General features: G+C 71.8%; 857 protein-coding genes, 1 tRNA gene, 7 pseudogenes and 4 riboswitches (2 of these 869 running past the window's edge). Of the genes and pseudogenes, 405 read left to right on the forward strand and 460 right to left on the reverse strand.

Annotation, left to right across the window (positions count from 1 at the left end; genetic code table 11):
* Positions 1-164 carry the start of an NUDIX domain-containing protein gene (locus O7614_RS15330; RefSeq protein WP_278139132.1) on the reverse strand. Its footprint begins 352 nt before the window's first position, so only the first 164 of its 516 coding nucleotides appear in the window; its start codon is at positions 162-164; the stop codon falls past the left edge of the window.
* Between the two features lie 50 nt (positions 165-214).
* On the opposite strand from O7614_RS15330, the gene O7614_RS15335 reads away from it, so the two are divergent.
* Positions 215-706, forward strand: a complete 492-nt coding sequence (locus O7614_RS15335) for a type II toxin-antitoxin system PemK/MazF family toxin (protein WP_278139133.1) — start codon at positions 215-217, stop codon at positions 704-706.
* Positions 707-733: 27 nt separating this feature from the next.
* On the opposite strand, the gene O7614_RS15340 is transcribed toward O7614_RS15335, so the two are convergent.
* Positions 734-1384 carry an NAD(P)H-dependent oxidoreductase gene (locus O7614_RS15340; protein WP_278139134.1) on the reverse strand — a complete coding sequence of 217 codons (651 nt, stop codon included), beginning with the start codon at positions 1382-1384 and terminating at the stop codon, positions 734-736.
* 120 nt (positions 1385-1504) lie between these two features.
* Between O7614_RS15340 and O7614_RS15345 the strand changes: the two genes are divergently transcribed.
* Together O7614_RS15345 and rox (O7614_RS15350) are read left to right on the forward strand one after the other, a co-directional pair.
* Positions 1505-2527, forward strand: coding sequence for a phosphotransferase (locus O7614_RS15345; protein WP_278139135.1), 1023 nt, complete (start codon positions 1505-1507; stop codon positions 2525-2527).
* 164 nt (positions 2528-2691) lie between these two features.
* The gene (gene rox, locus O7614_RS15350) at positions 2692-4119 is read left to right on the forward strand and encodes a rifampin monooxygenase (RefSeq protein ID WP_278139136.1); all 1428 of its coding nucleotides are present in this window, start codon (positions 2692-2694) and stop codon (positions 4117-4119) included.
* Between the two features lie 4 nt (positions 4120-4123).
* Here the strand turns inward: rox (O7614_RS15350) and O7614_RS15355 are convergent, their stop codons facing one another.
* Positions 4124-4774: a GGDEF domain-containing protein gene (locus O7614_RS15355; protein ID WP_278139137.1), complete on the reverse strand. Its 651-nt coding sequence runs from the start codon at positions 4772-4774 to the stop codon at positions 4124-4126.
* A 264-nt stretch (positions 4775-5038) separates the two neighbouring features.
* On the opposite strand from O7614_RS15355, the gene O7614_RS15360 reads away from it, so the two are divergent.
* The 7 genes from O7614_RS15360 (at position 5039) to O7614_RS15390 (ending at position 10886) form a co-directional block, all read left to right on the forward strand.
* Positions 5039-5278, forward strand: a complete 240-nt coding sequence (locus O7614_RS15360; protein WP_074309213.1) for a DUF397 domain-containing protein — start codon at positions 5039-5041, stop codon at positions 5276-5278.
* A gap of 140 nt (positions 5279-5418) precedes the next feature.
* Positions 5419-6306 carry a helix-turn-helix transcriptional regulator gene (locus O7614_RS15365; RefSeq protein ID WP_278139138.1) on the forward strand — a complete coding sequence of 296 codons (888 nt, stop codon included), beginning with the start codon at positions 5419-5421 and terminating at the stop codon, positions 6304-6306.
* Positions 6307-6406: 100 nt separating this feature from the next.
* Positions 6407-7471: a LacI family DNA-binding transcriptional regulator gene (locus tag O7614_RS15370; protein WP_278139139.1), complete on the forward strand. Its 1065-nt coding sequence runs from the start codon at positions 6407-6409 to the stop codon at positions 7469-7471.
* Positions 7472-7473: 2 nt separating this feature from the next.
* Entirely contained in the window at positions 7474-7677 is a 204-nt protein-coding gene (locus tag O7614_RS15375; RefSeq protein ID WP_278139140.1) for a hypothetical protein, read from the forward strand.
* Positions 7678-7775: 98 nt separating this feature from the next.
* Positions 7776-9233, forward strand: a complete 1458-nt coding sequence (locus O7614_RS15380; protein ID WP_278139141.1) for a serine/threonine-protein kinase — start codon at positions 7776-7778, stop codon at positions 9231-9233.
* Between the two features lie 33 nt (positions 9234-9266).
* Positions 9267-9908, forward strand: coding sequence for a histidine phosphatase family protein (locus tag O7614_RS15385; protein ID WP_278139142.1), 642 nt, complete (start codon positions 9267-9269; stop codon positions 9906-9908).
* Positions 9909-10010: 102 nt separating this feature from the next.
* On the forward strand, positions 10011-10886 hold the full coding sequence (locus tag O7614_RS15390) for an alpha/beta hydrolase (protein ID WP_278139143.1): 876 nt from the start codon (positions 10011-10013) through the stop codon (positions 10884-10886).
* Positions 10887-10897: 11 nt separating this feature from the next.
* On the opposite strand, the gene O7614_RS15395 is transcribed toward O7614_RS15390, so the two are convergent.
* From O7614_RS15395 to O7614_RS15405, 3 genes are all read right to left on the reverse strand, one after another.
* Complete coding sequence (locus tag O7614_RS15395) at positions 10898-11404, reverse strand: DinB family protein (RefSeq protein ID WP_278139144.1); 507 nt, start codon at positions 11402-11404, stop codon at positions 10898-10900.
* A gap of 46 nt (positions 11405-11450) precedes the next feature.
* Positions 11451-11891, reverse strand: a complete 441-nt coding sequence (locus O7614_RS15400) for a VOC family protein (RefSeq protein WP_278139145.1) — start codon at positions 11889-11891, stop codon at positions 11451-11453.
* A gap of 128 nt (positions 11892-12019) precedes the next feature.
* Entirely contained in the window at positions 12020-12802 is a 783-nt protein-coding gene (locus O7614_RS15405) for a carbon-nitrogen hydrolase family protein (RefSeq protein ID WP_278139146.1), read from the reverse strand.
* Here O7614_RS15405 and O7614_RS15410 point away from each other — a divergent pair.
* From O7614_RS15410 to O7614_RS15430, 5 genes are all read left to right on the forward strand, one after another.
* Positions 12801-13583, forward strand: a complete 783-nt coding sequence (locus O7614_RS15410; RefSeq protein ID WP_278139147.1) for a DedA family protein — start codon at positions 12801-12803, stop codon at positions 13581-13583. The two genes, O7614_RS15405 and O7614_RS15410, sit on opposite strands and share 2 nt — an antisense overlap.
* 32 nt (positions 13584-13615) lie before the next feature.
* A complete protein-coding gene (locus tag O7614_RS15415; protein ID WP_278139148.1) occupies positions 13616-14791 on the forward strand; it encodes a histidine kinase in 1176 nt (391 codons plus the stop codon).
* Positions 14782-15426, forward strand: a complete 645-nt coding sequence (locus O7614_RS15420) for a response regulator transcription factor (protein WP_278139149.1) — start codon at positions 14782-14784, stop codon at positions 15424-15426. The genes O7614_RS15415 and O7614_RS15420 overlap by 10 nt, the downstream gene beginning before the upstream one ends.
* Positions 15427-16288: 862 nt before the next feature.
* Positions 16289-16873 (forward strand): hypothetical protein, encoded by a 585-nt coding sequence (locus O7614_RS15425; protein ID WP_278139150.1) that lies wholly within the window; start codon positions 16289-16291, stop codon positions 16871-16873.
* A 1041-nt stretch (positions 16874-17914) separates the two neighbouring features.
* Entirely contained in the window at positions 17915-18334 is a 420-nt protein-coding gene (locus O7614_RS15430; RefSeq protein WP_278139151.1) for a protein-tyrosine phosphatase family protein, read from the forward strand.
* Positions 18335-18397: 63 nt separating this feature from the next.
* Here O7614_RS15430 and O7614_RS15435 read toward each other — a convergent pair whose 3' ends face one another.
* Positions 18398-20692 (reverse strand): excinuclease ABC subunit UvrA, encoded by a 2295-nt coding sequence (locus O7614_RS15435; protein WP_278139152.1) that lies wholly within the window; start codon positions 20690-20692, stop codon positions 18398-18400.
* Between the two features lie 167 nt (positions 20693-20859).
* Here O7614_RS15435 and O7614_RS15440 point away from each other — a divergent pair, with 167 nt between their 5' ends.
* Together O7614_RS15440 and O7614_RS15445 are read left to right on the forward strand one after the other, a co-directional pair.
* Positions 20860-21615 (forward strand): MerR family transcriptional regulator, encoded by a 756-nt coding sequence (locus O7614_RS15440; protein ID WP_278139153.1) that lies wholly within the window; start codon positions 20860-20862, stop codon positions 21613-21615.
* Positions 21616-21625: 10 nt separating this feature from the next.
* The gene (locus tag O7614_RS15445) at positions 21626-22834 is read left to right on the forward strand and encodes a serine hydrolase (RefSeq protein WP_278139154.1); all 1209 of its coding nucleotides are present in this window, start codon (positions 21626-21628) and stop codon (positions 22832-22834) included.
* A gap of 229 nt (positions 22835-23063) precedes the next feature.
* Here the strand turns inward: O7614_RS15445 and O7614_RS15450 are convergent, their stop codons facing one another.
* From O7614_RS15450 to O7614_RS15475, 6 genes are all read right to left on the reverse strand, one after another.
* On the reverse strand, positions 23064-24101 hold the full coding sequence (locus O7614_RS15450) for a LacI family DNA-binding transcriptional regulator (protein WP_278139155.1): 1038 nt from the start codon (positions 24099-24101) through the stop codon (positions 23064-23066).
* Between the two features lie 195 nt (positions 24102-24296).
* Positions 24297-25781, reverse strand: coding sequence for a hypothetical protein (locus tag O7614_RS15455; protein WP_278139156.1), 1485 nt, complete (start codon positions 25779-25781; stop codon positions 24297-24299).
* Positions 25778-26350 carry a hypothetical protein gene (locus tag O7614_RS15460; protein WP_278139157.1) on the reverse strand — a complete coding sequence of 191 codons (573 nt, stop codon included), beginning with the start codon at positions 26348-26350 and terminating at the stop codon, positions 25778-25780. Before O7614_RS15460 ends, O7614_RS15455 begins: the two co-directional genes overlap by 4 nt.
* Positions 26350-26862, reverse strand: a complete 513-nt coding sequence (locus O7614_RS15465; protein ID WP_278139158.1) for a hypothetical protein — start codon at positions 26860-26862, stop codon at positions 26350-26352. The genes O7614_RS15460 and O7614_RS15465 overlap by 1 nt, the downstream gene beginning before the upstream one ends.
* 85 nt (positions 26863-26947) lie before the next feature.
* Complete coding sequence (locus O7614_RS15470; protein ID WP_278139159.1) at positions 26948-27487, reverse strand: hypothetical protein; 540 nt, start codon at positions 27485-27487, stop codon at positions 26948-26950.
* A 29-nt stretch (positions 27488-27516) separates the two neighbouring features.
* The gene (locus O7614_RS15475) at positions 27517-27996 is read right to left on the reverse strand and encodes a quercetin 2,3-dioxygenase (RefSeq protein ID WP_278139160.1); all 480 of its coding nucleotides are present in this window, start codon (positions 27994-27996) and stop codon (positions 27517-27519) included.
* A gap of 79 nt (positions 27997-28075) precedes the next feature.
* On the opposite strand from O7614_RS15475, the gene O7614_RS15480 reads away from it, so the two are divergent.
* Complete coding sequence (locus O7614_RS15480) at positions 28076-28732, forward strand: TetR/AcrR family transcriptional regulator (RefSeq protein WP_278139161.1); 657 nt, start codon at positions 28076-28078, stop codon at positions 28730-28732.
* A 151-nt stretch (positions 28733-28883) separates the two neighbouring features.
* Entirely contained in the window at positions 28884-29720 is an 837-nt protein-coding gene (locus O7614_RS15485) for a M15 family metallopeptidase (RefSeq protein WP_278139162.1), read from the forward strand.
* A gap of 2 nt (positions 29721-29722) precedes the next feature.
* On the opposite strand, the gene O7614_RS15490 is transcribed toward O7614_RS15485, so the two are convergent.
* Both O7614_RS15490 and O7614_RS32235 read right to left on the reverse strand, forming a co-directional pair.
* On the reverse strand, positions 29723-30190 hold the full coding sequence (locus O7614_RS15490) for a spore photoproduct lyase family protein (RefSeq protein ID WP_347404402.1): 468 nt from the start codon (positions 30188-30190) through the stop codon (positions 29723-29725).
* 61 nt (positions 30191-30251) lie between these two features.
* Positions 30252-30713, reverse strand: a pseudogene (locus O7614_RS32235) (spore photoproduct lyase family protein); the annotation flags it as partial.
* Here O7614_RS32235 and O7614_RS15495 point away from each other — a divergent pair.
* The 4 genes from O7614_RS15495 (at position 30612) to O7614_RS15510 (ending at position 34436) form a co-directional block, all read left to right on the forward strand.
* Complete coding sequence (locus O7614_RS15495) at positions 30612-30968, forward strand: hypothetical protein (RefSeq protein ID WP_278139164.1); 357 nt, start codon at positions 30612-30614, stop codon at positions 30966-30968. The pseudogene O7614_RS32235 and the gene O7614_RS15495 overlap by 102 nt on opposite strands.
* Positions 30969-31068: 100 nt before the next feature.
* Positions 31069-32376 carry a ThuA domain-containing protein gene (locus tag O7614_RS15500; RefSeq protein ID WP_278139165.1) on the forward strand — a complete coding sequence of 436 codons (1308 nt, stop codon included), beginning with the start codon at positions 31069-31071 and terminating at the stop codon, positions 32374-32376.
* A 21-nt stretch (positions 32377-32397) separates the two neighbouring features.
* Entirely contained in the window at positions 32398-32859 is a 462-nt protein-coding gene (locus O7614_RS15505) for a hypothetical protein (RefSeq protein WP_278139166.1), read from the forward strand.
* A gap of 377 nt (positions 32860-33236) precedes the next feature.
* The gene (locus tag O7614_RS15510) at positions 33237-34436 is read left to right on the forward strand and encodes an RtcB family protein (RefSeq protein ID WP_278139167.1); all 1200 of its coding nucleotides are present in this window, start codon (positions 33237-33239) and stop codon (positions 34434-34436) included.
* Positions 34437-34476: 40 nt separating this feature from the next.
* Here the strand turns inward: O7614_RS15510 and O7614_RS15515 are convergent, their stop codons facing one another.
* The 5 genes from O7614_RS15515 to O7614_RS15535 form a co-directional block, all read right to left on the reverse strand.
* Positions 34477-35268 (reverse strand): maleylpyruvate isomerase family mycothiol-dependent enzyme, encoded by a 792-nt coding sequence (locus O7614_RS15515; protein ID WP_278139168.1) that lies wholly within the window; start codon positions 35266-35268, stop codon positions 34477-34479.
* A gap of 108 nt (positions 35269-35376) precedes the next feature.
* Positions 35377-36870 carry an MFS transporter gene (locus tag O7614_RS15520; protein WP_278139169.1) on the reverse strand — a complete coding sequence of 498 codons (1494 nt, stop codon included), beginning with the start codon at positions 36868-36870 and terminating at the stop codon, positions 35377-35379.
* Positions 36871-36905: 35 nt separating this feature from the next.
* Positions 36906-37535, reverse strand: a complete 630-nt coding sequence (locus tag O7614_RS15525) for a TetR/AcrR family transcriptional regulator (protein WP_278139170.1) — start codon at positions 37533-37535, stop codon at positions 36906-36908.
* A gap of 132 nt (positions 37536-37667) precedes the next feature.
* Positions 37668-39014 carry a glycosyltransferase gene (locus O7614_RS15530; RefSeq protein WP_278139171.1) on the reverse strand — a complete coding sequence of 449 codons (1347 nt, stop codon included), beginning with the start codon at positions 39012-39014 and terminating at the stop codon, positions 37668-37670.
* Positions 39011-39193 carry a hypothetical protein gene (locus O7614_RS15535; protein WP_278139172.1) on the reverse strand — a complete coding sequence of 61 codons (183 nt, stop codon included), beginning with the start codon at positions 39191-39193 and terminating at the stop codon, positions 39011-39013. The genes O7614_RS15530 and O7614_RS15535 overlap by 4 nt, the downstream gene beginning before the upstream one ends.
* A gap of 628 nt (positions 39194-39821) precedes the next feature.
* On the opposite strand from O7614_RS15535, the gene O7614_RS15540 reads away from it, so the two are divergent.
* From O7614_RS15540 to O7614_RS15555, 4 genes are all read left to right on the forward strand, one after another.
* Complete coding sequence (locus tag O7614_RS15540; protein WP_278139173.1) at positions 39822-40136, forward strand: L-rhamnose mutarotase; 315 nt, start codon at positions 39822-39824, stop codon at positions 40134-40136.
* Positions 40137-40365: 229 nt separating this feature from the next.
* Positions 40366-40743: a hypothetical protein gene (locus O7614_RS15545; protein WP_278139174.1), complete on the forward strand. Its 378-nt coding sequence runs from the start codon at positions 40366-40368 to the stop codon at positions 40741-40743.
* Positions 40744-40929: 186 nt separating this feature from the next.
* Positions 40930-42111 (forward strand): snapalysin family zinc-dependent metalloprotease, encoded by a 1182-nt coding sequence (locus tag O7614_RS15550; RefSeq protein WP_278139175.1) that lies wholly within the window; start codon positions 40930-40932, stop codon positions 42109-42111.
* A 77-nt stretch (positions 42112-42188) separates the two neighbouring features.
* Positions 42189-42896: a hypothetical protein gene (locus O7614_RS15555; RefSeq protein ID WP_278139176.1), complete on the forward strand. Its 708-nt coding sequence runs from the start codon at positions 42189-42191 to the stop codon at positions 42894-42896.
* Positions 42897-42920: 24 nt separating this feature from the next.
* Here O7614_RS15555 and O7614_RS15560 read toward each other — a convergent pair whose 3' ends face one another.
* Positions 42921-43757 (reverse strand): DUF3152 domain-containing protein, encoded by an 837-nt coding sequence (locus O7614_RS15560; protein WP_278139177.1) that lies wholly within the window; start codon positions 43755-43757, stop codon positions 42921-42923.
* A 138-nt stretch (positions 43758-43895) separates the two neighbouring features.
* Here O7614_RS15560 and O7614_RS15565 point away from each other — a divergent pair, with 138 nt between their 5' ends.
* Positions 43896-44396 (forward strand): SigE family RNA polymerase sigma factor, encoded by a 501-nt coding sequence (locus O7614_RS15565; RefSeq protein WP_278139178.1) that lies wholly within the window; start codon positions 43896-43898, stop codon positions 44394-44396.
* A complete protein-coding gene (locus tag O7614_RS15570) occupies positions 44393-45154 on the forward strand; it encodes a hypothetical protein (RefSeq protein WP_278139179.1) in 762 nt (253 codons plus the stop codon). Before O7614_RS15565 ends, O7614_RS15570 begins: the two co-directional genes overlap by 4 nt.
* A 31-nt stretch (positions 45155-45185) precedes the next feature.
* Here the strand turns inward: O7614_RS15570 and O7614_RS15575 are convergent, their stop codons facing one another.
* Entirely contained in the window at positions 45186-47978 is a 2793-nt protein-coding gene (locus O7614_RS15575) for an ATP-binding protein (protein ID WP_278139180.1), read from the reverse strand.
* 336 nt (positions 47979-48314) lie between these two features.
* Entirely contained in the window at positions 48315-49013 is a 699-nt protein-coding gene (locus O7614_RS15580) for an SDR family oxidoreductase (protein ID WP_278139181.1), read from the reverse strand.
* Between the two features lie 149 nt (positions 49014-49162).
* On the opposite strand from O7614_RS15580, the gene htpG reads away from it, so the two are divergent.
* Complete coding sequence (gene htpG / locus O7614_RS15585) at positions 49163-51091, forward strand: molecular chaperone HtpG (protein WP_278139182.1); 1929 nt, start codon at positions 49163-49165, stop codon at positions 51089-51091.
* A gap of 316 nt (positions 51092-51407) precedes the next feature.
* A riboswitch (cyclic di-AMP (ydaO/yuaA leader) is annotated at positions 51408-51579 on the forward strand.
* Positions 51579-52238 (forward strand): transglycosylase family protein, encoded by a 660-nt coding sequence (locus tag O7614_RS15590; RefSeq protein WP_278139183.1) that lies wholly within the window; start codon positions 51579-51581, stop codon positions 52236-52238. It overlaps the preceding riboswitch by 1 nt.
* Positions 52239-52327: 89 nt before the next feature.
* On the opposite strand, the gene O7614_RS15595 is transcribed toward O7614_RS15590, so the two are convergent.
* From O7614_RS15595 to O7614_RS15605, 3 genes are all read right to left on the reverse strand, one after another.
* Positions 52328-52663: a hypothetical protein gene (locus O7614_RS15595; protein WP_278139184.1), complete on the reverse strand. Its 336-nt coding sequence runs from the start codon at positions 52661-52663 to the stop codon at positions 52328-52330.
* A gap of 122 nt (positions 52664-52785) precedes the next feature.
* Entirely contained in the window at positions 52786-53973 is a 1188-nt protein-coding gene (gene dinB, locus O7614_RS15600; protein ID WP_278139185.1) for a DNA polymerase IV, read from the reverse strand.
* Between the two features lie 57 nt (positions 53974-54030).
* Entirely contained in the window at positions 54031-54468 is a 438-nt protein-coding gene (locus tag O7614_RS15605) for a VOC family protein (RefSeq protein ID WP_278139186.1), read from the reverse strand.
* A gap of 95 nt (positions 54469-54563) precedes the next feature.
* On the opposite strand from O7614_RS15605, the gene O7614_RS15610 reads away from it, so the two are divergent.
* Positions 54564-55538, forward strand: coding sequence for a YafY family protein (locus tag O7614_RS15610; RefSeq protein WP_278139187.1), 975 nt, complete (start codon positions 54564-54566; stop codon positions 55536-55538).
* On the opposite strand, the gene O7614_RS15615 is transcribed toward O7614_RS15610, so the two are convergent.
* The 3 genes from O7614_RS15615 to O7614_RS15625 all read right to left on the reverse strand — a co-directional run bounded on the left by O7614_RS15615 (position 55433) and on the right by O7614_RS15625 (position 57338).
* On the reverse strand, positions 55433-56014 hold the full coding sequence (locus O7614_RS15615) for a GNAT family N-acetyltransferase (RefSeq protein WP_278139188.1): 582 nt from the start codon (positions 56012-56014) through the stop codon (positions 55433-55435). The two genes, O7614_RS15610 and O7614_RS15615, sit on opposite strands and share 106 nt — an antisense overlap.
* A complete protein-coding gene (locus tag O7614_RS15620) occupies positions 56011-56553 on the reverse strand; it encodes an N-acetyltransferase (RefSeq protein ID WP_278139189.1) in 543 nt (180 codons plus the stop codon). Before O7614_RS15620 ends, O7614_RS15615 begins: the two co-directional genes overlap by 4 nt.
* Positions 56554-56708: 155 nt before the next feature.
* The gene (locus O7614_RS15625) at positions 56709-57338 is read right to left on the reverse strand and encodes a TetR/AcrR family transcriptional regulator (protein WP_278139190.1); all 630 of its coding nucleotides are present in this window, start codon (positions 57336-57338) and stop codon (positions 56709-56711) included.
* Between the two features lie 109 nt (positions 57339-57447).
* Between O7614_RS15625 and O7614_RS15630 the strand changes: the two genes are divergently transcribed.
* Positions 57448-58092 carry a class I SAM-dependent methyltransferase gene (locus O7614_RS15630; RefSeq protein ID WP_278139191.1) on the forward strand — a complete coding sequence of 215 codons (645 nt, stop codon included), beginning with the start codon at positions 57448-57450 and terminating at the stop codon, positions 58090-58092.
* A gap of 76 nt (positions 58093-58168) precedes the next feature.
* Here O7614_RS15630 and O7614_RS15635 read toward each other — a convergent pair whose 3' ends face one another.
* Complete coding sequence (locus O7614_RS15635; RefSeq protein ID WP_278139192.1) at positions 58169-59749, reverse strand: FMN-binding glutamate synthase family protein; 1581 nt, start codon at positions 59747-59749, stop codon at positions 58169-58171.
* Between the two features lie 109 nt (positions 59750-59858).
* Positions 59859-60968, reverse strand: coding sequence for an N-acetylmuramoyl-L-alanine amidase (locus tag O7614_RS15640; RefSeq protein WP_278139193.1), 1110 nt, complete (start codon positions 60966-60968; stop codon positions 59859-59861).
* Between the two features lie 208 nt (positions 60969-61176).
* On the opposite strand from O7614_RS15640, the gene O7614_RS15645 reads away from it, so the two are divergent.
* Together O7614_RS15645 and O7614_RS15650 are read left to right on the forward strand one after the other, a co-directional pair.
* A complete protein-coding gene (locus O7614_RS15645; RefSeq protein ID WP_278139194.1) occupies positions 61177-62253 on the forward strand; it encodes a hypothetical protein in 1077 nt (358 codons plus the stop codon).
* A 210-nt stretch (positions 62254-62463) separates the two neighbouring features.
* Positions 62464-63792 carry an MFS transporter gene (locus tag O7614_RS15650; protein WP_278139195.1) on the forward strand — a complete coding sequence of 443 codons (1329 nt, stop codon included), beginning with the start codon at positions 62464-62466 and terminating at the stop codon, positions 63790-63792.
* Positions 63793-63838: 46 nt separating this feature from the next.
* On the opposite strand, the gene O7614_RS15655 is transcribed toward O7614_RS15650, so the two are convergent.
* The 3 genes from O7614_RS15655 to O7614_RS15665 all read right to left on the reverse strand — a co-directional run bounded on the left by O7614_RS15655 (position 63839) and on the right by O7614_RS15665 (position 65573).
* The gene (locus tag O7614_RS15655) at positions 63839-64225 is read right to left on the reverse strand and encodes a VOC family protein (RefSeq protein ID WP_278139196.1); all 387 of its coding nucleotides are present in this window, start codon (positions 64223-64225) and stop codon (positions 63839-63841) included.
* Positions 64222-64965: a hypothetical protein gene (locus tag O7614_RS15660; protein WP_278139197.1), complete on the reverse strand. Its 744-nt coding sequence runs from the start codon at positions 64963-64965 to the stop codon at positions 64222-64224. The genes O7614_RS15655 and O7614_RS15660 overlap by 4 nt, the downstream gene beginning before the upstream one ends.
* 188 nt (positions 64966-65153) lie before the next feature.
* Positions 65154-65573 carry a YchJ family protein gene (locus O7614_RS15665; RefSeq protein WP_278139198.1) on the reverse strand — a complete coding sequence of 140 codons (420 nt, stop codon included), beginning with the start codon at positions 65571-65573 and terminating at the stop codon, positions 65154-65156.
* Positions 65574-65679: 106 nt separating this feature from the next.
* Between O7614_RS15665 and O7614_RS15670 the strand changes: the two genes are divergently transcribed.
* The gene (locus tag O7614_RS15670; RefSeq protein ID WP_278139199.1) at positions 65680-66390 is read left to right on the forward strand and encodes an MBL fold metallo-hydrolase; all 711 of its coding nucleotides are present in this window, start codon (positions 65680-65682) and stop codon (positions 66388-66390) included.
* 18 nt (positions 66391-66408) lie between these two features.
* Here the strand turns inward: O7614_RS15670 and O7614_RS15675 are convergent, their stop codons facing one another.
* The 4 genes from O7614_RS15675 to O7614_RS15690 all read right to left on the reverse strand — a co-directional run bounded on the left by O7614_RS15675 (position 66409) and on the right by O7614_RS15690 (position 69941).
* Positions 66409-67509 (reverse strand): magnesium and cobalt transport protein CorA, encoded by a 1101-nt coding sequence (locus tag O7614_RS15675; RefSeq protein WP_278139200.1) that lies wholly within the window; start codon positions 67507-67509, stop codon positions 66409-66411.
* A 132-nt stretch (positions 67510-67641) separates the two neighbouring features.
* Positions 67642-68226, reverse strand: coding sequence for a class F sortase (locus O7614_RS15680; protein WP_278139201.1), 585 nt, complete (start codon positions 68224-68226; stop codon positions 67642-67644).
* 113 nt (positions 68227-68339) lie between these two features.
* Positions 68340-68825 carry a hypothetical protein gene (locus O7614_RS15685; RefSeq protein ID WP_088989855.1) on the reverse strand — a complete coding sequence of 162 codons (486 nt, stop codon included), beginning with the start codon at positions 68823-68825 and terminating at the stop codon, positions 68340-68342.
* Between the two features lie 288 nt (positions 68826-69113).
* The gene (locus tag O7614_RS15690) at positions 69114-69941 is read right to left on the reverse strand and encodes a metalloregulator ArsR/SmtB family transcription factor (protein ID WP_278139202.1); all 828 of its coding nucleotides are present in this window, start codon (positions 69939-69941) and stop codon (positions 69114-69116) included.
* Positions 69942-70087: 146 nt separating this feature from the next.
* Here O7614_RS15690 and O7614_RS15695 point away from each other — a divergent pair, with 146 nt between their 5' ends.
* The 3 genes from O7614_RS15695 (at position 70088) to rnhA (ending at position 73282) form a co-directional block, all read left to right on the forward strand.
* Positions 70088-71356: an MFS transporter gene (locus O7614_RS15695; protein WP_278139203.1), complete on the forward strand. Its 1269-nt coding sequence runs from the start codon at positions 70088-70090 to the stop codon at positions 71354-71356.
* A gap of 55 nt (positions 71357-71411) precedes the next feature.
* Positions 71412-72650 carry a lycopene cyclase family protein gene (locus O7614_RS15700; protein ID WP_278139204.1) on the forward strand — a complete coding sequence of 413 codons (1239 nt, stop codon included), beginning with the start codon at positions 71412-71414 and terminating at the stop codon, positions 72648-72650.
* A 158-nt stretch (positions 72651-72808) separates the two neighbouring features.
* Positions 72809-73282 carry a ribonuclease HI gene (gene rnhA, locus O7614_RS15705; protein WP_278139205.1) on the forward strand — a complete coding sequence of 158 codons (474 nt, stop codon included), beginning with the start codon at positions 72809-72811 and terminating at the stop codon, positions 73280-73282.
* Positions 73283-73285: 3 nt separating this feature from the next.
* On the opposite strand, the gene O7614_RS15710 is transcribed toward rnhA, so the two are convergent.
* The 3 genes from O7614_RS15710 to O7614_RS15720 form a co-directional block, all read right to left on the reverse strand.
* On the reverse strand, positions 73286-73522 hold the full coding sequence (locus O7614_RS15710) for a preprotein translocase YidC (protein ID WP_278139206.1): 237 nt from the start codon (positions 73520-73522) through the stop codon (positions 73286-73288).
* A 150-nt stretch (positions 73523-73672) separates the two neighbouring features.
* Complete coding sequence (locus O7614_RS15715) at positions 73673-74560, reverse strand: pentapeptide repeat-containing protein (RefSeq protein ID WP_278139207.1); 888 nt, start codon at positions 74558-74560, stop codon at positions 73673-73675.
* Positions 74561-74741: 181 nt separating this feature from the next.
* Positions 74742-75548 carry an SDR family oxidoreductase gene (locus tag O7614_RS15720; protein WP_278139208.1) on the reverse strand — a complete coding sequence of 269 codons (807 nt, stop codon included), beginning with the start codon at positions 75546-75548 and terminating at the stop codon, positions 74742-74744.
* A 61-nt stretch (positions 75549-75609) separates the two neighbouring features.
* Between O7614_RS15720 and O7614_RS15725 the strand changes: the two genes are divergently transcribed.
* Together O7614_RS15725 and O7614_RS15730 are read left to right on the forward strand one after the other, a co-directional pair.
* Positions 75610-76212, forward strand: a complete 603-nt coding sequence (locus O7614_RS15725; RefSeq protein WP_278139210.1) for an MBL fold metallo-hydrolase — start codon at positions 75610-75612, stop codon at positions 76210-76212.
* A 156-nt stretch (positions 76213-76368) separates the two neighbouring features.
* Positions 76369-77400, forward strand: a complete 1032-nt coding sequence (locus tag O7614_RS15730) for a PHB depolymerase family esterase (RefSeq protein ID WP_278139211.1) — start codon at positions 76369-76371, stop codon at positions 77398-77400.
* A 34-nt stretch (positions 77401-77434) separates the two neighbouring features.
* Here the strand turns inward: O7614_RS15730 and O7614_RS15735 are convergent, their stop codons facing one another.
* Genes O7614_RS15735 through O7614_RS15760 form a run of 6 tightly spaced genes read right to left on the reverse strand, consistent with a single transcriptional unit; the run spans position 77435 to position 85567 of the window.
* Complete coding sequence (locus tag O7614_RS15735; protein ID WP_278139212.1) at positions 77435-78856, reverse strand: DUF6297 family protein; 1422 nt, start codon at positions 78854-78856, stop codon at positions 77435-77437.
* Positions 78853-79470: an ABC transporter ATP-binding protein gene (locus tag O7614_RS15740; protein ID WP_278139213.1), complete on the reverse strand. Its 618-nt coding sequence runs from the start codon at positions 79468-79470 to the stop codon at positions 78853-78855. Before O7614_RS15740 ends, O7614_RS15735 begins: the two co-directional genes overlap by 4 nt.
* A 46-nt stretch (positions 79471-79516) precedes the next feature.
* On the reverse strand, positions 79517-81838 hold the full coding sequence (locus tag O7614_RS15745) for a tetratricopeptide repeat protein (RefSeq protein ID WP_278139214.1): 2322 nt from the start codon (positions 81836-81838) through the stop codon (positions 79517-79519).
* 59 nt (positions 81839-81897) lie between these two features.
* Entirely contained in the window at positions 81898-83664 is a 1767-nt protein-coding gene (locus tag O7614_RS15750) for an ABC transporter permease subunit (protein WP_278139215.1), read from the reverse strand.
* Positions 83661-84938, reverse strand: a complete 1278-nt coding sequence (locus O7614_RS15755) for an extracellular solute-binding protein (RefSeq protein WP_278139216.1) — start codon at positions 84936-84938, stop codon at positions 83661-83663. Before O7614_RS15755 ends, O7614_RS15750 begins: the two co-directional genes overlap by 4 nt.
* Positions 84935-85567, reverse strand: coding sequence for an ATP-binding cassette domain-containing protein (locus tag O7614_RS15760; RefSeq protein ID WP_278139217.1), 633 nt, complete (start codon positions 85565-85567; stop codon positions 84935-84937). The genes O7614_RS15755 and O7614_RS15760 overlap by 4 nt, the downstream gene beginning before the upstream one ends.
* 145 nt (positions 85568-85712) lie before the next feature.
* On the opposite strand from O7614_RS15760, the gene O7614_RS15765 reads away from it, so the two are divergent.
* Positions 85713-87221 carry an NAD(P)/FAD-dependent oxidoreductase gene (locus tag O7614_RS15765; protein ID WP_278139218.1) on the forward strand — a complete coding sequence of 503 codons (1509 nt, stop codon included), beginning with the start codon at positions 85713-85715 and terminating at the stop codon, positions 87219-87221.
* A 23-nt stretch (positions 87222-87244) separates the two neighbouring features.
* On the forward strand, positions 87245-88153 hold the full coding sequence (locus O7614_RS15770; RefSeq protein WP_278139219.1) for an SDR family NAD(P)-dependent oxidoreductase: 909 nt from the start codon (positions 87245-87247) through the stop codon (positions 88151-88153).
* Positions 88154-88159: 6 nt separating this feature from the next.
* Here O7614_RS15770 and O7614_RS15775 read toward each other — a convergent pair whose 3' ends face one another.
* Both O7614_RS15775 and O7614_RS15780 read right to left on the reverse strand, forming a co-directional pair.
* Positions 88160-89341: a low temperature requirement protein A gene (locus O7614_RS15775; protein WP_278139220.1), complete on the reverse strand. Its 1182-nt coding sequence runs from the start codon at positions 89339-89341 to the stop codon at positions 88160-88162.
* Positions 89342-89367: 26 nt separating this feature from the next.
* The gene (locus O7614_RS15780; protein WP_278139221.1) at positions 89368-89787 is read right to left on the reverse strand and encodes a hypothetical protein; all 420 of its coding nucleotides are present in this window, start codon (positions 89785-89787) and stop codon (positions 89368-89370) included.
* A 182-nt stretch (positions 89788-89969) separates the two neighbouring features.
* Between O7614_RS15780 and O7614_RS15785 the strand changes: the two genes are divergently transcribed.
* The 5 genes from O7614_RS15785 (at position 89970) to O7614_RS15805 (ending at position 93649) form a co-directional block, all read left to right on the forward strand.
* Complete coding sequence (locus O7614_RS15785) at positions 89970-91055, forward strand: S-(hydroxymethyl)mycothiol dehydrogenase (RefSeq protein WP_278139222.1); 1086 nt, start codon at positions 89970-89972, stop codon at positions 91053-91055.
* On the forward strand, positions 91055-91684 hold the full coding sequence (locus O7614_RS15790) for an MBL fold metallo-hydrolase (RefSeq protein ID WP_278139223.1): 630 nt from the start codon (positions 91055-91057) through the stop codon (positions 91682-91684). The genes O7614_RS15785 and O7614_RS15790 overlap by 1 nt, the downstream gene beginning before the upstream one ends.
* 39 nt (positions 91685-91723) lie before the next feature.
* Positions 91724-92194, forward strand: coding sequence for a VOC family protein (locus O7614_RS15795; RefSeq protein ID WP_278139224.1), 471 nt, complete (start codon positions 91724-91726; stop codon positions 92192-92194).
* On the forward strand, positions 92163-92504 hold the full coding sequence (locus O7614_RS15800; RefSeq protein WP_278139225.1) for a DUF3626 domain-containing protein: 342 nt from the start codon (positions 92163-92165) through the stop codon (positions 92502-92504). Before O7614_RS15795 ends, O7614_RS15800 begins: the two co-directional genes overlap by 32 nt.
* A gap of 431 nt (positions 92505-92935) precedes the next feature.
* A complete protein-coding gene (locus O7614_RS15805; protein ID WP_278139226.1) occupies positions 92936-93649 on the forward strand; it encodes a hypothetical protein in 714 nt (237 codons plus the stop codon).
* Between the two features lie 57 nt (positions 93650-93706).
* Here the strand turns inward: O7614_RS15805 and O7614_RS15810 are convergent, their stop codons facing one another.
* The gene (locus O7614_RS15810; RefSeq protein ID WP_278139227.1) at positions 93707-95077 is read right to left on the reverse strand and encodes a hypothetical protein; all 1371 of its coding nucleotides are present in this window, start codon (positions 95075-95077) and stop codon (positions 93707-93709) included.
* A 367-nt stretch (positions 95078-95444) separates the two neighbouring features.
* Here O7614_RS15810 and O7614_RS15815 point away from each other — a divergent pair, with 367 nt between their 5' ends.
* From O7614_RS15815 to O7614_RS15835, 5 genes are all read left to right on the forward strand, one after another.
* The gene (locus O7614_RS15815; protein ID WP_145782577.1) at positions 95445-95756 is read left to right on the forward strand and encodes a MazG-like family protein; all 312 of its coding nucleotides are present in this window, start codon (positions 95445-95447) and stop codon (positions 95754-95756) included.
* A gap of 700 nt (positions 95757-96456) precedes the next feature.
* Positions 96457-97017, forward strand: a complete 561-nt coding sequence (locus O7614_RS15820) for a hypothetical protein (protein ID WP_278139228.1) — start codon at positions 96457-96459, stop codon at positions 97015-97017.
* A 300-nt stretch (positions 97018-97317) separates the two neighbouring features.
* Entirely contained in the window at positions 97318-98292 is a 975-nt protein-coding gene (locus tag O7614_RS15825) for a hypothetical protein (protein WP_278139229.1), read from the forward strand.
* Positions 98293-98449: 157 nt separating this feature from the next.
* On the forward strand, positions 98450-99427 hold the full coding sequence (locus O7614_RS15830) for a pirin family protein (RefSeq protein WP_278139230.1): 978 nt from the start codon (positions 98450-98452) through the stop codon (positions 99425-99427).
* An 81-nt stretch (positions 99428-99508) separates the two neighbouring features.
* Complete coding sequence (locus tag O7614_RS15835) at positions 99509-100177, forward strand: hypothetical protein (protein ID WP_278139231.1); 669 nt, start codon at positions 99509-99511, stop codon at positions 100175-100177.
* Between the two features lie 284 nt (positions 100178-100461).
* Here O7614_RS15835 and O7614_RS15840 read toward each other — a convergent pair whose 3' ends face one another.
* Positions 100462-101127 carry a DUF1345 domain-containing protein gene (locus O7614_RS15840; protein ID WP_278139232.1) on the reverse strand — a complete coding sequence of 222 codons (666 nt, stop codon included), beginning with the start codon at positions 101125-101127 and terminating at the stop codon, positions 100462-100464.
* Between the two features lie 42 nt (positions 101128-101169).
* Positions 101170-101442 carry a DUF2795 domain-containing protein gene (locus O7614_RS15845; RefSeq protein WP_278139233.1) on the reverse strand — a complete coding sequence of 91 codons (273 nt, stop codon included), beginning with the start codon at positions 101440-101442 and terminating at the stop codon, positions 101170-101172.
* Between the two features lie 156 nt (positions 101443-101598).
* On the opposite strand from O7614_RS15845, the gene O7614_RS15850 reads away from it, so the two are divergent.
* The 5 genes from O7614_RS15850 to O7614_RS15870 all read left to right on the forward strand — a co-directional run bounded on the left by O7614_RS15850 (position 101599) and on the right by O7614_RS15870 (position 105017).
* Positions 101599-102009 carry a DUF2267 domain-containing protein gene (locus O7614_RS15850; protein ID WP_278139234.1) on the forward strand — a complete coding sequence of 137 codons (411 nt, stop codon included), beginning with the start codon at positions 101599-101601 and terminating at the stop codon, positions 102007-102009.
* Positions 102010-102225: 216 nt separating this feature from the next.
* Complete coding sequence (locus O7614_RS15855; RefSeq protein WP_278142268.1) at positions 102226-103251, forward strand: TerC/Alx family metal homeostasis membrane protein; 1026 nt, start codon at positions 102226-102228, stop codon at positions 103249-103251.
* 76 nt (positions 103252-103327) lie between these two features.
* Positions 103328-103927 (forward strand): sulfite oxidase-like oxidoreductase, encoded by a 600-nt coding sequence (locus O7614_RS15860; protein WP_278139235.1) that lies wholly within the window; start codon positions 103328-103330, stop codon positions 103925-103927.
* Positions 103928-103934: 7 nt separating this feature from the next.
* Entirely contained in the window at positions 103935-104699 is a 765-nt protein-coding gene (locus O7614_RS15865; protein WP_278142269.1) for a ferredoxin reductase, read from the forward strand.
* Between the two features lie 24 nt (positions 104700-104723).
* Positions 104724-105017: a DUF6510 family protein gene (locus O7614_RS15870; RefSeq protein WP_278139236.1), complete on the forward strand. Its 294-nt coding sequence runs from the start codon at positions 104724-104726 to the stop codon at positions 105015-105017.
* Between the two features lie 38 nt (positions 105018-105055).
* On the opposite strand, the gene O7614_RS15875 is transcribed toward O7614_RS15870, so the two are convergent.
* Positions 105056-105985 carry an alpha/beta hydrolase gene (locus O7614_RS15875; RefSeq protein WP_278139237.1) on the reverse strand — a complete coding sequence of 310 codons (930 nt, stop codon included), beginning with the start codon at positions 105983-105985 and terminating at the stop codon, positions 105056-105058.
* An 80-nt stretch (positions 105986-106065) separates the two neighbouring features.
* Complete coding sequence (locus O7614_RS15880; RefSeq protein WP_278139238.1) at positions 106066-106710, reverse strand: hypothetical protein; 645 nt, start codon at positions 106708-106710, stop codon at positions 106066-106068.
* Positions 106711-106939: 229 nt separating this feature from the next.
* On the opposite strand from O7614_RS15880, the gene O7614_RS15885 reads away from it, so the two are divergent.
* Both O7614_RS15885 and O7614_RS15890 read left to right on the forward strand, forming a co-directional pair.
* The gene (locus O7614_RS15885) at positions 106940-107683 is read left to right on the forward strand and encodes a VOC family protein (RefSeq protein ID WP_278139239.1); all 744 of its coding nucleotides are present in this window, start codon (positions 106940-106942) and stop codon (positions 107681-107683) included.
* A gap of 89 nt (positions 107684-107772) precedes the next feature.
* Entirely contained in the window at positions 107773-108300 is a 528-nt protein-coding gene (locus O7614_RS15890; RefSeq protein WP_278139240.1) for a GNAT family protein, read from the forward strand.
* A gap of 53 nt (positions 108301-108353) precedes the next feature.
* Here the strand turns inward: O7614_RS15890 and O7614_RS15895 are convergent, their stop codons facing one another.
* Positions 108354-109820, reverse strand: coding sequence for a M1 family metallopeptidase (locus O7614_RS15895; protein ID WP_278139241.1), 1467 nt, complete (start codon positions 109818-109820; stop codon positions 108354-108356).
* Positions 109821-109977: 157 nt separating this feature from the next.
* Between O7614_RS15895 and O7614_RS15900 the strand changes: the two genes are divergently transcribed.
* A complete protein-coding gene (locus tag O7614_RS15900; RefSeq protein ID WP_278139242.1) occupies positions 109978-111279 on the forward strand; it encodes an NAD(P)/FAD-dependent oxidoreductase in 1302 nt (433 codons plus the stop codon).
* Positions 111280-111295: 16 nt separating this feature from the next.
* Here the strand turns inward: O7614_RS15900 and O7614_RS15905 are convergent, their stop codons facing one another.
* The 3 genes from O7614_RS15905 to O7614_RS15915 all read right to left on the reverse strand — a co-directional run bounded on the left by O7614_RS15905 (position 111296) and on the right by O7614_RS15915 (position 114349).
* Positions 111296-112375: an AI-2E family transporter gene (locus tag O7614_RS15905; RefSeq protein ID WP_278139243.1), complete on the reverse strand. Its 1080-nt coding sequence runs from the start codon at positions 112373-112375 to the stop codon at positions 111296-111298.
* A 93-nt stretch (positions 112376-112468) separates the two neighbouring features.
* Positions 112469-113257, reverse strand: a complete 789-nt coding sequence (locus O7614_RS15910) for a fused MFS/spermidine synthase (protein ID WP_278139244.1) — start codon at positions 113255-113257, stop codon at positions 112469-112471.
* A gap of 114 nt (positions 113258-113371) precedes the next feature.
* Entirely contained in the window at positions 113372-114349 is a 978-nt protein-coding gene (locus O7614_RS15915; RefSeq protein ID WP_278139245.1) for a DUF2267 domain-containing protein, read from the reverse strand.
* Positions 114350-114549: 200 nt separating this feature from the next.
* On the opposite strand from O7614_RS15915, the gene O7614_RS15920 reads away from it, so the two are divergent.
* Positions 114550-114864, forward strand: coding sequence for a hypothetical protein (locus O7614_RS15920; RefSeq protein WP_278139246.1), 315 nt, complete (start codon positions 114550-114552; stop codon positions 114862-114864).
* Positions 114865-114934: 70 nt separating this feature from the next.
* Here O7614_RS15920 and O7614_RS15925 read toward each other — a convergent pair whose 3' ends face one another.
* Positions 114935-115264 carry an STAS domain-containing protein gene (locus O7614_RS15925; protein WP_278139247.1) on the reverse strand — a complete coding sequence of 110 codons (330 nt, stop codon included), beginning with the start codon at positions 115262-115264 and terminating at the stop codon, positions 114935-114937.
* Positions 115265-115442: 178 nt separating this feature from the next.
* Here O7614_RS15925 and O7614_RS15930 point away from each other — a divergent pair, with 178 nt between their 5' ends.
* The 5 genes from O7614_RS15930 (at position 115443) to O7614_RS15950 (ending at position 119818) form a co-directional block, all read left to right on the forward strand.
* Positions 115443-117179 (forward strand): PP2C family protein-serine/threonine phosphatase, encoded by a 1737-nt coding sequence (locus O7614_RS15930; protein WP_278139248.1) that lies wholly within the window; start codon positions 115443-115445, stop codon positions 117177-117179.
* A complete protein-coding gene (locus O7614_RS15935) occupies positions 117176-118213 on the forward strand; it encodes a cobalamin-dependent protein (RefSeq protein ID WP_278139249.1) in 1038 nt (345 codons plus the stop codon). Before O7614_RS15930 ends, O7614_RS15935 begins: the two co-directional genes overlap by 4 nt.
* A gap of 117 nt (positions 118214-118330) precedes the next feature.
* Entirely contained in the window at positions 118331-118678 is a 348-nt protein-coding gene (locus O7614_RS15940) for an STAS domain-containing protein (protein ID WP_278139250.1), read from the forward strand.
* Positions 118679-118745: 67 nt separating this feature from the next.
* Positions 118746-119192, forward strand: a complete 447-nt coding sequence (locus tag O7614_RS15945) for a response regulator (protein WP_145782537.1) — start codon at positions 118746-118748, stop codon at positions 119190-119192.
* A gap of 113 nt (positions 119193-119305) precedes the next feature.
* Positions 119306-119818 carry an ATPase gene (locus tag O7614_RS15950; RefSeq protein WP_278139251.1) on the forward strand — a complete coding sequence of 171 codons (513 nt, stop codon included), beginning with the start codon at positions 119306-119308 and terminating at the stop codon, positions 119816-119818.
* A gap of 30 nt (positions 119819-119848) precedes the next feature.
* Here O7614_RS15950 and O7614_RS15955 read toward each other — a convergent pair whose 3' ends face one another.
* From O7614_RS15955 to O7614_RS15965, 3 genes are all read right to left on the reverse strand, one after another.
* A complete protein-coding gene (locus O7614_RS15955) occupies positions 119849-120700 on the reverse strand; it encodes a hypothetical protein (protein ID WP_278139252.1) in 852 nt (283 codons plus the stop codon).
* A gap of 677 nt (positions 120701-121377) precedes the next feature.
* On the reverse strand, positions 121378-121803 hold the full coding sequence (locus O7614_RS15960; RefSeq protein ID WP_278139253.1) for an OsmC family protein: 426 nt from the start codon (positions 121801-121803) through the stop codon (positions 121378-121380).
* A gap of 68 nt (positions 121804-121871) precedes the next feature.
* The gene (locus O7614_RS15965) at positions 121872-122804 is read right to left on the reverse strand and encodes a serine/threonine-protein kinase (protein WP_278139254.1); all 933 of its coding nucleotides are present in this window, start codon (positions 122802-122804) and stop codon (positions 121872-121874) included.
* 199 nt (positions 122805-123003) lie between these two features.
* Between O7614_RS15965 and O7614_RS15970 the strand changes: the two genes are divergently transcribed.
* The 8 genes from O7614_RS15970 (at position 123004) to O7614_RS16005 (ending at position 132341) form a co-directional block, all read left to right on the forward strand.
* Positions 123004-123234: a hypothetical protein gene (locus tag O7614_RS15970; RefSeq protein ID WP_278139255.1), complete on the forward strand. Its 231-nt coding sequence runs from the start codon at positions 123004-123006 to the stop codon at positions 123232-123234.
* A gap of 113 nt (positions 123235-123347) precedes the next feature.
* Positions 123348-124094, forward strand: coding sequence for a response regulator transcription factor (locus O7614_RS15975; protein WP_278139256.1), 747 nt, complete (start codon positions 123348-123350; stop codon positions 124092-124094).
* Positions 124095-124125: 31 nt separating this feature from the next.
* Positions 124126-125571 carry a HAMP domain-containing sensor histidine kinase gene (locus O7614_RS15980; protein WP_278142270.1) on the forward strand — a complete coding sequence of 482 codons (1446 nt, stop codon included), beginning with the start codon at positions 124126-124128 and terminating at the stop codon, positions 125569-125571.
* A 279-nt stretch (positions 125572-125850) separates the two neighbouring features.
* Positions 125851-126849 (forward strand): SDR family NAD(P)-dependent oxidoreductase, encoded by a 999-nt coding sequence (locus tag O7614_RS15985; RefSeq protein WP_278139257.1) that lies wholly within the window; start codon positions 125851-125853, stop codon positions 126847-126849.
* 367 nt (positions 126850-127216) lie between these two features.
* Positions 127217-127366: a hypothetical protein gene (locus tag O7614_RS15990; protein ID WP_165947858.1), complete on the forward strand. Its 150-nt coding sequence runs from the start codon at positions 127217-127219 to the stop codon at positions 127364-127366.
* A 17-nt stretch (positions 127367-127383) separates the two neighbouring features.
* Positions 127384-128814 (forward strand): class I SAM-dependent methyltransferase, encoded by a 1431-nt coding sequence (locus tag O7614_RS15995; protein ID WP_278142271.1) that lies wholly within the window; start codon positions 127384-127386, stop codon positions 128812-128814.
* Positions 128807-130861: a sulfatase-like hydrolase/transferase gene (locus O7614_RS16000; RefSeq protein ID WP_278139258.1), complete on the forward strand. Its 2055-nt coding sequence runs from the start codon at positions 128807-128809 to the stop codon at positions 130859-130861. Before O7614_RS15995 ends, O7614_RS16000 begins: the two co-directional genes overlap by 8 nt.
* A gap of 196 nt (positions 130862-131057) precedes the next feature.
* A complete protein-coding gene (locus O7614_RS16005; protein ID WP_278139259.1) occupies positions 131058-132341 on the forward strand; it encodes a citrate synthase in 1284 nt (427 codons plus the stop codon).
* Positions 132342-132782: 441 nt separating this feature from the next.
* On the opposite strand, the gene O7614_RS16010 is transcribed toward O7614_RS16005, so the two are convergent.
* Both O7614_RS16010 and O7614_RS16015 read right to left on the reverse strand, forming a co-directional pair.
* Complete coding sequence (locus O7614_RS16010; RefSeq protein ID WP_278139260.1) at positions 132783-133427, reverse strand: maleylpyruvate isomerase N-terminal domain-containing protein; 645 nt, start codon at positions 133425-133427, stop codon at positions 132783-132785.
* Between the two features lie 341 nt (positions 133428-133768).
* Positions 133769-135232 carry a glycosyltransferase family 4 protein gene (locus O7614_RS16015; protein WP_278139261.1) on the reverse strand — a complete coding sequence of 488 codons (1464 nt, stop codon included), beginning with the start codon at positions 135230-135232 and terminating at the stop codon, positions 133769-133771.
* 316 nt (positions 135233-135548) lie between these two features.
* Here O7614_RS16015 and glgX point away from each other — a divergent pair, with 316 nt between their 5' ends.
* From glgX to treZ, 3 genes are read left to right on the forward strand one after another with little or no spacing between them, the layout of a single operon-like run.
* A complete protein-coding gene (glgX, locus tag O7614_RS16020) occupies positions 135549-137666 on the forward strand; it encodes a glycogen debranching protein GlgX (protein ID WP_278139262.1) in 2118 nt (705 codons plus the stop codon).
* A 1-nt stretch (position 137667) separates the two neighbouring features.
* Complete coding sequence (gene treY, locus O7614_RS16025) at positions 137668-139974, forward strand: malto-oligosyltrehalose synthase (protein ID WP_278139263.1); 2307 nt, start codon at positions 137668-137670, stop codon at positions 139972-139974.
* Positions 139971-141695: a malto-oligosyltrehalose trehalohydrolase gene (gene treZ, locus O7614_RS16030; protein ID WP_278139264.1), complete on the forward strand. Its 1725-nt coding sequence runs from the start codon at positions 139971-139973 to the stop codon at positions 141693-141695. The genes treY and treZ overlap by 4 nt, the downstream gene beginning before the upstream one ends.
* Before the next feature lie 121 nt (positions 141696-141816).
* Here the strand turns inward: treZ and O7614_RS16035 are convergent, their stop codons facing one another.
* From O7614_RS16035 to O7614_RS16045, 3 genes are all read right to left on the reverse strand, one after another.
* Complete coding sequence (locus O7614_RS16035; RefSeq protein ID WP_278139265.1) at positions 141817-145743, reverse strand: hypothetical protein; 3927 nt, start codon at positions 145741-145743, stop codon at positions 141817-141819.
* 261 nt (positions 145744-146004) lie between these two features.
* On the reverse strand, positions 146005-146496 hold the full coding sequence (locus O7614_RS16040; protein ID WP_278139266.1) for an NUDIX domain-containing protein: 492 nt from the start codon (positions 146494-146496) through the stop codon (positions 146005-146007).
* A 39-nt stretch (positions 146497-146535) separates the two neighbouring features.
* A complete protein-coding gene (locus O7614_RS16045) occupies positions 146536-147894 on the reverse strand; it encodes a hypothetical protein (protein ID WP_278139267.1) in 1359 nt (452 codons plus the stop codon).
* A gap of 370 nt (positions 147895-148264) precedes the next feature.
* On the opposite strand from O7614_RS16045, the gene O7614_RS16050 reads away from it, so the two are divergent.
* The gene (locus tag O7614_RS16050) at positions 148265-149503 is read left to right on the forward strand and encodes a helix-turn-helix domain-containing protein (protein WP_278139268.1); all 1239 of its coding nucleotides are present in this window, start codon (positions 148265-148267) and stop codon (positions 149501-149503) included.
* 16 nt (positions 149504-149519) lie between these two features.
* Here the strand turns inward: O7614_RS16050 and O7614_RS16055 are convergent, their stop codons facing one another.
* Complete coding sequence (locus O7614_RS16055; protein WP_278139269.1) at positions 149520-149945, reverse strand: nitroreductase/quinone reductase family protein; 426 nt, start codon at positions 149943-149945, stop codon at positions 149520-149522.
* Positions 149942-150718 carry a glucose 1-dehydrogenase gene (locus O7614_RS16060; RefSeq protein ID WP_278139270.1) on the reverse strand — a complete coding sequence of 259 codons (777 nt, stop codon included), beginning with the start codon at positions 150716-150718 and terminating at the stop codon, positions 149942-149944. Before O7614_RS16060 ends, O7614_RS16055 begins: the two co-directional genes overlap by 4 nt.
* Before the next feature lie 104 nt (positions 150719-150822).
* Here O7614_RS16060 and O7614_RS16065 point away from each other — a divergent pair, with 104 nt between their 5' ends.
* Both O7614_RS16065 and O7614_RS16070 read left to right on the forward strand, forming a co-directional pair.
* Positions 150823-151449, forward strand: coding sequence for a TetR/AcrR family transcriptional regulator (locus O7614_RS16065; RefSeq protein WP_278139271.1), 627 nt, complete (start codon positions 150823-150825; stop codon positions 151447-151449).
* A gap of 65 nt (positions 151450-151514) precedes the next feature.
* Positions 151515-152633 carry a tetratricopeptide repeat protein gene (locus tag O7614_RS16070; RefSeq protein WP_278139272.1) on the forward strand — a complete coding sequence of 373 codons (1119 nt, stop codon included), beginning with the start codon at positions 151515-151517 and terminating at the stop codon, positions 152631-152633.
* A gap of 4 nt (positions 152634-152637) precedes the next feature.
* Here O7614_RS16070 and O7614_RS16075 read toward each other — a convergent pair whose 3' ends face one another.
* Entirely contained in the window at positions 152638-155436 is a 2799-nt protein-coding gene (locus O7614_RS16075) for a CHAT domain-containing protein (RefSeq protein WP_278139273.1), read from the reverse strand.
* A gap of 73 nt (positions 155437-155509) precedes the next feature.
* On the opposite strand from O7614_RS16075, the gene O7614_RS16080 reads away from it, so the two are divergent.
* Complete coding sequence (locus O7614_RS16080; RefSeq protein WP_278139274.1) at positions 155510-155911, forward strand: hypothetical protein; 402 nt, start codon at positions 155510-155512, stop codon at positions 155909-155911.
* Positions 155908-156810, forward strand: coding sequence for a hypothetical protein (locus O7614_RS16085; RefSeq protein WP_278139275.1), 903 nt, complete (start codon positions 155908-155910; stop codon positions 156808-156810). The genes O7614_RS16080 and O7614_RS16085 overlap by 4 nt, the downstream gene beginning before the upstream one ends.
* 58 nt (positions 156811-156868) lie before the next feature.
* On the opposite strand, the gene O7614_RS16090 is transcribed toward O7614_RS16085, so the two are convergent.
* Both O7614_RS16090 and O7614_RS16095 read right to left on the reverse strand, forming a co-directional pair.
* On the reverse strand, positions 156869-157204 hold the full coding sequence (locus O7614_RS16090) for a hypothetical protein (protein ID WP_278139276.1): 336 nt from the start codon (positions 157202-157204) through the stop codon (positions 156869-156871).
* Positions 157205-157310: 106 nt separating this feature from the next.
* Positions 157311-158054: a TetR/AcrR family transcriptional regulator gene (locus O7614_RS16095; protein WP_278139277.1), complete on the reverse strand. Its 744-nt coding sequence runs from the start codon at positions 158052-158054 to the stop codon at positions 157311-157313.
* Between the two features lie 77 nt (positions 158055-158131).
* Here O7614_RS16095 and O7614_RS16100 point away from each other — a divergent pair, with 77 nt between their 5' ends.
* Entirely contained in the window at positions 158132-159373 is a 1242-nt protein-coding gene (locus O7614_RS16100) for a DUF418 domain-containing protein (protein ID WP_278139278.1), read from the forward strand.
* Here the strand turns inward: O7614_RS16100 and O7614_RS16105 are convergent.
* Entirely contained in the window at positions 159357-159569 is a 213-nt protein-coding gene (locus O7614_RS16105) for a hypothetical protein (RefSeq protein ID WP_278139279.1), read from the reverse strand. The two genes, O7614_RS16100 and O7614_RS16105, sit on opposite strands and share 17 nt — an antisense overlap.
* Positions 159570-159611: 42 nt before the next feature.
* A complete protein-coding gene (locus tag O7614_RS16110) occupies positions 159612-160430 on the reverse strand; it encodes a glycoside hydrolase family 43 protein (RefSeq protein WP_278139280.1) in 819 nt (272 codons plus the stop codon).
* A 64-nt stretch (positions 160431-160494) separates the two neighbouring features.
* Between O7614_RS16110 and O7614_RS16115 the strand changes: the two genes are divergently transcribed.
* Positions 160495-161181: a Type 1 glutamine amidotransferase-like domain-containing protein gene (locus tag O7614_RS16115; RefSeq protein WP_278139281.1), complete on the forward strand. Its 687-nt coding sequence runs from the start codon at positions 160495-160497 to the stop codon at positions 161179-161181.
* Between the two features lie 104 nt (positions 161182-161285).
* Here O7614_RS16115 and O7614_RS16120 read toward each other — a convergent pair whose 3' ends face one another.
* From O7614_RS16120 to O7614_RS16140, 5 genes are all read right to left on the reverse strand, one after another.
* Entirely contained in the window at positions 161286-161810 is a 525-nt protein-coding gene (locus tag O7614_RS16120) for a hypothetical protein (RefSeq protein ID WP_278139282.1), read from the reverse strand.
* A 274-nt stretch (positions 161811-162084) separates the two neighbouring features.
* Positions 162085-162507 carry a hypothetical protein gene (locus O7614_RS16125; RefSeq protein WP_278139283.1) on the reverse strand — a complete coding sequence of 141 codons (423 nt, stop codon included), beginning with the start codon at positions 162505-162507 and terminating at the stop codon, positions 162085-162087.
* An 11-nt stretch (positions 162508-162518) separates the two neighbouring features.
* Positions 162519-162776: a hypothetical protein gene (locus O7614_RS16130; RefSeq protein ID WP_278142272.1), complete on the reverse strand. Its 258-nt coding sequence runs from the start codon at positions 162774-162776 to the stop codon at positions 162519-162521.
* Positions 162776-163153, reverse strand: coding sequence for a DUF2089 domain-containing protein (locus tag O7614_RS16135; RefSeq protein ID WP_278139284.1), 378 nt, complete (start codon positions 163151-163153; stop codon positions 162776-162778). The genes O7614_RS16130 and O7614_RS16135 overlap by 1 nt, the downstream gene beginning before the upstream one ends.
* Positions 163154-163530: 377 nt before the next feature.
* Positions 163531-164196, reverse strand: a complete 666-nt coding sequence (locus O7614_RS16140) for a TetR/AcrR family transcriptional regulator (protein ID WP_278139285.1) — start codon at positions 164194-164196, stop codon at positions 163531-163533.
* A gap of 103 nt (positions 164197-164299) precedes the next feature.
* Between O7614_RS16140 and O7614_RS16145 the strand changes: the two genes are divergently transcribed.
* Positions 164300-165214, forward strand: coding sequence for an SDR family NAD(P)-dependent oxidoreductase (locus tag O7614_RS16145; RefSeq protein ID WP_278139286.1), 915 nt, complete (start codon positions 164300-164302; stop codon positions 165212-165214).
* 18 nt (positions 165215-165232) lie between these two features.
* On the opposite strand, the gene O7614_RS16150 is transcribed toward O7614_RS16145, so the two are convergent.
* Both O7614_RS16150 and O7614_RS16155 read right to left on the reverse strand, forming a co-directional pair.
* Complete coding sequence (locus O7614_RS16150) at positions 165233-165424, reverse strand: hypothetical protein (protein ID WP_278139287.1); 192 nt, start codon at positions 165422-165424, stop codon at positions 165233-165235.
* A gap of 40 nt (positions 165425-165464) precedes the next feature.
* Positions 165465-165650 carry a hypothetical protein gene (locus O7614_RS16155; RefSeq protein WP_278139288.1) on the reverse strand — a complete coding sequence of 62 codons (186 nt, stop codon included), beginning with the start codon at positions 165648-165650 and terminating at the stop codon, positions 165465-165467.
* A gap of 223 nt (positions 165651-165873) precedes the next feature.
* On the opposite strand from O7614_RS16155, the gene O7614_RS16160 reads away from it, so the two are divergent.
* From O7614_RS16160 to O7614_RS16180, 5 genes are all read left to right on the forward strand, one after another.
* A complete protein-coding gene (locus tag O7614_RS16160) occupies positions 165874-166851 on the forward strand; it encodes an RNA polymerase subunit sigma-70 (protein ID WP_278139289.1) in 978 nt (325 codons plus the stop codon).
* 40 nt (positions 166852-166891) lie between these two features.
* Positions 166892-167326 carry a DUF6069 family protein gene (locus tag O7614_RS16165; protein WP_278139290.1) on the forward strand — a complete coding sequence of 145 codons (435 nt, stop codon included), beginning with the start codon at positions 166892-166894 and terminating at the stop codon, positions 167324-167326.
* 80 nt (positions 167327-167406) lie between these two features.
* Positions 167407-168030 carry a DUF6518 family protein gene (locus O7614_RS16170; RefSeq protein ID WP_278139291.1) on the forward strand — a complete coding sequence of 208 codons (624 nt, stop codon included), beginning with the start codon at positions 167407-167409 and terminating at the stop codon, positions 168028-168030.
* 258 nt (positions 168031-168288) lie between these two features.
* Complete coding sequence (locus O7614_RS16175) at positions 168289-168444, forward strand: hypothetical protein (protein ID WP_278139292.1); 156 nt, start codon at positions 168289-168291, stop codon at positions 168442-168444.
* Positions 168445-168558: 114 nt separating this feature from the next.
* Entirely contained in the window at positions 168559-168891 is a 333-nt protein-coding gene (locus tag O7614_RS16180) for a hypothetical protein (RefSeq protein WP_278139293.1), read from the forward strand.
* Between the two features lie 157 nt (positions 168892-169048).
* Here O7614_RS16180 and O7614_RS16185 read toward each other — a convergent pair whose 3' ends face one another.
* The 7 genes and pseudogenes from O7614_RS16185 to O7614_RS16215 form a co-directional block, all read right to left on the reverse strand.
* The gene (locus O7614_RS16185) at positions 169049-169693 is read right to left on the reverse strand and encodes a dihydrofolate reductase family protein (protein ID WP_278139294.1); all 645 of its coding nucleotides are present in this window, start codon (positions 169691-169693) and stop codon (positions 169049-169051) included.
* A 100-nt stretch (positions 169694-169793) separates the two neighbouring features.
* Positions 169794-170324: a hypothetical protein gene (locus O7614_RS16190; RefSeq protein ID WP_278139295.1), complete on the reverse strand. Its 531-nt coding sequence runs from the start codon at positions 170322-170324 to the stop codon at positions 169794-169796.
* 5 nt (positions 170325-170329) lie between these two features.
* Entirely contained in the window at positions 170330-171634 is a 1305-nt protein-coding gene (locus tag O7614_RS16195; protein ID WP_278139296.1) for a HEAT repeat domain-containing protein, read from the reverse strand.
* Positions 171635-171748: 114 nt separating this feature from the next.
* On the reverse strand, positions 171749-173257 hold the full coding sequence (locus O7614_RS16200; protein ID WP_278139297.1) for a DUF1996 domain-containing protein: 1509 nt from the start codon (positions 173255-173257) through the stop codon (positions 171749-171751).
* Between the two features lie 350 nt (positions 173258-173607).
* Positions 173608-173739 (reverse strand): annotated as a pseudogene (locus O7614_RS16205) (class A beta-lactamase); the annotation flags it as partial.
* 6 nt (positions 173740-173745) lie between these two features.
* Positions 173746-176355 (reverse strand): rifamycin-inactivating phosphotransferase, encoded by a 2610-nt coding sequence (rph, locus tag O7614_RS16210; RefSeq protein WP_278142273.1) that lies wholly within the window; start codon positions 176353-176355, stop codon positions 173746-173748.
* A gap of 393 nt (positions 176356-176748) precedes the next feature.
* Complete coding sequence (locus tag O7614_RS16215; protein WP_278139298.1) at positions 176749-177429, reverse strand: DUF4396 domain-containing protein; 681 nt, start codon at positions 177427-177429, stop codon at positions 176749-176751.
* A 317-nt stretch (positions 177430-177746) separates the two neighbouring features.
* Here O7614_RS16215 and O7614_RS16220 point away from each other — a divergent pair, with 317 nt between their 5' ends.
* On the forward strand, positions 177747-178736 hold the full coding sequence (locus O7614_RS16220; protein WP_278139299.1) for a hypothetical protein: 990 nt from the start codon (positions 177747-177749) through the stop codon (positions 178734-178736).
* A 59-nt stretch (positions 178737-178795) separates the two neighbouring features.
* On the opposite strand, the gene O7614_RS16225 is transcribed toward O7614_RS16220, so the two are convergent.
* The 6 genes from O7614_RS16225 to O7614_RS16250 form a co-directional block, all read right to left on the reverse strand.
* Positions 178796-180844: a glycogen debranching N-terminal domain-containing protein gene (locus O7614_RS16225; RefSeq protein ID WP_278142274.1), complete on the reverse strand. Its 2049-nt coding sequence runs from the start codon at positions 180842-180844 to the stop codon at positions 178796-178798.
* A gap of 12 nt (positions 180845-180856) precedes the next feature.
* A complete protein-coding gene (locus tag O7614_RS16230; RefSeq protein ID WP_278139300.1) occupies positions 180857-181210 on the reverse strand; it encodes an SCP2 sterol-binding domain-containing protein in 354 nt (117 codons plus the stop codon).
* 80 nt (positions 181211-181290) lie between these two features.
* Positions 181291-182496 (reverse strand): hypothetical protein, encoded by a 1206-nt coding sequence (locus tag O7614_RS16235; RefSeq protein ID WP_278139302.1) that lies wholly within the window; start codon positions 182494-182496, stop codon positions 181291-181293.
* A complete protein-coding gene (locus O7614_RS16240) occupies positions 182483-183004 on the reverse strand; it encodes a sigma-70 family RNA polymerase sigma factor (protein WP_278139303.1) in 522 nt (173 codons plus the stop codon). The genes O7614_RS16235 and O7614_RS16240 overlap by 14 nt, the downstream gene beginning before the upstream one ends.
* 112 nt (positions 183005-183116) lie before the next feature.
* Positions 183117-184430 carry a Na+/H+ antiporter NhaA gene (gene nhaA, locus O7614_RS16245; RefSeq protein WP_278139304.1) on the reverse strand — a complete coding sequence of 438 codons (1314 nt, stop codon included), beginning with the start codon at positions 184428-184430 and terminating at the stop codon, positions 183117-183119.
* A 170-nt stretch (positions 184431-184600) separates the two neighbouring features.
* Positions 184601-185617, reverse strand: coding sequence for a carboxypeptidase regulatory-like domain-containing protein (locus O7614_RS16250; protein ID WP_278139305.1), 1017 nt, complete (start codon positions 185615-185617; stop codon positions 184601-184603).
* Between the two features lie 238 nt (positions 185618-185855).
* Here O7614_RS16250 and O7614_RS16255 point away from each other — a divergent pair, with 238 nt between their 5' ends.
* The 4 genes from O7614_RS16255 (at position 185856) to O7614_RS16270 (ending at position 189327) form a co-directional block, all read left to right on the forward strand.
* Positions 185856-186806, forward strand: a complete 951-nt coding sequence (locus tag O7614_RS16255) for an SRPBCC family protein (protein WP_278139306.1) — start codon at positions 185856-185858, stop codon at positions 186804-186806.
* A gap of 54 nt (positions 186807-186860) precedes the next feature.
* Positions 186861-188033 (forward strand): zinc-dependent alcohol dehydrogenase, encoded by a 1173-nt coding sequence (locus O7614_RS16260; RefSeq protein ID WP_278139307.1) that lies wholly within the window; start codon positions 186861-186863, stop codon positions 188031-188033.
* A gap of 303 nt (positions 188034-188336) precedes the next feature.
* The gene (locus O7614_RS16265) at positions 188337-188822 is read left to right on the forward strand and encodes a GNAT family N-acetyltransferase (protein ID WP_278139309.1); all 486 of its coding nucleotides are present in this window, start codon (positions 188337-188339) and stop codon (positions 188820-188822) included.
* A gap of 118 nt (positions 188823-188940) precedes the next feature.
* Entirely contained in the window at positions 188941-189327 is a 387-nt protein-coding gene (locus tag O7614_RS16270) for a DUF2267 domain-containing protein (protein WP_278139310.1), read from the forward strand.
* A gap of 43 nt (positions 189328-189370) precedes the next feature.
* On the opposite strand, the gene O7614_RS16275 is transcribed toward O7614_RS16270, so the two are convergent.
* Positions 189371-190294 carry an LD-carboxypeptidase gene (locus O7614_RS16275; RefSeq protein WP_278142275.1) on the reverse strand — a complete coding sequence of 308 codons (924 nt, stop codon included), beginning with the start codon at positions 190292-190294 and terminating at the stop codon, positions 189371-189373.
* Positions 190295-190581: 287 nt separating this feature from the next.
* A complete protein-coding gene (locus tag O7614_RS16280) occupies positions 190582-192060 on the reverse strand; it encodes a glutamate--cysteine ligase (protein WP_278139311.1) in 1479 nt (492 codons plus the stop codon).
* A gap of 155 nt (positions 192061-192215) precedes the next feature.
* Here O7614_RS16280 and O7614_RS16285 point away from each other — a divergent pair, with 155 nt between their 5' ends.
* Positions 192216-192554 carry a DUF3817 domain-containing protein gene (locus O7614_RS16285; protein ID WP_278142276.1) on the forward strand — a complete coding sequence of 113 codons (339 nt, stop codon included), beginning with the start codon at positions 192216-192218 and terminating at the stop codon, positions 192552-192554.
* 18 nt (positions 192555-192572) lie between these two features.
* Here the strand turns inward: O7614_RS16285 and O7614_RS16290 are convergent, their stop codons facing one another.
* Positions 192573-193121, reverse strand: a complete 549-nt coding sequence (locus O7614_RS16290) for a hypothetical protein (protein WP_278142277.1) — start codon at positions 193119-193121, stop codon at positions 192573-192575.
* A 142-nt stretch (positions 193122-193263) separates the two neighbouring features.
* On the opposite strand from O7614_RS16290, the gene O7614_RS16295 reads away from it, so the two are divergent.
* The 3 genes from O7614_RS16295 to O7614_RS16305 are packed head-to-tail and all read left to right on the forward strand — an operon-like array spanning position 193264 to position 197300.
* A complete protein-coding gene (locus O7614_RS16295) occupies positions 193264-194388 on the forward strand; it encodes a Vms1/Ankzf1 family peptidyl-tRNA hydrolase (protein WP_278139312.1) in 1125 nt (374 codons plus the stop codon).
* Positions 194381-196135, forward strand: coding sequence for a thiamine pyrophosphate-binding protein (locus O7614_RS16300; protein ID WP_278139313.1), 1755 nt, complete (start codon positions 194381-194383; stop codon positions 196133-196135). The genes O7614_RS16295 and O7614_RS16300 overlap by 8 nt, the downstream gene beginning before the upstream one ends.
* A gap of 49 nt (positions 196136-196184) precedes the next feature.
* Positions 196185-197300 carry an iron-containing redox enzyme family protein gene (locus tag O7614_RS16305; RefSeq protein WP_278139314.1) on the forward strand — a complete coding sequence of 372 codons (1116 nt, stop codon included), beginning with the start codon at positions 196185-196187 and terminating at the stop codon, positions 197298-197300.
* 72 nt (positions 197301-197372) lie between these two features.
* Here O7614_RS16305 and O7614_RS16310 read toward each other — a convergent pair whose 3' ends face one another.
* A complete protein-coding gene (locus O7614_RS16310) occupies positions 197373-197603 on the reverse strand; it encodes a CDGSH iron-sulfur domain-containing protein (RefSeq protein WP_278139315.1) in 231 nt (76 codons plus the stop codon).
* Between the two features lie 145 nt (positions 197604-197748).
* Between O7614_RS16310 and O7614_RS16315 the strand changes: the two genes are divergently transcribed.
* Both O7614_RS16315 and O7614_RS16320 read left to right on the forward strand, forming a co-directional pair.
* Positions 197749-199191 (forward strand): hypothetical protein, encoded by a 1443-nt coding sequence (locus tag O7614_RS16315; protein ID WP_278139316.1) that lies wholly within the window; start codon positions 197749-197751, stop codon positions 199189-199191.
* A gap of 223 nt (positions 199192-199414) precedes the next feature.
* On the forward strand, positions 199415-200557 hold the full coding sequence (locus tag O7614_RS16320) for a SigB/SigF/SigG family RNA polymerase sigma factor (protein WP_278139317.1): 1143 nt from the start codon (positions 199415-199417) through the stop codon (positions 200555-200557).
* Between the two features lie 212 nt (positions 200558-200769).
* Here the strand turns inward: O7614_RS16320 and ctaD are convergent, their stop codons facing one another.
* From ctaD to O7614_RS16345, 5 genes are all read right to left on the reverse strand, one after another.
* Positions 200770-202761, reverse strand: a complete 1992-nt coding sequence (gene ctaD, locus O7614_RS16325; RefSeq protein WP_278139318.1) for a cytochrome c oxidase subunit I — start codon at positions 202759-202761, stop codon at positions 200770-200772.
* Between the two features lie 124 nt (positions 202762-202885).
* On the reverse strand, positions 202886-203608 hold the full coding sequence (locus tag O7614_RS16330; protein WP_278139319.1) for an ATP-binding protein: 723 nt from the start codon (positions 203606-203608) through the stop codon (positions 202886-202888).
* 111 nt (positions 203609-203719) lie between these two features.
* Positions 203720-204178, reverse strand: a complete 459-nt coding sequence (locus O7614_RS16335) for a DUF4383 domain-containing protein (RefSeq protein WP_347404354.1) — start codon at positions 204176-204178, stop codon at positions 203720-203722.
* 77 nt (positions 204179-204255) lie between these two features.
* Positions 204256-205413 (reverse strand): glycosyltransferase, encoded by a 1158-nt coding sequence (locus tag O7614_RS16340; protein WP_278139320.1) that lies wholly within the window; start codon positions 205411-205413, stop codon positions 204256-204258.
* Between the two features lie 79 nt (positions 205414-205492).
* Complete coding sequence (locus tag O7614_RS16345) at positions 205493-206476, reverse strand: glucosyl-3-phosphoglycerate synthase (protein WP_278142279.1); 984 nt, start codon at positions 206474-206476, stop codon at positions 205493-205495.
* 226 nt (positions 206477-206702) lie between these two features.
* Between O7614_RS16345 and O7614_RS16350 the strand changes: the two genes are divergently transcribed.
* The 7 genes from O7614_RS16350 (at position 206703) to O7614_RS16380 (ending at position 215612) form a co-directional block, all read left to right on the forward strand.
* Complete coding sequence (locus O7614_RS16350) at positions 206703-207713, forward strand: Gfo/Idh/MocA family oxidoreductase (protein WP_278139321.1); 1011 nt, start codon at positions 206703-206705, stop codon at positions 207711-207713.
* Complete coding sequence (locus O7614_RS16355) at positions 207706-208794, forward strand: zinc-binding dehydrogenase (RefSeq protein WP_278139322.1); 1089 nt, start codon at positions 207706-207708, stop codon at positions 208792-208794. Before O7614_RS16350 ends, O7614_RS16355 begins: the two co-directional genes overlap by 8 nt.
* An 81-nt stretch (positions 208795-208875) precedes the next feature.
* A complete protein-coding gene (locus tag O7614_RS16360; protein ID WP_278139323.1) occupies positions 208876-210651 on the forward strand; it encodes an ABC transporter ATP-binding protein in 1776 nt (591 codons plus the stop codon).
* A gap of 76 nt (positions 210652-210727) precedes the next feature.
* Complete coding sequence (gene secA2, locus O7614_RS16365) at positions 210728-213019, forward strand: accessory Sec system translocase SecA2 (protein ID WP_278139324.1); 2292 nt, start codon at positions 210728-210730, stop codon at positions 213017-213019.
* A gap of 181 nt (positions 213020-213200) precedes the next feature.
* Positions 213201-213941: a GAF and ANTAR domain-containing protein gene (locus O7614_RS16370; RefSeq protein WP_278139325.1), complete on the forward strand. Its 741-nt coding sequence runs from the start codon at positions 213201-213203 to the stop codon at positions 213939-213941.
* 235 nt (positions 213942-214176) lie between these two features.
* Positions 214177-214674 carry a DUF2231 domain-containing protein gene (locus O7614_RS16375; protein ID WP_278139326.1) on the forward strand — a complete coding sequence of 166 codons (498 nt, stop codon included), beginning with the start codon at positions 214177-214179 and terminating at the stop codon, positions 214672-214674.
* Between the two features lie 179 nt (positions 214675-214853).
* Complete coding sequence (locus O7614_RS16380; protein ID WP_278139327.1) at positions 214854-215612, forward strand: class I SAM-dependent methyltransferase; 759 nt, start codon at positions 214854-214856, stop codon at positions 215610-215612.
* 54 nt (positions 215613-215666) lie between these two features.
* On the opposite strand, the gene O7614_RS16385 is transcribed toward O7614_RS16380, so the two are convergent.
* Together O7614_RS16385 and O7614_RS16390 are read right to left on the reverse strand one after the other, a co-directional pair.
* Complete coding sequence (locus tag O7614_RS16385) at positions 215667-216614, reverse strand: DUF3500 domain-containing protein (RefSeq protein WP_278139328.1); 948 nt, start codon at positions 216612-216614, stop codon at positions 215667-215669.
* A 32-nt stretch (positions 216615-216646) separates the two neighbouring features.
* On the reverse strand, positions 216647-217039 hold the full coding sequence (locus O7614_RS16390; RefSeq protein WP_278139329.1) for an ankyrin repeat domain-containing protein: 393 nt from the start codon (positions 217037-217039) through the stop codon (positions 216647-216649).
* Positions 217040-217099: 60 nt separating this feature from the next.
* Here O7614_RS16390 and O7614_RS16395 point away from each other — a divergent pair, with 60 nt between their 5' ends.
* From O7614_RS16395 to O7614_RS16425, 7 genes are all read left to right on the forward strand, one after another.
* On the forward strand, positions 217100-217477 hold the full coding sequence (locus O7614_RS16395; RefSeq protein ID WP_278139330.1) for a signal peptidase I: 378 nt from the start codon (positions 217100-217102) through the stop codon (positions 217475-217477).
* Between the two features lie 355 nt (positions 217478-217832).
* Positions 217833-218438 carry a winged helix-turn-helix domain-containing protein gene (locus O7614_RS16400; RefSeq protein ID WP_278139331.1) on the forward strand — a complete coding sequence of 202 codons (606 nt, stop codon included), beginning with the start codon at positions 217833-217835 and terminating at the stop codon, positions 218436-218438.
* A 41-nt stretch (positions 218439-218479) separates the two neighbouring features.
* Positions 218480-219142, forward strand: a complete 663-nt coding sequence (locus O7614_RS16405) for a uridine kinase (RefSeq protein WP_278139332.1) — start codon at positions 218480-218482, stop codon at positions 219140-219142.
* 164 nt (positions 219143-219306) lie between these two features.
* Complete coding sequence (locus tag O7614_RS16410) at positions 219307-219705, forward strand: TraR/DksA C4-type zinc finger protein (RefSeq protein ID WP_278139333.1); 399 nt, start codon at positions 219307-219309, stop codon at positions 219703-219705.
* 48 nt (positions 219706-219753) lie between these two features.
* Positions 219754-220626, forward strand: coding sequence for a DUF72 domain-containing protein (locus O7614_RS16415; RefSeq protein WP_278139334.1), 873 nt, complete (start codon positions 219754-219756; stop codon positions 220624-220626).
* 110 nt (positions 220627-220736) lie between these two features.
* Positions 220737-220922 (forward strand): hypothetical protein, encoded by a 186-nt coding sequence (locus tag O7614_RS16420; RefSeq protein WP_278139335.1) that lies wholly within the window; start codon positions 220737-220739, stop codon positions 220920-220922.
* On the forward strand, positions 220915-221343 hold the full coding sequence (locus tag O7614_RS16425) for a DUF2267 domain-containing protein (protein WP_278139336.1): 429 nt from the start codon (positions 220915-220917) through the stop codon (positions 221341-221343). Before O7614_RS16420 ends, O7614_RS16425 begins: the two co-directional genes overlap by 8 nt.
* A gap of 42 nt (positions 221344-221385) precedes the next feature.
* Here O7614_RS16425 and O7614_RS16430 read toward each other — a convergent pair whose 3' ends face one another.
* Positions 221386-222150, reverse strand: a complete 765-nt coding sequence (locus O7614_RS16430) for a DUF72 domain-containing protein (protein ID WP_278139337.1) — start codon at positions 222148-222150, stop codon at positions 221386-221388.
* A 157-nt stretch (positions 222151-222307) separates the two neighbouring features.
* Here O7614_RS16430 and O7614_RS16435 point away from each other — a divergent pair, with 157 nt between their 5' ends.
* Together O7614_RS16435 and O7614_RS16440 are read left to right on the forward strand one after the other, a co-directional pair.
* Positions 222308-222613 (forward strand): hypothetical protein, encoded by a 306-nt coding sequence (locus O7614_RS16435; protein ID WP_278139338.1) that lies wholly within the window; start codon positions 222308-222310, stop codon positions 222611-222613.
* A gap of 11 nt (positions 222614-222624) precedes the next feature.
* Positions 222625-223899 carry a cupin domain-containing protein gene (locus tag O7614_RS16440; RefSeq protein ID WP_278139339.1) on the forward strand — a complete coding sequence of 425 codons (1275 nt, stop codon included), beginning with the start codon at positions 222625-222627 and terminating at the stop codon, positions 223897-223899.
* A 70-nt stretch (positions 223900-223969) separates the two neighbouring features.
* On the opposite strand, the gene O7614_RS16445 is transcribed toward O7614_RS16440, so the two are convergent.
* The 5 genes from O7614_RS16445 to O7614_RS16465 all read right to left on the reverse strand — a co-directional run bounded on the left by O7614_RS16445 (position 223970) and on the right by O7614_RS16465 (position 229224).
* Complete coding sequence (locus O7614_RS16445; RefSeq protein ID WP_278139340.1) at positions 223970-224632, reverse strand: hypothetical protein; 663 nt, start codon at positions 224630-224632, stop codon at positions 223970-223972.
* The gene (locus O7614_RS16450) at positions 224629-227304 is read right to left on the reverse strand and encodes an FtsK/SpoIIIE domain-containing protein (RefSeq protein WP_278139341.1); all 2676 of its coding nucleotides are present in this window, start codon (positions 227302-227304) and stop codon (positions 224629-224631) included. Before O7614_RS16450 ends, O7614_RS16445 begins: the two co-directional genes overlap by 4 nt.
* A complete protein-coding gene (locus tag O7614_RS16455; RefSeq protein WP_278139342.1) occupies positions 227297-228412 on the reverse strand; it encodes a hypothetical protein in 1116 nt (371 codons plus the stop codon). The genes O7614_RS16450 and O7614_RS16455 overlap by 8 nt, the downstream gene beginning before the upstream one ends.
* 6 nt (positions 228413-228418) lie before the next feature.
* Entirely contained in the window at positions 228419-228679 is a 261-nt protein-coding gene (locus O7614_RS16460) for a hypothetical protein (RefSeq protein ID WP_130400840.1), read from the reverse strand.
* 152 nt (positions 228680-228831) lie between these two features.
* Entirely contained in the window at positions 228832-229224 is a 393-nt protein-coding gene (locus tag O7614_RS16465; RefSeq protein ID WP_278139343.1) for a hypothetical protein, read from the reverse strand.
* A 141-nt stretch (positions 229225-229365) separates the two neighbouring features.
* Here O7614_RS16465 and O7614_RS16470 point away from each other — a divergent pair, with 141 nt between their 5' ends.
* Genes O7614_RS16470 through O7614_RS16480 form a run of 3 tightly spaced genes read left to right on the forward strand, consistent with a single transcriptional unit; the run spans position 229366 to position 232477 of the window.
* A complete protein-coding gene (locus tag O7614_RS16470) occupies positions 229366-231924 on the forward strand; it encodes an ATP-dependent Clp protease ATP-binding subunit (RefSeq protein ID WP_278139344.1) in 2559 nt (852 codons plus the stop codon).
* Entirely contained in the window at positions 231921-232127 is a 207-nt protein-coding gene (locus O7614_RS16475; RefSeq protein WP_278139345.1) for a hypothetical protein, read from the forward strand. The genes O7614_RS16470 and O7614_RS16475 overlap by 4 nt, the downstream gene beginning before the upstream one ends.
* Positions 232127-232477: a DUF3140 domain-containing protein gene (locus O7614_RS16480; RefSeq protein WP_278139346.1), complete on the forward strand. Its 351-nt coding sequence runs from the start codon at positions 232127-232129 to the stop codon at positions 232475-232477. The genes O7614_RS16475 and O7614_RS16480 overlap by 1 nt, the downstream gene beginning before the upstream one ends.
* 59 nt (positions 232478-232536) lie before the next feature.
* Here the strand turns inward: O7614_RS16480 and O7614_RS16485 are convergent, their stop codons facing one another.
* The 3 genes from O7614_RS16485 to O7614_RS16495 all read right to left on the reverse strand — a co-directional run bounded on the left by O7614_RS16485 (position 232537) and on the right by O7614_RS16495 (position 234520).
* Positions 232537-232782: a hypothetical protein gene (locus O7614_RS16485; RefSeq protein WP_238672161.1), complete on the reverse strand. Its 246-nt coding sequence runs from the start codon at positions 232780-232782 to the stop codon at positions 232537-232539.
* Positions 232783-232842: 60 nt separating this feature from the next.
* On the reverse strand, positions 232843-233826 hold the full coding sequence (locus O7614_RS16490; RefSeq protein WP_278139347.1) for a LysR family transcriptional regulator: 984 nt from the start codon (positions 233824-233826) through the stop codon (positions 232843-232845).
* Between the two features lie 85 nt (positions 233827-233911).
* Positions 233912-234520 (reverse strand): hemerythrin domain-containing protein, encoded by a 609-nt coding sequence (locus O7614_RS16495; RefSeq protein WP_278139348.1) that lies wholly within the window; start codon positions 234518-234520, stop codon positions 233912-233914.
* Between the two features lie 183 nt (positions 234521-234703).
* On the opposite strand from O7614_RS16495, the gene O7614_RS16500 reads away from it, so the two are divergent.
* Entirely contained in the window at positions 234704-236032 is a 1329-nt protein-coding gene (locus O7614_RS16500; RefSeq protein WP_278139349.1) for a M20/M25/M40 family metallo-hydrolase, read from the forward strand.
* 59 nt (positions 236033-236091) lie between these two features.
* The gene (locus O7614_RS16505; protein ID WP_278139350.1) at positions 236092-236754 is read left to right on the forward strand and encodes a hypothetical protein; all 663 of its coding nucleotides are present in this window, start codon (positions 236092-236094) and stop codon (positions 236752-236754) included.
* Between the two features lie 202 nt (positions 236755-236956).
* On the opposite strand, the gene O7614_RS16510 is transcribed toward O7614_RS16505, so the two are convergent.
* Positions 236957-237148, reverse strand: coding sequence for a DUF5703 family protein (locus O7614_RS16510; protein WP_013734349.1), 192 nt, complete (start codon positions 237146-237148; stop codon positions 236957-236959).
* A gap of 82 nt (positions 237149-237230) precedes the next feature.
* Positions 237231-238202, reverse strand: coding sequence for an aldo/keto reductase (locus O7614_RS16515; protein WP_088989714.1), 972 nt, complete (start codon positions 238200-238202; stop codon positions 237231-237233).
* A gap of 186 nt (positions 238203-238388) precedes the next feature.
* Here O7614_RS16515 and O7614_RS16520 point away from each other — a divergent pair, with 186 nt between their 5' ends.
* The 6 genes from O7614_RS16520 to mshC all read left to right on the forward strand — a co-directional run bounded on the left by O7614_RS16520 (position 238389) and on the right by mshC (position 244032).
* Complete coding sequence (locus O7614_RS16520; protein WP_278139351.1) at positions 238389-239441, forward strand: LLM class F420-dependent oxidoreductase; 1053 nt, start codon at positions 238389-238391, stop codon at positions 239439-239441.
* Positions 239438-240274 (forward strand): undecaprenyl-diphosphate phosphatase, encoded by an 837-nt coding sequence (locus tag O7614_RS16525; RefSeq protein WP_278139352.1) that lies wholly within the window; start codon positions 239438-239440, stop codon positions 240272-240274. Before O7614_RS16520 ends, O7614_RS16525 begins: the two co-directional genes overlap by 4 nt.
* A 158-nt stretch (positions 240275-240432) precedes the next feature.
* Positions 240433-241146, forward strand: coding sequence for a histidine phosphatase family protein (locus O7614_RS16530; protein ID WP_278139353.1), 714 nt, complete (start codon positions 240433-240435; stop codon positions 241144-241146).
* Between the two features lie 184 nt (positions 241147-241330).
* Positions 241331-241912, forward strand: a complete 582-nt coding sequence (locus O7614_RS16535; protein ID WP_278139354.1) for a DUF3090 domain-containing protein — start codon at positions 241331-241333, stop codon at positions 241910-241912.
* Positions 241909-242727 carry an SCO1664 family protein gene (locus O7614_RS16540; RefSeq protein WP_278139355.1) on the forward strand — a complete coding sequence of 273 codons (819 nt, stop codon included), beginning with the start codon at positions 241909-241911 and terminating at the stop codon, positions 242725-242727. Before O7614_RS16535 ends, O7614_RS16540 begins: the two co-directional genes overlap by 4 nt.
* Positions 242728-242793: 66 nt before the next feature.
* Positions 242794-244032 carry a cysteine--1-D-myo-inosityl 2-amino-2-deoxy-alpha-D-glucopyranoside ligase gene (gene mshC, locus O7614_RS16545; protein ID WP_278139356.1) on the forward strand — a complete coding sequence of 413 codons (1239 nt, stop codon included), beginning with the start codon at positions 242794-242796 and terminating at the stop codon, positions 244030-244032.
* 155 nt (positions 244033-244187) lie between these two features.
* Here mshC and O7614_RS16550 read toward each other — a convergent pair whose 3' ends face one another.
* Together O7614_RS16550 and O7614_RS16555 are read right to left on the reverse strand one after the other, a co-directional pair.
* Complete coding sequence (locus tag O7614_RS16550; protein WP_278139357.1) at positions 244188-244979, reverse strand: GntR family transcriptional regulator; 792 nt, start codon at positions 244977-244979, stop codon at positions 244188-244190.
* A gap of 121 nt (positions 244980-245100) precedes the next feature.
* Complete coding sequence (locus tag O7614_RS16555) at positions 245101-245970, reverse strand: PAC2 family protein (RefSeq protein ID WP_278139358.1); 870 nt, start codon at positions 245968-245970, stop codon at positions 245101-245103.
* 262 nt (positions 245971-246232) lie between these two features.
* On the opposite strand from O7614_RS16555, the gene metH reads away from it, so the two are divergent.
* Positions 246233-249748, forward strand: a complete 3516-nt coding sequence (gene metH / locus O7614_RS16560) for a methionine synthase (protein ID WP_278139359.1) — start codon at positions 246233-246235, stop codon at positions 249746-249748.
* Positions 249749-249805: 57 nt separating this feature from the next.
* Here the strand turns inward: metH and O7614_RS16565 are convergent, their stop codons facing one another.
* Positions 249806-250183, reverse strand: coding sequence for a tyrosine-type recombinase/integrase (locus O7614_RS16565; RefSeq protein WP_278139360.1), 378 nt, complete (start codon positions 250181-250183; stop codon positions 249806-249808).
* 363 nt (positions 250184-250546) lie between these two features.
* On the opposite strand from O7614_RS16565, the gene O7614_RS16570 reads away from it, so the two are divergent.
* Positions 250547-251077 carry a hypothetical protein gene (locus tag O7614_RS16570; protein ID WP_278139361.1) on the forward strand — a complete coding sequence of 177 codons (531 nt, stop codon included), beginning with the start codon at positions 250547-250549 and terminating at the stop codon, positions 251075-251077.
* 45 nt (positions 251078-251122) lie between these two features.
* The gene (locus tag O7614_RS16575; protein ID WP_278139362.1) at positions 251123-251446 is read left to right on the forward strand and encodes a hypothetical protein; all 324 of its coding nucleotides are present in this window, start codon (positions 251123-251125) and stop codon (positions 251444-251446) included.
* 49 nt (positions 251447-251495) lie between these two features.
* Here the strand turns inward: O7614_RS16575 and O7614_RS16580 are convergent, their stop codons facing one another.
* Both O7614_RS16580 and O7614_RS16585 read right to left on the reverse strand, forming a co-directional pair.
* On the reverse strand, positions 251496-252275 hold the full coding sequence (locus O7614_RS16580) for a transposase family protein (protein ID WP_278137249.1): 780 nt from the start codon (positions 252273-252275) through the stop codon (positions 251496-251498).
* 46 nt (positions 252276-252321) lie between these two features.
* Positions 252322-253362, reverse strand: a complete 1041-nt coding sequence (locus O7614_RS16585; protein WP_278139363.1) for an IS630 family transposase — start codon at positions 253360-253362, stop codon at positions 252322-252324.
* A 291-nt stretch (positions 253363-253653) separates the two neighbouring features.
* Here O7614_RS16585 and O7614_RS16590 point away from each other — a divergent pair, with 291 nt between their 5' ends.
* Positions 253654-254154, forward strand: a complete 501-nt coding sequence (locus O7614_RS16590; protein ID WP_278139364.1) for a hypothetical protein — start codon at positions 253654-253656, stop codon at positions 254152-254154.
* A gap of 1428 nt (positions 254155-255582) precedes the next feature.
* On the opposite strand, the gene O7614_RS16595 is transcribed toward O7614_RS16590, so the two are convergent.
* A complete protein-coding gene (locus tag O7614_RS16595) occupies positions 255583-255777 on the reverse strand; it encodes a hypothetical protein (RefSeq protein ID WP_278139365.1) in 195 nt (64 codons plus the stop codon).
* A gap of 71 nt (positions 255778-255848) precedes the next feature.
* Between O7614_RS16595 and O7614_RS16600 the strand changes: the two genes are divergently transcribed.
* Positions 255849-256628, forward strand: a complete 780-nt coding sequence (locus O7614_RS16600; protein ID WP_278139366.1) for a transposase family protein — start codon at positions 255849-255851, stop codon at positions 256626-256628.
* Positions 256629-256873: 245 nt separating this feature from the next.
* Here the strand turns inward: O7614_RS16600 and O7614_RS16605 are convergent, their stop codons facing one another.
* Entirely contained in the window at positions 256874-257626 is a 753-nt protein-coding gene (locus O7614_RS16605; RefSeq protein WP_278139367.1) for an XRE family transcriptional regulator, read from the reverse strand.
* A 307-nt stretch (positions 257627-257933) separates the two neighbouring features.
* Between O7614_RS16605 and O7614_RS16610 the strand changes: the two genes are divergently transcribed.
* Positions 257934-259133 (forward strand): helix-turn-helix domain-containing protein, encoded by a 1200-nt coding sequence (locus O7614_RS16610; protein ID WP_278139368.1) that lies wholly within the window; start codon positions 257934-257936, stop codon positions 259131-259133.
* A gap of 508 nt (positions 259134-259641) precedes the next feature.
* Here O7614_RS16610 and O7614_RS16615 read toward each other — a convergent pair.
* Positions 259642-260646 (reverse strand): LacI family DNA-binding transcriptional regulator, encoded by a 1005-nt coding sequence (locus tag O7614_RS16615; RefSeq protein WP_278139369.1) that lies wholly within the window; start codon positions 260644-260646, stop codon positions 259642-259644.
* Between the two features lie 141 nt (positions 260647-260787).
* On the opposite strand from O7614_RS16615, the gene O7614_RS16620 reads away from it, so the two are divergent.
* The 6 genes from O7614_RS16620 (at position 260788) to O7614_RS16645 (ending at position 267431) form a co-directional block, all read left to right on the forward strand.
* Positions 260788-262095 (forward strand): extracellular solute-binding protein, encoded by a 1308-nt coding sequence (locus O7614_RS16620; RefSeq protein WP_278139370.1) that lies wholly within the window; start codon positions 260788-260790, stop codon positions 262093-262095.
* Positions 262092-263090, forward strand: coding sequence for a sugar ABC transporter permease (locus O7614_RS16625; RefSeq protein WP_278139371.1), 999 nt, complete (start codon positions 262092-262094; stop codon positions 263088-263090). Before O7614_RS16620 ends, O7614_RS16625 begins: the two co-directional genes overlap by 4 nt.
* The gene (locus tag O7614_RS16630) at positions 263087-263953 is read left to right on the forward strand and encodes a carbohydrate ABC transporter permease (protein WP_278139372.1); all 867 of its coding nucleotides are present in this window, start codon (positions 263087-263089) and stop codon (positions 263951-263953) included. Before O7614_RS16625 ends, O7614_RS16630 begins: the two co-directional genes overlap by 4 nt.
* Before the next feature lie 152 nt (positions 263954-264105).
* Positions 264106-266316: a glycoside hydrolase family 3 N-terminal domain-containing protein gene (locus O7614_RS16635; RefSeq protein WP_278139373.1), complete on the forward strand. Its 2211-nt coding sequence runs from the start codon at positions 264106-264108 to the stop codon at positions 266314-266316.
* A gap of 105 nt (positions 266317-266421) precedes the next feature.
* On the forward strand, positions 266422-266676 hold the full coding sequence (locus tag O7614_RS16640; RefSeq protein ID WP_278139374.1) for a hypothetical protein: 255 nt from the start codon (positions 266422-266424) through the stop codon (positions 266674-266676).
* Positions 266677-266993: 317 nt separating this feature from the next.
* Positions 266994-267431: a GNAT family N-acetyltransferase gene (locus O7614_RS16645; RefSeq protein WP_278139375.1), complete on the forward strand. Its 438-nt coding sequence runs from the start codon at positions 266994-266996 to the stop codon at positions 267429-267431.
* Here O7614_RS16645 and O7614_RS16650 read toward each other — a convergent pair.
* Positions 267428-268336, reverse strand: coding sequence for an NAD-dependent epimerase/dehydratase family protein (locus O7614_RS16650; protein ID WP_278139376.1), 909 nt, complete (start codon positions 268334-268336; stop codon positions 267428-267430). The genes O7614_RS16645 and O7614_RS16650 overlap by 4 nt on opposite strands.
* Before the next feature lie 172 nt (positions 268337-268508).
* Between O7614_RS16650 and O7614_RS16655 the strand changes: the two genes are divergently transcribed.
* From O7614_RS16655 to O7614_RS16665, 3 genes are all read left to right on the forward strand, one after another.
* Positions 268509-268937 carry a VOC family protein gene (locus tag O7614_RS16655; protein ID WP_278139377.1) on the forward strand — a complete coding sequence of 143 codons (429 nt, stop codon included), beginning with the start codon at positions 268509-268511 and terminating at the stop codon, positions 268935-268937.
* 79 nt (positions 268938-269016) lie between these two features.
* Positions 269017-269565: a hypothetical protein gene (locus tag O7614_RS16660; protein WP_278139378.1), complete on the forward strand. Its 549-nt coding sequence runs from the start codon at positions 269017-269019 to the stop codon at positions 269563-269565.
* Between the two features lie 88 nt (positions 269566-269653).
* A complete protein-coding gene (locus O7614_RS16665) occupies positions 269654-270598 on the forward strand; it encodes an acyltransferase domain-containing protein (RefSeq protein WP_278139379.1) in 945 nt (314 codons plus the stop codon).
* 67 nt (positions 270599-270665) lie between these two features.
* Here O7614_RS16665 and O7614_RS16670 read toward each other — a convergent pair whose 3' ends face one another.
* The 4 genes and pseudogenes from O7614_RS16670 to O7614_RS16690 form a co-directional block, all read right to left on the reverse strand.
* Positions 270666-273500: a PQQ-dependent sugar dehydrogenase gene (locus tag O7614_RS16670; protein ID WP_278139380.1), complete on the reverse strand. Its 2835-nt coding sequence runs from the start codon at positions 273498-273500 to the stop codon at positions 270666-270668.
* Between the two features lie 517 nt (positions 273501-274017).
* Positions 274018-274737 (reverse strand): annotated as a pseudogene (locus O7614_RS16680) (ThuA domain-containing protein); the annotation flags it as partial.
* 805 nt (positions 274738-275542) lie between these two features.
* The gene (locus O7614_RS16685; RefSeq protein ID WP_278142281.1) at positions 275543-276124 is read right to left on the reverse strand and encodes an alpha/beta hydrolase; all 582 of its coding nucleotides are present in this window, start codon (positions 276122-276124) and stop codon (positions 275543-275545) included.
* A 4-nt stretch (positions 276125-276128) separates the two neighbouring features.
* Entirely contained in the window at positions 276129-276938 is an 810-nt protein-coding gene (locus tag O7614_RS16690; RefSeq protein ID WP_278139381.1) for a type II CAAX endopeptidase family protein, read from the reverse strand.
* Positions 276939-277013: 75 nt separating this feature from the next.
* On the opposite strand from O7614_RS16690, the gene mug reads away from it, so the two are divergent.
* A complete protein-coding gene (gene mug, locus O7614_RS16695) occupies positions 277014-277577 on the forward strand; it encodes a G/U mismatch-specific DNA glycosylase (RefSeq protein ID WP_278139382.1) in 564 nt (187 codons plus the stop codon).
* Here mug and O7614_RS16700 read toward each other — a convergent pair.
* Both O7614_RS16700 and O7614_RS16705 read right to left on the reverse strand, forming a co-directional pair.
* Positions 277574-278080, reverse strand: coding sequence for an SRPBCC family protein (locus tag O7614_RS16700; protein WP_278139383.1), 507 nt, complete (start codon positions 278078-278080; stop codon positions 277574-277576). The genes mug and O7614_RS16700 overlap by 4 nt on opposite strands.
* On the reverse strand, positions 278077-278439 hold the full coding sequence (locus tag O7614_RS16705) for a metalloregulator ArsR/SmtB family transcription factor (RefSeq protein ID WP_278139384.1): 363 nt from the start codon (positions 278437-278439) through the stop codon (positions 278077-278079). The genes O7614_RS16700 and O7614_RS16705 overlap by 4 nt, the downstream gene beginning before the upstream one ends.
* Positions 278440-278529: 90 nt before the next feature.
* On the opposite strand from O7614_RS16705, the gene O7614_RS16710 reads away from it, so the two are divergent.
* Positions 278530-279630 (forward strand): ionic transporter y4hA, encoded by a 1101-nt coding sequence (locus tag O7614_RS16710; protein WP_278139385.1) that lies wholly within the window; start codon positions 278530-278532, stop codon positions 279628-279630.
* A gap of 84 nt (positions 279631-279714) precedes the next feature.
* Here O7614_RS16710 and O7614_RS16715 read toward each other — a convergent pair whose 3' ends face one another.
* Both O7614_RS16715 and O7614_RS16720 read right to left on the reverse strand, forming a co-directional pair.
* Complete coding sequence (locus tag O7614_RS16715; RefSeq protein ID WP_278139386.1) at positions 279715-280968, reverse strand: DUF6596 domain-containing protein; 1254 nt, start codon at positions 280966-280968, stop codon at positions 279715-279717.
* 3 nt (positions 280969-280971) lie between these two features.
* Positions 280972-281364 carry a YciI family protein gene (locus O7614_RS16720; RefSeq protein WP_278142282.1) on the reverse strand — a complete coding sequence of 131 codons (393 nt, stop codon included), beginning with the start codon at positions 281362-281364 and terminating at the stop codon, positions 280972-280974.
* A gap of 284 nt (positions 281365-281648) precedes the next feature.
* On the opposite strand from O7614_RS16720, the gene O7614_RS16725 reads away from it, so the two are divergent.
* Both O7614_RS16725 and O7614_RS16730 read left to right on the forward strand, forming a co-directional pair.
* Positions 281649-282392: a neutral zinc metallopeptidase gene (locus tag O7614_RS16725; RefSeq protein ID WP_278139387.1), complete on the forward strand. Its 744-nt coding sequence runs from the start codon at positions 281649-281651 to the stop codon at positions 282390-282392.
* A 120-nt stretch (positions 282393-282512) separates the two neighbouring features.
* Positions 282513-283163 carry an HAD family phosphatase gene (locus tag O7614_RS16730; RefSeq protein ID WP_278142283.1) on the forward strand — a complete coding sequence of 217 codons (651 nt, stop codon included), beginning with the start codon at positions 282513-282515 and terminating at the stop codon, positions 283161-283163.
* Positions 283164-283213: 50 nt separating this feature from the next.
* Here the strand turns inward: O7614_RS16730 and O7614_RS16735 are convergent, their stop codons facing one another.
* The 4 genes from O7614_RS16735 to O7614_RS16750 form a co-directional block, all read right to left on the reverse strand.
* On the reverse strand, positions 283214-285769 hold the full coding sequence (locus O7614_RS16735) for an ABC transporter permease (RefSeq protein WP_278139388.1): 2556 nt from the start codon (positions 285767-285769) through the stop codon (positions 283214-283216).
* Positions 285769-286536, reverse strand: a complete 768-nt coding sequence (locus tag O7614_RS16740) for an ABC transporter ATP-binding protein (RefSeq protein ID WP_278139389.1) — start codon at positions 286534-286536, stop codon at positions 285769-285771. The genes O7614_RS16735 and O7614_RS16740 overlap by 1 nt, the downstream gene beginning before the upstream one ends.
* Before the next feature lie 332 nt (positions 286537-286868).
* Positions 286869-287555, reverse strand: a complete 687-nt coding sequence (locus O7614_RS16745) for a response regulator transcription factor (RefSeq protein ID WP_278139391.1) — start codon at positions 287553-287555, stop codon at positions 286869-286871.
* A gap of 229 nt (positions 287556-287784) precedes the next feature.
* Positions 287785-288696: a PD-(D/E)XK nuclease family protein gene (locus O7614_RS16750; protein ID WP_278139392.1), complete on the reverse strand. Its 912-nt coding sequence runs from the start codon at positions 288694-288696 to the stop codon at positions 287785-287787.
* A gap of 77 nt (positions 288697-288773) precedes the next feature.
* Between O7614_RS16750 and O7614_RS16755 the strand changes: the two genes are divergently transcribed.
* Genes O7614_RS16755 through O7614_RS16765 form a run of 3 tightly spaced genes read left to right on the forward strand, consistent with a single transcriptional unit; the run spans position 288774 to position 291536 of the window.
* Positions 288774-289928 (forward strand): site-2 protease family protein, encoded by a 1155-nt coding sequence (locus O7614_RS16755; protein ID WP_278139393.1) that lies wholly within the window; start codon positions 288774-288776, stop codon positions 289926-289928.
* Complete coding sequence (locus O7614_RS16760) at positions 289925-290917, forward strand: tRNA (adenine-N1)-methyltransferase (RefSeq protein WP_278139394.1); 993 nt, start codon at positions 289925-289927, stop codon at positions 290915-290917. The genes O7614_RS16755 and O7614_RS16760 overlap by 4 nt, the downstream gene beginning before the upstream one ends.
* 46 nt (positions 290918-290963) lie before the next feature.
* Positions 290964-291536, forward strand: coding sequence for a hypothetical protein (locus O7614_RS16765; protein WP_088989673.1), 573 nt, complete (start codon positions 290964-290966; stop codon positions 291534-291536).
* A gap of 46 nt (positions 291537-291582) precedes the next feature.
* On the opposite strand, the gene O7614_RS16770 is transcribed toward O7614_RS16765, so the two are convergent.
* Entirely contained in the window at positions 291583-291876 is a 294-nt protein-coding gene (locus tag O7614_RS16770; RefSeq protein ID WP_278139395.1) for a ferredoxin, read from the reverse strand.
* Positions 291877-292054: 178 nt separating this feature from the next.
* On the opposite strand from O7614_RS16770, the gene arc reads away from it, so the two are divergent.
* From arc to prcA, 7 genes are all read left to right on the forward strand, one after another.
* Positions 292055-293839 carry a proteasome ATPase gene (arc, locus tag O7614_RS16775; RefSeq protein WP_088989671.1) on the forward strand — a complete coding sequence of 595 codons (1785 nt, stop codon included), beginning with the start codon at positions 292055-292057 and terminating at the stop codon, positions 293837-293839.
* A 153-nt stretch (positions 293840-293992) separates the two neighbouring features.
* Positions 293993-295993 carry a hypothetical protein gene (locus O7614_RS16780; protein WP_278139396.1) on the forward strand — a complete coding sequence of 667 codons (2001 nt, stop codon included), beginning with the start codon at positions 293993-293995 and terminating at the stop codon, positions 295991-295993.
* Positions 295994-296103: 110 nt separating this feature from the next.
* Positions 296104-297621 (forward strand): depupylase/deamidase Dop, encoded by a 1518-nt coding sequence (gene dop, locus O7614_RS16785; RefSeq protein ID WP_347404355.1) that lies wholly within the window; start codon positions 296104-296106, stop codon positions 297619-297621.
* Positions 297622-297724: 103 nt separating this feature from the next.
* A complete protein-coding gene (locus O7614_RS16790; RefSeq protein WP_030332902.1) occupies positions 297725-297940 on the forward strand; it encodes a ubiquitin-like protein Pup in 216 nt (71 codons plus the stop codon).
* A 185-nt stretch (positions 297941-298125) separates the two neighbouring features.
* The gene (locus tag O7614_RS16795) at positions 298126-298647 is read left to right on the forward strand and encodes an endonuclease VII domain-containing protein (RefSeq protein ID WP_278139397.1); all 522 of its coding nucleotides are present in this window, start codon (positions 298126-298128) and stop codon (positions 298645-298647) included.
* Entirely contained in the window at positions 298566-299405 is an 840-nt protein-coding gene (gene prcB / locus O7614_RS16800; RefSeq protein WP_278139398.1) for a proteasome subunit beta, read from the forward strand. The genes O7614_RS16795 and prcB overlap by 82 nt, the downstream gene beginning before the upstream one ends.
* Positions 299406-299466: 61 nt before the next feature.
* The gene (prcA, locus tag O7614_RS16805) at positions 299467-300297 is read left to right on the forward strand and encodes a proteasome subunit alpha (protein WP_278139399.1); all 831 of its coding nucleotides are present in this window, start codon (positions 299467-299469) and stop codon (positions 300295-300297) included.
* 81 nt (positions 300298-300378) lie between these two features.
* Here the strand turns inward: prcA and O7614_RS16810 are convergent, their stop codons facing one another.
* Genes O7614_RS16810 through rfbB form a run of 6 tightly spaced genes read right to left on the reverse strand, consistent with a single transcriptional unit; the run spans position 300379 to position 305676 of the window.
* Complete coding sequence (locus O7614_RS16810; RefSeq protein WP_278139400.1) at positions 300379-301404, reverse strand: glycosyltransferase family 2 protein; 1026 nt, start codon at positions 301402-301404, stop codon at positions 300379-300381.
* Between the two features lie 2 nt (positions 301405-301406).
* Positions 301407-302717, reverse strand: a complete 1311-nt coding sequence (locus tag O7614_RS16815; RefSeq protein WP_278139401.1) for a polysaccharide biosynthesis protein — start codon at positions 302715-302717, stop codon at positions 301407-301409.
* On the reverse strand, positions 302714-303415 hold the full coding sequence (locus tag O7614_RS16820) for a glycosyltransferase family 2 protein (RefSeq protein ID WP_278139402.1): 702 nt from the start codon (positions 303413-303415) through the stop codon (positions 302714-302716). The genes O7614_RS16815 and O7614_RS16820 overlap by 4 nt, the downstream gene beginning before the upstream one ends.
* Positions 303408-303779, reverse strand: coding sequence for a DUF2304 domain-containing protein (locus O7614_RS16825; RefSeq protein ID WP_088989662.1), 372 nt, complete (start codon positions 303777-303779; stop codon positions 303408-303410). Before O7614_RS16825 ends, O7614_RS16820 begins: the two co-directional genes overlap by 8 nt.
* The gene (gene rfbD / locus O7614_RS16830; RefSeq protein WP_278139403.1) at positions 303776-304678 is read right to left on the reverse strand and encodes a dTDP-4-dehydrorhamnose reductase; all 903 of its coding nucleotides are present in this window, start codon (positions 304676-304678) and stop codon (positions 303776-303778) included. Before rfbD ends, O7614_RS16825 begins: the two co-directional genes overlap by 4 nt.
* Positions 304675-305676 carry a dTDP-glucose 4,6-dehydratase gene (gene rfbB, locus O7614_RS16835; RefSeq protein ID WP_278139404.1) on the reverse strand — a complete coding sequence of 334 codons (1002 nt, stop codon included), beginning with the start codon at positions 305674-305676 and terminating at the stop codon, positions 304675-304677. The genes rfbD and rfbB overlap by 4 nt, the downstream gene beginning before the upstream one ends.
* A gap of 89 nt (positions 305677-305765) precedes the next feature.
* Between rfbB and rfbA the strand changes: the two genes are divergently transcribed.
* The 4 genes from rfbA to O7614_RS16855 all read left to right on the forward strand — a co-directional run bounded on the left by rfbA (position 305766) and on the right by O7614_RS16855 (position 308975).
* Positions 305766-306665: a glucose-1-phosphate thymidylyltransferase RfbA gene (rfbA, locus tag O7614_RS16840; RefSeq protein WP_278139405.1), complete on the forward strand. Its 900-nt coding sequence runs from the start codon at positions 305766-305768 to the stop codon at positions 306663-306665.
* The gene (gene rfbC / locus O7614_RS16845; protein ID WP_278139406.1) at positions 306662-307285 is read left to right on the forward strand and encodes a dTDP-4-dehydrorhamnose 3,5-epimerase; all 624 of its coding nucleotides are present in this window, start codon (positions 306662-306664) and stop codon (positions 307283-307285) included. The genes rfbA and rfbC overlap by 4 nt, the downstream gene beginning before the upstream one ends.
* Before the next feature lie 68 nt (positions 307286-307353).
* A complete protein-coding gene (gene pafA / locus O7614_RS16850) occupies positions 307354-308712 on the forward strand; it encodes a Pup--protein ligase (RefSeq protein ID WP_088989658.1) in 1359 nt (452 codons plus the stop codon).
* Between the two features lie 68 nt (positions 308713-308780).
* Positions 308781-308975, forward strand: a complete 195-nt coding sequence (locus tag O7614_RS16855) for a hypothetical protein (protein ID WP_278139407.1) — start codon at positions 308781-308783, stop codon at positions 308973-308975.
* Positions 308976-309083: 108 nt separating this feature from the next.
* Here O7614_RS16855 and O7614_RS16860 read toward each other — a convergent pair whose 3' ends face one another.
* Together O7614_RS16860 and O7614_RS16865 are read right to left on the reverse strand one after the other, a co-directional pair.
* A complete protein-coding gene (locus tag O7614_RS16860; RefSeq protein WP_278139408.1) occupies positions 309084-310169 on the reverse strand; it encodes a DUF3866 family protein in 1086 nt (361 codons plus the stop codon).
* Between the two features lie 60 nt (positions 310170-310229).
* Positions 310230-311237 (reverse strand): cation diffusion facilitator family transporter, encoded by a 1008-nt coding sequence (locus O7614_RS16865; protein ID WP_278139409.1) that lies wholly within the window; start codon positions 311235-311237, stop codon positions 310230-310232.
* A gap of 117 nt (positions 311238-311354) precedes the next feature.
* Between O7614_RS16865 and O7614_RS16870 the strand changes: the two genes are divergently transcribed.
* From O7614_RS16870 to O7614_RS16895, 6 genes are all read left to right on the forward strand, one after another.
* On the forward strand, positions 311355-312353 hold the full coding sequence (locus O7614_RS16870; RefSeq protein ID WP_278139410.1) for a WYL domain-containing protein: 999 nt from the start codon (positions 311355-311357) through the stop codon (positions 312351-312353).
* Positions 312350-313405, forward strand: a complete 1056-nt coding sequence (locus tag O7614_RS16875) for a YafY family protein (protein WP_278139412.1) — start codon at positions 312350-312352, stop codon at positions 313403-313405. The genes O7614_RS16870 and O7614_RS16875 overlap by 4 nt, the downstream gene beginning before the upstream one ends.
* Positions 313406-313415: 10 nt before the next feature.
* Entirely contained in the window at positions 313416-313661 is a 246-nt protein-coding gene (locus tag O7614_RS16880; protein WP_278139413.1) for a hypothetical protein, read from the forward strand.
* A gap of 159 nt (positions 313662-313820) precedes the next feature.
* A complete protein-coding gene (tatA, locus tag O7614_RS16885; RefSeq protein ID WP_278139414.1) occupies positions 313821-314135 on the forward strand; it encodes a Sec-independent protein translocase subunit TatA in 315 nt (104 codons plus the stop codon).
* Between the two features lie 18 nt (positions 314136-314153).
* On the forward strand, positions 314154-315107 hold the full coding sequence (gene tatC / locus O7614_RS16890) for a twin-arginine translocase subunit TatC (RefSeq protein WP_278139415.1): 954 nt from the start codon (positions 314154-314156) through the stop codon (positions 315105-315107).
* 147 nt (positions 315108-315254) lie between these two features.
* The gene (locus O7614_RS16895; protein ID WP_278139417.1) at positions 315255-316199 is read left to right on the forward strand and encodes a diacylglycerol kinase; all 945 of its coding nucleotides are present in this window, start codon (positions 315255-315257) and stop codon (positions 316197-316199) included.
* On the opposite strand, the gene O7614_RS16900 is transcribed toward O7614_RS16895, so the two are convergent.
* Positions 316162-317079: an EamA family transporter gene (locus tag O7614_RS16900; RefSeq protein WP_278139418.1), complete on the reverse strand. Its 918-nt coding sequence runs from the start codon at positions 317077-317079 to the stop codon at positions 316162-316164. The two genes, O7614_RS16895 and O7614_RS16900, sit on opposite strands and share 38 nt — an antisense overlap.
* Positions 317080-317420: 341 nt before the next feature.
* Between O7614_RS16900 and O7614_RS16905 the strand changes: the two genes are divergently transcribed.
* The 3 genes from O7614_RS16905 to O7614_RS16915 all read left to right on the forward strand — a co-directional run bounded on the left by O7614_RS16905 (position 317421) and on the right by O7614_RS16915 (position 319496).
* A complete protein-coding gene (locus O7614_RS16905) occupies positions 317421-318629 on the forward strand; it encodes an MFS transporter (protein ID WP_278139419.1) in 1209 nt (402 codons plus the stop codon).
* 163 nt (positions 318630-318792) lie between these two features.
* Positions 318793-319101 (forward strand): hypothetical protein, encoded by a 309-nt coding sequence (locus tag O7614_RS16910; protein WP_278139420.1) that lies wholly within the window; start codon positions 318793-318795, stop codon positions 319099-319101.
* Complete coding sequence (locus O7614_RS16915; protein WP_278139421.1) at positions 319098-319496, forward strand: hypothetical protein; 399 nt, start codon at positions 319098-319100, stop codon at positions 319494-319496. The genes O7614_RS16910 and O7614_RS16915 overlap by 4 nt, the downstream gene beginning before the upstream one ends.
* 17 nt (positions 319497-319513) lie before the next feature.
* On the opposite strand, the gene O7614_RS16920 is transcribed toward O7614_RS16915, so the two are convergent.
* Positions 319514-320281: an HAD-IA family hydrolase gene (locus O7614_RS16920; RefSeq protein ID WP_278139422.1), complete on the reverse strand. Its 768-nt coding sequence runs from the start codon at positions 320279-320281 to the stop codon at positions 319514-319516.
* Positions 320282-320367: 86 nt separating this feature from the next.
* Between O7614_RS16920 and O7614_RS16925 the strand changes: the two genes are divergently transcribed.
* Together O7614_RS16925 and O7614_RS16930 are read left to right on the forward strand one after the other, a co-directional pair.
* Positions 320368-323166: a DEAD/DEAH box helicase gene (locus O7614_RS16925; protein WP_278139423.1), complete on the forward strand. Its 2799-nt coding sequence runs from the start codon at positions 320368-320370 to the stop codon at positions 323164-323166.
* A gap of 165 nt (positions 323167-323331) precedes the next feature.
* On the forward strand, positions 323332-324213 hold the full coding sequence (locus O7614_RS16930) for an MHYT domain-containing protein (protein ID WP_278139424.1): 882 nt from the start codon (positions 323332-323334) through the stop codon (positions 324211-324213).
* Between the two features lie 55 nt (positions 324214-324268).
* Here the strand turns inward: O7614_RS16930 and O7614_RS16935 are convergent, their stop codons facing one another.
* Positions 324269-324919 (reverse strand): GntR family transcriptional regulator, encoded by a 651-nt coding sequence (locus O7614_RS16935; RefSeq protein WP_278139425.1) that lies wholly within the window; start codon positions 324917-324919, stop codon positions 324269-324271.
* Between the two features lie 180 nt (positions 324920-325099).
* On the opposite strand from O7614_RS16935, the gene O7614_RS16940 reads away from it, so the two are divergent.
* From O7614_RS16940 to O7614_RS17000, 13 genes are read left to right on the forward strand one after another with little or no spacing between them, the layout of a single operon-like run.
* Entirely contained in the window at positions 325100-327835 is a 2736-nt protein-coding gene (locus O7614_RS16940; RefSeq protein WP_278139426.1) for a carbohydrate-binding protein, read from the forward strand.
* 54 nt (positions 327836-327889) lie between these two features.
* Positions 327890-329131 (forward strand): extracellular solute-binding protein, encoded by a 1242-nt coding sequence (locus tag O7614_RS16945; protein WP_278139427.1) that lies wholly within the window; start codon positions 327890-327892, stop codon positions 329129-329131.
* A complete protein-coding gene (locus O7614_RS16950) occupies positions 329118-330074 on the forward strand; it encodes a sugar ABC transporter permease (protein ID WP_278139428.1) in 957 nt (318 codons plus the stop codon). The genes O7614_RS16945 and O7614_RS16950 overlap by 14 nt, the downstream gene beginning before the upstream one ends.
* Positions 330071-330901, forward strand: coding sequence for a carbohydrate ABC transporter permease (locus O7614_RS16955; protein WP_278139429.1), 831 nt, complete (start codon positions 330071-330073; stop codon positions 330899-330901). The genes O7614_RS16950 and O7614_RS16955 overlap by 4 nt, the downstream gene beginning before the upstream one ends.
* Complete coding sequence (locus O7614_RS16960) at positions 330898-332832, forward strand: hypothetical protein (protein WP_278139430.1); 1935 nt, start codon at positions 330898-330900, stop codon at positions 332830-332832. Before O7614_RS16955 ends, O7614_RS16960 begins: the two co-directional genes overlap by 4 nt.
* Positions 332829-333623, forward strand: a complete 795-nt coding sequence (locus O7614_RS16965) for a hypothetical protein (RefSeq protein WP_278139431.1) — start codon at positions 332829-332831, stop codon at positions 333621-333623. The genes O7614_RS16960 and O7614_RS16965 overlap by 4 nt, the downstream gene beginning before the upstream one ends.
* Positions 333624-333637: 14 nt before the next feature.
* Complete coding sequence (locus O7614_RS16970) at positions 333638-334453, forward strand: amidohydrolase family protein (protein ID WP_278139432.1); 816 nt, start codon at positions 333638-333640, stop codon at positions 334451-334453.
* Entirely contained in the window at positions 334450-335421 is a 972-nt protein-coding gene (locus O7614_RS16975) for an aldo/keto reductase (RefSeq protein WP_278139433.1), read from the forward strand. The genes O7614_RS16970 and O7614_RS16975 overlap by 4 nt, the downstream gene beginning before the upstream one ends.
* A gap of 1 nt (position 335422) precedes the next feature.
* The gene (locus O7614_RS16980) at positions 335423-336274 is read left to right on the forward strand and encodes a fumarylacetoacetate hydrolase family protein (protein WP_278139434.1); all 852 of its coding nucleotides are present in this window, start codon (positions 335423-335425) and stop codon (positions 336272-336274) included.
* Complete coding sequence (locus O7614_RS16985) at positions 336271-337020, forward strand: SDR family oxidoreductase (RefSeq protein WP_278139435.1); 750 nt, start codon at positions 336271-336273, stop codon at positions 337018-337020. The genes O7614_RS16980 and O7614_RS16985 overlap by 4 nt, the downstream gene beginning before the upstream one ends.
* Before the next feature lie 55 nt (positions 337021-337075).
* Positions 337076-337825 carry a (Fe-S)-binding protein gene (locus O7614_RS16990; RefSeq protein WP_278139436.1) on the forward strand — a complete coding sequence of 250 codons (750 nt, stop codon included), beginning with the start codon at positions 337076-337078 and terminating at the stop codon, positions 337823-337825.
* A 20-nt stretch (positions 337826-337845) separates the two neighbouring features.
* Positions 337846-339267, forward strand: coding sequence for a LutB/LldF family L-lactate oxidation iron-sulfur protein (locus O7614_RS16995; RefSeq protein ID WP_278142285.1), 1422 nt, complete (start codon positions 337846-337848; stop codon positions 339265-339267).
* Positions 339264-339914 carry an LUD domain-containing protein gene (locus tag O7614_RS17000; RefSeq protein ID WP_278139437.1) on the forward strand — a complete coding sequence of 217 codons (651 nt, stop codon included), beginning with the start codon at positions 339264-339266 and terminating at the stop codon, positions 339912-339914. Before O7614_RS16995 ends, O7614_RS17000 begins: the two co-directional genes overlap by 4 nt.
* Here O7614_RS17000 and O7614_RS17005 read toward each other — a convergent pair.
* The 3 genes from O7614_RS17005 to O7614_RS17015 all read right to left on the reverse strand — a co-directional run bounded on the left by O7614_RS17005 (position 339873) and on the right by O7614_RS17015 (position 344315).
* Positions 339873-340754, reverse strand: a complete 882-nt coding sequence (locus O7614_RS17005) for an endonuclease/exonuclease/phosphatase family protein (RefSeq protein ID WP_278139438.1) — start codon at positions 340752-340754, stop codon at positions 339873-339875. The genes O7614_RS17000 and O7614_RS17005 overlap by 42 nt on opposite strands.
* Before the next feature lie 128 nt (positions 340755-340882).
* Positions 340883-341821: a superoxide dismutase gene (locus O7614_RS17010; RefSeq protein ID WP_278139439.1), complete on the reverse strand. Its 939-nt coding sequence runs from the start codon at positions 341819-341821 to the stop codon at positions 340883-340885.
* A 160-nt stretch (positions 341822-341981) separates the two neighbouring features.
* The gene (locus O7614_RS17015) at positions 341982-344315 is read right to left on the reverse strand and encodes a beta-L-arabinofuranosidase domain-containing protein (RefSeq protein WP_278139440.1); all 2334 of its coding nucleotides are present in this window, start codon (positions 344313-344315) and stop codon (positions 341982-341984) included.
* 751 nt (positions 344316-345066) lie between these two features.
* Between O7614_RS17015 and O7614_RS17020 the strand changes: the two genes are divergently transcribed.
* Both O7614_RS17020 and O7614_RS17025 read left to right on the forward strand, forming a co-directional pair.
* Entirely contained in the window at positions 345067-346824 is a 1758-nt protein-coding gene (locus O7614_RS17020; RefSeq protein ID WP_278142286.1) for a family 43 glycosylhydrolase, read from the forward strand.
* A gap of 406 nt (positions 346825-347230) precedes the next feature.
* Positions 347231-348601 (forward strand): endo-1,4-beta-xylanase, encoded by a 1371-nt coding sequence (locus tag O7614_RS17025; RefSeq protein ID WP_278139441.1) that lies wholly within the window; start codon positions 347231-347233, stop codon positions 348599-348601.
* A gap of 71 nt (positions 348602-348672) precedes the next feature.
* Here O7614_RS17025 and O7614_RS17030 read toward each other — a convergent pair whose 3' ends face one another.
* From O7614_RS17030 to O7614_RS17040, 3 genes are all read right to left on the reverse strand, one after another.
* Positions 348673-351558, reverse strand: coding sequence for a glycosyl hydrolase (locus O7614_RS17030; RefSeq protein ID WP_278139442.1), 2886 nt, complete (start codon positions 351556-351558; stop codon positions 348673-348675).
* Between the two features lie 88 nt (positions 351559-351646).
* Positions 351647-352078 (reverse strand): hypothetical protein, encoded by a 432-nt coding sequence (locus tag O7614_RS17035; protein ID WP_278139443.1) that lies wholly within the window; start codon positions 352076-352078, stop codon positions 351647-351649.
* A gap of 40 nt (positions 352079-352118) precedes the next feature.
* Positions 352119-352814, reverse strand: coding sequence for a DUF1223 domain-containing protein (locus O7614_RS17040; protein ID WP_278139444.1), 696 nt, complete (start codon positions 352812-352814; stop codon positions 352119-352121).
* Positions 352815-352943: 129 nt separating this feature from the next.
* On the opposite strand from O7614_RS17040, the gene O7614_RS17045 reads away from it, so the two are divergent.
* A complete protein-coding gene (locus tag O7614_RS17045) occupies positions 352944-353246 on the forward strand; it encodes a GNAT family N-acetyltransferase (protein WP_278139445.1) in 303 nt (100 codons plus the stop codon).
* A 17-nt stretch (positions 353247-353263) separates the two neighbouring features.
* Here the strand turns inward: O7614_RS17045 and O7614_RS17050 are convergent, their stop codons facing one another.
* Together O7614_RS17050 and O7614_RS17055 are read right to left on the reverse strand one after the other, a co-directional pair.
* A complete protein-coding gene (locus O7614_RS17050) occupies positions 353264-354190 on the reverse strand; it encodes a 5'-3' exonuclease (RefSeq protein ID WP_278139446.1) in 927 nt (308 codons plus the stop codon).
* A gap of 59 nt (positions 354191-354249) precedes the next feature.
* Positions 354250-354477 (reverse strand): hypothetical protein, encoded by a 228-nt coding sequence (locus tag O7614_RS17055; RefSeq protein ID WP_278139447.1) that lies wholly within the window; start codon positions 354475-354477, stop codon positions 354250-354252.
* A gap of 274 nt (positions 354478-354751) precedes the next feature.
* On the opposite strand from O7614_RS17055, the gene O7614_RS17060 reads away from it, so the two are divergent.
* Complete coding sequence (locus O7614_RS17060; protein WP_278139448.1) at positions 354752-355639, forward strand: winged helix-turn-helix transcriptional regulator; 888 nt, start codon at positions 354752-354754, stop codon at positions 355637-355639.
* A 32-nt stretch (positions 355640-355671) separates the two neighbouring features.
* Here the strand turns inward: O7614_RS17060 and O7614_RS17065 are convergent, their stop codons facing one another.
* Positions 355672-357039, reverse strand: a complete 1368-nt coding sequence (locus O7614_RS17065; RefSeq protein WP_278139449.1) for a glycosyl hydrolase family 18 protein — start codon at positions 357037-357039, stop codon at positions 355672-355674.
* Between the two features lie 205 nt (positions 357040-357244).
* Between O7614_RS17065 and O7614_RS17070 the strand changes: the two genes are divergently transcribed.
* The 3 genes from O7614_RS17070 (at position 357245) to O7614_RS17080 (ending at position 360114) form a co-directional block, all read left to right on the forward strand.
* A complete protein-coding gene (locus tag O7614_RS17070) occupies positions 357245-358360 on the forward strand; it encodes a Xaa-Pro peptidase family protein (protein WP_278139450.1) in 1116 nt (371 codons plus the stop codon).
* The gene (locus tag O7614_RS17075; RefSeq protein ID WP_278139451.1) at positions 358357-359499 is read left to right on the forward strand and encodes an acyl-CoA dehydrogenase family protein; all 1143 of its coding nucleotides are present in this window, start codon (positions 358357-358359) and stop codon (positions 359497-359499) included. Before O7614_RS17070 ends, O7614_RS17075 begins: the two co-directional genes overlap by 4 nt.
* A 108-nt stretch (positions 359500-359607) precedes the next feature.
* Positions 359608-360114: an Lrp/AsnC family transcriptional regulator gene (locus tag O7614_RS17080; protein WP_278139452.1), complete on the forward strand. Its 507-nt coding sequence runs from the start codon at positions 359608-359610 to the stop codon at positions 360112-360114.
* On the opposite strand, the gene O7614_RS17085 is transcribed toward O7614_RS17080, so the two are convergent.
* Positions 360044-360655, reverse strand: coding sequence for a histidine phosphatase family protein (locus tag O7614_RS17085; protein WP_278139453.1), 612 nt, complete (start codon positions 360653-360655; stop codon positions 360044-360046). The genes O7614_RS17080 and O7614_RS17085 overlap by 71 nt on opposite strands.
* A gap of 156 nt (positions 360656-360811) precedes the next feature.
* Between O7614_RS17085 and O7614_RS17090 the strand changes: the two genes are divergently transcribed.
* From O7614_RS17090 to O7614_RS17100, 3 genes are all read left to right on the forward strand, one after another.
* Positions 360812-361006 (forward strand): CsbD family protein, encoded by a 195-nt coding sequence (locus O7614_RS17090; protein ID WP_088989634.1) that lies wholly within the window; start codon positions 360812-360814, stop codon positions 361004-361006.
* A gap of 73 nt (positions 361007-361079) precedes the next feature.
* Positions 361080-361421, forward strand: coding sequence for a YnfA family protein (locus O7614_RS17095; RefSeq protein ID WP_278139454.1), 342 nt, complete (start codon positions 361080-361082; stop codon positions 361419-361421).
* Positions 361422-361562: 141 nt separating this feature from the next.
* Entirely contained in the window at positions 361563-362501 is a 939-nt protein-coding gene (locus O7614_RS17100) for a polysaccharide deacetylase family protein (RefSeq protein WP_278139455.1), read from the forward strand.
* A 56-nt stretch (positions 362502-362557) separates the two neighbouring features.
* Here the strand turns inward: O7614_RS17100 and O7614_RS17105 are convergent, their stop codons facing one another.
* On the reverse strand, positions 362558-363949 hold the full coding sequence (locus tag O7614_RS17105) for a lysine 2,3-aminomutase (RefSeq protein WP_278139456.1): 1392 nt from the start codon (positions 363947-363949) through the stop codon (positions 362558-362560).
* Between the two features lie 152 nt (positions 363950-364101).
* On the opposite strand from O7614_RS17105, the gene O7614_RS17110 reads away from it, so the two are divergent.
* The 9 genes from O7614_RS17110 (at position 364102) to O7614_RS17150 (ending at position 374593) form a co-directional block, all read left to right on the forward strand.
* Entirely contained in the window at positions 364102-365151 is a 1050-nt protein-coding gene (locus O7614_RS17110) for a zinc-binding alcohol dehydrogenase (protein ID WP_278142287.1), read from the forward strand.
* A 4-nt stretch (positions 365152-365155) separates the two neighbouring features.
* Positions 365156-366721: an amidohydrolase gene (locus O7614_RS17115; RefSeq protein WP_278139457.1), complete on the forward strand. Its 1566-nt coding sequence runs from the start codon at positions 365156-365158 to the stop codon at positions 366719-366721.
* A gap of 34 nt (positions 366722-366755) precedes the next feature.
* Positions 366756-368318: a lysine 5,6-aminomutase subunit alpha gene (locus tag O7614_RS17120; RefSeq protein WP_278139458.1), complete on the forward strand. Its 1563-nt coding sequence runs from the start codon at positions 366756-366758 to the stop codon at positions 368316-368318.
* Positions 368311-369060, forward strand: a complete 750-nt coding sequence (locus O7614_RS17125) for an OAM dimerization domain-containing protein (RefSeq protein ID WP_278139459.1) — start codon at positions 368311-368313, stop codon at positions 369058-369060. The genes O7614_RS17120 and O7614_RS17125 overlap by 8 nt, the downstream gene beginning before the upstream one ends.
* A gap of 13 nt (positions 369061-369073) precedes the next feature.
* Positions 369074-369481 (forward strand): hotdog domain-containing protein, encoded by a 408-nt coding sequence (locus O7614_RS17130; RefSeq protein WP_278139460.1) that lies wholly within the window; start codon positions 369074-369076, stop codon positions 369479-369481.
* 100 nt (positions 369482-369581) lie between these two features.
* Entirely contained in the window at positions 369582-370919 is a 1338-nt protein-coding gene (locus tag O7614_RS17135) for a glutamate mutase L (protein ID WP_278139461.1), read from the forward strand.
* A gap of 528 nt (positions 370920-371447) precedes the next feature.
* Positions 371448-373151 (forward strand): apolipoprotein N-acyltransferase, encoded by a 1704-nt coding sequence (lnt, locus tag O7614_RS17140; protein ID WP_278142288.1) that lies wholly within the window; start codon positions 371448-371450, stop codon positions 373149-373151.
* Between the two features lie 34 nt (positions 373152-373185).
* Complete coding sequence (locus O7614_RS17145) at positions 373186-373995, forward strand: polyprenol monophosphomannose synthase (RefSeq protein ID WP_278139462.1); 810 nt, start codon at positions 373186-373188, stop codon at positions 373993-373995.
* A 67-nt stretch (positions 373996-374062) separates the two neighbouring features.
* The gene (locus O7614_RS17150; RefSeq protein ID WP_278139463.1) at positions 374063-374593 is read left to right on the forward strand and encodes an FxsA family protein; all 531 of its coding nucleotides are present in this window, start codon (positions 374063-374065) and stop codon (positions 374591-374593) included.
* Between the two features lie 67 nt (positions 374594-374660).
* On the opposite strand, the gene O7614_RS17155 is transcribed toward O7614_RS17150, so the two are convergent.
* The 3 genes from O7614_RS17155 to O7614_RS17165 form a co-directional block, all read right to left on the reverse strand.
* Positions 374661-375002: an RNA polymerase-binding protein RbpA gene (locus tag O7614_RS17155; protein ID WP_030327608.1), complete on the reverse strand. Its 342-nt coding sequence runs from the start codon at positions 375000-375002 to the stop codon at positions 374661-374663.
* A 229-nt stretch (positions 375003-375231) separates the two neighbouring features.
* The gene (locus O7614_RS17160) at positions 375232-376389 is read right to left on the reverse strand and encodes a hypothetical protein (RefSeq protein WP_278139464.1); all 1158 of its coding nucleotides are present in this window, start codon (positions 376387-376389) and stop codon (positions 375232-375234) included.
* A gap of 26 nt (positions 376390-376415) precedes the next feature.
* The gene (locus tag O7614_RS17165) at positions 376416-377786 is read right to left on the reverse strand and encodes an MFS transporter (RefSeq protein WP_278139465.1); all 1371 of its coding nucleotides are present in this window, start codon (positions 377784-377786) and stop codon (positions 376416-376418) included.
* A 57-nt stretch (positions 377787-377843) separates the two neighbouring features.
* Here O7614_RS17165 and O7614_RS17170 point away from each other — a divergent pair, with 57 nt between their 5' ends.
* From O7614_RS17170 to O7614_RS17180, 3 genes are read left to right on the forward strand one after another with little or no spacing between them, the layout of a single operon-like run.
* A complete protein-coding gene (locus O7614_RS17170; protein ID WP_278139466.1) occupies positions 377844-378491 on the forward strand; it encodes a TetR/AcrR family transcriptional regulator in 648 nt (215 codons plus the stop codon).
* Positions 378492-378547: 56 nt separating this feature from the next.
* A complete protein-coding gene (locus O7614_RS17175) occupies positions 378548-379870 on the forward strand; it encodes an NAD(P)-binding domain-containing protein (protein ID WP_278139467.1) in 1323 nt (440 codons plus the stop codon).
* The gene (locus tag O7614_RS17180) at positions 379867-380691 is read left to right on the forward strand and encodes an SDR family NAD(P)-dependent oxidoreductase (protein ID WP_278139469.1); all 825 of its coding nucleotides are present in this window, start codon (positions 379867-379869) and stop codon (positions 380689-380691) included. Before O7614_RS17175 ends, O7614_RS17180 begins: the two co-directional genes overlap by 4 nt.
* An 8-nt stretch (positions 380692-380699) precedes the next feature.
* Here the strand turns inward: O7614_RS17180 and O7614_RS17185 are convergent, their stop codons facing one another.
* Entirely contained in the window at positions 380700-381350 is a 651-nt protein-coding gene (locus O7614_RS17185) for a LysE family translocator (protein WP_278139470.1), read from the reverse strand.
* Positions 381351-381549: 199 nt separating this feature from the next.
* Here O7614_RS17185 and O7614_RS17190 point away from each other — a divergent pair, with 199 nt between their 5' ends.
* Positions 381550-382041, forward strand: a complete 492-nt coding sequence (locus O7614_RS17190; RefSeq protein WP_278139471.1) for a DUF1992 domain-containing protein — start codon at positions 381550-381552, stop codon at positions 382039-382041.
* Positions 382042-382082: 41 nt separating this feature from the next.
* Positions 382083-382607, forward strand: a complete 525-nt coding sequence (locus O7614_RS17195; RefSeq protein WP_278139472.1) for a GNAT family N-acetyltransferase — start codon at positions 382083-382085, stop codon at positions 382605-382607.
* Positions 382608-382611: 4 nt separating this feature from the next.
* Here O7614_RS17195 and O7614_RS17200 read toward each other — a convergent pair whose 3' ends face one another.
* The gene (locus O7614_RS17200; protein WP_278139473.1) at positions 382612-383187 is read right to left on the reverse strand and encodes a maleylpyruvate isomerase N-terminal domain-containing protein; all 576 of its coding nucleotides are present in this window, start codon (positions 383185-383187) and stop codon (positions 382612-382614) included.
* Between the two features lie 124 nt (positions 383188-383311).
* Here O7614_RS17200 and O7614_RS17205 point away from each other — a divergent pair, with 124 nt between their 5' ends.
* The 3 genes from O7614_RS17205 to O7614_RS17215 are packed head-to-tail and all read left to right on the forward strand — an operon-like array spanning position 383312 to position 385868.
* Positions 383312-384280 (forward strand): ABC transporter ATP-binding protein, encoded by a 969-nt coding sequence (locus tag O7614_RS17205; RefSeq protein ID WP_278139474.1) that lies wholly within the window; start codon positions 383312-383314, stop codon positions 384278-384280.
* A gap of 14 nt (positions 384281-384294) precedes the next feature.
* Positions 384295-385053: an ABC transporter permease gene (locus O7614_RS17210; RefSeq protein WP_278139475.1), complete on the forward strand. Its 759-nt coding sequence runs from the start codon at positions 384295-384297 to the stop codon at positions 385051-385053.
* 32 nt (positions 385054-385085) lie between these two features.
* Positions 385086-385868 (forward strand): ABC transporter permease, encoded by a 783-nt coding sequence (locus O7614_RS17215; protein ID WP_278139476.1) that lies wholly within the window; start codon positions 385086-385088, stop codon positions 385866-385868.
* A gap of 3 nt (positions 385869-385871) precedes the next feature.
* Here O7614_RS17215 and O7614_RS17220 read toward each other — a convergent pair whose 3' ends face one another.
* A complete protein-coding gene (locus O7614_RS17220; RefSeq protein WP_278139477.1) occupies positions 385872-386789 on the reverse strand; it encodes a LysR substrate-binding domain-containing protein in 918 nt (305 codons plus the stop codon).
* Between the two features lie 72 nt (positions 386790-386861).
* Here O7614_RS17220 and O7614_RS17225 point away from each other — a divergent pair, with 72 nt between their 5' ends.
* Positions 386862-387842, forward strand: coding sequence for a DMT family transporter (locus O7614_RS17225; RefSeq protein ID WP_278139478.1), 981 nt, complete (start codon positions 386862-386864; stop codon positions 387840-387842).
* 44 nt (positions 387843-387886) lie between these two features.
* On the opposite strand, the gene O7614_RS17230 is transcribed toward O7614_RS17225, so the two are convergent.
* From O7614_RS17230 to O7614_RS17240, 3 genes are read right to left on the reverse strand one after another with little or no spacing between them, the layout of a single operon-like run.
* Positions 387887-388393: a hypothetical protein gene (locus O7614_RS17230; RefSeq protein WP_278139479.1), complete on the reverse strand. Its 507-nt coding sequence runs from the start codon at positions 388391-388393 to the stop codon at positions 387887-387889.
* Positions 388394-388447: 54 nt separating this feature from the next.
* The gene (locus tag O7614_RS17235; RefSeq protein ID WP_278139480.1) at positions 388448-389392 is read right to left on the reverse strand and encodes a CU044_5270 family protein; all 945 of its coding nucleotides are present in this window, start codon (positions 389390-389392) and stop codon (positions 388448-388450) included.
* Complete coding sequence (locus O7614_RS17240; RefSeq protein ID WP_278139481.1) at positions 389389-389973, reverse strand: RNA polymerase sigma factor; 585 nt, start codon at positions 389971-389973, stop codon at positions 389389-389391. The genes O7614_RS17235 and O7614_RS17240 overlap by 4 nt, the downstream gene beginning before the upstream one ends.
* Positions 389974-390080: 107 nt before the next feature.
* Between O7614_RS17240 and O7614_RS17245 the strand changes: the two genes are divergently transcribed.
* On the forward strand, positions 390081-391982 hold the full coding sequence (locus O7614_RS17245; RefSeq protein WP_278139482.1) for a prolyl oligopeptidase family serine peptidase: 1902 nt from the start codon (positions 390081-390083) through the stop codon (positions 391980-391982).
* A 10-nt stretch (positions 391983-391992) separates the two neighbouring features.
* Entirely contained in the window at positions 391993-392460 is a 468-nt protein-coding gene (locus tag O7614_RS17250) for a hypothetical protein (RefSeq protein WP_278139483.1), read from the forward strand.
* On the opposite strand, the gene O7614_RS17255 is transcribed toward O7614_RS17250, so the two are convergent.
* Entirely contained in the window at positions 392438-393331 is an 894-nt protein-coding gene (locus O7614_RS17255; protein WP_278139484.1) for an NAD(P)H-binding protein, read from the reverse strand. The two genes, O7614_RS17250 and O7614_RS17255, sit on opposite strands and share 23 nt — an antisense overlap.
* 85 nt (positions 393332-393416) lie before the next feature.
* Here O7614_RS17255 and O7614_RS17260 point away from each other — a divergent pair, with 85 nt between their 5' ends.
* Positions 393417-394136: a TetR/AcrR family transcriptional regulator gene (locus O7614_RS17260; protein ID WP_278139485.1), complete on the forward strand. Its 720-nt coding sequence runs from the start codon at positions 393417-393419 to the stop codon at positions 394134-394136.
* On the opposite strand, the gene O7614_RS17265 is transcribed toward O7614_RS17260, so the two are convergent.
* Both O7614_RS17265 and O7614_RS17270 read right to left on the reverse strand, forming a co-directional pair.
* Positions 394137-394523: a hypothetical protein gene (locus O7614_RS17265; RefSeq protein ID WP_278139486.1), complete on the reverse strand. Its 387-nt coding sequence runs from the start codon at positions 394521-394523 to the stop codon at positions 394137-394139. It lies immediately after the preceding gene.
* Positions 394524-394806: 283 nt separating this feature from the next.
* Complete coding sequence (locus O7614_RS17270; protein ID WP_278139487.1) at positions 394807-395583, reverse strand: aminoglycoside phosphotransferase family protein; 777 nt, start codon at positions 395581-395583, stop codon at positions 394807-394809.
* A 403-nt stretch (positions 395584-395986) separates the two neighbouring features.
* On the opposite strand from O7614_RS17270, the gene O7614_RS17275 reads away from it, so the two are divergent.
* Positions 395987-396307 (forward strand): phosphotransferase, encoded by a 321-nt coding sequence (locus O7614_RS17275; RefSeq protein WP_278139488.1) that lies wholly within the window; start codon positions 395987-395989, stop codon positions 396305-396307.
* Positions 396308-396473: 166 nt separating this feature from the next.
* On the opposite strand, the gene O7614_RS17280 is transcribed toward O7614_RS17275, so the two are convergent.
* From O7614_RS17280 to O7614_RS17295, 4 genes are all read right to left on the reverse strand, one after another.
* Positions 396474-397130, reverse strand: a complete 657-nt coding sequence (locus O7614_RS17280; protein WP_278139489.1) for a response regulator transcription factor — start codon at positions 397128-397130, stop codon at positions 396474-396476.
* Complete coding sequence (locus tag O7614_RS17285; RefSeq protein ID WP_278139490.1) at positions 397127-398353, reverse strand: histidine kinase; 1227 nt, start codon at positions 398351-398353, stop codon at positions 397127-397129. The genes O7614_RS17280 and O7614_RS17285 overlap by 4 nt, the downstream gene beginning before the upstream one ends.
* Complete coding sequence (locus O7614_RS17290) at positions 398320-399375, reverse strand: DUF418 domain-containing protein (RefSeq protein WP_278139491.1); 1056 nt, start codon at positions 399373-399375, stop codon at positions 398320-398322. The genes O7614_RS17285 and O7614_RS17290 overlap by 34 nt, the downstream gene beginning before the upstream one ends.
* Before the next feature lie 216 nt (positions 399376-399591).
* Positions 399592-400059: an HNH endonuclease gene (locus O7614_RS17295; protein WP_278139492.1), complete on the reverse strand. Its 468-nt coding sequence runs from the start codon at positions 400057-400059 to the stop codon at positions 399592-399594.
* 370 nt (positions 400060-400429) lie between these two features.
* Between O7614_RS17295 and rox (O7614_RS17300) the strand changes: the two genes are divergently transcribed.
* Positions 400430-401854: a rifampin monooxygenase gene (gene rox, locus O7614_RS17300; RefSeq protein WP_278142289.1), complete on the forward strand. Its 1425-nt coding sequence runs from the start codon at positions 400430-400432 to the stop codon at positions 401852-401854.
* A 49-nt stretch (positions 401855-401903) separates the two neighbouring features.
* On the opposite strand, the gene hemC is transcribed toward rox (O7614_RS17300), so the two are convergent.
* Genes hemC through O7614_RS17315 form a run of 3 tightly spaced genes read right to left on the reverse strand, consistent with a single transcriptional unit; the run spans position 401904 to position 404588 of the window.
* On the reverse strand, positions 401904-402845 hold the full coding sequence (hemC, locus tag O7614_RS17305; protein ID WP_278139493.1) for a hydroxymethylbilane synthase: 942 nt from the start codon (positions 402843-402845) through the stop codon (positions 401904-401906).
* 55 nt (positions 402846-402900) lie between these two features.
* Positions 402901-403788, reverse strand: a complete 888-nt coding sequence (locus O7614_RS17310) for an RNA polymerase subunit sigma-70 (protein WP_278139494.1) — start codon at positions 403786-403788, stop codon at positions 402901-402903.
* Positions 403761-404588, reverse strand: coding sequence for an alpha/beta hydrolase fold domain-containing protein (locus O7614_RS17315; protein ID WP_278139495.1), 828 nt, complete (start codon positions 404586-404588; stop codon positions 403761-403763). The genes O7614_RS17310 and O7614_RS17315 overlap by 28 nt, the downstream gene beginning before the upstream one ends.
* Before the next feature lie 56 nt (positions 404589-404644).
* Between O7614_RS17315 and O7614_RS17320 the strand changes: the two genes are divergently transcribed.
* On the forward strand, positions 404645-405208 hold the full coding sequence (locus O7614_RS17320; RefSeq protein ID WP_278139496.1) for a GNAT family N-acetyltransferase: 564 nt from the start codon (positions 404645-404647) through the stop codon (positions 405206-405208).
* The gene (locus O7614_RS17325) at positions 405184-405342 is read left to right on the forward strand and encodes a hypothetical protein (RefSeq protein WP_278139497.1); all 159 of its coding nucleotides are present in this window, start codon (positions 405184-405186) and stop codon (positions 405340-405342) included. The genes O7614_RS17320 and O7614_RS17325 overlap by 25 nt, the downstream gene beginning before the upstream one ends.
* Here the strand turns inward: O7614_RS17325 and O7614_RS17330 are convergent.
* Positions 405335-406318 carry a LysR family transcriptional regulator gene (locus O7614_RS17330; protein ID WP_278139498.1) on the reverse strand — a complete coding sequence of 328 codons (984 nt, stop codon included), beginning with the start codon at positions 406316-406318 and terminating at the stop codon, positions 405335-405337. The two genes, O7614_RS17325 and O7614_RS17330, sit on opposite strands and share 8 nt — an antisense overlap.
* 125 nt (positions 406319-406443) lie before the next feature.
* Between O7614_RS17330 and O7614_RS17335 the strand changes: the two genes are divergently transcribed.
* On the forward strand, positions 406444-407691 hold the full coding sequence (locus tag O7614_RS17335; RefSeq protein ID WP_278139499.1) for an MFS transporter: 1248 nt from the start codon (positions 406444-406446) through the stop codon (positions 407689-407691).
* A gap of 69 nt (positions 407692-407760) precedes the next feature.
* Here O7614_RS17335 and O7614_RS17340 read toward each other — a convergent pair whose 3' ends face one another.
* On the reverse strand, positions 407761-408507 hold the full coding sequence (locus tag O7614_RS17340) for an SDR family oxidoreductase (RefSeq protein WP_278139500.1): 747 nt from the start codon (positions 408505-408507) through the stop codon (positions 407761-407763).
* 125 nt (positions 408508-408632) lie between these two features.
* Here O7614_RS17340 and O7614_RS17345 point away from each other — a divergent pair, with 125 nt between their 5' ends.
* On the forward strand, positions 408633-409115 hold the full coding sequence (locus tag O7614_RS17345) for an Rrf2 family transcriptional regulator (protein ID WP_278139501.1): 483 nt from the start codon (positions 408633-408635) through the stop codon (positions 409113-409115).
* Between the two features lie 33 nt (positions 409116-409148).
* On the opposite strand, the gene O7614_RS17350 is transcribed toward O7614_RS17345, so the two are convergent.
* A complete protein-coding gene (locus O7614_RS17350; protein ID WP_278139502.1) occupies positions 409149-410699 on the reverse strand; it encodes a glycosyltransferase family 39 protein in 1551 nt (516 codons plus the stop codon).
* A 122-nt stretch (positions 410700-410821) separates the two neighbouring features.
* On the opposite strand from O7614_RS17350, the gene O7614_RS17355 reads away from it, so the two are divergent.
* The 3 genes from O7614_RS17355 (at position 410822) to O7614_RS17365 (ending at position 413165) form a co-directional block, all read left to right on the forward strand.
* A complete protein-coding gene (locus tag O7614_RS17355; protein WP_278139503.1) occupies positions 410822-411853 on the forward strand; it encodes an aldo/keto reductase in 1032 nt (343 codons plus the stop codon).
* On the forward strand, positions 411850-412356 hold the full coding sequence (locus O7614_RS17360) for a DUF664 domain-containing protein (protein ID WP_278139504.1): 507 nt from the start codon (positions 411850-411852) through the stop codon (positions 412354-412356). The genes O7614_RS17355 and O7614_RS17360 overlap by 4 nt, the downstream gene beginning before the upstream one ends.
* 221 nt (positions 412357-412577) lie before the next feature.
* Positions 412578-413165 (forward strand): GNAT family N-acetyltransferase, encoded by a 588-nt coding sequence (locus O7614_RS17365; RefSeq protein WP_278139505.1) that lies wholly within the window; start codon positions 412578-412580, stop codon positions 413163-413165.
* On the opposite strand, the gene O7614_RS17370 is transcribed toward O7614_RS17365, so the two are convergent.
* Together O7614_RS17370 and O7614_RS17375 are read right to left on the reverse strand one after the other, a co-directional pair.
* A complete protein-coding gene (locus O7614_RS17370) occupies positions 413166-413411 on the reverse strand; it encodes a flavin reductase (protein ID WP_278139506.1) in 246 nt (81 codons plus the stop codon).
* The gene (locus O7614_RS17375; RefSeq protein ID WP_278139507.1) at positions 413411-413707 is read right to left on the reverse strand and encodes a hypothetical protein; all 297 of its coding nucleotides are present in this window, start codon (positions 413705-413707) and stop codon (positions 413411-413413) included. The genes O7614_RS17370 and O7614_RS17375 overlap by 1 nt, the downstream gene beginning before the upstream one ends.
* Before the next feature lie 203 nt (positions 413708-413910).
* Here O7614_RS17375 and O7614_RS17380 point away from each other — a divergent pair, with 203 nt between their 5' ends.
* Both O7614_RS17380 and O7614_RS17385 read left to right on the forward strand, forming a co-directional pair.
* Positions 413911-414681, forward strand: coding sequence for a DUF5753 domain-containing protein (locus O7614_RS17380; protein WP_278139508.1), 771 nt, complete (start codon positions 413911-413913; stop codon positions 414679-414681).
* Positions 414672-414863, forward strand: coding sequence for a DUF397 domain-containing protein (locus O7614_RS17385; RefSeq protein WP_278139509.1), 192 nt, complete (start codon positions 414672-414674; stop codon positions 414861-414863). Before O7614_RS17380 ends, O7614_RS17385 begins: the two co-directional genes overlap by 10 nt.
* A gap of 5 nt (positions 414864-414868) precedes the next feature.
* Here O7614_RS17385 and O7614_RS17390 read toward each other — a convergent pair whose 3' ends face one another.
* Complete coding sequence (locus O7614_RS17390; RefSeq protein ID WP_278139510.1) at positions 414869-415225, reverse strand: hypothetical protein; 357 nt, start codon at positions 415223-415225, stop codon at positions 414869-414871.
* Between O7614_RS17390 and O7614_RS17395 the strand changes: the two genes are divergently transcribed.
* The 5 genes from O7614_RS17395 (at position 415206) to O7614_RS17415 (ending at position 418179) form a co-directional block, all read left to right on the forward strand.
* The gene (locus tag O7614_RS17395; protein WP_278139511.1) at positions 415206-415475 is read left to right on the forward strand and encodes a MarR family transcriptional regulator; all 270 of its coding nucleotides are present in this window, start codon (positions 415206-415208) and stop codon (positions 415473-415475) included. The two genes, O7614_RS17390 and O7614_RS17395, sit on opposite strands and share 20 nt — an antisense overlap.
* Positions 415476-415529: 54 nt before the next feature.
* A complete protein-coding gene (locus O7614_RS17400; RefSeq protein WP_278139512.1) occupies positions 415530-416045 on the forward strand; it encodes a DUF2087 domain-containing protein in 516 nt (171 codons plus the stop codon).
* 58 nt (positions 416046-416103) lie between these two features.
* On the forward strand, positions 416104-416619 hold the full coding sequence (locus O7614_RS17405; protein ID WP_278139513.1) for a GNAT family N-acetyltransferase: 516 nt from the start codon (positions 416104-416106) through the stop codon (positions 416617-416619).
* 68 nt (positions 416620-416687) lie between these two features.
* Positions 416688-417113 (forward strand): Hsp20/alpha crystallin family protein, encoded by a 426-nt coding sequence (locus O7614_RS17410; RefSeq protein ID WP_088991665.1) that lies wholly within the window; start codon positions 416688-416690, stop codon positions 417111-417113.
* Between the two features lie 67 nt (positions 417114-417180).
* Positions 417181-418179, forward strand: coding sequence for a tyrosine-type recombinase/integrase (locus O7614_RS17415; protein WP_278139514.1), 999 nt, complete (start codon positions 417181-417183; stop codon positions 418177-418179).
* A gap of 71 nt (positions 418180-418250) precedes the next feature.
* Here O7614_RS17415 and O7614_RS17420 read toward each other — a convergent pair whose 3' ends face one another.
* Both O7614_RS17420 and O7614_RS17425 read right to left on the reverse strand, forming a co-directional pair.
* On the reverse strand, positions 418251-419417 hold the full coding sequence (locus O7614_RS17420) for a PQQ-binding-like beta-propeller repeat protein (RefSeq protein ID WP_278139515.1): 1167 nt from the start codon (positions 419415-419417) through the stop codon (positions 418251-418253).
* Positions 419418-419448: 31 nt separating this feature from the next.
* Positions 419449-421152, reverse strand: a complete 1704-nt coding sequence (locus O7614_RS17425; protein WP_278139516.1) for an acyl-CoA dehydrogenase family protein — start codon at positions 421150-421152, stop codon at positions 419449-419451.
* Positions 421153-421346: 194 nt separating this feature from the next.
* On the opposite strand from O7614_RS17425, the gene O7614_RS17430 reads away from it, so the two are divergent.
* Positions 421347-421757 carry a DUF4878 domain-containing protein gene (locus O7614_RS17430; protein ID WP_278142290.1) on the forward strand — a complete coding sequence of 137 codons (411 nt, stop codon included), beginning with the start codon at positions 421347-421349 and terminating at the stop codon, positions 421755-421757.
* Complete coding sequence (locus O7614_RS17435) at positions 421744-422937, forward strand: low temperature requirement protein A (protein WP_278139517.1); 1194 nt, start codon at positions 421744-421746, stop codon at positions 422935-422937. The genes O7614_RS17430 and O7614_RS17435 overlap by 14 nt, the downstream gene beginning before the upstream one ends.
* A gap of 266 nt (positions 422938-423203) precedes the next feature.
* Here O7614_RS17435 and O7614_RS17440 read toward each other — a convergent pair whose 3' ends face one another.
* The 4 genes from O7614_RS17440 to O7614_RS17455 all read right to left on the reverse strand — a co-directional run bounded on the left by O7614_RS17440 (position 423204) and on the right by O7614_RS17455 (position 427054).
* Positions 423204-423827 carry a thymidine kinase gene (locus O7614_RS17440; protein ID WP_231924683.1) on the reverse strand — a complete coding sequence of 208 codons (624 nt, stop codon included), beginning with the start codon at positions 423825-423827 and terminating at the stop codon, positions 423204-423206.
* A 149-nt stretch (positions 423828-423976) separates the two neighbouring features.
* On the reverse strand, positions 423977-425368 hold the full coding sequence (locus O7614_RS17445; protein WP_278139518.1) for an MFS transporter: 1392 nt from the start codon (positions 425366-425368) through the stop codon (positions 423977-423979).
* Positions 425369-425385: 17 nt separating this feature from the next.
* Positions 425386-426153: a glycerophosphodiester phosphodiesterase gene (locus O7614_RS17450; RefSeq protein WP_278139519.1), complete on the reverse strand. Its 768-nt coding sequence runs from the start codon at positions 426151-426153 to the stop codon at positions 425386-425388.
* A gap of 127 nt (positions 426154-426280) precedes the next feature.
* The gene (locus tag O7614_RS17455; RefSeq protein WP_278139520.1) at positions 426281-427054 is read right to left on the reverse strand and encodes a lysophospholipid acyltransferase family protein; all 774 of its coding nucleotides are present in this window, start codon (positions 427052-427054) and stop codon (positions 426281-426283) included.
* Positions 427055-427230: 176 nt separating this feature from the next.
* Between O7614_RS17455 and O7614_RS17460 the strand changes: the two genes are divergently transcribed.
* The 3 genes from O7614_RS17460 (at position 427231) to O7614_RS17470 (ending at position 430998) form a co-directional block, all read left to right on the forward strand.
* Positions 427231-428643, forward strand: coding sequence for a cytochrome ubiquinol oxidase subunit I (locus tag O7614_RS17460; RefSeq protein WP_278139521.1), 1413 nt, complete (start codon positions 427231-427233; stop codon positions 428641-428643).
* 14 nt (positions 428644-428657) lie between these two features.
* Complete coding sequence (gene cydB, locus O7614_RS17465) at positions 428658-429656, forward strand: cytochrome d ubiquinol oxidase subunit II (RefSeq protein WP_278139522.1); 999 nt, start codon at positions 428658-428660, stop codon at positions 429654-429656.
* Between the two features lie 172 nt (positions 429657-429828).
* Complete coding sequence (locus O7614_RS17470; RefSeq protein ID WP_278139523.1) at positions 429829-430998, forward strand: GNAT family N-acetyltransferase; 1170 nt, start codon at positions 429829-429831, stop codon at positions 430996-430998.
* Between the two features lie 67 nt (positions 430999-431065).
* Here the strand turns inward: O7614_RS17470 and O7614_RS17475 are convergent, their stop codons facing one another.
* Complete coding sequence (locus tag O7614_RS17475; protein WP_278139524.1) at positions 431066-431497, reverse strand: hypothetical protein; 432 nt, start codon at positions 431495-431497, stop codon at positions 431066-431068.
* A gap of 98 nt (positions 431498-431595) precedes the next feature.
* On the opposite strand from O7614_RS17475, the gene O7614_RS17480 reads away from it, so the two are divergent.
* The gene (locus O7614_RS17480; RefSeq protein WP_278139525.1) at positions 431596-432048 is read left to right on the forward strand and encodes a MarR family transcriptional regulator; all 453 of its coding nucleotides are present in this window, start codon (positions 431596-431598) and stop codon (positions 432046-432048) included.
* A 6-nt stretch (positions 432049-432054) separates the two neighbouring features.
* Here O7614_RS17480 and O7614_RS17485 read toward each other — a convergent pair whose 3' ends face one another.
* Together O7614_RS17485 and O7614_RS17490 are read right to left on the reverse strand one after the other, a co-directional pair.
* On the reverse strand, positions 432055-432741 hold the full coding sequence (locus tag O7614_RS17485; protein ID WP_278139526.1) for a hypothetical protein: 687 nt from the start codon (positions 432739-432741) through the stop codon (positions 432055-432057).
* Positions 432742-432815: 74 nt separating this feature from the next.
* Positions 432816-433277, reverse strand: a complete 462-nt coding sequence (locus O7614_RS17490; RefSeq protein ID WP_278139527.1) for a peroxiredoxin — start codon at positions 433275-433277, stop codon at positions 432816-432818.
* Positions 433278-433444: 167 nt separating this feature from the next.
* Here O7614_RS17490 and O7614_RS17495 point away from each other — a divergent pair, with 167 nt between their 5' ends.
* On the forward strand, positions 433445-434173 hold the full coding sequence (locus tag O7614_RS17495) for an SDR family oxidoreductase (RefSeq protein ID WP_278139528.1): 729 nt from the start codon (positions 433445-433447) through the stop codon (positions 434171-434173).
* Between the two features lie 32 nt (positions 434174-434205).
* Here the strand turns inward: O7614_RS17495 and O7614_RS17500 are convergent, their stop codons facing one another.
* The 4 genes from O7614_RS17500 to zwf form a co-directional block, all read right to left on the reverse strand.
* On the reverse strand, positions 434206-434331 hold the full coding sequence (locus tag O7614_RS17500) for a hypothetical protein (RefSeq protein WP_278139530.1): 126 nt from the start codon (positions 434329-434331) through the stop codon (positions 434206-434208).
* The gene (locus O7614_RS17505) at positions 434328-435740 is read right to left on the reverse strand and encodes an OFA family MFS transporter (RefSeq protein WP_278139531.1); all 1413 of its coding nucleotides are present in this window, start codon (positions 435738-435740) and stop codon (positions 434328-434330) included. Before O7614_RS17505 ends, O7614_RS17500 begins: the two co-directional genes overlap by 4 nt.
* 142 nt (positions 435741-435882) lie before the next feature.
* Positions 435883-436713: a hypothetical protein gene (locus tag O7614_RS17510; RefSeq protein WP_278139532.1), complete on the reverse strand. Its 831-nt coding sequence runs from the start codon at positions 436711-436713 to the stop codon at positions 435883-435885.
* A 66-nt stretch (positions 436714-436779) separates the two neighbouring features.
* Positions 436780-438159, reverse strand: coding sequence for a glucose-6-phosphate dehydrogenase (gene zwf / locus O7614_RS17515; RefSeq protein WP_278139533.1), 1380 nt, complete (start codon positions 438157-438159; stop codon positions 436780-436782).
* A gap of 231 nt (positions 438160-438390) precedes the next feature.
* Between zwf and O7614_RS17520 the strand changes: the two genes are divergently transcribed.
* From O7614_RS17520 to O7614_RS17545, 6 genes are all read left to right on the forward strand, one after another.
* Positions 438391-439212: an NAD(P)-dependent oxidoreductase gene (locus tag O7614_RS17520; RefSeq protein WP_278139534.1), complete on the forward strand. Its 822-nt coding sequence runs from the start codon at positions 438391-438393 to the stop codon at positions 439210-439212.
* Between the two features lie 107 nt (positions 439213-439319).
* Positions 439320-440045, forward strand: coding sequence for an alpha/beta hydrolase (locus O7614_RS17525; RefSeq protein ID WP_278139535.1), 726 nt, complete (start codon positions 439320-439322; stop codon positions 440043-440045).
* A gap of 138 nt (positions 440046-440183) precedes the next feature.
* Positions 440184-442841 (forward strand): class III lanthionine synthetase LanKC, encoded by a 2658-nt coding sequence (gene lanKC, locus O7614_RS17530; protein ID WP_278139536.1) that lies wholly within the window; start codon positions 440184-440186, stop codon positions 442839-442841.
* Positions 442810-442899: a SapB/AmfS family lanthipeptide gene (locus tag O7614_RS17535; protein WP_247670285.1), complete on the forward strand. Its 90-nt coding sequence runs from the start codon at positions 442810-442812 to the stop codon at positions 442897-442899. Before lanKC ends, O7614_RS17535 begins: the two co-directional genes overlap by 32 nt.
* A gap of 73 nt (positions 442900-442972) precedes the next feature.
* A complete protein-coding gene (locus O7614_RS17540; RefSeq protein ID WP_278139537.1) occupies positions 442973-444691 on the forward strand; it encodes an ABC transporter ATP-binding protein in 1719 nt (572 codons plus the stop codon).
* Positions 444688-446448, forward strand: a complete 1761-nt coding sequence (locus tag O7614_RS17545) for an ABC transporter ATP-binding protein (protein WP_278139538.1) — start codon at positions 444688-444690, stop codon at positions 446446-446448. The genes O7614_RS17540 and O7614_RS17545 overlap by 4 nt, the downstream gene beginning before the upstream one ends.
* Positions 446449-446466: 18 nt before the next feature.
* On the opposite strand, the gene O7614_RS17550 is transcribed toward O7614_RS17545, so the two are convergent.
* The 3 genes from O7614_RS17550 to O7614_RS17560 all read right to left on the reverse strand — a co-directional run bounded on the left by O7614_RS17550 (position 446467) and on the right by O7614_RS17560 (position 450172).
* Positions 446467-447051, reverse strand: coding sequence for a response regulator transcription factor (locus O7614_RS17550; RefSeq protein WP_278139539.1), 585 nt, complete (start codon positions 447049-447051; stop codon positions 446467-446469).
* 122 nt (positions 447052-447173) lie between these two features.
* Positions 447174-447779, reverse strand: coding sequence for a response regulator transcription factor (locus O7614_RS17555; protein ID WP_278139540.1), 606 nt, complete (start codon positions 447777-447779; stop codon positions 447174-447176).
* A gap of 1637 nt (positions 447780-449416) precedes the next feature.
* On the reverse strand, positions 449417-450172 hold the full coding sequence (locus tag O7614_RS17560; RefSeq protein WP_278139541.1) for a hypothetical protein: 756 nt from the start codon (positions 450170-450172) through the stop codon (positions 449417-449419).
* A 196-nt stretch (positions 450173-450368) separates the two neighbouring features.
* On the opposite strand from O7614_RS17560, the gene O7614_RS17565 reads away from it, so the two are divergent.
* A complete protein-coding gene (locus O7614_RS17565; protein ID WP_278139542.1) occupies positions 450369-451370 on the forward strand; it encodes a tyrosine-type recombinase/integrase in 1002 nt (333 codons plus the stop codon).
* 6 nt (positions 451371-451376) lie between these two features.
* Here O7614_RS17565 and O7614_RS17570 read toward each other — a convergent pair whose 3' ends face one another.
* From O7614_RS17570 to O7614_RS17590, 5 genes are all read right to left on the reverse strand, one after another.
* On the reverse strand, positions 451377-452039 hold the full coding sequence (locus tag O7614_RS17570) for a fasciclin domain-containing protein (RefSeq protein WP_278139543.1): 663 nt from the start codon (positions 452037-452039) through the stop codon (positions 451377-451379).
* A 97-nt stretch (positions 452040-452136) separates the two neighbouring features.
* Positions 452137-454245 carry a M14 family zinc carboxypeptidase gene (locus tag O7614_RS17575; RefSeq protein ID WP_278139544.1) on the reverse strand — a complete coding sequence of 703 codons (2109 nt, stop codon included), beginning with the start codon at positions 454243-454245 and terminating at the stop codon, positions 452137-452139.
* 114 nt (positions 454246-454359) lie between these two features.
* Positions 454360-455160: an MBL fold metallo-hydrolase gene (locus O7614_RS17580; RefSeq protein ID WP_278139546.1), complete on the reverse strand. Its 801-nt coding sequence runs from the start codon at positions 455158-455160 to the stop codon at positions 454360-454362.
* Positions 455157-455318 (reverse strand): hypothetical protein, encoded by a 162-nt coding sequence (locus O7614_RS17585; protein WP_278139547.1) that lies wholly within the window; start codon positions 455316-455318, stop codon positions 455157-455159. Before O7614_RS17585 ends, O7614_RS17580 begins: the two co-directional genes overlap by 4 nt.
* A gap of 746 nt (positions 455319-456064) precedes the next feature.
* Positions 456065-456844, reverse strand: coding sequence for an endonuclease/exonuclease/phosphatase family protein (locus tag O7614_RS17590; RefSeq protein WP_278139548.1), 780 nt, complete (start codon positions 456842-456844; stop codon positions 456065-456067).
* 183 nt (positions 456845-457027) lie between these two features.
* On the opposite strand from O7614_RS17590, the gene O7614_RS17595 reads away from it, so the two are divergent.
* Both O7614_RS17595 and O7614_RS17600 read left to right on the forward strand, forming a co-directional pair.
* The gene (locus O7614_RS17595) at positions 457028-457801 is read left to right on the forward strand and encodes a TSUP family transporter (RefSeq protein WP_278139549.1); all 774 of its coding nucleotides are present in this window, start codon (positions 457028-457030) and stop codon (positions 457799-457801) included.
* Complete coding sequence (locus O7614_RS17600) at positions 457801-458571, forward strand: GNAT family N-acetyltransferase (RefSeq protein ID WP_278139550.1); 771 nt, start codon at positions 457801-457803, stop codon at positions 458569-458571. Before O7614_RS17595 ends, O7614_RS17600 begins: the two co-directional genes overlap by 1 nt.
* A 3-nt stretch (positions 458572-458574) precedes the next feature.
* On the opposite strand, the gene def is transcribed toward O7614_RS17600, so the two are convergent.
* A complete protein-coding gene (def, locus tag O7614_RS17605) occupies positions 458575-459084 on the reverse strand; it encodes a peptide deformylase (RefSeq protein ID WP_278139551.1) in 510 nt (169 codons plus the stop codon).
* Between the two features lie 10 nt (positions 459085-459094).
* Complete coding sequence (locus O7614_RS17610; RefSeq protein ID WP_278139552.1) at positions 459095-460396, reverse strand: chorismate-binding protein; 1302 nt, start codon at positions 460394-460396, stop codon at positions 459095-459097.
* 123 nt (positions 460397-460519) lie between these two features.
* On the opposite strand from O7614_RS17610, the gene O7614_RS17615 reads away from it, so the two are divergent.
* Positions 460520-460720: a DUF5999 family protein gene (locus O7614_RS17615; RefSeq protein WP_278139553.1), complete on the forward strand. Its 201-nt coding sequence runs from the start codon at positions 460520-460522 to the stop codon at positions 460718-460720.
* 131 nt (positions 460721-460851) lie between these two features.
* On the opposite strand, the gene gcvP is transcribed toward O7614_RS17615, so the two are convergent.
* The 3 genes from gcvP to O7614_RS17630 all read right to left on the reverse strand — a co-directional run bounded on the left by gcvP (position 460852) and on the right by O7614_RS17630 (position 465959).
* A complete protein-coding gene (gcvP, locus tag O7614_RS17620; protein WP_278139554.1) occupies positions 460852-463674 on the reverse strand; it encodes an aminomethyl-transferring glycine dehydrogenase in 2823 nt (940 codons plus the stop codon).
* A 74-nt stretch (positions 463675-463748) separates the two neighbouring features.
* A riboswitch (glycine riboswitch) is annotated at positions 463749-463847 on the reverse strand.
* 107 nt (positions 463848-463954) lie between these two features.
* Complete coding sequence (locus O7614_RS17625; RefSeq protein WP_278142292.1) at positions 463955-464806, reverse strand: NAD-dependent protein deacetylase; 852 nt, start codon at positions 464804-464806, stop codon at positions 463955-463957.
* An 85-nt stretch (positions 464807-464891) separates the two neighbouring features.
* On the reverse strand, positions 464892-465959 hold the full coding sequence (locus tag O7614_RS17630; RefSeq protein WP_278139555.1) for a MerR family transcriptional regulator: 1068 nt from the start codon (positions 465957-465959) through the stop codon (positions 464892-464894).
* A 145-nt stretch (positions 465960-466104) separates the two neighbouring features.
* On the opposite strand from O7614_RS17630, the gene O7614_RS17635 reads away from it, so the two are divergent.
* The gene (locus O7614_RS17635) at positions 466105-466761 is read left to right on the forward strand and encodes an SDR family oxidoreductase (RefSeq protein WP_278139556.1); all 657 of its coding nucleotides are present in this window, start codon (positions 466105-466107) and stop codon (positions 466759-466761) included.
* A 27-nt stretch (positions 466762-466788) separates the two neighbouring features.
* On the opposite strand, the gene O7614_RS17640 is transcribed toward O7614_RS17635, so the two are convergent.
* The 15 genes from O7614_RS17640 to O7614_RS17710 all read right to left on the reverse strand — a co-directional run bounded on the left by O7614_RS17640 (position 466789) and on the right by O7614_RS17710 (position 478441).
* A complete protein-coding gene (locus O7614_RS17640) occupies positions 466789-467487 on the reverse strand; it encodes a cell division protein DivIVA (RefSeq protein ID WP_278139557.1) in 699 nt (232 codons plus the stop codon).
* 52 nt (positions 467488-467539) lie between these two features.
* Positions 467540-468721 carry a globin domain-containing protein gene (locus O7614_RS17645; RefSeq protein ID WP_278139558.1) on the reverse strand — a complete coding sequence of 394 codons (1182 nt, stop codon included), beginning with the start codon at positions 468719-468721 and terminating at the stop codon, positions 467540-467542.
* A 2-nt stretch (positions 468722-468723) separates the two neighbouring features.
* Entirely contained in the window at positions 468724-469122 is a 399-nt protein-coding gene (locus O7614_RS17650; protein ID WP_278139559.1) for a group 1 truncated hemoglobin, read from the reverse strand.
* Positions 469123-469382: 260 nt separating this feature from the next.
* Positions 469383-469979: a MerR family transcriptional regulator gene (locus O7614_RS17655; protein ID WP_278139560.1), complete on the reverse strand. Its 597-nt coding sequence runs from the start codon at positions 469977-469979 to the stop codon at positions 469383-469385.
* A gap of 182 nt (positions 469980-470161) precedes the next feature.
* The gene (locus O7614_RS17660) at positions 470162-470626 is read right to left on the reverse strand and encodes a bifunctional nuclease family protein (protein WP_088951760.1); all 465 of its coding nucleotides are present in this window, start codon (positions 470624-470626) and stop codon (positions 470162-470164) included.
* 185 nt (positions 470627-470811) lie between these two features.
* Positions 470812-471510 (reverse strand): MerR family transcriptional regulator, encoded by a 699-nt coding sequence (locus O7614_RS17665; RefSeq protein ID WP_278142293.1) that lies wholly within the window; start codon positions 471508-471510, stop codon positions 470812-470814.
* A gap of 50 nt (positions 471511-471560) precedes the next feature.
* A complete protein-coding gene (locus tag O7614_RS17670) occupies positions 471561-472013 on the reverse strand; it encodes an FHA domain-containing protein (RefSeq protein ID WP_007071101.1) in 453 nt (150 codons plus the stop codon).
* Between the two features lie 215 nt (positions 472014-472228).
* Complete coding sequence (gene gcvH, locus O7614_RS17675; RefSeq protein ID WP_278139561.1) at positions 472229-472609, reverse strand: glycine cleavage system protein GcvH; 381 nt, start codon at positions 472607-472609, stop codon at positions 472229-472231.
* Positions 472610-472669: 60 nt separating this feature from the next.
* Positions 472670-473728 carry a DUF881 domain-containing protein gene (locus O7614_RS17680; protein ID WP_278139562.1) on the reverse strand — a complete coding sequence of 353 codons (1059 nt, stop codon included), beginning with the start codon at positions 473726-473728 and terminating at the stop codon, positions 472670-472672.
* 11 nt (positions 473729-473739) lie between these two features.
* The gene (locus O7614_RS17685) at positions 473740-474072 is read right to left on the reverse strand and encodes a small basic family protein (RefSeq protein ID WP_278139563.1); all 333 of its coding nucleotides are present in this window, start codon (positions 474070-474072) and stop codon (positions 473740-473742) included.
* Positions 474069-475013 (reverse strand): DUF881 domain-containing protein, encoded by a 945-nt coding sequence (locus O7614_RS17690; RefSeq protein ID WP_278139564.1) that lies wholly within the window; start codon positions 475011-475013, stop codon positions 474069-474071. Before O7614_RS17690 ends, O7614_RS17685 begins: the two co-directional genes overlap by 4 nt.
* On the reverse strand, positions 475010-475642 hold the full coding sequence (locus tag O7614_RS17695) for a CDP-alcohol phosphatidyltransferase family protein (RefSeq protein ID WP_278139565.1): 633 nt from the start codon (positions 475640-475642) through the stop codon (positions 475010-475012). The genes O7614_RS17690 and O7614_RS17695 overlap by 4 nt, the downstream gene beginning before the upstream one ends.
* Positions 475643-475932: 290 nt before the next feature.
* Positions 475933-476397 (reverse strand): MarR family transcriptional regulator, encoded by a 465-nt coding sequence (locus tag O7614_RS17700; protein ID WP_278139566.1) that lies wholly within the window; start codon positions 476395-476397, stop codon positions 475933-475935.
* 53 nt (positions 476398-476450) lie between these two features.
* The gene (locus O7614_RS17705; RefSeq protein ID WP_278139567.1) at positions 476451-477623 is read right to left on the reverse strand and encodes a PP2C family protein-serine/threonine phosphatase; all 1173 of its coding nucleotides are present in this window, start codon (positions 477621-477623) and stop codon (positions 476451-476453) included.
* Between the two features lie 71 nt (positions 477624-477694).
* Positions 477695-478441, reverse strand: coding sequence for an SAM-dependent methyltransferase (locus O7614_RS17710; protein WP_278139568.1), 747 nt, complete (start codon positions 478439-478441; stop codon positions 477695-477697).
* 117 nt (positions 478442-478558) lie between these two features.
* Between O7614_RS17710 and O7614_RS17715 the strand changes: the two genes are divergently transcribed.
* The 3 genes from O7614_RS17715 to O7614_RS17725 all read left to right on the forward strand — a co-directional run bounded on the left by O7614_RS17715 (position 478559) and on the right by O7614_RS17725 (position 480198).
* Entirely contained in the window at positions 478559-479440 is an 882-nt protein-coding gene (locus O7614_RS17715) for a universal stress protein (RefSeq protein WP_278139569.1), read from the forward strand.
* Positions 479441-479512: 72 nt separating this feature from the next.
* Positions 479513-479725 carry a phosphatidylethanolamine-binding protein gene (locus O7614_RS17720; RefSeq protein WP_088989541.1) on the forward strand — a complete coding sequence of 71 codons (213 nt, stop codon included), beginning with the start codon at positions 479513-479515 and terminating at the stop codon, positions 479723-479725.
* Complete coding sequence (locus O7614_RS17725) at positions 479722-480198, forward strand: hypothetical protein (protein ID WP_278139570.1); 477 nt, start codon at positions 479722-479724, stop codon at positions 480196-480198. The genes O7614_RS17720 and O7614_RS17725 overlap by 4 nt, the downstream gene beginning before the upstream one ends.
* Here O7614_RS17725 and O7614_RS17730 read toward each other — a convergent pair whose 3' ends face one another.
* Positions 480199-480402 (reverse strand): hypothetical protein, encoded by a 204-nt coding sequence (locus O7614_RS17730; RefSeq protein ID WP_278139571.1) that lies wholly within the window; start codon positions 480400-480402, stop codon positions 480199-480201.
* 133 nt (positions 480403-480535) lie between these two features.
* Between O7614_RS17730 and O7614_RS17735 the strand changes: the two genes are divergently transcribed.
* A complete protein-coding gene (locus O7614_RS17735; protein ID WP_278139572.1) occupies positions 480536-481186 on the forward strand; it encodes a hypothetical protein in 651 nt (216 codons plus the stop codon).
* Between the two features lie 3 nt (positions 481187-481189).
* On the opposite strand, the gene O7614_RS17740 is transcribed toward O7614_RS17735, so the two are convergent.
* The 10 genes from O7614_RS17740 to O7614_RS17785 all read right to left on the reverse strand — a co-directional run bounded on the left by O7614_RS17740 (position 481190) and on the right by O7614_RS17785 (position 493322).
* A complete protein-coding gene (locus O7614_RS17740; RefSeq protein WP_036410487.1) occupies positions 481190-481375 on the reverse strand; it encodes a hypothetical protein in 186 nt (61 codons plus the stop codon).
* Between the two features lie 72 nt (positions 481376-481447).
* The gene (locus O7614_RS17745) at positions 481448-482725 is read right to left on the reverse strand and encodes a hemolysin family protein (protein WP_278139573.1); all 1278 of its coding nucleotides are present in this window, start codon (positions 482723-482725) and stop codon (positions 481448-481450) included.
* Positions 482726-482806: 81 nt separating this feature from the next.
* Complete coding sequence (locus O7614_RS17750; protein ID WP_088989536.1) at positions 482807-483004, reverse strand: hypothetical protein; 198 nt, start codon at positions 483002-483004, stop codon at positions 482807-482809.
* A gap of 43 nt (positions 483005-483047) precedes the next feature.
* Positions 483048-484832, reverse strand: a complete 1785-nt coding sequence (gene selB, locus O7614_RS17755; RefSeq protein WP_278139574.1) for a selenocysteine-specific translation elongation factor — start codon at positions 484830-484832, stop codon at positions 483048-483050.
* Positions 484833-484834: 2 nt separating this feature from the next.
* Positions 484835-486139, reverse strand: a complete 1305-nt coding sequence (selA, locus tag O7614_RS17760; protein WP_278139575.1) for an L-seryl-tRNA(Sec) selenium transferase — start codon at positions 486137-486139, stop codon at positions 484835-484837.
* Between the two features lie 22 nt (positions 486140-486161).
* A tRNA-Sec gene (locus O7614_RS17765) sits at positions 486162-486257 on the reverse strand.
* A 38-nt stretch (positions 486258-486295) separates the two neighbouring features.
* Positions 486296-487522, reverse strand: a complete 1227-nt coding sequence (nrfD, locus tag O7614_RS17770) for an NrfD/PsrC family molybdoenzyme membrane anchor subunit (RefSeq protein WP_278139576.1) — start codon at positions 487520-487522, stop codon at positions 486296-486298.
* Positions 487519-488493: a 4Fe-4S dicluster domain-containing protein gene (locus tag O7614_RS17775; RefSeq protein ID WP_278139577.1), complete on the reverse strand. Its 975-nt coding sequence runs from the start codon at positions 488491-488493 to the stop codon at positions 487519-487521. The genes nrfD and O7614_RS17775 overlap by 4 nt, the downstream gene beginning before the upstream one ends.
* A complete protein-coding gene (gene fdh / locus O7614_RS17780) occupies positions 488483-491755 on the reverse strand; it encodes a formate dehydrogenase (protein WP_278139578.1) in 3273 nt (1090 codons plus the stop codon). Before fdh ends, O7614_RS17775 begins: the two co-directional genes overlap by 11 nt.
* A 1006-nt stretch (positions 491756-492761) precedes the next feature.
* Entirely contained in the window at positions 492762-493322 is a 561-nt protein-coding gene (locus O7614_RS17785; RefSeq protein WP_278139579.1) for a hypothetical protein, read from the reverse strand.
* A gap of 645 nt (positions 493323-493967) precedes the next feature.
* On the opposite strand from O7614_RS17785, the gene O7614_RS17790 reads away from it, so the two are divergent.
* The 3 genes from O7614_RS17790 (at position 493968) to O7614_RS17800 (ending at position 497008) form a co-directional block, all read left to right on the forward strand.
* On the forward strand, positions 493968-494309 hold the full coding sequence (locus tag O7614_RS17790; protein WP_269678939.1) for a hypothetical protein: 342 nt from the start codon (positions 493968-493970) through the stop codon (positions 494307-494309).
* Positions 494273-494965, forward strand: a complete 693-nt coding sequence (locus O7614_RS17795) for a nucleotidyl transferase AbiEii/AbiGii toxin family protein (protein WP_278139580.1) — start codon at positions 494273-494275, stop codon at positions 494963-494965. Before O7614_RS17790 ends, O7614_RS17795 begins: the two co-directional genes overlap by 37 nt.
* A 252-nt stretch (positions 494966-495217) precedes the next feature.
* Complete coding sequence (locus tag O7614_RS17800; protein ID WP_278139581.1) at positions 495218-497008, forward strand: 5'-nucleotidase C-terminal domain-containing protein; 1791 nt, start codon at positions 495218-495220, stop codon at positions 497006-497008.
* 144 nt (positions 497009-497152) lie between these two features.
* Here the strand turns inward: O7614_RS17800 and O7614_RS17805 are convergent, their stop codons facing one another.
* Positions 497153-498310: a geranylgeranyl reductase family protein gene (locus O7614_RS17805; RefSeq protein WP_278139582.1), complete on the reverse strand. Its 1158-nt coding sequence runs from the start codon at positions 498308-498310 to the stop codon at positions 497153-497155.
* Positions 498311-498445: 135 nt separating this feature from the next.
* On the opposite strand from O7614_RS17805, the gene O7614_RS17810 reads away from it, so the two are divergent.
* Together O7614_RS17810 and O7614_RS17815 are read left to right on the forward strand one after the other, a co-directional pair.
* A complete protein-coding gene (locus O7614_RS17810) occupies positions 498446-498682 on the forward strand; it encodes a hypothetical protein (RefSeq protein WP_278139583.1) in 237 nt (78 codons plus the stop codon).
* A gap of 85 nt (positions 498683-498767) precedes the next feature.
* Positions 498768-500195 carry an MFS transporter gene (locus O7614_RS17815; protein WP_278139584.1) on the forward strand — a complete coding sequence of 476 codons (1428 nt, stop codon included), beginning with the start codon at positions 498768-498770 and terminating at the stop codon, positions 500193-500195.
* Between the two features lie 58 nt (positions 500196-500253).
* Here O7614_RS17815 and O7614_RS17820 read toward each other — a convergent pair whose 3' ends face one another.
* The 4 genes from O7614_RS17820 to O7614_RS17835 form a co-directional block, all read right to left on the reverse strand.
* A complete protein-coding gene (locus O7614_RS17820) occupies positions 500254-500814 on the reverse strand; it encodes a hypothetical protein (RefSeq protein ID WP_278139585.1) in 561 nt (186 codons plus the stop codon).
* Between the two features lie 706 nt (positions 500815-501520).
* Positions 501521-502150: a hypothetical protein gene (locus O7614_RS17825; RefSeq protein ID WP_278139586.1), complete on the reverse strand. Its 630-nt coding sequence runs from the start codon at positions 502148-502150 to the stop codon at positions 501521-501523.
* A 13-nt stretch (positions 502151-502163) separates the two neighbouring features.
* A complete protein-coding gene (locus tag O7614_RS17830; RefSeq protein ID WP_278139587.1) occupies positions 502164-503948 on the reverse strand; it encodes a DUF4012 domain-containing protein in 1785 nt (594 codons plus the stop codon).
* 97 nt (positions 503949-504045) lie between these two features.
* Entirely contained in the window at positions 504046-505293 is a 1248-nt protein-coding gene (locus tag O7614_RS17835; RefSeq protein ID WP_278139588.1) for a glycosyltransferase family 4 protein, read from the reverse strand.
* A 168-nt stretch (positions 505294-505461) separates the two neighbouring features.
* Between O7614_RS17835 and O7614_RS17840 the strand changes: the two genes are divergently transcribed.
* On the forward strand, positions 505462-506016 hold the full coding sequence (locus tag O7614_RS17840) for a low molecular weight phosphatase family protein (protein ID WP_278139589.1): 555 nt from the start codon (positions 505462-505464) through the stop codon (positions 506014-506016).
* On the opposite strand, the gene O7614_RS17845 is transcribed toward O7614_RS17840, so the two are convergent.
* The 11 genes from O7614_RS17845 to O7614_RS17895 form a co-directional block, all read right to left on the reverse strand.
* The gene (locus O7614_RS17845) at positions 505997-507463 is read right to left on the reverse strand and encodes a polysaccharide biosynthesis tyrosine autokinase (protein WP_278139590.1); all 1467 of its coding nucleotides are present in this window, start codon (positions 507461-507463) and stop codon (positions 505997-505999) included. The two genes, O7614_RS17840 and O7614_RS17845, sit on opposite strands and share 20 nt — an antisense overlap.
* A gap of 680 nt (positions 507464-508143) precedes the next feature.
* Positions 508144-508341 carry a hypothetical protein gene (locus O7614_RS17850; RefSeq protein ID WP_278139591.1) on the reverse strand — a complete coding sequence of 66 codons (198 nt, stop codon included), beginning with the start codon at positions 508339-508341 and terminating at the stop codon, positions 508144-508146.
* Between the two features lie 4 nt (positions 508342-508345).
* Complete coding sequence (locus tag O7614_RS17855; protein WP_278139592.1) at positions 508346-508666, reverse strand: hypothetical protein; 321 nt, start codon at positions 508664-508666, stop codon at positions 508346-508348.
* On the reverse strand, positions 508666-509028 hold the full coding sequence (locus O7614_RS17860) for a DUF1622 domain-containing protein (protein ID WP_278139593.1): 363 nt from the start codon (positions 509026-509028) through the stop codon (positions 508666-508668). The genes O7614_RS17855 and O7614_RS17860 overlap by 1 nt, the downstream gene beginning before the upstream one ends.
* 39 nt (positions 509029-509067) lie before the next feature.
* On the reverse strand, positions 509068-509655 hold the full coding sequence (locus tag O7614_RS17865; protein ID WP_145785637.1) for a TMEM165/GDT1 family protein: 588 nt from the start codon (positions 509653-509655) through the stop codon (positions 509068-509070).
* 215 nt (positions 509656-509870) lie between these two features.
* On the reverse strand, positions 509871-510836 hold the full coding sequence (gene egtD / locus O7614_RS17870) for an L-histidine N(alpha)-methyltransferase (RefSeq protein ID WP_278139594.1): 966 nt from the start codon (positions 510834-510836) through the stop codon (positions 509871-509873).
* A 49-nt stretch (positions 510837-510885) separates the two neighbouring features.
* Positions 510886-511632 carry an ergothioneine biosynthesis protein EgtC gene (gene egtC / locus O7614_RS17875; RefSeq protein WP_278139595.1) on the reverse strand — a complete coding sequence of 249 codons (747 nt, stop codon included), beginning with the start codon at positions 511630-511632 and terminating at the stop codon, positions 510886-510888.
* 28 nt (positions 511633-511660) lie between these two features.
* Positions 511661-512974 (reverse strand): ergothioneine biosynthesis protein EgtB, encoded by a 1314-nt coding sequence (gene egtB / locus O7614_RS17880; RefSeq protein ID WP_278139596.1) that lies wholly within the window; start codon positions 512972-512974, stop codon positions 511661-511663.
* Between the two features lie 56 nt (positions 512975-513030).
* A complete protein-coding gene (egtA, locus tag O7614_RS17885; protein ID WP_278139597.1) occupies positions 513031-514269 on the reverse strand; it encodes an ergothioneine biosynthesis glutamate--cysteine ligase EgtA in 1239 nt (412 codons plus the stop codon).
* Between the two features lie 156 nt (positions 514270-514425).
* Positions 514426-515181: a hypothetical protein gene (locus tag O7614_RS17890; protein WP_278139598.1), complete on the reverse strand. Its 756-nt coding sequence runs from the start codon at positions 515179-515181 to the stop codon at positions 514426-514428.
* 16 nt (positions 515182-515197) lie between these two features.
* Complete coding sequence (locus tag O7614_RS17895) at positions 515198-515830, reverse strand: RNA polymerase sigma factor (protein WP_278142294.1); 633 nt, start codon at positions 515828-515830, stop codon at positions 515198-515200.
* 527 nt (positions 515831-516357) lie between these two features.
* Here O7614_RS17895 and O7614_RS17900 point away from each other — a divergent pair.
* The gene (locus O7614_RS17900; protein ID WP_278139599.1) at positions 516358-517734 is read left to right on the forward strand and encodes a serine/threonine-protein kinase; all 1377 of its coding nucleotides are present in this window, start codon (positions 516358-516360) and stop codon (positions 517732-517734) included.
* Between the two features lie 123 nt (positions 517735-517857).
* A complete protein-coding gene (locus tag O7614_RS17905; protein ID WP_278139600.1) occupies positions 517858-519120 on the forward strand; it encodes a nucleotide sugar dehydrogenase in 1263 nt (420 codons plus the stop codon).
* Positions 519121-519228: 108 nt separating this feature from the next.
* Here the strand turns inward: O7614_RS17905 and O7614_RS17910 are convergent, their stop codons facing one another.
* The 4 genes from O7614_RS17910 to O7614_RS17925 form a co-directional block, all read right to left on the reverse strand.
* The gene (locus O7614_RS17910; RefSeq protein WP_278139601.1) at positions 519229-521703 is read right to left on the reverse strand and encodes an FtsX-like permease family protein; all 2475 of its coding nucleotides are present in this window, start codon (positions 521701-521703) and stop codon (positions 519229-519231) included.
* Positions 521704-521850: 147 nt separating this feature from the next.
* A complete protein-coding gene (locus O7614_RS17915) occupies positions 521851-522516 on the reverse strand; it encodes a response regulator transcription factor (RefSeq protein WP_278139602.1) in 666 nt (221 codons plus the stop codon).
* On the reverse strand, positions 522513-523724 hold the full coding sequence (locus O7614_RS17920) for a sensor histidine kinase (protein ID WP_278139603.1): 1212 nt from the start codon (positions 523722-523724) through the stop codon (positions 522513-522515). The genes O7614_RS17915 and O7614_RS17920 overlap by 4 nt, the downstream gene beginning before the upstream one ends.
* Positions 523725-523773: 49 nt before the next feature.
* Complete coding sequence (locus tag O7614_RS17925; protein WP_278139604.1) at positions 523774-524481, reverse strand: DUF305 domain-containing protein; 708 nt, start codon at positions 524479-524481, stop codon at positions 523774-523776.
* A gap of 138 nt (positions 524482-524619) precedes the next feature.
* Between O7614_RS17925 and O7614_RS17930 the strand changes: the two genes are divergently transcribed.
* A complete protein-coding gene (locus O7614_RS17930) occupies positions 524620-526065 on the forward strand; it encodes a hypothetical protein (protein WP_278139605.1) in 1446 nt (481 codons plus the stop codon).
* 183 nt (positions 526066-526248) lie between these two features.
* The gene (locus O7614_RS17935; RefSeq protein ID WP_278139606.1) at positions 526249-527460 is read left to right on the forward strand and encodes an SLC13 family permease; all 1212 of its coding nucleotides are present in this window, start codon (positions 526249-526251) and stop codon (positions 527458-527460) included.
* A gap of 92 nt (positions 527461-527552) precedes the next feature.
* Here the strand turns inward: O7614_RS17935 and O7614_RS17940 are convergent, their stop codons facing one another.
* From O7614_RS17940 to O7614_RS17965, 6 genes are all read right to left on the reverse strand, one after another.
* The gene (locus tag O7614_RS17940) at positions 527553-529142 is read right to left on the reverse strand and encodes an asparagine synthase-related protein (RefSeq protein ID WP_278139607.1); all 1590 of its coding nucleotides are present in this window, start codon (positions 529140-529142) and stop codon (positions 527553-527555) included.
* A 4-nt stretch (positions 529143-529146) separates the two neighbouring features.
* The gene (locus O7614_RS17945; protein WP_278139608.1) at positions 529147-530115 is read right to left on the reverse strand and encodes a DUF5715 family protein; all 969 of its coding nucleotides are present in this window, start codon (positions 530113-530115) and stop codon (positions 529147-529149) included.
* A 507-nt stretch (positions 530116-530622) separates the two neighbouring features.
* Complete coding sequence (locus O7614_RS17950) at positions 530623-531420, reverse strand: isocitrate lyase/phosphoenolpyruvate mutase family protein (RefSeq protein ID WP_278139609.1); 798 nt, start codon at positions 531418-531420, stop codon at positions 530623-530625.
* On the reverse strand, positions 531417-532451 hold the full coding sequence (locus O7614_RS17955) for a cytochrome P450 (RefSeq protein WP_278139610.1): 1035 nt from the start codon (positions 532449-532451) through the stop codon (positions 531417-531419). Before O7614_RS17955 ends, O7614_RS17950 begins: the two co-directional genes overlap by 4 nt.
* Positions 532452-532522: 71 nt before the next feature.
* Positions 532523-533263 carry a winged helix-turn-helix domain-containing protein gene (locus O7614_RS17960; RefSeq protein WP_278139611.1) on the reverse strand — a complete coding sequence of 247 codons (741 nt, stop codon included), beginning with the start codon at positions 533261-533263 and terminating at the stop codon, positions 532523-532525.
* A gap of 33 nt (positions 533264-533296) precedes the next feature.
* On the reverse strand, positions 533297-533815 hold the full coding sequence (locus O7614_RS17965) for a 2'-5' RNA ligase family protein (protein WP_278139612.1): 519 nt from the start codon (positions 533813-533815) through the stop codon (positions 533297-533299).
* Between the two features lie 77 nt (positions 533816-533892).
* Here O7614_RS17965 and O7614_RS17970 point away from each other — a divergent pair, with 77 nt between their 5' ends.
* Complete coding sequence (locus O7614_RS17970) at positions 533893-535626, forward strand: DEAD/DEAH box helicase (protein ID WP_278139613.1); 1734 nt, start codon at positions 533893-533895, stop codon at positions 535624-535626.
* 75 nt (positions 535627-535701) lie between these two features.
* Here O7614_RS17970 and O7614_RS17975 read toward each other — a convergent pair whose 3' ends face one another.
* Together O7614_RS17975 and lon are read right to left on the reverse strand one after the other, a co-directional pair.
* Positions 535702-536106 (reverse strand): DoxX family protein, encoded by a 405-nt coding sequence (locus O7614_RS17975; RefSeq protein WP_278139614.1) that lies wholly within the window; start codon positions 536104-536106, stop codon positions 535702-535704.
* Positions 536107-536239: 133 nt separating this feature from the next.
* A complete protein-coding gene (lon, locus tag O7614_RS17980) occupies positions 536240-538570 on the reverse strand; it encodes an endopeptidase La (protein WP_278139615.1) in 2331 nt (776 codons plus the stop codon).
* Positions 538571-538940: 370 nt separating this feature from the next.
* On the opposite strand from lon, the gene O7614_RS17985 reads away from it, so the two are divergent.
* Positions 538941-539288: an Lsr2 family protein gene (locus O7614_RS17985; protein ID WP_278139616.1), complete on the forward strand. Its 348-nt coding sequence runs from the start codon at positions 538941-538943 to the stop codon at positions 539286-539288.
* A gap of 132 nt (positions 539289-539420) precedes the next feature.
* Here the strand turns inward: O7614_RS17985 and O7614_RS17990 are convergent, their stop codons facing one another.
* Both O7614_RS17990 and O7614_RS17995 read right to left on the reverse strand, forming a co-directional pair.
* The gene (locus tag O7614_RS17990) at positions 539421-540674 is read right to left on the reverse strand and encodes a hypothetical protein (RefSeq protein ID WP_278139617.1); all 1254 of its coding nucleotides are present in this window, start codon (positions 540672-540674) and stop codon (positions 539421-539423) included.
* Between the two features lie 295 nt (positions 540675-540969).
* Positions 540970-541851, reverse strand: coding sequence for a DUF2726 domain-containing protein (locus O7614_RS17995; RefSeq protein WP_278139618.1), 882 nt, complete (start codon positions 541849-541851; stop codon positions 540970-540972).
* A gap of 278 nt (positions 541852-542129) precedes the next feature.
* On the opposite strand from O7614_RS17995, the gene O7614_RS18000 reads away from it, so the two are divergent.
* Genes O7614_RS18000 through O7614_RS18010 form a run of 3 tightly spaced genes read left to right on the forward strand, consistent with a single transcriptional unit; the run spans position 542130 to position 544564 of the window.
* Positions 542130-543224 carry an Asp23/Gls24 family envelope stress response protein gene (locus O7614_RS18000; protein WP_278139619.1) on the forward strand — a complete coding sequence of 365 codons (1095 nt, stop codon included), beginning with the start codon at positions 542130-542132 and terminating at the stop codon, positions 543222-543224.
* The gene (locus O7614_RS18005) at positions 543221-543784 is read left to right on the forward strand and encodes a hypothetical protein (protein ID WP_278139620.1); all 564 of its coding nucleotides are present in this window, start codon (positions 543221-543223) and stop codon (positions 543782-543784) included. Before O7614_RS18000 ends, O7614_RS18005 begins: the two co-directional genes overlap by 4 nt.
* Positions 543785-543838: 54 nt before the next feature.
* On the forward strand, positions 543839-544564 hold the full coding sequence (locus O7614_RS18010) for a helical backbone metal receptor (RefSeq protein ID WP_278139621.1): 726 nt from the start codon (positions 543839-543841) through the stop codon (positions 544562-544564).
* Positions 544565-544595: 31 nt separating this feature from the next.
* Here the strand turns inward: O7614_RS18010 and O7614_RS18015 are convergent, their stop codons facing one another.
* On the reverse strand, positions 544596-545528 hold the full coding sequence (locus O7614_RS18015) for a TerC/Alx family metal homeostasis membrane protein (protein ID WP_278139622.1): 933 nt from the start codon (positions 545526-545528) through the stop codon (positions 544596-544598).
* Between the two features lie 192 nt (positions 545529-545720).
* Positions 545721-546410, reverse strand: a complete 690-nt coding sequence (locus O7614_RS18020; RefSeq protein WP_278139623.1) for a CBS domain-containing protein — start codon at positions 546408-546410, stop codon at positions 545721-545723.
* Between the two features lie 189 nt (positions 546411-546599).
* On the opposite strand from O7614_RS18020, the gene O7614_RS18025 reads away from it, so the two are divergent.
* Complete coding sequence (locus O7614_RS18025) at positions 546600-547157, forward strand: DoxX family membrane protein (RefSeq protein ID WP_278139624.1); 558 nt, start codon at positions 546600-546602, stop codon at positions 547155-547157.
* 281 nt (positions 547158-547438) lie between these two features.
* Positions 547439-547831: an FKBP-type peptidyl-prolyl cis-trans isomerase gene (locus tag O7614_RS18030; RefSeq protein WP_278139625.1), complete on the forward strand. Its 393-nt coding sequence runs from the start codon at positions 547439-547441 to the stop codon at positions 547829-547831.
* Positions 547832-547878: 47 nt separating this feature from the next.
* On the opposite strand, the gene O7614_RS18035 is transcribed toward O7614_RS18030, so the two are convergent.
* On the reverse strand, positions 547879-548265 hold the full coding sequence (locus tag O7614_RS18035) for an STAS domain-containing protein (protein ID WP_278139626.1): 387 nt from the start codon (positions 548263-548265) through the stop codon (positions 547879-547881).
* Positions 548266-548546: 281 nt separating this feature from the next.
* Here O7614_RS18035 and O7614_RS18040 point away from each other — a divergent pair, with 281 nt between their 5' ends.
* Positions 548547-549563 carry an SMP-30/gluconolactonase/LRE family protein gene (locus O7614_RS18040; protein ID WP_278139627.1) on the forward strand — a complete coding sequence of 339 codons (1017 nt, stop codon included), beginning with the start codon at positions 548547-548549 and terminating at the stop codon, positions 549561-549563.
* A gap of 121 nt (positions 549564-549684) precedes the next feature.
* Here the strand turns inward: O7614_RS18040 and O7614_RS18045 are convergent, their stop codons facing one another.
* A complete protein-coding gene (locus O7614_RS18045) occupies positions 549685-550953 on the reverse strand; it encodes an Ig-like domain-containing protein (protein WP_278139628.1) in 1269 nt (422 codons plus the stop codon).
* A 757-nt stretch (positions 550954-551710) separates the two neighbouring features.
* Between O7614_RS18045 and O7614_RS18050 the strand changes: the two genes are divergently transcribed.
* Both O7614_RS18050 and O7614_RS18055 read left to right on the forward strand, forming a co-directional pair.
* Positions 551711-552667, forward strand: coding sequence for a sugar phosphate isomerase/epimerase (locus tag O7614_RS18050; RefSeq protein WP_278139629.1), 957 nt, complete (start codon positions 551711-551713; stop codon positions 552665-552667).
* Between the two features lie 22 nt (positions 552668-552689).
* On the forward strand, positions 552690-554789 hold the full coding sequence (locus O7614_RS18055; RefSeq protein WP_278139630.1) for a PQQ-dependent sugar dehydrogenase: 2100 nt from the start codon (positions 552690-552692) through the stop codon (positions 554787-554789).
* A gap of 116 nt (positions 554790-554905) precedes the next feature.
* Here the strand turns inward: O7614_RS18055 and O7614_RS18060 are convergent, their stop codons facing one another.
* The 4 genes from O7614_RS18060 to pdhA all read right to left on the reverse strand — a co-directional run bounded on the left by O7614_RS18060 (position 554906) and on the right by pdhA (position 560383).
* Positions 554906-556585, reverse strand: coding sequence for a right-handed parallel beta-helix repeat-containing protein (locus O7614_RS18060; RefSeq protein ID WP_278139631.1), 1680 nt, complete (start codon positions 556583-556585; stop codon positions 554906-554908).
* 191 nt (positions 556586-556776) lie between these two features.
* Positions 556777-558219 (reverse strand): dihydrolipoamide acetyltransferase family protein, encoded by a 1443-nt coding sequence (locus O7614_RS18065; RefSeq protein WP_278139632.1) that lies wholly within the window; start codon positions 558217-558219, stop codon positions 556777-556779.
* Positions 558216-559220, reverse strand: a complete 1005-nt coding sequence (locus O7614_RS18070) for an alpha-ketoacid dehydrogenase subunit beta (protein WP_278142295.1) — start codon at positions 559218-559220, stop codon at positions 558216-558218. Before O7614_RS18070 ends, O7614_RS18065 begins: the two co-directional genes overlap by 4 nt.
* Positions 559217-560383, reverse strand: a complete 1167-nt coding sequence (pdhA, locus tag O7614_RS18075; RefSeq protein WP_278139633.1) for a pyruvate dehydrogenase (acetyl-transferring) E1 component subunit alpha — start codon at positions 560381-560383, stop codon at positions 559217-559219. Before pdhA ends, O7614_RS18070 begins: the two co-directional genes overlap by 4 nt.
* A gap of 178 nt (positions 560384-560561) precedes the next feature.
* Between pdhA and O7614_RS18080 the strand changes: the two genes are divergently transcribed.
* The gene (locus O7614_RS18080; protein ID WP_232234193.1) at positions 560562-560996 is read left to right on the forward strand and encodes an Lrp/AsnC family transcriptional regulator; all 435 of its coding nucleotides are present in this window, start codon (positions 560562-560564) and stop codon (positions 560994-560996) included.
* Positions 560997-561048: 52 nt separating this feature from the next.
* Here the strand turns inward: O7614_RS18080 and O7614_RS18085 are convergent, their stop codons facing one another.
* From O7614_RS18085 to O7614_RS18100, 4 genes are all read right to left on the reverse strand, one after another.
* A complete protein-coding gene (locus tag O7614_RS18085; protein ID WP_278139634.1) occupies positions 561049-562047 on the reverse strand; it encodes a DNA primase small subunit domain-containing protein in 999 nt (332 codons plus the stop codon).
* 117 nt (positions 562048-562164) lie between these two features.
* Positions 562165-563469 carry an acyltransferase gene (locus tag O7614_RS18090; protein WP_278139635.1) on the reverse strand — a complete coding sequence of 435 codons (1305 nt, stop codon included), beginning with the start codon at positions 563467-563469 and terminating at the stop codon, positions 562165-562167.
* 22 nt (positions 563470-563491) lie between these two features.
* Positions 563492-564466, reverse strand: a complete 975-nt coding sequence (locus O7614_RS18095; RefSeq protein WP_278139636.1) for an NAD(P)-dependent oxidoreductase — start codon at positions 564464-564466, stop codon at positions 563492-563494.
* Between the two features lie 23 nt (positions 564467-564489).
* Positions 564490-565380 (reverse strand): glycosyltransferase, encoded by an 891-nt coding sequence (locus O7614_RS18100; RefSeq protein ID WP_278139637.1) that lies wholly within the window; start codon positions 565378-565380, stop codon positions 564490-564492.
* A gap of 188 nt (positions 565381-565568) precedes the next feature.
* On the opposite strand from O7614_RS18100, the gene O7614_RS18105 reads away from it, so the two are divergent.
* The 5 genes from O7614_RS18105 to O7614_RS18125 all read left to right on the forward strand — a co-directional run bounded on the left by O7614_RS18105 (position 565569) and on the right by O7614_RS18125 (position 570994).
* The gene (locus O7614_RS18105) at positions 565569-567131 is read left to right on the forward strand and encodes a glycosyltransferase family 39 protein (RefSeq protein WP_278139638.1); all 1563 of its coding nucleotides are present in this window, start codon (positions 565569-565571) and stop codon (positions 567129-567131) included.
* A 43-nt stretch (positions 567132-567174) separates the two neighbouring features.
* Entirely contained in the window at positions 567175-567906 is a 732-nt protein-coding gene (locus tag O7614_RS18110) for a histidine phosphatase family protein (RefSeq protein ID WP_278139639.1), read from the forward strand.
* Entirely contained in the window at positions 567890-568759 is an 870-nt protein-coding gene (locus O7614_RS18115) for an NAD(P)H-hydrate dehydratase (RefSeq protein WP_278139640.1), read from the forward strand. Before O7614_RS18110 ends, O7614_RS18115 begins: the two co-directional genes overlap by 17 nt.
* A gap of 80 nt (positions 568760-568839) precedes the next feature.
* Positions 568840-569340 carry a hemerythrin domain-containing protein gene (locus O7614_RS18120; RefSeq protein WP_332367447.1) on the forward strand — a complete coding sequence of 167 codons (501 nt, stop codon included), beginning with the start codon at positions 568840-568842 and terminating at the stop codon, positions 569338-569340.
* A 108-nt stretch (positions 569341-569448) separates the two neighbouring features.
* A riboswitch (ZMP/ZTP riboswitch) is annotated at positions 569449-569538 on the forward strand.
* A 19-nt stretch (positions 569539-569557) separates the two neighbouring features.
* Complete coding sequence (locus tag O7614_RS18125) at positions 569558-570994, forward strand: glycine hydroxymethyltransferase (protein ID WP_278139641.1); 1437 nt, start codon at positions 569558-569560, stop codon at positions 570992-570994.
* A gap of 101 nt (positions 570995-571095) precedes the next feature.
* On the opposite strand, the gene O7614_RS18130 is transcribed toward O7614_RS18125, so the two are convergent.
* The 6 genes from O7614_RS18130 to O7614_RS18155 all read right to left on the reverse strand — a co-directional run bounded on the left by O7614_RS18130 (position 571096) and on the right by O7614_RS18155 (position 577492).
* Positions 571096-571356, reverse strand: a complete 261-nt coding sequence (locus O7614_RS18130; RefSeq protein ID WP_278142296.1) for a hypothetical protein — start codon at positions 571354-571356, stop codon at positions 571096-571098.
* 67 nt (positions 571357-571423) lie between these two features.
* Positions 571424-572752, reverse strand: coding sequence for a PLP-dependent aminotransferase family protein (locus O7614_RS18135; RefSeq protein WP_278139642.1), 1329 nt, complete (start codon positions 572750-572752; stop codon positions 571424-571426).
* A gap of 3 nt (positions 572753-572755) precedes the next feature.
* Complete coding sequence (locus tag O7614_RS18140) at positions 572756-573865, reverse strand: alpha-hydroxy acid oxidase (protein ID WP_278142297.1); 1110 nt, start codon at positions 573863-573865, stop codon at positions 572756-572758.
* A gap of 46 nt (positions 573866-573911) precedes the next feature.
* Entirely contained in the window at positions 573912-574901 is a 990-nt protein-coding gene (locus tag O7614_RS18145) for an alpha/beta hydrolase (protein WP_278139643.1), read from the reverse strand.
* A 7-nt stretch (positions 574902-574908) separates the two neighbouring features.
* Positions 574909-576120 (reverse strand): cytochrome P450, encoded by a 1212-nt coding sequence (locus tag O7614_RS18150; protein WP_278139644.1) that lies wholly within the window; start codon positions 576118-576120, stop codon positions 574909-574911.
* A 67-nt stretch (positions 576121-576187) separates the two neighbouring features.
* Positions 576188-577492: a GDSL-type esterase/lipase family protein gene (locus O7614_RS18155; RefSeq protein WP_278139645.1), complete on the reverse strand. Its 1305-nt coding sequence runs from the start codon at positions 577490-577492 to the stop codon at positions 576188-576190.
* A gap of 264 nt (positions 577493-577756) precedes the next feature.
* Between O7614_RS18155 and O7614_RS18160 the strand changes: the two genes are divergently transcribed.
* The 3 genes from O7614_RS18160 to O7614_RS18170 all read left to right on the forward strand — a co-directional run bounded on the left by O7614_RS18160 (position 577757) and on the right by O7614_RS18170 (position 581020).
* Positions 577757-579316, forward strand: coding sequence for an AMP-binding protein (locus O7614_RS18160; RefSeq protein ID WP_278139646.1), 1560 nt, complete (start codon positions 577757-577759; stop codon positions 579314-579316).
* Positions 579313-580548 (forward strand): MFS transporter, encoded by a 1236-nt coding sequence (locus O7614_RS18165; protein ID WP_278139647.1) that lies wholly within the window; start codon positions 579313-579315, stop codon positions 580546-580548. The genes O7614_RS18160 and O7614_RS18165 overlap by 4 nt, the downstream gene beginning before the upstream one ends.
* A gap of 67 nt (positions 580549-580615) precedes the next feature.
* Positions 580616-581020 (forward strand): MmcQ/YjbR family DNA-binding protein, encoded by a 405-nt coding sequence (locus tag O7614_RS18170; RefSeq protein WP_278139648.1) that lies wholly within the window; start codon positions 580616-580618, stop codon positions 581018-581020.
* Here O7614_RS18170 and O7614_RS18175 read toward each other — a convergent pair.
* Complete coding sequence (locus O7614_RS18175; RefSeq protein ID WP_278139649.1) at positions 581017-581586, reverse strand: hypothetical protein; 570 nt, start codon at positions 581584-581586, stop codon at positions 581017-581019. The genes O7614_RS18170 and O7614_RS18175 overlap by 4 nt on opposite strands.
* 253 nt (positions 581587-581839) lie before the next feature.
* Here O7614_RS18175 and O7614_RS18180 point away from each other — a divergent pair, with 253 nt between their 5' ends.
* The 3 genes from O7614_RS18180 to O7614_RS18190 all read left to right on the forward strand — a co-directional run bounded on the left by O7614_RS18180 (position 581840) and on the right by O7614_RS18190 (position 585657).
* The gene (locus O7614_RS18180; protein ID WP_278139650.1) at positions 581840-582778 is read left to right on the forward strand and encodes a sialidase family protein; all 939 of its coding nucleotides are present in this window, start codon (positions 581840-581842) and stop codon (positions 582776-582778) included.
* 195 nt (positions 582779-582973) lie between these two features.
* Positions 582974-584899, forward strand: a complete 1926-nt coding sequence (locus O7614_RS18185) for a trypsin-like serine protease (protein ID WP_278139651.1) — start codon at positions 582974-582976, stop codon at positions 584897-584899.
* An 83-nt stretch (positions 584900-584982) separates the two neighbouring features.
* Positions 584983-585657: an SGNH/GDSL hydrolase family protein gene (locus O7614_RS18190; protein WP_278139652.1), complete on the forward strand. Its 675-nt coding sequence runs from the start codon at positions 584983-584985 to the stop codon at positions 585655-585657.
* An 88-nt stretch (positions 585658-585745) separates the two neighbouring features.
* Here O7614_RS18190 and O7614_RS18195 read toward each other — a convergent pair whose 3' ends face one another.
* The 12 genes from O7614_RS18195 to O7614_RS18250 form a co-directional block, all read right to left on the reverse strand.
* Complete coding sequence (locus O7614_RS18195) at positions 585746-587104, reverse strand: hypothetical protein (protein ID WP_278139653.1); 1359 nt, start codon at positions 587102-587104, stop codon at positions 585746-585748.
* Positions 587101-588069, reverse strand: coding sequence for a transketolase C-terminal domain-containing protein (locus O7614_RS18200; protein ID WP_278139654.1), 969 nt, complete (start codon positions 588067-588069; stop codon positions 587101-587103). The genes O7614_RS18195 and O7614_RS18200 overlap by 4 nt, the downstream gene beginning before the upstream one ends.
* Before the next feature lie 28 nt (positions 588070-588097).
* The gene (locus tag O7614_RS18205) at positions 588098-589069 is read right to left on the reverse strand and encodes a thiamine pyrophosphate-dependent dehydrogenase E1 component subunit alpha (RefSeq protein WP_278139655.1); all 972 of its coding nucleotides are present in this window, start codon (positions 589067-589069) and stop codon (positions 588098-588100) included.
* The gene (locus tag O7614_RS18210) at positions 589066-589857 is read right to left on the reverse strand and encodes a DUF3050 domain-containing protein (RefSeq protein WP_278139656.1); all 792 of its coding nucleotides are present in this window, start codon (positions 589855-589857) and stop codon (positions 589066-589068) included. The genes O7614_RS18205 and O7614_RS18210 overlap by 4 nt, the downstream gene beginning before the upstream one ends.
* 1 nt (position 589858) lies before the next feature.
* Positions 589859-590770, reverse strand: a complete 912-nt coding sequence (locus tag O7614_RS18215; RefSeq protein WP_278139657.1) for a phytanoyl-CoA dioxygenase family protein — start codon at positions 590768-590770, stop codon at positions 589859-589861.
* On the reverse strand, positions 590767-591858 hold the full coding sequence (hppD, locus tag O7614_RS18220; protein WP_278139658.1) for a 4-hydroxyphenylpyruvate dioxygenase: 1092 nt from the start codon (positions 591856-591858) through the stop codon (positions 590767-590769). The genes O7614_RS18215 and hppD overlap by 4 nt, the downstream gene beginning before the upstream one ends.
* Before the next feature lie 74 nt (positions 591859-591932).
* Positions 591933-593171, reverse strand: a complete 1239-nt coding sequence (locus tag O7614_RS18225) for a beta-ketoacyl-[acyl-carrier-protein] synthase family protein (RefSeq protein WP_278139660.1) — start codon at positions 593169-593171, stop codon at positions 591933-591935.
* Positions 593168-594784: a class I adenylate-forming enzyme family protein gene (locus O7614_RS18230; protein ID WP_278139661.1), complete on the reverse strand. Its 1617-nt coding sequence runs from the start codon at positions 594782-594784 to the stop codon at positions 593168-593170. Before O7614_RS18230 ends, O7614_RS18225 begins: the two co-directional genes overlap by 4 nt.
* The gene (locus O7614_RS18235; RefSeq protein ID WP_278142299.1) at positions 594781-595299 is read right to left on the reverse strand and encodes a beta-ketoacyl synthase chain length factor; all 519 of its coding nucleotides are present in this window, start codon (positions 595297-595299) and stop codon (positions 594781-594783) included. The genes O7614_RS18230 and O7614_RS18235 overlap by 4 nt, the downstream gene beginning before the upstream one ends.
* A 53-nt stretch (positions 595300-595352) precedes the next feature.
* Positions 595353-596462 (reverse strand): beta-ketoacyl synthase N-terminal-like domain-containing protein, encoded by a 1110-nt coding sequence (locus O7614_RS18240; RefSeq protein WP_278139662.1) that lies wholly within the window; start codon positions 596460-596462, stop codon positions 595353-595355.
* Complete coding sequence (locus tag O7614_RS18245; RefSeq protein ID WP_278139663.1) at positions 596455-596700, reverse strand: acyl carrier protein; 246 nt, start codon at positions 596698-596700, stop codon at positions 596455-596457. The genes O7614_RS18240 and O7614_RS18245 overlap by 8 nt, the downstream gene beginning before the upstream one ends.
* Positions 596700-597020, reverse strand: coding sequence for an acyl carrier protein (locus O7614_RS18250; RefSeq protein WP_278139664.1), 321 nt, complete (start codon positions 597018-597020; stop codon positions 596700-596702). The genes O7614_RS18245 and O7614_RS18250 overlap by 1 nt, the downstream gene beginning before the upstream one ends.
* Positions 597021-597035: 15 nt before the next feature.
* On the opposite strand from O7614_RS18250, the gene O7614_RS18255 reads away from it, so the two are divergent.
* On the forward strand, positions 597036-597743 hold the full coding sequence (locus O7614_RS18255; RefSeq protein ID WP_278139665.1) for a 4'-phosphopantetheinyl transferase superfamily protein: 708 nt from the start codon (positions 597036-597038) through the stop codon (positions 597741-597743).
* Here O7614_RS18255 and O7614_RS18260 read toward each other — a convergent pair.
* From O7614_RS18260 to O7614_RS18310, 11 genes are all read right to left on the reverse strand, one after another.
* Complete coding sequence (locus O7614_RS18260) at positions 597638-599026, reverse strand: fatty acid--CoA ligase family protein (RefSeq protein ID WP_278139666.1); 1389 nt, start codon at positions 599024-599026, stop codon at positions 597638-597640. The two genes, O7614_RS18255 and O7614_RS18260, sit on opposite strands and share 106 nt — an antisense overlap.
* A gap of 295 nt (positions 599027-599321) precedes the next feature.
* Positions 599322-600149 carry a M55 family metallopeptidase gene (locus O7614_RS18265; RefSeq protein ID WP_278139667.1) on the reverse strand — a complete coding sequence of 276 codons (828 nt, stop codon included), beginning with the start codon at positions 600147-600149 and terminating at the stop codon, positions 599322-599324.
* A 301-nt stretch (positions 600150-600450) separates the two neighbouring features.
* The gene (locus O7614_RS18270; protein ID WP_278139668.1) at positions 600451-600768 is read right to left on the reverse strand and encodes an antibiotic biosynthesis monooxygenase family protein; all 318 of its coding nucleotides are present in this window, start codon (positions 600766-600768) and stop codon (positions 600451-600453) included.
* A complete protein-coding gene (locus tag O7614_RS18275) occupies positions 600765-602009 on the reverse strand; it encodes a beta-ketoacyl synthase N-terminal-like domain-containing protein (protein ID WP_278142300.1) in 1245 nt (414 codons plus the stop codon). The genes O7614_RS18270 and O7614_RS18275 overlap by 4 nt, the downstream gene beginning before the upstream one ends.
* Before the next feature lie 62 nt (positions 602010-602071).
* Positions 602072-603346, reverse strand: a complete 1275-nt coding sequence (locus tag O7614_RS18280; RefSeq protein WP_278139669.1) for a beta-ketoacyl-[acyl-carrier-protein] synthase family protein — start codon at positions 603344-603346, stop codon at positions 602072-602074.
* A 55-nt stretch (positions 603347-603401) separates the two neighbouring features.
* A complete protein-coding gene (locus O7614_RS18285) occupies positions 603402-603806 on the reverse strand; it encodes a cupin domain-containing protein (protein ID WP_278139670.1) in 405 nt (134 codons plus the stop codon).
* Positions 603799-604554 (reverse strand): SRPBCC family protein, encoded by a 756-nt coding sequence (locus O7614_RS18290; protein ID WP_278139671.1) that lies wholly within the window; start codon positions 604552-604554, stop codon positions 603799-603801. Before O7614_RS18290 ends, O7614_RS18285 begins: the two co-directional genes overlap by 8 nt.
* Positions 604551-605993: an acetyl-CoA carboxylase biotin carboxylase subunit gene (locus tag O7614_RS18295; protein WP_278139672.1), complete on the reverse strand. Its 1443-nt coding sequence runs from the start codon at positions 605991-605993 to the stop codon at positions 604551-604553. The genes O7614_RS18290 and O7614_RS18295 overlap by 4 nt, the downstream gene beginning before the upstream one ends.
* Before the next feature lie 19 nt (positions 605994-606012).
* A complete protein-coding gene (gene accB / locus O7614_RS18300) occupies positions 606013-606516 on the reverse strand; it encodes an acetyl-CoA carboxylase biotin carboxyl carrier protein (protein ID WP_278142301.1) in 504 nt (167 codons plus the stop codon).
* Positions 606517-606533: 17 nt separating this feature from the next.
* Complete coding sequence (locus O7614_RS18305; protein ID WP_278139673.1) at positions 606534-608267, reverse strand: acetyl-CoA carboxylase carboxyltransferase subunit alpha; 1734 nt, start codon at positions 608265-608267, stop codon at positions 606534-606536.
* Positions 608264-608602: a TcmI family type II polyketide cyclase gene (locus O7614_RS18310; RefSeq protein ID WP_278139674.1), complete on the reverse strand. Its 339-nt coding sequence runs from the start codon at positions 608600-608602 to the stop codon at positions 608264-608266. The genes O7614_RS18305 and O7614_RS18310 overlap by 4 nt, the downstream gene beginning before the upstream one ends.
* Before the next feature lie 443 nt (positions 608603-609045).
* Between O7614_RS18310 and O7614_RS18315 the strand changes: the two genes are divergently transcribed.
* The 5 genes and pseudogenes from O7614_RS18315 to O7614_RS18335 all read left to right on the forward strand — a co-directional run bounded on the left by O7614_RS18315 (position 609046) and on the right by O7614_RS18335 (position 614566).
* Entirely contained in the window at positions 609046-609843 is a 798-nt protein-coding gene (locus tag O7614_RS18315) for a BTAD domain-containing putative transcriptional regulator (RefSeq protein WP_278139675.1), read from the forward strand.
* A 128-nt stretch (positions 609844-609971) separates the two neighbouring features.
* The gene (locus O7614_RS18320) at positions 609972-610370 is read left to right on the forward strand and encodes a TcmI family type II polyketide cyclase (RefSeq protein WP_278139676.1); all 399 of its coding nucleotides are present in this window, start codon (positions 609972-609974) and stop codon (positions 610368-610370) included.
* Position 610371: 1 nt separating this feature from the next.
* Positions 610372-611721, forward strand: coding sequence for an NAD(P)/FAD-dependent oxidoreductase (locus O7614_RS18325; protein ID WP_278139677.1), 1350 nt, complete (start codon positions 610372-610374; stop codon positions 611719-611721).
* 1088 nt (positions 611722-612809) lie between these two features.
* Positions 612810-613064, forward strand: a pseudogene (locus tag O7614_RS18330) (hypothetical protein); the annotation flags it as partial.
* Positions 613065-613408: 344 nt separating this feature from the next.
* The gene (locus O7614_RS18335; RefSeq protein WP_278139678.1) at positions 613409-614566 is read left to right on the forward strand and encodes a low temperature requirement protein A; all 1158 of its coding nucleotides are present in this window, start codon (positions 613409-613411) and stop codon (positions 614564-614566) included.
* A gap of 56 nt (positions 614567-614622) precedes the next feature.
* Here the strand turns inward: O7614_RS18335 and O7614_RS18340 are convergent, their stop codons facing one another.
* Entirely contained in the window at positions 614623-615450 is an 828-nt protein-coding gene (locus O7614_RS18340) for a hypothetical protein (protein ID WP_278139679.1), read from the reverse strand.
* A gap of 252 nt (positions 615451-615702) precedes the next feature.
* Between O7614_RS18340 and O7614_RS18345 the strand changes: the two genes are divergently transcribed.
* Together O7614_RS18345 and O7614_RS18350 are read left to right on the forward strand one after the other, a co-directional pair.
* Positions 615703-615909 (forward strand): hypothetical protein, encoded by a 207-nt coding sequence (locus O7614_RS18345; protein WP_088989422.1) that lies wholly within the window; start codon positions 615703-615705, stop codon positions 615907-615909.
* A gap of 334 nt (positions 615910-616243) precedes the next feature.
* The gene (locus O7614_RS18350) at positions 616244-617203 is read left to right on the forward strand and encodes a TIGR03557 family F420-dependent LLM class oxidoreductase (protein WP_278139680.1); all 960 of its coding nucleotides are present in this window, start codon (positions 616244-616246) and stop codon (positions 617201-617203) included.
* 177 nt (positions 617204-617380) lie between these two features.
* Here O7614_RS18350 and O7614_RS18355 read toward each other — a convergent pair whose 3' ends face one another.
* The 5 genes from O7614_RS18355 to O7614_RS18375 all read right to left on the reverse strand — a co-directional run bounded on the left by O7614_RS18355 (position 617381) and on the right by O7614_RS18375 (position 625819).
* Positions 617381-618889: a hypothetical protein gene (locus O7614_RS18355; RefSeq protein ID WP_278139681.1), complete on the reverse strand. Its 1509-nt coding sequence runs from the start codon at positions 618887-618889 to the stop codon at positions 617381-617383.
* Between the two features lie 174 nt (positions 618890-619063).
* Complete coding sequence (locus tag O7614_RS18360) at positions 619064-621160, reverse strand: amino acid transporter (protein ID WP_278139682.1); 2097 nt, start codon at positions 621158-621160, stop codon at positions 619064-619066.
* Positions 621161-621248: 88 nt separating this feature from the next.
* Entirely contained in the window at positions 621249-621650 is a 402-nt protein-coding gene (locus O7614_RS18365) for a hypothetical protein (protein ID WP_278139683.1), read from the reverse strand.
* A 364-nt stretch (positions 621651-622014) separates the two neighbouring features.
* Complete coding sequence (locus O7614_RS18370) at positions 622015-622785, reverse strand: DUF5995 family protein (protein ID WP_278139684.1); 771 nt, start codon at positions 622783-622785, stop codon at positions 622015-622017.
* A 136-nt stretch (positions 622786-622921) separates the two neighbouring features.
* A complete protein-coding gene (locus O7614_RS18375) occupies positions 622922-625819 on the reverse strand; it encodes a LuxR family transcriptional regulator (RefSeq protein ID WP_278139685.1) in 2898 nt (965 codons plus the stop codon).
* 194 nt (positions 625820-626013) lie between these two features.
* Between O7614_RS18375 and O7614_RS18380 the strand changes: the two genes are divergently transcribed.
* Positions 626014-628281: an adenylate/guanylate cyclase domain-containing protein gene (locus tag O7614_RS18380; RefSeq protein WP_278139686.1), complete on the forward strand. Its 2268-nt coding sequence runs from the start codon at positions 626014-626016 to the stop codon at positions 628279-628281.
* A 173-nt stretch (positions 628282-628454) separates the two neighbouring features.
* Here O7614_RS18380 and O7614_RS18385 read toward each other — a convergent pair whose 3' ends face one another.
* A complete protein-coding gene (locus O7614_RS18385; protein ID WP_278139687.1) occupies positions 628455-629273 on the reverse strand; it encodes a methyltransferase domain-containing protein in 819 nt (272 codons plus the stop codon).
* Positions 629274-629668: 395 nt separating this feature from the next.
* Complete coding sequence (locus tag O7614_RS18390; protein ID WP_278139688.1) at positions 629669-630307, reverse strand: TetR/AcrR family transcriptional regulator; 639 nt, start codon at positions 630305-630307, stop codon at positions 629669-629671.
* A gap of 50 nt (positions 630308-630357) precedes the next feature.
* Between O7614_RS18390 and O7614_RS18395 the strand changes: the two genes are divergently transcribed.
* A complete protein-coding gene (locus tag O7614_RS18395) occupies positions 630358-631287 on the forward strand; it encodes an NADP-dependent oxidoreductase (protein WP_347404356.1) in 930 nt (309 codons plus the stop codon).
* A 36-nt stretch (positions 631288-631323) separates the two neighbouring features.
* Here O7614_RS18395 and O7614_RS18400 read toward each other — a convergent pair whose 3' ends face one another.
* The 4 genes and pseudogenes from O7614_RS18400 to O7614_RS18410 all read right to left on the reverse strand — a co-directional run bounded on the left by O7614_RS18400 (position 631324) and on the right by O7614_RS18410 (position 634071).
* Positions 631324-631890, reverse strand: a complete 567-nt coding sequence (locus tag O7614_RS18400; RefSeq protein ID WP_278139690.1) for a dienelactone hydrolase family protein — start codon at positions 631888-631890, stop codon at positions 631324-631326.
* A 55-nt stretch (positions 631891-631945) separates the two neighbouring features.
* Positions 631946-633052 carry a nucleotide disphospho-sugar-binding domain-containing protein gene (locus O7614_RS18405; protein WP_278139691.1) on the reverse strand — a complete coding sequence of 369 codons (1107 nt, stop codon included), beginning with the start codon at positions 633050-633052 and terminating at the stop codon, positions 631946-631948.
* Positions 633053-633378: 326 nt separating this feature from the next.
* A pseudogene (locus tag O7614_RS32240) lies at positions 633379-633444 on the reverse strand (hypothetical protein); the annotation flags it as partial.
* 177 nt (positions 633445-633621) lie between these two features.
* Positions 633622-634071 (reverse strand): MarR family transcriptional regulator, encoded by a 450-nt coding sequence (locus O7614_RS18410; protein WP_278139692.1) that lies wholly within the window; start codon positions 634069-634071, stop codon positions 633622-633624.
* 137 nt (positions 634072-634208) lie between these two features.
* On the opposite strand from O7614_RS18410, the gene O7614_RS18415 reads away from it, so the two are divergent.
* From O7614_RS18415 to O7614_RS18445, 7 genes are all read left to right on the forward strand, one after another.
* On the forward strand, positions 634209-635429 hold the full coding sequence (locus O7614_RS18415) for an MFS transporter (RefSeq protein WP_278139693.1): 1221 nt from the start codon (positions 634209-634211) through the stop codon (positions 635427-635429).
* Positions 635430-635570: 141 nt separating this feature from the next.
* On the forward strand, positions 635571-636329 hold the full coding sequence (locus O7614_RS18420; RefSeq protein ID WP_278139694.1) for a class I SAM-dependent methyltransferase: 759 nt from the start codon (positions 635571-635573) through the stop codon (positions 636327-636329).
* A 157-nt stretch (positions 636330-636486) separates the two neighbouring features.
* Positions 636487-636963 carry a CrcB family protein gene (locus O7614_RS18425; protein WP_278139695.1) on the forward strand — a complete coding sequence of 159 codons (477 nt, stop codon included), beginning with the start codon at positions 636487-636489 and terminating at the stop codon, positions 636961-636963.
* On the forward strand, positions 636960-637322 hold the full coding sequence (gene crcB, locus O7614_RS18430) for a fluoride efflux transporter CrcB (protein ID WP_278139696.1): 363 nt from the start codon (positions 636960-636962) through the stop codon (positions 637320-637322). Before O7614_RS18425 ends, crcB begins: the two co-directional genes overlap by 4 nt.
* 115 nt (positions 637323-637437) lie before the next feature.
* Positions 637438-637962, forward strand: a complete 525-nt coding sequence (locus tag O7614_RS18435) for a PadR family transcriptional regulator (protein ID WP_278139697.1) — start codon at positions 637438-637440, stop codon at positions 637960-637962.
* Complete coding sequence (locus O7614_RS18440) at positions 637959-638639, forward strand: ABC transporter ATP-binding protein (RefSeq protein ID WP_278139698.1); 681 nt, start codon at positions 637959-637961, stop codon at positions 638637-638639. The genes O7614_RS18435 and O7614_RS18440 overlap by 4 nt, the downstream gene beginning before the upstream one ends.
* Complete coding sequence (locus O7614_RS18445) at positions 638636-640789, forward strand: FtsX-like permease family protein (protein WP_278139699.1); 2154 nt, start codon at positions 638636-638638, stop codon at positions 640787-640789. Before O7614_RS18440 ends, O7614_RS18445 begins: the two co-directional genes overlap by 4 nt.
* A 3-nt stretch (positions 640790-640792) precedes the next feature.
* On the opposite strand, the gene cobA is transcribed toward O7614_RS18445, so the two are convergent.
* The 12 genes from cobA to cobN are packed head-to-tail and all read right to left on the reverse strand — an operon-like array spanning position 640793 to position 656894.
* Positions 640793-642487, reverse strand: coding sequence for a uroporphyrinogen-III C-methyltransferase (cobA, locus tag O7614_RS18450; RefSeq protein ID WP_278139700.1), 1695 nt, complete (start codon positions 642485-642487; stop codon positions 640793-640795).
* Complete coding sequence (locus O7614_RS18455) at positions 642484-643080, reverse strand: precorrin-8X methylmutase (RefSeq protein ID WP_278139701.1); 597 nt, start codon at positions 643078-643080, stop codon at positions 642484-642486. The genes cobA and O7614_RS18455 overlap by 4 nt, the downstream gene beginning before the upstream one ends.
* Complete coding sequence (locus O7614_RS18460) at positions 643077-643274, reverse strand: 4Fe-4S binding protein (RefSeq protein ID WP_278139702.1); 198 nt, start codon at positions 643272-643274, stop codon at positions 643077-643079. Before O7614_RS18460 ends, O7614_RS18455 begins: the two co-directional genes overlap by 4 nt.
* A complete protein-coding gene (gene cobJ, locus O7614_RS18465; RefSeq protein WP_278139703.1) occupies positions 643262-644989 on the reverse strand; it encodes a precorrin-3B C(17)-methyltransferase in 1728 nt (575 codons plus the stop codon). Before cobJ ends, O7614_RS18460 begins: the two co-directional genes overlap by 13 nt.
* A complete protein-coding gene (gene cbiE / locus O7614_RS18470; RefSeq protein ID WP_278139704.1) occupies positions 644986-646245 on the reverse strand; it encodes a precorrin-6y C5,15-methyltransferase (decarboxylating) subunit CbiE in 1260 nt (419 codons plus the stop codon). The genes cobJ and cbiE overlap by 4 nt, the downstream gene beginning before the upstream one ends.
* Positions 646233-647384: a cobalt-precorrin-5B (C(1))-methyltransferase gene (locus O7614_RS18475; RefSeq protein WP_278139705.1), complete on the reverse strand. Its 1152-nt coding sequence runs from the start codon at positions 647382-647384 to the stop codon at positions 646233-646235. The genes cbiE and O7614_RS18475 overlap by 13 nt, the downstream gene beginning before the upstream one ends.
* Positions 647381-648214, reverse strand: a complete 834-nt coding sequence (gene cobM / locus O7614_RS18480; protein WP_278139706.1) for a precorrin-4 C(11)-methyltransferase — start codon at positions 648212-648214, stop codon at positions 647381-647383. Before cobM ends, O7614_RS18475 begins: the two co-directional genes overlap by 4 nt.
* Positions 648211-648984 carry a precorrin-2 C(20)-methyltransferase gene (cobI, locus tag O7614_RS18485; protein WP_278139707.1) on the reverse strand — a complete coding sequence of 258 codons (774 nt, stop codon included), beginning with the start codon at positions 648982-648984 and terminating at the stop codon, positions 648211-648213. The genes cobM and cobI overlap by 4 nt, the downstream gene beginning before the upstream one ends.
* On the reverse strand, positions 648981-650336 hold the full coding sequence (locus O7614_RS18490; protein ID WP_278139708.1) for a cobyrinate a,c-diamide synthase: 1356 nt from the start codon (positions 650334-650336) through the stop codon (positions 648981-648983). Before O7614_RS18490 ends, cobI begins: the two co-directional genes overlap by 4 nt.
* The gene (gene cobO, locus O7614_RS18495; protein WP_278139709.1) at positions 650330-650941 is read right to left on the reverse strand and encodes a cob(I)yrinic acid a,c-diamide adenosyltransferase; all 612 of its coding nucleotides are present in this window, start codon (positions 650939-650941) and stop codon (positions 650330-650332) included. Before cobO ends, O7614_RS18490 begins: the two co-directional genes overlap by 7 nt.
* Positions 650941-653229: a VWA domain-containing protein gene (locus O7614_RS18500; RefSeq protein ID WP_347404357.1), complete on the reverse strand. Its 2289-nt coding sequence runs from the start codon at positions 653227-653229 to the stop codon at positions 650941-650943. The genes cobO and O7614_RS18500 overlap by 1 nt, the downstream gene beginning before the upstream one ends.
* Positions 653226-656894, reverse strand: a complete 3669-nt coding sequence (cobN, locus tag O7614_RS18505) for a cobaltochelatase subunit CobN (RefSeq protein ID WP_278139710.1) — start codon at positions 656892-656894, stop codon at positions 653226-653228. Before cobN ends, O7614_RS18500 begins: the two co-directional genes overlap by 4 nt.
* 281 nt (positions 656895-657175) lie before the next feature.
* A riboswitch (cobalamin riboswitch) is annotated at positions 657176-657305 on the reverse strand.
* Positions 657306-657646: 341 nt separating this feature from the next.
* Here cobN and O7614_RS18510 point away from each other — a divergent pair.
* Positions 657647-658363, forward strand: coding sequence for an MBL fold metallo-hydrolase (locus O7614_RS18510; RefSeq protein WP_278139711.1), 717 nt, complete (start codon positions 657647-657649; stop codon positions 658361-658363).
* Positions 658364-658402: 39 nt separating this feature from the next.
* On the opposite strand, the gene O7614_RS18515 is transcribed toward O7614_RS18510, so the two are convergent.
* On the reverse strand, positions 658403-658738 hold the full coding sequence (locus O7614_RS18515; protein ID WP_278139712.1) for a hypothetical protein: 336 nt from the start codon (positions 658736-658738) through the stop codon (positions 658403-658405).
* A 126-nt stretch (positions 658739-658864) separates the two neighbouring features.
* On the opposite strand from O7614_RS18515, the gene O7614_RS18520 reads away from it, so the two are divergent.
* The 5 genes from O7614_RS18520 to ileS all read left to right on the forward strand — a co-directional run bounded on the left by O7614_RS18520 (position 658865) and on the right by ileS (position 664903).
* Complete coding sequence (locus O7614_RS18520; RefSeq protein WP_347404358.1) at positions 658865-659440, forward strand: RNA polymerase sigma factor; 576 nt, start codon at positions 658865-658867, stop codon at positions 659438-659440.
* Complete coding sequence (locus O7614_RS18525; protein ID WP_278139713.1) at positions 659433-660143, forward strand: hypothetical protein; 711 nt, start codon at positions 659433-659435, stop codon at positions 660141-660143. Before O7614_RS18520 ends, O7614_RS18525 begins: the two co-directional genes overlap by 8 nt.
* A gap of 103 nt (positions 660144-660246) precedes the next feature.
* Positions 660247-660765: a hypothetical protein gene (locus O7614_RS18530; RefSeq protein WP_278139714.1), complete on the forward strand. Its 519-nt coding sequence runs from the start codon at positions 660247-660249 to the stop codon at positions 660763-660765.
* 27 nt (positions 660766-660792) lie between these two features.
* Positions 660793-661461 (forward strand): hypothetical protein, encoded by a 669-nt coding sequence (locus O7614_RS18535; RefSeq protein ID WP_278139715.1) that lies wholly within the window; start codon positions 660793-660795, stop codon positions 661459-661461.
* 295 nt (positions 661462-661756) lie between these two features.
* The gene (ileS, locus tag O7614_RS18540) at positions 661757-664903 is read left to right on the forward strand and encodes an isoleucine--tRNA ligase (RefSeq protein ID WP_278139716.1); all 3147 of its coding nucleotides are present in this window, start codon (positions 661757-661759) and stop codon (positions 664901-664903) included.
* An 18-nt stretch (positions 664904-664921) separates the two neighbouring features.
* Here the strand turns inward: ileS and O7614_RS18545 are convergent, their stop codons facing one another.
* Positions 664922-665818 carry an aldo/keto reductase gene (locus O7614_RS18545; protein WP_278139717.1) on the reverse strand — a complete coding sequence of 299 codons (897 nt, stop codon included), beginning with the start codon at positions 665816-665818 and terminating at the stop codon, positions 664922-664924.
* Between the two features lie 73 nt (positions 665819-665891).
* Complete coding sequence (locus O7614_RS18550; RefSeq protein WP_278139718.1) at positions 665892-667145, reverse strand: MFS transporter; 1254 nt, start codon at positions 667143-667145, stop codon at positions 665892-665894.
* A 161-nt stretch (positions 667146-667306) separates the two neighbouring features.
* Here O7614_RS18550 and O7614_RS18555 point away from each other — a divergent pair, with 161 nt between their 5' ends.
* On the forward strand, positions 667307-668293 hold the full coding sequence (locus tag O7614_RS18555) for a LacI family DNA-binding transcriptional regulator (protein WP_278139719.1): 987 nt from the start codon (positions 667307-667309) through the stop codon (positions 668291-668293).
* 46 nt (positions 668294-668339) lie between these two features.
* Here the strand turns inward: O7614_RS18555 and O7614_RS18560 are convergent, their stop codons facing one another.
* Together O7614_RS18560 and O7614_RS18565 are read right to left on the reverse strand one after the other, a co-directional pair.
* Entirely contained in the window at positions 668340-669464 is a 1125-nt protein-coding gene (locus O7614_RS18560) for an FUSC family protein (protein WP_278139720.1), read from the reverse strand.
* Positions 669465-670149: 685 nt separating this feature from the next.
* Positions 670150-670779, reverse strand: a complete 630-nt coding sequence (locus O7614_RS18565) for a TetR/AcrR family transcriptional regulator (protein WP_278139721.1) — start codon at positions 670777-670779, stop codon at positions 670150-670152.
* Positions 670780-670846: 67 nt separating this feature from the next.
* Here O7614_RS18565 and O7614_RS32245 point away from each other — a divergent pair.
* The 19 genes and pseudogenes from O7614_RS32245 to O7614_RS18660 all read left to right on the forward strand — a co-directional run.
* Positions 670847-671128 (forward strand): annotated as a pseudogene (locus tag O7614_RS32245) (FAD-dependent oxidoreductase); the annotation flags it as partial.
* Positions 671129-671261: 133 nt separating this feature from the next.
* A complete protein-coding gene (locus O7614_RS18575; RefSeq protein ID WP_278139722.1) occupies positions 671262-672011 on the forward strand; it encodes an FAD-dependent monooxygenase in 750 nt (249 codons plus the stop codon).
* Positions 672012-672170: 159 nt separating this feature from the next.
* On the forward strand, positions 672171-672947 hold the full coding sequence (locus O7614_RS18580; protein ID WP_278139723.1) for a DUF3153 domain-containing protein: 777 nt from the start codon (positions 672171-672173) through the stop codon (positions 672945-672947).
* Positions 672948-673093: 146 nt separating this feature from the next.
* Positions 673094-673429: a hypothetical protein gene (locus O7614_RS18585; protein WP_278139724.1), complete on the forward strand. Its 336-nt coding sequence runs from the start codon at positions 673094-673096 to the stop codon at positions 673427-673429.
* 12 nt (positions 673430-673441) lie between these two features.
* Entirely contained in the window at positions 673442-674050 is a 609-nt protein-coding gene (locus O7614_RS18590; RefSeq protein WP_278139725.1) for a glycine zipper family protein, read from the forward strand.
* Positions 674047-674745 carry a carboxypeptidase regulatory-like domain-containing protein gene (locus O7614_RS18595; protein ID WP_278139726.1) on the forward strand — a complete coding sequence of 233 codons (699 nt, stop codon included), beginning with the start codon at positions 674047-674049 and terminating at the stop codon, positions 674743-674745. The genes O7614_RS18590 and O7614_RS18595 overlap by 4 nt, the downstream gene beginning before the upstream one ends.
* Before the next feature lie 23 nt (positions 674746-674768).
* Positions 674769-676028: a phage tail sheath subtilisin-like domain-containing protein gene (locus O7614_RS18600; protein ID WP_278139727.1), complete on the forward strand. Its 1260-nt coding sequence runs from the start codon at positions 674769-674771 to the stop codon at positions 676026-676028.
* Position 676029: 1 nt separating this feature from the next.
* Positions 676030-676512 carry a phage tail protein gene (locus O7614_RS18605; protein ID WP_179779319.1) on the forward strand — a complete coding sequence of 161 codons (483 nt, stop codon included), beginning with the start codon at positions 676030-676032 and terminating at the stop codon, positions 676510-676512.
* A 1183-nt stretch (positions 676513-677695) separates the two neighbouring features.
* Complete coding sequence (locus O7614_RS18610; protein WP_278139728.1) at positions 677696-677953, forward strand: hypothetical protein; 258 nt, start codon at positions 677696-677698, stop codon at positions 677951-677953.
* Positions 677953-678837, forward strand: coding sequence for a hypothetical protein (locus tag O7614_RS18615; protein WP_278139729.1), 885 nt, complete (start codon positions 677953-677955; stop codon positions 678835-678837). The genes O7614_RS18610 and O7614_RS18615 overlap by 1 nt, the downstream gene beginning before the upstream one ends.
* On the forward strand, positions 678834-680426 hold the full coding sequence (locus O7614_RS18620) for a contractile injection system protein, VgrG/Pvc8 family (RefSeq protein ID WP_278139731.1): 1593 nt from the start codon (positions 678834-678836) through the stop codon (positions 680424-680426). The genes O7614_RS18615 and O7614_RS18620 overlap by 4 nt, the downstream gene beginning before the upstream one ends.
* Positions 680426-680764 carry a hypothetical protein gene (locus O7614_RS18625; RefSeq protein WP_278139733.1) on the forward strand — a complete coding sequence of 113 codons (339 nt, stop codon included), beginning with the start codon at positions 680426-680428 and terminating at the stop codon, positions 680762-680764. The genes O7614_RS18620 and O7614_RS18625 overlap by 1 nt, the downstream gene beginning before the upstream one ends.
* Entirely contained in the window at positions 680761-681195 is a 435-nt protein-coding gene (locus O7614_RS18630) for a GPW/gp25 family protein (RefSeq protein ID WP_278139734.1), read from the forward strand. Before O7614_RS18625 ends, O7614_RS18630 begins: the two co-directional genes overlap by 4 nt.
* A complete protein-coding gene (locus O7614_RS18635; protein WP_278139735.1) occupies positions 681192-683918 on the forward strand; it encodes a putative baseplate assembly protein in 2727 nt (908 codons plus the stop codon). Before O7614_RS18630 ends, O7614_RS18635 begins: the two co-directional genes overlap by 4 nt.
* On the forward strand, positions 683899-684414 hold the full coding sequence (locus tag O7614_RS18640) for a phage tail protein (RefSeq protein WP_278139736.1): 516 nt from the start codon (positions 683899-683901) through the stop codon (positions 684412-684414). The genes O7614_RS18635 and O7614_RS18640 overlap by 20 nt, the downstream gene beginning before the upstream one ends.
* Positions 684411-685334, forward strand: coding sequence for a hypothetical protein (locus O7614_RS18645; protein WP_278139737.1), 924 nt, complete (start codon positions 684411-684413; stop codon positions 685332-685334). The genes O7614_RS18640 and O7614_RS18645 overlap by 4 nt, the downstream gene beginning before the upstream one ends.
* Entirely contained in the window at positions 685331-685792 is a 462-nt protein-coding gene (locus O7614_RS18650; RefSeq protein ID WP_278139738.1) for a hypothetical protein, read from the forward strand. The genes O7614_RS18645 and O7614_RS18650 overlap by 4 nt, the downstream gene beginning before the upstream one ends.
* Before the next feature lie 145 nt (positions 685793-685937).
* On the forward strand, positions 685938-686693 hold the full coding sequence (locus tag O7614_RS18655) for a hypothetical protein (RefSeq protein ID WP_278139739.1): 756 nt from the start codon (positions 685938-685940) through the stop codon (positions 686691-686693).
* A 50-nt stretch (positions 686694-686743) separates the two neighbouring features.
* The gene (locus O7614_RS18660; RefSeq protein WP_278139740.1) at positions 686744-688966 is read left to right on the forward strand and encodes a hypothetical protein; all 2223 of its coding nucleotides are present in this window, start codon (positions 686744-686746) and stop codon (positions 688964-688966) included.
* Here O7614_RS18660 and O7614_RS18665 read toward each other — a convergent pair.
* The 6 genes from O7614_RS18665 to O7614_RS18690 form a co-directional block, all read right to left on the reverse strand.
* Positions 688924-689835, reverse strand: a complete 912-nt coding sequence (locus O7614_RS18665; RefSeq protein ID WP_278139741.1) for a PmoA family protein — start codon at positions 689833-689835, stop codon at positions 688924-688926. The two genes, O7614_RS18660 and O7614_RS18665, sit on opposite strands and share 43 nt — an antisense overlap.
* Positions 689832-690542, reverse strand: a complete 711-nt coding sequence (locus O7614_RS18670; RefSeq protein ID WP_278139742.1) for a hypothetical protein — start codon at positions 690540-690542, stop codon at positions 689832-689834. The genes O7614_RS18665 and O7614_RS18670 overlap by 4 nt, the downstream gene beginning before the upstream one ends.
* Positions 690526-691413 carry a carbohydrate ABC transporter permease gene (locus O7614_RS18675; protein ID WP_278139743.1) on the reverse strand — a complete coding sequence of 296 codons (888 nt, stop codon included), beginning with the start codon at positions 691411-691413 and terminating at the stop codon, positions 690526-690528. Before O7614_RS18675 ends, O7614_RS18670 begins: the two co-directional genes overlap by 17 nt.
* On the reverse strand, positions 691413-692396 hold the full coding sequence (locus tag O7614_RS18680; protein ID WP_278139744.1) for a sugar ABC transporter permease: 984 nt from the start codon (positions 692394-692396) through the stop codon (positions 691413-691415). The genes O7614_RS18675 and O7614_RS18680 overlap by 1 nt, the downstream gene beginning before the upstream one ends.
* Positions 692397-692487: 91 nt before the next feature.
* A complete protein-coding gene (locus tag O7614_RS18685) occupies positions 692488-693837 on the reverse strand; it encodes an extracellular solute-binding protein (protein ID WP_278139745.1) in 1350 nt (449 codons plus the stop codon).
* 19 nt (positions 693838-693856) lie between these two features.
* Positions 693857-694987: a LacI family DNA-binding transcriptional regulator gene (locus tag O7614_RS18690; RefSeq protein ID WP_278139746.1), complete on the reverse strand. Its 1131-nt coding sequence runs from the start codon at positions 694985-694987 to the stop codon at positions 693857-693859.
* 238 nt (positions 694988-695225) lie between these two features.
* On the opposite strand from O7614_RS18690, the gene O7614_RS18695 reads away from it, so the two are divergent.
* The 6 genes from O7614_RS18695 (at position 695226) to O7614_RS18720 (ending at position 702841) form a co-directional block, all read left to right on the forward strand.
* Positions 695226-696554, forward strand: coding sequence for a Gfo/Idh/MocA family oxidoreductase (locus O7614_RS18695; protein WP_278139747.1), 1329 nt, complete (start codon positions 695226-695228; stop codon positions 696552-696554).
* Positions 696555-696578: 24 nt separating this feature from the next.
* A complete protein-coding gene (gene uxaC, locus O7614_RS18700) occupies positions 696579-698015 on the forward strand; it encodes a glucuronate isomerase (RefSeq protein WP_278139748.1) in 1437 nt (478 codons plus the stop codon).
* The gene (locus tag O7614_RS18705; protein ID WP_278139749.1) at positions 698012-699316 is read left to right on the forward strand and encodes an enolase C-terminal domain-like protein; all 1305 of its coding nucleotides are present in this window, start codon (positions 698012-698014) and stop codon (positions 699314-699316) included. Before uxaC ends, O7614_RS18705 begins: the two co-directional genes overlap by 4 nt.
* Positions 699307-700800 (forward strand): mannitol dehydrogenase family protein, encoded by a 1494-nt coding sequence (locus O7614_RS18710; RefSeq protein ID WP_278139750.1) that lies wholly within the window; start codon positions 699307-699309, stop codon positions 700798-700800. Before O7614_RS18705 ends, O7614_RS18710 begins: the two co-directional genes overlap by 10 nt.
* Positions 700801-700854: 54 nt before the next feature.
* A complete protein-coding gene (locus O7614_RS18715) occupies positions 700855-702033 on the forward strand; it encodes a Gfo/Idh/MocA family oxidoreductase (RefSeq protein WP_278139751.1) in 1179 nt (392 codons plus the stop codon).
* 82 nt (positions 702034-702115) lie between these two features.
* Positions 702116-702841 carry an HD domain-containing protein gene (locus O7614_RS18720; protein WP_278139752.1) on the forward strand — a complete coding sequence of 242 codons (726 nt, stop codon included), beginning with the start codon at positions 702116-702118 and terminating at the stop codon, positions 702839-702841.
* 377 nt (positions 702842-703218) lie between these two features.
* On the opposite strand, the gene O7614_RS18725 is transcribed toward O7614_RS18720, so the two are convergent.
* From O7614_RS18725 to mptB, 17 genes are all read right to left on the reverse strand, one after another.
* Entirely contained in the window at positions 703219-703998 is a 780-nt protein-coding gene (locus tag O7614_RS18725; protein WP_278139753.1) for a BTAD domain-containing putative transcriptional regulator, read from the reverse strand.
* Positions 703999-704135: 137 nt separating this feature from the next.
* Positions 704136-705263 carry a hypothetical protein gene (locus tag O7614_RS18730; protein WP_278139754.1) on the reverse strand — a complete coding sequence of 376 codons (1128 nt, stop codon included), beginning with the start codon at positions 705261-705263 and terminating at the stop codon, positions 704136-704138.
* A gap of 13 nt (positions 705264-705276) precedes the next feature.
* A complete protein-coding gene (locus O7614_RS18735) occupies positions 705277-707622 on the reverse strand; it encodes a hypothetical protein (RefSeq protein WP_278139755.1) in 2346 nt (781 codons plus the stop codon).
* 11 nt (positions 707623-707633) lie between these two features.
* On the reverse strand, positions 707634-709070 hold the full coding sequence (locus O7614_RS18740; protein ID WP_278139756.1) for a baseplate J/gp47 family protein: 1437 nt from the start codon (positions 709068-709070) through the stop codon (positions 707634-707636).
* Positions 709063-709596, reverse strand: a complete 534-nt coding sequence (locus tag O7614_RS18745) for a hypothetical protein (RefSeq protein ID WP_278139757.1) — start codon at positions 709594-709596, stop codon at positions 709063-709065. The genes O7614_RS18740 and O7614_RS18745 overlap by 8 nt, the downstream gene beginning before the upstream one ends.
* Before the next feature lies 1 nt (position 709597).
* The gene (locus O7614_RS18750; RefSeq protein ID WP_278139758.1) at positions 709598-709921 is read right to left on the reverse strand and encodes a hypothetical protein; all 324 of its coding nucleotides are present in this window, start codon (positions 709919-709921) and stop codon (positions 709598-709600) included.
* A 10-nt stretch (positions 709922-709931) separates the two neighbouring features.
* Positions 709932-711959, reverse strand: a complete 2028-nt coding sequence (locus O7614_RS18755) for a hypothetical protein (protein WP_278139759.1) — start codon at positions 711957-711959, stop codon at positions 709932-709934.
* The gene (locus tag O7614_RS18760) at positions 711956-712621 is read right to left on the reverse strand and encodes a hypothetical protein (RefSeq protein WP_278139760.1); all 666 of its coding nucleotides are present in this window, start codon (positions 712619-712621) and stop codon (positions 711956-711958) included. The genes O7614_RS18755 and O7614_RS18760 overlap by 4 nt, the downstream gene beginning before the upstream one ends.
* Complete coding sequence (locus O7614_RS18765; RefSeq protein WP_053659787.1) at positions 712621-713121, reverse strand: hypothetical protein; 501 nt, start codon at positions 713119-713121, stop codon at positions 712621-712623. The genes O7614_RS18760 and O7614_RS18765 overlap by 1 nt, the downstream gene beginning before the upstream one ends.
* Before the next feature lie 2 nt (positions 713122-713123).
* A complete protein-coding gene (locus O7614_RS18770) occupies positions 713124-714593 on the reverse strand; it encodes a hypothetical protein (protein WP_278139762.1) in 1470 nt (489 codons plus the stop codon).
* Positions 714590-717811 carry a hypothetical protein gene (locus O7614_RS18775; protein ID WP_278139763.1) on the reverse strand — a complete coding sequence of 1074 codons (3222 nt, stop codon included), beginning with the start codon at positions 717809-717811 and terminating at the stop codon, positions 714590-714592. Before O7614_RS18775 ends, O7614_RS18770 begins: the two co-directional genes overlap by 4 nt.
* 2 nt (positions 717812-717813) lie before the next feature.
* Positions 717814-718068 carry a hypothetical protein gene (locus O7614_RS18780; protein WP_278139764.1) on the reverse strand — a complete coding sequence of 85 codons (255 nt, stop codon included), beginning with the start codon at positions 718066-718068 and terminating at the stop codon, positions 717814-717816.
* 29 nt (positions 718069-718097) lie between these two features.
* Positions 718098-718526 carry a hypothetical protein gene (locus tag O7614_RS18785; protein WP_278139765.1) on the reverse strand — a complete coding sequence of 143 codons (429 nt, stop codon included), beginning with the start codon at positions 718524-718526 and terminating at the stop codon, positions 718098-718100.
* A gap of 17 nt (positions 718527-718543) precedes the next feature.
* Positions 718544-719713: a hypothetical protein gene (locus O7614_RS18790; RefSeq protein WP_278139766.1), complete on the reverse strand. Its 1170-nt coding sequence runs from the start codon at positions 719711-719713 to the stop codon at positions 718544-718546.
* Positions 719714-719750: 37 nt separating this feature from the next.
* Positions 719751-720692: a hypothetical protein gene (locus O7614_RS18795; RefSeq protein ID WP_278139767.1), complete on the reverse strand. Its 942-nt coding sequence runs from the start codon at positions 720690-720692 to the stop codon at positions 719751-719753.
* A gap of 140 nt (positions 720693-720832) precedes the next feature.
* Entirely contained in the window at positions 720833-722068 is a 1236-nt protein-coding gene (locus O7614_RS18800) for a glycosyltransferase 87 family protein (RefSeq protein WP_278139768.1), read from the reverse strand.
* Entirely contained in the window at positions 722065-723498 is a 1434-nt protein-coding gene (gene mptB / locus O7614_RS18805) for a polyprenol phosphomannose-dependent alpha 1,6 mannosyltransferase MptB (RefSeq protein WP_278139769.1), read from the reverse strand. Before mptB ends, O7614_RS18800 begins: the two co-directional genes overlap by 4 nt.
* Before the next feature lie 175 nt (positions 723499-723673).
* Here mptB and O7614_RS18810 point away from each other — a divergent pair, with 175 nt between their 5' ends.
* Together O7614_RS18810 and O7614_RS18815 are read left to right on the forward strand one after the other, a co-directional pair.
* Entirely contained in the window at positions 723674-724519 is an 846-nt protein-coding gene (locus O7614_RS18810) for a hypothetical protein (protein ID WP_278139770.1), read from the forward strand.
* Positions 724520-724650: 131 nt separating this feature from the next.
* Complete coding sequence (locus O7614_RS18815; RefSeq protein WP_278139772.1) at positions 724651-725628, forward strand: hypothetical protein; 978 nt, start codon at positions 724651-724653, stop codon at positions 725626-725628.
* A gap of 133 nt (positions 725629-725761) precedes the next feature.
* On the opposite strand, the gene O7614_RS18820 is transcribed toward O7614_RS18815, so the two are convergent.
* The 3 genes from O7614_RS18820 to O7614_RS18830 all read right to left on the reverse strand — a co-directional run bounded on the left by O7614_RS18820 (position 725762) and on the right by O7614_RS18830 (position 728856).
* Positions 725762-725983, reverse strand: coding sequence for a hypothetical protein (locus tag O7614_RS18820; protein ID WP_278142303.1), 222 nt, complete (start codon positions 725981-725983; stop codon positions 725762-725764).
* Between the two features lie 261 nt (positions 725984-726244).
* Positions 726245-727870, reverse strand: a complete 1626-nt coding sequence (locus tag O7614_RS18825; RefSeq protein ID WP_278139773.1) for an anibiotic ABC transporter — start codon at positions 727868-727870, stop codon at positions 726245-726247.
* The gene (locus O7614_RS18830; protein ID WP_278139774.1) at positions 727867-728856 is read right to left on the reverse strand and encodes an ABC transporter ATP-binding protein; all 990 of its coding nucleotides are present in this window, start codon (positions 728854-728856) and stop codon (positions 727867-727869) included. The genes O7614_RS18825 and O7614_RS18830 overlap by 4 nt, the downstream gene beginning before the upstream one ends.
* Before the next feature lie 109 nt (positions 728857-728965).
* Between O7614_RS18830 and O7614_RS18835 the strand changes: the two genes are divergently transcribed.
* Positions 728966-729877 (forward strand): TetR family transcriptional regulator, encoded by a 912-nt coding sequence (locus tag O7614_RS18835; RefSeq protein WP_278139775.1) that lies wholly within the window; start codon positions 728966-728968, stop codon positions 729875-729877.
* A gap of 45 nt (positions 729878-729922) precedes the next feature.
* Here the strand turns inward: O7614_RS18835 and O7614_RS18840 are convergent, their stop codons facing one another.
* Complete coding sequence (locus O7614_RS18840) at positions 729923-731701, reverse strand: ABC transporter ATP-binding protein (RefSeq protein ID WP_278142304.1); 1779 nt, start codon at positions 731699-731701, stop codon at positions 729923-729925.
* A 97-nt stretch (positions 731702-731798) separates the two neighbouring features.
* On the opposite strand from O7614_RS18840, the gene O7614_RS18845 reads away from it, so the two are divergent.
* On the forward strand, positions 731799-732230 hold the full coding sequence (locus tag O7614_RS18845; protein WP_278139776.1) for a MarR family winged helix-turn-helix transcriptional regulator: 432 nt from the start codon (positions 731799-731801) through the stop codon (positions 732228-732230).
* Between the two features lie 145 nt (positions 732231-732375).
* Entirely contained in the window at positions 732376-734160 is a 1785-nt protein-coding gene (locus O7614_RS18850) for an N-acetylglutaminylglutamine amidotransferase (protein ID WP_278139777.1), read from the forward strand.
* A gap of 27 nt (positions 734161-734187) precedes the next feature.
* Here O7614_RS18850 and O7614_RS18855 read toward each other — a convergent pair whose 3' ends face one another.
* From O7614_RS18855 to O7614_RS18865, 3 genes are all read right to left on the reverse strand, one after another.
* Entirely contained in the window at positions 734188-735318 is a 1131-nt protein-coding gene (locus O7614_RS18855; RefSeq protein ID WP_278139778.1) for a glutamate--cysteine ligase, read from the reverse strand.
* An 88-nt stretch (positions 735319-735406) separates the two neighbouring features.
* On the reverse strand, positions 735407-736612 hold the full coding sequence (locus tag O7614_RS18860) for a sigma-70 family RNA polymerase sigma factor (protein WP_278139779.1): 1206 nt from the start codon (positions 736610-736612) through the stop codon (positions 735407-735409).
* A 2-nt stretch (positions 736613-736614) separates the two neighbouring features.
* On the reverse strand, positions 736615-736974 hold the full coding sequence (locus O7614_RS18865; protein WP_278139780.1) for a YciI family protein: 360 nt from the start codon (positions 736972-736974) through the stop codon (positions 736615-736617).
* A 276-nt stretch (positions 736975-737250) separates the two neighbouring features.
* Here O7614_RS18865 and O7614_RS18870 point away from each other — a divergent pair, with 276 nt between their 5' ends.
* Positions 737251-738573 (forward strand): FAD-dependent oxidoreductase, encoded by a 1323-nt coding sequence (locus O7614_RS18870; RefSeq protein WP_278139781.1) that lies wholly within the window; start codon positions 737251-737253, stop codon positions 738571-738573.
* Between the two features lie 143 nt (positions 738574-738716).
* Here the strand turns inward: O7614_RS18870 and O7614_RS18875 are convergent, their stop codons facing one another.
* Both O7614_RS18875 and O7614_RS18880 read right to left on the reverse strand, forming a co-directional pair.
* On the reverse strand, positions 738717-741347 hold the full coding sequence (locus O7614_RS18875; RefSeq protein ID WP_278139782.1) for a discoidin domain-containing protein: 2631 nt from the start codon (positions 741345-741347) through the stop codon (positions 738717-738719).
* A gap of 228 nt (positions 741348-741575) precedes the next feature.
* Positions 741576-742775, reverse strand: a complete 1200-nt coding sequence (locus O7614_RS18880; protein WP_278139783.1) for an ROK family transcriptional regulator — start codon at positions 742773-742775, stop codon at positions 741576-741578.
* A gap of 235 nt (positions 742776-743010) precedes the next feature.
* Between O7614_RS18880 and O7614_RS18885 the strand changes: the two genes are divergently transcribed.
* The 5 genes from O7614_RS18885 (at position 743011) to O7614_RS18905 (ending at position 748386) form a co-directional block, all read left to right on the forward strand.
* Positions 743011-744309: a sugar ABC transporter substrate-binding protein gene (locus tag O7614_RS18885; RefSeq protein WP_278139784.1), complete on the forward strand. Its 1299-nt coding sequence runs from the start codon at positions 743011-743013 to the stop codon at positions 744307-744309.
* A gap of 70 nt (positions 744310-744379) precedes the next feature.
* Positions 744380-745372: a sugar ABC transporter permease gene (locus O7614_RS18890; RefSeq protein WP_278139785.1), complete on the forward strand. Its 993-nt coding sequence runs from the start codon at positions 744380-744382 to the stop codon at positions 745370-745372.
* Positions 745365-746204 carry a carbohydrate ABC transporter permease gene (locus O7614_RS18895; protein ID WP_278139786.1) on the forward strand — a complete coding sequence of 280 codons (840 nt, stop codon included), beginning with the start codon at positions 745365-745367 and terminating at the stop codon, positions 746202-746204. Before O7614_RS18890 ends, O7614_RS18895 begins: the two co-directional genes overlap by 8 nt.
* A gap of 29 nt (positions 746205-746233) precedes the next feature.
* Entirely contained in the window at positions 746234-747610 is a 1377-nt protein-coding gene (locus O7614_RS18900) for a GH1 family beta-glucosidase (protein ID WP_278139787.1), read from the forward strand.
* Between the two features lie 107 nt (positions 747611-747717).
* A complete protein-coding gene (locus O7614_RS18905) occupies positions 747718-748386 on the forward strand; it encodes a TMEM175 family protein (protein ID WP_278139788.1) in 669 nt (222 codons plus the stop codon).
* Here O7614_RS18905 and O7614_RS18910 read toward each other — a convergent pair.
* Positions 748319-748945 (reverse strand): nucleotidyltransferase family protein, encoded by a 627-nt coding sequence (locus O7614_RS18910; RefSeq protein WP_278139789.1) that lies wholly within the window; start codon positions 748943-748945, stop codon positions 748319-748321. The genes O7614_RS18905 and O7614_RS18910 overlap by 68 nt on opposite strands.
* Before the next feature lie 123 nt (positions 748946-749068).
* On the opposite strand from O7614_RS18910, the gene O7614_RS18915 reads away from it, so the two are divergent.
* The 6 genes from O7614_RS18915 to O7614_RS18940 all read left to right on the forward strand — a co-directional run bounded on the left by O7614_RS18915 (position 749069) and on the right by O7614_RS18940 (position 754319).
* Positions 749069-749563, forward strand: a complete 495-nt coding sequence (locus O7614_RS18915) for a 2Fe-2S iron-sulfur cluster-binding protein (protein ID WP_278142305.1) — start codon at positions 749069-749071, stop codon at positions 749561-749563.
* Positions 749560-750543, forward strand: coding sequence for a xanthine dehydrogenase family protein subunit M (locus O7614_RS18920; protein ID WP_278139790.1), 984 nt, complete (start codon positions 749560-749562; stop codon positions 750541-750543). Before O7614_RS18915 ends, O7614_RS18920 begins: the two co-directional genes overlap by 4 nt.
* Complete coding sequence (locus tag O7614_RS18925) at positions 750540-752630, forward strand: xanthine dehydrogenase family protein molybdopterin-binding subunit (RefSeq protein ID WP_278139791.1); 2091 nt, start codon at positions 750540-750542, stop codon at positions 752628-752630. The genes O7614_RS18920 and O7614_RS18925 overlap by 4 nt, the downstream gene beginning before the upstream one ends.
* Before the next feature lie 28 nt (positions 752631-752658).
* Complete coding sequence (locus O7614_RS18930; protein ID WP_278139792.1) at positions 752659-753024, forward strand: metalloregulator ArsR/SmtB family transcription factor; 366 nt, start codon at positions 752659-752661, stop codon at positions 753022-753024.
* On the forward strand, positions 753024-753665 hold the full coding sequence (locus O7614_RS18935; RefSeq protein ID WP_278139793.1) for an SRPBCC family protein: 642 nt from the start codon (positions 753024-753026) through the stop codon (positions 753663-753665). The genes O7614_RS18930 and O7614_RS18935 overlap by 1 nt, the downstream gene beginning before the upstream one ends.
* A 138-nt stretch (positions 753666-753803) precedes the next feature.
* Positions 753804-754319, forward strand: coding sequence for an NUDIX domain-containing protein (locus tag O7614_RS18940; protein WP_278139794.1), 516 nt, complete (start codon positions 753804-753806; stop codon positions 754317-754319).
* Positions 754320-754694: 375 nt separating this feature from the next.
* On the opposite strand, the gene O7614_RS18945 is transcribed toward O7614_RS18940, so the two are convergent.
* On the reverse strand, positions 754695-756143 hold the full coding sequence (locus tag O7614_RS18945) for an ATP-binding protein (protein WP_278139795.1): 1449 nt from the start codon (positions 756141-756143) through the stop codon (positions 754695-754697).
* Positions 756144-756316: 173 nt separating this feature from the next.
* Positions 756317-757975: an FAD-dependent oxidoreductase gene (locus O7614_RS18950; RefSeq protein WP_278139796.1), complete on the reverse strand. Its 1659-nt coding sequence runs from the start codon at positions 757973-757975 to the stop codon at positions 756317-756319.
* A 153-nt stretch (positions 757976-758128) separates the two neighbouring features.
* Here O7614_RS18950 and O7614_RS18955 point away from each other — a divergent pair, with 153 nt between their 5' ends.
* The 6 genes from O7614_RS18955 to O7614_RS18980 all read left to right on the forward strand — a co-directional run bounded on the left by O7614_RS18955 (position 758129) and on the right by O7614_RS18980 (position 764149).
* Positions 758129-760369 (forward strand): hypothetical protein, encoded by a 2241-nt coding sequence (locus O7614_RS18955; protein ID WP_278139797.1) that lies wholly within the window; start codon positions 758129-758131, stop codon positions 760367-760369.
* 65 nt (positions 760370-760434) lie between these two features.
* Complete coding sequence (gene smpB, locus O7614_RS18960; protein ID WP_278139798.1) at positions 760435-760926, forward strand: SsrA-binding protein SmpB; 492 nt, start codon at positions 760435-760437, stop codon at positions 760924-760926.
* A gap of 115 nt (positions 760927-761041) precedes the next feature.
* The gene (locus tag O7614_RS18965; protein WP_278139799.1) at positions 761042-761464 is read left to right on the forward strand and encodes a MerR family DNA-binding transcriptional regulator; all 423 of its coding nucleotides are present in this window, start codon (positions 761042-761044) and stop codon (positions 761462-761464) included.
* A complete protein-coding gene (modA, locus tag O7614_RS18970) occupies positions 761461-762252 on the forward strand; it encodes a molybdate ABC transporter substrate-binding protein (RefSeq protein ID WP_278139800.1) in 792 nt (263 codons plus the stop codon). Before O7614_RS18965 ends, modA begins: the two co-directional genes overlap by 4 nt.
* On the forward strand, positions 762249-763085 hold the full coding sequence (locus O7614_RS18975) for an ABC transporter permease (RefSeq protein WP_278139801.1): 837 nt from the start codon (positions 762249-762251) through the stop codon (positions 763083-763085). Before modA ends, O7614_RS18975 begins: the two co-directional genes overlap by 4 nt.
* On the forward strand, positions 763082-764149 hold the full coding sequence (locus O7614_RS18980; protein ID WP_278139802.1) for an ABC transporter ATP-binding protein: 1068 nt from the start codon (positions 763082-763084) through the stop codon (positions 764147-764149). The genes O7614_RS18975 and O7614_RS18980 overlap by 4 nt, the downstream gene beginning before the upstream one ends.
* An 84-nt stretch (positions 764150-764233) precedes the next feature.
* Here the strand turns inward: O7614_RS18980 and O7614_RS18985 are convergent, their stop codons facing one another.
* Together O7614_RS18985 and O7614_RS18990 are read right to left on the reverse strand one after the other, a co-directional pair.
* Positions 764234-764647: a type II toxin-antitoxin system Phd/YefM family antitoxin gene (locus O7614_RS18985; protein ID WP_278139803.1), complete on the reverse strand. Its 414-nt coding sequence runs from the start codon at positions 764645-764647 to the stop codon at positions 764234-764236.
* Between the two features lie 42 nt (positions 764648-764689).
* Positions 764690-765250, reverse strand: coding sequence for a GNAT family protein (locus O7614_RS18990; protein WP_278142306.1), 561 nt, complete (start codon positions 765248-765250; stop codon positions 764690-764692).
* A gap of 201 nt (positions 765251-765451) precedes the next feature.
* Between O7614_RS18990 and O7614_RS18995 the strand changes: the two genes are divergently transcribed.
* Positions 765452-765970, forward strand: coding sequence for a sigma-70 family RNA polymerase sigma factor (locus O7614_RS18995; RefSeq protein WP_278139804.1), 519 nt, complete (start codon positions 765452-765454; stop codon positions 765968-765970).
* The gene (locus O7614_RS19000; protein WP_278139805.1) at positions 765967-766434 is read left to right on the forward strand and encodes a hypothetical protein; all 468 of its coding nucleotides are present in this window, start codon (positions 765967-765969) and stop codon (positions 766432-766434) included. Before O7614_RS18995 ends, O7614_RS19000 begins: the two co-directional genes overlap by 4 nt.
* A gap of 5 nt (positions 766435-766439) precedes the next feature.
* Here the strand turns inward: O7614_RS19000 and O7614_RS19005 are convergent, their stop codons facing one another.
* On the reverse strand, positions 766440-766937 hold the full coding sequence (locus O7614_RS19005; protein ID WP_278139806.1) for a YcxB family protein: 498 nt from the start codon (positions 766935-766937) through the stop codon (positions 766440-766442).
* An 89-nt stretch (positions 766938-767026) separates the two neighbouring features.
* On the opposite strand from O7614_RS19005, the gene O7614_RS19010 reads away from it, so the two are divergent.
* Positions 767027-767980 (forward strand): PaaX family transcriptional regulator C-terminal domain-containing protein, encoded by a 954-nt coding sequence (locus O7614_RS19010; protein ID WP_278139807.1) that lies wholly within the window; start codon positions 767027-767029, stop codon positions 767978-767980.
* 170 nt (positions 767981-768150) lie between these two features.
* Entirely contained in the window at positions 768151-769371 is a 1221-nt protein-coding gene (locus tag O7614_RS19015; protein ID WP_278139808.1) for a cellulose binding domain-containing protein, read from the forward strand.
* Between the two features lie 87 nt (positions 769372-769458).
* Here the strand turns inward: O7614_RS19015 and O7614_RS19020 are convergent, their stop codons facing one another.
* From O7614_RS19020 to O7614_RS19030, 3 genes are read right to left on the reverse strand one after another with little or no spacing between them, the layout of a single operon-like run.
* Positions 769459-770046 (reverse strand): hypothetical protein, encoded by a 588-nt coding sequence (locus O7614_RS19020; protein ID WP_278139809.1) that lies wholly within the window; start codon positions 770044-770046, stop codon positions 769459-769461.
* A gap of 16 nt (positions 770047-770062) precedes the next feature.
* Entirely contained in the window at positions 770063-770896 is an 834-nt protein-coding gene (locus tag O7614_RS19025) for a hypothetical protein (RefSeq protein ID WP_278139810.1), read from the reverse strand.
* Between the two features lie 58 nt (positions 770897-770954).
* Positions 770955-771788, reverse strand: coding sequence for an SAM-dependent methyltransferase (locus O7614_RS19030; RefSeq protein WP_278139811.1), 834 nt, complete (start codon positions 771786-771788; stop codon positions 770955-770957).
* Positions 771789-771976: 188 nt separating this feature from the next.
* On the opposite strand from O7614_RS19030, the gene O7614_RS19035 reads away from it, so the two are divergent.
* The 3 genes from O7614_RS19035 to O7614_RS19045 all read left to right on the forward strand — a co-directional run bounded on the left by O7614_RS19035 (position 771977) and on the right by O7614_RS19045 (position 776825).
* Positions 771977-775438, forward strand: a complete 3462-nt coding sequence (locus O7614_RS19035) for a ThuA domain-containing protein (RefSeq protein WP_278139812.1) — start codon at positions 771977-771979, stop codon at positions 775436-775438.
* A 432-nt stretch (positions 775439-775870) separates the two neighbouring features.
* Entirely contained in the window at positions 775871-776113 is a 243-nt protein-coding gene (locus O7614_RS19040; protein WP_278139813.1) for a GntR family transcriptional regulator, read from the forward strand.
* 175 nt (positions 776114-776288) lie between these two features.
* A complete protein-coding gene (locus tag O7614_RS19045) occupies positions 776289-776825 on the forward strand; it encodes an AAA family ATPase (protein ID WP_278139814.1) in 537 nt (178 codons plus the stop codon).
* A 60-nt stretch (positions 776826-776885) separates the two neighbouring features.
* On the opposite strand, the gene O7614_RS19050 is transcribed toward O7614_RS19045, so the two are convergent.
* From O7614_RS19050 to O7614_RS19095, 10 genes are all read right to left on the reverse strand, one after another.
* Positions 776886-779936 (reverse strand): S8 family peptidase, encoded by a 3051-nt coding sequence (locus O7614_RS19050; RefSeq protein WP_278139815.1) that lies wholly within the window; start codon positions 779934-779936, stop codon positions 776886-776888.
* Positions 779937-780117: 181 nt separating this feature from the next.
* Positions 780118-781281 carry a hypothetical protein gene (locus O7614_RS19055; RefSeq protein WP_278139816.1) on the reverse strand — a complete coding sequence of 388 codons (1164 nt, stop codon included), beginning with the start codon at positions 781279-781281 and terminating at the stop codon, positions 780118-780120.
* Positions 781274-782077 carry a sugar phosphate isomerase/epimerase family protein gene (locus tag O7614_RS19060; RefSeq protein ID WP_278139817.1) on the reverse strand — a complete coding sequence of 268 codons (804 nt, stop codon included), beginning with the start codon at positions 782075-782077 and terminating at the stop codon, positions 781274-781276. The genes O7614_RS19055 and O7614_RS19060 overlap by 8 nt, the downstream gene beginning before the upstream one ends.
* Before the next feature lie 176 nt (positions 782078-782253).
* Positions 782254-783405, reverse strand: coding sequence for a dihydrodipicolinate synthase family protein (locus O7614_RS19065; protein WP_278142307.1), 1152 nt, complete (start codon positions 783403-783405; stop codon positions 782254-782256).
* 20 nt (positions 783406-783425) lie between these two features.
* Positions 783426-784577, reverse strand: coding sequence for a Gfo/Idh/MocA family oxidoreductase (locus O7614_RS19070; RefSeq protein WP_278139818.1), 1152 nt, complete (start codon positions 784575-784577; stop codon positions 783426-783428).
* 38 nt (positions 784578-784615) lie between these two features.
* A complete protein-coding gene (locus tag O7614_RS19075) occupies positions 784616-785410 on the reverse strand; it encodes an ABC transporter ATP-binding protein (protein ID WP_278139819.1) in 795 nt (264 codons plus the stop codon).
* A 4-nt stretch (positions 785411-785414) separates the two neighbouring features.
* A complete protein-coding gene (locus O7614_RS19080) occupies positions 785415-786419 on the reverse strand; it encodes an ABC transporter substrate-binding protein (protein WP_278139820.1) in 1005 nt (334 codons plus the stop codon).
* A 23-nt stretch (positions 786420-786442) separates the two neighbouring features.
* A complete protein-coding gene (locus O7614_RS19085) occupies positions 786443-787387 on the reverse strand; it encodes an ABC transporter permease (protein ID WP_278139821.1) in 945 nt (314 codons plus the stop codon).
* 225 nt (positions 787388-787612) lie between these two features.
* Complete coding sequence (locus O7614_RS19090; protein WP_278139822.1) at positions 787613-788329, reverse strand: cupin domain-containing protein; 717 nt, start codon at positions 788327-788329, stop codon at positions 787613-787615.
* The gene (locus tag O7614_RS19095) at positions 788322-788666 is read right to left on the reverse strand and encodes a cupin domain-containing protein (protein WP_278139823.1); all 345 of its coding nucleotides are present in this window, start codon (positions 788664-788666) and stop codon (positions 788322-788324) included. Before O7614_RS19095 ends, O7614_RS19090 begins: the two co-directional genes overlap by 8 nt.
* Positions 788667-788760: 94 nt before the next feature.
* Here O7614_RS19095 and O7614_RS19100 point away from each other — a divergent pair, with 94 nt between their 5' ends.
* The 3 genes from O7614_RS19100 to O7614_RS19110 are packed head-to-tail and all read left to right on the forward strand — an operon-like array spanning position 788761 to position 791383.
* Entirely contained in the window at positions 788761-789834 is a 1074-nt protein-coding gene (locus O7614_RS19100) for a LacI family DNA-binding transcriptional regulator (protein ID WP_278139824.1), read from the forward strand.
* The gene (locus O7614_RS19105; RefSeq protein WP_278139825.1) at positions 789831-790850 is read left to right on the forward strand and encodes an aminoglycoside phosphotransferase family protein; all 1020 of its coding nucleotides are present in this window, start codon (positions 789831-789833) and stop codon (positions 790848-790850) included. The genes O7614_RS19100 and O7614_RS19105 overlap by 4 nt, the downstream gene beginning before the upstream one ends.
* A 47-nt stretch (positions 790851-790897) precedes the next feature.
* Positions 790898-791383 carry a GNAT family N-acetyltransferase gene (locus O7614_RS19110; RefSeq protein WP_278139826.1) on the forward strand — a complete coding sequence of 162 codons (486 nt, stop codon included), beginning with the start codon at positions 790898-790900 and terminating at the stop codon, positions 791381-791383.
* Positions 791384-791616: 233 nt separating this feature from the next.
* On the opposite strand, the gene O7614_RS19115 is transcribed toward O7614_RS19110, so the two are convergent.
* Positions 791617-792903 (reverse strand): MFS transporter, encoded by a 1287-nt coding sequence (locus O7614_RS19115; RefSeq protein ID WP_278139827.1) that lies wholly within the window; start codon positions 792901-792903, stop codon positions 791617-791619.
* A gap of 105 nt (positions 792904-793008) precedes the next feature.
* Positions 793009-793569, reverse strand: a complete 561-nt coding sequence (locus O7614_RS19120; RefSeq protein WP_278139828.1) for an NAD(P)H-dependent oxidoreductase — start codon at positions 793567-793569, stop codon at positions 793009-793011.
* 138 nt (positions 793570-793707) lie between these two features.
* Here O7614_RS19120 and O7614_RS19125 point away from each other — a divergent pair, with 138 nt between their 5' ends.
* A complete protein-coding gene (locus O7614_RS19125; RefSeq protein ID WP_278139829.1) occupies positions 793708-794181 on the forward strand; it encodes a MarR family winged helix-turn-helix transcriptional regulator in 474 nt (157 codons plus the stop codon).
* A 12-nt stretch (positions 794182-794193) separates the two neighbouring features.
* Here the strand turns inward: O7614_RS19125 and O7614_RS19130 are convergent, their stop codons facing one another.
* The 6 genes from O7614_RS19130 to O7614_RS19155 form a co-directional block, all read right to left on the reverse strand.
* Complete coding sequence (locus O7614_RS19130; protein WP_347404359.1) at positions 794194-794694, reverse strand: anthrone oxygenase family protein; 501 nt, start codon at positions 794692-794694, stop codon at positions 794194-794196.
* 49 nt (positions 794695-794743) lie between these two features.
* Positions 794744-796483, reverse strand: coding sequence for an IucA/IucC family siderophore biosynthesis protein (locus O7614_RS19135; protein ID WP_278142308.1), 1740 nt, complete (start codon positions 796481-796483; stop codon positions 794744-794746).
* Positions 796484-796584: 101 nt separating this feature from the next.
* Positions 796585-797223 (reverse strand): GNAT family N-acetyltransferase, encoded by a 639-nt coding sequence (locus tag O7614_RS19140; protein WP_278139831.1) that lies wholly within the window; start codon positions 797221-797223, stop codon positions 796585-796587.
* Positions 797220-798497: a lysine N(6)-hydroxylase/L-ornithine N(5)-oxygenase family protein gene (locus O7614_RS19145; RefSeq protein ID WP_278139832.1), complete on the reverse strand. Its 1278-nt coding sequence runs from the start codon at positions 798495-798497 to the stop codon at positions 797220-797222. The genes O7614_RS19140 and O7614_RS19145 overlap by 4 nt, the downstream gene beginning before the upstream one ends.
* Before the next feature lie 24 nt (positions 798498-798521).
* A complete protein-coding gene (locus tag O7614_RS19150; protein ID WP_278139833.1) occupies positions 798522-800060 on the reverse strand; it encodes an aspartate aminotransferase family protein in 1539 nt (512 codons plus the stop codon).
* A gap of 80 nt (positions 800061-800140) precedes the next feature.
* On the reverse strand, positions 800141-801172 hold the full coding sequence (locus O7614_RS19155) for an ABC transporter substrate-binding protein (protein ID WP_278139834.1): 1032 nt from the start codon (positions 801170-801172) through the stop codon (positions 800141-800143).
* A gap of 158 nt (positions 801173-801330) precedes the next feature.
* On the opposite strand from O7614_RS19155, the gene O7614_RS19160 reads away from it, so the two are divergent.
* Genes O7614_RS19160 through O7614_RS19175 form a run of 4 tightly spaced genes read left to right on the forward strand, consistent with a single transcriptional unit; the run spans position 801331 to position 806289 of the window.
* Positions 801331-802359: an iron chelate uptake ABC transporter family permease subunit gene (locus tag O7614_RS19160; RefSeq protein WP_278142309.1), complete on the forward strand. Its 1029-nt coding sequence runs from the start codon at positions 801331-801333 to the stop codon at positions 802357-802359.
* Entirely contained in the window at positions 802356-803402 is a 1047-nt protein-coding gene (locus tag O7614_RS19165) for an iron chelate uptake ABC transporter family permease subunit (RefSeq protein ID WP_278139835.1), read from the forward strand. The genes O7614_RS19160 and O7614_RS19165 overlap by 4 nt, the downstream gene beginning before the upstream one ends.
* Positions 803403-803431: 29 nt before the next feature.
* Positions 803432-804244: an ABC transporter ATP-binding protein gene (locus tag O7614_RS19170; protein ID WP_278139836.1), complete on the forward strand. Its 813-nt coding sequence runs from the start codon at positions 803432-803434 to the stop codon at positions 804242-804244.
* Positions 804241-806289, forward strand: a complete 2049-nt coding sequence (locus tag O7614_RS19175; RefSeq protein ID WP_278139837.1) for a penicillin acylase family protein — start codon at positions 804241-804243, stop codon at positions 806287-806289. Before O7614_RS19170 ends, O7614_RS19175 begins: the two co-directional genes overlap by 4 nt.
* 60 nt (positions 806290-806349) lie before the next feature.
* Here the strand turns inward: O7614_RS19175 and O7614_RS19180 are convergent, their stop codons facing one another.
* The 4 genes from O7614_RS19180 to O7614_RS19195 form a co-directional block, all read right to left on the reverse strand.
* Positions 806350-810063 (reverse strand): S8 family serine peptidase, encoded by a 3714-nt coding sequence (locus O7614_RS19180; RefSeq protein WP_278139838.1) that lies wholly within the window; start codon positions 810061-810063, stop codon positions 806350-806352.
* 208 nt (positions 810064-810271) lie between these two features.
* A complete protein-coding gene (locus tag O7614_RS19185; RefSeq protein WP_278139839.1) occupies positions 810272-810889 on the reverse strand; it encodes a bifunctional 4-hydroxy-2-oxoglutarate aldolase/2-dehydro-3-deoxy-phosphogluconate aldolase in 618 nt (205 codons plus the stop codon).
* A 63-nt stretch (positions 810890-810952) separates the two neighbouring features.
* Positions 810953-811978, reverse strand: a complete 1026-nt coding sequence (locus O7614_RS19190) for a sugar kinase (RefSeq protein ID WP_278139840.1) — start codon at positions 811976-811978, stop codon at positions 810953-810955.
* Between the two features lie 79 nt (positions 811979-812057).
* On the reverse strand, positions 812058-812918 hold the full coding sequence (locus tag O7614_RS19195) for a S1 family peptidase (protein ID WP_278139841.1): 861 nt from the start codon (positions 812916-812918) through the stop codon (positions 812058-812060).
* A 171-nt stretch (positions 812919-813089) separates the two neighbouring features.
* Here O7614_RS19195 and O7614_RS19200 point away from each other — a divergent pair, with 171 nt between their 5' ends.
* Entirely contained in the window at positions 813090-814268 is a 1179-nt protein-coding gene (locus O7614_RS19200) for a low temperature requirement protein A (protein WP_278139842.1), read from the forward strand.
* Positions 814269-814271: 3 nt separating this feature from the next.
* On the opposite strand, the gene O7614_RS19205 is transcribed toward O7614_RS19200, so the two are convergent.
* The 10 genes from O7614_RS19205 to O7614_RS19250 form a co-directional block, all read right to left on the reverse strand.
* Complete coding sequence (locus O7614_RS19205) at positions 814272-814844, reverse strand: nucleosidase (protein WP_278139843.1); 573 nt, start codon at positions 814842-814844, stop codon at positions 814272-814274.
* A gap of 37 nt (positions 814845-814881) precedes the next feature.
* Positions 814882-815337, reverse strand: coding sequence for a GNAT family N-acetyltransferase (locus O7614_RS19210; protein ID WP_278139844.1), 456 nt, complete (start codon positions 815335-815337; stop codon positions 814882-814884).
* Positions 815338-815588: 251 nt separating this feature from the next.
* A complete protein-coding gene (locus O7614_RS19215; RefSeq protein WP_278139845.1) occupies positions 815589-816305 on the reverse strand; it encodes a dihydrofolate reductase family protein in 717 nt (238 codons plus the stop codon).
* Entirely contained in the window at positions 816302-816985 is a 684-nt protein-coding gene (gene ribA, locus O7614_RS19220; protein ID WP_278139846.1) for a GTP cyclohydrolase II, read from the reverse strand. The genes O7614_RS19215 and ribA overlap by 4 nt, the downstream gene beginning before the upstream one ends.
* A 57-nt stretch (positions 816986-817042) precedes the next feature.
* Positions 817043-817981 carry a lysylphosphatidylglycerol synthase transmembrane domain-containing protein gene (locus tag O7614_RS19225; protein WP_278139847.1) on the reverse strand — a complete coding sequence of 313 codons (939 nt, stop codon included), beginning with the start codon at positions 817979-817981 and terminating at the stop codon, positions 817043-817045.
* Positions 817982-818047: 66 nt separating this feature from the next.
* Positions 818048-818866, reverse strand: coding sequence for a class I SAM-dependent methyltransferase (locus O7614_RS19230; protein ID WP_278139848.1), 819 nt, complete (start codon positions 818864-818866; stop codon positions 818048-818050).
* The gene (locus O7614_RS19235) at positions 818863-819942 is read right to left on the reverse strand and encodes a glycosyltransferase family 4 protein (RefSeq protein WP_278142310.1); all 1080 of its coding nucleotides are present in this window, start codon (positions 819940-819942) and stop codon (positions 818863-818865) included. The genes O7614_RS19230 and O7614_RS19235 overlap by 4 nt, the downstream gene beginning before the upstream one ends.
* Positions 819942-820340 carry a 6-carboxytetrahydropterin synthase gene (locus O7614_RS19240; RefSeq protein ID WP_278139849.1) on the reverse strand — a complete coding sequence of 133 codons (399 nt, stop codon included), beginning with the start codon at positions 820338-820340 and terminating at the stop codon, positions 819942-819944. The genes O7614_RS19235 and O7614_RS19240 overlap by 1 nt, the downstream gene beginning before the upstream one ends.
* A gap of 2 nt (positions 820341-820342) precedes the next feature.
* A complete protein-coding gene (locus tag O7614_RS19245; protein ID WP_278139850.1) occupies positions 820343-821326 on the reverse strand; it encodes an NAD(P)-binding protein in 984 nt (327 codons plus the stop codon).
* 211 nt (positions 821327-821537) lie between these two features.
* Positions 821538-822398: an alpha/beta hydrolase gene (locus O7614_RS19250; RefSeq protein WP_278139851.1), complete on the reverse strand. Its 861-nt coding sequence runs from the start codon at positions 822396-822398 to the stop codon at positions 821538-821540.
* Positions 822399-822752: 354 nt separating this feature from the next.
* Between O7614_RS19250 and O7614_RS19255 the strand changes: the two genes are divergently transcribed.
* Positions 822753-824456: a hypothetical protein gene (locus O7614_RS19255; protein WP_278139852.1), complete on the forward strand. Its 1704-nt coding sequence runs from the start codon at positions 822753-822755 to the stop codon at positions 824454-824456.
* A gap of 259 nt (positions 824457-824715) precedes the next feature.
* Positions 824716-826110 (forward strand): FAD-dependent oxidoreductase, encoded by a 1395-nt coding sequence (locus O7614_RS19260; RefSeq protein WP_278139853.1) that lies wholly within the window; start codon positions 824716-824718, stop codon positions 826108-826110.
* Here O7614_RS19260 and O7614_RS19265 read toward each other — a convergent pair.
* A complete protein-coding gene (locus O7614_RS19265; protein ID WP_278139854.1) occupies positions 826067-826897 on the reverse strand; it encodes a nucleotidyltransferase domain-containing protein in 831 nt (276 codons plus the stop codon). The genes O7614_RS19260 and O7614_RS19265 overlap by 44 nt on opposite strands.
* A gap of 318 nt (positions 826898-827215) precedes the next feature.
* Here O7614_RS19265 and O7614_RS19270 point away from each other — a divergent pair, with 318 nt between their 5' ends.
* Positions 827216-829621: a ricin-type beta-trefoil lectin domain protein gene (locus O7614_RS19270; protein WP_278139855.1), complete on the forward strand. Its 2406-nt coding sequence runs from the start codon at positions 827216-827218 to the stop codon at positions 829619-829621.
* Positions 829622-829725: 104 nt separating this feature from the next.
* Here O7614_RS19270 and O7614_RS19275 read toward each other — a convergent pair whose 3' ends face one another.
* The gene (locus O7614_RS19275; protein WP_278139856.1) at positions 829726-830112 is read right to left on the reverse strand and encodes a DUF2267 domain-containing protein; all 387 of its coding nucleotides are present in this window, start codon (positions 830110-830112) and stop codon (positions 829726-829728) included.
* Positions 830113-830289: 177 nt separating this feature from the next.
* Here O7614_RS19275 and O7614_RS19280 point away from each other — a divergent pair, with 177 nt between their 5' ends.
* From O7614_RS19280 to O7614_RS19295, 4 genes are all read left to right on the forward strand, one after another.
* Entirely contained in the window at positions 830290-830622 is a 333-nt protein-coding gene (locus O7614_RS19280) for a nuclear transport factor 2 family protein (protein WP_278139857.1), read from the forward strand.
* A 29-nt stretch (positions 830623-830651) separates the two neighbouring features.
* Positions 830652-831488: an oxidoreductase gene (locus O7614_RS19285; RefSeq protein ID WP_278139858.1), complete on the forward strand. Its 837-nt coding sequence runs from the start codon at positions 830652-830654 to the stop codon at positions 831486-831488.
* Positions 831489-831714: 226 nt separating this feature from the next.
* The gene (locus O7614_RS19290; protein ID WP_278139859.1) at positions 831715-832134 is read left to right on the forward strand and encodes an ATP-binding protein; all 420 of its coding nucleotides are present in this window, start codon (positions 831715-831717) and stop codon (positions 832132-832134) included.
* Between the two features lie 105 nt (positions 832135-832239).
* A complete protein-coding gene (locus tag O7614_RS19295; protein WP_278139860.1) occupies positions 832240-832617 on the forward strand; it encodes a nuclear transport factor 2 family protein in 378 nt (125 codons plus the stop codon).
* A 78-nt stretch (positions 832618-832695) separates the two neighbouring features.
* Here the strand turns inward: O7614_RS19295 and O7614_RS19300 are convergent, their stop codons facing one another.
* From O7614_RS19300 to O7614_RS19330, 7 genes are all read right to left on the reverse strand, one after another.
* Positions 832696-833166 (reverse strand): molybdenum cofactor biosysynthesis protein, encoded by a 471-nt coding sequence (locus O7614_RS19300; protein ID WP_278139861.1) that lies wholly within the window; start codon positions 833164-833166, stop codon positions 832696-832698.
* Between the two features lie 234 nt (positions 833167-833400).
* Positions 833401-834093 carry an urea ABC transporter ATP-binding subunit UrtE gene (gene urtE / locus O7614_RS19305; protein ID WP_278139862.1) on the reverse strand — a complete coding sequence of 231 codons (693 nt, stop codon included), beginning with the start codon at positions 834091-834093 and terminating at the stop codon, positions 833401-833403.
* Positions 834093-834869, reverse strand: a complete 777-nt coding sequence (urtD, locus tag O7614_RS19310; RefSeq protein WP_278139863.1) for an urea ABC transporter ATP-binding protein UrtD — start codon at positions 834867-834869, stop codon at positions 834093-834095. The genes urtE and urtD overlap by 1 nt, the downstream gene beginning before the upstream one ends.
* Complete coding sequence (urtC, locus tag O7614_RS19315; RefSeq protein ID WP_278139864.1) at positions 834866-836050, reverse strand: urea ABC transporter permease subunit UrtC; 1185 nt, start codon at positions 836048-836050, stop codon at positions 834866-834868. Before urtC ends, urtD begins: the two co-directional genes overlap by 4 nt.
* Positions 836047-836934, reverse strand: a complete 888-nt coding sequence (urtB, locus tag O7614_RS19320; RefSeq protein WP_145780993.1) for an urea ABC transporter permease subunit UrtB — start codon at positions 836932-836934, stop codon at positions 836047-836049. Before urtB ends, urtC begins: the two co-directional genes overlap by 4 nt.
* A gap of 75 nt (positions 836935-837009) precedes the next feature.
* A complete protein-coding gene (gene urtA, locus O7614_RS19325; RefSeq protein WP_278139865.1) occupies positions 837010-838254 on the reverse strand; it encodes an urea ABC transporter substrate-binding protein in 1245 nt (414 codons plus the stop codon).
* 430 nt (positions 838255-838684) lie between these two features.
* Complete coding sequence (locus tag O7614_RS19330; RefSeq protein WP_278139866.1) at positions 838685-839767, reverse strand: substrate-binding domain-containing protein; 1083 nt, start codon at positions 839765-839767, stop codon at positions 838685-838687.
* Between the two features lie 95 nt (positions 839768-839862).
* On the opposite strand from O7614_RS19330, the gene O7614_RS19335 reads away from it, so the two are divergent.
* A complete protein-coding gene (locus tag O7614_RS19335; protein ID WP_278139867.1) occupies positions 839863-840363 on the forward strand; it encodes a MarR family transcriptional regulator in 501 nt (166 codons plus the stop codon).
* A gap of 11 nt (positions 840364-840374) precedes the next feature.
* Here O7614_RS19335 and O7614_RS19340 read toward each other — a convergent pair whose 3' ends face one another.
* From O7614_RS19340 to O7614_RS19375, 8 genes are all read right to left on the reverse strand, one after another.
* Positions 840375-840749: a cupin domain-containing protein gene (locus O7614_RS19340; RefSeq protein ID WP_278139868.1), complete on the reverse strand. Its 375-nt coding sequence runs from the start codon at positions 840747-840749 to the stop codon at positions 840375-840377.
* A gap of 141 nt (positions 840750-840890) precedes the next feature.
* The gene (locus tag O7614_RS19345; protein WP_278139869.1) at positions 840891-841607 is read right to left on the reverse strand and encodes an urease accessory protein UreD; all 717 of its coding nucleotides are present in this window, start codon (positions 841605-841607) and stop codon (positions 840891-840893) included.
* On the reverse strand, positions 841607-842278 hold the full coding sequence (gene ureG / locus O7614_RS19350; RefSeq protein ID WP_347404403.1) for an urease accessory protein UreG: 672 nt from the start codon (positions 842276-842278) through the stop codon (positions 841607-841609). The genes O7614_RS19345 and ureG overlap by 1 nt, the downstream gene beginning before the upstream one ends.
* Before the next feature lie 91 nt (positions 842279-842369).
* The gene (locus O7614_RS19355) at positions 842370-843107 is read right to left on the reverse strand and encodes an urease accessory UreF family protein (protein ID WP_278139870.1); all 738 of its coding nucleotides are present in this window, start codon (positions 843105-843107) and stop codon (positions 842370-842372) included.
* Positions 843107-844810: an urease subunit alpha gene (locus tag O7614_RS19360; protein WP_278139871.1), complete on the reverse strand. Its 1704-nt coding sequence runs from the start codon at positions 844808-844810 to the stop codon at positions 843107-843109. Before O7614_RS19360 ends, O7614_RS19355 begins: the two co-directional genes overlap by 1 nt.
* The gene (locus tag O7614_RS19365; protein ID WP_278139872.1) at positions 844807-845142 is read right to left on the reverse strand and encodes an urease subunit beta; all 336 of its coding nucleotides are present in this window, start codon (positions 845140-845142) and stop codon (positions 844807-844809) included. The genes O7614_RS19360 and O7614_RS19365 overlap by 4 nt, the downstream gene beginning before the upstream one ends.
* A complete protein-coding gene (locus O7614_RS19370) occupies positions 845139-845441 on the reverse strand; it encodes an urease subunit gamma (protein WP_278139873.1) in 303 nt (100 codons plus the stop codon). The genes O7614_RS19365 and O7614_RS19370 overlap by 4 nt, the downstream gene beginning before the upstream one ends.
* A gap of 260 nt (positions 845442-845701) precedes the next feature.
* The gene (locus tag O7614_RS19375; protein WP_278139874.1) at positions 845702-846301 is read right to left on the reverse strand and encodes a tetratricopeptide repeat protein; all 600 of its coding nucleotides are present in this window, start codon (positions 846299-846301) and stop codon (positions 845702-845704) included.
* A gap of 96 nt (positions 846302-846397) precedes the next feature.
* On the opposite strand from O7614_RS19375, the gene O7614_RS19380 reads away from it, so the two are divergent.
* Positions 846398-846784 (forward strand): hypothetical protein, encoded by a 387-nt coding sequence (locus O7614_RS19380; RefSeq protein WP_278139875.1) that lies wholly within the window; start codon positions 846398-846400, stop codon positions 846782-846784.
* Between the two features lie 201 nt (positions 846785-846985).
* Positions 846986-848002 carry a methyltransferase gene (locus tag O7614_RS19385; protein ID WP_278139876.1) on the forward strand — a complete coding sequence of 339 codons (1017 nt, stop codon included), beginning with the start codon at positions 846986-846988 and terminating at the stop codon, positions 848000-848002.
* An 80-nt stretch (positions 848003-848082) separates the two neighbouring features.
* On the opposite strand, the gene O7614_RS19390 is transcribed toward O7614_RS19385, so the two are convergent.
* Both O7614_RS19390 and O7614_RS19395 read right to left on the reverse strand, forming a co-directional pair.
* Positions 848083-848934, reverse strand: coding sequence for an alpha/beta hydrolase (locus tag O7614_RS19390; RefSeq protein ID WP_278139877.1), 852 nt, complete (start codon positions 848932-848934; stop codon positions 848083-848085).
* A 350-nt stretch (positions 848935-849284) separates the two neighbouring features.
* Positions 849285-850082, reverse strand: coding sequence for a helix-turn-helix transcriptional regulator (locus O7614_RS19395; protein ID WP_278139878.1), 798 nt, complete (start codon positions 850080-850082; stop codon positions 849285-849287).
* A gap of 81 nt (positions 850083-850163) precedes the next feature.
* On the opposite strand from O7614_RS19395, the gene O7614_RS19400 reads away from it, so the two are divergent.
* Positions 850164-850877 (forward strand): SDR family oxidoreductase, encoded by a 714-nt coding sequence (locus O7614_RS19400; protein ID WP_278139879.1) that lies wholly within the window; start codon positions 850164-850166, stop codon positions 850875-850877.
* Between the two features lie 396 nt (positions 850878-851273).
* Here O7614_RS19400 and O7614_RS19405 read toward each other — a convergent pair whose 3' ends face one another.
* Positions 851274-853661 carry a discoidin domain-containing protein gene (locus O7614_RS19405; protein WP_278139880.1) on the reverse strand — a complete coding sequence of 796 codons (2388 nt, stop codon included), beginning with the start codon at positions 853659-853661 and terminating at the stop codon, positions 851274-851276.
* 177 nt (positions 853662-853838) lie between these two features.
* Positions 853839-855692 carry an adenylyl cyclase gene (locus O7614_RS19410; protein WP_278139881.1) on the reverse strand — a complete coding sequence of 618 codons (1854 nt, stop codon included), beginning with the start codon at positions 855690-855692 and terminating at the stop codon, positions 853839-853841.
* A gap of 197 nt (positions 855693-855889) precedes the next feature.
* Between O7614_RS19410 and O7614_RS19415 the strand changes: the two genes are divergently transcribed.
* Complete coding sequence (locus O7614_RS19415; RefSeq protein ID WP_278139882.1) at positions 855890-858931, forward strand: BTAD domain-containing putative transcriptional regulator; 3042 nt, start codon at positions 855890-855892, stop codon at positions 858929-858931.
* Between the two features lie 7 nt (positions 858932-858938).
* Here the strand turns inward: O7614_RS19415 and O7614_RS19420 are convergent, their stop codons facing one another.
* The 8 genes from O7614_RS19420 to O7614_RS19455 form a co-directional block, all read right to left on the reverse strand.
* Positions 858939-859493 carry a dihydrofolate reductase family protein gene (locus O7614_RS19420; RefSeq protein WP_278139883.1) on the reverse strand — a complete coding sequence of 185 codons (555 nt, stop codon included), beginning with the start codon at positions 859491-859493 and terminating at the stop codon, positions 858939-858941.
* Positions 859494-859566: 73 nt separating this feature from the next.
* A complete protein-coding gene (locus O7614_RS19425) occupies positions 859567-860109 on the reverse strand; it encodes a hypothetical protein (RefSeq protein ID WP_278139884.1) in 543 nt (180 codons plus the stop codon).
* A gap of 17 nt (positions 860110-860126) precedes the next feature.
* Positions 860127-861968, reverse strand: a complete 1842-nt coding sequence (locus tag O7614_RS19430; RefSeq protein ID WP_278139885.1) for a prolyl oligopeptidase family serine peptidase — start codon at positions 861966-861968, stop codon at positions 860127-860129.
* Positions 861969-863747: an N-acetylglutaminylglutamine amidotransferase gene (locus O7614_RS19435; RefSeq protein WP_278139886.1), complete on the reverse strand. Its 1779-nt coding sequence runs from the start codon at positions 863745-863747 to the stop codon at positions 861969-861971.
* Between the two features lie 89 nt (positions 863748-863836).
* Entirely contained in the window at positions 863837-866506 is a 2670-nt protein-coding gene (locus O7614_RS19440) for a carboxylate--amine ligase/circularly permuted type 2 ATP-grasp protein (RefSeq protein ID WP_278139887.1), read from the reverse strand.
* Positions 866507-866830: 324 nt separating this feature from the next.
* The gene (locus tag O7614_RS19445) at positions 866831-867409 is read right to left on the reverse strand and encodes a TetR/AcrR family transcriptional regulator (RefSeq protein WP_278139888.1); all 579 of its coding nucleotides are present in this window, start codon (positions 867407-867409) and stop codon (positions 866831-866833) included.
* Between the two features lie 5 nt (positions 867410-867414).
* Positions 867415-867975, reverse strand: a complete 561-nt coding sequence (locus O7614_RS19450; RefSeq protein ID WP_278139889.1) for a carboxymuconolactone decarboxylase family protein — start codon at positions 867973-867975, stop codon at positions 867415-867417.
* 34 nt (positions 867976-868009) lie between these two features.
* Positions 868010-868381, reverse strand: a complete 372-nt coding sequence (locus O7614_RS19455) for a hypothetical protein (protein WP_278139890.1) — start codon at positions 868379-868381, stop codon at positions 868010-868012.
* A gap of 151 nt (positions 868382-868532) precedes the next feature.
* On the opposite strand from O7614_RS19455, the gene O7614_RS19460 reads away from it, so the two are divergent.
* Together O7614_RS19460 and O7614_RS19465 are read left to right on the forward strand one after the other, a co-directional pair.
* Positions 868533-868943 (forward strand): VOC family protein, encoded by a 411-nt coding sequence (locus tag O7614_RS19460; RefSeq protein ID WP_278139891.1) that lies wholly within the window; start codon positions 868533-868535, stop codon positions 868941-868943.
* A gap of 86 nt (positions 868944-869029) precedes the next feature.
* Positions 869030-870007, forward strand: coding sequence for an aldo/keto reductase (locus tag O7614_RS19465; RefSeq protein ID WP_278139892.1), 978 nt, complete (start codon positions 869030-869032; stop codon positions 870005-870007).
* Here the strand turns inward: O7614_RS19465 and O7614_RS19470 are convergent.
* Positions 870001-870765, reverse strand: coding sequence for a DUF2071 domain-containing protein (locus O7614_RS19470; protein ID WP_278139893.1), 765 nt, complete (start codon positions 870763-870765; stop codon positions 870001-870003). The two genes, O7614_RS19465 and O7614_RS19470, sit on opposite strands and share 7 nt — an antisense overlap.
* A 163-nt stretch (positions 870766-870928) precedes the next feature.
* Between O7614_RS19470 and O7614_RS19475 the strand changes: the two genes are divergently transcribed.
* The 3 genes from O7614_RS19475 to O7614_RS19485 all read left to right on the forward strand — a co-directional run bounded on the left by O7614_RS19475 (position 870929) and on the right by O7614_RS19485 (position 873435).
* The gene (locus O7614_RS19475; protein WP_278139894.1) at positions 870929-871852 is read left to right on the forward strand and encodes a sigma-70 family RNA polymerase sigma factor; all 924 of its coding nucleotides are present in this window, start codon (positions 870929-870931) and stop codon (positions 871850-871852) included.
* 113 nt (positions 871853-871965) lie between these two features.
* A complete protein-coding gene (locus O7614_RS19480; RefSeq protein ID WP_278139895.1) occupies positions 871966-872850 on the forward strand; it encodes an alpha/beta hydrolase in 885 nt (294 codons plus the stop codon).
* Between the two features lie 123 nt (positions 872851-872973).
* On the forward strand, positions 872974-873435 hold the full coding sequence (locus O7614_RS19485) for a DUF5709 domain-containing protein (RefSeq protein ID WP_278139896.1): 462 nt from the start codon (positions 872974-872976) through the stop codon (positions 873433-873435).
* A gap of 54 nt (positions 873436-873489) precedes the next feature.
* Here the strand turns inward: O7614_RS19485 and O7614_RS19490 are convergent, their stop codons facing one another.
* From O7614_RS19490 to O7614_RS19525, 8 genes and pseudogenes are all read right to left on the reverse strand, one after another.
* The gene (locus O7614_RS19490) at positions 873490-875070 is read right to left on the reverse strand and encodes a DHA2 family efflux MFS transporter permease subunit (protein WP_278139897.1); all 1581 of its coding nucleotides are present in this window, start codon (positions 875068-875070) and stop codon (positions 873490-873492) included.
* Positions 875071-875311: 241 nt separating this feature from the next.
* Entirely contained in the window at positions 875312-875587 is a 276-nt protein-coding gene (locus O7614_RS19495; protein ID WP_278139898.1) for a hypothetical protein, read from the reverse strand.
* Positions 875588-875694: 107 nt separating this feature from the next.
* Positions 875695-875895, reverse strand: a pseudogene (locus O7614_RS19500) (HNH endonuclease); the annotation flags it as partial.
* A gap of 103 nt (positions 875896-875998) precedes the next feature.
* Entirely contained in the window at positions 875999-877501 is a 1503-nt protein-coding gene (gene ltrA, locus O7614_RS19505) for a group II intron reverse transcriptase/maturase (protein ID WP_278137201.1), read from the reverse strand.
* 466 nt (positions 877502-877967) lie between these two features.
* A complete protein-coding gene (locus O7614_RS19510; protein ID WP_278139899.1) occupies positions 877968-879095 on the reverse strand; it encodes a DUF222 domain-containing protein in 1128 nt (375 codons plus the stop codon).
* A 229-nt stretch (positions 879096-879324) separates the two neighbouring features.
* Positions 879325-879900, reverse strand: coding sequence for a DinB family protein (locus O7614_RS19515; RefSeq protein ID WP_278139900.1), 576 nt, complete (start codon positions 879898-879900; stop codon positions 879325-879327).
* 73 nt (positions 879901-879973) lie between these two features.
* Positions 879974-880777 (reverse strand): IclR family transcriptional regulator C-terminal domain-containing protein, encoded by an 804-nt coding sequence (locus O7614_RS19520; RefSeq protein ID WP_278139901.1) that lies wholly within the window; start codon positions 880775-880777, stop codon positions 879974-879976.
* Between the two features lie 3 nt (positions 880778-880780).
* Entirely contained in the window at positions 880781-882217 is a 1437-nt protein-coding gene (locus tag O7614_RS19525; protein ID WP_278139902.1) for an amidohydrolase family protein, read from the reverse strand.
* A 198-nt stretch (positions 882218-882415) separates the two neighbouring features.
* Between O7614_RS19525 and O7614_RS19530 the strand changes: the two genes are divergently transcribed.
* From O7614_RS19530 to O7614_RS19560, 7 genes are all read left to right on the forward strand, one after another.
* Positions 882416-883552: a CoA transferase gene (locus O7614_RS19530; protein WP_278139903.1), complete on the forward strand. Its 1137-nt coding sequence runs from the start codon at positions 882416-882418 to the stop codon at positions 883550-883552.
* Entirely contained in the window at positions 883537-884307 is a 771-nt protein-coding gene (locus tag O7614_RS19535) for a citryl-CoA lyase (RefSeq protein WP_278139904.1), read from the forward strand. The genes O7614_RS19530 and O7614_RS19535 overlap by 16 nt, the downstream gene beginning before the upstream one ends.
* Before the next feature lie 30 nt (positions 884308-884337).
* Positions 884338-885204: an extradiol ring-cleavage dioxygenase gene (locus tag O7614_RS19540; protein ID WP_278139905.1), complete on the forward strand. Its 867-nt coding sequence runs from the start codon at positions 884338-884340 to the stop codon at positions 885202-885204.
* Complete coding sequence (locus tag O7614_RS19545; RefSeq protein ID WP_278139906.1) at positions 885201-885563, forward strand: hypothetical protein; 363 nt, start codon at positions 885201-885203, stop codon at positions 885561-885563. Before O7614_RS19540 ends, O7614_RS19545 begins: the two co-directional genes overlap by 4 nt.
* Positions 885560-886525, forward strand: coding sequence for a zinc-binding alcohol dehydrogenase family protein (locus O7614_RS19550; protein WP_278139907.1), 966 nt, complete (start codon positions 885560-885562; stop codon positions 886523-886525). Before O7614_RS19545 ends, O7614_RS19550 begins: the two co-directional genes overlap by 4 nt.
* Before the next feature lie 84 nt (positions 886526-886609).
* Positions 886610-888037 carry an aldehyde dehydrogenase family protein gene (locus O7614_RS19555; protein WP_278139908.1) on the forward strand — a complete coding sequence of 476 codons (1428 nt, stop codon included), beginning with the start codon at positions 886610-886612 and terminating at the stop codon, positions 888035-888037.
* A 258-nt stretch (positions 888038-888295) separates the two neighbouring features.
* On the forward strand, positions 888296-889129 hold the full coding sequence (locus O7614_RS19560; protein ID WP_278139909.1) for a helix-turn-helix transcriptional regulator: 834 nt from the start codon (positions 888296-888298) through the stop codon (positions 889127-889129).
* A gap of 20 nt (positions 889130-889149) precedes the next feature.
* Here the strand turns inward: O7614_RS19560 and O7614_RS19565 are convergent, their stop codons facing one another.
* Together O7614_RS19565 and O7614_RS19570 are read right to left on the reverse strand one after the other, a co-directional pair.
* The gene (locus tag O7614_RS19565) at positions 889150-889626 is read right to left on the reverse strand and encodes a hypothetical protein (RefSeq protein ID WP_278139910.1); all 477 of its coding nucleotides are present in this window, start codon (positions 889624-889626) and stop codon (positions 889150-889152) included.
* Between the two features lie 152 nt (positions 889627-889778).
* A complete protein-coding gene (locus O7614_RS19570) occupies positions 889779-890618 on the reverse strand; it encodes an AraC family transcriptional regulator (protein ID WP_278139911.1) in 840 nt (279 codons plus the stop codon).
* A gap of 50 nt (positions 890619-890668) precedes the next feature.
* On the opposite strand from O7614_RS19570, the gene O7614_RS19575 reads away from it, so the two are divergent.
* The 3 genes from O7614_RS19575 (at position 890669) to O7614_RS19585 (ending at position 895239) form a co-directional block, all read left to right on the forward strand.
* Positions 890669-891091 (forward strand): DUF2000 domain-containing protein, encoded by a 423-nt coding sequence (locus O7614_RS19575; RefSeq protein ID WP_278139912.1) that lies wholly within the window; start codon positions 890669-890671, stop codon positions 891089-891091.
* A 122-nt stretch (positions 891092-891213) separates the two neighbouring features.
* Positions 891214-893472, forward strand: a complete 2259-nt coding sequence (locus tag O7614_RS19580) for an esterase-like activity of phytase family protein (protein ID WP_278139913.1) — start codon at positions 891214-891216, stop codon at positions 893470-893472.
* Between the two features lie 153 nt (positions 893473-893625).
* Positions 893626-895239 (forward strand): ricin-type beta-trefoil lectin domain protein, encoded by a 1614-nt coding sequence (locus O7614_RS19585; RefSeq protein WP_278139914.1) that lies wholly within the window; start codon positions 893626-893628, stop codon positions 895237-895239.
* 52 nt (positions 895240-895291) lie between these two features.
* Here the strand turns inward: O7614_RS19585 and O7614_RS19590 are convergent, their stop codons facing one another.
* The gene (locus tag O7614_RS19590) at positions 895292-897826 is read right to left on the reverse strand and encodes an ABC transporter permease (RefSeq protein ID WP_278139915.1); all 2535 of its coding nucleotides are present in this window, start codon (positions 897824-897826) and stop codon (positions 895292-895294) included.
* Positions 897823-898581: an ABC transporter ATP-binding protein gene (locus O7614_RS19595; RefSeq protein WP_278139916.1), complete on the reverse strand. Its 759-nt coding sequence runs from the start codon at positions 898579-898581 to the stop codon at positions 897823-897825. Before O7614_RS19595 ends, O7614_RS19590 begins: the two co-directional genes overlap by 4 nt.
* A gap of 146 nt (positions 898582-898727) precedes the next feature.
* Between O7614_RS19595 and O7614_RS19600 the strand changes: the two genes are divergently transcribed.
* The 3 genes from O7614_RS19600 to sthA all read left to right on the forward strand — a co-directional run bounded on the left by O7614_RS19600 (position 898728) and on the right by sthA (position 902564).
* The gene (locus O7614_RS19600; RefSeq protein WP_278139917.1) at positions 898728-899927 is read left to right on the forward strand and encodes a histidine kinase; all 1200 of its coding nucleotides are present in this window, start codon (positions 898728-898730) and stop codon (positions 899925-899927) included.
* Positions 899924-900562, forward strand: coding sequence for a response regulator transcription factor (locus O7614_RS19605; RefSeq protein ID WP_278139918.1), 639 nt, complete (start codon positions 899924-899926; stop codon positions 900560-900562). The genes O7614_RS19600 and O7614_RS19605 overlap by 4 nt, the downstream gene beginning before the upstream one ends.
* A 598-nt stretch (positions 900563-901160) precedes the next feature.
* On the forward strand, positions 901161-902564 hold the full coding sequence (gene sthA, locus O7614_RS19610) for a Si-specific NAD(P)(+) transhydrogenase (protein WP_278139919.1): 1404 nt from the start codon (positions 901161-901163) through the stop codon (positions 902562-902564).
* Positions 902565-902654: 90 nt separating this feature from the next.
* On the opposite strand, the gene O7614_RS19615 is transcribed toward sthA, so the two are convergent.
* From O7614_RS19615 to O7614_RS19645, 7 genes are all read right to left on the reverse strand, one after another.
* The gene (locus O7614_RS19615) at positions 902655-903971 is read right to left on the reverse strand and encodes an endo-1,4-beta-xylanase (RefSeq protein WP_278142312.1); all 1317 of its coding nucleotides are present in this window, start codon (positions 903969-903971) and stop codon (positions 902655-902657) included.
* Between the two features lie 112 nt (positions 903972-904083).
* The gene (locus tag O7614_RS19620) at positions 904084-905424 is read right to left on the reverse strand and encodes a PHB depolymerase family esterase (RefSeq protein ID WP_278139920.1); all 1341 of its coding nucleotides are present in this window, start codon (positions 905422-905424) and stop codon (positions 904084-904086) included.
* A gap of 284 nt (positions 905425-905708) precedes the next feature.
* Positions 905709-907847, reverse strand: a complete 2139-nt coding sequence (locus O7614_RS19625; protein ID WP_278139921.1) for an alpha-glucuronidase — start codon at positions 907845-907847, stop codon at positions 905709-905711.
* Positions 907844-909877, reverse strand: coding sequence for a beta-galactosidase (locus O7614_RS19630; RefSeq protein ID WP_278139922.1), 2034 nt, complete (start codon positions 909875-909877; stop codon positions 907844-907846). The genes O7614_RS19625 and O7614_RS19630 overlap by 4 nt, the downstream gene beginning before the upstream one ends.
* Positions 909874-910563 (reverse strand): DUF624 domain-containing protein, encoded by a 690-nt coding sequence (locus tag O7614_RS19635; RefSeq protein ID WP_278139923.1) that lies wholly within the window; start codon positions 910561-910563, stop codon positions 909874-909876. The genes O7614_RS19630 and O7614_RS19635 overlap by 4 nt, the downstream gene beginning before the upstream one ends.
* Positions 910564-910718: 155 nt before the next feature.
* On the reverse strand, positions 910719-912356 hold the full coding sequence (locus O7614_RS19640) for an extracellular solute-binding protein (protein ID WP_278139924.1): 1638 nt from the start codon (positions 912354-912356) through the stop codon (positions 910719-910721).
* Positions 912357-912408: 52 nt separating this feature from the next.
* Positions 912409-912849 carry the end of a carbohydrate ABC transporter permease gene (locus O7614_RS19645; RefSeq protein ID WP_278139925.1) on the reverse strand. Its footprint extends 468 nt past the window's final position, so only the last 441 of its 909 coding nucleotides appear in the window; its start codon lies beyond the right edge, outside the window; its stop codon occupies positions 912409-912411.

A 912849-nucleotide genomic window follows, 5' to 3' on the forward strand; every position in this document is an offset into this window, starting at 1 on the left:
TCGCCAGGGTCCATGCCGCCGCCGGGCAGCTCCCACCAGGTGCCCAGCCGGGGATGGTCGGGGTCCTGGGTGTGGAAGAGCAACACCCGGTCCAGGCTGTCGGTAACCACCACCCGCACCGCGCGTCGCTCCAGGATGGGCAGGTCGCGGGGAAGCTCGTCCATCGGGCCAGTCTGCCGTAGCGCCCACCTCGGCGGCGGGTAGGCTGCCCGCCGTGGCTGGTCTGTTGAGGAATGTCGCGGCTCGTATCTCCCGGGTGGGCGAGGTGCTCCCGTCGCCCCGACGCAGCGGGCCCGCCCCCGCGCAGGTGGCCCGCCGCCGCCAGGTGAGCGCGTTGCAGCGCCGGGAGCTGACCTACGCCCCGGAGCGCGACGGCCAGGCCGACCCCGGCGAGATCGTGTGGACGTGGGTGCCGTACGAGGACGACCCCCGGCAGGGCAAGGACCGGCCGGTGCTGGTCGTCGGGCGGCACAGCCGGACGCTGTTCGGGCTGATGCTGTCCAGTCAGAGCGAGCGCGACGGGCAGCGGCACTGGTTCGCGCTCGGGCCGGGCGAGTGGGACCGCGACAACCGGCCGAGCTGGGTTCGGTTGGACCGGGTGCTCACCATGCGCGAGGACAGCATCCGCCGCGAGGGTGCCGTGTTGGACCGGCCTCGGTTCGACCGGGTCGGGCAGGCGCTGCGCGCCGGCTACGGCTGGCGCTGACCGTACCGCCGTCGAGCGGGTCGTCGGTCAGGCCGGTTCGCGGCTCGGGCCGACCGCGGCGCCGCGCGCGTCCGGCGGCGGGTACGGTTGCTCGGCGAGCAGCCGGGCGAGGTGTGCGGTGTTGAGCGCCAGTGCCTTCGTGGTGCGGCCGGTGGTGTCCGGCTTCGGGCCGGCGTCGCGGTAGTCCACTGTGTGCAGCGCCTCGCCGACCCAGTAGGTCGCCGCGGCGGCAGCGAGGGTGAAGCCGACCTCGTTGAGCGCCTGCTGCACCTGGCCGATCGTGTGGTGCGCGCCGTCCTCGTTGCCGACGACTGCCACACCGGCCACCTTGCCGTAGGTGAGCAGCCGGCCCTCGTCGTCGGTCTCGGAGAGTTCGGCGTCGAGGCGTTCGAGGACCATCTTGCAGACGCTCGACGGCTGACCGAGCCAGATCGGCGTGGCGATGACGAGGACCTGGGCCGCCAGGAGTTTGGCGCGGATCGCCGGCCAACCGTCGCCGTCGCCCTCGTCGGTGGACACCCCGAAGCGCACGTCGTGGTCGACGACCCGGACCAGTTCGCCATCCACGCCCTGCGCGGCCAACTCGGCCAGCACCTCCTGGCCGAGCTGCTCGGCGCTGGACGGTGCGGGTGACGGCTTGAGGGTGCAGTTGAGCACGAGGGCACGGATGCTCGCCACGTCGATTCCCTTCGGCCGTCGAGTGAGGTTGCTGCCTCCCCATACCCGGACGCCGGCCTGGGACACCTCCGCACGACTAATGCACTGGGCGGGACTGCCGGCCGGTGGCATGGTGGCCGCATGACCGAGGGCGATTCGCGGCGGCTGGCCGAGCAGGTCCGGGCCGGCTTCGGCCTGAGTGTTTCCGCGCTGGAGCAGGTGACCCACGGCGCGGACCAGCACGCCCGACTGTGGCTGGCCCGGACCGTCGACGACGGTCGGTACGCGGTGAAACTGAGCGGTGGTGGCACCGCGGCCGGCCTGGTCGTGACGGCATACCTGGCGGACCAGGGGGTGCCGGGGATCGCCGCGCCGCTGCGGACCCGTGACGGTGGGCTGTTCGTCGACCACGACGGGTGCCGGCTCTCGGTGGTGCCGTGGATATCCGACCAGCGGGCCCTCGACGGCCCGATGACCGACGCGCACTGGCGCGCGTACGGCGAGGTGCTGGCCGCTGTGCACGCGGTGCCGGTGACCGCGGAGTTACGGGGACTGCTGCCGGCGGGCGGTGCGGCGTACCCCTCGATCGTGGCCTCGACCCGGGCGGTGGCCGAGCGGTTGCGCGACGCGGGCCGTGACGACCCCGCCGGTCCGTCGGTCGGGGAGCTGGCTGCGGTGTGGTCGGCGGCGGCCGGGCAGATCCAGCTGCTGACCCGGGAGGTCGAACGCCTCGCCGCCGACCGGCCGGCCCGGCCTGGCCCGGACGTGGTCTGCCACGGCGATCCGCACCTGGGCAACCTGCTGCTCGGCGTGGACGGGCGGGTCTGGTTGATCGACTGGGACGACGCGGTGCTCGCCCCGCCCGAGTGTGACCTGATGTTCGTCCTCGGCGGGGTGCTCGCCTTCGCCCCGGTCAGCGCTGCCCAGCAGGAGGCTGCCCTCGCCGGGTATGGCGTGGTCGACATCGATCCGGCCCGTCTCGCCTGGTTCCTCGCGGTCCGTGCGCTGGACGACCTCAGCGACTGGACCCGGCAGGCGTTGGATCCGGACGCCGAGAGGGCCGACCGGGACCGGGCGGCGCGGATCGTGCGGGGGCTGGTGTCCGAGGTCGGTCTGGTGACTCTCGCCGACGTGGCGCTGCGCAGCCTCGACCGGCGGCGCTGAGCGGGGCAGACACGTCCGGCGAGGACGGACAAGAAGAACGGCAAGGAGGTCATGCGCTCCTTGCCACCTCCAACGTATATCGCACCCCGGGTCTTGCGGCAAGACCCGGGTGGTGCTGCAGAATCTCCTGCCGAAGCCCAAACCTGGGAAAATCGGGGTATTCTGTGATCGATGTGATCATTGCCGGCGGTGGACCGACCGGCCTGATGCTGGCCGCCGAGTTGCGGCTGCACGGCGTGCGCGTGCTCGTGGTGGAGAAGGACAGCGAGCCGACCCCGTTCGTCCGCTCGCTGGGCCTGCACGCGCGCAGCATCGAGGTGATGGACCAGCGCGGCCTGCTAAAGCGGTTCCTCGCGCTCGGCCAGCAGCACCCGGTGGGTGGCTTCTTCGCCGCCATCCCCAAGCCGTCGCCGGGCGGGCTGGACACCGCCCACGCGTACGTCCTCGGCATCCCGCAGACCACCACCGACCGTCTGCTGGCCGAGCACGCCAGCGACGTCGGCGTCGAGATCCGGCGGGGCTGCGAACTGGTCGGCCTCGACCAGGACGACCACGGGGTGACCGTCGACCTCGCCGGCGGCGAGCAGGTGCGCTCGCGCTACCTCGTCGGCTGCGACGGCGGCCGCAGCACCGTGCGCAAGCTGCTCGGTGTCGGCTTTCCCGGCGAGCCCAGTCAGGTCGAGTCGTTGCTCGGCGAGATGGAGGTGGGCGTGGCGCCGGAGGCGGTGGCCAACGTGGTGGCCGAGGTCCGTAGGACCCACCTGCGATTCGGTCTCGGGCCGCTCGGCGACGGGGTGTACCGCGTCCTCGTCCCCGCCGAGGGGGTGGCCGAGGACCGTTCGGTCCCGCCGACCATCGAGGAATTCAAAGAGCAACTCCGGGTGTACGCGGGCACCGACTTCGGCGTGCACTCGCCGCGCTGGCTCTCCCGCTTCGGCGACGCCACCCGGCTGGCCGAGCGCTACCGGACCGGCCGGGTTCTGCTGGCCGGCGACGCCGCGCACATCCACCCGCCGACCGGTGGGCAGGGGCTCAACCTAGGCATCCAGGACGCGTTCAACCTCGGCTGGAAACTGGCCGCCGAGGTCGACGGCTGGGCGCCGGAAGGGCTGCTGGACAGCTACCACGCCGAGCGGCACCCGGTGGCGGCCGACGTACTCACCAACACCCGCGCGCAGATGGTGCTGCTGTCGCCGGAGCCGGGCCCACGGGCGGTGCGTCAGCTGCTGGCGGAGCTGCTGGACTTCGAGGAGGTCAACCGGTACCTGATCGAGAAGGTCACCGCGATCGGGGTCCGGTACGACTTCGGCGAGGGCCACGAGCTACTCGGCCGGCACCTGCGCGACGTGCGGCTGAAGCACTGCCGCCTCTACGAGCTGATGCGCGGTGGTCGAGGTCTGCTGCTCGACCAGACCGGCCGGCTCTCCGTCGGCGGGTGGGCGGACCGGGTCGACCACGTCGTCGACGTCAGCGACGAGCTGGAGGCGCCCGCCGTGCTGCTGCGACCGGACGGCCACGTGGCGTGGGCGGGCGACGATCAGACGGACCTTCTCGGTCAGCTACCCAGGTGGTTCGGCGCACCCGTCAGCTGAACGGTCAGCGCTCGGCCAGCGGGGCGCTGTCCACCAGCTGCCGGGGTGACCGGGCGCCACCGAGGCTCTTCGCCTGGTACATGGCGGCGTCGGCGCGGCTGAGCGCTTCGGTGAGCTGGGCCGGGCCGGTCACCGGGGCGAGCCCGACGGAGGCGGTGACCCGGACGCTGCACCCGCTCAGCCGGATCGGCGCGGCGACGGTCTCGGCGAGACGGCGGGTGGAGTACTCGATCCAGCGCCGATCGACAGTGGGACTGGCGAGCAAGCCGGCGAACTCGTCCCCGCCGAGGCGGGCAACGAGGTTGTCCCCGGCGAAGCCGGCGAGTCGCTCGGCCACACTGATCAGCACCTGATCACCGGCGGCGTGCCCGTACCTGTCGTTGATCTGCTTGAAGTCGTCGAGATCGAGCACCACGGCGATCAACGGCTGGCCGGCCGCGTCGGTGAGCAGGGCGGCGGCCAGGCGGTAGAAGGCACGTCGGTTGGGCAGCCCGGTGAGGGGGTCGTGACTGGCGGCGTGGCGTTCGGCGGCGAGCTCGGCCTGGAGATGCTCGATCTCGCACTCGGCGCGGACCGCCCGGCGGCGTAGTTGCCAGGAGGAGAGCAGCGCACCGGCCGCACAGATGCCGGAGGCGACACTCATCGGATCCGGCACGAACCCTCCCATCGCCGCGACCGCCTCCACCCCTCCGTCGACGCGGCGCGCCGCGTCGGGCCCAGTTTTGCCTGATGGTTGCCCCTGCGGGGGTAACTCAACGTGAACGGATGGGCACCGATCATGTGCGTTATCATGCTCGCCGTCCGGTGCATATGCAATAGCAGATGCACGTGCAGAACCGCCCGATGTCGATACCGCACCCCTCGCCGTCACCGCTCCTCCCACGGCCACCGGCGGGCTCGTGAGCAGAAAGACGCCTCCATGCAGCAGCCACCCAATGGCGTACCGATCCATCAGTTGCCTCCGCTGAGCTGGCAGAAGAGCCGCCGTAGCAACCCGAGCGGCAACTGCGTCGAACTCGCCGAACTGCCCGGGGGAGCGGGCATCGCGGTTCGCAACTCACGGCACCCGGAGGGGCCGGCGCTGATCTACACAGTGGATGAGATCGCCGCCTTCGTGCTCGGCGCCCGGGACGGGGATTTCGACCATCTGATCAACTGACCGTCCCAGGTGGGGTCGTCCCGGAGACGGGACTGAATCACCGGCGCGGAGGAGTTCACCTCACTGTCGGTCCATGGCATGCTTACACGTCGGCCGGGCCAGGTACCCGACCGCGTGGGTCGGTGTCCGGAGGTCCGCACGTGACGATGGTTCCCGCCGAGGGTGGCCCGACAACCGGGCCGACCGTGCTGCGCATGCTGCTCGGCGCCCAGTTGCGTCGCCTGCGGGAGGCCAGCGGGGTGACCCGCGAGGGTGCCGGCTGGGAGATCCGCTCCTCCGAATCGAAGATCAGTCGGATGGAGCTGGGCCGGGTCGGCTTCAAGGAGCGCGACGTCTCCGACCTGTTGACCCTCTACGGGGTCACCGAGGAGCACGAGCGCGAGGCGCTGCTGAAACTCGCCCGGGACGCCAACAGCCCTGGCTGGTGGCACCGCTACGGCGATGTGTTGCCGACCTGGTTCCAGTCGTACCTCGGCCTGGAGGCTGCTGCCGCGTTGATCCGCAGCTACGAGGTGCAGTTCGTGCCCGGCCTGTTGCAGACCAGGGACTACGCCCGGGCGGTGGTGCTGCTCGGGCACGGTGCCGCGGATCCGGCCGAGATCGACCGGCGCGTCGCCCTGCGCATGCAGCGCCAGCAGCTACTTCACCGGGACAACCCGCCGCAGCTCTGGGCCGTGGTGGACGAGGCGGCCCTGCGACGCCCGATCGGCGGCCCCGCGGTCATGCGCGGCCAGCTCGCCGCCCTCATCGAGGCGACCAAGTCGCCCAACATCCGGCTCCAGGTCATCCCGTTCGCCGCCGGTGGTCACGCCGCCGCCGGGGGTGCCTTCACCATCCTGCGCTTCGGTGACCAGGAGTTGCCCGACATCGTCTACATCGAACAGCTCACCAGCGCCCTCTATCTCGACAAGCGTGACGACCTGGATTACTACGCGGTGGCCATGGAGCGGCTCTGCGTCGAGGCCGAGCCGCCGGAGCGTACCCCGGAGATCCTCGGCCGGCTGCTGGACGACCTCTACCCGGCCTGACCGCCGACGCGGCCTGACCGCAGGCATCGTATTGACCGACGCCAACCAGTCGGGTTAGCCTCTGTATCGATACAGTCTGAATCGATACAGAGGGGTGCCGGTGAAGCCAACACTGCAAGCCGTGGCGGACGCCGTCGGCGTCTCCCGCAGCACCGTGTCCAACGCCTACAGCCGCCCCGACCAACTCTCCGCCACTCTGCGCAAGCGGATCCTGGACGCCGCGCGCCAACTCGGCTACCCCGGTCCCAACCCCACCGCGCGTTCCCTTCGCCGCGGTTTCGTCGGGTCGATCGGGGTGCTGTTCACCTCCCAACTGTCGTACGCCTTCACCGACCCGTTCGCCGTCCGCTTCCTCGCCGGGGTCGGCGAGGCAGCCGAGCGGCACGGCACCAGCATGTTGCTGGTGCCGCTGCCCACGGCGGTCACCGATGCCCGGCGGGCGGTGGAGAACGCCGCCGTGGACGGGTTCTGTGTCTACTGCGTCGCCGACGAGGAGTGGGCGCTGGACGTGATCCGGGCACGAGGGCTGCCGTTCGTCAGCACCGCTCCGCGCGAGGGCGCGGGGCCCGACGAGCGCTACGTCGGTATCGACGAGCGGGCGGCCGCGCGCAGCGCCGCCGCTCACGTGGCGGGCCTCGGTCACCGCCGTGTGGCGTTGCTCGCCGACTCCGTGCTGCCGGACGCCCCGGCCGGCCCGCTCACAGTGGCCGGGGTGCAACAGATTCCGCACCCCACCACCCGGGGTCGACTCAGCGGCTTCGCGGACGCGTTCGCCGAGGTCGGCGTCGACTGGGCCGGGTTGACCCTGCTCAACGCCCCGGGCAACAGCCGTCAGGCGGCCGCCGCGGCCGTCGCCGGGCTGTTCGACCAACCCGACGCCCCGACCGCCGTGCTGGCCGGCTCCGACGTCCTCGCGCTCGGCGTGCTGGACGCCCTGGTCGCGCGCCCGGCCGGTGACCGTCCACCCGTCTCGGTGACCGGTTTCGACGACGTCCCGGAGGCCGCCGCCGCCGGCCTCACCACCGTCCGGCAGCCCGCCGAGGAGAAGGGCCGCATCGCCGCCGAACTGCTGCTCGACCCGCCCGCGGACGCGGCGGACGGTCATGTCTTGCTACCCACCGCACTCGTCGTCCGGGACTCCACCGGACCTGTCCCGAGGAGTTGACCATGGAACTTCCCACCGGATACATCACCGCCCTCGACGCGGTGAACCGTCACGTGAACTCGGCCCGACCGGATGCCCCGGTGCGGATCGAGCGGGTCCGCCGGGCTCGGTTCGACCCGACTCGGCAGGCCGCCGCCGTGGCCCTGCGCCGGCTCGCCGACCGCATCCAGCCGCGCCCGCTGCCCGCCACGCCGCGCTGCTCCTGACCCGCGCGAAACTCATTCGGGCACGGATGGGACGAACAGTGTGTGGCCGGACACGGAGGGTGGTCGAGTGGGGCTCGGCCAGGCAGACTGGTGAAGCCATGTCGCCTTTCACGCCCACCCTCCGTCTCCACGACCGCTACGTACTGCACGAGCGGATCGGTCTCGGCGGCATGTCCGAGGTGTGGCGGGCCGACGACGACGTGCTCGGCCGACCGGTCGCGATCAAGGTCCTCGCCGGGCAGTTCGCCACCGACCCGCAACTGCGGGCCACCATCCAACGCGAGGCCCGCGCGGCCGCTCGGCTCACCCACCCACACGTCACCCAGGTGTACGACTACGCCGAGGCGACCCTGGCCAACGGCACCGTGGTCCCGTACCTGGTGATGGAGCTGGTCGAGGGCCACAACCTGGCCGACCGGCTACGGAACGGCCCGCTGCCCTGGCCGGAGGCCCTACGGGTGGCCGGGCAGATCGCCGCCGCGCTGGCCGCCGCGCATCGCATCGGCGTCGTGCACCGCGACGTCAAGCCCGGCAACGTCATGCTCACCGACACCGGTGCCAAGGTGCTCGACTTCGGCATCGCCGCGCTCGGCGGCCTCGACGGCCAGTCCGGCGAACCGCTGATGGGCACACCCGCGTACTTCGCCCCGGAGCGGCTGAGAGCTGGCCCGCCCGACCCGGCCAGCGACGTGTACGCCCTCGGCGCGCTGCTCTACCGCACCCTCACCGGCCGGGCCCCACTGCCGGTGCAGAGCTGGGAGGACGCCCTGGAGGTGCACCGGCGCGGCACTCCGGTGCCGCCGCTGCGGGTTCCCGGCCTCCCCGCCGACGTCGCCGAGTTGACCGTCGCCTGCCTGGCCGCCAACCCGGCCGACCGGCCCAGCGCCGCGCACCTGGCCCGCCGCTTCGGCGCGGGCCAGCCGGTCGAGCCACCCACCGAGCTGCTGCGGATCATGCCGGCAGCTCACCCACCCACCCTGATCGACCGCTCGGCCGCCCGCCCCGCGCCGGTTGCCGCCGTGCCGGCCCGCCGCCGATCGCGCAGGCCCTTCGCCGTGCTGGTCGCGGGCGCCCTCGCCGTGCTCGTCGGTCTCGGCGCTCTGCTCACCCAGGGCCAGTTCGGCACCTCGGGCGCACCAGACCCCGCCGGCGTCGCCGGTGCGCCGTCGGCTTCCGCCCCGGCACCGAAGCCCACGACGCAGTCGCCGAAGCCGCCGACGTCGCCCCCGTCGCCGTCACCGGCCGCCAGCACCGCGCCCCCGACCGGCGGGCAGCAGATGCCGGTCAGCTTCCGCGAGGTGACCGGCCAGTTCGCAGCCGTCCTCGCCAGCGCGCTGGCCCGCGGTGACGTCGACCGCAAGACCGCCGAAGACCTGCGGGACGACCTCGCCGACCTGAGCCGCCACACCAGGGACCGGGCCAAGCGTGTCGCCGAGCTGCGGGAACGCATCGCCGAGTTGGTGGAGCGCGACCGGTTACCAGCGCGGACGGGCGCCCAGCTCGACGATCTGCTCGCCCAGACCAGCAGCAATTTCACCGGCCGTACGGACGACTGATACCTGCGTCTATGCCGCTGGCATGATGTCCCGATGCGGACACGTCTGATCTTCGTGCGACACGGCGAGTCGCTCCACCAACTCGAAGGAATCGTGGGCGGACCACGCGGTTGCCGGGGCCTCACCGCTCTCGGCCACGAACAGGCACACGATCTCGCCAAACGGCTCACCGGAGAGGTCGCCGCCGACCGACCCGTGGCGGTCTACTCGTCCGTGCTGCGCAGGGCCGTCGAGACAGCGCAACCGGTCGCCACCGCGTTCGGCGTCCGGCCCGTTGCCGACTGTGGCCTGTGCACCTGGCACACACCCCCGTACGCCGACGGCCTGCCGACCGCCCGCTTCCGCACCGAACACGCGGTGGCCGGTGGGGGTGTGTTCCGGCCGTTCGAGGAGGGCAACGAGAGCTGGGCCGAACTGGTGGTCCGGGTCAGCCGGGCGATCATGGAGATCGCCCATCGGCACCGGGGCTCCACGGTGGTCCTGGTCGGCCACAGCGAGACCGTCGAGGGTGCGTTCCACGCGCTCGGCGCGCAGCCGGTATTCCGGGCGTTCGACCTGGACGTGCCCCCGGCCTCGATCACCGAGTGGACCAGCGACCACGACCCCGGCGGGTGGCCACCGGCCCGCTGGACGCTCCGTCGCTTCGCCGACACCGGGGGGTGGCCCAGAGCGTGATCCCAGCGTGCCGTCGCGGACCGGTGCACGGTGTCCACCCCGTTCGACGTCGCCGGCACGGCGTTTCCGTCCACCTGCTCCCGCCGGTCGTAGTCTCACCGGATGACGACAACGCAGACGCACACCCTCGCCGTGCCCGGCGTCGACCTGGTCTACGACGTCCGAGGCCCGTTGCCCCCGTCCGGTGGGCACCCCGTGCTGCTCATGATCGGCCAACCGATGACGGCGGAGGGCTTCACCGCGCTCGCCCCGCAGTTCACCGACCGTACCGTCGTCACCTACGACCCGCGCGGGCTGGGCCGCAGTGTCCGCACGGACGGCCGGACCGACCACACGCCGCAGCAGCAGGCGGCCGACCTGCACCTGCTGGTCGAGGCGCTCGGCGCCGGTCCGGTCGACGTGTTCGCCAGCAGCGGCGGTGCGGTGACGGCACTCGACCTCGTCGCGACGTATCCCGGCGACGTCGTCACGTTGGTGGCGCACGAACCGCCGATCAACGCGGTGCTTCCCGACGCCGACGCCGCCGAGCGCGCCCGTGCCGGGTTCTACGACGCGTACCAGGTGAAGGGGGCCGGGGCCGGCATGGCCGCCTTCATCGTGATGACGTCGTGGCAGGGCGAGTTCACCGATGCCTACTTCGCCCAGCCCACGCCCGACCCGGCGATGTTCGGCCTGTCGACCGAGGACGACGGCACCCGCGACGACCCGCTGCTGTCGAAGAACTCGTGGGCGGTCACCGACTACCGGCCGGACGCGAGCCTGCTCAGCGCGGCACCGACCCGGATCGTCATCGCGGTCGGGGAGGAGTCGGCGGGGACGTACACCGCGCGGACCGCCCTCGGCATGGCGGCCGTGCTCGGTCAGGAGGCCGTGGTGTTCCCCAGTCACCACGGCGGTTTCCTCGGCGCTGAGTTCGGTTACGCGGGCAAGCCCGAGGAGTTCGCGGCACGGCTGCGGGAGGTGCTGGACGCCGGCTGACCGGGGTTGGGTTACCCGCGCTGCTCGCTCAGGATCTGCTCGCGCAGGATCTCGGCGTGCCCGCAGTGCTGGGCCAACTCGCGCAGCACGTGCAGGTACACCCACCGCAGCGGCAGCGGGCCACGCCGGTTGCCGCGCAGCACGTCGTCCAGACCGAGCGAGGACGTCGCGACACGGGACGCCTCGCAGGCCTCGCGGTGTGCCCGCTGGACGCTGGCGATCGTGTCGCCGTCGTCGAGGATGAACGACTCGTCCGGCGTCGCGGGGATGCCGATCTCGGCGCGGGACCGGCAGGTGACGGCCTCGTCGAACCAGACCTTCTCCACGAACGCGGCGTGCTTCACCAGACCCAGCAGCGTGGTGCGGGACGGCACCAACGAGCGGCGCGCCTGCTCCTCGGTCAGCCCGTCCAGGGAGTCGTTGAGCGCCCTGCGGTGCTCGTCGATGAACGCCTCGAACTGCGCCTGGGCCGACTGGTCGACCACGTCGTCGGCGAAGGTTCCCGGAAAGGAAGTCATCCGCGAAGCATTTCAAGATCGTGGGAGGCGCGCAAACACCACACGCTCAGCCGAACGAGGTGAGCGCGCCGCGCTCGTCGAAGCGGGCCGTGCCCGCCCAGGCGATCTCCCAGCGGTTGCCCTCCGGGTCCGCGATGTAGCCGGAGCGCCCACCCCAGGGCCGGTCGGTCGGCTCCGCCACCACCGTCGCGCCCACCCCGACCGCCGCGGCGAAAGCCGTGTCGACCTGCTCGCGGCTGTCGACGTTGCAGGCCAGGGTGACGCCGGACCAGCCACCGGCCGGGGCGGGCGCGCCCGGCGCCGCCTCGGCGGCCAGCTCCGGCAGCGGGTAGAGCGCGAACAGGACGCCACCGAGCAGGAAGGCCGACCAGCCGTCGTCACTGGCCGGCAGCTCGGGCCACCCCAGCGACCGGTAGAACGACCGCAGCGTCACGATGTCGCGTGCTCCCAGCGTGACCACGGACAGTCGGGAGGGGACGGTGCTCATCAGCTGATCCTGCCCCCAACGTACGACACACGCCACGCCTCGTCGTCCAGCCGGCCTCGCCCCTGGACCCTCCTCGTGCCGATGGCGGTCGCCCTACGCTAGGCGGCGGTCCGACGCCGCCAGCCCGTTCAACCGAGGCTGACGCGGACCGACTCGCCCGGCTCGGTGCCCGCACGCCCGGCGACCTCGCCTTCCGGCGTCCACACCCCCGACCGCCCGGCCGTCTCGGTGTAGCCACCGCCGGTCGCGCCGGCGAAGCTGGCCACCGCCACCCAGACCCGGTGGGCGGCGATGATCCGCTGCGCCCGCTGGTCGATCACGGCGGCGTCGCGCGCGGCCTCCACGACACCCGCCGCGTAGACGTCGATCCCGAGCGCCGCCGTCCGCTCCGCGTGGGCGACGACGCCGGTGTCCTTGCAGACCGCCAACCCGAGCCGCCAACCGTCCACATCGAGCACGACCGGCGCGTCGCCCGGCCGGAACCGGCGGGCCTCCGCGTCCCCCAGCCACATCTTGCGGTACGCCACCGTCACGCCGGCCCCGGTCACCGCCAGCACCGCAATGTGGTCGCCCGCGACCGGCGCACCGGCCAGCGCCAGCGCCCCCGTCCCGGCGCACGCCTCGACCAGCGGCGTCAACCGCGGATCGTCCACCGACACGACCGGCGCGTCCAACTCGTACCCGGTCAGCGACAGCTCCGGAAAGACCACCACCCGGGCGCGCGCCGCCCGGACCGCGGCGGCGTGCGCCCGCGCGTTCGCCGCGACATCCAGGGGTACGCACAGCGGCTGCGCCACCGCGAGCCGTAGCGGGGTGCGGTTTTCCGCACCCCCACCGGTGGGGTCGACCCGCGTGGCCGGGCGGTCGTCCTCATGGTCGACTCTCAGGATCGCTTCGTACGGTGGGGGCATGATTCGAACGTCCCACGCCGTGCTCGTCACCGGAACCCCCACCGCCGCAGCGGAACCGCCGCAGGGCGGGATCGTCGGTTACGTCACCGACCTGGTGGAACGGCTCGGCGGCCCCGGTGCCGGCCTGGCGGTCGCGCTGGAGAACCTGTTCCCGCCGATCCCCAGCGAGGTGATCCTGCCGCTGGCCGGTTTCGTCGCCGCGCAGGGACGGATGAGTCTGGTCGGTGCGATCTTCTGGACCACGCTCGGCTCGGTGGTGGGTGCCCTCGCGCTCTACCTGATCGGCGCTTCGCTGGGGCGCGACCGGATGCGCGCCATCGCGGCCCGGCTGCCGCTGGTGAAGCTCGCCGACGTGGACCGGACCGAGGCGTGGTTCATCCGGCACGGCGTGAAAGCCGTCTTCTTCGGGCGGATGATCCCGATCTTCCGGAGCCTGATCTCCGTTCCGGCCGGGGTGGAGCGGATGCCCGTCGCCACGTTCCTGATCTACACCACGCTGGGCAGCCTGATCTGGAACAGCACGTTCGTGCTCGCCGGCTACTTCCTCGGCGACAACTGGCACCTCGTCGAGGGCTACGCCGGCATGCTCCAGAAGGTGGTGATCGTGGTCTGCGTCGCGGCGGCCGCCTGGTTCGTCGGGTCCCGCATCCTGCGTGCCCGTCGCGCGGCGCGGAACCCCGAACCGGCCGAACCCGAGCAGAGCGCGCTCGCCGGTGTGCCCGACCCGGCCGGTCGCGGCACCCTCTACCGCAGCGGATCGTGGGCCTCGGACGAGCGCTAGCGACCGCAGCGCAACGGGGGGGCGGATTCACCGTGAAGACGGACGAGACGGTGGGGGAGCGGCGCACCGGCAGGTGGTGGCACCGGTTCCGGCTGCCGGTCGGCGTCGCCGCCGGAATCGCCACCGCCGCCGTCGAGCTTGCCTTTCTCGCGATCACGGCCGTCGCCTTCGCCGTGGGCGCGGTCGCGCCCGCCGCCCACCATCGGGTTGTCGGCCTGACCAGACGGTACGCGGCACTGCTGGTGCACACGGAACGTCGTCGCCTCGCCGGACTGCTCGCCGCGGGGGAGTTGCCCACACCGAACGATGTGGCCACCCGGCGGCAGATCGGCTACCTGGCCGCCCGACTGCTACCCGGATCACTCGCCGTGCTGGCGTACGCCGTGCTCGGCATCGGGCTGGTGCTGGCCGGGATCGTGCTGCGCGCGGCCGTGCACGGAGAGCTGGGCTTCCTCGACGCCTTGTCTCAGCTCGGCGTCGGAGCGGTCCTGCTTCTGCTCAACGTCCAAGCCTTCGCCAGCATCGCGGCGCTGGACGTCCGGCTGGCCCGGCGTCTGCTCGCCCCGGGAAGCCGGGCGGAGTTGACGCGGCGAGTCCAGGAGCTGACCACCAGTCGGGCCGGGGTCATCGCCGCGGTCGACGCCGAACGGCAGCGCATCGAACGCGATCTGCACGACGGCCTCCAGCAGCGGCTGGTCGCCCTCGGCATGCTGCTCGGCCGGGCCCGCCGTGCCCGCGACGCCGACCGCGCGCACGCGCTGATCACGCAGGCACACGAGGACGTACAGCGGGCCGTCGAGGAGTTACGTGAGGTGGCGTGGCGGGTCTACCCGTCGGCACTGGACAGCAACGAGCTGGGAGAGGTGCTGGCAATGGTCGCCCGCGGATCCCAGGTGCCGGTGCGGATCCGCTGCGAGCTGCCGGTCCGCCCCGCGCGGCAGATCGAGACGGTGCTCTACTTCGTGGCCTGCGAGGCGCTGACCAACGCCGCGAAGCATGCCGCCGCTAACCTGGTCACGGTCGAGATCGAGGCACAGGACGGGTGGATCCGGATGCGCGTGCACGACGACGGCGCCGGCGGGGCGCAACCGGCCGGGCGTGGGCTGTCCGGGCTGGCGCGACGGGTCGCCGCGCTGGACGGCCGACTGTCGGTGACAAGCCCCGCCGGCGGTCCGACGACCGTGCAGGCAGAGTTGCCGTGCGGCTAGTCCTCGCCGAAGACTCGACGCTGCTCCGGGAGGGTCTGACGCGGCTCCTCGCCGAGGAGGACCACGAGGTGCTCGCCGGAGTGGGGACCGCCGACGAACTTGTCGAGGCGGTCGGACGTGCCCGCCCCGACGTGGTCGTCACCGACGTCCGAATGCCGCCCACCCACACCGACGACGGGCTGCGGGCCGCCCTGGAGATCCGTCGACGGTGGCCCGACACCGGCGTCCTCGTGCTCTCCCAGTACGTGGAGCGGCGCTACGCCGGCCGGCTGCTCGCGGACCGCCCCGAGGGGGTCGGCTATCTGCTCAAGGATCGGGTCGCGCAGGTGGACGACTTCCTCGACGCACTCGACCGGGTCGCCGCCGGAGGCACCGCCCTCGACCCGGAGGTGGTCCGTCAGGTGGTGGCCGGCTCGCAGCGGCCCGACCCGCTCGGTCGGCTCACGCCACGGGAACAGGACGTGTTGCACGAAATGGCACAGGGTCACACGAACCTCGCGATCGCCCAACGGCTGCACGTGTCGCAGAGTGCGGTCGAGAAGCACGTCAACGCCATCTTCGACAAACTCGACCTCGCGCACACGGCTGGCTACAGCCGACGAATCCTCGCCGTCCTGCGTTACCTGGGCACCTGACGTCCGCCTTGATTCCCTCGTCTTGATCCGCTCGACTTCGCCGAAGCGGCGGTATACGGGTACCCAAGACACCCCAACTTCGCGGAAGTCGAGTGGGTCAAGCCTGCGCACGGGCGCGGTCTGCGCGCCCTGCGGGCTTGCGCGCTCTGAGCGCTCTGAGCGGTTTGCGAGGTCCGAGCGGTCCGAGCGGTCCGAGCGGTCCGAGCGGTCCGAGCGGTTTGCGCGGTCTGCGCGGTACGCAAGGTACGCACGGTCTAAGCAGTATGCGCGGTGAGCGCCCCGGGCGTTGACGACCGCCCGGTGCGTTGAGGTCTTGCGCCCGCCGTGGGGAAGACCCTCACGGTCGGCCCTGCCTTCGCGCATTCGGATGTGCCCTGCTCGTCCCGTCTGTCCCTGGAGCCCGGCTGGCTGTGGCGGCGTGAGTCAGCCCCGGGGCCCTGTCGGCCCACGCCTGTGAGGCCGAGCGGGTGATTTGTCCGGCAATGGGCTGTGACCGGCTGCATCCCCGGGCCGGAATGGTGGCCGGGCGGGGGTGGTTACACACCCTGACGATCGCAGGACCACGGCCGGTCGACCGGATCGGCCGCCCGCCGGAATGACCCCGGTCCGCGGGTCGTTACACGTGGAACCCCGGCCCGACCGGTACCCCGCTTCACCGGGATCGGCCGACCCGGAATGGCCCCGCCCGGCGGGCCGTTACACATGGACCCGGCGCCCGAGCCCTCGCTCGTAGGTCGCCGACGCCGGCGCCGCAGGCCCTCGGTCTGCTGGCCGCCGCCCCCAAGACTTTTCCCCTGTTTGGTGCGCCCGACGAGGTGCTCACCCGTACGCGGGTGTCCTTACCCCCGAAGGAGCTTCCCCCATGAACACGATCATGCGTAAGAGTGTGTTGTCCGTTGCTGGTCTGGCGTTCGCCGGTGGTGTGTTCGCCGGTCCGGTCGCCGCACACAACAACTCCGTGGACGCCAAGCCGGTCGCGGTAGCCGTGCAGGCCGACAAGCCGGACACCGCCCAGCTGATCCCGCACGGCACCCAGGGCGACCAGTCGCACATCACCCTCAACGACGAGCAGACCGCCAACGTCAAGGCGATCATCGCCGCCACGAAGAAGGCCGGCCTGCCCGAGCGGGCCGCGGTCATCTCGATCGCCACCAGCCTGCAGGAGTCGAAGCTGGAGAACCTCGGCCACCTGGGCGATATGAACGACCACGACTCGCTGGGTCTGTTCCAGCAGCGCCCGTCCAGTGGTTGGGGCACCCCGGAGCAGATCACCGACCCCGAGTACTCCACGACCGCGTTCCTGAAGGGCCTGAAGCAGGTCGACGGGTGGCAGGACATGCCGCTGACCGAGGCCGCGCAGACCGTGCAGGTGTCGGCTTACCCGGACGCGTACGCCCAGTGGGAGCAGCAGGCCACCGACCTGGTCGGCCAGCACTGGAACAGCTGACCCCCACCGCACCACAGCACCGACGCCACACGACCGCTGGCCGGCACCCCCAACCGGGGTGCCGGCCAGCGGCATATCCACCTCGGGCACCCGCGTCTGCTGCCGAAGCGCCGCGCGACGTGGGCTCGACGTCGGCTCCCGGCGCTTCCGCCGTCGTTCGTCCGGGAGATCTTGGACAGTTTCTGTTCTCGCGTAACGGAAACTGTCCAAGATCTCGCGATTCTGGGTCCTGCCGCCGCCGGGCAGTGCGTGTCGAGAAAGGCTTGGCCTGTGTCGGGTGTGAGGGTCGTACGCCGGCGGTCAGACGGTTCGGGCAACCGGGTCGCCTGGGTGAGGTGGTCAGACAACGACAGGCAGGCGGCCGAACTGTGATGCCTGCGCGGGGCGTGGGCCGCGCCTGCGCGATGCCGCGGTGCGTTGGCCCGCCGCACGGCGGGGCAACGCACCGCGGTGGCCAGCCCCCCGCCGTGCGGCGGGGCTGGGCATCGCGGTGGCCGTGCCGGTGGCCGTGGCCCGTGCCGTGCCGGTGGCCCGGGCCGGTGGCCCGTGCCGGTGGCCCGTGCCGTGCCGTGGCGGTGGCCCGGGCCGTGCCGTGCCGGTGGCCGGCCGTGCCGGTGGCCGTGGCCCGGGCCGTGCCGTGCCCGTGGCCCGGGCCGTGGCGGTGGCCGTGGCCCGTGCCGTGCCGTGCCGGTGGCCGGCCGTGCCGTGCCGGTGGCCGTGCCGTGCCGGTGGGCGGGGGCCGTGCGGTGGCGTCGCGCGGCAGTGCCACGACCGCCGCCCGGGAACACGCGGCGACCGCGCGGCAATCCACGCCACCCTGGGCGGGGAACAAGGTGGGGGTCCGGCTGGTTGTGGAGGGTGTCGGTGTGACTCAGTGTCCCCGGGCCTCACCTAAATCGCCCTCGCGGAATACCGTTCGGCTGGAGCCGCGTCGTGCCACTCGCCGAGAGGCGACCTGCACACCGACACCAGCGCCGCCCCCGGCCCACGAGGCCGGGGGCGGCGCTGTCTGTGCTCGGCGGGCGGCGGCACAATGCTTGGATGACTGACGCGCAGCCGTGGTCCGAGCAATCGAGCGTACTCGTGCTCCCCAGTGGGGTTACGGTGCGCGGACGCCGCATCGCTGCGGCTGCCTCGCCCGCCGACTTCGCCGTGCTGTTGGCACCTGGCCCGACGCCGGCCTGGGCGCACCGGCGGATCCGATGGCCTGACTTCTGGGTTCCGCTTGATCGCGCCGACGCCCTCGATGCCTTGCGGGAGGCGCTGCGGCGGGCGCACGACGGGCAACGCGTCGAGGTGGCCTGCCGCGGTGGGGTGGGCCGCACCGGAACGGCTCTGGCCGCGCTGGCGATCCTCGACGGTCTACCGGTCGAGCGGGCGGTGCCGTGGGTCCGGTCCGGCTACCACCCGAAGGCGGTCGAGACGCCCTGGCAGCGGCGCTGGCTGCGCCGCGTCGCCTGAGCAGCAAACCCCCACGCCCCGGCTGGAACACGGACCGGCCTGCTCGCCGCCCACGTGCCGGCGTCACCTCCTGTCGACCAGTGCCGGCTCGGTGACGTACTCGCGCAGGTGGGTGGCGGTGAGGGTGTCGCCGCGGGCGACCAGGTCGGCGGGTGTGCCGGTGAAGACGATCCGGCCGCCGTCGTGTCCGGCGCCCGGGCCGAGGTCGATGAGCCAGTCCGCGTGGGCCATGACCGCCTGGTGGTGCTCGATGACGATCACCGTGTTGCCGGCGTCGACCATCCGGTCCAGCAGGGCCAACAACTGGTCCACGTCGGCCAGGTGCAGGCCGGTGGTGGGCTCGTCCAGGACGTACGTGGTGGTCTTCTCCGCCAGGTGGATGGCGAGCTTGAGTCGTTGCCGCTCGCCGCCGGACAGTGTGGTCAACGGTTGACCGAGGCTGATGTAGCCCAGCCCGACGTCGACCAACCGGCCGAGGACGAGGTGCGCCGGTCCACCCGGGAAGAACGCGTGCGCCTCGGTGACCGACATGGCCAGGACCTCGCTGATGTTCTTGCCGCGCAGCGTGTAGGTGAGCACCTCGTCGGTGAAGCGTCGGCCCTCGCACCGTTCGCAGACGCTCGCCACGCCGGCCATCATCGCCAGGTCCGTGTAGATCAGCCCGATCCCCTTGCAGGTCGGGCAGGCGCCCTCGGAGTTGGCGCTGAAAAGGGCGGCCTTCACCCCGTTGGCCTTGGCGAAGGCGGTGCGGATCGGGTCGAGCATCCCGCTGTAGGTGGCCGGGTTGCTGCGCCGCGAGCCGCGGATCGGGGACTGGTCCACGATCACGACTCCGGGACGCCCGCGCAGCGACCCGTGGATCAGCGAGCTCTTGCCGGAGCCGGCCACGCCGGTGACCACGGTGAGCACACCGAGTGGGATGTCCACGTCCACGTCGCGCAGGTTGTGCAGGTCGGCCTGGCGGATGGGGAGTTGCCCGGTGGGTGGGCGTACGTCGGCGCGCACTGTGACGCGGTGGTCCAGGTGCCGGCCGGTGAGCGTGTCGGAGTGGCGTAGGCCGGGGACGTCGCCGGTGAAGCAGATCCGGCCGCCGTCGGTGCCGGCCCCCGGGCCGAGGTCGACCACGTGGTCGGCGATCGCGATGGTCTCCGGTTTGTGCTCGACGACCAGCACCGTGTTGCCCTTGTCGCGCAACCGCAGCAGCAGGTCGTTCATCCGGGCGATGTCGTGTGGGTGTAGGCCGACGGTGGGCTCGTCGAAGACGTACGTGACGTCGGAGAGGCTGGAGCCGAGGTGCCGGACCATCTTCACCCGTTGCGCCTCACCGCCGGACAGGGTTGCCGACTCGCGGTCCAGGCTGAGGTAGCCCAGCCCGATCTCGACGAGGGATTCCAGCAGGTCCCGCAGATTGACGATCAGCGGCGCCACCTCCGGGTCGTCGATACCCCGGACGAACGTCGCCAGGTCGCTGATCTGCATGGCCGAGCAGTCCGCGATGCTGTGTCCGGCGATGCGCGAGGACAGGGCCGCGGCGTTGAGCCGGGTGCCGCCGCAGTCGCCGCAGGTGGTGAAGGTGACCGCCCGGTCCACGAAGGCGCGGATGTGCGGCTGCATCGACTCGCGGTCCTTGGCCAGGAGGAGCCGCTTGACCTTGACCACCAGACCCTCGTACGTCCAGTTGTTGCCGCCCACCTTGATCTTGGTGGCCGGTTTGTGGAGGAAGTCCTCCCACTGTTGCGGGGTGAAGTCCTGCACCTTGACGTCGGGGTCGAACAGGCCGGAGCCGACGATGGTCTGCCAGTACCACGAGTCGACGGCGAAGTTGGGCACGGTGATGGCGCCGTCGTTGAGGGAGCGCTCGACGTCGACCAGCTCGTTGATGTCGAGGTCGGAGACCCGACCCAGCCCTTCGCAGGTGAGGCACATGCCTTCGGGCAGGTTGAAGCTGAACGCACCCGCGCCGCCGATGGACGGCTGACCGAGCCGGCTGAAGAGGATCCGCAGCATGGCGTACGCGTCGGTCGCGGTGCCGACGGTGGACCGGGAGTTGACGCCCATCCGCTCCTGGTCGACGACGATGGCCGCGCTGAGGTTGCGCAGCGAGTCGACGTCCGGGCGGTTGAGGTTCGGCATGAACGACTGGAGGAACGCGCTGTAGGTCTCATTGATCATGCGCTGGGACTCGGCGGCGATGGTGCCGAAGACCAGCGACGACTTGCCGGAGCCGGAGACGCCGGTGAAGACCGTCAGCCGACGCTTGGGGATGTCGACCGAGACGCTGGCGAGGTTGTTCTCCCGCGCCCCGCGTACCTCGATCATGTCGTGGCTGTCGGCGGCGGACCATGCTGGCTGCGACATGCGAATCCTTCACGGAGTCGTGGCGGGACTCGCGCCCCGCCGGGTGCTGGCAGGTTCCATTGTCTCATTCATCCCCATGTAGAGGCTTTCGGCGATTCTCCAGTGCAAGGCGCAGTGCACTGAGGGGGAAAGTCTCAAATCGCGTGGTAACCGTTATGGTTGCTGTCGTGCCCTCCGGACCGACCGAGCGTCTGCGCGCCGTCGACCTCGCCGCCACCGTCGGAATCTCGGTGCAGCAGGTGCGCAACTACGTCGAGCAGGGGGTGTTGCCGCCGGTGCGCCGCACCGCCAGCGGTTACCGGATCTTCACGACCGCGCACGCGCGGGCGCTCACCGTGGCGCGTCGACTGGCCGAGGGGCACGGCTGGATCCGTACCCGGGAGATCATGGCGGCGGTCCACTCCGGTGACCTGCCGACGGCCCTGGCGGCGCTCGACGGCGGGCATGCCGAACTGGACCGGGAGCGCGCCGAGATCCGGCGGGTGCTCGGCGCCTTCGAGACCGTGCTGGCCGGCCCGTCGCAGGCCCGGCCCGCCCCGCGCCGCGACGTGCGCATCGGCGAGGTCGCCGCCCTGGTCGGGGTCCGGACCTCGCAGCTGCGGCTGTGGGAGGAGCGGAAGCTGCTGCGGCCGGGCCGCACCCCGGGCACCAACTACCGGGTGTACGACGAGACGGAGCTACGCGCCGCGCAGGTCATCGCGCTGCTGCGCCGGGGTGCGTACCCGTTCGAGATCATCGAGGCGGTGCTGGGCGAGCTTCGGACCACCGGCAGCCCGCAGCGGGTCCGTGCCGAGCTGGCCCGCCGCGAGCAGGAGCTGCACACCCGCAGCCGGCGAAGGCTGCGGGGCAGTGCCGCACTGCACGACTATCTGAGCGCTCGGGATGACCAGCATCCCGTCCCGCGGAGCGATCGTCGTGACTAGGGTCGGGCACATGAGAGCTGTGCTGCTGGCGGCCACGACGTCCGCCGTCCTGCTCGCTCCCGTGCCGGTGACCGCGGCGGGAGCGTCCGGCATGCCGACGGTGCGATGCCCCCGGGTTCCGGCGCCGGCGATGTCCCGTCCACCCCGGCCGTCGCCCCCGCCCGCCGTGCCCGCGCAGCGGGTCGTCGGCGGTGCGGCGCTGGACACCGCCGGCCTGGTCACGCCGGCCGGCGTCGCCGCGCCACCGGGGGTCACCGCCACGTCGTGGCTGGTCGCCGACCTGGACAGCGGCCAGGTGCTCGGCGGCTGCGGTCCGCACGAGTACGGCACACCCGCCAGCGTGCAGAAGCTCCTGCTGGCGGCCACGATGCTGCCCAAGTTGAACCCGAAGCAGACGGTCACCGTCACCGAGGAGGACATGAACATCGAACCCGGCTCGTCGGCAGTGGGCCTGGTCGCGGGAGGTCGGTACACCATCGAGACCATCTGGCTCGGGTTGCTGCTCAACTCCGGCAACGAGGCCGCCAACGCGCTCGCCCGACTCGGTGCCGGCACGGACAGCGCCGCCGGCGTACGCGCCATGAACGAGCACGCGCACCACCTCGGCGCGCTCCAGACGCACGCGGTCACCCCGTCCGGGCTGGACGGCGCGGGCCAGTTCACCAGCGCGTACGACCTGGCGTTGATCGCCCGGGCCTGCTTTGCCGAGCCGACCTTCCGCAGGTACGCGTTGACCGAGCAGGCGTCGATTCCGGCCCAGCCGGCGCAACGCACCAAGGGTTTCGACATCCAGAACGAGAACCAGCTCATCTACCGGTACCCGGGTGCGCTCGGCGGCAAGACCGGCTTCACCGACCTGGCCCGGCACACCTACGTGGGGGCGGCGGAGCGGGGAGGACGACGGCTGGTGGTGACCCTGCTCGGTGCCGAATCGGCGCCGAAGCGTGGCTGGGAGCAGGGTGCGGCCCTGCTCGACTGGGGGTTCACCGTGCCCCGGGACGCCTCGGTCGGCCGGCTGGTCGATCCGGGCGAGTTGACCGCCACGCCGTCGGCGGCACCGTCCGCGCTGGCGGCACCCGGTCTGCCCCGGCCGGCGGCGGCCAGCGGGCCGGGGCACAGCGGGTCTGGCTGGCTCTGGTCGGTGACCGCGGTCAGCGGCGCGGGCGTGCTGGCGTTGCTGGGCGGGCTGCTGTGGCGGCGTCGCCGTCGACTGCCCTGACGAATCGACATCCGGCGCTGCCGTCCATAGACTCCGGTCTTTCTGGCACCTCGAGTCCAGGAGGATCCCTGTGTCGAGTGAACTCCCGCGCGGCGCGGTGGGTGACCAGTCGTCGCTCGCCGCGCCTCGACTCAGCCGTGCGGCCCCGGCTCGGGTCGCCGGGTCGTCGCCGGAATTACCGGAACCGGATCGGAAGCGCGCCAGCCGGTCTCCGGCGAAGTTCCGGCCGTCACGACGGGTTGGGCGACCCGGTCGTCGGGGCGGCGGTGCTGTCCCGCACGACCAGTTCCGTGGCGAGTTCGACGCGTGGCGAGTCGATGCCCTCGCCCTGGGACAGGCGCAGCACGGTCCGTGCCGCCAACCGTCCCATCTCGACCAACGGCTGGCGCACGGTGGTCAGCGGCGGGGACGCCCACCGGGCCTCGGGCAGGTCGTCGAAGCCGACGACGCTGACGTCGTCCGGGACTCGCAGCCCGCGGCGTCGAATGGCCTCGTACACGCCGAAGGCCATCTGGTCGCTGGCGGCGAAGATGGCGGTCGGCGGGTCGGCGAGGTCGAGCAGCGCCGTCCCGCCGGAGAACCCGGAGGCGTGGTAGAAGTCGCCCGGGTAGATCAGCGCCTCGTCCATCGGCACCCCGGCGGCCTCCAACCCGGCCCGGTGACCGTCGAGTCGTGCGCGGCTGCACAGCAGGTGCGACGGGCCGGCCACGAAGCCGATGCGGCGGTGCCCGATCGACAGTAGATGTTCGGTCGCGGCGAGCCCACCGGCCCAGTTGGTCGCCCCGATGGTCGGCACGTCCATGGCCGGAACGCCGGCCGGATCGACGACCACCACCGGCACGTTGAGGCGGCGGAGCTGCGCGTGCAGCGGCGGGCTCAGGTGCGAGGTCACGAAGATGACACCGTCGGTGGCCCGGGCGCGCAGATTCTGCAGCCACTGCCGCGCCGCGGTGGGCTGCCGGTGGATCGCGGAGACCACGGTGCCGAGGCCCGCGCCGTGCCCGACGTCCTCCACGCCACGGATGATTTCCACTGCCCAGGGGCTGTCCAGGTCGTTGAAGACCAGGTCGACCAGGCCGGCCCGGCGAACACTGCGGCTGGTGCGACGGCGGTAGCCGTGGTGGCGCAGCAACTCCTCGACCCGCTCCCGGGTGCCGGGGGCCACATCGGAGCGACCGTTGAGCACTCGTGACACGGTCGGCACCGAGACCCCGGCCTCCCGTGCGATCGCGGTGATGGTCACCCTGCGTCCGTCGTCCGCGCCCACCCGCGTCTCCTTCACCGAGCCGGAGGAACGAGCACCAGGTGCCGTCCGCCGTGTGTCCCGGAACGGCGTGCCCGCTCCACGCGTCATCTTGCCTCACCGGTAGGGGTTGACGACACGCCAGGTCGACCGAAGCTTCGCTGGAGTTGCGGAAAAGTTCCGGACTTCTTCCGGCCACTTTCGCAGCACCGGCTCGCCTCAGTGCTGACACACCGGCCGGTTCGTGACCCAGTGCTGGTTGACCAGGTTGACGACTGGTGGCGGGTTGGGAATGCCGCCCTCGGCGGCGATGGGTTTGGCGTTGAAGATCTTCAGGAAGAAGTTGATCACCTTGGCGACCAGGGCCGGGATGGTGTAGCCGACGCCGTATCTCGCGTTGATGGTGAGGTCGGCGCGGTTGCAGCCCTCCCGGTAGGCGAGTCCCTGTAGACCGCCGAAGCCGATGCTCGATCCGCGCGTGATACCCACCGTGGTGGTGAGCCCGGCGTACAGGCCGGCGGTGAACACGACGGCGCCGATACCGACGAAGAACTTCACGTCGTAGTCGATGAGCAGGGCGTTCGCTCCCACTGAGGTGCCGTCGACGGAGTCCACGAGGCTGCTCTTCACCTGCAGTCCGCCCGGCCAGCGTGGGCCGAACCTGCCGTTGGCGTAGCCGAAGCCCATGGTGCCGCCGAGCGAGTACTCGCCGGTGGCCCTGATCGTCGTGTGCCCGGCGCTGAAGCCGGTGCGGATGCCGATCGACTGCCGGACGGTCGCCGAGAGCGGGATGCCCAGGACGGATTCGATGGGCACGCTGAAGGTGACCGGGACGAAGGCGACGGGGTGGACGTTCTGGCCGGTTGTCGTGGTGGCGTCGACCTGGATCCGGACTCCGGCGGCGCCGTGGATCCGCAACTCGGCCACGGTGATCGTGGACCCGTCGATCACCAGGTGGAACTTCGCCGAGGGCTGCTCCATCACGAAGGCGATGGTGCCGGAGAGGTCGAGCCCGCTGTCACGGTAGGAGAAGCGGGCGCCGACACCGTCGGTGCAGCAGAAACCCGTGGCTTCCAGCTCGCCTGGCCGGGCCGCACCCGTGGTCAGCGGCGCGGCGGCGGTGACCGGCCGGCTACCGGCCAGCGTCAGCGCGTTGGTTGTCGTGGCCGGCGCGCGGTCCAGGGTCGTGGTCGCGGCCGGTTCGGATCGCGGCGGTTCGGTGTCCGGGTGGGACCAGAATGGGTCGTCGAACTGGTAGGCGGTCGCGTCGGCGAGCGAGACGGGCTGTTCGGAGGTGAACTCGCCGTCCTGGATCACGTCGGTGATGTCGACCGGGCCGATGGCGACCGCGAGGTCCTGGCCGTCACGTCGGGCGTCGATCACCCGCCCGACCCCACGTCCGGTGACGAACATGACCTTGCCGGGGGCCAGTAGGTTGGCGTTGCCGGCGTCGGGATCCAGCCGCCAGGTCAGCCCCCCGTCGGTGACGGCACGCACCACGCCGCTGCCGCCGGCCACGATGACGACGTCCGGGTGGAGGGTCACGTCCGGGTGTGCGGCGGGTGCGGCGCCGTAGCGTAGATCACCGCCGTCATCGTCGGGCGTGGTCGGCTTCGCGCCCCGGCACGCGGTCAGGCCGAGCAGGACGGGCAGGACGGTCGCGGCGGCGATGACCGCGCGGGTTCGCCGGTTGCCGAGCTTCACAGCCGGGTCACCACGTCCCGGGCCAGGTCCTGGAGCGGCTGCCGGGAAGCTGCGGGGTCGGCCAGGCTGACCAGCCGGACGGCGACCCAGACGTCACCGGCGTTGACGAATACCGCGCCGTCCTCGATGTGCGCCTCGTCGCCCACGCCGGTGAGGGGTTTCAGGTCGTGGCCGAGGTCGCGGTCGATGTCGAGGATCTTCTTGGCCCCCGCGCCGACGTAGACCTCGACCTGGGCGGTGGGTCCGCTGATCGGGCCGGTGTAGGTGCAGGACTCGGCGGCTTGCACCGGATCCTGCAGGGGTGTTCCAGCCAGGCGTTCGGCGGCGGCCTTGGGCACCAGCGCGCACGGGTCGACGGTCCGTGCCGGGGCCGCGGTGACGTCACCGTGGTCGCCGGCGCTGGCCGGCGCGTCGACGGGAGGCTGATCGACGGCGGGCGGCGGGGGAGCCGGGTCGGCCGTGCCGCAGCCGGCCAGCGCGAGGGCCAGGACCGCCGCCGAGATCACCCCGGCACGCCGCGTTCCCACGGGTACGGTCCAGACCAGGTTCGCCATTCGTGTCGTCGACATCAGGTTGCCTCGATCGCGTCGAGCAGCGCCCGCAGGGCCTGTTCGTAGCCGGCGGGGTCGAGCCGCGCGAAGCTGCTCAGGTTGATCGTGTAGGCGCCCGCCTCGCTGACCAACACCGCCTCGCCGGCGATGTCCTTCACCGCGACGTACGCCTTTACACCCGAGGCGAGGTCCTTGACCGCGTCGAAGGTCTCCCCGGCTCGTTGGCGCGCGTACTCGTACGTGGTCGAACCGGCCATCGGGGACGAGGTGGTGATGTTCACGCTGGCCACGCCCTTACCGTCGCCGAACAGGCAGTTGCCGTCGTCGGTCAGCGGCTGACCGAGAATCGTCGACACCTGTTTCGCGGTGAGGGGGCAGGGTGGGACGGCGGTGCCGGGCACGGCGTCCGAGCCGGCGGACACGTCGGATTGCGCAGCGACGTCGGTGTCCGCCGCCGGATCGGATGCGTCGCGGCACCCCGCCGGCACCACCAGCAACAGGCCGAGCATGAGCACTGGTAGTCGTCGCATGTGTACCCCTCTCTGATCGGCCGCAGCCGGTTCTCCGTGGCCGGCGTGGCCTGGACACTGCTCATCGGATGGTTCGCGCCGAGCCTCAGGCACGGTCGCGGACGAGGCCGACCAGCCGAACCGCGGTGGACCGGTCGGTGTCGTCGGTGACCTTGGTGACGACCTGGATCTCGCAGGAGCGGTCCCGCAGGGCGAACTCGGCGATGCCGCCGGAGGCGAAGCGGATGCCGTCGGGGCCGGGTTCGGTCGTCCCGTACGGGGATTCGGTCGGCAGGTTGCCGCCCACGGCGGTGCCGGGGCTGCCGATGCTGACGGTGATCGAATGGTAGGTGTCCGGGTTCTCCCAGGCGCAGGAGCTGCCTCCGTCGCCGGAGTTGCCGGCCCGCGGACCGGTGTCGCCGGTGGCCCCGATCACCTGCGTGACCTCGTCGACGGACAGCAGCGCGCAGGCGTCGACCGGCTTCGCGTCGACGCCCGCCGCACCGACCGGGCCGGACGGGTCACCGCCCGCTGCGGCCGGCTGGTCGTCGGGTGTGGACCCGCAGGCCGCCGCGCCGCTGATCAGGACTGCGGTGGCGGCGTACGCCCACCACCGACCCTGCCGTCGAGCCGCTGCGTCCGTCATGTGCTGGCCTCCTGTGCTTGTCGATTCACTCAGTGCTGGGGTGGTGGTCCGAGCAGCTCGATGCCGTGCCGAGCGGCGGCGTGACCGAGGGTGGCCGGGTCGATGGGTGCCGGGTCGGGCAGTCGCCGGTCGAGTGCGGGGGTGCCGGCCTCGGCGGCGAACTGCTCGAAACCGGACGGGGTGGTGATCTGCAGGGCACGTAGCGGCTCGTCGGGTCCGACGAGGAAGGTGTGTGGCAGCCCGACGGGCAGCAGGACGAAGTCACCGGGCCCGGCGGTGAAGGCCTCGCCGTCACAGCGGAACTCGGCCGTGCCGGACAGCAGGTAGAACAGTTCGTCCTCGTGCTGGTGCCGATGCAGAGGCGCGGCGAAGCCGGGCGGGTTGACGAACTCGACGACGGTGAGACGGCCGCGGGTCTGCTCGCCGGTCGCCTTCACGGTCATCAGGCTGCCGACGAACCAGTGGGCTTCTCCATCGCCGGCGTGGCGCACGTACGGGCGGGCGGACATGTCGTTGCCTCTCCAACCGGTGGATGCCGTCTATTCACTAGTCAGTGTCTAGCGAATATGTTGCTAGTATGGCGAAGTCATGGACGATGTCAAGGGCGCAAAGCCGACTCGGCGCTACCGGTCCGCGGTGCGTGAGGAGAGCGCGCGGCGCACCCGACAGGCGGTGGTCGGCGCGGCAGCCGAGTTGTTCGTCGCGCGCGGGTACGCCGGCACCTCGTTGGCCGATGTGGCAGCCGCCGCAGGCGTCGCGCGGCCGACCGTGTTCGCCGCGTTTGGGTCGAAGCCGGCGTTGCTACGGCAGGTCCTCGACGAGGCGCTCGCCGGTGACGACGAGCCGGTACCGGTGGCGCAACGGCCCTGGTTCCGGCCGGTCTTCGAGGCCGACACGCAGGCCGGGGTCCTGCACGCGTACGCCGGTGTGTGCACCCTGATCGGCCGGCGCGCGGCGCGGATCTTCGAGACCGTCCGGCGGGCGGCCGACGAAGCGTCTGAGGTCGCCGGGGTGTGGGAGACGCTGCTGCGCAACCGTCGCGCGGGTGCCCGGATGGTGGTCGAGCGAGGTTACTCGCTCGGCCCGCTGCGCCAAGGCGCCGACGTCGAGCGGGCGGTCGACGTTCTGTGGATCTTCAACGACCCGGCGCACTATGACGCGTTGGTGCTGCGGTGCGGCTGGACCGAGGACTCGTTCCGCGACTGGCTGTCCGAACGTATGCAGGACGTGCTGCTGGTCCGCTGAGCGTTCAGCTCGGTTGTCCGACCCTCGGCCGCTGCCCCTGGCGCTCGCACCAGGGGCGACGGATGACTGGCTGCTCGTCCGGCGCGCATTCCCGACCTGGTCCACGGCTGATCCGGCGCGGGGCCCCGGCCGGGGCTGGTAGACAGGACTGGTGCGTCATCGCGCCGGCGTCGTGCTCGTGCTCGTGCTCGCCGCGCTGCTGGGCGGCTGCGCGCGGCCCGAGCCCCGCCCGGTGCCGGCCACCCCGCAGTCGACTCAGGCGCGGCCCACCCCCACGCCGACCCCCGCTGAGCGGCTGCCGGGGTTCGTGGTGCTGACCGACGTCGACCCGCGCATCCACGCCGACATCCGGTACGCGACACCGCACAACTTCGTCGGCCGCCCGATCACCGGCTACCACGAGCCGCTGTGCCTGCTCACCCGGCAGGCCGCCGAGGCGCTGCGGCGCGTGCAGGACGCCGCGCTGGCTGGTGGGCACAGTCTCAAGGTGTACGACTGCTACCGCCCGCAGCCGGCGGTGGACGACTTCGTCGCCTGGTCGAAGCGTCCCGGCGAGCAGCAGACCAAGGCCGAGTTCTACCCGGACGTGGCCAAGAACCGTCTCTTCGCCGAGGGGTACATCGGGGCGCCCACCGCGCACAGCCGAGGCAGCACCATGGACCTGACCCTGGTCGAGGAACCGCCTGCCAGCCAGCCCCCGTACCGGGTCGGGCAGCCGCTGGTCGCCTGCACCGCGCCGCACGGGCAGCGTTTCGCCGACAACAGCATCGACATGGGTACGGGCTTCGACTGTTTCGACTCCCGGGCGCACACCGCCGACGCCCGCATCACCGGCACGCCTCGGGACAACCGACGGTTGTTGCAGCGGCTGATGACCGACGCCGGGTTCGTCAACTACGACCGCGAGTGGTGGCACTACAGCCTGCGCGACGAGCCGTACCCGGACACGTTCTTCGCCGCGCCGGTCGCCCGATCGTCGGTCGGCTGATCTCAGGTCCAGTAGAGGATCCGGCAGGCCGGGACCCGGGCGGTCAGCTCGGCGGTGAACCAGCCACGCAGCTCGGCCATCGTGTCGCGCGGGTAGACGTACTTCACCGCGCCGAACTTCCCGCGCTTGCGGGTGCGGGACTCCTCGTCCATCTCCAGCCGGGTGCGCGGGTACCACCCGAGCAGCACCTCCTTGCTGCCGGGGGTGAACCGGTGGGTGATCAGCTCGGCGGTCAGGTCCAGGTCGGGGACCCCGTCGACCGCCGCGCGGACCTGGTCGAGCAGCTCCCCGTAGGCCTCCCGCCAGTCGGGCAGCGCGATGATCGGCGCGATGGTCAGCCCCACCGGGTAGCCGTCGAGCGCGAGTCGGCGCAGCGCGGCCAGGCGGTCCGGCACCCGGGCGGTGCCGCCCTCGAACCGTTCGCCTACCGGGGCGCAGTTGACGCTGAACCGGACCCGGGTCCGGTTCAGCGTGCGGCAGCCCCACGAAGGTGCCCACGTCCGCGTACTTGGTGGTCCAGCGCAACTGCACCGGCGCGTCCCAGTCGGCGAAGTGCTGCACCGCCCGCCGCCAACTGCCGGTCAGGTGCTCCAACGCGAGCGGATCGGTGTAGCAGGACGCCTCGAACGTGGTGCCCTCGTCGGCGCGCCGCGCGTTGCGGCTGGTCACCGTCCCGCGCCCGGCGTACGCGCTCAGCCCGGCCAGGATGTCGTCGAGGTCCGCGTACACCCGGGTGACGGGTGGGCCGGACAGTGAACCGGCCAGGTAGCAGTACTGGCAGTGCGCCGGGCAGCCCTCGGCCAGGTCGACCCGCCAGTCGGCGCTGGGCGCGATCGGTTGCAGGGTGCGCCGCGAGGGTGGGCTCACCACGATCGCCATGGTCGACTTGGCGTGCGCGTACGTCTCCCGGTCGGTCTGCCCCCGTACCCCGGTGAGCCGGTTGGATTTCAGGTGTTCCACCTCGATGCCCAGTTCCCGCACCCGTTCGACGATCCGTTGGCCGTGGGGGTGGTCGAGCGCGGCCGGGGTGGCCACCACCCGGCCGGGGGTCCAGCGGCGCGCGGGCCGGGCCGGCGGCGCGAGGCCGGCCAGGTCGCGGGTCTGCACCCGTTCGCCGCTGGCGTCGTGCGGCGCGGCGGGTGCGTCCACGGCGAGCGGCTGGTCGACGTCGACGGCATCCGGGCTGGTCATCGGGCCGGGGTACCCGTTGCCGTAGGAATCCCACCCGATCCGCCGATCGGCGATTGACGTGATCAGGTGAGAGGAATAACCTTTCGTCTATCTGTAAACCTTGTGAACAGATGCACCCCGACGCGGCGGCGCGCGTCCCCACCGAAGGGACGATCAGGTGATCGCAGAACTCTCCACGCGTACCAGACGGATCCTGTCGTTGTTCGTGGCCCTTGTCGTCGCGTTGACCGCCGGTGTCGCGGTCAGCGCCTCGCGATCCGCGCAGGCCGCCCCGACGTTCAAGGTCCTGGCCTTCTACAACGGCACCTGGGACGACGCGCACATCGACTTCGTCAAGGACGCCCGGGCCTGGTTCCCGCAGGCCGCAGCCCAGCACGGCTTCTCCTGGGAGGCCACCAACAACTGGGGTCTGCTGAACACCGCGAACCTGGCCCAGTACAAGGTCGTCATGTTCCTGGACGACGCGCCGCCCGCCGCGCAGCGGGCCGCGTTCCAGCAGTACGTGCAGAACGGCGGGGGATGGCTGGGCTTCCACGTCAGCGCGTTCACCACCAACCCGTCGAGCTGGAGCTGGTACTACAACACCTTCCTCGGCAGCGGTTCATTCCAGACCAACACGTGGGGGCCCACCCGGGTCACGATGCGCGTCGACAACCGCACCCACGCCGCGACCCGCAACCTGCCCGCGACGTTCCCCTCGTCGATCAGCGAGTGGTACTCCTGGAGCAACGACCTGCGGCAGAACCCCAACATCGACATCCTCGCCTCGGTCGACCCGTCCAGCTTCCCGGTCGGCACCGACCCCAACCAGTCCTGGTACGGCGGCTACTACCCGCTCGTCTGGAGCAACCGGCAGTACAAGATGCTGTACGCCAACTTCGGCCACAACGCGATGAACTACAGCACCAAGACCGGCCTGTCGTCCACCTTCGACAGCCCGCAGCAGAACCAACTGCTGATCGACGGCCTGCACTGGCTCGCCGGCGTCAGCACCACACCCCCGACGACGCCCCCGCCGTCCGACGGCATCTCGCCGACCGCCTGGCACACGGTGGTCAACCGGGGCAGCGGCAAGTGCGTGGACGCCCGGGCCGCCGCCAGCGCGAACGGCACCGCCATCCAGCAGTACACCTGCAACAACAGCGCCGCCCAGCAGTACCAGTTCGGGCCGACCAGCGGCGGTTTCCTGCGGGTCAACAATCGCAACAACAGCGCCCAGGTGCTCGACGTGACAAACGTGTCGACAGCCGACTCCGCGCCGATCCAGCTCTGGAACTACACCGGCGGCAACAACCAGCAGTGGCGGGCCGAATCCGAGGGTGGCGGCTACTACCGCCTGGTCAACCGGCTCAGCGGCAAGTGCCTCGACGTGCCGGGAGCGTCCACCGCGGACAGTGTCCAGCTCATCCAGTACACCTGCAACGGGACCGCCGCGCAGTCCTTCCGACTGGTGCCCCTGTCATAACTCCGCTGTAGCCTCGCGGCCATGGCGATTCCCGACCTGGTGCCGATCGCGCACGAGCCCGACTACCGCACCCGCACGATCGGCCACTACGACAAGGGTCAGTTCTTCGGCTCCGTCACCGCCACCATCGAGGACGGTGCCGGAGCCGAAGACGACTGGTACCGCCACAAGCGGTGGTACGCGGTGCTGCACCGCTTCGACGCCGACGGCACACACGTCGACTCGGACATCTGGTTCGCCGGCACCAGCGAGGACGAGGACGCCTCCATCGACCGGGCCGAGGCACGCCTCGCCGAGTGGTTGGACGCGTTGCCCGGTCGGGAGTTCGCCGACATCGCCATCCGGCTGTTCCAGGTCGAGGTCGGCGGGCACATCTTCGGTCTGGTCGACTGGTCCCACGAGTACGACGGCGCCGACCACGCCGAATTCCTCCCCGACGACCTCGGCTTCGACCCGCCCTGGGACGGCTGTTACGACACCTGAGCCACCCACCGGCCCAGCCGGCCACACTCGGGCGGCGATATCCATTGCGGACTCGCCGCCGCCCTCCTACTGTCAGCGGTGCAAGGTCAACCGATCCACCGAAGGGAGCACGCCATGTCGCGACGCGTCCGCACCGACATCGCCCGGCGACTGCTTCCTGCCGGCGGTTGTCGGCTCACCAAAGCCAGGGCCAATGCCTGTAGCCCACTGCGGGGCACCGAGCCGGGGTCGCGCGGCTGACGCCGACGCCGAAGCGTCCGCCGGCCGCCCCTCCCATCGGGATCGGGCGGCCTTCTCGTATCCACGTATCGCTGCCGGATCACCGGCGACCGGCGCATGATCAATAACGGTCACCCGCACGACAGAAGGAAACCACCATGGGATTCACCCCTCTCGCCGGCACCCGGGCCCCGGTCCGGGTCTGGACCGACCCGTACGCCATCGAGGCGCACGCCGCCACGCAACTGCGCAACATCGGCGCGCTGCCCTGGGTGCAGGGCGTCGCCGTCATGCCCGACGTGCACTTCGGTAAGGGCGCCACGGTCGGTTCGGTCATCGCGATGCGGCAGGCCGTCTCACCGGCCGCGGTCGGCGTCGACATCGGCTGCGGGATGTCGGCGGTCCGCACCTCGCTGACCGCCGCCGACCTCCCGGACGACCTGGCCGCGCTGCGTTCGGCGATCGAGGCCACCATCCCGGTCGGCTTCGCCCAGCGGCAGAACCCGGTCGACATCCGTCGGGTCCGTGGCCTGGAGCAGGCCGGCTGGGACGACTTCTGGGGCCGGTTCGCCGGCCTGGACCGGCGGGTGGCGCAGCTGGAGACGCGGGCGCAGCGGCAGCTCGGGACGCTCGGCGGCGGCAACCACTTCATCGAGGTCTGCCTGGAGCAGGGCGGCGCCGACGAGGACCGGGTCTGGCTGATGCTGCACTCCGGGTCGCGCAACATCGGCAAGGAACTGGCCGAGCGGCACATCGGGGTGGCCCGGGGCCTGCCGCACAACGCCGACCTGCCCGACCGGGACCTGGCGGTGTTCCTCGCCGGCACACCGGAGATGGACGCGTACCGGCGGGATCTGTGGTGGGCGCAGGAGTACGCCCGGCGCAACCGGGCCGTCATGCTGGCCGTGCTCTGCGGTGTGGTGCGCGAGCACTTCCCGCAGGTCTCCTACGACGAGCCCATCAGTTGCCACCACAACTACGTCTCCGAGGAGAGCTACGACGGGGTGGAGGTGCTGGTCACCCGCAAGGGAGCGATCCGGGCCGGTCGGGGTGACCTGGGCATCATCCCCGGTTCGATGGGCACCGGGTCGTACATCGTGCGGGGCCGGGGTAACCCGGACGCTTACTGCTCGGCCTCGCACGGGGCCGGGCGGCGGATGTCGCGGGCGCAGGCGAAGCGGACGTTCAGCACGGACGACCTGGCCGTGCAGACCGCCGGGGTGGAGTGCCGCAAGGACGCCGGGGTGGTCGACGAGATCCCCGGCGCGTACAAGGACATCACCGAGGTGATGGCCCAGCAGGAGGACCTGGTCGAGGTGGTCGCGCACCTCAAGCAGGTGGTCTGCGTGAAGGGCTGACGTGCCGTGCGGGCCGGAGACCGGCCCGCACGGCCGCCGGTCAGAAGCCGGCGAAGACCCGGCGCAGGTCGTCCAGGGTCACCGGGCCGGTCACCCGCACCCCGTCCGGGGTGTACGCGGGACCGAGCCGGCCGACCGCCAGCCGCAACCACGCCTCGGCCGGCGCGGTCAACTCGCCGTCGGGCTGCTCCGGCGCGTCGGTCAACTCGACCCGCTCGCCCAGCCGCAGCCCGTACGTCCGCTCGGGCGCGTGCAGGCGCAGCAGCAGGGTGCCCTCCCGGCCGGCCAGCTCCTGTGGCCGGCTGGTCCAGGACAGCATGCCGCCGATCTGGTCGAGCAGCAGCGCCACCGCCTCCGGCGTCACCGCGGCGAACGGGTTGAACGCCACCTCGGCATCCCACTGGTGCAGCGCGAACTCGCTGAGCCGGAAGCGGCCCGCGGTGGCCACGTCGACCGGTTCCGGCAGGAAGCCGAGGTCGATCCGCAGCGCCGCCCGGGTCTCGGCGTCCAACGCCTCGTACGCCTCGACCAGCCGCTCGTTGGCCGCGAGGAACCCGGCGGCGTGCTCGGCCGGCGACATCGCGTCCCAGCGGGCCCACACGCCGCGGTTGAAGTCCCCGTCCGGACCGGGCGCGCCGGTGCGGGCGGCTTCCAGCGCCGCGAGGTTGATCTCGGCACCGCTGCCCAGGTGGCTCAGCACCTGCGACACCTGCCACTCGCTGGCACCCGACGGGCGGAGCAGGTCGTCCTCCTTGAGGTCCCGCACGAGCGCGGCGAGCTCCTCGTGGCCCGCACGCAGAGCGGTGAGGATCTGGTCAGCAGTGGTCGACATGGATCTCCTCAAACGGACTTTCGACGTTGGTCGGGACGTTACCGGATGTGGCCCGCCGGCCGGTCCGCCCCAGGACGGGGTGGTCCGGCCGGCGGCGCGTCGGTCAGCTCAGCCCATGTGCACGGTGCTGCCGGTCGGGATGTCCTCCTTGCGCACCTTCACCAGGACCAGGGTGGCCAGGCCGGCGAGCACGATCAGCACCGCGCCCCAGGCGAACGCCACCCGGTAGCCGTGCACCAGTGCGTCGACCTGGTTCACCGGGTTCGGAGCCCGGCCGACCAGGTAGGCGGCGACCGCGCTGGTGTAGAAGGTGTTCAGCAAGGCGGTGCCCAGCGAGCCACCGACCTGCTGGGTGGCGTTGAGCGTCGCGCTGGCCGCGCCGGCGTCGTGCTCCGGCACCCCGACCAGTGCCAGGCTGGACAGCGGGACGAAGGTGAAGCCCAGGCCCAGGCCCAGGATGACCTGGGCGGGCAGCAGGTGGGTGAGGAACGACGTGTTCACGTCGATCTGGGTCAGCACGAGCATGCCCACGGCGGCGAGCGCCGAACCGGCGACCATCAGCGGCTTGGCACCCAACCGGGGCATCAGCTGGCTGGCGCCGCCCGCGGCGATCAGCACACCGGCGGTGACCGGCAGCGACGCGAGCCCGGCCTCCAGGGGCTTGTACTGCAGCACCACCTGGAAGTAGAAGGTCAGGAACAGGAACGCCCCGAAGAGGCCGGCGCCGATCAGCGTCGAGGTGAGGAACGCACCGCCCCGATTGCGGTCCAGGATGATCCGCAGCGGCAGCAGCGGGTGGCTGGAACGCATCTCGATGACCACGAAGGCAGCGAGCAGCGCCACGCCCGCGGCGATGAAGCCGAGCGTCACGGTGGCGTCCCAGCCGTCCTCGGCGGCCTTCGTGAAGCCGTAGACCAGGGAGACCAGGCCGGCGGTGACCACGATCGCGCCGGGTACGTCGTAGCGGGTGTTGCCGTGTGCCCGGCTCTCCGGCACCAGCGGGAGCGCGAAGGCGATGGCCACGGCGGCGACCGGGACGTTGACCAGCAGGCACCAGCGCCAGTCGGCGTACTCGGTGAGCACCCCGCCGAGCAGCAGACCGACCGCCGATCCACCGCCGGCGATCGCGCCGTACACCGCGAAGGCCTTGGCCCGCTCGGTGGCCTCGGTGAAAAGGACGGTGAGCAGCGCGAGCGCGGCCGGGGCGAGCAGCGCGCCAAAAGCGCCCTGCAACGCGCGGGCGGCGAAGAGCATCCCGCCGGTGGTGGCGAGGCCGCCCAGCGCGGAGGCGAGCGCGAAACCGGTCATACCGACCAGGAAGGTGCGCTTGCGCCCCCAGTAGTCGGCGATCCGGCCGCCGAGCAGCAGTAGCCCGCCGAACGCCAGCGTGTAGGCGGTGACCACCCACTGCCGGTTCGCGTCGGTGATGCCCAGGTCGACCTGGGCCTGCGGCAGCGCGATGTTCACGATGGTGGCGTCGAGGACGACCATCAGCTGCGAGACCGCGATGACCGCCAGCGCGATCCAGCGTCGCGGGTGCGGCGCTCCTGTCGACGTCCCGGCGCCGGGCGCGCCGGGGGCGGTCGAGGTGGTTCCGGACATGGTGAAGCCTTCCGTGTTGCGAATGTCTAGGGAGATCAGGCCTGGGACGGGCGGTCGTGCTGGTAGCGGAGAACCGGGATCAGCACCTGGTCGACGACCTGGGTGAGGAACGCGTCGTCGGCGGGTAGGCCGTGCGCGACGATGCGGGACAGGGTGAGCGCGGGCGCCAGATCGTGGAACAACTCGCGCTCGCCGGCCTCCGGTGGGATCTCCCCCCGGGCGGCGGCACGGACCAGGATGGCGGTGCTGGCCACCCGCCCGGCCGGCAGCACCTGGTGGCGCACCAGGCGTTCCAGCTCGGGGTTGGTCCGCATCGCGAACGTCAACGCCTGCATGAGGTCGCAGTCGGCCACACAGATCGCCGCCGTGGCGCGCAGCAACTCGATCAGGTCACCGCGCAGAGAGCCGGTGTCGGGCGGGTTGTGCACCCCCACGTGCCGGTCGCGCAGGGCGGCGACGACCAGTTCGGCCTTGCCGTCCCAACGCCGGTAGATGGTGGCCTTGCTGACGTGGGCGCGAGCGGCGACGGAGTCGATGGTCATCCGGTCGTAGCCGACCTCGCGCAGCAGGTCGATGACGACGGCGAACAGGTCGGTGTCGGTGCAGCGTGGACCACGAGCGGCCGGCACCCCGGCACCCGCGCCCACCTGCTGACCACCCAGCATCCTCGAAGCCCTCCCCGCGAAACGATGTCGTACTGACACTAGTTCGCGATTGCCCGGACCCGCAGGCTTTCGTGAGTTGCGTCGCACCGGGCTGGCGAAACGACCACGTTTCGCGGGGCGTCGGTCGTGCGGTCAGGAGCTCAGCACCACTTCCACCTTCTTGCGGGTGCCCCAGCCGGTGCGCCAGCAGGTGGCGATGCCGTACCAGCGGATCGCCCGGAGTACGACCAGGGCGAACACCACCGCGACGGGCGTGAGGAGCCAGGTGCCCCACTGGTAGGCCGTCGACTGGTCCGAGCGCCGCACCGTCAGGTACCGGAGCGCCTGCCCGTACCCGACGATCAACGGCACCGCCACCAGCCACGGGATCGCCCGCGGATCGGGGTCGATGATCGGCGACAGGATCGCCACCGCCACGAACAGCACAGTTGCCACCACCGTGGCCGCCCAGCGCAGCAGGTGCAGCCACCACGCGATGGAGAGCAACGACAGGTACCGGACGCGCCACCAGGTTCTGATGAAGCTGCCGCGCATCCAGCGTAGGAACATCCGGCAGAAGTGCCCGGCGTTCTCCGGCATGAGGGAGAACGCGAACGCCGACGGCTGCTGCACGGTGCGGCCCCGCACCATGGCGAAGAGGGTGAGCAGGGAGTCGTCGGAGAAGGGCACGCGCCGGCCGAAGAACGTCTCCGTCAGATACGCCCCGAGGTTGTCGCGGACCACCGCGGCCCGGTAGGCGGCGATCGGGCCCGAGTTGACCCACACGCACCCGAACACCGACAACGACGACCGGTCGGTGAGCTGCCCGGTCACCAGCCACAGGTCGGTGAACCGGGTGAGGAAGCTGCTGCGGACGTTCGCGGCCATCACCACTCCTGCGACGGACTGCACCGCCGGATCGGCGAAGGGCTTCAACAGTTCCCGCAGGGCTTTCGGGTCCGAGATGGTGTCCGAGTCCACCGTCCAGTAGACGTCGGCTCCCGGTGTCGACCGCACCGCGGCGGCCTGGGCGTGCCGTTTACCGGCATTGGGCTGGATGTGCCAGGCGGCGATGATGCCGTGTACGGGTGCGACGTCAAGGAACCACCGCTTGATCGGCTGGTAGCCCTCGGTCAGCTTCGACCCGTCGTCCACCACGTAGATGGTGTTCGGTCTGCGGGTCTGGAAGATCATGGATTCGAGGCAGGCCCGCAGCGCGGCCGGATCCTCGTTGTACGCCGGCACGATACCCACCACGTGCAGAGCGTCGAGGTGCCCCTGCATCCGGTCGGTGACCACTGCGGGCTTCTCCAGGTAGGAGGTGCCGAGCTGCCAGATCAGCAGCAGGAACATGGCGGCGTACGCGAAGGTGAACCGGTGACCGCCTCCGTCGAGGGCACCGATCACGGCGAGGACGTGATGGGCGGCCCACGCCGCCGCGGCAGCCAGGACGACTGCCGCGGCGAACAGGACACGACCCCTCGTGACGCTCGCGGTCACTGGCCGACCGACTGCTTACGACGGAACGTCATCCGGATCATGAGGAAGCCGATGACGACGGCTGTCGCTCCGGTGATGGCGATGGTCAGCGGCAGGGGGAGGGCGTAGCTGCCGACACCGGCCGCGCCGCCGATCGTGACGACGCCCATACCGGTACGGGGAAGGCTGCCACCGGACATGATGAATCTCCGCTCTGTGAGGGATGGTGAAGGCTGTCGCGGCGACCGGTGCGACGTCAGTACCGCCCGGGTGCCGCAGCCCTGAACAGCGAATGTGACTGTGTGCAACGACGCGCTCACGTTTGCAAACAGAGCTGTCCCGGTCAATCTCGAAGGTCACGGGCGCGGCCGTCCGGTCCGGCCCGACGCGCCTTCCGCTAGCGGCGTGTCGGCGACGTTCGCATCGACCCCACCTCGTTTGACCTGCGCTTTCACCGCGTGACCGGCTCGGCGTCGTTGGTGGGCCCGAGAACGGGGTGCTGTCGGGTAGCCGTCAGGGCCGCACGTCGTCGTCGATAAATGGATGACGCATCGGGTTAACAACCGCTCGGGCGGGGCGGTCAGACCCGGAAGCCGTCGCGGCCCAGCCCGAGGGCGGTGACCTCCCGGATGGAGGCGTCGTCCTCGACCGCCAGCACGCGGCCTTCCCGCACCTGACGGTGGACCCGTCGCCATGCTGCGCGGCCGGTTGATCCCAGAGGCCAGGCAGCCTCTCGGCGAAGCACCGTCCAACCGCTAAGGTCGGATGATTTCGGCACCCCCTCGACCAGTTCCCACGAAAGGGCACGACGTGCAACGTCATGGCTGCGTGATCCGACTTCGCCCGGACCAGCGGGAGACCTACCTGCGGCTGCACGCCGAGGTCTGGCCGAGCGTCGAGCAGACGCTGCGCGACGCCAACTTCCGCAACTACACCATCTTTCTTCACGGCGACCTGCTGTTCGGCTACTACGAGTACGTCGGTGACGACTACGAGGCCGACCTGCGGTTCATCGCCGCCGATCCGCAGACGCAGGAGTGGTGGAAGCTGACCGACCCGTGTCAGGAGTCGATCGCCGAGCCCGGCTCGGGCGACTGGTGGGCTCCGATGCGCGAGGTCTGGCACCTGACCGACGAGGCCTAGTCAAACCCGTCGCCCCGCCCCCCACCTCGTCGATCATGGACTCGTGGTGCCCGTTGTAGGAACCGTTGCCCGGTATGTCACCACCACAACTCCATGATCGACGAGGTGGGGGGCGGGGGGCAGTGCTGGTCGACCTCGGCATGTCGTCGTTGCCCTACGATGGCGGTGTCGATGATGGACTCCGGCGGTCCTGCGAGCCACCGGATGCCTGGGCACCGCGGGGGCGACGGTGAACGACCGGACGAGTAGTGACGGCGCCGACAGGCCCGAGCGCGAGACCACACCGCAGCGCAGCGCCGGCGTCAGGGTGCTTGTCGCGCTCGCGCTGCTGGCGGTTCCGCTGCTGCCGATACTGTGCCTGTCTGGCCTGTCGATCGTTGTGTCCCTGGCTCCGTCCGAGCCCTGCCGGCCCCCCTTCGTGGTGGACCAGTCGGACTGCGGGCCGGAGCCGTTGGCCGTGTTGTCGACCTCGGTGCTGGCGGGCGGCTACGCCATCGTGGCCTTCGTGCTGGCGCTCAGAGTCGACCTGCCGTCCTGGGTGCGGATAGGTGCCCTGTGCCTGGCGCCGTTGGCCGCCGTCCCCCTTCTGCTGATGCTGTTCGTCTAGCCCCTGCCGGTGTACAGCACCCGCGCCGGCGCGGCGTTCGCTGCGGTGTGGTCGCTGGGTAACGGCCGTCGACCACGCCGGTATGACGCTTCCGCTATGACAGTTGTCGACCGCTCACGGCCTAACATCGACATATGTCAATGACCGGTGGCCGATGGTCGCCGGACGATCGCAGGGGAGCGCGTGATGTTCCGACGACAACTGCGACGCGTGGCGCTGGCCATGCTCGCGGCGACCCTGGCGGCAGCCGGGGTGCAGCTCACCACCGGAGCGCCGGCCGCCGCCGTCCGAACCGTCTACTACGACGCCAGCCGGACCGGCGAGTTCCGCACCAACTTCGACCAGGCCGCCCAGATCTGGAACAGTCGGGTCAGCAACGTCCGGTTGCTGGCCGGCACTCCGGCCAGCATCACCATCTACGTCGACGACGGCTGGCCCCGGGCGCAGCCGACCGGCCTCGGATCGGGACGGATCTGGATGGGCCGTACGGCCGTCAACCAGGGCTACGACCGCAACCGCATCGCCGCCCACGAACTCGGTCACATCCTGGGCCTGCCGGACCGGCGTACCGGCCTCTGCTCCGACCTGATGTCCGGCAGCAGCGCACCGGTCTCCTGCCGCAACGCGAACCCCAGCTCCGCCGAGGCGAGCCGGGTGAATTCGCTGTTCGCCGGCAGCCTGGCCGCACCGGCGAGCACCACGTACACCTGGGACGGCGCCTCCGACATCGAGCCGTTGGTGGTCGGCGGCCGTCCGGCCTCGGAGAACTACCCCTTCATGGTGTACGTCTCCGGCTGCACCGGCACCCTGATCAAGGGCAACTGGGCGGTCACCGCCAAACACTGCTCGACGCCGTCCTCGGTGCGGGTGGGCAGCATCAACCGCACCAGCGGCGGCACCGTGGTGCGGGTGACCCGGGCGGTCAACCATCCGAGCGTCGACGTAAAGCTGCTGCAACTGGCCAGCTCGGTCACCTACGCCCCGGCACCGATCCCGAGCACCTCCGGCGCGGTCGGCACGGCCACCCGGATCATCGGTTGGGGCCAGACCTGCGCACCCCGGGGCTGCGGCTCCGCCCCGGCGGTCGCCAACGAGCTGGACACGTCCATCGTGGCCGACAGCCGGTGCTCCGGCATCAACGGCCCGTACGAGATCTGCACCAACAACACCAACGGCAACTCCGGCGCCTGCTACGGGGACTCCGGTGGCCCGCAGGTGCGTCGCGTCAACGGGGTGTGGAACCTGATCGGCGCGACCAGCCGGGCCGGCAACAACAACTCCACCTGCGCCACCGGCCCGTCCATCTACGTCGACCTGCCCTCGATCCGATCGTGGATCTCGACCCAGGTCGGCGGCCTGCCGGTCTGACCACGGGAGACGCCGAGGCGGGGACGCGCAACACGTCCCCGCCTCCGGCGTGGCAGGGTCACCCACCCGATCCCACGATGCGATACGGTGCCTGGCACATCGACACACCGGAGGTGGCCGTCGTGCCTGCCGTCGTCGCCCTCGTGCTGACCCTCGCCCTCGCGCCCACACCGTCGCCGTCGGCCACCCCGGGTCCGGTCGGCGAACTCCTCGGCGGTGTCGGCCGGATCGTCGACGACCTGCTGGACGGCGACCGCCCGCCGAGCGTCACGCCGACCCCGTCGTCCACACCCGGCCCGCCGTCGTCCACCCCCCGGCCCGGTTCCGCGGTGCCCGTCGCGACCACCCCGCCCGCTGTGTCATCTGCCGCTGCCCGACCTCCGGCGGCACCCGCCCCGCCCGTCCGCCCCGGCGGTGGTGAGAGCACGGGCGGCGGCCAGGCCGAGGTGCCGGTGCGCGACGCTGACGCCCCCGCTCCGGTCGCCGCGCCGCCGGCCAACTCCACCCGCGACAGGTGGCCGCCCGTCTCCTACCTGCTGCTCCTGGGCGTCCTGGCGGTGCTGGCACTGCTGGTCCTGCGCCGCCGGCCGTCCGCTCCCGCCGCCGCGTCGATGTCCGCCCCCGCCCCCGCCCCGGCCCCCGCCCCCGCCCCCACTCCCGATCCCGATCCCGGTCCCAGTCCCGGGCCGGGCAACGTCAGCCGCCTGCCGACCAGCCTGAACGCCGTCTACGAGTTGGGCCGGCTGGACGAGCGGCTGGAGCAGGAACGTGGCCGCCGCACCTGAGGCATCGCCTCCGACCGATCGGGGTCAGTGCGCGGAATAGGCGCCCTCGCGGCGCGGGATCTCGTCGTCGTACGCCCCGACCGGCCCGCTGTAGCGGACCTTGCCCTGCGGGTAAGGCCAGGCGTTCGCGGCGCAACCGTGCAGCCCCAACGTCTGTTGCTGCATCACCGGCGCGGGTCGGCCCCGACCGGGGCACCGTTCGTGACCGAACCCGAGTTTGTGCCCCACCTCATGGTTGACCATGTACTCCCGGTAGGTGGCCAGGCTCGCCCCGTACCCGGGCACGCCCTTGACCCAACGCGCCACGTTGAGCACCACCCGACCACCGTTACGGCACGAGGTGTAGCCCTCCGGCTGGTCCTGGCAGAGGGTGTCGCGGGTGCCGGGAGTGGCCAGGTAGATGGTGAAGTCGGTCGGATCGTCGGCTCCCACCCGGCGCAGTCGCCAGGCCCCGCCGGCGGTCCAACCGCGCGGATCGTTCAGGGTCGCGGTGACCGCCGTGGCGATGTCCGCCACCGGTAGGCCGCGGATGTCGCGCTCCACGGCTACCCGGTACCGCAGCAGGGTGCCACGGCCGGTCCGCACCGGTGCGGTCTCGCCGGGCGCTGTCGCCCAGCGGTTCCCGCCGGAGGCGGGGTAGCTGATCGGGACGGCAGGCACGGAACTGGGAACCACGTCGACGACCCCGGTCGGCCCGCCGGTGGCGACCGGCGCGAGGTGCCCGTCGGGCGATGGTCCGGCGGCGACGGGATCGTTCGCGGGCCGCCCGGCGGCTGGCAGCCCGCAACCGGTGAGCAGCGCCACCACGAGTAGCAGCGTCGCCGAGGCGGAACGCCATCGGTGGGTAACCTTCGTCGACATGTCTCTCCCCTCGCGCGGCGCTCGGCGGCGGCGCGGAGGAGAAGACGGGTGACCGTGGCGAAAAGTTGATGTGACCCACCGCTCAACCTTTCGCCGACCTGACCCGTCCATAGCGGTGTGGCACGGGGGAGGTTCACGGTGGCGCGGGGCGACGCCGAGTTCGTCGAGTTCGCGCGGGCGGCGTCCGCGCGACTCGTGCACGCCGCGTTCCTGATGACCGGCGACCACCACCTGGCCGAGGACGCCGCGCAGACCGCCCTGGCCCGCACCTACGCGTCGTGGTCGCGGATCCACGACGACGACGCCTACGGGTACGCCCGTCGCACCCTGGTCAACCATCTGGTGGACGGGTGGCGGCGGCCGATGCGGGAGTACGCGACCGGCGAGGTGCCGGAGCAGCGGAGCGCGGACGTGGCCGACGGGGTCGCCACCCGGCGCTGGCTGATCAGCATCCTCGGCGCGCTCAGCCCTCGGGAGCGGGCCATCGTCGTGTTGCGCTACTACTTCGACCTACCGGAGGCGCAGGTGGCCCGGGAACTCGCCGTATCCGTGGGCACTGTCAAGAGCACCAGCTCACGGGCCCTGGAGAAACTACGCGCCGCGGCGCCGCGGCACGCCGACGAGGAGGCGCGCCGATGAGCGAGCTGGAGCAGCTCCGCCACGCCATGCGGGCCACCGAACGCCCCGGCATGGTCCTCGACCTGGCCGCCGTGATGCGCGACGGCCGACGGTTGCGTACCCGTCGGCGGGTCGCCGGAGCCGGGGCGGCGACGCTCGCCGCCGGGCTGGCCGCCGTCGTCGTCATGGTGGCCGTCGACGCCCGCACGGGCGAGCCGTCGACGCCCGATCGTCCACCGCCGGCCGCCGCCGCTCCGCCACCGGCCGGTGCCTCGCCGACGCCGGCGAGCTCGTTGGAGCCCACCTCACCGCCGCCGACAATCGGCGGCGACGTGCCCTCGCCGAAGCCGCTGGGCCAGGTGATCGACAGCAAGGTGCGCCACGGCGCCGACCAGCGGGTGTACTACGTCGTCCGGGTGTCCGTGCCCGGCGAGCCGAAGGTGACCATCGGGCTGGCCGCCGGTCGTCGCCTCCCGGACGGCATGCTGACCACGGACATCCTGGTCAACGACGTGGCGGGGGCTGACCGCAGCCCCGGGTTCCATCAGATCGGTTACGACGAGCGCGCGTCGGCCGCGTCGGTGCCCACCTTCGGCTACTTCGTCGGCCCGGCCCACCGCATCACCGGCATGGTGGACGGGCGGCAGGTCGATGCCCGCCTGGCGCGGTGGAGTGTCGACAAGCAGGTAGTGATCTTCTGGTTCGAGCCGACCACGCTGACCCCGGGGGAGCGGCTCGACGGCATCGTCGCCCGCGACGCCGCCGGTGGCCGACTCTGACGCCGCCGGCTGGTCAGCCGAGGTGGGTCACTCAGGCCGGGTCGTCCAGCCGACGCTCGATGGTCACCGTCGTCCCGTCGACGGTGGAGACCAGCCGCACGTCGCCGTAGGCGTTCATCAGCAGCGCGCCGCGGCCCCGGTCCATGGCCGGTCGCCGGTCCCGCCAGGTGCCGAAGTCCCGCACCGAGATCCGGACCAGACCGTCACCCACCTGGACCCGTACCCGCACTTCCGGACGGCTGGGCCGCTGTGCGTGCTCGACGGCGTTGTTCACCGCCTCGGACGCGGCCAGCAGCAGATCCTCCAGCACGTCCGGGTCGACAGTGAGGTCGCGCAGCGTCCGTCGGACATCCCGGCGCATCACCGCCGCCGAGGTCGGTTCGGACGGGTACGTCCAGCCGGTGTCCAGAACATCGCCCGATCCGTGGGGGTCGGCCGGAACATCGCGCACTGACGCGTCGGTCCCCGGCCGGCCGGTGATGCTCGCGGGCACGTCCGTCGACGGCCCCGCCGTCTCGGCCGCCAGCTCCCCGACCCCCGTTCCGGACCGTGCCGGTGGGGCGTCGACAGTCCCCGTCCCGGCCGTGTCGTCGCGGTCACGGGCCCGCCGGATGGCAGCCCGGACCCGGGCGATCAGCTCGGTCGCGGCGAAGGGCTTCACCAGGTAGTCGTCGGCGCCCAGGCTCAGCCCTTCCACGCTGGCCTCGTCGCCGGCGCGGGCGGACAACACCAACACGGGCAGCGCCCGGGTCACCGGGTCGGCGCGGAGCCGGCGCAGCAGGTCGAAACCGTCCAGCACCGGCATCATCACGTCGGTGAGGACCAGGTCGGGCCGTTCGCGGCGGACCTCGTCGAGGGCCTGCCGGCCGTCGGTGACGGCGCGTACCCGCCAGCCCTGCCCGCTGAGGAGCCGGCTGAGGTAGGCCCGCATGTCGGTGTTGTCGTCGGCGACGAGGATTCGTGCGCCGGCCAGCTCGTCCACGTACGGCCCGGAGGCGTGCTCGGGCTCGATCGGACTGTCGCTCGCCTCGGCGAGCCAACCGGCCGCCTCCTCGGCGGCGGCACGCGCCGCGTCACCCCGCCGGTCCACCGGCGGTCCGGTCACCGTGCTACGGCGTGTCACCGACCAGGGCAGCACCACGGTGAACGTGCTGCCGACGCCCACCTGGCTGGTCACCCGGACCTCGCCACCCTCCAACCGGGCCAACTCGTGCACCAGGGCCAGGCCGATGCCCGTGCCCTCGTGACTGCGCGAGCGCGTGCCCCGCACCCGGTGGAAGCGTTCGAAGAGTTTCGGCAGGTCCTGCTCGCCGATGCCGATGCCGGTGTCCGCGACGGTGAGACGTACCTCGTCGTCGTCGGCGTCCAGGCTGACCCGGATCCGGCCGATGAACGTGTACTTCAGGGCGTTGGACAGCAGGTTGGTGACGATGCGCTCCCAGTTGACCGGGTCGATCGTGACCGGCTGTGGCAGCGGCGGGCAGACCACCTCCAGGGTCAGCCCGGCCCGCTCGACGGCGGCCCGGAACACGCCGGCGAGTTCCGCGGTGAGCGCGGACAGGTCGACCATCCGGGCATCGCTGCGAGCGCGACCGGCTTCCAGGCTGGAGAAGGTGAGCAGGCTGTTGACAAGCGTCAGCAGCCGGGTGGCGTTGCGCCACGCGGTCTCCACCCGCTCGCGCTGCACGGGTGCCAGGGGTGCGGTGGCGTCGGTGAGGGCGTCGGCCAGTGGGCCGAGCATGAGGGTCAACGGGGTGCGGAACTCGTGGCTGACGTTGGCGAAGAAGTCGGTCTTCACCCGATCCAGCTCGGCCAGCGCCTCGGTCCGGCGCCGCTCCTCCTCGTACTCCTGCGCGTTGCGCAGTGCCAGGGACGTCTGCTGCGCAAGGAGTTGGTGGAAGGACCGGTACGCCTCGTCGAGCCTTCGGCTGGGGCTGACCCCGGCCAGCAGGACACCCAGCGGCTGGTCCTCGTCGCCGGAGGGCAGCGGCAGCGCCAGAGCGGTGTGGGCCGGGTCGTCCCACGCGCCGGCGGGCAGTGGCATCCGGTCGGCGACGTCGGACACCTGGACCGGACGACCCTCGGCGGCGTCCGGCAGCCCCCAGGCGCGGGCGACCGAGCCCGGGTCGAGCAGGTCGACGGTGTCCGGCAGCGCGCCCTGGTCGCCGCCGGTGTGGGCGAGCCGCCGCAGGGACGCCCCGTCGCGTAGGTAGATGGCGGCGAACGGAACGTCCAGCGGGTGACCGCCCATCGCGTCGATCAGCCGTGCGCCGGTCGCGTCCACGCCGACGGCGCGACCATCACCGAGAACGGACAGGTCGCGCAACAACCGCAGCCGACGTTCGTCGACCACCTGCTCGGTGACCTCGCTGCACACGGTGAACACGCCGACGGTGCGGCCGTCGTCGTCGCGGGCCGGGGCGTGCGAGACGCTGAAGTACGCCTCCTCGCGGTAGCCGGCTCGTTCCAGCAGTAGCTGGAGGGCGGGGACCCAACTGGCCACCCCGGTGGTCATGGCCTGCTGGATCAGCGGGGCGAGCACGTCCCAGCCCTCGGCCAGGGTCACCCGCACATCGTCGCCGAGCGCGGCGGGGTGCTTGTCACCGATCAGGGTGGAATACGCGTCGTTGTAGAGCTGGGAGAACTCCTCGCCCCAGAGCAGCAGCATGGGGTACCGGGAGGACAGGACCAGCCGGACCGCGGCGCGCAGGCTCTGCGGCCATCCGTCGACCGAGCCGAGCGGCGTGCGGGCCCAGTCCAGCGCCGCCATCAGCCGACCGGTGTCGCCGCCGCCGCTGAACAGGTCAATGCTGGGTCGTGTCACGCTCGACCCGGCCCCATCGCAAGCCCCCGTTCCGGGCCCGACGACCCCTGCTGGCATTACCTACCCATCCTGGCACCTCTACTCATCTGTGCCGACGCCGGTACCCACCGTCGAACCGGCGGCGGTACAGGACGAACGACCGATGCCCAATGCGTCGGTATCTGTAGGTGTCTCGGGCATCTGACCCTCGGCTCACCGGCACCGAGGACCCGTCGCGGCAGACCAGCTTCGTGACCGACGACGTGGCGTTGCGGGCGGGCTGACCGCGTACCGACGAGGACGGGCCGCCGCCGGTCGAACCGGCGGCGGCCCGTCCTGCCGACGCGGCGTCGTGGGTCAGGGAAGCTGCGGGTAGAGCGTGGCCACGCCGCCGGCCAGCCCGGCCTGCACCTGCCGGCTGGTCTGGTCGGTGACGATCTCGTACGCGTCGGCTTCGATGCCGTCCACCCCGAGTCGGGCGATCACCGCCGGGTCGGACTTCGGGCTGGTCACCGTCGCGGCCATGTCGGTGTCCATGTAGCCGACGTGCAGGCTGGCGACCCGGACGCCCCGCTCGGCGAGCTGGACGCGCAGCGCGTTGGTCATCGCCCACTCGGCGGACTTGGCGGCGCCGTAGGCCCCGTGCTTCGGGAAGTTGATCCAGGACAGCGCGGAGAGCACGTTGAGGATCGTCCCGCCACCGTTGCCGGCGATGATCGGAGCGAACGCCCGGACCATCGACAGGGTGCCGAGGTAGTGGGTCTCCAGCTCCTGCCGGACGAGGCCCAGGTCGCCGTCGAGGAGATCGGTGCCGGTGTCGATGCCGGCGTTGTTGACCAGCAGGGTCACGTCCCCGGCCAGCTCGGCGGCGGCGGCCACCGAGGTCGGGTCGGTGATGTCCAGGCGCACCGGCGTCACGCCGGGCAGGTCCACGCTGTCCGGGTTGCGGGCACCGGCGTAGACGGTGGCGCCGCGGGCGAGGAGTTCGGCGGCCAGGTGGCGGCCGAAGCCACGGTTGGCGCCGGTGACGAGGGCGGTGCTTCCAGAGATCTTCATGGCGGTCACGCTATCCCACCTGACTTCTGTTAACCAAAGTCAGCTAGGTCACAGCGGCACCCCCCTCAATCGGGAATGCGACCCGGATGCGGCAGCACCCCGGCCGGTGACTGCTCGTATCCTTTCCGCGAAACCCCGCACGAGCCGAGATGGGAGACGGTGTGAGCAACCAGGCCGAAACGTTGGAGTTCCAGGCCGAGGCGCGTCAGCTCCTCCAGTTGGTGGTCCACTCGATCTATTCGAACAAGGACGTCTTCCTGCGGGAGCTCATCTCGAACGCGTCCGACGCACTGGACAAGTTGCGACTGGCCACGCTCGTCGACAAGGACCTCGTCGCCGACACCGACGACCTGCACGTGACGCTCGAGGTCGACAAGGAGGCCCGCACCCTCAGCGTGCGCGACAACGGCATCGGGATGACCCGCGACGAGGTCGTCCAGTTGATCGGCACCATCGCCAAGTCGGGCACCGCCGAGCTGCTGCGCCAACTGCGCGAATCCGCCGACGCCCGCGCCTCACAGGACCTGATCGGTCAGTTCGGCGTCGGCTTCTACGCGGCGTTCATGGTCGCCGACCGGGTCACCCTGCTGACCCGCAAGGCCGGCGAGACCGGCGGCACCCGCTGGGAGTCCACCGGCGAGGGCACGTACTCGATCGAGGCGGTGGACGAGGCACCGCAGGGCACCACGGTGACCCTGCACCTCAAGCCGGCCGACACCGAGGACAACCTGCACGACTACACCGCCGAGTGGACCGTCCGCGACATCGTCAAGCGCTACTCCGACTTCATCGCCTGGCCGATCCGGATGACCGTCGAGCGCCCCGGCGCCGACGGCGAGGCGGCCACCAGCGAGGTGCAGACGCTCAACTCGATGAAGGCGCTCTGGGCGCGGCCCCGTGACGAGGTCGACGCCGCCGAGTACAACGAGTTCTACAAGCACGTCAGCCACGACTGGGCCGACCCGCTCGAGGTCGTGCACATGAAGGGCGAGGGCACCTTCGAGTACGAGGCGCTGCTCTTCCTGCCCAGCCACGCCCCGCTGGACCTGTTCTCCCCACAGGGCCGCCGAGGCGTCCAGCTCTACGTCAAGCGCGTCTTCATCATGGACGACTGCGAGGCGCTCGTCCCGACCTACCTGCGCTTCGTCAAGGGCGTGGTCGACGCGCACGACCTGTCGCTGAACATCTCCCGGGAGATCCTCCAGCAGGACCGGCAGATCCAGATCGTCCGCCGCCGGCTGGTCAAGAAGATCCTCGCCACGGTCAAGGACCTCAAGGCCAACCACGCCGAGCGCTACCGCACCTTCTGGACCGAGTTCGGCGCGGTGGTCAAGGAAGGGCTGATCGACGACACCGACAACCGCGACACCCTGCTGGACATCCTGTCGGTGGCCTCCACCCACGACGCGACCGAGCCGACCGACCTGGCCGGCTACGTGGCACGGATGAAGGACGGGCAGAGCGACATCTGGTACGCCACCGGCGAGTCCCGGGCCGCCATCGAGAACTCTCCGCACCTGGAGGCGTTCCGGGCCAAGGGCCACGAGGTGCTGCTGCTGACCGACCAGGTCGACGAGGTGTGGGTCGAGCGGGTCGGCGCGTACGACGGCCGGCCGCTGCGGTCGATCGCCAAGGGCGAGATCGACCTGGACACCGACGAGGAGAAGAAGCAGGCAGAGGCCGAGCGCGAGCAGCAGCGACAGGAGTTCGCGACCCTGCTCGACTGGCTGGGTACCACCCTGAGCGACAGCGTCCGGGAGGTCCGGCTGTCGTCCCGACTGACCACCTCACCGGCCTGCGTCGTCGGCGACGCCCACGACCTCACTCCGACCCTGGAGAAGATGTACCGGGCGATGGGGCACGAGGTGCCTCCGACCAAGCGGATCCTGGAGATCAACCCCGGTCACCCGCTGGTCTCCGGGCTGCGCAAGGCCCACGAGCAGGGCAGCGACACCGCCGCCCTGACCGAGACCGCCGAGCTGCTCTACGGCCTGGCGGTGCTCGCCGAGGGCGGTGAGCTGACCGACCCGGCCCGCTTCACCCGGACGCTCGCCGACCGGCTGGCGCGCACTCTGTAGACGGTCGACCCTCCGGCCGGCGGGCCGCCCTACCAGGGGCCCGCCGGCCGATCCGGCGTCCGGCGTCGAGTTTCCGATCGCCAACGGACACGTCGATTTTCTGGCGAGCGACACGTCGATCCGCTGCGCCGCCCCGTGGTCATGTTCCTTCACGACGCCTGATCCGAAACGGTCCACTGTGATCCCTGCACAGTGTCCGACCAGCCGCAACCGCTGCGGGCGGCGCCCCGCGTACCCCGGTGAAGAACTTCACAGGGGTTGGGCGATCGTCACCGACCGTGCCTAACGTCGGTCGGGTTCGCCACTGCGGACACCACGGCCGGCAACGCCTAATCCTGCCCCCGGCCGTCGGAACCCAGTCACCCGGGCAGGAGCGGGGGACCCACGTTCCTCGGTGCACGTCACCTCGGGGTGAAGCCGCCACCGCGCGGCCGGGCTCCTCGGCCCGAACCCGACAGCTCACCTCGCCGGCGTGGAGGAAGCTCACATGACGTCTGTCTACACGCCCCGTCATCGACGGGTCACCACCCGCCGTCTCGCCGTCGGCACCCTGGCCGTCGGCGCGGTCACCGGCGCCGTCGCCCTCTTCGGCCCGACCGCCCCGGCGCAGGCCGCGGTCAACTGGGACGCGATCGCCCAGTGCGAGTCCGGCGGAAACTGGAAGATCAATACCGGCAACGGCTACTACGGCGGTCTGCAGTTCTCGCAGAGCACCTGGGCCGCTTACGGCGGCAAGAAGTACGCCGCCCGCGCCGACCTGGCCAGCCGCGGCGAGCAGATCGCCATCGCCGAGAAGGTGCTCGACGGGCAGGGCATCGGCGCGTGGCCGACCTGCGGCAAGAAGGGCGGCTCGTCGGGCGGCTCGGCCACGAAGTCGACCAAGCCCGCCACGAAGTCGTCGACGAAGTCCACCGGGAAGCCCACCGAGCGGTCGTCGCGCGGCGAGCAGCCGGCGACCCGTAGCCACGAACGCACCGCGCCGCCGGCAGGCGGCCAGACGTACCTGGTCAAGCCGGGCGACACGCTCTCGGAGATCGCCGACGCGCACCAGGTGTCCGGCGGCTGGCAGGCGCTGTACCAGCACAACCGGCAGCTGATCGGGACCGACCCCGGTCTGATCTTCCCGGGGCAGAAGCTCAGCCTCTGACCGTCCGCACACGAACGCTCGGCCGGGTCACCGGCCGAGCGTTCGTGTGTACGGTGCTGGTCAGCCCGGGTGGTCGGGCCGGCTTCGGGTCACGCCGCCGAGGCGGACGCCTTCGGCGCTCGACGCGACGCCACCGGGCCGGCATTGCGACCCCAGCGAGAGGCCGCCACCTGGTCGGTCCCGCCGTCGATCGTCAACTCGACGGCGTCAGAGGCACCGCGGGACAGGCGCAGTGAGTGCTCGGCGCCCTGGCGGGCGGCGCACGGCCAGGCCTGCCCGGCGCACTGCAGGTTGCGGCAGTGGTCCTCGTCGTCCGGCTCGTGGGCGCTCAGCACGTCGACCGCCAACTGCCAGAGCAGCGGGTCGGTCACGTCGTGCGGGCGCTCGGCGCTACGGCTCACTCGGTTGCTGGTGTCGTCGGACATGCTGGTCCCCCTTGTCAGGCTGTACCCCTCAAGGGTCACCCGTCAGTCGCTGGCTAAACCGCCGACCTGCTGTGATGTGTCTCCGGTCGCAACCCCTCGCGTGGACACCGCACGCAGATCGGTCAATCCGGCAGCAGTGGCATCTCGACGCCCGGCTCCCGGCCGAGCAGCACCGCGCGGGTGAGCGCCGTCGAGCCGAACCGGTCGCGGACCGCGTCCACCGCGGCGTCCAGCTCCGCGCCCGGGTCGCGGTGGAACGGCAGCTCCGGCTGCACTGGACTGTCGTCCAGATTGCCCACCGAGACACCGATCAGCGTGACACCACGACTGTCGATCTCGGGCTGGGCCGACCGCAGCAAGGCGCGCGCGGCGGCGAGCAGCGGAGTCGTGTCCGCGGTCGCCTTGCCGATGGTGTGCGAGCGGGTCGCCCGGCTGTAGTCGCCGAAGCGCAGCCGCAGTACCACAGTGCGTCCGGACCGCCCGGCCGCCCGCATCCGGCGGGTGACCCGGTCGACCAGACCGGCGAGGATGGCGTCCAGTTCCGCCGGTGCATGCGGGGTACGGCTCAACGCGTGTTGAGCGCCCATCGAGCCGCGTCGCCGACCGACCTGCACCGCGCGCGGGTCACGGTTGTGCGCCAGGGCGTGCAGGTGCCGCCCGGCGCCGGACCCGAGCAGCGACACCAACGCGGCCTCGCCGAGCCGCGCCACCTCGCCGACGGTACGAATCCGATGCTCCCGCAGCTTCGCGGAGGTGACCGGGCCGACGCCCCACAGCCGCTCGACCGGCAGCGGGTGCAGGAACGCCACCTCGGCGTCCGGTGCGACCACCAGCAGCCCGTCCGGTTTGGCCACCCCGCTGGCCACCTTCGCCAGGAACTTCGTGCGGGCCACACCCACCGTGATCGGTAGGTGGACCCGTTCACGAACCTCCCGACGCAGCCGCGCGGCGATGTCAGCCGGTGGCCCGACCAGCCGACGCAGGCCGCCCACGTCCAGGAACGCCTCGTCGATGGAGAGCCCCTCGACCAGTGGCGTGGTCTGCCGGAAGATCTCGAAGACCGCTCGGCTCGCCGCCGTGTACGCCGCCATCCGGGGCGGCACCACGATCGCGTCCGGACACAGCCGGCGCGCCTGCTGGCCGCCCATCGCGCTGCGGACGCCCCGCGCCTTCGCCTCGTAGCTGGCGGCGAGGACCACGCCTCCGCCGACGATGACCGGCCGGCCGCGCAGCCGCGGGTCATCGCGCTGCTCGACCGACGCGTAGAAGGCGTCCAGGTCGGCGTGCAGGATGCTGGCGCCGGGCGACACGTACACATGTTCGCATGGCACCCGGCGGGCACGGCAGTGAGCTGGGCGAACGGCCGCTCAGTCGAGGCAGAACTCGTTGCCCTCCGGGTCGGCCATGACCAGGTGACCGGCGCCCAGCGGGGGAGCGGGCTCGTGGCGACTGAGTCGGGTGGCGCCGTACGAGGCGAGCCGCTCGGCCTCCTTCTCCAGGGCCGCCATCCGCTCGTCGCCCTCGAGCCCGGGTGCGGCCCGCACGTCGAGGTGTACGCGATTCTTGACCTGCTTGGTCTCGGGGACCCGTTGGAAGAACAGGCGTGGTCGCGACCCCTCGGGGTCCACCACCGCCGACGCGTCGTTGCGGTTCTCCGGCGGCACCCCCATCGCGTCGAGCGCCTGCTCCCACGACTCGAAGTTCCCGGGTGGGCCCTGCACCTGGTAGCCGAGAGCCTCGGCCCAGAACGCCGCCAACCCCGCAGGGTCGGCGCAGTCGACGGTGATCTGCACGTCGCGGGCCATGTCAGTTTCCCATCTCGTGATCTCGGTCGGTCATGGGCCAAGCCTCTCCCAGATAGCGGACAGAAACGTTCCGCATTTCGTGCAACGATCGGCGGGTGACCGTCGAGGCGACGACCGAACGGGTGCTGCGGTTGCTGGCGTTGCTCCAGCGGCGGCCATCCTGGACGGCCGCAGACCTCGCCGCCGAGCTGGGTGTCACCGACCGCTGCGTGCGTCGCGACGTGCAGCGACTACGCACGCTCGGCTATCCCGTGCACGCGGTGCCGGGGGTCGGCGGTGGCTACCAGCTCGGTGCGGGCAGCCGGCTGCCGCCGTTGCTCCTCGACGACGAGGAGGCGATCGCGACGGCGGTCTCGCTGCGCCTCGCCTCGGGCGGCACGATCGCGGGGGCGGGTGAGGCGGCCCTGCGGGCCCTCGCGAAGCTCGACCAGGTCATGCCGGCGCGGCTGCGTGCCGAGGTGCGGGCGGTGCACGGCGCCACCGCGACGCTCGTGGGCCCGGTGACCGAGATCGACGCGGAGTTGCTGGTGACACTGGCTCGGGCCTGCCGCGATGCCGTGCGGGTGCGATTCGCCTACGAGGCTCGCACCGGTGGGCAACACGAGCGGACGGTCGAGCCGATCCGGATGGTCACGACCGGTCGTCGCTGGTATCTGATGGCCTGGGACGTCGACCGCGACGACTGGCGGACGTTTCGCCTGGACCGAATGGGTGCCGCGGTCGCGACGACCTGGCGCTTCCGGGCGCGCGAGCACCCGGACCCGGTCGCCTTCGTGCAGCGGGCCGTGACCGAGGCGTCGTACCGGTATCTCGCCCGGGTACGGGTGCGCGCGACGTCCGACCAGGTACGGGAGTCGGTGCCGCCCCAGGTGGGGCGGGTCGAGGACGACCGCGACGGGTGGTGCGTGCTGGTCGTCGGCGGGGAGCGCCTGGACTGGCTCGCGGCGCACCTCGCACGTCTGAGTTACGAGGTGGAGGTGCTGGAGCCTCCGGAACTGCGCGACGCCGCGGCGCTGCTCGCCCGACGCCTCGCGGTGATGGCCGGCACGGCGTCGCAGGACAGCACGTAGTGACGCAGTGACACCGCGCTGCCGTCTGGTGCGGTCCACGGTGCGGTGCTGGTTCCGGCGTACCGCCAGCCGGTGCGCTCGTACAGGGCTGCGGCCGCGGCACCGTCGGACGTCACCTCGAGCGACAGATCGATCCGACGTGCGCTCGCCCACTGCCGAACCCGGTCCAGCAGGGCACCGCCGAGCGCCGACCCTCTGGCCCTCGGCACCACGAAGAGACGTGCCACCTCGGCCGTCGGCCGGGCCGGCGGCGTGCCCGCCCGCGCCGGCACCACCCGGTGCACCGCGACGTGCCCGACTATCGACGTGTCGTCGACCGCGACCCAGGCGTCTGCCGGGCGCGGCTGGCGTAGCCAGCGACGCGGGTCGGCGGGCCAGTTCAGCGGGTACCTGTCGACCCGGTGGACCTCGGCAAGCGCCGCGACGCATCCGTCGAGGTCAGCGGCGTGCCGTCGGCGAATGCGCGGTGGGGTCACAGGTCGTCGAACGGGCGTGCGTAGCGGAACTCACCCCGGATCGAGTCGCGCCACGCCCCCAGCGGACGGGCCATGAAGTACTGCGGCCCCCACGGCTGTGGCGGGGTGACGCCCAGGTCGACGGCGGGCCCGAACCCGAAGCGCGGGTAGTAGTCGGGATGCCCGAGCAACACCACGAGCGGCTCGTCCCGCGCCTCGGCCGCGGCGAGCACCGCGTGCATCAGCGCGCTACCGACGCCACGCCGCTGCCAACCGGGCAGCACGCCGAGCGGCCCCAGGCCCAACGCCACCGGCTCGCCACCCACCCGGCCACGGGTGGCCACCACGTGCCCCACCACCTGGCCGTCCGAATCGACCGCCACCAGGGAGTACGCGGGCAGCCAGCCCTCGTCGGCGCGCAGCGCGTCGACCAGTGTCGCCTCCACCGGTACGCGGTCGCCGTCGCCGCTGTCGTTGCCGTCGCCGGTGTTGGCGAACGCGGCGGCGTGCACCGCCCGGATGGCGTCGACGTCAGCGGGTGTCTCGCGTCTGATCAGCACCGCGCCACGATACGGGTGTTCCTGGCGGCGGCTCCACGCGTTTATCCCGCTGAAGGCCGACGCCGGCGTGCTCGGCCTGTTGATTCGCGTGCCGGCAGCCGCGCGACGGATGCCGTGCGCTGCGTGGCGTGCCGTGCCTGCTCAACGAGCAGCCCTCAACGGTCGAGTTCCGCGTCTGCCGCGCCCGGCTGCTCCTGGCCGGGTGGTGCCCCCGGCTGTCCCTGGCCTGCCCTGGTGACCAGCGCGTCCAGCAGTGCGGGTGTCACAGGTTCACCCGTCACGAGCACCCGGAAGTGGATCGGCCCGACCGCCTGGTCGACGAGGAGGTCGACGTCGGCCTCGGCGGGCAGCTCCCCCCGTGCCGTTGCCCGGTCGAACGGCACTCGGTCGCGGGCGCGCAGCTGCGGCAGAACCTCCGCGCGCAGCCGGGCGGCCAGCTCCGGATCATGCTGGGCCTGACCGACCAGGGCCCGGAACACCGCGCCCGAGTCGGACACCTCGAGGAAGCGGACCAGCTCGTTGAGGTGGGCGCGCAGGTCGGTACGGAAGGCGCCGGTGTCGGGCAGCGTGAGCTCCTGGGCGCTGTCGGCGGTGAACGCGTCGACCAGGATGTCGGTCTTGGAACGCCACCACCGGTAGATCGTCTGCTTGGCGACGCCGGCCCGGGATGCGATGCCCTCGATGGTCACCTTGGCGTAGCCGATCTCGGCGACGAGGTCGTCCGCCGCCTGGAGCACGGCCTCGCGGGCCGCCTCGCTCCGGCCGTGCCGGTTGCCGCGATGCATCAGGCGCTCCTTCCCGTGAGACGTCTTTCCCGTGAGGAGTTCAAGTCTTCCGAGACGTTACAAGATCCGGGACTTTACTAGACGCAACGTTGCGTCTAGTCTATCGGCCATGACGACGACACTGCACGACCCCGCCGTCCGCGACCTGATCGCCCGGCTGTTCACCGAGGCCGAGCGCGACGATGCACGCTCGCCAGGCCGACCCGCACCCACGGTCACCCCCCAGGAACGCTCCGACCTGCTTGAAGACGTCTACATGCCGATCTCGGCTCGCGGCGGCGACCTGCTCTACGCCCTGGTCCGCGCGGCCCGACCGCAGACGGTGGTCGAGTTCGGCACCTCGTACGGAATCTCGACGCTCTACCTCGCCGCAGCCGTGCGCGACAACGGGATCGGGCACGTCACCACGACCGAGCTCAGCGCGACCAAGGTCAAGGCGGCCCGCGCCAATATCGAGGCGGCCGGGTTCAGCGACCTCGTGACAGTGCTCGAGGGAGACGCGTTGACCACCCTCGGCACGGTCGGCGGCCCGATCGGCCTGGCGTTGCTCGACGGCTGGAAGGAGATGTGCCTGCCCGTCCTGCGCCTGATCGAGGACCGGCTCGCCCCGGGCGCCCTGGTCGTCGGCGACGACTCCACGTTCGGGTCGATGAGCGACTACGTGACCTACGTCCGAGACCCGGGCAACGGCTACGTCAGCATCGACTTCCCGGTCGAGGATGGCATGGAGCTCAGCTGCTGGACGGGCCGCTGATCGAAGAGGCCAACCTGAGCAGTTGACGCCGGGTCGTCAGCGGGCCGGGACGGGTCAGGCGTGGTTCCGTCGCTCGTCAGCCGACGGCGGTGGCGGACGGTGGGGCACTGCCACCTTGCGGTGCCTCCGGCGTCATCAGTCGCACGATCTCCGCCTGGTCGGCTGCCGAGGGCAGACCCCAGTGCCGCTGGTAGCCGTACACCTCGTGCAAGGGGGTGGAGCCGGTGCGGCCGTCCAGGATCTCCACGGCGTCCGTGTCGATCAGGCCGGGATGCTCGACGCCGCAGGCCTCGGCAACCTTGACCAGGTCGCGGCGTAGCGTCCGTAGGTAGTTGGCCGCCCGGACCGACTTCAACGACGGGTCCAGGCCCCGGGCGAGCCACGTGTTCTGGGTGGCGACGCCGGTGGGGCAGGTGTCGGTGTGGCACTTCTGTGCCTGGATGCAGCCGATCGACAGCATCGCCTCCCGGCCGACGTTGACCATGTCGCAGCCGAGCGCGAAGGCGACGACGGCGTTGTCCGGCAGGCCGAGCTTGCCGCCGCCGACGAAGACCACCTGTTCGTGGAGGTCGTGCTCGGCGAAAATCTTGTACACCCGGCTGAAGCCCTGCTGGAACGGCAGTGACACGGAGTCGGTGAAGATCAGCGGCGCGGCGCCGGTGCCGCCCTCGCCGCCGTCGATGGTCACGAAGTCCACACCGCGTCCGGTGTCGCGCATCAGGGTGGCCAACTCCTGCCAGAAGCCCAGGTCGCCGACCGCCGACTTGATACCGACCGGCAGGCCCGTCTCGGCGGCCAACAGTTCGACCCAGTCGAGCAGGCTGTCGCAGTCGGAGAACTCGGCGTGCCGCGACGGGCTCACGCAGTCCTGCCCGGCCGGGATGCCGCGGGTGGCGGCGATCTCGGCGGAGACCTTCGCGCCGGGCAGCAGACCGCCGAGGCTCGGCTTCGCGCCCTGGCTCAGCTTGATCTCCAAGGCCTTCACCGGTGCGCCGGCAACCAGCTCCTTCAGGCGGTCCAGACTGAACCGGCCCTGCTCGTCGCGGCAGCCGAAGTACGCCGTCCCGAGTTGGAAGACCAGGTCACCGCCGTTGCGATGGTACGGCGACAGACCGCCCTCTCCGGTGTTCTGCAGGCAGTCGGCGAGCGCCGCTCCCTTGTTCAGCGCGGCGATGGCGTTGCCGGAGAGCGAGCCGAAGCTCATCCCGGAGATGTTGACCACCGACTCCGGGCGGAACGCGTGGGCCCGTCCTCGGGCGGCGCCGAGCACCTTCGCGCAGGGCAGCCGTACGTCGTGCCCGGCGGTCGGTGTCGACGGCGGAACGGCCCGGCCGAACGTGCGGTGCTTGATGATCGGATAGCCGGGGGTGTACTCGATGTCGTTGTCCGTACCGAAGCCGAAGTAGTTGTTCTGCTGCTTCGCCGAGGCGTACACCCAGCGGCGCTGGTCGCGGGTGAACGGCCGCTCCTCGTTGTTGCCGGCGACGATGTACTGCCGAAGCTCCGGCCCGATCGCCTCCAACACGTAGCGGGCGCGTCCGAGCACCGGAAAGTTGCGCAGCAACGCGTGGTCGCGCTGGATCAGATCCCGCGCGGCGAGTGCCACGACGGCAGCGGCAGCGGCGGCGGCGGGTACGGCTCGACGGGCCCATGTCATGCCCGGCACTCTTTCCGCCCGCACGTCGGCTCAAACCGCTCACCGGCGCGTTCGCGCTGGTGGCTGGGCCGGCGGCGGCGCGGGTCGAACCCGCACCGCCGCCTCGGGTTCAACGGCGGTGGTACGACTGGCGGACCGACCCGCCGACGATCGTGCACCACGTGCTCGTGCTGAGCTTGCCGTTGCGGGGTAGGCCGTGCAGCGCCTGCAGGTCCTGCACCGCGGCCCGGGTGGCGTGGTCGTACGCCCCGGTGACGGTGACCGCGTACCCCTTGGTGGCGAGCATCTCCTGGACGGCCGTGACCGGAGCACCAGTGGCGTGCTGGTCCAACTCCGGCGCGAGGGTCTCCCAGGTCGGCGGGGTGAGGGTGGCGTCCACGTCCACCGGGATGCCGTTGCGGGCCTGCCAGTCCTGCACGGCTGCCACGGTCGCGGCGTCGAAGGTGCCGCTGACCGTCACCGCGTAGCCCCGGTGGACGAGCAGGTGCTGCACGACCCGGACGGAGGGGGAGTTGACGAAGCGCCACAGGTCCGGCCAACGGCGTGCCGGCACGTCGCCCAGTTTGGTGCCGAGGGCGGTGTGCACCCGCCGGCGCAGCTCCGGGAACTGGCGGTAGAAGGCGGCTCCCGGGCACTCGGTGGTGCGGAAGTCCCAGTGGCCGAAGATGTCGTGCGCGTGCAGCCCGTACTGTCGACAGATCGCGACGCAGAGCTTGACCAGGGAGTCGGCCAGCGCCTTCGGCGGCGTCTCGGTGACGTAGGTGCCCTCGTTCTCGATGCCGATGGCCCGACCGTTCTCGCCGGGGCAGTGCGCCGAGATCATCTGCCGGTCGCCGGCTTCGAGTCGCTCCAGGCTGCCCCGGCGGCCCTCCAGCACGTAACCGCCGCGACTCACCGTGAAGTGCTGGCCGGTGTCCGACCAGCCGTTGCCGTCCATGTGCAGGTCCTGGCAGTCGTGGGCCAGCTTGACCGCCTGCTCGCGGGAGTAGTCGGTGACGTTGGGGAAGGCCATGTGATGCACGATGATCTTGTTGGTGGAGATGGCGCTGACCGACAACGGGTCGTTCGGCGGGCGGGCACCCCACTCGTCGCAGCTGATGATCCAGTCCAGGTCGGTGCCGGGGGCGGCCTGCGCCGAGGCGGGGAAGGCGAGTTCGCTCCCGACGACGGCGACTGTGGCGGCACCGAGGCCGGCCCGCAGCAGCGTCCGGCGATCCATTTCGGAATGGTCGACGTGCATGACATCTCCTCCTGCGGCCCACGGCGGGGGGATGAAAAGTAGCTCCAGTGGCCGCACGCACTCCGGAGAATATTGCCAAGACTCGTCCGCGCGCTAGACCCCGTCCAACCAGGCCGGCGTTTCCCCGCGAGCCGGTGGGGGTAGGTCGAGGACTGACCGTCCCGGCTGCCCCGTGAGGAATGACCACATGAGTGACAACGTCAGCGACGCGGTGGGTGACGCCCTCCGCTCGGTGATGCTCTTCCTGCCCAAGGCCGTCGCCTTCCTGGCGATCCTGGTGGCCGGATGGCTGATCGCCAAGGCCGTGCTGAAGATCGTGGAGAAGGTCCTGGAGCGGGTGGGCTTCGACCGCGCCGTCGAACGCGGCGGCGTCCGCCGTGCGTTGAGTCGCTCCCGGTACGACGCCAGCGACATCGTCGCGAAGCTCGTCTACTACGCGGTGCTGCTGTTCACCCTCCAGCTCGCCTTCGGCATCTGGGGACCCAACCCGATCTCCGACCTGCTCGGCGCGGTGATCGCGTGGCTGCCGCGCGCCTTCGTCGCGATCGTCATCGTTGTGGTGGCCGCCGCCATCGCCAACGCGGTCAAGGACATCATCGGCGGCGCGCTGGGCGGCCTGTCGTACGGCCGGGTGTTGGCCACCACCGCGTCGGTGTTCATCCTCGGCCTGGGCGTCATCGCCGCGCTGAACCAGATCGGGGTGGCCACCGCGGTCACCACTCCCGTGCTGATCGCCGTGCTGGCCACGATCGGCGGCATCCTCGTCGTCGGGGTCGGCGGTGGTCTCGTCCGTCCGATGCAGAGCCGTTGGGAGGGGTGGCTGACCCGCGCCGAGCAGGAGTCGCAGCTGATCGCCGAGCACGCCCGCGCCTACCGAGCCGGTCGCCGCGACGCCGAGGCCGAGTTGGCCCGCGCGGCGGCTACCCCCGCCATGTCGGACGCCGAGCCGGCCCGGCCGTCGTCCGTCGTCACCGATTCGGAGGCCACGCAGGCTGTCACCCGACCGTCCGACCCGGAGGCCACCCAGGTCGTGCCCCGACCGTCCGACGCCGAGGCGACCCAGGTCGTCACCCGACCGTCCGACCCGGAGGCCACCCAGGTCGTGCCCCGACCGTCCGACGCCGACGCGACCCAGGTGGTGAGTCGTGGTGACGCCGACACGACCCAGGTGGTGAGTGCCGGCGGCGCGGTGCCCGGCCCGCGTACCAGCGACGACAGTGAGACGACCACGGTCCTCCCGCCGGTCGACCCGAACCGGCGCTGACCCGCACGTCACCGGCGGGGTGGGATCCTTCGGGATCCCACCCCGCCGCACGTTGTCTGGGGGACGCCGAAAGCGCTGGCGAGCATCACGGCGCGCGGCTAGCATCCGGGCATGACCTGGCGACATTGATCCAGCCGCGTAGACCGATCCCGTGGGCCACCGCGGGCACCGCACGTCCGGTGTCCGTCTCCACTCCCACGGGAAGGCCCCATGATCCACCTCGCCTCGCGCGTGCCCGACCCGGCGGTCCGCCGGCTGACGGGCACCCTCTACGGGTACGCGCTCCTCAGTGACCTTGTCCTGCTCTACCCGCTGTACGTGGTGTTCTTCGCCGACGCCGGGCTGTCGGTCGGGCAGATCTCGTCGCTCTTCGTCATCTGGTCGGCCGCAGGCATCGTGTTCGAGGTGCCGTCCGGCGCGTGGGCCGACGTGGTGTCCCGCCGACTGCTGTTGTGCCTCGCCCCGCTGGCGACCGCCGCCGGGTTCGCGCTCTGGGTGCTGGTGCCGTCGTACCCGGCGTTCGCGATTGGGTTCCTGCTCTGGGGGGCCGGGGGAGCGTTGGTCTCCGGCGCGCTGGAGGCGCTGGTCTGGACCGAACTGGACCGGCTCGGCGCGGTCGACCGGTACACCCGGGTGCTCGGACGGTCCCGGACGGCGGGCGTGCTGGGCGTGGTGGTCTCCGGCGTGCTCGCCGGCCCGGTGCTCGCCGTCGGCGGCTACCCGGCGGTGGGCGTGGCCAGTGTGCTCGCCTGCCTGCTCGCCACGACCGTCGCCACCCGGTTCCCGGAGCACCACGCGCCGGCCGCCGCACGCGTTCCGGTCGCCGAGCCGGCGATGGCGGCTCGGCCGGTAGCTGCCGCACCGCCCCGGCCGGGCGAGCCCGACACCACCCCGCCCGCGAGCCCGCACGGCGGCGGTGACCTGGGCTGGTGGGACACGCTGCGGGCCGGGGTGTCGCAGGTCCGCACCCGTCCGCCGGTACGGTCCGCCGTGCTGCTGGTGGCCGTGGTCGCCGCCGACTGGGGCGCCCTGGACGAGTACACCCCGCTGCCCGCGCTGGACACCGGCGTCGGGGCGCAGGCCGTACCCCTGCTGCTCCTGCTGCTCTGGGCCGGGGTGACCGTCGGCGGGCTGCTCGCCCCGGCAGGGGAGCGGCTGGGCAGGCGAGGCTACGCGGCGCTGCTGGGGCTGGTCGGCGTCGCGCTGGCCGGCGGTGCCCTGCTCCGGCGCCCGGCGGGGTTCGTGCTGCTCGCGGTGGCCTTCGGCGCCGCGCAGTTGGCCACCGTGCTCGCCGACGCGCGGCTCCAGGCCCGGATCACCGGCGCCAGCCGCGCCACCGTGACGTCGCTGGCGGGGATGGCCACCGATGTGTTGATCATCGTGACGTACGCCGGTTACGGCCTGCTCGCCACGGCGGCCGGCAACGCGGTGGCGTTCGCGCTGACCGCCGGGGCGTACCTCGTGGTGGCGCTGAAGCTGCTGACCGCCGACGGCCGCCCGGCCCGCCGCGGAGCTGCTGACGACTGGGAGTCGCAGTGACCCGAGCCACCATCACGACTGGACAAGCCGCCGCCGGGCGGCTCGCTCAGCCGGCCATGTGCAGGAACGACCACTGGTGGCCGTCGAGGTCCCGGAAACCGCGCATGTACATCGGCCCGTTGACCATCCCCGGCCCGAGCGACTGACCACCGGCGACCGCCGCCTGGTCGACCAGCTCGTCGACCTGCTCCCGGCTCTGCGCCGACAGCCCGACGACGACCTCCCGGCTCGTCTCCGTGTCGGTGGCGGCGACCCCGGTGTACGACTCGAAGCCGGAGCGGAGGTGCAGCACCAGCCGGGTGTTCTCGGAGATGGTGAGAACCCTGGTGCCGCCGTCCTGTTCGGCCTGGTCGCCGGTGAAGCCGAGCGCCCGGTAGAACTCTGCGGCGGTGGTCAGGTCGCGCACCGGCAGGTTGATGAAGGTCATCCTCATCGCTGGTCTCCGTTCGTTTCGAGCAGCACCTTCAACGCGGCGAGCCGCTCGCGCCAGTACGCCTTCAGCTCCGCAGCCTGCTCGGCTCCGGTCAGCTTCTCGTGCACGATGCTGACCCGTGCCTTCGACTCGCCGACCACGTCGACGCCGACGACGATCCGGGTGGCACCACCGGCCCAGTCGGCCCGGAAGATGCGCGGCGGGGTGGCGGTGCGGACGCGTACCTCGACGTCGGGCAGCCAGCAGGCGCGTGTCGTCTCGTCGGCGAACGCCTCGTACAGCCGCTGCGCCGGCACGGCCACCGTCCGGCTCGCGCTGGCCTCGAAGCCACCGCCGCGCCGCTGACCCGGGGCGCGCAGGCCGCGTGCCTGCTCGTAGCCGACGGTGACGGTCTGCGCCCACCAGCCCGGAACCTCGTGCTCGGTGACCAGGTGGTGAGCGATCCGGGTGTGCGTCCACTCGCTGGCGGACGCGGCGTCGAGCAGGGCGAACCACTCGGACCAGCCGCGGCCGGTCCGGGCGCGGATCAGGTCGTCGGCGATCCGCTCGGTCTGCGCAGCGGTGGCCGCGGCGCTCGGTTCGGTCTGCGCCGAAGGAGATGCGGCGGTGGACGTCGGAGTTGGCGGTGCGTCCGGCTCCGCGGCCCGATTGATCAGGTGCCGGCGGGCGGTGGTGTAGCTCTCGCCGGTCTTCTCCATCCGGGTCCGGACCCGGGCCTTGAACGATTTCTGGTTGGTCATCACATGCTCCCGGTCAACGGCACGGTCACCGGGACTCACGCTCCCGCCGACCCCGCCGGAGTGGGGCATGTGGCATCACGTCCCGAGGGCTCCGGGCCCCCTTTGCCTCCGCGTTGCCGGCGGCGTGAGCGCCGGGAGGGAGGTGCGGCGCAGGACAGCGCCGACCTCATCCTACGTCAGATCGGCGGTCAGGGCTGGTCACCGTCGACATACACCCACCGGCCGTCCTCGCGGACGAAACGGCTGTGCTCGGTCATCGTGCCGGGCCGACCGGCGTCCCGGTAGTGGGCGTGGAACGTCACCGTGCCGGCGTTGTCGAGCAGGCCGCCCCGCTCGGTCTCCACGATCTCCAGGCGGGACCACCGCTGCCCCGGGTCCAGCTCCAGGGAGGTGGGCCGGGTCGAGGAGTGCCAGCTTCGCAACAGGTAGCCGGTGTCGCCGAGGGCGAAGGCGCTGAACCGGGACCGCATCAACTCCTCGGCGGTCGACGCCGGTCTGTCGCCGGCGTGGGCCGGTGCGCAGCAGTCCGCGTACGCCCGGCCGGAGCCGCACGGGCAGACCCGTCCCGTCGTCGCGTTCGACCGGCGACGTCCCGCACCCTTACCCACGTCGCTATCCTGCCGCACCCGCCCTGGTCCAGCGGCACCGGCCGCTCAGGCGGATCGTCGGTCGGGGTGGAGAACGACAGTTGACGATCGTTCCTAGACTCGCGGCATGACGCGAGCCCCTGCGGTGCCACTGGCCCCGAACGTCTGGCGTATCCCCACGGTGGGCCGTTCGGCCGTCAACTCGTACGCCTTCGTCGACGACGACGGCAGCGTCACGCTTGTCGACTGCGGCCTGGCCAAGGCGCCCGCCCGGATCGTGCGTGGGCTCGCGGCGATCGGAAAGGTGCCGGCCGACGTCACCCGGATCGTGCTCACCCACGCACACCCCGACCACGCCGGCGGCGCGGCGGAGATGTCGCGGCGCACGGGCGCCCCGGTGGCGGCGCACGTCGGCGACGTGCCGTACGCGCAGGAGGGTCGGACGCCGGGCAGCGACCCGACGGTGACCGGCGGTCGGCTCTTCGCCCGGGTCAACAGCGGGCGGTTCCCGGCGGTGCGGGTGGCGCAGCCGCTGGCCGACGGCGACGTGCTCGACGTCGGCGGTGGCCTACGGGTGGTGCACACCCCCGGGCACTCGCCGGGCCACGTGTCGCTGCTGCACGAACCGACCCGACTGTTGATCACCGGAGACGCGCTGTTCAACGTGCTCGGGGTCCGCTACGCACCGAAGGTGCTGTGCAGCAACTTCCGGATGACCCAGCAGACCGCCCACGTCTTCGGTGAGTTGGAGTACGACCTGGCCGCCTTCACCCACGGCCCGGAGTTGACCGACAAACCCCGCGACCGCATCCGCGCCTTCCTCTCCGCGCACCGTTGAGCAGCCCGTCGATGGGCCTCACAGCCAGCCGGAGCGGCGGAACAGCCGGTACAGGAACAGGGCCGCCGCCGCCATCAGGGTGACGGCCCCGGCGTAGCCGTAGCGCCAGGCCAGCTCGGGCATGTGCTCGAAGTTCATGCCGTAGATCCCGGCGATGCCGGTCTGGGTGGCCGCGATGGCCGCCCAGGCGGCGATCTTGCGCATGTCGTTGTTCTGCTCCACGGCGAGCTGCGCCAGCCGCGACTGGACGATCGAGGTGAGCAGGTCGTCGTACGCGGCCACCCGATCCACCGCCCGGCTCAACCGACCGTCGACGTCGACGAACCAGCGGTGCAGGGCGCGCGGCGGACCCTCGGGTTCGAGCAGCGTACGCATCGGCGCCTGCAACGGCAGGACCGCCCGCTTGAACTCCACCACCTCCCGTTTGAGCTGGTAGATGTGCTGGATGTCGGCCCTGCGGTCGCGGGCGAACACCGCCTCCTCGACCCGCTCCAGGTCCCGTTCCACGTGCCCGGCCACCTCCAGGTAGGAGTCGACCATGCGGGCGCAGACCGCGTACGCCACCGCCCACGGGCCGGCGGCCAGCAGCGCGGGGCGGCGCTCGATGTCGGCGCGGACGCTGCGCAGCGCCCCGGCGGCTCCGTGCCGCACCGTGATGGCGAAGCGGTCACCGAGCAGCACCATGACGTCCCCGGTGTCGATCACCTCGGAGGTGTCGGTGAGCTCGTCGTGCTCCACGTACCCGGCGGTGCGCAGGACCAGCAGCGTGACCGACCCGTGGCGCTGCACGGTGGGACGGTGCCCGTCGGCGAGCGCCTGTTCGACGGTCAGCTCGTCGAGGCCGAAGGTCTGGCCGACCGCCGCGAGCACCGCCGGGCCCGGATCGTGCAGTCCCAGCCACACGAAGGCGCCGCGGCCGTGCCGGGCCCGGGCGTACGCGTCGGCGTAGTGCGGTCGACCGGGCTCGCGGCGGCCGTTGACGTAGACGGCGCAGTCGACCACGGCGTCCGGGTTGGACCGGCGGGGGTTGGGGGAGTCGTCCTCGACCCGTCCGAGCAGTCGACGGGCCAGGGCGCGTACGCCTCGACCGGCCCGGTCCCGTACCGGTCGCTGATCCACCGCGTGCCTCCCCGTCGCCGGCGCACCGCCCCGATCACGGGATGGTGCCACCGCATTCTGCCGAGCAGGGTCCGGCTCCCGACAGCGGGGCGGGTGGCTCAGGCGTGCGGGTGGCTCAGGCGGGCGGTCGGCTCAGGCGGTGCGGGTGGCGAAGACGACGACGTTGTCGACGTAGTTGCCGGTCGTCGCGTCGAACCGACCGCCGCAGGTGATCAGGCGCAGCGCTGCGGCGTCCGCCGGGCCGTAGACGAGCGTGGTGGGAAAGTGCTCCTTGGGGTACGCCCGCACGTCGTCCACTGTGAACGTGGCGACCTGTGCGTCGGCCCGGGTGACCTGGATCTGCTCGCCGGGGCGTAGCCGACCGAGGTCGAAGAAGACCGCCGGACCGGCCGGTGAGTCGACGTGTCCGACCAGGACCGCGTTGCCCGTCTCGCCGGGGCTCACCCCGTGCCGGTACCAGCCGGCGAGGGTGGGCCGGTCCAGTGGCGGCACCTCCAGCACCCCGGCGGCGTCGGCACCGACCGGGACGACCTCCGCGCGAACGCCGATGGCGGTGATCTGCACCCGGACCGGCGCGGCGCGTTGCAGCGGCACCAGGTCCGGCGCCGGTTCGGTGCGTCGCGGCGCGTCTGCGGGCGGACGCGGTGGCGTCGCCGGGTCGGCGGTGAGACCGACCGTGATCAGCCCCAGCCCACTCACGCCGAGCAGGGCGACCACCGCTGGTAGGGTCCGCCGCCACCACACGTGGGCACCTCCGTAGGGCTCGTCGGGATGCCCGCGCCGGTGTCACCGGCGCGGGCACCCGTCCTCAGGGATGGAACAGCCGCCGGTCAGGCGACAGTGGACACCGGCCGACGCCGGCGGATCAGGATCACCGCGCCGGCCAGGGCGGTGCCGAGAAGCGTGCCTCCGGCGGCCAGAGCGCCGTTGTCGCGGCTGTCTCCGCCGGAGCCGGCGGGCGCGCCGCCGATCGGGGTGACGGTGAACGTGGCGCTGCCGGCCGAACTGCCGTCGCCGCAGGTGGCCGCCACCGTGTATGTGCCCAGGGTGAACCCGGCGGTGAAGAGTTCGGCGCTCAGCCCGCCGCCGGCGGCGGCCGTGGTGGACCGGACGTTCTGGTCGCGGTTGGGGCCGGTGACCCGGAACAGGGCGTCACCCGACTTCGGGTTGCAGGTCGTCGCGGTGAGCACGACGGTCCCTCCGACCGGGGTGGTGGCCGGTGACACAGTGGTGTCGGCCAGTGCGGCGCCTGGCAGCAGGAGTGTGCCGAGGCCCACGCCGAGCGCCGCCGAGCAGAGTGCTGTTGAGACCTTCATACGCGTCTTCCCTCACTTTTCGTCCGCTGACTGCGTGGGACGTCGTTCGGGTGGCCAACTCCGTGACTAGCACCGGTGTGCCCAACACTAGGTGGGTTGGGCCCACGATCAGGTGAAAATGAGAATTCCTCGTTGCCGTCACGTGTCCACCCGAAGGCGGGGAGAGCTGCGGAAAGGCCCCGACGGCCCGAGCAGCGCCCGGTCTCCGGTCGATGTCGGGCTGTCGCGGCTGGGTCGATGGCGAGGTATTGCCGACGACGGCGGAAATACGCCGGCTGGGCGTCCGGGTCAGTCGGCCCCGGTCGGCTCGGGCATCGGCTCGCCGGTTTCCAGGAGTGTCTTGAGGCTGGCCAACAGCTCCGGCCAGCCTCCGCTGCCGTCGAGTTGGCCGCTGATCGCCCGGTGCATCTCGCTGTCGGGGGAGAAGTCGTCGTGGATCACGGTCAACCGGACGGCCGTCGGGCCGTGCGGATCGATCTGGAACGTCACCTTCGACCGGCGCTCGCCACGTCGGGCGGCCAGCTCCTCGGCCGACCAGCCGAAGTGCTCGGCGTGCTCGGCCTGGAAGCCGTGCCAGCTGTAGGAGAGGAGACGGTACGGCTCCGCGGCCAGCACCCGCTGGCCGAGATCGCGGGGCTCGTCGGCCGCCGTGTCCTGCCACAGCACCGGTGACCCCACCTGCCAGTCCGACACGAGCGCGATCCCACCCCAGTACCGACGGGTGAACGCCGGTTCGATGAGTGCGGCCCACAGTCGCTGTGGAGTGGTGGTGACGTACGTCGTGTAGGCGAAGGTCGGGCTCTGCATGGATTGTCCCTCCAATGCGGTGGTCAGGTCGGCGAGGGTGGCGGCGCGTTCGCGGTCGTAGCGGCTGAGCCACCGGTCGGCGATGGCGTTGATCGGGGCGGCGTTGAGGTAGTGCACCTTTTCCCGGCCCCGCCGCACGGTCGTGACGAGGTTGGCCGCCTCCAGGACCGACAGGTGCTTGCTGACGGCCTGCCGGGTCGTCGCCAACCCTTCGCAGAGCTCCCGCAGGGTCTGGCCGTTGCGCTCGTTGAGCCGGTCGAGCAGCCGACGCCGGCTGGGGTCGGCCAGTGCCCGAAACGCGTCGTCCATCGGCCCTCCTCGTGACAGGCAACCAGTTGGTTGCCTGTCAACATAGGCAACCAGAGAGTTACCTGTCAACCCTCGCCATCGAGGGCCTCCCAGCGACTGGATAAAGGCCGGGATGTCCCGCGGAAACGCTGGTAGGTTCGCTCGCCGTGACACGGAACGTGGGAGACGGCCTGGGACCGGTGTTCGCCAGACTCTGGGCGGCGAGCACCCTCTCGGCCCTGGGCAGCGGCCTGGCCACCGTCGCTGCGCCGCTCTTCGTCGCGTCGCGGACCGATGACCCGCTCGTGGTCGCCGGAGCGTCCGCCGTGGCGTGGCTGCCGTGGCTGCTCTTCGCCCTGCCCGGCGGGGTGCTGGTGGACCGGATGGACCGCCGCCGCCTGATGATCGTCATCGACCTGGTCCGGGTGGTCGCGCTCGCCGTTCTGGCCACGGCCATCCTCAGCGGCCGGGGCGGGGTGGCGCTGCTGTTCGCGGTGCTGTTCCTGGTCAACACCGGTGAGATCGTGTTCCGCGCGGCGAGCCAGGCCATGGTTCCGGTCGTGGTGCCGCGGCACCGCTTGGAGCGCGCCAACGGATGGCTCAGCGGCGGCGCCACCCTCATGCACAGCATGCTCGCCGGCCCGCTCGGCGGCTTCCTTTTCGCGATCTCGGCGGGCAGCCCGTTCCTGGTCAACGCCATCACGTACGCCCTCAGCGCCGTACTGGTGGCGCTGATCGGCGGGGACTTCCGGGCCGCCGTCGACGACACGCACGCACGCCGTACCCGCACCATGGCCGGCGAGATCGTCGAAGGCCTGCGCTGGCTGGCCAACCAGCGGCTGCTGCGCACGATGGCCGTGCTGATCGGTCTGCTGAACGTCACCCTCACCGCCGCGCTCGCGGTGCTGGTGCTGCTCGCCGTCGAGCGTTTGGGACTCGGATCCGTCGGCTATGGCCTGCTCTTCACCTGCATGGCCACCGGTGGGGTGCTCGGCGCCCTGCTCGGCGACCGGATCATCGCCCGGATCAGCGCCACCTGGACGATCAGGATCGGCTTGCTCGTCGAGGCGGGGCTGCACCTGGCGCTGGCCGCGTCCCGCAGCACCATCGTGGTCGGGTTCGCGCTGTTCGCCTTCGGGGTGCACGGCGGGCTGTGGAACATCGTGTCGAACTCACTGCGCCAACGACTCACCCCGGCGAACCTCCAGGGCCGGGTGGCCAGCACCAACCTCTTCGTGGCGGCGGGCGGCAACTGCGTGGGCGCACTGCTGGGCGGGCTGCTGGCCGCCCGATTCGGCATCACAGCGCCGTACTGGGTCGGGCTGGTGGTGGCGGTCGGCGTCTCCGCCGCCACCTGGCGGGTCTTCAACCGCGCCGCGGTCGCGCGTGCCTATGCCGACCCGCCCCCGGTCGAGTCGCCCGCGCCGGTGGCCTGAGCGCCGTGGCGGCCCATCGGGTGGTGGCGCGCGTCGGTGTGGCAGCGTGGGGTGGGTGACCGACTCCGCGCCGCTGGACGTCGACCTCGCGCTGCTCGGCGGCGGCGGGGCGGCTTCGTTGCTGCTCGCCGCCCTGGACCGGCACGAGGTCCGGGACCTGCGCATCGCCGTCGTCGACCCGGTCCGCCGACGCGGTCAGGACCGCACCTGGGCGTTCTGGGGCCACCCGGGCACCGACCTGGATCCGCTGCTCAGCGCGAGCTGGCGGCAGGTCGAGGTGGCGACGGCGGCGCGACGCCGCGTCCTGGACCTGACCCCGCTGCGGTACGCCATGCTCCGCTCCGGCCCGGTCTACGACCGGGCTGCCGAGGCCGAACGCCGGCTGGACGCCACCCGGATCGTCGCGCCCGCCGAGACGGTGTCGGACGACGGCACACGGGTGCGGGTGCGCACCGGTGACGGGCGGACCGTGCGGGCCGGATGGGTGCTCGACTCGCGCCCCCGCCCGCCGGCGCGAGCCGGACGGACCACCTGGTTGCAGCACTTCCGGGGCTGGTGGTTGGAGGCCGACCGCCCCGCCTTCGACCCGGCACGCGCGGTGCTGATGGACTTCCGCACCCCGCAGCCACCCCGGGGCGTCTCCTTCGGGTACGTGCTGCCGGTGAGCGACCGCTACGCCCTGGTCGAGTACACCGAGTTCTCGCCCGACCTGCTCACCGACGCCGGGTACGACGCGGCGCTGGCCGGCTACCGGGACCTGCTCGGGCTGGACCCTTCCGGGCTGCAGGTCCGGGAGGTGGAGAACGGCGTGATCCCGATGACCGACGCGCCGTTTCCGCCCCGGCCCTCGCCCCGGGTGGTCCGACTCGGTACGGCCGGTGGCGCGACCCGCCCCTCCACCGGCTTCACCTTCTCCGCCATGTACCGCCAGGCCGACCAGGTGGCCCGCGCCCTCGCGGCGGGACGACCGCCGGTGCCCCAGCCGGCGTACCCCCGTCGACACCGCTGGATGGACGCGGTGGCGTTGCGGGCGTTGGACCGAGGCGGGGTCGGTGGCCCGGACTTCTTCGACCGACTCTTCGACCGCAACCCCGCCGAGCGGGTGCTGCGCTTCCTCGACGGTGTGACAACCCCGGCCGAGGAGGTCGCCATCATGAACTCCACCCGGCTGCTGCCGATGATCGCCGCCACTGCCGGCGACGCGGCGCACCGCGTCCGCGACCGGCTGCGGCCCACCCGACCCGCGCCGGCCGTCCCGCCCGCCGTGGTCGGTGCGGAGCCCAGCGGCGGATAGGGGTCCGCCGGGCCCACCGGCGTTGCCTGTCCCGGAGCCTGTCGAGCTGCCCCGCAGGTGGGGCATGCCGTCCAGCCTCGGAGGTGGGGCACGACATCCCGGCGCGCCCGGGCCCCCGGGCAGCGAGGACGACGTCACCGCGCGGTAGGTTGCCGGGCATGGTGGACGCGGCGGCCGGCAGGGGCGTGCAGATCTGGACCGACGGGGCGTGCAGTGGCAATCCCGGGCCGGGCGGTTGGGGCGCCCTGCTGCGCTACGGCGACCACGAGCGGGAGTTGTGCGGCGGCGAGGCCACACCGACCACCAACAACCGGATGGAGCTGATGGCGGCCATCCAGGCGTTGGAGAGCCTGAACCGGCCGGTCACCGTGGAGCTGCACACCGACAGCACGTACGTGCGCAACGGCATCACCAGTTGGCTGGCGTCCTGGAAGCGCAACGGTTGGCAGACGGCGGCAAAGCAGCCGGTGAAGAACGCCGACCTGTGGCAGCGGCTGGAGGCGGCCTGCGAGCGGCACCAGGTCACCTGGCTGTGGGTGAAGGGGCACAACGGTCACCCGGAGAACGAGCGGGCCGACGGGCTGGCCAACAAGGGCATGACCGAGGCGCGGGCCGCGTTCGCCGGTCGCTGACCGTCAGCGGGTCGCGTCCGGGTGCCCGGGCATGCTGGACCCGCCGCCGCTGCTGCCGGACGATCCGCCGGCGACACCCGAGTTGTCGTCCTCGGTCACGATATCCGGGCGCACGTCGGTGTCGGCCGGCGCCGGAACCTCGGTGTCCGCCTCGACCTGCACCAGCGGCACCTGGCCGGCCTCGTCCTCGCTGTGCTGCGGGTCGCCCGGCAGCTCACCGTCGCGTTTTCGGAAACCCACGCCGTGCCCCCCGTCGATACCGGTCAGCGTCGGCGCTGGCTACCCGGCGTCGTCCCGGCCGAAACCTTGGGTGTGGGGGCGTCGGCACGCGGTGGCCGGGCGCGCGATTCGCGCTGTTCAGCGGTACCGGCTGCGGTGGCCCACGGAGGTTCAGCGTCGGCGACCGCGCCGGGCGGGGGCACCGGCCCGCGACGGCTGGCGGACCGGGGTGAGCGGCAGGGCCGTCCAGTGCGCCGGCCGGGTGAGCGTCGCCGGCAGGCCGGTACGCGCGTCACACCGGGCGGCGTCCAGTTGCGCCTGGTGCAGGAAGAGAGTGCGCCGTAGGTCCGCGCCGCGCAGGTCGGCCCCGCGCAGGTCCGCGCCGGTCACGTCGGCGAGCCCCAGGTCGGCGTCGCGGAGGTCGGCGCCGATCAGCAGCGCCCCGCGCAGGTTGGCCCGGCGCAGGTCGACCCGACGGAGGTCGACGCCGAGCAGGTGCGCGCCCCGGTGGTCGACGCCGCCGGGGGAGCGGGCCACGTCGCTGGCCTGCGAGAGCAGCGGGCTTACCCGAGCCCGGTGCGCGGCCACGTCCAGCGCGCGTAGCCGCGCCAGGTCACCGCCGGTGAGCACGGCGGTCTCGGCGCGGGCGTGCTCCAGCTCGTGGCGGAGGTCGGCCGGCGGGTGCAGCGCCACCGCCGCGTCGAGGTACCAGAGCAGCTCGTGCAGTGGCCGCAGTACGGCGAACGCCTCCGCCATGGCCGGCAACGTCCCCGGCGCGTCCCGCCAGTCCCGCCCGCCGAAGGTGACCTGGGCGACCTGCTGCCCGGCGCCGAAGCAGTCGAACACCGTGCAGCCGGGGAAGCCGCGTTGCCGCAGTTCGGTGTGGATGCCGCACCTGTGGTCCGCGCCCAGGTTGGGGCAGGGCTGCCCGGCCGGCTTGTCGATGGCGAAGTCGGCCGACGCGGCGAAGGCGGGCACCACGCAGCACAGCCCGAAGCAGCGCCCGCAGTCGGCGCGCAACTGCGTCGACCCGGGTGGAGATGCGGGGCTGGGCGACACGCGGACGTCCTCCTGGCGCGGGCGAGGCGTCCATTGTTCCGCGTATCGAACCGACCGGACCGTCGGGGGTCACCGTCCGTGGTTTTCCCCGGCCGCCGCGGACCGGGGTTCCGGCGTACGGGAGGCCGCCCAGTTCGTCTACATCCTGCGTACGGCGGCGGTCGAACCGCTGTGACGGCGATCAGACCGAACGCCAGTCGTTCGAGGTCAGGCTGTTCGCCTGCGGGCCCATCAGCAGCATGCCGCCGTCCACCGGCCAGGACGCCCCGGTGACATAGCTGGCCGCTGGAGAGGCGAGAAACGCCACCACGGCGGCGACCTCCCGGGCGTCGCCCGGCCGCCCCACAGGTACGCCAGGACGTTCCCGGGTGAACGGGTCGACGTCCTCCTGGCCCGTCATCGGCGTGGCGATCTCGCCCGGGGCGACCGCGTTGACGGTGATCCCGTCGGCGGCCAACTCCTGTGCCATCACGCGGGTCAGCAGACCGAGCCCGCCCTTGGCGGCGCAGTAGGCGGCAGAGCCCACCCGGGGCGCGTGTTCGTGCACGCTGGTGATGGCGATGATCCGCCCGCCGGTGCCGGCGGCCCGCATCCGCCGGGCGGCCCGCTGCGCGCACAGGAACGGTGCGTCGAGGTCGACGGCGAGCACCTCGCGCCACTGCTCCCACCCGGTGTCGACGAACGGCGCGGACGCGCCGATGCCGGCGTTGTTGACCAGCACCCCGATGCCGCCCAGCCGATCGGCCACGTCGTCCACCACCGCCGCTGCCTCCGGCAACCGACGCAGGTCCACCTCGGCGACCTCGCAGCGACGACCGGCGGCGCGGACCTCGGTCGCGGTCCGCTCGGCACCGTCGGGGTCGCCGTACCAGGTGATGCCGATGTCGAAGCCCGCCCCGGCCAGGGCGACGGCGCAGGCCTTGCCGATGCCGGAGTCCGCGCCGGTGACCACGGCGATTCTCGGATAGTTCTCGTATCGCTGGGGCATGGTGCCGCACTACCCCTCCGGGCGCGGCCCAACCGTCACACCGGCGGCGTACCGTCGCCGGATGCGGATCACGAAATTCACGCATGCCTGCGTCCGGGTCGAGCACGACGGCGCGGTGTTGGTCATCGACCCGGGGACCTGGAGCGAGCCGCGCGCCCTGCACGGCGCGGACGCCGTCCTGGTCACCCACGAGCACACCGACCACATCGACGTGCTGCGCCTCGCCGGCCTCGGCGTCCCGGTGTACGCCCCCGAGGGCGCTCGACTGCCGGACCTCGCGCCGCTGCCGGTGACCCCGGTCCGCGCGGGACACCGTTTCACGGCGGCCGGCATCGAGGTCAGTGCCCACGGCGGCCGGCACGCCCCGATCCACGAGGGACAGCCGGACTGCCCCAACCTGGGCTACCTGGTCGGTGACGGGCTCTACCACCCCGGCGACTCGCTGCACGTGCCGGACGAGCCGGTCCACACCCTGCTCGTCCCGGCCCAGGGGTCCTGGCTGCGCCTCGACGAGGCGATCCGATTCGCTCGCGCCGTGGCAGCCGCCGTGGCGCACCCGATCCACGACGCGCAGCTCAACGAGCGTGGCCTGGCCAGCGTCGACAGCTGGTTCTCCGAGACGATCCCCGGTTACCGCCACCTCGCCCCCGGCGACACCGCCTGACCGCCGACACCGCCTGACCCGCCACCCCCGTGAGGTGGGTGCGGGGACCACACCGGCGGCGGCGACGGTGTCGACCGCACTCATATCCGATGTGGTCAATGTCACGGTAGCTTCGGCGCGCGCCGGCGCCCCTGTCGGCGCTGTCGAGGAGCGCCCATGTCCACACCACTGAGAGTCGCCACCACCCTCACCGCCGTCGTCCTGCTGGCCCTGAGCGCCGCCGCCCCCGCCCAGGCCGCCACCCCGTCCACCAAGACCCCGGTCGCCGGGTCCCTAAGCAGCTACAACGTCTCCGGGGTCTACATCGCCGGTGTCTCCTCCGGCGGCTACATGGCCACGCAGCTGCATGTCGCCTACTCGTCGCGGATCCGGGGCGCGGCCGTGTTCGCCGCCGGGCCGTACTACTGCTCCCGGAACACCGTCGCGCAGGCGCTCTACGGCTGCGGCGACAACCTCTACCCGACCAACGTGTCCGCCCTGCAGACGTACACCCGGACGTGGGCGTCGTACGGCTGGGTGGACCCGGTCGGCAACCTGTCCGGCGACCCGGTGTACGTGTTCCACGGCACCAACGACACCACTGTCAAGAAGTCCGTCACCGACGACCTGGTCCGCTACTACCAGCACTTCGGGGCCAGCGTGCAGTACGACAGCGGCTCCGCCGCCGGGCACTCCTGGGTCACCCCGTACGGCACGCTCGGATGCACGGCGACCGCCTCGCCGTACCTCAACGACTGCGGCATCGACCCGCAGAACGCTCTCCTGCGCAAGTTGCTCGGCGGGGTGAACGCACCGAACACCGGGGCGCTCGGCGGCACGCTCGTCCGGTTCAGCCAGAACACCTTCGCGGTCAACGGCTGGGCCAACGGGTTGAGCATGGACGCCAACGGCTACGCCTACGTCCCGTCGGCCTGCGCGGCCGGCCAGTCCTGTCGACTGCTGGTCGCCCTGCACGGCTGCGTCCAGGCCTCCGGCGCGGTGGGCACGGCCTTCGTCGACCGGGCCAACCTGAACCAGTACGCCGACACCAACAACCTGATCGTCCTCTACCCGCAGGCGAGCACCAGCCTGAGCAACCCGAACGGCTGCTGGGACTGGTGGGGCTACCTCGGCGCGACCAACTTCCCGATCAAGGGCGGCGCGCAGGTGGAGACCATCATGAACATGGTTCGCCGCCTGGACGGCTGATCGCCTGGGCTGGCCGGTCGAGGGTGCTGGTCGGTCAGCCCAGGAACAGCTGGACCAGGACGAGCACGGCCAGCAGCGCCGGCCCCCGTGAGCCCTGACGCAGCAGGTCGACAGGGAGCATCCCGAACGGGGTGTTGACCGTCGCGCCGCCGTAGTCGATCGGCGGGCGGGTGCCGGCCCGGAACGCGGCGGCCACCACCCCGAGCGCCAACGTCGGCGCGAGCCACGCCGGCCCCGGGTCGACGGTCGGCAGGGTCAGCAACCACCACAGAGCCGCGCCGACCGCCGGCACCACCACGTGGATCCCGCGCAACAGGGTGTCGCTGCCCCCGAGCGCCCGGCGCAGCCCGGGCGACCGGCTGACCGCCCGCAGACCACCGGTCAGCCGGTCGACGGCGAGGTACGCGAACACCACCTGCGCGGCCCCGGCCAACCCGGGCAGGGCGAGCGCGGCAGCGTACTGCACCCCGATCAGCGCCGCCCAGATCAGCACCGCGCTCGGGTGGCGGCGCAGTCGCCGTACATCGGCCTGGAGCAGCGCCCACCAGCTCGGCCCGGGCCGGAACCGACTGCTGCGGACCTTGCCGACCCGGCGCCACCGCCGGCTCTCCACCAGCCCGGCGAGGAGACTCGGGTCCAGCAGGACCATGGCCGTGGAGGCGGCGTTGGCGAACTGGGCGCCGGTGGTCAGCGTGGCCCGGTCGACGCGGGGCAGCGCGCGTACCGCGAGGACCGTGCCGAGGCCGACGAGCGGCACCGCCACGGCGAACAGCGCGATGGTCGGTGTTGTCGTCGGCCGGGGCAACGCGTCGCCCAGGCCCCCGACGAGCACCACCGCGCCGGTGATCACGGCGGCCGTGACCAACGGGACCGCACCGACCAGCGTCGGCCACCGTCGCCCGGCCCGGCTGCTCTGGGCGACGACGCTGAGCGCCAGCGCTGCCGCACCCCACCCGGCGCCGGCTGCGGCCGCCCAGCCCAGGGCACCCGGATCACCGACACCGCCGAGCGCGGCGACGGCCACGCCGAGGGCCGCGGTGCTGGCCGCCGCGCCGGCCAGCAGCAGCACGAAGCGCGGCGCCAGCCAGGCCCGCCGGTCCACCGGGGCGCTGGTAGCCCAGCTCTGCGTGGCCGGGGTGACCAGCAGCGGGCCGAGCGCGCGCAGACCACGCCAGGCGAGGCCGGCACCGGCCAGCAGCGCCGCGACCGCCAACCACCAGCGCACGCCAGGCTCGGCCTGCCCCATGGTGGGGGAGTCCAGCAGGTCACGGCTGGCGCTGACCGCGAACCACCCGTACATGCCCACGAACAGGACGATCACGTACGCGTCACCCAGCACGTCGCCGAGCGAATGGTCGTGGTGCCGGCTGCGCGCCTTGCGCAGGTGCGTCCGCAGCTGCCGCGCGGTGGGCACGCCGGTCGGCGCGTCGGCGATCGTGGCCGTCGGGGCGGTCACCGGCCGATCTCGATGCGCTCGTCGACCACCGCGTCGATCAGCTCGGGGTCGTGCGAGGCCAGCAGCACGGCAGTGCCCGCGTCGCGCTCCCGGAGCAGGCGCTCGGTCAGCCACTGCCGCCCACGGACGTCCAGCCGCTGCTCCGGCTCGTCCAGGATCAGCACCCGACGGGGGCGGACGAAACACGAGGCGAGCGCCAGCCGGCGGCGTTGCCCGCTGGACAGGGTCACCGGCAACTGGTCGCGGGCCGGCTCCAGACCCAGCTCGGCGAGGACCTCCTCGACCGGCTCGGCGTCACCACCGTGCGCGTACGCGACCAACTCCAGGTGCTCGACCACGGACAGGTCGGGGAAGAAGTCGATGTCGTCCAGGGCGGCGGCCATCAACGCCCGCACCTGTGGGTCGGTCTCGTCGGCCCGTCGGCCCTGCACCAGCACCTCGCCCGCGTCCGGCCGGTCCGCGCCGACCACGCAACGCAGCAGGGTGGTCTTGCCGCTGCCGTTCGGGCCCAGCACCACAGCGATCCGACCCGCCGGGAGTGTGAAACTCACGTCGTCGAGCACCACCAGGTTGCCGAAGTTGCGGCTGAGTCCCCGTACCGAGAGCGCGTCCACGATCACAGAGTCTCCCAGAGCCTCGCCACCGGCCAACCCGAGCGACCTACGTCACGCGGTCCGCGGCGTCGTCCTCCAGTCGGGCGTCGGCGGCGGCCAGCCCCTGGTCGTCGCCGACCTCCTCGGCCACCGTCGCCGCGTCCGCCCAGTGCCGCCGGGCGTCGGCGTGCTCGCCCAGCGCCGCGCAGGCGTCACCCAGGTAGAGCAGCGTGCGCGCCAGCCCCGCCGTCGGCCGCGTCTCCTCGCGCAGCCGCCGGCTCTGCACCAGCAGGTCGTACGCCACCCGCGCCTGCCCCGGCGAGCTGGTCAGCAGCGTCGCCCCGGCGTTGAGCAGGGCCGTCGCCCGGCTCGTCGGGTCGTTGACCGACTCGTACTCGCGCAGCGCCGCCCGCCACGCCTGCGCGGCGTCCAGGTGCTCGCCGAGACCCGCGTGCACCAGCACCAGGTTGGTCAACGCCGCCGCGTACCCCCGGGCGTCACCCACCGACCGGAAGGTGTTCGCCGCCCGCACCAGGTGGTGGTGTGCGCTGTCCAACTCACCCCGGGCGAGCTGCGCCGCGCCGAGACCCAGGTCGGTGAGGGCGTGACCGGCCCGGTCCGCCCCGGAGCGGTGCCTGCGGGACATCTCCAGGTGCTCCACCGCGTCGTCCAACTGCCCCAGATCCAGCAGGGCCAGGCCCAGGTTCATCCGGGCCTGGGCGGTGCCCCCACGTCCGCGCTCGTTCACCGCGAGGGTGAGCGCTGCCGCCGCCCCGTGCGGATCGTGCCGACGCCGCCGCAGCACACCCAGCTCGTTGTGCGCCCACCCGGCGATCTCCGGCCGGTCGTCCGCCGTCGGAGTGGCCAGCACAGTGCGGCAGACCTGCTCCCACTCGTCGAGCCGCTCGGCGTACGCCAGCCACCCGCAGAGCGCCACGGCCAGCCGGAACCACCACCGGCGTACGCGTCGGGGCAGTGTCTCGGCCGCGCCGGCCGGCACCCGCACCACCGCCAGCAGCAGCTCCTGGTGCAGGTCGAACCAGCCGTACGGGTCGTCGTCCAGCGGCAGCGACCACTCCCGGTCCGGTGGGGCGCCGAGCACCGCCAGGTTGGCCGCGTGCCGCTCCGCCCGACGGGCCAGGTGCCGGGTCAACCGTGCCTGCGCGGCGACCCGGGCCCGGACCGGATCGGCGTCCCGCAGGTGCAGTCGGGCGCTGTCGGCGAGCAGCGGGCGGATCTCGTACCGGTCGCCGGGCGCGCCGACCACGAACGCCGCGGCGGCCAACTGGTCGAGCAGCGCGGTAACCCGCTCGGGGTGCCGCCCGGCCAGCGCGGCGATGGTCGGCCGGTCGACCGGGGCGGGGATCAGCGACATCACCCGGTACAACCGGCGGGCCTCGCGGCTCAACGTCCGGTACGCGGTGTCCCGTTCGGTGATCAGACGTGCGGCCGGAGACACGGCGAGCCGCTGGTGTGGTGGCGTGTGCACCGCACGGCGGAGCGCGTCCAGCAGGTCGGAGTGCCGCCAGCCGTGCTGCGCGGTGCGGTAACCGAGCGCGCGGACAATGCGCGGCTGCCGGCCGCACAGGTCGACGATGTCGCGGACCTCCGGGTCGGTGCGCGGGTCGGCACGGCGGACCCGGGCGGCGGGCGCGGCCCCGCCCGCGGTGGCGAACAACTCGACCGCCTCGGAGGTGCCCGGCTCGGCGATCCAGTGTGCGACCACACCCTGGAGCCCCAACAGCGCCGGACCGCCGGCGAGCAGCAACCGGCAGGTGCGCGCGGTCGGTGGCAGGAGGGGCCGGACCTGGTCGGGCCGGTCGACGTTGTCCAGCACCAGCAGGATCCGGCGGCCGTCGAGCTGGCCGCGCACCGCGTCGGCGGCGGCGACGAGCGCGTCCGGCCGGCCGGAGGTCGGTGCGGCGGTGCCCAGGATCCGGGCCAGCGCGGTGAGCACCTGTTGGGCCGAGCGAGGTCGGCCGTGCCGGCGCAGGTCGAGGTAGTACTGCCCGTCCGGGAAATCCTCCCGGCACAGGTTCGCGGCCTGGACTGCGCACGCGGAGGTGCCCACGGCACGTCGGCCCAGGACGGCCACCGCGTGTTCCTCGGAGAGCAGTTTGAGGACCGCCTCGACGTGCTCGCCACGACCGGTGAACTCCGCCGTGTAGGGCAGGTTCGGCGTCCCGGCGGCCGGTGTGGTGAGCACGTCCGTCGGTTCGGGGTCGACGTCCCGGGCCGCCCGGCGGCGACGAACCTCGTACACCACGAAGCCGACGATGCCGCCCACGGCGAGGGCGATGCTCGTCGGCCCGAGTACGCTGGCCGCCAACTCGGAGAGCAGGTTGCTGGCGAGGTTGCTGACCACGTTGGCGAGGACGCCGCTGACCACCCCGCCGATCGCGATCAGCGCCGGCCAGCGCGGGCTGCGGCGGCCACCGCCCGGCCTGGTCAGCGGACACCCCCGGAGACGAGCCCGGCGACCAGGTGCCGTCGCGACAGCACCACCAGCACCACCGGCAGCACCGACGCGAGCACCGAACTGGCGGCCAGCGCACCGCTGTTGCTCACGAAGCTGCGCGTCTGCTCGGCCAGGAACGGCCCGAGCGGCGACGCCCCCGGCCCACTGAACAGTCGACCCACCACCAGGTCGTTCCAGACCTGGACGAACTCCAGCACGGACACCGCCACGACCGCCGACAGGTTGTGCCGGGCCAACCGGCGCAGGGTGTGCCACCACCGACGGCCGCCCAGCCGGGCGTCGCGCACCTGCTCGACCGGCAGGTCGGCGAACGCGTTGCGCAGCACCAGCACGGCGAACGGCACACCCAACGCGGTGTGCACCAGGGCCAGACCCTGGGCGGTGCCGGAGGAGAGCACCAGGCCCAGCACCTCGTTGACCGGGCCGGCGATGACCTGGACCGGCACCACGCTGGCGGCCAGCAGCAGCAGCCCGGTGGCCTGCGCGCCCGGCCCGGTCAACCAGGCCAGCGGGTAGGCGGCCAACAGCGCGACCACCAGCACCGCGACGGTCACCGCGGTGGCCAGGAGCAACGTGAAGCCCAGTGTGCGCCACAACTCGGTGCCGGTGACCAGGGCGCGGTAGGACTCGCCGTTCGGCGGCGCCCACCACCAGCCGCGCGCGGCGGCGTCCACCCTGCCGTGTGCCGAGGTGCCGACCAACACCACCAGCGGCACCAGCCACGCCACCGCCGCGCCGACCGCGAGCAGGCGGATGACCCGCCGGGGCGGGGCGACCGGACCGGGCTGTGGAGCCGCCTCGGCGCGCGGCGGCGGCCAGGCCTGCCGGACGAAGAGCGCGGCCACCATGATCCCGCCGACGACCGCCACCAGCCAGACCACGCCGAGCGCGGCGCCGTCGCCGGTGGTGGTGGTGCCCGACGTCTGCCAGATCCGCAACGCGAGCACCGACGCCTCGTCGCGGACCGAGCCGGGCGTCATCACCAGGATCAGGTCGAACGTGCGGCTGGTGCCGACCGCCACCAGCGCGAAGACCACCGCGGTGGTCCGCAGCAGCAGCGGCCGCCACTGGGCGTCCCACAGGACGTGCCGGCGCCGTCCGCCGTAGGCGCGCACCGCGTCGGCGAGACTCGGCGGCACCGTGTCCAGCGCGGATCGGAACACCAGCACGGCCAAGCCCACCCAGGCCCAGACGAACGCCGACATCAGCGCCACGGTGACCAGCCCCGGCCCGAGCAACTGCGGCGCGTCCTCGGTCGAGCGGCCGGTCAGCCGTGCCGCGACCACGGTGGCCAGCCCTCGGCTCGGGTCGGGGTCGTACATCAACCGGAAGGTGACCCCGGTGACGACCAGCGGCAACGCCACCGGGACCAGGAGGATCAACCGGACCAGACCGCCCTCCTCGGAACGGCGGGACGCGGCGGCGAGCAGGTAGCCCAGCGCCGTCACCACCGCCGGCACCAGCAGTGCCCAGAGGACCGTCCGGCCGACCACCGCGCCGGTGCCCGGGGCGGCGAGCGCGGTCCGGAAGTGCTCCGTGCCGACCCAACGGCCGTCGGTGGTGACGCTGGCGTGCATGGTCCGGAGCACCGGCCACAGCACGAGCCCACCGAGCAGCACGGCCGCCGGCAGCAGCAACGCGGAGGTCGCCCCCGCCGCCGGATAGGCCCGGCCCCGCCGGGGCGGCCCGACGTCGTCGAGCACGGCCAGCTCGCCGAGGACCCGCGGCTGGCTCATCGGCCGCCGCCCGCGCTACGGGCCGCCAGCGCGAGCTGACCGGTGGCGCGGCGGATCGCCTCGTTGGCCCTGACACCATCGGTGACGTCGGCGAAGAAGCCCTGCATGATGCGCCAGATGCCGACGCCGTCCGAGCCGGTGAACGCGCCCGGCAACTGGTCGGAGAGGTCGAAACGCAGCGTGCCGGGTGCCTGCATCTCCCGGGCGAGCTTCCGACCGACCTCGTCGGTGTAGCTCGTGATCGGGACGTTGGTGTTGGGCGAGAGGTAGCCGCCGGCGCGCAGCCAGGGGCGGAACGAATCGGCTTTGGTGAGCCACTGGACCAGCTCGACCCCGCCCTGGGCGTCCGCGAACGCCACCGCCGCGTCCCCACCGACGATCAGTGGGCCGCCTCCGGGTTGGGCGCCCGGGAACGGGAACGTGGTCGGGGCCTCCTCACCGCGCTGGAACGTGCCGACGACGTCGGCGGTGAAGTCGGCCCCGCAGAGCATCACCGCACGCCGGGCGTAGACCACCTGGATCACCGACTCCTCGTACTGGGTGAGCAGGGCGCGCCGGCCACCACCGAGGAACGCGCCGTCGATGCTCCAGAGCCCGGCCAGCCGGTCCAGGGCGTCGCGCACCGGACCGCCCTGCCAGTTCGCGTCCGACCTGGCGAGAGCGTTGTAGCTCTCGGGTGCCACGTCGGCCAGCACGTTCTCGAACCAGTCGGTGAGCACCCAGCCGTCCGCGGCGCCGACGGCCAGGGGCGCCGGGCCGCCGTCGCGCCGGGCGAGCGCGCCGAGCTGCCGCGTGCGCTCGACCAGCCCGTCCCAGTCGGTCGGCTGCTCGGGCAACATCGACGGCAGGTGCCAGACCAACGACTTGTGCGCCGCCTTCACCCATACGCCGTAGCGCCGGCCGTCGGCGGTCAGCAGGTCGCCCAGCCCGTTGGGTACGGCGTACTCGCTGGACGGGCGCACCGGGCTCAGCCAACCGCGCTGCGCGTATTCGGTGACCAGGCCGGGGCGGGGCAGGATCGCCACGTCCGGGCTGGTGCCCGCGAGGTGCCGGGCCCGCAGGAACGCGTCGATGTCGTTGCCCGCGCTGACCACCTGAACCGAGCCGGGGTAGTCGGCGACGACCTGGCGGAACCGCTCCAGCTCGCTGGTGCTCCAGACCACCGCGACCTGCACCGACCGAGCCCCGCCGGAGCAGCCGGCGGCCATCGCGGTGACGCCCGCCGCGGCGGCGCGCAGCAGGGTGCGACGACTCGTGCGGGCGGTCGGTCTCATCGGGTCGCCTCGCTCGGCTCGGTGACCAGCTCGTGCCGGACCGGGATCTCGGCGAGGGTGGCCGGGTCGGCGGTGCAGACCAGCACCGCCACGCCGGGGGCGTCGGGTGGGGAGAGCCGCGGCATCAGGTCGGCGAGTCGACTGTCGCCGGCAGAACCCGCCGGCAGGTCGACCACCAGCACCTCGGGCAGGCAGGCCGCCGCCCGGGCGAGCGCCACCCGGAACCGCTGGGCGGCGGAGATCTGGTGTGGCAGCAGGGTGAGGGAGAGCGCCAACTCGAGCCGGTCGACCACGGTGGTGGTCCAGTCGTCGGCCACCTCGTGCACCCGTTCGCGTTTGCGCTGGCCGTACTCGATGTTGCGGCGCACGTTGAGTTGCGGCAGCAACGCGCCACCGGCGGGCACGTAGCCGATCTGGCGGCGTGGCGGCGGCAGCGCGGTGACGTCCCGGTCACCGACCAGGATGCGACCGGTCACCGGAGCGGCGAGACCGACCAGCACCCGGGCGACGGCGGTGCCGAACCGGGGTGGGGCCACCAGGGCGGCGAGCGTGCCGGCGGGAACGTCGAGGGTCACCGGCCCGGTGCCGGGGACGGCGACCAGTGCGCGTAGCCGTAACGTGACCCTCACCTCCGGTTACCGCTGGGAGAACGCACCCAGGGTGGCACACCGTGCCGACAATCGATGCCCTCAGACGCCTCCACTGTGGAAGTCTCGGGTCCAGTCAGTCAGCGGGGTGTTAGGGTCCGGTCACCGCCCCGGATGGAGGAACGCGATGGCCTCCGACCACGTCGACGTGCTGATCATCGGCGCCGGCCTGTCCGGCATCGGCGCCGCCTGCCACCTGCGTCGCGACTGCCCCGACAAGACGTACGCGGTGCTGGAGGCGCGCGACGCCATCGGTGGCACCTGGGACCTGTTCCGCTACCCGGGCATCCGCTCCGACTCGGACATGTTCACCCTCGGCTACTCGTTCAAGCCGTGGACCGCCCGGAAGGCCATCGCCGACGGCACGACCATCCGGGAGTACGTCCGGGAGACCGCCCGGGAGTACGACGTGCAGCGGCACATCCGCTTCCGGCACCGGGTGCTGCGTGCCGAGTGGCACAGTGCCACCGCCCGCTGGACGGTGCACGCCCAGCGGGCCGACACCGCCGAGACGGTGGTGTTGACCTGTTCGTTCCTCTTCGCCTGCGCCGGCTACTACCGCTACGACGAGGGCTACACCCCGCCGCTGCCCGGTGTCGACGCGTACACCGGGCGGCTCGTGCACCCGCAGCACTGGCCCGACGACCTCGACCACGCCGGCAGACAGGTGGTGGTGATCGGCAGCGGCGCCACCGCGGTGACCCTGGTGCCGGCGATGGCGCAGCGGGCCGCCCACGTGACGATGCTGCAGCGCTCACCCACGTACGTCGTGGCGTTGCCCTCGCGCGACCGGCTGGCCGACGCGCTGCGGCGCTGGCTGCCGGCGAAGGCCGCGTATCCGCTGGTGCGCTGGAAGAACGTGCTGCTGTCCACCGTCACCTTCCAGCTCAGCCGGCGTGCGCCCGGCCTGGTGAGGCGGAGGCTGCGTCGGGCCGCCACCGGCCGACTCCCGGTCGGGTACGACGTCGACCGCCACTTCTCACCCCGCTACGACCCGTGGGACCAGCGGCTCTGCGTGGCGCCCGACGGTGACCTGTTCACCGCCGTGCGGCAGGGCAGGGCGTCGGTGGTCACCGGCACCGTCGACACCTTCACCCCGGACGGTGTCCGGCTGACCTCCGGCGACGAGGTGCCCGCCGACATCGTGGTCACCGCGACCGGGCTCAACCTGCTCGCCGTCGGTGGCCTGACGCTGCGCGTGGACGGCGTCGACGTGGACCTCGCGAGCACCGTCGCCTACAAGGGCATGATGCTGTCCGGGGTGCCGAACTTCGCGTTGACCCTCGGCTACACCAACGCGTCGTGGACGCTCAAGGCCGACCTGGTCGCCGGCTACGTGTGCCGACTGCTGCGGCACCTGGACCGCACCGGCCAGCAGGTCGTCACCCCGCTCCCGCCGCCCGACGCCGGGCGGGTGCCGCTGATCGACCTGCGCTCCGGCTACGTGCTGCGCGCCGTCGACGCGCTGCCCAAACAGGGTGCGAACGCGCCGTGGCGGCTGCACCAGAACTACCCCCGCGACGTGCTGCTGATGCGGCACGGCAGGCTCACCGACGAGGGTGTGCGGTTCTCCCGGGCCGGCGAGGTGGCCGTTCCCGCCGGCGACCGGTGTCCCGTGTCGTCCGAGCGACGGTGACCACCAGGAGAGGAGCACCTTCCGTGCAGAGGTTCGAGTTCGCCGGTGCCACGGCTGTGGTCACCGGAGCGGCCAGCGGCATCGGCGCGGCGTTGGCGCACGCGCTGGCCCGCCGGGGCTGTGATCTGGTGCTGCTGGACCGCGACGCGGAGCGGCTGGACACGGTCGTCGCCGCGATCCGCGTCGCGCATCCCGACCGCCAGCTGCACACGTACCTGGTGGACCTCGCCGACGCGACGGCCACCGCCCAGGTGGCCGCGGAGATCGGCCAGCGGCACCCGCGCGTACGCCTGCTGGTGAACAACGCCGGCGTCGGCCTCGGGGGTCGCTTCGACCAGGTGACGTTCGACGAGTTCAGCTGGGTGATCGACGTCAACTTCCGGGCGGTGGCGCAGTTGACCCACGCGCTGCTGCCCACCCTCCGGGCGGAACGGGGCGCGCACCTGGTCAACATCTCCAGCCTGTTCGGGCTGATCGCACCCGCCGGGCAGACCGCGTACTCGGCGAGCAAGTTCGCGGTGCGCGGCCTCACCGAGGCACTGCGCCACGAACTGGTCGACGACGGCATCGGGGTGACGTCGGTGCACCCGGGCGGGATCCGCACCCGCATCACCGAGAACGCCCGGATCGGCAGTGGCGTCTGCCACGAGGAGTACGCGGCCGGTCGGGCACAGTTCGAGAAGCTGCTCACCATCGCGCCGGAGCGGGCCGCCGAGGTGATCCTGCGTGGCGTCGAGCGGCGTCGGGGCCGGGTGCTGATCGGCTGGTCGGCGAAACTGCCCGACCTGCTGGCCCGGGTGCTGCCGGCCTCGTACAACCGGCTCCTGGTCACCGGCCTGAACCGGGGCGTCGCCCGCCCGGCACCGAAGCCTGCCACCGGCCTTCCCGCGCAACGCCCCGCCGGGGCCGACCCGGCCCGTGAGGTGGCGTGACCGCAGTCAGGCCGGGCCGGCCGTCGCCGCGTTCCGGTCGACCTCCCGGCGGCGCAGCAGTGTGGTCAGCACCACGAGAGCGACCAGCGATGCCGCCAGTGCGTACACCGGGGCCGGGCCGAGCGGCGTGAGCAGCGTGAGCAGCGCGACGACCGGGTAGGCGACGACCACCACGCCGTGCTGCCGCCGGCGTACGTGCAGTACCCAGACGGTGAGCAGGAAGACGGCGATCGGGACGGCCACCGCGTACCCGGCGGTCCTCTCCGAGATGTGCGCGAGACGCCGCTCGTAGTCCACCGACACGCTCAGACCCGCGCCGACCGCGGCGACCGCCGCGAAGATCAGGTAGTGGCCATAGCCCCAGACCAGGGAGTACGGCAGCTGGGCGGGTGCCTCGATGGGCCGGTCGAAGTAGAGCCACCACAGGGCGAACACGATCACCGCGGCCGCCGCCGCCAGCGACCAGAGGTGACGGTCGCCGGCGTCCACCCCGGTCTGGATGACCACCGACGTGGCCAGCACCACCTCACCGAGCACGATCAGGGTGAACAGCCCGTACCGTTCGGTGATGTGTCGCGGATGCCAGGGAGTCATCCCCGGCCGCTCGGCCACCGCCGGCACCAGCACGTCCGCCACGACCAGCAGCAGCAAGGCCGCGGTCCCCCAACTCTGCGGCAGGGCCAGCCGCAGCAGCCAACCGAGCTGGACGACGGTGACGCCGATCGCGTACCGCCGGGCCGCCCGGCGGTGCGCCGGGTCACCGGCGGCGGCCCGGCACCACTGCACCACCAGCGCGATCCGCATCACCACGTAGCCGTACGTGATGACGCTGAAGTCACCGTCGGTGAACGCGCGCGGCACCCCGGCCGCGATGATCAACGCGCCGGCGATCTGGACCAGCGTGGTGATCCGGTAGAGATCGTCGTCGGTGTCGTAGGCCGAGGCGAACCAGGTGAAGTTCATCCACGACCACCAGATCGCGAAGAAGACCATCAGGTACCTGGTCAGCGCGTGGCCGAGGTGCCCCTCGGAGACGTCGTGGTGCAGGCCGCCGGCCGCCTGCGCCACCGCCACCGCGAAGCAGAGGTCGAAGAAGAGTTCCAGCGGTGTGGCCGAGCGATGCGGCTCGTCGCGACGGCGTGGCCGCATCGGCCGGTAGAACGGCCGCACCGAGCTAGGTTGGCTCACCGCAGCTCCTCAGCCCGCCCGCCGGGTCAGCCGTGCCGGCGCCCGTGGGTCAGCCCCTCCAACACCAGGGTCAGGCCGGCACCGACCAGCCAGACATCCTTGGCCAACCCCGCGCCCTGCTGGGTCGGACGGATGCTGCCGGCCTCGCGCATCCCCGGCGTCTTCAGATACAGCTGCACCAGGCCCGCGCCGAACGCGGTCAGGCCGAGCCCGACCAGGGGCGCCGGGACGAACGGCGCGAGCAGCGCGGCCCCCAGGGCGATCTCCGAGTACGACAGCAGTTTGGCGAAGCGCGCCGGCCCCAGTTGACCGAGCTGGGGCATGGCGGCGACCGCCATCCCGTGCAAGCCCTCCGCGGCGGTGCCCTCCAGGGTGCGCTTGCCCAGACCCGAGTTGAGGAAGTACGCACCGATGCTGACGCGTAGCGGCAGGTGTGCGAGTTTCATGGTCACTCCCGATGGCCGTGGTGGAATGCGGCCCGCGTACCCCGGACCGCCCGCGATAACCGCCAGCCGGGCTGGGCTGGCCGCGCTGGTCGCGGTAGGTTCGCCGGGGGCCCACCGTCGAGCCCGTGGCACACCGCCCGGCCGGCGTCCGGCGCTGCCGCAGACCACCAGCAGGAGGCGAAGTGAGCCAGGAAGTCCGGGGAGTCATCTCCCGCAGCAAGGGCGCGCCGGTCGAGGTCACCACCATCGTGGTGCCCGATCCCGGCCCCGGTGAGGCCGTCGTCCGGATCCAGTCCTGCGGTGTCTGCCACACCGACCTGCACTACCGCGAGGGTGGCATCAACGACGACTACCCGTTCCTGCTCGGCCACGAGGCGGCGGGCATCGTGGAGCAGGTCGGCGAGGGCGTCACCGACGTCGCCCCGGGCGACTTCGTGGTGCTCAACTGGCGGGCGGTCTGCGGGGACTGCCGCGCCTGCCGCCGGGGCCGTCCCTGGTACTGCTTCAACACCCACAACGCGAAGCAGCGGATGACGCTCACCGACGGCACCGAACTCGCCCCGGCGCTGGGCATCGGCGCGTTCGCCGAGAAGACGCTGGTGCACGCCGGGCAGTGCACCAAAGTGGACCCGGCCGCCCGACCGGCTGCCGTGGGTCTGCTCGGCTGCGGTGTGATGGCCGGGCTGGGCGCGGCGATGAACACCGGCACCGTCACCCGGGGCGACTCGGTAGCGGTGATCGGCTGCGGTGGTGTCGGAGACGCCGCGGTCGCCGGCGCGGTCCTCGCCGGCGCCACCACGATCGTCGCGGTGGACACCGACAGCCGCAAGCTCGACTGGGCTCGCCAGTTCGGCGCCACGCACACGGTGAACGCCTCGGAAACCGACCCGGTCGAGGCGATCCGTGCCGCCACGGGCGGCTTCGGCGCGGACGTGGTGATCGACGCGGTGGGTCGACCGGAGACGTGGAAGCAGGCGTTCTACGCCCGCGACCTGGCCGGCACCGTGGTGCTGGTCGGCGTACCGACCCCGCAGATGCAGATCGAGCTGCCCCTGCTGGACGTCTTCGGACGCGGCGGCGCGCTCAAGTCGAGCTGGTACGGCGACTGTCTGCCCAGCCGTGACTTCCCCATGCTCACCGAGCTGTACCTGCAGGGCCGGCTCGACCTCGACGCGTTCGTCACCGAGGAGATCGCACTCGACCAGGTCGAGAACGCGTTCGAGCGGATGCACCACGGGGACGTGCTGCGCTCGGTGGTGGTGTTCTGATGACCGCCCGGGTCGACCGCGCGGTCACCGCCGGCACGTTTTCCCTGGACGGGCAGACGTTCGACGTGGACAACAACGTCTGGGTGATCGGCGACGACAGCGAGTGCGTGGTCCTGGACGCGCCGCACGACGTCGCCGCGATCCTCGCCCTGGTGGGTGACCGGCAGGTCCGCGCGATCCTGGCCACCCACGCCCACGACGACCACGTCCGGGTGGCACCCGAACTGGCCGAGGCCACCGGCGCACCGGTGCTGCTGCACGCCGCCGACCGGGTGCTGTGGGACATGGTCCACCCGCACCTGCCGCCGCACGGCGAGCTGCACGACGGGCAGGACATCGTGGTGGCCGGCACCACGTTGCGGGTGCTGCACACCCCCGGGCACAGCCCCGGTGCGTGCAGCTTCCACGCCCCGGACCTGGGCGTGGTCTTCACCGGTGACACGCTCTTCGCCGGCGGTCCCGGTGCGACCGGCCGCTCGTACAGCGACTTCGACACCATCGTCCGCTCGATCCGTACCCGCCTGCTCACCCTGCCGGCGGAGACGGTCGTGCACACCGGTCACGGGGACGACAGCACGATCGGCGCGGAGGCCCCGCACCTTCAGGAGTGGTTGGCGCGCGGTCACTGAGCCCGCGCGCGGGTGCGCGGCTCAACGTTAGGATCGCGCATGGCCGCCGAGCACCCCACACCTGTCGTCCGTCAGTTGCGCCTCGTGGTGGAGGCAGCCGACTACGACGCTGCCGTCGCGTTCTTCCGTGATGCGCTCGGCCTGCCCGAGGAGGCGGCGTTCGTCGGCGACGGAGACGCCCGGGTGATGATCCTGGACGCTGGCCGCGCCACCCTGGAGATCGCCAACCCGGCCCAGAAACGCATGATCGACGAGGTCGAGGTGGGACGGCAGGTCGCACCCCGGATGCGGGTGGCCTTCGAGGTGGACGACGCCGAGGCGACCACCGCCCGGCTGGTCGCCGCCGGCGCGAGCGAGGTCGCGCCGCCGACGCGTACGCCGTGGCAGTCGCTCAACTCCCGCCTCGACGCGCCTGCCGGCCTGCATATCACCGTCTTCCAGGAGCTGCTCCCGCCGGACGCGCGGGCAGGGACGCGGGATGCGGAGTCCGGACGCGACGGCGAGAACTGAGCCGGGTCGCGCGCTCGACGACTACCTGGAGGACCAGGTCCACGGCACCCTCGACCTCGCGCGTGACGTCGAGGAACTGGTGGTGGAACCGTCCTCCGCCGGCACGCTGACCGGCGCGGCGCTGGAATCAAGCGCCCAGCGGCACGGTTTCCCGCTGCGGTGGCCCCCGGGCTTCGCGCTGGTCGTCGGCCGGGGTCCCGTCGCGGAGACCCGGCAGCACCTCAAGCAGCTCCGGCACGTTCCCGACCGGTACGGCGAGCCGCACGACAACCTCACCCACCGTGCTGACGCGGACGCCTACTCACGGTAGCGACAAACCGCCCCGCCGCCCGCCTCCCCATCACCACACCCGCCTCCTTTGCTGTGCACCCCTATCCGCACCATGTGCCGTGACCTGCGCATGGGCCCTTTCCGCTAGCTGCGGGCGCTTTCTCTCTGCCGTCACTGAACGTGCCTGGTGCGTATATAGATGCAGAGCAAAGGCTGGTGGTCGGATCCGGCCTCCGACCGCCGAAATTACCCTGCGTCACCATAGTCGGACGTGGCGTTTGGAGAGCCGCCATGTCCGGTTCCGCGCCGTGAGCGGGACCGCACCGAGCCGAGGTGAGCGCATTTCCGGAATGACCGACACGTGAACCTGGTTGTGTCCCCCGTACCGCCGGAGCCCAAACCCTTTTCCGCGGTCATCTCCCGAGGAGCGTTCACCCCGGAGCGCTCCGCACGATCGAAAGGGCAACCATCGTGAAGGTCGACTTCACTCGATGGCTCCCCGCCATCGCTAAGGACTCGTACCGCAAGACCGCGCTGAGCGTGGCGGGTGTGGCCGCCCTCGGCGGCCTGGCCCTCGCGCCGACCGCAGTTGCCGCTCCGGTCACCTCCGGACCGCATCAGGGCGCCGTCGCCGCCATCGACCTTGCCACCGGCAAGGCCGCCACCTCGGCCCAGCAGGACGACCAGCCCGTCGAGTCGGGCCTGACCACCGGCTCCGCCACCGGCAAGCCGCCGGCCGGCAAGCCCAGCCGAGCCCAGCTGATCCCGCACGGCATCGAGGGCGCCCAGTCGCGCATCCCGCTCGACGATGCGCAGCTCGCCAACGCCCGGCACATCGTCGACGCCGCCAAGAAGACCGGCGTCGGTGACCGCGGCGCGGTGATCGGCGTCGCCACCTCGCTGCAGGAGTCGAAGCTCTACAACCTCGGCCACCTGGGCGCGTACAACGACCACGACTCGCAGGGCCTGTTCCAGCAGCGCCCGTCGTCCGGTTGGGGCACGCCCGAGCAGATCACCGACCCGGAGTACTCCGCCACCGCGTTCTTCAGCGCACTCAAGAACGTGGGCGGCTGGCAGGACCTGCCGCTGACCACCGCCGCGCAGACCGTCCAGGTCTCCGCATTCCCGTACGCGTACGCGCAGTGGGAGGAGCAGGCGGCGGACATCGTCCAGCAGCTCTGGTGACACCCGCACACACGCGCCGGCCGGTCCCCACGTGGGACCGGCCGGCGTCGTCGTATCTCAGCAGGCCGGATAGAGGCGGCGGGTGCCGACGGCGGCGGCGTACGCCTCCCGGTCGCTGAACCGGCAGCCGTAGTCGGGCCGCGCCACCACCGCCGGGTCGGTCACGGTGTCGCCGGCCGGGCGCTTGCCGGTGCGTACCCAGGACACCAGGTCGTCCCAGGCGGCGCCGGCCTCGGCCGGGGTGAACTCGCAGTGCTGCGTGGCCCGGATGGCTCGTTGGACCACCAGCTTGCTGCGACCGTGCCGTGCCACGTCCGCTGCGTACGCCTGCTCCATGCTGAACGGCACGAACAGGTCACCGAGGCCGTGCAGGCTGAGCACCGGCGCGGTGGGCCGACCGGCGATCCGCGGCACCTCGGTCAGCGTCGGCAGGAGCCGCTGCACCACGTTCTCCGGGGCGACCCGCCGCACTGTGGCGTTGACGTTCACCGGGCTGTTCGGGGCGTACCGGGTGAGCAGGTTGGTGGACAGCTGACCGGGCCGCTGGGCGGGGGAGTTGCCGCTCCCGGTGGGCACGCTGATCGAGAAGAGGAAATCCTTCCAGACCGCGAACGCCGCGTCCGCGCCCGGACGCGGCCCGCCCGAACGGTTCACGGTGATCGCCCGCAACTGCTTGCCCCGGTCCGTGGTGGTGTCCGGCCCGGTGGGGGTCAGCCCGGCCAGACCGAGCGCCACCTGGATGCGGGGTACGGCGTTCGTCAGGTAGTCGGCCGGCGTCGGGTACGCCGGCAGCCCGGCGAGGGTCTGCGCGACCAGGTTGTAGTCCAGATAGAAGTCGAGCAGCGTCTGGTCGCCGAGCACCCCGCACATCGGCAGCGCCCCGTCGTAGTAGCCGGGGTACTGCTCCAGTGAGCGACCGATGACGTACCCGCCCATCGACACCCCGGCGACGTAGGTGTGCTGCGGCCGGCGGACCGTCCGGCCGAAGTGGTCGGCGAGATCCTTGGTGCCCAGCACCCCGGAACGGATGTCGAAGCCGTTGCGGTCGTACGAGGACGACGCCCACGCGTACCCCTGCTCCAGGAGTCGCTGGCGCAGCCCGAAGCCCGGCGGCTCCGGCGAGAGCACCGTGCCCTGGCCGCGGTAGCCGTGCGCCCACAACAGCAGGTCACCGTTCCACCGTGCCGGGACCTCGATGATGTACCCGGCGTGGCGGTGCACCCCCTGACGTACCGTCGTCGGCTTGCCGCCGACCACCATCGGCGCCAACGGCGGATTCTCGATGGTGTACCCGGGCAGCGGCTCCCCGCCTCCCTGGTCGTGACCGGTGGCGTTGGCCGGCGCGGCGCCGGCCAGCCCGACGGCGAGAGTCATCGTCGCGGTGGCGGCGAGCAGCCGGCGGAGGGTACGAACGGGTGCGGACAGCATCGGTGCTCCCCATCGGACGGATGTCGCCCGGGGGCGACCAGGCGGGACGGTTGCCTACCGGCCGGTAGCGCCCTGAACCTAGGACCGCCGTCGACCAGTGTCAATGTCTACGTTGATCGGCTGGTCAAGCTCGACTGTCCGGCTGATCGGGCCCCGGGCTCGTGCGCCGTCAGTGCGGTCGGCGCTCGGTGAGGCCCTTCGCGCGTTGACCCGGCCGCCCGTGCGCGCGGGATGCGGACCACCGTCCGTGCGCGCGGGGATGCGGACCGCCGTCCGTGCCGGGTCAGCCGGCATGCTGGTCGGTGAGGTGCCGGCCACCGGTACCCGGCTGCGTGAGCAGGCAGACCTGTCGGGTTGACTTGTCGCCGTGGACGAGTCAATCTGGGAGGCGGCCCGCGCGTCGCGGAGCTGGTTGGACAACGCGAACGGCACCGGGCAGACCGAACTGACCTGCCGCATCCTGAAGCTGACCGAGGAGGCGGGGGAGGCGTCCGCCGCCTGGATCGGGCTGCTTGGGCAGAATCCGCGCAAGGGCGTCACCCACACCCGCGAGGACGTAGCCGCCGAGCTGGCCGACGTCGCCTTCACCGCGTTGGTGGCCATCGAAAGCCTGGGGCTGGACGCCCAGACGGTCCTGGGTGCCTGCGCCGCCAAAGTCCGCTCCCGCCTCGCCAGCTGAGCGAGCCCGCCACCCGACGCCCCCTTTCGGCCCGGCTCACTCGGCCGCCGTGGCCGGCTCGGCTCGCTCGGCCGGTTTGTTCGCCTGGCCCGGTGGCCCGGTGGCCCGGTGGCCCGGTGGCCGGTTGGCCCGTTGGCCGCGGCTGGCCTCGTTCGCTTCGGCCACGGTTTTCTGTAGCTCTGGTCTTACGTCCCCGCTCGGCATGGCTCTGATTTGTGATCGACTCGGTTTCCGTGAAGTCGGGGTGTCAGACCGTCTCGGATGCCCCGGCTTTCGCGAAGGCGAGTGGATCACGCACGGTTGTGAGGTCCTCTACGGTTTGTTCCGTTTGGGTGGTATCGGCCTGTGGTCGGGGGCACTCGCCGGCCGGAATCACGGCGGGGTCGGGGTCGTTGCACATCCTGACAATCGCAGGACCACGGCCTGTCGGCGCGGTGGTCCGCCCCCGGGAATGACCCCGGCCCCCGGGTCGTTACACCTGGACCCCGGCCGGACCGGCACCCCGCGTCACCGGGTGCCGCGGAACCGGTCGCCCCCCGGGAATGACCCCGGCCCTCGGGTCGTTACACACGGGCCCGGCGCCGCGAGCCCCCGCTCGCAGGCCGCCGATGAACCCCCAAGACTTTGTTGCAGCGCCGGACGAGGTGCTCTCACCCGTGGCATGTGTGCGGGTGTCCTTACCCCCGAAGGAGCTTCCCCCATGAACACGATCATGCGTAAGAGCGTGCTGTCCGTTGCTGGTCTGGCGTTCGCCGGTGGTGTGTTCGCCGGTCCGGTCGCCGCCCACGCCAACCCCGTTGACGCCAAGCCCGTCGCGGTCGCCGTGCAGTCGGCGGCGCCGAAGCCGCAGGGCGAGCAGTCGCACATCACCCTCAACGACGAGCAGACCGCCAACGTCAAGGCGATCATCGCCGCGACGAAGAAGGCCGGCCTGCCCGAGCGGGCCGCGGTCATCTCGATCGCCACCAGCCTGCAGGAGTCGAAGCTGGAGAACCTGGGCCACCTGGGCGATATGAACGACCATGACTCGCTGGGTCTGTTCCAGCAGCGCCCGTCCAGTGGTTGGGGTACCCCGGAGCAGATCACCGACCCCGAGTACTCGACCACGGCGTTCCTGAAGGGCCTGAAGCAGGTCGACGGGTGGCAGGACATGCCGCTGACCGAGGCCGCGCAGACCGTGCAGGTGTCGGCCTACCCGGACGCGTACGCCCAGTGGGAGCAGCAGGCCACCGACCTGGTCGCCCAGTACTGGAACAGCTGACCCACCGCACCGCAGCACCGACGCCACACGACCGCTGGCCGGCACCCCACCACGGGGTGCCGGCCAGCGGCATATCCACTACCGCCGACCACCGCCACCGCCGGGCGAAGGCGGCGGCACGTCCAACCGAGATCTTGGACAGTTTCCGTTCCGCGTGAACGGAAACTCTCCAAGATCTCGCGTTCGGCGACCGTTCGGCGACCGGTCGGCGACGTAGTGGAGTGACGCTGGGGGCGCGGAGTGATCCGATCGGCCGGCGGGTACGTACCTCCCGTCGGGGACCGGCGGAGGGACAGAGGTATGACCGCGGTGGGGTACGGCACGAATCGTGAACCGGAGGCGCCGCCGGAACCCGCCGGTGAAGACGTACCGCTGCGGTGGTCCACGGGGTCCCGCCTGCTGGTGGCTGCTGCGGCTGTCGTGCTGCTGTTGGGCGCGGCCGCGGTGGCCGTGATCATCGCGGACCCCGGGCGACTCGGCACGACCCACGCTGGTGGCCCCGACGGCACCAGGCCCGACGGCACCAGGCCCGACGGCATCCGGCCCGACGACATTGGCCGCGCGGGAGGCGTCCCCGACCCGGACGCGGCTGATGGGCGATCCGCTGCCGACGATCGGCTGCTCACGGCGCCACTGGCGGGTCGGCAGAAAGGCACCTTCGTGCTCGCGGACGGGGTGTCCTCGTTCGACCTGCGGGTGGCCGAGCTGGGGAACGACCTGTACCGGATCAGCAGCCCGACCAGCTCGTCGGTGGTGGGTCGACCGACCGTCACCGGGGAGACCGTCCGACTCGAACTCGCGGAGTCCGGGGAGCGTGGCACACGGGCCGTCCGGGTGCTGCTCAACGAGCGGGTCGCCTGGCGTCTGCACCTCGTCGGCGGGGTGAGCAGTCAGGTGCTGGATCTGACCAGGGCCCGGCTGCTGGGCGTGGAACTCGCCGGCGGGTCGTCCCGCACCGAGATCCTGCTGCCACCGATCACCGCGGCCAGCACCGGCAGCGCGCCCGGTGCCGGCAGCCCGGAGGGTGCCAGCATCCTGACGGTACGACTCGTCGGTGGAACCAGTCAGCTCGACATCCGGCTCGCCGGCGAGACGCCGGTGCGGGTTCGCGTGGGAGCGGGCGCCGGTTCGGTCGCGCTGGGCACCGACCGTTGGGATGGGGTGGGCGCGGGTGCGGTCGTCAGTACGCCGGGTTGGGATCGTGCGACCGAACGGCTCTACCTGGACCTGGTCGCGGGTGCGAACCGGGTGACGGTGTCCGCCGGTGCCCGGTGAGCCGGGTAGCCAAGGACCACGGCCGGTAGACCGGGTAGCCAAGGACCACGGCCGGTAGACCGGGTAGCCAAGGACCACGGCCGGTGAACCACGAGCGACGGCAGGCGGTGAACCGAAGCGCTGCGGTCGTGGGTGGGCGTGAGCGTACAGTCGGGCGGTGGAGCGTACCGACTCGATGCTGGCGCAGACCCGACCACCCGGCGTGGCCGACGTTGATCCCGGCAGTGTGCTGTTGCCCGGCCACGACGTGCCGTTGGGGAGGTACACCACCGTGCGGCGACTGTTGCCGCAGCGTCCCCGCCGGATGGTCGGCGCGTGGTGTTTCGTCGACCACTTCGGCCCGGACGATGTGGCGCAGCGGCCCGGCATGGAGGTGCCCCCGCACCCGCACACCGGTCTGCAGACGGTGACCTGGCTGCTGGACGGGGAGATCCTGCACCGGGACAGCCTCGGCAACGTCCAGCCGATCCGGCCCGGTCAGTTGAACGTGATGACCTCCGGGAACGGCATCGCCCACTCCGAGCGGTCGCCGGCCGTCCATCCGCCGGTGATGCACGGCGTACAGCTGTGGGTGGCGTTGCCTGATGCGGCGCGCACCGGGGCGGCGGACTTCGCGCACCACGCCGACCTGCCCCGTTGGCGCGACGGCGACCTGGGCGTCACCCTGCTGGTCGGCGAGTTCGGCGGGCAGCGGTCGCCGGCGGTGGTGCACACCCCGCTGGTGGGTGTGCAACTGGAGCTGGGCGGTGAGGCGCCGACGACGCTGTCGTTGCGGCCCGATTTCGAGTACGCCGTGCTGGCGATGTCCGGGTCCGCGGAGGCGGCTGGGGTGGGGTTCGAGCCGGGGGCGTTGCTCTACCTGGGTACGGGTCGCCGCGAGCTGACCGTGCGGGGAGGGTCGGGGGCCCGGTTGCTGTTGCTGGGCGGTACGCCGTTCGAAGAGCCGCTGGTGATGTGGTGGAACTTCGTCGGCCGCTCGCACGAGGAGATCGTCGCCGCCCGGGAGGCCTGGATGGCGGGCGACGCACGCTTCGGTGTGGTCGCCGACGATCCGGCGCCGCCGCTGCCGGCTCCCGCCCTGCCCACCACCCGCCTCAAGGCCCGCGACCGCACCGGCGGCCTGCACGACCAATAGGCCCGCGATCGCACCGGCGGCCTGCACGGCGAGCGGGCTGCGGCCAGAGTGTGACCCTCGGTCGCGCGGGTAGTCGCCGGCATGCCGACCACTCTGATCACCCCGATGGCGGACCGGAAGCGCCTGGCGCGCCGGCTCGCCGGTACCGGGCGGGGCTTCGCCGAGCAGTACGGCTTTCGGGTGACCAACAACCCGGCGAGTCTGTTCCAGGTGCTCTACCTCGCGGTGCTGCTGGCCCGCCGGGGTGACTTCCGCCGGGCGTTGGACGGGGCGCGGGCGTTGCGCGACGAGGGGTGGGACAGCGCCGCGGGGCTGGCCCGTTCGTTGCACGAGGACCGGGTACGGGTGCTGCGCGCCAGCGGTCAGCGAGGCGACGTCGACGCGTTGGCCGCCGTACTGGGTGACCTGGGTCGCACCGTCGTCGAGCGGTACCGGGGCGATCTGCGCAGGCTGCGGGCGGTGGCGCAGCACGATCCGGCGCGGGAGCGGGCGCTTCTCGCCGAGCTTCCCGGTGTGGACGACCAGGTGGTCGACCTGTTCCTCCGTGAGGCGCAGGCGCTGTGGCGGGAGGTGGCCCCGGTGGCTGACCGGCGCGCGTTGGCGGCGGCCCGTCGGCTCGGGCTGGGCAGGTCGGCGGACGATCTGGCCGGCCTGGCCAGTGGAGAGTCGGAGCAGCTTGCCTGGCTGGTGGGGGCGCTGGCGCGGGTCGATCTTGAGCACCGGTACGCGGAGGTGACGGGCCGATCATGACGTGCCGTGGCCCACACTTCGCCGAATAATGACCGAACGGAGGATGTTCTGTCGTATGGTTGGTCCCGGCAGTGCTGACCGCTCGGTTCGAGCGGCCATCCACCGCCTGGTGGCGGCACCCGGTTCGGGTGCGGTTCACCGCCTGGGCAGGTTTGCGTGGCGCCCCGGGTCGCGGTTCGTGACCAGGGGGCGCCCGCCTGTCCCGGCGATCACGTCCAACCCTCGCCCCGTGTCGCCCCCGGGGCCGCCACGGCCTCTCAGCAGGCCGGGCCGCGCGCAACGGCTCAGTGTGCCAGGCCGGCCAGCAGGTTCACCGTCACGGCGATGATGAACGCCCCGAACAGGTACGACACCATCGAGTGCCGCAGCACCGTACGACGCATCTCGTTGCTGGTCAGGTTGGTGTCGGAGACCTGGAACGTGGCGCCGATGGTGAACGCGACGTACGCGAAGTCGGAGTAGCGGGGCGGATCGGGCTGGTTGAAGTTCACCCCGCCGTCCGGGCCGGTGTAGTAGATCCGGGCGTACCGCGCGGCGAACACGGTGTGCACCACGAACCAGGAGAGCACCACGCTCAGCACGCCCAGCCCGCTGTGCACTTCGCGGCTCAGGCCGGGAGGCGCGCTCTGCGCGCTGGCCACGACCAGCCCCACGGCCAGCAGGCTGGCCAGGCAGGCGACGAGCAGGAGCGCGTCCCGGATCGCCCGGTTCGGGTCCTCGTGCACGGCCAGTTGGGCGGTCCGCTCGGCGTCCATCGGCCAGAGCTTGAGCCACACCAGTACGAGCCAGCTCAGCGCGCCCACGTCCCAGCCGGCCAGCGCGGCGAGCGGCAGTGGCAGCAGCAGCAAGAAGGCGCAGCCGGCGATGATGCCGACCACCGCCACCACGGCGAGCTGCCGCGCGGCGGGGAAACGTACCTCCACGGGCCGGGACGGGCCGGTGTGGGTCATCGGTGACGGTCCCGTCTCCGGGCGATGGGCGTCACCGCCGGGTCAGATGCCGCGCAGGTGCTGCGAGACCCGGTTGTGCTTCTTGTCCCGGGCCTGCTCGGCGCGTTGGGCGGCGCCCACCTCGGGTGCGGCCTCGATCCCGGCCGACCGGGCGACCTCGGTGCCGTTGGCGTAGTCCACCGGCGGCAGCGCGCGCAGTGCCTTCAGCACGTCCGGCGGGGCGCCCTCCCGTTCGGCCTCGCGGACCACGTCGTCCTTCTCGGCCGGGTAGTCCAGGCTCGACAGGTACTGCAGGACCTCGGCGTAGCTCGCCATGGCAGGGGCTCCCTCGGGCATCGGTGTGGTGACGACCGGCGGCGGTTACCCGCCCGCCGGCCGGTCACGCGCGCCGGAGAGAGGGAAACCCCGCCGTTTCCGCCGGGTCGCGGTGGGTAGTCGCAGACGCCGACGCGAGCCCAGAGGGAGTACGCGATGAACTACGACACCTTCATCGACCAGGTTTCCCAGCGCACCGCGACGTCGTCCGAGCGGGCGGTCGAGCTGACCCGGGCGGTGTTGGAGACGCTCGCCGAGCGGTTGACCGGTGGTGAGGTCCTGGACCTGGCCGTTCAACTGCCGCAGCCGTTGCAGCTGGTGCTCAAGCCGAGCCCGAGCACCGAACAGGCCGACCGGTTCGGGGCGGCGGAGTTCGTCGCGCGGGTCGCGTCACGTGCCGGTGTGCAGGAGGCCGCGGCCGACGACGCCGCGCGGGCGGTCTTCACCACCCTGCGCGAGGCGATCACCGGTGGTGAGTTCGACGACGTGGTGACCCAGTTGCCGCGTGACTACCGGGGCCTGGTCGAGCAGGCGATGGCGCCGGGCGTGATGCTTCGCCGCGCCTGACAGCGGCTCTTCCGGGTGCACACAGCGGTTTACCAGGGCAACCATCGATGTCCCGCTTGGCATGGCGATTCGGCCTGGCCTAACCTTGTCGTGCGAGGGGAGTACTTCCCACGAACCATTCCGGTCAGTACGGCGCGCCCGGCGCGCCTCGGGTGGTTGCCCATCACGTAATGGGTGAAGGAGACCTCGAACATGACGGTGTTCGAGGAGACCCCAATGAGCGAAGTGTCGTACCTGTCCGCCGCCAGTGACCTGTCGTCGGTCGGCACGCCCACGCTGTGGGCGGTCACGATCATCGGCGTGGTCCTGCTGCTGGTGCTGGACTTCCTGGTCACCCGCCGCCCGCACGAGGTGTCCATGCGGGAGGCCATCGGCTGGTCGGCGTTCTACGTCGCCCTGCCGCTGGCGTTCGGCGCCTGGATCTGGTCCCGCTACGGCTCCGACCAGGGCGTGAAGTACCTCACCGGTTACCTGGTGGAGAAGTCGCTCTCGGTCGACAACCTCTTCGTCTTCATGCTGCTGCTGGCCGCGTTCGCGGTGCCGGCGGTGCTGGCCCAGCGGGTGCTGCTCTACGGCATCGCCGGCGCGTTGGTGCTGCGGGCCGTCTTCATCGCCCTCGGCGCGGCCGCGTTGAAGACCCTCGACTTCGCCTTCCTGCTCTTCGCGATCATCCTCCTCGCCACCGCGGCGAAGCTGCTGCGCGACGCCATGTCCGGGCACCAGCAGGAAGTCGACATCAACAAGATGCGCTCGGTGAAGCTGCTGCGCAAGGTCATGCCGGTGGTCGACGACTACCACGGCACCAGGATGACCGTCCGGCAGGGTGCGAAGCGGGCCCTCACCCCGTTCGCCCTGGTGGTGGTCGCCGTACTGGCAACCGACATCGTCTTCGCGGTCGACTCGGTGCCGGCGGTCTACGGCATCACCGACGACCCGTACCTGGTCTTCGCCACCAACGCGTTCGCCTTGCTCGGCCTGCGCGCGCTCTACTTCGTCCTGCACGCGGCGCTGAGCCGGCTGGTGCACCTCAGCTACGGCCTGGCCATCATCCTGGCGTTCATCGGCCTCAAGCTCGGTCTGCACTGGGCGCACGGCATCTGGGACAGCGTGCCGCAGATCCCCACCCTGGCCTCGCTCGGCGTGATCATCGGTGTGCTGGTGGTGGTCACCGTGACCAGCCTGCGCGCCACCCGGGGTGGCGACGTACCCGAGGATCGCGAGGTCGTCGCGGAACGGCACTGACCGCGCCGCGCCGCGACGACGAGGGGGTACGCGGGAAAGCTCCCGCACCCACCGGCGCGGGTGGTACGACTGTGCAATGGGAATCGTGTCACCGGGCTTCCAGGGTCGGCCCCGAACGCAGGAGCCGGCCCTGCCACCCGGTCAGTACCTGACCGAGGACTTTCCGGTGCTCTCGGCCGGCCCGACGCCCCGAGTGTCCCTGGACACCTGGGAGTTCGTCATCGCCGCCGAGAACGGCAGCGAACACCGGTGGTCGTGGCAGGAGTTGATGGCCCTTCCACAGGAGACGCCGCAGGTGGACATCCACTGCGTCACCCGCTGGTCCAAGCTCGGCACCACCTGGCAGGGCGTCTCACTGGACACCCTGCTCGCCGACGTCGACACGGGAGCGCACTTCGCGCTGGCGCACTCCTACGGTGGGTACACCACCAACCTGCCGCTCGACGACCTGCGCGGCGGTCAGGCCTGGGTGGTGCACACCTTCGACGGCGCCCCGCTGCCCGCCGAGCACGGCGGGCCGGCGCGACTGCTGGTGCCCCACCTGTATTTCTGGAAGTCCGCCAAGTGGGTGCGCGGCATCCGGCTCAAGACGATGGACGAGCCGGGGTTCTGGGAGACCGCCGGCTACCACGACTACGGCGACCCGTGGCGCGAACAGCGGTACCAGGGTGACTGAGCGCGCCGTGGCGACGAGCACCCAGCGCCGGACGCCGAACCGTTGGCAGGTGGGCCGGCTGGTGGAGCGTCGGGTGGAGACACCGAGCGCGCAGACCCTGGTGCTGGAGGTGCCGGACTGGCCGGGGCACCTGCCCGGGCAGCACGTCGACCTGCGGCTCACCGCCCCGGACGGTTACCAGGCTGCCCGGTCGTACTCGATCGCCGGGCCGGTCGTGGACGGGCCGGGCGGCCCGCGCGTCGAGGTGACCGTCCAACGGGTGCACGACGGCGAAGTGTCCCCGTACCTCATCGACGTCTTCGGTGAAGGCGACCCGCTGGAGGTCCGCGGACCGCTGGGTGGGTGGTTCATCTGGCGGCCGGAGGAGACCGCACCGGTGCAGCTCGTCGCCGGTGGCTCCGGCGTCGTGCCGCTGATGGCGATGATCCGGGCCCGGCGGGCGGTGGGCAGCAAGGCGCCGTTCCGGCTGATCTACTCGGTGCGCACGCCCGGCGACGTGATCTACGCCGACGAGCTGCGTCGCCGGGTCCGCGACGACTTCGGCCTGGATGTCGCGTACGTCTACACCCGCGAGGCGCCCGAGGGCTGGCGCGGTGAGCCGCACCGGATCGGGCTGGCGGACGTCAACACGCACGGCTGGCCGCCGGACCTGGAACCGCTCACCTACGTGTGTGGCCCGACCGCGTTCGTGGAGACCGTGGCCGACCTGCTGGTGGGGCTGGGTCACCCGTCGCGGCGGGTCAAGACCGAACGCTTCGGCCCCACCGGCTGACGCACGCCCTGTCGAGGAGATCCGATGACCGAGATGTCGTACGTGGACGGCAACATGCTCGACGGCCCGATGCGCGAGCTGTTCACCGTCGACCTGAGCAGCGCGATGGGCCGCTGCGAGAACTGCGGGATGACCGGCTCGATGGCCAGCCTGCACGTCTACTCGCACGCCCCGGGCCTGGTGGCGCGCTGCCCGTCCTGTGAAGCGGTGATGATGCGACTGGTCCGTGGGCCCGACCGGGCCTGGCTGGACATGCGCGGCACGACCTTCCTCCAGGTCCCCATGCCGATGCAGCAGCCGTTCTCCGGCCCGCTCTGACCGGTCGGTCGCCCGGCTGCTGACACGCCGTGGGTCCGCTACGGCGTCTTCCCGTCGGCCTGGGCGAGGACAGCGCGCACGGCGTCGACCACGGCGGCCGGCTGGTCCTTGTGGATGTAGTGGCCGCTGTCGGGCACCACGACGTGGATGCCGCGGGGGAAGGCCGTGGCGGTCCGGTCGGCGAGGTCCCCGGCGCGCTGTCGCAGCGCTGGCGGCTTGCCGCGGGTCGCGGTCAGGATCCTCATCGGCACGTCGGGTGCGGTCGACGTCGCCCGTGCGGCGCGTACCTCTCGGGTGCAGGTGTTGGCGAGGCGGTTCTCCGCGCGAATGGTCGCGACCTGAGCGGAGGTGCGATAGCTGGCCCGGTACGCCTCGACGACCAGAGCCTGGGTCTCGGGGTCGTCGGTGCAGCGCTCAGCGAGCGTGCGGCCCATGTTCGCGGCGATCCGGTCGAAGAGCCCGATCGCCTTGAGCAGCGGGATGGCGTTGAACAGAAGGTTCGACGAGACACGCAGACCCAGCGGCACCTCTGCCGTGGTGTCCTCGTGGAACGGATCGAGCAGGACCAGGCCAAGCGTGTGGTCGGGGCTGGCGAACGCGGCCAGTTGGGCGAGCAGTCCACCCCAGCTGTGGCCGACCAGTACGGCGGGACCGACCTTGTCCAGCAGCGCCACGAGGTCGCGCACCTGGGCATCCAGTGTCGGTCGCGGGACGGGGTCGCTGGCGCCGAGGCCGGCTCGGTCGTAGGTGATGACGCGAGTCGTCTGGGCCAACGACGGGAGGACGACGGCCCAGTCCAGCCCGACTTCGCCGGCTCCGGAGATCAGCACGACCGGCGGCGTGGCAGTGCCGGCTGCCACCCACCGCAGTTGTCGACCGGGCTCCCGGGTTACCTGGCCACTGTCGACACGGCCGTGCACCAGGCTGGACAGAGCGGCAACGACGCAGTCCTGCGCTCCGGTATCCATCGGGTCTCCTCGTCGAGGGCGCTTCTTGGTCGACGTCAGCTCGTGTAGGTGCATCTGGTTCAGTGGCGAAGCGGCCGCCGTCACTGCCGGAGGAGGTCGTAGGCGCGGGCGAGGTCATCGGCCCAGGGCGAATCGTGGTCACGTTCCCATGCGCGGTGGAGGCGGTCGCGCGTCGCGTCCCGGCGTAACCAGTCGCCGAGGACGCTCGGCTTCTGGTTGGCGAAGCTGAGTCCGCTGACCAGGTCGGCCAAATGACGGTCGGCCGGCGGGGTGAGCGTGGCGTCCCAGACGGCAAGGAATCGGTCGACGCGCTCGTCGGCCGCGCGGGCCGCGTCCAGGAAGGTCGCCGGGTCGGTGAACGACCCGAGCCGCGACGGGTGGCCGGCGAGCAACGACCGCCACACCGCGTCGAGGTACGCGTCGACGGCGGTCTGCTCGCGCCCCGGCCAGGTGCGCCACTCCTGGTGGGGGAGCTTGCCCAGGACGATGCCGGGGTCGAGGTCGTCGGCGGCGAGCAGGCGCTCGAAGAGTACGGGGAGCAGGGCCTTCACATCGGCCCGGGTGCCGACCGTGGTGCCGAGGCTGATGGTCAGTGAGAACAGGTCCTGCTCGTCGACCAGCACGCTGCCCTTGCAGTGCGGGCATCCATCGAGCACCGCGCGGCGCGGATACCGGGCGAACGCGTCCCGTACGCCGGTCAGGGCCGCCCGCAACTCGTTCTCCACCGGTGGATTCTCGCACCGACGACGCGCCGCGCGGTGCCCCTGATCAGCCACCGCCGCAGGGCAGCGATAGATCAGGGAGGCTGCCCGGTCCCACGCTGGGGCTGGGGTGTGGCCCCGCCCTACCGGGGATGACCCCGCCGAAACTCGGGTGCGGTCGCCCTGGCGCATCCCTAGGCTCGCGCTCCGACGGCTGGCACGGCGTCCGGTCGGATGGGAGACGAGCGTAGCGATGACCGCACACCTGTTCGCGATCACCTTCGACGCGCGTGAGCCGTTGCGGCTCGCCCGGTTCTGGTCCGCGTTGCTGGGCTGGGAGATGGTGGAGGATCCGCAGGACGGCGTCCTGGTCCTGCCGGGAGCCGACCCGGAACTGCGCCTGCGCTTCGTGCCCTGGGATCAGCCGAAGGTCGCCCAGAACCGGATGCACTTCGACCTGACCAGCAGCTCGTTGGAGGACCAGCGGCAGACGGTGGCCAGGGCGTTGGATCTCGGCGCGCGGCACGCCGACATCGGGCAGGGCCCGGAGATCGATCATGTGGTGCTCGCCGACCCCGAGGGCAACGAGTTCGACGTCATCGCACCGGGTAACAATTTCCTCGCCGGCTGCGGCTTCGTCGGTGCGCTGGCCTGCGACGGATCGCAGGCGGTGGGGTACTTCTGGAGTCGGGCGCTCGGGTGGCCGCTGGTCTGGGACGAGGGCGAGGAGACCGCCATCCAGTCACCGAACGGTGGCACGAAGATCACCTGGGGCGGTCCGCCGTACATGTCGAACGGCGGCCGGGACCGGGTGCGTTTCGATCTCGCCCCGGCCGCTGGCGTCGACTGGCAGGTCGAGGTCGACCGTCTGCTCTCGCTCGGTGCGACCCGGCTCGGCATCGACCCGGACGGGACGGGCCGTCTCGCGCTGGCCGACCCTGATGGTCAGGAGTTCAGCCTGCTGATGCCTCGCTCGGCGCGACCAACGCCCGCATGATCGTGCTCGATCAGTGATGTGGTGGTCACGTGCGCCCACCGGGCGGCCGGTTGGACAACGGCGGCAGCGGTCGGTCAGAGTGGTCGGCCGTGAGATACCTGCGTAGCGGTGGTCCCGCCGCGATCCGGCGGCCCCGGCCCACCGACTCCGACGAGTTCGTCGCCGCCGCGCGGCGCAGCCGGGACCTGCACCACCCGTGGTTGGCAGCGCCGGGCACCCCCGAGGAGTACGACGACTACCTGCGCCGGATCCGTCGCCGTGACAGCGCCGGCTACCTGATCTGTGACCGGGCCAGCGGCGAGATCGCCGGTTACGTGAACATCAGCGGGATCGTGCTGGGCGCGCTGCGCGGCGGGTACCTGGGGTACGCGGCGTTCCTGCCGTACAGCGGGACCGGGCACGCCTCGGCGGGTGTCGCCCTGGTGATCGACCACGCGTTCACGAGCGCCGGGCTGCATCGGCTGGAGGCGAACATCCAGCCGGGCAACGAGCCGTCCCGGCGGGTGGCCCGCAAGCTCGGTTTCCGGTTGGAGGGCTTCTCTCCGGACTACCTGTTCGTCGACGGCGCCTGGCGCGACCACGAGCGGTGGGCGATCACCGCCCAACCCGCCGCCTGACCTGTCCCCGCCGATCTCGGCGGCCGGCGACCCGGCGGCGGGTCAGTGCGTCACTACCGGAGGGGGCCGGTTTCCGGGGGCGTCGTGGGGGAGTCCAGCCACGCATCGATCAACGCGGTGAAGTCGTGGCCGGTCTTCTTGTTGACGTACGCGGTGAACGACGCCCTGGTCTGCTGGGTGTGCAGGTTCTCCTGCACCCAACCACGTGCCAGGTCGAAGAACCGCTCGTCGCCCAGCGCCTGGTGCAGTTGGCGCAGCATCGCCGCGCCGCAGGTGTAGACGTTCGTCGCACCGAACTCGCCGGGGTCGGGCTTGCTCGGCGGGCCGTACTCCTTGCGCAGTTCCCCGTCGCGTTGCCGGCTCGACGCGACCAGCTCGGCGTCGGACAGCCCGTACTTGTCCTGCTCGTAGAGCTTCTGCACGTAGAGGGCCCAGCCTTCGTTGAGCCACATGTCGCGCCAGTCGGTGAGGGTGACGGCGTCGCCGAACCAGTGGTGGGCGTACTCGTGCACGGTGGTGAGGTCGAACATCTTGTCACCGCGTTGCGGCTGGACCTCGCCCAGGGTGACCATCTGCTGGGTCTCCATGGCCGAGCCGGACTCGACCATGACGAGGCCGGCGGAATCGAACGGGTACGGCCCGAAGCGCTCCTCCAGCCAGGTCAGGAACGCCGGTGACCGCTTGAGCATCGGCAGATACTGCGCGTCCTTCGCGCGGTACCAGGTGGTGACCGGGATGCCGCGTGGACCGGTGGCCGCCAACTTCTTGTACTTCCCGACCGCGAGCGTGGTCAGGTACGACGCCACCGGGGCGGTGCTGCGGTAGCTGAACGTGTTGCCGCTCTGCCCGACCGGGGTGCCGCTGGCCACACCCGTCCACCCCTTGGGTGCGGTGACCGCGATGTCGTAGAGCGCCTCGTCGGACGGGTGGTCGTTGGCCGGGTACCAGGTGAACGCCCCGAACGGCTCCTGCATCGTCCAGACCCCGCCGTCGCTGTCGACGGTCAGCCCGAGCGGGTGGGCGTCGCCACGCTTGGAGGGCATCGGGGTGGTCGACGGCTTGCCGTGGTAGCCGACGACCAGGGTGATCGGGACGTCCGCGCGGACCGGGGTCTCGACCACGAGCTTCTCGCGGGAGACCGCGCCCTTGGCGGCCTGGCCGTCGACGGTGACGGTGTCGATGGCGTACGGCGTGAAGTCCAGGCTCACCGACTGTGCGTCCCGGGTGGGCCGCAGGTGCACGGTCGCGGTGCCGGTGAGGGTGCGCCTGCTGGGCGACCAGTCGAGATCCAGCCCGTAGTGCAGGACGTCCACCGCGTCGGTGCCGCGCTCGGGGTAGAGCGGGTCGACGACCGGCGTGGAGAGGCCCGCCGTCCAGGCCGCGTACGGGCCGGAGAGCGCTGGACCGCCGGACGGGGTCGCGAAGGTGCCGCCCCTCGTCGGTGCCGCTGGCGGGTCGGCTGTGCAGCCGGCGAGCAGCGTCATGGACGCCAGCACCGCGACGGTGGATCGGTAACGCACGGGTTCACTCCGGAGGTCGGGGACGTGTGACGCGACCTCAAACGCCGTGGGAGCGGCCAGGAGTTGCCGGCGCGACTGTTGCGATCGTGTGAACTCCGCAAGGCGACCGACTGCTTCGGGGACGTTTGTCCCGGGCTCCGACGGGAAACGGCCCGCAATGACGAAACCTCGTGTGGTGATCGTGGGGGCCGGGTTCGCCGGTTACCACGCGGCGAAGACGTTGAGCCGGATCGCCCGGGACCGGGCCGAGATCGTGGTGCTGAACTCCACCGACTACTTCCTCTATCTGCCGTTGCTGCCCGAGGTTGCCGCCGGGGTGGTCGAGCCCAAACGGATCGCGGTGCCGCTGACCGGGACGCTCAAGAACGTCCGTGTGGTGATCGGCGAGGCGGACCACGTCGACCTGCAGAACCGCTGGGTCGGCTTCACCCAGGCGGAGGGGGACAAGAACCGGCTGGCGTACGACCGGCTGGTGCTCGCCGTGGGCAGTGTGAACAAGTTGCTGCCGATCCCCGGGGTGACCGAGTACGCGCACGGCTTCCGTGGCCTACCGGAGGCTGTCTACCTGCACGACCACATCGTCCGGCAGATCGAGTTGGCCGAGCAGGCCGAGGACCCGGCCGAGCAGCAGGCGCGGGCCACGTTCGTGGTGGTGGGCGCCGGTTACACCGGCACCGAGGTCGCCGCGCACGGGCAGTTGTTCACCGACGCGTTGCACGCCCAGCGGCCCCGGCTCACCGTCCGCCCGCGCTGGATGCTGCTCGACGTCGCGTCCCGGGTGCTGCCGGAGCTGGACAAGCGGATGTCGGACACCTCGCACCGGGTGCTCGAACGGCGGGGTGTGGACGTCCGGATGGGCACGTCGGTGGCGGAGGCCACCTGCGACGGGGTGAAGCTCACCGACGGCGAGTACGTGCCGACCTGCAGCCTCGTGTGGTGTGTGGGGGTGCGGCCCGACCCGTTCGTCAACGAGCTGGGGTTGCGTACCGACCGGGGCCGGCTGGTGACCGACGAGTTCCTCAACGTCCCCGGCTACCCGGAGGTGTACGCCATCGGTGACGCTGCCGCGGTGCCGGACCTGCTCAACCCTGGGAAGGTCTGCGGGATGACAGCTCAGCACGCGCAGCGGCAGGGCAAACGCGCGGCGCACAACATCGCGGCGTCGTACGGCTTCGGCCGGCGCAAGCCGTACAAGCACCACGACCTGGGCTGGGTCGTCGACCTGGGCGGCAAGGACGCGGCGGCGAACCCGTTGCACGTCAACCTGGCCGGGCTGCCGGCGAAGGCGGTGACCCGGGCGTACCACCTGATGGCGATGCCGGGAAACCGCACACGGGTCAGTGCCGACTGGGCCCTGGACGCCGCGCTGACCCGGTCGGCGGTGCAACTGGGGTTGGTGCCGGGCAACGCGGTGCCGTTGGAGAGCACCACGCCGGAGGTCGCGACCCGGGCCCGCTGAGCGGGTGCCGCGCCGGTCAGCCCTGCGGGGCGGGACCGGCCGGTCGACGTGCGGTTCCGGGCCGGAGCCGGCGCGGCCCGTATTCCCGCAGCAGGGTCTGGACGATGCCGGCGGCGGGGATGGCCAGCAGCGCGCCGAGCAGACCGGCCAGCTCCGCCGCGAGCAGCACGCTGACCAGCACTGTCAGCGGGTTGAGCCGGACCGCCCGGGACAGGATGAGCGGTTGCAGCAGGTGGTTCTCCACCTGCTGGTAGACCACGAAGAAGACCAGCACCACCACGCCTGCGGTGGGAGAGTGCAGGAACCCGGCCCCGGCCGCGATCACCGCGCCGAGCGTCGCGCCGACCAGCGGTATCAGGTCGGCCACCGCCACCAGCAGGGCGATCACGGCCGCGAACGGCACCCCGGTGACGGCGAGCACCACGTAGGTCAACACCCCGCAGATCACGCTGATCAGCAGGTTGCCGGTCAGGTAGCCGGTGACCGTCCGCGACACCTCCCGGCCGACCCGGCGCAGTCGCTCGCCCTGACCGTCCCCGGCCACCGCGAGGACGCCCCGGGTGATCCGCGGGGCCTCCAACACCATGAGGTACGCCAGCACGATGACCGTGACCAGCCCGGCGACCGTCTCGACGACGCCGCGCAGCACGCCCACCGCGGGTTGACGCAGCCGGGTGCCGAGGTCGCTCAGTTGGCCGGAGTGTTCGCTCAGGTAACGTCGCGCCCCGGTGCGCTCCAGCAGGCGCCCCAGCGGGCCCTGACCGGCGCGCGCTTCGTGCAACAGTCCGGGCGCCCGGTCGGCGAACCGGCCCACCTCGTCGAACAACGGCACCAGGATGAGCGCCGCCAGGATCGCCAGCAGCACGAACGCGGCGAGGAACACGAGCAGCGTGGCCAGGGACCGGCGTCGGACGCGACGGCGTTGCAGCCGGTCGACGAGGGGCTTGAGCGCGACGGCGAAGAACGCGGCGACCACGGCCCAGGTCAGCACCCGGCGGGTCACGTACACGAAGGCCAGCGCGAGCACAGTCGCCAGCACCAGGCCGATCACGATCAGCGTCCGGCGGGCCGTCGCCCGATCGTCGGCGTTGCTCATCCGCCGCGACTTCCCCTCGTGGGGCGTCGGAAACCCGGCATCGGGGACACGATGGGTGTTCGGTGCACACAGTGTGCGGCGGGTCGACGGTGGTCAGCGCCCGTCGTCCGCGTCGGTGACCGGGCGGGCACAGGCGACGAACAAGTCGAGCGCGGTGGCGTGCAGCAGGCCACCGGGCACCGGGTCGCGCAGGGCGGCCACCGCCAGTCGGGCCACCGGCAGCCCGTCGGGGCGGGAGGTGGCGGCCAGCACCAGGTTGCCGTACCGCCGGCCGCGCAGCATCCGCCGGTCGCCGATGACGCACACGTCGGCGAAGACCGCCCGCAACGTCGCCACCTGTGCCCGCGTGCCGACCAGCGGCGGCAGGTCGGTGACGTTGACCAGGTACGTCCCGCCTGGGCCGAGGACACGGGCCACCTCGGCGGCGAACTCGACGGTGCGCACGTGCCGGGGCATCTGGGCGGCCCGGTAGATGTCGGCGATCACCAGGTCGTACTGGCCGTCCGGGGTGTCGGTCAGGGCGTCCCGGGCGTCGGCGACCTCCACCCGCACCTCCGGCGGCAGCGGCGGCAACTCCCGGGCCACCAGCTCGACCACCGCCGCGTCCCGCTCGACGACCCGTTGCGGCGAGCCGGGTCGGGTGGCGGCCAACCAGCGGGGCAGCGTCAACGCGCCGCCGCCCAGGTGCAGGACGCTCAGCGGCGCGCCGGCCGGGGCCGCCGCCTGCACCGCCGAGGTGATCCGCCGGACGTACTCGAAGTGCAGGTGCCGGGGATCCTCGACGTCCACGTACGACTGCTCGACACCGGCGGACAGCAGCGTTCGCCCGGTCCGGCGGACCGGGTCGACGACCAGCTCCAGACGGTCGGCGGCGCGGTTCATGACCGGCACGCTAACCGAGCCCACGGTCCAGCCCGGCGCTGGCCCCGGCACGGCCGGGGAGCCGGCGGAGCGGGGTGCCCCCGCCCGCCGGCCCGCCCGGGTCACGGTGGCCGGTCAGCCGCCGGCCATCCCGGCCCCCACCTCGTCGATCGCATCGTCGATCTGGTGGGCGAGGTCCACGTCGAGCGCGGTCACCCCGTCGGCCTGGTTGGTGCGTACGGTCAGGACCGCGGCGGTGTCGCCGGGACGTCCGATGCTCGGGCCGCGGCCGGTGTCCCGGCGCAGCTGGTCGAGGCGGGCGAGCACCCGGTCCAGGTTGTCCGGCGGCAGCGCGACCACCCGGTAGAAGCCCTCGCTGTCGCCGGACCAGTAGGGCAGGTCGTCCAGCGCCGCGTCGATCTCGTCGGCGTCCAGGGTGGGCGTGGTGGTGGAGGCGCCGACCAGGCCGCCGCCGGCCTCTGGCGGGTCGAGCAGGTCGCGCAGCCCGTCGGGTACGTGCAACGACTCGACCAGGTCGCCGTCCTGAGCGGCGAGCGCGGCCATTGTCGCCTCGGCCTGGTATCGGGCCTGCTCCGGGGTGTTACCGCTGATCCGGCCCACCTCCGCCAGGAAGCCGGGTAGGTCCTGGTGCCGCTCGATGCCGTCGACGGGCAGCACGTCGTGCAGCGACGCCGGCACCGCCGCGAGCAGCCGCTGCCGCTCGGCGGTCTCCAGTGCGAAGGCGAGGACCAGCACGGTCGCCTCGGTGCCCACCTTGGCGGTCCTGAAGTCGACCCCGGCACGACGACGGACCTCGTCGACCAGGTCGTGGTAGCCCATGCTGCGCACACCGGACGCGCCGCTCGGCGGAGACGGCTGCGGCCGGGGATTGTCGGCGCTGCCGAGCTGCGGCGGCGCCGGGCCGCCACGCGTGGTGTCTGGTTTGTGCCGTCCGGCCGGCGGTGGGCCGGCTCGCTTGCCGGCGTCGAGGCTCCTGGGTTGCTTGGAGGCGCTCAGGCTGGCGCCGACCTCGCTGGGCTGGCGACTCTGTTCGCGGGCCTGCCGGGCCAGCGCGCGACGCCTCTGGTTGTCGCCTTCCATCTGCTTGCGCATGTGGCACCCCTTCCGCTGGGGATCGTGGCTGCGCCAGTCGCCTTCCCGCCGTCGCCGAGAAGGAAACGGCGGGTGCCGGCCGGGCCGGTCCGGCCTTCGTCGGCGCTTCATCCGGCGGGGGTGAGGGGTGCTCACCCGCACGGCCCGCACGATCGGCTCAGGACCGGAGTTCTTCCGAGGTACGCGGAAGGAAGGTCGTCATGAAGCAGATCGTCGAGATCGTCCCCGCCCGACCCGGCTGGTACGCACGCTGGCAGCTCTCTCCCGAGGTCACCAGGTGTTACCCGGTGAGCCTGTGGGCGCTGCTGGAGGAGGCCGACGGCACCGGGCGCGAGGTGGTCGGTATGGACTGCATCGGCCAGTGGCCCGGCGCGGACGACAACGAGGCGGGTGGGCAGTTCGTCCGATATCTGTACCAGACGCCCGATTCGGGAGAGCCCGAGGACATCGAACCGCCCCCGACCGGCGAACTGCGTGAGAACGGGCCCCGGCTCCAGCCGATGACGGCCCCCTAGGCATTCTTCCGGCCCCCGACCCCAGGTCCCAGGGTCGGGGGCCACCCCGGCTCGCCGGGGTGGCCGACGATCAGCCGGTGGCGCGGAGGTCGTCGTCGTGCTGGATGGCCAGCAACTCGGCCAGGCCCGTGCGGTCGAGCATCCGTTGCAACTGCGGGCTGACACCGGTCAGCCGGATCGCCCCGGCGCTGCGCTGCATCACCAGCAGCGCGCTGAGCCCGGACGAGTCGCAGATGCCGACCCCGGTCAGATCGACCAGCACCTCGTCGTCGCCGTGCAGGGCGGCTGCCGCGGCGGTCAACTCGGGCGCGGTGTCGTAGTCGAGGTCGCCGGTCAGCCGGAGTCGGACGTGCCCGGCGTCGAGCCGGATCGCCTCGATGGTCAACAGCTGATCGGACATCCCACCATGTTCCCAGTCGGGCGACGAAACGCAAAGCGGAGGCGCGGCGGTGTCGCCCCCCGAATCCGCTGAGGTGCCACTGTTCGCCGACGGGCGTAGGGTGGGCTGGAGAGTTCTGACCATGGACGCCGGTTTCCGGCGTGGCTACGGGTGGACGACAAGGAGTGAGGCTCAGCTGGTGACTGCTTCCGACGTCAGGGACGTAGACCCGGGCGACGGACGGCTTCCCACGCCGAGTACGACACGGTCCCCGGCGTGGTCCTCCGCCGCGCTGCCGCCGCTCGCCCCGGACCGGGATCTCGACGCCCCCGACTGGTTCGAGGTCGTCGAGCATTTCCGGGAGGGCCTGATCGTCTGTGACGCCGACGGCGTCGTGCGGCACGTCAGCCCGGTCGCGCAACGTCTGCTGCCCGAGGTGACTCCCGGCGCGCTGCTCGACGCGGCCGCTGTGCCCTCGATGGCCGACGGCGACTTCACGCATCGAGGGCGCCGGCTCACCGCCCGCCAGGTGCCCCTCTCCGGAGCCCGCTGCTGCTGGTACGTCGAGGACGTCACCGACCGTGTCAGCCGCGCCGACGCGTTGCTCGCCGAGCGGGCGCGCTCGGCGTTCCTGGCCGTGGTCGGTGACAAGCTGGGCAATCCGCTGCACCCCGACCGGGCCGCCGCCGCGGTCGTCCGCCTCGCCGTGCCGACCCTGGCCGAGGTGGCCGTGCTGGTGCTCGCCCCACGTGCCGGTAGGGCCCGCTGGTGGCGGGCCTCGCGCACCGACGACGACGCCCCGACCGTGGACAGCGGGGTGCTGGCCGGCGGTGACCTGCCGACCGCCATCGCCGAAGCACTGACCGGGGTCGAACCGCACGCGGTGGACTGGTTGGTCGAGCAGGCGGTGGACGCCGGTTGGCTGCCCGCGCTCGCCGGGACCGACAGCGCCGCCCGGGTCGTCCCGCTGCCCGGCCGGGACGCGCCGGTCGGTGTGCTGCTGGTGGCCCGCCGCGCCACCCGCTGGTACGACGAGGCCGACGTCGACCTGACCCGCGCGTTCGCGGCCCGTGCCGGCGCGGCGTTGACCACCGCACTGCTCTATCGCGACCAGGCGGAGGTCGCGGACACGCTCCAGGCCAGCCTGCTGCCGGTCGAGCCGGCCGAGGCCGCGGGCGTGCAGTGGGGCACCGCGTACCGGCCCGCGCAGGCGGGGCTGCGCATCGGCGGTGACTTCTACGGCTCGCACCGGCTCGCCGACGGAGGCTCGGTGTTCTTCCTCGGCGACGTGTCGGGCAAGGGCGTCGAGGCCGCCGTCTTCACCGGCCAGTTGCGTCAGTGCCTGCAGGCGTTGCACCGGCTGGAGTCGCAACCCGGGCGGCTACTGCGGCTGCTCAACGACGCGCTGCTGGAGACCACCCAGGCGCACGGCCAGGGCCGCTTCGCCACGATCGTGCTCGGCGTGGCCCGCCCGCAGCGCGACGGTGGCCTGACCCTCACCATGGCCGGCGGTGGGCACCTTCCGCCGCTGGTGCTGCGCAACTCCGGCGAGGTGGAGTCGGTGCCGCTGCGCGGCATGCTGATCGGGGTGGTCCCCGACCCCCGGGTGGGCGAGGTGACAGTGCGGCTGGCACCGGGGGAGACCTGTCTGCTCTACAGCGACGGCGTGACCGAGGCCCGTGGTGGCCGCCGTGGCGACGAGCAGTTCGGCACGGAACGCCTGGTCGCCGCCGTGACCGGCTGTCAACGGATGCCCGCGCCGGCCCTGGCCGAGCGGGTGGAGCAGGTCACCTGTGACTGGTTGGCGCAGGGCGACCACGACGACATCGCGGTGCTGGCGCTGCGGGCGAGCGGCCCGGGCGGACGCGGGCCGCGGCACCTGCACTCGGTGCCCGAGCTCGCTGACATCGCCCAGCCGGGGGAGATCGACGCGTGACCGCCGCCACGACGGCCGCCGACCCTGCCGGGGCCTTCGCCAGCTACCTGGACTGCCTCGCCGACGCCGACGAGTACGCCGCGATCGACCTGGCGATCGGCCTGCTCGACGTGGGCGTACCGGCCGAGCGGGTGCTGCTGGACCTGGTCGCGCCGGCGCAGGCCGAGGTGGGCGAGCGGTGGGCGCGCAACGAGTGGAGCGTCGCCCAGGAGCACGCGGCCACCCACATCAGCGAGCAGGTGGTGGCGGCGGTTGCCGCGCACGCCAACCCGCGCCCGACCGGCGGACGGGTCGTCGTCGCCTGCATGGACGGCGAGTGGCACGCGTTGCCGCCCCGGCTGGTGGCCGAGGTGCTGCGGCTGCGCGGCTGGCAGGTGACCTTCCTGGGCGCCAGCGTGCCCGCGGCGCACCTCGTGTCGTACCTGCACCGCTACGACGCGCACGCGGTCGCGTTGGCGTGTGCGCTGCCGATGCGGCTGCCGTACGCCCACCGGATGATCGAGGCGTGCCGCCGTTCGGACGTACCCGTGGTGGTCGGCGGGCGTGGGTTCGGCACGGACGGCCGGTGGGCGCGTCGGCTCGGCGTGGCCTGGGCGCCGGACGCCCCCGGGGCGGCCGACCTCATCGCCGACGAACGGGCGCTGCGCGGGGTGCCGTCGGCGCGGTTGGCGCACCTGGCCGACGACGAGTACGCGAGCCTGGTGCGGCGTCGGGGTGAGCTGATCGACGGCGCGTTGGCCGACCTGCTAGAGCGGGTGCCGGCGGCGCGCGCCTACAGCGCCACCCAGCTCGACTCGACGGTGAGCGACCTGGGTCACATCGTGGACTTCCTGGCCGCGGCGGTCTACGTCGACGACCCCACGTTGTTCACCGAGTTCGTCGAGTGGCTGGCAGAGATCCTGGTGAGCCGCGGGGTGCCCGCCGGCGCCGTCGCGCTGCCTTTCGATCACTACGGCGTCGCGTTGCGTGACTTCCCCCGAGCGGGGCGCATGCTCGCCCTGGGGCGCGCCGCGCTCCCCGTCGCCGAGCGCTGACGAGGCCCCCCGACGGCCGCTCCGGTCGATCACCGCGCCCTCCGGCCGACGGCTCAGCTCTGCGTATACTTGCCGGACTGCAAACGTCCCACCGGTGGTGGAGCGAGGGGGAGCACGGTGACGTTCAGCGTCAGCCACGTCGAGCGCGACGGCGGGGGCGTCTGGTTGCGGCTCGCGGGCGAGCTGGATCTGAGCACCGCCCCCCAGTTGACCGCCGCGATCGAGGAGTTGACCGCCGCCGGTGAGACCCGGCTGCTGCTCGACCTCACCGACCTCACGTTCTGCGACTCCACCGGCATGGCCGTGTTCGTCCGGGGGGACAACCAGGCGGCAGCCGACGGAGGGTGGCTTCGGCTCACCGGCGCCAACGGGCGGGTCGAGCGGGTGTTGCGGGTTACCGGGCTCGCCGACGTGTTGCGCTACGAACCGGAGTCGCTCGACCCCGCGTCGCAGACCTCCCCGTGATGGGCTAGATTTCCCCGCCAGCGCGGTGACCGTCAGGTCCCGCCCCGCCGACCCGAGGCAGGTAGTGATGGGCGCAGACAGCCCGCAGCCGGTACGCATCCTGGTCGTCGACGACGACCCGGGTGACGTGCTCATGATCGAGGAGGCGTTGGCGGATTCCGACGTCGACAAGGTCATCGACGTGGTCAGCGACGGCGAGGAGGCGATGGAGTTCCTCCGCGCCGAGGGCCGGCACCAGCAGGCCCGCCGACCGGACGTCATCCTGCTCGACCTGAACATGCCGCGGATGGACGGTCGGCAGGTGCTCGGCGCGGTGAAGCAGGACGAGGATCTGCGGACCATTCCGATCGTCGTGCTGACCACCTCCAACGCCGACACCGACATCGTCGGCAGCTACACGCTGCAGGCCAACGCGTACGTCACCAAGCCGATCGACCTGGACGACTTCAACGACGTGGTGCGCCGCATCGACGAGTTCTTCGGCCGGGTGGTCGTGCTGCCCAAGCGCGTCTGACGCACGACCTCCGCGCACGCATGCTGAACATTTTTCCCGAACCCACTCGGCCGTCGCGGTCTGGGCCGAGGATCCAGGTGGGGAAGTAACAGCAGCTGCCTGGGGGCGACAGTATGAGGTTCTCCGTCGTTGACACCGGTTACGACCAACGGCAGGTGGATTTCTGCCTGGACGAGCTGGGGATCCGGTTGTCCCGGCTCGCGGCGCGGGCCCAGGGCGCCGCCGGGTCGGGCCGGGAATGGGACGAGATCCGCGAGGAGGCGGCCTGGCTCAGCGGGCTGCTCCGACGGCTGGACCTGGGCGACACCGGTGCCGGCCGGTACGCCGACGACGCGACGCGGCGCGAGGCCGCCGACCTCCTGGCCCGGGCCCGTGTCGAGTTGGACCAGGCCCGCGAGGAGGCACGGCAGGTGCGGGAGCAGGCGTACGCGGAGGCCGTGCAGGCCCGGCGGGACTTCGAGGCGGCCCTGTACGTCCGCCGTCGGCGTGAGGCCCGGGTGGACGAGATCCTCGGTCAACTGGCGGTGGACCAGGTGCCCGCGGACACTCCGACCGCGGCTGCCGGCGTATCGGGACGTCGGGTGGGAGTCGGTGGGAGCGCGGAACCGCCGCCCGGCCGGCGCTGACCGTGCCGGGCGGCGGCGTGGGCGGGTGGCTCAGGCGGTGAGCGCCGACGCGACGATCGTCGCCCGCTCCTCGTGCTGCGCGTACGCGTCGGGGTAGGCGGAGATCTGCACGGACTGGGCGGCGTAGGTGACGCTCATGTCCTGCCAGCCGGGGACCTCGTTGAGGGCGGTGTAGAAGGCCCGTGCGGCGTACGAGGGGCGCATCAGCTCGGCCACCGTGCCCCAGCCGCTGCTCGGTCGCTGCTGGAACAGCCCGACCGAGTCGTGGTCGGAGCCACTGCCCTGGTTCGGGTAGTTGGCCGACTCCGGCAGGACGTCGCTGGCCAGGTTGTAGAGGTTGCTCTCCTGCATGGCGGTGGCCAGTGCCACCACGAGGGCGCGGCGCGGCATCTTCATCTCCAGGCCGACGTCCACGATGATCTTCGCGTTGTCCATCTGCGCCTGGTCGAGGCCGGCGACCGGTCGGGGTCGGCGCGGCTTGACCGGCTTCTTGGGCGCCTTGCGCGCCACGGTGGGGCTGGGTGTGGGCTTCGCCGTCGGGCTGGGCAGGACCCGCGCGGGGGCGACGTCGCGGTCCAACGACCGGGAGGCGCGCTCGTCGGCGATGGCCGCACGGTCGGCCATCGCCTCGGCGAGTGGCTCCACCGGGCGGGTCGTGTCGTCGCTGCTGCCCCGGGCGGTGGCCACCGCGACGAGGCTGAGGCAGCAGGTGACACCGGTGGCCAGCGCCACCCGGACCGGGGTCGAGCCCAGCAGGGTGCGACGGGTCGGCTCGGAGGCGCGGTGACGGCCGATCGTCCGTTCGGTTGATGCGGCGTCGTCCGATGGGGTGGTCGGGCGCGCGTCGGTCAGCTTCTGGTCGGAGGGGTCGTCGGGATGCACCTGACGAGGCTAAAGACCCAATTGCTCGATATTGCCCGCTGATACGGTGGCGTACGCCACACTTTGCCCCGATCGTGGGGACTCCCGGCCGCAAACCATCAGCGAAGCAGATCAACCTCGCGGATCAGGCGAGACGGTTATTTCCGATTCGGGGCGTGATTGCGCTCGCGCCGCCAGTCGCTCCGCCCGCCGGCCCCGCGACGGGCAGTGTCCCCCGAGCGGGCGATGTCGACTCCATCGAACGGCCCAACGGGGTACTGATCGAACGGCTCCCGGTGTCTCGTCCCGCCCGGCCGCATTCGATGTGAACGGCTCCCCGAGTCTGGCCCCCGGCCGCCGGCCTGCCGCGCCCTGCCTTCGGCGTCAACCTGCCCAAGATCGTGCTCGAACCAGGAAACAGTGGCCTCCACCAACGAACGAGGCCACTACAACCAGGATCGAGCACGATCATGCAGGGCGCGGCGCGGCGCGGCGCGGCGGGGCGCAGGGCGCGGCGCGGCGCGGTGGGGCGCAGGGCGCGGCGCGGTGGGGCGCAGGGCGCGGCGCGGTGGGGCGCAGGGCGCGGCGCGGTGAGGGCGCGTAGTGACCGTGCGCGGTGAGGGTGCGGGGTGTGCGCGGTCAGGGCGCGTGGTCGCTGGGCAGGTGGCGGCGTCGCCTCGTCGGGGCTGGTGGTCGGTTCAGTGTCGGCCGTTCTCCGCCGGGGTGACGGTCAGCCGGTGCCGGCTGGCATCGCCGCTGGAGAACGGCCAGAGCCGGTCGGCGTACTCGACCAGGTCGGCCAGTTGTTCTCGGCTCAGGCCCGCCGAGCTGATCTGCGCGTGTACGTCGGCCCGGTACCTGCCGTCGTCGTCGCGCCCCAGCTTCGCCTCCGCCCGCACCTGGACCGTGTGCGCCTCGTCGGTGATCTCACCGGCCGCCTCCACTGCCGCGTGGTGCAGGCAGGAGGCGAAGGCCGCGGCCAGCAACTGCTCTGGTCTCAGCCCGGTGCAGTGCGCCGCCAGCGGCGAGGCCAACGCAGTGGAGAGCCCGCCGTCGTCGGTGCGTACGTGACCGCCCTCGGCGGTCGCTGTGGCCTCACGCAGCCAGGAACTCTGATCCGGCATCGCGTTTCTCCCGTCGCTCACCGGCGGGCTACCCGGCAGCAGCCTGGCGAAACGCCGAAGCGGCGGTCTCAGCGCTGCTCGTCGAACACCGCCACCGCCTCGGTGGCCTCCGTGGCGGCCTGTTCGGTCCACGGTGAGGGTGGGGCCGGCCGGCGAGTGGTCGGGATCGTCATCGGCACGTACACCCGGGCGTCCACGGCCTCGGCCAGCAGCAGTGCCGCCATCAGACTGGTCGGGCGCTGCTCGGGCTCGTCGGCGAGGCAGGAGTGGCACAGGTCGGCCACCTCCGGGGGGAGTCCGTCGATCTCGGGCAGCGGCTCCGGCGGCTGCCGTCGGCGTACGCCGAGCAGTTCGCTCGCGGTGACCGCGTGGTAGGGCAGGCGGGCGGTGAGGCTGTAGTAGAGCAGCACCCCGAGGGCGTACATGTCGGCGGCCGGGGTGGCGGGCTCCCCGTCCAGCTGCTCGGGTGCCAGGTACGCCGGGGTGCCGACCACGATCCCGGCGGGCAGTGGGTCGGGAGTGCCGGTGGGGACGGCGATGCCGAAGTCGAGGACCTTCACCCCCGCCGGGGTGAGCATGACGTTGGCCGGCTTGATGTCGCGGTGGACGATGTCTTCCGCGTGGGCGGCGGCCAGCGCCGCGGCGACCTCCGCGCAGACCCGCACCGAGATCCGCCAGTCCAACGGCCCGGCCCGCAGGTGCGCGGCGAGCGTCTCACCCTCGGCCAACTCCATCACGATGTACGGCACCGGGCGGCCGGACACCGTCGAGGAGGTGCCGAAGTCGTGCACGCTCGCCACGTTCGGGTGCACCAGGCGGGCCGCCGACCGGGCCTCCGCGCGGATCCGTTCCACCGGGCCGTCCTGGTCGTACGGGCCGGGCGAGATGAGCTTCACCGCGACCGGCCGGTCCAGCACCTGGTCGTGTGCCCGCCACACCTCGGACATGCCACCCACCCCGACGCGCTGTTCGAGCTGGTACCGCCCGTCCAGCGTGCGCATCGACCACTCCTCGTCCTCGCCCCGCCGACGACGGGTGCTTGGCTCGCGGTACCCGGGCGCCGACCTGGGCAAACCGCCGCTGGTTGCGGGAGCGGACCGGCCTGCGCACCTCGCTGCGGCACGGCGACCGGTGCGGTAGCTTGCGAGCCAGAGCCGGCGTCACCCACTGTGCCGGCACGGTCACCCGAGAGGCGCCGCGATGAGCGAGGTCACCGTACGCTTCGTCGGCGGGCCCGCGGACGGCCTGGTCCGGCTGTTGCCGGCCGGGTCGGACGGTGGCCCGCCGCAGCGTTGGATCATGCGGCATCCGGACGGCACCGGTCCGGTGCAGCCCGGCCCCGACCACCTCTACGAACGCGACCGACCGGACGGGACGGGCGGCTGGAGCATGCGCTTCGTGCGCACCGACGCGTACGGGGTGTCCGAGTGACCACGAGGCGGGGCTGACCGGTGGCGACGCCGGAGTCCCGTCGACCCGGCCGCACAGCTGGCACACAGGCTCCGCAGGGGCGTGGCACAGACACGGCGGCCACGATGGGCGGCATGGTCATGAACGGGCAGGCCGCACCGAGCCGGATCGAGCTGCGCCGCCCCGACGGTGAACCCGTCCGGGTGCTGGTGGTCGACGACGAGCCCACGCTCACCGACCTGCTGTCGATGGCCCTGCGCTACGAGGGCTGGCAGGTCCGCAGCGCCGGCAACGGCATGGCGGCGTTGAGTGCCGCCCGGCAGTTCCAGCCGGACGCGGTGGTGCTCGACGTGATGCTGCCCGACCTGGACGGCTTCCAGGTGCTGCGCCGGCTGCGCGAGCACGCCCCCACCGTGCCGGTGCTCTTCCTGACCGCCCGCGACGCGGTCGAGGAACGCATCGCCGGGTTGACCGTCGGCGGCGACGACTACGTCACCAAGCCGTTCAGCCTGGAGGAGGTGATCGCCCGACTGCGTGCGCTGCTGCGCCGCTCCGGCTTCGCGGTCGCCGCCCGGGAGGACGCCGTGCTGACCGTCGGCGACCTGAGTCTCGACGAGGACAGTCACGAGGTGCGCCGGGCCGGCCAACTGGTCACCCTCACCGCCACCGAGTTCGAGCTGCTGCGTTACCTGATGCGCAATCCGCGCCGGGTGCTCAGCAAGGCGCAGATCCTCGACCGGGTGTGGAACTACGACTTCGGCGGCCAGGCCAACGTGGTGGAGCTGTACATCTCGTACCTGCGCAAGAAGATCGACGCCGGCCGGGCACCGATGATCCATACGCTGCGCGGCGCGGGTTATGTCCTCAAACCCGCCGAGTGACCGCCGACCGCTGCGCGCCGCCCGACGGTGGCTGGCCGGCCGCTCCCTGCGTACCCGGCTGGTCTTCTCCCTGCTCGCGCTGCTGGCGGTGGTCAGCGTCGCGATCGGTGGCCTCACCACCGTGGCGCTGCGACACTTCCTGATCGACCGGCTCGACGCCCAGCTGGCCCCCGCGACCCGCGGCGACCGACCGGGACGGCCGGCCTTCTCCGGCAACGGACCGGGCGTTCCACTCGGGTTGCCGGCCGGCGCGGTGGTCGCCGAGATTACCAACGGTCGCCTGACCAGCGCCCGGACCCTCACCAACAGCCCCTCCAGCGCCGATCCGTTCCCCAAGGAGCGGTCGGTCCCGGTCGGGGAGGTCGCCGCGCTGGTGGGCCTGCCGGTCGACGCCGAGCCGCGCACCGTCGACCTCGGCGATCGCGGTGACTACCGGGCCGTGGCCCGGCAGTCCTGGGACGGCCGGGTACGCGTCGTCGCGGTCCCGCTGTCCGGCGTCCAGGAGACCATCTGGGCACTGGTCGCCGCGCAGGCCGCGGTGGCCGCCGTCGGGTTGCTCATCGCCGGCGCTGCCGGCGCGCTGATCGTGCGGGCCACGCTGCGCCCGCTCAACCGGGTGGCCGCCACCGCCACCCGGGTCACCGAGCTGCCCCTGGACCGCGGCGAGGTGGCGCTCGCCGTCCGGGTTCCGGCCGCCGACACCGACGTGCGCACCGAGGTCGGTCAGGTCGGCGCGGCGCTGAACCGGATGCTGGGCCACGTCGCCGACGCGCTCTCCGCCCGGCAGGCCAGCGAGACGCGGGTACGCCAGTTCGTCGCCGACGCCAGCCACGAGTTGCGGACTCCGCTCGCGGCGATCCGTGGCTACGCCGAGGTGGCCCGGCGCGGTCGCGACGAGGTTCCCCCCGACGTGGCGCACGCGCTGCGCCGGGTGGAGTCGGAGAGCACCCGGATGACCCGGCTCGTCGACGATCTGCTGCTGCTCGCCCGACTCGACGCCGGCCGGCCGCTCGCGGCGGACCCGGTCGACCTGACCGCCCTGGTGGTGGACGCGGTCAGCGACGCGCACGTCGCCGGGCCAGACCACCGCTGGCAGCTCGAACTGCCCGAGGTGGCGATCCGGGTGCCCGGCGACGCCGCCCGGTTGCACCAGGTGGTCGCCAACCTGCTGGCCAACGCGAGGGTGCACACCCCGCCCGGCAGCACCGTCACCACCGCGTTGGCCGTCGAGGCGGACAGCGCCGTCCTCACCGTCACCGACGACGGTCCCGGGGTGCCGGCGGAGCTGCAACCGGAGATGTTCGAACGGTTCGCGCGCGGCGACAGTTCCCGCTCCCGGGCGCACGGCAGCACCGGCCTCGGCCTCGCGATCGTGGCGGCGGTGGTGGAGGCCCACCACGGCACGGTCGGTGTCGACAGCCGTCCAGGTCGCACACTGTTCACCGTCCGGTTGCCCAATCCCACAGCTGACGCATAGTCGGCGCACGGTGTCGCGCCAGCCCGGCCGTCGAGGCGCTGCACGCCGTCTGCGGCGTGCCGGCCCGGCCGGTGGCCCTGGCCGTGCTGGTGGCCGCGAACCTGGCCGCCACCGTGCTGCGGTTCGTGCTGCTGCGCCTCGGCCTGCACCACCGGCCCCACCCGACGCGTCGGTGACACCAGGGTCACGGCCAGGGTGTTGCCCTGGGGCGAAGGCACGGCCCGGCGCGCGACCGTGAACCTCAGGCAGGGCTGATCCGCACTTTGCGAGGAGCGCACGATGACTACAGCACAACGTCCCATCGGCTCGGGCTTCGACGCGAGTTCCACGACGAGGAACGTCCTCGGGTCGACCGACCTGACCGGCAGGATCGCGATTGTGACCGGCGCCAACTCCGGGCTGGGGCTGCAGACGGCACTGGCACTGGGCTCGGCGGGCGCACACGTCGTGGTCCTCGACCGCGACACCACCAGGGCCCGCAGCGCCTTGGCCGGGATCTCCGCGGAGTACGCGACCATGGATCTCAGCGACCCGGCGTCGGTCGACGCTGTGGCCGAGGAGTTCGTCGCCTCCGACCGGCCCGTGCACATCCTGGTGGAGTCCGCCGGAATCATGGCCGCACCGCTGGGTCGGGACACGCGCGGCAACGAACTTCAGCTGTCGATCAACTATCTCGGTCACTTCCAGCTCGCGGCTCGGCTGTGGCCAGCGCTGCGGGCCGCCGGGAGCGCACGGGTCGTCAGCCTCACCTCGCTCGGGCACCGTCACTCGCCGGTCATGTTCGACGATCCGAACTTCGAGCACCGCGCGTACGACCCGTGGGCCGGCTACGGGCAGTCCAAGACCGCGATGTCGCTCTTCGCGGTGGAACTCGACCGGCGAGGCCAGGAGTACGGGGTACGTGCGTTCGCCGCCCACCCGGGCAGCATCGTGGCGACCGGGCTGAAGCAGTATCTGACGACCGAGCAACTCGTCGCGGCCGGCATGGTGAACCCCGACGGAGATCCGATCCTCGACCCGAGCAAGCAGCTGAAGACCCCCGAACAGGGCGCGGCGACACCGGTGTGGTGCGCGACGAGCCCACAGCTCGCCGGTATGGGCGGCGTGTACTGCGAGGACTGCGACATCGCCGAGATCGTGCAGCCAGCCGGTTCCGACACGACGGACCTCGGTGACTTCAACGACCTCAACGGCGTCCTGCCGTACGCGGTCGATCCGCAGCAGGCCGAGCGCCTGTGGGAACTCAGCGAGAAGCTGACGAACGTCCGCTTCCTGTAGCGCCAGCATCCCCGCTCGTCGGTGGTCAGCCGGCGGCGGCCTCGCGGACCAGCCGGCGTGCCTCGTCTCGGGGCACACCGGTGGCCCGCAAGAGGTCGTTGGCGGCGGTACGGCGTTGGGAGACCACGATCGTCCCGCCGCAGTCTCGGCGACCGGGACGCCCTGCACGCGTGGGCGGATCGGAGCGCGTGAACCGGCACGTCCGCACAGGCGCTTCCTGTGGTGAGGCTGGGAGTCCGCCAATGTGCCCGCGACACGGATGGCGTTCGGCGTACGGTGAGGGACAAGTCCGGCTTTCTGGGTCAAAAGCCTCACCGCTGCACTCCCGGGACGCCGGTGTCGAGACGGCGAGCGCAAGGAGCGATCGGTGGAACATCTGGCCTACCTGGACGCGGGATCCGGCAGCCTGATCGTGCAGGCGGTCGTCGGCGGGGTGGCCGGCGCCGCAGTCGCCGCGAAGCTCTACTGGCGACGCCTGGTCGACCGGTTCCGCCGGCAACCCACCGACCAGCGGTGAGCGGGTCAGGCCCGACGATGGCGATCTCACCCACCGGGGTACGGCCCGAGCCGGCCTCCTTCCGCGACCCGGCCAACCGGGTCTTCCACATCGGCGACGAGGTGCTGCGCGGGCTGGACCCGCAAGCCGCCGAGCACTGGCGGGCGCTGGCCGGCAGCACGTTCTTCCCGGCGCTCGTCGCCGCGCGCAAGGTCTGCGCCACCGAGGACGCCCCGCCGACACTGGTGCCCGCCGCGACCGCTGCCCCGTGGACCGCCGTGCTGCGCCACGAACGCATCCCGTTCGTCTCCCACCCGTACGAGTGGTCGTTCAGCATGCTGCGCGACGCCGCGCTGCTGCACCTGGAGATCCTGCGCGCCGCGCTCGGCGAGGGCTTCACCACCAAGGACGGCTCGGCGTACAACCTGCAGTGGCGCGGCGCCGACCCGGTCTTCATCGACATCGGCTCCTTCGAGCCGCTGCGCGACGGCGAACCGTGGGCCGGCTACCGGCAGTTCTGCCAGACCGTGCTCTACCCGCTGATGCTCACCGCCCATCTGGGTGTCGACTTCCAGCCGTGGCTGCGCGCCCGCGTCGACGGCATCGAGGCCGCCGAACTACGACCACTGTTCGTCGGGACCCGCCGACTGCGCCCCGGCGTCCTGACCCACCTGCACCTGCACGGCGCCATGCAGCACCGCAACGCCGCCGCCAGCACCACCGAGGTACGCGACCAACTGCGGGCCGCCGGCTTCTCCCGGGAGTTGCTGCTGGCCACCGTACGCGGCATCGAGAAACTGGTCGGCAAGCTGGACCACCGCCCCGCCGGGAGCCACTGGTCGGACTACCAGGTCACCTGCGGCTACTCGGCCCGCGACCGGGTGGCGAAGGAACAGTTCGTGGTCACCTCGGTGGCCACCGGCGTCCGCCCCCGCCTGGTGCTCGACCTCGGCGCCAACGACGGCCGGTACTCCCGACTGGCGGCGGGGCACGCCGACTACGTGGTCGCCGTCGAGCAGGACCCGGCCGTGGTCGACCAGCTGTACCGCAAGCTGCGCTCGGAGGGGCAGCGCCGGATCCTGCCGCTGGTGCTGGACCTCGCCGACCCGTCACCGGGCGGCGGCTGGCGGGGAGTCGAACGGGCCGGCTTCGCCGAACGCGCGTCCGCCGACGTGGTGCTCGCCCTCGCCGTCGTGCACCACCTGGCGATCGGGCGCAACGTGCCGCTGCCGGAGGTCGTCGACTGGCTGGCCGGGCTGACCGCGCCGGGCGGCACGGTGGTGGTGGAGTTCGTCCACCCGGAGGACCCGATGGCCACCCGGCTGCTGGCCAACAAACCCGCCGGCCTCTTCCCGGACTACCGGCGCGACACCTTCGAAACGCTGCTCGCCACCCGAGGACGGATCACCGAGCGGCTGGAACTGCCGTCGGGCACCCGCACGCTCTACCGGACGGTGATGGGTGGCTGAACCGGCCGCCGCCACCCCGTCGACCCCGGACGACCCGCCACCGCCGGCCGCCGCGGGCTGGGACCGGGGCTGGCGCGGTGAGCTGGGTCGGCTGCTGGAAATGGTCGCGCTGGTCGGGCTGGTGGTCACCCAACCACTGCTGGACGTGCTCGGCCGCAGCCCCGACTTCTTCGTGTTCCACCGCGCCGACCCGGCCGAGATCCTGCTGCTGGTCGCCCTGGTGGCGGTGCTGCCCACGATCGGGGTCGCGCTGCTCGGCACGCTCAGCCGGCTGGCCGGCCGGACCGTGCGCGCCCTCACCCACACCGGGCTCGTCGGGCTGCTGCTCGCCGCCCTCGCCGTGCAGGTCGGTCGGCACGTGACGCCGCTTCGGGGCGTACCGCTGCTGGTGGTGGCCCTTTTGGCCGGGGCCGGGGGCGCTGTCGCACACCGGCGGTGGCGGGCGCCGCGTCGGGTGCTGCGGCTGGCCGCCGCCGGGCCGGTGGCCTTCGTGGCGCTGTTCCTGTTCGCCTCGCCCACCTCCGCGGTGGTGCTGCCGCGCGGCGACGGCGGCGCGACCGGCAGCGCCCAGGGCGCGGGCGTACACCCGCCGGTGGTGATGCTGATCCTCGACGAACTTCCGCTGGTCAGCCTGCTCGGCACCGACGGGAAGATCGACGCGGCGCGGTTCCCGCACTTCGCGGAGCTGGCCGGCGCCTCCACCTGGTACCGCAACGCGACAGGTGTCAGTGGGTGGACGCCCAACGCCCTGCCCGCCATGCTCACCGGCCGCTACCCGGCGAGGCCGCTGGCCCCGCACTACTCGCAGTACCCGGACAACATCTTCACCGCCTTCGGCGGCCTCTACGACATCAAGGCCGAGGAGAGCATCACCCGACTCTGCCCACCCAGCCGGTGCGAGCAGCCGGTGACCCCGGAGCAGGGGCTCGGCGTACTCGTCCGGGAAACCGGCAAGCTCCTCGCCCGGGTCGCCGGGCCCACGGAGAGCACCGTCGCGCCGGAGGACTCCTACCGCGAGCAGACCCGCGCCGAGGCCGGCCTGGACGCCGCCGAGCCGGTGCCCGACGACCCGAAGTTCCGCTGGGACAGCCTGGACGACAACCAGCCGGCCCGGTTCACCAGCTTCCTGGCCGGACTGAAGCCGACCCCCCGGCCCACCCTGCACTTCCTGCACCTGCTGATGCCCCACTCACCGTGGGCGTACCTGCCGTCCGGGGCGCGCTACGACGCCCCCGAGGACCTGCCCAACGACGGCGCCGGCTGGATCGACCTGGCCCGGCAACGCCACCTCGCCCAGCTCGGCTACACCGATCGGCTGATCGGCGAGACCCTGCGGACGCTGCGCGCCAGCGGCCTCTACGACCAGTCGCTCGTCGTGGTCACCGCCGACCACGGCGTCAGCTTCCGCCCCGGCGCCCAGGGCCGGGGCATGGACGCGATCAAGGCCGCCGCCGGCGAGGTCGCCTGGGTGCCGATGTTCGTCAAGGAACCAAGGCAGCAGACCGGGCGGGTGGACGACCGCAACTGGGAACACGTCGACCTGCTGCCGACCGTCGCCGACGAGGCCAACATCCGGCTGCCCTGGCGCGTCGACGGCCGCTCCGCCCGGCAGGCCCCGCGCACCGACGGCGCCAAACACTTCTACGACCGCCCCGGGGAACCGGTCACCTTCCCCGGCGGGGTACCCGCCCCGCCGCCGCTGCCGACACCGCACCCCCTGGTCGGCACCGAGGTACGCGCCGGCCCGGCCGCCGGCAACGCCCGGGTCGCCGACCTGGCCGCGTTCACCGCCACGGACCCGGACACCGGCACCCTCCCGGCGCTCGTCTGGGGCGACGTCCCGGACCAGATCCCGGACGGCACGCTGCTGGCCGTGGCCGTCAACGGTCGGATCGGGGCCGTCGTCCCGGTGGTGCCCGCCGACCCCGGCGGACGCCGGTTCGCCGCGCTGCTCACCGACGACAAACTGTTCCGCGCCGGCACCAACCAGCTCGACGTCCTCCAGGTCACGCCGGACGGTACGCTGCGACGCCTCGCCCTGTCGTGACCTGGTCGTCGGCCCGGCGCGGTCGGCTCCCGGCCGGCTCCCGCCTGGCGGGACGCGGGGTTTCCCGGCGGCCCGGTCGGGAATCGGGTGACGCATGCCTCACCGCAGAACCACGGCGGGCGTTGTCCCCGGAGCCGCAATTACGGTAGAAGCGAAGGCAATTCAACGTAGATCTGCCGGCGAAGCGAGGAACCACATGACGGAAGTCAAGCTCGATCACCCCGGTGGGCAGCTGTCGATGCCGGTACATCCCGCGGTCGAGGGCCCCGCTGGTATCGGGGTGAGCAAGCTGCTGAAGGAAACCGGGATGACCACGTACGACCCCGGTTTCGTCAACACCGCAGCTGCCTCATCCGCGATCACCTACATCGACGGCGACGCGGGGATCCTGCGTTACCGGGGATACCCGATCGAGCAGCTGGCCGAGAAGTCCTCCTTCCTGGAGGTCTCGTACCTGCTCATCTACGGTGAGCTGCCCACCGAGCAGCAGTTGACCGAGTTCACCGAGTGGATCCGGCGGCACTCGCTGCTGCACGAGGAGATGCGTCGCTTCTTCGACGGCTTCCCCCGGGACGCCCACCCGATGGCGGTGCTGTCGTCCGCGGTCAGCGCCCTGTCCACCTTCTACCAGGACAGCCTGGACCCGTTCGACTCCGAGCACGTGGAGATCTCCACGGTCCGGCTGATGGCGAAGGTCCCCACCATCGCGTCGTACGCGTACAAGAAGTCCATCGGGCAGCCGCTGCTCTACCCGGACAACTCCCTGGGGTACGTGGACAACCTGCTGCGGATGACGTTCGGCGTGCCGGCGGAGCCGTACGAGGTCGACCCGGTGATGTCGAAGGTGCTGGACATGCTGTTCGTCCTGCACGCCGACCACGAGCAGAACTGCTCCACGTCGACCGTGCGCCTGGTCGGCTCCAGCAACGCCAACCTGTTCGCCTCGGTCTCCGCCGGCGTGAACGCGCTGTTCGGCCCGCTGCACGGCGGCGCCAACCAGGCGGTGCTGGAGATGCTCCAGCAGATCCACGCCGGCGACGACGACGTCCGGTCCTTCGTCGGCAAGGTCAAGGACAAGGAGGACGGCGTCAAGCTGATGGGCTTCGGCCACCGGGTCTACAAGAACTACGACCCGCGGGCGGCGATCGTCAAGAAGGCCGCGCAGGACGTGCTGGGCCGGATGGCCAAGCCGGACCCGCTGCTGGACATCGCCATGGAGCTGGAGGAGATCGCGCTCGCCGACGACTTCTTCGTCTCCCGTCGGCTCTACCCGAACGTGGACTTCTACACCGGCCTGATCTACAAGGCCATGGGCTTCCCGACCAAGATGTTCACGGTCCTCTTCGCGCTCGGCCGGCTCCCCGGCTGGATCGCCCAGTGGCGCGAGATGATCTCCGACCCGGAGACCAAGATCGGCCGTCCGCGGCAGGTCTACGTCGGCTCCGCCGAGCGGGACTACGTCCCCTTCAACGAGCGCTGACCTCTGCTTTTCGCGTCACCGGCAGGCCGTCGACCCGTACCGGGTCGGCGGCCTGCCGCGTTCCCGCGCTCGCTGGGTGACCACCCCCGCGCCCTGCGTCATCGACGCCGGCTCCGCGCATGATCGACGCTGGCTCTCGCCGGGCGCCCGGGGGGACCGGCACTGGCCCACGCCGGTTGCCGGGCGCGGTCCGGTCGGTGTCTGCCAGCAGATCTTGGACACTTTCCGTTCCGCGCGAACGGAAACTGTCCAAGATCTCGCGGGGGCGCGGGGGCGCGGGGGCGCGGGGGCGCGGGGGCGCGGGGGCGCGATCAACTCGGGGTTCTGGAAGTCGGGGTGTTGGCTGCGCGAGGACGCCGCGCCTTTCCGGAGACCGAGTCGATCACGCGTGGAGGTTGGGGCGGCCCCGGGTAGCGGATGGGTCGGTGACGGAGCGGGCGGTCAGAAGGCGGAGATGTCCCGGGCTCGCTCGCTGCGGCTCAGGGCGCTGATCAGCGCGGACTGACCACGGCGCCGTACGGCCAGCCGGATCAGCAGGTCGCGGACCGGGTCGAAGACGTCCGCTGGGAACTCCGGCGTGGGTACGCCGATGCTCACCGCGAGGTCGTCGGAGTGCACGACGATCTCCAGCTGACGGGTGAGCAGGAAGTCAGCACGCCGCAGCGACCAGCCCTGCCACGGGATCGGTACGACGTCACGGGCGGCACCGCGGGAGAGCAGGTCGCCGACCACGTCCAGGGCGTGGGCGGAACGCGCGTGCAGGTCGGCCGGCCCGCGTGCCGCGTCCGCCTCGTCGGGGCCCTCGGTGACCGACGCCTCGTCCGGGGTGCCCTCGCTGACCCAGGGGGCCTGCTCGTAGTGGTTGTCGGCCGTATCCAAGGTGGGCAGGTCGGTCGGCATCGGCAGTAGCTCCGCCGCACGGACCGCCTGACGGCCCAGGTGGCAGGCCAGGCCACCCACGGACAGGTGCGGCAGCGCGCTCGGTTCTAACCACCGCTCGGTCACCTCGGGGCGTCGGATCAGGTCCAGCGCGATCGAGGCTGCAGTCGGAAAGCTGGCATCCAGGGCGTCGACAGCAGGAGACATCCGCACATCCTGACAGGCCCGCCCGAGCGCCACGACCCGGCCGACGGGCACCGGACCGCGAGGCTCCGCGTGATCGACTCGGCTTTCAGGAAGTCGGGGCATCCCCATCGCCGGGAACCCCCGACTTCAGGACAACCGAGTCGATCAAGCCCGCTGAGCCCCAGCCGCGCGCCGATCGCCCGGCTCGGGCAGCGGGGCGCCCGGGGCCGGGCCGCCGGGCCGCCGGGCCGCCGCGCCGCCGGGCCGCCGCGCCGCCGGGCCGCCGCGCCGCCGGGCCGCCGGGCCGCGCCGCGCCGCCGGGCGGCTGGGTCGGGCGGTATCGAGGCCGGGACGGCGGACAGTCAGCGCAGGCCGGCGGCGGCCAGCAGGTTGCCCTGGGGCAGTGCCGGTAGGGCGCGTCCCCGCGACATCCGCCGCTCGGCGCGCTCGGCGGTGAACGCGGCGTCGTGGTGGATGGCGGCGGCGTAGCTGGCAGCGGTGCGGTGGGCGATCGCGGACCAGCCGTACTGGTCGTGGACCATCCGGCGGGCGCGGCGGGCCATGACGCGGGCCCGGTCCGGGTCGGACAGCAGCGCGTCGACGGCGTCGGTGAGGCTGTCCGGGTCGTGCGGGCGGAAGGTCATCCCGGTGACGCCCGGTTCGACGATCTCGCCGAGCCCGCCGGTGGCGGCGACGGCCAGGGGCGCGCCTGCCGCGGCGCCTTCCAGGGCCACCATGCCGAACGGCTCGTAGATGCTGGGCACGGCGAAGCAGTCGGAAGCGGCCATCAGCGCCGGCAGGTCGGTGCCGCCGAGGAAGCCGGGCATGGTGACCATGCCGCCCAGACCGCGGCGGTGCACCTCGGCCTCCAGTTCGGCGCGGTACGGGCCGTCGCCGGCGATCACGGCCCGCAGCCCGGGGTGCCGCTCGCGCAGCCGGGGCAGCGCGGCGATCAGGTGCTGGACGCCCTTCTCGTAGACGAGCCGGCCGGCGAAGGTGACCAGTGGGCCGTTGCCGGCGAACCGGGCGCGGGCGGCGTCCACCGCGCGCGCGGGCACCCGCCAGCGGTGCGGCTCCACGCCGTTGGCGACCACGTCGACGCGTCCGGCCGGTACGCCGAAGAGCGCGTTCACCTCGTCGCGCATGTACCCGGAGCAGACGATCACCCGGTTGGACTCGCTGCTGAGCCACTGTTCGACGCCGTGGATGGTGCGGTTCATCTCCTCCGGCAGCCAGCCCTGGTGCCGGCCGGCCTCGGTGGCGTGGATGGTGCTGACCAGCGGGATGTCCAGGTGGTCGCGCAACGTCATCGCGGTGTGCGCGACGAGCCAGTCGTGGGCGTGGATGACGTCGTACGAACCGGCCTGGGTGGCGCGCAGGGCGGTGCGGGTGAGGGTGTGGTTGAAGGCCATGGTCCAGGCCAGGAGGCTGCTGGTGGCGAGGGGGAAGGTGACCGGGTCTTCGGGGGCGCGCAGGATGCGTACGCCGTCGGCGTACTCCTCCAGGGGTGCGCCGTCGCTGTGTCGGGTGACGACGGTGACCTCGTGGCCGGCGGCGGCGAGGGCCACCGACAGGGCGTGCACGTGTCGCCCGAGGCCGCCGACGAGCACCGGCGGGTACTCCCAGGACAGCATGAGGATGCGGCGGGTCTGCGGGGGCACCCCGGGGCCGGGCTGCGCCGGCACGGGCGTGCCGGGCTGCGCGGTGGGACCGGGTTGCGCGGGAGGACCGGGCTGGGTCGACGGCTGGGGCCGGGAGGTCACGGTGGGCCGGTGGGCGCGGTCCTTGGTGGCAGCGAGCTGCTCGTCGACCCGCAGGGTCGTCACATCAATCTCCGTCCGTGCATGGTGGTACGCGCCGGCGTCGGTGGCGGCGGAGCGAGAGGTGTAAGGGGTGGCCGAGGGCCTGGCGGGACACGCGCGCACGCTTGCCCCCGAACAAGGAAAGTCCATGACGCCCAAGAACGCATCTCGAAAAGGGCCATCGTGACGGAGGACACCCGAACGTTTAGGTCGCATCAGACAGGTGGTTTCCGGGCATCGCCTGAAAGGATGGATTGGCGCGCCCGGGCAGGGGGCACTACCTGCCTGCGCGCGGGCGGCGTCGGCCGGTGCGCACATCACCATGGGTTGAAGGAGCGACATGCAGGTCTGGCCGGGCGAGCGGTACCCCCTGGGTGCCACCTACGACGGGATGGGCACCAACTTCGCCATCTTCTCCGAGGTGGCCGAGCGGATCGAGCTGTGCCTGTTCGACGAGTGGGACACCGGCGCGGAGCGCCGCGTGGAGCTGCGCGAGGTCGACGCGTACGTGTGGCACGCGTACCTGCCGGGTATCGAGCCGGGCCAGCGCTACGGCTACCGGGTGCACGGCCCGTACGACCCGGCGAACGGGTTGCGCTGCAACCCGCACAAGCTGCTGCTCGACCCGTACGCGAAGGCCATCGACGGTGACGTGACGTGGGACCGCGCGGTCTACGACTACGACATGGACGAGCCGGAGCGGATGAACGAGACCGACTCGGCGCCGTTCATGCCGAAGTCGGTGGTGGTCAACCCGTACTTCGACTGGGGCAACGACAAGCCGCCGCGCACGCCTTACCACCACTCGGTGATCTACGAGGCGCACGTACGCGGGCTGACCATGCGCCACCCGGACATCCCGGAGGAGCTGCGCGGCACGTACGCGGGCATCGCCTCCCCGCCGATGATCGACTATCTGACCCGGCTCGGGGTGACCGCGATCGAGCTGATGCCGGTGCACCAGTTCGTGCACGACCACCGGCTCAACGATCTGGGGTTGCGCAACTACTGGGGTTACAACACCATCGGTTTCTTCGCCCCGCACCACGGCTACTCCGCGTTGGGCCGACTCGGCCAGCAGGTGCAGGAGTTCCGGGGCATGGTCAAGGCGCTGCACGCGGCCGGCATCGAGGTCATCCTCGACGTGGTCTACAACCACACCGCCGAGGGCAACCACCTCGGGCCGACGTTGAGCTTCAAGGGTGTGGACGCCCCGAGCTACTACCGGCTCAGCGAGGAGGACCGGCGCTACTTCGTCGACTACACGGGCACCGGCAACAGCCTCAACGTCCGCAGCCCGCACTCCCTGCAACTGATCATGGATTCGTTGCGCTACTGGGTGACCGAGATGCACGTCGACGGTTTCCGCTTCGACCTGGCGGCCACCCTGGCCCGCGAGTTCTACGAGGTGGACCGGCTGTCCACCTTCTTCGAGGTGGTGCAGCAGGACCCGGTGGTCAGCCAGGTGAAGCTGATCGCCGAGCCGTGGGACGTCGGCCCCGGCGGTTACCAGGTGGGCAACTTCCCGCCGCTGTGGACCGAGTGGAACGGAAAATACCGGGACACCGTGCGGGACTTCTGGCGCGGTGAGCCGGCCACCCTGGCCGAGTTCGCGTCCCGGATCTCCGGTTCGGCCGACCTCTACCAGGACGACGGCCGCCGCCCGTTCCACAGCATCAACTTCGTCACCGTGCACGACGGGTTCACCCTCAACGACCTGGTGTCGTACAACGACAAGCACAACGAGGCCAACGGCGAGGACAACCGGGACGGCGAGAGCCACAACCGGTCCTGGAACTGCGGCGTCGAGGGCGACACCGACGACGAGGCGGTCCTCGCCCTGCGGGCCAAGCAGCGGCGCAACTTCCTGGCCACGCTGATGCTGTCGCAGGGCGTGCCGATGATCGGCCACGGCGACGAGTTGGGTCGCACCCAGCGCGGCAACAACAACGTCTACTGCCAGGACAGCGAGCTGGCCTGGGTCGACTGGGACAACGTCGACGAGCAGCTGTTGGAGTTCGTCCGGACGCTCACCGACTTCCGTAAACGGCACCAGGTGTTCCGCCGCCGCCGCTTCTTCACCGGCCTGCCGGTCGGCGGGCGCGGCACCGACGAGCCGCTGCCCGACCTGGCCTGGCACACCCCGGACGGGCGGGAGATGACCGGCGAGGACTGGGGCAACGACTTCGGCCGCTCGGTGGCGCTGTTCGTCAACGGTGAGGGCATCCGCGAGCGCGGCCAGTACGGCCAGAAACACCACGACGCGTCGTTCCTGCTCTGCTTCAACGCCCACGACGCGCCGTTGGACTTCACCCTGCCGGGCAGCGAGTACGGCCAGAAGTGGGAACGGGTGATCAGCACGGCCGACCCCGAGCCCGACGACGCGACGGTGATCAGCGCGGGCGGCACCATCCGGGTGCCGGACCGCTCCCTGGTGGTGTTGGAGAGGACGATCTGACATGCCGGCCACCCCTCCGAAGGCCACCTACCGAGTGCAGGTCCGTCCCGGCTTCGACCTGGACGCCACCGCGGCGATCGTCGACTACCTGGACGACCTCGGGGTCAGTCACCTCTACACCGCCCCCCTGCTGACCGCCACGCCCGGTTCCCAGCACGGCTACGACGTGGTGGACCACCGGGCGGTCAGCCCGGAGCTGGGCGGGGAGGCCGCCCGGCAGCGACTGCTGCGCGCCCTGCGCGACAGGCAGCTCGGCCTGGTCGTCGACATCGTGCCCAACCACGCCGGGGTCGCCGTCCCGGCCGCCAACCCGGCCTGGTGGGACGTGCTGCGCCGGGGGCGCGACTCGGCGTACGCCGACTGGTTCGACATCGACTGGGACCGGGGCCGGCTGCTGCTGCCGGTGCTGGCCGACGACGAGGCCGCCCTGGACGACCTCAAGCTGGTCGACGGTGAGCTGCGCTACCACGAGCACCGGTTTCCGGTGGCCGACGGCACCGGCGACGGCAGCGCCGCCGAGGTGCACGACCGGCAGCACTACGAGCTGGTGTCCTGGCGGCGCGGTGACGCCGAGCTGACGTACCGCCGGTTCTTCGCCATCGCGGGCCTGGCCGGTCTGCGGGTGGAGGACCCGGCGGTGTTCGCCGCCGTGCACGAGCTGATCCTGCGCTGGGCCGCCGCCGGGGAGGTCGACGGCATCCGCGTCGACCACCCGGACGGGCTGCGCGACCCGGGCGGCTACCTGGCCCGGCTGCGCGAGGCCGCGCCGGACGCCTGGCTGGTGGTGGAGAAGATCCTGGAGTACGGCGAGGAGCTGCCGGACTGGCCGGTGGACGGCACCACCGGCTACGACGCCCTGGCCGCGGTCAACGGACTCTTCGTCGACACCGACGCCGAGGGCGACTTCACCGTGCTGGACACCCAGCTGACCGGGCGGCGCACCTCGTGGGAGGACCTGACCCACGCCACCAAACTGGCCGCCGCCACCCAACTGCTCGCCGCCGAGTTGACCCGGCTGGCCGCCCTCGCCCCCGAGGTGCCGACCGAGCAGGCCCGCGCGGCGCTCGCCGAGCTGGCCGCCGCGTTCGACGTCTACCGGGGCTACCCGCCGCACGGCGCCCGGCACCTCGCCGCCGCCCGCTCCGAGGCCGGCCGCCGCCGCCCCGACCTCGCCGGTGCCCTGGACGCGATCACCCGCCGGCTGCGCGACCCCGACGACGAGCTGGGCAGGCGGTTCCCGCAGCTCACCGGTGCGGTGATGGCCAAGGGCGTGGAGGACACCGCGTTCTACCGGTGGACCAGGTTCGTGGCGCTCAACGAGGTCGGCGACAACCCCGCCCACTTCGGGGTGCCGCCGGCGGAGTTCCACCGCTTCGCCGCCGCCCAGCAGGTCCGCTGGCCGGCCAGCATGACCACCCTCTCCACCCACGACACCAAACGCGGCGAGGACGTGCGGGCCCGCCTCGCCGTGCTCAGCGAACTGCCGGGCCGCTGGGCGGAGCAGGTCAAGACCTGGATGGCGTACGCTCCGCTGCCCGACCCGGCGTTCGCCCACCTGCTCTGGCAGACCGCCGTCGGCGCGTGGCCGATCGAGCGGGAGCGGCTGCACGCGTACGTCGAGAAGGCCGCCCGGGAGGCCGGGGCCTCGACCAGTTGGGCGGACCCGGACCCGGCCTTCGAGCAGGCGGTGCACGACGTGGTCGACCGCATGTACGACGACCCGAGCCTGCACGACGAGCTGACCGAACTCGCCGCCGCGATCGCACCGGCCGGCTGGTGCAACTCCCTCGGGCAGAAGCTGATCCAGCTCACCATGCCCGGGGTGCCGGACACCTACCAGGGCACCGAGCTGTGGGACAACTCCCTGGTCGACCCGGACAATCGCCGCCCGGTCGACTTCGACGTACGCCGAGAGATGCTGGCACGCCTCGACGCCGGCTGGCGTCCCCCGGTCGACACCGACGGAGCGGCGAAGCTGCTCGTCGTGTCGCGGACGCTGCGCCTGCGGCGGACGCACCCGGAGCTGTTCACCACCTACCGGCCGGTGCCCGCGCACGGGCCGGTCGGCCGGCACGCGGTGGCGTTCGACCGGGGCGGCGCGATCACCGTGGCGACCCGGCTGCCGCTGGGCCTGGCCCGCGCCGGCGGGTGGTGCGACACAGCCCTGTCACTTCCCGTTCACGAGATGAAGGACCTGTTCACCGGCCGGGTCTACAGTGGCGGAGAGACGCCGTTGGACGACCTTCTGGCCGACTATCCCGTGGCTCTGCTGGCTCCTCTCACCGCTGCCGAGGAGGCCGTTTCATGACCGAATTCTCCGTCTGGGCACCGGACGCCACCCGCGTGCGACTGCGCCTGACGGGCGACACCGACCACGAGATGCGTGCCACCGCCGACGGCTGGTGGCAGGTCGACGTCCCCGACGCCGGCCCCGACTACTCCTTTCTGCTGAACGACGACGAAACCCCCCTGCCCGACCCCCGTTCCCCGTGGCAGCCTGCGGGTGTGCACGGGCCTAGCCGCCGCTACGACCACCTTGCGTTCCAGTGGAGTGATTCCTCGTGGACGGGCCGGCAACTGCCCGGCAGCATCCTCTACGAGCTGCACATCGGCACCTTCACCCCGGAAGGCACCTTCGACGCGGCCATCGACCGCCTCGACCACCTGGTGAACCTCGGTGTCGACCTGATCGAGCTGCTCCCGGTGAACGCCTTCAACGGCGAACACAACTGGGGGTACGACGGCGTCTGCTGGTACGCCCCACACGAGCCCTACGGCGGCCCCGACGGCCTGAAACGGTTCGTCGACGCCGCCCATGCGCGCGGTCTGGGGGTGATCCTCGACGTCGTCTACAACCATTTCGGGCCCTCCGGGGCCTACGCGCCACGGTTCGGGCCCTATCTCGCCGAGCAGAGCAACAGTTGGGGTCGCTCGATCAACCTGGACGGCCCGCACTCCGACGAGGTACGCCGCTACATCATCGACAGCGTGCTCATGTGGCTGCGCGACTACCACGTCGACGGGCTCCGCCTGGACGCAGTGCACGCCCTGCCGGACACCCGGGCGGTTCCTCTGCTCGAAGAGCTGGCCATCGAGGTCGAGTCGCTGTCGACGCACCTGGGGCGGCCGTTGTCCCTGATCGCCGAGTCTGACCTCAACGATCCACGGCTGATCACGCCCCGGGAGGCGGGTGGGTTCGGGCTGCACGCCCAGTGGAACGACGACGCCCACCACGCGCTGCACACGCTGCTGACGGGGGAGCGGCAGGGGTACTACGGCGACTTCGGCTCGCTGGAGACGCTGTCGGATGTGTTGACCGGTGGGTTCTTCCACGCGGGGACCTGGTCTAGCTTCCGTAACCGGCACCACGGGCGACCTGTTGATCCTCGGGTGCCGGGGCACCGGTTCGTTGCTTACCTCCAGAACCACGACCAGATCGGGAACCGGGCTACCGGCGATCGGATTTCCGCCTCGCTGTCGTCGTCGCTGCTGCGGGTCGGCGCTGTGCTGCTGATGACCGCGCCCTTCACTCCGATGCTGTTCATGGGGGAGGAGTGGGCTGCTTCAACGCCGTGGCAGTTCTTCACGTCGCATCCGGAGCCGGAGTTGGCTTCTGCGGTACGGACCGGGCGGCGGCGGGAGTTCGCCGCGCACGGGTGGCCGGAAGGGGACGTGCCCGACCCGCAGGACCCGGAGACGTTCGTGCGGTCCCGGTTGGACTGGGCCGAGCTGGACAAGCCCGAGCATGCGTCGATGCTGTCGTTCTACCAGCGGTTGATCGCGTTGCGGCGGTCCAGGCCGGACCTGTCAGATCCTCGGTTGAACGCGGTTTCGGTGCAGCACGGGGACCAGTTCTTGGTGATGCGGCGGGGGGACACGCTTGTGGTGGCGAACTTGGCTGGGCGGGGGCAGGGGGTGTCGTTGCCCGGGGTGGCTCGGCGGGTGCTGCTGGCTACGGGGGAGGGGGTCACCGTTATGCGGGATCGGATCGAGCTGCCTGCGGAGACTGCGGCGATCGTGGCGCTTTGAGGATACCCCGAATTCGCGCGTAGGCTGCGCTGAAACTAGCGCTGCTAGGTTTGCTGCCCTCGTTAGAATGTGACTTCGCTTAACCGAACCGCTCTTAAGAGTGTTGGAGTCAATCAATTGGCTACTTCGCGCCAGTTGATTTACCGTCGAGTATTGCCCAGCGAAGCTGAAGGGGAAACAGCAGACGTCGCCAGGTTGCCTCTTCCAGAAGGTTGCTTCGTCGAGTTGAAGCAACCTTCGCCAATTCGTGCGACGTGGAGGCCGTAACTGCTATACCGCCCTGGAGAAACACTCTGTGCAGGAGTAGCAGTTCTCTCAGGTACCCACTGTCGTCGAGGCGAGCTCTTAGGGCAGAGAGCAGTCGCGGGTCATCCAGGAACTCAGTTGAAAAAAGTCGAGGTAGGTGATCCGCAACTCTCGCAACCATACCGTTTCGGCGCAAGTCAAGAACGATGCTCGTAAACACCGTCACTGCATCCTCGCTGTCCGATGGAAGGGGTGCTTCCGGGAACTGGGCTGGATTCAATGTCGGGGACGGGACGCACATGGCAAAGGCTGGCAACAAATCGCCTGACGGCTTGCGTTGCCAACACGCCTCGACCAACTGCATAAGGGTGCGGGCTCCTTGGGCTGTCAAATAGATTCCGCCGAAAGTTGGAAGGTCGCGGAAGAGGGGGTCCCATTCTGGGCTCTTTGGGTCGGACGGCCGGAGATGCTCCAGTGCGAATAGTCCGAGGTAGGTATGTGGTTTGGCTAGCTGCAACTTCAAAGCGTTGTCGACCCAAACGGGTATTTCCGTGGTTCCTTCAGGGATGGCTTCACGCCGCACGAGAAGTTCATGAAGCCCCCAGGCGACCCCGTACTTCCTAGCCAGCTCTGGCTCTCCCACGAAGAATTCGACCAGTTCTTTGATTCTCGCCTCATCGTGGTCGAAGGAAATGCGTCCGGCGCCGAGTAAGTTGGCGTTGAGACGTAAGTCGGACAGTGAAAGTCCCGATGACCATGCTTCTTCCTGACCGCGCCAGTCGCCAGCGTCACCCTGGCGTCCCGCCCTTATCTCCGAGAGAACCTTGGGCCAACCCTCACTTTTAGATGCCTCGATGGCCGCCGCCAATGGCCACGGAGAAATAGGGGAGTAATCGAGGGTCTCGCTGTCTCCATCATTCAGCTGGCTAGCGGCTTCTGCTGCAGTTAGCAACGTCTTTGCGGAAGGGTTCCTCGTAAACTCAAGAGCCGCCCTAATGTACTCCCAGGAAAGGCTCTCTGGAAGAGCCTCAGTACCAGTCCACAAATTTAGGGGTTGATCAACGCTTATTAAGCTCAGTTCTCCTATTGCGTGGCCTTCGTAATCTCGTATTCGTGCCACCAGGCGACGGAGCTTGTAGCTCAGCCTTCGTAGGCGGACTACCGCAGCAAGCTGCGGAGGAACCGTATCGACGGGAAGCCAAATATGTCGGTTATTTATACGATCATCGAAGATTCGGAGTGCGTCAGATGGGTTGAGAAGCGGCAGAGCTTTGATGAGGCTGTCTCGAATGAGTCCGGGGCGACCATCCCCGAAGAGTGCTCTCCTCTGCACATCTTCCACTTCGGTGGACGGTAAGTGTAATGCGGCTCTGTCAACCAGACCGCCCACATTGGTGCCAGTTAGATCGGCGAGCCGTGCGGTGACGACCGCAGCCCTACGCGCTTCAGATTCTGTTCCGCCTAGCCGGAGGGCTAGTTCCTCGATATAAATGTTTGCCGTTCGCTCTTGATGTACGGCTAATACTCTTTTAGCCAAATCTCGATCTTCGATGTTCAGCAACTTGAGAGCCAGTCGAGTGAGGGTTCTCGACATGGCTGGCTGCTTCGCAGCGGGGCCGTCCTCCAGCAAATCGAGGGCCAGGCGCGAACCTGCGTAGATTGCGATACTCAACTCATCGCTGGTGTCTTCGTTCAGCTCTACGCAAATCTGGCCGATCGTGTCCCTAAGGTGGCGCCGATCATTGAAAGCTTTCCCTGCAGCGAACAAGAATACATTTCGCCAGTTCACAACCGAGGCGATAGCCCGAAGACGAGCTTGCGCGGTTCCATCGTCGGTGTCCATCAAGCCTTCGGCAGCCATAAACTCCTGCAGAGACCGGATCTCGAAACCCACTTGACCAGTCTCCAGGCCCACCAAGAAGACTAAACGGTTGGCTGCTGCCTCGATTATGCTGTCTCTCAAGCTCTCTACTTGTGACGGCTCGTGGCCCTCTTCTTCTAGGTAACCCTCCACTACAGTGGCGAACTGGGGGATCGTTAGCCGAGAGTCAGTGCCACCTGATCTTTCGCTTTCGATTTGCAGTACAAGGCCAACTCGACTATGGATGGTGTCTATGTCGGAGCGGTAGTCACGCAAGACTGATGCCGCAGGAATATCGCGCTCGATCTCACGCTGGTAGATCAGGTTATAATATTCACTAAATAGGGTCCACCGCTCCTGCGGCGGTTGTCCCATGCGATCTACCAGCAAGGTCATGATGGTGACCTGTAGCGGACTACGCATAAGTCGGGCGGTAGAAGAATTCTTTAGCGCCCTCTCTAGTCGGCTCATCACCTTATCGAACCGGGCGGGCTCCTGGCCGAATCTGATCTGGGTCAGTCGACGTGCGTAATATAGGGCAACTTCTCGAGGCAGGGGCTCTAGATATAGATGACGGTAATGGCGCGAAGAGAAGTCTTCGTTGTAACCTTGAGGGCGGCTAGTAGCCACTATCAATACATCTATCTGCTCCGTCACAACGTCGATTCTAAAGTCACGAACAGATTCCAATACCTGCTCTCTATTGGTGGACGGCGGCACTTCGTCGAGCCCATCAAGAACAAGAACCGAAGGGTATGCCAATAGCATATCCTTGACGTCATCTTCGCGAAAATCCCTGTTCGATCGCTTTGATATGTAGTTTGCCAAGTGGTGAAGTATGCCCCTTACTTCACCCACTGCAAGCTTCTTGGCAAACTCGCTTAGTACGATTCGGAATGGAATTCTACGGGCTCCGGGTCGGGGCAGAAGTCCTCTATCCCATTGATCTATAATCTCCGCCATGGCTACTTGAACCGGTGCGTCGATTATTCGTGGATCAGCGTCGGCCAACAATGCTGTGCGGAATATCTGGCAGATGAACTGCCCGAGGGTAGTTTTACCCTGCCCCGGACCGCCGATTAAAACATATCTCCCAGCAGGGTCGGGAGGGCTATGCTTCGTCGGTCCGCCGGATTGCTCTGAGGGAGACTCGATGAATCGGCTGCCCGCAGCATCCACTATTGCCGCCGTGAAATTGTACGATTCCTCGTTTGAGCGCCGGCGCTCGTTATCTGCGCTCTGAACGGGTTCGACGGTCACGGGTAAGTCGACGAAGACTTGAGAGAGTGGAATCGCCTCATCTGCCGAGTGGCCCGCTTGCTCAAGTTTGGCGAACTGATCGGAAAGAATGTCTTTTTGCAAGTAGTTGACTATAATTTTATAATGGTCGTGGTGATGCCCCCTGAGATGTTTGGCGAGTTCCATTAGAACATCGCCCGGCGTGATCCATGCGGCGTAGGCTGCCCGTACCCTTTCGTTGTTGTCGAGTAGTGTGCGGATCTTGTCATAATCCCATACATCGTAACTCTTCACATTATTCTGTGCAGAAAACCGTTTCAACGCCGCCAGAACCCGATCCTTGCTCCCGGTGTCCTGAGTCGGCGTGAGAACAACGTTTGTCGCGAATATGTAAAGGTCCGGTATTCTTCGCTTTCTTTTCCTGGAATCGAAAGCCTGCAACTCTTTCTCTAGCTCAATCTCAGCCCAGCGGCCGTCGTTCGAGCTGGATCGTTGCTTAAATTTGGCTTGGATGACGCCATAGCCTGACCAGGTAGCAGCTGTGGGCCCATAATCCGTTGCGCCTTCGAATGTCGCCTCCCGGCCACCGTCGGGGCCGTCGCCAAACGGTGTTATTTCATTCGTGATGGCGTCATAAGCAAGCGACTGGATTAGGTGCTCGAAGGCGCGCGGAGACAAACCATCAAGCCTGTAGTCTGGCATGGTAGCCCTCTCGGCAGGAAGTGGTCCCAGATGCTATCGAAATCGGCGGGGCTTGGTCCGAGAAGGCGCGCACCCTTGTATGTGTCAGATATCCGACGCTTGAAGCCAGGTGGAAGCCCGATCCGCCTCGCGCTCGGCCGGATGGCAGCCTCACCGCGCAGTACGAGAGGGCTGGTCAGGGGCGACAGACCCAGTCGGCCTGCGAGTCGATACTGCTAGGAGGGTTGTCGCCTAGGCTCTGTCCCGCTTTCTGCTGACTCGTCAGCAGGCAGGCGGAAAAGCTGAGCCGCCGGTCAGGTACTCCGGAGCGTGTTGGTCGCGCGCGCGTCTTGCGGCACGCAGTCGTGGGGCAACGATCTCAGGCAGGCGTTGCTCAGCCTCTCGCTCAGCGAAGAAGCCGACGTCGTCCAACTCCTGCGCCGGCAGATATAAGCCGTCGACGTTGCTCAACAGGCCGCAGTCGAACGTAAAACTGACTATTGCGCGTGGTCGTGGCCCAAGGGGCGGCGCCCAATCCACTACTAGCAGATCGCCGACCGCCAGAGATACCCCAAACTCCTCGCGGATCTCGCGGGCACAGGCGTCATGCGGGTATTCGCTCTCGTCTACGTAGCCGCCGGGAAAGGCCCAGTGGTCACGGTATGTGGGCTTGACGAGCAGCACGTTGCCGGCCGGGTCGGTGATGAAAGCCGCAGCGGCGGCGTAGAAGGAAGCCAGGTTCGCGTACCACATGGCGGGCTCCGTCCAGGTCACCTCGATGAGGCTAGCGGACATGTCTGGGTGCGCTCTTATTTAGATGGCTGCTGACACGGCCGCGAGGGCGTGCAGGGCCTTGGTGAGCTGTCGCGACGGATGCTTTGGGCTGAGCGCGGTAGTGAGTTCGCGGACACGTTGCTGAACACGCGCCGACTTGATGCCCCCGTCCTGCCGCACCAACTTCAGGCCCCAGGCGCAGGCTGCATCGGTGTCGCCAGCGCGGGCATGAGTCACGGCGACGAGGGCGGTGTGCAGGGCCCGCGTCCGGGTGTTCTGGCTGCTGAGGATGAGCGCATCGGGAGCGTGTCGAAGGGCTTGCGAGTACAACTTCAAGTCGCCCAGGCACCTCAGCGCCGCCCCGGCCAGGTGGGCAGGGCTGAAGTAGCCCGCCCAACGCGGCCCTGGGTCTGCGCTTACTTTGTCGAGAGCACGCTCTGCCTTGGCGAGGGCAAGCTGGCAGGCGCGCCGCTCACCTGACTGTCCGTACGCAGTAGCGGCGGTGGCATAAAGCCGGGCGAGGACAGAGGCGGGTGCGCGGCCTGCCCCGTCAATGGCTGCTTCAACGAGCCGCGTTGCCTCGCGGGAGTGCCCTAGGAATACGGCCTGCGTGGCCAGGTTGGCCAGAAGGTGAGCGCCGTAGAGGCGGTCGTCAGCGGCCTTGGCGAGCCGCAGGCCGAGCGTCGCGTGATGTTGCGCCACGGGCTGTGCGCCGGCGTCATACGACATGAAGGCGAGCTGGCCAGAGAGTGTTGCCGCTGCGCGCATGAGCTCCCGTCCCACGGCATCGGTGTAAGTGCCGCGCAGCATGGGCGTGACCTGACCCACGAGGAAGTCAGCCATGACGGCACGGGTGCGTGGAGAGCCGCTGCCGTGACGTCGGTCGAGATCGGTGAAGTGGTCTGCCAGGGCATACAGCGACTGAACGTCGGTGGAGCTGACTGTCTGCCGGCCGTTCCTGCTGACCATTTGGTCGCGCAGGTCATACCGCCACCCGAGCGCGGCCTGAAGGGCCTTGCCGCTGTCAAATGCCCCGCTGGCTTGTTGTCCAAGGTGCTTTGTCAGGGCGATCCATACCCGCTCAGCGTTGTCAATCGCTGCATCGACGGACGCGGGGTACACGCATGATCCGAGGCTGTTGGTCGTGCCGAAGCCCAGCTCGCTGAGGGCTACTGACCGCCCGAGCTTTCGGGTAAGTGACTCGGCCATCGCGGCTTGCACGTGCTCGCCAGGCCGGCGACCGCGTAACCACCAGTAGACGCTGGCCGCGTCGTACCGCCAGGTGCCCTCGTTGCGGCCGGCGTGGTTGAGCTGGCGAGCGAAGGCGGCGTGGGCATTGCCGTAGCCGGCGGCACGCAGCAGTTCTTCGAGCGCCGCATTTGTCACCGGTCGCGCCATGGTTCCGCCTCCAGGCATTAGTCGGCCACCAACAGTGATGACCCTATTGGTTGCCAACGTCTTATGGGGATCCGCGCAACCCTGCGCAACCCACTCCTTGAGCAGCGCAACTGGGCGCAGCGCTTGCCATCTGGTCGGCCGATCGGCAGTGAACTTTTGTGATTGCAGAGCTTCGAGGTGCCGGCCAGTCGACGCGTCGCGCACCGGCTAACGGAGGTGGGAATGCAAGGCGACGAGTCAGCAAGTCGAGGCGAGCAGTTTGAGGCGGCCGAGCGGGAGGCCGCCAAGCAGCGCCTCCTGGCCCAGGCCGAGGCGGAGCGCGTACCCGTCAACGACACGACCCGCGCGGTCCCGGACCGGCGGTGGCGGCGTGACCAGCGATGACATCCCCATCGGCCGCCGGGTGGCGAGCTGGCGGGTGCGGCGGCAGATGACGCAGCAGATGCTCGCCGACCGGCTGCGCAGGTCGAAGAGCTGGGTGGACAAGATCGAGCGGGGTGCCCGCACCCTGGACCGGTACTCGGTGATCCAGGAACTGGCCCACGTCCTGCGGGTCGAGCCGGAGGTGCTGCTCGGCCAGCCGCGGAGCGCTCCGGCAGACACACCGGACGGGGTGGACGACATCCGGGCCGCGCTCGCCCGCTACGACATCGGGCAGACTCCACCGCAGACGGACGAGCTAAGGAGGCAGGTCGGGCATGCCTGGTTGACCTACCAGCACGCGCACTACGGGCAGTTGGTGCGGGTGGTGCCGGGTCTGCTGGATGCCGCTCAGGCCGCGCGGAAACCAGAGGCGCTGGTGCAGGCGTACCGGATCACTTCGTCGCTGCTGGTGAAGCTCGGCGAGGCCGACCTCGGCTGGCTGGCCGCCGACCGGGCGATGGCCGCCGCCGGCGACGACAGGCTGCTCGCGGCGGCAGCGAACATCTCGGTGGGTCAGGCGTTGCGCGCGCAGGGCCGCGACCGCCTGGCCCTGTGCGCGCTGCTGCCCGCCGTCGACCGGGTCCTTCCACAGTCGGGCCACTCCGGTAATCAAGAGGTTTGCGGCGCTTTTGGAGATCAAAGTTGCCGCAAACGTCTTGATCAAGAAGGCGAGGGCGAGGGGCAGGGCGAGCACCGGGAGTGGGCGGTGGGTGGGACGTTGCTGGTGCAGGCCGCCCTTGCTGCCGCCGGTTGTGGCGAGCACCGTCGCGCCGACGAGCTGACCGAGCGGGCCGCGGGGATCGCCGCGCACCTGAGGGGGTACGACGACCCGCACCGCACCAGCTTCGGCCCGGTCGCCGTCGAGGTGGCGCGGGTGCTGGTGATGGTACAAAAGGGCGACCCGATCGAGGCGTTGAAAAGGCATTCAACGCTGGTGCGGCGGGAGGGGTGGCGGCGGTTGCCGGCCGAGCATCGGGGTGCCTACCTGGTCGACGTCGCGCGGGCGTACCTGCAACTGGGTGACGTGCGCGGGGCGGCACGCGCCCTGGTCGACGCGGACAGTGTCGCGCCGGCTGAGGTTCGGTGCCGGCCGTTGGCGCGTACCCTCATCGCCGATGTCGCCCGCGCGCAGCCGGCGCCGGCCGGCGTGGCGCGACTGGCCACGGTGGTCGGCCTCACCCGCTGACAGGCGGGTACCGACCTCAGTCGAAATGGATGCGCATCAGTCTGCTGTTTGCCCAGTCCGCCAGCCGGGTCGGCCGGATCGTGCCGGGGTCGTGGGGTTGGTTGAGGTCGTCGACGATGGCGGCGAGGACCGCCGCTCGTTCGGCCGGGTCGGTGACGGGGGTGGCGTGGGCCGGTAGGTCGGCCGTGACGCCGTTCTTCAGGTGGAAGGTGAAGGCGGGGTTCGCGCGGAGGTTGGCGTGCCAGTCGGTGGGGCCTCCGCCCGCGCCGCTGCAGAGGTACGTGGCGCCGTGGGCGCGGTAGAAGAAGATCTCGATGCGGCGCTGTCGTCCGGTGCGCCGCCCGGTGGTGGTGATGTCCACGATCCGTTCGCGGGTGCCGGCCGCGGGCGTGATCTCGATGGCTCGCCTGATCTCCGGCGGTAGGTGTGACAGCGACGTCATGCGGCCTCCTTCAGGGCGGGTCCGAGGAGCAGCCCGCCGTCGACGATGTGCTCGGCGCCGGTGATGAAGGCGGCCTCAGGCGAGGCCAGGAACAGCAGCGTTGCGGTGATGTCGGCAGGTTGCCCGAGCCGAGGAACGGCGAACGGCTCGGGGGTGTAGAAGTCGGCGATCGGCGCGTCGGCACCGGCAGCTGGTTCGGTGATGAACGCGGTGGCGACGACGCCGGGGTGGATGGTGTTGACGCGGATGTTGTCGCGACCCAGTTCGAGGGCGGCGGTCTGGGTGAGCCCGCGGATGGCCCACTTGCTGGCGACGTAGGGCGCGTAGAAGGCGGTGCCTCCGGTGCCCATGACGGAGGCGATGTTGACGATCACCCCACCGCCCGCTCGTCGCAGCGCTGGTGCGGCGGTCTTGATGCCGAGGAACGTGCCGGTGAGGTTGATGTCGAGGATGCGAGCCCAGGTGGCCGAATCGGTGGACTCGATGAGGGCCGGCGGGTTCTGCACTCCGGCGTTGTTGACCAGGATGGTGAGCGCGCCGAACGCTTCCTCGGTCGCCTCGACGGCGGCGGCCCACGACTTCTCGTCGGAGACGTCGAGGCGTACGAAGAGCGCTGTGTCACCCAGCTCGGTGGCGAGGGCGGCGCCGCGCTCGGCGTCGATGTCGGCGATGACGACGTTGGCGCCCTCGGCGTGGAAGGCGCGGACGTGGCTGGCGCCCTGCCCACCCGTGCCGCCGGTGACGAGAACTGTGTGAGCGCTGAAGCGGGACATGCGGTCCTCCGTGAGAGACAGATGGTGAGTCGACCGACTCACCATGGCAACGGTACGTCGCCGCGGGTGGTGAGTCAACCCACTCACCTCGCTATGATGGCCGCATGACGACCTATCACCAGCGGGTGGCTCGGCAGAAGCGCGCGCTGATCGTGCAGGCCGCCACGCAGCTGTTCCTCGAGTTGGGCTACGACCGGGCGTCGCTGGCGCGCATCGCCGAGGAGGCTGGGGTGTCGAAGGCGACGCTGTTCAAGCAGTTCCCGACGAAGGCGGCCCTGTTCGATGCCATCGTCGTCGACTCCTGGGCCGGTGGTGATGAGGCCGAGGTGCCGTCAACGGGTGACCTGACGGCCGGGCTGACCGCGCTCGGGCGGCACTACGCGGCGCTGTTGGGGCGGCCGGGGATGGCGGATCTGTTCCGCATCGTCATCGCCGAGCTGCCCCGCTTCCCGGAGTTGGCCAAGGCGCACTTCGCGGAGGGCAAGCTGCCGTACTTCGAGACGGTTCGGGCCTACCTCGTGGCCGAGCACGACGCGGGGACGGCGGACGTCGCGGACCCGCAGATGGCCGCCACGCAGTTCCTCGGGATGATCTCCAACTACCTGTTCTGGCCGAGCCTGCTGGTCCCGGGATGGACGGTGACCCCCGAGCGCGTGATCGCTGTGGTGGACGACGCCGTCCGCACCATGGTCGCGCGATACGGGGCAACCAGCGCTCAGGGCGCGGCCTGAGCAGGGCGTCGCCATCGGGAAGTCGCTCGGTCGTGACGTTGTCGACACCGTGGGAGGTGCGCGCAGTGGGCAGATGGTTCAACCGCAGCCGTAAACGCGACGACGAGCCCCCGCGCGAGCCGGAGCCGACCGGCCCGGTCATCGAGATCACCCTCACCGGGGGCGGTCGTCGCCCGACCACCACGACGATCGGCGGTCCGACCGCCTACGGGTTGCAGTACCGCGCCTTCCACGATCAGTACGGCGCGACCGATCCGCGGACCTTGGCGGCGGGGACCGGTTACGCGCAGGAGCTGATGCGCAGCAACGACGTCGCCGAGGCCGTGACCGTCTACCAGGAGGTCGTCGGGTTGCGCAGCTCGGCGCAGGGGCCCGAGCACCCGGATACCCTGCGCAGCAAGCACAGCCTGGCCTTCGCGCTCTGGCAGCGCGGCTCCCACGCCGAGGCGGAACGGGTGCAACGAGACGTCTACGAGGCGCGCCGCCGGGTGCTCGGCGACTCCGACGCCGATACGCTGCACAGCGGCAACAACCTCGGCTGGTTGCTGATCGAGCTGGGTCGCCTCGACGAGGCCGAGCCGCTGCTACGCACGGTCGCCGACGGCATGGCACGGACGCTGGGCCGCGACGACGCGGCCACCCTGGCCTGCCAGATGAAGCTGGCCGGGCTCCAGCACCTCCAGGGCGGCAGCCAGCAGGCCGAGCGGGCCCTGCGGGACGTCGTACGGCGGATGACCAGGACGTTGGGCCCCACCAGCCCGGTGACGCTGCAGGCCCGCAGCAACCTACTGGTCGTCCTGCTCGACAACGGCCGGGCGGCCGAGGCGGTCGACGCCGCCCAGGCACTCGCCGACGACGCCGGGCGCGTCCTCGGCACCACCGACGGGGTACGCCTGCACGCCCGGCACTCCCTGGCCAGGGCCCTCGCCGGGGTGGGCCGGCGGGCCGACGCGATCCGGTTGCTGGCCGACACACTGCCGGACAGTGAACGGGGCCGGGGCGTCGACCACCCCGGAACCCTGGAGATGCGCACGTTCTTCGCCCAGCTGCTCATCGACGCCGGCGACCGGCGGGCGGGCCGGGAGGCGCGCGCCGCGCTGGCCGGGTGCGAACGCGTACACGGCCCAACCCACCCCGATACGGAGAAGGCCCGGGCGCTGGTCCGGCTCATCGACGGGCGTTGAAAGGTCAGCCGCCGGTGTGGATGTGCGCCGCCCACAGCGTCGGCGTCAGCGGGTAGCGGTCCCGCAACCCCCGCACGGCCGAGTGCAGCGCGTACGCGGCCGACCCGGTCGGATCGCCGTGCGCGTAGAAGGCGGTGGTCAGGGCGAGGGAGACCGCGTCGTCGACCTCCCACAGGGTGCCGATGACATGCCGGAACCCGGCGAGCTGGAAGGCGCCGGTGATGTGCAGCGCCTCGTCGACCAGGGCCGGTGGGGCCTGGGCGGTCGCGCAGGCCGACAGGAAGGCGAACTCCGCCTCCAGGTCGAGCCGGGACACGTCGCCAACGGTGAGCGGGCTGTCCTGGTGGTCGTGCACGAGCAGCCGGCCCTGCGCCGGGTCGTTCGGCTCGGCGACGGCGTGGCACGCGAAGTGCGCGTAGGCCGAGTCGGCCAACCGGTCCAGGACCTGCTCCCGGGTGGCCCGCGCGTCCAGCCCGAGCCACGCTCGGGGCAGCGCCCGCGCCGCCGACCTCGCCTCGCGTTCGGCGCTGGGCAGCGCGCCCGGGCCGCCGGGGGTGGCGCGCATCGCCACCACACAGGACCGGGCGTCGGGCGAGGGCTGCCGCGGCGCGGCGCGTTTGCGGGCCAGCGCGGTCACCGTCGGGGTGTAGGAGGAGACCACCCGGTCGAGGGCGGACCGGCCGGTGTCGGCCTGCGCGGCGTGCAGGGGAAAGAACGCCAGCGGACCGACCGGGCACCACCAGACCCGCGGCGGCTCGCCGGCGGCCTCGGGCGCGTCGATCCGGTCCAGCACCGGCCCGACCAGGGCAGACCACAACCAATCGAGTACGCCGCCGAGCACCGACTGGGCGCGCAGCCTGCCTCGGGCGTCCGCCGCCGGATCGTACGCCGTGGTGGTCGCCTCCTGGAGCAGCCGCAGCTGCGTCATCGCCTCGGCCAGGGACAGATCCGGCAGCGGCAGCACCGACACGCGGTGCTCCCGCAGGATGAGTGCGTCGCAGCGCAACTCGCTCGCGACCGGCACGATCACGGTCCCGTCGACCTGGTCGAGCAACTGTCGCGCGCTGGGCGGACGAAGGAAATCGCCCAGGCCGGGCAGCTCCCGGATCGTCTCCAGCAGCACGTTCCACTCGGTCTCCCGGTCCCGACCGAAGGTGGTGGGTCGGGGGGACTCGGGGGCGGGCGCTTCGAAATCCCGGCGCATCCGCTGGAAATCCGCCGCCAGCCGCCCGTCGACGCGTTGCAGCGCCGCCCACTCTCCGTCCGCCGTCAACCGCTGGTGCAGCAGCAGGCCCCGGCCGCGCTCCAGCAGCTCCAAAGCCCGCTCCGGCTGCCCGGCGCCGATGGCGCAGGAGGCGGCGGTCGCCGCCAACCCGGCCGTCGAGCCGAGGTCGGCGTACTGGTCGTGTCGGGTACGCCCCCGCGACGCCAGCCGGGGCAGCAACGTGATCGCCTCCTCGAAGGCATCCGTCGCCTCTTTCCACCGGCCCAGCGCGGTCAGCGTGTAGGCCGCCTTGTCGAACGCCTGGATCCGGACCGGCACGGCCCCGGAGTCGATACGGCCGGCGGCGAGCGCCCGTTCGGTGGCCTCGGTGAGCAGGGCCTTCTCGCCGGTACGCAGGTAGGTCGCCCGCAACGCCTGCGCGATGGACAACCCGGTTTCGACTCGGTGCGGATCGCGTGCGGGCAGGGCGTCCAGCGCGCTGCGCAGCAGGTCGAGCGACTCCTCCAGGTAGGCCGGCTCCCCGGTCGCGTCGTAGAGCAACCGGAGGCTGTAGCCCAACTGGTCCAGGAGCAACGCGTGGTTGGCCTCGCCGCGTACGGAGAGCGCGAGCGCCCGGCGCAGCAGGCCGATCGCCGTCTCCAGGGCGGAGATGTCGCCGGTGAGCTGGTGCGTCTTCATGCCGACGGTGGAGAGGCTGGCCAGCGCCATCCGATGATGCGGATGCCGCTCGGGAACGGTGTTCAGCGCGGCGGCGAACTCCTCCCAGGCCGGGCCGAGCAGATCGGCGCGGCCGGTGCGGTCGACCAGGGTGAGCAACGTCTGCCCGAGCAGGAAACGCGGCTCGTTGCTCCGCGGGGTGTGGTCCCGCAGCACCGCGACGGCCCGCTCGACATCGGCGGTGTGGGTGGTCCCGGCCGCCCTGGCCAGCAGGCACCGGGCCCGCAGCATGACGATCTGGTCCTGGTTGGGCCCCACGGCGTCCACCGAGGACACCAGCTCCAACGCCTCGTCGACGTAGTCCTCCACGCCGGTGAGCTGGAAGGCGCGCACCAGCGCCTCCGCGTGGATGCCCCGCAACGCGGGCCGGTGCTCCTCGCTGATCCACTGCTCGGCCATCTTGGCGATGGCCGTGAGCCGGTAGAGCGTGTCGACCGAGCCGTCGACGTCGTGCCGGGCCCGGTAGACCTGGCAGGTCTTGAGCATCAGCACGGCGCTGTTGCCGAGGTCGGCCGAGGCGTCCTCGGCGAACCGCAGATACTGCTCGGCGATGTCCAGCAGCTGCGGCTCACCCTCGATCCGGGCTCTGACCAGCAGCACATCGGTGTACGTGGCCAACGCGCGGACACCGTGCGGCGTACCCAACTCCTGCGCCAGGAAGGAGTCGGCCATGGCGCGGATCGCGGCCTCCAGCACGACGGTGGCCTCGATCAGGTCCTGCCGGGCCAGGTGCGAGTCGTACCTGTCGAGCAGCGCGGCCCCCAGCTCCACCTGGGCCTCGGCCCAACGCCGGTCGCCGCGCGGCTGCCTCGCCGCGGCACGACGCCACCGGTCGACGGCGTCCCTCGCAAAGCGACTCACCAGCGCACCTCCTCGTCGCGGTTGCTCCCCAGCCTGCCAGCTACCCGCCACATCGACAGGAGATAATCAACCGATGAGTCAATCGGCGCCGGACAGGCGAGTCGACGACGACCGGGCGACCCGGCTGGCCCGGATCTGCGCGGACGTCGCACAGGTGGGTGACCTGCTCGGCCCGGAACCGGCCCAGGCCCTGACGCGGCTGCGGGACCGGTCGCTCTCCGAACAGGGCGTGGACGCGGTGCTCGCCGAGGTGACCGAGTTGATGCGCGTCGCCGGCCTGGTCGGTGGCGACACGACCGCCCGGGGCGACCGCTACCTGCCGTTGCCCGGCATCCACGGCCGCCGCCCGGAAGTAGTCCAGGTGTGCCCCGCCGACCTGTGCGACCGGGTCGAGATCCCCCGTCCGGACGCCGAAGCGCCGCCGCGCTGCGCCGTGTGGGACTGCCCGCTCCCGGCGTTCCGGATGGACCGGTGAACGCGGTCATCGCCTCGCTCGGCGGCAAGCTGGCAGAGCGGTGGCTCGCCGGACTGGCGCTGCCCGGAGTGGTGTTCGTGGCGATGGTTGCCGTGGCGGTGCGGCTCGGCCACGCCCACTGGTGGGACCTGCCGCTGCTGCGGCAGGAGGTGGACCGGCTCGCCCTCGGGCCACCGACCCGCAGCACCGGGTCCGCGCTGCTGATAGTGCTCGGTGTCGTGCTGGGCAGCGTCGTCGCCGCGATGGCCGCCCAGACTCTGGAACGCCTGGTCATGGCCGCGTGGACCCAGGACTGGGGCCGGGCCGGCGATGCCGTGACCCGCCGTCGGCGACGTCGGTGGAACGCCGCGATGGACCGCTACGAGAGCGCCCTGCGAGACAAGGCACGCCGGTTGCGGTCCGCCGACGACGTGACCGGGCCGCTGCCGGACACCCAGGCGCTCGCCCGCGCCTGCGACCGGATCGCGGTGACCGAGCCGGCCCGGCCGACGTGGATCGGTGACCGGATGCTCGCCACCGCCGTACGGGTGCGGGCCTGCTACGGCCTGGACCTGGCCGCCGCCTGGCCCCGACTGTGGTTGCTGCTGCCCGAGGAGACCCGGGGCCCGCTCGCACTCGCGCAGGCCGACGTCGCCGCCGCCGCCCGACGGGTGGGCTGGGGGCTGCTGTACCTGGCGCTCGGCCTGCTGTGGTGGCCCGCGGCGGTCGTCGGCCTGGGCCTGTGCGTCGCGGGTTGGCGACAGGGCCGCGGCATGGTGTCCGTGCTGGCCGACCTGGTGGAGGCGGTCGTCGATCTGCACGTGCGCACGCTCGGCGCCGCGCTGGGGCACCCCACCGACGGCACCTTCGGCACGGCCGACGGACAGGCGGTGACAGCGCTGCTCCGCAAGGACCGGTGAATTCCGGGCCAGGTGCCGGCGGTGTGGAGTTCGCCGCGGTGAACTCCCGGCGGCGTCCTCAGATGGCGGGAACGGGAGGACTGTCGAGCAGGATGCGGTCGCCGTCGACGCCCTGATCCAGTGCGGCCGCGACATCCTCGTACGGGGCTCCGGGCCGGACGGCACTGACGTCGTCCCGCCGCCGGTAGTGCTGGTCGCTGAGGTCGAGGTCGAGAGACGTCAGGTATTCCTCCAACTGGGCCAGGGTGCGCGGGCCGACGATCGGGATCATGGCCGTGGAGGCCAGTGCGTTTGCTGACGCCAGCAGCAGCTGCCCCACGTCACCATCAGCACCACGTACACCATCGTCGAAGCGGGCTCGCACGACGAAGCCGTTCAGGTCTTCTCCGGGCACCCGCACCTGGGGCTGTTCGCCGGGAACTCGATCGCGGTCCTGGAATGCCCGCCGCCGCCCAGCTGACACTGGTGGCGGGTTTCGAAGCACGACTGCGTGATGCGGTTCAGGAAGTACGCCGCGCGACGGCAGCCTCGATGCCGTCGAGGATCAGGTTGAGGCCGAAGGCGAAGTCCTGGTCCTCTGGGTCCTCGCCCGGTTCGCTCTCGAACGCGCCCGCCGCGAACAGCGGCGCGGCCTCGGGGAAGCGCTCCGGCTGGACAAGCGCGGCGAGGGCGCGGCCGTAGTTCTGCTCGACGTCCGTCTGGCTGAGCCCGGTGCCGCTGCGGCCCTCCGCCATCTGCCGGCCCTGCAGGATCGCGTTGCGCACGTAACCGCTGACGACGACGAGTACGCCTGCCTTCGTCCTCGGATCCAGGCCGGTGTCGTGCAGGACCCGCAGGAACGCGTCCATCCAGCCGATGGCGTTCGGCCCTCGGGGTGGGCCGGCGATCGGCACCTCCACGAGCCACGGGTGTTCGGCGTACCGGGCGCGGATCGCCGCCGCCCAGCGATGAACCCCGTCACGCCAATTGTCCGCGTCCAGCCGGGGAGCGGGCCCGGTGGCGTGGTCGGTCATCAGTTCGACGAGTTCCTCCTTCGAGCCCACGTGCCGGTACAGCGACATCTTGGTGAAGCCGAGAGTCTGCGCGACCTTCTGCAGGGTCACCCCGTCCAGGCCTTCCTGGTCCGCCAGGTCCACTGCGGCGCCGACGACCCGCTCCACGTCGAGTTCAGCGGGTCGGCCGCGGCGTACGGACGTCGGCAGCCGCCAGAGCCGCGCCAGGTCGGCGGGCACGTCATCAACCATTGACGGCTCATTGTGTCCCACGGATAGTATCTCCTGTATATTAAAGCTGTCGCCGGGCCGGACGGGGAGAAAAGCATATGGACGTGTCAGCGGGCGCGATCGGCGCCACGGCGAGCCGGTCGAGCGCCGGGCAGCGCCTCCACGACCTCGACGCGCTGCGGGGCTTCGCGCTGCTCGGGATCTTCGTCGTGAACATCACCTTCATGGCCTCCGGTTACCCGGGCAATCTGATCACGGACCCGGCGTTCTCGTCGGTCCTCGACGACGTGGCGCGGTTCCTGTCCACGGTGCTCGTCGACATGAAGTTCTACCTCCTCTTCTCGTTCCTGTTCGGATACAGCTTCACCCTGCAGATGGAGGCGGCTGGGCGCGCGGGTGCCGCGTTCGCGCCGCGGATGCTGCGCCGGATCGCCGGCCTGTTCATCCTCGGCGCCCTGCACACCGCGCTTCTGTACGGCGGTGACATCCTGATGACGTACGCGGTGGTCTGCCTGGTCCTGCTCGCGATGCGCCGGGTCCGCGACCGGACGGCGCTGCGCGTCGCCGGCATGCTCTACGGGGTCGTGCTGATGAGCCTGCTGGCCAGCGGGCTCTTCGTGAACTCCTCCGCGTTCCTGCCGAACCGAGCCGAGGCGCTGGCCAACGCCGAGAAGGCGACGGCCGCGATGCTCGGCGGATGGGGCGACGTCATCGGCCACCACCTCTCCGGGCTCCCCTTCCTGGTGCTCCAGTCCGCGACGTTCCAGGGCCCGACGGCGCTGGCGATGTTCCTGCTCGGCATGGTTGCCGGCCGACGGCGGCTCCTCGCCGGCGTCAGCGGTCACGAACCGGTGCTGCGGCGGATCCAGCGGATCGGTTTCCCCGTGGGGATCGCGGGCGGCGTGGTGTACGCGCTGGGCGGCGGCAACGTCGAGCCACTGGCCGTGGGTGTGAGTGCGGCGACCGCGCCGCTGCTGACGGCCGCGTACGTGGCCACGCTGCTGCGGATGATGCACGGCCTGCGGTTCGGGTTCGTGCGGTCGGCCCTGGCGCCGGCGGGCCGGATCGCGCTCACCAACTACCTGGGGCAATCGCTGCTGGGGCTGCTCATCTTCAGCGGGATCGGGCTCGGCCTGGCCGGGAGGGTGTCGCCGGTGGGGACGACCGGGCTGGCATTGCTGATCTTCGCGGCGCAGCTTGCGGTGAGCGCGTGGTGGCTGCGCCATCACCGGTACGGGCCGGCGGAGTACGCGCTACGGCGGGTGACGAACGGACGGACGCCACAGACCGGCGAGATCTCTGGCCGGCGTGGTCGACGCGGGATCACTCGAAGAACTTGAGGCTGAACCCGGTGTCGGTCGTCGGGCCGGGCACGTTGGCGCGGCGGTAGGTGGTGTTGCCCCACCAGCAGAAGGTGCCGGTGTACCAGTACCGGTTCGCCCAGGAGTACGCGGTGCCCTTGGGTACGGCGTGGAACATCAACGGGAACCTCGGCCCGGCGGGCGGGCTCGTGGCGATGTCGCCGTTGAGCAGCACGAAGCTGTGGTGGCCGGGCCCGTTGACGTGCAGTGTGGGATCTCATCCGGCCATCATGGTGGCCCGGTTCGAGCCGAACAGGCAGCCGTTGGACTTGTACCAGTCCCACACGTACGTCGGGTCACCGCCGGCGCGCAGTCGCAGGTCGGCCAGGCAGTACTGGTCACTCCAGCTGCCGTTGGCGGAGTAGACGATGTGGAGTTGCCCGTTGGGGTCCCTGATCGCCTCGGGGGACTCGTTGATGTACGGGTTGCCGACGACGCGCTCCCAGCTCTCCCGTGGTTGGGAGATGACGTACCGGTTGCCGGTCGGGGTGAGCGGGTCACTCATGCGGCTGAGGTAGATGTTCTGTTCGACGTTGGTGTCGCCGGCCCACCCGGACCAGACGAACCACCGCTGCCCGTTGAAGGTGAACAGGCTGCCGTCGATGGCCCACTTGCCGTCGGGCAGCGCGAGCTGCCGTTCGGCCGTGTAGCCGCTGGCCGGCGACGCCGAGTGGATCACGTACATGCGGTGGGCGGCAGCGCGCCCGGCCGAGAAGTAGATGTAGTACCGGCCGCCGTCGGTGACGATCTCCGGGGCCCAGACCTCGCCGAGGTTGCGGGTGTCCGTCCACACCTGTCGCGCGGGCGCGGCGGCCAGCGCGTCGGGTGACGCTGCCTGCCGTACGGCAACGCCGCCGTCGAGCGACTGGACCGAGATGTAGGTGGAACCGACGCGGATCACGCTCGGGTCGGCGGCCCGCAGGCCGGTCTGCCCGGCGGTCGCCGGTCCGGCACCGACCGCGGACAGGCCGGTGGCGAGCACGGCGGCCAGCAGGGCGGAGAGGATTCGTGGGAGGGTTCGGTTTCCGATGGTCACGATCGGGGCCCTTTCCTCGGTCAGCATCGACGCTTGTAGATTAACTTCAGGAGGGTGGATCGGCATGAAGTTCCTTCTCACCTCGGGGGGCATCAGCAACCCGAGCATCTCCGACGCGCTCGTCGGCCTGCTGGGCAAGCCGATCGCCGAGTCCACGGCCCTGTTCATTCCCACAGCTGTCCACCCCTTCCCCGGCGGGGCGGAGAGGGCGTGGAAGGCGGTTCACGGTCGGGCCGACATCCCGCTGACCCAGCTGGGTTGGAAGTCCCTGGGGTTGTTGGAGCTCACCGCGCTGCCGACCATCCGAGAAGAGAACTGGGTCCCGGCGGTCCGGGAGGCCGACGCCCTCCTCGTCTGGGGCGGCGACGTGCTGTACCTGACCCACTGGATGCGCCAGTCGGGCCTGGCCGACCTCCTGCCGTCGCTGACTGACACGGTCTATGTGGGGGTCAGCGCCGGGAGCATCGCGGTCACGCCGCACAACTGCGACGCCGAGTTCGATCTCGGGTTCGTCCCGGACGGCAGCGACATGGCGAAGGACGCCGACCGGGCGTTGGGGCTGGTGGACTTCACGCTGTACCCCCACCTCAACCATCCGGAGATGTCGGACACCACGTTGTCCGACATCCAGAAGTGGGCGTCCGGCATCCCGGTCCCGACGTACGCCATCGACGACAACACCGCCATCCGTGTGGTCGACGGCACCGTCGACGTCGTCTCCGAAGGCGAGTGGGCACTGATCAACCCCTGAGCGGGGCGTTCCCTTCAGTCGAGCACCGACTCGCCGCCCGGGTTGGCGAACGGCTCTCCGCGTACCTCGATGGTGGTCTTTCCCGGGGCGGCCGGAACCCTCACCTACCTACCGGGTGCATCCCGTTCCGACGCCGGGACCGGTGGCAGGTGGCGGGCGAGTGCGTCACGCAGGGCGCCCGTCGCGGGCCGAAGCAGGCCGACGTTGACCGTGTAGACAGGCTGGCCGGCACGGATCCGTGGACGAAGCGTCGTGCCGGGCGGTGCGGCCGCTCCTGGGCGCACCGTGACCTGGAGGACGGCGAACGGGCCAGGGCGGCGAACCGTCGCCGAGTGGATCGCCTGCCATGGGAGGACGGCGGATCGCCCCTTCTCGACGAGCCCCAGCGCCGGAGCGGTGACGTCGACCGATGACCAGTTCTTCCGATGCAGCACAACCGAGAGAACGCTGAAGACGACGGCGTAGAGGACACCGGAAGCGGCGATGTTCGTGTAGTCGGCCGGCAGCCGTCCGGCGACGAGTGCCAGCACGGTTTGGACGAGAACCCAGGCCAGCAGCCCCATCAGCAGCATGAACACGAAGGTGAGGCGGGTGGACGTACGGAACGTCGTCCTGTCGTTCTCGTCCACAAGGGTCCTTCCGCCGACCGTGCCGACGACTGTAGGGCATTCCTGGTTGGCGTGCGCTGCCCGCATGACTGCTGACCGACCAGGCTCCGCTGCCTGTCGACCTCGACGATGCCCGTCCCGACGAGCGGGGGACCACCCGTCCGAGTGGTCCCCCTGGTGTGCTGGTGAGTGGCTAGACTTCAGGTTGGCAGTTCACCTGTGCCCTGCTGCGGCGGGCGCAGCCTCGGGAGGGTGTTCCCGCACCCTCTCGAGGGGCCGTCTCGTCAGACGGCGCCTACTCGCAGAAGACCCGCACGGTGGCATCGGGCGAATCCACCTCCACGGTCACCTCGTCGAGGTGCTCCACGAGCGCCTCCAACTGCTCCGGCTTGAGCTGCGTCAGGTCGATCGGCACACCCGAGTCGCTGAGTGAGGCGTTGGCCTTGGCCAGGGCCTGCGGCGGGACCAGCGCCGCCAGCCGTACGCCGGCCCGCAGCAGTTGCAGTGGCACCCGCACGTTGACCCGCGACGGCTCGCCGTTGTCGGTGGCGTCCACCAGCACCCGCAGGTACTTCACCTTGCCCTTCGGTCGGGCGTCGGGACTCACCGTCGCCGGTGCCTGGTCCCGTTCGAGGGCGGCGATCAGCTGCTCCGCCTCCTGGGCGGTGATCTTGCCGGCGGCCAGCATGTCGAGGATGTCCTTGCGTTGTTCGGTCATCTGAACCTCTCCTATCGGATAGCCACGAGCACTGCCAGGCGGCCCTGCTCGATGTCGAAACGGGCGCCGGGCAGCGCCGAGATGACACGCCAACCGGCGCCGAGCGCCCGCACCACACCGATGCGGAACACGACGCAGGCCACGATCGCCGCGAGCACGACCAGGACCACGACCGGGAAGAGCACGAGTGCCGCGGGGAGCACCGGAACCCACACGCGGACGGGCCGGCGGTCCGGGCGGTCGACCCTGACGGTGACCAACTGCGGCATCATGCCCGGCCGTCCAACTCGGCCAGCGCCTCCTGTGCGGTGATCTCACCGCGGCGCAACCGGTCGATGACGTCGGCTCGCGACGGTGCCGGGTCGGTCTCGACGAAGTCGAGCATCTGCGTGATCCGGTTGAGCCGTGACTTGATCGTCGGGTAGCTCACCCCGAAGATGCGTTCCATCTCCTTGATCGAACCGTGGCAGCGCACGAACGCCGTGACGAAGACCTGGTCCTCGACGTTGAGCTGAGCCAGTTGCGGTAGCTCGAACTCGCCCTCGATCGCGACGCCGTTGCCCGCCAGGCGCACCCGCTCGACGACGAACGGCTGCCCTCGCGTCAGGCTGGTCAGTTCCTGCCAGTCCATCGCCTGCTCTGTCATAGCTGAATTTATAGCTTAATAATCCTCAACCTCCAAGGGCTCAGGCCTTAACTTTATTAAGATCTAGTTGGTTGGGCCTGCTGCGAACGGGTCGCCGACCGCTGCGGCGTCCGGGCCGAGCGAGGTCAAACCGCAGCCGCGCCTACGCTCCCAAGCCGGCCTTGAGCGCCGTGTCGAGACCCCGACACCTGCCCAGTTGGTGCCGGTGACGCTGTTGATGGTCCGGGCGGTCGGCACGGTCACGAGGATGCTTTCGGTGATCCGTCTAGCGCGGCGCGGGCAGGTGCGCGGTCGTCCAGAACTGGCGGGTGGCGCCGGTGGACCGCTCGTAGAAGTCGTTGAGGTGCACCTGGTCGTCGCGGAAGAAGTGCAGAGAATCAGGAGCGCGGCAGCATGCCGACGAGCGACGTGATGATCGCGAGCCGCAGGGCTGTCCGCAGGTCGACATGGTGGACAGCGAGCGCCGGCTCGGACTCGTAGACGGCGAGCAGGCTCGGCGGCGGCGAGGTGTAGGCGGACAGCGCGCCACCCATGATCAGGGCATTCAGGCAGAACAGTTCGGCCCGGTCGCCGACCTCGGGCAGGTGTCGCCGGATGAGGCCGGCCATCACCGCGAGGTTGCCCAGGGAGGCCCGCTTGTGTCGGCGGGCCGCCTCGACCGAGACGTTGTGCTCGAGCACCCCGCCCTGTGCGCCGAAGAGATCACAGAGCACCGTCTGGGCGGCGAGCGACCGGCTGAGCACGTCGGCCAGCTGCTCCGCCCGTTGCGTCGCGGACCGGTCCGGGTCGACATCGCGGGCCAGTTCCTGCTCCAGCTCTGCCAGCCAGGTCGTCGCCCGGTCGTTCATCAGGTCGAGCAGCACCGCCTCGCGGGACTCGAAATAGCGCAGCACCGCCGTCTTGGCCAGGCCGACCCGCCGGCTCAGCTCGTTCAGGGTCACCTCGGCCACCGGCATCTCGTCGAGCATCGCCGAGGTCGTCTCCAGGATCGCCCGGCGCCGGACCGCACGCTGCTCCTCGCTGCGCGCCCGCTGGAACGTCATGACCCCAACCCTAGCTTAGGTACCGGCGGTGCCTTGACAGCGTACCGGCGGTACCATACTGTTCCGAGCATAAGTTACCGGCGGTACATAAGGAGGACCTGAGATGAAGTGGACCGAGCAGCAGATTCCGCGCCAGGACGGCCGGGTGGCCGTGGTCACCGGCGCCAACACCGGGCTGGGCTTCGAGACCGCCCGGCGGCTCGCCGAGCGCGGGGCGTCGGTCGTGCTGGCCGTGCGGGACACCGCGAAGGGGAAGCTGGCCGCCGCTCGGATCAACGGTGACGTCTCCGTACGGGAACTGGATCTGACCTCGCTGGACTCGGTGCGCGCCGCCGCGGCCGGCCTGCGCGCCTCCCACCCGCGGATCGACCTGCTGATCAACAACGCCGGCGTGATGTTCACCCCGAAGCAGAGCACCCGCGACGGCTTCGAGATGCAGTTCGGCACCAACCACCTGGGCCACTTCGCGCTCACCGGCCTGCTGCTCGACCTGCTGCTGCCGGTGCCCGGCTCCCGGGTCGTCACGGTCAGCAGCAACGGCCACCGCATCCGCGCCGCCATCCACTTCGACGACCTGCAGTGGCAGCGCTCCTACAGTCGGGTCGCCGCCTACGGTCAGTCCAAGCTTGCCAACCTGATGTTCACCTACGAGTTGCAGCGCCGGCTCACCGCCCACGGCACCACCGTCGCGGTGGCCGCACACCCCGGGCTCTCCAGCACCGAGTTGGGCCGCAACACCCCGGCGGTCGTCCGCCGACCGGCAACCCTGCTCGCCTCGACGATCGCCCAGCCCGCGACCGCAGGCGCGCTGCCCACCCTGCGGGCCGCCACCGACCCGTCCGTCCTCGGTGGGCAGTACTACGGCCCCGACGGCCTGGGTGAGGTGCGCGGCTACCCGAGGCTGGTCACGTCCAGCCCCGAGTCCTACGACCTGACCGTGCAGCAACGCCTCTGGGCCGTCTCGGAAGACCTCACCGGCGTGCGGTTCCCGGTGGGCCGGGCAGCCGTCGCGGCGTGACGGTGCCGGATCCCGCTGTCAGCCGTCAGAACGTCGCCGTCGTTCCCGCACCGCGAAGCCTACGGCCAGGAAGAGCAACCCGACCGCGATCAACCCGCCGCCCAGGTACCGCAGTGCCGGTGACACCTCTGGCCAGGCGAATTGCGCAACGATGATCAACAAGAGGAACGCGAGCACGACCAGTGCGCTCGTCGCTTGCCGACGCCGCATCGTGAACCCCCTTGATCCCCTGCGCATATCCGTGGCTCCCTCAGTCCCCTTGCTGCCGCCGGCGGCGCAGCAGGTGCACGAGTACGGCAGTCAAGCCCAGGATGCTGATCGCGGCCGAGGTGGCCACGAACGCGTTTGGATAGCGCTCGCCGACCGTGCTGGCGAGCACAAACCCGATGATGGCGCCCAGCACCACGAGGAGCATGCCGAGAGTCGGTCGTTTCACTGGGCACTCCTCTGTGGCGGCCGGACCTGACCTGACCTTCCTGGTTGTGCTCGAAGTTCTCCTCCGCCAAACCTGCGAGACGCGGTGATCGTGTCGATGCGTGCGCTGCGGCGTGACCCGGCTTTGTGGCGGCGGACCCCGCCGACGCGGCCCCGGTGATGAGTTTCCCGGCCCGCGCCCGTCACACCTACGAAAGGACATGACGAGACGGAAGGATGACGTGATGAGTGCGGATGTGAGGGACCTCGCCGAAGTCGACGAGCCGGTGTTCTCGGGGTTGGCGCAGCGGCACCGGCGGGAGCTGCACGTGCACTGCTACCGGATGCTCGGGTCGTTCGAGGACGCCGAGGATGCCGTGCAGGAGACGTTGCTGCGGGCCTGGCGGCGGCGGGAGACCTTCGAGGGGCGCTCGACGTTCCGGGCGTGGCTGTACCGGATCGCCACCAACGCCTGCCTGGACCTGCTCGCCAAGCGTCGCCCGGAACCCGCCACCGGCGGTGAGGTGCGGTGGTTGCAGCCATATCCGGATCGGCTGCTCGACGAGTTGCCGGCGGTCGACGCGGACGAGCCGGAGGCGCTCGCCGTGGCGCGCGAAACGATCGAGCTGGCGTACGTGGTCGCCGTCCAGCACCTCGCGCCGCGCCCACGGGCCGCGCTGATCCTGCGCGACGTGCTCGGCTGGCCGGCGAAGGACGTCGCGGAGCTGCTCGGCGACTCCGTCAACTCGGTGAACAGCGCGCTGCAACGGGCCCGCGCCGGCATGCGGGAGCACCTGCCCGCCGAGCGGCAGGACTGGACCGGTGGCGACGGGGACGCCGGGACGCGCGAGTTGGTACGCCGCTTCACCGAGGCCAGCGTGGCCACCGACATCGGCCGACTCACCACGATGCTGCGCGACGACGTGCGCTGCTCGATGCCACCCACCCCGGGCCTGCACGTCGGCCGGGACGCGGTGGTCAACGACTGGATCCAGGACGGCTTCGACGGCATGACCGGCCTGCGCGGCGTCCCCACCTCCGTCAACCGGCAGCCCGCCGTCGCGTTCTACCACTGGCGAGAGCAGGAGAACGCGTACCTGCCGCTGACGCTCGACGTCCTACGCATCACCGGAGGAGCGATCACCGAGATCACCACCTTCCACGACGACCAGTTCCCACGGCTCGACCTGCCGGAGCGGCTGCCGGCGGACGGCACGAAGTGATCCCGGTGTCCGCCCGTACCCGAACCGATGGAGCACTGACATGACCAGCACGAACGCCGCCCCGGCGTCCGCTCAGACCAATCGCCGACTCCTCGGGCTCGCCGGCATCGGCCTCGTCGCCGCCGTCGTCGCGGTGGTGGCCACCACCCTCGCCGCCGCGCTCGCCCAGGGCGTCGGCGTCGACTTCGAGATCCCCGACGGCGGTGAGACGATCCCGCTGGCCGGGTTCGCCGTGGTGACCGGGTTCTTCTCGATCGTCGGCGTCGTCATCGCCGTCGCCCTGCTGCGGTGGAGCGCCCGCCCCGCCGAACGGTTCCGCTGGACGGCGGTGTCGTTGACGGCGATCTCGCTGGTCCCGCCACTGCTGGCCGGGGCGAACACCGCCACCACCGTGACCCTCGTCGGGCTGCACCTCGTACCGGCGGCGGTGATGATCCCCACCCTGACGCGGAGCCTGCGCGCCCGGGCCGGTTGACGATCCCGCGCCGGACCTGAGCGACCGGGTCGCCCGGGGGTCGCCGGGGTGTTCACGCCTACTCGGTAGGCTCTGCCGGCATGCGACCTGGTGATCGGACGGTGGCCCTCGCCTCCGTGGTGGGCGGTTTCCTGCTCGGCGTCCTCGACTTCTGTTGGATCAAGTGGCTGCCGTTCCCCGTCGCCGAACTCGGCAACTCGACCGCGACCTGGGCTGTCGCCGCCTTCCTCTTCGGATACTGGGTGCGGTCCGGGTGGCTACGCGCCGCGCTCGGCGCCACCGTCCTGCTCGTCGTCGCGGTGCCCAGCTACTACCTCGCGGCCGCACTCCTGCAAGGCGACGACCTCGCGGTGCTCTGGTCGCCGTCGTCGCTGGTCTGGATGTTCTTCGGGGTGCTCGCCGGGGTGGTGTTCGGCACCGCGGGGACGTGGGCGCGGGGCACGGGCTGGCGGCAGGTCGTCGGGGCGGCGCTGCCGGCAGCGGTGTTCTTCGAGGAGGCCGCCCGGTTCGCCGGCAAGGCGACCGACCCCGGCTACTCCTCAGGGGCCTGGTGGAACGTCGCCATCGACCTGGCGCTGGGCCTGCTGATCGTCGTGCTGACCGGCGGATCACATCGTCGGCGGGCACTCGTCGTCGCGGTAGCCGTGCCACTGGCCGCCGCGATCCTGGTGAGTTTCGCGCTGGTAGGTGGGGCCCTCTCCTAACACCCGTGCGCCGTGCGCTGTGCGCCGTGCGCTGTGCGCCGTGCGCTGTGCGCCGTGCGCCGTGCGCTGTGCGCCGTGCGCCGTGCGCCGTGCGCCGTGCGCCGTGCGCCGTGCGCCGTGCGCCGTGCGCCGTGCGCGTGGCGACGAGCAGGCGACGAGTAGCCGCCGCGGGCTGCCGTTGAGCCCGAACCTGCCACTGCCGACGGTCCGGCCACTGGGCCGGACTGAGTCCGACGACAGAACTGACATGATCATGCGGTGTCCGTCGCCGAGCCAACCGAAGGCGGGTCACCGCCACAACCGCCCACACCGTCGGCGCGCAGCGACCTGGCCACGCTCCTCGTACTGCTGCTCATCTCGGCCGTACTACTGGCCTTGCTCGTCTGCTGCGGCGCCGCCTGGCTCTACAACTGATCCCGGCTCGGCCTGGCGGTCGCCAGTGCCCCGCGCGTTGCCGCTTTTGTGGTTCTCAGCCGGCTGCCCGACGCGCACCTGCTGCGCGGGCGTCCGTCGGATAGCCTGTCGCCCATGGAGTCCGTGGACGTGGTTCTGGCCGTCGCGTGCCTCGCGGCCAGCCTGGCCATGGCCGCCGTGCTGCTTCACCGGAGCCGTGGCGGCACGCAGGTACCCCGGATCTTCGGCCGGCCGCAGCCCCTCCCGCGCCTGCGGGCCGCGATGCACCTCTGCCTGGGCCTCGGGCTGGGCGGTGGCTGGCTCGTGAAGGACCTCTTCCCACCCCACTCCACAGGCGACACGGTGCTGTTCAACGCGGTGCGGTTCCTGCTGGTGGCTGCCGTCGTCACCGCCTTGTTGAGCGCACTCCGGCACCCGCGGTCCGTCCCCGACGAGGCCGCCCGCTAGGTGTAGTGACCAGCCGGGTTGTTGACGGTGCGGCTGATCGGCGGCATGGAGATCCGCGCAACTTCCCGGTTGTTGCTGCCTCCGACATGCGGGAGACACCAACAACCCTGATGTTGCGCGGATCTTGGCGATGGGGCGATGGGGCGGCGGCGCGAGGTCAGTTGTCGTGCCGGGCACCGCGATCGGGTGCCGCCATGTCGCCAGTGGCGGGCGTGCCGTCGGCCAGCCCGTAGCGCAGATAGACAGTGCCCTTCGCGCTGGCCACCGGCGGTTCGAGAAGCGTGAGGTTGGTGGGCACCTCGCCACCGTCGAACACCTTCTTGCCGACGCCGAGCACGATCGGGTGCACCCACAGGTCCAGACGGTCGAAGAGCTTCTCCCGCAGAAGGGTCTGCACCAGGTTCAGGCTGCCGACGACCTTCACGTGCTCATGCCGGTCCCGGATCTCGCGCACCGCGCCGGCCAGGTCCGGGCCGAGCTGCGTGGACCCGGCCCACGAGAGGTCGGGCGTGCCCCGGGACGCCACGTACTTCGGGACGCTGTTGAAGAGCGTGGCGATGTCGTCGTCCTGGCCGCCCTCCTGGTGCGGCCAGTAGGCGGCGAAGATGTCGTACGTCCGCCGGCCGAGCAGGAGAGCGTCGGTGCCCTCGTACGCGGCCGCGACCTGCGCTCCGGCTACCTCGTCCAGCAGCGGCGCCTGCCAGCCGCCGAACGGGAACCCCGCCGGATCCTCCTCGGGACCGCCGGGCGCCTGCGCGACGAGGTCGAGGGTCGCGAACAGTTCGATGTGGACGAGGCCCATGCCCTACTCCTCCCGAGATGGTTGTCTCGACCCAGAGACTAGACCGGTGCGGGAGCGTGGGCCCGTCATCGACTCGTCCGGACGGTGGCGCGTCCGCCGATCAGTCGGCGCAGGACGTGAACCGGCTCGACCAGTCTTCGTCGGGCCGCCCGTCGAGGGCGAACAGTTCGAAGCCGTTGCCGTCGTGGTTGACGAGCAGCGCGTCGCCGAACTCGTACGGGTCCGGGGCCTCCTTCTCGTGCCGATCCGCGGACGCGCGTTTCCCGAAGTCCAGTCGCACCCACCAGCGCGGGTCGACGTTCTGGTCGCCGTCGTTCTCGTATTCGCTGAGCAGCCACCTGCCGTCGGTGGACGTGGGCTTGCGGCCGTCGAAGTAGGTACGCCAGATGAACTGGTCGGTCCACGTGTGGCTGAGGTCGCGAAGGAGGTGCGAAAGATAGGTGTCAGACATCGGTTCGACCCGCGACGACCCGTCCTGGCGCAGGTCGATGCGGTCGCCGGAGGAGCCGCACCAGGCTCTCGTCAGGTCGGCGTTCGTGGGGATCGGCGGGGGAGTGGCTGGTGTGCAGCCGACCGCGAGAGTCGCCAGCAGGGTCAGCGTGGTCGTCACGGCACCGGTCTTGATCCACACGCCGCCTACTCTAGAAACTCCTCTCCAAAGGCCCGATACTCCAGAACCTTCTCCACGTCGTAGACCTGCCATCGGCGTACGTCTGTGGGAGTCAATTCGGAACCCACCTGGCGGAGTACGTCGAGGCCGCGCTGGTCCTCGCGGAGAGCTAGGCCAGCAGCGGCGTTCAGCCTCGCCGACCGGTGGTCGTCGGTCAGGTGCGCGGTCAGCACCTCGCGAACCGCGGGGGTGTCGATGCCGGACTCGGCCATGGTGAGCAGGGCGCCGGCGCGGACGTCGGCGTCGACGTCCGAGGCGAGGTGGATCAGCGTCGCCAGGACGTCCGGCGGCGTGTCAAATGGGATGAAGGGCAGGTCAGGGCGGTGACCTGCCTGTGGAGGTTCGCCGATGGCTTTGACGAGTTCGCCGGCGACGCGTGCGCGGATCCCGGGGGTGGGGTGACCAGCAAGGTGCAGGATGTCCGTCAGGTCACCGCGGTCGGTGTACTCGGCGAATGCGCCAATCACGCTGTCCAGGGCGACCACGTCGTCCTCGGCGCGTAAGCGTGGCCTGAGCACCTCCAGCGCCTGCGCCGTCGAGGGTTGCTCCTGGCAGCCCAGCACATGCAACAGTTCGGTCGCGAATCGCCTCGTGTCCACCGACGGGTGCGCCACGAGGCTGGCGGCCCATCGGAAAACCTCCTCGGCGTCGCCGCGCCTCCACAGGGCGACCTGGGCCTGGCCCCAGTCGCAGGACTCCGGGTCCGCATGGAACAGGGCACGTGCCAACAACTCGTCAGGCGAGGCAGACATGCCGAGCTGTTCTTCGAGATCGGTGACGATCGCCCGATGTGCGATCTGCGTCTCGGCCTGACGCCCGTCGGCGAGGGTCAACCGGATCCCGGTGGCCTGCCGTCGTCCCTGGTCCCTGATCGGGATCTGCACGCGTTCGACGACGGCCGGCTCGTCCTGACGTGCGCCGAGCCTCCGTCGCAGTTCGACCTCCGGGTCGAGGCTCAGCCACGCGCGCGCCACTTCCAACGCAGCGAGCTTCCTGTGCTGGGGCACCTGCTTCCGCCACGACGAACCGCTGTCCAGCAGCTCGCGCAGAACTTCGTACGCGCCGAAGTCGGCCGCCCAGGACACCGGATCGACGCCGTCTTCCCACGGGCGGGCCGGATCAACTCCGGCGTCGAGCAGATCGGAGACGACATCGGCGTCACCGACGATCGCCGCCGCGCGCAGCAGCCTGCTGCCCTCGTCGCCCGCGAGCGCGTCCTTCGACGTCGTTCGCAACAGCTTCTCGACCGTTGGCGCGTCGCCGGCGTGCACCGCGGCAAGTAGCTGAGCGTCCACCCAGCCATTCTGCCCGAACGGACGTCGGCGACCACAGCAGGCGGACGGCCCCCGCACCGGAGTGCGGGGGCCGTCTCTGTCAGGCGTCGGTCAGCCGCCGGCGAAGCTCACCTCGGTGCCGCACTTGGCGTTCTGGTTGAGGCAGGACTTCACCAGAGCACCCAGGCGGGCAGGCTCCCAGGCGTTCATGAAGTCACCGTGCATGGACGACGGCTTGCCGGAGGAGAGGCTGAGACCGTCACCGCCCAGCGACTGGTAGTTCACCATGAAGGACAGATCCGGCACGGCCACCGGGTACTTGCCGGTGCAGACCCCGTTCACCGGGTCGCCCATGTGTGACTTGTGGTCGGGCGAGTCGATGTTCTTGCCGTCCCAGCAGTCCTTGAACACGAGCTGGAAGATCAGGTTGCCGCCGGGGGCGCAGACCGGCCAGTTGCCGTCGGCGCTGCGGCCGATCTCGGCACTGCCGGCGCACCAGAACTGGTTGCTACCGGCGTTCTTCGGGGTGTCCACCTGCTTCTTCGCGTCACCCTCGACGACCCGCAGGCCCGGCGGGAACGGCTTGACGGTCGACGGGTCCTTGACCCGCGAGCCGTAGTAGACGCGGAAGCTCTTGACCGGCACGGCCTTGCCGTCCTTGCGCAGCTCCGGGACCCAGTAGGCGCTGTTGTCACCCGGGGCGTTGCAGTTGGTCGTCGCGGAGAGCAGCTTGTCCGTCGTGGTGAAGGCGTCGATCTTCGTACCGAAGAACGTGTGCATGTGCGAGGCGCCGGGCAGGCCGGGCACGACGATCGGGTCGTCCGGCGCGGAGTTGGCGACCTCGCAGTCGGTGTGGAACTCGGGGACCCGGGTGGTGCCCGGCGCCACCGGCTTCGGGGTGATCGCGTTGTACGCGGCCAGTTCCCTGTCCCACCGGGCCTGGTCGACGGGCACCCAGCCGCCGGCCGGCGCGCTCGGTGGCGCCGACACGGAGGCGGACGACGACGGGGTGGCGCTCGGGGTGACCGAGGCGCTCGGCGACGTGCTCGGCGTGGTCGAGGCGCTGGGCGAGGCGCCGGCCGCGGGGCCGAACGTGAACCAGTTCAGGTTGACGAAGTCCGACGTCGAGGTGCTCTTCAGCACGGCGAAGACGGTCTGCGGGCCGGCGGGCACGCTCGACGCCTTCGCGGCGACTGTCGTCCATTTCTGCCAGCCGCCGGTCTGGGCGATCGGGAAGCTGGCCAGCACCGCGCCGTCCTGTGCGCCGAGGCGCAGTTCGACGGTGCCACCGGCGGAGTTGTGCGAGGACACCCGGGCGGTCAGGTCGGCGCCGGTGATCGTCACGCCGTCGTACCGCAGCCAGTCGCCGTTGGCCAGCCAGCCGACGTTGCGGCCGCCGTCGGCGTCGCCGGTGCCCTCGGTCTGCGCACCGGACTGCGCCGCGAAGGCCTCCGCCTGGACCCGGCCCGGGACGGAGACCTCCTCGGCCTGGGCGCCGGCGATGTAGATGCCGCTGGCGGTCAACGCGGCGGCGACCGCGCCGGCCAGCGTGGGGCGGGTGATACGACGACGCTTGCGCGCCCGGTCCGGCGGTGCGACATGCGCGGGGGGAGTCCGCATTACCAATTCTTCCTTTGGGTCGACGGCACAGCTGATGGCGAAAAGAAGTATGAGCGAGTTGGGGGATTCGCATCAACTTGTGGGCGAAGAATTAAGGAGACCATTTCCGATGTGCCCTGGTGGACGGCCTGTCGGCGTCGAATAACAGTTTTTCGGGTGGCAATTCCTTAAGTTTCCGTTAAGCGTTCGGGGCGGATCGCTGAGCCTTCACCTGGTCTTACGTGCCTGACGTGGCCAGGTGCCGGCCCTGAGGGCGTCGGGCCGGCAGATGCCGGGAAACTGTGATTCTGTCGACTGCCGAATATCGGTAATGTGAGACCGGCGCAGCGGCAGCGGACGCTTTTCGCCTCTTATCGCAGCGGAGCGAAGACCACACTGGTGGCCTCGGCGATGAGGGCGTCGTCGGCAGTGGAGTCCTTCTCGTCGCGGGTGGACGGCACGGCCACCACGATCGGGGCGCGGTCGGGCGGTTTCAGAGGTGCCCTCGGTCAGGGCAGGATCTCGACGTACCCGTCGCTGCCGTGCACGCGGATCCGCTGCCCGTCGCGGATCAGCCGGGTGGCGTCGAGGACGCTGACGACAGCCGGCAGGCCGTACTCCCGTGCGATCACCGCGCCGTGCGTCATCAACCCGCCGACCTCCGTCACCAGGCCGGCGATGCCGACGAACAGGGGCGTCCAGCTGGGGTCCGTGTGCGCCGTGACGAGGATGTCGCCCGCTTCGAGATCGGCCTGGGCCATGTCCAGGATGACGCGGGCGCGTCCTTCGACAGCCCCGGCTGACACCGGCACACCGACCAGAGCGCCCACCGGCACGTCGTCACGTCGGTAGGCCCCGGTGAGGACCTCGCCGTCCGAGGTCAGCACCCGGGGAGGCGTCAGTGCCTGGTACGACCGGAACGCGTCAGTGCGCTGCCGGATCAGGTCGTCGTCCAGCTGGTGCGAGCGCACGACCTCGTGGAACTCCTGGAACGTCAGGTAGAAGACGTCCTCCCTCTCGGTGAGGACGCCGGCCCGCACGAGACGTTCGGCCTCGTCGAGCAGGGCCTGCTTGTAGACGAAGTAGCGGCTGACGATGCCGTACTTCGGGTACTCCCGATAGCCGACGAAGGTCCGCACCCGGTCGATCATCCGCTCGGTCTCGTCGGCCTTCTGCTCCCGGTCCGGCAGCGCCCGCAGACGCGTCAGCACCTCCTGCGCCTTCTCGCGCGCCCGCTGCTGCCCCTGTTCGAAGCGCACCCTGGCGGCACCGGGCTCGAAGAGCCGGACGTTGTCGAGGATCACCGGCACGAGTGTGCTGGGGCGTTCGCTCCACCGTGGCCTGGTGATGTCGATCTCCCCGACGCAGCGCATGCCGTACCGGTCGAGGTACGCCTCGATGGCGGCACGCGCCTCCGCCCCGCCCGCGAGCTTCGGCAACTCGTCGAGGAAGTCGTCGTCCTCGACGCCGCGCAGGAACGCCACCACCTCCGGATGCGGACGGATCGCATCGGCGACGTCCAGCAACGCCAGCCCCATCTCCGAGGTGATGTTGCCGGGGGCGGACAGGGTGAGGGTGTCCGCGGCGTTCTTCTCGCCCAGCCACTCGTACAGCCGGTCGTTGAGCCACCAGGTGGCCTCCATGCCGGCCATGATCGCCTGCATGCTCAGCGGCTCGGCGAGGATCCGCTTGTGGTCCTCGAAGGCCTCCAGCAGGAAGTCGAACAGCGCCGTGCCGGTCACCGTCGCGATGTCCCGCCGCAGGGCGGCGAGGGACGCCTCGTTGCGCTCGACCAGCTCGGTCACGATGGCCGGGTCGGTCTCGATCGACGCGCCGCCGCTCGGCAGCCGGGCGGGACCACCGTCGCCCACGGGCGTCGTCGGCACGAAGTCCGGGCGGTCGAGGAGCGTCTGCAACGCGTCCCTCATCAGCGGATCGGACTTCCCGACCATCTCCAGGAATCCGGCGCGGCCCGGCGAGGCCAGCAGCCGGGTGGCGTCGACGAACAACCTACCGCCGGCCTCCAGCATCGGGGCCATGGCCGTCAACTGCCACATGGACAGCCCCAGCGGCCTCATGGCGTCGGTCATCATCTGCTGGTGACCGACCGAGAGGTAGACGTGCTTCTCCTGGTCACCGGCCGGGGGTACGGGGAACAGCGTGGTGATCGGCCGGCTCTGCACGATCAGGAAGTCGTCGTCGGCCAGGCACCATTCGATGTCCTGCGGGCGGCCGAAGTGGGCCTCGATCCGTCGCCCGAGCCGCACCAGCCGCACGACCTGCTCCTCGGTCAACGCCGGCTGCCCCTGCCGCTGCGGGTCGATCGCCACCTCCCGCGTACCGCCGCCCGACACGGCGACGACGGCACGCTGTTTGGCGGCCACCGCCCTGGTGACGACCTCGCCGTCGCGCACCGTGAAGACGTCAGGGTTCACCAGGCCGGACACCAGGGCCTCGCCGAGGCCGAAGCCGGCGTCCACGGTCGCGACCCTCCGGTCGCCCGAGACCGGGTCGGCAGTGAACAGGATGCCGGCCGCGTCCGGAAAGACCATCCGCTGTACGACGACAGCCATCTGCACCTTACGGTGGTCGACGCCGTTGCGCAGTCGGTAGACGACGGCCCGCTCCGTGAACAGCGACGCCCAGCACCGGCTGACGTGCCGCAGGATCTCCGCCGGCCCCACGACGTTCAGGTAGGTGTCCTGCTGACCGGCGAAGGACGCCGTGGGGGAGTCCTCCGCCGTCGCGCTGGACCGTACGGCGTAGGCCGCCTCCTCGCTGAACTCCGCGAGCGCGCCGGTGATCGCTGCCGCCAGGTCGCCCGGGATCGGGGTCTCCTCGATGCTCCGGCGGATCTCCGCGCTGAGCGCGCCGACCGCCTCCCGGTCGTCCGGGCCGAGGCGGGAGAGTTGGTCGAGCAGCTCGTCGACCGACGGGGCCTGCGCCATGACCCGCCGGAAGGCGGCCGTCGTCACGCAGAACCCGGTCGGTACGCGGACCCCGTCGATCCGCGACAGCACGCCCAGGTGCGCGGCCTTGCCCCCGACGGCCGCCACCTGCGTCTCGTCGACCTCCCGAAGGTCCACCAGCGTTGCGAGGTCGCTGCGGCCCTCGTCCATCGACAACACACCCACGTCGTGCCCCCCGATACCTGGTTCGTGCTGGTCCGGCCGCCGATTCTGCGCCACGACCGGGGTCTTGCGGCAAGCCCCCGGGTGCGATATACGTTAAAAGTGGCAGGGAGGGCTATCTCCTTGCCTTTACTTTTTGTCATCCCGGGCGGTGCGGTGGTCGGCCTTCAACGGCTCCCCGGCGTCCGGGTGACCGCTTCGCGCGTCGCTCAACAGCACATCGGCATGGCGGCCCAGCCGGAGCGGATGGCTGGCGCCTTTCGCGGCGCCCGCAGCCCATCGTGAGTCAGGACTGGGCTTGATCTACTCGTCCAGGCCGTGTGCCGGGCCACCGGCGAGACCCCGCCCGTCGTCCAGGTCGTCGACACTCCGACCGGCTGACTACGCTGCTCGACCGGCCCGTCGATCGAGCTGCCAGGAGGCGGCCGGCCACGCCGCGATGAAGCCGGCAATCAGCCCGATCTGGCCGGCGAACCAGAAGACCGGGCTGTCCGGCCGCAGGGACGGCTCGGGAAAGACGACGTGGTGCGCGAGCGTCAGCCACGCGAACAGGGCCAGCTCGAAGGCGGTGATGGTCACCAGTTCGACCTTGATGACGGTGGTAATCGCGTGCCAGATCTGCGCGACGCTGCGACCGGGTTCGCCGACGTACCGGAAGAGGACGGCGATCGCCACAGCCGCCAGGTAGTCGCCGGCGTAGTCGAACCACAACGTGCCCTGGGCCGAGTCGTCTTTGAGGGCGTACAGGGCGACCTCGGCGACGACGAAGCCCAGCGCGCAGTGCGCGCCACAGCGGGACACATAGGTGACCATGACGCCCCGCCGAGGCCGACGCTCGGCGTTGCGCCGTCGCCGTGCGGACGCCTCGGGTCTGCCCCAGTTCCAGTAGAGCCGGACGGCCGCCGGGCCGATGTAGAGGACGGTCACCAGCCAAACGATCTCCATCACCCGGACGGGCTGGCGGTGCCCGCGTAGATAGGTGTCGGCGACCACGATCGCGAAGCTGACGAACCCCGCCGCGAGCGCGGCCCAGGACAGCGCCAACAGCCAGGTTGGTTGCATCCTCGCCCCTTTCGCAGCTGGGCACCGACCCGCCGCCCGCAGCCGAACGTGCCGGACCACCGAGGACACCTCGGAGTTTGTCACGGCGTACTCGCCCCCAGGGCGGAAAAGGCGCAGGCGAGGCTGAAGCACACCATGCTCACCTGAGCCCTGAGCCCTGAGCCCTGAGCCGCCTCCAGGCGGGGCAGACGGTCCCCAGGCTGGAAGACGGTGGACGGAATCCCGACGTTGCGCGCGCTACACCCCTCCGATGGGCCAGCCTGGTAGTCGACTCGCCACTGCGGGTGACCGTACACAAGGGACTGTGGAGGTTCGGCATGCTGTTCATCGCCGAGGACAAGACGACGTACCCCGATGGTCAGATCCCCAACCTGGAGGACGACGGCAAGGCCTACGCCGAGATCGTCGGGCGGATCCAGCCGCTGCTGCCGAAGGACTTCGAGGAGGAGGCGCTCGGGCAGTTGGTCACCTGGTCGGCGACGAAGTTCGGCGACGACAAGCGCTTCGACACCTGGGTCGACGCCGTCACGGCCGCTACCGACTATGCCCGAACGGGGTTCACCAGCGGCCCTGACCAGCGGCAGCGGGACCTGGCCCTGGACACCGCCGATCGGGACAAGCTCGGGGTGGCGTTGCTGAGCACCGGGCGGACCGACGACAAGCAGCTGCGACTGCGCGACAAGAGCCGCAGGTGGGCCAACTGCGGCCTGGCCGCGTTCCAGATCCGCGAGCAGTTGAGCGCCAAGGGCGGCGACCTCGTCGGCCAGCCGGCGGAGACCTTGCGGGCAGGTGACGGCGACAAGCTCAGGAAGGCCCTGCTCGCCAAGCCCGCCAGCGCGGAGACCGTCCTGCTGTTGGACTGTCAGTTCCCCCAGGTGCACAACTTCATCATCGAGGTGCACCACGACGGGTCGCGCTATCTCGCCCAGGGCTACCAGGGCGCGTACTTCGCCCACTGGTGGCTCGGGTTGGACGAGAGCTACGCCGGCACAGCCAACGCGGACATCCTCGCGCTGCGCGACCGATACGGGCGGGGCCGCCCGATCAGCCCCGAGGACTACGCGAGCTTGGTCGACGGCCTGGTCACGGCGATCTCCTCCACCTGGCCGGAGGTCGCGGGGCAGTGGCGGAGGCTGCCCTTCAACCCGGACCGGCAGGAGGTGGACGGCATCAAGGGGCGCTCCGGCTCGCCGACCTTCCTGGTGGAGGTGTTCGAGGTGCGCAAGCCGGCGGTGGCTCGCACGGCCCTCGGCGGCGGCAACGGGTCGCTCAGCGAACTGGCGACCCGGGGGCTGTCCGCCGACTGACCGGAGCGGGACCGGGGCGCGACCGGAGGTTTCCCGGTTGCGCCCGTCCGCTGTCGTCCCTACGGCTCGGGGTGGTCGGGGCGGTGGCGGGCGAAGGCGTCGGCCTTACCCCAACGGCCGGGAACGTCCATCAGCGCCATCCGCCCGAAGGCGGACGGTAGCGCGGGGTCCAGCGCCAGGTGGTCCTCGTGCGGGTCGAGGCCGAGCATGGTGCGGATGAGCAGCATGCACGCTCCGCTGGACCACGCCTGCGGGCTACCGGCGGTCGGATACCGGACCGGGTAGCGGGTCGTGGCGCGGTCGAACCCGCCGAACGCCTCAGGCAGCCGACCCTGGAAGTAGGTGGCCGCGGAGAGGATGCTCTCGGCGATGCGGCCCGCCTCACTGGCGAAGCCGTACCGGCGCAGACCCCAGGCGATGAACGAGTTGTCGAACGGCCAGACCGTGCCGTTGTGGTAGCCGAGCGGGTTGTAACGGCGCTGCCCCTCGGCGAAGGTGCGCACCCCCCAACCGGAGAAGAGCGCCGGACCCATCAGGTGCTCGACGATTCTCGGGGCCCGCTCCGGCGGCACGATGCCACTCCACAGCAGATGCCCGATGTTGGAGGACAGACTGTCGACCGGAGTGCCGTCGTGGTCGAGCGCGAGGGCGTAGAAGCCGGCGTCCTCAAGCCAGAAGTCCCGGTTGAAGCGGTCGTACAGGGCCGCCGCCCCCTGCTCCAGCCGCTCGGCGAAGGCGAGGTCACCCCAGACGGTACGCGCCAGCCGCGCAGCTCGGATCTTGGCGTCGTAGGCGTACCCCTGCGTCTCGCAGGTGGCCCTGGGAAAGCCCGGCAACCGTCCGTCGGCGTAGGAGATGCTGTCCCAGGAGTCCTTCCAGCACTGGTTGTCCAGGCCGGTGGCGCGGTTGCGCCGCTGGTACCAGATGTAGCCGGTGGAGGTCAGGTCCGCGTACTCGTCGATCCAGGTCAGGGCGGCCCGGGCCTCCTGCTCCAGCTCCAGCACCAGTGCGGTGTCGCCGCTCCACCGCTCGTACTCGTCGAGCAGCACCACGAACAGCGGCGAGGCGTCCACCGTGCCGTAGTACGGGGAGTGTGGCTGCTCCTCGAACGCCGCCGACTCGCCGTAGCGCAGCTCGTGCAGGATCCGGCCCGGGTCCTCCTCCAGCACGTCGTCGCGCCGAGCGCCCTGCAACGACGCCAGGATCCGCAACGTCGGTGGAGCCAACGACGGTGTCACGGGCAGGGTCTGCAAGCAGGTCAGCAAGCTGTCGCGGCCGAACAGGGTCATGAACCACGGCAACCCGGCCGCGGGTACGGTCGCGCCGCCCAACGAGAGCGGGGCGAAGCGCAGCGCGGCCAGGTCCACCAGGCTGCGGGCGTACACCTGTTGGAGGGCGACGCTGTCGGTGTCCAGCGTCGGGGCCGCCGCGACCCAGGCCTGCAGGCTGGCGGGCAGGGTGGAGTCGTCCGGGCGCTGGGCCCGCAGGGCGGAGCGCAGGTCGACGCCGTCCGGGCGCAGCGCCCGCATCGCCGCCTGCAGGCGCGTCGACCACTGCTCTCCGGGGCCCAGGTGGACCGTGAACCGGAGGCCGTCGGGGTCGTACTCGGCGGGTTCGGTGGCCGACACGACCACCTCGCGGCGGTAGGTGAAGCGGCGGTAACCCAGGCGCAGCTCGTCCGGGCCGACCTCGGTGTAGTACGTGCCGGCCTTGTCACTGACGTCGAACTTGATTTCGAAGATGTCGGCGAAGTCGGCAGCCACCTCCAGGCGGATGTCGAGCTCCATCTCCCGCTCGCCGTAGTTGAAGATCGTCAACGACTCGGTGAGGTCCGGGCCGATCCGCCTACGCCGAATCGCGGACACGTCGGCCTGCACGTAGTCGACCGCCTGGCCCGGCACCACGAAGAACGTGACCTCGTAGTACTGGCTGTCGTCCACCGACAGCGCGGTCATGCACTCGCCGTTCACGAAGAGCATCCAGCGGGACAGGAAGCGGGTGTCGGCGGCGAACAGCCCGACCGGGGTGGCGGGGGACGACTCCACATCGCCACTCGCGTCGGACACCATGAAGGTGTTCCCGTCGATGCACGCCACGGTGCCGTGGATGTCCTGCATCGGTCACCGGCCGCCGTCCGGGCCGCCGTGCTCCGGGTTCCGCGGGAACAGCCGCCCGATCCGCAACGCCAGGCCGAGGTCGCCGTCGACCATGATCTCGCCCCGGGTGATCGCCGCCAGGCCGTTCACCTCACCACGTGCCATCGCTTCCGCGACCTGCGCGGAAACCATGATCACGGTGGTGGCCGGCTCGGCGCTCCGCGCCACCCGCATCCGGCCGTGATCGATCTTGAGGAGCCACTGTTCGAGGCGGTCCCCGTCCCGAATGTCGAAGCGCACGCTCCCACAGACCTTGTTGAAACGCGGGTCCTGGCCGGCAACGGTCAACCGCTCGAAAAAGGCACTGGTCGCCGTCATCCCACCTCCCGGACCGCCGGTAGCAGCGGATGGCGGCTACCCGGTGCGGGTCAGTGCTAACTCGTGGCGGCGCGTCTTGTTCAGGGTTTGAGCGTGAGGCGACTCCAGGTGGTCGCGTCCGTGGTGACGATGACGTGGTCGGGCTCGCCGGCCGAGCCGTCGTCGCGGCCGTAGAGCCAGGCGTACCCGGGTGCCACACTGGCCGTCCCGACCACCGGGCCGTACTCCCGCGCGACAGTGAAGTGCCTCCCGTCGTCCCGGCTGACCAGGAGCCGCGCGAGCCGGTCGGGCTCGGTCCCTCCGGTGATCGCGAGCAGGGAGCCGTCCGACCCCACCGTGAGGTCCCACGTCCACCACGGCAGGTCGACGCCCACGTCCGTCCAGGTCTTCGCGCCGTCCGTGGTGTGCAGCAGCCGCATCCCACCGTCCGCTGTCGGCGAACCGGTCAGCGCGTACCCTTCCCGGCCGTCGAGCCCGACCACGGCGGCGACGTTGACGTCGCCTCCCGCGTCCCAGGCGGTCCAGGTCGCGCCTCCGTCGGCGCTACGGGCGAGGGTCGCCCCGGAGGTGCTCTCCGTCTGGTATGCCGCCCAGATGGAGCCGTCGGCGGCCGGGTAGAGACTGAACAGTGGACGCCACGAGGGTGGCTTCGCGCTGAGCCGGTACACCGTCCCGCTCGACGGATCCACCGCCAGTGGCTCGGACAGTGGCTGGCAACCGAAGCCGCAGAAGACCGGGCGGGCCGTGGCCGGGAAGGCGGGTACGGCGACGATCGCGGAATTCCCGTCCTGCCAGGTACGGCCGTAGTCGGTGGAGACACGGGGCATCCCGGCGTCGGTCACCAGGTAGGACCGGTCGCTGAGCACGGCGACCTCGTCACGACCGGCCGGGGTGCCGGTGGCGGCGTTGGCCGTACACCTGGTGCCCTGGAAGCGGGCCGCGTCCCAGTCCGACCAGGTCCGGCCGCGATCACCCGTGTAGGCGAACCGCACGACACAGCCGTCCTTCGACACGTCGACGTCGACCCCGGAGTCGGGCCCGGTCAGCGTGAAGTTGTCCCCCTGGGTGGGCGACGGGGACGCGGGGACCACCGGGTCGGGTCGGTCCGCCCCGGCCACCAGCGGCACGACCGCCAGCCCGGCCAGTGCGACAAGTGCGGTTGCCACCATCGCGACCGACCGGCGCCGGCGGGACCGGGCGGTGGACCGCAGCTCGTCGAGGGGCGGCGGTGACACTGCCTCGGTGAGGGTGTCCACGTCGAACCCGGAGAACTCACGACCGTGCATCGATCCTCCTGGTCTCGGTCTCGTCGGTTTCGGTGGTGTCGGTGAGCAGCGCCGCCAGGGCGTGCCGGCCCCGAGACAGCCGGGACTTCACCGTCCCGGCCGACACGCCCAGGGTGTGGGCGACCTCGTCCACCGGCAGGTCGACGAGGTAGTGCAGCGCCAGGGCGTGCCGCTGCCCCGCTGGCAGCTCCCGCAGCGCGGCGAGGAGGGCCAGGTGCTCCGGCGAGTGGTCGGCGACGGCTGGTGGCGGGCCGATCCGGCGCAGCAGCCCGTCGAGCACCCGACGGCGGCGGAACCGACTGCGGGCCCAGTTCACCGCGACCCGCCGCAGCCACGCCTCCGGGTTCTCCAGCGCGGCGAAGCGCCGTGGCGACACCAGCGCACGGGTGAACGCCTCCTGGACCGCCTCCTGCGCTTCGCTGAGGTCACCGGTCACCGCGTACAGCTGGACCACCAGGCGCCGGAAACAGCTGGCGTAGAGGGCCGAGATCAGATCGCCGTCGGACACCGCCACCTCCCTTCTCCACCACTCCCACCAACGGGCCGGCAAGAAGGTTCCGGTGGCCGGCCGGAAAATGTCGGCCGGGGGCCGAACGGCGACGTCCGTGCAGCGACAGAGGTCAGGCGGGCCCGGGCCGCTGCGTCGGCGTCTGGTAGACGTCCGGCACGCCGTCGGCGTCGGTGTCGCGCTCCTCCAGGACGCACACGTCCTGGTAGTAGCGGTTGCGTGCGCGAAGGACGACGGTGGCCAGCAGTGCCGACACCAGCGACCCGAGCAGCACGCCGATCTTGGAGTGGTCGTCCCGTTCGGTGCCGGCACCGAACGCCAGCTCGCCGATCAGCAGGGACACGGTGAAGCCGATCCCGGCCAGCAGCGACAACCCGACCATGTCCCACCAGGCCAGTCCGAGCCGGGCCCGCGTGAACCGCTGCACGAGCCAGGTGGCGCCGAGGACGCCGACGGCCTTGCCCACCACCAGCCCGACCACGATGCCGAGCGTGACCGAGTCGGTCAGCGTCGCGCCGAGGCCACTCGCGCCGGTGATCGACACTCCGGCGGCGAAGAACGCGAACACCGGCACCGCCACCCCGGCGGACAGCGGCCGGATCCGGTGCTCGAAATGCTCCGCCAGACCTCGGCCCGGCCCCGGCTTGCGGCGGACCACCGGCACCGTGAAGGCGAGCGCGACCCCGGCGACGGTGGCGTGCACGCCCGAGGCGTGCACGAGTGCCCAGGTGGTCACGGCCAGTGGCAGCAGCAGCCACCACGACCGGACCCGCCGATGCACCAGCAACCCGAACAGGGCCAGCGGAACCACCGCGAGCAGCAGCGACCCGAAGTGCAGTGAGCTCGTGTAGAACACCGCGATGATCACGATCGCCAACAGGTCGTCCACCACCGCGAGGGTCAGCAGGAATGTCCGCATCGCCGCCGGCAGGTTGGTGTTGATCACCCCCAGTACGGCGAGAGCGAACGCGATGTCGGTGGCGGTCGGGATCGCCCAACCCGTCAACGCCCCGTCGCTCGCCCACAGGTTGAACCCGACGTAGATCACCGCCGGCACCGCCATCCCGCCGAGCGCGGCGGCGACGGGCAGCACCGCACGTCGGGAATCCCGCAGGTCACCGGCGACGAACTCACGCTTGAGCTCCAGCCCGGCGACGAAGAAGAAGATCGCCAACAGGCCGTCGGCGGCCCACTGCCCCAGGCTGAGATCCAGGTGCAGCGCCTCTGGGCCGACCGTCAGGTCACCCAGTGACCGGTATGCCCCGGACCAGGGCGAGTTCGCCCAGACCAGGGCGAGCACCGCGGCGACCAGTAGCAGCACCCCGCCGACCGTCTCGGTGCGGAGGATGTCGCCGACCCGGCGTACCTCAGGCCAACTGCCGCGCGAAAGGAGCTGCGGCTCGCGGGGCGCGGGCGGCGGGGTCATCGGGAGCCTCCGGAGGGGTCGCTGACGGAACCGCCGACCAGTCTTCCCGGCACACCACTGATCATTTTAGCGGAACGACGAACACCGGGGCCTGGGCCGCGCGCCGCGCAGACGAGTATCGCCGCAGCAGGGGTACCGCTCGGAGGTCGGGGCCACGCACGGCCGCCCGGTCACCCGAGGTCGAAGTTCACGACGCTCGGCGTCCGCCGGATCCGCACGGGGGTCGCGGCGTCGAAGCCGGCCGCGTCGCGGTGCCACACCGGCAGGGCGTACGAGCAGTCGCAACGCACCTTCACCCGCTGCCCGGGGAGCAGGCGCAGACCGTAACTGTCGCCCGCGTCCGACACGCCGGCCAGGTCCCCGGTTGCCGCGTCGAACGCGAGCACCTGCGCGTAGGTGATCAGCTCGTCGACCCGTACCGCTCCGGTGAGCGGTGTCCCGGCGGGCAGCGCCTGGTTCAGGGTCGCGGTCTGCTGGGCGCGCACCCGCACCGGTCGCGCCTGCGCCCGGCTGCCCACCCCACCGGACCACACTGTCGCGAACCCGCTCGCGGCGAACTGCACCGGCCAGCGGTACGGCCCGAGGCCGGTGATCGTGTAGCGGCCTTGCTCGTCGGTGGTCGGACCGTGGTCGTCGTACTTCGGGTGCGGCACGTAGGGCACCACCATCACCAGCGCGCGGGGTACGGGTGCGCCCGTCACCGCGTCGGTCACCACCCCGACGACGGTGCCCGGCGGGTCGAGCCGAACGGTGGGCGCGCTGGTCACCGTGCCGGGCCGGACGTGGACCACCTGCGCCCGTTCGCGCTCACCGGTGCCGCCGTGCCGGCCGACCCACTGCGAGCCGTGGACGGTCGCGTCGTAGGGGTGCACCAGCAGCCGGTACTTTCCCGGGGCCACATCGCCGGCCACCAGCACACCCTGCTCGTCGGCGCAGCCCCCGTACCGGCCGAGTTGGTCTTCGCCGAGGGCGACCGCGGCGAGGGCCGCCGGGTCCACCGGGACGAGCGAGGCGCAGGCCCGGGGGACCGGCGCGCCGGTCGCCGCGTCCCGCACCACAGTGCGGACCTGGCCGGGGGCGGGCGACCCGGACGCGGGAGTACGGGCGGAGGCCGGCGCGGCGCCCTCCAGGACGAGCAGTGCGACGGCGACGGTGGCGGTCAGGTGGCGCAGGAGGACGCGGCTCATGGGTGTGGTCCCTTCCGGCGGCGTGACGGGGCGAGCCGACGCTAACGGCCCGCGGTTGATCCAATTCGGTCAATGTCGTCATGCCGACGTTCGGCCGGCGGGCAATCTGCCCGGGCCGCGCGCAAGGGGCCTTGTGCCCGAATCAGGCGCACGGGTGACGAGTACCGCATAGCGTCACGGGGCAGGTCCACCACGCCTCGTGGTGGACCGGTGGCGACGTTCACCGGAGGAAGCGGACATGAGCAGTGTCGAGACCGTGCTCCTGCCGGAGCTTGACGGGCCGGTGCCGGCGACGCTGCCGAGCACGTTGGGCCTGCTGAGCCTGGCCCTGGGCGTGGGTGCCCTGGTCGCACCCGGCCCGCTCGCGCGCCTGACCGGGATGGACGACTCCCCGGCCGCGCGGAGCGTGCTCCCGGCGGTCGGCCTGCGCGAGCTGGGCAGCGCCGCCGGGCTGCTCAGCGGCCGGCGCCCCGCCGGCTGGGCGTGGAGCCGGGTGGCCGGTGACGTCATGGACCTGACCCTGCTCGGGCGAGCCCTCGCCGACCGCGACGGGGAACGGCGTCGCCGGGTCGCGTTGACCACCCTCGCGATCGCCGGCATCACCGCCGTCGACGTGCTCTCCGCCGCCCGCATCGGGAGGGCCCGACGGGCTCGGTCCCGGGTGATCCGGATGCAGATCGCCGTGACGGTCAACCGGTCGCCCGCCGAGGCGTACCGGTTCTGGCGGGACGTGGAGAACCTGCCCCGGTTCATGGCGCACCTGGAGTCCGTACGCGCGGACGACCTGCGCCGCTCGCACTGGATCGCCCGCGGCCCGGCCGGTCGGCACGTCGAGTGGGACGCCGAGATCATCGACGACCAGCCGAACAAGTCGATCACCTGGCGATCGTTGCCGGGCACCGGGGTGTCCAACGCCGGTCGGGTGCGGTTCGTGCCCGCCCCCGGTGACCGGGGCACCGAGGTCCGGGTGGAGTTGCGCTACGCGCCCCCGGCCGGCGCGCTCGGCCGGGCGGTGGCGAAACTCTTCGGCGAGGAACCCGAGCAGCAGATCCGTGACGACCTGCGCCGGTTCAAGCAGGTGCTGGAGACCGGCGAGGTGGTCCGGTCCGAGAGCAGCCCCAACGGCATCTCGGTGCGCCAACAGGCCATGCAGCGCCCCGCCCAGCCGCTGCCGGCGTCCCGCCGATGACCGCCCACGCGGCGTCCCTCCGTTGACCTGTTCATGCTCCGAAAGGGACCGAGAATGAAGGCCACCGCCTGGATGGGCACCGACAGCGTCAAAGTGATCGACGTGCCCGACCCGACGATCACGAACGCCCGGGACGCGATCGTGCGGATCAGCACCACCGCGATCTGCGGCTCCGACCTGCACCTCTACCACGGCTACATCCCGGCGATGCGCAAGGGCGACATCCTCGGTCACGAGTTCATGGGCGAGGTCGTCGAGGTGGGTCCGCAGGTCCGCAACCTCAAACCGGGCGATCGTGTGGTGGTGCCGTTTCCGATCGCCTGCGGACACTGCTCGTCCTGTCAGCGCGGCCTCTACTCGGTGTGCGAGAACTCCAACCCCAACGCCGGGATCGCCGAGAAGATCATGGGCCATTCGCCGGCCGGCATCTTCGGCTACTCCCACTTGCTCGGCGGTTACGCCGGCGGTCAGGCCGAGTACGCCCGGGTGCCGTTCGCCGACGTCGGCCCGCTCAAGGTGCCCGACGACGTCACCGACGACCAGGCGGTCATGCTCGCCGACGTGTTCCCGACCGGCTACATGGGCGCCGAGATGTGCGACATCAGACCCGGCCAGGTTGTCGCCGTCTGGGGCGCCGGACCGGTCGGGCTGTTCGCCGCCGCCAGCGCCCGGCTGCTCGGCGCGGAACGGGTGATCATCATCGACCGGTACCCGTACCGGTTGCGGCTGGCCGAGGAGAACATCGACGTCGAGACGATCAACTACGGAGAGACGGATGTGCTGGACACCCTCAACGAGATGACCGCCGGCCGGGGACCGGACGCGTGCATCGACGCGGTCGGCCTGGAAGGACACCACGGCAACACCGCCATGTACGCCTACGACCGGGCCAAGCAGGTAGCGAAGGTCGAGACCGAACGGCCGTTCGCGCTGCGCCAGGCGATCCTGGCCTGCCGCTCGGGTGGGGTGGTGTCGGTCGTCGGCGCGTACGGCGGATTCGTCGACAAGTTCCCGATGGGCGCGTTCATGAACCGCTCCCTGGTCATGCGGACCGGTCAGTGTCACGTGCAGCGCTACACCCGGCCGCTGCTGGAGCGCATCCAGCGCGGCGAGATCGACCCGAGCTTCATCGTCAGTCACCGGATGCCGCTGCGCGACGCTCCGAAGGGCTACAAGATCTTCCAGAAGAAGCAGGACGACTGTACGAAGGTGCTGCTCAAGGTCTGACCGTTGCGCGCGTGGGCCGGCCGGGTGAACGGGCCGGGGTGCGCTGCCTTTGGAGCTGATGTCGTAGACGATTCATCCGGCCGGATCTGCTGCCCGATTCACCCGGCCGGATCTGCTGCCCGAGTGCCCTAGCCGCCGACTGATGTCGTAGACGATTCAGCTCCACAGGTGCCCGCTCCGGCACCGCGCCCACGAGACATCGGCACATCGCGTATCAACACAGACCCGCTCTGCGCTGGCGCGGCACCGGCCGACCCGGTCGGGAAGGACTGGGCCGGGACCATGCATGGGTAGCCTCGCGTCATGCCGAACGACAACCATCAGGGTCAGACTCGGGCAGACGTACGCGCGGGGACGGCGGCCGACGCCCTAGCGCTGGCGGGCCTGCGATGGCGGCGGTTGACCGAGGAGGGCGGCTACCGGGGCGACGACCACGCGGACTTCGTGCGGATGTTCGCCGCCTGGGTCGTCGAGCATCTGTCGACCCACCGGCCGTTCGTCGCCGAGGTCGACGGCGAGGTGGTCGGGATGGCGTGGCTGATGGTCGTCGACCGGGTGCCCGCCCCCACGCACCGGCACCGCCGGACCGGCGACGTGCAAGCCGTGTACGTGGTGCCGGAACTACGCGACGGCGGGATCGGTGCGGCCCTGCTGACGGAGGTGCTGGCCGAGGCGCGCACCCTCGGCCTGGAACACGTGACCGTCCACTCCAGCGAACGCGCGGTGGGCCTGTACCAGCGGATGGGCTTCCAGCACGGCCCGACCTGGTTGAGCTGGCAACCGGAGTGACGTGACCAATTGTCCGGTTCGACGTGTGGCCCGGGTTTGTGGTCGGGGTGCCGGGGAACCCGCCTCGTTCGTCCGCCGCCGGCCGGCCGGTCGGCCGGTCGAGGGGAGGGAACGCGTCATGGAGTACGAGCAGATGATCGCCACGGTCCGGCAGCGCGCCGGACTCGGGGAGAACGAGGCTGTCCGGTCCGTGCAGGCCGTCCTGTCGGTGCTCGGGGAGCGGCTCGCCGGCCAGGAGGCCGACAACCTGGCGGCGCAACTGCCGGAACGCCTCAACGGGTCAGTCACCCGCAACCCGCAGGGCCGCCGGTGGGACGTCGGCGATTTCCTGAAGCACGTTGGTGACCGCGAGCAGGTCGCGAACGCGGACCAGGTGCGCGAACACGCCCAGGCGGTGCTTCGTACGGTCGCCGAGGCGCTCAACGACGACGAGCGGCACGACCTGCTCGCCCAACTGCCCGGCGGCATCATCGATCTCTTCGGCGTGCCCACCCCGCGCGGCTGAGCACCGAGGCGTCGCGACCCGCGCGGCTACGCGGGCCACGCGGTCAGCGGGCGCGGACCCCGGCCTCCACGGTCAGGGTCCCCGCCTCGGCGTCGATCGTGGCCCGCGCGCCGAGCGGCACGGTGAGCTGCCCGTTGCCGTGCCCCAGCCGCAGCCCGCCCAGGACCGGCACACCCAGGTCGTACAGGCGGTCCTTCAGCACCGCAGCCGCGTCCCACTCGCCCGCCCCGCCGACGCTGTTGGTGATCTGACCGACGGCCACCCCGGCGATCCGGGACAGCGCACCCACCCGGCGCAGTTCGGTCAGCATCCGGTCGATGCTGTACGGCGCCTCGTCCACGTCCTCGAAGAACAGGATCGCGCCGTCGAACGTCGGGACGTCCCCGGCACCGAAAGAGGTGGAGAGCAGTGTCAGGCAGCCGCCCAGCAAGGGGCCTGACGCTCGACCCGGCACCACCACGGGGGCGGACGTCTCGGCCGGGTCCCTGGTGATCGTGACGGGTGCGGTGGTCATCACCGCCCTGCGCAGCGCCTCCGCCGACTCGGGGCCGGTCCGGGCGTCGTTCCAGTTGACCATCGGGCCGTAGAAGGTGACCAGGCCGGCCTTGCGCCAGAGCTTGCCCTGGATGCTGGTGATGTCGCTGAAGCCGACGACCGCCCGAGGATCCCGGCGCAGACCGGCGACGTCCATCTGGTCCACGATCCGCTGGGTGCCGTAACCGCCCCGGGCGGCGAAGACCGCTCGTACCCCCGGGTCGTTGAGTGCGGCGTTCAGGTCGGCCAGGCGCTGCTCGTCGGTGCCGGCCAGGTAGCCGTACTTCGCGTAGACATACTCGCCCAGCTCGACCTCCAGGCCCCAGCTCCGCAGAATCCCGATGCCGCGACCCATCAGCGTGGGGTCGGGAGTCCGGCCGGGTGCGACGACTCGAACCCGGTCACCGGGCACCAGCGCCGGGGCGCGCAACACCCGCTTGGGACCGCCCGGTGCGGCCTGCGCCGCGGTGGTCGTGCCGACCAGCAACGCGCCGCCGGCAGCTGCGGCCCCGACACCCAGCAAGTGCCGTCGGGAGAGGGCGTGCTCCACGGACCTCGCGGTCGGGATGCGGTCACTTCCGGATCTACTCACGGGCGGCCCCCTCATCGGCGTCGATGTCCGCGCCGCATCAGGGTACGACAAGCATCGATCGCCCGGGGGTCGGTGAACGGCGTGGGCGGACCGGGCCTGCACGCGGTCGCCAGCCTGCCGTCAACGGGTCACGGGATGGGCCACTCGTGCACCGGCCGGTTGCTGTGCATCAGGTCCACGTAGTGGCGGACCACCTCGCGCAGCGCCTCCGGCCGGTCCAGGTGGTCGGCGGACTCCAGCCGGTGCAGCGTCTCGACCTGCCAGGTCGCGCCGTTGCGGCTGGTCAGGCAGCGCTGCTCGATGATGCCGAGCAACCGGTCGCGTTCGGCCGGGTCGAGCCCCCACCGGTCCAGGCCGTGGTGCGCCAGCGGCAGCAACCGGCGCAGCACCAACTCGGTCACCGGCAGGTAGCCCAGGCCGGGCCAGAACACCTGCGCGTCGATGCCGTGCCGGGCGCAGTTGGTGAAGTTCTCCTCGGCGGCGCTGAACGACATCTGCGACCACAGCGGCCGGTCCGATTCGGCGAGAGCCCGGACCAGTCCGAAGTAGAAGGCGCCGTTGGCGATGGTGTCCAGCACGGTCGGGCCGGCGGGCAGCACCCGATTTTCCACCCGCAGGTGGGGTCGACCGCGCGACACGTCGTACACCGGGCGGTTCCACCGGTAGACGGTGCCGTTGTGCAGGCGCAGCTCGTTGAGGTTGGGCACCTCGCCGGCCGCCAGAGCCTGTGCCGGGTCCTCCGGGTCGCAGACCGGCAGCAGCGCCGGGAAGTAGCGCACGTTCTCCTCGAACAGGTCGAACACGCTGGTGATCCACCGTTCACCGAACCAGACTCTGGGGCGTACCCCCTGGGCCTTGATCTCCTCCGACCGGGTGTCGGTGGCCTGCTGGAACAACGGGATGCGGGTCTCGCGCCACAGCTCCCGGCCGAAGAACAGCGGCGAGTTCGCGCCGACCGCGACCTGGATGCCGGCGACCGCCTGGGCGGCGTTCCAGTAGTCGGCGAACTGGGGTGGGCTGACCTGCAGGTGGAACTGGGTGCTGGTGCAGGCCGCCTCCGGGGTGATCGTGTCGGCGGTCACCGCCAGCCGTTCCACGCCGCTGATGGCGATCGGGAGATCTTCACCACGGGCCGCGAAGATCTGCTCGTTGAGCAGCTTGTAACGAGGATTGGCCGAGAGTGTCTCGGCGGTCAGGTGCTCGGGGCGCACCGTCGGCAGGATGCCGATCATGACCATGTGCGCGCCGATCGTCCGGGCCTTCACCTCGGCGGCGTTGAGGCTGGCCCGCACGTACTCCTCGAAGTCGGCCGTGCCGGTGCCGGTCAGCCGGCGCGGCGGCACGTTGATCTCGACGTTGAACTGGCCCAGCTCGGTCTGGAAGCTCGGGTCGGCGATGGCCGCCAGCACGTCAGCGTTACGCATCGCCGGATTCGACGCCTCGTCGACGAGGTTCAGCTCGATCTCCAGGCCCGTCATCGGCCGGTCGACGTCGAAGCGCGACTCGCGCAGCATCTCGGCGAAGACATCGAGGCAGCGGCGGACCTTGTCCCGATAGCGGGCCCGATCTTCTCGACTGAAGGTTCGTACGCCGACGTCCTCGCCCATGGTCACCACCCTGTCACCGCTGGCCACCCCTAACCTCGCACGTGCTCGGCGGGCGGCGGAAGACCCAATGGCCTTTTCCTACCCACCTGCCCGCCCTGATAGCCCGGGCAGGTCGCCCCGTTAGCATTGCGGCCCGGAGAGGTGGTGGCGTGCGGATGCGCGAGAAGGTGACCCGGTTGTTCGTCGCGGCGGCGATCGCCGAGGCCTGCTCCTGGCTGGCTCTGCTGGTCGGCATGCTGGTCAAGTACGGTCCGCCGGGCAACGAGCTGGGCGTGAAGATCTTCGGGCCGATCCACGGCGGCCTGTTCGTCGCGTACGTCCTGCTGGTGCTGGCCGTGGCCCGGCTGCACCGGTGGAGCCTGCTGGCCACCGCGGTGGCCCTCGCCAGCGCGGTGCCGCCGTTCGCCACCCTGGTCTACGAACGCTGGGCCCGCCGCCGGGGCATGCTCGGCGTCGACCGCCAGCCCGCCCGCGAGCCCGCGCCGGTCGGCTGACCCACCGGCTCGCGCCGGTCAGGTCAGCGCGGAGCAGGCCACGACGCCGGTCAGCAGCAGCGCGCCCAGGAACGCCTGCAGCAGCAGCGGCGGCCCGAGGTGCGACCAGAGCGTCGCGGTACGCGGAGTCAGCAGCTGCCCGGTGGTGAGGTTGACGATCCGCTCGATCCGGGGTGGCAGCTCCGGGTCCCGCTGTGCGCGCAACGTGAGCTGCACCTGGTCCGCCGGGTGCAGGGCGCTCTGCGGCAGGTGACCGTGCAGCTCCACCTCGCAGAGCTGACCGGCGGTATTGCGCAGCCGCACCGGGGTGACCAGATATTCCGGGCCCTGCTTCAACTGCTTCCAGCGCCGCCGGGTGGTGCCACCGCCGAAGGAGAAGAGCGAGCGCAGTAGGAGGGCGGGCAGTCGAGCCACCGCCGCTGCGGCGAGCACCGCCACCAGCACCGGCTGCCCGATCCGCACCTCGCGCGTGTAGCCGTCCATCAGGCGGATCAGGCGCCCGGTGACGATTCGCTCCGTCGGGTGCACGATCCGTCGGGTATCGAGTCCGCTGTCCATCCCCACCACCGAGAGTCCGCTTGTGTTCACAGATCGTATCGACGTCTTCGGTTGAACGACGTGAATGAAACCTGGTCACGGGCTCACGGCCGCGAGGTGACATCCCGGGCGACCCGGGTAAGCGGGGGGCCGAGCTGGAAAGGGGTCGAGCATGCAGCTGTCCTTCCTGCGCCCGCTCTACGACCGTCCCGGGCCGTGGTGCTCGGTGTACCTGGACGCCTCCGCCGACACGGAGGACGCCCATCCCGCACTGGACCTGCGCTGGCGCGCCCTGCAGAGTCAACTCACCGACCAGGGAGCCGACGAGGCGAGTGTCGCCGCGCTGGACCGGGTGATCCGGGGGCACGACCCGATGGTCGGGGACTACGGCCTGGCGGTCTTCGCCAGCCACGGCCGGGTGGTCCTCTCCGAGTACCTGTCCGCGCCACCACTGCGCGACCTGGCCAGTTTCGCGCCACTGCCACACGTCATGCCGCTGCTCGCCCAGCGCGGCGAACAGGTGGCCTGGGTGCGGGTGGTGGCCGACCGGATGGGGGCCGACGCCATGGCGGTCAGCGCCGGCGGGGTTCCCCGGCGGGCACACGTCGCCGGTCGGGACGAGTTCCCGCTGCGCCGGACGAAGCCGGGCGGCTGGTCCCAGTCGCGTTATCAGCGGGCGGCGATGGAGGCCTGGCACCAGAACGCCGGCGACGTCACCGCCGCGACCGTCGACCTGGCCGAGAAGGTGGGCGCGGACGTCGTTGTCGTCGCCGGTGACGTCCGCGCCACCGGAATGATCGCCGCCCAGATGCCGGAGCGTTGGCAGGACCTCGTGGTCCGCACCGACGCCGGGTCCCGGGCCGGCGGCGCCGACCAGACGATGCTGGACGACCTCACCGTGCAGACCATCGCGGAGGTCGCCGACCAGCGGATCGCCGCCGCGCTGGACAGGTTCGGGGTCCAGGAGGACGTCGGAGGCGGTCTCGACGCGGTCGTCTCGGCCCTGCAACGCAACCAGGTGGACACGATGATCATCGTGGACGACCCGTCGGCCAACGGCGAGCTGTGGATCGGCTCGGAGGCGACCGAGATCGCCGTCGACCCGGGGCAGTTGGCCGCGATGTCGGTGGACGACCCGCAACGGGTACGCGCCGACGCGGCGCTGGTCCGGGCGCTGGTCGGCACCGACGCGGCACTGACCGTGCTGGGTCCGGACGAGGCCCCCGAACTGACCGACGGCGTCGGCGCGGTGCTGCGCTACGTCGACCCCGGCACACCGGGGCGCGGCAATGGCTGAGCGTCGGGTGGCGGATCTGGTGGTGGAACGGCTGCTGGCCTGGCGGGTGCCCCGTGCCTTCGGCTACCCGGGGGCGGCGATCGCCCCGCTGGTCGAGGCGTTGGAGCGTACCGGTGGCGAACCGGCGTTCGTCCCGGCGCGACACGAGGAGACCGCCTCGTTCATGGCCACCGGGCACGCCAAGTTCACCGGCGGCATCGGGGTCTGCCTCGCCACCCAGGGGCCCAGCGCCGTCCAACTGCTCAACGGCCTCTACGACGCCAAGCTGGACAGCAAGCCGGTGGTGGCGATCGTCGGGGAGGACATCTCCGGCCCGCTCGGCGGTGCGCACCAGGAGATCGGGTTGAGCCGCCTCTTCGGTGACGTGTGCAACCAGTTCGTCCGGTACGGCCGCAACCCCGAGGATGTGGCGACGCTGCTGGACCAGGCGTTCCGTACGGCGGCGGCGACCCGCAGCCCGACCTGTGTCGTGCTGCCCCGGCAGTTGCAGGAGGCCCTGGTGCCCGACCTGCAACCGTCCGCCGTCGGGGTGCTCTCGGCGACCCCGGGTGAGCCGCTGGCCCGGGTGCTGCCGCACGACGCGAACCTCGACGCCGCCGCCCAACTGCTCGGCGGCGGTCAACGCGTCGCGATCCTGGTCGGCCAGGGCGGTCGCGACGCGGCCCCCGAGATCATCGAGGTGGCCGACCGGCTCGGCGCCGGGGTGGCCACCTCACTGCTGGGCAAGCCGGTGCTCGACGAGCGGCTGCCGTTCCACACCGGGGTCCTCGGCGAGGTCGGCACCCCGGCGGCGGCCGAGCTGATGGGCGGCTGCGACACGCTGCTGATGGTCGGCACCAACGACCCGTGGACCGACTACTTCCCGATGCCGGAGCAGGCCCGCACGGTGCAGATCGACATCGACGGTCGGCGGATCGGCACCCGCTACCCGGCGGACGTGCCGCTGGTCGGTGACGCCGCCGAGACCCTGCGGGCACTGCTGACCCGCCTGCGCGGCCGACCCGAGCAGCGCTGGCGCGCCACCGTGGAGGCCTCGGTGGACCGGTGGCGCGACGTCGCCGCCGAGCGGGTCGCCGCGCCCGCCGACCCGGTCAACCCGCAACTCGTCCTCCAGGAGCTGTCCGCCCGGATGCCGGGCAACGGCGCGGTCTCGGTCGACGTCGGCTCGGTCCTCTACTGGTACGCCCGGCACCTCACCCTGCCACCCGGGGTGAACGCCCAACTGTGCGGCACGCTCGGTTCGATGGGCTGCGCCCTGCCGTACGCGGTGGCCGCCAAGCTCGCCGATCCCGACCAACCGGTGGTCGCGCTGGTCGGTGACGGGGCGATGCAGCTCAACGGGCTCGCCGAGCTGATCACCGTTTCGCACCACTGGCAGCAGTGGCGCGACCCTCGTCTGGTGGTACTGGTGCTCAACAACCGGGACCAGAACGGCATGGGTGGTGGGCGGGCGCCGTCGTCCGACCCGACCCAACGCCGACCCGACGTGCCGTACGCCGGCTGGGCCCGCCTGCTCGGGCTGCACGGGGTGCGGGTGGACCGACCGGAGTTGGTCGGCGCGGCCTGGGACGAGGCCCTCGCGGCGGACCGTCCCTGCGTACTGGAGGCGGTTGTCGACCCGGCGGTGTCGCTGGCGCCGCCGGAGCCGGCGTTCGCCGACCTGCGGGGCCTGTACGCCGACGGCGCCCCCGCCCGGAAGGTACGGGAGCAGGTGGAGGCCACCGCGAACGCCGAGGACCTCGTTTAGCCATCCCTGGCCAGGGCATCAGAAGCGGCCCGACGACGCTGGAGGTCCCATGTCCGAGCCCGCTGACCGCCGCTACGGCCCCGCGACCCTTCCGCGGCCGCGCGGCCCGCTCTCCACGGCGGTGGCCGAGGCTCTGCGGCGTTCGCCGCACGACCTGCCGACCGGTCTCGGCGCCGACCTCGACCCGGCGGACCCGATCACCGACGAGGACCTCCAGCTGACCCTGTTTCTCTGCTACGAGCTGCACTACCGGGGCTGGCTCGGGGTGGACGAGTCGTGGGAGTGGCAGCCGACGTTGCTCGCGCTGCGCGCCCACTGCGAGCGGGTCTTCGAGGCGGCGCTGCGCCGGTTGGTGGGCACGCCGGCGGTGCCCGCGGACGGGGTGGCCACCGGCCTGGCCGACCTGGTCGCGGCCGACGACGGGCCGTCGCTGGCCGCACACCTCCAGCGCCGCGCCGACCTCGCCCAGTTCCGCGAGTTCGTCGTGCACCGGTCCGTGTACCACCTGCGGGAGGCGGATCCGCACAGTTGGGCGCTGCCCCGACTCGGCGGGCCGGCGAAGGCCGCGCTCGTGGAGATCCAGACCGACGAGTACGGCAACGGCCGGCTGGACCGGATGCACGCCGAGCTGTTCCGGCGCACCCTCGACCGGCTGGGACTGGACATCGGCTACGCCGCCCACCTGGACGTCGTACCGGCGGTGACCCTGGCGACCAACAACCTGATGTCGCTGTTCGGGCTGCACCGACGGTGGCGCGGCGCGCTCCTGGGGCACCTCGCCGCGTTCGAGATGACCTCCTCGTTGCCGAACCGCCGCTACGGCAACGGCCTGCGCCGGCTCGGCTTCGACGAGGTGGCCACCCGCTTCTACGACGAGCACGTCGAGGCCGACGCGGTGCACGAGCAGATCGCCGCCCACGACATGTGTGGCGGCCTGGTCGGTGCCGAGCCGGGCCTCGCCCCCGACGTGTTGTTCGGCGCGGCGGCCGGGCTCGCGCTGGACCGGTTGTTCGCCGCGCATCTGCTGGACAGTTGGGCCACCGGTCACAGTTCGTTGCGGCCACCCGCGCCGCCGACCCTGCCGCCGACCGTCTCGCTCGTCGCGTCGACCCCGGTGGCCCCACCGTCCGCGGTCGCCCCGCCGGCCCCGACCGCGCTCGTCTGACCGGAGAAGCCGGCTGCGCTGGTCGCGCTGGTCGCCGGTGGGGTACCGCCGTCGCCCTCAGGCGTATGCCCCTCAGCCCTCGCGGTCGGTGCCGGCCCGGAATCGGATCGCCTTGTGGGTGCCGTCGCAGAACGGCTTGAGCGCCGACTTGCCGCACCGGCACAGCGCCACCGTGCCCCGGCGCGCGTCGATCCGCTCGCCGTCCGGCGTGACCAACGCGAAGTCACCCCGGACCAGCAGCGGTCCGTCCTCGTACGGGGTGATCGTCGCGGCGGCTGGCTCGCTGGTGTCGTCGGTGCGCATGGCCCCGGAAGTGCCCGTCCTGACCCCACCGAAACCCGAGCGACCGAACGCCATTGATGAGCGACGCACCCCGCTGACCAGCGGAATGTGCCGACGGGTGGGTGATGCCCCGTTTGAACCCCATCGGGACGGGAAGCCGGGCCGCGTGGTGAGCGAACGAGGCAAGGTGGGGCCGGTGCACAAGGTGCACAAGGGGCTCACGGCCGATGGCGCCGGTCTGGCCGGCGACCGGGTCGTGGCCGCGGGCAGCGCTGCCCGGGTGCTGGTCGCCGCCACCGCCCGGGCGCTGCGCGGAGCGGACTGCGCCGACCTCGGGCAGACCGGACCCACATCACGCTTCCCCGGTGCCCCGGAACCGGTACGCCGTGCCGCGGTCACCCGGGCCGCCGGACGGGTCGCCCTCACCGTCGAGCAGGTCGACGAGGTGGACGCCGCTCGGATCGCCCGATGGTTCGTCGACCAGTACCCCCGACAGCGCTACCCCGGCGTGCTGATCGGGTCTCCGCACGGCGGCCTGGCACACCTGGCGGTAGCTCTCGGCGTGCCGTGGCTGCCGGCCAGCTTCGAGATGAGCGTGCACTGGTCCGACGGAGCGGTGGACCGCCCGGCGGACGCCCTGGAGCACGGGGCGGCGCTCGCCACCCGGCTGCTCGCCGGCAACGCCGACCTGCACCTGCGCCAGGTGCACTGCCCGGCCAGCCGTGGCCCGCTGACCGGGGCGACCGTGGCGCTGGCCGCCGCGTGGAGGGCGCTGCCGGCCGCGTACGCGCGGTTCCTGGCCGACCGGCTGCTCCCCGGTGCCCCCGTGGTGCTGGTCCGCGACGCGCGCACCTGGCCGGTCCTGGAACACACTGCCGGGCACAGCTTCCAGGTCGGCTGCCCGGCCAGCGGGCTGGACCCGGTGGACTTCCACCCGGACAGCCACGCGCTGCGGCAGGTTCTACGCTCCGTCGGCGGCGACGCGACCCGGTGGGCGCCGCCGGAGGTGTCCGTACCGTCGGGTAACGCCGAGCACGGCGTCGACCCGGGCTTCGAGCTGGCCGCGCGGGACTGGTCCGCGCGCCACCAGCACCCGATGCACCGGGTGCTGGTACCCCGACCGGCGGCACTGAGCGCGGGCGTCGCCGACCTCTACCGACGGTGGCTGCGCGCCGCCGGCAAGACCGGTGACCGGCTGGTGGTGGAGTGCGGACGCCTGCTCGATCCGTGGCAGGTGGTGCGGGCGGGGCTGGTGCCGTACTGGTGCGAGAACGCCACCCGGCGCAGCGTCGACGAGGCCGAGTGGTGGCTGGCCGGCAGCGAGGCGTTCAGCTCGGTGGACGTGTTGCCCGAGCCGCCCGGGATGCGCTCGCCCGCCCTGGCCGGGCTGCCGCAGTGGCTGGCCGTGGCCGGGTTCGGGCGGCGGCGTCGGGCGTTGGACCGGGGCACCGCACGCGGTTACCCGGTGACGTCCGTGCCGACCCGCCGGGCCACCGAGGTCCTACGAGCCCAGCCGTACGACCTGCCCGTGCCGCCCCCGCTCGGGGCCGCCGAGGCACTCGCCGTGCTCCGGGACAGCGGCGGCCACCAGGGGTTGTTGGTCTCCTGAGACGGAGCACGCCGAAACATCCTCGCGAACCCGGGGTCCCGTGATTGAGTACCTACGGAGCGGGAACATCGCTGGCTGCGACGGCCTGATTGCGCTGCGTGGACGCGGTGTCGCCCGCTGGCATCCCAGTCACTGACCCACTTTTCCGGCCCGGTGCGTGGCTCGACCACGCGCACGACCGGTTTCCCGATCCGGGCGGGGGACCTTCCTGAGGGAGGCGCGGATGTTCGGACAGACGAGCACGACCACGACCACACCACCACCCACCGATCGAGGTCTGGAGGACCTCGACGCGGCGGCACTGGCGTACGCGGCCCGGATCGAAGGGCTGCCGCCGGAGCGACACGGGGAGGCCCGCGACGACCTCGTGCGCTTCGCGCTTCCCTTCGCCGGGCGGCTGGCCCGCCGGTACCGGGGCCGTGGGGAGCCCCTGGAGGACCTGGAGCAGGTGGCCCGACTGGGACTGGTCAACGCTGTCGACCGGTATGACCCGGAACGGGGGTCCTTCACCGCGTACGCCGCGATCACCATCGTGGGCGAGATCAAACGGCACTTCCGCGACCGCACCTGGGGCGTCCACGTACCCCGCCGGCTGCGCGACCTGATCCTCGAAGTGGGACAGGCCACCGCCGCGCTGACCAGTGAGCTGTCCCGGGCCCCGTCGGTGGCCGAGCTGTCGGCCCGACTGGAGACCCCGGAGGAGGAGATCCTCGCCGCGCTGGAGTCGGCGGCCGGCTACAGCCCGGCCTCCCTCAACGCCCCGGTCGGCGGGGAGAGCTCCGCGGAGTTCGGTGACCTGGTCGGCGAATCGGACAACGCGCTGGAGTCGGTCGACGACCGGGTCACGGTGAGCGGCCTGCTGCACCGGCTGCCCTGGCGTGAGCGGCGCATCCTGGCCATGCGCTTCTACGGCAACCAGACCCAGGCGGAGATCGCCGCCCGGTTCGGCATCTCGCAGATGCACGTCTCCCGGCTGCTGTCGCGAGCGCTCACCTGGCTGCGTCAGGCGATGCTCGCCGACGCACCACCGCCGTGGCAGAACGGCGCCGCCGAGCCCGATCCGGGCAAGACCCGGATCTCGGTCAAGCAGAACGGCGACCGGGTGGTGGTCGAGGTCGGCGGCGAGATCGACCGCGACGGCGCGGACCAACTGCGCCGGGCCATGCTGGAGGCGGTCACCGGCCAGCCCAGCGAGGTGGTCGTCGACCTGGTCGGCGCGGGCGGGTTCGATGCCGGCGGGATAGCCGCCCTGATGGCCGGGCGGGACGCGGCGGAGCGGACCGGCGTGCCGCTGCGCCTGACCCGGGTTCAGCCCGCGGTACGCCGTTCGCTCACCGCCGCCGGACTGGCCCCGGCCCGGGACTGAACCACCCGCTCGGGGCCGAGCCGCCGGGCCGTGAGCCGCCGGGCAGGGCTCCGCCCGCGACCGAGCCGCCCGGCAGGGCTCCGCCCGCGACCGAGCCGCCCGGCGGGGCTCCGCCCGCGACCGAGCCGCTGGTCCGCGACGGCAGCGCGCTGATCGGGACGAACGACGAGGGCCGGCACCCAGCGGGTGTCGGCCCTCTCGGCGTACGCCGGTCAGCGTTCTTCCGGGTTGCCGTCGCTGTGCGGGTGCCGCCAGCGTTCGTGCGGCTTCGGCGCGTCCTCGGCGTCCTTCGGTGAATCGCTCTGCTCGAAGCTCGGCCGGCGGACGCCCTCGGGCTCCGGCACGTCCACCGGACGGGCACCTGAGCGCGGCGTGGGCTGGTAGTCGACCGCGTCCCGGGCGCCGTGCGCGCCCTCTGCGGCCGGCGATTCCGGGGCGTGGTGTTCCATCCGCAGTTCGTCGGCGAACTGCTGCGGCGGCTTCGTGGTGCGCTGCGGCAGGTCCCGGCCCAGGTCGGCGACGAGTGGGCCGTACTTCAGGTCGAACGCGGGGCGCTCGGACCGGATCCGGGGCATCCGGTCGAAGTTGCGCAGCGGCGGGGGGCAACTGGTGGCCCATTCGAGGGAGTTGCCGAAGCCCCACGGGTCGTCCACCGTCACCATCGCCCCGTAGCGCCACGACTTCCAGGCGTTGTAGATGAAGAACAGGGTGGACGCGCCGAGGACGAACGAGAAGATCGTGGAGATCGTGTTCAGTGTGGTGAAGCCGTCGCTGGGCAGGTAGTCGGCGTAGCGGCGCGGCATGCCCTCGCTGCCCAGCCAGTGGTGCACCAGGAAGGTGCCGTGGAAGCCGATGAACATCGTCCAGAAGTGCGCCTTGCCGAGCCGCTCGTCCAGCAGTCGCCCGGTCATCTTCGGCCACCAGAAGTAGTAGCCGCCGAAGAGGGCGAAGACCACGGTGCCGAACACCACGTAGTGGAAGTGCGCCACGACGAAGTAACTGTCGTGGGTGTGCCAGTCGACCGGCGGGCTGGCCAGCAGCACCCCGGTGAGACCGCCGAGCAGGAAGGTGACCAGGAAGCCGATGGCGAACAGCATCGGCGTCTCGAAGGTGAGCTGGCCCTTCCACATGGTGCCGATCCAGTTGAAGAACTTCACACCGGTGGGAACCGCGATCAGGTAGCTGAGGATGCTGAAGAACGGCAGCAGCACCTGACCGGTGGCGAACATGTGGTGCGCCCAGACCGTCATGGACAGCACGGTGATCGCGACGGTGGCCAGCACGATACCGGTGTAGCCGAAGAGCGGCTTGCGGGAGAAGACCGGGATGATCTCGGTGATGATGCCGAAGAACGGCAACGCGATGATGTACACCTCGGGGTGGCCGAAGAACCAGAACAGGTGCTGCCAGAGCATCGGCCCACCGGTCGCGGCGTCGTAGACGTGCGCGTTGAGCAGCCGGTCGGCCGACAACGCCAGCAGCGCGGCGGCCAGCAGCGGGAACACCAGGATCACCAGGACGCTGGTGAACAGCATGTTCCAGGTGAAGATCGGCATCCGGAACATGGTCATGCCGGGGGCGCGCAGGGTCAGGATCGTGGTGATCAGGTTGACCGCGCCGAGGATGGTGCCGAGCCCGGAGACGACCAGACCGAGCACCCACATGTTCGCGCCCACGCCGGGGGAGTTCTCGACGCTGCTCAGGGGGGTGTACGCCGTCCAGCCGAAGTCCGCCGACCCCTGTGGGGTGAGGAAGCCGCCGACCACCATCAGCCCGCCGAACAGGTACAGCCAGTAGGCCAGCGCGTTGAGGCGGGGGAACGACACGTCCGGCGCGCCGATCTGGATCGGCACGATGTAGTTGGCGAACCCGAACGCCGCCGGCGTGGCGAACAGCAGCAGCATCACCGCGCCGTGTGAGGTGAAGAGCTGGTTGTACTGCTCAGGGGCCAGAAACTGCATCCCCGGGCGGGCCAGTTCGGCGCGCATCACCATCGCCTCCAGGCCGGCCAGAATGAAGAAGCCGAAGGAGGTCAGCAGGTACAGCAGGCCGATCTGTTTGTGATCTGTGGTGGCCAGGAACTTGATCAACGAGTTGCCGGGGACCGGTGTCCGGACCGCTCCCGGGAAGCCCCCGAACCGGGCCGGTGCCAGGATCGCCGGGCCCCGATCGCGACCGGGTTCCGTGGTTACCCGCTTGGGCATGGCTGTTCACCCCGTCGTGACGGCAGAAAGGACGAGCGTGCCTACCCGACCCTCTCCCCATGTAACCAGCCCAGAGCGGTAATTTCGGTCAGATCGCCAGTACCGGCGCGCACACCCCGACCGCTCAGGTCGCCGGCAACATCGCCCAGACGGCCTTGCCCTGACCGGCCGGCACGCTGCCCCACCGCTGGGCCAGCTCCCGGACCAGCATCAACCCCCGGCCACCCTCGGCGTGCAGGTCCGTCCCACCCGGCTGGGCCTGGGCACTGCTGCCGTCCACCACCGCCAGGTGCAGATACGGTCGGCGCAGGGTCACCGTCACCTGCATCGGGGTGCCCGCGTGCCGCACCACGTTGCCGACCAGTTCGCTGAGCACCAACGCGGCCGGGCCGGACGCGTTGGGCAGGTTCCACCGTGCGCACGCGTCGGTCACCAGTTCCCGGGCCCGCCGGCACGCCTCGGCCACCGGCTCCAGCCGGGTCCGCATCCGCAGCGTGGCACCCGCCATCCGGGTGGCCTCCGCGCAGTCCGCAGTGACCGGGACCACCCGGCAGGTGGTCGACTCGGACAGCCAGCGCGCGGCGACCGGCGACGGGCTGCAGAGCACCACCGGCACCGCCGGCCACTCCTCGGCGCGACGGGCGGTCGCCGCGAAGACGGACAGCGCGAGCCTGTCCTCGACGCTCACCTCGGCCATATCGATCACCAACGCCTCCGGTTGGCCGACCAGGGCGTCGTCGAGTGCCTGGTGCACCGAGCGCATGGTGCCCAGATGCAGTGCACCGGCGAGTCGGACGACCGCCACCGGTGCCGTGCAGCGCACCTCGCAGGTGATCCGGCTCGACATCGGTATCCTCGATTCGCTGCTGGGTCGGGAGCTCCCCACTACCCGGGGCCGCCCGGCGTCAAACCGGACCAACGGCGGAGCGAGGAGGCTCACCGGCCGCATCGGTGCAGGTCACGGCCGAGGTCGCCCGGTCAGGACGCCCAACGCGATCATGCCGACGCCGAGGCCCAGGTGTAGCCAGCCGTCCGCGTCGTTGACCGGCAGAACGTTCGCCCCGGTGTCGCGGTCCACCGCCAGACCGTAGAGCCAGAGCACCAGGTAGACGGCACCGCCGCCGATCAGGAACGTCCGTGCCCCGACGACCGTCCGTGCCAGCACCAGACCCGCCACCCCGGACGCCAGGTGCACCAGGTTGTGCAGCACGGACACCTGGAAGACACCGAACAGGTACGCGCCCGAGCCGTGGCCGGCGAAGCGCAGGTCGTGCATCCCGCTGGTGATGCCGGGAACGAAGCCGAGCACGCCGATCAACAGGAACAGCACGCCCACCGTTGCCGCCGCGCGCCGGACCGGCGCCTTGCCGTCGGCCGGGTTGGGTCGGGCCCGGGCGTGGGCCATCGGTCCGACCATTCCCCGGCTCCTCGCTGCGCGGCGGGTACGAGCGCTGCCGCCTACCCACCGCGGTCGCCGACAAACGCCGCCGACGGTCAGGCCGGCAGCAGCCTGGACGCGCTGGACAGGTGACGGACCCGCTCGTACAGCTCCACGTAACGTCGGGCCATCACCGCCGGGGTGAACCGCTGCGCGGCCACCCGCCGACACTCGTCCGGGTCGAGCAGGTCGACGGCGAGCACGAGATCGGCCAACTCCTCCTCCTCGGCGGTGAGCAGCCCGGTCCGGCCGTGCTCGATCAGCTCCGGCAGGCAACCCCGGGAGGTCGCCACCACCGGCGTACCCAGGGCGAGCGACTCGACCACCGCCGTGCCGCCGGGCTCCTCCCAGCGCAGCGGGAACAGCGACGCGCGGGCGCTGGCGAGCAGGTCGTCCCGCTCCTGACCGGCCACCGTGCCGACCCAGCGGACCAGGTCACCGTCGACGTGCGGCGCCACCTCGTCGAGGAAGAACCGCACGTCCGGGTTCTGTCGGGCCTCGTCGCCGGCCGCAGCCAGGTCGGCCGGCCGGTGGTACGGGCCCACGGGACCGGCCAGGACCAGCGGGAACCCGACCCGGTGGGCCAGTCGGGCACCCACGTCCTGCCCCTTGCCCGGGTTGATGCGGCCCAGGATGAGCAGGTGCTCGCCCTTCTCCGGTCGGGGCCGGCGGTCGGCGTCGACGGCGAGCGGCGTGGACAGGTGCACGTGCCCCACCGAGTGCTCCCGCAGCGCCAGCGGGGCCCGGGCCAGCTGCGACGCGGAGACCCCGTTGACCCGGACCCGGTCGCCACCGTCCAGGCTGCCGTACAGCGCCGGATGCTTGGCCAGGTCCCAGTGCAGGGTGTGCAGGGTCGGCGGTCCGCTCGGCCCCATCGCGGCGAGCGTGGCCAGGCCGACCGCCTCCACGTGGTCGTGCACCAGGTCGATGTCGTCGCGGGAGTGCAGCTCGCGGACCACCCCGGCCAGGTGCGCCTGGGCGACACCGCAGACCTGGTTGTACGGCCGCTGCAGCGAGGCGAACTGCCCGTCGGCGTAGACCGACACCCGCTCGTCCACCGGCAGGGTGCTGCTGCCCACCGAGGCGAGGACCACCCGTACGCCCAGTCGTCGCAGCTCCGGCACGAGCGTGGCGATCACGTTCTCGATGCCGCCGTAGCCGGGCGGTGGCACGGACAGCCACGGCCCGGCGTTCATCAGCACGGTGAGGCTCATCCGGCTCGTCCCTTCCGGCCGTGCGCTGGTACTTCGATCCCCGACCGCGGGGGTCGCGGGATCGGCTGACCGCTCGTGCTCACGCGGCGGCCACCCGGCGGCGCGGCATGCGGTGGCGCAACTCGGCCAGCGGCGGGCGTTCCTCGATGGACACGTCGGTGACCACGATCTCGCGGTCCAGGTTCGGCAGGGTGTCCGAGCCGCCGCGCCGGAACTGGGTCAGTAACGCCTCCGGTGCCAGGCCGGGGGTCGCCCAGCCGCGCCGCTGCAATCGGGACCAGGCGGTCAACATGATCTGCGCGGACATCCGGCCCAACGCCGCCGTGTCCTGGTGCCGGTGCTTGCGCTCGCCGAGGTCGACCTGCGCCATCGCGTCGAGGCCGACCAGGTCGAGCAGGTCGATCATCATGGCCGTCTCCACCCCGTACCCGGAGACGAACGGCACCCGGGCCAGCACGTCCCGGCGGCCGGCGTACTCGCCGGCGAGGGGCTGCACGAAGCCGGCCAGCTCGGGCCAGAAGAGGTTGAGCAGCGGTCGGGCCATCAACTCGGTCACCCGGCCCCCGCCGTCCTGCTCCACGCTGGCGGTGCCCACCAGTGGCCGGTGGTAGAAACCCTTCACGAAGTCCACGGAGGGGTCGGTCAGCAGCGGGCCGAGCAGGCCGCTCACGAAGTGCGGCCGGAACTCCCGCAGATCGGCGTCGATGAACGCCACCACGTCCCCCTCGGCGGCGGCCAGACCGGCCCAGAGAGCGTCGCCCTTACCGGTGAGCCGGGGCAGCCCCCGGGTCATGGCGTCCTGGCTGACCACCTCCGCGCCGGCGGCACGGGCCACCTGCGCCGTACGGTCGGTCGAGCGTGAATCCACCACGATCAACTCGTCGACCAGGGCGACCCGATCCATCAGGTGCTCCCGGATGGTCGACACGATCGCGCCGACGGTGGCCTCCTCGTTACGCGCCGGCAGCACCACGCTGACCCGGGTCTCGCCCTTGGCACGCATCAGCCGACGTGCCGGCCAGTCGGCCGCCGTCGTCGTCCGGTACGTGGCCCATGCCTCCACCACAGGTGACACGCTCGATGTCGCATCCCGCACGGGCACCCCCTCCGTTCGTGCGTGGAAAACCGAAATTGGTTGTTCCCATTCCCTGCCACGCGTTAACCGCTCTGTCGGCAACAGCTTGATCACAGAGGTGACGACACTGCGTTCCCGGGGGATGAACGTTTGATTGCGCACACCCCGGGGGACTGCTCCCATCGCACATGAAAGGTCTTCGAAGGGGTGCCGCATGCGTCAGTGCCGGGTAGGTCTGGTCGGAGCCGGCGGCGTGGCACAACGTCACGCGCGAGTGCTGTCCGGCTTCGAGGACGTCGAGCTGGTCGGGGTCACCGACGTCACACCCGAGGCGGCGTCCGCGCTGGCCACGCAGCACGGCACGCGGGCGTGCGTCGACATCGCCGAGCTGCTGACCACCGGCCCGGACGCGGTGTACGTCTGCGTACCGCCGTTCGCACACGGCCCCGCCGAGGAGGCGCTCGTCGAGGCGGGGGTGCCGATGTTCGTGGAGAAGCCCGTCGCCGTCGACCTGGGCACCGCCGAGCGGATCGCCAACCTGGTCGCGCGCCGGGGGCTGCGGACCGCCGTCGGCCACCACTGGCGCTACCTGAACGTGCTCGACCAGGCCCGCGAGCTGCTCGCCGACCGTCCGGTGCGGATGGTCAGCGGCGCCTGGCTGGACAAGGTGCCGCCGGTGGCCTGGTGGTCTCGGCGGGACCGCTCCGGCGGCCCGGTGGTCGAGCAGGCCGCCCACGTGCTGGACCTGGTCCGCGTGCTGGCCGGCGAGGTCACCGAGGTCACCGCGTACGGCAACGGCACTCCGCCGCCGGTCGACGGCGCCGACATCGACTCGGTGACCACCGCGGTGCTGCGCTTCGCCGACGGTGCGGTCGGCACCCTCAGCGCGGCCTGCGTGCTCGGCTGGAAGCACCGCGCCGGCCTGGAGATCCTCGCCGACGGGTTGGCCCTCGCCCTCACCGAGGACGGCCTGTCGATCCGTGACGCCGACGGCGAACGACACATCCCCGCCGACCCGGAGGCCGCCCGGGTGGCGGTCGACCGCGCCTTCGTCGACGCCGTACGCGGAATCGGCGACGACGTCCGCGTCCCGTACGCCGAGGCCCTCGCGACCCAACGGCTGGCCCTCGCGGTGGCCGACTCGGCCCGCACCGGCGCGACCGTACGGCTCGCCACCCCGACCGCCCCGGCGGTGCTCTCCACCGGGGTGACCGTCGATGCGTGACAAGGTCGTGGTGGTCACCGGTCCCGGCCGGGTCGAGCTGGTCGAGCAGGACGCCGCGCCGCTGCGCCCCGGCACGTTCCGGGTCGAGACGCTCTTCAGTGGGGTCTCCGCCGGCACCGAACTGAGCTACGTCAAGGGCACGAACCCGTACCTGAACGTCACCTGGAACGCCGACCTGGGCCTGTTCCAGCCGGGCGCGGCGAGCACCCCCTACCCGGTGAACCGACTCGGCTACATGCAGGTCGGCCGCGTGGTGGAGACCGCGACCCCGGCCGTCGCGGTGGGCACCGTCGGCGCGATGACCTACGGGCACCGCACCGGCTGGCTGGCTGACCCGGTCGCCGAGCGGTTCGTGCCGCTACCCGACGACCTGGACCCGCTACTCGGCGTCTACGTCGCGCACATGGGCCCGATCTGTGCCAACGGTCTGCTGCACGCTGCCGCCGACCTGTACGGCGCCGACGTCCGCGCGCTCGGCGACGGGGTACGCGGCCGACGCGTCGCCGTGGTCGGCGCCGGTGTGGTGGCGCTGCTGACGGCGCTGTTCGCCCGCCGCAACGGCGCTGCCTCGGTGGTGGTGCTCGACCCCACCCCGCAACGCCGCCACGCCGCCGAGGCGCTCGGCCTGGAAACCCTCGACCCGGACGCGGACGACCCGGCCGTCGTGCTCAAGACCCGCTGGGCGCACACCGCCGGTGACCGGGGTGCCGACGTGGTGTTCCAGTGCCGGGGACAGGCCTGGGCGCTGCAGCTCGCCCTACGGCTGCTGCGCCCCCAGGGCACCGTCATCGACCTCGCCTTCTATCAGGAAGGTGCGGACGCGGTCCGGCTCGGCGAGGAGTTCCACCACAACGGGCTCTCGCTGCGCTGCGCGCAGATCGGCCGGGTGCCGCGGGGGCTCGCACCCACCTGGGACCGGGAGCGGCTCTCCGCCGAGACCGTCGACCTGCTCCGCACGTACGGGGACGTGGTCCGCAAACACCTCGTCTCGGCGGTGGTGCCGTTCGACGAGGCGCCCACCCTGCTCACCGACCTGGCCGACCGTCGGCGCCAGGAACTCCAGGTGGTGCTGGCCGCCTGACCGGCTCCCGCAGCGCCGGCCGGGAGCGGGTCGGCCCGGACCGCGCCCGGGTGGGTGACGCGGCGGACTACCGTTCCCGGCATGAGCACCCCGAAGGACCGGCCGGTCAGCACCCCGAAGGACCGGTCGGTCGGCCTGGCCGCGCTGCTGCCGTACCTGCGTGAGCACCGCGGCACCCTGGTCGTGGTGGGTGTGCTGTCGCTGGTCGGCGCGGCGGCCTCGCTGGCACAGCCGCTGCTCACCCGGTCGGTGCTCGACCGGATCGGCGCCGACCACCCGGTATCCGGACTGGTGACGGTCCTGGTTGCCCTCGTGGTGCTCGGCGCGGCGATCGGCGGGCTGCGCGACTACCTGCTGCAACGCACCGCCGAAGGTGTGGTGCTGGGCACCCGGCGACGGCTCGCCAGTCACCTGCTGCGGCTGCCCATCGCCGAGTACGACAGCCGACGCACTGGCGACCTGCTCTCCCGGGTCGGTTCGGACACCACACTGTTGCGCGCGGTCGTCACCTCCGGACTCTTCGAGACGGTCACCGGAGCGGTGACAGTGGTCGGCGCCGGCACCGCCATGGTGCTGCTCGATCCGCTGCTGTTCGGCATCACCCTGCTCGGGGTGGCGCTGGGGCTGGGCTTCGCCGTCACCTTCGCCCGCCGGGTCCGGGCGCTGGCCCGCGCCGCCCAGGAGCGGATCGGCGAGATGACCTCGGCGGTGGAGCGGGCCATCTCGGCGGCCCGGACCATCCGGGCCAGCCGCGCCGAGACCCGGGAGGCGCAGACCGTCACCGGAAGCGCGCGGGAGGCGTACGCGGCCGGACTGCGGGTGGCCCGGGTGCAGTCACTGGTCGGCCCGATCGGCTCGATCACCGTGCAGGGCGCGTTCCTGCTGGTGCTCGGCATCGGCGGGGCACGGGTCGCCGCCGGGGCGATCTCGGTCGGCGACCTGGTCGCCTTCGTCATGTACCTGTTCCTCCTGGCGCTGCCGCTGGCCCAGGTGCTGCGGGCGTACACCCAGTTGCAGTCGGGTCTGGGTGCCCTGCAGCGGATCGAGGAGATCCTCGCCGTGCCCGCCGAGGGCGCGGCGGACCGGCCGGCGCCCCCGGTCGCGACGGCGGCCCCGCGCGGCCCGACGCCCATGATCGAGTTCGATGGGGTGGGGTTCGGCTATCCGGGCGGCGAGTCGGTGCTGCACGAGGTCAGCTTCACGGTGCCCGCCGGCACCCGTACCGCGCTGGTCGGCCCCTCCGGCGCCGGCAAGTCCACCCTGCTGGCCCTGGTCGAGCGCTTCTACGAGGTGAGTGCCGGCGCGATCCGACTGGACGGCGCTGACGTGCGCGACCTGCCTCGCGACGCGCTTCGGGCCCGGCTGGGCTACGTCGAGCAGGAGGCCCCCGTGCTGGCCGGCACGCTGCGCGAGAACCTGTTGATCACCGCTCCGGACGCCACCGACGACCGGTTGCGCGAGGTCCTGGCCGAGGTCAACCTCGCGCACCTGGCGCAACGCACCCCCCAAGGGCTGGACGTCCAGGTGGGGGAGGGCGGCGTGCTGCTCTCCGGAGGTGAGCGGCAGCGCCTGGCCATCGCCCGCGCGCTGCTCGCCGGCCCGCCGGTGCTGCTGCTCGACGAGCCGACCAGCAACCTCGACTCGCGCAACGAGGCCGCCCTGCGCCGCGCCATCGACGCGGTGGCCGTCCGGCGGACGCTGTTGATCGTGGCGCACCGGCTCGCCACCGTGGTCGACGCCGACCAGATCGTGGTCCTCGACGGTGGCCGGGTGGTGGGTGTCGGCACCCACGCCGAACTGGCCGACACCGACCCGCTCTACCGGGAACTCGCCAGCCACCAACTGCTGGTCGGCTGACCGACGTCCCATCGCCGCGAACTTGCCGGGCGACCGGGCCGCGCACGGCGGCCGGAATCGCGTACCGTTGCCGCTCATGGGTGTGTCGCAACGGTTCAAGAGCAAGTTCCGGCGGTTCCTCCAGCGCCCCGGCTCGACCGTGGATCTTGCTCCGCTGGAGAAGCTGCTGCCGGCGATCGAGGCGCGCGAGGATCAGCTCGCCGCGCTCGACGACGCCGAGCTGACCGAGGCCGCGGGCGCCGCCGCCGGTTACGAGGAGATCTGCGCGATCGGCCGCGAGGCCGCCCGCCGTGGCCTCGACCAGCGGCCGTACGACGTGCAGCTGCTCGGCGCCATGTCGCTGCTCTCCGGCAAGGTCGCCGAGATGGCCACCGGTGAGGGCAAGACACTGACCGCCACGATCGCGGCGTACGGGCACGTACGGCTCGGCAACGGGCCGGTGCACGTGCTCACCATCAACGACTACCTGGCCCGCCGCGACGCCCAGTGGATGGAGCCGGTCTACACCCTGCTCGGCCTCACCGTGGGCTGGGTCAACGAGGCGTCCTCCCCGCAGGAGCGGCGCGACGCGTACGCCTGCGACGTCACCTACGTCTCGGTCAGCGAGGCGGGTTTCGACTACCTGCGCGACCAGCTGGTCACCGACGTGGAGGACCGGGTGCAACCCCCGCTGACCACCGCGATCGTCGACGAGGCCGACTCGATCATGATCGACGAGGCGCGGGTGCCGATGGTCCTGGCCGGCGCGGTGCCGGGCGAGCAGGACCCGGTGCACGCCGCCGCCGCGCTGGTCCGGGGTCTGCGCAAGGGCAAGCACTTCACGGTCGCCGAGGACGGCCGGAGCGTGGCGTTCACCTCCGCCGGCCTGGCCGCCATCGAGGCCAAGCTCGGCATCGACCTGTACGACGAGGAGCACGTCGAGCAGCTCTCCGCGGTCAACGTCGCGCTGCACGCGCACGCCCTGCTGCACCGTGACGTGGACTACATCGTCCGGGACGGCTCGGTCGAACTGGTCGACGAGATGCGCGGCCGGGTGGCCCAGCGCCGCCGCTGGCCGGACGGCCTCCAGGCCGCTGTCGAGGCCAAGGAGGGGCTGGACGCCACCGCCGAGGGCGAGGTGCTGGGCACCATCGCCATGCAGGCGTACATCGCGCTCTACCCGAAGGTCTGCGGGATGACCGCCACGGCGGTGCTGGTCGGCGACCAGCTGCGGGAGTTCTTCAACCTCGAGGTCGCGGTGATCCCGCCGAACACCCCGTGCATCCGCGAGGACGAGCCGGACCGCATCTACGCCACCCGGGCGGAGAAGGACGACGCGCTGATCGACGAGATCCAGCGCTGGCACGCCAAGGGTCGTCCGGTGCTGGTCGGCACCCTGGACGTCAAGGAGTCCGAGGGGCTGGCCGCCGGTCTCAACGCCGCCGGGGTGCCCTGTGTCGTGCTGAACGCCAAGAACGACGACGAGGAAGCGGCGATCATCGCCGAGGCCGGCGCGTACGGCGCGGTGACCGTGTCCACCCAGATGGCCGGGCGGGGTGTCGACATCCGGCTCGGTGGCAGCGACCAGAGCGACCAGGAGCGGGTCGCCGAGCTGGGCGGGCTGTACGTGATCGGCAGCGGCCGGCACGACAGCCGTCGGGTCGACGACCAGCTGCGCGGTCGGGCCGGCCGGCAGGGCGACCCGGGTGGATCGGTCTTCTTCGTGAGCCTGGAGGACGACCTGGTCGTCCGGCACGCCGCGGACGCGGTGCCGGCCTCCCCGCGGATGAACGCCGACGGCCTGGTGACCGACGAGCAGGTGGACTACGCCGTCGAGCACGCCCAGCGGGTCGCCGAGGGTGTCAACCACGAGATCCACCGCAACACCTGGCGCTACAGCGTGGTGATCGAGCAGCAGCGCAAGGCCCTCGCCGCCCGCCGCGAGCGGCTGCTGACCAGCGACGTCGCCGCGGTGATGCTGCTGGAGAAGGAGCCCGAGAAGGCCGGCGAGATGGACGAGGACCTGCTCGCCCGGGCAGCCCGTTCGATCGCGCTCTACCACCTGGACCGGCTCTGGGCGGAGCACCTGGCCGAGTTGTCGGAGGTCCGCGAGGGCGTGCACCTGCGCGCGCTGGGCCGGCTCGACCCGCTGGACGAGTTCCACCGGGCCGCCGTGCCGGCGTTCAACGACCTGATCCCGGAGATCGAGTCGCGCACCATCGCCACCTTCAACGAGACCGAATTCGATGAGGACTGGCAGGCCGACGACGGCACTCTGGTCCGGCCCACCGCCACCTGGACGTACCTGGTGCACGACAACCCGTTCGGCTCCGAGCTGGACCGGCTGATCGCCTCGATCGGGCGTCGACTCAGCGGCGCCTCCCGCTGACGTAGGTCTTCGGGGTCCCTTTTCGTGCGCACTCGCGTGGCAAGGGGCCCCGATTTACGTCGTTTCGACCTAGGTTTGCCAGGGTAGTAGGGCTGGTCGGTCAAGTCGGGAGAGAGCAGACGATGACACAGGTGACGATGCTCGGCGGGCAGGCGCGGACGGGCACGGAGGCTGCGAACCGGTGAACCTCGACACGCGGGAGCCGGTGGTGCAGACCCTCGGTGTCCTGGAAACCGCCGCGCTGTTGCGGGAACTGACCGCAGGGTTGATCGCGCTGACCGATTTCGACGAGGCGCTGCTGGCGCTGGTCCGGGTGACCCGGGACGCCGTGGCCGGGGTGCGCTGGTGTGGGTTCACCGCCCTGCGCGCTGGCGAACCGGCCGGTGTGGCCGCCTCCGACGAGCGGCTGGCCGGTCTGGACGACCTGCGACATGGTCCGGACTCGCCGGCGATGAGCGCCGTCCAACGCCGCGAGATGATCCTGGCCGTCGACCTGACCGCCGAGACCCGCTGGCCGGTCTGGACGGCGCGCGCCCGTGACCTCGGCGTCCGCGGGGTGATCTCCGCGCCGGTGGACATCGACGACCAGGTGATCGGCGCGATCAACCTCTACGCCGCCGCCCCGGACCTGCTCACCCCGCAGCACCAGTTGACCGCGATGCTGCTCGCCGAACACGCCGGTCTGCTGCTGGCCGCCGTTCGCGACCGTAAACGGCAACTCGCCCTCGCCGGCGAACGGGACGCCGCGCTGCTGCACGACGGTGTGGTGGGCCAAGCCGTCGGCGTGATCATGACGCAGCGCGGGTGTCCACCGGCCGAGGCCCTCGACGTGCTGCGTACCGCCGCGGCGTCGCTGGACATCCCGCTGCGCGAGGTGGCCGAACGACTGGTCCACACGGTGTCCCGCCCTCGCGACGCCTGACCACGCTCGCCCCCTGTCCGTACGGTGGCCTGCGCCGCGCCCGGTGATCAACTCGGGTTCCTCGAAGGCTCGGTATCCACGGCGGTGGGATGGCCCGGTCTCTGGAAACGCGAGTTGATCAGGGCATTCGGTGTCCGTTCGCCCGGTCATCGGCGAGTCGGGCGGAATCGTTTCGCCCCGAACGTGCTCGGGTAGCACTCTGGTCGAGTGAGCTGCGCCGACCCGGGGAGGACCGATGCAGAGCCGGTTGCGAGTGCAGGGGCATCCGATCCAACCGATGCTGGTGACGTTCCCGCTGGGGCTCTTCGTCAGCGCCACCATCTTCGACCTCACCGACGTCGTCGGCGGCCCGGCGATCCTGGGTGAGGTCGGCTACTGGACCGGCGTCGCCGCGCTGGTCGCCGCGGCGCTGACCGCCGTGGCGGGGATGGTCGACCTGTGGGACGTACCGGGGGACCGCACCCGCCGTACCGCGATCGCCTTCAACCTGGTGAACGCGGTGATGGCCGGCATGTTCCTGCTCACCTGCCTGGCCCGGTCGCACTCCCCGCAACGAGGGGCGTCAGCCGCGATCCTGGTCACCGAGCTGGTCGCGCTGGCCGTTGGCGGGGTCGGCGTGCACCTGGGCGCCCGGCTGATGCGCCAGTTCGACGCCGGCCGGGCCGAGGCCGGCGGCCTGGAGGCGCTCGCCGGCTCCACCGGCGAGATCCCTCGCCCCTGGCCCAGCCGCTGACCCGACCGTGTCGGGCCCCGCGCGGCGGAAGCACCAGCTCAGCCTCGGCGGAGAGCTGCCACTGCCCAGGGCCCCGCGCAGCGCGAGCGCCGCGCCGCGGCCGTCCCGGCACGACAGGACGACCGGTGCGGCGGCAAATGGGTTGCCGGCCGGTGTGACCGGCCGCGAGGCTGGCCGCCATGGACGCCGAGCGTGACGCCGAGGAACTGGTCGCTGAGGCCGCTGCCGCCCCGGTCGACGGGTGGGGCTTCGGCTGGCTGGCCGGCCGGGCCACCGAGGAACGCCCACCCTGGGGGTACGCCCGCCTGGTCGCCGATCGGATGGCGCGCGCCACCTGCGCGCTGGACGTGGACACCGGCGGTGGGGAGGTGCTCGCCGAGGTGCCACGGCCACCGAAGCTCCTGACGGCCACCGAGGGTTGGCCGCCGAACGTGGAGGTCGCCCGGCGGACCCTGCGACGGGTGGGTGCGACGGTGGTGGCGGTCGACCCGGACGGGCCGCTGCCCTTCCGCGACGCCTCCTTCGACCTGGTGGTCAGTCGGCATCCGGTGCGTACCGACTGGGCGCAGACGGCCCGGGTGCTGCGACCGGGCGGGACGTTCCTGTCCCAGCAGATCGGCGCGGGCACGATGCGGGAGCTGAGCGAGGCGATCCTCGGTCCGCTGCCGCCGCCGACCGCGCGGCACCCCGAGCACGCGGTCGCCGCCGCCGAGGCGGCCGGGCTGCGGGTGGTCGACCTGCGCCGGGCGTCCCTGCGGGCGGAGTTCTTCGACATCGGGGCGGTGGTCTGGTTCCTGCGCAAGGTGATCTGGACGGTGCCCGGCTTCACCGTGGACCGCTACCGTGACCGGCTGCGCGACCTGCATCGCCGCATCGTCGAGGACGGCCCGTTCGTGGCCCACGCCGAGCGGTTCCTCATCGAGGCCATCCGATCCTGAGCGCCGCCGTGATCAGCCCGCCCAGGCGGCGTGGCAGGGCCGGGTGGGCCTCGCCTAGTGGTGGGTTCGGTGGTGTCCGGCCAGGACGTCGGCGCCGAAGTCGCTGGCGGGGCGACGGAGGACGGTGTGCGCGTGGTTGCCGTCCGGGCTCGTGTTGTCGTACTCGATCAGCAGGTCGTCGCCCTGCACCCGGTAGTAGTGCCGCTGTCCGGGGCGGGTGGGGCCGGCCCAGGCGAAGTGCAGCGGGCCGGCGTCCAGTCGAGCCGCCTCCCGGATGGCCAGTTCGGGTGGCAGCCGGTCCAGGTACAGCGCGACCACCTGGTCGAGCAGCGCGCGACCGGTCGGCCCCATCCGGTCGGCCGGTACGCCGAGTGGCTCCAGCGGCGCGTCGACCGTCCCTCTGGTGGCGCTGATGATGTCCCGCGGTGCCTCGTCGGCGATGACCGCGGCGGCCCGTTCGGCGGGGCCCAGCGCGTCGAGCAGCGCCAGGGCGAGGTCCTCCTCCACGCCGAGTGGGCGGGAGACCGGGCGGCCGGCGTAGCGCACCGCCGCCGGGTTGGCGCCGAAGAAGATCGGGGCGGGGGAGACCTGGTTGTCGACCACGGTCATGGTCACCGACAGGTGGTGCCCTTCGAACCGCCACCCCCAGCGGTCGTCGCGCGCCGGGTCGCCGAACACGGCCACCCAGTAGTCAGCGCTGTGCCGTCCACGCTGCCAGTCCTCGGCTCGGTCCAGCACCTCCTCCAGCGCGATGATCGCCATCGCCTGCGCGTACGCCGAACGGCTGAGCGCGGTGGCCAGCAGTCGGTGGGCCGCTTTGCGGCCGGCGACGTCCATCGCGGCGAGGCTGACGCCGGGTCGGGGTCGGGGGCGGTACTCCAGCCAGCGTCGGGCCGACTCGTCGTCGAACGGGTGCACGGCGCTCTCGCGGGCGGCGGGGTCGAGCGCGGCCAGCAGCGTGGTGCTGGCGGCTCGCATCTGCTCGGGCAGAGGATCTTCCACCGACCCTGTATACCGGCCCGTGCGGGCTGGTGTCAGCCGGCGCGCAGCAGCTCCGTCATCTCCGGCAGGTCGAAGAACTGCGCGGTCTCCAACGCCGACGGGTTGCCGTGTGCCGGGTCGGCGCCGGCGGCGAGGAGCGCGCGGACCCCGTCGGTGTTGCTGCGGAAGACCGCTGCGGCCAGGGCCGTCTGACCCCGGTCGTTGGCCCGCGAGTGGTCGGCGCCGCGACTGAGCAGGGCGGCCACCGTGTCCGGGTGGGCGTGGTACGCGGCCAGGATCAGCAGTGTGTCGCCCTTGTCGTTGGTGAGGTTGACCGGCAGGCCGGCGTCGAGCTGCGCGGCCAGTTCCTCGGTGGAGCCGGCGCGGGCCAGGTCGAACATCCGGTGCGCGAACGCCAGCGTCTCGGCGTCGAGGTCGTCGGTCACCCGTCCAGGCTACGGCCTGTCCTGATAGGTTGCTCGGCCGGCGTGCTGGGGGAGGGTCCGATGGTCGAGACGGTGTACGTGGGCAACGCGGGTGTCGACGGTGCCACCAACGCCGGCTGGTTGCTCGGGCACTTCGCGCCGGCGGGGGAGATCCGGCACAGCACCGACGTCGAGGTGAAGTGGGGTGTGCACCCGCCCGGGCAGGCCCGGTCGCGGTGGGCCACGGGGGAGCGACGGACCACCCTGCTCGTGCTCGTCGAGGGCTGCTTCCGGGTGGAGTTGCCCGACCGGACGGTACGGCTGGCGTTGCCGGGTGACTACGTGGTGTGGGCCCGGGGGGTGGACCATTCGTGGTTCGCCGAGCGCGCGTCGGTGGTGTTGACGGTGCGCTGGCCCTCGTTGCCCGGTTACCGGGTGGACCCGCCGGTGGTGCGCTGACCGACTGTCGAGCCGACCAGCGTCCCGGTGGGTGGAATTACCTATTAAAGCCATAGGTTTTGCCGCCTGTAGTACGAGGGCACCCCGCCGCACGGACCACAGCCGTTAAGCCCTGGTCCGGCGGCCGGCGACCACCCCGTGGAACCGGGCGGGGACCCCCGTATCGGGGCATCTCGGCGACTCTGCTGTAATCATCAAGTTCGTACGCAGAGCGAGCGCCCAGCTCCGATGTGTTCGTCAATTGTCACATTCATGCAACGCCGCCGCCTCTTGACCCTTGCCCGGGTGCCGGGAAGCATCGATGAGGCGGCGTCCCGGGCCGTGGGGAGATACCCGGACCAGCCCAAGGAGGACCATGTCGGTCAGCCCCGCCTCGTCGCGCGCCGGATGGCACACGTCGCAACCCGCGGTGCCCGGTCGGCCGCCCGGCGGTCAGCGTCGCCCGGCGAACACCGCGACGCCCGTGCTCACCGTGACGCTGTCCATCCCGCTGGCCTGTGAGGAGTCGCTGACCCCGGCGGCACGTCGGCTGCTGGAGGCCGCCCGCGAGATGCTCGAACGCGGCGAGGGCGTGATCATCGGGTCCGTGCCGAGCGAACGCCGCCCCGACCCGGCGCCCGCCAACCGGTCGCCGACCCGGGCGGTCAGCCCGACCATCCCCGCCCTGCACATTCTGGCCTCGTCCCGTTCGGTGCTGCGCGACGACGAGCCGCTGCCGCTGACCAGGTTGGAGTTCGACCTGCTGCTGCACCTGGTCGCCCATCCGCGCCGGGTGTTCACCCGACTGCAACTGCTCAACGCCGTCTGGGGCTACGAGCACGCCGGCGTGCGCACCGTCGACGTGCACGTGCGTCGGCTGCGCGGCAAGGTCGGCATGGACGTGCCGCTGGTCACCACCGTCTACGGCGTGGGCTACCGGCTGGCCGACGACGCCCGGGTCACCATCGACCGCACCGGCTGACCCACGTCACCGACCTGCCCGACGCGGGGCAGGATGGTCCGGTGCGCATCCGTCCGATCTCGCCCGACCTGCTCGTCACCGAGCTGACCGACCGGCTGGCCGACGCCGCGACCGGCGCAGGGCTCGCCGACGCCGGGCCCGCGCGGCTGCGGGTGGCGATCGACGGCGCCTCTGCCGCCGGCCCGGACGAGCTGGCCGCCGCCCTCGTCGACCCGCTACGCGCCCAGGGCCGCCCGGTGTTGCACGTACGTGCCACCGACTTCCTCCGCCCCGCGTCGCTGCGCTTCGAACTGGGCCGCACCAACCCGGACTCCTTCTACGAGGGCTGGGTCGACGAGGCCGGACTGCGTCGGGAGGTCCTCGACCCGGCCGGCCCGGGCGGCACCGGCCGGGTGCTCCCGTCGCTCTGGGACGCCGACGCCGACCGGGCCAGCCGGGCCCGCTACGTCGACCTGCCACCCGGAGGCGTCGTCCTGGTCAGCGGTCCGCTGCTGCTCGGCGGCGGGCTGCCGTTCGACGTCACCGTCCACCTGGAGCTGTCCTCGGCGGCGCTGCGTCGGCGTACCGAACCGACCCAGGCGTGGATGCTGCCGGCGTTCGACAGGTACGCCGAGGAGGTCGTCCCGGCGAGCTTCGCCGACGTGGTGGTACGGGTCGACGACCCCCGCCGCCCCGCGCTCGTGGAGCCCGACGGCGACGCCTGACAACCGCGAGAAATTCGCCGGTTTGCCCCGCCGATCCGGCGGGTACTCGCCCGGCTCACAGGGCGCGGGTGATCGCCCGCGTACCGAACGCGACCGTGACCGGGGCTCGACGCCGCCGGCACCCGGTTCACCGTGAGCCACAGGCTTAGGAAAGGCAGGCAGCGATGCTCGTCCACGACACGGTCGACACGAACCGTTCCCAGCAGGAAATCGACCAGATCCGGCTCTCGCTCCAGGCGCGCTACGACGAGCTGACCGCCGAGTACGACCAGGCCGTGCTCCAGAGCCAGGTGCTGCGGCTGGTGGAGGTCGGCGACACCGCCGGGGACGACCAGGCCGACAGCGGCACCAAGACGGCCGAGCGGGACACCGCGCAGTCCCTGTTGCGCACCATCCTGGACCGCCGCGCCCAGTACGAGCACGCCCTGGGCCGGCTCGCCGAGGGCACCTACGGCTGGTGCGAAGGCTGCTCGGCGGCGATCCCGGTGGAGCGGCTGGAGATCTTCCCGTCCGCCACCACCTGTGTGACCTGCAAGCAGACCCGCGAACGGCGGGCGGCCTGAGCGACGCCAGCGGTTGCCGGTCGGTCCGCGGCGCGATGGACTTGAGCCATGGGTGACATCCTGGTGGGCACCGCGTCCTGGACCGACCGCACGCTGCTGGACTCGGGCTGGTATCCGCAGACCGCGGACAACCCGGAGAAGCGGCTGGCCTACTACGCGCGGCAGTTCCCGCTGGTCGAAGTGGACGCCACCTACTACTCGCCGCCCGCCGAGGCGACCGCGCGGCTGTGGGCCGACCGCACCCCGGCCGGGTTCACCTTCAACATCAAGGCGTTCAGTCTGCTGACCGGGCATCCCACCAAGGTCAGCGCCCTCTACAAGGACCTGCGTCCGGAGACCGACAAGAAGAACGTCTACCCCGACGACCTGCCCGCGCAGTCGTACGAGGAGGTCTGGACGCGTTTCCTGTCCGCGCTGGACCCACTTGTCGAGGCGGGCAAGCTGGGTGCGTTGCTGTTCCAGTTCCCGCCCTGGTTCACCATCAAGCGGGCCAACAAGCAGTACCTGCTGGAGGTGGCGAAGCGCTGCGCGCCGCTGCGCCCGGCCTACGAGTTCCGGCACGCCTCCTGGTTCGACGGCGACAACGCCGACGAGACCCTGGCCTTCCTGCGCGAGCACCAACTGCCGTACGTCTGCGTGGACATGCCGCAGGGCCACCGTTCGTCGCTGCCGCCGGTCCTGGCCGCCACCGCGGATCTCGCGGTCATGCGCTTCCACGGCCACAGCGACAAGTGGACCAGCAAGGACATCCACGAGAAGTTCGGCTACCACTACTCCAAACGGGAGTTGGCCGACTGGGCGCCGAAACTGCGTGAGCTGGCCGACGAGGCCGGTCAGACGCACGTACTCATGAACAACTGTTACCGCGACTACGCGCAGACCAACGCCACCACCCTCGCGAATCTCCTCGACGCCGGCTGACCTCATCCGATCCGGGTGGGGCCGCCTCACCCGCACCGCCGGCACTGTGGTCACGGTGGGTACGGCCGCCCGGGGGTGGCCGACGCCGCAGACGACACGGAGGTGACGGGATGACGGTTCGAGTGGTGACGGATCGGCGGCGCGGTGCCGTCCTGCACGTGGTCGGCACGGCCGACAACACCCGGCGCGCAGCGCAGGGCAGCCCGGTGCGGGCCCGCCGAGGCCCGGTGGGGCCGCCACGGCGCGCCGACGACCGACGATGGGACACCTCGGAACGGGGGTCGACCGATGGCTGACGCGATGATCTCAGCGTTCGAGTCCTCGCTGGACAAGACCAACCTCATTCTCAAGGACATCGAGGACGCCTACGGTTGGCCGAAGGAACGGCGCAACCAGTCGTACGCCGCCCTGCGCACGGTGCTGCACCTGCTGCGCGACCGGTTGCCGGTGGACGAGAGCGTCGAGTTCGCCCAGCAGTTGCCGGTGCTGGTGCGGGGGATCTACTTCGACGGCTGGGTGCCGTCCGACGTGCCGATCAAGCTCAACCGGGACGACTTCCTCTACGAGGTCCGGCAGGGCTTCCCGTACGACGCGGAGGGCGGCCCGGAACGGGTGACGCAGGTGGTGCTGGACACGCTGCGCCGACACGTCACCCAGGGCGAGTGGCAGGACGTGAAGGACACCATGCCGAAGGACCTCGCCACGATGATGCCGTGACGGCCTGACCCCGCGAGCCCGCCCGACCACCGTCGGGCGGGCTCAGTGGTCGGCGGCGGTGGGCACCCGGGACACCGGGTGCCCGGCCCCACGGGCCAGCGCCGCGAACGCGACGGCGTCCTCGATCGCGGCGCCGCCCGGGTCGTTGTTGAAGTAGACGTACGCGGGCTCGTCCGCGCCGAAGGCGTCGGTCAGCCGACCCACCCACGACCGGAGCGCGGCGCGACCGTAGTGCGGCCAGGGCCGCGCCCGCCCCTCGTGCAGCCGCAGGTAGCCGAAGTCGGTGGTGCGCCAGCGGGGGGCGACCGGGCGGCCCAGCCGGTCCGCCCAGACCAGCGCGGCCCGCCGCCGTTCCAGCACAGCCCGGGTGGCGTCGGTCCACCAGGAGGAGTGGCGCGGCTCGACCGCGACCCGCACCTCCGCCGGAAACAGCCGCAGCGTCTCGTCCAGCGCGTCGACGTCCGCCCGCAGGTTCGGCGGGAGTTGCAGCAGCACCGGGCCGAGCCGGTCGCCGAGGGCGGTGGCGCGGCCGAGGAACCGGGCCACCGGCTCCGCCGGGTCGCGCAGCCGCTTGATGTGGGTGAGGTAACGGCTCATCTTCACCGCCACGCAGAAGTCCGCCGGGGTCCGCTCCCGCCAGTCGGCGAAGGTGTCCCGCTCCGGCAACCGGTAGAAGGCGTTGTTGACCTCGACAGTGGCGAACCCTGCGGCGAAGTGCTCCAGCCAGAGTCGCTGCGGCAGCCGCTGCGGGTAGAAGCGGCCCCGCCAGTCCCGGTACTGCCAGCCGGAGGTGCCCACCAGGATCACCACCCCATCCTGGCACTCTCCGCCGCCGCTCGCGAACCGCCCGTGTCGCCCCGATTCGGCGTCTACGGTGAGGGTTAGGAAAGATCGCGCGTGGGGTACCACCCGCAGCACGACGGACCCCGGCGCACGGCGGGGCGGCACACCCGAGGGAGTACCGATGGCACTCAACGATGACGACATGCAGACCATGGGCGGCGGCGGCGCGGAGGGCCCGGCCGACGGCGGTGCGACCCCGGGCCAGCACGACGGTGGCGCGGACGGTAGCGCGGAGGGCCCCGCTGACGGCGGTGCGACCCCGGGCCAGCACGACGGTGGCGCGGACGGTAGCGCGGAGGGCCCCGCTGACGGCGGCGCCACCCCGGGCCAGCACGACGGCGGCGCGGACGGTGGGGCGGAGGGCCCCGCCGACGGCGGGGCCACCCCGGGCCAGCAGGACGGCGGCGCCGACGGCAGCGCGCGGTAACGGCGCAGACCATGACACACCTCGACCCGCCGGGCGGCCACGGCCGTCCGGCGGTTCCGTCTGCATTGGCCGCCGCAGCGCTGGCCCGCTGTGTGTCGGTCGAACCAGCCAAGTTCGCCGCCGCGCACTGGGGACACACCCCGCTGCTGTCCCGCGCCGCCGAGCTGCCCGACCCGGCCGGCTTCACCGACCTGCTCAGCCCCGCCGACGCCGACGAACTGCTGAGCCGGCGCGGTCTGCGTACCCCTTTCCTGCGCGTCGCCAAGGACGGCCAGTTGGTCGCGTCCACGCGCTGGACCGGCGGTGGCGGCGCGGGGGCAGAGATCGGCGACCAGGTGCTCGACGAGCGGGTGTTGGAGCAGTACGCCTCCGGCGCCACCCTGGTGCTGCAGGGCCTGCACCGGATCTGGCCGCCGATTGTCGACTTCGCCCGCGACCTGGGCCTCGCGCTCAACCAGCCGCTTCAGGTCAACGCCTACCTCACCCCGGCGGGCAGTCAGGGGTTCGCCACCCACTACGACACCCACGACGTGTTCGTGCTCCAGGTCGACGGCCGCAAGCACTGGCGGATCCACCCGCCGGTGCTGGCCGACCCGCTGGAGAGGCAGCCGTGGGGTGGGCGCGCCGACGAGGTCGGGGCCACCGCCCAGGGGCCCGCCGCGCTGGACGTGGTGCTCGCCCCCGGTGACGCCCTCTACCTGCCCCGGGGTTGGCTGCACAGCGCGCAGGCGCAGGAGGCCAGTTCGCTGCACCTGACCGTGGGCATCCGCGCGCTGACCCGATACGCGCTGGTCGAGGAGTTGTTGGCGCTGGCCTCCGAGGACCAGCGGTTGCGGGCCAGCCTGCCGTTCGGCACCGACGTCGCCGACCCGGACGCCATCGAGCCGGAGCTGACCGAGACGGTCGAGGCGTTGCGGGACTGGCTGCTGCGCGCCGACCCCGGCGCGGTCGCCGCACGGCTGCGGCAGCGCGCCTGGCCCGCGGCCCGCCCGGCGCCGATCCGACCACTTGCCCAGGCCGACGCGCTGGCCACCCTGGACGCCGACTCCCGGGTCACAGTGCGGCCCGGTCTGCGCTGGCAGGTGGTGCCGCACGATGCCGACACGGTGGCGCTGCGGCTCTTCGACCGGACGATCACCCTGCCCGCCGAATGCGAGCCGGCGGTTCGCGCCCTGCTCAGCGGTGTGGCGACCCGGGTCGGTGACCTGCCCGGCCTGCCCGACGACGCCGACCGGGTCACGCTCACCCGCCGACTGCTGCGCGAGGCCGTCCTGGTCCCGGCCTGAGGTCGGGCCGGTCGGTCGGTCGCGTCCCCGCGGTGGACGACGCGGGCGGCGACCCCCGCCATCCCGCGCGTCAGCGGCCGAGCACCAGCAGCAGGACGGTGGTCAGCAGGCCCGCGCCGAGGACCACGGTGATCGGCCGCGGCCCGAGCACCGCGTGCCGGCGGTCGGCCAGCACGCGGGCCGGCACCAGCCCGACCAGCGGCCCGAGCAGCGTGACCACCAGCGCCAGCACCGGCAACCCGACCGCCAGGTCGCCGCCGTACCCGACGCCGAGCGCGCGGGCACCGGCACCCAGCGCGTACGCCAGGACACCGCCGGCCACTCCGCAGAGCGCCAGCAGCGGGTTGACCGAACCCGGTAGCTCGCCTGGCTGCCCGGCCCGGTCGAGCAGGTCACGGGCCTTGGCGAGCAGCAGCACAGGGTCGGTGGCTCCGACCCCGTTCGCCGGGGCGGGTGGGCCGCCGAGGCGGCGGACGCCGAGGCGCGAGCGGGCCTGCTGCCACAGGTGGGCCACCTCGGCGTCGACCCGTTCCTGCTGCTCACGGGCGGCGACAAGCTCCTCCTCGGCGCTCTGGAGTTGCTCGGCGGCCTCGGCGACGGCCCGCTCGGCGGCGGCGCACTGCCGCTCGTGCCAGGTGTGCGCCTCGGCGCGCTGCTCGCGCACCCGCGCGGTGAGGTCGGCCAGCCGCCGCAGCTGCGCCGTGTACGTCTCGCTGGTCACCGGTTCGTTCATCGAGCCGGTCCATACGGGATGATCACCTGTCCGGTGCGGTGCACCGCCCGGTCGAAGAAGAGCCCCCGCCAGGGGCGGGGATACCAGTCCGGGCCACCGGTGCCCGGGTAGAGCGACGAGCCCAACTCGCCGCCGTGCGCGTCCAGGGCCACCCAGGCACCGATCTGGTCGGTACGGGACGCCGGCCCACCAAGATCGGCGCGCATCCGGGCGACGCCCCGCCACCAGGCCAGCACGTGCGTGCGTCGTTCCGGCCCGTCGTGCATGATCCGGCGTAGCTGCTCCAGGCCGGTCCGCCGACCCGCGCGGGCGGCCAGCGCACCTGCTGCCGCGTCCACCGCGAAGAGCAGCAGGTAGTGCGGGCCCGCCGGGCCGCTGAGCCCGTCGGCCGTTTCGGCCATCAGCTCACCGACGGTCTCCTCGTCGTACCAGGCGGCGTCGTCGGCCAGGTCGTCGTAGAGGGCGCGGGCGATCGGGTCGGCGTCCGGGTCGAGGCAGGCGATGGAGAACCGGGCGGTGCCCGGCGGGTGCTGTCGAGCCAGCGACCGGGCCGCCGCGTCGAGCACCGCGCACGCCTCGTCGACGCGGGTGCCGAGCACCGCGAGGTTGCGGCCCGGGGCGCGCGGCAGCCGCAGCGCCGCCGAGCGGGACTGCACGTCGATGATCTCGCCGAGCAGCGCCACCGGGTTGCGCGGCGCGGTCCCGTCCGGGGGCACGGCGAGCGCCCGGAAGTCCGGGGCGTCCGCCAGCCGGGGGATCGCGTCGCCGTCGAAGAGTCGGGCGGGCGCCGCGTCGGGGGCGCGCATCCGCCACAGCCGGTGCTGCAACCCGCTCCAGGTCTCCCAGTCGCTGGCCGACGGGATGCGGGCCACCTCGTTGCCCTCCACCATGCCCGACTCGGCGTTGACCACCGCGTGCCAGCGCGGCAGCGACTGCGCCGCGTCGTTGCGCTCGGCGAGGATCCGCAGCGCCTTGGGCAGCGCGATGCGCAGGGTGAACTGGGCGACCAACGCCGGTCGGCCCCACAACGCCTCGATGCCCCGGACGTCCTGCGAGGCGAGCACCAGGTGGATGCCCTGCGACCGGCCCCGGCGGGCCAGGTCCTCCAGCAGGTCGGCCGCCTCCCGGGCCACGACGTCCCGGCCGGCCAGCAGCATCTGGAACTCGTCGACCACCGCCACGATCCGCGGCCAGTGCCCGGTCGGGTCGACCGCCCGCAGCTCGGCCAGCTTGGTCACCTCGTGCTTCTTGGCCGCGTCGGCGCGTCGGCGCAACTCCTCGGCGAGGAAGCGCAGCAGCGCCAGCCCGAACTCCCGGTCGGTGTTGACGTTGATGCCGACCAGCCGCATGTGCGGCAGCCAGCTGGGGTCGCGCCGGCCCTGCGCGAACCGGGCGAAGGACACCCCCTCCTTGAAGTCCAGCAGGTAGAACTCCAGCTCGGCGGGGGAGTAGCGGGCGGCGAGGGCGCCGATCCACGCGAAGATCAGGTTGGTCTTGCCGGTGCCGGACGGCCCGCCGATCAGCGCGTGCGGTGGATAGTCGCCAAGCGTCAACCGCACCGGCCGGCCGTGCGGGCCCTCACCGATCGGTGCGGTCAGCCCGTCGGCGGAGTCCTCCCGCCACATCAGCTCGGGCGGGGGCAGCAGGTCGGAGAAGGGGGTCGGCGGCGGGCCCTCGTTCACCCGGGCGGCGACGTCCCGGCAGGTCTCGGTGACCAGCGTCGCCGGTGGCGGTGGGTCCAGCCGGACCGGCAGCCCGGCCGAGCCACCGATCCGCGCGCCGGACACCCCGGCCACCACCCGGGTCACCGTCGGGTCCTCCGGCAACGGCACACCGTGCACCACCAGGTGTACGCCGCAGGCCGCGCCGGCCCGTACCACCCGGTCCAGTTGCCCGCGCTCGTGCCGGTTCAGCTCCTCACCACCGAGCAGCACCGCCACCCGCCACGGCTCGGGTCGTCGGCCGGTCGCCGCCGCCAGTTCGCGCAGCGACGCGTACTCACCGGCGAGGACCGTCTCGTTGATCCGGCGGATCTGCTCCACCAGGTCGTCAAGCAGTGGGCCCAGCCCGCCCGGGCCGACGAAGGTGAGCAGGCCCGCCGTGCCCAACGGGGAGAACCCGGCCAGACCGCCGCCGAGCTGATCCGGGTCGTACCCGATGAGTCGTACCGCCCCCGGGTCGGCGCGGCCCACAGCCCGCAGCAGCAACGCGGACACCACCGCGTCGCAGCCGGCGCGATCGTCGCCGGAGAGGTGGACGTGCCCGGCGTCGAGCAGTGGCACCAGCGCGGGCACCGGCTCGACGCCGTCGATCCGGACCGTGCCGACCCGCAGCGCGCCGGGCGGCTCGGCCCGGCGCGCGGGCGTCGGCGCCCACCCCGCCCAGTCGGCCCCCGCGCAACCCGGGGCCTCCTTCCGGGCGGCGTCGGCGGCCCGCCGCGCCAGCTCCGCGATCCTTGTGGAGAAGCGGGCGTCGATGTCGGCGACGCGGCGGTCCCGTTGGGCACCCACCCGCGCCGGTACGGCCGCCGCCGCCCGCTGCACCCGGGCCAGCCGTTCCCGCCCGACGGTCAGGTCGGCCTGGGCGGCGGACAGCCGGGTACGGGTGGCGCCCAACGCCTCGGCGAGAGTGTCCCGGACCCGGCTGGCCAGCTGACCGCGCCGGTCAGCCATCGGAGCCCCGACGCGTCGGCGCGTCCCGCCACGGGCTGCCCGAGCGTGGGGGCAGCCCTGCGGGGCGCGGCGGTGGCCCATCCGAGCGCGGCGGCAGGCCGCCGGAGCGCTGCGCGGCGGCGCTGCCCGGCCGCTGCACGGCACCCCCGGCACGGGGAACCGAGCCCGGCCGCCCGATCCCGCCCGGTTGCTGGGCCCGCGCCGGTTGCCCCGCGCCGCCCGGTTGCCCCGAGCCCGCCGGTTCTCCCGCCCCCGCCGGTTCTCTCGCACCGCCGACCGGCAGGTCCCGGCCGAGGCGGGCGAGCAGCAGCGCGGTCGTCACCCCGGCGGTCACCGCGGAGTCGGCGGCGTGCGGTGGCTCCCCGGAGGCGCGCGGTGGCGGCATCCGGCACACCCGGGTCAGCAGCGTCTCCAGCACCGGGGGCGGCAGCCCGGGCAGCAGGTCGCGGACGCGTCCGTCCAGCTCGCCACGCAGCCGCCCGAGGTCGGTGGCGCGGGGTGGGTGCCCGAGCAGCTCGCCGGCCAGCTCGCGCAGTAGCGGTGGTGCCAGCGCGGCCATGCCCAGGCCGACGTCGGCCGGGGCTCGGCGCAGCTCCTTGCGGAGCCGGTCCCGGTCGCCGGAGCGCACACCACCCACCACTCGCCGCAGCAACTCCTGGGAGTCGTCCACCCGCTCGTCGGGCTCCTCGTCGAGGCCTTCGCGCCCGCCGGTCAGTTCGGCCACCCGCACCGACCACCAGCGGCGCATCCGCACCTGCTCGGCCGGCTCGGCCGGCACCTCGGCGGGCCCGGACGTCGGCGGCGTGTCGTGTCGGGGAGCGCGTTGCTCGGGGCGGGGCGCCGGGGCGCCGTCCGCGCCGAGCCCGATCGCCGTCAGATAGGCCGACAGCTGCTCCTGGGCAACCCGCAGCGCGTAGCCGGCGCTCTCGGCGTGCTCGGTCGCGGCGGACAGCTCGGGCACTCCCATCGGGTTGGCCGATTCCTGGCGGACCCAGCGCAGTCGCTCCGCGGCCAGGCCGAACTTCTCCAGCGCCTGCCCCAACAGGGCCAGCGGGAACTCCTCGCTGGCGGCACGGACCTGCCCACCGACGTCCTCGATGATGGACATGACGGCCTACAGGGTGGCGACGTAGAGCTGCGCCTGCTCCACCGCGACCAGTGTCGCGGCGAGACACTCCTCCAGCTCCTGGCTGGCCTGTGTCAGCGACGCCTGGGCCGCCTCCACCGTCTCGTGCCCGCTGCCCTCCAGCGCCCCGGCGAGGGTCTGCTGCGCCTCGGACAGTTTCTCGCCGGCTGCCTGCACGGCTGTCTGCCCGTCCCCGATCTGTTGGAGGGCGACATCGATGGCAGCCTTCAACTCGGCGACGCTCGCCACGGCGGAACCTCCTGGGGGCGGGGAGATCTCCATTAGAGCCTATCGGCGGTTCCGAAAGAACATCCGCCCTGTCGGTGTTCCTGCCCGCCTGTCCGGAAGGCCCACGGAAGTGCCGGGAGTCCGTTCTGTGGGAGTCCCAGTGCGAGAATTTCTCAGCTGTTGGTCAGGGTCTCGCGTAGCCAGCGCGGCCCGTACACCTCGGCGCCGAGCGCGGTAACGCGCCCGCGCAACTCCCGGTCGGCCGTGACCACCAGCCGCCGGCGGTGCGGCGCGTCGGCCACCAGCTCGACCACCGTGTCGTCGCCGGAACCGGCGGCGGAGACCACCCGGACGCCCTCGGTGCCCTGCACGTCCCGCGCGGCCCCCTCGACCACCAGGACCACCTCCACCGGGGCGGGCAGCCGAGCCGGCAACCCGACGGTCGCCACCGGGGCGAGCGAGTCGCGCAACCGGGCCGCCGCGCCGGCGCGGTCCCGCCACCACCCGTTCGGGCGGGAGCCCACCACGTTGGCGCCGTCCACGATCAACAGCGGTGTCTCGTCCATCCCACCAGACTGCCACCATCGGCCGGCCCCGGCCCGGAGGCCACACCCGGCACGCCGGTCCGCCACCACCTGCGGCGTTTGTCGGGGCGCGCGTCGGGTAGCCCCTGCCGACCGTGCCGCGCCCGACTGCGGAGGACAGACATGATGGGACCCGGTGACATCGGCTCCGACCCGTGGGATGAATTCCTGGCCCGGTACTTCGGCCGGGGCGAGGGGGGACGCCGGCCACCGCACCGGGTCGACATCACCCGACTGATGACGGCCGACGCCCGGGAGATGCTGGCCGACGCGGCCCGACGCGCCGCCCAACGCCAGAGCAGCGACCTGGACACCGACCACCTGCTCTGGGCGGCGCTGCAACGCGAACCCCTGCGCGACCTGGTACGCCGGGCCGGCGCCGACCCGGACACCCTGCTCAACGCCCTCGGTGGCAAGGGTGACGGCGCGCCGCGCGGGGAGGTGCCACCCAACCTGTCGTTGACCCCCGCCGCCAAGCGGGCGTTGCTCGATGCCCATCAGCTCTCCCGGGCGATGGGCGCCAACTACATCGGCCCCGAACACATCCTGATGGCGCTGCCGCTCAACCCGGAGTCCCCGGCCGGGCGGATGCTGGCCGCCGGCCGGATCCAACCCGAGTCGTTGCAGGCCGCCAACGCCGAGCGCGGGCCGATGACCGGCCCGAAGCCGGATCGGGGCACCCCCACCCTGGACCAGTACGGGCAGGACCTCACCGACCTGGCCCGCAACGACCAGATCGACCCGGTGATCGGACGAGCCGACGAGATCGAGCAGGCCGTGGAGATCCTGTCGCGGCGTACCAAGAACAACCCGGTGCTGATCGGTGAGGCCGGTGTCGGCAAGACCGCCATCGTCGAAGGGCTGGCCGAACGGATCTGCGACGGCGACGTTCCGCAGACCCTGCTCGGCAAACGGGTCGTCCAACTCGACCTCGCGGGCCTCGTCGCCGGTACCCGCTATCGCGGTGACTTCGAGGAGCGGCTGAAGAAGGTGATCGACGAGATCCGGGCGCACCGCGACGAGCTGATCATCTTCCTCGATGAGATCCACACCCTGGTCGGTGCGGGAGGCGCCGGCAGCGAAGGCGGGATGGACGCGTCCAACATGCTCAAACCCGCCCTCGCGCGTGGCGAGCTGCGGGTGATCGGCGCGACGACGCTGGACGAGTACCGCAAGAGCATCGAGAAGGACGCCGCGCTGGCCCGGCGCTTCCAGCCGGTGCTGGTACCCGAGCCCAGCGTCGACGACACCATCGCCATCCTGCGCGGTCTGCGCGACCGGTACGAGGCACACCACCAGGTGCGCTTCACCGACGAGGCGCTGGTCGCCGCCGCCGAGCTGTCCGACCGGTACGTCACCGACCGGTTCCTGCCGGACAAGGCGATCGACCTCATCGACCAGGCCGGCGCGCGGGTGCGGTTGCGCACCCGTACCCCGGCGTCCGACGTGCGGGAGCTGGAGCAGGAGCTCGACGAGGTACGCCGGGACAAGGAACAAGCCGTCACCGACGAGCAGTACGAGCGGGCCTCCGCGCTGCGCGACCGGATCGCCGAGTTGGAGGACGCCATCCGCCGCGCCAATGGCGAGGACGGCTCGTCCGGCTCCCAGGTGCCCGAGGTGGGCCCGCAGGAGATCGCCGAGGTGGTGTCCCGGGCCACCGGCATCCCGGTCAGCCAGCTCACCGAGGAGGAACGCGACCGGCTGCTGCGCCTGGAGGGTCACCTGCATCAGAAGGTGGTCGGTCAGGACGACGCGGTCACCGCGGTCGCCGAGGCGGTCCGCCGCTCCCGGGCCGGGCTGGCCGACCCGGAGCGGCCGATGGGCAGCTTCCTGTTCCTCGGCCCGACCGGAGTCGGCAAGACCGAGCTGGCCCGCGCCCTGGCCGAGGCGCTGTTCGGCGAGGCGGACCGGATGGTCCGGGTGGACATGAGCGAGTTCCAGGAGCGGCACACCGTCAGCCGGCTGGTCGGCGCGCCACCCGGATACGTCGGCTACGAGGAGGCCGGCCAGCTCACCGAGGCGGTCCGTCGCCGCCCGTACGCGGTGGTGCTGCTCGACGAGATCGAGAAGGCCCACCCGGACGTGTTCAACATCCTGCTCCAGGTGCTCGACGACGGGCGGCTCACCGACAGCCAGGGCCGCACGGTGAACTTCAAGAACACCGTACTGATCATGACGAGCAACCTGGGCTCCGAGCTGATCACCGGCGCCCAGCGCGCGGTCGGCTTCGGCACCGGCGACGTGGGCAGCGAGCAGGAGAACGACGAGCTGCGCGAGCGGCTGATGCGCCGCCTGCAGGAGAACTTCCGCCCGGAGTTCCTCAACCGCATCGACGAGGTCATCATCTTCCGCCGGCTGGAGGCCGAGCAGTTGCGCGACATCACCGCGCTGCTGCTGGAGGAGACCCGCCGCCGCATGCATGCCCAGGACCTCCAGGTGGAGTTCACCACCGCGGGCATCGACTGGCTCGCCGAGCACGGCTACCAGCCGGAGTTCGGCGCCCGCCCGCTGCGCCGGGTGATCCAGCGGGAGGTGGACAACCACCTGTCCCGGATGCTGCTGGAGTCGGCGATCTCGCCGGGGCAGAAGGTCACTGTGGACGTCCGCGACGGCGCGCTCAGCTTCGACGTGAGCGCCGGCGAGCGCGGCTACACAGCCGCCACGACCACCCACCCACGATGAGCGGGCCGGCACGACCGGACGAGCACGAGGACCCGCACGAGCCCGGGAAACCCCGGGACGAGGACGACCACCCCGACCCGATCCTGGCGCCGCCCACCGCGAACCCCCGCAGGACGCGGGTGCCCGCCGAGGGCCTGCATCCGAAGACCGACCAGGAGGACGACCCGGAGACGTCCGGGCATCGCCGGCGAGAGGAGACCTGATGGTACGCGAAGCGCGGCTGGACCCCGAGGTGGAAGTGCTCTGGGAGGACTTCCACGCCGAGGTGAACGTCCCGTCGGAGCAGCTGCGCACCTGGCTGCTGACCCGGGGCTCCGGTGAGGACTCGTTCAGCCCGAACCCGGACCTCGACCTGCCCCAGCCGGGCCGGGAGATCCTCAAGGTGTTGAACAAGCGCAAGGTCGACCTCACCCCGGAGGACATCGAGGTGATGCGGGAGGCGGTCGAGCGCATCCGCGAGCTGATGGACGCCAAGCCGGCACGCGGCAACGCCGACGACGGCTGGCGGCACTCGCTGCTCGACCTGGGGCACGACCCGCTCGTCGAACGCTGAACGGTGCGCCGCTCGACGGTGCCGCCCCGCTGTGGGACGGCACCGTCGACGCGTTCGCACTACTGGCCCTGGTCGGGCTCCAGGCTGCCGATGGTCAGTCCGGCGGCGTCGGCCGCCGCGTCCCGGTCGCCGCGGGTCTGGTCCTCGCGGGTGAGCAGGTTGGCGTACTCGGTGACGTCGGCCGGGTCGGGCACCGTCGGCAGCCGACGCAGGAACGCCTCCACCTCGCGGGTGGCGGCGGTGTGCGCGGCGGCGGCCTGGCGCAGCAGTTCGCGGTCGTCGGCAGGCGGGTAGAGGTCCGTCATGTCCGCCAGATACCCGGCCAACGGCGGTTCGCACCGCCACCGGCAGGTGATTACCTCCGGTCAGACGACCGGCCGGATTCCGCTGGGCTGCCGCACCCCGAACCCCGGGTTGCTCATCAGCCAGGCCAGGTACGCCGGATGCGGGGCCAACGAGTCGACGTACGCCGCCTTGGCAGTCTCCACCACCAGCTCGGCGCCCTGGGCGGCGAGGGAGTCGGGATGCCAGCCGAGCAGGAGCCGCCAGCGCAGCGGTGTCCCGGCGAGCCGACGGGTCACCAACCCGGCCACCGGACGGAACGTCGCCTGGCACAGCGCCACCGCCACGCCGGCGTCCACCAGGTCGATGCAGCCGCGGATGTCGGTCTCGTACACCTTGCGGGGGGTGAAGCCGGCGCGGGCGCACGCGGCGGCGAAGCAGTCGCCGAAGCAGCCGTCGCCCGGCGCGGCCACCCACTGCTCGTGGCGCAGGTCCGCCAGGCGCACCTCCTCCTGTACGGCGAGGGGGTGCGTCTCCGGCAGCAGCACCAGCACCGGGTCGACGGCCACCTCCTGCCAGCTCAATCCGAAACCCGCCGACGGACTGGCGTCGCCACACACACCGGTGAGCGCGAAGTCCAGCCGGCCGCCGGCCACCAACTGCGCCAACTCGTCCACCGACCAGGAGGCGAACGTGGTGATCTGGATCGGTGGCTGCTCGGCCGCCAACCGGTGCACCAACCGGCCCAGGATCGGGCTGTTCACCCCACCGAACCGGTAGCAGGTGGGAGAACCGCCGGCCCCCGCCAGCCGGGCCGCCTCGTCCTGCAGCCCCTTCATCGCCGGCAGCAGGACCCGGGCCCGGGCCAGCACCAGCTCGCCGAGCGCGGTGGGTCGGGCACCACGCCGGTCCCGGTCGAACAGCGGACCGCCCAGGGTCCGCTCGATGCGTTGGAGCTGGGCGGTGAGGGCCGGCTGGGCCAGGCCGAGCGCCGAGGCCGCCTTCGTCACACTCCCCGTCTCCGCGATCGCGCAGACCACCCGCAGGTGACGCAGCTCCAGGTTCATACGGTGACGGTAGGACTACGTGTCAGCCGGCGGAATAGCCCGAGCGGATCGGTGATAATGAATGCACTTCGGGGCGGGCGGGCGCTCAGTCGCGGGGTGGCTCCGGCAGGTCCGCCAGGTACGTCGGTCGCCGGGTCACCGCGTCGAGCACCTTGTCCACCACACCGACCGCCGGCTCCACGATCCGGTTCCACGGCGGGGTGGCCGGAGTGCTCGGGTGCGGGCGGGTGGGCGCCGCCTCCTCGGCGATCTCCAACCGGTTGCCCAGACGGATCAGCTCCTCCTCGGTCGCGACCGCGCGCAGCTCGGTGACGAGCGCGCCCACCCCCTCGACGTGCTGGCGAACCCGCTCGGCGACGTCGGTCAGCGCCGCGTCCGTCAGACCCTTCAGGGTGTTCAGCAGGCCGGCGTCGGCGGCGATCTCGGCGTCCACCCGTTCGGCGGCGCCCGGCAGAGCGGCGCGCACCGCCGGCAGCAGGTACTGCTCCTCGGCGGACAGGTGCCGCGACAACGCGGCGGTGAGCACCGCCAGTGCCTCCTGCGGTGTGGCGTCCGGGCCGGTCAACTGGTCCAGCAGCGACAGCAGTTGCCGGTGCTCCCGGTCGACGATGTCGGCGATGCTGCGACCAGCGGGCCGGTAGCCCTCCTCGGAGGCGGGCGCGGGCGGCAGCGGCGGCAGGGGAACGGCGGACATGGTGCCCTCCTCGACTGGCGGGCGGAAGCTCCGGCAGGGGACGAACGGTCGTGGGCGGCGGTACCCGAACGCGGCCACCGCGAAACCGGCCCGTCGATGTGTCGACTCGCGGACGCCGGCGCGCCGGCATTTCCGCGCCGGTGCGCCGGCCCGTCGACCAACTCGGGCTGGTATGAAGAGGCGATGACGAGCGATGCCGCCTCCGCCCTAGCCGACCCCACCGCAGAGGTCGTCGACCTCTGCCGCGACCTGCTGCGCATCGACACCACCAACACCGGGGACAACGACACCAGCGTCGGTGAGCGCCGCGCGGCCGAGTACGTGGCGGAGAAGCTCGCCGAGGTGGGCGTGGAGTCCGTCCTGCACGAGTCTGCTGCGGGCCGGGCGAACGTGGTGGCCCGAATCCCGGGCACCGACCCCAGCCGGGGCGCGCTGCTGGTGCACGGCCACCTGGACGTGGTGCCCGCCGACGCCGACGAGTGGTCGGTGCACCCGCTCTCCGGGGAGCTGCGCGACGGCTACCTGTGGGGTCGCGGCGCAATCGACATGAAGGACTTCGACGCGATGGTGCTGGCCGTCGTGCGGCACTGGCAGCGCACCGGCGTACGACCGCCGCGCGACATCGTGCTCGCGTACACCGCCGACGAGGAGGCGGGCAGCGACTACGGCGCGCGTTTCCTGGTGGACAACCACCGGGGCCTCTTCGACGGCTGCACCGAGGCGATCGGCGAAGTCGGCGGCTTCTCCTACTCGGTCAACGACAGTCAGCGGCTCTACCTCATCGAGACGGCCGAGAAGGGCATCGACTGGCTGCGGCTGCACGCCAAGGGTCGCCCCGGGCACGGCTCGATGGTGCACGACGACAACGCGGTCACCGCGCTCGCCGAGGCGGTCGCCCGGATCGGCCGGCACCGCTTTCCGGTGGTGGTCACCGACACCGTACGGGCCTTCCTGACCGAGGTCTCCGACCTGCTCGGCATCGAGTTGGACCCGGACGACCCGGAGACGGCCATCGCCAAGCTCGGCCCGATCGCCAACCTGATCGGCGCGACCATCCGCAACACCGCCAACCCGACCCGGTTGAGCGCCGGTTACAAGGACAACGTCATCCCCGGCCGCGCCACCGCCACCATCGACTGCCGCAGCCTGCCCGGTCAGTCCGAGCTGCTGGAGCGGCAGCTGCGCGAGCTGGTCGGCCCGGACATCGCGATCGAGTACGTCCAGCGGCAGCCGGCGCTGGAGACCACGTTCGACGGTGACCTGGTCGAGGCCATGTCGGCGGCCCTGCGTGCCGAGGACCCGGGGGCGCGGCCGGTACCGTACATGCTCTCCGGTGGCACCGACGCCAAGGCGTTCTCCCAGCTCGGCATCCGCTGCTTCGGGTTCGCCCCGCTCCGGCTGCCCGCCGACCTGAACTTCTCGGCGTTGTTCCACGGCATCGACGAGCGCGTTCCGGTTGACGGACTACAGTTCGGCGTGCGGGTGCTCGACCGGTTCCTCCGCACCTGCTAGCCGCGTCCGGCAGTTGTCGCCGGGCGCGCAATCTCCCCATCGTGAAGGGACTGCCCCACATGACCGACCAGCACGGTGAGCTGGACGCCGCTCTCGAGCGCGTGATCGAAGCGGCCCGCCACCACCTGGCCGCCGTACGCGCCGCTGAGGGCCGCGTCGACGACGACGACGTCTGGCAGGCGTACGTGGCGTTGAACAACGCCTCCTTCGCGTACGACGAGCGGCTGCTCGACGCCTTCGGCGAGGTGACGCCGTGGGATGTCGACTCGATCGACCCGGACGAGGCCGACGAGCGTTTCGGCGGTGCCGACGGGGCCGAGGCCAGCGACCCGCACCCGCGGGTGATCTCGGTGCGCCAGCGCCGTGACTACCGGGTGCCGAGTGTGGCCGCGCTGCTGCGCGTGGCCGAGGCTGCCCGGCGCGAGGGGACCCCGGAGGACGACGAGCCGGCACCGGTGGAGGGCGTCGGCGAGGCGGTGCTGGAGCTGCTGCAGAGCGGCGACGGCTCGCTCGGCGCGCTGGACGTCCCGGAGCTGGAGCCGCTCGACGGGGTGGTCATGGTCAGTGAGGTGGGCACCCCCGTCGACCTGGAGTCGTTCGACGACGACGACGCGGTCGGCCCGTTCCAGCCGGCGGCCGACGACCGGCTGGTCGGCCGGCTCGACGAGCACCCGTTCCTGGAGCTCGACGACGACCACGACCACGCCGGGCACCAGCACTAGACGCACCGATGTGCTGTTGAGCGATAGACCTCAGAGGTATGAATATGACTCTGAGGTCTATCGCTCACTACCGCATCCGTCGCGACGGCGGCGACCGACGGTCACCGCCGGCCGGCTGCGCCCACCGCCCCAGCCAGGGTGCGGACTTCCTCGTCTGGTCGACGGCCCGGGGCCCGCACAGGCCCCGGGCGCCACGGCCCGTTCAGTACGACAGGCCCGGCTGCGGCTGGTTGACCCGCCGGCGACGCAGCACCACCTGCCGCGTGCCGTCGCGGTACAGCCGCACCCGGGCCAACTCCCATCCGGAGAACTCTGCCTGGATCGCCAACTGCGCCGCGGCGGTCAACCGGTCGACGTTCGGCGGCAACCGCAGCGGCGCGTATTCGTAGTCCATGCCATCCATGCTGCCCAGCCCAGCGGCCATTCGCCACCCCCTCCGGGGTGACCGACGCCGCTGCGACGGCGCGCCCCTCGGGTCAGCCGTCGCGCTCGGGGTAGCCGACCGGCACGGCCGAGACGTCGTCCAGCGCTGTGGTGATCTCCTCGGGCAGTGTGATCCGTTCCACCTGGAGAGCGCCGAGCAACTGACCCACCGTCCGGGCGCCGAGGATCGGCGCGGTCACCCCCGGCCGGTCCCGGATCCAGGCCAACGCCACCTCCAGCGGCGACACCCCCAACCCACCGGCCGCCGTCGCCACCGCCTCCACGATGCTGGAGCAGCGCGGTTCCAGGTAGGTCGCGACGAACCGTTCGAAATGCGGCGACGCGGCCCGGGAATCCGCCGGACGGCCGTGCCGGTACTTGCCGGTCAGCACCCCCCGGCCCAGCGGGGACCAGGGCAGCACGCCGAGACCGAGCGCGTCGCACGCGGGCAGCACCTCCCGCTCCACACCCCGTTCCAGCAGCGAGTACTCCACCTGGGCGGCGACCACGGGCGCCCGGCCTGGCCAGGCGGTCTGCCAGGCGGCGGCCCGCGCGGTCTGCCAGCCGGAGAAGTTCGACACCCCGACGTAGCGGACCTTGCCGCTGGCCACCGCGTGGTCCAGCGCGGCCAGGGTCTCCTCGAGCGGGGTGTCCGGGTCGTAGCCGTGCACCTGGAACAGGTCGACGTGGTCGGTGCCGAGCCGGCGCAGCGACGCGTCCAATGTCCGGAGCAGGTGCCCCCGGGAGCCGTCGCGACGTCGGCCGCTGCCCGGCCGCAATCCGGCCTTGGTGGCGATGAGCAGCTCCTCGCGCGGCACGAGGGAGCCCAGCAGCGAGCCGATCACCGACTCGGCGTCACCGTCGCCGTACACGTCGGCGGTGTCGATCAGGTTGCCGCCCGCGTCCAGGTAACTCTTCAACTGGGCGGCCGCATCGTCGGCGTCGGTGTCCCGGCCCCAGGTCATGGTGCCGAGCGCGAGCCGGGAAACCGCCAGCCCGCTTCGGCCGAGCGGTCGCTGTTGCATGGGTGAACCTTATTTCGAACCTGCCGCCACGGATATCCTCGCTCCCGTATCTCTGCCGGTTCTGCCGGTTCCGCCGCCCGGGGCTGTCCCGATGGAGGGGGGATCAAAGGTGTCGAGCCGGTGATCGACTCCGTTATCGGCATTGCGTAACCTGGTGCGACCTGTGCCACGGATGGGGGAGGACCAGTGCGACTCGGGCTCAGTCTTGGATACCAGACGGCGTGGAGCACACCGGCCGACCACCTGGCGCTGGCGCAGGAGGCGGACCGGCTGGGCTATTCGGTGGTGTGGGCGGCGGAGGCGTACGGCTCCGACTCGCCCAGCATGCTGGCCTGGATGGCCGGCCAGACCGAACGGATCGACGTCGGCGCCGCGGTGATGCAGATCCCCGCCCGTACGCCGGCGGCCACCGCGATGACCGCCGCCACCATCGACGCGCTCTCCGGTGGCCGGTTCCGCCTCGGCCTGGGCGTCTCCGGGCCGCAGGTCTCCGAGGGCTGGCACGGGGTGCGGTTCGCCAAGCCCCTCGCCCGCACCCGCGAGTTCGTCGACATCGTGAAGCTGGCCGTCGCCCGCAAGGAGGTGGCGTACGACGGCGAGCACTACACGCTGCCGCTGCCGGACGGCCCTGGTAAGGCCCTGCGGCTGGGCTTCCACCCACCCCGCGAGCACATACCGATCTACCTGGCCGCGGTCGGTCCGAAGAACCTGGAGCTGGCCGGCGAGATCGCCGACGGCTGGCTGGCCGTGTTCTACGCCCCGGAGTTCGCCGAGGAGCAGCTCGCCTCGGTCCGCGCCGGGCGGGCCAAGGTCGGCAAGGAGTTGGCCGGCTTCGACGTGGTGCCGTCGGTGCCCGTGGTGATCGGTGACGACGTGGCCTCCTGCGCCGAGCTGGTGCGCTGGTACGCGGCGCTGTACGTGGGTGGCATGGGCAGCCGCCAGCAGAACTTCTACAACCAGCTGGCCACCCGGATGGGGTACGGCGACGCCGCCCGCGAGGTGCAGGACCTGTACCTGGCCAAGCGGCAGCGTGACGCCGCGGCGGCCGTACCCATGGAGTTCATCGACCGGACGTCGCTGCTCGGCCCGAAGGAGCGCGTCGCCGAGCGGATGCGGGAGTACGCCGCCGCCGGTGTGACCACGCTGTCGGTGACGCTGTTCGTGGCCGACCGGGACAGTGGGATCCAGACCCTGCGTACCGTGGCCGAGGCACTTGATCTTTCGGGAGTCGGCGAGTGACCTGGGTCGAGGCCATCGTCCTGGGCATCGTCCAGGGACTGACCGAGTTCCTTCCGGTCAGCTCGTCGGGGCATCTTCGGATCACCTCGGCGATCTTCTTCGACCGCGACGCGGGCGCGTCGTTCACCGCGGTCACCCAGCTCGGCACCGAAGCGGCCGTGTTGATCTACTTCGCGAAGGACATCTGGCGGATCACCCGGACCTGGCTGGTCGGCATCCGGGACACGTCGGTCCGGTCCAGCCTCGACTACCGGATGGGCTGGTACGTGATCGTCGGCTCGATCCCGATCGGGCTGTTCGGCTTCCTGTTCAAGGACCAGATCAAGACCGCCGGGCGCAACCTGTGGGTGGTGGCGACCACGTTGATCGTGTTCGCGTTCGTGTTGGCGTTCGCCGAGTACTGGGGGCGGCAGACCCGCACCCTGGAGAACTTCCGGATGAAGGACGGCATCGTGATGGGCTTCGCCCAGGCGATGGCGCTGGTCCCCGGGGTGTCCCGCTCCGGTGGCACGCTCACCGCCGGCCTGCTGCTCAACCTGACCCGGGAGGCGGCGGCACGGTACTCGTTCCTGCTGGCCATTCCGGCGGTGGTGATGTCCGGCGTGTTCAGCCTCGGGGACGTCTTCGAACCGTCCGCCCCGGGCACGTCCGCGCCGTCGGTGGCCCAGATGATCGTGGCGACCGTCATCGCCTTCGGCATCGGGTACGCGGCCATCGCCTGGCTGCTGCGCTACGTCGCCCACCACACCCTGTACGTCTTCGTGCTGTATCGGGTAGCGCTGGGCACCCTGGTCCTGGCTCTGCTGCTCACCGGCACGATCGAGGCCACCTGACCGACGGACGGTCGACCGTCTCCGTACCCGCCGCCGCTGGCCGGCCCCCGACCTCCGGGGGCCGGCCAGCGGCGTGACGCGCGGACGCCCGCACCGGCCGGTACTACGCGGCCCAGACCCGTGCCCGTGCAGGTCGGCGCCGCGGCGGAGGCCCTAGGGTGGTCACCGTGGCGACCCTTCTGCTTCTGCGACACGGCCGGACCACGGCGAACGCCGACGGTGGCCTGGCTGGCCGGCAACCGGTCGAGCTGGACGACACCGGGCGCGCCCAGGCCGCCGCGGTGGGCGAGCGGCTGCGGGCGCTGCCGCTGGCCGCCGTCGTGACGAGCCCGCTGATCCGCTGCCGGCAGACCCTGGAGCTGGCGCTGCCGCAGGCCACGCCGGTCGTCGAGGACGGTCTGATCGAGTGTGACTACGGCAGCTGGGAGGGGCAGCCGCTGAAGAAGCTCGCCAAGGAGCCGCTCTGGCCGGTGGTGCAGCAGCGCCCCAGTGCGGCGGTCTTCCCCGACGGGGAGGCGATGGCGGCGATGTCCGCCCGGGCGGTGGCGGCGGTTCGGTCGTGGGACGCCCGGGTGAGCGCCGAGCACGGTCCCGAGGCGGTGTGGTTGGCGTGCAGCCACGGTGATGTGATCAAGGCCATCGTGGCGGACGCGCTCGGCGTACACCTGGATCTCTTTCAGCGGGTCGTGGCCGACCCGGCGTCGGTGACCGCGATCCGGTTCACGCCGCTGCGGCCGTTCCTGCTCCGGCTCAACGACACCGGCGGTGACCTGTCGGGCCTGGTGTCGCCGCCCCGCAAGCGGCGTCGGCGGGCACCCCGCGCGGCCGATTCGGACGCCGCCGTCGGCGGCGGGGCCGGTGCGGGCTCGTGACGACGCCGGGCAACGTCCACCCGGCCGCACCATCCCCCACCGGTCGACGGCCGAGGCGCGCGCGGGCCGGCGGCGGGGCCGCCACGCCCGGGTGTAGCCGCTGGTACGCCGGGCGCGCCGCCGAGGCGGCGATTCGGGTCGGTGGGGTGCGCGGTGCCATGGCGGGCCGGATAGGGTCGTGGGTATGACCCACCAGGTGCATGCCTTCGAACCGCCGGAGCGGTTCGTCGCCGGGACCGTCGGCCCGCCGGGGGAGCGCGCCTTCTTCCTGCAGGCCCGTGGCGGCGGTCGGCTGGTCAGCGTCGCGCTGGAGAAGGTCCAGGTGTCCCTGCTCGCCGAGAAGCTGGAAGAGCTGCTCACCGAGGCGCAGCGTCGCTTCGGGGTGGACCTGCCCGAGCTGGCACCGGTGATCGGTGACAACGAGCCGCTGGACACCCCGGTCGACGAGGAGTTCCGGGTCGGGACCCTCGGGCTGGCCTTCGACGTGGACACCGCGACCGTGGTGATCGAGGCGATCGCTGCGGGTGAGGTGGAGCCCGAGGTCGAGCTGGGCGACGAGGACGACGACGATGACGACGACGAGGACGAAGAGCCGGACGAGGACCTGGATCGGCTCCGGGTCCGGCTCACCCCGCAGGCGACCCGCCAGTTCATCGAGCGGGCCCGGCGAGTGGTCAACGCGGGCCGGCCGCCGTGCCCGCTCTGCGGCCAACCGTTGGACCCCGCCGGGCACCTCTGCCCGCGGCACAACGGTTATCACCGGTGACCTCGTCCGGCCTCCAGCCCCGCCAGGACGGTGACGCCGCGCTTCGGCTGTTGCGCGACGGTGTGCTCGACCTGGAAGGTCGGCTGGTCGACGCGTCGAACACCACGCTGCGCGGCATCCTGACCCTGGACGGGGTCACCGCCCGCTGCGTCTACAAGCCGGTGCGGGGCGAACGACCGCTCTGGGACTTCCCGGACGGCACGCTGGCCGGCCGGGAGGTCTCGGCGTACCTGGTCTCCGAGGCGACGGGTTGGGGCCTGGTGCCGCCCACCGTGCTGCGCGACGGCCCGTTCGGCCCCGGCTCCTGCCAGTTGTGGATCGACGAGCCGGAGGACGCCGAGGCGCTGGTCGGGTTCCTGCCGGCCGACGAGCTGCCGCCCCGCTGGTTCCCGATCGCCGCGGCCCGCGACGACGACGGCAGCGCGTACGTGTTGGCGCACGCCGAAGACCCGCGGCTGGCCCGACTGGCGGTGCTCGACGCGGTGATCAACAACGCCGACCGTAAGGGTGGTCACGTGCTGGTCGGCGCGGACGACCGGATCTACGGCGTGGACCACGGGGTGAGCTTCCACGTGGAGGACAAGCTGCGCACGGTGCTCTGGGGTTGGGCCGGCGGGCAGCTTCCCCCGGACGCCGTGGAGATGCTCGACGGGCTCGCCGGGAAGGTCGCCGGGGCGCTCGGCGCGGAGCTGGCCGACCACCTGACGATCAGCGAGGTGGCCGAACTGGCCTCCCGGATCGACCGGCTGCGGGAGGCTGGCCGTTTCCCACAGCCGCCGGAGGACTGGCCGGCGATGCCCTGGCCACCCATGTGAGCCGCTGTCATCTTGATCACCGGTGGGGCGCTCCGGCGTCGTCGTCGGGCTGGTTAGGCTGATCCCATGGAGTCTTGGGCGGGACACGAGGTGCCACGGCTGCCGGGCACGGGCGTGCCGTTGGCGTTGTACGACTCGGCGCGCCAGGGCGTGCACCCGAGTGATCCGGCCGACGCGGCCAGCATGTACGTCTGCGGCATCACCCCGTACGACGCCACCCACCTCGGCCACGCCGCCACCATGATCACGTTCGACCTGGTGCAGCGGATGTGGCGCGACGCCGGCCGCCCGGTGCGCTACGTGCAGAACGTCACCGACATCGACGATCCGCTGCTGGAGCGGGCCGCCCGCGACGGCGAGGACTGGGTGGTCCTCGCGATGCGGGAGACCGCCCTGTTCCGGGAGGACATGGAGGCGCTGCGGATCATCCCGCCGGAGCACTACGTGGGTGCTGTGGAGTCGATCCCGGACATCGCCGACAAGGTCGAGGTGCTCGTCAAGGACGGTGCCGCGTACCGACTCGACGACGGCACGGGCGACGTCTACTTCGACATCTCCGCCACCGGCCGGTTCGGTTACGAGTCGAACCTGACCCGCGAGCAGATGCTGGAGATCTTCCCGGACCGCGGCGGTGACCCGGACCGGGCCGGCAAGCGTGACCCCCTCGACCCGCTGCTGTGGCGCGGCGTCCGCGAGGGTGAGCCGTCCTGGCCGGGCGGGGAGCTGGGCCCGGGCCGCCCCGGCTGGCACATCGAGTGCGCGGTGATCGCCCTGAACCTGCTCGGCGACCGGATCGACGTGCAGGGCGGCGGCAACGACCTGCTGTTCCCGCACCACGAGGCGTCCGCCGCGCACGCCGAGCGGCTCACCGGTCAGGCGCCGTTCGCGCAGCACTACGTGCACGCCGGGATGATCGGCCTGGACGGCGAGAAGATGTCCAAGTCCCGGGGCAACCTGGTCTTCGTGTCCCGGTTGCGCGCCGACAAGGTCGACCCGATGGCGATCCGGCTGGCGCTGATCTCCGGGCACTACCGTGCCGACCGCACGTGGACCGACGAGCTGCTCACCGCCGCGCAGGAGCGCCTGGCCCGCTGGCGGCGGGCCGCCGCCGCGCCGGCCGGGCCGTCCGGGGCCGAGCTGCTGGCCGGGGTACGCGCACGCCTGGCCGACGACCTGGACACGCCCGGTGCTCTGGCGGTCGCCGACCGCTGGGCCGAGGCGACCCTCGCCGGGGCGGCGGACGACACCGAAGCGCCAGCCCTCTTCGCAAAGACGGTGGACGCCCTCCTGGGCATCCACCTCTAAGAGCACCCCACCCCACCCACCCCACCCCACCCACCCCACCCCACCCCACCCCACCCACCCCACTCGCGTCGATCTTGGACTTGTGGTGGCCGAAGTGCTGTATTTCGCACCTTTGATGGGGCACCACAACTCCATGATCGACGAGTGGGTGGGGGTTAGCCGAGGACCAGGCCGGGGTCGGGTTCCGGGTCGGGGGTCGGGGCGGGGATCTTGTACTCCTCGGTGAGGGTGGTCATCGGGCCGGGCCAGGTGGCCTGGGCCACCTCGATCGGTTTGCGGTTCGCGTCGTACGCGACGTGCAGCAGGTGCAGCACCGGGGTGTCCGGCCGGATCTGGAGGGTCTCGGCCTCCTCCCGGCTGGGCTGGCGGGCGCTGATCGTGTCGGTGGCCGAGACGTACCGTCGTCCAGTGACCTCCTCGGCCTCCTGGTAGAGCGGCCGGCCGAACGCCTCGGCGCGCTCCAGCGAGGTGCCCGCGGTGTCGCGGGGCAGGAACCAGGAGGCGCCCACCTCGACGGGGGAGTCGTCGGTGCGGACGAGGTGCCGGCGGCAGAGCAGGTCGGTGCCGTCGGGTACCCCGAACGCGTCGGCGACCTCGGCGGGGGCGGGGGAGCGGCCGACCGAGACGAGTTGCTGACGGTATCGGGCGGCCAGGTCGGTGTGGTAGCCGCGGAAGCCGCCGTACCGCCCTCGGGAGAGTCGGTTGAGTCGGCGGCGGGTGCCCCGGACGTACGTACCGGAGCCGGGTTTGGTGATCAGGATGCCTTCGACCCGCAGCTGGTCGACGGCGCGTTGCACGGTCTGCTTGGCGACGCCGAACATCTCGGCGATGGCCGGGATGGACGGCAGTCGCTCGCCCGGCCCCCAGTCGCCGCGGCGGACCTGGGCCTTGAGCTGCGCGGCGATCTGTCGGTGCGGGAACTCCGCGGCCCCGGGATTGATCTGCACACCCGCCTCCTTGATCACATCTAGGTTCCTAGGATGCCCTAGAGGGTGTGGCGGCGCTACCCCGGACACGCGAAAACGGGCCCCCGGACCACAGAAGGTCCGAGGGCCCGCCAAAAAGTTGTTACCAGGAGCCGGCGGTGGGGCCGGCCGAACCGCCCCGACGGCGCAGGTACTTCTCGAACTCCTGGGCGATCTCGTCACCGGTCAACGGGGTGATGCCCTCGTCGCCGACGCGTTCCTCCAGCTCGCGAACATATTCGCCCAGCTCGGCGTCCTGCTCGGCGGCGCTGCGCACCCGCTGCTCCCACTCGGCGGACTCCTCGGCCAGGTCGGCCATCGGCACCGGCAGGTCGACGACCTCCTCGACCCGGTGCAGCAGGGCGAGGGTGGCCTTCGGGCAGGGCGGGTTGTTGGCGTAGTGCGGCACGTGCACCCAGAACGAGACGGCGTCCACCTCGGCGCGGGAGCAGGCGTCGTGCAGCACCCCTACGATGCCGGTCGGACCGTCGTAGCGGGTGGGGGTGAGCTGGTAGCGCTCGGCGGCCTGCGCGTCGGAGGCACTGCCGCTGATCGGCAGCGGCCGAGTGTACGGAACATCGGCGAGCAACGCCCCGAGCAGCACCACCCGTTCCACCTCGAGGCTGTGGCAGATCTCCAACACCTGTTCGCAGAACGTCCGCCAGCGCATGCTCGGCTCGATGCCGCGGATCAGCACCACGTCACGGTCGGTGCCCTCCGGGCTCGCCACCATGAACCGGGTCGTCGGCCACTCCACCCGGCGGGTCTCGCCGTCGGCCATGGTGATGGTGGGTCGGCTGACCTGGAAGTCGTAGAAGTCCTCCGGGTCCAGCTCGGCGATCTGCCGGGCGTTCCAGACCTGCTCCAGGTGCTCCACGGCGGCGGTGGACGCGTCCGCGGCGTCGTTCCATCCCTCGAAGGCGGCGATGGCCACCGGGGACCGCAGCACCGGCAGTCCGTCGAACTCGGTCACGCCGTCACCTCACCCTGCTCGTCGCGGTCGGCGCCGGGATCGCGCCCGGTCGTCGTACCGTGTGGCACAGCGGCGTCCCTGTTGTCCTTCACGTCCGCCAGCCTACGTGCCGGGCAGGGATGCGGCCCGTCGGCCGCGCCGGTCCACCGGACCGGCGACCGGTCATACACGAACGAACCAGACAGCGTGATCCCGGCGACACAATATGGGATCGCGGCCGGAGGACCGCTGGGCGCGGTGGGGACCGCACTAACCTGAACGGGTGCGGACTTCGTTGATGGATGTGCTGGCCGACCGGATTCTCATCGCCGACGGCGCGATGGGCACGATGCTGCAGGCCGCGGACCTCACGCTCGACGACTTCGACGGGCTCGAAGGGTGCAACGAGATCCTCAACGTCACCCGGCCGGACGTGGTGCGCGGCGTGCACGACGCCTACCTGGCCGCCGGCGCGGACTGCGTCGAGACCAACACGTTCGGGGCCAACCTCGCCAACCTCGCCGAGTACGACATTCCCCAGCGCATCCGGGAGCTGTCCGAGGCGGGTGCCCGCATCGCCCGGGAGGCCGCGGATGCGGCCAGCACCCCGCAACGGCCCCGGTTCGTGCTCGGCTCGATCGGGCCGGGCACCAAGCTGCCCACCCTCGGGCACACCGACTACGCCACCCTGCGCGACGCCTACCAGGAGAACGCCGCAGGTCTGATCGAGGGCGGCGCGGACGCGCTGATCATCGAGACCTGCCAGGACCTGCTCCAGGTCAAGGCGGCGGTCATCGGGTCGAAGCGGGCGATGACCGAGCTGGGCCGGTCGGTGCCGATCATCTGTCACGTGGCCGTCGAGACCACGGGCACCATGCTGGTGGGCAGTGAGATCGGTGCGGCCCTGGCCGCCATCGAGCCGCTCGGGGTGGACCTGATCGGGCTCAACTGTTCGACCGGCCCGGCGGAGATGAGCGAGCACCTGCGCTACCTGTCGCAGCACTCCCGCATTCCCCTGTCGGTGATGCCGAACGCCGGTCTGCCGGTGCTGACCGCCGACGGGGCGTACTTCCCGCTGACCCCGGTGGAGATGGCCGAGGCCCTGGAGCGGTTCGTCACGGACTACAGCGTGGGGCTGGTCGGCGGGTGCTGCGGCACCACGCCGGAGCACATCCGGGTGTTGTCCGAGCGGCTGCACGGCAGCGTCGCCCCGGCCCGCGAGGCCCGGCACGAGGCGGGTGTCTCCTCGGTGTACCACCCGGTGCCGTTCGCCCAGGACGCGTCGGTGTTGATGGTGGGGGAGCGTACCAACGCCAACGGTTCGAAGGCGTTCCGCGAGGCGATGCTCGCCGGCGACTGGCGGGCCTGTGTGGAGATCGCCCGCAGTCAGGCCCGGGACGGGTCGCACCTGCTCGACCTCTGCGTGGACTACGTCGGCCGCGACGGCACGCGGGACATGCGCGAGCTGGCCGGCCGGTTCGCCACCGCGTCCACCCTGCCGATCATGTTGGACTCCACCGAGCCGGCCGTCGTCGAGGCCGGGCTGGAGATGCTCGGTGGCCGGTGCGTGGTCAACTCGGTGAACTTCGAGGACGGTGACGGCCCCGACTCCCGCTACGCGCGGGTGATGCCGATCGTCCGGGAGCACGGCGCGGCGGTGGTGGCGCTGCTCATCGACGAGGAGGGGCAGGCCCGTACCCAGGAGTGGAAGGTGCGGGTCGCGGCGCGGCTGATCGACGACCTGACCGGCCGGTGGGGCATGGACCGCGCCGACATCCTGATCGACGCGCTGACTTTCCCGATCGCCACCGGGCAGGAGGAGACCCGTCGCGACGGCCTGGAGACCATCGAGGCGATCCGGGAGATCGCCCGCCGCTACCCGGGGGTCAACTTCACGCTGGGCATCTCGAACATCTCCTTCGGCCTCAACCCGGCGGCCCGGCAGGTGCTCAACTCGGTGTTCCTGCACGAGTGCGTGCAGGCCGGCCTGACCTCGGCGATCGTGCACGCCAGCAAGATCCTGCCGATGTCGAAGATCCCCGACGAGCAGCGCGAGGTCGCCCTGGACCTGGTCTACGACCGGCGCCGCGAGGGATACGACCCGGTGCAGCGCTTCCTCGAACTCTTCGAGGGTGTGGACGTGACCAGTGCCCGGGCCAGCCGGGCGCAGGAGTTGGCGGCGCTGCCGCTGGACGAGCGGCTCAAGCGGCGGATCATCGACGGTGAGCGCAACGGCCTGGAGGCCGACCTGGACGACGCGATGGCCGGTGGCCGTTCCCCCCTGTCGATCATCAACGACATCCTGCTGGACGGCATGAAGGTCGTCGGCGAGTTGTTCGGCTCCGGCCAGATGCAGTTGCCGTTCGTGCTCCAGTCCGCCGAGGTGATGAAGACCGCGGTGGCCTATCTGGAGCCGCACATGGAGACCACGGAGGACGGCGGCAAGGGCCGCATCGTGCTCGCCACCGTGCGCGGCGACGTGCACGACATCGGCAAGAACCTGGTCGACATCATCCTGTCGAACAACGGCTACGAGGTGGTGAACATCGGCATCAAGCAGCCGATCAACGCCATCCTCGACGCCGCCGAGCAGCACCGCGCCGACGCGATCGGCATGTCCGGGCTGCTGGTCAAGAGCACGGTCATCATGAAGGAAAATCTGGCCGAGATGGCCACCCGCGGGGTCGCGGAGCGCTGGCCCGTCCTGCTCGGAGGTGCGGCGCTGACCCGCGCGTACGTCGAGGACGACCTGCGGTCGATGTTCCCCGGCCAGGTGCACTACGCGCGGGACGCGTTCGAGGGCCTGTCCCTGATGGACAAGGTGATGACCGCCAAGCGCGGCGGCGCGCCCGTGATCGACCCGGAGCGGGAGGCCGCCCTCGCGGCCCGCCGCGCCCGCCGGGAACGGCAGCGGACGATGGTCACGGAGTCACTGCCGGAGCTGCACGACTCCTCGGTCCGCTCCGACGTGGCAGTGGACGTGGAGGTGCCCAGCCCGCCGTTCTTCGGCACCCGGGTGATCAAGGGTGTCCCGATGGCCGACTACGCGGCGTTGCTCGACGAGCGGGCCACGTTCCGCGGGCAGTGGGGGCTCAACGGGGCCCGGGGCGGCAACGGACCCTCCTACGACGAGCTGGTCGAGACCGAGGGTCGGCCGCGTCTGCGGTACTGGCTGGACCGGCTGATCGCCGACCAGGTGCTGGAGGCAGCCGTGGTGTACGGCTACTTCCCCGCGTACTCCGAAGGCAACGACCTGGTGGTGCTCGACGAGAACGGGCACGCGGAGCGCGCCCGATTCTCCTTCCCCCGGCAGCGGCAGGAGCGGCGGCTCTGCCTGGCGGACTTCTTCAAGCCCAAGGGCGACCAGCTCGATGTGGTCGCGTTGCAACTGGTCACCGTCGGGCAACCCGTCAGCGAGTACGCGGCGAAGCTGTTCGCCCGCAACGAGTACCGCGACTACCTGGAGGTGCACGGGTTGTCGGTGCAGCTCACCGAGGCCCTCGCCGAGTACTGGCACCGGCGTGTCCGGGCCGAGCTGACCCTGCCCGACGGGCGTCCGCTGGGTCACGACGACCCCACGGACCTGGCGGGCCTGCTGCGCAACGACTACCGGGGCTGCCGGTACGCGTTCGGCTACCCGGCCTGCCCCGACCTGGAGGACCGCGCGAAGATCGTGGACCTGCTCGGCGCGGACCGGATCGGTGTCGAGTTGTCCGAGGAGTTCCAGCTCATGCCGGAGCAGGCCACCGACGCGATCGTGGTCCACCACCCGGAGGCCAGTTACTTCAACGCCAAGTAACGGGTGCAGGTGCCCTGACCTGCGCCTGAGGCTGTCAGGAAGGCCGTTGAACCATGATCATGCCGTCTCCAGGCCGTCAACGGCTTCCGGGCCGTCCTTAGCGGCCTGGTCCTCGCCGAAGGCGGTGTCGATGGCGCGGCGCGTCCGGTCCTCGCTGGTCGGTAGGAGATGCGTGTAGGTCCGCAGGGTGAACCCGGGGTCGGCGTGGCCGAGGTAGGTCGACAGGGCCTTGATGCTCTCGCCGGCGTCCAGGAGGACCGAGGCGTAGGTATGCCTCAGGACGTGCATGCCGTTGCGGCGGTCGTCGGGGATGCCGGTGGCCCGGATCGCCGGCTTCCAGACAGCGGGGTTGAACTTCGAGCGACTGAGCGGCAGGCCGTCAGCGGTGGTCAGGTAGAGCGTGACGGTCGTGGGGTCGCCGGTCAGGTTCCCCACGGCAAGGTGACCTCTACGGGCGCGTACTGCTTGGCGTGGTCGCCCAAGGCGGCCCTTGACGGGCCGCACGCGCGCCGCCTGGGCGCGCGCCGGCCGCTGCCGCTCTGCGGCCGTCACGCCGGATGCCCGGCGGCCAGCGCGGAGAGCGGGGAGCCCGACCCGCCAGCGTCCGTCCGAGCCGTCAAGGTCCGCTTGACGTGGCGGGCCGGGCGGAGGCCCGCTCCCCAGGAGGGCGGGTCGATGGCAGACGGGATGGCAGGGTCCGCCGTGGTCGAGGCGTCGACGCCCGGCGGATTCAAGCGCCTTTGAGGATATGGTCAAGGATCGAGGAGTAAGGCAGGCAACCCGGCAAGGAGAGCGTTCGTGCAGCGTCCCGGTCGAGTTCCCACTATCGCGCTGACCGTTGTTGCCACGTTGGGGCTCATCGCTGCGACCGGCTGGTGGGCCGTGACAAGCTACGTCGATGCCTTCGTCTATCCCGGTGGCCCTTGCTCAGACGCAGAAGCACAGCTGACGGATGAGCTCAGGTCCGATCCCATGCTGGTTCAAGCTTTCCCAGATTCGAAGCTGCAGACGGCGGACAGTTTCGAACCCTGCAGGGGGTGGGGTAGCAACTACTGGGGCGGGGCGTTCGTCACTCGCTCCTATACGAAGACGCTCCCGCCAGGGGACACCGCCGTCGAAGGCTTCTACGCCTCATTGGGCAATGCCAACGGCTGGCACATGACCCTTGACGGCACAAGCCGAAGCGTCTGCGGAAAGAAAAATTTCGGCGGCCAGGTGGTCACCTTCAACCTGAAGTTTCAGCGATCGTCACCGGCTTTATCCACGGGCTACACAGCCAGCTTGCTCTACGCAGGGCAGCGACAGCCGGTGAACGAATGCCGTGAGTGACTAGTGTCGCGTGTCTGATTTTCTTTGACGGTTAAGATCATCGTCGTGAGCAGTGACTTCGCGTTCTGGAGAGTCGGCGAGGGTAACCCCGGCGATATCTACGATGGCTTGGCTGACGGGGTCACCGACGCGCTCGAGCCGCACTCCGACGTCTCATGGTTCCGCAGCGAGCTGCTGTCGCGCTGGCCCGACCTGGTGGACGTCCTTGAGCCGACTGAGTACGACCTTCTTGACGCGCCCGAAGACGCTGCGAAGTACGTGCTGCTCACCCTTCCGGTGAGCATGCTTGGCCATCTTGACGGCATCTTCGAGCTGGCTCGGCAGTACAAGTTACGCGGCTACAGCGGCGTAGCCGGCGAAGCGTTCTAAAGGATGTCTCGTAACTCGGTGAAGGCGTTGCCGGTCAACGGTGTCGGTGTCACCGGAGCAGGATGATGTTGTGGAGATTGGCGATGCCGGAAGCGGTGTCGGCCAATGTGTGGGCGGCTCGTCGGTAGTCCCGCAGGATCTTGAAGGTCTTTATCCGGGCCAGGGCGTGTTCGACCTGCGCGCGGACCTTGCGGTGTTGCCTGTTCAGCTCCTTCTTCCAGTCGGGTAGTTCGCTGCCGTCGGCCGGTTTGCGGTACGGGATGATCACCTCGGGGTTGCCGCGGTAGGCGCCGTCGGCCATGACCGGTCTACCTGCCAGTTTCTGGTCGATACCCGAGGTGCGGTAGACGATGGTGTCGTTGCGGTTGCCGGGCTGTGGGTCACCGAGGGCCACGACGAGGCGGGTGTGGGCGTCGATGGCGACCTGCAGATTCGTGCTGTAGCGGTAGTTCTTACTCTGGGCGGCCAGCCGGTGGTCCCGGGTCGGGATCAGGGTGCCGTCGACGATCGCGATCTGGTCGACCCGGCGCCGACGCACAGGGGCCAGGGCGAGCAGCGGGCCGAGGGTGTCGATCACCCGGTGCGCGGCCGAGTGCGACACCCCGAACAGCGGACCGATCTGCCGCATGGTCAGGTTCGTGCGCCAGTACGCGGCCACCAGCAACACCCGATCAGCGAGGTCAAGTGACCACTGCCGACCCGGCCGGCCATCAGCGATCGCGTCCCCGCCACGTTCGGCGACCAGCCTGACCAGCCTGCGGAACTGGACGGGCTGCAACCCGGTGAACGGGAAGATCCACTCCGAGCGGGCCGCTGAGATCACCTGCACCCCGACATGATCCACCATGGACCATCACAGAGTTACGAGACATCCCTTAGGTGGTTTTGGCCAGGATCTGGTCGGCGGTTTTGGACCAGCCAAATGGCTGGCAGCGCTGGTTGTAGCCGTCGATGAACTTGCGGATCGCGCCGATCAGGTCGGGCACGCTGGCGAAACTGCCGCGACGGATGGCCTGACGGGTGATGATCCCGAAGAAGATCTCGACCATGTTCATCCAGGACGCGCTGGTCGGGGTGAAATGCATGGTGATGCGTGGATTCTTCACGAGCCAGGCTTTGACGTTCGGGTGGTTGTGAGTGGCGTAGTTGTCGGCCACAACGTGCAGCTTGACCTGCGGATGCGCCTTGGCGACCTGCTTGAGGAATGCGAGGAACTCGGTGTTGCGGTGCCGGTCGTAGCAGGCGTCCGCGGTGATCTTCCCGGTAGCTACCTCCAAAGCGGCGAACAGCGTCGTGGTGCCGTGCCGACGGTAGTCGTGGGTGCGACGTTCGGCCTGCTCGAAGCGCATCGGCAGTAGCGGGGCGGTCCGGTCGAGGGCCTGAATCTGCGACTTCTCATCGACGCAGACCACGACCGCGTTCGCCGGCGGGTCCAGATACAGGCCGACGACGTCACGGATCTTCGCCTCGAGCTGGGGGTCAGTGGAGAACTTGAACGTCTCGACCCGATGCGGTTGCAGGTCCCAGGCTCGCCAGATCCGGGCGATCTCGGCGAAGCTGACCGGCATACCGGTCTTGCTCAGATGCTCGGCCAGCAGCCGTGCTGACCAGTGCGTTACCGCTAGTTCCGCCGGTGGTGGGTTCAGCGTGGACACGATCACCGCCGGCTCGTCGATCACCGGCGGGCGCCCGGAGCGTGGCAGGTCCGTCAAAGCATCGATCCCACCGTTCTCATACCGGGCCCGCCACGCGATCACTGTCTGCCGGGTCATCCCGACCCGCCGGCCGATCTCGGTGTTCGGCAGCCCTTCCGCGGCCAGCAACACCATCTGAGCCCGCTGCACATGCCCGGCCGCAGCCGTTGACGACCGCGTCAACTCCCGCAGGCGGGCACCGTCACCAGTGCGCAGGACCAACGGAGCGGCAACAGACAGGCCTCATTGTCTCGCAGCAACATCGTCAAATCACTTCAGACACGCGACACTAGCTGAGTGACAACCACGACGTCCAAGCAGGGACAGCCATGGACGGAAGTGGACTGTCACAGCAGCTCAGGCCCAGCGTCTACGCAGGTCAGCCCACCACCATCGTTCTTTCACACAGAATGCGGTCGGTTTCCGGCACGCCGTCTCTTGACCGCATTCAAGCATTCAGGGACACCGAGCGCTGGGGTTGGCTAGCGGACGAGGCAAGGGCATGATCAGGCGATGATTTCCTGGCCGACATGGGGTGAGTGGTTGGCGACGCTGCCGCCGGATGTCCGCGATTCTGCTGTGTCCCTTGCGGAGAGGTTCGAGGAGATTGGAGCCCATGAACCGGAGGGGTGGGCTAGGTCGGAGATCAGCGAGAACATTCCGCAGTTGGCTCGGTTCATGGTGTTGCGCGCCCTGTGGCGAGAGGCGATATCTCCGTGGATGGATGCCAGTGCTCTGAGCGACGTGGCGGCCGCGCGGCGGCTGATTGACGCAGGCGCGGATCCCCACGATGTGCTGCTTGTCGCGCGAGCTGGAGCGTACGAGGCGGTCGTCGCCGCAGTGTGCATCCTCGACGAGGGCGGCGACCCGAACGCGCGTGAGAGCGACCCTGGCTGGCACCTGATCGAGACGGACGCGGAGTGCAACCCGACGGGCCGCGAAATCGGAGGGCTGCATGAGTCTCTGGGGGAGACGGACCCATCCGGCAACGAGGGTGCCGACCTGTGGGAGTGACACGGCTGGGTGACTAGCCGGGTGACGATCGGGACGGACGTCAGCGGAACGAGCAGGGACCTTCATGGACGGTTTCAGCAGATCAAGACTGGTGGAACGGCAACCAACGATGGCAGCCGGAGACGGCGTGTGACCAGGGACCGACCAGCGTTCCTGCTGGTGGCGGGACACCGGCTCTTAGTTCCGCTTCAACGTCTGAATCCGGCGCCTGCTCCTTGTCCGCACGATGGACACGCGCTTGACGGCGTACCGGGGCGCAAGCCTGTCACTCCTTCGGCGGCCACGGTGACGGGTTTTGGGAGATCCACCAGTAGCCGGCGTATCGCGGGTTGTGGTGCCAGCGCGAGCGCCGCACCTCGTCTGTCCGGGGAGCCCAGTTCCGGTATGGCAGCAACGCCATTCGAGACGCGATCACACCCGCCATGTACGGCCACGCGATCGCAGTGATCAGTGCATCCCGACGTCGGTAGGAAACCCGAGGGGCCAGCCATGGCGTCATCGCCACCGGCAGGACGGAACCCGCCAGATACCCGAGCCAGTAGCCGCCAGTCGCATCCCAGACGAAGTACTGGACCCCAATCGCTGGCAGCCCGATGAGGGTCCAGATGAGCATCGCACGCAGGCCCCGGGCTAGCCCTTCGCACGGCCTGCCTGAATCAAGTGGATCATCTGGCACTCGCCGGACGGTAGCCGCGCCGGTTGCAAACTTCAAGAACGAGCCAAGTAGAGAGTCATCCGGAACATACGCGGAACGATCAAGCACATCACGGCTGAGCCTTCACGCGAATCCCCTGGTGAGGCGGCAGATGGCCCAGCAGCCGCTAAACCGTTCCTAAGCCGTGTGTGACAGCAACCGGCAACAACGAGGACAGCCGTCAGCGGCCGAGCATGTACAGCCGCCCGAGGTTGCAGACGTGGACGGACCCTGCCGGACGGAGCGCCCAGAACTTACAAGCGAAGGGCTGGCCAACCAGGTCGGATCGACTGGCGGTCTAGCCGTTGACACCAGACGATGTGGCGACTTCAGATAGGGAGTCTATGTCCGCACTTCGTGGGGGTGCCTGTGCCGCACATACCTGACCGTGTCGTTCTGCGTGCCTGGCGTCAGCGTGGCGAGGCGGGACGAATTCACTACGTTGCTGCCAAGGCTGGTGGAGGAGAGCGACGGCTTTACGTAGATGAGGGGAACGCCCTCTACGCGGTGCTCGAAGGACACTTGCTCGCCCAGGGCTACACCGGACCAGCGAGCGGCGATCAGGAGGATGAAGTTTGGGTGACTAACTGAGTGACGATCGAGGGGGACGCCGCCGGACGTTGGTGGACTCAGCTGGACACCAGTCGCAGTGCAGCGACCGGTCGCCGCAGGTGAAGGTTCCGTGTTGTTTGCCTGGGGGCCAAGGGGTCGTCGGTTCCAGACTGGCGGTCGTGCTACTGGTCGTCGCCCTCGTCGTCTCGCATCAGGCGGTCGAGGTCCTCAGGGCACAACCGCTTGATCTGGGTTTCCAGTTTGCGGCTGTACTGGCGATCGTTGGGATCCATCCCGTTGCGAGATCGGGAACTGCGGCCGTACTGCTTGAGGAAACCGCCCAGCTCTCGACGTATGCGTTCCCGCCGGCCCGACATCGATCGCACTCTAAGGGACGTCTCGTAACCCCGATGTCTGTCTGCTGAGGATGGTCGGTCAGGATGCCTGGGTGCAGGTGATCACCGCAGCCCACCCAGAGTGGATCTTCCCGTTCACTGGGCTGCAGCCCGCCCAGTTCCGCAAGCTGGTCCGGCTGGTCGCTGAGCGTGGTGGTGATGGCATCGCCGATGGTCGACCGGGCCGGCAGTGGGCCCTGGACCTGCCGGATCGGGTGTTGCTGGTGGCCGCGTACTGGCGTACGAACCTGACGATGCGCCAGATCGGCCCGCTGTTCGGGGTGTCGCACTCGGCTGCGCACCGGGTCATTGACACCCTCGCGCCGCTCCTGGCCCTGGCGCCGGTGCGCAAGCGACCGGTCGAGCAGATCGCGATCGTCGACGGCACCCTGATCCCGACTCGCGATCACCGCTTGGCCGCTCGGAGTAAGAACTACCGGTACTCGACGAACCTGCAGGTGGCTATCGACGCGAGCACCCGTCTGGTCATCGCCGTCGGTGACCCGCAGCCTGGCAACCGCAACGACACCATCGTCTACCGCAGCTCCGGGATCGACCAGAAGTTGGACGGGCGGCCGGTGATGGCCGACGGCGGCTACCGCGGCAACCCGCAGGTGATCATGCCGTACCGCAAGCCCTCCGACGGCACCCAACTGCCCGCCTGGAAGCAAGCCCTCAACGTCGAACACCGCACCGTTCGAGCAGGGGTCGAACATGCCCTGGCCAGAATGAAGTGCTTCAAGATCCTGCGCGACTACCGCCGCGCCGGCCACACATTGGTCGACGCCGCTTCCGGCATCGCCAACCTCCACAACATCATCCTCGCCGGCTGACCGCCAAGCCGGCACCAGGCAACGCCTTCACCCAGTTACGAGACGTCCCTTAGGCCCCAAAGGTCGAGTCTTGCCTTCCCATAACTGTGGTCGACAGCAACAGTGACAGCAACCGACCGGGACGAGGACAGCCGGCAAGGGCTGGACGCGGACGGCAGCCCGAGGTTACGTCGTGGATGGACGTCCCGGACGGAGCGCCCAGAACTCACAAGCGAGGGGTCAAGGGCTCCCGGACCAGCAGCGACTTACGTCGCCGACGTGTTGTAGCGATCAAGTGTCGTCTTAGACGTCGAGGCGTCGCGGAAGACGAGTTCCCACGGGCCGGTGTTCACGTCCATGTCCTTGCCGAAGCCGATCCACTTTCCGGCCATCCGTCGACCTGTCGGCTCGGCGATGAGTTGAATTGCCCCGTGGTATCGGGCGCCCCGGTAGTAGCCGGTGGGGTCGGTCTGCTCCACCCAGGTGCCGGTGACGACGGCACCGTCCACGGTCAGATCCAGCGAGAGAGACGATGACGCCGAGCCAGGAAGGCTGCGCGCGGTGAGCCGATCGCCGTGCTGGAGCAGCACCACGAAGTGTTGTCCAGCGAAGGAGTCTCCTCGCCCGCTGGAGTAGTACTGGTAGCGGCTGAGCCACACGCCTTCGTAGGACTGGTGGGCCGTGGTGGTGGGCTTGGACGTCGGCGTCGGTGTGGCGAGGCTGGACACGGGCGAGGTCAGATCGTGGCCGCCGTGTTCGTCGTCGGCAACATGCCCGCCCGGCACCGCGTCGAAGCCGAGCAGTGAGATGGGTAGACCAGTGACGACCTCCAGGGCACGGGCGTAGACCGGGCGGGGCGCGGCGATTGCGCCGGACTCCCATCGCTGGACGAGTCTCTTGTTGGCGTCGTTGGGCTCGCCGACGCGGTGGCCGGCAGCCTGCAGAGCGCGAGCGAAGTCGTCCTGGCTCATGCGCATCCCGGTGCGGACGGCCCGCAGGGCGGTGTTGGGGGCGACCATGACTGCCACCATAGCGCCATGTCGCCTTAATGTCGCCGGCTAAGTGACCTGATTGTCGGCCCTTGTGCCGTCGCAGCAGATGACATTCCGACGTCACTGTGGACCCGCGACGGTCGACGTGCCGCCGCTTCAACTGGCGGAGGTGTGGGGATGCCGCGTAAGGGCGACGAATCGGCGGTGAGTCGGGGCGAGGAGATCCAGGCGGCCGAGCGGGAGGCGGCGAGGCGGCGGCTTCTCGCGGTGGCAGAGGCGGATCGTATCCCGGTAGAGGAGACGACCCGGGCCGTTCCGGATCGGCGGTGGCGTCGTGGGTAACGTTGAGTTGTTGCCGGTTGGTCGGCGGGTGGCGTACTGGCGGGGTCGGCGGAAGCTGTCGCAGCAGGTGTTCGCCGACCGGCTCGGCAAGTCGAAGAGCTGGGTCGACAAGGTCGAGCGCGGAGTTCGGCGGCTGGACAAGCTGTCAACACTTCAGGAGATCGCTCGCGTACTCCGCATCGACACCGCTGCCCTTGTCGGCCGGGATGCCGCGCCGGCCCAGGTGACGGATCGCGGCGACGGCGTCGAGCGGATCAGAGCAGCGCTGTCCCGCTACGAGATCCCGTTGGGCAGGCCGGCGGGCAGCACGATATTGCCGGTGGACCGGATGCTGCGGGATGTGCGGTACGCGTGGACGACGTTCCAGCACGCCCGCTATCCGCAGGTGGTCGACCTGGCGCCGGACCTGCTCACCGGTGCGCAGCGCGCCCATGCTGAGGTGCCGGTGGCGGGTCGGGTGCCGCTCGTCGAGGCGTACCGGATCATCGCTTCTCTGTTGGTCAAGCTCGGCGACGCCGAGCTGGCCTGGTTGGCCGTGGATCGGGCGATGCTCGCCGCCACCGTTGACCGGGAGTTGGTGGCCGCCGCAGGCGTGCAGCTTGGGCAGGTGTTGCGCGCGCTCGGCCGGGTGCGGGAGGCGAAGTCGGTGACGCTCGGTGCCGCGTATCGGATCGCTCCGTCTGTGATCGAGTACGGCACGCCTGCGGAGTTGTCCCTGTGCGGAGCCTTGCTCATCCAAGCCGGCCTGGCGGCGGCGCAAGACGGGAACAAGGCCTCCGCCGGCGAGCTGCTCGACGAGGCCGCCGGTATGGCGGGGCGGGTCGGCGACGGGCACGACCACCACCGCACCGCGTTCGGTCCCACCGCCGTCGACCTGGCCCGCGCCACCGCAGCCGTCGAAGTCGGCGACACCCAGGAGGCGATCGCCTGGCACGAGAAGGCCACCGCGCGGGGCGGCTGGCGGTGGCTACCTGCCGAACACCGCGCCGCGCACCTACTCGACGTCGCGCGTGCCTACTTGCAGGCCGAGGATACGGGCAGCGCCGCCCGCGTGCTGACCGAGGTCGAGCGCACCGCACCAGCCGAGATCAGGTGCCGGCCCGCCGCCCGGGACGTCGTCGCCGAGGTTGCCCGTCACCCGCGCGCCCCGGCCACGATCGCCCAGCTCGCCGCCACGCTCGGGGTGGGCTGAGCGGCATCCCATGCGGCAGAGAAGTACAGCAGCGAAGTACAGCAACCGTGCCAGCCGAACCGGCCCGAGAGCCGCGTCAGCGGGCCGTCTGACCTCGCATCGAGCCCGATCCGACCGGCTCGCCGAGAGCTCCGCTTCAACGTATGACCTGTCTACTCGATCGCTCGTAGCCACCATGGAAGGTCGGTCCGGCCAGACGGATTGGGCAGTGTCCGGGACGACGCCGGACGGTTGGCCCGAGGCCAGGGACGCCGACGGACCCTGCCGGACAGGACGCCCAAGACTTACGAGCGAGGGGTCAGGAGCCCGAGGGACCCCAAGATCATGCCGTTTCCAGGCCGTCAGAGGTGGACCAGGAGCAACGAATGTTGACCACTGGCCACCAAATGAACGGGCAGCTCAGGCGGCATGTTGTCCGTGTTGGTCGACTATGCCCTCACCCTTGATCGATACAACGCCAAGTGATCTGGCCAGGCGCCGTGGCGTCGCGGTCCGCGTGGTGGCGGCGTCAGTGGTGTGGGCGGCAGGACGAGCGGATGACGAGTTCGGTGGGTAGCCGGATGTGGGTGTCGCGTTCGACGCCGGCGATGAGGTCGATGAGCAGGCGCAACGACTCGGCGCCCATCCGTTGCAGTGGCTGCATGATGGTCGTCAGCGGTGGGTTGACCAGCGCCGACTCCGGCACGTTGTCGAAGCCGATCACCGACAGGTCGTCGGGCACCGAGAGGCCCATGTCGCGGGCCACGGTCATCGTGGAGATCGCGGAGAGGTCGTTACCGGCGAAGATCGCGCTCGGCCGGTCGGTGAGGGCGAGGAGTTCGGCGGCGGTGCCGGCGGCGCTCTCGACCCGGAATCCGCCGACGCGGACGAGCTGCTCGTCCACCGGCACGCCGGCCTCGGCCATCGCACTGCGGAAGCCGGCCTCGCGCAGCTGCGCCGACTTCAGGTCGGCCCGTCCACTGATGTGCCCGATCCGCCGGTGGCCGAGGGACAGCAGGTAGTTGGTCGCCAGCACGGCGCCGGCGAAGTTGTCCGAATCGACGGTGGGTAGGTCGGACGGGCCGGTGTGCGGGTCGACGGCCACGACGTGGAAGCTGTGTTCGGTCTCGACCACGGTGGGCGTGACGATCACCGCCCCGTCGATGAGCGTGCCGGAGAGGCGGGCGAGCGAGCGCCTTTCCCATCCGACGGCGGCGCCCTCGCCGTCGCCGCTGGAGTAGGCCAGTAGTTGGTATCCGCTGCCGGCGATCTCCTGGGACGCCCCCTTCAGCAACTCGGTCGAGAACGGCTCGAACTCGGCGACCAGCATGCCGAGCACGTTGGTGCGGTGGCTGCGCAGGCTCTGCGCCCCCAGGCTGGCCTCGTAGCCGAGCTCGTGGATGACCTGCTGGACGCGCTCGACGGTCGCTTGGGCCACGCCGTAGCGACCGTTGACAACCTTCGATACTGTCGCGACCGAGACGCCGGCGGTACGTGCCACATCCGACATCTTGACGCGCTGCTGAAACACCACGTCGATGATGATAGGGCTCGTCCCGGGGGAGCGTCGCCAGCGATTCGAAAACGTTATCGATACCGATTGACATCAAGTTACATGACTGTAAAACTTCGCCGCAAAGCCGAGTACCGCGACTGACTAGTCGAGGAGACATCGATGGCAATGAAGCGGCGTGCCGGTGCCGTTATGGCACTGCTGATGACAGGTGTTCTCGCTACCGCCGGGTGCAGCGGCGGCGGCGAGGAGGCGGCCCCTCAGGGCGAGCTGTACAAGGACCCGGTGACCCTGACCTGGTGGCACAACGCCTCGCAGGACGGGCCCGGCAAGACCTACTGGGAGAAGGTCGCCAAGGACTTCTCCGCGCTTCACCCCACCGTCAAGATCGAGATCGAGGCGATCGAGACCAACCAGCTCCAGCGCACGCGGATCCCCGCCGCGCTGCTGAGCAGCGACCCGCCGGACATCTTCATGACCTGGGGCGGCGGCGAGATGGAAGAGCAGGTGGAGGCCGACTACCTCAAGGAGATCACCGACCAGACCAAGACCGAGGTCGGCAACATCGGCAGCCCCGCGGAGATCTGGCAGGTGAACGGCAAGCAGTACGGTCTGCCGTTCCGGATGGGCATCGAGGGCATCTGGTACAACAAGGAGATGTTCGCGCAGGCGGGCATCGCGGCACCGCCGACCACCTTCGAAGAACTCAACACGGCGGTCACCAAGCTCAAGGCGATCAACGTCGTCCCGATCGCGGTGGGCGCCGGTGACAAGTGGCCGGCCGCGCACTGGTGGTACAACATGGCGCTGCGTGCCTGCTCTGTCGACACCCTGAAGAAGGCGGCGAAGGACAAGACCTTCGACGATCCGTGCTTCCTCAAGGCCGGCCAGGACCTGAAGGCCTTCATCGACACCAAGCCGTTCCAGCCCAACTTCATCGCCACACCCGGCCAGAACGACCCGACCAGCGCCAACGGCATGCTCGCCAACGGCAAGGCCGCGATGGAGCTCATGGGCGACTGGAACCGCGGCACGCTGGACACCATCGCCACGGACAAGGCGAAGCTCGCGTCGTTCCTCGGCTGGTTCCCGGTGCCGGCGATCTCCGGTTCCCCGGGTGACCCGAAGGCGGCCCTCGGCGGTGGCGACGGGTTCTCCTGCGCCAAGAACGCCCCGGCCGAGTGCGTCGAGTTCCTCAAGTACATCGTGAGCCCCGAGGTGCAGAAGGGCTACGCCGAGACCGGCACGGGCCTGCCTGTCGCCAAGGGCGCCGAGGTCGGCGTGAAGGACCCCGCGCTGAAGTCCATCTCGGACGCCACCGCCGCCGCGAGCTACGTCCAGCTCTGGCTGGACACGGCGTACGGCAGCACCGTCGGCACCGCGATGAACGACGCTGTCGTCGCCATCTTCGCCGGCAACGGGACGCCTGAGAAGGTCGTCTCGGCGATGAAGGCGGCCGCAAGCAAGTGACCTCCGTCAACCAGATCCGTACGTCCGCCGGCGACGCCTCCGCGTCGCCGGCGGGCCCCCACGAGGCCGGACGCGCGTCCGCCCGCCGAGCCGCGACCCGCCGCAAGTGGTACGAGATCGTCGGGCTCACCACGCCGGCCGTCGCCGTGTACGTGATGTTCGTGCTGGTGCCGATGGGCTTCGCGGTCTACTACAGCCTGTTCCGGTGGCGCGGTGTCGGGCCCCCCACCGAGTTCGTCGGCCTGCGGAACTACACCCTCGCCTTCCAGGATCCGATCTTCCTCGACGCGTTGCGCAACAACGCCATCATCGTGTTCGGGTCGCTACTGATCCAGGGCCCGATCGCCCTGGGCATCGCCCTGCTGCTCAACCGTCGTTTCCGTGGGCGCTCCGTGTTCCGCCTGCTGGTGTTCGTGCCGTACGTGCTCGCCGAGGTCACCGTCGGCATCATGTGGAAGCTGCTGCTGACCGGCGGCGGCACCGTCGACGCGTTGCTGCAGGCAGTGGGACTGGGCAGTCTGGTGCAGGCCTGGCTCGCGGACCTGGACCTGGTCATCTGGACCCTGCTGGCCGTCCTCACCTGGAAGTACGTCGGCTTCGCCATCATCCTGCTGCTCGCCGGGCTGTCGAACGTGCCCGACGAGTTGACCGAGGCGGCGGCCATCGACGGCGCGAGCTGGTGGCAGATCCAACGGCACGTCACGATCCCGCTTCTCGGCCCGACGATCCGGATCTGGATGTTCCTGTCCATGATCGGTTCACTGCAGATCTTCGACATGATCTGGGTGACGTCGGTGCCCGCGGTGCGGTCCCTCGGCGCGTCGGCCACCATGGCGACCTACATGGTGGACAACGGGTTCTTTGCCCGGCTGTGGGGCTACGGCAACGCCGTGGCGGTAATCCTGTTCGTCATCTCCTTCGTGGCGGCGCTGCTGTTCCAGCGGTTCCTGCTGCGCCGTGACATCGATGGCGCCATCACCGGAAGGGCGAAGTGACGATGGCCGTGAACACCGTTGTGCCCGCGTCCACCGGGCGCCGTCAGGTCTCCTGGGGTACGCCGCTCACCTACGCGATCGCGCTCGCGGTCGCGGCCGTGTCGATCGCCCCGGTCATCTACGTGGTGATCGGCGGTTTCCGCACCACCCCGCAGATCGTCGCGGACCCGGCCGGCCTGCCCGACCCGTTGGTGTGGGACAACTACGCCCGGGTGCTGACCCAGAGCAACTTCTGGCAGCAGGCCTTCAACAGCGCGGTCATCGCCCTCGGCACCACGCTCGCCGTCGTCGTGCTCGGCCTGGCCGCCGCGTTCGTGCTCGCCCGCTACACCTTCCGCGGGCGGGAGGGGCTCTACACCTTCTTCACACTCGGCCTGCTGTTTCCGGCAGGGGCGGCGATCCTGCCGCTCTACCTCATGCTGCGCGACCTGAACCTGATCAACTCCTACTACGCGGTGATCCTCCCGCAGGTCGCCTTCTCACTGCCACTGACGATCGTGATCCTGCGTCCCTTCCTCTCGGCGATCCCGAGGGAACTGGAGGACGCCGCCTCGATCGACGGCGCGAGTCGGCTCGGTTTCCTCTGGCGCGTCGCGATGCCGCTGTCGCGGCCCGCGCTCGTCACCGTCGGCGTCCTGGCGTTCGTGGCGAGCTGGAACTCGTTCCTGCTGCCGCTGCTCGTCCTCAGCGACGTCGACCTGCACACCCTGCCGCTGGGCGTGCAGAACTTCTCCAGCCAGTACTCCACCGACACGGCGGGCGTCCTCGCCTTCACCTCGCTGGCAATGCTGCCGGCACTGCTCTTCTTCACGCTCGCGGAGAAGCAGATCGTCGGTGGCCTGCAAGGCGCGGTCAAGGGCTGAGCAACAGCGGCACGAGCGCAACCAGAGGAAGGCACAGCATGAGTGAGGTCCACGCGGTGGTGGAGGGGCCGGCGCCGGCTCAGGCGGGCCCGAACCACGGCCGGTCGGACGGGCACGACGGCGGGGCACGGCTACGCGATCTCCTCGAGCGAATGACGATCGATGAGAAGGTCGCCCAGCTCGTCGGTTTCTGGGAGAAGGAGGACGGCGAGGCGGTCGCGCCGCTGCAGGGGGAGTTCGGCGACGCCGTCAAACTCGAGGACTTCTCCCGGCACGGGCTCGGCCACCTCACCCGCGCGTACGGCACCCGCCCGGTGGACGCGGCGCAACGCGCGTCGTGGCTGTGGAAGTTCCAGCGGGATCTGGTCACCGGGACCCGGCTCGGTATCCCGGCGATCGTCCACGAGGAGTGCCTCACCGGGCTGTCGGCATGGAAGGCTGCGACCTTCCCCACCCCACTGGCCTGGGGTGCCGCGTTCAACCCCGAACTGGTCACCGAGATGGCCGAGGCGATCGGCGCCTCGATGCGGGCCCTGGGCATCCACCAGGGGCTCTCCCCGGTGCTCGACGTGATCCGCGACCCTCGGTGGGGTCGGGTGGACGAGTGCATCGCCGAAGACCCGTACCTGGTCGGCACCATCGGCACGTCGTACGTGCGCGGCCTGCAGTCGCAGGGAGTACACGCCACCCTCAAGCACTTCGCCGGCTACTCCGCCTCGCGCGCCGGGCGCAACTTCGGCCCGGTCCACATCGGCCAGCGGGAACTGGCCGACGTGCTGCTCCTCCCGTTCGAGATGGCGCTCATCGACGGCGACGCGCGCAGTGTCATGCACTCGTACACCGAGATCGACGGGGTGCCCGTCGCCGCCGACCCGACGATGCTGACCGGCATCCTGCGAGACCGGTGGGGCTTCGACGGCACGGTGGTGGCCGACTACTACGGGGTCGCGTTCCTGAACCTGCTGCACCACGTGGCGGGCGACCACGCGGAGGCGGCCGGGCAGGCATTGACGGCCGGTGTCGACGTCGAACTGCCCACCGGCGACGCCTACCTGACCCTGCGGCAGTCGGTGCGGGCGGGCGCTGTCGACGAGGCGCTCATCGACCGCGCGGTCCTGCGGGTGCTGCGTCAGAAGCAGGACCTGGGCCTGCTCGACGCGACCTTCGACGACGAGCCGCCCCAGGCGATCGACCTCGACTCGCCCGAGCACCGGTCGATCGCCCGCCGGCTCGCCGAGGAATCGATCGTGCTGGTCGCCAACCGGGACGCGCTGCCGCTGCCGGCGGGTCGACGGGTCGCCCTCATCGGCCCGAACGCCGACCGGCAGGGCGCGCTCTTCGGGTGCTACTCGTTCCTCAACCACGTCCTCGTCCAGCACCCTGGCGTGGAGACCGGCATCGAGGTGCCGACAGTGCTCGACGCCGTGCGCGTCGAGTTCGGCGACGACCTCGTCACCTGGGCACACGGCTGCGACGTGGACACCGATGACCGCTCCGGCTTCGACGAGGCGGTCGCCACGGCGAGCGGCGCGGACATCGCCGTCCTGGTCGTCGGCGACCACGCCGGCCTCTTCGGGCGCGGCACGGTCGGCGAGGGCTGCGACCGGGACGACCTGGAGTTGCCCGGCGTCCAGCGCGAACTGGTCGAGGCGGTGCTGGCAACCGGGACACCGGTCGTCCTCGTGCTGCTCACCGGCCGGCCGTACGCAATCGGCTGGGCGCTCTCGCGCTGCGCCGCGGTGGTGCAGGCGTTCTTCCCGGGAGAGGAAGGCGCCGGGGCGATCGCGGGAGTGCTCTCCGGGCGGGTCAACCCGTCGGGCAGGCTTCCGGTCACCCTGCCCGGGTCGGCCGGCGCGCAGCCGTACTCCTACCTGCACCCCACCCTCGGCACTGGCAACGAGGTGACCAACCTGCCGGCGACGCCGGTGGCGCCGTTCGGTCACGGCCTGTCCTACACGACGTTCGCGTACAGCGATCTCGCCGTGCCGGCCACCGTGACCACCGACGGAGCGATAGCGGTGACCGTGCGGGTGACCAACACCGGCACGGTCGCCGGCGACGACGTGATCCAGCTCTACGGTCGCGACCTGGTCGCCTCGGTCACCCGGCCGGTGTCGCAGCTGCTCGGCTACCGGCGGGTCCACCTGGAACCGGGCCAGTCCATCACGGTCGAGCTGACGGTCCCCACCACCCGGCTGGCCTTCTCCGACCGCACGTTCACCCGCGTCGTGGAGGCCGGCGACGTCGAACTCTGGGTCGGCACCAGCGCGCGACGTGACGCTCAGGCGCTGACCACGCTGGTCGGTGAGACCGTCCCGGTCACCACCGCGTCCCCGCGCTGGACCACTACCGACATCCGCTGAAGCCGGTCCGTCGTCGTCCCCAGTGGACTGCCGACGGACCGGCCCCGGCTCGCGTGCCGGTTCCCGTCGCCCTCCTGATCGTGGCGGGGGCCGGTACGACGCCGAATGGTCCGTCCACCGGCAGGTGCGCTGTCGATCGAGGCGGACGCCGACGGGCTGACGTTCCGCCTGCGCGGGTTCGCGACGCGACTGCCCTGGGAATCGGTCGAGTCGTTGACGGTGGTGAAGACCGGGGAGAGCGGGGGCAGGGGAAACCGGGAGATTCGGCTCCGGGTCGATCCGCGGCTGGCCGAGTACCTGGCCCAGCAGCGCCGCATTACCCTGACCCTCTCTGGCCGATCATGGAGTTGTGGTGGGTGATGAAAGCCGCTGTTCACCAGGTTCCGGGCACCACAACTCCATGATCGACGCGGACGGCACGCGCGCGGTGAGGTGTCGAGAACGGTGGAGAGGTACGAGGACATCTTCCTGCTCTGCTACGTCCGCGGCCCCGAGGGCATCGTCGTCGGGCTGGCCCAGGAACGTCGCTGACGGCCCTCCCGTGGTCTGGCGGACGCCACAGGGATGTAGGGGCCGCACGAGCGGAGGACACCACTACCTCCCTGACGGTGCGCGCGACCCCTCGGCCGGGCGGTGCGCGGGCAGCGCCTGCCCGCCGCCGTCGCTACGCTCAGGGCATGTTCCGTGCGGCAGGGCCCGACGACTTCGCGCAGATCATCCACCTCTACCGGCAGTTGAACCCGGACGATCCGGTGCTGGACGACGGCGCGGACCTGGCGGCGTACCAGCGGATCCTGGACACCCCCGGACTCACTCTGTTCGTCCTCGACCTGGACGGGGTGGTCGTCGCCACGACGTACCTCAACGTCGTCCCCAACCTCAGCCGGTCGGCGTCGCCGTACGCCGTCGTCGAGAACGTCGTCGTCGAGGAGTCCCGGCGGGGCACCGGTCTGGGTCGGCAGATCATGGCCGGCACGCTCCAGGCCGCCTGGGACGCGGGCTGCTACAAGGCGATGCTGATGACGGGCTCGCGTACCCCCGCGACACACGCCTTCTACCGCGCCTGCGGGTTCGCGCCCGACGTCAAGACCGCGTACCTCGCGCGACCGAGCTAGGCCGGGAAGGTCTCGCGCAGCGCGGAGTCCAGCGATCGGCCGGTTGTCGGCTCGATGAAAAGTTCGGCGAGCAGGAGGTCGGCGAGGTGGCTGGGGTTGACCCCGGACTCCTTGCGACCGACGGTCTGCAACGCGCCGCCGAGTCGCAGGGCGGTTCTTGCCGCGCCGGCCGGCAGTCGGGTGATCCGGCGGCGTCGACCGACCGCCTCGGCGATGCGCGCGAGCATGTCGTGCCAGGTGAGGTTCTCGTCGGCGACCGGGATGTCCGCGCCGCTGGCCTGCTCCAGGGCGTCGGCCGCGACCTCCGCCACGCTGCGCGCCGAGGCCGCGGCGCTTCCGCCGGTCGGCGCCACCAGAGGTGTACGTGAGCGCGCCCACCGGTCCAGCGGGCCGGCCCAGTTCGGCAGCCGGTCGCCGGCCCGACCGAAGACGAAGGGCAGTTCGAGGACGGCGACCGGCAGATCCGGGCCGGCCGCCGCCCGTCCCCGCCGGGCCTGCTCCAGGCGGCAGCGGATGTACGTGTGCCGATCGGTCAGCCGCCACTGCGGATGCAACCTGTCGAAGTAGGTGTAGTACGAGCCCATGATGACCCCACGGGTGAGGCCCTCGGCGCGGGCGGCGGTGAACAGGCGTACCACCGGGTCGACGTTGTCGCGGCGGAACTGCGGGTAGATCGGCTTGGGCAGCGGCCGTTGCTCGTCGGTCCGGGTGGCGTGCACGACGCCGTCGTGACCGGCGAGCAACGACCGAAGGTCGTCGATCGAGGCGGACCCCACGTCGAGCAGGTGGTCGACTTCCGGATGGGCGGTACGCGCCACCGAGGTCGTGGCATGGCCGCGCGCACGCAGCACCTTCACCACGTGAGCGCCGATCAGGCCGCTGCCACCCATCACCAGAATCCGCACACCACATCGTCCACTCTGGAGCAGCATGGTTGTCAACCCACGGCCACCACTGGTCGCGCCGTATACGTTCAGTGACGGGTGCCTGACTGCGAAACCGTCGGTGCGGATGCGACGGCGCGAGGTGCGTCCACGGTGCGGTACGGCGAGAATGGGCACCCGGAGGTGATCGAGCATGGGCGATCAGGAGAGCGTGCCCCAATTGGGTTCGGTGGTGCTGGACGGCACCGACGCGCGGGTGCTGGCCGAGTTCTACCGACACCTGCTCGGCTACGTCTACCGGCCCGGCGACGAGCCACCAACGGCCGGTCAGGACGACGAGCGTGGTCGTGACTGGCTGGTGCTGAGGTCCAACGACGGCAGCACACAGCTCGCGTTTCAGCAGGTGGATCACCTGCCGGAGACGACCTGGCCACAGAACGACGTGCCTCAGCAACTGCACCTGGACCTCACCGTGGAGTCCGTCGCGGAGTTGCTGGTCCAGCACGAGCGCGTCCTGCGCCTCGGTGGCCGACTGCGCTACGACCGCATCGAGGATCCCGACGAGCCGCTACGCGTGTACGCCGACCCGGCCGGTCACCCGTTCTGCGTTCTCGTGGGGTAGTCGCGGCGAGGGCACCACGCGCCCCCCGATGGCATAGGTTCGACGTGCTGAACACCATCGTCGGGAAACGGGGACGAGAATGCCGGAACCGCGCGCCTTCTGGCTGGATGAGCAGTTCGACCGTGAGCACGGCACCGACGGACGCGGCCGGTACGAGGCGGAGGTGCTCCGTCGGATCGGCGAGTTCGACGAGACCTGGGGTGACTTCGCGCCGGTCTCGTTCGCGGCGACGGCCTGGCAGGTGGCCACCGCGCTGTCACCGGGCTTCGTTCGCTGGCACCGGCGGATCATCTCGGCGACCTGCGCCCGCAGCCCGTGGGACGGCAGCATGGTCTGCGCGGTCACGGTGGTCTCCGGCTGGCCCGCCGAGCTGACCTGGACCAAGCAGTGGCAACGCGACCGCGGCTGGCGGGACTGGCCGCAGCTGTTCGGCCAGTTCACCACACCCACCGATCAGGACCAGACGCGTAGCCCGCATCTTCGCGCCCTGCTCCAGGTGGACGCGCGCCGCTTCCGCTCGACGACCTGCCGCCGACACCCGACGGACCGGACGACGGCGTCGCCGCCGCCGCGCGTCGGGCGGTCGTGGTGCTGGCCCGGAACCTCAACGACCTCCTGGCGCCGATGATCGGGCAACTCGACGCCGGGGTGCCCGCAGACTCCTGAGACCATCCTGCGGGCAGACCGCCGACCGTCCCGCCGGTAGGGTCAGCCAGGTGGACCTGCACGACACCGCCGCTCGGCTCGGAGTCCCCGTCGAGGAGGTCGAGCGCGTCGCGCAGCTCGCCGGCGATCGACAGTCGGTTCCGCTGCCCGCCAAGGCCGACGCTCCCGCGCTGCTCGATCGGCTCGCGGTGCGGCCGGACGCCGCCGCCGAGATCATGGCGGGCTGGCCCGACCCGGCGTCGCCACTGTGGACGCCGGAGCTGCGCTGGCTGCTCGACCGGTCGATCGCCCTGCAACATGCCGACCTCGGCGGCCACGGCTGGCTGGTGCCCGGTCCGGAGCTGCCCCGCGACCGGGGTCCCGCCTGGCGGCACCTCTACGTGTACGCGTACCTGGCCCTGGTCGACGTCGCCCGGGGATACCACCGCGACCACGACGTCCCCGACGACGTGTCGTGGGTGAGCCTCGCGGACCTCGGCCGCAACCTCGCGATCGACCGGCGGATGCGCGGTGAGGGTTGGCCGGTCATGCAGGCGTGGTTGACGCTGCACGTGCGCGGCAGCGTCTACGAGCTGGGCCGGCTGCAACACCACCGCGGCGACGCGGCCATCAGCCTGCACGTCCCCGACACGGGGCCGCTGACCCCCGAGTTGGTCACGGCGTCGCTGGACGACGCGCGGGTGTTCTTCGCGCGGCACTTTCCGGACGAGCCCTACACCGCGTTCTCCTGCGGTTCGTGGCTTCTCGACCCGCAGTTGCGGGAATACCTACCCGAAGGTTCCAACATCGTCCGGTTCCAGCAGATGTTCGAGCTGGCTCCCTACGAGGAGAAGGACGGTCCGGACGCCGACGTCGAGGTGCTGCGTTTCGTGTTCCGCACCCTGAGCACCCCGCTGGACCAGTTGCCCCGCCGCACCGTGCTCCAACGCGCGATCGTCGATCACCTCATGGCGGGTCGGCACTGGCACTGGCGGCACGGCCGCTTCCCGATCTAGCCACCCCCACGGCCAAGGCCGACGGGCTCGGTGGGCCCGGCCCGTGACGGACCGGGCCCACCGCTCGTCAGTTGTTCGTCAGGATGAATCTCTCCCACGAGCCGACCGACGTACGGTTCGCGATCAGCGATCCCGCTCCGGCGTTCTCGGCGGCCACGATCTGGTTGTTGACCGTGGCGCGCAGACTCACCGTCCCATCCGAGTTGGTGATGAGCTGGAACGTCTCCCACGCCCCGACCGTCGTACGGTTGGCGATCAACGGCTCCGCACCCGCGTTCTCGGCGCAGACGTACAGCCCGTTGGCGCGTGACCGCAGGGCGATGGTGCCGTTGCCGGCGTCCACCCGGTCGAACTGTTCAGTGGTCCCGATGCTGGCCTTGTTGGCGATCAGCGCGCTGGTGCCCACCGCCGACACGTACTGGTTGTTGACCTGAGCCCGGAGGCTGATTCCCCCGGAGGGGGTGGTGGTGGTGCCCGTGGTGAAGGTGAACGCGTCGACGTCGAACAGGTAGCCGGACCCACCTTTGAACACCAGGTACAGCGTGGTCGACGCGGTGGGCGGGTTGCTGATCGCGCCGGACACCTCGGTGAAGGTCTCCCAGTTCCCGGTCACCGGCACCGTCACGGTGCCCAGCAGGGTGCCGGTGGCCGATCCGGCCCGGACCTCGATGGTGCCGCCGGCGCCGGCCGACGACGCCCGGACGGTGAAGCGGTTGGCGTTGGCCAGGTTGTACGGCTGGTACGAGATCCAGTCGTTGTTCTCGATGAATCCGGCCGTGCGGCCACCCTCGGCGCTGGTGTGGTCGGTCGCCTGGACACCGGACTGAGCGCTGAAGTGCTCGCCCTGGCGGTGCTTCGGCTGCAGCGTCTTGATGCTGTGCGTGGTGAGGCCACCGTTGTCGGTGTACGCGGCGTCGAAGACTCCGTAGATGTTGGCCGCCGAGTCGTGCTCCCCGTCGGTCGGGACGGTGATCGAGCCGCTGCACCCGGTCTTCGAGGTGATCTGGTGCGCGTGGCTGTCGTGGCCCAGCGCGTAGGTCAGGCTCACCTTGGAACAGTCGACAGTGCCGTCCTGCGGGTCGCTCACACTGATCTGGTACGACACCGTGTCACCGAAGTTGAACAGCTGCCCGTCGGCGGGCGAGGTGAGCGTCACCGTCGGGGCCGTGTTGCCGACGGTGACGACCAGGCTCGCCGTACCGGACAGGCCGGCCGGGTCGGTGACCTTCAACGTGGGGGAGTACGTGCCGTTCGTGGTGTACGTCTTGGTGGGGTTCGCCGCCGTCGACGTCGTGCCGTCGCCGAACGTCCACAGGTAGCTCAGCGCCCCACCTTCGGGGTCGGAGCTACCGGCCGACGAGAAGTTGACCGTCAGCGGGTTGGCCCCCGAGGTGGGATTGGCCGAGGCGACCGCGATGGGGCTGCGGTTGCCGCCACCGATGTACTCGATCCGGAACAGCGCCTGGTTGTTCGACCCGGTGCCGTAGTCCAGCACGTAGAGCGCCCCGTCCGGGCCGAAGGCCATGTCCATGACCTGCGTGCCGGACCACGGGAAGTTGGAGATCTCCCCGCGCGAGCCGTCGGAGTTGACAGCGATCGCCTTGATCCAGCGGCGGCCGTACTCGCCGGCGAAGAACTGGCCGTTGAGCGACTGCGGGAACTTGATGCTGGAGTTCAGCGACGCGTCGTACCGGTAGACCGGGCCGCCCATCGGCGACTCGGAGCCGCTGCCGAACTCCGACGGTGACCCGGAGTCGCCGGCGTACTTGATCCAGGCCGGCTTCGCCGCGGGCAGCGTGCCGAGCCCGGTGTTGCGGAACGAGTTGTTGGTCGGCCCGCCCGTGCAGTTGTACTTCGACTGCGACGGCCCGGACGGGAAGGTGTATTCATTGTATGTTTCGGTGCTGGTGTTGGTGCCGGTGCAGTACGGCCAGCCGTAGTTGCCCGGCGCCGTGATGCGGTTGAACTCCACCTGACCCTGGGGGCCCCGGCTGGAGTTCGTGGACCCGGCGTCCGGGCCGTAGTCGCCGAGGTAGACGACACCGGTGGCCTTGTCGACGCTCATCCGGAACGGGTTGCGCAGACCCATCGCGTAGATCTCCGGACGGGTGTTGGCCGTGCCGGGCGCGAACAGGTTGCCCGACGGGATGGTGTACGTGCCGTCCGCCTGCGGCTTGATCCGCAGCAGCTTGCCGCGCAGGTCGTTGGTGTTGCCCGCGGTGCGCTGGGCGTCGAACTGCGGGTTGCGGTTGGTCCGCTCGTCCAGCGGCGAGTAGCCGGACGACTCGAACGGGTTGGTGTCGTCGCCGGTGGTCAGGTACAGGTTCCCGGCGGCGTCGAAGTCCAGGTCACCGCCGACGTGACAGCACTGCCCACGGTCGTTGGCGACCTGGAGCACGATCTTCTCGCTGCCCAGGTTGAGCGTGTCGTCGGAGTTGAGGGTGAACCGGGACAGCCGCAGGTGCCCCTTCCACCGGTCCCAGTCCGACTGCGAGCCGGTGGTCGGGGCGTCCCCGGACGGGGTGCTCAACGTGGGCGAGTAGTACAGGTAGATCCACCGGTTGGTGGCGAAGTTGGGGTCGACGGCGACGCCCTGCAACCCCTCCTCGTCGTGCGTGTAGACCGACAGGGTGCCGGATGTCTTGGTGTTGCCGGCCACGTCGGTGACCCGCAGGACGCCGTTGCGGGCGGTGTGCAGGACCGAGCGGTTGGGCAGGACGGCCAGGGACATGGCCTCACCCAGCTCGGCCGAGCCGGTGGCGAGTTTGACCTGCTGGTAGTCGGAGGCGGGGATGACCGCCGCCTGCGCGGTCGACGGTGCGGCCACGGCCAGGGTCACGCTCGCGGCGGCGGTGACTGCCGCGACGAGGGCCCGGGACCAGCGCCGGGATTTCGAGAGCATGATCGTCCTTCCTCGACGATCGGGGGCCGGGCGTGCGGGGACGCACCACGGCCGAGGGGGTGGTGACGAGTGAGCCGTGGCGCGGTCAGTTCGTGACGAGGTCGAACTTCTCCCACTGGCCGATGGCGGTCCGGTTGGCGATCAACGGCGAGGCGCCCGCGTTGTCGGCGGCGACGTAACGGTTGTTCACGGTGGCGCGCAGGCTCACCGTGCCGTCGGAGTTGCGCACCAGCTGGAACGTCTCCCAGGCGCCGGCGGAGGCGCGGTTGGCGATCAGCGCGGCGGCACCGGCGTTCTCGGCCGCGACGTACTGCCCGTTGCTCTTGGCGCGCAGCGCCACGTTGCCGTTGGCGAGGTTGACCAGGTCGAACCGCTCGCTGGTGCCGGCGGAGGACTTGTTGGCGATCAGCGCGGTGGTGGAGTTGGGTGCGCTCACGAACTGGTTGTTGGCCCGGGCCTTCAGGGTGGAGCCGCTGGTGGTGGGCGGCGGGGTGGTGGGCGGCGGGGTGGTCGTCCGCGGCGAGCAGTCGGCGGTCACCGAACCCGCGGCGACCTGGAGGCCGCCGAGCAGCATCCGGGTGAAGTTCGGGTCGGTGTACGACGCCTCGGTGTGGCCCAGACCCGTGTACCAGGCCCGCCCACCGCCGTACGCCTTGCACCAGGTGATCGGGTGGTCGCCGCTCATGTTGCCGCCGCTGTAGGACGACTCGTCGAGGTTGGCCAGTACCCGCGCGCTCGACCGGGGGTTGGTGCGGTAGTTGTACCACTCGTCGGAGCGCACCCAGGTCGCACCGAGGTGGGCCGTCGACGGGTTGGTCTGGTCCTCGATCCGCACGGTGGCGGTCTGGATCGCCGGGTGCGAGTCGAAGTACGCGCCGACCAGTTGGCCGTACCACGGCCAGTTGTACTCGGTGTCGGCGGCGGCGTGCACGCCGACGTATCCGCCGCCGGCGGCGATGTACGACTCGAAGGCCGTCTGCTGGCTGGAGTTGAGGACGTCGCCGGTCGTGGACAGGAAGACCACCGCCTGGTACTGGGCCAGGTTGGAGGTGGTGAACTGGTTGGCGTCCTCGGTGGCGGTCACGGTGAAGCCGTTGGCCGAGCCGAGCTGCTGGATCGCGGCGATGCCGTTCGGGATGGACGAGTGGCGGAAGCCCGCGGTCTTGCTGAACACCAGGACCTTGGTCAGCGGTGCCGCCGAGGCCGGTGTCGTGAGGATTGCCAAGCTGGTCAGCATCACGGCCAGGCCGGTGACGAGTGCCAACAGGCGGGAACGGGAACGCATGGGGGTGCTCCTCTGCTGAGCGTCGACCCTGGCGCGCACGTCACGTGGGCGTGCGAGCTCGCCGAGGCCGCGATGGCGGTGGTACGGAGCCGGGCCGCCGATGCTCGGCTGAGATGCTGCGGGGTGGTGCCATGCCGGTGGAGTCGTCCCGCAGGGGGTGTGCGCGACGCTGCGCCGTGCGGGTTGCCGTGCCGGTGCTCCCCGCCCGCCGAGGGGGGAGCATCGCGTCGCTACCGACAGTGCCAGGAGACGGCTGGCGCACCGGCGTCGACCAATCGCGATCGCACCGCCGAGGAGTCTGCCGCCCACAGTGGACGATCGGAGCTCATCGACTTCTATCGCTGACGCAGTAAACCTCCGATGTCTGCGCCCCGTCAAGCCCACGCCCGTCGGCGTCGACCGCCCGAGGTGGGTATTGCGACGCCGCGCCCGGTCACGACGGTCCGGCGCGGCAACGGCCGGCCGTTCGGCAGGACGAGTCGGTGACGTCGGAAGTGGCCCCGGGTGCGTGGACGTGTTCGATCCCGTCGCCGACGAGTGTCCCCCGGCGGCCCGCAGGTGTATCGGTGGGATGTCTTTGGAGCTGAATCGTTTGTGGCATCACGGCCACGTGTCGGTGACGCCAGGCAGTGGTCTCTCGGCGGGGCGCTGGCCGTACCTCGGTTTGGTCCTGGAGAGGGCTGGCCCCGCTGGCGGCCGAATCGTTTACGACATCAGCTCCATAGCGGCGGTCGGTGGTAATGCCCTCCCGGCCCGATCATTCCTGGCCGGACGGTGCGGCACTGTCCGCGCCTCTGGTGGCCATGATGATGAGGCCGGCGATCGTCTCCGGGTGGGTGACCATGGCGAGGTGGGAGGACTCGACCTCGGTCGTGGTCGCGTTCATCCGCTCGGCCAGGAACCGTTCCAACTCGGGTGCCGCGGTGCGGTCCTGGGTGGAGACCGAGTAGTAGCAGGGCTTGTCCCGCCAGGCGGCGACAGTCGTGCGGCCCATGAAGAGGCCGTCGGCGATCGGTCCCTGCACGGCGTAGAGCGAGCGGGCGCGGACCTCGTCGACTCCGCCCGCGAAGTCGTCGAGGAACGCCGCCTCGCCGAGCTGTGCGTACCCGCCGTGGTGGACGAGACCGGCGTTCGCCGGGGGCGTCGGATACTTCGTCGCGAGGGCGGCGTAGTCCTCGCCGGCGTCCGGGGCGCGGGCGGCGACGTACACCAGGGCGGTGACGTTCGGGTGGTTGCCGGCCTCGCTGATGACCGTGCCGGCCCAGGAGTGGCCCACCAGCACCGTCGGCCCGTCCTGGCGGTCGAGGGCGCGGTTGGTGGGCCGAACGCGGAGGTTCAGCCGGTCACCGTGCCAGCTCTGGTGCGACGGCCCGCCAGTCCAGGTGGTGCCGGTAGAGGTGTCGCACGACGATCCAGCTGACCGAGAACGGGACGGCCCCCATCGCCACGACTCCCAGGACGTCGGACCCGACCACGTCGAAGACCGACCCCACGTCGCCGAACAGTTGCGCGACAGTCTGGAAGGCGACGTGGAAGCCGATGCCCGCCCAGATGTCGCCGGTCGCGGTCCGGAAGGCGCCCAGCAGGAGCGCGAAGACGAAGAAGAGCGCGAGCCGGTCGACGGACCGGGCGGCCCCGACGAGGAACCCGAACAGTGTGAACAGCACGGCCTGCCCCACGGCGGCCTGCCATGCCGGCAACCGGGTGGCGAGGTTGCGCTGCAGGTAGCCTCGGAAGATCAGCTCCTCCGGCAGCGCCTCCTTGAGGAAGACGAGCACCACCAGCAACGCCGCCACGCGCGACACGTCCCCGACGGACGTCCGCACGCTGATCTCGACCCAACCGAGGCCGAGGCAGAGCGCGAACCCCACCCCGGCGGGGACCAGCCAGCAGGCCATACCGAGCAGCAGACGCCGCCAGCCCTCGCGTAGCGACGGCAATCCGAGGCCGGCCCACGGACGTCGGTCCAGGAGGCGACGGGCGACAATCACCAGGGGTACGACGAGCGCCGTGGTGAGGATCGCCCCGACGGCGTGGGTCGTGCGGTCGTAGTCGCGACCCAGTAGGGCCTTCAGGGACAGCCACACCAGCACGGCGCCGGCGGACACGACGAGGATCCGCCAGGGCAGGGCGAGACGAGGTCCGGCGCTCACCACGCGCAGCGTAGCCGGCGGCGTCAACGGTGGGCGCGAGGCCCGAAACTCCGGTTGTAGGGCAGGATCGGTGGGGTGGACGTGGAGCGTGCGGGACCGTTTCGGCGGCCGACGCGGCAGGAGGTGGCGGCGGCTGCCGGTCGGGGCCTGCCGGACGTGATCGGCCCCGACCTGAGGGTGCTGTTCTGCGGCTTCAACCCGGGCCTCTACTCCGCCGCCGTGGGGCTGCCCTTCGCCCGCAAGGGCAGCCGGTTCTGGCCGGCCCTGCACGGTGCGGGCTTCACCGATCGGCAACTGCACCCGTGGGAGCACGACGAGTTGCTGCGGCAGGGCCTGGGCATCACCAGCCTGAGCAACCGGGCCACCGCCCGCGCCGACGAGCTGACGTCGGCGGAACTGGTGGCCGGGGTGACCGGGTTGGCGGTGAAGGCGCAGCGGTACCGACCGCGGTGGGTGGCCATCCTCGGGGTGACCGCGTACCGGATCGCCTTCGCCCGGCCCCGGGCCGGCCTGGGGCCGCAACCGGACCGGCTGGGTGCGGCCCGGGTCTGGGTGCTGCCGAACCCCAGCGGCCTGAACGCGCACTTCCCGTTGCCCGCGTTGACCGCCGAGTTTGCCAGGCTGCGGCAGGAGAGCTAGGCGCGCTCGGTGGCAACCAGGTCCTGGTAGTACGGCTGCATCGCCGGGTGGTAGTCGTCGAAGTCGGGGCGGGGGGAGCCGTCCCGGGAGGCGACGAGCATGTCCAGGTAGTACTCCCAGCCGGCGCCCGTCTCGGCGATGCCCTCCACGCTGGCGAGGTGCTGGACGAACCGCAGCTCGGTGGTGCCGTCGGCCTCGGTCAGCGTCAGCTCCAACAGCCAGGTGCCGTAACTGTCGATCATCGACACGGCGAGGTGCCGCTGTGGTTCGCAGGCGTCGATCTGGACGTCGCACCAGGGCTGCTGCTCCTCGTACGCCATCTGGACCCGGATGGTCCGCCCGGGCGCCGCGTCGCCCTCCCAGGGGCCGAACCAGCGGGCCGTGCGCTCCGGCTCGGTAAGGCTGGCCCAGACGTCCCCTGCCGGGGCGCGGAACGTGCGGGTGAGGACGAGGTCGTGGCCGGTGGCGGTGCGAAACAGGCGTCCAGCGGGTGTGCGGGTCATGCCGTGTTCTCCCTTCGGTGGGCCGCCGGGCCGCGGCTGCGGCGCTCCCGGCGGGTGCGGTAGACCTCGGTCTCCAGCGCGTCGAGATGCCGCTCCCACCGGTCGGTGCCGGCGAGCGCGGCGAGCCAGCCGACCAGCGGCGCGAGCGGGGCCGGGTCGAGCCGGTAGATCCGTTGCCGGCCGACCAGTTCGTCGCGGACCAGCCCACTCTCGCGCAGCACCCGCAGGTGGCGGCTGATGGCGGGCCGGCTGATCGTGAACCGTTGGGCGATGTCGCCGGCCGATCGGGGTTCGTCGCGCAGCATGGTCAGGATGTGCCGCCGTACCGGGTCCGCGATCGCGACGGTCACCTCGTTCACCGGTAAAGCGTAACTCATAGGTTACAGGTATTGGGATGCCGGTGCGTCGATGGTGGGCACATGATCACTTGACCTGGCACGCTGTACGGCATGGCCGCCTCCCTTCGCTCCCGCATGACCGACTGGACCTTCGTCGTGCCAGTGCTCGCCGTTCTGGTGCTGGTCCTCACCTGGGGGAGGAACCTGCCCGGGCCGGTGATCGTGGTGGTCGCGGTGCTGCTCGGTGGCGCGGTGCTCGCGGCCGTGCACCACGCGGAGGTGGTCGCCCACCGGGTGGGGGAGCCGTACGGGTCACTGGTGCTCGCCGTCGCGGTCACCGTGATCGAGGTCGCCCTCATCGTCACGCTGATGATCAGCGGGCCGGAGAAGACCCAGTCGCTCGCCCGGGACACCGTCTTCGCCGCCGTCATGATCACCTGTAACGGAATACTCGGCCTGTCCCTGCTGCTCGGGGCCCTGCGCCGTCGCGTCGCGGTGTTCAACCCGGAGGGCACCGGCGGAGCCCTCGCCACCGTGATCACCCTGGCCACCCTGAGTCTGGTCATCCCGACCTTCACCACGTCCCGCCCCGGCCCGGAGTTCAGCCCGGCCCAGCTCGCCTTCGCCGCCGTCGCCTCGCTGGCGCTGTACGGGCTGTTCGTCCTCGTGCAGACCGGCCGGCACCGCGACTACTTCCTGCCCGTCGACAGCCGGGGCCAGGTCATCGACGCCGAGGAGCACGCCAAGCCGCCCACCACCCGCGCGGCGCTGGTCAGCCTCGGTTTGCTGCTGGTGGCACTGGTCGCCGTGGTCGGCGATGCCAAGACCGTCTCGCCGACCATCGAGGCCGGCGTCGCGGCGGCGAACCTTCCGCACGCGTTCGTCGGTGTGATCATCGCCCTGCTGGTGCTGCTGCCGGAGACCCTGGCCGCCGCCCGCGCCGCCCGCCGCGACCGCGTGCAGATCAGCCTGAACCTCGCGCTCGGCTCCGCGATGGCCAGCATCGGCCTGACCATCCCGGTCATCGCGATCGCCTCGATCTGGCTGGACGGCCCGCTGCTGCTGGGCCTCGGCGGCACCCAGCTCGCCCTGCTCGCGCTGACCGCGGTGACCGCCGTGCTCACCGTCGTGCCCGGCCGGGCCAACGTGCTCCAGGGTGGCGTGCACCTGGTGTTGATGGCCGCCTTCGTCTTCCTTGCCGCCAGCCCGTAACGTGCGCCGCCGCCCGCCGCCCGCCGCCCGCCGCCCGCCGCCCGCCGCCCGCCGCCCGCCGCCCGCCGCCCGCCGGCCGCCGGGTCAGGCGGTGGGCGGCGGGTCGCCGAGACGCTCCGCGCGGGCGTTCAGGTAGCGCTGCTGCGCCAGGTTCGTCGACCGGGCCGCCGCCATCCGGTACGCCTGCAACGCCGCGGCCCGGTCACCGACCATCTCCAGCAGGTGGGCGCGAGCGGCCGGCAGTCGCGGGTCGTCGGCCAACCGCGCGTCGCCGGTCAGATCGGCGAGCAGCGCCAACCCGTCCGACGGGCCGCGACTCATCGCCACCGCCACGGCGTGGTTGAGCGCCACCACCGGGTTGTCCGAGATGCCCAACAGCACCTCGTACAGCGCGGTGATCTGCGCCCAGTCGGTGTCCTGCGTGTTGGGTGCCTCGTCGTGCACGGCGGCGATGGCGGCCTGCACCTGGTACGCCCCGACCACCCCGCGCGGCAGCGCGTGGGTGAGCAGGGCGACCCCCTCGGCGATCTGGTCGGTCCGCCACCGGGTCCGGTCCTGCTCGGCCATCGGCACCAACTCACCGTGCGGGCCGATCCGCGCCGGAGCGCGGGCGTCGGTGAGCAGCATCAACGCGAGCAGCCCGGCGACCTCGGGATCGTCGGGCAGCAGCCGGTGCACCAGGCGGGTCAGCCGGATCGCCTCGGCGGTCAGGTCGGCGCGCAGCAAACCCGGGCCGGCGGTGCGCGCGTACCCCTCGGTGAAGACCAGGTAGAGCACGTGCAGCACGGCGGCGAGCCGATCGGCCCGCTCCTCGTCGGTCGGTGGCGCGAACCGCAGTCCGCTGTCGCGGATCCGTTGCTTGCCCCGGCTGATCCGCCGGGTCATCGTCGCCTCCGGGACCAGGAACGCGCGGGCCACCTCGGCGGTGGTCAACCCGCCCACCGCGCGCAGCGTGAGCGCGATCTGCGACGCCGCCGACAGTGCCGGATGGCAACACAGGAAGAGCAGGATGAGCGTGTCGTCCTCGTCCGGCGGCGGTCGATCAGCCGCCGGAGCGCGCCACTGCTCCGGGAGCACCCACCGCGCCACGGTGTCCTCGCGGCGCATCCGGGCCTGCTCCCGGCGCAGCAGGTCGGTCAGCCGGCGGGACGCGACGGTGATCAGCCAGCCGCGTGGGTTCTCCGGTACGCCATCGCGCGGCCAGGCCCCGGCCGCCGCGATCAGCGCCTCCTGCACGGCGTCCTCGGCGGTGTCGAAGTGCCCGAATCGGCGTACCAGCGCGCCGAGGACCTGCGGCGCGAACTCGCGCAGCAGGTCCTCGACCCGTGTGTCGGGCACCCGTCAGCCGCCCAGGTCCTCGATGCCGTCGAGCACCGGCCGCACGTCCACGTAACCGCCCGGGGCGTCCGGATCGACCAGGCCGGCGGCGATCTCGGTAGCCCGGTCGAAGCTCGCGCACTCCACGATCGTGTAACCGGCCAGGACCTCCTGCGTCTCCGGGTACGGGCCGTCGGTGACCACTGGCGCGCCCTCGCGTACCTGCACCCGGCGGGCGTGCACCGGCTCGCTCAGGCCCTGGGCGTCGACCAGTTCTCCGGACTCGGCCAGCGCCTGGTGGAAGGTCTCCATGTGCTTGTGCATCGCCGCGACCTGCTCGGCCGACATGGCGGGCCGGTCGGTCGCCCGCCCGGACAGCACGTCGTAGTCCTGCTGTGAGCCGTAGAGCAAAATCATGTACTTCACGGTGCTGCTCCATCCTGTCCGTGGGCACCCTCCGACGCCCTCGAAGGAAACGTCGAAGCAGCACCCCCACCCCGGACACACCCACCCCACCTGATCGGTCGATCATGAAGTTGTCGCCACGACACGCCGGCCGTGTGACAACAACTTCATGATCAGCGGAAGGGGTGGGCGAAGGGTGAACCGTTCGGCTGGCGCGCACGTGAATCCGGTGACGGGCGTGACGGTCGTGTCGTCGGGGTACAGCGCAGCGTGAACACCGATGTCTGGGAGGCACAGTGGGGGCACGGTCAGGACGCGGCGCCCGAGGCCCGGTGGCGGCCCTGCTGGCCGCCGCGCTGGTGTCGCTGGCCTGCGCGGGCGGCGGGTTGGCCGAGCCGGAGGGCGAGCGGCAGGCGCCGCAGCAGTCGCAGGCATCGCCGGATGCGAGCACCACCCGGGCCGACAGCACCACCAGCGTCGCCGAGTTCGAGCAGGACGTCGCCGACGCGCAGGCGGTCGCCGAGCGCTACTGGGCGGCCCAGTTCAAGGCGTCCGGCCAGCGGTTCCAACCGGTGCGGCGGATCACCCCGTACCAGCGAGCCGGCGAGGTGTCCTGTGGCGGTCAGCCGTTGCCCCGAAACAACGCTGTCTACTGCTTTCAGGGTGACTTCATCGCGTACGACGTGCGCTGGTCGGTGGCGGCGTTCCGCCAGGTCGGTGACGCGTTCGTGTTCTACCTGCTCGGGCACGAGTACGCGCACGCCATCCAGGCGCGGCTCGGCATCAACAACAGCTTCACCATCCAGCAGGAGTTGCAGGCCGACTGCATGGCCGGGGCGTACCTCGGCGACTCGGTGCGCTCCGGTGCCCTGACCCTGGCCGACGGTGACCTGGACGAGTTCCGGGAAGGGTTGGCGGCGGTCGGCGACGACCCCGACCAGCCGTGGTTCGCCGAGGGTTCGCACGGCACCGCCGAGCAGCGCACCGAATCGTTCTTCCGCGGCTACGAGCGCTCGCTGGCGGCCTGCGACCTGGGCTGAGCGGGTTGCCCGGATCACGTCAATGGCCATCGCGGCCGTGGGCGGTGGCGGCCCCTGGCAGGATCGCCCGTGTCGGCCACGACCCTGGAGGATCCGCTGAACAGCCACCACCCCGCCGCCGTGCTCTTCGACATGGACGGCACGTTGGTCGACAGCGAGAAGCTGTGGGACATCGCGTTGCAGGAACTGGCCCGGGAGTACGGCGGGGACCTCTCCGTCGAGGCCCGCCAGTCGATCATCGGCACCGCCATGGCCGAGTCGATGCGCATCCTGCACGACGACCTGGGGCAGCCCGAACGGGATCCGGAGATCAGCGCGGCGTGGATCAACGCCCGGATCCTGGAGCTGTTCCGCACCGGTCTGCCCTGGCGGCCCGGCGCGTTCGAGCTGCTGCGCACGGTCCGCGCGGCGGAGATCCCCACCGCGCTGGTCACCTCCAGCCCTCGGGCGCTCGTCGAGATCGCCCTGGACACCCTCGGCCGGGACAACTTCGACACTGTGGTCGCCGGCGACGAGGTGGTCGCGGCCAAGCCGCACCCCGAGCCCTACCTGACCGCGGCCCGGCGACTGGGTGTGCCGATCGAGCGGTGTGTGGCGATCGAGGACTCACCGACCGGCGTGGCCAGCGCGCTCGCCTCGGGCGCGGCAGTGCTGGCCGTACCGGCGGAGGTGGCGCTCGCCAGCACTGTCGGCGTACACCAGGTGGAGAACCTGACCGGCGTGGACCTGGACGTGCTCGCGGCGCTGCTCGCCGACCGGGCGGCAGCCTGACGGACGCGAATGGGGGCCCCGTCACGCGGGGCCCCCACCGTCTCGGAGCGTCAGTCGTGGGCGATGGCGCCCAGGACGTTGATCCGTGCCGCCCGGATGGCCGGGAGCACCGCGGCCACCACACCGATGATCGCGGCGAGACCGAGGAAGACACCCATCTGCCCCCAGGGCAGGATCAGGTCGGTGATGCCCTCGTCCTTGAGCGCCTCGACCACCGCGGCACCGAGGCCGGTGCCGACCGCCACGCCCAGCAACGCGCCGAACACGGAGATCACCACCGCCTCCACGGTGATCATGCTCATGGTCTGCGATCGGCGTAGCCCGATGGCGCGCAGCAGGCCCAGCTCGCGGGTCCGCTCCAGCACCGACAGTGCGAGGGTGTTGATGATGCCCAGCACGGCGATGACGATGGCCAGCGCCAACAGGATCTGGATCATCGTGAGCAGACCGTCGAGCTGACCGGTCTGCTGCTTGATGAACGCGTCCCGGTCGGCCACCGACACTTCGGGGCTGTCCGCGAGCAGCGTCTCCACCTGCGGCTGCACGTCGGCAACCGGGGTGCCGGGCGTCAGCTGAACGTACCCCTGGAAGGGCTGCGGGATCGCGAAGTCCTTCGCCGCCGTCACCGGCAGCACCACCGGGTTCAACAGCTGCCCGGACTCGTAGATGCCGCTGATCGTGTACGTCCGCGTCTCGCCCCGGGTCAACTGCACGTTCACCGTCGAGCCCACTGACCAGCCACGCGACTCGGCGGTGTCCGAACTGGCCAGCATCTGGGTCGGCCCGAGTCGGTCGATGTCACCGGCGATGGGCTTCGCACTGAAGATCTGCCGCAGCGACGCGATGTCGCTGCTCGCCCCGACCCAGGTGCGCTCGCCGTCGATCTGGGCCATGTCGCCGTACTCGCCGTCGACCATCTGCACGCCGGGCAGGGTCTTTGCCTGGTCCAGTACCGCCGGGTCGAAGCTCGGCGGGCGCGGCCCGCTCTGCGCCCCGGCGATCACCAGCTCGGCCTTGACGGTGTCCTGGGCCAGGGCGCTGATGCTGCCCTTGGCCGAGTCGAGGATGACCGTCACGCCGGTCACCAGCGCGATGCCGACCATCAACGCGGCCGCGGTGATCGCGGTCCGGCGCGGGTTGCGCCCGGAGTTGAGCCGGCCCAGCTTGCCCGGCACCGACCAGGAGAAGACCACCCCGAGCAGGCTCACCACCGGCCGGCTGATCAGCGGGGTCAGCAGCGCCACCCCGATGAAGGCGAACAGCACCCCACCGAGGATGGTGGCCAGGGTCTGATCGCCGGCGTTGCCGCTGAGCCCGAGGAACAGCAGCACCGCGCCGACAGCGGTGACCAGCGACCCGGTCACCGTGACCTTGGTCAACGGCCGGTCCGGGGTGGCCACGTCCTGCATCGCCGCGATCGGCGGGATCCGGGACGCCCGCAGCGCCGGCAACAGCGCCGCCACCACCGTGATGACCAGCCCGACAGCGAACGACCCGATCACCGCCGCCGCCGGCACCCCGATCCCGGCGAGGGAGAGCCCACCGGCCAGCTTGCCGAACAGGAACGCCAGCAGCGCGCCCACGCCGATGCCGGCGGCCAGGCCGAGCACCGAGGCGATCAACCCGACCGCGATGGCCTCCAGCACCACCGACCCGATGATCTGCCGGCCGCTGGCCCCGATGGCGCGCATCAGCGCCAACTCGCGGGTGCGCTGGGCCACGATGATCGAGAAGGTGTTGAGGATCAGGAAGGTGCCCACCAGCAGGGCCACCGCGGCGAAACCGAGCAGGATCTTGTTGAAGAAGGACAGGCCTTCCTTCAGGCTCGCGGCGGCGTCCGCGGCGACCTGCTCGCCCGTCTTCACCTCGAAGTCCGCGCCGAGGGTGCGGGCCACGTCGTCGCGCAGCTTCTCGTCGGAGACCCCGTCGGCGGCGGTCACGGTGATGCTGCTGAACACGTCCGGCTCGCCCAGCATCAGCCGCTGCGCCACCGGCGTGGTGAAGAAGACCTCGTTGACCCCGCCGATCGAGTCCCGGTCACCGCTGTAGCCGGCGATGCCGACCAGGGTGAAGTCCCGCTTCCTCGACTCGAACGCGGTGAGCACACCGACCTTCTGGCCGACCTGCACCTTCGCCGCGGTGGCCAGGCCCTTGTTGATGACGATCTCGTCCTCGGCCTGCGGCGCGCGCCCCTCCCGCAGTTGCAGCAGGTCGCTCTCCCCGGTCCAGTTCTCGCCCAACTGCGGCGGGCCGAACGAGGTGACCACCTTGCCGTTGCTGCCGATCACCCGGGCGCCGTCGGCGTTGACGATGCCCGTCGCCGAGGCCGCCCCCGGCACCTGCTTCACCCGGTCCACCACGGCGGCGGCCAGCGGAGCGGCGGTCTGCTCGCCCTCCAACTCGCTCAGCTCGACCTTCGGCTTCGCCGCGACGTTCACGTCGATCTCCGAGAAGCCGTCGGCGAAGACCGAGTCGAACGAGCGGCCCAGCGTGTCGGTGAGGACGAAGGCGCCGGAGACGAACATCACTCCGAGCACCACCGCCAACCCGGACAGGATCAGCCGGACCTTGCGGGCCAGCAGACTCTTCAGCGTCGCGCGGAACATCAGTTGTCCACCTCGGCGGGAGCGTCCAGCTTCTTCATCGTGTCCAGCACCGTCTCGGCGGTCGGCTCGATCAGCTCGGAGACGATCTCGCCGTCGGCGAGGAAGACCACCCGGTCGGCGTACGCGGCGGCGGTCGGGTCGTGGGTGACCATCACGATCGTCTGACCGTGCTCGCGCACCGAGTTGCGCAGGAAGTTGAGCACCTCCGCGCCGGAGCGCGAGTCCAGGTTGCCGGTCGGTTCGTCCGCGAAGATCACCTCGGGGCGGGAGACCAGCGCCCGCGCGCACGCCACCCGCTGCTGCTGCCCACCGGAGAGCTGCGCCGGCCGGTGATCCAACCGGTCCCGCAGGCCGACCGTCTCGATCACCGTGTCGTACCAGGCCGGGTCCGGCTTGCGCCCGGCAATCGACAGCGGCAGCAGGATGTTCTCCTTGGCGGTCAGGGTGGGCAGCAGGTTGAACTGCTGGAAGATGAAACCCACCTTGTCGCGGCGCAGCCTCGTCAGCCCCGCGTCGCCGAGCCCGGTGACCGTCGTCTCGCCGATCGCCACCGTCCCCCGGGTAACCGCGTCCAGGCCCGCCAGGCAGTGCATCAGCGTCGACTTGCCGGAACCCGACGGCCCCATGATCGCGGTGAACTGGCCGCGTTCGAACTCCGCGCTGACCCCCCGCAGAGCGATGACCTGCGCCTCGCCGCTGCCGTACACCTTCCACACGTCGTTCGCCCGGGCCGCGGCCTGCGCCTGCCGGCCTACCGTCGCGGTCACGTCATCTACCTCTTCCGTCTGTCCGAAAACGCACGCCGCCCCCCGATGGTCCGGCGCGACTGTTCAATCATCGGTGCTGCGCCTGCCCGCCCCGTCCGCCCCTGGGGGGAGCCGGCGCGGATTTCCCGCTGCGGGTGCACCCCTATGTGGGGTCAGGGTTGCCCCTGACCCGATGGTCGGTCCTGCGTGTTTCCGAGCCTGCTCCCTCACGTCACAGGAGGGTCAACCGCGCCTGACCGTCTTCGGTCACGGTAGGTGACGACGGCAACGCCAGCCGTCCCCCCACGGAGGGATCTTCGAGTACGCCGGGTGAGGTACTCCGGTCGTCGCGGCTACGCCCGAGGGCGGACCAGCCCCGACTCGTACGCCAGCACCACCGCCTGTACCCGGTCGCGTAGTCGCAGCTTGGTCAGCAGGTGCCCGACGTGGGTCTTGATGGTGGTCTCGCTGACCGACAACACCCTGGCGATCTCGGCGTTGGACAACCCGCGCGCCACCTGCACCAGCACCTCGCGCTCCCGGTCGGTGAGCGCGTCGAGCGCCGCCGACGGCGTCCGCTCCGGATCGGGCAGCAGCTCGGCGAAGCGGTCCAGCAGCCGCCGGAGGATCCGGGGCGCCACCACCGCGTCCCCGCCGGCGATCGTGCGGATCGCCGAAATCAACTCTTCGGCCGGCACGTCCTTGGCCAGGAACCCACTGGCGCCCGCGCGCAACGCGCCCACCACGTACTCGTCCAGGTCGAAGGTGGTCAACACGAGCACCCGCACCGGCAGGCGAGCCTCGACGATCGCCCGGGTCGCGGCCACCCCGTCCATCCGGGGCATCCGGATGTCCATCAGGACCACGTCGGGCAGCAGCCGGCGGGACAACTCCACCGCCTCCACGCCGTCCCCGGCCTCCGCCACCACGTCCAGGTCGGCCTCGGCGCCCAGCACCATCCGGAACCCGGTACGCAGCAGCGGCTGGTCGTCGGCGAGCAGGATCCGCACCGGCCGCGCCGGGGTCACCCGATCGGTCATCTCGTCCTCCGTCCCGTGCTGCCGCACCGGTCATCCTCGCGTACGCCGGCCGGTGCGTCGCGGATCACCGTAGAGGCCGGCCCGTCGCGCCGTCCCGACCGCAACGGCACCGTTCCGGTCGGCTGGACGGGTCGGGACACACCGGGCCGAACGGCGCAGGACGGGCCGGAGAGCCGGGCGGGCGGGGTGCAGCGGCGTCTGTCGGACCGGTCTCAGCGGGTCGCGGACGTCACTCGTCGGCGCCCGGCGGCACCGGAGCGGACCGGGAGTCGCGCAGCGGGTCGGCGGTCGCCGCGACCGGGAACGGTGGCGGCGTGCCACCGAAGGTGGGACACCGGGCCTGGTGGCTGCACCAGTCGCAGAGCCGGCTCGGCCGGGGCCGGAAATCCTGCCGGGCGGTGGCCTGCTCGATCGCCCGCCACAACGCGACGACCGTGCGCTCGAAGCGGACCAGCTCGTCGGCGTCCGGCGTGTAGTCCAACACCTCGGCGTCGCGCAGGTAGAGCAGCCGCAGCACCTTGGGCACCACCCCCCGGGTGCGCCACAGCACCAGCGCGTAGAACTTCAGCTGGAACAGCGCCCGCGCCTCGAACGCCTCCCGTGGCGCGCCGCCGGTCTTGTAGTCGACCACCCGCAGCGCCCCGTCCGGGGCGACGTCGAGCCGGTCGAGGTAGCCCCGGATGAGCAACTCGTCGTCAACCACCGCCGAGATCAGGCTCTCCCGTTCGGCCGGCTCCAGCCGGGTCGGATCCTCGACCGCGAAGTAACCCTCCAACAGCCCGGCGGCCGAGCGGAGGAAGTCCGCCGGGTCGGTCGGCTGCGCGCCGTCGAACAGCTCGGCCAGCTCCGGTTGCTCGGTGACCAGCCGGTCCCACTGGGGTGCCACCAGATCGCCGGCCGCGGCCGGTGTGCGCGCCTGCGCGGGCAGGTCGAACAGCCGCTCCAGCACCGCGTGCACCAGCGTGCCCCGGGCCTGCTCCATGGTGGTGCGCTCGGGCAGCCGGTCGATGCTGCGGAACCGGTAGAGCAACGGGCAGGTCTTGAAATCCGCCGCCCGCGACGGGGACAGTGAGGCCCGCACCGTCGGCGGCGCCTGCGCCGGGGAGGAGGGTTGGGAGGTGGTGACCGGTTCCGCCGTCATGTCCGCAAAGGTTAGGGCACCGGTGTGACACCGACCGCCGCCCGCCCCGCACAGCGACGGTCCGTAGCATCGTGCCGATGGAGCCACGAACCCGGCCACCGCGCCGACCCGACCGCCGCCTCGGCCTCAACGTCGGCCGGGTGTTCGGGGTGCCGCTGCACCTCAACGGCTCCATGGTCCTGCTCGCGGTGGTCATCGCCGTGCTGTACGCCGAGTTCGCCGCCCGGCAGCTGGATCTGCCGCAGCTCAGCGGCTACCTGATCGGCTTCGGCTTCGTGGTGTCCCTGCTCGGGTCGGTGCTGCTGCACGAGCTGGGGCACGCCCTCACCGCCCGTCGTTACGGCATCGGTGTGCGCGGGATCACCCTGGAACTGCTCGGCGGGTACACCGAGATGGACCGGGACGCCCCGTCGCCCCGCGTCGACCTGCTGGTGTCACTGGCCGGCCCGGCGGTCTCCGCGGTGCTCGGCGTCCTCGCGGTCGCCGCCACCCTCGCCCTCCCGCCGGGGACCGTGGTCCACCAGCTCGCCTTCCAGCTCGCGGTCAGCAACGTCATCGTCGCGCTGTTCAACAGCCTGCCCGGGCTGCCGCTCGACGGCGGCCGGGCGCTGCGCGCGGCGGTGTGGGGGCTGACCCGCGACCGGCACCTCGGCACCGAGGTCGCCGGCTGGGCCGGACGAGTCGTCGCCGTCGGCACCACGATCGTGGTCCTGGTGCTCACCGTCGCCGACTACCTGGCGCCGTTGGCGCTGCCGCTGATGCTGCTGGTCGCCGTCACCCTCTGGCGTGGCGCGGGGCAGTCGATCCGGGCCGCCCGGGTCAGCCGCCGGTTCCCGCTGATCGACCTGTCCCGGCTGGCCCGTCCGGTCTGGCCGGTGGCCACCGGTACGCCGCTGGCCGAGGCGCAGCGCCGACGCGCCGAGGGTGGCCAGCCCGGCTCCGCGCTGCTGGTCACCGACTCCACGGGCCGGCCGGCGGCCCTGGTCGACCCGGTCGCCGCGGAAGCGGTGCCGGTCGAGCGCCGGCCGTGGCTGGCGGTGGACACCGTCGCCCGGTCACTGGGCACGATCCCCACCCTGTCGGTCGGCTGGGACGGCGAGCGGGTGATGGAGGCCGTACAGACCCACCCGGGCGCACAGTACGTGGTGACGTCAGGCGAAGATGTCGTCGGCATTCTGCACATCGCGGACCTTGCACAGCTCCTCGAACCCGACCGGAAGATGACACCGTGACCGCAACTCCCTCCACCGTCCCCGCCACCCCGGCGCTGACACCCGTGCACCGCGGGCCCTTCCGGCCCGGCGACCGGGTCCAGTTGACCGACCCCAAGGGGCGGATGCACACCGTGACGCTGGAGCCGGGCAAGGAGTTCCACACCCACCGCGGCATCCTGGCGCACGACACGCTGATCGGGCTCCCCGACGGCAGCGTGGTGACCACCGCCGGTGGTGGCACCGCGTTCCTGGCCCTGCGGCCACTCCTGTCGGACTACGTGCTGTCCATGCCGCGTGGCGCCCAGGTCATCTACCCGAAGGACTCGGCGCAGATCGTCGCGATGGGCGACATCTTCCCCGGTGCCAAGGTCCTCGAAGCCGGCGCCGGCTCCGGCGCGCTGAGCTGCTCCCTGCTGCGCGCCGTCGGCACCGAGGGCGAGCTGCACTCGTTCGAGCTCCGCGACGACTTCGCCCAGATCGCCAAGCGCAACGTCGAGGCCTTCTTCAACGGGCCGCACCCGTCGTGGCACCTGCACGTCGGTGACGTCGCGCAGTGCCAGGAGACCGGCTTCGACCGCATCATCCTGGACATGCTGACCCCCTGGGAGACCCTCGACATGGTGGAGCGGGCGCTGGTGCCCGGTGGGGTGTTCATCGGCTACGTGGCCACCACACCGCAGCTCTCGGAGCTGGTGGAGGCGCTGCGCGAGCGCGGCGGCTGGACCGAGCCACGGGCCTGGGAGTCGCTGGTGCGCGACTGGCACGCCGAGGGTCTCGCCGTGCGTCCGGACCACCGGATGATCGCGCACACCGCGTTCCTGGTGTCCGCGCGCAAGCTGGCCCCGGGGGTGACCGCGCCGCCGCGCCGGCGCAAGCCCAGCAAGGGCACCGAGGCGTACGCCCAGCGCCGCCAGGACCTGCGCGCGGCGGAGGCCGCCCGGCAGGCCGCCGCCGCCCAGGCGGCCGGTGCGCAGCCCGACGGTACGGGGGAGATGGACAGGCCGTGACCATCGAGCTGGGCGTCGGCATCGGCGAGCAGGGGGAGGCGCCGGCATGAGCCGACCGGGCTACGGCGGCGGTGACCTGCCCGCCGTCTTCCCCGACTGGTCGCCCTACCAGGACCTCGAGTCGGCGGCGCGGGCCTACCTGCGCGATCCGGACGTCGCCCTGGAGGCGCTCGGCGGTGTGCTGCGCGGCGCGTCGGTGCTCGGCTTCACACTGGAACGCTTCGTGAACGAGGTCAACGGCGTGTGGCAGGAGGTCGTCGTCTGCGACGGCAGCCGCCTGATCCTCTGGCACGGCGAGGACGTGCCGCCGGAGGAGGGCCCGCCGGGTTCGATGACGTCGTCGCTGCGGGTGGTGCCGGTCTCCACCATCACCGAGGTGGGCTGCCGGCGGCGGCTCAACCGGTCCGACAGCGGCGAGATCCGGGTCGACAGCATCGACGTCTACCTGCTGCTGACCTCGCTCGACGAGGCGCCGCCGAGCGAGGAGATGGCCGGCACGCCACGGCACGACGCGCTGCGCTTCGGCAAGACCCTCGACGACGGCGGGGCCGGGCAGATCGCCCGGTTGGAGGAATTCGCGCGGCTGGTCGCCTCGGTGGTCGGCCGTCCGATGCTCTGAGGCGTACCCCGTTCGGGGCCTGGCCGGGCCCGCGCGGCCCGGCCGGTCAGTCGTCCTCGGCCTCCGGGCCGGCGACCTCGACACCGTCGCCACGCACCACGTGGATGCAGTCGCCCGGGCACTCCTTGGCGGAGTCGATGACTTCGAGCCGCAGGTGGGCGGGCACGTCGACCCGGCTGCCGGGCGCCAACAGCAGCTCACCGTCGGCGCTCTTGACGTACGCGAGGCCGTCGACGTCGAATTCGAAGACCTCCGGCGCGTACTGCACGCAGAGCCCGTCGCCTGTGCAGAGATCCTGGTCCACCCAGACCTGCAGCTGATCGGTCGCGACATCGGCCACCGGTGCACCCCCCATGTTCTCGCGTCCTACGCTCCGACGGTACCCGAACGCCAGTAACCGCCCGTCGGGCCACCCTTGGCGATCAAGGTTCGGTGACGAGGGTGTTGCGTGGGACCGAATCGGCCTCATAGCGGCTAGTGTTAGGGCAGAACGTTCAAGCCCCCCGGGGAGGTGGGACGTGGCAGCACGCAGCGACGACGCGGACTCGCGCGCCGCACGGTGGGAGAAGGAAGCCCACGATCTCTCCACGCAGGTCGCGTTCCTTCAGGAGGAACTCGCCCTGGTGCGGCGTAAGTTGACCGAAAGCCCCCGACACGTCCGGCAGCTCGAAGAGCGGCTGGCGGCCACCCAGGCACAGTTGGCGCGGCTGACCGAGAACAACGACCGGCTGGTGAGCACCCTCAAGGAGGCTCGCACGCAGATCGTGACGCTCAAGGAGGAGATCGACCGCCTCGCGCAACCGCCGAGTGGTTACGGCGTCTTCCTCGCCAAGCACGACGACGGCACGGTGGACGTCTTCACCGGCGGTCGCAAGCTACGGGTCGCGGTCTCGCCCTCGCTAGAGGTGGGCGACCTGCGGCGTGGCCAGGAGGTCCTGCTCAACGACGCGCTCAACATCGTCGACGCGTTCGGCTACGAGCGGGTCGGTGAGGTCGTGATGCTCAAGGAGATCCTGGAGGGACCAGGCGGCGGGCCGGGTGACCGGGCGCTGGTGGTCTCCCACTCCGACGAGGAACGCATCGTGCACCTCGCCGAGACGCTCATCGGCTCGGCGATCCGGGCCGGCGACTCGCTCATGATCGAGCCCCGCTCGGCGTACGCGTACGAGCGGATCCCGAAGAGTGAGGTCGAGGAGCTGGTCCTGGAGGAGGTGCCCGACGTCGACTACGGCGACATCGGCGGCCTCCAGTCGCAGATCGAGCAGATCCGCGACGCGGTGGAGCTTCCCTTCCTGCACGCGGACCTGTTCCGTGAGCACCAGCTCCGCCCGCCCAAGGGCATCCTGCTCTACGGCCCGCCCGGCTGCGGCAAGACGCTCATCGCCAAGGCGGTCGCCAACTCGCTGGCCAAGAAGATCGCCGAGCGGCAGGGCAAGGAGAAGCACACCAGCTTCTTCCTCAACATCAAGGGCCCCGAGCTGCTCAACAAGTACGTCGGCGAGACCGAGCGGCACATCCGGCTGATCTTCCAGCGGGCACGGGAGAAGGCCGGCGAGGGCACGCCGGTGATCGTGTTCTTCGACGAGATGGACTCGATCTTCCGGACCCGGGGCTCCGGTGTCTCCTCCGACGTGGAGAACACCATCGTCCCGCAGCTGCTCAGCGAGATCGACGGCGTGGAGGGGCTGGAGAACGTCATCGTCATCGGCGCCTCCAACCGGGAAGACATGATCGACCCGGCGATCCTGCGCCCCGGTCGGCTCGACGTGAAGATCAAGATCGAGCGGCCGGACGCCGAAGCGGCCAAGGACATCTTCTCGAAGTACATCCTCTCCGGGCTGCCCCTGCACCCGGACGACCTGACCGAGCACGGGGCCGACCCCCAGGCCACCGTCGCGGCCATGATCGACGCCGTGGTGCTGCGGATGTACTCGGAGACCGAGGAGAACCGCTTCCTCGAGGTCACCTACGCCAACGGTGACAAGGAAGTCCTCTACTTCAAGGACTTCAACTCCGGCGCGATGATCCAGAACATCGTCGACCGGAGCAAGAAGATGGCCATCAAGGAGTTCCTCACCTCCGGTCGCAAGGGGCTGCGCCTGCAGCACCTGCTCGACGCCTGCGTCGACGAGTTCCGCGAGAACGAGGACCTCCCCAACACCACCAACCCCGACGACTGGGCCCGCATCTCCGGCAAGAAGGGCGAGCGGATCGTCTACATCCGCACGCTCGTCTCCGGCGGCAAGGGCACCGAGGCCGGTCGGTCCATCGAGACCGCCAGCAACACCGGTCAATACCTCTGACCGCCCGGCGGCGGCACCGGCCACGGCCGGTGCCGCCGCCGCGTCCGACGTTCATGTGTCGTTCACCGCCACCCGGGGGCGAACTGGGCCAACGGTTGCGCCCACACCGGCTAAACTGCGGCGATTTCACCGACCTACCGAACGAGGACATCCGTGCGCGCCCAGGCCACGTTGGAGATGCCAGGAGTGCCGGAAGGCACCGACAGCCGGGACCGGGGCAGCACACCGGCACACCGACGCCCCGGGGCGGGCCTGCTGCTCGCCGTCCTCCTCGCCTGCTGGCTCGTCCCACTCGCCGCGTACGCCGTCCAGGTCGCGTGGCTGCTTCCCCCGCTGATCCTGCTCGGCACGGCCAGCCTGCTGCGCTCCGGACGCAGCCTGCTCGACCGGCTGGTCCTCGCCCTCGCCCTGCTCGCCGGCCTCACCTGCGCCGCCGGCCTGATCTTCACCGTCTGGCCCTGGGGGCTGCACCCGGTCCCGGTCACCGGCCTGACACTGACCGTCCTGGCCCTGGCCGCCGTGCTGTCCCGGCGCGTACCCCGACTGCCCCGACCTCGATGGTCCGACCTGGTCTCGCTCGCCGCCGCGGCACTCGCCGCCGGCTACCTCGCCACCCCCTACCTGCGGGCCACCGGCTTCGGTCAACGCCTCAACCTCGCGATGATCGGCGAGGACAACGCCCGGCACCCCGCCCTCTTCGACGAGATCGGACGCCTCGGCGGCTACCTCTTCGTCGACCCCGACACCTCCCGGCACCACATCTTCTCCGGCCTGGTCCACTACCCGCAGGGCTGGCACTTCACCACCGCCCTGCTCGACGGCTTCCAGACCCCCGGTGAGGTGCCCGCCGGCCCGGCGCTGATGAACCACTATCTCTTCTGGTCCCTGGCCACCTTCGCCATGCTGGTGCTCGCCCTGATCTGGGCGGCCCACCACGTCGCCGGCCCCCTGCACCCGCTGCGCCGGCTGGTCCTGGTCATCGCCGTCACCGCGCTCGCCCTCGGCACCGAGTTGCCCCGGCTGCTCGTCGCCGGCTACCCCAGCGAGACCTTCGGGCTCAGCCTCGCCGCGCTCGTCGTCGCCCTCGTCGCCCGCCCCCTGCACCGGCTACGCGAACAACTGCTCCTCATCGGGGCACTGCTGATCGGCATCGGCTTCAGCTACTACCTGTTCCTCATCCCGACCGGCGCCATGGTGCTCTGCTGGCTGGTCGCCGACCGCCGCCGGCTGCGCGCCCGCCCCGGCACCGTCGCCGTCATCGGCGGTGTCACCGCCGTCGTGGCCCCGCTGACCGCCGTCATCGGCGTGCTCTTCGCCGGGCAGACCGAAGCGCTCGCGGCCCCCGGCGGCGCACCACTGGGAGAGATCTACAACACCGTCGTCGGGCTCGGCGCGCTCGTCCTCGCCGCCATCCTCGCGCGCACCAACCTGGGCGAGACCACCTGGCGGCGCTACCTCGGCGTGCTCTCCGTCGCGGTGCTCTTCTCCGCCGCGATGGCCGCCGTTAACCTGCTCAACGGCAACCCGCCCGCGTACTACTTCGGCAAGAGCGCCCACCTGCTCGTCCTCGTCCTCGTCGTGGGCACCGCCGCGCTCGTGCGCCTGCTGCCGGTGCCCGCCCCGAGCACCGACGCCGAGCCACGACGCCGCCCGATCACCGCCGCCCTGCCGGCGGTCGCCACCGCCGTCCTGGTGACGATCGCGGTGGTCCTCGGCACCGGCCTGTTCGGCTGGACCGGCGGCTACTTCCACCGCAGCGCCACCAACTTCACCTGGACGACGGCGTGGGTCCAGCGCGACCGGACCGCCATCACCCGCTCGGCGGCGGTCACCGCCGCCGCGGCCCGCGCCTACCCGGCGATCCCCGGCACCGTCACCCTCGTCGTGGACGGGCACGGGGAGCAGAGCTACCGGGAGTCGGTCTTCCTCTCCGCCCTCCAGAGCACCACCGCGCAGACCGAACCCGGCATCTACTTCTCCACCTTCGCGGAACCCGCCCGGACCGCCGAGGTCCTGCGTCGCACCCCCCGTCCACTGCGGCTCATCATCGCCGGCCCGGCGGCCCAGCAGGCCGTCGACGGGATCCTCACGGCGGACCCGTCTCTCCGGGAGGGTCTGACCGTCGTGCCACTGAAACCCGCCACGGCGCGGTAGCCGCGCCGCGCCGACCGGCAGGGCGGCGCGATAGGCCACCGCGCAGACTAGTCTCGATGGTGTGAGCGGCGGGCACGCCGGCTCCAGGGGCGAGCGAAGCGAGTGGTCGCATGACGGTACGTCGGATCATGGGCACCGAGGTCGAGTACGGCATCTCCGTGCCCGGACAGGCTGGAGCCAACCCGATGGTCACCTCATCACAGGTGGTCAACGCCTACGGGGCCCGCCCAGAGCTCAACCGGGGCGGGCGAGCCCGCTGGGACTACGAGGAGGAGTCGCCGCTGCGCGACGCCCGGGGCTTCACCTACTCCGGGGCGGCCTACGACCCGGCCGAGGCCCTCGCGGACGAGGACCTCGGCCTCGCCAACGTGATACTCACCAACGGCGCACGGCTCTACGTCGACCACGCCCACCCCGAATACTCCACTCCGGAGGTCACCACCCCCCGCGACATCGTGCGCTGGGACAAGGCCGGGGAGCGGGTGATGGCCGAGGCGTCCCGCCGCGCCGCCACCATCCCGGGCAGCCAGCCGATCCACCTCTACAAGAACAACACCGACAACAAGGGCGCCAGCTACGGCGCCCACGAGAACTACCTGATGCGCCGGCAGACCCCGTTCGCCGACATCGTGGCGTACCTGACGCCGTTCTTCGTGACCCGTCAGATCGTCTGCGGCGCGGGCCGGGTCGGCATCGGGCAGGACGGCGGCCAGAGCGGCTTCCAGATCTCCCAGCGCGCCGACTTCTTCGAGGTCGAGGTGGGCCTGGAGACCACGCTCAAGCGGCCGATCATCAACACCCGCGACGAGCCGCACGCCGACGCCGACAAGTACCGCCGGCTGCACGTCATCATCGGTGACGCCAACCTCTCCGAGATCTCCACGTACCTCAAGGTCGGCACCACCGCGCTGATCCTCACCATGATCGAGGAGAAGGCGCTCAGCGGGGACCTCGGCATCGCCGACCCGGTCAGCGAGCTGCGGGCGGTCAGTCACGACCCCAGCCTGTCGCACCGGATGCGACTGCGCGACGGTCGCCGGCTCACCGCACTCGACCTGCAGTGGGCGTACCTGGAACGGGTCCGGTCCTTTGTCGACGACCGGTACGGCACCGACGCCGACGAGCAGACCGTCGACGTGCTCGACCGCTGGGAGAGCGTCCTGGACCGGTTGGGGCGTGATCCGATGCTCTGCGTCGACGAGCTGGACTGGGTGGCCAAGCTGCGGTTGCTCGAGGGCTACCGGGAGCGGGAGAAGCTCGGCTGGGGTTCGCACAAGCTCCAGTTGGTCGACCTTCAGTATTCCGACGTCCGGCCGGAGAAGGGCCTCTACCATCGGCTGGTCTCCCGGGGCGCGATGAAGACGTTGCTCACCGACGACGAGACGCGCAGCGCGATGACCGAGCCGCCGGAGGACACCCGGGCCTACTTCCGCGGTCGCTGCCTCGCCCAGTACGCCTCCGAGGTCGTCGCCGCGAGTTGGGACTCGGTCATCTTCGACGTGGGCCGGGAGTCGCTGGTGCGGGTGCCGATGATGGAACCGGAGCGGGGCACCCGGGCGCACGTCGGCGCGTTGTTCGACCGCTGCGCGAGTGCCAAGGACCTGCTGGAGACGTTGACCGGGGGCTGATCGACACCTCTTTGCCCGTCGTGTGCCGCAAGCCGGCGCGCGGCGGGCTTTTCGTCGCCCGCGCGAGGTAAGTTCATCGCAGACGATCGTGGAGGAGGCAGCAGTGGCCACTCATGACAGCGGCGGCCAGTCGCAGTCCGGCAAGTCCCGTCAGGGCGAGGAAATCGAGGACGTCACCACCGAGGCCAACCCCGAGGTGGCCGAGCGGCACGCCGAGATCACCGAGGACGTCGACGACCTCCTCGACGAGATCGACTCCGTCCTCGAGGAAAACGCCGAGGAATTTGTCAGGGGTTACGTACAAAAAGGAGGTCAGTGAACATATAGGGTAATCCGGACATGGCTCGGGTCAATGATGATCGTGATGGGCTCCGTCGCTGCCGAGACTGCGGCGAATGGAAACCGCTCGATCTGTTCTGTGCGAGTTCCAAGCGGCCGGATGGGCGGGGCAGTTATTGCAAGCCCTGCTTCAACGAGCGGTCCAAGGCAAGCTACGCGCGTCGAGTGAAGGCAAAGTTCGACCGTGAGGTGCGCCCTGGCCGAGTCGTGCCGGAGGGACACAGATTCTGTCCGGCTTGTGATGCGGTCAAGCCGTTCGAAGCCTTCCCCCGCAACCGTGCGGATGCCTCCGGCTACGCGACCTATTGCAAGCCCTGCCACAACACCAAGACCAGAGAGACCAAGGACCGGCTGTACGGGGGCAACCGCGAGTACCACCTGCGGCGGCGGTACGGCGTGGGCGAGAAGGAGTTCCAGGAGCTCCTGGCGGAGCAGGGCGGGGTGTGCGCGATCTGTGGCGGCGCCGACCCGCAACATCTGGACCACGATCATCGCACCGGATGGGTGCGCGGGATACTCTGCTTCAACTGCAACGGTGGTCTTGGCCAGTTCCGTGACAGTCCCACGAGGCTGGCCAGGGCGATCACGTACCTGAGAGGAACCACGTGGCAGCGGGCTTTGATCCATCCGGGCGTCTACCAGATGTGTTCACCAACGCGGGGACGTCCTCCTTCACGACGTTCCTGAGTCGGGTGGCCCCCGAGATGCTGCCCGGCCGGCGGCCGCTGCCGCCGGGCATGGCAGCCGACCTGGCGCCGCACGCGACGACCATCGTGGCCATCTCGGCCGCCGGTGGCGTCGTGATGGCCGGCGACCGACGGGCCACCATGGGCAACCTGATCGCGCAGCGCGACATCGAGAAGGTGCACCCGGCCGACGCGTACTCGCTGGTCGGCATCGCGGGCACCGCGGGCATCGGCATCGAGCTGATGCGACTGTTCCAGGTGGAGTTGGAGCACTACGAGAAGATCGAGGGCGCGATGCTCTCGCTGGACGGCAAGGCCAACCGGCTGGCGTCCATGATCCGTGGCAACCTGGGCGCGGCCATGCAGGGCCTGGCCGTGGTGCCGTTGTTCGCCGGGTTCGACCTGGCCGCCGCGGACCCGACGCGGGCCGGCCGGATCTTCAGCTTCGACGTCACCGGCGGCCCGTACGAGGAGACCGGTTACGACGCGATCGGCTCCGGCTCGCTCTTCGCGAAGTCGGCGCTGAAGAAGCGTTTCCGGGCCGGCCTGTCCGTCGACGACGCCACCCGGCTCGCTGTCGAGGCGCTCTACGACGCGGCGGACGACGACACCGCGACCGGTGGGCCGGACCTCACCCGCCGGATCTACCCGGTGGTGATGACCGCTACCGCGGAGGGCACCCGGCGGCTGACCGACGCCGAGACGGCGGCGATCGCCGAGGGCGTGGTCGCCGGTCGGATGGAGAACCCGGGCGGTTGAGCCCCGTCCACCCCCACCAGTCAGCAGTCGTCAGCACAGCCCCGTAAGGAGAACCGCCGCCGTGGCCATGCAGTTCTACGCCTCGCCCGAACAGATCATGCGCGATCGCTCCGAGCTGGCCCGCAAGGGCATCGCTCGGGGTCGCAGCGCGGTGGTCCTCAGTTACTCCGGCGGGGTGCTCTTCGTCGCGGAGAACCTCTCCAGCGCCCTGCACAAGGTCAGCGAGATCTACGACCGGATCGGCTTCGCCGCTGTCGGCCGGTACAACGAGTTCGAGAATTTGCGTCGCGCCGGGGTGCGGATGGCCGACCTGAACGGGCTGAGCTACGACCGGCGTGACGTGACCGGCCGGGCTCTGGCCAACGCGTTCGCGCAGACGCTCGGCGCGATCTTCACGGAGCAGTCGAAGCCGTTCGAGGTGGAGATCTGCGTGGCGGAGGTCGGTGCCACCGCGGACGACGACGAGTTGTACCGGCTGACGTACGACGGCTCCGTCAACGACGAGCCGGGGCGGATGGCCATGGGTGGTCAGGCCGAGGCGATCACCGGTGTGTTGAAGTCGCAGCACCGGGCTGACATGTCCCTCGCGGAGGCGGCCCGGGTGGCGGTGCAGGCGTTGAGCACGGTCGGCGGTGAGGGCGGGGCGGCCCGGACGATCGCCGCGAACCAGCTGGAGGTGGCGGTACTGGACCGCCACCGGGTCGGGCGGACGTTCCGCCGGATCACCGGTGCCGCGTTGACCGCCCTGCTGGACGGCGATGTGGCCGCCGCGGAGCAGCCGGCGGAGGCGGGTGGCCCGGACACGCCGGCGCAGCCGACGACGGAGGCGCACAAGCCGACGACCTCGGCGGGCTCCGCCGACCTGGAGGACAAGCCGGCCGACGGCAAGTAGCACGAGTGGGAGCGGCGGGCGGCTGAGTTCCATCGGCCGCCCGCCGCGCACGTTGCGGGGCCGCAGTCGCGGGTGGCCCCGTCAGGTGCGCTTGAGTAGTGGTTTGGCGACGGCCCAGTAGGCCCCGGCCACCGCGTTGAAGGCACCCAGCCCGGTGGCGGTGACGTCGGTCGGGGGGAGCCGGCCGGTCATCAGGTCGGCGATGACGCCGTCGGGCACCCGGCGTTCGGCCTGGAGCTGCCGGCGGCGGCTGCGCACCCAGCCCCGGTGCTGCCACAGCCAGCGCCAGCCGCGGATCTTGTGGCGGGCCCAGCCGGCGGTCAGCGCGTTGGTGAGCATCGCGGCTTCGGTGAGCAGCAGCGCGGGGGCGAGCACCGCGAGGGTACGGGTCTGGTAGGTGGTGAGCAGGGTGACCAGCCGGTTGCGTTCGACCAGGTAGAGCTTGAGTGTGTTGCGGGAGAACTCGTAGTGGTGACGTACCACGGCGTCTGGTACGTACTCCAGCCGCAGGCCCCGTTGGCGCAGCCGCAGGCTCAGCTCGGTGTCCTCGTGGTAGGCGAAGTACTCGGGGGCGAATCCGTCGAGCTCGCGCCAGAGGCGCCGGCCGATGACGAAGCAGCAGCCGCTCAGTGTTGCCACGGAGCGACGGTGGGCGTGGACGGTGGCGGGTTCGCCGTTGCCGCCGGCCCAGGAGAGACCGGCGAAGTGCAGGGGGTTGCCGGCGGTGTTGATCAGTTCGGGTCGGTCGGCGAGGCGGATGGACGCCATCGCGGCGCCCACGCCGTCCTCGGCGGCCACTTCGGTGACTTTGGCGAGGGCGTCGGGTGCGACGATCGCGTCGGAGTTGACGAAGGCGAGCCAGTCGCCGGTCGCCTCGGCGGCACCGACGTCGCAGCCGCCGGCGTAGCCGGTGTTGTGCTCGGGGGACAGCACGCGTACCCGGGGGAGGGTCTTCACGGCGTCGATGCCGCCGCCGGTGCAGCCGTTGTCGACGACGATCAGCTCGACCGTGACGTCGGTGCTGGCGAGGGCGGCGCGGGCGGCGTCGACCAGGTACGGCTCGGGGCCGTAGGCCAGCATGACCACGGTGATCCGAGGTGGTGCCATGATCAGAGTCCTCCGGTCACTCCCGGCGTGACAGCCTCGAGGGGAGGGGTCTGGGTGGGCACCGCCGAGCGGAGGGTGCGGTTGCGCAGCAGGACGGCCATGGTGGCGGCGACGACGACCGACCCGATGGCGTAGCCGAGTTCCACCCGCAGCGCGGTGGCGACCGGTGCGAGCGTGGCGAGGACGAGGGCAGCCACCCCGACGGCCCAGGCGAGGGCCTGGGCCCGGTGCCGGTCGAGGGCGAGCAGCGCCTGGCCGAGGACCATGGCCCACAGGTAGGCGAGGGTGGCCACGGCGAGCCAGGCGAAGTCGCCGTGGCCGAGGACGCCGGGGGCGTCGAAGAGGGTCTGCACCAGCCACGGGCCGAGCAGCACGGCACCCACGGCGCCGGTGAGGCCGAGCGCGGTGACGATGCCGAGTGCCCGGCGCAGCAGGCTGTGGAAACCGGCCAGGTCACCGGTGGTGGCGGTGGTGGCGAGACCGGGCAGCAGTGACGCCTGCAGCGACGCGAAGACGAACAGCGGGATCCGTACCAGCACCAGTGCGGAGAGCAGCGCGCCGGCGGTCGCCACGTCGGACGGGTCCAGCACCTTGACGTTGATCACGCCGATGTTGACCACGACCTGGGCGAGCAGGCTGGAGACGATGAGCAGGCCGAGGCCGCGCAGCAGGGGCGCCCAGGCCATGGGGGTGCCGCCACCGATGGCTCGTAGCACCGGCGGCGCGGTGAGGACGACGCCGGCGATCGGCGCGACGACCAGCACCGCGCCGAACCAGACCGGGTTGGTCACACCGGTCAGGCCGAGCACGGCGACGAGCACGATCCGCAGGCCGCCGTCGATGCCGAGCTGGGTGCCGTACCAGGGGAACAGTTGCAGGCCGGACAGGACGCCGCGCGTGGTGTGCGCGATGGCGAGCCCGGCCAGCGCGCCGATCAGGACGGTGACCATGGTGCCGTCGCCGTCGAAGAGACGGTCGGCGAGCGTCCCCCGGAAGGCGATGATCAGCGCGACCATGGCGGCGAGCAGGCCGGCGGCCAGGACCGCCCCCCGAGCCAGGACCGGCCCGGGGGGTAGGCCCTGGCTGTGCCGGGCGGCGACGAGTCGGGCGACTTCCTGTTCCACCGGCATGAACAGGCCGATGCCCAGGGTGAAGACGATCGACCAGAGCACCGAGAGGGCGGAGTAGTCCGCCTCGGTGAGGCTGTGCCCGGCGACGGCCAGGTGGACGTAGGAGGCCAACCCCAGCAGGGCCAGGCCGGCGCCGACGGCGACGGTGCCCGGTGGGACCAGACTCAGCAGCCTGCGGATCACCGGCGAATGAGCGCCAACGTGAGGACGGCGAAGGCGCGGCCGAGGTAGATCATGGCCTTGGCGGGGGACTGGCTGGGCGTGCCCGCCATCCGCTTGCGCATGGCCACCGGCACCTGACGGATCTTGTAGCCGCGCCGGGCGGTGTGCACCAGCGTCTCCACCGTGTCGCCCAGGTACTCCACCGGGTACCAGGTGGCGAACATGTCGATCACCCGACGGTTGGCGGCCCGGAACCCGGAGGTCGTGTCGGTGAGCTTGGTGCGCGCGACGCGGGACAGCACGCCGGAGAGCATGATCATCGCCCAGCGGCGGGGGCCGCGGACGGTGTAGTCACCCTCGCCGGCGAAACGGGCGCCGATCACCAGATCGGTGTCGTCGAGCAGGTCGACGAGCTTCGGCACGTACCGGGGGTCGTGCTGGCCGTCCGCGTCGACCTGGATCGCGACGTCGTAGTCGTGGTCGCGGGCGTAGCGGTAGCCGCACCGCATGGCCCCGCCGACACCGAGGTTGTACGGCAGCTTGGCGACCCGGGCGCCGGCGGCGGCGGCCACCGCGGCGGTGCGGTCGGTGGAGCCGTCGTCGACGACGAGCACGTCGACGCCGGGCAGTTCGCCGCGGACCTCCTGGACCACGTCGGCGATCGAGCCGGACTCGTTGAGCGCCGGGATGATGATGAGGACCCGCTTGCCGTTAACCATCGTGCGACACCAGTTCGTCTCGGGCCGCCCGGTCCGCGTCGATCTCGGCTCGGAGCAGGGCGAAGTCTTCTGCCAGGGTGCGGGTCTCCTCTTCCAGGTGGCTGACCTCCCAGCTGAGGTGCACGCAGACCAGCAGCAGGAAGACGATGCCGAGGAAGAGCACGAGGCTCACGCCGGAGGCGACGCCGAGCAGCTCGGCGACGTTGTCCAACAGGCGGGGGAAGAGCGACAGCGGAATGACGATCACCAGGACGCCGAGCCAGAGCATGCCGTACTTCTCGCGGAGCTGCCGACGGCGCAGCAGCTCGACGATCGTGGCCAGCAATATCAGGCCGGTCAGGCCGGTGACGAGGGTGAGTTTCATGCGACCTTCCACGGAACGGGCGGAGCGGGGGAGTCGAAAGCGTCGATGAGGGTGGCATGCCAGTCCGGGAGCGACGGCAGGCCCGCGGCCGTCCAACGGCTGTGCGACAGCACACTGTACGCCGGTCGGGGAGCAGGACGAGGATACCGGTCGCTGGAGGTGCGTCGAATCCGCTCCGGGTCGAGACCGGTCAACGCGAACACGGCGCGGGCCAGCCCGTACCACGTCGTCTGGCCGGCGCAGCTGCTGTGGTAGACGCCGGGAGCGGCCCGACCGCCCAGAGCCGCGTCGACGAAGGCGACGAGTTGTTCGGCGAGCCGGAAGGACCAGGTGGGCTGGCCGTGCTGGTCGTCGACCACGTCGATGTGCTCCCGCTGCTCGGCGAGTCGGAGCAGGGTGGTCACGAAGTTCGGCCTGTGCGCCCCGTACAGCCAGGCGCTGCGCACCACGTACCCGGTGGTGGGCAGCAGCCGGGCGACGGCCCGCTCGCCGACCAACTTGCTCCGGCCGTAGGCGTTGACCGGCGCGGTGGGCGCGTCCTCCGGACAGGGGCTGCGCGCGTCGCCGGCGAGGACGTAGTCGGTGGAGACCTGGACCAACCGCGCGCCGCTGGCCGCGCACGCCGACGCGAGGTTCGCCACCCCGTCGCCGTTGACCGCGGTGGCTGCCGCCTCGTTGCCCTCGGCGTCGTCGACGTCGGTCCACGCCGCAGTGTTGATCACGATGTCGTGCTCCCGGACGGCGGCGCGGACGGCGGCGGGATCGGTGATGTCCAGGTCGGCACGGGTGGCTGCGGTCACCTTGAGGTCGGAGCGGGCGTGCAGCACGGTGACCAGGTCCCGGCCGAGCATTCCGCCGGCGCCGGTGACGAGCAGACCGGTGACGACCAGTCGGGTCATGCGGTGGGTGTGGCCTTGAGAGGTTCCCACCAGGCGCGGTTGTCGCGGTACCACGCCACGGTGTCGGCGAGGCCCTGGTCGAGGGTGATGCTGGGGGAGTAGCCGAGCTCTTGGTTGATCTTGGTGATGTCGAGGGAGTACCGGCGGTCGTGGCCCTTGCGGTCGGTGACCGGGACGACCCGGTCCCAGCCGGCGCCGCAGGCCTCCAGGAGCAGGCCGGTGAGTTCCTTGTTGGTCAACTCGGTGCCGCCGCCGATGTTGTAGACCTCGCCGGCGCGACCCTTCTGCTGGACCAGGGCGATGCCGCGGCAGTGGTCGTGCACGTGCAGCCAGTCGCGGACGTTGCCGCCGTCACCGTAGAGGGGGACGGTGCCGCCGTCGAGAAGGTTGCTGACGAACAGCGGGATGACCTTCTCGGGGAACTGGTAGGGCCCGTAGTTGTTGGAGCAGCGGGTGACGACGACGTCCATGCCGTGGGTGCGGTGGTAGGCCAGGGCGAGCAGGTCGGAGCCGGCCTTGGACGCCGAGTAGGGGGAGTTCGGCGCCAGGGGCCACGTCTCGGTCCAGGAGCCCTCGTCGATGGAACCGTAGACTTCGTCGGTGGACACGTGCACGAAGCGGCCGGTGCCGTGCCGCAGTGCGGCGTCGAGCAGGGTCTGGGTGCCCAGCACGTTGGTGGTGACGAACGGTGCGGCGCCGGCGATGGAGCGGTCGACGTGCGACTCGGCCGCGAAGTGCACGATCACGTCGTGGTCGGCCACGACCTCGTCGACCACGACGGGGTCGCAGATGTCGCCCTGCACGAACCGCAGTCGTGGGTCGTCGCGTACGGGGTCGAGGTTGGCCAGGTTGCCCGAGTAGGTCAACTTGTCGAGCACGGTCACGACCGCCGGCTCGAGTGGCGGCACACCTTCGGCGCTGCCGAGGGGCTTGCCCAGCAGCAGACGAACGTACTCCGACCCGATGAATCCGGCTCCGCCGGTGACGAGGATCCTCACGGGTCGGGAAGTCTACGCGAAATGTTCGGAGCACCGATCGAGGCATGACCCCCCGGCGCGTCCGGCGTCGGTCCGGCTAGGCTCTCCCGGTGCGTGGAATCCTACTTGCCGGCGGCACCGGTTCGCGGCTCTGGCCGATCACCCGGGCGGTCTCGAAGCAGCTGATGCCGGTCTTCGACAAGCCGATGGTGTATTACCCGCTCTCCACCCTGATGATGTCCGGGGTCCGGGAGATCCTGGTGATCACCACGCCGGAGGATCAGGACCAGTTCCGCCGGCTGCTCGGTGACGGCAGCCAGTTGGGGCTGCGACTGGAGTACACCACCCAGGAGCGCCCGGAGGGCATCGCGCAGGCGTTCATCCTCGGTGCCGACTTCATCGGCGCCGATTCGGTGGCCTTGATCCTGGGCGACAACATCTTCCACGGCGTCGGTCTGGGCCGGCAGCTCGCCAAGAACGCCGACCCGGTCGGCGGGCGGGTCTTCGCCTACCAGGTGGCCAACCCGCAGGAGTACGGCGTGGTCGACTTCGACGATGCCGGGCGGGTGCGCTCGATCGAGGAGAAGCCGGCCCGGCCGAAGTCCCGCTACGCGGTGCCCGGCCTGTACTTCTACGACAACCGCGTGGTGGACATCGCCCGCAAGCTCACGCCGAGCGCCCGCGGCGAGCTGGAGATCACGGCGGTCAACGAGGCGTACCGGGAGACCGGAGAGCTGTCGGTGACCGTGCTGGATCGCGGCACCGCCTGGCTGGACACCGGCACGTTCACCTCGATGATGCAGGCGGCCGAGTTCGTCCGGGTCGTCGAGGAGCGGCAGGGCCTGAAGATCGGCTGCGTCGAGGAGGTGGCCTGGCGGGCCGGCCTCATCGACGACGACCAGCTGCGCGCGCTCGCCACGCCGTTGACCAAGAGCGGCTACGGCGACTACCTGCTCGGCCTGCTGGCCGACGCGGACGCTCCGACCGGCCAGCCCGGGGGTGCGTGGTGAAGATCCGGGAGTTGAGCATCGAGGGCGCCTGGGAGATCACCCCCCAGCAGCACGGCGACCCGCGCGGCATGTTCATGGAGTGGTACCGCTTCGACAAGCTCGCCGAGGCGGTCGGGCACCCGCTGCGGCTGGCCCAGGCCAACCTGTCGGTCTCGGCGCGCGGCGTGGTGCGCGGCATCCACTTCGCCGACGTCCCGCCCGGGCAGGCCAAGTACGTCACCTGCGTACGCGGCGCGGTCCTCGACGTGATCGTGGACCTGCGGGTCGGCTCGCCGACCTTCGGCCGCTGGGAGGGCGTCCGGCTGGACGACACCGACCGTCGGGCGGTCTACCTCAGCGAGGGGCTGGGCCACGGTTTCTGCGCGCTGACCGACGACGCGACGCTGAGCTACCTCTGCTCGGCCACCTACAACCCGACCGGTGAGCACGCGGTGCACCCGCTGGACGAGGAGCTGGGCATCGAGTGGCCCGCCGACGTCCCGTTGCTGTCCGCGCGCGACGACGCGGCGCCGACCCTCGCGCAGGCCCGCGAGCAAGGTCTGCTGCCGGAGTACGACAACTGCCGGCGGTTCGTGGCGAGCCTCGGGCCGGACGGAATGTCGCACTCAACCGGTATGTGACAGCGCCCGGAGCACGACCTGTGGTGTGACAGTGACGAACCGGGCCTCCGGGCGGCTAATGTCACACCATGGAGCGGCGAATCTTCGGCCTCGAGACCGAGTACGGCGTCACCTGCACCTATCGCGGGCAGCGGCGGCTGTCCCCGGACGAGGTCGCGCGCTATCTTTTCCGGCGCGTGGTGTCCTGGGGTCGGTCGAGCAACGTCTTCCTGCGTAACGGGGCCCGGCTCTACCTGGACGTCGGGTCGCACCCGGAGTACGCGACACCGGAGTGCGACTCGGTGACCGACCTGGTCGCCCACGACCGGGCCGGCGAGCGGATCCTGGAGGGCCTGCTCGTCGACGCGGAGAAGCGACTGCACGACGAGGGCATCGCGGGTGAGATCTACCTGTTCAAGAACAACACCGACTCGGCCGGCAACTCGTACGGCTGCCACGAGAACTACCTGGTCTCCCGACACGGCGAGTTCGGCCGGCTCGCCGACGTGCTCATCCCGTTCCTGGTCACCCGGCAGTTGATCTGCGGGGCCGGCAAGGTCCTGCAGACCCCACGCGGGGCGGTCTACTGCCTGTCGCAGCGAGCCGAGCACATCTGGGAGGGCGTCTCCTCGGCGACCACCCGCAGCCGCCCGATCATCAACACCCGCGACGAGCCGCACGCCGACGCCGAGCGCTACCGGCGGCTGCACGTGATCGTCGGTGACTCCAACATGAACGAGGTCACCACGCTGCTCAAGGTCGGCACCGCCGACATCGTGCTGCGAATGATCGAGGCCGGGGTGGTGATGCGCGACCTGTCGCTGGAGAACCCGATCCGGGCGATCCGGGAGGTGTCGCACGACATCACCGGCCGCCGCAAGGTGCGACTGGCCAACGGCAAGGAGGTCAGTGCCCTGGACATCCAGCAGGAATACCTGGCCAAGGCCACCGAGTTCGTCGAGCGTCGGGGTGGAGACCAGGCCGCCAAGCGGGTCGTCGAGCTGTGGGGGCGGGTGTTGAACGCGGTGGAGACCGGTGACCTGGAGCCGGTGTCCCGGGAGATCGACTGGGTCAGCAAGCTGCGGCTGATCGAGCGCTACCAGCGCAAGCACGACCTGCCGTTGTCGCACCCCCGGGTGGCGCAGATGGATCTGGCCTACCACGACGTGCGTCGCGGTCGCGGCCTCTACGGGCTGTTGGAGCGCCGCGGCGAGGTCGACCGGGTGGCCACCGACCCGGAGATCTTCGAGGCGAAGGAGACCCCGCCGCAGACCACGCGGGCGCGGCTGCGCGGCGAGTTCATCCGGCACGCCCAGGAGAAGCGGCGCGACTTCACCGTCGACTGGGTGCACCTGAAGCTCAACGACCAGGCGCAACGCACAGTGCTCTGCAAGGACCCGTTCCGGGCGTACGACGAGCGGGTGGAGCGGCTGATCGCCAGCATGTGACCGGTGTGCCGGCCCCCGGCGGTGGTGTGCGTCGACGGGGCCGGCGCAACCGGTAGGCTGAGCGCGCCATGACGACTTCTGGACCTTCCGACCGCCCCAAGCGCGGCACCGAGCGGCAGAACTGGATCGAACGCCGGCGGGAGAAGATCCGCGCCGAGGTCGACCGCAACCGACGCGGTGAATACACGGTGCCGACGTGGGTGCTTGCTCTGGCCCTGGCCCTCATCGTGGGCGGCTGGCTAGCCCTGATCTTCCTGGCCTGACCCGGACGTACGCCCCTCGCCCGCTCGCGTCGATCATGAAGTTATCGTCACGACACGCCGAGGAATCGGGCGTTAACTTCATGATCGACCGGCTGGGGCTGGGCGGGGTCAGGGGAGAAGGGTTGCGGCGTGGCGGCCGGCGGCTGCTGCTGCCAGGAAGTACGCGTGGTCGGCGTCGAGGCCCCGGCCCATCGTGGACAGCGGCACGGTGCTGGCCCGCAACGCGGCGTGAAGACCTGTGGTGGGCACCCGGACGATCCGGTGTCGGGCCGTCAGGGGCGCCAGCGACGCGTCCACCTCGGCGGCGAGGGCCGGATCCAGGTCCTCGGGCACCACCAGGTCCGCCGGGGCGAGCGCCACCCGGCCGTACGCGGTCAGGCTGTGGTGCGACACGCCCCGGTGTCGAGGGCGTGGGTCTGCGGCGGAGATGCGCAACGAGCCGATCGGCCGACCGCCCAGCGTGGCGATCGCGTTGACCGCCTCGCCGACGGCGACCCCGGAGAAACCCCACCGGGTGCCGGTGCCCAGGTTGCCGGGCCCCTGCGCCACGATCGCGACGTCGGCGTGCAGCACGTACCGGGCGGCGAGCAGGCCGCCGTGCAGGGTGGTGGCTTCCAGGTCGCCGCCGAAGGCCTGCCCGACGGTGATCGTGCCGGCCAGTTCCTGGCGCAGCCCGGCGAGGGTGCGGGAGAACCAGGCGGGCAGGGCCCCACCGTCGGTGAGCAGGTACGCCACCCGCGCCTGCGGGGCGTCGGCCCGGATGCCGGCCAGGATCGCCGGCAGCGCCGAGTGCAGGTCGGCGGTGACCACCGGCAGTCCGCCCAGGTCGTCCGCGTCGGCCAGCACGTCGCGGTGCGGTGACGCCTCCTCGTCCACGCCGAGCAGGATCGGCTGCAACGGCGTGTAGCGGGCCTTTACCAGGTGCCCGGCGTCGCGGGTGTCGCCGACCGACGGAGGGTCCGGCGGCAGCCGGTCCGGCACGGCCACCACCAGGGCGTAGCCGCCGGTGCCCAACCCCATCAGCAGCGCCCCGGCGTTGAGCAGCACCCGGTCGCCGGGCTCGGGCGTGCCGACCAGCTCGGGATAGGCCAGCGCCCGCATGCTGGTGCCATCGGGCAGGTCGACGTCCAGCTCCACCGCCCCGGTCCACTGCCGTCGCCGCGTCGCCACCGTCCCCGTACGCCATCGCACCATGACGGGCACGCTAGCCGCGCGGGCCTGACGGCCCGCGCCCGGGTGCGGCGGTGGCGTGGATCAGGTCGGCTCGGGGCCGCCGCCCGCGTCCGGGCTCGGCCTGGCCTGGGTGTGCCGGGCGGTGCCGGTGGCCCCCGGCAGCGAGCGGGTGGGATCGAGGAAGACGAAGCGGATCTCCCGGTACCGGCCGGTGAGCCGACGTTCGGCCTCGTCGGCGGTGGCCTCGATCTCCGCGCCGGTCGCCTCGTCGCGGAAGTCGACCTTCGCGGCGACCAGGATGTCGTCCGGGCCGAGCTGCATGGTCAGCAGGGTGTCGATGCGCTCCACCTCGGGCAGCCCGGCCAGTTCCTGCTCGATCTCCTGGCGCAGTCGCTCCGGAACCGCCCGGCCGACCAGCAGCGACAGGTTGTTGGCGGCGAGGATCCCGGCGACCGCCAGCAGCAGCAGCCCGATCAGGATCGAGGCGATGCCGTCCCACAGCTCGTCGCCGGTGGCGTGCGACAGGCCGACGCCGAGCCCGGCCAGCAGCAGACCGATCAGGGCCGCGCTGTCCTCCAGGAAGACCGCCTTGACGGTGGTGTCGGCGGTCAGTCGTAGGAACCGCCGGGGCGTGGTCTGCCAGCGTCGGGACTCACGGCGAACCTGGCGCACGGCCCGGGTCAGGGAGATCGACTCGATGACGAACGACACCCCGAGCACGATGTACGAGATGAGGTAGTCGCCGCTGTGCTCGTGCACCAGGATCGTCGTGACGCCGTGGGTGACGGCGAAGCCGGCGCCGGCGACGAAGGTGAACATCGCCGCGAAGAACGCCCAGACGTAGCTCTCCTTGCCGTACCCGAAGGGGTGCCGCTGGTCCGCCGGCCGGGAGCCGCGGCGTAGCGCCTGGTAGAGCAGCACCTCGGTGGTGGTGTCGGCGAACGAGTGCGCGGCCTCGGAGAGCATCGCGGCCGAGCCGGAGATCACCCCGGCGATCAGCTTGGCGATCGCGATGGCGAGGTTGGCGGCGCCCGCGACGATCACCGTGCCGACGCTCTCGCTCTCGGGCCTGGCCTCCGCTTGCGACATGAGGCTCACCCTATGACCGGAGACGACGACGCGCCGGGGGAGCACCGATCCGAACAAGTGTGCGGCACGCCCGCGCGGGTGCACGTCCTGGGCGCGACGGCTGCTAGCGTCTACCGCGTGTCGCGGACCCGCACCGAACGCCTGGTCAACCTGGTGATCTGCCTGCTGTCCACGCGACGGTTCCTGACCGCCGCGCAGATCGCCGCGACCGTGCCCGGCTACGAGCATGATCCGGACGACGCGCGTGACCACGAAGCGTTCCAGCGCAAGTTCGAACGGGACAAGGCCGAACTGCGCGAACTGGGCGTGCCACTGGAGACCGGTACGGCGAGCGCCTTCGACGCCGAGCCCGGTTACCGGATCGCCCACCGTGAGTACGCGTTGCCCGACATCCTCCTGGAGCCGGACGAGGCTGCCGCCGTCGGCATCGCCGCGCGGCTGTGGCAGCACGCCGGGCTGGCCGCCGCCGCGTCGTCCGGGCTGGCCAAGCTGCGCGCCGCCGGGGTGGACGTGGACCCGCAGGCCACCCTCGGCCTGGAGCCGATGGTCACTGTCGACCCGGCGTTCGCGCCGCTGACCGCCGCCGCCCGGGACCGCCGCGAGGTCGGGTTCGACTACCGGGTGCCCGACCGTGACGCGCCGAGCCGTCGCCGGCTGCAGCCGTGGGGCGTGGTCTGCTGGCGCGGCCGGTGGTACGTCGTCGGCCACGACCAGGACCGGGATGCGACCCGCTGCTTCCGACTGTCCCGGGTCGTCGGCACGGTCCGGGTGACCGGTGCGCCCGGCGGGTACGAGCCGCCGGCGAACGTCGACCTGATCAGTCACGTGGCCCGTTGGTCGGGTCCGGTGGAACGCACCGGCCGGGCCACCGTCCTGGCCGCGCCGGGCCGGGCCGCCGGGCTGCGCCGCTGGGCGGTGGAGGTGACCACCGGGCCGGACGGCGACCGGCTGGTCCTGCCGTACGCGGATCCCGACGGGCTGGCCGGTCACCTCGTCGGCTACGGCCCGGACGTGCGGGTGCTCGACCCACCGGAGGTCCGCGAGGCGGTCATCCAACGACTCAAGGAGATCGCCGTCCGTCACGACGAGCTGGCCGGCACCGGAGGTGCCCGGTGACCCGCCCGGCCGCCCGGGGCGGCTCCCGTGCCTCGGCGGACCGGTTGGCCCGACTGCTCAACCTGGTGCCCTACCTGCTGGCCCGACCCGGCATCGAGATCGCCGAGGCGGCCGGTGACCTGGGTGTCACCGAGCGGCAGCTGCGGGAGGACCTGGAGCTTCTCTGGGTGTGCGGGTTGCCCGGGTACGGTCCCGGTGACCTGATCGACATGGCGTTCGACGGTGATCGGGTGACCATCACCTACGACGCCGGCATCGACCGCCCGTTGCGGCTGACCCCGGACGAGGCCCTGGCGCTCGTGGTGGCGCTGCGGATGCTGGCCGAGACACCCGGAGTGGCCAACCGGGAGGCCGTCGAACGGGCCCTGGCGAAGATCGAGGCCGCCGGCGACCTGGTGGGCGCCCCGGTGGCGGTCCGGTTGCCCGGGGACACCCCGCGGGTCGAGGCGCTGCGCGCCGCAGTGGAAGGCGGGAAGGCCCTGCGGATCACCTACTACACGGCTGCCCGGGACGAGACCACCGACCGCGTCATCGATCCGCTGCGGATGCTGATGGTCGGCGGCCGGGCGTACGTGGAGGCGTGGTGTCGGCGCGCGGAGGCCGTCCGGCTGTTCCGGGCCGACCGGATCGACGCCGTCACCGAGCTGGACGAGCCGGCCACGGTGCCGCCGCAGGCTGTCCCGCACGACCTCACCGAGGGCGTGTTCCGTCCCTCGACCGACCTGCCGCTGATCACGCTGCGCATCGGTCGCAGCGAGCGGTGGATCACCGAGTACTACCCGTGCGAGCGCGTCGAGGCCGGCGACGGCGACCAGTGGCTCGTCTCGTTGCGGGTCACCGACCTCGGGTGGGCTCGCCGGTTCGTGCTGGGTCTCGGCCCGGAGGTCACCGTGGTCGCCCCGGTCGAGCTGGCCGAGCAGGTCCGGGCGACGGCCGCCGCCGCGCTGGACGCGTACGCGGTGCCCACCCCGACCGCAGCGCCCCGGCCGTCCGACGTCGACGCGGAGGTCGCGCGGTCGGCCGACCCGGCGGTGGCCGGCCGTACCCAGTAGGCTGACCGCCGTGCTGATCTGGATCGTGCTCGCGGTGGTGCTGCTTCCCCTCGTGGCGCTCGCGTTGGCCGTACGCCCGGTGCTGAGCCGGCTGCCCGGGCTGCGTCGCGCCGCCGTGGCGTTGCAGCGTCGGGCCGCCGAGGCCGAGGCGCTGCGGGAGACCGCCGAGGCGTTGCAGCAGCGGGCCGAGGGAGTTCAGCGTCAACTCGACACCACGTCCCGACGGCTCGCGGTGATCAAGGCCAAGCGCGGCTGATCGAGCGCGCACCCGGCGGTGGTTGACGGATCATCGCGGGTTGGTCAAGACTTCACCCTCCCGGCCAAACCACCACCACCCAGCGGGTGGCGGGCAGCCGATCCGCACGTACGATGGGCTGCGTACCACCCCTCGGACACAGACCGACTGGAGCTTCTCATGGGTGCCCTCAAGCCGTGGCACATCGCTGTTCTCGTGGTTGTGCTGATCCTGCTCTTCGGTGCGAAGCGGCTCCCCGACGCGGCCCGTTCGCTGGGTCGGTCGCTGCGGATCATCAAGGCCGAGACCAAGAGCCTGCAGGACGACGACCGCGACCTCGCCGAGAAGGCCGACGCGCAGGCCGGCTACCAGCCGCTGCCGCCGCACGCCGGGCAGCAGGCGCCGTACGTCGGCCAGCCGCAGCAGCCGCCGTACCAGCAGGCCCCGCCGCAGCAGCCGGTCGTCGACCCGGTGCACCGCGTCCGCGACAACTGACCGAAGGGCCCCACTCCCGTGGCCTTCGCCCTGCGTAAGCGCGGCCCGAGCACGTTCGAGCGGGCCGCCGACGGCTCGATGACGCTCATCGAGCACGTCCGCGAACTGCGCAACCGTCTCTTCCGCGCGTCGCTGGCAATCATGATCGGCTTCGGTGTCGGCATCTGGTTGGCGACGCCGGTCCGGATCCTGTTGTCGAAGCCGTACTGCGACCTTGACGCCTCGATCGACCCGGTCTCCGGCAAGTGCAAGTTCGTCCAGCTCGGTGTGGCGGACGTCTTCCTGCTCAACCTGAAGATCGGCCTGTGGGTGGGTCTGGTCATCGCGGCGCCCATCTGGCTCTACCAGCTCTGGGCGTTCATCGCGCCTGGTCTGCACCGGCACGAGCGGCGGTACGCGTACATCTTCACGGCGCTCGCCGCGCCGTTGTTCGCGGCCGGTGCGGTGCTGGCCTTCTTCGTCACCACCAAGGGCCTCGAGTTCCTGCTCAACGTGTCTGGCGACGACATCGCGACCAACCTGGAAGTCACCCGCTACATCTCGTTCGTCACCAATCTGATCCTGCTGTTCGGGGTGGCGTTCGAGTTCCCGCTGATCGTGCTGATGCTCAACTTCGTGGGTCTGGCCAGCGCGAAGCGGCTGCTCAGCTGGTGGCGGGTGGCGATCTTCGTGTTCTTCGCCTTCTCCGCCGTGGTCACCCCCACCCCGGACCCGTTCGGGATGACCGCGCTGGCGCTCTGCCTCTCCGCGCTCTACTTCGCCGCTGTCGGGGTCGCGTTCATCAACGACAGGCGGCGTGGGCGCGGCAAGGAGGTCTACGCCGGCATCGACGACGACGAGGTGTCGCCGTTGGAGTTCGACGCGGACCCGGTCGTGGCCGGGCAACGGGTCGACGCGGCGGAGCCGATCGGCGTTCCCGAGCCGATCGCCAAGCCGGCACCGATCGAGCGTCGCTACGACGACATGACCTGACGGCCTGCGCGCCGCCCGGTCAGCCGACGCCGTCCCCGTCCTTCGGGGGCGGCGTCGCCGCGTCACCGGCAGCGTCGGCGGCGGGACCGACGGTGACCGCGCCTGCCCCTGGTGAACGACGGGTGTCCGACCGGTACGGTGCTGCCCGTGACCGCAGACGATCACCTGCCGGGCCCGGTCGACCGCGCCCCGCTCCCCGGTGGCCCGGTGGCCGTACTCACGAACCCGACCGCCGGCCGGGGACGCTACCGCGCCCTGCTGCCCCGGCTGCTGGACGGCCTGGCCGCCGCCGGTCGCCCGGTCCGGCTGCTGCCGGCGTCCAGCCCGGGCGAGGCGGAGACGGCGTGTCGTACGGCGGTCGCGGACGGCGCCGGAGCGCTCGTGGCGATCGGTGGGGACGGCACCGTGCACCGCGCGTTGCAGGCGGTCGCGGGCACCGACGTGCCGTTCGGACCGATCCCCGCCGGCACCGGCAACGACTTCGCCCTGGACACCGGCTTCCCGGCCGACCCCCTCGCGGCGGCGGACGTGATCGCGTCCGCGCTACGCGACGGCCGCAGCCACACCGTCGACCTGGCCCGGATGAACGCGGTCGACGGCACCGTGCGCTGGTACGGGGCGGTCCTCGCCGCCGGGTTCGACGCGATCGTCAACGAGCGGGCCAACCGGATGCGCTGGCCACGCGGCCCCCGCCGGTACGACCTGGCGATCGTCGTCGAGCTGGCCCGGCTCCGCCCGCGCCGCTACACGCTGCGGCTGGACGGGGTGCCGCACGAGTTGGACGCGGTGCTGGTGGCGGTGGGCAACTGCCCCACGTACGGCGGCGGGATGCGGATCTGCCCGGACGCCGACCCGACCGACGGGCTGCTCGACGTGGTGGTGGCGGGCCGGGTCGACCGGCGAACCTTGATCCGGGTCAAGCCGCGCATCTACCAGGGCACCCACGTCAGCCACCCGCTCGTGCGCAGCTTCCGCGCCCGGACCGTGGAGTTGGCCGCCGAGGGCATCACCACGTACGCCGACGGGGAGCGCTCGTTGGGTTTGCCGGTGACGATCAGCGCCGTCCCGGGGGCCGTGCGGCTGCTGCGTTGACCCGTACCGCACCGATGCTGGCCGTGATGACCAGCGCGATGGCGGCGCATTCCAGCACCGTCAGCTCCTGCCGCAGCACCAGCCAGCCGGCGAGGGTGGCGACGGCCGGGCCGAGGCTCATCAGCACCGCGAACGTGGCAGTGGGCATCCGCCGTAGCGCCAGCAGTTCCAGGGTGTAGGGCAGCCCGGAGGCGAGCACCGCGAGGGCGGCACCGAGCGCCAGCACCGGCGGGTCGAGCAGCACCGCGCCGCCGTCGACGATGCCCAGTGGCAGCGTGACCAGCGCGGCGAGGGTCAGCGACAGGGCCAGCCCGTCCGCGCCCGGGAACCGGCCGCCGACCCGGGCGCTCAGCACGATGTACGCGGCCCACATGGCGCCCGCGCCGAACGCGAAGGCCACCCCGACCGGGTTCAGCCGGTCGAAGCCACCCTGCCCGAGCAGCGCCACCCCGGCCAGTGCGAGCCCCGCCCAGGCCCAACTGGCGAGTCGCCGGGCGCTGAACACCGACAGCGCGAGGGGGCCGAGGACCTCCAGCGTCACCGCCGGGCCCAGCGGGATGCGTTCGATGGCCTGGTAGAAGAGCGAGTTCATGCCGGCCAGCGCGAGCCCGAACGCGCCCACCGCGAGCCAGGCCGACCGGTCGTGTCCGCGCAGTCGGGGTCGGCACACCACGAGCAGCAGCACCGCCGAGATCGTCAGCCGCAGGGTGACCGCGCCGGCCACTCCGGTACGCGGGAAGAGCAAGGCGGCCACGGCGGAGCCGAACTGCACCGACAGCGCCCCGCCGAGCACCAGTCCCACGGCGACGACGCCACCACGCCGGGCTGGTGGTGTGTCGGTCGGCGGTGGCGTGGGCAGCAGGATCTCGGTCACGGGCACGACGGTAGGCGTTCAGTTCCGGCTACCTCCCGGCGGTGTGCACCCGCCGAAACGAGGGCCCTGTCATTCGGCTCGTGGCGAGAGATCGGATCTGTCGCCCTAGGCCTCGCTGGCCGTTCTGGGGGATACGAGAGTCTCGATGGCCGGATATCCTGCCCGAAACGATATTGATCCACAGTTGGGAGCTGGAATGCGCCTCGACCTGGTCACGGTCTCCGCCTCGCCGCGAGAGCCTGCCCGGTACTGATCGGGCACCACCGGACTCCCGCCGGTGGTTTGGTGCTCCTCGCCGCGGAGCGGTCCCACGCCGACCGTTTCCTTCCCTGGCTCGAGGAGCTATTTTGCGTGCCCTTGTATCCGCGCGTTTGGGCGCGGACTTCACCAAATTGTGGACCGCCGCCGCGGTGTCCAACGTCGGCGACGGCGTCACGATGGCCGCCGGCCCGTTACTGGTCGCCTCCGTCACCGACAAGCCGGCCCTCATCGCCGGAGCCGTCTTCGCGCAGCAACTGCCCTGGTTGCTGTTCGCCCTGATCAGTGGCGCTTACGTCGACCGACTCGACAAGCGCTGCATGGTGGTGGTCGTCAACCTGATACGCGCCGCAGCCCTGTCGGGGTTGGCGGCTGCCATCGCGACCGAGACCGTCTCCGTAATCATCATCTACGTCGTGCTCTTTCTCCTGGGTGGCGGAGAAACCCTTGCGGACACCGCCATGGGTGCCCTACTCCCGGCGTTGGTCGACCCCGACGAACTGGCCAGCGCCAACGCCCGGCTCTACGCGAGTTTCACCATCGGCAACCAGTTCGTCGCCAAACCGCTCGGCGCGTGGTTGTTCGTCATCTCAGCCGCCGTACCGTTTGGATTCGACGCGTTCACCTTCGCGATCTCCGCGGCGCTGATGGCGGGTATCCGGAGAGGTCCGATCCCCGCGAAACCCCGGCAGCGGACATCGTTGCGTGCCGAGGTCGCGGCCGGTCTGCAGTGGTTGTGGCGACACCGCCTGCTGCGGGTCCTCGCCCTCAGCATGGGCCTGAGCAACATCGCGTTCGGTGCCGCGTTCGCTGTGTTCGTGCTCTACTGCCGGGAGCGTCTGGGTGTGGCTGGCGTCGGCTACGGTTTCCTGCTGACCGCCTTCGCGGTCGGCGGCCTGGCCGGCACGACAGTCGCAGCGAGAACAACCCGAGCGCTCGGCGGCTCCGCGGTGTTGCGTGCCGGCCTGGTCATCGAGATCATCACGCATGTGTCCCTCGCGATCACGACGACACCATGGATCGCCGCTATCGTCCTGGTCATCTTCAGCATCCACGCCATGGTGTGGGGCATCGTCGTCACATCGGCCCGGCAGCGGGTCGTGCCGCCACCACTACGCGGCCGCGTCGGCAGCGTGTTCGCGTTGCTGGATCTCGGCGGTGCGGCGCTGGGGTCGCTCCTCGGCGGCCTGTTCGCCAGCGTCTGGGAGATCACCACGCCGTTCTGGATCGCCGCCGCCGTGATGGTGACGATCACCCTCCTCGCCTGGCGTCCCATGCGGGAGGCAGGAGCCGTCTGACAGCCCTGGCCCCGGTTCCGAGCGGCGACGTCTCGCCGCTCGGAACCGGGTGTCCGGGGTGGCGCTCCGCAGCCCTGACCGCGCTGGTCGTGCGCCGCCACCCGCAGAGCCGACACAGCGGTAATGTTCGCCAACGCGGTGCTACCGGCGTACGGTCCCTGGTATGACCAGCGCGATGCGGAAGCTGTCGATCTCCGTGCCACCTGACGTGGCTGAGCGCCTGGAGCGCGAGTCCAACGCCAGCGCCTACATCACCCAGGCCGTCCGTGACCGGATGCGGCTGGATGCCCTGGACGCGGAGCTGGCCCACCAGGGCATCCCGATCACCGAGCAGGGCGTGGCCGAGGCGCGCGCCCGTCGGGCTGCCGTGGAGGCCGACTGGTCGCCGGAGCGCCGCAGCGCCCTTCGCGAGCGGGCCCGCCAGCACGCGCTGGACGCAGCCGCCGGCGCGCGCGAACAACCGGCCGCGTGAGCCCCGAGGACGACCGCCCGGTCCGGCTCGTGCTGGACCGGTCGGCACTGCTGGCCTACCTGGTGGGGTCGGTGCATGTCGGGGAGCCGTTGCACGAGGTCATCCAGGATCGCAACAGGTTCGGCGTCACCGCCGTGACCGCGGCGGAGACCCTGGCGATCGTCAGCGACCCGAAGGAACGAGCCACCCTGCACCGGCTGCTGAACCTGGACGCCTGCGAAGTGCTCGCCACCGAGGGGCACTCCTGGCACGAACTCAGCTACTGGCGCACGGTGACCGGTCGCGCCGATCTGGCCACCACCGTGTTGGCCGTACTCGAACACGACGCCTCGATCCTGACCGGGGAGGATCGGTACGGCGACGGCGACCTACCGGTGATTCACATCCCGGGCTGACGGCACGCCGGTGCCGGTCAGGCCGGCAGGGCGAGGTCGAGCACCGCGCCCAGCCCGTTCTCCCGGCCCGGTTCGGCGGCCGGGAGCACCAGCACCGAACAGCCGGCGGCCACCGCGCCCGCGTCGGCCGGTGTGTCACCGACCATCAGGGTCTGCTCCGGGTCGACGCCGAGCATCCCGCAGGCACGCCAGAAGATCGCCGGGTCGGGCTTGCAGCGCCCCACCTCGTAGGAGAGCGCGAACGCGCCGACCAGGTCGGTCAACCCCCACGCGTCGAAGTGCGGCCGCAGGTCGAAGCCGATGTTGCTGACCACGGCGACCGGCACCCCGGCGTCGCGCAACGCGGTCAGCGTGGGCGCGGTGTCCGGGTACGGCAGCCAGCCGTCGGCGGTGAGCAGACGCTCGTAGAGCGCGTCGGCGAATCCTTCGATGCCCGCGTCGACGGTCTCGGCCAGCCCGGTGTACGCGCCCCGGTGGGCGTGTTGGTAGAGGTCCCGGTCGGCCCACAGCTCGGCCAACCGGGGCGGCACCCGCGCCGGCAGCGGACCGCCGGCCCGCCCGGCGGTCAGCAGCCGGTCGGCCAGCGAGGTGGCGCGGACCCGGTCCAGGGTGACCCCGCACGCGGCGGCGGCCTCCAGCACCCACCGCCGGGGCTCCTCCACCTGGGCCAGGGTGCCGTGGAAGTCGAAGAGCACCGCCTTCACGGGCCGTCGCGACGCCCGGGGGGCGGCGGCCTCGGCGTTGCCCGGCGGACTGGTCTGGGGCGGTTCGGCATGGTCCGGCACGCCGTGCACCCTACCGACCGCCGCCGACGGCCCCTCCGGACGGCCTTGTGGGGTGTGCTGTCCCGGCACGCACTAATCTTGGTCCCATGTCGAGTCCCGCCGAGCGGTACGCGGAGGCCCGCCGCCGGGCCGCGCAGGCCTCACAGTTTCCAGCGCTGGACGAGTTCGCCCTCGACCTGGGGTTCGACCTCGACGACTTCCAGCGGGAGGCGTGCCAGTCGTTGGAGCGGGGCAGCGGTGTGCTGGTCTGTGCCCCCACCGGCGCCGGCAAGACGGTGGTCGGTGAGTTCGCCGTCCACCTGGCGTTGCGCGGCCGGCCCGACGATCCGGCGGCGGACGACGCGACGACCCCGCCGACGCGGCGCAAGTGCTTCTACACCACGCCGATCAAGGCGTTGTCCAACCAGAAGTACCACGACCTGGTCGCCCGGTACGGCGCCGAGCAGGTCGGTCTGCTCACCGGCGACAACGCGATCAACGGTGACGCGCCAGTGGTGGTGATGACCACCGAGGTGCTGCGCAACATGCTCTACGCGGGATCCAGCACCCTGCAGGGGCTGGCGTACGTGGTGATGGACGAGGTGCACTACCTGGCCGACCGGTTCCGTGGCGGGGTGTGGGAAGAGGTGATCATCCACCTGCCCGCCTCGGTCACCCTGGTCTCGCTGTCGGCGACGGTGTCCAACGCCGAGGAGTTCGCCGACTGGCTGGTCACCGTGCGCGGCGAGACGGCAGTGGTGGTCAGCGAGCACCGACCGGTGCCGTTGTGGCAGCACATGCTGGTCGGCAAGCGGATGTTCGACCTGTTCCACGACGCCGATGCCGCCCGCAAGCACGACGTGCACCCGGAGCTGCTGCGCTACACCCGGGAGACCGCGCGGCGGTTGGAGCTGGGCGAGGGCCGCAGCGCGGGGCCTGGCGCGGGCCGTCGCGGCCCGCGCTGGCGTGGCCCGCTGCGCCCGGACATCGTCGACCGGCTGGACCGGGAGGGTCTGCTGCCGGCGATCCTGTTCATCTTCAGCCGGGCCGGATGCGCCGCCGCGGTGCAGCAGTGTCTCGCCGCCGGGCTGCGGTTGACCTCGCCGGAGGAGCGGACCGAGATCCGCCGGGTCGTCGAGTCGCGGGTCACCGCCATTCCCGGCGAGGACCTGACCGTGCTGGGCTACTGGGAGTGGCTCGACGGTCTGGAGCGTGGCCTGGCCGCGCACCACGCCGGCATGCTGCCGGTGTTCAAGGAGATCGTCGAGGAGCTGTTCGTCCGCGGCCTGGTCAAGGCGGTCTTCGCCACCGAGACCCTGGCACTGGGCATCAACATGCCGGCCCGCTGCGTGGTCCTGGAACGCCTCGTGAAGTACAACGGCGAGGCGCACGTCGACCTGACTCCGGGGGAGTACACCCAGCTCACCGGGCGTGCCGGCCGCCGGGGCATCGACGTGGAGGGGCACGCCGTGGTGGTGTGGTCCCCGGAGACCGATCCCCGGCACGTGGCCGGGCTCGCCTCCACCCGCACCTACCCGCTGCGCTCCAGCTTCCGGCCCTCGTACAACATGGCGGTGAACCTGGTCGGCACGGTCGGCGTGGAGCCGGCCCGGGCCCTGCTGGAGTCCTCGTTCGCCCAGTTCCAGGCGGACCGGTCGGTGGTCGGCCTGGCGCGGCAGGTGCAGCGCAACACCGAGACGATCGAGGCGTACGGCGCGGAGTCCGCCTGCCACCACGGCGACTTCGACGAGTACTTCGCGTTGCGGGTGGCGATCGCCGACCGGGAGAAGGCCATTGCCCGGCAGGGGCAGACCCAGCGCAAGGCCGCCGCGGTGGCGTCGCTGGAGCGGCTGCGCGTCGGCGACGTGATCCGGGTGCCGTCGGGTCGGCGGGCCGGGCTGGCCGTCGTGCTGGACCCGGCGACCGGTGGGTTCGGTGAGCCCCGGCCGCTGGTGCTCACCCAGGATCGCTGGGCCGGGCGGGTCAGCCCCGGTGACTTCACCACCCCCGCCGAGGTCCTGGCCCGGATCCGGGTCCCCAAGCACTTCAACCACCGTTCACCGGCCGCCCGGCGGGATCTGGCCGCCGAGGTGAGCGGCACCGGCCTGGACCGGCACGGGGGCCGACGGGGTGGCCGCTCCCGGCAGGTGACCGGCGAGGACCACCGGATCACCCAGCTCCGCACCGAGCTGCGGCGTCACCCCTGCCACGCCTGCCCGGAGCGGGAGGACCACGCCCGCTGGGCGGAGCGACGCCGACGGCTGGAGCGTGACACCGAGGAGCTGCGCGAGCGGGTGTCCGGTCGGACGGGTTCGCTCGCCCGGACGTTCGACCGGATCGTGGCGCTGTTGACCGACCGTGGCTACCTTGCCCGCGACGGCGCGGTCACCGACGCCGGACGGATGCTCGGCCGGATCTGGACCGAGGCCGACCTGCTGGTCGCCGAGTGCCTGCGCCGAGGCGTGTGGAACGGTCTGTCGCCGGCCGAGTTGGCCGCGGCGGTGTCGGTGGTGGTCTTCGAGGCGCGCCGCGACGTCGACGAGCGGGCGTCACTGCCACGCGGCCCGGTGGCCGACGCGGTGGACGAGACGCTGAAGCTGTGGGGGGAGATCGAGGCCGACGAGGCGGCGCGCGGGCTGGCCGCGACCCGGGAGCCGGATCTCGGTTTCGCCTGGCCCGTCTACCGGTGGGCGCGGGGCGAGGTGCTGGCCAAGGTGCTCGGCAGTGGTCACGAGATCGACGGTGAGATGCCCGCCGGTGATTTCGTCCGGTGGGCGCGACAGGTGGTCGACCTCCTCGGTCAACTCGCCGACTCCGGCGGCGCCTCGCCGGAGTTGCGGTCCACCGCCCGGCAGGCGATCGCCGCCATCAACCGGGGTGTCCTGGCGTACCACACCTCGGCCTGACCATCACCCTCGGTCACTATCGCTGTGGAATCGACGCATCGGACGGTTACCGCAGCAGCACGCGCCGAATCGCCCGGGGGGCACTGTTGCGCCTGATCACGGCACCCCTGATCATTGCTCGAGCGCTTTGTTGACGCGCCGGTAACGATGGGGGAGAAGGCCGCGGTGGGGGACATCAATCACTTTGAGTACGGGTGGATCACACCCGCGTTGAGCTACGCGCTGTCCGTGCTCGGTTCCGTCCTCGGTCTGGTCTGCGCCGGGCGCATCCGTACGGCACGGACGAGTGGCCAGCGGGCCTGGTGGGGTCTGCTGTCGGCCTGGGCGCTGGGCGGCACCGCCATCTGGGCGATGCACTTCATGGCCATGCTCGGGTTCGCCGTGGAGAACACCCGGATCCGGTACGACGTGCCGCTGACCGCGGCCAGCACGGTCATCGCCGTGGTGGCGGTCGGTATCGGTCTGGCGATCGTCGGCACCGGCCGGTTGAACGCCCTGCGGCTGATCGCCGGTGGCGTCTTCACCGGGGCGGGCGTGGCGGCCATGCACTACACGGGCATGGCGGCGATGCGGCTCAACGGCACTCTCGCGTACGACACCGTCCGGGTCGCGCTCTCCGTGGTCATCGCCGTCGTGGCGGCCACCGTCGCGCTGTGGCTCGCGATGACCGTTCGCCGAGGGTTGGCGATCTTCGCCTCCGCGCTGGTGATGGGCATCGCCGTGAACGGGATGCACTTCACCGGGATGAGCGCCCTGTCGGTGCACCGCCACGAAGGTGCGGGGCGCGAGGTGACCGGTGCCGGCGTGAGCACCCTGTTGGTGCCGATCATGCTGGCGGTGATCTTCGGGGTGGTCGGTCTGCTCTACGCCCTGCTCGCCGCTCCGACGGACGACGACCGGGCTGCCGCGGCGTACCTCAGTGGGCGTCGGGTGCCGGAGCCGGCGGTCGCGACGCCCGCCCCGGACCCGGTCGGGTTGCGTGCCCGCTCCACCCTCGGTCAGCCGGGCAACCCGTTCCCGTCCCGCCGGGACACGCCGCCGCGCTGACGCCGCTGCCCGGGGTGGTCGTGACGCCGACTGCCCCGGCCTGGTCGTATGGCGACTATTCGGCGGTCGTCTTGTCCAGGCCGCCGGAGGCGTGCTCGGCGAAGGCCAACGCGGCGGTCTCCGGGTCTCCGCTCGCGAGCGCGTTGATGAGGTCCGTGTGCCAGGCGACCACCCGCCCCCGGTCGCCGAGGTAGGCCGGGTCCCCGATCGCGCGCTGGCTGACCAACATGGGTTCGAGGGTGTCCCACAGGCGGGCGAGAACCGCCAGGTCGGTGGCCGCGATGACGCTGCGGTGGAAGTCGATGTCGAGGGTGCGGAAGCTTGCCCAGTCGCCCTTGTCCACCGCGGTCTGCATTCGGGCGACGATCGCCCGGAGCCGGGCGAAGTCGTCGTCGGCCAGGTGCCCGACGGCGATGCGCGCCCCGGCGGCCTCGAGGGTCGCCCGCATCTGGCGAGCGATGGCGAACTCCTCCGGGGAGATCTCGGTGACGTAGCTGCCCCGACGGGGCACCGACACCACGAGTCCGGCGTGGACGAGACGCTTCACCGCCTCCCGCACCGGCGCCTGGCTGATGCCGAGTTGTCGGGCGATCTCGGACTCCACCACCCGCGACCCCGGGGTGCGGCTGCCGTCGAGGATTGAGGCGAGGATCAGCTCGTAGACCTGGTCTGAGAGCAGACCCCTGCTGATAACGGCTTCCGTCATTGTCACTCCGTCGCATGCTGGGTTGCTGCCCACTCTAGCGATAGTCGATGAGGCTCGCGCCCCGCGACGCTCGGCCATCCACCCTGGTCCCTGCGTGCTTGACCGAGCACGAAACACGCCGTTGACCGCGTGGCAACGCCGCCCGTATGGTGTCGCAATCGATTAGCGATCGGAACAGCGATGACTTCTCGAACCACCCCGTCCCCCGTCCTCACTCTCCTGCTGACCGTCACGGTCACCCTCGCGTCGACCCTCCTCGCCGCCCACCCGGCGGCCGCGACCGGCGGCACGACCTACCACGTCAGCACCTCCGGCTCCGATGCCGCCCCCGGCACGCCCACCTCGCCGTTCCGCACGATCCAGCGCTGCGCGACGGTCATGGTGGCCGGCGACACCTGCCAGATCGCGGCCGGCACCTACCGCGAGACCGTCACCCCCGCCGCCAACGGCACGGCGACGAACCGCATCACCTACACCGCCGCGCCGGGCGCCCACGTGATCGTCGACGGAACCGACCCCGTCACCGGCTGGTCGACGGTCACCCCGGCCAACCTCACGGCGCTGCAGGCCAGCGATTCCACCCTGACCGGCTCGGAGTTCGCCGCCGCCGTCACAGCCGGACACCTGTACCGCGCCCCGGTGACCGTCAACGGAAGCCTGCCGGGCCAGCAGGTCTTCGTCGACGACGCGATGCAGCCGGAGGCGGCCTGGCCGCACGCCGGCAACAACCCCGCCGAGCCGATCCTCGCCTCCGCCCAGTCCGGCACCCAGACTTCCCTGTCCGACCCGGCCCTCCACCAGCCCGCCGGCTGGTGGGTCGGCGCCCGCCTCACGTCGCACAACTGGTTCGTCAGCGAGACCGGAACGGTGACCAGCTCCACCGTCGGTTCGGTCACCGCCAGCAGCCTGCCGGCCTGCGTGGGCCTCAGCCCCAACCAGAAGAACCTCTACTCCCTCACCGGAAAGCTGGCGCTGCTCGGCAAGCCGGGGGAGTGGCACTACCGACCGGCCGACGGTCACCTCTACCTCTGGGCCCCCGACGGCGCGGCACCGTCGTCGCACCTCGTCGAGGTCAAGAAACGGGAGTACGGCTTCGACCTGTCCGGTCGCTCGTACGTCACCGTGCTCGGGCTCGGGCTCAAGGGCGCGACGATCCAGACCTCGTCCACCACCCACCGCGTCGTCCTGGACGGCATCGCCGCGCGGTACGTGTCCGCCTACGCCGACCTGACCGTCGACCCGAACAAGGTGACCCCCGCCGACCCCTGCGACGTGCTGACCGCCGGGGAGACCACGAGTGGGATCCAGTTGCGGGGCACCGGCAACACGCTGCGCAACAGCACCGTCGACTGGAGTGCGGGCAACGGCGTCCTGGTCGCCGGAACCGGCAACGTGGTGAGCAACAACCGCATCACCAACACCAACTACCTGGGCAGCTACGCCGCCAGCATCAACCTCCTCGGCAGTGGTCACCTCATCAGCCACAACACCGCCTGGGGCAGTGGGCGCAGCAACCTGAACATCGACAACAAGGTCGCCGGGACGACATCCTCGGGTCACCTGATCCGCTACAACGACTTCGGCGACTACGGCAAGCTCGTCAACGACGTCGGCGCGATCTATGTCTGCTGCCGGGTCAACCTGGCCGACACGGTCATCGACCACAACCTGCTGCACGACGCGGCACCCGGGGTCGCGGCCGACGGCCCCGCGCCCGGGGTGTACCTCGACCTGGAGACGTACAACGCGACGGTGGCCAACAACGTGGCGTGGAACCGCACCACCTACGGCGTGGTGCTGATCAACCCCAACGGCGGTACGACGTCAGGCAACCGGGTGTACGGCAACACCAGCGGCACCGACCCCAAGGCCGTCAGCCTCTTCGGTGGCACGTACTCCTCCTCGGAGGTCCGCAACAACATCGGGACCGTCGACACCGCGACGGGCGTGACGGTGACCAACAATCTGCAGAACTCCACCAACCCGCAGTTCGTCAACCCCGGCGCGCTCGACTTCACCGTCGGTGCCGGCTCCCCGGCCCGCAACGCCGCAGCCGTGCTCCCACCGTGGACGGACGGCTCGACCGATCCGTCGCCGACCATCGGCGCGTACCCGTACGGCGCCACGAGATGGACCGCGGGGGTGCGTTCCACGGCGACCGTCGTCCAGGCCGAGTCCTTCGCCAGTGCTTCGGGAGTGACCACCCGCGCGGCCGGCACCGGAACGGTCGTCGGCAGCTTCGACGGCGGTGACTGGGTCCGCTACGCCAACGTGGCGTTCGGTGCGGGGCGCAACCGGTTCGAGACGAGCATCGCGACCGAGGCCGCGTACGCCGGGCAGCGGTTCGAGATCCGGATCGACTCGTCGACCGGGCCGGTCATCGGCACGGCGACGGTCTCGTCGACGGGCAGCTTCAACCGGTTCGGCACGCAGTACACCCCCATCGTGCCGACGAGCGGCACCCACGACGTGTACCTCAGGGCGCTCGGTTCGGGACCAGGCGTGGGCGATCTTGACACCATCGCGTTCACCCGACTGCCGGCCAGGTTCGATGCGGAAACCGCCGACGCCAGCTCGGGCACCACGGCGTCGCCGGGCGGCACGGGCTCGGTTGTCGGCTCGTTCGACGGCGGCGACAGCCTCACCTTCCGATCGGTGGACTTCGGCGGCGGACGGACCAGCTTCGTCGCCTCCGTCGCCGTCGATCCGGCGTACGCCGGTCAGAGCCTCGCCGTGCGCCTCGACAGCCCGAGCGGCACCACGATCGGCACGATGACCGTCGCCTCGACCGGGTCCTGGACACGGTTCGCCCCACAGTCCACCACGATCACGCCGACGTCGGGCATGCACGACGTGTTCCTCGTGGCCACCGGCGGCGCCGGCGTCGCGAACCTCGACTGGTTCTCGTTCGAGTAGCACCGCCGAGTGCCCGCCCTCGTCAGACGACTCACCCCCAACCAAGGAGCATTCATGCGATACCGCCCGCGCGGCCTCGCCGCGATTCTCATCACCTCGGCGCTCACCGCCGGTCTTCTGACCGGATGCGGCGCGGACGACGCAGGGTCCGGGAAGAAGGAACTCCGCATCCTCGCGAACATCACGCCGGTGCTGACCAAGGAGTACTACGAGAAGCTCGTGCAGCCCTGGGTCGCCACCCAGGACGGCGTCACCGTCACCATCGAGGTGCCCAGCGCCGAGAACGTCCAGGCCACCCTGCAGCAGGAGCTGGCCTCCGGCGACGTCCCCGACATCGTCGCGAGCAACCTGGACCCCGTCGTCGCTCCGCAACTGTTCGGGTTCCCCGAGGAGAACTGGGTCCTCGACACGCCCCTCGCCCAGCAGAACAAGGTCGACGGAAAGATCTGGCAGGTCGCGACCGGCGCCCAGATCCAGTCATTGGTGTTCTACAACAAGGCCGCCTTCACCGCCGCCGGCATCGACACGCCGCCGACGAGCCTCGACGACTTCACCGCCGCCCTGCGCAAACTCAAGGGCGCCGGGTACCTCCCGCTGCAGACCGCCGGTGAGTGGGTCACCGGGGCGCAGTTCGCGATGCTGGCCAACCCCGAACTACTGAAATCCGGAAACTTCTACGCCGACCGCACGAAGGGTTCGGCCACCTTCGCCGCCAGCGCCTACCAGCGCTACCTCGACGCGTACGCCGGGTGGATCCGCGAGGGTCTCGTCGACCGCAACGCGTTGGGCCTCAAGTACCAGGACTCCATCGAGGCCTTCACCTCCGGCAAGGCCGCGACGTACGTCATCGGCAACTGGATCGTCCCGTCGATCGACGAGGCGACGAAGAAGTTCGACGTCGGCGTCTTCCCGACCCCCTCGCTCGACGGGAGCCCGGTGGGGCAGCTCAGCGGGCCCGCCCAGCCGTACTCGATCCTGCAGGGCTCGAAGAACCGGCAGCTCGCGCTCGACCTGGTGAAGTACCTGGTCAGCGACAAGACCGCCATCGCGACCTCGCTCGCCTCCGAGGGCAACTTCCGCCAGGGCGTCCCGTACGACGGCAGCCCGCTCAACAAGTCGGTCGCGGCAATCCTGGACACGGCCCCGGGACTCGTCCTGGGCACCTCCGGTCCCGGCATTCCCGGCGGATTCGGCGATGAGCTGAACAAGCAGGTCCAGGCGCTGTACGTCCGCAGCACCCCCGCCGACGCGGCGGCCGCCCTCGACTCGTGGTGGAAGCTGAATGCCAACCAGTGACACCACCCCCGTCACCGGCGGGGCGGCCACGGCCGCCCCGCCGGCCCGGGCCGGCGGCCGACGCCGCGCCGGCCGGATCGACCTGCTCACCGACGCACTGATGATCAGTCCGGCGCTCGCGCTCGTCGTGGTGTTCGTGCTCGTGCCCATCGGGATCGCCGTCTACCTGAGCTTCACCAACTGGGACGGGTTCACCATGCCCGCGTCCTGGGTCGGCACCCGTAACTACGAGCGCCTCGCCCAGGATCCCGACGTGCTGCGGGCGGCTGGCCTCACGGCCGTCATCGCCGTGGTCGGCACCCTCGCCTGTAACGTCCTCGGCCTGGGGATCGCGCTGCTGCTCAACGGCAACTCGCGGATCAACACGGTGATGCGGGTGCTGGTCTTCTCCCCGTACGTGATCGGCCCGATCATCCTGGGCTTCCTCTGGGCGTCGATCCTCGGCACGAACGGCGCGGTCAACGCCCTGCTGCGCAACTCCGGCGGGGACGGTCTGCCGTTCCTCGCCGACCCCACCTGGGCGACGGTGACGACCATCGCGGTTGTCATCTGGGCGAGCTTCGGGGTGAACGTCGTGCTGTACCTCGCCGGCCTGCAGACCCTGGACGCCTCGCTGACCGAGGCGGCGACCGTCGACGGTGCGGGCCCGTGGCAGACCTTCTGGCGGGTCAAGCTGCCGGTGCTGGCGCCCACCGTGACCCTCAACGTGGTCCTCGCCGCGATCGGTCTGCTGCGGGTCTACGAGCTGGTGCTCGCGTTGACCGCGGGGGGCCCGGCGGGGTCGACGCAGACCGTGGTGTTCAGCATCCTCAGCACGTCGTTCAGCCGGTCGCAGCTCGGGTACGGCGCGGCCCAGTCCGTCGTTCTCATGGTCGTGATCATTGCGGTGACCGTCGCGCTCACCCAGGCGCGTCGTCGCAGTGAACGGGCGGTGGCCGCGTGAAAGCGATCCGGTTCGCCCGTGCCACGGCGCTCGTCGTGATAGCCCTGGCCATGCTGGGGCCGCTATACCTGCTCGTGACGAACGCGTTCAAGTCGCAGGAGGACATCGTCGGGTCCCCGTTCGGGGTGCCCACCGACGGCTTCACCCTCGACAACCTGTACGCCGCCGCCACCTCGTCGACCTTCAACGTCATCGAGGCGTACGGTACGACCGCACTGCTGGTCGTCGCCGTGAACATCCTGTCGATCATCGTGACCGGCCCGGCCGCGTACGCGATCGGTCGGGGTGTGCGCCGGGGTCACCGGGTCGTGCTCCTGCTCATGCTCGCCGGCCTGTTCATCCCGACCCAGGCGATCGTCATCCCGGTCATCTACGTGCTGAAGACCCTCGGCCTGATGGGCACCGTCGGAGGGCTCGTGCTCTTCCAGACCGCGCTCACCATCCCCACCACGCTCTTCCTGTTCACTGCCCTGGTGCAGAGCATTCCGCGGGAGCTGGACGAGGCAGCCCGGATCGACGGCGCGTCCAGGATCGGCACGTTCTGGCGGGTGATCTTCCCGCTCATGCGTCCCGCCGTCGCCACCGCTGTCGTGCTGAACGCCGTCGGCGTGTGGTCGGACTTCGTCAGCCCGCGACTCATCCTCGGGCCCGGCTCCGGCGTCTACACGGTGACGACAGGGGTCTTCGCGGCCGTCAGCAAGTACTCCACCGACTTCACCGTCGTGTACGCGAACATGCTGCTCGCCGTCGTTCCGGTGGTCGTGTTCTACGTGCTGCTGCAGAAACGCATCATCGGCGGCCTCACCTCGGGGGCGGTCAAGGGATGACGCCCCGCATCACCGCCGCCGTCCCGCTGCGCGAGCTGCCACGCTGGGCGTTGCTCGAACGCGAGTTGCTCTCCCGGCTCGACCGGGCCTGGCGTGAGTTCGAACGCCGCTTCTGCGAGCCGGACGGCCGGCTGCGCTACCACGGGCGGATGTACGGCCGTGACGGCGTGGACGACTTCTACGAGCCGTTCTTCAACTGGCCGACGCTCTACCGGATCGGCGGGTCACCCGACCTGCTCACCGCAGCCAAGCGGCACTGGGAGGGAGTGACCCGGCAACTCAGTGAGTACGGCTACCTGCGCGACGAGTACGAGATCGGCTACGACTGGTTCCACCAGGGCGAGTCCCTGCCGTTCCTGCTCGGGATCTGCGCCGCCGACCCGGCCGACACCGCCTTCCGGGCGCGGGCGCGGCGCTTTGCCGAGCTGTACCTGCCCGGCTCGGACAACTACGATCCGGCGACCCACACGATCGTCGCCCCGCACACCGGGGCCGGTGGCCCACGCTGGGGTGTCGGTGAGGACTGGGCGGAATACCGCGCCGACCAGCCCGGCATGCAGATCTACGGGTTGCCGTTGTTCGACGTGCCCGGCGTCGACTCCTGGGACGACCTGCGCGACCCGGATGCGGCACGGGCAATGGGCCAGGCCATGCAACAGCGGATGGGCCGCGGCGACACCGCCGTCAACCTCGCCGCGACCACCTTGGCGGTGAACGCCTGGCTCTACGACCACGACGAAGGCCTCGCCGACTGGGTGCTCGAGTATGTCGACGCCTGGCGGGAGCGTGCCGCCGCGAACGGTGGCCTGCTGCCCGACAACGTGGGGCCCTCCGGGCAAGTCGGCGAGTTGCACGGCGGCGCCTGGTACGGCGGGCACTACGGCTGGACGTGGCCGCACGGCCTGCACTCGATCCTGCCTGCCGCCACCGTCGCCGCCCTCAACGCGGTGGTGCTCACCGGACGCGTCGACCGACTCGACCTGGTGGACGGCACGCTCGACGCCGTCCTCGCCCACGGCGAGGTCGCCGACGGCATCGCGGCGCGGGGCAGCCTCGGGCCGGGCTGGGCAGAGCGGCTCGGCGCGGACGAGACCACCCGGGAACTGCTCGTGCCGTATCGGCACGGGCCGCAGGGCTGGTTCGACCGGCATCCCGTACCCCTGACGCCGGTGCTGTGGCGGGCCTGGGCGCGCGGCGACATCGCCACCGACACGCTCATCGAGCGGTTGCGTGCGGCCTCCGACACCGACTGGGAGGCGGTGCGCTGGTTCCACGACAAGGAGGAGCAGGGGCACGAGGCGCCGTGGATCGGTTACCTCGCCGGTCGCAACCCGGACTACCCCGAACGCGGGCTGGAGCTGGCGCTGACACAGACGTTGCGACGAATGGCGCTCATCACCGAGGCGCCCGACGAGCCGCAGGACGGCGACATCCACTTCTGGCAACGGCTCAACCCCGTGGTCACCGAGGTGCTGAGCCACCTCGTGACCGGGGCACCACCGGCGATCTACTACGGCGGGCTCCCGCTCGCCCGCGTCGTGATCGGTGACGTGCGGCTCGGCCGCCCCGGTCTGCCGGCCGACGTCGCGGCCCTGGTCACCACGGTCGAGGAACACCGGGTGGTCGTCGAGCTGGTCAACACCGGCGACGCCGAGCAGCTCGCCGTGGTGCAGGCCGGAGCCTTCGGCGAGGACGAGATCGTGGCCGTTGGTCACGACGTGGCAGCCCCCGGCTACCCGGGCGACGCATGGCGCTACGACGTCCCACCGGTGACCACCGTGCCACACCGCACCACGGTCGGCGGCGCACGGCTGGAAATCCTGCTGCCCGCCCGTACCCGCATCACCCTCGACCTCGACATCAACCGACGCGCGTACCGCGCCGCTCACCAGCACTTCGCCCATGGCACCACCCAGGAGGAACACCCATGAACCCCGACGCCCTCGAATCTGCGGCGACCGTCTGGCCGCTGCCCGTCCGCGGCGAGGCCTTCGACCGGGCCGACCCCGACATCCTGCGTCGGATGAACGAAGTGAGCGCCGCCACCGCGTGTGCCAAGCTCAACGGCCTCGGCATCACCCGTACCGCTGTGCAGGGGCCGGCACCGTTGGAGCGCGGCAGCCGCGTCGTCGGATCGGCGCTCACCCTGCAGTTCATGCCCCAGCGGGAGGACGTTGCCAGCGGGCTCAGCCAGGAGTACATCGAGCGGCACACGGCCCTCTGGGCGGTGCTGGAGACCGTGCAGGAGGGCGACGTCCTCGTCGTGCAGGCGTACGGCAGCTCGTTCACCGGCTGCTTCGGCGACATGCTGGTGCGCTACTTCAAGCGCCGCGGAGGCGCGGGCATCGTGGTCGACGGCCGTATCCGCGACGCCGCCCGGGTGCGGGAGCTGGGGGTGCCGATCTGGTGCACCGGGACGACCCCGCACTACGCCTCGCAGAGCGATCTGTTCCCCTGGGCGTACGACGTGCCGGTCGCGGCGGGGGGCGTGCTCTGCCTGCCGGGTGACGTGGTCGTCGCCGACGACGACGGCGCGGTCATCGTCCCGGCGGGCAAGGCACTCGAACTCGTGCACAGCGCCGAGGATCACGAGAACTGGGAGGACTTCAGCCGGATGCGCCTTGAGCAGGGCGCCCGGCTGTCGGACTACTACCCGCTGAGCCCGGACAGCCGGGCCGAGTACGAAGCCTGGCGGGACGCCGGCCGCCAACCGCTTGCCTGATCGTGGCGACCTCGATGGACGCCCACGTGCACGTCTGGGGCGAGGAGCTGCTCGACGCGGCCTGGCTCGACGAACCGGACACCCGGCCGATCCGTCGGGCGTTCGCGCTCGACGACCTCACGCCCGAGCTGGTCCACGCCGGAGTGGACGCCGTGGTGCTGATCGCCGCCGACGAGAGCGATGCCGGGGCAAAGCGACTGCTGGAGCGCGCGGCGAACGATCCGCGCGTGGCGGCGGTGGTCGCCTGGGTCGACCTCGGCGAGCCCGAGGTGGCCGGTCGACTCGCCGCGCTGCGCGACGGCCCTGGTGGCGACCTGCTCCGGGGTGTGCGGCAGTCGCTGGTCGGCGCGCCGACCTCATGGTGGACCGCGTCGACCAGCGCGGCGGGCCTCGCCGCAGTGGAGCGCGCCGGGCTGCTGCTCGAACTGCTGATCTCGCCGGAGCAGCTTCCGGCGGCCGCCGCGCTGGCGGGTCGGCATCCCCGGCTGCCGATCGTGGTCGACCACCTGGCCAACGCCGCTCGACCCGGCACCGACGTCGCTGCCTGGCGGCGGGCGCTCGCACAGCTCGCGCGGGCACCGCTCGCCGTCGCCAAGCTGTCCGGCCTCGGCACCGACGAGCGGGCCGCCTCGGCGCTGGTCGCGACCGCGTACGCCGTCCTCGGGGCCGATCGGCTGCTCTGGGGCTCGGACTGGCCGGTGCTGTTGCTCCGCGGTGACTATCGAAGCGAGCGCGCCCGCGCGCAGCGGCTGCTCGCCGGCTGGACCTCCGCCGAGCGTGCCGCGGTGCTCGGGGGCACCGCCGCTCGGGTGTACGGGACCCGGCGATGAGGGCGACCAACCTCGGGCGCTCCGGCGTCGTGGTCACCGAGTTGGGTCTCGGCACCGCGCAACTCGGTGGGCTCTACGAGCCGACGATGGACCAGCGAACGGCGAACGCGACCGTGGCGGCGGCGTGGGAGGCGGGCATCCGCTATTTCGACACGGCGCCGCACTACGGCCTCGGTGCGGCCGAGGAGCGGGTCGGTGTCGCGCTCGCCGGGCGGCCGCGCGAGGCGTTCACGATCAGCACGAAGGTCGGCCGTCTGATCGTGGAGAACGCCGACGGTGGGCGGGAACGCCGCTGGGGCTTCGGCGCCGATGCCGTCCGGCGTTCGCTCGACATGTCCCGGCAGCGGCTCCGGCTCGACCGGATCGACGTGGCGCTCGTGCACGACCCCGAGGAGCACCTCGATCAGGCGATCGACGAGGCGTTCCCCGCGCTCGCCGAGCTGCGCGCACACGGTGTGATCGGTGCGGTCGGCGTGGGGACGCGGAACCTGCCGAGTCTGCTGCGTTTCGTCCGCGAGACCGAGGTCGACGCGGTGATGGTCGCCGGCCGACTGACGTTGCTCGACGCCGACGCGCTCGTCGAGCTTGTCCCGCTGTGCCGTGAGCGGGGGGTGTCGGTGCTGAATGCGGGGGTGTTCAACAGCGGCGTGCTCGCGGCACCCGCACCCGTTGCGGGTGCGCACTTCGAGTACGCCACGGCCCCGCCACACGTGCTGGCCCGCGCCCGGGAGATCGAGGCGACCACGCTGCGGCACGGCATCAGCCTGCCCGAGGCCGCGCTGGCCTTCGCCGCCCACAGTGACGTCGTCTCGTCCGTGGTGGTGGGGGCCGACTCCCCGGAGCAGATCGTCCAGACGGCGGACGCTTTCGCCGCCCGCCACCGTGACCTGTCCGAACTCTGGCGAGACCTGCGGCCAGGTCGCCCTGGGGCGACCACCGCGCGCGAGCCCCACCACAGAGGAGAATGAGTTGAACTTCTTGCGTCTCGGCTCGGTCGGCCGGGAAATTCCGGCCGTCCAGCACGACGGTACGACCTTCGACCTGCGCGGCCTTACCGCCGACCTGGACGGCGCGTTCTGGTCGGCGGACGGGATCGCGCGGACCCGGTCCGCACTCGATCGTGGCGAGCTGGCCGAGCTGCCCGACGCGGACAAGCTGCGGGTGGGCGCACCCATCGCCCGCCCCAACAAGATCGTCTGCATTGGACTGAACTACCGTGCCCATGCGGCCGAGACGGGCGCGGCCCTCCCGGCCGAGCCGGTGGTCTTCCTGAAGGACCCGATGACGCTGGTCGGGCCGTTCGACGAGGTCCACGTCCCGCGCGGGTCGACCCAGACCGACTGGGAGGTCGAGCTCGCGGTCGTCGTCGGTACGACCGTCCGCTACGCCGACTCTCCGGGGCAGGCCATGCGGCACATCGCGGGGTACGCGGTCTCGCACGACGTCTCCGAGCGCGAGTTCCAGCTCGAGCGCGGAGGGCAATGGGACAAGGGCAAGAGCTGCGAGACCTTCAACCCGCTGGGGCCGAGCCTCGTCCCGGCGGACGAGGTCGGCGATCCGCAGTCTCTGTCGCTGCGGCTGTGGGTCAACGGGGTGCTGCGCCAGGACGGGTCCACCGCCGACATGATCTTTCCGGTCGCCCACATCGTCTGGTATCTCAGCCAGTTCATGGTCCTCTATCCCGGCGACGTGATCAACACGGGGACGCCGGCCGGGGTGGCGCTCGGGCTTCGGGAGCATCCGTACCTGCGCGCCGGTGACGTGGTGGAACTGGAGATCACCGGTCTGGGGCGGGCGCGGCAGACCTTGGTGGCGGCATGAGCGGCGAGTTCGTCGGGCTGTCCGCGATCGTCACGGGCGGCTCCTCCGGCATCGGCCGTGCCACCGCCGTTCATCTGCACGCCAGGGGCGCTCAGGTGGCCGTCCTCGACCTAGACCCGAGCGGACTCCCGGAAGGCGTCGCCGGCTTCGCCGCCGACGTGTCGAGCCGCCCGTCGGTGGCGGCGGCGCTCGCCGAGGCCGCCATCACACTCGGCGGCATCGATGTGGTGGTCAACAATGCCGGGATCGGGGCGACCGGGACCGTCGCCGACAACACCGACGACGAGTGGCGGCGCGTGCTCGACGTCAACGTGGTCGGCATGGCGAGAGTCGTCGGCGAGGCACTGCCGTGGCTGCGCCGGTCGGGTCACGCGTCGGTCGTCAACGTCTCGTCCATCGCCGCGCTCAACGGCCTGCCGGGCCGGGCGCTCTACTCGGCCAGCAAGGGTGCCGTGCTGTCGCTGACCCTCGCCATGGCCACCGACCACGTCCGCGAGGGCATCCGGGTCAACTGCGTGTGCCCCGGCACGGCCGACACGCCCTGGGTCGGTCGCCTGTTGGCCCAGGCCGAGGATCCGGCCGCCGAGCGGGTGGCGCTACGGGCCCGCCAGCCCATCGGACGCCTGGTGACGCCGGAGGAGGTCGCGAACGCCATCGTCTACCTCGCGTCGCCGCGCTCGGGTTCCACCACGGGCACGGCGCTGGACGTCGACGGTGGGGTCACCCACCTGCGGGTCCGGCCATGACGACTCCACACCGCCCGCACCGACCCGGGGCCAGCCGGATGGACAGGGGTGTGACGTGCGGATCGCGTTGTTCGTGACCTGCCTTGCCGACGCCATGTTCCCGCAGGCGGCGAGCGCGACCGTGCGGCTGCTGGAGCGGCTGGGCCATGAGGTGGTCTTTCCACCGGACCAGACCTGTTGCGGGCAGATGCACATCAATACCGGCTACCGGTCCGACGCGGTGCCGCTGGTGCGTCGGCACGTGCGGGTCTTCGACGAGTACGACGTGATCGTCGCGCCGTCGGGCTCGTGCGTGGGGGCGGTGCGGCATCAGCACGCGATGGTGGCCCGGCGGGCGGGCGACCCGTCGTTGACCAGCCGCGCCGAGTCGGTGGCGGCACGCACGTACGAGCTGTCCGAACTGCTGGTCGACGTGCTCGGGGTGACCGACGTGGGGGCGTACTACCCCCACCGGGTCACCTACCATCCGACCTGCCACTCGCTGCGGATGCTGCGGGTGGGGGACCGGCCGCGACAACTGCTGGACGCGGTACGCGGCCTGGACCTGGTCGAGCTGCCGGCCGCGGAGCAGTGCTGCGGGTTCGGCGGCACGTTCGCGCTGAAGAACGCGGAGACCTCCACGGCGATGCTGGCCGACAAGATGCGCCACGTGCTCTCTACCGGCGCGGAGGTCTGCACCGCTGGCGACGCGTCCTGCCTCATGCACATCGGCGGTGGGCTGGCACGGCTGCGGACCGGTGTGCGTACCGTGCACCTCGCCGAGATCCTGGCCTCGACCGAGCAGGAATCGATGGTGCGACGGTGACGCGCAGGACCTTTCTCGGGATGCCGGCGACCGCCCCGCCCGGTGTGGGGCAGCTGCGCGCAGAGCAATCGTTTCCGGCCGTGGCGCGGCGCAGCCTGGCCGACCCGCAACTACGGCGGAACCTCCGGCACGCGACGACGACGATTCGGGCCAAGTCGGCCGGCGTCATCGCCGAGGCATCCGACTGGGATGAGCTGCGTACGGCGGGCGCGGCGATCAAGGCCGACACCCTCAACCGCCTGCCGGAGCTGCTGGAACAACTCGAAGCAAAGGTCACCCAGGCCGGTGGCGTGGTGCACTGGGCGGCCGACGCCGTGGAGGCCAACCGCATCGTCACCGACCTCGTGAAGAGGGCCGGCGCGGACCGCGTCATCAAGGTGAAGTCGATGGCGACCCAGGAGATCGGCCTCAACGACGCCCTCCAGGCGGCCGGGATCACCGCGGTCGAGACGGACCTCGCGGAGCTGATCGTGCAGCTCGGCGACGACCGGCCCAGCCACATCCTGGTCCCCGCCATCCACCGCAATCGCGCCGAGATCCGGGAGATCTTCCTCCGCGAGATGCCTGGCGTCGACCCGACACTCACCGCCGATCCGGCGGCCCTCGCCGCCGCCGCGCGCCGCTTCCTGCGGGAGACGTTCCTGAGTACGCCGGTGGCGGTGTCCGGCGCGAACTTCGCCGTCGCCGAGACGGGCACCCTGGCAGTGGTGGAGTCCGAGGGCAACGGTCGGATGTGCCTGACGCTGCCGGACACGCTGATCACCGTCATGGGCGTCGAGAAGGTCGTGCCCACCTGGCGGGACCTGGAGGTGTTCCTCCAACTGCTGCCAAGGGCGTCGACGGGGGAGCGGATGAACCCGTACACGTCGATGTGGACCGGGGTCACCCGTGGCGACGGCCCGCAGGCGTTCCACCTGGTTCTGCTGGACAACGGGCGCAGCGCGGTGCTCGCCGACGAGGTCGGCCGGCAGGCGTTGCGGTGCATCCGCTGCTCGGCCTGCCTCAACGTGTGCCCGGTGTACGAACGTGCCGGCGGGCACGCGTACGGGTCGGTGTATCCGGGGCCGATCGGTGCCGTGCTGTCACCCCAGCTCACCGGCGTCGACGACAACGCCTCCCTGCCGTACGCGTCGACGCTGTGCGGCGCGTGCTACGACGCCTGCCCCGTGCAGATCAACATCCCGGAGCTGCTGGTGCACCTGCGTGCCGAGGTCGTCGACTCGCGACGCCGGCCCACCGCCGAGTCGATCGCGATGGCCGCCGCCGCGTACACGATGGACCGTCCGCGGCTGTACGAGGCCGCGCAGCGCGCCGCCCGACTGAGCCGGGTCGCCGGCCGGCGCGGACGGGGACTGCCGCCGCCGTTGAACGGCTGGACCGGCAGCCGCGACCTGCCGGACCCACCGGCGCAGACGTTCCGCGACTGGTGGGCTGAGCGGTGAGCTCGCGAGACCTCGTCCTCGGCCGGCTACGGGCCGCGCTCCTCGCCGGCGTCCACCCGCCGGTGGAGGTGCCACGGGACTACCGGCTCACGGGCCCGCCCGACCTGGGCCAGTTGGTGGAGCGCCTGACCGACTACCGCGCCCACGTGCACCGGGTCGCCGAGTCCGCTGTCGCCGACACGATCGCCGACATCCTGCCGATCGGGGGAACCGTTGTCGTACCGCCGGGCGTGCCACCCGCCTGGCTGCCGCCGACGGTGACCGCGATGCGGGACGACGGCCGTGGCACCGAGCGGATCGGCACCGCCGAGACCGTCGTGACCGGCGTCGCGGTCGCCATCGCGGAGACCGGCACTGTGGTCCTCGACGGATCACCCGACCAGGGCCGCCGGGTGATCAGTCTTCTGCCGGACCGACACGTGTGCGTGGTCCGGGCCGACCAGGTGGTGGCCACGGTGCCCGAGGCCCTCGCCCGGTTGACCCCGGGCCGCCCGTTGACGTGGATCAGCGGGCCGTCGGCGACCAGCGACATCGAGTTGGTCCGGGTGGAGGGTGTGCACGGCCCACGTCAGTTGCACGTCATCCTGCTGTCGGCCCCGTCGCAGTCAGCTGGGCGCGGTGAGGCGTTCGGCCGGGCGGCCGGGTGAACGCCGTTCGATGACGAGGGTGGTCAGCAGCGCGGCGTGGTCGGTCACCCCGTGCATCGGCACCAATCGGCGGCAGCAGAGGTTGATGTCGCCGGTCGCCATGATGTGTTGTAGTCGACCGTCGCCGATCCGCTGATGGCCCGGCGGCGTACAGGAGCGCACGTCGGGGTCGTGGCCGGCGAGGAGGTTGAGGTCGCCGCCGAGCACGACGGGCTGGTCGGCTGCGGCGCGGCTGATCGTCGGCAGGATCGTGTCGAGCAGGTGGTCGCACTGGGTGAGCGCGACACGGTCGCCGGTGGCGGACAGGTGCGTGGTGCAGGCGAGCAGGGCACCGTCCACGTCGACGCAGAGCCAGGCTCGTTCCTCGGGGTCCGCGAGGTCCTGAGTCGGGTGGATGCCGCGGTACACGGTGTGCGGGGTGTCCGTCGTCCGCACGTGGGTCAGCAACCCGATGCCGAACCGTTGGCCGTTGCGGCAGCGGGTGTCGTCGCCGCTCGGCCGGTCACCGGCGGCCTGGAACACGGCCACGACGGTCCGCTCAGGGTGGACGGCCTCGAAGACGCCGTGCAGCACGGGAAGGTCGTCCGCGCAGATCTCGTTGAGGGTGACCAGATCGGGTGCCTCGGCTCTGATCACCTCGATGGCCTTGCCCATCGCTCGGCCGGTGTAGCAGCCGGCGCGACCACTGTTGCAGAGGTTCATCTGGAGCATCCGCAGGATGGTGGGGTCCGCATCATCGGTGTGGACGGCCGCCGTCGGTGTCGCTGGGAGCGCGGCGGCGGCCAGCAGGCAGCAGACGGCCAGAGTTCGGCGCAGGAATCGGTACGAACGAGCGGCCACACGGACTCCGGGTGCACGAGGCGAACGTCATCGCCGAGGTGTCGGTGATCCTACTGGCGGCCGTGCGACGATCGGCCCGAGCGGCGTGCCGAGGGGGCACCCGTGCGACGCGTACCCCCTCGGAGCGGTCAGCGCGCGCGGACCGCGACGGCCGTGTAGGGGGTGGTCGGGGTCGGTGGCGTGGTGAAGCGGGCGTTGGGCAGGTAGAGCCGGCCCAGCGCCTTGGCGACGGTGGTGGGCACGTCGAAGTTCGGGTCGGTGATGGTGCTGGTGAGCGTGCCGGCGGTGCCGGCGTGGTTCAGTCGGACCACAGCGATCTGGTTGAGGCGGTTCTGCACGACGTAGAGGGTGCGGCCGACAAGCAGCAGCCCGTCGCCGTTGGTGAAGGTGTGCCCGGGCACGTCCACGGCGGTGCTCACGCCGGTGACCGGGTCGACCCGGTACAGCGTGCCGGTGGTCGACTGGACGACGATCAGGGCCCGACCGTCCGGTGTGGTGGTGATGCCGTTGAGGTTCACGCCGGTGCCGACCTGCTCGTACGCCCCGGTCAGGGCGATGGTGGTGAAGGCGTCGGCGGGCGGCAGCGCCCCACCGCGTCCGAGTGGCAGCCGGTAGAGCACGGGGCGGTTGGAGTCGGTGAAGTACGCGGCGTCGCGGGTCAGGATCACGTCGTTGACGAAGGTCGGCGCGGTGGCGAACTGGTAGCGGGCCAGCACGTCGCCGGTGCGGGTGTCGAGTACGCGGGCGTCGCCAGCGGTGCCGCCGGAGACGAACAGCCGGCCGCGCCTGTCGACCTTCAGGCCGAGCGACGGGGTGCCGGTGGCCGCGCCGATCGTCGTGCTCCGGCCGGTGACCAGGTCGACGCGCTGGATGGCGCCGGTCGCGCGGGAGCCGAAGTAGGCGTACCGGCCGGCGGTGGCGATGCCCTCGGGCTCGAATCCGTCGGGCAGGGCGAGGACGGTGGGTGGCCGGCCTGCGGGGTGCGCCTGGGCGGGGGCGACGGCGACGGAGGTCAGCAGGGCCACGACGAGCGCGCCGCCGAGCGTGGTGCGGAGGGGACGGTTCACTGTGCTCCTTCCGGGCGGAAAGGCGGCACGAGCCGACACGTCCGCCACGTTCACTGGGGCCAGGACCCTCCCCACTGTACGACCGGTCCCGACCTCTCGCCCGGCGTCACCGGCGCGGCCGATCGGTCGGCCGCGCCGGTGCACCGTCGAGCGGAGGATGTCAGGCGTTGCGGACCAGCCGCCACCGGTTGTCCGCGCTGCCGTTGTCGGAGTCCTGCACGGCCTGCGCGCCCCAGGCGGTCGACCCGTTCAGGATGCCGAGCAGCTTGTTGCTGTGGACGTTGCGGATCTTGTAGGTGCCGTCGCCGTTGTCCACGAGGATCCACCGGTGGTCGGCGGTGCCGTTGTCGGCCCACTGCAAAACCCGGGCGTTGTCCGCTGTGGACATGTTCTCCACGCCCAGGACCTTGCCGCTGTGGACGTTGCGGAACCGTACCGCGTTGCCGTCGGACACCATCACCCAGTTGTGGTCCGCGGTGCCACTGTCACCCCACTGCACGGCCAGGCCACCGTCGGCGGTGGACATGTTCTGGACGCCGAGGACCAGCCCGGTGCCGGCGTTGACCAGTCGGTAACTGCCGCCGGTGTTGCCGCCGCCGGTGGTGCTCCAGTAGACCGTGTAGTTGTAGCCGTGGGCGTCCTGGAAGGGCGCGAGGTTCACCGTGGACCCGTTGGCGCTGGCGGTGAACGCGAGCGAGCTGGTGCTGGCCCGCGTGATCGAGGAGACGGTGAGCGACGGCAGGGCGCTCAACGTGGTGTTGCCGTAGTTGCCGGCCAGCACCGTCGGACCGTACGTCACGGCGGCCACCGAGCTGTTGTCGTTGGCGGCCCGCATGACGACCTGCATCGGCAGCCGCACGGTGATGGTGTCCCCGGCGGCCCAGGTGCGGGTGACCGTCGCGTAGCTGCCCGGTGTGGTGGCGACGTTCTGCACCGCGCCGTTCACGGCGACCGTCGCGCCGGTCGTCCAGGCCGGGATCCGCACCCGGATGCTCCACGACCCGCTCATCGTGCCGGACAGGGTCAGGGTGGTGGTGTCGCCGACCGGGTAGGTGGTGCTCTGGGTGACCGTGATGCCCCGCTGCGACCAGTTCAGCACCGACGGCGTGAACAGGTTCACGGTCAGCGTCGTCCCGTTGTAGAAGTAGATGGATTCCATCAACCTCGTGTTGATCTCCAGACCGGTGCCCTGGCAGCACCAGAACGAGTTGTAGTCGGTGCTCCAGGTGCCACCGCCCCACGCCGGGCCCACACCGCGACGCCCGCCCGGCCGCAGCGGGGTGAAGTAGGTGATGTGGCCGTGGCTGTCGGCCGGGTTCTGTCCCCCGATCAGGTGGTTGATCAGGGCGCGCTCGTAGAAGTCGAAGTAGTCGGTCCGGTTCGGGTCGAGCAGCCACAGCTCCCGGGTCAGTTTGAGCATGTTGTACGTGTTGCACTGCTCGCAGGTGTCGTTGCTGAGGTAGCCGGCGATGGCGTTCGGCGGCCGGAAGTGCTCTGCCTGGCTGTTGCCGCCGATGACGTAGGTGTGCGCGCCGACGGTGATGTTCCACGCGTTGCTGGCGATGTCCCGGTAGCGGGTGGTCCCGGTGGCCTTGAACTCCCGGGCCGCGCCGATCCACTTGGGCACCTGGGTGTTGGCGTGCAGCCCGTTGAGCTGGTCGGAGTTGTTGGCAAGGGGGTTGAACACGGCGGCGTGGTCGAACCGCTGGGCGGTGGTGAGCCAACGGGAGTCGCCGGTCTGCTGGTAGATGTCGGTGAGCACGTCGTTCATGCCACCGAACTCGGTGCCCAGCATCGACTGCATCTGGCTGGAGCTCAGTCGGCTCGTCCGGGTGTCGACCCAGCCGGCGAGGGCCAGCAGCACCGTACGGGCCTGGGTGTTTCCGGTGTACCGCCAGACGTCGAGCAGCCCGGCGAGGGTCTTGTGGATGCAGTAGTAGGGCACGTTGCCGTTGGACAACGTGCGTGCTTCCAGCGCGGTGAAGTCGGACTCCGGGAAACCGGACAGGTATCCCGCGCCGAACCCGGCGGCGGAGTTGTTGGCCTGGCACTTGGCCAGCTCGGCCACCATGTAGTTCGCCTTGTCCCGGCAGGTGGTGTCGCCCAGCACCGCGTACGCGTACGACCACGCGGTCAGGAAGTGCCCCTGCATGTGGGTCCGGAACGGGAAGTTCGGCGCGTCCCAGCCGCCGTTGGTGGCGGCGCCGTTGGTGGACAGCCGGTGGTTGGCGCGGAAGTTGTAGAGCATCCGGTCGACGTCGACGAACCGCAGGTAGTTGAGCGTCCGTGTCTGGTTGTCCATCCAGCGGCTGGAGTTGAGCCGCACCTGACCGAGGTCGAACGGGTACGCCGAGACGCCGAGGTCGGGTCGGACCGGTGGGACCACGGCCGCGGTCGCGCTGCGGGGAGTGACGGCGGCACCGGCTGCGGAGAGCGCCACGGTGGCTCCGGCGGCCTGCAGCAGGCGGCGACGGCTCAGCGGCGGGGGTGGCATGGGACCTCCAAGGGTGTGCTGTGGTGATCCGGAAGGTGGCGTCCTGCCGGTGGGCGGCACTCGAACTGCCACTGAGCGTGTCGATGCGCAGGAGACAGGGTCGCGTGTCGCAGGAAGCTGCCGTCGTGGTCGTCCGGTGCCCGTCCCGGGACGCCATCGCGGCACATCAATGTGATCGCTAACATAGTTGGTTGTTAACATGCCCGCAACCCCCCGGATCGCCTGGCCGTCCACCCGAAGGGTCGGTGCGGTGACGTCATGCCGCGGCGTCCCGGCGACGGTGGCCGAGGCGGGGTGGGGGACGTTGCCTGGACCGACGGCGATGACGCTGTTGATCGTGAGTGCATGACAGAGCGTCACGAGGCCGACGGTCGCTCTCCGTTGACGCCCGCCACGTCGCTCAGTACGGTGCATCGTGAACCGTGGATGTCCACGTCGATACACCGATGCTGCGATGCGGTTACGACGGTCATCTCGCACCGCACAAAAATCGAGGTCAGGTCAGGGAGGGAGGGGTCGTACCCAATCTGTTAGCGCTAACACTGCTGCCCGCCGTGCTGCTCGGCGTGCGCGCGGTGACGACCGCTCGATCGGCAGCTTGGCAGGAGTGGCTCGTCGATCCAGACCCGTGCACCGCGCACTTTCTGTGGGAGTAATCGTGAAGGTGACAACCCGCACCACAACACCGGCAGGCGGCCGGGGCAGGCGCGCCATCGCCTGGCTGGCGAGCCTCGTCTGCGTGCTCGCACTACTGCCGGCCAGTGCCGCCCGGGCGGACAATCCGATCGTCCAACACATCTACACCGCTGACCCGGCACCGCTGGTGCACAACGGTCGGGTGTACCTCTACACCGGGCATGACGAGGACGGCTCGACCTACTTCACCATGAAGGAATGGCGGGTGTGGTCGTCGGCCGACATGGTGAACTGGACCGATCACGGTTCGCCGCTGAGCCTGGCCACGTTCTCCTGGGCCGACGCCAACGCGTGGGCCGGTCAGGTCATCGCCCGCAACGGCAAGTTCTACTGGTACGTGCCGGTGCGTCAGCGCTCGAACGGGCAGATGGTCATCGGGGTGGCGGTGGGCGACAGCCCGACCGGCCCGTTCCGGGACGCGATCGGCCGACCCCTGGTCGGCAACAACGAAATCGACCCGTCGGTCTTCATCGACGACGACGGACAGGCGTACCTGTACTGGGGCAACCCGGGTCTGTGGTACGTGCGGTTGAACGCCGACATGATCTCGTACTCGGGTGGTGCGACCCGGATCCCGCTCACCACGGCGGGCTTCGGCACCCGCAACGGAAACGCCAGCCGTCCCACCCTCTACGAGGAGGGCCCGTGGGTGTTCAAGCGCAACGGGCTGTACTACAACGTGTTCGCGGCGGAGTGCTGCTCGGAGTTCATCGCGTACTCCACCGCCACCGGTCCGACCGGGCCGTGGACGTATCGCGGGACGATCATGCCCCGGCAGGGAGCCAGTTTCACCAACCACGCCGGTGTGATCGACTTCCAGGGCGGCTCGTACTTCTTCTACCACAACGGGGCGCTGCCCGGCGGTAGTGGTTACACCCGGTCGGTCGCGGTGGAGAAGTTCACCTACAACTCCAACGGCACGATCCCGACGATCACCATGACCACGACCGGCGCACCCCAGGTGGGGACGCTCAATCCGTACGTGCGGCAGGAGGCGGAGACGATCGCCTGGGGCTCGGGCATCGAGACCGAGGTGTCCAGCGAGGGTGGGATGAACGTCGGCTGGATCGAGAACGGCGACTACGTCAAGGTCAAGGGCGTCGCGTTCGGCGCCGGCGCTACCTCGTTCACCGCCCGGGTCGCCTCGGCGACGAGCGGCGGCCGGATCGAGGTACGCCTCGACAGCGCCAGCGGCCCGACCGTGGGCACCTGCGCCGTCGGTGGCACCGGCGGTTGGCAGAACTGGACCAGCACCACCTGCGCGGTCAGCGGCGCGACCGGCACCCGCGACCTGTACCTGCGCTTCGCCGGCGGCACCGGCAACCTGTTCAACGTCAACTGGTGGCAGTTCACCGGCGGCACCGGTAGCAGCGGGAACGTCCTCACCAACGGCGACGTCGAGAACGGCACCACCGGTTGGGGCGTCAACGGCAGCGGAGCGCTCTCCCGGAACACCTCCGTCGTTCGTGGCGGCGCCGGCTCCCTGTCGATCACCGGGCGTACGGCAGCGTGGAACGGCCCCAGCCAGGACGTGACAGCGAAGCTCACCAACGGCAAGAGCTACACCACGAACGTCTGGGTACGGGCGCAGAGCGGCACGCCGTCGGCGAAGGCCACCCTGGCGTTGACCGCGAACGGTACGACCAGCTACCTCCAGTTGACCCCGGCCACCGGGGTGAACGCGAACGGCTGGACGCTGCTCACCGGCACGGCGACCCCGTCGTGGAGCGGCACGCTCACCGCCGCGACCTTCTACGTCGAGACGGCGGCGGGCACCGACAGCCTGCTCGTCGACGACGCCTCGTTCCAGTGACGTGCGGTGGCCGGGGTCGTGTTCGCACGACTCCGGCACCGGGCCCCGACCGCCGGCGAGAGCGCCCGCCGGCGATGCGCTTCGTGACGACTTGACGAACAGCATGTTATCGCTCACAGTCGATGGATGAGGGCGGCCGCTCACGTGGCTCACCGGGCGAGTCGGCCGGCCGCACCTTGGAAAACGACGTCCGCCCAGGGCATGCCGGACGTCGTTTCAGGACTCCCAGCAGTGGTGCCGTGACGGCTACCGGGCTCGCTGTCACGGTCCCGCCGGACCTGGGACACCCCCACCGTCGTACGGGCGCGTCGGACGCCGGGCATCGCCGATGCGGCTCTCCGACGTCGTGGGTGCAGCTTCGGGCGCCGCACCCTCATCGCTGAACCACCACAGACAAGGAATCCGCATGAAACACAGAAGAGTCCTGCGAGCGGCGGTGACCATCGCCGTCACCGGCGCCCTCGCGACCGGTATGACGATGGTCTTGACCACCGGAGCCAGTGCTGGCACGACCCTCGGGGCGGCGGCGGCGGAGAAGGGCCGCTACTTCGGTGCCGCCGTCGCTGTCAACAAGTTGTCCACCAGCGCGTACACGACGATCCTGAACCGTGAGTTCAACAGTGTCGTGGCTGAGAACGAGATGAAGTGGGCCTCCAACGAGCCGCAGCAGGGGGTGTTCAATCACTCCAGTGGTGATCGTCTGGTCAGTCACGCGCAGGCCAACGGGATGAGCGTGCGGGGTCATACCCTGCTGTGGCATGCGCAGCAGCCGGGTTGGGCGCAGGGCATGTCGGGTAGTGCGTTGCGCAACGCGGCGATCAACCACGTCACGCAGGTGGCGTCGCACTACCGGGGGAAGATCCACTCGTGGGATGTGGTGAACGAGGCGTTCGCCGATGGTGGTTCGGGTGGGCGGCGTGACTCGAATCTGCAGCGGACGGGTAATGACTGGATCGAGGCGGCGTTCCGGGCGGCGCGGGCGGCGGATCCGGGTGCGAAGTTGTGTTACAACGACTACAACACCGACGGGATCAACGCGAAGTCGACGGGGATCTACAACATGGTGCGGGACTTCAAGTCCCGTGGTGTGCCGATCGACTGTGTGGGGTTCCAGTCGCACCTGGGTACGTCGTTGGCGTCTGACTACCAGGCGAATCTGCAGCGTTTCGCCGATCTCGGTGTGGATGTGCAGATCACCGAGTTGGACGTGATGACCGGTGGCAACCAGGCGAACATCTTCGGTGCGGTCACCCGCGCCTGCCTGGCCGTCTCCCGCTGCACCGGCATCACCACCTGGGGTGTGCGTGACTGTGACTCGTGGCGTGGCTCGGACAACGCGCTGCTGTTCGACTGCAACGGCAACAAGAAGGCCGCGTACACCAACGTCCTGAACGCCCTCAACGCCGGCCCGGGGATCCCGACCACCCCGCCGACGACGACCCCGCCGCCCACCGACCCACCGCCTACCACCCCGCCGCCGACCACGGGCGGGTGTTCGGCGTCGGTGTCGTTGAACTCGTGGAACGGCGGGTTCGTGGCCAGCGTGAAGGTGACCGCCGGCTCAGCCGGCACGAACGGGTGGAACGTCAGCGTCACCCTTCCGAGCGGCGCCAGCGTCACCAACACCTGGAGCGCGACGGCCAGCGGCTCCAGCGGCACGGTGCGATTCGCCAGCGTGGACTACAACAGCCGACTCACCGCGGGCCAGGTCGCCGAGTTCGGCTTCCAGGGCACGGGCAGCGGGGCCGGCATGACGCCCACCTGCACCGCCTCCTGACCCTCTGATCGCACACGACGGCCGGTGTGGAGAAGCATCCTCCACACCGGCCGTCGTACGCAGCGGGTCGGTCAGGAGTACGGAAGCCGCAGCACCGACTGGTTGCCGAGGCCGATGGTGCTGGGGTTGTTGCCGATAGCCGACCACACCTCCACCCGGACCCTGCCGTTGCTCAACGCGCCCAGCGTGCCGGTGGCCGACGCCAGGCCGGCGCTCTGGGTGTAGTGCTCGTAGCCCGGGACGGGGTCGGTGGCGAAGTAGCGCCACGTCTCCACCCGGTCCCAACTGCCGTTGCCGGTGAGGTCGTAGGACACCCGCACCTGCACGCCGTTGCCGACCGCCGTCCCCGCGTCCACGAACAGGTCGAACGCCGTCTGCCCACCGGAGTAGGCGAGGTTGAGGCCGGTCGCCGTGAAGACCTGCGCGTTGGTGGGCGTACCGTCGTGGTTTCCGTTGGCCGCCGCGACGGTCGTCGTGGCCGCGCTACCGGCGGCGCCCAACCCGCCCCCGGGCAGCAGGTACCGCGTCGGACCGCCGGTGGACGGCGGCGGGGTCGTCGTCGGCGGCGGGGTGGTCGTCGGTGGGGGATCCGTCGGCGTCGTCGGGGGTACGCCGCCAGCCGCGTTACCGCCACTCCAGGTGTACGCCCCGGTGGTAGCTGTCTTACCGGCGCCCACGCTCAGTGTGGTGCCGTTGGAGAACGTCACGGTGATCGGGCTGGCGGTCGGGTTCGACGCCACGTAGGTGCGGGCGCCGTTGCGGGAGAAGACCGCCGACAGCGGATGGTTGCCGGTCACCGTCGTGTCGACGGTGCCCAGCGCTGCGAGGTTGCGGATCCAGTGGAAGGTGTGCGCCCGGCTCTCGCCCTCCTCCGGCGTGTAGCCGGGGTTCGCGCGGAGGTTCGCCAGCGCCGCGTCGGGGTCACCGAGGGCCTGGAACTGCCAGAGGATGTCCTGCCACACCGTCGGTTGTCCGCCGTTGTTGCGGACCAGTTCGGCGTAGTTGGTCCGCACGTACGCCGGGTTGTTGCCCAGGTACAGGTGCCCGCCGGTGACCGGCAGCAGGTTGATGCCCTGGATCATCTCCGGTTCGGCGCTGAACCAGGTGGCGTACGCGCCGCCGCTACCCCAGACCATGCCGACGGTAGAGTGCCCGAAGGCGGCGGGGAAGTTCTGGTCGCTGACGTCGAACCAGTATTCCTGGATCGCTGCGGCCTGGGTGGTGTAGAGGAAGACGCCGGCGTCGCGGACGGCGGTGTCGCCCGTCGTCTGGCCCCACTGGATCAGGGCGTTGGCGAAGTTCATCCCCTCCGACGAGGACTCCTGGTTGTTGCCCGAGCCGAACGAGCCGTGTCCGGACGCCCAGTCGTGGCCCGCGTAGATGTCGAAGTCCCGCAGGTACGGGAAACGGGTGTCGTCGCGGCGGTAGTTGTTGGCGTCGCGGATCAGCAGGTCCACCATGCCGCCGTAACGGCTGCTGGCGGCCCACGCCGGGTCGAACTTCGCGAGGGTCGCCGCAGCGGCGATGAAGTAGCCGTAGTGGAAGTGGTGGTCGTTGAGTTCCTGGTCGGAGCCGTACGACGCGGGGTAGCCGATCAGGGTGCCCCAGTTGTTGTCGTAGTAGAAGACCCGGCTGGTCTTGCCGCTGGACGCGGTGAACCAGTCGGTGAGCGTGCTGCGGATCGCGTTCAGCGCGCTGTCGCGCGTCGCGGTGTCGTTGACCTGGTCGGCGATCTCGGCGATCCGGGCGGCCCGACCGAGTCCCTTGCCGGTCCAGTAGGTGTCGTTGCCGCGTTGGTCCATCGGGTTGCCGCGGACGGCCGCCAGTTGGCTGGTGAGCGTCGCCAGGTCACTGCCGCTGCCGTCGCCGACGGCCGGCAGCTCCGGCAGGACGCCCTGGAACTTCATCGCGGTGCGGAACTGGTTGACGCCGGTCAGCACCTTCATCCGGCCGCGCGCCGACGGGTAGGTCGGGGTGATCGCGGTGGACCCGCTGAGCGACTTCCACTGGTGCGGGTAGAGGCTGACCACCGTCTGCGTGGCGGTGCCCTCCCGGGGAGTGGTGGTGAACGCGTACGTGGTGGTGAGCCCACTTGTCGCCGGGTTGTACGAGTACGAGACCTGGGTGCCGGTCACGTGGGCGTGCGCGTACTGACCGTAGGTCGCGGCCAGGCTGGCGCGCTCCGATGCGCTCGACGTCGGCGGTAGGAGGGCGATGGAGAAGTAACCCCGACCGGCCAACGTGGAGGTGATCCGGCCGGACGCGACGGTCCAGCTCGCGCCGCTCGGGGCGTACCCGACGTAGTCGTGGCCGTTGACCCGGAAGCCGATGGTGGCGCCGCTGTTGGACCAGACGTCCGGGGTACCGGCGGTGCCGATCGACGCGTTGCCGCCGGTGGCCTGGAAGTACGCGAAGGGCAGGCCGTGACCGATGGTGGCGCGCAGGGTGCGGGTGCCGTCGCTCCAGTGCGGGCTGACCGTCCAGTCCGTCCAGCCGTCCACCTTGACCTGGGGTGCGGCGAGGCCGGCGACGCCGACCCGGATGTCCTGCACGTACGGGTAGTGGAACTCCCCGACGCCGGTCGCGGTGCCGCTGATGGCGGCTGTGGAGTTCGCGGAGAACCCCAGCCCGTCGGTGAACGTGTCGTACGAGATCGGGTGGGCGTGCAGGGGCTCGCTGAAGGAGCAGTCGGTGCGCTTCCACAGCAGCGAGGACCACCAGTCGTTGGTGGGTATCGGGCCGGTGGGCGCGTTGGCGGTGGCGAACTGACGGGGGTTGCTGGACATCGCGCCGCACCCGCTCGGGAGCGGGCCGACCGGGGTGGTGGTGTAGCTGCCGGCGCCGACGGGTGCGGCCTCGGCCGCGCGGGTGACGGGGATCGCGAGGCCGCCGACGACCAGGGCCAGCGCGGTGGCGGCGGCCAGGGCCCATCGGCGGTGGGGGACGGGAGGTTTCATGGTGCCTCCATCGCGCGCCGGGTGTGGCCGTTTCCGGGTCCGACGCGGTGCGTCTGAATTGGGGGGAAGGTCGGGTGAGAGAGCGCTCTCACGGCCACGGTAGTGGAGCACCGAGATTCCCGTCAATGTGTCCGTCCGGTTGCGTGTGGATGTCGTCAGGCGTCGGCGCCCTGGATGCCGCCTCGGGCACGCGCATCCGCCACGCGTCCGTCACCAGCTCACCCAGGCGCTCCAGGTCGATCTGGGCCAGGCGCAGCAGCACCAGGGGCAACCCGTCGTACCCGGGGGTGGTGAAGAAGACGTCCGGCTCACCGAGCAGGAGCGCCTGCTTCTCCGCCTCGTCCCCGACGTACAGCACCGCGATGTCGAGTCGGATCACCCGCGGCCTGCCCGGTACGCGCTCCGGATAGGACCAGACGAAGCCCTTGTCGGCCACCCGGAAGTCGAACCCGTCGCTGGGGTTCTCCACCGTGTGCGGCAGGGCCAACGCCACCCGGCGTACGTCCTCCGCGTCAACCACCGGGCCCCCTCACGCCGCGCGCCGACCGCATGCGCCGAGACTACGCGTCGGACAGCTCGACGTGGGTCGCGCCGACGATGGCCCGGTTGCCGTTCTCCTGCACGTAGCCGACGACTGCGGCACTGCGCACATCCAGGTCGGGTGGTGTCACCAAATCCAGCCGTCCCCGCTCGACGCCCAGGCTCGCCGACGCGAAGGCGCGCACGACGTTGTCCTGCCGCAGCGTCCGCCCGGCGTTCTCACCCCGGGCGATCTCACTGTCCAGCCCCCGCTGCACGATCGCCACGTTCACCACCGTGTTGGCCGGCGGCCGCTCGGCCTGGTAGTCCAGCACCACCCGCTGCCCGTCCCACTCGGCCACGGACACCGTGAGGGAGGCGGCGGCCGGTGACGCCAGGGCGGACGCGATCGCGCCGGAGGCCTGTCGACGATCGGATCCGACGAACTCGACGGTGCCGTTGACGACCATCTGCGGGGTGTACAGACCCCGGGTGCCCAGGGCGCGGGCGTACGCCTCCTGCCGCGCGGTGTACGCCGCGTCGGCGAACTGGTCGGGCCACCCCAGATCGTCCCAGTAGTCGACGTGGAAACCGAGGCCGAAGACGGCCTGACCGCGTTCCCGGGCGTCGCGATCGATCTCGGTCAGCAACTCCTCCGCCGGAGGGCAACTGTTGCAGCCCTGCGAGGTGAACATCTCCACGACGGCGAAGCCGCCGTCCGTCGATGGGGTCGTCATGGTGGGTGTCTCCTCCCACGTGCGGCCGGGGGCGTTGCTCTTCCCGTTCCGGCCGCGACAATGCGCGCGGGGTCGCCTCCCCGCCGGCCTCCGGGCGGACACGGGCCACCCGGGTGGTTGGATGGTCAGGTGCAGTTCACCGTGACAGACGTGCCGGAGCGGGAGCGTTTCGAGGCGCGCGACGAGACGGGCGCGGTCGCCGGGTTCGTCACCTACCAGCTGACCGGCTCGATCATCGCCTACACCCACACCGAGGTCGATCCGGCGTTCGAGGGCAGAGGCGTCGGGTCGACGCTGGCACGCGCGGTCATGGACGACGCGCGCGCCAAGGGGCGGACCGTCGTGCCGATCTGTCCGTTCCTCGCCGACTGGTTGGTCAAACACCCGGAGTACGAGAGCATCGTGGTCCGGTCGACCCGCAAGATCAAGTAGGACGTGCGGGTCGGCGGTCAGGCGTCGGCGCGGGAGGCGAGGGCATCGACCAGGCGACGGGCGGAGCCGGCCAGGTTCCACCGCCCCGCGAGGTCGAGCAGCCGGTCCGGGTCGACCGGCGCGGACGGCAGCGCGGTGGGCAGCTCCGGCAGTGGCACGTCCAGCGCGACCCGGACCACCGTCGGCGCGACGCCCAGGTAGTCACGTGCCGAGGCGAGCTTGGTGCGCAGGCCCGGCGCGAAGGACGAGTCGGAGTCGTCGAGGGCGGCCAGGATGCCGGCGATGCTGCCGTAGCGCTCGATGAGCCGGGCGGCGGTCTTCTCCCCGACCCCCGGGACCCCGGGAAGCCCGTCGCTGGGGTCGCCACGCAGTGCGGCGAAGTCGGCGTACCGGTCGGCCGGCACGCCGTAGCGGGCCCGCACCGCGGCGTCGTCGCAGTCGTCGAGCTTGGCGACACCACGCCCGATGTAGAGCAGCCGGACCGGTCGGGTGTCGTCGATAAGCTGGAACAGGTCCCGGTCGCCGGAGACCACCTCGACCGGGCCGGGCTGGGTCACCGAGAGCGTGCCGACCACGTCGTCCGCCTCGTAGCCGGTCGCGCCGACGGCGGTGATGCCGACCGCCTCCAACACCTCCAGGATCACCGGCACCTGCGGGGAGAGCGTGTCCGGAACGATCTCGCCGCCCTGGGGGGCCACCCGGTGCGCCTTGTACGACGGCAGCAGGTCGACCCGCCACGCCGGGCGCCAGTCGTAGTCGAGGGCGCAGACCATCCGGTCGGCGCCCCGTACCCGGATCAGGGTGGCGAGCATGTCGAGGAAACCGCGTACCGCGTTGACCGGGGTGCCGTCCTCGGCCTTGGCTGCGGACTCCGGAATGCCGAAGTAGGCCCGGAAGTAGAGGCTCGCTGCGTCGATCAGCAGGATCGGGGGTCGGTGTGCCACGCCGGACAGCCTGGCACAGCCCTCCGACGATCCGGGGCACCCCCGGCCGTCCGGCGCGGTCAGCCCTTGTCGTCGTGCCGGTAGACGGTCTCCCGCCGCGCCAGGTGCTGCACGACGTAACTGGTCACCAGCAGCAGGACCGCGACCAGCACCTCGACCCAGGCGGCGACACCGTCGGCGACGGTGAGGCCGAGGATCAGCAGGACCAGCCCGACGAGCGCGAGGACTCCGGCCCAGAGTTGGCGGCGGCGACGTGTCGTCGCCCGGTTCGTCTCGTTCGCTGCCACGGCGGTCCTCCCGATCGGGGCTGCCCGCTCGGGCATCCCCGAATCCAGGCTATGGCCCCGGGCGCCATCCGACTCGGCAAAACGTCCGTCGACGTGCTCACCGGCGTGACCGAGCCGACCGCCGACCCGACCATGCTGGTCGTGCCGGCGGTCCACCAGCGCCAGAACACACCGACCCGATCTCCGACGCGCGTGTCGTCCGCCCCCGTTCGCCGCGCAGTGCATTCCAAACTGGAACGGACTATAGTCGGAGCGGGAGCAGCGGAGGTAGTGGGTGCGGCGAGAAGATCTTGCCGACGCGGACTGCGGCATCGCGCAGGCGCTCGGCGTACTGGGGGACTGGTGGACGTTCCTCATCGTGCGCGACGTCGCCGGTGGAACGACCCGCTTCGACGCCCTGCAACGCGAGCTGGGTGTCAGCCGGCGGGCGTTGACCGAGCGCCTCGGCGCGCTGGTCGAGCACGGGGTGTTGGAGCGTCGGCCGTACTCACGACACCCACCGCGCTACGACTACCTGCTCACCGGGAAGGGCGAAGGGCTGCTGCCGGTCCTCATCGCCCTGCAGGACTGGGGGACGAGACATCTGATGGGCGACGGTGAGGTGACCGCGACGGCCGACGCCGGCTCCGCCGAGGCGCGCCGGGCACACGAACTGGTCGGGCGGCGGTTGCCCGACGTCGTGCTGCCGGGGCCTGACGGCCAGCCCGTCCCGGTGGCCGCGACGGGCACGTGGAGCGTCCTCTACTTCTTCCCCGGGGCGTACGCGCCGGTCCGGCCGGACTATCCGCCCGGCTGGGCGAAGATCCCCGGCGCCCGGGGCTGCACCCTGGAGTCGACCACGTACGCCAAGCGTCACAGGGAGTTCCAGGCCGCCGAGGTGGGGGTCTACGGCATCAGCACCCAGCGGCCCGACCAGCTCGCCGACTTCGCCGCGTACGCCGAGCTGCCGTTCCCGCTGCTGTCCGACCAGGACGGCCGGCTGGCCGCCGGGCTGCTGCTACCCGTCTTCCGCGCGGGCGGGATGACCCGGTTCAAGCGGCTGACGCTGCTGGTCGACCCGGCGGCGGTGGTACGGGCCGTGCAGTTCCCGGTCACCGACCCGGCGGGCTCGGTGGACGAGATGCTGACTCTCGCCCGGGAACACGGAAAGGTCCCCGGCTGACGCTGGGCGTCGACCGGGGACCGTGCGAACCGTCAGGCCGGGAGCGTCCAGCGCTGGTTGGCGCCGGCGAAGCAGTCCCAGATCTGCAGCCGGGTGCCGTCGGCAGAGCTGTTGTCGCTGGCGTCCAGGCACTTGTTCGACTGCGGGTTGCGCAGCGTCCCGTTGGACTGCGCCTGCCAGACCTGCGCGCCGCTTCCGTTGCACTCCCAGAGCTGCACCTTCGCGCCGTTGGCGGTGGAGCCGCTGGTGATGTCGGCGCACTTGCCGAGGGCGCGTAGCGTGCTGTCGCTGGCCACGGTCCAGGTCTGCGCGTTGGTGCCGTTGCAGGTGTAGAGCTGGATGGCGGCGCCGTTGGCGGTGCTTGCCGCGGCCACGTCGACGCACTTGCCGCCGATGCCGGTGATCTGGCCGGTACGGCCGGTCGGCGGCGGCGTCGTGCCACCCATGATGGTGTCGTACATCGCGCTGAGCAGCGAGGTGGAGCCGCTGGTGTCCTGGCTCAGCTCCCAGTTCATCACGCCGCCGGCGTTGGCCAACGCCCACTGCGTCTTGCGCTTGACGGTCGGGATGCCGTTCCAGCACTGCTGCGAGCCGTTGATGGTGGCGCAGTCCCGGTTGGCGTTCGCCGGGTCCAGACCGACCAGGTACGAGTAGTTGTAGTAGACCGGGCGGCTGTAGAACGGGATGCCGAGCACGGCCTTGCTGGCCGGCAGGCCGCGGGCCTTCCACCCGTTGATGGCGTTGATGGACCAGTCGTAGTTGGCGTGCGGGCTGCCGCCGTCGTAGGCCATGATGTTGAGCCAGTCGACCAGGGGGAAGACCGCCGTCTGTACGCCCTGCACGGTGGTGCCCTCGCTGACCACGGCGGCGGTGAGCAGCTTGCCGCGACTGCGCATCGCGCTGCTGAGCTGCGTCATGAGAGCGGTGTAGTTGCTGGCCGACGCGCCCGGGTCGGGGTACTCCCAGTCCATGTCGACACCGTCGAGGTTGTACTGGTTGACGAAGTTGACCAGGTTGTTGACGAAGGCGGTGCGGCTGGTGGAGTTGGCGGCGAGCGCCTCGAAGGCGGAGTCGTTGCCGTCGTTCCAGCCGCCGACCGCGATCGACACCTTCACGTTGTTGGCGTGCGCCTGGGAGACCAGCGAGGAGAGCCGCGCCCCGTCGACACCCTGCAGGCTGCCATTGCTGTTGGGCAGGATGAAGGCGTAGTTGATGTGGGTCAGCTTGTTGTACTGGATGGTGTTGATGTTGCCGGCCCAGGAGGGCATGTAGCCGACGCTCTTGAAGTTGTTCGGCAGCACCACGGCCTGCGCGGCGGTGGACGTGACGGTGAGTGTGGCGGCGGCGGTCGCCAGCGCGAGCAGGCCGGCGGCGAGGGCGCGGCGCAGTGGTGAGGACATCGGGGGCCTTCCCGTGGGCGGGGGACGACGCCGCCCGCGCAGGGTTGTCGCGGGCGGGAGGTGCGGGGACGCAGGAACGGGGTGGACCTCGAGGCAGCCAAATCTTAAAGAGTGTTAACTGTCGGCGTCAATCAACGACGGTGGATTTCCATCGTGCCGGTTGTCCGCATTCCACCCTGGCCCAAACGACCGTTAAGCTGGCGGTGTGGGAACCGACGAGCTGTATCCGCCCGATCGGCTGACCGCCGCGCAGCGCGCCACCGCCGCCGCCGGCCTTGACGCCCTGCTGCTCACACCCGGCAGCGACCTGCGCTACCTGACCGGGTACGACGCCCACGCGGGGGAGCGGCTCACCTGCCTGGTGCTGCCCGCCGAGGGAGAGCCGACCCTGATCGTGCCGAGGCTGGAACGCCCCGCGGCGGAGGCGTCCCCCGCGCCTGCCACCGGGGTGCGCATCGTCGACCACGTCGACGGCAGCGACCCGTACCCGCTGGTCGCCGCCGCCCTCGACGGCCCGGTCGCGGCGGTCGGGTTGGCCGACCGGATGTGGGCCGAGCAGGTTCTCGCGCTGCGCGCCGCGCTTCCCGACGCCGGGCAGCGGCTCGCCGGCGAGGTCCTGCGGGAGTTGCGCATCCGCAAGTCTGCGGCGGAGGTGGCGGCGCTCGCCGAGGCCGGCAGGGCCATCGACGAGGTGCACCTGCGGATGGGCGAGTGGCTGCGCCCCGGCCGCACCGAGGCGGAGGTCGCCACCGACATCGCCGCGGCGATCCGGGCCACCGGGCACGTGACAGTCGACTTCGTCATCGTGGCGTCCGGACCGAACGGGGCCAGCCCGCACCACGGCACCTCGGACCGGCCGATCGGGGCCGGCGAGCCGGTGGTGGTCGACATCGGCGGCACGATGCCCTCCGGCTACCGCTCCGACTGCACCCGCACCTACCTGGCCGGCGGGTCGGCGCCGGGCGACTTCCTGGACTACTACACGGTGCTGCGCGACGCCCAGCGCGCCGCCGTCGCCGCGGTGCGACCCGGCGTCACCGGCGCGCAGGCCGACGCCGCGGCCCGGGCGCCCATCGCCGCCGCCGGCTACGGCGAGGCGTTCCTGCACCGCACCGGCCACGGCATCGGGCTCGACGGTCACGAGGAGCCCTACCTGGTGGCCGGCAACGACCGGCCCCTTGAGGCCGGCATGGCGTTCTCCATCGAACCGGGCATCTACCTGGCGGGCCGGCACGGCGCCCGCATCGAGGACATCGTCGTCTGCACCACAGACGGCGTGCAACGGCTCAACACCACCCCCACGGAGCTCATCGCGCTATGACTGTCGACCGGATCCTGCCCACCGACGAGGCCCACGACCTGCTGGGCCTCGCCACCGAGCTCGCCGACCGCGAGCTCGCGCCGAAGGCCGCCGCCTTCGAGGAGCGCGCCGAGTTCCCCCGCGAGGTGCTGCGTACCCTCGGCCGGGCCGGCCTGCTGGGCCTGCCCTACCCCGAGGAGTACGGCGGTGCGGCGCAGCCGTACGAGGTGTACCTGCAGGTGCTGGAGATCCTCGCCAGCCGCTGGCTCGCGGTCGCCGAGGCGGTCAGCGTGCACACCCTGTCCTGCTATCCGGTGGCGGCGTTCGGCAGCGACGAGCAGCGCAAGCTGCTGCCGGACATGCTCGGCGGCGAGTTGCTGGGCGCGTACTGCCTCTCCGAGCCGCAGGGCGGCTCCGACGCGGCGTCGCTGAGCACCCGGGCGGTCCGCGACGGCGACGCGTACCTGGTCTCCGGCACCAAGGCGTGGATCACCCACGCGCGGACCGCCGACTTCTACAACGTCTTCTGCCGCACCGGCGGGGCCGGCCCGAAGGGGATCTCCTGCCTGCTCGCCGACTCCGGCACCCCCGGCATCACCCCGCAGGCGGCCGAGCGGACGATGGGTCTGCGCGCCTCCCCGGTGGCCCAGATCGCCTTCGACGACGCGCGGGTGCCGGCCGACCGGTTGATCGGCGGCGAGGGAGTGGGCTTCACCATCGCGATGTCCGCGCTGGACTCCGGCCGGTTGGGCATCGCGGCCTGCGCGGTCGGGCTGGCCCAGGCGGCCCTGGACTACGCGGTCGGCTACGCCCGCGAACGGCAGCAGTTCGGCCGGTCCATCATCGACTTCCAGGGGTTGGGCTTCCTGCTCGCCGACGCGGCCACCCAGATCGCCGCGGCCCGCGCGTTGACCCTCGCCGCGGCCCGGCTGCGTGACGCGGGCCGCCCGTACGCGATCGAGGCGGCCAAGGCGAAGCTCTTCGCCACCGACATGGCCATGCGGGTGACCACCGACGCGGTGCAGGTGCTCGGCGGCGCGGGCTACGTGGCCGACCACCCGGTGGAGCGGTACATGCGCGAGGCCAAGGTGTTGCAGATCGTGGAGGGCACCAACCAGATCCAGCGGATGGTGATCTCCCGAGCCCTCGCCCGGGACTGAGGGAGGTGCGTGGCGCGGCTGCGGTGGGTCGACCGTAGCCGCGCCGACCGCGTGCTCTGCCGGGGTACCTCGTCGCCGTCGGGCGGTTTTCCCGGTAGGTTGCACGCCGTGGAGGAGATCGACCGCGCTATCGTCGCCGCGCTGACCGCCGACGGCCGTCTGTCGTACACCGACCTGGCCGAGAGGGTGGGGTTGTCGGTGTCCGCCGTGCACCAGCGGGTGCGCAGGCTGGAGCAGCGCGGGGTGATCAAGGGGTACGCCGCCCGCGTGTCGTTCGAGGCGTTGGACCTGCCGCTGACCGCGTTCGTGGCGATCCGCCCGTTCGACCCGTCGCAGCCGGACGACGCGCCGGAGCGGCTGGCGCACCTGCCCGAGATCGACTCCTGCTACTCGGTGGCGGGGGAGGATTTCTACATGCTGCTGGTACGGGTGGCCAGCCCGGCCGATCTGGAGCGGGTGTTGCAGGAAATCCGCACCTCGGCGAGCGTCACGACCCGGACCACTGTGGTGCTGTCCACCCCGTACGAGAACCGGCCGCCGAAGATCAGTGCTGCGGCACCGAGTCGGTCGCGGTCCCGGGCGCCGGAGGAGCCGGCTGGTTCCACCGCAGGATGACCTGCCGGCCGTGCTCGTGACCGAGCGCGCTGACCGTGGCGGTCTCCAGGCGTAGCCGGCCACCTGCGGACGGGGGCAGGCCGATCCAGCGGGCGCCGAGCACCCGCAGGCTGTGCGCGTGACCGACGAGCGCGACGGTGCCCCGGTCGAGTAGTGGGGTGACCCGGTCCAGCACCCGGTCGATCCGTTCGCCGACCTGCGCGGGGGACTCGCCGCCGGGGCAGCCGTCGGTCCAGATGTTCCAGTGCGGCCGGTCGGCGTGGATGTCGACGGTGGTGCGGCCCTCGTACTCCCCGTAGTTCCACTCGCTGAGGTCCTCGTCGACGGCGTCGACGGTGAGGCCGGCGAGCTGCGCGGTGCGCAGCGCCCGGGAGCGGGGGCTGGCCAGCACGGTGACGAACCGCCGCCCGGCCAGGAACGCGGCGAGGGTGCGTGCCTGTCGCTCGCCGTCGGGGGTCAGCTCCAGGTCGGTGTACGAGGTGTGGCGCAGGCTGGCGCTCCAGGTGGTCTCGCCGTGCCGGATCAGCAGGAGCTCTCCCATGCGGCCAGTTAACCACCGCTTCGGGGGCCGGCAGGGCACCCTCCCTCAACCTATCTTCCTAGGATGCCCTAGCGGACGTGCCGACCGGCACTACCGGTTTCGGCACCCGGAGACCGGGCAAGCGAGCGGGGACAACGGCCAGACCGAGGAGGCGCGATGAGCTTCACCGAGAAGGCAAAGAACAAGGTCGAGCAGATGGCCGGCGCCGCACGGGAGCGCGTCGGCGACATGACCGACAACGAGCGGATGCGTGGCGAGGGCGCCAGCCAGCAGAGCGACGCGCGCGCCAAGCAGGCCGGTCAGAACGTCAAGGACGCCGGTCGCAACGTGAAGGACTCCTTCACGAAGTGACCTGAGCGGTTCGCGGGTCCCCGGGTGCACCGTCGCACGGGGACCCGTCCCGTGCGGCGGTTAGTGTCGCCGGGTGACAGTGCTTCGTTCCCTGGTGTTGTTCGCCCTGGCCGCGCTGGCGGAGATCGGCGGCGCGTGGTTGATCTGGCAGGGCTGGAGGGAGCATCGTGGCCTGTGGTGGATCGCCGCCGGTGTGGTCGCGCTGGGCTGCTACGGGTTCGTGGCGACGTTCCAGCCGGACGCGAACTTCGGCCGGATCCTGGCCGCGTACGGCGGGGTGTTCGTGGCCGGATCGTTGGGCTGGGCGATGGTGGTGGACGGCTTCCGCCCGGACCGCTGGGACGTGACGGGCGCGGCGATCTGCCTGCTGGGTGTCGCAGTCATCATGTACGCCCCACGAGGCGGTCCAGCCTGACCCCTGTCACCCCCCGTCGATCATGGAGTGGTGGTGCCTGTTCTGACGTGTGGCAGGCGCTTTGTCGCCACCACAACTCCATGATCGACAAGGGTCGGCGCGGGGCAGTGAGGGCGGTTCGGGTTTGGGATGATCGGCGGCGTGATTCGTGCTCGGATTCGTCCGTCTCTTGGCGTCCTGGTGGTGGCGGCGGTCCTCGGTGGTGCCGGGTGTGAAGCGTCCCGGGTGCCGCCGTCGGAGCAGCCGGTCTTCGTCGGCTCGTCCGACTCGTCCACCCCGTCCGTCGCGCCGTCGGTCGGTGCCTCTCCGACTGTCGCGTCGTCCAGCGCCGCTGCGCCCCCGCCGTCGACAGGTGTCCCGTCACCGGGGGCGGCTGCTGCCAGGGTGCCGGGCGCGACGCCGATCGGGACCAGGGCGCCGGTCGTCGACCACGGGCCGCGGACCGGCAACAGGGTCGCGTTGACCTTCGACGCGGACATGACCGACGCGATGCTGGCCAGCCTGCGTGCGGGTCGCGTGAAGTCGTACGCCAACCTGCGCATCCTCGACCTGCTGGAGCGGGAGGGGGTCCCGGCCACGTTCTTCCTGACCGGTAAGTGGGTGCAGCGGTATCCCGACGTCACCCGTCGGATCGCCGGCAATCCGCGCTTCGAGTTGGCCAATCACACCTACGGGCACGCGGCGTTCACCGCCGACTGCTACGACCTGCCGTCGCAGCCGGTGAGCGAGTTGCGCGGCGACGTGGCGAAGACGTTCGAGGTGATCAAACCGTACGGGGGCCGGCAGACCCGGTACTTCCGGTTCCCGGGGCTGTGTCACGACGCGGCGGCGCTGGACGCGTTGGCCCCGCTCGGGGTGACGGTGGTCGACGGGGACGTGGTCAGCGGTGACCCGTTCGCGAAGTCGTGGAAGCCGTTGGTGCGGGCGGTGCTGGACCACGTCCGTCCGGGGTCGGTGGTGATCATGCACGTGACCGAGGCGAACGCGGCGATGACCGATGAGGCGCTGCCGCACATCCTGGCCGGGTTGCGCGAGCGGGGGTTGACGCCGGCGCCGTTGTCCGAGGTGTTGGGCGGCTGAGGGTGGAATTGCGCCGGGCCCCGGGGTGTCGCCCCAGGGCCCGGTCGTCGCGGTGGTCAGTCGTCGCGGTGGTCGTTCCACCACTGCTGGCCGTCGGCGGGCAGCGTGTCGATCGGGTCGTAGTAGGCGTAGCGCTTGTTGAGCGCCTCCAGGTCGGCTGACTCGATGGAGGTGCGGTAGTTCTTCGTCCAGTAGGAGATGCCGCGTTCGCGGTCGTAGTCGGTGAGCATGTGCACCCAGCGCTTACCGACGAAGGGGACGTCGCAGACGATGCGGGGGGTGGCGTAGCCGGGGAGGTAGCCCATGATGTCGTGCTGGAGTTGCTGGGCGTGCCAGACCGGGACGCGCCAGTGTTCGGCGTTGGGGATCATGTCGCACATGTAGAAGTAGTACGGCAGGATCCCGGCTTCGCCTTGCAGGGCGAAGCAGAGGTCGAGCAGTTCCGGGGTGGTGGCATTGACGCCGCGCATGAGCACGCCCTGGTTGCGGACGTCGCGGACGCCGACGTCGAGGGCGGTCTGCGCGGCCTTGGCGACCAGTGGGGTGAGTGACTGGGCGTGGTTGACGTGGGTGTGGATGGCGAGGTTGACGCCGCGGCGGGCGGCGGTGCGGGCCACCCGCTCCAGGCCTTCGACGACGTCGGGCTGCAGCCAGTGTTGGGGCAGGCCCATGAGGGCCTTGGTGGCGAGCCGGATGTCGCGGACCGTCTCCAGTTCCAGCAGGCGCATGAGGTACGACTCGAGGTTGCGCCAGGGGACGTTGGCCACGTCGCCGCCGGAGACGACGACGTCGCGGACGCCGGGGTGGGCCTTGAGGTAGGCGATGTGGGCGTCGTAGCGGTCGACGGGTTTGAGGGTGAGTTTGAGTTTGTCGACGGCGGGGGTGGAGTTGCCGACCAGGTCCATGCGGGTGCAGTGTCCGCAGTACTGCGGGCAGGTGGAGAGCAGTTCGGCGAGGACCTTGGTGGGGTAGCGGTGGGTGAGCCCTTCGGCGACCCACATGTCGTGCTCGTGCAGGCTGTCGCGGCTGGCGTAGGGGTGTGAGGGCCAGTCGGTTCGTCGGTCGGAGGCGACCGGGATCATGTAGCGGCGGATGGGGTCGGCGAGCAGCGCCTCGGTGGTGAGGGGCGCGAACGGCACCATCGTGTTGATCATCTGCGGTGGCACCAGCATGGACATGGTGGCCAGGGCCTTCTGGTCGGCCTCGAGGTCGGCGTAGAAGGTCTCGTCGATCAGGTCACCGAGGACGGCGCGGAGCTGCTTGGTGTTCTTGACGCAGTTGACGCGTTGCCACTGGGCGGATTCCCACTGGTCGCGGGTGACGTGGCGCCACCCGGGGAAGCGGGTCCAGTCGGGTTCGACCAGGGGGCGGCGGTGGTATTCGTACGGCTGCCCGGTGGTCGGTGTGGCGACCGGGGCGTGACGGGGTTGCGGGATGGTCTGGGTCACGGCCCCTCCTCGGTGTTGCGTTTGATCGACGGGCCCGAAGGCTACTGGAAAATATTCGGTACAGAAACTATTCTGCCGTAAGTTTTCCCGTTACGCGAGCCTTGACCGGGGCTTCGGGCGGCTGGGCAGGGGAGGTTGGCGTGACGTCACCGGTGGGACTGCACCGCGTCGTGCAACCGGCGGGGGTGCTGCCGCAGGCGGCCTGGCGCCTGGACGCGTCGGCGGCGATCGCGCCGAACGAGGTGCGGATCCGGGTGCAGCGGCTGAACCTGGACGCGGCGAGTTTCCGGCAGTTGTCGGAGAAGCACGGCGGTGACGGCGACGCGGTCCGCGCCGAGGTGCTGGAGATCATCTCGACCCGGGGGAAGATGCAGAACCCCATGACCGGGTCGGGTGGGATGCTGATCGGCACGGTCGAGGAGGCCGGCCGGCGGTCCCCGCTGGGGCTCAAGGTGGGCGAGCGGGTGGCGACCCTGGTGTCGTTGACGCTGACGCCGCTGGTGATCACCGACGGGTTGGCCCGCTGGGACGGCCGCAGTGAGCAGGTGCCCTGCGACGGGTGGGCGATCCTGTTCGCGCGGTCCATCGCGGCGGTGCTGCCCGACGACGAGGACCCGCAGTTGTCCCTGGCGGTGCTGGACGTGTGCGGTGCGCCCGCGTTGACCGCCCGGGTGGTGTCGCGCTACGTCGAAGATCGGCAGCGTGCCGGTGACCCGACTCCGGTGCGGGTCGCGGTGATCGGCGGGGCCGGTAAGAGCGGGTCGCTGTCGCTGGCGGCGGCGCGGCGGGTGGGTGCCGCGCGTACCGTCGGCGTGGTTCCGGTGGCCGCCGAGCGGGACGCGCTGACGGCCGCCGGGCTGGCGTCGGTGGTGGCGTTGGCCGACGCGCGGGATCCGGTGGGGTTGTCCACGGCGGTGACCACCGCGCTGGGCGCGCCGGCGGACGTCACTGTGGTGTGCGTGGACGTGCCGGGGTGTGAGCACGGTGCGGTCCTCGCCACGGCCGACGGCGGCACGGTGATCTTTTTCTCGATGGCGACGAGCTTCTCGGCGGCGGCGTTGGGCGCGGAGGGGTTGGCGGCGGACGTGACGATGCTGGTGGGCAACGGGTACGTGCCGGGGCACGCGGAGTTGGCGTTGGGGCTGCTGCGTGCCGAGCCGGGGGTGCGTCAGCTGTTCGCGGCGCGGGTCGCGGCAGACTGAGGTCATGACGAACCCCTCGACGTTGTACCGCGGCGGCGTGCTGCACTGCCCCGCCGACCCGAGCGCTACCGCGCTGCTGGTGTCCGGTGGGCGGATTGCCTGGTTGGGGACCGACGGTGATGCGCCGCCGGCGGACCGGGTGGTGGACCTGGACGGGGCGTTGGTGACGCCGGCGTTCGTGGACGCGCACGTGCACGCCACCGACACGGGGTTGGCGTTGTCCGGGCTGGAGTTGTCCGGGGTGCGCTCGGCGGCGCAGTTGTTGGACGCGGTGGCCGGGTTCGCGGCGGGGCTGCCGGCGGACGCGGTGGTGCTGGGGCACGGCTGGGATGAGTCGGGGTGGTCGGATCCGTCGTTGCCGGACGCGGCGGCGTTGGATCGGGCGGCCGGTGGGCGGCGGGTGTACCTGTCGCAGGCGTCGATCCATTCGGCGTTGGTGTCGTCGGCGCTGCTGGCGGCGTGTCCGCAGGCGGCGCGGTCGGCCGGGTACGACGAGTCGGGCTGGTTGCGGCGCGACGCGCACCACGTGGTGCGGGCGGCGGCGCAGGGGTCGGTGAGTCGGGCGCAGCGGGTCGCGGCGCAGCGGGTGGCGCTGGCGCACGCGGCGTCGTTGGGGATCGCGGCGGTGCACGAGTGTGGTGGCCCGGAGATCTCCGACGAGGAGGACTTCACCGGGTTGCTGGGGATCTCCGGTGCGGGGTTGCCGGAGGTGTACGGGTACTGGGGTGAGTTGGGTGGCGCGGCGCGGGCCCGGGAGCTGGGTGCGGTGGGCGCCGGTGGGGACCTGTTCGCCGACGGGGCGTTGGGGTCGCGCACGGCGCACGTGTCGCAGCCGTACGGCGACGGTGACGGCTGCGGGCACGGGTATCTGACGGCCGAGCAGGTGCGCGATCACCTGTTGGACTGTGCGGCGCACGGGATGCAGGGCGGGTTCCACGCGATCGGCGACGCGGCGATCGCCACGGTCCTGGACGGGTTCGCTGCGGCGGCCGCGACGGTGGGTGTGGAGCGGTTGCGGGCGGCCCGGCACCGGATCGAACACGCGGAGATCATGAACAAGCGGTTGATCGCGCGGTTCGTGGAGTACGGGGTGGTGGCGAGCATGCAGCCGGCGTTCGACCGGTTGTGGGGTGGTGCGGGCCGGATGTACGAGGCGCGGTTGGGGTTGGACCGGTCGTTGGAGTCGAACCCGATGGGTGCGATGCACTCGGTGGGTGTGGCGTTGGCGTTCGGGTCGGATTCGCCGGTGACGCCGCTGGACCCGTGGGGGTCGGTGCGGGCGGCGGTGGCGCATCACAACCCGGCGCAGCGGATGAGTGTGCGGGCGGCGTTCGCCGCGCACACCCGTGGTGGGTGGCGGGCGGTGCACCTGGACGTCGAGGGGGTCCTCGCGTTGGGTGCGCCGGCGACGTTCGCGGTGTGGTCGACGCCAGCGGGGGTGGAGCGGGGTCTGCCGGTGTTGCAGGCCGAGGACCCGGACCTGCGGGGTCCGCAGGACCCGACGCCGTTGCCGGTGTGCCGGCGTCTGGTGCTGCGCGGTGAGGTCATCTACGAGGAGGGGTCGTCGTGAGCGAGCGGACGAGCGGTGTGTCGGGGGCGGCGGCGTGACCAGCAAGCTTGATCTTGATCCGGTGCTGGTGGCGCGGGCGCGGGAGTTGGCGCGTCGGGCCGGGCAGCCGGTGGTGGACCTGGCGCGCAGCCATACCACGGTGTCGGTGGAGCGGGCGGTGCTGCGGCTGGCCGGGGTGACCGGCGCCGACCCGGACGGCATTCCGTGGGTGAACCGGCTCGTCGACGCGGTCGCCGGGGATGTGGGGTTGGGGCACGGGGTGGCGGTGCCGGTGTTCGACGCGCTGACCCGCGAGGGCGTCACGGATGTGACGTTGCTGGCGCAGAAGGCCGCGGCCGGGTCGGTGCGGTTCACCCAGCCCTCCGGGCGGGCGGCGGCGGCGGCCCGGACGGCGGCGCGTAGGGCGGTCGGGGCGGGCGTGCGGCGCATCGACCGGCGGCGCGCCGAGCGGGACCGGTTGATCAAGCGGCACGGTGACCCGAAGCAGCGGCCGTGGATCTACCTGATCGTGGCGACCGGGGACATCTACGAGGACATTCCGCAGGCGCAGGCGGCGGCGCGGGCCGGCGCGGACGTGATCGCGGTGATCCGTTCCACCGGGCAGTCGTTGCTGGACTACGTGCCCGAGGGCGCGACCCGGGAGGGTTTTGCCGGCACGTACGCCACGCAGGAGAACTTCCGGTTGATGCGGGCGGCGTTGGACGAGTCGTCGAAGGAGGTGGGCCGCTACGTGCGGTTGACCAACTACGCGTCCGGGTTGTGCATGCCGGAGATGGCGACCCTCGCCGGCCTGGAGCGGCTCGACATGATGCTCAACGACTCGATGTACGGGATCCTGTTCCGCGACATCAACCCGGTGCGGACGTTCGTTGACCAGCGGTTCTCCCGGCAGGTGCACGCCCGCGCCGGGATCATCATCAACACCGGTGAGGACAACTACCTGACCACCGCCGACGCGGTCGACGAGGCGCACACGGTGACGGTGTCGCAGTTGCTCAACGAGTTCTTCGCGCACGAGGCGGGGCTGGCGGACTGGCAGTTGGGGCTGGGGCACGCGTTCGAGATCAACCCGGAGGTGCCGGAGTCGTTCCGCCTGGAGTTGGCGCACGCGTTGCTGGCCCGGGAGTTGTTCCCCGACGCGCCGTTGAAGTGGATGCCACCGACGAAGCACATGACCGGTGACGTGTTCCGGGGCAACCTGCTCGACGGGTTCTTCAACCTCGCCGGTGCGCTGACCGGTCAGGGCATCCTGCTGGTGGGGATGATGACCGAGGCGGTGGTGACGCCGTGGTTGTCCGACCGGGACATCGCCCTGCAGAACGTGCGGTACGTGCTGGGGGCGGCCGGTGGGCTGCACGAGGACTTCGTGCCCGCGCCGGACGGGTTCATCCGCCGCCGCGCCAACCAGGTGCTCGGTGAGGCCCTCGATCTGCTGGACCGCATCGGGGAACAGACCCTGCTGACGGCCATCGCGGAGGGCACCTTCGGGATCATGAAGCGGCCCGCGGATCGGGGCAAGGGTCTGGACGGGGTCGCCGCGCACGAGGCGGACTACTGCAACCCGGCCACCGACATCCTGGAGGCGGGGCGTGAGTAAGGCGATCGTGCGACCGTACGGGGACACCACCGGTGACGGGATGGTGCAGGTGTCGTTCACCCTGCCGGTGGCGCACGACAAGCGCGCCGAGGGCGCGGCGGTGCAGTTGGCCAACAAGATGGGCATCGACCCGGCGATGGTGGTGCACGCCAAACCGATGGGCGACGGGTTCACGTTCTTCGTCGTGTACGGGCGGGTCAACCACCTGGTCGACCTGAACGCGGTGCAGGTGGTGGAACGGGATTTCGCCCTGCTGTCGGCCAAGGACGTCAACACGGTGATCAAGCAGCGGCTGCGGCGCAAGCTGTCGGTGGTCGGGGCGTGCATCGGCACCGACGCGCACACCGTGGGCATCGACGCGATCCTCAACGTGAAGGGCATCGCGGGGGAGAAGGGCCTGGAGTACTACCGCGAGTTGAAGGTCACCAACATGGGTGCGCAGGTCAGCGTGCCGGAGTTGGTGGAGACCGCGCGGGTGGAGAAGGCCGACGCGGTGCTCGTGTCGCAGGTCGTCACGCAACGCGACGCGCACCTGCACAACACGCGGGAGATGTCCGCGGCGTTCCGGGAGGCGATGCCGGCGGGGCGGCGCCCGTTGCTGATCGTCGGTGGTCCCCGGTTCGACGAGACGATGACCGACGAGTTGGGTGTGGACCGGATCTTCGGTCGGGGCACCACTCCCGGCGAGGTGGCCAGTTACCTCGTGCACGCCCTGATCACGCAACGGAAGGCGATGGCATGAGGAAGGCGATGGCATGACCGACGCACGGCTCGGGTTGACGGTGACGCACCGGCGGTATGTGCCGTACTCGCACGCGCACTACGCGGGTCACCTCGTCGACGGGGCGTACGCCCTCGGGTTGTTCGGTGACGTGGCCACCGAGGTGTGTATCCGTACCGACGGCGACGAGGGGTTGTTCGCCGGGTACTCCGATGTGCGGTTCAGCGCGCCGATCCGCGCCGGGGACGTGGTGGAGGTGACCGCGCAGGTGTCGCGGGTCGGTACCCGCAGCCGCACCCTGGAGTTGTCGTGTGCGGTGGTGTGCCGGGGTCGTCCGGACCGCTCCGAGTCCGCCGCGGAGGTCCTGGACCCGCCGATCGTGGCGGTCACCGCGACCGGCACCGTGGTCGTTCCCGCCGCCAGCGTGAGTCGCGAGGAGTGAGCCGGGGTTGCGAGCCCCGCAGTCGCTCACACCCAAGGCACGGTGAGTCGCGAGGAGTGAGCCGGGGTTGCGAGCCCCGCAGTCGCGAACAGGCAGACCGGTGACCCTGGCGGTCTGCGCGGACGTCGGGTCCACGTACACCAAGGCGGCGGTGGTGGACCTGGCCGCCGGTGTGCTGGTGGGAGCGGCGTCGGCGCCCACCACCGTCGGTACCGACGTGCTGCACGGCCTGGACGCCGCGGTCGCGGCGGCGACCGCCGGGCTCGGGGCGCGCGACGTGCCGTGGTACGTGTGCTCGTCGGCCGGCGGTGGGCTGCGGCTGGCCGTGATCGGCTACGAGCCGCTGGTGACCGCTCAGGCGGGCCGGCGGGTCGGGTTGTCCGCCGGCGCGCACGTGGTGCACGTGGCGGCCGGGCTGCTGGGCGCGGCGGACCTGACGGCGTTGCGGGCGGCCCGACCGGATGTGGTGTTGCTCGTCGGTGGCACCGACGGCGGGGACGCTGACACGGTCACCCACAACGCGACCCGGCTGGCCCGTGCCCGGTGGCGGGTGCCGGTGGTGTACGCGGGCAACGCCGACGTCCGCGAGGACCTCACCGCGCTGCTGGAGGCTGCCGGGGTGCCGGTGACGGGCGCGCAGAACGTCCTGCCGCGCATCGGGGTCCTCGCCCCGGCGTCGGCGCGGGCGGCGATCCGCGCGGTGTTCCTGCGCCACGTCATCGGCGGTAAGCGGCTGTCGCGGGGCCCCCGGTTCGCGCGGCTGGTCCGTGCGGCCACCCCCGACGCGGTCCTCACCGGTGTGGAGGTCCTCGCCGACGCCGTCGGCGGTGACCTGGCCGTGGTCGACGTGGGTGGGGCCACCACCGACGTGTACTCGGTGCTCACCCCTGACGAGCGGGCCACCGGGCCCGGGCGGGAGGTGGCCGGCAGTCTGTGGCGGGCCCGCACCGTCGAGGGTGATCTAGGCATGCGGTGGAGCGCCCCCGGTGTGCTGCGCGCGGCCGTCGAGGAGCGGCTGCTCAGCCCGGGCGACGCCGAGGACCTGACGGACGCGGCGGACCGTCGGGCGGCCGATCCGGCGTTCCTGGCCGTCGACGACGCCGAACGGGCCGTGGATGCCCGGATCGCCACCCTCGCCGCGACGGTGGCGTTGCGCCGCCACGCGCGGGGCGCCGCGACGGGTGAGCGGGCCGGACGGGACCTGCGGGACGTGCGGTTGCTGGTGGGTTCCGGTGGGGTGCTGCGGCACGCGTCGACGTCCGTGTCGGGGCAGGTGTTGGCGGCGGTCCTCGCCGACCACGCCGGCGGGTGGGCGTTGCCGCGCGCGGCCGCCGCGGTGGTCGACGCCGACTACGTGTTGGCCGCCGGGGGGCTCCTCGCGCCGGAGCACGGGGTGGCGGCGGGGGCGCTGTTGCGTCACCATCTGCGGACGCATTGAGACGCGCCGACCGACACGCCGTGTCGCAACACACGACAGGCCGGGTGTGGGTTGACAACCGACGGGGGTCGGCACGTACCGTCTTTGAGTCCTACCACGGGAAGCGGCTGTTGTTCGCTTCGTCCCTTCGTCCGCTGGCCGAGCGACATGTTTCAGCGTCATCGTCGCGGCGGCCAGGTCCAGCGGGCGGGGGTCGGCGGGGCGGCGCGAACCGGCCGCGGTTACCGGTGTACGGGCAGGGTGAGGTGCACGGCCAGTAGACAACGGCCCGGCGGGGGCAGCCAGTCCACGTCCGGTCGGTCCGAAGGTCGTCGTGCCCCATCCTCGCCACACCGGCCGGGAAGGGCCTGGGAGCATCGGGGCGCGGCGCGAGCCGCGCCCCGATTTCGTCCCTACCGAGGCGCGGACCGCGCCCGTGCCGCTTTCCGTGATCGCGCCCCACCGCTCGCTGCCGGCTGCCCGATGCGGCTGCTCCAGCGCTCGGCCAGGTAGCCTTCGCCCCGTGATCGAGGTGAAGCTGCGGTGACGATGCTGGACCGGGACGAAGTCCCCGCCCCCGCGGTGACCGGCGCGCCGGTCGCCGGTCGGCCGCTGCCGCTGCGGGTCGCCGCGCCCCTGGCCGTGGCCGCCGGCCTGGCCCTGCTGGTGGCGTTCCCCCCGTACGGGGTGTGGCCGCTCGCCCCGATCGGGGTGGCGTTGCTGGCCGCCGCCACCCACCGGCGGCGGTTGCGGGCCGGCGCCGGCCTGGGCTTCCTCACCGGGGTCGCGTTCTTCGCCCCGCTGCTGGCCTGGACGAATTTGCACACCGGGTACCTGCCGTGGGTGCTGCTGTCGCTGTTGCAGGCCGGCTACCTGGCGTTGCTCGGCGTGGCCACCGCCTGGGTGTCACCGCTGGTCGACCGTGTCCGCTGGTCGTGGCCGGTGCTGACCGGGCTGTTGTGGGTCGGGCAGGAGGCTCTGCGTGACCGCACCCCGTTCGGTGGGTTCCCGTGGGGGCGGCTGGCGTTCAGTCAGGACACCTCCCCGCTGCTGCGCCTGGCCTCGCTGGGCGGCGCCCCGCTGGTGACCTTCGCGGTGGCGCTGCTGGGCGGGCTGTTCGTCACCGCCGCCTGGCGTGCCTGGTGCACACTGCGTCCCAGCAGGCACATCGGCCCCACCGGCACCGGCGCGACCACGGGGCCGGCCGGCACCGAGCCGACCATCGACAGTGCCGACGCCGCCCCGGTCACCGGGTCGGTGCGGCGGTGGGCGCCGGTGGCCGTACCGGCGGCCCTGGCGGTCGCGCTGAGCGCCGGGGCGCTGCTCGTGCCCGTCGCCGCCGCCGGGTCCGGTGCGGGCGTCACCGTGGCGATCGTGCAGGGCAACGTGCCGCGCCTGGGTCTGGACTTCAACGCCCAACGGCAGGCGGTGCTCGACAACCACGTCGACGCCACCCTCGAACTGGCCGCCCGGGTCGCCGCCGGCCAGCAACGCCAACCCGACCTGGTGGTGTGGCCGGAGAACTCCAGCGACATCGACCCGCTGCGCAACCCCAGCGCCGGGGCGCGGATCTCCCAGGCCGCCGACACCATCGGCGTGCCGATCCTGGTCGGGGCGGTGCTGCTCGGGCCGGGCGCCGGGCAGGTCCGCAACGCGGGCATCCTGTGGCGGCCCGGCACCGGCGCGGACCTCGAGCAGCTGTACACCAAACGCCACCCGGTGCCGTTCGCCGAGTACGTGCCGCTGCGCGACGTGGCCCGCATGGTCAGCAAGCAGGTCGACCTGATCCGCAGCGACTTCGTGCCGGGGAGCACCCCGGGCGTGGTACGCGCCGGCCCGGCCGTGCTGGGTGACGTGATCTGCTTCGAGGTCGCCTACGACGAGGTGGTCCGCGACACCGTCGTCGGCGGCGCGCAGCTGCTGGTCGTGCAGACCAACAACGCCACCTTCGACGTGGCGGAGGCCCGCCAGCAGTTGGCGATGGTCCGGTTGCGGGCCGTCGAGCACGGCCGGCCGGCGTTGATGGCCTCCACGGTCGGGGTGTCCGGGTTCGTGGCACCCGACGGGCGGGTAAGCGATGCCACCGGGTTCAACACCCGGGAGGTCGTGGTGCGGCAGGTGCGCCTCGACGACGGACGTACCCTCGCCACCCGGCTCGGTTGGTGGCCGGAGGTGGTGCTCGCCGCGCTGGCCGTGGCGGCCCTGGTCGGTGCCGCGGTGCTGCGCCGGCGGCAACGGATCATGCCCGGATAGCAACAGCCGGTACGCCGGCGGGAGCGGAGGAACCGTGATCCAGGCGACCGATACGATCCGACGCCCGGACGAGGTGCCCGGGGTGGGCCGCGTGCTGGTGGTGATCCCCACCTACAACGAGGCCGACAACATCGCGGCGATCGTGGGCCGGGTCCGGCGCGCCGCACCGGCGGTGCGGATCCTCATCGCCGACGACAACAGCCCCGACGGCACCGGCGCGATCGCCGACGCCCTCGCCGACGGCGACGCCCACGTGCAGGTGCTGCACCGCCATGGCAAGGAGGGTCTCGGCGCGGCGTACCTGGCCGGGTTCGGTTGGGCCCGGGAGCGCGGCTACCAGGCGGTCGTGGAGATGGACGCCGACGGCTCGCACGCCCCGGAGGACCTGCCCGCGCTGCTGGACGCCGCCCGTGACGCCGACGTGGTGATCGGGTCGCGGTGGACCAGCGGCGCGCAGGTGGTCAACTGGCCGTTGCGGCGGCTGCTGCTGTCGCGCTGCGGGAACCTGTACGCGCGTCTGGCGTTGGGCATGCCCGTCTCCGACGCCACCGGCGGTTACCGGGTGTACCGGATCAGCGCGTTGGACGCCATCGACCTGGAGTCGGTGACCTCCCAGGGCTACTCGTTCCAGGTGGAGCTGTCCCGTCTGGCACACCAGGCCGGTGTGCGGATCGTGGAGGTGCCGATCACCTTCGCCGAACGGGAACGTGGGGACAGCAAGATGAGCCCGAAGATCGTGGCCGAGGCGCTGTGGCGGATCACCGCCTGGGGTGTGCAGGACCGCCGCCAGGCGGTGCGCCGGGGCCTGAACGGTACGGCCAGCGGTCAGGCGCGGTGGCCGTGAGCGCGGACGTGTCATGCTGGATGAGCGGGACACGCCCATGGTGTCGCGGGAATGGCGATGAGGTGAGATGCGCCGAGGACTGAGGTTCGTACCGTTGGCCCTGTTGCTGGCGGTGGTGCTGGAGCTGGTGGTGTTCGTCGGTGTGGGGCGGGCGCTGGGTTTCGGGGTGGCCGTGCTGCTGGTCTTCGCGGCGTCCCTGCTCGGGTTGGTGCTGCTGCGCCGCGAGGGGATGCGCGCCTGGCGCGGGTTCCGCTCCGCCGCGGCGGCCGGGCAACCACCGGGCGGGCAGGTGACCGACGGGCTCGTGGGGTTGGCCGGCGCGTTGCTGCTCGCGGTGCCCGGTCTGGTCAGCGGGCTGGCCGGGTTGCTGCTGCTGGTGCCGCCGGCGCGGCGACTGGCCCGCGCCGGGGTGCGGGGCGCCACCGAGCGGCGGGTGTCGTCGATGGTCGCCGTTGACCTGTTCGGCCCCCGCACGGTGCGGGTGCGCCAGGGTGCGCCGCAATCGACGGCGTCACCGACCCCGCAACCGGAGCAACCGGTGGTGGTCGACGGCGGGCGGGCCATCGAGGGAGAGATCGTCGAACCCGGTCGTCACTGAGAGCACTGACAACGACGCCGCCCCCGGGGTGAAACCCCGGGGGCGGCGTCGTTGTTCGTCGTGCGGCTCAGGCGCGGCCGCGGCGGGTCCGAACCTCCTGCAGGCGCTCCTCGAGGATGTCCTCCAGCTCGGCGATCGAACGCCGCTCCAGGAGCATGTCCCAGTGGGTACGCGGGGGCTTGGCCTTCTTCTGCTCCGGCTCGCTGCCGTCGACGAGTCGGGCGACGCTGCCGTCGAACTTGCACTCCCAGGTCGTCGGGACCTCGGCGTCGACGGCGAACGGCACCTCGAACTGGTGGCCCTTGGCGCACAGGTACTCGCGGGTCTGACGCGGCGCGAGCTCCGTGTTGCGGTCGGATTCGTAGCTCACCGCGCCAAGGCGGCTTCCGCGCAGCATACGCTCGCCCATGATCGACTTCCCCTCGTTCGTGGTGCTGGTCTTCTGGGTGTAACGGTGTGTTCCCGTCGAGCCATTCCCGCCCGAGGGCGGGAGGCGTCCACGGGCGGACCGGGACCAAGGGTAACCGGCCGGGACGGTCACCCGGCCGGGTGATCCCCGGGCGGGTCGCAACGGCGGTGTGTCCGCTGCCACCGGGGATGTTAACCGCCCGGACACTCGGGAGGTTGCGGCGGCCCGCTCAGCCGTTCGCCTCGCCCGTCGGCCCGGGACCCAGCCGGGCCAACGCCAACGCCAGATCGCTGACCTGGTCACCGAGCTGCGCCACCCGCCGCTGGGCCAGATCCCGGTCGGTTTCGGCGGCGTCGAGTCGTACCGTCAGGGCGGTGACCTGGCCTTCGGCGGTGGCCGTGGCCTGCCGGGCGGCGCTCAGCTCGGTGCTCAGGGTGTCCCGCTGGGCGGCGGTGGCGGCCAACTCCGCGCGCAGCCGCGCCGCGAGTTCGGCGGCCTCCTGCCGGGCGTCGTCGGCCTCCCGGGCCGCGACCAACGCCCGGTCGCGGGCACGGTCGGCCTGCTCGCGCGCGCGGGCGGCGTCGGCGGCCTCGGCGCGGGTCCGCGCGGCGTCGGCGCGGGCCTGCTCGATCTGACGCCGCACGTCCTGCACCTCGGCCTGCCACCGCCCGGCCCGCTCGGTCGCCTCGGCGGCGGCCCGGGTGGCCCGTTCGGCGTCGGCGCGCGCCGCGTCCCGGTCCACAATCAGGTCGGTCACCCGTTGCCGTTCGGTGTCCCGCTCGGCCCGCAGGTCACGCACCTCGGCGCGGGCCTGGTCCCGGTCGCGTTCCGCCTGGGCGCGCAACGCCTCGGCGGCGCTGGCGTCGTGGCGTGCCTGGTCGCGGGCCGCCTCGGCGTGCTGGGCCCGTTCGTCGGCCACGGCGGCCCGCCGCGCCGCCTGCTCGGCGCGCTGCCGGGCGTCGTCGGCCTCGGCGAGGGCACCACGGGCCTGCTCCCGGGCCCGTGCGGCGTCGGCCGCCGCGGCCTCGGCGTCGTCGCGGGCCTCGTCACGTTCGGTCTGCGCCGCCGCGACCTCGGTGGCGGCCTCCGCGCGGGCCTGCGCGAGTTGCCGCTGCACACCCACCGGGGACAACTCGGCGTGCAGCGACTCGGTCAACGTCTCGACGATCTGGTCGAGACGGTCCACCGCCTCCCAGGTACGGGCCACCTGCCCGGGCAGGCCGGGGGCGTTGCGGTGGCGCATCCGGCTGTTGCGTGAGGCGCGCTGGCAGGCGCCGTCGTTGTCCCGGCAGTAGCGAAACGGCCGGCCCGCGCCGACACGCTGCGCCACCGGCGCTCCACAGTGGGCGCACGGGCGGGTTTCGGTGGTGCTGGGCTGGGCGTCCATCGAGGGCGAAGTCTAGTGCCGGCCGTTCACCTCGTCGCCCGGGCGGTCGCGTCCAGGGTGTAGCGGCGTTGCAGCAGCAGGGCCGCGAGCATCGCCACCGCCGGCAGCAACCCGAAGCCGTAGCGGACCGCGGCGAGCGCCGCGTCCGGCTGTACCGGGGACTCACCGGCCGCCGACGCCACGAAACCACCGACGGTCAGGCACAGGGCGTAGGCGTACGGGCCCAGCGCCGCGCCGGTGGCCTCGGTGGCCGTCCACACCCCGGTGTAGGTGCCGGCGCCGGTGGTGGCGGCGTCGGCGCTGGTGGTACTGGCGGCGCGGATCACGTCGGGCAGCATCGAGAACGGCAGCAGTTGCATGCCGGCGAACGCCACCCCGAGCACCGCCACCGCGCCGATCAGCACCGGCAGGCCGGCCGGTCTGCCCACCGCCAGCACCAGCGACCCCAGGGCGAACGCGCCCTGCGCGCCGAGCAGCGCCCGTTGTTTGCCGACGCGGCGGGCCACCACCAGCCAGGCCGGGGTGACCAGCAGCGCCGGCGCGACGAACGCGGCGACCAGCACCGTGGTCAGGCCGGGGGCCCGCAGCTCGTACTCGGCGTAGTAGGGCACCCCGGCGAGCACCAGGTGGGTGGTGGTGGACATCGCCAGGTAGGCGGCGACGAGCCAGCGGAACTGCCGATCGCGCAGCGCGGTGCGCAGGGCCCGCCAGCCGCCGTGCCCCGCCGGGGCGGAGTCCGCCGCCGAGCCGCGCAGCCGGGAGATGCCGGCGACACCGACCAGCATGGCCACCAGCATCCCGACGGCGAGGACAACGCCCATCCGCTGGTAGCCGGCGCGGGTCGCGGCGTCGCCGCCGGTGAGCAGCGGGGCCAGCAGACCGGACACCAGGATGCCCAGGGTCAGCACGACCATCCGGAACGCCATCAGCCGGGTGCGTTCGTCATAACCGATGCGCAGGTCCGCCGGGGTGGCCAGGTAGGGGACCTGGTAGGCGGCGAAGAGCAGGTTGCCGGCGACGAAGAACACCGCCACCCACGCGGCCGCCGGTGCGCCGGTCAGGCCACCGGGCACCGCGAACAACGCGGCGAACGCGACCGGCAGGGCGCAGCCGAGCAGCAGCAGGCGACGTCGGTCGCCGCGTCGGGTCTGCTCGACGTCGGCGCGGTGCCCCACCCAGGGGTGCAGCACAACGTCGGCGATCTTCGGCAGCAGCAGCGCGAGGCCGGCCAGCCACGGGCCGACGGCCAGCACGTCGGTGAGGAAGTAGAGCAGCAGCAGGCCGGGCACGGTCACCCACACGCCCATGCCGAGTGAGCCGGCCGCGAAGCCCGCCAGGGGGCCACGGGGGAGCGTCGTGTCGGTGGCGGCCGCGGGCCGCCGGTCGAGCCCGGTCATCGCCGCATCCTCTCCGCAATCCAACGGTTGCTGGATTCTAGGGGCAGAATGGCGGCCATGACCATGCCCCGACGCCGTCCGGGTCGCCCGCGGCGCGACGAGACCCGGCCGACCCGCGAGGTGGTGCTCACCGCCGCGACAGCGCTGTTCGCCGAGCGTGGCTTCGACGCCGTCGGGCTGCGGGAGGTCGCCGCCGCCGCCGGGGTCGACGTCGCCACGGTCGTGCACCACACGGGTACGAAGGCAGCGCTCTACGACGCCTGCTTCGCCCGGGTCTTCGCGGCCGAGCGGGAGGTCCTGACGGAAGCCGCCGAGCAGGCCCGCGCCGCTCTCGACGCGGGGCCGGACGCGGCCCGGCGAGCCCTGCACGAGCTGGTCGACGTCTTCGTCGACTTCCTGCAGGACCGGCCGGAGACCACCGCACTGTGGTTGCGTCGCTGGCTGGAACCCCAGCGGCACGCCGAGCTCGACCAGCGCTACGCCGACCCGTTGTACCGGTTGGTCGCCGAGTTGCTCACCGCCGCCGCGGCGGCCGGGGCGCTGGCCGAGCCGACCCCGCACATCACGGTGCGCAGCCTGGTGTGGGCGACGCACGGCCACGTGGTGGCGCTGGCGGCGGGCGCGCCGGGCGCTCGGGAGCGGCGCGAGTTCCGGGCGTTCGTGCATCGCCTGCTCGACGGGTTGTACGGGCCCCCGACGACTTGACGGGTCGCCGCCCGGCGACGATTATCCATCGGACGTTGGATTAGATGGGGGCGGCGATGGGCGTACCACCTCAGGTGGCGGTGATCGGCGCCGGCGCGGCCGGGCTCGCCGCGGTCAAGGCGCTGCGCGACGCCAACGCGTCGGTGGTCTGCTTCGAGGCCACCGACCAGGTCGGCGGCCTCTGGGTCTACGGCGCGCCCGACTCGCCCGCGTACCGGACGTTGCACCTGAACACCAGCCGGGGCCGCACCCAGTTCGCCGACCACCCGATGCCCACCGACTGGCCCGACTACCCCGACCACCGTCGGGTCGCCGGCTACCTGGCCGACTACGTGGACCGGTTCGGGTTGGGCGAGCACATCCGGCTGCGCCACACCGTCGAGCGGGTCACCCGGAATCCGGACGACACCTGGACGGTGGCCGCGAGCGCGCCGGGCGGGCCGGTCGAGGTCACCGTCGACGCCGTGGTCGTCGCCAACGGACACAACCGGGTGCCCCGGCTGCCCGAGCCGTCGTACCCCGGCACCTGCACCGCCGAACAGATGCACAGCCACGACTACCGGGGTCCGGAGCAGTTGGTCGGCAAACGGGTCCTCGTCGTCGGCGGCGGCAACTCCGCGATGGACATCGCCGTGGACGCCTCGTACGCCGCGACCCGCACCTTGCTGTCGCTGCGCCGGGGCGTCTGGGTGGTGCCGAAGTACCTGCTGGGTCGCCCCTCGGACACCCTCAACGGGGCGCTGGCCCGTCGGCTGCCGTGGCGGCTGCGGCAACGCATCAGCCAGACGATGCTGAGTGCCACCGTCGGCAACCCCACCCGCTACGGGTTGCCCGCGCCGAACCACGGCTTCCTGCAGGACCATCCGACGCTGTCCGACGGGTTGCTGTCCCGGCTGACCCACGGCGACGTCGAGGCCCGGCCCGGCGTCGCCTCCGTCGACGGCGAGCGGGTCGAGTTCACCGACGGCCGCAGCGACAGCGTCGACCTGATCATCTGGTGCACCGGCTACCGGGTGGCGGTCCCGTTCCTCGACCCGGCGCTGCTCGGCGAGGGCGCCGACAGCCTGCCGCTGTACCGGCACGTGTTCCACCCGGACGCCCCCGGCCTGACCTTCGTCGGGCTGGTGCAGTCCACCGGGTCGGCGTTCCCCCTGGTCGAGGCGCAGGCCAAACTGATCGCCGCGCACCTCGCCGGCCGGTACGCGTTGCCGGACCCGCAGCGACAGCGGGCCGCCTGCCGGGCCGAGCTGCGGGCCGCGACCGCCCGCTGGGGTCAGCGCCGCCCGGCGATGCGGGTGGACTTCGACGTCTACCTGGCCGAGTTGACCCGGGAGTTGGCCGCTGGAGGCCGCCGGGCCGCAGCCGGGGCCGGACGGTGACGAACCGGTCGCTGGCCGGCCGGCGGGTGCTGCTGACCGGGGCGAGCGGCACCTTCGGTCGACATCTCGGTACGGCGCTGAGCGCCGCCGGCGCGCGGGTGATGGGGCTCGACCTGCACGCGCGCCCCGACGGTGACGTGCCGGTGCTCGGCTGCGACCTGACCGACCCGGACGCCGTGGCACCGGCGGTGCGGGCCGCCGTCGACCAGCTCGGCGGGCTCGACCTGCTGATCAACAACGCCGGGGTGGGTGGACCCGCCCCGGCCGAGTTGCCACCCGACGAGGTGGTCCGCCGGCAACTGGAGGTCAATCTGCTCGCCGCGTGGCGGACCACCGCCGCCGCGCTGCCACCGCTGCTCACCGCCCACGGGCGGGTGATCTTCGTGGCCAGTCGGATGGCGGTGCTGCCACTGCCGCTCGCCGCCGCGTACGGGGTCAGCAAGCGGGCACTGGTGGCGTACGCCGACGCGCTGCGGCACGAGGTGGGCAGCCACGTCGGGGTCAGCGTCGTCTACCCGAGCATGGTCGCCTCACCCATCCACGACAGCACCGCCGAGGCCGGGTTGTCGTTGCAGGGGGTGTCCCGCCCCGAGCCGGTCGAGGGGGTCGTCGCGGCGATCCTGCGTACGGCCGCCGCCCGTCGGGCGCCTCGGGACGTGGCGACCACTACCCGTGGACGTCTGGAGCTGGCCGTCGGCCGGCACGCGCCCGCGCTGGCCGACCGGCTGGTACGCCGTACCCTCGCCGCCCGGCTCGCCGCCGGTGACCTGGACGCCGCGCCGCTGGCCGCCGGGATGGTCCGCCGCCACCGCGGGCGGTGACCGTCGGGTCAGGGTGTGGCGACCGCCGCGCGGGACCGGTCGGTGGCGATCCGCACGGCCAGCGCTGCGAGGGCCGTCCCGGTCACCCACCGCTGCACGCGCAGCCACACGGGTCGGCGGGCGAAGAAACCGGCGAGGGAGCCGGCGGTGAGCACGATCAGCGCGTTCACGCTCAGTGCGACGGCAATCTGGGTGAGGCCGAGCAGCAGGCTCTGCGCCGCCAGGTGCCCGCGCGCCGGGTCGACGAACTGGGGCAGCAGCGACACGTAGAGGATGGCGATCTTCGGGTTCAGCAGGTTGGTGACCAGGCCCATGATGAACAGCCGCCGGGGTGGGTCCGGTGGCAGCGGCGCGGGCGTGAACGGTGAGTGCCCGCCGGGCCGCAGCGTCCGCCAGGCCAGCCAGAGCAGGTAACCGGCGCCGGCCAGTTTCACCACCGCGTACAGCGTCGGCACCAGGACGAAGACGACGGCCAGGCCGGCGACCGCCGTGGCCAGGTAGACGCCGAAGCCGGCGGCCACCCCGAGCAGCGAGACCAGCCCCGCCCGGCGGCCCTGCGCGACCGACCGGGACACCAGGTAGACCATGTTCGGGCCCGGTGTCAGCACCAGCCCCAACGCGACAAGCGCGATGCCCAGCAACGCACCCGAACCCACCACCGGTGTTCCCCCGTTCGATAGTCCCCACACTGACCGTAATCGGGATGAACATCCCGGCCCAGGGCCACCTCGCGGCGCGTGGCCTGCGGTCCGGCGCGGCGACCGGGAATGGTCGCCGGGCCGGACGCGCTCACCTCTCGCGAGGCCCGTCGCTGTACTTGCGCGGCGCGTTACCGTGACCAGGGGGAGGTGCCGCAGCGTGACCGAAGCGTGGGAAGCGGCCGTGGAGGCGCAGATCCGGGGAGCCGCCCAGCGCGGCGAGTTCGACAACCTGCCCGGCATGGGCAAGCCGATCCCCGGCCGGGGTATGCCGTACGACGAGTCGTGGTGGATCAAGAGTTTCCTGGAGCGCGAGGCACTGCCCAGCGACCTGCTCCTGCCCACCCCGCTGCAGTTGCGCCGACGCATCGAGCAGATCCCCGACGAGGTCCGCGACCTGCCCACCGAACAGTCCGTGCGCGACGTCGTGGGGCAGTTGAACGCGCAGATCGTGGCGTGGCTGCGCAACCCCGACGGCCCTCGGGTGGTGGTGCGTCCGGTGAACGTCGACGAGGTGCTCCGCCGCTGGCGCGCCGAGCACGCCCCGCCCAGCGTCTCGACTGCACCGACCGAGCGGGTGAGCGTCGTCGCCCCGCCACGCCGGTCCCGCCGTACCTGGTGGCCGCTGCCGTGGCGGCGCCGGTCGCGCTGACCCGCCCGGGCGGCCTGGCACGCCACCGGCAGACTGTGCGGATGGTGATCGAGTTGCGGGCGTCGGAGCTTGCCCTTCGGCCCTGGCGCGACGACGACCTGGACGCGCTGCTGGCGGCCTACCGGGACCCGGTGCTGCGGCGGTGGACCCGGATGCCGGTGACCAGCCCGGACGAGGGCCGGCGGTGGCTGTCGCGGACGCAGCAGGACTGGGCCGACGGTCGGCGGTACAGCTTCGCCGTCCTGCAGGACCACGCCGATGGTCCACGGCTGGTCGCGAACGTGGTGCTCAAGGGGGTCACGCCGGAGCGTCCCGCGCCGGAGGTGGGCTACTGGACGGCGTCGTGGGCCCGGGGCCGCGGCGTCGCCCCGCGCGCGGTCACCGCGCTCAGCCGGTGGGCGTTCGACCGGTTTCCCCAGGTGACCCGCCTCGACCTGCTGCACCAGGTGGACAACGTCGCGTCCTGCCGGGTGGCACAGAAGTGCGGGTTCGTGTTCCAGGAGGTGCTGCCCGCCCGGCCGCCCTTCCCGCTCGACGGTCACCGGCACACCCTCGACGCTGCTTAGCCCTTCACTCCACGGCGGCCCGCCAAACCCAGGAGGTACGCCGCGCCCGGCCGGGCAACTCACCACGGCCGGTCATCCAGAGCAGCACCTCGGGGGCGGGGCCGGCCGGGGCGTCCGGGAAGAGTCGCCCCAGCACCAGTGCGGTCAGCCGCTGCGGTGGCTGCCACGGCACGCCGAGGCCGAGGGTGATGTCGTGGGTGTGCAGCAGGGTCTCGGCCACCCCCATCGCGGCGAAGCCGACCGGGTCGCAGGGGCCGTAGTGCCAGGCCCGCGCGTCGGGCGAGGTGGCGTCGACGGCGGCGGCGAGCATGCCGGCGCAGGCCCGCACCACGGTGAGGGTCTGCGCCGGGCTGGCGTCGGGGGAGACCCTCAGGTCGTACGGCAGGTAGCCGTCGTCCGGGCGGCCGGTGACCTGACCGGCGTACGCGAGGAGGTCGTGCGCGACGTGCGCGGCGGTGGTCCAGCAACTCCACGTCAACGTGCCGGCGGGCACCGACCAGTCGCGCTCGCGGTGCGGGTGCAGCACACGCGTCATCTCGTCGGCCGCCTGGAGCAGGTCGGCGCCGGTCACCGGTGACATCCGTCGACCCTCGCAGGTCCGGTCGGGGGTGGCAACCGAGATCGCTGGCGCCCCCGGAGGCAGTCTGGAAATTACAGCAACCCGTTTAAATATTGCAGTGCACTGTTGGATTTTCTAGGCTGCCTTGGTGAGTGAGCAACCTTTGGTCCAGGCGAGGAATCTGACCAAGACCTATCCACCACGGGGGTCCACAGCGGAGTTCCGCGCGGTCGACGGCATCGACTTCGCGCTTGAGCGGGGCGAGTCGTTCGGGCTCCTCGGCCCCAACGGCGCCGGCAAATCCACCACCATGCGGATGATCGCCGCGACGTCGCCGATCAGCGGCGGCAGCCTGCGCGTGCTCGGCATGGACCCGATGACACAGGGGCCGCAGATCCGCGCCCGGCTGGGCGTCGTGACCCAGGACGACCACCTGGACAACGAACTGACCGTCCGGGAGAACCTGCACATCTACGGGCGATACTTCGGCCTGCCACGCGCCGTCATCCGGGAACGGGCCAACCGCCTGCTGGACTTCGCCCACCTTCAGGAGAAGGCCGGCGACCAGGTCGAGACGCTCTCCGGCGGTATGCGTCGGCGGCTGACCATCGCCCGCTCGCTGATCAACGAACCCGACATCCTGCTGCTCGACGAGCCGACCACCGGCCTCGACCCACAGGCGCGACACATCCTGTGGGACCGGCTCTTTCAGCTCAAACAGGAGGGCGTCACGCTCATCCTCACCACGCACTACATGGACGAGGCCGAGCAACTCTGCGACCGGCTCATCGTCGTCGACCACGGCCGGATCGTCGCGCAGGGCTCGCCCCGGGACCTGATCGACAGGTACGCCACGCGGGAGGTCCTCGAACTGCGCTTCCGCCTCGACGAACGGGACACAGCGGCGGAGAAGCTGCGCACGTCGGCGCTGGCCACCGGCAGCGACGGCCGTGTCGAACCGCTTCCCGACCGGGTGCTCGTCTACACCGCCGACGGAGAGGCCGCCCTCGCCGCGGTGCACGCCATGTCGCTCACACCGCTCACCGCGTTGGTCCGCCGCGCGACGTTGGAGGACGTGTTCCTCAAGCTCACCGGCCGATCGCTCATCGAGTAGCAGGGGGACCACTGGTGCTTCGCGCATTCCGATACTGGGTCACGCGCTACCGGCGTACCTGGCGCGGCTCGATCGTGATCAACGTGCTGAACCCGTTGCTGTTCCTCATCGGCATCGGCGCCGGCCTGGGCTCCCTCGTCGACGACAACGCTCCGGCCCAGATCGCCGGCGTCTCCTACGCCGCGTTCTTCGCCCCGGGAATGCTGGCGGCCGCCGCGATGCAGAACGCGTTCCTGGAGGGGTCCGCGGGCGTGGCCCGGGCTGCGGGCTTCGGGGCGTACCGCAGCGCCACCCCGACACCACTCGACCCGGAACAGCTCGCCGCCGGGCACCTGCTCTTCATCACGTTCCGGGTGCTCGTGGCCAGCGCCGCCTTTATCGTGGTGATGGCCGCGTTCGGGTTGATCGGGGGATGGTGGGCCCTCGGCGCGCTGCTCGGCGCGACGCTCACCGGGGTCGCGTTCGCGGCGCCGGCCGCGGCGTGGGCGGTCGGCGTGCGCAAGCTGCGCCACATCGACACGGTCTTCCGCTTCGTGATCATGCCGCTGTACATGTTCTCCGGCACGTTCTTCGCTGTCTCGCAGCTACCCGAGTGGATCCGGCCGGTGTCCTACCTGCTGCCGCTGTGGCACGGGGTGGAGCTGTGCCGCGCACTCAGCCTCGGCACGGCGACGGTAAGCGGCAGCTCCGTGCACATCGCCTACCTGCTGACGCTCGCCATCGGCGGCTTCCTGGTCGCCCGCGTCACCTACCGCCGACGGTTGCACCCGTGACGACCCCCGCCCAGAGCCTCGTGGAGACACCCATGACCACCGTCGTCGTGCCGGCGTGGACGAGACGTCGGGCCCTCGCGCTCATCGAACGCAACTTCATGATCTACCGCCGGTCGGTCACACCGCTGCTCAACGCACTCGTCGAACCGATCCTCTACCTGTTGTCGATCGGTGTCGGCGTCGGTCTGCTCGTCGGCACGGTCCCCGGGGTCGAGGTCCCCTACGTCGTCTACGTCGCGCCGGCGATCCTGGCCACGACCGCCATGAACACGGCGTTCAACCAGACCAGCTTCGGCGTCTTCACCCGGATGAAGGTCGAGAAGACCTACGAGGCGATCCTGCCGACACCGCTCTCCGTCACCGACATCGCCGTCGGCGAGGTCACCAGCGCAATGATCAACGCGTTGCTCACGTCGATCGGCTTCCTCACCCTCATGGCGGTGGGTGGGTTGGTCACCTCGGCCTGGGTGCTGCTGGCCCTACCGGCGTCGGTGCTCATCGCGTACGCGTTCGCCGCGGCGGGACTGGCCGTCACCACGTACCTGCGCGACTTCGCCGACTTCCAGTACATCCAGCTGTTCATGCTGCCGATGTACCTGTTCGCGACCACGTTCTATCCCCTGTCGGTCTACCCGGAGGCGGTGCAACCCGTGATCCGGGCGCTGCCGCTCTACCACAGCATCGAGCTGGTACGCGAACCAGCGTTGGGTCGCCTCAGCTGGGATCTGCTGATCCCGATGGCGTACCTCGTCGCGTTCGGCTCGGTCGCGATGTACGTCGCCGCCCGTCGGATGACCCGGGCGATGCTGCGTTGACTGCTACCCGCCGAGTTCGTGGACCTGGTCGGTCACCGCCGTCAGCATGGCGGTGAGCGCCGGAGCTGGTGGTGTGTCCCGGGTGGCGGCGACCAGCCTGCGCTTGAGGGTGGTCTCGGCGATGTCCCGGATCGCGAGCGCCGGGTCGTCGCGGGGCAGGGTCAGGGCCGGCATGAGGGCGACGGCGGTCGCGGCGCGGACCAGTTCGAGTTGGACGTCGGCGTCGTTGGAGCGGTGCCGCAGGTCAGGTTCGTACCCGCCGAGGGCACGGCAGGTCCCGACCACCATGGCGTGGTGGCCGGTGCCCTCGGCCGAGGCGGCCCAGATCTCGGAGCGCAGGTCGGCCACCGCGACCGGTCCGCCGGACCGGGCGAGGGGATGCGTGGCGGGCAGCACGATCCTCAGGGGCTCTTCCAGCAGGAGCGTGAAGCGCAGACCGGCCGGTCGTGGGCGGGGATGGCTGTCGTACTCGTCGCCGATGACGAGGTCGACAGTGCCGAGGCGCAGGCCGGGCAGGGACTGTTCGAGTTCGAGTTCGAAGATCTCCACGCGGACCTGCGGGTGCTCGGCCTTCAGGCGCGCGACGGCGGGGATGAGCAGGCGGCGGGCCGCTGATTGCAGACCTCCGGCGCGGACGGTGCCGCGGATGTCGCCGCCGAGAGCGGCGAGGTCGGCCTGCGCCGCCTCGGCGGCGGAGAGCAGGACTCGCGCGTGCTGGGCGAGAAGCTGACCGGCGTCGGTGAGCCGCACCCCGCGGCCGGCCTTGTCGAGCAGACGGGCGCCGACCTCCTTCTCCAACAGGGCGAGTTGTTGGGAGATCGTGGACGGGCTGTAACCCAGGGCCGCCGCCACCGCCGCCAGGGTGCCGCGCTCCTCGAACTCACGCAGGAAGCGCAACCGCCGCAGGTCCAGCTCGATCATGCGGGAATCCTAACGATTGTCCTGCGGGAATCATCGCTGGACCTGATCGGTCGGGTCTTCGATCCTTGCTGCATGGGTGCAGCACTGTGTCTCCTGTCCGCGGCGTGCTTCGGTGCCATGGCGATCTTCGGCAAGCTCGCCTACGACGCCGGCGTCTCCACCGGGGAGTTGCTGCTGGTGCGGTTCACTTTGGCCGCCGTCCTGCTCGGCGTCGCCCTGCTGGTGCGCCCGGGCCTGCGCCGCGCTTCGCCTGCTCCCGGGCGGCCGGCGATGACCGGCCGCCGGGTGCTGGCCATCGCCGTCGGGCTGGGTGCCGTCGGGTACGCCGCCCAGGCGGGTCTGTTCTTTTCCGCGCTGCAACTGATGGACGCCTCGCTGCTGGCTCTGATCCTCTACACGTACCCGGTCCTGGTGACAGTGGGGGCGGTGCTGCTCGGCCGGGACCGGCTCAGCCCGCGACGCGGCACCGCGCTGGTGGCGGCGTCGGGCGGAACGCTGCTGGTCCTGCTCGGTGCCGGTGGCGTGGGTTTCCATCCGCTCGGGGCGCTGTTGGCCTTCGCCGCCGCGCTGACGTACACGATCTACATCCTGGTCGCCGACAGCGTCGTGCACCGGCTGGCGCCCGTGGTGTTGTCCGCTCTGGTGCTGACCGGCGCGGCCGGGACCCTCGCCGTCCGCGCCCTGCTGACCGGCGGCGTCGACCTGAACTTCGGGTGGCGGGGGTGGTTCTGGTTGGCCTGCATCGCCGTGGTGTCCACGGTCGTGGCGATGCTGACCTTCTTCGCCGGGCTGCGGCGCACCGGTCCGTCGACCGCCGCCATCCTGTCCACCGTCGAACCGGTGGTCACCGCCGCACTGGCCACACTGGTCCTCGGCGAGAACCTGACGGTGGTGCAGCTCGTCGGCGGTGCCCTGGTGTTGTCCTCCGTCGTCGTCCTGCAGCGCCAGTCGGCCCGCCCGCACCGCGACGGTCAGGATTTTCGCCCGGTGCCCCGCCGGCCGCAGGATCCGGCCCGCGACGACCTCGCCGAACCGACGGCAATCGCGCCGTAGCCACCGACCGGTTCCCGCTTCCGCGCCCGGGGTAGGCGGCGTGATCAGCCAGCCGTGGCGGGACGCGAGTCGAGGCGCTGGGTCGAACCCGCCGCGAGGGCTTGGTCGACGTGCTGGATGCCCGCGCGGACCAGATCGCCGTACTGGTCGGTCGGCAGGTGCTCGGCGAGGCTCCGAGCGGTCGTCAGGTGTGCGCGGGCCCGGGCGGTGTCACGCAGTCGCCGGTGTACGTCGGCGAGGTTCAGGTGCAGCGACGGCAGGAAACCCCGCACCTGGAGCGTGTGGTGGTGCTGTTGGGCGCGTTCGTCGGTGAGGTCGGTGGCGGCCGCGAGGGCACGTTCGTCCCACACCAGCTCGACCTCGGGGGTGTCCTGCAGGTCGGCGAGGTAGTGGGCGAGGGTGCAGCGGTGCAGGGCGTCGCCGCTGGCGCCGATCTCGTCCCACAGCGCGGTGAGGAGCTGCCGGGCTCGGGTCGGGTCACCGGTCTGGCCCACCTGCACCGCTTCGATGATGCGCGTCATGGTCGGGTCGGGTGTGGGCTGGTCGTCCATGCCGTCGATGCTCGGGCCTCGACCCGGACGAGGGTCAAGTCACGCGTGCACCGGCTACCGCTCCGGGCGCTCCCCGAGGGTGGACACGACGGCCCGTTGCAGCACCGCCGTCGTACCCAGCACCGTGCCGGCGGGTCCGTCCGGGGTGTCCGCCACGAGATAGCTGCGCTCGCCGAGGTACTCGTACGTCCGCTCGTCGAAGATCCACTCGTCGCGTCTGTCGAGTTCGGTGTGCCCGACGGCGATTCCCCGCCGGCCGGCCGCGTCGGTGACCCCACGGACCATCTCGACCCCGGGGATCTTCGCCGCCGCCCGGTAGAGCGCCGCGCTCGTCTGGGGCGGCACCAGCGACTCGCGCAGGATGTCACCGATCGCGGTGAACGCCGCGCCGTCGCGGCTGTTACCCCGACCCCGTTCGCCCCGCTCCTGGTAGAGCTTCGCCAGCAGCGCATCCGGGTCGGTGGGCAGGTCGACGAACGCCGCGTTCGGCGTCACGTCGTCGAGTCGCGACTGGCGGGGGATCACCTCCGAGAGGGGTCCGTCGAAGCGCGGTTCCCGCAGCAGGCCCTCACCCGGCTCGTAGCGCGGGATCCAGAGCTCCCGTTCGCGTACCGGTTGCAGTCGGGCCGGCCCGTCGCCCAGCTCGGCGTACGCGCCCCGGCTGCGGATGTAGACGTACTCGCCCTCGCCCTCGCCCTCGCCGGACGTCGGGCCCGGCTCGTCGCCGGCCGCCTCGGCCATCCGGTTCAGCAGTAGTGCCGCGCCGCCGTGTTCGCCCGGCGCGACCTCCACGACCAGCGGTGCGCTGTCTGGCGCCCACGGCTGGGTGACCACACCGGCCGCGACAACGGCGGTCAGCACGCCCGCCGCCGGCGCGAGCACCAGCATCCGTCGCGGCCGGCGGACCGGCCGTCCGATCTCGCTCATGAGATGGTGTCGCAGTGCCTGCCGGCGCACGGCCGGCAGGGCCGGCACGTGCGGGGCGGTGGGCTCGCTCATCGGTGCTCTCCCTGCTCGACGGGGGTCCTTCGAGTACGCGCCATTTCCTGCTCGGCCAGCGCCCGCAGCCGGGACCGGGCCCGTGACAGCCGTGAGCGCACGGTCCCGACGGGTACGCCCAGCGCCTCGGCAGCCGCCACGTAGTCCAGTTGCGACCACACGCACAGCAGGAACACCTCCCGGTCCGCCCTACGCAGTGCCCGCAGCGCCGCCACGGCGGCGGCCACCTGGTCGGCGTCGTGCATCCGGCCGACCACCTCGTCGGCGAAGTCGGGGACCGTGTCGCCGGTCGGCAGTCGCCGCAACGCCTCCCGGTGCCGCCGCGCCGCCCGCCGCCGGTTGCGCAGCACATTGGTGGCGATGCCCAGCAGCCACGGCCGGAGAGTGTCCCCGTCCGGGCGCAGCGACTCGCGGATCCGCCACGCCTCGAGGAAGGTCAGCGACACCACGTCGTCGGCGAGCGACGGGTCGCTCCCACTCCACACCGCATGCCGACGGACCGCGTCGGCGTGCTCGTCGAAGAGCTCCCCGAACGCCTCGGTGTCTCCCGCGCGGATTCGGCTCCGCCTCTCAGCTGTCACACCCGTACCTGTCCGCAGCCGCCCCTGAGTTCCCGCGTTCCGTGAGCCGACTGTCGTCGGCCGCCCCGGTCGTGTGTTGGCCCGTCGATGTTGGCAGACTGGCTCGCGTGACAGGTCTGACCGCCGAGATCGTGGTCGATGGTCGTGACCCGCAAACCCCGGTACTCGCCCGGGACGGGCGTCTGCTCGGCTACGTCCTCGCGCCGAGCAGCCGGACCGGTGATCACCTCGACACCGAGGTCTGGTTCGTCGACGTCGAGGGCCTCGGCGCGTCGCGTCGGGCGACCGCCGACACCGCCACGGAGTCTCGGCCGCGCTGGTCGGCGGACTCGGCGGCGCTGTTCTTCCTGTCCGACCGCGCCCGCCGCGGCACCCCGCAGGTGCACCGGCTCACCGTCGCCGACGCCACGGTGACCGCGTTGACCAGCTGGCGCGCCGGCATCATCGACTATCTGCCCCTCGCCGACCCCGGCCTGGTCGCTCTGCTGGCCGAGGACGAACCTACCGAGGAGGACGAGCGCCGCGCCCGGGACCGCGACGACGCCATCGTCGCCGGCGAGCGGGAGCCACGTGCCCGGTTGCGGCTGCTCGACCTCCACACGGGCAGCATCACCACACCGGACGTGTTCGGCGACCGACACGTCGTGGACCTGCGGCAACGGCCCGACGGCGGCCCGCTCGCCGTGCTCACCCAGGCCAGCGCCGACAGCGACCACGGCCCCCGCAGCCGTCAGCTGCACCTGTTCGACCACGCCACCGGGACCGTGGAGGACCTCGGACCGGTCGCGGTCGACGCGCGTTCCCTGGCCTGGTGGCCGGCTGAGGACGGCTGGCACCTCGGTTACCTCGCCCTCACCCCACCGGCGCTACACGCCGGTACCGCCGTGTTCGACCTCGCCCTGGGCAGCCGCGTCCTGCGCAACCGCACCGCCGATCTCTTGATGTGCCCCACCGAGCTGTGCCAGACCGATGCCGCCGCACTGGTGGTGCTCGCCGACGGCCTCAACACGACAGTGGCCCGGCTCGGCCCCGCCGACCTCACGATCCTGTCGCAGCATCCGGGACGCCTCGACGGCCTCACCACCACCGGTGCCGGCGAGAGGATCGCCGCGCTGAGCGGCAGCCGGTATCAACCCGCCGATGTTCACGTCGGGCCCGCGGCCGGGCCGCTACGAAAGATCACCAACACTCGTCCAGAGCTGAACGGGCTCGCTCTCGGGACGCAGGAGCCACTGGCCTACCGGGCGGCCGACGGCCTCGCCCTCGACGGCCTGCTCGTGCTCCCGGTTGGGAAAACCGCCTCCGAAGGCCCGTTCCCGCTGATCACGATCGTGCACGGCGGCCCCTACGATCGGCACGCCGACCGTTGCCAGTTGTTCTGGTCCCCCAGCGCGCAGTGGTTGGCCGCCGCCGGCTATGCGGTGTTCCTGCCCAACCCGCGCGGTGGCCAGGGCCACGGCCACCAGTTCGCCGCCAGCGTCGCCGGCCGGGTCGGTCAGGAGGAGTGGACAGACATCCAGGCTGGCATCGACCTCCTCATCGCGCAGAACATCGCCGATCCCCACCGGTTGGGCATCGCCGGGTGGAGCCACGGCGGCTTCATGTCCGCGTGGGCCGTCGGACAGACCGACCGGTTCCGCGCCGCGCTGGTCGGCGCCGGCATCGTCGACTGGGGCATGCTCGCCGCGACCGGGGAGAACGGCCAGTTCGAAGCCGCGCTCGGTGGGAGCACCGGCTGGTCCGGCGTCGGCCCACACCGACACGACGCGGTCAGCCCCGTCTCCTTCGCCAGCCACATCAGCACTCCGGTGCTCATCCTGCACGGCGCCGAGGACACCAACGTCCCCCTCGGACAGGCCGTGTACCTGCACCGGGCGCTGCGCCACTTCACGGTCGAACACGAATTCGTGATCTACCCGAGAGAGGGCCACTCGATTCGGGAGCGCAACCACCAACTCGACGTCCTGCGTCGGACCCGGGCTTGGTTCGACCGCTGGCTGCGGCCCTGACCGAGGCCGCGTGAAGGCAACCGTCTCGGGTTTGCTGGCCGACGATTGTCTGGACGCCGAGGGTGGTGATCAGGGCGAGACGCTCGGCGTCCTCGGTGCCGGGTTCGGCGGTGTAGACCATGACGCGCAGGGTGCTGCCGGCCACGGTGAGGATGTCGCAGTCGAAGGTGACAACGCCGACGTGCGGGTGGTCGATCGTCTGGCGGGCGGTTTCGTGGTGACCGGCGACGCCGGCGTCTCACAGCTCGGCGAAGCGGTCACTTCGGACGCGCAGTTCAGCGACCAACCGGTTGATCCGCTGGTCGACCGGGTGACGGGCGGTGGCCCTACGCAGGTCCGCGATCAAGGCGCTCTGCAGCGCCTGCACCGGCTCGACGGCCACCGCTCGCGCCTCCGGCGCGGTTGTCCTCGCCGGGGACGAAGCCGCGTCGCGTCGGCTCCTGGACTCCAGACCCTCAGGTCGTCGGGCGGCCGTTGAGCCCGACTCGTCGGGTGGCGACGATGGCCTCGAGCGTCGAGCGCGCCGATGTCGGGCGGCGGCCGATGAGGGTCTGCAACGTCGGGTCGACGACGGCGAACTCTCCTCGACGCGCCGCGCGGTACATGCCGAGGGTGAAGTCGGCCGCCGCGACCGGCATGCCCCGCTCGATGGCTGTCGCCCGCCACTGGTCGTCGCTGACGACGATGCGAGTGACAGCGCGGCCCGTGATGTCGGTCAGGATGCCGGCCACCGCCCCGAGGTCGAGCGCCTCCGCCGCGGTCAGCGCCGGTGTGATGCCGTCGAGCCGGCCCTCCTCGGCCAGGGCGACGGCTGCCGCCTCGGCCAGATCGGCGTGCGCGGTCCAGGACACCGGGCCGTCCTCCGGTGCCACGAGTTGACCGGTCTCCAGCGCCGCGCCGATGGAGAAGCCGAGTGTGCTGGCGTAGAACCCGTTGCGCAGGGCGGTGAAGGGAACCCCCAGGCCGGCCAGGTGCTCCTCGGTCGCGGCGTGCGTGGGCTGTGGGGCGAAGAGCGAGTCCCGGGAGGCGGCCTGGTGGCTGGTGTACACGATTCGTTTGGCTCCTGCGGCGTGGGCGGCGTCGATGGCGGCGCGGTTGGCGACGAGCGCGCCGGGGCCGCGGATGGCGGCGGACACGATCAGGACCGTGTCGGCACCCTCGAAGGCGTGCCCCAGCGTCGCCGGGTCGGTGAAGTCTCCGGCGCGGACCCGGACGCCACGCTCGGCGAGGACCGCAGCCTTGTCGACGTCACGCACGCTCACGCCCACGGCGTCGGGTGGCAACCGGTCGAGCAGCCGGTCGACGATCTGGGACCCGAGCTGGCCAGTGGCACCGGTGACGACGATCATGATCAACACTCCTTGTTATCGGCGTTACGCTGGCTACGTTATCACCGATATTTCGAGGTTAACAAGATGCTGTTAGCATTGGTTCATGGTGACGACGCAGGACACGGCATCGCGCGACGACGTCCGTGCGGGAATCGTCGCGGCAGCGACCCGACTGCTCCGCGAGAAGGGCGCGAACGCCGTGACGACACGCGCCGTCGCTCAGGCCGCAGGTGTGCAGGCGCCCACCATCTACCGCTTGTTCGGCGACAAGGACGGCCTCATCGACGCCGTCGCCGAACACGTCATGGCCACCTACGTCAGCGGCAAATCGGTCGCAGCGGACGTCGCGACGGGCGATCCGGTCGCGGAGCTGCGCTCCGGATGGCGCGCGCACGTGGAGTTCGGGCTGACAAACCCCGAGCTCTACGCGCTGATCGCCACCCGGGGGAGCGGAGCGCCCTCGCCGGCAACGGTCGCGGGCCTCGACGTGCTGCGTCGCCGCGTACGGCGACTCGCCGCAGCCGGCCTCCTTCGGGTCGACGAACAGCGCGCGCTCCTGATGATCCACTCCGCGGGCAACGGAACCATCCTCACCCTGCTGGGAATGCCCGCCGACCAGCGCGACCTCGGCCTGGGCGAGGCCATGCTCGATGCCGTGCTCACCAGCATCCTGGCGACAGCTCCGGCGACACCCGACACCACCACGAACGCGGTCGCGGTGACCTTCGCGACGGTGCTGCCCGACCTCCCGGGGCTCACCGACGCCGAACGCGCGCTGATGGCCGAGTGGCTGCACCGGTCACTGGCCCACCCGACGCCGTGATCACCTGGCCGGAAAGCAATCGACGAGAGCAGGCAGGGGAGATAGCTTGCAGAGGACCGCGACACCACCCGAGGAGGTGAGACCCATGAACGTTGTAGCGATGTGGGTGCTCCCCCTTGCCGTCACGGTCGGGCGATTGACGTAGGTGCGCTCGTCGATGCGTAACACATCGATCTTCAGTCCGCCCAGGCTCACCGTGCCGGTCGCTTGTCCTCCTTTGAGGACGGTCAGGTCAGTGCTCGCGCCGCCGATCGGTGCGCCCACCAGGCGGACCGCCTCGGCGGCACCCATCGCGGCCGCCGCCGCGCGGAACTGCTCGCGCGTGGTCTGCGGCTTGTCGTCCTTCGTGACCTGCCAGACGACGAGCCCACCGGCTCCGACGAGCACCAGCAGCGCGACGATGCCGGCGACGAGCGCCGCGGGCCGCTGCCACCAGACCGGCCCCGGCTGCTGCGCAGGTGGTGGCGGTGGTGGCGGTGGTCAGGCTGAACCTACTTCGGACATAAGAACCCCCGTTCCCGGGAGCCACTCTATCGTCGGAAATCAATTCGGGCGGGTCCTGAACCACGCTGAGGTCAGCCGTCAGTTCAGGACGGCCCACGTTCGACAGAGTTGGCGAGTGTTGCCGCCACCGGATCATCGCTACCGCTGACCGCTTTACCGATCGTCCTCAACCATGCAGCTGATCGGCGTGCGCTGTGATCCACCTCGCGTCGCGTTGGTAGAGCCCGACGTGATGGCGAATGCCCTCCTGCCCCTGATCAGCGCGCGCCTCGGTGAAGGCGGCGAGGTCGTGTAGTCGATGCACTGCGACGTGGAGAATGTGAGCAGGGTCCTGCCCCGAGCCATAGGCATCGCAGAGCATGCGCAGCCGACGTGCCCGCTGGTCCAGGTCACTGTCGATAGCGTCGCCGTTGTCGGGATCGGCCAGCGGCACCAGCCGGTAGGCGAGGTAGGCCAGATCCCACGACCGGGGACCGGGCGAGGCAGTGTCCCAGTCGATGACGCCGGTGAGCCGCCGGTCGGTGAAAACCATGTTGTACGGGGCGAAGTCGTTGTGACAGATGACCTCGGCGGGCTGCCGCACCGGGAACCGCCATACCCCGCTGACGGTGTCGAAGCTCGCGCTGGCGCCGTGAAGGTCGGCGAGGTAGACACCGGCCTCGGTGAGGACGTCCTCCCTCCAGATCCAGTCCGGCAACGGGTACTGCGGCACGATGCCCGGCAGGTACGAGACAACGTCGCGTCCGTGCTCGTCGGACCCGAGCGGTTGCGGAACCCAGGTGACGCCGCGCTCACGAAGGTGTCGTAGCAGGCGTTGGATTGTCGGGCTCCAAGCCCCGGCGGGCCGCCGGACAGTGGCACCGACGCGTGTCGCACCGCCCATGTTGCCGCCGGGTAGCACTTCCTCCTGCTCGCCGAGCGCGTTTGCGCTGTGGTCGCTCATGCCCGACATCCTCAGCGAGAGAGGGCCTGCACGGCTAGTGGGTTGCCGGGATGGGCTGACCTGGAAAAGCAGAGCCGTGGTTGTCAATTACTGGATTGCTATTACCGATAATCCATTAAATAGCTAGGACGGAAGGGACGAAACGGCCACGCACCATAATGACAGTTCTTGGGCGTAATGGATTACGCTGGTGTAGTGGTCGACGAAGGGCTGGTTCTCGCTCCCGTCAGGCGCCCGTCCGATAACCCGACTACGTGGTCACCCTGTGGACCTACTACGAGCCCGTGACCTCAGAGCCGAGCCCTCACACTGACTACATCCGCGCCCTCGAACGTCTGCACGCCGCGATGCGCCACGTCGACCTGCCCGCCCCGCACTTCACGGACCGGTCTCCACGGCCCGAATGCTGGTGGCCGACCACGCCCGAACGCCGAGGCTGGCCGACTCGGACCGGGTATTCCTCGCCCGCACGTTGGACCGCATGCGACGAGCGGTAGGGGAGGGTGGCCGATCCGAGCAACTCCTGCACGGCGAACCCCACCCGGGCAACCTGCTCCCGACCCGGGGCGGCCCTCTCGTCATCGACTTCGAGACGTGTTGCCGGGGGCCGATAGAGTTCGACCTGGCCCACGCGCCCGACGACGTCGGTGACCGCTACCCGGGTGCCGATCACCAGCTGCTGCGGAATTGCCGGACCCTCGTGCTGGCGATGGTCACGGCCTGACGCTGGGATCGCGACGACCAGTTTCCCGCCGGCCACCGGCTCGGCGTCGAGTGGCTGCGCGAACTCCGGGAGGCAACAACCAGCGCGGACGGGCAGGCCCGTAACTAACAGGTTCCACGAAAACGGCGAGCCTGCCGGATCGTGGGTGTTGCCAGCCCGTCGTCCGTCACGTCTCTGCTACTAACCGGTTCTCCCAGGCCCAGGCGGCTATCTCGGTACGGTTTCGTAGCTGGAGCTTGTCTTGGATGTTGGCTACGTGGGCTTTCACCGTGCTCAGCGAGACGAACAACTCCTGCGCGATTTCCTGGTTGGTGCGTCCCCGGGCGAGGTGCTTGATCAGTTCGACCTCCCGGTTGCTCAAGGGTGTCGCGGTTCGGCGTGGCGATGGGGCCGCGATCGGCCCGAACTGCTTCAGCAGCCGCATCGTGATCGATGGCGAGATCATCGCGTCACCAGTGTGCGCTGCCCGCACCGCCTCGGCTAGCAGGGCCGGTCCCGATCCCTTGAGGATGAATCCGACAGCGCCCGCTCGCAGCGCGGTGTACACGTACTCGTCCAGGTCGAAGGTCGTGATGATCACGACCCGCAGTGGGTCGCGTACGGCCGAACCGGCAAGTGTGCGGGTCACGTCAAGACCATCCAACCGTGGCATCTGGATGTCCACCAGGCACACGTCCGGGCGGTGCTCCCGGGCAAGGCTGATCGCCTCGGGACCGTCGGCGGCCTCGGCGACCACCGTGATGTCCGGCTGGCTTTCCAGCAGCAGACGAAGACCTCGGCGGACGATTGCCTGATCCTCGGCGACGAGCACGCGGATGGTCATGATGCTCCCGGTACGGGGATGGTGGCCTCGACGGTCCATCCGGTGGGTGTGCCCGGACCGGCGCTCAACTCACCGCCGAGGGCGGTCGCCCGCTCTCGCATTCCGACCAGACCATGGCCATCGAGGCGGGTAGCGCGGCCCGGCTGTCCGTCGTCGGCGATGCGCAGCCGGGCAACCCGCTGGTCGTGGGCCAGCGTCACGGTGACGGTACGTGCATCGCGCGCGTGCTGCGCCACGTTGGTCAGTGCCTCCTGCACGATCCGGTAGATGCCGATGGCAGTCTCCGGTGACCAATCGGCCGGCATGTGGCCGTCGGGCAGGTCGAGCCGAGCGCGAATGCCGGTGCTGCCGAAGCGGTCTACCAGCTCGGCCAGGGAATCCGGCGCGGGCGCAACCGTTGGCTCGTCGTCCCGCAGCAGCCGCACCACCTGCCGCAGGGAGGTGAGCGCCTGAGCACCAGCCGTCTCGATCTCGGCAAGGACCGCCCGGATCGCGGGCGGGTCGGTTTCGGTGGCAAGCTGCGCGACCTGAGCCTGGATGATCAGGCCAGTCAGGTGATGGGCCGCGACGTCGTGCAGGTCGCGGGCCAGTGCCAGCCGCTCGGTACGCCGCACCTCGTCAACCATCGCCCGCCGCCGCGCGTCGCCGAGCCGCAGCCACAGACCCACCGTGACCGCGAGCGCCCAGCCAACCACCATGATCCGCGTGGCTGTCCATGCGTTCGGAACGTCCTGAGCCAGATAGGTTGCGTACCGCTCGATGGTGCCTACGGCGACCATCCCGGAACCGACGGCGACCGCGACGGCACCTGCCGCACCGGGCAGGAACCGCACTGCGGAGGCAGTCACCACCAGCAGCGCCAGGCAGGCGATCGGAGCGGGCTGCCCCCGCTGGTCGGTCAGCCAGTCGATCAGCTCGGCGGCCGCGCACAAGGCGATTGCGGTGGCCGCCGCCCGAGCGGGGAACCGTCGTCGCAGCATCGCTGCCCCGCACACCACCGCCGTGATCAGCACCAGCGCCGTGCCCACCGGCCAAACCGAGCGGCGGCTCAGCACCACCGCCACCTCAATGACGAGACCGGCAGCGAGCAACACGCCGAACGTGGCCTCGACCAGTCTGCCCGGCAGGCCGGTGCGGCTGCCGGCGAGAATCATGACGCCTCTCCTGCTGGATCCGGAGCAGCGGCTGGTCATGACGGGCGCCGCAGCGGCGGCCGCTGCCACCACGTTACCCACCGCCACAGCCACTCGACCGGCCCCTGGTGGCACCGGCGCAGCCAGACTACCGACCACGTCCACTGCATCAGCAGGATTGCCCCGGCGACCGCTACCACGCCGCCGACCGGCCAGCGGTCCGAGCCCCCGACAACGCCGGAGATCGCCAGCACCAGCACCGTCGCGGTCAGATAGTTTGTCAGCGCCATCTGTCCCAGCGGCCGGAATACGGCGGTCAACGGCCTGGCCAGCCGCGTCCTCAGCAGCAGCAAGATCCCACACACGTAGGCACCGGCGGTCAGCAACCCGGCGGCCGGATAGGCGACCCTGAACGTGGTGCTGCCCGGGTCGGCTGACCCTGCGCGCAACTGGATCACCGCCGTCGGCACGGCGGCAAAGGCAAAGATCAACCCCAACACCGCAGTGGTACGTGGACCCGAGCCGATCCTTTTGACCACCCCGTAGCGCGTCAGCGCGGAACCGAGCAGAAACAGACCGGGGATCAGTGAGTACCAGCCGCCGAACAAACTCACCGACAACACGATGAGAAGCCCGGCGGTGACCGCCACCACGCGACGCGGCAACCACGTGGAGGGCAACAGGACCAGCATGCCGAGCGCCGCGTACACGGTGAGAACGTCGCCCTTCCACAACATCAGGAAGTGGAACAGGCCCACGGCCAGCAGTGCCAGCAGCCGACGCAGCAGCACCACTCGCGGTTGCCGAGCCCGCGCCTGCGTCGACTCGAGCACCAGTGAGAAGCCTACGCCGAACAGTAACGAGAAGATCGGAAAGAATCGCTGATCGACCAGCAGATGCAGCACCGTCGCCGCGGTCGTCTCCGGTACGTGCCCGGTGCCGATTTCGCCGCCGCGATGGGCGATCGGCTTCACGTTCGCCAGCAGGATCCCGCACAGGGCGAAGCCCCGAAGCACATCGAGCGCGTCGACGCGCTTCCGCGCCTGGGGTGCGGCGGGCCGAGACCGGCCGACGTCGATGATGTCGACGTTTCCAATACTGTTCCATGACATGCCCAAAGCCTGGTCGAGCGACCGTCCCGGCCCCTCGGCCAAAAGTCCACGCCGGTGCCTGAGCCGTCGTACTTTCGGCCATTCCCAGCCGCCGCCAGATAGTTCGGAATGTCGCTACTCGGCTGCGCGGATCTCGCCGCGATCCGAGCGTGGGGTTGGGTTGACCGGAAGTGGTGGCCTTGTTAGTCACGGGCCGGCAGGTGGTGCTGTCGGGCCTCAGCCCGGCTGCCGGCCGTACGCGGCACGGGCCGCGGCGACCTCTGCGGACTGGCGCGCGCGCCACCTCTTCTGCGCCTCGTTGTTGCACACTCGGCAGACCGTGCGGTATCGACCGCTCACCGGGTCGATCTCCCGCTCGTGCCCGTTGCGGCAGCGCGGCCGCTGGGTGCGGTGACGGCAGGTGTCGGCGTGGCTCACCTGCCGCAGGTGGGTGGGCTCGATGCAATCCGGCATCCCGCACAGATGGTGCACATCAAGGTCCGGATCGAAGTTGCCGACGAAGACGACGTAGGCCGCGATGTGCGCCCACGCCCGGCCAGCGACCTTCTGGTAGACGCCCCGCCGGCTGCCGTAGCCGCGCACGATCAGGCAGCCGTCGTCCCGGCGGACCGAACGATCGAGGAGGTACGCGCGAAGGGTCTCCTCAGTGAAATGCCGGGCCAAGCCCTTCACCTGCGACAGCATCTCGTCAGGCTAGGCCAGCGCCCTGACAAGCCCGATTGGCTGGCGGCGGGCCAGCGCCTCAACTTCGGGGATGTTGCTGCCTCCCGCGCGTCGGAGGCAGCAACATCCCCGATCTTACGGAGTCGGCGCGGTTCGGGACGACGCCATGTGCCGAGAATGCGTTGGACGCGACGACGCCGGGGCTTGTAGTTTGCTGGGGAACGTGACCCTGCCCGAGGAGGTGAGACCCATGAACGTTGCAGCGATGTGGGTGCTCCCTCTCTCCGTCACGGTCGGGCGATTGACGTAGGTGTCGCCGGGAGCGCCTCGCCACTCCCGAAAGGCAACACCCATGCACTCTGGGCAACACACCACCACCGAACGCCACCCCCTGTTCGACGTGATCATCGTCGGCTGCGGCCCGACCGGCGCGATGCTGGCCGCCGAGCTGCGGCTGCACGACGTCCGGGTTCTCGTCCTGGAGAGGGACACCGAGCCGACGTCGTTCGCCCGCATCGTCGGCCTGCACGTCCGCACCCTTGAGGTGATGGCGATGCGCGGGTTGCTGGAGCGTATCCGCGAGCGGGGCCGGCAGCGCCCGGCCGGCGGCTTCTTCGCCGCCATCGACAAGCCGGCGCCCAAGGACCTGGACACCGCGCACGCCTACCTGCTGGGCATCCCACAACCGGTCATCGTCCGTCTGCTCGAAGAGCACGCGATCGCCCTGGGGGCACAGGTCCGGCGCGGTGCCGCGCTCGCCGGTGTCGCCCAGGACGAGGACGGGGTGACCGTCGAGCTGGCCGACGGGGAGCAGCTGCGGACGCGGTACGTCGTCGGCTGCGACGGCGGGCGCAGCACGGTGCGCAAACTGCTCGGCGTCGACTTTCCGGGCGAGCCCTCGCGGACCGAGACGCTGATGGGCGAGATGATGCTGACCGCGTCCCCGGAGGAGGTCGCGGCCCGGGTGGCCCAGGTCGGCGACACCCACCGCCCGTTCTGGCTGCGGCCCTTCGGGGGGCAGGTGTACAGCGTCGTGGTCCCCGCCGGAGAAGTGAGCGATCGCGCCCAACCGCCCACCCTCGATGATTTCCGCACACGGTTGCGGGTCGTTGCCGGAACCGACTTCGGCGCGCACTCCCCGCGCTGGTTGTCGCGGTTCGGCGATGCCACCCGCCTGGCCGAGCGGTACCGGGTGGGGCGGGTGCTGCTGGCCGGCGACGCGGCACACATCCACCCACCGATCGGTGGGCAGGGCCTCAACCTGGGCGTTCAGGACGCGTTCAACCTCGGTTGGAAGTTGGCCGCGCAGGTCCGGGGCTGGGCGCCGGAGACCCTGCTCGACACCTACCAGGAGGAACGCCGGCCGGTCGCCGAGGAGGTGCTGGACAACACGCGCGCCCAGACGGAGTTGCTGTCGCCCGAACCCGGCCCGCGGGCGGTGCGCCGGCTGCTCACCGAACTGATGGACCTCGCCGTGGTCAACCGCCGCCTGATCGAGAAGATCACCGGCATCGACATCCGGTACGACTTCGGCCCTGGCCCGGATCTGCTCGGACGCCGCCTGCGCGACATCACACTCGCACAGGGAACCCTCTACGAATTGACGCACCGCGGTCGTGGGTTGCTGCTGGACCGGACCGGGCGGCTGACCGTCGGCGGTTGGTCGGACCGGGTCGATCACCTCGCCGACCCCACCGCCGCCGTGGACGCTCCGGCTGCCCTGCTACGCCCGGACGGCCACGTCGCCTGGATCGGCGACGGGCAGCGGGACCTGGACGAACAGCTCACCCGCTGGTTCGGCAGCCCGACCGGCTGACGGCAGGGTCCGCTGGCCCTGCGCCCCTGCCGCCGGGCCAGCGGACAGGTCAGGCCGACCCGTGGGTGGGCAGGTCGAGGAGTTCACGGGCGCCCTGGCGCAACAGGGCCGCGGCGACGGACGTGCCGAGGGTGATCGGGTCCGCCGCCCACTCGTGTACGTCGAGGACGGTCTTGCCGTCGAGGCTGATGACCCTCGCGCGCAGGCCGAGACGACCGTCGGGTTCGGTACGTGCGAGCGCGGCGATCGGCGAGTGACAGGTGCCCTGCAGGATGTGCAGCATGGTCCGCTCGGCCGTGGTCTCCCGCCAGGTGCGCGGGTCGTTGAGGCTCTCCGCCACCTCACGGGTGCGGGTGTCGTCGTCGCGGCACTGCAGGACCAGGGTGCCGGAGCCGACCGCCGGGATCATCGAGTCGACGTCGATCGGGTGGGTGATCCGGTCGGCCCGTCCGATCCGGTGCAGGCCGGAGACCGCGAGCAGGAGCGCGTCGTACGCCTCACCGGCGTCGAGCTTGGCCAGTCGGCTGTTCGCGTTGCCGCGGATGGCCACCGGGACCAGGTCCGGCCAGTGCAGGGCCAACTGGGCGACCCGGCGTACGGCGGAGGTGCCGACCCGGGTGCCGGCCGGCAACTGCTCGATGCGCAGCCCGCCCGGGTGGACGAGGCAGTCCCGGACGTCGTCGCGGGAGAGGTAGGCCGCCAGCACCGTGCCCGCCGGCGCCGGTCGGTCCCCGGGTACGTCCTTGACGCAGTGCACGGCCAGGTCGACGTCCCCGTTGAGCAGGGCGGCGTCCACCTCCTTGGTGAACGCCCCCTTGCCGCCCAGCGCGGCCAGGTCACCGAGCCACCGGTCTCCGCTGGTCGACATCGACCTCACCTCCACGGTGAGGTCGGGGTGCCGGTCGGCGAGCAGCGCGCGGACCCGTTCGGCCTGGGCCAGCGCCATCGGGGAGTTGCGGGTGCCGATGCGCAGCAGGCGTGAGTCGGACATACCGGCGAGAGTAGACCGTCGCACGTGTGCGTCGACGCCAAGCCCCACGTCGGACTCAGGCGGCCGTGAACCCTTCCGCCGCCCGCGGGTTGCCGAAGAGGGTGATCGCCGCGATCCCTCCCTCGGTGACCGTCAGCACCGCCACACCGAAGAGTTCACCCCGGAACCATGCCACCGCCGCGGGTTGGGCGTTCGCCCCGGTCGCCACCATTCTCCAGTCTCCTGCGGCTCCCATCGCCGGCGTCGCGAAGGCCAGGCACGCCTCACGGCCGGCGTAGGAGGTCGGCGAGCCGACCGGTTCGATGGCCGCGTCCGCGCGTAACACCTCGCGGAAGGCGGTGGCGTCGGATGCCTCCCAGGCGGCCATGTACCGGGCGAGCAGTCCTCGGGCGCGGGGAGAGGTCGCGTCCAGCACGTCGTCGCGGGTGGGCGCGGCCCCGGCGAGGCGTACCCGGGCCCGCTGCAGTGCGCTCTTCACCGCCGGCACCGACATGTCGAGTGCCGCAGCGGTTTCGGCGGCGGAGAAGGCCAGCACCTCCCGCAGCAGCAGGACCGCGCGTTGCCGGGGCGCGAGGTGCTGCAACCCGGCCACGAACGCGAGCCGTACGCTCTCGCGCGCGGTGACCAGGTCCAGTGGGTCCGTCGGGAACGGCTCCACAACCAGAGCCCCGAGGTCGTCGGGCCTGACGTCGGAGGCGAGCGCGCGCCGCCCGCGGCCTTCGATCGCGGTCAGGCAGACGTTCGTCGTGATCCGGTAGAGCCAGGTGCGCACCGACGAACGCCGCTCGAACGTCTCCCAGCCACGCAGCGCCCGCACGTAGGTGTCCTGCACGACGTCCTCGGCCTCGTGATAGGCGCCCAGCATCCGGTACGCGTGGGCGAACAAGCCCCGACGCTCCGCCTCGAACGCCTCGGTCAGAACCCCAGCTTCGGGCGTACCCATGCGGCCAACCTCCTGATCGCCTCGTCGGCGGCCGGTGCGCGCCCGGCGGCCATCTGGAACGTGTGCGGTTGCCCGTCGAAGACGTCCAGCCGGGCGCCGGTGAGCTTCGCGAGTCGCTCACTGTCACCCCGACCACTCTCGTCGCCACCGCACTGCACGTAGATGTCGGGCAGCGTGGACAGGTCGGCGTGGAACGCGTTGACGTCCGGGGCCAGGCCGTTCGCGCCCTCGGGCAGGTACTGCCGGATGAGGCTCTGCACCATCGGTCGGGTGAAGAAGACGTCGGTGGCCGCGTTCTCCTCGTAGGAGGTCGCGGTCTGCGCCGGGTCCATGTCGATCCACGGAGACAGCAACAGCAGCGCGGCCACGCCGGGCACCCGAAGCGCGACCTGTACGGCGAGACCGCCGCCGCAGGAGTCACCGGCCAGCGCGACCGTCCGGGCGCGCGTCATCGCCCACCGGCACGCGGTGACGGCGTCCTCGGTCTGTGCCGGGTGCCGGAACTGCGGCGCCTGCCGGTAGGTGGCGAGCAGCACCCGTACGCCGGCCGCCTTCGCGAGGTGCCCGTACATCTTCCGATGGGTGTAGAGGGACCCGCTGACGAAGCCGCCGCCGTGCAGCGCGACGATCACCCGGTCCGGGCCGACGCCGTGCGGGACGAGCCACATCGCCGGCACCCCGTCCGCCGACACCTCCACGTAGTCCAGGCCGCGTGGCTCGGCCGTCACGTCACCCCACTGGTCGTCCTCGCCCATGTCTCCGGCTGCCCAGCGGGCGTACATCTTCCGTATCGCGTCCATGCCGGTACCGACCGCGAGCGTGGTTGAAAGGAATCGGTCGACCCTAGGATCGGCTGGTGTCCGCACCGACCTACCCGATCCGTACCGCGCGGCTCACGCTGCGTCCGGTCAGGTCGGACGACCTCGACGAGGTGTACGCGTACCAGCGCAGGCCCGACGTCACGCGGTGGATGCGTGGTGCCGGGCCGCGTACCCGGGAGCAGTCGCGGGCGTCGGTGCTCGCCATGACCGCTGAGGACGCGCTGCGCGTGGAGGGCGACTGCCTCACGGTGGCGGTGGTGGACCAGACCGGCGTGATCGGGCACGTGGAGTTGGTGTGGCGCAGCGAGGCCGACCGGACGGCTGAGCTGGGTTTCGTCGTCCACCCGGACCACGGCGGTCGTGGGTTGGCCACCGAGGCCGCCGCGGCCTTGGTGGACTGGGGTTTCACCGAGTTCGGGCTCCATCGTGTCTACGGTCGGTGCCACGCGCGCAACGACGCTTCCGCTCGTCTGATGAGGCGGCTCGGTATGCGTCAGGAGGCGCGCCACGTGGCGAGTTACCTGTTCGAGGGGGAGTGGGCCGACCAGTTGGTCTTCGCGGTCCTGGACGACGAATGGCGGTCCCGGGGGTCGGGTTGATCCCGGGCCTGCCGGTCACCGGTACGCCGATCGTCGCCGTCGCGGCGGCCGGCATCCTGCTGGTGCTGATCGGCGTGGCGGCCCGGTGGCACACCCGCCGGATCCGGTGGGTCGTCAGGAAGCAGGTCACGTGATCCCGCCGCGCCGCACGCCAGGGCGCGGCGGGACCGTCGTGTCTTCCCAGGTCGGCAACCAGACCTCGGGGTCGGGTAACCGGGTCCGCGTGTGCCGGGAGTCGAGGTGCTCGCGGAGCGCGGGCAGGCCGGGATGCCTGTTGTCGTCGCGCCAGATCAGGGAGATGGGATAGATCGGCGCCGGATCGCGTACGGGCACCCGCCGCAGGTCGTAACTGTCCGGCCACAGGTACCGCGTGCGTTCACCGGCCAACGTCGCCAGGTGCGCGGAGTCGGCGATCTCGGCGAGCAGTGCCTCGTTGCCGAAGACCGGGCCGACCAGGTCGATGGTGAGGTCGAACGCGGCGGCGAGTTCGTCGTAGTAGTCGGCCCACTCGGTGCCGGGGGCCACGCCAGGCATCCAGATGCGGTGTGCGGCCAGTTGGGCGGGTGTGACCGCGTGGGCGTTGGCGAGCGCGTGGCGCGGCCCGACGAGAAGTTCGTGGTGCTCGTCGATCACGCGGGCGACTCTGATCGCGGCGGGCAGGTGCCGTGCGCGCACGGGCACGGCGTGGAAGGACGCGTCGACCGTCCCGGCCTCGACGGCGGCGATCGCGGCGTGCACGTCGGCGTCGAGGGTGACGACGTCCAGGTCGATGCGTGGGTACGCACGGTGGAAGTCCTGCAGGACGACCGCCGGGGCGATGCGTCGGCTGTGCACGTCGACGCGCAGGGCACGCCGACCAGGCCGTACGGACGCGTCGGCGCGCGCCGCGACCCGCAGTAGTTCCCGGGCGTGGGGCAGGAACGTCTGACCATCGATGGTGAGATGCGCGCCGCGAGGTGTGCGGTTGAACAGTCGTACCTCCAGGTCCTTCTCCAGCGCGGCGATGCGCTTGGACACGGCCTGCTGGGTGATCGACAGCGCGGCGGCGGCGTCCTGGAACTGGCCGGCGTCGGCGGCGACGACGAAGGTGCGCACGGCGTCGAGATCCACGAGGTGGACCCTACATGCACAACGTCTGGTTGTGGCTGGCCGCTCCGTCGGTTGTTTGATCAGTGGTCCTTGCTTTTGCTTTGCTCGCGGCGGTCAACAAACAGTTGTCCGGAAGCGGGGTGGGCGTGGGCGCGAGACGGTCCCTGGGCCGACGGTTCGGCTGGTTGTGGGCGGCGTACGCGGTCAGCGCGTACGGCTCCGGGTTCGGTTTCGGCGCGCTGCCGTTGATCGCCGTGCTGGTGGTGGATGCCGGCCCCGCCGAGGTGTCCGTGCTCTCCGCGGTGGGGCCGGCGGTGGGCGCGCTGGTCGCGTTGCCGCTCGGGCCGTGGGTGGAGTTTCACCGAAAGCGGCCGGTGATGATCGCGATGGACCTGGTCCGGTTCACGGCCCTGCTGACGATTCCCGTCGGGTACGCCCTCGACCGGGTCACCTTCGCGCAGTTGTTGGTCGTCTCGGCCGTCGTCGCCACCGCCAAGATCGCTTTCGGGGCGGCCAGCGGCGCCTACCTCAAGGCCCTCGTCCGGCCGGACGACCTGCTCCTGGCCAACGCGCGGTTCGAGTCGACGACGTGGAGCGCCATCGCGCTCGGCCCGCCGCTGGGCGGCGCGGCGGTCGGCGTGTTCGGGCCGGTCGCCAGCATCGGGGCCGACGCGGTCAGCTATCTGCTGTCCGCGCTCGGGATCACCGCGATTCGCGGCCGGGAGGAGCGCCCCCGGCGCAGCGGCGAACGCCGCGACCGGGCCGCCGAGGTGCTGGACGGTTGGCGGCACCTGCTGACCCACCGAGGCCTACGGGCGCTCTACCTCAACCAGTTGCTCGTCAGCGGACTGATCATGGCCAGCGAGCCACTGCTGGCCGTGCTCCTGCTCGGCGACCTCGGATTCCCACCGTGGCAGTACGGCCTCGCCTTCGCCGTGCCCTGCGTCGGTGGACTGGTCGGGTCACGCCTGGCCAACCGGGTCGTGACGCGGTACGGCCAGCATCGGATCCTGCGTACCGTCGGGACGTTGCGCGCGGTCTGGCTGATCGGGTTGGCCTTCGTCCAACCCGGCGTCGCCGGTCTCGCGACGGTGATCACGGTCGAGTTCGCGATCGTCCTGAGCATGAGCCTGTACAACCCGGTCCTGGCCACCTACCGCCTGCAGCAGACTCCCCGAGATCGCACCGTCCGTACGCTCGCGGCCTGGTCGATCGGCACCAGCGCCGCCATCGCGATCCTCAGCGCCCTCGGCGGACTGCTCGCCGACGCCACCAGCCCGCGCACCGCCATCGCGGTCGCGGGACTGCTGATCCTCGCCAGCCCGTTGCTGCTCCCCGGCCGTCCGGCCGCCGATCCGGTGCCAGATCGCGAGCCGGCGGCGGCGTCCTTCTGACCCGAGCTGCCGTACCGCACGTCGCCCTGGTGGTCGACCGCCACGGCGACGTGCGTGCCGGCGGGCACCTCAGCTCTGGCGGCCGAGCCACTCCCGGTAGGCGGTGGGCGCGAGGACCGCGTCGTCCGAGGCGATCAGGACGTCACCGGGGACGGCGGCGAACATGCCGGCGTTGTCGTCGGTGGTGACGGTGCGCTGGTCGCCGCGGGCGGCCAGGGTGATCCGGCCCAGTTCGTCGAGGCCGAAGACGTCCGGGCCGGCGACGTTGCGGATGCCCTGCAGCGGCGCGCCCATGCTGACGTCGGCGACGGCCTGCGCCACGTCGGCGGCGGCCATGGGCTGCACCGGGGTGCTGGGCAGGCGGACGGTGGTGTCGTCGGCGGTCCAGGACAGGATCGCCTCGACGAACTCGAAGAACTGGGTGGCGCGCACGATCGAGTACGGGACGGGGCCGGCCTTGAGGATGTCCTCCTGGAGGACCTTGGCGCGGTAGTAGGCCAGGTCGGGCACCTGGTCGACGCCGACGATGGAGAGCACCACCGCGTGTCCGACGCCCGCGCTGCCGGCGGCGGCCAGGAGGTTGTCCATGGTCGTCTGGAAGAAGGCGGGGGAGGCGTCGTCGAAGGTCGGCGAGTTCGTCAGGTTGACGACGACCTCGGCGCCGGTGAGCGCCTCGGTCAGGCCGTGGCCGGTGAGGAGGTCCACCCCGGTGGACAGCGAGTGCGGCACCGCCTCGTGTCCGACGTTCTGCAGGATCTTGACGACCTGCGACCCGATGAGGCCGGTCCCACCCAGTACGGCGATCTTCATGGTCATGCACCTTCCTGTGGCTGTGTGGTCCGCTGTCCGGCTTCGTTCGTCCGGCAAACTCGGACCTCTTCTGTCCGTGAACTATACTCGGACACGATGGGTCCGAGTAGCGGGGTGACTAGGGTGACGTCATGAAGATGTCCGGCGGGGTCGAGTGGGCGCTGCACTGCTGTGTGGTCCTCACCGCCAGCAACACGCCCGTCCCGGCGGCCAAGCTGGCGGAGCTGCACGACGTGTCCAGCAGCTACCTCGCCAAGCAGCTCCAGTCCCTCGCCCGCGCCGACCTGATCCACTCCGTGCAGGGCAAGTCCGGCGGTTACGTCCTCACCCGCGCGCCGGAGAGCATCACGGTGCTCGACGTGGTGCGGGCTATCGACGGACCGGGTCCCACGTTCGTCTGCACCGAGATCCGCCAGCGTGGCCCGTTCGCGACACCGGCCGACGCCTGCACCACCCCGTGCCCGGTCGCCCGCGCCATGTGGGCGGCCGAGGACGCCTGGCGGCAGGCGCTCGCCGCCGTCACGATCGCCGACCTCGCCCGCGACGTCGACAGCAACTCCGGCCCGGAGGCCCTGGCCGGCATCCAGACCTGGCTCACCAGCGGAGCCGGCTGAGCCGGCCGGACCGGCGGAGCCGGCTGAGCACCGTCACCCGGTGTGGCGTACCTCGGTGTCCCAGATCTGCGCCCACGGACGCCGCAGCCCCCGGCACACGTGGATCGGGCCGCCGTTCTCGTCGTTGTCCACCTCGACCCGCTGGTCCACCCACCCGGCCTGCGTGCACGACTCGAACCAGGAGCTCAACCGACCGGGACCGTCCCAGCCGACGGCGATCACCACGTCCGCGTCGGCGGGTGGGCGACCGAAGTCGACCATGCTGTTGTGCCCGGAGTAGGCGCGGGGCAGGTCACGGGCCGGACCGAAACGGGCCAACGCTCCCGCCTCACCATAGTTGCCGGTCAGGATCACCGCCCGCGGACGCTCCTCGGGAGACAGGCCACGATGGACGGCGGCCACCGAATCGGCGAACGCCGGCCAGCCGATCGTCTCGCCCGCGTCGTAGTTGACGTCGACCACGAAACCGGGCAACCGGTCGGCCGGCAGCACCGGCAGCAACAACACGATGTTGGGCAGCAGGAACGGCACCACACCCAGCCCGAGCAGCCCTCGCCGCAACCGGAGCGACCCCCGCGACGCCCACGCGGCGGTGACCACCGCGCCGGCCGCGGTGAGGACCAGCAGCAACGGCGCGTCGTAGTAACCCTTGCCGCCGGCGACCAGCACGATGCCGATCACCACCAACCAGGCCCAACCCACAGCCCGGTACGCCCGCCACGCCGGTCGCCGCAGCAGCGCCACGAGCCCCGCGATCCAGATCGGCACGGCGTACGGGCTGATGATGACGAACTGAAGCGTGAACGCGTCGAGGCGGCCACTGTAGGAGCTGTCCCCGCCGGAGATGGAGGCAGCCACCCCGAGCTGCGGAAAGCCGTGCGCCGCCTGCCAGATCAGGTTCGGGGCGGCCAACAGAAGCGCGATCCCGGCGGCGGCGAGCACCCACCGGTCCCGCAACAGCCGACGCGGCCCGGCGATGAGCACCCCGGCGAGCAGACCCACGGCCAGCAACGCCGGCAGCACCTTGCTGAGCATGCCCACGCCGAGCGCCAGCCCGATGCCGAGCGCCCAACGGCTGTCACCGGTGCGCAGCAACCGCACCGCACACCACGCCGCCACCAGCCACACCACCAGGTCGACGGTGGTGGTGCTGAGCAGGTGACCGCTGGCGAGCACGATGCCGGACAACGCGGCGAGCACCGCCGCGAAGGTCTGCGTGCCCCGGCGGGCGCCCAACTCCCGGGTGACGGCGGCGACCAGCAGCACCGCGCCGCCAGCGAGCAACGCCGACGGGGTACGCAGCACGACCAGGTTGCCGGGGGCGAACGTGTCGAGCAACCGGGCCAGCGCCGGAACCAGCGGCCCCTGGTCGACGTAGCCCCAGTCGAGGTGTCGGCCGGCGAGCAGGAAGTACAGCTCGTCGCGATGGTAGCCGTAACGCCCCGCGAGCAGCAGCAGCGTCACGGTGGTGGCGGCGGCCACCAGCCAGGGACCGCGGGTGGGCGTGCCGGGCTCGGGTGGCGTCGTCGACGGTGGTGGGGTGGGCTGGTGCGGTCGGTCGATGTCGATCGCGGGGTCGCTCACCCGCTCATGATGACCGGCGACGATGCCGCTTGGGTGCCCGTGCGGTCTACGGCACTGTGCCGTGTGCGGGCGGTCGGGACGAGTGCGAAGATCGGCTCTGTCACTCGGACCGAAAGGACGATATGCGCTATCGCAACCTGGGCGCCAGCGGCACGGTCGTGTCGACCCTGTGCCTCGGCACGATGACCTTCGGCGCGGAGACCGACGAGGCCGGCAGCTTCGCCCAACTGGACCGGTTCGTCGAGGCCGGCGGCACCTTCCTCGACACCGCCGACGTCTACTCCCGCGGCGTCTCGGAGGAGATCGTCGGACGGTGGCTGCGGGCGCGGCCCGACGTGCGGGATCGCCTCGTCATCGCCACCAAGGGGCGCTTCCCGATGGGTCCGGGCGCCAACGACGCGGGGCTGTCCCGGGTGCACCTCACCCGGGCCCTGGACGCCAGTCTGCGGCGGCTCGGCGTCGAGGCTGTCGACCTGTACCAGGCGCACGCCTGGGACCCGCTGACCCCACTGCCGGAGACGCTGCGGTTCTTCGACGACGCGGTCAGCGCTGGCAAGATCCGCTACGCGGGCGTCAGCAACTTCACCGGTTGGCAGTTGCAGAAGGCGGCCCTGCTCACCCAGCACCTCAACCTCACCCCGATCGTGACCCTGCAACCGCAGTACAACCTGCTGGCCCGGGAGATCGAGTTCGAGGTGGTGCCGGTCTGCGAGAGCGAGGGCATCGGCATCCTGCCGTGGTCACCGTTGGGCGGTGGCTGGCTGACCGGCAAGTACCAGCGCGACAGCGCACCCACCGGGGCGACCCGGCTCGGCGAGAACCCGGAGCGGGGCGTCGAGGCGTACGCGGGTCGCAACGCCGAGGAGCGCACCTGGCGGGTGCTCGACACGGTCCGCCAGATCGCCGACGAGCGAGGCGTGTCCATGTCGGCGGTGTCGCTGGCCTGGCTGGCGGCCCGGCCCGCAGTCACGTCGGTGATCCTCGGCGCGCGTACCACCGAGCAGCTCGACGACAACCTGACCGCCGCCGACCTGGATCTCGACGCCGAGCAGATGCGGTTGCTGGACGAGGCGAGCGCGCCGCTGGTGGGCGACTACCCGTACGGCAGCGCGGGTGTGCGGCAGCGCGGCCGTGAGCTGTCGGGCGCGTCGTGACGTCGTTCCCCGAGCCCACCGCCCCGGCCGGCAGTCGCAACGAGGTCTTCCTGCGGTACCTGGACTACTTCCGGGAGTCCATGGTGGCCAAGGTGTCGGCGTTGGACGAGTCGGAGCTGCGAAGCAGTCGGCTGCCGTCGGGGTGGACCCCGCTGGAACTGCTCACCCACCTGCGGCACGTCGAGTTGCGCTGGATCGAGTGGGGCTTCCAGGGTCGCGACGTGGCCGAGCCGTGGGGTGACCGCCGTGACGACCGCTGGTACGTCGCCCCGGACGTGACCCGAGAGGACCTGGTGGCGGCGCTGCGGGCGCAGGGCGCGCACACCAGCGCGGTCGTGACGGCCCACGACCTGGCGGAGATCGGCGCGCCGGGCCCGCGCTGGAACGGCGCGGACCCGGCGTCGCTGGAGCGGGTGCTGTTCCACCTGGTCCAGGAGTACGCCCGACACCTGGGCCACCTCGACGTAATCGCCGAACTCGCCGGGGGTCCGACCGGAGAGTGAGAACCTCGGCTCGATGATGGCCTGATGTCGCTGCTCGGGGCTTCGTTGGTGTGAACGGCTGTGCGTCACGTCCGAGCCAGGGGCGAGCGGGTTGTCGGACAGCGGTGGTACCACCAGATCTTGGACAGTTTCCGTTATGCCCTAACGGGAACTGTCCAAGATCTCTCACGTCGGGGGGCGGTCCGACCGGCAAGTGCGGCCCTCGGGTCGATAATGGGCGAATGCCGCTGCTCGTCGCGCCCGCCCTGCCCGCCGGTAGCCTCGCCGCCCAGGAGCAACCCCACCTTCCGGTGCGTCCCGGGCTGGCGCTGCGGCCCTGGCATGACGACGACGCCCCGGCCGTGCGGGCCGCATTCGACTGTCCGGCGATCCAGCGATGGCACGTGCGGCGTCTCGACAGCGACGACGAGGCGCGGTCGTGGACGGTGCAGTGGGCCGACCGTTGGCGCGACGAGACGGCCGCCAGTTGGGCGGTGGTCGACGCCGACGACCGGCCGGTCGGCCAGGTGGGGTTGCGCGACATGCTGCTGACCGAGGCGTCGGCGCAGGTGTCGTACTGGCTGTTGCCCACCGCGCGTGGTCGGGGCATCGCCACCGAGGCACTGGGGGCACTCGTCCGGTGGAGCTTCACTCGGGCTGGTTTGCACCGGCTGGCGCTGGAGCACTCGACCGGCAACGCGGCGTCCTGCCGGGTGGCCGCGCGGACCGGCTTCCCGGTGGAGGGCATGCGCCGAGGGTCGGTTCGCCACACCGACGGTTGGCACGACATGCACCTGCACGCTCGGCTGCGCACTGACGGCCCGGTCTGATCAGCGGGTCTCCGCCCAGCCGACGAAACGCGGGGTCAGGTCGGGAAGCGCGACGCCCGGGTGGAGCGTGGCGAGGTCAGCGGTGGCCGCCTCCTGAACCTTCGCCAGGTGCGTCAGCAGACCCGGCCGGTCCTCGCGGAACTCGGCGAGCAGGCGCAGCTTCGCGGCCGAGCACGGCCACCGGATGCCGCAGACCGGGCAGCACCACGACGGCCGCGACGGCACATGCTTGCGGTGCTCGCGCATCAGACGGTCCGCGCGGTGGTCCGACGCCGGAGGGGCGCGGGCCGCCGCGCGTCGCCGGGTGCCTGCCGCCGTACGCCCGCGCGCATCACGAACAGTTCACGCCGTGCCACCGCTTCACCCTTCGCGTTCAGCTGATACGCGTCGAGCCAGAGCCAACCGTCGTAGGTGTACCGGTCGGGTATCTCGCGGATGACGCGGACGACGATCGGTCTCCGGAACTGCACGCTCGCGGCGTCGGTCAGGAGGACCACGTCGCCGGCCCTGAACCGGCCAGCGTCTTCGTTGCTCTCCGGCACGGGTCTTCCCTCTGGTCGGCGTCTGGGAAGGGGCCGCTTCCGGGAGTGCTCGCCCACCGGAAGCGGCCCCGCGAACGCGCCCGCCGGGTCGAATCCCTGCCGGCCGCGCCACCTGATACCGCACTTTGCCGGTAGTTACTGGACAAGCACACAGCGTTGCGTTATGTCTTCATCGCAGCCGCTTTGCACCAGGAGAGGACGGGATGAACCACGCCTTTGTCGCAGCGCTCGCCGCAGCGGGCCATACCGCCGAAAGCCTCGCCGACCGGATCGGTGTGCACCCGAAGACCGTCGCCCGATGGGCGAACCCGGGGCACATTCCACAGAGTCGGCACCGGGCGACCGTCGCCGACCTTCTCGCCAAGGACATCGACACGCTGTGGCCGGACGCGGGCCACCGCCGTGAGCCGGTGTGGTTCCGGCCGTGGGTCGACCTGGAACGCGAGGCGGTGACGCTGCGGTCGTTCGAGTTGGCGTGGGTGCCCGGGTTGTTGCAGACCGAGGCGTACGCGCGCGCGACCCTGGCCGGCGGAATGCTGGCGGAAGAGGCGATCGACGAGTTCACCGAGGCGCGCCTCGACCGACAGGCGATCCTCGCCCCGGGAGGGGGCGGGCCCCTGCTGGTGGCCGTGCTGGACGAGGGGGTGCTGCGACGGCGCGTCGGCGACGACCGCGCCCTGATGGCCACGCAACTCGCGCGGCTGGTCGGGCACGCCGAAGCGGGCACCGTCCAGTTGCACATCGTCCCGGCGGACGCGCCCAGCTATCCCGGGCTCGACGGGCCGTTCACCATCGCGGACATGCCGGACGGTTCCCGGGTCGCGCACGTGGACAGCGCGGCCCAGGCGCAGATCCTGGACCAGCCATCGGACCTTGTTAATCTGGAGCGACGGTGGGAGCGGATTCGCGGAGAGGCGCTGCCCCGAGGGCGTTCCCTGGCACTCCTCAGAGAAGCGGCAGCAGCATGGACATGACCGGCGCGCGGTGGCGGAAGAGCACGAGGAGCGGCGGCAACGGGGGCAACTGTGTCGAGGTCGCCGACAACCTGCCGGGTGTGGTCCTGGTGCGGGACACGAAGGATCGCGACGGCGGAACGCTGGCGGTCAGTCCCGCGTCGTGGCGGTGTTTCGTCGCGCTGGTCCGCCACGCCGCCTGACCTCGTCAGCGGAGGCCGGCGGGTTCGGCCGGTTGCGGTTGCGGGGTCGCCGGCCAGGTGAGTCGGCGTACGCCGGGCACGAGTGACGTGCCCGCGCAGGAGGCGAGGACCAGCAGCCCGGCGACGGCCAGGGGCACCGGCGCGCCGAACGCGTCGGCGGCCAACGGCGCCAGCGCGTAACCCAACGGCATGGCACCCAACGACACCAGCCAGTCGTACGAGGTGACACGGGCCAGGACCTCGGGCGGGAAGTGGTGCTGCACGACGGTCTCCCAGACCGGGTTGAGATAGCCGAGGGCGGTCAGCGCCACCGCGTACGCGGCGATCACCGCGGACCTGGCGATGGCCCCCGCCTCGATCACGGCGCGGGTGGACACGTTGCTGCGGCGGGGTTTCGTGCGCCGGATTCCGTCGACAGTCGACCGTCGACGGGTCGACGTGGAGCCCACCGAGGCCGGGCAGGCCGCGTGGCGTGGGGCCATGGAGGTCCAAGGTGCCGAGGGGCACCGGCTGTTCGGCGCGCTCACCGCGACCGAGCGGCGGCGCCTCTCCGACCTGCTGCGCCGGGTGCTGCTCGTCGCCGAGCAGCCGCAGAGCACGCCGGAGAGCTGAGCAGGCCGGAAATTGCCTGGCGGTGCGCGTACCGCCGATGCGAGGGTGACCGGCGTGACTGCGCATGCTCTGGCCGGGGCCCTGGCCGACGACGGACGGCGGCGGATCTTCGCGGCGATCGTGTTGGGTGCGACCAGCGCGACCGACGTCGCCGAGCGGACCGGGCTGCCGGCGCGGGCGGTGCTCACCGGGGTCCGCCGGCTCACCGAGGCGGGTCTCGTCACCGGCGCCGACGGCGCGTTCGCGGCCGACCAGGCGTCACTGCGGGAGGCCGCCCGCGACAGCCCTCCGGCCGACGACGCCGATCCCGGTGTCGACCCGGTGCTGCGGACCTTCCTACGAGGGGACGTCCTGGTGGCTCTGCCGGCTCAGCGGGGCCGGCGGCGGGTGTTGCTGGCACACATCGCCGAACAGTCGTTCGCACCGGGCACCCGCTATCCGGAGCGGGCCGTCGACGACGCGCTCAAGAAGTGGTGCGCAGCCGGCGGGTCGGACCACGCGACGCTGCGCCGCTACCTGATCGACGAGCAGTTGCTCACCCGTGAGCAGGGCATCTACCAGCGACACTGATGGTCCGGGCGCCGACAACCGGCGGTAAACCCGTTGACCGGGCGGTGATGATCGACAAGTGACCGCCGCCGCCCGACCGACCTGGTCGATCAGTGCCACCCGACCCGACCAGCCCGATGCGGTGCGCCTGCTGCGCGAGTACATGACCGAGATGGTGGTCCGCTACCACCGTCGACCCGCCCTGCCCGGTGAGGTCGACGCGGCGCTGGCCGAGATGCCCAGCAACGACCTGACCCACCCGAGTGGACTGTTGCTGCTCGCCCACCACGGCCCCGAGTTGGCCGGCTGCGCCGGACTGCGCTGGCAGTCGGGCTGGGCCGAGCTGACCCGGGTGTTCGTCCGGCCCGCACACCGAGGCGCCGGAGGAGGTGCCGCGCTGCTGGCCGCCGTCGAGCAGGCAGCCCGTACCGCCGGGGTGGACCGGATCCGCCTCGACACCCGCAACGACCTGGTCGAAGCCCGCGCCCTGTACGCCCGGCACGGCTACGTGGAGATCCCGGCGTACTCGTCAGGCCCCTACGCCGACCACTGGTTCCAGAAGGAGTTGACGTACGCGTCCGAAGGCGCTAAATAAGAAGAGGAAGTTGAGTCGCCCCGGCTCAACTCATCACCTTCGGCCAGGAGAACCGAGGAGGCATGACCATGTTGATGCGTACCGACCCGTTCCGCGAGATCGACCGGCTCGCCGAGCAGTTCTTCGGTACGGCAGCCCGTCCCGCGACGATGCCGTTGGACGCGTACCGCGACGGGGACCACTTCTACGCGGCGTTCGACCTGCCCGGCGTCGACCCCGACACCATCGACTGCACCGTCGAGCGCAACGTGCTCACCGTCCGGGCCGAGCGTCGCCGGCCCAGCGGCGACGGCGTCGAGCTGGTCGCCGCCGAACGTCCGATGGGCACCTTCACCCGGCGACTGTTCCTGGGCGACACCCTGGACACCGACAAGCTGGAGGCCGGCTACGAGCACGGGGTGCTGACGCTGCGCATCCCCGTCGCCGAGCGGGCCAAGCCCCGGCGGGTCACCATCAGCGCCAACGGCGAAGGGCGCCGCCAGATCAACGCGTGACCACGGTCTCGGGTGGGATCGGCGCGCCTGCACGCCGATCCCACCCGAGGCTGAGAGCCTTTTTCACATGGTGTTCCCCGACGCTCCGGTGCTCGCCCGCCCGTCCGCGACCCCCGCTCTGCCGAGCGGGCCGGTCGAGGTCACCGAGGCGTGGCTGCGCAACCGGCGGTTGTCCGAGCACACCCGTGACGCGTACCGCCGTGACGTCACCAGCTGGCTCACCTGGTGCGCGGGCCGGGACCTGGACCCGCTGCGGGCCACATTCCTGCACGTCAACGAGTACGCGCGGGCGTTGGAAGCCACCATCGGCGCCCGCAGCGGCCGCCCGCTGACACCGGCGACGGTGGCACGGCGGCTCTCCGCGCTGTCCAGTTGGTACGACTTCCTCGTCAAACTGGGCGCCGTGCCGGCCAACCCGGTCTCCGGCGCGGACCGTCCCCGCGTCGACCGGGACCACTCCGCCACTCTCGGGCTCACCCCCGAAGAGGTCGACGCACTGCTCAGCGCCGCCGACGCGGACACCGGCGCGACCGCCGCCCGCAACCGGGCGGCGATCGCGCTCCTCGCCGACCTGGGCCTGCGGGTCGGGGAGCTGATCTCGCTGGACCTGACCGACCTCGGCACCGAGCGCGGGCACCGCAGCGTGCGCTTCGTCGGCAAGGGCGGCAAGCAACGCCGCCGCGCCCTCACCCCCAGCAGCGGGTACGCCGTGGATGCCTACCTGGCCGAACGGGCCGCCGCCGCCGGTGTGTCGGTGGCCCAGTTGACCGGGCCGCTGCTGGTCACCGCCACCGGCGGCCGGCTGGACCGGCACTCGGTGTTCCGGCTCGTGCGCCGACTCGCCCGCGCCGCCGGCATCCCGGCGTGGGCGAAGCTCTCCCCGCACTCACTGCGGCACGCGTTCGCCACCACCGCCCGATCCGAAGGCGTGCCGCTGGAGGACGTGCAGGACGCGATGGGGCACGCGGACCCGCGTACCACCCGCCGCTACGACCGGGACCGGCACAACCTCGACCGCGACCCGGCCTACGCGGTGTGGGCGGCCCGGTCGCGTCGTCGCGGCTGAGCAACACGGGCGGCGATCCGGCGACGATGCGCGCCGCCGTCACCCGAGGACCTCTGCGCTGACCCGCAGGGTCAGGGGACGTCGAGGGGCCAGAATGTCTGCCTTGCCGCGCCATCGCGGCAGAGCAGCCCGGTGCCGGCCCGCCGGCAGTCGGTCACACCTGCGGGGAGCACCGCGGACACCCGGTGTCCGTCGCGACCCACCGTCGCGACCAGGGAGCGTCTGCCGTCCGCCGCCATCCCCAGCACCACCAGGGGTTCCGCGGGTACCCGTGGGCCCGCCACCGTACGCCAGCGCGCGCCGGCCGGCCACGACCATGCCCGCGCGCCAGTCCCCGCGTCGATCGCCCAGCGTCCGTCCTCGCCCTGCCCGCAGATCAGGCCCTGGCAGGGCCGCAGGGTCAACTCACCCGGCGGCACCGGCACCCGCCAGCGCGGCGCCAGCCCCGGTAGGTCGTAGCCGGTCAGCGCCACCGCCTCGCCGCTCGGGTGGCGCAGCACCAGGTGCGCGCCGACGACCTGGGGGTTGTCCGGGCCGTAGTCGGCCGGCGGAAGGTGCCCCCGCCCGCGCTCCGCGCCGTCGCGGGCGTCGAGCAGCCGGGCCAACCCGTCGTCCTGGACCAGCAGCAGTACCCGGCCCGGCAGCGCCCGCAGCACCGCCGTGGAGGGCAGCGGAATTGACCACCGGGTCGCGCCGGTCGCCGGGTCGACGCCGTGCACGGTGCCCTCGACCCGCCGTCCCGGCTCGGAAGCGCTGCGCACCTCACTCACCGCGACCGCCGCGTCCCCGGCCGCGTACACCCGCTCGGGTCGCCGCCACAACGGCTGGCCGGTACGCATCGACCGCGCGGTGGTCGCCCGCGCCCCGCGCACCTGGTCGCGCTCCACCAGCAGCAGCAGGTCACCGGCGACCTCGGCGTACCACCCGGCCGCGGGCGGGACGGTGACCCGCCACCGCGGCGGGCCGTCCGGCGCAGCCGGGTCGTAGGCACTCAACGTCGGCGGGTTCGAATCGGGGTCGACGACCAGCAGCAACGGTCCCGCGCCGAGCACGGTCGCCCGGGCAGGCACCGCCAGCTCGACCTGCGGCGTCAGGCGCCCGGTCGGGGCGGCACCGCCGAGCAGGGCGCACGCCGTCACGAGCCACGCCAACCACCAACGGCGGGACACCTGCGGCGGTGGCCGGCGCTCGTCCAGTGGTGCGCCACGATCCTCGCCCAGCTCGATCAGCACCGACATGGAAGCCCACCCGTCCGCTCGCGCCGGCCGGTCAGCAGAGCAGGTCGAGGTGGTGGTGGGCGTCCTCGGCGATCTCCTCGTGCCGCAGCCAGCGGCGCGCCCACAACCGGGCGGCCAACGCCGCCTGCTCGTCCCCCCACGCGGCGTGCTCGACGAGCAACGCGGTGGTCAGCGCGTACGCCAGGCGCAGCGCCAGACCACGGGCGCCGGCGAGGACGGCCGACGCACCCGGGTCGACGCTCACCGCGCTGATGGTCTGCTCCAACTGCGCGGCGGCGGTGGCCAGGCTGTCGGCCAGCGCCGGCGACAACGGCCGGGCCAGGTCGACGGCGGCGGCGAGCCGGGCCAGTAGGGGCACCCCGGCGTCCTCCCGGGTCAGCGCACGCAGCACGTCCAGGGCCAGCACGTTCGTGGTGCCCTCCCAGATCGGCAGCACCTGGGCGTCGCGCAGCAGCCGGGGCACGCCGGTGTCCTCCACGTAGCCGGCCCCACCGAAACTCTCCACGTACTCGCTGGCGGAGCTGACGGCCAGCCGGCCGGTGGCCAGCTTCGCCAGCGGCGCCACGATCCGCAGCTCCGCCGCGGCCACCGGGTCGGCACCGACCTCGACCCGCCCGAGCAGCGCAAACGCGTGCCCGGCCAGGGCGAACGCGCCCGCCGCGTCCACCGCGAGGGTGCCCAGGGTGGCCCGGTGCAACGGCGACGACACCAACGCCCCGCCCGCGACGTGGCGCACGTCGGCGTACGCCCGGGCGTAGGCGAGACCTCGTCGCATCCCGCCCGCAGCCGCGGCAGCGTTGTGCACCCGGGTCACCACCACCAGGGTCATCGCCCTAACCAGACCGGGCACCGCCGGATCGCCCAGCGGCACGGCGTACGCGTCGTGCAGACCGATCTCGGCGGTGGGTAGCGCCCAGGTGCCGAGCTTGTCCTTGAGGCGGTGCACGGTGACGCCCGGTGCTGGTGCTCCCGGGGCCACGCCGTCGGCCAGCGGTGAGTCGACCGCGTACCGGGGCACGAGGAACGGCGCGAGCACCCGACTGCCGCGCCCGGCGCCCTCGGGTCGGGCCAGCGCCACCGCCATCGCCGCGTCGGCGGCGGAGCAGAACCACTTCTCCCCGGTCAGCCGCCAGGAACCATCCGCCGCGGGTCGGCCGATGGTGCTGGATCGGCCCAGGTCGGAGCCACCCTGCGCCTCGGTCATCCACTGCCCGCTGGTGATCGCCACCGCCGGGTCGGTGGAGATCAGCCGGGGCAGCCACGCGTCCCGGATCCCGGTGTCCACCTCCGGCAGGCTGAGCAGCGCCGCAGCCCCGTCGGCCATCGCCACCGGGCAGGAGAACGTCGCCGACTCCGGCCCGTACAGGTGCAGCAGGGCGTGCTGCACCACCCGCGCGGCGGCGCCCCAGGTGCCCCGCGCGTCCGGCAGGTAGGGCAGCGCGACCACGGCGTGTCGGGCGGCGGCGGCCCGCTGCGCCTGCCACCCGGCGGAGGTGTCGATCCGGTCGACCCGGGCGCCCCACGGGTCGTAGCGGACCAGCGTCGGCGGGTGCGCCTCGGCGTCGGCGTGCGCCGCGCGCAATGGCCCGGCGACGTCGGCGGCCAGGTCGGCGAGGCGGCCCTTCGCGGCGGCGTGCCCGGCCGGGCCGAGGTGACGCTCCAGCCAGGACCGCAGCAGGCCATCGCCGGCGTACGGGTCGACGGGGGGTGGTACCGGCTGCACGAAGCGGCTCATCGATCGGCTCCTGGCACTGCTCGGGGGTGTGCGCCGACGGTAGACGATCCGGGGCTGCCGCGAACAGGGCACACCCGCCCATCGGGCACACCCAGTTTCCGGCTTGTCGCCCGTCAGCGTGAGTGGGTTCTCTACGGTCGGTAGTCGTGGGTGCGGGCCAGTCGTGGAGCCGACCGGCCCGGCGTCACCGCCCGATGCGCACCGGGTTGGCGTTCGCCGGGTTCGGTGTGGCGCTGTGCTGCGTCGGGGTGGCCGGCCTGGCCGCCTGGAACCTGCAGACCGTCCGGCAGGCCGCCGGCCCGATCCGGGAGACCGCCGACAGCTTCCTCACCGAGGTGACGCTCGGCGACAGCGACCGCGCGTACGAGCGGCTCTGCGAGGACGCCCGCAGCCGGTGGAGCGCGATCGGCTTCACCAGTTGGGTGCGTACCCCGCCGATGGTCACCGACTACGAGATCACCGACGTGTCCGTCACCACCCGCAGCGGCCGACCGCAGGGCACGGTGACGGTGAAAGTGACCCGCGACGGTGGGCTCAACGAGGAACGCCGCCTACCGGTGGTCCGCGAGGGCGGCGACTGGCGGGTGTGCGGTGACCCCTTCTGAGCCCTCGGTCGCCGCCCCGGTACGCCCACAACTGCTGCGACCACGTGAGGGGGTGCAGCCGACCACCTCCACGGAGCTCTTCTTCGACCTGGTCTTCATCTTCACCATCACCCAGTTGTCGCACTACCTGATCGCGCACCTGGACTGGCGGGGCGCCGCGCGTACCGGCCTGTTGCTGGCTCTGGTGTGGCTCGTCTGGGTCTACACCACCTGGCTGACCAACTGGCTGCAACCGGACCAGGGGCCGGTGCGGGCCATGCTGATCGGGGTGGGGCTGGCCAGCCTGCTGTTGTCCGCGGCGATCCCCGACGCCTTCGGCTCGACCGGCCTGCTCTTCGCGCTGGTCTACGTGGTCGTGCAGGTGGGCCGCACCCTGTTCGCGCTGTGGGCGGTACAGGGCAGTCCGTGGTTGGTAGCCGGGTTCCAACAGTCGCTGCCGTGGATCGCCGGGACGTCGGTGCTCGTGGTCATCGGTGGCCTCGTCGGCGGCGCCGCCCGGGACACGGTGTGGGCGGGGGTGCTCGTGCTCGAGGTGGTCGGTCTCTCGATCGGCTACCCGGTGCCGAGGCGGGGACGCAGTCGACCCGAGCGGTGGATGGTGGAGGGCGGGCACCTGGCCGAACGGTGCGCGGCGTTCGTGCTGATCGCGCTGGGGGAGTCGATCCTGGTCACCGGCAGCACCCTCACCTCGCACGTGGACCTGGTGAAGTCCGGGGCGTTCCTGCTGGCGTTCGGCGGTTCGGTGGCGCTGTGGTGGGTGTACTTCGCCCGCTCGGCCCCGGCGGCCACGGAGGTGATCGCCCACGCCGGACAGCGCACCGGCGCGTTGAGCCGGGTCGCGTTCAATTTCCTGCACCCGGTGATCGTCGCCGGGGTCGTCGTCACGTCGGCGGCCGACGAGCGGTTGCTGCGGGATCCGGGCGCGCGGGCCACCACTGTCGACGTGCTGCTCTCCCTCGGTGGACCCGCGCTGTTCCTGGCCGGGCACGCCGCCTACAAGGCGCTGCTGTGGCGGACCCTGCCGACCAGCCGGGTCACGGCCGTGGTGGTCCTGCTGGCGCTGATGCCGGTCGGTGTGGCGGCGGGGGTGCCCGTCGCGGGGTGCGCGGCGGCGGCGTTGGCGGTGACGGTCGCCGTGATCATGGCAGACCGCTCCGGGGCACGGCGGGGGGCGCCATGACCCGCTCCGAGGCGGGCGGCGGCGGGCCACTTCACCCGCAGTTGCTGCGACCGCGTCGGGGCGTGGAGCGGACCACCTCCACCGAACTGTTCTTCGACCTCGTCTACGTCTTCACGATCATCCAGCTGTCGCACTACCTGGCCGAGCACCTCGCTCTCACCGGCGGCGGTCGCGCTGCGGGTGCCACTCGCGGTGGCTGCCTCGGCCGCGCTGCTGGTCACCGGCGCGGTGATCATGGCCGACTGGATGGCGGCCCGGAAGGTGTCTCAGTCGCGGGGGCCGAGGTCGCCGCTGCGGTAGTGCCGGCGGCACAGCACCTGGTAGCGCACCTCGGCGGTGTCCACGGTGTCGCCGATGACGACCTGCGCGCCCTCGCGGACGACCCGCCCGTCGACGACGCGGGCGTTGAGCAGCCCTTCGCGACCGCACCAGCAGAGCACCTCGACCTGGATGCGGGCCACCTCGTCGGCCAACTCGAACAGACGTTGCGCGGCGGGGAACAGGCTGGACCGGAAGTCGGTGGCCAGCCCGAACGCGAACACGTCGACGTCGTAGCTGTCGACCAGCTCGGCCATCTGCTCGACGTGCTCCACCGTGTAGAAGCACGCCTCGTCGCAGATCAGGTAGTCCACCCGTACCCCGTCGGCCCACCGGCCGCGCACGAGCGCCCGCAGGTCCAGGTCGTCGGTGACCTCGATGGCCTCGTGGGCCAGCCCGATGCGGGTGGTGACCTGCGGGCCCAGCGACCGGTCGATGCGGGTGGTGACCAACCCTCGCCGGCCCTGCCGGGCGTGGTTGTAGTTCATCTGCAACGCCATCGTGGACTTGCCGCAGTCCATCGGCCCCCAGAAGAACTTCAACGCCGCCGCGTGCACCGGCCGCCCGTCCAGCCCACGCGCCGCCGCGCACCCGGCCGGCGCGTGCGGCTGACCGGGGAACGGGTGGGCGAGGCAGGTCGGGGCGGCGGTGGCGTCGTCAGTCACGGTCGGGCAGCCTAGCCGATCGAGCGCCCCTGATCTGTCGGGTGCGGGATGCGTGCTCAGAGCACCCGCGGGGGTGTGTTGCCCGCGGCGACGATGGCACGGCGCATCGGCACGGCGGCGAGGAGCAGGAAACCGACCACGAAGAAGATCAGCAGTGAGACCAGGCCCACCCGGTAGGAGGAGGTGAGCTGGAACACCAGGCCGAAGGCGAGTGGGCCGAGCCAGCTGGTGCCCTTGTCGCTGATCTCGTAGAAGCCGTAGTACTCGCCCTCCTTCCCGGCGGGGATGAGCTGGCTGAACAGGGATCGGCTCAGCGCCTGACTGCCGCCGAGGACCAGGCCGATGGCCGCGCCGAGGACCATGAACGGCACCGGCGCCTCGGCGGGCAGCCGGAACGCGGCGATGATCACACCGGTCCAGAGCACCAGGCTGAGCAGGACGGTCTTCCACGCGCCGATGCGTCTGGCCAGCGCGCCCAGGCTCAACGCGCCGCCGAAGGCGAGGAACTGCACCAGCAGGATCGTGATGATCAGGGTGCTCTGTTCCAGCCGTAGCTCCTCGGTGCCGTACTGGCTGGCCAGGGTGATGACGGTCTGGATGCCGTCGTTGTAGACCAGGAAGGCGAGCAGGAAGTACAGCGTCAGCGGGTACGCCTTGATCTCGCGGATGGTGCGGCCGAGTTGGCGGAACCCGTCGGTGAGCACGTTGCCGCCACCGGCCAGTGCCGCCGCCGGTGGGCGTTCGCGCAGCCAGCGCAGCGGCACCAGCGTGAACAGCGCCCACCAGACTCCGGCGGACACGATCGACCAGCGGGCCAGGTCCAGGGTGCGTTGCGGGTTGTCGCCCTCGTCGAGCAGGGTGATCGCGACCAGGTTGAGCGCCAGCAGCAGACCGCCACCGAGGTAGCCCAGCGCCCAGCCGCGGCTGGAGATGCCGTCACGTTCGTCCGGGCCGCCGAGCTGTGGCAGGAACGAGTTGTAGACCACGATCGCGGCGCCGAAGGAGATGTTGGCGACCAGGAAGAGCGCCCCGCCGAGCAGGTAGCGGTCGCCGGTGACGAAGGCCATCAGGATCGTCGCACCGGCGCCGGTGAACGCGGCGCCGCCGAGCAGCCGCTTCTTGTGCGCCGACCGGTCCGCGATGGCCCCGATGACCGGCAGCACGAACACGGTGAGGAACACCGACAACGAGATCAGGTACGGGTAGTAGGACCCGGCGGCGACCTTGATGCCGAGCGGGTACACGAAGCCGTCGCAGGAGTCGGCACCCAACTCGCAGCCGGCCGCCACCTCGGCGACGGTGGTGAGGAACGGGCCGAGGAACACCGTGATGACGGTGGTCTGGAAAGCGGAGTTGGCCCAGTCGTAGATGTACCAGCCCCGGCGCTCCCGGCGGGTGCTCGCGGGAGGCGGGGTGTCGTCCACCGTGGGGGTCACGGTCTCGGCCATCGGTGGTCCTCGGATGGTCAGGCGGCCCAGTGGCCGCGGCTGCGGTAGACGTCGCGCAGCACGCCGACGTGATCGGTCATGATGCCATCCACGCCACGATCCAGTAAGTCGTGCATCTGGGCGGGTTCGTCGATCGTCCAGACGTGCACCTGAAGGCCGATCCGGTGGCAGTAGTCGAGGAACCGACGGTCCACCACCGGCACCCGTCCGTAGCGGGGCGGCACCTGCGCGGCCACCACCGACGGCGGCAGCCGCAGCGGCCGACCGTGCAGGGAGGCCAGCCGCAGCCGGGCGACGCCCCGCATGCCGAGGCTGGTGGCGACCCGCCCCTGGGTGAGCGCCCGCAGCCGGGTCAGCCGGGCGTCGCTGAACGAGGCGAGCAGCACCCGGTCGGCGGCGCCGGCCCGGGTCACGGTCGCGACCGCCGGCTCGACGCCGCCGTCGGCCTTCACGTCGATGTTGAAGCGGACCTGCGGCCACGCCCCCAACACCTCGTCGAGCCGGGGTACGACGGCAGCGCCGCCGACGCGTACGGAGGCGAGGTCGGCCCAGCTCATCTCGGCGATGCGCCCCGGTTCACCGGTGACCCGGCGCAGCGTCGGGTCGTGGAAGATCACCGCGACGCCGTCCGCTGTGGCGTGCACGTCGGTCTCCACGTACCGGTAACCCAGCCCGATGGCCCGGGCGAACGCCTCGGTGGTGTTCTCGTCGCCGTCGGCGGCGCCGCCCCGGTGGGCGAACGCCAGCGGCGCGGGCGCGTCGAGGTAGCCGGATCGGGTCAACACGCGACGCAGTATGCCCGCCGCCGGTGGAGCGCGGGTGACCTACCGGCGAAGATCAGACCCGGGACGCCGGGGGGTCGGGTGACGCGGCCGGTGTGGTCGGCGGCTGGTGGGATTGCCGGCAGCGCCGTCAGGCCGAGCGGCGGCGGTGGGCGCGGCTGGGGTCGCTCGGGCGGCCGGGGTCGACGTGCCGGGGCAGGTCGGGTTCGTCCGGGCGCAGCGGGGCGAGCGTGTCGGTGAGCGCGTCGATGATCCGGTCGGTGGCCCGGCGGGCCGCACCGGGGCTGCTGGCCGTTGTCTCACCCAGGTCGACGGGCGTGCCGAAGTGCACCCGGATCACCGGGCGACGCCACAGTGCGCGGGCGATGCCGCGCAGCATTCCCCGGGGCGCCTGGTAGGGGAGCACCTCGTGCGAGCCCCACTGGGCGACCGGGACGACCGGAGCGCCGCAGGCCAGGGCGAGGCGGGCGGCGCCGGTCTTGCCGCGTTCGGGCCACATGCCAGGGTCCAGGCCGATGCGTCCCTCGGGGTAGATCAGGATCACCGAGCCGCGGGCGACGGCGGTGGCGGCGTCGTCGAGAGCCCGGTGGACGGCGCTGGTGCCCCGGTCGACGCGAATGTGCCCGGCGTGGCGCATGGCGGCACCGAACACCGGGGCACGAAACAGTCCGGCGGTCGCCATGATCCGAGGGGCGATACCCCTGGTCTGGCAGGCGGCGGCCATGACCATCGGGTCGAACGGGCTGATGTGGTTGGCGGCCAGCACCAGCGGCCCTCGGCGCAGGTGCGCGGGGACGTCGCCGGTGACCTCGAGGCGGGCCAGCAGGCCGACCAGGGCCCGGATCAGGAGCAGTGCGCCGCGCCAGATCAGCGGCGGCCGCCAGCTGCCGTACGTGGTGTCCATCAGCGCGACATCGTCGCACGCTTCGGCCCTGTCGTGCGGGCGGGTCGGCCGGATGCCCCGGGGTGATCAGGGTCATTGGTCCTGGGCCGTTCCGGGCCACCCGGCCCTGCCCATCTCTCTACGACACGCAGTAGTATTTACTACGTCCCGTAGTACGGCTGGGTTGGGGGTTACAGGTGGACGCGTTGGACGTTGCCCGCTGGCAGTTCGGTGTCACCACCGTCTACCACTTTCTCTTCGTGCCGCTGACCATCGGCCTGTCCGTGCTGGTGGCCATCCTGCAGACGATGTGGCACCGCACCGGCAACGAGCGCTACCTCAAGCTCACCAAGTTCTACGGCAAGCTGTTCCTGATCAACTTTGCCATGGGTGTGGTCACCGGCATCGTGCAGGAGTTCCAGTTCGGCATGAACTGGAGCGACTACTCCCGCTTCGTCGGCGACATCTTCGGCGCGCCCCTGGCCATCGAGGCGCTTGTCGCGTTCTTCCTCGAATCCACCTTCATCGGCCTGTGGATCTTCGGCTGGGACCGGCTGCCCAAGCGGGCGCACCTGGCCAGCATCTGGGCCGCCGCGATCGGCACCAACCTGTCCGCGTACTTCATCCTCGCCGCGAACTCGTTCATGCAGAACCCGGTCGGCTACCGGATCAACCCCGACAGCGGACGCGCCGAACTGACCGACTTCCCGGCCGTGCTGACCAACAAGGTCGCCCTGATCACCTTCCCGCACACCCTGGCCGGCTCGTTCCTGGTCGCCGGGTCGCTGATCGTCGCGGTCGGCCTGTGGCACGTCATCCGCAACCGCGACTCCGCCGACACCGGCGCCTACCGCTTCGCCACCAAGTTCGGCTCCTGGGTGGTTCTGGTCGCCTCCGCGGCGGTGCTGTTCACCGGCGACATCCAGGGCAAGATCATGACGGATGTGCAGCCGATGAAGATGGCCGCCGCCGAGGGCCTCTACACCACCGAGAGCCCTGCCTCGTTCTCCGTGCTCACCATCGGCAGCCTCGACGGCAGCCGCGAGGTGTTCGCCCTGAAGATCCCGTACCTGCTGTCGTACCTGGGCACCGGCGACCCGCACGGCACCGTGCACGGCATCAACGACCTGCAGGCCCAGTACGCCACCCAGTACGGCGCGGGCAGCTACACCCCGATCATCCCGGTCACCTACTGGAGCTTCCGCTTCATGATCGCCTTCGGGATGGCCGCCGGCGCGATCGCCCTGCTGGTGCTCTGGAGCCAGCGCAAGGGCCGCACCCCGAGCAGCAGGTGGCTGCTGCGCGCCGGCCTGGCCATGCCGGTGCTGCCGCTGCTGGCCAACTCGTTCGGCTGGATCTTCACCGAGATGGGCCGCCAGCCGTGGATCGTCTTCGGCGAGATGCTCACCCGCAACGGGGTGTCGCGCAGCGTCTCGCTGACCGAGGTGCTCACCTCGTTCACCGCGTTCACGCTGATCTACGCCACCCTCGCCGTCATCGAGGTCAAGCTGCTGCTGCGCTACGCCAAGGCCGGCGTGCCGGACGTCGACGAACAACCCCCCACCGACGACACCGACGACGCCGAGCGCCCGCTCGCCTTCGCCTACTGATCCCGGAGCCCATCGTGGACCTGACCACCATCTGGTTTCTCCTCGTCGCCGTGCTGTTCACCGGGTACTTCATCCTGGAGGGCTTCGACTTCGGCGTCGGCATGCTGCTGCCGGTGCTCGGCCGTGACGACCGGGAACGCCGCGTCCTGATCAACACCATCGGGCCCGTCTGGGACGGCAACGAGGTGTGGTTGATCACCGCCGGTGGCGCCATGTTCGCCGCGTTCCCGGAGTGGTACGCCACCCTCTTCTCCGGCTTCTACCTGCCGCTGCTGCTCATCCTGCTGGCCCTGATCGCCCGGGGCGTCGCGTTCGAGTACCGGCACAAGCGCCCCGAGGCGTCCTGGAAGCGCCGCTGGGACACCGCGATCGTGGTCGGCTCGCTGCTGCCGGCGTTCCTGTGGGGCGTGGCCTTCGCCAACATCCTGCGCGGGGTGCCGCTGGACACCGACCACGAGTACGTCGGCGGCCTGGTCGACCTGCTGCACCCGTACGCCCTGCTGGGTGGGGCGACCACCCTCGCGCTGTTCCTCACCCATGGCGCGGTGTTCATCGCCCTGAAGACCACCGGCGACATCCGCGAGCGTGCCGGCGCCCTCGCGGTGCGCCTGGGCGTCGGCACCGCCGTGCTCGCGGTCGGCTTCCTGAGCTGGACGCTGAGCATCCGCTCCAGCACGGCCGCCGTCGTGCTCGCCGTCGGCGCGGCGCTCGCCCTGCTCGGTGGCCTGGCCGCCGCTCGGGTACGCCGGGAGGGCTGGGCGTTCACCGGCACCGCCGTGGCGATCGGTCTGGCCGTGGCGACCCTGTTCGCGGCGCTGTTCCCGAACGTGCTGCCTTCCACTCTGGACGCGGCCGGCACGCTGACGGCCACCAACGCCGCGTCCACCCCGTACACCCTGAAGATCATGACCTGGGTGGCGGTGATCTTCACTCCGGTGGTGCTGGCCTACCAGGGCTGGACGTACTGGGTGTTCCGCAAGCGCATCGGCGTAGCCAACATCCCCCAGCACTGACCGCCCGTCCCCGCCCGCCCCCTCGCCCCGGCCGATCATGGACTTGTGGTGCCCGATTCGAGGCGTCGAGGACCTTTTGTCCCCACCACAACTCCATGATCGGCCGGGTCATCGGCGGGGGCGGGCCGGTATATCGGCTGTCGGCGCGGATCCGCGTCGCTACGGTGTGCCGATGCACGTACGTGAACTCACCGCCGACGACCTCGACGCCGCCTGGGAGCTGGGCCGGGTCGCGTTCGGCAACACCTCGGAACGAGCGGCGAGCACGAGGGTCGCGGTGCCCGGGTTGACGCGCTACGGCGCGTTCGACAAGGCCGGGCGGCTCGTCGGTAAGGCCGTCGACCTGCACCACGACCAGTGGTGGTCGGGGCGGGCGGTGTCGGCCGCCGACGTGGCGGGAGTGGCGGTCGCCCCCGAGGCCCGTGGTCGGGGAGTGGCTCGTGCCATGCTCACCGCGCTGCTGCGCGGCGCCCGCGAGCGCGGTGCGGCCGTCAGCGCGCTCTACCCGACCGTCGCCGCCCCGTACCGGTCTTGCGGCTGGGAGACAGCCGGGGTGCTACGGACCGTCGACCTGGCCACCGCCGCGTTGCCCCGGCACCGACCCGACTCGCGGTTCGCGGTGCGTGCGGGCACCGCGGCCGACCTGCCGGCCGTCGCCGCCCTCTACGAGCAGGTCACCCGGCACCGCAACGGCCTGTTGACCCGCCAGGGCGAGTTGTTCGACGCTGACGGTGGCCTGCCCGGCGACGGGCTCACCCTCGTCGAGACCGACGGCGAGCTGGTGGGCTACGCCACCTGGCAGCGGGGCCGCGGTTACGGTGCCGACTCGGTGCTCACTGTCGACGAGGCCCTGGCGGTCACCGCCGAGGCCGCCCGGGAGCTCGTCGGTGTGCTGGCCAGTTGGGCCAGCGTCGCGCCGACCCTTCGACTGTGTCCGCTCGACGGCGACGCGGTGAGCACCTGCTTGCCGCTGGAGTCGGCCCGCGACCACGAACGGGATCTGTGGATGCACCGGCCCGTCGACGTCGCCCGCGCGGTGAGCGCCCGTGGCTGGCCGGCCCACGTCCGGGGGTTCGTGGACTTCAGCCTCACCGATCCGCTCGCCGAGTGGAACACCGGCACCTGGCGGTTGGCTGTCGCCGACGGTGCCGCCGAGCTGACCCGCCTCGACGGCGAGGCGGACCTGCGGCTGGATGTTCGCGGTTTCGCGTTGCTGTACACCGGGGCGTCCGGCGCCCGATCGGTCGCGCACGCGGGCCTGCTGCACACCGCCGGTGTCGCACCGGACGCCCTGGACCTGCTGGGCGCGGGCGGCCCGGCGCAGGTGCTCGACTACTTCTGACCGGTCAGGGGTACGCGCATGCCCCGGACCGGTCCGCCGACCTGCGGCGGGCACCGCTGCGCCCGGGTCAGGCCGCCAGTTCGGCGTTCGCGCGTTGGGTGACCACTGTGAGCACCCGGGCGGCGGCGCTCGCCTCGTCGGCGGGGATGTCCGCGTAGAGGCGGGCGGTGATGCCGGAGACGGCGTCCGCGACGCGGGCCTGCGTCGCCTGACCGCTGTCGGTGAGCCGGATCCGTGCGCCGTCGGTGTCGTCCTGCGCGAGGTTCGCATCGACGAGTCCGGCGATCATCTCCCGCACGGCCGGCCCGTCGACCTTGAGTGTGCTGGTGATCCGGTGTGTGAGGTGATCGCGTTCGACGGGCCCGTCGGCGAGGGCGTTGAGCGCGAGCACCTGCCCGAAGCTGACCCCGAGCGGAGCGGTGGCACGCTCCAGCAGGGCGCGGGTGGCGTGGTGGGCCTGGCCGATGACCTGGCCGTTGAGGGTGGGAGCGGTGGACATGACGCCTCCTTCTGAACGTTGGCTGCACCAACGTTGGTGCAGCCAACGTAACACGGAGATCGTGGGTCGCGCCAACGATTCCTGTTAGGCTCCCGACCATGGAGTCCACCGCCCCGCAGTCACCCGCCGGGCTACGCAGCACCCCGACGTGGCTGCTCAACCAGGCCGCCAGCCACGCCGGCCGCCTCATCAGCGAGGGATTCGCCGCACACGACCTGCGCGGCTACCACTACCGGCTGCTCGCCGCCCTGGCCGAGGACGGCCCCGCCAGCCAGGCCGACCTGGGCCGACGCTGCGCCATCGACCGCAGCGACGTCGTGGCAGCCGTCAACGACCTGGCCGGTCGGGGACTCGTCGTACGCGCCCCCGACCCGGCCGACCGCCGCCGCAACGTCATCAGCCTCACCGCCGCCGGCGCCGACGAGGCCCGCCGGATGACCGACACCGTCGGCCGGGTCCAGGACGATCTGCTCGCCCCGCTGTCCGCCGCCGAACGCGACGAGCTGACCCGCCTGCTCACCCGACTGCTGGACCACCACACCCGCCGCTGAGCACCCTCAGCGGGCCTCGCGCAACTCCGCCAGCCGTGCCTCGATCTCGGCCAACTCGGCGCGCAGCTTCTCCGCCTGCTGCTCCGCCTCCGCCCGCTCGGTGCCGAGGATCTGCTCCACCGCCTCCTGCACGCCGGGCACGTCGACCAGGGCCACCATCTTCAACGCCTCGGCCGGCTTCACCACGTACGGCTTCGCGAGGGCCTTGCTGCCCTGCTGCGCGGCGACGGTCCACTCGCCGTCGGCGTACGCCAGCGTCACCGTCAGACCGGCGGGGCTCTTCGGCTTGACGGCCTTGACCGCCCGCCGCGCCGGCGCCTTCTCCGTCTGCTCCACCTTCGGTTCCTCCTGTCGCGGCGCGGGCACCCGCGGCGTGTCCAACACGAACTCCGGCTCCACCACCGGGGGCGAAGACGGCTGTTCCGGCTCCGGTTTCGGCTCCACCACCCGGCGGCCCGCGCCCTTCGGCGCGACCGCCAGATCCGCCGGGGAGAACGGCAACTCGTCGCGGCCGAAGCGCACCACCACGAACTCGTCGGACACCTCGGGGTCGGTCAGCTCGATCACCTGACCGACCTGACCGGCGATCTGCCCCGCCGACGCGGTGAACACCACCCGCGGCTTACGCCCGGCCGACAACGCCTCCCGGATGCTCTGCACCTCGTCAGTGGACAAACCCTGGCCGGCATCCATCACAACCCTCTTCCGTACACCTGTTTGATTGCTGTCTTGATACCAGCCCGCTGCGACACCCGCCGCACGGGGCCTCAACCGCCCAGAGCCCGCAACGCCCGGTCCGCGTGGTCGTTCATGCTGACCTCGCTGTGGATCACCTCGATGATCCGCCGGTCGGTACCGATCACGAACGTCATCCGCTTCGTGCTGATCGGCCCCAACGGCACCCGCCGCTTGACCCCGAACGCCCGCGTCACCGTCCCGTCCACATCCGACAGCAGCGGATAGTCGAAGCCGTTCAGCGCCGAGAACTCGGCCTGCTTCGCCACCGGATCGCGGCTGATCCCCACCCGGGAGGCGCCCAGCGCCGTGAACTCCGCCCCCAGATCCCGGAAGTGGCAACTCTCGGCCGTGCAGCCCCGGGTCATCGCCCCCGCGTAGAAGAACAGCACCACCGGCCCGGTCGCCAGAAACTCCGACAGCCGCCGTGGCGTGCCCGTCTCGTCCGGCAGCTCGAAGTCCTCCACGACGTCGCCGACACCCACACCCGCCACCGCGCACCTCCGTTGTCCGATCGAACGCGCGGTGAGCGTAAGCGATCACACCCGGAGCGCCGAACACCTCACCCGCGACCGTCGCGGCCTGCGCCCGCACGCCGACGACCGACCCGCGCCGGTCACGGTAGCGTGGGCCTATCCCACCCGACAGCACTGGAGGCGCCGTGGCACCGGTCACCGTCATCACCGGCGGTGGACGAGGTATCGGCGCGGCCACCGCCCGCCGTCTCGCCGTGGCCGGGCACCACATCGCCCTGTGCTACCGCCGTGACGACGCCGCCGCCAACGCCGTCCTGTCCGACCTGCGCGCCTCCGGCGCACAGGCCATCGCGGTACGCGCCGACACCACCGACCCCGACCAGGTCGCCGACCTGTTCGACGCCGCCGCCCACCTCGGTTCGCTCACCGGCCTGGTCAACAACGCCGGCGTCACCAGCCTCATCGGGCCCTTCACCGAGCTGCGCGTCGAGGACCTGCGCCGGGTCGTCGACGTCAACCTCGTCGGTTACGTCCTCTGTGCCCAGCAGGCCGCCCGTCGACTCACTGACGGCGGCGCGATCGTCAACGTCTCCTCGGCAGCGGCGACCCTCGGCAGCCCGGGGGAGTACGTGCACTACGCCGCGGTGAAGGCCGCCACCGACACCCTCACGGTGGGGCTGGCCAAGGAACTCGCCCCGAGAGGCATCCGGGTCAACGCCGTCGCACCCGGCATCGTGCGCACCGACATCCACGCCGACTCCGGCGTACCCGACCGGGCCGACACCGCGGTCGGCCGCATCCCGCTGGGCCGCGCCGGTGAACCCGACGAGATCGCCGCCGCCATCGCCTGGCTTCTCGGCCCGGACGCCTCGTACACCACCGGCACGGTGCTGCGTGTCTCCGGAGGTCTGTGAGCCGGGGCGCCGCAGCACCCCGGCTCACACCCTCAGTGGGTGAACAGCTTCGCCGCCGTGATCACCGTCTGCACGACTCCGTAGCCGAGCAGCGCCGCCACCACCAACCAGGAAACCCACAACCGGGCCTGCTGCCCGGTTCGGCTGTCGTCGCTCATCGCGTGCCACTCCTCTGCACCGTCGTGTCCTCGTTCACGTCCTGCTGTTCCGATGGTTCGTGGTAGCGCTGCGGCACCGGCCGCACCAGCAGGTTCGCCACGAAGCCCACGGCCAGCACGCCCACCATGGTGAACAGCGCCGGCCGGTACGCCGCCGCCGTCAACGTGCCCGGCTCACCCTGCGCGTCGAGGAACCCGTTGACGATCAGCGGTCCGGCGATCCCCGCCGCCGACCACGCGGTCAGCAGCCGACCGTGGATCGCGCCGACCTGGAACGTGCCGAACAGGTCCCGCAGGTACGCCGGCACGGTGGCGAACCCGCCGCCGTAGAAAGACAGGATCACGCAGGCCAGCAGCACGAACAGCGCCGTGGCGGTCTGCCCGACCAGCGCCAGCAGCGCGTACAGCACCATGCCGACACCCAGGTACACCAGGTAGATCGGCTTGCGGCCGATGACGTCCGAGGTGGACGACCACACGAACCGGCCGGCCATGTTGAACAGCGACAGCAGACCCACGAACCCACCGGCCGCCGCGACGGTCACCGCCGACGTGCCGTTGTCCCGGAAGAAGTCCTGGATCATCGGGCTGGCCTGCTCAAGGATGCCGATGCCAGCGGTCACGTTGCAGAACAGCACCACCCACAGCAGCCAGAACGAGCGGGTCTTCACCGCGTTCGCCGCCGACACGTTCGCCCTGGTGACAAGCGGTTTCGCCGCCACGCTCGCGGGGTCGAACCCGACCGGCCGCCAGCCCTCGGCCGGCACCCGCACGTTCGCCACTCCGAACATCATGATCACGAAGTAGCCCAGGCCCAGCGTCACGAACAACCACACCAGGGCGCTGCCCGACGCCGTCGAGCCCGCGTTGGCCGGGTCGTAGCCGGGGTCGTAGAACGACAAGAGCTGCCGGGACAGGGGAGAGGCGACCATCGCCCCACCACCGAACCCCATGATCGCCAAACCGGTGGCCAACCCCGGCCGGTCCGGGAACCACTTGATCAACGTGGAGACGGGGGAGATGTAACCGATGCCCAGACCGATGCCGCCGAGCAGCCCGTAGCCCAGATACAGCAACCACAGTTGCTTCGTGGCGATGCCCAACGACCCCACCAGGAAACCCGCCGCCCAGAAGCAGGCCGACACGAACATCGCCTTACGCGGCCCGTTCGCCTCCACCCAGGTCCCGGCGACCGCGGCGGACAACCCCAGCATCACGATCGCGATACTGAAGATCACCCCGATCGCGGTCTGACTGGTGTCGAAGTGGGCGATCAGCGAGTTCTTGTAGACGCTGGTCGCGTAGACCTGACCGATGCAGAGGTGGATGGCCAAAGCCGCCGGAGGGATCAGCCAACGGCTGTAGCCGGGCGGCGCGACGGTGTGCCGACGGTCGAGTGCGGAAAGCATGCGCTGCTTCCTCTCCGGAGCGGGCGGGAGACGTCCCCCTCACATGCCCACACCGGGCCGTGCCGGCAAACCTCGCCGTCGCCGGACGGTCGAAACCGTGAGCTGAGCGGTCAGTCAGTAGCCCACCCGCCGAACCGCTCATCTAGCCGGTCGGCTCCGCCCGCCAGATCCAGTTGCGTCGCTCGTACAGCGGCCTCATCCCCAGCCGGAGCATGTTGTCCAGCGACGGGTTCGACGAACCCGGCGCGGGTCGGCCCGTCTCGGCGGAGACCCACCGGCAACCGACCGCCGCGGCGGCGGCCACCCGGGCCGCCAACAGGCCCGACTGCGCGCCCCGACCCCGATGTGTCGGCAGGGTGGCACCGGTGTTGAGCGAGCCGACGTCGCCGTGCACGAACAGGTTCGCGGCCGCCACCATCTGCGCACCGTCCCACGCGGCGAACGGGCGGAAACCCGGATCACGCACGCTCTCGGCCAACATCGGCCCCAGGTGCTCCTCGGGCATCCCGAAGCAGCGCAGCACCACCGACGCCCACTCGCGCACCGACTCGTCCGGGACCGGACCCACCCGCAGGTCGGTGCCACCCGGGTTCAGGGCGTCGATCCCACCGGCGAGCTTGACCCACACACCGCCCGCCGTGATGTTCTCCCGCACGCAGATCTCGTCCCAGTCCGCCGGCAGCCGATCCGGGGCGATCTGGATGACCGCGCTGGGTGTGCCCTCGGCGCGGTAGAAGTCGCACACCTGGGCGATCAACTCGCCCGTCACCGGCTGGTCGACGCCGAACCCGAGCGCCTTGGACCAGTAGCCGGTCGGGTCGTGGCGCATCGACAGCACCACCCCGCCGCCCAGCCTGGCGGTCCGGATCCCGAGCGCGTCGCGAACCTCGGCCGACGCACCCGACTCGTACCGGAACATGAACTCGGCCTCGGCCAGTTCGGCGAGCGCGCCTACCGTCTCAACACGTGCCATTCGGCACAGCCTGCCAGGGTGCGACGCACGCCGGCGCCGGCGCTGCCGGCGCCGTGAGCAGCGCCACTACCGCAGGCCCGGGGCGTGCCAGCCGCCGGCGAGGGCGTCGGCGTCCGCCGGACCCCAACTGCCCTTGTCGTACGACCGCACCGGCGCCGGCAGGTCCAGGATCGGCTCGACGATGCGCCACTCCTGCTCGATCGTCTCCGCGCGGGCGAACCGCAGGTGCTGCCCGTCCATCGCGTCGTCGAGCAACCGCTCGTACGCCTCCTGGCGACGACCGAACACCGACCCGAAGTCGACGGACAGGTCCACCGGACGGCTCGCCACCTCGGCGCCCGGGCTCTTGGCCTGGATCGACATCGTGATGCCGTCACCACGCCCGAGGCGGAAGCGCAACAGGTTCGCGACGGTCGCCGTGCCCCGCTCCACCGGGATCAACGAGCGCGACGGCTGCTTGAACTCGACCACGACCTCCGTCGCCGTCCCCGGCAGGGACTTGCCGGTGCGCAGGTAGAACGGCACGCCCGCCCAGCGGGGGGAGTCGACCGTCAACCGGGTCGCCACGAACGTCTCCGTGTTGGAATCGGCGGCGACGCCCGGCTCGTCGCGGTAGCCGGCGTACTGCCCCCGCACCGTGGACTCCGGCGACAACGGGACGACCTGCCGCAGCACCGCGGCCTCCGCCTCCCGGAACGCCGCCGTGTCCTCACTGGCCGGCGCCTCCATCGCGATCAACGCGACGACCTGCAGGATGTGGTTCTGCAGCACGTCCCGGGTCGCGCCCACCGTGTCGTAGAACCCGGCCCGCCCCTGCGTACCGAAACCCTCCGCGAGGGTCACCTGGACGTTGTCGATGTGCTCGTTGTTCCACAACGGCTCGAACAACCGGTTGGCGAACCGGAAGGCGTAGAGACCCTCGACGGCCTCCTTGCCCAGATAATGGTCGATGCGGAACACCCGTTCGGGGTCGAACGCGCCACGCAGTCGGCGATCCAGCTCACGGGACGACGCCAGGTCGCGCCCGAACGGCTTCTCCACGATCACCCGGCCCCGGTCGGCCAACCCGACCGCCGCGAGGCCCTCGACGACGGAGGAGAACACCGCCGGCGGAATCGCCAGGTAGAAGACCGGCCGCTCGGCGTCGCGCAGGCGCTCGGCCAAGCGCTGGTACGTCGTCGGGTCGGCGTAGTCACCGGAGATCATCGAAAGGTTGCCCGCCAGCCCGTCGAAGGTCTCGTCGTCGATCTGGTCGCTGGCCTCCAGCACCGACTTGCGGGCCATGGTGACGAGCTGCTGGTCATCCCAGGGGGAGCGGGCCACGCCGATCACCGGGACGTCGAGGCGGCCGCGCCGGGTCAACTCGTACAGCGCCGGGAACAGCTTCTTCGAGACGAGGTCTCCGGTAACGCCGAACAGCACCACCGCGTCTGAGCGCATGTGCATGGCACTTCCATTCGATCATCTGATTCTGATCTTCCGAACGGAGAACGGCGCGGCCCAGCGCGAGAATTCCCTGCGCGGGGCGCACGTGAGGTCGGCGACAGCGACGGCGCTTACCGTAAGAACATTCGCAGCCCAGGTGTGACGCGGGCAACGCCCCCCACCATGATCGGCGAAGTTCGATCATGGTGGGGCCTCCGAAGATCTGTCGGTAGGGGAGGAGAGACTCCCAACATGAGTCCACCCTTCGGGACCGTGGTCATCACGGGCGCCGCCGGCCGCATCGGCAGCGCACTCCGCCACGCCCTCCGCGACGAGACCCGCCACCTCGTCCTCGTCGATCGCGACCCACTAACCGCGCAGTCGCCGGTGGAGCGGGTCATCCGCCTGGACCTCACCGACCTCGACGCCCTGATCTCGGCGTTCGAGGGCGCTGACGTGGTGATCCACCTCGCCGGGCTGCCGGACGAGGCCCCTCTCGCCGACCTGCTGGACGCCAACGTGCTCGGCACGTTCCACGTCCTCGAGGCCGCCCGTCGGCAACAGGTCGACAGGGTCGTCCTTGCCAGCAGCAACCGGGTCACCGGCTTCCACCCCGTCGGCAAGACCGTCAACCCCGAAGATCCGGTCCGACCAGACGGGCTCTACGGGGTGAGCAAGGTGGCAATCGAGGCTCTCGCCCGCCTGTACGCGGACAAGTTCGCCCTGTCCGTGGTGTGCCTGCGCATCGGCAGCTTCGAGGACAGACCAGACGACGCCCGATACCTCGCCACCTGGCTCAGCCCACGCGACTGCCTCGGATTCATCCGAGCGGCCATCACCGCACCCGACGTCTCCTTCGCCACCGCCTACGCCGTGTCGGCCAACACCCGCCGGTTTTGGGACCTCGACGCCGGCATCCAGCTCGGTTACACGCCGGTCGACAACGCGGAAGACCACGCCGCCCACGTCCTCGGCGCCGACGACCCCATCGACTCCCACGCACCCCAGGGAGGCAGGTACGCCAGCGCCGAGACCACCCTCAGCCACATCCGCGGCGGGCAACCGAACCACTGACGGAAGGAGTGCAGGATGGACCACACCGCCCAGCGGGGGAGAACCCGTCAATGAAGCTGGCAGTCGACCAGTCACCAGGCACCGCACCAGAGGTGGTTTGCCTGCCCATGTTCAGCATGACCCGCGCCGCCACAGCTGCCGCGTTCGGCCCAGCCCTCGCCGGCGCGGGCCTGCGAGAGACGTACCTCGACCTGCCCGGCCACGGAGACACCCCCGCAACCTGCCCGGCCACCTCCCAGGCGGTGCTGGACGTGGTGTGCGCGTGGCTCGACGACCACGTCGACGCGCCCGTCCTCCTGGCCGGCGCCTCCTACGGCGCGTACCTCGCCGCCGGGATCGCCCGCCAACGCCCCGAGCTCGTCCGCGGCCTGCTCCTCGTCTGCCCCGGTGTCACCATCGCGCCGAGCAGCCGCACCCTGCCCGAGCACCGCCCGTCCGCGGCACCCGCCGGCTGGCTCGACGAGGCCCCCACCGACCTTCGCGCGCACCTCGACACCGCGCTGGGCCACCGCACCCCGGCCGTCGTCGGCACGGTGCTCGCCGCCCTCGCCGCCGGCGGCCCCGGCGACGACACCTTCCAGCGGGCCCTGCAGACCGGCCCCGGGTACGCGTTGCCCGACGAGGACGTCGACACCCCCTTCCACGGCCCGGTCAGCGTGCTCACCGGCCGACAGGACGGCGTCGTCGGCTACATCGACCAGTTCCACGCCATGCGCCGCTACCCCCGTGGCACCTACACGACCATCGACCAGGCCGGCCACTACCTGCCCTTCGAACAACCGGCCCTGCTGCGCGCGCACACCCAGGACTGGCTGCGGCGAACCCAGTCCTGACTTTTGTCACGAGCACCGTGTGCACCACACATCGAAGGTTATGACTAACTGCACTGTGGCGCGTCCCGTCCCGTCCACGAGACTCGATCCAGCGCGCCGGCACGACAGCCGGCCGGGTTCGAGACGGGAGGCGGGACGGTGGACGAGCGCTACGACAGCTACTGCGCCGCGGATCGACTGTTCTACGACTCGCTCGGAGCCGCCGTCGCGCAACCCGCCTTCCCGGCCGCCGATCGGCCGGTGCCGCAGGGATGGCGCCGCGAGTCGCTCGACGACTGGTTGATCTACGGCCCGGACGGCGGTTCGCTACCCCAACAGGGCTGGAAGATCCACATCTCGGCCACGCTGGCGAACGCCGAGCGGATACTCGACACCGTCTTCGACTACTGCGTACCCCGTGGCCTGTCCTTCAAGTTCCTGCGCGGACCCCGCACCCTGCTGCTGCGCAACTCCAAGTACGCCGCCCGAGCCGCCAGCGGCAAGTTCGTCACGGTCTACCCGCGCGACGACGCGGAGTTGGAGCTGACCTGCAAGGAACTCGACGAACTGCTGGCCGGCGAGCCCGGACCGTACGTCCTCAGCGACCTGCGCTACGGAACCGGCCCGGTCCACGTGCGCTACGGCGGCTTCGCCGCCCGCTACTGCCACTCCCCGGACGGCCAGGTCGTGCCGGCGATCGAGGACGACTCCGGCACGCTCGTGCCCGACCGCCGCGAACCCGTGTTCCACCTGCCGGCCTGGGTCACCCTGCCCGACTTCCTCGGCCCCCACCTGGCCGCCCGCAACGACACCAACACCAACGAGGTGCCCTACCGCATCGAGCGGGTCATCCACTTCTCCAACGGTGGCGGACTGTACGTGGGCCGGGACCTGCGTACCGACACCCCGGTGGTGCTCAAGGAGGCCCGACCGCACGCCGGCCTGGACGCCGACGGCACCGACGCCGTCGCCCGGCTGGCCCGCGAGGCCACCGCCCTGCGGCAACTCGCCGACCTACCGCAGGTCCCACACGTGCACGACGAGTTCACCCTCGGCGAGCACCACTTCCTCGCGCTCGAATTCATCGAGGGCCGCCCGCTGAACAAGGCGCTCGTCGACAGGTACCCCCTCATCGACGCCGACGCGACGCCCGACGACCGCACGGCGTACACCCGCTGGGCCCGACACGTCTACGAACAGGTCGACTCGCTCATCACGGCGATCCACGACCGCGGCCTGGTCTACGGTGACCTGCACCTGTTCAACATCATGATCCGCCCCGACGACCAGGTCGCCCTCGTCGACTTCGAGGTCGCCGCCCCGATCGCCGGACACCGCCGACCCGGGCTGCGCAACCAGGGCTTCGCTGCCCCACGCGACCGCACCGGACCTGCGGTGGACCGCTACGCCCTGGCCTGCCTACGACTGGCGCTGTTCCTGCCGCTGACCCAACTGGTCCGCCTCGCCCCCGCCAAAGTGGCACACCTCGCCGACCTCATCGCCGCGAACCTCCCGGTGCCCCGGTCCTTCCTCGACCCGGCCGTGCGCGAGATCACCGGTGACACACCGGCCACCGCCGCCCCCGACGTGCACCTCGGCGACTGGCCGACCTCGCGGGACCGACTGGCCACGGCGATCCTGGCCAGCGCCACCCCCGACCGCGACGACCGGCTCTTCCCCGGCGACATCGAACAGTTCCGCACCGGCGGCCTCAACCTCGCCCACGGCGCGGCAGGCGTCCTGTACGCCCTACACGCCAGCGGCGCCGACCGACAGCCCGAACACGAACAGTGGCTGGTACGGCGCGCAACGGCACCACCCTCCGGCACCCGCTGCGGCTTCTACGACGGCCTGCACGGCGTCGCCTACGCCCTGGAACACCTCGGCCGCCGCCAGGACGCCCTCGACGTCCTCGACATCTGCCTCCGCGAACCCCTCGACGGGCTCGACCACAGCCTGCACAGCGGACTGTCCGGGATCGCCCTCAACCTGGCCGAACTGGCCGCCCGCACCGGCGAGACGACACTGCGCGACGCCGCCTGGCAGGCCGCCGAACGCGTCATCGACCAACTCGCCGACGACCCCGGCCCCGACATCAGCGGCGGACGCCACCCGTACGCCGGGCTGCTCCGCGGCCGCACCGGCGCGGCGCTGATGGCCCTACGGCTGCACGAACTGACCGGCGACGACACCCTGCTCCGGCACGCCGCCACCGCACTACGGCAGGACCTACGCCGCTGCGTGGTACGCCCAGACGGCGCACTGGAGGTCAACGAAGGCTGGCGGACCATGCCCTACCTGGCCAACGGCAGCGTCGGCATCGGACTGGTCATCGACCAGTACCTACGCCACCGCGCCGACGACCAGTTCACCGAAGCGAGCGCGGGGATCCGCCGCGCGGCACGCTCACCGTTCTACGCCCAGTCCGGGCTCTTCGCCGGCCGCGCCGGCATCATCACCTACCTCGCCGCCTCCACCGACGACACCGACCGCCGCCAACTCACCGCGCAACTGGACCGGCTGACCTGGCACGCGCTGCCGTACGGCGGCGGCACCGCCTTCCCCGGCGAGCAGCTGCTGCGCCTGTCCATGGACCTCGGCACCGGCACCGCCGGTGTGCTGCTCGCGCTGGCCTGCGCCCGGCACGACGCGCCACCGACGCTGCCGTTCCTCACGCCCCTCCCGGGCGCACCGACCCCCTCGCCACAACGAGGGAGACCGACTCCACCGACGAAGCGAAGGGAGGTGACACGACATGGCGCTTCTCGACCTCCAGGGCCTGGAGATGGCTCCGGCCGACCGCACGGGTGGCGGTAGCCGGGCGAGCCTGCTGCTCTGCGGCGACAGCTCGCTCTCCGTCACGACCTGCAACTGATCCACTCGCACGCGGGGCCCTGGGCGGGTAGACGTACCCACCCAGGGCACCCGCGCACCACCGGGAGGGACCGATGTCGGCGTTCGTCACGGGCGACCGGTTACTCCGGCGCACCTCCCGGGCCGGCGGCGGCTGGACCGCCACGCTCGCCGCCGTCGCCCTGCTCGGCGCCACCGCCGAACTCCTGCTCCCCGCAGCCCTCGGCCGCGCCGTCGACACCGCCCTCACCAACGGCTCCGGCTGGTCCACGGCCACCGCCTGCGCACTCGTACTCGTCCTCATCTGCGTCGACACCCTCAGCGACCTGGCCACCGGACTCGGCGCGGCACGCGCCACCGCAGGGCTACGCCGCCACCTGCTGCGCCACCTGTTCGCCCTCGACGTCCGCGCCACCCGCCGCCACCCGGTCGGCGACCTCGTCGGCCGGCTGGTCAGCCAAGCCGCCGACGCCGGCCAAGCCGGCAACGCCCTCGTCCTGGCGGCAGTGGCGATCGTCCCACCACTGGGCAGCGTCGTCGCGCTCACCATCATCCACCCGGCCCTCGGGATCACCCTCCTCGCCGGTCTCACCGTCCTCACCGTCCTCATGCGCGCCTTCGTCACCGACGCCTCAGCCGTGACAGCCAGCTACCAACGGGAACTGGGCACCATCGCCGGCCGACTACTCGAATCACTCAACGGCGCCCGCACCATCGCCGCCGCCGCCACCACCCACCGCGAACAGGAACGCGTCCTCGCCACCCTGCCGACACTGAACCAGTACGGCCACCGCGGATGGACACTCCTGGCCACGGCAAGCGCCCGCACCGCCGCCGTGGCACCGCTGCTGAACCTCAGCGTCGTAGCCGTCGGCGGATACGCCCTGACCGCCGGCTGGCTCACGCCGGGACAACTGGTCGCCGCCATCCGCTACGCGGCCCTCGGCACCGGACTCGGCGGCGTACTCGCCACACTGAACCACCTGGTCCGCAGCCGAGCGGGCGCGCATCGCCTCGCCGAAGTCCTCACCCAGCCCGCCGCACCGACCGGCACCCGACCCCTCCCACCCGGCGGCGGCACGCTACGACTTCGCGCGGTCAGCGTGTACACCGATGACGGCCAACCCATCCTGGACCGAATCGACCTCGACGTACCCGCCGGCTGCACCGTCGCCGTCGTCGGCACATCCGGTGCCGGCAAGTCGACCCTCGCCGCAGTCGCCGGACGACTACACGACCCTGACGCCGGCGACGTACACCTCGACGGAGTGCCCCTGCGTCACCTCGACCCGGCGGCGCTGCGCCGCGCCGTGGGCTACGCCTTCGACCAACCCGTACTGATCGGCGCGACCATCCACGACGCCATCGGGCTGGCGCTGCCAACCGAGTCAGCGACGCCACCCACCGCGACGACCCCGGCGGTCCTCGCCGCCACCCGCGCCGCAGCAGTCGACGACGTCGTCGAACGACTCCCCGACGGCTACCACACCCCGCTGGCCCACACACCACTGTCCGGCGGCGAAACCCAACGACTCGGCCTGGCCCGCGCGTTCACCGCCGAACGACTACTCATCCTGGACGACGCCACGTCCAACCTGGACACCGCCACCGAACACCGCATCACCCAGGCGACCACCGCACACACCGACCCCCGCACCCGGCTCCTGATCACCCACCGCGCCTCGACCGCAGCAGCAGCCGACCTGGTCGCCTGGCTGCACACCGGCAGACTGCGCGGCCTCGCACCACACCACCAACTCTGGGCCGACCCGGACTACCGGGCCGTCTTCACACCGACAAGCAGCCAGCCGTGACCCACCCCGACGTACGCCAGGTGACCTGGCGAACCCTACTGGCCCGCCGACGCGACCTGACCCGCCTCGGCGGCTGGTCACTCGTCGAATCGATACCCGCACTACTCTCCGGCTACCTGGTCGCCCGCGCCGTGGACGACGGATTCCTGGCCGGACATCCCCAAACCGGTCTGACCTGGCTCGGCGCGCTCGCCATCGCCGTGCTGATCGGCGCGGTAGCCACCGGCCGGACATACCGGTGCCTCGGCGCCGTGGTCGAGCCGTTCCGCAACGACCTGACCACCCGCATGGTCCAAGGGGCGCTACGCGACGCCACCCGAACCGGCGCACACCCGGACAACGCCGCCCTGGCCCGCCTGACCCACCAACTGGAGATCGTCCGCGACACCTTCGCCGGCCTGCTCATGGTCACCCGCGGCTTCCTCTTCTCCGCCGGCGCAGCCCTGCTCGGCCTCCTCGCCCTCGCGCCCATCCTGGCAGCACTGGCCGCGGCACCACTGGCCGCCGGCCTGACCGTCTTCCTCACCGCGCTACCGGCCATGATCGCGCACCAACGCGCCTACGTCCGCACCGGCGAACACCTCAGCCACTCCGCCGCCAGCGCACTGACCGCGCACCGCGACGTGCTGGCCTGCGGCGCCCAGACACGCGTGACAACCGACGTCGAGCACCAGGTGTCCGCCCAGGCCACCGCAGAACGCACCCTCGCCCGGATGGCCGCGATCCGCAGCCTCAGCCTCGGCATCGGCGGCTGGCTCCCACTGATCGTCCTCCTGGTGGCCACACCGTGGCTGGTCGAGCAGGGCCTGACCGCCGGCGCGGTGCTCGGCGCGCTGATCTACATCTCCACCGGCCTGCAACCCGCCCTGCACACCCTGCTGCAAGGCATCGGCGGCGGAGGACTGCGCTACCTGGTCACCCTGGAGAACATCCTGCGCACCTACCCGGAACCCGACACCCCCTGCCCGACCAGATCCCACCCCCAACCCCGCTCGACCAGCCACCCCACCCCAGCCGTCGAGATCCGCAACCTGACCTTCCGCTACGGCCCACACGCCCGACCCGTCCTGGAAAACCTCTCCCTGACCCTGAACCACGGAGACCACCTCGCCGTCGTAGGCCCCAGCGGCACCGGAAAATCCACCCTGGCCGCCCTGCTCGCCGGCCTGCTACCACCACAGACCGGCACAGTCCACCTGGCCGGCGCCCCGGTCACCGGAGCCGACCCAACCGTCCTCGCCCGCAAACGGGTGCTCGTGCCGCAGGAGGCGTACGTCTTCACCGGCCGACTCGCCGACAACCTGCGCTATCTACGGCCCGACGCCGACGACCGCACCCTGGAAACCGCCCTCGACACACTCGGCGCGCGCCCTCTGGCGACCCGCCTCGGCGGCCTCGCCGCGCCGATCACGCCGGCCCTGCTCTCCAGCGGCGAGCGACAACTCATCGCAGTGGTCCGCGCCTGGCTCGCACCCGCCCCACTGGTCATCCTCGACGAAGCCACCTGCCACCTGGACCCGGCACTGGAGGCAACCGTCGAAGACGCCTTCGCCCAACGACCCGGCAGCCTCGTCGTCATCGCCCACCGGATCAGCTCCGCGATCCGCGCCCACCGACTGCTCGTCCTCGACGGCACCGAAACCGTCGCCGGCACCCACGAGCAGCTGCTGGAACACTCCACGTCCTACCGACTGCTCGTCAACCACTGGCAGGAGCACACCACGCCACCCCTGGCCACGCCGACACCACCGGGCTGAACCGCCCAGCCACACCGGTCAGATCCAACCCGCCTCACGCGCCACCCGCACCGCCTCCACCCGGGTACGCGCACCAACCTTGCGAACGATCCGACCGAGATGATTGCGGACCGTCCCACTGCTCAACCCCAGCGACACCGCGACCTCCGCCACCGGAGCCCCCTGAGCGGTCAACGCGAGCACCTCCGCCTCACGGCCGGTCAACGGACCATCCGCGTGTAGCGCCGCGACGACAAGGTCCGCGTCGAGCACCGGCTCCCGTCGAGCGAGCCGGCGAATCCCCTCGACCACCTGCTGCGGAGCGACATCGCTGCGCAGGAAGCCAACCATCCGCGTCCCACAGCGCATCCCGCGCAGCCGCCCCGCCCGGCGCGGATGAGCCAACACCAGCATCGGGCAGCGGCCAAGACGGCCGACCTCGACCCCCTCGACGAAATCCAGGTCAGCCACCACCACGTCGGGACGTTCGTCCCGCACGGCCCCGGGAACCGCGTCACCCCGGCCCACCTCCGCCACCACCCGGATGTCGTCCTCGGCGGCAAGCACAAACGACAGCGCGCCCAACACCAGGGCACTGTCCAACGCGAGCAGGGTACGGATCATCACGAACCTTCCCGTGCACCCCCACGGCAATCACTCATCGTCAGCATTCAAACACGCAACCGACGCACCCGCACGGCGGGAGAGCGGGCCCGGTCGAACCACCGGACCCACCCCGTCAACAGCTACAACCAACCATCACGCCGTGCACGGCACACCGCCTCCAACCGGTTACGCGCACCAGTCTTGGCAAGAATCGCCGACAGATGATTACGCACCGTCCCATGCGCCAAATGCAGGCGGACGGCGATCTCCTTCAACGGCAGACCCTCGGCGGCCATCCGCAGCACGTCCACCTCCCGGGGCGTCAACGGACTCTCCGTCGGCCACAACACCGCCGCCGCCGCGCTCGGGTCGAGCGCCCGTTCCCCGGCGGCGACCGTCCGAATCGCCCGCACCAACTCCGGCAGGGAACCATCCTTGCCGACCAGACCCCGAGCGCCAGCCGCCAACGCCGCCTCCACCAGCGCCGGACTCCACCGAGGGCTCATCGCCAACACAGCGACCTCCGGCGCCTCCACGCCGATCCGAGTCACCACCTCCACCGGATCAGGCAGATCCGGCGTCAACGCGAGCACCACCACCTGCGGACGGCACCGCCGAACCACCTTCACCACATCGCCGACACCCTCGACATCGGCGACAACCCTCATGTCCTCCTCACCCGACAGCGCGGCGCTCAGCGCCCCGCGCAGCAAACCCATGTCCTCGGCGACAACAACGTGGATCACCACGTCTCTCCGATCTCAGGTGCACGTCAGACGGCCACCCACCCCGGACAACCCACAGGGCTCAGCGCAGCCGATCACGCGCGACGGACGGACAGGCATCGACCCGAAGCGCCGTCACCTACCGACGGGCACGGGCACCAATCGGCCCAGCGGTCGACCTACCGAAGCAGACAAACCCCCACGACCGATCCAGCCCTCGTCACCCAGGCCGCGCACTCACCGACGAGAAACCGACCCCCACCACGAGAGGCACCACATCGAGGACCTGGTCAGAGCAGGTGGTCGACGGCCGGGCCGCCGGCAACACCGCCCCCGACCCAGGCGCTGACCTGTCGGTCGCGCCGGCGGCATCCTGATCGGGCGGCGCGACCGGCCACACCGGAGTGCCCGCCCCGGCGGGCACCGAACCTGACCACCCGGCACCGCGCCCGGCCGACGCCACGCCGCTCACCGCCTCCACAGCGGACACCGGCAACGGCGCGGCCGGCGGCACCCCGGCGCGCGCCGGGACGGACGTCGGATGCACCGGCAACCCCACCACTGCCGGTACGGCCCCGCCCGGCGCGTCGGACACCCCAACCGGAGCACACCCCGCAGTCGGCGGCGCCGGCACGGGCCGCCGCGGTGCCGCCGGAACGACCACGTCGCCGAGACCGGCGTCGACGACCCGGCCGAGCACGGCGACGACAGGCCCGACGGCCGTCCTGAGCACCACGCGTACGGGGTGCGCCGACCGGTCGACGACCGTCCCCACCGTGGCGGACACAACGGGAAGCGCAGCCGACAGCGAATGCCGGACGGAACCCACGCCCACCGCAGTGTGGCCGGGGCTTCCAGCCGTGGGCGGCGATGCACCGGTCGACGGTGGTGCCGCGCTGGCGGCCCGACGGTCACCGGCGCCGGCGGCCGTCTCCGATCGGGAACCCGGCAGGCGTTCCCCGCGTTGCGCCACGTCCGGGTCGACGCCGCGCACCACGTCCGGGTCGACCCGGGGGAGCGGCGCCGACCCGGACGAGCGCCCGCCGGACCCCGATCCCGCCGACGGTGTCGACCGGCGGACGCCGGCAGGGGAGACGACCTTGCTGATGCGGGTTGGCGCGTCGAGACGAGCGTCGCCGACGGTCACGACCTGCTCATGGCGTCGCTCGGGAGCCTCGCCCTGCGCGAATCGGACGACACGCTCGACCAGGACGTCGGCCTGCTGATGACGCTCGCCGCCGGTAGCGTCGCGACGGCCGTCGGCAGCGGCCGGCTCCTGCGCCAGGAGGGCCACGACGAAGCCGACCCCGACGGCGGCCAGGACCAGGGCCCACCGTCGGGCGAGCGTGCGAACGCGGTCGGTGGCGAGCAGAACGGTGCGCCTCGGCGCGGGGGTGGACGCGGTTCCACTGGCGGGACATCGCACGTGGACACGACCCCTTCACATCGGACTGCTGACTCATCGTAGCGACGTGGACGCAGGAACGCATCCCGCGACCCTCCGATCACCGTCCGTTGCCTGTGGACGGCGGGCCGCCAGCTTTGCTCCGCGGTCACGCCGTCGGGCCGGGCCGCACCCGACCTGGAGCTCGATTCGATAATGCACATTATGTAAAGTCGCGTTGTGCGACGGTCCCCTCGGTCACCACCGGCGGCGGTCAGTCGCGCGTCAGTCCCGGCGGACACGCGTCCTCGTCGGGTCGTACGGGGCGGGCACCGACCAGCGGGTTACGTTGCAGGCCGGCGATAACGGCGGCGCTGCCGCCGACGTCGGTCCAGGTGTCGTCCCACAGGGCGGAGACGAGCCAGGAGTGATCAGCCGGGAAGAACAGGTCGGGCAGCGGGCCGTCGCCGCGCATGTGGCCGGTCCGCCAGGTGAGGGCCTGCTCGGGTCCCGCTTCGACCAGGACGTAGGGCCAACCCCAGTAGAGCGACACCCTCGGGGCACGCGGAAAGACGACGTCGTGAGCGCCGGTGTCGAGATAGCCCAGCCACCAGGACTGCTCCGGGGTGCGTGCCGCCAACTCGCGGACCACGGCCTGTTCGTGGGCGGCGACGCCGACACCCTCCGGCGGGTGGAAGGTGGCGTACGCGTCGAACACCTCCGGGATCGCGGCGGTGATCGCAAGGCCCTGCGTGGTGTGGCCGGCGAGCCAGGCAACGTCGCTGGCCGTGCCGATGCGCCAGTTCCGTCCGTCCCTGTGGACGCCCAGGGGGTGTGTCGAGGTGCCACCGCCGTCGCGGTGTCCCGCCACGACGGCGGGCGATGCGGAGGGAGCCCACCCGGGTCCGCCGGCCGGCCGCCACTGGTGACCTGCGGGGCAGACCACGTTGACGGGGTGGGCCGGGTCCCGGTACACGGTGGGCGTGCCGGGTCGACCACAGACGGGGCAGATGGCGACGGGCGACGTCATGCGGCGCACGATACGTGCTCCTCCAGGAGAGCCGGTGACCTTCGACGCGGGCGCGAGTAGACATGCCGCTCGGCGCCTGTAGCGCCGCCTCGTCCGTGGAGCGTGCCGACCATCGGCGCAGGCGCCGTGCGGAGTGGGTCCACTCCCCCTCTCCCGGCGCTTCCCCGAAAGGTGAAAGTGCTGCATAATATCCCTTATGCATGACAAACGGGACGAATCGCTCTTGGTGCTGATCGAGGAGTTCCTGACCGCCCGCGCCACTCGCAAGCCCTCCCCCCACACCCTGGCGGCGTACCGGCGGGACCTGCTCGCGGTCGCGACCCTGGTCGCCGGGGATGCTGCCACTCCCCTCCCCCTGGACACGCTGTCGATCACCGACCTCTCCCCCCGGGTGATGCGGGCGGCCTTTGCCCGGTTCGCGGCGCCCCGGGCGCCCGCGTCGGTGCACCGGGCATGGTCCACCTGGAACAGTTTCTTCACGTTCCTCGTCGCCGACGGTGTCGTGGCCGGCAACCCGATGCCGGCGGTCGGGCGGCCCCGGGCGCTACTCCCCCAGCCGAAGCCGTTGCGGGGCGCGGACACCCCTGAGGTGCTGCTCGCGTCCGCCGCGCGCGACGAGGGTCGGCAGCGCGACCCGTGGCCGGAGCGGGACGTCGCGGTGTTGGCGGTGGCGCTCTGCGCCGGGCTGCGTCTGTCGGAGTTGCTGGCGTTGCGGGTCGACTCGCTGGGTGGTCGGCGTGGCGAGCGGCGGATCGAGGTGCTCGGGAAGGGTGGGCGACCCCGGGTGGTGCCGATCGAGGCGGATCTGGACCGGGTGCTGAGGGACTACCTGGACAGTCGGGTGCGGCGTTTCGGTTCGCGGTCGGTACGCCCCGACTCGGCGTTGCTGGTCGATCGGCGGGGTGAGCAGTTGCGTCGTGGTGGTCTGCAGTATCTCGTCGAGTCGTGTTTTCGGCGGGCGGGTATCGGTGACCGGGTGCCGCGGGGCGCGCGGTTGCACGCGTTGCGGCACACGTTCGCGACCCGGTTGGCCGAGGACGGGGCGAGTGCGGCGGAGATCATGCGGTTGTTGGGGCATGCGTCGTTGGCGTCGTCGCAGACGTACATCGAGGTGACGGCGGGGCAGCAGCGCGACGCGGTTCGCGCCAACCGGACCAACCGCGCGTTGGCGGCTCTGGTGCCGGTGAACCGGGAGTGAGCGCGGTCAGTGTGCGCGGTGGTCGCTGTCGTTGGCGGTGGTGGGCAGTGGGCCGAGGACGGCGTTGATGATGTGGATGCGGGTGTTGGTGGCCTGGTAGTCGGCGCACACGGCGTCGGCGCGGTCGGCGAGGCGGATGGTGGGGCCGGTGCGGGCGATGGTGATGGTGGTGCCGTCGATGGTGGAGGCGGTGCCGGCGTTCACCAGGTCGTCGATTCGGTGGGTTCCCGCGATCACGTGCGCTGTCAGCAGGTTGCGCAGCTGGTCGGTGTGCTGGGTCATCAGGTCGTCCCAGTTGTCTTCGGAGAACTTGGCGTCGAAGGCGTCGTCGGAGGGCGCCAGGATGGTGACACCGGTGCCGGTGGGCAGGTCGGTGAGGACGCCGCTGCTGCGCAGGGCCGCTTCGAAGGTGGTGAGGGTGGGGATCCACCTCAGCGCTTGGTCGACGGGTTGTCCGGCGAGGAAGGTCGGGTTTCCGGGGTCGGTGCCGGTGGGCAGTGCGGCGCAGAGCGGTCCGCTGACCTGGGGTGCCGGTGGTGCGGCGTCGGAGGGCGGGTTGGTGGGGGCGCCGGTGCACGCGGTGACGGCCAGCAGCAGGGCCGGTGCGAGGAGGCGGAGGCGGCGGGTGTGTCGGGGTGGGGTGCGGTTCGGGGAGGCGGGATGCGACACAGCGTTCTCCACGGTTCGGGGCTTGGCGGATGGGGTGTGCCGGCGGCACGGGCGTGGGTGCCCGCGCCGCCGGCACGTTGGTGCGGCTAGCTGGTGGTCACAGTGCCGCGCACTGGGTGGTGCGTGGGCCGTGCACGGTGTTGGCGACGCCCAGGTTGGTTGGGGCGGGGCTGTTTGCCATGCAGTTGAGCGGGCCACGGATGGTGTTGCCGGCCAGTAGTGGCGTGTCGGTGCCGGTGGTGTTGGCGGTCAGGCTGACCGGGCCGGCGATGGTGACGTCGATGACGGAGACTGCGGTGGTGGTCTTCGCGATCTGGACCGGGCCGTTGATGGTGCTGTCGGCGAGGAGGATGCCGGCGGCGCCGGTGGCGGTGACCGGGCCGCTGATGGTGGTTCCGGTCGCGACGAGTGCCGCGCCGGCCCGGACGGTGACTGGGCCGTTGATGGTGGCGTCGGCGGCGCAGGTGAAGTCGGATACGGTCAGGGGCCCGTCGCGTCGGCCGGTGAGGGTCGGGTAGACGCGTTCGCCGTCGGTCAGCTTCTCCACGCCCTTGGTGTCGAGCAGTAGCGGGATGAGGCCGCGTTCGGGCTGGTTGAGGGGTACGTAGTAGCCGTCCGTGGTCTTGATGACCTTCCAGCCGTGTGCGGCGATGCGCTGCGCGACGGTGGTGCCCACGCCGCCGGGTCCGTCGGTGCGGGCGCCGTGGTACTGCTCGTCGGTGAGTTTGTAGGCGCATGGGGCGTTGTCGAGGATGAGGTCGGCGAGGGGTGCGTCCAGCGGCGGTGGACTGTCGCCGGGGTGCGGTGCCGGGTGGGCGGGGATGGGTCGGGAGCCGCGGAAGACGAGGCGGCCGGTGTTGGCGGCCTGGATCTCGATGGACTGGGCGCGGGAGTTGAGGATGTCGCCGCGGTCGGCGCGGTGGTAGTCGAGGAACTGGTGGAAGGTCCACAGCGCGGAGTAGGTCTTGCGGCGCCGGTTGTTGGCGGTGTTGCCCTCGTCGGGTCGGGTCTGTCCGCCGGAGCTGCGCAGTTCCAGCAGGGAGTTGGCGACGTTCTTGAGCCCGAGGGTGTTGCGCAGGATGGTTTCTTCGCTGAGGCCGACGTTGCCGCCGCCTTCGCAGCCGTAGGGGCAGGCCCACCAGCCGGCTTCGGCGCCCTTGGCGTACATGTGGCCTTCGATCATGTCTTGGGACTGGTCGAAGATGGGTTGGGCGACGTTCTGGTGCCGTGGGGGCAGCATCGGTAGGTCCCCGGCGCGGGAGTTGCCGTACTCGTGGCCGTCGTAGCCGGCGACGGGTCGGTAGTCGCGGACCATTGTGATGTACGCGGTGGTTTCGGGTTGGCGGATCAGGGAGTAGTCGCGGTTGAGGTCCTGGCCGGTGGAGTTGCCGCGGGTGTTGTTGGCCCGGCCGTCGCCGTTGATGGTGGGGACGATCAGGACGGTGGTGTGGCTGAGGAGGTCGGTGATGCGGGGGTCGGTGCTGAAGGCGAGTTGGCGGGCCATGATGAGGCAGGCTTCGCGGTCGCCGGGTTCGTTGCCGTGCACGTTGCAGTTGATGGCCACCGGTGCGGTGGCGGCGACGGCTTCCGGGGTGGCCGCCGGGGTGGGGTATCCGATGACCAGCATGTTGATGGGTCGGTTCTGCACGGTGCGGCCGAGTTCGACGACGCGGACGCGGTCGCTGAGGGTGTCGATGGCGGCGGTGTAGGCGTACTCGTCGGTGTCGCTGGTGTATTGCGCGGCTTGGGTGGTCTCCCATTGGGTTCGCAGTTGCTCGCCGGGGGTTTCAGGGTTGCCCCAGGGGGCGGTGGTGGTGGCGACGACCGGGTTGGAGTAGGGCTGTTCGGTGGTGCCGGTGCGGGCGCGTACTCGCCATTGGAAGGTGTCGCCGGGGTTGAAGCCGGCGTCGGCGAAGGTGGGTGCCTGTTGGTTGATCTGGCGGTTGGGTCGCCAGACGCCGACGATGGTCGGTGCGCCGGTGGAGGTGCCGGTGGCGTCGACGGCGGTGCGTTCGATCTGGTAGTCGGTGGCATCGTCGACGGGTTGCCAGGCGAGGGTGGCGTAGCCGTCGGCCTGGCGGATGGTGAGGGCGGTGACCTGGTTGGGCTCCGCGGCGCTCTGGGCAGTGGCGGGGGTGGGTGCGGTGGTGAGGGTGACGGCGATGAGGGTTGCTACTGCGATGAGGGTGGGTCGCGGACGTCTCATGTGGCCTCCGACGAGGTGATCGTGGCGCGTGTGGACCAGCATGATCGTCGGTGTTCATCGATGCAATGATCTTGAGGGAATCTTGCGAGTCAGCGTCGCGCTCCCCCGCCGTGGTTACGCGGTGATGGTGGCGGGTTCGCCCGGTGTCAGCCAACGGATGCTGTCGCGTACGGGGGGTGGGGCGGCGGTGAACGCCCGCTCGACGACCTCGCGGGGCTCCTGGAAGTGCTGCCAGCCTTCGTAGTGCACCGGGATCGCGGTGTGGGGTCGCAGCGCGGCGCACAACCGTACGGCCCGGCGGGCGGTCATGGAGTAGCGCAGCGGTCCGGTGATGGGGAATCGCACCCCGCCTAGGTGTAGCAGCACCGTGCCGATCGGGATGCGGGTGGCCACGTCGCGTACCCGGCGGGTCAGCACGGTGTCGCCGGTGATCCACAGCGCGCCGTGTTGTTGGCCGGCCCAGCGCAGGGTGAAGCCGATGACGTCGCCGACGATCGGGGTGCTCAGTGGTGGGCCGTGCCGGCACGGGGTCGCTGTCACGTCGATCGTCGGCCGTGCGGGGTGCGCGAGTCGGGTGGTCTGCCAGGGGCGCAGGCCCTGGGTGTCGGGGCCGAGCCGACGCGCGCCCGCCACGGTGGTGAGCACTGTGCCCACATCGGTGAGGAGCGTGCGGCCGGCGTCGTCGAGGTTGTCGCCGTGGTGGTCGTGGCTGAGCAGCACCGCGTCGATCGGGCCGAGGTCGGCGGCGGGGACGGCCGGGCCGGTGACCTTTCGCGACGAGGTGCCCCAGCCGAAGGTGTAGCGCCGACCGGGTGGGTCGAACGTCGGGTCGGTGAGTAGCCGCCAGCCGCCGACCTCGATCAGCGTGGTGGGGCCGCCGATGTGGGTGATCCGCAGCGGCGACACGGTGCTCATCGGGCGTGCCGTAGGGCCCAGTCGAGGGCGTCGTCGGCGATCTGCTGCCAGCCCTGCTGGGCGGGGAGCAGGTGCGCGTACCCGTCGTAGAGTTTGATCTCGGTGATGGTGTCGCCCTTGTAGTGCGAGGCGTTGGAGCGCTGCACGCTGGGCGGCATGATGTGGTCTTCTGAGCCGGAGATGAACAGCAGCGGTGCGCGCTGGTCGTTGTGGTAGTTGACCGCGATGTCCTGTGGGCCGGGCAGCAGGTTGGCCAGGACGCTGTCCCAGAGAATGCCGCCGGAGGCGGGGATGGCGTAGCGCTCGTACAGGGCGCGGGCCTCGGGTTCGGGGAACGTGTTGGTGAAGGCGTAGTTCCACTGCTCGAAGCTGAACCCGACGGCACGGTGCCGGTTGGCCGGGTTTTCAGCACGGGGAAGGTGGAGCGCAGCTGCGAGAAAGGGATCACCTTGACGCCTTCGGTGGGCGCCGAGTTGAGGGCGACGGCCGAGGCGCCGTAGCCGCGGTCGAGGAGCACCTGGGTGAATGCCCCGCCGGCGGAGTGGCCCATGATGATCGGCGGGTTCGGCAGCGCGTCGAGCACCGCGCAGAGGTGTTCGACGACCTGCGGCGCGGTCAGTGTCTCCAGAGGGCTGGGGTCGGCGTTGAGGGCTTCGACCTCGACTTCCAGCCCGGGGTACGCCGGGGTGAGCACCCGGAACCCCTTGTCCTGGTAGTGGGTGGCCCAGTGTTCCCAGCTGCGGGGGGTGACCCAGAACCCGTGGATGAGGACGATCGTGTCCGGCGTGTCGCTCATGGTCAGCTCCGTGGCTGTCGGGGGTGGCGATGGCGCAACGGCGGTGGTGTCGGTGAGCCCACCCTAGACATCGGTGGCCCACGATGGCGGCCTTTTCGGGCGGCGAGTTCAGCCGAGGTCGACCAGCAGCGGGCGGTGGTCGGAGATGGTGGACGGTGGCGCGGTGACGGCGCGTACCGGTGGGAGCTGCTCGAGGGCGTGCCGGTCGGCGAGGATGTGGTCGAGTTGGACGCGGGGTTGCCCGGCGGGGTAGGTGGGGCGCCGGCCCAGGGGGTGCCAGCCCGAGACGAGCCGGGCCGCGCCGGCGGGCAGGTTGAGGTCGCCGAGCAGGACGCGGGGGGCGGGTAGCGCGCGGAGGGCGCGGACGGTCTGGCGGAGTTGGCGGGCGTTCCAGCCGGGCACGAAGGACAGGTGGGTCGCGGCGACGGTGAGCGGGCCGTGTGGGGTGTCCAGGACGGCGGCGAGGACGACGCGGGGTTCGTCGTGCAGCAGGATCAGGCCGCCGCGGGGGCCGGGTACGTAGACCGGTGAGCGGACGGGGGCGGGCTTGAGTCGGGTGACGTGCCAGCTGCGAACGGGGTGTCGGCTGATGAGGCCGATGCCGTAGCAGGGTTCGCCGTGCCCGTCGTCGTCGTGGCGCAGGGGGCGGAAGTGTTCGCCGGGGGTGCCGACGACGGCGGCGGCGAAGCGGTGGTGTGGTGCGCCCAGGGCGCGGGCGGCGATGGCGGTGAGGTCGAGGTTGCCGCTGCGGTGTTGGTCGCGGTCGACCTCCTGCAGGGCGAGCACGTCGGCGTCGAGGGCGCTGATGGCGGCGGTGAGTCGGTCGGAGTCGACGAGCCCGTCGGTGAGGGATCGTCCGTGCAGCAGGTTGAAGGTGGCCAGGCGCACTCCTGCACCTTACGTGCCCGTGGCATGGTTGCCCGGTGGTGAAGGTGTTGCTGTGTTCGATGGTGGTGTTCGTGGCGGTGGGCGCGTTGGGGGTGTGGTTGCGGCGTACGCGGGACCGGTGACCGGTGAGTTCTCCCACTCGGGGGGCCGGTCGGGCGCGTCGGGTGGGAAGAATTGCCGCCCGTGGACGCCGTGACGCTGAGTACGCTGCTGGCCGCCGCCGCGCTGGCCGGGTGGGTCGATGCCGTGGTCGGTGGTGGTGGGTTGTTGCTGCTGCCGGCGTTGTTGGTGGCCGCCCCGGGGTTGCCGGTGGCTACCGCGTTGGGCACGAACAAGTTGGCGGCGATCTTCGGTACGTCCACGGCGGCGGCGACGTACGCCCGGCGTACGAGGGTCGATTGGCGGGTGGCGGGGCCGGCGGCCGGGTTGGCGGTGCTCGGCGCGGGTGTGGGCGCGGCGTTGGCCGGGGCGGTGCCGGCGTCGGCGTACCGGCCGGTGGTGTTGGTGGTGCTGGTGGCGGTGGCGGTGTTCGTGTTGCTGCGTCCCCGGATGGGCGTGGTGGCGGTGCCGGCGAAGCGCACTCCGGTGCGGGTGGGCGTGGTGATCGCGGTGGCCGGTGTGGGGATCGCCCTGTACGACGGGTTGATCGGTCCGGGGACGGGGACGTTCCTGGTGTTGGCGTTCACCGCGCTCGTCGGCGCGGACTTCGTGCACGGGTCGGCGATGGCGAAGGTCGTCAACGCGGGCACGAACCTGGGCGCGTTGGTGGTGTTCGGGGTGACCGGGCACGTGTGGTGGCTGTTGGGCGCGGCGATGGCGGTGTGCAACATCGCCGGCGCGGTGCTGGGGGCGCGGATGGCGTTGCGCCGCGGGTCGGGGTTCGTGCGGGTGGTCCTGCTGGTGGTGGTGGTGGCGTTGGTCGCGAAGCTCGGCCATGACCAGTGGGTGGCCGGCTGATGCCGGTGCGGGCGGAGCACGACCGGGCTGTCCTGGCCGAGCTGCTGGGTCGTGATCCGGTGCTGCACGCCTACCAGTTGGGCGACCTGGATGACTTCTTCTGGCCGTACACGTCGTGGTTCCGCCGGGGTGAGCAGGTGGTGTTGCTGTACCACGGGGTGGACCCGCCGACGGTGCTGGCGTTCGCCGCGCCGGCGGACACCGCGGCGATGGCGGCGTTGCTGGCCGAGTTGGCGCCGGTGCTGCCTGCCCGGCTGTACGCGCACCTGTCTCCCGGGCTGGTCGACGCTCTGTCCGGGTCGTTCCGGTTCGAGCCCGGTGGCCGGCATCACCGGATGGCGTTGACGGATCCGGCGCGGCTTGCGGCGGTGGCCCCGGCGGGTGTGGTGCTCGGCGCGGCGGACCTGCCGCAGGTCGGTGAGCTGTACGAGCGGTCGTACCCGGGGAACTGGTTCGACGCGCGGATGCTGGACACCGGGCAGTACCTGGGGGTCCGTGACGGCGGTGAGCTGATCGCGGTGGCGGGGGTGCACGTGTTCTCGCCGGCGTACCGGGTGGCGGCGTTGGGTAACGTGACGACGCATCCGCGGTGGCGGGGGCGGGGTCTGGGCGCGGCGGTGGTGGCTGGGTTGTGCGCGCGGTTGCGGGCGAGCGTCACGCACGTGACGTTGAACGTGAAGGCGGACAACGCGGCGGCGGTGCGCCTGTACGAGCGGGTGGGGTTCACCCGGGTGGCCGACTACGACGAGTGGACGTTGACGGCCCGGTAGGTGTCAGCGGTGGCGGCTGGGTGAGTCGAAGCGGCCGGCGCGGATCTCCCGCAGGGCGCGGCGGCGGACGTCGCCGCGCAGGGTGTCGACGTAGAGGGTGCCGCGCAGGTGGTCGGTCTCGTGTTGCAGGGCGCGGGCGAGGAACCCGGTGCCGGAGATGGTGAGCGGCTCGCCGTTCTGGTCGACGCCGCGCGCGGTGGCGTGCAGGGCCCGCACGGTCGGGAAGTACAGCCCGGGGATGGACAGGCAGCCCTCCTCGTCGTCCTGGAGTTCGTCGGACAGCTCCAGGGTGGGGTTGATCAGGTGGCCGCGGTGCCCGTCGGCGTCGTAGACGAACACCTGGGCGCTGACGCCGATCTGTGGTGCGGCGACGCCGGCGCGGCCGGGCTCGCCGAGCAGGGTGTCCATCAGGTCGGTGACGAGGGCCCGCAGTTCGGCGTCGAAGGTGGTGACCGGCTCGCATTCGGTGCGCAGGACGGGGTCGCCGATGATCCGGATGGGCCGCATGGTCATGACCGGCAGTTTATCGCCGGTGTCGGCGGGTTCGGCGTCCGGCCAGGGTGGCACGGATCGGGGCGGTCTTCGCGGCGGCTTCGGCGACCTCGGCGGCGGGGTCGCTGTCCCAGGTGATGCCGCCGCCGGCCCAGGTGTGCAGGTGCTGGCCGTCGGCGGCGGCGGTGCGGATGGTCAGGCCGAGGTCGACGCGCCCGGGGGCGACCCAGCCCAGCGCGCCCATGCTGGCGCCCCGGCCGACGGGTTCGAGGGCGTTGATCTGGGTGAGGGCGGCGAGTTTCGGGGCGCCGGTGACGGACCCGCCGGGGCAGGTGGCGCGCAGCAGGTCGGCGAGGCCCAGGCCGTCGGCGGCGGCCGCCCGTACCGTCGACTCGGCCTGCCACAGGTCGCACCATCGGCGGACGGTGAACAGGTCGTCGACGGTGACGCTGCCGGTGCGGGCGATGCGGGCGAGGTCGTTGCGTTCCAGGTCGACGATCATGACGTGTTCGGCGCGTTCCTTCGCGCTGGCGAGCAGTTCGGCGCGGCCGGCGGGGGTGGCCGGGCGGGTGCCCTTGATAGGTCGGGTGATCAGGTGCCCGTCGGTGACCTCGATGAGGGTTTCCGGGGAGGCGCAGCCGATGGCCCAGCCGTCGCCGGTGAGGACGCCGGCGTAGCGGGCGCCGGGCAGCGCGCCGAGGCGGCGCAGGGCGGGTAGCGGGTCGCCGGTGTAGCGGGCGGCGGCGTGTCCGACGAGGTTGGTCTGGTAGACGTCGCCGCGCCCGATCGCGGCGCGCACGCTCGTGACGGCGTCGGCGTGCTGGCGGCGGGTCCAGCTCTCGGTCCACTCGCCGAGCCACCACCCGGACGCGGGCGGGTCGGGTGGGCCGGCCGGGGCCGGGTGGTGGTCGTAGACGACGACGGTGAGGTCGGGCAGCGTCGGCGCGGGCTCCGGCGCCGTGGTGGGCGCGCCGGCCAGGTGCGCCCCGGCGGCGGCGGACAGGTAGAGCGCCGCCCCGCAGACCCCGGCACGGTGATGGTGAGCGGTGGCGGGTCGGCTCAGGTCGTGCAGTGGCAGGCCGTGCGCGGCGAGGAACTGCTCGGCGAGGGCGGCGGGGTCGCCTCCGTCGCGCAGGTGCCACTGCAGGCGGGCGCGTTCGGTGAGCGCGCCTCGGCACGCGGCCGGGGCCGCCGGCACATCGACCGGTGCGGCCGGGCCGCGGTGGGCGGCCACGGCGATCGGGCCGCTGCCCGCGGCCGTTGTGGCCGGGCCGCTGCCCGCGGCGCACACCTGTGGGAGCGTTTCCACGCCGTACGGTCCGACCTTCCTCATCCGTTCAGTGGATTTCCGGTGCGACAGCCGGGCACCTGCTCGATGCTGGACACTTTCGCTTGGTACTGTGCGTCACTGGTCATGTGAACCATGACACAGTGCCCCCACAGTCCGGAGAACCCGATGTGCCAGCACCAACCGACCTGCCCCTCCGCTGAAGCCACCGACCGGGAAGCCGCGCGAGTCCTCGCCTGCTTCCGTGAGCAGGGCTGGAGCCTGCTCTGCAATGGTGTCATCGTCTTCGAGGACACCGGCGAGATCCTCCCCGACGGCAGCAGCATCGCACCGCACCGCGGCCCCGCCCGCCACGCCCTCGTGGCCTGACCGACCACTCAGCGTCACCGACTAGCCGCCATTCGACCCAGGCCAGTCCCCCGGTAAGGGACGCCACGCCCAGGTCGCAGCGGCTGCCGGGGCGGCACACAGCGCCCGCCCCGGCGCGCCCGTCGCCAAGCTCAGTCTTCGAACGCCTCCGGTGACGGGCACGAGCAGACCAGGTTCCGGTCGCCGTACGCGCCGTCGATGCGCCGCACCGGCGGCCAGTACTTCCCCGCCCGGTCCACCCCGGCCGGGTACGCGCCCACCGACCGCGGGTACGCGTGCGACCACTCGTCACCGCTGACCATCGCCGCGGTGTGCGGCGCGTTCGCCAGCGGGTTGTCCCCCGCCGGCCACTGCCCCGACCCGACCTGCTCGATCTCCGCCCGGATCGCGATCATCGCGTCGCAGAACCGGTCCAGCTCGGCCAGGTCCTCGCTCTCGGTCGGCTCCACCATCAGCGTCCCGGCCACCGGGAACGACATCGTCGGTGCGTGGAAGCCGTAGTCGATCAGCCGCTTCGCCACGTCGTCCACCGTCACGCCGGTCGCCTTCGTCAACGGCCGCAGGTCGAGGATGCACTCGTGCGCCACCAGGCCCTTGTTGCCGGCGTACAGCACGCCGAAGTGCCCCCGCAGGCGCGTCGCCACGTAGTTCGCGGCGAGGACCGCCACACCGGTGGCCCGGGTCAGCCCCTGCGCGCCCATCATCCGCAGGTACGCCCACGGGATCGGCAGGATGCCCGCCGAGCCGTACTTAGCCGCCGAGATCGCCGGGGTGGCGTCCACGTGCGCACCGAGGGGGTCACCGGGCAGGAACGGCGCCAGGTGCGCGCGTACCGCCACCGGACCCACACCGGGGCCGCCGCCGCCGTGCGGGATGCAGAACGTCTTGTGCAGGTTCAGGTGTGACACGTCCGCCCCGAACTTGCCCGGCTTGGCGAACCCGACCAGGGCGTTGAGGTTCGCCCCGTCGACGTACACCTGACCGCCGGCGTCGTGGACCTTCGCGCACAGCGACGCGATGCCCGTCTCGTAGACGCCGTGCGTCGACGGGTACGTCACCATGATCGCGGCGAGCGCGTCCCGGTGCTTGTCGACCTTCGCGTCCAGGTCGACGAGGTCGACGTTGCCGTCCTCGTCGCAGGCCACCACGACGACCCGCATGCCGGCCATCACCGCCGACGCCGCGTTGGTGCCGTGCGCCGACGACGGGATCAGGCACACGTCGCGGTGCGTCTCGCCGCGCGACGCGTGGTAGGAACGGATCGCCAGCAACCCGGCCAACTCACCCTGCGAACCCGCGTTGGGTTGCACGCTGACCGCGTCGTAGCCGGTCACCTCCGCCAGCCACGACTCCAACTGGCCGATCATCTCCCGGTACCCGACGGTCTGCGAGTCCGGCGCGAACGGGTGGATGTTCGCGAACTCCGCCCAGCTGACCGGCTCCATCTCCGTGGTGGCGTTCAGCTTCATCGTGCACGACCCGAGCGGGATCATGCCCCGGTCCAGGGCGTAGTCGAAGTCCGACAGCCGCCGCAGGTAGCGCAGCATCGCCGTCTCCGAGTGGTGGCTGCGGAACACCGGGTGGGTGAGGAAGTCGGTGTCGCGGCGCAGACCGGCCGGCAGGGCCGCGTCCGCGTCGCCGTCGAACGCGGGCACACCGAACGCCGCCCACACCTGCGCCAGGTGCGCGCGGGTGGTCGTCTCGTCGCAGGACACGCCCACCCGGTCGGCGTCGACCAGCCGCAGGTTCACGCCCCGCTCGGCGGCCGCCGCGACCACCTCGGCGGCCCGGCCCGGCACCCGCGCGGTGACGGTGTCGAAGAACGCGACGTCGGCGACGTCGACGCCACCGGCGCGCAGCCCGGCCGCGAGCCGCGCCGCCATGTCATGGGTACGCGCCGCGATGTCCCGCAGCCCGTCCGGGCCGTGGTAGACGGCGTACATGCCGGCCATCACCGCGAGCAGCACCTGCGCGGTGCAGATGTTGCTGGTGGCCTTCTCCCGCCGGATGTGCTGCTCCCGGGTCTGCAACGCCAACCGGTAGGCCGGGTTGCCGTCCGCGTCGCGCGACACCCCGACCAGGCGCCCGGGCAGCATCCGCTCCAGGCCCGAGCGCACCGCCAGGTAACCGGCGTGCGGACCACCGAATCCCATGGGTACGCCGAAACGCTGGGTGGTGCCGGCGGCGATGTCCGCCCCGATCTCCCCCGGTGCCCGCAGCAGCGTCAACGCCAGCAGGTCCGCCGCGACGGTCACCAGCGCCCCGACGGTGTGCGCGGCCTCGACCAGCGCGGCGTGGTCGCGCACCGCACCGGACGCTCCCGGGTACTGCAGGTGCAGCCCGAAGAACTCCGCGGGCAACTCGTCGCGCTCGACGTCGAGGACCCGCACGTCGATGCCGAGCGGCTGCGCCCGGCTGGTGATCACCGCGATGGTCTGCGGCAACGCGTCGGCGTCGACCACGTACACCGGGCTCTTGCTCTTGGACGCCCGCCGCGCCAAGGTCATCGCCTCGGCCGCGGCGGTGCCCTCGTCGAGCATGGAGGCGTTCGCGGTGGCCAGGCCGGTCAGGTCGGTGACCATGGTCTGGAAGTTCAGCAGCGCCTCGAGGCGGCCCTGGCTGATCTCCGGCTGGTACGGCGTGTACGCCGTGTACCACGCCGGGTCCTCCAGCACGTTACGGCGGATCACCGCCGGGGTGTACGTGCCGTGGTACCCCAACCCGATCATGGAGACGGCGACGGTGTTGCGGGCCGCGAGGGCCCGCAGCTCGGCGATCGTCTCGGCCTCGGTGGCCGGATCCGGCAGGTCGAGGGTGCCGTGCCAGCGGATCACCTCGGGGATCGCGGCGTCCATCAGCTCGTCGATCGAGCCGTGCCCGACGACCTCCAACATGCGACGCTCATCGTCGGGGCCGGGACCGATGTGACGGGTGGCGAACTGCTCGACGGTCATAGGGGGCACTCCCGGGGCGAGGTCGACGTGTCGGCCTCCCCCTCTGTCACACCCAGGTGCGGCGCTCCACAGTGCCTGCCCACGAGGTCCTTTTGCCTGAGAGGTTCCGGGGAGGATTTGCCCCTTCGGCGCCGCCCTGCGTGCTGTCGGGCGGTCTCTCCCACGTGGGTGTTACCGGCACGGTCAACGCTACCAGCGACGGTGTTACGGCCAGATGTCCTACCCCCGGGCCGTGCACACAGCGGGCTTTCACCCCGTGACCGTTACACCCCGGCCGCCGTCACACCCCGGCCGGCGTGACGACCTCGCTGCCGCTGACCCGGGCGGCCAGCTGCGGCAACACCGCGCCCAGCGGCGCGTCGACGCACACCCTGGCGTGCCCGTCACCACGGGTCGGCCCCTGGTTCACGATCGCCACCGGGATGCCCTGTTTCGCCGCCCGAATCACGAAACGGCGCCCGGACATCACCGTCAACGACGACCCCAGCACCAGCAACGACCGAGCCCGCTCCACCGCCGCGAAACACCGCGCCACCCGCTGCGGCGGCACCGTCTCGCCGAAGAACACCACGTCCGGCTTCAACATGCCGGTTCCGCAGATCCCGCAGTCCACCATCCGGAACGTCGCCACCTGCTCGTCGGGGAGATCGACATCACCGTCCGGGTTCACCGCGGCGACCCGGGCCACGAAGTCCGGGTTCGCCTCGCGCAACCGCCGGTCCAACTCCTCCCGGGAGGTCAGGTTGCCGCAGTCCAGGCAGGTCACCTCGTCGAGGCGACCATGCAACTCGATCACCGACGTGCTGCCGGCCGCACCGTGCAGACCGTCGACGTTCTGGGTGATCACCGCGTCGACCAGACCGGCCCGCTGCAACCCGGCGACCGCCCGGTGCCCGGCGTTCGGCGCCGCACCGGCGATCAACCGCCACCCCAGGTGGCTGCGCGCCCAGTAACGCCGCCGGGCCAGCGGATCCCGGGTGAACGCCTGGAACGTCATCGGCGTGTGCCGCCGCGCCACCCCACTCGGGCCCCGGTAGTCCGGGATGCCCGACTCGGTGGACAGGCCGGCACCGCTGAGCACCACCACCCCACCGCCGGCCACCAGCGAGGTCAACGCGTCGAGGCTCTCCATCACCCCTTTATGCTGCCTCAACCCGCCACCCGCCGCCGAACCCCCGCTCGGGCCGGGGTTCGACGGCGCGACGGCACCGCGACGGCTACCCCACGACGACGTCGGCGACGACGCAGGCGATGTTGTCCGGCGCCCCCTCGGCCCACGCCAGGTCGACCAACGCCCGCACCGTGTCCCCTGGATCCGTCGGCGCCGCCAACGCCGAATGCAGCGCGGCCCGGTCGACGACCGCGGACAACCCATCCGAGCAGAGCAGGTACCGGTCACCCGGCCGGGCGGTACGCAACGCCAGGTCCACCTCCACCTGCGCCCCGGAGCCGAGAGCACGCACCAGCAACGCGCGCTCCGGATGCGCCGCGGCCTCGGCCCGGTCGAGCCGGCCCTGATCCACCTGCGCCCACACCCAGGTGTGATCCTGCGTGAGCAGCGACAACTCACCATCGCGCAACAGGTACGCCCGGGAGTCACCGACGTGCGCGAGAGCCAGTTGGGAACCGCTGCGCACCAACGCGGTCAGCGTGGTACCCGGCTGGTCCTCGTCGGTGGCCAACCCACGCACACTCCGGTCAGCGTCGGCGACCCCACCGGCGAGCATCGTCAACAGATCCACGGCCGGCGCGTCCACCAGCGCCAGCGGGGTGAGAGCGTCGATCGCGGCGGCACTGGCGGCAGCCCCACCGGGCCCCCGGATGCCATCGGCGACGGCCAGCAACCGGTCGCTGGCGTACGCGGCGTCCTCGTTGCTGTCGCGCACCAAACCGGTGTCACAACGGGCGGCGTAGCGGACAGCGACAGCGGAACTCGGGTCAGACATGGTGGCGCCCCCTTCAGACAGGTGGTCAACGAGGATGGTCGCGAGCCGGGCGCGAGCCGCCGTGTCAGCGGTGACCCGCCGCCAGTACGCGGTGATCGCCTCAGCCGCCGCCGCGGGATCCAACCCACACACGACGCGAATCGTCGCCAACGGCATGCCGATGCCCCGAAGCTGGGCGACCAACCGGGCCGACGGCAACTGGGCCGGGTCGTAGAGCCGATACCCGGACTCGGCGTCGACAGCGGCCGGTGGCACAAGCCCCACCTGGTCGTACAGGCGCAGCGCCTTCGGCGTCAGTCCCGCCGCCTGCGCGAACACCCCGATGGTCATGAGCCCCACGTCGACACCCTCCTCGTACCGGCCACGGCGACCGGCACACCCAGGTTGAGGGTTACCCGAAGGTCAAGGTCAAGCCCGTCCGGGCAGGGGGACCCGGCCCCGGGCTGTCGCTGCGCCGCACCCACACCGCCGGTAGGTTGGGCGCATGCGTGTCGTCATCGCCGGAGGCCACGGCAAGATCGCCCTGCTGCTGCACCGTCGCCTCGCCGAGCGCGGTGACACCCCGGTCGGACTGATCCGCAACCCCGCGCAGGCCGAGACGGTACGCGCCGCCGGCGCCACACCCGTCGTCTGCGACCTGGAACACACCCCGGTCGCCGACCTGACCGCGCACCTCGCCGACGCCGACGCGGTGATCTTCGCCGCGGGCGCCGGCCCCGGCAGCGGCGCCGCCCGCAAGGACACCGTCGACCGGGCCGCCGCCGCGCTCCTCGCCGACGCCGCGACCAACGCCGGTGTCCGCCGCTACCTGCTCGTCTCCTCGATGGGCGTGGACGACCCACCGGCCGCCGGCACCGACGACGTGTGGGCGGCATACCTGCGCGCCAAACGCGCCGCCGAGGACGACCTACGCGAGCGCGACCTGGACTGGACGGTGCTGCGACCCGGACGCCTCACCGACGACCCGCCCACCGCCACCGTCACCCTCACCCGGCACGCCGGACGCGGCGCCATCAGCCGCGCCGACGTCGCCCACGTCCTCGCCGTGCTCCTCGACGAACCACGCACCACCGGTACGACCCTGGAACTCGTCGCCGGGCCGACCCCGATCGCCGACGCCGTCCGCGCCACCACCACCTGACCGGCCCGCCGACGTGCCTCGGCGCGGTCAGCGCTGCTGGTGCCGGGGCAACGCCGACTGGCCCGCCGCCGCACCGGCAGCGAACGGCGCCCCCGGCGTCTGCGCCGCGATCCGGTCCATCGTGCGCGCCAGATGCTCACTGCCGTCGTCGAGATGCCGCGCCGCTGCCTGCATGTGCGACACCATCATCTCGCCGAAGATCCGCAACGCCTCCCGGGTGGCCACCGTGTCGTCGAAGCTCGGCCCCGCCGCGCTGCGGTACTCCGTCACCACCCGCTCCGCCTCCTGCTTCGCCTCCTGCGCCGCGGCCTGCATGTAGCTCTCGTACTGCACCCGGGCATACTCGGCGACCCGCCGCGCGTAGTCGTGCGCCTGCGCGATGATCTGCTCCGCCTCACGCTGCGCCGCCGACAGCAGATTCACCTCACGCGCCGCCGGGACCTTCGCCGCCGCCCCCGTACTCGGGATCACCCCGTGCCGGTGCAACTCCACCCGGTCGGTCAGCCGCTCGTTCTCCGCCCGTAACGTCGCGATCTGCGTCGCCAACAGGTCCAACTCGTCGGCCACCTGCACCCGGAACCGGTCCACGTCGGCGTTGTCGTAACCACGCCGGGCAAACGACGCGGACCCGAACTCCCACCGCCGAACCCGATCGGCGGTCATCCGCACCTGCACACCGCCGGAAATCTGCATCCCGTCATACCGACTGATCGGGGTCGCGCTCACCTGTTCCCGCCTCCGTCCGCGACTACAGGACTCGCAAGCTCACCGCGCGCGCTCACCTGAGCCCACCTCCCGAAGTGTCACCGGCGCCCGCCTCCTGCACCGCCGTCCGCCAGGCCGAGCCGTACCACTGCGAACCCAGACCCTCGTGATGCACCTGACCCGGGTGGAAACCCGCCTGGACCAACGTCTGCACCGCGTGCGAAACCATCTCATCCGACCCGCACACGAACACGTGCCGGGAACGCCAGTCACCGTCGGCCAACGCCCGGTCCACCGCGTGCACGAACTCCCCCGGCCGGTGCACGTCGGCACCCACCACGTACGTCACCGTCAACCACGGATGCGACGACGCCAACTTGTCGATCGCCTCGCTGTCGTAGAGCTCACTACGAGAACGCGCCGCCACATAGAGGTCCACGCGTCGGCGCGCACCCTCCGCCGCCACCTGCTCCACCAACGCCTTCACCGGCGCCCAGCCCGTACCCGCCACCAACAACAGCAGGTCACTCGACCCCGCCGACCACAACGCCAGCCGCTCCCCCACCGGCGCCGCCAGGTGGACCCGATCACCCACCGCCGACCCGTACACCAACCGCGACGACACCGCGCCACCCGGCGCCGCCCGCACGTGCAACTCCAACGTGCCATCCGCGCGGGGCGCGTTCGCCGGCGAGTAGTACCGCCACGAACGCACCGACGGATGCGACACCCCCACCGACTGACCCGGGGTGAACGGCAACAGGTACTGCGGACGCACCGTCAACACCGCCACGTCGAACGCCCGCCGCTCATGCGCCACGATCTCCGCCACCCACCACGGCGGGTTCACCGCCTCGGCGGCCTGCGCGGCCTCCGTCATCACCTGCGCGACCAACCCGTACGCGGCCGTCCAGTCCGCCGCCAACTCGTCGGTCCACTGATCCGCCAGGAAATGCTGCAGCGTCGCCACCAGCGCCTCACCGACCGCCGGGTAATGCTCCGCACGGACCGCGAACTTACGGTGATCGGCACCGAGATCCTGCAGGAAACCCACCAGGTGCTCGACCTGGTCCACATTGGACACGATGTGCCCCAACGCGGTCACCAGGCGGTCCCGCTGCCCGGCCATGTTCGTCGGGAACATCTGCCGCGTCTCAGGATGAGCCAGGAACAACGTCGAGTAGAAGTAGAGCGGCACCTGGTCGCCGTGAGCGGCAACCAGCGACCAGCTCTGCTTGAGTCGGGCCGCGTCCACGCTCAGGCGCCCGACCGGTTTCCGCGGGCCACCACCTGGTCCTGCACCTGCCCCAACACCGTCTGCACATCAGCCAGAACGTCCGCCGGAACACCCAACTCGGTCAGCGTCACCGTCAGGTGCTCGCCCACCTTCGCGTAGTGCTCCACCGGAATGTTCAACGGCTGATGCGCCTCGGCCAACCCACGACCGGTGTACTCGTTGGGACCACCCAACACCGTGGTCAACATCAACGTCAGATGCCGCCGCTGACCGGCCATGTCCACATCGGAGAAGTAACCGGCCAACTCGGGGTCCACGAGCACCTTGTCGTAGAACAGCTCAACCGCCGCCTTGACCGAACTGGCACCGCCAATGCGGTCGTAGTGCGAAGCGGGAGCAGTCTCGTCGGTAACCGTCACGGTCGTTCCTTCCGGGGGTGAAGGGTCCAGAACCGTCAGGGACCATAGCGTGTCAAACGCCTCCGGTCAGCGCCTCCGTATCGGGTTCCCGACAATGCGTTGACACGCTGCGTCACCACTACCGACAGGTAGATCCACAATCGGCCACCGCAAGAACACCCACCGTATCCACAATCGACCGCACAGACCCACCGGCCCCCACCACCGTCACCGAGGGTCGCGAGAAAACCAGCCGGAAAAAGACCGGGAAATGGGAACGCTCAGCCAGCCCGTCGCCGCGCCCGCCGCGCCGCCAACTCGTCACCGACCGGATCCGCATCAGAATCAACCGCAGACTCCACCGGCCCGCTCGTCGCCGGCTCCGCCGGCAGATGCGACAACGACCCCTGGATCTCCTTGAAAGCCCCACCGATCGCGATCCCGAAAACGCCCTGACCACCCTGCAACAGGTCGACCACCTCCTCCGGAGACCGGCACTCATACACCGTCGTCCCATCGGAGATCAGCGTGATCCCAGCCAGATCCTCCACACCACGCGACCGCAACGCCTCGATCGCCTTACGGATGTTCTGCAGGGACACCCCCGCATCCAACAACCGCTTCACGACCTTCAACACCACCAGATCCCGGAACGAATACAACCGCTGCGTCCCCGAACCCGAGGCGTCCCGCACGCTCGGCACCACAAGCGTCGTCCGCGCCCAGTAATCCAACTGCCGGTAACTGATGCCCACCGCGTGGCAGGCCGTCACACCCCGGTAGCCAACCGAACCCTCACCCTCGACCGCCACCTGCGGCGACGAGGCACCCGGCTCAACCCACTCTCGACCCGGATCGGAATCCTGCGGCTCGTGCATCCGGACAACCTCCCCGTCAGTGCGGCGACGCGTCGTTTCCGGGACGCGCACCCCTCGACACGGCAACCCTATAGCCACCTTCAGGGGTTACCACGGAGGAACCGACGCGACACGCCGCGCAGCCACCGAGAAAGATCACCAACCGCACCACGGCATCACCGACCGTGACACCCGGGCCCACCTCAGCCCGCGAAATCCTCCGGACGCACCTGCTCCAGGAACTCGCGGAACTTCTCCACCTCGTCCTCCTGCTCATCAGGGATGACGATCCCCGCCTCGCTGAGGACCTGCTCCGAACAACGAATCGGCGCACCGACACGCAACGCCAACGCGATCGAATCGCTCGGCCGCGCCGACACCCGCACCCCATCACCGATCAACAGATCCGCGTAGAACACGTTCTCCTTGAGCTCAGTGATCTCCACCGCCTGCAAGGGCGCCTTCAACGCCGCCAACACATCCCGCAGAAGATCATGAGTCAACGGCCGGGCCGGCTTGACCCCCTGCTGCTCGTAAGCGATAGCCGTCGCCTCGACCGCACCGATCCAGATCGGCAGATAGCGGTCCCCCTCGACCTCCCTGAGCAGGACGATCGGCTGGTTGCTAGGCAACTCCACCCGAACTCCGACCACGCTCAGCTCGCGCACCGCCGCCTCCGTGTCGTTGTCACCTACGCCGCACCGCGCCCTTCCCTGCACGGTACACGGACCGCGACACGGCCGTCCCATGCGCTACAGCACCACGCCCGCGCCAGAAAGGGGTTACCCCGGCAAGCCTACGGCACGCTTCCCGGAAGAGATCTTTCCGCTCAGCCACCACCCACCGGGCACCATCAACGACCCAACGTCGACCGCAAACCCACCCGCACCAACGCCGCGTGCAACTGCTCCGACAACGCCACCAACTCCCGCGCCGTCTCCGCAGCCCGCGCCCGCGCCGCCGGATCACTCTGCCGCGCCAACGGCGCCACCAACTGCGCGAACAGACCCACCTCACGGTCCGCCGCCGTCCGATAACCCCGCAGGTGCCGAGGCTCCAACCCGTACGACGCCAAACCCGCCACCGCCGAGGCGATGATCAACGCATCCGCGTCATACCACCCCGGCGGATCCGACACCAGCACACCGAGCCGCTCCAACTCCACCAACGTCGACTCGTCGATCCCACTGCGCGACACCAGATCCGCCCGGCCGAGCCGCACCTGCGACGACTCGGCCGGTTCCGACTCACGACCCGGCACCGCACCATCAGGACCAACAGCCACCAACGCAGGCCGCGACCTCTCCGGCTGCTCACCGGACGAATCCCACTGCGCCAACTGCTCACGGATCACCCGCAACGGCAGATACCGGTCCCGCTGCGCGGTCAACACGAACCGCAACCGCGCCACATCGTCCCAGCTGTACTTCCGGTAACCCGCCGCCGTCCGCTGCGGCTCGACCAGCCCCTCGGCCTCAAGAAACCGCAGCTTCGAAATCGTGGTGTCCGGAAAATCCACCCGCAACTGCCCGAGCACCTCACCGATGCTCATCAGCGGCTGAGACCGGGCCGCACCGGGTGACGTGGAGGCCGCAGGCTCGTTCACCCCCGGCCGGCCTCCTCCTCCGGGCGCGGACCGGCGATGAACACCACCCGGAACTTACCGATCTGAACCTCATCACCATTACTCAACGTGGCCGCCTCGACGCGCTCACGATTCACGTACGTGCCATTCAGGCTGCCCACGTCCCGCACCGTGAACGTCCCACCATCACGGTGGAACTCCGCGTGCCGACGCGACACCGTCACGTCATCGAGGAAGATGTCACTGTCCGGATGCCGGCCACTGGTCGTCACATCGTGGTCCAACAAGAACCGGGCACCCGCATTCGGACCTCGACGAACCACCAGCAGCGCCATACCCGGCGGCAACGAACCGGACATCCGGCTCGGCACCACATCGGTGTCCGGCCCTTCCAGCACTTCGTCGAGCGAACCGAGATTGAGCGTCGAAGTGACGTCGAGTGGGGGGAACTCGTCGTCTGGCCGCGTCATGGGACCACCTCACGGATCTGTTCGGTCGGCGTCGGGTAATGGCGGGTCTGGCCGCCGGGCACGTGCACACCCGGCGGCTGGCTCCCCGTGCCCGGGAAGGCAATTCCGCAACGCTCAACTATTTGGGTTCTCGGTCGACTGGGCGAGCCTAGCCAGCGCCGAAATGCAGGGCAACCGGACGCGCGCAGACAGCACACGCACCGGAACAAGCTCACTCAGCCTTCGGTGATCTTCTGATACGCGCCCGCCGTCAGCAACCCATCCGTCGCCGTCGGATCATTCGGCGTGATCTCCACCAACCAACCCTCACCGTACGGATCAGTGTTGATCAGCTCCGGCGTGTCACCCAACGCCTCGTTGCGGGCCGCAACCGTGCCCGCCACCGGCGCGTAGATCTCCGACACGCTCTTGGTCGACTCGATCTCACCCAACGAGTCACCGGCCGCGACCACCGCACCCGCCTCGGGCAACTGCACGTACACGATGTCACCCAGCGCGTCCTGCGCGAAGTGCGTGATGCCGACCCGGATCACACCCGTGCCGTCACCCGCCACCCACTCATGCTCGGCGGTGTATCGCAGATCCTCAGGAATCACCAGACGCGTCCTTCATCCATCGGTGCCCCGGACCACCCGGGTCCGGCGCGGCCGCGCCGGTCAGGAGACCGGACGGGCGTGTTCCAACTTGATCGGCACGTGCAGCGCCGAAACCTCGGCAACCTCACGCTCCCCAAACGTCACGTTACCGCCGCCACCCCGGACCGACGCCACCACCCCACCAGGAATGTTCAACGCCGTACGCATCGTCGCCGGATCACCGATCACCGTGATCGTGTACGGCCCCGTCAACCGACGCCCCTCCACCACCAACGACCCGTTGTCCCCATCCAGGAAGTACGTCGACGCGATGATCCGCACGGTCGCCCGATCACCACCGGAGATCTGCATCGCCTCCGCCCCCGCGCCCCGCAACTCCTGCACCGCGTCCAACACCCGGTTAGCCGTGATCGGCTTGCCCCCGGAATCGAACTGCACCGTCAGGCCCGGGCCCACCGCCGGCAACGTACCCGCCAGGATCCCCAACTCGTCCGCCCGCCGCGTCGCCTCGTCCAGGGCCGCCTGACGACCCTGCTCACCCGACTGCAACTGCCGCTGGCTGTCCTCCAGCGCACGGATGTCCTGCTGAAGACGGTTCTCCCGCGCATCCAGATCCGACAGGATCCGGACCAGGTCCTCCTGCCGCGTCGCCGCCAACGTCGGGTCCTTCGACGTCGTCTTCAACTGCACGACCAACGTGAAACCCAACAACACCAACAACGCCACGATCATCACCCCGGCCGCACTCAACCGGGACCGCCCAGCCACCACCGGCGCCGACTCCCCGACCGGCTCGGCCAACCCGTCAGAGCTCGCCACCGGCTCGGCCATTCCATCAGAGCTCGCCACCGGCTCGGCCAACCCGCCGGAACTCGCCACCGGCTCCCTCGACCGCGACACCGCGCTCAGATCCACCGTCGCGCCGTCGTCGACCGGCTCCACCACAGGCTCATCACCCGGCTCCGACACCGCCGGCTCACCCTGCGGCGCCAACGGGCTCAACTCGTCCGGATCCGGCGCATCCGGCCGCGGATCAGGCTCACCCGCCGGCCCACCCGGCCGCGCCGGACCCGCCGGCTGCGGCCACCCCGTCCCCGTGTCGGTCTGCTCGTCACTCATCGCAACCCAACCTACGCCCGGAACAGGTGCCGGCGGATCGCCGCCACGTTGCCGAAGATACGCACACCCAACACAACGACCACACCGGTGGACAACTGCCCGCCGACCCCCAACTGGTCACCCAGATACACGATCAGACCAGCGACCAGCACATTCGAGATGAACGACACCACGAACTGCTTGTCGTCGAAGATGCGGTCCAACCTCGCCCGCACACCACCGAACACCGCGTCCAACGCGGCCACCACCGCGATCGGCAGGTACGGCTGCAACGCCGCCGGCACCGCGGGATCAAGCAACACACCGAGCACCACACCGGCGAGCAACGCCAGCACCGCGATCATCGGCCACCTCCGGAGGGGCTAACTGTCGTCGTCGGACCGGACGACCCGGGACTGCCGGACCGGACACCCGACGCAGAAGGGCTCGGACTGACCGACGGCTTGGCGTAGCGTAGCTGCGGCTCCGCAGCCGCCGGCAGGGTGAGGTCGTCCGACTCCCGCACACCGAACGACAACCCGGTCTTCTGCGCGACCTCCCGCATCAACGCCGCGTTCCGACTGTTCTCGAACTTGCGCCGCATCGAACCCGGACCGATCGCCGACACCTCGTACGGCCCGGTCACCGGCCGGAAATCCACCAGCATGGCCTCGCCCGCCGACCGGATCGTCGACGTCGACGTCAACCGCTGCCCGTTGATGGCGATCGCCTCCGCGCCGGCACTCCACAACGCGTTGGCCACCCCCTGCAGATCGCTGTAGAGCACCCGCGGCGGACCAGCTCCGGCGCCGGTCACCGCGTCCGCGTTGTCCGGCGCGTCCGCCAACCGCACCACCACACCGTCACCGCGCACCCGACCCAGCCCCGTACTCGCCTCCAGGTCGCGCAGCCGGGCGGCCGCGGATCCACTCAACGCCGCGTCCCGCTGCCGGCTGACCTCCTCGCGCAGCTGGTCCGCCCGCGTGGACAACCGGTCGGTCTGACCCTCCCGCTCCTTGATCTGCGCCACCAGACCGGAACGGGCCTGGCTGCGCCCCGGCTCGTCCGCCATCGTCTGCCGGTACGCGACAGCGAACAGGAAACCGAGCATCACCACCACGACCAGGCTGATCGTCCGCGCCGACCGGGCCCGCCACCCCCGCACCGGCCCGGACTCCGCCGACCGCCGGCGGGCAGCCGCCGCGTCCGCATACCCCGGATCCAGCGGGTTGCGGAACAGCTCGGTCAGGAAGTCCGGCGCGTACACCCGGTCCTGGCCGGGCTTCCCGAGCTGCGGCGCGCTCACGCCGCCCCTCCCGGGTCACGCGCAGCGCGCACCAACCGAGCCGCCTGTACGACGTACATCGCGCCGGCCACCCAGTAGAGCACCAGGCCCCACCAGGCCAGTCCCCACCCGATCGCTGCCGTCGCCGTCGCCGCGGCGCTCCACTCGGTCGCCAACAGCAACACCGGGAACGCCGCGAGCAGCAGGAACGTGGCGGTCTTGCCCACGTAGTGCACCGGCGGCGGCCCGTACCCGTAGCGACGCAGCACCGCCAGCGAGCCGAGCAGGAGCAACTCGCGGGCCAGCAGCGCCGCGGTGAACTGCCACGGCACCACCTCACGCGCGGTGAAGGCGACCAGGGTGGCGAGGATGTAGAGCCGGTCCGCGAGGGGGTCGAGCAGCTCGCCGAGTCGGCTCACCTGGCGCAGGCGGCGGGCTATCCAACCGTCGACCCAGTCGGTGGTGCCGCCGATGGCGAGCACGACGATCGCCGCCACGTCGGCCCGGCTGACCAGGAAGAGGTAGAGGAAGAGCGGCACGCCCAGCAGGCGCCCGAAGCTGATCAGGTTGGGCAGGGTGAGCACCTGGTTGCCGGGGGTCTGGTCACCGGTGTCCGGCGGTTGCTCTGCCCGGGCCGGCCGACGCGACACCGATCCTCCTCCACGGCACGTGGGCCCCCAGCCGACGTCGGGCGTGGCTGAGGGGTGTGCGTGCTGTCGGGCCGGCCACCGCCGGCTCCCCTGCGGCCCCGGGCGGGGCCCTCCCCTGACACGGCCCGCGATCTCGATGATCGCGGGCCGGTAAGTGCGCTGTCACTATATCGGGCTTGCGCTGAGCTCCCGGGTGCCGCCGCGTGGCATCCGGTGCGGTCTTGCCGCACTGTGGCGTGGATCACCACGTGTAGAGCGTCCTAGGATACTAGTGGAAGCCTGACTCCGGGTCAGGCCGTCTGCGCCGCCGGATCGGTCTGCTGCTCGGGCCCCGGCTGCGTCGCCGCCCGGGCGAACCCGACCAACGCCAGCAACAGATCGTGTTGCATCCGCGTCGGCATCCGATCCAACACCGCCTGCACCGCACGCTGCCGTCGCTCGGCCAACTCCCCCAACAGGGTCAACGCGGCCGGGGTCGGCACCAGCCGCACCTCGCGTCGGTCCCGTGGATCGGCCACCCGACGCAACAGCCCGGTCGCCTCCAGCCGGTCGCAGAGACGGCTCGCCGACGACGGCACCACGTCCAGTAGCTCCGCCAACCCGTTGACGTTGGTCTCCTGCCGGCCACTGATCAGTGTCAGCACCCGCAACTGGGTGGGCGGCACCTGGTGGCGCGACGCGGCCGAGTCGAGGACGGCGATCAGTGCCTCGGCAGCCGCGTTGATCGCCGCGGCGAGATCCGCAGGTCGCTCCACCCGATGTCCCCTGCCGTCGTCGCGCTGCTGGCCGCCCGGCGAAGCGGCGGCCCTCACCCGTTGCCCCGCTCACGTGGACCGCGCCAGTCCAGACAGACCACGACTGCGTCGTCCCGCAGATCGGACTCCGCGTGGTAGGCGTGCAGCTCGCGCATCACCGTACCAACCGCCTCGGCCGCCGGCTGCAACCGCGTGGCGCGCAGGGAGCGCGCCATCACGCGCTGCCCGTACGGCTCCTGACCCGGGGGCTCGGCGGCCCACACCCCGTCGCTCACCACGAACAGGCGGTCACCCGGTTCGAGGCGCAACTCCTGCAGCTCGTAGCGAGTCTCCGCGAACATCCCCAACGGCAGCTGCTGGTCCAGCTTGATCTGTTCCACCACGGACCCCCGCATCCGCAGCAGGTGCGGGGAACCGGCATCGACCGCCCGCACCTGACCGCTGCGAGTGTCCACCTCCAGCAGCAGGGTGGCCACGTACCGCTGGCCCCGGTGTTGGTAGAAGACCGTGTCCGAGGCCAACTCGGCCTGCTCCACCAGGCCCCCGCCGGAACGACGCGCGTTGCGCATCGCGTTGACCGTGACCGAGGTCAGCATCGACGCGGCCAGACCGCTGCCCTCGCCGTTGAGCACCGTCAGGGTGAGACGGTGCCCGTCCAGGGACCAGTCGAAGTGGTCCCCACCCACGGAGTACGCCGGCTCCAGCTGACCCGCCAGGTCGAAGGCCTCGTGCGCCACGCTGCGACCGGGCAGCAGGTCCCACTGCATCTCGGCGGCCATCGTGAGTCGCTCGCGGCGGCGCGCCCGCCGGTAACGGTCGGTCTCCCGGTCGGCCGCGCGCATCGCCACCGCCAGAGCGCCGGCCATGTCCGTCGCGCGGCCGGTGACCGCCGGGCCGGGTACGTCGGAAAGCTCGATCAGCAGCACACCCAGCCGTTCCCCCCACACCGTCAGGGGCAGGTACAGCCGGCACGGGCCCTCGCCGTCGCGCACCGGCTGCTGGCTGCTGAAACAGCGCTGCGCCACGGTGTGACAGGCCAGGAAACCCGCCGCCGGCAGGTCCGGATCCAGCAGCGGCCACAGCCCGCTGATCCGGTAGTCGGCGACGAACACGTCGGTGCGCAGCGCACCCATCGTCGACCGGATCACCCGGTCCGCCGCCTCCGCCAGCTGGTCGGGCGGGGCGTCGCGCAGCGCGCGCGACACCACGTCCGGCACGTCCACCATGGTCGTCCTCTCGAGAAGCTTGCTACAGGGCAAGCATCATACGGACGCCCCCGGACGCCGAATCCGTGCGGTCAGTCGCCAGCCCGGGTCGCGAGCACGCCGTGGAACGCGTCGGGCACCTGCGCCGGTGGACCCTCCGGCCGCCAATCGGTGACGGGGACGATCCCGTCCCCCGTCGGCACCCAGCGACCCAGCAGGGGCGTGAACGCCGCCGGCGGACGCATCCGGAACTGCGGCCCCATCATCGCCAGGGCCTGCGGGTGACCCGCCAGCTCCTCGGTGTCGAAGTCCACGGCGAGCAGGCTGCCCGGTGCGGCAGCGGCGTACAGCTCGTCGAGCGTGTGGGTCAGCGTGTCGTCGTCGAGGAACGCGGCGAGCCCGAGGAAGACCACCCCGACCGGCCGTCGCCCCCAGCCCGGCACGAAGCGGTGCAACTGCGCCGGGTCGATCGTTCCGATGTCGGTCGCGTCACCGAAGCCGTAGCCGGCCCGGTCGCTACCGGCGAGGATGCTCTGCCCCAGCCGGATGGTGACCGGGTCGACGTCGGTGTAGAGCACCGTCGCGTCGGTGGCGACCTCGTGCACGTTGCCGCGGGTAGGCACCCCGGCGCCGAACACCAGGAAACCGTCCACACCCTGCTCGACCATCGCCCGCACCGCCCGGCCCAGGAACGCCCGCAGCTCCCGGAACACCGGTGCGCACGGCCCGTACGCCTGCTCGAACGCGCTCGCGGCGGCCACGTCGACCGGGAAGTGGTGCTCCCCACCGAGCCAAAAGTCGATCATCCGCGCGGTGCTCGGCTGGTCCGGTTCACCCATCGACGACGCCCCCTCCCCGGCCGGTCGTCGCCAGCGTACCGACCCCCACGGGCTCTGCGGTATCGCGACGCGGGGGCGCCCGGGACCGCGATACTGACCGCGGGCGGGAGGTGGGCGGTGAACTCGGCGAACAACGCTGCGGTGGTGGTCGGCGTGGACGGCTCGGAGCCGGCGCTGCGCGCCGTACGCCTCGCCGCCGGCGAGGCCGCGCGGCGGCACCGACCGCTGCGGGTCGTCCACGGATTCATCTGGCCGCTGCTGCACGTGCCGACCTCGCCCGCCCCGGGCGCGCCGCCCGGTGGCGGGCTACGCCACGGGGCCGAGGAACTGGTCAAGGCAGCGGTGGCCGAGGCCGAGGCGACCGCGCCCGGCCTGTCGATCTCCGGTGAGATCATCGACGGCGAGGCAGCCGCGGTGCTGGTGGGCGAATCCACCACCGCCGCGCTCATCGTGCTCGGCGACCGCGGACTGGGCGGCTTCTCCGCGCTGGTGGTCGGCTCGGTCGCGGTGCAGGTCGCCGCGTACGCCGACTGCCCGGTGCTGGTGGCCCGCGGCGCGCATCGCCCCGACGAGCCGGTGCTGGTCGCGGTGGACGGTTCGGCGGCCTCCCGCGAGGCGGCCGACTTCGCCGCCGAGACCGCCGTGTCCCGCGGTGTGCCGCTGGTCGCGCTGCACGCCTACCGGCACCCCGGCAGCAGCGGTCCCGGCGACATGCAACCCCTGGTGTACGACGAGGCGAAGCTGCACGGCCAGCAGGAGCGGATGCTCGCCGAGTGGCTGACCGGGCTGACCGAGGCCCACCCGACGGTGCGGCTCACCTGCAAGGCGGTACGCGGACGAACCGGCAGCGTGCTCGCCGAGGCGACCCGCTCCGCCCAACTGGTGGTGGTGGGTGGGCAGGGGCGCGGCGAGGTGACCGGGTTGCTGCTGGGGTCGGTGAGTCAGTCGCTGCTGCACCACGCGCAGTGCCCGGTCGCCGTGGTACGCGGGCCGCACTAGCACGGGGTTGGGCCGGCGGCAGACGGGTAGACGGCCGCGGTACGCCCAGACCGCCGACGAAGGAGGCAGCAGATGCCAGGACCACGGCCCGGCAGCAACGCGTACGACAAGCAGCGGGCGCGGTTGCGCAACGCGATCGACGACTCCGGACGCCGTGTACCCGACGGCAAGGCCAACCAGGTCGCGAACCGGATCCTGCAGGAGGATCGCGGCCAACGAGGCGTGGTGCGCGGCGACCGTACGTACGGCCCGAAGAGCGAGCGCGAACCGGGCGACCCGAAGTGAGGGCTGTCGACGTGGCCGACGGCGCCATCGCGGGCGCCGTCGGGAGCACCGCGTTGAACGTGGTCAGCTACCTCGACATGGCGCTGCGAGGGCGGCCGGAGAGCGACGTCCCGCAGGAGACCGTCGACAAGCTGGCCGGGATCGCCCACGTGAGTCTGGGGTCCGGGGACCGGAGGGCCAACCGCCGTTCCGGGCTCGGACCCCTGATCGGCTACGGGCTGGGCATCGCCGCGGGCGTCGCGTTCGCGCTCTACGCCGGTGATCGGCGGCAACCGCTGCCGGTGGCCACCGGACTGCTCGGCGCGGGTGTGATGACCATGACCGACGGGTCGATCACCGCACTCGGGATCAGTGACCCGCGCACCTGGCGGCGCTCCGACTGGGTCTCCGACGTCATCCCGCACCTCGCGTACGGACTGACGGCCGCCGCCACCTGGAACAGGTTGCGGCGGCCGTCAGGTCGCAGTCGCTGATCAGCGGGTGCCGCTGTCGTCCTCGGCCACCGGTTCACCGGCCGGGCCGTACGGCGACACCTGCCCCTTGGGCACCGGTCGGCCGGCGTCGCCGCGCGACGTGCCACGGTTGGCCGGATGCCCGCCCGGGGCGGGGCCCTTGTTGTCCTGGCTGGTCGCGCCCAGCGCGTTGCGGCGGAACTCCTGCTGCTGCGGGTTCGTCACGGGGTGTCTCCCTCCGGTACGGCAGGCGGCATCGACCGCCTCCACCGTCGGCATACCCGCCCGCCGGGGCGGCATTCCGGCCCCGTCCGCCGGCGCGACGGCTAGCGGGGCGCGGATCGGGTACCCGGCACCTGTGGGCAACGACCGATCGGTGGTGCGGGTCCTGCTGGACCGGCGCGGCCGCACGTACGCGGAGGAGGCCGGAATCCGGCTCTCCGACCGACCCGGGCCGCTGTACCAGCTGCTGGTGCTGACGACCCTGCTGAGCACCCGGATCCGGGCGTGCGTGGCGGTGGACGCCGCGCGGGAGCTGTTCGCAGCCGGCTATCGCACCCCCCAGGCGATGGAGGCGGCCAGTTGGCAGGAGCGCGTCGACGCGCTGGGCCGGGGCCACTACCGCCGCTACGACGAGCGGACGGCCACCATGCTCGGCACCGGTGCCCGGCTGTGCCTGGACCGCTGGCACGGTGACCTGCGACGGCTGCACCGCGAGGGCGAGGGTGACCGGGTCGGGCTGCGGCGGCGGCTCACCGAGTTCCCCGGCATCGGCCCCACCGGCGCGGACATCTTCCTGCGTGAGGCCCAGGCGGTCTGGTCGGACGTGCGCCCGTACGCCGACCGTCGCGCCCTGGCCGGAGCGAAGCGGCTGGGCCTGCCGGGTTCCCCGGACCGGCTGGCCGGACTCGTCGACGAACCGGACTTCGGGCGTCTCGCCTCGGCACTGGTACGGGTGGCGCTCGGCGAGGAGTCGGCGGGCGAGGTCACCCGCGTCGCCGCCCGCTGAGGCTCACTTCACCGTCTTGTCTCCCGGCCGGGTCAGGTGCCACACCAGCAGGGCGGCGAGCAGTGCGAGGACCACCACCCCGCCGGAGATGCCACGGCCCTCCTCGGGGCTGCGGCCGGCGCTACCGAAGTAGATCACCGCGAGGCCGGCCAGCACCGTGACGAACGTACGCAAACCTCGGTCCTTCACGTGTCGCACGCTAACCGGGCTCGATCGGCGTTGCGCCCGATTTGCAGCTTTTATCCCCTGATCGGGTGACCGTCACCTGTCGCTGACGAACCCGCGCAGCCGCACCCGACGGACGGCCCGGTCGGCGACCTCCACGACCTCCAGGGTCAACCCGGGCAGGCGCACCGTCTCCCCCGCCTCGCCGGGCAGGTGCCGCAGCCGGGCCAGCACCAACCCCGCCACCGTCGTGTAGTCGCGGGACAACGGGAAACTCAGCCGCACCCCCAGATCGGGCAGGTCGTGCAGCGGGAAGTCACCGGGCACCAGCAGGGACCCGTCCGGCTCCCGGACCACACCGTGCACGTCCCGGTCGGTCTCGTCGTACAACTCGCCGACCACCTCGGCCAGCAGGTCCTCCATGGTGACCATGCCGTCGATGCCGCCGTGCTCGTCGACCACCAGCGCCAGTTGCTGATGCTGCTGGCGAAGCTGACGCAGCGCGTCGGCGACCGGCAGGGTCACCGGCAGCAGCAGCGGCGACCGGACCCGCTCGCCCACCGCTGCGGCACCGGCCCGCACCAGGTCACGGATGTGCACCACACCGAGCACCTCGTCCAGGCCCCCGGGACCGGTCACCGGGGCGCGGGACCGCCCGGCGGCGGCGAGCCGGCGCACCCCCTCGTCGGCGCCGAGGCTGGCCGGCAGCGTCGTCACCTCCCGGCGGGCCACCAGGATCTCGCGCAGGGTGCGACCGGCGATGTCGAACGCGCCGGTCAGGATCTCCCGCTGCTGGGCGGAGAGCCCGCGCTGGCTGGCCAGCATCTCCCGCAACTCCTCCTCGGTCATCTCCTCCCGGTTGGCCCGCGGGTCACCCCCGGCGAGCCGCACGACCGCGTCGGTGGCCCGACTGAGCAGCCACACCGCCGGCCGGGACACCCGGGCGAGCAGGTCCAGTGGACCGGCGCTCAGCAGCGCCCACCGCTCTGCCCGCTGCATGGCCAGCCGCTTCGGGGCCAACTCGCCCAGCACCAGCGTGACGAACGTCAACAGCACCGTCACCAGCAGCACCGCGGCGGGGCGGGCCGCACCGCCGAGGAAACCCAACGGGCCGACCAGCGGCTCGGACAGCGACACCGCAGCCGCCGCCGACGCGAGGAATCCCGCCAGGGTGATGCCGAGTTGGATGGTGGCCAGGTAGCGGTTCGGGTCACGGGACAACCGCACCAACCGGTCGCCCGCGCGGCTGCGCCGACCCAACCGCCGCAACTGCCCCTCGCGCAGCGTCACCAACGCCATCTCACTGCCCGAGAGCGCGGCGTTGACCAGCACCAGGACGGCCACCAGCGCCAACTGCCCGAGCTGACCGCCCATCGCGCACCCCCCGTCCGCCGCCTGAAGCTCACTCAACCGCAGCGCGGCCAGCTCCGGACCCGTTTACGACCGCGCCCCCGCTCAGTCGACCTCCAGGTCGTCCAGCGAGATGGAGTGCGTCATCAGCCACCGGGCCAACGCCGACATCCCGAACAACCACAGCGGCACCGACTCGGTGGGCCCGTTCGTGGCGTAGATGGCGAAGCGCAGGTCCGGCGCGCGGTACGCCTCGATCCGCCACTGGTGCTGGCGGTCCCGCCAGACCGCCGAAGGGTCCATGGCGTCACCGTAGGCGACCACCGCCGACCCCGGGGCCGGTTGCTCAGGTGACGACGATCCGGGCGTCGTCGGGCAGTCGCCGGGTCACGCCTCGGCGGTCCAGCAGCTCCAGCAGCGGCACCGCCACCCGGCGGGTGGTGTCCAACGCCTGCCGGGCCGCGGAGAGCGTGAACGGCTGCGGCAGCCCCGCCAGGACCCGGACCGCATCGTCGAGCGCACTGGGCAGCAGCACCACGTTGTCGGCCAGCCGCAGCAGGGCACCGGCCCGCACCGCCGCGCCGATCTCGCGTGGGCCCAGACCCAGGTCGACGAGGTGGTCCGCCTCGGGCGCCCGGAACGGACGGTCGCCGTACTCGGCGCGAACCCGCTGCACGGCCCGGGCCACCGGCTCCGGCAGCGCGTCGGCGCCCGCCGCCCCGACCCGCCCGGCGTGGATCCGCAGCGGCGGCCGGACCAGCGCCTCGACCAGCACCCGGTCGGGCAGGGCGAGACGCTGACGCAGCGCGTCCACCGGCATCCCGGGCTCCAACGGGTGTTCCCGGGCGTAGCGGGAGACCTCCTCGGTCACCTGCTCGCCGAGCCACCGCCAGTGCGGCGGGTCGGCCAACCAGTCACCGGCCACCGGCTCCGCGCACGCCGGCCGGTCACGCCCCCGCTCGGCGTGCACCGGCACACCCATCCGGAGCAACGCGCCGGCCCGGATCAGCCGGCGGCGGCGCAGCTCCCCGGCCAGGTCGGGACGACCGTCCAGCTCGGCGAGGACCTGCGCGCGGGCGGCGGCGGCACCCCGGCGGGCCAGCGGCGGCGGCGCGACGTCCAGCACCCGCACCCCGCCGCTGACGTGGTGCCGACCCGGGTCGCGCAGCAGCGCCCGGTCGCCGACCCGCAACGGCAACGGACGGGCCAACCGCAGGCGTACGGTGTCCGGGCCGAGCGGGCGGACCCGGGCCGGCACCGCCGCCGACCCGACGTGCAGGGTGAGGGCGGCCGGCAGGTCGGCCGCGGGATCGCCGGTCAGCCGCACGTCGACGAGGTCGGTGCGGTGGAACCGGCCCGGGCTGAGCAGCGCGTCGCCACGGCCGATCCGGTCGCGGGGCGTACCGCGCAGGTTGACCGCCACCCGGGCCACCGCCGTCACCTCCGGTCGGGCCTCCCGCAGGGTGTGCAGACCACGTACCCGGACCGCTTCGTCGGCCCCGGCCAGCTCCAACTCGTCGCCCACCCGCAACCGTCCGCCGCCGAGGGTGCCGGTGACCACGGTGCCGCTGCCCCGCACCGTGAAGCTGCGGTCGACCCAGAGGCGCACCGGGTCGTCCACCAGCGGCGCGGGCACCCGGGCGGCGAGCCGGTCCAGGGCGGACCGCAGCTCCGGCAGGCCCGCGCCGGTGAGACCGCTGACCGCGACCGCCGGCACCGCGCCGAGGCTGGTCGCCGCGATCTCGGCGCGGGCATGCGCAGTGGCCGGCCCCGGGTCGGCCAGGTCCGCGCGGGTCACCGCCAGCAGGCCGTACGCGACACCGAGCGCGTCGAGCGCGGCCAGGTGCTCGGCGGACTGCGGCATCCACCCCTCGTCGGCGGACACCACGATCAGCGCCGCCGGCACCGGGCCGACACCCGCGAGCATGTTCGGCACGAACCGCTCGTGCCCGGGTACGTCGACGAAGGCCACCGTGCCGCCGGACGGCAGCGTCGTCCAGGCGAAGCCCAGGTCGATGGTCATCCCCCGGCGGCGTTCCTCGGCCCACCGGTCGGGTTCCATCCCGGTCAACGCCCGGACCAGTGTCGACTTGCCGTGGTCGACGTGTCCGGCGGTGGCGACGACGAACACGGTCAGTCGTCCCCGGGGACGCGCAGCACGGCCGTCCGGACCGCCTCGTCGGCCTCGGCCGGCACGCACCGCAGGTCGAGCAGGAGCCGACCCCGGACCACCCGACCGAGCACCGGCTGCTCACCGGTACGCAGCGGCCCCGCGTACCGTTCGGGCAGGCTCAGCGCCCACGAGTCCAGCTCCACGCCGGGTGCTCCGCCGCCGCCGACCACCGCGACGGCCGGCACCACCTCCGCCTTGCGGCCGTCCGCGCCGAGCCGGTCGCGCAGTCGCTCCACCCGTTCGCGCAGGGCACCGGGGTCGGCGTGCAGGGCTGACCGGGTCGGTGTGTCCGGCTGGTGCACTGTCGCGGCCAGCGCGGCCAGGGTGAGCTTGTCCACCCGCAGCGCCCGGGCAAGTGGGTGACGACGCAACCGGTCGATCACCTCGACGTCACCGAGCAGCAGCCCCGCCTGCGGGCCGCCGAGCAGCTTGTCGCCGCTGGCCGTGACCAGCGCCGCGCCGGCGCGAAGGGTGCTGGCCGCGTCCGGTTCGTCGGGCAGCAGCGGATCCGGAGCGAGCAGCCCGGAGCCGATGTCCGCGACCACCGGCACGCCGAGGGTGGCCAGTTGTCGCACCGGGGTCGCCGAGGTGAAGCCGGTGACCTGGAAGTTCGACGGGTGCACCTTCAGCACGAAGCCGGTCTGCGGGCCGAGGGCGGCGGCGTAGTCGGCGAGGGTGGTGCGGTTGGTGGTGCCCACCTCCCGCAGCCGCGCGCCGGTGCTCTCCAGCAGGTCGGGCAGGCGGAAACCGTCGCCGATCTCGACCAGCTCACCCCGGCTGACCACGATCTCCCGGCCGGCGGCCAGCGCGGTGGCGGCCAGCACCAGCGCGGCGGCGCCGTTGTTGACCACGTGTACGGCGCCCGCGTCGGGCACGGCGGCGGCCAGCGCGTCGAGGGCGTCCCGGCCGCGACGGGCCCGTCGGCCGGTGCCCAGGTCCAGTTCCACGTCGGTGTGCCCGGCGGCGGCGACCACCGCGGCGACGGCGGCGGACGACAACGGCGCCCGGCCCAGGTTGGTGTGCAACACGACGCCGGTCGCGTTGAGCACCACGCGGGGGCCGGCCGTGGGCAGCGCGGCGACCGCGGCGTCGCGTACCTCGTCCGGGTGCAGTTCGCCCCGGCGGGCCCGGTCCTGGGCGCGGGCGATGACCGCCTTGACCCGGTCCCGACCGAGCGTCGCGCTGGCGGCGGCGAGCCGAGGGTCGGCGAGCAGCGTGTCGGTGCGCGGCACCCGCCGTCGCGGGTCCGTCGGCCCGTCGCCCATCGCGTCATCTCCTGCAGTGGTTTGGCGGAGACGGACGGGAATCGAACCCGCCTGGCCCGGGTCCCGGACCACACCGGTTTTGAAGACCGGGAGGGGCACCAGCCGCCTGAACGCCTCCACCGGACATTCGATCACAGCACGGGCAGGACCGCCCGGTCAGGTGGAAGTTCCGCCGGCACCCCGCCGGGCTTCCACCCGCTCGCGCTGCGGCACCACCGTGTACCGGGGGTCACGGGCCGAGGCGACACCGCCGTAGAAGATGCCGAACCGGGTCACCACCGAAGCGGCCAGCAACGCGGCACCGGAGAACGCGCCGACCGTCCGGCTACGGCGGCCCAGCAGCGCCCCGGCAACCCCTACGGCGGTCAGCAGCCGGCCGGCGCGCAACAGCCGACCGGGACGGCCCAGCCGGTAGGGCTCGCTGAGCAGACCGAGACGGGTCTCCACCCGGTGCGCGCCGTACAGCTCCAGCGCCGCGCCGGCCACCGCCATCCGCCGGGCCGGCCCGGTCTGGGCCGGCGGCGCGGCGAGCAGACCCACGCCCGCGCCGCTGGCCAGCGCACTGCCGGCGAAGATGACCGGCAACTCGGGGTACGCCTCATGCCACGACGGCACCGCCGTGTCGGCCAGCAGGACCCCGGTGTACGTGGCCAGCGCGGGCGCGGTGCCGGCGGCGAGCAGCCCGGCGGTGTGCCCGACCGACGGCAACGCCCGACTTGCCCGCCCGAGCAGACCGTGGCGCGGCAACACACCGGCGGCCTCGGCGATCGCGGCGACACCGGCGGCCGGCCCGTACGCGGTGAGGATCCAGGTGCCCATCGACATCGGCGAGGTCGGCTTGGCCACGCGCAGCATGTGGTGGAAGCGGGCCGGCCGCCCGAGGTCCTTGACCAGGAAGACGGCGCTGGCGCTGACGGCGGCCAGCGCGGTGAGCCGACCGGCGCGCCGCAGCGCCGGCCGCCCGGTGAGCTGCCCACCGGCCGCGAGCAGCGACGAGCCGGCCGCCAGCCCGCCGGTGAACAGGTACGCGGCGATGTCCCACTTCCAGACCGGCCCCTTGAGGATCGGCCGACCGTAGTACGACGTGAACTCGGCCTCCGGTACCCGCACCTCCTCGCCGCCGCGACCGCCGCGTCGGCGGCCCCTGCGTCGAGCGGGCTGGTCGGCTGTGTCTCCCGGCACCGAGGGCCCCTGTGGCCGGGCCGTCTGGTGCCGCGTGGCGATCTCCTGCGGCGGGGCGGTCGCGTGCTGGTCGTCGGCGACCACCGCTGCGCCGTCGGTCTCCGGGCGTGCCGAGACGCCCGGTCGGTCGGCACCCTCGGCGGCCAGCCGGGCACGGAAGCGGCGGAACAGGTCGCCCACCTCGGGGCGCTGCGGACTCACGAGGAACCTCCGACGAACGCGGCGACGGTGGCCGCCGCCATGGCGAGTGCGGCGAGGCCGGCGCGTTTCCACATCTTCGGCAGGTCGCGGGTGGTCACGATCGGGTCCGGTGGCAACCCGTACACCTCGGGCTCGTCCAACAGCAGGAAGAACGCCCCGTCACCACCGACGCCGTCGTCCGGGTCGTGCCCGTACAACCGCGCCTCGGAAACCCCCCGCCCCCGCAACGTCGCCACCCGCGCGGCGGCCCGCTCCCGCAACTCCTCCAGGGGCCCGTACTGGATCGACTCGGTCGGACACGCCTGCGCACACGCCGGCGTCATGCCGGCACCCAACCGGTCGTAGCACAACGTGCACTTCCACGCCCGACCATCGTCCTTACGCTGATCGATGACGCCGTACGGGCACGCCGAGATGCAGTACCCACACCCGTTACAGATGTCCTCCTGCACCACCACCGTCCCGAACTCCGTCCGGAACAACGACCCCGTCGGACACACGTCCAGACACGCCGCATGCGTGCAGTGCTTACACACGTCCGACATCATCAACCACCGGAAATCCGTCCGACCCTCCACACCGGAACCCCGACCCGGCGGCTGCGCCCCCGGCATCCCCAGGAACTGTGGACCCGCGCCCGCGTCGACCGACCGCTGCGGGCCACCGTTGACCGGTTCGCCGAGCACGTCCGCCGACGGCGGGTGCGGCCCGGCCGGGCGGGGCTGCTCGATGAACGCCACGTGCCGCCACGAGTTCGCGGTCAAGGCGCCGGTGTTGTCGTAGGACATGCCGAGCAGGTCCAGACCGCTCTCCGGGACGCCGTTCCACTCCTTGCACGCCACCTCACACGCCTTGCACCCGATGCAGACGCTGGTGTCGGTGAAGAACCCCATCCGCGGCGGCGCGTTCTGATAACCCGCGTCGGGCGCCGGGTCCAGCGGGCCGTACAGGCTGTTCGGGTCAGGAAGCACCGCGCTGCTCCCCCTCGCTGTCGGTGGTGACCGCCGGAGCATTATGGCCCGGGGTGATCCCGGCCCGCCGCTGGTAGTCGGCGACCAGGTCCCGCAACGCCGGGCCGGTCGGCCGACGGCCGGGCCGCACGTCGCAGGTGCCGACCTTGCTCTCCTGGATCAGGACGTTCGGGTCCAGGCTGATGCCGAACAGGTCGTTGGCCGAGTCACCGGTCACCAGACCCTCGAAACCGAAGTGGTACGGCAACCACACCTGGTGGATGATCCGGTCGTCCACCCGCAACGGCCTGAGCCGATCGGTCACCAGCACCTTCGCCTCGATCACCGCCCGACCACTGACCAGGTGCGCCCAGCCCAGATGCGTCAGGCCCGCCTCGGCGGCCAGGGCCGGGGACACCTCGACGAACATCTCCGGCTGCAACTCCGCCAGCGGCGACACCGTCCGACTCATCCCACCGGCGGTGTGGTGCTCGGTGAGCCGGCTGACCGTGAACACGTACGGGAACACCTGACTGTGTTCCTGCGGCGGGCTCGGGTTCACCGAGTTCACCGGATGCGCGTACATCTTGCGGGTCGGGTTGGCCTGCTGCCGGTAGAGCGGGTTACGAACCGGCGACTCCACCGGCTCGTAGTGGGTGGGCAGCGGCCCGTCCAGGACACCGCTGGGCGCGTACAGCCAGCCCTTGCCGTCGCCCTGCATGACGAACGGGTCGTCACCGGCGATGCCCTCCGGCCCGGACGCGCCCGGCGGGGGCCGGTACGACGGCGGTTTGGTCTTCTCGAAGTCCGGCACGTCGTGACCGGTCCACTCGCCCTTCTCCGCGTCCCACCACACGTAGCGTTTGCGTTCACTCCACGGGTTGCCGTCCGGGTCGGCCGAGGCACGGTTGTAGAGGATGCGCCGGTTCGCCGGCCACGCCCAACCCCACTCGGCGGCCACCCAGTCCTGCTCGTGTCGGGACTTGCGCCGGGCCGCCTGGTTGACGCCGTCCGCGTACACCCCGGTGTAGATCCAGCAGCCGACGGCGGTGGAACCGTCGGCGCGGGCCTCCGCGAAGCTGGACAGTGGACGGCCGGTCGCCACGTCGTACCCGTTGATCTCGCGCAGCACCGCCTCGGCGCTCGGCTCCGCGTGCGGACCGTGCGTGGGGTAGTCCCAGGTGAGGTCGAGCAGCGCCCGGTCACGCGGCAGCGGTGAGTCGGCCAGCTTCTCCCGCAGCCTGCGGCCGAGGTGGTAGAAGAACCACAGCTCGGAGCGCGCGTCGCCCGGCGGCTCGACGGCCTTCTCCCGCCACTGCAACAACCGCTGCGTCTGGGTGAACGTGCCCTCCTTCTCCACGTGCGACGCCGCCGGCAGGAAGAACACCTCAGTGCGGCACTCCTGCGGCACGATCTCCCCGGTGGCGACCTCGGGACCGTTCTGCCAGAACGTGGCACTTTCGATCATGAACAGGTCGCGGACGACCAACCAGTCGAGGTTGGCCATCCCGAGCCGCTGGGCGCGGCCGTGGGCTGAGCCGACCGCCGGGTTCTGACCGAGCAGGAAGTACCCCTTGACCTGCCCGTCGATCATGTTGAGCACCTGTTGGTAGGTGCCGTGGTCCCCGGTCAACCGGGGTAGGTACCCGTAGCAGAAGTCGTTCTCCGGCGTCGCCGCGTCACCCCAGTACGCCTTCAGCAGGCTGGCGGCGAACGACCGCGCGTTGCCCCAGAACCCCTTCTGCCCGGGGTGCCGGATGCTGTCCACCCACTCGTCGAAGGTCGGGTGGTCGGCGTGGTGCGGCATCGGCAGATAACCGGGCAGCAGGTTGAACAACGTCGGGATGTCGGTCGACCCCTGGATGCTCGCGTGCCCCCGCAACGCCATCACCCCACCACCCGGGCGGCCCATGTTGCCCAGCAGCAGCTGGATGATCGCGCCCGTGCGGATGTACTGCACGCCGACGCTGTGCTGGGTCCAACCCACCGAGTAGATCAGCATGCCGGTGCGCTCGCGGCCGGAGTTCTCCGTCCACGCCCGCGCCAACTCCAGGAACTGTTCCTGCGGGATGCCGCAGACCCGCTCCACCATCTCCGGGGTGTAGCGGGCGAAGTGCCGCTTGAGGATCTGGTAGACGCACCGCGGGTGCTGCAACGTCTCGTCCCGCCGGGTCTGCCCGCCCACCTGCGCCCCGTGCGACTCGTGCGTCAGGCCGGAGGCGCTGTCCCGCTCCTGGGCGGTGTGCCCGCTGCCGGACGAATCCTCGTGCCCCTCGTACTGCCAGCTGTCCTGAACGTACGTCCCGGTCGCCGGGTCGAAGCCGGAGAAGAAGCCGTCGCCGTCCTCGGTGTCGCTGAACTGCTCACTGACGATCGTGGCGGCGTTGGTGTAGGAGAGCACGTACTCCCGGAAGTCCAACTCGTTCTCCAGGATGTACCGCACCACCCCACCGAGCAGCGCGATGTCGGTGCCCGCCCGGATCGGCAGGTACGAGTCCGCGACCGCGCTGGTGCGGGTGAAGCGCGGGTCGACGTGGAAGACCTTCGCCCCACGGCGCTTGGCCTCCATCACCCACTGGAAACCCACCGGGTGCGCCTCGGCCATGTTCGAACCCTGGATGACGACGACGTCAGCGTTGGCGATGTCCTGCTGGAAATCCGTCGCACCGCCACGACCGAAGCTGGCCCCCAGACCGGGGACGGTGGCGGAGTGTCAAATACGGGCCTGGTTCTCGATCTGCAGCGCCCCCATCGCGGTGAACAACTTCTTGATGAGGTAGTTCTCCTCGTTGTCCAGCGTCGCCCCACCCAGGCTGGAGATGCCCAGCGTCCGGTTGAGCGGCCGGCCCTGCGTGTCGACGTCCTCCCAGGTCTGCTCACGCGCCGCGAGCATCCGGTCGGCGATCATGTCGAGCGCGGTGTCGAGGTCCAGGTCCTCCCACTGCGTCGAGTACGGACGCCGGTAGCGGACCGTCGTCTGCCGCAGCGGACTCGTCACCAGACTCTTGCTGGCCGAACCCTTCGGGCAGAGCCGACCCCGCGAGATCGGACTGTCCGGGTCGCCCTCGATCTGACTGACCTGCCCGTCCTTGACGAACACCCGCTGCCCGCAACCCACCGCGCAGTACGGGCACACCGAACGGGCCACACTGTCGGCGGTCTCGGTGCGGGCGGTCAGCCCGGCCGAACGGGCCGACTGCGCCGCCGCGCCCCGACCCAGCGGATCAGTGCCGGTGAGCTGCCGGTAGACCGGCCACCCCTCGATGAAGGTCCGCAGCCCCATCCCCCGACACCCCCTCCCACGCGAGCGACCACATGAACATAGGTCAACTGAGAGAGGTTCGCGAGTGGGGGCGGTCAGACAGCGCCGCCCCCGGCCTCGTGGCCGGGGGCGGCGCTGGTGTCGGTGTGCAGGTCGCCTCTCGGCGAGTGGCACGACGCGGCTCCAGCCGAACGGTATTCCGCGAGGGCGATTTAGGTGAGGCCCGGGGACACTGGGTCACACCGACACCCTCCACAACCAGCCGGACCCCCACCTTGTTCCCCGCCCAGGGGTGGCGTGGATTGCCGCGCGGTCGCCGCGTGTTCCCGGGCGGCGGTCGTGGCACTGCCGCGCGACGCCACCGCACGGCCCCCGCCCACCGGCACGGCCGGCCACCGGCACGGCACGGCCCGGGCCACCGGCACGGCACGGGCCACCGGCACGGCACGGCCCGGGCCACCGGCACGGCACGGCCCGGGCCACCGGCACGGCACGGGCCACCGCGATGCCCAGCCCCGCCGCACGGCGGGGGGCTGGCCACCGCGATGCCCGGCCCCGCCGCACGGCGGGGGGCTGGCCCCCGGGGTGCGTTGCCCCGCCGTGCGGCGGGCCAACGCACCGCGGCATCGCGCAGGCGCGGCCCACGCCCCGCGCAGGCATCACAGTTCGGCCGCCTGCCTGTCGTTGTCTGACCACCTCACCCAGGCGACCGGTTCCCCGAACCGTCTGACCGCCGGCGTACGACCCTCACACCCGACACAGGCCAAGCCTTTCTCGACACGCACTACCCGGCGGCGGCAGGACCCAGAATCGCGAGATCTTGGAAAGTTTCCGTTACGCGAGAACGGAAACTGTCCAAGATCTCCCGGACGAACGACGGCGGAAGCGCCGGGAGCCGACGTCGAGCCCACGTCGCGCGGCGCTTCGGCAGCAGACGCGGGCGCCCGAGGTGGATATGCCGCTGGCCGGCACCCCGTGGTGGGGTGCCGGCCAGCGGTCGTGCGGGTCGGTGCTGCGGTGCGGTGGGTCAGCTGTTCCAGTGCTGGCCGACCAGGTCGGTGGCCTGCTGCTCCCACTGGGCGTACGCGTCCGGGTAAGCCGACACCTGCACGGTCTGCGCGGCCTCGGTCAGCGGCATGTCCTGCCACCCGTCAACCTGCTTCAGGCCCTTCAGGAACGCCGTGGTCGAGTACTCGGGGTCGGTGATCTGCTCCGGGGTACCCCAACCACTGGACGGGCGCTGCTGGAACAAACCCAGCGAGTCATGGTCGTTCATATCGCCCAGGTGGCCCAGGTTCTCCAACTTCGACTCCTGCAGACTCGTCGCGATCGAGATGACCGCGGCCCGCTCCGGCAGGCCGGCCTTCTTCGTCGCAGCGATGATCGCCTTCACGTTCGCGGTCTGCTCACCGTTCAGGTCGATGTGCGACTGCTCGCCCTGCGGCTTCGGCGCCATCGACTGCACGGCAACCGCGACGGGCTTGGCATCAACAGGGTTGGCATGGGCGGCGACCGGACCGGCGAACACACCACCGGCAAACGCCAGACCAGCAACAGACAACACACTCTTACGCATGATCGTGTTCATGGGGGAAGCTCCTTCGGGGGTAAGGACACCCGCGCACGGGTGAGCACCTCGTCGGGCGCTATAAGAGGGGAAAGTCTTGGGGTCGGCGGCCAGCGAGCGGGGACTCGCGGCGCCGGGTCCATGTGTAACGACCGGGGGGCCGGGGTCATTCCGGGGGCGGCCCATCCATCGGCACCCCCATCGAGGCGGTGCCTGCGGGTCGTTCGTGGGGATGTAACGACCGGGTGCACGCTGGCATTCCAACCTGTGCGACCAGCCCTCACGGGCCGGGGGCGCGAGTCGGTGGTGCTGCGATCGTCAGGATGTGTAACGACCCCGGCCCGGCCATGATTCCGGCCCACGGGTGCGCCCCGTCACCGCCCACAAACCCCCACCAAGTGACGAACCACCCACACGGCCCGGCTCGTGCACCCTCACACCACCGCGGCCAGGGTTGATCCACTCGCCCTCACGAAAGTCGGGGCATCCGGGACGGCGGGACACCCCGGCTTCAGGGAACCCGAGTCGATCACGAATGAGCCGACCGCACTGAACTGCGCAAACCGGACCAAAACTGCGGCGGGTGTGGTCGTGCCGACGCGCCTGGAGCAGCGCTCTGGAATCGACCTGAGCGACACCGGCTCTGGTGGGCGTTACCCTGACACCATGCAGGCCGTCTCCCCCACCGCGACCGGCGTGGCCTTCCTGGCCCGGCCGGGCCGCCCTGCCGTGGTGGCGAGAACGCTCGCCGAGCTGGCCGGCCCCACACGCGGGGTGGTCGAGTTGCCGGTGCGGTTGATGTGGAACGCCGAGCGCACCTTCGACCTCGCAGACCCCGACCAGCTGCTCTGGATGTACGAGAACGTGCTCCGTGAGACCACCCGCGCCGAGGACCTGCGTGTCCTCATCAACGGGCGCACCCTCCGCCGGGTGTGGCGACTGCTCAACCTGCCTCGGGGCGTACGCCAGGCATGGGAGAGCCGGCACCGCGGCCTGCGCGCCGCGTGACCGAGCCTCATCTGCACGAGTTCTACCGGGAAGTCGCCCGGGTGGCGCTCACCGCCGCCGGGCCGTACCGGTTCGTGTTGGGCGGCGGGGTGGCCTGGGCGGCGCACGGGTTGGTCGCCCGTCCGACGGAGGATGTCGACCTCTTCGCGGACGTCGAGGGTGCCGCCGCGGCGGCGTCCACCGGTGTACGGGTGGCGCTGGAGCGGGCCGGGTTCCTCGTCAGCGACGCCGACCCCGACGGTGATCTCGCTGAGCTGTTCGACGGGTACGACCAGGACATGAAGGACTTCGTGGTGAGCCGCGACGGCCGGCATATCCGGCTCAGCCTCGCCCGGTTGGACCGCCGGCAGAGCCCGGTGGTGATGGACCTCGGCCCGGTGATGGACGTCCGGGACCTGGTGGCCAACAAGATCGCGGCATTGGTCAACCGGCGGGAGGTCCGCGACTTCGTCGACGTGGCGGCGGCGCTGGAGCACTACGACGTGGCCGAGCTGTTGACGCTGGCCCGGCAGGTCGACCCCGCGCTGGATCCAGCGGACGTGCGCGCCGCCGGGCGTTACCTGGATCGGCTGTCCGAGCAGCGCTTCGGACGTTACGGCCTGAGCGCCACCGACGTCGCCCAGGTACGGCGGCGCTTCGCCGCCTGGCCGCGCTGAACGCCGACGCTCCCCATAAGCGAAACCCGACGCCCGGCAGCGCGAACCCGACCCCTGCGACGCTGGATTCCGACGCCCGCAACGGGTCGCGCGGGTCGCGGGCACCCGAGCAGTGCCCGCGACCCGGATTACCTGGTCGGCCGGGTCGGCCGCGAGGAGCGACCGTCGGGGCTGACGTGGCGGGAGTGACATTTGGTGGTTATGGTGCGCGAGGCGCCCACGAAGCGCGTCCACCCCCATGAAAGGCACGTCATGACCTCTCCCTCCGGCCCGTCGCGTCGTCAGGTGCTCGTCGCCGCCGCAGCGGCGGCGACCGCCCCGCTGATCGCCGCCGCGCCCGCGCAGGCGGCCGGCCCGGCCCGGTCACGCACCTGGGACCTCACCCTCCTGGGCACGTCGGACACGCACGGCAACGTCTACAACTGGGACTACTACCGCGACGCCGAGTACGACGACAGCAAGCAGAACGACATCGGCGTCGCGAAGCTGGCGACCCTGATCAACCAGATCCGTCGGGAGCGGCGCGGCAAGGCGACGCTGGTGCTCGACGCCGGCGACACCATCCAGGGCACCCCCCTGGCCACGTACTACGCCAAGCAGGAGCCGATCACCGCCACCGGGGAGAAGCACCCGATGGCCCGGGCGATGAACGTCATCGACTACGACGCGGTGACGCTGGGCAACCACGAGTTCAACTACGGACTGCCGCTGCTGGACCTGTGGATCCGCCAACTCGGTTTCCCGGCGCTCGCCGCCAACGCTGTCAACGCGAAGACCGGCAAGCCTGCCTTCCTCCCGTACGTCATCAAGAAGGTCTCTCTCGGTCTCGGCGCGCCCACCCTGCGGGTCGGCATCCTCGGTCTGACCAACCCCGGCGTGGCCATCTGGGACAAGGGCAACGTCGAGGGAAGGCTGCGCTTCGACGACATGGTCGCGACCGCCGCGAAGTGGGTGCCAGTCATGCGGGCCCGTGGCGCGGACCTCGTGCTGATCTCCGCGCACGGCGGTGACAGCGGCACCTCCAGCTACGGCCCGGAGCTGCCGAACGAGAACCCGGTGGCGTTGATCGCCCAGCAGGTGCCAGGGATCGACGCGATCCTCTTCGGTCACGCGCACAACGAGGTGGTCGAGCGGTTCGTCACCAACGAGCGGACCGGTGCGCAGGTGTTGCTCTCCGAGCCGTCCAAGTGGGGCCAGCGGCTCACCCGGATGGACTTCACCCTGACCCGCGAGCGTGGCCGGTGGGCGATCACCAGGAAGGCCGCCACCATGTTGAACACCAACACGGTGGTCGAGGACCCGAAGGTGCTCGCGGCCGTGCGGGCCCAGCACCAGAAGACCGTGGCGTACGTCAACCAGGTGGTTGCCCGCTCCACCGTGGAGTTGTCGGCGGCCGAGTCGCGGTACAGGGACACGCCGATCCTGGACTTCATCAACCACGTGCAGACCGAGGTGGTCGGCACGGCGCTGGCCGGCACGACGTACGCGGACCTGCCGGTGCTGTCGATCGCGGCCCCGTTCAGCCGTACCGCGGTGTTCCCCGCCGGCGACGTCAAGATCCGCGACGTGGCCGGCCTGTACGTGTACGACAACACCCTCGAGGCGGTCGTGCTCAGCGGCGCCGAGGTGCGTGCGTACCTGGAGTACTCGGCGAAGTACTTCCGGACCGTCGCGCCGGGTGTCCCGGTCGACCCGGAGCAGCTCAGCGACCCGGCCGTGCCGGACTACAACTACGACGTCTTCTCCGGCGTCGACTACGACATCGACATCTCCCGGCCGGTCGGGCAGCGCATCACCCGGCTGGTGCTGACCGGCACCGACACGCCGGTGGCCGACGGCGCGCAGTTCGTGGTGGCGGTGAACAACTACCGGCGCAGCGGCGGCGGCAACTTCCCCGGCATCGTGAAGACGCAGGTCTACAACGCGCAGCAGGAGATCCGTCAGCTGCTGATCGACTGGGCGCAGGCCAGGGGGACGATCGACCCGGCCGACTTCTTCCAGCCGAACTGGCGGCTGGTACGCGAGGGCGTGCCGGTCTTCTGATCGCGCAGCACAGACGGGCCGTGGGTGGCGACACCTGCGGCCCGTTTGTCGTTGTCAGCCCTGCACGTTCCAGCGGACCGGGTCCTCCATTGTCCAACGGGCCGGCTGTTGCGGACCAGCACCGCACACATCCTGTAGGGCGTCCTAGGATCCTGGGAGAACAGCGGTGGGCCGGCGTGGCGTGGGTAGTCGGTCCAGCATCGCGAGGGCCGCCCGGATCGACCGACGCCGCAGCATCTCGTCGAAGCTCGCCCGGCCCTGGCAGAACTGCACGAACATCCGCCAGCCCGGCGGAGTCGCCAACAGGGCGTGGAAGACGTCCGGGCGGCGGGTGAACACGTCCAGCAGGCGAAACCCCGCCCGCATCTCCGGCACCAGCCGCACGTCGACCGCCCGTTCGTACCCGGCCAGATCACCGTCGACGACTGCCGCGCCGGCCAGCTCACCGGAACGCAGCGCGAAGCTGATGCCCTCCCGGCTCCACGGCTCCAACAGACCCGCCGCATCCCCCACCACGAGCACCCGGCCGGTGCGCAACGGTGAATCCTCGGCACGGCACCGGGTCAGGTGACCGGAGTCGTGCTCCGTCGGCAACCCGGTCAACCCCAGCCGGTCGACGAACCGCCGCAGGTACTCCCGGGTCCCCTCCCCCGCTCCCCGACCGGCGATCACGCCGACGGTCAACCGGTCACCCTTCGGGAAGACCCAGGCGTACGAGCCCGGCATGTCGCCCCAGTCCAGCAGCAGCCGCCCCCGCCACCGCTCCTGCTCGGTCGGGGGCACCGGAATCTCCACCTCCAGACCCAGGTCCACCTGCCGGTACCGAACCCCGACATGTCGTGCGGTCACCCCCGACGAACCATCGGCGCCGATCACCGTGCGGGCCGCGATCGTCGTACCGTCGGCGAGCCGCAGGCGTACCCCCTCGGGGTCCTGGTCGATCGCGCGGACCGCGACCCGCTCACGCATCTGCGCGCCGGCGGCGACGGCCGCCTCGCGCAGCCGGTCGTCGAACTCCTCGCGGCGCACCATCGTCACGACCGGACTGTCGTTGCGGCGGGTGAACTCCCGGCGGCCGTCGCGGGTGAACGTGACACGGTCCACCCGGTCGTGCGCGGGCACCTCGATCCGATCCGCGACGGCCGCGAGGGAGGTGCCGATCAGGCCACCGCCGCAGGTCTTGTACCGCGGGTGCGCGGCCCGCTCGACAACAAGCGTGGAGACACCGGCGCGGGCAGCGGCGTGTGCCGCGGAGAGCCCGGCGGGGCCGGCGCCGACGACGACGAGGTCCCAGACGATCACGAAAGCAGCCTAGGGCACCGACCGTCCGAACCGCCCGCGCGCCGACCGCCCGATCGGGTGTGCATCTTCGGTCACCGAGGGGGTAACCGGCGCGCGGCAGCCGCCCCGCGGTGGCGGACGAACGGAGGAGGAACCATGCAGCAGGTGCAACTGTCGGAGGCCGAGCAACGGGTGTACCAGGCGGTCACCACCCTGGAGGCACGCGGGCAGGTGCCGTATTCGGACCTGATCGCCGAGGAGTCCGGGTTGACCGAGGAGCAGGTCGGCAGTCCCCTGCACCTGCTCACCGAGAAAGGCCTGCTGCACCGCGAGGACTCACCGATGGCGGGCCTCGACTTCGGCCCCCGGTTCTGCGCCCGCCAGATGGCGTGACCCGCAGGACCCGACGAGACGATTCGCCCCCCGCTGACCCGGGTAGCGGTCAGGAATGCGTGGTCGACGGTCGACGGGGGGCTCGATGAGTGCGGCGCAGCCGGTGACGGCGGCCGAGAACCGGCGACGCTGGCAGGCCGTCGGCGTCGGGTTGGTCGCCGCGTTCATGACGCTGCTCGACGTGAGCATCGTCAACGTCGCGGTGCCATCCATCGATCGGGCGCTGCACGCCTCACCGAGCGACCTGCAGTGGGTCCTCTCCGGGTACGCGCTCACGTTCGGCCTGGCGCTGGTCCCCGCCGGCCGCTTCGGCGACGCCCGAGGACGGCGCAACGCGTTCGTCCTCGGTATCGCCCTGTTCACCGTGACCAGCGCACTCGCCGGCCTCGCCCCTTCCCCGGCCTGGCTGGTCGTCACCCGACTCCTTCAGGGCGCCGCGGCCGGCATCGTCAACCCGCAGGTCATCGGACTCATCCAGCAACTGTTCCGCGGCTCGGAACGGGCCCGGCCCTTCGGGCTGCTCGGCGCCACCATCGGCATCTCCACCGCGGTCGGGCCGTTGCTCGGCGGGCTGCTCATCGCCATCGGCGGCGAGGAACACGGGTGGCGCTGGGTCTTCTTCGTCAACGTGCCGGTCGGCATCCTCGCGGTGATCCTCGGCTGGCGTCTGCTGCCCGGCCGCCCCGCCGGTCAGCCCGGCTGGCGTCAACTCGACCCCGTTGGCGTCCTCCTGCTCGGTGTGGGCGTCGTCCTGGTCCTGCTCCCGCTCGTGCAGGAGCAGCAGTGGCAGACCCCGTGGAAGTGGGCGCTCATCCCGATCGGTCTGGCGGTGCTGGTCGTATTCGGCCTGTGGGAGCGGCGCTACGCACACCACCACCAACCCCTGTTCGACCTGCGACTGTTCCGCCTCCAGTCGTACACACTGGGTTCACTGCTGGCGCTGGTCTACTTTGGCGGCTTCACCGCCATCTTCTTCATCTTCACTCTGTTCCTGCAGATGGGGCTCGGCTACAGCGCACTCGTCGCCGGTCTCGCCATCACCCCGTTCGCCCTCGGCTCGGCGGCCGCCGCCGTACTCGGTGGCCGCATCGTCAACCGCGTCGGCCGACCGCTGGTCGCCATCGGGTTGCTCACCGTGGTGATCGGGCTGGGCGCGACCGTGGTCGTGCTGCACCTCGCGCCCGACGCGCCGGCACCCTGGGTCGCCGCCGGCCCACTGCTCGTCGCGGGCATCGGCAGCGGCCTGGTGATCGCCCCCAACCAGACGATCACCCTCTCCGAAGTGCCGGTAGCGCAGGCGGGTAGCGGCGCGGGCATGCTCCAGACCGGTCAGCGGATCGGCGCCGCAGCCGGCATCGCCGCCGTCGGCTCGATGTTCTTCTCGTCCCTCGCCGACAGCCGCGGCGATTGGACCGCGGCCTTCGAACGGTCCCTGCTGCTGGCCACCGGCATCATCGGGCTCGCGCTGATCTGCGCGCTGATCGACATCGTCCGCAACCACAACCACCACTGACCGGGGTACGCCGCTGGCCGGCACCCCGGTTGGGGATGCCGGCCAGCGGTGCGGTGGGTCAGCTGTTCCAGTGCTGGCCGACCAGGTCGGTGGCCTGCTGCTCCCACTGGGCGTACGCGTCCGGGTAGGCCGACACCTGCACGGTCTGCGCGGCCTCGGTCAGCGGCATGTCCTGCCACCCGTCGACCTGCTTCAGGCCCTTCAGGAACGCCGTGGTCGAGTACTCGGGGTCGGTGATCTGCTCCGGGGTACCCCAACCACTGGACGGGCGCTGCTGGAACAAACCCAGCGAGTCATGGTCGTTCATATCGCCCAGGTGGCCCAGGTTCTCCAGCTTCGACTCCTGCAGACTCGTGGCGATCGAGATGACCGCGGCCCGCTCGGGCAGGCCGGCCTTCTTCGTCGCGGCGATGATCGCCTTCACATTCGCGGTCTGCTCGTCGTTGAGGGTGATGTGCGACTGCTCGCCCTGCGGCTTCGGCGCCGCCGACTGCACGGCAACCGCGACGGGCTTGGCATCAACAGGGTTGGCGTGGGCGGCGACCGGACCGGCGAACACACCACCGGCGAACGCCAGACCAGCAACAGACAACACACTCTTACGCATGATCGTGTTCATGGGGGAAGCTCCTTCGGGGGTAAGGACACCCGCGTACGGGTGAGCACCTCGTCGGGCGCACCAAACAGGGGAAAAATCTTGGGGGCGGCGGCCAGCAGACCGAGGGCCTGCGGCGCCGGCGTCGGCGACCTACGAGCGAGGGCTCGGGCGCCGGGTCCATGTGCAACGGCCCGCCGGGCGGGGCCATTCCAGGTCGGCCGATCCCGGCGAAGCGGGGTACCGGTCGGGCCGGGGTCCAGGTGTAACGACCCGCGGACCGGGGCCATTCCGGGGGGCGGCCGATCCGGTCGACCGGCCGTGGTCCTGCGATCGTCAGGGTGTGTAACCACCCCCGCCCGGCCGTGATTCCGCCTGACGGGTGCCGCCGGCCACATCCAAAAAACACCCGAACCGAGCAAATCGCCCAGGTCGACCTGAGCTGAAGGCACCACCGTCATCCACGCCCGCGAAACTGCTCAGCTCGGGCGTGATCAGCTCGACGTCCTTGATGTCGGGGGTGTCCAAGACGGTGAGATACCGCGACTTCACGGAATCCGAGCCCATCAAGACGTACGGGGTGGCCGAGCGCCCCCGTACACCGATCGGCCCGCGACCCCTCAGCAGACCCGGACGGCCGGGACCCGGCCCGCACGAGGCTGACGCCCGTCGGAGTGTTCCGACGGGCGTCAGCCTCAGTGCGGTTCCGGGCATTGCCCGGTGGTGCGGGTCAGTGCGCGGCACCGCCGAGGCGCTGGCGGCGACGCCAGGCCAGGGTCAGCAGCAACATGACCGCTCCGGCGCCGACCAGGCCACCGCCGAGCTTCATGGGCGTGCCCATGCTGTCACCCGTGACGGGCAGCGGCTGCTTCTTGTGCAGCACCCGCAGCTCGGTCGAGGCGGTACGGCCGGACTCCCGGCCGGTCGCGGTGAAGGTCAGCAGACCCGTCACCGACGGCTTGTAGCTCCTGGTGAAGCGCCCCTGGGCGTTGGTGAACGCCGTGAAGTTCAGCGGTGCGCTCGCCTGGTACGCCACCGGGGCCATGGCCACGGTGCTGCCGTCGCTGCGGCGAGCCGGCGCCTGACCACCGGCCGGAGCGGCCAGCGGGGTGACCGTCACCGAGATGTCGACGGTCTCGTTCGGGCCGAAGTTGGTGCCGGTCAGGATGACCGTCTCGCCGAGGAAGATCGTCGGTCGGTTGACGGTCAGTGACGCCACTACCGGCGGGTACGGCGGCGGTTGGGGCGGGTCGGTGGTCGCGCTGGGCGCCGGCTGCGGCTGTGCCGCCCCCGCTGCCGTCGGCACGGCCACCACGGCCAGGCCGACCGTGAGCGCCATGATGATGCGGGATAGCCGCATGATTGGTTCCCTCCTACTGGTCACAGCTTGGTGCGGAATGAACTTGGGTGGTCCAGGGGCTGGCGGTGGGGGTCAGCCACAGCTCGGCTTGCCCGACGCCGGTCTTGGCCGTCAGCACGGTCACCTCCAACGCCTTCTCGGCGCCGGGAGCGACGTCGACGCTGGCGGTCGCCACCTGGCGGCGGCGTTCGGTGCCGCTACCAACGGCCGTCTCGGCCCCGTCGAGCCGGGCCTCGAGCACCGCTCCACCTGCAGGGCTGAAGATCGACACCAATGTGCGGACGGTGTACGGATCACCAGCCATACCGAGACCGAGGACGGACTTGGTGAGTCCGGACTTCGGTGCCGTCGAGCGCAGGGTCACCCGCAGGCGGAGCTCGCGGCGGCCGTCGGGGCGGCATTCGCCGACCGTCAGGTTCGCCGTCTGTCGTAGGTAGTAGCCGAGCTTCGCGCCGCTGCCGTCGTTGAGGAACACGCCGACCGTCGGCACGGTGTCCTGTTCCGGAAGCGTCCCGGCCATCCGGCTGTCGCCGAACGTCCGCTGTTCCTCAGGTCGGGCACTCCAGAACAATATCCGCCGTTCGGTGATAGCACGGTCAAATGCGGACAACAACACCCTAGGGTTGACATTCTTCTTGAAGAAGGCGTCGAAGACGGCAGCCGCCGACGCGGCGAAGAACTTGTCCTGCTGTTCGACGTCGAGCTGCCGGTAACTGTCGTTGAGCAGGGTCTGCACGACCTTCTCGCTGGCCAGCGGGACACCGCCGGGCACCAGCACCGGGCCGGTCGCCTTGAGTAGATAGGACAGCACCACCGGATCGACGGCGAGCACGCCGTCGACAGTGGTGCCCGTCTTGCGGCGGAACATCTCGCGGTACAGCGTCGCCGCGGTCGGGAAGTGCGGGGACAGGTTGACGTCGGCCGGGTAGATGCCGGGCAGGTCGGTCCAGAGCGCGCGGGTCTCGGCGGGCACCTTCAGCGCCGGTTTGAAGAAGCCAAGCGAGGACGAACTGCCCTGCTTGCCCATCGTCACCGCGCCGTCCTTCGCCTCGATCATCGCGTACGCGCCGAACATGCCGCCGGTGGCGCGCAGCTCGGCAAGGTTCTGCGAGACCAGCAGGTACCGCCGTGGTCCGCTCGCGCCGAGCAGTGGCGGCAGCAGGCGGGCACCCTGGTCGGCAGCCGTGGTCAGGCTGGCCAGGCGGTCGATCTCGCCACGGAGGTCGACAAGCGCCTGCCGGACCTGGCTGACCAGGCTGTCGGCCGGTACCGCCGCGAGGTCTCGGCGCGTACCCTGCACCGACTCGTTGACCCGGGTCAGCTCGGCGGAGACCCCACTGAGCCGGGCCAGGTCCAGTCGACCGCCGGTCGGCACCAGGCTGGTCAGGTCCATCCGGAGCAGGGTCGGGAACGCCTGCCGCGCCAACTCGTCGATGGCGGCAGCGATCTGCCGAACGGCATCGAGGTCGTCGCCCACCATCGGCGTATGCCGACCGAGTTGCCAGCTCGGGTCGTTGGTCGCCGCCCGGGCTGCGCGGGACTGCTCCTGGAGAGCGACAAGGGTCCGCAGGGCGCGGTCGGTGTCCCCGCCGACCACCTGGGCGCTCAACTCCCGGGCGAGGCCGGCGGCGTTGAGCAGGTGAGCGCGCGCCTGCCAGCCGCGAAAGCCGACCCAACCGCCGGCCGCCAGCAGCAGCGAGCCGACCACGAGGGCGCTGAGGAGGGCTCGTCGCAGTCGGGCACGCCGACGGCGCCGGGACCGGCTCCGCCGCCGGGTCGGCCGTTCGCTTTCCGTCACACCACACTCCCATTCGGGGAATCGGACAGATGGTCGATTCCCTGACGTTCTTAGCACGCGCCAGGGGACTTCATACCGTTATCGCAATAAGTGCCGCTTAAGCGAGGTTTCCTCGCGGCTCCCGGACCGGCGCTGCCGCCCGCCCCGCCGCCTCGTGCAGCAGCCGCTCGATCCGGTCCACCCCGGCGGGGAGGGACATCTCCCTCAGGTACGCCGACCGCCCGCGGCGACCCATCTCGGTCCGGGTGGGCGCGGGGATGGTGGCGGCCAGCCAGAACCGGTCGGCCAGCGCCGCCCAGTCCTCCGGCGGGCAGGAGAGACCGGCCCTGGCGCGTTCGACCAGTTCGGCAGTGTCACCGCCCGCCGACGCGACCACCGGGGCGGCACAGGAGAGCGCAGCCTGGAGCTTGCCCGGCACCGTGCCGCGCAGCTCCGGAAGGTCACGCAGCATGACCAGTTGGTAGTCGGCGGCGGCGTACAGCTCGGGCATGTCGACGGGTGACCGTCGCTCCACGAAGCGGACGTTGTCCGCACCCAGGTCGGCGGCGAGCCCCCGCACCCGCCGCTCGTCCGCGCCCGAACCGACGAGGACCAGGTCCATCGTCCGGTCCAGCGCCGCCGCCGCCCGGACCGCGGTCTCCAGTCCCTGCCGCGCGCCGATGGTCCCGGCGTGCATCACCACGCACCGACCGTCCCGGCGGACCAACCGGCGGGCCGCCGCCCCGGGCGTCACCGGATGAAAGATCCGCTCGTCGGTCCAGTTCAACACCTCTCGGACCCGGGTCGGGTCGGCGCCCGCGGCGACCACCAGATCCCGCATCGACGGCGCGGCCACCGCGATCCGCGCCGCGGCCCGATAGATCCGGGTCATCGCGCTGCCCATCCGCGCCGCCCAGCGATCCTCGCCCGCCTCCTCGGCGCCGTCGCGGGTCCAGACATCCTGCACGTGCAGCACCGCCGGCACCTGCCCGAGCAGTCGGAGCACCCCGGCGGCGGCGAACGTCGTCGCCGGCAGTTGGAACACGTAGAGCGCGTCCACGTCGCTGAAGTACCGCCGGGCGGCCCACGTCGCGCTGCCGGCGAAGGAGAGATAGCTGGCCATGCGGACCTTGGTGGACGTGACCCGCCCGGGGTAGCGCGGCACCCGTCGAACCGTCAGTCGTTCGCTGTGCGTCTCGTGGTGCCACCGCTGCCGCCAGCCGGGATACACGTGGCCGCCCGGGTAGTCCGGAAATCCGGTGAGCACCCGAACCTTGTGCCCACGCGCGGCCAACTCCTCCGCGAGGCTCCCCGGAATGAACGCCGGCTCAGGCGGAAAGTGGTACGACAGGATGCCGATCCTCACTGACCCGCCCCCGTCCGGCACGGATTCACGTCGGCCGGCGCGGCACCACGGCCGACGGGCGTTCCGCGCGCGTACGATGCCGACAACCCCTCCCCGCGCGACCACCGGCGTCGACGCACCGCCCTCACGGTGTGGACACCCGTGTCCGCACCGATGAGAGGGACTCCGATGGCTGATCGCGTGTTGTTCGTCTGCCACGCCAACCTGTGCCGGTCGCCGATGGCCGAGTTCCTGGCCCGCCGACTGCTGGCCGACCGGCCCGTCACGGTGGCCAGTGCCGGCACCGACGCGATCGACGGGCTGGGAATGCACCCGTACGCGATGGAGATCGTGACCGCCAGCGGCAGGGACCCGGCGGCGTTCCGCACCCGGGCGCTGCGGCCGGAGTACCTGACCGACGCGACGCTCGTGCTGACCGCGACCCGGCGCCAGCGCTCGGTCTGCACGGCGCTGGCGCCGGCGGCGCTGCACCGGACGTTCACGGTGCGCCAGTTCGGCCGGCTGGCCGCGGCGGCCGAGCCGCCCGCCGGGTCGGCCGACGACTCGTTGCAGGCGGCGATCGCCGCCGCCGCCCTGGCCCGGGGACGGCTACAACCCGCCGCCCCGGACGCGGACGACCTCCAGGACCCGATCGGCGGCACCGCCGCCGACTTCCGACGCTGCGCCGAGGAGATCGAACGGTCGCTGCGACCCCTCGCTGCGCTCATCGGGGCAGCCGGGTGAGTTCCTGGGTGTGATCGGTGACGCCGTTGACCCCGTCGGTGGTCGCGACGTGCCGACCGGACGCGCTCCGTTGTTCGGCCGGCACCGATGCCGTGGGCGCCGAGGTGACCACCCGGTAGGCCTCGTACTGGTAAGCCTCGGCCTTGGCCACCTTCGCCATGTTCAACACGCACCCGAGCAGTCGAACCGACACCGAGTGCAGTGAGCGCGCCGCGGCGGCGACCTGGGCTCGCGAGGTACGGCCCTGCTGGGTCACCAGCAGCGCACCGTCCGCCTGCACGGCCACGACCACGCCGTCGGTCACCGCGAGCAGCGGTGCGGTGTCGATGATCACGATGTCCGCCGACTCCCGCAGCGCCAGCAGCAGGTCCGACATCGCCTTGGAGCCGAGCAACTCGCTCGGGTTCGGCGGGGCGGAACCACTGGGCAGCACCAGCAGGGACTTGTCCCCCCAACGCTGCACGACGTCGCCGACCTGCACGTCGCCGACCAGCACGTCGGTGAGGCCGACACCCGCGTCCAGACCCAGGTAGTCGTCGACCTTCGGACGGCGCAGGTCCGCGTCGACCAGCAGCACCCGCCAACCCGCCTCGGCCAGCGCGATGGCCAGGTTGCAGGAGAGCGTGGTCTTTCCCTCACCCTGCAGGGCGCTGGTCACGGCGATGACCCGAGCAGGCTCGTGGACATCCACGAAACGCAGGTTGGTACGCAACTTGCGCACCGCCTCGGCACGGGCGGAGGTCGCGGCGTCGCCCACGATCAGCGGTGCGCTGCGGGCGTTGCCCTCGAACGGAATCTCGCCGAGCAGAGGGCTGCCGGTGGCCCGTTGCAGACCGGCGGCGTCGCGCAGCCGCACGTCGGCGACTCCGCGCAGGATCGCCAGGCCGATACCGAGGATCAGACCGATCAGGCCACCGAGGGTGAGGTTCCGGACGGGCTGCGGCGAGACGGGGTTGGCGCTCACCCGTGGGCCACTGACCACCTCGATCTTGACCGGCGCCTTACCCTCGGGCGTCGTCTCGACCTTCTGTACGAGTTCGACGAACTTCGCGGCCAGGGTTTCGGTCACTCGCAACGCGCGGGTCTGGTCGGTGTCGGTGACCGACGCCTGGAGCATGACGGTGCCGGTCTCGGTGGAGGTCTTCACCCGTCGCTGCACCTCGTCGGCGGTGAGACCGACCGGGGTCTCGGCCACCACGCTCTGTGCCAGTCGGTCGCTGGTGAGCAGGTCCGCGTACGACTTGACCCGCTGTTGGAGGAAGAGCCCACCCTGGTAGGCCTCGCTGACGCCGGTGTTGGGGGTGGTGACGAAGAACGTCACCGACGCGACGTACCGAGGTTGGGCGCGCACGGTCAGGAAAGCCGATACGCCGAGGGCGACCATGACCGTGACCAGTGTGACCCACCAGTGCCTACGCACGTGACGCAATTGGCGGAGCAGATCCATCAGGCGCGCCTCCGTGCCGGTCCGGTTACGCCAAAGAACTTCACGAAAACCCCCAAGGTCGTCTCTAAACTCGTGAAACCATTAAAGCGGTTCATGCGGCTTATGTCCGGAGTTATGCATTTTCTTTAGTTCGACATGCGTCCGGATGACCAACCCGACAACGGTCCATTCGGCAGCGGCGACAACGAGGAAAAAGTCGAAAGCCGGCCAGGTGACGTCCGATCGGCCCAGCGGTCGCCGCCGACGGCCAAGCCGGAGGGCGACGGGATCCGTGCGTCGTGACGTCCGAGGTGGCCCCTCGTGGTGGCCAGGAACTCAACCGGGAGCTGGACGGCGGGGACCTCCGCGGCCCGCACCGGGCCGCACCGCCGGTGGGGCCGCGCTCTGCGGAACGCCGCCGCCGGCGCTGATCTACTCGGCGGTCGTCCCGAGCGCGGGCGGGGAGGCACTACGTGGCTGGGCCGTTGCGAAACCCGCCGACGTCGCCGTCGCACTCGCCGCACCAACGGCGGTCAGCAGACACCGCGGCCAGCACTCGCGGCGGCCAGCACACACCGCGGTAGACCGCCGGGTGGCGAAGTGGGAGAAGTTCGACGCCGACGGCGTGCCCGGCGTCCACCAGCGGACCGTCGGGCGTCGGGCGGAAGCACGACCCGACGCCCGCCCGTACCGCGATCCGGTCAGTGTCGACGGTCAGCGGGCGGCAGGTCCTCGGTCTCCTCGACCACCGCCTCGGCGGCCGGAGCGGTCAGGTCGTCGCCCGGCACCGCCACCTCCTCGACACGATCCTGCTCGTCGGGTTTCCCACCGGGCTGCGGCTCGGGAGCGGTGGCAGCGCCGGAGAAGCCGTACTCGTTCGGTTCGTCGTGCCGGCTCATCTGGTCATCCTCCCGATTTCCTGGTTTCGCGTCCTAGCGCCAACGGTAGGTGGCAATCGTCGTCGGCGCAGGGGGCCGGGGATTGTCGCCCGGACCACGGCGCCGGAGCGCTCAGCGCCGCTCCGAGCAGTTGACGCAGGGCGATGATCGCCACCGCGCCGGCCAGACCGTTCCAACCCGGATCGCCGGCCAGCCGCAGCAGACCGGCCGCGGTCAACAGGTCCAACAACAGTCGGACGCCGGTTCGCAGCGCCCCGGTGCTGACCACGGTGACCACGCCGACGAGCAGGGCCAGCGCGGTGACCGCCGTGACCAGGTGGTCCATCACCGGCGACGCTCCCCCTCGGCCACCTGACGCTGTTCCTGACGGATCTCCCGACCCAGGAAGTAGTTCAACGCCGTCCGGATCGTCGCGATCGCGGCCAGTTGTCCGATCTGCGCGAACGACGGTGACACCGCGGTCCGCAGCACGTCCGCCGCCAGCTGGAACTCCAGCCCCAGCGTCAGGAACCGACCCAGCGAGAGCCGGATCGGCGTGAAATGGGCGGCGGTACGGTGTCGCAGCCCCTCGACCACGAACCGCACCGCCGCCCAGACCGCGCCAACGAAGATCACCAGCGCGCCGGCCACCTCCACCACGGCCACCAACACCTGGTCGCCGTGTCGCAACAGCTCGGCCGGCTCCACCCCGGGCCGTTACCCGCCCTCGGGGCAGCTAGTCGGCACTCAGGTCAGCTCGTTCACCGCCTCCAGGATCAGCCACAGACCGGAGATGGCGAACAGGATCGCCGCACCATACTTGATGGTCTTCTCCGGCAGCCGACGACCGAGCATCCGGCCGACCAGGATGGCCAACGCGTCCGCCGCCACCATGCCGATGGTGGAGCCGAGCCAGGTGCCGAACCAGCCGTACTTGGTGGCGAGTGTGATCGTGGCGAGCATCGTCTTGTCACCCAGCTCGGCCAGGAAGAACGCCACCGACACCGCCACCAGCGCGGTCTTGTTCGTCTTCTCCGCCTTGCGCTTCTCCTCCTCGGTGAGCTTGTCCCCCCGCAGGGTCCACGCACCGAAGCCGAGGAACGCCACACCGGCCACCAGCGAGATCCACTCGGTCGGCAACACCGCCCCGAGGCCCGCGCCGATGGCGACCGACGCCAGGTGCACCACCGCCGTGGCGACCGTGATACCGATCAGCACCGGGATCGGCTTGAACCGCGTGGCGAAGGTCAACGCCATCAACTGGGACTTGTCTCCCAGTTCCGCGACGAAGATGACACCGAAGCTGACGACCAGCGCGGCGAAAAATCCCTCCATGACGTCCTTCCCGCTCATGCCGGGAGGAGGTACAGGGGCGCCCTCGACCCGGCTGCAACAGCCTGAGTCGAAGGTCTCGCCCGCCCCGGAGACCGGGGCCGCGTGGCCGGATGCGGAACGCACCAGTATGTCGACCACGACATTGGGGGCTACTCCCCTTCGCCCGCTCAGCCTATCCGATCACCAGCGGCCCCCTTCGAGGCGGGCGAACAGGCTCAGCGGGCCCGCGCCAACGAGACCCCGAAGAGCCCTCCCGGATCCGTCCAGAACTCCGCCGTGGCGAAACCCGCCGCGGCCAACTCCGCGGCGATCCCCTCCGGGTGGAACTTCGCCGAGACCTCTGTGCGCAGGTCCTCGCCCGCCGCGAAGTCCACGGTCATGCCCAACACACGCACCCGCATCCGCCGGGTCGCCCGCAACCGCATCTCGATCCACTCGTGCTCCGGATCCCAGAGGGCGACATGGTCGAACGCCCCCGGGTCGAAGTCGGCGCCCACCTCGCGATTGAGCACGTGGAGCACGTTGCGATTGAACTCGGCGGTGACCCCGGCCGCGTCGTCGTAGGCGGGCACGATCACCGACGGATCCTTCACCAGGTCCGTACCGAGCAACAGCCAGTCGCCAACCTCCAGCGCCGCACGCATCGCCGTCAGGAAATCGGCCCGTTCGGCGGGCAGCAGGTTGCCGATGGTGCCACCGAGGAACACCACCAGCCGTCGGCCACCGGTGGGCAGCCGGTCCAGTTGCCGGGTGAAGTCCCCCACGATGCCCCGAACCCGCAGGCTCGGATAGTCGGCGGCGATCTGGGCGGTAGACCCCTGCAGGGCGCTGACCGACACGTCGAGCGGGACGAACGTGCCCAGCCCACCCCGGCGGGTGAACGCGTCCAACAACAGGCGGGTCTTCTCCGACGACCCGGAACCCAACTCGATCAACGTCTTGGCCCCGGTCAACGCCGCGATGTCCGGAGCCCGCTCGGCCAGCACCGCCCGCTCCGCCCGGGTGGGGTAGTACTCGGGAAGTCGGGTGATCTCCTCGAACAACTCGCTGCCCCGGGCATCGTAGAACCACTTCGGCGGCAGCCACTTCTGCTCGGCGCTCAGCCCGGCCCGAACGTCGTCGCGTAGACCACGCTCCAGATCGCGCCCTTCGAGGTAGACCTCCAGCGGTTCCGCCGTCATCAACTCGCCTCTCTGCTCGATCAACAGTTGCGTACCCACCCGGTGCCGCTCACCCGGTCGGAAGTGGACGTACCCGCACCCCGTCCGCGGTCGCCAGGACCAGGTGCCCCTCCGGTACCGCCCGCCACCCGGGACCGTCGTCGTGCGGCTCCGAGGCGATCAGCACCGAACCGGGTGCCTCGCGAACCGACAACGCGTGCCCAGCCACGCTCGCCACCGCCCGGCGGCCGTCGGTGAGCAGCAGGTTCAGCCGCGACCCGGGAGCGGCCCCGCCGACCTCGGCCACCGTCCGCCCGACCGCGTCCGCCGGGTCGTCCCCGGCGCGCAGCCGATGCCGCACCAGCGCCCAGAGCAACGCCGAGTCGGTGGCGGCGTCCAAGGTGAGCAGGTCACGAACCGGCAGACCGGCGGCGAGCGGCACCACGGCGTCCGGCCAGCCACGGACCACACCGTTGTGACTGAACAGCCACCGCCCCTCGGCGAACGGCGCGGCGGCGCCGTCGAGCACCGCCATCCCGACCGTGGCCGAGCGCACCGCCGCCAGCACCGCGCCAGTGCGGGTCACCGCCGCGAGCTGGGCGATGGTCGGGTCGCTCCAGATCGGCTGCGCCCGTCGATAGCGCACCGGCTCACCCTCGTCCGGGTACCAGCCGACGCCGAACCCGTCGGCGTTGATGGTGCCGCCACCACGCATGTCCCGAGGCGCCCAGGACTGCCGCACCAACGAGTGCGGCGGGTCGAACAGCACCTCGGCCAGGGTGACCGGCGGCCCCAGGTAGACCAGGTGACGACACATCAGCGCGCCCTGCCCCCCGGACCGCCGATCACCGGTACGACTCCTCCGGTCGAGCGTCGCGAGCACAGCGGAAACCGCTGAAGATCTGCCGGCGGATCGGATAGTCCCAGTTGCGGAAGGTGCCCCGGCAGGCCGAACGGTCAGTGCCGAACGAGCCACCACGCAACACCCGGTAGTCGTCGCCGAAGAAGACCTCCGAGTATTCGCGGTAGGGAAACGCGGTGAAGCCCGGATACCCGCCGAACGCGCTCGACGTCCACTCCCAGACGTCACCGATGAGCTGGTGCACACCCGACGGCGACGCCCCGGCCGGGTACGCACCCACCGGCGCCGGCCACAGATGCCGCTGACCCAGGTTGGCGTGCGCCGCGGTCGGATCCTCGTCACCCCAGGGATAACGACGCGACCGCCCGGTCGACGGATCCCACCGGGCTGCCTTCTCCCATTCCGCCTCGGTCGGCAGCCGCTTCCCGGCCCACGCCGCGTACGCCTGCGCCTCGTAGAAGCACACGTGCACCACCGGCTCGTCCCCGCGCACCCGATCCCACCGGCCGAAACGCCGGTACGACCACTCGTCGCCGTCCCGACGCCAGTGCAGCGGCGCCACAAGACCCTCCCGACACCGATGCGCCCAACCCGCCGGGCTCCACCATCGCTGATCGCCGTAGCCGCCGTCGGCGATGAAGGCCGCGTACTGGCCGTTGGTGACCGGGGCCGCGTCGATGACGTACGCCGGGAGGTCGACACGATGAGCGGGACGTTCGTTGTCCAACGCCCACGGGTCGGTGTCGGTGCCCATGGTGAACTCCCCCGCCGGCACCAGCACCTCAGCGCCGACCCGGACCGACGGCTCAGGCGGCGGCGGCGCGTGCAGCACCGCCGGCCCCGCGCGCAGTTGGTGGGTGGCGAGCATCGTCTCGTCGTGCTGCTGCTCGTGCTGCACGATCATGCCGAAGGCGAACCCGTCCGCGACCAGCGGCCGCTCGCCGAAGGCCACCGTGTCCAGCAGGTCATGCACCTTGTCCCGCACCGTACCCAGGTAGGCACGCGCCTCGGCGGGCGGCAACAGCGGCAACGCCGGGCGGTCCCGGCGCGGCTGCTTGAACGCGTCGTACAACTCGTCGATGTCACACCGCACCGGCTCACGCCCGCCGACGTCCCGGACCAGCCACAGCTCCTCCTGGTTGCCCACGTGGGCAAGGTCCCAGACCAGCGGCGACATCAGAGGTGAATGCTGACGCATCAGCTCACCGTCGTCGACCACCTCGGTCAACAACGAGGTACGCGAGCGCGCCCGGGCCAACTCCACAGCAATCCGGTCACGCAACTGCTCACTGTTCACCGAACCTCCAGCCGTTCGCGACTGCGGGGCTCGCCACCCCGGCTCACTGCTCGCACTCACCGGTCCCCTTTCTTCGTGGCGGCGGCCAGCCGCCGCCGCACCCCTCGCTCGATCTCGTCGTGGGTGTCGGCCGGCAGGTCCAACCGAGGCAGGACGGTCAGCGCCAGGTCGAGCAGGCCCGTCGCGGCAGCGGCCAACGCGGGGTCGGCCAGGCCGCTGCGGGCAGCAGTCGACCAGCGGTGCGCCACCGGGGCGGCGATCGAGAACGCCCCCCGCACCGTGCCCGGGTCGTGAAAGAGGGCACTCAGCACCGCCAGCGGCAGCCGCCAGTCCCGGTCGGGCTGGGCGTCCAGGTAGCGCAGCTCCAGGTAGCCGCGCGGCCGCACCGGCGGAAAGAGCGTGCTGACGTGATAGTCGAGGTCGTCGGTGGTGGGCGGTTGCGGCAACGCACCGTCGAGCCAGTCGGCGAAGGTCACTCCCGGCGGCACGGTCCAGTCCGACCCGTGCCGACGCCGGCAGAGCAGCGGAGCGGCGAGCACGTAACGGATCCAGGTGGCCCTCGGGTCCTCGGCGCCGCAGCCCGGCGTCCAGACAGGTCGGGTGCGGGCCGGGTCGATGGCCAACCAGGCGGCCATCCGGGCGGAGGCCCACCCGGTGCGACGCCCCGAGTGTCGGCTCGCGGAGGCGAACGCCGCGAGCAGCGGCGGACCGACGGCGTGGGCCGCGGCCCACCGGCCGGCGACCTGCTCCGGCTCGCCGGAGTCGAGACAGACCTGCAGGCCGGCTGTGCTGTACATCATGACGCGGCCGGCCGGACCACGCCTGTCGAAGGCGGCGCGCATCGCGCGGTATCGGGGAGTTTCCAGCACCGGGCGGGGCCGTCGGTGTGGGTCGATGCCGCTGCGGCCGAGGATCAGCCCAGCGGCAGCGAGCAGGCCGCTGACCTGGGCGATGTCAGCCTCGGTGGCCTGGATCAACGCGGCGGTCGAGGTGCGGGGCGGGGCGGAGATCTCCAACTGGCCGCCCGGCTCCAGGGTCACCACACCGCCGCCGCGCAGCGGCTCGGCCGGGCTGGTGGGATCCAACGTGGCGGGGCTGTGCCGCCCCAGCGCCGCCCTCAGCCGCCCCGTTTCGACGGGACGGACGGGATCAGACGCGTCATGCACGGTCCACTCCAGTTCGACGCCGGTGTGGGTCGGTGGACCGGTCTTGAAGCAGATCCGGGCGAGGTGCCGGCCTGCGGCCGCGGACTCACGCAGGATGGCGCTGCGCTCCAGCTCGGGCGACGTCACCAACGGTCAGGCCCCCTCTCCAGGTGCCGGCTCAGCGACACCGTTTCACGGTAGACCCACCCACCGACACCGCCGGAGGGCGTCCACGGCGACACCAACCTCTGTCCGACAGACGAATTTCCCATGCCGGGCGGAACTAACCACCCGGGCGCCGACCGCTCACTTCGGAGAGGGGCGGCCCGACGGGGGGTGCGGTGCGGTGGTCTTCGCCGGTGTGGAGGGCTTCGCTTCGGGCACCAGCCGATGGCAGTACTCCTCGACCCGCTCGGCACCGCCGGCGGCGGTCACCAGCCGCTCGAAGCCCGGCGTCCGCAATGCCTTCTCCCGCTGGTCGGGCTTCTTGGCCAGCCAGGCGCGGCACTGCCCGTGCAACGGGCCGGCCGGCGGGCTGTGGGCCGGTGGTGCTCCGGCGGCCGACGGCGTGCCGGGCGACGGTGGGCGGGGCGACGGGGTGCCGTGTGGCGGCGTCTCCGCCGGCGACCGGGTGTTGTCGCCGGACCGGGGCGAATCCGGTGTCGGCGACGCTCGGGGCGGCTCCGGTGCGACAGGTGCCGGTATCCAGTCCTGCCGGACCGCGGCGAATGCGGCGCCCGCCGTGGCGGTGACCGCGACCGCGCCGATCCAGGCCGCCGCGCCGGTGGTCAGGCGTCGACGGCGCGCCGGGTGTGGCACCGACGACGGCTCCGCGCGGGCTGCGCGGAACGCGGCCAGCGCGGCCTCCTCGCCAGCCAGCTCTCCCGGCCGGACCGGGCCGGCGGCCGCTGCGAGCAACCGGGCCACCGGATCGGCCGGGGCTTGCCCCGCTTCGGTGTCCGCGGAGGCACGCGCCTGACCCGGCACAGTGTTCTCCTGGGGGTGGGCGGAGTCGAGCAGCCGTTCGGCGTCGGCGTGGGCGGCCCGCCGGAACGGGTTCATCGGAAGTCCCCTCACGTCAGCCGTCCGCCGGCTCGGCTTGGGACGCCCGGAGGGCGGGGCTGCTGCCCGTGCGGGGCGGCGGCACCCCGTCGACCTCGACCGGCAGTCCGACCGAACCGTCGCGTTCCAGCAGGGCCGCGAGCCGCCGCAGGCCTCGGTGCGCGGCGGTCCGGACGGCACCGGCGCGGCGGCCCAGCACCCGGCCGGCGGATCCCGCGTCGAGCCCGACCACGGCCCGCAACAGCACGGCTTCGGCCTCACGGGGAGGCAGGGTGGCGATCAGGGCCAGGGCCGTCTCGGTGCCGATCGTCTCGGCGGCCCCCTCGGCGGTGTCCGCGTCGCTGGCGAGATGGACGAGCGCCTGCACCGGAACGGGGAGAGCGGGACGTCGACGCAGTCGGCGCAGGTGGTCCATCGCTCGGTTACGGGCGATGGTGACGACCCAGGCGCGGAACTCCCCACCGGTGAAGCTGGGCAGGTCGCGCGAAATCTGCAGCCAGGCCTCCGAGGCGACGTCCTCGGCATCCGCGCCGACGAGTGCGGTCAGGTAGCGCAGGAGTCCCGGCTGGAGGCTGCGGTAGAGGACGCGGAAGGCGTCCTCGTCCCCATCCTGTGCGGCGCTGACCGCCTCCGACAGGTCGCCGGTCATCCGCGACCCGCGGGCTGCTCGGGGCATGCCGGCCCGATCCGCCGCACCGAGGCGGACCATCGGGTACGAGACGCACACCCGACCAGCTGCCGCACCCGTACCGCCCCCCGCCGATCTGATCGCGCCCGCGACCCGGGTGGTCCGGGCCGGATGCCGGGGCACCCTGAGGTGGTCGGCGGCGCGCGCCGAGGTCGCCGGGGACCCGAGCCGGGCTAACGCTAGGAGGGGACCGACGACGCGACAAGCCGGCGCCGCGTCACGGAAGAGTGACAATTATCAACCATGCCGGACGGCGTGTCGGCGTCACACTCCGTGACCTGAGGCTGCGGTCCGTGCTCGGTGGCGGTTTCCGACGAACCGTCGGGCGTCCACACGCCGAAAGATGTCAGCTTTCGTCACACCACGTCGTCGTCACGTCACAAGAACGTGGTGTCCACACAGGTCAGGGCGGTGACCGCGTGAGTGCCACCCGCGCGGGTGACCGACTGCGGTACGCCGTACAGCGCCACTCTGGGTACGGTAATGCGGTGTTGTCATCGGAGGTCGTGCTCAGCGGTCGATACCGCTTGGACGAACGTGTCGCCACCGGCGGTATGGGCGACGTCTGGCGTGCCTCCGACCTGATCCTCGGCCGGCAGGTCGCGGTCAAGGTCCTGCTGCCGGCGCTGGTCTCCGACCCGGGCTTCATCGCCCGGTTCCGGGCCGAGGCCCGGATCATGGCGGCGCTGCGGCACCCGGGCATCGTGCAGGTCTTCGACTGCGGTGCCGACGACCTGCCCGACGGCGGCGGTCGAGCGGACTACCTCGTGATGGAGTTCGTCGCCGGCGAGCCGCTGTCCAAGCGGATCGAGACGGCCGGCCGGCTCGACGTGGCCGAGACGATGTCGATCGTGGCCCAGGCGGCCGCCGCGCTGAACGCGGCGCACCGTGGCGGCATCGTGCACCGGGACGTCAAGCCCAGCAACCTCCTGGTGCAGGAGGACGGCACCGTCGTCCTGGTGGACTTCGGTGTGGCCCGGTCCACCGACATCACCAGCATCACCAGCACCAACGCGGTGCCCGGCACGGCCCTCTACATGGCCCCCGAGCAGGCAGCCGGCCGACCGGTGAGTGGTGCCACCGACATCTACGCGCTGGGCGCGGTCACCTACTGCTGCCTCACCGGCAGCCCGCCGTTCACCGGCGACAACCCGCTGCAGGTCGCCGTGCGCCACCTGGACGACGAACCACCGGAGCTGCCGCACGACATCCCGGAGGCGGTCCGCGCCTTGGTGTCCCGGGCCCTGGCGAAGGACCCGCAGGACAGGTTCAGCAGCGGGGCGGCGATGGCCGAGGCCGCCCGGACCGCGGTCACCGGCGGCGAGCCTCCGACGGCGATGGCCACGCCGGTCCCGTTGCGCGACGCCGGCCCGGGCACCCGCACCGACGTGCCGGCCGGCGCGGCGGTGGCGAGCGCGGGACAGGCCGGGCGTCAACGGCGGCGAGGTCCGCTGGTCGGCGCGGCCGCGGCCATGCTGGTCGCGCTGGTCGGGCTCGGTGCCGCGCTGGGCGCGGCGCGCAATGCCGGCGAGGATCCGGCGGTCAACCTGCCCACCACCTCGCCGACGGTGGCGCCGAGCGGGCCGCAGGAGCTGCCGGCGGCGAACGAGCAGGTCGTCACCGGTGACCCGGGCCGAACCGGTCGGCCGCATGTCCCCGGCAACCCCCCGTCCGCCTCGACCTCCGCGACGCCCAGCACGCAGCCCAGCCAGACGACCAGTCCGCCGACGCCGACCGGGACGCCGACCGGGACCACCGCGCCGACGGGCGGCCCGACCGGCGAGCCGAGCACTCCGCCGACGTCGGCCACACCCACGGCGACGGAGAGCACGCCGACCATTCCCGACGACGGGGACGGCGGGTAAGCCGACCGCGCCAACCCCCGGCACCTTCCCAGCAGCACCGATATCCCCAAAACGGACTTACGTCACTGAAGACGCCTCTAGGCTCTCTGCAGGCCATTTCCACCAACTGCCGCAGGAGCCTGGGTGAGCGCTGAAAAGCTGGTCGTGATCGGTCAGGGGTACGTCGGGCTGCCGCTGGCCCTGCGAGCCGTGGAAGCGGGGCTGGACGTGGTCGGTCTCGACGTCGACGCCGACCGGGTGAAGCGGCTCGCCTCCGGTGAGTCGTTCATCGAGGACATCCCGACCGACCGGCTGGGCCGGGCGCTGAGCAGCGGCCGGTACCACCCCAGCACGGAGTACTCCGACGCCGAGGGCTTCGACATCTGTGTCATCACCGTGCCGACTCCGCTGCGCGACGGCACTCCCGATCTGAGCTTCGTCGAGCAGGCCGGTGTCGGCATCGGCCCGTACGTCCGGCCGGGTTGCACCGTGGTCCTGGAGTCGACCACGTACCCCGGTACGACCGAGGAGCTGTTGCGTCCGCTGTTGGAATCGGCCAGCGGCCTGAGCAGCCCTGGCGACTTCCATCTCGGCTACAGCCCGGAACGGATCGACCCGGGCAACCCGACCTGGAAGCTGGAGAACACCCCGAAGGTGGTCTCCGGTGTGGACTCGGCGTCGCTGGCCCGGGTGGACGAGTTCTACCAGCGCCTCGTGCAGCGCACCGTCCCGGTGGACTCCACCCGAGTCGCCGAGTTGACCAAGCTGATCGAGAACACGTTCCGCCAGGTCAACATCGCGTTGATCAACGAGCTGACGATGCTCTCGCACCACCTCGACATCGACGTCTGGCAGGCGATCGACGCGGCCGAGACCAAGCCGTTCGGCTTCCTGCCGTTCCGGCCCGGCCCCGGAGTCGGCGGGCACTGCCTGCCGATCGACCCGTGTTACCTGTCGTGGCAGGTCAAGCGCCGTCTCGGCCGGCAGTTCCGGTTCATCGAGCTGGCCAACGACGTCAACCACGAGATGCCCGAGCACGTCGCGCAGCGGGTCATGGCGGGATTGAACCGCAAGGGTCGGTCCGTCAGCGGCGCCCGGCTGTTGCTGCTCGGACTGGCGTACAAGAAGAACACCGGCGACATGCGGGACTCCCCGGCGGTCGACGTGGCCCGCCGGTTGCAGGCCCTCGGCGCCGAGGTCCACGCGGTGGAGCCGTACGCCGAGCCGCACCAGATCCCGGCCGGGGTCACCGTGGTCGGGCTCTCCGAGCGGGAGGTGAGCGCCGCCGACGGGGTGGTCGTGGTCACCGACCACGACAGCTTCGACTACGACCTCGTGGTCCGGCACGCCCGCTACGTCTTCGACACCCGCAACCGGTGCGTCGGCCCGCTGGTCGAGCGCCTGTAGACCCGGCACCGCTGGCCGGTCCCGCCGCCGGGGAAGATGGCGGGACCGGCCGGCGGATGTCCGTCCGGCAGCGGGGTCCGACACCGGTCGGCCCGGACCGCGAGCGGGTCACTGGTCGGCGAGCGCCTCGACGACGGGACGGGACAGCGCCCGACGGGACGGCAGCACCGAGGCGAGCAGAGCGGCCACCACCGCCACGGCGAGGGTCAGACCGAGCTGACCGAGCGGCAGCACCACGTGGAAGTCCCCGCCGAGGCGGCCCAGCATGGCCATCGCGGAGGCGCTGACGCCGGTGCCCAGTCCGACCCCGAGCACCGCGCCGACCAGTGCCATCAGCACCGCCTCGACGGCGAGCACGGCCCGCATGCGCCCCCGGGTGAGCCCGACCGCCCGGAGCACAGCGTTCTCCCTGGTCCGCTCGACCACCGACAGGCTCAGCGTGTTCGCCACGCCGACCAGGGCGATCACCACCGCCAGGCCGAGCAGCGCGGTGACGAAGACGAGCAGCATGTCGACGGTCCCGGTCAGCATCGTCTTGTACGCGCCCTGGTCCATCAGGTTCACCGTCGGGTAGCGACCCAGCACCGTCTCGATCACCTCCCGGGCCCGCTCGGCGCTCACCCCGGCGGCGGGGTCGATCTCGGCAAGGAACCCGCGCTGACCGGGGAAGAGCGCGGCGAAGTCCGCGTCGGCCATGTCGATGACGTACCCGGTCGGCACGCCGTCGCCGGAGGTGTCGTCGGTGACCACGGCGGCCACCCGGAACGACCGGCCCTGGACGGTCACCGGCGAGCCGACCTGCCAGCCGCGTGCCCGCGCCAACTCCCGGTGCACCAGCACCCGGCCCGGCCCGAACCGACCGGCGTCGCCGGCGAGCACCCCGCCCAGCGTCCGGCCGACCAACGCCGGGTGGGCCGCGCGGATCTCCACATCGGCGACGACCGTGCTGCGCTGCTCGTGCACCACACCCAGCTCGGGCCGGGCGGCAAGCTCACCGGCGAGCGCGGCCGGCAGGTCCTGGCCGATACCGCTGACCACGAAGTCGGTTCCGATCTGGGCGTCCACGCTGCGTTCGATGCCGTCCCTGGTGCTGCGGGCACCGACCATGAACGCCGACACCAACCCGATCCCGATCACCAGGGCGGTGGCGGTCGCGGCGACCCGCCGCGGGTTGCGGATCGTGTTGGCCACCGCCAGCTCACCGGTCGCCCCGAGCACGCGACGTGCCGGCCAACCGAACACCCGCGCCAGGGCCGGGACGAGCACCGGCCCGAACAGCACGATCCCGAAGAAGGCCAACACCCCGCCGACCGCCACCAGCAGCACCTGACCGGCGCTGGCGGCACCGGCCAGCGCCGCGACACCGACGGCCAGCACCACCGCGCCGCAGGTCAGCCGTACCCGGCCGGCCGCGCGAGCGGGCTGCACCGCAGCGTCGGTGAGCGCGGCCACCGGGGCGACCCGGGTCCCCCGCCAGGCCGGAAGCAGAGCGGCGCACACGGTCAGCCCGGTGCCCAGGAGCAGACCGGTGAGGACGGTCGCGCCGGTCACGGTCAGGCCACCGGCGACCGGCGCGTCCAGTCGCGACATCACCATCCGCATCCCGCCGGCGAGGGCCACCCCGAGCAGCACCCCGCACGCGGAGGCGACCAGCCCCAGCACCGCCGACTCCAGCACGGCAGCCCGGAAGACCTGACCCCGCGTGGCGCCGATCGAACGCAGCAGGGCGATCCGCCGGGTGCGCTGCGCCACCACGATCGCGAACGTGTTGGCGATGACGAAACCGGCCACCACCACGGCGACCCCGACGAAGATCAACAGCAGCATCCGGAACTGGTCCACGTTGCGGACCGCGTCCTCGACGGCCTCGTCGAGGATCTGCTGACGGCTCTTCACGACGGCCTCGCCGCCGATCACGGCGCGCAGCCGGTCGGTCAGCGCCGCGACGGAGGCGCCCGGCCGGGCCGCCACCAGGATCCGGCCGTACCCACGCTCGCCGGTGAGGGCCAGGGCGTCCGGTCCGACCATGCCGACGAACGGGCCGCCGACATCACGGGCGGTACCCGCCACGTCGACGGCGCCGACCAGGGTGTACGGCCGGGCCGGACCGCTGGCGCCGCCGACGCGGACTGCGGCGCCGAGCGCGAAGCCCTCCGCGGCGACCGTCGGCGCGTCCAGCACCACCTCTCCGGCGCGGTCGGGCAACCGTCCGGCGACCACGTCGTACGAGCGCAGGGCGTCCTCGGTGGGGATCGCGACGAGCATGGTGAAGCCGAGCACCGGTCGACCGTCGACGCCGACGATCCCGGCCGTGTTGGTCAGCTCACCCGCCGCGGCGGCCACCCCGTCGACCGCACGCACCGCGTCCACCAGCGTCGGGGGCAACACCTCCCGGCCGGCCGAGTAGACACCCAGGTCGGTGTGGCGGTCGAACATGCCGGCCCGCTCGTACGTTCCGGCGCGCATCCCGTCGACGAAGATCATGGTGCCGGCGACGAAGGCGACACCGAGCACGACGGCCAGCGCGGAGAGCAGCATGCGCAGCGCCTCGGCGCGCAGCGAGCGCAGGGTCAGGCGGATCAAGCGGGGCTCCCGGTGCAGGTGGCGGATCGGACCCCTCCGACGCTATGGCCGGCACCCGTCCGTCGATCTCCACCTGCGCTCTCGACCTGCGTGCGCCCCGGGTCGCGGTGCGTCCGCCAGCCGCTACGACCCAGGTCGTACGCGACGTCATCCGCCGGGTGTGACCAACCCGCTCTCGTACGCCAGGACCACCGCCTGGACCCGGTCGCGGAGCTGGAGCTTCGCCAGGATCCGCCCGACGTGTGTCTTGACCGTGGCCTCGGCCACGTGCACCCGGTTGGCGATCTCCGCGTTGGAAAGCCCCTGGGCGACCAGCAGCAGCACCTCCCGCTCCCGCTCGGTGAGCTGCGCGAGCCGAGGGTCGGCGCTCGGGGCGGTGCCGAGCTGCCCGGCGAAACGGTCCAGCAGCCGCCGGGTGATCGACGGGGCGACCACGGAGTCGCCCTGGGCCACCACCCGGATCGCGGCCAGCAGGTCCTCCGGTGGGACGTTCTTGAGCAGGAACCCACTCGCGCCGGCCTGCAGGGCCGCGAACGCGTCGGCCTCGGTGTCGAAGGTGGTCAGCACCAGCACCCGGGGTCCACCGGCGGGCCGCTCGGCGCAGAGTCGACGGGTCGCCTCCACCCCGTCCATGGTGGGCATCCGGATGTCCATCACGACGACGTCGGCGTCGGTGCGGGCGAGCACCCGCAGGGCGTCGGCGCCGTCGATCGCCTCGCCGACGACCTCCAGGTCGGGCTGGGAGTCCAGCACCATGCGGAACCCGGCGCGAACCAGCGCCTGGTCGTCCACGATCACCACCCGGATCGTCATGCCGCGATCACCTCCGTCGCCGGCTCCGACCGTAGCGGTAGCCGCACCTCGACCTGCCAGCCCCCGACCGGCCGGGGGCCGGCGGTGAGGCTGCCGTCGTACACCGTCACCCGCTCCCGCATGCCCAGCAGACCGTGACCGCCCGACGGCGCCGGGCTGACCAGTGGACGGCCCAGACCGTTGTCGAGGACCCGGACCAGGACGGCCTCGTCGCTGTAGGTCAGGACGACCTCGACGCCGGCGCCGACGCCGGCGTGCTTGAGCGCGTTGGTCAGCGCCTCCTGCACCACCCGGTAGACGGTCAGCTCCAGCCCCGGTGGCAGCGCCGGTGGCGCCCCGGTGACGGTGCTGCGGACGCGCAGCCCGGCGTCGTCGAACCGGGCCAGCAGGTCGGGCAGCTCGGCCAGGGCGAGGCGGCGGTGCTCCGGGTCGGCGGCCACGACGGGGCCGTCCTCGCCGCCCGGGCCCGCGTCGCGCAGGACGCCGACCAGGCGACGCATCTCCTCCAGAGCCTGCCGGCCGGTGTCCGCGACCACCTTCACGGCGGTACGCGCCTGGGCAGGGTCGCGGTCGAGCATGAACCGGGCGCCGTCCGCCTGGACGATCATCACCGCCATGCTGTGGGCGACCACGTCGTGCAGCTCCCGAGCGATCCGCGTGCGTTCCTCGGCGACCGCCGCCCGGAACTCGGCCTCCCGTTCACGTTCCAGGGTGGTGGCCCGTTCCTCCAGGCTGAGCACGTAGAGCCTGCGGGTTCGCACGTTCAGCGCGACCAGCCACACCGCGCCGGTGACCAGGGCGTACCACAGCGCGGTGACCCACCACTGGATGACGCCGGGGGTCTGCGCGGCGGCCAGCAGCACGCCCACGGCGGCGACCGCGCCGGCCAGGACCCCGTCGCGGAGCCGCTCGCCGTACTTCACCACGCTGTAGAGCGCGATCAGGACGGCGACGTCGTAGACGAGTGGCCCCCACTCGGCGACCACCTGGACCAGGGCGAGCGCCGCGACCGCCACCGTCACCGCGCTCGGGTGGGTACGGCGGAACAGCAACGCCACCGCCATCCCCACGCCGACCAGGGTGGCCGCCCACCCGCCCGGCTGGTTCACCGCCGAGGCCACGGAGACGAGCACCACCAGGGCGGCGACGGCCACGTCGAAGGCGACGCCGCGAAGCGGGCGACCGAACAGGGTGCCTCTCACGGTCACCCAGGGTACGTGCCGGGACGCTCTCGGCCCTCGCGCCCCGCACTCGGGCTCAGGAGCCGAGGATCTCGCGCATGCGGTCGATCTCGACGGTCTGCTCGGTGGCGACGGCATTGGCGAACTCGTTGAGCGTCAGGTCGGAGCCGACCGTCAACAGGTTGGTGGCCATGTCGATGGCACCCTGGTGATGCTCGGTCATCATCCGGACGAAGAGCCGGTCGAAGTCGGCGCCACGGGTCGCGGCGAGCTGCCGCATCGCCTCGGGCGACTGCATGCCGCGCATGCCGCCGTGGTCGTGCCCCTGGACCTCCGCCGGGAGGCCACGGGTCTGCAGCCAGCCGCGCATCATGGCCATCTCCGGGCCCTGGCTGGCCCGGATGCGCTCGGCGATGGCACGGACATCCGGGTCGGCGGCCCGGTCGGGGGCGAGCTCCGCCATCGCCAGGGCCTGCGCGTGGTGCGGGATCATCATCCGAACGAACACGACGTCCAGCGAGTTGTGCGGGGCGGGGCCGGCGTCGCGGACCTCGTGCGCCGGTCGGGTGGCCGCCGTCTCGCCCGGGCGGCCGGGCGCGATGACGGTCAGGTCGGTGGGGACCGGGCTGGCCGTCGGTGGCGCGGCGGAGGTGGCGGGCGCGGAGACCGGCTGCGCGGTGTCCGTAGCGGTGTCGCCGCCGAGACGGATCACCAGGAACGCCACCAGCGGCAACACGAGAGCCAGTGTGACGACGGCCAGGGTACGTGCGCGCCGGTTGGTCATGGGCCACTCCCTGAGGTCGAGGTCATCGCGATGTTATCCATTGAAGAACACACTTTGATGTGACCCAGCTCACATCGACGTTCTTCGTCGGACGGTAACGTGTCGACCATCGCCTCCCCCTTGCGAAGGGCCCCGCCGATGATCAGACTCCACAAGCCACGGTTACGACAACTGCGCATCGTGGCGCTCGCCACGACCGGCCTCCTCGTCGCCAGCGCCCTCGTCGCCCCGGCGAGCAACGCCCAGACGGTGCCGCAGGCGGCCCCGACCCCCGCGCTCACCAACGCGATCCCCGGCGTCGACGAGATCGTGAGCAGCCCCAACCTGCGTCAGATCGCCAACGTGCCCAAGGTCGCCCCACTGGACGCGACCAACAGCGACATCGCCTTCCAGGGCAGGTACGCGTTCGCCGGCAACTACAACGGCTTCGTCATCTACGACATCTCGCGGCCCAGCGCTCCGACGGTCAAGGCCCGGGTGCTCTGCCCGGGGTCACAGAACGACATCTCCGTTCACGGTGACCTGCTCTTCCTCTCCACCGACTCGTCCCGCAGCGACGACTCCTGCAACAGCACCACGCAGGGGGCGGACGTGAAGGGCTCGTGGGAGGGCATCAAGGTCTTCGACATCAAGGACAAGGCCAACCCGCGCTACATCAAGTCGGTCGAGACGGCCTGTGGCTCCCACACCCACACCCTGGTCCCCGGCAAGGACCGCAAGACCGTCTACCTGTACGTCTCCTCGTACAGCCCGCGGGCCGAATTCCCGGACTGCCAGCCGCCGCACGACTCCATCTCGATCATCAAGGTGCCGCTGAAGAAGCCGACCGACGCCGCGGTGATCGCCACGCCGAACCTCTTCCCGGACGGCGGTTTCCCGGGCAGTGAAACCGGCTCGGCCACGACCGGCTGCCACGACATCACCGTCTACCCGGCCAAGGACCTGGCCGCCGGCGCGTGCATGGGTGACGGCATCCTGCTCGACATCAAGAACCGGGAAGCACCCCGCGTCATCAACCGGGTCCGGGACGAGGTCAACTTCGCGTTCTGGCACTCGGCCACCTTCAACAACGCCGGCACCAAGGTGATCTTCACCGACGAGCTGGGTGGTGGCGGGGCGGCGACCTGCAACGAGACCGTCGGCCCGAACCGGGGCGCGGACGCCATCTACGACATCACCGGCCGTGGCAACGCGCGGACGATGACCTTCCGCAGTTACTACAAGATCCCCCGGGCGAACGCCGACACCGAGAACTGCGTGGCGCACAACGGCTCGCTGATCCCGGTGCTCGGTAAGGACATCATGGTCCAGGCGTGGTACCAGGGCGGCATTTCGGTCTGGGACTTCACCGACTCGGCCAAGCCGAAGGAGATCGCCTTCTGGGAGCGCGGTCCGCTCTCGGCAGACCGGCCTGTCGGCGGCGGCACCTGGTCCGCGTACTACTACAACGGCCACATCTACTCCAACGACATGGTGAAGGGCCTGGACGTCCTGGAGCTGAACGACTGGCGCACCTGGACGGCCAAGCTGACCCGCTACTCGGAGCTCAACGTGCAGACACAGCCCAGCTACCTGGGCTGGTAACGCACCGCGCACGACGCCGGGCCCGGTCCCCGATCCCCGGGGGCCGGGCCCGGCCACGTCCGGACGGGCGCCCACCGCATCGATCCGCCTGCCCTCGTCGGCGGCGGCGCAAACGGTGGGGCTGGTCACCACCGCGTGGGGTTGCCAGGCAGCTGACCAGGGGCTGTGCCAACGTGATCAGATGTGACCCTCGCAGCCCCGCCCGAGCCGACCACGCGCTGGCGACCCCACCCGCTGGACCTGGTGGCGGCCGTCCTCGCCGTGGTCGGCGCGGCCTGCGCGCTGAGCGGGCTGCTCCCCCGCGCGGAGACCACCCAGACCCTGCACCGGATCCTGCCGCTGCTGCTGTTCCTCGGCACCGTGATCGTGCTGGCCGAGCTGACCGCCGTGGCCGGTGTCTTCGACGTGCTGGCCAGTCGACTGGCCCGGGCCTCCCGAGGCAGTTGGGCGGCGTTGTTCCTGCTCTGCGGCGGTCTCGCCACACTCACCACCCTCGTGCTCAACCTCGACACCACCGCGGTACTACTCACCCCGGTGCTGCTCGCGCTGGCCCGCAACCTGCGGATCCCCGCCGCCCCGCTCGCCGTCACCACGGTCTGGTTGGCGAACACCGCGAGCCTGCTGTTGCCGGTGTCGAACCTGACGAACCTGTTGGCGGCCGACCGGGTCGGGCTGGCACCCCTGGCGTACGCGGCCCGCATGGCGTTGCCGCAGCTCGCCGCCGTGGCGGCCACCATGGCCCTGCTCTGGTTCGGGTGGTGGCGGCGGGACCGGCCCGCCGGCGGACGGTTCGCTCCGCCGGCCCGTCACGTGCCCGCCGATCCGGTGCTGCACCGCACGGCGCTGGCCGGTTGCCTGCTCTTCGTCGCCGGCATCCTCGCCGGAGTGGAGATCGAGATCGCCTCCACCGTCGCGCTCGCGCTGGTGCTGGTCGGGTTCCTCGTCCGCTCCCCCGCCACGCTGCGCCCAGGGCTGGTCCCGGTCCGCCTGCTGTTCTTCGTCACCGGCCTGTTCCTGGTGGTGCAGACCCTCGGCCGGCACGGGCTGGACGACCTGGTCGGCACCCTGCTCGGCGCGGACGGTGGCGCGCTGGGCGCCGTGCGCGCCGGTGGCACCGGAGCGCTGCTCGCCAACGCGGTGAACAACCTGCCGGCCTACCTGGCCGGCGAGTCGGTGCTGCCCACCGGTGACCACACCCGCCTGCTGGCCCTGCTGATCGGCACCAACGTCGGCCCGCTGGCCGCACCCTGGGCATCGCTGGCCACCCTGCTCTGGTTCGAGCGGTGCCGGGCGGCCGGGGTGGCGGTGCCGGTGACCCGGTTCGTGCTGACCAGCACGCTGCTCGCGGTCACCGGCACGCTCGCCGCGGTCGGCGCGCTGCTGCTGGTGAGCTGAACGCCGCCCGCTCGCGGCCGGGTGGCGTCAGGTTGCGGCCCGCTCCACGGCGAACAGCTGGCGGGGATCGGACCCGGCGCTGGCGGGCGGGTTCAGTGCCGGGCCGGGCGCGGGCCGACCAGACGACGGACCATCGGCGCGGCGTTCCACCTGGCCGCGCCGACCAGGTCACGGGCGTGCTCCAGGACGGTGTAGTCGGGCCGGGTCAGCCCGTCGGCGATGGCCCGGTCGAGGTCGTTGCCGCAGCGGCTCAGGACACTGTCGAAGTCCCGGCGGACCGGCTCCTGCAGGTCGTAGCCGAACGATCGGTGCAGCCGGGCGAAGAGTGGCTTGTACAGCCGGACCCGCTCGTGCAGCCCCGACGAGTAGGACATCGGATGCTTCGGGCGGCGCAGGATGTAGTCGGGCAGCACGTCCGCGAACGCCCGCCGGACGATCCACTTCTCCTGTCCGTGGCGCAGTTTCAGATCCAGCGGCAGCCGCATCGCCAGCTCCACCACGCTGAGGTCGAGGAACGGCACCCGGGCCTCCACCCCGTGTGCCATGGCGGCCCGGTCGACCCGCTGCAACTCGGTACGGCACAGGTTGCGGATCCGGTGCAGGAACAGCCTGCGCGCCGCGGCCGGGCCGACCTGGTGGTACATCGGGTATCCGCCGAACAGCTCGTCGGAGCCGTCACCGGTCAGCACCACCTTGATGCCGAGGTCGCGTAGCCGCCGGAAGATCGGCACCGAGACGACCGCGTTGATGATGTCGCCGTACTCGGTCAGCTCGGACATCCGGATCGCCTCGCGGACGTCGGCGAGCCGGATGTCGCGCGGGCGCAGTTCGACCACCACGTGCGGCACGTCGAGGTCGGCGGCGAGCCGCCGGGCGTACGCCACGTCGGGGCTGTCCGCCACGCCGACCGTCACCGCGACGCAGTCCGGGTGGATGTCGCGCACCTGCCGCAGGGTCAACGAGCTGTCCAACCCACCGGAGAGTACGACCCCGACGGTCAGGTCGGTCTCCACCCTCATCCGGATCGCGTCGCTCAACGCCGCACGGACGAGCAGGGCGGCCTCGTCCGGGTCGTCGATGACCGGCAGGCCCGCGCCGATGGTGAGCAGGTCGACGTGCGGCTTCAGTCGCAGGTGTCCGTCCGCCTCCGCCCAGCCGTGGTGCCCGGGCGGCACCTCGCCGATCGGGGCGCCGTGCGCGACGAGTGCCTTGACCTCGGAGGCGAGGTGCAGGCAGCCGGGACGGCGCGACCAGTACAGCGGCTTGACCCCGACCGGGTCGCGGGCCAGGTAGGTCCGGCCGGTGGCCCGCTCGACGACCGCGAAGGCGTACTCGCCGCGGAGCCGGGTCACCGCCGCCTCGCCCCACTGTTGGAACGCGGCGAGCAGCACCTCGGTGTCGCTCTCGGTGCGGAAGGCCTGTCCGAGGCGGGTCAACTGCGCCCGCAGCTCCCGGTAGTTGAAGATCTCGCCGTTGAAGCAGAGCAGCCAGCGTTCGTCGGCGGAGGTCCACGGTTGCACCGCCCGGTCCCGGTCGACGATTCGAAGCCGGCGGGTGCCGGCGAGCAGACCGATCTCGGACCGGGTTTCGGTGACCTCACCGCGAGGGGCCAGGACGGCGAGCATCCGCCGGAACGTCGCCGGGTCGGCCTCGGGGCCGATGCTCAACGCGATGCCGCACACCGGGTCAGACCCCCATCTCGGCCTCGTAGGCCCGGCGTAGGCGACGCCGGGCGGTGGGCGCGAGACAGAGGTGCCACGCCTGCCCCTCGTCGATCACGTTCAGCTCTCCAACCTTCTGGCGGTTGAGCAGCAGTTCCGCCAGGGTGTCCCGCGCGCCGAAACGCTCGAACCAGGCCAGCTCGACGTCGACGGAGTAGCCGAGGCAGTGCCCACTGGGCAGCATCGCGGCGTAGCCGAGGCGGCGCAGCCGGTATTGGTGTTCGGCACTGCGGACGAGACTGGTGACCCACAGCGGTGGGGTGGCCGGCGGCGCGGCGGCGGCGAACTCCCGCCCGATGTCGTTGAGCAGCGCCACCACCTCTCGCCGGGCCCGGCGGAAGAGCAGCCCGGCCGTACGCGGGGTGAGGTCCGGCCGGAGACGACGACGCAGCCCGCGCGCGGCCCGACCGATCATGGTGGCGGGCTGCTCCTGGTAGCGGAAGCGCAGCAGGTCCCGGCGGCGCAGCCACTCCAGGTCGACCAGTTCGGCACTGCCGTTGACCTGGTCGTCGGTGACGAACGTCGGCGCGTCCTGCCACCACAGCACGTCGATGCGCGAGAGCAGGTAGATCCGTACCAGCGCGGTCAGGTCACGCGCCGAGGTGCGCTCGTTCGGCTGGTAGCGGGCCATTTCCAGCAGCAGCGTCTCGCGGGCGCCGATCAGGCCCTGCGGGGTGGAGTCGAGAACCGCGGCGAGCGCGGGCTCCCGCAACCGCTCGTCGATGAGCACCTGTCGGGCCCGGGTGCTCGTCGCGTCGGCCAGGGCGCCCACCTCGACCAGCAGTTCGGCCACGGCGGCCCGGTAGGCGGCCAGGTCGGGCTCGGCGGTGGGGAGGCGCCGGGGGGTGGCGCCGGAGGGTCGACGTCGGTTCGGGGCGGTGGGCGACACGGGCGGACCGGGCTGCTGTCCCGGACTACGGCTGGGCACTCGCATGACGGGGTCCTTCCTCCGGTCACGACATTGGGTGTTCGCCCTGAAACACACCGTAATCATCGGGACCGGAACGGACCGAACAATCCTCCTATCTCCCCCCGAACGGAACGCGGGCCGAGCAGTCGGGGTGATCCTCGGGTTGACGCTTTGGAGCTGATGTCGCCAACGAATCAACGCCGCCGGCTCCGTCTTCCCGGGACGGCCCGCCCGGGAGACCCCGCCCGAGCGCGAGCCCGGAGCCCGAAGCCCGAAGCCCGAAGCCCTGAGCCCTGAGCCCTGAGCCCTGAGCCCTGAGCCCGGAGCCCTGAGCCCGGAGCCCTGAGCCCGGAGCCCGGAGCAAGCGGCCCTGTGATGTCACAAACGATTCAGCTCCAAAGGCACCGACCAACACACCACCCATCACCCGCCGGGCCGTCTCGCGTGAGCCCGAGCACGGCCCACCGACGGGCCGCAGCGCATGAGGCATGCCCAGCCCGCCACCTCCCGCCGAGCGCCCGGCCGCCGCCGTCAGTCGCCGTCCGCCGGCACCAGGTCCTGCACCTCGGCGTACGTCGGCAGTTCCGCCGGCGCGGTGAGTACGCCGGCGCGGATCGCCTCGGCGGCGGTCACCGCGGCGCCCAGCGCGGCCCGGAACAGCAGGGAGCCGGTGCTGACCCGGGCCACCCCGGCCCTGCCCAGTTCGGTCAGTCCTGGTCCGCCCGGTTGGTACAGCGCGTTCACCGGCGCGTCGAATCGCTCGGTGAGCACGCGCAGCGTCGCCTCGTCGAGGAGGCCGGGCACGAAGATTCCGTCCGCGCCGGCCGTTCGGTAGGCGTGGGCGCGGGCGAGGGCCTGCGGCAGCGGGTCGGCCACCGGAAGCCACCACGTGTCGGTGCGCGCGTTGACGAACAGGTCCGGCACCGCCGCCTTCACCGCCGCGATCTTGTCGGTCACGCTCTCGGCCTCGGCGAGGGTGCCGTCCGGTCGCCCGTCCTCCAGGTTGATCCCGACCACGCCGAGCCCGGCCAACTCTGCCACGTACCCGGCGACCTCCGCCGGGTCGTCGCTGAACCCGGCCTCCACGTCGACGCTGAGCAGCACCGGCAGCCGGGCCAGCCGGCGGGCCAGGGTCAGGGTCTCCTCGGCGGTGGCCGCCGCGCCGTCGGGAAGTCCGGCGGTCGCGGCGACGCCGAGGCTGGTGGTGCCGATCGCCGGATGGCCGCGCGCGGCGAGCGCCGCCGCCGAGGCGTGGTCCCAGGCGTTGGGCAGCAGCAGGGGGCGGCCGGCGTGGTGCAGGGCGTGGAACGCGGCACGGCGGTCGCTCATCGGACGCTCACCTCCAGGTTGGTCGGAACGCGCAGGGTCGGGTGCGGTTCGTGGCGCAGCGGGGCCGGGGTGCGCCGGCAGCGTTCCCACAGCACGTCGAGCACCCCGGCGGCGAGGGCCAGGGCGTGCCGGTCGCCGGGGCAGCCGCGTTCCCCCGTCCCGAAGGTCAACAGGCTGGCACCGGGCCGACCGGGCCGGAACGCGTGCGGTTCGGGGAACGCCCGCGGGTCGCGGTTGGCCGCGTCGAAGCGCAGCAGCACCGGGCTGCCGGCCGGCAGATCCCGTCCACCCAGTCGCACGCCGGTCGTGGTGACGCGCCGGGTCGCCCGCACCGGCGGGTCGAGGCGCAACACCTCGGCCAGCAGGTCGGCGGTCTCCGCCGAGACCGGCGTTCGCGGGGCGACTGGGGGCCGCAGGTGGTGGGCGGCGGCGCCGATCAGGCCGGCGGTCGCGTCGCACGCCTGGACGAGCAGACCGATCAGGTTCGCCTGCGCTTCTGGCGGGCCGTCCGGCGCGAGCGCCAGCAGCGTCGCCACCGCCCGGTCGGCCCGCGTGGTCAGCGCCGGGTCCACCCCCGGGTGGTACGCCGTCGCGACGACCGCGACCGCCGTTCCGGCGGCTGCCGGATCAGCGAAACCGAGGCGATCGGCCAACGCCCGCAGCGGCACCGGCCGGGCCAGTTCCCGCATCACGTCGAGGCGGTCGCCGGCGCGGTCGAGAACGGTAACGGTCAGCCGCGCCGCGTCGTGTCGCAGGTCGTCCGGGTCCAGCGGGGTCAGCGCCGTCACGACGATCGCCCGCCGCTGGGCGTGGTGTCGCGGTGGACTGAACCGGCTGACCGTGCCGCGCAGCCAGGCGAGGGTGCCGGGCGAACCGGTGTCGACGGCCGGCATCTGGAACGCCGGGCAGGTCAGCGCCGCCCGCACGTCGGCGTGCCGGGTCACCCACCAACCGCGTTCCGGTTCGAACGAGGGCGGCCCACACGCCGGCGTTCCCGGGGCGGGCGGGATGTGCGGCCAGTTGTCAGTCACCGCCCGACCGTAGGGCGCGAACCGTTCGCCCCGCGCCGAACGATGCCGGCGCGGTCACCGCTGCTCGCCCGTCAGGCACGGCCACTCGTGGGCGCCGGGGCTACTGGCGGGTGGAGGGCGTGTTCGGGGATGGCCAGGGCTGCGGCCAGGCCAGGGCGGCCGGCGGGAGTGACACGGACGGCGCGGCCGGTGCCCTGGCTGATCCAGCCCAGGTCGCTGAAGCGGCGGCAGAGTGCGGCGCCGAGCGCACCGGCCAGGTGTGGGCGGCGTTCGGTCCAGTCCAGGCAGTCGCGGACCACCGGACGCCGGGCGGCGCGCAGCACGTCCACCGGTACGCCGAGCCCGGCCGCCCAGGCCCACCCGTCGGGTGTCACCGCCAGTCCGCTGGACCGGTCGAGTCGGCGCGCGGCCAGCAGCGCGTCGTACATCAGCACGCCCAGCCGCCCGGCGAGGTGGTCGTAGCAGGTCCGGGCGTACGCCAAGGCGGCGGTGGCGGTCGTCGCACGCAGCGACCCGGTCGGGGTGGGCGTGGCCGGGGCGTGGCCGGCCAGGTCCTCGATCAACTGGGCCACCGACGGCCCGGCCAACCGCAGGTAGCGGTGCCGGCCCTGCCGTTCCTCGACGAGCAGCCCACCGCGGACGAGTCGGGTCAGGTGGTCGCTTGCCGTCGACGGGGCGACACCGGCGCGCCGGGCCAGCTCGCCGGCGGTCCACGCCCGCCCGTCGAGCAGCGCCAGGCACATCCCGGCGCGGGTGCCGTCGGCCAGCAGGGCCGCCAGCTCGGCCATTGCCTGGCCCTCTCCACCACTCATGACGCCATCATCGCCCTCGGCACCGCGACGACCTCAGCGGAGCCGGGTGAGCGGGGACACCGTCCGGTCCGTGTCGTCGTAGCTGCGAGCGCCGTCGAACGCGCCCGCCGGGCGCTGGCCGCCCGCGACGGCCCGGGCCAGCCGCAGGTCCGCGTTGCGGAACCGGAGCGCCAGGCTCAGGTGCGGCACCCACGCACCCGGCGCATGCCACGGACGCTGCCCCTCGGTGTCGCCGAGGACGTCCCAGACGGCGGCGTGCAGCGCGGTCAGCGGCGGGGTGGGTCGGACGAGCCAGACCAAGGGAGCGCTGCCGTCGAGGACCACGACGCGGTCGAGGGTCACCGGCACCGGCAGCGCGTCGTCGAACAGCTCGGCCAGACGGCGCGCGACGCCGGGCGGAAGATCGTCCACCGCGGCGAGGGTGAGGTGCGGCCGGTTGGTCGGATGGATGTTGCGGGCCAGGCTGGGCAACCCGGCGGCGGCCAGACGGCCCCAGACCGCCCGGACCGCGACCTCCAGGCCGGACGAGCAGACCAGTTCCACCGTACGCACCCCGCCACGTTACCGGGGGTGGCACTCATGTGGCGGTCGGCGCAGCGGCCCAGACGGCGTGATGAAAGGCTTGGCACATGAGTTCCGCACCTGCACAGCACGACGCACTGTCCGACGCCACCCCCGCCGGCACCGACGAGGTGAACGCCTTCACCGAGCTCGGGCTGCGCGCCGAGCTGCTGGGCGCGCTGTCCGCCCTCGGCTACGAGGAGCCGACACCCATCCAGCGGGAGGCGATCCCACCGCTGCTGGAGGGTCGCGACCTGCTGGGCCAGGCCGCCACCGGCACCGGCAAGACGGCGGCGTTCGCGCTCCCGCTGCTGAACCTCATGACCGCCCACCGCCGTGGCGGCGATCCGGTCGCGCTGGTGTTGGTGCCGACTCGTGAGCTGGCCGTGCAGGTGTCCGAGGCGTTCCACCGCTACGGCAAGGACCTGGGCGCCCGGGTGCTGCCGATCTACGGTGGGCAGCCGATCGGACGGCAGCTGCGGGCACTCGACAACGGCGTGGACGTGGTGGTGGCCACCCCGGGACGCGCCCTCGACCACATCGCCCGGGGCACCCTGCGCCTCGGTGGGCTGGCCACGGTGGTGCTCGACGAGGCCGACGAGATGCTCGACATGGGCTTCGCCGAGGACATCGAGGCGATCCTGGAGCACGCTCCGGCGCAGCGTCAGACGGTGCTGTTCTCGGCCACCATGCCCTCGCGCATCGACGGGATGGCCCGGCAGCACCTCCGCGAGCCGGTCCGGATCGAGATCGGCCGGGAGCAGCCGGTCGCGGGTGAGGCGCCCCGGGTGCGGCAGAGCGCGTACATCGTGACCCGCGCGCACAAGCCGGCCGCACTGGGTCGGGTGCTGGACGTCGAGTCGCCCACCGCCGCGATCGTGTTCTGCCGCAGCCGGGAAGAGGTCGACCGGCTGACCGAGACGATGAACGGCCGGGGCTACCGCTCCGAGGCGTTGCACGGTGGCATGAGCCAGGAGCAGCGCGACCGGGTGATGGGCCGGCTGCGGGCGGGCACCGCCGACCTGCTGGTGGCCACCGACGTGGCGGCCCGAGGGCTGGACGTCGAGCAGCTCACCCACGTCGTCAACTACGACGTACCGTCCGCCCCCGAGTCGTACGTGCACCGGATCGGCCGGGTGGGCCGGGCCGGCCGCGAGGGCGTGGCGATCACCCTCGCCGAGCCGCGCGAGCACCGGATGCTCAAGACCATCGAGCGGGTGACCGGCCAGCGGATCACCATCGACAAGATCCCCACCGTGGCGGACATGCGGACCCGTCGGTTGGAGCTGACCCAGGGGGCGCTGCGCGAGAGCCTGCTGGAGGACGACCTCGACCCGTACCGGGTGATCGTGGAGACGCTGACCGACGAGTTCGACCTGATGGAGGTCGCCCTCGCCGCCGTGAAGCTGGCCCACGAGGTGACGTCGCCGGGCTCCGACGACGAGCAGGAGATCCCGCAGGTTCCGGTACGCGGCCCCCGGGAGGGTCGACCGGAGTCCGGCGGCCGGGGCGGCGATCGGCGGGGCGGAGGGCGTCCACGTTCCGGCGGTGGCAACACCGTCCAGGTCTTCGTCGGCCTGGGCCGGCGCGCGGGGGTGCGCCCCCAGGATCTGGTCGGCGCCATCACCGGCGAGACCGGGATCCGCGGCCGGGACATCGGCTCGATCGAGATCGCCGACCGGTTCTCCCTGGTGGAGGTACCGCAGGGGGTGGCCGACGAGGTGATCTCCGGGCTGCGGCAGAGCACGATCAAGGGCCGCAAGGCGACCGTGCGCCGCGACCGCGGCGGCGACGAGCGCTGAACACGCCGCCGGCGACCGCCGGCCTGAACACGCCGCCGGCGACCGCGGGGGTACGACGGTCGCCGGCGCGCCGGGTCAGAAGGGGTACGGCCCGAAGCGGCCCCACGCCACCACGGCGGCGAGCACCAGCAGCACCGCGCAGGTGATCGCGCCCTGGATCTCCGTGCGACGCCCCTGCGGGGTGTCCTGCTTCTTCCGGTCGCGCAGGTGCACCAGGATGCCCCCGATCATGACGATGACCAGCCCGGTGGCGGCCAACGGCGTGAGCACGGTGGCGATGCCGGTCAGTGGGGGCAGCACCAGCCCGACGGCGGCCAGCAGCTCGACGGCACCGAGCGCCTTGACCTGGGTGGGCGGGACCGGGTCCACCCACCGCATCAGTTCACGCAACTTGTCCTTGGGCTGCGTCAGCTTGGCCGCGCCGGCGCCGGCGAAGACGACGGCGAGCAGGATCTGGATGATCCAGAGCACCAGGTTCACGGGGTGTTCCTCCTGGGGGACGCCTCGCGGCGAAGAGGTAGTTGAGGGCTCAAGCGAGACAGTAGACCTCCCCGCGCGTACACAAGGGAACCCCCGCCGTCAGAAACGGCGGGGGTTCTCCGCGTTCGGAGCGTCAGACGGTGAAGAGCGCCGGACCGTCCAGCGCCGGGACGTCGGCCGGGGTCAGTGCCAGGGCGAGCACGTCGGCCACGTCGGCCAGGGTGTGCACGGTCAGCGCCTCGCGCACCTCGGTCGGCAGGTCGTCCAGGTCGGGCTCGTTACGCGCCGGGATGATGACCTCGGTGAGGCCGGCCCGGTGCGCGGCGAGCAGTTTCTGCTTCACCCCGCCGATCGGCAGCACCCGGCCGGAGAGCGTCACCTCACCGGTCATCCCGAACTCGGGGCGGACCGGCCGGCCGGTGACCAGCGATGCCAGGGCGGTCACCATGGTGATGCCGGCGCTCGGGCCGTCCTTGGGCACCGCGCCCGCCGGGAAGTGGACGTGGATCCGGCGTCCCGCCAGGGCGTTCGGGTCGATGCCGAACCGTCGCCCGTTGGAGCGCAGGTACGACAGCGCGATGTGCGCCGACTCCTTCATCACGTCGCCGAGCTGGCCGGTCAGGGTCAGCCCCGGCTCGCCCTCCATGCTGGTCGCCTCGATGAAGAGCACATCCCCACCGGCGCCGGTGACGGCGAGGCCGGTCGCCACGCCGGGCACCGCGGTGCGCTCGGCCGACTCCGGGGTGAACTTCGGTCGCCCCAGGTAGCCGGTGAGGTTGTCGGTGTCGACGCGTACCGGCGACGGGTCGGTCGCCAACGTCACCGCCACCTTGCGCAGGATCTTGGCCAGGCCCCGTTCGAGCTGCCGGACGCCGGCCTCCCGGGTGTACTCCCCGGCGATCAGCGCGAGCGCCTCGTCGGCGATCTCCACCTCGTCGGCGGTCAACCCGGCCCGCTCCCGCTGCCGGGGCAGCAGGTGGTCCCGGGCGATGGCGACCTTCTCGTCCTCGGTGTAGCCGTCCAGCATGACCAGTTCCATCCGGTCCAGCAGCGGGCCGGGGATGGACTCCACCACGTTCGCGGTGGCCAGGAAGAGCACGTCGGACAGGTCGAGGTCGACCTCCAGGTAGTGATCCCGGAAGGTGTGGTTCTGCGCCGGGTCGAGCACCTCCAGCAGGGCGGCGGCGGGGTCACCGGCGTAGCCGGCGGCCAGCTTGTCCACCTCGTCGAGGAGCACGACCGGGTTCATCGAGCCGGCCTCGCGCAGCGCGCGGACGATCCGGCCGGGCAGCGCGCCCACGTAGGTGCGCCGGTGACCGCGGATCTCCGCCTCGTCGCGGACACCGCCGAGCGACACCCGGACGAAGTTGCGGCCGAGCGCCCGCGCCACGGATTCGCCGAGGCTGGTCTTGCCGACCCCGGGAGGACCGGCGAGGGCGAGCACCGCGCCGGAGCCGCGTCCGCCGACCACGCCGAGGTTGCGCTCGGCCCGCCGGTTGCGCACCGCCAGGTACTCCAGGATGCGGTCCTTCACGTCGGCCAGGCCGGCGTGGTCGGCGTCGAGCACCGCCCGGGCCGCGGCCAGGTCGGTGTTGTCCTCGGTACGCGTACCCCACGGCATCTCGAGCACGGTGTCCAGCCAGGTGCGGATCCAGCCCGCCTCCGGGGAGGCGTCACTGGCCCGCTCCAGCTTGCCGACCTCGCGCATGGCCGCCTCGCGGACCTTCTCCGGCAGCTCGGCGGACTCGACCCGGGACCGGTAGTCGGCGGAGCCGTCCGGCTCGTCCTCGCCCAGCTCCTTGCGGATCGCGGCGAGCTGTTGGCGCAGCAGGAACTCCCGCTGGGACTTCTCCAGCCCCTCGCGGACGTCACTGTTGATCTGCTCGGTGACCTCCTGCTCGGCCAGGTAGTCCTTCACCCAGCCGACCAGCAGCTCCAGTCGGGAGGTGACGTCCGGCGCGGCGAGCAGTTCGGTCTTCTGCTCCAGGGTCAGCCAGGGCGCGTACCCGGCCGAGTCGGCCAGCTCGGAGAGGTCGGTCATCCGCTCCACCGCGTCGATGACCTGCCAGGCGCCCCGCTGCTGAAGCACCGAGGTCACCAGGGCGCGGTACTCGCGGGCGAGTTCCCGGGCCCGACCGGCGTAGGCGGGTTCGTCGAGTTCGGTCGCCTCGACCCAGAGGGCGGCGCCGGGGCCGGGCACTCCGGAGCCGATCCGGGCCCGGGACAGGCCACGGATGACGGCGGCGGGCTCGCCCTCGGGCAGCCGGCCGACCTTCTCGATGGTGGCGACCACGCCGACCGGGCCGTACTCACCGTCGATCCGTGGCACGGCGAGCAGCTTGCGGTCGCCGGTCGCGCGAGCGGCGTCGATCGCGGCCTGGGTGGACGGGTCGAGGGTCACCGGGATGACCATCCCGGGCAGCAGCACGGCGTCGGTCAGGGGAAGTACCGGAAGAGTTGCCATCGAACACCTGCCATCACGTTGAGTTGAGCGTGTCTGGCTCAAGTAACAAAGCGTTCCCCTTGTTCCGGTCTGTGACCCACGCCACTGTAGGACCCGGTCCGACATCGCCGACGAACTCCACCTGTCCGAGCGGACGGTGAAATGAATGACCGCCGGGCACGTTCGGGTTCCCACCGGGGCGGAGGCGGCGGCCATCTCCGGGCGCACCGGCCTGCTCGGCGAATGAGGCCACTTCATCGCCCCGATTCACGGTTTTGCTGGGTAACGGAATCGCGACGCGCCGAATGAATGGGACGCATATTGTTGCGGATTACCGGGGTGATAGGTCAGACTTTGGACACATCCCGCCGCACACAGGGAGTAATCGGCAATGGCGAGAAAAGTAATCACGGTCCTGACCGACGACCTCGACGGTGGGAAGGCCGATCGGACGGTCGAGTTCAGTCTCGACGGCGTCGCCTACACGATCGACGTCTCGGACGAGAATGCAGGCGTCCTGCGCAAGGCGCTGGATCCGTACATCAATGCGGGTCGTCGGATCGGGCGCGGCCCGGTGGAGGGCACCCGCTCAGCCCGGCGTCCAGGGCGACCCGCCGGCGCGGGAATGGATCGCGAGCAGAACCGAGCAATCCGGGAATGGGCCGTCAAGAACGGCTACAAGATTTCGGAACGGGGTCGGATCCCGGTCGAGGTCGTCGAGGCGTACAAGAACCGCTGACGCACGAGGCGACGACGGGGCCCTGCCGGAAACGGCGGGGCCCCGTCGACTTGTCCGGGCGTCGGGACGACGCGGCGGCCGGTCACCCAGGGGTTGTCGCCCCGGGTGACCGGCCGCCGTTGGCGCGTCCGCTCAGTTGACGGTGATGCGCACCGAGTCGAACGCCGGGGTCTGGTTGGCCCGCTCCATCATCGGCAGACGGTGTGACCCGTCACCGGCCCAGACGGAGCACTGCGCGGTGCCCGACTCCGGCAGGCCCGGAACCTGGATGGTCACCTCGTCGGGCTGGGCCCCACCGCGGCCGTCCTCGGTCGCGACGAAGAACGCGGGCACCTCCTGCGGCTCCGGCGGGGTGGTCAGGCTGTCCAACATCCGGCACGCGGTGTGGAAGTGACCCCGGACCAGGCCCTGGGCGTTGAGCAGCGAGCTCTCCACGTAGTAGCCCCCCTGACCGGCCGCCAGGAAGCGGTCGCGGACCAGGTTGCGGGTGCTGACCCGCAGGGTGAAGGCCTGGTTCTGGCCGACCTGCTGAGGGAACTGGGTGATGAGCAGCGACGGGTTGTTCGCCGCGGCGCCGACCTCACCGAACTCGGTGCTCACGCAGCGGTTGCCGGTCTGGAAGCCGTCGTGCGGCTGGAGGCGGCTCTCTTCGCAGTCGTTGGCCAGCACGCCGAGACCGGCGCCGGGGGCGTTGCCGCCGTTGTTCCCGCCACCGTTGTTGCCACCTGGGGTGGTGCTGGGGGTGGTGCCGCCGCCGTTGTTCCCGCCACCGTTGTTGGTCGGCTGCACCGTGCACGTGGCGAGTTCCGCCAGACCCTGCGGTCGGGGACCGACACGGTCGATAGCGGTCGTGATCCGGTCCAGCACCGCCCGCCGCTTGCCGGCCAGCGGCTGCAGGATCGCGTTGCGGATGAACGCCTCCCCCTTGTTGCCCTCGGCGGCGAGGCGACGGTCCGCCTCGGCGATCTGTGCCTGCAACTGGGCGAGGTTGCGGTCCACCTCGGCCCGCGCCCGGTCCGGCACCTGCGGCAGCTTGGCCGTCACGTCCGGGCAGGCGATGGCCGTGCCGGTGCCGACCGTGCCGTCCTTGCCGTCCTCACACTCGGGGACCGACTGCTGGCCGTCACCCCAGTGGTTGCGCACCCACCGACCGTTCTGCCACGTTCGGCTGGTGGAGCCGGCACCGGTTGGCGCGGTCGCGCCGGGGCTCGGTTCCACGCATTGCCCGGCGGCCGGGCGGGGCTTATTTGTCCGCCGGTCCTGGGCCGACGAAATCTGGGTCACGGCGACGACTCCGCCGAAGACCACGAGCGTGCCGACAACGGCCAGCAGACGCTTGCTCCGCGCGTTGCCGGATGACCGGCGCGCCCGTGTGGACCTGCGCATCGAATTGCTCTCCTTCTCGATCCGGTAGTGGATTCCTGCCCTCGGCGGACCGACGGATGTGAGATGGCGCGCCACGGAGTCGACCACCGTGACCTACCAGGTAATGCGTCGATGGCCGACGATGCCCTTTCCACACCGTCCCCCGCGCCCCGACGACGCGAGTGGGGAGATCCTGTTCATTCGCGCAGGAGTACGGGGCGGCGACCGGGAAGGTTCAACAGACTCACAGGAAATTGCCGCGGCCCGGTACGGGGCCGCTGCGGCGCGGGGAATCAGCAGGTGGAACGGGCGCCGCTCAGTCGGCGCAGAGGTGGTCGAAGGCGAACCCGCCGACCAGTTCGTCGTGGCGCCGACTCAGCGCGACGATCTGCGCGGTCAACTCGGCGCGCGGCACCAGGTCGGCCACGGCGTTCTGCCGCAGCCGATCCCCGACGGCGACCGTGGCGAGGTCCTCCGCCAGCCGGGCCGGGTCGACACCGCAGGAGAAGCGGTGCTCGGTCACCGAGACGCGCTCGACGAGGCACGCGTCGGGGCGTACGTGCACCCAACTCCACCCCTGCGCCGGCCCGTCCGCCCAGCGCACGTGCAGTCCCCGCACGATCGGGTCGGCCACCCGCCCGGCCACGTAGGCGTCGACCGCCGCCGCGCGGGTCAGCGCCCCGAGGTCGTTGACCGCTCCGGTCCGGCCGTCCGGCAGCCGACCGAGGATGTCCCGGAAACCCACCGGCTCCGGTTCGTCGCCGGAGGCGGCCACGCCGGCACCGCCCGCGGCGTAGGCGCGCGCGTCGATCACGTACTCCACGAGGCGGCGCCCGTGCTCGGCCGCCCGCAACGTCGCAGAACCGATTCGCAGCACGGGCAGGCCGACGGCCTCGCTCACGGCGTCCTTCAGCCGCTCGACGCGCTTCTCCGCCGAGCCGGCGGAGGCGACCGGGCCGATCTCCACGGCGACGATCGCGCGGCCGGTCTCGGCGGAACAGACCACGAAGTCGAAGCTGGCACGGCTGGCCGAACTCCACTGGCTGCCGGTGACACCAGGCGGCCGCCCCTGGACCAGGTCACTGAGCCGGCGGTTCGGATGGACCCGCTGGCCGGCGCGGCTGAGCAGCGTGTCGTGCCCGCCCTCGGCGGATACCGCCCGCAGCCAACCACGGTCGTCGCTGCCGATGCTCGTCATCTGCCTGATCCATCCGCCGGTCGGTCGAGCCGCGCCGAGTCTAGGCGGTCGATCATGACGTACGCCTCGGCGGCACGCCCGCCCCGTGCTCGGCGCCCGCCCGCCACTCGGCGATGCCCGTCGCCATGCCCGCGGCGATGTGCTTCTGCCGGATCGGTTCCCGCCGGTCGACGCTTCACCGCCGCCTGTGACGTAGGTCACAGGCATGCCGTGTTCCAGGGAGCCGGTTGGGGTGTATCCAGCGGAGTCGCCGGTAGCGGACCGGCCGGGAGGTCAGCATGTCGCGACAGCAGCTCGGCACCCGCACCGGCAGCGGTCGGGACGCCCGCCAACGCCGGGACGACCCGCGCGCCCGTCGACCTCGCCTGGCCGGTGATCCGACCATCCTCCGACGCCCCCGTACCGATCGAGCGGCACGTCACCATCGACTGCCACCACGACCCGTGGCCGCCGGTCCGTCCGCGCCGCCGGCCGGCCCCGCGCCGAACGCCGGGAACCCGGGCGCCGGTACCCGCAGCCGACGCCCGCCGCAGCACCGCACCGCCGGGACAGCGGACGTCGCACGCATCGCTGCCGACGCGGCCCGCCAGGTGCCCGGCGTCACCGACGCCCACCCGGCCACCGTCCGGCTGGTCGACGACGCCGTGGGACTCGACCTGCACCTGGTCGGCACGTACGGGCACAGCGTGCCCGCCGTCGCCGAGGCCGTCCGGATCGCCGTCGCCGACCGGCTTGCCGCCGAGACCGGGCTCACCGTGGCCACCGTGACCATCACGGTGGACGACCTGATCGTCCCCGGGGCGGACCATGCCCACACGGGACGGCCGGTCCGGCGCCCCGAAGCGGGCATGCGCGTGGTCAACCGGGCCGCCTCGTCGCTGCTGGCCGTCGTCCTACTGGCCGGCGGGGTAGTGCTGGCCGTGCAGGCGCTGCTGGTCACACTGGGCCGGCCGGCCTCCCTGCTCGCCCGCACCCGCTGGTACGACGCGCTGACCGGCACCCGGTGGCACGACCCGGACGTCCGCACCGGCGCCGGCGCGGCCGTGCTACTGGGCCTGGTCATCCTGGTCGCCCAACTGCGCCGCTGGAGACCGGCCCGGCTGCGCCTCGACGAGCGGGACGGGTGGCACCTCCGCAGACGGTGCGTGGAACGCCGGCTGACCCTCGCGGCCGGGACCGTGCCCGGTGTCCGCCGGGCTCGGGTGCGCGTCCGGCGGCGCGCTGACCAGTGGCGTCCCCGCGTGCGCGCCACCGGTGATCCCGCCGCGCACGCGGAGGTCGAGTTCGCCGTGCGCCAGGAGCTGCGCCGGCTCGCCGCGCCCCGCACCGGCCGAGTCGAGATCCGGCTGCTTCCCCGCCGGCGGCCGGCATGACCGACGCCGCACACCGTCTGCTGTGGACGGTCGTCGCGTTGGTGCTGGTGGCGCTCGGAACGACAGCGATGTGGGTCAGCGTCGGCGCGCTGCCCGGCGACGATCCGGACGCGACGCTGCTCGACGCGGGGCTGCTCGACGCGTGGCGAACGGCCGCGCCGTGGAGCACCCTGGCCGCAGCGGTCACCGGCGTGGTCGCCGCCCTCGCGGGGCAGCGCCTGTTGGCGGGTGAGCTGCGGCGACCCCGCCAGGCACTACGCGGCGTGCTGAGCCACCCCGGCCACCGCCCCGGCCGTACCCGCCTGGCCACCGACGTGCTGGTCGGCGCACTGGAGCGCGACCTGACGACCGTCGAATCCGGGGTACGCCGCGCACGGGTGGTGCTCACCGGTACGCCGCAGCGACCCGACGTGTGGATCCGGGTGGATCTGGCGGCCGACGCGCCGGCCGACGACGTACGCGAACACGTCGACGCCGCGGTCCGCCGGTTCGCGACGACCGCCGGCTGCGTGCCCGCGCACCTCGACGTGACCGCCCGCATCGAGCCGGGCCCGCCCTGACCGCGTCGCGCCGATCGGACGGGCATGATCGGTGCCGGAACGGGAGGTACGCGGATGCGGGTGGTGTCGTTGGTGCCGTCACTGACCGAGGCGGTGGCGCTGACCCTGCCGGGAGTGCTGGTCGGGGCCACCGACTGGTGCAGCCACCCGGCCGGGCTCGACGTCAGCCGGGTCGGCGGCAGCAAGTACCCGGACCTGGACCGGGTTCGCGCGCTGCGGCCGGACCTCGTGCTACTGAACGTGGAGGAGAACCGGCGGGCGGACGCGGAAACGCTGCGGGCGGCCGGCGTACCGGTGCGGGTCACCTATCCGCGTACCGTCGCGGGCGCGTTGACCGAGCTGGGCGACCTGCTCGCCGAGTTGGGCGCGCCGACGGAGCCGGCCTGGTTGCGCACGGCCCGGCAGGCCTGGGACGAACCGCCCCGGCTGACGCCGTCCCGCCGGGCGGTGGTGCCGGTGTGGCGTCGGCCGTGGGTGGTGCTCGGCGGCGACACGTTCGCCGGTGACGTGCTGCGTCGGCTCGGCGTGGTCAACGCCTACGACGAGCACCCGGAGCGTTATCCCCGCCCCACCCTCGCCGAACTGCGCGAACGGCGGCCCGAGTTGGTGGTGCTGCCCGATGAGCCGTACACATTCACCGCCGACGACGGGCCCGAGGCTTTTCCCGGTGTACCGTGCGTACTGCTCTCCGGTCGACATCTCACCTGGTACGGCCCCCCACTCGCCGAGGCGCCCGCACTCCTGGCCGACCAGCTCTCCCGGCCGGTGCTGGCCGGTTGACCCGACCCGTGCTGGTCAGGTGACCGACACGTCAGCCGGCCGGGGCGCGCCGCGCGGCCAGGAGGCTGGCGCCGATGGAGATCCCCAGGGTCAGCACCACCACCGCGAGGGTCAACCCGACCGGCAGTTTGCCCACCGGAGTCTCGGCGAGGACGAGTTTCAGCCCGGCGAACGCCAGCAGCAACGCGAGTCCGTACCGCAGGTAACCGAAGTGTCGCAGCAGGCCGGCGAGGCAGAAGTAGAGGCTGCGCAGCCCCAGCACGGCGAATGCGGTGGCCGTCCAGACCAGGAAGGTGTTGGTGGTGATGGCGAGGATGGCCGCCACCGAGTCGACGGCGAACACCACGTCGGTGGCCTCGATGGCGACGAGCGCCACCAGCAGCAGCGTCGCCACCCGCCGGTCGTCCACCCGGGCCGTGAACCGGTCGCCGTGGTAGCGCGCGTCGGTGGGCACCAGCTTCCGGAACAGCCGGACCACGACGTTGCGTTCCGGGTCGACGTCCGGCTTCCCGCGTACGGCGAGCCGCCAGCCGGTCCAGATCAGGAACGCGCCCAGCACGAACCCGGCCCAGCTGAGCCGGTCCAGGAGCTCGGCACCGGCGAGGATGAACAGCAGCCGGAAGACGAGCGCCCCCACGACTCCCCAGAACAGCACCTTGTGCTGGTAGCCGGCCGGCACCTGGAAGTAGCCGAAGAGCAGGGCGAAGACGAACACGTTGTCCACCGAGAGCGCCTTCTCCAGCAGGTACCCGGAGAAGTAGGCGATGGCGGGGTCGCCGCCGAGCCCCCACCAGACGACCACACCGAACAGCAGGCCCGCGCTGATCCAGACGGCGCTCCAGAGCAGCGCCTCGCGTAGCTCGATGACGTGGTTGTCGCGGTGCAGGAGCACGTCCACGGCGAGCATCACGGCGATCGCCGCGCCGACCGCCGCCCAGGCCCACAGCGGGACCGTGACTGTCACCTCCGCCACCGAAGCCCTTCCGCACCGGCCACGGTGCGCGCCCCGTCACCCCGCCGGCCGGCCGTTCCCGAGCCTAGGCGAACGGCCGATCCGACGCCGGCGGTCCGGCGAACTCGGCCCTCGTCGAGACGTCGCAGCGACAGCCACGGGCGCCGAGGTGCCGGCGGGGTGGTGGCGTGGGGCGGACGGCACTCAGGCGACCGGCATCACCTGGGCCGGATCGCAGACCGTGTCGTCGGCGTCGTAGGTGATCCTGTTGATCACCCGCACGACACCGCTGACCTGGCCCGCGAGCCGACCGGCGAGGTCGACGGCGGAGCGTCGGTCCACCCGACCGGCGAGTGTCACGTCACCGTGTCGGACCTCGACCGTCACCAGCCCGTCCCGCACGGCAAGCACCCGCCGCAGCACCTCCTGCACCACGTCCTCGCGGATCGCGGCGTCCGAACGCAGGTGCACCCGCAACAGGTCACCACGGCTGACGATGCCGACCAACCGGCCGAGATCGTCCAGGACGGGTAGCCGCTTGACCTGCTCGTGGTCCATCAGCCGAGCGGCGGCCGACAACGGCGTCTCCGCGTGCGCGGTGATCGCCGGAGCGGTCATCAGGTCCCCCGCGAGCAGCGCGGCACCCTTGGCCCGGGCACCACGCCGACGCCGGCTCTCGAAGACCCGGCGCAGCGCCGGCTCGCCGGCGCACTCGACGCGGTGCAGGAGGTCGGCCTCGGACACCACGCCCAGCACCCGGCGGAACCCGTCGATCACCGGCACCGCGCTGACCCCGCGGCGCAGCAGCACGTCGACGATCTCGCGGTACGGGGTCTCGACGGCCACGGTCTCGACCTCCCGGGTCATCACATCGCCAACCTGCCAGGTCCTCATCACGACCTCACCTTCCTCGTCCACCTCGGACGCTACGACCGCGCGACAGCCACCGTCAGGGCCGCCGGACCGGACCGGAGGGGGTCCAACGTCCCGGGCCGGTGCGGTCTGTCGGCCCTGCCGCCGGGAGCGCCGTGGGCGTCCACTGGAGATGCCACCGGGAAGTGCGGTGCGAGACTGAGAAGGGACGTGGATACCATGACCGCGACGACCGACCGGGTCACCGTCGAGAACACCGCTCCGACGGCCGGCACCACTGCAGAGCGGGCCGTCCGGTACATCCTTGCCGGCACCCGACTGGCGCTCGGCTGGATCTTCCTCTGGGCGTTCGTCGACAAGATGTTCGGCCTCGGGATGGCCACCGAGTCGAAGAACGCCTGGATCAACGGCGGCAGCCCCACCAAGGGCTTCCTGACCTTCGGGGTGACGGGCCCGTTCAAGGACATGTACACCGGGATCGCCGGTGCCGCCTGGGCGGACTGGCTGTTCATGGTCGGCCTGGCCGGGATCGGTGTCGCCCTGCTGCTCGGCATCGGCATGCGGGTCGCCGCCGTGGCCGGCGGGCTGCTGCTGGTCCTGATGTGGACCGCCGTCCTGCCTCCGGAGAACAACCCCTTCATGGACGACCACCTGATCTACGCCGCGGTGCTGGCGGTCCTGGCGCTGGTCAACGCCGGCGACACCTGGGGCCTCGGCCGGGTGTGGGCGACGCTGCCCAGCGTCCAGCGGCTGCCCTGGCTGCGCTGACCACAGCGCGCCACCCCTGAGCGGGCGTCACCACCCACGGTGACGCCCGCCAGTGCGTGTCCGAATCCCGCGTCGCCGCGTTCTCGCACCCGCACCGCCCCCGGTCGACGGCCCGGTCCCCGCTCACACCGCGCTGATCGTGCACGTGTCGCCCGGGGCACCGTGTGCGGCAGCCGGGGTGAGATCGAGCAGGTAGCGGGTCCGCCGCACATCGGTGAAGTGTGATCCGGCAGGATCGACGGTGACCGGACACATCACCCGACACGGCAGGAGATCCCCGCATGAACCAGGCAGCAGGCGCCCGATCCGGCAAGCCCGAGGTGGGTCCGATCGAGGGTGCACCGCCCGCCGACCTCGTGATCGAGGACATCACCGTGGGCGACGGCCCGCAGGCGGAGGCGGGCCAGCTGGTCAGCGTGCACTACGTCGGCGTGTCGCACTCCACCGGTGCCGAGTTCGACTCGTCGTGGAACCGGGGCGAGGCGTTCGAGTTCCCGCTCGGCGGCGGTCAGGTCATCGCCGGCTGGGACCGGGGCGTCGTCGGCATGCGCGTCGGCGGCCGTCGCCGCCTGACCATCCCGCCGCACCTCGGGTACGGCGACCGGGGCGCGGCCGGTGTGATCAAGCCCGGCGAGACGCTGATCTTCGTCGTGGACCTGCTCGGCGTGCGCTGACCGATCATCATCGGGGTCGTCGGCTCACGCCGGCGACCCCGCACCGGTCAGGCGGCCAACTGCAGGTCCGCGGTCGCGGCTGCGGACAGACGCGCGGCCTTGACCACCTTGGCCGGCTCCAGGATCGGCATCACGCGGTGCAGACCGCTGGCGCGGAGCACCCGCGCCACCACCGGACTCGGGTCGACCAGGACCAGCTCACCACCGCAGGCCCGGACGCGCAGGTGCGCGGCGAGCAGCGTCCGGACGCCGGCGGCGGAGAGCAACCGCAGATCGGACAACTCCAGCTGAACCACCCGGCGAGCCGGCGCGGACCACAACGCCGACCGGAACGCCGCCACCGTGGCGATGTCGATCTCGCCCGCCACCCGCATGACGACCACCTGGTCACCCACGCTGACCTGCACGTCGAGCCGGTCGCTGTCGTCTCCCATGCCAAGAAATCTAGCCGCCACCTACGACAGTCTCGCCCCTCCGCGGAGTGATTCCGGGTACGCCCAGGGTCATACCCCGAGACGGCCCTCATCCCCCTGAGGGGGGAGCCAGGGGGCCTGCAGCTCCGCTCCCTCCAGACGGTGAGCCACTGCAGGCCACCGAGGTCCGGGGGCGGGCCGGCGGGGCACCCGCCCGCCTCCGACACGACGGTGACCGCGGTGATCGGCACGCCGCGAGCGATGGTCGACGGCAGCCGGCACCGGCGGTGGAGAATAGGCCGATGCTGATCCCTCGGCAACGGCCGCCGCGGCTGATCCGCCCCGTCCGCGAGCCGGCGACCGTTCCTCCGGCGTTGACCGGAGTGTGGGCAGCCACCGACCGCCGTCTCGACCACGTCGAGTTGCTGCCCCTTCCCGAGGGGGCCGTCGGTCCGGAGGACGTGCTGGTCGACGCCGCCGGCCGGGTGATCAGTGGCGACGAGGAGGGTCGGCTCTGGTGGTGGCCGGTCGACGCGCCGGCCGGCACCCGACCCCGGCTGCTGGCCGAGACCGGTGGCCGGCCGCTCGGCATCGAGGTGGACGCGTCCGGTGAGGCGCTGGTCGTCTGCGACGCGTACCGCGGGTTGCTGCGGGTCACCCCCGACGGCGAGGTGCGCGAACTGACCGGGACCGCGCCTCCGGTGCACCTGGCCAACAACGCGACGGTGGCCCAGGACGGCACGATCTACTTCACCGACTCCTCCGACCGGTTCCCGGTCTCGCACTGGAAGCGCGATCTGCTGGAGCACCGCCCCAACGGCCGGGTGCTGGCCCACCGACCGGGCAGCCACCGCACCGAGGTCGTGGCCGACGGGCTGTACTTCCCCAACGGCATCGCGCTGACCCCGGACGAGTCGGCCCTGATGCTGGTGGAGACCAGCACCCACCGTCTGCTCCGCGTCGAGTTGGGCGGCGGCGTACGGGTTCTGGCCGACCTGCCCGCGTACCCGGACAACCTCGCCGCCGTGGGCGACGGAACGTACTGGATAGCGCTGCCCAGCCCGCGCGTGCCGATCGCCGAACGGCTGCTGCCGCATCCGCGACTGCGCCAGCTCGCCGCGTTGCTGCCCGACGCGATGCAGCCGCAACCGCGCCGCTACGGGTTGGTCGCGCTCGTCGACGGCGACGGCACGGTCCGCCGGACGCTGCACGGCCCCAACGGGCACTACTGGATGATCACCGGGGTACGCCAGCACGCCGACCACCTCTGGCTGGGCAGCCTGACCGGTCCGGGAGTGGCCCGCGTACCCCTGGGGTGAACGCCGGCGTCGTTGGCGCACGGTGCTCGGCCGTAGGCGACGGGACCGACGCTGTCGGTCGTAGGCGGCCGCACCGGGCCGGCCGCCAGCGCGGACCGGCCCGGTGAGCCGAACGGGTGTCTCAGCGACCGCTGACCGAGGGCGCCGGTTCCGGCGAGCCTCCGGCCACCGCGCCCGGGTGGGCCGGAGCGACCGGAGCGGGCTTGAGCCCGGGCGGCACCGGCAGCGCACTACCTCGGGCGAACTCGTCCCAGCTAACGTTCCACGCGGTCCAACCGTTGCCCGGCTGCAGTTCCACCTCGGTGCCCTTGACGGTGACCAGGTCCCCGACCTGGGTCACCCCCATCAACCAGTCGGCCGCGGTGGCGGAGACGTTGGCGCAGCCGTGTGAGACGTTCGTGTTGCCCTGATCCCCCTCCGACCAGGGGGCGGAGTGGATGAACTCGCCGCCCCAGGTGTAGCGCTGGGCGTCGTCGACGTCGACCACGTAGCCGCCGTTCGGCTCACCCCGGGTGTCGAAGGTGGTCCGCTCGTGCTTCTCCATGATCACCATCTTGCCGCTCGAACTCGGCGTACTCGGCTTGCCCAGACTGACCGGAATCCGGCGGATCTGCTTCCCGTCGCGCAGGACCGTCATCTGCTTGGTGGCGTTGTCGATCTCCAGCGAGACCTGACGTCCGATCTTGGAGGTCGCGGTCCGCTCGGCGTCACCAACCCGGTCCTTGCCGATCGGCAGGCCCTCCAGGCCGGCCCGGACGCTGATCGTCGTTCCCGGCTTCCAGAAATCGGGCGCCCGGTAATAGACCTGACTTCCGTCCTCGATCCACGACCAGGTGCCCGGCTGCGGAGGATTCGTCTTCACGAACAACCGCCGCTGAACATCCGCTCTGGCCTCTTTTGGAATTGCCGGGTCGAACGCTACGGTAACCGGCATCGCCGTGCCGTACGTCCGATTACCGACGAAATAGAGGGTGCTGGTGATCTGCGGTTTGGTCGACTTGGCCATCGTCGTGAAGGTCGTGGTGCGCGTGGTGGTGGCACCGGAATCACCGGTAGCGGTCACCTCGGCGGTGTAGGTCCTTTTCGGTTGCAACGGAACACTCGGCACCCAGCCCGAGCCGTCCTCGCGCGGCTCGGCGTCGACCTGCTTGCCCTTGTCGTCGGTCAGCCGTACGCCGGTGACCCGGCCACCCTTGACCACGGTGCCCACCTCGGCACTGACCGGCACGTCCCGGGCCTTGTCGCCCGGCGTGACGGCGAGTTCCGGCGGGGCGGCGTGCTTCTTGTCCGAACCGGTCGCGGACTCCCGGCCGACGGTGCACCCACCCAGGACGAGTGGTGCGGCTGCGATGGTTACCGCCAACAGCGTCAATCGCCGCCTACACGTCATGTTCAGTCCCCCCGTTTTCGACTTCCCTATGCCGACATTCTCGCTTCCCGGGCGTGCGTGATTGCGGCATTCAGAAATAATTGGCCGCGCATTTGTCGACACAGTTTTCCGACAATGCGCCGCATGGTGGAACAGGAGCCCACCGGCACCTGTCGTGCCCTTTGCTCTGCTTCCGCGTACGCAACGCCGGCTGTCCGGATGGCGACCTCTCGGGGCGGTTGAGGTGAAGCGGGTCGAAGGCGGCATACGACCGCGCGGACGACCGCCGCCCCGGCCCCTTCCGGCCGGCGCGAGATCGACCCGTGCGGGTGCGGTGGCTGCCGGGTGCAGCGGGCCGCGCGGGACGGCAGTCGGCGCATCAAGCGCGCCGGACGCCCGGGGTCGGGCCGGGGCCGGAGGGTGGAGATTCGGGCAACGCGGCGCACCGGACGGAGGAGGTCATGCTGGCTGGCGCACCTCGGCAGCGCGCTTTTGTCAGTTGGAGCGAAACTTCTGCCGAACGCGACGAAGCTTTGCCTTCGTCCGGAGGCAAGGGTAGGGTCACGATCCAGATAGAGGGTTGCCCATTAGTCGATCAGTCTGCCGCCACCCCTGCCGGGTCGCCGCGTTCCGCTCCTGACAGGGCCGGGCCGCACCCGAGCGCCGTCCGTCACCGACCAGCCGGAGCCCGCCTCCGGCCGGTCCGGCGCGCCCGGGCGACGGCAGCCAGGTCGACCGCCGCCGACGGCATGCCAGCCGTCAGGAAGGGACCACCACCATGGATCGACAGATCAACCGACCGGAGCCGACACCGGCGTCGGAGCCGGTCAGCCGGCGTGGAGTGCTGCGCGCCGCGACCGTCTCCGCTGCTGCCGTCGGCGCCGCCGGCCTGCTCGCCGGGCCGGCCGGTGCCGCGCCCGCCCCGCAGGCCCAGGGCCGGCGCCGGGTGCCGGTGGACCGGATCAGCATCCAGCTCTACACGCTGCGCGACCAACTCGCCGCCGACCTGCCCGGCACCCTGGACGCGCTGCGTCGGATCGGCTACCGGCGAGTGGAGCACGCCGGATTCGTCGGACGCACCGCCGCACAGTTCCGGGCCGCGCTCGACGAGGCGGGGCTGAGGTCCACCTCCGGGCACGTCGGCATCCCGCAGCCCTTCGACGCCGCCACCTGGGAACAGGCCCTCGCGGACGCCAAGGTCGTGGGCTGCAAGAAGATCGTCCACCCGTACTTCGGTCGGGACGCCGGTGGCCAGCCGATCCGGGACCCCGCCGTCTACCGTGCCCTGGCCCGGGACCTGAACAAGGCCGGGCGGCTCGCCGAGCGGGCGGGGCTCGAATTCGGCTACCACAACCACCAACTCGAGTTCGTGCCCCTGACCGGCGGCTCGACCGGGTTCGACATCCTCACCGCGCAGACCGACCCGCGGCTGGTCCACTTCGAGCTGGACCTCTACTGGGTCTGGCGCGGCGCGCACGACCCGGTCGACGTGATCCGGGCCAACCGTGGCCGGATCCGCCAGGTACACGTCAAGGACCTCGACGTCGAGGGCGGTTTCGCCGACCTCGGCGATGGCCTGATCGACTTCGGCCGGATCTTCGCCCACGAGCGGGAGGCCGGCATCGAGGAGTACATCGTGGAGCGCGACGACGCGGGCACCCCGCCGCGCTCCCCCGCCGACGCCCTGGACACCGCCCGGGTCGGCTTCGACTATCTCGCTTCACTCCGGTACTGAAACCACCTCGGGGGACGACCTGATGAACAGGACCGCATTCGTGTCCGCCCTGCTGCTGGTGACGGCCGGCCTGGCCGTGCCACCGTCAGCCGCGGTCGCCGCACCGGCCGCGCCGCCGGACAGCAGCTTCCAGAAAGTGACCCTGAACGACTTCCCGGGCGAGCCGATGAGCCTCGCCGTGCTGCCCGACCTGCGGGTACTGCACACCTCGCGCACCGGCGAGGTCCGCATCCACGACCCGCGCACCGGGCTGAACACCCTCGCCGCCGACATCCCGGTGTACGAGCACGACGAGGAAGGCTTGCAGGGGGTCGCCGTCGACCCGAACTTCGCCCAGAACAAGTGGGTCTACCTCTACTACTCGCCGCCGATGAACACTCCGGTGGACGACCCGGCGACCCCGGACGTCAACGAGGGGGACGCGCCGGAGACGGGCACCGAGGCGGACTGGCAGCGGTTCAAGGGCGCCCTGCGGTTGTCCCGGTTCAAGCTGGACGGGACGAAGCTGAACCTGGCCAGCGAGCAGCAGATCATCGACGTGCCGACCGACCGGGGCATCTGCTGCCACGTCGGCGGCCAGATCGACTTCGACAGCAAGGGCAACCTGTACCTGTCGACCGGTGACGACACCAATCCGTTCGCCTCGGACGGCTACATCCCGATCGACGAGCGGGCCGACCGGAACCCGGCGTACGACGCCCAGCGCACCTCGGCCAACACCAACGACCTGCGCGGCAAGCTGCTGCGCATCAAGGTGAAGCCCGGTGGGGGTTACACGGTGCCGGCCGGCAACCTGTTCAGGCCGGGGGCCGCGCAGACCCGTCCGGAGATCTACGCGATGGGGCTGCGCAACGCGTTCCGGTTCGCCGTCGACCGGCGGACCGACGACGTGTACCTGGGCGACTACTCCCCGGACGCCTCCAACCCGAACCCGGAGCGCGGGCCCGCCGGACACGGTCGGTGGATGCGCATCGACAAGCCGGCGAACTACGGCTGGCCGTACTGTGTGACGCCGACGATCGCCTACCGCGACTACGACTTCGCCACCGGTGAGTCCGGCGCCAAGTTCAACTGCAAGCGCCCGGTCAACGACTCTCCGCACAACACCGGCAAGCGGATCCTGCCGCCGGTCGAGCAGCCGGAGGTCTGGTACCCGTCCGCGGCGTCCGGTGAGTTCCCGCAGTTGGGCACCGGGGGCATCGGCCCGATGGGTGGCCCGGCGTACGACTACGACGGGACCAGCACCTCGCGTACCCGGTGGCCGGCCTACTACGACGGGGTGCCGCTGTTCTACGAGTGGACCCGGGACTACATCAAGGAGTTCCGCCTCGACGAGGACGGGGACGTCAAGGACATCCGCTCGGTGGTCCCGTCCATCGTGGTGGACAACCCGATGGACATGGAGTTCGGCCCGGACGGCTCGCTCTACGTTCTGGAGTACGGCGACGGCTACTTCGCCGAGAACCCGGACGCCCAGCTGTCCCGGATCGACTTCGTGCGCGGCAACCGGACGCCGATCCCGAAGATCAGCGGCACCCCGACGGTCGGGCAGGCCCCGCTGACCGTCGCGTTCTCCAGCGCCGGCACCACCGACCCGGACGGCGACAAGCTGAGCTACGCGTGGGACTTCAACGCGGACGGCTCGGTGGACAGCACCTCTCCGAACGCGAGCTGGACGTTCCCGGAGAACGGCTCCTACACGCCGACTCTGAAGGTGACCGACCGCACCGGCCGGTCCGCCTCGGCATCCCTGCCGCTGGTGGTCGGGCCGACCGCGCCGATCGTCGAGTTCGTCGCCCCGGTGGCCGGGCAGCCCTTCCAGTTCGGGCAGACGGTCGCGTACGAGGTGAAGGTCACCGACGATCTGCCGGTGGACTGCTCCCGGGTGAAGGTCACCTACGTGCTCGGGCACGATGAGCATGGGCACCCGCTCTCCACGGCGACGGGTTGCTCCGGAACGATCCCCACCTTCATCGACGGTGGGCACAGCGGTGCGGACAACCTGACGGCGGTCTTCGTCGCGGAGTACACCGACGCCCCGACCGAGCCCGGCGTACCGCCGCAGTCGGCCTCGGCCACGGTCGTGCTGGACCCGGACCCGGTGGCGGGTCTGGCCGGCTGACCGGTAGACGATGACAGCGGCGGCGACCGGATCACTCCGGTCGCCGCCGCACCCGTTCCCCCTCCGGCCACCGCCGGGTGCGGAAGGCCGCCCGGGGCGACGCAACCGGTGGTAGCTCAGGTCCAGTCGCTGTCGACGTGGTTGTCCCGCCAGCGTCCGCCCACCGGCGGGGTGTCCAGCCGCATCCCCTCGTCGGCGTTGCCGGCGAGGTCGTTGTCCTCGACCCGGCAGTCCACGCAACTGCCCCGATCGGTGATCCACAGCCCGTGCGTCTGGGTCTGGTGGTCGTGGTTGTCCCAGATCCGGTTGCCGCGGATGGTGGCCGAGTCGAACGGCGCGTCGATGGTGATGCCGGCCCGCCGCTGCGGCGCGGCAGCCAGTTCGTATCCGCATCCCGGTGGCGGGATGTCCCCGCTCCACGCGCTGAACCCGTCCGGGCGGACCGGGGCGAGGGTGAGTTCGTCCCCCGTGTTGGCGGCGACCATGGCAACGGCCCGTCCGACCCGCAGGACCTTGCCCCGGTGTCCGTCGTGCGGCCAGGTGGCCGACCGGTCCACCAGGGACCGCTCGCCGTAGCGCACGGCATCGCCCGTCCCGCCGGTGCCTTCGGCGTACTGTCGCCCGTTGTTGCGGATCCGGTTGTTGAGCACCACCGCGTCGGTCATCTGGTGGTCGACGCGGACCGCGTCCAACCCGTTGCCCCAGATCTCGTTGCTCTCGATCACCACGTCCCGGATCGCGCCCCGGTAGCCGCGCCTGAGGTCCTGCGCGTGATAGCCGTGCTGGCCGTTGCCGCTGATCCGGTTGCCCCGGACGGTGTACGGGCCAGGACTGTTGCCGATGCTGACCCCGTCGCGCAGATTGCCGTCGATGACGCAGTCGGTGAGCAGCCCACCCCGCCCGGCCACCGAGGCGGTGCCCTGCGACGACACGTCGAAGCCGGTCTCCAGGTTGCCGGTCATCGTGCAGGCCGAGACGATCAGACCGTCGGCACCCCAGTCGGAGATGCCGAACCGGTTGCCCTGGCTGTGGCAGCCGATGATGCGGTAGCCACGGGGCGGTTCCCAGTAGTCCTTCTGCAGCTCCAGGAAGATCCCGTTGGTGCCGTTGGCCAGGGTGGTGCAGTTGGCGATGGTCAGCCGCTCCACCGGACCCCACCCGCCGATGCCGACCCCGATGCCGGCGCCGCCGATCTGCTCGCCGTTGTCGAGGCGACCACAGCCGACCACCACCACGCCGTCGATCAGGGAGTCCTGGAGGAAGTCACAGCCCAGCCCGGTGGCGGCGGTGTGGTGGATGTAGAGGTTGCGGAACACGCCGCGCACCACGTACTGCAGGCCGAGACCCTTGGCCAGGTAGTTGTACTCGGCCATCGCGACCCCGGAGCCGTCGATCTGGAAGTCGGAGAAGGTGCAGTCGGCGATGTGCCGGTCCCGGTCGGCCCCGTGCTGGACGGTGGTCCAGAAGGCCAGCGGCGTCGGATCGGCGCGGTTGCCCTCGTTGCTGAGCATGAACCGGGTCGCCGCCGGGCCGGCTCCGATCAGCGACACACCGCTGCGCCACACCGTGCCCGCGTCCCGGATCGAGTAGATGCCCGGCGGGCAGTAGATGACGCGGGCCCGCCCGTCCGAGGCGTAGCCGGCGCCGAGGCGGTCCACGAGGGCGGCCAGCGCCGGTTGGTCGTTGGTAGCGCCGTCACCGGTCAGCCCGTACTCCAGCGCGTCGCAGTAGAGCGGCGCGCCCGCCGAGGCGGGTCGTCGTACCCGGACCGAGTTCAGTAGCAGCTCGTTCGCCACGGCCACAGGCTGCCTCCCTTCGACGCGTACGGTGCGCTCCGGCGGGGCCGACTTCCCGATGAGGCCGCCGGGAAACCCGGCCCCGCGGACGCACGCCGGGGAGATCCGGCCCGATGACACACGCCGGGAAGACCCGGGCGTGGGTCGGCCCCGGCGCCGCGGGGCAGCGCCGGGGCCGATCGGGTACGCCGTCAGACGGCGGCGATCAGCAACGCCGGGCGCTCCACGCAGTCGGCAACGTGCCGCAGGAAGCCACCGGCCACCCCGCCGTCACAGACCCGGTGGTCGAAGGTGAGGCTGAGCTGGGTCACCTTGCGGACGGCGAGCTGCCCGTCGACCACCCACGGCTTGTCCACGATCCGCCCGACCCCGAGCAGTGCCGCCTCGGGGTGGTTGATGATCGGCGTGGAGCCGTCGACGCCGAACACCCCGTAGTTGTTCAGCGTGAAGGTCCCGCCGGTCAGCCGGGCCGGCGGCAGGCTGCCGGCCCGCGCGGCGGCGGTGGTCGCCGCCAGTTCGGCGGCCAGCTCGGCGGTGGTGAGCCGTTGGGCGTCGCGCAGCACCGGCACCAGCAGGCCCCGGTCGGTCTGCGCGGCGATGCCGAGGTGCACCCCGGCGGACTGGACGATCCGCTGCGCCTCGGTGTCGACCCGGGCGTTGAGCTGCGGGAACCGGCGTAGCCCGCTGAGGCAGATCCGGGCCAGCAGGGCCAGGATGCTCACCGGCGCGTCGGGAGCCGCCGCGTTGATCGCCGCGCGGGTCTCCAGCAGGCCGGTGGCGTCCACGTCGACCCAGATGGTCACCTCAGGGATCTCCCGCCGGCTGCGGGAGAGCTTGTCGGCGATCACCTTGCGCACCCCGGTGAGCGGGATGATCACGTCACCGTCCCCGGTCGGCGCGAGAGCGACGTGCGGGTCGGGCACGGCGGCGAGTCGGGCGGTCGGTGCGGCCAGCGCCGATTCCACGTCGGCGCGGCGGATCACCCCGCCCGGACCGGTGCCGCGCAGCGTGGTCAGGTCGACGCCGTGTTCACGGGCCAGCCGCCGGACGATCGGCGAGATGACCAGGGCGGCCGGTGATCGTGCCGGATCGGCGGGTGCGGTGACCACGCCCGGGGCGGTGCCGTCGGTCGCGCCGACACTCGTCCGCGCGGCGTCGGGGCGGGCAGCGTCCGGGCGGCCGGCGTCGGTCGGGCCGGTGTCGGTCGGGCCAGTGTCGGTCGGGCCGGCGTCGGTCGGCTCCGGGGCGAGGACCAGCCGCGGCCGACGTCGACGCCGGGTGACACCGCCGTGGCCCGTGCCGTACCCGATCAGCACGTTGCCGGAGCCGGCCCGTTCCTCTTCGCGGTAGGTGGCGTGTCCGGCCGGCTCGTCGCCGCCGTCCAGCGGCGCGATGGTGATCAGCGGCTGGCCGACCGGGCGTACCTCACCCGCCGCGCCGTGCAGGGTGACGACCCGGCCGGCGTACGGGCAGGGCACGTCGACGACCGCCTTGGCGGTCTCCACCTCGACCACGCTCTGGTCGACAGTGACGACGTCGCCCACGGCGACCCGCCACTCGACGATCTCGGCCTCGCTGAGCCCCTCGCCCAGGTCGGGCAGGAGGAAGACCTGCGTCCGTTCGACGGTGGTCATGCCGCCGCCCAACGCGCGTCCGGCTGGTCGTCCCACTGGAGGCGGGCCACCGCGTCGAGCACCCGGTCCACGCCGGGCAGGTGGGTGTGCTCCAGCATCGGCGCCGGGTACGGGATGTCCAGCCCGGCCACCCGCAGCACCGGGGCGTGCAACGCGTGGAAGCAGCGCTCCTGCACCCGGGCCGCGATCTCCGCGCCGACACCCGCGAAGCCCGGTGCCTCCTGGATCACCACGCAGCGACCGGTACGCCGGACCGAGGCGGTGATGGTGGCGTCGTCGAACGGCACGATGGTGCGTACGTCGACCACCTCCAGGTCCCAGCCCTCCTCGCGGGCGGCCTCGGCGGCCTCCAGCGCGACCGGCACCGCCGGCCCGTACGCGACCAGGGTGGCGTCACGTCCGGGCCGACGCACGACAGCCTTCCCGAACGGCTCGGCACGCGCGGGCAGCTCCGCGTCGGCGCTGGCGAAGTAGAGCTTCTTGGGCTCCATGAAGACCACCGGGTCGGGGTCGTCGATCGCCTCGCGCAGCAGCGAGTACGCGTCCTCGACGGTCGCCGGGGTGACCACCTTCAGACCGGGGGTGTGCGCGTAGTAGGCCTCGGACGAGTCGCAGTGGTGCTCGACCCCGCCGATCCCGCCCGCGTACGGCACCCGGATGACGATCGGCACGCTCAACGCGCCCCGGGTCCGGTTGCGCAGCTTCGCGACGTGCGAGGCGATCTGCTCGAACGCCGGGTACGCGAACGCGTCGAACTGCATCTCGACCACCGGCCGCAGCCCGGACATGGCCAGGCCGACGGCGAAACCGACGATGCCGGCCTCGGCGAGGGGGGTGTCGAAGCAGCGGTCCTCGCCGAAGCGGGCCTGGAGGCCGTCAGTGATCCGGAAGACGCCGCCGAGTTGACCGACGTCCTCGCCGAAGACGACCACCCGGTCGTCGGCGGCGAGCGCGTCGGCGAGCGCGGTGTTGAGCGCCTTCGCCATGGTGGTGGCCATCAGGCGTTCCCCTCCTCGTCGCGGGCGGCGGCCAGTTCGGCACGGACCTGCTCGCGCTGTTCGACCAACTGCGGGGTGGGTTGGGCGTACACGTGGTCGAAGAGGCTCAGCGGGTCCACTGTGGGCTGCTCGTTCATCCGGGTTCGCAGGTCCGCCGCGTACGCCTCGGCCTGCTCGGCGACCTCGGCGACGGCCGCGTCGTCGAGGACGCCACGGGCGCGCAGGTAGGTCTCCAGGCGGGCGACCGGGTCGCGGTCGCGCCAGGCGTCGACCTCGGCGCCGTCGCGGTAGCGGCTGGCGTCGTCGGCGTTGGTGTGCGGTTCCATCCGGTAGGTGTGCGCCTCGACCAGGAACGGCCCGTTGCCGGCGCGGGCGTGCTCGACCGCGCGGGTGAGCACGGCGAGCACCGCGACCGGGTCGTTGCCGTCGACCTGCTCGCTCGGCACGCCGTAACCGACGCCCTTGTAGGCCAGCGACGGCGCGGCGGTCTGCCGGGACAGCGGGACGCTGATCGCGTACCTGTTGTTCTGCACGAAGAAGACCACCGGCGCCTTGAACACGGCGGCGAAGTTGATCCCCTCGTGGAAGTCGCCCTCGCTGGTCGCACCGTCGCCGATGAAGGCCAGCGCCACCGTGTCGCGGCCCTGGTACGCCTCGCCGTGCGCCAGTCCGGCGGCGTGCACGCACTGGGTCGCCAGGGGGGTGCACTGCGGTGCGGTGCGTACCTCGGTCGGGTCGTACCCGCAGTGCCAGTCGCCGCGCAGCAGGGTGAGCACCTCGACCGGGTCGATGCCCCGGGCAACCAGAGCCATCGACTCGCGGTAGGTGGGGAACACCCAGTCGGTGTCGCGGACCGCGAGAACTGCGCCGACCTGGCACGCCTCCTGGCCTCGCGAGGACGGGTAGACGGCCAGGCGGCCCTGCTTGGTCAGGGCGGTCGCCTGGGTGTCGAAGCGGCGGCCGAGCACCATCCGGCGGTACAGCTCGCGCAGCGCCTCGACGGGCGGCTCCGGGTAGTCGGTGCGGGCGGGCAGCGGCGTGCCGGTCGGGTCGAGCAGGCGGACCGGTTCGGTGTTCGGCAGCAGCGGACGCGCCGGGTCGGGCGGGGTGGCCGCTCGACGGGTGCGCGGGGATGCCCTGCGGACCGCCTGGGGAGTGGTCGTCACGGCGGAACCTCCTGGGACGTGTGGTGGGCCTATGCTTCCGCCTGTCGGATGATTGACTCAAGATCCACGCGGAAGGCGGGACGATTGGCATGCGGGGAGGCCGACAGTGAGCCAGGAGACCGCCGACGGAGCGGGCCGGGAGGCGGGATCGGGACGATCGGCCCGAGGTCTGGACGAGGTGGATCGGCGGATCCTCGACGAGTTGGTCCGCGACGGCCGCACGTCGGTGCGTACGCTCGCCGAACGGATCCACATCTCCCGCACCAACGCGTACGCGCGGGTGGAGCGGCTGTTGCGCGACGGGGTGATCACCGGGTTCCGGGCCCAGGTGGCACCCGAGGCGGCCGGGTTGGGCACCTCGGCGTACATCGCGCTGACCATCGAGCAGAACACCTGGCGGGAGGTGTCGGCCGAGCTGGCCCGGGTGCGCTACATCGAGCACGCCGCGCTGCTCGGCGGCGACCACGACGTGCTCGCGCTGGTCCGCGCCCCGGACAACGCCGCGCTGCGGGACGTGGTGCTGGGTCGGGTGCAGAGCATCCCGGGGGTGCTGTCCACCCGCACCTGGCTGGTCTTCGAGGAGTTCGACGGTGCTGGCAGCCCCTGGGCCTGAGCGGTAAGGAAGGGCCCCTTACTAACGCCTGGCGTTAGTAAGGGGCCCTTCCTTACCGCTCGGGTGGGGCTTGCAGGGCTTCCCGGTCGGCCAGCTCCAACAGCGGCTCCAGCGAGTGCCGGTCACCGTCGAGGCCGGCGTGCGGGTCGCCGCGCTCGGCGAAGCGTGCCGGCATGCTGAGCACGTCGAAGTCCTCCGGCCGGGCGTCGTCCAACTCCGACCAGTCCAGCGGCGCGGAGACCAGCGCGGCCGGTGTGGGCCGGATCGAGTACGCCGAGGTCACCGTGTGGTCGCGGGCCATCTGGTTGTAGTCGACGAAGACCGGACGGTCCCGCTGGTCGCGCCACCAGGTGGTGGTGACCAGGTCCGGCAACCGGCGCTGCATCTCCCGGCCCAGCGCGAGCACCGCGCGGCGGCACTCACCGAAGCTCCAGCGCGGCTCGATCGACAGGTAGACGTGCAGGCCCCGACCACCGGTGGTCTTCGGGTAGGCGGTCATGCCCAGCTCGGCGAGGAACGCCCGCACCTCGTGCGCCACCGGCACCACCTGCTCGAAGCCGACGCCGGGCATCGGGTCGAGGTCGATGCGTAGCTGGTCGGGGTGTTCCACGTCGGCGGCGGTGACCGGCCACGGGTGGAACCGCAGCGTGCCGAGGTTGGCGGCCCAGATCACCACCGCCAACTCGCTCGGCGCGATCTCGTCGGCGGTGCGGCCACTGGGGAAGGTGATGTGGGCGGTGCGCACCCACTCGGGCGCGCCCGCCGGCAACCGTTTCTGGTAGAACGCGTCGCCCCGGTTGGTCTGCCGGGTGGCGATCGTCGCCCCCTCGAAGACACCGCGCGGCCAGCGTTCCAGCATCGTCGGCCGGTCCCGCAACGCGCGCAGGATGCCGTCACCGACGGCCAGGAAGTAGCGGACCACGTCCAGCTTGGTCAGCCCTCGCTCCGGGAAGTAGGGCTTGTCAGGGCTGGAGACGCGGACCAGCCGCTCCCCCACCCGGATCTCCTCCGCCGCCGTCGCCACGCCCCCGAGAGTACGACGCGGGGGCATGGCGGGCGGGCTACCGGCCGGAGACCAGCGTGGCGGGCGGGCTACCGCCCGGAGACCAGCGTGGCGGGCGGGCTACCGGCCGGGGACCAGCGTGGCGGGCGGGCTACTCCGGCCGGGCTAGCGGCCGGGGACCAGGGTGGCGGGCTGCTGCGGCAGTTCCTGGGTCGGGCCGCCGACCTGTGTCGGCGGCGTCCCGGGTGGCTCCTCGGCGACCGCGGTCTGCTGCTCCGGCGGCACCGCCGGGGACGACCGGCGGGCCACGAAGCCCGGCGTCCAGTCCTTCAACCGCAGCGCCGGCCGCTCGACCAGCTTCCAGGACAGGAACGCGGCGGCGAAGGCGGCGGCCACCGACATCGCGGCGAACGGCACGTAGCCCCAGCGGCTCCAGCCGAGGCTCGCCATCACCTGCTGGAAGACGAACCCGTAGATGTAGATGCCGTACGAGTAGTCGTTCTTACGACCCACCCAGTGCAACTGGCGCGGCATCCGCACCGACAGCCAGACCAGCAGGTACGCGAAGGCCGGCAGACCGATGGCGAAGAAGCCGCCGAACAGCAGTGACAGCCCGAGCGCCACCGCCGAGCCGATGCCCAACGCGTCGTTGATCGGCACCCGCTCCCGGTAGAGATCCAGGGTCGCCCCGAAGGCGAAGAGGAAGCCCAGGTAGACGATGTAGTGGAAGCTCATCCCGCCGACCAGGGGCGAGTTGAACGACCAGCTCGCCGTCGACACCGGGCCACTGAACTGCCCGGAGCTGACCCAGTCGTGCAGGATGCTCAGGTAGAGCGCGACGGTCAGGAACAGCACGAACCGGCGGGCGTTGCGCAGCACCGCCGTCGCCGCGAGCACGCCCACCACGACGTAGCAGAACATCTCGTACTTGAGCGACCACAGGGCGCCGTTGAAGACGCTGGAGTTGCTCTTGTCGCCCCACGGGGTGGTGTCCCGCAGCAGGTCGTGGATGCCGTACTGGCGGACGCCGGTCCACCAGTTTGCCTGGAGGTAGGCGAGTGGACCGCCGGGCTCCCAGGCGTTGTCGAAGAAGCCGGTGGTGCTGCCGTGCTCGCGCAACGCGACGAGCGGGGCGACCACCAGCGCGGTGATCAGCAGGCAGACCCAGAGACCGGGGAAGATGCGCAGCGCCCGGTGCCAGGCGTAGCGGATCAGCCCGGTGCGCCGGGCGCTGCGGGTGATCAGCAGACCGGAGAGGACGAAGAAGCCGTAGACGGCCATGGTGCCGACATTGGTCTGCCGACCGGTGAGGTGGTAGCCGAGGTCGTTGGCACCGAAGCCGAGCGGCTTGGAGTGCGACAGTACGACGCCGACGGCGAGGCAGAGTCGGATCAGCCCGATGCCGTTGCTGCGGCCGGAGAGCAGATCGGCCAGTGTGCCACGGGATCGGACCAGGGCGGGGGTAGTCATGCGGCCAGGAACCTCTCGACCATCAGGCGGGCACCTCGGCGCCGGCGTGCTCCCACAACTGCTTCATCTCGGTGTGCAGATCGTCGCTCGGCGACCAGCCGAGCAGCTCGGCGGCCAGCCCGACGTCGAGGCGCTGCCAGGTGGTCTCGGCGGGGCCGGTGCGCTCGGCCTCGACCAGGTCGGTCGGGACCTCGCTGACGTCGATGAGGAGCTGGACCATATCACGTGCGCTGGCCGCCACCCCCCGGCCGATGTTGATCACGCGGCCGGCCGCGTCGGCGCGGGTCACGGCCAGCAGCACGGCGGCGACGACGTCACTGAGGCCGACGAAGTCGCGCCGGGAGCCGAGCGGGGCCAACTCCAGCCGGGCCCGCTCGCCGGCCCGCTGCGCGTCGCGCAGTCGACCCGCGACCACGCCGAGCAGGCTGTGCCCGGGCTGGCCGGCGCCGATGACATTGCCGACCCGCAGCGTGACACCCTCGATCAGGCCCTGCCGGTGCGCCTCGGTGAGCGCGGTGGTGCAGCGCAGCTTGAACTCGCCGTACGCCATCACCGGCGCCGGGGGCAGCTGCTCGGGCATCGAGGTGTCCACCGGGACCAGCCCGTACTCGTGCACGCTGCCCAACTGGACCACGCGGATCCGCCGCGGCAGTCGGCCGGCAGCCTCGATCAGTCGCTCGACCAGCGTGACGTTGACCGCGAGCATCTGCGCCTCGCTCAGACCCCACATCCCGCCCGCCGCGTTGATCACCACGTGCGGGTCGAGGTCACGCAGCATCTCGGTGATCTCGTCGACGTCGGCGGCGGCCAGGTCCAGTGCGCGGACCTGCACACCCGCACCGATGACCTTCGGGGTGCGCGCGACGGCGACCACGGTGTGGCCCTGGTCGGCCAGCGCCCGGCAGATCGGTGCGCCAAGGAAGCCGGTGCCGCCCAGGACAGTCACCCGCAGTGGTTGCCCGGCGTCGTCCGCCGGGCCTCGTGGAGCGATGGTCATGGCGCCTCCCGGGCTGTCGTGGGTCATCGGCCCGGCCCGAACGCGTGCCGGGACAGGCTGCGTACGCCGGCCATCTTGCCCGAGAGGACCGCCGTCGGCAGGAGGGTGATGGCGTGCAGCCGCGACGAGGTGTAGTGGCGGGCCGCCCGCGCCGCCCGGGGCCAGCCGTGCTCGTCCATCCGCCGCGCGACATCGACGAAGTACGCCCGCGCCTCGGTGAACCGGGAGCCGTTGACCGCGTCGGCGGCGGACTTGCTGACCGCGTGCCGCCGGTACTGGAAGCAGAGGGTGCTGTCGACGGCCATCTGCTCGCCCCGCTGGACCAGGTCGATCACCAGGGCCAGGTCCTGGATGACCTGGAACTCGTCGCGGAAGTCGACGGCCTTGAGCGCGTCCGTGCGCCAACAGATCGACGGGAAGTAGAACCAGCAGCCGCGCAGCAGGCTGGCCGCCAGGTCCTCACCCCCCATCAGCTCGCGGGAGTCGACCCGGGGGGCGTAGAGCCGCCGCTTGGCCTCGTCGACCATGGTGTTGACCACGGTGCCGTCGGCGTCGATGACCTCGACGCCCGGCTGGATCATGCAGACGCCCGGGTACTGCTCGATCACCGATCGGACGGTGGCGACGTAGTTGGGGTGCATGATGTCGTCAGTGCCCATCATCACCAGGTACTCGTGCTCGGCGAGGCCGACGCACTTGCGGTAGTTGCCGGTGACCCCGAGGTTGCGCTCGTTGCGCTGGTAGCGGACCCGCTCGTCGTCGATGCCGGCGAACCACTCGGGCACCCCCGGCTCGGTGCCGTCGTCGACCACGGTGAGGCGCCAACCGGGGTCACTCTGCGCCATCACGCTGCGCACCGCCGCCTGCATGAGAGGCACACTTCCGTAGTACGGCAGCATGATGTCGACAATCATCAGGTCGGCAAACCTAACTGTGCGTGGTGGTGGTGCTCGACAGGCGCGGCCACATTATCAGGCTCCCACGCACGATCGAGCACCGCCGAACCGGACACCGCGACCACACCGACGACGGTCCGACGCCGACGCGGGCGAGCGCTATCATCGTCGCGCCCCGTACCGCCCGCCCCCCGGATCGGACGCCGATGTCAGACCGCGCCGTCGCCACGGACGCGCAGCCCGCGCAGACCAACGCCGGGGGCCCGCCCCCGTCGGCCATCGTGCCCACCCCTCGGCCTCGGCGGCTCGCCCGCCAGTTGGCGCTGAGCGTCTGGTTCTGGCCGACGGCGTTCGCCGCGCTCGCGGTCGGCTGGCGACTCGGCAGTCCGGAGATGTGGCACGACGAGTTGGTCACCATCGACGTGGCGACCCGTTCCACCCGGCAGATCCTGGGCATGCTGGCGAACGTCGACGCGGTGCACGGGGCCTACTACCTCTTCATGCACGGCTGGACGATGTTGTTCGGCACCGGGCCGGCCGCGGTGCGCCTGCCGTCGGCGCTGGCGATGGTCCTGGCCACCGCGTGCGTGGCGCTGGCCGGACGGCGGCTGTTCGACCACCGGACGGGTGTCGCCGCGGGGTTCGTCTTCGCCCTGCTGCCCACTGTCACCCGATTCGGGCAGGAGACCCGTTCGTACGCGTTCGTCGTCCTCGGCGCCGCCGCCGCCACGCTGTTCCTGCTCCGCGCGCTGGACCGGCCGGGGGTCCTGCGGTGGGCGGCGTACGCGCTCGCGGTGGCCGGCACCGGCCTGGTGAACGTCGTCGCGCTGACCATGCTGCTCGGGCACGGGGTGGCCGTCCTGATCCACTGCTGGCGGGAGCGCCGCTGGTGGTCGCTGGCCTGGTTCACGATCGCCACCGCCGCCGGGGCGGGCATCGCCGCGCCGGTGATCCTGCGCGGGATGAAGCAGGCGGGCCGACAGATCAGCTGGATCCCGGACAGCTCACCCTGGACGGTCTGGGAGCAGGTCTACGGCTCGACGTTGATCGCCGTCGCGGTGACCGCGCTGGCCGTGGTGGGTCTGCTGACCCACCTGCGCCGCGACACGCTGACCCGGACGCTGAGCGCGGTGCTGATCGCCGCGCTGCCGGTACCGGTGATCCTGGTGGCCGCCACCGGCGACATCAACTACTTCTTCTCCAAGTACCTGCTGTTCCTGATGCCGGCCTGGGCGGTGCTCGCCGGCGCGGGGCTCGCCGCGCTGCGTCGTCCCCCGCTGGTCGCGGTGGCGCTCGTCGTGGTCGCCGCCCTGTCCGTGCCGGGGCAGCTCGCCATGCGCGGCGAGTACTCGCACAGCTGGTACACCTATCCGCAGGCCCGGGCGTTCGAGCCGTTCTCCTACTCACAGGCCGCCCGGGTCATCGAGGCGGGTTACCAGCCCGGCGACGGCCTCGCCGCAGGCGGCCCCTGGTGGTGGATGCACGGACCCGGGGTGCGTTACTACCTCCCGGCGGACGTCTCGCCGCGCAACGTCTTCCAGCAGCGATCGGCAGCCAAGAGCAACGAGCTGTTCGCCACGGACTGCGCCAACCCGGCGAAGTGTCTGCGGGACGAGCCGCGGATCTGGGTGCTGCTGCCGACGATCACCGACGCGCCGCTGAGCGGACTGTCGAAGAAGCAGGCCGCGGCGCTCACCGAGCGCTATGACGTGGTCCGGGTGACCCACGTGACCGGGCTGACCGTCGCGCTGCTGCAACGGCGGGGCTGAGCGAGCACGGTTACCGCCGTCGGCGCCCGGGTAGGGGGTCGGCATGGCGGAACTGGCGACGCTCTGGATCATCAGACACGGTGAGAGCACCGCGAACGTGGCGGCCACCCATGCCGAGGCGTCCGGCGAGGAGCTGATCGGGCTCAGTCACCGCGACGCCGACGTGCCGCTCTCCCCCACCGGTGCGGAGCAGGCCCGGGCCACCGGCCGTTGGCTGGCCGAGCTGCCCCCGGACCGCCGTCCGGACGTGGCGGTGGTCTCGCCGTACCTGCGCGCGGTCGCGACCTCCGAGCTGGCGCTGCACGGCACGGGGGTGCCGGTCAGCCGGGACGAGCGGCTGCGCGACCGGGAGCTGGGCATCCTCGACGGCCTGACCGGGCACGGGGTGCGTCGTCGGTATCCGGACGAGGCGGAGCGCCGGGCGCGGCTCGGCAAGTTCTACTACCGGCCACCGGGCGGCGAGTCCTGGACCGACGTGGCGCTGCGGCTGCGGACCCTCCTCGGCGACCTGCGCCGGGACCACGAGGGTCAGCGTGTCCTGCTCTTCGGTCACGACGCGCTGGTCTTTCTGCTGCGCTATCTGGTGGAGGGGCTGACCGAGGCGGACCTGATGGCGCTGACCCGTGAGCATGTGATCGCCAACTGCTCCATCACCGACTGGTCCGCCGACGCGCAGGGTCGGCTGACGCTGGGCGGGTTCAACGAGGTCGGCCACCTGCACCGACAGGGCGCACAGCCGACCAGGGAGGACGAGATCCATGCCGAGCCGGTCTGAGGTGAAGGTGATCACGCCGGGGCTGCTGCGGGACTGGGCGCTGCCGGTGCCGGCCGGGGGCAAGGAGAGCCGCGGCACCGTCCTGGTCGTCGGCGGCTCCCGCTTCACCCCCGGCGCGGTGCTCCTCGCCGGGGTGGCCGCGCTGCGCGCCGGTGCCGGGGTGCTCCAGCTCGCCGCCGCCGAGTCCACCGCCGCCACGCTGAGCATCCAGGTGCCCGAGGCGCTCGTGGTCGGGTTGCCGGAGACCGTTGACGGCGCGGTCGCCGCCGATCGGGACGGTCAGCTCGGTGAGCTGGTCGCCCGGGCCGACGTGGTGGCCATCGGCCCCGGGCTGAAGGCGATCGACGAGACCAACCGCCTGCTGAGCCTGGTCCTGGACGCGGCCCGCCCGGAAACGTCGCTGGTGCTCGACGCGTACGCGCTCGGCGCGCTGAGCCACGCGCCGGACCTGCTGGTCGGCTCGGGCCGGCCCGTCGTCCTCACGCCCAACGTCACCGAGGCGGGGCACCTGCTCGGGCGGGACCCGGGCGACGACCTGGACGCCGAGGCGGCCGAGCTGGCCGCCCGCTACGAGGCGGTCGTGTCGCTGTACGGGCACGTGGCCGCCCCGGACGGGCGGGGTTGGCGGGAGGAGAGCGGTGACGCCGGGCTGGGCACCTCCGGCAGCGGCGACGTGCTCGCCGGGTTGTTGGCGGGGCTGCTGTCCCGGGGGGCGGATCCGGCGCAGGCCGCCTGCTGGGGGTCGTTCGCGCACGCGGTGAGCGGTCAACGGCTGATCCCCCGGTACGGCCGGATCGGCTTCCTCGCCCGGGAACTGCTCGACGAGATCCCCGGCACGCTGTCCATGGTCTGATCAGCCGATATCGGCCGTTTCCGTATTTGACCTGCTGGGTACCGGAATCACACCAGCCGAGATCCAGGGAGGTCATGCCCGTGTCGACCGATGCGATCGTCCTGCTCAAAGAGGACCACAAGGAAATGCGCCGACTGTTCAAGGCCTTCCAGGATGCCGAGGAGGGGCCGGCGAGCAAGCGGCAGAAGCTGGTGAACCAGATCCTCGAAGCCCTCACCGTGCACACCTACCTCGAGAACGAGGTGATGTACCCGGAGGTCCGCCGGCTGCTGCCCGACCTGGAGGACGACATCCTCGAGTCGTACGAGGAGCACCACGTCGCCGACGTGCTCTGCGCCGAGCTGGCCAGCATGGACGCCTCCGACGAGCGCTTCAACGCCAAGACCACCGTCCTCATCGAGAACGTCACCCACCACGTCGAGGAGGAAGAGGAGGAGTGGTTCCCGAAGGTCCGCGACGCGCTGGGGCGTAAGCAGCTCCAGGAGATCGGCGAGAAGATGATCGCGCTGCGAGCGGACGCCCCGCGTACCCCCACCGAGCCGAAGGCGATCAAGAAGGCGATGGACGCGATGACCGCCTGAGCCACGCACACGCACCGAGGGCCCGGCGTCGAGCCGGGCCTTCGGCGTACCTCGGTGGGTGGCGTCGCGGAGGTCGCCCGGGACGGCCCCGGCTGGCCCGGTAGGATCGGCCCGGGCCGTTACTGGCGCGTGGGGATGGAGAACCATCGGGGAGCGGCCCCGTCACGAGGACGTTTGCCGAGCGCCTGGGCCTTCCCGCACGCCTGTTGGAGGTCGTATGTCGCGCAACGCCGAGTCCACCGCATTCCGAAGCGCCCTCGAGGTGATCCGGGCCGTCGAGCCACGGGTGGCCGACGCCATCGGCGCCGAGCTGACCGACCAGCGGGAGTCGCTGAAGCTCATCGCCAGCGAGAACTACGCCTCCCCGGCGACCCTGCTGGCCATGGGCAACTGGTTCAGCGACAAGTACGCCGAGGGCACCGTCGGCCGTCGCTTCTACGCCGGTTGCCAGAACGTGGACACCGTCGAGGCGCTCGCCGCCGAGCACGCCCGGGAGCTGTTCGGCGCGGCGCACGCGTACGTGCAGCCGCACTCGGGCATCGACGCCAACCTGGTCGCGTTCTGGGCGGTGTTGGCCGACCGGGTGGAGTCCCCCGCGCTGAAGAAGGCGCAGGTCCGGCAGGTCAACGACCTCACCGAGGCCGACTGGTTCGCGCTGCGCCGCGAGCTGGGCAACCAGCGGATGCTCGGCATGTCGTTGGACGCGGGCGGTCACCTCACGCACGGCTTCCGGCCGAACATCTCGGGCAAGATGTTCGACCAGCGCAGTTACGGCACGGACCCGGCGACCGGCCTGATCGACTACGACCGGGTGGCAGAGGCGGCCCGCGAGTTCAAGCCGCTGATCCTGGTCGGTGGCTACTCGGCGTACCCGCGGAAGGTGAACTTCCGGATCCTGCGGGAGATCGCCGACTCGGTCGGCGCGACCTTCATGGTCGACATGGCGCACTTCGCCGGCCTGGTGGCCGGCAAGGTGTTCACCGGCGACTTCGACCCGGTGCCGCACGCGCACATCGTCACGACCACCACCCACAAGTCGCTGCGCGGTCCTCGCGGTGGCATGGTGCTCTGCCAGCCGGAGCTGGCCGACCAGGTGGACCGGGGCTGCCCGATGGTGCTCGGCGGTCCGCTGCCGCACGTGATGGCGGCCAAGGCGGTCGCCCTGGCGGAGGCCCGCCGCCCCGACTTCGCCGACTACGCCCAGCGGATCGTGGACAACGCGCAGGCGCTCGCGGAGGGGCTGTTGCGCCGGGGCGCGAAGCTGGTCACCGGCGGCACCGACAACCACCTCGTGCTGATCGACGTGTCCGGCTACGGGCTGACCGGCCGGCAGGCCGAGCAGGCGCTGCTGGATTCCGGCATCGTCACCAACCGCAACTCGGTCCCGCAGGACCCGAACGGGGCGTGGTACACGTCCGGCATCCGGATCGGCACCCCGGCGCTGACCACCCGGGGGCTGGGCACCGCCGAGATGGACCAGACCGCGGAGCTGATCCACACCGTGCTCACGCAGACCACCGCCGGCGCCAACGCCGACGGCACCCCGTCGAAGGCGAAGTACACCCTCGACCCGGCGCTGGCTGACAAGGTCGCCCGCCAGGCCACCGACCTGCTGGCCCCGCACCCGCTCTACCCCGGCATCGACCTGGCCTAGCCGCCACTCCCGTCGATCATGGAGTTGTGGTGCCCGGTCCGGGCTGGTGCGCGGCCTTCGCCCACCACCACAACTCCATGATCGACGCGGGGGTGCGACCGTCAGGCCATCGGGCGCTTCAGGTGGTAGCGGTGGACCTCGGTGCTGCCCTGGACGTTGTTGACGTCTTCGGCGGCGGAGACGAGCTCCCACCCCTCCCGGCCGGCCCGGTTGAGGTGCGCGATGGCGGTGTCCCCGAAGGCGGTGATGTCCTTACGGGACCCGTCCGGCGCGTACCAGACGAACGAGACATGGAAATTGCGGCCCTGTCCCTGATAGCGGCGGACGAGCAGGGCGTACTCCCAGGCAACCATGCGGCCTATTATGACCGTCCACCCAGGACAGCGGTACGCGGGTCGTCGCGCATTGCCATCCGATGAACGCGGTGTGTCAACCCGCCCGACGGTCCAGCTCGTCGGTGATCAGCGCCGCGAGGCGATCCAGCCCGACGTCGATCTGCGGCGGCGTCACCGCGCTGACCGACAGCCGCAGCGCGCACACCGGCGCGGTGTCGTCGTAGAAGTGCGCCATCGGCGTCCACAGCACCCCGTAGTCGCGCGCCGAGCGGTCCAGCAGCGCGTCGTCGACCGGGAACGGCACCGTCACCACCACGAAGAACCCGCCGGCCGGCACCGTCCAGCGCACCGCCGCCGGCCCGTCCGTCCCGGCCGGGAACCGTCGGCGCAGCCCGGTCACCAGGTGGCGCAGATTCCGGGTGTACGCGCAGCGCTCCCGGGTGTTCGCCGCCACCAGGCTGCACCCGTTCTCCAGCAGCCGGCCACCGATCACCGCCTGCGCGATCGGTGACGTGTTCACGGTGACCATGCTCTTGATCATGGCGAGCTGGTCCGCGAGCGGGCCGACCCGGCCGTCCGGGCCGGCCACCCGCTGGTCGGCGACCACGTAACCGACCCGGGCGCCCGGCAGGACGGTCTTCGCGAACGAACCGAGGTAGACGACCCGCCGCTCGGTGTCCAACGCCTTGAGGGTGGGCAGGCGCGGCCCGTCGTCGCTGTGGAACAGCCCGTACGGGTTGTCCTCCAGCAGCAGCAGGTCCTCCTCGGCGGCCACGGTGAGCAACCGCCGCCGGTCCTCCGCGGAGATGCTGACCCCGGACGGGTTGGCGAAGTCCGGCATCAGGTAACAGGCGCGCGGCCGCAGCCCCGCCGCCCGGGCCCGGCGCGCCTGGGCCGCCAGGTCGGCCGGGTCCACGCCGGACGGGCCACCGGCCACCGGCCACACCGGCAGGTCCACCAGTCGGGCCGCCCCGGTCAGCCCGACGTAGGTCGGGGCGACCGCGAGCAGCACGTCCGCCGGGCCGGTCCGCAGCGCCCGCAGCACCAGGAACATCGCCTCCTGGCAGCCGACCGTCACCACGACGGCCTCCGGGTCGACGGTGATCCCCTCGTCCACCGCGAGGTTGCGGGCAACCAGGTGGTGCACGATGCCCTTGGTCCGGCCGTACTGCAGCAGCAGCCGCCGGGCCTGCTCGGGCGGGTGACCCAGGTCGTCGGTGAGGTGCCGGTGGAACGTGTCCAGGTGCCGGTGCACCGCCGCGACGTCGAAGAACTCCTCGTACGGTCGCCCGGCCGCCAGCGACACCGCCGCCGGATAGCGCTCGGACACCTCGTTGAGGAAGTTCATCGAGGTCAGCGCCGGGTCGCCCAGCGCAGGGTGCAGGTCGGCGACGGTCAGGTCGACCGGTTCGGTGGCGGTCACCGCTCAGCCCGCACCGAGCGTGCGCAGCTCGGCCGCCGCCGCCGGGTCGGCGCAGCCGGCCAGGGTGAGCGCGTCGGTCAGCTCGGCGGCGAGCAGCGCCAACGCGTCCCGTGCGCCGCGTTCGCCACCGGCGGCCAGCGCCCAGAGCAGCGGCCGGCCGAGCAGCACCCCGGCGGCGCCCAGCGCGAGCGCCCGCAGCACGTCGGTGCCACCGCGGATGCCGCTGTCCAGCAGCACCTGACAGTCGTCACCGACCGCGTCGACGACCTCCGGCAACATGGTGACGCTGGCCGGGGAGCCGTCGAGTTGCCGGCCGCCGTGGTTGGACACCACCACCGCGTCCGCGCCGACCCGGACCGCCTCCACCGCGTCCCGCGGATCCAGCACCCCCTTGACCACCAGCGGCAGGTCGACCTGCTCGCGCAGCCAGGCCAGGTCCGTCCAGCGCAGTGCCGGCGCGAACGAGGAGGCGGTGTGCGTGGCGATCGCGGACACTCCGGGGGCACCGGAGTGCGCCAGGGCGTCGCGACCGTCGGGCAGGTTGGCGGCCACCACGTCGGGCGGCAGCCGGAACGCGTTGCGCAGGTCGCGGGGGCGCCGGCCGAGCACCGGGACGTCCACGGTGACCACCAACGCCCGGCAACCGGCTGCCACGACCCGGGCCAGCAGGTCGCGGACGAGGGCCCGGTCGCGCAGCCAGTAGAGCTGGAACCAGACGTCCGCGCCGGTGGCGGTGACCTGTTCGACGGGTGTGCTGCCCAGCGTGCTCGCCAGGTAGGGAATCCCGGCCGCGCGGGCCGCCGAGGCGAGGCCCAGCTCCCCGTCCGGGTGCACCAGCCGCTGGTACGCCATCGGCGCCACCCCGACCGGCATGGCGTACGGGCGGCCGAGCAGCCGGGTGCGCAGGTCGACGGTGTGCACCCCACGCAGCACCCGGGGCAGCACGGCGACCCGGTCCAGGGCGACCCGGTTGGCCGCGAGGGTCACCTCGGTGGCGCTGCCGCCGTCGACGTAGTCCCAGACGTCCTGCGGTAACACCGTCCGGGCCCACTCGGCGTAGTCGGCGAGCGACACGGCCGCCGGGTCGATCGGCAGCGGCTCATTGGCCGCCACGTCGGTCGGCAGCGGCTCACCGGCCGCCACGTCGGTGAGCAGCGGCTCAGTCACCGGGAACCGCCGCGCCGGTCGGAGCCTGCGGCAGCTCGTCGCGCTCGGGCGGCAGCCCGAACCGTTCCCGCAGGAACGCCGCCGCGCCCGCCTGCGCCCGCCGGCCGTCGGTGAAGACACCCGGCATGGCGAAGAAACCGTGGATCATCCCCGGGTAGTGCGCCAGCCGGGTGGGCACACCGGCGGCGTCCAGCCGCTGCGCGTACCGCTGCCCCTGTGCGCAGAGCGGGTCCACCTCGGCGGTGACCACCAACGCCGGGGGCAGACCGGTCAGGTCGTCGGCGAGCAGCGGCGACGCGAGCGGGTCCCCGGCGTGTGCCGGGTCGGCCAGGTAGTGCGTCCGGTACCAGGCCACCGACCGGCTGTTGAACAGCGTCGGATCGTCGTCCTCGGTGGGGCCGGCCGGCTCGCCGGTCTGGTCGGTGTTCGGGTAGACCAGCAGTTGCGCGGCGAGGGACGGCCCGTCGGTGCGGCAGAGCAGGGTGACAGCGGCGGCCAGGTTCCCGCCGGCGCTGTCCCCGCCCACCGCCAGCCGGTCCCGGTCCACGCCGAGCCGGCCGGCGTGCTCGGCGACCCAGCGGGTGGCCGCGTGGCAGTCGTGCACCGCCGCCGGGAAGGGGTGCTCCGGGGCGAGCCGGTAGCCGACTGTGATCACCTGACACGGCACGGCGTTGGCCAGTCGCCGGCAGATGCCGTCGGCGGTGTCGATGCTGCCGAGCGTCCAGCCGCCGCCGAAGAAGTACAGCAGGGTGGGTAGTGGACCCGACCCGGTCGGCCGGTACACCCGCAGGGGCAGCTCACCGGCCGGGCCGGCGATGCGCTCGTCGCGTACCTCGGACACCGGCTCGACCGCGCCGGTGCCGGCGCGGATCGCGGCCAGGTCCGCGGCGCGGGCCTCGGCAAGGGTCTGCGTGTACAGCGGCGGGGTGCCGGCCGCGGCGCGGGCCGACCGGTACGCCGCCACCTCCGGGTGCGGGGTCATGTCGCTCCTATCCGCCGGTGCTGACGAGCAGCTTGTCGATGCCGCGCAGGAACAGACTGCCGCTGTACGTGGGCGTCTCGGTGACGGTCAGCCTCGGGAAACGGGCGAACAGTCGGGGCAGCGCGAGCCGTCCCTCCAACCGGGACACCGCCGCGCCGAGGCAGAAGTGCAGCCCCACCCCGAAGGCCAGCGACGGCGGGCCGGGTCGGGTCGGGTCGAAGACGTCCGGATCCGGGAAGCGTGCGGGGTCCCGGTTGGCCGCCCCGATGATGATCAGCACGTTGTCGTCCCGGGCGACCGGCACACCGCCCAGTTCGGTGTCGCTCGGCGCGGCCCGGGCCAGGAAGTGCACCGGGCTGGCCAACCGCAGCACCTCGTCGACGCAGCCCTGGGTCAGCGTGTCGTCGGTGGGCAGCGCGGCGACCGTCTCCGGGTGGGCCAGCAGCAGCGGCAGGCCGTTGCTGAACATGTAGACGGTGGTGACGAAGCTGGCGTTGAACAGCACGATCAGATTGCTGATCAACTCGTCCTCGGTCAGCTCCACCTCACCCGAGTCGACGGCCTCCACCAGGCCGCTGAGCAGGTCGTCCCCGGGCACCCTGCGGCGGTGCGCCAGCAGCTCCCGGTAGAACGCCCGCAGCTCCTGCGCCGCGGTGTTGGCGGCGGCCAGCCGCTGCGGCGTCTTCCCGGCGACGTCGAGGAACTCGTCGATCCAGTCCACCCGCTCGCGGTACCAGGCCAGATCCCCCGCCGGGATGCCGATGAACTCGGCCATCACCAGCGCCGGGATCGGGTACGCGAAATCCGCCACGAAGTCCACCACGCCGTCGCCGGCGTCGGCCATCCGGTCCAGCAGATCGTCGACGACCCGCAGGATCACCGGTTCCAGCGCGCCCAGCCGACGCGGGGTGAAGGTGCGGGAGAACACGTGCCGCATTCGGGTGTGGTCGGGTGGGTTCACGAACATCATCGAGGTCTGGAAGGTGCGCAGGATCTCCTGTTCCTGCCAGCCCGGCGGCGGCTGCTTGGTCCACTCCGGGTCGCGTAACACCTCGTCGATCACGTCGTAGCCGACCGCCACCGCCGCCACCGTCTTGTGCTCGGCGCGGGGCGGCACCGCGCTGACCGGGCCGAGCCGGTGCAGCCCGGCATACCACGGATAGGGATCCTGTCGGCCCTCTTCGCTGTACAGGCCGGTGAGCAATTCCTGCACCGTCACGACGCATCTCCTCCCCAGGATGTCGATGCCGGGGGCGGCGAGGATCGCCCGCCGCCCCCGACCGGTGTCACAGATTCAGCAGCCGCAGCGGCACCGCGTCGGCGAGGGCCTGGTTGCCGGCGTCGTTCGGGTGGATGTGGTCACCCGAGTCGTACGCGGGCAGCAGCGCGCTGGGCCGGGCCGGGTCGCGCAGCACCCGGTCGAAGTCGAGCAGCCCGTCGAACTCCCGGCTGCCCCGCAGGTACGTGTTGACCGCCTGGCGGGTGGCCTCCTTCTGCGCGGTCCACACGCCGGGCGCCCCGTGCCCCTCGTACGGGGTCAGCGTCGCCACCAGACTGGTCAGCCCGCGCTGCTGGACCTGCTGGTTGATCTGACGAAGGGTGGCGATGATCGCCTCGGGTGAGTCGTTGGACATCCAGATGTCGTTGATGCCCAGGTGGGTGACGACGGTGCGCACCCCGGTCTGGGGAAAGACGTCCTCGTTGAGGCGGGCCGCCGCGTTCGGGCCGAGCTGGTAGTAGCCGGGGTAGTTGCCGTCGCCCGGCTCGGTGCCCTCGTGGTTGAGGCGGTTGCCGGCCAGGCTGAGGTTGAGCACACCGGGGGTGCGCGCGTCCGGTCGGGCGGCGAGCAGCCGGTCGGACAGCAGGTCGGGCCAGCGCCGGTTGGCGTTGACGGTGCTGCCGTTGCCGTCGCCGATGGAGTCGCTGAGCACCACCAGCGCGCCCGGGGTCGCCTTGCGCTGCACGTCGACGCCGGAGAGGAAGAACCAGCAGCAGGTGGGGCGGGTGGTGAACCCGCTGCCCTCGGCGGCCCCGGTCAGGTCGCCGGCGCCGATGAAGTTGGCCTGCTGGGACTGCCCGTGGAAGGTGGTCGGGCCGGTCGGCGTCGGGAAGTGCAGCGTGACCACCAGGTCGCTGTCGTCCGCGACCGGGAACGCCAACGGGTCGCTGAGCAGCTCGGCGCCCCGGTTCATGGTCGCCGAGGCGGCGCCGGTGAAGGTCAGCGGGCGCAGCGAGGCCGGGTCGATGTCGGAGAGGTCGTCGGCGGTGGCGGTGTTGGGTCGGGCGACGGTGGCCCGGCCGACGGTGACCGCCTGCTCGCCGTAGAGGTTGCTCAGGCGGACCCGCAGTGCCGGGCCGCCCACCGAGACGTGCACGACCATCCGGACGCTCTGGTCGTTGAGGCCGGTGTTGGTCAGCCCGACGGAGTTTCCGCGGGTGACCGCCGTAGCCCAGCTACCCGCCCATTCGAAACGGTCGGGCCGGCCGGCGGCGGTCCCGGATGGGCCGGCGCTGGCGACGACGGCGGGTGCTCCGGTGACCAGTAACGCAGCCGCGGCGGCGACGACATGCCATCTCTTCGGGGTCGACATGGAACCTCCATCGTGTGGCAGCCCAGGGCCGTCCGCTGACGGCTCCCGCCTGGACGATGGTCCAGAAACCTAGCCGCCGCCGCTGACGGGCGTCAATCAACCTGATCGACGCGATCAAATGTCCGCCGGGCCTGTCGGACCGCCCGTCGGCACGGTTCCGACCAGCCGTTACCGGCCTAGGCTCGCAGGCGGCGGGCCCACCGGAGCGCGCGCCACCGTCGCGTCGTCACCGGGCGCGCCGCTGTCTCGGGAGGGGGCTGCCGGATGACTGACGAACCCGGTCACACGACGACCTACGTGGACAGGGCTCTGGATCTCTTCACCGAATTCGGTGACCGGGAGGCGCTGGTCGGAGGGGGCCGCCGCCTCAGCTACACCGAGGCCGCCGCGCTGGTGCGGTCGATGGCCGCGACGCTCACCCGGCACGGCGTACGCCCGGGTGCGGCGGTGCTGGTGACCGCCGCGAACGCGGTCGAGGGTCCGTTGCTCCAGCTCGCCCTGCACCTGATCGGCTGCCGGACGATGTGGGTCGCCCCGGTCACGTCCCGCCGGGAGGTCGACGAGTTCATCCGCCTGGCCCGCCCGGGCGCCCTGGTCTACGACGCCCGGGATTCGGCCAGCCTCGGGCCGGACCTGGCCGCCGCGCTGCCCGACACGCCGGTGTGCTGCCTGGGCGCGGGCGGCGCCGGCCCGGACCTCACTGCGCCCGCCGAGGTCGCGGAGCTGCCGGCGCCCGGGGCGGCGCCGGAGTCGTTCCTGCAGACCAGCGGCACGACCGGCAGCCCCAAACTGGTGCACCACCGGGAGAGCTTCTACGCCCAGATCCTCACCCTGGCCGCCGACTTCCGCGCCGCCGGCTTCCCGCTGCTGCGGCACCTGTCGCACTCACCGATGTGGCTGGCCAGCGGGCAGATCACCACCCTGTTCAACCTGTTCACCGGTGGGGTGCTGTTCCTGCGCGACGACTGGGACCCGGTGGCCTTCGTGGACACCGTGCAGCGGGAGCGGATCAACTCCACCTTCGTCACCCCGCCGATGCTCTACGAGGTGCTGGACCACCCGGCGCTGGTCGGTGCGGACTTCTCCGCGATGTTCATGTTCAACGTGGGCGCCGGGCCTGCCGCGCCCGCCCGGCTGCGCCAGGCCATCGCGCGGTTCGGCCCGGTGCTGCGCATCGTGTACGGCCTCAGCGAAGCCGTCGTGATCACCGCGCTGCCCGGGTTGACCGACGACCCGGAACACCCGCAGCGGCTGCAATCCTGTGGCCGCCCCTACGGTGACGTGCGGATCGAGATCCGCGACGACGACGGCGCGGTGCTGCCCAGCGGACACGACGGTGAGGTGTGGGTGCACACCCGGCTGAGCTTCGCCGGCTACCACGGCCAGCCGGAGCTGACCGCGCAGACGCTCGTCGACGGCTGGGTGCGTACCCGCGACATCGGTCACCTGGACGACGACGGCTACCTCTACCTGGTCGACCGGGCACACGACATGATCGTCACGCACCGGCGGAACTGGGCGATCTTCTGCCGCCCGATCGAGGACGTGCTGGCCGGGCACCCCCAGGTACGCGCCGCCGCGGTGATCGGCGTACCGGACGACACGGTCGGCGAGGTGCCGTACGCGTACGTGGTGCGCGCCCCGGGCGCGACGGTGACCGGGGCGGAGCTGATCGACCTGGTGACCGCCGAACTCAACGAGATGTGGGCGCCGGCCGCTGTCGAGTTCGTCGACCGGTTGCCGGTGAACCGGTCGGTGAAGGTGGACAAACGGGCGCTGCGTGAGCGGTACGCGGCGCGGCGGGCGGCGGCGGTCGGGGCGTGACGCCCCGCCGGCAACTGGTCGTCCTGGTCGGCGCGGACCTGATCTCCAACCTGGGCACCCGCATCTCGGTGGTGACGATCCCGTGGCTGGTGCTGGTCAGCACCGGCAGCCCGACCAAGATGGGCCTGGTCGCGTTCGCCGAGACCCTGCCGTACCTGCTGTCCAGCGCGTTGGGCACGCCGTGGGCGGACCGGTTCGGTCTGCGCCGCACGTCGATCCTTTGCGACGCGGGCAGCGCGGTGGCCATGGTGGTCGTCGCGCTGACCCCGTGGCTGGGCTTCGCGCCGCTGGTGGTCCTGGTGGCGGTGGCCGGCGCGCTGCGCGGCATCGGGGACCGGGTGAAGCACGTGATGTTCCGACCGGTCGCCGAGGCCGCCGGGGTGCCGCTGATCCGGCTGACCTCGGCGTACGACGGGCTGAGCCGGGTGGTGACCCTGTTCGGCGCCGCCGTGGGCGGTGTGTTGATCGCCGTGTTCGGGGTGACCGAGGCGATCCTCATCGACGCGGCCACCTTCGCCGTCTGCGCGCTGCTGATCGGCGTTCTGGTCCGTCCGCCGGGCACCCCGTCGCCACCAGGCCCGCCGGAGAACTACCTGCGTGCGCTGCGCGGCGGGTTCGGCTACCTGGGTCGGGACCGGCCGCTGCTCGGCATGCTGGTGGTCGTCTCGGCGCTGAACATGGTGGCCAACGCCAGCGTGGCGGTGTACATCCCGGTCTGGGTAGCCCGGGAGCTGCACGGGCCGAGTGGGCTGGGACTGGTGCTGGCGGCGTTCTCGGCGGGCGCGCTGCTGGGCAACGTGGTCTTCACCGCGCTCGGGCCGAGGCTGCCCCGTCGGTTGACGTTCCTGGTCGGCGCCCTGATCGCCGGCACACCCCGGCTGGTCGCCCTGGCGGTCAGCGACGACCTGCCGGTGGTGCTCGTCGTGACCTTCCTGTCCGGGATCGGCATCGCGGCGGTCAACCCGCTGCTCGGGGTGGCGCTCTACGAGCGGGTGCCGGCGGAGTTGCAGACCCGGGTGATCGGCATCGCCGGGTCGTTGGCCTTCGTCGGGTTGCCGGTCGGCGCGCTGCTCGGCGGCTGGTCGGTGGACGCGCTCGACCTCACCCCGGCACTGCTGCTGATGGCCGTGTTCTGCCTGCTGGTCACCGCGTCTCCCCTGCTGGCGCGGATGACCACACCGTCGCGCCCCACCCCCGCCGCGACCACCGAGGACGACCGGGCGCGGAGGTGACCCGAAGAGGTTGCCGGTGGCGGCCGACCGCGCACACCGTGTCGCACTGAGCCCGTACGGTGTGGCCATGCCCCGCTGGGAGGACGTACGCCGGATCGCACTCGCGTTGCCGGAGACCACCGAAAGCCCGTCCTACGACGGGCTGCCGGCCTGGCGGGTCCGGGGCAAGATGTTCGTCTGGGAGCGACCGCTGCGGCGCGCGGACCTCGACGCCCTCGGCGACACCGCCCCCGACGGCCCTCTCCTCGGCGTCCGGGTGATCGACCTCGGCGTCAAGGAAGCCCTGCTCGCCGACGACCCGTCGACCTACCTCACCACTGCGCACCTCGACGGCTACCCGGCCGTGCTGGTCCAGCTCGACCGGATCAGCCTGGCCGAGCTGACCGAGGTGGTCACCGAGGCGTGGTACGCCCGCGCCCCGAAACGGCTCGCCGCCGCCCACCGCGCCAACCAGGGGCCCACCGGCGGCTAGCCGGCCGGGGCCGAGGCGGCGTGTTCGGAGCGGCAGCGGGGGCAGCGCAGGCGCGCCCCGGCGGCCGTCCGGGGCACTCGCAACCGCTGACCGCAACCGCAGGTCACCACCGGAGCCGACGCCCGCAGGTATTCGTCGCGACCGCGCCTCGGCCACCTGCCGTGACAGCGGGCGCACCACTTCGGCGGGTAGCTGTGGTAATGGGCGAGGCCGAACGCGCCCACGATCATCAGGGTGACCGGGACCAGCAGCCCGAGCACGGCGAGCAGAGCGGACAACAGCCCGCCGACGCCGTTCGGCACCACCACGGCCACCACGGTGAGGACGACCACCGGCACCCCGAGCAGTGTGAACCCGAAGCCCCACGCGAAGGCCAGCACGGACGGCAGGAACAACCACATGCCGCCGCGCATCCACCGGCGCACGCCGTACCCGCCGCGGGGGCAGTTCGGCGAGGCGCGGTGCGGCACCGACCGCAGCGCCTTCGGCGTCAGCCACTCGGCCAACCGCTTGAGGATCTCCTCGACCAGCTTGGCCGCGAGGCCCTGGAGGAACGAGTCGAGCATTCGTCACCCCTCCCGCCGGGTCGGCCCGGAGATGTCCGGCGCGGCTCGGCCACCGTCCATCCTCGCCGTCCGGTGCCACCGGCGCGCCTCAGCACGCCGACGTTCGCGCCCGTGCGACGTCAACCCGACAGACCGCCGCCGCACCACCGGTGTTCGCCGGAAGTTCGGCAGGTGGCCGCGGGGGCGTCGGTCGGGGCCGTTAGCGTCGGCGCCCCGGCACGTCCCGCTCTCCCGCCCCAGGAGGCCACCGCGCATGACGTCGTCACCGACCCGCCGCAGCACCGCCGAGGTCGCCGCCGTCCACCGGATCGGCGACAGCGCCCCGCACAGCGCGTTCACCGACCTCGTCCGGTACGCCGGGAACTGGTTCTGCGCCTTCCGTGAGGCACGGACCCATCTCAGCGACGACGGGGTGATCCGGGTGCTGACGTCGGTCGACGGGCGATCGTGGACGTCCGCCGCCGTCCTGCGGCAGGCCGGCGTCGACCTGCGCGACCCGCGCTTCGTCACCCGGCCGGACGGTCGGCTGCAACTGCTGGCGGCGGCGGCCACCGGTGAGACCACCAAGACGTTCCAGACGGTGACCTGGCACTCCGGCGACGGGCGCGCCTGGGGCGACCCGGTCCCGGTGGGAGAACCAGGTGTCTGGGTGTGGCGGGCGGCCTGGCACGACGGCGCGATGTACGGCGTCGGCTACGCCACCCGGGAGCCGCGGTTCGCCCGGCTCTACCGCAGCACCGACGGCGTCGACCTCCAACCGTGGGTGCCGGTGCTGTACGAGGGCGGCTACCCCAACGAGTCGGGGCTCGTCTTCACCCCGGACGGCAGCGCCTTCTGCCTGCTACGCCGCGACGGGCCCGAGGCCACCGCGCAACTCGGTCGGGCACTGCCGCCGTACCGGGACTGGAGCTGGACCGACCTGGACGTCCAGGTGGGTGGGCCGGCGCTGCTGCGGCTGCCGGACGGTCGCCTGCTGGCCGGGGTACGGCTGCACGACGGCGAGGTCCGCACCGCGATCTGCTCCGTCGACCCGGACCGGGGTGAGCTGACCGAACTGGTCGCCCTGCCCTCCGGCGGCGACACCAGCTATCCCGGCCTCGTCTGGCACGACGACCTGCTGTGGGTCAGCTACTACTCCTCGCACGAAGAGCGGACCTCCGTCTACCTGGCGGAAGTCCGGTTGACGGATTAAGCGGTTGGTCCACGTTGGCCTGATTCACGGGACCGCACCGCGCCGTAGGGCCCGCTATCGTCCTGACAACGGGCGATTCCTCGACCTCACGGGGGTCCTGGTGCCGCACGGCCGCACCGGCCAACCACGTGGTCGAAGGGGACCCGGAGCGCCTCCGGGTCACCGGCCACCACCGAGCTGACAGGGAAGAGGAACATGCGTCTCACGCGCATTCGCCTGGCGAAGGGGGCGGCGTTACTCGCCGTCACCGTCGTCGCGGGCACGACCATCAGTTCCACCGCGCAGGCGGTGAGCGGTGTCAGCCCGGTGCCCTCGGGCACCTACCTGTTCACCGCCAAGATCCAAAGTGACCTCGGGGCCTGCTCCGCCGCCCTGGTCGACCCCACCTGGGTGGTCACCACCGCCGAGTGCCTCACCAGCGAGGGACAACCCGTCGTCGCGGGGCCACCGACGCGCCCGACGACCGTCACGGTCGGACGGACGGACCTGACCGCCACCGCGGGCCACGTCATGAGCGTCACCTCGCTGGTGCCGCACCCCTCTCGCAACGTGGTGCTCGCCCAACTCGAACGACCGGCGACAGGTGTCACGCCGATCTCCCTCGGCGCGGCGGCGACGACCGGCGAGCAGCTCATGGCCGCCGGCTTCGGCCGTACCGCCAGCGAGTGGGTGCCTGACAAGCTGCACGCCGGCGCCTTCACCGTCACCAGCACTGTCGGCACGACCGTCACCGTCGACGGCAGTGACACCGCCACCAGCCTGTGCAAGGGCGATGCCGGCGGCCCGCTGGTGCGGGTCGGCTCGGGCGCCCCCGAACTGGTCGCCCTGCACGACCGCTCCTGGCAGGGCGGCTGCCTCGCGGAGACCGAGACCCGTCGCACCGCCACCGAGGTCCGGGTCGACGACCTCGGGTCCTGGATCGCCCAGAACACCCGCAACAGCTACGTGGCGCTCAATCCCGGCGGGGCTCTGTTGGACACGCGCAGCGGCGTCGGCGGCACCACGGGCCCGCGTACCGGTGCGGTCACCACCGACTTCCAGGCGCTCGGGGTCGGCGGTGTCCCCTCCACCGGGGTCACCGCCGTCCTGGTGGACGTCACGGCGATCAGGCCGACCAAAGACGTCTACCTGACCCTGTACCCGCAGGGGTCGCCCCGACCGACCAACTCCTCACTGAACGCCTCCACCGGCGAGACGATCTCCACCACGCAGGTGGTCAAGGTCGGACCCACCGGCAAGCTTTCGGTGTACCACCAGGGCGGCAGCACGGACATCCTCGTCGACGTGCACGGCTACTTCACCAACACCGGGGGCGGCGGCCTCGTCGCGGTGAAGCACACCCACATGGTGGACACCCGCGACGGCACCGGCACCACCACCGGCACCGTCCCCACCAACGGCAGCCGCACGTTCACCCTGACCGGCGGCGTCATCCCGGCCGGAGCGACCAGTGCACTGCTCGACGTCGTCGTCGCCAACGCCGCCCACGGCGGCTACCTCAGCGCGTACGCGACGGGTGGCGCCGCCGACCCGAGCAGCGTGATGGACTACGTCGCCGGGTTCACCTCACAGGGTCTCTCGGTCAAGCTCTCGTCTGCGGGTCAGGTCACCTTCGTGAACCGGGGTCCGGCCGTGCACCTGGTGATCAGGGTGCAGGGTTACGTCGCGGCATCCCCGACCCAGGGTGCGGATCTGCGGGTCACGGAGCCCACCCCGGTGGCGGACACCCGGGCCAACGGCGGGGCCCCGCTCAAGGCGAAGGGCGAGCTGTTCCTCAACCTCAACACCGCCCTCGGCATTCCGGAGAACGCGATGGACGGCGCGCTCATCTCGGTGACGGCGGTCCACCCCACCGCGAACGGGTTCCTCACCGTCGAGAAGGACGGGCTGTTCGCGTACACCAACCCGGGCGGGCCGGTCGTGGGCAACACGTCGGTGTCGAACTTCGCTGCCGGTCACCTCGCCCGCACCACGATGGTGGTGACCAGGGTCGGCCGGGACACCGGCCAGCTCGGTGACGGCCGGCCCGGCATGATCAGGATCCTGAACGCCAGCAGCGGCACCGTGCACGTGGTGGTGACCCTGCACGGCTGGTTCAACAAGCCGGCCGGCACCGTTTGAGCGACGCCTCGCCGCTCCCACCCGAGGTGGTGGGAGCGGCGAGGCGCTGTCCTGCCCCGGGGCACTCGATTAGCCTGCGGGGCATGGCATCGACGTTGACCGAAGCGACGGATCCGTACTGCCTGCGAGAGGGTGAGAGCGCCGCCCTACTGCGCGGGCACGGGTGGCACCGCTTCGTCGTGCTGGGTGACAGCGTGGCCGAGGGCAGTTGCGAACCCACCACCGGCTACTCCGCGCAGCAGTGGGCCGACCGGATCGCCACCGAGCTGGACGCCGCCCGCCCGGGTCTGGCGTACCTCAATCTGGGCCGCAGTGGGCTGCGCGCGCACGAGGTCCGCGCCACCCAGTTGGCCCCGGCTCTGGCGTTCGGCCCGGACCTGGCACTGGTGGTGTGCGGCGGCAACGACGCCTTCCGGTCCCGCTACGACGCGGACGGTGTCGACGCGGAGCTGACCGCCATGATCGTCGCCCTCCAGCAGGCCGGCGCGGACGTGATCACGGTGGGCATGTTCGACGTGTCGTACAGCCCGGCGGTGCCGGAGGCGGTACGCCCCGGTCTGCGGGAGCGGATGCGCCGCCTGTCCACGCACACCGCGCGACTCGCCGAGCGCCTGGGCACAGTGCACGTGCACCTCACCGACCACCCGCTGACGGCCGATCCGACCCTCTACAGCACCGACGGCCGCCACGGCAGCGCCCGCAGCGACGCGATCGCCACCGCCGAAACCCTCCGCGTCCTGTCCGCCCACCGTCCCTGACCGACCCCGACCCTCGTTGATCATGAAGTTATCGCCACCCGCAGCGGCGTGTCGTGGCAATAACTTCATGGTCAACGCAGGAAGGGGGTTAGTCCTTGAGGAGGACTCCGGTGAGGAGGACGCCGTGGGCCAGGTTGAGGACGCCGTCGCAGCCGGGGTAGCCGACCCGGGCCAGGCCGCCGGAGGCTCGGCGGCCGAACAGGTACGGGGCCAGCGAGTACGGGACGTCGGCCGTCACCGTGTCACCCGTCTCGATCTGCACGAAGTCCATCGGCACCCGGTCGGTCGGCAGGTACTCCTGGAGGATCGCGCCGCCCTGCTCGACGGCGGCCCGGACGCCGGCCGCCCACTCCGACGGGCTCAGCTCCGGGCCGAGCAACACGCCGTGCCCGGCGGAACCGTCGGCGGGTTTGGCCACCAGCTTCCCCTGCTCGGCGAGCGCCCGGTCGAGCACCTCGGCGGTCAACGGCACCGTGTGCGGCACGTGCCGCCGGATCAGCGTCCGGTCGTCGGCGGGTAGCCCGTCCATGTCCTCCCACAGCCAGGCGAACGTGATCTTGTTGCCGAGCAGCCAGGCCGCCGCCGACACGAACATCGGCAGGGTGCCCGCCGCGAGAGCGCCGGCCACCGCGTCGAGGCCGGCGGTCGGGGTGACCCGGTTGGGCACGAACAACCGGAACAGCGCGTCGACCGGCGCACCGCCGACGACCAGGCGGCCGTCGACGTCCACCGTGGCGGTGGAGAGGGGCGCGATGACCAGGTCGATGCCGAAGTCCCGGGCCCGGACGGCGAGGGGGTCGAGGATCCGGATGAACGTCTCCGGGTCGTCCAGGCCGGGGTAGTCCGCGTCGAAGTCCATCAGCAGCGCCAGCCGGGCACCGTCGGCCAGCCGAAGTTCCTCCCGGATCGCCACGAACCGCTGGTCCAGCAGGGACGGCGCGGCCCGCGCCGGCAGGCCGTCGAGGATGCCCTGCTCCTGGTAGAGGCGCGCGTACCGCTGGATGACGGTATCGGCGTCGAACCCGCCGCCGAGGCTGCTGTCGATGTTGTACTCGACGAACTTCGGCACCCCGCCGGCGAAGACCACGTCCGGGCGGTACGCGGCCAGCAGAGCCTCGGTCAGCGGCTCCGACTCGTCCAGCAGGCGGGTCTCCCCCGCCGGTACGCCGAGCAGTCGGCGCAGCTCACCGGCGGTGCCGGCCCGACGGCGGCAGGCGTCGAGGATCAGTTGGGCGAGCCGGTCGCAGACCTCGTTCAGCTCCCGCCAGGCGTCGGCGGCCAGCACCGGGGGGCGGGCCAGCCGCCACTGCTTGTTGTAGGTGGCCCGGCCGTGGAAGACCTGCTCCCACGCCGCCGCCCCGCTGGTCACCATGGCCCGACGGGCCGGCTCGGGCAGCTCGGCCCAGGCCCGGTCGGCCGCCGGCCACACGTAGTTAGGGTCGATCATGATGTGTCCTTCGTGGTCAGGTGGATGGCGGTGGCGAGCTGGTCCCGGCCGGGTTGCACGGCCCGGTCCAGGGCCGGCGCGAACGGCAGCACCGCGCCGTCCGGGCGGGTGACCCGGCGCGGCGGGGCGAGCAGTCGCACCCGCTCCAGCACCGAGGTGATGATCTCGGCGGCGATCCCGCAGGACCGGTTGCCGTCGTCGAACACGACGAGGCGTCCGGTGCGGGCCACCGACTCGACGAGACCGTCGATGTCGAACGGGTACAGGGTGCGCGGGTCGAACACCTCAACCGACACCTGGTCGGCCATCTCCTCGGCGACGGCGAGCGCGTCGTGCACCAGGTGCCCGATGGCGACCACCGTGACGTCGTCGCCGAAGCGGTGGATGCGACCCCGGCCCAGCGGCACCGGCGCCAGGTCGTCGACGTCGTCGCGGACGTCCATCGCGCCGGCGGGGGCGAACACCACCACCGGGTCGTCGTGCCGGATCGCGGTGACCAGCAGCCCGTACGCGTCGGCCGGGGTGGCCGGTACGACGGTGACCACACCGACGTGGGCGAAGAGGCTGTACGGGTGGTCGGAGTGCTGCCCGGCCCAGCCGGTGCGTGACCCCGAGCCGGGCACCAGGTAGGTGACCGGCACCGCGCACTGCCCGCCGGTCATCAGCGGGAACTTGTGCGCGTGGTTGACGATCTGCTCGAAGACCAGGAACAGCAGCGACGGGATCTGGAACTCGACCACCGGCCGCAGCCCGGCCAGCGCCGCCCCGGTGGCGAAGCTGGTGAACGCCTGTTCGGACAACGGGGTGTCGCGGACCCGGTCGGCACCGAACCGCTTGGCCAGCCCGGTGGTCACCATCGACGCCCCGACCTGGACGTCCTCGCCGAGCAGGAACACCGCCTCGTCGCGGGCCAACTCGTCGGCGAGGGCCCGGGTGAGCGCCCGCCGGTACGACAGTCGCGGCACCTCAACCACCTCCGGTGCAAGCGGTCATTCAGCCACCTCCGGTGCGGGCGGTCAGGCCGCTGGCGTACAGGTACGCGAGCGCGTCGGCCGGGTCGGGTTGCGGGCTGGCCAGGGCGAAGTCCACCGCCGCGTCGATGGTCGCCTCGACCTCGGCGTCCACTGCCGCCCGATCCGCGTCGGAGAGCCGTGAACCCTGGATGCGCACCGGGTCCCGGGCCCGCCCGCGGGTCACGTCGTCGGGCGGGCGGTAGTCGAGGCGTACCGCGTGTTCGAAGGTGTGGTGGACGTCGAAGCGGTAGGTGCGGGCCTCGATCAGCTCGGGGCCGCCGCCGGCGCGCATCCGGTCGACGGCGGCGACCGCGGCGACGCGTACCGTCTCGGGGTCCTGGCCGTCGACCACGACGGCCGGGATGCCGAACGCGGCAGCCCGGCCGGCGATGCTGCCGGCCACCGCGCCGGCGACCGGCATGGTGGTGGCGTAACCGTTGTTCTCGCAGACGAACAGCACCGGCACCCGCCAGAGCGCGGCCAGGTTGAACGCCTCCAGCAGCATGCCCTCGTTGACCGCGCCGTCGCCGAAGAAGCTCACCCCCACGGTGTCGCGGCCCCGGCGCCGGTGCGCCCAGACCGCGCCCGTGACGATCGCCCCGGAGGCCCCCACGATGGCGTTGGCGCCGAGGATGCCGAGGCTCAGGTCGGCGGCGTGCATCGACCCGCCCCGCCCGGCGTTGAGGCCGGTGACCCGGCCGCACAGCTCGGCGAACATCCGGGCCGGGTCCGCGCCCCGGGCCAGCACGTGCCCGTGGCCACGGTGGGTGCCGGCGAGCACGTCGTCGACGCCCAGGGCAGCGCAGACGCCGGCGGCGATGCCCTCCTGACCGAGGTACGGGTGGATGCCGCCGACGATCTGCCCACCGTGGACCAGCTCCACCGCACGCTCCTCGAACCGACGGATCAGCCGGACCGTGCGGTAGAGCCGGACCGGGTCGGCGTCGCTCACGCCGGACCCTTGATGGCAGAGAGGATGTCGTCCCACAGGCGGGCCCGGGCGGCGAGGGCGGTGTTGACGGTGTCGGCGCACTCCTGCCACTTGGCGTCGTCGTCGCCGCACAGGTCGGCGAGCATCTGCATGGCCATCGGGGTGTGCTGTTCGCCGTCGACCTCGATGTGCCGTTGCAGGTAGTCGACGAACGTGTTCAGCCGGTTGCTGACCTCGTTGACCGAGACGACCTGGGTGAACATGTCCGGGATCAGGTCCTCCCGGCCGAACGCGAAGGCCGCCGCCTGGCAGTGCACCGGGGTGGACTCGATGATCTGCCAGGTGGTGGCGGCGAACCTCGCCGACGCGGCCGGCACCCCGGCCTCGGTGAGCGCCTCGGTGACCGGCCGGCCGGCGCGCAGCAGGTCGACGAGGGCGTCGACCGCCGTGGTGTCCGCGCCGGCCTCGGCCATTCCCTGCACGTACAGCTCGAAGTGGCTGATGTAGCCGCCGCCCAGCTCGTCGCTCTCCTCGACCATGACGATGTCGTTGATGAGGCGGCGGCTGCCGGTGGGGCCGGTCGGGATCCACGGCACCGTGACGCAGGTGAGCTGCCGCTGGAGTGACTTCAACAGGGACATGAAGTCCCAGACCGCGAAGACGTGGTGCTGCATGAAGGTGACCAGCGCCTCGTGGGTGTCGAGATTGGCGTAGAGCGGGTGCTTGACCACGGCGTCGCGCCGCTCGGTCACCGCCCGCTCCAGCCGTTCGATGCCCGGGTGCGTCTTACCCCAGTCGTAGCGTGACATGTCAGCCTCCCTGTTGGGCGCGGTGGCGCCAGATGACCGGGCAGTACTCGGGATCGGCGTAGTCAGGTCGCCCCTCGTGGGTGCGGCCGACCAGCACGTCGTGGTTGTACGCGGCGAGCGTGCCGTCGGAGAGCGGATACTCCCGCCAGGCGTTGTCGCCGTCCTGCAGGTGAAGCGAGATCGCCTGTCGGGGGCGACCGCTGACGTTGGGGCCACTGCCGTGGTAGGTGCGGCAGTGGTGGAAACTCACGTGTCCCTTGGGGATCACCATGGGGATCTTGCGGATCTCCGCGCCGTTGTGGGCCGCGTTCTCCGCCAGCATCTCCTCCAACTGGCTGCGGTCCCGGTCGGCGAAGTGCCGCACCACTGTGTCGTCCGCGCCGATCTCCTTCCACCGGTGCGAACCGTCGACCATGGTGATGGTGCCCATCTCCTCCCCGCAGTCGTGGAACGGGATGAACGCGGTGAGCATCTTCTCCGACGACGAGGACGCCCAGTAGTGCTTGTCGAAATGCCAGGGCACGATGTTGCTCGGCTCCCCGTCTATCGGCGGCTTGTAGATCAGCGTGGACTGGAAGACGCGGATCTCGTCGGCCTCGGCGAGCCGGGCGGCGACCGCGCCGATCAACGGCTTGCGCAGGATCGCGCCCAGCCCGTCGTGTTCGTGGTGGACGTAGTCGTTGTGCCGCTGCACCGGCCCTTTCGACGGCTCCCAGTAGGCCAACTTCGGTGGTCGTACCGGCAACCGCCGGTCCCGCTCACCGTCGTAGTAGCGCTGCGTGGCGGCGGCGAGGGCGTCCACCTCGTCGTCGGTGAACAGCTTCTTCGACAGGTACCAGCCGTGCTCGGCGTAGTGCCGCACGTCGTCGTCGGAGGGCAGCAGCGCCCGCTCCTCGTCGGTGAGCGTGGTCATGCGCCCACCCCCTGCGGGGTGGCCGCCACAGTGGCGAGTTCCCGTTCCTTGGCCTCGTAGAGCGCCTTGATGTTGCCGCTGCCGAAGCCCCGCGCGCCGCGCCGTTCGATCAGCTCCAGGAACAGGGTGCGGCGCACGTGCATCGACTCGGCGAAGATCTGCAACAGTTGCCCGTCGTGGTCGGAGTCGACGAGGACGCCCAGCTCACGCAGCCGCTCCAGCGGCGCGTCCACCCGACCGACCCGGGCTTCGAGGGAGTCGTAGTAGCTGCCCGGGGTGCCCGCGAAGCGCACCCCACGCCGGCCCAGCGCCTCGACGGCGGCGAGGATGTCGTCGGTGCGCAGGCCAAGGTGCTGCACTCCCCCACCGGCGTGCTGGTCGAGGAACGCGTCGATCTGCCCCGGCCGCCGGGCCCGGTCCGGTTCCAGCAGCACCACAGTCACCCGACCGGATCCGCTCTGCACGACCTTGGAGTTCATCGCCTGCCCGTCGACCTCGATGTGCTCCTCGAAGATCTGCGCGAAGTCGAACAGCCTCTCGAAGTGCCGGACCGTCTCGTCGAGCTGGCCGGGTGGCACGCAGACCGCCAGGTGGTCGATCTCGGCGAGCACCGGCGGGTGCCCCTCCCCACCGGACGGTGTCGGTGTGATGGCGCCGGGCAGGAACTCGGCCCGGTCACCACGGCGCTGCACCAAACGGTGCCGCACGTCGGCGAAGCCGTCCACCTCGGCGGTCACCACCTCGGCGTCCGCGCCGGTGCGGGTGGTCGGTGGCGTCACCGCGGTCGCGCCGCGCGCCACCAGCTCGGCGTACGCGGACGCCACGTCGTCGACCTCGACCGCGACGACAGCGATGCCGTCACCGTGGCGCTGCACGTACCGCGCCGCCGGATGCTCGGCGCTCAGCCCGGAGGTGAGCAGCAACCGGATGTCGCCGTGGCAGAGCAGCAGGGAGCGCTGCCCTTCCAGCCCGGTCTCCGGGCCACCCTGGCCACAGATGTCGAAGCCGACGGCGGTGCTGAAGTAGAAGGCCGCCTGCCGCGCGTCCCCCACGTAGAGTTCGATGTGGTCGATACCACGGATGTCCATGTCCCCTGAAACCCCTCCCACACAATTCCCCCCGTACTGCCGTCCGGGCGTGCCCGCCCGGGATGCCGCGTCGATCACCTCCTCGGCTCGGCGACACGCGCGAGCAGCAGGCTCACGTTCTGGCCGCCGAACCCGAACGAGTTCGTCACCGCGTACTCCGGGTCGGCCTTGCGGGGCGCGCCACGGATGTGGTCCGCCAGGCAGGCCGGGTCCGGGTCGTCGAGGTGGTACGTCGGCGGCAACAGCCCCCGACCGAGCGCCAACGCGGTGGCCGCCGTCTCCAGGACACCGGACGCGCCGAGCAGGTGGCCGGTGAGCGCCTTGGTGGAACTGACCGGCACACCGCCGACGCCGAAGACGTCCGCCAGGGCGGTGGCCTCCGCGATGTCGCCGCGCTTCGTGGCGGTGCCGTGCGCGTTGACGTAACCGACCGCCGCCGCGGGCACACCGGAGCTGCGCAGCGCACGGCGGATGCAGGCAGCCGCGCCGGCACCGTCCGGGCGGGGCGCGGTCGGGTGGTACGCGTCGGTGGTCGCCCCGAAGCCAGCCACCTCGGCGTACCCGGTCGCGCCGCGCGCGGCGGCGTGCTCGGCGTCTTCGAGGACCAGCAGCGCGGCGCCCTCGGCCAACACGAACCCGGTGCGGGAGGTGTCGAACGGTCGGCTGGCGCGGGCCGGGTCGTCGCCTGCTCGGGCCAGGGCCCGGGCGTTGCCGAAGGTGTCGGCGAAGGTCGGGAACAGGGGTGCCTCGCTGGCCCCGCACAGCACCACGTCGGCCTCCCCGCCGGCGATCAGTCGGACCGCGTCGCCGACCGCCTGCGCGCCGGAGGCGCAGGCGGTGCCGACCGAGGAGCTGTAGCCCCGGATGCCGTGCGCGATGGCGATCCGCGCGGCCGGCATGTTCGGCAGGATCCCGGTGAGCAGGTACGGGCTGACGGCGGCGCGGCCGCGGGCCGCGCGGGCCAGCACCTGCGCCTCCAGCGTGGCCATCCCGCCGACCCCTCCGACGATCACCCCGATCCGCTCGGGGTCGACGTCGCGGCCCACCTCGATGCCGGCGTCGGCGAGCGCGTCGGCGGCGGCGAGCAGGGCGAGCACCACGATCCGGTCCAGCACCCGGGTCTCCGGCCCGGACGCGACGGTACGCGGGTCGATGTCGGGCAACAGACCGGCGACGTCCAACGACTCGCTGACCGGGTGCCCGTCGGGCGGGCGGGTCAGCCCGGAACGGCCGGTGGTGAGCGCGTCGAAGGTCTCCTCGACACCCCGCCCGACCGGGGTGAACAGACCCATCCCGGTGATCAGGGCGGTCACGAACTGGCCTCGGCCAGGTAGCGCTCCCGCAGGACCACCTTGCGGACCTTGCCGGTCACGGTGACCGGAATGTCGGCGGAGCGCACCGGCACGACCCGACGCAGCGTCGTGCCGACGTCCGGGCCGAGGGCCGTCCGGACCCGCTCGGTGCGGTCCTCGGCCTCGTCGGCGCCGGCGGCCAACTCCAGCAACACGTCGGTGACCACACCGCCGGCCTCGGCGACGATCACCACAGTGCAGTCGGTGACGTCCGGGCAGGCGGCGAGGATCCGCTCCTCGCTCAGCGCGGTGTAGAGGCGTCGCCCGTCACCGGCGTCCACCGAGTCCACCGCCCGGTCCAGGTGGTAGTAGCGGCCGTCGGCGTCCGCGCGGACCAGGTCGCCGGTCAGATACCAGCCGCGCTGACGGAACCGGTACGTGGTGGCCGAGTCGTTCCAGTAGCCCCGGAACAGCGACGGCGAGTCGATGCCCAGGAAACCCACCTCACCGGTCGGCACCGGCTCACCGTCGGCGTCGAGGACCGCGACCGTCGCGAACCGGTACGGGCGGCCGATGCAGCGGCCGTACCGGTCGGTGTCGGCGCGGTGGGTGATGTGGAACATCGAGTGCCCCATCTCGCTGGAGCCCAGCCCGTCGATGAAGACCGAGCCGGGCACCGTCGCCACCCCGTCGCGGGTGACGGTGTCGTGCCAGCCGACGGCGACGAGGCGGCGGATGTGCGGCTCGTGCGAGGCGTCGCCGGTGTTGAACCACAGCCGCACCGAGTCCAGGTCGTACCCGGACAGGTCGAAACGGGCCAGCTCCGCCCAGGTGACCGAGAAGCCGAACACACCGTCGGGGCGCCAGCGTTGGATCGCGTCGAGCACCCGCTCACCGTCCTGTTCGGACAACAGGAGCATCTCCGCGGAGTTGCCCAGCGCCTGGTTGACCATCAGCACCGTCGCGGTGTGCGGGGCGGGTAACGCGTTGAGGATCCGACTGGTGCCCTGCGCCTGGGGCATGGTGAGCAGGTGTCGGGTGGCGGCGAAGAGGCTGGCGTGCGAGTGCAGCACCGCCTTGGGCACCCCGGTCGTCCCGGAGGTGTGGGTGATCACGATCGGGTCGTCCGGGTGGTGCCGGTAGTGCGCCGGAGCGCCGGACGGGTCACCCGTGCCGGCCTGCGCGGGGGTGCCGAGCAACGGTACGCCCAGGTCGTGCCCGGCCAGCAGCGCGGTGTGCGCGTCGTCGGCGAGCACCCCGACGCACCGCAGTCGGCGGATGTACTCGGCGGCGATCTCCGGGCGGAGCTTGCCGTTCATCAGCGCCGGGATGGCTCCGAGGCGGGCCAGCGCCAGGAAGCTGAGCACCATGTCGGCGGCGGCGGTGGCCCAGACGGCGACCGGGTCGCGGGGGCGTACCCCGTGCTCGTGCAGCCAGGCGGCGCGGGCGGCGACCCGCTCGTCGAGCCGGCCCAGCGTGAGCGGCGTCTCGGCCGGGTGCCCGTCGACGGCGGTGTCGAACGTCAGCCCGGGTCCGTCCGGGTCGGCGCCGTGCGCCAGCACCCGGGCCAGCACGTTGCCCGCGCCCACCTCGGTGTCGGCGGCCAACGCGGCGCGTAGTCCTCGTTTCCTCATGGTCGTCCCTCTCCCCCCAGCAGAACCGCGACCGCCTCGGTCGGCGCGTCGGGTGCCTGTTCGATCAGGATCAGCAACACCTCGTCGGCGTCGCCGTCGTCGCGCAGCAGGTCCGCCTCGGCGGTGCCGTCGGTGTACGGGTCACCGGTCGGGCTCAGGCAGACCACCGGGCCCCGCAGGCCCCAGCGCGCCGCGATGTGCCCGACGACGCTGTTCGGCACGGACTGGAAGAAGAACAGCGGCCCGACCCGGCCGCCGGCCTCGACGGTGGCCCGTACGTGCTCCGCGCTGACGAGGTCGCCACTGGCGCTGACCAGCACGATCCCCGTCCGCACCCCGGCGGGCACTCCCGCCGACCCGTACCCCCGTCGCAGACACCGCTCCGCCACCGCCACCGCGACGGGCGCGAACTGCGAGCAGACGAACCCCGGAACTCCCGGTGCCTGCTCGTCGTCACCGGCCTCCGGCCACCGTGCCCGCGCCACCACGCCCGGCTCTGTCCTGGACCCGCTCATCCGGTCGGGTTCGTCGGCGCGGACACCGGACGACCGTTGGGTCTCGGGGGCGGTCACGGCGCGCCGACCAGCAGGGCGGTGTTGGCGCCACCGAACGCCGCGTTGAGTGTCAACGCATGGGTAGCTGTCGTCCGGCGGGGCTGGTCGGTGATGACGTCCAGGGGGCACGCCTCGTCCGGGGCCAGCCAGCCGGCGTTGACCGGCAGGTCGCCACGCCGCAGCGCGAGCGCGGTGACCACCAGTTCGAGCAGCCCGGACGCCTCCAGCGCGTGCCCGTGCACCGATTTCGTGGAGCTGACCGGCACCTGCGCGGCGTACCCGCCGAGGGCCCGGCGCAGGGCGGCGGCCTCGGCGGCGTCGCTCTGGGCGGTGCCGGTGGCGTTGGCGTTGACGTAGCCGACGGCCTCCGGCGGCAGCCCGGCCCGGCGCAGCGCGGCGTCGACCGCACGGGCCATCCCGGCCCCGGTCGGATCCGGCTGGCACGGGTGGAAGGCGTCCCCGGCCCGCCCCCAGCCGGCAACGGTGGCCAGCGGTTCGGCCCCGTGCCGACACCCGACGCTGGATTCGAGGACCACCGCGACCACGCCGTCGCCGAGCAGCAGCCCGCGTCGGCCGGCGCTGAACGGGCGGACGGCCCCGTCGACCGCGAGGGCCCGACCGGCGTCGAAGAGCGCGAACTGGTCCGACTCCACCAGGTACCCGGCGGCGACCACCACCCGGTTGGCGTCACCCCGGCTGATCACCGTCGCCGCGTCGGCCACCGCCGTGCTCGCCGACACGCACGCGCTGGTGTAGACGCGGGTGTGCCCCGACAGTCCACAGCGGGCCGCGAGCTGGTCGGCGAGCGCGCCCGGGGCCACGCCCACCCCCGGCACCGGGCCGCCGTGCACGGCGAGCAGCAGGGCGCACCCGACGCGCTGCGCACCGGTCAGGCCGGCCGCGCCGCAGGCCGCGTCGACCGCAGCGGCCAACTCGTCGGGGAGCGTTCCGACATCGGGCACTGTGGCCGCCACGGTGACCCGGCGGGCGGCGGTGTCGAAGCGGCGTACCGCGCCGAACGCCGGAACACCGGCCAGCGCCCCGGCGAGCTGCGCCTCGGCACCCCGACCCAGGGCACTGACCGCGTGTACGCCGGTGAGCTGCGCGACGCGCCGCTCAGCCATCTGCGGAGGTCGTCAGCGACGCCCGGAACACCGCCAGGGCGTCGTCGACGGTACGGATTGCGGCCAGCTCGTCGTCGGTGAGGTCGAGCCGTCGGTCGTAGCGCTGCTCGACGAGGTGCACCAGCCAGGCAAGCTCCATCGAGCCGACCCGGTCGGGCACCTCGGCAGCCGGTTTCGCGGTGAGTTCGGCGAGCATGGTCAGTAGGTCAGCTCGCCCCAGGTCGGGCTGACCGCCCATCAGGCGTTGTCGCTCGTCGCCGCCGCACCGCTCGTCGCCGCCGCACCGCTCGTCGCCGCCGCACCGCTCGTCGCCTCGGCGACGCGGTTGGCGACCATGGTGGTGAACTCGCCGACCGTCATCAGGGCCAGCTGCTCCGATTCGTCGTCGGCGAACGTCACGCCGTACCGGTCCTCGACCCGGACGGACAGGTCGGCCAGGGCGAGCGACTCCAGGTCGACGCCGGCGGGACCGAGTGTGGTGTCGTCGTCGAGCCCCTCGACGTCGTAGTTCATGTCGGCGAGCTGCTCGACGACGAAGGCGCGGACCTCGGCTCTCATGGATACCCTCTCTGCGTGGGTCAGCTGACGGTTTCCGGTCGGGACACCGTCTACGTGTGGGTCGGCCGGGACACCGGCGGTCAGCCGGATCCGGCCGCTGTGCTGGTGCGGCGGGCGGTTGCTCTGCTGCTCGGTCGCGCGCAGACCGCTGTGGTGCTGGCGCACGACCGTTATGGACGGCCAGTTGTCCGGGTCGACGAGGTCGAGCTGGCGGTCAGCGTCAGCCGTACCGCCGGGATCGTGGTGGTCGCCGCCCGCCGGGCCGGCGCGGTCGGGGTGGACGTGGAGCGGATCCGTCCGCTGCCCGCGCTCGCGCTGGCCCGCCGCTGGTTTCCGCCGGCTGAGTCGGCCTGGTTGGCCGGTCGGCCCGAGGCCGGCCGGGTGGTGAACTTCCTGCGGCTGTGGACCGCGAAGGAGGCGGTGGGCAAGGCGCTCGGGCGAGGGCTGCGCGGCGGTGGGTTGCGTCGGCAGATGCCGTCGCCGGGGTGGCCGTGGCGACCGGTGCCCGGCGCCGAGGCCGTGCGGGTCGGCCACCCGCCGCTGGGCGGGGATGTCGTCCTCGCCGTCGCGGTGCAGGCGACGGAACAGGTCGAGGTCGCTGTGGTGCGGTGGCCCGGTCACGACGTGGCCGCCGAGCGCAGCGCGTCCGTCGAGCGGACGAGTTTGCCGGTGGTGGTGCGGGGCAGCTGGTCGAGCAGGCGCAGCACCCGAGGGCGCTTGTAGCCGGCCAACCGTTCGGCGAGGAGCTTGTCCAGCGTCTCCTCCGACAGTGGGCCGTCCGGTTGGACGTACGCGGTGATGCCGTCGTCCCACACGACCACCGTGGCGGCCACCCCGGGCAGCTCGGCGACTGTCGCCTCCACCTCGGTCAGGTCGACCTTCATGCCACCCACGGAGACCTGGGAGTCGAGTCGGCCGCGCACGGTGACGAGGCCGGTGTCGGGGTCGACGGTGCCGGCGTCGCGGGTGTGCAGCCAGCCGTCGGCCCAGCGGGTCGGGTCGCTCAGCCCGACGTACGGCGACGTCGGGCAGGACACCCACAGCTCGCCGCCGGACTCGCGGACCTCGATGCCGGGCGCCGGGGCGATCGACGGTCGGTGTGATCCGTGCAGGTCGGTGCCGATCACACCGACCTCGGTCATGCCGTACATGTTGCCCAGCGGCACGCCGTACCGGTCGGTGAACGCCCGGGCGACCGCGGCCGGCACCAGCTCGCCGCCGGTGGTCATCCGCCGTAGCTGCGGCAGCGGACCGGTCGGCCGGGTGGACGCCAGCAGTCCGATGTGGAACGGTACGCCCAGCACTGTGGCCGGCGTCGTGTCAGCGGCGATCGCGGCCAGCACGGCGTCACCGCTGAGCCGCTGCGGCGGCACCAGCTCGACCCCGGCGTGCAGCCCGTAGAGCAGACCACCGACCAGGCCGAGCACGTGCACCATCGAGGGCAGCAGGATGATCCGCTCGCCGGGCAGCGCCACGCCGTCGATCCGTGTGTAGCGGCGCACCTCGGCGACCAGGTCGGCGGCGGTGCGGCCGATCACCTTGGACGGGCCGGTGGAGCCGGAGCTGAGTTGGATCACGGCGTGGCCACTGAGCGCAGGCCCGTCGGCGTACCGGGTGACGCCCTCGGTGACGTCGACGAAGACCTTCAACGCGCCGCCGCCGCTGCGGATCGGCGCGACCACCACCTGCGGGGTGAGCCGAACCAGGGCGCGGTCCACCTCGTGGTCGGTCAGCCGGTGGTCGAGCAGGATCGCCTGCGCCCCGGCGCGCCAGGTGGCGAGCAGGTTCACCACGTACGCCAGCGACGGTGGCAGCCGCAGCACGGCCGCGCCACCGGGACGCAGCCCGGCCCCGACGAGCCGGTCCTGCGCGGTGACGACCATCTGGTGCAGGGAGGCCCGGTCGACAGGTTCGGGTAGACGGAGACAAATGTCGGTCGGACGGCCTGCGAACAGGACTTCGTCCACCCAACCCGGGTCCGTCGCCGTAGGATTTTCTGCCGCCACTGCTGTTCACCGCCCAGCATCAAATAGGGCAAAAATGCCCATGACGTACGCTTGTCGGGGTGCTGCGGGGAACCATACGACGCGCACAGGACCATTGCTAGATGCAAATGGATGGATCAAAAGGAGCGGCCAGCCGGATTGCCGACAGCCCGTTCGGCGGGCAGGATCAGGCGTGCGCCTAGGCGGAGTGTCACCGTGGCATGACGCCTCGTACCACCGTCGCGCGGCCTCACCCGGACGGCCGATGGCCACTCGGTCGGCGGGTGAGCCGGGCGGCCGGTACGTGCCGGCGACGCTAGCCGGGCTTGATACCGGCGAGGTGGACGAGCAACTGGACCAACCGGTACGCGTCGGCGAAGTCCGCGGTTTGGAAGGCGACCGTCCGGCCGCCGCTGACGCGGGCCACGCCCGGCACCAGCACCGCCAGGTCGACCATGAAGGGGCCGTACAGGTCGACCTCGACGTCCACTGGTCCAGCCACTGTGACCGGCGGGATCGAGGCGCGCCGTGCGATCGCGGCGGCGGCGGCGGGGCGCAGCCGCTCCCGTGCCTCCTGCGGATGCAGGGCCACCGCGGCGGCCTGCCCCAGGGTCTGCTTGACGGGCACGGTGACCGCCGAGGGCACCATCTCACTGAACTCCGTGCAGGCGGTGTCGTCGCCGCTGAGCAGAACGACCGGCGCGTCCAGGTGCCCCGCCATGGCGACGTTGAGGCCGATCTCGCCCAGCGATCGTCCGGCTACCCGCACGTCGAGGATGGCGTCACTCATCGTGTGTGCCAGCACGGCGGGTCCGGCACCGGCCCGAGCGTGATAGCCGACGAACAGAACGGCGTCCGTGTGCTCGTCCAGCCCGGCCAGCATGCCCAGCGGGCGGGGTGCGCCCCGCACCGGGTGAGCGCGCCGGTCGAGGTCCTCCGGCAGGATGTTCCGGAACGTCCCGTGTGCGTCGGCGACCCACACCACCGCCTCGGGTTCGGCATCGAGGACCCCAGCGATCACCGCGTTCGCCTCGGCCGTCATCAACGCCCGACCGCGCTCGTAGTCGTACCGATCCGGATTCGTCTCGGTGGGATGCACGATCCCTGAGATGCCTTCCAGGTCCACCGAGATCAGTACCTTCATGGCTCTGGAACCCTACGCGTTCTTGACGGAGTGTCGAGCCTCGCAGGGCGCGCGCGGATTACCCGACCCCGCCTGCAGGCCTCCCACCGGAGGTTGTCGCCGTACACGCCACCTCCCCGCCGGCCGGCAATCTCGGACAGTTTCCGTCACGTCGTCACGGAAACTGTCCAAGATCTACCCTGACAGCTCTCCCTCACGGCCCTACCGCCGTCGCCGGCGCGGTCGGACCACGGCGAGGCCACCACATCACGGTCGGGCGCGATCATCCGGGCGAGCGCGATCATCCAGCCGGCGTGGACCCTCAGGCGAGTGCGGGCGTCTGGGCGTGGATGTGGAAGCGCAGGGAACGGGCGTCGGTGAAGCACTCCCGCATAGGACGCACCAGATCCCGGTGCTCCGGGCTGCGTTCCCAGGTCTCGAAGTCGGCCAGGCTCGCCCACTCACTGGTGATCAACCACTGCTCCGGGTCGGTCGACGACCGGCACACCTGGTCGACCAGGTGCCCCGGCACCCCGCCGGCCACCAGATGCCGCACCTGCTCGTAGGCGGCGAGGAACGCCTCGGTGCGCGGCACCGGCACCCGCACCAGGAAGACCACCCGGGCCCGCTGCTCGCTCATGACGTTTCTCCCCTCGTCGGCGCGGCCCCGCGCAGGACCAGCGCGCTGTTGAAGCCGTCGAAGCCGCGCGCGCAGACCAGCGCGAGGCGGCTGCGCGGCCGACGGTGCTCGCGCAGGAAGTCCAGCTCACACCCGTCGGCCACCTCGTCCGGACCGGCCGAGGCCGGCAACGTGTCGTGCGCGAAGGCGAGCAGCGCGGTCGCCACGTCCAACGCCGACCCACCCTGGTACGCCCGCCCGGTCAGCGGCTTCTGCGTCGTCACCGGCGGCGGTCGGTCACCGAACACCGCACGCAACGCCTCGGCCTCGCTGCGGTCGTAGCGGGGCACCCCGAGCGCGTCGGGCAGCACCACGTCGATCCCGGCCCCCGCGACGCCGGCCCGGTCCAGGGCCTGCCGCATCGCCCGCGCGTACTGCCTCGGATCGCCGGCGCTGTCCGCAGTGGTGTGCGCGGCGTCGTGGGTGGAACCCCAACCACTCACCTCGCCGTAGACCCGGGCCCCCCGAGCCAGGGCGTGCCCCAGCTCCTCCACCACGAACACCGCTCCCCCCTCGGCCGGCAGGTAGCCGCTGGCCGCCGCGTCGAACGGCCGGTACGCCCGCTCCGGGTCGGCCACGTCACTGAGCAGGCCGGAGCGCAACTGGCACGCCAGCGCGTACGGGCTCAGCGGGCACTCGGTCGCCCCGGCTACCACCACCGGGGTGCCCCGGCGCACCGCCCGGGCCGCGTGCGCGAGACTGTCCAGCCCGCCGGCTGCCTCCGCGACGAGGACCCCGCTCGGGCCCTTGAACTGGTGGTGGATGGAGAGCTGCCCGACGCTGGCGGCGTAGAACCAGGCGATCGACTGGTACGCCCCGACCGTCCGCGACGTCCCACCCCAGAGCCGTTGCAGCTCCCGCTGGCCGAACAGGTTGCCCCCGGACGAGCTGGCCAGGGTCACCGCGTAGCCGTACGGGTCGGGTGCCCGCTCGGGCAGGCCGGCATCGGCCAGCGCCAGCCGGGTGGCGGCGAAACCGAGGTGCGTCCACCTGTCGGTCTGCACCAACTGTCGACTGTCCGCGTAGGAGTCCGGGGTGAAGCCGGGCACCTCCCCGCCGTTGCGGGTCGGGTAGCCGGACGGGTCGAACAACGTGATCGGTCCGGTCCGCCGGGTGCGGGCCAGCACCGTACGCCAGTGCGCGTCCGCGCCGATGCCGCTCGGCGCCACCACCCCGATCCCGGTCACCACCGCCCGAGCCATCGGGGCGCCCGTCCCGTCGCGCTGCCGAGGGGCGCCCGCGCCGTCATGTTGCCCCACGGCGCTCACGCCGGCACGCTCCCGGGAAGTCGGCGGAACACCATCGCCGACTGGAAACCGCCGAACCCGCTGCCGACCGAGAGGGCCACGTCCACCGGGACCTCCCGCGCCTCGTTCGGTACGTAGTCCAGGTCGCACTCCGGGTCCCGGGTGCTCCAGTTCGCCGTCGGCGGTACCACGCCGAACTCGATGGCGAGGGCGCACGCGGCCATCTCGATCGACCCGATCGCACCCAGCGAGTGCCCGACCATCGACTTGATCGAACTGATCGGCACCTGGTACGCGCGCTGACCCAGCGCCCGCTTGAACGCGGCCGTCTCGTGCCTGTCGTTCTGCCGGGTCCCCGACCCGTGCGCGCTGATGTACGACACCTGCTCCGGGATGATCCGGCCCTGTTCGAGCGCATCGGTCACGGCGAGGCTCATCTCCACCCCGTCCGGCCGCAACCCGGTCATGTGGTAGCCGTTGCTGCGGCTGGCGTACCCGGCCACCTCGCAGTAGATGTGCGCCCCCCGCCGCAGGGCGTGCCCGGCCTCCTCCAGCACCAGCACCGCCCCACCCTCGGCCAGCACGAACCCGTGCCGGTCGGCGTCGAACGGGCGGGAGGCGTGCGCCGGGTCGTCGTTGTCCGGGCTGGTCGCCTTGATCGCGTCGAACGAGGCCACCGTGACCGGCGAGATCGGCGAGTCCGACGCGCCGGCCAGCATCACGTCCGCCTCACCGTCCACGATCATCTGGTGGGCGTACCCGATGGCGTCGATGCCGGAGGTACAACCGGTCGACACCACCTGCGCCGGGCCGTGCCACCCGTGCCGGCAGGCCACGTCGGCGGCGAGGCTGCTGGGCACCAACGCCTGATAGAGGTACGGGCCACCGCGCGCCGCGTCGACCAGCCACCGCCGGCCGTGTTCGCTGACCGTCACGTACTCCTGCTCCAACGCCATCGTGCCGCCCACGGCCGTGCCCAGCACCACCCCGGCCCGGTCCCGCTCCGCGTCGGTGAGCACCAACTGGGCGTCGGCGACCGCCTCGGCGGAGCAGGCCAGCGCGAACTGCACGTACCGGTCGGCCCGGCGACGCTCGGCCTCGGTGAGCCCCGCCGCGACCGGGTCGAAGTCGCACTCCGCGGCGATCTGCGACCGGAACGGCGACGGGTCGAAGAAGCTGATCCGCCGGGTGGCGGTCCGCCCCTCGGTGATGGTCTTCCAGAACCGGTCCCGGCTCGCGCCACCCGGGGCGACCACCCCGATTCCGGTCACCACCGTGCGGCGTCCGGTCATCGCGTCACCTCTGTTCGCGACTGCGGGGCTCGCAAAACCGGCTCACTCCTCGCGCTCACGACATGCCCCGCTGCTCGACCAACTCGGTGTCGACGTGCCCCAACTCGGGGCGTGGGGCGAGCGGACCCAGGTGGAAGACCACCTCGGCCGGCTCGACGCCGGTGTTGCGCAGTCGGTGCCGCACGTTCACGGGCACGAACAGGCCCTCGCCGGCGGCCAGCAGCGTCGGTTGGTCGTCCAGGTCGACGGTGATCGCGCCGCGCACCAGGTACAGGAACTCCTCGCTGTACGGGTGGTAGTGCTCGGCGATCCGTTCCCCCGGCGCGAGGGTGGCCACCCCGAGGAACCCCGAGGTGCTGCCGACGGTGCGGGGGCCCAGCAGCACCCGCAGCTCACCGCCGCGCCGCCGGTCGGCGGGTACGTCCCGGGCGGCGATCGGCCGGGTGCTCAGGTCACTCATCGTCGGCCTCCGTCAACTCGTCGCCGGCCGCCGGGTGGCCCTGGTCGGCGCGCTGCCGGGCGATCCGCTCCACCCGGTCCTTGATCACTGCGAGTTGGATGACGCTGTTGGTGTTGATCCGCTCGGTCATCGCGGCGTTGTCGACGGGCGCGGTCGGCTTCATCGCGAAGTCCTGCGTCCAGGTCATCCGGGTGCCGCCGGCCTCCTCGGTGTAGCGCCAGTGGATCCGCATGTACTCGAACGGCCCGGTCTCCACCCGGTGCGCCCGCACCTGACGGCTCACCGGGTCGGCGGTGCGTTCACTGACCCAGCTCCAGGACACCCCGTTCTCGTCCGGGTACATGGTGAGCCGGAACCGCACCGTGTGCCCGTCGCGGTGCAGGATCTCCACCACGGCGTACTCGGTGAACAGCTCGGTCCAGTTCGCCACGTCGTTGGTGACCTCCCAGACCACCGCGAGCGGTGCGTCGATGACCACGCTGTTCTCGGTGTGCCCGGGCGGGTCGGCGCGGTCGGCGACCAGGTCGGCCACCGCCGAGATGCTCAGCTGCCCGGCCTGCTCGGGGATGCTCACCTGCCACCGGTCGGCGACGACGGCGGAGAGTTCCAGCAGGGCGAGTGAGTCCATGCCCAGTTCCTCCAGCGACGCGGCGGGCGCCCGGGCCGCGGCGTCGGCGTCGAGCCCGCAGTGCGCCACCAGGATGTCGGTGATCTCGGCGGTCATCGGGCGACCATGGGTGACGGTCATCGGGTCCTCCTGTTGGTTACGTCGGGCGTCGCGGCGGACGCGGGGCGCGGTGCGGGGGTGGCTGTCGGCCGCTGCGCGGGTGCCGCACCGGGCACACCGAGCAGACGGTCGACCAGGCCCGTGGTGTAGCGGCCCTTGCGGAATGCGGCGTCGTCGAGCACCTGCCGGACGAACGGGATGGTGGTGTGCAGGCCCGGCCCGGCGATGTCGAACTCGTCGAGGGCACGCTCCAGCCGGTTGAGGGCCAGCTCCCGATCGGGAGCCCAGACGATCACCTTCGCCAGCAGCGAGTCGTACCAGGGGCCGATCACGTAGCCGGCGCTGGCGTGGGTGTCCACCCGGGTGAACGGGCCGCCGGGCGGGGTGAACCGCTCCAACCGGCCGGGGGTGGGCGCGAAGCCACGCCCCGGGTCCTCGGTGTTGACCCGGCACTCCACCGCCACACCGCGCAGGCGGATCTCCTCCTGACGCCAGCGCAGTGGCACCCCGGCGGCGATGTGCAGTTGCTCGTGCACCAGGTCGATCCCGGTGACCATCTCGGTGACCGGATGCTCCACCTGAATCCGGCAGTTGATCTCCAGGAAGTGGAACTGTTCCTCGGCGTCGACAAGGAACTCCAGCGTGCCGGCACCGACGAAGCCGACCTCGAGCGCACCCCGCAGTGCCGTTTCGGCGATGGTGTCGAGGACGGCGGCGGGCAGCGCCGGGGCGGGGGCCTCCTCCACCAACTTCTGGTGCCGGCGTTGCACCGAGCAGTCCCGGGTGCCCAGGTGCACCCCGTTCCCGTGCGAGTCGCAGAGCACCTGCACCTCGACGTGCCGAGCCTCGGTGAGGTAACGCTCGACGTACACCCGGTCGTCGCCGAAGGCGGCCTGGGCGGCGGCGCGGGTCCGGGTGTACGCCCGACGCAGCTCGCCCGGGGTGTGCACCACGGTCATGCCCCGGCCACCGCCCCCGGCGGCGGCCTTCACGATCACCGGATAGCCGACGGCCTCGGCCACCTCGGCGGCTGCGGCGGCGGTCGGCACCGGTGCGACGCTGCCCGGGGACAACGGCAGGCCGGCGCGGCTCATCAGGGCCCGCGCCGAGGACTTGTCGGCCAGCGCGGCCATCACCGCTGGTGGCGGGCCGATGAAGGTCAGCCCGTTGTCCGCGCAGATCTCGGCGAAGTCGGCGTCCTCGGAGAGGAACCCGTAGCCGGGATGTACGGCCTGCGCGCCCACCTGTCGGGCCGCCTCCACGATCGCTGCGGCGTTGAGGTAACTGCGCCGACTCGACGCCGGCCCGATCCGGACAGCCTGTTCGGCGAGCCGGACGGCCGCCGAGTCGGCGTCCGCCGCGGAGTAGACCACCACCGTCCGCACGCCCAGCTCCCGGCAGGCGCGCAGCACCCGCAGCGCGATCTCGCCCCGGTTGGCGATCAACACGGTCTCGAACATCGTCAACCACTCCGCGCCGTCACGCCGGGTCCAGTTCCACCAGCGGCTGGTCGTACTCCACCGGCTGGCCGTCCTCGACGAGGATGGCGACCACCCGACCGGCACGGTCGGCGGTCACCTCGTTCATCAGCTTCATCGCCTCGACGATGGCGACCGGCTGGCCCGGGCGGACAAGGTCCCCCACCGAGACGAACGGTCCCGCGCCCGGCTCCGGCGACCGGTAGAAGGTGCCGACGATCGGTGCCCGCACCGCGGCGCGACCGGGCACCGACGGTGGGGGCGACGCCGCCGGTGGGCGGGGTGCCGGCGGTGCCGGCACCTCGGCCGGCGGAGGGGGTACGTCGGGTCGGGTCGCGTTCTCGGGGTGCCACTCGATTTCGAGGACCGCCGGCCCGCTGCGCAGCCGGATCCGGCGCACCGGCCCGGCCAGCTCGGCGATCAGGTGCTGCGCCTGCCGGCGCAGTCCGGCCAGTGCCTCCTCCTCGCCCACCCCGGTGTCGTCGGGCGCCTCGACGGTCGACACCGCCCCGTTGTCGGCGCTCACCGGGCACCTGCCCGCTGACCGCCACGGATCGCGCCGAACCGCCGGAAACGCTGCCGACGGAGTCGGACCAGCATGGCCGGGGGGACGTCCAGCAGCGGCAGCAGGTTCGCCAGCAGGGCGGCCCGCAACCGGAGCGCGGTCTCTGCCGGGTCGCCGTGCGCGGCGGTGGACGGCTCCGGCACGACCTCGTCGACCACGCCGAGCCGGCACAGGTCGGGCGCGCTCAGTCGCAGCGCCCGGGCGGCCTGCGGCGCCGCGGACCGGTCCGGCCAGAGGATGGCCGCACAGCCCTCGGGGCTGATCACCGAGTAGACCGCGTTCTCCAGCATCAGCACCCGGTCGGCGACGGCGAGGGCCAGTGCGCCCCCGCTGCCGCCCTCCCCCGTGATGACCGCCAGGACGGGGGTGGGCAGCACGGTGAGGGTGAGAATGTTCTCCGCGATGGCCGCCGCCTGGCCCTGCTCCTCGGCGTTCACCCCGGGATCTGCGCCGGGCGTGTCCACCAGGGTCACCACCGGCAGGCCGAGCCGGGCGGCCAGGCGCATCAACCGCAGCGCCTTGCGGTGCCCGGCCGGGCTGGCCATGCCGAAGTTGCGGGCCACCAGTTCGGCGGTGGTGTGCCCCTTCTGGTGACCGATGACCATCACGTGTCGGCCGGCCAGCCGGGCCACGCCACCCACCACGGCCGGGCAGTCCCCGCCGAGCCGGTCGCCGTGCAGTTCCACGAACCCGTCGAAGACCGAGTCGAGGTAGTCCAGTGTGGTCGGCCGGCCGGGGTGCCGCGCCATCCGGACGGTGTCCCACGCGTCGCCTACCGCCGGGTTTCCGGCCGCTTCCGGGCTGGCCGGCGGCCGCGTCGCGGCGGCCGCGTCGTCGGCGAGGCGCTCGCGGCGCGGCGCCGGCTCCTGCCGGGGTACGGGTGGACGGGTCGCCCGGGTCGCGGCGAGCAGCGCCACCAGCCGTGCGCGCAGTGACCGGCGCTGCACCACCATGTCGACCTGCCCGTGCCGGAGCAGGAAGTCGGCGGTCTGGAAGCCCTCCGGCAGCGCCCGGCCGGTCACCTGACGGATCACCCGAGGGCCGGCGAAGCCCATCCGCGCGCCGCTCTCGGCGAGCACCAGGTCGGTGTTGGTGGCGAACGACGCGGCCACCCCACCGTAGGTCGGGTCGGTGAGGACGCTCACGGTGAGCAGACCCGCTTCGCGTAGTGCGGCGATGGCCTGGCTGACGGTGGCCATCTGCATCAACGACAGCGCGCCCTCCTGCATCCGCGCCCCACCGGAGGCGGTCACCAGGACGAGCGGGGTGCGGTCGTCCAGCGCCCGTTCGGCGGTCCGGGTGATCAGCTCACCGACGGCGCAACCCAGGCTGCCGCCGAGGAAGCGGAAGTCCATCACCGCCACCGCGACCGGGTGTCCACCGATGGTGGCCGTGGCACAGACGACGGCTTCGACCAGGCCGGTGCTGGCCCGCGCGGCGGTGAGCCGGTGCGGGTACGGCAGCACGTCGACGAAGTCGATCGGGTCCTCCGCCGGCAGTTGGTCGGACAGGGGGCGCAGCGATCCGGGGTCGACGAGTTGGCGCAGGCGTTCCGGTGCACCAAGTCGGGCATGCTCCCCGCACTCCGGGCAGACGTCCAGGTTGCGGCGCAACCGTTTGCGGTAGAGCAGACTGGCGCAGCCGGCGCAGCGGGACCAGAGCTGCTCCTCGCGCCGCGCGGTGGCCGTCACGACCGCCCTCCGGTTCCCGGGGCGTCGAAGCGGTAGAAGCACCGCGCCATGGCGTCGCGCGGTGAGCGCCAGGTCGACAGGTACGGCGAGACGTACGGGCGCAGGCGGTCGCTGACCCGGATGAACTCGGGGTGCCCCCGGGCGGCCTCGACCGCGCCCTCCGTCGGCTGCTCGGTCTCCAGCAGGTGCACATAGAGGTCGTGCAGGCGGTACAGCGAGCGGTGCCGGACACCGACCAGGCGCGGCAGCTGCGTCGCGTCCGACTCGGCGAAGATCTCGGCGACCCGCTCCGCAGCGGCCGGATCCACCTTCGCGACGATCAGCGATCGGTCCATACTGGGCCTCCCCCCACGGCGTCCGGCCGCCGACGGGTGACCCCGGACGCGCTGGACGACTGCCCACACGATGCGGCAGTCCTCGTCACGGCGGCGTCACGACGCAGGTGCGGCCAGGGACGCACCTTCGTGACGCTGCGTTGACGCAACCTGTGCATCAGCTATGCGTCAGCCGTGCGGCAAGCGCGTGATCGATCGGATGTTTGCGCAGTTCAGAACCGATCTCAGGTTGACTGTCGCCAATAGAGGGTTCACACCAACATTGACGCAACGTGACCGCGATTGATAATCTTCACGGTGGTCAGCCCGGCGGCCTCGTCGGGTGGGGCCGCGCCCGACAGCCGGGGTCGCGCCTCCACCGGTGGGGTCGACAGAGGCGTCACGGGCAACCGACCCAGGACACAGCAGACAGTCGGGACGAGCGTTCCGCAGGGGGTGCCGCCGTGGCCGCTGATCCGACCGTGCCAACCGCTGGAGGCCCGCCCGAGGAGGGTGTCTCACTGCACCTGCTCGGCGGCTTCCGGCTGCTGCGCGGCGCGGCGCCGATCGTGGTGCCCCGCGGGCTGCAACGGGTGATCGCGTTGATCGGGCTGCGCCCCGGCGCCACCCGCAGCCAGCTCGCCGGGCTGCTCTGGCCCGACGCGTCGGAGGAACGGGCGCTGTCCTCCCTGCGCACCGCGCTGTGGCGGCTCCGTCAGGACCCGTGCTGCCCGATGACCGTCGCCGGCGACTCCGTACGGCTCGCCCCGACGGTCCGGCTCGACGTGGACGAGCTGGTCGGCACCGCGGCCCGGGTCCGCGACGGCGACGACCTGGACACCGCCGCCGGAGCGCTCGCCGCCGGCCGGCACGACCTCCTCCCCGGGTGGTACGACGACTGGGTGCTGCTGGACCGGGAGCGGCTGCGCCAACTCCGCCTGCACATGCTGGAACAGGTGGCCGGGCAACACCTCACCGCTGGGCGGCACGGTGAGGCCCTCGAAGCGGCGCTGGAGGCGATGGCCGCCGAGCCGCTACGGGAAACGCCCCACCGGCTGGTCGTCCGCATCCACCTGGCCGAGGGCAACGCCTTCGAGGCCGTGCACGCCTTCTACGTCTACCGGGACCTGCTGCGCAGGGAGCTGCGCCTGGAGCCGAGCCCGGCGATGAGCGCCCTGCTCGACGACACGCTCGCCCCGATCCGCCAGGCCAGCCGGGACGCCACCGCCGATCGCCCGTCACCGGCGGGGCGGCGGGCGTGACGACCGCTCGCCCGTCACCGCCCGCTCGGTGCACGTGACGGTGACGTGACAGTCCCTGCGGCACGGTGGGCGCACAGAGCACGTGGCGCCGATCCGAGGGTCGGAAGGCCACCGGCGGAAGGGGTCCCATGAGTCGTCTACTGATCGTCAGCCGGATCATCCCGGGCTCGGAGGGGCGGGTCGCGCAGATCTTCGCCGAATCCGACGCCACCGAACTGCCCGGCCTGACCGGTGTCACGCACCGGTCCCTGTACTGCCTGCACGACCTGTGCGTACACGTGCTGGAAACCTCGGACGTCGACCCGGACGCCCTCGCGGCGGCCCGCAACCACCCGCTCTTCCAGCAGGTCAACGAGCGTCTCTCCGCGCACACGTCGCCGTACCTGCCGACCTGGCGCTCCCCCCGCGACGCGATCGCCAACTGCTTCTACCGGTGGGACGCCCCCGACACGCCGGCGGCACGGGCCACCGCGCCGGCGGCACGTCCGGTCAGCACCGACGCGCCCGCGGCGCACCCGGCTGGTTGACATGTCCGGCGCGCCACCGCACGTCCTGATCATCGGCGCCGGCACCGGCGGGCTGTGCCTGGCGCACGGCCTGCGCCGGGCCGGGATCACCGTCGCCGTCTACGAGCGGCACCGCGACCGCGCCGACGGGCTACTCGGCTACCGGGTCGGCATCGGCCCGACCGGTAGCCGGGCGCTGCGCGAGTGCCTGCCCCCGGAACTGTTCGCCACCTTCCTCGCCACCTGCGCCCGGCCGCCGCACTACTTCAACGTGGTCACCCAGGGGTTGCGCCAGACCGCGTCGTTTCCGCTGCGGCCGAACGCCGACCCGGTGCACACCGAACACTCGGTGGCCCGGATGGTGCTGCGCCACGTGCTGCTGACCGACCTCGACGACGTGGTGCACTTCGACAAGACCTTCACCCACTACGAGCAACGCGACGACGGCACGGTCACCGCACACTTCTCCGACGGCACGACCGCCACCGGGGACCTGCTGGTCGGGGCGGACGGCACCCACTCGGCGGTACGCCGGCAGTACCTGCCGCACGCCGTCACCCGCGACGCCGGCACCATCAACATCGCCACCCGCATTCCGCTGACCGCCCGCACCCGTGGCCTCGTCCCCGAGCGCGTCGGTCAGGGCATCTCACTGATCTTCGGCGTCGGCGGCATCATGGGCGTGCTGCACGTCATGGAGTTCAAGTGGGACGCCGCGCGGGCGATCAAACCCGGCGTCAGCGATGCGGACGCCACCCTGCTGAGGAACTGGCCCGGACTGTCCCAGGACACCACCACCGACAACATCAACCTGATCATCTGGAGTACGGCCCGCCGGTTCCCGACCGACGTGATGGAGCGTCGCGGCGAGGACCTCGTACGGGTGGCCCTGGGCCTCACCAGCAACTGGCACCCCGACCTGCGGGAGTTGCTGACCCGGGCGGAGCCGGCCAGCGCCCTACCGATCAAGGTGTCGACCTCCGAGCCGGTGCCTCCCTGGAAGAGCAGCACCGTCACCATGCTCGGCGACGCCATCCACACCATGACCCCCGGTCGCGGTGTCGGCGCGAACACCGCACTTCGCGACGCCCGTCTGCTCTGCGAGCAGCTCACCCGCGCCACCGCCGGTGACAAGACCCTGCTCCAGGCCGTGGCGGACTACGAGGCGGTGATGGCGCCGTACGGCTTCGCGCGGGTCGCCGAATCGTTGAACCGCAGCGGCACCAGCGGCGACGACCGGATGTACCGACCGGTGGTGGGCCGGCTCGCGCTGCTCGGCGCGCGCGGCTACTTCGGAGTGACCAGCCGGGTGCCGCGGCTGCGCCGACGGTTCGTCGACGACTTCCACACCTACGAGGGCGATCGGGACTGAGTCGGGCAACCGCCCGTCGACCCGGGCTCGGCGTACCCTGCCGGGCCCGGGTCTCGTCGTGCCGGCCTACCGTCGTGCCGGGTTCGGCGCCGGTCGGGGCGACGCTGTGTCACCCGCCGGGTACCGGCTGAGGTGGTTACCCCCTCCATAACGCCCCTGGCCGAGCCTCTCTCTCGTCGGTAATGGGCGTGTGCGAAGCTGCGGCGAGTTTTTCTCGTGACTTTTCCAACGAGGTGAGAGGGAGGTTCGCCGTGGCGTGGTCTATCGGACACTCACTGATAGTGGTACTGGCACTGGTGCTGGGACTGGCCGCCGGGTGGCTGCTGCGCAGCCGGCTGGGCGTGCAGGGCAAGTCGACAGTGGATGGTGATCCCGTCGCCGGACTGGCCGTGATCTCCACTCCGACGCCGGCTGCCACCACCGACGAGCCCCGGCCCGCGGCCGCTGTCGACCCGGCTCCGACCGCCGTCGCGGACGAGCCGGTGCCGGTGGACACGGTCAGCGCGCCCGCTGCGGCGACCGGACCGGACGACCCCACCCCGGAATCCGCCCCGGCACCCGTCGCGACGGAAACCCCGAGCACCGTCGACACGGCCGACATGGCGCTGACCGAGCCCCCGCCGCCGGTACCCTCCGTCGAGTCCGATGCGGACGAGCTGCGCCCGGTGCCCGCTGCGGAGTCCACTTCCGAACCGGTCGCCGTCGACGAGCAGCGCGCCCCGGCCGCCGTCGTCTCCCCCCGCCGGCCCGCGGACGACCTCCCGGCCGTCGACAGCACGCCGATCGACACCACCCCGGCCGGTGAGACGCTCGGCACCGCTTCCGCGGGCGAGCCGGTCGGGGTCACGTCGACCGACGGGACGCTCGGCACCGCTTCGGCGGGCGAGCCGGTCGCGGCCAGCCCGGCCGGCGATGCGGAGACCACGGCCTCGCTGACCGACCCGGAGCCGGTGAGCACCGACGAGGCGGTCACCAGCCCGGTGGACGCCGAGCGGCCCGTCGTGGCGACGCCGCCGGTCCGGCCGATCGACGCCGCGACCCCTCCGGTCCGTTCGGCCGCCGACACCGCGATCAGCAGCGCCCAGGGCGACCCGACGGGTCCGGCCGACGACTTCCGCCGTATCCAGGGGATCGGGCCGAAGATGGCGGCGGCGTTGCAGGACGCTGGTGTGCGCACGTACGGCCAGCTCGGCGAGTTGGACGAGCCGGCGCTGCGCGACCTGATCCGGGCCGCCGGTCTGCGCGCCGCACCCGGGCTGGCCAGTTGGCCGCAGCAGGCCCGCGTGCTCGCGGGTGCCAGCGACGAGATGGCCGCGATGCTGTCGAACGGCAACCAGGCCTGACGCCCCGCCTCGGGCCCCCGGCCGGCCGTCCACCGCGACGACCAGCCGGGGGCTCGCCCGTCGGTGGCGAGACGAGGTCCGGTGCCGGCGGCCGCAGCACGACGATCCACCCGACATCCCGGACACCGCGGTAACCACCCGGGCGACGCCCCGACCTCCGGGAAACCCGGGTCGACCAGCCCGGTCGGGGGAAGACCCGGCGAATCCGGGGTCGTGCCGCCGGTTGCGCGTTACCGTCCGTTGAGGTGGGCCGGACGGGTCCGTCGAGTCGGCCGGTTCCGCAGGAGTAACCAGTGCACCTCCCCGCGCCGGAGCCTGCGTCGCCGCGGGCCAGCGGCCCTCCGGTGCGAGATCCGGAGGGCCCGCGCCGGGTGACCCTCCTCGAACTCTTCTTCGACCTGGTGTACGTGGTCGCGCTGGCGCTCATCTCCCGGACAATGGTCGACGAACTCGACTGGCGCAGCGCCGGACAGGCACTGATCATGCTGGCCGCCGTCTGGTGGACCTGGGCGATCACCACTCTCGTCACCGATCTGTACGACCCGGAACGCACCGAGATCAAGCTGCTGATCAGCTCGGTGATGTTCGGCGCGCTGCTGATGACCACGGCGATCCCGCAGGCGTTCAACGACCGGGGGCTCGTCTTCGCCGGCACCTACGTGGCGATCCACCTGGGGCGTGGACTGTTCCTGATGCCGGCGGTGCGGCGCCAACCGCAGACCCAGCGTCGAGCGGCGCGCATCTTCACCTGGTTCGCGGTGTCGGCGATCCCGTGGCTCATCGGCGCGTTCGTCAGCGGGGACGCCCGGATCGCCTGCTGGGCGGTCGCGCTCGCCATCGACTACGTCGGTTTTCGACTCGCGTACCCGGTGCCAGGCCTCGGGGTGGTGCCGGAGAAGCAGCGCAACGTCACGGCGGAGCATCTGTCCGAGCGTTACCAGCAGTTCTTCATCATCGCGCTCGGCGACTGCATCCTGACGATCGGCACCATGTTCAGCATGGAGCACAACGAGGCCGAGAACATCGCGGAGTTCGCGGTGGCGTTCCTGACCACCCTGCTGCTCTGGCGGATCTACGTGCACAAATCCGGTGAGCTGCTGCCGAGCGCGATCCAGGCGTCCAGGTCACCGAGCAGGTTCCTGTTCAGCGCGCCGTACACCCATCTGATGATGATTTCCGGCGTGGTGACGACGGCATCCGGCTTCCACCTGGTGCTGCACGAGCCGACCGGGGAGACGCCGCCGGCCTGGTTGGCGGTGATCCTCGGCGGCCCGGCGCTGTTCCTGGCCGGCCGGGCCTCCTTCGAGTACGAGGTGTTCAGCCGGGTGTCCTGGTCCCGGCCCGGAGGCATCCTGGCGCTGCTGACCATCGCGCCCGCCGCGCTGTACCTGCCGCCCATGTTCACGTCCCTGGGTGCCCTGTTGGTGCTGGTCGGCGTGGCGTACGCGGACTACCGGAGAAGTCACGGCAAGCCGGCGGAGGCCCCCAGCCCACCGCACTGAACCGGCCTGCGAGCGCGTGCCGCTCGACGTGCGGACGCCGGCCTCGCGACCGCCACTCACACCAACGCGCCGGCGTATTCCCGAATCTGCAACCGCTGCCGGGCGCTGCCGGCCAGGCGCACCTGCAGGCCGAGCGGCGCGGCGGCCCGGCGGACCTCGTCCAGGTGCAGCGAGCCGTGCCGGTCCACGGTGAGCACGGGCGGCTCTTCGAGTTCACCCTCCGGCGCGTGGAAGGAGAGCAGGGTGACCGAGGTGGTGAGGTAGCCCGGGTACGCGGCCCGGGCCGCCGCCTCGTCCCGGTGCGAGAGCACCACCAGGTCGTCGAGGTGGGCGAAGTCGGCGGTGAGGGCCCCGGCCTTCCAGTGCGCCGGTTCCTCGGCCGCGCCGGTGAGGTGCCGGGACCGGTTCGCCGAGGTGATGTAGAGGTGGTCCGAACCGGTCTCGGCGAGCGCCCGCTCGAAGAAGGCGTTGGACGGGCAGGTGAGACCGGGCGCGATCACCTGGGTGGTCCGCAACCCCTGGTCGACGCTGACGAGGTGCTCGGGGAGCCGTTCCGCCGCCGGCCCCCGGAAGCCGAACGGACCGGCCCCGTAGAGGGCGTCCATCAACGCCCGCACCCGTCCGACCGGCAGTCTCGGTGAGATCCGCGTCCAGTCGTACATCCCCGGGATGCGTCCGATGGCGGTGGTGATGCTGCCGATCTGGTGGACCGGACGGCCCTTGGCGAGGTTGACCCGGCGCACGGTGGCCGCGTCGGGACGCGTGACGATGGCGTAGAAGTTGGCGAACGCCACCGCGACGACCGCACCGCCGGCGAGCGCGCGGGCCGCGACCGCGACGTCCTCGGGGCGGTCGATGTACAGGGGTGGTGTCGGGGCGTCCATGAGTCCTCCTCGGCGGGGCCGTGAGGCAGTTCTACGTCCACCGGCCCGTACGGCGGCGAGGTCGGTCGGCGATCCGATAGAGCGCCCGTGCTACCCGGTGCGGGTGACCGATGCGTGGGCGGTACTCAACGGTGGACCGCATCGGCCGGACGGACGATTCGTGGGGTCGCGGTTCGCGACCGTTAGCCGCGTGACCCGATTGGGTACAACGCCTGCACCTCAGCAATCCACCACATTCCTCAGGAGGCAGCGATGCGCGGCACCTCGATACTCGGAGTCATCGTCGTGATCTGGTTGTTGATCGGCGCGGTCGCCGCCGGCCAGCGCGGTTACTACAGCGGCGACGACACCAACTGCGCCGAGGCCGGCACGATCCTGGTCACCATCGTGGCCGGGCCGTTGAACTACATCGGCGCCAACCCCAAGGTCGACTGCAAGCTGCCCGAGCCGTCCAAGTAGGACAGGCGTTCACCGGCCCAGGCTCCCCGGTTGGGGGCCTGGGCCGGCGCACGGCAGGGCCTTTCAGGTGTCGTGGACGACCGGTCCGCAGCGGCCGTTATGGTCGTCGCCCGGTACGGACTGCCCACCAGCACCCCCTGACCAGGCCCGACGAGGCCTGACGGGCGCGCTCGACCGGCTGGTGCGCTGACCGGCCATTCGCCGTTCGCAGAGGCGACCGGCATACTCGCTACGGCATCCTAGGAGGCTGGTTTGCGGGTCTGGCGGCGTTTGTCGGTGCTCCGGCCGGGAACCGACCCGGCGTCAGTCACGCGGACGGCGTCGGGAGCAGGGCATGCAGATCGGCTACAAGCTGGCCTCGGAGGGGTACGGCCCCCAGGAGATCATCCGGCAGGCCGTCCTGGCCGAGCGGGCCGGTTTCGACTTCGTCGAGATGAGCGACCACTACCACCCGTGGCTGGACGCCCAGGGGCACTCGTCGTTCACCTGGAGTGTGCTCGGCGCCATCGCGGCGAAAACCAGCACGCTGCGGCTGGCCACCGGCGTCACCTGCCCAACCGTCCGCTACCACCCGGCGATCATCGCGCAGGCCGCAGCGACCATGGCGCTGGTCTCCGACGGACGGTTCACCCTCGGGGTGGGGGCCGGCGAGCGACTCAACGAGCACGTCGTCGGGCAGGGGTTCCCCAGCGTACGAGGCCGGCACGAGCGGCTCCGCGAGGCACTGGAGATCATCCGGCTGCTCTGGCAGGGCGGCTACCAGTCGTACGAGGGCCGGCATCTGCAACTGGAGGACGCCCGGGTCTTCGACCTGCCGGACACCCCGCCGGTGATCGCCGTGGCGGCCAGCGGCGAGGCGTCGGCCCGGCTCGCCGCGGAACTGGGCGACGGGCTGTTCGCCACCGAGCCGGACGCGTCGATAGTCGAGCACTACCGGCGGGCGCACGGCTCGGGCCCCCGCTACGCCGAGGTGCCGCTGGCCTGGGCCACCGACGAGCAGCAGGCGGTGCAGGCGGTGTTGCAGACCAGCCGGTGGATGGTCACCGGCTGGAAGGTGATGAGCGAGCTGCCGAACCCGGTCAACTTCGACGCGGCCAGCGCGTACGTCGAGGAGAAGCACATCCGCCAGCTCTTCGCCGTCGGCCCCGACCCGGAACCGCACGTCGCGAAGGTCCGGTCGTACGTCGACGCCGGCTTCGACCACATCGTCCTGCAGAACGCCGGCCCCGACCCGGATGGCTTCCTCGACTTCTTCGCCGGCGACCTCGCCGGCCGTCTACGCGCGCTGGGTTGACGCCAGTCCTGTGATCAGGTGATGAGAAGTAGCTCGGAAGCGGCGGCGGAACCTACTTCTCATCACCTGATCACGACAGGGCCGACGGCGAGCCCGGCGGTTGGCGGTCACGGAGCGCCGCCCGTCCGGACGATCGTCCGGACGGGCGGTGCGCTCGGGATGGGTGCGCGGGTGTGTTCAGCGGAAGCAGTGCGCGATCGGCACCTGGCTGCCCTCGCAGTTGGTGGGCTCGTTCTCGACGACCACGCTCTCGTCGTCGATCTTGACCTGGGCGTGCGAGGCGAAGACACCGCCGGGCTTCACCGTCGACGCGTTGTGGGTGATCTTGCTGGTGTAGATCGCGACCGAGCCGGCGGTCGCGTAGATGCCACCGCCCGTGGACGTGGCGCCGACCGCCTCGTTACGGGTCACGTCGCTGCCGCGGACCAGCAGGTTCGCCTTCTCGGCGTAGATGCCGCCGCCGAGGCCGTGGGTGGTGTTGCCCTCGACCACGCTGTCGTCGAGCGGCGTCAGACCCTTGACGGTCGAGATGCCGCCACCGTTGACGGTGGACGTGTTCCCGCGGATGGTCATCGTGCGCATCACCAGCACCGCGTCGGAGTTCGCAGCCCCGCCGCCGACCTGCGCGGTGTTGTTCAGCAGCTCGGTGTCGGAGACCTTCGTCCGGGCCGAGAAGCTGGCCAGCCCGCCGCCCTGGACGGCGCTGTTCTGGGTGAAGGAGACGCTCTCCACGTCGGCGGCCCCACGGTAGTTGCCGAGTCCGCCGCCGTACGCGTTGGCGCTGTTGCGGTGGAACTCGGACCGCTTCAACGTCAACACGCCACCGTTGAGCAGGCCCCCGCCCTTGCCCGCGGCGCCGGAGGCGCTGTTGCCGATAAAGGTGGAGTCGGTGACCACCAGGTTGCCGTCGTTGAAGATGCCGCCGCCGCCGCCCTCGGGCGACAGCGAGGTGCTCTGGGTGACGGTGACCCGCTCCACCACGGCGGTCGCGCCGTGCACCACGTGCACGCTGCCACCCTCGATCGCCGAGCGGCCGTTGTGCAGTTCCACGTCCCGCAGGGTCAGCTCCCCGCCGTCACGGACCGTGAAGAACCGGAAAGCGGCGGCCTGGGCGTCGCGGGCGATCGTGGCCCCGGCGCCGTCGATGGTGATGGGCTGGTAGATCACCGGCAGACCGGCGGTGTCGTCGGCCGGGTTGTGCGGAGGCGCCTCGGCGTCACCGGGGGTCTCCGCGGCGTCGGCGGCCTCCCGTGCGTCGCGGATCCCGCCGTCGTACTGGTCGGTCTCGTGAAACGCCTCGGTGAGGACGTAGCGGCACTTGGGCGCGAGGCGCAGTTCCGCGCCGCCCTCGGCGTTGGCTGTCACCAGCGCCGCCACCAGCTTCGCGGCGTCGCAGGGCACCGACACCACGCCCCGCTTGCCGGTGCCCGGGGTAGCCGGGCGGTCCCGCTCGGCGTCCTGGGGTTCAGGCTGGCGGCGATCGTCGGCCCGGCGGTCGTCGTCGCTCCCCGCCGCGCCGAGCCGCCCCAGGCCGGGGAGGGTGAGGGCGCGGTCTGCGGCGGCGGCCACACCGGCCACGCCGGCCGCCCCCACGACCAGGCTCCCCGCCAGCAAACCGCTGGCTAAGAACCATCGGGACCGCCGTCTGGGTCGGGTCGCGCGGTCTCCCTCTCGGTTCGTGGACATCAACGGTGCCTACCTTCCTGCCTACCTGACGTTTCCGCGCGCCGATCCGGGCGCGGGGGGCTCGACGTGCTGTCGACCACCAAACGTCACGATAGGTCCGCAATACGGACAGGAAGGCGTGAACGTGAATAGTGCCCTTATTCATCTTCGGAACCCACCAAACGGGGCAACCGCTCACCCGCCGACGTGGATGCCAGGACGTCGCAGCGGGTCGTTCTCGGTCCGGCGAATGATCTCCCGTACCACCGGAGGGGTGTCACCACGGCCGAGGATGAGATAGCGCGCCAGGTGCGCGATCGGGCTCCCCTCAGACCACTCGAAGTGCGCGTGTGGCCGCACCCCGGTGGCATCACGCAGGGCCAGCAGGATCGCGGCGATCGCGTTGGGCGCGGCCGGGCTGCTGGCCCGCAGCACCCGGAAGCCGTTCACCTCGATCCCGTGCACCCGAAGCACCTGGCTGAACTCCGACGGGTCGACCACGTCGATCTCCAGGAACAGCACATCCGCGGCCCCGGGCACCGGATTCATCCCGCGCTGCGCCCGTTCCTTGACGGTGTACTCCTTCACCGAGCCCTTCTGCCGCTTGTTCGCGATCAGGTGCAACTGCCCGTCGTGGGCCAGCGACTCGGTGATGAACCGACGGGCCGGTTCGTCGAACTCGATCCGCTCGGCACGCAGCTCGGTGGTGCGGGTGACCCGGGACACCAACGAGACGGCGATGATGCCGAGGATGAACAACGCCGAGATGGTGATCCCGTCCGGTTGCTCGATGACGTTCTCCGCCAGCGCGTACAGCAGCACCAGGGTCAGCACCGTGAAACCGATCGCGCCGCCGCGCTGGTGGCGGCGGGCCGCCGCGATCGTCACCGCCACCGCGCCGGAGACCATCATCGCCAGGATGCCGGTGGCGTACGCCCCGGCCTGTGCGTTGACGTCGGCCCGGAAGGCGACCGTGATGGCGACGCTGACGACGGTGTAGACGATCACCACGGGCCGCACCGCCCTCGCCCACTCCGGCGCCATGCCGTACGACGGCAGGTAGCGCGGCACGATGTTGATCAGCCCGGCCATCGCCGACGCGCCGGCGAACCAGAGGATGAGCACGCTGCTCACGTCGTAGGCGGTGCCGAACGCCTCGCCCAGATAGGTGTGCGCCAGGAACGCCAGCGCCCGCCCGTTCGCGCCGCCACCCGGCCGGAACTCCTCCGCCGGGATGAGCGCCGTGGTCACGAATGTCGTCGAGATCAGGTACACCGACATGATCAGGGCGGCGGTGGTGAGCAGCCGACGCGTGTTGCGGATCCGGGCGGCGAGCCGGGCCTGCTTGTCCGGCCCGTCGGCCGCGACCAGCGGCATCATGCTGACCCCGGTCTCGAAACCGGACAACCCCAGCACCAGCAACGGGAAGGCCAGCACGGCGGTGAACAGCACGTGGCCCGGCCCACCGCCGGTGCTGGTCAGCGCGGCCGTCCAGTCCGACACGATGCCCGGGTTCTCGACGATCCGGGCCACCGCCACCCCGACGATCACCGCGTTGAGCAGCAGGAAGATCGCGACGAGCGGGATGGCGACGACCACCGCCTCACGGAAGCCGAGCAGGAACACCCCGCCGAGGATGAGCAGCAGCACGACGGTGACCAAGACCGGCACCAAAGCACCCTGCGGGGTCTCCGGCAGGTACGGGTTCTCCAGCAGGTGCACGGTGGCGTCGGCCGAGGAGAGCGTGATCGTGATGATCCACGAGGTCGCCACGAAGCCGAGCAGCACGAGGACGAAGATCTTGCCCCGCCAGAACGGCAGCAGCCGCTCCAGCATCGCCACCGAACCCTGACCGTGCGGGCTGTCGTGGGCCACCCGCCGGTACATCGGCAGCATGCCGAACAGGGTGAGCGCGACGATCAGGAGGGTCGCCAGCGGGGAGAGCGCGCCGGCCGCGACCGCGGCGATGCCCGGCAGGTACGACAGCGTGGAGAAGTAGTCCACCCCGGTCAGGCACATCACCTGCCACCAGGCGTGCCTGCGGTTCTGCCCCTCGCTCGCCTCCGGCCCGGGCGGCTGCACCTGGTGCTGGAAGAGCCACCGGCGCAGTGCGCTGGCCGGCGGCACCGAACGGGCCGGGCTGGCCACGCGTTCGGGCACCACGATCCCCGCCCGGCCGCCCGGGTGCGGGCGGGCCGGGTCACGGGCCGCCCGCAGCGCCGGGTCCGGCCCGGTCGGCGTGTGCCGGCGTCCGCCCCAGCGTCGGGCTCTCGCCCGGTGCTCGTCACCCATCGTCAGTCCCCACCCTCACCGATCCTGACCCGACGGTAGGCGGTGGCCGGGCACCCAGCCGGCCGAACCGGAGACGTGAACGCGCTGCTCAGGACGGGTCCGGGACGGCGAGCAGCCGAGCCAGCGCCGGCGGGTCGGCGACGGTTACCGTGGCCGCCGGGTGCCGCACGCGCCCGCCGGGCACCAGGGCCGGCACCGGTGCACCGAAGCGCAGGCAGATCCCGCCCGCCGTACTGCTGCCGAAGCTCGCGCCCCGGTCGACCATCGACACGTGCGGCCCGATCACCCGCCACCAGCGGTACGGGCCACTCAGCTCGACGGCGGTCACGTTGTCCCGGGCGGTGCGCAGCCGCCACGGCCCGTACCGGATCATCAGCTCCCGGTCGGTCACGGCGACCCATGCCGTCGCCGGGCGGACGCCCACCAGCGCCAACACCGGACGGAACAGCGGATCGAAGCGGAACGGGAATCGCATCGCGACGCCGGTCATCGCGCACCCGGTCGGGCGGTGGGTCGGGACACCGGGCCACCCGGCCGCAGGGGCCCGGGCCGCGCGGGCCGGGGTCGGGCGGCGGGCCGCCGCCGGGCCAGGACGGTCATGGCGCGGGCGTACCCGTTACGCGCCCGCCGACACCCGGCAATCGCACACCGTCGGCGGTCCTCCCCCACCGCCGGCCGGCACCCCCCGGGCCGGCCGACGGTGGCAGACGGTCGACACCCCCCGGGCCGACCGGCTGTACCCCCCGAGGCGACCGGACGTCGGCCCGGCCCCGTGGGGTGGGTGGAGCTGGTGGGACGCGCCCCCGCGCTCCGCCGCCCCCCACGGGGCGGAGCGCGGGGACCCCCCGTCCCGACTACTGCAGGAACGCCCCCAGGGGCGAGAGCAGCAGCCGGCCGAGCGCTGCGGCGTTGTCGTCCAACCGCAGGCGCTCACACTCGCGGGCGTCCGGATCGTGCCGGCACCGCCAGATCTTCTGCGCGTTGCGCCAGGCGACATCGCGGGTGTACTCGACCAGTTCCCCCTGGTACCAGTCGTCGATGTCGCCGTTGAGCATGTCGATGAGCAGCTGCCACCGCTCCAGATAACCGCGGCGCAGGCCGGGGATCTTGTCGGCGAAGATGTTGTTGATCTCCAGGTAGTCGTGGTGCTGGTCGCTGCCGTCGACCGGCTCCGACTCCAGGTGGTCGAACGTGGTCACCAGCGCGAACGGCAGGTCGAAGTTGATGTGCGCGTTCACCCCGGCCGCCGCCGAGGGCAGCGGGCGCGCGTCCGGCCCGCGCATCCGCTCGAAGAGGCACGACCAGGCCTTCGGGGTGCCCGGGCTGGAGTCGGTCCACAACCGCATCGCGTCGAAGTAGCGTGCGGCGAACTCGACGTCGAGCCGGGACAGGAACACCGGGTCGACGAAGCGGTCGTCGTACAGCCCGTCGAGGACGCTGCTGGTGATGGTCAGGTAGAGCTTGTTGAAGTCGGCGAGGGGGCAGCTCTCCTCCAGCGGAGGCAGCCGCACCAGCAGGTCCTGGAGCTTGGTGAGGTGATCGACCACGGCCGGCACGTCCGCGGGATGGTCGGCGAGCAGGTCGACGATGTCCCGGTGCACGGGCCCCCAGACCGGTTCGGTCATCTCTCCTCCATGGTGGTCGGCGGCATCCCCCGTGCCGTCGGCGACGCGGCTCAGCCTTTCAGCCCGCGCCGTCGGCCGAATCAGTAGAACGACGTATCCCGGCGCGCGCAGGCGCGCCGGGATACGTCGTGGTCGGTCAGCCCCGGTGGTTGCGCAACTGGATCGCGCTGGCCTGAACGCGGGTGCGGACCTGCAACTTGTCGAAGATGTGCGAGACGTGCACGCCGATGGTCCGCTCGCTGATGAACAGCCGCTGCCCGATCTCCTTGTTGGTCAGCCCCTCCGCGACCAACGCGAGCACTTCCCGCTCCCGTGCGGTGAGCGCCGCCAGCTCGTCGTCGGACGCCGGGGCCGGTGCACCCCGCGTGGCGCCGGTGGTGTCCCGCTCCTCCAGCGGCACCCGGGCCCGCCCGGCCAGCTCGCGGATCTCCGAGGTCAACGGCACCGCGCCCAACCCCTGCGCCACCTCGTACGCCTCGCGCAGCAGCTTGGCGGCGGTCGCCAGCCGACTGCGCCGAGCCAACAGCGCCTCGGCCTGCCGCAGCCGCGAGTACGCCGCCGGGTAGGGGTGATTGCGACGGTCCCACTCGGCCGCCGACACGGCCCACAGCTCCGGATCGCTGCCGTCGAGGCGGCTCACCTCGGCGGCGCAGAGCGCCAGGAACGCCTCCACCACCGACCGCACCGGTCGCGCCGCGCCCGCGCTCTTGCGGGCCACCCGGTCGGCGACGTCGCGCAGCCGGCGTACCGCCGTCGGGTCCACGTCCACGGTGCGGCTGGCGTGCGCCTCCGCCTCGGCGCGCAGACCGTGCCAGACCAGCGCGGACAGGATCATCACGTCGTCGGAGCGGCTCTCGGTGAGGCCACGCTGCACCGCCTGCCGCGCCACGTCGTGCCGGCCCTCCCACATGGCCAACCCGGAGCGCAGGGTGAGCAGCGGAATGACGTGCCGCGCCCCACCGCCGGCGAGCAGGGTCGCCACGGCGTCCAGGTCCCGACCGGCGGCCTCGATGTCGCCGTAGCCCACCGAGAGCCGACACCGGGCGAGCAGCAACTCGACGGCGTCCGCACCGGACGGTCGGTGCCGCAGCGCCGCCGCGACCACCTTCTCCGCCTCGGCCCACTGACCCACCCGGAACAGCCCGTTGATGGCGATGGCCAACAGCCGGGTGCCCCAGGTGCGGCCCAGCCCCAGCTCCGCCACCCGCTCGGCGCCCCGCCGGGCCACGACGACGCCCTCCTCGAGGATGTTCAGCGGCCCGGTCAGCAACTCCGCCAGGTGCAGGTATGCGCAGGCCACGTCCTCGGGCTGGCCGGCGCGCTCAGCGGCGTCGAGGGCGTCGCGCATGACCGCCAGACCGGCGTCCGGGTCCTCCAGGCAGGCGTCGCTGAAGCCCAGCGCGGAGCTGGCCAGCACGACCTCGGTGGCGGACCCCTCCACCTTCTCGGCCAGCGCCAGCGCCTCCCGCGCCCGCTCACCGGCGTCGGCGTACCGGCCCAGGTGCAGCAGCAGCTCGGCCAGGCGCGCGGCGGCCGAGGCGCGGTCGCGCGGGGAGCAGTCCGCCGCCTTCAGCGCCCGCTGGTATTCCTCCTCGGCCAGCGCCGAGCGACCGGCGGCGGCCAGGTAACGGGCCCGGCGGATGTGCAGCGCGCAGCTCGGTTCACCGCCCTGGAGCGCGGCCAGCTCCTCCAGCAGGGCCAACGCCCGGGCGTGCTCCCCACAGTGGTGGGCGGCTTCGGCGGCGTGTCCGAGCAGTTCGACACGGTCCACCGCGAGCGGACCCGACTCGGCGGCGAGCTGCAACGCCGCCGACCAGTGCCGGTGCGCCTCGGCGTAACCGTGCAGCCGCTCGGCCTCCTGCGCGGCGGCCACCGCCGCCGGCAACGCGCGCGCCGGGTCACCGGCCAACCGCCAGTGGTGGGCCAGTCGGGCCTGGTGCAGCTCACCGGGCGCCGAGGTCAGCGCCTCGGCGTAGCGGCGGTGCAACCCGGAACGCTCGGCCGGCAGCAACTCGTGCGCGAGCACCTCGGCGACCAGGCGGTGCCGCAGCCGGTAACCGTCGTCGGCGCCGACCAGCAGCCGGTGTGCCACCGCCGCGCGGGCCGCGTCGATCAGCTCGTCCTCGGGCAGCCGCAGCACCTCGGCCAGCAGCCAGTGCTGCACCGGCTCGACGCCGGCGGCCACCGCGTGCACCACCGCGTGCGCGTGCTGCGGCAGCGCGTCGACCCGGTCGAGGAATATCTCCCGCAGCGTCTCGGACAGGCCGTCGCGGCCGTCGCGCAGGTCGCGGGCCAACTCCTCGATGACGAACGGGTTGCCGCCGCTGCGCTGCCACACCTGCTCGGCCGCGTCCGCGGACAGGGTCCGGCCGACCACCGCGGCGGCGAGTTCCTCGGTGTCGGCCCGGCCCAACGGCGCGAGGTCGAGCACCCGCACCGTCCGCAGGCGACGCAGCTCGGTGAGCACCCGGCGCAGTGGGTGCGCGCCCTGCAACGACTCGGCGCGTACCGCTGCCAGCACCGACAGCTGAAGGTCACCCAGACCGGCCAACAGGTAGAGCAACAGCTGCCGGGTGCTGCGGTCGACCCACTGCAGGTCGTCGAGGATCAACACCAGCGGTCTGCCCTCGGCGATCAGGTGCAGCCCGCGCGAGACCCGCTCCAGCAACGCGCCCGCGCCGTCCGGGCCGGCGGTCTCGTCGGCGACCATCTGCAACAGCCCCCGTACGGCCGAGGAGCTGCGCGCGCGAGAGGCGGACAGGTCGGCGTCGTAGCGGCGCAGCGCCTGCAACAGTGGATGCAGCGGAGAGGCGTCGCCGATGTCCAGGCAGCTGCCGGTGAGCACCACGGCGCCCTGGTCACGCAGCCGGTCGCCGATCTCACCCAGCAACCGGGTCTTGCCCACACCACTCTCGCCGGTCAGGAAGACGGCGGCGGTCTGCCCGTGCGCCGCGTCACCGAGCAACGCGGACCGGACCGTCCGCACCAGCTCGGCCCGACCCACGAGCGGTGCGGTGTCCACATCGCTGGCCATGGCACGCAGCCTAATCACAGTGCCCCGTACCGTTCTACGGCGATCCGCCGCCTGTGGTACTCCTCGCGTCGACTTTGCGACTAAAGGTTGCGGGTGGCCGACATACGTCGTTCTGCAGATCCCCCGTGAGCCCAGGGATGCCAATCTCCGAAGGTCGTCAGGCAGGAGCGGGCAGAAGGGCCGGTGCGATACCCATGACCAGCAACATCGTCGTCGTCGACCCGCAGCGGACCGGGACTGGACACTGGCCGGTGCCGGAGGAGAGACGCACCGTCACCGTCCTCTTCGCTGACATCGTCGGCTCCACCGGTCTGGTGGAGCGACTCGACCCGGAGGACGTCCGCGCCCTGCAACGGGCCTACTTCGACACCGTCGCCGGCGTGCTGCACCGCTGGCAGGGAGTCGTGGAGAAGTACGTCGGCGACGCGGTGATGGCCCTCTTCGGCGCGCGGCACTCGGACGGCTTCGACGCGTACCGGGCGGTGCGCGCCGGGCTGGAAATCCAGGCCGCGCTGGACCGCCGGCCAATGGTCGGCGACATCAGACTGCGCGTGCGCGTCGGTGTCGCCACCGGCGAGGTCGTGGTCGACCTGGGCGGCGCCGTCAGTGGCGGGCACGGCGTGGCCAGCGGCGCGGTGATCACCACCGCGGCCCGCCTGCAGGAGTACGCGAAGCCCGGCGCCGTGGCGCTCTGCGCGGCCACCGCACGGGCCACCGCCGGCCTGATCACCCAGCGTCAGCTGGCCGCGGTGCCGGTCACCGGCCGGGTCCCTCCGATGCCGGTATGGCACGCCGTCGGCCCGGTACGCCCCGGCACCGACCGCCACGACGGCCCGCTGATCGGTCGTCGCCGTGAACTGGCCACCATCCGCGACCAGGTGAGCCAGGCCATCCGCGAACAGAGCCCGAAGTGGCTGTCCCTGGTCGGCCCGACCGGCAGTGGCCGCAGCCGCCTGCTGCACGAGTTGACCCGCGGACTGACCACGGTGGACGGGATGTCGGTGCGCTGGTGTGTGGCGACCTGCCAGCCGTACCCCGATCAGGTGCTGGCACCGGCCGCCGAACTGCTCCGCGGCCTCGCGGGGGTGCGGCACGGCGACGGCCCGGCGGTGGTCCACGACCGACTGGTCTCCACCCTGACGTCGCTGTTCTCCCCGGAGCGCGTCGCCACGGCGATCCCGGCCCTGCAGAGGTTCCTGACCACTCCGGACAGCTCGTCGGCGGCGCTGGCGGGGGCGGCGGTCTGCCGGGACGTCCTGCTGCGCCTGGCCGCGAACCAGCCACTGATCGTCGCCGTGGACGACGTGGACCGGGCTGCGCCCGCGATGAGCCGGTTCCTGCACGCGTTGTTCAGCGCGGCGACGGCACGCGGTCTGCCACTTGCCCTGATCACCCTGCACCAACCGCAGTGGGCCGACTCCCGACCGAGCCCGGCGCGACGGCTGACCATCGGGCCACTGGCCACGGTGCAGTCCGGACGACTGCTGCGCCACCTGCTGAGCCGGGCCGGGCAGCCGGTGACCCTGGCCGGCCGGTTGCTGCCGCTGGTGGGAGGCCGACCCGGGCACGCGGCGGCGTACGTCGCGTCGCTCGTGGAGGGTGCCGACCCGGAGGCGCTCCCGCTGCCCGAGGCGCTACGCCGGGTGGCCGGCGCGGAGCTGGACCATCTCGACGGTGAACGGCGGGCGGTGCTGATGGCCGCCGGCACCCTCGGCGGTGTGGTCTCCGGTGCTGCCGTCGACCGGGCCCTCGACTGGACGCCCGGCCGGTCCGCACCGGCGCTACGCGGACTGGTCGCCGCCGGGCTGCTGCTCCTTCACCGAGCCGGCGGGTACGTGTTCGCCGCGCCCGCACTGCGTCAGGTCGCCGCCGAACGCCTCCCTCGCGCGTTGCGCGCGGTCTTCAGCCGCCGCGTCGCCGACGGCGTCTGCATCGACACCGTCCACCCGGAGGCCGTCCTGCCCAACAGCCCTGCCGCCGAACGCCCGGCCGCCGTTCGCGCGGGTGCCGTTCGCGCGGGTGCCGTCGTGGGCGGCTCGGGGGCGCAGACCGCCGAGGTCGTGCCGCTCGACGCCGCTCGCTCCCGGGCGGGCCTGCGCGCTCTCCCGTCGGCGCTTGCCCAGGCACCGCAATCCGGTCTTACCGGCTCCCCACGCCGACGCATGCCCACCCCGACGATGGCCCCACCACCCACCGCGATCAACGGGCCGGGCGGCCCTCGCCGACTCCGAGCCGTCGCGTCAGCCGGCGACGTGAGGGCGTCCCCGTCGCGGGCCAACACGGGCCACCACTGGCCCTCGGACGTCGGCCATTCCCCGGCGGCGATCCGTGCCGTGCCTGCCGTGCCGAGGTCAGCCGGACAGGGCGCGCCTGCCGGCGTCGACGCCCCGCCCGGCGCGATGCGCGCCGTACCCCGCCCGCCGTTGATCCGCCGGCCGGACGCCCTGGCCGCCTCCGCCTGAGGGCCGGCCAGCGGTCGCGGGTGCCGGCTCCAGACCTTGGTCCGGCCTCGTGACTCGTTTAATGATCGTTGGCAGCTGAGCAGGTCGACACGCCGAGCACCGCCCCGCTCAGCTGCCAACGATCACCGCGACGATCCAGAGCAGGTCTCGGGCGGCGGGTCAGGACAGCCGCTCTACGGCACGGACGCCGAGGCCAGCAGCGCCGCCGTGGGCAGGGCGAGCAGGCCGTCCGCACCACGGTAGACGGAAGTCAACTCGTCGTACGCGGAACGAATGCGAACGATCATGTCCGGCGGCTGGGTCTCCATCAGCAGACCCGGCGTGCTGATGCCGTTCGCCGGGCCGCTCCACCACGCCTCGGAGTCGGTCCGATGCGCCCAGGTGATCGTCTCGCAGCGCACGTCCGTGAGCCCGGCGGCGTCGAGCACACCCGCCAGCCCATCGAGAGTACGGGGGAAGTCCTTGTCCGCATCCACCCTCGGCATCGATGTTCGGCGTTCGACCCCAGCAGCATCGAAGACCTCACCCCAGAGACGCTGCGCCTTCGGCGGCGGGTAGGGCCAGATCGTCACGGCGATCCGACCAGCCGGCCGAACGACCCGCCGGAGCTCACTGATCGCGGCCAGCGGATCGCCCACGTGATTGATCACGAAGTTCGCCACGGCCGCGTCGAAGTGCCCGGAGGCGAACGGGAGGCTGGGCAGAGCCGCGAGGCGGACCTCTTCGGCGGACGGGACCCGGCTACGGGCCATCTCCACCATGGTGGGCTCGGGGTCGACGGCCACGACGGTGGCACCACGAGCGCACGCCAACATGGCGACGGTCCCGGGACCGGTGCCGGCATCGAGCACCCGCAGGCCCGCGCCGACGTTGGCGGCGTCCAACAACGACGGTGCCGGATGGGCACAGAGCGCGGCGAAGCTGCGGTCGTACGCCGTCGCACGCCCGGCCCAGCGCGACCGCTCGTGATCGTCGAAGACTGTCGTCGTCATTGCCGTACCCCACTCCGGGATCATGATCGTGGCGCCACGATATCGGGCGACGTGCGTCCGGCGACGCCGTGAGCAACGCTGGACCGTGGCTCGCCCCTGTTGCGAGCTGGCAACCGTTCTCCGGCGGCGGTGCCAGTTGATCCCTCGGAAAGGTCACCGCGAACCAGAACCACCGCGAAGCGGGTGCACGGCACCGCCTCGCCGCCGCGCATCGGCGCCAGCGCTCGTTGCGCGAGGCCGACAATCCGCCCGACCCGGCTGGGTCGGCTTCGCGACCAAACCCCGCCTCGCCCCGAACACGATCGGCGCGGCGGTCCGGGCCGGGATCCCGGCCGGCTGGGTCACCGGTGACGGGGTCTACGGCACCGACCCGGACCTGCGTGCCGGATCCGCGCTCACCCGCGTCTGGATGCCGGTGCCGCCGGCGCCAACCGCGCCACGGGCGGGAGCGGCGAGACGTCCGGGGAGGCTTGGAATGCCGAGATGGCAAGCGCGGCGAAGCGCCGGGAGGCGCTGACCTGGGTAGTCGGCGAGGACGCGTGGATACCGCTGTTGGCCATGAGTACGAGGATGACGTCGTGCAGGACGAAGTCGGGGCGCAGGCGGCCCGCCTCCTTGGCGCGGCGGGCCAATTCGTCGATCGCTCTGAGCGCGTATTCACGGCGCGCCTCGAAATCAACCGCCTTGGGAAAGGTCGAAATAAGCGCTGCGGTAAAGCCTCGGTCGCGTGCGTGCAGTTCACACATTTTCGTGATCACGAGGCAGAAACCGTGCCATGGATCCAGATCGGCAAGGCCCTCGTCGACAACGGTGCGACATGCGTACATCTGTTCTGCGAATGCCTCGGTGACCAGCATCTCCTTGGTCGGAAAACGGCGGTACAGGGTGGCGGGTGCAACCCCGGCGCGCCGAGCAACCTCCCGCATCGGCACGTCCAGGCCGTCAACGGCGAAGACCGCGCGGGCGGCCTCGAGGATGCGCTCGCGGTTGTCCAGGGCGTCGGCGCGAAGCGCGTGAGGCAAACGGTCGGTCACGGCTCTCACTTTAGCGAGGCGGACAGCGGCCTGCGTTAGCGTCCGTACCCATGAGGGCTTTGCAATTTTCGAAGTACGGTCCCGCGAGTGTCCTTGAGGTGTCGGAGGCACCGGAACCGCACGCCGGACCCGGCCAGATACGGGTGGCGGTTCGGGCCTCGGGTGTCAATCCGGCCGACACGTACGTCCGCGTCGGCCGATTCCAGGAGTGGATCCCGCTCCGCCTGCCGCACGTGCCCGGTGTCGACGCTGCCGGCGTGGTCGATGAGGTCGGTGACGGGGTGAGCACTGCTCGGGTGGGCGATGAGGTTTTCGGGATCACGGACTACAACCAGATGGGCGGGGCGAACGCCGAATACGCCGTCCTGGCCGCGTGGGCACGGAAGCCGGCCGCCCTGACCTGGGAGCAGGCCGGCGGCGCGGCGAGCAACATCGAGACGGCCACCCGAGTGCTCGACCGGTTGGAGGTCAAGGACGGCACTACGCTGTTGATCGAGGGCGCGGCTGGCGGGGTCGGCACGACCGCGATCCAGCTCGCGGTCGCTCGGGGCGCGGTCGTGATCGGCACTGCCAGTGACCGCAACCATGAGTTCGTCGCCTCGCTCGGGGCGATCCCGACCACCTACGGCCCCAGGCTGGCCGAGCGGGTCCACACCCTGGTGCCCGGCGGGGTGGATGTCGTACTCGACTGTGCCGGCTCTGGGTCCATACCCGACCTGGTCGGCCTGGTCGCGAGCCCGGACAGGGTGGTGAGCATCGCCGACATCAACGCCGCGGCCTACGGCGTGCGCCTGTCGCGTGGCTCAGGTCCCGGCGCGGACACACCGGCTCTGGAAGGAATCGCCGCCGCCGGCGAACTCGCCGAGCAGGGTCGTTTCACGGTGCCGGTCGCGGCCGTGTTCACTCTGGCAGAGGCGGCTACCGCCCACGAGTTGAGTGAGTCCCGCCACGCGCGAGGCAAAATCGTGCTGAAGCCGTAGCCGAGCCCCGGCAAGCGCGGTCCGCGGGACGGGTGCTCAGGGGGCGGCCAGGAAGGCCAGCACGCGCGGCCAGACCGATGCGGTGGCGTCCGGGGAGTGCTCGGCCAGGTCCGGGTCGCTGAACAGGTGGCCCACGCCGGGGTAACGGAAGACCGTCAGGTCGGCACCGGCGTCGGTCATGGCCTGCTGCCACTCGTCGACCTCGTCCGCCGCGTCGTACGGGTCGGGGTCGGCCAGGTGCAACTGCACCGGCAACCCGGGTCGGACCGCGTCCGGGGCGCCGCCGGTGCCGTGCAGCAGGAGCAAACCGGCGGCCTCGGGGCGTTCGGCCAGCAGCGCCCCGGCCACGCCGGCACCCATCGAGAAGCCGGCCAGCACCGTCTCGGGTGGCAGGTCGCGCAGCGCGGTGCGGGCCCGGTCGAGCACCACCTCCTGGCCGACCTTGTCGAGCAGCGCGAAGCCCTCCTCGACGGTGTCGGCGGCCGGGACGCCGTACAGTTCGGGGGCGCTGACCTGGTGCCCGGCGGCGCGTATCCGGTCGGCGGCGGCGCGCACGGCGGGCCGCAGCCCGTACACGGAGTGGAACAGCACGACGTGTCGCATCACGTCATCCTGCCGCAGCCGACCGCGCGGCCGGTGGGGCCACGCGGGGCGACGGTCAGACCAACGCCGCCAGCCGCGCGACGAGGTCGGTCGGCGGCGGCATCGCGGCGATCTCCCGGCTGACCTGCCCGGCGACGGTGCGCAGGTCGTCGTCGGTGAGCAGACGGGTCAGCGTCTGCGCGGTGATGTCCCGGGGGCGCAGCGCCAGGCCGGCACCTCGGCGGGCCACCAGCTCGGCGTTGTGCCGCCGGTCCCCCGGACCGACGGTGGCCAGTTGGGGTAGGCCGGCGGCGAGGGCACCCAAGACACTGCCCGCCCCACCGTGGTGCACCAGCGCCACGCTCGCCGGCATCGCCTCGTCGAGCGGGATCCAGTCGACCACCCGCACGTTGCCGGGCAGTGAACGAACCGACCGCTCGTCCGGTCGGACCAGCACGATCTCGGCGTCCACCTGAGCGGCGGCGGCCACCACGGCGGGCATCGGCCCCCGGTCGCCGGGGCCGGTCAGGGTGCTGCGGGTGACCAGGATCCGGGGACGCTCACCCGGCTCGCGCAGCCAGGCCGGCAGTTCGCCGCCGCCGACGTAGGAGTCGTACCGCATCGGCCAGCCGCCCTGGGTGGCGACGCTGGGCGGGGCCACGGCGAGAGCGGCGGCGGGCGGTGGCAGTTCGCTCAGACCGTGTCGGCGCAGGGCGGCGCCGAGCCGGCCGGTCGTCGCGCGGACCAGGTCGCGGCCGTCGAAGAGGGCGTTCTCCTGCCGTACGGCCGGCACGTCGAGGCGCGCCGCGGCCACCGCGCCGGCGACCGCGAACGGCTCGTACAGCACAAGGTCCGGCTGCCACTGGGTGGCCAGCGCGACCACCGGGTCGGTGAGCTGGTCGTTGAGCGCGCCGAAGAGCAGGCCGGCGCCCCGGGTGCCGGCGGTGCCGGCCATTTCGGCGCGCGCGATCAGCGGATGGCGGGGGAAGACTCGCAGCGCGATCCGGCCGAAGTCGAAGCCCGGAGCGATGTCGTGCACCGCCAGACCGGCGTCGGCCGCGGCCAGACCACCGCCACCGGTGGCCAGCAACACGTCGTGACCGGCGTCGCGCAGCGCGACCGCGAGCGGCACCAGCGGGAAGACGTGCCCGACGAGCGGGGCGGAGACCACCAGCACGCGCATGGCCGCATCCTATGTCTCCACCGACGTCGAGGCGGGCCCCCGCACGCACACCCCGAGCGGGCCGACGCGCCTCCACAGGGGACGGCGTCGACCCATCGCGGTCGCTGCCCGTCAGACGGCCGCCGGTCGTTGGTCGTTGGTCGACGATGCGGCGCATCTTGCCCATCGACCGCTGCACCGCGTCCGGGGCGAGGACGGCGACGGCGACGCTCACCCCGATGGTGTTCTTCACCAGCTCGGCGAGCGTCGCGCCGGCCCCGCGCGGCCGTGTCCGCAGCCACCTCCGCCCGCCGCTCCACGCACACGGTCAGGGTGTCCAGCCGGCCGCGCCGATCGAGGACGCACTGGAAGTGCGGCGACAGCTGCGGGGTCCGCAGGATCAGCTCCTCGATCTGGGTGAGCGCAGTCGGTCGCGATGCAGGGCGCGCAGCTCGTCTGTGCCGGCACGCTCGATCGGCTCCGGTTCCTCCCCCGAGGGGTGCGGGCCTGCATCGACTGCCTCCTTGGTGCGGCGGTCCCGGTGGGGCTGCGGGTGCCGTCCGCCCGCCGTCACCGGGCTGACGCGGCGGTCAGCGGGCGGCTGGCAGCCGGTGCAGGGCGTCGACCAGCGGTGCCAGCTCAGGGGTGGCCTCCGCCTCGGCGAGCGCGTCACCGAGCACCCGGTCGTGGGTGGGCCGGGCCTGGCCGAGCAACTCGGAGCCGGCCGGGGTCAGCTCGGTGTAGATGCCGCGCCGGTCGTCGGCGCAGAGGATGCGGGTGAGCAGACCGCGCTGCTCCAGGCGGGTGACCAGGCGGGTGGTGGCGCTGCCGGAGAGCGCCGCGGCGCGGGCGAGCTGACTCATCCGCATGTGCCAGCCGTGCTGGCGCGAGAGCGCGTCGAGGACCGTGTATTCGACGACGGACAGGTCGTGGCCGGCCTGCAGGGCCCGCTCCAGGGACGTCTCGATCAGCCCGTGCAGGGCGGCCAGGGTGCGCCAACCCTGCGCACGGATTTCGACGGCGTCATCGGCGATGCCCATGCCGGCCCTCCTCGGGGGTGATCTGGACGGCCCCAGGCTACCACGCTTGCGCCGATATAACGCGCGTGCAAGTATTTCGTTGCCGACGCGTGTAGTTGCACGCGCCGGACATTTGACCTCTCCTCGATGGGAAGACCATGCCCGTACGACAACAGTCCCTGCCGCCCGGCCTGATCGCGCTGGCCATCGGCGCCTTCGGCATCGGGCTCACCGAGTTCGTGATCATGGGTCTGCTGCCCGACGTGGCCGCCGACTTCGCGGTCACCGAGCCGGTGGCCGGCTGGCTCATCTCCGGTTACGCGCTCAGCGTGGCCGTCGGCGGGGTCGCCCTCACCGCAGCGGTCACCCGGCTGCCCCGCAAGCCGGTGCTGCTCGGCCTGATGGTGCTGTTCATCATCGGCAATCTGCTCTCCGCCGTCGCCGGTGACTACGCCGTGATGATGGCCGGCCGGATCGTCGCCGCCCTCTGCCACGGCGCGTTCTTCGGCATCGGCGCCGTGGTGGCCGCCGGCCTGGTCGCACCGGCCCGCCGCGCGGGCGCCATCGCGATGATGTTCGCCGGACTGACCATCGCGAACGTTCTCGGCGTCCCGTTCGGCACCTTCCTCGGGCAGCACTTCGGCTGGCGGTCGACGTTCTGGGCGATCACCGCGATCGGCGTCATCGCGCTGATCGGCTTGGCCCTGCTCATCCCGGCTCGCGACACCGCCCGCGCCGACCGTCCAGCCGCCGGACTGCGTGGTGAACTGCGCGCCTTCACCCACTCGCAGGTCTGGCTCTCCCTGGTGGTCACGGTCCTGGGCTTCGGCGGAATGTTCGGCGCGTTCACCTACATCGCCTACACGCTGACCGAGGTCAGCGGCTTCGCCACCAGCACCGTGCCGTGGCTGCTCGTCCTCTTCGGAGTGGGGCTCTTCGCCGGCAACCTGCTCGGCGGCCGGGCGGCGGACCGGTCCCTGTCGCGCACCCTGGTCACCGTCCTGGCAGTGCTCACCCTGGTGCTCGTCGGCTTCGCGCTGACCGCGACGAACCCGGTCCTGACCGTCGTCTCGCTGGTGCTGATGGGCGGGTTCGGTTTCGCCACCGTGCCGCCATTGCAGATGCGGATCATGCACTACGCGCACCAGGCACCGACGCTGGCGTCCGGGGCGAACATCGCCGCGTTCAACCTTGGCAACGCGCTGGGCGCCTGGATCGGCGGTGTGACGATCGCCGCCGGACTCGGCTACACCTCGCCGATCTGGGCCGGCGCCGCACTCACAGTGGCGGGGCTGGGCGTCCTCCTCGGTGCGTTGCGACTGGCCCACCGCCGCGAGCCGGCGGAGACCGACGCGGCCCTGGTGGACACGGCGGCCTGAGCCGCCGACAGGAGAACGCCGGGCCGGGCGGCTGCCCGACCCGGCGCCACTCTGATCATCGCCTCGCCATCATCTCGCAGTTGCAAGTTATGTGCAACAAGGTCTGGACAACGCCGTCGTAACGTAACTAGCCTTCCCCGCATGAGTCCTTACATCACCGATCCGTGGGCGTGGCAGGAGAGCTGGGATCGCCAGCAGGCGGCGTTCATGCCGGACCGGGAACACCGGTTCACCGCCATGCTCGACACCGTCGACGCAGTCCTCGACGGCCGGCCGCCACGGGTGCTCGACCTGGCCGGCGGCACGGGCAGCATCTCGCTGCGGACACTGGCGCGCTTCCCCGGCACCGAGGCGACCCTGCTGGACCTCGACCCGGCGCTGCTCGCCATCGCCCGCGCCTCGCTGGGCGACCGGGCCACCGTCGTCACGGCCGACCTCGGCACCCCGGACTGGCGCTCCGCACTCCCGCACCGCGAGTACGACGCCGTCCTCACCGCCACCGCGCTGCACTGGGTGCCGGCCGACCGACTCGGCCAGCTCTACGCCGAGCTGCGCGACGTGCTGCGACCGGGCGGCGTGTTCGTCAACGCCGACCACATGCCGGACGACACCCTGCCGGAGCTGACCAAGCGGCTGATGGACCGGGCCCGGGACCGGCGCAACGCCCGGTACGCCGCTGGCTCGATGCTGTCCTGGTCGGACTGGTGGGAGCGGGCCGGCGCGGACCCGGCACTGTCTCCGCTGGTGACCCAGCGACAGGACATCTACCCGACCGGGCACAGCCCCGAGTGGTCCCCGCCCGTCTCGTGGCATTTGGCCGCGCTCACCGCGGCCGGCTTCAGCGAGGCCGGCACGGTCTGGCGGGGAGGCCCGGACGCCGCGGTGGCGGCAGTACGCTGACCCTTCGCCCTCCCCAGACCGGCGTGGCGCTAGGGTGGTGTCGGAGCCGAACGACTCCCGGCGGTGGGGCCCGCCGTCCCGCCTGCACGCCGGGAGAACCGCGACACCGCTCGCCAACGGTCCCTGCCAGTGATGCCCGTGCTGGTAGGGAGGATTCGTGTCAGAGCCGTTCCAGCCGCGTACCGATCCAGACGTCGACCTCCGGGTCTCCACCGACCGGGGCGAGCTCACCGCGCACCCCGCGACCGTTCTCGCCGCCATCGCGGCCGGCGGGGCGCTCGGTGCGCTGGCCCGGGCCGGTCTGCAACACGCCGTCCCGCACCCGCCGACGGGGTTTCCGTGGGCCACCTTCGCCATCAACACGTCCGGCTGCCTGCTGATCGGCGTGCTGATGGCGGTGCTCGGGCACCTCGACGGTGGCCCCCCGCTGGCTCGCCCGTTCCTCGGGGTCGGGGTGCTCGGCGGGTTCACCACCTTCTCCACCTACTCGGTCGACATCCAGCAGGCCATCGTCGTGGGCGCTCCGGGCACCGCGCTGGCCTACCTGGCCGCGACGCTGCTCGGGGCGCTCGTCGCGGTTGCGCTGGGCGACAACGTCACCGCCCGACTGCTGCGACGCAGGGTGACCCGATGACCGTGCTGCTCATCGCACTGGGCGCGGCCGTCGGTGCTCCGCTGCGCTACCTCACGGACCGGGCCGTGCAGTCTCGGCACGACTCGGCGTTCCCCTGGGGCACGCTGACCGTCAACGTGGTCGGGTCACTGCTGCTCGGCGCGCTCGTCGGTTGGTCCGTCGGCCCGGCGGTCACCGCGGCGCTCGGTACCGGCTTCTGCGGGGCGCTGACCACCTACTCCACCTTCAGCTACGAGACGCTACGACTCGTCCGGGGCGGCAACCGGCTCCTCGCGATTGCCAACGCGCTGGGCAGCGTGACCGCCGGGCTCGTCGCGGCCACCGCCGGCTACGCCGTGGCCCGCGCCCTGACGGGCTGACCGCACACCCGCCGTACCGCGCCCGACTCCATCCCCACCAACGCCGGGACCAGGGCCGATCCACCACACACCGAGGGTATATACGCGGGGTATACGCTCGGTGTAGTGTACTGCCATGAGCGTGCCACTGACCCTCCTCGGCCTCCTCGAACGCGAGCCCAGCCACGGTTACGACCTGAAGCGCGACTACGACGCCTTCTTCGGCCGGGGCAAGCCACTGCCGTTCGGCCAGGTCTACTCCACCCTCAGCCGACTGGCCCGCGACGGCAAGGTGGTGATCAGCGACGTCGCCCCCGGCTCCGGCCCCGACCGCAAGCGCTACGTCATCACCGACGTCGGGGCGACCGAGGTCGAGCAGTGGCTGACCCAGCCGGTCGATCCGGAACCGCACCTGCAGACGGTGCTGTTCGCCAAGGTCGTGCTCGCGCTGATGCTGGACCGGCCGGCCGCCGAGTACCTCGACACCCAGCGCCGGGCGCACCTGCACCGGATGCGTGAGCTGACCGAGATCAAGCGCGCCGGCAACCTGGTCGACGCGCTGCTCGCCGACCACGGCCTCTACCACCTGGAGGCGGACCTGCGATGGATCGAGATGACCGGCGCCCGTCTGGACGCCCTGCGGAAGGAGGTGCGGCCGTGAGCGTCGTGATCGAAGCGCGCGACGTGACGTTCTCCTTCGGCCAGACCCCCGCCCTGCGCGGTGCCAGCGTCGCCGTGGACGCGGGCGAGATCCTCGCCGTGATGGGCCCCAGCGGCTCGGGCAAGTCCACCCTGCTGCACTGCCTGGCCGGCATCCTGGTGCCCGACTCCGGCGAGATCCTCTTCGACGGGGCCCCGGTGCACGCCATGGCCGAGACCGAGCGCAGCAGCCTGCGCCGGGACCGCTTCGGCTTCGTGTTCCAGTTCGGTCAACTCGTCCCCGAGCTGACCGCGGTGGAGAACGTCGCGCTGCCGCTGCTGCTCAGCGGCGTACACCGGAAGCAGGCGCTCCCCAAGGCGGAAGCCTGGTTCGCGCGCCTCGGCCTGGACGGCTTGGAGCAGCGCCGCTCGGGTGAGCTGTCCGGCGGGCAGGCGCAACGCGTCGCCCTGGCCCGTGGCCTGGTCGCCGAGCCGCAGGTGCTCTTCGCCGACGAGCCGACCGGCGCGCTCGACTCGCTCACCGGCGAGCAGGTCATGGATCTGCTGGTCGGTGCCGCCCGCGAGCAGGGCACCACTGTCATCCTGGTCACCCACGAGCCGAGGATCGCGGCGTACGCCGACCGCGAGGTCATGGTCCGCGACGGGCGCGTGAACGCGCCGGACCGGATCACCTCGTGATCCGCTTCGGGCTCCGCCTCGCCGTGGCCGGCGGCCGTGAGGCGCTCACCCGCCTGGTCGTCATCGCCGCCGCCGTCGCGATCGGCAGCGGGCTGCTGCTGACCACCCTCGCCGGGGTCAACGCGGTCAACGCCCAGCTCACCCGGTACGCGTCGATGTATCCCCACGCCTCGGCCGGCGACGTCGACCCGCTGTGGTGGTCGACCCGACAGGACTACTTCCACGGCAAGCAGATCACCCGGATCGACGTCGCCGCGACCGGCTCGACCGCGCCCACCCCGGTCGGCATCCCGACCATCCCGGGTCCCGGCGATTACTACGCCTCGCCCGCGTTCCGCGACCTGCTGGCCGCCCACCCGGCCGACCAGTTGGGCGACCGCTACCCGGGGCGTGACCTCGGCACCGTCGGCCGGCCCGCGTTGACCTCGCCGGACACCCTGCTCGTCATCGCGGGCGGCACCCCCGACCAGGTCGCCAAACTCCCCAACGCGCAGCAGGTCACCCGCGTCGGCGACACCCCCGCGCTTCCCGAGGCCACGGTGAACCTCATCCTGGGCGTGATCGCCGGCGGGTTGCTGTTCCCGGTGCTGATCTTCATCGGCACCGCCACCCGGCTCAGCGCCGCCCGCCGGGAGCAGCGTTTCGCCGCGATGCGCCTGGTCGGCGCGACGCCCCGGCAGATCTCGCTGGTCGCCGCGGTGGAGGCGTCCGCCGCCGCCGTCGCCGGCACCGCCGTCGGCTTCGGCCTGTTCTACGCCTTCCGCGACCCGCTCGCGGGCATCCCGTTCACCGGCATGCCGTTCTTCCCCAGCGACATGTCGCTGGGCGTGCTGGACGTCCTGCTGGTGGCGCTCGGCGTCCCGGCCGGCGCGGCGCTGGCGGCCCAGGTCTCGCTGCGCCGGGTACGGATCTCGCCGCTGGGCGTCACCCGCCGGGTCACCCCCCGGGCACCGCGCGTGTACCGGCTGATCCCGATGGTGCTCGGCGTGGCCGTGCTGGTCTTCGCCATCGGCTTCCGGCCCGAGACGTCCGACGGCCAGGCGGCCGTGTTCCTGCCCGGCCTGCTGCTCATCATGGCCGGGCTGATCTTCGCCGGTCCGTGGTTGACGATGGTCGGCGCCCGGGTGATGGCCCGGTACGCCAACCGCCCGGCCACACTCATCGCCGCGCGACGCCTCGCCGACAACCCGAAGGCCGGCTTCCGGGCGATCAGCGGCATCATGCTCGCTCTCTTCGTCACGAGCGTGGCCGTCGGCGTGATCACCACGATCGTCGCCAACCGCGGCCCGGCGCCCACCGGTTCGACCGACGCGGGCACGGTGACCACCGTCTTCGACGAGAAGGTGCCGTCGGTGCCCGACTCGCTCTTCGCCGAACTCAACGCGATCAGCGGCGTGCGGTCCGCGACCGCCATCCGGGAGAACCCGGAGATGATGAACGGTGGCGAGGTCGGGGTGATCGCGTGCACCGACCTGCCGAGCGCGTACGGCCGGTGCGCCGACGGCGCGAGCGTCATCGAGGTGCCGATGGGCCTCAGCCGCTGGCGGGAGTCGGCGTCGCCCGCGACGGTCTGGCCCGCCGCGTCGCTCACCCTCGACGAACTCCAGCGGCTACCGGTGGTGTCGATGGTCGTCGGCACGGACGGCTCCGCTGCCGCCGTCGAACGCACCCGTACCGTGCTGGAGGTCGCCTTCCCGACCTTCTGGGTGGGGCCGAACGTGCCCGGCGACTTCGAGTCGGACTTCGCCGACACGCTGCGCGGCTGGGAACAACTGGCCAACGTCATCATCGTGGCCAGCCTCGCGCTCGGCGGATGCAGCCTTGCGGTCAGCGTCATCGGCGGTCTCACCGAACGCCGACGCCCGTTCAGCCTGCTGCGCCTCAGCGGAGCACCGGTGCGGGTCCTGCGCCGGGTGGTGGCGCTGGAGAGCGCCGTGCCGATGCTCGCCGTCGCCGCCGTCGCCATCGGCATGGGTCTACTCGCCGCCCACCTGTTCCTGCGCGCGCAGATGGACTACACCCTCGTCGCGCCGCAGCCGGGCTTCTACCTGATCGTCGTGGTCGGGTTGGCCGCCTGCCTCGCCGTCATCGCCTCCACCCTGCCGCTGCTGGAACGCATCACCGGGTCGGAGACCGCCCGCAGCGAGTGATCGTCAGACCGTCGGCCCGGTGGTGGTGAGCGCTACCACCGGGCCGAGGACGAAGACGGCGGGTGGACGAATGTCCTCCCGGGCGGCGACGGCGCCGATCTCGTCCAGCCGGGCGGGCACCGATCGCTGCCCGGGCAGCCCGGCGTCCTGCACGGACAGCACCGGGCTCTGCGGGGCACGTCCGTGCTCGATCAGCACGGTCGCGATCTTGGCGATGGTGTCGACGGCCATCAGCAACACGACGGTGCCCCGGGCCCGGGCCAGCGCCGCCCAGTCGACAAGGGAGTCGGGGTGACCGGGCGGCAGGTGGCCGGACACGACTGTGACGTCGTGCGCCACGCCCCGGTGGGTGACCGGCACGCCGGCGAGGGCCGGCGCGGCGAGCGCGCTGCTCACCCCGGGCACCACCGTCACCGGCACGCCGGCCGCCGCGCAGGCCTGGGCCTCCTCGTGGCCGCGCCCGAAGACGTACGGGTCACCACCCTTGAGCCGGACCACCCGGCGACCGGCGCGGGCGTGCGACACCAGGGCCTCGTTGATCGCCTCCTGGGCCATCGAGGGGCCACGGGGCACCTTCGCCGCGTCGACCACCAGCACGTCGGGGCGCAGCCCGGCGAGCAGCCCCTGCGGGGCGAGTCGGTCGACCACCACGACGTCCGCGGCGTCGAGCAGCGCCTTTCCGCGTACCGTGATCAGGTCGTCGGGCCCCGGCCCACCGCCGACCACCGCTACCGAGCCGTGTGCGTGCCCGTGGTGGTGGTCGTGCCCGTGGTGGTCGTGGTCGTGGTGATGGTGATGGCCGACCGGGTCGTCGGGGTGGTCGTGCGGGCGTTGCGGGCGACCCACCTTGTCCGCGAAGCCGGGCATCAACACCCGGTACGCGCAGGTGTCGCAGTTCATCCGGATGTCCCCGCCCAGCGCCTCGGCGTAGCGTTCCAGCACCAGGTCGGCGAGGGCGTCGCAGTCGCCGATCACCTCGGCCACCCGCACGTCCAGGTCGGGGTGGGCGGCGGCGAACTCCGCCGACTGGGCGACGATGCGGTCCGGCAGCACCCCGGCGAACAGGAAGTACGGCGCGACGACGATCCGCCGCGCGCCGAGGCGGCGCAGCCGCTCCAGCACGGCCGGGACCGACGGTTGGGCGAGGGAGATGAACCCCGGCTCGACGCCGGCGTAGCCGCGTCCCTCCCAGAGCAGTCGGGCGACCTTGGTGACCTCGGCGTTGGCGTCCGGGTCGGTCGACCCCCGCCCGATCAACGCGACCCACGTGCCGGCCCGGTCGGCACCGGCCAGTTCCGTGCCGTCCCAGTCGGCCGTGCCGGCCTGGGCAGCACCGGCCAATGCGGTGTCGATGCGCTGTTCGAGGGCGTCGTGCAGCAGCGGGTGCGGGCCGAGGGGGCGGCCGTAGCGGTAGGTCAGCCCGGGGTGGCGTTCCTGCTCCCGGGCCATCGCGGCGGGGATGTCGCCCTTGCCGTGTCCGGCGCCGGTCAGCACCAGCGGCAACGCCACCAGGGCGCGGTGCCCACCAGCGACGAGCGCGCCGACCGCGTCGGTCAGCGGTGGGCGGGACAGCTCGATGAAACCGCCCTCGACGTCGCCGACGTCACCGCGACCGCGGACCCGCTCGACGAGAGCGGCGAACTGCTCGACCCCGGCCGCGCTGCGCGTGCCGTGCCCGACGATGACCAGACCGGTCATGACTTCTCCTCGACGTAGAGCAGGGCGTTGAGGGCGGCGGCGGCGACCGCCGAGCCGCCCTTCTCTCCCACGTTGGACACCCCGGGTAGGCCACTGGCCCGCAGCGCCGCCTTCGACTCGGCGGCACCCACGAAGCCGACCGGCAGGCCGACGACCAGCGCCGGAGCGGCGTCCACTGTGAGTAGTTCGGCGAGCGCGGTGGGCGCGCAGCCGACCACCCAGACCGCCCCGGGACCGACCCGTCGCAGGGCGATCCGCACGGCCGCCGCCGAGCGGGTGATGCCGGCCGACCGGCCCAGCTCGGCGGCGGCCGGTTCGGCGATCGGGCAGACCAGTTCCAGGCCGGCTCGGGTGATCCCAGCGGCGACCATCGCCACGTCGGTGACCACGGGCGCCCCGCCGCGCAACGCGGTAAGCCCCGATTCGAGGGCGGCCTCGTCGCAGACGAGGTCGTCGACGTAGGCGAGGTCGGCGCTGGCGTGCACCACCCGCTCGGTGACCGTGCGGGTCAGCGGCGGCAGGTGCGACAGGTCGACCCGCTCGCGCAGGATGCGGTACGACTCGGCCTCGATCGGGTGCACCACCCGGCTCATCGGGCTCCTTCGCAGGGGTCGGGCTCGACGATGCGGATCGCGTCGACCGGGCAGATCTCCAGGCACTCCAGGCAGCCGGTGCACCGGTCGACGCGGACCGTGAGACCGCCGGCGACCGGGCGGATCGCGTGGGTGGGGCAGGTGAGCAGGCAGGCGCCGCAGCCCTGGCAGGCGCCGATGGTCACGAGCGCCACCGATACCCCCGGGGTGTGACCATCCGGCCGGCGACCAGCCTCGTGTCGCTGCTGCCGACCACGACGACGCTGTACATGTCGACCACGGCCGGGTCGATAGTGGCCACTGTCGCCAGGTGGGTCCGCTCGCCGGGGCGGCTGGCGTTGCGCACCACACCGACCGGGGTGTCCGGTGGCCGGTGCACGCCGAGAATGCCGAGCGCCTTGCCGAGCTGCCAGTCCCGGGCCCGGCTACGTGGGTTGTAGAACACCGTCACGAAGTCACCCTCGGCGGCGGCGGTCACCCGCCGCTCGATGACCTCCCACGGGGTGTGCAGATCGGACAGACTGACGTAGGCGTGGTCGTGACCGAGCGGCGCACCGAGCAACGCGCCGGCTGCGAGGGCGGCGGTGACGCCGGGCACGCCCACCACGTCGATCCGCTCGTCGGCGTACTCCAGGGCGGGGCTGGCCATCGCGTACACCCCGGCGTCGCCGGACCCGACCAGCGCGACGGCGCGGCCGGCGGCGGCCTCGGCGACGGCGACGCGGGCCCGTTCCTCCTCCGCGCCCAGCCCGCTGGAGAGCACCCGGGTGCCCGGGCGGAACACGTCGCGGACCTGGTCGAGGTACTGGTCCAGGCCGACCACCACGGAGGCGCGGCGCAGCTCGGCCACCGCGCGGGGGGTGCGCAAATCGGCCGCGCCCGGTCCGAGGCCGACGACGGCGAGCCGGCCGCGTGGCGCGTGCCGGGCCACCGCCACGGTGGCCATCGCGGTGGCGGTCTTCCCCACCAGCAGCGTCGCGTCGGCGGCCCGGCCGTCCGGACCGAGCAGGGCCGCGGCCTCCGCCACGCTCGGCGTACCGACCGCGGCGCGGACCACCTCGCTGGGGTTCGGCACGTCGACCGCCGCCAGCCGCGTCGCCGGCCAGGTAACCAGGGGTACGCCGAGCGCGTCGGCGGTGCTGCGGATGCCCGCCTCGTCGGCCTTGACGTCGGCGCTGGCCAGGCAGCGCAGACTCGCCGGGTCGAGGCCGGCCTCGGCCAGCGCCCGGTGCAGCAGTTCGAACACCTCGGCCGCGGGTACGCCCCGACTCGCGCCCACCCCGGCGACCAGCGACGGTGGGCGCAGCACGGCGGTCCGCTCGTCGGGTGGCACCACGCGATCGGTGACCAGCAGGCGGTACCCGTGCTCCGGCGTATCCCCGTCGGCGGGGCGCACGTTCGGCGGCAGGGCGGGCAGCGGCCAGTCGGCGTCGGCGATCAGCCGGACCGGCTCGCCGTCCAGGATGGCCCGGGACACCGCGGCGACCGCGCCTTGGACGGGCCAGCCGAGGGTGTCCAGTCCCGGCAGGTCGACCGTGTCGGTGGCGGTAGTGATCACCGGGCGGGCGTCCAGCAGCGTACCGACCTGCTCGGCGAGGGCGTTGCCGCCACCGGCGTGGCCGCCCAGCAGTGCCACGGCGTGCCGGGCCGCCTCGTCGACGACCACCACCGCCGGATCGGTGCGCTTGTCCCCGAGCAGCGGCGCGAGGATCCGTACCACCGCCCCGGTGGCCAGGAACGCGACCACCGCGTCGGACCCGGCCCAGGCGGACCGCAGCGCGTCCGCCACGCTGTCCCCCTCGACCAGCCGGGCGTGCGGCCACGCGGCGGTCACGGCGTCGGCGTACCGGCGGCCGGCGGCGGTGGCCGCCACCAGGCCGATCCGGGCGGGCGGGTTCTGGTCGGTCACGGGCGCTCCCCGGTGAGGACGACCACCGGGTTGGTGGCCGCGAGGCGGATCGACCCGCCGGGCAGGTCGGCGAGGCGGGCGGCGGAGAGCTGGCTGCCCTCGACCGTGTAGCCGGCGGCGCGCATAAGGCCGACGGCCGGTGCGACCCGGTCCAGTGCAGCCAGGGTGAGCACCACCCGCCCGGGTCGGCGGGCCAGCACGGCGGCGAGGACGTCGGGACCGCCACCGCCGACGAAGACCGCGTCGGGCTCGGGGAGGCCGGCCAGAGCCTCCGGGGCCCGCCCGACGAGGAGCCGGACGGTGACCCCGTGCGCGGCGGCGTTGGCCCGAATGGTCGCGCCGGCCGCGGGATCCTGCTCGGCGGCGAGCACGGCCGCGCCGAGCAGCGCGCACTCGATGCCGACCGAGCCGCTACCGGCGCCGACGTCCCAGACCAGCCGACCCAGGCGGGGGCGCAGCCGGGCCACGACGAGGGCACGGACCTCCGACTTGGTGATCATGGAGTCGCGGTGGGCGTAGCGGGCCTCCGGCAGCGCCCATCCGCCGGGCGGCGCGGCGGCCGGCTGGTTGTCCACACGCATCCCGCCGACGGCGACCGGATCGGGCGCGGCGTCTGCGGACCCGGCGGGCACGGCGTCGGCGAGGCTGAGCAGGACGTGCGGGTCGGCCCAGGTCTCGGCGGCGGCCTGCTCGGCGCTCACCGTGCGGATCCGTTCGGCGTCGGTGCCCAGGTGCTCGGCGACCAGCAGGCGGCGGGACCAACCGACCAGGCCGGCGCCCAGCTCGGCCGCACCGGCGCCGGGCGCGGTGAGCACCGCGACCAGCGGCAGCGCCCGGCAGGCGTTCAGGGCGGCCCGGGCGTCACGTCCATGCGCGGTGACCACGGCGGCGCCGTCCCAGGGCAGCCCGGCGCGGGCGAACGCGGCGGCCACACTGGACACCGCCGGCACCACCCGCAGCGGCAGCCCGGCCGCGCGCAGCCGCCGGACGATACCGAACAGGCCGGGATCGCCGCTGGCCAGCACCACGGCCGGCACTCCGGCGTCGACGACCTCGGCGAGGCGGCGCAGGGCGGGGGCGAGCGGCCCGAGGGCGATGGTGTCCGCGCCGGCCGGTACGGGGACCGCGGCCAGGTGCCGGGCAGCGCCGACCACCAGCCCGGCGGTGGCCAGCGCGGGCGCGAGGGCGGGGTGCGGCGATGCTCCGGCGGCGTCCAGGCCGACCACTGTCACGGTCACGGTGCTCATCGGGGCCACCGACCGGACGAGGCGACGACGCGCGCTCCGGCGAAGTCGACCATCGCCACGTCGACGGTGACCGTCGGCCCCGCGAAGCGCCGCAACACCTGGCGGACCCGTCGGCAGAGCACGTCGCCGGCCGGTTCGAGCAGCCCGGCGGCCTCCCACAGCTCGTACGCGTGTCGCCCGGTGTTCGCCTCGGTCACGGCGGCGACGAGGGCCGCACCACCGCCGGCCTCGGCGGTGACCGCGCCGAGCAGGGACAGGTCCACCTTGGATCGGGTGTAGTGGGTCATCAGGATGCCGGCGGCGAGTTTGGCGAGCTTGCCGGCCATACCGACGAAGACGACCCCGGTCATCGCGTCGCCCACCGCCGCGGTCACCGCCGCGCCGGTGAAGTCGCCGACCTCGACGAAGCAGACCTCGGGAAGGTCGGGCAGGAGCGCGCGGGCCGCCCGCTCGGTACGCCCACCGGTGCAGAGCACCACGGTCCGCTCCCCCTGGGCGGCCATCACGTGTACGGCCTGCACGACACTGGCCCGCCAGGACGCGGTGGAGAAGGGTCGGACGATCCCGGTGGTGCCGAGGATCGAGATGCCGCCGAGGATGCCGAGCCGCCGGTTGGTGGTCTTGCGGGCCATGATCTCGCCTCGGGGCACGCTGATCACCACCCGGACGCCGACCTCGGCGAGGTCGACCACCTCGGCCACCGCCTCGCCGATCATCCGGCGTGGGGTGTCGTTGATCGCCGGACCGCCGACCGCGAGCCCGAGGCCGGGCTTGGTGACCGTGCCGACGCCGGCACCGCCGGCGAGCCGCAGTCCGGGGTCGTCGGTCCAGCCCACGGTGGCGGTCAGCTCCGCGCCGTGGGTGACGTCCGGGTCGTCCCCGGCGTCCTTGACGACGACCGCCTCGGCGCGCACCGGTGGGTTGCCGGTCACCTCGCAGCGTTCGACCGGGAAGCGCACCCGGCGTCCGGCGGGCAGACCGATCTCCACGTCGGGCTGGATCTCCCCGGTGACCAGCGCGGTGACCGCCGCCTTGGCCGCCGCCGTCGCGCAGGCACCGGTGGTCCAGCCGGTACGCAGCGCGGTGGGCCAGACCTTCGCGGTACGCGGCAGGTCCGGCTCGCGCAGCGGCGGCTCGGCGTACGTCATGGTGTCTGGTTCTCGCCGGCACGGGCGGCGGTCTGCCGGCGCAGCTCGGCGCGGGCGGCCGGCTCCGCCCGGCGGAAGGTGTGGAAGTGCCCGGGGTGGTAGAGGTGCGAACGGGTGCCCTCGGCGGCCAGCGCCGGCCCGACCAGGAACAGGGTGTGCTTCCACAGTTTGTGCTGCTTGACCGTGGCCTCCAACGTGCCGACCGTGCAGCGCACCACCAGTTCGTCGGGCCAGGTCGCCTGGTACGCCACCACGGCCGGGGTGTCCTCGGGGTAGCCGCCGGCCAGCAGCTCGGCCTGCACCTGCCCGGAGCGGGCGGCCGAGAGGAACAGCGCCATGGTGGTGCCGTGCCGGGCGAAGTCCCGGACCCGCTCGCCCGGCGGCATCGGGGTCTTGCCGCCTTCGAGGCGGGTCAGGATGACCGACTGGGCCACCTCGGGCACTGTCAGCTCCCGTCCGACGATCGCCGCGACGGCGGTGAACGAGGACACCCCGGGGACGATCTCGACGGCCAGGCCGAGTGCCCGGCACAGGTCCACTTGCTCCTGCACCGCGCCCCACAGCGCCGGGTCGCCGGAGTGGATCCGGGCCACTGTCAGCCCCTGCTCGGCGGCCCGTCGGTAGAGCGGCAACACGCCCTCGATGGGCAGCTGCGACGAGTCGACGATCTCCGCGCCGGCGCGGGCGTGGTCGAGCACGTCGGCGTGCACCAGGCTGGCCGCCCAGATCACGACGTCCGCCCCGGCGATGACCCGGGCGGCCCGCAGGGTCAGCAGGTCCGCCGCCCCCGGGCCGGCGCCGACGAACCACACGGTGCCGTCACTGGTCACAGCTTCCCTCCTCGGTGCTCGCGGCGGGCCGGAACCAGCAGCGTCGACAGGTACGGCAGGTCGTGCTCGGTGGCGTCGACCGGCCCGATGCGTTCACCGGGCATCCCGAGGCTGCGCCCGAGGACCGCGTCGGCGAGGCGGCCCTGCCGGCGCAGCTCGGCGAGCAGGTCCGGGTGCCGCCGCCAGCCCTTGTAGACGACCACGGTGCCCGGCCCGGCGAGGGCGTCGGCGAACAGCACCGACCCGGCGGTGGCCGGGAGCAGGGTCAGCGGTTCGCGTCCCTCACAGAGCGGGGTGCCGCTGCGGGAGGCCAGCTCCTGCATGGCGGTGACGCCGGGGACGGTTGCGACCCGCACCGCCGGGCGCAGGACCCGCACGCTCTGCGCCAGGTAACCGAAGGTGGAGTAGACGTTGGGGTCGCCGATGGTGGCGAAGGCCACCGACCGCGCTCCGGCGTCGACCGCCTCGACGACAGTGCGGGCCGCGTCGTCCCAGGCCGCCACCCGGCGGGCGGTCAGCCCACCCCGGTCGTCCAGAGCGAACGGCAGCCGGCGCAGCCGGTCCGCCGCGACGTACTCCCGCACTGTCGCCTCGGCCCGCCCGGCGTCGGCGCCCGACGGCGTCGCGGTGGCGGGCGCGGTGGGTGCGACCCGTTCGGCCATCACGGGTACGAAGACGACGTCCGCCTCGCGCAGCACCCGCACCGCCTTGACGGTGAGCAGTTCCGGGTCGCCCGGGCCGACACCCACCCCGGTCAACGTGGCCGTCATCGGCACGCCTCCACCAGCCGGCGGGCCGCCTCCGGGTGACCGGCCCAGTGGGTGTGCAGGTAGGAGGCGTGCACCCGTCCACTGACGAAGCCGTGTTCGGTGTCGTTCCAGCGCCACGCCGACCGGTCGCCGTGCCCCGGGTCGGTGGTGGTGCGGTGGAACTCGTGTCCGCGTACCGGCTCGCCGGACAGCGCCACCGGGGAGTCGGTGACCGCCACGGCGTCGCGGTAGCCGAGGGTGAGCCGGCCGGTCATCCGGGCGGTGAGGTCCAGCCGGCCGCACATCGGTACGCCGTCCAGGGACCGCCCGAGGTAGAGCAGCCCGGCGCACTCGGCCACGATCGGCCCGTCGAAGTCGGCCAGCTCGGCGCGCAGCGTGGTGTTACCGGCCAGCGCTTCCGCGTACGCCTCGGGGAAGCCGCCGCCGATCACCACCGCCCGGGTGCCGGTGGGCAGCGCCGGATCGCGCAGCGGGTCGACGGTGACGACGTCCGCGCCGGCGGCGGTGAGCAGTTCGGCGGTCTCCGCGTACGAGAAGGTGAAGGCCGGACCTCCGGCGAGCGCGACCCGTGGTTGCCCCGCGTCGACCGGACCGCCGACGGCGTCGACCGGGTCCCACTCCGGGGTGGTCAGCGGCCCGGCGCTGCGGGCCAGGGCGAGCACGGCGTCCAGGTCCACTGTGGCCTCGACCAGTTCGGCGAGCGCGGTGACGATCGCCAGGGACTCAGGCGCCCGCTCGGCGACCGGGACCAACCCGAGGTGCCGGGCCGGCGCGGCCACCTCGGCGGCCCGGGTGACGGCCCCGAGCACCGGCACGCCCACCTCGGCGAGGGCGTCGCGCAGCAGCGTCTCGTGTCGGGGTGAGCCGACCCGGTTGAGGATCACCCCGCCGATCCGCACCGCCGGGTCGAAGGCGGCCATGCCCAGCGTCAGCGCGGCGGCCGAGCGGCCCTGCGCGGTGGTGTCCAGCACCAGCAGCACGGGCGCGTCGATCAGCCGGGCGACGTGGGCGGTGGAGGCGTAGTCGCGGCGGCCGACCGCGCCGTCGTGCAGGCCCATGACGCCCTCGACGACGGCGATGTCGGCGGGCGTGGGGACGCTCGCGCCGTGCCGCAGCAGACCGGCGATCCGGTCGGCGCCGACCAGGAACGGGTCGAGGTTGCGCCCGGCCCGGCCGGCGGCGAGGGCGTGGTAGCCGGGGTCGATGTAGTCCGGGCCGACCTTGTGCGGACTGACCGTCAGGCCGCGACGGCGCAGTGCGGCGAGCAGCCCGGTGGCGATCGTCGTCTTGCCGTGGCCGCTGGCCGGCGCGGCGACCACCACCCGGGGCAGCGGCCAGGGTGTGCTCACCACTCGATGCCCTTCTGGCCCTTCTGGCCGGCGTCCATCGGGTGCTTGACCTTGGTCAGTTCGGCGACCAGGTCGGCGGCGGCGACCAGGCGCGGGTCGGCGTCCCGGCCGGTGATGACGACGTGTTGGAAGCCCGGCCGGTCGGCCAGGGTGGTGACCACCTCGTCGACGTCCACCCAGCCCCACTTCATCGGGTAGGTGAACTCGTCCAGCACGTACAGCCCGTAGCGCTCGGCGGCCAGGTCCCGCTGGATCTGCCGCCACCCCTCCAGGGCGTCGGCGGCGTGGTCGGCGTCGCCGCCGCGCTGGATCCAGGACCAGCCCTCACCCATCTTGTGCCAGGCCACCGGTGCACCCTGGCCGGTACGCTCGTGCACCTCGCCGAGGGCCCGGAAGGCGTTCTCCTCCCCCACCCGCCACTTGGCGCTCTTCACGAACTGGAACACGCCGATCGGCAGACCGGCCGTCCAGGCCCGCAACGCCATCCCGAAGGCGGCTGTCGACTTGCCCTTCATCTGTCCGGTATGGACGATCAGCAGTGGCCGGTGCCGGCGCTGCCGGGTCGTCAACCCGTCGGCGGGCACGTGTGTCGGCTGCCCCTGCGGCATCAGCGATCTCCCCTGTCTGCGGTGGCGCCGCCGGTGTAGATCTTGGAAGAAGAGTGCCCCTGGGAGGGCGTATTCCTTCCAAGATCTCCACGGGTTGGTGGTTGGGGGTCGGCGACGAGGTCGTCGAGTCGACGGCGAGGGGCGCGTAGTTGCAGTGCCAGGCGATTCGCCAGGTTCAGTCGGACCGGGCCAGATTCGCAGTCGACGACCACGCAGGCGGCACCCGAGGCGGCCAGCACCGCCGCCGCCCCTGCCGCCCGATCCAACGGACGGGTGCCGGCGGTGGCGCGGCCGTCGGTGACGATCAGGACCAGGGGGCGGCGCTTCGGGTCACGCAGGCGCTCCACCCGCAGCAGGTCCGCGGCGGCGAGCAGACCCTCGGCCAGCGGCGTACGCCCACCGGTGGGCAACTCGGCCAGTCGGGTCGAGGCGGCCAGCACCGACGAGGTGGCGGGCAGCAACGTGCGCGCGTCGGCGCCCCGGAAGGCGATCACGGCCACCTTGTCCCGCCGCTGGTACGCGTCGGTGAGCAGGGCGAGGACCGCGTCCTTCACGGCGGTCATCCGCTGCCGGGCACCCATCGAACCGCTGGCGTCCACCACGAACAGCACCAGGTTGCCCTCGCGCCCTTCCCGGACCGCCTCGCGCACGTCGCCCGGACGCAACCGCAACGGGCCGGTCGACCGCCCCCGCGACGCCTGGTGCGGCGCGGCGGCGCGGACTGTCGCCGGCAGGTGCAGCGCACCGACCCGACCGTTCGGCACCCGGGCCCCGGCCGTGCGGCCCCGCCCGGTCCGGGCGCGCGAGCGCCGGCCGGGCACCCCGTCGCCCACGCCGGGCGCGGTGAGCAGCCGCGCCCTCAACCCACCCCGGGGTACGGCCACCCGACCGCCGCTGCCGTCACCGCTCGGCGCCGAGGTCGGGTCGTCGTCGCCGACACCGTTTGGCCGGCCGCCGGTGGGACGCCGATCGCCATCGTGCGGCCACCCGCCCGCGCCGCCGCCCTCGGAGCCAGGATCGTCCGCGCCGCCGCCCTCGGAGCCGGGACCGTCTGCGCCACGCTCGCCGAAGCCGTGCCCGTCCACGGCGTTGCGCTGCGGACCGCCGCCGGCCGGGCCACTCGGGCCGCCCCCGTTCGGGCCGCCGTCACCGTCCGGGCCACCGTTACCATCCGGGCCGCCGCCCTGCGGGCCCTCGCCGTCCGGGCCACCGCCCTGCGGGTCCCCGCCGTCCGGGCCACCGTCGTCGGGACCGTCGTCGTCCGGGTCGTCGGGATGGGCGTCCTGGGCGCGCTGCAACGCCTCGTCCAGGCGCTTCTCGTCCAGCCCCGGGGTGTCGAACGGATCGCGGCGGCGGCGGTGCGGCAGGGCCAGCCGAGCGGCCACCCGCACGTCGTCGATGGTGACCCGGTCCCGGCCGTACCACGCGGCATGCGCCAACGCGGTCCGGGCGGTGACGATGTCGGCGCGCATCCCGTCCACGTCGAACGCGGCGCACACCTCGGCGATCTGCCGCAACGCGGCGTCCGGAAGTCGTACCCCGGGAAGACGGCGACGGGCGGCCGCCACCTGGCCGGCGATCTCCGCGTCGGCGTCGGCGAAGCGGGCGGCGAACCCGGCCGGATCGGCGTCGGCGGCCAGCCGACGACGGACCACCTCCACCCGGACCGCCGGGTCCCGGCTGGCACCGACCTCGACGGTGAGCCCGAACCGGTCCAGAAGCTGCGGTCGCAGCTCCCCCTCTTCCGGGTTCATCGTGCCGACCAGCAGGAACCGGGCGGCGTGGCTGACCGAGACGCCCTCCCGCTCGACGTGGCTGCGGCCCATCGCCGCCGCGTCCAGCAGCAGGTCGACGAGGTGGTCGTGCAGCAGGTTGACCTCGTCGACGTAGAGCACACCCCGATGCGCGGCGGCGAGCAGACCCGGCTCGAAGGCGCGTACGCCCTCGCCGAGGGCCTTCTCCAGGTCCAGTGAGCCGACCACCCGGTCCTCGGCGGCGCCCACCGGCAACTCCACCAGGCGGGCCGGGTGCGTCTCGGCGGCCGCGTCGGCCGGATGCGGCCCGTCCGGGCAGGCCGGGTCCGGCTCGGCCGGGTCACAGGCGAAGCGGCAGCCGGCGACCCGGCGGACCGGCGGCAGCAGCGCGGCCAGCGCCCGCACGGCCGTGGACTTGGCCGTGCCCTTCTCACCCCGGACCAGCACCCCGCCGATCGCCGGGGACACCGCGTTGAGCAGCAACGCCAACCGCATGTCGGCCATGCCGAGCACCGCACTGAACGGGTACGTCATGCCCGGTCCTCCAGATCGCCCTCGCTGGCCAGGTACGTGTCGCGCAGCCGGTCCAGGGTGGCCGGTTCGGGTTTGGCCCACAGCCCCCGGTCGGCGGCCTCCAACAGCCGCTCGGTGATGCCACGCAACGCCCACGGGTTGGACTGCTCCAGGAACTCCCGGGTGGTCTCGTCGAAGAGGTACGCGGCGGCCAGGTGCTCGTACATCCAGTCGTCGACGACACCGGCGGTGGCGTCGTAGCCGAACAGGTAGTCCACCGTGGCCGCCAGCTCGAACGCGCCCTTGTAGCCGTGCCGGCGCATCGCGGCGATCCACTTCGGGTTGACCACCCGGGCCCGGAACACCCGCCGGGTCTCCTCGCCCAGGGTGCGGGTCCGCACGTCGTGCGGCATCGCCGAGTCACCCACGTACGCCGCCGGTGCCGTGCCGGTGAGGTGACGGACCATCGCCACCATCCCGCCGTGGTACTGGAAGTAGTCGTCGGAGTCGACGATGTCGTGCTCGCGGGTGTCCTGGTTCTTCACCGCCACCGAGATCCGGGCGAAGGACCGTTCCATGTCGGCGCGCGCCTCCCGCCCGTCCAGGCCCCGGCCGTAGGCGTAGCCGCCCCACACCGCGTACACCTCGGCGAGGTCGGCGTCGCTGCGCCAGGTCCGGGCGTCGATCAGCGGCAGCAGGCCCGCGCCGTACGCCCCGGGCTTCGAGCCGAAGATCCGGGCGGTGGCCCGCCGCTCGTCGCCGTGCTCGGCGAGGTCGGCGGCGACGTGCGCGCGCAGGTAGTTCTCCTCGGCCGGCTCGTCCAGGGCGGCGACCCGCCGGACCGCGTCGTCGAGCAGCGCCACCACGTGCGGGAACGCGTCGCGGAAGAAACCGGAGATGCGCACGGTGACGTCGACCCGGGGCCGGCCCAGCTCGGCCGTGGGCACCACCTCGATGCCGGTGACCCGCCGGGACCGGTCGTCCCAGACCGGGCGGCAGCCCAGCAACGCGAGCACCTCGGCGATGTCGTCGCCCTGGGTCCGCATGGCGCTGGTGCCCCACACGGTCAACCCCACCGAGCGGGGGTACGCCCCGGTGTCGGCGAGGTGCCGGGCCAGCAACGAGTCGGCGAGGGCGACCCCGACGTCCCAGGCGTTGCGGCTGGGGATGGCCTTCGGGTCGACGGAGTAGAAGTTGCGACCGGTGGGCAGCACGTTGACCAGGCCCCGAGTGGGGGAACCGGACGGGCCGGGCGGCACGAACCGACCGTCGAGCGCCCGGAGGGTGTTGGTCAGTTCGTCGGTGGTGCGGTCCAGCCTGGGTACCAGTTCGGTGGCGGCGAAGCGCAGCACCGCGGCGACGTCCGGGATCGACCGGCCGGTGACCTCCACCACCACCGCGTCGACGGTGTCGGCGTCCCAGCCGAGCGTCTCCATCCCGATGACCAGGCGCCGGGCGAGCGCCTCGATCAGGTCGACGGCGTCGGCGGCGGTCCCGGCGGGCCCGTCCACCACGTCGGTCAACGCGCTGGGCAGCGCCAGTCGTCGTCCCGGTGACGCGAGCAGCTCCTGCTCGTCGAGGGAGTACGCGACGGCGAGGGCCTGCCGCAGGCCGGGCAGGGCGTGGGCGCCACCCCAGATCTGCGGTGCGCGCAGCACCGCGAGGACCAGGTTGACCCGGGGCTCCCCGGTCGGCGCGTCGGCGAGGATGTGCAGGCCGTCGCGGATCTGCACGTCCTTGACCTCGCACAGGTACCCGTCGAGGTGCAGCACGAAGTCGTCGAAGTCGTCCGCGTCGGGCATCGCCTCGGCGTGCAGGTCGTGGTGCAGCTCGGCGGCGCGCACCAGGTCCCAGATCTGCGCCCGCACGGTGGGCACCTTGGCCGGGTCGAGGGCCTGCACCGTGGCGTACTCGTCGAGCAGTTGTTCCAGTTTGGCCAGGTCGCCGTAGGTCTCGGCGCGGGCCATCGGCGGCACCAGGTGGTCGATGACCACGGCGTGCGCCCGCCGCTTGGCCTGGGTGCCCTCGCCGGGGTCGTTGACGATGAACGGGTAGACCAGCGGAAGGTCGCCGAGGACCGCGTCGGGCGCGCAGCCGGCGGCCAGGCCGAGGCCCTTGCCGGGCAACCACTCCAGGGTGCCGTGCTTGCCCAGGTGCACCACGGCGTCCGCGTCGAAGCCGCCGTCGACGGCCGGCGTGGCCAGCCAGCGGTACGCGGCCAGGTAGTGGTGACTCGGCGGCAGGTCCGGGTCGTGGTAGATGGCGATCGGGTTCTCCCCGAAGCCGCGTGGCGGTTGGATCAGCAGCACCACGTTGCCGAAGCGCAGCCCGGCGAGCACGATGTCGCCGCCCTCGGTGTACAGCTCGCCGGGCGGTTCACCCCAGTGTTCCCGCATCCGCTCGCGCAGCTCGGCCGGGACCTGGTCGAACCACCGCTGGTACGTCGGACCGGGAATCCGGGCCTCGGCGGCGGCCAGCTGCTCCGGGGTGAGCCACTCCACGTCGTGGCCTCCGGCGGCGATCAGCGCGTGGATCAACGCGTCCCCGTCGGTGGGCGGTGGCGCGTCGCCCAGGTCGTAGCCGTCCTCGGCCAGCGCGGCGAGCAGACGGACCGCCGAGACCGGGGTGTCCAGCCCGACGGCGTTGCCGACCCGGGAGTGCTTGGTGGGGTACGAGCTGAGCACCACGGCGACCCGCTTGTCGGGGTTGGGCAGGTACCGCAGCCGGGCGTGGCGCACCGCGATCCCGGCGACCCGGGCGGCCCGCTCGGGATCGGCGGCGTAGACCGAGAGACCGTCCGAGTCGATCTGCTTGAACGAGAACGGCACGGTGACGATGCGGCCGTCGAACTCGGGGATGGCCACCTGCATGGCGGCGTCCAACGGGGACAGCCCGGCGTCGCTGTCGGCCCACTGCTTCCGGGTGCTGGTCAGGCAGAGCGCCTGGATGACCGGCACGTCCAGGGCAGCCAGGGCGCCGACGTCCCAGGCGTCCTCGTCGCCGCCTCCGGAGGCGTCCGCGGCGACCGCGCCGCCGGCCGCGAGGACGGTGACCAGCAGCGCGTCGCAGCGGGCGAAGAGCCCGAGCGGGCCGGCGCCGGTGGTGAGCCCGCGCAGCGAGCCGCAGAAGATCGGCAGCGGGTTGCCGCCGGCCGCGCGGACCGCGTCCGCGAGCACGTCGACGAAGCCGGTGTTGCCCGCGAGGGCGTGCGCCCGGTAGAAGACGATGCCCACGGTGGGCCGGTCCGGGTCGGCGGGGTGTTCGCCGTGTACGCCGTACGCCGGGGTCGGTGCGGGCGGGGCGAATCCCTCGCCGGTGAGCAGCACCGTGTCGGAGAGGAACCGGGCCAGTTGCCCGAGGTTGTCCGGCCCGCCCTCGACCAGGTACGCCAGCGCCTGGGTGACGACCCCGGACGGCACTGTGGAGATGGCCATCAGTTCCGCGTCGGGCAGGGCCTCGCCGCCGAGCACGACCGTCGGCACGCCGGAGGTGAGCACCGTGGCGAGGCCGTCCGGCCAGGCCTGTCGACCGCCGAGCAGGCGTACGACGACGAGGTTCACGCCGTCGAGCAGGGCGGGCACCTCGTCGGCGGCGACCCGGGCGGGGTTGGCCAGCCGGTAGTCGGCGCCGCTGGCGCGGGCGGCCAGCAGGTCGGTGTCGGCGGTGGAGAGCAACAGGATGCGCACGGCAGGCTCCGGGGAGTGACGCCCGGCCACCACGAGGGTGACCGCGACGATGTGGATGGGTGCGGCGTCAGCCGGTACGACGGCGGGGCGGACGGCTCGCGGGCGCGAGCGGCGGGGCCGGTCGGCGGCGGGCGGCGCTCAGCTCAGCGGGGCGTGCCGGGTCGCGGGCACCGTGAATCGCCCACCGTGCGGGGCATGACGATGCTCGTCGATGAATGAGACGCCGTGCGTCATCGGGTCCTCCTCGGGTGTCCACGCCCTGGGGTACGTCCCGACGGCCGAAGTATCCTGGCTTCCGGATCGACGCTCTCCCCCGGCCTTCCAACCGCAGACACACGGCCGTGACTCACGAGGGGGGATCGCTCCCCGGTGACAGTGGCGGGACCGCGTCGGAATCGCACCGACTTCCTTCACTGCCGTCAGGCCGCGAATGCTGCCACACGCTTCCGCTGCGGGTCAACGCCGGTCCAACCCCGCCCGGCGGGCTGCATTCATCGAGATACGGCGATCACCGTGACCGCGACCGCGCGCGTCGCGACGCCCCGGATCAATGCCCGGCGTCCTTTGCTCTGCTTACCCATAGGCACCAGACACGGAGCGTCACTGGCGCATATAGACATGCAGAGCAAAGGATGGCCGAACCTACCCTGGCCTGCGCCGACCGTCCGGCGGGACGGCGCCGTGCCGCACCGTCACCTAGGATCGGCGAACGTCGCACCAGTGTCCGCGGTCAATCTCGGAGGTCGATCACCATGGTCGCCCTGCGGTTCCATCACCTGGCGGGTCGGGTCTGGGTCTGTCCGGGCGATCCCGACCCGGAGGCGGTCCAGGCCGGCGTCGCCGTGGTGGCCGACGAGCGCGGCAGTGTGATGATCGACGCTGGGCAGAGCCCCGGGCACGCCCGCGCGATCCAGGCCGCGCTCGCCGTTGCGGGGCTGCCGAAGCCGCGCTGGCTGGTCTACACCCATCACCACTGGGACCACGTCTGGGGCGCTTGCGCATGGCCCGGCGTGGAGATCGTCGGGCACGAGGCGGCCGTGCCGCTGCTGCGCGCCGAGGCCGCCCGGCCGTGGAGCCACAGCTACCTGGACGAGCAGGTACGCGCCAACCCCCGCCTCGGCCCGAGCTTCCACGCCCGGGCACGCGCGATGGACTCCTGGGAGGACTTCACAGTCCTACCCCCGACCTGGACCTTCACCGATGCCGACGAGTTGTCGGTCGGGGTTCGGCTACGCCACGTCGGCGGCGGGCACGCACCGGACTCGACGGTAGTGCTGGTGCCCGACTCGGGCGTCCTGCTGCTGGGCGACTGCTTCTACCCGCCGCCGGCCCATCTACGCCGGCCCGGGGAGGGCCCCGACCTGGCCCTGGTGCGCCGCCTGCTCGACCACGACTACCACTGGTACGTCTCCAGCCACGCCCAGCCGATGACCGCGCAACAGGCCCGGTCAGCCGTCGGGGACGCCTGAGCAGGCGAGCCTGAGCAGGCGAGCCGCAGCGGGCGTGCCTCAGCGGGCGTGGCGTTCCGGGTGGGCGCGATTCCACACCCGCATCCGCTCCGGGTAGCCGGTGCGGGCCGCCTCGTACAGCGGCACCGCGTGCTTGCGGGCAATCGCCCCCGCCGCCCGGGGCGTACCGGTGCGCCGACGGATCCACTCACCGTCGTGGGCGATCGCCACCACTGTGGTGTCGGTCGCGGTCGTCTCCGGCTCCAGGTAGAACTCCACCCCGCGCCGGGTGGCCACGAACGCCTCCAGCGCCGCGAGGTCCTCGCGGGTCGCCTCCCGGTCCAGCTTCGTCGGGGTCGTCTCGGCACCCCGTCCCCGGCGATTGAACCAGCTCATGACCAGCCCCTCTCCTCGACACCACTCCCAGTGCACCACCGAATCCTGGCAATCCGCTGCACGCCGGGTGGGAGCAACCTGACCCGCGCCGGGTGGAACCCGCGACGCCCGCGCGGTGTCATGAGTGTGATCCGAACGGAGGCTCCCCTGGACGACGAGGCGCTCGTCACCCGCGCTCGGGCAGGTGACCTGGAGGCGTACGACCTCCTGGTCGCCCGGCACACCGCGTCCGCGTACCGGACGGCGGTGCTGCTCGGTGCGGGTTCGGACTCCGAGGACGTCACGCAGGAGGCGTTCGTGAAGGCGTACCGCAAGCTGTCCCGTTACCGGGGCGAGTCGTCCTTCCGCTCGTGGCTGCTCGCGATCGTCGCCAACGAGACCCGCAACCTGCACCGGTCCCGGGGCCGGCGGGACGGGCTCGTCCTGCGGGCGGCGGCGGCCGACCCGACGTCCGAGATCGCCGAGGACGGGGCGGTCGGCGCTGTCCTCGCCGGGGAGCGCCGGGAGGCGCTGGTCGGGGCCCTGCGGCAACTGCCGGTACGGGACCGCGAGGTGATCGTCTGCCGGTACTTCCTCGATCTCACCGAGGAGGAGACGGTGGCGGCACTGGGCTGGCCCCGGGGGACGGTGAAGTCGCGCACCTCCCGGGCGCTGGCGAAACTCCGCGGCCTTCTCGACCGGGAGGAGGTCCGGCATGGGTGACCTCGAACGGGAGTTGCGCGACCTGTCCGCCTGGCTGGAGACACCCGAGCCGCCCGACGTGACCGCCCGGGTCCGCGTACGACTCGACAGGCCCGTGCGCCGGTGGCGTCCGCTCGCCGCAGCGGCGCTCGTCGCCCTCCTGGTCGCGTTGGTGCCGCCGACGCGGGCCGCCGTCGCGGACGCCGTCGCCGGGCTGCTGCGCTTCGCCGGTGTCAGCATCGCCACCTCGTCCGCCCCGACGCCGGCCGCCGGCACCCCGTCGCCGTTGCCCGGGCAGCGGACCGCCGCCCTGGACGAGGCGCAGCGGGCGGTGCGGTTCCCGATCCGGCTACCGGCCTCGTTGGGTCCGCCCGAGCGGGTGCTGGTCGCCGACCCCGACCCTTCGGGCGTCTGCCGGGTGGCGACGCTGCTCTACGACGGGGGCGCGCTGCGCATCGACGCGTTCGACGGTCGCCTCAACCTGGCCTTCCACAAGCAGGTCACAGCGCCGGGCGCGGAGTGGACACAGGTCGGCGGCCACTTCGCGGTGTGGGTCGACGGCCCGCACGTGCTGTCGTACGTGGACCGTGCGGGCGAAGTCCGCGAGGAGACCGCCCGACTTGCCGCCTCGACCCTGATCTGGCAGAACGCCGACGTGAGCTACCGGCTCGAAGGTTCCCTCAGCAAGGCCGAGGCGATCGAGATCGCCCGCTCGCTGGGCTAGGGAACCCGGCGGGATCGACCGGTGTCCAGAAGACACGACGGGTCTTCGGCCGACGGGCTGTGCCAGCCCGCAGGTGGCGGACGGCGCACCGGAAGGGGTGGAGATGGGTTCACGGGGCAGGATGCTGCTGGTGTCATCGGTGCTGCTGGTGGCGGGATGCTCGACCACTACCAGCGGCGGGTCGGCCGCGCCGGCCGTCGCCACCGCGGCGGCCACCACCACGAGTGCTGCGGCGGGCTGTGGGTCTCGGGTCGAGACCGGGTCGCTGCCCGACTGGGCGGACGCCGGATTCCACGGCGACGCGCGGGTCCCGCACGTCTTCGGCGCGAAGGGTGACATCGTGGCGGTGCTGTTCGCCCACCCGCTGCGGCAGCACCGCAAGGACGGGTCGAACAACAAGATCCTGTGGGTGGCCCAGGCCTCCACGACCTCGCCGGACCCGACGGCACCGGCCACGCTGGTGATCACCGCGACGCTGGACGGCACCGACACCACTGTCACCCGGGAGGTCGCCGGCGGACCAGGTCCGTCGATCATCGACGTGCCCCAGGCCGGTTGCTGGCGTCTGGACCTGCGCTGGTCCGGGCACACCGACACGATGGACCTGGTCTACGCGCCGTGAGCGCACGGGCCGCCTAGGCTGCCGGGCGTGCTGAAGGACCCACGGGCGGCGGCGGCCCACGACAACGCCGAGTGGTGCGACATCGTCTGCGGCAGCCACGGGCTGGCCGGCCGTACCGACGCCGACGCCTGGTCGGTCCCCCACCGTTCGCCACCGTGGTACCCGGACGCGGTCACCCTGCGGCCGGACGTCGACGCCGAGACCCTGCTGGCCCGCATCGACGCGGGGCCCGGCGCGTCGGTGAAGGACAGCTTCGCCGACCTCGACCTGTCCGGGTACGGCTTCCGGGTGCTCTTCGACGCCCAGTGGATCCATCGCCCTCCGGTGCAACCGCCGGTCGCCGCCGCGCTCACCCCCGTCGGCACGCCCGACGAGCTGGCGGCCTGGGCGGCGGCGCACGGCGGCGTCGGCCTGTTCCGCCCCGCGCTCCTGGACCACCCTCGGGTACGGGTGCTCGCCCGCCGCGACGACAGCGGCGTGATCACCGGCGGCGCGGTGCTCAGCGGGGACGGGGTCGTCCACGGCGTCTCCAACCTGTTCACCCACACCGAGGACCCCCGGGGCATCTGGCGCGCGGTGTGCGCCACTGTGCCCGACGCACCGCTGGTCGGTTACGAAGCCGCCCCGGACCTCGCCCCAGCCCTGGCGACCGGCTTCGTCCCCACCGGCCCGCTGCGGGTCTGGGTCCGCGACTAGGACTCCAGGCGCACCCTCGACGCCCCCCAGGGTCCGCCCACGGACAGCTATGCTCGACGGCATCGGCACCGATCCGGCCATCACCGGGGAGCCTCCGGAAGAACGGGCAGCTCGACCGCCCCAGTAGAACCGGACGTAGCGGCACGTCACGTCGCGAAAGTGAGCGGCGCCCGCACCATCGGGGCGCAAGCGGGGTGGTACCGCGGAGTCCTGGCCATACGCCCGGCACTTCGTCCCCGCGTGGGCAGTGAGCTGATGCCCGCGTGAGCGGACGTGGAGTGTAGGGAGAGCGTCGGTGCCGGACGGTCCGTTGAAGTCGCCATTCGTGCCACTACCCACCAAGATCGACCTTGGTGGGATGGACCGTACGGTAATCGAGTGGTGGCAGGCGAACAACGTGTTCGACCGGAGCCTGGAGCAGACGGCCGACGGCCCGCCGTGGGTGTTCTACGAGGGGCCGCCGACCGCCAACGGCACCCCGGGCACCCACCACATCGAGGCGCGGGTCTTCAAGGACCTCTTCCCCCGCTACCGGACGATGCGGGGCTTCTCGGTGCCACGCCGGGCCGGGTGGGACTGCCACGGCCTGCCGGTCGAGCTCGCGGTGGAGAAGGAGCTGGGCCTCAGCGGCAAGCCCGACATCGAGAAGATGGGCATCGCCGAGTTCAACGCCCGGTGCCGTACCTCGGTGCTGCGGCACGTCGACGAGTTCGTCCAGCTCAGTGAGCGGATGGGCTACTGGATCGACCTGGAGCACCCGTACGAGACGATGTCCCCGGAGTACGTGGACAGTGTCTGGTGGTCACTGAAGAAGATCCACGACGACGGGCGCCTGGTGGAGGACTTCCGGGTGGCCCCGTACTGCACCCGCGACGGCACGACCCTGTCCGACCACGAGGTGGCCCAGGGGTACGAGACAGTCACCGACCCGTCCGTGTACGTGCGGTTCCCGTTGCGCGAGCCGGTAGCCGGGCACCACGATGTCGAGCTGCTGATCTGGACCACCACCCCGTGGACCCTGGTGTCCAACACCGCCGTCGCCGTGCACCCCACTGTGACGTACACAGTCGCCCGCACCGAGCGGGGCACGTTCGTCGTCGCCGAGCCGCTGACCCGGCGGGTCCTCGGTGAGGAGGCGGAGATCCTGGCGACCGTGCCGGGGGCGGCCCTGGAGGGGTTGCGCTACGAGCGGCCGTTCGACCTGGTGGACATCCCGGACGCGCACCGCGTCGTCCTCGCGGACTACGTCACGACCGAGGACGGCACCGGCCTGGTGCACCAGGCGCCGGCCTTCGGCGCTGACGACCTGGCCGTCTGCCGCGCCTACGGGTTGCCGCTGGTGAACCCGGTCGCCCCGAACGGGCGGTTCCACGACGACATCGAGCTGGTCGGCGGGGTGTTCTTCAAGGACGCCGACGCGTTGCTCATCGACCGGCTCAGGGAGTCCGGTCGGTTGTTCCGGCACGAGCCGTTCGAGCACCCCTACCCGCACTGCTGGCGGTGCCACACCCCGCTGATGTACTACGCGCAGCCCTCCTGGTACATCCGGACCACCGAGGTACGCGACGAGCTGACCCGGGAGAACGAGAACACCAACTGGTTCCCGGAGCACATCAAACACGGCCGGTACGGCGACTGGCTGGAAAACAACATCGACTGGGCGGTGTCCCGCTCCCGGTACTGGGGCACCCCGCTGCCGCTGTGGCGCTGCCCGGACAACCACGTGACAGCGGTCGGCTCCCGCGCGGAGCTCGGCGAGCTGGCCGGCGCCGACCTGTCCGAGCTGGACCCGCACCGCCCGTACGTCGACGAGATCACCTTCGGGTGCCCGGACTGCGGCCGGACCGCCACCCGGGTCCCCGAGGTGATCGACGCCTGGTACGACTCCGGAGCGATGCTGTTCGCCTCGTTGGGCTACCCGCACGTGCCGGGCAGCAGGGAGATCTTCGAGCGCACCTACCCGGCCCAGTACATCTGCGAGGCGATCGACCAGACGCGGGGATGGTTCTACACGCTGATGGCGGTGGGCACCCTGGTCTTCGACCGGTCCCCGTACGAGAACGTCGTCTGCCTCGGGCACATCCTGGCCGAGGACGGCCGCAAGATGAGCAAACACCTGGGCAACATCCTGCTGCCGATCCCGTTGATGGACACGCACGGCGCCGACGCGGTGCGCTGGTTCATGGCCTGCTCCGGCTCACCGTGGTCGCCGCGCCGGGTCGGGCCCGGCCCCCTCGACGAGATCGTCCGCAAGGTGTTGATGACCTACTGGAACACCGCGGCGTTCTTCTCCCTCTACGCGGCGAACTCGACGTGGGCGCCACACCTGGCGCACCCGGTCGCCCAACGACCGGTGTTGGACCGGTGGATCGTCGGCGAGGTCCACGCCCTCGCCGCCGCCGTGGACGAACGGATGCAGAACTACGACACCGCCCGCGCCGGCCGGCTGCTCGCCGACTTCGTCGACGACCTGTCGAACTGGTACGTGCGGCGGTCGCGGCAGCGTTTCTGGGAGGGCGACCCGGACGCCCTGACCACCCTGTACGAGTGCCTCGACATCCTCACCCGGCTGCTCGCGCCGTTCGTTCCCTTCATCACGGAGCAGGTGTGGCAGCAGGTCATCCGGCACGGTGCCACGTCGGCACCCGAGTCGGTGCACCTGGCGACCTGGCCCACGCCCGACACCACGATGATCAGCGCGGAGTTGTCGGCCCAGGTGGCCACGGCGCGGGCGTTGGCCGAGGCGGGCCGGTCCGCGCGCAAGGCGAGCGGTCTGCGGATCCGCCAGCCGTTGAGCCGGGCGCTCGTCGGTCTACCGGCCGGCACCGTTCTCCCACCGGCGTTGCTGGACGACATCGGCGACGAGTTGAACGTCAAGGTCCTCGAACCGCTCGATCCGCAGAGCGGAGTCATCGACGTAAAGGTCAAGGCGAACTTCCGGGCCCTGGGCCGCCGGTTCGGCAACCGCACGCAGCACGTCGCGAAGGCCATCGCCGGGGTGGACGCGCGGGAGTTGGTCGACGGCGTACGGGCGAACGGGACGTACCCGCTGTCGGTCGACGGTGCGCAGGTCGAGGTGGGGCTGGACGACATCCTGATCACGGAGGTGCCGCGGACCGGCTGGGTCGTGGAGTCCCAGCGCGGCGCGACGATCGCGCTCGACACCGAGCTCACCCCCGAACTGGCAGCCGAGGGCGTCGCACGCGACGTCGTCCGCATCGTCCAGCAGGCCCGCCGCGACGCCGATCTCGAGGTCGCCGACCGGATCACGGTGACGGTCGCCGCGCCCGCGGATGTCGCGGCGGCGATCTCCGCGCACCAGAAGCTCATCGCGCACGAAACCCTCGCGCTGCAGCTCACGGTGGCGGACGCGCTGTCGGAGGGTTACTCCGGCACCGTGGGCGACGGTCAGGAGATCGTCGTGCACGTGGTACGGGCCTGAGCGCTGCCGGATGGACGATCAGCCGAGACGGGTCAGGTCTTCCGGGGTCAGACGTAGGGCTCCGGCGGCGATGTTCTGCGCCAGGTGCTTCGGGTCCGCGGTGCCGGGGATGGCGAGCACGTGGGGGCCCTGGTGCAGGGTCCAGGCAAGACGTACCTGATGCGGTGTGACGCCGTGGGCGCGGGCGACGGCCTCGACCGCCTCGCTCTGCGTGGCGCTCGCGCCCCTCTCCCGGCCGGTGCCGGCGAGCGCGAAGAACGGCACGTAGGCGATGCCCCGCTCGCCGCAGACCCGGACGACGTCGTCCTGCTCCCGGTAGGCGTCCACGCCGTAGTTGTTCTGTACGCAGACCACCGGCGCGATGCCCGCCACCTCGTCGAGCTGCTCGGGCCGGACGCCGGAGAGCCCGAGGTGCCGGATCAGCCCGGCGGCGCGCAGGTCGGCGAGCGCGCCGAACCGGTCGACCAGCGGCACCTCGCCGGACCCCCGACCCAGGCGTAGGTTCACCACGTCGAGGTGGTCGCGGCCGAGCCGACGCAGGTTCTCCTCCACCTGGGCGCGCAACTGCGCAGGGGTGAACGCCTCGGTGAAGCCCGCCTCCGGGTCGTACCCGAAACCGACCTTGGTGGCGATGACCAGATCCTTTGGGTACGGGGCGAGCGCCGCGCGGATCAGCTCGGTGGCGTAGCGGGCCGGGCCGGTGCCGACCCGCAGGGTTCCGCCGGGCGAGACGTAGAACGCCGCAGTGTCGATGTGGTCGACGCCCAGCTCGACGGCGCGGCGCAGCAGGGCGACGGCCGGCTCGGGGTCGGGGTTCGCGGTGATGCGCATGGAGCCGAAGCCCATCCGGCGCACGGTGTGGTCGCCCAGTGTCCAGGTGCCCGCCGCGGCGGCGGTGATCTCGTCGGTCGGCATCGGGCGACCCTAACCAGCCCGGGTACGCGGCGCAGTCGGCCACGCACCCGATACCGCTCGGCGGTGGTCCGGGTTAGATTTGGTTGGCTGACGAGACGGCGTGCGGCGGGCGCAGCACCGGCACCAGCAGCAGGGTCGGCAGTAGCAGCAACGGCACCGCCAGCAGGGCACGTAGGGTGCCGACCTGGTCGCCGAGCAGCCCCAGCAGCGGAGGGCCGCCGAGGAACGCGGTGTAGCCGATCACCGCGACCACGCTCACCCGCACCGCCGCGTGCGCCTCGTCGTCGGCTGCCGCGCTCATCCCGACCGGGAAGCCCAGCGACGCACCGAGCCCCCACAGCGCGACGCCGAGAACGGCCACCGGCCCGGAGCCGGCCAGTACGGCGAGGCCAGCGCCGACCACGGCGAGCCCGATGGTGCCGCTGAGCACCGGCACCCGACCCCACCGGTCCAGCGCGACGGTGCCGGCGGTGCGCCCGACGGTCATGCCCACGACGAAGACGGCGAAGACGGCCGCGCCGGCGGCCTCGCTGAGGTCCCGTCCGTCGATGAACGCGACGGCCAGCCAGTCGTTGGCGGCTCCCTCGGTGAACGCCGCCACCAGGACGAACAACCCGATCAGCAGGGTGCGCGGCTCCCGCCAGGCGGCGAGCTGCGCCCGGCGGCGGGCTGCCGGCGTGGCGTCGGCCGGGTCGCCGGTGTGGTCGGTGCCCACGGGCAGGTACGTCCGGGCGGCGAGCACCGTGCCGGTCAACACGACCACCGCCACCGCGACGAGGTGCGCGCCGACCGCCACGTCGAACCGGGCCGCCCCGGCGCCGAGCGCCGCGCCGGCCACCGAACCGAGGCTCCACCCCGCGTGGAAACGGGGCATGATCGTGCGGCCCAGTCGCCGCTCCACCGCCGCGCCCTCGACGTTCATCGCCACGTCGCAGGCGCCGGAGCCGTAGCCGAAGGCGACGAGGCCCAGGGCGACGACGGCGAACGACCCGGTCGACGTGGCACCCAGCCCCGCCACGGTCAGGCCGACAGCGACCACCCCGGTGGCCAGCGCGACGGTACGGGCCGCGCCGAGTCGCTGGGCGAGCAGCCCGGCGGTGGGCATGGCGAGCAGCGCGCCGACGCTCATCGCCAGCAACAGCAGCCCGAGCCGGCCGGCGGACAGGTCCAACGCCTCGCGGACCGCCGGCACCCGGGAGAACCAACTGCCGACGGCGAGCCCGTTGAGGGCGAAGGTGACCGCGACGGCGTTGCGGGCGAGCAACACCGCCCGCGCGGACGGTGCTGCGGCGGCCGGGGCTACCGGTCGACTGGTGGGGGCGCTCACGGGGGCGGGTCCTCTTCCTCGGGGTGGTCTCCTGGCACGATCGCACACCTGAGAGCGCTACCACCACAAGCCGTAGCCGCCCCTTACCGCCGGTGGGCTCACCGGGGCATGATGTGAGCAGGCGTTTGTCCGACCGGGCGGGCCTCGGCGGGGAGGCGACGATGACGGCAGCGGCACACCGACCGGCAACTCTCGAGGACGTCGCGCGGGTTGCCGGGGTGTCCCGGTCCACCGCGTCGCGGGTGATCGCCGGCACGGGGTTCGCCTCGCCGGCGGCCCGGGAACTGGTCGCGGCCGCTGTCGACCAGCTCGGCTACGTACCCAACCCGGCTGCCCGGGCGCTGGTCCGCGGCGGTGGCGTTCGGATGGTCGTGGCGGTTCTGGGGACCAGTGCGGCGGTGTTGGACGACCCGTACGTGCACCAGGTGGTCGGTTCGGCGGCGCGGGTGTGCACACCCGTCGGTGTCGGTGTGGCGTTGCACTGGCTGCCGCTCGGCGACCCGGGCGGGTTGGCCCAGCTCGACGATCGCAGCGTGTGCGGGGTGATCCTGGTCAACACCACCGAGGAGTTGCTGGAGTCGGTGCCCCGCTCGTTGCGCGGTCGGGTGGCCTCGATCGGCGTCGGCTCGGCGAGCGTGCCGTCGTTCGACGTCGACAACGGTGCCGGGTCCGAGGCGGTGCTGCACCACCTGTACGCGACGGGTCGCCGCCGGATCGCCATGGTGGCCGGCCCTCGGTGGCTGCCCTGCGCGCAGCGCCCGGTGGAGACGTACCGTCGGCTGATGCACCAGGCGGGCCTGCCGCAGCGGTTGCTGCCCGGGGACTTCAGGGCGGCGGCCGGCCGGGCGGCGGCCGGCGTGGCACTGCGGCAGTGGCCGGACATCGACGCGATCTACGCGATCAGCGACGACACCGCTCTCGGGGTGATCGCGGGCCTGCGGGACGCCGGGGTGCGGGTGCCCTGCGACGTCGCGGTGGCCGGCTTCGACGACATTCCGCTGGCCGGGCTGACCGCACCGGCGCTGACCACGGCGAGCCACCCGGTGGGGCGGATCGCCGCCGCGGCGGCCAACGCCCTTTTGGACGGACGTCCGGCCGCGCCGGTGACCCTCTTCCCGTCCACCCTGGTGGCCCGGGCCAGCGCCTGACCGGTGGGTCGGCGGGTCGCCGAGTGACCCGGGGCGACGGCCCGGTTCAGACAGCGGGCAGGCCGAGTGCCTCGTCGACCCGGGCGAGGACGGCGGCGTCGTCCTCGGGGTTGACGCCGCGCAGCAGGTCGATGGCCGTGGCCCGGACCTGCCCGATGATCATCGCTAGCGGCAGGGTCTGCGTGGTGCCGAAGAGCTGGCCGGCGGTGTGCACGGCAGCCAGGGCCGCCTCGTCGGCCCGCGCGGCGTGCTGGTCGGCATGCTCGTCCTGCCCCTCCAGGTCGGCGGCGAGGGCGGCGCCGGCGTGGCGGACCGCCTCGGCCAACGACCGCAGGGCGAGGCCCAACTCGGGCGGGGCCGGGGTGTGCAGACGGCTGAGCGTCACGCCGGCGCGGGCGAGCACCCGCACGTTGCGGACGACGTAGTCGGTCTGCCGGATCGACTGGTCCACCGAGCGCAGCCGACCGATGTGCCGGCGTCGACGGACGTTCAGCCGCAGCGCCTCGCCGGCGGCGAGCACTCCGTCGCGCAGCCCGTCCACCCGGGCGTCCATCCCCCGGGCCCGGGTCAACGCGGTGACCGCGGCGGTCTCGTCACGGTGGTCCAGCGCGTCCGCGATCCCGCCGAGCAGCCCGGCCAACTCGTCGAAGGTCCGCCGGACCTCGGCGACCAGCGGAGCCAGTGGGCGCCGGGCGTCGACCAGCAGACTGGCCGCGAGCGCGACCGCGCCACCGATCAACGCGTCGACGAAGCGGAACGGCACCAACGTCCCGTCCGGTGGTGCGACCACCACCAGGTAGAGCGCGGAGACCGCGGCCTGCACCAGCGTCACGCCGGTGGCGCCGAAGGCCACCGCGAGCAGGACGGTGAGCAGGATGACGGTGAAAACCGTCCAGGTACTGCCCGGGCCGAGCGCCTGCACCACCAGATCCGCGACGAGCACCCCGGCGGCGACGCCGAGGACGACCTCGACGGCCCGCCGGATGCGTTGGCCTCGGGCCTGACCGAGGACGATCAGCGCGGCGGCCGGCGCGAAGAAGGGCTGCGGATGCCCGAGCAACCGGGTGGCCAGCAGCCAGGCCACCGTCGCCGCGAGGGTGGCCTCCAGCACCGGCAGCCAGCCGTGCCGCAGTCGTCCGCCAGCCGTCCGCAGGGCCCTGAACCGCATCATCACCCGATTTCTCCTACCCGCGCCAACCAGCCCGCCACGCCCGGCCTGAGCCCGCACGTCGCCAGCACGCCCCAACCGCACGGCACGGCGCCGTCGACCCCGGCACCACCGCCGACGCACGCCACCGCACCGCCCGCCCGCCTGCCCGCCCGCCCCGCACCATGCCGCCCGCTTCCCCTTTGGAGCTGATGCCGCAAACGAATCGCGCCGTGAACGCATGAGGCGCGATGCCGCGACCCCCCACGCGCGATGCCGTGAACCCACCACGCGCGATGCCGTAAACCCACCACGCGCGATGCCGTAAACCCACCACGCGCGATGCCGTAAACCCACCACGCGCGATGCCGTAAACCCACCACGCGCGATGCCGTAAACCCACCACGCGCGATGCCGTAAACCCACCACGCGCGATGCCGTAAACCGACCACGCGTGATGTCGCAAACGATTCAGCTCCAAAGGGCCGAACCGCAGCACCCCACCGGCGGCCCACAGCCGTGCGAGGTGATCGTCTCCCAGCACGCGTCAGACCTGCTCACCGGGGCTGCACGGCGCGGCGCCGGCGCGCGGCGCCGGCGCGCCGAGCCCACGCCAGGCCCTCGCGCCCCGGCGTACTGGACAGGCCCGCGCGCTGACAGGTGAGCGCACCCGCCACGCCCGCACCGCCACGCCCGCACGTCGGTCGGGTCAGCTCCCGGTCAGGGCGCGCAGCAGGGTGCGCACCGCGACGCCGAGGTCGGCACGGCTGGCCGCGCTGCCGGGCTCCGGGGCGGTGAGCGCGCCGGCGCCGACCAGACGGTCGAAGAGCAGCCCGTCCACGAACGCGACGAACTGGTCGCCCTGCCGGTCGGGATCGGTGGCGCCGGCGCGGGCCAGCAGGTCCCGGGCCTGCACCCGCGAACCGGTGCCGTGGTGCAGGATGCCCCGCAGCTCCGGCCGGTGCACCGCCTCCAGCAGACAGGCGTACCGGGCCAGGGTCCGGCTGCGCCCGACACTCAACCACCTGTCGAGCACCTCGGCGATGCCGGCGGCAAGCAGGTCGAGGTCGCTGCCGTCGAGCCGGGGGGCCGGCTGCGGGGGCGGCGGGCCGGTCGGCAGGTCGTACGCCGCCAGGTCGGACCGGTCCCGTTCGGCGAGCCGTCCCACCACCGCCTCGATCAGCGCCTGCCGAGTCCGCAGGTATGCGGAGGTGGTGCCGGGAGGCATTCCAGCGCGGCCGTCGACCGCCCGGTGGGTCAGCGCCCGCATGCCACCGTCGGCGATCAGCTCGATGGCCGCGTCGGTCAGCAGCGCGATCCGGTTCGTCCGGGCCGTCACGGCACTCCCCCTTTCCGAGGTCCGCAGGTAGTATCCTCTTTCTACAGGTGTAGAAGGGTGGATCGAGATGGACGACTCACACGCGGTGGTCGTGGGCGGCGGGATCGGCGGCCTGAGCGCGGCGCTCGCCCTGCATCGGCACGGCTGGCGGGTCACGGTGCTGGAACGCGCCGCCGAGCTGCGCGAGGTCGGCGCCGGCCTGAGCCTGATGGCCAACGCGGTGCGCGGGCTGGACGCCCTCGGGCTCGGCCCGGCTCTGCGCGACGGCGGGCACGGCGAGGCACCCGGCGGCATCCGCGACCGGCACGGGCGGTGGCTGTCCCGGATGGACGCCACCGAGATGGTCCGGCAGTTGGGCACCACAGCCCTCGGTGTGCACCGGGCCACCCTGCACCGCACCCTGCGCGAGGCCCTGCCCGCCTCGTCCCTGCACACCGACGCCACGGTGGAGCACGTCGATCCCGGCCCCGACCCGCGCCGAGGTGCGCTACCAGGGCCCCGACGGGCCGCACACACTCCGCGCCGATCTGGTGGTCGGCGCCGACGGCCTGCGCAGCCGGGTCCGCGCCCAGCTCTGGCCACGACACCCCGGCCCGGCGTACGCGGGATCCACGGCCTGGCGAGCTGCCATCGCGCTCCCCGAGCCGGTCCCGGCCGCGATCAGCTGGGGCCCGGGCGCCGAGTTCGGCATGGTGCCGATCGGCGACGGTCAGCTCTACTGGTACGCCGCGCTGAACGCGCCACCCGGCGGCCACGCCCCCGACGAACGGGCGGCCCTGCGGGAGCGCTTCGGCGACTGGCACGATCCCATCCCGGCGCTGCTGGCGGCGACCCCACCCGGAGTCGTCCTGCGCAACGACATCCACCACCTGGCCGTGCCGCTGCCCACGTACGTGCGGGGACGGGTCGCGCTGCTCGGCGACGCCGCCCACGCGATGACACCCAACCTGGGCCAGGGCGCCGGACAGGCCATCGAGGACGCGGTGGTGCTGGGCGCCGTCTGCGCCGCCGGGGCCGCCGCGGTGCCCGCCGCGCTGGCCGCGTACGACGAGCAACGTCGACCGCGTAGCCAGGCCGTTGCCCGGGCCTCCTTCACCGCCGGCCGTTTCGGCCAGCAACTGCGCAACCCGCTCGCCGTCGCGGTCCGGGACAGCGCGGTGCGACTCATCCCGGCCCGGGCCGCCCTGCGGAGCATGGCCCGCTACGCGGACTGGAGACCCCCGGTGGGCTGAGCCGGCCCCGCGGCCCACGAGGGCGGCCCAACACTCCAGGGTATTTGTCAGGGCTGGGGGCGGACTCGTTCGAAGGCGACAGCGCGCCCGTACAATCGGCGACTGCCTTGTGACCGATCGCTGACTGCTGGTGTGAAAGCGATCACACACACTGAGCGCATGAACAGGAGAGTCAACCGCGGTAAGGCACTCCGCGTCGCGGTGTGTCTCATTCTTCTCGCCGCGCTCAGCGGTTGCATGCAGCTCAACATGGGCCTCACCGTCAACGCCGACGACACGGTCGACGGCCAACTGCTGCTGACGGCCCAGAAAAATGTGTTGAGTGCCCGGAACAAGAACGTCCCGGCCGCCTTCGCCGAGCTGCGGCAGAACATTCCCGCGCTGCCGGCCGGCGAAGAGACCCTGTACCAGGACGAGACTTTCTACGGTTCCCAGATCAGTTATCGCAAGGCGCCGCTGGCCGGTTTCGACACGGAGAGCGTGAAACTGGTCCGGGACGGCGATCTCTACCGTTTCACGCTTCCGCTGGATCCGAAGAAATACGGCGGAAAGGTCGCGCAGCAGAATCCGCAGCAACAGCAGGCGTTCCTCAAGCTCATGTCGTTCGAGATCTCGGTGACATTTCCCGGCCGGGTGATCGACAGCAATGGCACTGTCAACGGCCGTTCGGTGAGCTGGAAGGTCGACGCCAACCAGGACAAGCCGGCCGAACTGCGGGCGGTGGCCGAGGCGCCACCTCGACCGTCCGCCTCGCCGGCTGCCGCAGGCGCCGACGGAGGCGGCTTTCCCTGGTTGCTGGTCGGTGGCGGCGTACTCCTCCTGCTGCTGCTCGCCGTGGTGGGCGTACTCCTGCTGCGCCGCCGTCAGCCCGCCGCGCCGGTCGCGCCCGGCCCGACCCCGGCGGGCCCGCCCGCCGGCGCCCCGGGGCCTGGCTGATCCACCTGGTGGCCGGCACCCGCTGGCCGCGCCCGGCCCCGGCCGCCCGCGAAACGACGGCGACCGGCCCCGGTGCTCCCGGTGGGAGCACCGGACCTCACCACCACCACATCCCGGTCGCACCATCGCAGAAAAGGGGGATCGCCGTGAACGATCTCTTCACCTGGGCCGCCCTGGGCAGCATCGCCGGCGCGAGCGCCGCCACCCTGCTGGCCACCAACGTCATCGGCGGCCTGATCGGTCCCAGCGGGGACAAGCTCCGCAAGTGGATCGCCATCGCCATCGCGCTGCTGCTGTCCTACGTGACCGCGGCGTTCGCCGACGAGGCCGGCGGAGAGAAGTGGGTCATCGCGTTCTTCAACGCGCTGGTGATCTTCTCCGCCGCGCTCGGCATCAACCAGTTCCCGCCCGGAAACCGGCAGGCGACGCCGACCCAGGTCGCGAGCGGTCGCGAGCCCCGATTCGTCCGCTCCTGGGTCTGAGGGGGTGCCGTCATGGTCTTCGGAATTCTCAGCGCGGCGGTCCAGGTGGGCCTCGGCGCTCTGTTCGGCTTCCTCGCCGGCGGCCCGATCGGTTTGCTGATCGGCGCCGCCGTGGGCGTGCTGATCGGCGCGGTGTTCGGCTGGGCGGTGACCTCCGCCGGGGTGTACGCGCCGGACGCACGCGGCATCTTCCTCTTCGTGGTCGACCACACGTGGAGCCTGCTCAACACTGTCGTCGGTGCCATCTACCTGGCCGTGCACCTGATCTTCGGGCACTCGCTGGACCGGCCCACCTCGGCCGGCAGCGGGCGGGTCTGCGTGGTGGAGGGGGTCTCGCCCCGCTACGCCACCACCATCGGCACCGTCTGCGCCGGTGCCAGCTCGGGCATCCAACGGCACGAGGACGTGCACATCTTCCAGGGCCGCCTGCTCGGACCGCTCTACATCCCGCTGGTGCTGGCGAACTACGTGCTGTTCACCATCGCCCCGATCTGGCTGCTCTACCACGACCACACCAACGCCCCGATCAACCGGTTCACCCGGTACTTCGAGATCGGCGTCTACCCGCACGTGTGGAACGAGGCCATCGCGTACCGGATCCAGGGGACGCCGCCGCGATGACCACCGATGGGCGCGGCCCGATCGAGACGGCCACCGCAGAGTTGGCCTCCTGGCTGACCAGCGCGGTGGGAGAACCCGTCCCGGTCGGTCCGCCCCGCACCGACGGCGACGCCTCCGGGCTCACCCTCTGGCCGCTGGAGTTACGCCCGGCCCGGCAGACCCGCTCCAGCGGCGCGGTCCGCGAACCGTACCGGTTCACGGTCCGCTATCTGCTCTGCGCCACCGGCCCGGCCGGGTTGCCCCGGCTGGACCGGGTGCTCACCGCCGCGACCACCGACGGCAGTTACAGCGTCGTCCTGGAGGCCGGCGACCCGCCACTCTGGACCGCGTTCGGTGTGGCGCCACGCCCGGCGCTGCTGATCGACGTGCCCGCGCAGGTGGACCACCCGACCCCGGCCGCGCCGCCGGTCCGGCAACCGTTGCGGCTGCGGCAGCTCGGGGTGCGCGCCCTCACCGGCCGGGTGGTCGGTCCCGAGGACCAACCGCTCGCCGCGATGCGGGTCGAGCTACCCGGCACCGGGTCCGCCACCCGCACCGACCCCGACGGCCGCTTCCTGATCGTCGGCGTCCCGCACGATCCCGAACACCCGAGCCCGGTCCGACTCCGGCTGACCGGTCGGGGGCTCGTCCTCACCGCCGACGTCGACCCCACCGAACCCGACCTCGTCATCGTCTGCGCGCCACCGACCCACTGACGCCCACCCGCACAGGAGGACCGATGCCCAGCTACTTCTCCCCCGGCATCTATGTCGAGGAGGTCCCCAGCGGCGCTCGACCGATCGGCCCGGCGAGCACCAGCATCGCCGCGTTCGTCGGCGTCGCCCCGGACCGCTCCGCCCACCTGGGCAAGGCGGTGCCGGTCAACAACTGGACGGAGTTCCTGCGACTCTTCGCCGGTGGTGAGCGGGTGGAGAGCACTCCGCTGGCCCGGGCGGTCTTCGGCTTCCTGGACAACGGGGGCGCCCGCTGCTGGGTGGTCAACGTCGGTGAGGGCGGCGCGATCACCGGCACCGGGCAGCGACGCGGTGGCCTGCAACTGCTGGAAGCCGTCGACGAGATCTCCATCATCGCCGCGCCGGGCTTCCACGACCCGGTGTCGCACGAGGCGCTGCTCAGCATGGCCGAGCGCACCCGCACCATGGTCGCGATCTGCGACCCGGCACCGGACATCGACGACATCTCCGCGTTGACCCGGGTGGCCACGCCGTCGTCCGGCAAACCCCCCAAGCCCGACGGGGGTACGGGCGGCGGCTCGGGCGGTTCCGGCGGCGGCTCGGCCCAGCCGGGCGGCTCCGGCGGGCACGAGGGAGCGGCCCACCGGCCACGACAATCCGAGTTCGGGGCCTTCTACTACCCGTGGCTGCGGGTGCGTGACCCGATCAGCGGCGAGTTGGAACTCACCCCGCCCAGCGGGCACCTGGCGGGCATCTGGGCCCGCACCGACGCCCTGCGCGGCGTGCACAAGGCACCGGCCAACGAACCCGTACGCGGCGCCGTCGACCTGGGTTACCTGGTCACCCGACCGGAACACGACGTGCTCAACCCCAAGGGCGTCAACGTGATCCGGTACTTCGCCGGGGAGGGCATCCGCGTCTGGGGCGCCCGTACGCTCGCCGCCGAGGCCAGCGAGTGGCGCTACCTGAACGTGCGGCGGCTCAGCATCGCCATCGAACAGGCCATCGCCAACGGCACCCGGTGGATGGTGTTCGAGCCCAACGACTTCACCCTGTGGCGCTCGATCCGACGCGACATCGGGGCGTTCCTCACGCGGGTCTGGCGCGACGGCGCGCTGCTGGGGCGCAGCCCCGAGGAGGCGTTCTTCGTCAAGTGCGACGAGGAGACCAACCCGCCGGACGTCCGCGACGCCGGCATGGTGATCGCCCATATCGGCATCGCCGTGGTCAAGCCGGCCGAATTCGTGGTGTTCAAGCTGAGCCAGTGGGCCGGCGGTACCGAGACCGAGACGATCGGAGGCTGACATGCCCACCACCGCCACGCCACAGCCCGGCGCACCGGTCGATCCGTACCGGGCGTACAACTTCCGGTTGCTCATCAACGGCGTCACCAACGGCCACTTCACCGAGATGACCGGGTTGGAGGTGAACATCCCCGGGCAGCCGTACCGGGAGCACGGCCTGGGCCGGATGCGGATGGTGCCCGGCCAGGCCGAGTACGAGCCGGTGACGTTGCACTTCGGCCTCACCGCCTCCCGCGAGCTGTGGGACTGGGTCAACGCCACCGCGCAGGGCACCCTCAACCGCCGCAACGTCTCGGTGGTGCTGCTCGACTCGGTCGGCACCGCGGAGGTGCTGCGCTGGAACCTGATCGACGCCTGGCCGACCCGGTGGCGTGGCGCGCACCTCAACACCCTCAGCCACGAGATCGCCATCGCCTCGTTGACCCTGCGCTACGAGGGCCTGGAGCTGGAGACCGGCGGTGCCACCGCGCCCGCACCCGCGTAGCTGGTTGGCCGACCGGTTGCGTTCGGCCGCCGGCGCCGTCCAGCGCCTCGCCGGACGGGTCGATCCCGTCGGGCAAGCCGGTCAGCAGCCGCCGTCGGATCCGCCACGCCGCTTCGGTGAGCCCCCGCAACACTGGCTGGACCTCGTGGCCACGCACGCCCCGGGCCTGCTGCGCGATCTGGACCTCGACCCGCCCGCTGCTCAACCGGCGCAGGAGCGCGATGGCCCCGCCGACGGGTTCCGCCCCGGTGACCGGATCGGTCAGGACGAACCGGACCGGAGGACCGCGGTGACCGGACCAGCTCGGCCCGTCGGGGAGAGCGCCGGGCCCGCTGCCGAGTCGGCGGGGCGTCCTGCCCCCGGCACTGTGGGTCGCCGTGCCCCCGGCACTGTGGATCGTCGTGCCCCCGGCACTGTGGATCGTCGTGCCTCCGGCACTGTGGGTCGCGCAACCGGCACGGGTGGTGGGCTCGGCCGCGCAACCAGCGTGCCCGGCCGCGCAACCCGGGCGCCCGGCCCGGACCTGGCCGCGTACTCCGACGGGCCCGGCCGCCCGACGCCCGCTCCGCCCGGCACGCTGGGGAGCGACGGCATGGTGGGCGCGGCGTGCGGCGTCGACGGGCCGGAGGTGGTGAGCGACGGCGCGAGGCCGGACGGGTTGCCCCGGATGGGCGGGACCGGTTGGTCGGAGCAGACGGCGAGTGCGGCCGACCGCTGCGGCAGCCCAGGGATCGGCGGTACCAGCGCCCGGGGCGGCAGCGACGCCTCAGACGGCGCGATGACCGTCGAGGTGCCCCCCGCCTCGAACGCGGACCGACGTGCGCTGGGCTGGCCGCTGGACAGTTGGCGTCCACGCGCACCCTCCACCCCCACCACCCGCCCCAGCCCCAGCCCCAGCCCCAGCCCCAGCCCCAGCGAGATCTTGGAAGAATTCGGCCCCTCCAGGGGCAGTTACCTTCCAAGGTCCACAGCCGACTCCGCCGACGTCGGCGGGGCGAGGCCGGGCCGGGCAGCGGCTCGCGACGGGCGGTCAGGTCTCCGGGGGGCGAGCACGGGCCGGGGGTCAGCGCCGAGGCCGGCGAGTTCCGCGCACAGTTCGGCGACAGCCGAGGGCGCAGTGACGGCGGCTGACGGCGACCGGTGGCCGGCCCTCACGGACGATCGGGCACGGTCGGGGCAGCAGGTGGGCGAGCGAGTTGGGCGGCACACCGGGCACCGCGACGGTCCGGCCGCGACGACCGTCGGTGTGGCCTGGGTCGGCTCGGCGCACCACGACCCGGGCGGCGGGCGAGGGCCGGAGGGCACACCCACCCAGGTCGACGCGACGGCGTTCGACCCCTGGCCGGCGCTACCGGACGACAACGCGCTGTGGACGGTGCCGGGTGACGTGCTGGACGCCGCCCACCTGGTTCGACTGGACCGGGAACAGGCGGGCGACTGATGGAACGTGTCGCCTTCCTCATCGACTCCTCCGGGGAACGGGTGGACTGCCTGCTCAACCCGGAGACCGTGCAGGTGACCCGGCTCGCCGGCGTACGCCATCGGGGTGCCGCCGGCGGGCAGCTCACCGGCTCCGGGCTGGCGGACGACCCGCTGGTCTTCACCGGCGGCGGCCGGACCGAACTGGTGCTCGACCTGCTGTTCGACGTCGACTTCGTGGAGGCGCAGGTCCGTCCGGTCGACGTCCGGGTGCTCACCCGTCCGCTGTGGATGCTGGCGGAGAACTCCGCCGTCGAGCATGGTTGGCTGCGCCCTCCGCTGGTGCGGTTGGTCTGGGGAAAGACCTGGAACGTACCCGGCGTGATCATCGCGGTGGCGGAGCGGTTCGACGCGTTCACCGGCACCGGGTCGCCCCGACGCTCCTGGCTGCGGCTGAAGCTGGTCCGGGCCGCCGAGACGGCCGACCAGGCGGAGGTCGGCTTCGAAGAGGAGTTGGCCGCGGCGAGCACCCCGGCCGCCGCACCGGGCAGCGCGGTGATCGCCGCCGGCGACGGCGCGGCCGAACCGGGCCGTAGCGGCGTGCGCTTCGACCTGCTGGCCAACGACGCGCTCGGCTCACCGTTGCGCTGGCGCCTGCTGGCCGAACACAACCGGATCACCGATCCCCTCGCCGTGCCGGCCGGCACCACCCTCGCGGTCCCACCACCGGGTGCCCCGAGCGGCGGCGCAACGGTGGTGGGTGCGGTGACGGGCGCCGCGCGGGCGCTGGCCGGCGCGGTGGGTGCCGGCGCGTCGTTCGTCGGAGCGTCGACCGCCACCGCACCCGCCGCCTGGGGCCCGTCGGGCTCCACCGCCCCCGGCACCAACCCCGGGGGTACGCCGTGACGAGCGGGGCGCCCCGGGCGTTGACCGTCCTGCTCGACGGCGTCGAGTTGGCCGGCGCGGCCCGTCAGCGGATCCGCTCGCTGCGCGTGGCGGCACGCCTCGACCAGCCCACCCAGGCCGAGTTGGTGCTCGCCACCACCGTCGGGGCCGGCGCGTTCGACCCGGCGGTCCGCCTCGGCACGACCCTCGACGTACGGCTGGCCGATCATGCCGATGCCCTGTTCGGTGGTGAGGTCACCGCGGTGGAGGTCGACTACGCCGCCGACGGTGCCGCGCTGCTGCGGCTGCGCGCGTACGACCCGCTGCACCGGCTGCGTAAGCGGCAGGGGTTGCGGGTGTTCACCTCGGTGACCGCGGTGGAACTGGCGCGGGAGCTGTGCGGCGAGGTGGGGTTGACGGTGACCGCCGACGTCGACGGGCCACGGGTGGAACGGTTGTCGCAGCACCGGCACAGCGACCTGGAGTTGCTGCGGGAGGTGGCCGGGCGGGCCGGGCTGCACCTGGCTGCCGACGGTGACGGGGTCCGGTTGGTCACCCTCGCCGGTTACGGGGAGCCGGTCGCGTTGACCCTCGGCGCGGGTGTGCACACCCTGCGACTGTCCACCAACGCCGACCAGGCCGGCGGTGCGAGCGTGGCCCTGGGCTGGCACCCGCAGCGGGCCGTGGTGATCAGCCAGCAGGCCGACGAGGCGCGCTGCGGCCGATCCGCCGACGACCGCCCGGACCCGGCCGACGTGGGCGCCGGCGGGGTGCGTACCGCCGTGGACCAGCCCGGCCGCAGCGACGACGAGTTGGCGGCGTTGGCCCAGGCCCGACTGGACACCCGGGCGGCGGCGCTGGTCACGGCCGAGGGGGTGGCCGAGGGCGATCCGGCGCTGCGGCCGGGCCGGCGGATCGACCTGGGCGGTGTGCCCGACCCGGTCGCCGGGGCGTACGTGCTGACCGAGGTGGTGCACACAGTGGACGGCAACGGGCACCTGACCCGGTTCTCCACCGTGCCGCCGGTCGCCCCTCCGACCGAGGCCGGCGGTGCGGTGGTCACCCTGGGCACGGTCACCGACGTCGGTGACCCGGACGGGCTGGGCCGGGTCCGGCTGACCCTGCCGGCGTACGGGGGCCTGGACGCCGGCTGGCTGGCCGTCCTCTGCCCCGGCGCGGGACGGGGCAAGGGCCTGGTGGCGCTCCCCGACCCGGAGGACACCGTGCTGGTGGTGCTGCCCGGCGGCGAGCCGGCGTCGGGCATCGTGCTCGGTTCGCTGTTCGGCGCCGTCGAGCCGTACGACGCGGGCATCGACGGCGGGCGGGCCCGGCGCTGGACGATGCGTACCGCCGGCGGTCAGTCGATCGTCGTCGACGACGTGAACCGCAGCCTGCGACTGGCCACCGAGGGCGGCAGCTTCCTGGAACTGACCCCCGATCTGGCCACCCTGCACGCGGCGTCCGACCTGGTGATCTCCGCACCCGGCCGGGCGATGGTGGTACGCGCTCGCAGCGTGGACTTCCTGCACGCCGAGTCGACCGAGGACGCGACGACGGCGGCCCAGCAGGCCCGTTCCCTCGCCCGCGCCCACCACGAAGGAGGCGGCTGATGCGCTGGATCCACAGGGACTCGGTGATCACCTGTGATCACGACGGCCGGGTCGAGAACCGGCCGTCGCGGGAGTGGGTGACCGTCACCGGCGTGCCCGTGCTGGTGGACGACGACCCGGAAGGACGCTCCATCGTCGCGTGTCCGAACTACGGCCCGACCGTCAAGCCGTGCACGAAGACCCTGACCGTCCGGGTCGGCTACAGCGACTGGGTGCGCGTCGACGGGCACCGGGTGGTGCTCTCGCACCTGTCGGGGTTCACCAACGGCACGCCGCCGGGGCTGGTCAAGCACACCGTGCGGGACCCGCGCCAGCAGTTCCTGGGAGCGGACCGGTGAGGGCCTTCCGCTTCGTCGGTGCCGGCTTCGACGCCGGCCGTAGCGGCGGGTTGGCGCTCACCGCCGCCGGCGGCCTGGCGATGACCGAGGGCGACGAGAGCGTACGGCAGGCGCTGTTCCTGCTCTTGTCGACCACGCCGGGCGAACGGCTGATGCGACCCGGGTACGGGTCCCGGCTGCACCGGTTGGTCTTCGCACCCAACGACGACACCACGGCCGGCCTGGCCATCCACTACGTCCGGCAGGCCATCGCCCGGTGGGAGCCCCGGGTCGAGGTGATCGACGTGGACGCCGGGCCGGACCCGGACGACGCGTGGCGGCTGGTGATCCGGTTGGACTACCGGGTGCGGGCCAGCCTGACACCCGGGCAGCTGGTCTTCTCCGTGGACCTGCTCCCGGCCGACGAGCCCGTGCAGGGAGGACCCTCATGACACTGCCCGTGCCGCACCTGGACGACCGCGGCTTCCTCGACCTGGTCACCGAGGCCCGGGATCGGATCCGGCAGTCCTGCCCGGCGTGGACCGACCTGTCGGCGCACGACCCCGGCATGGCGCTGGTGGAGGCGTTCGCGCACCTGACCGAGGTGATGATCTACCGGCTGAACCAGTTGCCGGAGAAGGCGTACGTCTCGTTCCTGAACCTGCTCGGGGTCTCCCGGCACGCACCGACCGCCGCCTGGGCGGACGTCCGGTTCACCCGTACCGGCACCGATCGTGTGGCGGTCCGGATCCCGGCGGGCCTGCGGGTCGCGGCGGCTCGCGGCGCGGACCCCCGGCCGGTCGTGTTCGTCACCACCGAACCGGCGTTGCTGCCCGCCGACGAGACGTCGGTGACGGTACGGATGCACCACTGCGAGACGGTCGAGGCGGAGCTGCTCGGTGTGGGCACCGGCCAGCCGGGTCAGGTGCTACGCGCCGCGCACGCCCCGCTGGCGCACACCGCCGAACCGCTGGACCTGCTGCTCGGCGTGGAGGTGCCGGCCGGCACCGTGGAGTTGGGCGCGGCGGCCCGCGAGCACGACGGCCGCACGTTCGAGATCTGGCAACCGGTGGACAGCTTCGCCGGGCTCGGCCCGCAGTCCAAGGCGTACCTGGTGGACCGCTGCTCGGGCACCGTCACCTTCGCCCCGGCCCTGGACCTGCGGCCCTCGGCCGCGCCGCCGGACGCCGCCGCGCCGGCCCCGGCGGGCGCCCCGACGCCGGTGACCGGGGCGGCCCCGACGCCGGTGACGGTTGCGGCCGTGCCGCCGGCCGGGCGGCAGGTCCGGCTCTGGTACCGGTGCGGTGGCGGTCCCGTCGGCAATGTGGCGGCGGGCACCCTGGCCAGCCTGCGCGACCCCCTGCCCGGGGTGAAGGTGGACAATCCCACGCCGGCCGCCGGTGGCCGCGAGATGGAGGCGCTGGAGTCGGTGCTGCTGCGCGGCCCGTACGAGTTCTTCGCGCAGCAGCGGGCGGTGACCGCCCGCGACTTCGAGGTGCTCGCCACCAGCTCCGGCGCGGTGGCGAGAGCCCGGGCGTTCACCCGCGCGGCGGTGTACAGCTTCGCCCGGCCGGGCGAGGTCGAGGTGGTGCTGGTCCCGTACGTGCCGCCCACCGCGCGCCCCAACGGCCGGCTTCCGGTGGCGGTGCTCCGTGAGCACGAGGTGCCGGAGGCGCGGCACCGGGTCGAGGCGGACCTGGAGGAACGCCGGATGGTGGGCATCCGGTCCCGGGCGACGTGGGCCCGGTTCAAGGCGGTGTCGGTACGCGCCCGGGTGGTGGTCCGCCGGGAGGAGGACGTGGACGCCGTCCGCAGCCGCATCCACGACCGGCTGCACCAGACGTTGAGTCCGCTGCCGACCGCGCTGAACCCGACCGGTTGGCCGTTCGGGGAGCCACTGCGGGCGTCCAACGTGTACCGGTTGCTGGAGCACGCCGAGCCGGGTGTGCGCTACGTCGAGTCGGTCCGGTTCGTGGTCGACGAGGCCCCCGACGCGGAGGTCCGCGCCCTGGCCGTGGACCAGTACCAGCCGCGCACCTGGTACGCCGGGCGCGGCCCGGTGGTGTTCCGCTCCAGCAACGCCGGCGCGGGATGGGAGCCGGCCGGCCGCTTCGAGGGCGAGACGGTGCTGCGGGTGGCGCCCGCTCCCGCGCCGGTACGACCGGGCATCGTGGCGCGTCCCGGCTCGGTGGCCGTGGTGACCCTACGCGCCTCCGGCGGCTCCCGGGTGCACCTGAGCACCGACCTGGGCGAGACGTGGTCGCTGCTCACCGACCTGGACTCGCGGATCTCCGACGTGGCCTGGCTGGACCGTGACGGCGCGGGCGCGTTGCTGGTCGCCACCGACACCGGCCTGTACGAGGTGTCGCTGCTGCCCGGGGCGGTGCCGTTGCAGATCCTGGTCGACCCGTCCGACGCCGATCGGGGGTTCTACGCGGTACGCGCGTTCGTCTCGGAGCGTGGCGCACCCGGTGTCGCGGTGGCCGCCCAGGCGAGCTTCGGGGTGTACCTGTCGACCGCCGGTGGTCGGCCCGGCAGCTTCACCCACGTCGGGTTGTCGAACGTGGACAACCGGGTCCTCGCCGTGCAGTACGACGGCCCCGCCACGTTGCTGTGGAGCGGGGCCGGCGAGCCGGACCCGAAGAAGCCCGGCCAGGGCTGTCACCGCACCCGGCTGTTCGAGTCCGACGTGAAGTGGCAGTCGACGCAGTCCGGGTGGATCGGCGGCACCTGCCGCGACCTGGCGATCGCCGGGTCGCTGGCGGTGGCGGCCACGCAGAGCGGCGGGGTGTTGCGGCTGGACACCCTGGCCGCGCAGCCGCAGTGGCAGTCGGTGTCGGTCAACTGCGGGTTGCCGCTGCGGGACCGGACCCGGTTCGTGCCGGTCGACGCCATCGCGGTGAGCGGCCCGACGGCCGGCACCACGACAGCCGGCGGCACGGGCGGCACGACGGCCGGCGGTTCCGGTGCGTCGGCCGGTGGTTCCGGTGCGTCGGAGCGGCTGATCCTGGCCGGCGGCGACCGCGGCGTCCACCGCAGCGCCACCGCGGTCGACTGGACGCCCAGCGCCAACCAGGCCACCGCCGACGTGGTGACCGTCCCGGATACCTGGCTGCTCTGCTCCGGCGAGCACGACATCGAGGTGGTGCGCCAGGATGCGACGCTCGGCGATTGAACGGCTGCTGCCCGCCGCATACCAGCGGGCCTGCGTGCCCGGCAGTGTGCTCTGGACGCTGCTGGACGTCATGGAGGCGCTGCACGCCCCGGACGAGGCGATCCTCGCCGAGGTGGACGCCCTGTTCGACCCGTACCGGGCGCCGGACGGGCTGGTCGTGCGGTTGACCCGCTGGGTGGCGATGGATCACGTGGTGGCGTCGTCCCGGCCGGACACTCCGCTGCCGCTGCCGGTGGGCCGGCTGCGTGACCTGGTGGCCAACGCCGCGTTGCTGGCCCGGTGGCGCGGCACCCCGTACGGGATACGCCGGGCTCTTGAACTGGCCACCGGAATGTCGGGCTTCACGATCGACGAACCCGCCGAGCAGCCGTTCCACGTGGTGGTGCGGGTGCCGGCGGCCGCCGCCGGTCAGCTCGCCGTGATCACCCGCATCGTCGAGGCGGAGAAGCCCGCCTCGACCACCGTCGAGATCGTCCTGGAAGAGGAGTCGTCATGACCACCGAGTGGGCGGTCGTCGCCGCCGCCGAACAGTTCACCCTCGACCCCCGCAACAGCGGCGAGCTGACGTTCACCGTCTCCAACCCGGGCAACGCGCCGGACACCGTCGTGTTCGACGTGGCTCCCGGTGACGGTTCGCAGCGGGCGTGGTTCACCGTCGCCGAGCCGCAACGGGTGGTACCCGGGCAGGGCTCGGTGTCGTTCCTGGTCACACTTGCCGTGCCGGCCGGCACCGCACCTCGGCGCTACGACATGACCGGGTTCGCGTACTCGGCGAACACCGCCCCGGAGGAGAGTTCCCGTTCCAGCGGTCGGGTCACCTACGAGGTGCGGGCGGTCGCGCCGCCCCGGCGTACCCCCTGGTTGTGGATCGCCGCCGCGGCGGCGTTGGTGTTGGTGGTGGTGACCGTGGGAGTCGTCCTGCTGACCCGCGACTCGGGCCCCGGCGAGCCACGCGTGGTCACCGTCGAGGCGGAGAGCCTCATCGACGGTGCGACCGTCGAGTCACCGAGGAAGAGCGGGGCGACGGTGGAGGCGCAACCCGACTGCTGCGAGTTGACCTGGTCCGGCGGCAACCAGTTGTTCTTCAGGGGTCTGGCCATCGGCGACAAGGTCACGATGACGGTGCAGATCCCGGCCGACGGCACGTGGCGGTTCGCCGCGGTGCGGACCACCGCCACCGACTACGCCAACACCGTCTTCTCCATCGACGGCAACCAGGTCGGGGGCACGTTCCTCGGTTTCACACCGAGTGTGCTGAAGACAGAGTTCCTCGACGTCGGCACGGTCCAGCTCACCAAGGGCCCGCATCAGGTCACCCTGCTGGTGGTCGGCAAGACGCAGGGCACCAACCGCTACTACGCCGGCGTCGACGTGCTCCGGTTCAGCGAGGTCGTGTCACCGGCCGCCGCGCGATGAGCGGCCGGCAGAAGGCACTGCTGGGAGTGCTGGCCGTCCTGCTGGTGGCGCTGTTCGTGGTCGCCATCGGGGCGGGCCGCGACGACCGGGGTGACCCGGGAGCCCGGCACGGGCTGGTCGACCGGTTGGGGGCGCTGGGCGGCGAGCAGGCCGCGGTGGACCCGGCGACGGTCAGCGCCGACTGCTTCGAGGAGCCCGGCCGACTGGTCTTCTCGGGCAGTTGCGAGCTGCGCGTCGCCGATCCCGGCGGGTTACGCACCCTGGTGCTGCGCAGCGCGGCGCGGTTCACGGTCACCGCGCCGGCCCCGGGCGACGCCGACCTGACCATCCGTGACGAGGTCGAACCGGCCGCCGACGGCACCGGGGCGGTGGCGAAGATCGCCGTCGACGACGCCACCGAGATCGGCGTGCGCTGTCCCGGCCTCGGTTCCTGCACGGTCGTCGTGGCGACGTCCTGACCTGTCGTCGTGGCGTGCTGACCTGCCGTCGTGGCGTACTGACCCGCCGTCGTGGCGTGCTGACCCGCCGTCGTGGCGTGCTGACCCGCCGTCGTGGCGTGCTGACCCGCCGTCGTGGCGTGCTGAATTGAGAGGAGGCGCTGTCGTGGGTGACCTGCGTAAACCGTTCCTGCTGCTGGCCATGCTCGCCATCGTCCTGGCGATCGGGGTGGAGTTGGGCGCCGGGCTGCTGATCGGCGGCGGCGACGCCGGGGCGGCCCTGGCCGACAGCGCCGGAGCGTTGGACGTCCAGATCGACGACGTGTCCGGGGTCAGCGAGCCGTCCGGCCGGGGCACCGGCTACCTGGCCTTGATCGACGCGGTGGCGGTCTGGAGCACCGGGCTGTTCTGCCTGGGCCTGCTGCTGCCCGAACGGGTCCAGGGTCGGGTGCAGGGCGTCGCCAGCCTGATCTTCTCGATCATCCTGATCATCGTGGGGCTGATCGCGCTGCTGGTCGCGTTCGTGGAACTAATGATCATGGTGTCGCTGTTCCTGGCCGTCCCGTTCGGCACCCTGGCGTACCTGGCTCTGTGGGGGTTCTTCCCGGTCGGCGAAGCGGCGGTGTTACTCGGGCTGGTGCTGCTGCTCAAGCTCGTGTGGGCCGGGCTGCTGGTGCTGGCCCAGCCGCGGTTCCTGCAGAACAAGGGCCTCGTCCTGCTGATCCTGACCACCCTGCTGTGCACGGTCGTGCTGGAGTTCCTGCACAACCTGGTGCCGGTGATCCTGGTCAGCATCGTCGACGACGTGGCGGCGCTGGTCTTCGCGATCATCGCGATCATCTGGGGGGTGGTGCTGCTGATCGGCTCGATCCCGGCGATCGTCAAGGCGATCCGCGTCACCGCCGCCCTACCGGCCCGTTGACGTTTGCGGGATCGGCAGTGCCCGACGGGATTGTCTGTGACCCTGACGGCGTGGACAGAACGCCGGGACGCGACGCGGTCGAGCTGCGCGTACACGGTGTCTCCGGGGTCACCGCCGAACGGATCCTCGACCACCCGATCGTGGTCCGGGTCGCCGGAGACAGGCACGCCGGCTTCTTCCGGCCCCGGCCGGGCAGCGGTATCGCCGGCGGGGCCACCGACGGGGTCGCCGTCGAGGCGTACCGCTGGGGTTCGTTGACCGCTGGCGTGGCCGTCCGGACGGCGTCGATGTTGCTGCTGCTGCCCTTCATGCTGAGCAACCTGGCGATCTGGCTCCGCCCGCCGGGGCACGACCGGTGGGGGCTGCTCGGCGCGCTGTGCCGGTTGCTCGCCGGCACCCTCACTGCCACGTTCGTGCTGGCGGCGGTGGGCGTCACGCTGGACCTGGTCGGCTGGCAGTGCGTGCCCTACCCCGGGTGCCGGGCCAGCCGCCCCTACCTGGCCTGGCTGCACACCCTCCCGACCGGACCCCGACTGGCGCTGCTGTCGGTCGTTCCCCTGCTGGCGCTGCGGGTCGTCTGGGCCATCGGCATCCGGTCGGCGCGGGCCTTCGAGGGGTTCGGCCCGTCGTCGGCGACACACCGGTCCGGCGGCCCGACCGGGAACCTCGCCGACGCCGGCTTCTGGCAGGACGAACAGACCACCGGCTGGCTGCGCCAACTCCACGTGATGCTCGGCGTCGGGACGCTGAACGCCGCCCTGCTCGCCGGCATCGCACCGGGTGGGGTGGGTGCGCCCGGTCACCGCGTGCTGTTCGGGATCACCGTCGGGCTGCTCGCGGTCGAGGTGGTCCTGCTCGCCCGGCCCGTGCCGGCCGGGCCGGCGAGGGCCCGACGGCTCCTGCACCCCCTCTGGACGGTCACCGTGGTGGTGACCGTGTGCTGCCTCGGCTCGGCCACGCTCGCGGACCCGGCACCGGAGGGCCTGGGCCAGCTGCCCGGGTACGAGGGCCTCGCCGCCGGGATGGTCGCCACGCAGGGCGTCCTGCTCGTCGTGCTCACCGTCGTCACGTACACCCGGCAGCGTGCCGCCCGCGACGACGAGCGCCCCGTCCTTCACGGGCTCGGCACCCCGATCATGGCCGCGGCGGCGGTGAGCGTCGGCGCCGCCTTCACCGCGACCCTGGTCTACCGCGTCGCGGACGCCCTCGACCGCGGTGACATCCCCGACCCGATCCGACCCAACCCGCCGGTCGTCGGCCCGCTGGAACCACCGGTGTCCTACTGGTGGGCGGCGCTCGCCGGGCTCGCCGCGCTGCTGATCGGGGCGGCGGTGACCTCGGCGACCCTCCTGCTGACCCGCCGGCGGCGACGGAGACTGGCGGCGCGGATCATCGAACGGGACTACCCCGACGCGCCGGCGCCGGACGCGCACCGGCTGCGCCTGGTCCAGGAGACGATCGCCCGGTCCCGGATCACCGAGGAGCTCGGCCCGGTGCTGATCGCGTTCCTGGTGATCGCGTCGCTCGGGCTGGCCACCGTCGCCTTCGACGTGATCGGGATCGGTCCCACCCAGCTCGCGGACCGCCTGGGCGGGTACGGCGGCGCGGCGGCCGTGTTCGCCGCCTACGTCACCGACGCCGGGGTCTGGGTGATCAGCCTGCTGGTGATCTGCCTCATGATCCTCGGTTTCCGGGCGTACCGGTCGGCGCAGACCCGGCGGGTGGTGGCGGTGCTCTGGGACCTCGGCACGTTCTGGCCCCGGACGGTCCACCCGTTCGCGCCGCCCTGCTACGCCGCCCGCGCTGTTCCGGAGCTGGCGAAACGGGTCACCGGGCTCACCGCGCGGCGGCCGGTGGTCCTTTCCGGGCACAGCCACGGCTCGGTCCTCGCCGCGGCCACCATCCTGCAACTACCGCCGGCCGTGCTGGCCCGGGTCTCGCTGCTGACGTACGGCTCACCGCTGCAACGCACCTACGCGCGGCTCTACCCGGCGTATCTCGGGCCACGGACGCTGCACGACCTGGGCGCGCGGATCGACTGGCGGTGGCGCAACCTGTGGCGCGACACCGACCCGATCGGCGGGCCGATCTTCCCTGCCGGCTCGGACGGCCCACCGCCCGGCGTCGACGTCGACACCCGGCTGCGCGACCCCCGCAGCCTGACCATCGATCCGGCGGACACCGTGCCACCGCCGATCGAAGGACACTGGCCGTACCACACCCAGGCCGCCTACCAGCTGGCCGTCCGCGAGCTGACCGACCGCTCCCGCTGACCGGGGCCGCCCGCACTGTCACGCACCGCCGCGACCAGGGCCGCGACCCGGCCCCGGTCGAGGATCCCGTCGGCCACCCACACCCGGTACCGGCCGTGCCGGCTCCCACCGGCCGGCACCACCGCCGGCCGGTCGAACGCGAACGCCACACAGACACCCGGGTACATCCCGGTCCGCACGAACCACCGGTCGTCAGGGCCGAGGCCCGCGAAGACCAGGGTGTACGCCCCACCGCCGGACCGCACGCCGGTCAGCGCGAGCCACGGCGCCGCACTGCCGTTGACCGTCTCCTCCCCGGCCGCGTCGGCGGTGAACACCTCCGGTTCGCCGTCGGCGACGGCCCGCCAGAAGAACCCGCCGTAGCCGGCCCCGCCCGGGCGGCCGTTGGTGGCCGGGCTGCCCAGCCGCACCTCCCGGTCGTCCGGGGCGACGAGGACGGACTCCACGTCGAGCCGCCAGGCGTCCAACCCGACCACCGAGGCGCTGAGCCACCGCCGTTCGGTCAACAGCACCCCGCCGGCCCGGTCGCGCCACTCGAGGTCGTGCCCGTACCGGGCCGGGGACCGTTCGACCTCGCCGGTGTGCGCGATGACGCCATGGTCGTCCCGCCAGGTGTAGCCGACGTCGCGGACGTAGGTGCGTCCACCCCAGAGGTTGGTGCCGTCGACGTCCTGCACCGCGAGGGACGCGCCGAGGTGCCACACGTGGTCGGCGGGGAGCGCGTCGGTGACCACAGTGCCGCCGAGGGTGCGCACCGGGTGCAGGTACGGTCGGGGCCCGTGCCGCGCGTCCAGCGCCGGGTCGATGACGTACCGGGCCACCTCGGCCCCGCCGACCAGCAGCCGCACCAGCTTTTGTGCCCCGCTCACGGCAACTCCGCGTGCGCCGGCACCGACCGGCGGCCGGCGGGGTCGACGGCGACCGGTCGGCCGCCGGCGCGGTCTGCCCGGCGGGAGGTGACGGCCGCGGCGATCGGCTGGCGGTTGGTGACGGCGTGCAGGGCGGCCAGCGTGTATCCGGCGAGGATCGGCACCGCGACCGGGGTGACCAGGACGGCGAGCAGCCCGGCCAACGCGACCACCCCGGTGGGCGCGGCCCAGCGGGTAGGTGCGTCGAGGCAGGCACGGGCGGTGGAGCGGGCCGCCTCCCGCCACCGCCCGCCCCCGTTGCCGCCCACCTCGACGACGACCAGCCCGGCGTACCCGGCCAGGCCGGCCGTGACCAGTGCCGTCACCAGCAGCGCCACCGGGCCGCCGGGCACCCGGCCGGTGGCCAGGGCCGCGAGGTCGGCGGCGAGCAGCCCGGCCACGCCGAGCGCGAGCAGGCTGACCGGCGCCCCGGGCAGCACCGAGCGGCCGAAGCGGCGCACTGTGGTCCGCGCGGACGGCCAACTGCCGGTACGCGTCCAGTCGTGCAGGGCCGCGCTGGCCGTGCCCACGGCCGCGCCGGCGGTGAGCAACGGCAGTGCGGCGAGGGTCAGCAGGATGCCCAGCAGCGCGAGGTCGGCGGCGTCGCGGACGACGTCGCGCCAGTCCCGGCGGGCGTCACTGTCGGCAGGTTCAGCCCTTGATGCCACTGGTGTTGATCCCCTCGACGAGCATCCGCTGGAAGGCGACGAAGAACAGGAAGACCGGCAACAACGACAGCACCGACATGGCGAACATCGGGCCGACCGCACTCTGGCTGGTCGAGTCGATGAAGAGGGTCAGCGCGACCGGCACTGTGTAGTCCTCCAACTGGGACAGGAAGACCAGCTGCCGGAAGAAGTCGTTCCAGGTCCAGATGAACGAGAAGATCGCCGTGGTGACCAGCGCCGGGCGGCTCAGCGGCAGGATGATGTGCCGGAAGATGCCGAACGGGCCGGCGCCGTCGATCCGGGCCGCCTCGTCCAACTCCCGCGGCACACCGCGCATGAACTGCACCATCAGGAAGACGAAGAACGCCTCGGTGGCCAGGAACTGCGGGATGAGCAGCGGCAGGTACGGCCACTCGCCGCCGACCAGCCCGAGGGTCCGGAACAGGATGTACTGCGGCACGATCAGGACGTGCTGGGGCAGCAGCAGCGTACCGATCATGACGGCGAACCACATGCCGCGCAGCCGGAACCGCAGCCGGGCGAAGGCGTACGCGGCCAGCAGGCAGGACAGCCCGTTGCCGACCACGGTGAGCAGGCTGACCATGGCGCTGTTGAGGAAGAACCGGCCGAAGCTGACGTCGAAGTTGGACCACCCGGCGGTGTAGTTGCCCGGGGTGAACCGCTCGGGCAGCAGCCCGAGGTTGTTGACGATCTCCTCCTGCGACTTCACCGAGGTCCCGATCATCCAGATCAACGGGTAGAGCACCACGGCGACGATCGCCACCAGGATCAGCAGCCGCAGCACCGGTCGGCCACCGGGCCGCCGGCGCGCATTCGGCGGCGCTGTGGTCGTCGGGGTCACCGCCACCATCACCGGTCCTCCCCGTCGGAGTAGTGCACCCAGAACCGTCCGGTGCTGAAGAAGATCGCGGTGATCACCGCGATGGCGAGCAGGAATACCCAGGCCATCGCCGAGGCGTAGCCCATGTCGAGTTCGGTGAAGCCGGTGATGTAGAGGTTCAGCGTGTACATCAGGGTGGAGTCGACCGGGCCGCCGGTGCCGTTACTGAGCACGAACGCGGCGGTGAAGCCCTGGAACCCGTTGATGGTCTCCAGCACCAGGTTGAAGAAGATGACCGGGGAGAGCATCGGCAGGGTGACGTTGCGGAACTGGCGGAACCGGCCCGCCCCGTCGACCGAGGCGGCCTCGTAGAGTTCGGTGGGCACCTGCTTGAGCCCGGCCAGGAAGATCACCATCGGCGCGCCGAACTGCCAGATGGCCAGCACCATCAGCGTCTCCAGGGCCCAGTCGGGGTCGTTGACCCACGGCTTGCCGGTGATGCCGAAGAGGCTCAACAGCGAGTTGAACGCGCCGTCGCGGTTGAACATGTTGACCCAGACGATGGCCAGCGCGACGCTGCCGCCGAGCAACGACGGCAGGTAGAACAGGCCCCGGAACAGCCCGACCCCGCGCCAGGCGCGGTTGAGCAGCAGGGCCACGCCGAGTGCGGCGGCGAGCTTCAGCGGCACGGCGACCAGCGCGAAGGTCAGGGTGACCCGCACCGCGTGCCAGTACGACGGGTCGGCGGTGAACATCCGTTCGTAGTTGGCCAGCCCCACCCACTCCACCTCGGAGAACGGGGTGAGGATGTCGTAGTTGGTGAAGCTCAGGTAGAGCGACAACAGCATGGGGATCGCCGTGACACCCATCAGCCCGATGAGCCACGGCGACAGGAAGACGTACCCGGCCAGGCCTTCGCTGTGCCGGAGACGGCCGGGCCCACGCCTGTCGGTGTGGGCCCGGTCGGTTCCGGGGCCGCGTCGGGTCGGGTCGGGCGCCGTGGTCAACGCCACGAACAGCTCCTCTCCTCGCGGTGGGTCTGGGTGGAGTTCCTGGCCCGCCGCAGGCCGGCCAGGGACGTCGACACAGAACCCCGTGCGGCGGTCAGGCGATGGCGGACTTGCACGCCTCGACGAATTGGGCGGCGGCCTCGGCGGGGGTGGCCCGGCCGTACTGCGCGTTCTCGGCGGCCTTGATCAGCTCCGACTTGACCTTGCTGTGTCCCTTGATCGGCACCTGTGGCGACGCGCCGAACTTCTGGGTCAGCTCCGCTTCCACGGCGATGGACTGCTTCATGGCCGGGTCGGTGGTGTCGTCGCTGACCACGCGGCGCAGGTCCAGGTTGGACGGCAGACCTCGGTCGGTGCCGAGCAGCTTGACCGCCTCCAGGTCGTTGTTCAGGAAGTTGATCACGTCGACCGCGACGTCCTTGTTCCTGCTGCCCTTGAACACCGACCAGTACATCGAGGCCCGGGCCCACTGCGCGCTGGGGTCACCGGGGTAGGCGATCACGCCCAACTCGTCCTTGGTGTTCTTCTTCAGGTCCGGCATCTGGTTGGCCCAGACCCAGGAGGTCGCCGACTTGCCGGTGACCACCAGCTGCTTGGTGACGTCGCTGGAGTTGCCCTCGTGGATGACGTCGGCGGTCGGGGTGGCCTTGCGGTCCCGGGCGCCCTTCCACAGGTCGAACCACGTGGTCACGTCCTCGGCGGTGAAGCCCAGCTCGGAGCCCTTGTAGAGGTCCTTGCCCTGCTGCCGCAGCCACACCCAGAGCGCCTTGTAGTCGGCGCTCGGGTCTTGGGTGCCGGGCACGCCGGTCTTCTTCGACACCTCCTCGGCCCAGGCGATGTGCTGCTCCCAGGTCATCCCGGTCGTCGGCTCGGGCAGGTTGTTAGTGGTCAGCAGCGTCTTGTTGTAGACCAGGCCCTGGGTGTTCTCGCCGGCGGCGAGGCCGGCGAGCTTGCCGTCGACAACGCCGTACTGCCAGAGGCTCTCGGGGAACTTGGAGGTGTCCAGTTTGCCGGACTTCTGGTACGAGGTCAGGTCCAGTGTGGTGTTGCGGGCCGCGTACTCGGCCAGGTAGTTGTCGTCGATCTGGAACAGGTCCGGCGGGTTGCCACCGGCGGTGAGGGTGGCCAACTTGTCGAAGTAGCCCTGGTTGGCCTGCCAGGTCTTCTCGAAGGTCACGTTCGGGTGCTTGGCCGTGTAGAGGGCCAGCGCGTCCTCGGTCAGCTTGGCCCGGGCGTCGCCGCCCCACCAGAAGATGGAGAGCTTGACCGGGGCGTTCGGATCGGCGGCGGGCTCGTCGTCTCCGCCACAGGCGGCAGCCCCGAACATGAGCGGTGCGGCGACCGTCACGGCGAGCAGGCCACGCAGCAGGCGCCGCCGAGGCAGCGCGGTACGGTGAGCGCGCCCGACGGGCGCGTCAGTGGTGGGGGGCGTTGCGGGGTGCATGTGCGCTCACTCCTCGGCATTAGGAGGCGACGGCGTCACCGGTGGCCGCGGTCGGGATGCCCGGGCCCGCAGGGCAATGCGGGTCCGGGCCCTGCGGCGCGGCCAGGGGACGTGCCGGTCGGGCGTACGGGCCCGGACCGGTCGAGTCGCGGATGACCAGGTCGGTCTGGAGCATTACCTGTGCGGTGGTACGACGGACGCCGAGCGCCGCGCCGGCACCCAGCCCTCGCGCGCCGCGCGGTGACTCGGTGTCCTGTTGCAACAGCATGTCGACGGCCGTCCGGCCGGCGGCCCCGGTGGGTGTGGCCACCGTCGTCAGTTTGGGTCGGGTGAGCCGGCTCAGGGCGATGTCGTCGACCCCGACGACACTCACCTCCTGCGGTACCCGGACCCCGAGCGCGTCCAGCCCCTCGATGAGGCCGATCGCCATCAGGTCGTTGTAGGCGAGCACCGCCGACACGCCGCTGCGCCGCACCTGCTCGGCGACGGCGGATCCGCCGGTCTCGGTGGGCGCGTTCGGGCCGAGCACTGTCAACTCCGCGCCGCCCGCTCGGGCGGCTGCACCTGCGGCCCGGCGCATCTCCCGGTTGGTCCAGGAGCTGCGCGGGCCACCGAGCAGCGCGATGCTGCGGTGCCCCAGGCCGACCAGGTGCTCGATCGCCGTCCGGGCGCCCTGCCCGACGTCCATCAGCACGCAGGGCAGGCCGGCCACCTGGCGGTTCACGACCACCAGCGGCACCTCACGGCTGAGCTGCTCGATCAGGCTGTTGCTCATCCGTGGACTGCACAGCAGCACCCCGTCCACCTGCTTCGCGAGGGCGTGGACCAGTTCCTCCTCCGCGGTGGGGTCCTCGTTGGTGTCCGCCACGAACACGTGGTAGTCGCGGTGCCGGGCCTGACTCTCCGCCGCCTTGATCAGCGGCGGAAAGAACGGGTTCGCGATGTCCGCGATGATCAGCCCGATGTTGTGCGTACGCCCGGTGATCAGCGACCTCGCGGCCCGGTTCGGCCGGTAGCCCAGATCCTCCGCGCAGGCCAGCACCCGGACCCGGGTCTCCGGGTTGACCAGGTGCGGGGCCGAGAAGGTGCGGGACACGGTGGAGATGTGCACACCGGACGCCCGGGCGACGTCCCGGATGGTGACTGGCACGGCGGCCCCTTCGTCCGATGTGGTGGCGGTCACGTGGGTGTGGCCCATTAATGCAAACGGTTGCGCCAGTGTCAACGGTGAATGGCTACAGGTTTGTTGCATCCAGACTCCCCTTGGTGACCTACCGACGCACAAACGAGGACATTTACCACCGTTTACATCGTCACCGTTGACGCGATCACATCGATCGTGATTACTTCACTGCAAACCTTTGCAGGACCACCGGAGAGGCGACCGCATGTCACCGAGAGCCGACGGCCGGGTCCGGTACGCCGTCGTGGGCACCGGCGCGCGAGCGGAGATGTTCGTCCGCGCCCTGGTGCTCGACCACGCCGACACCGCCGAGCTGGTCGCCTTCGCCGACGTCAACCAGGCCCGGATGGACGCGCACAACCGCTGGTTGGCCGAGCTGGGTCACCGTCCGGTGCCCACGTACCCGGCCGGTGACTTCACCGCCATGCTGGACTCCGAACGCGTCGACGTCGCCCTGGTCACCAGCGTCGACGTCACCCACGACGAGTACGTGGTGGCCGCGTTGCGCGCGGGCCGGCAGGTCGTCACCGAGAAGCCGATGACAGTGGACGTGCCGCGCTGCCGGCGCATCCTGGACACGGTGACCGAGACCGGTGGTCGGGTGACCGTCGCGTTCAACTACCGCTACAACCCGCTGCACGAACAGGTCCGCCGGCTGCTGGCCGAGGGCGCGGTCGGCGAAATCGGTTCGGTGCACTTCGAGTGGCTGCTCGACGTGCGTCACGGCGCCGACTACTTCCGCCGCTGGCACCGCGACAAGGCCACCTCCGGCGGGCTGATGGTGCACAAGGCCAGCCACCACTTCGACCTGGTCAACTGGTGGCTGGCCGCCACTCCCGTCGAGGTGTACGCCGCCGGACGGCTCTTCTTCTACGGCGCGGACGGCCGCCGGCACGGCTACGCCCGCGACTACGACCGGGCGTACGGCTCCCCCGCCGCCGCCGACGACCCGTTCGCGCTGCGACTCGACGCGCACCCCCGGCTGCGCGAGTTGTACCTCGACGCCGAGGCCGAGGACGGCTACCAACGCGACCGCAACGTCTTCGCTGCCGGGGTCACCATCGAGGACGACATGGCAGTGCTCGCCCGCTACTCCACCGGCGCCACGATGACCTACCACCTCACCGCGTACGCCCCCTGGGAGGGTTACCGGGTGATGGTCAACGGCAGTCGGGGCCGGCTCGAACTGGAGGTCACCGAGAGCGACTTCGTCGACCGGGGCACCGCCGGCGCGGTCAAGGGTGCCGCCCTGCACGGCACCGAAGCCCCGGCCGAGGGTGGTGGTGCGACCCTCACCCTGCGCCCGTTCTGGCAACCGCCCCGGCAGATCCCCGTCGAGGGTCGCAGCCGACACGGCCACGGCGGCGCGGACGCCCGGATGACCGGAGTGCTCTTCGGTGGTCGACCCGACCCCCTCGACCGCGCCGCGACCGCCGACGACGGCGCCTTGGCCCTGCTCACCGGCCTCGCGGCCAACCGGTCCTTCGAGACCGGCCGACCGGTCCGGGTCGCCGACCTGCTCAACCCCCGCTGACCAGGAGACGAGGAGCCCATCCCCGTGCCGACGTTCGACCACACCGACCTGCTCCTGCCGCCCGAACCGGGCCAGCGCGCGCTGGCCCGGGAGCTGTACGCCCTCGCGGCGGAGCAACCCATCATCTCGCCGCACGGGCACGTAGACCCGGCGCTGCTGGCCGAGGACCGGCCCTTCGGAGACCCGGCACAGCTGCTCGTCGTGCCCGACCACTACCTGACCCGGATGCTGCTCAGTCAGGGCGTACCCCCGGCGGACCTCGGTGTGCCCACCCGCGACGGCAGCCCGGTGGAGACCGACGGGCGGGTGATCTGGCGCCGCTTCGCCGCGCACTGGCACCTGTTCCGGGGCACCCCGTCGCGGCTCTGGCTGGAGCAGACCTTCCGCACCGTGTTCGGTGTGCACACCCCGCTCAACCCGGCCACCGCCGACACCGTCTACGACGAGATCGCGGCCCGGCTCGCCGAGCCGGACTTCCGGCCCCGGGCGCTGTTCGAGCGGTTCGGCATCGAGGTCCTCGCGACCACCGAGTCGCCGCTGGACGACCTCGGCCAGCACGCCAAGCTCGCCGCCGACGGCTGGGGCGGGCCGGGCGGCCGGGTGGTCACCACCTTCCGTCCGGACGACGTGGTGGACATGGAGTTCGAGGGCTGGTCGACCAACGTGGACCGGCTCGGCGAGCGGGCCGGCGAGGACACCGGCACGTACGCCGGTTACCTGGCCGCGCTGCGGGCCCGGCGCGCCGCGTTCATCGCCGCCGGCGCGACGTCCTCCGACCACGGACACCCCACCGCACGCACCCTGGACCTGACAGCGGAAGAGGCCGAGCGACTGTACGACCGGGGCCGACGCGGCCAGGCCGACGCCGCCGACGCGGAGGCCTTCCGCGCGCACATGCTCGTGGAGTTCGCCCGGATGTCACTCGACGACGGCCTGGTCATGCAGCTGCATCCCGGCGCGGTACGCAACCACAACCGCTGGCTGCACGCCCGGCACGGCCGCGACGTCGGCGGCGACGTTCCGCAGGCCACCGAGTACGTGCACGCGCTGGCCCCACTGCTGGGGCGCTACGGCAACGACCCCCGGTTGAAGGTCGTGCTCTACACCCTCGACGAGGACACCTTCACCCGCGAGCTGGCGCCCCTGGCGGGCGGGTACGCCGCGCTGCTGCTCGGCGCGCCCTGGTGGTTCCTGGACTCCCCGGAGGTGCTGCGCCGGTTCCGGGAGACGGTCACGGAGAGCGCCGGCTTCTACAACACCGCCGGGTTCGTCGACGACACCCGGGCGTTCTGCTCCATCCCGGTACGCCACGACGTGGCCCGCCGGGTCGACGCCGGCTTCCTGGCCCGGCTGGTCGCCGAGCACCGGCTGCCGATGGACGAAGCGGCCGAGACCATCGTCGACCTGGCGTACCGGCTGCCCAAGAGGGTCTTCAACTTCAAGGGAGTCGCTGACCAGTGACCACCACCATCACCTCCGTCGAGGTACACGACGTGCGGTTTCCGACCGCCGCGCGGGGCGACGGCTCCGACGCCATCAACCGGGGCGACTACTCGGCGACGTACGTGGAGTTGGGCACCGACGTCGGTGCGACCGGCGCGGGGTTCACCTTCACCAACGGCCGGGGCAACGAGATCACCTGCGCGGCGGTGCACGCGCTGGCCCACCACGTACGGGGACGCACGGTCGAGGAGATCGCGGCCGAGCCGGTGAGGTTCTGGCGCTCGCTCAGCGCCGACGTGCAGCTGCGCTGGCTGGGCCCGGAGAAGGGCGTCATCCACATGGCGACCGGCGCCCTGGTCAACGCGGTCTGGGACCTGCGGGCCCAACTGGCCGGCAAGCCGATGTGGCGGTTCCTCGCCGAACTTCCCACCGACGAGCTCGTCGCCAGCGTCGACTTCCGGCACATCAGCGACGCGCTCACCCCGGACGACGCGGCGGCGATCCTCGACAAGGGACGCGACGGCCTGGCCGACCGGTTGGCGACGCTCGAACGGGATGGCTTCCCGTCGTACACCACCTCGGTCGGCTGGCTCGGCTACCCGGACGACAAGGTGCGGGCGCTGACCCGGCAGGCGTACGACCAGGGGTGGCGGGCGATGAAGATGAAGGTCGGCGGCCCGCTCGCCGACGATCTACGGCGGGCCCGGATCATCCGGTCCGAGATCGGCCCGGACGCGCTGCTGATGATGGACGCCAACCAGGTCTGGGACGTCGACGAGGCGATCACCGCGATGACAGCCCTCGCGGAGGTGGACCCGTACTGGATCGAGGAGCCGACGCACGCCGACGACATCCTCGGTCACGCCCGGATCGCCCGCGCGGTGACCGAGCTGACCGGCGGCCGATGCCGGGTCGCCACCGGCGAGGTGGCCGCCAACCGGGTGATCTTCAAGCAGTTGTTGCAGGCCGAGGCGATCGGCGTGATGCAGGTCGACGCCTGCCGGGTCGGTGGCGTCAACGAGGTGCTGGCCGAGCTGCTGCTGGCCGCGAAGTTCGCGGTGCCGGTCTGCCCGCACGCCGGCGGGGTCGGCCTCTGCGAGTACGTCCAACACCTGGCGATCTTCGACTACCTGCGGGTCGGCACCGGCCTCGACGGGCGGATGATCGAGTACGTCGACCACCTGCACGAGCACTTCGTGGACCCGGTGCGGACCCGCGGTGGCCGCTACCTGCTGCCCGAGCGGCCCGGTTACAGCGCCACCATGAAACCGGCGTCGATCGTCGAGTTCCGCTTCCCGGACGGTCCGGCGTGGCGGTGACCGTTGGCGCGTCCCGGCTCGGCCTGGGCAGGTTGCGCCACCTCCCCGTCGAGGCCCGTCCCCTGATCCGACCGGGGACGGTGCCGACCGGCGTCGTACACCTGGGGTTGGGCGCGTTCCACCGGGCCCACCAGGCGGTCTTCACCGAGGCGGCGGTCGGCGCGGCCGGCGGCGACTGGGGCATCGTGGCCGTCGCGCCGCGCAGCACCGCCGTGGTCGAAGCGCTCGCCGCCCAGGACAACCTGTTCACCGTCAGCGCCCTCTCCGCCGCCGGCAGCGCCACCCGGGTCGTGGGCGCGCTGAGCGGCGTACGGCATGCGGCCAGCGACCCGGACGCCGTGGTGGCGCTGCTCGCCGACCCGGCGGTGCGCGTGGTGACCCTGACCGTCACCGAGAAGGCGTACCAACTCGACCCGGTGACCGGCCACCTGTCCCCGGATCCGGCGCTCGCCGCGGACCTGGCCGGCGGCCGTCCGCCGAGCACGGTGCCGGGGCTGCTGCTGCGCGGGCTGGCCGCCCGGGCCGCCGCGGACGCCGGGCCGGTGGCCCTGGTCAGCTGCGACAACCTCCCGGCCAACGGCCGTCGGCTGCGGGGCATGCTCGACCAGACGGTCGGTCGTGCCGCCCGGGTGCCCGCCGGGCTGGTCGACTGGGTGGCCGCCAACGTCTCCTGCCCGGGCACCATGGTGGACCGGATCGTCCCGGCCAGCACCCCGGAGACGATCGAGGCGGTACGCCAGGCGCTCGGCGTCACCGACCTGGCGGCGGTCGCCGCCGAACCGTACGCGCAGTGGGTGATCGAGGACGACTTCCCCGGCGGCCGGCCGGGCTGGGAGCACGCCGGGGCGGTGCTCACCGACGACGCCGGCCCGTGGGAGCGGTTGAAGCTGCGCGCGCTCAACGGCGTCCACTCGGCGACGGCGTACCTGGGCGCGCTGGCCGGTCGGGAGACCGTCGCCGAGGCGCTGGAGATCCCGCACCTGGCCGACGTGCTGCGCCGACTGATCGCCGAGGACGTCGCGGCGAGCTTCACCCCACCGGACGGGGTCCGGGTGGTCGACTACGGCGAGGAGGTCCTCGCCCGGTTCGGTAACCCGGCGATCCGCCACCGCACCCTCCAGGTGGCGATGGACGGCTCGCAGAAGCTGCCGCAGCGCGTCCTGCACACCATCGCCGACCTGCGTGCGGCCGGCCGGTCCGCGCGCTGGGGCGCGCTGGTGGTGGCGTCCTGGTTGCGCTTCGCGCTGGGGTACGCCGACGACGGTCAGCCGTTGCCGTTCCAGGACCCCCTCGCCGGACCGATCCGCGCGGCGCTGGACGCCGGCCGGCAGAGCCCGGCGGGCGCGGTGGACGCGCTCTTCGCGCTGCGCGAGGTCATCCCGGTGGAGGTCGCCGAGGACGACGAGGTCCGCGCCGACGTGGTCGCCTGGTTGACGGCGCTGGAACGACACGGCGTCGAGGCCACCCTGGCCGGTGCCCGATGAACGGGCGCACCCTGGCCGGTGCCCGATGAACGGTCCCACGCCGGCCGGTGGGTGGTGAGCGGGACGACGGCCCCGCCCCGGGTGGCGGTGATCGGGGCGAACGGGCATGGCCGGTGGCATCGGCGGGTGCTCGCGCCGCTGCACGCCGACGGCCGGCTGCGGCTGGTCGCACTGGTCGACGTCCGGCCGGTGCAGGACGATCCGGCGGCACCGGTGCCTCCTGGCGTCCAGGTGTTCACCGACCACCGGGCGATGCTCGCCGCCACCCGGCCGGACGTGGTGGTGATCTGCACACCGCCGCACACCCACCTGGCGATCGCCCGCGACGCGCTGGCCACCGGCGCGGACCTGCTGTTGGAGAAGCCGCCGGTGCTGTCGCTGGCCGAGCACGAGGAGCTGACCTGGGCCCTCGCCGCCGCCGGACGGGTCGCCCAGGTCGGCTTCCAGGCGCTCGGTTCGGCGGCCCTCACCGCGCTGACCGACGCGCTGGCCGCGGGCCGGCTGGGCACCGTCACCGGCATCTCGACAGTGGCCGCGTGGCAACGGCCGGACGCCTACTACGCCCGCTCCCCCTGGGCCGGTCGTCGGAGCCTGGACGGCCGACCGGTGCTGGACGGCGCGCTGGCCAACCCGCTCGCGCACGCGGTGATGCAGTGCCTGGCCGTCGCCGAGGCGCTCGGCGGGGCGACACCCTGGCCGGTGGCGATCGAGGTGGAGCGCTACCGGGTCCGCCCGATCGAGGTCGAGGACACCGCGGTGCTGCGGGTCCTGTTCCGCGCCGGCCCGCCGATGCTGGCGGCGGTGTCGCTGGCCGCCGAGGAGTTCGTGGCCGGCGAGGTGGTGGTGACCGGCACGGCCGGTCAGGCGGTGCTGGAATACCCGACGGACCGGTTGCGGCTGCCCGGGGACGTGGTGACCCGCCGGGTGCCGGGACGGTCGGGACTGCTGGAGAACCTGCTCGCGCACCGGGCCGACCCGGCCGGCGTGCCGTTGATCGCGCCGCTGTCCCGTACCGCGCCGTTCACCGCGCTGCTGGACGCGTTGCGGGCCGCCCCCGAGCCCCGGCTGCTCGACGGTGACCTGGTGACCACCGTCGGCGAGGGCGGGGAACGGGTACGTCACCTACGTGGCGTGGTCGACGTGCTGCGTCGGGCGGCCGAGCGGGGGGCCCTCCCGAGCGAGCTGGCGGTGCCGTGGGCGGTCGCCGCGTACCGCGCCGAGGTGACGGGATAGTCGGACGACCCACCGCCGACTCACCGTCGGGTCGGCGACGTAGGGGCCCATCGATGTGGTGAAGATCGGCTATAAGTGACGCATGGACTTCCCGCCGCACCTGGGCAGCATGCCGATGCACGCGATCACCGAGATCCACGGCGAACCGGGCCTGCTGGAGCGTTTCCGGTTGGAGGTCCAGCAGTTCGACGACGCCGCCCGGGCGCGGCTGACCGCCGCGCTCGATCTCGCCGCCGCCCTGCACCGCGACGACCGACGCGTCCGTGAGCCGTACCTGAACCACCTGTTGCGGGTGGCGATCCGGTTGATGCACCACTACCAGGTGCGGGACGTGGACGTGATCGTCGCCGGTCTGCTGCACGACGCGGTCGAGGACCACCCGGTGGAACTGGCCGAGGGTGACGCGGGGGCCGACCCGACCGGGGCCGCGTTGAGCGCGCTCGCCGCGCGGTTCGGACCGCGGGTGGCCACCCTGGTCGCGGCGGTCACCAATCCGGTGTACGACCCCGAGCGGGACCGCAACACGCAGTACCGGGAACACCTGGCGGTCAGCCTGGACCGGGAGCCCTGGGCTCGGGTGATCAAGGTGTCGGACTTCACCGACAACGGGGTGGGCGTGATCCACACGGTCGGGCCGAAGGTGATCTCGTCGGCCCGGAAGTACCGGCCGCTGGTGCCGCTCTTCCGGGATCTGATCGGCCGGCCGGACACCCCGCTGTCACCGGCGGTGAAGCGGCACATCTTCGGCCAGCTCGACCTCGCCGAGGAGCGTTTCAGCGCCATCCTGGACCAGCCCGCCCGCAACTGACGGTCACCACGCCCAGCGACCCGGCGCCACGACGAGTCCTCGCCCTCCGACCACGTCGACCCGCGCCGAAACCCGGCTCGACCAGGGCGCAAGCGCGGAGTTCAGCACACCACCCACCCCACCCCCACCTGCGACCTCCGGGTCCTTTGCTCTGCACCCACGGACGCACCAACCACGGAGCGTTACCGTCGCCTCGGTGGGTGCAAAGCAAAGGACGCAGGGTGGTGTCCGGTGGGTGGTGATGACTGGCCGTCACGGGCGGGCAGATGGGTGGGCAACCGGGCCGTCCAGTTGCCGGGCTACCGGGGCGGCCGCGCCGCCGGGATGGCGCCGCGCCGCCGGGGCGGCCGGGCCGTCGGTAGAGCCGTCCCGGCCGGTCACGGATACGGGACGGTCGCACCGGTCAGACCGGCGCGCACGAGCTGCTCCAACCAGGGTGTCGGGGCGACCCCCAACTCCCGGCCCAGGTCGGCGCGGAACAGCTCGAACCGCCGTACCGCCTCGTTGATGTTGCGCTCGGCCAGGTGCACGGCGATCAACGTACGGGTGGCGCTCTCCCGCAGCGGCTCCAGGTGCACAGCGGTCAACGCCACCTGCACCGCCTCGCCGTACCGGCCCTGCGTGGTGAGCCGCTCGGCGAGCGCCTCCAGCGCGTACAACTGGGTCTGGCGCAGGCGTTCCCGCTCGGTCAGCACCCAGTCGTCGTACCAGCCGGGCAGCAGCTCGCCGGTCGTCAGCGTCGGCGCGCCGGGGCCGACGTCGACCGGTGATCCGCCGGCCAGCAGCGCCGCGGCAGCCGCGCCCAGGGTGGCCACGTCGCTGGTCACCCCGGCGGCCAGGGCCAGCCGGTCGTCCTCCTGGACCAGAGGCTCGGGGGCCACCCGGTGCAGCCGCCACAGCATGGTACGCAGGTTGGCGCGGGCGCGATCCTCGTGCGAACCGGGCCAGAGCGTTCCGGCGGCTTCGGACCGGGCACAGCGCTGGCGGACGCCGAGGTAGGCCAGCAGTCGGCGGGCACCCTGCGGCACCGCCACCGCCCGTCCGTCGCGTTCCAGGCCGAACCCGCCGAGCAGCCGTAACGCGTACCGGGGAGGCAGCGCCACGTCCGACTCGGATATCCCGGTGCGATGGTCCTGCGTCACCTCGTGAACAGCCATGCATGCGCCTCTCACACCCGATCGCCCCGTGGGAGTTCCACGGTCGGATGTGGACGATCGCGACGCCAGCACAGTGTCGTCACACCGACCCGGCGAGCGGCGGGGATCAACCGTTCGCCGGAGTCGGTGCCAGCCGTTCAGCGCAGCTTGCTCAGCGTCTGGGCGTACCCGGTCCACTCGGCGGCGTCGCCGACGTCGGCACGTACCCCGGCCTCCTTCATGATGCCGAGCACCTGCTCGGCCGGCGCGTCGGCCAGCTTGCCGAGGGTGCTGATCCCGGCGCGGGCCAGCGCGGCCCGGGCCTTGGTCGGCACCCCGGCGAGCATGGCGATGTCGGCGTCCGCGACGTTCTCCAGTTCGGCCTCGATGCCGAGCGCGGCGGAGACCGCCGACTGGGCGCCGACGGTGGTCCGGACGATGACGGCCTCCCGCTCGCTCACCTCAGCGAACATCGCGTCCAGGCTCGGATAGCTGGTGTCCGCCGGCAGCACCTTGAGCACGTCGCGGATCGTCCGGCCGTCGGCCACCTCGTCCTCCCCGAACAGGCGAATGAACTCCACGAGTTTCACCTCGCGGGGGAAGCGCTGCCGGACGTCGCCGTGCTCGGCGGTGTACCGGGCGAGTTGGGCGGCGCCGCGGACCTTCGGTCCGACCACCACGTCCACCCCGAGGGTCTCCACGGCGGGCAGCACGATGGTGCCGGCCTTGGTCTGCCAGATGCTGACCTTCTTGTCCATGAACATGGTGGTGCCCATGTACTTGCCGAAGTCCAGCGAGCCGATGTAGTTGGGGATCTGTTCGATCGTGAACGGACCGGGGACGATCTTGTTCTCGTGCACCGTCGAGTGCAACCGGTTGATCTCCGCGCGGATCTCGTCGAGCAGCCGACGCAGGCTGACCCGCATGGCCGCCATGCAGGAGAACGCCTTGGCCAGGTCGGCGCCGAGGTGGTCCAGGTCGTGCTCGATGCGGTGGAACCGCTCGTTGAAGCCCTGCTCGCCGGGGGTCTGCCCGGCCTGCACCACGTCCTCGCCGTCGACCCAGTCGGAGTGGGCGAAGGTGCGGGCGAACGGCGGCGGCGCGCAGCCCGGCTCCACCGCGGGGAACGACTCGGCGTAGCTGAACACCCGCTTCGCGGTGCCCACGTTCTCGTAGATCCAGGACGAGACCAGCACGCTGGCGTCCGAGGCCGAAATGCCGTGCTTGGTGAACGCCTCGTACAACTCGGTGACGGTCACCCCGTCGTAGTTGATCTGGCTCGCCATGATGGTGTCCCTCTCAGAGCTGGTCGTACACGCCGCGGTGCCGGCGCTGCTGGAAGGTGCGGAAGGTCCGGGCCACCGCTGGGCGCAGTGGCTCGGCGGTGCCGTCGTCGTCGAGGTCGACGTGGTCGCGACGAATGGCGAACGTGTTGACCTCCACGCCGAGCGGGCAGACCCGGGTCAGCGCGTTCATCAGCCGCTCGTACTGCGCCAGGGTCAACGTCACCCCGTCGGGCAGCTCCACCCGGAACTCGTACGGGTCGGTCAGGCCCGTCCGCACGTAGGAGAGCGCCACCACGGCGACCAGGCCGGCGTGGGTGGGCCGCAGCACGGTCCGCGCGCCGACCGCCTTGATCTCCGCGGTGCCGCCGCCGAGCCCCACGGTGTACCAGCGGAATCCGGTGGCCCGGCGCTCGGCCAGGTTCAGCCCGGCCTGCGGCAGGCCGATCACGCTGCACACCAGAAGCACCCGGTTGCCGGACTCGACCAGTGGCAGCGCGGCGGCGAGGTGCTGGTCGCGCAGCAGTCCGACCAGGCGGGCCAGCCGATCACCGGCGGCCGGCTGGCCGGCGATCAGCGCGGCGGCCAACGCCGCCGGCAGTTCGATGGTCTCCACCAGCTCGTCGGGGAGCCGGTTCAGCGCGGCCACCACCGGCGCCGGGTCCCGCACCGCCGGCAGCCCGGCGGCGGCCAGGACCTGGTCGATCGGCTGCCCGGCCGGCCGGGTCGGTACCGCCGCCCACCGGGTGCGGGCCACCGCGTCGGTCAGCGGGTTCCAGGCCGGCTCACCGGCGCTGGTCCAGGCCGCCCCGGCCGCGGTCAACCCGGCCAGCAACAGCGCGTTGCCGCCCGGGTCGCCGGGCGCGTGGAACTGCGCCTCCACGTTCGTGTTCGCGCCGACCGCCGCGCTCAGCGGCGCGGTCACCGCCAGCCCCCGGGTGGGCAGGTGCGACAGGTACATCCGGGTGGTGCTGATCCGGTGCGTGGTCGGCAGCCCGCACACCCGCCACAACCACGCCACCTCGCCGTCGGCCGCCACGGTGGGCACACCACGCGCCCGGGCGGCGGCGATCAGCGCCTCGGCGGTCCGGTCCGCGGTGACCGCGCGCCCGGTGTCCAACACCCGGTTGCGCAGGTCGGTCGCCTGCGCGGGGGTCGGCCAGCTCACGTCCACGCCGAGACCCAACTCGTAGCGGCTGCCACCGGCGTCGTCCTGGGCCCGGGTCACCTGCCACACGATCGACGAGCCGAGTGCCCGGCAGACCCGTCCCGCCCGGTCCAGGGCGGCGGCCAGCGGCGGCGCGATGCCGTGTGTGCTGTCGAAGGCGTACGACTGGCGCAGACTGGCCCGCAGCGCGGTGATCGCGGTCAGCCGGCTGGCGGGCAGTGCCCGGCCGGCGTGCACTGTGTTGTTCGGCGGGGTGTTCGCGGGCAGGACGAGACGGTCGCGGCGCAGTTGGGCGAGGAAGTTCGTGCGGTGCTGCGGATCGCCGGCGGCGACCAGCCGGATGGCCACCGCGAACCGGTCGTCGTCCTCGCGCACCGTGAACCGTGCGCCGCCGGGCAGGTCGGCGAAGAGTCCGGCGTTCGGGTCGGTGTCCGCGCCGGGTCCGTTGAGCAGCTGGCGTACCGCACCCGGGGTGGGCAGCAGGAACCGCCGGTAGAGCCCGAGCCGGTGGGCGTACGCGGTGTCCGGTTCACGGGCCGGCGGGGCCAGCCGGCGGGCGTACACCTCACCGTTGGTCGGCTCGTGCACCAGTTCGTCGACGAAGCGGGCCACCCCGACGTCAGCGCCGATCCGGTCCAGCGCGTCCCGCCGGGCGTGCGCCAGGGTGCGGTAGGCGTGCACCTCCCGGGCCGCGCGACGCAGCCGGTGCTTCTCGTACGACACCAGGTACAGCAGCCGACCCAGGTTGCCTTCCAGCACGGCCAGCTCGACCAGCCCGGTGAGCGCCGCACCGGTGACCGCTGTGGCGGCGGCACCGTCGATCGCCCGTTCGGCGGTGACGGCGACGGCGAACGAGGCGACCAGCGGTTCCTCGGCGGTGTCCGGGACGTACGCGGGCACCGACGCCCCGGCCGCCGACCAGGGCGCGAAGACCACCGCTGGCAGCACCCGCTCCCCCGCACCACCCGGGTCCACCGTGACGGTAACCCGCACGGTCTCCTCGGCCAGGTCGCCGCGCAGCACGACGGTGAGCAACGGATGCCGGCTGGTCCAGTCCACCACCGCGGTACCGGTGCCGGCGACCGGCACCACCACCCGCCGGACGGTGCCCGGGTACGGGCCTTCCAACTGGTCGACGAGGTTTCGTTCGACGGACGGGTCGGCGCCGTCCACCGGTACCCGGATGTCTGTCATGGGGCCCCCGCTCAGACGATCCGGAACGGCCGGGGGTCGTCCCGGTCGACGTAGACGGGCACCTGGTTGGTGGCGAGCACCGCGTTGTCGCCGACCGGCAGTCGCTGTACGCCGTCGCCGGTGGGCGCGCTGCCGGTCACCACCACCGCCGAGTCGGCCGGGAAACGGACCAACCGCAGCTCGCGGACGTCCGCGACGCCCGGCTCGTTCATCAGCGTCCAGATCACCTCGGCGGCCCGGACCGGCTCGCCGAAGGGCAGCTCGTCGACGTAGCGACACAACCGGGCGTGCAGCCGCGCGCGGAGCTCGGTGGCGGCGGTGGACGCGTTCACCGTCTCCTTCGAACCGGTGGGCAGTGGCAGGCCCCGGATCACCAGGTCGGCCTCGACGCCGATGCCGACCTCGTCGGCGCGGTCCACCGAGGCGAAGATGCCCACCGGGCGCAGGTCTTCGATGACCGACTCGACGGCGGCGTGCAGCCCGTCCGGGCCGTCCCAGATGGCGGCGGCGGTCGGCGCGACGAGCACCGTGACGTAGTACGGGTTGCCCAGGTCACGTTCGGTGCTGAAGACCCGCTCGATGAAGTTGAAGTTGCCGAAGATGGACTGGTTGAGGTCCAGGCCGCCGCGGCCGTCGAAGACCTGCACCTGACGGACGCCGGGCACGGTGGCCACGGCCAGTCCGATGGCCTCGGCCGTCCAGATGGAGCGGGGCGCGGCCAGCAGCAGTTGCCGGTAGCGGGCGTCGGGGACCTGCTGTTCGCCCCCGGTCAGCGCGACGGTGTGGGTGATCTCCACCAGCTCCGCCCCGGCGGCCTGTTCGGCGTCGTCCAGGTCGGCCAGCAGGGTGTCGGCCCGGTTCCACCTGTCGATCTTCTGACTGGGCTGGGTCGGGTCGAGGTTGTGCGCCGGGCCGGGGTAGAACGCGGCGACGGCCGGCACCCGTTCACCGACGGCGGCGGAGAGCACCACCGTCTCGTCCAGGGCCACGTGGTGCCCGCCGGGTGTGGACAGTCGGGCGCCCCGGGGCAGCGTGAGCTGGGTGCGCCCGGTGGGCAGGGCGCCTTTCAGTTTCACCGTCACCGTGCCCCGGGCCTGCAGGTACGGCCGGGGTATGCCGAGTTCCTCGCCGAGGCGGGTCAGCGCGTCGGCGGTCGCCGACACCACGTACGAGTTGTCGTAGACCGCGCCGAGTGCCGCCCACAGCCGGGCGTCCTCCAGCGCGGCCAGTTCGAGGACCTTGCGCAGCACCGCGCCGCTGGTCAGGTCGATGTCGTCACCGAAGAGCAGCCGGGCGGTGGCCAGCTTCTCGGCGAGCAGCCGGGCGAAGGACTTCGGCACGAAGCCGCTCTCGACGATGCCGAAGCCGGTCGAGCCGGTGGTCCGCAGCGCGGCGGCGTCGACGGCCAGGACGTCGGCCAGCTCGGCCGGGAGGGTGGGATCAGACATGGGGCAGCTCCCCGAGATGCACCGAGAGCCGGTCGTCGGTGATGGTTTCGAACTGGACCTGGACCTGGAGGGTGCGAGACGAGCGCAGCGCGGCGCGGGCGGCGTCGGCAGCGCCGTCGGCGCTGTGCTGGCCGTTGCCGGTGGCACCGACACCGAGCCGGCCGTCGTCGAGGTTCACGTCCACGATCTTGCGAACACGCGGGTCACGGTCGAGCAGGGTGATGATGCCGACGCGTACCTGTTCGCGGATCAGGTTCGGCTCGATCTGCTCGGCGAGGGCGTTGAGGCCGTCGAAGCCGAAGGTGGCGTCGAAGACGTTGGAGCCGCGCAGCGTGGTCAGTGCCACCGCGAGGCTCTGGGCCACGTTGTCGGTGCCGGCGACCAGGGCCAGCACCCGGCCGTCGGGGCCGTCGTCGAAGACGACGTCGCGGGCCAGGTCCACGCCGGGCATGGTGGGTTCGAAGGCGAGGCCCCAGCCGAGGTAGCGGCGCTGGGCCGCCTGTCGTTCCCGCTCGGTCCGGTCCATCTCAGACCGCCTTCAGCTTGTTCTGCCCGGCGCTGGCGGACAGTGCGGGGGTACTGCCGTTGGTGGCGCCGCCGAGGGTGTCCAGCGCCACCCCCTCGTCACCGACGAGCAGCTTCGTGGCGGCACCGGTCGCCGAGACGACCTTCTTGCACTGCACGGTGGAGCTGCTGTCGGTGATCGTGCAGCCGGTCACCGACTTCCCCGTGATGCCGTCGAGACGGGTCACCGGGACACGGTCGACGGTCAACCTGCCCTGCCCGGCCGGGGAGACCTTGCCCTGGCTGGGGCAGTGCACGTCGCTCGACGTGGTGAGCACGAAAGCCATGTCACTCTCCTCAGTGGACGTTCATCGCGTTGCTGACGTCGACGTCGACGTCGTCGGCGGCGATGTTGACGGTGCCGCCGCTGATGTTCACCGCGCCGTCGCCCGCGTCCAGGTCGATCCGGGTGGCGGTGATGGTGATCGAGCCGTCCTGCTTCATCACGATCGACGAGCCGCCGCCGGCGTGCTCGATGGTGATGCTGTCGGCGTCCTCGGCGCGTTCCGGGCGCTGACCACGACCGTGCAGCTGGGCCCGGCCCACCCGCACGGTCAGCTCACCCAGCTCGATGACCCGGTTGCCGTCTCCGTCGGTGAGGTCGTGCGTCACCTTGCCGTCGTGGTCGGCGGGCACCACCGTGTCCCTGATCGACGAGCGACTGTTGGTGGCCACCCCGACCGGCAGCGACAACCACCAGTCCCCCGGTTCGGAGACCGGGGCGTGCCCGGTGGGCCAGAGCGCGCCCACCTCCACCGGGTCGTCCGGCGCACCGTTGCGGTACGCCAGCGCCACCCGGGTGCCCGGGTAGCGGGGCAGGATGAGCCCGCAGCCACCCCAGGCGAACGGGGTCAGATAGGTCACCCCGGGCAGCGGGGCGGGCTGCTCCCGGCGGACCGGCAGGCGGCGGGCACCGTTGGGTCGACCGTCCGGCCGGACCAGCCCTTCCCACACCGTCTCGGTCTGCGCCGGTGGCTCCACCGCTCCGCTGGCGTTGGTGGCCGCCGCGCGTACCTCGCCGATCTCCAGACCGCGCGTCTCGCCCCGGGCCGCCCGGGCCGCCCGGCGCACCGCCTCCGCGGCGGCCACCCCGGGCGACGACGTCGGGCCGGCCGGTTCGGCCGGGGCCGCACCCGAGGCGTCGCTCCAGCTGTCCCACGCCTGGGCGCCCGAGGTGACCTCGACGCCCTGCACCACGGTGACGAAACCGGCGGTACGCGACAGGGTGTGCCGGGCGGCGCTGAGGTAGAGCAGTTTCGCCCCCGCGCCCAACTCCCCGGTCGACGGGGCGAACGGGGCGGCGAACGAGCCGAGCAGCGCCGCGCCGACGCTGCCCAGCGTGGTGGCCTCGTCCACCGCCGGCGGGTCGAAGCACACCAGGTCGCCGGGCTTCAGATCCGGGCGACCCTTCAGGGTCAGGGTCCACGCCCGACGGCGCGGCGCGGCGGTGCCACCGGCCTCGGTGGCCGCGTACGGGTCGGTGTCCTGGCTGCCGTTCTCGGTGCACGCCAGCAGGCCGGTGGCGAGGGTGAGTGGCTTGGGCTCCCCGTCCGGGTACGGGATCGGGCGCTTACCGACGTGCACGGTCCCGTCGCGGATCAGCAGCATTCCCCGCCCGTACGCGTTGAGCGACTGCTGCAACGCGCCACCGATCCGGTCCAGCGCGGCCCGGTAGAGCAGGCCCGCGCCGAAGGCGACCCGTTCGTCGCCGGCCGCCTCGGTGGCGCCCCGGGTCATCGTGCCGTCCGGGTCGGCGCCCCAGGTGGCGATGTCCACCCGGGTGCGTTCGGCGATGGCCCGGATCGCGGCGCTGAAGGTGGCCGCCTCGAACCGTTCGGCGACGCGCTGCCCGAGCCGGGCGTACGCCTGCTCGACGAGGGTCAGCTCGGTGTCGTACGTCCGGTCGCCGGTGAGCCGGCGTACCTTGGTCACCCGCAGCACGGCGACCAGCGCCTGGGTCAGCTCGGCCGGGGTCGGGCCGGCGTTGACGCCGACCAGGTTGGTGAAGAACGCGCCCACCGAGGTGTTGGCGTCGCGCCAGTACAGGTGCAGTTTCGCCACCAGCGGCGGCTGCCCTTCGGCGGTGCGCAGCGCGGCGAAGTGCTCGTCGATCAGCCCCTGCACGGTGACCGTGTACGCGCCGGGGCCGAGCCCGTCGGGCAGCGCGGCGTCGATGGCCGCGTAGTAGTCGGCGCTGGACAGGGTGAGCGCGGCGTCCTGGCTCAGCCCGGTCGGGGTCTCCCGGTGGAACGTCAGCGTCCAGCCGGCGTCGTTGCCGACCGCGCCCTGGCGGACCTGACCGGTCTGGAACGGCGTGAGCGTCAACGCAGCACCCTCCTCAGCTTCTTGTCGAGCAGGTAGCGGTAGCGCAGCCGGCCGGGGCCCAGCTCGGATTCGACCCGTTGGGCGGGTGGACGGCGACGCCAGACGAACTCGTTGATCGGCGGCGGTCCGAACTGGTCCACCGCCCGGTCGGCGCGCCGCCAGGCCAGCGCGACGGACGAGCCGTAGTCGCCGGATCCGCGTACCGTCCCGGCGTGCAGCAGCCAGCTCAGCACCAGCAGCTCCACGGCGATCGGAGCTGAGCCGGCGGCGGTCGACGAGCCGGTGTCGGTCGTCAGGCCGGCGTCGGGGCAGACCCGGCGCAGGCCGGCCGCGAGCGGCACCGAGCCGAGGATCCGGGTGCCCTGGCGGACGACCAGGCGCAGCGGCACCCGGCCGACCAGCACGGGTGGCCGGGGTGTGGTCGGCGGCGCGGGTCGCGGAGCCAGGTCGTCGGCGGAGCTGCTCACCACGGCGAGCGGGTCGGTGTCCAGCCACTGCCGGGCCAGCCCGGTGGGCAGGATCAGCACCGCGTGCACACCTGCGCCCAACTCGACGCGGTGCGGGAGGCCGGCGGTGAGGCTCTGCCGCACCTCGGTGAACCCGTCGGGCACCTCGACGGGCGTCTCCGGCAGCAGGTATCTGTCGATCGGGAACGGTGGCATCAGTTGCCCAACCCGTCGGCGAGCGCGCCGACTCCGATGCTGGCCACGTCGAGCAGCTTGCCGAGCAGGCTGGGACGGGGCACGTGGACGAGGGTGATGGTGGTGTCCAGGACGTCACGGCGGGCGGCGGAGGCGTTGAAGGTCAACGACTGCACCTGCATGTCGGTGCGAATGGTCATCGAGGTGACCAGGATCAGCCCGCCGAACTTCCCCCCGGAGTACGCCGCGAGGGCGGTGCCGCGTTTGCTCGCCTCGGCCATCGTCTCCAGGGCGAACTTCCAGGCGTAGCGTTCCGCGCCGACGAGCACCCCGGTCAGCGTGATGGTGTCGTCGTGGGTGGCCACGATGGCCTTGTGGGCGGTGGACCCGATCGGGGGCAGGTGGTACGTCTGCGCGAGGGAGATGGCGGTGACCGCCCACAGTGGGATGGGCAGCACCCCGTCGCTGATGATCGCCGACGGCACCGTGCCGTACCGCATGAAGCTGCTGGTGATGGCCATGCTCAGCGCCCTCCGGTGGGTGGCAGCGGCACCGGCGTACCGGTGGGTTCGACGGCCAGGCCCAGGTCGCGCAGGGCCTGGGTGATCTCGCGGACCTCGCCGGCGGCGCTGGTGACGCGCAGCCGCAGCCGCCGCTCTTCGAGCGCCCGACTGATCCGGGCGGGCCGGGTGGACGCGGAACCGCGCCGGTTGATCCGGTCGATCTCGGCGGCGGCGTCCTCCATCCGGGAGATCGCGTCGAGGATCCGCGGGTCGGGGGTGAAACCGGGGTCGTCACGGTGCAGCCGGGCGATGGCGTCGCGGAAGTCGGCGGCGTCGCGGCGCAGGTTGGTGGCCAGGTTCTCGGTGAGTGCGCTGACTCCGCTGACGCTCGTCGCGCGGTGCGATTTGTCGTCGAGCAGCCACACCCAGCCGTCGTGGCCGATGCCGACCAGGTCGGTGCCGGCGACCTTGACGTTGGCGTCCGGTCCCTTGAGGAACAGCTCGATGCTGCTCAGCGAGAACGCGGCGCTGTACTCGCCGAGCACGCCGCGGCCGTAGGTGACCATCTCGTGGCGCAGGTACGCGCGGAAGCCGGGGCCGTCGTCGGCGCGGCCGCCCCGCTCCCGGAAGCGCCGCCACAGGGTGGCCAGCGCCTCCGGGTTGTGCGCGGCGAGCTGCTGGGTGAGCCACACGTCGCCGCTGGCCACCACCGCCCGCAGCTCCGGGTCGGCGATGCGGGCCAGGACCTCGGCCAACCGCACCTCGTTCATCTGCAGGCCCCGCGAGCGGGCCCGGCCGAGATCGTCGACGGCGGCGCGCAGCCGGGCCAGCTCGTCGGGGGTGAGCCGGCCGCCGAGCCGGGTCTCCAGGTCCGCGACGGCGGCCCGCTTACCGCTCTCGGTCTCGCTGGCCACCGCCCGCCACAGCGCCTGCGGCTCCAGCTCGGCGGCGCGGCGCAGGGCAGCCTGCCGGTCCGCCGGCATGGCCCGGAACGCATCGCCCACCGCGGCTGCCGGCTCGCTGTGCCGACCGCCGCCGGCCTCGAAGTCCCGCAGCAACGACTCGGCGTACGCGGCGGCGTCGTCGGCAAGCCGCAGCGGCGCGTCACCCACGATCCCGTCGCGCGGTCGGCTCAGCTCACGCATCTCCGTTCGGAGTTGGTCGAAGTACTCCCCCAACGCGGACACCGGTGTGCCCTCGGGCAGGGCGCGGCCCTCAAGGACGTGGTCCAGGATCGCGGCGATGTTCTCCCGCAGCACGGCGATGCGTTCCAGCCGGCTCACCGCGTTGCCCAGATGCAGGTCGCCGACGTCGTCGACGATGCGGCGGATGAGGTGCTCCAGCAGCCGTCGGGACCGCACCTCGCCGCCCTCGCTGTGCCCGGCCACGGTACGCAGGAAACGGCGCAGCCGCGGGTTGGCGTCGGCGGCGGCGTGCACCGCCGCGGAGTCCAGGAAGCGACCGGCGCGGAACCGGCGCGGCGGCGTCATGGCCGCACCACCGGCACGCCCGGGTCGGACGCGGTCGTGTGCGGCGAGTCGAGCACCATGAGGATGAACCGGGCGCCCTCCGGGCCGCCGACCGCGCCGCTGAGCATCGCCCCGCGCTCCACGTAGGCCAGGATCGGCTCCATCAGCTTCTGCACGACCCGTTCCAGCACCTCGTTGAGCAGGATCTCGGTCAGAAACGCCTCCAGCAGGTCCCGGGAGGCGGCCTCGATGATCTGCCGGGTGACCCGGCGCACCACGTACCGCCGGGCGGCGCGCAGCCCGGCGCGGACGCCGAAGCGCAGGGCGACCCGGCCGCCGCGCACCGCCGCGCCGCCGATGGTGCCGGCCTCCGGTATCAGCGACAGGGCCAGCCCGAGGTACGCGGCGAACAGCTCCACCTCGACCTCGGTGCGGGTGAGCACCAGCTCCGGGTCGAGCATGGACGCGTAGAGGCGGGCGCGCTGGTGGGCGTGCGCCACGTCGACGGCGGCGACGGCCACCCCGACCACGAAGCCCAGCGGCGGGCAGAGCACCGACAGCGCGATGATCCCCACCATCATGCCGAACGCGCTCAGCGCCTCTCGGCCCAGCTCGGTGCTGAACAGGTCGTCGACCCCGGTGGCGTAGTAGAGGTTGCCGCCGAAGAACTCGCCGATCTGCTGGTGGGTGACCAGGTGGATGCCCTGCAGCGCGTAGCGTCCGCCGGGGATGGTGGCCGACGGGATGTGCTCGCTGATCCGGCTGGAGCGGAAGGCGAATGGGGCGTCGGTACGGGCGCGGCCGAGCATCTCGGTGTTGTTGCGCTGCATCTCGTGCAGCACGCGCCACAGCTCGTCGCGGATGGCGGACCGGTTGCCGGCGAAGCGGGCCAGCACGTCGGGCACGTCGGTGATCTGCTTGACCAGCGGGTCGATGCCCTCGGCCTCGCCGCGTTGGATGACCAGCGCCTGTTCGATCTCGGCGAGGGTCCACAGCACCGCGTGCGAGTCGCGGATCCGGGTGGTGCCGTCCCGTTCGACGATCTCGCCGGCCGCCCCGGGGCTGGTCAGGGCGGCCTCGGCGGCGAGGAACGCGCTGGAGATGGCGCGGGCGGCCCCGTACCAGGCGGTGGACGGGTTGGCCATGCTCAGCGTGGCGACGGTGCCGTCGCCCAGGTCGGTGTGCGCCTGCGTCCACCGGGCGGCCTCGTGCCGGCGCAACCGCTCCCGCAACCCCTGCAACTCGGCGTAGTCGGTGAGCTGGGAGACGATCAACCGCTCGAAGATCGGCGCGTACCTGTCGAAGTTGGCGATCCGCGCGTCGATGCCGGTGCGCGAGCTGAGCAGCAGTTGCACGAGCATGGCCTGGCTGCCGACGACGAAGAGCTGCCCGACCGCGCCCTTCACGGCCGGGCTGAACGCCTGGAGGAAGTGCAGGTTCCAGGAGGCGGACGTGTCGATCCAGCCGCCCTGGATCCGGGCGAAGTGCTCGGGCTGGCGGTAGCGGCCCATCACGAGTTGGGCGAGGCGATCCAGGCGGGGCAGCACACCGGCGAGGTGGCGCAGGAACTGCACGGCCGGCGAGGCGACCGGCCGGAAGTCCAGCGGGCCGAGCCCGCCGGAGCCTTCCGGCACCGGACGGGTGAACGCCTCCCGCTCGGCCGAGCCGACCAGCAGGCTGATCGCCGCGGCCCGACCGCGCAGCATGGCGGCGGCCTGGAGGCAGAAGTTCGCCGGGTAACGGCACGGCTCGCCCATCTGCAGCCGGAACGCGATGTCGTCCATCAGCTGGCGCAGCTCGTCGCCGTCCGGGCCGAGGGCGGCCAGCTCCGGTTCGCCGTTGAAGGGGGCGCAGGCCCGCATCTCGGAGTGTTCGCCGGTGACGGCGGGGAACCGGCGACCCTCGGTGCCGGATGGGGCGCTGGGGCTGCTCGGGTCGAAGACGAACCCACCCCGCCGGGCACCGCCGGTGCCGTCCCCGCCGCTGCCACCGGCACCCCCGCCGGGCCCGGTGCCGGTGCCGAGGCCACCGGTGCCGGTGCCGTCGGGTCCGCTGCCGCCGCCGGATCCGCTGCCCACACCGGATCCGCCTGCACCCGCCCCTGAACCGGTGCCGTCGCCGGTGCCGCCGCCGGGCGGTGCGTTCGGGTCCGGCGGAGCGGCCGGGCGCTGTTCGACGGTGATGGGCAGCAGGTTCGCCGTGCCGGTCCAGTGCAGCGTGGCGTCGGTCTCCTCGGTGCCCACCAGCAGCAGGGAGACCCCACCGATGCTGATCACCACGAGGCAGGTCGGCACCGCACCGCCCACCGAGGCGAGGATCGCGTCGACCCGCCGGGTCACCTCGGCGTCGACGGCCCGCTCGATCTGCGCCTGGTACTCGTCCACACTGGTGGTCTCGCCACGCGGCTGGGCGGTCCGCAACCGCTGCCGGATGTCGGCGCTCAGCTCCTCGTCCACCATCGCCACCAGGGCACTGCGGTCGGCCACCGGCCGCCGCTGCACCGTGCCGGGCTGCGGGCTGGGCACCCGCTCCTCCACCTCGAAGTGCGGCTGCGGGGTGGCCCGGAACACCGTCTCGCCGAACCGCTCGAAGGTGAGCACCGACAGCGGAGTGGTGGTCACCATGACCACCCAGACCGGGCGTCCGTCGGAGCCGACCACCCGGGCGATCACACCCTGCGGGGTGCCCGACGGCAGACCCCCGTGCTGGCGTACCGCCTCGCGGGCCAGCTCGACGAAGTGGCTGGCCAGGTACGTGACCGGGCGCAGCAGCCACTGGTAGGTCACCGGCGGCGGGTCGTCGCCGTCCACCGGCACCTCGGCGGCGTCGCCACCGTCGTCGTAGGACGGCACCCGGTAGACGGCCAGCAGGTGACGCATCCGCTGCGGGTCGAACACCTCGGCCGGCGGCCGGCTCAGCGGCGCGGCCACGCCGGCGGGCAGCACCGGGTCCAGCCGCGCCGCAGTGATCACCTCGTCGATGCGCCGGCGCAGCCGGGCCTCGAAGGCCCGCCGGTCGTCCGGGGACACCCGCTCGCCGCCCGCGCCGGTCCAGCGGAACTCCGGCGAGTTGGGGCGTACCTCCAGATAGCCGCCGCGGGGTGCGACCACCTCGCGGCGGGAGCGTTCCAACGCGCGGGCCAGGGCCGCGCCGAGCGCGTCGGTCACCGCCTCCGGCCGCTCCGTCACCGACCGGGCGTCCAGCCGGATCCGCACCGGCACGTGCACCGAGATGGCCACCGTCAGAACCGCCCGTCCAGGTGCTCGGCGAGGCGGGCCAACGCGAGGTCGGCGAGCGCGTCGGCGTCGACGGCGTCGCCGGCCGCGACCACCTCGATCTCCACCGGGAAGTGGTACGCGATGACCGCGCGATCGTCCTCGGCGACCTGCTCGGCCTCCGCCTCGCTGCCGGCCGCCGGCAGCACCAGCTCACCCGCGTGCACCAGGGCCAGCCCGGTACGGGTGACCCGGGCGGCACGGCCAGCACCGGTCGCCATTTCGCTACCTCCGGTTGATCCTCGTCGGGTTACGGCAGGACGGACTGGTCGCCGGTCTTCGGGTCGACGGTGGCGGCGAGGCTGAAGCCGCTGAAGGTGGCCGCGGGAGCGCCGGAGATGGTGGCGGTGGTCGGGGTGGCGCTGGTGATCAGGCAGTCGCGCAGCACGAAGGACGAGAACGACCAGTCGTCGCCGGTGTGCTCCAGCAGCGCGATGTCGAACAGCTCCCCGTCCAGGGCCAGCTTGGTGAGCCGACCGGCGACGTCCCCGATCGCCTTGACGGTCATGGTGAAGTTCATCGAGACCGGCGCGTGGATGGCGCCCATGTGGGTCACCTCGCACGAGTGCAGCGCCTCGACGTTGAGCGAGAAGGACGGGCTGAACGAGTCGATCGGGCTGATCAGCACCGTCTCGGTGCCCTTGGTGTACTGCACCGCGAGGCGGGTCTTCCACTCCATGGTCTGGTTCCTCCGGGTCAGAACTTGGCCACGAGCGTGACCAGCAGGCGGCTCACGGCCGGGCCGTAGGTGACGGTGACGACCAGGTCGACGGTGCGGTCGGCCCGGGCGGCGGTGACGATCGAGGTGTCGGTGGCGGTACGCGCGACCTCGGGGATGGCGAGGATGTCCAGTACCGGGATCTCGATGCGGTAGTCGTCGATCACCGCCTGCCGCTTGAGCGGGCCGAGGATGCCGTCGACCTGGGTCTTCAGCAGCGTCATGCCCGGCTTGGTGATCCGTGCGTCACCGACCAGGCCGATCAGGCCGGCGCGCAGCATGAACTCGATCTGGTCGAGGGTGCGGACCAGGTCGACGTGCAGCAGGCTGGCGTCGGAGGTGAACAGCCGTCCGTCGGCGAAGTGCAGGCTCTCCCCGGTGATCAGGGTCGGGTCGATTATCGGCGTCAGGTTGGCCTCGGAGAGGCTCTTGATCTCGGCGGGGCTGTACTGCTTGGCCACCGGGATGGCGACTCCACGGATCTTCTTGAGCACGATGCTGTGGTGCACGGGAAGTCCGGCCACGGCGGCCATCGCGGCAGTGGCCGCGTCGCCGTCCGCGCCCCGGGCGGCGATCATCATCATCCGGCTGGTGCTGCTCTTGAGCGGGTTCGCGGTGGCGGTGATGTCCGCGACGTAGGTGGGGCTCTTCTCGGTGGCCGGGTTGACCATGGCGAACCCGATCCGCCGTTGGCCGGCCGCGGACATCGTCTCCACGTGCGCCTTGAGGGCGTGCAGTCCGGTGGGCGCGCCCGCACCGGCGGGGTTCCCGACGCTCGACTCGTTGGCCAGCGACACCATTGTCACGTCGTCGGCGGCTTCCAGACCGCCGAGCGCGGCGGCGTAGTCGTCGCCGGCGACCTTGACCCCGTACACCTTGGCCGGGCGCGGGTCCTGCAGGAACGCCAACTCCAACGAGTTGTAGAGGGCGTTGCGGACCACGTTGCCGGCCTGCCGGCGGGCGAAGTTGGTGACCGCGTCGTCGAGGGTCTCGATCCGGACCGGCGTGTTGGCCGGCGCGGAGCCGCCGTCGGCCGTCGACGGTGCCTTGCCCACCACGGCGATGACGCCCGGAGAGCGCTGCGCCAGCGGCGCCGGTGGTGGCACGATCCGGACCTCGATGAACGGGAATGCTGCTGTCGGTGCCACGGGTCCTCCCGGACGAAGTTGCTGCTGGTCTGAGTTCTCAGGTCGAGACGGCGGCGAGTCCGATGCCGCTGCGGGCGAGCCACTGGCCGGCCCGGGCGAACCGGGCGGCCCGCTTCTGTGCGTCGGTGCCGGTGTCGCCGCCGGGCCAGCCGTCGTCGTCGAACGTCTCGACGGGGACCACCCAGACGGCGACCACCCGGTGTCGTCGCCGGACGTCGTCCGGTGCGGGCACGTCCAGCCCCAACTCCTCGGCGCGGGCCCGCACCAGTCGGGTTTCCACCAGCAGGTCGGCCAGGGAGAAGCCCTTGTCGCGGATCAGCACGGCGGCGGCGAACGGCAGTGGGCGCGGAGTGGGTGGGGCGGCCGACGGCGCGGCGTAGCGCAGTTTCACGGTGGCGCCGGCGGCCTGCCCGCGCATTCGCGTCACCAGGTCACCGGCGTTCGTGGCGCCGACACCCGCGAGCAGTCGGTCCAGGTGCGCGTCGGTGAACGCGGCCGGCTGGTGCAGTCCGGCCCGCAGGCGGGTCACCAGCCGCGTCCGGCGTTCGGTCTCCAACTGCGCCGGGTCGGACGGCAACGCGCCCAGGTCGGCGATGATCTGCGGGTCCACGTCGAAGGCGGGCACCGCCACGTCGAGGTCCTCGACCCGGTCCCGGGCAGCGCTGGTGCGCACCACCAGGCTGCCCCGCCACAGCGCGTCGATCCGCAGCGCCGCACCGCCGAGGCCGTGCAGGCGCACCCGCAGCTCCGTCCTTTCGGTGCCCGCGGAGCCCAGCCACTCCCCCTCGGCCACCGTGACGGGGGCGGCGGCGAAGCCGAGGGTCAGCTCGTCGAAGACCGCCGCGTACGGCGGCGCGACCGGCATCGCCTCGGTGTCGTACGCGGCCTCGACCAGGTGTGCCAGCGACGCCTCGTCGAAGAGCGACGCGCGGGTGCCCGGGTCGGCCAGCCGCACCAGCACCGCGTCGACGAAGTCCACCGCACGGCCTCCCCGTTGCCCGCGCCGGTGCACAGTGCCCGGCTCCGGCACGAGGATCGCGAAGCGCCCGTCACCCGAGCGTCACCGCCACCGTCACCGCGCCCGCGTGCTGCCCCGACTGTCGGGAACTGAGCACCCGGTCAACGGAGGCGGGGCGGCATGTCCTTGGACGAGCGTGATGCCACACCGGCATCACGATGCCGCTGCGGCATCACGCTGTTCGCGGTGCCCGGGCTCGCCTGGCCGACCGGGAGCAGCACGAGCATCCCGATGCTGACCCAGACGTACGCGTTCGCGCCGAGGAACCCCAGCGGCCCGGCCGACCCGTTGGCGAAGACCCAGACCAGCCCACTGCAGAGCACGACGTACCCGGCGACGCCGGCACGTGCCCGACGACGGGCGGGCGGGTCGACCGGCGGCCACGGCAGCGTGGCCGCGGCGATCACCACCAACCCCGGTACCAGCCACACCAGGTGGTGCACCCAGGTGACCGGGCTGACCAGGCACGCGACCACACCGGTCAACGCGAAGCCGGCGCGTTCGTCGCCGACGCGCACCGCCCGGCGAGCCCGTAACGCCCACACGACCAGCACGACGGCGACCAGCGCCAACCACAGCCGCCGGTCCGGGTGCGCCGGGTCGAGCCGGGCGACCACGCCGAGCAGGGACTGGTTGGACACGTACGCCAACCGGCCCACCCGGTCGGTGTCCCACAGCGCCTCGGTGAAGAACGTGCGGGTGGCGTCCGGCGCGAGGGCCGCCGTGACAGTGGTGGCGGCGACGGCGGTGCCGATGGCGGTGGCGGCGGCCCGCCAGCGACCGGTGACCAGCAGGTAACCGACGAAGACCGCCGGGGTGAGCTTGACGGCCGCGGCCAGGCCGGTCCCGACGCCGGCCAGCCGGCTGCCCCGCTCCACCAACCACAGGTCCAGGTAGACCAGCGCCACCAGCACCAGGTTGACCTGCCCGAAGCTGACCGTGTCCCGCACCGGGTTGAGCCCGGCCAGCAGACAACACGACAGCGCGAGCGCGTACCAGCGGCTCCAGCCGTGCCGCCGGGCCACCGGGTCCACGAGCAGGTGCAGCAGGAACACGACGGCGAGGGCCGTGAGCAGCAGGTTCGCCACGATCGTCGGGTACCAGGCCAGCGCGGCCATCGGCAGCATGCTCGCGGCCGCGAACGGCGGGTAGGTGAAGCCGTACCCGTTGCTGGTGGTCCACTCGTACAGGTCACCGCCGCGTACCCAGTGGCCGACCGCACCGTGGTAGACGCCGACGTCGAACCAACCCCGGTGACCGGGGAGCACCGCGATCGCCACCGTGAGTGCGACGGCCAGCGCGGCCACCGTCGCCGCTCGACGCCGGTCGGCGCTCATCGGGCCACCTCCACGGCCGCCGGTGGCAACAGCAGGCGCAGTGAGCCGACCACGAGCAGCCCCACCAGCACCCCGGCGGCGGCCAGCACCGCCTGCGCGGTGTCCGGTCCGAACCCACTGGGCAGCGCCACGAACGCGAGCACCACCGCGCCCAGTGCCGCCGCCGGCCGGGCCCGCCCGTGTGCCGCCGCCGCGACCAGGACCAGACCCCAGAGCGCGTACCAGGGCCGGGTCGCCGGGCCGAGCAGGGCCGCCGCCAGCAGCACCAACCCCAGCGCGTACGCCGGGCCGAGCCGCCGCCGATGCCACCACGCGGCGACCGCCACGGCCAGTACGGCGGCCACCCCCAGCGCCAGGCAGAGCCGCATCGGAGCGTCGCCCAGGTGCAGACCGGACCGGCCCGCTGCCCGCAGCGCCACCCGACCGAGCGCGCTGGAGATCGACCAGCTGTGCCGGTACATCGGTGTGCCGAGTGCGCCGATCCACCCGTACCCGATGCCGGTGGCCCAGGTGACCGCGGCGGCGGTGCCCACCGCGACCCCCGCGGTGCGTGCCACCGAGGTCGGCAGCCCGCGGTGACGCGCGGCGAGCGAGACGACCACCAGCAGCCCGACCACCGCCGGCACCTTGACCAGCGCGGCGAGGGTGACCAGCACGGTCGCGGCGCCGTAGCGGTGCGCGAAGGCGAGACTCAGCCCGGCCACCAGCAGCCCCAGCATCACCGCCTCGTTGTGCGCGCCGGCGATGAGGTGCAACGGTACGAGAGGGTTGAGCACACCCAGCCAGAGCGCGGCCGACGGGTCCACGCCACAGTGCCGGGCCAGCCTGGGCAGGTACGCCACCAGCAGCGCCACCCCGGCCACCGCCACCAGGCGGAGACCGAGCACACCCAGCACCAGTTCGCCGCCGGTCACACCACTGACGACGGCCGCCACGGCGAGGAACACCGGCCCGTACGGCGCGGGGGTCTGCTGCCACATCTGCGGCACCTCGACGGCCAACGCACCGCCCAACTGGGCCACCCCGTGCCGGTACACGTCGATGTCGGCGAGGACCATCGCGCCCTGCGCCAGATAGCTGTAGGCGTCCCGGCTGAACAGCGGCGGCGCCACCAGCAGCGGCCCCGCCCAGCAGGCCAGGGTGAGCGTGGCCGACCGCCGTACCGTCCGGGACTCTGCTGTCCGCGCGGCGCGCGGGGCGGTGTGCGCGGGCCGCAGGTCACGGCCCGCCCACCACCACGCGGCCACGAGCAGGGTCAGGCCCGCGTACCCGCAGAGCAGCCCCGGCCCCGCGAGTTGCCGCAGCGCGCTCCACCAGGCCGCGTGCGCGCCGACGGGCAGCGCCCCGGCGGCCAGGCCGGCGCAGGACAGCAGCGTGGCACCGACGCCCCCGAGCAGCCGGTACGCGACGACGGTCGGCAGTGTGCGCACCCGGGCAGGATGTCGTCCCCGACTGACCGGCACACGACGCCCCGACGATCACCAGACGACGGCGTGGTGTCGCACCGGCTTCGTCGTCGGCAGCGCTCCCATGACGGCGTGGCTACGGGCATTTCGGGCACTGGTTGTTAGCGTGAGACGCGGATCCGAGGCCGTGGAGGGTGCCATGACGGACGCCCCCGACGGCAGGCCGAGGCCCACCGACCTGTGGCGACACCGGGGCATTCGCGCGCTGGTCGTCGCCCGCGACGGCAGTGTCCGCGGTTGGCGGTGGTGGGCGCGGAACTGGGATCGGCTGGTCGCCGCCCTCCAGGACGAGGCACCCGTCGGGTTGGCCGCACCGGCACCGTCCGGCCCCCTCATCGAGCAGCGCACCGCACCCAGGCAGATCGTGGTGCCCGCCCAGGGTTACGTGTATTCCTTCCACATCCGTGCGACGTTTGCCTGGTCGTCCGCGGTGAGCGTGCGTGCCGAGGTGTTGAGCTGGTACGCCGACTACTTCATGCCGCAGGCGCTCCAGCGGCTGACCCGGGTGGCCGCCGACGCCGCCCGTGAGTTGGCCCCGCACCGCGCGGCGGACCTGGAGAGGCACCTGCAGCAGTCGCTCGCCGAGCAGGGCCCGTGGGGGTACAAGCGAGGCGACCTTGAGGTCAGCTGCGAGCCGGACGTCGCCGTCCGGCTCGACGAGCAGATCAGGCGGGCGGTTCAGCCACAGATCGATCGGTTGGTCGACCTCGACTGTCGCCTTGAAGAGCACCTGCAGCGGGCGCGGTACGCCGAAGAACTCAGCCGCCGGTGGCTCGGCATCCTGGACGAACACCTCGCGGTGGCCGGTGGCGACCCGGACCTGGCCAGCGCCCGGCAGCACATGCTCAGCAGACAGCGCGATGCCGTCCGGTGGATCGACGAACTGCTGGGCCAGCGTCGCCGTCCGGAGGCGGGCCGATTCGGGTCGCCGAACGTCGCGCCCCGACAGGGTCACCCCGGCACGGGTGGCGACGTGCCGAGGTGAGGCCACCCACCAGCCGGCTATCGGATTTCTGTCATTCTCGTCGCCTTGATCGGCATGCGAACATCGGAATGCGAGGCTGCGCGACGCTATCCGGCACCAGATCCAAGAAACAGCTCCAGGAAGGGCGGCTGATGCGTAGGACCTGGCTGTTCTTCCGAAAGAGCCCACTTGTCGCGGTACTCACCGCAGGGATCGCGTTCACGCTCGCGGTGCTCGGTCAGGCGTTGGTGGGGCAACTGGGTCAGAACGTCGCCGACAAAGCCACCACTCAAACGACGTCGCTCCTGGCGGTTCTCATCTTCATCCTCATCGTGGTGATCGCCATCCTCGTCTCATTACGGGGCAGCGTCGAGGAGCTGACGCGACGCGCCGGTCTCTCCATTCAGTACTACCCGCTGGATCCCGGCCAGCACTCGCCGGAGCGGGACGAGAAGGCGCGGGCCCTCTACGCGGCCGCGCGGATGGTCATCGAGTCGGCGAACGAGGACGGCGACTCCCGCATCTACGCGGTCAACTCATTCGTGGAGGTCGGCATCCAGCCGGGCGATGCCCACGTGAAGGACCACAGCCTGCGGTACCTCGAATCACTCAATCGGAAGCTCGGAAGAGTCAGCTATCACCGCATCGTGCAGCTCTCACAATTCGACATGAACCGGCTGGAGCGCCACCCCGACGAATCGATAGCGGAGCTCGTGGCGGAGAACTACCTGGCGCACTATCGGGAGATCGTTAAAGCCGGCCAGCAGGGCAAGGAAGCCGTGCTGGAGGCGGTGCTCGGCAGATACCCGACCTGTTTCGTCCTCGTTCAAAACGCCGCAGACGGGAAATATGGTGGTCGGCTGATATGGCAGATGCACCAGCACGTCGACGGCAAGGCGCGGGAGGACGTCGTCGAGCTGACCGGCATCTACATCATCAACGACCCCGACGGCATCTTCATCGGCACCTTCGTGCGATGGTTCAACGACCTCCGGGCGGCGCAACGGCCACGCCGACATCTGACCCTCGCAAACCTCAACGGCACCGCGCCGGTAGAAACCACGACAGCTGCTCCCGTCAGCCCTCGCCAGCGCCAGCCCTGGTGGAACCTCCGTCAGAGCCAACGCTGAGGCCTCAAGCGCACGCAGGGTCAGCAGCTCACCCACGCACTGCTCAGCGTCGAACGCCGCCGGCACTACCCGGGCTTCGCAGCTTCGCCGCCCGCAGCGGCATCAATTGACCGCGCGGGCTCTAACGCATCGGTCAGATGTTGGGATATGCGTCCTCGATGCGTTCCGCTTGGACGTACGTAAGGAAGTCCGCCTGTTCGCTGTGACCCAGTGCCTCGAATGTCAGCCGGCTCAGCTGGCCGAGCCTGGCGGCGGCATCATCGTCGGAGTGCGCCCGGTCGACCAGCTCAAACACCGCCTTGCCCCGGTACGGGCCGCCGCTCGCAGCAAGGTCCGTCAAGTCCTCGTTGGTCATCTGCTTCACCGGCGGCACCGGAAGGTTGGGCGGAGGCGGCGCGGTCATGGATCAACTCCGAAGAGGTTCCTCCTGGTGTGCGCTCTGACGAACGGCACGAGGCGCCCCCCCGGTCGCGGAAGCCCGGTGTCGCTCCCCCGTTCAACAACCGGGGCGATCTCGGTGGCCCAGCTCGGTCCGGCAGGCGGTGATCGTTGGCAGCTGAGCAGTTCGGTGCGCGGCGTGTCGAACTGCTCAGCTGCCAACGATCAAGGGAAACCCTCAGCTTGGGACGTCGCGGTGGCGGAAGGCCGTCACTCCTGCGGCGAGGAGGGCCGCGGCGACCGCCGTCAGCACGACCAGGGGCAGCGCCGCCGGGTCGACCGCGGGCACGGACGGCACGTGGGTGTACGGCGACAGGTCGAGCGCGGCCTGGGGCAGCTCCAGCACCGCCCCGAGTTGCCCGAGCAGCAGGAAGACCAGCAGGACCGTCCAGGACAGCACCACCGACCAGCGGGGCAGCAGCCCGAACAGGGTGGTCACCACTCCGGCCACCACGAGCAGGGCGGGGAGGCGCAGCAGCGCGGCCCCGCCCAGGTCGACGGCCTGGCCGAACGGGTCGTCGGTGACCAGGCCGTAGCCGAGCCCGGTGGTCAGGCCGGCGAGCAGCAGCAGCGCGGCCGCGCCGAGGGTCGCGGCGAGCACCTGGGTGCCGAGCCAGCGGGTACGGCTGACCGCGGTGGCGAGCGCGGCTTCCAGGACGCCGTCGGTTTCGTCGCCGCGTACCCGAAGGAGGGCCTGCACCACGTACGCGCCGATGGTCAGCGCGAAGAGCCCGAGCATCGCGGCCAGGTACGCGTCGACCAGAACCCCGCCCCCGCCCATCGCGTTGATGGCTTCGGCGGCTGCCGGGTTGGCGTCGATCATGGCGTTGAACTCGTCGGCGGCGATGCCCATGGAGAACCCGAGCACGGCCACCCCGACCGCCCAGCCGAGCAGCGTGCCGCGCTGCATGCGCCAGGCCAGCCCGGCGGGGCTGAGCAGTCGTGGCGCGGCAGTAGCCGGTCCGCGTCGGGGCGCGACCAGCCCGGCGCCCTGGTCGCGTCGCTCGGCGAGGGCGTACGCCACCGCCACTCCGGCGAGCAGCAGCGCGACCGGGAGGGCGAGGACCCACCACCGTTCGCCCTCGAAGGCCCGCACCTGGTTGCCCCAGCCGAGCGGGGAGATCCATGACGGCCAGGCGCTCTGCACCCGGGTGCCGTCGGCGCTCTGCTCGCCGAGCACGTCACCGGCGGCGCGCAGCACGAAGGAGACCCCGACGGTGGCGGCGGCGAGCGCGTTGGCGCCCCGGGAGGTGACGGAGAGCTGGGCGGTGACCGCGGCGATCGCGGTGAAGGCGACCCCGACACCGCCGATCGCGGCGGCGGCCGCGACGGAACCGGCCAACGGCAGGCCGGCACCGACCAGGGCGAGCGCGAGCAGGGCGACGGCGACCACGTTCGCGGCGACGATGACGAGCAGCGCGGCGGTGAGCGGCGCGTACCGGCCGACGACGGAGGCGCCGAGCAACTCCGCCCGGCCGGTCTCCTCGTTCTGCCGGGTGTGCCGGGTCACCGCGAAGGTGCTCAGCAGGGCGACGATCAGGGCCAGCGTCACGTACGTCTCGGCGACGACCACCGCACCGAGGTCGGTGCCGGCGATGGGGCCGTTGAAGGCGCGGGCGACGAGGCTGGACGCCGAGGTGGTGGCGTAGACCTGACGGGCCGCCTGGTCCGGGTAGATGCCGGCGACGCTGGCCGCGAGGGCGTAGCCGAGCAGCGGTGTGCCGAGGACCCAGATGGCGAGGCGGACCCGGTCGCGGCGCAGCACGAGCCGGGCCAGCAGGGCCGTGCCGGTGAGGGCGCTCACCGGGCACCTGCCTGCGGTGCGTCAGCCTGCGAGCTGGCGTCCGAGGCACCGGCGGCCGGAGCACCGGCAGCCGACCCAGCACCATCAGCCGGACCAGCACCGGCGGGGTCGTCGCCGTAGTGGCGCAGGAACAGCTGCTCCAGGGTGGGCGGGGTGCTGGTCAGGGCACGTACGCCGAAGCGGACGAGCTGACCGAGCAGCGCGTCGAGGTGGGCCGGCTCGACCTCCAGGTGGGTACGCCCGTCGACCTCGTGCACGTCGTGCACACCGGGCAGCGCGTCCAGGCCACTGACCGGGCGGGCGGTCTCCACGGTGACCGCCGTGCGGGTGAGGTGGCGCAACTCGGTGAGGGTGCCGGACTCGACGGTGCGGCCCTCGCGGATGATGCTGACCCGGTCGCAGAGCGCCTCGACCTCGGCGAGCACGTGGCTGGAGAGCAGCACTGTGGCACCGGCCTGCTTGACCCGTCGGACCTCGTCCTGGAACACCGCCTCCATGAGGGGGTCGAGGCCCGACGTGGGCTCGTCGAGCACGTACAACTCCACCGGGGAGGCGAAGGCGGCGACGATGGCCACCTTCTGCCGGTTGCCCTTGGAGTACGTGCGGCAGCGGCGGGTCGGGTCCAGGTCGAAGCGGTGCAGCAGCTCGTCGCGGCGACGCCGGTCGAGGCCGCCGCGCAGCCGACCGAGCAGGTCGATGGCTTCTCCGCCGGTGAGGTTGGGCCAGAGGCTGACGTCGCCCGGCACGTACGCCAGTCGGCGGTGCAGCCGGACCGCGTCGCGCCACGGGTCGGCGTCGAGCACCTGGGCGTCTCCGGAGTCGCGACGGAGCAGCCCGAGCAGGATGCGGATGGTGGTGGACTTGCCGGAGCCGTTGGGCCCGAGGAAGCCGTGCACCTCCCCCTGCTCGACCCGCAGATCCAGCCCGTCGAGTGCCCGGATGGCACCGAACGTCTTGACCAGGTTGCCGATCGAGATGACGGGCATCGCCCCTCCTGCCGTTGGCTGCGTCGACCGCCCCCACTGTACTGACCGATGGTTAGTCGAATCAACGCCGATCGTGCCTACCGGTCAGGACGTCGCTAGGCTGGCCGGCATGACCGCCGATCCCCCGGACGACACCCGGACCCGGATCCTGCGCGCCGCGCTCGACCTGTTCGCCGAGCACGGTTACCAACGCACGTCGCTGCGGCAGATCGGCGAGCGGTTACGGCTGACCAAGGCCGCGATCCTGTACCACTTCCCGGCCAAGGAACACCTGCTCGCCGCCCTGGTCGAGCCGCTGGTGGCCGACCTGGAGGCGTTGCTCGACAGCGCGCAGACGCAGCCCACCGAGCAAGCGCGGTGGACGGTGCTGGAGGGCTGGGTGGACGTCATGCTCGCCCATCGCCGGCCGCTCGGCATGCTCTTCCACGACATCGCGTTGGTCGGTCGCGGCGACACGTACCACCGGCTGATGGAGGTCGCCATGCGGGCCAACGACCTCATCGCCGGGCCGGACGCCGGGTGCCGGGAGCGGGTCCGCGCGGTGCAGGCGGTGGCCGCCTGCAGCGATCCGATCGTCTTCTTCACCGACGTGTCCGACGAGGCGCTCCGCGCCGACATGCTCGACGGCGTACGCCGGCTGCTGGCCCCGCTGCCCGCGGACGGCGCAGCTGGGACACGCCCGGACGGCACAGCCCCGCTGCCCGCCGACGCCGGCCCGGCCGCGAACCCCGCAGCCACGCCACGCCCGACCACGACGATCCCGCCGCCCACACGCGTCACCTCCGCGCGCACGACGGCGAGGCAACCGGCCCCGGGGGGCGCGACCCCGACGACGCCATCGGGCTCGGTCAGCGCAGCGGCGAGCCCGCGCCGACGGCCGGGGCGACCGCCGGCGCTGGGTCGGGAGCAGGTGGAGGCGGCCCGGCGGATGCACGCGGCGGGCACCCACTCGGTGGATGCCATCGCCGCGACGCTGGGTGTCTCGCGGGCCACCGTCTACCGACACCTCGGCCCGGAATAATGAGACAGTTTTAGCGACGGTTTCGAGACGGTTGTGAGCGGATGCTCAGGCCGCCAGTGTGGCGTAGCGGCCGTTGCGGTTCAGCAGGCTGTCATGGGTGCCGGCCTCGACGATCCGGCCGTGGTCGAGCACCGCGATCTGGTCGGCGTCGCGGACGGTGGAGAGCCGGTGCGCAATGGTGATGGTGGTCCGGCCCTCGGCCAGCACGTCGAACGCGCGTTGCACGGCCCGTTCGGTCTCGGTGTCCAGCGCGCTGGTGGCCTCGTCGAGGACCAGGATGCGCGGGTCGCGCAGCAACGTGCGGGCGATGGCGAGGCGCTGTTTCTCGCCTCCCGAGAAGCGGTGCCCGCGTGAGCCGACCATCGTGTCGTAGCCGTCGGGGAGGCCGGCGATCAGGTCGTGGATCTGGGCCGCGCGGGCGGCGTCCTCGATCTCGGTGTTGGTGGCGTCCGGCCGGGCGTAGCGCAGGTTCTCCCGGACGGTGGTGTGCAGCAGGTACGTCTCCTGGCTGACCACGCCGACGATCGCGGCCAGGTCGGCCAGGCGCAGGTCGCGCAGGTCGACGCCGTCGACGGTGATCCGGCCTGCGGTCGGATCGTGCAGTCGGCTGACCAGCCCGGCGAGCGTGCTCTTGCCGGAGCCGGTCTCGCCGACCAGGGCGAGGCTGGTGCCGGCGGGCACGTCCAGTGTGATCCCGGCGAGCGCGGCGGTGTCGCTGCCCGGGTAGCCGAAGGTGACGTCCTCCAGGCGCAGGTGGCCGCGCACCCGGGCGGGGTCGAGGCGGACCGGTTCGGCGGGGTCGGCCACGTCGACCGGCAGGTCCAGGTATTCGAAGATCCGGGCGAACAGCGCCAGCGACGCGGTGAGCGAGACACCCACGTTGAGCAGGCCCATCAGCGGCCGGAACAGGCCACCCTGCAGGGCGGTGAAGGCGACCAGGGTGCCGATGCTGAGCGTGCCGGCGGTGCCGGGGAGCCCGGCGGCGAGGTAGATGACCGCCGGTACGGCGGCGAAGATGATGCTCATCGAGGCCATCCGCCAGCGGCCGGCCAGCTCGCTGCGCAGTTCCAGGTCGACCAGTCGGGCCGAGGAGGCGGTGAACCGCTCGATGAGCGCAGGGCCGGTGCCGAGGGTCTTGGCCAGCTGCACACCGCTGATCGAGAGTCCTTCCTCGACGGTGACGTTGAGGTCGGCGAGTTCGCGTTGCCGCTGGGCGGTGATCTCCCGGCGCATCCGGGCGACCCGGCGGGTCAGCCAGACGGCGGGCGGCAGCACCACGAGCGAGACCAGGGAGAGTTGCCAGGAGAGGGCGACCATGGCGACGGCGGTGGCGACCACTGTGGTGAGGTTGGACGCGACGGCGGTGGCGGTGGAGGTGACCACCGACTGCATGCCGCCGATGTCGTTGGTGATGCGGGACTGCACCTCGCCGGTGCGGGTACGGGTGAAGAAGCCCAGCGACTGGCGTTGGAGGTGGCTGAAGACGTCGGTGCGCAGCCGGTGCATGACGTGCTGGCCGACCTGGGTGGAGATCCAGGTCTGCACGACGCCGAGGGCGGAGGTCACCGCGGCCACGGCGACCATGCCGAGGACCAGCCAGACCAGCAGGGTCACGTCGCCCTGCGGCAGCGCCCGGTCGATGACGGCGCGCAGCAGGAACGGGCTGGCCATCGCGACGATCGAGGAGAGCACGATGATCGCGGTGACGGCGGCGAGCGCGGGTCGGTGGGGATTGAACAGACGGCCGATGCGACGCAGCGACACCTGTCGGGCCTGTGCCTTCTCTTCGGCGCTGACGGTGCGGCGGCCACGGTCGCGGCCCATGGGGGTGGGTTCCAAGGAAAACTGCCCTTCGATCGGGGATATTACTGAGGTTACCTCAACATGAGGGAACAACCGCATCTGCTGCTACGGTATTCCGGTGACCGAGCACACCCCCGCGAGCGCCGACGACGAGAGCCTGGCCGAGACGTTCTGGGCGGTGGCGTCCCGTTTACGCCGGCAGACTCGGGAGTCGTTGGCACCCTGGGACATCAGCCCCAGCCAGTCCCGGGCGCTCGGTGTGCTGGGCCGGCACGGCGAGGTACGCCCCGGCACCCTCGCCGAGCACCTGCGCATCGCGCCCCGCTCGGCGACCGAGGTCGTCGACGACCTGCAAGCCCGTGGGCTCGTCGAACGCCGACCCGACCCGGCCGACCGGCGAGCCACGCTCGTCGCCCTCACCGACGAGGGCAACCGGGTCAGCACCGCCATCCGAGCCGCCCGCCGGGCCGAGGCCGACCGCTTCTTCGGGCACCTCGACGACACCGACCGGGCCGAGCTGGCCCGCATCCTGCGCACCCTGCGCGGCTGAGCCGTACGCGGGCTCACCTGCGGGTTTGCCCGCCCGCCGCGCGGGTAGCCAGCGGCCCCGTTCCCACCGCGGGCCCCGCCACCACCAGTCGGGGAGACCTGACAGGAGGGGCCATGTCTGCCCTGGACCAGCACCGCCCCGCCTGATGTGCGGGATCAGCGGGGAGGCGCGGTTCGACGGCCGGTCGCCCGACTCGGCGGCGGTCACCCGGATGACCGAGGCGATGCGCTCCCGTGGCCCGGACGACGAGGGCCTGTTCGCCGACGGTTGGGTGACCCTCGGGCACCGCCGGTTGACCATCATCGACCTGTCCGACGCCGGCGGGCAGCCCATGGTCCGTGACGACCTGGGCCTCGCGCTGGTCTTCAACGGCTGCATCTACAACTATCCCGAGCTGCGCGAGGAGTTGCAGAACGCCGGGTACGCCTTCGGGTCCACCAGCGACACCGAGGTGATCCTGGTGGCGTACGCGCACTGGGGTGAGCGTTTCGTCGACCACCTGGTCGGCATGTTCGCGATCGGCCTGGTGGACCGGGCCCGGCAGCGGTTGGTCCTGGCCCGTGACCGGCTCGGCATCAAACCGCTCTACCTCGCCGAGACGGCCGGGCGGCTGCGGTTCGCCTCCACCCTACCCGCACTGCTGCGGGCCGGCGACGTCGACACCGACATCGACCCGGTGGCGCTGCACCACTACCTGTCCTGGCACTCCATCGTGCCCGCGCCCCGGACGGTGCTGCGCGGTGTGCGCAAGCTGCCGCCGGCCACCCTGCGGGTGATCGAGGCGGACGGGCGCAGCCGCGAGGAGGTGTACTGGCGACCCGACTACGTGCGGGAGCCCGCCGACGCGGGGATGGACGCCGCCGACTGGCGGGCCACCATCGGGGACTCGCTGCGCGCGGCGGTACGCCGACGGCTGGTCGCCGACGTACCGGTAGGCGTGCTCTTGTCCGGTGGGCTGGACTCCAGCCTCATCGTGGCGCTCCTCGCGGAGGCCGGCCAGCGGCACCTGCGGACGTTCAGCATCGGCTTCGACAGCCGCGGCGACGAGTCCGGCGACGAGTTCCACTACTCCGACCTGGTGGCCCGCGCGTTCGACACCGACCACCACCGGATCCGGCTGGCCGACGACGATCTGGTGCCGGCCGTACGGCGGGCCGTGCTGGCGATGACCGAGCCGATGGGCAGCCACGACGTGGTCGCCTTCCACCTGCTGTCCGAGCAGGTGGCGCAACACGTGAAGGTGGCGCAGTCCGGGCAGGGCGCCGACGAGGTGTTCGCCGGTTACGGCTATCACCAGCCGCTCACCGAGGCACCTCGGCACAGCGCCGCCGAGACGTTCGCCGCCGCGTTCTTCGACCGCGACCACGACGAGCTGAGCAGCCTGGTCGGCCCGGAGTACGCGCTGGGGCGCGACGCCAGCCGGGAACTGCTCGCCGCGCACCTCGCCGCGCCGGGAGCGCAGACCGCGCTGGACGCCGTGCTGCGCCTGGACACCCACCTGATGCTCCCGGACGACCCGGTCAAGCGGGTGGACAGCATGAGCATGGCGTGGGGCCTCGAGGTACGCACTCCCTTCCTCGACCAGGACCTGGTCACCCTGGCCGCGCACTGCCCGCCGGAGCACAAGGTCGCGCAGGGCGGTAAGGGCGTGCTCAAGGAGGTCGCCCGGGAGGTGCTGCCCGCCGAGGTGATCGACCGCCGCAAGGGGTATTTTCCGGTACCGGCGCTACGCACGGTGGACGGCCCGGTGCGGGAGCTGGTCGCCGAGGCGTTGCAGGCGCCGGCCGCGCGCGAGCGGGGGTTGTTCCGCCCCGGATACGTCGCCCGCCTGCTCGCCGAACCGGACCGGGCCGAGGCGGCGGCGGGCAGTAACAAGCTGTGGCAGCTCGGCCTGCTGGAGCTGTGGCTGCAGACGCACGACGTCCGCTGAGTCCCGCCGCTCGCCGCAGGGTCGCGGTCAGGCGGCGGCCGTGCGGGCGGCCAGGTCGTCGACGACGGCGCGCAGGTCGCCGGTACGTTCCAGCACCCGACGCTGCCGGGTCGCGCCGGTCCCGTCGCGGCGCAGTCGGGCCAGGTGTGCCAACACGTACCCGAGGTCACCGTGGCGCAGCAGGGCCGGTGCGATCACCGCCATCAGCTCGTCGACCATTGCCCAGGCTGGTCGGGTGCCGCCGGCGCGCAGGTCGATCAGCTCGCCGTCGAGGCCGTCGTGGGCGGCCCGCCAGTGCGCGGCGGCGACCAGACAGTCCCGGGTGTGCGGGGCGGTCGCCCCGGCGCGTACGTCGTCGGCGAGGGTGGCGACGAGGGACCGGACCAGTGCGGCGACCAGCACCGCGTCGTCCACGTCGGCGCAGACGTCGCCCACCCGCACCTCCACCGTCGGGTAGGCCGACGACGGCCGGGCGTACCAGTAGACCATCGCGGCGTCGAGCATGATGCCGGCGGCGATCAGCTCGTCCACGGTCCGGTCGTAGTCGGCGGCGGAGTCGAAGTAGGGCGTCGGGCCGATGCTGGGCCAGCGTTCCAACTGCATCGACCGCCAACTGGCGTGGCCGGTGTCGCGCCCGTCGTGCAGCGGCGAGTTGGTGGTGATCGCCTGGATCACCGGCAGCCACGTACGCAGGTGGTTGCAGACCTGCACGGCCAGTTCCCGGTCGGGCAGCCCGACGTGCACGTGACAGCCGCAGACCGCCGGGTCGTGCGCCACCGGGCCGTACCGGCGCGACATCGCGTGGTAGCGCGGCCGGTCGGGGACGGTCCGGTGCGGCTCGGCCACGGGGGTGGCGCCGACGGCCACCAGTCGGGCGCCGGCCGCCGTGGCGGCCTCGGCGGCGAAGTGGCGCAGCGACACCAGGTGCGTGCGCAGCTCGTTGAGGTCGGCGCAGACCGGCGTGACCATCTCCACCATGCTGTGCCGGAACTCCTGACGGCTCTGGTCGCGGGCCGGGCCCCGCAGCGCGGCCAACACCCGGTCGGCCACCGGCAGGTTGCGCCCGCTGTCCGGGTCGAGCAGAAGGAACTCCTCCTCCACGCCGAGCGTGAGGACGGACAGGTCGGGCACCTCGGCGACGGTCGGACGGTACGCCATGGCCGCCTCCATCCGCTCCTGCGACCACGGGTGGACCCGTGGCCGGGGCGCCTCGGTTTCCCGGCCCGGCGCCGCGGCAAACGCGCGGTCAGCCCGCGAGGGCCGTGGCGCGTGCGACGAGGAAGGCCCGTTCGGCCTCGTTGTCCGTCAACGCGACGGCTGTCCGGTACGCGTCGACCGCTTCCGCCTCCCGGCCGAGCCGGGCCAGCAGGTCGGCGCGCACCGCGTGGTGCACGTGGTAGCCGTCCAGGTCGAGACGGTCCACCTCGGCCAGCGCCACCGCCGGCCCGGCCACCTCGGCGAGCGCGACGGCCCGGTTCAGCGCCACCACCGAACTGGGCGCGATGGCTGTCAGGTGGTCGTACAGCGCAAGGATCTGATGCCAGTCGGTGTCGGCGGCGCGCGGTGCGGCGCTGCGCACGGCGGCGATCGCGGCCTGGATCTGGTACGGCCCGGGTCGGTCGCGGCGCAGGCAGCGCCGGACCAGCACCTGCCCTTCGGCGATCAGCTGGGCGTCCCACCTGCCGCGGTCCTGCCGGGGCAGCGGAACGAGGTCGCCGTCGGCGGTGGTCCGCGCGGCACGGCGCGACTCGGTGAGCAGCATCAGCGCGAGCAGCCCGAGCGCCTCGGGTTCGTCCGGCATCAATTCGACGAGCAGGCGGGTCAGCCGGATCGCCTCGAGGCACAGCTCGGCGCGGAACAGGTGCCGTCCGGTGCTGGCCGTGTGCCCCTCGTTGAAGATCAGGTAGAGCACCGCGAGCACGGCGTGCAGCCGGTCGGGCAGGTCGGCGTCGCGCGGTATCCGGTACGGGATCCGGGCGTGGCGGATCTTCGACTTGGCGCGGACCAGCCGCTGCGCCATGGTCGACTCCGGCACCAGGAAGGCTCGGGCGATCTCGGCGGTGCGCAGTCCGCCGAGCAGGCGCAGGGTGAGGGCGACCCGGGCGGTCGGGGCGAGCGCCGGATGACAGCAGGTGAAGATCAGCCGTAGCCGGTCGTCGCGCACCGGGCCCTCCTCGACGGTGGCATCGGCGGCGAACAGCAGGGCCGCCTGGGCATGCCGATCAGCGCGGGACGTCTCGCGGCGCAGCCGATCGAACGCCCGGTTCCGGGCAGTGGTGATGATCCAACCCGCTGGGCTGGGTGGCGGGCCGGTCGTCGGCCACCGCGCTACCGCGATGACGAAGGCCTCCTGGACGGCCTCCTCGGCGAGGTCGATGTCGCCGAGGAGGCGTACCAGGACGGCGACCGCGCGCCCGTACTCTGCGCGGAACACCGCCTCGACGTCTGGCACCGTCAGGCTCCGGCCCCGTCGTGGAAGGGCCGGACCTCGATCGGCAGCGTGGTGGCCAGCGCGTAGCGGCGGCCCCAGTCCAGGGCGGCGTCCAGGTCCGGCACGTCGATGATGGTGATGCCGCCCAGGTACTCCTTGCCCTCGACGAACGGCCCGTCGGTGACCAGGACCTCGCCGCCCTCGCGCGCACGCAGCACGGTGGCGGTCTCCGGGCCGTGCAGACCGTGCCCGAACACCCACGACCCGGTCGACGCCAACTCGTCGCGGAAATCGGCGAGCTGGCGCATCACCCCGTCCAGGAACTCCGGGTCCGGTGGCAGCTCACCCTGTGGCTGGTGAAGGCTGAGCAGGTACAACGTCATCGTTCCTCCTCGCGGGCGGTCGGCCTGGCACCGACCTCTCATCCTCCACACGATCGGCCGCCGCCCGGATCGACAGGCCGGCAGAAAATTCTCGGCGGCCGGCCCGGCCCCGCTGTTGGCACGTCCTTTGCTGTGCACCCACGGATGCGACGGTGCGTCCGTCCCGGATGTCGCCTCGGTGGGTGCAGAGCAAAGGACTAAGGACAGGGGTACGGTCCGCCGGCGCCGCGACCGAGCCGGCAGTCATGCCTACGGCGGTTGTGGGTAGACCCCGGTGTGGCCGACGGCTTGCGGGTGGTCGTGGTCGGCGCCGGTTTCTCCGGGCTCGCCGCCGCGCTGGCGCTCACCCGTGCCGGCGCCGAGGTGCGCTTGCTGGAGGCCCGTGACCGGGTGGGTGGTCGGGTGTTGACCCGCTGGCTGCCCGACGTCACCCAGCTCGACCTGGGCGCGCAGTGGATCGGCCCGACGCAGGACCGGATGTACGCGCTGGTCGCCGAGCACGGGCTGGCCACCTTCGCGTCGGCGGCGCTCGGCGCGCCAAGCGTGCTCTGGGCCGGTCAGCGGCGGGCCGAGCCGCCGGCGCGGGCCGCCCGGGTGCTCAGCCTGCTCGACGAGTACGCCGCCCGATTGGACCCGGCCGCGCCCTGGCAGGCAGCGGAGGCCGCGCAGTGGGACCGGACGATCCTCGGCGGCTGGCTGCGCGCCACGGCCGGGGACGACGACACCGCCGACTACCTGGGGCGGCTGCTCGCCGGCGGGTTGCTGGCCACCGGCGCGGACGAGGTGTCGTTGTTGCACCTGCTGTTCTACCTGCGCAGCGCCGGTGGGACCGGACCCCTGCTGGCGATGGCGGGCGGCGCGCAGCAGGACCGGATCGTGGGCGGGCCACCGGCGCTGGCCGAACGGATGGCCGCCGCCCTGCCGCCGGGGGCGCTGACGCTGGCCGCGCCGGTGCGGTCCGTGGAACAGAACGTCGACGGGGTGACGGTGTGGACCGACACCGGGCGCGTGAACGGCGACGCCCTGGTGGTCGCGCTGGCCCCGGCTCTGGCGGGACGGATCAGGTACGCCCCGCCGCTGCCTGCCTTGCGCGACGGGTTGACCCAGCGGATGCCGATGGGCTCGGCGCTGAAGGTGCACGCCGTCTACCCGGAGCCGTTCTGGCGGGCCGACGGGTTCTCCGGGGTGTCCACCAGCACCAGTGGTCCACTCACCGAGACGGTCGACAACTCCACCCCGACCTCCCCGCTCGGGGTGTTGACCGGGTTCAGTTACGCCTCGGACGCGGCCGTGCTGCGCGAGATGTCTCCCGAGCGGCGTCGGCGGTGCCTGCTGGACGCGTTCGCCACGGTGGTCGGGCCACGCGCCGGCGACCCCGTCGACCTCGTCGAGTACGACTGGTCGGCCGAGGAGTGGACGCGCGGCTGTTTCTCCGGTGCGCTCACCCCGGGGGCCTGGGGCGCGTACGGCCCGCACCTGCGGGCACCGGTGGGCCGGGTGCACTGGGCGGGTACCGAGACGGCGACCCGTTGGACGGGCTACCTGGAGGGCGCGGTGCGGGCCGGCGAGCGGGCGGCGGCCGAGGTGCTGGCCGGCTGAGGTTCTGGCCGGCTGAGGTGCTGGTCGGGGGGCGGCACGACCGTGGCCGGCCCGGTCTCGGCGGGACCGGGCCGGCCTCGGCCCTGGGTGTCACCCGGCCGACCCGGTCCGATGAGACGACCGGGCCGGCGCGGGTGCCCCGGTCAGGGGTAGGTGGTCAGGTACACCTGCTGGTTGGCCGCGTTCGCGGTGCCACCGGCGTTGTTGATCACCCGGTTGATGGTGCCGACGCCACCGAGCGAGACGGTGACCATGTTCGTGAAGCGCACGTTCGGGTTGTTGGGTACCTCGAAGGACCGTTCCTCGACCACTGCCGGGTTCACGTTGAAGTAGCTGTAGCTGCCCAACCCCCACGCCTGGTGACTGGTCACCGAGTCGGCGACCTTGTACGCGGCGTAGCCCCGGGTCGACCCGTTCATCCAGGCGGCCTGGTTGGGCGGGTCGTACGGCAGCTCGTTCTGGTAGAAGTACGTCCGGCCGCCGTTGCCGTTCCAGATGGTCTGGTACTTCTGGTAGTGCTCGACGAAGAGGCCGTACATGGTGACGTTGTCGCCGTTGACGGTCAGCCCGGTGTCGGCGGTGTTCAGCGTCCACCCGGTCGGCACGCCGCTGGCGGCGTGGTCGGCCCGCCACAGCCACATGTGGTCGCCGATCACGTTGTCGCTGTTGACAGTCAGCGAGTTGGTGGCCTTGCCGACGTGTGGCCCGCCGATGCGGAAGAACACGTCGTGCAGCGAGGTCGGGTTCGAGGCGTGGCTCGCGGACGAGCCGGACGGCCCGACCTCCATGAGCACCGGCGAGTTGGTCGTACCAGCCTCGAACATCAGGCCGGCCACCTTGACGCCGTCCACATCGGCCACCCGCATTCCGACGCTGCCGTTGTCGGCCTGGATGGTGGCCAGGCCGAGGCCGAGGACCACCGTGTCGGCCCGGTTGACCTGGATCGGCTCGGTGACGTGGTGCACGCCCGGGGTGAAGAGCAGGTGCCGGCCCTGGGCGAGGGCCGCGTTGATGGTGGCGGCGCTGGTGCCCGGCTGGACGATGTAGAACTGCGACAGTGAGATGGACGAGCCGGCCGGGGTCTTGTTGTACCAGCTGGTGCCGGTGGAGTTGGTGCGCAGGGCGGGCACGAAGACCCGGTACTCACCGGTGCCGTCGACGTAGAGGAACGGCTTCTCCCGCACCTGCGGGGTCTGCGCGATGACCGTGTGCGACGGGTTGGGGAAGCTCGGCGGCGGGGCGCCGTTGACGCCCTGGAACACCATGTTCCACACCGAGCCGGTCCAGCCGTTGCCGAACTCGCTGTTGCGGGAGTACCACTGCTGCTGCGAGCCGGAGACGACCAGCCCGTCGATGCGGGTGTCGGCCAGCAGGCCGCCGCTGGACCAGCCGTCGCCGCCGTTCCAGAGCTGGATCTGGTTCTGCGCGCCGCGCAGGTGCATCCGCCGGTACGGGGCGGCCTGTGACACCGCCCACCGCTCCACGGTCTGCCCGGCGGGCAGGGTGACGGAGAGGTTCTCGGCGGCCCGCCAGAAGTTCTGGGTCGCGTTGCCGCCGAACCAGAACGCCTCGGCGCGGACGTGGCCGTTGAGGTTGACGTCGTCGGGGCTCATGCCGAGGCCGGCGACCTGGGTGAAGAAGCCGAGGTTGACGTCGGCGGTGTAGGTGCCGGGCTTGAACAGCACCGCGTAGCGCTGCGGGCCGAACTGGTTGGTCTCCTGCTGGGTGAAGAGGGTGTCGAGTCGGCTCTGAATGGTCGACGTGGGCGTGCTCGGGTCGAAGACGAACGTGTTCGGGCCCAGGTTGGGGTTGCGCGGGTCGGTCGTGTCGACCGGAGGCTCGCTGGTGCCGCCGGTGGTGTTCACCGCCAGCTCCCACAGCGAGTAGCCGTAGGCGGTGCCCCGGGCGGTGCCGTACACCCGCAGGTATCGGCCGCTGCCGCTGACGTTGAGGGTCTGCGTGCCGCCGGTGCCGGTGGTGGTCGAGTAGATGCTGGTCCAGGTGGCACCGTCGGCCGAGGTCTGGACCTGGAAGGCCCGGGCGTACGCGGCCTCCCAGGTGAGGACCACCCGGCAGATGGTGCGGGTGCTGCCGAGGTCGACGCGCAGCCACTGCGGGTCGCTGGCGGCGCTGGCCCACCGGGTGCCGGGGTTGCCGTCCACGGCGGCGGACGCCGCGAGGCCGGCGTCCTGGGTGGACGAGGCGGTCGCCGGGCTGCCCTGGGCCACGTTGGTGCTGCCGCAGGTCGGCGTGGTGCCACCGGTCTCGCCGTAGACCTGGAACTCCCAGAGCGAGTAACCGTAGCCGGTGCCGCGGGCGGTGCCGTTCATCCGTACGTAGCGGCCGGCGCCGGTGACGGTGAGGTTCTGGGTGCCGCCGGTGCCGGTGGTGGTCGAGTAGATCGTGGTCCAGGTGGCCCCGTCGTCGGAGGTCTGGAGCTGGAACGCGCGTCCGTAGGCGCCCTCCCAGAGCAGGTTGACCTGGGTGATGGTGGCGCGGCTGCCCAGGTCGACCTGGAGCCACTGCGGGTCGCTGAACGCGCTGGCCCAGCGGGTGCCGGTGTTGCCGTCCACTGCGGCGGCGGCCGGGGTGCCGGCGTTCTCGGTGGACGAGGCGGTGGCGGGCCGCCCCTGGGAGAGCAGGGTGGGTGCGGCCTGCGCGGGGGCGCTGGCCACGGCCGGGGTGAGCGCCGCGACCAGGGCCACGGTGAGCCCGACCAGCAGGTGCCGGACTGCCCGGGGACGCGGGCGTACGGATGTAGCACGAGATGTCATGACATCGCCTGTCGATAGGGGGGTACGGGGGGTGCCGCGCGGTTGGGATCGGCTCGCCCGTGGCGCCGTGGGTGGTTCCGCCGATGCGGCGTCGCGGGTCGGAGAGCGCTTTCGTGTGAGTGTTGCGGCGAGATTGCGACGGCGTCAAGACATCGATCTATAACTTCGTTATTTATCCCGAGAGCTCAACTTTGTGTAATTTGCCGCCGGCCGCGCCGTCGTCCGCGCTCAGCGCCGCACGCCACCCTCGGTGAGGAAGCGGGCGATCGGGAGGGTGGCCGCGCCGAGCGCCACGGCGTCCACGCCGAGCCGGCACAGCTCGATCGACGCCTGTTCGTACGGCTGGCGTAGCGCCTGCCGACCGGCGGCCTCGCGCACGGCCGGCAGCAGGTCGCCCAACGCCATCGCCGCCCAGCCGCCGAGCACCACCCGCTCCGGGTTGAACAGGTTGATCAGGTTGGCCACTCCGGCCCCGAGGTAGCCGGCGGTGTCGTCGAGGACCCGTCGCGCGGTGGCCGAGGTGTCGGCGGCGGCGACCAGGGCGGCGATCTGGGACTCCTCGTCCTCGCCCGGCACCGGTCGACCCCGGCGGGCCTCCCGGTAGCGATCGATGATCGCCTCCGCGCCCACGTACGCCTCCAGGCAGCCGCGCGCGCCGCACCGGCAGGCCCGGCCGCCGTACACCAGGGTGGTGTGCCCCCACTCCCCCGCGCTGCTGGACGCTCCCCGGTAGGTGGCGCCGTTGGTCACCACCGACGCGCCCACGCCGGAGCCGACCAGCGCGAAGACGGCGTGCCGGGCGCCCCGGCCGGCACCGAACCACATCTCGGCCTGGCCGAGGGTCTTGGCACCGTTGTCGATGTGCAGCGGCAGGTCGGTGCCGGCCGCGATCAGGCGCTCCAGCGGCACCCGGTCCCAGCCGAGGGCCTGGGCGTGCACGACTGCCTCGATGCCCTGCTCGACCACGCCGGAGACGCCGATGCCGACGCCCAGCACGTCGGCGGGGGCCACCCCGGCCCGGCCGGTCACCGCGTCGATCCCGGCCAGCACGTGCCCGGCCACCAGATCCGGCTCGGTACGCGCCGGGTCGAGCGGGTACTCGACGCTGGCCAGCAGGGTCATCGCGAAGTCGAACAGCTCCACCCGGACCCGGGTCTCGCCGACGTCCACGCCGACCAGGAAGGCGAAGCGGGGCGCGATCCGCAGCAGCATGCTGGGCCGACCGCCGTCGGACTCGGCGGCGCCGGCCTCGGCGACCAGCCCTTCGTCGATCAGGTCGGCCACCACGTTGCTGACCGCCGGCTGGCTCAGCCCGGTGCTGCGCACCAGGTCCTGCCGGGTGAGCGGACCGTCGAGGAAGAGCTTGGTCAGCAGGGCGGACCTGTTGCGCAGCCGCACGCTGCGGTTGGTGGCACGCGCCAGCTCCACTCGTCACCTCGTTCCCGTCGGCCGTTCGAGGCGACTGTAACCGCCTCGTGCTTGACGACCCACCGGCCAACAACTTTAATGACGACATAAATTAAGCCGTGATGTAACTCCCGGGAAACGCCGACGGACCCCCGACGGCGCACCCCCGAACCCTGTCCGCAGCCGTCCACCCGTCGCCCGACCCCTATCGGCGACGGCGGTCGGCGGACCCCACCACGCACCGGAAGGGCTGACCGTGTCGAGACGACACCTCGGGATATTCACCGCCGCCGTACTGGCCGCCGCATCGCTGACCGCCTGCGGCGGCTCCGGCGACGACTCCGCCTCATCCCCCAAGACGCTGACCTACTGGGCCAGCAACCAGGGCGCCAGCCTGGAGGCCGACAAGACCATCCTCCAGCCGGAGCTGGACAAGTTCGAGAAGCAGACCGGGATCAAGGTCACCGTCGAGGTGGTCCCCTGGTCGGACCTGCTCAACCGCCTGCTCGCGGCCGCCACCTCCGGCAAGGGCCCGGACGTGGTCAACATCGGCAACACCTGGTCGGCCTCGTTGCAGGCCACCGGCGCTCTCGTCGAGTTCGACGACGCCACCCTGCAGGCCGTGGGCGGCAAGGACCGGATCGTGCCGGCCGCGCTCGCCGCCGCCGGCGCGCCCGGCAAGCCGCCGGCCGCCGTGCCGCTGTACAGCATGGCGTACAGCCTGTACTACAACAAGAAGTCGTTCGCCGACGCCGGCATCACCGCACCGCCGACCACCTGGGAGCAACTCGCCGAGTACGGCAAGAAGCTGAGCACCGGCGGCAAGTGGGGCCTGGCGATCGAGGGGGCCAACCCGTCGGAGAACGCGCACCACGCCTTCACCTTCAGCCAGCAGTACGGCGGTGAGTGGTTCGACTCGGCCGGCAAGCCGACCTTCGACACCCCGCAGAACGTGTCGGCGATCAAGCGGTACATCGACTTCATGGCCGCCGACAAGATCACCAACCCGAGCAACGCCGAGTACGCGCAGAACCAGTCGGTCTCCGACTTCGCCAACGGCAAGGCCGCCATGCTGCTCTGGCAGTCCGCCGGCTCGAACCTGAAGACGCAGAACATGCCGGCCGACGCGTACGGGGTGGCCCCGGTGCCGTTCCTGGCGAACCCGCCGGCCGGTGGCAAGAAGGTCAACAGCATGGTCGCCGGGATCAACATGGCGGTCTTCAAGCACACCAAGAACAAGGACGGCGCGCTGAGCTTCGTCAAGTTCATGACCAGCGACGAGGAGCAGACGATCCTCAACAAGACGTACGGCTCGCTGCCGGCGGTGAAGACCGCCGGCTCCGACCCGGCGTTCAGCGCCCCGGAGCAGAAGACCATCCAGGAGACCCTGGTCACCACGGCGGCACCGCTGCCGCAGGTGCCCGAGGAGAGCACCTTCGAGACCCTGGTCGGCACCGCGATGAAGGAGCTGTTCGCGGACGCGGCCAGCGGCAAGCCGGTCACCGAGGCCTCGGTGAAGGCGAAGCTGACCGACGCGCAGCAGAAGATGCGCTGACCCAGGCGTCACCGGTGGCCGTGGTCGGGTGCTGAGCCCGACCACGGCCACCGCCTCCGAGAGGACCCCGATGGCAACCAGCACCACCGCGCCGGACGCCGACCGGCGCGAACCCCGGGCCGGGTCACCGGCACGGAAGCCGGACCGCCGGCCCCGCGGCCCGCGCCGCTCGCTCCTGCCGTATCTGCTGCTCGCCCCGGCCATCGTGCTGGAACTCGCCATCCACGTGATCCCGATGGTGGTCGGCGTCTGGATGAGCATGCTGGAGCTGACCCAGTTCCACATCCGCGACTGGTCCACCGCCCCCTTCGTGGGATGGGAGAACTACCGGGCGACGCTCGACCTGAACAGCGCCGCCGGCAAGGAACTGCTGCACTCGTTCTGGATCACCCTGGCCTACAGCGTCCTCTCGGTCGGTTTCGCCTGGCTGCTCGGCGTCTCCGCCGCAGTCGTGCTGCAGCGACCCTTCCGGGGAAGGGCGATCCTGCGGGCGCTGTTCCTCACCCCGTACGCCCTGCCGGTCTACGCCGCGGTGATCACCTGGAGTTTCCTGCTGCAACGTGACACCGGCCTGGTCAACCACGTCCTCGTCGACCAGCTCGGGCTGCTGGGCGAGCGGCCGTTCTGGCTGATCGGCGACAACAGCTTCTGGTCGCTGCTGGTGGTTTCGGTCTGGCGCAACTGGCCGTTCGCGTTCCTGTGCCTGATGGCCGGCCTGCAGAACGTGCCCGGCGAGCTGTACGAGGCCGCCGCGATCGACGGCGCCGGGTTCTGGCGTCGGCTGCGCTCGGTCACCCTGCCCATGCTGCGGCCGGTGAACCTGGTGCTGCTGCTGGTGCTGTTCCTGTGGACGTTCAACGACTTCAACACCCCGTTCGTGCTCTTCGGCGGTTCCGCGCCGGAGCAGGCCGACCTGATCTCCATCCACATCTACCGCAGCTCCTTCAAGACCTGGGACTTCGGCTCCGGCTCGGCGATGTCCGTGGCACTGCTGCTGTTCCTGATGATCGTCTCGGCCGCGTACCTGCTGATCACCAACCGTCGGAGGGACGACCATGCGTGAGACCGCCGGTGAACGCTGGGGCCGGCGCATCGTGCTGACCCTGCTCACCCTCTTCGTCGTCATCCCGCTCTACGTGATGGTCACCTCCGCCGCGAAGCCGTTGCAGGACGTGCAGAACGGCTTCACCTGGTGGCCCAGCCGGCCCACCCTGCAACCGTTCGTCGACATGTGGAGCACCGTGCCGCTGGCCCGGTACCTGGTGAACAGCCTGGTGGTGTCGAGCATCGCGGCGGTCTGCTCGGTGGCGATCGCCATCTTCGCCGCGTTCGCGGTGAGCCGGTACCGGTTCCGTGGCCGGGGCGTCTTCACGGTGACCGTGCTGTCCACCCAGATGTTCCCCGGCATCCTGTTCCTGCTGCCGCTGTTCCTCATCTACGTCAACCTGGGCAACGCCACCGGCATCGAGCTGTACGCCAGCCGCACCGGCCTGGTGATCACGTACCTGACGTTCTCGTTGCCGTTCTCGATCTGGATGCTGGTCGGTTACTTCGACTCGATCCCCCGGGGGTTGGACGAGGCGGCGCAGGTCGACGGCGCGGGGCCGCTGCGCACCCTGTTCCAGGTCATCCTGCCGGCCGCCGTGCCCGGCGTCGTCGCGGTCACCGTGTACGCGTTCATGACCGCCTGGGGTGAGGTGCTGTTCGCGTCGGTGATGACCGACGAGAGCAGCCGCACCCTGGCCGTCGGCCTGCAGGGCTACTCCACCCAGTTCAACGTCTACTGGAACCAGATCATGGCCGCCTCGCTGGTGGTCAGCATCCCGGTCGTCGTCGGGTTCCTGGCCCTGCAGCGGTACTTCGTCGCCGGCCTCACCGCCGGCGCGGTCAAGTGAGTCATCCGATCCCAGAGGAGAACCATCCCGTGCCCGACCTGTCCAAGCTGCCACCCGACTTCCTCTGGGGTGTCGCCACGGCGGCGTACCAGATCGAGGGGGCCGTCGACGTCGACGGCCGGGCGCCGTCCATCTGGGACACCTTCTCGGCGACCCCCGGCAACGTCGACAACGGCGACACCGGCGCGGTGGCCTGCGACCACTACCACCGGTGGCCGGAGGACCTGGGGTTGCTGCGCCGGCTCGGCGTGGACGCGTACCGTTTCTCGGTGGCCTGGCCCCGGGTGATGCCCGACGGCGTCGGTCGGGTCAACCCCGCCGGGCTGGACTTCTACGACCGGCTCGTCGACACGCTGCTCGCCGACGGGATCCGGCCGTTCGTCACGCTGTACCACTGGGATCTGCCGCAGGTCCTGCAGGACCGGGGCGGGTGGCCGGAGCGCGCGACCGCCGAGGCGTTCGCCGACTACGCGGCGGTGGTGGCCGCCCGCCTCGGTGACCGGGTGGCCGACTGGTGCACTGTCAACGAGCCGCTCTGCGTGTGCTGGATCGGGCACCTGGAGGGGAACATGGCCCCCGGTGAGCGGGACCTGACCCGCGCGGTGCACGCCTCGCACCACGTACTGCTCGGGCACGGCCTGGCCACCCAGGCGATCCGGGCCAACGCCGCCCGTGCGGCCTCGGTGGGCCTGGTGCTCAACCTCAGCCCGATCGAGGCGGCGACCGACCGGCCGGAGGACGTCGCGGCGGCCCACCGGGCCGACGGGCACGTCAACCGGTGGTGGCTGGACCCGATCCACGGGCGCGGATACCCCGCCGACATGATCGCCACCTACGGCGTCGAGCCACCGGTGCGCGGCGACGACCTGACGGTGATCGCCACGCCGACCGACTTCCTCGGGGTGAACTACTACTTCCGGCAGTTGGTGGTCGACGACCCGACCGGTCCGGCGCCGTACGCCCGGCAGGTGCCGGTCCCCGGCTCGGTGGAGACCGCGATGGGTTGGGAGGTGTACCCGGCGGGCCTGGAGCGGCTGCTGGTCGACGTGCACGAGGAGTACCGGCCGGGCCGGATCATCGTCACCGAGAGCGGGTCGGCGTGGCCGGACGAGGTCACCGCGGACGGCACCGTGGAGGACAAGGAGCGCACCGACCACCTGGAACAACACCTGGCGGCGTGCGCCTCGGCGGTGGCCCGGGGCGTGCCGCTGGACGGTTACTTCGTCTGGTCGCTGTTGGACAACTTCGAGTGGGCGTACGGCTACGACAAGCGCTTCGGGCTGGTGCACGTCGACTACGCCACCCAGCGGCGGACGATGAAGGCGAGCGGCCTGCGCTACGCCGAGGTGATCCGCGCCCACCAGCGAGCCGCCCGGGCGACCGGCACCGCCACGCCGGTGGCCTGAGCGGCGGGCAGTGTGACGGCCGTCCGGGGGTGACCCTGGGCGGCCGTTCGTGTCCCGGTCGGACGAAACCGCCACCGACCGCCGCGCCGAGTGGCTAGCCTGCGGCAATGTCCGCAGCACGCGACGAGATCGAGCAGCCCGACCCGACCGGGCGGGTATCCGGCACCGAGCGGATGACGGCCTTCAGCGACGGCGTCTTCGCCATCGTCATCACGCTGCTCGTCATCGACCTGCGGGTGCCGGAATACCACGAGGGTGAACTGCTGACCGGCCTGCTGCACGAGGGGGCCTCGTACCTCGCCTTCGTGGTGTCCTTCGTCTACATCGGGGTGCTGTGGCTCAACCACCACGCGCTGCTGCGGCTGATCCGCCGGACCACCCTCGCGTTGAGCTGGATCAACCTCGGCGTCCTCTTCGGAGCGGTGATCATTCCCTTCCCCACCGCGGTGCTGGCGTCCGCGTTCACCCGGGGCGACATCGACGACCAGCGCGCGGCGGTCGCCCTGTACGCGCTGTCCGCGGCGTTGATGTCGGCGCCCTGGCTGGTGTTCTTCGGCTACCTGCACCGCCACCCGGCGCTGCTCGAACACCGGGTCAGCCCGGGGTACGTGCGGGCGCAGCGGCTGCGACCGGTGACCGGCCTCGTCCTGTACGGGCTCGGCGGCCTGCTCGGCTGGTTCGTCAACCCGTTGCTGGGCCTGATCGCCGTCATCGTGATGATCGCCTATCACGCGGTGACCAGCCGGGGACTGCCTCGGTGGCTGACGCGTCACTGACTGCGCGCAGGTCGGCCGGGATGTCCACGTCGGCGGGTGTGCCGACGTCGTCGCAGGGCACCTCGACCACCAGGTCCGGCCGCTCGCGCAGCAGGTCGCGGGCACCACTGTCGCCCACGGCGTACCGGTCCAGCAGCGGCCAGGTCTGCCGGGCCAGCAGGATCGGGTGGCCCGGCCGTCCACCGTAGGTGGCGACCACGACGAACGCCTCACCGGCGTACGCCTCGCGCACCCGCCGGACCGCGACCGGGCTGAGCAGCGGCTGGTCGACGAGGACCACTACCGCGGCCGACACGTCGGCGGGCAGCGAGGCCAGGCCGAGGCGCAACGACGAGCCCAGCCCGTCGGACCAGCGGTCGTGGCGCACCGGCACCGCACCGGGCAGCTCGGGCACCTGGTCGGCGCCCGCGCCGAGTACCACGTGCACAGGTGCGCAGCCGCCGTCGCCGAGCAGCCGGACCCCGCGCCGCACCAACGGCTCACCGTCCAGCTCGACCAGCGCCTTCGGGCGGCCGTACCGTCGCCCGGCACCGGCCGCCAGCAACAGCCCGGCGGTCAACCCACACCACCTTCGTACGATCGGATTGGCATAATTCGTCACCCCATGTACCGGTAAGGCTAGTCTGGGCCGGTGCAGGGCGGAGGAGAGAACACCACGACCGAGGAGCGGCACTCGTCCCGGGTGACGTTCGAGGTGAACAGCTCGCCACACGAGGTGACGCTGGACAACCGCACCACCCTGCTCGACACGTTGCGCGAGCACCTCGGCCTGACCGGGGCGAAGAAGGGCTGCGACCACGGCCAGTGCGGCTCCTGCACCGTCCTGCTCGACGGCCGCCGGGTGAAGAGCTGTCTGGTCTTCGCGGTCACCCTGGACGGCCGGTCGGTGGTCACCGTCGAAGGGCTGGCCGGGCCGGACGGGCTGTCCCCGTTGCAGGCCGCGTTCGTCGCGCACGACGCGTTCCAGTGCGGCTACTGCACCCCCGGGCAACTCTGCTCCGCCCTGGGCATGCTCGACGAGGTGGCCAAGGGGTGGCCCAGCGCGGTCACCGACGACCTGGACGCGACCGCCGAGTTGACCGACGCGGAGATCCGCGAGCGGATGGCCGGCAACCTGTGCCGCTGTGCCGCGTACCCGCACATCGTCGCGGCCGTGCGCGAGACGGCGGCGACGTGAAGGCGTTCCGCTACCACCGGCCGGCCGACGTGGCCGACGCGGTCGCCGTGCTGACCGCCGAACCGAGCGCCGCGTACCTGGGCGGCGGGACCAACCTGGTGGACCTGATGAAACTCGGGGTGCAACGCCCCGAGGTGCTGGTGGACGTGACCCGGCTCCCGCTGGACGCGGTCGAACAGCTGCCCGACGGCGGGCTGCGGATCGGCGCGACGGTCCGCAACAGCGACCTCGCCGCCCACCCGGCGGTGCGCCGGGACTACCCGGTGCTGGCCCGCGCCCTGCTCGCCGCCGCCTCCGGGCAGCTGCGCAACATGGCCACCACCGGCGGCAACCTGTTGCAGCGCACCCGCTGCGTCTACTTCCAGGACACCGGCAAGGCGTGCAACAAGCGGGAGCCGGGCAGCGGTTGCGCCGCCCTGCACGGGCAGAACCGCGACCTGGCGGTGCTGGACTGGTCCGAGCAGTGCGTCGCCACCCACCCGTCCGACCTGGCCGTCGCACTGGCCGCCCTCGACGCGGTGGTGCAGGTGCACGAGGTCGACGGCTCCCGCGACATCCCGCTCACCGCCCTGTACCGCTCCCCCGGCATCCACCCGGACCGCGAGACCACACTGACCCGGGGCGCGCTGATCACCGCCGTCCGGTTGCCGCCGCTGCCGGCCGCGCGCCGCTCGACGTACCTGAAGGTGCGCGACCGGGCCTCGTTCGCCTTCGCCGCCGGCTCGGTGGCCGCGGTGCTGGACCTCGACGGCGACACCGTCCGGGACGTGCGGTTGGCGTACGGGGCGGTGGCACACCGGCCGTGGCGGGCGTACCGGGCCGAGGAGGAGCTGCGCGGTCGTCCGTTCAGCCCCGAGTTGGCCGCCCGGGCCGCCGACGCGGAGCTGGCCGAGGCGCGACCGCTGCGGCACAACGGCTTCAAGCTGCCGCTGACCCGGGCCATCACCGTGCGGGCGCTCACCGAACTGGCGTCGGCATGAGCGCCGGGGCGGTCGGGCGGACGTACCCCCGGTTGGAGGGCCCCGCGAAGGTCACCGGCACGGCCCGCTACGCGGTGGAGTACCCGGTCGACGGGGTCACCTACGGCTGGGCGGTGCCGGCGGCGGTGGTGCGGGGCCGGATCACCCGGGTCGACCCGACGGAAGCGTTGGCGTCGCCCGGGGTGCTGGCTGTGGTGCACCACGGCAACGCGCCCCGGATGGCGCCCGGCCCACAGCCGGAGCTGTGGCTGTTGCAGGAGCCTGCGGTGCACTACCGGGGGCAGTACGTCGCCGTGGTGGTGGCCACCAGCCTGGAGGCGGCCCGCGAGGGTGCCCGGTTGGTCCGGATCGACTACGACGCCGGTCCGCACAGCACCGTACTCACCGCCGACCATCCCGGCCTGTACAGGCCGGACCAGGTCAACCCCAGCTATCCGACGGACACCACCGAGGGCGACTTCGACGCCGGGTACGCGGCCGCCCCGGTGCGGGTGGACGTCACGTACCGGACGCCGGCGTACCACAACAGCCCGATGGAGCCGCACGCCACCACGGCGCAGTGGCACGACGGGCGGCTGGTGGTGCACGATTCCACCCAGGGCGCGACACCGGTGCGCGCCACCCTCGCCGAGCTGTTCGAGCTGCCGCCGGAGTCGATCCGGGTGATCGCCGAGCACATCGGCGGCGGCTTCGGCAGCAAGGGGTACGCCAAGGCGTCGGTGGTGCTGGCCGCCCTCGCCGCCCGGCACGTGGACCGGCCGGTCAAGCTGGCGCTGACCCGGCAACAGCTGTTCGGCCCGGTCGGGTACCGCACCCCCACCATCCAGCGCGTCCGCCTCGCCGCCGACACCGACGGTCGGCTCACCGCGATCTGCCACGACGCGATCAGCCAGACCTCGACCGTGCGGGAGTTCGCCGAGCAGACCGCCGTCTACACCCGCAGCATGTACGCCGCGCCGCACCGCCGCACCACGCACCGGGTGGCCCGCCTCGACGTGCCCACGCCGTTCTGGATGCGCGCCCCCGGCGAGTGCCCCGGCGCGTACGCGCTGGAGTCCGCCATGGACGAGCTGGCCGTCGCCGTCGGCATCGACCCGGTGGAGCTGCGCATCCGCAACGACACCGCTGTCGACCCCGACCAGGGGCGGCCGTTCACCAGCCGCAACCTGGTGAACTGCCTACGCGAGGGTGCCCGGCGCTTCGGCTGGACCGACCGGGACCCGACGCCCCGCGCCCGGCGCGACGGGCGCTGGCTGATCGGCACGGGGGTGGCCGGTTCGAGCTACCCGGCGCGGGCCCGGCCGTCCACGGCGACGGCCACCGCCCGAACCGACGGGAGTTTCCTGGTCCGGATCAACGCCACCGACATCGGCACCGGCGCCCGGACGGCGATCTGGCAGGTGGCCGCCGACGCGCTCGGCGTGTCGCCGGAGCGGGTGGAGATCCGGATCGGGGACAGCGCGCTGCCGACGGCGCCGCTGGCCGGCGGCTCGATGGGGACCGCCAGCTGGAGCTGGGCGGTGATCCGCGCCGCGCAGGCGCTGCGCGAGAAGCTGCCCGACCGCGCGCCGCCGACCGGAGAGGTGACCGCCGAGGCCGACACCACCGAGGAGGTGGGCGGGCAACCCACGCTCCCCCGGTACGCGTACGGGGCGCACTTCGTCGAGGTGCGGGTGGACGCGGACACCGGCGAGGTACGCGTGAACCGGATGCTCGGTGTGTTCGCCGCCGGGCGGGTGGTGAACCCGACGACGGCGCGCAGCCAGCTCATCGGCGGGATGACGATGGGGCTGTCGATGGCGCTGCACGAGGAGGGGCTGCTCGACGAGCGGTACGGCGACTGGGTCAACCACGACCTGGCCACGTACCACATCACCGGCTGCGCGGACGTGGAGTCCATCGAGGCGTACTGGCTCGACGAGCGCGACGACGAGCTGAACCCGGCCGGGGTGAAGGGCATCGGTGAGATCGGCATCGTCGGCGCCGCCGCGGCGGTCGCCAACGCGGTGCACCACGCGACCGGCGTACGGATCCGGGAGCTGCCGATCCGGCTCGACAAACTCATCGGAGTATCAAACTTGGCTTAAATAAGCCGGTGGTGATACAACTGTCGTCGTGCACGCCTTCGACGTGCTGGGCGATCCGGTCCGGCGCCGCATCCTGGAGCTGCTCGCCGGTGGCGAGCAGACCGCCGGTGCGGTCAGCACTGTCATCCGCGACGAGTTCGGCATCTCCCAACCCGCCGTGTCCCAGCACCTCAAGGTGCTACGGGACAACGGCTTCGCCACGGTGCGGCCGGAGGGCACCCGGCGGCTGTACGCGGTCGACCCCCGCCCCCTGCGCGAGGTCGACGGCTGGCTGGAGCACTTCCGCCGGTTCTGGACCCCACCCCTGGCGGCACTCGCCACCGAGCTGGCCCGGGGTCGACGCGAGCGTCGGCTGCGCGGGCCCGCCGACCCACCCGACGAGAGGAACACCTGATGTTCGACGCCACCGAGCAGATCAACGCCGTCCGGCGCACGGTCGGCAGCCGCGCCCTGGAGGCCGGCGAGGCGCGGGTCACCACGATCAGCCAGACCTACCAGGCAGCGATCGAGGATCTGTGGGACGCCTGCACCAACGCCGAGCGCATTCCACGCTGGTTCCTGCCGATCTCCGGCGACCTGCGGCTGGGCGGCAGCTACCAGCTCCAGGGCAACGCCGGCGGCACCGTCGAGAGCTGCGAGCCGCCGCGCCGCTTCACCGCCACCTGGGAGATGGGCGGCGAGGTGAGCTGGATCGAGGTGCGCCTCACCCCGGTCGACGGCGAGCAGACCCGCCTCGACCTGGACCACATCGCGCACGTCGACCAGGACCGGTGGGCCCAGTTCGGGCCGGGTGCGGTCGGCGTCGGCTGGGACCTCGGGCTACTCGGCCTCGCCTCGTACCTGGCCGGCGACGGCAGCGGGATCACCCCGGACCAGGCCGCCGAGTGGGCCGTCTCCGCCGAGGGACGACGGGCCATGGAGCTGAGCAGCCAGCTGTGGTGCGAGGCGAGCATCGACGCCGGCACCGACGCCGACGAGGCGAAGGCCGCCGCCGAACGCACCACCGCCTTCTACACCGGCACACCGGAGGCCTGAGTCCGAAGGCCTGGAGCCGCCGGCCCCGGAGCGCGGAAATGGGGCCGCGAGGGCCGGGACCCGGGGCCGCGAGGGCTGGGCCTGGGCGCTGGCGGCGGCGCGACAGGCGGGCCGGCGATCGGAGTAGCGTGCTGCGGCATGACCGGCACGCCGTACTCGCACTGCTCCTCCTGTGGCGCCGCCTACCCGCCGGCCGCCGGCTGGCCCCGGGTCTGTGCGGCCTGCGGCCAGACCGTCTGGCGTAACCCGCTCCCGGTGGCGGTCGCGGTGCTGCCGGTCCGCACAGCCGAGGGCCTGGGCGTGGTGGTGGTCCGCCGGGACATCGAGCCGGCCCGCGGCCTGCTCGCGCTGCCCGGCGGCTTCATCGAGTACGGCGAGGAGTGGTCCGACGCACTCGTCCGTGAGCTGCGGGAGGAGACCGGCCTGGTCGCGGCGGCCGAGGACGCCCGACTGTTCGCGGTGCACGGCGCCCCGGCGGGCGGCACCATGATGGTCTTCGGGGTGCTGCCCGAGCAGCGGGCCGAGGACCTGCCCGCGTCGGCGCCGACCGAGGAGGCGACCGAGTGGTTGGTGCTCACCGACCCGGTCGAGCTGGCGTTCTCCACCCACACCCGGGTGCTGGCCGACTTCCTCAACCCCGACAGCCCTGCCTGACCCCACGCGACACTTCGCCGCACCTGAGAGCCTGCCCCGGCCCGGCCGCCAGCGACCCCGAACACACGCTTCACTGACACGACCGCGCACGGTCGTGCTCGATCATTGTTGTAGTGGCATCGCGCGGACGCCGAGGCCACTACTTCCTGGTTCGAGCACGACCGTGCGGGGCGCGGTGCGTGGCGGCGTGGCGTGGCATGGCGGGGGTGCGCTGGGCGCGGGGTACGGCAGCGCCGTCAGGCCGAGCGGCGGCGGTGGGCGCGTCTGGTCGTGCGTCGGGGGGCAGCGCGTCGTCGGTGCCGGTCAGGTAGCCACTGGCCTGCGGCTCGAACAACGACGCCGCCCGGGACCACTGCCGGCGAGCACCCGCTGTCTCTAGGTAGCCTGCGCGTCGTCCGGCGCACCCTCCGCCACCGGCAGCAACACCCGGAAGGTGGTCCGCCCCGGCTCGGTCTCCACCCGGATGTCGCCGTGGTGCTTGTGCACCACGATCCGGTACGAGATGTCCAGGCCCAACCCGGTGCCCGCGCCGACCGGCTTGGTGGTGAAGAACGGTTCGAAGATGCGCGGCCGCACCTCCGGCGGGATACCCGGACCGGTGTCGGTGATCTCCACCGCCAGCTGGTCGCCGACGAGTCCGGTGCGGACGGTCAACACCCCCTTCTCACCCATCGCGCCCAACGCGTTGTCGATCAGGTTGGTCCACACCTGGTTCAGCTCGGCCGCGTACGCCGGCACCGGCGGAAGGCCACGGTCGTACTCGCGAACCAGCTTGACCTCGGCGGGGATCTTCCCCTTGAACATCACCAGCGTGGCGTCGAGCAGGTCGTGCACGTCCACCACCCGGTGCGGCGCGCGGTCCAGCTGCGAGTACTGCTTGGCGGCGCCCACCAGGCCCGAAATCCGGGTCACCGCGTCGCCAATCTCCCGCATCAAGAGTTCGGTGTCGACGGTGTACGTGAGCCACCGCACCGCCGCCTCCAGGTCGGCCGGGCCGACCGCTGCCTTCACCTGCGCCAACCAGGCCGTGTCGAGCCCGCCACCGACCAGGATCGGCGCCAGGTCCCAGGCGCCCTCGACCCCGTGTTCCTCCAACCAGTCGGTCAGGGTGTCCTCCGCGTCGGCGGTGGCAACCGGGGTCAACTTCGGCGCGGTGGCGACCCGGGCGACGGCCTCCTCCTGCAACGCGACGAGGCCGTGCAGAGCGCTGCCGTCGAGCCGACCGTCGGCGACCATCGCGAGCTTGTGGCGCATCCCGGCAACCCGGTCCCGCAGCACCGACGTCGCCCGCACCGCCGCCGCAGCCGGATTGTTCAGCTCATGGGTCAGCCCCGCCGACAGCGAGCCGAGGGCCAGTAGCCGCTCCCGTTCACCGACGATGGCCTGCGAATCCCGCATCCCGAAGAACAGCCCCTCCAACAGGTGCATGGGCATCGGGAACCACGACCGCAGGGCATCCGCGAAATCCTCCGCCGGGAGCACGAAGAAGTCGGCGTCGGTCACCGCCCGCAGGCTGTTGCGGTAGATCTGGTCCACCTGGTCACCCAGGTACGCCTGGGTAGCCCCGCCGTACACCCCGCGCTGCTCGGTCCGGCTGACCTCCACGTCGTCGCCGTGCACCAGACGACTCAACGCCACCGCCCCGCGCACCAACACGAAGAAGCAGGTCGCCGGCTCGCCCTCGGCGTACACGAGAGTCCCCCCGGCCCGCTGCTCGACCCGACCATGCTCGGCCAGCCAGTCGAGCTGCGCGTCGTCGAGAGCCTCGAACAGGAACAGGGTACGCAGCTGCGCAGGTGTCAGCCGATCAGACTGAATGGTCACTGGGCCTCCTCTGTTCGCGACTGCGGGGCTCGCAACACCGGCTCACTCCTCGCGCTCACTGGGCCTCCTCTGTTCGCGACTGCGGGGCTCGCAACACCGGCTCACTCCTCGCGCTCACTGGGCCTCCTCTGTTCGCGACTGCGGGGCTCGCAACACCGGCTCACTCCTCGCGCTCACTGGGCCTCCAGGTAGCGGTGCACGAGCGAGACGGCCATCGCGCCCTCGCCGACGGCCGACGCGACCCGCTTGACCGACTCGGCCCGCACGTCGCCGGCGGCGAACACGCCCGGCACGCTGGTCTCCAGGTGGTACGGGTCGCGGGACAGCGACCAGCCCGCCGGCCGCCGCCCCCCGGCCAGCAGATCCGGGCCGGTGACGACGAAGCCACGCTGATCGCGGACCAGCACCCCGTCCAGCCAGTCGGTACGCGGCTCCGCACCGATGAAGATGAACAACCACGAGGCGTCGACCGAACGGGCGTCCCCGGTGCGGGTGTCGCAGAGGGTCAACCGCTCCAGGTGGCCCTCCCCGGCCCCGCCGACCACGGCGGTGTGCGGGTGCACGGTGATCCGGTCGATCCGTTCCAACTGGTCGATCAGGTACCGCGACATCGAGGCGGTCAGGTCCGCGCCACGGATCAGCAGGTGCACCCTCGACGCGTACCGGGAGAAGTGCACAGCGGCCTGCCCGGCGGAGTTGGCCCCACCGACGATGTAGACGTCCTGCTCGACGCAGCTCGGCGCCTCGGTGGCGGCGGCACCGTAGAACACCCCCCGGCCGGTGAAGTCGGCCAGCCCGGGGGCGTCGAGCACCCGGTACGACACCCCCGTCGCCAGCACCACGGTGTGCGCCGCGATCTCGCTGCCGTCACCGAAGCGCAGCAGCCGGGCGCCGCCCGCCTCGCGGAGACCGACCACCTCCCGCGCGCTGAGCAGCTCCGCGCCGAACTTCACCGCCTGCCGCCGGGCCCGGTCGGTCAACTGCGCTCCGGAGACGCCGTCCGGGAAACCCAGGTAGTTCTCGATACGGCTGCTCTGGCCGGCCTGCCCGCCGGTCGCCCGCCGCTCGACGAGCACGGTACGCAGCCCCTCCGACGCCCCGTACACCGCCGAACCGAGGCCGGCCGGGCCGCCGCCGATCACCACCAGGTCGTAGAAGTCGGACGCCGGCACCACCGTCAGACCGGCCAACGCGGCCAACTCGGCCTCGCTGGGGGCGATCAGCGCCTTGCCCTCGGGGGTCACCACCAGCGGTACGTCCGCCTCGGTGGCACCGGCCGCGTCGAGCAACCGGACACCCTCCGGGTCGTCGGAGAGCAACCAGCGGTACGGCACCAGGTTGCGGGCCAGGAAGTCGCGGACCTTGAACGACGGCGACGACCACCGGTGCCCGACGACCCGGATCTCGGCGCTCGCCGCGTCCGGGGTGGCCGCCCACGCCTCCAGCAGCACGTCGACCACCGGGTACAGCTTCTCCTCCGGCGGATGCCACGGCTTGAGCAGGTAGTGGTCCAGGTCCACCACGTTGATCGCCTCGATCGCGGCGTCGGTGTCCGCGTACGCGGTGAGGAGCACCCGGCGGGCGGCCGGGAAGATGTCCATGGCCGCCTCGAGGAACTCCACGCCGGTCATCTCCGGCATCCGATGGTCGGCCAGCAGCAGCGCCACCTGTTCGCCGCGCAGCTTGACCTCCCGCAGCGCGTCCAGCGCCTCCGGCCCCGACGAGGCCCGCAGCACCCGGTAGCGGTCGCCGTAGCGGCGCCGGACGTCCCGGGCGACCGCCCGGGACACCACGGGGTCGTCGTCGACGGTCAGGATCACCGGGTTCGCCATGGCGCCATGAAACCACCTGCCGCGGGTCGACCGCACCAGGGCGTGAGGTCCGCCGCACGGTTGACCGGGCTCGGGACGGGTAAGCCGGGCGAGCCGCGCGGGGCCGCACCCTTGGCCACCCGCCCGGTTGCCGCGCACACCTCCGGGGGGCCCATGGCGGACGCGACACCGACCGGACCGCCTGCGGTCGGCCCGATCGTGGAGCTGCGGGTGCACGGCGTCTCCGGCGCGGGGGCGGACCAGGTGTTGGACCGGCCGCACGTGCACCAGGTCGCCGGAGACCGCAGCGGGGGGTTCTACCGACCGCGTCCCGGCTACCCGGACTCGGCGGGAACCGACGGGCTGACGCTGGAGGCGTACCGCTGGAGCGACCTGCCGTCCGGCACCGCCGTCCGGACGCTGTCGCTGGTGTTCCTGCTGCCGTTCATGCTCTGCAACGTGGCGTTCTGGATGCGACCGGCGAGCCGTGGCGCGAAGCACACCATCCTGGCGCTGTGCCGGGTGCTCGCCCTCACTCTCACCGTGCTCTACGTGCTCTCCATCGTCGGGGTGGCGCTGGACCTGATCGCGTGGCGCTGCATGGGCACCCCGTCGTGCCTGGCCGGCCGGAGCTGGCTGTCCTGGCTCGGCGGACGCCCGACCGGGCTCCGCCTGGGTGTCCTGGCGCTCGTTCCGGTCGCCGCCATCGGGCTCCTCTGGTGGCTGTCCGCCCGCCCGAGCCACTCGTTCGACGCGTTCCGCACCTCGGTCGGAGCACCAGCTTCCAAGCACCAGTTGAGCGCCGTCGGTCAGTGGGACGGAGAGCCACTGGTGGGTCGGCTGCGCTCGGTCCACGTCGCGACGGCGTTCGCCGCGCTGGACGGGAGCCTGCTGGCCGCCCGGGCCAGCCAGCACTCCTCCTGGGTGATGATGACCCTGCTGACGGCCACCGGGGCGGTGCTGTTGGCCTGCCTGGCCCTGGTCACCGTGGTGCCGAGGATCGACCGCCCCGGCCCGGCGCCCCGGGTGGACGGCGTCTTCCGCGGGCTGCGCACGATCGCCGTCGGCCTGACGATGCTGGTGATCGTGCACGTGGTCATCAGCCCGGCGCCGTGGCCGCAAGGTGGTGCGCTGCCCGGTTACAGCGCGATCGTCGCCTGGCTGTTCGTCAGCCAGACCGTGCTGGTGGTCGCGCTCGCCGCGCTGGTGATCTGGCGGCGGGGTAGCGGGCAGCGCAGGTCACCGCTGCGCGCGTTGGGAGTGCCGGTCTTCATGACGATCTCGGCCGGGCTCGCCGTGGCGTTCTCGGCCGAGCTGGTCTACCGGGTGGCGGACCTGCTCGATCGCGAGGGGACGACTGCGGACGGACTGGAGACCAGCCCTCCCCTGGCGTACAAGTGGGCGATTTTCGGGTTCTTCCTCGCGGTGGTGACCGCGCTGCTGGTAGCCGCCCTGGTCACCAGGGTGACGCGGCGCGGGCGGCGGCGGGCCGCGCGGGCGATCGTGGCCGCCGACTTCCCGCACGCGCCGCCGCAGGCGGCAGACCGGCTGCGCCGGGTCGAGCAAGCGGTGGCCCGGGCCCGTTTCACCGAACGGTTGGAACCGCTCTCGGTGGTGTACGCCGGCCTGGCGGCGCTCGGCCTGGCCACCAGCGTGCTCGGCCTGCTCCAGCTCCTGCCCGGCGACGTGGCGCAGCAGTACGTCGGCGTGCCGGAGGACATGGTCAACTTCCTGATCGGGTCGGGCAGCTACGTGATCGCCGCGATCCTGCTCGGCCTGGTGGTGGGCGGCATCTTCGCGTACCGGACGGCGCAGTTCCGCCGGTACGTGGGTGTGCTCTGGGATCTGGGCACCTTCTGGCCCCGGGCGGCGCACCCGTTCGCGCCGCCGTGCTACGCCGAGCGGGCCGTGCCGGAGCTGGCCAAGCGGATCTCCTACCTGGTGAAACAGGGGCATGGTGTGTTGCTGGCGGGACACAGCCACGGCTCGGTGCTGCTCGCCGCCGCGATTCTGCAACTGCCCACCCGGATCACCGACCGGGTCGCCCTGCTGACCTACGGGTCACCGCTGGGCCGGCTGTACTCCCGGCTGTTCCCGGCGTACACCGACGAACCGGCGCTGCGGGAGATCGGCGAGCGGGTCGGCTGGCGGTGGCTCAACCTGTGGCGCGACACCGACCCGATCGGCGGTTGGATCTTCGCCTCCCACCGGCCCGGGCGGGCGGAGAAACTGACCGGGCCGGCGGCGACGGTGGACCGCCGGCTGGTCGACCCGGCGGACGTGGTGCCCGCCCCCAGCGACAGCGTGCCACCACCGATCCTCGGGCACTGGCCGTGTGAGTCGCAGGACGCGTTCACCGAGGCCGAGCGGGACCTGATCGCGCGGCTGCGCCCCACCCCCCTCGGGCGGGACTGAGCCGACCGGCGCGGTGCCCGCAATACCAGATGTCGTCGCGGGGTGACGCCGTCTATCGTCGCGGTGTGACTCCGTCCAAGCAGCCCGGACGCCGGCTGATCGCCTCGAACAAGAAGGCCCGGCACGAGTACGAGGTGCTGCGCACGTACGAGGCGGGCATCGTGCTGGTCGGGACCGAGGTCAAGTCGCTACGCGAGGGACGGGCATCGCTGGTCGACGCGTTCGCGCACGAACGAGACGGCGAGATCGTGCTGTACGGCCTGCACATCGCCGAATACACCTACGGCACGTGGACCAACCACGCACCCCGCCGCAACCGCAAGCTGCTGCTGCACCGGGCCGAGATCGACCGGATCCTCGACAAGGTCCGCGAGGGCGGGGTGACCATGGTCCCACTGTCGATGTACTTCGAGAACGGCTACGCCAAGGTCGAGCTGGCGCTGGCGAAGGGCAAACGCTCCTACGACAAGCGGCAGACGCTGGCCGAGCGCGACGCCAACCGGGAGATCGCCCGCGAGTTGGGCCGGCACCTCAAGGGCCACCCCCGCCGCCACTGAGCCGCCGCGACGTCGGCTACTGGGCGCATTTGCTGGCTTCGCCATCCACCGCCTTATGCGGATGCAGGCCTTCCAGGTCTTTTGTGCTCGCAGGTGCGAACGATAAGGTCGGCCGGTGACGACCTTCCGGATCGGTGAGGCGGCCGACCTGCTCGGCGTCAGCGCCGACACCATTCGCCGCTGGGTGGACGCCGGGCGGCTGCCGGCGGGGCGCGACGAGCACGGCCACCGGGTCATCGATGGTGTCGACCTGGCCGCGTTCGCCCGCGCCCAGGCCGCCGACCCGGACGCGGGCGCCGAGTTCTCCTCGGCCCGCAACCGGTTGCGCGGCATCGTCGTCGACGTCCGCAAGGACACGGTGATGGCCCAGGTCGACATCCAGGCGGGCCCGTTCCGGGTCGTGTCGTTGATGAGCCGGGAGGCCGTCGACGAGCTCGATCTGCGGGTGGGGTCGGTGGCCGTTGCGGTGATCAAGTCGACCACGGTCGTGGTGGAGCGGGCCGTCCCCTCCCCGGCGCGGGGACGGGCCGGCGGATGAGCGCGGGGAGCAGGCGTACGGCGGTGGCCGTGCTGGTGGCGGCCGTCCTGGCGGTGGCCGGCTGCGGCGCGGGCGACGAGCGGTCAACCGGCAGCGGTGGGGACGGGCGGGTGACCGGCACGGTGACGGTGTTCGCGGCCGCCTCGCTGACCGAGTCGTTCACCCGCATCGGAAAGGACTTCGAGGCCGCCAACCCGGGCAGCCGGGTGACCCTCAACATGGCCGGCAGTTCCGCCCTGGCCACCCAGATCAGCCAGGGCGCGCCGGCGGACGTGTTCGCCTCGGCCGCCCCGGCGAACATGACCACGGTCACCGAGGCCGGCGACGCCGACGGCACGCCGAGCACCTTCGCTCGCAACCAGTTGGTGATCGCCGTTCCCCGGGGCAACCCGAGGGCGGTGGCCGGCCTGGCGGACCTGGCCAGCCCGGGTGTGAAGGTGGCGCTCTGCGCCGGTCAGGTGCCCTGCGGCGCGGCGGCCCGCACCGCCCTGGACGCGGCCGGCGTCGCGCTGACGCCGGTGACCCTGGAGCGTGACGTCAAGGGTGCGCTCGCCAAGGTGAAGCTCGGCGAGGTCGACGCGGCGCTGGTCTACCGCACGGACGCGCGGGCGGCCAGCGCCGACGTGACCGGCGTGGAGTTTCCCGAGTCGGCGCGGGCGGTCAACGACTACCCGATCGTCGCGTTGAAGGACGCGCCGAATCCGGTCGGCGCGCGGGCCTTCGTCGCGTACGTCCGCTCGGCGCCGGCGCAGGCGGTCCTCGCCGAGGCGGGGTTCCAGGCTCCGTGAGGCAGGTCCGCGACCACAACACACTCCGGAGGCGGCCGACCACGTCCCGACGGCGAGGGCGAGTGCCGGCTGCGCTGCTGATCCCCGCCGGGCTGGGGTTGCTGTTTCTCGTCCTGCCGTTGGCGGGGCTGCTGATCCGAACGCCGTGGACGACCTTGCCGGATCGGCTCACCGAGCCGGGCGCCCTGACCGCTCTGCGGTTGTCGGTGCAGACCGCCACCCTGGCCACGGCGCTCTGCCTGCTGCTCGGGGTGCCGCTCGCCTGGGTGCTGGCCCGGGTCGAGTTTCCCGGCCGTCGACTGGTGCGCGCGCTGGTCACCGTGCCGCTGGTGCTGCCACCGGTGGTCGGTGGGGTGGCGCTGTTGCTGGTCTTCGGCCGGCGTGGCCTGCTCGGCGGCTGGCTCGACAGCACGCTCGGCATCACCCTGCCCTTCACCACCGCGGGCGTCGTGTTGGCCGAGGCGTTCGTCGCCATGCCGTTCCTGGTGATCGCCGTGGAGGGTGCGCTGCGCGCCGCCGACCACCGCTTCGAGGAGGCCGCGGCGACGCTGGGCGCCGGCCGATGGACCACCTTCACCCACGTCACGCTGCCGCTGGTGGCGCCCGGGTTGGCCGCCGGGGCGGTGCTCTGCTGGGCGCGGGCGCTCGGCGAGTTCGGGGCCACCATCACCTTCGCCGGCAACTACCCTGGCCGGACGCAGACCATGCCGCTCGCCGTCTACCTGGCGTTGGAGACCGACCTGGAGTCCGCGATCGTGCTCAGCCTGGTGCTGCTCTTCGTGTCGGTCGGCATCCTCGTCGCATTGCGGGACCGCTGGATGACCACCGCATGAGCGGTCGACTCCTCGACACCCGGCTCGTCGTCGACCGGGGCGCCTTCCGGCTCGACGTGCCGTTGCGGGTCGCGCCGGGCGAGGTGGTGGCGCTGCTGGGCCCGAACGGCGCCGGCAAGACCACCGCGCTGCGCGCGCTGGCCGGGCTGCATCCCCTCACCGACGGGCACGTCACCCTCGACGGCGTCGACCTGGACCGCCCGGTGACCGGAGGCTGGGTGCCCACCGAACGCCGCTCGATCGGCGTGGTCTTCCAGGACTACCTGCTCTTTCCGCACCTCAGCGCCTTGGACAACGTGGCCTTCGGGCCGCGCCGGCACGGCGTCGAGCGGAGGGCCGCCCGCGCCACGGCCCGGGAGTGGCTGCGTCGGGTCGGGCTTGACGCGCAGGCACAGCGCCGGCCCCGGCAGCTCTCCGGCGGTCAGGCGCAGCGGGTGGCGCTGGCCCGCGCGTTGGCGGTGGCACCGTCGCTGCTGCTGCTGGACGAACCGCTCGCCGCGCTGGACGCCCGCAGCCGGTTGGACACCCGCGCGGAGCTGCACCGGCACCTGTCCGCGCACCCGGGCGCGACCGTGCTGGTCACTCATGACCCGCTGGACGCGCTGGCGCTGGCCGACCGGCTGGTCATCGTGGAGGGTGGCCGGGTGGTGCAGGAGGGCGACGGGCCGAGCGTCACCGCCCGCCCGCGCACCGACTACGTCGCCCGGCTGGTCGGTCTGAACCTGTATCGCGGCCGCGCCGACGGACACGGTGTGCGGGTTTCGCCGGAGCTGACCCTCACGGTCGCCGACCGGTTGGACGGCGAAGCGTTCGTGGCGTTCCGTCCGGCCGCGGTCGCTCTGCACCCGGCCCGGCCGGACGGCAGCCCGCGCAACACCTGGGCAGCCACCGTGGCCGGCGTGCAGCGCCACGGCGACAACGTGCGGGTGCAACTGGAGGGGCCGATCGGGGTGGCCGCAGATGTCACGCCGGCCGCCGCCGCCCAGCTGCGGCTGATCCCCGGCCAGCGGGTCTGGGTAGCGGTCAAGGCGACCGAGACCCATGCCTACCCGGCCACCGGCTGACGGTCGCTGGCCGGCTGGGGCGTGCCCGCCCGAGCGGGCGTACCCCGGCACGGGCGGCGCACACCGACGGTGCGCGACGGCGGGTCAGTCGGCGAGCAGGTCGGCGTGTGCGGCACGCAGTCGGGCCAGCGTCGGGTCGCTGCCCGGGACGACCCGGCGATCCAGCTCGGCCCACACCTCGGCCAGCGCCGCGCGGACCGCGCCCAGCTCTGCGGCGTGTCGCTGGCTGCTGCGTCGGTGCTGCTCATCGAGGCGACGAGCCCAACCGGCGGTGACCGTGGCGAGGCGGTCGGCGTCGGCGCGGGCCTGCGCGCCACTGCGGGCGGCTGCGGCGGGGACGATCGCGGCGACCGGGCGGGGATCGCCGTCGCGGGTGACGACGGTGACCGCGTCGGTCAGCTCGGCCAGCGCGACGAGCTGGCTGAACCGGGTGCGCGCCTCACGCAGCGGCACGGAACGCGGCGAATCGGAATGAGGGGTGAGCGCGGGAACGGCCATGGATGCATGGTGCCGCGCGGGTGTGACAACTATTCGTCGTCGTCAGTGGACGGTGCGTGCCGCGGTGGACCACTCGTCGGCCAGCACCGACCAGACCTCGAGGTCGATCCGACCACGCGGACCCGGTCTGAGCTGGCGGAGCGTGCCGTCGAGGCGGAAGCCGAGCCGCCGGGCGAGGGCCTTGCTGCGGGTGTTGTCGGCGGTGGTCCGCCACTCCACCCGCTGGATGCCGCGCTCGCGGACCGCCCAGTCGACGATCCGGCGGACCGCCGGCGCGACCATGCCCTTGCCCTCGGCCGCCGGCTCCACCCAGCATCCGACCTCGCAGGCACCGGTGGTCACGTCGAACGACACGAAGATGACCCCGCCGACGAGGGTGCCCCGCCACCACAGCCCCCAGATGCCACCGCTGTCGCCGGCCCAGCGGTCGGCGTACCGCTGCAGGACCGCACGGGCCGACGGCAGGTCGGTGGCGGCGAAGGACGGCGACACCCAGGGCTGGATGTGCGCGCGGGCCCGGTCCAGGTGGGCGAGGAACTCCTCGGCCCGCCACGGGTCCAGCGGGCGCAGCTCGACATCCTCGGTCAACGGCAGGGCGAACACCGGGCCTCCACTCGGGTGTGCGTCGATCGTCGACAGCAGGCTCGCACAGGCCGAGACCTCCGGGCCGCACCGGGGCACGCTCAGGTACGTGTGGGTGCGGTAGCCGAGCCGGAGCACCGGACAGCACGGCCTCGGCGATTGTGGTGGCAGGGCGTGAACCTGCCGTGCTCCCACGCCGACTGAACAGGTGAAGGAGGGCCGATGAGCGATGAGTTGCTGGTGGTCCGCTGTCAGCTCGGTGAGCGGGAGGCGTTCGCCGATCTGGTGCAGGGCTGGCATCCGGCGGTCGAGCGGTACGTCGGGCGGATGCTCGGCGGGTCCGACGACGACGTGGTGCAGGAGATCTGGCTGGCGGTCTTCCGAGGATTGCCGAAGCTGCGGCAGCCGGATCGGTTCGCTCCGTGGCTCTTCGCCATCGCCCGCCGGGCGGTGATGAACCGGCTGCGGGATGCGTACAGCCGTCCCGAGCCGGAGCCGATCGACGACCTGCCGGGTGACGACGAGGCGGAGGAGATCGTCAACCGGGAGACCCTGGCCGGAGTGCTGGCGAGCCTACCTGCCCGGGAACGGGAGCTGCTCTTCCTCTTCTACCTTGAGGATCTGCCGCTGGACGCCTGCGCGCAGATCTGCGCCGTACCCGTCGGCACCGTCAAGTCGCGGCTCAACCGGGCCCGCAGGTTGTTCCGCAACGAACTGCTACGGAAGGGGTACGAGGCATGACGCCGGAAGAGGTGTTGGCGCGACTCGACGCGCCGCTGTCGCTGCGGAGGCGGGTCGGCTACCTGACCGTGGCCCTCGCCGGTCTCACCGGGAGCGCCCTGATCAGCCTGCTCTGGGCCACCGAGCCGGGGTTGCCGACGCGCACGACGGTGGCCTTCGCGGCCCTGGTGGCGATCGGCCTGTGCTGGGCGGTGTTCGGCGGTTGGGCCGTGACCCGGCGGACCTCGTTGTTCGCCCGTGATCGGGTGGTCGCCGGATGGCTCGGCCTCGGCGCGTGGCTGGTCTTCACGGTCGGCGCGTTGGTCATCACAGTGCCGCGACACCAGCTCGAACCGTCGCTGCTGGCCGTCGTGCTCACCATGGGCGTAGTGGCGGTGGTGAACCTGTGGGCGGCTCGCCGGGCCAGGGCGGCACTGCTGCGCCGTCGGGACGCGCTGGCCAGGACCGTGACGCGGGACGGCTGACCGCGTCAGCGGGTGGGGAGCAGGCCGCGCTCGGTCAGGTAGGTGCGCAGCGTCTCGGCGTCCTCGGGGGACATCAGCCAGCGGGGGATCACGGTCGCCGGCATCCGGCCGACGTACACGATCCAGAAGTCACGGGTGTCCTCCACCCGGGTGACCCCGTCCCAGGCGATGCCGCCGGACTCCGAACCGCTGCGCATCATGATGTTGTCGTCGGTGATGTCGTAGGCGCCGTCGACGGCGTAACCACCGGACCGGCGGCGGGCGCGCCACCGCACCCACGGCAGGAACAGCATCGACAGCACGCCGGCCAGGACCAGAGTCGTCCACAGCGAGGTGAGCCGCTCGCCGGCTGCGGATCCCCGCGAGACGGCGAAACCGATCACCCCGACCGCCGTCAGCACCGCACCGACATAGCGGAACCTGCGCAGCCGGACACCGCCGAGCGCGGCGGCCACCCGGCCGGGATAGGTGGGATCGGCCGGTACGTCGAAACGGATGTGCACGCCAGAACGATAGTGCCCCGGGCCGCCCCGGACGCCGTCGACCACCCGCCCGTCGACGTCGCGACCTCCGGGTGAGGCAGTCTGGGACGGTGACCGTCCACGAGCCCGCCGACGACGTCCGAGTGCCCCGAGCCCAGGTCGGGTCCAGTCCGCAGCACCTGCTGGCGACAGTGCTCGGCGAATATCTCGACTCCTCGGATGCCGACCTGCCGTCGGCGGCGGTCATCGCGATCCTGCGGGAGTTCGGAGTCAGCGAGGCCAGTGCCCGTTCCGCCCTGTCCCGGCTGGTCAAGCGCGGTCTCATCGCCACCCGGGGAAACCGACGGCCGCCGGTCTACCACCTCACGCCGCGCGCGACAGCCCGGCACCGCTCCCGCATGCGCCACTTCCTGACCTTCGGCGCGCACCCGCCGGTCTGGACGGGTGAGTGGGTGCAGGCGTCCTTCTCGATCCCGAGCTCCGGGCAGGCGCTGCGGCACGCGGTCCGCCGGTCGTTGAGCGTGCTGGGGTTCGTGGGCCTGTACGACAGCGTGTGGATCCGCCCGGGTTCCGACGCCGCACCGGCGCGGGAGGCGTTGACCGACCTGCTGCACCACGTGGCAGGCGCCCGGTGGTCGATCATGCACGTCCGGTTCGACGAGGAGTCCGGGCCCCACGGTCCCGCCTCGGCGTACGACCTGACCGCACTGGCATCGGCGTACTCGGATTTCATCGAGCGGTACGCGGAGCTGCGGGTGGCCGCCCGCGACGGGACGCTGGAACCGGCCGGGGCGCTGGTGGCCCGGACCTCGGCCATGGACTCCTGGCGCAGGTTCGCGGACATCGACCCGGACCTGCCCGAGCATCTGCTGCCGCAGCCCTGGCCCCGCCGGCAGGCCAGGGAGACCTTCCTGGACATCCACTGCGCGCTCGGCTCGCTGGCCCAGGCACGTCTCGTCGAGGTGGCCACCCCGCACTGGCCGGAGGCCGCCTCGTGGATCACGCACTTCCAGTCTTCGGGGGATGCCACGGGACCGGAGCCCACCGCAGACCCCTCGCATTGACACTTATCGTTACGGCAGTGATAGTAACTGCACACAGCTCCCGTCGTGTCGCCGGGTGGTCGACCCCGCCCACCTCCACCCGGCTCGCGGCCAGCGCCACCACCCTGGTCGGACGCGCATGGACGTCCGCCGCGGCCGGGAGCACCGTCGTGACATCCGCTGGAGGGCGAATGAGAAGGACATCGAAGATCTACGTGGGCCTGGCGGCCATCCTCGTCCCGGTCACCTCGGTGATCATGGCGCTCGGCGTGACACCGGCCAATGCCGCGGTCGGCGGTTCCGGTCCCTACCCAGCCGACTACGAGACCTCGGCCAGCCTGGCGAACCACACCATCTTCCGGCCCCAGAACCTCCCGGCCGAGCGCCTCCCCATCGTCGTGTGGGGCAACGGCGGCTGCTCGGCCAACGGGCTCTCCCAGGGCAACTTCCTGCGCGAGATCGCCTCGCACGGTTTCCTCGCCATCGCCAACGGAGCACCGAACGGCTCCGGCTCCACCACGTCGCAGATGCTCACCCAGTCCATCGACTGGGCCTTCGCGGAGAACTCCCGGCAGGGCAGCAAGTACTACAACAAGATCGACACGACCAAGGTCGCCGTCGCGGGCTTCTCCTGCGGAGGTCTGGAGGCGTACGCCGTCTCCAACGACCCGCGCGTCAGCACCACCGGCATCTTCAGCAGCGGTCTGTTGAACGACGCCGACGACTACCAGTTGCGGAGGCTGACCAAGCCGATCGCCTACTTCGTCGGCGGGCCCAGCGACATCGCCTACCCGAACGCCATGGATGACTGGGGCAAGCTGCCGGCCGGTCTGCCAGCCTTCATGGGGAACCTGAACGTCGGACACGGTGGCACCTACGACCAGACCAACGGCGGCGAGTTCGGCCGGGTCGCGACGCTGTACTTCAAGTGGCGGCTGAAGGGCGACACCACCGCCGGCACCAACTTCGTCGGCGCCAACTGCGGGCTGTGCCGCACCCAGTGGACGGTCCAGCAGAAGAACCTGACGCTCGACGACACCCCGCCGCCCACCACGCCTCCGCCCACGACCCCGCCGCCCACGACCCCGCCCCCGACGACCCCGCCACCCACCGGCACCCCCGCCTGCACCGCGGTCTACGCCGTCCAGGACCAGTGGAACGGCGGATTCGTCGCCAACGTCAGCGTCACCGCGGGCACCGCAGCCCTCACCGGCTGGAGGGTCACCCTCACCCTGCCGAGCGGGGCGACGGTCACCTCGCTGTGGAACGGCGTCGCCAGTGGCACCAGCGGCACCGTCACCGTCGCCAACCAGAGCTACAACGGACGACTGGCCGCCGGCCAGGGCACCAGTTTCGGGTTCCAGGGCACCGGAAACGGCAGCGGCACCACCGCCACCTGCACCGGAAGCTGACACCGCCCGGCGGGCCGGCGCATCGACGCCGGCCCGCCGGGAACGGCCGCACGTCGGTGACCCGGCCCAGCTCACGCTGTCCGTCGGTCAGCGCCCCTCGGGCGATGTCTCGTCCGCAGTCGTGGCAGGCTTTCGCTTCATCATCCATTCGACCGGCCAGATGCCATCCGTCAACCTGGCGTCGGGGATGTCCAGACTCTGGCGGGCTGCGGCGTAGAATTCGGTACGCGCCCGGCTGGCACTCGCCACGGCATTCTCCCAACCGTCGGCATCAGCTCCCTCGATCCAGCCATGCGCGTACCACTCCATGAGCCACACGCTCCGGTGCCATGTCCGGGCCGCCTCCACCGTTGCCGGATCGCCCAGCAGAAGGACGTGCTCCCAGTCGCGCTCCCGCTGGGCAGCCGCTGCTTCGAGCTGCGGCAACCCGTCTTCAGGGGACAACGAGGGGATCTGCGCATGAAGTCCCCTGCCTGCCGCGATTCTGTACGACAGCTGGTAACAGGCCTTGATGGCGCGACCGTAGCCCGCGTAGGCGGCCGAGCGCTGTTCGAACAGCTTTGCCGTGTGGTCACGGCGGAACCGGGCCCGGTCGTTAAGCCCGGTACCCACGAAAGAGAGGACAGCACCTGCGAGAACGGCTCCCACCGTGAGGAGCTGTTGAGTCACACTCATCGGGATGCTCCCCTCGTCAGCGGTCCTCAGGGTGGCAGGTGGTGTCGAACGTGCAGTGGGCGACCGCGGCGTCGTCCGGCACCCGAACGTCGGGACCACCGCTTCGGGCTTCGGCCTGCCGGACGCGACGGATGACACCAGACGGGCCTTCGGTGGCGAGCAGCTCCCACACCCCGGGCCAGTCGGTCAGGGCGTACGGGCTGACGATCCGGCTGCAGCCGTTGCTGAGCAGCGCGACACCGTTCAGATCAGCGAGAGGCCATGTACCGGTCACCGCCTCCCGGGCGGCGCGTGGGTCGTCCTTGGCGATCCAGTAGCCGCCAACCCGGTTGCGGCGGGCGCGTAGCGTCGCCGCGCAGGAGTCGCGGACGCGGTCGTACTCGGGCGTGCCCGCTGTGATGCCGTCCAGGAGCGCCGAGCAGTCACGGCGGGCGGCGACCTCACGGTCGTCGGTGATCACCTGAGGTCCGCCGTGGGCCGGGTCGAGGATGAGGAACGTGTCCGCGAGCAGCAGATAGTCAAGGCGGCCCCGGTACGCGCGCACCACCGCGACGCTGGCCTGCGGGCTGCACGGATCCGCGATGTCGCAGGTGTCGCCGTGCTCGGCGGCTGTCTCGCCGATGGCGGTGGCGAGGAGCGCCGCGAGGTCTCGCCCGTCGTCGCGGGACAGGTGTGCGAGCAGTGCTGCGGCGAGGCGACGCGTGTACCAGACGACCCCATGGGAGCAGAGCGACTCAGCTCCCGGGATCCCGGCGCCGTCCAGCAGGACGACGGCACCGGGAACCGCGCCGACGAAGTCCTCGTTCGGTCGACCGGGCTTGCCGGCGCTCGTCGCCAGACTGACGTACACCGTGTGCACCACTCTGGGCAGAGGAGGCCCGGGATCCGGATCGGTGGGACTCACCCCATCATTGAGCGGTGGCGGGTTTGCGGGCCACCGCGCCGTAGATGGAGGCGTCGGCCAGGGGCGGTCGCTGCTCCGGTGGCACCTGCGGCCGCCACTCGGTGACCGGGACGATGCCCGGCTCGACCACCTCCAGGCCGGTGAAGAAGCGGGCGAACTCGGCACGGTCGCGGGGCACGGCGTCCTGCTTCATGCGGCCGGAGGCGAACTCGGCCTCCATCCGCCTGACGATCTCGGCGGGGATGTGGTCGGTGGTGAAGTGGGTCAGGGCGAGCCAACTCCCCGACGGCAGCGCGTCGAGCAACCGCGCGACGTGCTCGTGTGGGCGGTCGTCGTCGGTGAGGAAGTGCGTCACGGCGATCAGCACCAGGGCCACCGGCCGGGACAAGTCCAGTGTGGCGTGCAGCCGCGGGTCGGCGAGGATCGTCTCCGGGTCGCGCAGGTCGGCGTCGAGGTAGGCGGTGGCGCCGGACGGATCGCTGGTCAGCAGGGCGCGAGCGTGGACCAGCACCATCGGGTCGTTGTCGACGTAGACCACCCGGGACTCGGGGGCCACGGACTGGGCCGCCTCGTGGGTGTTGTCCGCGCTGGGGATGCCCGTGCCGATGTCGAGGAACTGCCGGACGCCGGCCTCCCGGGCGAGGAATCGCACCGCCCGGCCGAGGAAGGCCCGGTTCTCCCGCGCGAGGGTGCGCACCCCGGGGTAGACGGCCGCGATCTGGTCGCCGGACTCCCGGTCGACGGCGAAGTTGTCCTTGCCGCCGAGCCAGTAGTTGTAGCGGCGGGCCGGGTGGACGACGCTGGTGTCGATCCGGTCCGAAGGCAATGGCGGCGTCACGTGACCTCCCCAGGTCGACCGTCACCGATCGTAGGCGAAGAGCGCCGACCTGGTGACCCCGCGCCTCGCCGCCTGCCAGGAAACCGCTTACCGCCTTGCTATTGACGCTCGTCACTGGCTCTCAGTACCGTGGTGCGGGCAGCGAGAAAGCGCTTTCCGACCCTCACCGTCCGACAGGGAGCGCCCCCATGCCCCAAAAAATCCGTTCGCTCTGCCTCATCCTGCTCGCCGTCGTCGCCGTGGTGAGCACCACCACCGCCCTGCCCGCCGAGGCCGCCCCCCGCTTCCGGGTGCTGGTCTTCTCCAAGATCACGAACTTCTACCACGACTCGATCCCGGCCGGCATCGCCGCCATCCAGCAACTCGGCGCCGCGCACAACTTCGAGGTCGTCGCCACCACCGACGCCGCCGCGTTCACCGACGCCAACCTCGCCACCTTCGACGCCCTGGTCTTCAACAACACCAACTCGCTGCCGACCTCGGGTGACCTGCTCAACGCCAGTCAGCGGGCCGCGTTGCAGACCTTCATCCGCAACGGCGGCGGCTGGGCCGGTCTGCACGCCGCGTCGGCCAGCGAACGCGACTGGCAGTGGTACGAGGGCCTGGTCGGCGCGATCTTCGACTACCACCCCGACTTCTCGTCCACCGGCGGCACGTTCCCCGGGCGGGTCAAGGTGCTCGACCGGGCCCACCCCTCCACCCGCAACCTGCCGGAGCTCTGGGAACAGAGCGAGGAGTGGTACAACTGGCGGACCAACCCGACCGGCAACGTGCACACCCTCGCGCAGATCAAGGTGCGCGACGGCATCAACGGGCTGGACGAGGGCGTCGACCACGCGTACTCCTGGTGTCAGCGCTACGACGGCGGCCGGTCCTGGTTCACCGCCGGCGGGCACGCCAGCTCCCAGTTCAGCAGCGCGACCTTCCTGGAGCACCTGCGCTACGGCATCGAGTGGGCGGCCGGCGCGGTCGCCGGCGATTGCTCGGCCACGAAGACCAGCAACTTCGAACGAGTGGGTCTGGTCACCGAGAACCTGGCCGACCCGTTCGAGTTGGCCGTCGCGCCCGACCGGAAGGTCTACTACATCCAGCGCACCGGCGCGTTGAAGGTCGTCAACTCCGACACCCTCCAGGTCACCACGCTGCTGGACTTCGCGTACACCTCGGCGATGACCGACCAGTCCGACGGGTTGCTCGGGATGACCCTGGACCGCAACTTCGCCAGCAACGGCTGGATCTACCTGCTCTGGTCGGACAAGACCCTCAAACAGCTCAACCTGTCCCGCTTCACCGTCGCCAACAACAGCGTCGCGCTCTCCTCGGAGAAACGCCTGCTGACCATCCCCACCTACCGGGGTGAGGGCCGGGCCAACTCGCACATGGGCGGCTCGCTGGCCATGGACGGGGCCGGGCGGCTCTACGCGGCGATCGGCGACAACACCGACCCGTTCGCCTCCAGCGGCTACACCCCGATCGACGAGCGTTCCGGCCGCGCCGCCTGGGACGCCCAGGGCACCGCCGGCAACACCAACGACCTGCGCGGCAAGATCCTGCGGATCACCCCGCAGTCCGACGGTACGTACACAGTGCCCAGCGGCAACCTCTTCGCCCCCGGCACCGCGCGGACCCAGCCGGAGATCTACGCGATGGGCATGCGCAACCCGTTCCGGATCACCGTCGAGCCGCAGACCAACGCGGTGCTCGTGGCCGACTACGGCCCGGACGCCCGCGCCGCCGACGCCAACCGCGGCCCGGAGGGGACTGTCGAGTTCAACCGGATCACCGCCGCCGGCAACTACGGCTGGCCGTACTGCGTGGGCAACAACATCCCGTTCAACGACTACAACTTCGCCACCAACACCTCGGGAGCGAAGTTCAACTGCTCCGCGCCGGTCAACAACTCCCCCAACAACACCGGCCTGACCAACCTGCCGGCGGCGAAGTCCGCGCTGGTCTGGTACGCGTACTCCGCCTCCACCCAGTTCCCCGAGCTGGGCACCGGTGGTGGCGGGCCGATGAGCGGCCCGGTCTACGACTACGACCCGGCCAACACCCGCACCACGAAGTTCCCGGAGTACTTCGAGGGCAAGTGGATCACCTACGAACTGACGCGGAGGTGGTTCAAGACCCTCTCGATCCACAAGACGGCGCAGACGTTCAGCAACGCGCGCTTCGGGCCGACCGCCGTCGGCGACCTCCAGTCGATCAACGGCATCTTCGACACCATGAGCTGGATCCAGCCCTTCGAGGCGGAGTTCGGCCCGGACGGTTCGCTCTACGTCATCGACTTCGGCGAGGGCACCGGCAGTGGTCGCGGCGGCAGCAACGCCGGGGCGGGCATCTACCGGATCGACTACGTGGCCAACGGCCGGCCACCGACCGCGAAGATCGCCGCCACCCCGGACAGCGGACGTACGCCGCTCACTGTCACCTTCTCCTCGGCCGGCACGACAGCGGGTGACGGCACGGCGCTCGGCTACGCCTGGGACTTCACCAACGACGGCAGCACCGACTCGACCGCCGCCAACCCGAGTCACACCTACTCCACCGCAGGACAGCACACCGCGCGGCTGACCGTCCGCAACAGCGGAAACGGGTTGACCGCGACCGCGGTCACCGACGTGGTGGTCGGCAACACCCGACCCACCGTGACCATCAGCGTGCCCGACGGCGGCTACTTCGACTTCGGCGACAAGATTCCGTTCACGGTGACGGTCACCGACCCGGAGGACACCACAGTCGACTGCACCAAGGTGACCGTGCAGACGCAACTCGGCCACGACTCGCACGCCCACCCGCTGGACGTCTACACCGGCTGCTCGGGGCTGCTCTCCACCGAGGCGGACGCCGGTGACGGGCACGGACCGGGGCAGAACCTCTACACCCTGATCACCGCGCAGTACACCGACGGCGGCGCGGCCGGCGCACCGGCGCTGACCGGTTCGACCCGCGTGCAGTTGCAGCCCAAGAGCCGGGAGGCCGAGCACTTCAGCACCCAGTCCGGCGTCACGGTCAACGACCGGGCCACCGCCCGCGCCGGTAGGCGGCTCGGCGACGTCGACCACAACGACTGGGTCGCGTACGGGCCGGTGGACCTGCGCAACATCGGCTCGGTCACGCTCGGAGTGACCAATGGCGGTCTCGGCGGCACCATCGAGCTGCGTACCGGGTCGCCGACCGGAACGCTGGTCGGCTCGGTCGCCATCGGCTCGACCGGCGGGTGGGACAACCTGGTCTCCCCCACCGTCACGCTGACCAACAAACCGACCGGCACCACCACCCTGTACGCGAAGTTCGTCAACCCCGCCCAGACCGGCGGCACCCCGGACCTGCTCGCCTTGGACTGGCTACGGTTCAACGGCGCCGGGGTCAAACAGGAACCGGGCGGGACGTTGTCAGTGGCCGCCAACCCGGCCGGTGGCACCGGGACGCTGAACACCACGCTCACCGCCACCGCGACAGCGCCGTCCGGGCAGAGCATCACCGACTACGCGTGGGACTTCGGCGACAACAGCGCCATCGCGCACGGGGCGACCCTGCGCTCGATCGCCCACAGCTATCCCCGTAAGGGCACCTTCACCGTCCGGGTGACGACCACCTACAGCAGCGGGGAAACCCGCTCGATGAATCTGACCGTCACAGTCAACTGACCGCAGGGGCGGTGGCGGTCGGGGTGACCCCGCCCGCCACCGCAGCACTACCAACCGAGCGCCCGTCGCCACGATCCGCGCAACATCAGGGATGTTGGTGCCTCCCATGTGTCGGAGGCAGCATCATCCAGGAAACTGCTCGAATCTTGGCGCGGAGCGTCCGGCACAGGGGGAGCAGGTATCCGACTTTCGCCTCGTCCCGGATGAGGATGAAGACCTGTGGCACCTTTGCCACAACGACCGTGGGGATTTGATCCCCGTTGACGGTGGGTACCGCCTCGGCGACCTCACCATCTTGTCCCAGCGAAGCGGGCATGTCTTCCTCCTAGTTCCCGACCACGACCTCACATCAACCTACCACTCCTGTAAGGCCTATAAATACAGGAAGGGGTGGCCATACGCTCCATGCGATCCCGGTGTTTTGCTCACCCGGTGCCCTACGAGCAGCCACTGTGGCGACAGATCAGAGATGATCTAAGAGCCAAGATCAAGGCGGGGATTTACCCAGCCGGATCGAAGCTGCCGTCTGTCCGCCTCCTGGCCGACGACTACGACACCTCGCACATGACCGTCAGGCGCGCCGTGGACACCATGATTGAGAGCGGCGAGCTGATCGGCAGAGCAGGTAGAGGCATTTTCGTGTCGGCTCCCGGCACGCCAGGTACGAAGCAGTAGCCCGGCTAAGCGAGCGGTGGTGACCGACCAGCCGTTCACCGGGCCGCGCCGGTGTAGGCCCAAGATCCCATCGACCTGGGGTTCGTGGGGCTCCGGCCCGTACGGCAAGCCATGCTCACGCTGATACATGGCCCCATTGCGCAGCCCCCTCACCCACCCGACTCGGGGAGCCCGCATGAACAACCGGTACGTCGTCATCACGGGTGGGCCGGGAGCCGGCAAGACCACGCTGCTCGACAGCCTGCGGCAGGCCGGCCATGCCTGCGTCGATGAGGCGGGGCGACAGATCACCCAGGACCAGCTTCGGATCGGCGGTCAGGCTGTGCACGGCGCGGATTCCCGGCTGTACGCCGAGATCACGCTGAGCTGGGAGATCCGCTCCTACCGCCAGGCCAGCCAGCACACCGGCCCGGTCTTCTTCGACCGCGGGATTCCGGATGTGCTCGGTTACTACCTCCTGCTCGGCTGGCCCGTACCGGATCACGTGGCCGCGGCGGCACGGCGGTTCCGCTACCACCGACGGGTCTTCATCGCCCCGCCCTGGCCGGCGATATACGCCAACGACAGCGAGCGACACCAGGACTTCGCCGAGGCGGTCCGCACCCACGACGCCATGGCCACGGCCTACACCCAGCTCGGCTACGAGCTGAGTGCCCTGCCGCTGAGCGACGTCGTCTCACGCCGCGCCTTCGTCGAGCGACTGGCACTCTGATCGTGGAGGCCCGAGCCGTGGGGCGGCGCGCAGCGGCCCCACCCCACGACTCAGAACTGGCTACTCCCAGGAACTCCGTTGGGTGTAGACGAGGTTGCCGGGGATGATCGTGCCGTTGGTGCGGTACTCGGTGTACGCCCAGACGTCGCCCTCGGCCAGCGGCTTCTTTGGCTTCAGCGTGAAGTTGAAGCCCTGACCGCGCTCTGCCGTGGAGGGCAGGGTCAGCGTGGCAGGTGAATACTTGGCGTTACGGCCGATGATGGCGTAGCCCAGGTCGACATCGACCACCGGACCACCGGGCACCTGCGCGAACACGTACGCGGTGTAGCGCCCCGGCTCGGGCAGGAACTTGTACGCCTGCTCCAGGCTGGTCCAGTACCTGTCACTGCTGTAGATGAGGGTGTCGCCCTTGTACAGGTACAGATCGAGGTTCGTGTTCGGGTCGTCGGTGTTGGCTTCGACGACGATGCCGGCAGTGTTCGCTGGCACGGTGAAGTCGACCTTCTTCACGCCGGATGCCTTCGGGTCGAACACCCCGCCGTAGACGCCGGCCGGAATCGAGTACGACTCCCGCTGCATCGGCGTGTAACCGGTGCTGCGTCCGGCGAGCGGTCCGCTGAAGCCCGGCTGGACGTAGCCGAATGCGCCGTTGGTCATCCGGCCGAACTCCTCGCCGTCGTCGGCGTACGGCCGGGCTGCGATCCCCCACGGACGGGCGGCGACCGGGATCCGGGCGGTGTGGGTCCTGCCGTGCCAGGTGATCGATCCGGTCACGTACCGGTCCCAGGGCGCGCTGCCCCGACGCACGGTGATCGTCACCGTCGCGGAGGCGCCGGGCGCCAGCGTCACCGATGCCGGCGACACGGTGACCTTCATGCCGGGCAGGCCCGACACCGACGAACGGTAGGTCTCCTTCGCCTCACCCACGTTGGTCAGGGTGCGGGTGACGGTCACCGGGCGGGTGCCGTCGTACTCGCGCAACGAGATGGCCGGCAGGTTGAGTTCCTTGCCGTCGGGCTGGGCCGTCTCGCTGAACGTGACCAGTTCCGCCGCCGTCGGTTGGATGACCAGGCCGGGGTCGGCGGCCTTGGCCAGGTTGACGAACCCACTGCCCTGCTCCAGAGGGTCGCTGGTGCCGACCGTGTCGGTGGCGGTGGTCCGCAGCGCGGAGGCGACCGCGCCGGGTGACCAGTCCGGGTGGGTGGCGCGCAGGATCGCCGCCGCGCCGGCCACGTACGGTGAGGCCATCGAGGTGCCGGAGTACGCGTCGTAGTTCCGCCCGAAGTTGCCCGCCGGCGAGACCGCCGCGATGATGTTCGACCCTGGCGCGACCAGGTCCGGCTTGAAGACGCCGAGGGTCACCTTGTCCGGGCCGGTGGAGGAGAAGTCCGCCACGCTCGGGATGCCCGGGACGCTGGAACCGTCACCGCCGCTGCGGAGGGTGACCTTCGCGTCGGTGGGGTGGCGCATCAGGTAGTTGAAGAGCGAGCCGGCCTGCTTCTCGGTCGGCAGGTAGACCACGGGGAAGTTGAAGATGGAGTTGATCCGGTAGTTGCCGACCGGGTCGAACACCACCATCGCCGCCCCGCCCTTGGCCTTGATCTCGGCGGCGGAGCCGAACATGTCGGACAACGCGCAGGCGACGACCTTGCCCTTGATCTTGGCAGGGTCGAGGCTGCCGGGCTCGCAGTAGACCGCGCCCAGATCCGGCGAGCCGGCCTGTTCGCCGAAGACCATCGGTCGTGAGTCGCCGCCGGGCAGGGCGTCCAGCGAACCGCCGACGAGCTTCGTGCCGTCGCCCAGCTTGACCGTCGCCTCGTCGAGCTTGGTCACCGCCGCGCCGACAGTGGTCACCCACGGCGCCGCGTTGCTGATCGCCCCGCTCACGATGCCGGTGTTGCCCGCCGACGCCGCCACGAAGACACCGGCCAGCGTGGCGTTGAGGAACGCGATGCCGATCGGGGTGTTGGCCTCCCAGTCACCGAGCTGGGAGCCGATCGAGAAGTTGATCACCTGTACGCCGTCGGCGACGGCGGCGTCGATGCCGGCGATGATGTCGGCGTCGTAGCCCATGCCACCCCAGAGCACCTTGTAGACGGCGATCTGGGCGTCCGGGGCCACCCCGGCGACGGGACCGAAGCGGCGACCGTCGATCGTGACGTTCGACTGGGGCAGGCCGGCAGCGGTGGAGGCGGTGTGCGTGCCGTGCCCGGACATGTCGCGGGGGGACAGCATCTCGCCGTCGGGCACCGAGCCGCCGTAGGCGAGCCACGAGTCGGCGAAGTACCGGGCGCCGACGATCTTGCCGTTGCAGTGTTCGGCCACGAAGCCGACACCGGTCTGGCAGGTGCCGCGCCAGGTCGCCGGGGCGGGCATCTTCTTGGCGAACGACGCGCTCTCCGGCCAGATGCCGGTGTCCAGGACGCCGATCACCATGCCCGCGCCGGTACCGGGGCCGGGCTTAGCGGGCTTGTCCGGCTTACCGGCGGCGTCCGCTCCCGCCGATTGGTCCACCTCGTCGGGAGTGGGGGTGGGGGTGGCCGGGGCGCTGGGGGCGGGTGCGGTCGGCGGGGGCGTCGGGGTGCCGAGCGCGCGGGAGGCGGTCACGGCGCGGACGCGCTTGTCCGCCCGCAACGCGGTGACCTGCTGGGGGGTCAGCTTCGCGGAGAACCCGTTGAAGGCGGTGGTGTACGCGGCGGTGACCTGGACCTTGGCGGCGGCGGCGACGGCGCTGCGCTGCGCGTCGAGGTGGCCGCGGTAGGCCCGTGCCGGTGCCGACGTCACGTCCAGCCGGCCACCCGCCTGCGGGCGGGTTCGCGCCAGCCCGGACGAGCCGCCGGCGTACGAGGTCAGGGGGTCCTCGGCCAGCTCGACGATGTACATGCCGGGGCGGGTCTCGTCCGCTGCGGCCTGTCGGTCGGCCGCCTTCCGGCCGCCCGGTCGGCGATCGGCGCCGTCGGCCAGGGTGACCTTCTTGTCGGACCCGGCGGTGAAGTAGCCGGCGCTGCCGCCACCCGACGGCCCTGCGGGTGCCGCCGACGCCGATCCCGCGACGCCGGTGGTACCGGTGACCAGGGCGAGGACCAGCGTCGGTATCGCCAGTCTTCGCACCTTGTTTCTGCTCGTGCTGGTAGCCACGAGGCTCCTTTCGATGGCTCCTTTGTGGAGCACTGTTCCGATCGCGACCCGCTCATGGGAGCGCTCCCCCACCTAAGCCGCCGATGGTTAATCGAGGGTTCGGAGAGTGTTTCGGATCGCTGGTGCGTATAAGATCACGATCCGTCAGCCGCGACTAGATCAACTTTCTGCGATGCCGCCACAGCGCAGTGCACACCCCGGCCAGGGCGAGGCCGAGCAGCGGCGCGACACCGACGCCGGCGAGCGTGCAGGCCACCGCCAGCAGCGCCAGCGGCACCCAGCACCAGGCGGGCACGGTCCGCGGCGCACGACCGCGGCGGCGCGCTGCGGCCTCGGTCGCCATCGGCACCACCAGCACCGGCAGCGCGGCGGCCAGCAGGGTCAGCCAGGGCAGCACCAGACGGTCGAAGCGCGCCACCGCCAGCAGCCCGCCGAGCACCGCGACGGCGAGCATCGCCGCCCGCGCCGGCACCCGGGGCGCCAGGCCGCGCACCGCCAACGAACCGGAGTACGTGGTGGTCAGCGCGGCGGCGAAGACCGCCACCGCGACGAACAGATTCGCGTACGCGGCCAGGCCCGACCCGGCGGCCAGCAACGCGACCACGTCCGCCTCACCGGTGCGCAGCCACAGGCCGGCACCGGCGATCACGCCGAGCAGCGCCGGCCCGACCAGCAGCCCCACACACCAGAGCAGGTCCCGCCGCCGGGCGAGGCCGGCACTGAAGTCGGGTGCGCGCAGCGCGAACACCGCCGCGTAGCCGATCAGCGCGGCGGCGTCGGCAAACCCACCGAAGGCGAGCCGGACGGGCGCGCCGGGCGGTGCCAGCACGGCCAGGCACCAGCCGACCAGCGCCACCGCGCTGAGCGTGGTGACCACCGCGATCCGGTTGCCGAGTCGGGCCGGCGCCCAGGAGACACTGAGGACCGCCACCTCCAGCAGGGCCGGCCCGGCCCAGCCCGGCAGGTGCGTCAACGCGGCCAGGGACGCACCGCCGAGCCCGACGTTGAACCCGTTCCACCCGACCATCGACACGGTCAGCACCGCCGCCAGCAGCAACCGCGAGGTGTTCCCCAGGTACGCGGGCAGCACCGCGGTCAGCGTCCCCCCGTCGCCGAGCGGCCGGCGCAGACCGATCCGGCCCTGCCCCCAGAGCAGTGCCGCCATCAGCGCCCCGCCGACCAGCAGACCCGCCACCGGCACCGCCCCACCGTGCCGGGCGGCCATCGCCGCGCCGAGCACCAGCGTGGCAGGTGCGGTGCCGATACCCAGCCACGCGCCGACCGCCGCCGGCCAGCGCCGTTCGGCAGTCTCAGACAACGTGGCGCAGGTAGCCGGCCACCGCCGCGTCCAACACCTCGGCACCCGGGCGCGCCCACACCTCGGCGGAGAAGACCTCCACCTCGATCGGGCCGACGTAACCGGCCGCGTCCACCGCCTCGCGCAGCCGGCGCAACTCGATGCACCCGTCGCCGGGCAGCGCCCGGCCGAGCAGCACCCCCTCCGGCAGTGGCGTCACCCAGTCGCAGACCTGGAACGCGGCGATCCACTCCCCGGCCCGCGCGATCTGCGCGTACACCGTGTCGTCCCACCAGACGTGGTACGCGTCCACGACCACGCCGACCACCGACGGGTCGAACCGCTCGGCGATGTCGAGCGCCTGGCCAAGGGTGGCGATCACGCAGCGGTCGGCGGCGAACATCGGGTGCAGCGGTTCGATCGCCAGCCGTACCCCGGCGGCCTCGGCGTGCGGGGCCAGCTCACCGATCGCGTCGGCGACCCGCCGCCGGGCGCCGTCGATGTCCCGGCTGCCCGGCGGCAGCCCACCGGAGACCAGCACCAGTTCCGGGGCGCCCACTGTGGCCGCCTCCTCGATGGCCCGCAGGTTCTCCGCGCGCCAGTCGTCGGCCGAGAAGAAACCACCCCGGCACAGCGAGGTGACGGTGAGACCCGCGTCGCGGACCAGCTTCGCCGAGCGGGCCAACCCGTACTCGGCCACCGGCTCCCGCCACAACCCGATGCCCGGCACCCCGGCCGCGACGCAACCCGCCACCACCTCCGGCAGCGGCCAGCGCTGGGCGGTGGCCTGGTTGAACGAGAACCGTGCGAGGCTCATTGAGCTGGTCTTCGCTCCCGACTGCGGGGCTCGCAACACCGGCTCACTCCTCGCGCTCACTGGGCTGGTCTTCGCTCCCGACTGCGGGGCTCGCAACACCGGCTCACTCCTCGCGCTCACTGGGCTGTTCTTCGCTCCCGACTGCGGGGCTCGCAACACCGGCTCACTCCTCGCGCTCACTGGGCCACCCCGGCAACCGTGAAGAACGCCCGCGCCCGGGCCGCGGCCAGGTCGGCGTCCGGCAACAACCCGGCCGCGTCGGCCAGGGTGAGCAGGGTGGCCAGGTGCGCCGGAGACCGGCCGGACTGCGCGCCGCCGACCATGGTGAAGTGGTCCTGGTACCCGGCCAGCCAGGCCAGGAAAACGATCCCCGTCTTGTAGTGCCAGGTCGGGGCCGTGAACAGGTGCCGGGCCAGCGGCACGGTCGGCGCGAAGATCTCGTCGTACGCCGCCAGGTCCCCCCGGTCCAGTGCGGCGAACGCGGCGGCTGCGGCCGGCGCGATGGCCGCGAACACCCCGAGCAGAGCGTCGGAGTGCCCCACCTCGTCGCCCCGGATCAGCTCCGGGTAGTGGAAGTCGTCACCGGTGTAGAGGCGTACCCCGGCCGGAAGCCGGCGGCGCAACGCGACCTCCCGGTCGGCGTCCAGCAACGACACCTTGATGCCGTCCACAGCCGACTGATGCGCCTTGATCAGCTCGACGACCGTGTCGGCGGCCAGGTCCAGGTCCACCGCACCCCAGTAGCCGGTCAACGCCGGGTCGAACATCGGGCCCAGCCAGTGCAGCACCACCGGCTCGTCGGCGGCGCTCAGCAGCTCGTCGTACACCCGGAGGTAGTCTTGCGGGCCGCGCGCCGCGGCGGCCAGGTGCCGGCTGCACATCAGCACCGGGCGGGCGCCGGCTGCGCGGACGTCGCCGAGCTGTTCGAGGTACGCGGCGGTGACCGCCGCCAGGGTGGCCGGGCCGGTCGGCAACTGGTCCGTGCCGACCCCGGCGACGATCCGCCCGCCCACCGCGCGGGCCTCGGTGGCGCTGCGGCGGATCAGCTCCCGGGTGGCCGGGTAGTCCAGCCCCATCCCCCGCTGGGCGGTATCCATCGCCTCGGCGACCCCCAGCCCGTACGACCAGAGGTGTCGCCGGAAGGCGAGCGTGGTGTCCCAGTCCACCGCCGCCGGGGCACCCGGCACGTTCTCGGCCCTCGGGTCGGCGACCACGTGCGCGGCGGCGTACGCGATCCGGCTGGTCGCCGGCGCGGCCGGACGGGCGAAGCCGCCGCCTCCGGTGAGCCGGTGCCGCCGGCCGCCCGGCAGCACCACCTCGGCCGTCACCGGCGGCACCACCTCGGCCGTCACGAGCGCAGCTCCGGCACCTCGACCCGACCGCCCTCGCGGGCGGAGCGCAGCCCCAGCTCGGCGAGCTGCACACCGCGCGCTCCGGCCAGAAAGTCCCAGCGGAACGGCTCGCCGGCCACCACGTGCCGCAGGAACGCCTCCCACTGCACCTTGAACCCGTTGTCGAACTCCTCGTTGTCGGGCACCTCGGCCCACTGGGTCCGGAAGTCCTCGGTGGCCGGCAGGTCCGGGTTCCACACCGGCTTCGGGGTGACCGCCCGGTGCTGCACCCGGCAGTTGCGCAGGCCGGCGATCGCGCTGCCCTCGGTGCCGTCGACCTGGAACTCCACCAGCTCGTCGCGGTACACCCGCACGGCCCAGGACGAGTTGATCTGGGCGATGATCCCGCCGTCGAGTTCGAACACGGCGTACGCGGCGTCGTCGGCGGTGGCCGGATAGACCTGACCTGCCTCGTCGACACGCTCGGGCACGTGGGTGGCGGTCACGCAGGACACCGCCCGCACCCGGCCGAACAGCTCCTCCAGCACGTAGTGCCAGTGCGGGAACATGTCGACCACGATGCCGCCGCCGTCCTCGGCCCGGTAGTTCCACGACGGCCGTTGGGCGGGCTGCCAGTCACCCTCGAAGACCCAGTAGCCGAACTCGCCGCGCACCGAGAGGATCCGGCCGAAGAAGCCACCGTCGACGAGGCGCTTGAGCTTGCGCAGACCCGGCAGGAAGAGCTTGTCCTGTACGACGCCGGTGCGTACCCCGGCCGCGTCCGCCGCCCGGGCCAGGTCGAGCGCGGCGGCGGTGTCCTCGGCGAGGGGCTTCTCCGTGTAGACGTGCTTGCCGGCCTCGATGGCCTGCCGGATCGCCTTCTCCCGCTGCTGGGTGACCTGGGCGTCGAAGTAGATCTCGACGTCGTCGCGGGTCAGCGCGGAGGTCAGGTCGGTCGTCCAGTCGGTGAGTCCGTGCCGCTCGGCGATCTCGCGGAGCTTCGTCTCGTTGCGCCCGACCAGGACCGGTTCCGGCCAGATGGTCGTGCCGTCGGCCAGCGTCACGCCGCCGGATTCGCGGATGGCCAGCAGCGAGCGGACGAGGTGCTGGCGGTAGCCCATCCTTCCGGTCACACCGTTGACGATGATGCCGATCGACCTGCGGGTCATGGTGTTCCTTCCGTCGTGCTGGTCGTGCCGATCCGCGCTCAGTGGTTGGCGGCCGCGCTGCCGAGCAACCCACGCAGGTCGGTGGCGAGCCGGTCGAACCGGGGGTCCGACATCACCTGCGCGTAGTCGCGGTGCGCCGGCAGGTCGACCGGGAAGGTGCGGATGATCCGGCCGGGCCGCGCGCTCATCACCACGACCCGGGTGCCGAGGAAGACCGCCTCGGCGATGGAGTGGGTGACCAGCACGACAGTGGTGCCGGTCTCCCGCCAGATCCGGTGCAGTTCGGCGTTCATCTGCTCCCGGGTCAGCGCGTCCAGGGCGCCGAACGGCTCGTCCATGAGCAGCACCGGCGGGGAGTGCAGCAGCGCGCGGCAGAGCGCCACCCGCTGCTGCATGCCGCCGGACAACTCGTGTGGCAGTGCCTTCTCGAAGCCGGTCAGCCCGGTCATCTCGATCAGCTCGTCGGCGCGACGGGACGCCTGGGCCCGGTCCATGCCGCGCATCTCGGCCTGGAGCAGGATGTTCGCCCGGGCACCGCGCCACTCCAGCAGCGCGGCCTTCTGGAAGACGAAGCCGATGTCCTTCTGCGGGCCGCGCACCGGGCGTTGCAGCAGTGACACCGCGCCGCTGGTGGGCGTGACCAACCCAGCGACGATCTTCAGCAGGGTGGACTTGCCGCAGCCGGACGGGCCGACGATCGTGACGAACTCACCGGGCTCGATGTCCAGCGACACGTCGTCCAGGGCGGTGGTCTGGGACCGCCGGGAGGTGAACCGTACGGTCACTCCGGACATCCCGATGGCGGTGCCGGTGGCTGCCGGCGCGGCGGTCACCGGGTCACCCCTGTGCCGCGTACGACGAGTCCCAGTACGCGTTGGGCGCGCCGGGGTCCTTCAGCTCCGCGTAGCGGGACATCAGGTCGATGGTCTCGGTCCACTGGGCGTCGGTGTTCACCCCGGGCGGCCCTTCGCCGCCGAGGAGCGGCAGGACGAGGGTGAGTTGCTTGGTGAGCACCTCGGGCGCCGGCTCGTTCTCGGCCAGCGCGGCCATCGCGGTCACCGCACCGGCCGGGTCGCGGGCGGCGTCGGCCCAGGACTTCTGGGTGGCCCGGACGAACTTGCGGGCCAGCTCCGGGTCCTTCTGCAGGGTCTGGGTGTTGGCGATCAGGCCGGTGCCGAGCAGGTTCATCCCGTAGTCGGCGAAGAGCAGGACGTCGACCGTCTTACCGGTCTTGCTCTCTATGGTGGGCGCCTGGTCGTGGAAGAAACCCATGATGGCGTCGACCTTGCCCTCGGCCAGGGCCGCGATCTTGCCGGCGGCGTCGACGTTGACGACCTTGACGTCGGTCTGCTTGAGGCCGTTCTTCTCCAGCCAGGCCGGGAAGGTCGCGTAGAGGGCGTCACCGGGAGTGCCCCCGACGGTCTTGCCCTTGAGGTCCGCCGGGGTCTTGACGCCCTCCTCCGCGAAGAACTCCACCGAGGAGGGGCCCTTCTCCAGGTACGCGCCGAGGCTGCGCACCGGCATCCCGGCGGCCACCGACTTGAGCAGCACCGGGCTGTCGGCCCAGCCGAAGTCGGTCTGCTTCTGGGCGACCTGCTTGACCGTGTTGCCCGAGCCGTTGCCCGGCAGGATCTTCAGGTCGATGCCCTCGGCGGAGTAGTAGCCGTTCTGCAGGCCGTAGTAGAACGGCGCGTGCTCTCCGTAGGGCACCCAGTTCAGGGTGAGGGTGACCTGCTTCTTTCCGTCCGCGCCGGTCGTGCCGGCGGAGTCGTCCCCACCGCAGCCGGTGGCGGCGATCAGCAGGGCGGCGGTGACCAGGATGGTGGTGGCGGTGCGTTTCATCGGTGCCTCCGTGATGGGGTCGGTCAGGAGGTGGTCAGGGACACGCCGGCCCGGCGACTGGCGTGCCACGGGATGAGCAGTGCCTCGGCGATCTCGACCAGGACGAACAGGACGATGCCGATGGCGGACATCAGGATCAGGTCTGCGAACAGCAGCGGGGCGTCGAGGTTGCCGTTGGCCAGCAACAGGACGTAGCCGAGCCCTTCGCTGGCGCCGACGAACTCACCGACCACGGCGCCGACCACCGCGAGGGTGACCGCCACCTTGAGACCGGCCATGAGGTGCGGCAACGCGTTCGGGAAGCGGATCTTGCGGAAGGTGCGCCACGGCCCGGCCCCCATCGTGGCGGCCAGGTCGAGCAGTTCCGGGTCGGTGGAGCGCAGCCCGGCCACGCCGGAGATGACCACCGGGAAGAACGCGATGAGCACCGCGAGGATGATCTTCGGGGTGAGGCCGAGGCCGAACCAGACGACCAGCAGTGGCGCGATAGCGATCTTCGGGATGACCTGCGCGAACAGGACGATCGGGTAGAGCGCCTTGTCCAGGGTGCGGGAATAGGCGATGGCGACCGCTGTCGCCAGACCCAAGGCGGCGGCCAGCACGAAGCCGAGCACCGTCTCGTAGAGGGTGACCAGTGTGTGCCGCGCCAGCTCGGACCACTGCCCGGTCATCGTCTCCCAGACCTGGCCGGGTGTGGGCACCAGGTAGTTCGGGACGTACTCCTGGGCGGCCACGAACCACCAGGCGGCAAAGAGGACGGCGAGCACCAGCGCCGGACGCCAGAGCGAGTCGGCGAAGGCCGCCGCCCGCCGACCGAGCGTCGGCCGTGGTGGACGGCCACCACCGCGCGGCGGACCGGCCACCCGCGGCGGTATCGCCTCGTCCGCCGTGGTCGGGGTCGCGCGCTCGCTGTCGACCGCCTCGGCTGCGGTACGGCGACCTGCGGTGTCCAAAGAGTTCTCGGTCACGCGAAACCTCCTCGGGCGCCCGGCAGGGCACCGGCATCCGGGCCGATCGGCGGATCAGGCAAACGCTTTCCTGGGAGCGTAGGCGGCCCCCCATACACCAGGCAAGGCCTTTCCTCGATCTGTTACCCGCCACCCGGCTCGACGCGCGTCAATGCCGGTGTGCTGGAGGCAGCGCTCGGACACACCGGATCCGGGTGGACCGCCCACCGTGGACCGACGGCGGCGTCAGGAGGCCGCCGGGTAGGTGTCCAGGAGCCCACACATGCCCAACCGACCCCGTTCGACCGGCTCGTCCACCGCGTACACGCCCGCCTCGTCCAGGTGCCGTGGGTCCCCCCGCTCCAGGGCGTCGAGGTGGGCGCCGGTGTCGGCGGCGGCCCGGCCCGCGCCGGCCGCCCACCGCTGCCGCCACCTCGCCAACAGCGGCGCACGCAACGCAATCGCGGCGCTGTGGAAGGCGGCGAGCGCCATCGGACCGCCGGACCGCAGCGCCTGGAACCCGGTCACCGCCAGATCACGTCGGCGGTACGCGGCCCGCACGTCCGCGCCCGGCGCTCCCCCGCCGGGCAGCGCCGCCGCGGCGGCGTACGCGGCCGGGTCGGCCAGCACGTCGGGCGGGAAGGTGAGCACCGCGTCACCGGCTTCGGGCAACCCGCTGTTCTGCATGAGCACCACGATGGTCAGCCCGCCCCCGTTGACCAGGCGGTGCACGGTGCCCGGCTCGAACCAGACGACCGCCCCCGGCCGGAGCGGCGTCTCCCGGAAGCCGGCAGCGGTCAGCGTCTGCACGGCACCCTCGCCGTCGGTCACCACGTAACCCTCGGTGCAGCACAGGTGCACGTGCGGGGTGCCGCCCACCAGCCCGTCCGGGGCGACCGTGTCGTAGACGCGCAGCCGGGAGACCCCGATCCCACCGGGCAGCGGGGCCGACCGGTCAGGCATCGAAGTACTCGTCGGTGTCGTCCGCCGCCGGTAACGACACCAGCAGCACGGTCAGGTCGCCGATGGCCCGGTGCCGGCAACCCGGCTTGATCAGGAACGCGGACATCGGTCGGGCCGGATGACGGACGCCGTCCAACTCGACCTCACCCTCACCGGCGAGCACGATGTAGTACTCGGTGGCGATCCGGTGGTGGTGGGTGACCGCGTCCTGCACCTTCAGCAGGTGCACACTGCTCTGGCCGTCGCTCTCGGAGATGAAGCCTCGTCGGGTGGTGCCACACGAGCAGCGTCTGGCGGGAAGTTCGTCGAGTTGGAGTACCGCGAAGCGATCGGACACGGCCGGGCCTCCCTGCGGGAAAGGGCTTTCTCTGCGGTACCGTGACGCTAGCCGGCACGACGAAACGCCGTCAACAGACCGAGGGGGGCGGGCCATGGCGACCCTGTCCGATGTGGCACGCCGGGCGGGCGTCTCACCCGCCACCGCCTCCCGTGTCATCAACGGCAGCAGCAAACCGGTCACCGACGAGTTGCGCGAGCGGGTGCTCGCCGCCGTCGCCGAGTTGCAGTACGTGCCGAACGCACACGCCCAACTGCTGGCCCGCTCGCACCGCAGCGCGGTCGGCGTGATCGTGCACGACGTCTCCGACCCGTACTTCGCCGAGATCACCCGAGGGCTGCAACGGGTCGCCACCGACCAGGGCCGGCTGCTGATGATCTGCAACAGCTATCGGGACCCGGACCGTGAGTTGGAGTACGTGGAGCTGCTGCGCGGCCACCAGGTGGCGGCGTTGATCCTGGCCGGCTCCGGCTACCACGACGAGGCGTTCACGCGGCAGCTCAACGAGAAGCTCGCCGCGTACGAGGCCACCGGCGGGCGGGTCGCGGTGATCGGCCGGCACGAGCACTCCGGCGACGCGGTGATGCCGGACAACCGAGCCGGCGGCTACCTCGCCGGTCGGGAGCTGTGCGGGCTGGGGCACCGGGCGATCGGCGTCGTCGCCGGCCCACGGATCCTGACCACCACGACCGACCGGCTGGCCGGCCTCCGCCAGGCCCTCACCGAGCAGGGCCGCGAGCTGCCGGAACGGCGCATCCGGTACGCGGAGTTCGACCGCGACGGTGGCGCGGAGGCGACCGCCCGACTCCTCGACGCCGACCCGGAGCTGACCGCGATCGTGGCGCTGAACGACTCGATGGCCATCGGCGCGCTCGCCACCCTGCGAGCGCGCGGGTTGGCCGTGCCGCAGCAGACCTCCGTGGTGGGCTTCGACGACATGCCGATCGCCCGGGACGTGACCCCGGCGCTCACCACCGTGCGACTGCCACTCGTCGACATGGGAGCGCGCGCGATGTCCCTGGTACTCGACGCCGGAGCGCCGGCGCCCCGGATCGAGGTGCTCCCCGCCGAACTGGTCCGCCGCGACACCGCCGGGCCCGTCCCGCCTTCCGTCCGCGCGACTGCCGGCTCGACGCCGCGCGCACGGCGGGGAGACGCCACGTCGTGACCGGGGTCAGCCCGACTCAACGGGGCATCACCAGCGCCGACGTGCAGCATCTGGTCGGCGCGTCCTTCGGGCCGCACACCCGGGTCCGGGACACCGGTCCACTGACCGGAGGTGGATACGCGACGGTCTGGTGGGCGTTGCTCGACGACGACCGTCGGGTGGTGCTGAAGCTGGCTCCACCGGCCGGGACGCCGCTGCTGCGCTACGAGCACGGGCTCTGCGCGGCCGAGGCCGACTATTTCCGCCTCGTCGCCGAGCACGCGCCGCAGGTACCGGTGCCCGTCGTGCTGGATCACGGCACCGACCCGGCGTACGGCGAGTGGTTGTTCACCACGATGCTGCCCGGTCGATCACTGTCCGACCTGGCCGAGGCCGGCATCGCGGTCGACGACGGCCCGACCCGGCACGACCTCGGCTCGGCCCTCGCCGTGCTGCACCGGGTCACCGGCGACCGGTTCGGCTACGACGGCGACCGGCCTGCGGGGTCGACCTGGCGGGCCGCGTTCACGGCGATGCTCGACGCGCTGCTCGCCGACGCGTCCGACTGGAACGTCCGGCTGCCTTTCCCGCCGGAGCGCCTGCACGGGCTCGTGGATCGGCACGCCGACGTGCTGGACGAGGTGCGCCGCCCGGCACTGCTGCACTTCGACTGCTGGGACGGCAACGTGTTGGCCGTGCCCGACCCGGGTGGCCGGCTGCGGTTGTCCGGCCTGGTGGACGGCGAACGGTTCCTGTACGGCGATCCGCTGCTGGACCTGGTCTCGCCGCTGCTCTTCCGTCGCGCCGAGGACGAGCCGGAGCACCCGTTGCTGTGCGGCTACCGGGCCGCCGCGGCCGAGCCGCTGGTGCTGGACGCCTCGGCACGCCGCCGGTTGGGTCTGTACCGGCTACACCTGTACCTGCTGATGACTGTGGAGATGCCCAGCCGCGGCATGACTGTTCGCAGCCACCCGGGGCGGCACGCCCGCCTGGCGGGTCTACTCGACGCGGAGATCGCCGCGCTCGGCACCAGCTGAACGAATTACGTTGCCCAGGTGTCGGGCGGCCTCCTAGCGTGCTCTCCGTGCGAATTCGGGAGTTCGAAGCGGCGGACTGGTCGCAGGTGTGGCCGATCGTGCGGGAGGTGATCCGGGCGCAGGACACCTTCACCTACGACCCGGCGATGACCGCCGAGCAGTCGTACGCCATCTGGGTCGAGGCGCCGCCGGGTCGGACCGTCGTCGCGGTCGACGGCGAGCGGGTGCTCGGCACCGCGAAGATGGGTGCCAACAAGCCCGGACCAGGGGCGCACGTTTCCACCGCGAGCTTCATGGTCGCCGCCGACGCCCGCGGTCGGGGCGTCGGCACCGCGCTGTGCCGCGACGCCCTGGCCTGGGCCCGCCACCAGGGGTACGCGGGCATGCAGTTCAACGCCGTCGCGGAGAGCAACCGGTCGGCGGTGGAGCTGTACCAGCGGGAGGGCTTCACGGTGATCGGCACGGTGCCGGGCGCGTTCCGGCACCCCACCCTCGGCCGGGTCGGCCTACACGTCATGTACCAGGAGTTCTGACCGCGCCGACCTGCCAGCTCGACTGGAGCTGTGCTGGTGGGTCGGCGCTGTGGCAGTGGTCGGCGCGATCGGCGCTGTGGCAGTGGTCGGCGCGGTCGGCGCTGTGGCAGTGGTCGGCTCCTTTGGAGCTGATGTCACAAACGAATCGGTTGCCGGCCGTGCCGCCCGAGTCGTCGCACCGGCCGGATCGTCGCCACCGTTTGAATCGTTTACGGCATCAGCTCCATAGCGCCTCAACCACCAACGCTGCCGTCGGCCGGTGCCGGGAGCAGGCCGGGGTGGCCAGCCGAACGCTCCGCGCCGGCGCGGCGGACCGGGCTGAAGAGCCCAGCGACCGCCACCAGTAGGCATCCCACGCCCGCCGCGGCGGTGACGGCCGCGACCCCGAACCGAGCGGCGGCCCAGGTCAGCACGACCGCGCCGGCCGGGCCGAGGGCGTAGTGCGTGCTCCAGAACGCCGACGTCACACGGCCGAGCAGGTGATCGGGGGTGATCTCCTGGCGTAGCGACATCGAGCAGATCCCGCCGACGCTGAGACAGCACAGGTACACCGCGGTCAGCGCGGTGACCGCCGGCACGCTCGTCGCCATGCCGACGCCCGCCACCGCGAAACCGCAGACGGCGTGCGCGCCGATCCAGGTCGCGCCGAACCCGCGTCGTCGGCGCAGCGGGGCCACCAGCAGCGCACCGGCGACAGTGCCCAGCGCCGCCAGCCCGAGCACCGTGCCGACGGTGCCCTCGGAGCCGCCGAGGTCGTGGGTGACGTGGTAGATCAGCACGTCGACGAAGCCGTACGTGAGGAAGATGAAGAACGACAACAGGACGGTCAGCGCGCGCAGGACGGGCTGACCCCACAGGAACCGCGCCCCGGCCAGGAACTCGACCAACGGGCGCTCCCGGGCCACCACGGCGGCATCGACAGGCGCCGGTCGCAGACGGATCAGCCACAGCCCGGCGGCGGAGAGCGCGAAGCTCGCCGCGTTGACGGCGATGGCGGTCGCCGGGCCGAAGCGGGCCGCGACCACACCGGCGAGCAGCGGCCCGAGGACGGCGGCCGCCGCGTACGTCGCCTGCAACCGGCCGTTGGCCTCGGTGATACGGTCCCGGTCGACGAGGTTGCGGACGGCGGTCACCGCGGCGACCTGGAACACCATGCCGGCCGCCTCGCAGAGCGGCAGGACGACGAAGAGCAGCCACACCTGTGGTCCGGCGAGCCACGCCAGAGGCACCAGGGCGTAGAGCAGCAACCGGGTCAGGTCCGCCACGATCATCAGCGTGCGGCGGTCGTACCTGTCGACCAGTACCCCGCCGAAGATCCCGGCGGCGACCGACGCCGCACCGGCGACGGCGGTGAGCAGGCCCATGCGCGCCACCGACCCGGTCGCCTGGAGCACCAGCAGCGGTACCGCGAGGTAGGCGAACGAGTCGCCGGCCGCCGAGAGCGACTGCGCGACCCAGTACGTGCCGAAGGTGCGGTCCCGCCAGAGTGGAGCCCGGTCCGCGCCGGCAGGTCGGCCCATGGCGCCGAGGGTAGTACGCACGGCAGATCCGGTTGGCCCGCACGTACGGGGCACGGCGACGGCCGCGGGAACGAACCCGCGGCCGTCGCCGAAGAGCTTGAACGGTCAGCTCTTGCGCAGCGGGGCGAGCGCGGCGCTCCAGGCGACCACCTGGTCGAGCGTGGTGGTCAGCGCGTCCTGCTGGAACGGGCCGGGCTTGAAGGTGCTGAAGTTCTCGAAGTCGGTGAAGAGCGACAGCGCGACCTGCGAGCGCACGTCCGCCATCTGCAGCTCACCGGAGATCAGCCGCAGGTGCTCCACGGCGCGCGCGCCGCCGACCGAGCCGTAGCTGACGAAGCCGACGGCCTTGTTGTTCCACTCGGCGTACAGGAAGTCGATGGCGTTCTTCAGGGCACCCGAGGTGGAGTGGTTGTACTCCGGGGTGACGATGACGAAGCCGTCGTACGAGGCGATCGTCTCGGCCCACCGCTTGGTGTGCGGCTGGGAGTACTGGCCCATCGAGGGCGGGTACGCCTCGTCGAGGTGCGGCAGCTGGTAGTCGAGCAGGTCGACCAGCTCGTACTCCGCGTCGGAGCGCTGCTTGGCGATCTCGAGCACCCAGCGGGCGACGGCCTCCCCGTTCCGCCCCGGGCGAGTGCTGCCGAGGATGATCCCGATCCTGGTCATGTGTGGCGCCTTTCCAGAGGGTCTTACCTGACGGCGAGAACGCTAACCGGTGCTTGATTGGTCAAGCAAATACCTTGCCTATGGTCGTAGTCACACGGAGGGTAACCATTTGCTCAGTCAAACAAGTATGATATGAGGATGTCCAACCCCTCCGCGCAAACTCCGCAACCCCTCACCCCTGATGAGGAGGCCTTGGTCCGTGCCCTCGGCCAGGTGATGTACGTGTTGCCCCGCGCGATCGACACGGACATGGTCGGTGACCGTCAGCTACCACTCACCGAGTACACCGCCCTGATGAACCTGTCCGAGGCACCGGACCGGCGGCTGCGCATGCACGAACTGGCCGCGCTCTGCTACCTCTCGCTCAGCGGGATGACCCGTACGATCATCCGGTTGGAGACACAGGGCCTGGTCAAGCGGGAACGGTGCGAGGAGGACGCCCGGGGCTGGAACGCCGTCCTCACCGACGCCGGCTTCGCCCGCCTGGAAGAGTCCTGGCCGAGCCACCTGGCCGCCGTACGCCGCCGGTTCCTCCAGCACTTCGAGGGTCACGACCTGGCCCGATTGGCCCGCGCGTTCCGGCAGGCCGGCGCGGCGGAGACGACCGACTGAGCCGTGACCGGCTCAGCCGGAGTGCCGTCCGGCCACCAGCAGAGCCCAGGCCAGCAACCCGAACGCGCCGGTCGACGCTATGGCCCGGACCACGTTGGCGCGTACCCAGGTGGTCTCGAAGCGCTCCCGTAGGGCCGCGAGGTCGGTGACCCGGTCGACGTCGCCGGCACGGGCCAGCACGTTGTTCAGCGGCACGTTGACCACCGCGGTGACACCGAGCACCACCAGGTAGGCCAGCAGCCCGGCGACGACCCAGGGCAGCGCAGCCCGGCGGTCGGCGCCCAGGTGCAGCACCGCCGCCAGCAGCGTGAACAGCAACGCGCCACCGAAGCAGACCGCGAACCACCCGTTGAGGATGGACTCGTTGATCCGTTGCATGGCGAGCACCAGCGTCCGGTCGTCGGCACGGCCCAACCCCGGCATGACCGCGTACGCGAAGGCGGCGAACAGCCCGGCGGTCAGGCCGGTGGTCACTGTGGCGGCGAACAGGCTCACGGTACTCAGCAATCCCATGGGCACCATTGCACCCGTCGACACACCTCCTGACCAGACCTGATCTCGGTCACCGGGCCGGGGCGTGGGCGGCGAGCGGGTTGGTGAGGGTGCCGACGAACTGCAGTGCCGCCGACGGGTCGGCCAGGTCGATCATCTGCTGGTTGTCACGCAACTGGAGTCGGTTGAGGCAGGACAGCGTGAACTCCGGTGCGAACAGGTCGTAGTGGCGGACCCGCTCGGCCAGGTGCGGCACCCGGTCGAAGTAGTCGGCGGCGCAGGCCGCGACCGTACGCCAGAGGTCGTCCTCGCCGATCACTCCGGCCTCGACCAGGACCGCGTTGAGGTGGCGCAGGAAGCAGTCCACCACGTCGGTGAAGATGGTCAGCAGCTTCGTGTCGTCGGGCACCTCGACCCGGATCCGCTCGACCGCCTCCGGCAGCTCGACGTCGGTGCTCATCACCGCGATTTCCTCGGCGATGTCCTTGAAGATCACCCGCTCGACGGTGTCGTGCTCGTCGAGGACGAGGATGACGTTCTCGCCGTGCGGCATGAACGCCAGGTCGTGGGCGTAGAAGCTGTGCAACAACGGGGTGAGGTAGGCGTCCAGGTAGCGGCGCAACCACACCTCGGGCGCCAACCCGGACCGGGCGATCAGCGCCGCCGCCAGCGACCCGCCCTCGCTGTCCACGTGCAGCAGCGCGGCCATGGTGGACAGCCGACGCCCCGGCGCCAGGTCGGGCACCGGGCTCTCCCGCCACAGGGCGGCCAGCATCTTGCGGTACGGGGAGGTGCGGTCGGTCGCCGCCTCGTACTGCCGGTGCCGGTAACCCACCGCGGCCCGCTCCCGGATCACGGTCAGACCGGTGCCGGTCAGCACCTCGTCGCCCGCGATCAGGTCGGCCAGCCAGTCGTTGATCGCTGGGGTGGCCGCCATGTACGCGGCTGACAGCCCGCGCATGAAGCCCATGTTCAGCACCGACAGCGCGGTCTTCACGTAGTGCCGGCCCGGCTCGCTGACGTTGAAGAAGGTGCGGATGGACTGTTGGGCCAGGTACACGTCCGGTCCGGGGCCGAGGTGCACCAGCCGGCGCTCGGCCAGCTCCCCGGCGAAGGTGACGGCCAGCTTGTTCCACCACTGCCACGGGTGGGCGGGGATCAGGTGGTAGTCGGCCAGGTCCAGACCGAGATCGGCCATCGTGGCCGCGAACCGGGCCCGGGTGAGCGCGTCCAGCTCGCCCTCGATCAGGGTGTCGTAGTCGAGGTCGGCCGCGCTGCTGAACGTCGCGTGGTCGCGGTGCGCGGCGAGCCACTCCAACCGGACCGGGGCGGCGACCTCCGGGGCGTAGCTGTGGTACTCGTCGACGCCGAAGCCGAGGCGGCCGTTGTTGGCCACGAAACAGGGGTGGCCCTCGGTCATCGACGTCTCGATGGTCTGGAAGTCGGCCTCGGCCAGCTCGGCGGCGTTCGGCGCGGCCTGGGCCAGCTTGTACGCGCTGCCGGCCAGCGTCGAGGTGATCTCCTCCAGGTAGACCGGGAGCACCCGCGCGGAGAGCCCGAGGGTGCCGCGCAGCTCGACGACGAGGTCCACCGCGTCGGGTGGCAGCGACGTGCCGGCGCGGTGCCGGGTGATGCTGTCCGCGTCGATCTGCCAGTGCTCCAGGGCGAGCACCCGCGCGGCGAACCGGTAGGTGACCGAACCGTCGTCGCTGCCGACCTCGTACCACTGTCGGTCGTCGGGGCCCGACACGGGCTGCGGGGTGAGCAGCCGTTCGTGGGTGAACTCGGCGAGCGCCTTGCGGACCAGCAACCGGTTGGCCCGCGCCCAGCGTTCCGGGGTGAGGTGGCCGACCGGGTTTGCGGCGTCGTGCCCGGTGGTGGTGGGCGTCGAGGTGGGGGCGGCGGTGGTGGTCACGCCGGGGCTCCTTCGGTTCGGGTGGTGGCAGCGCGGTCGGTAGTGGCGCGGTCCGCGGCGGCGCGGTCGGCGGCGGCGCGGTCGGCGGCGGCCTCGAACTGGGTTCGGGTGCAGACGCTGAGCAGGGCGTCCTTCTCCGGCTTGGCGATCGGGCCGACGACCTCGAAGCCGACGGCCGCGTTCAACGCGTGCACGGCGGTGTTGCGGACGTCCGGTTCGACCACCACCCGCCGGGTCGTCGGGTCGGCGAAGAGCCACGCCATGACGGTGGTCAGCACCGCGCGGGTGAAGCCGTGCACCGGGGTGCCGACGGGTGCGCAGAGGAAGTGCATGCCCACGTCACCGGGTTGGTGGGCGTAGAGGCCGACCACCTCGACGTGGGCCGGGTCGTAGCGCTCGGCGAGGAAGGCGGGACTCCCCCGCCACAGTCCGAGGTACGCGTCGTGGTGCGGGTGCGCGGCGATCCGCCGGTACTCCTCGGCCACCTGGGCCTGGTCGGCGTCCTGCATCAGCCAGAACGCCGCCTTCGGGTGGGTCACCCAGGAATGCAGCAGCGCGGCGTCGGCGTCCGGATCGAGCGTACGCAGGGCGAACTCGCCGAGCCGGTCGTCGACGCGGGCGAAGACGACCGTCACGACGGGACCCCGAACTCCTGGAAGGTGATGCTCTTCTCGATCGGGTAGTGCTCGCGGCCGAGCAGCTCGCGGATGATCCAGGAGTTGCGGTAGGGGCCCATGCCCAGGTCCGGTGACGTGATGCTGTGCGTGTGGGTGCCCGCGTTCTGCAGGAAGATGCCCCGCCCGCCGTGGTCGATGCTGTAGTTGCGGGCCACGTCGAAGCGGCCGTGCGCGTCCCAGCGGATCCGGTCGCGCACCGGTTCGAGGAACTCCGGCACCCGGTAGTGGTAGCCGGTGGCGAGGACCAGGCCCTCGGTGCGCACCGTGAAGTCGCGCTCCTGCTCCACCTGACGCAACCTGAGGGTGTACGCCCCGTCCTGGTGGTCGGCGCCGACCAACTCGCTGTTGGTGAGCAGGCGGGTGTTCACCGGCCCGTCGACGCTGTGCGCGTACAGCAGGTCGAAGATGTCGTTGATCAGGTCGGAGTTGATCCCCTTGAACAGGCTCTTCTGCTCGGACTCCAGCCGGTAGCGGGTCTCCTCCGGCAGCGCGTGGAAGTAGTCCACGTAGTCCGGTGAGGTCATCTCCAGCGTCAGCTTGGTGTATTCGAGGGGGAAGAACCGTGGCGAACGGGTCACCCAGTTGAGCTGGTAGCCGTACCGGTCGATGTCACCGAGCAGGTCGTGGTAGATCTCGGCGGCGCTCTGCCCACTGCCCACCACGGTGATGCTGCGCTTGGTGCGCAGCGCGTCGCGGTGCTCCAGGTAACGGGAGTTGTGCACGGCGTCGCCCGGCAACCCGGCGACCGCGTCGGGCAGGTACGGCGGGGTGCCGGTGCCGAGCACCAGGTGCCGGGCCCGGTACTCCACGGTCTCCCCCGCGCCGGTGCTGGCTCGCACCACGTACCGCTCGTCGGCGGAGTCGAACTCCACAGTGGTGACCGTCTGACCGAAGCGCAGGTTCGGCAGTTTGGCCGCCGCCCACCGGCAGTACGCGTCGTACTCGCTGCGCAGCGGGTAGAAGCTCTCCCGGATGTAGAACGGGTAGAGCCGGCCGATCTCCTTGAGGTAGTTGAGGAAGGAGTACGGCGACGTCGGGTCGGCGAGGCTGACCAGGTCGGCGATGAACGGCGTCTGCAACCGGGCCGACTCCAGCAGCATGCCGGGGTGCCAGGCCAGACCGGGGCGGGCCTCCAGGAACACGCCGTCCAGGTCGTCGATCGGCGCGGTGAGGCAGGCCAGGCCCAGGTTGTACGGGCCCAGCCCGATGGCGACGAAGTCGTGGGTGGACATACGGCTCTCCAGGCGCGGTCGGCGTCAGCCGACGTGGCAGGTCAGGTCGGCGGCGGTGTGCTCACGCACGTACCGGCCGGCGTGGTGGGCGATCAGTTCCAGCACGTGGTCGACGTCGTCGATCGTCGTCGCCGGGTTGAGCACCGTGAACTTCAGGAAGTGGTGACCGTCCACCCGGGTGCCGGCGACCACGGCGAGGCCGGACGCCGCGAGGGCCTCCCGGGCGTGCAGGTTGGCCGCGTCGGCCAACTCCCGGCCGGGGCCGGTGGGCAGGTAGCGGAAGACCACAGTGCTCAGTTCGGAGCGGGTAACCACCTCGAAGCGGGGGTCCTCGCTGACCAACTGCCAGGCGTCGGCGGCCCGGTCGACCACCTCGTCGAAGAGCGCGCCGAGCGCGTCCGGACCCATCACCCGCAGGGTCAGCCAGAGCTTCAGCGCGTCGAAGCGGCGGGTGGTCTGCAGGCTCTTGTCGACCTGGTTGGGGATGCGCTGCTCCACCATCCGGGCCGGGTTGAGGTAGTCGGCGTGGTACGTGGCGTGCCGCAGGGTCCGCCGGTCCCGAACGAGCAGCGCGCTGGAACTGACCGGCTGGAAGAACGACTTGTGGAAGTCGACGGTGACCGAGTCGGCCCGTTCGATGCCGTCGAGCAGGTGCCGGCGTGTCGGCGAGACGAGCAGACCGCAGCCGTACGCGGCGTCCACGTGCAGCCACACGCCGGTCGCCGCGCAGATCGCGGCAAGCTCCGTCAACGGGTCGATGGAGCCGAAGTCGGTGGTGCCGGCGGTGGCGACGACGGCCATCACGACCAGTCCGGCCTCCCGGCACCGGGCGATCTCCGCGCTCACCGCGGCCGACCGGATGCGTCGACGGCTGTCGGTGGGGACCGCGATCACCGCGTCCGGGGCGAGCCCGAGCAGCTTGGCCGATTTCTGCACGCTGAAGTGACCGGCGGCAGAGGTGAGCACCCGCAGCCGGGGCAGCAGCTCGGCACGGGCCGCCGGGCCGATCGCGGCGACGCACGCCTCCTCGCGGGCGAGCAGCAGCGCCTGGAGGTTGGACTGGCTGCCGCCGCTGGTGAAGACACCGTCGGCGCTGGGGCCGAGCCCGATCCGCGCGGCGGTCCAGTCGATGAGCCGCCGCTCGATCAGGGTCGCCCCGGCGCTCTGGTCCCAGGTGTCCAGGGACGAGTTCACGGCGCTGAGCACCGCCTCGCCGAGCAGCGCCGGGATGGCCACCGGGCAGTTGAGGTGGGCGAGGTAGCGGGGGTGGTGGAACCAGACGGCGTCGCGCAGGTAGACGTCCTCCAGCTCGTCCAGCGCGGCGCCGGCATCGCCCAACGGTCGGTCCAGGTCAACCCGGTCGACCAGGGGTGCCAGCTCGGCCGGGGTGATCCCGGTGACGGGACGATCGACGGTGGCGACCCGGCGGGCGACCCGGTCGACCCCGTCGGCGATCGTCCGCCGGTACTGCTCGACCGAACCGTCATGCAGCAGGTGGGCGCGCGCGACGGCCGGTGTCGGTGACGGCGCGGTGGTCTCGACGGGGTACGTCGGCACGGTCACGGGATGTCCTTCCACGTTCTCGACGAGGGCAGCGAGGACCCAACCGGGGCGCGGCGGTGCGCCCCGGGGTGCTGGGTGGTTCAGCTGACCTTCTTCGCGTTCCGGATGGCGGTGGCGAGGTTCTCCAGCAGTGGCGCGGAGCCGGCGTACGAGAAGCGGGGCACCGCGTCCCATGGCGTCACCTGGTTGGCCTTGACCGCCGGCAGTTGCTGCCAGGTCGGCTTGGCGGTGAGGTCCTTGGGTTGCAGGGCGGTGCTGCGGTTGTCCAGCAGGATCAGGTCGGCCGGGAACTTGGCGGTGTTCTCCCAGCTCAGTGCCTCGAAGTAGTCTCCGGCTTCGAGCTTGGTGGGGACCACGATGTCGACGCCCAACTCGGCGAAGTACATCAGGTCGGTGCTGACCTTCGGGTTGGAGACGTAGAAGAGGTCGGGGCTGCCGGAGCAGGCCATCACCTTGATGCCGGGGTTGGCCTTGACCGCCTGCCGGACCGCCTCGGCGGCGGCGTCGAAGCGGGCCTTCGCGTCGGTGACCTTCTTCGCGGACAGGTCCGCGCCGAGCGACTCGGCCAGCGCGGCGTAGCGCTCGATCGGCTTGGTCATCGGCACCCGGGCGGTGGTGATCGCCACGCTGGGCGCGAGCGGGAGGATCTTGGCCTTGCTCTCGTCCGGCACGTACCAGAGCGCGTCCGGGTCGTACATGTGGGTGACCAGCAGTTCGGGGCGCAGCGCCGCGTACTTCTCCAGGCTGAACTCGCCCCACACGTTGCCGAGGATCTCGACGGCCTCGATGTTCAGGTCGCCGGCCTGCGGGTCGGCGGTGCCGTCCGCCCGCCTGGTCTCACCGAACACGCCCACGAGCTGCTTGTCGAGACCGAAATCGATCAGTGCTGCCGCCACGCCGGTGAAGGCCACCACGCGGGTCGGCCGGGCCTTCGCCTCCACCTTCGTGGCCCGGTCGTCGGTGAACGACCAGGGGCCACTTCCGTTGTCGGCGGCGGGCTTCGCGGTGTCGTCAGCGCCACAGGCGGCGAGCAGGGTGGCCAGCGTGGCGGCACCACCGGCGGCCAGGAGGCCACGGCGGGAGAGGCGACGTGCGGACAGGGCATCGGGCATGGTGTTGTCTTTCGATCAAGGGTTTGGTCGGACTCGACCAGGGCAGCGGGGTTAGGTTAGCCTAACCTCGGTCATTGTCAACAGCGGTTCGTCGCGCCACCACCACTCCGGAGCCCACACTGGACGCCACACCCACCGTCACCAGGCCGGCACCACACGTGCCGGACCGGGGCCCGGCCGTCACCCCGGCTCGGCGCGGCCGTCGGACGGTCCGCGCCGCCGGCCTGATCGCCGCCGTGACACTGCTCGGAGTGATCGTGGTGCTCAGCATCGCGGTCGGCGCGAAGGCCATGCCGCTCACCGACGTCTGGTCCGGCCTGCTGCACCGCGACGCCAGCGAGTACGCGGTGGTGCACCGGATGCGCCTGCCGCGTACCCTCCTCGGGCTGCTCGCCGGCGCCGCGCTCGGCGTCGCCGGCGCGGTCATGCAGGCCCTCACCCGCAACCCCCTGGCCGACCCCGGCCTGCTCGGCATCAACGCCGGGGCGTCCGCGGCCGTCGCCACCGCCGCCGCCTTCCTGGGCGTCACCGCCGTCGGCGGGTACGTCTGGTTCGCGTTGCTCGGCGCGGCGGTCGTGACCGCGCTCGTCTACGCCGTCGGCGGCGGACGTGGCGCCACCCCGGCCCGCCTCGCGTTGGCCGGCGCGGCGCTCAACGCCACCCTGTACTCCTACGTGAGCGCGGTGATGCTGCTGGACACCGCCTCGCTGGACCGGCTGCGGTTCTGGACGGTCGGCTCGCTGGCCAGCGCGGACACCGCGACCGTGCAGCGGGTGCTGCCGTTCATCCTGGTCGGTCTGCTGGTCGCGCTCGGCGCGGCCCGCCCGCTGAACGCGCTGGCGCTCGGCGACGACGCGGCGCGGGCCCTCGGTGCCCGCCCCGCGCTGATCCGCGCTGCCGTGATCGTGGCGGTCACGCTTCTCTGCGGCGCGGCGACCGCCGCCTGCGGGCCGATCGTCTTCGTCGGTCTGCTCGTGCCGCACCTGGTCCGCGCCCTGACCGGCCCGGACCTGCGGTGGTTGCTGCCGTACTGCGCGGTGCTCGCGCCCGCGCTGCTGCTCGGCGCCGACGTGCTCGGCCGGGTGCTGGGTCGGCCGGGAGAGCTCCAGGTCGGCATGGTGACCGCCGTGCTGGGCGGCCCGCTCTTCCTGTGGCTGGTCACCCGCTCGAAGGTGGCCCACCCGTGAGCGGGCGCACCACGACGACGGTTCTGCGTACCCCCGGTGGTTTGTCGCTGCGGTTCCGTCCCCGTGCGCTGGCCGTCGGCGTCGGCGCGGCGCTGCTCGCGGTCGGGCTCGGCCTGGTCGCCCTGGGCAGCGGTGACTATCCGATGGGCCCGACCGACGTGCTGCGCACGCTCGTCGGCGGTGGCACGCCCGCGGAGCAGTTCATCGTGCACGAGCTGCGCCTGCCCCGACTGGTCACCGCCCTCCTCGTCGGCGCGGCACTGTCGCTGGCCGGCGCGGTGTTCCAGTCGCTGGTCCGCAACCCGCTGGGCAGCCCGGACATCCTCGGCTTCACCCAGGGCGCGTCGGCCGGCGCGCTGGTGGTGGTCGTCCTCGGCGGCAGCAGCCTGGCCCTCGCGGGCGCGGCGGTCGCCGGTGGCCTCGGCACCGGCCTGGTGATCTACGCACTCGCCTGGCGACGCGGTGTGCACGGCTACCGGCTCATCCTGGTCGGCATCGGCATCGCCGCGATCCTCACCGGAGTCAACGGCTATCTGCTGACCCGGGCGCCCCTGATGGACGCCGCCCGCGCGGTGCTCTGGCTCACCGGCAGCCTGGACGGGCGGGGCTGGGCCAACGCCGGGCCGCTGCTCGCCGTCCTGGTCGTGGTGGCGCCGCTGGTCCTCGTCGTCTGCGGGCCGGCGCTGCGGATGATGGAGCTGGGTGACGACACCGCCAGCGCCCTCGGCGTGCCGGTGCGCGGGCTGCGCCTGACACTGCTCGCGGGGGCGGTGCTGCTGGTCTCGTTCGCGGCCGCCGCTGCCGGGCCGGTGTCCTTCGTGGCGCTGGTCGCGCCACACGTGACGAAACGGCTGACCCGGGCGCCCGGCCCGAACCTGCTGCCGTCGATGGCCGTCGGAGCGGCGCTGCTGGTCGGCGCCGACCTGCTCGCCCAACGCGCGTTCCCCGGGCACCAGCTTCCGGTCGGTGTGGTGACCGGAGTGATCGGCGGCGGCTACCTGGTCTGGCTGCTGGCGATGGAACGCCGGGCGGGTCGGCTGTGAACACCCGTGACGCCCTCGAAGGAGCACTCATGCACCCCGGCACGTCCCGGCTCGGCGGCACCGCGCTGACCCTCGCCTACGACCAGCGCACCATCGCCGAGAACCTGACGGTCGCGGTGCCCGACAACTCGTTCACGGTGATCATCGGTCCGAACGCGTGCGGCAAGTCGACGCTGCTCCGGGCTTTGTCCCGGATGCTGCGTCCGAGCGTCGGCGCCGTGCTGCTGGACGGGCGCGACATCCACGACCAGCCGGCCCGCAGTGTCGCCCGCACGCTCGGCCTGCTCCCCCAGTCGTCGATCGCACCGGACGGCATCAGCGTCGCCGAACTGGTCGCCCGGGGTCGCTACCCCCACCAGGGACTGCTACGGCAGTGGTCGCGTGAGGACGAGCGGGTGGTCGACGAGTCGATGGCCGCGACCGGCGTCGACGACCTCGCCGACCGGCCGGTGGACGAACTCTCCGGCGGGCAACGGCAGCGGGTCTGGATCGCCATGGCGCTGGCCCAGCAGACCCCGCTGCTGCTGCTCGACGAGCCGACCACGTACCTCGACATCGCCCACCAGATCGAGATCCTGGACCTGTGCGCCCGCCTGCACGAGGAGCAGGGACGCACCCTGGTCGCGGTGCTGCACGACCTGAACCACGCGGCCCGCTACGCGACCCACCTGATCGCCATGCGCGACGGACGCGTGGTGGCCGCCGGAGAACCGGGGTCGGTGGTCACCGCCGACCTGGTGGCGGAGGTGTTCGGGCTGCCCTGCCGGGTCATCGACGACCCGGAGACCGGCACCCCGCTGGTCGTCCCCTCCGCCCGCCGTCGCGCTGTCGAGCCCGCATGAGCGCCCGGCGTTTCCGCGACCCGTGGGGGGTGCCGCACCTGCGGGCCGACGACCCCCTCGCGCTGGTGGCGGCGCAGGGTCGGGTGACCGCGTACGACCGGGCCTGGCAGATCGAGGTGGAACGACACCGCTCCCAGGGCACCAGCGCGGCCTTCCTCGGCGTGGACGCGCTCGACTGGGACCGGTTCGCCCGGCGGGTACGACTCGACGACACCGCACGCCGCTGCCACGCCGCGCTCGACCCGGCGACCGCCGACTGGGTGGGCGCCTACGTCGACGGGGTCAACGAGGGCCTCGCCGCCGGGGCGGCCCGCGCGCCGGAGTTCGCCGCCACCGGGCTGAGCCCGGGCCGGTGGGAGCCGTGGACGCCCCTCGCCGTCTGGTTGGGCCATCACATCCTGTTCGCCGGGTTCCCGAGCAAGCTCTGGCGGGAACACGTGGCGCAGCGGCTCGGCCCGGACCTGGTCGACGCGTTCGCCACCGACGGACCGGCCGTCGCCGGCAGCAACGGGTGGCTGCTCGCCGCCGACCGCACCGGCACCGGGGCCGCGCTGCTCGCCGGCGACCCGCACCGGTTCCTGGAAGATCCGGGCGTCTACCAGCAGATCCGGTTGGCCTGCCCGCAGTACGACGTCGTCGGGCTGGCGGTGCCCGGCGTGCCGGGCATCGCGCACTTCGGGCACACCGGTCCGGTGGCCTGGGCGATCACCAACGCGATGGCCGACTACCAGGACCTGTACGCCGAGCGGCTGCGCCGGCAGGACCGGGAGGTGCAGGCGCTCGGCCCGGACGGCTGGCAATCCGTGCACCGCCAGGTCGAGACGATCGAGGTGGCCGGGGCGGACCCCGTCGAGGTCGAGGTGCTGGAGACCGATCGGGGTCCGGTGATCGTCGGCGGGTCCGGCGACGAGACGGCGATCAGCCTTCGCTACCCGCCCCGGGTCCGCGCCGAGCTGGGTTTCGCGGCGCTGCCGGAGCTGCTGCGGGCCCGCACCGTGGCCGATGTGGACCACGCGCTGCGGCACTGGGTGGAGCCGGTCAACGTGGTGCAGGCGGCGGACACCGCCGGCGGGCTGCTGCACCGGGTCGCCGGGGCGGTTCCGGTACGGCATCCGGACAACGGCCGGCGGATCGTCCCCGGGTGGGACGACGCGTACACCTGGCAGGGGTGGTACGCGCCGATGCCGCGCGCCGACGTGGTCGGTCGGGCGGTGATGGCCAACGAGCGCGGCCTGGCGGCACCACTGGGGGTGGAGTTCTCCCCGCCGCATCGGGCGCACCGGATCGCCGAACTGCTCGACGCCGGTCGGGGCTGGACGGCCGACGAGATGGCCACCGTGCACACCGACACGTACCTGGGCTCGGCCGGGCCGCTGCTGGCGGTGCTGGCCGAGTCGGACGGGCTCAGCCCGGCAGCCGCCGCGCTGCGCGACCGGCTGCTGCGCTGGGACCGGCGGATGACCGCCGACAGCGCCGACGCGGCGGCCTTCGCCACAGTGCGGGCGGCTGTCGTCCGCCGGATCGCCGCCCATCCGGCGCTGGCCGAGCTGGCCGAGCCGCCCGCGTACCCCGAGGTGTTCGCGCCCTGGTTGACGGTGACGCCGCGCGTCGGTTACGCACTGGAGCACCTGCTCGGCGGGCGTCCGCTGCCCGGCGTGGACGCCGCCGCGGCGGTGCGCGCGGCGGTCGAGGAGGTCGCCGGGGCGGCGGCCGGGCAGGTGCGCTGGGGTGACCTGCACCGGCTGGCGGCCTGGCGGGCGCTGCCCGACCCGGACGCCGGCCCCGGCGCGCGACTCGACGGCGACCACGACTGTGTGCTGGCCACCTCGAGCGTGCCCGGGGTCACCCACTGGTGTTTCCGGGGGCCGGCGGCGCGTTTCGTCTGGGATCTGGCCCGGCGCGAGGACAGCCGCTGGGTGGTCCCGCTGGGCGCCTGCGGGGTGCCCGGCGACCCGCACCACGACGACCAGAGCGCCGCCTGGCTGACCGGACAGCTGGTGCCGGTGCTCACGGACTGGGAGCAGCTGACCGAGGAACGGGATTGACGCGGGCCGGCCGCCGTCGGGGTGCCCGAGGTACCCCGACGGCGGCCGGCCACTGTGGCGTCAGCGCAGGCCGAACGCCCGCGTGATGCTCTGGCTCACGGTGTTGCCGGCGGTGTCCCGCGCGGTGGTCCGCAGGCTGACGAAGGTGGCCTTCGCCGGCGCGGCCAACGCGGTACGCCAGCCGTTGCCGTGCCGCGTCAGGCGCTGCTTCGTCCAGGTCGCCCCGTCGTCGTAGGACACCTCGACGGTCACCGCACCGACGGTGCCCGAGACGTCGGGCAGGTGCGACGCGACCACGGTGAGCGGCGCCCGCCGGGACGCGGTGCCGTTGCGGTCGATGTCCACCTGGTAGTCCAGCTGGATCATCGGCAGCACCTCCGACGACTCCTCGCCGGTGGCGGCCGAGCGGAAGCCCCACTCGGTGCGGGTCTTCCGGGAGTACGGGTTGGTCCAGGCCGCCCGGTCGTTCTCCACCACCAGCCGGTACGGCAGCCGCTGCTCGGCGAGACCGGACACCTGGAGGTACTCGGCGTTACCCCAGTTCAGCTCCTTGTCCCCCTGGTAGAGGGTGGTCCGGTTGACCATGTCGAAGTTGGCGTACGCCTCACCGATGTGGCCACCACCGTCGCCCCACCCGGGTGCGGGCAGGTAGAGGGTGTCCAGGTACCGCACGGGCGTGTAACTCCCGCCCATCCGGGGCCGCTGGATCGGCCCGAACCAGGTGACAGTGCTCGGCTTGCCCGCCGGGTACGCGGTCACCCCCATCAGGTGCTGGCCGGTCTCCCCCGCGATGTACGCGTCGTCGACCCACCGCTGGTCGGCGCTCACCCAGTCGGTGCGCCGGCCCTGCGCCGGGGCGGTCTCCTGGTTGCTCGACGCCCAGCCGCGCCAGATGTCGGTGCGGAACTCCAACGCCTTGCCCTGCCGGTAGTTGCGGAACTCCACGTCCACCCGGGCCAGGTCCCGCTTCGTCGGCCGGTAGGTGACGTCGGCCGGCACCGCGCCGGCCCAGTGGTGCGCCACGTCGTACAGGTAGTTGGTCTCCGGGTGCGACTCGACTGTCAGCCGCACCGCGCCGCGCTCCAGGGCGGCGATGAGCTGGTCGCCCTCGTCGGCACCGACGGTGGCCACGGTCACCGGGGCCGGGCTCTCCGGGCTCCACGCGAACTCGTCCCACGGCTGCAGCCGCCCGATGCCGTCGTTGACCACGAGCAGCAGCTTGGCTCCGGCCGCCGCGGCGGCCTGCGCCTGGGTGGCGATGTCCACGGTGTCGCTGCGCCGGACCACCACGGCCCGGTCCCGGACCGGTCGCTTCGCCAGCCCGGCCGCCGACGCGTCCGCGACGTAGACCGCGTCCAGCTGGCGACGACCGGCCGGCATCGCCGGCGTCGCACGCTTCACCAGCAGATCGTCGTACGAGCGACCGCCGGCCGACACGGTCAACGCGGGCTGTTCCATCCGCCACCGGGCACCGAACTCGAACTCGCCGTCGGTGACCTTACGGCCGGTCGGCAACGCCCACATGCTGTCGTACGAGTCGTCGGGCAGCACCTGGCTCTCGGTGAGACCGGCCCCGGAAGACCGGTGGATGTCCATCCGCAGCGAGGTGGCGGTGGCTTCCTGCGGCACGACGGCCCGCACCTGCCGGGCGGCCCGGGCGTCGAGAGTGACGGTGCGGTCCCGGTCCAGGGTGACGTCGGTGAAGCTGAGCATCGCCATGCCCTTGGAGCGCGGCCCGTTCACACCGCGCACGTCGGCGGAGATCCAGCCGGACCAGGTGGCCACCGGCAGTCGCAGGGTGGCGGTGCCGCTCTCGGGCAGGTCCACGGCGGTGAACAGCCCGTCGGTGGTGAGGATGACCTTGCCGACGAGTGGCTTGCCGTCGCGATCCTTCGCGACCAGCGTCAGGTCCTGCCGCTGGCCCTCCTTGCCCGCTCCGATCAGGGTGCGTCCACGGACCGCTCCGGTGTCGTCGGTGGCGATGATCATGCCGCTGACCTGCTTCTCCACCGGCAGCTTGTCGTACGCCGCGGTCACCGTCACCGTGGCGGTGCCGCCCGCGGGGACGGTGACCGTGTCGGCGGAGAGCGCGAAGAGGCCAGCCGGTGCGGTGGCCGCGTCGAGGGCCAGCTTCAGGGCGACCGGCGTGCTGCCGACGTTGGTGTAGGTGACCTTCCGGTCGACGGTCGCCCCCGGCTGCTGCGGCCAGGCCTGGAAGCCGGAGTAGGCGCTCGGGGTGGCGAAGACCGTGGCGTGCGCGGCGGCGACCGCGTCCACTCGGCCGGCACCCGCCTGGTACGGGGTGTACCCGGGGGTGGCCTTGACCGTGCTGACCAACGCCTCCTTGATCCGCTGACCGGTCCAGTCCGGGTGCGCGGCGGCGACCAGCGCGGCCGTGCCGGCCACGTGCGGAGTTGCCATCGACGTGCCGCTCATCAGGGTGTAGTCCCCGGAGCCGCCGCGAACCAGGTGGGACCGGGCGGCCAGGATGTCCACACCGGGCGCGGTGATCTCGGGCTTGAGCCCGCCGTCACCCGCGCGCGGGCCCTGGCTGGAGAAGTCGGCCAGGTGGTCGGTGGAGTCGACGGCGCCAACGGTCAGCGCGGAGTCGGCGGCACCCGGGCTGCCGATGCTCGCCGGGCCGCTGTTGCCGGCCGCGATCACGAAGAGCGCGCCGGTCTCGGCGCTGAGCCGCTCGACGGCCTGGCTCATCGGGTCGCTGCCGTCGGTGGCCCCACCACCGAGGCTCATGCTGACGACCCGGGCCTTCTGCTCGCGGGCGGCCCACTCCATGCCGGCGATGATCCACGAGTCCTGCCCGCTGCCCTCGCTGTTGAGGACCTTGCCGATGTGCAGTCGCGCGCCGGGGGCGACGCCCTTCTCGACACCGCCGGAGGCCGCGCCGGTGCCGGCGATGGTCGAGGCGACATGCGTACCGTGGCCCTTGTAGTCGAGGATGTCGGGCTCCTCGGGCACGAAGCTGCTGGACTCGGCGATCTGGCCGGCGAGGTCCGGGTGTTCGGCGTCGGCACCGGAGTCGAGCACCGCGACGTCGACACCGGCGGCGGTGTTGCCCCCGGCCCACAACGTCGGCGCGCCGATCTGCGCGGTGGACTCGGCCAGGTCGGCGTGCACCCGGCCGTCCAGCCACACCTTGGCGATGCCGTTGGCCAGGCCCGGGGCGTCGCCGGTACGGCGGGCCGAGCCGGCCGTGAGCGCCGACCAGAACCGGGCGGCGGTGGAACGCTCGCGGCTCAGCGCCGCGCCCTGCACGCTGTCCAACGGACGGACCAGCGTGGCACCGTCCACGGTGGGGCGGGTCCGGGCGCGGGCCGCCGCGTCGGTCATGGTGACGATCAGCGGCAACTGGTCGGTGTGCGCGTCGTCGTACCCGTCGGCGATGAGGTCGGTGACGTTGAACAGTTGCCGGTCGAGCAGGCCGCTAGTGACGTAGGACAGCGCCGTGTCCGGGTAGACGTAGGTGTCGCCGTCGAGCACGGTGCGGTGGAAACTCGGCGTGCTGCCGTCCGGTCGGCGCACGGTCGAGACGGTGCTGCCGTCCGCGCCGGTGGTGACGGTGACCGTGTCACCGGTGATCAGGGTGACGGTCGACGCGCGTCCGGCGGCGGCGGGAGGAATCCCGGTCGGGCGATCGGGGCCGGTGGGCGGGGCGGCGGACGCCCCCGCGGCGGGTGGAGTGAACCCGGCCGCCAGGGTGAGGGCGGCGCCGAGGGCGATCAGCCCGGATCGGCGACGCCGGTGAGACAGAGCCAAGATGACCTCATTGTGTCGAGAAGTGGTACGCAGCACAGCATCTAATCGATGCATGGCCCTGCCTGCCGGTGCCGGCCGACGCACCTGCGCCGTGGCGCAGGTTGGTCAGCCGATCACACCGTAATTGGCAATGGTTTTCTTTTCGACAAGACTGTAGGTCACCGCTTACCGGCCACCATCCCCGGGCCAGGATCAGCCCGGTCGACGGTCAACGGGCGGACACCCCGAGGGAGGTCAGTTCGGCGAGACGGTCGAGCTGGCTCGGGTCGGACAGGGCCGACCCGACCGCCACCACCCGTACGCCGGCTTGCAGGAACGCGCCGGCGTTGCCGGCGTCCAGGCCGCCGGTCGCGACGAAGCGCAACTGCGGCAGCGGGCCGGCGACGGCCTTGAACCAGGCCGGGCCGAGGGAGATCGCGGGGAACGCCTTGAGCCAGGTCAGGCCGTGCCGCAGTGCCTGCTGGGCCTCGGTGGGGGTGGCCACGCCGGGCAGGTGCGGAAGGCCCCGTGCGGCGGCGGCGTCGGCGATCGCGAGATCCAGTCCGGGCGCGACGGTGAACGCGGCACCCGCATCGGCCGAGGCGACGACCTGCTCGACGTCGAGCACCGTGCCCGCGCCGACGATGCGGCCACGCGCGGCCCCCGCCTGCACGGCGGCACGTAGCGCCGGCACCGCGTCGGCGGTGGCTACCGGAACCTCCACCACGTCGATGCCGAGGTCCCAGGCGCGCTCGGCGAGCCGGACGGTCTCGGCGACCGGCAGGCCGCGCAGGATGGCCATCACCCGGGCGCCGCCGAAGATGTGGTCGAAATCCGCTGTGGTCATGGTGCACTCCATCCGAGATCGCGGTGAAACGGTTGCCTGGTGGTCCAGCCGGAACCCGACGACTCAGACCCGCGCCGACGCGCCGGTCAGGTCGAGCGGCGACCAGGCCTCGACGGGGGCGTCGAGGAGATCCTCGAACCAGGCCCACGGCGGGACCGGGGCGTTGTCGCCGCTGCTGGTCAACGCCTGCGCCGCCATCAGGTGACCGAGGCGCAGCCGCCGCACCGGGTCGAGGTCGCGCAACAACCCGGCCAGGTAGCCGGCGGCGAACGCGTCTCCCGCCCCGACCGGCTCGACCACTGTCACCCGGGGAGCGGGTACGAAGACCGGCTCGGCGTCGCGGCGCAACTCGGTGGCACCCACCGCGCCGTCCTTGACCACCACCGTCGCCGGAGTGGGCAACAACCGGCGCACGGCCGTCGGGTCCGCGGTGCCCCACAGCGTCTCCGCTTCGTCCTGACCGACGAAGACCAGGTCGCACCGGTCGGCGAGGTCACGCAGCACCGGCGCGGCCTGCTCGGCGGGCCACAGCCGGGCCCGGTGGTTGACGTCGAAGCTGACCAGTGAGCCCGCCAGCGGGCGGGCGGTCACCGCGTGCTCGACCAGCGCCCGGCAGGAGGCGGAGAGCGCCGGGGTGATCCCGGACAGGTGCAGCACCCGGGCTCCGGTCAGCCCCGGGTCGGCCAGCGTGCCCGGGTCCATCCGGGTGGCCGCCGACCCGGACCGGTAGTAGTGCACGGCGGTGCCCTCCGGGCCCGGGTCCTTGAGATACAGGCCGGTGGGGGCGCTGCGGTCGACGACCACCTGGTCCACCCGGACACCGGCGGCGGCGACGTGCCGGACCACGGCCCGACCGAAGGGGTCGTCGCCGACGCGGCTCACCCAGGCGGCCCGGTGCCCCAGTCGAGCCAGGTAACCGGCCACATTCGACTCCGCGCCGCCCACCGAGACGGCTACCTGTCCGGCGTGCTCCAGCGGCTCACCGGGTGCCGGGCAGAGCACCACCATCGTCTCCCCCACCGCGGCCACCTCGACCGGCGGACGACCGGCCGGGGCGCTCACCTGGTCAGGTCGGGGGTGGGTCGGCATCGGGCACACGTCCTCGCGGCGGGGTCCTGGGCGTCGCCGAGCCTAGGTGTCCGGTGCGAGACGGGCAACCCGTCGCCGGTCAGGGCAACGTCAGCCCGTACGCGGCCAGCACCTCCAGGATCGGCTGGTAGAAGGTGGTGCCGCCGGCGGTGCAGTTGCCGGTGCCGCCGGAGAGGATGCCGATGATGGTGCCGGTGGAGGCGACGTAGAGCGGCCCGCCGCTGTCCCCCGGCTCGGCGCAGATGTTGGTGCGGATCAGCCCGTAGATGACGCCGGTGGAGTAGTTGACGGTCTGGTTGAGCCCGGTGACGGTGCCGCAGCGCACACCGGTGGTGCTGCCGCTGCGGCACACCGCCTGCCCGATGTAGGCGGTGCCGGCACCGTAGACGGTCAGCAGACCGGGATAGGTGTAGACGGCGCTCGGGTGGGCGATCCGACCGGTGTAGCGGATCAGTCCGTAGTCGTTGGTCGGGTAGCTGGTGGCGGTGCGGGTGCCGAGCACCGTGGTCTGCGCGCTGTCGGCGTACCAGGTGGCGGCGGCGTTGGTGCAGTGCCCGGCGGTGACCACGTAGTAGGTGCTGCCGCTGCGCACGTTCGCGCCGAGCGAGCAGCGACCGCCGCCGCCGTAGATGCCCTGCCCACCGGCGATCAGGGGGCGCAACGTCCCGGGTTCACGACGCAGCAGCACTCCGGCCCGCTCGGCGACCGCCCGCAGCGCGCTCAGCTCGCCGGGGGCCACTGTGTCGTCGACGGTGAGCGTCATCCGGCCGGTGGCGGGGTCGAGGCCCCAGGCGGTGCCCGCGGTGCGTACCTCGGTCAGCAGGGCCACTGGGTCGGCGGCGGGCGCGGCGGCCCGGTCGGGGGCGGCGGCCTGCGCCGCGCCGGGCGCGACGAGCAGCAGGACGGTCAGGACGAGGACGGCGAGCGGGGATCGGCGCATCCGAACCTCCGAGGAGATCGAAATAGATGGATGCCGTTCAGCATCGCCCGGGACCCGAGGCCGTGGCAACCTCCGGCCGCTCCTTCACCGATCCGCGGGAATCGCCGATCCGCGGACGTCCCGCGCTGCCGCCGCCGATAATCCTCGGGAGACAGCGGCGGGAGGGCGGGCATGACCACCGCAGGAACCGCGGCGCTGGTACGCCAGCCGGACGGGTCGACCCGGGCCACGCTGCTGGAGTTGCTCTTCGACGTGGTCTTCGTGGCCGCCCTCGCGCTGACGTCGACGCTGTTGACCGAGACCATCTCCTGGTCCGGCAGCGCCAAGGTGCTACTGATGTTGACGGCCATCTGGTGGACCTGGTCGGTAACCTCCACCACCACCGAGTTCTACGACCCCCAGCAACGTCCGATCCAGGCCATCCTGATGATCACCATGGTCGGGGCGGTGGGAATGGCCGCGTCGCTGCCCACGGTCACCGACGGACACGCGATGATCTTCGCGTGCGCGTACGTCGGCACGCACGTGCTCCGTGGCATCATCCTGATCACGTCGCTGTATCGGCAGCGCCACCGGGCAGCCATGGTCCGGGCCACCCGGTTCCTGTTCTGGTTCGTGGTGTCCGGCGTCTTCTGGATCACCGGTGCGGCAACCGGCACCGTGAACTGGACGCTCTGGGTCATCGCCATCGCGATCGACCTGCTCGCCGCGGCGGCCCGCTACCCGACCCCCCTGCTGGGCCGGGTGCCGATCGACCAGTACGAGCGGACGACCGGGCACCTGGGCGAGCGGTACCAGCAGTTCGTCATCCTGGCCCTCGGCGACATCATCCTGGTGCCCACCATCCGGGTCAGCCGTACCGATCTCGACGGCATCCGGATCACCGCGCTGTTCTGCGCGTTCGCCGTCATGCTGCTGCTCTGGCAGGTATACGTCTTCCGGGCCGGCGAGTTGCTGGAGGCCGGTGCCAGGGGCGGCCGACCGGCCCGGGTGGCCCCGTACACCCATCTGGTGATGCTGGCCGGCGTGGTCGCCACGGCGGCCTCGTTCGACCTGGTCGTCTCCCGGCCGACCGGAACGACGCCGGTCCGGTGGCTCCTGCTGATCGTGGGCGGTCCGGCGCTGTTCGTGGTGGGCCGCGCGTTGTTCACCCTGCTGGTGTCCACGGACGTGCCGTGGTGGCGGATATCCTGCCTGATCGTGCCGCTAGTGGTGCTGCCGTGGGCAGGCGGATGGCCGCCGGTGCTGGTGGTCGTAGCCGTCGCGCTGGGTCTGGCAGGTCATGTGCTGATCCCGGGAGCGGTCCGGGAGACCACGCCGGGCCTGCAGATACGGCAGCCGGACGAGTGAGCCTCAGCCGAAGTGCCGGCCGGCCCACTCGGCGAGGTCCCGGGCGCACGCGTCCACCGACTCCTTCCAGGTCCGGGCCGCGCCGTCGCCCGCCTCGTCGCTGACCTGCTTGACCAGCCGGCAGGGCACGCCGGTCTGCGCGGCGGCCCACGCCACCGCGTACCCCTCCATGTCGACCAGGTCGGCGCGCTGCGCCAACCGGTCCCGCGCCGCGTCGTCGGCCACGAACGTGTCACCGGTGGCCAGCACCATGCCCTCGGTGGCCAGCGCCAGCGGCGCCCCGTAGGTCTCGCCGGTGAGCGACCGCAGCAGCTCGGTGTCCAGGTCGTGCTGGAGCACCGTGGCGACCTCGTGGATGCCGGCCAACCCGGGGCGCAACGCACCGGCCGTGCCCAGGTTGAGCAGCAGGGAGGGGCGCGGCCCGGCGGCCAGCACCGCGGCCACCGCACTGGCGGCGTTGACCTTGCCCATCCCGGTGAGCAGGACCGGCAGGTCGGGCGGCAGGTAGCGGGCCTCCTCCCCGACCGCGAGCACCACCAGCGGACGATCGGCGCGCACCGTACCCCGAAGATTCACCGGAGCATCGTACGGGCCGGCTGCTCGGCCGCCGACGTCAGTCGTCGGCGAAGCGGTAGGCGACGACCTGACCTCCGCTGGTCTCCCCGGTCGGCCGGAACCCGAGCTTGAGGTAGAACCCCTCCGGACCGTCTTCCCCCGACTCCCAGGTCGTGTAGACCCGGCCGTGCCCTCGTCGGCGAGCCTCCGCACGCACGGCGTCCACCGCGTAGCGGCCGTAGCCCCGGCCCTGCTGCTCGGCGGCGATGTTGAGCCGCCAGAGGCCCGAGCGTTTGTCGTCCGGTCGGTCCCACTCGATGTCGAAGAAGCCCATCAGGAAGCCGACGATCTCGTCACCCTCCACGATCAGACGTGGCCAGGCGACCTGCGGCTGCGCGTACGCCTCGGCGAGCGACCAGGCGACCGGCGACGAGTACTTCTCCTGGTCGGGTCGCACGTTCAGCCGGCACGCGGCTTCCACGTTGTGTTCAGTGATCTCCACCAGTTCGGGCATGCCCGCCACCATATCGAGCGGGATTCGGGTCAGCTGGCCGTCGAGCAGCGCCCGCAGACCGGACCGGAGCCAGGTGTCGCGTTCGGTGTCGGGGCTGGCCCGCCCGGCTGCGGCGGGAATCCTGCGGGGAGGCCGGCATCGCTGTCGACACGATAATCGCGCTGAGCCTGATACCGGTGTGGCATCTAGAGGCCACACCGGCATCAGGCTCGCGGTGAACACCGCTCCGGTGGGCGAGCCACCGCAAACGATCAGGAGGCGTCGTCGGCGGGGCAGCGGTCGGAGAGGGCGTAGCGGAGCAGGACCACATCGCCGATCTGGCGGGCCTCGGCCAGCCGGGCGCGCCGGCCGGGGTGCCAGGGGAAGCGACCCTCGCCGACGAACCGGGGCGCCCGCCCGTCGCCGACGAAGAACGGGGCGACCACCAGGTGCAGCTCGTCGGCGAGACCGGCGGCGAGGAACTGGGCGTGCACCGTCCCGCCGCCCTCCACCATCAGCCGCCGTACACCCCGCACGGCCAGGTCGGTCAGCACCCATCCGGGGTCGACCGGCTCCCCCGCGTCGACCACGGTGGCCAGGGGGCCGAGGCGTTCCCGGGTCTTCTCCAACGCGCCGGTGGCACAGTAGACGAGCCGGGTCGACTCACCTGCGGTGAAGAAGCGGGCGGTCGGGTCGAGGTCACCCTGGGCGGTCAACGTGACCTTGGCGGGCGACTCCGGTCGGCCAGCCGCCGCCCGTTCGGCGCGACGTTCCGCCGAGCGCACCAGCAGCCGAGGGTTGTCGCGGCGGACGGTGCCGGCACCGACCAGGATCGCGTCGCAGCTGGCCCGGACCGCGTCGACCCGGTCCAGGTCGTCGGCGTTGGAGAGCAGCAACCGTTGGTCGGAGGCGTCGTCGATGTACCCGTCGATCGATGCGGCGCAACTGAGCAGCACGTACGGCCGCGTGGACTCCGACCGGCCGCTCATTTCGGGGCGGGCCGGTCGGCAGTGCGAGTCGTGAGCGCTTCCGCGGCCTCGGTCTCCGCCGCCTTGGCCGCCTTCGCCGCCAGGTAACCGGCGTTGGCCGGCGAGAGGAACACGCTGGTGGGCACCCGTTCGGCGACGTCCACGCCCAACCGCGTCAACTGCTCCGCCTTGTCGGGGTTGCTGCTGAGCAGTCGGATCCGCGGCACGCCCAGCGTGGTCAGCATCTGCGCGGCGACCGTGTAGTCCCGCTCGTCCTCACCCCTACCCAGCGCGACGTTGGCCTGGTAGGTGTCCAGACCGGCGTCCTGCAACGCGTACGCGTCGAGTTTGGCGTACAGGCCGATGCCCCGGCCCTCCTGCCGCAGGTAGAGCAGGAAACCGCCGGTCTCGGTGATCCGCTGCACCGCCTCCTGCAACTGCGGCCCGCAGTCGCAACGTTGGCTGCCGAACACGTCGCCGGTCAGGCACTCGCTGTGCGGGCGGACCAGCGGGGCTTCTCCCCCGGCGGCGAGCCGGTCCAGTGCGCCCGCCCAGTCACCCAGGCCCAGGGCCAGGTGTTCCCGACCGTCCACCAGGCCCTTGAACGTGAACACACGCACGGTCGTGGCGTAGCCGTTGGGGAACGTCAGCGGCACCGTGACCTGTGTGCGGATCGTGGCGACCGGCAATGCTTCGGGCATGGGACTCCTCTGTCCGGCGTCACCGACACACGGCGACGCGTACGTCTCACCACCCACTCAACACCCGCCAGCGGAGACGGCTTCCGGGGTGGCGGCCGGATTGCGGGTCCGTCGTGCCAGCAGTACGGCGGCTCCGGGCAGGCTGGCGACCAACACCAGCGCACCGTAGACGGTGGCGGTCGCGACACCCTCGGCCGCGCTGAGCCCGGCCGCGCCGAACACCCACGCGGCCACCCCCTCGCGGGGCCCGAAGCCCGCGACGTTCAGCGGCAGGCCCATGGCGAGCAGGGCAAGCAGCGTCAACGGCAGCAGCCGCGACAGTGGGGCGTCCGACCCGGCGGTCCGTGCCGCCACCAGGAAGGTCGCCAGGTGACCGGCGACCATCACCGCGGAGGCGATCAACACGCCGAACCAGGTACGCCGGGCCAGCAGACCGGACCGCACGTCCGACACGGCGGTGCGCAGCGCCCGCGCCCAGCGCGACGGGCCGGCGTTCGGCACGGCCCGGGCCACCAGCACGGCGGCCAGCCCACCCCCGACCAGCAACGCGGCGGCCAGCGGCAGGTACGGCCGCACCGGCGACGGGAAGGCCGCGAGGACCACCAGCGCGACGCCGACCAGGACCACCTGCCCGGCGGTACGCTCCCACACCACCGCCCGGATACCTCGGCTGACGTCACCGGCGTCACGGCCGTGGCGTACCGCCCGGTGCACGTCGCCGAGCATCCCGCCGGGCAGGGTGGCGTTGAGGAACACCGCCCGGTAGCAGTGCGCCACCGCTGTCGCCAGGGGCAGCCGCACGCCGAGGCCACCGGCGACCAGGCTCCACCGCCAGGCCGCGCAGACCGTGGTGAGCACCCCGATGGCCAGCGCCGCGGCCAACGCGGGCGCGTCGATCAGCCGCACCCCGGCGAGGAACGGGCCGCTGCCCACCTGCCACAACAGGACGGCGAGCAGACCCACCCCACCGACCACTCGTGCCCAGGCCCAGAACATCGGCGTCGGCCCTCCCCTTGAAGATCGTCCACTTGCCCTAGTGCACGTACCCAGGGCGTGAACGGTTCATCCACCGGCGAGGAGGTCACTGTGCTCGACCTGCACGGTGAGCCGTCCGGCCGCCGCCTCGTCGAGGCGACGACGGGCGTACGCCTGGGCCGCAGCGGCCAGCTCGGGGCGCTGCTCGCACGCCGCGCCCAGCCAACCCCGCAGCCATTCGGCAGCCAGGTCGGCCTGCTGGGGGCCGAGCCGCCAGGGGCTGGGACGTTCCCGCACGTCGACACCGTACCGGGCGAACGCGGCGGCGGTGGCGGCCACGGCGTCCGGGCCGAGCAGTCGGCGGCCGTCGACGGTACGCCGCTGGTGCTCGTTGAACGCGGCCTCGACCGCCGCGTCCAGCGGGTCGGCCGGGGTGAGCAGGACCCGCCCGGTCACCGAGACCGCGAAGAGGGTGGGCGTGCCGACGCAGGCGGCCACCACCCGTTCGATCTCCTCGGCGGTGAACATGTCCAGCAGCGCGGACGCGGTGACCAGGGAGGCGTCGGCCAGGTCGGCGGCGCTGAGCCGGGTGAGGTCACCGCACCGGGTACTCACGGTGACCGGTGCGCCGTCGGCGGCGACCACCCCGGTCATGCCCTCGGCGGCGCGGGCCAGCAGGTCGGCGTCCCGGTCGTGCAGCACCCAGTGCTGCGGGCCGGGCAGGCGGGCGGCCACCCAACGGCTCATCGACCCGGTGCCGCTGCCCAGGTCGTGGATCACCGTCGGGGTGGTGCCGGCCAGCCGGGGGCGCACGGCGTCCAGCAGGTCCTCCGCACGCGCCGCCGCGTCTGCCGGCTCACGCAGCCGAAGCCAGTCGGCGAACGGCAGGGTCTCCTCGACGGTCATCCCGCCACCTCCTCCAGCGCGGCGGCCAGCAGCGCGGTGGTCACCGGCCAGTCGGTCAGGGTGTCACGCCGAGCCAGGGCGGCCCGCCGCAGCCGGGCCCGCAGCGCGTCGTCGGTCAGCCAGCGGGTCAGCGCCCCGGCCAGCGCGGCCGGGTCGTCCGCCGCCACCAGCAGGCCCGGCCGGTCCCCGTCGGGCGTGTGCCCGAGCGCCTCCGGTAGCCCGCCCACCTCGGTGGTCAGCACCGGCAGGCCGCGGGCCAGCGCCTCGGTGACGACCATGCCGTACGTCTCGCCCCTCGACGGCAGCACCAGCAGGTCGGCGTCGGCGTACGCGGCGTCCAGCGCCGCACCGGTCAGCGGGCCGGCGAATCGCACCCGCTCGGTGAGGCCCGCGCCGGTGAGTCGCTCGCGCAGCCGTCGCACCAGGTCCGGCTCTCGGTGCAGCGTGCCCGCGCACACCATCGTCCACGGCAGCCCGACCACTGTGGACAACGCGTCGACAAGCACGTCGTACCCCTTGTGGTGGGTGACCGCCGCGACGCAGAGCAGCCGTCTGCCGGTGACCGAGCCGGGTGCCGGCGGCGCCGGTCGCACCCCGGGAGGCGCGGCCCGGACCCGGTCGGCGAGGGTCCGGTGGCGGGCCACCAGGTGCCGGCGGGTCCACTCGCTGGTGGTCACCACGGCCCGCGCGGTGGCCAGCGCCCGGGCCTCCGCCTCGTCGTCGAATGGCAGGTGGACGAGAACGACGAGGCGCAGCCGGCGGGCGTGCGGGGCGAGCAGGTCCGGCACGGTCGAGGCGATCAGGCCGTCGAGCAGCACCACGGCGTCGTCGGGCAGGGCGGCGAGGACCTCGGCCAGCTTCGTCCGGTCGGTCGGGTCGGGGTCCGGCCACGCGCCGGACACCGGGTGCTCGCGCACCGGCCAGCCATGCTCACCGAGCCCGGCGCAGACCCGCCGGTCGTAGGTGTTGCCACCGCTGGGAGCTGCCGGATCGTCGATGTCGCCGGGCAGGACGACGTGCACCGAACGGCCGGTCGTGTCCGACCCGTCGGCGGGCGCCGCCCGCCCGGCATCGATCACAACGACCGCTCGTAGCTGGCCCAGGCGATGTGCGACTCGTGCAGGGTGACGGCGACGCCGGTGAGCTCCCGCGCCCCCGCGCCCAGGTCGCCGGCCTGCACACGCTCGACCAGCCGGTCCGCGATCGTGCGGGCCAGCACCTCGGTGGTGGTGTTCACCCCGGCGAAGGCCGGCTCGTCGTCCAGGTTGCGGTAGGTCAGGTCGCCCAGCACGGCCCGCAGCTGCTCGGTGGCCAGGCCGATGTCGACGACGATCCCGTCGGCGTCCAGCTCGGGCCGGCGGAACGTCGCGTCCACCACGAACGTCGCCCCGTGCAGACGCTGGGCCGGGCCGAACACCTCGCCCCGGAAACTGTGGGCGATCATGATGTGATCCCGGACGGTCACGCTGAACACTGTCACTCCCCGTCGTCGTAGGTGATGAGGTGGCAGAGCGCGGGCAGGTCGCCCGTGCTCAGTCGGGCAAGCACGTCGGGCAGCTCCGTGAACCGGGACGCGCCGGTGATCAGTGCGTCGAAGGCCGGGTCGTCGAGCAGGTCCAGGGCGAGCGCCAGCCGATCGGCGTAGCTGCGCCGTCCCCGTCGGGCGGGTGCGACCATGCCGACCTGACTGCTGCGTACGGTCAGTCGCCCGGAGTGGAACGCTCCACCCAGCGACACCTGCACCGGGCGGTCGCCGAACCAGCTCAGCTCGACGACGGTGCCCTCGGGCGCGAGCAGATCCAGCGAACGTTGCAGACCGGCGCTGGTGGCACTGGCGTGCACGACGAGGTCCCGGTCGCCGCTCGCGTCGGCCGGTTGGGCGAACTCGACGCCGAGCGCGCCGGCCACCCCGGCCCGGCGGGCGTCGGTGTCGACCAGCTGGACGTCCACACCGGGGAACCGGGCGAGCAGGGCGGCGACACAGCAGCCCACCATGCCCGCGCCGACGACGGTGACCCGGTCGCCGACCAGTGGCGCGGCGTCCCACAGCGCGTTGACGGCCGTCTCCACCGTGCCGGCGAGCACCGCCCGGGCGGGAGGTACCCCGTCCGGCACGGGCACCACGGCGGTGGCCGGCACGACGTACGCGCTCTGGTGCGGGTGCAGGCAGAACACCGTACGCCCGAGCAGTTCGGCGGGACCCTGCTCGACCACGCCGACACTGAGGTAGCCGTACTTCACCGGGCCGGGGAAGTCACCGTCTTGAAAGGGCGCACGCATCGCGGCGTACTGGTCGGGGGGCACCCGGCCGGCGAAGACCAGCGTCTCGGTGCCCCGGCTGACGCCGGAGTAGCGGGCCCGGACCAGCACCTCGTCCGGCCCCGGAGCGGGCAGCGTCACCGGGCGGATCTCCGCCGCGCCGGGCTCGCGCACCCAGCAGGCGTACGCCTCGCGGATCACCGTCGCGCACCTCGTCTCCTGCTCCGGGCCGAACCCGACGGTCCGGCTTTCGTTCCCCGGTCGGGGTCGTCGATCATAAACACGGAGCTACGGCGTGCGCGGTTCGAAGCCGTCCCCAGTGATCTCCATTCCGGACAGAATAGGCATAGTCGTGCTTATGCCCCTACGCTTCCCACCTTGGTCATCCGCCGTCGTTTCGACAGCACGGTGTTCACGGATAACGCGCCGTCAGGTCGGGTGCGAGGACTCGGATGAAGAACGCCAGAGTGTCGCGGATCAGCGGCTCCAGCGGCGCTCCGCCGAAGCAGTGGTCGGCCCCCCGCACCACCGACAACTCGACCTCGGCACCCGCCGCGGTCAATGCCGCGGCGAGCTCCTCGCTCTGCCCTACCGGTACGACCAGGTCCTGGTCACCATGGACCAGCAGTATGGGTGGGGCCTGGTCGGTGACGTAGGTGACCGGACTGGCCGCCCGGCCCGCCTCCGGGTTCTCGGCCAACGGGGCGCCGATCAGAAGCGACTCCGGCGAGTCGGCCGCGTCGTGGTCGATGGTGCCGGACGGGTGCGCCTGCGACTGCATCGTCAGCAGGTTCGACGGCGCGTACCAGCAGACCGCCGCCTGGACGCCGCTGTCGTCCCGGTCGTCTCCGGTCAGCGCGACCATCGAGGCCAGGTGCCCACCGGCCGACTCACCCCACACCCCGATCCGCTCGCGGTCCACGCCCACCGTGTCGCAGTGTCGGCGCAGCCAGCGCACCGCTGCCTTGACGTCGTCGAGTTGAGCGGGAAACGGCGCCTCGCCGCTCAGTCGATACTGGGCGGAGGCGACGGCGAACCCGGCCTGGATGGCGGCGGTGAACGGATCCGCCTCCATGAGCCAGTCCGCCGGTTGCTTGGGCGAGCCGAACAGCCACGCGCCGCCGTGGATCCACACCAGCACCGGGACCGGTCGGGGTGCCGCCACGGGCACGACGAGGTCCAACGTCAGCGGGCGGAAGCCCGGGACCTCGTTGACGACGATGTCACGGTGCTCGATCCGGTCGGGCCACCGCTGGGATGCCGCATCGATCATCGCCCCATCCTCGCACCGACGATCTGTGGACGACGACTCGTCGGATGCACATGCCGGACAGGATGTACACCGCACAGGAGGTGGCCGCCGACCTCCCTGGCTCGCCGTCGCTAGCGGCCGACCTGCATCGATCATGGAGTTGTGCTGGTGACAAATGTGGTGCATCCACAGCTTTCCGGCACCACAAGTCCATGATCGGCGCGGGATAGGACGGGCCGCGGGGCGACAACGTGAGACGTGGTGGGGCGGGACTTCGCATCAGGTCGGCTCGGCGGTAGCGTTGCGCCACACTGACGGCCCGCGGGGCAGGCGACCGCCGACCCGCACGCCCCCGAACCGCATGGAGGATGGCGCATGTCCATCGGCGCTGAGCCGCGCGCAGGGCGCGACGATGCGGCCTCACGGCCGGACTTCGATGTCACCCTGCGCGGCTACGACAAACGCCAGGTGGACCGGCACCTGGAGCAGCTCGACGGTCAGATCGCGATGCTCAGTGGGGAGCACGGGCGCTCCGCCGTCCGCGTCCGCGAGTTGACCGCCGAGGTGGAGCGCCTACGGACCGAACTAGCCGACCTTCAGGAGAAACCGGTGCAGGTGGACCGCGCGACGATCCACGACCTGGGCCCGATGGTCGCCGAGATCATGGCTCTCGCCGACAAGCAGGCCACCATGATCACTGAATCGGCCACCGACCGCGCGAACGAGTTGCGCAGCGAGGCGGAGCAGATCCTCGCCGACACCAGGGAACGCGCGGCGCAGGCACGTCAGGATCTGGCCGAGGAGTTGGCGACCCGGCGGGCCGAGCAGGAGCAGGCGCACGAGGAGCGGCGCACGCTGGCCGAGGCCGAGTTGACAGCGATCCGCGAGCACGCGGAGCAGTTGCGCGCCGACGGTGAGGCGGCGCACGAGCGCGCCCAGCACGAGGCGAAGCGGATCACCGAGCAGAGCGCGCAGCAGCTCAACCAGACCCGGGTCGCCGCCGACGCGCTGATGAAGTCGGCCCGCACCCAGATCCAGCAGGAACTCCAGTCGGCCCGGGCGAAGAACCAGCAGGAGATGGCCCAGTGGCAGGCCAGCGTGGAGCGGGAGGTCAACGAACGGCGGGCCGCCGCCGAGCGGGACATCGCCGAGCAGCAGGCTGCCGCCGAGCGGGAGCTCGCCGAGCAGAGCAGCGCGACCGAGCAGCAGATCGCCGCTCTGCTGGCCGAGGCGCAGCAGCACGTGACCGAGCTGCGCAACCGGGCCGACGAGCAGGCCGCCATCCACCAGGAGCAGCTCACCGCCCTCCAGCAGGAGATCGCGGAGCGCCAGCAGGAGTCCACCGAGCTGAACGCCGAGCTGGACACCGCCCGTCAGCAGCTCGCCGAGATCCGCCAGGAGGGCGAGACGCTGGAGGACGAGCTCTCGCGGATGCAGCAGCGCCTCAGCGAGGTCCGCCGGGACCTCACCGCCGAGAGCACCCGGTTGGAGGAGGCCCGGCGTGCCGGGGACTCCGCCGAGCGACACGCCAAGGAGGTTCGCGCCCGGGTGCAACGGGAGGCGAAGCGGGTGGCCGACCTCGCCGCCGCCGCGGTCATGGCCGCGGCTGCCGGCGGAACGGAGACCGCCGAGTACCCGATGGTGGGCTCCCGTTCCGGCAGCGACCGACCCGCACCCGAGCGGGCAGGGGTCGAGCGGCTGACCGTCGAGCGCAACGGCGTGACGCCGGTCCTCGCGGAGCGGCCCACCAACCAGGACGCGGGCAGCAGCCCGGCTTCGGCCGACCGGTCCCACGACCAGGCATCGGCGTACTCCCCCGAGCAGGTCGCTGACCACTCCCCCGAGCAGGTCGCTGATCACTCTTCCGACGAGGTCGCGGCCGAGCCGGCCGAGCGGACCAGCGGCGAACCTGTCGATGCGCCAGAGCCGACCGACGAACCAACCGCGGGCCCTCCGCCGACCCAGGAGGTACGCCCCGAGCCGACCTTCCCCCGGCACATCGGCACGGACGCGCCGACGCCCGTACCGTTCCTCGCCTTCGGGCAGCCGGTCAGCGAGAACGGCTCCGCCCGCCACTGACCTTCGCAGCGGTTGCACCGGGCCCCGGACAGCCAGCTGACCAGCGGTGATCACGTGATGAAAAGTAGGCCGGAGAGGACCGGAAGACCTACTTTTCATCACCTGATCGAGGTGGGCGGCGGTTTCTGCGCGGAACCGGGTCGCCGAGATCGGCCGACCTGGCAGGCTTGGCAGGCCGTCACGCAGCACGCCGGCGACTCGCCCGGACCGCGCGCCAGCGGCGCGCGCCAGCCTGCCCGGCGGCCGAGAGGAGCAGTCGGTGACCGACCGACCGGAGGAGTTCGACCTGCTCGTCGTGGGCGGCGGCAAGGCCGGCAAGACGTTGAGCATGGACGTCGCCCGGTCCGGGCAGCGGGTCGCGATGGTCGAACGTGGCATGATCGGCGGCAGTTGCATCAACGTCGCGTGCATCCCGACGAAGGCGCTGGTGACCAGCGCCCGGGCGGCACGGCAACTGCGCGACGCGTCCGCGCTCGGCCTGGTGGTGCAGGGCGGCCGGGTCGACGTCGATCTGCTGCGCGCGCACAAGCAGGACGTGGTCGAGGGGATGGTGGCCGCCAACCGCCAGCAGTTCCTCGACTCGGGCCTGCACCTGGTGATCGGCCAGGCCCGGTTCGTCGGCCCGCGGACCGTGCGGGTGTCGCTCGCCGACGGCGGTGAACGGGTGCTGTGCGGCACGAACGTCGTGATCAATACGGGTACGCGTCCCCATCTGCCCCCGGTGCCCGGGATGGCCGAGGCGGGGGTGTTGACCAGCGACACCCTGCTGCGCCTGGACCGGCTTCCGGCCCGGCTGGTGGTGCTCGGCGGCGGCACCGTCGGGGTGGAGTTCGCGCAGATGTTCGCGTCGTTCGGCAGCGCGGTGACGCTGGTCGAGGGCGGCCCGCGGCTGCTCACCCGCGAGGATCCCGACGTCAGTGACGCGGTGATGCGGGTCTTCGTCGACGACGGCATCGACGTACGGGTGGGTGTCGCGGTGGCGCGGATCGACCGGGACGTCGACGGCACGATCCGGGTGACGCTCGACGACGGCAGCCTGGTGACCGGGGACGAGGTGCTGGTGGCGGCCGGCCGGGAACCGGTCACCGACGGGCTCGACCTGGACGTGGCCGGCGTACGCCTCAGCGAGCGGGGCTTCGTGGAGGTCGACGAGCAGCTGCGCACCACCGCCGAGCGCACCTGGGCAGCCGGAGACGTGGCCGGCAGCCCGCAGTTCACCCACGTCTCCCTGGACGACTACCGGATCATCCGGGCGAACCTCGCCGGTGCAGAGCGCAGCACCGCAGACCGGCTCATCCCGCACACCGTCTTCACCACCCCGGAGCTGGCCCGGGTCGGGCTCACCGAGACCGAGGCGCGTCGTGCCGGATACGACGTCCAGGTCGCCCGCCTACCGGTCGCCGCGATCCCCCGGGCACGCACGCTGCGCCAGACCCAGGGCATGTGGAAGGCGGTCATCGACACCGGCACCGACCGGATCCTCGGTGCGGCGCTGCTCGGCCCCGAGGCCGGCGAAGTGATCACCTCGGTGCAGTTGGCCATGCTCGCCGGGATGCCGTGGACCGCGCTCCGCGACGCGGTCATCACCCACCCCACCATGACCGAGGGTCTCAACCTGCTCTTCGCCTCGTTGGAGCCCCAACCGGTCCGCTGAGCGCCGGCGCGACGGCCGCCCAGCCGGCGATCTCGTCGCGTACCCGCTGTTGGAAGGCGCGGGCCTGCGCGCCGGTCGGCGGCGGCCCGCCGTGGCGGGCGGCGATCGCGCGCCGGATCACCTCGGCCGGATCACCGGCGTCGACGAGCCGCTGACCGGCGGCGACCTTGCCGAGCCAGACGCCGTAGCGGTGCCGTACCAGCGATCGGCAGGCACCGAGGACGGCGTCCTCGGTGCCGGGCGCGGGCTGGTCGTCCGATGGTGTCGGCAGGGCGAGCCACCAGTTCAGCGCCTCGACGAGTAGCCGCCGCAGGTCGGCCGGGGCGAGGTCGGCGAAGACCTCCGCGGCCGGCGGACCGAGCAGCGGCAGCCCGCTCTGGTGCAGGATGCTGCGGTCCAGGCCGTACCAGAAGCGTCCGTCGGCGGCTGGACGGTCGGCCGGGTCGAGGGTGCACCGGAACGGCATGGCGGACCCGGTGTTCAACTCGATCTCGAAGGCGGGCTCCGGCGTGCCGGAGGCGGCCACCGCCCGGCCGTAGGCGACCAGCTCCAGTCCTCGTGCCGGGCAGGGCAGCGCCTCGTGCCGCAGCCGCGCCACCAGTGCCCGCTTCGCGGCCTCGGGGAGCGGTCCGGCGCTGACCAGCGCCACGTCCACGTCGCTGCGGCCGGGTTGGTAGGCGCCGAGCCCCACCGAGCCGGCCGCGTACGCGCCGGCCAGGTCGGCCCCGAGCACGTCCCGGGCGGCGGCGACCAGGTTGTCGAGGTAGCGCTGGAGTTCGGAGTGCACGCGCCTATCGTGGCGCGTGCACGGCAGCGGCCCGACGCCGGGTCCAGTCCGCGATGCGGGCACCGGACGCAGACCGGCGCACCGGGCATTACCGCGCCAACCACCACGAACTTTCGCACGGACATCAGCAACTTTTGATGAATCGAGGCGAAGCCATAGACACCCCAATCGAAACCCCTTAATGTCTCGACCCATCCACCCGGTGTTTCCGCAACGTCACTCGTCGGCGTCGAGGACGTTACGGACCCGGGCCGACGGCCTTCCTCACCGCTGCTCTTCGCCCGGCCGTCGGACACTCCACCGCCTCCTGGAGGAACGATGGGCACACCCCTGCTACGCCGACTCCGCACTCCCGCCCTGCCTGCGCTCGCGCTCGTCCTCACCGCCGGTCTCTGGGCCGCTCCGGCCACCGCCGCCCCTGCCCAGGAACCGGGCGTCACACTGCGCGTCTTCGACGTGCAGGTGCCGCTCTCCGAGCTCTGCACCCTCAAACCCGCGCAGACCCCCAACGTGGACAAGCTGATGTCCACCATCAACTGGACCTCGGCGGCCGACTTCGGCTTCGAGGACAACTTCGTCTCGCAGGTACTCGGCAACATCACCACCACCCAGGCCGGCAGCTACACGTTCCGACTCAGCAGCGACGACGGGTCCAAGCTCGCCATCGACAACACCGTGGTGATCAACCACGACGGGTTGCACGGCGCGACCCCACCGAAGGAGGGCACCGTCACCCTCACCGCCGGCCTGCACCCGCTGCGCATCGACCACTTCGAGCGTGGCGGTGGGCAGCAGATCACCCTGGAGTGGAAGACGCCCGGTTCCTCGTCCTTCGTGGTCGTACCGAACTCCGCGTTGAGCACCGACGCCGGCGTGGTGCGGGTGACCGCACCCGGACGCAAGGAGTGCGAGGGCATCGCCGACACTCCCGGCGACGGCCTGCCACTGACCGGGGTGCACCCGGGCTACACGCTGACCAATCTGCGACCCGGCGGCTTCCAGCCGAAGGTCACCGGGATGGACTGGCTGGCCGACGGCCGGCTCGTCGTCTCCACCTGGGGCGGCAGCGACCAGTCCGGCACGTCCCAGGACGGTGAGGTCTGGATCCTCGGCAACACCGGCGGCGCGACCACTCCGGGTGCCGTGACGACCAAGAAGATCGCCGGTGGGCTGAAGGAGCCGATGGGGCTGAAGGTCGTCGACGGGGTGGTCTACGTGACCGAGAAGCAGCGGCTGACCCGGCTGGTGAACACCGGCGGCGACGAGGCAGCCGAGCGCCTGGAGACCGTCGCCACCTGGCCGTACGGGGGCAACTTCCACGAGTTCGCGTTCGGCCTGCTCTACGCCGACGGGTTCTTCTACCTGAACCTGTCGGTGTCGATCAACTCCGGCGGCGCCACCACCAACCCGCAGCCCGCCACCAACCGGGGCACCACCCTCAAGGTCAACAAGGACACCGGCGCGGTCAGCTACGTCGCCGGCGGCCTGCGGACCCCGCACGGCATCGGCTGGGGCCCGGAGGGCGGCATCTTCGTCACCGACAACCAGGGCGGTTGGCTGCCCTCGTCGAAGCTCGTGCACGTCAAGCAGGGCCGGTTCTTCAACCACTACACGAACCCGGCCGGTCCGTTCGACACCAACCCGGTCACCCCGCCGGTGCTGTGGATGCCGCAGAACGAGATCGCCAACTCTCCCAGCACCCCGCTGTACCTGACCAGCGGCCGGTACGCCGGCCAGTTCGTCATCGGCGACGTCACCTACGGCGGTCTGCAACGCGCCAACGTGGAGAAGGTCAACGGCGAGTACCAGGGCGCTTTGTTCCGGCTCACCCAGGGCCTGGAGGCGGGTGTCTCCGAGGTCAACATCGGCCCGGACGGCGCGATCTACGTCGGCGGGCTCGGCGCGGGCGGCAACTGGGGCCAGACCGGCAAGCTGTCGTACGGCCTGCAGAAGCTCACCCCGAACACCGCCACCACGTTCGAGATGCTCGCGATGCGCGCCACCACCACGGGCTTCGAGGTGGAGTACACCCAGCCGGTCTCGGCGACGACCGCCGCCGAGCTGGCCGCGCGCTACAAGATCAAGCAATGGCGGTACGTGGCGACGGCGAACTACGGCGGGCCGAAGATCGACGAGGAGACGTTGACCGTCACCTCGGCCACCCTGTCGGCGGACGGCAAGAAGGTCAGCCTCGCGGTGGCCGGCCGCAAGGCCGGCCGGGTGGTGCACCTGCGCTCCCCGCGACCGTTCACCTCCACCAGCGGCCAGTCACTGTGGAGCACCGAGGCGTGGTACACGCTCAACTCCATCCCCGGCAGCCCGCCGCCGCCGACCGGCGGCACCATCACCGGTGTCGGCGGCAAGTGCCTGGACGTCGACAACGCGGGCACCGCCGACGGTACGAAGATCCAGCTCTGGACCTGCAACGGCACCGCGGCGCAGTCGTGGACACGGGTCGGCGACACGTACCGGGTGCTCGGCAAGTGCCTGGACGTCGACAATGGCGGCACCGCGAACGGCACGAAGATCCAGCTCTGGACCTGCAACGGCACCGGCGCGCAGGTCTGGCAGCCGCAGGGCGACGGGTCGATCCGCAACCCGCAGTCCGGCAAGATCATGGAGGCCGCCGGCGGTAACACCGGTGACGGCACCCAGATCCAGCTCGGCACGTACGCGGGCGGCGCACACCAGAAGTGGGTGGTCAGCAGCGGGGTAACCGGCTGACCTCAGACGAGGGGGCGTGGTCTGACCGGCGGGTCGGGCCGCGCCCCGGCCGTACGAAGACCGTCGCAGCACGGTGCCCGAGGCGTCCGGCGGTCGGCCGTCGGTCAGGGGCCGTGTGGCAGCGGCTGCGCCAGCGCCCGCAGATCCGCCGGGAGCTGGGCCAACGCGTCCTCGAACTCGCGGTGCCCGACCACCCGGTGCATCGTCTGGAGCACCGCCCGGGTGCCCCGCTCAGCGGCCGGACGGTCGATGCCGGCGCGGTCGGCCACCCGGCGCAGGAACTCGTCGAGGCCGAACGCCTCCGGTGGCTCGGCGGCCTTGACCAGCAGCGGGCTCAGCTCGTCGGCCAGGTGCGGGGCCAACGCGCCCGACTCACCGCCGCTGAGCCGCTCGGTGAGGGTCCGCAGAACGGCCTCGGTCAGTGGGCGCGCCTGCTCCGGCGGAACCCCCGCCCGTGCCGCGACCTTGTCGACGAACCCCAGCTCGGCCATGCCCCCGCCCTTCGTCCGGAGCCGGGTGGCTACCCGGGCCCTCCGACGGCAAACCCGACAGCCGCAGCGGGATGGTTCTGTTGGTTGCTCCGCGCGCCACCGTCCCCGTCTCGTACGGTGAGGTCGGACCGGGAACCCGACGGCTGCCGACGGCGGCCCGTGCCGCAGGAGGAGCAGATGGCCGTCGACCTACCCGACGTGATCGACAGGTACTTCCGGGCCGTCAACGACCGGGACCTGGACGCCTTCGTCGCCTGCTTCGCGGACACCGCGAGTGTCGCCGACGAAGACCGGCTGTACGACGGGCGGGCGTCGATCCGCGCGTGGCGGCAGAAGACGATGGACGCCTACTCGTACACCGCCGAGCCGGTCCGGGTGACAACGCAGGCGGGCGACTCGTACCTGGCCCTGACCCGGGTCTCCGGCGACTTCCCCGGCAGCCCGATCGAACTGCGGTACCGGTTCACCCTGCGCGACGGCCTGATCGGCGCCCTGGACATCCGCCCGTAGCCCCAGCAGACCAACGACGGGAGAGCGACGTGCCGCGAGTATGGCTCATCACCGGGTGTTCCCGTGGTCTCGGGCGTGCCCTCGCCGAGGCCGTGCTGGCCGACGGCGACCAACTGGTCGCCACTGCCCGGAATCCCACCCAGCTCGACGCCCTCACCGAGCAGTACGGTGACCAGGTCCAGGCGGTGGCCCTCGACGTCACCGACCCGGCCGCCGCCCGCGCCGCCGTCGACACCGCCGTGGACGGGTTCGGGCGCCTGGACATCCTGGTGAACAACGCCGGGTACGCCGACGTCGCCGCGATCGAGGACATCTCGGAGGACGACTTCCGCGCGCAGATCGACGCGAACTTCTACGGGGTGGTCAACCTGTCCCGCGCCGTGTTGCCCACGATGCGTGCGCAGGGGCGGGGGCACATCGTCCAGATCTCCAGCGTCGGCAGCCGGGTCGCCAGCACCGGTCTGGGCGCGTACCAGTCCGCCAAGTGGGCGGTCAGCGGCTTCTCCGCGGTGCTCGCCAGGGAGGTCGAGACGTTCGGGATCCGGATCACCAGCGTCGAGCCGGGCGGGTTGCGCACCGACTGGGCCGGTTCGTCGATGAGCGCCCCGCCGATCAGCGAGCCGTACCGTCCGGTCATCGACCCGGCCGTGCAGCGGCTGCGTCAGGGCAGCGGCAAGCAGCCGGGCGACCCGGTCCGGGCCGCTCAGGCGATCATCCGGATCACCCAGGTCGACGACCCACCCCTGCGGTTGCTGCTCGGTGCCGACGCGGTGGCGGCCGCCTCGGCTGCCGCCGAGGCCCTCGCGGCGTCCGACGCGCGGTGGCGGGAGCTGAGCGAGTCCATCGCCTACGACACGGCCACCTGAGCGTCCCCTGGGTACCGGACCGACCACGCGTTTCGGGCCGGCCCGCAGGTGATCCGCCGCCGAACGGACGAACGGGCAAGAGCCCGGCGGATGACATGATGTGGCGACAACAGCTTCGGCGCGAGAAAGGTTGCTGCTGTCCGATGGCGCACTTCGAGGCTCCCAGGTGCACGGCGAACGGGCCGATCGTGGTGGCGCTGACCGGTGACCCGCGACCGGAGGGCTGATGCCCGCCGAGCAACGCGACACCGTGATCGAGCCGAGCGCTCCCGCCCACTTCGCGGACACCATGGCATACCAGGTGGCGACCGACGTGCGAGCGCTACGCGCGTTCGTCAGCGCCGCCGCGCTGGCCCGGGGCCTGCCGCCGCACCGGGTGGAACTGCTGACGCTGGCGGTCAGTGAGCTGGCCTCCAACACGTTGCAGCACACCACCGGCGGCGGTCGGGTCCTGCTCTGGGCCGAGTCGGGCCACCTGTTCTGCGACGTCGTCGACCGGGGACCGACGCGGACGTTCGGCCTGGGCATGCCGGCCACCGACGCGGTACGAGGCCGTGGGCTGGCGATCGTGGAGCAGATCTGCGACGAGGTCGTGGTGCTCACCAACGCCGGGGAGACCGTCGTACGGATCCGCCTGACCCTGTGAACGCCGGCGGCGATCCATGCCCGCACCGGCCAGCTGGCCTGTCACAATGCGGACAGACCGGCCCCGTGGTGGGATCGGGTCGGACCCGACCGGGAGGACGGCACGATGCCGGACAGCGCACGCGAGGCAGAGCTGCTCGACGCCGAGCGCACCCTGCAGGCCGCCCAGCGGGCCGGCGACGTCGACGCCCTCGACCAACTGCTGGTCGACCAACTGATCTGCGTCGGCCCGGACGGCCGTACGTACACCAAGCAGGAGGACCTGACGGCACACCGGGAACGCCGCTCGGTGGTGCGGGAGTTGGTCGAGGAGCAGCTTGACCTGCTCGTCGTCGGGTCGACCGGGGTGACGTTCTTCCTGGGCCGGGTGGCCGGCACCTTCGACGGGGCGCCGTACGCGGCTCGCCTGCGCTACACCCGGACCTGGATACACGACGACCCGCACGGCTGGCGGGTCCTCGCCGCGCACATCAGCCCGGTCTGACTCAGCCGTTCCTCCTTGACGAGCCGGCCCCGCTCGTCGAGGAACGCGAACCAACGGTCGCACCGGCAGGTCTTCTCCTCAGGTGACGACGGCGTCGATCGGGCCGACGCGCAGGGTGCCGTCGTTGAGCGGGGTGCAGCGGATGCCGCCGGTGGTGCGCAGTGCCTTCCAGGTGCCCGGGCCGACGGTGACGTCCATCCAGGCGCAGGGCCGGGCCGCCCGGTTGACCCGCAGGCTCACCGGACCGTCGCCGGAGTCCAGCACCAGCACCCGGCCGATCAGCTCGTCCACGGCGATGCCGTTGGTCAGGATGTTGCGCCGGACCTCGGCCAGGCCGATGCCGTCCGGCAGCGATTCCTGGGCGATGACGGTGACGCTGGCGTCGCGGTGTGCCTGCTGGCCGAAGTACCGGTCGCCGACGATGCCGAGGCCGGCCCGGATCAGGACGGCGTCGACCAGCTCGCCGGGTGGGGCGGGTGCCGGGCCGTCGGCTGGCCGGCCCAGGAAACGGTGCACGGGCGAGGCCAGCAACTCGACGATCTCCGGCATGGCAGGAATTGTACGAAGCGACCGGGCACCACGGGTCAGTTCCGCCCGACGGGACGGCCCTGGGGACGGACCGGGCGACGATGTCGGGCAGCATGATGCCGATCACCGCCGACCGGGCCGCCACCGGGCTGTCCCTCCATTACGGAGCGACACAGACGCGCAAGCCACACCCCGGCTCGGGCTGTGAGCGCGGCTGGCGGTGACCACCGGTCACGCCCTGGCGGCGGTACGAGGTCAGACCGCCAGGGCCGCCCGGACGTCGCGCTCCGCGGTGACACCCCCGTCGCCGTGCGAGGTGACCCGGCCGGACTCCAGCACCTGGTAACGGTCCGCCACCCGCAGCGCGAAACCCAGGTGCTGCTCGACGAGCAGCACGCTGAACCCGGACTGCCGGGTCAGCTCGACGATTCGTTCCTGGATCTCCGCGACCACCGACGGTTGGATGCCCTCGGTCGGCTCGTCGAGCATCAGCAGCCTCGGCCGGGTGATCAGAGCGCGCGCGATGGCCAACTGTTGACGCTGCCCGCCGGAGAGCAGCCCGGCCCGACGCCGCAGCAGCGGACGCAACGCCGGAAACAGGTCCAGTACCTCGGCGGTGGCCACCGCGCCGTCGCGCCGGCCGTCGGCGACCAACCGCAGATTCTCCGCGGCGGTCAGGTGCGGGAAACACTGTTGACCCTGCGGGACGTACGCCATCCCCCGCGCCACCCGCTCGTGCGGCCCGAGACGGGTGACGTCCTCGCCGTCCAGTTCGACGGTGCCGGTGCTCGGGCGCAGCAGCCCGGCGGCGACCCGCAGCAGGGTGCTCTTGCCGGCGCCGTTGTGCCCGAGCACCGCGGCCACCCCGTCCGGCGGGACGGCCAGGTCGACGCCGTGCAGCACCCGACTGCGGCCGTACCCGGCGTGCACTCCACGCAGCGTCAGCATCATGCCTCCAGGCCGGTGCGGGCCGACCCGGCGTCGACCGGGTGGCCAAGGTAGACCTCCTGCACGCGCGGGTCCGCCTGGACCTGCGCCACCGTGCCCTCGCTGAGCACCCGTCCGGCGTGCAGCACGGTGACGCTGCGGGCGAACCGGCGCAGGAAGTCCATGTCGTGCTCGATCACGACGACCGTGCGGTCCCGGCTCACCGTCTCCAGCAGCGTCCCGGTGGCGTCGCGTTCCTCGTGGCTCATGCCGGCGACCGGTTCGTCGAGCAGCAGCAGCCGCGCGTCCTGTACCAGCAGCATCCCGATCTCCAGCCACTGCTTCTGGCCGTGCGCGAGCGTCCCGGCGAGGTGTTCGGCCCGGTCGACCAGCCCGATGGTCTCCAGCGCGGCCGCCACGTCGTCGGGGACACCCCGCCGACGGCGGGCCAGGGTCGCCCAGCCGCGCCGGGCGCCCGCCGCGATGTCGAGGTTCTGCAACACCGACAGCTCCTCGAAGACCGCCGACGTCTGGAACGTCCGCCCGATGCCCAGGCGGCTGATCCGGTGCACCGGGCGGCCCAACAGCTCGTCGTCTCCGAACCGGACCGAGCCGGTGGCCCGGACCAGCCCGGTGATCGCGTCGACGAGAGTGGTCTTGCCGGCCCCGTTCGGCCCGATCAGGAACCGGATGTCACCGGCGGGCACCTCCAGCGAGACGCCGTCGACGGCAGTGAAACCGTCGAAGCTGACCCGCACGTCACGGACGGACAACCCGTCCAACCGCTCGCCGCTCATGCCGCCGACACCTCCCGCTCGGCGCGTCGTCGGCCCGGTCGTAACCACCCGCGCCGGGCTGGCGTGGCGCCGCCGTCACGACGGCGGGCCAGCGCCCACAGCGACGCCAGACCACCGGGCAGGAACGCCACCACGACCACGAAGAGCAACCCCTGGAGGTACGTCCACGTGCCCGGGAACCGCTCGGAGAGGGCGGTACGCGCCCAGGCCACCGCCACCGCGCCGAGCACCGGGCCGAGCAGGGTCGCCCGACCGCCCACCGCGACGCCGATGACGAACTCGATCGACGGGACGATGCCGATCAGCGCGGGCGAGATGATGCCCACGGCCGGCACGAACAGCGCCCCGGCCAGGCCCGCCATCCCCGCCGCGACCACGTACGCCACCAGCTTGACCGATGCCGGGTCGTAGCCGAGGAAGCGGACCCGTTCCTCGCCGTCGCGGACCGCCACCAGCAGCTCGCCGTAGCGACTGTGGATGAGCTGACGGGCCAGCGCGAGCAACGCCAACAGTGTGCCGGCGATGACGAAGTAGACCATCCGCTGGTTGACCGGGTCGTCCAGGTCGTACCCGAAGAAGCCCTTGATGTCGGTGAGCCCGTTGGTGCCACCGGTGGTGCCCTGCTGGCCGATCAGCAGGATCACCATCGCGGCGGCGAGCGCCTGGCTGAGGATGGCGAAGTACGCGCCCCGGACGCGGCGGCGGAAGACCAGCGAGCCCAACCCGAAGGCGACCGCCATCGGCAACAGCACCGTCGCGGGCAGCGCGAACCACGGGCTGGCGAACGGTCGCCACCACAGTGGCAGTTCGTCGAGCTGCCCGTACAGCTGCATGAAGTCGGGCATCCCACCCGGGCCCGCGTCGGCGAGCTTGAGGTGCATCGCCATCGCGTAGCCGCCGAGGCCGAAGAAGACCCCCTGGCCGAGGGTGAGCATGCCGCCCCGGCCCCAGGCGATCCCGATCCCCACCGCGACCATGGCGACGCAGAGGTACTTGGCGAGCAGGGACAGCCGGAAGTCCGACAACACCAGCGGCGCGACGGCGAACAGCAGCGCCGCGCCGAACGCGAAGCCGGCCAGGGTCCGCACCCGCGAGCGACCGGCGGGCCGCCCCGGTGGTACGGCCCCGGCGGGTGCCGGGCGAACGGCGGTGTCGGGTGGCGCGGGGGTGAAGGCGGTCATGCGAGGCTCCTGGTCCGCAGGGTGAACAGGCCCTGTGGCCGCCACTGGAGGAACGCGACGATCGCCACGAACACGATCACCTTGGCGACGCTGAGGGTGGTGAGGTACTCCCCGGTGGCCTGGAGGACGCCGAGGGCGAAGGCGACGATCACGCTGCCCTTGAGCTGGCCGATCCCGCCGACCACGACGACCAGGAAGGCGTCGATGATCAGGTTGGTGCCCATGGTCGGGCCGATCGGGCCGAGCAGGGTGAGCGCCACCCCGGCGAGCCCGGCCAGGCCGGACCCGACGAAGAAGGTCGTCCGGTCGACCCGTGAGGTGGCGATGCCGGACACCGCGGCGAGGTCCCGGTTCTGCACCACCGCGCGGATGCGACGCCCGAGTGGGGTGAGCCGCAGCGCCAGGGTGAGCGCCGCGACGGCGGCCAGCGCCAGGGCCAGGATGAACAGCCGGTTGTTCGCGATGGTCAGCCCGCCGGGGAGCGCCACGTTGCCGGTGAGCAGTTCCGGCGCGCGGGTCTGCACGTTCGGGCTGCCGAAGATGTCCCGGGCCAGCTGTTGCAGCATCAGCGACACGCCCCAGGTGACCAGCAGGGTGTCCAGCGGTCGCGCGTACAGCCGGCGGATGAGCAGCAGTTCCAGGAGCGCGCCCATCGTGCCGGCGACCACGAATGCCACCGGTAGCGCGACCACCAACGACCAGCCGGCCCCGGTGATGCTCTGCTGCAGGACGTAGGTGGTGTACGCGCCGGCCATGATGAACTCACCGTGCGCCATGTTGATCACGTTCATCTGGCCGAAGGTCAGCGCGAGGCCGAGCGCGATGAGCAGCAACACCGCGCCGATGCTGATGCCGGTGAAGAGTTGACCGAAGAGGACTGTCACGGTGGGTACTCCGAACTGCTGGTCGGGTGGCCCGGGCAGGCCGCGCGGCAACACGCCCCGCCCGGGCCGGCGTCGTCAGCTCAGGCCGCTCGCCCACGGATAGGTCTTGAGGTACGGGTCCGGCGAGACCGGCTTCCCGGAGTTCCACACCTCGGTGATCAGACCGTCCGCGCCGATCTTGCCGATCCGGGCGGTCTTGGCGATGTGCTGGGTCTTCCCGTCCACCGTGACCAGGCCCTCGGGCGCGTCGAAGGTGATCCCGTCCGAGGCGGCGCGGACCTTCTCCACGTCGAACACGCCGGCCTTCTCGACCATCGCCTTCCACAGGTACACCGCGACGTACGCGGCCTCCATCGGGTCGCTGGTCGGCTTGTCCGCGCCGTACTTCGCCTTGTACGCGGCCACGAACTTCGTGTTCGCCGCCCCCGGGGTGGTCTGGTAGTAGTTCCAGGCCGTCAGCTGCCCCTCCAGGTACTGGGTGCCGATGCCCTTGACCTCCTCCTCGGCGATCGACACCGAGACCACCGGCATGGCGGCGGCGGTCAGACCGGCCGACTTGTACTCCTTGAAGAACGCCACGTTGCTGTCGCCGTTGAGCGTGTTGAACACGGCGTCGGCCCCGGACGACTTGACCTTGTTGACGATCGTGCCGAACTCGGTCGACCCGAGCGGCGCGTAGTCCTCGCCGAGAACGGTCATCCCGTTCGCGGTCGCGTACGCCTTGATGATTTTGTTGGCGGTGCGGGGAAAGACGTAGTCGCTGCCGACCAGATAGACCGACTTCGCGCCCTGTGACTTGAGGTAGTCGAGCCCCGGGACGATCTGCTGGTTGGTCGTCGCTCCGGTGTAGAAGATGTAGGGCGACTGCTCCAGCCCTTCGTACTGCACCGGGTAGAACAGCAACGCCTTGTTCTTCTCGAACACCGGCTTGACGGCCTTGCGGCTGGCCGACGTCCAGCAGCCGAAGACGGCGGCGACCCGGTCCTCGGAGATGAGCTTCTCGGCCTTCTCCGCGAAGGTGGGCCAGTCGGAGGCACCGTCCTCACCGACCGGCTGGACCTTCTTGCCGAGCACGCCGCCGGCCGCGTTGATCTCCTCGACGGCGAGCATGATGGCGTCGCGAACGGTGACCTCGCTGATCGCCATGGTGCCGGAGAGCGAGTTGAGCAGGCCCACTTTGACGGTGTCGCCGGAGACGTCGGCGGTGACGCCGGTGGCGCCGCCCTCGTCGGTGGTCTTGCTGCCGCACGCGGTCATCGCGGCCGCGGCGACCAGGGTCATGGCACCCGCCAGGATGCGGCGGCCCCGGAATAATGACATCTACTCTCCCTGCGGTGCACTCAAGTGGCGAAAGGACGGTCGGTGCGGTCCGATGGGGCTGGCGTGGGCGATGCCGAGGCAGACGGGTGGACGTCGCTTCGGGCATCGACTCGGACATGGGCAGGGAAAGCGTCGACCGGCATCATTGCGCGAGTGTTTCCCAGTCCTTAATTGACTGTTTCCGCGACCATGATCGAGCGTGCACAGAGAAACGGCCGGCACCGTCGAAAAAACGGTTCCGGCCGCTCGGATAGGTTGATAAAGGCGTCACCACAATGGTCGGCAGATGATTTCACCGACTGCGGACGCGAAATGGTGGAATCCGGCCCAGAGGGCAGATCCTTCACACAGGAAGTATCTTAGGTCCGGATCGGGTGCGGCTGTCAAGGGTCCTGTCGACCCGGTCCGGGCGGTTCCCGAGCGGACCGGCTCAGAGCTGGGCGAGCACCGTGAAGTCGAGTCCGTCGGCCTCGGCCAGATAGATGCGCTGACGGACGTGTCGCCGACGCAGCCGCAACCGACCGCGCGGGCCGTGGTACGCCACCGTGTCCGCTGCCGTCTCGATGGCCCGTACGTCCAGGGTCCGGGCCTGACCGATCAGCGCGGCGAGCAGCATCACGCCCTCGTAGCAGGACTCCCCCAGGCTGCCCAGCGGCGGCGCCTCCACCCCGAAGCGACGGGCGAACTCGCCGTGGAAGTCGAGGTTCTCCTGGGTCACCAGCCCGGCGAAGAAACCCGCCGTGCTGAACAACCGCCGGGTCGCGCCGGCACCGCTGGCCAACAGCATGTTCTCGTCCATCAACGTGCTCAGCCGCAGACAGCGCTGGTCCAGCCCGGAGCGGGCGAACGCCCGGTTGAACCGCACCGCGTCCGCACCGACCAGCAGCATCAGCACCGCGTCCGCGTCGCTGTGCTCGATGCGCCGCAACACCTCGCCGAAGTCGTGCGCGTCCAACGGCAGGAAGTGCTGGCCCACCACCTGCCCGCCGCCGCGCACCGCGTACCGCTGGGCCGCCCGTGCCGTCCGACGGGGCCACACGTAGTCGTTGCCGACCACGAACCAGCGACGCACCCGGTGCTCCGCGGCGAGCAACCGCATCGCCGGCCACAGTTGGGCGTCCGGCGTCTCGCTGGTCAGGAAGACCCCTTCGGTACGTTCACCACCCTCGTACAGTGCGGTGTAGACGTACGGCACCCGCTGCGCGATGCGGGGTGCCAGCGCCTGGCGCACCGACGAGATGTGCCACCCCGTCACCCCCTGCACCGCCCCCACCGACACCAGCGCCTCGACCTCGGCGGCCACCTCGGCCGGAGGCGCGCCGCCGTCGACCGGCACCAGCCGCAGCTCACGACCCAGCACGCCGCCACACCTGTTGACCTCCTCCACCGCGAGCTGCGCGCACAGCTCGCAGGTGGGGCCGAACATCCCGCCCGGCCCGCGCATCGGGTAGACCAGCGCGATGCTGACCACGCCACGGTCGACGGTCAGCCACGGCGGTGCCGGCGCGGACATGAGCACATGATTGCCCGATCAACGACCGAAGGCCAGACCTCACCACGGACCGGGACGACTCGGTACCATGGCGGGGCACCGGACCGAGGAGTTCCATGTCAGACGTGCCCGGGGCGCCAGCCGACCTGCTGCGCTCGCTCACCCGCGCCGAACGGCTGCTCTCCCGCCGGCTGGGCGCCGTGCTGGCCGACGACGCGCTGACCGTCGAGGCGTGGCGGGTGCTCTGTCTCCTCGCCGACGGCCAGGGTCACCCGATGAGCGAGGTGTCCGCCGAGGCGTCGCTGCCTCCGGGTACCCTCACCAAACTGGTCGACCACCTCGTCGACCGCAACCTCGTCTTCCGCCGGATAGACCCGATGGACCGTCGACGGATCCGCGCCTACCTCACGGCCCGTGGCCGCCGCGAACACGAACGCCTCGACCAGCGGGTCCGGGCCAGCCTCGCCGAGTTGGACATCCCGACGGACACCGGCCTGGTCGAGCGCCTCGACGACCTGGTCGACCGCCTCGACCCGACGCGCAGTGTCGACCCGACGCGCAGTGTCGACCCGACGCGCGGTGTCGACCGCGCCGACGCGACCGGCTCGCGCCGCTGACCCGCGCCGACTCACTCGACCTTGGTGAGAAGCGGCTTGCCCTTCTCCACGACGTACGTGGCCAGTTCGACGGCCACCCCCTCGCCGACGTTCTTCGCCTGGTGGTGCACGCCGTACGGCACGGTGAGGGCATCACCGGCGTTGCACACCACCGGTGGCTGACCCTCGAGCGTGTATTCCAGGGATCCCTGGAGCACACAGATGATCTCCTCGCCGGGGTGGAAGTGCTTGAACGGCGGCGAGTCCGGGGTGAACTCCACCCGACTCTGGACGACCTCACGTCCGGGAACGCTGAGATCGTGCCTCTGCAGGTCGACACGCCACAGGCCCGGTGCGCCCTCCACCGCCGTCGGACTGATGCCCTCGGGTCGCTCGTTCCCACTCATCACGGCCTCCTGTGCGCCGCCTCGCGAACGGCAGCGGCTCCGGTTGCAGGTCCTCCCGACCATATGGGGAGGCCGACCGGTCCCGGGCGAGGATGCCGAACACGGGAGCCCCGATCCTGGGCCGCGGCGGCGCGGAGAGGCTCACCCGCTGAGGTGGGCACGCAGGGTGTGCGCGTCGGGTGCGGTGGCGGTCCACAGTGTCGCCGGACCACCGGCCAGCGGCAGTCGGGCGACGGTCCCGTCGACCGCCGCCGGCTCGACCGGCCGCGACCCGTCGACCACCAGCAACGAGCCGGTGGCCGGCGCGCCACCGAGCACCGCGGGGCCGGCCCAGCCGGGCGCGTGCGGTCCCACCGCCATCGACTGCCGCAGCAGTGGCCGACCCGCGTAGTCGACGTGCGTGTGCACGACCGCGCCGCCGGGCGACTCGGCGTACCGGCCGCAGACCAGCTCGTCACGCCACCGCAGGCCCGCCCCGGCGGCCAGCTCGACCCGGGATTCGGCGAGGTGCGCGCAGCCGGCCGCCGCGACCAACTGTTCGGGAAGCCAGTGCAGGGTGGCCCCGGCGTGCACCACCGCCCGCACCACCATCCGGGACACCGCACCCGGCCGGCCCGGCAGGGCGATCGAGGCGGCGACGGTGTGCACCCGGACGGCGGCACCCGGTCCGACCTCGATCTCCAGCCGTAGGTCGTCGCCGGCGAGCGGGCCGGCCGCCCCGCCGACGAGGTGCACCGTGGCGACACCACCGTCGGTCGGGGTCTGGCGTAGCAGGAGCGGCGTCTCGCCGTGCAGCTCGACCAGGACCGTGCCGCCCCTGCCGTCGGCCCGGGCGACCAGCCGGGCGAGCGCACGCATCAGACCGGCTCCACCGGCACGGCGAGCGGGTGCAGGGCGGCGTGGTGGGCCAGCTCGTGCCGGATCCAGGCGGCGACGCCGCTCGCCGTGGGGTCTCCCACGATGGACAGGAAGAGGGTCGGCAGGTCGCCGCGCCGAGCCCGCGCGTCCCGGTCCATCACGGAGAGGTCGGCGCCCACCATCGGCGCCAGGTCCGTCTTGTTGATGACGAGGAGGTCGGCGGAGGTGACCCCCGGTCCGCCCTTGCGGGGCACCTTGTCCCCTCCCGCCACGTCGACCACGAAGATCTGCCGGTCGACGAGTCCCCGGCTGAACGTGGCGGTCAGATTGTCTCCACCGCTCTCCACCAGGACCAGGTCCAGCGGGCCGACCGCCTCGGCGAGTTCGTCGACCGCGTCCAGGTTCGCGCCGATGTCGTCGCGGATCGCCGTGTGCGGGCAGCAGCCGGTCTCCACGGCGCGGATCCGGGCCGGGTCCAGCACGCCGGCCCGCCGGAGGAAGTCGGCGTCCTCGGTGGTGTAGATGTCATTGGTCACCACACCGAGCCGCAACTCGTCGGTGAAGGCCCGGCAGAGCGCGGCCACCAGGGCCGTCTTGCCGGACCCGACCGGGCCGCCGATGCCCACCCGAAGGGCGCGGCCGGGCCGTGGCAGCGGCGGGTGCGGATCCACCCCCGGCTCGGGGTGGGTGTGTGGAACGGTCTCGTCGTGCGGCACGGCGGTCGACAGCAACGTGGTCGATTCGGCGGTGGGCACAGCGGTGTCAGGACGCAAAGAGACGCACCTCCCAGGTGGCATGGATTTCGGCATGGATGTCGGCGAGCGGAGCGGCGGCGGCCGGCAGCCGCTCCGGTGGATCGTCGGCGGCCCGCGCCGCCTCGGCGGCCGTGGCGTCGCAGGCGTCGGCGAGGCCGACCAGCAGGGCCTGGACCCGGTACGGGTCGAGGCCGAGCAGGCGTACGCCGGCACTGGCCGCCCCGGTCACCGTCCCGTACGCGGCGACCGTGGCGGTGTCGAGGCGGGACAGCCCGGCCGCGGCGCACAGCAGACCGAGCACCAACGGTTGGTGCACGCCGAACGCCGTCGTGGGCAGGTCGCCGAACGTGGCGTCGGGCCAGATGGTCCGACCCGCGCGCAGCAGCGCCCGGCCCTGCCGGCGGGAGACCTCCCGCAGGGTCGGCGCGGCGGTACGCGCGTCCAGCTCCGCGTCGAGCAGGACCAGCGTGCTCGACCGCGTGGCGGGCTGCGCCACCACGCCTGGCCCGGACACCTCGTCCGCACCGGCGCTGTCGGGCAGGGCGGCGGCCCGGTGCGCTGCCGCCGCGAACGCCGCACCGACCAGACCGGCGGTGGCCAACCGTCCGGCCAGGAACTGCTCCAACGTCGCCAGGTCGGTGACCCGGCCGGCGGCCACGGCCGCCTCCAGACCGCCGGAGTGCGCGTGCGCCCCGGCCGGGAAGCGCCCGTCGGCCACCAGCAACAGCAGGCTCGGGGTCGCCATCAGAACAGGAAGTACCGCTGGGCCATCGGCAGCCGGGTCACCGGGTCCGGCTCCACCACCACACCGTCGATCCGGACGGTGAAGGTGTCCGGCTCCACCTCGATGCGCGGCATGGCGTTGTTCTCCGGCAGGTCGGCCTTGCCCCGCGAGCGCACGTCGCTGACCGGCACCACCCGACGTCGTACGTCCAGGCGGAGCCCGGCGTCCAGGGCCGCCGGTGCCACGAACGCCAGGCTGGTGGCGGCCGCCGCGGCGCCGTACGCCCCGAACATCGGCCGCGGCAGCATCGGCTGCGGCGTCGGGATCGAGGCGTTCGCGTCACCCATCTGGGCGTACGCGATCATGCCGCCCTTGAGCACCAGGTGCGGTCGTACGCCGAAGAACGCCGGATCCCAGAGCACCAGATCGGCGAGTTTGCCCGGCTCGACCGAGCCGATCTCCCCTTCCAGTCCGTTCGCCATCGCCGCGCAGATGGTGTACTTCGCCACGTACCTCCGAGCCCGGTGGTTGTCGGCGGCGCCGTCACCCGGCAGCGCGCCCACCCGGTCCTTCATCACGTGCGCGCTCTGCCAGGTCCGCAGGATCACCTCGCCGACCCGACCCATCGCCTGCGCGTCCGAGCCGATGATGGAGATCGCGCCGAGGTCGTGCAGCAGGTCCTCGGCGGCCATGGTCGACGGTCGGATCCTGCTCTCGGCGAAGGCCAGGTCCTCCGGCACGGACGGGTTGAGGTGGTGGCAGACCATCAGCATGTCCAGGTGCTCGGCGAGGGTGTTCGCGGTGTACGGCCGGGTCGGGTTGGTCGACGACGGCAGCACGTTCGGTTCGCTGGCCACGGTGATGATGTCCGGTGCGTGCCCGCCGCCGGCGCCCTCGGTGTGGTACGAGTGGATGGCCCTCCCGCCGATCGCCCGCAGGGTGTCGGCGACGAACCCGGCCTCGTTGAGCGTGTCGGTGTGGATCGACACCTGCACCCCGGACGCGTCCGCCACCCGCAGGCAGGCGTCGATGGCCGCCGGAGTGGTGCCCCAGTCCTCGTGCAGCTTGAAGCCGCCCGCGCCGGCTCGCAGTTGTTCCCAGAGCGCCTCTTCGGAGACGGTGTTGCCCTTGCCGAGCAGCAGCACGTTGACCGGCATGGTGTCGAGCGCCTCGTGCATCCGGGCCAGGTGCCAGCCGTTCGGGGTGACAGTGGTCGCCCGGGTTCCCTCGGCCGGCCCGGTGCCGCCGCCGACGAGCGTGGTGATCCCGCTGGCCAGGGCCTCGGTGACGATCTGCGGGCAGATGAAGTGCACGTGGGTGTCCACCGCGCCGGCGGTGAGGATCCGCCCGTTGCCGGCGATCACCTCGGTCGACGGTCCGATGACCAGGTCGGGGTGGACACCGGGCATGGTGTCCGGGTTGCCGGCCCGGCCGAGCGCCACGATCCGTCCGTCGCGCAGCCCCACGTCGGCCTTGACCACACCCCAGTGGTCGAGCACCACGGCACCGGTGATGACGGTGTCCAGTGCACCCTCGGCGCGGGTGGCCCGGGACTGCCCCATCGACTCGCGGATCACCTTCCCGCCACCGAAGACCGCCTCGTCACCGCCCACGCAGTGGTCGGTCTCCACCTCGATCAGCAGGTTGGTGTCGGCCAGCCGGATCCGGTCACCGGTCGTCGGCCCGTACAGGTCGATGTAGCGGTCGCGCCGCACGGCGCTCACCGCGGCGACCCGTCGGCCGGTGACCGGTCCAACGGTCCGGCGCACTCGCTGCGCAGCCCCGCGACGATGCGCGCGCCGCCGAGCGGGACGAGGTCGACGCTGCGGCTGATGCCCGGCTCGAACCGGACCGAGGTACCCGCCGGCACGGCGAGCCGCTGCCCCCAGGCGACGTCCCGGTCGAACGCCAACGCCGGGTTGGCCTCGGCGAAGTGGTAGTGCGAGCCCACCTGCACCGGCCGGTCGGCGGTGTTGACCACGAGCATCGTGGTCACCGGACGGCCCGTGTTGATCTCGACCGGGTCGGCCGCCGGCAGGATCTCCCCCGGGATCACGGGATCGGGTGGTGCACCGTCACCAGCTTGGTGCCGTCCGGGAACGTCGCCTCCACCTGCACCTCCCTCAGCAGCTCGGGGATGCCGTCCTGGACGTCGTCGCGGCCGAGCACGGTCCGGCCGGCCGACATCAGGTCGACGACCGACCGGCCGTCGCGGGCCCCTTCGAGCAGGAACGCGGTGATGATCGCGACGGCTTCGGGGTAGTTGAGGCGCAGGCCGCGCTCGCGGCGGGCGCGGGCGACATCGGCCGCCACGTGGACGAGCAGGCGGTCCTGCTCGTGCGGGCTGAGGAACACGGGGCTTCTCCCGGTGGGATCGGCGTGCCCGGCTCGCCGGCGGCTCCGCGGGGAGCCGCGCCGGGCAGCAACACCCGGGGTACGAGCTGGAGTCACACGACCGCCGAGTCTCCCGCCGACGGGGCGACCCGGGACTCCACCATCCCGGCCCGCGCGACGGGCAACCGGCGGCGTCCGGTCGGATGCGGACCGCACCGCCCACCGCTGAGCCGACCGTAGAGGATCACCACCGGCCGGGGCAACATCCTCAACGATCGTTATCAGGACTGGCTGGAGTCGCGCAGCACCATCCCCAGGTTCTCGGCAAGGTCCTGGGTCAGCGGATCGTCCGGCCCGAAGGCCTCGGAGGCGAGGTTGTAGCTGGCCCCCAGGAGCTGCAGTGCGGCCAGCGTGTCACCAGCCAGGAACTGTGACGCACCGAGTGTCCTGGCCGTGGCGAGAGTGTCCGGATGGGACTTGCCCAGCCGGCTTCGCTGCCGCCGCAGCGTCTCCGTGAGCACCGGCAGCCCTTCACCCCACTGTTGGGTCTCGACGAGCGCGCACCCGAGGTTGTAGGCGTAGATCAGGGTCGCCGGATCGTTGCGGCCGAACGCACGGACCGCCCGGCGGTGGGCTTCACGGTGCCGGTCGGCCGACTCGTCGGGACGTCGCTGGCGGAGCATCGCCGACCCGAGGCGGTCCAGTGTGGTGATGGTCTCGGGATGGGCCGGACCGAGGTCCCGATCGCAGTCGGTCAGCAGTGCCTCCCAGGCCCGTTCGGCGGACGCGTACTCGCCGGCGTCGAAGAGCGCCAGGGCCTCGCGCGAGCGGCGTTTCAATTCCTCCGGCAGCGGCTTCGGCCGCGACGACAGAAATTTCATCCGATCCTCCCCATCAGCGGCAGCGAGTCTATCGAGTCTGGCCGCTGGGTACCGAACCTCATTCTCTTCGAACGCGGTGCGAGGGATGATCGCCGGATGACGGCGACGAGGGGTACACGCGCACTGCTCGGTGTTCTGTTCCTGGCGGCGGCCACGGTCGGGGCCTGGCTGCTCTGGCTGGGTTGGGACGACGAGTACACGGTCGACGCGCAGACCGGTGCGACGAGCGGCCCGTACGAGCCGTGGCAGGTGATCGGCTGCGTGCTGACGCTGGTGCTGTTGGCCGCGCTCGCCGGGACGCGGCTCAGCCCGTGGCTGGTGGCGCTGGTGATGACTGTCGCGTTCACGGCGGCCTGGACGTGGCGGGCGGCGTCGACCGACGACAGCGGCCTGTGGGCTGTCGGGGCGGTGCTGGTGCTGGTCGGGATGGCGGCCGGCAGCACGGCGGTGAGCCTCGCCGCACGCCGGGTCCGCCGACGCTAGGCAGGCCGAACGCGCTGCCGGTACACCGATCGGTGGCAGTTCAGCAGGGCGACGCCCGGCGTGTCGAACTGCTCCGCTGCCATTGATCGGCGCAGCTGGTTGGCAGGGTGCTGCCGCTGCCGGGTTGCCGCGGAGTTGCAGACGTTGGTGCGGGCGTGACCGCCCATCGTGGACGGAAGGAAATCGTGATCTGATGACCGCATGATCACTCCGACTCCCCTCATGCGCCTGGTGGCCGGTGTGTGGGGGTTCAAGACTCTCGCGGTCGGCGTCGAGCTGGGCCTGTTCACCCGGTTGGCCGGCGGGCGGACGATGACCGTCGAGGAGGCCGCCGCCGAGTTCGGGCTGCCCGACCGGCCCGCGGACCTGTTGCTGGCCGCCAGTGCCTCGCTCGGCCTGCTGGAGAAGGCCGGCGACGGTTATCGCAACTCCGAGTTGGCCGAGCAGTTCCTGGTCGAGGGTCGGCCGTACTACTTCGGCGCGCAGGTCCGCTACTCGGACCTGCGCACCTACCTGCCCTGGCACCGCATCGGCGAGGCCCTGCGCACGGATCGGCCGTTGACCTGGGATCCGGAGGCCCAACAGTCGATGTTCGACACCGCCGACCCGGAAATGTTGGCGCAGTTCTGGGACGCGATGTTCTCCACGTCCAGCTTCACCGCCAGCGCGTTGGCCGACGCATACGACTTCTCCACGCACCGACTGCTGCTCGATGTCGGCGGCGGGGCCGGCGCGTTCCCGATCGAGTTCTGCCGCCGCCTGCCCGAACTGCGCGCCACCGTGTTGGATCTGCCGCACGTCTGCGTACGGGCCCGGGAGCGGATCGCGGAGGCCGGCCTGACCGGGCGGATCGACGCGGTGGCCGGCGACTTCCTCGCCGACCCCGCCCTGCCGGACGGGCACGACGTCATCCTGCTCAGCATGATCCTGCACGACTGGGACGAGCCCACGAACCGGGCGCTGCTGGCCCGGTGCCACGCGGCGTTGCCGCCCGGCGGGGCGATCGTCGTCTGTGAACTGCTGCTCAACGACGAGCGCACCGGCCCACCGGAGGCGGCCCTGATGGGGATGAACATGCTGGTCGAGACCGAGGGCGGCCGGAACTACTCGGGTGCCGAGTATGCCGCCTGGCTGACCGACGCCGGCTTCGTCGACGTGCGGACCCTGCCGTTCGACGCCCCCGGCGCCAACGGTGCGGTGGTGGCCCGCCGGCCCTGACCCGACGACGACACCCGGCCCCGGTGCGAACCGTGGGCCGGGTGTCGCGGCGCTGGTGTCCGATCGGCTACCGGTACGGGTCAGGCGCGAGCCTTCGCCGGCTGCTTCATGAAGTCCATGATCGCCTTGTTGACCTCGTCGGCATGGGTCCACGGGATGCCGTGCGGCGCGCCCTTGAGCGTGACGAGCTGGCCGGTCGGCATCATCGGCCCGAGCCGCTGACCGGTCACCGGATAGGGCAGCACCCGGTCCTGGTCACCCTGCACGATCAACACCGGAATATTGATCTTCGGCAGGTCCTGGCGGAAGTCTTCCTGCCAGGCGTCCACGCTGTCGTGGGTGGCCTTGCCGGAGGCCATCGCACCGATCTGCCAGTGCGCCCGGTACGCCTCCTCGCTGACCCGCTTGCCCATGTTCTGGTCCGGGTTGAAGAACGCGTCGCAGAAGGACGTCAGGTAGGCGAACCGGTCCTTGATGATGGCGTCCTGGAAACCCTTGAAGAGGCTCCGCTCGACGCCCTCCGGGTTGTCGCTCGCCTTCGCCAGCATCGGTTGCAGCGGGCTGAGCAGGACCGCCCGGCTGACCCGCTGGGAGCCGTAGTTGCCCAGGTAGCGGACGACCTCGCCGGTGCCCATCGAGTGCCCCACCAGGGTCACGTCGCGCAGGTCCAGCTCGCTCATCAGCACGTCGAGATCGGCCGCGAACGTGTTGTAGTCGTAGCCGAACGCCGGCTGGGCGGAGTTACCGTAACCGCGCCGATCGTAGGTGATCGTCCGGTATCCGGCGTCGAGCAGCGCCTTGGTCTCCTTCTCCCAGGTCGCGCCGTTGAACGGGAAGCCGTGGATCAGCACCACCGGCTTACCGGATCCGTGATCCTCGTAGTACAGGTCGATGGGCGCGGAGTTTTCCGTCCCCACGGTGATGAAAGGCATGTTTCACTCCTGCTCCGGTCTCGGGCTGTCGGACGCCCCGCGCTTTCCCGCCGGATCGCCGGATATGCCGGCCGTCAGATCGGCCGGAACGACAGGAGAAGGGGTTTCCCGACCGCCCGCGCCGTCCTAACCTCGACGCGGCCAGCGTCTACTGGTGGTTACGCCGTCGCCGACCTCTGTGCCCTCTTGATCCAATGACGTTCGGATTGGGCATCGGTGTAGGTCAGCGCGCAGGCAGCAGGGCAAGCCGTCACGCACGGTTTCCGCCGCCCAGCGGTGCCGGGCATCCGGCACTGCCGATGTGCGGACGCCTTTGGTATGCGGGTCCACGCGCCTGGTTGAGGGTTTCGTCAGCCGGTTGCGACGAGGTGGCGTAGAGCGTGGGCGGTGGGGGTGCCGGGGTCGGCGGTGAGGAAGACGACTTGTTGGTCGTCGTCGGGGACGGTGAGTACGTCGCAGTTGAGCCGCAGCGGGCCGAGTTGCGGATGGCTGATGGTCTTGGTCCGGTGGCCGGGGGCGCGTACCGGGTTGGTATTCCAGATCTCGGTGAACTCGCTGCTGCCAGTGCCGAGTTCCGCCAGGAGGCGGGCGAGGGGTTCATCGCGGGGGTAGCGGTCGGCGGCGGCGCGTAGCCGCGCCACTGCGATATAACCGAATTCCTCGGCGCTGGAGCTTTCGTAGCCGAGGTGCAGAAACCGTCGGCGGGCCAGGTTGGGCTCCTCGGTGAGGTTGCCCAGCAGGGCGTCGGCGAGCGGGTTGAACGCGATCACGTCGTAGGTGACGTCGGTGACGACGGCCGCCGCCTCGGGGATGCGGCGTAGCAGATTGGCCACGTACGGGCGGACCTGGCGCACCGGGCCGGCAGGTGGTGTCGGGCTCGCCCCGGCCAGCCGGAACAGGTGGGTCCGCTCGGCCGGCGACAGCCGCAGCGCGCGGGTGAGAGCGTCCAGAATCCGCGGCGACGGGTGCGGACCTCGGGCCTGTTCGAGTCGGGTGTAGTAGTCGACGGACATGTGCGCCTGCCCTGCGACCTCCTCACGGCGCAGCCCAGGAGTACGGCGCCGTCCGCCGGCGGGCAGGTCGACGTCGGCGGGGCGCAGGTCCTCTCGCCGTTGGCGCAGGAACCGCGCCAGTTCCTGTCTGGCCATGGGGCGCCTCCTCCGCTGCCAGGTACCGGTTGTCCCTGGATCGGCCGGACTGCCGCCAGCATCGTCGGCAGTATGAACACTATGAACGATTCCACGGCATTGGTCACCGGTGCCAACAAGGGCATCGGCAGGGAGATTGCGCGGCAGCTCGCGGTGGCCGGGCTCACCGTCTACGTCGGCTCCCGGGACCCGGAACGGGGACAGCGGGCCGTTGACGAGATCGGCGGCAGCGCCCGACTACTGATCCTCGACGTCACCAACGAGCAGAGTCTTGCCGATGTTGCCCGTCAGGTCGAAAACCTCGACATCTTGGTCAACAACGCCGGAATCTCGGTCGACCTGAACCCGGTAACCGAGACCGATGTCGACAGCTTCCGCCGGACCTACGAAACGAATGTGTTCGGGGTCGTTGCGGTGACCAACGCGTTCCTGCCCGCGATGCGCCGCTCGGCCCGGCCGCGGATCGTGAACATCTCCAGCGGCACAGGATCACTGGACTGGAGTACCGGCCCGGACGCGCAGTTCCCCACGACAGGCTCACTCGCCGCGTACCGGTCGTCGAAGACGGCGCTCAACGCGTTGACCGTCTTCTACGCCCAGGCGCTCGCCGCAGAGGGCTTCAAGGTAAACGCGCTCGCACCCGGGCTGCGAAAGACCGACCTCAACGCGAGCGCCTCCGCCAGCGGCGGAGATCCGGCCGAGGCTGCAGCGGGTGCCGTCCGGCTGGCACTGCTACCCGACGACGGTCCCACCGGTGAATTCCTTTCCTGGGACGGAACCCTCGTGCCCTGGTAATCATCGAGCGTTCGAGTAGAGACAGGACGAGGCCAAAGCCACGATCCCGAGGTCGACGACGATGTCCGCCATGTGCACGTCGGCTGCGGACCTACCTCCAGGACCCCGACGGCTCGGGCTACATCATCTGCCAGGACACACGGCCGGTGGGCTTTGCTTTTGTCTGGAACGGCGCGCCATTCCCGGCAAACCGCACATACCACCAGACACTTGGCTACTGCTGACAGAGCCGATGCGCACAGTGGTCACCACGTCGGTGTGAAAGAGCGATCACTTGGCGATGAGCTACGCGAGGAGCAGGGCTGAACTGTCCGAGCGGTCCACCAGCACCCATAGGCGTTGGTCGACGCATCGGGGCGGCCACCGGTCGATGTCCGGTGGTCGCCCCACGCCTGGTCAGCTGGCGTACACCTCCAGCGCCGACAGTTGCCCGGCCGGCCAGCCGGTGTTGCCGGTGACCGTGATCCGCACGTAGCGGGCCTGCGCGGCGGTGAAGGTGAGCGTCACCTGGTTGCCACTGCCCGGGTTGAAGACCCGCCCCGCCGACCCGACCAGCGTGCCAAAGCTGGACCCGTCAGCGCTCCCCTGCACCGACAGCGTCTGCGTCCGAGTACCCCAGGCCGACGACGGCGGCAGCTTCAGCACCACCCGACCCACCGTGCGCGAGGAACCCAGGTCGACCTGCACCCACTGCGGGAACGCGCTGTTGGCGCTCTCCCAGTAGCTGTTCGCGTCGCCGTCGACCACGTTGCCGGAGGCGTAGCTCTGGACGTGGCTGCTCTCGCTGGTGGATCGGCCCCGGGCGAGGTCCGCGTTCGCTGCGGCGTCCGTGGTGACGGTGACCGCGTTCGACGCGCCGGAGGTGTTGCCGGCGGCATCGCGGGCGACGACCGTGAAGATGTACGCGGTGGACGGGCTGAGCCCGCTCACGGTGGCAGTGGTGCCGGTGACGGTGGCGACCACATTGCCGCCCTGGCGTACCTGGTAACCGGTCACCCCGGTGTCGTCGGTCGACGCCGTCCACCCCAGGGACACGCTGCTCGACGTCTTGCCGGTCACGGTGAGACCACCCGGGGCGGTCGGCGGGGTGTCAGTGGTGCCGCTGGCGGCGTACACCTCGACCTTGGCGAGCTGGGCGGCCGGCCAGCCGGTGTTGCCGCTGACGCTGAGTCGGATGTGGCGGGCCGTGGTGGTCGTCAGCGTGCGGGTGACGGTGTTGCCGGTGGCCGGGTCGAAGGTGAACGCGGAGGCCGCGGCGATGGTCGAGAAGGAGCTGCCGTCGACGCTGCCCTGCACGGTGATGGTCTGGGTACGCGCGCCCCAGCCGGTGGGCAGCCGCAGCACGAGCTTGTTGACCTGGTGGCTGGCACCGAGGTCTACCTGCCACCACTGGGGGAAGGCGCCGTTGGCGCTCTCCCAGTAGCTGCCGGCGTCGGAGTCCACCGCGTTGCTCGCCGGGAACCCGCCGCCCTGGCTGCTGGCCGAGGTGGAGCGGCCGGCCGCGAGGTCGCCGCCGGTCGGGGGCGGGGTGCCGGTCGTCGGCGGGGTGGGACGGACCGCTGTGAGCGCTAGCTGTCCCTTGAGCATCCGGCCGCCGTCGGCGGTGATCCGCAGGTAGTAGTCGGAGGAGCAGGCGACGCCGTCCTCGTCCAGTGCCCGGATGTTCGCGCCGGCCGGGGTGGTGGCCTGCGTCTCGGACGTCTTGGCGATCTGGTTGCCCTCGTTGTACTCGTCGAACATGGACACGTACAGGCCCTGGGAGCCGAGCCGGACCATGTTGTAGATGTGCCGCCAGTAGAAGTCGCCGTGCTTGCGGTGCCCCCCGGCCAGGTCGCCGGGCATCACGCAGGGCAGGTAGTCGATGCCGCGTGCCGCGCAGTCGGCCATGTCGCCGACGTTGACGTTGTTGTAGTACGAGTCCAGCTCCTCGACGGTCCTGGCCCGGTAGACCATCCACGGCGAGATCGCGTGGAACGCGTGGTAGACGTCGAGGAAGCCGGGGCGGGAGTCCTCGATGCCCTGCCGCCACCAGGTCGGGACGCCGCCGATGACGTAACAGCCCTGCGCCTTGAACCAGTTGACGACCTCCAGGCAGGGCCCCGGGGTGAACGGGCGGCTGGGCTCGCTGAAGCCGAAGCCCCAGATGCAGACGACCGGCTTGCCGTTCTGTCGGGCGTACGCACTGGAGGCGGTGTGCGCGGACATCTTCGTCGTCCAGTCGGTCTTGATGTCCGCTTGGAAGGTCAGCCAGTCGGTGACGTCGTACATGATGTAGAACTTGCGGTTGTAACGCTCGGCGGCGGAGCGCACCTTCTGCGTCATCGCGTCGCGGGTCGGGCCCTCGTCGCCCGTCGGGTTGAACCGTTGCAACGCGGCGGTGTCGCAGCCGTACTCCTGCATCCACCGGAAGTGGGTGTCCACCGTCTGCTGGTCGTAGGAGGAGAAGAGGGTGGCCGGCTGACCGTTGCCCAGGTTGGGGTAAGCGGTGGGATAGGTACGGGTGTACTCGCGCATGTCCGGCCAGGACACGATGGTGGTGTTGGCGGGCGACGGCGGCTGGAACCGGTCGCGGCTCCAGTGCCACCAGCCGCCGATCGGCGCGGAGTCGCCGGGGGCGCTGAACCAGCCCTGGTAGCCGACCGTCACCTTGCCGACCACGTCCCCGGGGGGACTGGCGGCGTGCGCGGGGCTGGACATGGTGGCGAGCAGCTCGGTGCTGGAGGCGGCGGCGAGGGCGGACCCCGCCATCACGGACGTGACGAACCTGCGGCGGGAGACCGCCATGACGACCACTCCTTCGGGACGGAAGGCATTGACGGCCATCGTGGCAGCAGTGAATGCCAGCCCGCAAGAGTACGACTGATCATTGGAAATATTCGCCAGCGGGGCGGAAGGAGACGCGCAACGGTCGACGGGGCCGGAGCCACGCCGGCTCCGGCCCCGTCGGTACGCCCGAGACCCCTACGGGGTCGGGTACTGCGTGAGGTAGACCGGCGCGCCGACCTTGGTCATGTCGGCCGCGTCGCCCACGCCGTTGACCACGTGGTCGATCGTCCCGGCGCTGAGGTTCACGGTCATGATGTGGTGCAGCGTCACACCCGGCCGGTTCGGCACCTCGAAGCCGTTCTCGGTGTGGATCGACGGGTTGTTCTGGTTGAAGACGTACACCCCGCCGCCGTGCAGGGTGTGGTGCCGCACCCGGTCACCCACCTTGTACCCGGCCCAGCCCTCGACGGTGCCGTTCATCCAGTCGGCCTGCGTCGGCGGGTCGTACGGCAGCTCGTTCTGGTACAGGATCGTGGTGCCGTGCTCGCCGTTCCAGACCGTGTTGTAGCGCTGGAAGTGCTCGACGAACAGGCCGGTCGCGGTCACATGGTCGCCGTTGATGACGGCGCCGTAGCGACCGGTGTTGGTGCGCCAGCGGTCGGTGTCGCCGTTGACGCCCTCGGTGAAGCCCTCGACGCCGTGGTCACCACGCCAGACCCAGGTGTGGTCGATGAGCACGTTGTCGCTGTTGACCTCCAGCGCCGTGTCCGTCCGGCCGATGTGCGGGCCACCGACGCGGAAGTACACGTCGGACAGGGTGGTCGGGTTGTGCGGGCTGCTGGCGTTGTGCCCGTGCTGCCGGCCCACCCGCAGCAGGACCGGCGACTCGACCGTGCCGGCGTCGATGGTGACACCGGCGACGACCACGCCGGGGACACCGGCGACGTCCAGCGGGACGGCGCCGTTCACCGCGGTGAGGGTGGCGTGCCCGATGCCGAGCACGACGGTGTTGGCGCGGCGGATCTCGATGCTGCGCGCTACGTCGTACACCCCGGGGGTGAGCAGCAGGTGCTTGCCGCGGGCGAGCTGGGCGTTGATGACGCGTACCGGGTCGGAGGGTTTCGCGACGAAGAAGTCGCCGATCGGGATGGTCCGGCCCGGCGTGAGGCCGTCGGCCCAGGAGACACCCCGGCTGTTGCGCTGCGCGGCGGGCACCCGCACCTGGTAACGACCCTTGTCGTCGACGAAGAGGTACGGCTTCTCCCGGCTCAGCGGGGTGGTCTCCAGGGTGGTGTACGGCGGGTCGGGGAACGTGGCGTCGTCGGGCGCGCCCTCGACCCCCGCGAAGACCTGGTTCCACACCGCGTTGGACCAGCTCGCGACCTCACTATTGCGGGTCAGCCACTGCTGTTGTGATCCGTTGGTGGTGGCCGGCAGCCGGGAGTCGGCGATGAAACCGCCGCTGGCGTACTGCGGGCCGGCGGTGCAGTAGTCCATCAGCGACAGACCGCCGCCGGCGATGTTCAGTCGGCGCATCGACACCGCCTGCGACACCGCCCAGAAGTTCGCCGACGACCGGCAGTCGTCCTGGCCGGCGGCGTTGACGGTCAGCGACAGGTTGGACAGGGTGCGCCAGAAGTTGACCAACGCCAGGCAGTTGCCGGTGCCGCCGTCGGCCAGGCAGCGGTTGTAGACCTCCAGTTTGCCGTTGATCGCGACGTCGGTGGGCGAGGCGCCCAGGCCGGAGACCTCGGTGTAGTAGCCGACCTTGGCTTGCAACGGCTGCTCGACCGTGCCGTACGCGCCCGGCTTGAACAGGTAGGCGTGCCTCTCGGTGCCCATCTCGTTGTCGACCTGCCGGGCGTGCGCGGCGTCGAGGGTCTGCTGGATCTCACCGACCGGCATGGACGGGTCGAAGATCGTCACGTTCGGGCCGAAGTCGGGTGCGCCGAAGGTAGGGCGGCCGGCGCTGGCCGCCGTGCCGCTCACGGTGACGGCCATGGCCACCGTCAGGGCGAGGGTGAGGGTACGACGGGACGGGGTTGACATGCGGTTCGTCCTCTCCGCTGGCCGGAGCGGACTCCGGCGCAGTCTAGGGCGGTGAGAGCGCTCTCTCGCCCCTGTTTCTACCCGCCGAACCGGCCCCACGCCATTCCCGGGATCGGCGAACTTCGGTCGATCGGTGAGAATGGAGCGCAGAACGGGGGCGCTCACGGTGCGCTTCCGGTCGTTTGACCGGCGGTACGATGACCGCCGTGCAGTTCGGGGTGCTCGGGCCGCTCGCCGTGACCACGGACGCCGGCGAGCCGGTGGTGGTGCCCGGCACGAAGGTCCGCGCGTTGCTGGCCGACCTGCTGACCAACCGCCACCAGGTCGTCTCGGCGGACCGCCTCATCGACGACCTGTGGGGCGAGGACTTCCCCGCCAACCCGGCCGGCGCCCTCCAGGTACGGGTGTCCCAGTTACGCAAGGCGCTCAACGACGCCGAGCCGGGCGCCCGGGACCTGGTGGAGTCCCGGGCGCCCGGCTATCTGCTGCGGGCCGACGCCGTCGACGCCGACCGGTTCGCCGAACTGGCGGGCAGCACCGACGTCGACCGGCTCAGCGAAGCCCTGGCGCTGTGGCGCGGCGAGGCGTACGCCGACGTGGCCGACGCGGAGTTCGTCCGCGCCGAGGCGACCCGCCTGACCGAGCAGCGGCTCGCCGTCCACGAGCGGTTGGCCGAGGCCCGGCTGGCCCGGGGCGAACACGACCTGGTCGCCGCCGACCTGGCCGAGCTGGTCACCCGCCATCCGCTGCGCGAAGGGCTGCGGGCCGTGCAGTTGCGCGCGCTGTACGCGGCGGGCCGCCAGTCCGAGGCGTTGGACAGCTACGCCGACCTGCGCGACCGGCTCGCCGAGGAGTTGGGCCTCGACCCGGGGCCGGAGCTGGTCGCGCTGCACCGACGGATCCTCGAACAGGACGCCAGCCTGAGCGCCCCACCGAGGGCGGCGGTCGTCCGCACCAGCCTCCCCGCCCCGCTCGACGAGCTGGTCGGGCGCGCCGAGGCGTTGGCCGAGTTGGGCGCGCTGTTGCCGCGGCAGCGGCTGGTCACGCTGGTCGGGCCGGGTGGCGTCGGAAAGACCCGGCTGGCCGTCGAGACGGCCCGCGCGCAGTCCGTTCCCGACGGCGTCCAGCTGGTCGAGCTGGCCCCGCTGCCGGCCGGAGACACGCTCGTCGCCGAGCGGGTGCTCACCGCTCTGGGCACCTACGAGACCGCCGGCGCGAGCCTGTCTCCCACCGACCGGGTGGTGGCGGCCCTGCGACACCGTCAGCTCCTGCTGGTACTGGACAACTGCGAACACGTCGTCGAGCCGGTCGCCGCGCTGGTCGCCCGGCTGCTGCGCGACGTACCCGGGTTGACGGTGCTCGCCACCAGCAGGGAGCCACTCGGACTGACCGGTGAACTGCTCTGGGAGGTACCCCCGCTGTCCGTGCCGGACGACGGTGACCTGGACACGGTCCGGCGCTCGGCGGCGGCCCGGTTGTTCGCCGCCCGCGCCGCCGCGCAGCAGCGCGGTTTCCGCCTCGACCGGCAGACCGCTGCGGCGATCGCCCAGCTCTGCCGTCGCCTCGACGGCTTGCCGTTGGCGTTGGAACTGGCCGCGACCCGGGTCCGTGCGCTGGGCGTACGCGGGGTCGTGGACCGGCTCGACGACCGGTTCCGGCTGCTCACCACCCAGCAGCGCGACGTGCCGTCCCGACAGCGGACGCTGACCGCGGTGATCGGTTGGAGCTGGGACCTCCTCGACGAGACCGACCGGGCGGTGCTGGCCCGGCTGGCGGTGTTTCGCGACGGCTGTAGCCCGGAGGCCGCCGAACACGTCTGCGGAACCGACCTGGACACCCTCGCCCGGCTGGTGGACCGGTCACTGGTGGTGCTCGACGACTCCGCCGCCGGCCCCCGCTACCGGCTGCTCGAATCGGTCGCCGCGTTCTGCCTGGACCGCCTGACCGACGCCGACGAGGTACGCGCACGGCACGCGGCCTACTACACCGAGCTGGCCGAGCGTGCCGACCCGGGGCTGCGCGGGGCCGACCAGCAGCGGTGGTTGGCGCTGCTAGACGCCGAGCTGGCGAACCTGCGATCGGCGCTGGTCCACGGTGGTGGGCTGCGCCTGGCGGTCGCGTTGAGCTGGTACTGGCACCTGCGCGGCCGGCTCACCGAGGCACGGCGGGCCCTGGCTGTGACCGGCGACCCGGAGCAGGAGTCCCGGGCGGCCCCGTGGCGGGTCGGATTCGCCCTGTCCCTGGGTGAGTCGGTCGCGCCGGACGACGTACGTGCCGCGGTGGCCGCCGACCCGGACGGCCACGCCGCCTGGTTCGCGGCCAACGCACTGATCGAGCACGGCGACCTGCCCCTGGCGTCGGAGCTGCTGCCGACCGCCGCCGTCGACAGGTGGACCGAGGCCGCGGTGCTCACCTCCCTGGCCCACATCGCGCACGCAGGCGGTGACCAGGCCACCCTGGAGCGCACCGCGACGCGCAGCGCCGCGCTGTTCGCCGAGATCGGCGACCGGTGGGGCCGGCTCCGGGCGACCGAGTGGGTCGGCGGGCTGGCCGACATGCGCGGAGAGCACGAGCGCGCCGCCGCGCTGCACCGGGAGGGGCTGCGCTGGGCCGAGGAGTTGTCGCTGTGGCCGCAGGTCTGCGCCGAGCTGTCCTGGCTGGCCTGGCTCGCGGTGCAGACCCGCGACTACACCCAGGGCCGGGAGCTGGCCGAACGGGCGTACGGCCTGGCGGTGGAGCAGGGCTCGCCCGGTGCGCTGGTCTTCGCCGAGATGAGCCTCGGGCTGGCCGCCCGCCGCGACGGGAAGCTCGACCTGGCCGTCACCCATCTCACCCACCTCGCCGACCTGGGCCGGGGCGAGAGCCAGCCGGCGCTGTACCTGCCGATGGTTCTGGTCGAGCTGGGCTACGCGGTCGAGCAGGGCGGAGACCCGGACGCCGCGCTGGCCCTGCACATCGAGGCGTTCGAGGCCGCCGAGGCGATGGCCACGATGCGCGACGCTGTCGGCCCCCTGGAGGGGATGGCGGCGGCGGTGCGCTCCCCCGAGGTCGCCGCCCGGCTGCTGGGCGCCGCTGCCGCCGCCCGGCTCGCCACGCGGTCCCCCGCCGCGCCGGCCGAACGCGACGATGTCGACCGGGTTGCCGATCGCCTGCGGGCCGAACTCGGGCCGCGGCGGTTCGACGCGTTGCTCGCCGAGGGCGCGACGCTGAGCCCGGGCGAGGCCCGAGCCCAGCTCTGATCGCCGATCAGGCCGTCGTCTTCGGCCGGTACGAGGCGACGATCACGCCGCTCTTGTGCACCCGGGTGTCGACCAGGTCGAACGACGCCTTGAAGTCGGTCAGCGGTGCCGTCAGGCTGGCGCCGCCCTCCAGCACCGGGTGGATCCAGAACCGGACCTCGTCCACCAGGCCCGCCCGGATCAGCTGCGCGGTGACCGAGCCGAACCCGTACTGGATGATGTTCCTGCCCTGCTGGGCCTTGAGCGCGCGGACCGCCTCGACCAGGTCCCCCTGGAGCACCTCGGTGTTCTTCCAGGTGGGGTCGGTCAGGGTGGTCGAGGCGACGTACTTCTTCACGTTGTTGAAGTAGGCCGCGCCGGTGGTCGGGTCGTTCTCGTCCATGTTCGGCCAGGCGACGGACATGCCGTCGTAGGTGGCCCTACCCATCAGCATCGCGTCCGCCGCGTCGGTCTGCTCGGCGGCGAGGCTCGACGCCTCCTCGTCGAAGTACGGGGAGGTCCACATCGGGTTCGCGATGACGCCGTCGAGGGTGACGTAGGTCGAGTTGATCAGCTTGCGCATCGGAATCTCCTGGTTGTCGGTCATGTGCTTCGGTGACACCCAGGACTCTGCCGGGCTCCGCTTACGATTCGCTTCAGGTGCCCTTACCCGGCTGCGGAAGCGGGATCGGCAGCGCCTGCGCGTCCGCCGTGCCGCCGCCGGTCGAGTGCTCCGGAGCGGGGCGGTCGCCGGTGCGGCTGTGCAGCCGACCCTGCCCGGCGGGCCCGGCACGCCGGGTCACCTCGACGGTCACCATCCGCACCGGCGGCGGCGGCGCGGTGAAGCGCCCGACACCCCACCGCACCCAGATCGGAATCCGGCCGGCGTCCGCCTCCGCGCGCAGCTTCTGCACCGTACGGGCCCGGTCGGTGTGGTCGACCTCCACCACCACAGGTGGGCCGTCCGGGCGGGCACACGCCACGTCGAGGACCGAGTGCCGCTGCTCCAACGGCGGCGGCAACGGCAACACGCTGGGGGCGCGTCGGTAGACCCGCCAACCCTGGGCCTCGGCCCACCGCACCACCGAGTCGATCACCCGTGCGGTGACCTCGTCGGTGCCCAGGTCGACGAAGGTGAGGTCGGTCAGCCACCGGCCCAGGTCGGCGGCCAACCGCTCGCCCTGCGCCGTGACGTCCACCGGCGCAGGATAACGCCTCAGCCGACGGTGGCCACGGTCGCGGCGAGGTGCTGGGTGAGCCAGGCGGTGGTTGCCGTGCGCGCCGCCTCGGCGTTGTCGCGGGACAGGAAGTCATGCCCCTCACCGGTCAGGACCAGGTGCCCGTACGGGGCGTCGCGGGCCGCCAGGGCTTGCGCGACCTGCGCCGACTCGCCCGCCGGCACGTTCGTGTCGTTGGCGCCGTGGATGAGCAGCACCGGCACGTCGAGCCGGTCGAGGTGGGTCATCGGCGACAGGTCCCGCAGCAGGTCGGCGTCGCGCACCGGGTGACCGTACTTGCTGACGGCGGCGGCGGCGATCCACGGCTCGGTGCCGGCGAAGAAGGTGTGGAAGTCGGAGATCCCGCACTCGGCCACGCCGGCGGCGAACAGCCCGGGGAAGTTCACCAGCACCGCGAGGACCAGGTAACCACCGTAGGAGCGGCCGAGGCAGCCCAGCTGGCCGGGGCGGGCCACCCCGCTGTCCACCAGGTGGTCGGCGCACGCCGCGACGTCGGCGATGGCCCCGTACCGGCCGGCGAGGTTGTCGGCGGCCACGAAGGACCGACCGAAACCCGACGAGCCCCGCACGTTCGGCGCGAACACCGCGACGCCCTGCGCCACGAGAGCCTGGAACAGCGGGTTGTAGCGGGGGCGCTCCTGCGCCTCCGGGCCACCGTGCAGGCTGATGGCGGTGGGCCAGGGCCCGGGCCCGGTCGGGCGGTAGAGCCACCCGGACAGCGGCAGACCATCGCGGGCACGCAGGTCGACCAGTTGCGGGGCGACACCGCTGCCGCCCGTACGCGCGACGCCGGTGTCCGGCCGCAGCGGACGCGGCGCCCCGGTCGCCGGGTCGACCAGCCAGACCTCCCGCGGCTGCACCGGCCCCTGCGCGGTGAGGCAGAGCAGGTCACCCCCGGCGGCGAAGACGGCGTCGTCGATCACCTCACCCGGGGCGGCGACGGCCCGTTGCACACCGCTGGCGAGGTCGAGCAGGCTCACCTCGCTGCGGCCACCGTAGGTGTTCCACAGCAGGGCGACCCGGCGACCGTCGGCGCTCGGCGCGGCCTGCTCCAGTTCGGCGTCCGGCCGCCCGGCGAGCCGGGTCGGTGCCACCTCCGGGCGAGCCGGGTCGATCCGCACCAGCGCGGCGAGCTCCGAGTACGCGTCGGTGCGGGCCAGCACGCTCGTCCCGCCGGGGCCGAACCAACCCTGGTCGGTGCTGCCCCGGCCGGTGTCCGGCAGCAGCCGCCGCCGCTCCCCGGTCGCCACGTCGAGCAGTTCCAGCCAGCGGGCGTTGCGGGGGCCACGGCGCAGCAGGGCGGTGCGGGCGTCCGGGGTGACGTCCAGCAGGGTGAGCAGGTCACCCTCGGCGAGCACCCGCCGGTGCCCGGTGCCCGCGTCGACCAGGAGGGCGGCACCGCACTCGGCGCTCTCGGTGATCATCAGGACCGCGCCGCCCGCCAACCAACCGGCCGGCGTCGCGCTGTGCCGACCGAAGCCGGCGACCTGGTGACGCCCACTGCCGTCCGGCCGGAGCAGCCACACCTCGGTGCGGGGCGCGCCGCCGGGAGCGACGACGCAAGCCAGCCACTGCCCGTCCGGGGACCAGCTCACCGCCAGCACCGGATCGTCACCGGTGGGCAGCGCGACGGCGTCATCCGCGCCGACCTGGCGGACCCAGATGCCGGGCGTCCCGGCGCGGTCGGAGAGGTACGCCACCCAAGCGCCGTCCGGGGACGGCGCTGGCGCGAAGTCCTCGACGACGGGCGTCGGCGCCGGCCGGCGACCGGCGGGGCGGGCCCGACGGGTGGTCCGCGGCGCCTCGATCCGTACGCTCATCTAAACCCCGATCCGCTGCAACCAGAGCTCCAGCAGCCCGAGCTGCCAGAGCGCGTTGGAACCCAGCGTGGTCCGCCGGGCGTTCGGCGCGTCCAGCAACTCCTCCAGGTAATCCTTGCGGAACAGGCCCCGCTCCCGGGCCGGTTGCGCGGTCAACGCGTCGCGGACGTCGTCGAGCAGCGGCCCGGAGAGGTGCCGGATGGCGGGCACCGGGAAGTAGCCCTTCGGCCGATCGATCACCTCGTCGGGCACGATGCCCCGACTCGCGGCCTTGAGCACGCCCTTGCCACCGTGCGCCAGCTTCAACGCGGGTGGGCAGGCGGCGGCCAGCTCGACGACCTCGTGGTCGAGGAACGGCACCCGGGCCTCCAAACCCCACGCCATGGTCATGTTGTCGACCCGTTTGACCGGGTCGTCGACGAGCATCACCAGGCTGTCCTGACGCAGCGCCGCGTCCAGGGCGGTGTCCGCGCCGGGTGCGCCGAAGTGCGCGGCCACGAACTCCAGGCTGGCGTCGTGGTCGAGCATCCACTCCGGCGCCAGGTGCCCGGCGAGCGCGTCGTGTCGACGGTCGAAGAACACCCGGGCGTACGCCTCGACGGCGTCCGCGCGGGCGACGTTCGCCATCGGCGGGTACCAGTCGTAGCCGGCGAAGATCTCGTCGGCGCCCTGCCCGGACTGGACCACCGTGATCCGCTGGGAGACCTCCTCGGAGAGCAGGTGGAAGGCGACGCAGTCGTGGCTGACCATCGGCTCGCTCATCGCCGCGACGGCCTCGTGCACGGCGGGCACGAACCGGGCCGTGCCGATGCGGATCTGCTGGTGGTCGGTGTCGAACTCGCGGGCCACCAGGTCGGAGTAGTGGAACTCGTCGCCGCTCTCCCCGGCCGCCGCCTCGAAACCGATGCTGAACGTCGCCAGGCCGGTCTGGCCCTGCTCGGCGAGCAGGGCGACGATCAGGCTGGAGTCGAGGCCGCCGGAGAGCAGCACACCGACCGGCACGTCGGAGACCATGCGGCGGCGGACGGCGGTGCGTAACGCCGTCATGATCCGCTCCTGCCACTCCCCGGCGGACATCGGTGCGGCGGCGGCGCGGGTGAACTCCGGCCGCCAGTAGACGGTGTCGGTGCTCCGCCCGTCCGCGGTGATCACCCGGATGGTGGCGGGTGGGAGTTTGCGGATGCCGGCGAGGATGGTGCGCGGCGGCGGCACCACCGAGTGGAACGTCATGTAGTGGTGCAGCGCCACCGGGTCGAGGTCGGTGTCGACGTCACCGGCGGCGAGCAGCGCCGGCAGCGTCGACGCGAAGCGGATCCGGCTCGGCCCCTCGGCGAGGTAGAGCGGTTTGATGCCGAGCCGGTCGCGGCCCAGCACCAGGGTGCGCGTGGCCAGTTCGACGAGCGCGAACGCGAACATGCCGTAGAACCGCTCGACACAGGCCGTACCCCACCTGTGGTACGCCTTGATGATCACCTCGGTGTCCGAGGTGGATCGGAAGGAGTAGCCGGCGGCGGTCAGCTCGTCGCGCAGCTCTCGGTAGTTGTAGATGCATCCGTTGAAGACCAGGGCCAGCCCCAGTTCGCTGTCGACCATCGGTTGGGCGCCCGCGTCGGACAGGTCGATGATGCGCAGTCGTCGGTGCACCAGCGCCGCCGGGCCGTGCTGCCACCGGCCCTCACCGTCCGGGCCTCGGGAGGCCAGGGCGGGCAGCATCCGCTCGACGGCCGCCATGTCCGGTGGCGCCCCGTCGAGGCGAAACTCACCTCCGATACCGCACATGGCATCCACCTCTCATCGGCTCGGGCCGCTGACCGGTCCAGGCTTGGCGGACCGGGTTGCGCCCCGATGACGCGGGGGTCAAGCGTGGGTTACGCCGACGGTCGATCGGCTCCGTCGAGCAGCCAGGTGTCCTTCGACCCACCGCCCCGGGAGGAGTTGACGATCATGCTGCCGGCCGGCGCGACGCGGGTCAGGGCCACCGGCGCGACCTCGGCGGTGTCGCCGAGGAACACGAAGGCCCGCAGGTCGACGTGGCGGGGCGCGAGTGCCGTCCCGTCGAAGACCGGGTGGGTGGTGAGCGCGATCATCTCCTGGGCGATCCACCGGTGCGGGGCGGCGAGGATCTGCTCGCGGACGGCGTCCAACTCCTCCTCATCCGCGCGTGGACCGATCACCACCCGGTCGCCGCCGTACCCGTCGACCGGCTTGAGCACCAGCTGATCGAGCCGGCCCAGCACGTCGGCACGTTGCTCGGGCAGTCCACACAGGTACGTCGGCACGTCCGGAAGCAGCGCCTTCTCCCCCAGGTAGTACTCGATGAGTCGGGGCACGTACGCGTACAACGCCTTGTCGTCACCGACGCCGTTGCCCAACGCGTTGGCCAGCGTCAACCGCCCGGCGTGCACCGCCGCGAGCAGTGGCCAGCCCAGCGGGACGCCGTCGGCGCCCGGCGCGTGCAGCAACGCCTCCTCGTCCATCCGCAGGTAGATCACGTCCACCTGGCTGCGGCGGCCCTCCCGGATGAGCTGGACACGGCCCTCCTCCACGAGCAGGTCGCCGCTCTCGGTCAGCGGTACGCCCATCTCGTCGGCGAGCAGCCGGTGCTCGAACCAGGCGGGGTCACCCGGACCACTGCTGAGCACCACGACGGCGGGGTCGTCGGCGGCGGCCGGTCCGGCTGCCACCAGCGCCCGGTACAGCATCGCCGGTGTCTCGTCAGCAGGCAGCAGGTCGTCGGGCACCGGCAGCTCGGGCAGCACCGCCCGGGTCAGTCGACGGTTCTGCACGGCGTAGCCGATGCCCGAGGGCACCCGCAGGTTGTCCTCCAACACGTACCAGCCACCGTCGGCATTCCGGACGAGGTCGGTTCCGGACACCTGGGCGCGGGTGCCCCGCCGACCCATCAGCGCCCCGGTGGGTCGCAGCCCGGGTGAGGATTCGACCACCCACGCCGGGACCACACCGTCGGCGACCACGGCGCGGTCGCCGTAGACGTCCCGCAGGAAGGCGTCGAGGGCGCGGGCCCGCTGCACCAGGCCGGTGCGCAGGCTCCGCCAGTCGGCGGCAGGGACCACGCGGGGCACGAGGTCGACCGGGAAGAGTCGGGTGCTCGCCTCGCCGGCCACGCTGAAGGTCACGCCCCGGGCGCGCTGCTCCTCGTCGCGGTCGTGCTCACGTTGGCGCAGTCCGTCGGCGCCGAGACCCCGCAGGGCGGTCAGCAGCGGCCGGTACGCCGGCTCCGGTCCCGCCGGGCCGAAGACCTCGTCGTCGGTGTGGACGTACGTGGACAGGGCCGGCGTGGTCGGCGCACCGGGCAGTGGCCCCCGTACGCGTCCACGGGTCTCGTCGAGCAGCAGGTCGACCACGTCAGCCAACCGGCCGCGCCGCTCGTACGCCCGCCGTTGCCGCGCGGCCGAACTGCCGCGTTCCAGCGCGTACCGGGTCAGCTCGGTGACCTGCTGCCAGTCCCCCGTCGCCGTCAACTGCGGGCGCAGGTCGGTCACCAGACGGCGGACCGCCTCGGCGGCCGGCACGGGTCGGGCCGATCGGGGCAGGTCGAGCAGGTCCCCCTCCAGCCCGGAGCGGGCGGCCCGCCAGACGGCGGCGCGCAGCACCGGTGGCCGCACCGCGGTGCGGTCCACCCCGGCGCGCAGCGCGGCGACCTCCCGTCGGACGAGCGCCCGGAACAGGCCGGTGAGCAGGACGATGGTCTCCACGTCGGCGTTGGCGTCGGTGATCCGCAGTTCCACAGTGGGCACGTGCGCCGAGGGCCGGACATCGAAGTAGATCATGGCGGGGTCGGTGATGGTCTCGGAGGAGATCAGCTCGGCGACCAGCGCCTCGTGGTCTGCGGCGCTGGTCACCTCGCCCGGGTCGCCGGCGGTGGGCCAGCGCTGCCACACCAGCGACCGGACGCTGGCGTAGCCGCTGTCCTGACCCATCCAGTACGGCGAACTGGTGGACAGGGCGAGGAGCACCGGCAGCCACGGTTGGACGCGGCGGGTGACCGCGACGGCCAAATCCCGGTCGGACACCCCGACATGTACCTGCGCCCCGCAGATCAGCTGCTCCCGGGCGAGCATCTGGTACTCGTCGAGCATCCGCCGGTAGCGGGAGGTGGGGGTGACGCTCGGGTCGCCGTCGGCGCGCAGCGGCACCGTGCCGGCCGCCACGATGCCCAGCCCGGCCCGGTCGGCGACCTGCACGGCCGCCTGGCGAAGTCGGGTCAACTCGGCGCGGATCTCGTCCAGGGTGCGGCAGACCGCCGTGTTGGTCTCCACCACACTGCGGTGCAGCTCGGCGGTGAACGAGGTGGCCGGCAGCCGATCGAGCAGCTCACCGGCCCGGGGCACCAGCTCCCGGGTGTGCAGGTCGACGACGTGGAACTCCTCCTCCACCCCGATGGTGGCGAGGTCGGCCGGGTCATCATCGTCCAGCGACAGGACCGGGTTCGTGCGGGGGGTGGGCAGCGTCCGGCCGTTGCCGGACCGGTCCACCGGCCCGTCGTACGTCGGCGCGTTCGTGGTGTTGTCGGCCATGGTCACCCCGGGTTCGCGTGTCGGTGGTGTCGACTGTCCGACGAGCGTTCCCAGGGTTGGTACCGGGCGCGTTTCCGGCGCGTTAAGGTGACGCGCCCGTTCTGGCTGGCCTGCTCAGCCCCACCAACCTCCGTGCGCATTTCCAGCAGGCCTTCGCCACCACCCCCACCGCGTACCGGCGGGCTTTCACACCCTGACACCGGCGCTCGGAAACCGGTCGTGGCTGCGCGGTCAGCCAGGGTCACGCCCAGCGCAGTGCTGCTGCTCAGAGGGTGGTTATCGCTGTTGCTCCTTCAGGTCGTAGAGAACCGCGTCGAGTTGGTGTCAGGGGCGTAGCGCGTTGAGCACCAGGTCGGCGTACCGGCGCCACACCGCCGGGTCGCGCTCGTCGAGCACGATGAGCTGCCGGACCGCCCCGCAGAGGATCACCCGAATGTCCCGCTCCCCGGCGTCCGGGCGGATCTTGCCGGACGATCGGGCCGCCGCCACCAACTGCCCGACCAGGCCCAGGATGCGCGCGGCGGGCACCAACCTGCCCTCGAAGAACGCGTCGGCGAGGACCCGGTCGCGGGCGAGGCGTCCGAACAGGTCAGGCACGAAGGAACACCACTCCCGGTACGCGTCGGCGCCGTCGAGCGCCGCGCGGGTGCGCTGCTCCAGCTCCTGAAACTGCCGCTGGACGACCGCGACGATCAGGTCTTCCTTGCTGGGGTAGCTGCGGTACACCGTCGCGCGACCGACCCCGGCCCGCTCCGCGATCTGTGGCACCGTCACCTGCAGACCCTGCTCGCCGAAGAGCTCCCGGGCGGCGGCGATGACCCGCTCCTGGTTGCGCCGGGCGTCCAGACGCCGATGGGGAGCATCCGGGCCGCCCGACGTCGGATCGGAGTCGGACTCTGCCATGGATCTCAGTCTGCCCGGCCAGCGTCGCCGGAGACCACCCGCTCGTCGCTGTACACCTTGGTGAGTTCGACGTCGAGCACGGTGCAGACCCGGCTGAACGACCAGTAGTAGCCCACCACCTGAAGCACCTCCACGATCTCGCGTTCGCTCAGGACCTGCCGCACCTGGTCGAACAGTTCGTCGGAGATGCGTGGAGATCGCACCACCTCGGCGGTGAACCGGATGAGAGCCCGGTCGGACGCCGACAGGTCCGGGTTGTCGAGGTCTCGAGCGCTGATGATCTCAATGACGCGCTGATCGAGGCCGGCTTCCAGCGCCATCGGCCTGTGCTGGGCGGCTTCGAACTCGCACTCCGCGTATTCGGCAACGGTCAGGACGACCAGCTCCCGCGAGCGGGCCGGCAGCTCCAGCGAGGTGAACTGCGCCCTCGCGAGGTCGACGAACAGCTTTACCGTACCGACCGAGTGGGCCAGCATCTTGACCATCGGATCCGGCGGCAGGGTGGACAGCACCTCCCGGACGTCCTCCGGGAAGGCGTTCGGGTCGGGGTCGGCGAGACGGGGCATGACTCTCTCCTTTGATGTCGTCCGTCGGGGTCAGTCAGGCGACGTCGTCGGCGGGGAGGTCGAAACCGGTCTCGCTGAGGTGGCGGAAGCGGCCATCCTCCGCGTACGTCCCGAAGATGGCGATCTCCCGCCGGGCGGTCGACCCGTCGGCCAGGGTGATCTCGTAGGTGTGTCGCTCGGCGTAGCGGAGACCGTCGCGCAGCTCGTCGAGGACCCGCACGCTGCCGCCGAGAACCTGACCTCGTACCCGGGTCACCATCTCGACGAATGCGGCCCGGTCGAGGGTCTCGCCGTCGTTGCGGTGGGTGTAGTCGGGGGCGTAGAACTCGTCCAGCGCCTCGGTCAGGTCGCGCGTCGGCTCGAAGACCACCGCGCGCAGGGCATCGCTGATCCGTACCGGATTCATGGGGCTCCTCGTGCTCACTGACAGGTAAATCCGGACTCACGAGTCCGGTTAGCCTCCACCGTACCGGACTCGCGAGTCCGCTTCTGGTGAGAGTCGTCACTCAGCAGTTTCGGATAAGCGTCCGGTAGCGCCTGCCCCTAGCGTGACGTGCATGTTCACCGCGATCACGCACTCACAGATCTACGTCCTCGACCAGGACGCGGCCCTCGACTTCTACGTCGGCAAGCTCGGCCTGGAGGTCAACGCCGACGTCGACATGGGCTTCATGCGCTGGCTGACCGTCAACGTCCCCGGGGAGCCGGGTCGCCAGATCCTGTTGGAGAAGCCCGGCCCACCGGCGATGTCCGAGGAGACCGCCCAGCAGGTCCGCGCCCTGGTCACCAAGGGTGCGATGGGTGGCTCGCTCATCTTCTCCACCGACGACTGCCGCAAGACGTACGAGACGCTGCTGGGCCGCGGCGTCGAGTTCACCGAGGAACCCACCGAGCGCTTCTACGGGATCGACTGCGCCCTGCGCGACCCGTTCGGCAACAGCATCCGCTTCACCCAGTTGACGCCCTGAATCACCGGACACCGCCGCACGGCGGCTCGCCCACGCAACCGCCACCGCGAGTGCGCTCCACCAGCGCCGGTCGTAGCGTGGGGCGCATGCGAACCACCACGCTGGGCAGCACCGGACCCGAGGTCGGCGTCATCGGCCTCGGGTGCATGGGCATGAGCCACGGCTACGACATCACCGGCCCGCGCGACGACGACACGTCGATCTCCGTCATCCGACAGGCGCTGGACCTGGGCGCGACGCTGATCGACACCTCGGACGTGTACGGGCCGTACACCAACGAGGAACTGGTCGGGCGGGCGCTCGCCGGCGGCCGCCGGGAGCGGGCCGTACTGGCCACAAAGGTCGGCCTGGTGGCCACCTCCCCCACCGGCGGCCCCGGCAACTCACCGAAGATCGGCAACAACGGCCGCCCGGAGCACATCCGCGCGGCGATCGACGAGAGCCTGCACCGGCTCGGCACCGACCACGTCGACCTCTACCAGTTGCACCGGGTCGACCCGGAGGTGCCCGTCGAGGAGTCCTGGGGCGCGATGGCCGAGGTCGTGGCGGCCGGCAAGGCCCGGCAGATCGGGCTGTCCGAGGTGACGGTGGCCCAGATCGCGCGGGCCCAGGCGGTGCACCCGGTGGCGTCGGTGCAGTCCGAGCTGTCACTCTGGACCCGCGACCCGCTGGCCGAGGTGCTGTCCTACTGCGCCGAGCAGGGCATCGCCTTCCTGCCGTTCTCTCCGCTCGGGCGCGGCTTCCTCGCCGGCCGGTTCACCTCGTTCGACGACCTGCCCGCCGACGACTTCCGGCGCGGCCTGCCGCGTTTCCAGCAGGACGCGCTGCGCGCCAACCTCGCCATCGTCGCCCGGGTCCGGGAGATCGCCGACCGGGCCGGCTTCAGCCCCGCACAGGTCGCCCTCGCGTGGGTGGTCGCCCAGGGTGACCAGGTGATTCCGATCCCCGGCACCAAGACCCCGAGGTACCTGCTGGACAACTGCGCCGCCGGCGACCTGCGGCTCAGCGCCGCGGACCTGGCCGACCTGGACGCGCTGCCCGCCCCAGAGGGAGGCCGCTACTGAGCCTCCGGCGGCCCGGCCCCGCGCGGCCGAGCCGCCACCGGCGGGCCGAACGCGACCCCGACGCCGGGCGAGTAGAGCACGCTGACCGGTGGCCCGACCGGTGCCGGCAGCCCGGCGGCGACGACCAACTCGTCATCCAGGTGCAGCACCTCGGCCCGGTGCAGCGGCCAACGCGGATGCCAGTTCGGCAGGTGCAGCGTGCGCCCGTACGCGCGGGTGTGCAGCCCCCAGCGGGCGGTGACGAAGTGTTCGAGTGGGGTCGGGTCGACGATCCGCTCCCCCACCCGCACCGCCATCCGGCTCGTCGCGCCGGCCGGGCCGGGCCAGCGCCGCCGGCAACGGTAGGAGCGCCGGTCGCCGTCGCGATCCAACCGCATCGACGACCAGAGGTACGGCAGGCGTAGCGTCGCCCGCGCCACCAGCACCGGCACCAGGCGGGACGCGTCGAGCGACCGGAACACGACCGCTCGTCGGCCGGCGTCGTCGACCGAGTAGAGCCGGACGTTGGTCTCGGCGAAGGTGCCGAAGTAGGGCACCCCCGGGCCGCGACCGAAGCCCAGCCCGACCATCCGAAACCCGATCAGGCCGACGTAGCTGACCCCCTCCACCGTGTCCGGGCGAGTGCCGATGGGCAGCAACGGCGCGACGACCTCCGGCGCGACTGCCCAATGCAGAAAGGCGAGGTCCTCCCAGCGCTGCCGCAGGACCGCCCGAGGGAAGGCCTGCCGGGGCGCGTGGTCGACCGGTTCGGGCTGCACCCTCTCATCCTGGCCCAGCCTGCGGTAGCTCGGCAGCCGGCACCCGCGCCGCCGGCCCATCCGCCGTAGGACGACCGACCGGCCGGAGCATCGGCGCGCCGGCCCGCCGTAGGCTGGTTGGAGCACAAGCGTTCAGAACAGGCGTTTCGGGGAGGAACTGGGCGTGACGCAGAGCGACGCGGAGCTGGTCGTGCTCGCGCAGACGGGCGACGCGGCCGCGCTCGGGGCGCTGCTGGCGCGGCACGAGGCCGGGATGCGGGCCGTCGCGCTGAGCGTCCTCGGTTACGGGCCGGACGCCGAGGACGCGGTGCAGGACAGCATTGTCGTCGCCCTGCGGCGCATCGGCGAGCTCCGCGACCCGACCGCCGTCGGCTCCTGGTTGCGTGCCATCGTGCGGAACAACGCCCGGATGACGTTGCGCGGGCCCCGACCGGTCCCGGTCGCCGAACCGGAGTGGTTCTCCCAGCCCGCCGACACGCCCACCCCGGAGGAAGTACTGGACCGGGCGGCGATGCGCGACTGGGTGTGGCACTCCCTCGGGCAACTGTCCGAACCTGACCGCCTCGTCACCCTGCTGCGGTACTTCAGCGACGCGTCCTCGTACGAGCAGATCGCGGCCGTGTGTGGCGTGCCGGTCGGCACCGTCCGCAGCCGCCTCAGCCACGCCCGCCGTGCGCTCGCCGGCGGCCTGCGCACGGCGGCGAACGTGGCGCACACGGATGTCGCCGCCTCGAACGACTCGCGGTGGCGGGAGGGCAGCGACATGATCACCACGGCGATGAGCGGCGATTTCGAACGGGTGGTCCGGGAGAACTGGTGGCCGGACGCCGAGATGGTCGTGCCGGGCGGCCCGCGCGGTGGCCGGGAGCTGGCGATCAACGGCATGAACCGCGACCTGGCCGCCGGGGTACGTCAGCGGTTGCGCAACGTGGTGGCCAGCGGCGACGTGCTGATCTGGGAGACCGACCTGATCAGCCCACCCGACGACCCGGAGCACTGCCCACCCGCGGCGCTGTGGTTGCAACTGCTGCGCGCGGGCCGGGTGCGCCAGCTCACCCTCTTCCACCCCGTCCCGGCACGGGTCTGAAAAACTTCCCCGACCGAGCGAACTTTCCTCTCGACACGCGCATCTGGTCCCCGTCATGCACCAGTTGCCGTGTCGGCGGACGCCGCGCGGGGTCTCGGATCGGGAGATAGTTCATGGGTTCCACCAGCCACGACGTCGGCAGCCTCGCACCGGGTGCCCACACGTTCACAGTGGATGGCGTTCGGCAGGTCTACCACGTCGCCGGCACCGGCCCGGTCTGCGTCGCGCACTCCGGCGGCCCGGGCATCGAGTGGGCGTACCTGCGGACGCCCAGCCTCGAGGCGCACTTCACCATGGTCTACGTCGAGCCGGTCGGTACGGGCGCGTCAGGGCAGCTCGACAACGCCCACGACTACCGTCTCGACACGTATGTCCGGTTCCTGCACGCCGTCGTCGAGCACCTCGGCGAACCCCGGGTGTACCTCCTCGGGCACTCGCACGGCGGTTTCGTCGTCCAGCGCTACGCGCTCGCCCACCCGGGCCGGGTCGCCGGCCTCGCCCTGTACGACACCTCGCCCGTCACCGGCGCCGAGTTCTGGGCCGAGGCGATGGCCGGCCTCGCCGCGTACCCGCAGCGGCACCCGGACCGGCCGGAGGCGTCTGCGGTTCCGGCCGCCTTCGCTCAGATCGGCGGCGCGAGGGACGACGAGTCGTTGGGGGCCGCTCTGCGCGCCGCCCTGCCGGTGTACTTCGCGGACTTCTGGGGCCGGCAGGACGAGTTCGCCCCGTTTCAGGCGGCTGTCCGGATCTGGGCGACGCCGGCCGCCGCGCAGGACCCCACGCCCTTCGACGTGCGGGAGAACCTCGCTGAGATCACCGTGCCCGTCGTGGTGATCGTCGGGGCGTACGACTTCATCTGCGGCCCGCGGTGGGCCGAGCAGCTGCACGCAGGGCTGCCGAATTCACGGCTGGTGACGCTGGAGGGAAGCGGACACTTCGCGCACATCGAGCAACCGGTGGAGTTCACCGACGCCGTGGTGGAGCTGCTGAAGCGGTGACCCGCCGCGCGGCACGGCCCGCCCCGAGGTCCGTTCGTCACAGCGGGCAGGCCTCGGGGTGCGGACGCGTTGCACGGTCATAGGCTGAGCACTTTGCTGCATCGTGACGAAGAGGAGACCGCCGTGAGCCAGACCGAACGGATGGATTCCGTCGACGAGTGGAACGTCGCCGAGGACGACGGGGTCCTGGACGCCTCCGACACCCTCGACGACGACCGGGTCGGCGACCCCCTCGACACCGGCATCATCGCCGAGGACCACTGGACGGCGGCAAACCGGTTCGGCACCACGCCGGCCGAGGAGCGGGCGGGCGAGTCCCTGGCGCAACACCTCGCCCAGGAGGTGCCGGATGTCGACCCGTACGCCGAGGGTGGCGACGACGAGGACGAGCTGACCCGCCGCGGGTACGAGACGGAGGCGCGCGCCGGCCGTCTCGTCGCCTACGACGACGGCGTCCGCGAGGACGACGAGGCCGAGTCGGTGGCGTGGGACGCCGGCATCGACGCGGGTGCCGCCACCGCGGAGGAAGCCGCGATCCACGTGATCGAGGACCCGGACGGGCCCGGCGACGGACCGCTGCGCTGACGCCGTACCCGCCGCGCCCAGCACCTCACCGGGTGCCGGGCGCGGCGGGGTCGGTCAGTGGATGACGACTGGCGTCTTGACCAACTCGCCCTGCGGGTCGTCGAGCTGCGCCGGCTGACGTCGGCGCGGCAGCAGCGCGGCCGGGATGAACGTGAGCACGACCAGCCCGAACGCGACCCAGAACGTGTTGGCGAACGACGTGGCGGCGAAGTCGAGCCCGCGTTCGATGAGCGACGGGTCCACCGGCATCTGCTCAAGCAGCTCCGGCCGCTGCTGGGCGGCGATGGCCAGCCCGGCCTCGGTGATCGGCTTGCCACTCTCGTCCACCAGGCCGGGGATCGGCCGGGAGCCGTTCAGCTCGTTGGTGAGGATCACCGACATCACGGCGGCGCCGACCGACCCGCCGATCTGCTGGAGGATGTTGACCAGCGTGGAGCCGCGCGCCACCTCCTGCGCCTGCAACGTCCGCAGCGCCGACGTCATGATCGGCATCATCGTGCCGCCCATGCCCAGGCCCATCACGAACAGCGACCCGCCGAGCAGCCAGTACGAGGTCTGCGGGTCGACCTGGGTGAAGCCGAAGAACCCGACGACGATGAGCGCCAGCGCGAACGGGACGGTACGCCCGATCGGCACCCGGTCGGCGAGCGTGCCCGCGATCGGCATGGTGATCATCGCGCCGATGCCCTGCGGGGCCATCAGCAGACCGGCGGCCAGCGTCGTTTCGCCGCGCACCTGCAGGAAGTAGCTCGGGAACAGCAGGCCGGCGCCCATGAACGCGATGATGAACACGAACAGTGTCAGCGAGGCGATGGTCAGGCTGCGGTTGCGGAACAGCCGCAGGTCGAGCAGCGGATGCCGGGGCTTGAACGAGTAGAGCACGAACGCCACCACCAGCGCGCCGCCGACCAGCATCGGGGCCCAGACCTTGGATTCGGCGAAGGTGCCGGTCTCCGGCAGGGACGAGACGCCGTAGAGGAACAGGGCGAGACCCGGCGAGAGCATGAGCATGCCGACGAAGTCGAACGACTCGGACGGCTCCGGGGCGTCCTTCGGCAGCGCCATCTGTGCGTAGACCAGGGCGATGACGCCGATCGGCAGGTTGATCAGGAAGATCCAGTGCCAACTCGCCGTGTCGATCAACCAGCCGCCGAGGATCGGGCCGCCGATCGGGCCGAGCAGCATCGGGATGCCAAGGACGGCCATCAACCGGCCGATCCGGTGCGGGCCGGCCGCGCGGGTCATGATGGTCATGCCCAGTGGCATGAGCATGCCGCCGCCGAGGCCCTGCAGGACGCGGTAGCCGATCAGCTCGCCGATCGTGTCGGCCGTCGCGCAGAGCCCCGACCCGATGGTGAACAGGGCCAGCGCCACCATGTAGAGGCGTTTGGTGCCGAACCGGTCGGCCGCCCACCCGCTGAGCGGGATCACGGTGGCCAGGGCCAGGGTGTACGCGGTCATGGTCCACGCGACGCGCGCGTAGGACGCGTCGAACTCGCTCTGGAAGGTGGGCAGCGCCACGCTGACCACCGTCACGTCGAGGATCGACATGATCGCGCCAAGGACGACGACGCCCGCCACCTTGAGCACCGCGGCGTCGAGTTTGTCCGATGTCGCGACGGATTGCTGTGTCACTGACTCTCCTGAAGTCGATTGAGCCGGCCATTGGTGGGCGGTGGCGGCGATGCCGCGCCGACCAGGCGCGGGGCGCGTTGTACAGGACGACGCGCGGAGGCAGACTAACCGCCGGTTGTGACGATTCGCCGCCGGATTTCGTGACCGCCCTGCCGCGTATCCGAACGGCCGTCGATTTGCAGCCGCTCGTCGGGGTGGCGATCAGGCAGCAGGGCCGCCGCCAGACGGGCAGCGGTCGGGATCAGCCCGGCCAGGGCCGGGGATCGCTGTGCAGCACGGCGGGCACGGCGGGCACGGCGGGCACGGCGGGCACGGCGGGCACGGCGGGCACGGCGGGCACGGCGGGCACGGCGGGCACGGCGACGACGATCGTGTGGGATGGCACGGCAGCGACCGCAGCGAGCACGAAGCGGCGGGCACGGCGGAAACGGCGGCGTCGCCCGCGTGGTTTCGACCCGCGCTCCACCGGCAGCACCGAGCCTGCCCGGGAGCAGGGCGAGAGCGGTGCGCGGATCATGGTCCCGCGCCTCCCCTCGTCTCGGTGGCGGAGGGAATCAGAGCGTGCCGTGCCGCCCAGTTGGTCGGCCTGCTGACCGGGGTGATCGTCGTGTGCTCGTGGTGCGCTCACGTTCGTCGGTGGTAGTGGTTGCGGCGGGGTAGTTGTTCGGGGTCTAGCCAGGCCGGCGGGACGAACTCGGGGTGACCGTCGCCGGCCAATCGCACGGCCCAGTCGCTGTGGTGCAGGTGCCGGTGGTGGTGGCCGCAGAGCAACACGGCGTTGGCGAGGCTGGTGTCGCCGCCGTCGGCCCAGTGGTGGATGTGGTTGAGTCGGCCCGGGGCGCGGTGGCGGCGTTGCCGCTGCCCCGTTTCCCCGGGCCGCTCTCCGAACCCGGCGTGCGACTTTCACCGCACCGGGCTCTCCACGAGGTCATGCCATCTGGTCGGTGATCTGTAAGGGCCAAGGGGATGGGATCGTGTTGCCTCGCAGCCGGTATCGGCTGACTCGTGTTGAGGCGATGTTGAACAGTTCGATCCCGTCCAGGGCGATGGGACGCCAGCCAGTAGGGCCGCGTAACCATCGCCGGACGTCTCTCCAAGGCATGCGTTGGCGGCGCATCACCCAGTGCACGACGCGCCACCAGACGAAGGTCTGGAGTTTGTCGAAGGTGTGTTTGGCCACCGCGTGTTTGAAGTAGTTCGCCCAGCCACGCTGGATCTGGTTGATCCGGATCAGCGTTGCCCGGTACTCGGCCTGGGACAATCTGCGGGTCAGAGTTCGGATCTTTGCCTTGAAATCGCGGACTGGCCTGTCTGCGATGAAGGTGTAGACGTAGCTCTTATCCGTTCCCCGTTTACGCATCCACTTGATATGGAAGCCGAGGAAGTCGAACCCGTCGCTCATGTGCACCACCTGGGTTTTCGCCACGGACAGGCGAAGTCCCACAGGTGCCAGCACCCTGCTCACCTCCTCGCGCACCGTTTCGGCGTTGGTTTGGGTACCGAACACCAGCACGACGAAGTCGTCCGCGTAGCGGACCATCCGCCAGGTGCCCAGCCCGTTGCGACGCCGGGTCTTGCGGCGCTCGTGGCTCCATGACCGCCACTGAGCGTCGAAGTGCTCATCGAGCACGCTCAGAGCGATGTTGGCCAGCAGCGGTGAGAGAATGCCCCCTTGAGGAGTGCCGGTGAGGCTGTCCTCCCGATCACCGGATCTGGTCATGACTCCGGCTTTCAGGAACGCCTTCACCAGGGCCAGTACACGTTTGTCCGAGATCCGTAGACGCATCCGATCCATCAACGCGGTGTGGTCGATGGAATCGAAACACGCTTCGATGTCGGCATCCAGGACCCACTGATAACCCTTCGTGCCCAACATCTGAATCTCGGCAATCGCGTCGTGCACTCGCCGGTTGGGCCGGAAACCGAACGATGACGGCTTGAAGTCCGCCTCGAAGATCGGCTCCAACACCAGCTTCAGCGCCGCTTGGACCACCCGGTCGGTAACCGTCGGGATCCCCAACTTGCGGACCTTGCCCGACCCGCGCTTCGGAATCAGTTGCTGCCGCACCGGCAACGCCTGAAACTCTCGCGCTTTCAACCGCTCTCGAATGCGTTCCAAGAACGCCTGTTCACCGACCCGCTCCCGAATGTCAAAGACGGTTGAGCCGTCCACACCCGCAGAACGGGCCCCGGCGTTGCCCGCGACCCGGTCGAACGCCATCATCAGCGTCGCCGGGTCATACACCAGGTTGTACAGATCATCGAAGCGACGGCACGGATCGGCCGTCGCCCATTGGTGCAATTTGGTCTGCATCCGTCGTACCCGCGCCTGCGCCAACCCGGCGTCAGGCCACGCGCCCGGAACATTCACTCCGGGATCTTCGACCATCACAGTCCCTTCCTTGCTGACCTCGCTGTCGCCCTTCGCCATGCGGCCGGCTCTCCCGACCTCGGACTACTACGGCGACTCCGCCCCGTCACGGCCGGATCGGCCGACGGTGGACCCAGCCCCACCCGCGTTGGCCACGCGGTATCAGGCACGTCCGTGACGGTTCCCGTGTTCACTGACCGATCGATCGTCGAAGGAGGCGCCTGGCTCTACCCCCGCGGCATCGCCACGACTACCCCGCGGCACTTCGTCGTGGCCTCCAGCCGGCCGTCCACATCACCGACCCGGAGTTCCCCGCCCATCAGGGGCGGGTACGCACCGCGCCCAGCCATCTGCCAGATTCCCAGCTGGTGGTCCATTAGGGGGCTTCACACACCAGTTCCTCACGTACACCTCTCCGACTCGCTAGCCGAACCCGCACCATCTGGCAGTACTGGCACGCCTCGGCGTCGTCAGGGGCCGCTTGCCGCCAGGCCCGGCACCTCCCGAACCCGGCTGCCCCTCAGCTTCACCGTCCTGCCGCGACAGGACGGCGGTGGTGGTCTCTCACCTCCACTCGATCAATCAGCGCCTCACGGCGCACGTGTGCGTCGCACCAGCGCGGTGGTCGGTCGCAACCGGGGAAGGCGCAGCCACGGTCGCGCAGCACCAGGGCTCGCCGGAGAGGACCGGTGACGAGGCGGCGTTGCCGACCGAGGTCCAGTGGTTGGCCAGCTCCGCTGAGGACGGCCGGGAGGATGCCGGCGTCACAGGCGAGTCGGCGCACGGCCTCGGGAGTGAGGTGCAGGCCGGTGTCGAGGGTGCTGCCGCCCAGTTGCCGGGTCAACCCGTCGTAGTCGGTGGTCACGACGACCTGGGCGCAATCACCGCCGTGCTCGGGCAACTCGCCGGTGCGCAGGGCGAGGCGGCACACGTCACCGAGGGCGTCGTGCCGGCGCTGCCCGGGAGTGCGCTGGTCGTCAGGACCCGACGGCGCGTTGAGGGGGTCGATGGCGGCGCGGAGCAGCCCAGCGGTTTCGGAGTCGAGGATGCCGGTGAGTCGCAGGCGGCCGTCAGTGAGGGTGGAGAGGGTGAGGTGGCGGTCGCGGGTGGCACGGCGGGCCTCGGCATCCAGGGCGGCTTTGGCGGCAGCGTCGGCGATGTCGGGTGCGACATGGTCGAGGATGCGGGTGCTGAGTCTGCGCAACAGGGTGGGGTCGAATTGCCCCGCCCACTCGACGAGCACCCCGACGGCTTTGTCGGCGGCCTCGGGACTCGCGGAGGTCTGCACGGCGTCGACGGTGTCGGCGATGATCCGGGCCTGGTCCACGGTGATACGACCGTCGGCGAGTGCGTTGCGTACCCCAGGGTTGCCGGTGTCCAGGACGGCGGCGAGGTCGACGAGGCGGCGGGCGGCCGGGATGGTGAGGCGTAACCGTTCGCGGAGCCAGACCGCGGTGGAGGAGGCGCCCTGGGTGGTGGCGGTGCCCCGCCCGTCGAGCTCACGGATCAGGGCGAGCTGCACCGCGGCGAGGCGCTGCTCGATGCGGTGCGCGGTGTCGAGCGCGGCGATCAGCTCGCCCTCGGGGGACGACCAGGTGGCCGCGTCGGCGCAGGCGGCGATGGCGTCCTCTGCCTGCGTCAACTCCTCGACCATGACATCAACCTAGAACATATGTACGACAATCTCAGCCGTCATGATCGATCTGCGGCCGGCCCGGCCAGACGGCAGGCCCGGCCAGACGGCAGGCCCGGCCAGACGGCAGGCCCGGCCAGACGGCAGGCCCGGCCAGACGGCAGGCCCGGCCAGACGGCAGGTGATCCCTCTACCGGGCCAGCTTCGGCTTCATCGCCGCCACCGTCTGGCTTCCATGATCGACAGGGACCTACCTGCGGCGTTCACTGGCGTCGAGGGCGGCCTGCTCCACCCGCTGGCGGTAGTCCAGCCACCATGACTCGTCGACCGGGGGCAGGTTGTCGTTCTCGGACAGCAACCCGGCCGCGCCGTCGATGAGTTCGCGCACGATGTCGGCGTGGCCGGCGTGCCGTTGGGTTTCCGCTATGACGTGGACCAGGACGTGGTGCAACGTGACCGCCGCATCACCCCACCACGGCACGAGGCCGACCTCGTCCAGCGCAAGGGCATCGATGGTGGTGTCGGCGTGGGCGATCGCGCGCCGGTACAGTCCGACGATCTCCTCACGGGTCTCGTCCGCGCTCGCCCACATGTCGGCATTGGGCTCCGCCCCGTCGCCGAGCCAGGGCAACTCCTGCTCGAACGGTCGGCCGAACACGACGCCGAAGTAGAGGGTCTCCATGGCCGCCGAGTGCTTCACCAGACCGAGCAGGTTGGTCGCGGTCGGGGTCAACGGACGCCGAATGTCGTACTCGCCGAGGCCGTCGAGCTTCCACAGCAGCGACTCGCGGCCGCCCTTCAAGTAACTGTGCAGGTCTGCCTTCATCGCGGCACTATGGCATCCGGTCGGGTGTCGGCGCCGCCCCGGACGATCCCACGACGCTCGTGATCGGTGGGACCTAGGTCGTGACCACCGGCACGGCGGCGGTGAGCGCCCAGTCGTGCCCGATGTCGGCGGCCGCGCGCAGCAGCCTCGGAAGGTGCTCCTCGCGCAGGGTCTCCAGGGAGGTCTCGGCGGCGTGCACGGTCACGTTGATGGCGGCGACGACCCGCCCGTCGCCGTCGCGTACGCCGGTGGCGACGGACCGGATTCCCGGCGCCAGGTCCTGGTCGGCGAGCGCCCAGCCCTTGGCCCGGACCTCGCGCAGCACGGCGTCGAGTTCGCCCGGTGCGGGCTGCCAGCGCGGCGTGATGCCGGAGCGGCTCGGCTCGGCGAGGACGGTTTCCAGCGTGGCCGGTGGCAGGGCCGCGAGCAGCACCTTGCCCATCGACGTCGCGGGGGCCGGGAAACGGGTGCCGATGGTGACACCGAGCGTGACGATCTTGGGGACGGCCACCCGGGCGACGTAGACGATGTCGCTGCCGTCGAGCTGGGCCATCGAGGTCGACTCGTTGGTCTGCCCGACGAGGTTCTCCATGTGCGGCCGGGCCACGTCCCACATGTTCAGCGCGTTGACGTACGCCATCCCCAGCTCCAGGACGCGCGGGGTGAGGGTGTGGCCGCGGCCGGCCGCGCGGACGTAGCCCAGCGATTCGAGCGTGATGAGGATGCGCCGGACGGTGGGGCGGGCCAGGCCGGTGGCGGCGGCGATCTCGCTGAGCGTCATCGAGGGGCAGGCGGGACGGAAGGAGCGCAGGACGTCGAGGCCACGCGCGAGGGCCTCGATGAAGTCGGGCCCGGCGCCCCTTCCGTTGTCACTCATTCCTCAATGCTTCCATTGCGCCGACCCGGCGTCCCACTCGGTGTACTGGTACGGGTTCTCCAGGATGGCGGTCTCGGGGATGTCCGGGTTCATGCCGCGCTGCCACGCCTCCTCCCCCATCGTCTCGCGCAGGTGGTCGATGGTCGACGCCACCCTGGCCCGCGCGGCGGCGAGGTCGACGCCGACAAGACGGCCGTCCCGCTTCACGACCCGGCCGCCCACCAGCACTGTGTGCACGTCGGCACGCTGGGCCTGGAAGACGACGTGGCCGTGCGGGTTCAGGATCGGGAACATCACCGGCGAGGCGTCGTTCTTGATCAGGACGACGTCGGCCTGCCGGCCGGGGGTGAGGGCGCCGATGGTGGCGTCCATGCCGAGGGCGCGGGCGCCGCCCCGGGTGGCCCACTCGACGACCTGCTCGGCACGCAGGTGGCAGTGGGTGACGGTCTCCTGCTTGGCGTGCGCCTCCAGGTGCTCCCGGGAGCGGTCCGCGCCGAGCGTGCTCCGCATGGCGGAGAAGAGGTCGCCGCTCCACCAGACGCTGGTGTCCATCGACAGCGACACCGGGATGTCGTGGTGGCGCAGCTGCCAGGTGGGCGGGTAACCCTGGCCGGCGCTCTGCTCACTCTCGGTCGAGACGGAGACCGAGCCGCCGGTCGCGGCGATCCGGTTGTACGAGTCCTGGGTGAGCGTCGCCGCGTGCACGTAGACGGTCGACGGGGTCATGAACCCGTTCTCGTGCATGAGCCGGATGCCGTCGTCGTTGGTGGCGCCCCACACGCCCGCGTGGGTGGTCACCGCGACGCCCAACTCCCGGGCCATCTCGAACGCGGCCCGCTCCGGGAAGGCGGGGTCGCCGGTGACGTCGAAGGCCAGCTGGAAGCCGGCCAGCTTTCCACCGTCGATCCGGCGGCGGTGGAAGTCGCGGAACTCCGGCGAGGTGGCCCACTCCCACGGCCCCTGCTGGATGTTGCCGTAGGCGAGCACGAACCGCCCGTCGACCGCCTCCAGTGCATCCACGGCGGCGTCGGCGTGCTCGGGTGTCTGCAAACCGTGCGACCAGTCGACGGTGGTGGTGACGCCGGCGTCGACCGCCTCGATCGCGCCGAGCAGGTTGCCGGCGTAGACGTCCTCGGGCCGGAAGAGCTTGCCGGATTCGAGGTAGTACCAGACGAAGTACTGCGTCAGGGTCCAGTCGGCGCCGTACCCGCGCATCGCGGTCTGCCACAGGTGCCGGTGGGTGTCGACCATGCCGGGCATGAGGATGCCGCCGGTGGCGTCGATCTCCAGGGCGTCGTCGGGTGCGGTGAGGCCGACGCCGACCTGCGCGATCCGGCCGCCGATGACCAGCACGTCCGCGCCGGGCAGCACGGTGTGTGCGTCGTCCATGGTGAGAACCAGGCCGTTACGAAAGACCACCGGCCGGTCGGTTGCGCTCATTCGCCACCCATTCCTTTCGGGGTACGAGGGGATCCCGGACCGTTGTCCGCTGTGCGGCCAGCCCGAGTGGCGCAAGTGTGGTCCCGGTCACGATTTCATGTCAAGGGCATGTTTCCGGCCGGCTAACGCACCGTTGACAGGTACCCAGCAGTGTCGCAAGCTGTCTCGGCGGACAGGTGTCCGCAGAACGGGCGGAACATGATGCAACATTCGACCGGACCGCTGGCCGGCCTGCTCGTCGCGGACTTCTCCCGGATCCTCGCCGGGCCGTACGCGACGATGCTCCTGGCCGACCTGGGCGCCCAGGTGATCAAAGTGGAGAGCCCCGGTGGCGACGACACCCGCACCTGGATGCCGCCCACCCGCGACGGGGCCTCGACGTACTACCTCGGCATCAACCGCAACAAGCGGTCGATCGCCCTGGACCTCAAGAAGCCTGACGACCTGGCCGCCGCGCAGGAGCTGGCCCGCCGCGCCGACGTGCTGATCGAGAACTTCCGGCCCGGTGGCCTCACCCGGTTCGGCCTCGACTACGACAGCGTCACCGCGAACAACGAGAAGATCGTGTACGCGAGCATCAGCGGCTTCGGCACCGGCGCCGGTCGGGACTTCCCCGGCTACGACCTCATGGTGCAGGCCATCTCGGGCCTGATGAGCCTCACCGGCGACCCGGACGGCCCGCCGTACCGGGCCGGGATCTCCGTCTTCGACGTGATGGCCGGGCTGCACGCGAGCATCGGCATCCTCGCCGCGCTACACCACCGTGGCGAGACCGGGCGAGGTCAGCACGTCGAAGTCAACCTGCTCAGCTCGGCGCTGTCCGGGTTGGTCAACCACTCCAGTGGCTACGTCGCCGGCGGCACCGTCCCGTTCCGGATGGGCAACGCGCATCCCAGCCTCTTCCCGTACGAGCCACTGCCCACCGCCGACGGCGAGCTGGTCGTCATAGCCGGCAACGACGGGCAGTTCCGCAAGCTCTGCCAGGTGCTCGACCTGCCCGGCCTGCCGGACGACAGGCGTTTCGGCCGCAACCAGGACCGCACGGCCAACCGCGAGCAGCTGCGGCCCCTGCTGGTCGAACGCCTCGCCGAGCGGACCACTGACGAGTGGTTCCGGGACCTGCTCGCCGCCGGCGTCCCGTGCGCGCCGATCAACACCATCGACGGCGGTGTCGCGCTCGCCGAGGAGCTGGGGCTCGACCCGGTCGTCACCGTCGCTCACGTGCCCGGCGTCCGCAACCCCATCACCTTCTCCGACACCCCGGCCCGGTACGAGCTGCCGCCGCCGGCGCTCGACGAACACGGCGAGGAGATCCGCGCGTGGCTGAAGAACTGAGCTTTCCCACCGGGATCGGCACCTCCGACCCGACCACCATCTCCCTGCTCGGGCAGGACCTGGCCGCCGACCTGATGGGAACCGTGGGCTTCGGCGAGCTGGCGTACTGGTTGGTCGCCGGCCGCCGGCCCACCCCGGGTGAGGTACGGGTCTTCGAGGCGGTGCTGGTGGCCCTCGCCGACCACGGCTTCACGCCCACGGCGATCGCCGCCCGGCTGACGTACCTGTCCGCGCCCGAGTCGTTGCAGGGTGCGCTCGCCGCCGGTCTGCTCGGCGGCGGCTCCCGCTTCCTCGGTGTCACCGAGGACTGTGGACGCTTCCTGGCCGACACGCTCGCCGAGGCCGGCGAGGTGACCGACTACGACGCGGTGGCGCTCGACGCGGTCACCCGGGCCAGGCAGGAGCGTCGGCTGGTCCCCGGGCTCGGGCACCCCGTACACAAGGAGCAGGACCCGCGCACCCCCGTGCTGATCCGGATCGCCACCGAGGAGGGTGTGCACGGCCCGCACCTGCGGCTGTTCGAGGCGATCGGACGCGTACACCCGCAGGTGCTCGGCCGCACCCTGCCGCTCAACGGTGCCGGAGTCTGCGGCGCGGCGCTGGCCGACCTCGGGCTCCCGGTCGAGATGCTGCGCGGCTTCGCCCTGCTGGCCCGCGCGGCGGGGCTGCTCGGGCACCTCGCCGAGGAGCGACGACGGCCGCTCGGCATGGACATCTACCGCACCGTCGACCGCAACGCCGTCTACGAACCCTGACCCCCTCTTGCACCCCCGAAAGGAGTGGGAATGGCCTCCATCGTCGCGGTCATCGCCTCCACCCACCACCCCTTCTACTACCGGGCCAGCACGGCGACCGGCGAGGATCGACCACCGTTCGCCGACGAGTGGACCCGCAAGATCCTGGCGTTCCGGGAGACGTTGACCCGGGCCCGACCCGACGTGCTGGTGATGGTCGGCTCCGACCACTTCCACCAGCTCTGGCTGGACAACATGCCGCAGTTCCTGGTCGGCAAGGCACCCTTCTACGACGCCAACTGGTACAACGAGGAGCGCGAGTTCGGGCTGCCCCGGATGTTGCTCACCGGCCAGGAGGACCTGTCCGGGCACATCCTGCGGGCCGGGCTCGACGCCGGCTTCGACCTCGCGTTCAGCAACGAGCTACGCATCGACCACAGCATCACCTGCCCGATCATCACGCTGCGGCCCGAGGCCGACCTGCCGATCGTGCCGATCTACACGAACATCTTCGCGCCGCCGCTGCCGCAGCCGAAGCGCTTCGTCCAGCTCGGCCAGAGCATCCGGGACATCGTCGAATCGTGGCCGTCGCACCTGCGGGTGGCCGTCATCGGGACCGGTCACCTCTCGCTGGAACTGGGCGGCCCCCGGCAGTTCGGCCCGCACGGCCCGGACCCGGAGTTCGACCAGCGGGCCGTCGAGTGGATCGCCAACGGCGACCTGGACGAGTGCCTGCGTGAGGTCACCCTGGACAGCCTGCACTCACCGGGCAACGCCACCCACGGCTTCATGGACTTCATGCTGATGATGGGCGTGGCCGGTGCCGGCGTGAAGGCCGACTACGTCGACACCCTCGATCTGTTCCACACCATGGAGGCGTACTTCACCTGGTACCCGAACGGAGCGCCGACGGCATGAGCAAGTATCTGCTGAACAAGTTCCTCTTCATGGTCGACCGGGACCCGGAGCTGGTCGAGCGCTACCGCAGCGAGCCGCGCGAGCTGGTCACCTGGTGGGAGGCCGAGTGCGCCAACACCGTGCTGAACTGCCACACCGGCGAGGCGAGCAGCTGGCTGCGCCTCGACGACGTGGAGCGCGAGGCGCTGGCCACCCACGACCACGTGAAGCTGTTCGAGCTGGGCGCGCACCCGTTCCTCACCCTGACCCTCTTCATCGCCCTCTTCGAGCGGGACAACACCGAGCCGCTGGAGTACCAGAAGTCCTACGGCGCGCGGCTGGCCCACTTCTCGATGCCCTACCCGGACATCGCGACGTGATCCGCGCGGCAGTGCTCACCACCTGCGGCACCGCACCGACGATCGCCCAACGGCCGGCGCCCGTGCCGGCCGACGGTGCGGTGACGGTCACCGTCGAGGCCGTGCCGATCACCCCGCTGGACGTGCTCTGTGCCGGCGGCACCAGCTACTTCGGCACGCCGGCCACCCCGTACGTGCCGGGTGTGCAGGGGGTCGGTCGGCTCGCCGACGGCTCCCCCGTCTGGTTCGGCACGTCGGCCGGGATGCGCTCCGGCGTCGACGGCAGCATGGCGACCACTGTCGCCGTGCCCACCGTCGATGTGGTGGCGCTGCCGGCCGGCGTACCGCTGACCCTGCTCGCGGCCCTCGGTCTCTCCGCGGTCGCCGCACATGCGGCGCTGACCCACGCCGGCGGCCTGGCGGCCGGCGAGCAGGTCGTCGTGCTCGGGGCCGGGGGTGTGGTCGGTCAGGCCGCCGTCCAGCTCGCCCTGCTCGGCGGCGCCCGGCGCGTCATCGCCGTGGCCCGGTCGGCCGCCGCCCGGGCCCGCGCCGAGGAACTCGGCGCGGCCGTCTCCGTCCCGCTACTCCCCGACGACGATGTCGCGTCGATGGCCGACCGGCTGCGCCACGCCGCCGACGGGCCGGTCGACCTCGTCCTCGACCCGGTCTTCGGTGTGCCCGCCGCGGCGGCGCTGCGGGTGCTGCGCCCCGGTGGGCGGCTGGTCAACCTGGGTAGCGCGGCCGGCGCGTCGGCGCCCATCGAGTCTGCCGTGCTGCGCGGCGGCGCTCTGCGGATGATCGGCTACACCAACAACGGGCTGTCGACCGACGAGCGGGCCGCGGCGCTGACCGTGGTGGCCGGGCACGCGGCGGCCGGCCGGCTCACCGTCGACCACGAGATCGTGCCCTTCGACGCCGTCGCGGACGCCTGGACGCGGCAGGACGCCGGCACCACCGCCGGCCGGATCGTCCTCGCGCTCTGACCGGTCCGGACCCCAGCCAGGGATCGCGGAACCCTGGATGAACCGCACCTGGTTGGGGTTCCGGCACGGTGCGACGGTCGGTCCATGACAGCTTCCACCCACTCCGTCGCCGGCCACTGGATCGGCGGCGAGACCGTCACCGGCTCCGCCGGCGGCACCCTTCCCGTCGTGAACCCGGCCACCGGCGAGGTCGTCGCCGAGACCCCGGCCGGCACCGCCGCCGACGTCCACCACGCCGTCGCCGCGGCCCGGGCGGCCTTCCCCGCCTGGGCGGCGACCACACCGCAGCACCGGGCGGACGTGCTGCGTCGCCTCGGCGCCGGCCTCGCCGCCCGTACGGAGGAGATCGCCCAGGCGATCACCGCCGAGATGGGCTCTCCGATCGGCATGTCCCGCACCGCCCAGGTCGCGTTCCCGGCCGCGGTGGTCGAGTCCATCGCCGGCCTGGCCGACGACTTCGCCTGGACCGAGGAGGTCGGCAACTCACTGATCGTCCGCGAGCCGATCGGCGTGGTCGGCGCGATCACGCCGTGGAACTTCCCGCTTCAGCAGATCGTCTCCAAGCTGGCGCCAGCCCTGCTCGCCGGAGACACGGTGGTCTTCAAGCCGTCCGAGAACGCCCCGCTGACCGCGCGCATCCTCGCCGAGGTCGCCGCCGAGGCCGGCGTACCGGCGGGTGTGTTCAACGTCGTCTACGGCACCGGCGCGACCGTCGGCGAGGCGATCTCCGCCCACCCGGACATCGACATGATCTCGTTCACCGGCTCCACACGGGCCGGGCAGCGCATCTCCTCGGTGGCTGCGGCGACCGTCAAGCGGGTCGCGCTGGAACTGGGCGGCAAGGGCGCGAACATCATCCTCGACGACGCCGACCTGCCCACCGCGGTCGAGCAGGGCCTCATGATGGCGTTCAGCAACGGCGGTCAGGTCTGCGGCGCGTGGCCACGGATGCTGGTGCCCGCCGCTCGTCAGGACGAGGTCGTGGCGTTGGCCGTCGAGGCCGCGAAGCAGTACACCGTCGGTGACCCGAACGACGAGGCCACCCGGATCGGCCCGATGGCGTCCGAGGCCCACCGGCAGAAGGTCGTCGGGTACATCGAGCGGGGCATCGCCGACGGCGCCCGGCTCGTGTTCGGCGGCCCGGAGCGGCCCGAGGGGCTGACCGGCGGGGCCTACGTCCAGCCGACGATCTTCGCCGACGTGGACCCGACCTCACCGATCGCCCAGGAGGAGATCTTCGGCCCGGTCCTGACGATCATCCCGTACGCCGACGAGGAGGAGGCCGTGGCGATCGCCAACGGCACGCAGTACGGCCTGACCAGCGGCGTCTTCGGTGAGCCAGAACACGCTCTGGCAGTCGCCCGGCGGCTGCGCGTGGGACAGGTCGACGTGAACGCCGGCCACTGGAACCCTCTCGCACCCTTCGGTGGCTACCGGCAGTCCGGCAACGGTCGCGAGTTCGGCCGCTTCGGCCTGGAGGAGTTCCTGGAGACCAAGTCCATCCAGCGCTGACCGCGCGCCTCCAGCCCGCCCTCTCCGGTCGATCATGGAGTTGTGGTGCCTGCTCCGCACCTGTTTCAGGTATTTTGTCGACCACACAACTCCATGATCAACGGGGCGGGGCCGGGCGGGGTGGGGCGGGGTGGGGCGGGGCGGGGTGGGGCGGGGTGGGGCGGGGTGGGGCGGGGTGGGAGCTGGAACAGGGTTGTTGGGTTTGACTGTTGCTATCGAGGTGCCGGCCAGCGTCGGCGCCCAGCGATCGGAGAGACCGTGGACCGCGCCCAACTTGCGAGTTTCCTGCGTACGCGGCGGGAGGCGCTGCAACCGGAGGACGTCGGACTGCCCCGGGGCCAACGCCGACGCACCGGTGGGCTGCGGCGCGAGGAAGTGGCCGCGCTGAGCGGTATGTCCACCGACTACTACAGCCGGCTGGAGCAGCAGCGCGGGCCGCACCCGTCGGAGCAGATACTCGCCGCGCTGGCTCGTGGCCTACGGCTCTCGCTGGCCGAACGAGACCACCTGTTCCAGCTCGCCGGGCACGCCGTTCCGCACCGCGCCGTACGGGCCGACCACGTCAACCCGGGGATGATGCGCATCCTCGACCGGATGCACGACACTCCGGCCCAGGTGGTGAACCACCTCGGCGAGACCCTGGCGCAGACCGCGCCCGCCGTCGCCCTGCTCGGTGACGAGACCCGGTACACCGGGCTGGCCCGCAGCGCCCACCACCGCTGGTTCACCGACCCGGAGGCACGACAGCTGCACCCCGCGGAGGACCACGAGACGCAGAGTCGACTCCTCGTGGCGCACCTGCACGCCTCCTACATTCGGGACGGCCGGGGTTCGCGGGCGGCCGCGCTCGTCGACGACCTGCTCGCCAAGAGCCCGGAGTTCACCCGCCTGTGGCAGGAGCACCCGGTGCCCGGCGGCTACTGCCCGCCGAAGCGCTTCCTGCACCCCGAGGTGGGGCCGATGGAGCTGCACTGCCAGACGCTGGTGGACCCGGACGAGTCCCAGACGCTGCTGGTCTTCACCGCCGTGCCCGGGTCGGAGAGCGACGACAAACTGCGGCTCCTCTCCGTCATTGGAGGGCAGATCGTCTGACCGTTCAGCAGGACCCGCCGTCACATGTAGGTGAGGCTGATCCAGAAGGCTCCGGCGGAGGTCGCGAGCAGACCGCCGAGCGTGCCGCCCATCAGGACCAACGCTGGGGCGAGCCGAAGACGGATACGCAGCAGGAGGAACACGCCGATGGCGACGACGAAGGCGATCACGGCGAGATAGACCAGGAACAGGGCGCTCGCGGTGATCACCATCGTCGCGCCCGCGGCGAGCAGGGCCGCCCACCGGGCACCGAGCTCGCGACGCAAGACAAGGTAGGTGACGGCCCCGCTGAAGAGGGCGACGAACCCCAGCGCGGCGGGCAACGCGAGCCTGGCGAGCATCAGCATGAGCAGGAAGCTCGCGGCGAGGGCGGTCGCCACGCCAACGGCGGCCAGAGCAGCCCGTTGTGCGCCGCGCTCACGCAGCAGAACCAGGTAGGCGACGGCACCGCCGAACACGACTGCACCACCAATAAAGATCATGAGATTCAGGTCCACGGTTCTCCTTCGACGGGGAAACGAGCGGTCGTCGTCGCGCTAGCCGCTTGGCGCGACTGCAGCGTGCCGGCCGCCGCCCGCCACGCTGGAACCCCCGCCGGAATGTGACATGAACACGCGAGCACGACTTCCACACGGGCCGGGACGAGAAGCTACGAACGCTCTCCCTCATCGGGTCTGATCCCGGCGTTGGGCGCGCCGAGGTAGCGGGCCGGGCTGACGCCCAGGTACCGCCGGAAGTGGCGGGTCAGGTGCGCCTGATCGAAGAAGCCGGCCTCGGTGGCGGCCGCGGCAGGCCGCTGCCCGGTGAGGAGCAGGCGACGAGCCAGTTCGACCCGTCGACCGGTCAGGTACGAATGTGGCGGCAGCCCGTGCGCGTGGGTGAACGTCCGGACCAGGTGGGTCGGGTGGGCGTGCAGCAACTCGGCGGCCTCGCGCAGCGTGACGCCCTCGATGGTCCGGGCGTCCAGCAGCTCCCGCAGGCGGACCGCGAGGCCGCGTGCCGCCGGTTGGACGCTGACCGAAGCACGCTGGGCGAACCGCTGACGCAGCCGGTCCAGGATGAGCGCGAGCCTACTTTCGGCTTCGAACTCGTCTCCGGGCACGGCGAGCACCTGGTGCAGCTGGTGGATCCTGTCCCGTAGCTGCGGATCGGCCACGCCAGGCTCGTCCACCGCCCGGCCGACCAGCTCGGCACCGAGCGCCGAGGTGTCGAGGTACAGGACCCGCTTGCGGAAACCGTCGGCGGTGGCCGCGCGGCCGTCGTGCGGTACGTGTGGCGGCAGCAGGGTGACCGAGGTGGGCAGCGCGCCGTGCCGGTGCCGGTCCAGGTCGTAGCGGACCGCGCCGTCGTCGACGATCAGCAGCGTCCAGACGTCGTGCACGTGCCGCGGGTAGGCGTGGTCCACGAAGTGGGCGTGGAAGACCTCGGCGACCCCGGCTACGGCGGGTCGCCAGGCGCTGACCTGCGAGCCCGCCGGGCGGGTGACCACGCTAACAACGTACAAGACCTGGTCGGCGGCGTGCGGGCAGGCTCGACGCCATGACCGAACCCGTTCAATTTCCCACCAAGATCGCCGTGTTGCTCCGCGACGACCTGGTCAGCTGGCAGCGCCTGAACGTCACCGCGTTCCTGGTCAGTGGCATCGCCGCCGCGGTGCCGGAACTCATCGGCGAGGAGTACCGGGACGCGGACGGCACACCGTACCTGCCGATGTTCGGCCAGCCGGTGCTGGTCTTCGCCGGCGACCGGGCCGCGCTGGTCGGTGCGCACTCGCGCGCGCTCGCCCGCGGGCTGCGTCTGTCCATCTTCACCGCCGACCTGTTCGCCACCGGCAACGACCGGGACAACCGCGCCGCCGTGCAGGCGGTCGGGCGGGAGAAGCTCGACCTGGTGGGCCTGGCGCTGCACGCGCCCCGCAACGTGGTGGACAAGGTACTCAAGGGCGCGACCATGCACCCGTGACCCGGCACGAGAGCGTGCACCGGCTGTTCAGGTGGCGTTCCGGTGGGGGTTCCACTGTGGTGAGCGGCGAGGGCTTGCATCGGCGCGGCGGCAACGGCCGCCGACTCGATGCGGGAGGCAATGTGCGTACCACTTCCAGAAGGGCCCGGGCCGTCGCGTCCGCCGCGACGGCGATCTCGCTGCTCGCGGCGGCGCCGGCACTCGGCGCGCCGGCGCACCCGACCCCGGGGCACCCGGGTACGGGCGCGAGCTGCGCGCCGGACGCCTCGCTGCTCGGCTTCTCCGACGCTCTCGACAAGACCACCTTCCGGGGCACCTCCGTCGCCGGCCTGTCCGCGCTGACGTTCGCCCGCCCCGGGCGCGCGCTGGCGCTCGTGGACAACATCGGTACCACTCCCGCCCGGGTCTACGAGCTGGGCCTGGACACCGGCCGGCGTGGGGTGGACGTCGGGGTCCGCGACGTCACGGTGCTCACCCGACCCGACGGAACGCCGTACACCGGGGCGGACTTCGACGGGGAGGGGCTCGTCGCCGAGCGCGGCGGGGCCACCGTCCTGGCCAGTTCGGAGCGGGAGCCGTCGATCCGCCGGTTCCGGCTCTCCGACGGCCGGGAGATCGCTTCACTGCCCGTGCCGGCCCGCTTCCAGGTGGCCCCGGCCGGCGAGGCCGCGGTCAACCAGACCTTCGAGGCGCTGGCCGCCACCGCGGACCACCGGGTGCTCTACGCCGGAATGGAGGGCCCGCTCGCCGCGGACGGCCGCGACGCCGACGGCCGGGGCCGGCAGCGGATCATCCGGTACGACGGCCGCGAGGGCGGCGCGTACGCCCCGACCGCCCAGTACGCCTACCGCACCGATCCGAACCTCGGCCTGGTCGAGCTGATCGCACTCGGCGACGACCAACTGCTCGCCGTGGAGCGCGGCTTCACCGCCGGGGTGGGCAACACCGTCCGGGTGTACCGGGTCTCGGCGACCGGCGCGCCCGACGTGTCCGCCGTCCCGTCCCTGGTGACGGAGACCGATCCGCGCTCCTGGCTCGGCAAGGAACTGCTGGTCGACGTCGCCGACTGCCCGCCGTCCGGCGCGACCACGAAGCAACCGCAGCCCAACCCGTTGCTGGACAACATCGAGGGCGCCGCGCTCGGGCGTGACCTGCCCGGCGGTCGCCGCGAGCTGTACCTCGTCTCCGACGACAACGGCAGCGCCACCCAGACCACCCGGGTGTACGCGCTGTCGGTGAGGCTGCGTCCCGAGGTGACGCTGCGGGACCGGGCGCTGCTGTCCGCGACCGCGTACCAGCCCGGCCCCATCTCCGGCACCCAGCTCGCCACCAACCCGGTCAACGGGATCACCGCGCCCTTCCCCGGCCAGCCCATTCCCGGCTTCTCCGCGGTGATCCCGGCCCAGCCGGGTGATCGTTCCGGCAAGCGGCTGCTCGCCATGCCGGACAACGGGTTCGGCGCGAAGACCAACTCGGCGGACTTCCTGCTGCGGGCGTACGAGATCGAACCGAACTACCAGCGTCACGCCGTGACGGTCCGTGGGCACATCAGCTTCCGCGACCCCGACCACAAGGTGCCCTTCCCGATCGTCAACGGCGACACGCGGGACCGGCTGCTGACCGGCGCTGACTTCGACATCGAGTCGCTGGCCCGCGACGCGCGCGGCAACCTCTGGATCGGCGACGAGTTCGGCCCGTACCTGGTCCGTACCGACAAGACCGGCAAGGTGCTCCAGGCGCCGATCCCGCTGCCGGACGGGACCAAGTCCCCGCAGTCGCCGGATCTCGCGCCGGGCGAAACCCCGACCCTGCGGGCCAGCAACGGTTTCGAGGCGATGGCGGTCAGCGAGGACGGCTGGACCCTCTACCCGATCCTCGAAGGCGCCCAGGTCAACGACCCGGACCAGCGTCGCCGGGTCGTCTACGAGTTCGACGTACGGCACAACCGGTACACCGGTCGTACCTGGTCGTTCCGGGTCGACGACCCGTCCCTGCTGGTCGGCGACGCGGCGGTGCTCGACGACCACCGGCTGCTGGTGATCGAGCGGGACAACGGCATGGGCCAGCAGTCGTTGGTCAAGCGCCTGGTGGTGACCGACCTGGACGACGTGGGCGCCGACGGGTACCTGCCCCGCCGTACCGCGGTCGACCTGATGCACATCGCCGACCCGAAGGGCGTCTCCACCCCGGCCCGCCCGGGCGAGTACGGCGTCGGCCCGCTCTTCTCGTTCCCGCTGCAGTCGGTCGAGTCGGTGCTGCCACTCGGCGGTGACCGGGTGCTCGTCGCCAACGACAACAACTTCCCGGGCAACGACGGTCGTATCCCGGGTCGCCCGGATGACACGGAGCTGATCGTGATCGACGTGCCCGGTCTGCGGTAGCCCGTCGAACCGGACGGCCCTCGGCGCACGGCGTCGGGGGCCGTCCTCGTCCCGACAGGTCCTCGGGGAACGAAGAGACATTGATATTGATGCCTGCGGCTGTAATGATTAACAGACTTTACAGTTGGATCCGCCGCTCGGAAGGACCCCGACATGGCGCAACGATTGGCCCGGCCAAGCCCTCGCTGGCCCCGCATCCGGTTGACCGCCGTGCTCGCCGCGGCCCTGCTCGCCGTACCGACCGGCCTGGTCGTCGGCGCCTCACCCGCGACCGCCGCCGCGACGGGTGCCATCACCGGGTACGGCGGCAAGTGCGTCGACGTGGCCGCCGCGAACCCGGCCAACAGCACAGCCGTCCAGCTCTACACCTGCAACGGCTCGACGGCGCAGCAGTGGACGGTGGGCGACGACGGCACGATCAGGGCGCTGGGCAAGTGCCTCGACATCGCCGCCGCCGGCACCGCCAACGGTGCTCGGGTGCAGATCTACGACTGCAACGGCACCGGGGCGCAGCAGTGGTCGCCCAGCGCCGCCCAGTTGGTCAACCCGGCCTCGGGCAAGTGCCTCGACGCGACCGGTCCCAGCTCGGCCGACGGCACCCCGCTGCAGATCTGGAGCTGCACCGGGAGCGCCAACCAGGCGTGGACACTGCCCACCGGCGGCGGCACCACACCACCGCCCTCGGGTGGATTCACCCACCCCGGCGTGCTGGTCAGCCGAGGCCAACTCGACTTCGTCCGCGGCCGGGTGCAGGCCGGCGCCCAGCCGTGGGCGGCGGCCTACAACCAGATGATGAGCAGCCGGTACGCCTCCCTGTCGCGTACGCCGGCACCCCGTTCGGTGGTCGAGTGTGGTTCCTACTCCAACCCGAACAACGGCTGCACCGACGAGCGGGAAGACGCGATCGCGGCGTACACCGACGCGCTCGCCTGGTACGTCACCGGGGACGCCCGGTACGCGCAGAAGTCGATCCAGATCATGGACGCGTGGTCGGCCACGATCACCGCGCACACCGGCAGCAACGCCCCACTGCAGACCGGTTGGGCCGCCTCGGTCTGGCCCCGGGCGGCCGAGATCATCAAGTACACGTACACGAGCTGGCCCAACGCCAACCGCTTCGCCACCATGCTGCGCAACGTCTACCTGCCGGTGGTGCGCAACGGTTCGAACAGCAACGGCAACTGGGAACTCACCATGATGGAGGCGGCGGTCGGCATCTCGGTCTTCCTGGAGGACCGCAGCGCCTACGACGCGGCGGTCAGCCGCTTCCTCAACCGCACCCGGGCCTTCGTCTACCTGCCCAGCGATGGCGCGTTGCCGTACACGATGCCCGGCAGCGGTTTGGACACCAGCTCCGAGATCATCAACTACTGGCAGGGCCAGTCGACCTTCGTCGCCGGCCTCGCCCAGGAGACCTGCCGCGACTTCGTCCACACCGGGTACGGGATCTCCGCCATCTCACACGTCGCGGAGACCTCCCGGATCCAGGGACGGGACCTGTACCCACAGGTCGGTGAGCGGCTACGGCACGCGCTCGGCTTCCACTCGCGCTACCAGCTCGGCGAGGCGCCGCCCTCCTGGCTCTGCGGCGGCAGCCTCACCCGGGGCCTCGGCCCGATCACCGAGGTCGGCTTCAACGCGATGAGCACCCGGCTGGGCAACGTCATGACCAACACCCAGACCCTCACGCAGCAACAACGTCCGGCCGGAACCAACAACCTCTTCGTCGCCTGGGAGACGTTGACCCACGCCAACAACCCCAACTGACCCAGGCCGTCGTGGGGCGGCGCCGAATACGCGGCGCCACCCCACGACGTGCTCAGTTGTCGGCCCCCAGTGCCACCACCGGGCTGACCCGCGCGGCCCGCCTGGCGGGGAGCACCCCCGCCAGCGCGGTCAGCCCGACCAGCGCCACGAAGAGCCCGGCCAGCGGCAGCACCGGCGCGGTCAGCGGCGCGTTGACCCCGAGGGCCCGGATCGCCAGCCAGCCGTACGGGATGCCGAGCAGCAGGCCGATGGTGGCACCGATCACCCCGTAGAGGCCGGATTCGACGGTCAACATGGTGCGCAGGCCGGCCCGGGACAGGCCGATCGCCCGGAGCAACCCGGACTCGCGTACCCGCTCGACCACCGAGAGCGCGGTCGTGGAGCCCACACCGACCACCGCGATCAGCACGGTCATGCTGACCAGGCCGACCGCGATCCAGATCAGGCTGCTCAGCACATCGGCGTTTCGGTCCCGTTCGTCGGCGAGCACCGCGAGGCCCACACTGTCGCTGCCCCCAATCGCCTGACGCAGTGCCCGCACACCCGCGGTGCGGCCGTCCTCGCCGGAACCGGCCGCATCGGCCAGCAGACCGGTGTACGCGGCCGGCACGCCGAGCCGGTCCAGGTCGGCCCGGTCGGCGAGGATGCCCGCGTGCAGCGGGCCGTCACCGGGCAGGACCGCTGCCACCCGCACGTCGACCCTGCGCGCGGCGATGGCGAGCGTGACGGTGTCGCCGGCCCGCAGGCCGGTGTCCCGGGCGACCCACCTGTTGAGCACGATCCGGCCCGGGCCACGATCGGTCAACGTGCCCTGGGCGACGTCCAGGTCGCCGGTGGTCGGCAACGCCGCCAGGTCCAGGTCGTTCGTCGGGTAACCCGACTCGACGTCGCCGAGCTTGTCCGCACCGCGCATCAGCGTGACGTCGTCGACCCGCCGGTACGGCACCACTCGGGCCAGCGCGCCGCGCGCCGCCTCGGCGCGGGTCACGACAGCGGCCGGCAGTACCCCACCGTTGCTGCTGACCTCGAAGTCGCTCGGTGCGGAGAGGGCCAACTCGCGGTCGGCGAGGACCTGCAGCGACGCACCGCCGATGACCACCCCGGAGATCAGGGTCACGCCGAGCGCGACGACAACCGAGACCGCGGCAGCGCGGCGCGGCGTCCCGCCGATCCCGCCGACCGACATCCGCCCGAGCGGCCCGAGTTGACGCAGTGGCCAACCCACCACGGCGAGCACCGGACGCACCAGCAGCGGGCCGAGGGCCACCAGCGCGAAGAACGCCAGGGTGCCGGAGGCGACCAGCAGGAGCAGTGGCATCGTCGGGTCGTAGTTCGACTGGTCGGGCTTCGGCAACCGGCTGATCGTCGCGACTGCGGCCGGGGCCGCGCCGGCCACCAGGAGCAGCCCGCACACCAGGCGCAGCACCCCGATGCCGCGTCGGCCGGCGGTGGTGCTCGCCGTACGCAGCGCCTCCAGCGGAGAGACCCGGGCGGCGGAGAGTGCCGGCGCCAGGACGGCCAGCACGGTGACGACGCCGGCACCGATCACCACCATGACCGCCGCCGCCAGTGGCAGGCCCGGGGACGAGACCGCCATTCCGGAGGCGCGCAGAACCGCGGGCAGGGCGTACCCGAGGGCGAGGGCGCTGGCGACCCCGACGACGCCGGCGACCAACCCGGTCAGGGCTCCCTCGGCGGTCAACGCCCCCACCAGGGTGCCCCGACCCGCGCCGACCGCGCGCAGTAGCGCGAGCTGGCGCATCCGCTGGGCGAAGACGATGCGGAAGGTCGAGGTGACCACCAGCGCCGCGGCGACCACCGCGATCGAGACGAACATGCCCACCAGGATGAAGAGTTTCCCGACCTCCTCGGCCGCCGCGTTGGCCTCCGCCTGGCGTACCTCGGCACCGGAGCGGACCGACTGGTCGGCCGCGAACGCCGCGGTCACCCGTTGGCGGACGGCGTCCACCGACTGACCGGGGGCCACCCGCACATCGAGGCGTTCCACCGCGGTCAGCCGCGCCCAGGCGGTCACGACACTGTCCGGGGCGTAGGCGTCGAAGCCCGCGTCGGCGGGGGCGTCGACCACACCGGCGACGGTGAGCCGGGTGGGCGTGGTGAGCTCGCCGCCCGTACCGGTGGTCGTGGCGCCCACCGCGAGCCCGAGCCGCTCGGCGGTGCGCGGCGTGATTGCGATCTCTCCGGGCTGGTCCGGGTAGCTACCCTCGATCACCCGGACCGTGGTGAGCGGACCGCTGCCGGGGTCGGCCTGCAGGTTGAGGTACCCCTCGCCTACCGAGACGCCGATAGCCACCCGCGCCACCGCCTCGGCCACACCGGGCACGGTGCGGACGTGCTGCAGCTCCGTCACGGTGGGTGGCGGGTGCTCGGGGCTGCCGATCACCAGGTCGGTGGCGGCCGGGGTGGCGCTCAGGTTGTCCCGCACGGTTCGTTCGGTGATCTGCTGCACCAGCACGGTGCCGAAGACGACGAACGACGCGACCAGGATCGCCAGGCCGGTCAGGACCAGCCGGCCGGGTCGCCGAGCCGCGGCGCTCGTCTGGGTACGCAGCACGGTCGCCCTCATGCGCGGGCCCCCAGCTCACGCAGCGCGTCGGTGACCGACACCTGGTCCGGCTTGTCGATCTCGCCGGCGACCCGCCCGTCGGCGAGCAGCACCACCCGGTCGGCGTACGCGGCGGCGATCGGGTCGTGGGTGACCATGACGACGGTCTGGCCGAGGTCGCGTACCGAGTCGCGCAGGATGGTGAGCACCTCGGCGCCGGAGCGGGAGTCGAGGTTGCCGGTCGGCTCGTCGGCGAAGACCACCTCGGGCCGCGCCACCAGCGCCCGGGCCAGCGCGACCCGCTGCTGTTGGCCGCCGGAGAGCTCGCTGGGCCGGTGGCCGAGGCGGTCACCGAGGCCGAGCTCCCGCACCAGGTGCTGGAAGAGCTCGGCGTCGGGCTCCCGGCCGGCGAGGTCCAGCGGCAGGGTGATGTTCTGCGCGGCGGTGAGCTGCGGCAGCAGGTTGAAGGACTGGAAGACGAACCCGATGCGGTCCCGGCGTACCCGGGTCAGCGTCCGGTCCGACTGACCCGTCAGCTCCGTCCCGCCGAGCAGGACGCGTCCGGAGGTCGCCGTGTCGAGGCCGGCGAGGCAGTGCATCAAGGTCGACTTGCCGGACCCGGACGAGCCCATGATCGCGGTGAACTCGGCCCGGCCGAAGCCGACCGAGACCCCGTCCAGGGCACGGACCGCGGTGTCGCCGCTGCCGTACACCTTCACCAGGTCGACCGCGGCGACCGCGGCGTGGCTGGTCTCCGGCGGGGCGTGGGTTGTCATTGTTCCTCCAGTGGCTGCGATGTGACCCGGAGAGCTTCGCCACCACCGGCGGGTGGGCGCATCGGCCCGGGGCCGGGTATCGCCGGTGGCGGGTCTGTCTTTCGGCCGATCTACCACCTCCGCCCGGCTGGCTACGCTGGGTCATCATGAGCACGCCGGATCTTCGACGTTGGTGGGTACGCCTGGCGCAGGCCGCCGGACTGGTGGCCATTGGCCTGCTCGCACTGTTCGACCTGCGGTTCAGCACGTCCGTGGGGATGAGCCCGGCTGCCCTCCTGCTCGTGCTGGTGCGGATGGGGCTGGCGGTGGCGACGGTGCCGCTCTGGCTGCCGGTGCACCGGCTGGGTTCCCGTTGGCTGCCGGCGGCCGCGTTGGCGCTCGCCGCCACCTCGCTTGCCGTGACCGCGGCGATCCAGGTCGCCGCCAACAGCAGCTACCTCCTCGGCGGCAGCTGGGGGCTCGCCGAGGCGGGCGGGCTGCTCGGGGTGGTCTTCGTGGTGACCCGCTGGGGTGCGCCCCGGCTCGCACCGTGGGCGGCGGTGGCCGTCGGGCTCGCCGTCACCGCGATCCCGCTGCGTACCGGCACCGACACCGTGCTCGTGATCTTCGGTCTACTCCAGGCCCTCGCTGCGGCTGGCGCCGCCGGGGTGGGGCTCTACCTGCGGATCACAGCCGCCGGTCGGGAGCGGGCGATCGCGCTGGTCCGGGCCGAGCAGCGCGCCGAGTTCGCCCGTGATCTGCACGACTTCATCGCCCACCACGTCACCGGCATCGTGGTGCAGGCGCAGGGCGCCCGGTTCGTCGCCGAGCAGGACCCGCGCCGGGTGATCGTCGCCCTGGAGCAGATCGAACGGGCCGGCGCGGAGACGATGGCCTCGATGCGTCGGATGGTCGGCATCCTGCGTAACCCGGATGCCCCGCCGGACGCACCGCTGGCTCCACTGGCCGGGGTGACCGAGCTGGAACCGCTGCTGACCGGGTTCAACGGCGCGGCGAACGCGGCGGCACGGCTGCACGTCGACGGCGACCTGGGCGCGCTGCCGGTCGAGGTGTCGACCTCGGCGTACCGGGTGGTGATGGAGGGGCTGACCAACGCCCGCCAGCACGCGCCGGACGCCCGGTCCGTGGACGTGGCCGTGCGACGTACCCCGGACTGGTTGCTCGTCCGGGTCGCCGACGACGGCGCGTCGCCACGCACCGCGCCGGCCCGGGGGCACGGCTTCGGACTGATCGGCCTCACCGAGCGGGTACGCGCCCTCGGCGGCACGATCACCGCCGGACCAGGCGTCGCCGGCGGCTGGGTGCTCGACGCCGCGTTCCCACTGCAACCGGCGGTGGAGCGATGATCCGGGTGCTGATCGCCGATGACCAGGCCATGGTCCGGACCGGCTTCGGCATGATCATTGGCGCCCAGTCGGACATGGAGGTGGTCGGCGAGGCCGCCGACGGCGTCCAGGCCGTCGAACTGGCCCGCCGACTGCGCCCGGACGTGGTGCTGCTGGACATCCGGATGCCGCGCCTCGACGGCCTCGAGGCACTGCGACTGCTCGCCGGGCCGGGCGTCGCCGACGCGGTCCGGGTGGTCGTGGTGACGACCTTCGACCTGGACGAGTACGTGCACACCGCGCTGTCCAGCGGGGCCTGTGGTTTCCTGCTCAAGGACTCCGGGCCGGCCCTGCTCGTCGAGGCGGTCCGCGCGGCCGTCTCCGGTGACGCGCTGATCAGCCCGTCCATCACGGTACGGCTGTTGGAGCGCCTCAGCTCACCCGCTCCGGCTCACGACGACGCCGCGCTGTCCCCACGGGAACTCGAGGTGGTCAAGCTCGTCGCCCGGGGTCTGACCAACGCCGAGATCGCCGCTCGGCTCTTCATCGCCGTCGGCACGGTCAAGACCCACCTGGCCAGCGTGCAGATGAAGCTCACAGCCCGCAACCGGGTCGAGATCGCCGCCTGGGCCTGGGAACGCCGCCTCGTCGGGTAGGCCTGGCTCCGTCAGGCAGCGGCTCGCGGGCGGCGGCTCGCGGGCGGCGGCTCGCGGGCGACGGCTCGCGGGCGACGGCTCGCGGGCGGGCTGGTGTCATGTTCGTTGCCTTTGGAGCTGATGTCGTAGACGAATCAGCGGCACCGGCGGCCACCGATGTCGTAGACGATTCAGCTCCAAAGGCAACGGGCCGGCACACCATCCACCAGCCCTGAGGCGCGAATCCGCGTGCCGCGGTCGGCGTCCGACGTCCGGCAGGGCAACCTGCCGAACCTGGGTGAGCAGATATTGACGTAGACGGATTCATGGCAGTGGTGAGCGACCGGAGGCAGGGGTTCATCGTGCGTGAGCGTCGAAGTCGAGCAATCCGGTCGGAGGCTGCCGCACCAGCCGCGTGCGCCCCACCGCACCCGGCCCCATCACGGTCGTCGCCGTCGACACCACCAGCATCCGGAACGGTGTCGCTGGGAGTCGTCGTCAGCGGATCCCAGACGCCGGAGGAGGTCACGGTGAACGGTGGTTTCTGCGAGGTGGCAGACGAGTAACGCTCACGTGTGAGGTCTGGCGCGCGCCGCGACATCTTGCGACGCTAGCGAATATGTATGACTACGACCTGGTGGTGCTGGGGTCCGGTCCCAGCGGTCAGAAGGCCGCGATCGCTGCGGCCAAACTCGGCAGGCGGGTCGGCATCGTGGACCGCCGCGACATGATCGGTGGGGTGTGCATCAACACCGGCACCGTCCCGTCCAAGACGCTGCGGGAGGCCGTGCTCTACCTGACCGGCCTGAGCCAGCGGGACCTGTACGGCAGCAGTTACCGGGTCAAGGAGGACATCACCGTCAGCGACCTGGCCGCCCGGACCCAGCACGTCATCACCCGGCAGACCGACGTCATCCGCAATCAACTCGCCCGCAACCGGGTCGCGATGATCACCGGTACCGGGCGTTTCGCCGACCCGCACTCGATCTGGGTCGACGGTGGCTCCGGCCGCGAGTCCAAGGTGACCTTCGACAAGATCGTCATTGCGGCGGGCACCCGCCCGGCCCGCCCGGACAGCGTCGACTTCGACGACCGGACGATCGTGGACTCCGACGGCGTCATCAACCTCCAGGCCGTACCCCGCAGCATGGTCGTGGTCGGCGCCGGCGTGATCGGCATGGAGTACGCCTCGATGTTCGCCGCCCTCGGCACCAAGGTGACGGTGGTCGAACGCCGAGACCGGATGCTCGACTTCTGCGACGACGAGATCGTCGAGTCGCTGAAGTATCACCTCCGAGACCTGTCCGTGGCGTTCCGCTTCGGCGAGGAGGTCGCCGCCGTGGAGAAGCACCAGACCGCCGCGCTGTGCATCCTCAAGAGCGGCAAGAAGATCGTCGCGGACACCGTGATGTACTCCGCCGGTCGGCAGGGCCAGACCGACGACCTGGCACTGGAGGCGGCCGGGCTGGAGGCGGACCGGCGCGGCCGGATCGCGGTGGACGCCAACTACCGCACGGCTGTGGACAACATCTACGCCGTCGGCGACGTGATCGGCTTCCCCGCCCTCGCGTCCACCTCGATGGAGCAGGGCAGGCTGGCCGCACAGCACGCCTGCGGCGAACCGGTCCGGGAGATGCACGGCCTGCAACCGATCGGCATCTACACGATCCCGGAGATCAGCTTCGTCGGGCAGACGGAGGCGCAGCTCACCGAAGGCTCCACACCGTTCGAGGTGGGCATCGCGCGTTACCGCGAGCTGGCCCGGGGCCAGATCGTCGGCGACTCGTACGGCATGCTGAAGCTGCTTGTCTCCCCCGAGGACGGCCGGCTGCTCGGGGTGCACGTGTTCGGCACCGCCGCCACCGAGATCGTCCACATCGGGCAGGCGGTGATGGGCTGCGGCGGCACGATCGACTACCTGATCGACGCGGTGTTCAACTATCCGACGCTGGCCGAGGCGTACAAGGTCGCCGCCCTGGACGCATCCAACAAGATCCGCAACATCACCCGGATCGACGGCTAGCCAGGCGGGATGACGCAGACGCCTTGATCACCCAGCGCAGAGGTGGGCCGGTGCGGGGGCGGGACCCCCTCCGCACCGGCCCACCGGGTTCTAGCCTGCGGAGCAGGTGGGGCTGAGGCTGCCGGCGGTGCCGTTGGCCTGGAAGCCGAACTCGGTGGATTGTCCGGCGCCGACCTGGCCGTTGTACGACACGTTGCGCCAGTTCGTGGTGCCGGTGTTACCACTGCGGTCGGCGCTCCACGCGTTGGTGACCGTCGCGCCCGACGGCAGTGCGATCGTCACCGTCCAGCCGTTGAGGGCCGACGAGCCGGCGGTCACCCGCACGTTCGCCACGAAACCACCGGTCCACTGGTTCACCGACACCGTCGCGGTGCAGCCACCAGGGCCCGGAGGCGGGGTGGTCGGCGGGTCGGTCGGCGGGTCGGTGGGCGGTGGCGTGGTAGTGGGCGGCGGGTCGGTGGGCGTGGTGCCGTTGTTCAGCGCGGCGAGGACCGCGTCGTACGCCGGCTTCTTCGAGCCGTTGCTGTTGAACAGCAACGGGGTCTGGTTGGAACGCCACGAGTCACTGTCCCGGATGCCCCACACCGTGATCCCGGTGCAGCGGGAGACGGCGAGGCAGTCCTCCACGACGCTGCGGTACGTGTTCGGCGACGCGCCCTGGATGTCCAGCTCGGTGATCTGCACGTCCACACCGAGCGCGGCGAAGCTGGACAGGGTGGTGCGGTAGTTGCTGACGTACGGGGAGTCGTTGTTGAAGTGCGACTGGAACCCGACGCAGTCGATCGGCACACCACGCGACTTGAAGTCCCGCACCATGTTGTAGACGCCCTGCGTCTTGGCGTGGGTCCAGTTGTCGGTGTTGTAGTCGTTGTAGCAGAGCTTCGCGCCCGGGTCCGCGGCCCGCGCGGCGCGGAACGCCGCCTCGATCCAGTCGTTGCCGGTGCGCTGCAGGTTGGAGTCGCGGCGGCCGCCGGAGCTGCCGTCGGCGAACGCCTCGTTCACCACGTCCCACGCGACGACCTGACCACGGAAGTGGGTGGCCACCTGCGTGACGTGGTTGAGCATCGCCGAGCGCAGCGCGCTACCGCTCATGCTCTCCATCCACCCCGGCTGCTGCGAGTGCCAGGCGAGGGTGTGACCCCGCACGCTCATACCCCGACTGCGGGCGTGGCTGACGATCCGGTCCGCGTCGGTGAAGCTGAACCGGCCCTGCTGCGGCTCGGTCGCGTTCATCTTCATCTCGTTCTCGGGCGTCACCGAGTTGAACTCGCGGTTCAAAATCGTCGTGTACGCCGAGTCGGACAGCTTGTACGCCGCCACCGCCGCGCCGAAGTACCGACCCTTCTCGGCGGCGGACGCGCCCAGGGTCGTCCCGGCGGCGGCCGGCGCCGTCATGAACAGCGCCATGCCGGCGGCGAGGGCGCCCACCCCGGCCAGTGCTACCGCGGCTCTCGATGCCGCCTTCCATCTGGTTCTTCTCATCTTTTCGACTCCTTCTGGTGGTGGGTGGGAAGGAAAATCAGGACACCGAACAGGCGGCACCGTTGAGGGCGAACGAGGACGGTTTACCGGTGCCACCCTCGTGCGTGGCCTGGAAACCGATCTCGACCGACGAGTTCGGGGCGATGGTGGAGTTGTAGGAGACGTTGCGGGCGGTCACCGCTCCGCTCGTCGGGGCGTACTGCGCGTTCCAGCCGCTGGTGATGCGCTGTCCGGTGGGCAGCGTGAAGGTCAACGCCCACCCGTTCACGGCTGCGGAACCGGTGTTGGTGATGGTCACGCTCGCGGTGAGACCGGTGTTCCAGGCGTTGACCGTGTAGCCGACCCGGCACGCACCCTCGGACGGCGGAGGGGTGGTCGGGGGCGGGGTCGTCGGGGGCGGGGTCGTCGGGGGCGGGGTCGTCGGGGGCGGCGTGGTGGGCGGTGGAGTCGTCGGCGGCGTGCTTCCGTCCAGGCCGAAGAAGCGGATCACCTGCGCAGCGTCGACCGGGATGTTGTGCGTGACGCCCTGCATGCTGATCGCCTCGACCGGCGCCATCGGGCCGCTGCTGCCGTACCTGGTGCGGGTGTAGCCGGACTGCGGGGAGTCGGTGTACGTCGGGGTCTGGCTCAGCCCGTGCACGTTGGTCCACTGCTTGATCTGCTCACCGAAGTTCGGGTACCGCAGCGTCTCGTCGTTGGTGCCGTGCCAGATCTGCATCCGGGGCCGTTGGCCGCTGTAGCCCGGGTACGCCTCGCGGACCAGGTCACCCCACTGCTGCGCGGTCCTGATGAGCTGCCCGTTCGCGCACTGGCTGTTCCATTCGGAGGTGCCGCCGGTGGCGAAGCAGGCGAACGGCACCCCGGCGAAGGACGCGCCGGCCGCGAACACGTCCGGGTAGACGCCCAGCATGACGTTTGTCATCATCGCCCCGGACGAGGTGCCGGTCGCGAAGATCCGCGCGGGATCGGCCGAGTAACGCTGCTTCACGTAGTCGACCATCGACATGAGCCCGACCGGGTCGCTGCCGCCGCCACGGCGTAGCGCCTGGGGCGAGTACACGTCCCAGCACCTGCTGCTGCGCGTTGCCGACGGATAGATCACGATGAACCCGTACCGGTCCGCGAGGGACGCGTACTGGGTGCCGGAGTGGAACGCCGGCCCCGTGCCGGTGCAGTAGTGCATGGCCAGGAGGATCGCCGGCCGGGACGCGACCCGGTCCGGGACGTAGAGGTGCATCTGCAGGTTGGTGGGGTTGGTGCCGAAGTTGGTCACCTGCGTCAGCGTCGCCGCCGACGCCGGTGCGGCGAACGTCAACGCGGCGGCGGCCAGCGTCACGGCCGCCATGACGACGCCAAGCATCCGGGTCTTCAGTGTCATCGTCGCGATCCCTTGCGAAAAAGGCGCGTGGAAGGGGACTTAAGTCGAGGACTGCCCTTCGCCCGACCTTGACCGCGGCTCGCGTGACCATGTCAGCTTCGATCGAGCCGCCTCGATTGTCAAGACTTCCGGAAACCTTTCGCCGCAACGGTTTCCGGGGCCACCTGCCCACCAGTTGGCGTCGGCGGGGACCACCGCCGGCGACTGCTCGGGTGCAGTTTCCGGCAAGTTCTCGGAACGTGCCGGACGTCCGGCGGGAGACCTGGTCGGCCTCCCCGTCCCGATCAGTAGATGTCCCGTCCCCGCTCGTCGGGCACTCCGGACTTGCGGTAGAAGTACGTGTTGACCTGGTCGCGCCACTCGGTGGCACACCGCACCTGCTCGTCGAGCCGATCGGCCACCCGCTCGTACACCGCCGGGTCGATCATCCCGTTCAGCGCCCGCCACCGACGCCGCATCACCGTCACCTCCTCGACACCGGCGAAGTGGGTGTCGTAGATGTGCTGGATCACTGTCGACCCGCTGTGCAGGACGTGCCCGTACGGCACGTGGTGGAAGAAGAGCAGCAGCTCGTCCGGGCAGGTCTCCGGCGACTCGTACACCTGCGCCCAGTAGGGCGGGTACTGACCGGTGAACCCGGTGCCCGACGCGCGGGTGCGGTCCACGCCCACCCCGTCGCGGTCGGCGAAGTGGTAGGTGCCCCACCGCGTGTACTCGTACCCGTCGACGCCGGGGCCGTAGTGGTCACCGGGGTTGACCATGAAGCCGACGCCCAGCGGGGCGGTGTACCGCTCGTAGGTGCGCCACGAGTCGTCCATGATCTCGTGCAGCGTCCGCCGCACCAGGTCCGGGTCGGCGGTCGCCGACGGCGGGAAGGTCAGCGTGATCCACTCGTCGAGGACCGCGGTGGGGTCCCGCCGGGGGTCCCACGCCAGCCGGCCGAACGTGTACAGGTTGGCCTGCGCCAACGGATGCCCGGTCCAGAAGATGTCGTCGCCCACGTTGGCGACCGCGACCAGACCGCCGCCCGCGCCCGCCTCGCCCGCCGCCACGTCGGCCACCGTTCGCCCGTCCGGACCCCACGGCGCGAACCGCAACACCTCACCCCACCACGGACCGAGGTGGCAGACGTGCCGCTGCTGGCCGGTGTACTCCTGGGTGACCTGCAACTCCACCGCGATCCGGGTGGCCGGCATCGCCGCGATCACCGGGGAGACCGGTTCCCGCGTCTGGAAGTCCACCGGACCGAACTTCACCTGCACGACCACGTTGGTACGGAAGCGGCCGTCGAGCGGGGCGAAGTGGTCGTACGCGGCGCGCGCCCGGTCGGTCGACCGGTCCCGCCAGTCCTGGTGGTGGTTGTAGACGAACGCCCGCCAGTGCACCACTCCCCCGAGCGGGGCCAGCGCTTCGGCCAGCACGTTCGCCCCGTCGGCGTGGTCACGCCCGTAGGTGAACGGGCCGGGTTGACCCTCCGAGTCGGCCTTCACCAGGTAGCCGCCGAAGTCGGGGATGCGGTCGTACACGGCGCGGGTGGTCGCGGCCCACCAGGCCCGCACCCCCTCGTCCAGGGGATCGGCGGTGGACAGGCCACCGAGGACCACCGGCGCGGCGAAGGTGACCGACAGGTGCACCCGGATGTGGTACGGACGCAGCACGTCCGCGATCTCGGCGACGTCGCCGAGCCGGTCGGTGAGCAGCAGCGCCTCGGTCCGGGCGACGTTGACGTTGTTCACCGAGATCGCGTTGACACCGCTCGCCGCCAGCAGGCGTGCGTACTCCCGGATCCGGGCCAGGTCACCGCGCGGTCGGCCGTCCTGCCAGAAGATCGAGCCGCCCGCGTACCCCCGTTCGACCTGGCCCATCACCGGGTGGACGGCCACGTTGTCCCAGTGGTTCAGCATCCGCCGACGCAGCGCCGGCCGGTGCCGCTCCGGCGGGCGCTCGGCGTCGAAGGCCGCCGCACAGAGGCGCACCACGTGGAACAGGCCGTACAGCAGGCCGGCGGGCGCGTCGGCCAGCACCACTGTCACGTCGCCGTCGCGGGCCAGCAGGAATCCCTCGTCGCCGAGCGACTCCCCGTCGCCGATCTCGGCCAGCGCCGCCTCCCCCGCCGACCGCGCCGCCCGCACCGCCGAGTTGGGCAGCTCGTCGGCGCCGCGCAGGGCGAACACCAGGTCGACGTCGACGTCCCAGGAGGGGGAATGCCATACCCGCCCTCCGTAGCGTGCGCAGGCACGCGAAACCTCGTTCAGCACGGTGTCGACGAGCAACCCGTCACCGTGGACGAGGACACGCCGCGCGCCGAGCGCCCGGAACGCCTCCGGCGGCAGCCAGGCCGCGTGGACGCGTGTTGCGTTGGTCTCCATCGGATCGTCGACGAACATCAGCTGCTCCAGGTGGACCGACTCGTCGGCGTTCACCGGTCCTCCTTCAGCACGACGACGCCGTACGCCGGTAGGCGCACAGTTGAGCCGGTCCAGATCCGGTCGCCGGTGAGCAGGTCGACGCCACTGCTCCGGGCGGTCACCTCGACCGGCTCAGCCCGGTGGTTGAGCAGGAACAGCAGTCGCGACCCGTCCGGCGCGACCCGGACGGCGGACTCCAGGTCCGGGACGTCCGGGTAGGGCCCGAGCACGTCGTGCCGGGCGAGCACCCGGCGGACCACCCAGGAGACCCCGGCCTGTTCCAGACCGGCTGCCACGTACCAGCCGTCGCCGGCACCGAAGGAGTTGCGGGTCACCGCCGGTGTGCCCGCGTAGAAGTCGGCCTGGTAGGTGCCGACCACCTGCGCACCCTGCGGAATCACCAGCTCGAACAGCAGCCGCGCCTCGACGTCGACCTGGTCGGCGCCGGCGCCGAGGCGGACCGGGTTGACCACCCCCGGCCCCCGTGCGTCCCACTCGTCGACCCGGACACCCATCAGCTGCCCGAGCGGTCCCGGCACGTCCATCAGGAAGGCCTGGTCGTTCTCGTCCACCCGACCCGACAGGAAGGTGGTCAGGACCGACCCGCCGCGCGCCGCCACGTCCTCCAGGCGCTGCGCCAGGTCGCCCTTGAGCATGTGCAGCGCCGGCGCGACGACCACGTCGTAGCCGGACAGGTCGGCGGTCACCGCGACGACGTCCAGGTCCACCCCGGCGTCCCAGAGCGCCCGGTGGTACGCGAGCACCACCTGTTGGTAGCGGACCAGCCGGGACGGGCCGTCGGAGATCTCCAACGCCCACCAGCTGTCCCAGTCGAAGAGCAGCGCCACCCGGGCCGGCGTCCGCGCGCCCAACGACGCCGGGCCGAGGCGGTCCAGCTCGGCACCCAGCTCGGCGACCTCCCGGAACACCCGGGTGTCGGAGCGGCCGGCATGGCCGATGACCGCGCCGTGGTACTTCTCGCTGGCACCCCGGGAGGCGCGCAGCTGGAAGAACAGCACCGCGTCGGCACCGTGCGCCACCGCCTGCCAACTCCACAACCGCATCAGGCCGGGCCGCTTCAACGGGTTGACGTCCCGGCACGCGGTCGCGCCCGGGGACTGTTCCATCAACCAGAACGGCTGGCCGTCCTTGAGCCCTCGCATCAGGTCGTGGGTCAGCGCCATCCGAGCGGCGGACTCGTCGTCCGGCGGGTAGTTGTCCCAGGAGGCGAAGTCCAGATGGGCGGCCCAGCGGTGGTAGTCGATCGGCCGGTACATGCCCATGAAGTTCGTGGTGACCGGCAGCGTCGGGCTGGACTCACGGATGGCGGCCTTCTCGTCGCGGAAGTTGGTCAGCATGGCGTCGGAGGTGAACCGTAGGTAGTCCAGGGTGATGCCCTGGAACGCGGTGTGCTCCGGGCCGCGCCAGTGCTCGGTCAGCGCCGACGGCGGCTCGATCTCGTCCCAGTCGGTGAACGTGTGCGACCAGAACGTGGTGTACCAGGCCGCGTTCAGGTCGTCGAGGCTGCCGTAGCGGGTGCGCAACCAGTCGCGGAAGGCTGCCGCGCAGAGGTCGCAGTAGCAGGCGCCGCCGTACTCGTTGCCGACGTGCCAGGCGAGCACCGCCGGCGTGTCGGCGTAGCGGCGGGCGACCCGGCGGGCCAGCTCGACGGAGAGCCGGTGGTGGACCGGGGAGCTGGGGCAGGCGTTGTGCCGCTGGCCGAACCGGTGCTTGCGACCCTCGAAGTCGGTGCGGGTCACCTCCGGGTACGCCTTCGCCAGCCACGCCGGGTGGGCGCCGGTGCCGGTCGCCAGGCAGATCCCGCGCCCCTCGGCCGCAGCTCGCTCCACGACCCGGTCCAGCAGCGAGAAGTCGTAGACGTCCTCGGCGGGCTGGGTGAGCGCCCAGTCGAACACGCCGAGGGTGACCAGGTCGATCCGGGCGCTGTCGAAGAGACGGTGGTCCTGCTTCCACACGTCCTCGGGCCACTGCTCCGGGTTGTAGTCGCCTCCGAAGGGCACCTTGGCGGTGACGGGCAGGCTCATGCGGCGAACTCCTTCCGGATCAGGTCGACCATCGGGTCACCGACGCGTAGCAGCGCCAGGACCGCGACCGAGCCGAGCATCGCCAGCACCGCCTCGGAGAAGACCGCGGTGACGCCGGTCGCCGCCGCCAGCAGCAGCGCGGTGCCGACCGTGACACCGGGGGTACGCACGAGGAAGTGCACGGCCAGCCGGAGCACGTCACGGGTACGGAAGTCGAACAGTGAGGTGATCACCAGGGCGTTGGTCGCGCAGAGGGTCACCCCCACGGCGAGCAGCAGCAGCGGCACCGTCCACCAGCCGGCGAGGCCGACCGCGTCGCGGTAGGCGAGGTTCATGCCGAGCACGGTCAGCCACAGCAGCGTCGGCACGCAGACGCGCAGGACGCCGGCCACGTTCGCCCGGTAACCGCGCCAGAACAGGGCGGCGGGGCGCAGGTCGGTGAGGTCGGTTCGTTGGTGACGCAGGGCGTACAGGGCGGCGGAGACCGCCGGGCCGACCGGCACCAGGAACAGCGCGGCCAGCGGCAGGTTGCTTGGGTCGCGGCCCAGCACCAGCAGCGGGAGCAGGCCGGGCAGAGTGGTGAGGAGCAGCAGCAGCTCGACCACGAGCAGGATGTAGACGCGTGAGGTGATCCGCGACAGTGGTCCGTCGCCGAACTGCCGCCAGGTCTGTGCCGCGCCGCTCACGGTCGCTCCTTCCGGTCGGAGACGGTGGTGCGCATCGCTGTCCTCGGGTCGTCCTGCCGGAGGGCGGGCGGGTCGCGCGCGTCGCACCGGCTGGTGATCGCCGGCGAGTCCGGTCGGGTGGGTGGGACGGACCACCCGACCGGACTCCCCACTGATCAGCCGTTCTTCTTCTGGAACCGCTCGTAGGCCTTGTTGACCAGGTCGATGTACTGCTCGGAGTTCTTGGCCTTCAGCTCGGCCACGTACGCGTCCCACTCGGTGAGGGGACGCTGGCCGAGGGCGAACTTCAGCGTGTTCTGGGTGACGAAGTCCTTCAGCGGGGTCTCCCAGAGCGACACCTGCTCGCGTTCCTCATCGGTGAACGGGCGCGGCGGAGGGACCTCCCTCGGCTTGCGGGCGTCCATCACCTTCTGGAACTCCAACTCCTCCGGGGAGAAGAACCCACGCACCAGGTCGGGGCTGCCGCCGTAGGCGAAGACCCCGTTCTGGAAGCCGAAGTCCTTCTGCAGGTGCTTGGGCGCCTTCGGGTTGAGCCCCAGGAAGTCGACGTCGGGGATGAGCGAGCGCTTGCCGGACGCGTCCTTGGTGAAGGTGGTGCCCTCGACACCCCAGCGGGCGAACTCCAGGCCGGCGTCCGAATACCACAACCAGTCGATGAACTGCATCATGGCCACGAAGTTCTTGCTCTCCCGGGCCTTCGAGGAGATCATGATGCCGTTCTCCAACCGGGGGAAGGGATTGACCTCGCCGGTGGGGCCCATCGGCAGCGGGATCTTGGCCATCCTGGCGTTCGGCAGGGTCTTGGCCAGGTCGGGCCGGTGGTTGTTGACGAGCGTCTGTGCGTTGCCGGTGACCACGAAGGACTTGCCGTTGGCGAGCTTCTGGCGTGCCTGGTCGTCGGTCTGGGTGAAGCTCTCCGGGTCGAGCAGGCCCTCGGCGACAAGCTTGTGCAGGTAGGTGACCACCTGCTTGTACTGCTCGGAGGAGCCGGTGTAGGTGAACTTCTTCGCCGTCGGGTCCCAGGTGGCGTGCTGGAAGTCCCAGCCCGCGTAGGTGCCGTGGGACGAACCGAGAATCCCCAGCAGGGCGCCGGTCGGGTTGGGCTTGCTGAAGAGGTCGGAGTACGGGTAGACGTTCGGGTACTTCGCCTTCATCGCCTTGAGCACCGTGTACAGGTCGTCCCAGGTCTTCGGGGTCGGGAGGTTGAGCTCCTGCATGATGTCGGTGCGCACCAGCACCGTGTAGTCCTGCGTGGGCTTCTCGTGCAGCCCGGGCAGCAGGTAGAACTTACCGTCGGCCTGCCGCAGGTTGTCGATCTCCGGCTTGAGGTTCCACTTGGTGATCTTTTCCTTGAGGTTGGGCATCAGATCCAGGTAGTCGCTCACCGGGAGGATGGCCCCGGAGGACACGAACGCATCCTCCTGCGGGTGGTACGTCTTCGGGATGATCAGCGGGGCGTCCCCGGCGCCGATCAGCAGGCTGCGTTTCTGCTCGTAGTCACTGAGCGGGACCGCCACCGGATCGATCGTGACGTTGGTCCGCTTGGTCAACTCGGACCAGAACAGCCAGTCCTCCTTGAGCGGATAGAACGTGTGGTTGTTGTAGAGGGTGGAGAAGGAGAGCGCCTCGGTGGCCTTGAACTGGTCGCCGACGCCGTAGTTGGCCATCGCGCCGACCCGGTTCTCCGAGAGGTCCTTCGACTCGCCGGGGTCCTCGGAACAGGCGGTGGTGAGGGTGAGCGCGAGCAGACCCGCGGTGGCTACCGCCACGCGGCGCCACGTCTTGTGGAGCATGGCTCGTCCTTTCGGTGGTGGGGTTTCGGTGGAAGCGGTGCGATGGTCGACGTCACCCCTTGACGGCGCCGAGCATCACGCCGCGGACGAAGTACCGCTGGACGAAGGGGTAGACCGCCAGGATGGGCAGGGTGGTGAGCACGATCGTCACGGCCTGGAGGGTGGCCGCGGCCTGGACCTTGTCGGCGTCGGCGGCGGCCGACTCGGCGCTCGTGGCGCCCGCGATGAGATTGCGCAGGTAGACGGTCACCGGGAGCAGGTCCTGCTCGTCCATGTAGAGGAACGCGGTGAACCACGAGTTCCAGAAGGAGACCGCGTAGAAGAGCACCATCGTCGCGATGATCGCCTTCGACAGCGGCAGCACGATGCGCAGCAGGATGCCGTACGTGTTCAGCCCGTCGACCGCCGCCGCCTCCTCCAGCTCGGTCGGCAGGCTCTCGAAGAACGCCTTCATGACCAGCAGGTTGAACACACTGATGGCGTTGGGGATCAC

Origin of the sequence: Micromonospora sp. WMMD961, assembly GCF_029626145.1 — a bacterium.
In the GTDB taxonomy this organism is placed as follows: domain Bacteria; phylum Actinomycetota; class Actinomycetes; order Mycobacteriales; family Micromonosporaceae; genus Micromonospora.

Bases quoted from the DNA above. Each gene is read 5' to 3' on its own strand.
- O7614_RS18580 (WP_278139723.1), top strand. From the start codon at position 672,171: ATGAACAGGAGAGTCAACCGCGGTAAGGCACTCCGCGTCGCGGTGTGT.
- O7614_RS17385 (WP_278139509.1), top strand. From the start codon at position 414,672: ATGGACATGACCGGCGCGCGGTGGCGGAAGAGCACGAGGAGCGGCGGC.
- O7614_RS16250 (WP_278139305.1), bottom strand. From the start codon at position 185,617: ATGAGCCGCGTCCTCCTGCGCCACCTGACCGCCACCGTCGCCGTCGCA.
- O7614_RS15755 (WP_278139216.1), bottom strand. From the start codon at position 84,938: ATGAGACCGACCGCCCGCACGAGTCGTCGCACCCTGCTGCGCGCCGCC.
- O7614_RS17705 (WP_278139567.1), bottom strand. From the start codon at position 477,623: ATGGTGGACGTGCCGGACGTGGTGTCGCGCGCGCTGCGCGACGCCCCG.
- O7614_RS18785 (WP_278139765.1), bottom strand. From the start codon at position 718,526: ATGGAGTGGAAGACCCGCCTCGCGGTGCAGTACACCAAGGGCACCGAG.
- O7614_RS18295 (WP_278139672.1), bottom strand. From the start codon at position 605,993: ATGTTCGAGACCGTGTTGATCGCCAACCGGGGCGAGATCGCGCTGCGG.
- O7614_RS17505 (WP_278139531.1), bottom strand. From the start codon at position 435,740: ATGCTTTCCGCACTCGACCGTCGGCACACCGTCGCGCCGCCCGGCTAC.
- O7614_RS15555 (WP_278139176.1), top strand. From the start codon at position 42,189: ATGCGATACGGTGCCTGGCACATCGACACACCGGAGGTGGCCGTCGTG.
- O7614_RS16860 (WP_278139408.1), bottom strand. From the start codon at position 310,169: ATGGTGCGATGGCGTACGGGGACGGTGGCGACGCGGCGACGGCAGTGG.
- O7614_RS17945 (WP_278139608.1), bottom strand. From the start codon at position 530,115: ATGCGAGTGCCCAGCCGTAGTCCGGGACAGCAGCCCGGTCCGCCCGTG.
- O7614_RS17090 (WP_088989634.1), top strand. From the start codon at position 360,812: ATGAGCTTCACCGAGAAGGCAAAGAACAAGGTCGAGCAGATGGCCGGC.
- O7614_RS18530 (WP_278139714.1), top strand. From the start codon at position 660,247: ATGGGTTCACGGGGCAGGATGCTGCTGGTGTCATCGGTGCTGCTGGTG.
- O7614_RS16515 (WP_088989714.1), bottom strand. From the start codon at position 238,202: ATGCAACAGCGACCGCTCGGCCGAAGCGGGCTGGCGGTTTCCCGGCTC.
- O7614_RS16700 (WP_278139383.1), bottom strand. From the start codon at position 278,080: ATGACCCGCACACCCGCTGGACGCCTGTTTCGCACCGCCACCGGCCAC.
- O7614_RS16295 (WP_278139312.1), top strand. From the start codon at position 193,264: ATGCAGCTGTCCTTCCTGCGCCCGCTCTACGACCGTCCCGGGCCGTGG.
- O7614_RS19255 (WP_278139852.1), top strand. From the start codon at position 822,753: ATGTCCATCGGCGCTGAGCCGCGCGCAGGGCGCGACGATGCGGCCTCA.
- selA (WP_278139575.1), bottom strand. From the start codon at position 486,139: ATGGGCGACGGGCCGACGGACCCGCGACGGCGGGTGCCGCGCACCGAC.
- O7614_RS16635 (WP_278139373.1), top strand. From the start codon at position 264,106: ATGACGATCGATGAGAAGGTCGCCCAGCTCGTCGGTTTCTGGGAGAAG.
- O7614_RS15580 (WP_278139181.1), bottom strand. From the start codon at position 49,013: ATGAAGATCTCTGGAAGCACCGCCCTCGTCACCGGCGCCAACCGTGGC.
- O7614_RS18010 (WP_278139621.1), top strand. From the start codon at position 543,839: ATGCGGGTGGTGTCGTTGGTGCCGTCACTGACCGAGGCGGTGGCGCTG.
- O7614_RS15810 (WP_278139227.1), bottom strand. From the start codon at position 95,077: ATGCTGTCCGCACCCGTTCGTACCCTCCGCCGGCTGCTCGCCGCCACC.
- O7614_RS17670 (WP_007071101.1), bottom strand. From the start codon at position 472,013: ATGACGCGGCCAGACGACGAGTTCCCCCCACTCGACGTCACTTCGACG.
- O7614_RS18320 (WP_278139676.1), top strand. From the start codon at position 609,972: ATGAGTCGTCTACTGATCGTCAGCCGGATCATCCCGGGCTCGGAGGGG.
- O7614_RS16310 (WP_278139315.1), bottom strand. From the start codon at position 197,603: ATGCGCACCGACGACACCAGCGAGCCAGCCGCCGCGACGATCACCCCG.
- lnt (WP_278142288.1), top strand. From the start codon at position 371,448: ATGCTGGACCGGGACGAAGTCCCCGCCCCCGCGGTGACCGGCGCGCCG.
- O7614_RS18780 (WP_278139764.1), bottom strand. From the start codon at position 718,068: ATGGCGACCGGTGCTGGCCGTGCCGCCCGGGTCACCCGTACCGGGCTG.
- O7614_RS15425 (WP_278139150.1), top strand. From the start codon at position 16,289: ATGAACACGATCATGCGTAAGAGTGTGTTGTCCGTTGCTGGTCTGGCG.
- O7614_RS18635 (WP_278139735.1), top strand. From the start codon at position 681,192: ATGACACTGCCCGTGCCGCACCTGGACGACCGCGGCTTCCTCGACCTG.
- O7614_RS18175 (WP_278139649.1), bottom strand. From the start codon at position 581,586: ATGCTCGACTCGTTCCTCCAGGGCCTCGCGGCCAAGCTGGTCGAGGAG.
- O7614_RS15840 (WP_278139232.1), bottom strand. From the start codon at position 101,127: ATGACCCACACCGGCCCGTCCCGGCCCGTGGAGGTACGTTTCCCCGCC.
- O7614_RS16270 (WP_278139310.1), top strand. From the start codon at position 188,941: ATGGAGTACGAGCAGATGATCGCCACGGTCCGGCAGCGCGCCGGACTC.
- O7614_RS18095 (WP_278139636.1), bottom strand. From the start codon at position 564,466: ATGACCATCGCTCCACGAGGCCCGGCGGACGACGCCGGGCAACCACTG.
- O7614_RS19230 (WP_278139848.1), bottom strand. From the start codon at position 818,866: ATGACCGTCGAGGAGACCCTGCCGTTCGCCGACTGGCTTCGGCTGCGT.
- O7614_RS16655 (WP_278139377.1), top strand. From the start codon at position 268,509: ATGGGCGATCAGGAGAGCGTGCCCCAATTGGGTTCGGTGGTGCTGGAC.
- O7614_RS17625 (WP_278142292.1), bottom strand. From the start codon at position 464,806: ATGGAGAGCCTCGACGCGTTGACCTCGCTGGTGGCCGGCGGTGGGGTG.
- O7614_RS15995 (WP_278142271.1), top strand. From the start codon at position 127,384: ATGGCGATCTCACCCACCGGGGTACGGCCCGAGCCGGCCTCCTTCCGC.
- O7614_RS17685 (WP_278139563.1), bottom strand. From the start codon at position 474,072: ATGATCGCGGTGCTGGCGTTGCTCGCCGGTGTGGTGCTCGGTGTGTTG.
- O7614_RS19450 (WP_278139889.1), bottom strand. From the start codon at position 867,975: ATGCCCCGTCTCGCCGACCCCGACCCGAACGCCTTCCCGGAGGACGTC.
- O7614_RS17750 (WP_088989536.1), bottom strand. From the start codon at position 483,004: ATGGACCCTTCGGCGGTCTGGCGGGACCGCCAGCACCAGTGGCGGATC.
- O7614_RS18145 (WP_278139643.1), bottom strand. From the start codon at position 574,901: ATGACCCCGCACCCGGAGGTGGCGGCGTACCGGTCGGCCCGCGCCGCG.
- O7614_RS16260 (WP_278139307.1), top strand. From the start codon at position 186,861: ATGAAGGCCACCGCCTGGATGGGCACCGACAGCGTCAAAGTGATCGAC.
- O7614_RS16480 (WP_278139346.1), top strand. From the start codon at position 232,127: ATGGTACGCGAAGCGCGGCTGGACCCCGAGGTGGAAGTGCTCTGGGAG.
- mshC (WP_278139356.1), top strand. From the start codon at position 242,794: ATGGAGTCTTGGGCGGGACACGAGGTGCCACGGCTGCCGGGCACGGGC.
- O7614_RS19130 (WP_347404359.1), bottom strand. From the start codon at position 794,694: ATGGGATTGCTGAGTACCGTGAGCCTGTTCGCCGCCACAGTGACCACC.
- O7614_RS15385 (WP_278139142.1), top strand. From the start codon at position 9,267: ATGCGGACACGTCTGATCTTCGTGCGACACGGCGAGTCGCTCCACCAA.
- O7614_RS16140 (WP_278139285.1), bottom strand. From the start codon at position 164,196: ATGACGTTCCAGCGGGCGCGCAGCGAGGAGCAGCGTGCGGTCCGGCGC.
- O7614_RS17225 (WP_278139478.1), top strand. From the start codon at position 386,862: ATGGGTGCAGCACTGTGTCTCCTGTCCGCGGCGTGCTTCGGTGCCATG.
- O7614_RS16350 (WP_278139321.1), top strand. From the start codon at position 206,703: ATGCGTCAGTGCCGGGTAGGTCTGGTCGGAGCCGGCGGCGTGGCACAA.
- O7614_RS17340 (WP_278139500.1), bottom strand. From the start codon at position 408,507: ATGACCATGAAGATCGCCGTACTGGGTGGGACCGGCCTCATCGGGTCG.
- O7614_RS19155 (WP_278139834.1), bottom strand. From the start codon at position 801,172: ATGCCCGATGCCCTGTCCGCACGTCGCCTCTCCCGCCGTGGCCTCCTG.
- O7614_RS17615 (WP_278139553.1), top strand. From the start codon at position 460,520: ATGTGCCAGCACCAACCGACCTGCCCCTCCGCTGAAGCCACCGACCGG.
- O7614_RS15790 (WP_278139223.1), top strand. From the start codon at position 91,055: ATGACCGCCCGGGTCGACCGCGCGGTCACCGCCGGCACGTTTTCCCTG.
- O7614_RS16335 (WP_347404354.1), bottom strand. From the start codon at position 204,178: ATGGTCGGACCGATGGCCCACGCCCGGGCCCGACCCAACCCGGCCGAC.
- O7614_RS16150 (WP_278139287.1), bottom strand. From the start codon at position 165,424: ATGCGGCGTCGGCAAGCGACGAGCGCACTGGTCGTGCTCGCGTTCCTC.
- O7614_RS18125 (WP_278139641.1), top strand. From the start codon at position 569,558: ATGTCGCGCAACGCCGAGTCCACCGCATTCCGAAGCGCCCTCGAGGTG.
- O7614_RS17510 (WP_278139532.1), bottom strand. From the start codon at position 436,713: ATGGCACGTGTTGAGACGGTAGGCGCGCTCGCCGAACTGGCCGAGGCC.
- O7614_RS16450 (WP_278139341.1), bottom strand. From the start codon at position 227,304: ATGGCTGACCGGCGCGGTCAGCTGGCCAGCCGGGTCCGGGACACTCTC.
- O7614_RS15405 (WP_278139146.1), bottom strand. From the start codon at position 12,802: ATGCCCCCACCGTACGAAGCGATCCTGAGAGTCGACCATGAGGACGAC.
- O7614_RS15900 (WP_278139242.1), top strand. From the start codon at position 109,978: ATGACGAAACCTCGTGTGGTGATCGTGGGGGCCGGGTTCGCCGGTTAC.
- O7614_RS19070 (WP_278139818.1), bottom strand. From the start codon at position 784,577: ATGACCCGCAGGTCGATCGGCATCATCGTCAACGGTGTGACCGGAAGG.
- O7614_RS19520 (WP_278139901.1), bottom strand. From the start codon at position 880,777: ATGAGTGACAACGGAAGGGGCGCCGGGCCCGACTTCATCGAGGCCCTC.
- O7614_RS15975 (WP_278139256.1), top strand. From the start codon at position 123,348: ATGGTCATGAACGGGCAGGCCGCACCGAGCCGGATCGAGCTGCGCCGC.
- O7614_RS15825 (WP_278139229.1), top strand. From the start codon at position 97,318: ATGACCGCGGTGGGGTACGGCACGAATCGTGAACCGGAGGCGCCGCCG.
- O7614_RS16995 (WP_278142285.1), top strand. From the start codon at position 337,846: ATGCCGGCGACCGCCCCGCCCGGTGTGGGGCAGCTGCGCGCAGAGCAA.
- ribA (WP_278139846.1), bottom strand. From the start codon at position 816,985: ATGCCCGAAGCATTGCCGGTCGCCACGATCCGCACACAGGTCACGGTG.
- O7614_RS15550 (WP_278139175.1), top strand. From the start codon at position 40,930: ATGTTCCGACGACAACTGCGACGCGTGGCGCTGGCCATGCTCGCGGCG.
- O7614_RS15670 (WP_278139199.1), top strand. From the start codon at position 65,680: ATGACGCGAGCCCCTGCGGTGCCACTGGCCCCGAACGTCTGGCGTATC.
- O7614_RS19465 (WP_278139892.1), top strand. From the start codon at position 869,030: ATGCGAACCACCACGCTGGGCAGCACCGGACCCGAGGTCGGCGTCATC.
- O7614_RS18155 (WP_278139645.1), bottom strand. From the start codon at position 577,492: ATGTCGACCCCGAAGAGATGGCATGTCGTCGCCGCCGCGGCTGCGTTA.
- O7614_RS17525 (WP_278139535.1), top strand. From the start codon at position 439,320: ATGTTCAGCATGACCCGCGCCGCCACAGCTGCCGCGTTCGGCCCAGCC.
- O7614_RS18085 (WP_278139634.1), bottom strand. From the start codon at position 562,047: ATGCCCCCGCGTCGTACTCTCGGGGGCGTGGCGACGGCGGCGGAGGAG.
- O7614_RS15800 (WP_278139225.1), top strand. From the start codon at position 92,163: ATGCGGAGTCCGGACGCGACGGCGAGAACTGAGCCGGGTCGCGCGCTC.
- O7614_RS19290 (WP_278139859.1), top strand. From the start codon at position 831,715: ATGCCCGCCGAGCAACGCGACACCGTGATCGAGCCGAGCGCTCCCGCC.
- zwf (WP_278139533.1), bottom strand. From the start codon at position 438,159: ATGCACATGCGCTCAGACGCGGTGGTGCTGTTCGGCGTTACCGGAGAC.
- O7614_RS15875 (WP_278139237.1), bottom strand. From the start codon at position 105,985: ATGGATACCGGAGCGCAGGACTGCGTCGTTGCCGCTCTGTCCAGCCTG.
- O7614_RS18640 (WP_278139736.1), top strand. From the start codon at position 683,899: ATGCGACGCTCGGCGATTGAACGGCTGCTGCCCGCCGCATACCAGCGG.
- O7614_RS16060 (WP_278139270.1), bottom strand. From the start codon at position 150,718: ATGTCCCGCTTCAGCGCTCACACAGTTCTCGTCACCGGCGGCACGGGT.
- O7614_RS15650 (WP_278139195.1), top strand. From the start codon at position 62,464: ATGATCCACCTCGCCTCGCGCGTGCCCGACCCGGCGGTCCGCCGGCTG.
- O7614_RS18675 (WP_278139743.1), bottom strand. From the start codon at position 691,413: ATGGTGGCGGTGACCCCGACGACCACAGCGCCGCCGAATGCGCGCCGG.
- O7614_RS15725 (WP_278139210.1), top strand. From the start codon at position 75,610: ATGCGGATCACGAAATTCACGCATGCCTGCGTCCGGGTCGAGCACGAC.
- O7614_RS18875 (WP_278139782.1), bottom strand. From the start codon at position 741,347: ATGACATCTCGTGCTACATCCGTACGCCCGCGTCCCCGGGCAGTCCGG.
- O7614_RS16235 (WP_278139302.1), bottom strand. From the start codon at position 182,496: ATGCACGGTCGTGAGTTCTCCGGGTTCGACGTGGACACCCTCACCGAG.
- O7614_RS15460 (WP_278139157.1), bottom strand. From the start codon at position 26,350: ATGTCGACGACACGAATGGCGAACCTGGTCTGGACCGTACCCGTGGGA.
- O7614_RS19225 (WP_278139847.1), bottom strand. From the start codon at position 817,981: ATGTTCTGGGCCTGGGCACGAGTGGTCGGTGGGGTGGGTCTGCTCGCC.
- O7614_RS16265 (WP_278139309.1), top strand. From the start codon at position 188,337: ATGCCGAACGACAACCATCAGGGTCAGACTCGGGCAGACGTACGCGCG.
- gcvP (WP_278139554.1), bottom strand. From the start codon at position 463,674: ATGACCGTCGAGCAGTTCGCCACCCGTCACATCGGTCCCGGCCCCGAC.
- O7614_RS16115 (WP_278139281.1), top strand. From the start codon at position 160,495: ATGAAGTTCCTTCTCACCTCGGGGGGCATCAGCAACCCGAGCATCTCC.
- O7614_RS16445 (WP_278139340.1), bottom strand. From the start codon at position 224,632: ATGAACGAACCGGTGACCAGCGAGACGTACACGGCGCAGCTGCGGCGG.
- O7614_RS17480 (WP_278139525.1), top strand. From the start codon at position 431,596: ATGGAGTCCACCGCCCCGCAGTCACCCGCCGGGCTACGCAGCACCCCG.
- O7614_RS15885 (WP_278139239.1), top strand. From the start codon at position 106,940: ATGACCGCACACCTGTTCGCGATCACCTTCGACGCGCGTGAGCCGTTG.
- O7614_RS18350 (WP_278139680.1), top strand. From the start codon at position 616,244: ATGCAGATCGGCTACAAGCTGGCCTCGGAGGGGTACGGCCCCCAGGAG.
- O7614_RS17680 (WP_278139562.1), bottom strand. From the start codon at position 473,728: ATGAGTGACGAGCAGACCGACACGGGGACGGGGTGGCCGCAGCCGGCG.
- O7614_RS16710 (WP_278139385.1), top strand. From the start codon at position 278,530: ATGGCCGCCTCCCTTCGCTCCCGCATGACCGACTGGACCTTCGTCGTG.
- O7614_RS18995 (WP_278139804.1), top strand. From the start codon at position 765,452: ATGAGCGATGAGTTGCTGGTGGTCCGCTGTCAGCTCGGTGAGCGGGAG.
- O7614_RS15660 (WP_278139197.1), bottom strand. From the start codon at position 64,965: ATGACCAACCAGAAATCGTTCAAGGCCCGGGTCCGGACCCGGATGGAG.
- O7614_RS18180 (WP_278139650.1), top strand. From the start codon at position 581,840: ATGACGTCGTCACCGACCCGCCGCAGCACCGCCGAGGTCGCCGCCGTC.
- O7614_RS17315 (WP_278139495.1), bottom strand. From the start codon at position 404,588: ATGGACGCGATACGGAAGATGTACGCCCGCTGGGCAGCCGGAGACATG.
- O7614_RS17560 (WP_278139541.1), bottom strand. From the start codon at position 450,172: ATGACGTCGCCCGTCGCCATCTGCCCCGTCTGTGGTCGACCCGGCACG.
- O7614_RS16125 (WP_278139283.1), bottom strand. From the start codon at position 162,507: ATGACCGAACAACGCAAGGACATCCTCGACATGCTGGCCGCCGGCAAG.
- O7614_RS18865 (WP_278139780.1), bottom strand. From the start codon at position 736,974: ATGACGTTGTACCTGCTCAGCCTTCACCAGCCACAGGGTGAGCTGCCA.
- O7614_RS15860 (WP_278139235.1), top strand. From the start codon at position 103,328: ATGGGAATCGTGTCACCGGGCTTCCAGGGTCGGCCCCGAACGCAGGAG.
- O7614_RS19015 (WP_278139808.1), top strand. From the start codon at position 768,151: ATGAGAAGGACATCGAAGATCTACGTGGGCCTGGCGGCCATCCTCGTC.
- O7614_RS15410 (WP_278139147.1), top strand. From the start codon at position 12,801: ATGATTCGAACGTCCCACGCCGTGCTCGTCACCGGAACCCCCACCGCC.
- O7614_RS18695 (WP_278139747.1), top strand. From the start codon at position 695,226: ATGTCACCGAGAGCCGACGGCCGGGTCCGGTACGCCGTCGTGGGCACC.
- O7614_RS17575 (WP_278139544.1), bottom strand. From the start codon at position 454,245: ATGAGACGTCCGCGACCCACCCTCATCGCAGTAGCAACCCTCATCGCC.
- O7614_RS19185 (WP_278139839.1), bottom strand. From the start codon at position 810,889: ATGACCACAGCGGATTTCGACCACATCTTCGGCGGCGCCCGGGTGATG.
- O7614_RS18500 (WP_347404357.1), bottom strand. From the start codon at position 653,229: ATGACGTACCCGTTCAGTGCGGTGCTCGGCATGGCCGACATGCGGTTG.
- O7614_RS19440 (WP_278139887.1), bottom strand. From the start codon at position 866,506: ATGGCCGACAACACCACGAACGCGCCGACGTACGACGGGCCGGTGGAC.
- O7614_RS17355 (WP_278139503.1), top strand. From the start codon at position 410,822: ATGCGCTATCGCAACCTGGGCGCCAGCGGCACGGTCGTGTCGACCCTG.
- O7614_RS16320 (WP_278139317.1), top strand. From the start codon at position 199,415: ATGTTCGGACAGACGAGCACGACCACGACCACACCACCACCCACCGAT.
- O7614_RS17220 (WP_278139477.1), bottom strand. From the start codon at position 386,789: ATGATCGAGCTGGACCTGCGGCGGTTGCGCTTCCTGCGTGAGTTCGAG.
- O7614_RS16820 (WP_278139402.1), bottom strand. From the start codon at position 303,415: ATGGTTAACGGCAAGCGGGTCCTCATCATCATCCCGGCGCTCAACGAG.
- O7614_RS19510 (WP_278139899.1), bottom strand. From the start codon at position 879,095: ATGGTCGAGGAGTTGACGCAGGCAGAGGACGCCATCGCCGCCTGCGCC.
- O7614_RS15605 (WP_278139186.1), bottom strand. From the start codon at position 54,468: ATGGCCCGCGACGTGCAGATCACCGTCGACTGCGCCGACCCTGCGGGG.
- O7614_RS16160 (WP_278139289.1), top strand. From the start codon at position 165,874: ATGAGTGCGGATGTGAGGGACCTCGCCGAAGTCGACGAGCCGGTGTTC.
- O7614_RS15505 (WP_278139166.1), top strand. From the start codon at position 32,398: ATGGCGATTCCCGACCTGGTGCCGATCGCGCACGAGCCCGACTACCGC.
- rph (WP_278142273.1), bottom strand. From the start codon at position 176,355: ATGGACGAGGGCCGCAGCGACCTCGCAACGCTGGTGGACCTTCGGGAG.
- O7614_RS15375 (WP_278139140.1), top strand. From the start codon at position 7,474: ATGGAACTTCCCACCGGATACATCACCGCCCTCGACGCGGTGAACCGT.
- O7614_RS16410 (WP_278139333.1), top strand. From the start codon at position 219,307: ATGCTCGTCCACGACACGGTCGACACGAACCGTTCCCAGCAGGAAATC.
- O7614_RS16170 (WP_278139291.1), top strand. From the start codon at position 167,407: ATGCGACCTGGTGATCGGACGGTGGCCCTCGCCTCCGTGGTGGGCGGT.
- O7614_RS15835 (WP_278139231.1), top strand. From the start codon at position 99,509: ATGCCGACCACTCTGATCACCCCGATGGCGGACCGGAAGCGCCTGGCG.
- O7614_RS17425 (WP_278139516.1), bottom strand. From the start codon at position 421,152: ATGAGCCGCTTCGTGCAGCCGGTACCACCCCCCGTCGACCCGTACGCC.
- def (WP_278139551.1), bottom strand. From the start codon at position 459,084: ATGACCATGCGGCCCATCCGGATCATCGGCGACCCCGTCCTGCGCACC.
- O7614_RS16330 (WP_278139319.1), bottom strand. From the start codon at position 203,608: ATGTCGAGCCGGATCACCTGCGAGGTGCGCTGCACGGCACCGGTGGCG.
- O7614_RS17430 (WP_278142290.1), top strand. From the start codon at position 421,347: ATGCGCACCGGGTTGGCGTTCGCCGGGTTCGGTGTGGCGCTGTGCTGC.
- O7614_RS18370 (WP_278139684.1), bottom strand. From the start codon at position 622,785: ATGACCGAACCGGTCTGGGGGCCCGTGCACCGGGACATCGTCGACCTG.
- O7614_RS17720 (WP_088989541.1), top strand. From the start codon at position 479,513: ATGCCAGGACCACGGCCCGGCAGCAACGCGTACGACAAGCAGCGGGCG.
- O7614_RS18275 (WP_278142300.1), bottom strand. From the start codon at position 602,009: ATGGCTCGGGCGGTGGTGACCGGGATCGGGGTGGTGGCGCCGAGCGGC.
- O7614_RS17260 (WP_278139485.1), top strand. From the start codon at position 393,417: ATGGTGACGACGCAGGACACGGCATCGCGCGACGACGTCCGTGCGGGA.
- O7614_RS19060 (WP_278139817.1), bottom strand. From the start codon at position 782,077: ATGAGCCTCGCACGGTTCTCGTTCAACCAGGCCACCGCCCAGCGCTGG.
- O7614_RS19445 (WP_278139888.1), bottom strand. From the start codon at position 867,409: ATGGCAGAGTCCGACTCCGATCCGACGTCGGGCGGCCCGGATGCTCCC.
- O7614_RS18455 (WP_278139701.1), bottom strand. From the start codon at position 643,080: ATGAGCCGGGTGGTGCACCCGATCGAGGCCGAGTCGTACCGCATCCTG.
- O7614_RS15345 (WP_278139135.1), top strand. From the start codon at position 1,505: ATGACCGAGGGCGATTCGCGGCGGCTGGCCGAGCAGGTCCGGGCCGGC.
- O7614_RS18475 (WP_278139705.1), bottom strand. From the start codon at position 647,384: ATGACGTACGCCGAGCCGCCGCTGCGCGAGCCGGACCTGCCGCGTACC.
- O7614_RS17540 (WP_278139537.1), top strand. From the start codon at position 442,973: ATGTCGGCGTTCGTCACGGGCGACCGGTTACTCCGGCGCACCTCCCGG.
- O7614_RS17535 (WP_247670285.1), top strand. From the start codon at position 442,810: ATGGCTCCGGCCGACCGCACGGGTGGCGGTAGCCGGGCGAGCCTGCTG.
- O7614_RS15985 (WP_278139257.1), top strand. From the start codon at position 125,851: ATGACTACAGCACAACGTCCCATCGGCTCGGGCTTCGACGCGAGTTCC.
- O7614_RS18955 (WP_278139797.1), top strand. From the start codon at position 758,129: ATGGCGGACGCGACACCGACCGGACCGCCTGCGGTCGGCCCGATCGTG.
- O7614_RS16465 (WP_278139343.1), bottom strand. From the start codon at position 229,224: ATGGACGAGACACCGCTGTTGATCGTGGACGGCGCCAACGTGGTGGGC.
- O7614_RS18560 (WP_278139720.1), bottom strand. From the start codon at position 669,464: ATGATGCGGTTCAGGGCCCTGCGGACGGCTGGCGGACGACTGCGGCAC.
- O7614_RS18230 (WP_278139661.1), bottom strand. From the start codon at position 594,784: ATGAGGAAACGAGGACTACGCGCCGCGTTGGCCGCCGACACCGAGGTG.
- dop (WP_347404355.1), top strand. From the start codon at position 296,104: ATGACGGTACGTCGGATCATGGGCACCGAGGTCGAGTACGGCATCTCC.
- O7614_RS18265 (WP_278139667.1), bottom strand. From the start codon at position 600,149: ATGAAGGTACTGATCTCGGTGGACCTGGAAGGCATCTCAGGGATCGTG.
- O7614_RS15645 (WP_278139194.1), top strand. From the start codon at position 61,177: ATGAGTGACAACGTCAGCGACGCGGTGGGTGACGCCCTCCGCTCGGTG.
- O7614_RS17410 (WP_088991665.1), top strand. From the start codon at position 416,688: ATGTTGATGCGTACCGACCCGTTCCGCGAGATCGACCGGCTCGCCGAG.
- O7614_RS16950 (WP_278139428.1), top strand. From the start codon at position 329,118: ATGCCAACCAGTGACACCACCCCCGTCACCGGCGGGGCGGCCACGGCC.
- O7614_RS19125 (WP_278139829.1), top strand. From the start codon at position 793,708: ATGTCCAACCCCTCCGCGCAAACTCCGCAACCCCTCACCCCTGATGAG.
- O7614_RS19330 (WP_278139866.1), bottom strand. From the start codon at position 839,767: ATGTCCGCGCCGGCACCGCCGTGGCTGACCGTCGACCGTGGCGTGGTC.
- nhaA (WP_278139304.1), bottom strand. From the start codon at position 184,430: ATGACCCCGCCGCCCGCGCCCCGCGAGCCGCAGCTCCTTTCGCGCGGC.
- O7614_RS18555 (WP_278139719.1), top strand. From the start codon at position 667,307: ATGACGGCAGCGGCACACCGACCGGCAACTCTCGAGGACGTCGCGCGG.
- O7614_RS18925 (WP_278139791.1), top strand. From the start codon at position 750,540: ATGAGCGCCGGGGCGGTCGGGCGGACGTACCCCCGGTTGGAGGGCCCC.
- O7614_RS15655 (WP_278139196.1), bottom strand. From the start codon at position 64,225: ATGAGGATGACCTTCATCAACCTGCCGGTGCGCGACCTGACCACCGCC.
- O7614_RS18730 (WP_278139754.1), bottom strand. From the start codon at position 705,263: ATGGCGAGCCAGATCAACTACGACGGGGTGACCGTCACCGAGTTGTAC.
- O7614_RS16970 (WP_278139432.1), top strand. From the start codon at position 333,638: ATGGACGCCCACGTGCACGTCTGGGGCGAGGAGCTGCTCGACGCGGCC.
- urtA (WP_278139865.1), bottom strand. From the start codon at position 838,254: ATGTCATTATTCCGGGGCCGCCGCATCCTGGCGGGTGCCATGACCCTG.
- egtD (WP_278139594.1), bottom strand. From the start codon at position 510,836: ATGACGGCGGAACCGCTGGAGGTCTACCTCGAAGGGCGCGATCTGGAG.
- O7614_RS17845 (WP_278139590.1), bottom strand. From the start codon at position 507,463: ATGGATCTGCTCCGCCAATTGCGTCACGTGCGTAGGCACTGGTGGGTC.
- O7614_RS18400 (WP_278139690.1), bottom strand. From the start codon at position 631,890: ATGCGACACGTCGTGCTGTTCCACTCCGTGTACGGGCTGCGGCCCGCC.
- O7614_RS18345 (WP_088989422.1), top strand. From the start codon at position 615,703: ATGCGCGGCACCTCGATACTCGGAGTCATCGTCGTGATCTGGTTGTTG.
- O7614_RS19540 (WP_278139905.1), top strand. From the start codon at position 884,338: ATGGCCTCCATCGTCGCGGTCATCGCCTCCACCCACCACCCCTTCTAC.
- rfbD (WP_278139403.1), bottom strand. From the start codon at position 304,678: ATGACCCGACTGGTCGTCACCGGTCTGCTCGTCACCGGCGCCGGCGGA.
- O7614_RS18030 (WP_278139625.1), top strand. From the start codon at position 547,439: ATGAACCAGGCAGCAGGCGCCCGATCCGGCAAGCCCGAGGTGGGTCCG.
- O7614_RS15870 (WP_278139236.1), top strand. From the start codon at position 104,724: ATGACCGAGATGTCGTACGTGGACGGCAACATGCTCGACGGCCCGATG.
- O7614_RS17970 (WP_278139613.1), top strand. From the start codon at position 533,893: ATGAGTTCCGCACCTGCACAGCACGACGCACTGTCCGACGCCACCCCC.
- O7614_RS16765 (WP_088989673.1), top strand. From the start codon at position 290,964: ATGAGCCGACCGGGCTACGGCGGCGGTGACCTGCCCGCCGTCTTCCCC.
- O7614_RS16535 (WP_278139354.1), top strand. From the start codon at position 241,331: ATGACCCACCAGGTGCATGCCTTCGAACCGCCGGAGCGGTTCGTCGCC.
- O7614_RS19415 (WP_278139882.1), top strand. From the start codon at position 855,890: ATGACCGCCGTGCAGTTCGGGGTGCTCGGGCCGCTCGCCGTGACCACG.
- O7614_RS18750 (WP_278139758.1), bottom strand. From the start codon at position 709,921: ATGGCTTTCGTGCTCACCACGTCGAGCGACGTGCACTGCCCCAGCCAG.
- O7614_RS15920 (WP_278139246.1), top strand. From the start codon at position 114,550: ATGAAGCAGATCGTCGAGATCGTCCCCGCCCGACCCGGCTGGTACGCA.
- O7614_RS15720 (WP_278139208.1), bottom strand. From the start codon at position 75,548: ATGCCCCAGCGATACGAGAACTATCCGAGAATCGCCGTGGTCACCGGC.
- O7614_RS16080 (WP_278139274.1), top strand. From the start codon at position 155,510: ATGAGTCAATCGGCGCCGGACAGGCGAGTCGACGACGACCGGGCGACC.
- rnhA (WP_278139205.1), top strand. From the start codon at position 72,809: ATGGTGGACGCGGCGGCCGGCAGGGGCGTGCAGATCTGGACCGACGGG.
- O7614_RS19300 (WP_278139861.1), bottom strand. From the start codon at position 833,166: ATGCCGGAGATCGTCGAGTTGCTGGCCTCGCCCGTGCACCGTTTCCTG.
- O7614_RS17195 (WP_278139472.1), top strand. From the start codon at position 382,083: ATGGTGATCGAGTTGCGGGCGTCGGAGCTTGCCCTTCGGCCCTGGCGC.
- O7614_RS18240 (WP_278139662.1), bottom strand. From the start codon at position 596,462: ATGGCTGAGCGGCGCGTCGCGCAGCTCACCGGCGTACACGCGGTCAGT.
- O7614_RS16200 (WP_278139297.1), bottom strand. From the start codon at position 173,257: ATGCGGACTCCCCCCGCGCATGTCGCACCGCCGGACCGGGCGCGCAAG.
- O7614_RS18815 (WP_278139772.1), top strand. From the start codon at position 724,651: ATGCGTAGGACCTGGCTGTTCTTCCGAAAGAGCCCACTTGTCGCGGTA.
- O7614_RS18985 (WP_278139803.1), bottom strand. From the start codon at position 764,647: ATGGCCGTTCCCGCGCTCACCCCTCATTCCGATTCGCCGCGTTCCGTG.
- O7614_RS17600 (WP_278139550.1), top strand. From the start codon at position 457,801: ATGCCGGTGCGGGCGGAGCACGACCGGGCTGTCCTGGCCGAGCTGCTG.
- O7614_RS18840 (WP_278142304.1), bottom strand. From the start codon at position 731,701: ATGGGCCGCGACCGTGGCCGCCGCACCGTCAGCGCCGAAGAGAAGGCA.
- O7614_RS16940 (WP_278139426.1), top strand. From the start codon at position 325,100: ATGACTTCTCGAACCACCCCGTCCCCCGTCCTCACTCTCCTGCTGACC.
- O7614_RS18410 (WP_278139692.1), bottom strand. From the start codon at position 634,071: ATGGGCATCGCCGATGACGCCGTCGAAATCCGTGCGCAGGGTTGGCGC.
- O7614_RS18600 (WP_278139727.1), top strand. From the start codon at position 674,769: ATGCCCAGCTACTTCTCCCCCGGCATCTATGTCGAGGAGGTCCCCAGC.
- O7614_RS19555 (WP_278139908.1), top strand. From the start codon at position 886,610: ATGACAGCTTCCACCCACTCCGTCGCCGGCCACTGGATCGGCGGCGAG.
- O7614_RS15910 (WP_278139244.1), bottom strand. From the start codon at position 113,257: ATGAACCGCGCCGCCGACCGTCTGGAGCTGGTCGTCGACCCGGTCCGC.
- O7614_RS16010 (WP_278139260.1), bottom strand. From the start codon at position 133,427: ATGTCTCCTGCTGTCGACGCCCTGGATGCCAGCTTTCCGACTGCAGCC.
- O7614_RS18950 (WP_278139796.1), bottom strand. From the start codon at position 757,975: ATGGCGAACCCGGTGATCCTGACCGTCGACGACGACCCCGTGGTGTCC.
- O7614_RS15520 (WP_278139169.1), bottom strand. From the start codon at position 36,870: ATGTCCGGAACCACCTCGACCGCCCCCGGCGCGCCCGGCGCCGGGACG.
- O7614_RS18100 (WP_278139637.1), bottom strand. From the start codon at position 565,380: ATGATTGTCGACATCATGCTGCCGTACTACGGAAGTGTGCCTCTCATG.
- O7614_RS18380 (WP_278139686.1), top strand. From the start codon at position 626,014: ATGACCAGCAACATCGTCGTCGTCGACCCGCAGCGGACCGGGACTGGA.
- O7614_RS17130 (WP_278139460.1), top strand. From the start codon at position 369,074: ATGACCGACGCACGGCTCGGGTTGACGGTGACGCACCGGCGGTATGTG.
- O7614_RS15360 (WP_074309213.1), top strand. From the start codon at position 5,039: ATGCAGCAGCCACCCAATGGCGTACCGATCCATCAGTTGCCTCCGCTG.
- O7614_RS15625 (WP_278139190.1), bottom strand. From the start codon at position 57,338: ATGCATCGCGGCAACCGGCACGGCCGGAGCGAGGCGGCCCGCGAGGCC.
- O7614_RS16280 (WP_278139311.1), bottom strand. From the start codon at position 192,060: ATGGGCGAGGACGTCGGCGTACGAACCTTCAGTCGAGAAGATCGGGCC.
- O7614_RS15950 (WP_278139251.1), top strand. From the start codon at position 119,306: ATGAGGTTCTCCGTCGTTGACACCGGTTACGACCAACGGCAGGTGGAT.
- O7614_RS15730 (WP_278139211.1), top strand. From the start codon at position 76,369: ATGTCCACACCACTGAGAGTCGCCACCACCCTCACCGCCGTCGTCCTG.
- O7614_RS17785 (WP_278139579.1), bottom strand. From the start codon at position 493,322: ATGAACACGATCATGCGTAAGAGTGTGTTGTCTGTTGCTGGTCTGGCG.
- O7614_RS18035 (WP_278139626.1), bottom strand. From the start codon at position 548,265: ATGGGAGACGACAGCGACCGGCTCGACGTGCAGGTCAGCGTGGGTGAC.
- O7614_RS17455 (WP_278139520.1), bottom strand. From the start codon at position 427,054: ATGGACACCACGTACGGCAGCTGGCGGCCGCCGCTGATCTGGCGCGGC.
- O7614_RS15780 (WP_278139221.1), bottom strand. From the start codon at position 89,787: ATGAAACTCGCACACCTGCCGCTACGCGTCAGCATCGGTGCGTACTTC.
- O7614_RS18645 (WP_278139737.1), top strand. From the start codon at position 684,411: ATGACCACCGAGTGGGCGGTCGTCGCCGCCGCCGAACAGTTCACCCTC.
- O7614_RS17470 (WP_278139523.1), top strand. From the start codon at position 429,829: ATGCACGTACGTGAACTCACCGCCGACGACCTCGACGCCGCCTGGGAG.
- urtE (WP_278139862.1), bottom strand. From the start codon at position 834,093: ATGCTGACGCTGCGTGGAGTGCACGCCGGGTACGGCCGCAGTCGGGTG.
- O7614_RS18685 (WP_278139745.1), bottom strand. From the start codon at position 693,837: ATGCACCCCGCAACGCCCCCCACCACTGACGCGCCCGTCGGGCGCGCT.
- O7614_RS15915 (WP_278139245.1), bottom strand. From the start codon at position 114,349: ATGCGCAAGCAGATGGAAGGCGACAACCAGAGGCGTCGCGCGCTGGCC.
- O7614_RS17150 (WP_278139463.1), top strand. From the start codon at position 374,063: ATGCGCCGAGGACTGAGGTTCGTACCGTTGGCCCTGTTGCTGGCGGTG.
- O7614_RS15590 (WP_278139183.1), top strand. From the start codon at position 51,579: ATGACGTCTGTCTACACGCCCCGTCATCGACGGGTCACCACCCGCCGT.
- O7614_RS15480 (WP_278139161.1), top strand. From the start codon at position 28,076: ATGGACGATGTCAAGGGCGCAAAGCCGACTCGGCGCTACCGGTCCGCG.
- O7614_RS16340 (WP_278139320.1), bottom strand. From the start codon at position 205,413: ATGAGCCTCACCGTGCTGATGAACGCCGGGCCGTGGCTGTCCGTGCCA.
- O7614_RS15690 (WP_278139202.1), bottom strand. From the start codon at position 69,941: ATGGACGACGCGTTTCGGGCACTGGCCGACCCCAGCCGGCGTCGGCTG.
- O7614_RS18195 (WP_278139653.1), bottom strand. From the start codon at position 587,104: ATGATCGACCCTAACTACGTGTGGCCGGCGGCCGACCGGGCCTGGGCC.
- O7614_RS17745 (WP_278139573.1), bottom strand. From the start codon at position 482,725: ATGGGCGGTCAGCTCGGGCAGTTGGCGCTGGTGGCCGTCCTGGTGCTG.
- O7614_RS19195 (WP_278139841.1), bottom strand. From the start codon at position 812,918: ATGCGCCGATCCCCGCTCGCCGTCCTCGTCCTGACCGTCCTGCTGCTC.
- O7614_RS18515 (WP_278139712.1), bottom strand. From the start codon at position 658,738: ATGAGCTGGTTCAATCGCCGGGGACGGGGTGCCGAGACGACCCCGACG.
- O7614_RS19020 (WP_278139809.1), bottom strand. From the start codon at position 770,046: ATGAGTGTGACTCAACAGCTCCTCACGGTGGGAGCCGTTCTCGCAGGT.
- O7614_RS16425 (WP_278139336.1), top strand. From the start codon at position 220,915: ATGGCTGACGCGATGATCTCAGCGTTCGAGTCCTCGCTGGACAAGACC.
- O7614_RS15960 (WP_278139253.1), bottom strand. From the start codon at position 121,803: ATGCCGGATCAGAGTTCCTGGCTGCGTGAGGCCACAGCGACCGCCGAG.
- O7614_RS19380 (WP_278139875.1), top strand. From the start codon at position 846,398: ATGACGGCGACGAGGGGTACACGCGCACTGCTCGGTGTTCTGTTCCTG.
- O7614_RS16165 (WP_278139290.1), top strand. From the start codon at position 166,892: ATGACCAGCACGAACGCCGCCCCGGCGTCCGCTCAGACCAATCGCCGA.
- O7614_RS18770 (WP_278139762.1), bottom strand. From the start codon at position 714,593: ATGACGCCGCCGCGCCGGTTCCGCGCCGGTCGCTTCCTGGACTCCGCG.
- O7614_RS19115 (WP_278139827.1), bottom strand. From the start codon at position 792,903: ATGGGCCGACCTGCCGGCGCGGACCGGGCTCCACTCTGGCGGGACCGC.
- O7614_RS16735 (WP_278139388.1), bottom strand. From the start codon at position 285,769: ATGTTCCGCGCGACGCTGAAGAGTCTGCTGGCCCGCAAGGTCCGGCTG.
- O7614_RS15905 (WP_278139243.1), bottom strand. From the start codon at position 112,375: ATGAGCAACGCCGACGATCGGGCGACGGCCCGCCGGACGCTGATCGTG.
- O7614_RS18415 (WP_278139693.1), top strand. From the start codon at position 634,209: ATGCCCGTACGACAACAGTCCCTGCCGCCCGGCCTGATCGCGCTGGCC.
- O7614_RS19045 (WP_278139814.1), top strand. From the start codon at position 776,289: ATGAACAACCGGTACGTCGTCATCACGGGTGGGCCGGGAGCCGGCAAG.
- O7614_RS18340 (WP_278139679.1), bottom strand. From the start codon at position 615,450: ATGGACGCCCCGACACCACCCCTGTACATCGACCGCCCCGAGGACGTC.
- O7614_RS17310 (WP_278139494.1), bottom strand. From the start codon at position 403,788: ATGGGTACGCCCGAAGCTGGGGTTCTGACCGAGGCGTTCGAGGCGGAG.
- O7614_RS18835 (WP_278139775.1), top strand. From the start codon at position 728,966: ATGACCGCCGATCCCCCGGACGACACCCGGACCCGGATCCTGCGCGCC.
- O7614_RS16810 (WP_278139400.1), bottom strand. From the start codon at position 301,404: ATGGCACCACCTCGGATCACCGTGGTCATGCTGGCCTACGGCCCCGAG.
- O7614_RS18215 (WP_278139657.1), bottom strand. From the start codon at position 590,770: ATGACCACGCTCACCGACGAGGAGCGGGCGCTGCTGCCCTCCGACGAC.
- O7614_RS15970 (WP_278139255.1), top strand. From the start codon at position 123,004: ATGAGCGAGGTCACCGTACGCTTCGTCGGCGGGCCCGCGGACGGCCTG.
- O7614_RS17200 (WP_278139473.1), bottom strand. From the start codon at position 383,187: ATGTCACCGGTGACCGGCGCCGACCTGCTCCAGGCGGCCGACGAGATG.
- O7614_RS15435 (WP_278139152.1), bottom strand. From the start codon at position 20,692: ATGTCGCAGCCAGCATGGTCCGCCGCCGACAGCCACGACATGATCGAG.
- O7614_RS16255 (WP_278139306.1), top strand. From the start codon at position 185,856: ATGAGCAGTGTCGAGACCGTGCTCCTGCCGGAGCTTGACGGGCCGGTG.
- O7614_RS19410 (WP_278139881.1), bottom strand. From the start codon at position 855,692: ATGTCAACCCCGTCCCGTCGTACCCTCACCCTCGCCCTGACGGTGGCC.
- urtC (WP_278139864.1), bottom strand. From the start codon at position 836,050: ATGACCGCCTTCACCCCCGCGCCACCCGACACCGCCGTTCGCCCGGCA.
- O7614_RS18280 (WP_278139669.1), bottom strand. From the start codon at position 603,346: ATGACCGGACGCCGCACGGTGGTGACCGGAATCGGGGTGGTCGCCCCG.
- O7614_RS18615 (WP_278139729.1), top strand. From the start codon at position 677,953: ATGGAACGTGTCGCCTTCCTCATCGACTCCTCCGGGGAACGGGTGGAC.
- O7614_RS17500 (WP_278139530.1), bottom strand. From the start codon at position 434,331: ATGAGCGACGACAGCCGAACCGGGCAGCAGGCCCGGTTGTGGGTTTCC.
- O7614_RS18435 (WP_278139697.1), top strand. From the start codon at position 637,438: ATGAGCGTGCCACTGACCCTCCTCGGCCTCCTCGAACGCGAGCCCAGC.
- O7614_RS18250 (WP_278139664.1), bottom strand. From the start codon at position 597,020: ATGAGAGCCGAGGTCCGCGCCTTCGTCGTCGAGCAGCTCGCCGACATG.
- O7614_RS17985 (WP_278139616.1), top strand. From the start codon at position 538,941: ATGGCGAGAAAAGTAATCACGGTCCTGACCGACGACCTCGACGGTGGG.
- O7614_RS19455 (WP_278139890.1), bottom strand. From the start codon at position 868,381: ATGAATCCGGTACGGATCAGCGATGCCCTGCGCGCGGTGGTCTTCGAG.
- ltrA (WP_278137201.1), bottom strand. From the start codon at position 877,501: ATGGCGAAGGGCGACAGCGAGGTCAGCAAGGAAGGGACTGTGATGGTC.
- O7614_RS16965 (WP_278139431.1), top strand. From the start codon at position 332,829: ATGAACCCCGACGCCCTCGAATCTGCGGCGACCGTCTGGCCGCTGCCC.
- O7614_RS15855 (WP_278142268.1), top strand. From the start codon at position 102,226: ATGAGCGAAGTGTCGTACCTGTCCGCCGCCAGTGACCTGTCGTCGGTC.
- O7614_RS19100 (WP_278139824.1), top strand. From the start codon at position 788,761: ATGGCGACCCTGTCCGATGTGGCACGCCGGGCGGGCGTCTCACCCGCC.
- htpG (WP_278139182.1), top strand. From the start codon at position 49,163: ATGGGAGACGGTGTGAGCAACCAGGCCGAAACGTTGGAGTTCCAGGCC.
- O7614_RS19585 (WP_278139914.1), top strand. From the start codon at position 893,626: ATGGCGCAACGATTGGCCCGGCCAAGCCCTCGCTGGCCCCGCATCCGG.
- O7614_RS15470 (WP_278139159.1), bottom strand. From the start codon at position 27,487: ATGACGGACGCAGCGGCTCGACGGCAGGGTCGGTGGTGGGCGTACGCC.
- O7614_RS17420 (WP_278139515.1), bottom strand. From the start codon at position 419,417: ATGTCGGTGCTGATCGAGCTGGGCGAGGATCGTGGCGCACCACTGGAC.
- O7614_RS19270 (WP_278139855.1), top strand. From the start codon at position 827,216: ATGGGCACACCCCTGCTACGCCGACTCCGCACTCCCGCCCTGCCTGCG.
- O7614_RS17415 (WP_278139514.1), top strand. From the start codon at position 417,181: ATGGTGTTCCCCGACGCTCCGGTGCTCGCCCGCCCGTCCGCGACCCCC.
- O7614_RS18980 (WP_278139802.1), top strand. From the start codon at position 763,082: ATGAGCGGTCGACTCCTCGACACCCGGCTCGTCGTCGACCGGGGCGCC.
- O7614_RS16935 (WP_278139425.1), bottom strand. From the start codon at position 324,919: ATGACGGAAGCCGTTATCAGCAGGGGTCTGCTCTCAGACCAGGTCTAC.
- O7614_RS17855 (WP_278139592.1), bottom strand. From the start codon at position 508,666: ATGGACCACCTGGTCACGGCGGTCACCGCGCTGGCCCTGCTCGTCGGC.
- O7614_RS17990 (WP_278139617.1), bottom strand. From the start codon at position 540,674: ATGCGCAGGTCCACACGGGCGCGCCGGTCATCCGGCAACGCGCGGAGC.
- crcB (WP_278139696.1), top strand. From the start codon at position 636,960: ATGACCGTGCTGCTCATCGCACTGGGCGCGGCCGTCGGTGCTCCGCTG.
- O7614_RS17610 (WP_278139552.1), bottom strand. From the start codon at position 460,396: ATGAGGAAGGTCGGACCGTACGGCGTGGAAACGCTCCCACAGGTGTGC.
- O7614_RS16975 (WP_278139433.1), top strand. From the start codon at position 334,450: ATGAGGGCGACCAACCTCGGGCGCTCCGGCGTCGTGGTCACCGAGTTG.
- O7614_RS18285 (WP_278139670.1), bottom strand. From the start codon at position 603,806: ATGAGTGACCTGAGCACCCGGCCGATCGCCGCCCGGGACGTACCCGCC.
- glgX (WP_278139262.1), top strand. From the start codon at position 135,549: ATGCAGGTCTGGCCGGGCGAGCGGTACCCCCTGGGTGCCACCTACGAC.
- O7614_RS17795 (WP_278139580.1), top strand. From the start codon at position 494,273: ATGGGAGAGCCGGCACCGCGGCCTGCGCGCCGCGTGACCGAGCCTCAT.
- ctaD (WP_278139318.1), bottom strand. From the start codon at position 202,761: ATGCCCAAGCGGGTAACCACGGAACCCGGTCGCGATCGGGGCCCGGCG.
- O7614_RS17295 (WP_278139492.1), bottom strand. From the start codon at position 400,059: ATGCTGTCGCAGGTGAAGGGCTTGGCCCGGCATTTCACTGAGGAGACC.
- O7614_RS19545 (WP_278139906.1), top strand. From the start codon at position 885,201: ATGAGCAAGTATCTGCTGAACAAGTTCCTCTTCATGGTCGACCGGGAC.
- O7614_RS18045 (WP_278139628.1), bottom strand. From the start codon at position 550,953: ATGACGTGTAGGCGGCGATTGACGCTGTTGGCGGTAACCATCGCAGCC.
- lon (WP_278139615.1), bottom strand. From the start codon at position 538,570: ATGGCAACTCTTCCGGTACTTCCCCTGACCGACGCCGTGCTGCTGCCC.
- O7614_RS16145 (WP_278139286.1), top strand. From the start codon at position 164,300: ATGAAGTGGACCGAGCAGCAGATTCCGCGCCAGGACGGCCGGGTGGCC.
- O7614_RS18360 (WP_278139682.1), bottom strand. From the start codon at position 621,160: ATGGGTGACGAGCACCGGGCGAGAGCCCGACGCTGGGGCGGACGCCGG.
- O7614_RS17895 (WP_278142294.1), bottom strand. From the start codon at position 515,830: ATGACCGGCGACCTGTCGGAGGCGGTCAGCGCCGCACAGGATGGGGAC.
- O7614_RS17015 (WP_278139440.1), bottom strand. From the start codon at position 344,315: ATGCCACCCCCGCCGCTGAGCCGTCGCCGCCTGCTGCAGGCCGCCGGA.
- pafA (WP_088989658.1), top strand. From the start codon at position 307,354: ATGGAGCGGCGAATCTTCGGCCTCGAGACCGAGTACGGCGTCACCTGC.
- O7614_RS17865 (WP_145785637.1), bottom strand. From the start codon at position 509,655: ATGGAGGGATTTTTCGCCGCGCTGGTCGTCAGCTTCGGTGTCATCTTC.
- O7614_RS17065 (WP_278139449.1), bottom strand. From the start codon at position 357,039: ATGTCCTCACCACTGCGCCGCGCCCTCGCCGCCGGCCTGCTCGCGCTG.
- O7614_RS16095 (WP_278139277.1), bottom strand. From the start codon at position 158,054: ATGGTTGATGACGTGCCCGCCGACCTGGCGCGGCTCTGGCGGCTGCCG.
- urtD (WP_278139863.1), bottom strand. From the start codon at position 834,869: ATGAGCGGCGAGCGGTTGGACGGGTTGTCCGTCCGTGACGTGCGGGTC.
- O7614_RS18590 (WP_278139725.1), top strand. From the start codon at position 673,442: ATGGTCTTCGGAATTCTCAGCGCGGCGGTCCAGGTGGGCCTCGGCGCT.
- O7614_RS17445 (WP_278139518.1), bottom strand. From the start codon at position 425,368: ATGGCCGAGACCGTGACCCCCACGGTGGACGACACCCCGCCTCCCGCG.
- O7614_RS16670 (WP_278139380.1), bottom strand. From the start codon at position 273,500: ATGCTCTCGAAATCCCGGCGCTGGTCCCGGGCCCTCGTCGCGGCAGTC.
- O7614_RS18090 (WP_278139635.1), bottom strand. From the start codon at position 563,469: ATGACTACCCCCGCCCTGGTCCGATCCCGTGGCACACTGGCCGATCTG.
- O7614_RS15390 (WP_278139143.1), top strand. From the start codon at position 10,011: ATGACGACAACGCAGACGCACACCCTCGCCGTGCCCGGCGTCGACCTG.
- O7614_RS18830 (WP_278139774.1), bottom strand. From the start codon at position 728,856: ATGCCCGTCATCTCGATCGGCAACCTGGTCAAGACGTTCGGTGCCATC.
- O7614_RS17215 (WP_278139476.1), top strand. From the start codon at position 385,086: ATGACCACCGTCGTCGTGCCGGCGTGGACGAGACGTCGGGCCCTCGCG.
- O7614_RS18050 (WP_278139629.1), top strand. From the start codon at position 551,711: ATGGATCGACAGATCAACCGACCGGAGCCGACACCGGCGTCGGAGCCG.
- O7614_RS19525 (WP_278139902.1), bottom strand. From the start codon at position 882,217: ATGAGCGCAACCGACCGGCCGGTGGTCTTTCGTAACGGCCTGGTTCTC.
- O7614_RS16005 (WP_278139259.1), top strand. From the start codon at position 131,058: ATGACGGAAGTCAAGCTCGATCACCCCGGTGGGCAGCTGTCGATGCCG.
- O7614_RS16910 (WP_278139420.1), top strand. From the start codon at position 318,793: ATGACCAGCGCGATGCGGAAGCTGTCGATCTCCGTGCCACCTGACGTG.
- O7614_RS16355 (WP_278139322.1), top strand. From the start codon at position 207,706: ATGCGTGACAAGGTCGTGGTGGTCACCGGTCCCGGCCGGGTCGAGCTG.
- O7614_RS18235 (WP_278142299.1), bottom strand. From the start codon at position 595,299: ATGAGCGGGTCCAGGACAGAGCCGGGCGTGGTGGCGCGGGCACGGTGG.
- cobA (WP_278139700.1), bottom strand. From the start codon at position 642,487: ATGACCGGTCTGGTCATCGTCGGGCACGGCACGCGCAGCGCGGCCGGG.
- O7614_RS15525 (WP_278139170.1), bottom strand. From the start codon at position 37,535: ATGCTGGGTGGTCAGCAGGTGGGCGCGGGTGCCGGGGTGCCGGCCGCT.
- O7614_RS16420 (WP_278139335.1), top strand. From the start codon at position 220,737: ATGACGGTTCGAGTGGTGACGGATCGGCGGCGCGGTGCCGTCCTGCAC.
- O7614_RS16215 (WP_278139298.1), bottom strand. From the start codon at position 177,429: ATGCAACCAACCTGGCTGTTGGCGCTGTCCTGGGCCGCGCTCGCGGCG.
- O7614_RS16375 (WP_278139326.1), top strand. From the start codon at position 214,177: ATGCAGAGCCGGTTGCGAGTGCAGGGGCATCCGATCCAACCGATGCTG.
- O7614_RS16500 (WP_278139349.1), top strand. From the start codon at position 234,704: ATGACGAGCGATGCCGCCTCCGCCCTAGCCGACCCCACCGCAGAGGTC.
- O7614_RS18020 (WP_278139623.1), bottom strand. From the start codon at position 546,410: ATGAGGACCTGGCAGGTTGGCGATGTGATGACCCGGGAGGTCGAGACC.
- O7614_RS18850 (WP_278139777.1), top strand. From the start codon at position 732,376: ATGTGCGGGATCAGCGGGGAGGCGCGGTTCGACGGCCGGTCGCCCGAC.
- O7614_RS16750 (WP_278139392.1), bottom strand. From the start codon at position 288,696: ATGACGGCGGAACCGGTCACCACCTCCCAACCCTCCTCCCCGGCGCAG.
- sthA (WP_278139919.1), top strand. From the start codon at position 901,161: ATGTATGACTACGACCTGGTGGTGCTGGGGTCCGGTCCCAGCGGTCAG.
- O7614_RS16135 (WP_278139284.1), bottom strand. From the start codon at position 163,153: ATGACAGAGCAGGCGATGGACTGGCAGGAACTGACCAGCCTGACGCGA.
- O7614_RS18760 (WP_278139760.1), bottom strand. From the start codon at position 712,621: ATGCCACCGTTCCCGATCGACAGATACCTGCTGCCGGAGACGCCCGTC.
- O7614_RS19215 (WP_278139845.1), bottom strand. From the start codon at position 816,305: ATGAGCGGCCGGTCGGAGTCCACGCGGCCGTACGTGCTGCTCAGTTGC.
- O7614_RS18545 (WP_278139717.1), bottom strand. From the start codon at position 665,818: ATGCCGACCGACGAGATCACCGCCGCCGCGGCGGGCACCTGGACACTG.
- O7614_RS17850 (WP_278139591.1), bottom strand. From the start codon at position 508,341: ATGAGCCGGCACGACGAACCGAACGAGTACGGCTTCTCCGGCGCTGCC.
- O7614_RS19630 (WP_278139922.1), bottom strand. From the start codon at position 909,877: ATGAGCCTGCCCGTCACCGCCAAGGTGCCCTTCGGAGGCGACTACAAC.
- O7614_RS16605 (WP_278139367.1), bottom strand. From the start codon at position 257,626: ATGGTCGCCCCCAACACCGCCCTGCGGGCCGTCCGCACCGGGATGCGC.
- O7614_RS15465 (WP_278139158.1), bottom strand. From the start codon at position 26,862: ATGCGACGACTACCAGTGCTCATGCTCGGCCTGTTGCTGGTGGTGCCG.
- egtC (WP_278139595.1), bottom strand. From the start codon at position 511,632: ATGTGTCGTCACCTGGTCTACCTGGGGCCGCCGGTCACCCTGGCCGAG.
- O7614_RS17840 (WP_278139589.1), top strand. From the start codon at position 505,462: ATGGCTGATCGCGTGTTGTTCGTCTGCCACGCCAACCTGTGCCGGTCG.
- O7614_RS18185 (WP_278139651.1), top strand. From the start codon at position 582,974: ATGCGTCTCACGCGCATTCGCCTGGCGAAGGGGGCGGCGTTACTCGCC.
- O7614_RS16230 (WP_278139300.1), bottom strand. From the start codon at position 181,210: ATGACGGCGACCAGTGCCTTTTTCGAGCGGTTGACCGTTGCCGGCCAG.
- hemC (WP_278139493.1), bottom strand. From the start codon at position 402,845: ATGTCCGACTCACGCCTGCTGCGCATCGGCACCCGCAACTCCCCGATG.
- O7614_RS16285 (WP_278142276.1), top strand. From the start codon at position 192,216: ATGCGCGAGAAGGTGACCCGGTTGTTCGTCGCGGCGGCGATCGCCGAG.
- O7614_RS16395 (WP_278139330.1), top strand. From the start codon at position 217,100: ATGGTCGAGACGGTGTACGTGGGCAACGCGGGTGTCGACGGTGCCACC.
- O7614_RS18745 (WP_278139757.1), bottom strand. From the start codon at position 709,596: ATGGACCGGACCGAGCGGGAACGACAGGCGGCCCAGCGCCGCTACCTC.
- O7614_RS17475 (WP_278139524.1), bottom strand. From the start codon at position 431,497: ATGTCCACCGCTCCCACCCTCAACGGCCAGGTCATCGGCCAGGCCCAC.
- O7614_RS19640 (WP_278139924.1), bottom strand. From the start codon at position 912,356: ATGCTCCACAAGACGTGGCGCCGCGTGGCGGTAGCCACCGCGGGTCTG.
- O7614_RS17950 (WP_278139609.1), bottom strand. From the start codon at position 531,420: ATGAGCGACCGCCGTGCCGCGTTCCACGCCCTGCACCACGCCGGCCGC.
- tatA (WP_278139414.1), top strand. From the start codon at position 313,821: ATGGGTGCCCTCAAGCCGTGGCACATCGCTGTTCTCGTGGTTGTGCTG.
- O7614_RS18405 (WP_278139691.1), bottom strand. From the start codon at position 633,052: ATGCGCGTGCTGGTGGTCTCCGCCCCGCTCGTCGGGCACGTCTTCCCG.
- O7614_RS15560 (WP_278139177.1), bottom strand. From the start codon at position 43,757: ATGTCGACGAAGGTTACCCACCGATGGCGTTCCGCCTCGGCGACGCTG.
- O7614_RS18055 (WP_278139630.1), top strand. From the start codon at position 552,690: ATGAACAGGACCGCATTCGTGTCCGCCCTGCTGCTGGTGACGGCCGGC.
- cobO (WP_278139709.1), bottom strand. From the start codon at position 650,941: ATGCCGCAGGGGCAGCCGACACACGTGCCCGCCGACGGGTTGACGACC.
- O7614_RS18810 (WP_278139770.1), top strand. From the start codon at position 723,674: ATGACGGACGCCCCCGACGGCAGGCCGAGGCCCACCGACCTGTGGCGA.
- O7614_RS16380 (WP_278139327.1), top strand. From the start codon at position 214,854: ATGGACGCCGAGCGTGACGCCGAGGAACTGGTCGCTGAGGCCGCTGCC.
- O7614_RS19615 (WP_278142312.1), bottom strand. From the start codon at position 903,971: ATGGCGCTGTTCATGACGGCGCCGGCCGCCGCCGGGACGACCCTGGGC.
- O7614_RS16415 (WP_278139334.1), top strand. From the start codon at position 219,754: ATGGGTGACATCCTGGTGGGCACCGCGTCCTGGACCGACCGCACGCTG.
- O7614_RS15945 (WP_145782537.1), top strand. From the start codon at position 118,746: ATGGGCGCAGACAGCCCGCAGCCGGTACGCATCCTGGTCGTCGACGAC.
- O7614_RS16745 (WP_278139391.1), bottom strand. From the start codon at position 287,555: ATGACCGATCGGGTGACCCCGGCGCGGCCGGTGCGGATCCTGCTCGCC.
- O7614_RS19175 (WP_278139837.1), top strand. From the start codon at position 804,241: ATGAGCGCCCGGCGTTTCCGCGACCCGTGGGGGGTGCCGCACCTGCGG.
- O7614_RS17025 (WP_278139441.1), top strand. From the start codon at position 347,231: ATGAAACACAGAAGAGTCCTGCGAGCGGCGGTGACCATCGCCGTCACC.
- O7614_RS18525 (WP_278139713.1), top strand. From the start codon at position 659,433: ATGGGTGACCTCGAACGGGAGTTGCGCGACCTGTCCGCCTGGCTGGAG.
- O7614_RS16985 (WP_278139435.1), top strand. From the start codon at position 336,271: ATGAGCGGCGAGTTCGTCGGGCTGTCCGCGATCGTCACGGGCGGCTCC.
- O7614_RS16645 (WP_278139375.1), top strand. From the start codon at position 266,994: ATGTTCCGTGCGGCAGGGCCCGACGACTTCGCGCAGATCATCCACCTC.
- O7614_RS17810 (WP_278139583.1), top strand. From the start codon at position 498,446: ATGCAGCAGGTGCAACTGTCGGAGGCCGAGCAACGGGTGTACCAGGCG.
- O7614_RS19575 (WP_278139912.1), top strand. From the start codon at position 890,669: ATGACCGAACCCGTTCAATTTCCCACCAAGATCGCCGTGTTGCTCCGC.
- O7614_RS15595 (WP_278139184.1), bottom strand. From the start codon at position 52,663: ATGTCCGACGACACCAGCAACCGAGTGAGCCGTAGCGCCGAGCGCCCG.
- O7614_RS19395 (WP_278139878.1), bottom strand. From the start codon at position 850,082: ATGGCCAGACAGGAACTGGCGCGGTTCCTGCGCCAACGGCGAGAGGAC.
- modA (WP_278139800.1), top strand. From the start codon at position 761,461: ATGAGCGCGGGGAGCAGGCGTACGGCGGTGGCCGTGCTGGTGGCGGCC.
- O7614_RS15510 (WP_278139167.1), top strand. From the start codon at position 33,237: ATGGGATTCACCCCTCTCGCCGGCACCCGGGCCCCGGTCCGGGTCTGG.
- O7614_RS17520 (WP_278139534.1), top strand. From the start codon at position 438,391: ATGAGTCCACCCTTCGGGACCGTGGTCATCACGGGCGCCGCCGGCCGC.
- O7614_RS15535 (WP_278139172.1), bottom strand. From the start codon at position 39,193: ATGTCCGGTGGCAGCCTTCCCCGTACCGGTATGGGCGTCGTCACGATC.
- O7614_RS18625 (WP_278139733.1), top strand. From the start codon at position 680,426: ATGCGCTGGATCCACAGGGACTCGGTGATCACCTGTGATCACGACGGC.
- O7614_RS16185 (WP_278139294.1), bottom strand. From the start codon at position 169,693: ATGGGCCTCGTCCACATCGAACTGTTCGCGACCCTCGACCTCGTCGCG.
- O7614_RS17085 (WP_278139453.1), bottom strand. From the start codon at position 360,655: ATGGGAGAGCTCCTGCTGATCCGGCACGGCGAGACCACCTGGAGCGCC.
- O7614_RS17255 (WP_278139484.1), bottom strand. From the start codon at position 393,331: ATGATCGTCGTCACCGGTGCCACTGGCCAGCTCGGGTCCCAGATCGTC.
- O7614_RS16660 (WP_278139378.1), top strand. From the start codon at position 269,017: ATGCCGGAACCGCGCGCCTTCTGGCTGGATGAGCAGTTCGACCGTGAG.
- O7614_RS16180 (WP_278139293.1), top strand. From the start codon at position 168,559: ATGGAGTCCGTGGACGTGGTTCTGGCCGTCGCGTGCCTCGCGGCCAGC.
- O7614_RS16510 (WP_013734349.1), bottom strand. From the start codon at position 237,148: ATGGACTACGAATACGCGCCGCTGCGGTTGCCGCCGAACGTCGACCGG.
- O7614_RS17270 (WP_278139487.1), bottom strand. From the start codon at position 395,583: ATGAGCGACCACAGCGCAAACGCGCTCGGCGAGCAGGAGGAAGTGCTA.
- O7614_RS19000 (WP_278139805.1), top strand. From the start codon at position 765,967: ATGACGCCGGAAGAGGTGTTGGCGCGACTCGACGCGCCGCTGTCGCTG.
- O7614_RS18735 (WP_278139755.1), bottom strand. From the start codon at position 707,622: ATGACAGACATCCGGGTACCGGTGGACGGCGCCGACCCGTCCGTCGAA.
- O7614_RS19620 (WP_278139920.1), bottom strand. From the start codon at position 905,424: ATGACACTGAAGACCCGGATGCTTGGCGTCGTCATGGCGGCCGTGACG.
- O7614_RS16640 (WP_278139374.1), top strand. From the start codon at position 266,422: ATGGTCCGTCCACCGGCAGGTGCGCTGTCGATCGAGGCGGACGCCGAC.
- O7614_RS15685 (WP_088989855.1), bottom strand. From the start codon at position 68,825: ATGAAGGTCTCAACAGCACTCTGCTCGGCGGCGCTCGGCGTGGGCCTC.
- O7614_RS17290 (WP_278139491.1), bottom strand. From the start codon at position 399,375: ATGTCATGGAACAGTATTGGAAACGTCGACATCATCGACGTCGGCCGG.
- O7614_RS19200 (WP_278139842.1), top strand. From the start codon at position 813,090: ATGACCACCGCAGGAACCGCGGCGCTGGTACGCCAGCCGGACGGGTCG.
- O7614_RS19605 (WP_278139918.1), top strand. From the start codon at position 899,924: ATGATCCGGGTGCTGATCGCCGATGACCAGGCCATGGTCCGGACCGGC.
- O7614_RS17275 (WP_278139488.1), top strand. From the start codon at position 395,987: ATGCTGGTGGCCGACCACGCCCGAACGCCGAGGCTGGCCGACTCGGAC.
- O7614_RS17170 (WP_278139466.1), top strand. From the start codon at position 377,844: ATGACCATGCCCCGACGCCGTCCGGGTCGCCCGCGGCGCGACGAGACC.
- O7614_RS16595 (WP_278139365.1), bottom strand. From the start codon at position 255,777: ATGTCGGGCCGGCGGGAACGCATACGTCGAGAGCTGGGCGGTTTCCTC.
- O7614_RS19170 (WP_278139836.1), top strand. From the start codon at position 803,432: ATGCACCCCGGCACGTCCCGGCTCGGCGGCACCGCGCTGACCCTCGCC.
- secA2 (WP_278139324.1), top strand. From the start codon at position 210,728: ATGGGTGTGTCGCAACGGTTCAAGAGCAAGTTCCGGCGGTTCCTCCAG.
- O7614_RS18170 (WP_278139648.1), top strand. From the start codon at position 580,616: ATGCCCCGCTGGGAGGACGTACGCCGGATCGCACTCGCGTTGCCGGAG.
- O7614_RS16100 (WP_278139278.1), top strand. From the start codon at position 158,132: ATGGACGTGTCAGCGGGCGCGATCGGCGCCACGGCGAGCCGGTCGAGC.
- O7614_RS18040 (WP_278139627.1), top strand. From the start codon at position 548,547: ATGCTGATCCCTCGGCAACGGCCGCCGCGGCTGATCCGCCCCGTCCGC.
- O7614_RS17665 (WP_278142293.1), bottom strand. From the start codon at position 471,510: ATGAGCATCGGTGAGGTGCTCGGGCAGTTGCGGGTGGATTTTCCGGAC.
- O7614_RS17175 (WP_278139467.1), top strand. From the start codon at position 378,548: ATGGGCGTACCACCTCAGGTGGCGGTGATCGGCGCCGGCGCGGCCGGG.
- O7614_RS16720 (WP_278142282.1), bottom strand. From the start codon at position 281,364: ATGATTTTGCTCTACGGCTCACAGCAGGACTACGACGTGCTGTCCGGG.
- O7614_RS19420 (WP_278139883.1), bottom strand. From the start codon at position 859,493: ATGCGCAAGCTGATCAACTCGACCTACGTCACCCTCGACGGCGTCATC.
- O7614_RS15475 (WP_278139160.1), bottom strand. From the start codon at position 27,996: ATGTCCGCCCGCCCGTACGTGCGCCACGCCGGCGATGGAGAAGCCCAC.
- O7614_RS18800 (WP_278139768.1), bottom strand. From the start codon at position 722,068: ATGAGCGCCGACCGGCGTCGAGCGGCGACGGTGGCCGCGCTGGCCGTC.
- O7614_RS16495 (WP_278139348.1), bottom strand. From the start codon at position 234,520: ATGTCCGCCGTTCCCCTGCCGCCGCTGCCGCCCGCGCCCGCCTCCGAG.
- O7614_RS15965 (WP_278139254.1), bottom strand. From the start codon at position 122,804: ATGCGCACGCTGGACGGGCGGTACCAGCTCGAACAGCGCGTCGGGGTG.
- O7614_RS18905 (WP_278139788.1), top strand. From the start codon at position 747,718: ATGTCCGCAGCACGCGACGAGATCGAGCAGCCCGACCCGACCGGGCGG.
- O7614_RS17325 (WP_278139497.1), top strand. From the start codon at position 405,184: ATGGCGGTCCCGGGGGTCGGGTTGATCCCGGGCCTGCCGGTCACCGGT.
- O7614_RS16435 (WP_278139338.1), top strand. From the start codon at position 222,308: ATGGCACTCAACGATGACGACATGCAGACCATGGGCGGCGGCGGCGCG.
- O7614_RS16045 (WP_278139267.1), bottom strand. From the start codon at position 147,894: ATGGCGCGACCGGTGACAAATGCGGCGCTCGAAGAACTGCTGCGTGCC.
- O7614_RS17165 (WP_278139465.1), bottom strand. From the start codon at position 377,786: ATGACCGGGCTCGACCGGCGGCCCGCGGCCGCCACCGACACGACGCTC.
- O7614_RS15395 (WP_278139144.1), bottom strand. From the start codon at position 11,404: ATGACTTCCTTTCCGGGAACCTTCGCCGACGACGTGGTCGACCAGTCG.
- O7614_RS17915 (WP_278139602.1), bottom strand. From the start codon at position 522,516: ATGACGATCCGGGTGGTGATCGTGGACGACCAGGCGCTGGTTCGCGCC.
- O7614_RS18325 (WP_278139677.1), top strand. From the start codon at position 610,372: ATGTCCGGCGCGCCACCGCACGTCCTGATCATCGGCGCCGGCACCGGC.
- O7614_RS19435 (WP_278139886.1), bottom strand. From the start codon at position 863,747: ATGTGCGGTATCGGAGGTGAGTTTCGCCTCGACGGGGCGCCACCGGAC.
- O7614_RS17155 (WP_030327608.1), bottom strand. From the start codon at position 375,002: ATGGGCGAGCGTATGCTGCGCGGAAGCCGCCTTGGCGCGGTGAGCTAC.
- O7614_RS17395 (WP_278139511.1), top strand. From the start codon at position 415,206: ATGGCCCCCGCCTCGATCACGGCGCGGGTGGACACGTTGCTGCGGCGG.
- O7614_RS19345 (WP_278139869.1), bottom strand. From the start codon at position 841,607: ATGCGTGCGCTCGCCCGGCTGGTCGCCCGGGCCGACGGCAGGGGCGGC.
- O7614_RS17235 (WP_278139480.1), bottom strand. From the start codon at position 389,392: ATGAGCGAGCCCACCGCCCCGCACGTGCCGGCCCTGCCGGCCGTGCGC.
- O7614_RS16475 (WP_278139345.1), top strand. From the start codon at position 231,921: ATGAGCGGGCCGGCACGACCGGACGAGCACGAGGACCCGCACGAGCCC.
- O7614_RS18270 (WP_278139668.1), bottom strand. From the start codon at position 600,768: ATGAGCGAGCAGCGGGCCCGGGTGGTCTTCCTGGTGCGGGTGCCGGTG.
- O7614_RS17800 (WP_278139581.1), top strand. From the start codon at position 495,218: ATGACCTCTCCCTCCGGCCCGTCGCGTCGTCAGGTGCTCGTCGCCGCC.
- O7614_RS16055 (WP_278139269.1), bottom strand. From the start codon at position 149,945: ATGACGTCGCTGTCACACCTACCGCCGGAGATCAGGCGAGCCATCGAG.
- O7614_RS18355 (WP_278139681.1), bottom strand. From the start codon at position 618,889: ATGTCCACGAACCGAGAGGGAGACCGCGCGACCCGACCCAGACGGCGG.
- O7614_RS15430 (WP_278139151.1), top strand. From the start codon at position 17,915: ATGACTGACGCGCAGCCGTGGTCCGAGCAATCGAGCGTACTCGTGCTC.
- O7614_RS18115 (WP_278139640.1), top strand. From the start codon at position 567,890: ATGCCGAGCCGGTCTGAGGTGAAGGTGATCACGCCGGGGCTGCTGCGG.
- O7614_RS17825 (WP_278139586.1), bottom strand. From the start codon at position 502,150: ATGCGGCTATCCCGCATCATCATGGCGCTCACGGTCGGCCTGGCCGTG.
- O7614_RS15850 (WP_278139234.1), top strand. From the start codon at position 101,599: ATGAACTACGACACCTTCATCGACCAGGTTTCCCAGCGCACCGCGACG.
- O7614_RS19080 (WP_278139820.1), bottom strand. From the start codon at position 786,419: ATGAAACGCACCGCCACCACCATCCTGGTCACCGCCGCCCTGCTGATC.
- O7614_RS17280 (WP_278139489.1), bottom strand. From the start codon at position 397,130: ATGACCATCCGCGTGCTCGTCGCCGAGGATCAGGCAATCGTCCGCCGA.
- O7614_RS18210 (WP_278139656.1), bottom strand. From the start codon at position 589,857: ATGTCACGCTACGACTGGGGTAAGACGCACCCGGGCATCGAACGGCTG.
- O7614_RS16485 (WP_238672161.1), bottom strand. From the start codon at position 232,782: ATGACGGACCTCTACCCGCCTGCCGACGACCGCGAACTGCTGCGCCAG.
- O7614_RS19120 (WP_278139828.1), bottom strand. From the start codon at position 793,569: ATGACCAGGATCGGGATCATCCTCGGCAGCACTCGCCCGGGGCGGAAC.
- O7614_RS17365 (WP_278139505.1), top strand. From the start codon at position 412,578: ATGCCGCTGCTCGTCGCGCCCGCCCTGCCCGCCGGTAGCCTCGCCGCC.
- O7614_RS18605 (WP_179779319.1), top strand. From the start codon at position 676,030: ATGCCCACCACCGCCACGCCACAGCCCGGCGCACCGGTCGATCCGTAC.
- O7614_RS16440 (WP_278139339.1), top strand. From the start codon at position 222,625: ATGACACACCTCGACCCGCCGGGCGGCCACGGCCGTCCGGCGGTTCCG.
- O7614_RS15630 (WP_278139191.1), top strand. From the start codon at position 57,448: ATGACGACGACACTGCACGACCCCGCCGTCCGCGACCTGATCGCCCGG.
- O7614_RS16855 (WP_278139407.1), top strand. From the start codon at position 308,781: ATGACGACTTCTGGACCTTCCGACCGCCCCAAGCGCGGCACCGAGCGG.
- O7614_RS16035 (WP_278139265.1), bottom strand. From the start codon at position 145,743: ATGCCAGACTACAGGCTTGATGGTTTGTCTCCGCGCGCCTTCGAGCAC.
- O7614_RS18385 (WP_278139687.1), bottom strand. From the start codon at position 629,273: ATGACGACGACAGTCTTCGACGATCACGAGCGGTCGCGCTGGGCCGGG.
- O7614_RS18940 (WP_278139794.1), top strand. From the start codon at position 753,804: ATGACCGGCACGCCGTACTCGCACTGCTCCTCCTGTGGCGCCGCCTAC.
- O7614_RS18740 (WP_278139756.1), bottom strand. From the start codon at position 709,070: ATGTCTGATCCCACCCTCCCGGCCGAGCTGGCCGACGTCCTGGCCGTC.
- O7614_RS17380 (WP_278139508.1), top strand. From the start codon at position 413,911: ATGAACCACGCCTTTGTCGCAGCGCTCGCCGCAGCGGGCCATACCGCC.
- O7614_RS17160 (WP_278139464.1), bottom strand. From the start codon at position 376,389: ATGGACGCCCAGCCCAGCACCACCGAAACCCGCCCGTGCGCCCACTGT.
- O7614_RS15635 (WP_278139192.1), bottom strand. From the start codon at position 59,749: ATGACATGGGCCCGTCGAGCCGTACCCGCCGCCGCCGCTGCCGCTGCC.
- O7614_RS17925 (WP_278139604.1), bottom strand. From the start codon at position 524,481: ATGACCAACCGGCGCGCACGTACCCTGGCCGTCGTCACACTGGCTCTC.
- O7614_RS16960 (WP_278139430.1), top strand. From the start codon at position 330,898: ATGACGCCCCGCATCACCGCCGCCGTCCCGCTGCGCGAGCTGCCACGC.
- O7614_RS16590 (WP_278139364.1), top strand. From the start codon at position 253,654: ATGATTTCCTGGCCGACATGGGGTGAGTGGTTGGCGACGCTGCCGCCG.
- O7614_RS19430 (WP_278139885.1), bottom strand. From the start codon at position 861,968: ATGAGCGTACGGATCGAGGCGCCGCGGACCACCCGTCGGGCCCGCCCC.
- O7614_RS15400 (WP_278139145.1), bottom strand. From the start codon at position 11,891: ATGAGCACCGTCCCCTCCCGACTGTCCGTGGTCACGCTGGGAGCACGC.
- O7614_RS15925 (WP_278139247.1), bottom strand. From the start codon at position 115,264: ATGTCCGATCAGCTGTTGACCATCGAGGCGATCCGGCTCGACGCCGGG.
- O7614_RS17710 (WP_278139568.1), bottom strand. From the start codon at position 478,441: ATGGGTGAACCGGACCAGCCGAGCACCGCGCGGATGATCGACTTTTGG.
- O7614_RS19090 (WP_278139822.1), bottom strand. From the start codon at position 788,329: ATGCCTGACCGGTCGGCCCCGCTGCCCGGTGGGATCGGGGTCTCCCGG.
- O7614_RS18595 (WP_278139726.1), top strand. From the start codon at position 674,047: ATGACCACCGATGGGCGCGGCCCGATCGAGACGGCCACCGCAGAGTTG.
- O7614_RS19480 (WP_278139895.1), top strand. From the start codon at position 871,966: ATGGGTTCCACCAGCCACGACGTCGGCAGCCTCGCACCGGGTGCCCAC.
- O7614_RS18890 (WP_278139785.1), top strand. From the start codon at position 744,380: ATGGCAACCAGCACCACCGCGCCGGACGCCGACCGGCGCGAACCCCGG.
- O7614_RS19595 (WP_278139916.1), bottom strand. From the start codon at position 898,581: ATGACAACCCACGCCCCGCCGGAGACCAGCCACGCCGCGGTCGCCGCG.
- O7614_RS19190 (WP_278139840.1), bottom strand. From the start codon at position 811,978: ATGCCGACCCACCCCCGACCTGACCAGGTGAGCGCCCCGGCCGGTCGT.
- O7614_RS18310 (WP_278139674.1), bottom strand. From the start codon at position 608,602: ATGGACCGATCGCTGATCGTCGCGAAGGTGGATCCGGCCGCTGCGGAG.
- O7614_RS15795 (WP_278139224.1), top strand. From the start codon at position 91,724: ATGGCCGCCGAGCACCCCACACCTGTCGTCCGTCAGTTGCGCCTCGTG.
- O7614_RS15750 (WP_278139215.1), bottom strand. From the start codon at position 83,664: ATGAGCCAGCCGCGGGTCCTCGGCGAGCTGGCCGTGCTCGACGACGTC.
- O7614_RS19250 (WP_278139851.1), bottom strand. From the start codon at position 822,398: ATGATCGATGCGGCATCCCAGCGGTGGCCCGACCGGATCGAGCACCGT.
- O7614_RS16925 (WP_278139423.1), top strand. From the start codon at position 320,368: ATGTCGAGTCCCGCCGAGCGGTACGCGGAGGCCCGCCGCCGGGCCGCG.
- O7614_RS18105 (WP_278139638.1), top strand. From the start codon at position 565,569: ATGTCAGACCGCGCCGTCGCCACGGACGCGCAGCCCGCGCAGACCAAC.
- O7614_RS18365 (WP_278139683.1), bottom strand. From the start codon at position 621,650: ATGACCGGCGTCGCGATGCGATTCCCGTTCCGCTTCGATCCGCTGTTC.
- O7614_RS18290 (WP_278139671.1), bottom strand. From the start codon at position 604,554: ATGACCGTCACCCATGGTCGCCCGATGACCGCCGAGATCACCGACATC.
- O7614_RS17995 (WP_278139618.1), bottom strand. From the start codon at position 541,851: ATGACGAGCATCGGCAGCGACGACCGTGGTTGGCTGCGGGCGGTATCC.
- O7614_RS19335 (WP_278139867.1), top strand. From the start codon at position 839,863: ATGTCAGACGTGCCCGGGGCGCCAGCCGACCTGCTGCGCTCGCTCACC.
- O7614_RS18650 (WP_278139738.1), top strand. From the start codon at position 685,331: ATGAGCGGCCGGCAGAAGGCACTGCTGGGAGTGCTGGCCGTCCTGCTG.
- O7614_RS15570 (WP_278139179.1), top strand. From the start codon at position 44,393: ATGAGCGAGCTGGAGCAGCTCCGCCACGCCATGCGGGCCACCGAACGC.
- O7614_RS18160 (WP_278139646.1), top strand. From the start codon at position 577,757: ATGACTGACGAACCCGGTCACACGACGACCTACGTGGACAGGGCTCTG.
- O7614_RS17815 (WP_278139584.1), top strand. From the start codon at position 498,768: ATGAGTGCGGCGCAGCCGGTGACGGCGGCCGAGAACCGGCGACGCTGG.
- O7614_RS16470 (WP_278139344.1), top strand. From the start codon at position 229,366: ATGATGGGACCCGGTGACATCGGCTCCGACCCGTGGGATGAATTCCTG.
- O7614_RS15515 (WP_278139168.1), bottom strand. From the start codon at position 35,268: ATGTCGACCACTGCTGACCAGATCCTCACCGCTCTGCGTGCGGGCCAC.
- O7614_RS19275 (WP_278139856.1), bottom strand. From the start codon at position 830,112: ATGGCCGAGCTGGGGTTCGTCGACAAGGTCGCGGCACGGGCGGGGGTT.
- O7614_RS15640 (WP_278139193.1), bottom strand. From the start codon at position 60,968: ATGGATCGCCGGACGCTGCTGCGGGCCGGCCTCGGTGCCGCCACAGTC.
- O7614_RS18000 (WP_278139619.1), top strand. From the start codon at position 542,130: ATGTCGCGACAGCAGCTCGGCACCCGCACCGGCAGCGGTCGGGACGCC.
- O7614_RS18005 (WP_278139620.1), top strand. From the start codon at position 543,221: ATGACCGACGCCGCACACCGTCTGCTGTGGACGGTCGTCGCGTTGGTG.
- O7614_RS19495 (WP_278139898.1), bottom strand. From the start codon at position 875,587: ATGATCCGCGCACCGCTCTCGCCCTGCTCCCGGGCAGGCTCGGTGCTG.
- O7614_RS19390 (WP_278139877.1), bottom strand. From the start codon at position 848,934: ATGCCTTTCATCACCGTGGGGACGGAAAACTCCGCGCCCATCGACCTG.
- O7614_RS18820 (WP_278142303.1), bottom strand. From the start codon at position 725,983: ATGACCAACGAGGACTTGACGGACCTTGCTGCGAGCGGCGGCCCGTAC.
- O7614_RS16825 (WP_088989662.1), bottom strand. From the start codon at position 303,779: ATGAAACTCACCCTCGTCACCGGCCTGACCGGCCTGATATTGCTGGCC.
- treY (WP_278139263.1), top strand. From the start codon at position 137,668: ATGCCGGCCACCCCTCCGAAGGCCACCTACCGAGTGCAGGTCCGTCCC.
- O7614_RS19145 (WP_278139832.1), bottom strand. From the start codon at position 798,497: ATGTCCACCCACGACTTCGTCGCCATCGGGCTGGGCCCGTACAACCTG.
- O7614_RS15820 (WP_278139228.1), top strand. From the start codon at position 96,457: ATGAACACGATCATGCGTAAGAGCGTGCTGTCCGTTGCTGGTCTGGCG.
- O7614_RS17370 (WP_278139506.1), bottom strand. From the start codon at position 413,411: ATGCGCGAGCACCGCAAGCATGTGCCGTCGCGGCCGTCGTGGTGCTGC.
- O7614_RS16300 (WP_278139313.1), top strand. From the start codon at position 194,381: ATGGCTGAGCGTCGGGTGGCGGATCTGGTGGTGGAACGGCTGCTGGCC.
- O7614_RS19515 (WP_278139900.1), bottom strand. From the start codon at position 879,900: ATGAAGGCAGACCTGCACAGTTACTTGAAGGGCGGCCGCGAGTCGCTG.
- O7614_RS16455 (WP_278139342.1), bottom strand. From the start codon at position 228,412: ATGTCCATCATCGAGGACGTCGGTGGGCAGGTCCGTGCCGCCAGCGAG.
- O7614_RS16360 (WP_278139323.1), top strand. From the start codon at position 208,876: ATGAGCACCCCGAAGGACCGGCCGGTCAGCACCCCGAAGGACCGGTCG.
- O7614_RS19530 (WP_278139903.1), top strand. From the start codon at position 882,416: ATGATGCAACATTCGACCGGACCGCTGGCCGGCCTGCTCGTCGCGGAC.
- O7614_RS17485 (WP_278139526.1), bottom strand. From the start codon at position 432,741: ATGGATGCCGGCCAGGGTTTGTCCACTGACGAGGTGCAGAGCATCCGG.
- O7614_RS19600 (WP_278139917.1), top strand. From the start codon at position 898,728: ATGAGCACGCCGGATCTTCGACGTTGGTGGGTACGCCTGGCGCAGGCC.
- O7614_RS15845 (WP_278139233.1), bottom strand. From the start codon at position 101,442: ATGGCGAGCTACGCCGAGGTCCTGCAGTACCTGTCGAGCCTGGACTAC.
- O7614_RS17930 (WP_278139605.1), top strand. From the start codon at position 524,620: ATGATCAGACTCCACAAGCCACGGTTACGACAACTGCGCATCGTGGCG.
- O7614_RS15765 (WP_278139218.1), top strand. From the start codon at position 85,713: ATGGCCTCCGACCACGTCGACGTGCTGATCATCGGCGCCGGCCTGTCC.
- O7614_RS18065 (WP_278139632.1), bottom strand. From the start codon at position 558,219: ATGACCACCGTCGAACGGACGCAGGTCTTCCTCCTGCCCGACCTGGGC.
- O7614_RS19400 (WP_278139879.1), top strand. From the start codon at position 850,164: ATGAACGATTCCACGGCATTGGTCACCGGTGCCAACAAGGGCATCGGC.
- O7614_RS19340 (WP_278139868.1), bottom strand. From the start codon at position 840,749: ATGAGTGGGAACGAGCGACCCGAGGGCATCAGTCCGACGGCGGTGGAG.
- O7614_RS19280 (WP_278139857.1), top strand. From the start codon at position 830,290: ATGGCCGTCGACCTACCCGACGTGATCGACAGGTACTTCCGGGCCGTC.
- treZ (WP_278139264.1), top strand. From the start codon at position 139,971: ATGACCGAATTCTCCGTCTGGGCACCGGACGCCACCCGCGTGCGACTG.
- O7614_RS17345 (WP_278139501.1), top strand. From the start codon at position 408,633: ATGAAGATGTCCGGCGGGGTCGAGTGGGCGCTGCACTGCTGTGTGGTC.
- O7614_RS18420 (WP_278139694.1), top strand. From the start codon at position 635,571: ATGAGTCCTTACATCACCGATCCGTGGGCGTGGCAGGAGAGCTGGGAT.
- O7614_RS16220 (WP_278139299.1), top strand. From the start codon at position 177,747: ATGCTGTTCATCGCCGAGGACAAGACGACGTACCCCGATGGTCAGATC.
- O7614_RS16505 (WP_278139350.1), top strand. From the start codon at position 236,092: ATGACCGACCAGCACGGTGAGCTGGACGCCGCTCTCGAGCGCGTGATC.
- O7614_RS16400 (WP_278139331.1), top strand. From the start codon at position 217,833: ATGTCGGTCAGCCCCGCCTCGTCGCGCGCCGGATGGCACACGTCGCAA.
- O7614_RS18510 (WP_278139711.1), top strand. From the start codon at position 657,647: ATGGTCGCCCTGCGGTTCCATCACCTGGCGGGTCGGGTCTGGGTCTGT.
- O7614_RS18375 (WP_278139685.1), bottom strand. From the start codon at position 625,819: ATGGCCAGCGATGTGGACACCGCACCGCTCGTGGGTCGGGCCGAGCTG.
- O7614_RS19405 (WP_278139880.1), bottom strand. From the start codon at position 853,661: ATGGCGGTCTCCCGCCGCAGGTTCGTCACGTCCGTGATGGCGGGGTCC.
- O7614_RS17635 (WP_278139556.1), top strand. From the start codon at position 466,105: ATGCGTGTCGTCATCGCCGGAGGCCACGGCAAGATCGCCCTGCTGCTG.
- O7614_RS19385 (WP_278139876.1), top strand. From the start codon at position 846,986: ATGATCACTCCGACTCCCCTCATGCGCCTGGTGGCCGGTGTGTGGGGG.
- hppD (WP_278139658.1), bottom strand. From the start codon at position 591,858: ATGGACATCCGTGGTATCGACCACATCGAACTCTACGTGGGGGACGCG.
- O7614_RS18725 (WP_278139753.1), bottom strand. From the start codon at position 703,998: ATGGCTGTTCACGAGGTGACGCAGGACCATCGCACCGGGATATCCGAG.
- O7614_RS17585 (WP_278139547.1), bottom strand. From the start codon at position 455,318: ATGCCGCCCAGCGTGCAGCGCTCCAACGCCTCGCACTACAAGGGCGAC.
- O7614_RS16130 (WP_278142272.1), bottom strand. From the start codon at position 162,776: ATGCCGCAGTTGGTCACCGTCAGGGTCGACCGCCCGGACCGCCGGCCC.
- O7614_RS16065 (WP_278139271.1), top strand. From the start codon at position 150,823: ATGACGACCTATCACCAGCGGGTGGCTCGGCAGAAGCGCGCGCTGATC.
- O7614_RS17580 (WP_278139546.1), bottom strand. From the start codon at position 455,160: ATGAGCACCGTGTCGCCGCTGCGGATCACCCACATCGGCGGCCCCACC.
- O7614_RS18110 (WP_278139639.1), top strand. From the start codon at position 567,175: ATGGCGGAACTGGCGACGCTCTGGATCATCAGACACGGTGAGAGCACC.
- O7614_RS19295 (WP_278139860.1), top strand. From the start codon at position 832,240: ATGCCGGACAGCGCACGCGAGGCAGAGCTGCTCGACGCCGAGCGCACC.
- O7614_RS15380 (WP_278139141.1), top strand. From the start codon at position 7,776: ATGTCGCCTTTCACGCCCACCCTCCGTCTCCACGACCGCTACGTACTG.
- O7614_RS19035 (WP_278139812.1), top strand. From the start codon at position 771,977: ATGCCCCAAAAAATCCGTTCGCTCTGCCTCATCCTGCTCGCCGTCGTC.
- O7614_RS19460 (WP_278139891.1), top strand. From the start codon at position 868,533: ATGTTCACCGCGATCACGCACTCACAGATCTACGTCCTCGACCAGGAC.
- O7614_RS16620 (WP_278139370.1), top strand. From the start codon at position 260,788: ATGGCAATGAAGCGGCGTGCCGGTGCCGTTATGGCACTGCTGATGACA.
- O7614_RS18895 (WP_278139786.1), top strand. From the start codon at position 745,365: ATGCGTGAGACCGCCGGTGAACGCTGGGGCCGGCGCATCGTGCTGACC.
- O7614_RS16755 (WP_278139393.1), top strand. From the start codon at position 288,774: ATGGAGCCACGAACCCGGCCACCGCGCCGACCCGACCGCCGCCTCGGC.
- O7614_RS17040 (WP_278139444.1), bottom strand. From the start codon at position 352,814: ATGACGACCCCATCGACGGACGGCGGCTTCGCCGTCGTGGAGATGTTC.
- cobI (WP_278139707.1), bottom strand. From the start codon at position 648,984: ATGACGGCCACGTTGACCGGGGTGGGTGTCGGCCCGGGCGACCCGGAA.
- O7614_RS17075 (WP_278139451.1), top strand. From the start codon at position 358,357: ATGACTGTCGACCGGATCCTGCCCACCGACGAGGCCCACGACCTGCTG.
- O7614_RS17565 (WP_278139542.1), top strand. From the start codon at position 450,369: ATGCATGACAAACGGGACGAATCGCTCTTGGTGCTGATCGAGGAGTTC.
- O7614_RS17890 (WP_278139598.1), bottom strand. From the start codon at position 515,181: ATGAACCCGTTCCGGCGGGCCGCCCACGCCGACGCCGAACGGCTGCTC.
- O7614_RS18190 (WP_278139652.1), top strand. From the start codon at position 584,983: ATGGCATCGACGTTGACCGAAGCGACGGATCCGTACTGCCTGCGAGAG.
- O7614_RS15445 (WP_278139154.1), top strand. From the start codon at position 21,626: ATGAGAGCTGTGCTGCTGGCGGCCACGACGTCCGCCGTCCTGCTCGCT.
- O7614_RS17960 (WP_278139611.1), bottom strand. From the start codon at position 533,263: ATGAGTGGTGGAGAGGGCCAGGCAATGGCCGAGCTGGCGGCCCTGCTG.
- O7614_RS16490 (WP_278139347.1), bottom strand. From the start codon at position 233,826: ATGAACCTGGAGCTGCGTCACCTGCGGGTGGTCTGCGCGATCGCGGAG.
- O7614_RS16945 (WP_278139427.1), top strand. From the start codon at position 327,890: ATGCGATACCGCCCGCGCGGCCTCGCCGCGATTCTCATCACCTCGGCG.
- O7614_RS17030 (WP_278139442.1), bottom strand. From the start codon at position 351,558: ATGAAACCTCCCGTCCCCCACCGCCGATGGGCCCTGGCCGCCGCCACC.
- O7614_RS18935 (WP_278139793.1), top strand. From the start codon at position 753,024: ATGTTCGACGCCACCGAGCAGATCAACGCCGTCCGGCGCACGGTCGGC.
- O7614_RS18720 (WP_278139752.1), top strand. From the start codon at position 702,116: ATGGACTTCCCGCCGCACCTGGGCAGCATGCCGATGCACGCGATCACC.
- O7614_RS18765 (WP_053659787.1), bottom strand. From the start codon at position 713,121: ATGGCCATCACCAGCAGCTTCATGCGGTACGGCACGGTGCCGTCGGCG.
- O7614_RS16305 (WP_278139314.1), top strand. From the start codon at position 196,185: ATGTCCGAGCCCGCTGACCGCCGCTACGGCCCCGCGACCCTTCCGCGG.
- O7614_RS19590 (WP_278139915.1), bottom strand. From the start codon at position 897,826: ATGAGGGCGACCGTGCTGCGTACCCAGACGAGCGCCGCGGCTCGGCGA.
- O7614_RS17550 (WP_278139539.1), bottom strand. From the start codon at position 447,051: ATGATCCGTACCCTGCTCGCGTTGGACAGTGCCCTGGTGTTGGGCGCG.
- O7614_RS19210 (WP_278139844.1), bottom strand. From the start codon at position 815,337: ATGCCCGAACTGGTGGAGATCACTGAACACAACGTGGAAGCCGCGTGC.
- O7614_RS18855 (WP_278139778.1), bottom strand. From the start codon at position 735,318: ATGGCGTACCGTCCGACCGTCGCCGAGGTGCCCGACCTGTCCGTCCTC.
- O7614_RS17230 (WP_278139479.1), bottom strand. From the start codon at position 388,393: ATGGACGACCAGCCCACACCCGACCCGACCATGACGCGCATCATCGAA.
- O7614_RS19375 (WP_278139874.1), bottom strand. From the start codon at position 846,301: ATGAAATTTCTGTCGTCGCGGCCGAAGCCGCTGCCGGAGGAATTGAAA.
- O7614_RS18245 (WP_278139663.1), bottom strand. From the start codon at position 596,700: ATGGGCGGTCAGCCCGACCTGGGGCGAGCTGACCTACTGACCATGCTC.
- O7614_RS16865 (WP_278139409.1), bottom strand. From the start codon at position 311,237: ATGTCGCAAGCGGAGGCCAGGCCCGAGAGCGAGAGCGTCGGCACGGTG.
- O7614_RS17655 (WP_278139560.1), bottom strand. From the start codon at position 469,979: ATGCACGAGCCGCAGGATTCCGATCCGGGTCGAGAGTGGGTTGAGCCG.
- O7614_RS17115 (WP_278139457.1), top strand. From the start codon at position 365,156: ATGACGAACCCCTCGACGTTGTACCGCGGCGGCGTGCTGCACTGCCCC.
- O7614_RS18395 (WP_347404356.1), top strand. From the start codon at position 630,358: ATGAGGGCTTTGCAATTTTCGAAGTACGGTCCCGCGAGTGTCCTTGAG.
- O7614_RS17820 (WP_278139585.1), bottom strand. From the start codon at position 500,814: ATGAACACGATCATGCGTAAGAGTGTGTTGTCTGTTGCTGGTCTGGCG.
- O7614_RS19355 (WP_278139870.1), bottom strand. From the start codon at position 843,107: ATGGCGACCCCGAGCCTGCTGTTGCTGGTGGCCGACGGGCGCTTCCCG.
- O7614_RS17790 (WP_269678939.1), top strand. From the start codon at position 493,968: ATGCAGGCCGTCTCCCCCACCGCGACCGGCGTGGCCTTCCTGGCCCGG.